Genomic DNA, 911539 nt, shown 5'->3' with positions numbered 1-911539 from the left:
CTGTCCACGTCGATGGAGGCCGGTGACTTCCGTCCGCAGAACCGCATGCACGTCGCCAAGGAAGTGCTGAGCGAGTTCATCGCCAATCGGGTGAATGACCGCATCGGCCTGGTGGTGTTCGCGGGCGCGGCGTACACGCAGGCGCCGCTGACGCTGGACTACGGCGTGCTGAAGGAAGTGGTGAAGCAGCTGCGCACGCGCGTGCTGGAGGACGGCACGGCCATTGGTGACGCGCTGGCCACGTCCCTCAACCGCCTGCGGGACTCGGAGGCGAAGAGCCGGGTGGTGGTGCTCATCACCGACGGCGACAACAACTCCGGGAAGATTTCGCCCATGGACTCGGCGAACATGGCCCAGGCGCTGAAGGTGCCCATCTACACGATTCTGGTGGGCAAGGGCGGCAAGGTGCCCTTCCCGCAGGGCACGGACCTGTTCGGCAACACCGTGTGGCGCGACACGGAGATTCCCATCAACCCGGAGCTGATGCAGGACATCGCGGACCGCACTGGCGGCGAGTACTACCGCGCCACGGACCCCGAGCAGCTGCGAGAGGGACTCCAGAAGGTGCTCGATTCGTTGGAGCGCTCGAAGCTGATGGAGGGCGGCGCCAGCGCCACCTACCGCGAGGAGTTCCATCCCTTCCTCCTGGCCGCCTTCGGCCTCGCCGCGCTGGAGCTGCTCCTGCGCGCCTCCTTCCTGAGGGTCTTCCCGTGACGCCCGTGGAACCCTGGCGCTTCACCGTGCTCGGTTACCAGGCGGGGCTCGCGCAGCCCCTCTTCCTGCTGTTCGTGCTCGCGGGCATGACGCTGGGCCTGCTCGCGCTGGTGGGGGCGCTGCGGCGCCGCTCGCGCGTGCGGGCGCTGCTGCATGAACGCCACGCGGAGCGCTTCACGCCGGGCGTGTCGGTGTGGCGTCCGGCCACGCAGGGCGGGTTGTACGGCCTGGGGTTGGCGCTCTTCGGCTTCGCGCTGGCACAGCCGCAGTGTGGCACCAAGAGCGAGCTGACGAAGCGGCGCGGCATCGACGTGGTGGTGGCGCTGGATGCCTCCAAGTCCATGCTGGCGCGGGACATCCAGCCCAGCCGCCTGGAGCGCGCGAAGCTGGAGCTGACCACGCTGCTGGACGAGCTGAAGGGCGACCGCGTGGGCCTGGTGGTGTTCGCGGGTGATGCGTTCATCCAGTCCCCGCTCACGTCGGACTACTCGGCGGTGAAGCTGTTCTTGCGCGCGGTGGACCCGGAGGTGATGCCCCAGGGCGGCACCAACGTGGGCGCGGCGCTGCGGCTGTCGCGGCAGGTGCTGGAGAACGCGGACCGCGGCTCGAAGGAGCGCGTGGTCGTCCTGCTGACGGACGGCGAGGACCTGGTTGGCGATGTGGCGGAGGCCACCGAGGCGCTGAAGGACGCGGGCGTGCAGGTGCTGGCGGTGGGCGTGGGCTCGGAGTCCGGTGAGCCCATCCCCGTCTTCGACCGGCGCGGCGCGTTCGTGGACTACAAGAAGGACGCCGCGGGGGAGACGGTGATTACGCGGTTGGACCGGGCGGGGCTGACGGCCATCGCCGAGGCCACCGGGGGCACCTTCTATTTCCAGCCCCGTGGCGTGGCCATGTCGCAGGTGGTGGAGCGCATCGACCAGATGCAGAAGAGTGAGCTGGAGAGCCGGGTGACGGTCCGCTACGACGAGCGCTTCCAGTCGTTCGCCATCCCGGGGCTGGCCTTGCTGGCGCTGGGCATGTTGCTCTTGCCGTCGTCGCGCCGGAGGCCGTCACCATGAGCGCCGCGAGGACGCGCGCTGTGCGGTGGCTGACGTGGGGCCTGGTGACGTCGCTGGCGCTGCCGTCGCCCGTGTGGGCCGCGGGGCCGCTGGAGCGGGGCCACCCGCTGGTGGAGCAGGGCCGCGAGGCGTACACGGCGGGTCGGTTCGAGGAAGCGCTGGAGGCGTTCGAGGCCGCGAAGAAGGAGCGCCCCAACGACGTCACGGTGGACTTCAATCGCGCGGACGCGATGGCCAAGCTGGGGCGCATCGCGGATGCAAAGGCGCTGTTCCAGTCGGTGACGGAGTCCAACCGCGCCGACCTCCGGCAGAAGGCCTGGTACAACCTGGGCAACCTGCATGCGACCACCGGAGACCGGCAGGAAGCGCTGAAGGCCTACCGGCGCGCGCTCACGCTGGACCCGCAGGACGTGCAGGCCCGCCACAACTACGAGGTGGTGTTGCGCAACCTGCCGCCGCCGCAGGACAAGGGCCAGGACGGCGGCACGGACGGTGGCAACGACGGCGGCAGTGACGGTGGGCGCCCGGATGCCGGCGAGGACGGCGGCACGAAGGGCGACGGCGGCACGCCCCAGGACGGTGGCACCGATGGTGGCTCGGACGGTGGTGCCGACGGCGGCGCGGATGGTGGCGCCAGCGATGGCGGCATGGACGGCGGCGCGGACGGTGGCGACGGGGATGGTGGCAGCGACGGCGGCTCTGACGGAGGCGCGGACGGCGGCGAGCAGGGCCCACCGGACAAGGGCGACGGGGGCGCGGACGGCGGCGCGGATGGTGGACAGGATGACGGAGAGGGCGAGCCCCAGGACGGTGGCAGCGACGGCGGCAGCGCGGGAGAAGAAGACTCGGAGGAATCCGAGGCGGACGGTGGCTCCAGCCAGTCGGACCTGGATCGGCAGGAGGCGGAGCGCCTGCTGGATGCGATGAAGCAGAATGAGAAGAACCTCCAGCTCTGGCGGTTCCAGCAGAAGAAGAAGCAGAGGAAGCCGAATGAGAAGGACTGGTAGCGCCCTCGGCGTGGTGTTCGCCGTGTTCGCCCTGCTGGCCACCGCGCCAGCGTGGGCGGCCTCGGATGACCTCGATTTCTACCAGACGGCGGACCGTACGGAGGTGGGCACCGAGGACACCTTCCGCCTCACGGTGGTGGTGGTGGACGCGCCCGCCAACGCGCAGGTGAAGCTGCCGGAGTCGGACGACTTCTCCATCCTCTCCAGCTCGCGCAGCAGCCAGCGCTCCATCTCCCTGTCGGGCGGTGGCCCCGCCGTCATCCAGGACGTCACGCGGCACGTGTTGGTGATGCAGGCCACGCGCGCGGGACGGCTCAAGATTCCACCGTCGCAAATCACGGTGCGCGGCAAGACGTACCGCACGCAGCCCGTGGAGTTGACGGTGAAGGCCGGCCGGGTGGGCGGTGCGCCGTCCCCGGGGCAGGCGGGACGTGGCGGTGGCCGGCAGCCGGACCCCTTCTCCAGCATCCAGTCGCAGATGCAGCAGATGGAAGAGGCCTTCGGCGACATGATGGAGCCGGACCGGCCCACGATTCCCCGTGGGGACTCCGACCTCTTCCTGCGCGCCAGCCTGGACCGGGACAACGTGTACGTGGGCGAGCAGGTGACGCTGTCGCTCTACATCTATTCGCGCGTGGACCTGTCCAGCGTGGACGCCGTCACCATGCCCAAGCTGGAGGGCTTCTGGACGGAAGAGGTGGAGAGCCCCACGCAGCTGTCGGGCGAGCAGCGCGTGGTGGACGGCATCCCGTACCGCGCCTACCTGCTGCGCCGCCGCGCCATCTTCCCGGTGAAGTCCGGCACGCTGTCCATCACCCCCGCGGAGGCGGACATCACCACCGGCTTCCTCTTCGCCGGCCACCGCGTGCACCGCGTGTCCAACGCGCTCAAGGTGAAGGTGAAGCCGCTGCCGCCCGGTGGGCCGGAGGACATGCCCAACGCGCACGTGGGCAACTGGCGGCTGTCCATGGACGTGTCCCAGACGCGCGTGGAGCTGGGCCAGCCCGTCACGGTGAAGGTCAGCCTGGAAGGGGTGGGCAACGTGAAGAACGTCACGCCCCCCGCGCTGAAGGGCCCCGCCGCGCTCAAGATTTATGACCCCACCACGACGGACAAGGTGTCGCCGCAGCGCCACCGTGTGCAGGGCCGGCGGGTGATGGAGTACCTGGTGATGCCGCAGCGCACGGGCAGCTTCACGTTGCCCGCGCTGGAGTTCACCTACTTCGACCCGCGCGCCCGCAAGTACGAGGTGGCGCGCACCGACCCGGTGACGATTACGGTGGAGGCGGGCGCGGGCGGAGCATCGTCCATCGCCTCGGCGTCGCCTCAGTCTTCGTCGGACCAGGCCAACGAGCAGAAGAACGTGCTGACGGCGGGAGGTTTGCGGCCGGTGCGCTACCAGGCCCGCTTCGAGGCGCCGGGCGTGCCCGTGTGGAAGCGGGGCTTCTTTGTCCCGACGGTGCTGGCCCCGCTGGGGCTGCTGTTGGGCGTGGCGCTGATTGGCGGCGTGCGCGGGCGGCTGGCGCTGCGCTCCGAGGCGGGGCGTGGGCGTCAGCAGGCGAAGGCCGCGCGCAAGCGTCTGGCGGATGCGGAGAAGCTCCAGGCCAGCGGGGACGTGGGGGCCTTCTACGGCGAGGTGGAGAAGGCGCTGCACGGCTTCCTGGAGGCACGGCTGGGCATGCCGGTGGTGGGCCTCACCCGCGAGGTGCTCGCCGAGAAGCTGACGGCGGGGGCGCGGATGCGGAGCGGCGCGCCAAGGTGCTCTTCGTGCTGGAGGCGTGCGACTTCGGGCGCTACGGCGGCGGGGGTGACCCGGCCGAGCGGCAGAAGGTGATGGATGCCGCCGCGGCGGCCATGGAGGGCTGGGCGTGAGCGGCTACTACACGCCGGAAGAGGCGCAGGACATCTTCCTCAAGGCCAACGAAGCCTACGCGCATGAGGACTACGCGGCGGCCAAGGAGGGCTACGAGAAGCTGCTGGCGAACGGCCAGGGCGGCCCCGACGTGCTCTACAACCTGGGCACCACGCACCTGGCCCAGGGGGATTTGGGCCGCGCGGTGCTGGCGCTCGAACAGGCGCGGAAGGAAGGGGGCCGGCGCCGGACCTGGAAGCCAACCTCTCCGTGGCCCGGGCGCGGCAGGTGGACAAGGTGGTGGGCGCCACCGCGGAAGACGCCTTCCTGCCTCGCGTCGCGGCGGCCACGGACGGCCCGGTGGTGGCGTGGACCTTCCTGGGCACCTGGGTAGCGGCCTTCGTCCTCGTGCTGGTCTGGCGCTTGCTGGGGCGGGGCCGGCGGACGGCGGTGGGCGTGCTGGCGGTCCTGCTCTTCGCGGTGGCGGTGCCGTCAGGGCTGCTGGTGGCCACGCACGCCTACGTGGGGGCCACGGTGCACGAGGCCGTGGTGCTGGCACCCACGCTGGTGGCGCGCGAGTTGCCTCAGCCCGGCGCCCGTTCCATCTTCGAGGTGCACGCCGGCCTCAAGGTGCGCCTGCTCGAAGAGACGGGCCGCTTCGTCCGTATCCGTCTGCCCAACGGCCTGGAGGGCTGGGCCGAGCGGGAAGGCGTGGCCGAAATCTGAGGCCGTACGCGGAGTGTCGGGACGCGAAATCCTGGAAATGCCTGCCATTCGGAGGCTAGAGTGCCTCCGGAGGGATAGCAGGTAATGCCAGGAGGTCGTGGCCCTGTGTTTTCGGTCGAGGCACTCGTTGGCAAGAACCGGTTGGTCATCCGCCTCTGGGGTGTCGTCACGGAGGAGGAAGCGCTCCAGATTGGCGATGCGTCGCTGCGCGAGCTCGAGCGGCTCCGGCCGGGCTTCGACATCCTGTCTGACCTGACGGGCGTGACGGAGCTCCCGGAGTCGGGCTCGGGGCAGATTGAGCGCGTCGTCGAAGCGGCCCGGGTCCGCGGCTTTCGCCGGGTGGTGCGCGTGGTGGGGCGCTCCGCGATGGCGGCGGTGCGATTCCAGCGCAGCAGCCGGAACGTGGGGCACGAGGCCTACCTGGCCTTCTCCCTCGAAGAGGCGGAGCAGTTGCTGGAGGGCGGCTGGACATGAGCCTCGGCCCCGGCACGACGCCGGTCAGCTCCGGCGGCCCGTGAGGCGCGCGAAGAGGCCGCGCTTCTCTTCCTTGCGAGGGCCAGGGCGGCCGCCGCGAGGCCTGTCACCTTGAGCAGGTTCTGCTGGAAGACGGGATGGTTCGGCTCCAGCGCCACCGCGCGCTCCAGCAGCTCCACGGCCCGCCGGTAGTCCTTGCGCTGGTGAACCAGGATGAGGGCCAGCTTGCTGTAGAGCACCGCGGCTTCGGGCGCCTGGGCAATGGCGCGTGTGAGCACGTCGATGGCCCGGTCCACCGGCCCTCGCGCTCCAACCGCACGGCGCGCTGGAGGAAATCCTCCGCCGACCCTGGCTCGATTCCGAGCCGCCGGACGGTGCGCGGTGGGACGGGCGGGCTCGGGGGCGCCGCGCGCGTGGGGGCGGGGGCCGGCGGGCGGTGGGGGCTCTCATCGCGGGCACTGGCCGCGCGGGCGGCTCCTCGTCCCCGAGTGCCATGGGCTCTGGCACGAGGAAGTCCTGCCCGTCCAGGATGGGCAGCTCATCCGTCATCGTGCGCATGGCGGGCGCGCCGGGCAGGCGGTGCAGCTCCACGACGCCGCGCTCCAGCAGGGCCTTGATGACGACCTTCACCTCGATTTCGGGCAGCCGTGCCGCCCGGGCCAGGTCCGGCACGGCATGGTCCCCGTCGATGAACGAAGCAATGTGCGCCTCGAAGGGGTGGAGCGGCTGGAGCGCGATGTCCAACCCAGCGCGCAGGTGCGGCACGGTGTGCGCGTCCATGGGCACCGTGAAGCGTGCCGTGGCCAGGTCATGCGGCGTGGGGCGCTGGGGCGGGGGCCTTGGCAGCTCCATGGTGCGCGTGCGCTGCGGCGGGGACAGCAGCGCCCGGACGATGGTGGGCTCGGTGATGACGTACTCCCCGCTGGCCTGCTGCGGGTCCAGCAGCAACCCGCACTGCGTGCACTGGAAGTCGTTTCCACCCACTGCCGCCCGGCACTCGGGGCATTCTGGTTTCGCGGCCATTCCAGGGTCATCATAGCGCCCGGTTTCTGGCCGTGTTGGACGAGGCCGTGCCCACCCTGGCTACGCCCGCCTGTCAGCCCTTCTAATCAAAAAGCAAGGCATCCAGTGTGTGTCCGACTTACGTATGGGGGAGACGGGTGCCATTGCACAATCCGTTGCATCCTCCCTGGTGCGGCTACGCCCCGGAGGGCTATACCGCGCGCGGCGGGTGGCATTGGCATCGTGTTGCGTCCGGAGACCCATGGCTGGCAATTCCCAGGCACCCTTCCACATCCTTCTCGTCGAGGATGAGCCGGTCATCCGGGAGCTGGTGCGCTCCATGCTGAGCGACGGCACCGTGGAGGTGGTGTGCGCCGCCACGGGGCTGGAGGGCCTGAAGCTGGCCAAGAGCCAGACGTTCCACCTCATCCTGATGGATGTGGTGTTGCCGCAACTGGACGGTATCTCCGTGTGCCGCATCCTCAAGGGGGACCCGGTTACCGCGGGAGTGCCGCTCTACATGCTCACCGCGAAGGCGAAGCGCTCCGACATGGAGAGCGCCACCCAGGCGGGAGCGGACGGCTACATCCACAAGCCTTTCCGGGGCGCCGAGCTGATGGCGCTGGTGGAGCGGCTGCGCGAAGCGGGGCCGAAGCCGGAGTTGCCCTGAGTCAGGCGGGCTTCAGGGCAGGCGCGGGTGGAGGTAGCGCGCCAGGGAGATGAGGTCGTCCCAGTCCAGCTCGCCGAACTCCAGCGCCACTCCGTCCACTTCGCGGCGGCGAATCTGGCAGGTGGTGACGATTTCCCGGTCGCCGGGCAGCGGCACCGCGATGGTGAGCTCCCGTGCGGTGTCGGCCGGGTGGGCCATCAGGAACAGGCCCGCCATGGACACGTCCCGAGCGCGAACCATCACCGAGCGTCCCTTGAGGAGCACCTTCACGGGGAGGTTGGCGTCGACGCGCGGGTGAAAGCGCTCGGCAATCTGGGGGCCGCCATCGGTCGTCCGCACCGGGTTTCTCCTCTTCTTCACACGACAGGGTGCAACAACTCTGAGGCACTCCGGAGCGGACGCAAGTTTCCAGTCAGGGCCGCCGTCCCGCCTCGCGGACGCTCCTCCCGGTCCGCGGAGCGCTTCCGGACCCGCCGTGGTGCCTCATCGCCTGGGATTGCCGGGGGTTATCCCTGGCACGGCGGCTGAAACAGGGCCGGGCAACTCTCCGCAGGAGGCTGCCCGTGTCCAATGACAGTCGGATTCCCACACTGACCATCACCCATACGGTTCCGCGTCAGACGCCGCAGAACGACTTCGGCACGGTGCTGGCGCGCGCGGCGAACGAGGTGGTGCGCTCGGGAGCGGGCCTGGTGGGCGGCATGATTCCGGGAGGGCCCATCGTCAGCGCGGCCGTCTCCAGCGCGAAGACGGTGGTGTCGGCGGTGGCACCGAAGACGTCGGGGGCGGGGATGCCCGCGACGGCGGATACGGGGAGCGCGGGGGCCGCGGCGGGCAACCAGGAGGCGTGGGACCTGCTGGAGGCGCAGAAGGTGCTCGCCGCGGAGGGCCAGAAGTTCAACATGGCCTACCTGCAGCTCCAGAACGAGATGCAGAAGGAGAGCCGGGAGCACACCGCTGTCTCCAACATCATGAAGGTCCGCCACGACTCCGCGAAGGCGGCCATCAACAACATCCGCTGAGGAGCGACACCAGCCATGGCCATGGACACGTTGGGGCCGGTGGGGGGAGCGGGCGCGTCGCCCGCGGTGGAGCCCAGCCGGGAGCGATTCAGCAAGGTGTTGGACGAGGTGCAGGGGCCTGCGAAGGGCACTGGGGTTCCGGTGGCCACGGAGGGGCCTCCGAAGCCCGCGCCCACGGCGGCGTCGCGGGGGTCTCCCGGGCCGAAGGGGTGGGGCCCGCCGCGCCGGGCTGCACGGACGTGAAGCCGGGCACTCGCGTGGACTCGGTGCAGGCGGCGCGAGCGCAGCAGGCGGCGCAGGTGCTGGACCGGGTGGGGCAGGCGCAAAAGCGGCTGGACCACATCCTTCAGCTGGCGCAGTCCGGCCGCAGCTTCACGCCCGCGGAGTTGCTCGCGTTGCAGGCCCATGTCTACCGGGCGAGCCAGGAGCTCGACCTCGCCGGCAAGGTCGTCGAGAAGGCGACCGGCGGCGTCAAGCAGGTCCTCCAGACCCAGGTTTGAGGAGCACCCGATGCGTTTGCTTTTCCGTCGCGCTTTCTTCCTCGTGCTACTCGTGAGCGTCACCGCCTGCCGCGAGCGCATCCAGCATGGTCTGGATGAGCGGCAGGCCAACGAGCTTCAATCCGTGCTCGTCGAGCGAGGGCTCGACGCGCGCAAGGTCTCCGAGGCGGGCAAGAAGCCCACGTGGTCCATCGAGGTGGCGGATGAGCACGCCTCGGACGCGGTTCGCATCCTGTCGGAGCTGGGGCTGCCGAGGCCGAAGGAGGAAGTGGGCTGTGACGTCTTCGGCGGTGGCGGGCTGGTGCGCACGCCGGTGGAGGAGAGCGTCTGCCGAGTGAGGGTGATGGAGCGGAGCCTGGAGAAGACGCTCCAATCCGTAGAAGGGGTGCTGCTCGCGCGCGTCCACCTGGTGGTTCCCGCGCCGCCGAGAGTGGGACAGGCCCCGGGTCCATCGAAGGCATCGGCCATGCTTCGCGTGGCGCCGGGCAATGCGGCACGGGTGCGGCAATCCTCCGAGACGTTGAAGGTCCTCCTCGCGGGGGGGGTGGAGGGCCTGTCGCCGGAAGCCGTCTCGTTGTTGGTGGACGAGGTCTCCACCCGAGTGGAGGCTCCGACGGAGGTGGGCGTGTCTCCGCTGACCCGACTGCGTGCCCTCTTGGCCGTGTTGGGTCTGATGGTGACGGGGCTGTCGGTGGCGCTGGTGCTGGTGACGCTCCGGATGCGGCACTACCGCGACCGGACACCGACTCCGTCCGCGCCGTCTGGACCCGCGCGGCCCGTGTTGTCACCGGGACCGGCGCGCAAGGTGGCGTGAGGTGGCCATGGAGAGCGAACGCATGGATGCGACACGTGTAGGGCGCAAGCCTCGGCCAGGCCGGAGCTCCGCGTCCGTCCGGGCCGCTGCACCGACCGAGGAGGTGCCCCGTCTGGTGGGCCCCTTGCCGATTCCATTCGAACGCCTCGCGCTCGTCGCGTGGGTGTTGGGGCGGGAGCGGGCGGGCACCCTGCTGGGCGAACTGGGCGAGGAATCTGCGGTGCGCGCGCGGGAGCACCTCCAGCGTCTGTCCGCGCTGCCCTCCGCGCAGCGACAGGCGAAGGTGGCGGTGGAGTTCGGGGAGCGAGCTGATGCCGCTGCTCGGCTGAGGCGCCTCATGAGTGACGCGCCTCCCATGCTTCGCCGGGAAATCTTTCGGCGTCTGCCTCCGTACCACCGGACCTTGTTTCCCGATGCGAGTCTGGCACCTCAGGCGGCAGAGGTACCTCCCGCGCTGGGGGCACTGGCCGACCGCTTGATTCGCGAAGCCACGCGCTGAGTCTGGAAGCGGCGCCGTCCCGGCCCGCGTACCCGGCGTCCCGCGCGCGGATGCCATGCCCTCCCAACCCCGCGACTCCACGAGCCCGGCCCCTGGCGGGGGCCCTGCACGGGAGGCGTGCGTCTCGATGCAGCAGCGGAGCCACCGATGAATACCCGTATCGAACACGCCGCCAGCCGGAAGGTCCGCCCCCTGCGCCGCTTGGGGGCGCGCCGGCTGACCCGGGCCCACCTCGTGCTCGCGGAACGGCCCCAGGCCGGGGGCCTCGGAAGGGAGGCGCTGGACGCGGTGATGGCGGCCCTGACTCGGGAACTCGGCTGTCCCGTGCATGCGGAGGCCCGCTTTCTGGAGTCCGTCGTCTCGCCTTCGGTTGGACTGGGCGAGCCCGCGATTTTCGCGCTGCTGGAGCTGTCGGCGGTGGGAGGCACGGCGGTGCTGGAGCTGGAGCCCGCGCTCGCCTTCATGGGGCTGGAGCGCATCGCTGGCGCGGGGCAGCGGCCCGGCGTGGTGACGGAGTTGGCCCGGTTGGAAGAGGCGACGTTGGCCTATGTCCTGCTGGTCGCGCTCTCCGCGGTGAGGGCGGCGGGCGGGGCATACCCGTGGCTCGGGCCACGGCTCGCGGGCGTGACGATGTCCAGGTCGGACGTGGTGGCGCGCTTGGACCCTCGCGAACCCTTGGTTGGCATTGAGTTGATGGTGACCGTGGGCGAGTCGCGCGCGGGCGCGCGGTTGCTGCTGCCGTCACAGGTGGTCCAGACGGTGTTCCAGGCGCTTCCGGTGCAGCGTGCGCCGGGTATCGCGCCAGAGGTGCTGGCCGCCTCGCTCGAAGCCCGGTGCCTCGTAGGCCAGACGCCGCTGCCCGCGAACGCTCTGGACGCGCTCGTGGTGGGGGACGTCGTCGTCTTCGAAGGTGTGCGCAAGCAGGCCGGCCAGCTCTTCGGGCCGGGGCGGCTGGTGACGCGCGGATTCGCGCTCTCGGGAGACTTCCTCGCCGAGGGCTTTTCACTGACCCGTGCGCAGGGGCGCGGGATTCCCCAGGAGTCGGACATGGTGGCCGTGAACAAGCAGGAGGAGGGCATGCCTCCGCTGCCCGTGGATGTGGAAATCGAGCTGACGCGGGTGATGATTCCCCTCTCGGAGCTCGCGGCGCTCAAGCCGGGCGCGCTGCTTCCCCTGCACATCAACGCCAGTGAGCCGGTGGTGCTGCGCGTGGGAGACCGCGCGGTGGCCCGCGCCGAGTTGGTGGAAATCGAGGGCGAGGTTGGAGCCCGCGTCCTGGCGCTGCTGCCGTGAGTCCCGTCATGAATGCACAGCGTTTCGTTTATTCGCCGCGCTCGCGCTTGCTGTTGGCGGGGGCACTGGTGCTGGGGTTGGCGGTGATGGGCCCGGTGGCAGGAGTGTCCACCACGGTGGCCGCGCGGTGGCTGCTGGGCGTCGTGGCGCTGGCCGCGCTGGGATGGTGGTTGCACCGGCGCGGCGCTGTCGTCAGGGGCGAACCCACGGCGCCACGGCTGAACATCGTATCGCGAGCGGGACTGTCGCAACGGTGCGGTGTTGCGCTCGTGGAGGTGGATGGGCGCAGCTACCTGGTGGCCTTCGGTGACGCGTTCGCGGAGATTCGCGAGACGCCAGCGCCAACGCCGGAGTTCGGCCATGTCCTGGCGCAGGCCCGGCGGCCCATGCCCAGGTCCCGCACGATTCGGGGCCGGCGGGAGGGGCCATGAGCCACGGCTTGCTGGGAGCGCTCCTGCTGGTTCCTGCCGCGGCCGCCGCGGCGGAGAACTCGCTGTCTCGGATGTCGTACGCAGGCAGCCCTCTGTCGATGATGGGCATGCTCGCGGTGATGTCGCTGCTGCCGTTCGCGGTGCTGATGCTGACGAGCTTCTCGAAGATTGCCGTCGTGTTGTCGCTGGCCCGCTCGGCCATGGGCACGCAGCAAGCGCCGCCTACCATCGTGCTCACGGGCCTGGCGGCGGTGCTCACCGGGCACATCATGGCCCCGGTGATGGAGCTCATGTACGACGCGGGGCAGGTGGCCTACGCGGAGGTGGCGTCGGGCTCCGGCGCGGAGATGCTCTCCGCCGCGAGCCGCGTGTCGGAGCCGCTGCGCGCCTTCCTGGTCAAGCACGGGAGCGCTGAGGAGCGCGCGCGCTTCGTGGACCTGGCGCGCGAGCTACGTCCGGTGGAGGAGATGGACGCGGTGCGGGAGACGGACCTCTTCGTCGTCATTCCTGCCTTCGTCATCACCGAGCTGAAGGAAGCCTTCCAGATTGGCTTCCTCGTCTTCCTCCCGTTCCTCGTACTGGACATGGTGATTGCCAACGTGCTGCTCGCGCTGGGGATGCAGACGCTGTCACCCAGCCAGGTGAGTCTGCCCTTCAAGATTCTCCTCTTCGTCGCCGTGGATGGCTGGTCGCTGCTCGCGCGGGGCCTCATCCTCGGCTACCGGTGACGCCATGACCCAGGACGTCTTCCTCACCCTGGGACGTGAGGCCCTGCTGTTGATGGTGATGGCGTCGCTGCCGCCCATTGGCGCGAGCCTGGTGGTGGGGTTCTTGTCGAGCCTCTTCCAGGCCACCACCCAGCTTCAGGAGTCCACGTTGTCGGTGGTGCCCAAGCTGTGCGCGGCCGTCCTGGCACTGGTCCTCGCCGGGCCCTGGATTGCCGGGCAGCTCACGCGCTTCACCCACCAGCTCCTGATGCTCATCTCCGAGGTCGCGGCATGAATCTGGAGCCACTCCGCGCCTGGCTCGAGTCACTGGGGCCGGACATCATCGTGGTGGCGCTGTGTGCCGCGCGGCTGCTGCCCATGACGTTCCTGTGTCCGCTACTGGGAGGACAGGCCACGCCGACGATGGTCCGCCTGGCATTGGTGCTGTCCCTGTCGCTCTTCCTCCGGGTGGAGGCGGGCGTGGTGCTGGATGCGCCTGTCACGTCCGCGGTGGCCCTGGGCGGATGGGTGATTCGCGAGCTGCTCTTCGGGACGTCCGTGGGGTTGGTCGCGGCACTCCCCTTCGATGCCGCGCGCATGGGGGGCCGCTTCATCGACCTGCTTCGTGGAACCTCCGCCGAGGCGAGTCTGCCCCTGGCGGGGAGCCGTGAGTCCGCGGCAGGGGAGGGGCTCTACCATCTGCTGGTGGCGCTGGTGGTCTCCGGTGGCATGTGGCCGCTCGTCCTCTCCAGCGTGCTGCGTGGGTTCGGCGTCGTGAAGCTCGGCGCCTTCGTTCCAACCGAGGCGGCCACGCTGCATGTCGTCCTGCTGGCGGGCGCGGCCATGGCCACGGGGCTGGCGGTGGGGGCGCCGATCGCCGCGGCGGTGCTGACCGTGGACTGTTTCCTGGGCCTGGCCTCGCGAGCGGCACCACAGGTGAATCTTCAGGAGGTGGGGACGCCGCTGAAGATTCTGGGTGGGGGCGCCTTGTTGTGGCTGGGGACGGGCGTGTTGTGTGAGCGGCTGTTGGCGGGCGTGTTGTCCGTGGAAGGCGCGCTGGCGTTGCTGGGGGAGGTGGCGCGGTGAGTGGGGAGAAGACAGAGAAGCCCAGCGCGAAGCGCCTTCGTGAAGCGCGGCGCAAAGGACAGATTCCCCGCAGCCGCTTGCTGAACGCCAGCGCGGTGACGGCGGGTGGCTTGTTCGGGCTCACGGAGGCCGCGCCAGTGGGCATGGCGAGGCTCCAGGCATGGACGGAGCACCTCTTCCTGGGACAGCAGGACCTTGGGGCGTGGCAGGAAGGGCTCTGGATTGCCGCGCGTTTTTGTGGCCCGGTGCTGGGGGGCGCGTTCGCCGCGGCGCTGCTCGTGTCCGTGGCCACGGTGGGGCTGGAAGCCGAGCTCCTGCATGTCGAGCCGAAGCTGGAGCGCATCAGTCTGGTGGCGGGCATGCAGCGGCTCTTCAGCTGGCGCCCCTGGGTGGAACTGGCGAAGACGCTGCTGATTGTCTGCCTGGTGGGGGCGCTCGTCTGGCGCGATGCGGAGGAGGCCGCTCCGGATGCGATGAAGACCGCGTGGCTGGGGGGGACGGAGGGCTTGCGCCTGGTGGTCGCGCACGTGTCCGGACTCGCGAGCCGCCTGGCCTGTTTGCTGGTGGTGCTGGGCGTGGGGGACTACGCGCTGGCCTGGCGGCGCCACATCAAGGATTTGATGATGACTCGCGAGGAGATGAAGCGCGAGTACAAGGAGAGTGAGGGCGACCCCCGGCACAAGGGACAGCGGAAGGCCCTGCATCGCCAGCTTTCGCAGGGCGGTGCGGCACGCGGGGTGCAGAAGGCGACGGCCGTGGTCGTCAACCCCACGCACATCGCGGTCGCGCTCCGCTACGACGTCGACGAATGTGAGGCGCCCTATCTCGTGGCCAAGGCCCGGGAAGGGGATGCGCTCGCCATGCGGGAGCAGGCCCGCCGACTTGGCATTCCGGTGGTGCGGGACATCCCGCTGGCACGCAGCCTCATCCACTACGACGTGGGCGAGCCCATCCCAGAGGAGCTGTACCAGGCGGCGGCGGTCGTCCTGCGCACGGCGATGGATGCGCGGGAGTTGGACGGCCATCCACGGAGACAGACGTCATGAACCCCCTCATGAAGGTGTTGCTGAAGGCCCGAAACTCCTCGGACGTGGTGTTGGCGATCGCCATGGCCGCGGTCCTGGGCGCGCTCATCATCCCCTTACCCGCATGGCTCCTGGACGCGGGACTCGCCGTCAATCTGGCGGCGTCGGTGGCCCTGCTGGTGGCCGCGCTGCGTGCCCGGGACGCCTTGAAGGTGACGTCGTTCCCCACGTTGTTGCTGTTCACCACGCTGTTCCGGTTGGCACTCAACGTGTCCTCCACGCGGCTCGCGCTCGCGGAGGGGCACGCGGGAGACGTCATCCAGGCCTTCGGTGAGTTCGTCGTCCGGGGCGACTACGTTGTGGGCGCGGTGGTGTTCGCCATCCTCACGCTGGTGCAGTTGCTGGTCGTCACCAAGGGCGCGGAGCGGGTGGCGGAGGTGTCCGCGCGGTTCACGCTGGACGCGATGCCCGGCAAGCAGATGTCCATCGACGCGGATCTGCGCGCGGGCGCCATCGACCAGGCGCAAGCCCGGCGCCGGCGGCGTGACCTGGAGCGCGAGTCACAGATGTTTGGCGCCATGGACGGCGCGATGAAGTTCGTGAAGGGGGACGTGATTGCGGGCCTGGTCATCGTCGCCGTGAACCTGCTCGGAGGAACCGTCATCGGTGTGCTGCAGGGAGGCATGCCCCTGGCCGAGGCGGCGTCGACATTCGCGCTCATCGCCATTGGTGACGGGCTGGTGTCCCAGGTTCCCTCGCTGTGCATTGCCGTGGCCGCGGGCCTCGTCGTCACGCGCGTCGCCTCGGAGAAGGAAGAGGACACGCTGGGGGCGGAGATTGGGGCCCAGTTCTTCGGAGAGGCGCGGACGCTCTGGGTGGTGGCGGGCCTGTGCGTCGCGTTGGCCCTCATGCCGGGAATGCCGCACGTGACGTTCCTCCTGCTGGCGGGAGGCCTGGGCGGGCTCGGCCATGTGCTGAGCCGCGCGGGTGTTTCGAAGGTCGAAGAGAAAGCAGGCGCGCCCGCGGAGGGCGTGGCGCCTGGCGCGACTGGAGCCCCTCCGGAGAGTGCCGCGTCACCCGTGGGTGTCTCCCCGCTCACGTTGGACCTGGCGCCTGACCTGACGGTGCTGGCCGAAGCGGAGGGCGCCGCCTTCGTCCACAAGACGTTGAACGGCGTGCGGGATGAGCTGTTCTTCGAACTGGGGGTTCGGGTGCCCGGCATCCGGGTGCGCACGCAGGCCGCCTACCTGGGCCCGGGCGAGTACCGCGTCCTGGTGGACGAAGTCCCGGCGGGTGGAGGGCAGGTGCTGCCGGGGGCGCTCTACGCGCTGGCGCCTCCGGATGAACTGGCGTTCCTCCAGGTGAGCGCGGAGGCCGCGACGGAGCCCTCGAGCGGGAAGGTCATCAGCCGCATTCCGGAGTCGGCTCGGGTCCTGCTGGAGACGGCGCAAGTGCCGCTGCGGCGTCCGGGAGAGCTGGTCTCGGACCACGTGCGCGCCATCCTGCGTGTCCGCGCCGCGGACCTGCTGGGGCTGCAGGACGTCCAGGGATTGCTGGAGGGGCTGGAGGCGCAGGCGCCCGTGCTCGTGAAAGAGGCGCTGCAGAAGGTGCCGCTGCCGCTGCTCACGGACGTGCTTCGCAAGCTGCTCCAGGAGGGCGTCAGCATCCGGGACTTGCGAGCCATCCTGGAGGCGCTGGTGTCGCCGACGACGGAAGGGGATGCCGTCGCACTCGCGGAGCGCTGTCGGCAGGCGCTGCGGCGGTACCTCAGCCACAAGTTCGCGCCCACCGGGCCGCTGTACGCGTACCTCGTGGACCCGGAGGTGGAAGAGGTGCTGCGCGGCATGGGCCCGCGAGGGCTGGCGCCCGACCCGGAGCGGGTGGCGGAAATCCTCGAAGGCGTGCGGCAGGTGGCCACCGAGGGACGGGCCGTGCTGCTCACCGCTCCGGATGTCCGGCGGCCTCTGCGCAGGCTGTGCGAGGGCGCGTTCCCGGACGTTGCGGTGCTCACCTATGGCGAGCTGGATGGGGCCCTCCAGATTCGCCCCATCGGCCGGCTGTCGCCGGTGGCGGTGGGGCGCTGACGGAGGTGGGCTTAGAGCCCCGTGCCCGTGTTGCCCGGCCCCTTGCTTTCGGGAAGCGGGGGCAGCTCCGTCTGGGCCTGCTGGGGCGCCGGACGGTTCACGCGGTCGCGCAGCTCCTTGCCCGTGCGGAAGAGCAGGCCGCGCTTGGGCTTCACCGGGATGACCTGTCCCGTCTTCGGGTTGCGGCCCTGGTAGCCCTGGTAGTTCTTCACGTGAAAGGCACCGAGCCCGCGAATCTCGATGTTCTCGCCGCGGCAGAGGGCATCCTTCATCGACTCGAAAATCGTCTCGATGGTGGCCTCAGCCTGCTTCTGCGTCACGCCCCTCTTGGCCACGAGGATGTTGATCAGATCGGACTTGAGCATCGGACGCTCCCGCAAACCCGGTGACCCCTTGGAAACAGGGCGCTCTGGCCCGTGGTCGAATCCTGAAAACATAACAGAACACATCCTTCGTGCAAGCAGGGTGAGCTTCCAACCACCCAGAAACGCTACGGATTTCCCCCTGCGGCCACCCTGGGTGGTGGGGCGGGAGCAGGCTCGGCCAGCCCTGGGCGGAGCGGCACCACCAGGTCCAGCCATCGGGTGCGACGTAGCAGGTCGACACCGGCGCAGTCAGCTGCCTGGAAGATGGGCTCCATCTGTTCGAATCCGGGCGCCCGTGGCCCGTTCCATCCCTCCGCGCCGCCGGTGAGCATCACACCGTGCACGGCGAGCGTGGTGTCCGCCAGCGTGAGGGCAGCCGGGTCCTTCGCGGGACGCAGGCCCCTTTGCGGAGGCGCTCCAGCAGCTCGGCGGCCACCATGCGGTCGACGACCTCGTGGACCAGCGACTCGGGGACGCGCAGCCGCGTCGCCAGCTCGCGCGGCGAGGGAGGCGGCAGTCCGTCCACCCAGGCCAGGGTGGCCTCCTGGGCGACACGGGCGGCGACCAGTTCGTGCGCGCGCGGATGGCTTCCAAAAGCGAAGAGGGAGTGCCGGAAGGCGGTGTGTTCCACGGCATAGGAGAGCCGGGCGCCAAAGAGCACCAACAGCCAGCTCACGTAGACCCATGCCAGGAACAACGGGAGCGCGCCGAGCGAGCCGTAGAGGGGGTTGTACTGGAAGCTGCGCTCCGCGAATGCGGCGTACACCTGCTTGGCGAACGTCCACCCCAGGCCGGCCACCAGTCCTCCGGCGAGCGCGGACCGGACGCGGACATGCGCGTAGGGCGTCCAGTAGTAGAGCAGGGTGAGGCTGGCCACGGTGACGAGCGTGGTGCCCAGCAGGATGAAGGCGCTGGCGTAGGGCGCGTGGCTCTGCAGGAAGACGCGGACCTTGCCCGTCCCGGAGAAGGACAGCGCGAGGAAGAAGGGGCCCACGAGCAGGAGGCCCGAGTAGATGAGCAACCGGATGCGCCACGGCCGCTGCCGCCGGATGCCCCACAGCTCGTTGACGGCGCCGTCGAGCTGCCGCAGCAGCGAACCGGCGGACAGGAGCACCGCCAGGAAGCCCACGCTGCCAATGGCGACGGTGTGCGTGGGGTTCAGGAACCGGTCGAGGAACTGGGAGGACTTGCCGCGCACCCCAGGGTTGAGCACCTCGCTGACGACGAAGCGCAGCTTCTCCTTGAACTCGTCCTGATGGAAGGCGGTCAGCAGCACGAGCGCCACCGTCAGGAGGGGCACCAGGGAGAACATGCTGACGTAGGTCAGCGCGGCGGCCCGAAGCCGGAGATTCTCCCCGCGAAAGCCCTGGGCCACCGTCTTCGCGGCCAGGAGGGTGTCCGTCGCGAACAGCCCCACGGGTGTGTGCTGCAGGGGCGCCCAGAGCCGGGTGGCCCGCTCGCGGAGGTGACGGAGCCACGGCAGGGGCGTCAGTTTCACCGATTCCCTCAAGAGGCCCGGCCGCGCCAGGCGCGGGCCTGATGGAGGCGGAGGGAACGTGGCCCCAGACGGGGCGATACGTGCTCGGAGCGCGAGGACATCATCCGTGTGACATGGCCGGCCCACGAGGCGGGAACCGCCTTGGGGCATGGACGCTCACGCTAGCCAATCCGCGGCCGCCAGTGCCAGCCCACCCCGGCTTGAGGTGGCCTGCCAGCGTACACAGACCGACACGGTGCGGGGCTTCCTGTGCACTGGCCAGCGACTTCCGCTACGCCAGCGCCGCCGGCTCCCCGCCCCGGCCTTGAAACCACCGGCAGGGCAGGGCGCCGACGACTGACCGGCGGAAAGAACTCAGGTCGTTCCGCCCGAAGGCTCCGACCCGCCACCCGAGGCTGGAGGCGGAGGCGGCGTCGAGCCACCCGCGTTCTCGCCTCCACCAGACGTGTTCTGCGAACCGCCGCGCTCTCCACGCTCGCCGCGGTCGCCACGCCGGTCGCCGCGCTCGGGACGCTCGCCGCGCTCGGAGCGTTCACCACGCTCACTCCGTTCGCCGCCGCGCTCGGAGCGTTCGCCCCGTTCTCCGCCGCGCTCTCCTCCACGCTCGGAACGGTCGCCCCGCTCGCCACCCCGGTCTCCCCGAGGACGGTCTCCGCCACTTCGGCCGTCGCGGCGGCCCTCGCGACGGTCTCCGCCCCGCTCACCGCGCTCGGAGCGTTCGTTGCCCCGCTCACCACCCCGGTCCCTGCCGCCACCGCCGCCGCCACCACCACCACCGCGCCGGCCCTGCTCCTGGCGGCCGTAGCCTCCGCCATTGCTGTCGGGCTTGCGCTGCTGCATGGCCAGCTCGCCATCACCCGAGCCAGGCGACGAGGCCACCTTGTGCTCCGGTCCCGAGGCCGAGCGTCCGTAGATGTCGTACTGCTCGCGGTGGTAGTTCTGCTGCGCCTTGACCTGGATGGACTTGTTGTACCGGTCCATCAGGTGCCGTAGCTCGTTGCGCTCCTCGCCCTGGAGCAGGCGCGCCACTTCCGCGTTGCAGTTGATGACCAGCGTGGAGTCCTTGTAGCCCGGCGCTTCGCGGCGAATCTCCCGGAAGATTTCGTAGGCCACGGTGGTGGCCGTCTTCACGAAGCCGTTGCCGTCGCAGTACGGGCAGTCTTCGTGGAGCATGCGGCCAATGGACTCGCGCACGCGCTTGCGCGTCATCTCCACGAGGCCCAGCTCGGAGATGCGCAACACGTTCGTCTTGGCCTTGTCGCGACCCAGCGCTTCCTGCAGCGCCTTGAAGACCTTGTCGCGGTTCTGCGCCTTCTCCATGTCGATGAAGTCGCAGATGATGATGCCGCCGATGTTGCGCAGCCGGAGCTGGTAGACAATCTCCTTGGCCGCCTCGACGTTGATCTTGGTGATGGTCTCCTCGAGGCTCTTCTTGCCGACGTAGCGGCCCGAGTTGACGTCGATGGCGGTGAGCGCCTCGGCCTGGTCGATGATGAGGTAGCCGCCGCTCTTCAGCCACACCTTGCGCTGGGTGGCGCGCTGGAGCTCCTGCTCGATGCCGTATGCGTCGAAGACGGTGTCGTCGCCCTCGTGCAGGGCCACCCTGTCTCGCAGCGCCGGGTCCTGCGCGGTGACGAAGCCGAGGATGCGCTCGTACTCCTCGCGGTCATCGACGACGAGCTTCTCCACGTCGTGCGCGAAGAGGTCGCGCGTGGCGCGCAGGATGAGGTCCAGGTCGGGGTGCAGCAGGCCGGGGCCGCCGCGCTTCTCGTTCTTGCGCACCACCTGGTTCCACACCTCGATGAGGAACCGGATGTCGCTCTCGAGCTTCTCCTGCGGCACGTTCTCCGCGACGGTGCGGACGATGAAGCCCGTCCCGGGCGGGCGCAGGCGGTCCACGATTTCACGCAGACGCCGGCGCTCCTTCTCGTTGGAGATGCGGCGGCTGATGCCCACGTGGTCCACCGTGGGCATGAACACCAGGTGACGGCCGGGGATGGAGATGTGCGAGGTGAGCCGCGCGCCCTTGGTGCCGATGGGGTCCTTGGAAATCTGGACGACGACTTCCTGGCCCACCTTCAGCAGGTCCTCAATCTTGTCGGTGCGGCGCGGCTTGGCCTTCTCCTTGTCCTCGTGCTTGTCGCTCCGGCGCTTCTCCTCCTGCGGCCGGCGGCCTTTGTCCTTCTCGCCGCGCTCCTTCTCCCGGCTCCGGGGCTCACGCGCCTCACGGGCCTCGCGCGGCGTGCGGCGCTCGCCGGAGACCTCGGACGGCTTCGCAGCCTGCGCGCCCTCCTCAGCGGGCGAGGGGATGAGGTCTCCCAGCGCGGCGGCCGCGGGGGAGGGGCTCGACAGGAAGACCGGCGGCCTCGCCCTCGGCCACCTCCACGGCCGATTCAGCAGGCGTCGCCACCTCGGCCGCGCCGGGCTCGGACGCCGCGGCAACGGCCAGCGAAGCCTCGGGCGACGCCACGTTCGCGGCGGGCTCCACGGCGGCCTCGGCCACCTGGGGCTCGGAGGAGGGCGCGGCCTCGGCCTCGCCACCCGCCGGAGCAGGCGGGGCCTCCACGGGCGCTGCCGTGGACGGCTCGACCGCGACAATCTGCTCGGGCGTGACGGGCTGAACGGCCACCTCGGCGGCCACCACCCTCTCCGCCCCGGCGGCCGGCGCTTCCTCCGCGGGCGCCATCGGCGTCTCCGCGCCCGGCGGCGTCACCGTCGGGGCGTTGGCGGCCAGCTCCAGGGCGGTGTCGCGCGGCAGGGACTCGGTGGGCGCCGCGACAGGCTCGAAATGGGCGTCCTCCGGCTCCGCGTGACGGGGAGGCGCGTGCCGGGCAGCGGCCTCCGCGGCCTCGGCCTCGGACTCGTCCGGGACGTCCGGCGCATCCTCGTGCTCACCTTCGGTCAGCTCGAACTGCGCGCGCGCGAAGTCAGGGTCGTAGACGACGTCACTGACATAGAGGAACGCGGCCTTCTCCAGGCCAATGTCCACGAAGGCGGCCTGCATGCCCGGGAGCACCCGGACGACGCGGCCCTTGTAGATGTTCCCGACGACGCCCTTGTCCTTCTTACGCTCGAGGTAGAACTCCGCGATGTGTCCGCCCTCGACGAGCGCGACGCGCGTCTCTCGACCCGCGGCGTTGATGACCAGGATGCTGCTCATGGATGAATCCTGCTGGCGCGCGCGGTAGGGCGGACCTCACCGGACGGGCGGCGGCGAGACGCCGCGCCTCCGAGCGCGCTGCGAAGGGAGAGGCGGCCTCCGGCGGGCCTACAGCGAGCGACGCCGGCCCGGGCATGCCGGGTGCGGCTGGGGGCTCGTTGTCGAGGACCGAGGGGACCACCGCCTGCTCCTCCGAGTTCATTGGCGCCCCGCATTGCGACCGGCACCGTGCCGGGCGAGGCCTTGTCTTCACAACGCGTTCGAGCTTCCCCACGACGCGCGTGCCGCCCGCTCTTCTATCCACACCCGGTCGATGCCCATCGTGGGCCACCTTGGGGGGGCGACTGGAGTCTCGGTGCAGCTGACGCGCCCGGAGGAGCCGGGAACGCAACCCGTCAAAATCCCTACCAGACGTCGACCCCCGACAACGCGGGGCGTCACACAACCGTCCAGAAACACGGGGAGTTTTTCACGGCCCCCCAGGTGTGTAAAGCCGAGAAACGGCTTCCATCCACTGTCAGGCAGATGCCGGGCGGCTACCCGGCAGGGCATCAGGCCTGGGCGGTGGCTCGCTTGCGCTCCCCTGGCTTGTCCGGTCGCCCTCGGGGCCGCCTCACCAGCCGGAGGCCAGTCCAGGTGGCGTCGATGATGCAGATTTTGTTGTCCACCAGACCAATGTCCAGGGCCGCGTGGCGGACGAAGTCCTCGGAGAGGTCCCGGCGGGCACCCTCGCCCCCCGGCCAGCACACCCAGATGCCGCCAGTGAGGGCCATGGCGCGGGCCAGGGCCGGCAGCCGCTGCACCAGTTCCTGCGGGTCCTCGGTGAAGAAGAGGATGACATCCAGGCCCGTCACCGCGGTGATGAGGAACTCCACCCCATCCGGCAGCGGGTTGAGCTTCTGCACGAAGCCCCGCGGCGGGTTGATGACGGAGACCTTGGACCCGGCCCGGATACCCAGCATGGCCGGGAGGGAGGCCAGCGCGTAGGGCGTCATGACGTGCGCTCCACGTTGAATTGACTGAACTCGCCGGTGGCCTCGCTGTCCGTGCGCTGAACGCCCGAAACCCGGGCCTGCGTCGGACCTCGATGACACCAGCGGATGAATTCCTCGAGCACGGCGGGTTCCCCTTCCACGACGGCCTCCACGGCCCCGTCCGGCCGGTTGCGCACCCAGCCCGTCAGGCCCAGGCGTGTGGCCTCAACGCGGGCGCTCTCCCGGAAGAAGACGCCCTGCACCTTGCCTTCGATGCGCAGCGAGGCTCGCCGCGTGCCACTCATGGACCGCCCCATCCTCTAGGCGTTCGTCTGCAACATCTGCAGGAACGCCTGCTCGTCCAGGATTCTTACCCCGAGTTCCTGGGCCTTCTTCAGCTTGCTGCCCGCATCCTCACCGGCCACGACGAAATCGGTCTTGCGCGAGACACTTCCGGCGACCTTGCCGCCCCGGCGCTCGACCTCTTCCTTGGCCTGCTCCCGCGTCATACCCGTCATCGCGCCGGTGAGCACCACCGACTTGCCCACGAAGGGGCCTCCCGTGGCGACCTGGGGCGCCGCGGGCTGGACCCCCGCCGCCAGGAGCGCGCGGATGGCCTCCTGATTCTGGGGCTCCTGGAAGAAGGTGTGGATGACCTGGGCCATGATGGGGCCCACGTCCTTCACGCGGGAGATGTCCTCCAGGCTGGCCTCGAAGAGCATCTCCGACCGGGGGAAGGCCTCCGCCAGCGCCTTGGCGGTGGCGTCGCCCACGTGGCGGATGCCCAGGGAATAGAGGAAGCGGCGCTGCGTGGTCTGCTTGGAGCGCTCCAGCGACGCGATGAGGTTGTCCGCGCTCTTGTCGCCCATGCGCTCCAGCGTCAGCAGGTCCTCCTTGGTGAGCGCGTAGAGGTCCGCGAACGCCTTCACCCTGCCGGTGGACACCAGCTGCGCGGCCAGCTTGTCGCCCAGCCCTTCGATGTCCATGGCCAGGCGGCTGGCGAAGTGGCGGATCTTCTCCACCAGCTGTGCGGGGCAGGAGGCGCCCGTACAGCGGATGATGGCGCCGTCCTCGTCCTTGGTCGCCACCGCATCGCAGACGGGGCAGTGCTTGGGGAACTCGAAGGGCGCGGAGTCCGCGGGGCGCTTGGACAGCACCACGGAGACGATTTCCGGAATCACGTCACCGGCGCGGCGCACGAAGACGGTGTCGCCCTTGCGCACGTCCTTGCGGCGCAGCTCGTCCTCGTTGTGCAGCGTGGCGCGCGCCACCGTGACGCCGCCCACCTTCACCGGCTTGAGGTGCGCCACCGGCGTCAGCGCGCCCGTGCGGCCCACCTGGATGCCGATGTCCATCACCTCCGTGGACTCCTCCTCCGGAGGGAACTTGTACGCCACCGCCCAGCGGGGGCTCTTGGAGACTTGGCCCAGGCGCTTGCGCTGGTCCTCGTCATCCACCTTCACCACCATGCCGTCCACCTCGAAGGGCAACTCGTGGCGGCCCTTGAGGGAGGCGTCATAAGCCTCGCGCACGCCCTCCAGGCCCTCGGCGCGGCGGTACTGGTTGATGGGCAGGCCCAGCGTCTTGAGGTACTCCAGCTTCTCGATGTGCGTCTTGAAGACGGGCACGCCTTCGCCCGGGACGCATTCGTAGAGGAACACGGAAAGGGGCCGGGCGGCCGTCATCCGCGGGTCCAACTGGCGCAGGCTTCCCGCGGCGGCGTTGCGCGGGTTGGCGAAGAGCGGCTCGCCTTCCTCCTCGCGCTTCTCGTTGAGCTTCTGGAAGTCCTTCTTGCGGATGAAGACCTCCCCGCGGACCTCCAGCACGTCCGGCACCTTCACGCCGTCCTGGGGGAACAGCGACATGGGCAGGCTGCGGATGGTGCGCAGGTTCGAGGTGACGTCCTCGCCGGTGGTGCCGTCGCCCCGGGTGGCGCCCTGGACGAACGCGCCCTTTTCGTAACGCAACGCGATGGCGAGCCCGTCCAGCTTGGGCTCGCAGACGTAGGCGATGCCCGGCAGGCCCACCAGCTTGCGGATGCGCTCGTCGAACTCAATGAGGCCCTGGTCCTCGAAGATGTTGGCCAGCGAGAGCATGGGCGCCCGGTGCACCACCTCGCCAAACTCCTCGGCGGCCGCGCCGCCCACGCGCTGGGTGGGCGAATCCGGCGTCTGGAGGCTCGGGTGCTTCGCCTCCAGGTCCTGCAGCTCGCGCATCAGCTTGTCGTATTGCGCGTCGCTGACCTCGGGCGAGTCGAGGACGTAGTAACGGTAGTTGTGGTGCGCCAGCTCACGGTGGAGCTCACGGGCTCGGGCTGCGGCTTTCTGGAAGTCGTCCACGGTTCGCGGTCCTTACTCCAAAACACGGCGCATCGGCGCGTGCCTCGAAAGGCGGCCACTCTACGGTTCCCGACTGACAAGGTCCGGTCGTCGCCTCCGCGTGAACCGCCTCCTGAGGGGAAGCGGACCTGGAGGGCCGGGTGTTGTCGCTGGCAGTGGCGCTGTCCGCGCGCCGACCCGCCGGGTCCTCAGGTCCGGGGCAGGGGACTCCGGAAGGCCCGCACGGCCGGCTGGAAATGAGGGCCCCGGGGGCGTGTGTTGCTCATCTGGAAGCGACGCAACCGTGGCCCTCAAGATGCCTTGACAGGCCAGGAGGGGGTCAATAACGTCCCTTGCGGTTCATGGCGCAGGTGTATTCCGACGGCGCCGACTCTTCTCCCAACCACAAGGCTCACGCCCGCGCAGTCCCTTCCTGGGATTCCGGCGGGGCCGTCCTCCTGGAAGGTGCTTCCGAGGGCCGCGCGGACGTTTCCCCCCGCCATTCCACCCGTCCGAGTCCTCGGGCGCTTCATTCCTCCCAAGCGTTACAGACATGCGTAAAGCCCGTACTTCGAGAGAGAAGGCTGCCGACACCGATGTCGCCGTCGAGGCCGACACGGAGAAGCCACGCCGCAAGCGCGCCGCGAAGACGGTGGAGCGGGACGAGGCCGAGAAGCCCGCCCCGCGCGCCCGCCGCAGCGCCGCCCGCCGCGACGAAGAGCCCGGCGCCGAGGTCGAGGAGGCCCCCGCCGAGCCCCCCGTCCGGTGCTCACCCCCATCTCCCGCCCGGTGCGGGACGACGACCTCCAGGAAGCTCGTATCTCCGGCGAGTCCGAAGAGCCGGCCGCCTCCCTGCCGCCTCCTCCGGAGGCCCCTGAGACTCCCGCCATCACGGAAGTCACCCGGGATGGCGAGCCCATGCAGGTCATCAAGCTCAATGACCTGAAGCGGATGAAGATCACCGACCTCTCGAAGATGGCCCACGACGTGGGCATCGAGGGGTACCAGGGTCTGAAGAAGCAGGACCTCATCTTCGCGCTGCTGGGCGGCATCGCCGACAAGCGCTTCGAGGTCCACGCGGAGGGCGTGCTGGAGCTGCTCAGCGACGGCTTCGGCTTCCTGCGCAGCGCGGACAGCGACTACCAGCCCAGCCCGGACGACATCTACGTGTCCCCGTCGCAGGTGCGCCGCTTCAACCTGCGCCCTGGCGACACGGTGACGGGCCCCATCCGCCAGCCCCGCGAGGGCGAGCGCTTCTTCGCGCTCCAGAAGGTGGACAAGGTCAACTTCGCGGACCCGATGTCGGACGCGGCGCGCGAGCGCATCCTGTTCGACAACCTCACGCCGCTCTATCCGACGCGCAAGCTCAAGCTGGAGCATGAGTCGTCGGAGATGACCACGCGCATCATCGACATGTTCTGCCCCATCGGCCTGGGCCAGCGCTGCCTCATCGTGGCGCCGCCGAAGGCCGGCAAGACGGTGCTGCTGCAGAACATCGCGCACGCCATCAGCCGCAACCACCCGGACGTGTACCTCATCGTGCTGCTCGTGGACGAGCGCCCGGAAGAGGTGACGGACATGGAGCGCAGCGTGCGCGGCGAGGTGGTGTCCTCCACCTTCGACGAGCCCGCCACGCGCCACGTGCAGGTGGCGGAGATGGTCATCGACAAGGCCAAGCGCCTGGTCGAGCAGAAGTACGACGTCTGCATCCTGCTGGACTCCATCACCCGTCTGGCGCGCGCCTACAACACGGTGGTGCCCGCGTCCGGCAAGATTCTGTCCGGCGGCGTGGACGCCAACGCGCTCCACAAGCCCAAGCGCTTCTTCGGCGCCGCGCGCAACATCGAAGAGGGGGGCTCGCTGACCATCATCGGCACCGCGCTCATCGACACCGGCAGCCGCATGGACGAAGTCATCTTCGAGGAGTTCAAGGGCACGGGTAACTCCGAAATCGTCCTGGACCGGAAGCTGATGGAGAAGCGCATCTTCCCGACGCTGGACATCAACAAGTCCGGTACGCGCAAGGAGGAGCTGCTGCTCGGCCCGGGCGACCTGGTGCGCATCACCGCCCTGCGGCAGGTGCTCCACCCGTTCACCCCCATCGACGCGATGGAGTTCGTGCTCAAACACATGCGGCCCACCGCGTCGAATGCGGACTTCCTCGGGTCGATGAACCGGTAGAAATTGTCCGAGCAAGGGGTGTCCATTGCTCAGACACGGACGTTTCCGCCTGCTCACCCTCGTGCTGGGGGTGACGCTGGGCGGTGGTGGAGTGGGGTGTGACGGTTTGGGAGACCTGCCGCTGGGGGACGTGCCCCCGGTGCTGTCCGACCAGACCTGTTACACGGACGACGACTGCGTGGCCGACGCGTGCTGTGGGCTGGGAACCGCCGTCACGCACGCGGACGAAGGCCCGACGTGTAGCGGCCCCTGTACCAGTGGCTGCCCGGAGGGCTCCATCGACTGCGGGCGTTGCATCCCGACCTGCCGTGAAGCGCGCTGCGCCGCCGCCTGCCAGTAGGGCTCAGGCGGCGGGCGGCTGACGTTCAGCGGGCAGCACTCCGGGCGTGGCCAGGGCCACCGCGGGCGCGGGCTGGGCCTTGAGCCGTGCGTAGTCGAAGCACGCCACCAGGACGGACGCCACGGGCACCGCGAAGAGGGCGCCCACCAGCCCGAAGAGCCGCTCTCCGGCGATGAGGGAGAAGGCGACGATGACGGGGTGCAGGTGCGCCGCCTGCCCCATGATTTTGGGGTTGAGGAAGTACGCCTCGACCGCGTGGATGCCGATGATCCACGCGAGAATCGCCAGCCCCTTCTGGAAGCCGTCCGCCAGCGCGATGAGGACGATGGGCACCGAGCTGAGGATGGTGCCGAAAATCGGGATGAGGCTGAAGAAGGTGGCGATGGTCGCCAGCAGGAAGGCGAACTTCACGCCGAACAGCAGCAATCCCATGAACGTCAGGATGCCGTTGACGATGCAGATGGTGACCTGCCCGCGCACCACGCCGGACAACGAGCGGTCGATGCGCTCCAGCAGTTGCCGCGCGTCGGTGGCGTACTCCGGCGGAATCAGCGTGCCGAAGTAGTGGCGGATGGCCTGCGCGTCGATGGAGAAGAACGCGGCTACCATCAGCACGAAGAAGAGCATGAACACGCCCGCGGCCACGCTGGTGACGATGCTGCGGGACACGTTGACGATGTCGCCCAGGTTCTCCTGCACCAGGATGGACACGCGCTTCACCGCGTCCCCCAGGAACTGCTCCAAATCCAGCGCGAAGCCGAAGGTGCCGTTGCTGCTCCCCGCGTCCGCGCCCTCCAGCGCGCGGTTGGAGAGCGCCACCGGAATGCCTCGTGTGCTGAGCCACGTCTCCGCGCGCTGCGCGAGCTCCTGGACGTGCTCCGGGGTGAGCGTGTTGGCGAACGTCACCGCCTCACGGCTGACGCGGGACAGCTCGCGGTAGAGCTGCGGCACCAGCGCGACGATGAAGAGGTACACGCCCACGAAGAAGCCGGCGTAGATGAGCAGCAGCGCCGTCCAGCGCGGCACCGGCCGGCCGGCCACCTTCACCCGGGAGATGCGCCCCACCAGCGGCTGCACCAGGTAGGCGATGAGCGCGGCGCCGGCGAAGGGCATGACCACCGAGCGGAAGGCCAACAGGACCAGCGCCAGGCTCAGCCACAACACTCCCAAGAGGAGCAGGCGCTTGCGTCGGTTGGCGGAGGCGGTGGTGTCCGAAGGCTGCTGCGACATGCCGTCTGGCTTACGGCAGTGCCTTCCCGGTGACAAGGGCCGCCACGTGAGTGGCTCGCCCGCGTCCTGGGAGGGGGATGGTGCCTGTTCAACATTTCACCGGGTCACCCGGCGGCGGCTCAGGCGCCAGGCACCGGGAAGGCGCCGAGCTTTGACTGGAGCCGCTCCAGGCAGTCGCGCATGTGCTTGCGCTTGACGCGTCCCTCGGTGGCCTCGCCCAGGCCCAGCATCTGCTCGGTGAGCCAGCGGCTGAGGAGCAGCAGGGGCAGCCGGTCGCCCGGCACCAGGCCGCGTTCCAGGTAGCGCTTGTTGCGCATGTAGTCGTCGTAGGCGTCCGTTTCGCGCGCCAGCTCCCACTGCGCCAGCCGGAACGCCTCCGTGTAGACGGCCCGGGACGGCCGGGGCCGGGGCTCCGTGAAGAGCGGCGCGAAGTGGCCACCGGTGTCCAGGTCCAGCTCCTCGACGGGCGGCGGCCACTGCAGCAGGTCCTTGTGCAGCAGCTTCGCCACCTCCTCCAGGAGGTGTTCCAGCAGGGAAGTCGGTTTGAGGTCGAAGAGGTGGTCCCAGCGAGACGCCATGGCTTCTTCTCTACCTCAAATGCCGGCGTCGGCCGTGCCCGCGTCGGGGACGCCCCCGTCACCGTCGCCCGTGCCCGCGTCGGTGCCGCCGTCGCCCGTGCCCAGGCCCTGGCAGCAGGCGGGCACCTGCGCGAAGTAGAGCGCCGACTGGGAGCAGGACACGCGGATGTCGCGGCGGTAGGCGCTGCAGCCGGTGACGAAGCGGTCGCTCCCGCAGGTGGGCGGGGCCGCGGTCGCCGGGTCGCAGGCCTCCAGGGTGACGGCGCACACGGCGCGGGAGCGGTAGAAGCGTGCGTCGTTGCGGTCGCCTGGGACGACGGTGCACGTCGTGCGCTCGGTGCACGCCTGGAGGATGGGGCCGCTGGAGCACGGGCCCACCTTGCACTCCGGTTCGCAGTTGAGCGCTTCCGAATCGTCACAGCGAGGCGCCTGGGTGCACAGGTCTTCCGAGCACGCGGTGGTGAGCAGGGCGAGGAGCAGGGTCGGCAGGGCAAGACGGGACACGGAGGGCCTCTGTCAGGTCAGGTGAAGCGCTCGAGGAAGTTCAGCAGGATTCTGCGGCCCGCGGGAGAGGGCGTGAGGCCCGCCAGGAGCTGACGGACGTATTCGCCGGGCGCGGCGCCTCGCGCCACGGAGTCCCGCTCCAGGCCCTCCCGGCGGGCCTCGATGACGGCGCGAAGCGCATCCACGCCGGCCTCTGGATGGAACTGCACGCCGCGCACGGTGGGGCGGAAGGCCAGCGCCTGCGCGGCGGTGTTCGCGTTGCCCGCAAGCACCTGCGCGCCGTCGGGGAGGTGCGAGACGATGTCCTCGTGCGTCGCCTGCGCGATGAAGCGCTCCGGCACGCCGTCGAAGAGTGGGTCCTGCTTGCCGGCCTCGGTGAGCGTCACCTCGACGCTGCCCGTCTCCCGCCCCTGGGGATTGCGCGAGACGCGGCCGCCATACGCATGCGCCAGGAGTTGCTGGCCGAAGCACACGCCCAGCACGGGCGTGCCCCGCTCACCGGCCTCCACCATGAAGTCCGCGGCGCGCTTCATCCACGGCTCGAGCGCCGTCACCGACAGCGGCGAGCCCGTCATCATCACCGCGTCGTAGCCATCCGCGCGCGTGGGCAAGGGGGCGCCCCGGTGCGCCAGCACGATGTCGAAGCGGTAGCCGGACAGTCCGATGGCTTGCAGAAACCACCGGTCGTAATCGCCGACGGAGACGCGCACGGCCTCGGCCGCGTCACCGGCTTTCAGCAAGAGGACGTTCTTCACCGCCGTAGGTTGCCGCATTGCATCCCCATTCCTACCGTGTCGTGCCCCGCGTGTCCGTTCCTGGCCAGTCGCAGTGGAACGCGTCCGTGTGCTTCGAGGTACCCACATGACCAGCCCCTGTTGGCTCACCTCCTCATTCCTCGACCCCAGTCTGCGCATGGCCGGGCGGCGGGTGGAGCCCCAGGTGCCGGGCGTTTCCAGCAAGAGAGGGGATTGAATCGATGCCGACCCGACCCAAGGCGAAGGTCCTGACCCACCCTGCCATGGCTCGCCGGGTTCGCGGCAAGGCCTCGCGTGCTCCGGCGCGAGGCCCGGCGCTGCGGGACGCGGCGAGCGTGGACACGCTGCGCCGCTGGCTGGATGAGAAGGGCATCCAGAAGGTGAAGGTGGGCGCGGTGGACGTCGATGGCGTCTGGCGCGGCAAGTACATCTCCCTGGAGAAGTTCCTCAGCGCCGCCAAGGGCGGCCTGGGTTTCTGTGACGTCGTCTTCGGCTGGGACTTGAGCGACGACCTGCTCGACAACACCCAGGTGACGGGCTGGCACACCGGTTACCCGGATGCCCACGCGAAGGTGGACCTGACCACCGGCCGCGTCATTCCCTGGGAGCCGGATACCGCGGCGTTCCTGCTCGACTTCGAAAACCCCGACGGCACGCCTTTCGAGGCGAGCCCCCGGCAGTTGCTCCAGAAGGTGGCCGCCCGCGCGCGCTCGCTGGGGTACCTGCCGCGCTTCGGCGCGGAGTACGAGTTCTTCATCTTCAAGGAGCAGCCGCAGAGCCTGCGCGACAAGGACTTCCAGGGGCTGACGCCGCTGACGCCGGGCATGTTCGGCTATTCGTGGCTGCGCACCTCGCTCAACGCGCCGCTGGTGCATGCGCTCATCGACGGATGCAACGCGTTCGGCCTGGGCATCGAGGGCTTCCATACGGAGACGGGGCCGGGCGTCTTCGAGGCGGCCATCCGCTACGACGACATCGAGAAGTCGGCGGACAAGGCCGCGCTCTTCAAGACGGTGGTGAAGGAGATTTGCGCCCGCCACGGCGTCACCGCGTGCTTCATGGCGAAGGTGAACGCGAAGCTGCCGGGGTGCTCGGGGCACGTCCACCAGTCGCTGTGGGATTTGGACGGGGAGCAGAACCTCTTCCACGACGCGAAGGCGCCCCACGGAATGAGCAAGCTGCTGCGCCACTACATCGGCGGACAGGTGGCGCTGATGCCGGAGCTCACCGCGCTCTACTGGCCCACCATCAACAGCTACAAGCGCAGCGTGGAGAACACCTGGGCGCCCACCACCGTGACGTGGGGCCTGGAGAACCGCACCACCGCCATCCGCGTCATCGGTGAGAGCGCCAAGGCGATGCGCCTGGAGTACCGGCAGCTGGGCGCGGACATGAACGCGTACATCGGCATGGCGGTCAGCCTGGCCGCGGGCCTGTGGGGTATCGAGAACGAGGTGGAGCCGCCCGCGCCCTGCGAGGCCAACGCCTACGCGAAGAACGACGCGCCGCCCTTGCCCCGCAACCTCAAGGACGCGGTGGCGCTGCTGAAGGGCAGCGAGCGCGCGCGGGAGTTGCTGGGAGACGGCTTCGTGGACCACTTCGTGCGCACGCGTGAGTGGGAGGTGCGTCAGTACGAGCGCGCCGTCACCAACTGGGAGTTGGAGCGTTACCTGGAGCTCATCTGATGAGCGCAAATGAGGCAGCCGCCATGAAGCCGTTCGACATTCCCTCCGAGCCGCGCGTCACCGAGATGGCGTGGCCCACGCGCATCGTCTTCGGCGCCGGCGCGCTGCTGCGCCTGCCCGCGCAGGCCCAGCGTCTGGGCATCCAGCGCCCGCTGCTGGTGACGGACGCGGGCGTGGTGAAGGCGGGGCTGGCCGCGCGCGTGGCGGACGTGCTCAAGACGGCGGGGCTGGCCTGTGAAGTCTTCGACCGCGTGGAGCCCAACCCCACCGAGCGCGACGTCTTCGCGGGCCTGGAGGCGTACCGGAGCCACTCCTGCGACGGCATCGTCGCGCTGGGGGCGGCAGCGCCCTGGACGCGGGCAAGCTGATTCAGCTCCTCACCACGCACGAGCCGCCGCTCAGCCGCTACGACGACGCGAAGGGCGGCGACCAGTACGTGCGCGACGACCTGCCGCCGCTCATCGCGATTCCCACCACCGCGGGCACGGGCTCCGAAGTGGGGCGCTCGGGCGTGGTGACGCTGGAGGACACGGGCCGCAAGACGGTCATCTTCAGTCCGCACCTGCTGCCGCGCGCCGCCATCTGCGACCCGGAGCTGACGCTGGGGCTGCCGCCGGGCATCACCGCGGCCACGGGCATGGATGCCTTCACCCACTGCCTGGAGGCCTACCGGCCCATGGCTTCCACCCGCTGGCGGACGCGGTGGCCATTGACGGCATCTACCGCGTGGGCCGCTCGCTGGAGACGGCGGTGCGCGACGGCAAGGACCTGGCCGCGCGCACGGACATGATGGTGGCGGCGATGGAGGGCGCCATGGCCTTCCAGAAGGGCCTGGGGGCCTGCCACGCGCTGGCCCACGCGCTCACGCCCGTGTCCAACGTGCACCACGGCCTGGCGAATGCCATCGTCCTGCCCGTGGTGATGGAGTTCAACCGCGCGGTCTGCACGGCGCGGCTGGCCCGGGTCGCGGTGGCGCTGGGGGACACGACGCAGGCGCGCGAAGAGGTGCTCGCGGGCAACGCCATCGACCGGGTGCGCCAGCTCAACGCGGCGGTGGGCATTCCCTCGAGGCTGCGCGACGCGGGCGTCCAGGAGAAGGACCTGGAGCGGATTGCGGAGAAGGCCTTCCAGGATGCCTCGCACCTGAGCAACCCGCGGAAGGTGTCGCAGGCGGACCTGCTGGCCCTGGCGCGCGAGGCTTACTGAGCCGCCGCCCGCCGGGGAGGGGCTTCCCCGGCGCGCCGCTTCATGGCTCAGGGCGCTTCGTCCATGGCGCCCATGCCGCCGCCTTCGGTACCACCATCCGACAGCACCGGGGCACCCGTGCCCTCCGCTTCGGTGTCGCCTCCCGCGCCCACCACGGTGCCCGTCACGGGCGTGCCGCCTTCCTCGGGGGTGAACTCCAACGTCTCCACGAACACGCGGCCGGGCAGGCGCAGGTCCATGGCGTTGATGCGCTCCTGGCTCCGAAGCTCGTAGAGCTGCTGCGCCACCGGGCCCGCAGGGATGCGGTCGTCGGAGAAGAAGATGTACATGCGGACCTTCCCCTCCTGCACGGGGATGCGGAAGCTCGTGTGCGCCACGGGCTTGTTCGCATCACAGCGGATGGAGCGGTTCTCCCGCGTCAGCGTGAGCTGCCGGATGACGCCCTTCTCGGACACCGTGTACAGCATGCAGTAGGGAAGCTGGCCGTCGGAGGGGATGACCTCCACCGTGGCCCCGCCCGTCTTCCGCAGCTCGGCCCGCGTGGGCCTGTCCGTCGACTTCTTCCCATCACAAGCCGCGCCACACAGCGCGGCCACCGCCAATAACCCAGTCCAGCGCCTCATGTGTCCCTCCCGGGGTGTGGAAGAGCCTTCACCTGCCTCCCTCCAGCCTACTTCGACGCTTCGTCCTGAGGGGAGGTCAGGGGTTGTCCTGTGACAGGTTGCGCCAGCTGCAACGACCGCCAGTGCACACCGCGACCGGGCGGGCGCGCGCATGCACGGCGTCATGTCCTCCGCGCGCGACGTGGGCGCGCGCCTGACGGGGCTCAGGGACAGCCGGAGCTGACCTGGAGGGCGTCATAGGCCATCCACCCGTTGCGCTTCGTTCCCGTGGCGGCGATGACGTAACCGTAGAGGAATTTCATGGTGCCGGACTGCTGACGGTAGCGTCCCGCGCTGTCCTGGACCCACAGGGGAATGTCGATGGACGGCACGCCGTGCTCGGTGGGGACGTCCAGGCGCTGGAACTTCGTGCCCGCCGGAAAGTGGTCCACCGCGGGGCCGCCCAGCGCGAAGCCCGGCACGTTGAAGACCAGGTTCACCGAGCGCAGACCGTTGGCGCGCACCAACGGCAGGTAGTCCCCGGCCCGCTCGTGCGTCGCCGTGCTGTCGTAGACGACCTTCTTGAATTCGAGCGTGGTGTCGTGCCAGTCGCGCACCGCGTAGCAACCCAGGTTGCCCAGGCCCGCGCCCAGCGCGGAGACGTGGCCGACCTTCTGCTCGAAGGAAGTGCTCCCCAGGGTGCTGGAGATGGGCAACCACCCGGCGCTGGAGTTGGACGTCGACACCGCGAAGGCATGCTTCTCACCCGCGAAGGTGCGGGTCTGGCCATAGTTGAAGGCCGCGCTCGTCCGCGTGTTGGTGCCTACCACCGTGCCGTGGCCGTCCCGGATGGGAACGCCTGTCACCAGGCCCCAATTGTCGTCCTCGGGCGCGTTGGTGGGGACGCGGTTTCCACCGGACGCTTGCAGCTTGCAGTTGTAGGGGCTGACCAGACAGTAGGTGCCATTCACACCGGAGAACGCCGCCTGCTCCCGTGAAGCAAGGGCCTCGTTCGGACTGGAGTCGGCGGAGGACGGTGCCTCGCCTCCACAAGCGGAGGTCACGAGCGTTGCTGCGATGAAGGCATGGAGTGGGATTCGCATTTTGAGATGGGAATTCGACAGGATTTGAGAAAGCAAGTGAGCGGCTGTGCGGGCTTGTCGGCGGGCAGCGGAAATGGTCAATGATAGACACATTCCTTTCGCTGCCGCCCGCTGGGTAGCCTTTCTGGGGGACAGGCTCGACGGCGCCAGGGATTTGGATTCAATTCCTCACCCCCGAAGGAGTTCTCCATGAAGAAAGTCGGCTCCCGAAGCCTCAAACCCAGCACTTCCTCCTCGAACCGCTACTCGCCGTACCCCAAGCCCCCGCCGAAGACGTCGGCCTCGCCGTCTCCATCGGCTTCGTTCTCGAATCGCACGCCGTCTCCGACGGATGGCTTTGACGGTGGGCCGGTGAGGACGCGGCCCCTGCGCGCGGCGGCGACAGGAGGGCCACGCCCCTCCAATGCGGACCTCTTCAAGCAGTCGCAGGCGGCGGGACTCCAGGATACGCACGCGGCGCGTCCGGCCAACATGGAGGCGCTCCGGACGGAGAAGGACGGTCCCAATGACAACCTGAACATGCTGGCGCACTACGGGAGCCAGGCGGCGAGCAAGAAGGGCATCTTCGCCTCGGGGCCGCTCGACCCCAGGGGCCTGGGGCCGCAGCAGGTGCAGACCGCGGTGCCGGACCGCGACAAGGGCGAGCACACCAAGGTCTTCGGGAAGATGACGGGCGGGGAGACGAGCTCCACGAAGTACCAGCAGAAGCTCGGCACGGCGGAGCCGCGAACGGACTACGAAATCCTCCACGGAATGGGCCACGGCGAGGGGGGCAAGAAGACGCAGTCGCCCAACAACCTGGCCTCGGCGTCCCATGGCGCGAACACGGCCATGATTCCTCCGGACAAGGCCATCTCCGGCAATCCGGACGTCATCGTGGACACGAAGTTCGCCATGCGCCCGGGCACGCAGCGCGCCGAGTATGTGGACCAGCGCTTCTTCCACAAGGACTTCCCCGACCAGCCTTTCTTCCAGCAGCGCATCGACGGGGACCGGCCCAAGGTCACCCAGAGCGAGTACAAGCAACTGAAGGAACAGGTGGCGCCGCTCAGTGACGCGGAACTCTTGCGCGGGGCCGCCCACTTGATGAACTTCAGCAAGAAGGCGGGGAGCAGCGGCGGCGACACCTGAGCCCCGCGTCCCGGCGGACGCGGTGGCCTCGAGGGGCTACCGCGTCTCCGGCCGGACGTAGACGACCACCTGGGGCGTCTCATCCAGGTAGAGGCCCGTCACTGGCGTGCGCGTGCCGAAGGCCTGCCACGTGAGGAACTCGTGCTCGCGGAACTCCTGGTGGTACTGGTACGCGACGATGTCCGCGTCTGCCGGGCTGCCCACCGCGCGCAGGTCCTTCCGCAACATGCCGTTGCGCTGGTAGTCGCGGAACGAGCCGCCGTGCACCTCGTGCAGGAACAGGCGTGCGCCCTGCTTCGCGTTCGCGTTGATCCACGGCAGCACGCCGGTGACGTGGCTGGACCAGAACTGGCGCTGCATGCCCAGCGTGGCCGCGCCCGGCAGCCCTCCCGCCAGCTCCGAGTACGCCGCCGTCCCGTAGGGGAACACGCGCACCGAGTACACCAGCGCGGGGGCCAGCAGCACCGCGAACACCGGCACGGCCACCACGGCCTGTGGCAACGAGGGCCACTTCATCTTCAGCCGCTCCCACAGCGCCGTGCAGCCCCGGGCCACCGCGGCGCCCGCGAGGATGCCCAGGAACACCATGGACGGGAACCAGTGCTTCACCCCGCCGAAGTGCGGAACCTGCGGGTGGCTGATGATGAGGATGGACGCCACCGCGTTCACGCACACCAGCGCCTCTGTCATCGTCACCGGGCGCTCCACCCACGCGCGCGTCCGCGTGAAGGCCCCCAGCACCATGCGCGCCACCAGCGCCGCCAGGCCCGTCACCATGGGGACGAAGAGGCTGGTGGGCACCGTCAGCGCCGTCTTCACGACGACGTAGGCGAGCGGGAAGGGCGGCTCGCGCAGCAACTGGTTCAGATAGAACCAGGCGTAGTGGTTGTGCTTGGCGTGGAAGGCCAGGTACCACGCGGTGCGGTCCACCGGCTGGTGCCACAGGTAGGGCCAGTGCAGGTAGAAGATGACGGGCCCCAGCACCGCCATGGCGGCGATGGGCACCAGCGCGCGCGTCACCTGCGCGTTCACCTTGTCCACGCCCTTGAGCACCCAGGCGCCGCCCACCGCGAGCCCGGCGAACAGCAGCGTGTGCGGACTGAGCAGCAGGAACTTCCGCTGGAAGCCCTCACCGCCGCCCAGCGACAGCACCAGCAGGCCGTAGAACACGGCCACCGCCGTGAACACGCCCACGAAGCGGCCCAGCCAGGCGCGAGCCTCCGGCTGACCCTCGCTGGCGCTGTAGGCGCGCCACAGCGCGAAGGGCGTGAGCACGAAGGGGAGGAACAGCGCGTTGTGCTTGGTGGCCAGCGTCAGGCCGAAGGCCACGCCGCACCACAGGCCCCAGCGCACGTCCTCCATGGCGCGCCAGAAGCAGTACACGACGAGCAGCCACATGGCGGCCACGGGGACGTCGAAACACGCCATCTCCGCGTTGAAGTACTGCCGCGGCACCATCATGAAGGCGAAGGCGGCGAACAGCCCCGCGAGGCGGCCGTACATGGCGCTGCCCAGCAGGAAGGACAGCGCGGGAATCAGCGCCGCCATGGCGAAGGCGGGGATGCGGAACGCCGTCGCCGAGCGCACCCATCCCAGCTCCGTGTGGAAGAGCAGGTGGCTCAGGCCGAACAACGTCTTCATCAGCACCGGGTGCTCGTGGTTGTAGTCCCACGCGCGCACGATGGCCGCGTCCGTCAGCGCCCGGGCCGGTGACTGGAAGAGCTGCCGGAACCAGCTCGAGTAGCCCTCCGCCGCGATGAAGTAGACGCTTTCGTCGCGCGTGTAGCCCACCGCGGACTCCGTCAACCACAGCGCCGCGAAGGCCAGCACCCAGAGGGCCCAGGCCAGGGACTTCTCGTCGCGCGTGGGGGCGCGTCCTTGCATCATCCCCGCACTCCCACTTCGGGCTCCACGGCCAGCACGTCCAGGCACACCTGCCGCCGGTCCGCGTTGTCCGCCTGCACCCAGACCTTCACCGTGTGTGGCGCGCCCTCGGGGAGCCGGACCTCGGCCTTCTGCACGCCCTCCAGGCCCGGCGGAATCGCCAGCGACAGCAGCCGCGCGCCGTTCGCCGCGTCATCCACGCCCAGGTGCGTGGTGGAGAAGCGCGAGTCCTTGGGGAAGGCATGCTCGAAGATGATGCCGCCCTCCAGGCGCAGGCCCAGGCCACCGGGCATGCCGTCCAGCTCCGCCACCAGTCGCTGCTTGCCGCCCGGCGCGTGCATCCACAGGCAGCGGCGCGGCTCGTAGAGGATTTCGTGCCACTCCGGCGCCACGTACAGGTGCGCGGGCCCGGGGCAGCGGTGCACCTTGCCGTCGAAGGGACAGTCGCGGCGCGTGCCATCCGGCTGCTCCAGGTACACGCGGGCGCGCGCATAGGCGTCCGTGGCGGTGAAGCGCCGGGGCCGGTGCCGGCCGTTCTCATAGAGCGCCAGCGTCAGCGTGCCATGCCTCGACGTGGCGCCCACCGCGCGGCGGCCACGCAGGAAGGTTTCGAGGAAGCCCACCTCGTCCGAGCGGGGCAGCTCCGGCTGGCCCAGCACCCAGACCCGTGGGTGCGCGGACAAGTCATCCTGGTCCGAGCCCAGGTAGCCGTACACCGGCAGGGTGGAGGGGACGAAGATGCGGGCGCGCTCCGTCCACCACGGGAAGAGCAGCACCGCGTCGCCGGGCTGGGCTTCCGCCTGGAGGCGCTCCGCCACCGCGCGGTAGTCCGCCTCCGACGGGAGGCGGCCCGGCAGGCGCAGGTGGAAGAGCAGGCACAGGAACGCGACCAGCAGCAGCCCCCCCAACTCCACGAGGGGCAGCGCGCGCGTGATGCTAGGACTTCGCAAGGCGAATCTTCTGCTCGCTCTTTTCGCGGCAGAAGGTGCAGAAGATGGCTTCACCCTGGGCGAAGGACGGCGTCCAGGGCGGGTACATCGAGCAGCGCGGGTCCAGGCAGTGGTGCAGCTCCCAGAGGTGCCCCAACTGGTGGAGCGCGTGGCGGGAGACGGCCTTGAAGGCGCTCTCCAAATCCTTGTGCGGCGCGATGGTGAGGATGGCGCGGTCCTTCCCCTGGCGTGCGAAGCCCGCCGTGGGCGCCACGCCGCTGGGAAGCTCGCGGTCCTTCAGCTTGCGCGTGGTGAGGAGCAGCACCTTGTCGTCCTTGTAGGAACGGATGCCCTTCACCTCATCAACCAGCTTCTCCGCATCCAGCGGCTCGGACATGCCCGCGGGCACCTCCACGCTGCCGGAGTGCTCACTGCCCACGCCGAACGCCGTGTAGAGCGTGCGGTTGAACTTCGCGAGCTGCTTGTCGTCGAAGGGGTCCAGCGTCACGACGCGAATCACGGGGCGTCACCTCGGCGGAAGGGCCCCATGTGCAGGGGCCCGTCGGTCCATGGGGCTGTCAGCTCTCACCCTCGGGCGGCTTGACCTTGGGCGGACGGCCGCGCTTCTTCGGCGCGGCGGGCGCGGCGCCTTCCGCCTCGGGCGGCTTGGGCTTGGGCGGACGGCCGCGCTTCTTCGGAGCAGGGGGCTCGGCGCCCTCTGCCGTGGCTTCCGGCTTGGGCTTGGGCGGACGGCCGCGCTTCTTCGGAGCGGCGGGCTCGGCGCCCTCGGGCGCCTCCGCCTTGGCCTTGGGCGGACGGCCGCGCTTCTTGGGGGCGCTCTCCTCGGAGGCCGCGGCCTCCTCGGACTCGCCTTCCTCGCTGGACTCCTCCTCGGACGGCTCGGAGGGCTCCTCGTCGGACGGCAGGTCCAGGTCGCTGTCCAGGCCCAGCAGGTCGCTGTCCAGGTCCAGGTCGCCTTCCTCGCGCTGGAACTCGGCGGCGGTGCGCTTGGGGCGCTCGCGGCCGGGCGGGAAGAGGACGATGTCGATGGCGTCCTCGGCGTTGACCTCGGCGGTGCCCAGCGCGGCGGCGACCTCCGTCACCAGCAGGTGCCGGGCATTGTCGTAGAGCTCGCGCTCCTTGGTCGGCAACGGGCGCAGCTCACTGAGAACCTGAAGCCCCTTCACCACTTCGGCCAGACCCATGATGCCGCCTTGGGTCATCCGGTCCAGGTTGGTGCGGGCTCGCTGCTTCCAGTCGAGGTCGGCCTTGTCGCTGTCCGAGCGGAGGAAGGTGAAGATGGCCTCCACGTCCTCGGCGGATGCGACCTTGCGCACGCCGATGGCGAGCACCTTGCCCTCGGGGACCATCACGACGGCGCCATCCTCTTCGCGGCGCATCGTGACGAAGGTGAGCTTCTGTCCCGCCACTTCCTTCATATCGATGGCGGAGACGCGGCAGACCCCCTGGTTCGGATAGACGACCCGGTCGCCAACCGCGAGCTGGAGTGACGCGGACCCTTCAGGCATGTCCCCCTCACGGGTGAGGTTGGTGGGCTGAACGTCGGAACAGGCCCGGGCTTAGCACCGAGCCACGTCGGACGCCACGAGTTTACCGGTGGATTGCCGCCGTACGTGCGTCCGTTTGCTGAACCCTGAGGAGGTTGCCCAGCACCAGCTTCTGCCGCGCGTCCAGCGCCGCCTCGACCTGTGCATCCGTTGGCTCCATCCCGTCCACTCCCGGCCGGGCGTCCACGCGCGCGGCCATCCCCAGGGTTCCCATCAGGCCGAACACGGCCACCGCCACCAGCTTCTTCATGGTGAGTCCTCCGTGGCGCCCAGGGTAGGGGGCAGCCTCCGGTGATCAACTTTTCGGCAACAGGTCGCTGCACCGCTGTAGCGGCCCGTTACCGGGTGGGAGCGGGAGGCCCTGGTGGGGGAGCGGGCGAGGTGCCGGGCGCCGCGACGGGCGATACCTCCAGCACCAGGCTGCCGGTGTTGTCGGCCAGGTGGTCGTCGGGGAACGCGAGCTGCAACCAGGTGGCGCCCCGCAGGCGCAGGGGGCGGCCCACCTCCAGCAGCGTCAGCAGGCCGGACGCGGTCTCCGGGCCCTCGCCAGCGCCGTACAGGCCCAGCACGCGGCCCACCGGCCCCCGTCGAAGCCCCGCGTGCGCGCGGACTCAGCGGTGTCCCGCAGCACGACGTCGTAGTGCGTGTCCGGCTCCAGCCCGCGCAGCAGGAAGCGGTCGACGCGCGACAGCTTCACCGCGTGTGTCCGGGCGTCCACCCGCAGGGTGGTGACGGCGCCGTCGTTGTCCCATTCGCGCACGCGGACCATCAGCGTGCCGTGGTTGTCCGTGCGGTTCGCGTCCAGCAGGAAGACGTGGAGGCGCGAGGCGTGGCGCACCAGCCGCTCCTCGCCGTCCAGCACGCCGAAGGACTCGCGTGCCGCCAGACGCGCGTCTCCCTCCAGGAAGTACCCGGCGTGCTCCACCATGCTGGCATGTCCCAGCGAGGCCCAACCCTCCACCCGGACGCTGTAGGTGCGCGACGGGTCCAGCCGCATCTGCGCGGTGGAGAGGTAGGGCACGCGGAAGGCGTGCACCACGCTGGACAGGGCCATCTGCCCGGCGGGCATCCGCACCTCATGAGGAGGCGGGGCGCGGTGTGGCTGCTGGGCGGGGCCTTGAATCCGCTTGGGGAGCAGGCGGGCATGGACGGCCAGGGTGGTGCCGCGCTCGGCGCGCACCGTCTGACTCCACGCCACCATGCCCGGGACCTGGACCTCCAGCAGGTGTTCCGCGTCCGCGGGGAGCTGCGTGAGCAGGGCGGGGGTGCGCGCGGTCTGTTGCTGGCCGTTCACCCGGATGGCGGCGCCTGGGGGGAGGAACTCAGCTCCACGGAGAAGGTGCCCGTGCTGTTCGACACCAGCAGGGCCAGCGTGGCTGTCAGCGCCACGATGATGGGCGCGCCCAGGGTGACGGCCCGGGGCATGCCCAATGTCCGCGATGCCGCCGCGTCCAGGGGCGGGACACCGGGCTCGGGCGGCGCTCCGGGGCCGGGCAGCGCGGGGAGCGGCAGCGTGGGGCGCTCCATCCGCCCTTCGACGGGCGCGGAGGCCTGGGAGGGGGCAGCTCGACCTCGGCGATGGGGGTCCGCTCCTCCTCCTCACCAGGCGGCTCGCGGACGGGCGGCGCCATCTCCCGGAGGGCGCGGCGCTCCAAGGGGGACTGGGTCCACCGGGCCATCTGCGCCAGGAACTCGCGGGGCAGCAGCACGGGGCGGCCTTCGCCCACCAGCTCCGCCTCGAAGAGGTAGCCCATGAAGTGGGCGCGCGCGCTCGAGGACACGTCGGGCGCGGCCGTGTGGAGGTGGCGTGTGAGGGCCTCGGCGAAGGCCTCCGCGGTGGCGTAGCGCTGCTCGCGCTCCACGGCCAGCGCGGTGAGCAGGATGCGCTCCAGCGCGGTGGGGATGCCTGGGTTGAGGTCGCGGGGGCGCGGGAAGTCGCCCAGGGCGAGCTTGCGCAGCACGTCCGGCATCTTCCCTTCGAAGGGGAGGCGGCCGCACAGCATCTCGTAGATGACGATGCCCGCGGCGAAGATGTCCGAGCGCGCGTCGGGCTCGCGCCCGCGGACCTGCTCCGGCGCGAAGTAGGTGTACTTGCCCTTGAGGTCGTGCTCCACCGGCTCGGCGCTGCCGGCCAGCCGCGCCCGCGCGATGCCGAAGTCGACCAGCTTCACCTGGCCTTCGTAGCTGAGCAGCACGTTCTGCGGGCTGACGTCGCGGTGGACGATGTGGAGCGGTCGGCCGCGTTCATCCAGCCGCGTGTGCGCATAGCCCAGCCCTTCCAGCATCTCCACGGCGATGAGCAGCGCCAGCGGCTGGGGCAGGGTGTACATGCCCTTCTCCCGCGCGCGCCGCATGACGCTCGACAGGGTGCGGCCGTCCACCCACTCCATGGCGATGAAGTACTCGCCGTCCACCTCGCCGAAGTCGAAGACCTGGGCGATGTTGCCGTGGCTCAGCCCCGCGGCGATGCGGGCCTCGTTGACGAACATCGACAGGAAGGCGCTGTTGCCCGCATAGCCCGGGAGGATTTTCTTGATGACCACGGGCTTGGTGACACCCGCCGCCGCTGTCATCCGAGCGCGGTAGATCTCCGCCATCCCGCCCGTCGCGATGCGCTCGAGCAGCTTGTATTTACCGAAATGAAGCCCTTCGGAAAGCTGCTGCACGTTCGTTCCGGCTCCTTCGGGTGCAGGTGGCCGCTGCGCCAAGGGGGCCCGTGCTGTCTTGGCAGGGCCACCTGAATGTATCATGGGGTAGGTAAAACGCCATTACGGGAAAAATCCGTTGACTGTGATTGGTTGGTGGGTGTGCCTCTTCCTACGTCTCGTGACATCCACCGCCATGGCGGTGCCCGAGGTGCTGTGGGGGCCGGGGAGCAGGGCCGGGCGCCGAAGGATGCCTGCTCGGCGCGCCACGTATCGATGCGTCATCGCGAGCGACGTTGGATGGCGGCCACTTCGGTGGAGCGCCACATGAGGACGGTGCGGGGCATGGATGCGGCCACCCAGGCGCTCGCCCTGGTGCTGCTCGTCGTGGTGGGCGCCGGCTGTCGGGAGGAGAAGCAGGCCGAGCCGCTCAAGTCATTGAAGCCCGAGCCCTTGCCCTCGCTCGCCGTGCCGGGCGAAGCGGCTCCGGACGCACCGCGACCCGCGTCGCCATCCGAACGGGAGGTGGCGGGCCCCATCCAGGGTGAGCCGCTTCCAGCGTCCGCGCTCCGGGTGGCGCTGGCGGGGAGCGCGTGCGCGTGGGAGAGGAGACCCTCGAGCCGGCGCGCCCGGATGACGCCGCGCGGCTGGCGCAGCGCGTGAAAGGGCACACGGTGTTGGTGGTTCCGGACGCGGACACGTTCCTGGTGCAGACGTCGGAGCTGTTCACCGTGCTGCGGGACTCGGCGGAGTCCGTGTGGCTGGCGCACCCGGATGGGCCCGTGGCCTATCCGGTGGTGCTGCGGGACGAAGCGGGCTTCCGCGCGTGGCTGGAGGAGGTCGCGCCGGGCAAGCTGCGCATCATCATGCGCGCGGATGGCTTCGAGCTGACCACCAGCGTGGGCAAGTTGCCGGGGCCGGATCCAAATGGTCCCTCGGTGCCGGTGCGGGCGGGGCGGCAGGACATCGTCACGCTCCGCCGGGGCCTGGGCTTGCTCAAGGGGCGCTTCAAGACGTCCGAGGACATCTGCCTCGTGCCCTCGTTCGGCACGGAGGTGGCGCAGGCGGCGCGGGCGCTCGGCGGGAATTTCACCGCGCCGGGTGAGCCGCTGTTCGACACCCTGTGCTTCGTCTACCCCACGCCGCACAAGGCCCCGGACGGAGGGTGAACCCGCGGTGTGGAATCCTCCGTGGCCGCGCGCTCGTGTCATCGCCTCGAGCATTGACATCTTTGATAAGTCGCCGTTTATATAAGTCTAAGCTTATCAATGGAGGCGACATGATGGATGTGAAGCGGTACCTGGGGGCCGTCGTGCGGGAGGTGGAGAGCCGTGAGCATGAGGGCAAGCCCGCACGGGTCGTCGTCGCCACGCGCGATTACGACACGACGGTGGAGGACCTCTGGGACGCGCTGACCAACCCCGAGCGCATCCCCCGCTGGTTCCTTCCGGTGTCCGGCGACCTGAAGCTGGGTGGGCGTTACGAGCTCAAGGGCAATGCCAGCGGCACGGTCACCCGTTGCGAGGCCCCGCGGCACCTGGGGTTGACGTGGGAGTTCGGAGGGACGGTGAGCTGGTTGGAGGTCATCCTGGCCAACGCGCCTGGCGGTGGCACCCGGCTGCGGCTGGAGCACATGGCCCATGTGAGCCCCTTCTGGGACGATTACGGCCCTGGCGCGACCGGCGTCGGCTGGGAGCTGGGGCTGATGGGCCTGGGCATGCACCTGGAGTCCGGCGGCGCCGCTGTCGACAGCGCGGCGGTGGAATCCTGGACGGCCTCGGATGAAGGCAAGGCGTTCATCACGGCCAGCAGCGAGGGCTGGGGCCAGGCGGATGTGACGCGGGGAGAGGACGCCGCGGCGGCGAAGGCACGCGCGGCGCGGACGACGGCCTTCTATACTGGAGCGCCGCCGCCCGACGTGCGACATCCGGGGACCTGATAGCCACGATGCATGCCTTCGACGTCCTGGGTGATCCGGTGCGCAGACGGATCCTCGAGCTCCTGGCCGAAGGGGAACGCCCCTCTGGCGAGGTGACCGAGTCCATCCAGGCGGAGTTCGGCATCAGTCAGCCGGCGGTCAGCCAACACCTGAAGGTGCTGCGCGACAGCGGCTTCGCGGAGGTTCGCGCCGAAGGGACCCGCCGCCTCTATCGCGTCGACCCGGCGCCGTTGCAGCAGGTCGACGCGTGGCTGGAGCAGTTCCGCGTGTTCTGGACACCGCGCCTGGAGGCGCTCGCCACCGAGGTGGCGCGGGGCAAGCGGGCTCGGGCCAAGGCGGACAACGAAGGCGGCGGTCCGTAGCCAGGCGTGCGCGGTGTCCAGGACCGCCTGCTTCGGCTGGCTTGAAGGGCACCGCTCGCCCCTTCGCTTGCGGGAAGGCGCTGCCTGCCGGACAGCGGGCCTCATCTGAAGCGAAGCAGGGCAGTGGACTGGCGAGGACTCGCCGGGTCTTCACGGGCGACTTCCAGCCGGAGGATTAGATTCAGGCCCCAGGGCGGGGTGCGCTCGCCCGCTGGAGGGAGACTCATGGATGCCGCATCCAAGCCCACTTCGCAGCAGGTGCTTGCTCCCGGGGGCGCGTTCCTCTTCGAGGAGGTGGGCTCGGCCCGCATCCTCACCCCGGAGACCTTCACGGAGGAGCAGCGCCTCTTCTTCAAGACGGCGCTCCAGTTCTCCCGCGAGCAGGTCCTCCCCCTGTCCGAGCGAATCGAGGCCAAGGACAACGCGCTCCTGCGCCAGTTGCTGCGACAGGCCGGCGAGCTGGGCCTGCTGAGCGTGGACATCCCCGAGGCCTACGGCGGCACTGGCCTGGACAAGACGACGTCGCTGCTGCTGGCGGAGGCCATGAGCCTCAACGGCTCCTGGTCGGTGACGTTCGGCGCGCACACCGGCATCGGGACGTTGCCCATCGTCTGGTTCGGCAACGCCGAGCAGAAGGCGAAGTACCTGCCGAAGCTGGCCACGGGGGAGTGGGTGGCGGCCTACGCGCTCACGGAGCAGGGCAGCGGCAGTGACGCGCTGGGCGCGAAGACGAAGGCGGTCCGGTCCCCCGACGGCAAGCACTGGATTCTCAACGGCTCCAAGCTCTACATCACCAACGCGGCCTTCGCGGACGTGTTCGTCGTCTTCGCGAAGGTGGACGGGGACAAGTTCACCGGCTTCATCGTGGAGAAGGACACGCCCGGCCTCACCGTGGGGCCGGAGGAGCACAAGATGGGCATCCGCGGCTCTTCCACGTGCCCGCTCTACTTCGAGGACGCGCGCGTCCCGGTGGAGAACCAGCTGGGCGAGGTGGGCAAGGGCCACAAGATTGCCTTCAACATCCTCAACTACGGCCGCCTCAAGCTGGGCGCGGGTGTGCTGGGGGGCATGAAGCTCCAGCTCCAGAACGCGCTGCGCTTCACGCAGGAGCGCAAGCAGTTCAACGCGCCCATCGTCCAGTTCCCGCTGTCACGCGAGAAGCTGGCCCGCATGGCCGCGCTCGTCTACGCGGTGGAGAGCATGACGTACCGCACCGCCGGGCTCGTGGACGCGCGCCTGGGGCAGGGGGACAAGGACGCCCCGGACTACGAGGCGCGCCTCCTGGAGGCGGTGGAGGAGTACGCCATCGAGTCCTCCATCATGAAGGTGCACGGCTCGGAGTCCTTCGGCCACCTCGTGGATGACGCCGTCCAGCTCCACGGCGGCGCGGGCTACATCGAGGAGTACCCGGTGGAGCGCTCGTACCGCGACGCGCGCATCAACCGCATCTTCGAGGGCACCAACGAAATCAACCGCATGCTCATCACCGGCATGCTCCTCAAGCGCGCCGTGAAGGGCGACCTGCCGCTGTTCGCCATGGCCGGCAACGTGGCGGAGGAGCTGGCCCGGGGCGAGCGGCCCCGCGCGCGCGTGCAGGATGTCCTGGCCCCGCAGGAGGTCGCCGCCGAGGCCGCCAAGCACCGGCACTCCACGGCCTGCGCGTGGCGGCGGAGACGTTCGGCCCGGAGCTGGAGCAGCACCAGGAGGTGCTCGCGGCCCTGTCGGACGTGGTGATGGACGCCTTCGCCCTGGACTCCATGGTGACGCGCGCGCGCCAGGCCGCCACGTCCAGCGCGTTGGACCCGGTGCGGGTGGCGATGACGCAGCTCTACGCGCTGGACGCCATCCCCCGCGCCTACGACAGGACGCGCCGCGCGCTGTGCGCCACGTTGAAGGGGACGCGCTCGACCAGGAGCTCGAGCGCCTGGGCACGCTGGACGTCTTCACGCCGTATGACCCGGCGGCGCTGCGGGAGACGGTGGTGGCGGCCCTGGAGTCCGCGGGCGGCTACCCCCTGGGCGCGGTGTAGCCCGCGGGGCCTCCGGGCCGTCACGGCATCCGCGCGACGGCCTCCATGCCGAAGCTCACCCGGGCCTTCCAGGGGACGGGCGGCAGTGTGGCCAGGGACAACAGCCCCTCCAGCCGCTGCTGCATGTCCGGCCGGAGCCGGCCGAAGGTGGCGCCGAAGCCCGGCGCCACCGTCCCGGAGTTCTTCCGGGGCACCGAGGAGGTCCACACCACCTCGCCGTGCAGCATCATGGGCCCCTCCCGGAAGTCCATCTCCAGCAGGAAGGGCGTGCCCACCTTCACCGGCGCGGCAGGGCAGGGGCCTGCACCTCCAGGCCCACGCCGCCCCGGGAGATGTCCCGGACGACGAAGCCCGGGGACAGGGGGGCCGCCTCGACGGCGCGCAGGTACAGGGGCAGCCGTGGGAAGCGGCGCAGGCCGGAGCGTTCATCGGCGGAGTAGATGCGCTGGAGGATGGCGTCCAACGCGCTGCGGTCTTCTCCGACCCCATAGCGGACGGTGAGGAGGAAGCGCTGGGACTCCTCGTGTGGGACGACCTGGACCACTTCCCCCAGCACTTCCACGGGCCGAGGCACACCGCCCGCATGGAGTTCAAAGGTGAAGCGGGTCCCCAGCGGCAGGCTGCGGCGCGTCTCCAGGGTGACGCCCCCCAGGCCGACACTGCGCGTGTACTCCCCCACCAGGGACTGCGGCGTCTTGTAGGCCACCTTCAGCCGAACGTTCGTGTTCACGCGACTGACACTTTGCGCCTGGGTCAGGGGGGAACTCAAGTTTACCCCAGCGCAATAGGTAGGGCGTCGTACGGCGCCAACCACTGGACCTTCCAGGTGTGACGGCCTTTCCGGACGTCCGGCGCGGACAAACCGCTGTTTCAACCTGTTGCGGTTTCTTGACCCCCCCAGGTGGGGCGCGTATGTATGCCGCCCGGAAGTGGCAAGGAGTGGGAAGGAGTGGAGGTTCATCCCTCAGCGGGCTGAAAAGGTGGATCGTCCCGAGTGTTCCGAGGCGTCTATGAGCACCAGATCGACGCGAAGGGGCGGACGAGCCTCCCGGCGAAGCTCCGGGACACGCTGGTGGGCGCCTACGACGAGAGGCTCATCCTCACGACGGCGCTCGACCGATGCCTCCACGCCTACCCGGTGCGGGAGTGGGAAGCGCTGGAGCTGTCGTTGGCCAAGCGCAACCCGATGGAGCCTGGGGTGAAGACGCTGATGCGCTTGTACGTGGCCAGCGCGCAGGAGTGCCCGCTGGACAAGCTGGGGCGCCTGCTCATCCCTCCGACGCTCCGCTCCTATGCGGGGCTGGAGAAGGACGTGGTGTGGGCGGGGATGGTGAAGGTCATCGAGTTGTGGAGCCGGGAGGGGTGGGCGAAGGCGCAGGAAGAAGCGCGCCAGGAAGCGACCTCCGCGGACGTGATGAAGGTGCTCGCCGAGCTGCGGCAAGCGTGACGGGAAAGTCGACAGGACCCCGAAGTACCGGGAGGGTGGCAAGCGTATGAACCAGGTTCTGGAGGTTCGGCCAGGGTTGGCGGGCGCGGCGATGGCCGCCGGCCGTGTCGAGACGCTCATGCTGGAGGGCGAGCTGAGCGAGCAGGACCTGCTCGAGCTGTGCGACGACCTGGGCCGCAAGCTGCAGCGCGGCACGCGTCAGGTGGTGCTGGACTTCGGGGACGTGGGGCACCTGAACTACCGCGGCGTCAAGCCGCTGATGGCGCGCACGGATGCCTTCCGCCGCGCCGGCGGGGACGTGAAGCTGTCCGGACTGTCGCCGTACCTGGCCGCCATCTTCCGCGCGGCCGGCGCGCACGACTGTTTCGAAATCTACCCGCACATGAACGATGCCCGAGCCGCCTTCGCGCTGGCGCGGGCCCCCTTCGTCTGACGGCCCGTGACGGCTTCGGACTTCCAGCACCAGACCGTCCTCCTGCGGGAAGCAGTGGCGCTGCTCCAGCCGGCGGATGGGCGGGTCATCATTGACGGGACGCTGGGTGGCGGTGGCCACTCGGAGGCGCTGCTGGCCTCGGGCGCCACGGTGGTCGGCGTGGACCGGGATCCGGTGGCGCTCGCCGCGGCCACCGCGCGCCTGGGCGCGAACCCGCGCTTCCAGGGCCGCGCCGGCAATTTCGCCGAGCTGCCCCGCGTCGCCGCGGACCTGCTGCCCGTGGATGGCGTGCTGGTGGACCTGGGCGTGTCGTCGCCGCAGCTGGACGTGGCCGAGCGCGGCTTCTCCTTCTCCAAGGACGGCCCGCTGGACATGCGCATGGGGCCGGACGGCCCGACGGCGGCGGAGCTGATCGCCACCACGGATGAGCGCGAGCTGGTCCGCATCCTCAAGGACTACGGTGAAGAGCCCTTCGCGCGGCCCATTGCCCGCGAGCTGAAGAAGGCCCTGCCCACGCGCACGCTGGAGGCCGCGGAGGTCGTGAAGCGGGCGGTGCCGCGCAAGGCGTGGCCCAACCGCATCCATGTGGCCACCCGGACCTTCCAGGCGCTGCGCATGGCCGTCAACGGCGAGCTGGAGGCGCTGGACGCGCTGCTGGCCGCCATCCCCGGGCTCCTCAAGGTGGGGGCCGCGCCGCCGTCATCGCCTTCCACTCCCTGGAGGACCGGAAGGTGAAGGAGGCGTTCCGCGCGCTCGCGGGGCGCTGCACCTGTCCGCCGGGCCTGCCCGTGTGCGTCTGCAGCGGGGTGGGTGATTTCGCCCTGGTGACGAAGAAGGCCGTGGCCGCCTCCGAGGCGGAGGTCGAAGCCAATCCCCGTTCACGCAGCGCGCATCTGCGCGTGGTGGAGAAACTCCGATGAGCAAGGTGCACTCCCGGGTGTCGGCGTTGCGTTCTTCCGTGACGGTGGGCGGCGTGCTGCTTCACCTGTTGCCGGCCGTGTGCCTCTTCGCCCTCTTCGCGGCGGTGGGCATCCTGCACGTCACCAGCCGGGTGCTGGTGGTGGACATGGGCTACCGCCTGTCGCGCGAGGAGGCGGAGAGCCGCATCCTCACGCGCGAGAATGACCGGCTGAAGCTGGAGCTGGCCACGCTCAAGGCGCCGGGCCGGCTGGAGCGCGTGGCGCGTGAGCAGCTGAACATGGCCATGCCGCGCGGCGGCGCCGTGGTGTCGCTGTCGGCGGAGAAGCCGGCGCGTGGCAGCGGGGCGCGCGCGGAGTCCTCGGACGCCACGCAGCCCACCGCCCGCGTGGCGGGCCGCGCCGGAGCCGGTCGGTGAGGGATTTCAAGGCGGCGCGGGCTCCCGAGCCCAACGCGAAGTGGCTGAAGCTGCGGTGCGGCTGCTGTTCGGGCTGTTCCTGATGCTGCTCGGCGTCGCCTTGGGTCGTGCGGTGCAGCTCCAGGTCTTCGAGCAGGAGAAGCTGCGCGGCATGGCGCAGGACCAGTACGTCCGGCACATCGAGATTCCGGCCCGCCGCGGCGACATCTTCGACCGGCGCGGCACGCCGCTGGCCCAGAGCGTGGAGGTGGACTCCATCTGGGTGGACCCTCCATGCTGCCCGACGTGAAGGCCGCGTCCCGGGCGCTGGCCAAGGCGCTGAAGCTGGACCCCGACGAGCTGGGCGCGCGCCTGGGGGCCAAGCGCTTCGCCTGGGTGAAGCGCCAGGCCAAGCCCGCCGAGGTCGCCGCGGTGAAGGCGCTGGCGCTGCCGGGCATGGGCTTCTCCAAGGAGCCCAAGCGCTTCTACCCCCAGCGCGAGCTGGGCGCCCATGTGGTGGGCACGGTGGGCATGGACGGCCGCGGCCTGGAGGGCCTGGAGCTGGCCTTCCAGGACGAGCTGTCCGGGCAGAACTCCTCCACCTCCGGCTTCCGTGACGCGAAGGGCCGCAAGCTGCTGGTGCAGGGCGCGTTGGATCCGCTCCAGCGCCAGGGCGCCGCCGTCACCCTCACGTTGGACCGCCACCTCCAATACGTCGCGGAGAAGGCGCTCAGCCGCGCGGTGGAGGACGCCAAGGCCGTGGCCGGCATGGCGGTGGTGTTGGATCCCCGCACGGGCGAGCTGCTCGCCGTGGCCAACCACCCGCGCTTCAACCCCAACACGCCGGAGTCCAGCTCGCGCTCGGGCATGCGCAACCGCGCCGCCCTGGACACCTTCGAGCCGGGCTCCACGCTGAAGGCCTTCGTGGTGGCCGCGGCGATGGAAGAGAAGGCCATCACCGCCGACAGCCTCTTCTTCTGTGAGAACGGCGCCTGGCGGGTCGGCCGCCACACCATCAACGACACCCATTCCTACGGCTGGCTCACCCCGCAGGGCATCCTCCAGAAGTCCTCCAACATCTGCATGGCGAAGATTGCCCAGGCCATGGGACGGGAGAAGTTCGTGAAGGGCTACCAGGCCTTCGGCTTCGCCGAGCGCACCGGCCTGTCCCTGCCGGGCGAGGGGCGCGGCGTCCTGCCGTTCCCGAAGGCGGAAGTCTCCCTGGCCACCCAGTCCTTTGGACAGGGGATGACGGCCACGGCGGTGCAGATTGCGGCCGCCTATGGTGCGCTGGCCAACGATGGGGTGCTGATGCGGCCCTATCTGGTGTCGAAGGTGGTGGACCCGGACGGTGTCGTTCTGCTGGAAAACCGTCCCACGGAGCTGCGCAGGGCGGTCTCCGCGAAGGTTGCCCGGCAGGTCGTGGGCATGCTCGAAAGCGTGGTGGCCAAGGGAGGGACGGCCGTCAAGGCCGCCATGGAGGACTACCGGGTGGCCGGAAAGACGGGCACCGCACAGAAGGCAGACCCGGTGGCGCGGGGGTATTCGGACAAGCGGATCGCCTCCTTTGTCGGGGTGGTACCGGCCGAGTCTCCGCGAGCAGTGATTCTTGTCGTAGTGGACGAACCCAAGACGGACGTATACGGGGGGACCGTGGCTGCCCCTGCTTTCAAGGAGATTGCGACCGCCGCCATGGCTCACCTGGCCGTGCCCCCGTCCCGGACGGTGGCACCCGAGGTGGCCGTGGCCGCCGAGTCCCCGCGCCTGCCGCGGCGAAGCCGGGGGCGAATGCCTCCGGCGCCGCCCGGACGGCACTGGCGGACGCGGTGACGGAGACCCCTGAACCCGGCACGGTGCGTGTGCCGGACCTTCAGGGAGAAGTAGGACGTGAGGCCGTGGTGAAGCTGCTCGCCGCGGCGCTGGAGCCACAGGTATTGGGCAGTGGACGCGTGGTATCTCAAACCCCCGCCGCCGGTTCACTGGTGGAGAAGGGGGCCCGGGTGACGCTGGAGCTCGCCGCGCGGCAATAAGGCCGCGTCCGCTCCAGGCCCCGCTCTTGCAATGCGTGTGAAGGGGAAGAGATGAAGCTGACGGATGTCCTCGCAGGATGTGGTGCCGAGCAGACCTCGGGCGGCCGTTCCGCGGTTGACGTCACCGGTGTGACGCAGGACTCGCGGCGCGTGAAGCCGGGAGACCTGTTCGTCGCCATTCCTGGCACGAAGGAGGATGGGGCCCAGTTCATCGGTGAGGCCGTGTCCCGTGGCGCCGTGGCGGTGGTGTCGGAGAAGCCGGTGCCGTCCTCTCAGGTGCCCTTCTTCAAGGTGAGCAGCGCTCGAAAGGCGCTGGCGCTCATCGCGGCCAACTTCTACGGCCGCCCGGCGGACCAGCTGACGTTGCTGGGCATCACCGGTACGAACGGGAAGACGACCACCAGCTACCTGCTGGAGGCCATGAGCACCGCGGCGTACGCGTCCACCGGTGTCATCGGGACGCTGGGCTACAAGTTCGCTGGCCGCACGGTGGAGTGCGCCAACACCACGCCGGATCCGCTGGAGCTGCACCGCATCCTCCGGGAGATGGTGGAGGCGGGCGTGGAGACGGTCATCATGGAGGTGTCCAGCCATGCGCTCGCGCAGGAGCGCGTGCACGGGCTGACCTTCAAGGCCGCGGGCTTCTCCAACCTGAGCCGCGACCACCTCGACTACCACAAGGACATGGAGGATTACTTCCAGTCCAAGCGGAAGCTCTTCGCGGAGAACCTGTCCGCCACGGGCGTGGCGGTGGTGAACGGCGACGACACCTACGCCAGCCGCATCTACAACGAGCAGCGCGGCCAGAAGCGCATGGCGTGGAAGTTCAGCCGTCAGGGCTCCGGGGAGATTTCCGCGGCCGACGTGAGCTTCTCGCTCCAGGGCATCAAGGGCGTGCTGAAGACGCCCGCCGGTGACATCCCGCTCAAGAGCAAGCTCCTGGGGCCCCACAACCTGGAGAACATCCTCCTGGCGGTGGGCATTGGCCTGGGCGCGGGCTTCGCGCGGCGCGACGTGCAGGAAGGCATCGAGCGGATGATGCCGGTGGCCGGCCGCATGGAGCGCGTGGAGAACTACGGTCCGTCTGGCGCCCCCGCGGTGCTGGTGGACTACGCGCACACGGATGACGCGCTCAAGCGCTCCATCGAGGCGGCGCGCTCGCTGGCCAAGGGCCGCGTCATCGCGGTGTTCGGCTGCGGCGGGGACCGCGACAAGGGCAAGCGTCCGCTGATGGGCGCGGTGGCGGGTGAGGGCGCCGACCGGCCGTCATCACCAGCGACAACCCCCGCACCGAGGACCCGGAGGAGATCATCTCCCAGGTGACCGCGGGCATCGAGAAGAGCGGCCTGCGCCGCATCTCCGCCGGCAAGGCGAAGAGCGGTGAGAAGGGCTACCTGGTCGACGCGGACCGCCGCGCGGCCATCGAGCAGGCCATCAGCCGGCGTCCGCGGACGACGTCGTCCTCATCGCGGGCAAGGGCCACGAGACGTACCAGCAGGTCGGCGAGGAGAAGCTCGTGTTCGACGACCGGCAGGTGGCCGCGAAGGCGCTGGCCAACCGCACCGCTGGCTGAGCCCGAGCCTCCCAAGCCCCGTCGACCCGCCCGCCCATCTCTCACACCATGGCAGCTTCCTTCAGCGACGAAGAGGTGGTGCAGGCGACCGGGGCGACCCGGCGTGGCGGCCCGGCCCCGGCCGCCTACGCTACCGTCTGTACCGACACGCGGGCACTCACCCCCGGGTGCCTCTTCGTGGCCCTGGTGGGTGAGCGCTTCGACGCCCACGCTTTCGTGGACGCCGCGGTGAAGGGCGGGGCGGCTGGCGCGGTGGTGGCACGCGGGCGCCCGTTGCCCGCGCTGCCCGACGGGCTGACGCTCTATGAAGTGGATGACACCCTGCGGGCCCTGGGCGCGCTGGGACGGCACCACCGTCAGCGCTTCCGGATTCCGGTGTGCGCGGTGGGTGGCTCCAACGGGAAGACGACCACCAAGGAGATGGTGGGCGCCATCCTGGCCACGCGCGGGCCGGCGCTGAAGACCGAGGGCAACCTCAACAACGAGATTGGCGTCCCGCTGACGCTCTTCCGGCTGGAGCCGCGCCACGTCGCGGCGGTCATCGAAGTGGGGATGAACCAGCCGGGGGAAATCGAGCGGCTGGCGCGCGTCGTCCAGCCGGACGCGGGCGTCATCACGGTGGTCCAGCCCGAGCACCTGGAAGGGCTGGGCAGCATCGAGGGCGTGGCGGCGGCGGAGGGCGAGCTGTTCCAGGAGATGGGGCACGGCACCACCATCGTGGTGAACGTGGACGACGCGCTCATCCCCGCGCAGGCGGAGCGCAGCGGAGCGCAGCGGCTGACGTTCGGCCGGGCGGAGCACGCGGACGTGCGGCTGGCGGACGTGAAGACGCTGGGCCGCGAGGGCATGGTGGCCACGGTGCGGCACCTGGGCCGCGAGTGGCCGGTGCGGCTGCACTTCGTGGGGCCACACAACGCGCAGAACGCGACGGCGGCCTTCGCGGTGGCGCTGGCGCTGGGCTACACGCCGGAGGAGTGCGTGCGCGGCCTGGAGTCGGCGCGGCCGTACTCGCGGCGCCTCAACGTGGTGGACGGGCAGCACGGCGTGACGGTCATCGACGACTGCTACAACGCCAACCCGGCCTCCATGGACGCCGCGCTGGAGACGCTGGGCACGCTGGTGCCCGCGAGTGGCCGGGCCGTGGTGGTGCTGGGGGACATGCTGGAGCTGGGGCCGGGCGAGCTCGAGGAGCACGCGCGCCTGGGCGGCCAGATTCCCTCGCACGCGGCGCTGGCGGCATTTTTCGGTCCCCGCTCCTTGAAGGGGTGGGAGGCCGCTTCCATGGGTGAATCCGCCGCCCACTTCACCGACGTGGAGCCGCTGATGGCGTGGTTGGCGCCGCGGCTTCGCGAAGGTGACGTGGTGCTGGTGAAGGGCAGCCGCGGCATGCGGCTGGAACGGGTGGTGGCCGCCCTGACGGGCACGGCCGTCCCCGGAGGAAACCACTAGTGCTGTACCTCCTCTACGAGGTCATCCAGAACTCCGAGGCGGGGCGCGTTCTCAACTTCCTGCGCTACCCCACCTTCCGCATCATCGCCGCGGGCGTCTTCGCGCTCCTCCTGGGCATGCTCATCGGGCCCAAGCTCATCGCCCGGCTGCGGCTGAAGCAGCACGGGCAGAGCAACGTGCGCGAGGACACGCCGGACTCGCACCAGAAGAAGAAGGGCACGCCCACCATGGGCGGCGCGCTCATCCTGCTGTGCATCGCGGCGGGCACGCTGCTGTTCGCGGACCTGAAGAGCCGCGCCGTCTGGGTGATGCTGCTCCTGACGCTGGGCTACGGCTTCATCGGCTTCCTGGATGACTGGCTCAAGCTGTCCAAGCGCAACTCCAAGGGCCTGGCCGGGCGCAAGAAGATGGTGCTGCAGACCTTCTTCTTCCTCGTCGCCGTGTTCGGGCTGCTGACGACGTGGACGCTGCCGGACGGCTCCTTCGGCCCCACGCTGCTCATCAATACCAAGCTGACGCTGCCCTTCATCCCCACGCGCTGGTTCAACCCGGACCTGGGCTGGTTCTACGTCTTCTTCGCGTGGATTGTCGTCGTGGGCACGTCCAACGCGGTGAACCTCACGGACGGCCTGGACGGTCTGGCCATCGTCCCCACCATCGTGTCCGCCATCACCTTCGCGGTGCTCTGCTACGTGGCGGGCACCACGCTGAGCATCGCGGACGCGGAGGTGGTGGGCGGCGTGTCGAAGCTGGTGGCCACGCCGCTATACCAATACCTGGGCGTCCTCCAGGTGCCGGGCGGCGCGGAGCTAGCGGTGTTCTGCGCGGCCATCGTCGGCGCGGGCATCTCGTTCCTGTGGTTCAACACCTACCCGGCCTCCGTCTTCATGGGCGACATCGGCTCGCTGGCCCTGGGCGGCGCGCTGGGCGGGCTGGCGATGCTGTCCAAGAACGAGGTGGTGTCCGCCATCATCCACGGCATCTTCTTCGCCGAAATCCTGAGCGTGATGATTCAGGTCACGTCCTTCAAGATGACGGGCAAGCGCGTCTTCAAGATGGCGCCAGTGCACCATCACTTCGAGCTCAAAGGGATGGCCGAGCCGAAGATCATCGTTCGTTTCTGGATCGTCTCCATCCTCTGTGGTGGCGTGGCGCTCCTGTCCCTGAAGCTCCGCTGAAGCCGGAGGTGGCACGGCCATGACGTTGGCGCTGTCCGGTCAGAAGGTGCTGGTGTTCGGGCTCGCGAAGAGCGGCGTGGCCGCGCTGCGCCTGCTGCGTCAGCTGGGCGCGGACGTCACGGCGCTGGACGCACGTGGCGAGGACGCGCTGGGCGCGGTGGCCCACGAGGTGAAGGCGCAGGGCGCCACGCTGGTGTCCGGGCCCACGCCGCCGGGGCTGCTCGCGTCGCAGGACCTGGTGGTGGTGAGCCCGGGCGTGCCGCTGGCGCTGCCGGAAATCCAGGCCGCGCGCGCGGCGGGCGTGGCGGTGTGGGGCGAGGTCGAGCTGGCGGGCCGGCTGCTGTCCGGCGTGCCGCTGTTCGGCATCACCGGCACCAACGGCAAGAGCACCACCACGGCGCTCACCGGCACGCTCTTCGCCAGCGGCGGCAAGCGCACCTTCGTGGGTGGAAACCTGGGCCGGCCCTTCAGCGAGGCGGCCATGTCTCCGGACGACTGGGACGCGCTGGTGGTGGAGCTGTCCAGCTACCAGTTGGAGAGCATCCGCACGCTGCGCCCTCGGGGCGCGGCCATCCTCAACCTGACGCCGGACCACATCGACCGCTATCCCAGCCACGCGGCGTACGGCGAGGCGAAGGCGCGCATCTTCCAGCAGCAGCAGGCCGGTGACTTCGCGGTGGTGAACGCGGACGACGCGGACGTGCTGGGCCGGCGCGCGGCGCGAAGGCGCCGGTGTACGGCTTCAGCCTCACGGGCAAGCCGGTGGCGGACGCCCCGGCGCTGGCGGGCCTGGCGGTGGCGGAGCCGGGCGGCTTCCGGCTGGCCTTCCTGGGCGAGCACTACACGCTGACGAACCGCGCGCTGCGCGGCGCCCACAACGCGCAGAACGCGATGGCGGCGGCGCTGCTGGCGCGCCTGGGAGGCGTCACTTCCGGCGAGGTGCAGGCGGGGCTGGACGGCTACCCGGGCCTGCCGCACCGGCTGGAGAGCGTGCGCGTGCTGGATGGCATCGAGTGGGTGAATGACTCGAAGGCCACCAACGTGGATTCGGTGCTGGTGGCGCTGCGCGCGTTTTCCAGCGGCGTGTGGCTGATTGCCGGCGGCAAGGGCAAGGGCGCGTCGTACGCGCCCATGGTGGAGGCGGGGCAGGGCAAGGTGAAGGGCGTGCTCACCATCGGCGACGACGCGGACACGCTGGCCCGGGCCTATGCCGGCGCGGCGCAGGTCCACGCGTGTGGCACCCTGGCCCATGCGGTGGCGCGGGCGCGGGAGTTGGCGGAGCGGGGTGACACGGTGCTGCTGTCGCCCGCGTGCGCGTCCTTCGATCAGTTCAAGAACTTCGAGGACCGGGGCGATTCGTTCAAGCGCCTGGTGGAGGCGCTGTGACGGCATGAAGACCCCTTCTCCTCCGTCCTCCGCCCTCGTGCGCTTCGACCCGGTGCTGCTTTGCGCGGTGCTCGGGCTCGTGAGCTTCGGGCTGGTGATGGTGTACTCGGCCAGCGCGGTGCTCGCGCAGGACAAGCTGGGCGACAGCCTCTACTTCCTCAAGCGGCAGCTCGTCGCCGCGGGCCTGGGGTTGGTCGCCATGGCCGTGGCCATGAAGGTCGGCTGGCGCCGGCTGGCGCGCTGGGCCTATCCGCTGCTGCTGGCGGCCATCGTCCTGTTGGTGCTGGTGAACATCCCCGGCATCGGCAGCACGGCGGGTGGCGCGCGGCGGTGGATTCGCCTGCCGGGCTTTGGCCTGCAGCCGGCGGAGGTGGCGAAGTTCGCCTGGGTCGTCTACCTGTCCTACTCGCTGGCGAAGAAGCGGGAGAAGGTGGCGAAGTTCTCCGTGGGCTTCGTTCCGCACCTCGCGCTGTGCGGCATCCTGGTGTTGCTTTGTATGATGCAGCCCGACTTCGGCAGCAGCGTGCTGCTGGTGTTCATGCTCTTCGTGCTGCTGTTCGCGGCCGGCGCGAAGCTGAGCTACCTGGTCGGCATGGTGCTGCTGGCGTTGCCCCTGGCCTACGTGGCCATTGCCTCCAGTCCGTACCGCATGAAGCGCATCCTGGCCTTCATGGACCCGTGGGCGCACCGGCATGACGTGGGCTACCAGGTGGCCGAGTCGCTGATGTCCATCGGTTCGGGCGGCGTGGTCGGCCTGGGCCTGGGCGACGGACGGCAGAAGCTCTTCTTCCTGCCGGAAGCCCACACTGACTTCATCTTCTCCATCATCGCCGAGGAGACGGGCCTCATTGGCGTGGGCCTGCTGGTGGTGCTGTACGGCGTCGTGCTGTGGCGCGGCGTCCGGGCCAGCCTGGCGGCGGGGGAGACGTTCGGAACGTACCTGGGGCTGGGCATCAGCTCCATCATCGCGTTCCAGGCCGCGGTCAACATGTGCGTGGCCATGGGGTTGCTGCCGACGAAGGGGCTGACGCTGCCCTTCGTGTCGTACGGAGGTTCGTCGCTGGTGGTGTTGATGGGTGCGGCTGGAGTGCTGTTGTCGTTGAGCGCGAACACCCAGGGGGTCGCGAGGCCCAGCCGGGTGGGAACCGACATGCGGGAGGTGGCGGCATGATGAAGGTGCTCATCGCGGGTGGGGGCACGGGCGGACATCTCTTTCCGGGCATCGCCTTGGCGGAAGAGGTGGTGACACGGCATCACCGCAACGAGGTCGTCTTCGTGGGCACCGAGCGCGGCATCGAGTCGCGCGTGGTGCCGAAGGAAGGTTATCCGCTGGAGCTGGTGAAGGTGCAGGGCCTCAAGGGCAAGGGCTTCGTGTCCCTGCTCAAGGCGCTCTTCGCGCTGCCGCTGGCCTTCATCGAGTCCTTTCGCATCCTCGCCCGGCAGAAGCCGGACGTGGTGGTGGGCGTGGGTGGCTACGCCAGTGGGCCGGTGGTGCTGGCCGCGTGGCTGATGGGCATCCCCACCGCCATCCAGGAGCAGAACGCGCTGCCCGGCTTCACCAACAAGGTGCTGGGCCGGATTGTCCGCGTGGTGTTCATCGCCTTCGAGGAGGCGCGCGCCTTCTTCCCGGAGAAGAAGGTCCAGCTCATCGGCAACCCCATCCGCCGCAAGCTGATGGACAACTACCTGCGCAGCCACGTCGCGCACGAGCGCTTCTCCGTGCTCGTCTTCGGCGGCAGCCTGGGCGCGCGGGGCATCAACCAGCGGATGACGGAAGCGCTGGACTCGCTGGGCGACCTGAAGGACAGCCTGCACTTCGTCCACCAGACGGGGAAGAACGACCTGGAGTCGGTGCGCAAGGGCTACGCGGACAAGGGCTTCCAGGCGGAGGTGGTGGAGTTCATCGACGACATGTCCAGCGCCTATGCCCGCGCGGACCTCGTCGTCTGTCGCGCCGGCGCGACGACCCTCGCGGAGCTGACCGTCTGTAAGAAGGCCAGCATCCTGATTCCCTTCCCGCACGCCACGGACGACCACCAGGCCGTCAACGCGCGGGCGTTGGTGGATGCGGGCGCGGCGCTGATGTTCCGCGAGTCGGAGCTCACCGGGGAAAAGCTGGCGCAGACGGTGCGTGAGCTGAAGAGCCACCCCGAGCGCCTCAAGAGCATGGAGAAGAAGGCGGGCCTGTTGGGCCGCCCCGAGGCCGCCAAGGAACTGGCGGACGTGTGCGTGGACCTGATGGTCCAGACGTGGGGCCCCAACGGCCGCGAGCGCACCCCCATCGAAGCCGAGAAGAAGGCCCCCAGGAGCCATTCGTGACGCGTAACAAGCCCCCCAGCCTCTTCAAGACGCGCCATGCGGCGCAGGTCCACTTCGTGGGGCTCGGTGGTATCGGCATGAGCGGCATCGCCGAGGTGCTGCTGAACCTGGGCTACCGGGTGTCCGGCTCCGACCTGCGCGAGAGCGACATCACCCGGCGCCTGGCGCGCATGGGCGCGACCTTCTTCGAAGGCCACCGCGCGCAGAACCTGATTCAGGCGGACGTGGTGGTGATTTCCTCCGCGGTGCGCAAGGACAACCCGGAGGTGGTCGCCGCCCGGCAGCGGAAGATTCCCGTCATCCCCCGCGCGGAGATGCTCGCGGAGTTGATGCGCCTGAAGTACGCGGTCGCCGTGGCCGGCAGCCACGGGAAGACGACGACGACGTCCATGGTGGCCACCGTGCTGAGCGCGGCGGGGCTGGACCCGACGGCGGTGGTGGGCGGCAAGGTGAACGTGCTCGACTCCAACGCCAAGCTGGGCAAGAGCGAGCTGATGGTGGTGGAGGCCGACGAGAGCGACGGCAGCTTCCTCCACCTGCATCCGTCCATTGCCATCGTCACCAACATCGACCCGGAGCACATGGACCACTACGGCGACCTGGACACGCTCCAGTCCGCCTTCGTGGAGTTCTGCAACCGGGTGCCGTTCTACGGCCTCAACGTGCTGTGCCTGGACAACCCCAACGTCCAGGCGCTGCTGCCGCGCATCGAGAAGCGCTTCGTCACCTACGGCAGCTCGCACATGGCGGATTACCGGCTGGAGAACATCCAACTGGACGGCTTCACCACGCGCTTCCACGCCTACCGCCGGGAGGAGTCGCTGGGCGAGTTCCGCGTGCGGATGGTGGGCGCGCACAACGCCTTCAACGCGCTGGCCGTCATCGCCGTGGCGGAGGAGATGGACATCCCGCTGGAGACGGTCCGCGAGTCGCTGGCCGAGTTCGGCGGCGTGCAGCGGCGCTTCACCGTGCGCGGCGAAGCCCAGGGCATCACCGTGGTGGACGACTACGGGCACCACCCCACGGAAGTGCTGGCCACGCTGGCCGGCGCGCGGCGGGCCTTCGGACGCCGGGTGGTGGTGGCCTTCCAGCCGCACCGCTACACGCGCACGCATGACCTGATGAAGGAGTTCACCACCTCCTTCAACGATTCGGACGTGCTCTTCGTCACCAGCGTCTACGCGGCGGGCGAGGAGCGCATCCATGGCGCCACGGGCGACGCGCTGGCGGACGCCGTCCGCGCCCACGGCCATCGCGACGTCACGTTCGTGGAGAAGCGCACCGACCTGCCGGCGGCGCTGCTGCCGCGTCTGCGCGAGGGTGACCTGGTGCTGACGCTGGGCGCGGGTGACATCACTCACGTGGGGCCGGAGTTGCTCGAGCTGCTGCGCACCACCCCTGTCGAAGGACTAGCGCCATGGTGGAAGCGGGCGTGAAGACGGCGCTGGCGGCGCGCGTGGAGTCGCTGGGCGGCTGCGAGGTGAAGGCGGGCGAACCGCTGGCGCCTCTCACCAGCGTCAGGGCCGGCGGCGCCGCGGAAGTCCTGGTGCGCCCGCGCTCGCCAGACGCCCTGGTGGCGCTGCTGAAGCTGGCGCGCGAAGAGGGTGTCCCCGTTTCGATTCTGGGCGGCGGCGCCAACACGCTGGTGGGGGACGGCGGGGTGCCCGGCCTGACGCTGAAGCTACCAGGAGACCTCTTTCCAGAGGTGGCCGACGTGGGCCCCGAGGAAGGGCGGCTCACCCTGGGCGCGGGGGCGGCCATCGTCCGCCTCATCAACGTCATGCGGGCCCACGCGCTGGTGGGCGCGGAGTTCCTGGCCGGCATCCCCGGGACGCTGGGCGGCGCGGTGTCGATGAACGCCGGCACCAAGAACGGCGAGGCCTTCCGCGTCATCGAGGCGGTGGAAGTGGCCACGGCGGACGGGGTGGGGTGGCTGACGAAGGCGCAGGTGCCGTATTCCTACCGTCACTCCGAGTTGCCGCCGGGCGGCGTCGTCACCCGGGTGCGTTTCGCGCTGCGCAAGGGGGACGTGGTGGCCTCCAAGGCCGTCATGGACGCGGACCTGGGTTACCGGAAACGGACACAGCCGCTCAGTCAGCCCAACTTCGGCAGCGTCTTCACCAACCCGCCGGGCGACCATGCCGGACGGCTCGTTGAACTGGCGGGCCTGAAAGGGTACTCGCTGGGGCGCGCGCAGGTGTCCACCCTGCACGCCAACTGGATTGTGAACCTGGGCGGTGCCACCGCCCGCGACGTGCTGGGACTCGTCACCCTCATGCGGCAGCGGGTGCTCGAGCAGTCCGGCGTTGACATGAAACCCGAAGTCAAGCGCCTGGGAGACTTCCTGTGACTCCGAACCGCGGTGCCTTCACGAAGGACGAGCTCAAGCAGAAGCGTGTCGGTGTGCTGTTGGGCGGAATGTCCGCGGAGCGCGACGTGTCCCTGCGCACCGGTGAGGCCGTCTCCGGGGCGCTGCGCGGGCTGGGCTACGACGTGGTGGAGATTGACGTGGGCCGGGATTTGCCCGCGCGTCTGGCGGCGGAGAAGGTGGACGTGGCGTGGCTGGCGGTCCACGGGCGCTATGGCGAGGACGGCTGTCTCCAGGGACTGCTGGAGTCGCTCTTCATTCCTTATACCGGCAGCGGCGTGCTGGCCTCCGCGCTGGGCATGGACAAGGTGTACGCCAAGCAGGTCTACGTGGCCCACGGCATCCCCACGCCCGCGTACCGTTCCTTCCGGGACGCCGCGTCGGCGCTGGCGGCGGCGGACAGCCTGCCCTTCCCGTTTCCAGTGGTGGTGAAGCCCAGCCGCGAAGGCAGCAGCGTGGGCGTGCACATCTGCAAGACGCGGGACGCCTACGAGGCCGCCGTGACGGACGCGGCGAAGTACGCGGGCACCCTGCTGGTGGAGCAGTTCGTCAAGGGACGCGAAGTGCAGGGTGGAGTGCTGGACGATGAGGCCCTGGGCGTCATCGAGGTCCGCGCCGCGCGCGAGTTCTACGACTATGACGCGAAGTACAAGGCGGGCACCGGCACGCAGTACCTCTTCCCCGCGCCCCTGCCTCCGGATCAGTATGCGCGGGTGAACGAGGTGTGCCTGGCCGCGCACCAGGCCCTGGGGTGTAGCGGGGGCTCGCGGTCGGACGTCATCGTCACCGACGGAGGCGATGTGTTCCTGCTGGAAACCAATACGCTGCCGGGCATGACGGCCTCGAGCCTCTTGCCCAAGATTGCCGCGGGGCGCGGTATCGACTTTCCCGCCCTGTGTGAGCGCCTGCTGCTGGGCGCGTGTCTCAAGGCCTGAGCGTCTGGTATGGGGCCGGCGCAACTTGGCGTCGGTCTCCTTCGAAAATTTCCGAAGCGCTTGTGTGGCGCCTTGCGCTACAGCGACGTGCCTGTAGCCAAAAACTGGCGTGGCTCCCGAACCGGGCACAGCATGCGTCAACCCTTTTCTCCCCATGGCCTTCGGTAAATCCAAGAACCGCCGCCGTCAGGACGCCGCCCAGCAGAAAGAGGCGGTCCGGGGCGCGGTGCGCTCGCATGGGCCGGGCGTGCTCAAGGTGCTGGGGCTGACCCTGGGCACCGGGCTGCTGGTGTGGGGTGGGGTGGCGCTGCGGGAGTGGGCGCTGACGTCGCCGCGCTTCGAACTGGAGGCGGTGTCCTTCTCCGGCCTCCAGCGCGCCTCCCGGGTGGAGCTGCTGCGGCTGGCGGCGCTGACGAAGGGGCAGAACCTGTGGACGCTGGACGTGGACGCGCTGGAGCGCGCCATGCACCAGCACCCCTGGCTGCGCACGGTGGAGGTGACGCGTCGCTTCCCCAACCGCGTGTCGGTGGAGGTGACGGAGCACGTGCCGGTGGCGATGGCGGTGCTGGGGGAGCTGTACGTCCTGGACGAGGAGGGCGAGCCCTTCAAGCGGGTGACGCCCGGGGACGGACTGGACCTGCCCCTGGTGACGGGCCTGGACCGGGAAGGTTATGTGGCGGACCCGGCGGCGGCGCGGGAGCGCCTCCGTTCGGCGCTGACGGTGGCCAGCGCGTACGCGCGGCTGTCACCCGAGAAGGCCGAACAGTTGTCGGAGGTCCGCCTGGAGGCGCAGAGCCTGGCGCTGGTGACGGCGTCCGGGCAGGAAGTGCGCCTGGGTGAAGGAGATTCAGAGGTCAAGCTGCAGCGTCTTGCCCGTGTCCGGCGCGAACTGGGTGCGAGGGGGCTTGCAGCGGAGATCATTCACCTGGATAACCGTGCCCGGCCCGGCTGGGTGGCGGTGAAGATTTCGAGCCCCGCGTCCGAGAGGAGCGGGGCTTCGATGCGGTAAGAGGACGCGCCCCTTTCACGAGAGTGGGGGGCCTGGGAGGGTTGTCATGGCGAAGCAGAAGTCGGGGGAGATCATCGTCGGCCTCGACATCGGCACGACGAAGATCTGCGCCATCGTCGGAGAGCTGACCGACAGCGGCATCGACATCATCGGTATCGGTACGCATCCGTCGAAGGGTCTGCGCAAGGGCGTGGTGGTGAACATCGAGGCGACCGTCTCTTCCATCCGCCGCGCGGTGGAAGAAGCGGAGCTCATGGCGGGGGCGGAGATTTCCCACGTCTACACGGGCATCGCCGGAGGCCACATCAAGGGCTTCAATTCCCAGGGCATCGTCGCCGTCAAGGACAAGGAGGTCCGCGAGGCGGACATCGCCCGGGTCATTGATGCGGCCAAGGCCGTGGCGATTCCGCTGGACCGGGAGGTCATTCATGTCCTCCCGCAGGAGTTCATCATCGACGACCAGGGCGGCATCAAGGAGCCCCTGGGCATGGCGGGCGTCCGGCTGGAGGCCAAGGTCCATATCGTCACCGGCGCGGTGTCCAGCGCGCAGAACATCGTCAAGTGCGCCAACCGCACCGGGCTCAATGTCTCCGACATCGTCCTCCAGCCGCTGGCCAGCGCGGAGGCGGTGCTGGGCGAGGACGAGAAGGAGCTGGGCGTGTGCCTCGTCGACATCGGCGGCGGCACCACGGACATCGCCATCTTCTCCGGCGGCTCCATCGTCCACACGGCGGTGATTGCGCTGGGCGGCAACAACCTCACCAGCGACATCGCCATTGGCCTGCGCACCCCCGCGCACGAGGCCGAGCGCATCAAGCAGAAGTACGGCTGCGCGCTGTCGTCGCTCATCAACAAGGACGACACCATTGAAGTGCCCAGCGTCGGGGGCCGTCATCCCCGCGTGCTCGGGCGGCAGATTCTCTGCGAAATACTGGAGCCGCGCGTGGAGGAGATCTTCCAGCTCGTGCACCGCGAAATCCAGAAGTGCGGCTACGAGGACCTGCTGGCCTCGGGCGTGGTGATTACGGGTGGCTCCACGCTGCTGGCCGGCATGCCAGAGCTGGCCGAGGAAGTGCTGGGCCTGCCCGTCCGCCGCGGCATGCCGCGCGGCATTGGCGGTCTGGTGGATGTGGTGAAGAGCCCCATGTACGCCACCGGCGTGGGCCTGGTCGTCTACGGCGCCCGCCACCTGGACCGGCGCATGTTCCGCATCCGCGAGGAGAACGTGTACAAGAAGGTGAAGGGCCGCATGCGCGAGTGGCTCGAGGAAATCTTCTAACGCGCCGGGCCGAGCGCCCACCGCGTTGCCAAAGGGCTCTCCGAAAGGGGGGCCCTTTTTTGTTGGCCGTGGGCCACACACCCTGCGTCCCGGTTGACGCGTCAGCGTCCTGGTTTGACGCGTCAGCCGACCTGGTGGGTTGCCCTCCGAAGTGCCCGAGCCGGTCCAGTTTCCGGAATCTGGATCCGTGGTTCGGATGGGGCACGGGATACCCCGTGAGCCGGACGCTGAAATCCTCGGAATCTCCAGCGTCGTAGATTGGACAGCGGCTGGCTCTCGGATTGCTATGTGCGGCATTTGCCGCTGGGCCCACACCCCCCAACGACCCCAGGTTTATGACTCGAAAGACCTTTTACGTTCCCCTGCTTGAGCGGGTTTCCCGAGGACGCCTCGGCTTGGCCGTCGCACCCCTGGTGCTGCTGTGCGCGGCGCTGCTGGGTCCCGTGGCGAAGGCCGCGGTGGACACCTTTGGCTTGGGGAACGGGAGCAGCGGCGCGCTGACCGTCGGTGTCGCCGGCACTGTCATCAACACCTACACGCGTGTGACGGCCGCAGTGCCGGCGGGACAGAGCTTTGTGCCTGTCGCCTCGTCCACGGGCTTCGCGGTGGGCAACCTGGTGATGGTGTACCAGACTGCGGGCCTCACGGCGCCTGCGTCTGGGAGCCAGACGGCCGTCAATCTGGTCGGGGGCCCGGTGGGCCGCTGGGAGCTCGCGCGGATTCAGAGCCTCACGGCGACGCGCCTCAATTTCTCGCAGCCGCTCACGGTGAACTTCGCGGCCAACGCGACGCAGGCCATTCGGGTGCCTGAGTACACCACTGTGACGGTGAACGCCGCGGGCAGCATCGTGGCGGGTGCCTGGGATGGCACCACGGGTGGTGTGGTGGCCTTCCTGTCGCAGGGACCTGTGAGCAACGTGGGCGCCATCCACGCGGATGGCCGGGGGTTCCGCGGTGGCTTCGCCTGGAATGGTGACGGAGACGGCTGCACTGGCGTGGACCAGGCTTGGCCGGGTGGGACGGAGAAGGGTGAAGGCCTGGTGCTCGGCCGCTTTGGTAATGGCGCCTTCCCGCCTGCTGCTGGGGCAACGGGTCGGGGCAACGTCGCGAACGCGGGTGGCGGTGGCGTCTGCCACAACTCGGGTGGCGGTGGCGGCAGCAACGCGGGTGCGGGCGGCATCGGTGGCCGCACGTGGGTGGGCGAAGAGGCACCGGCCTCTCGCGCGGTGGGCGGTTTCGGTGGCGCTTCGCTGACCTTCGATGCGGTGTCCCATGCGGTGTTCGGCGGCGGTGGTGGCGCGGGCCATGGCAACGACGACGCCGCGGGCGGTGGGAGCGCGGGTGGTGGTGTCGTGTTCATCCGCGCGACTTCGCTCTCGGGGGCGGGTCGCGTGTCGGCGGATGGCGTGGCGGGCGTCAACGCCATGGGGCTTGCCAATGACGCCGCAGGCGGCGCTGGCGCTGGCGGTACCGTGTATCTGCGCGTTACTGGAGCCCTGCAGTGCTCGGCCAATACGGTGACGGCCAGGGGCGGCGCTGGTGGCAGCACCACGTACGACCAGCACGGAACGGGTGGCGGTGGCGGTGGTGGTCGCGTGCTGATTCAGGGCGCCGCGGTGGGATGCACCCCGGTCGTCACGGGCGGTGCCGCGGGCACGCAGCCGACGGCCAGCGCTCCGGACGGGTTCACGTATGGTGCCGCTCCTGGCAACTCCGGTGTCGTCACCATCCTGCCGGGTGCCTTCCCGGCGAATGTGGCGGCCCCCGTGGTGGTGACGCCTGCCAACGGCTCCACCACGGGCTTTCGTCCGGTCATCAGCGGTACTGCCCCCGCGAACTCCACGGTGGTCATCTTCGTGGATGGCGTCGAAGTGGCCCGCGTGCCGGCGGACGGCTCGGGCAACTTCACCTTCACGCCGACCGTGGACTTGGTTGTCGGCGCTCACACGGTGAATGCCTACGCGCTGCTCCAGGGCGTGTCGTCCGTGCTGAGCAACACCAATAGCTTCACCGTGGTCTCCGACACCACGCCTCCGGATACCACCATCGTGAGTGGGCCGCCGGCGGTGTCGAACTCCACCAGCGCGACGTTCGACTTCAGCTCCAACGAGAGCCCGGTGACGTACCAGTGCGCGCTGAACGGCGGTCCGTTCGTGGCCTGCACGGACCCGCAGACGTTCCCGGGACTGAGCCAGGGCAACCAGACGCTGGCGGTGCGCGCGGTGGACGCGGCGGGCAACATGGACCCGACGCCCGCGACGTACGCGTGGACGGTGGACACGACGGCACCGGACACGACGATTGTCAGCGGCCCTTCGGGGACGACGACGTCCCCCAACGCCACGTTCGACTTCAGCTCGGACGAGAGCCCGGTGACGTACGAGTGCTCGCTGGACGGCGCGCCCTTCACGGCCTGCACGGACCCGCAGACGTTCCCGGCACTGGCGGATGGTTCGCACACCCTGGCGGTGCGCGCGGTGGACGCGGCGGGCAACATGGACCCGACGCCCGCCACCCGGACGTGGACGGTGGATGCCACCGCGCCGGACACCACCATCGTGAGCGGCCCGCCGGCGGTGACGAACGCCACCAGCGCCACGTTCGACTTCAGCTCGAATGAGAGCCCGGTGACGTACGAGTGCTCGCTGAACGGCGCGCCCTTCACGGCCTGCACGGACCCGCAGACGTTCCCGGGACTGAGCCAGGGCAACCAGACGCTGGCGGTGCGCGCGGTGGACGCGGCGGGCAACATGGACCCGACGCCCGCGACGTACGCGTGGACGGTGGACACGACGGCACCGGACACGACGATTGTCAGCGGCCCTTCGGGGACGACGACGTCCCCCAACGCCACGTTCGACTTCAGCTCGGACGAGAGCCCGGTGACGTACGAGTGCTCGCTGGACGGCGCGCCCTTCACGGCCTGCACGGACCCGCAGACGTTCCCGGCACTGGCGGATGGTTCGCACACCCTGGCGGTGCGCGCGGTGGACGCGGCGGGCAACATGGACCCGACGCCCGCCACCCGGACGTGGACGGTGGATGCCACCGCGCCGGACACCACCATCGTGAGCGGCCCGCCGGCGGTGACGAATGCCACCAGCGCCACGTTCGACTTCAGCTCGAACGAGAGCCCGGTGACGTACGAGTGCTCGCTGAACGGCGCGCCCTTCACGGTCTGTACGGACCCGCAGTCGTTCCCGGGGCTGAGCGAGGGCAACCAGACGCTGGCGGTGCGCGCGCGGGATGCGGCGGGCAACGTGGACCCGACGCCCGCGACGTACGCGTGGACGGTGGACCTCACGCCCCCGACGCTGCCGACCATCGACTCGCCCGCGGACCAGGAGGAGGTCGCCACCGGGACGCCGACGCTGACGGGAACGGGTGAGCCGGGCAGCAACATCTACCTGGACGTGGGCGGCGCCACGCACGGCCCCATCCTGGTCGATGAGGACGGCAACTGGACCTTCACCGTGCCGGAGCCGCTCGACGAGGGGCCGCACACGGTGTCCATCACCAGCGTCGACCCGGCGGGCAACTCCGCGGGTCCGGTGACGAGCACGTTCATCGTCGACCTGTCGGCGCCTGACACGTTCATCGACTCCGGCCCGATGCTGCTGACGCGGGACGCGTCCGCCACCTTTGACCTTCGCTCGGAAGGCGGAGGCGTGGCCTACGAGTGCAGCCTGGATGGGGGCGTCTATGTGGCTTGCGTCGACCCCGCGACCTTCACGGGTCTGGCGGATGGGGACCACCTGCTCCTGGTGCGCGCGGTGGACGCGGCGGGCAACGTGGACCCGACGCCCGCGCAGTACGCGTGGACGGTGGACACGACGGCGCCCGACACGCTCGTCGTGAGCGGCCCGGCGACGCCGACCTCGTCGAATTCGGCCTCGTTCGAGTTCGCCGCTTCCGAGCCGGGCTCCACCTACGAGTGCAGCCTGGACGGCGCGGCCTACGTGCCGTGCGCGGAGACGGTGACGTTCGACGGCTTCGCGGAAGGGGAGCACACGCTCCTGGTTCGCGCGGTGGACGCGGCCGGCAACGTGGACCCGACGCCCGCCGAGCACACCTGGACGGTGGATGCAACGCCGCCGGTGGCGCCGCTCATCACCACGCCCGCGAACGGCGCGGTGCTGGATGACGGGGTGGTGACCATCACCGGAACGGCCGACGGCGCTGAGTCCGTGACGCTGGTGCTGGATGGCGTGCCCTACGGCCCCATCCCGGTCGATGCCGGTGGCAACTGGACCTTCACGCCGCCGGTGACGCTGCCGGACGGTCCGTACACGGTCGTCGTCACGGCGACGGATGATGCGGGCAACACCAGCGCTCCGACGAGCTCCACCTTCACGGTGGATACGGCGGCGCCGGATACCGCCATCGACAGTGGCCCGGCGGTGGTGACGAACGTGGCCACCGCGGACTTCGTCTTCTCGTCGAACGAGTCTCCGGTGACGTACGAGTGCTCGCTGAACGGCGCGCCTTTCACGGCGTGCCCAGCCCAGGTGCAGTTCGGCCCGCTGCCGGACGGTGACCACACGCTTGCGGTGCGCGCGGTGGATGCGGCCGGCAACGTGGACCCGACCCCCGCCGAGTACACCTGGACGGTGGATGCAACGCCGCCGGTGGTGGTCATCACCACGCCCGCGAATGGCGCGGTGCTCGATGTGCCGGTGGTGACGTACTCCGGAACGACGGAGGCGGGCAGCACCGTGACGGTGGTGGTGGATGGCGTCACGGTGGGCACGGTGGTGGCCGACCCGTCTGGCAACTGGTCGCTCCCCGTGGGCGACACGCTGTCGGAAGGTCCCCACTCGGTGTCCGTCACGGCGGAGGACGAGGCGGGCAATACCAGCACGACGGTGACGCACACGTTCATCGTGGACGCGGAGCCGCCGGAGACGACGTTCACCTCGACGCCGCCCGCGCTCTCCAACAGTGATTCGGCGACGTTCGACTTCGACTCGGACGAATCCCCGGTGACGTACGAGTGCAGCCTGGACGGCGCGGCCTTCACGGCGTGCACGGACCCGGCCACCTTCACGGGCTTGGATGACGGCGAGCACACCTTGGCGGTGCGCGCGGTGGATGAGGATGGCAACGCGGACCCGACGCCGGCCAGCTACACCTGGACGGTGGACACCTCCGCGCCGGACACCCTCATCATCTCCGGCCCGCCGCTGACGGAAGCGCCTGGCACCGCGACGTTCGACTTCGATTCGGACGAATCCCCGGTGACGTACGAGTGCAGCCTGGACGGCGCGGCGTACGTGCCGTGCTCGGACCCGGTCACCTTCACGGGCCTGGCGGGAGGCAGCCACACGCTGAGCGTCCGCGCGGTGGATGAGGCGGGCAACGTGGACGGCACGCCGGCGACCTACAACTGGTCGGTCGCGGTCGACACGGATGGCGACGGCCTGACGGACGCCGAGGAGGTTGTGCTGGGCACCGACCCGGAGAACGCCGACACGGACGGTGACGGCCTGCCGGACGGCATCGAGGTGAATACCGCGGGGACGGATCCGCTCGACGACGACTCGGATGACGACGGCATCCTGGATGGCAACGAGGACGCCAACCACAACGGCATCGTCGATGAGGGCGAGACGGACCCGAACAACTGGGATACCGACGGCGACCTGCTGTCGGATGGTCTGGAGCTGGGCCTCGCCGAGCCCCAGGGCGCCGGCACGGACACGACGCGCTTCGTGGCGGACGCCGACCCGACCACGACGACGGACCCGCTCAACCCCGACACGGACGGCGGCAGCGTGCGTGACGGCATCGAGGACGCCAACCGCAACGGCCGGGTGGACCCGGGCGAGACGGATCCGCTCAACCCCGCGGACGACGTCGATTCCGACGGCGACGGCATCGATGATGCGACCGAAATCGCGCGGGGCCTGGACCCCAACGACGCGGACAGCGACGACGACGGCGTTCCGGACGGCATCGACGGCATCACCGACACGGATGGTGACGGCCTCATCGATGCGTTGGATCCGGACAGCGACAACGACGGCATCCTGGATGGCACGGAGATGGGCGTGACGCTGGAGAGCGCTCCGGCGGACACGGACCGCACCTCGCCCAACTTCCGTCCGGACGCGGACCCGAGCACCACCACCGACCCGAAGAACCCGGACACGGATGGTGACGGCCTGCTGGACGGTGATGAGGATGCCAACCACGATGGCCGCGTCGACAGCACGGAGACGGACCCGAACAACCCGGACACGGACGCTGACGGCCTGACGGACGGCGTGGAGGTGCGTGGCTCCAACCCCACCAACCCGCTGAACCCGGACACGGACGGCGACGGCCTGCTGGACGGCGCGGAGGACGCCAACCGCAACGGCTCCTTCGACAACGGCGAGACGGACCCGAACAACGCCGACACGGACGGCGGCGGCGTGAACGACGGCGAGGAGGTCTCCGGCGGGACCAACCCGCTGGACGGCAACGACGACTTCGTCATCTCCGGCCGTGGGTGTAGCACGAGCGGGGCGGGCACCTTCGCTCCGCTGGCGCTGCTGCTGCTCGGGCTGCCCCTGCTGGGCCGCTTCCGCCGCTCGGCGGGGCGGGCCGGTGGGGCCCTGTGGCCGCCGCCGCCGTGCTGGCGCTGGCGGTCCTGATGGTGTCGCGGCCGGCCGTGGCGCAGGTGCCCACGCTGTCCGCGTCCCAGGCCATCGACGTGCAGCAGTACAAGCCGGGGCCGAGCTCAAAGGACATCCTGGGCGTCCAGAGCGCCCAGGTGCATTCCCACCTGGGTTGGAACGTGGGCGTGTCCGTCAACTACGCGGACAAGCCGCTCAACTTCATGGACCCGCGCTCGGGCCGGTTCATCACCGCGCTGGTGCGCAGCCAGGTGGGTGTGGACCTGATGGGCTCGGTGGGCCTCTTCGACCGCTTCGAGCTCGGCGTGCTGCTGCCGGTGACGCTCCAGCGTTCGCAGGCGGCGCCCATGGTGGACCCGTCCTTCGCCCAGGGCGTGGGCTCGGGTGGTATCGGTGACCTGCGCCTGGTGCCCAAGGCCCGCCTCCTGGAGGAGGGCTCCTTCGGCCTGGCCCTGACGGTGCCGGTGGTGTTGCCCACGGGCGGCGGCTCCGACTTCCTCGGGGGCTCGGGCGTGGGCGTGCAGCCGCGCCTGGTGGCCGAATACGGCGAGCGGTTTCGCGTGGCCGCCAACGTGGGCGTGGACTTCCGGGAGAAGCAGCAGCTGCGCAACCTGAACCTGGGCAACGCGGTGTCCTACGGCGTGGGCGCCGAGCTGCCCTTCACGGTGAGCGAGGTGCCGCTGGCGCTCGCGGCCACGCTGGTGGGCGCGGTGAACCTGGAGCAGCAGGACACCGAGGAGCGCCCGCTGGAGCTGTTGGCGGCGCTGAAGTACCGCGCGCTGGGCGGATTCTCCGCGCACGTGGGCGGCGGGCCGGGGCTCACCCGCGGCTACGGCACGCCGGGCTTCCGGCTGCTCGCGGGCTTCAGCTACAGCCCGGAGCCGTCCCGCGAGCCGAAGCAGGCCGCGCCGGTGGACACGGACGGCGACGGCATCCTGGACATCGACGACGCCTGCCCGACGGAGCCCGAGGACAAGGATGGCTTCCAGGATGAGGACGGCTGCCCGGACCCGGACAACGACGCGGACGGCATCCCCGATACGGCGGACACGTGCCCGAACGAGCCGGAGACGGTCAACGGCTTCGAGGACACGGATGGCTGCCCGGATGTGGCGCCGCCCCCGCCGCCGGTGGACACGGATGGCGACGGCATCATGGATCCGGATGATCGCTGCCCCAATGCCCCCGAGGACAAGGACGGCTTCCAGGACGAGGACGGCTGCCCGGACCCGGACAACGACCGGGACGGCATCCCCGACGCCGAGGACAAGTGCCCGAACGAGCCGGAGACCATCAACGGCTTCCAGGACGAGGACGGCTGCCCCGACAAGGGCAAGGTGAAGGTGCTCGTCGAGGGCGAGCGCATCGTCATCCTGGAGAAGGTCTACTTCGCCACTGGAAAGGACGTCATCCTGGCCCGTTCGCACCCGCTGCTGAAGCAGGTGGCCGCGGTGCTGCGCGCCAACCCGCAGGTGGAACTGGTCCGCATCGAGGGCCACACGGATGACCAGGGCAACGACGCGAAGAACCTGGACCTGTCCCAGCGCCGCGCGAACAACGTGCGCGCCTTCCTGGTGAAGGAGGGCATCGCCGAGGGCCGCATGGAAGCGGTGGGCTACGGCGAGACGAAGCCGGTGGACACCAACAAGACGGCGAAGGGCCGTGAGAACAATCGCCGCGTGGGGTTCACCATCCTCCGTGTGGGGAAGGTGGAAGTGGAACGCGAGGCGCACTGACCCACGGGCTCTGAATCCCCGGTGAAACACACCGGATGATTTCAGCGAGGGTGGCTCCGAAAGAGATTTCGGGGCCACCCGTCGTTTTTTGGGGCATGCTGCGCCCCACCCGCCAAGCAGTGCCGTGTATCGCGAGTCAAGGGGCGAAGTTCACCCACCGCGTCGCACGCCTGCACGTCCATGGGTTGGCGTAAGTGCGCGTCAGGACTCAGACGCGCAGCATCCCGCTACAGGCTCGTAGCGGAATACTTGCCAAAGCGTGGGACTTGCTGATGATTGTGGGGGTTGGGAGCACGCGCGCTGCATCGTGCGACTCCGGGCGAGAGGACCACCATGGACCAGTTCGATCAGAACAAGCAGGCCGCCAAGATTCGGGTCGTCGGGGCGGGTGGGGCCGGCTGCAACGCCGTCAATACGATGATCCTGTCCAAGCTGGACCGGGTGGACTTCATCGCCGCCAACACCGATGTCCAGGCGCTCGCCGCGAGCAAGGCGCCCACCCGGCTTCAGCTGGGCCAGACGCTGACGAAGGGCCTGGGCGCGGGCGCCAACCCGGAGATGGGCCGCGAGGCCGCCCTGGAGTCGCGTGACCAGATTGCCGCGGTGCTCGAGGGCGCCGACATGGTGTTCGTCACCGCCGGCATGGGCGGCGGCACCGGCACGGGCGCCGCGCCCATCATCGCGGACATCGCCAAGAGCCTGGGTTGCCTCACGGTGGGCGTCGTCACCAAGCCCTTCCTCTTCGAGGGCAACAAGCGCCGCAAGCAGGCCGAGCAGGGCATCGTGGAGCTCAAGGCCGCGGTGGACACGCTCATCACCATTCCGAACCAGCGCCTGCTGTCGCTCTCCAACGAGCCGATGCCGCTGCTGGAGACCTTCAAGCGTGCGGACGAGGTCCTGCTGAACGCCGTGCAGGGCATCAGCGACCTCATCCAGTACCACGGCTACATCAACGTCGACTTCGCCGACGTGAAGACCATCATGAGCGACAAGGGCATCGCGCTCATGGGCACGGGCAACTCGACCGGTGACAAGCGCGCGCTGATTGCCATGCAGCAGGCCATCGCCAGCCCGTTGCTGGAGGACGTCTCCATCGACGGCGCCACGGGCCTGCTCATCAACATCACCGGTGGCCGCGACATGACCCTGCAGGAGGTCAACGAGGCCCTGACGCTGGTGCACGACGCCGCCGACAGCGAGGCGGAGATCATCTTCGGTTCGCTCATCGACGAGAACATCTCGGATGAGGTGAAGATCACCATCATCGCCACGGGCTTCGTGCACCGCGACGCGCCCAAGGTCCGCACGGTGGCGCCGGTGGTGCAGGTGCCGCTGTCGCGTCCGGCGCCGTCCGTGCTCGCGAACGCGCGCGAGGAAGTCGCCAGCCTGGTGCCCACGAAGGGCAGCGGCTCGCGGCCCCTGACCGTGGAGAGCGCCAAGTCGGTGAGCGCCCGCACCGCGGTGGTGAAGGACGCGCCGCTGCCGCTGGACGAGGACCAGTTCGACATCCCCACCTTCCTGCGGCGGCAGGGCCAGACGGAACTGCCGTAAGGGGCAGGGGAGACGCGGGGCTCAGCGAGCGGGAAGCTGGGCCACGCTGGCTTCGTCGCGTGCGGACAGGGTGTCCGCGCGGGCGAAGAGGCCGTCGACTTCCGAATAGAGCGCGTCCACGCGCTCCGGGAGCCGGGCCGCGGGCAGCACGCCGTCGCCGGACACTTCCTCCAGGCGCGCGTGGGCCCGCTGCAGCAACTGGAGCGCCTTCAGCAAGGAGAGGCCGCGGCGCGTGCCCTCCTCGGTGAAGAGGGTGCCGCTCTGCGTCAACGTCTCGAGCGTGGTGCGCACGAAGCGCACGCGGTCCGTGTGCCGACCACGGTAGATGTCCAGGCGCTTGGCGCGCCGCGCGTGGTGCAGATTGACCACGCCGCCAGGGCTTGAGGAGGTGGGGGGCGTCACGGGGAACAAGGTACGACACCGCCTCGTAGACCCGCAAATTTACTGGACTGTAGGGACCTGTTGCACGTCCGTTCGCACCCTTGTCTTGGGAGGGAGCGAGGGTTAGGTTCGCCGCCCTTTCGCACCCGCACCCCAGGGGTTTCGCCATGTTCCAGAAGCTGCTCATCGCCAACCGGGGAGAGATTGCCCGCCGCATCGGCGTGGTGGCCCGGGGCATGGGGCTCAAGACGGTCGCCGTTTATTCGGACGCGGACGCCGAGCTGCCCTTCGTGAAAGAGGCCGACGAGGCGGTGCGCATCGGCCCCGCACCGGCCAAGGACAGCTACCTCAACACCGCCGCCATCCTGGAAGCCGCGAAGCAGACGGGTGCGCAGGCCATCCACCCGGGTTACGGCTTCCTGTCGGAGAACGGCGAGTTCGCCCAGGCCTGCGCGGACGCGGGGCTCATCTTCGTGGGACCGCCGCCGGAGGCCATGGCGCGGATGAAGGACAAGAGCCAGGCCCGCAAGTTGGTGTCCGCCGCGGGGTTCCCGTGGTGCCCGGCAGCGAGGGCGTGGTGCCGGACGTGGCCAGCGCGCTGGCGGAGGCCGAGCGCATCGGCTACCCGGTGCTCGTCAAGGCGGCCAGCGGCGGCGGCGGCATTGGCATGGCGGTGGCTAGGAACCCCGCGGAGATGGAGAAGGTCTACCGCCAGTGCACGGACCGGGCGAAGGCCGCCTTCGGCAAGGAAGGCGTGTACGTGGAGCGCTACTTCCCGGCGCCCCGGCACATCGAGGTCCAGATTCTGGGGGACCAGCACGGCCACCTCATCCACTGCCTGGAGCGGGAATGTTCCATCCAGCGGCGCCACCAGAAGGTGGTGGAGGAAGCCCCCTCCGTGCTGTTCGCGGACGGGCGCAATCCGGAGCTGGCGCAGAAGCTCTTCACGGCCGCGGTGGCCGCGGCGAAGGCCTTTGGCTACGCCAACGCCGGCACGGTGGAGTTCCTCTACTCGGACGGTGGGGTCTACTTCATCGAGATGAACGCCCGCCTCCAGGTGGAGCACCCGGTGACGGAGCTGACCACGGGGCTGGACCTCATCGGCTGGCAGCTGCGCATCGCCGCGGGCGAGCGCCTCATGGTGAAGCAGGAGGACGTGAAGCGGCGCGGGGCGGCCCTGGAGTTCCGCATCTACGCCGAGGACCCGGTGAAGTTCTTCCCGTCTCCCGGGCCGCTGAAGGTGTTCCAGCCGCCCACGGGCGAGGGCGTCCGGCTGGACGCGGGCTACGGCGAGGGCAACACCGTCACGCCCAACTACGACCCGATGATTGCCAAGCTCATCGTCACCGGTGAGACGCGGGCGCAGGCGATTGAGCGCTCCGTGGCGGCGCTCCAGTCGTTCCGCATCGAAGGCATCAAGACGAACATCCCGCTCCACCTGCGCATCGTGCAGGATGCGGCCTTCCAGGCCGGCGAGCTGGACACGCACTTCCTGGAGCACCACGCCAAGCCGGCGTAGCGGGGCCCGCTCCAGCCCCAACCACCCCTGAGGAGGCACGGATTCATGGCGGACGTAGCGGCGCACATCACCGGCACGGTGTGGAAGATTGAGGTTCAGGTCGGCCAGCAGGTCAACGCGGGCGACACGCTCGTCATCCTCGAATCCATGAAGATGGAGATGCCCGTCGAGGCAGAGGATGGCGGGACGGTGAAGGAGATTCGGGTGAAGGAGGCGCAGTCGGTCAACGAGGGCGATGTCCTCGTGGTGCTCGGCTAGCAGTGGAGCCCGTCGTCGCGACAGGCGCTTCGCTGAACGTCGAGGACCGCGACGACGGGGTCCGGGTGCTGACGCTGTCCAACCCGGCCCGCCGCAATGCGCTCGATGACGGCCTTCTGGCGCGGCTGGACGCGGCGCTGGAGCCCGCCCCGCATGTGCGCGCCTTGCTGGTGCGCGGCGCGGGCGGGGCTTTCTGTTCCGGCTATGACTTGACGCACCTGGGCCCCCGGGCGCGGGCGGACGGCTGCCGGATGACTTGCTGGTGGAGTGCCTGCTGAAGCTGGAGTCCCACCCCGCGCCCAGTGTGGCGCTGGTGGAGGGCCCCGCGGTGGGTGCCGGCTTCGACCTGGCGGCCTCGTGCGACTTCCGCATCGGCACGCCCAACGCCGTCTTCCTCATGCCTCCCGCGAAGCTGGGCATCGTCTACTCCCCGGAGGGGCTTGCCCGGGCCGCGCGGCTGGTGGGCGTGGCGCGCGCCAAGCAGCTCTTCCTGGCTGCGCGGAAGCTGAGCGCGCGGGAGGCGCTGGACTGGGGGCTGCTGGATGACTGCCTGGCGGACGCGGAGACGCGCGCGGTGGCGCTATGCGCCACCCTGGCGAGCCATGCACCGCTAGCGGTGTCGGGGATGAAGGAGTCCTTCGGGCGTCTGGCTCGGGCCCCGTTGGAAGAGGCTGACCGGGCGCGGCTGCGCGGTTTGCGCGCGGCGGCCTTCGGGAGCGAGGACGCGAAGGAGGGGCGGGCGGCCTTCCTTGAAAAGCGCCCGCCCCGCTTCTCCGGCCGCTAGTCAGGGCGGCCGGCGGGGCACTCCCACGGCGACATCAGGTATCGCCGAAGAGCTCGCCCATGCGCAGCTGTAGCGCCGAGGCAATCTTGTACAGCGAGGAGATGGAGGCGGAGGACTCCGCGCGCTCAATCTGCGACAGCAGCGACACCGACAGGCCCGTGCGCCGCGCCAACTGCTTGAGCGTGAGCTCCTGCGTCTTGCGTGCGTCGCGGATGGTGCGGCCAATGGCGCGGTGCAGGTCCGCCTCCGGGTCCTGGGACAAGCCCTTCTTCTGGAGGGCGTTGCGGACCGCGGTGATGAACTGCTCCGGCTCCATGGGCTTCTTGACGTAGTCGGAAGCCTGCGCCTTGAGCGAGGCCACCGCCGTGTCCACCGTGGGGTACGCGGTGGCGACGATGACGGCCACGTCCGTGTCGTACTTGCGAATCTGCTCCAGCACCTCGGTGCCCGACATCTGCGGCATCATCATGTCGAGGATGACGAGGTGGAAGTCGGAGCCCCGGAGGATTTCCACCGTCTGGGTGGGGTCCGTCGTGGTCACGACCTCGTAGCCTTCACGGGTCAGGACCAGCTTGAGGTAGTCGCAGTTGTCCTGCTCATCATCAACTACCAGGATGCGAATCTGCACAGCGTCTCCTCGCTGCAGTTCAGTGCCATGGGACCGGAATACCCCCGGGGGGCGAGGGTGATTCCGGCAGACCACTACTTCTTGGGATTCTCGTAACTCTCGACCAAACCCTTCACGCGCTCGTAGTACGCGTGATTGGGCGCAAGTTCCAGGAATCGCTTGTAGTGAACCGCGCCCTTCTCGGGCTGGTTGTCGTTCGCGTAGGCGGACCCGAGGTAGAGGTGGCACTCGGCGCGGGTGGGTTCCAGGTCGAGGCACTTGTTCAGCTGCTCGATGGCCTGCCGGTAGCGCAGTCCCTTGATGTGCTCGAAGCCGTCCGCCTGGGCCTTGGCCGCCGCGGACTGCGCGGCGGGCGGCGCCTTCTCCGTGCCGGAGGTGGGAACCGCGGCGGGGGAGCCGCCTTCTTCTGGGCCTCGGCGACCTGCGTCTTCAGCGCCGCGTACTCCTTGGCGAACGCCTTGGTGGCGGCGCTCTCGCGCAGGGCTTCCTCGGCCTCCGGCAGCTTGCCGTCGCCCAGGGCCTTGCGGACGTCGTCGAGCCGCCGCTTCATCAACTGCTCGGCGCGCGCCTCGTCGAGCCGGGTCTCCACGTCACGGGGGCGCTGGCCGTTGGCGTCCTTGATGCGCTCCAGCGCGTCCACGGCCGTGTCGAAGTCTCGCGCCGCAATCGCCTTGTCAGCGACGGCGCGCTGCTCCTCCATGGAGGGACCACGCGGGGGCGGAGGCGTTTCAGGCGTCTGCGCCGCCGCCGTTGCCGTCGTGGGCGGGGTGTCGTTGGCCGCGGCCTGTTCCTCGATGGTCGGCTGCGGATCCTCGTCCAGAGGGGGCGTGGGCGTCTGCGCGATGACGGGAGGCGCCGTCGGCTGGGCGCCCTGCTGGTTCATGTACCAGAAGGCTCCGCCACCTCCGCCGAGCAGCAGGGCCGCGAGGCTCGCCACCAGGGGCAGCTTCGAGCGCGAGCCGCCACCCGCGGCCACGTCGTCCGACGCGTCACCGGCGTTGACGAAGCGGAGCTTCACGTGCCCCAGTTCGATGATGTCACCGGTGGCGAGCGTGGCCTGTGCGTAGCTCTCACCGTTGACCGTCATCCCGTTGGCGGACTGCATGTCGATGACGCGCCACTCGCCCGCGTCCTCGCGGACGAGCTTGGCGTGGGTGCGCGACAGCGACCGATGATCCAAGGTGATGTCGTTGTCGTCGGTGCGGCCGATCCGCAGCTCCGTGCGGATGCAGGCGAACTCCTGGCCCTTGAGCTCGTCCGGGGACAGCACGAGCAGGCGGGGAGCGTCCTCGGCGGGCACGTCCACCACCTTGCGTGGCCGATCCGCCTCCACCTGGTCCAACCGGATGATGGAGGTGGAGTGACGGCGCGCGTCCGCGGCGCTGAGGGAGGGCGGGGTGTGCTCGCTCTCCTCCGGCTCGTCGTCGGAGTCGTCCTCCTCCGGCTCGGGCTCCGGCCGGCGGGCGGGCACTTTGGTGGTGATGGGGCCTACGGCGTTGGCCGCGCCCTCCGCTTGGAGCGCGAGGTCGTAGTCGCCAATCTGGACCAGGTCACCCTCTTTCAGGGGCGACTGACCCGCGATTCGCTCGCCGTTGATCCGGGTGCCGTTATAGCTACCCAGGTCTTCCACTACGACGTGGCCATTGAGTCGCACCAATCGTGCGTGACGGCGAGACACATTCCGTTCCGTCAGGCGGATGGTGTTTCCCTCCTGACGGCCGATGGTGATCTCGTCACGCACGAAAGGAACAACGGTCTTGCGCCCCTCGTCGTCTTCGATGATGAGCTTCAGCACGGGTCCGATCCGCGTACAGTCATAGCAGAACGGCCTTTCCCTGTACAAGCCATGTATCCCCCTCAAAAGACACGACTTTCTCCCGAGGAAGAGGGGCAGCCGAGGTTGTTGTCCATCGGTCAATCGGCCGGTGGAATGCGACTTGGGGGGGCGCCCTGGCTCACGTTGATCCTCGCCACCGTGCTGGTGGGCATCCACGGCGCGGCGCGAGCCGCGGGGCCGGTGGGGCTGGACACCCTGCTGCGGTGGGGCGCGAAGGCGGGGCCTCTGGTGGTGGACGCGGGCCAGGTCTGGCGGCTCGTCACCGCCCACTTCCTTCACCGGGACTTCCCCCACCTGGCGCTCAATGTCCTGGTGCTGTTGGCGGCGGGAAGCGGCCTGGAGCGGCTGTGCCGGCGCCGGGACTACGCGGCGCTGCTGGTGGCGGCGGGGCTGGCCACCATGGCGGGCTCGCTCGGCAACTCCGGGGGTGAGCGTGGGGGCTTCTGGGCTCGTGTACGCCTGCGTCGGTGCGCTGCTCGTCCTGGGCCGGCGTCACCGGGCGAAGCTGCCGGCGCGGTGGATGTCCAGCGAGGCCGCGGTGCCCACGGTGCTCGTCTTCCTATGGATGGGGTGGACGTCGGTGGGCGTGGACAACGCGGGGCACCTGGGCGGATTGCTCGCGGGGCTGCTGGCGGGCGTCTTCCTGGAGCCGCGCTGGCACCCGGACACAGGCTGGCTGCGCCCGGTGGGGATGGTGGCGGCGGCGGTGGTGGTGACGGGGGGCGTGGTGGCGGAGCGCTCCGTCTGGCGCACGGAGCGGGATGACGGCTTTGGCCTCTCCGTGGCCCTGCCGCGCGACTGGCGGGGTGACGTGGACGGGCAGGGCCGGCGGGCCTTCTCCAACGGACTGCCGGGGCGTGGCCGCGCGACGTTCTCGGCGGAGGCCATCGAGGCGGGAGAGCCAGGAGACGGCTCGGTCCAGGCGCGGCAGTTCCAGCAAGAGGTGCTGGTGCAGGGCGCTCCGAGCCCCGAGGGGCGGACGCTGAAGGTGACGGGGCCGGTGGCGGCGCGCGTGGGCGGGCGGAGCGCGCAGCGGCTGCATGCGGAGTTGGAGGGGCCAGGGGGCCCACTCATCTGATGGCGCTCTTCGTGCCACGAGGGGAGTGGGTGTACCGGCTGGTGTTCACCGGCCCGCGGCGTACCCCGCCTACCGCGCGGTGGTGGACCGGATGGTGACGGAGGTGCGCTTCGACGAGCCGTCCGTCCTGCGCGAGGCGCGGGCCAAAGCGCTGCTCGTTCCGGGGGCGCCGGGACCGCTGCGTGCATTGGGCGGAGTGCTGCGCCGCCTGGGCCTTCCCAAGGAAGCCGTGGCGCCGTTGAGCGAGTCCGTGCGGTTGGCGCCCGCTCATGTGGAGACGCGTGTCGAGCTGGCGCGCGCGCTCCTGGAGGCATCGCGGGTGGAGGAAGGGTGTCACGCCGCCGCGGAGGCGCGGGTGTACGGGCCTTGGGACACAGGCGCGCTGGAGGCCGGCGTGCGCTGTGAGCTGTCACGCGGCAACGTCTCGCGGGCCTTGGAGCGCCTGGTGGAAGCGCGCCGGGTGGACCCTCAGGATGCCCGGCTGCGCGCGGCGGAGCTCGCGCTGAGGACGGTGCTGGAGGCCGCGCCGCACCCCTGAAAATCAGGTCGGAAAGTGTAGGCGAAACTCCCGAGAATCATCGCAGATAACCCCAATGTAGGCCGAAGGCACACGCAGAGGGGGGATACCATGACGAGGATTTTTGGAAAGCCGACCGTTTCGCCCAGCAAGCCGCCCGTCAATCTGGGCGCCACCGGGGTGGAAATCGGGGACCGGACCGTCAACGCACTTCAGCTCGGAGCGACCGGCGCGAAGAGCGTGGGAGGCAAGAGCGGGACAGTGGAGCAGGTCCAGACGCCGCCGCAGTCGGTGATGAGTCAGGTGGGCAGCATGTCCGGCACGGCGAACAACGCCATCAACGTGGCGGACACTTTCGAGTCAGGCGTCCGCGTCATCAAGGATGGGCTGCAAGGCAACATGCCTTCGTCGATGCCCTCGACGACCGTCGCGAAGACGGTGGGCAAGGCCGTGCCGTTCCTGAACGTCTTCAGCACGCTGTCCTCGTTGTCCAACACGCGGGACGTGTTCACCAACCCGACGTCCACGCCGTCGCAGAAGGCGCACGCGGTCATCGACTCGGCGACCTCCGTTCTCTCCGCGGTGCCTTACCCGCCTGTGGCGCTGGGGGCGACGCTCGTGAACGTGTTGAACGGCGCCGTCACGCCGACAGAGTCGAAGTGAGGCAGCGCCGGGCGCTCCTTGGGGGAGCGCCCGGGCGCCGGGCTTCAGTCCTCGTCCTTGAGCAGGAAGTCGTTGTTCGCATCATCGGGCACCGAAAACTCGGACCGCGAGCCCGACGTTCGCGGTCCACTCACTGCGCCGGTCCAGCCCCGCGTCCCGGTGGACATAGGCCCCGCTCACCTGGAGCACCACAGGCTGGTCCGCCACCGCGAGCACGACGCGCTCCAGGCCCACGTCCGTCCTGGCGCGGAAGTACAGCCCATGCTCGATTCCGATGCTCCAGCCCGCGAGCCCCGATGCGCGCAGGGCCCACAAGCCGTCCCGTGACTCCAGGCCCGCGTCGAACATCAGCTCGGTGAAGGGCGCCACCGTGTGCGAGACGCCCTCCCGGGAACGCCGCACTGCGTGCCCGGCGACGGGCCCCACGCCGAACCACACCCGCTCCGTCTCCGCGCGCATCGGGTCCAGCAGCAGGCCCAGCCGTCCCGTTTCCAAGGTCCAACCGGGGCCCTCCCAGACGCGGCGCTCCAGGTGCCCCAGTCGCAGCGCCACCGTCACGTCGAAGGGGAAGGGAATGCGCGCCGGCCGCGCCGTGGGCACCAGGATGAAGCCTTCCTCCAGGTGCCGGCGCAGCGTCCCGTCATACGCCGTGAAGGTGAGCCCACGCTGCTCGCCATCCCATGCCTCCAGACCGAGCAGCCGGTGGTTGTTGAACCAGGGCGAGCCCTTGCTCCGGCTGCTGCGTCCGCTTCGGATGTGCACGCCCGTGCGCACCGCCTGCGCCATCGCCGAGCCGCTGAGCCGCGCGCGAGTGCCCACCACGAAGCCGTCGCCGGGGTCGAAGCAGATGGGGTAGCGCTCACGGCGTTCGTCCAGGGCCACGCAGGCGTCGTCATCGGGCACGCCCCGCGGCACGTCCGCGGCGGTGGCCAGCAGCAGCGCCAGTCCGAGCATCAGCATGGAGGCCTACTCCTTCACGGACGTGGCCATGGGCGCGGAGCGACGCGCGGGAGCCCAGAGGGAGAAGCGCAGGCCCGCGGACGCGGACCATTCCCACTGCTCGGGGACGCCCGCGATGTCGCCACGCTTCATGCCGCGGCCATCCACGAGCAGGCTCAGCGGCTGGTCGTTGATGGCCAGGATGATGACCTCGTAGCCGGCCTGGAGCCGCAGCCGCTCCGGCCTCAGCGGGCGGCCCGCGACGGCCGGGGCCAGCAACACCTTCTCCGCCTCCACCCCCAGCCGCAGGTGGTGGAAGCCGTTTCGGTCCAGCGTCAGGTCTGCTTCGAGCGCCGCGCCGGGGACGAAGGTGTTGAAGCCATTCGCAGAGTCCCGCTCGAAGGAGGGACCGGCGCGCACGCGCACGTAGGACACCAGGTCCTTCGAATGCCACAGGTCCACCGTGGCGTGGAGCGCGCCCCAGGTGAGGAAGCGCCCCACTTCGCCGCCGCGTTCGAGCTCCTCCACGCGGAGCGTCTCCATCCACAAGCCCAGGTTGAGGTGGAGGTCATGTCGTCGCGGCTCGCCGAAGAAGGTCGTCACGCGGAAGAGCGGGTCGTCGCGCTCGACGCTGAAGTCGTAACGCGCCGCCGTCAGGTCGAGCGAGGGCACGCCCAGGTGCAGCTCCGTCTCCAGGAAGCGGAGCCGGTGCAGCCGCTTCCCCCGGTGGGACGGTGCCTCCACCGCGATGCCGAAGTCGGCGCGCATGCGGCCCTGCACCTGTCCGTCATGCCATAGGGGCGTCCAGGCACCTCCGAGCCAGACGCGCCGGTTCAGGTCGAAGTTGAACTGCATCACCCGCCCGCGCTCGTCGCGGTACCAGCCGGGTGGGGCCGCCGCGCGGGCCGGCTCCATTCGATAGCCCTTCACCCGCTCCGCCGTTTCCTCATCGAACGGGATGGAGCAGGTCGTCACCCGCGCTTGCAGCCGGTCCGTCTCCACGCCCTCGGCGTCCAGCTCCCTCAACGGGGACACCCGGCACACCTGGGCGGTGTCGTCACACTGGGCCCGCCACTCGCCGGAGGGAACGTCCTTCGTCGGCGGCAGCCGCAAGCACACCGTGGGGGCGTGCCATGTCTGGACCGGAAACGGGGTGGTGGGCGGCTGAAGGACGGGGGCCTCGTTCCCTGGCTGCGCGAGCAAGAGGGCGCAAGCCAGGGACACTGCGGGGGCGAGCATGATGTCTCCTCGGCGGCCACGTCCCGTCGGCCTCGGGAAGCACCGCCGGCCCCGGGCGTTTCAAGCGCCGTGCCTCTGCCGAGGAGCCGTGCTTTCGCGGGGTTGACGGCCCTGTCGTGTACATCCCCCTGCACAGCGGCGCGCAGTCAGGCTCACGGCAGCGGCCGTTGGCGGTGGTCGACCAGAGGGGGCCGCGGGGATATAACGCCGCGTCCTGCCGAGGGTGGGCCGCCCACCGCCCGGAACGACTCAAGGAGCCTCAGTCCGTGGAGAGCGAAGTCGAACAGCAGCGGGAGCAGACCTTCGTCGAGGCCATCCTCGGCAAGGACTTCTTCCAGGCGAAGTGGGCGAAGCGGTGGCTGGAGCTGTCCCTCAGTCTGCGCGTCGTGACGGCCACGGCGGGCTTCGCGGCCCTGCTCTTCCTTCCCTACCTGGGCGCGGTGGGGCTCTGGGACCCCTGGGAGACGCACTACGGCGAAGTCGCGCGGATGATGATTGTCCGCCAGGACTACGTGTACCCCTTCTGGGAAAACTCGTGGTTCTTCTCCAAGCCGCCGCTCACGATGTGGATGCAGGCGCTGGGCATGAACGTGGTGGGCGCGGCGAACCCGGGTGGGATGCTGGGCCGCTATACGGAGTGGGGCATGCGGATGCCCTTCGCGCTCCTGAGCATCACCGCGGTGGCGCTGCTGTCACTGGCGGTGGCGCGCGTGGTGTCCCGGCGCGCGGGATTGGCCACCGGCTTCGTGCTGGCCACGATGCCGCTGTACTTCCTGCTCACGCGGCAGACGGTGACGGACACGCCCTTCGTCACCACCTTCATCTGCGCCATGGCGTGCGCGCTCATCGGCCAACTGGATGCGACGACGAAGCACCGCGCCGCCTGGTGGTACGGCTTCTATTTCTTCGCCGGCCTGTCCGCGCTGGCCAAGGGCCTGCTGGGCGTGGGCCTGCCCGCCGTCATCCTGGTGCTGTACGCGGCCCTGTCCGTCATCCCCTGGGACAGCGACAGCCTGGACGCGCACCTGAAGTGGCTCACGCAGTCCCGCTTCCGCAAGGACGTGCGCGAGGGCCGTCAGCCCATGCCCGTGCTGTGGGGGCAGATGTTCAAGATGCACCTGGGCACGGGCATCCTGGTGTTCTTCGCGGTGGCGGGCCCCTGGTACCTGACGCTGTCCCTCTTCGGCTCCGTGGACGATGAGGGCAAGCTCTTCTGGTACCGCTTCTTCGTCCACGACCACCTCAACCGCCTCACGGCGGGCGTGCACACCACCACGCCGGGCGGCACGTTCATCTACTTCATCGAGCAGGGTGGCTTCGCCATCTTCCCCTGGGTGGCGCTGCTGCCCGGCGCCTTCGCGGTGGTGGCGCGGCTGAAGCTGCGCTCGGAGAAGGCGGCGGACCACCTGGCCATCATCGCGGTGCTGTGGGTGGCCTTCTCCTTCTGGCTGCTGTCGTCCAGCGCCACCAAGTTCCACCACTACGTCTTCCCGGTGCTGCCGGGCGTGGCCGTCCTCCTGGCGCTCTTCATCGACCGGCTGTGGGAGGAGGGCATCTCCGCGCACGCGGTGAGCCTCATCTTCGGGTTCATGCTCTTCGTCCTGGTGGGGAAGAATATCGCGGAGAACCCGAAGATCTTCACCGACCTGTTCGTCTACAACTACGACCGGACCTATCCGCAGGACCTGGTGACGAAGCCCATCGCGTTCTTCACCTCGCGCCCGCTGTGGACGGGAGATCTGGTGACGCTGGTGCTGCTGGCCTTCGGCGTCTACCTGTCCTTCGATGCCTTCTCCGCGAAGGGGCGGGCCCGGACGACGCCGAGCGCGCGCGCCGTGGCGCTGATGCTGCTCCTGGGCGGCGTGGCGACGCTGGGCGCGGTGAGCGCCCAGGCCCAGGTGTCCGCCAAGGCGCTCGTGGGCGTGGCGGTGCTGGCGGTGGCGGGCTATCTGGCGTGGGAGTCCATGCGGCCGGGCGCGGAAGGCCGCGCGTCGCTCCAGACACTGGCCGGCGTGCTGGCGGTGGTGGGCATCGCGTTCGCGGTGCGGGGCTTCCGCCAGCCGGCGGCGGAGGACTCGCTGCTCAAGGCGCTGTCGGAGCCCGTCAACGTCAAGAAGACGCTGGGCTTCACCTTCGCGGTGGCGGGCGGCATGGCGGTGGTGGCATCGCTGATGCGGGCGCGGGCGATGCTGTTCGGCACCTTCTGGGGGCTCGCGGCGGGCATGGCCCTCTGGTTCAACTGGAACCACTGGGTGGACCTGTCCCACCACTGGACGCAGCGCGACCTCTTCTGGCGCTACTACGCGCAGCGTCAGGCGGGCGAGCCCATCGTCGCGTACATGATGAACTGGCGCGGCGAGACGTTCTACTCGCAGAACACAGTGGAGCAGTACCGCGTGTCGGACGCGAACGCGCGCATGCGCGCCCTGGCGCAGCGGCCGGGGCGTGAGTGGGCCCTGGTGGAGCACAACCGGCTCAACCTGCTGCGCACCGCGGTGGGCTCGGACAAGGTCGTCACGCCGGTGGACCGCGACATCAACAACAAGTTCGTCCTGGTGACCATCGATTGAGCGGCATCCACGTCCAGGACCTGGGCAAGCGCTTCGGAGACCGGGTGGCCGTGGAGGCGTTGTCCTTCCACGTGCGGCCCGGCGAGGTATTCGGCCTGCTGGGGCCCAACGGCGCGGGGAAGACGACCACGGTGCGCATGCTCACGGGGCTGCTTCAGCCCACCGAGGGCGAGGCCACCGTGTGGGGCCACCGGGTGGACCGCGACGGCGAGCCGCTGCGCAAGGTGGTGGGCCTGCTCACCGAGCAGCCCGGCCTCTACGACAGGCTCACCGCGCGGGAGAACCTGCGCTTCTTCATGAAGCTGCATGAGCTGGACGAAGCCGCGGCCGGCCTCGGGCCCGGCACTACCTGGAGCGCTTCGGGCTGGGTGGGCGCGAGGAGGAGCCGGTGGGCGGCTTCTCCAAGGGGATGCGGCAGAAGCTGGCCATCGTCCGGACGCTGGTGCACGACCCGAAGGTCATCTTCCTGGACGAGCCCACCAGCGGCTTGGACCCGGAGTCGGCGCGCACCGTGCGCGACGCCGTGGCGGAGCTGGCGTCGGAGGGGCGCACCATCGTCTTGTGCTCGCACAACCTGGCGGAGGTGGAGCGCCTGTGTGAGCGCGTGGCGGTGGTGAAGCGCCGCCTGCTGGCCATGGGCCCGGTCCGCGAGCTGCGGCACGCGGGGCAGGCGCTGGAGGTGCGCGTGGAGGGGAGGCGGAGCGCTTTTGTGTCGCGCTGGCCCAGCTGCCCTTCGCGCCCAACGTGCTGGCCGAAGGGCCGAAGCTGCGCGTGATGCTGGCGGACGATGCGCAGGCGCCCGACGTGGTGGCGTGCCTGGTGGGAGCGGGCGCGCGGGTGCACAGCGCGGTGCCCACGCAGCGTCCCCTGGAAGAGGTCTATCTGGAGCTGCTGCGCGAGGGGAGGGGGTAGCCCATGGCGTTCCGTCCGAAGCGGGCCCTGGCGGTCTTCTGGAAGGACTTCCTGGACCTGCGAAAGAACGTGGGCCTGCTGGTGTCCATGATGGTGCTCCCGGCCGTCATGGTGCTGGTGCCCATTGGCGTGGTGTGGACGTACGTGCGCACGCCGGACCACGCGGACCTGCGCAGCGTGGCGCTCTTCTACGACCCCACGTTGCCGTTGGGCGCCAGCGCCGCGCGCTTCCTCATCGACAAGACGCTCACCGACTGGTTCGGCATGTTCCTGGTGATGCCGGTGTTCGTGCCCATCCTCATCGCGTCCCAGAGCGTGGCGGGGGAGAAGGAGCGGCGCACGCTGGAGCCGCTCCTGGCTTCGCCCGTGACGGCGGCGGAGCTGGTGACGGGCAAGAGCCTGGCGGCATTGGTGCCGTCCGTGGCGATTACGTGGACGGCGTTCGTCCTGTTCTGCGTGGGCGTGGACATCGTCGCGTGGCCGCTGGTGAAGATGCCGCTGATGCCCAACGCGCTGTGGACCTTCGGCGTGTTCGTCATCGCGCCGCTGTTCGCCTTCTTCGGCAACGGGGTGGCGGTGCTCATCTCCGCCCGGGTGAGCGAGGCGCGCATGGCCCAGCAGTTGTCCGCGCTGGTGGTGCTGCCCATCGTGGGCATGGTGGGTGGGCAGGTGGCGGGCGTGCTCAAGGCGGGCTTCGGCTACTACCTGCTCCAGGGCGCGGTGGTGCTGGTGCTGGACGCCCTCCTGCTGTGGGCCAGTATCCGCCTGTTGGACCGCGAGCGGCTGGTGAGCCGCTGGGGCTAGCGCAGACGCCGGCCGTCGCTTTCCAGGGCATCCGGCCTGCCGAGCGGCTAGGCTTTCGCCAGTGAAACTGGCATGTTGCGAGCAGGTGCCGGTACGGGAGCGCGCGCGCTTTCGTCCGGGATGCCATGCTCTTAAAAGGGTTGGGGTGGCGGCGCGGGTTGACCGGCTGCCAACGCGGCCACGGAGGCGCTGACGGCAATGGGTATCTTCGACAGCATCAAGGGTGAGACGAAGCGCAACTTCATCGCCCGGGCGGACTCGGCGAAGGGCGACATCATCTACAAGTATCCGGAGAACAACGTCCGGATGCTGACCCAGCTCACCGTCGATGCGGACGAGGTCGCCCTCTTCGTGAAGGACGGCAAGGTGGAGGGCAAGCTGGGGCCCGGCCGTCACTCACTGGACACGAACAACATCCCGTTCCTGTCCCGCCTCATCGAAGGCTTCACGGGCGGCAACCTCTTCATCTCCGAAATCTTCTTCGTTTCCACCCGGGAGTTCGCCGGCGTGAAGTTCGGCGGCCCCATCGGTGACGTGCGCGACCCGGAGACGGGCCTGGGCATCGGCACCATGGTGTACGGCGACTTCTCCATCCGTGTGACGGACCCTGAGCGCCTGGTGGTGGGCCTGGTGGGCATGGGCCGCACCGGCAACGACGAGCTGCTCGGCTGGTTCAAGAACCAGGTGCTGAAGGTGACGCGCGACCGCATCGCGGAGCTGCTCGTCAAGAAGCGCTGGCCGCTGCTCGACGTGACGAGCGGCGCGTACACCGAGGAGATCGAGACCGAGGTCATCTCCGGGCTCAAGCCCCACGTGGACGGCTACGGCCTCACCGTGGTGCGGATGGGCAACTTCCACGTCTCCATCAAGGAAGAGGACGAGGCGACGCTGAAGAAGCTGGGCAAGGACGTGGCGTACTCGCGTCTGGCCGGTGGCTTCCAGCAGTACGCGCAGGGCCAGGCGATGCTCGGCGCGGCCGAGGGCATGGCCAAGGGCGGTAACGGCGGCGGTGGCGCGGGCAACGCGCTGGGCGGCATGGGCATGGGCATGGGCTTTGGCATGGCCCAGCAGTTCATGAACCAGCAGCAGCACCAGCAGCGGCCTCCGGAGCCCGCGCCCGCGGCGCCCCGGCGGACACGCGCAGCCCCGCGCAGCGCCTGAAGGAAATCAAGGAGCTGAAGGACGCGGGCGTCCTCAGTGACGAGGAGTACAATGCGAAGCGCGCGGAGCTGATGAAGCTCCTGTAGTTCCCTTCGTGTGCCCCTGCGGTACCCAGAGCCTCCGTCCGACACCGGGCGGGGGCTCTCGTGTTTTCCCCGACATGCACTGGGGCTGGATGGACCTCAAACGTTCCCTGCGCTACATAGCGGGCGCCGCGGTCGTCGTGCGGTGTGCGTTTCAGGGCGCCCTACCTGGGGGCTCAGAAGGCGCGCGCCGTGCACGGGCGTGTGTGGGACGTATCGCAGGGTGTGCGTATCCCTGTGGGCCGGACGTCCCCGTGCCAGCCATGCTGGCTGTTGGTTCCCAGGGAGACAAGGCATTGAGGACCTTTCGCTACAAGTCCAGCACGGCGCTATTGGCGCTCGCGATTTCACTGCCCGCCTGCCGTGAGGATGTTCCGCCGGCGCCGGTCGTTCCGCCCATTGAGAATCCGCGGGAAGAGCAGTCCGTTCCGTACGTGTCCATCGATGGCATGGACAACGCGTCTGGCCTTCTGCGGGGCACCATCCAGGGACAGGGCGACATCAGGGCCGTGGAAGTCCACGTGGACGGCGTGCTGCTCGGCTGGGCCGAGGTGAATGGTGACCAGTGGAGCATCCAATGGCTGCCCGGCGCGGCGATGCACTCCATCGAGGTGGTGGCCCATGACGGCTCGGGCACTCCGGCCCGCGCGTCGCTGGCGCTCCAGCCGTTGGATTTCGCCACGCCGCACGCGCTCTACCAGCCCCCGTCCCTGCTGACGCTGCCCACGAGCGAGTCCGCGACGACGCGCTACACGCTGGATGGCTCGACGCCGACGGCCAACTCGCCCATCTACACCTCGCCGTTGGTCCTGATGCGTTCACAGGGCGAGCCCGCGCCCCTGTCCCTCATCCCCACGAATCCGCCGGAGACGCCGGTGGAGTGGCGATGGCTGCCGCCTCGCGGGCCGGTGGGCCGCGCCGCCGTGGTGCGGTTCCAGCAGTTCCAGGACGCCACGCCCGTGGGCGCCTCCGGCACGCGGAGCTATCTCATCGACAAGTCACATGGCCCGTTGCCGGTGATGTCGCTGACGGTGGACGCGGAGCACTTCTTCGGCTTCGAGCACGGCATCTATGTCCCCGGGCGGATCCACGCGGAGGACCCCAGGCCGGACTGGATGTGGGGCAACGGCAACTATCACCAGAGCGGCAAGGACTGGGAGCGCCCCCTCCACGTGGAGTGGTTCGAGGTGAACGGCCAGCCGGTGATTTCGCAGGGGGCGGGCGTGCGCATCCACGGCTCGGGCAGCGCGTCGCTGCCGCACAAGAGCCTGCGCCTGTATGCGAAGGAGGACTATGGGCCGAAGACGTTCCGTGCGGCGGTGTTCCCCGATGAGACACTGGACGAGTACACGCGGCTCATCGTCCGCACGTCGGGACAGGACCTGCTGTATTCCAAGATTCGCGACTGCGCGCTCCAGGGACTGCTGCGGGAGACGGCGCTGCACCTGCAGGCTTGCCGCCCCACCGTCTTGTACATCAACGGCGAGTACTGGGGCCTGCACGAGCTGCGCGAGCGGTATGACGAGTACTACCTCTCGTCGCGCCACGGCATTGACCGCAAGAAGGTGGCCATCCTGGAGCTGGACGGGGTGCTCGACACTGGCGAGGAGGGCGACGAGTCGCACTACCTGGCGCTGCTGGACTTCGTCCGGAACAACGACCTCTCGTTGCCGGAGAACCTGTCCCACGTGGAGTCGATGATGGATGTGGACGACTTCATCGACTATCAAATCGCGGAGATCTTCTTCGCGAACCTCGACTGGCCCCACAACAACGTCAAGTTCTGGCGGTACGTGGAGCCAGATGCTGAGGGGCCCGTCGCGAAGGACGGCCGCTGGCGTTGGCTGCTCTACGATTTGGACGGGGCCTTCCTCGGCGACGCGGATTACGACTCACTGGCCCGGGTGCTGACGGATGAAACGCTCCCGGAGTGGTCTGTGCTGCTCATCCGTAAGCTGCTGACGAACGCGGACTTCAAGAGCCGCTTCGTGTCGCGCTTCCAATGGCACCTGGACAACACCTTCCGCGAGGAGCGCGTGACGGCACACCTGGAGTCGCTCACCGACCTGGTCGCCGCGGAGATTCCCGCGCACATCGAGCGTTGGGGCTATCCAGTGTCCGTGGAGTCGTGGCGATACTACGTGGACGCGATGCGCGACTACGCCACGCAGCGGCCCACGCATGTGCGCCAGCACCTGGAAGCGAGCTTCGGTCCCTTCTAGGGAGCGGGCGGGGCGGGGGGCGCGCTGAAGTCCTCCAGCCCCGGCGCGGGCGGGGGCTGGGTGAAGTCCTCCAGCCCCGGCGCGGCGGGGAGGATGGCGTCCTCCACGCCTTCGAGGTTGAGCTTCATGGGCACCTGGAGCGTGGTGCCCAGCCGCAGCAGCAGCACGTCCGGCTCGATGCCCTTCTCACCAATCGCCTGGGCCACCTCGCGCGCGGACATCGCGTTGCCCTTGGCCCACAGCGTCTTGAGGAACTCGCCCGCCTGCGACGTGCGCCACCACGCGGGGCCGAATCGCGCCTTCAGCTGCGCCTGGAGCTGACCCGCCAGGAACCAGGCGCGGAAGCTGTCCGCGGACTGAAAGAAGTCCTCCTGGTCCACGAGGTAGCGCTCGGTGTCCTCGTCCGTCATCGGGATGTCGTCGGTGCGCGACATGATTTCGCGGTACAGCGCCTTCGGGTCGGCCTCGACGCGGCGGTGCAGCTCCAACTGGTAGAGCAGCCGGCCCGCGGCATGGCGGATGAGGAACAGCTTGTGCGCGCTGGACGCGGCCAGGTACTGCGCGCGCTGCTCGCCGCTGACGCCCGCGTGCTCCTCCAGCCACACCGGGTCTTCGGCCAGGTCCTCGAAGAGGGCGGAGTAGGCCTCGCCCACGGTGGGGTTGCCCAGGCGCGCCAGTTCGAAGCGCGTCTCCGTGGTGAAGGCCGCGTGCAGCGCGTGGCCGAACTCGTGGAGCACGCGTGCCTGGTGCAGCACGCCCGTGCCCGGCTTGAAGGAGATGCGCACGTCGGAGGGCACGCGCACCGCCAGCGCCAGGGGGCGTGAGCTCTTGGCCTTCACGTCCCGCGCGTCGATGGTGACGTGGGGCAGCTCACCCAGGTCCAGGCCCATGCCCGCCAGCGTCCCGTGGGCCTTGAGCAGGGACTCGCCCTTGGGGAAGGCGTCCTCCACCTCGCGCGAGCGGAACAGGCGGGGGATGTCCGCGCGGGTGATATCCTTGAACGCCATGCCCAGCTCGCGCTGGCTCAGCCGCTCCATCACCACGCGGTAGGGGGCCTGCGTGGCCTGGAGGATTTCCTCCGCCAGCACGCTCAGCCGTCCCAGGTCCGACTGCCGCAGCTCGCTGCCGAAGGCCTCGTAGGAGGCGAAGCCCAGCTCCCGCACCAGCTCGTCCGCGCGCTCCTCGCGGCGGCGCAGCGTCTGGTTGAGGCGTTCAATCGCGGGCGTGGCCGCGGCGTACAGGGCCCGGCGCCGCGCCGCCGTGCGCTCGTTGGCGAGCAGCCGCTCCAGGTCCCGGTAGCGCACGTCCTTCCCGTCCACGGGGAAGGTGAGAGACGCTTCCAGATTGGCCGCCGCGTCGTTGAACTCGGCCAGCGCGTGGGACAGGTACTCACCGGCGAAGTGCGAGTGCAGCGCGGTGAGGGCGCGCACCTCGCGGGCGTCGTCCGTGAGCTGGCGCAGCCGGTCGATTCTGCGGATGTTCTCGATGGTGAAGAGCGCTTCCTGGCCGGCGTAGGTGGCGGCGACGTCCACGTGGCGGCCCTCCGTCCAGAATTCCCACACCAGGCGGCTCTGGGCTTCGAGGAGGGTTTCAGCCTTCGAGGACATGGCGCTGACATCCGCCTCGAGCTGCTGCTTCTCGGATAGGACCTGCCGGCCATCGGCGGGCGGGCCCTTGGGGCAGGCGGTGAGGCAGCAGGCGAAGGCCAGCAGCAGGGGAATCCTTGGGTGCATGTGGCTCCTCATGTTACTTGCGCGCTGCCCATGCCCAATCTTTCTCAATGGCGGGCCGCCCGGGGACGCCAGTCCCTCTACTCCGCCCTGCGACGTTTCTTCGCCGCCCACGGCTACCTGGAGGTGGAGACGCCGCTGCTCGTCCCCGCGCCGGGGATGGAGCCGCACATCAACGCGTTCGAGGCCGGCTTCATCCCGGAGACCGATGTGGGCTCCGCGCGGACGCTCTACCTGCACTCCAGCCCCGAGTACGCCATGAAGCGGCTGCTCGCGGACGGGGCCGGGCCGTTGTTCCAGCTGTGCAAGGTGTTCCGGAATGGGGAGGTGTCCCCGACCCATAATCCGGAATTCACGATGCTGGAGTTCTACCGGCCTCACGCGGACTACCACGCCATCATGGATGACCTGGAAGGGGCGCTGGCGGAGGCCGGCCGCGGCGCGACGGAAGGGGAGCCCGGGGCGGACCCGCTCTTCTTCACCCGCACCCCCTACGAGCGGTTGACGGTGCGTGACGCGGTGCTGCGCGCCACCGGCGTGGACATCCGCCAGCATTCGGACGGCCCGTCATTGAAGCGGGCGGCGGAGGCGGCCGGGGTGCGCACCGGGAACGCGGAGACGTTCGACGACGTCTTCTTCCACCTCTTCCTCCAGAAGGTGGAGACCGGCTTGGGCCACGAGCGGCCCACCTTCCTCATGGAGTACCCGGCGTCCATGGCGGCGCTGTCCCGGCTGAAGCCCGGTGACGCGGCGGTGGCGGAGCGGGTGGAGTTGTACGCCAAGGGTTTGGAGCTGGCGAACGGGTTTTCCGAGCTGACGGACCCCGTGGAACAGCGGGCACGATTGACAGAAGAACAGGAGCTCAGGCGCCAACTGGGCCGGGCCGTGTATCCTCTGGACGAGCGGTTCCTTGACGCGGTAGGGCGAATGCCACCCTCGGCGGGCATCGCCGTCGGGCTCGATAGAATCCTGATGCTGCTGCTCGGGGTCCAGCGCATCTCGGACGTGCTCCTTTTCCCCGCCCACGAGTTCGTTTGATTCGCAAGCTCCTGCAGACGGCCTTTGCTGGAACGGCGGCGGTGGGCATCACCGGTGTGCTGTCTCCCGTGGTGTCGGCGCTGTCGCTGCGCGACGCCAAGGACGCGGACGGCGTGCTGGTGCTGTGGGCGCGCTCGCTGCTGGCATCCGCGGGGGTGCGGCACGAGGCCGTAGGCGTCGAGAACGTCCCCACCGACACCCACGTCGTCTTCGTGAGCAACCACCAGTCGCACTACGACGCGCTGGTGAACTTCGCCCACATTCGCAAGCACACGCGTTACGTGGCGAAGGCGGAGCTGTTCCGCATCCCCCTGTTCGGGCCCGCGCTCCGGCGCGCAGGCAACATCCCGGTGGAGCGCACCGGTGGTGCGGGAGACAGGGCCCGCCTGTCGGAAGCCGTCACGGCGCTGCGGGAACGGGTGAGCGTGCTCTTCTTCGCGGAAGGCACGCGCAGCACGGATGGGCGGCTGCGGCCGTTCAAGAAGGGAGCCGCGACGCTGGCCATCCAGGCGGGCGTTCCGGTGGTTCCCCTGGCCGTGTCCGGGACGCGCCTCATTCTTCCCAAGGGGGGCCGGGCCGTGCGGTGGGGACAGCGCGTGGCGCTGGTGGTGGGAAAGCCCATCCCCACCCAGGGCCTGACGATGCAGGACCGCGACGCGCTCACGCGCCAGTTGGAGGACGCGGTCGCAGAACTCTATGCCGAGGCCTGCAAGCGCTCGGGAGACACGCCATGAAGAAGCCAATCCAGACCACATCCCAGGCGCACCCGTGGCACGGCATCACCCCGGGTGAGGACGCCCCCGAAATCGTCACCGCGTACATCGAAATCGTCCCCACGGACGCGGTGAAGTACGAGCTGGACAAGGAGTCCGGCATCCTCAAGCTGGACCGTCCGCAGCGCTTCAGCAGCCAGTGTCCCACGCTCTACGGCTTCATTCCGCAGACGTACTGCGACGAGCTGGTGGCGAAGCGCTGTGCCGAGCGCACGGGCCTGAAGGACATCAAGGGCGACGGCGACCCCATCGACATCTGCGTGCTGACGGAGAAGGTCATTTCCAGCGGCAACCTGCTGGTGCGCGCGATTCCCATTGGCGGCTTCCGCATGGTCGACGGCGACGAGGCCGACGACAAGATCATCGCGGTGCTGGAGTCCGACCTGGTGTACGGCGAGCTGCAGCACCTCGCGCAGCTTCCGCGCGCGCTGCTCGACCGCCTCAAGCACTACTTCCTCACCTACAAGCAGATTCCCGGTGAGGGGAAGCGCAGCGTGGAGATCGCCGAGGTCTACGACCAGCCGGAGGCGCTCGAGGTCATCAAGCGCAGCATGAAGGACTACGAGCGCATCTACGGCCCGCAGGTCACCACGAAGGCGCGCGCTGTCCGTACGCGCGGCGCGGCGGTGGAGGCGAAGATCGCCAAGCCCGCGAAGGCCAAGACGAAGGCGGCGCGCAAGTCGCGCGCGTCCTGAGCCGGCTCAGCGGACCTCGACCAGCCGCACGCGCTTGTAGATGCGGCGGTCCAGCGGCAGGCGGGTGTCGATGAAGCCGAGCGCTTCGTCGAACTCGAAGCTGAAGGTGGGGATGGGCGGGCTGATGGAGATGAGCAGCTCGAACTCCCAGACACTGGTGAGCCGCGAGCGGCCGCCCACGGCCTCGTCCGGCGGCGGGGGCAGCTTCTCCGCCATGGCGCGCACGTCCTTGAGGGCCTCCTTGTCGACCTCGGGCTGGTGGCTGGGCTCCAGAAGGTGCACGTCCACGAGCTGGCCCTTCGCGTCCTGGACGACGCGGATGAGGGCACGGCGCGTGGTGCGGAACTCCTGACGCATCTGCTGGCGCATCTCGCGGCGGGCATTGAGCGTGGGGTCTCCGGCGGTGCTGAGCGGCCTGCGCCGGTCCTCGCCCGGGCCGTTCTTCGTGGCGAACGAGCCCGACGCGCCGTAGTCCGCCGCGCGCTCCACCCAGATGCGCGAGTACGCGCGGCCGCGCTCCATGCCCATGTCGAAGTAGCCCTGGAGGCCGTGCTCCTTCACGGAGCGGTCGGCGTCCCACGCCTTCATCAACGCCTTGCCGAGCTGGCCGTAATACGGGTGCACGAGCCCACGTTCCACCCGGCCTCGGCCCACGCTTTCGGAGACCAGCTCTTCCACCAGGCGCTGGGCTGAAGGCGGCGCATGCGGGTCCACGCCGCCGTCGAGCTCCGCCGCCACATCGCGATGCGTTCCTGAAAGCGCGGTGACCTGACGGGCCGCGAGCAACAGCCGCGAGCCTGAGACGGCGTTGGCGCCGGGCTCCGCGCGGGGCATGTCCGTGGGGGCGTCCCCGCCAGGGGCGCGTCCGCGAAGCGGGGCCGCGCCGGAGCTGAGTCCAGGGCCTCCGCGTGACGTTCAGGCCGCGCGTCCGCTTGGGCGACTTGCGTGTCGTGGGCGGGCTGGGAACTCACGTGGGGGGGGGCCATGTGGCGCTCAGACCGGGACTCCGCTTGGGCGGGTGCGGTGTCGCGCTCCGGCGGCGCCTGCCCCGACGGAGCCCGGTGCTTCGCGGCCGTGCGGGGCGCAGGGGGCGCATGGGGGCTGTCCGAACGCTTTGGCGACACCCGTTGGGCAGCGTCGGCGACCGGGCCCTCGTCCGGCATCAGCGTGGCCTGCGATACACGGGCCTCCGCGACCTCCACATCCACCCATTCCAGGGCAGGCGGCGAGGACGCCGGAGGGGGCCTCGGGACCGGCTCCTCGCGCTCCAGGGGCAGCCACAAGAGCCCATGCACACCCATGCTGGCGGCGAGCGCTAGCAGCAGGCGTCTGGTGGGCTCCCGAGGCATGCGCCTCCATTTAACCCCGCTTTCACGTCATGCCCTGGGAATCCGCGACGGGAGGATAGGAAACGCAACCCTGACGCGTTTACTCTTCGCGGCATCGGAGGAAGGACCCCAAAATGTCGACCTCGCTGCTCGCGACGGATGGCTACAAGTTCAGCATGGCGGAGGCCGGCTGGCCGCTTCGTCGGGAAACGTTCTACTACTCGCACCGGCGGGGTGGTCTCCAGGTGATGCCGCTCGACGTGGCGGCCTTCGTCAAGTCGCTCATCCCGGAGCCCAAGTCGGAGGACTACGACTACCTCAGCCGGTACGACTATGAGATGGGCGTGGGGTTCAAGGCGGCCATCCTCCGCCGTGAAAAACTCAGCATCCGCGCCATCCCCAAGGGCGCGCTCTTCTACCCGCGCGAGCCCATCCTCACGCTGACAGGGCCGTCTGCCCTGGTGTCCTGGGTGGAGCCGCTGCTGCTCCAGCTCAACTTCCGCATCCAGGTCGCCACCCTGGCGCTGTCGGACCGGGACGCGTTGGCTCGCGCGCTGGCCACCGTGACGTGCGACGAGCAGAAGGCCATCGCGCTGGAGACGCTCGACTCGGTGGGCGTGAAGGCGGTGCCCATCACCGTGGACACGGAGGGCTACGCCAAGCGCGTCTTCGCCACCGTCAAGGAGCTGGTGGACATCGTCGAGGACCCGTCCCGCATCTTCGAGGTGGGCCTGCGCGCGGCCACCTGTCTGGAGCAGCACGAGGTGGCGTTGCGAAGCTGCAAGGACGCGGGCGTCACGCGCACCTCCAACGTGGACGGGGCGGCGAAGCTGGGAATGGTCCCCGTGGGCACCATGGGGCACGAGCACATCCAGCGCTATGGCTCGGATGAGGCCGCGTTCCGGGCCATGCGCGAGCGTCGGCCGCAGCGCTCCAGCTACCTGCTGGACACCTTCGACACGCTCACGTCCGGAATCCCCGCGGCCTTCCAGCTCATCCAGGAGGAGCCCGGCAACAACGACTCCATCCGCTTCGACTCCGGCAACAAGAAGCTCCAGTACCTCTACGCGGTGACGCGGGCGCGGGACCTGGGGATTCGGCCCGTCAACATCCTGGAGGACGGACTGGACGCGGAGGCCACGCGGGAGTTCGAGGAGCTGCGGCGGCAGGTGGGCTGGGAGCCGTCGGCCCAGTTCTACGGCTACGGCGGCCACATCATCGCGCGGACCATGGACTGCCCGCTCACCCGGGACAAGGTGGCCGCCATCTACAAGCTGTCTCGCACGGGCAACACGCCGGTGATGAAGTTCGGCAACGAGCTGGCCGAGGGCAAGAAGAGCATCCCCGGCGAGCCCGTCCTCTTTCGCCGTCGCCACGGCTCGGGGCCCATCGGACTGGTCGGCCAGGTGGGCGAGCCCGTCCCGGACGGCTACTTCCCGCTCATGGAGAGCGCGCCGGAAACCCCATCGCTGGTGGGCGCGCAGGAGACGGCGGCCGAGGCGCGTGTCGCCTACACCGCCGCGACGCAGGCGCTGGTGGATGCGCTGCACCGCCGTCACTTCCCCCAGCAGCACCGCTGAGGCCGACATGCCCTTGCCCATTCCCCGCTTTCACGAGGACGCCCGCGTCAGCCAGCTCTACCTGGAGCGTGGCGCGGAGGTGACCGAGGAGGCCCTCCGCTACGTGGCGGAGCACCGCATCCGCCCCGCGCGTGAGGACGCGACGCGCATCGCCGCGTTCGGCATCGACGTGCAGGTGGCCTTCTGCACGCCGGGCGCCAGCCTCTTCGTGCCCGGCGCGGTGGAGGACACCCAGCGCGCGCTGCGCTGGCTCTACGCGAACCTGGACCGGGTGACGGAGCTGGTGTTCTCGCTGGACACGCACCACGCGTACCACGTGTTTCATCCGTCCTGGTGGCGGGACGCGGAAGGCCGGCCGCCGCCGCCATTGACGGCCATCACCGCGGCGGATGTTCGCTCCGGCCGCTGGCGGGCCACGCGCTTCCACGAGGAGAGCCTGGCCTACTGCGAGCAACTGGAGGCCAGCGGCCGGTACGTGCTCACCGTCTGGCCCTTCCACGCGATGCTGGGCGGCCTGAGCCACGCGCTGGTTCCGTCCGTCTTCGAGGCGAGCCTCTTCCATGCCCTGGTGCGCGACATACCCACGCACTTCGAGCTGAAGGGGGAGCACCCGCTCACGGAGAACTACTCCGTGCTCTCACCCGAGGTGACGGAGCTGAAGGGGCAGCAGGTCGGGGCCTTCAACACGCGCCTCTTCGAGCGCCTGATGTCCTTTGACCGCGTCTATGTCTTCGGTCAGGCCAGCTCCCACTGCGTGCTGAACACGCTGCTGGACCTGCGGCGTCACATCGAGCAGACGGACCCGTCGAAGATGGGCCGCATCCACATCCTGGAGGACGCCATGAGTCCGGTGCCGGCGCCTCCCCTGGAGCCGCTGCCCGCCTCGTTGGACTTCCCCCGGTTGGCGAAGGAGGCCCTCCGGGACTTCCAGGCGGCGGGGATGCGGGTGGTCCGAACCTCGGATCCGCTGGAAGGGTAGCCGGGCGGCATTCCGGGCGCGTGCTCCCACGTACCCAGCGTGTGGTAGAATCTCCCGTTCGTTCCCGGCGAGGCTGGGGACCTCCGCGTCGGTGAAGAGGGAGTCATGGCCGCTCAATTCAATCCGCCTGCGTTCACGGTGCAGGTCGGCTCACACGGCGCGGATGCGCTGAGTGTTTCGAGCATTTCCGGCACCGAGGCGTTGAGCCACCTGTTCGACTTCCGGGTGGACTTCTTCGCCAAGGATGGCAACCCCATCGCCACCAGTGAGCTGCTGGAGCAGGACGCGTTGCTCACCCTCTCCATTCGCGACAGCGCGCCCCGCTACGTGCACGGCTGGGTCCGCGAGGTGGAATCGCTGGGCATGAAGACGGGCCGCCGCCGCTACCGGGCGCACGTGGTGCCCCGGCTGTGGCGGCTCACCCAGCACCACCGCAGCCGCATCTTCCAGCAGAAGTCCGTGCCGGACATCCTCAAGGACGTCCTGGACGCGGCGGGCGTGAAGACGCGGCTGGCCCTGTCCGGCAGCTACGCCCCCCGCGAGTACTGCGTGCAGTACCGGGAGAGCGACTTCGCCTTCCTCAGCCGCCTCATGGAGTGGGAAGGCATCTTCTACTTCTTCGAGCACACCGAGGACGGGCACACCCTGGTGCTGGGGGACAAGCCCAGCGCGCACGCGCCCCTGCCGCAGGGCCAGCAGCTCCCGCTGCGTCCCAGTCTGGGCAAGGAGGTCGTGGAGGGTGAGTATCTCTCCGCGCTGGAAGTGGTGCACCGGCTGCGCCCCGGCGCCGTGCACCTGAAGGACTTCGACTTCGAGAAGCCTGGCCTGGACATCTCCGGCAAGGCGCAGGCGCCCGAAGGTGTCACGGAGCTGGAGCTCTACGACTATCCGGCGGGCTACGTGGCGCCGGGCGTGGGCAAGGCGGCGACGAACGTGCGCACGGAAGCGGCCAGCATGGGCGGGCGCACGCTGATGGGGCAGGGCGTGGCGCCGCGCCTGACGCCCGGGTACCTGCTGGAGGTGCAGTCCCCGGAGGATGGCACCTTCGCGGGCGAGTACCTGGTGACGGAGGTGGTGCATTCGGGCACGCAGCCGGACGTCAGCGCGGGCAGCGAGGCGATTCAGGGCCTGTACCGCAACCAGTACCAGTTGCTGCCCAAGGCCGTGCCCTTCCGGCCCCGGCGCCTGACGCCCCTGCCGCAGCTGGCGGGTCCGCAGACGGCCACGGTGGTGGGCCCCGCGGGCGAGGAGATTCACACCGACGAGCACGGGCGCATCAAGGTGCAGTTCCACTGGGACCGCGAGGGCAAGCGCGACGAGCGGTCCTCGTGCTGGGTGCGCGTGGGCCAGCCGTGGGGCGGCCCGGCCTGGGGTGACGTGTGGCTGCCGCGCATCGGCCAGGAGGTGGTGGTGCGCTTCCTGGAAGGCGACCCGGACCGGCCGCTGGTGGCGGGCGCCGTCTACAACGGCACCAACACGGTGCCGTATGGCCTGCCGGGGGAGAAGACGAAGTCCACGCGCAAGAGCGCCTCCAGCCTGGGCAGTGACGGCTTCAACGAGGTCCGCATCGAGGACGCGGCGGGCCAGGAGGAGGTCTTCACCCACGCGCAGAAGGACGAGGACCTGCTCACGGAGAACGACAAGGACCAGCAGGTGACGGGCTTCGAGGATCTGCTGGTGAAGAAGGACCGCAAGCGCACGGTGGAGGGCAACCAGGAGCTGCGCGTGGGCATGGACGACGTGGGCGTCGTCGAGCAGAACCAGACGTTGCTGGTGCAGGGCAACCGCTCCACCCGGACGACGCTGTCCCATGACGAGGCAGTGGAGGGCAACCAGACGATGACGGTGGGCGGGAACCTCACCGCGCTGGTGCTCCAGGGCGCCATGGAGAACGTAGGGGCCGCGAAGGCCACCACCATTGGCGGCGTCTACAGCGTCAACGTGGCGCTGGCCTACAACGAGGCCACCGGCGGCGCGCGCGGCCTCCAGGTCGCCGCCGCGCACACCGAGCACGTGCTGGGCTCGCGGCAGGAGACGGTCGGCAAGGACAAGACGGTGGACGTCGGCATGGACTGGGACTTGCGCACCAAGGGCCAGCTCACGCTGACCATCGGCAAGGACTGGGAAGAGGACATCGGGAAGACCACCGGCCTCTACATCACCGAGGCCATGGCGGGCCTGGCCAAGAAGTTCGAGCTGAAGGCAGACACCTTCTCGCTGCTCGTCGGTGACAATCTCATCCTGAAGATGGAGAAGTCCGGCAAGGTGACCTTCGCCCTCAAGACGCTCACCGTCGACGGCAAGGAAGTGAAGATCAAGGGCGGCAAGGTGAAGATGGAGGCGGCTGGTTCGCTCAAGAGCGACTCGCGCAAGGCGAAGGAGCTGGAGCACTTCAAGGAGCCAGACCCCGTCAACGTCGAGTTCAACCTCAAGGGCATGGACGGCAAGCCCATCAAGGACCAGCCCTTCGAGCTGCACATGCCCGACGGCACCATCAAGAAGGGCCGCGTGGACGGGAGCGGGAAGGGCGTGGTGGAGAAGGTGCCGCCCGGCGACTACCGCGTCGTCTTCCCGGAGATGTCAGGCCGCATCAACAAGGGTTCCTGAGCCGTACCCGCCCGCGCGGGCACACGCGCCATTTCGGATAGGCCAGCGATGGAAACGTACGTCGTCAAGGACGGGGACTCCCCCGACTCAATCGCGCAGAAGTACGGGTTCAAGGAATGGAAGCTCATCTACGAGCATCCGGACAACGGGGGCCTGCGCGCCACTCGCGGCGCCAATGAAGTGAAGGCGGATGACCGGGTCATCATCCCGGACCTGCCAGAGAACCAGGTGTCCGCCGGAGGGCCGCAGAACCTCATCGCCACGCCGGGAACGCCGCTCACCTTGCCGCCCGTCCACTTCGACGCGCACATGCACATCATGAGCGGCAACTGCACGCCCATGCCCGCGCTGGTGCAGATGATGAAGGACAAGGGGCTGGGCTTCCTCGTGGGCACGGGCACCAGCCGCACGAAAATCAACCGCCTGGGCTTCTGGGCGGCGAAAATCCCGTTCGCGCCCGACATTGGTGATGTGTCCCACCGCGACACGCACCGCATTGGCGAAGAGGCCGTGCGCTCCAATGACAGCCTTGCCCAGGACCGGACGGGATACACCTCGGATGGAATGGGCAACGTGGAGGAGTACACCATCCCCGCGCCCCTGCGGGCTTATGCGTCCACGCAGGGCCACGCGGAGGCCAGCGCTTCCTACCTGGGCATGTCCATCGTCCTCACCATGGACATGGATTACTGCCACCTGGCTGGCTACCAGGGGGACCCTATCTACAGCTCGGATTTCGATGGGGCCGAGCCCCGCTTCACCTACCGCTGGCGCACGAAGTCCGACGACCCTGGCGAGCTGATTGAAGCGAAGTCCGATGAGATAAGGCTTCACGAGACGTGGGACCGGCAGCTCCGGCACACCGAGCAGGTGGTCGCGGAGAATCCCTTCCGGCTGCTGCCCATGTTTCACTTCGAACCGCGCCGCTTCATCAAGAACGAGGACAAGTCGTTCCCCTTCGAGAAGGTGGTGACGGCCTCCAAGGCGGCTCCCTACATCGGCTTCAAGATGTACACGCCTCAGGGCTACATGCCCAAGGAGCGCCATGCGCCGGTGAAGGACATCCTGAGCTGGTTCTTCTCCGAGTGCGCGTCGAACGACATCCCGCTGATGACCCACTGCACGCCGTCCGGCTTCTACACGCACGAGCGGCGCTTCTACCTGGACCACGAGCCGGACGAGGCCATCCGCAACGACCCGAAGTACTGGCCTTCGAAGGAAGCCATCGCCAAGGCCGACGCGGACATCACCAAGGCGCGCGATTACGTGACGGAGCTGGAGGCGAGCTGGAAGAGCCATATCCCGCTCGTGCTCCGCCGCGCGCGCAATGGTGTGGAGGACGCCATCGAGGCCAAGGAGAAGCTGCTGAACCCGGGCCGGATGCGCTACTTCTATGAGAACTACGTGCACCCGGAAGCGTGGCGTCCGGTGCTCAATGACAACCCGAAGCTGCGCCTGTGCCTGGCGCACTTCGCCAGTGACGGCACCTTCTGGGACTTCCGCAAGGGATTGACCGTCAAGCAGGATGGCCAGAAGGTTCAGTACGACAAGAGCTGGATTGGCTCCATCGTCGAGCTGTGCAACGAGTTCCCCAACTTCTACACGGACATCTCCTATCTGGACCTGATGGAGAAGCAGAAGTGGAAGCTGCTGGCTGAAATCCTCAAGTCCAGTCCATGGATGCTGAAGAAGATCATGTTCGGCACCGACTGGTACATGATTACCGCCGAGCCCGTGGCGTACGCGGCCTGGTACAGCCGCACCATCCGCGGGCTGGAGTTCATCCAGAAGGAGCTGCCGACGCAGGTGAACCTCTTCACCCAGTTCGCCATCGTCAATCCCATGCGCTACTACCGCATGATGGAGGTCGCCCCGAAGATGAAGGAGGGCCTCAAGAAGCTTCAAACGGACCTCAACGTGACGGGCGCCGCGGTGGACAAGCTCGAGGACAACTTCACGACGCTGATGCGGCTGCAGCACCCGCTGGAACAGATTGACAAGGCGGGCGGCCTGGCCAGCGGTCCCATGTTGTTCACCGCGACCACGAAGGCGAAGTAGGAGCCCCGCCCATGGAGCCCAACAAGGACCCCTTCCTGCTGACGCCTCAACTGCCCGCGGCCGCGGCGCCCGTGCGTCATCCGTCGCCGTTCCCCTGGAATCAGGTGGCGCTCGTGTTTCCATCTCCGGCGCCGGATTCGGTGTCGGTGCTCACGCTGAATGACAAGCTCTGGCGGCTGGAGCTGTCCGGCTCCGAGGTGCGCCGCGTCGAGGTGGATGACGAGTACCTGGAGCAGGTCTCCGGAGGCGAACTGCAAGGGATGCTGCCTCCATCATCCACGCACCTGGCGTACCTCCAGACTCGAAGCCTGGTGATGTACGACCTCAAGTGGCAACTGGCCAAGACGTGGTTCATGGTCGAGCGACTGGAGGAGGTCGCCATCCGCGGCGCGTGGATTTCTCACGCCCCGCTGGTGGTGGCGGCGGAGCTGGAGGACACCGCGAATTATGCCCGCACCTCCCGCATCTCCTTCCGGCTGCGCACCGGCGGCTGGAGGGCGAAAAGCGCGCGAAGTTGGGCTCGCTGGAGCTGGGCTCCGTCGTCGGCGCGGTGAAGTGGGACGCGGGGGCGGGGCTGGTGGCGGTGCAGAAGCCCGGCGTGCCGCTGGAGCTCTACGGGCCTGACCGCCAAGCCCCAGCCGGAGCACCCGCTGGCGCTCGCGCTGCGCAAGCTGGCGGTGGATGGCCTCACGTTGCAGTCGCTGCGTTTGCATCCCTCGTTGCCGGTGGCGCTCGTGGCCCTGGGCCGTGACGTGGCGCCGAAGCGGGAGGAGGGGAAGGAGAAGCCCGAGGACCCTGGCATCTGGCGCGTGTCGTGGGAAGGCGCGCCCGCGGTGACGGTGCGGCTGGCGCGCTATGCCTCCGGGGAGTCGGTGACGCTGGGCTCGCTGTCACCCGAGGGTGACTGGCTCTTCTACCGCGTCCTGAACAGCGCGGGCCGCAACCCGCAGCTCTACGTGCAGCAGGTCGGCGCGGCTTTCAAGCCGCCCCTGTCACTGGGCGCTGTCCCGGAGAAGGGCGCGGCGCTGCTGTGGACGGGCGGGGCGCCGTCGCTCGTCGTGTATGACGGGACGAAGGACGCGCTGGTTCACTGGAAGCTGGCGGGCGCGGCGGCACCGGCGAAGCCTCCCGCGTCGCCGCCCAAGCCAGACGGGAAGTGACGGTGTGGCTCAGCGTCCCTTGAGACGCTGCGCGGCGCTGCGCCACCGACGCCTCTCTCGTCGCCAGGCCCGGCAGGATGTGACGGCTCGGCTCAGCGTCCCTTGAGACGCTGGGCCGCCCAGCGCGCGGCGGCTTCGCACAGCACCTTCGAGGCCGCTTCGCCCGGCTGGGCGTGGGCGCTCAGCTCCACCACCTCGTGGAAGAGGTCCAGCGCCAGACCTTCATCCCGCTGCACCTGTCCGGCGAAGAGCACCACCGGCGTGCCGTGCTCGCGGGCCAGCCTGGCGATGCCGCCCGGGCCTTTGCCCAGCGACGTCTGACGATCGAAGCGTCCCTCACCGGTCAGCACCACGTCCGCCATCAGCACGCGCCGCTCCAGGCCCAGCGCGCGTGACACCAGCTCGTAGCCGGGCACCAGTCGCGCGCCAGTGAGGGCCAGCAGGCCAAACCCAAAGCCTCCCGCCGCTCCCGCGCCGGGCCAGCCCGCGGACGTATCCCCCAGCACCGTCGCCGCGTGTGCCAACGCCGCCTCCAGTGCTTCCACGCCGGCCTCGTCCGCGCCCTTCTGCGGACCGAAGAGACGCGCGGCTCCGTCCGGCCCCAACAAGGGTGAGGTGACATCCGTGGCACCCAGCAGCTCCACGGCGCCCAGGCGGGGATGACGGCCACTCGCGTCCATGCGGGCGAGCTGGGCCAGCGCCGCGCCTCCCGGGGAAGAGGCTGTCCTCGCGCGTCCAGGAAGCGGAAGCCCAGAGCGCTGAGCGCCCCGGTGCCCGCGTCCGTGGTGGCGCTGCCACCCAGGCAGACGATGAGGCGTTCGCAGCCCGACTCCAGCGCCGCGTGCATCAGCTCGCCGGTGCCATACGTGGATGCCTTCAACGCATCGCGAGCCTCGGGCGCCAGCAGCGACAGGCCGGACGCGGAGGCCATCTCCACCACCGCCGTGCGTCCGTCCTCCACCAGGGCCCAGTGGGCTTCCACGGGCGCGCCCAGCGGTCCACGCACCACCTGCTGACGACGCTCGCCGCGCAGGCCCGTCAGCAGCGCTTCCACGGTCCCAGGCCCGCCATCCGCGAGCGGCGCCACGTCCAGCACCACTTCCGGCGAGGACTCACGGAGGCCGCGAGCCATGGCTTCAGCCGCTTCCGCGGCGGACAGCGTTCCCTTGAATTCTTGCGGTGCGACGAGCCAGCGAGGAGAAATCACGGTGAAGGGCTTGGCGCTTTCTGAGGTGTCCAGGGAACTCCAGAAGGCCAGGGGACCTGTACCGCGTCCTCTACCTGCGAGAGCCCCCACCCCTGGCATACCACTCCCAACGTCATTCCCACTCCTGGGGTGATGCGTGTTTCATCACTTCTATGTATCAACCGGACGTTAGCGCCGCGAATTCCTACAAAGACTTGAATTGAAAAGTGGCAATTCAAGCTTTTGTCGCCGCGTGCCAGGCCTCCTCATGCCAGTCCAGCAAAGGGCGCGGAGCCTTCAGTGAAGGGGCCACGCGCTGAGACACACGCTCCAGCCGCTCCAGCAGCGTGGCTACCGTCTCCGCGGGTTGGCGTGAGGGGCCTTGGATGCGCTGGCAGAAGAAGGTCCGGCAGCCGAAGGGCCGGTCCGCGTACACCGAGCAGCGCAGGCCCGTGGCGTCCAGGTAGGGACAGCCGCCGTCCGTGCGAGGTGGCGGCAGCGGGCGCCCTCGGGACAGCAGTTCCCATTCGGGCTGCCACAGCCAGGGCTGGCGTTTCGTGATGGCCAGCTGACAGCACTTGCCGCTGGCCGGGCAGGAGTAGGGGGCGTAGGCCGCGTCCGCCTGGCGGTAGACGGCGCGCACTTCCTTCAGCGCGCGCTCCCTTTCGCGGGTGCCACCCAGGGGCGCGTCGTCGTCCTCGTCGTCCCAGTCCCGCGTCCGCATGGGCGAATCCTCAGAGCACCCGGAGCACGAAGCACTTCAGGTAGCGCGTCTCGCGCAGGTTGAGCAGCACGGGGTGGTCCCGGCCGGCGCCGCGGCGCTCGATGATTTGCACGCGGCGGCGGGCGTCCGCGGCGGCGGAGGCGAGCATGTCCTCGAAGGCCTGTTCGTCCACGTGGTACGTGCAACTGGCGGTGATGAGGATGCCGCCGGGCCGCAACAGCTGCAGGGCGCGGAGGTTGATTTCCTTGTACCCGCGCACCGCGGCGGGGATGGCGTCCTTGTTCTTCGCGAAGGACGGCGGGTCCAGGACGATGGTGTCGAAGCGTTTGCCCTCGTCCACCGCGTCGCGGAGGAAGTCGAAGGCGTTGGCCACCACCACGTCCAGGTTGTTCAGCTTGTTGGCCGCGGCGTTCTCCCGAAGCTGCGCCGAGGCCGCTTCGGAGATTTCAATCGCCGTGACGTGCCTGGCCCGCGTGGCGAGCTGGAGCGCGAAGCCGCCGACGTAGGAGAAGCAGTCCAGCGCCTCGCCGTGGGCATAGTGCGCGGCCATGACGTGATTCTCGCGCTGGTCCAGGAAGGCGCCCGTCTTCTGGCCCTCCAGCAGGTCCGCGCGCATCTTCACCAGGCCCTCGTCGAAGGACACCGGGCCGGGATGTTCGCCGCGCAGCACGCCCTTCTCCGGAGTGAGGCCCTCCAGGTTGCGGACGCCCACGTCGGAGCGGTTGATGATGCCGCGCGGGTTGAACTGCGCCTGGAGCAGGTCGGCGATGAGCGCCTTGCGCTGCTCCATGGCGGGGACCAGGAACTGCACGCTGAGGAAGTCGCCGTAGCGGTCCACCACGAGCCCGGGCAACCCGTCCGCCTCGCCATGCACCAGGCGGTACGTCTTCTCCCCCGGGAGCGCGAGCTGGCGCAGCCGGTCCGCGGCCAGGAGCCGCTCCCGGAAGAAGTCCGCGTCCACCGCGACGTCGTCGAAGGAGAGCCAGCGCAGGGAAATCTTCGAGTGCTTCGAATAGAAGGCCTTGCCCAGGAACCATCCCCGGGTGTCCGTCACGCGCACCACCTCGCCGCCGGGCAGCCCGGGGTCGCCATTCAGGTCCGCGCGGTAGATCCACGGGTGGCCGCCCTGCCAGCGCTCCACGCCGCGGCGCAGCAGGGACACCTGGGGAAGGCCGTCCGGGCCCAGCTCGGGCGAGGTGCGGTCCGGGGCGGGCTTCTCGGGGCGGGTGTGGGGACGGCCCCGGCCCTGCTGCTGAGAGGAGGGGCCCGAGGGCCGGTTTCCGCTTCGGCGCGGGTAGGGGGCTTGGAAGAGGTGGACATGGCGTTCGCGGCGTATACTCGCAACCCGCGTGAGATACGAGTTGCTCCTCCAGACGATGACGCCGGGCTCGCCTTATGAGGCAGCGCGGGTGGATGCCCTCCTTTCCGAGCGGGGCGTGGTCGCCCGGCCGGACGGCGTGCGCAGGTGGTCCTTCAAGAACGGCGACGTCGACGTCGGCGAGCTGCGTGAGGGCGGACAGGTGGTGGCCACCGAGCTGCGCGTGCCGCTGTCGGACCGCCCCGACCTGATGCGCGAGGCCGTGGAGGCCGCAGCGGCCCTGGCCTCCGAGGCCGGTGTCCGGCTGGTGGACCCGCAGCTGGGCCGCTCGCTGACCGGCAAGGACGATGCCGGAGTGGTGGAGCAGTACGTCCGCACGGCGCGCTACGCGGGCGAGGTGGCCGGCGTGCCCGAGGCGATGGGCGCGGGCAGCTACGCGCTGGAGACGGAGGGCTCCCGCGGCTTCCAGCTCTCCACGCGCATGGTCCTCATCGCCATTGGCATCTTCGTGGTCCTGTACCTGGTGGTGGACACCCTGGTGGGGCAGCTCGGCGGGCGCTGACGCGGCGGCGGAAGACGAGCACGACCCCTCTCGAAGCGTTACCTTGGGGGCGTGTTCCGCTACCTCCTCCTCGCCCTCATCGTGGTGCCCTTCCTTGAGCTCTACCTGCTCCTGGCCATTGGCCGGCAGATAGGGCCCATGCCCACCCTTGCCTGGGTGCTGGTGTCCGGCCTGGTGGGCACCGCGCTCTCCCGGCGGGAGGGCAGGCGGGTGCTGCGCCACTGGCGTGAGTCCATGGCGCGCGGCGGTGCCCGAGGAAGGCATCCTCAGTGGCGTGCTGGTGCTGGCGGGCGGCGTGCTGCTCGTCATCCCCGGCATCCTCACCGATGTCGTGGGGCTGCTGCTCCTGCTGCCGCCCGTGCGGCGCCTCATCTCCGCGCGCGTGCGTCGCACCCTGGAGCGCAAGGTGCGTGAGGCTCGATGCACGTCACCACCTTCGGTGGCGGGGCGTTTGGGGGCGGCTTCCACGCGTCCGTGGGAAGCCCTTTTCCCGGAGGCCCCGTGCCGCGTTCTCCGCGGACCGGTGCCCTGGAGCCGGACGCCGGCGGCACCGTGGCCCGCCGGCCTCAGGGCCCGCAGCCGGAGGTGGATGCCGAGTTCACCGAGGAGGAGCCCAGGCGGAGCTGACGCGCCGCCCGGACGTCAGTTCCCGCGCGAGCCCAGGCTGCCCACGCTGGCTTCTAGCGTGGTGGAGCCGGTGCGCCACGGCCGGGCCTGGTCCCTCAGCCACGTGCCAAGGCGGGCCACCAGGGCGCAGCCCACCAGCAGCGATACGCCGATGCCCAGTCCCTCCAGAAGCGTCAGGGTGGGGCCCACGCGGCTGGACAGGCCCGCGTAGCTGGACCAGCCGTACACGATGGGCAGGTGCAGCACGTAGACCCAGAGCGACAGGCGGCCCAGGGGCGCCAGCAGGCCGCTGACCTTGCGCGGCAGCAGGTTGACCACGCCCAGCACCATCATCCCCTGGCCCACGCGGTACGCCACCAGCCACGCGCTGGCGGTGCCCCAGTCCTGGTTCTGCCCGCGCATGAACCAGAAGAGGCCGCCGCCCAGAATCAGCAGCGCCAGCCCCTGCGGCACGCCGGGGCGGAGGGTGCCCAGCAGGCTCGCGGCCAGGGCACCCGCGAAGAAGTAGCTGGCCCATGGGAAGAAGGGGAAGCGGCTGGCGCCGCCACTGCCGATGAACTGGGTCAGCGGCCCGGGCAACCCTTCGCCCAGGGTCCACAGGGTGGCGCTCACCAGCGGCAGGCCCACCGCGACCACCGCCAGCATCACCGTGCGTCCCCAGCGGCCCGGCGTCACCGCCAGCAGGGTGGCGCCCGCCAGGAGGGCGAAGCCGATGCATTGGAGCGCGTCGAAGACGAGCACCTTCGTCAGCATCCGCTCGGTCATCCCCATCTGGATGACCGTGGACCACCCGGGCCAGTGGACGAGGTAGCCCAGGAAGATGAGCAGCAGCGCGCGCCGCACCCGCTTGCCGTAGGTGTCCCGGGCCGCCGTGGGCTTCGAGCCCAGCGCCGCGACCACCGCCCACCCCGCGACCATCAGGAACAGGGGCGCGGTGATGCCTCGGCAGGTCCAGTAGTGCTGGACCCACACGTCCGCGCGCACGGCCGGCGACAACACCGCGTCCAGCGTGTGGCCAATGACCATCGCCATCACCGCGAGTCCGCGCGCGCAGTCGAGCCCGGGGTGCCGGGTGTCTCGTTTCTGGAAGGTGAAGGTAGGGCCGAGTTGACTCACGAGGTCCCCAGCATAGGCCGTGACTCGGGCTACGTCTCGAAAACGCATGAACCCGTCAGCCCCCACTTCACGGAGAGACAGGGCACCCTGACGGGTCGTGTGGTGCTACAGGGAGGGACATGCGCCTGCACGCCCTGCTGCCCAGCTTGCTGTTGCTCGTCCTCCTGGCGCCTCTCGGCGCGCGCGCCGCGTCGGGTGATGCGTGGCTGGGGCCGGACAAGCCCAAACACTTCGCGGCGTGTTTCATGTTCGCGGGCGCGGGGTACGCCGGGGGCGCGCTGCTCTTCGACAATCCCCACGCGCGTTGGCTCACCGGCGCGGGGCTCGCGATGGGCGCGGGGGTGGGCAAGGAGCTCTATGACTTGGGGCGCGGGACGACGTTCTCGATGAAGGACCGGCGTGGGACGCGGTGGGCACGGCGTCCGGGCTCGCGGTGTCGTACGTGGTGGACCGGCTCGTCTTCCGCCGTGACGACACGCCGTCCGAGGTGGCCCGCCAGGCGCGGCTACGTCGCCCCGTCGCGCTCCACCTCCACGTCGCTGGGGACGGGGGCCTCCCGGGTGGGCTCGCCACGCGCATGGCGTTCGACGAGCTGTACCAGCTCCTCTCGATGCAGCCTCGGGTCCACCGTCACCAGGGCGCCGCCGCGGCCGGAGTCGCTGGAGACGAGCACGGTGACCTTGCCGCGCGGGCACTGGTTCATGCAGCCGGAGGGGCGCACGCGGACCTGTTCCCCCAGGCCGCGTTCGGTGAGCGTGCCTTGGAGCCAGCGCGGCAGGTCCAGTCCTCCGGCACGCGTGCCGCCCTTCATCAGGCACTTCCGGCAGACGAGCACCTCCACGTCCTCCACCGGTCCACCATCGCTGCCGTCCCGCATCCGTCCTCCATCGTCTCGTCGATGCCGCTCGATGCGCCGCGCGCCCGGCCCTGAGGCACAGGGGCCCTGTTGGCTGAAGCACGCACGGCGGCCTGAGACTGGGAGGTAGCGCGCTGTCGGAAGTCTCGCAGGCCACCCTGGTCGTTCGAGTGCTTCCGGAGCGGGAAGGCGGCCCGGTGGCTGATGGGTCCGGAAAGCGGACGTACAGGGATGTCGCGACACGGCATTCCTCCCGGGCTGATTGCTGGTAGCTTGCGCCGCGCTATCGAAGCGGCCATGGAGGGCTTCCATGATTCAGAACCGGTGGGTCTCGCTGCTGTCGCTGTCCGCTCTGGGCGTCAGTGCGCTCACGGGGTGTGAGCGGACGCCGCCGCCCGCCGAGGCGCCCGTGGCCGCGCCGGAAGCCCAGAAGCTGCCGGCGCCCAAGCCGATGACGGCCGAGCAGCTCGCGCACTTCTTCAAGCCGCTGCCCCAGCGCAAGGACGCGCCGCCTCCCTCCGAGGACACCGATGCCCAGGTGGCGCTGGGGCGGATGCTCTACTTCGAGCCGCGCCTGTCGAAGAACCACGACGTGTCCTGCAACACCTGCCACGGCCTGACGACCTTCGGCGTGGACAACAAGGCGCTGTCGGACGGCCACAAGGGCCTGAAGGGCACGCGCAACTCGCCCACCGTGTACAACGCGGCCGGGCACATCGCGCAGTTCTGGGACGGGCGCGCGGACACGCTGGAGGCGCAGGCCACGGGCCCCATCCTCAATCCGGTGGAGATGGCCATGCCGGATGAGAAGCGCGTGCTGGCCACGCTGACCTCCATCCCGGAGTACACGAAGCGCTTCCGTGAGGCCTTCCCGGGCGACAAGAAGCCGGTGACCATGGCCAACACCGCGCGCGCCATCGCCGCTTTCGAGCGCAAGCTCGTCACGACCTCGCGCTTCGACGCCTTCGTGGGCGGCAAGCACGACGCGCTCACGGAGCAGGAGCAGCGGGGCCTGCAGCTCTTTGCCACCACCGGGTGCACCACCTGCCACAACGGCCCCGCCGTGGGCGGTACCTCCTTCCAGAAGCTGGGCCTCATCGAGGACTACCCGGGCCTGAAGGACGCGGGCCGCTTCGACGCCACGAAGAACGAGGATGACCGGGGCAAGTTCCGGGTGCCCACGCTCCTCAACGTGGACAAGACGGGGCCGTACCTGCACGACGGCAGCGTGGTGGAGCTGCCGCAGATGGTGCGGCTGATGGCGAAGCACCAACTGGCGCGCACGCTGACGGACCCGGAGGTGGACGACCTGGTCGCCTTCCTCAAGAGCCTCACGGGGGAGCTGCCCCCCGCGGAGTTCATCGCTCCGCCCCAGCTGCCCCCCAGCACCGCGAAGACGCCCAAGCCGGACCCGTCTTGAAACGTGCGCGGCGCCCCGCGCGTTGCTAAGCAGCGAGGCCCATGGACCGAATGCTCTTCTACGCCCACTCCGGGCTCCGCTATCTGGTGCTGCTGGCTGGAATCCTGGCCCTCGCGTACTTCGCCTACGGGCTCGCCACCCGGAAGCCCTTCGACAAGCTGGGGCGCATCCTGGGCTCGGCCTACTCCGGGCTGCTCCAGCTTCAGGTGCTGCTGGGCGTCGGCGTGCTGGTGACGCGCTTCTATTACCCGGCGCTCATCGGGCACATCGTGATGATGGTGCTCGCCGCCGGCGTGGCGCAGGCGACGCTGTCCATCAACCGCCGCAAGCCGCAGCCGGCCTTCGTGCTGCCGCTGGTGGGCGTGGTGGTGTCCATCGTCTTCATCATCGGCGGCATCATGGCCATTGGCCGTGGCGTGTTCACCACGACGGCGATGTGAGCCGCGCCGGGTAAATGCTGCGCTGAATCACGGCGCGCGGCGCAAATGCTGCGCGCAGCAGGCCAACCCCCACGCACGTCCGCCTGGGTGTTGGCCTTTCGTCATTCTGGCCCTCGCATTGCAATTCGTGTCACGCGTGCCGGGCAGTGAGCCCGGCCTCCCTTCGAGGAGGGGCACGCGGCGATGCGGACACACGCCCAGGACGGACGACCGCGCATGGCGCGGGGGCTCGTCCCCGTCATTCAGCTTCTGGCCCTGGTGGCGGCGCCAGTGGCGGGGGCGCAGAGCGCCTCGCAAGGGGCCACGCTCTTCACGCAGCGCTGCGCCACCTGTCACACGGTGGGCGAGGGCGACCGCGTGGGGCCGGACCTGCACGGCGTCATGGAGCGGCGCGACGAGGCATGGGTCACCCGCTTCATCACCAGCCCCGGCGCCGTCATTGACGAAGGCGACCCGGTGGCCAACGCGCTGCTGAAGCAGTTCAACGGCATCCGCATGCCGGACCAGCAGCTCGCTCCCGAGGAGCTTGGCGCCCTCTACGCCTTCTTCCGCGACTGCACGAAGAAGGGGGAGGGCGGCTGCAAGCCGTCGCCCGCGGCGAAGATGGGCACGGACGCGACCTCGGAAGAGGTTGCGCGCGGCCGCCGGCTCTTCGAGGGCACCGAAGCCCTGGCGAAGGGCGGTCCCGCCTGTTTCGGCTGTCATGACGTGCGCGGGCTGGGCGTGGCGGGCGGCGGCACGCTGGGGCCCAACCTCACCTTCGCCTTCGCGCGCATGGGCGAGCGCGGCATGCGGCCTCTCCTGGCGAAGCTGGACACGCCGATGATGGCCGCGCTGTACGCGAAGGCCCCGCTGGAGGAGGAGGAGCAGTACGCCCTCAAGGCGTACCTCGCGGACGTGTCGCGCGACGGCAGCAAGCCGCGCACGGACAGGGACTTCTTCTACCTGGGCCTCGTCGGGATGCTCGCGGTGCTCGGGTTCATGGGCGTTGCCTTCAACGCGCACACCAAGCGAGGTCAGCCGTGAGTGAAGCCCTCTTCTCCGCCATCCCCTACGTGGCGGCGGGCGCGGCCGTGGCGGGCGTGGCGCGCCGGCTGATGGCACGCGCACCCGCGGGTGCCCCCAGCGCTCCCACCCCTGGACGCTCTCTGGGCGGGCCGTGCTGGCGGGGGCGTCATCGTGGCCCTCATTCACCTGCTGGGGCTGCTGGCGCCGCGTGCGATGCAGGCCTTCAATGCGTCGCCGGGCCGCCTCTTCACGCTGGAGGCGGTGGGCCTCATTGGCGCGCTGCTGCTCGCCTGGGGCCTGGTGGGCCTGACGCTGCGCCGCGCGCGAGAAGGGCAGTGGAGCACCGCCGCGCTGCTGGGGTTGCTGTTCCTGCAGTCGTGCTCCGGCCTCTACCTGGCGGTGGCGCTGCGCTGGGGCTCGGCCTGGTACGTCCACGTGGTGGTGCCGTACCTGCGCTCGGTGCTGGCCTTCCAGCCGGACGCGTCGCTGCTGGCGCGGGCGCCCTTCATCGTCCAGTTCCACACCCTGTTCGGGATGGTGGTGCTGGCGCTGGCTCTCTTCATCCGCGCGCGGCCCGAGCCCCTCACCGCGCCCCTGCTCGTCACGCCTCGGGAGGAGACCGCCCGCTGACGCGGCGGCACACCCGTCATGAAAGACGCCTCGATTCGCTTCCCTTGTCGTGCCCTGACCGCTGCCTGGATGGGCCCGCTGGCCGCGCTCTCCCTGGCGGGCTGTAGCGGCCCGGTGAACAACCAGCAGGGCTACATGCCCGAGCAGCCCGTGGCCTTCTCCCACGCCGTCCACGCCGGGCAGTACGGCCTGGATTGTCAGTACTGCCACGTGGGCGCGGAGAAGAGCCGCCACGCCGGCGTGCCCTCCACCAGCGTGTGCATGAACTGCCACACGCAGGTGAAGACGGACTCGCCCGAAATCCAGAAGGTCGCGGCCGCGGTGGCGGAGAACAAGCCGCTGGCGTGGGTGCGCATCCACCGCCTTCCGGACCACGCGTACTTCAACCACGCCAGCCACGTGGGCGCGGGCCTGGACTGCCAGACGTGCCACGGGCCCGTGCAGGAGATGGTTCGCGTGGAGCAGAAGGAGCCCATGACGATGGGCTGGTGCCTGGACTGCCACCGCGACACGGCGGCGAAGCAGGTGTCCGCGCCGCCGCCTTCCGCGCCCCGCGCTGGAGAGCTGTTGGCCCTGTCGTCCGGCGCCCCCGCACCGGAGCCCTTGAAGGCCCCTCGAATCCTGCAACCCCCACGGACTGCTCGAGCTGCCACCGCTGAGGAGTCCCATCCATGTCCGACCCACTTCCCAAGTACTGGCAGAGCCTGGCGGAGCGCGCTGGCGACCTTGGCGCGCTCGCGCAGACGCAGGACGAATTCGCGGAGCCGCTCCCCGTGGGCGTCGCCGCCACCCCTCCGGATGCGAACAGCCGCCGTGACTTCTTCAAGCTGATGGGCCTGAGCGCCGCGGCGGCCATGGTGGCCTGCCAGCGCGCGCCGGTGCAGCAAATCATCCCCTACGTGGCGCGCCCGGATGAAGTCACGCCGGGGCTGGCGCTCTGGTACGCGTCCACCTGCGACGGGTGCAGCGCCCGGTGCGGCCTGCTGCTCAAGACGCGGGATGGCCGCCCCATCAAGGTGGAGGGCAACGACGAGCACCCCGTGTCGCGCGGCGGCGTGTGCGCGGTGGGCCAGGCGTCGGTGCTGTCGCTCTATGACGCGAGCCGCGCCCGTTACCCCACCCGCGGCGCCACGCGCGTGTCCTGGACGGACCTGGACGCGGACGTCACGCAGGCCCTGCGCAAGGCCACCGAGGCGGGGAAGGGCATCCGCGTGGTGTTGCCCTGGCACCTGGGGCCCACGGCGGAGGCGGCCGTGAAGCGCTTCCTGGCCGCGTACCCCACTGCGCGGACCGTGCGCGACGAAGCCCTGGGAGAGCTGTCCGCCATCGCCGACGCCCACCGCGTCACCCATGGCGTACACGCCGTGCCGGACTACCGCTTCGACAAGGCCGCCGTCATCGCCAGCTTCGGCGCGGACTTCCTGGGGACGTGGGTGTCGCCCGTGGCCTTCACCCGGCAGTACGCGGAGTCGCGCGACGTGGCCCGGCGCAGGACGATGTCGCGGCACTTCCAGGTGGAGCCGGTGATGACGCTCACCGGTGCCGCCGCGGACCGCCGCTTCGTGGTGGCGCCTTCCGATGTGGCGCTGGTGCTGGCGGACCTGGTGCGACGGCTGGCGGTGAAGGCGGGCCGCGAGGTGCCCGGACTGGCGTCGCTGCCGCCGCCCGCGCTGGATGAGGCTTCGAGGGCGGAGCTCGCGGACACGCTGTGGGCCCAGCGTCAGGACGCCCTGGTGGTGGCGGGCGGTGATGACGTGGCCACGCAGGTGCTGGCCAACGTCGCCAACGCGCTGCTGGGCAACGAGGGCCACACGGTGTCGCTGGCGGACGGCACGGCGCTGGACGCGGACGCGCTGTCCTTGGGGACGCTGCTGACCGAGCTGCGCGCCGGCAGCGTGGGCGCGGTGCTCTTCATGGGCGCCAATCCCGTCTACAGCGACCCGCGCGGCGCGGAGCTGGCCGCGCTGCTGAAGGACGTGCCGCTCACGCTGTCCACCAGCGACCGGCGGGACGAGACGGCCGTGCACGTGGGCCTCCATGCACCGGAGTCCACCGCGCTGGAGTCGTGGGGCGACGCGGAGGTGCGCCGGGGCGTCGTGTCCCTGCGTCAGCCCGCGGTGGCGCCGCTACACGAAACGCGCAGCGGCGTGGAGTCGCTGCTCCAGTGGGCGGGAGCGCCCCAGCCGCACTACGACTTCCTCCGCGCGCGCTGGGAGGCGGAGGTCTTCCCCGGGCCAGCGGCTTGGGGCAGGGCTTCATCGTCTTCTGGGACGATGCCCTCCGCCGGGGCGTGGTGACGCTCGCTGCCGCCGCGGCGGAAGCGCCCGCCTTCCGCGAGGAGGGGCTGGCGAAGGCGCTGGCCGGCGTGGCCCGTCATGCCGCGGAGTGGGAGCTGGTGCTGTATCCCACCGTGGCGGTGCGTGACGGCGCCCCCGCGAACAACGCCTGGCTCCAGGAGGTGGCGGACCCCATCACCAAGGTGACGTGGGGCAACCCGGCGTGCATCGCTCCGGCCCGCGCGAAGGCGCTGGGACTGAAGGACGGCGACGTCGTCCAGGTGCGCGCGGGGAGCACGACGCTGTCGGTGCCCGTGCTGGTGCAGGCGGGGACGCACCCCTCCGTCATCGCGGTGGCGGTGGGCTACGGCCGCACGCAGGCCGGGCGCGTCGCGGATGGCATCGGCGTCAACGGCTACCCGCTGTCGGCGGTGGTGGACGGACGCGCGCGGCGCACGGTGCCCGGCGTCACGGTGCAGGCCACGGGCGAGCAGCAGCCCCTGGCGCTGACGCAGACGCACCACCGGCTGGAGGGACGGCCGCACGTGCGCGAGGCGGAGCTGGCCGCCTTCCTGGCCAACCCGCGCGCGGGCAACGAGGTGCAGGCGGGTCACGGCGGGGAGGGCACTCGCTCTCCCTGTGGTCCGGCCACGAGTACAAGGGGCATCGCTGGGCGCTGGCGGTGGACCTGAGCGCCTGCACGGGGTGCTCGGCCTGCGTGGTGTCGTGCCAGGCGGAGAACAACATCCCCAGCGTGGGGCGTGACGAGGTGCTGCGCCGGCGGGACATGCACTGGATGCGCATCGACCGGTACTACCAGGGGGACGAAGCCAATCCCCAGGTCGTCCACCAGCCAATGATGTGCCAGCACTGTGAGAATGCGCCGTGCGAGACGGTGTGCCCGGTGCTGGCCACGGTGCACTCCAGCGAGGGCCTGAATCAGCAGGTCTACAACCGCTGCGTGGGGACGCGGTACTGCGCCAACAACTGCCCCACGAAGGTCCGCCGCTTCAACTGGTTCGACTACGAGCACGCCGAGCCGTTGGAGCGGATGGTGCTCAACCCGGACGTCGTGGTGCGCAGCCGGGGCGTCATGGAGAAGTGCTCGATGTGCGTGCAGCGCATCCAGGAGTCCAAGGCCGCCGCGAACCGGGAAGGCCGCCCGCTGCGTGACGGGGACATCCAGACGGCGTGCCAGCAGAGCTGCCCTGCGAAGGCCATCCACTTCGGTGACGTGAACGACCCGGACAGCCAGGTGGCGCGACTGGCGAAGGACGGGCGCGCGTTCCGGCTGCTGGAGGAGCTGAACATCGGGTCGTCCATCACCTACCTCACGAAGATCCGGAACACCGGGTCGGGAAGCGGCACATGAGCAACCAGCATCTGTCCCCGCTGCGCGAACCGCTCGTCACCGAGCCGCGCTCCCTGGGCCAGCTCACCGAGGAGATCTGCGCCCCCATGGAGCGGGCTCCCACGTGGAAGTGGTGGGTGGCCTTTGGCATCGCGGTGTCCGTGCTCGGCACGGGCGCCGGCATCGTCGGCTACCAGGTGGCCACGGGCATCGGCGTGTGGGGCCTCAACAAGACGATTGGCTGGGCCTTCGACATCACCAACTTCGTGTTCTGGGTGGGCATTGGCCACGCCGGCACGCTCATCTCCGCCATCCTCTTCCTCTTCCGGCAGAAGTGGCGCACCAGCATCAACCGCGCGGCGGAGGCGATGACGCTGTTCGCCGTCATGTGCGCGGCGCTCTTCCCCGTCATCCACATGGGCCGGCCGTGGCTGGCCTTCTGGGTGCTGCCGTATCCGAACGACCGCGGCAGCCTCTGGGTGAACTTCCGCTCGCCGCTCTTGTGGGACGTGTTCGCCATCTCCACGTACTTCACCGTGTCGGCGGTGTTCTGGTACGTGGGCCTGATTCCGGACCTGGCCACGGTGCGCGACAGGGCGAAGGCGGGGATTCGCAAGGCCGTCTTCAAGGTGATGTCGCTGGGGTGGACGGGCTCGAACCGGACGTGGAGCCGCTACGAGACCGTGTACCTGCTGCTGGCGGGCCTGGCGACGCCGCTGGTGCTCAGCGTGCACACCATCGTCTCCATGGACTTCGCCACGTCGGTCATCCCCGGTTGGCACACGACCATCTTCCCGCCGTACTTCGTCGCGGGCGCGGTGTTCAGCGGCTTCGCCATGGTGCTGACGCTGATGATCATCACCCGCGTGGTGCTGGGCTACGAGCACCTCATCACCCTGCGCCACCTGGAGAACATGACGAAGATCATCATCGTCACGGGTGGCCTGGTGTCGCTGGCGTACGCGACGGAGTTCTTCATCGCCTGGTACTCGGGCAACCCCTACGAGCGCTTCGCCTTCATGAACCGCGCCTTCGGTCCCTACGCCTGGGCGTATTGGATCATGGTGACGTGCAACGTGGTGTCGCCGCACCTCTTCTGGTTCAAGAAGATTCGCACCTCGCCCGCGGCCATCTTCGTCCTGTCGCTGGTCATCAACGTGGGCATGTGGTTCGAGCGCTTCGTCATCATCGTCACCAGCCTCCACCGCGACTTCCTGCCGTCGAGCTGGGCCATGTACACGCCGACGATGGTGGAGGTGGGGACCTTCATCGGCACCTTCGGTCTCTTCTTCACGCTGTTCCTGCTCTTCGTCCGCGTGCTGCCCATCATCTCCATCGGCGAGGTGAAGAGCGTGCTGGGCTTCGCGCGTGACGGCCATGCGGCGCAGCCACACCCGCCCGCGAAGCCCGTCGCCGAGGAGCCGCACCCCGTGGCCCACCGGCCCGCGTCTCCTGTGCCGCTGGCCATCGCCACCCGAAAGGATGCACCTGTATGAGTGCCCCGGTTCTCATCGGCTACTTCGACAGTGAGGCGCAGGTGCTTGACGCCACCCGGGCGGTGCGGGAGGCGGGCTTCGTCCTCCACGACGTGTACACGCCGTACGCGGTGCACGGGCTGGATGACGCCATGGGCCTCAAGCCCAGCCGCCTCACCTGGGTGTGCTTCGGCGCGGGCCTGCTGGGCTGCACGCTGGCGTTGTCGCTCCAGTACTACACCAGCGTGGTGAGCTGGCCGCTCAACGTGGGCGGCAAGCCCTTCAACTCGTTCCCCGCGTTCATCCCGGTGACCTTCGAGCTGACGGTGCTGTTCGCGGCGCTGGCGACGGTGGCGGCCTTCCTGGCGCGGGCGAAGCTCTTCCCCGGGAGCCGCCGCTCGGTGCTCCCGCGTGTCACGGATGACCGGTTCGCCATCGCGGTGACGCCGCGCGAGGCCCCCTCGGAGCTGGACGCGGCCGAGGACCTGATGCGCCGCCACGGCGCGGTGGCGACGGACCTGCTGGAGGAGGTGGCGTCGTGAGAAGGCTGCACCTGGGCGTGGTGGTCCTGAGTCTGACCGTCGCGGGCTGTGAGCAGGACGAGACGCGGCCCAACTTCGAATACGCGCCGGACATGGTGTCGTCCGTGCCGTTCGACACCTTCGCGGCCAACCCCGTCACCGTGGACGGCAAGACGCTGCTGGCGCCGGTGAAGGGGACGGTACCGCGTGGGTATCAGCCGCTGCACCGGCCGCGGGCGCCGAGGAGGCGGCACGCGCGGGGCGGGAGCTCCAGAATCCGTACCCGGCCTCTCCGGAGGTCCTGGCGCGGGGCAAGGTGACCTTCTCGCGCTACTGCGGGCCGTGCCACGGCCCGGAGGGCCTGGGAGACGGGCTCGTCACCGCGCGCTTCCCCATGCCGCCGTCGCTGCTGGCGGAGCGCGCGAAGCAGCTCCCCGACGGGCAGGTGTTCCACATCATCACCCACGGGCAGGGGCTGATGCCGGCCCATGGCTCGCAGGTGGCTCCGGAGGACCGGTGGAAGATTGTCCACTACGTCCGGACCTTGCAGGACCCCGCGCGGACGGCGCGGAAGGACGTGCCATGAGTGCTTCGACGCATGAGGAGGCCGCTGTTTCGACCCGCGGCTTCGAGGTTCCTCCCGCCGTGCACCGCGCGGCGCAGGTGTTGGCCGGCGTGGGCCTGGGCATCCTGGTGGCGGGGTTGGCCATCGCGCGTGAGCGTGCCCTGACGAGCCTGCTCACCAGCGGCTTCTACTTCCTCTGCCTGGGCCTGGGCGGCGCGGTGTTCCTGGCGCTGATGTACGTGGCCAACGCGGGCTGGTTCACCGTGTTCAAGCGCATCCCCGAGGCCTTCGCGGCCTACGTGCCCTGGGGCGCGGTGACGATTCTGGCGCTGCTGCCCTTCGTGTCCTCGCTGTATCCGTGGGCGAAGCCGGGCGTCATGGAGACGGACCACCTGCTGCACGAGAAGGCCGCCTTCCTCAACGTGCCCTTCTTCGCGGTGCGCATGGTGGTGATGCTGGCGCTGTGGGTGGGCTTCACGTGGATGCTGCGGCGCATCTCCCTGCGGCAGGACGCGGAGCGCTCCCCGGAGCTGGCCGGGCGCAACGTGACGGTGTCGGCGGTGTTCCTGGTGCTCTTCGCGCTGACCTTCTGTCTGGCCGCGTTCGACTGGCTGATGACGTTGGAGCCGCACTGGTTCAGCACCATCTACGCGCTCTACAACGTGGCGGGCCTGCTCAGCTCCAGCGTGTGTGCCATCACCGTGACGGCGATTCTGCTCCACCGCGCGGGTGCGCTGCCGCAGCTCAACACCAGCCACCTGCACGACTTGGGCAAGCTGATGTTCGGCTTCGCCACGCTGTGGGCTTATCTGTGGTTCTCGCAATTCCTGCTCATCTGGTACGCGAACATCCCGGAGGAGACGGTCTACTTCGTCACGCGGCTGCACGGCACCTGGGCCGTGGCCTTCTATGTGAACGTGGCGCTCAACTGGGCGTTGCCCTTCGTGCTGCTGCTGCCGAGGCCCGCGAAGCGCAATCCGTCGCACCTGCTGCGGGTGGCCGCCATCCTCCTGGTGGGCCGCTGGCTGGACCTGTACCTGATGGTGGTGCCGGGTGGTCAGCCTGACGGTGTCGCCCTGGGGGTGTTCGAGCTCGCCGGCTTCGTGGGAATGGCGGCGCTCTTCACATTGGCGGTGACGCGCACCGTGCGCTCCACGCCCATGGTGCCGGTGGGTGACCCGTACCTGGTGGAGAGCCTGCACCACCACACCTGAGCCTGCTTCAGAGAAAGGGAGCGGTGGAAGCCTCGGCGCCGAGGCCTCCCCGGAAGCCCGCTCCCGACCGCGACGCCGCCCGTCCTCCTCGGCGGGCGGCGTTGCCCTTTCCAGGGTAGGGTGCGACATGGCCTTCTCCTCTCCTGGACGAGCCCCCCTCCGAGTGGCCTTGCTGGGCTTCGGCATCGCGGGCAGGTCCATCCACGCTCCGCTGATTCAAGGTGTGGACGGGCTGGTGCTCCAGGTCGTCGCCTCGCGCCAGGAAGAGGCGGTGCGGTCCACGCTGCCACACGTCACCCTTTGTGGCTCTCATGAGGACGGAGCAACGCATTCCGACGTGGACCTGGTCGTCATCGCCACGGCGAATGACCGACACGCGCCGCTCGCCGAGGCCGCGCTCCGGGCGGGAAAGCACGTCGTCGTCGACAAGCCCTTCACCATCACCCTTGCCGAAGCCCGCGCGCTGCGGGCCCTGGCGGAGTCGCGTGGCCTGCTGCTCTCGGTGTTCCACAACCGGCGTTGGGACACCGACTTCCTGGCGTTGAAGGCGCTGCTGGCGGAAGGCACCCTGGGCCACGTTGCTCACGTCGAGTCGCGCTTCGACCGGTTCCGTCCGGAGGTCCGCACCCAGTGGCGGGAACAGATGGTTCCAGGCGCGGGCGTGTGGTTCGACCTGGGGCCGCACCTCGTCGACCAGGCGCTGCAACTGTTTGGACTGCCGGAGTCGGTGTCCGGTTCGCGTGAGGTCTTGCGCGAGGGCGCTTTCGTCGATGACTGGTTCCAGTACACGCTCGTCTATCGACGGCGGCAGGTGGTGCTCCAAGCCTCCATGCTCATCGCGGCCCTGATGCCTCGCTTCGCCGTACATGGCTCACGGGGCTCGTGGCTCACCTTGGGCAGGGAGCCGCAGGTGCCACGTCTGGTGATGGGTGCGTCTCCAGAAGGCGCGGGGGGGGGCGAGGCCCCGGCGCCTGGATGGGATGGAGCGCCTACCGTCGCCTCGGCAGGGGACTACCGCCAGTACTATGCGGGCATCCGGGATGCCCTGATGGGAGGGGCGCCCAACCCGGTGACGCCCATCCAGGCCGTGGCCGTCCAAGCCGTGCTGGAGGCGGGCATCCGGGCGCAAGAGCATGGCGGCGCACAGGGCCTGGACCTCTCGGAGGCGGAGTGTGCCGCCTTCGACGCAGGCGCTGCTTGATTCCCACCCGGTGGGATGCCTACTCCTAGCCCGTCGTGGACTCTCCTTGTCGCCTGCGCGACCCCCTGAGGACCTCTTGAGCTCGAAGAAGCCCGGCCGAAACGACCCGTGTCCCTGTGGCAGTGGCAAGAAGTACAAGGCCTGCCATGCCGCCGAGGACCGGGCCCGCGCCGCGCCGCCCGCCGCCCCCGCCTCGTCCGCCAGGGCCGACCTCGAGGCGGCGATGGAAGTGCTGGGCGACCCCGATGTGTCCAAGCTGTCCGGTGCCCTGGAGCGGCTGGCGGAGTTGCTGACGGACTGGGGCCCGGCGCCGGGTCTGCGCTTCGACGTGAAGGCCTTCTCCGAGCACGTGGGGAATGAATTGGCCCGGCTGTCGGAGAACACGGAGCAGGACGCCGCCAGCGCCCGTCGTGAGCTGTTGGTGGGAACGGTGCGCGCGCTCGGCACGCCTGCGTTCCTGGAGGCGCTCGGCGCCGCGCTGATGTCCAAGATGACCACGCCTGGACTGTCCGCCGAGGACCGGCGGGCCATCGGCGTGGGAACACTGCTGGCCTCCGCGTCCAAGCGGATGGGCAAGGCCCGGCCGGAGGACATCCCCGTCCTGGACGTCGTCTTCGACGTGCAGTTCCGCGAGTGGAGCGCCAGGCACAAGGAGCTGTCCCAGAAGTACGAGGCGCTGGTGAAGGGGCTGGAGGAGGAGTCCCTCTCCGACGAGGCGAAGGCCGCGCTCCAACAGGCTCGTGGCGGCGACGTGGGCGCGCTGCTCAAGTACGTGCAAGAGGACCCGGAGCTGGCCGAGCGCATCGCTCGCGAGGCCAAGGAGCGCGCCGCCCGCGTGGAGGCGTGGCTGCGGGCCTCGACGACGCCGGCCGTCTTCTCGCCCGAAGAGGAGCTGTGGCTCACGTGCGCGCTCTGGGACCCGATGCAGGCGCTGAAGGCCCTGCCCACGGGCACGGAGCCCTCGGTGCGCCGGGACGCGGTGACGGCGCTGATGCGGGCGGTGAAGGGCGCGCTCGACGAGGACTTCCTCGTGGGGCTGCTCGAACGGCTTCGGGAGAAGGCGAAGGATGCGGCCGCGGATGACGCCACCCGCGCGGCGTACATGGATGCCGCCATTGCCTTCGAGGCGGAGCCCGCGCGGATGACGCTCGCCGCGCTGCTCACGGCACGGAAGGAAGCAGAGGGGCGCTCGCCCGAGGAGATGGTGGCGCTGGCCGACCTCAAGGCGCTCACCGCGTGGACGCCGGAGGCCTTCGAGCCCTACCGCGAGCTGCTGCTGAGCATGGGCCTGCCTGCCGCCGCCGCGCGCATTGAGCGCTGCCGGCATGGCTCAAGGAGCATCCGGTGACGCTGCGCACCGAGCAGGCCTGAGCCGGGACTGCGTCAGGACGCCTCGGGCCGACGACGGCTCGGGGCGTCCACGGGGCGCACGTTGCTCACGTCGAGCATGTTGAATGAGCCCCAGCGCATGGCCGCCGAACGAGTGGGCGACGATGAAGAGCGGCCAATGCCTCGGTAGCCGAAGGTCAAGGTCCCGAAGCCGCTCCGGGCCTGTCGGGCCCGGGACGAGGATGCGCCCGCGAGGGGCGCTGTGGCGGCAAAGCGGCTCGCGCCGAGCGAGCATCCGTCGGACGCGCGGAGCGAGGTGGGCTCCCCGTGATGGGGCTCTGGATGCGCTGGAATGCCCCGGCCTCCTGAGACCGTCATCGGCCGCGGAAGGTCGCGGGCCGGCGTTCGAAGTGGGCGGAGAGCGCCTCCTGCACATCCTCGGTCGTCGCGAGCTGCTGGATGGCCGGCAGGAGCTTCGCAGCCGCGGCGCGCTCCCCTTCGAGGACGGCCGTCCGCGCGCTCTCGATGGTCGCCTTGATCGCGAGGGGCGGCTTCGACGCGATGCGGGCCGCGAGGCCCATTGCCGTCTCCATCAGCGCCTCGCGCGAGACGACTCGCTGCACGAGCCCCAACCGGTGCGCTTCACGCGCGTCGAGCGCATCGCCCGTCAGCAGGTACTGCATCGCGTTGCCCCAACCCATGGTCCGCACCCACCGGGCCGTGCCCCCGCCGAAGGGGAAGATGCCGCGGTCGATTTCAATCTGCTCGAAGGTGGCGTCCTCGGAAGCCACCGTGATGTCGGCCGCGAGCATCAGCTCGATGCCGAGCGTGAGGCACTTGCCATGCACCGCGATGATGAGCGGCTTCGTCCTCGCGGGGCCATGCGTGGCCCACGGGTCGATGCCCGCCGCGCTGAACAGCGTCTGGGCATCACCCAGCCTGGGAAACACATCCATGAGGTCCAGCCCCGCCGTGAACACGGTGCCGTGAGCGAAGAGCACGCACACTCGGACGTTCTCGTCGGCCTCGGCCCGTCCCAGCGCGCCCGAGAGTTGCTCGATGAGCGCGATGTTCATCGCGTTCCGCTTCTCAGGGCGGTTCAGTCCAATCTTCCGCACGAACCCTTCGGTCTCTTCCGTGATGAAGTTGCTCATGAGTCCCTCGTTGGGTGGTGAAGTCACTTCGTCTGTTCGAGCCAATCCGCCGCCTCCACCCAGACGGCCTCGGGCGTGCTGGAGCGGAACCAACCGAAGTGGCCGATGCGCTTCATGCCGAGCTCCGCGGGCGTGCGGTGCAGGTGCTCGCGCGTCGCGTTCGGGTAGTAGTCGAGCAACGCACGCGCGGCGGCCTCCGGCGCGATGGCATCGTCGGAGAAGCTGTAGAGCCGTATTCGTGCCCGGACCCGGTCGTTGTACGGCCTCAGTGGCGCGCCGTTGTCATCGGAGACGTAGTGTGGGTTGCGGCACCAGCGCGCCCACTGCTTCGCGATGCCCCCCGGCAGGTCTTCCGAGCCCACGGCGCGGCCCGGGAAGTAGCCCAGCAGCGCGACGGAGGCGGGCAGCGCGACGTACCAGATGGCAGCCAAAGCCAGCCGTTGGCGGAGCGGCCAGTGCCGCCACCAGCCGTGCTGTGAGCCAATCAGCAGCACGGACTGGATGCGGGAGGCGTTCTCCGCCAGCCCCAGCATCTGACCGCCCGCCGAGTGGCCCACGACGGCCAGCCGGTGCGAGGGGAACCGCGCCGTCACCCAGTCCAGCACAGCGGGCGTGTCCAGCTCGCCCCAGTCCTGGAAGCGGGCCTGGTTGCGCAGGGACGCATCGACGACCGAGTCCCCCATGGTCCGGTAGTCATACGTGACGACCGTGAAACCCCGGCCCGAGAGGAACCGGGCGAAGGCGTCGTAGTACCTGCGCGGCACCGCCGTCGCGGGATTGATCTGGACGACCACGCCATTGTCCTGGAGCCCCTGGTACACCGTCGCGGCCAGTGGGAGCCCATCCCGGGCGGGAATCCGGACGACCTCCGGTGAGGCCGTCGCGACGGGAGAGGGCAGGGCGTCATCCGGCATCATGGCACCTTCCTGGAGGGGGCTGTCTCTGGACGCAGGCATCGCCAGGCGGCATCTGCGAGGACCTTCTCGATGCCGGCCTTGAGCTCCACGTGACCGTTGGCCCAGGCGCGCAGCAATTCCTGGGCGGGGCCGAGCATCAGCGGCATGTAGACGGCCGGAGGCAGTGGCAGCAGCTCGCCCGCCTGGGCATGGGCCTTCATCCGGCTGAAGCCTTCCCGGATGAAGTCGCCCGTCGCGGATTGGATTTCCTGTTCGGCCGCGGCCACGGCTTCCTCACGGCGCATGCGCAGGAGATAGCGGGCGGCCTCCGGGTGCTCCCGGGACCAGGCGATGTGGTGGGTGACGATGGTGCGCACGAAGGCTTCCGCGTCGTGCTTCCGCTCCAGCCGCCCCCGCAACGACTCCTGATGGAGGCGCAGGCAGTCGATGTAGAGCGCCACCGCGATGCCTTCCTTCGCACCGAAGTGGTGGTAGACGCTGCCCACGCTGGCGCCGCTGACCTTGCGGATGTCCTCGATGGTCGTCGCCGCCCAGCCCAGCCGGGAGAAGCAATCCAGCGCGGCATCCAGGATGGCGCGACGGCTCTGCTCGCCAGTCGCGCTGCGACGTTTACGCTCCATGACTAGAATCTGATTCTAGAGCCAGATTCTAGTCAAGCGGCCGGCCGGGCCGGCCCATGTTGTCTGGAGGTCAGAACGCTGACCCTGGGCATTCCTGTGTCTACAGGGTCGCGGCGCGGACGAGCCGCAGGACGACCGTGAAGTGGAGCCCCGCACCGACGAGCGTCAGGGCGTGGAACAGCTCGTGGTAGCCGAAGACGCCGGGCCGGAGGTTCGGCCGCTTCAGGGCATAGGCGAGGGCGCCCGCCGTGTAGGCGACGCCCCCCGCGAGGATGAGCGCCAGGTTGCTGCCGGTGAGGGCTTGCCGTGCTTCATCGAAGTACGGCACCAGCGTCCAGCCGACCGCGACGGCCAACGCCGCCGTCACCACCTTGGGCGCCTGTATCCAGAACAGCGACTGCAAGACTCCAGCGAGCGCGCCTGCCCAGATGAGGAGCAGCAGGCGGTTGCCCGCAGCCCCGGAGATGCCCAGCAGCGCGACGGGCGTATAGGTGCCCGCGATGAGGATGAAGATGGAGGCGTGGTCCATGCGCCGCATCCACGTTCTCCCTCGCGTGGACCAGTTCACCCGGTGGTAGGTCGCGCTGACCGAGAACAACACCACCAGGCTGACGGCGAACACGGCGGCGGCCGCCGCGGCCCGGTCGGTCGGGGCCATCAAGACGAGCACCAGGCCCGCTCCCAGCGCACCCGTGGCGGCGAACTGATGCAGGACACCCCGCAGTTTCGGCTTCTCCACGGCCTGGGCGCTCAGGACCGGCTCCGCGATTCGAGGAAGGCGAGGACGTTGAGCTCGGCTGTGTCGGGCAAGACGGCTCGGCGAGAGACGGGATACATGAGGGGCTCCAACTCCACCGGAGAGTTACCAGTTGGTAGGTTCCGGTTGGGTAAGTTACCGCTGGGTAGGTTAGAGGTCAACGTGGCGACGAAGAAGCGACTGTCGGGTGCCGACCGCCGGGTCCAGTTGATGGCGGTGGGGCGAGGCGTGTTTGCCTCGAAGGGTTACGAGGCGACCTCCATCGAGGAGGTGGCCCAGCAGGCGGGCGTGTCGAAGCCCATCGTCTACGAACACTTCGGCGCGAAGGAGGGGCTCTACGCGGCCATCGTGGACCGGGAGATGGATGACCTGGTGACGCGCGTGTCGGAGAGCATCGCCTCGGGCACGCCCCGCGAACGGTTCGAGCGGGCGGTGCTGGCCTTCATGACGTACGCGAAGGAGGAGCCCGCGGGCTTCGCTGTGATGACGCGCGATTCACCGCTGGCGGCTGGACGGCGAGGTCTGACGCGCGTCATCGACGACCTCGCGCTGCGGGTTGCGGACATCTTCAAGAGCGAGTTCGAGCACGCTGGTTACAACCCCAAGGTCGCGCCCATCTACGCGAACGCGCTGGTGGGCATGGTGACGCAGGTGGGGCAGTGGTGGGCGGAGGATGGGCGCTCCTTCTCGATTGACCACGTCGCGCGCCACGTCGCGGCCCTCGGGTGGATGGGATTGCGGCACCTGCCGAAGGAACCGGCTGCTTCGAACGGGCGGCGTGGCGCGAAGCGACGCGGCGGTTGAGTCCCGCGGCGCGCCTCCGCGGCCCGGTTCGAGCATGGGAAACTGGTGGAGCGCCCCGACTTGGTGGATGGTCTCCCCAGCCCCGTGGACTCCTTCCTTCGTTCACCCCTCCGCTGGCTCTGGCTGCGCTGGTTCTCCATCTCACCGGCGACGTTGCTGGCGCTCTCCTTCGCGGTCCTCATCGCGGTGGGGACGGCGGGGTTGCTCTGGCTCCCGGCGTTGTACACGGGCCCGCGCCTGGGCTTTCTCGACGCGCTCTTCACCATGACGAGCGCGGTGTGCGTGACGGGGCTCTCCGTGGTGAACACCGCGACGGCCTTCACCCGCTGGGGGCAACTGTGGCTGCTCGTCTTCATCCAGTTGGGGGGCCTGGGGCTGGTCACCCTCACCACGCTCGTCATCGGCGCGTTGGGCCGGCGGCTGTCCCTCCGCAGCGAGGTCATCGTCGGTGCGCCCATGGACTACACGCACCGGCAGAACGTGCTGTCTCTGACGCTGCGGGTCGCGCGCTTCACCATGTGGGTGGAGGCGCTGGGGGCGTTGTTGCTGTGGCTGCTGTGGCTGCCGCGCTTCGGCTGGAAGGAGGCGGCCTGGCACGCCGTCTTCCACTCGGTCAGCGCCTTCTGCAACGCCGGGTTCTCGACGTTCAGTGATTCGCTGGCGGGCTTCAACCGGGAGCCCCTCACGCTCCTCGTCATCTCCTTCCTCATCATCATGGGGAGTCTGGGCTACCTGTCGAGCGAGGAGGCGCTGCGCTGGTGGCGCAGCCGCGACCAGCGCTCCCGGCGGATGAGTGTGCACACCTTCGCGGCGCTGCTCGTCACCGGGGTGTTGCTGGTGGGCGGCACCGTGCTCTTCGCGCTCTTCGAGTGGCGGGGAACGCTGGCGCCCCTGGGCTACGTGGACCGGGTGGCCAACGCCTGGTTCATGTCCGCCACGGCGCGCACGGCGGGCTTCAACAGCGTGAGCTACTCCGAGGTGAGCAACGCGAGCGGTTTCTTCACCATCCTGCTGATGGTGGTGGGAGGCAGTCCTGGCTCCACGGCCGGGGGCTTGAAGACGACGACGCTGGCGGTGCTGGGCGCGCTCGCCTTCACGCGCATCCGGGGACGCCGGCACGCCGAGTTGCATGGCCGCGCCATCCCGGAGGGCACCATCGAACGCACGGTGTCGCTGGCCCTCATCGCCTTCGGGGTGATGACGGCGGCCGTCTTCGTGCTCTCCTTCACGGAGGGGCGCGGAGCGGAGTCGGTGCAGGCCGCGCGCGCCAGCTTCCTGCCCGTCTTCTTCGAGGTGGTCAGCGCCTTCTGCACGGTGGGGCTGACCATGGATATGTCGCCCAGCCTGAGCGTGGCGGGCAAGTTGCTGATCATCGGGCTGATGTTCGTGGGACGGCTGGGGCCGCTGTCCTTCTTCGCCGCCCTCAGCCTGCGCGCCCGGACGCACCTGCGGCACGTGCGCCCCGCGCAGGAGGACCTCATCGTTGGTTAAGGAGCACGGATGAAGCGCATCATCGTGGTGGGCCTGGGCAACTTCGGCTCGGTCATCGCCGCGCGCCTGCATGAGCAGGGGCATGACGTCATCGCCATCGACCCGCGACCGGCGGTGGTGGACGCCCTGGGCGCGCGCGTGTCCAAGGCCATGGTGGGGGACGCCACGCAGCGCCAGGTGTTGGAGGAAGTGGGCGCGCGGGGGGCGGACGCCGCCATCATCTCCACGGGAGAGGACCTTTCGGCCAGCATTCTCGCGCTGCTCGCCCTGCGGGACACGGGCATCCAGGACATCTACGTGAAGGTCCGCTCGGATGACCATGCGCGCATCGCCAACGCGCTGGGGGCCACCGAGAGCATCTTCCCCGAGCGGGAGAGCGCCCTCGGACTGGCCAGCCGCATCACCAGTGGCCGGCTCCTTCAGTACGTGCAGCTGGGAACGGAGTTCGGTCTTCAGGAGATGCCAGTGCCGGAGGCATGGTATGGCAAGAGCCTGCGCGTGCTTGCCCTGCCGCAGCGCTACCGCGTGCACGTGGTGGCCGTGCATGACGTGCTCCAGGACCGCATGCTCCCGGTGCCGGACCCGGACCGGCTGCTCACCCCGTCCGACGCGTTGCTCGTCGCGGGCGAGCCCTCCGCGCTCGAGGCCGTGGCCGCGCTGCGCTGAGCTCGTGGCGCGGACGGCTCGGTACTTTCGCCCGGAACGCCCGCGCCTTTCTCAGTGACAGCTGGCTCCCCCGACGTTCACGCTCACCGCGCGGTAGACGAGCACCGCCGCCGCCACCAGGGGCACCGCCCGTTGGAGCAGCAGGGACATCCACTTCGGGCGGTGCTTCCACAGCGCCGCCTGAAGCTGCGCCCCCAGCAGGGCGGGCAGGCCGCCGAGCGCGAACGCGGCGAGGACCAGCGCTCCGCCTCCGAACGAACCGCTCGCAAGCGCCACCGCGAAGACGCCATAGAGGAGGCCACAGGGCAGCAGCGGTGTGACCGCACCCATTGCGCTCGCGCGGCCCGTCCACGAAAACTTTGCGCCCCAGCGCGTGACATGCCGCGCGAGGTTCGCCATGCCCGGCAGCGGGCGCAGGCGCTTGCCCAGCTCCAGCGCGGACGCGACCAGCGCCACCGCCATCAGCCAGGGAAGGTAGGGGCGGGTGGAGACCGCCAGCGCCTGGGTGACGCCTCCACCCAGCATGCCCAGGGCGCCGCCCACGAGGGCATACGCGCCCAGGCGCGCTCCCTGGTAGGCGACGACGGCCCGGCGGCGCTCGGGGCTGGCACGCTGGGGAGCCCAGCGCAGGCCAGCGGTCCGCACATGAGGAGGCAATGCACGCTCCCCGTGAGCCCCACCACGAAGGCGCCCAGTGCGCCGGCGATGACGGTGGGTTCGGAGGTGTGCAGCAGCGAGGCGAGTGCGGCCGGTTCGGGCGACATGAACGCGGTGCATCGCAACAGGCATGCCGTTCGCAAGGTGACATCGTGAATGCCTGCCTCCACGACATCGGAGCCTGCTCCGGCCGCCTGTCTCCACTGCGGCAGCCCCGTTCCTCCGGGGGCGCGGCGCGCGACTTCTGCTGTGTGGGGTGCGAGGCCGTGCACGGCCTGCTCGTGGAGCAGGGGCTCACGCGCTACTACCAGCTCGCGCAAGGAAAGACGGCGCCCGCGCCTGAGCCGCGCAAGGAACGCGCGTTCGCGTGGCTGGAGCCGCTCATGAGCCGCGCGGAGTCGATTCCTGGCCCCTTGTGCGCGCTCGAGCTGGACGTGCAGGGCATCCACTGCGCCGCATGCGTGTGGCTGATGAACGAGCTGTTCCGCCGGCAGCCGGGCGGGGCGGGTCTGACGGTGGACCCGGCCCTGGGCAAGGTGCGGATGCTGTGGCGGCGCGGCGCCTTCGACGTGGCGGAGTTCCTTCGCGGCGTGGAGGGCTTTGGCTACCTCTTCGGACCCAGCCGCAAGCGCCCGGAGCGCACGAGCCTGGACCTGCCCATCCGCCTGGGCATCTGCGCCGCGCTGTCGATGAACGTGATGCTGTTCTCGGTGAGCTTCTATGTGGGGCTCACGCCGGAGGATGGCGATGTCTTCCGTCTCTTCACACGGCTGAGTCTGTGGCTGTCGTCCGCGGTCGTGGTGGTGGGAGGCTGGCCCTTCTTCCGCTCCGCGCTTCAGGGCTTGCGGCGCGGCGTGCTGCACCTGGACCTGCCCATTGCCCTGGGCATCCTGCTGGTGTTCGGCATGTCGCTGGCGCAGGCGCGCGGAGGGCGCGGCGACCTGGCGTACTTCGACACGCTCAACACCTTCGTCACGCTGATGCTGGTGGGACGGTGGCTCCAGCAGCGTGTGTTGGAGCGCAACCGGCGCTTCCTGCTGGATGACGACGGGGCGGAGGGGCTCTTCGTGCGCAGGGATGAGGGCGCGCGGCTCGCCACCGTGCGCGCCGCCGAGGTGGCCGACGGCGACGTGCTGGTGATTGCGCCGGGGGACCTGGTGCCGGTGGACGCGGTGCTGCTCGATTCGGGGGCCCGCGTGTCCACGGATTGGATTACGGGCGAGCCCGGCGAGCGCGCGGTGGGGCAGGGCGGTGCGTTGCCCGCGGGTGCGTTCAACGCCGGGCGCGAGGCCGTGCGTGTCCAGGCGAAGCAGGCGTTCACCGACTCGCCGCTGGTGGCGTTGCTCCGCCGGGCGCCCACGGACGCGGGCGGGCCCGCGCTGCACACCCGCTTCTGGGACCGCGTGTCGCGCCGCTGGGTCGTGACGGTGCTCTTCGTCTCCGCGTTGGGCCTCGCGCTGTGGTGGCCCGCCGGGCCGGACAAGGCGCTGGAGGTGGCGGTCGCGCTGCTGGTGGTGACGTGCCCGTGCGCCATTGGTATCGCCACGCCGCTGGCCTACGAGTTGGTCCAGGCGCGCCTGCGCCGCGGCGGCTTCTTCATCCGGAGCACGGACCTGCTGGACCGGCTGCCGCGCGTGCGAAAGGTGCTCTTCGACAAGACGGGGACGCTGACGCTGGGGCGGCTGGAGTTGGTGGACCGCGCCGCCGTGGCGGGGTTGACGCCCGCGGCGCGCGACATCGCCTTCGACCTGGTGTCGCGCAGCAACCACCCCGCCAGTCGCTGCCTCGCGGCCGCGCTGGCTCGGGAAGGCGCGCGCTTCAACTCGGAGGCGCGTGTGTCGGAGCTCGCGGGCCAGGGGCTCGAGCTGAATCGAGAAGGCGTGCGCTGGCGGCTGGGCCGCGCGGACTGGGCCACCAAGGCGGTGGACACAGGGCTACCGGACCGCGAGCCCACGGATGGCGCGTCGCGTGCGTGGGGCGGCCCCGCGAGCCGCCACTCCAGGCCGAGTGGGCGAGTGGAGGTCCTCCTCTCCGGTTCGGGCCTCGCCGCGGGCCCGGTGCTTTCCCGTGACGGCGTGCCAGTGGCCTTCTTCCAGCTCCGGGAGTCGGTACGTCCCGACGCGCGCCGTGAGGTCCAGGCGCTCCAGGGAGAGGGCCGCGAGGTATGGCTCATCTCCGGGGACAGCCAGGGCCGCGTGAATGACATGGCCGCCGCGTTGGGCATCCCCACCCAGCACACCCTGAGTGGCCAGCGTCCCGAGGACAAGGCGGAGGCCGTCGCGAAGCTGGACGCGGCGGACACGCTGTACCTGGGTGACGGCGTCAACGACAGCCTCGCCTTCGAGCGAGCCCTCTGCGCGGGTACGCCCGCCATCGACCGGCCGGTGATGCCCGGCAAGAGCGACTTCTTCCTCCTGGGCGAAGGCCTGGGCGCCATCCGCGAGGCACTGCGGTTGTCGGCCCGGTTGCATCAGGTTGTGCGCCGGCTGCTGGTCCTGGCGGTGAGCTACAACGTGGTGGCCGTCGCCGTGTGCCTCGCGGGTTGGATGACGCCCCTGCGCGCCGCCGTGGCCATGCCCGCCACCAGTCTGGCCACCGTGCTCTGCACGGTGTGGTGGCTGTCCGCCTCACGCGAGCGCGCTGCCGCCTCGCCCACGCCGCCGCTTCGGGAGGTTCCGGCATGAACGTCCTCATCCTCCAGGTCTTCGTGAGCCTGATGCTCGTCGCCAGCTCGGTGCTGCTGTTCGTCTACAGCGTGCGCCACCGCGACCACGAGCATGCCGACCGGCTCTCGCTCTTTCCGCTCGAAGACGACAGCGCCGCTCCGGCGCCGCGCGCTCCCGAGCCCCCGCCCTCCGCTTCCCAGGAGTGAAGCCGTGCATCAGCAACGAATCATCTATGACGACACCACGGTCCGGCGCTTCATCATCGCGTCGGTGCTGTTCGGCATCGTGGGAATGGCGGTAGGGGCGTTGGCGGCCAGTCAGCTCGCCTGGTGGCAGGCGAACCTGGGCATCCCCTACACGACCTACTCCCGCCTGCGCCCGCTGCACACGAACGCGGTCATCTTCGCCTTCGTGGGCAACATGATGTTCGCGGGCATCTACTACTCCACGCAGCGTCTGTTGAAGACGCGCATGGCGTCGGACCTGCTCTCGAAAATCCACTTCTGGGGCTGGCAGCTCATCATCGTCGCGGCGGCGATTTCGCTGCCCCTGGGCTTCACCACCTCCAAGGAGTACGCGGAGCTGGAGTGGCCCATCGATGTGGCCATCGCCGTCATCTGGGTCGTCTTCGCCATCAACTTCTTCTGGACGCTGGCGAAGCGCCACGAGAAGAACCTCTACGTCGCCATCTGGTTCTACATCGCGACCATCGTCACGGTGGCGGTGCTGCACATCGTCAACAGCCTGGCGCTGCCGCTGTCGGGGATGAAGAGCTACTCCGTCTTCGCGGGCGTCCAGGACGCGCTGGTGCAGTGGTGGTACGGCCACAACGCCGTCGCCTTCTTCCTCACCACGCCCATCCTGGGCATCATGTATTACTTCCTGCCCAAGGCGGCGGAGCGGCCGGTGTACTCGTACCGGCTGTCCATCATCCACTTCTGGGCCCTGGTCTTCATCTACATCTGGGCTGGTCCGCACCACCTGCTCTACACGGCGCTGCCGGACTGGGCGCAGTCGCTGGGCATGATTTTCAGCGTCATGCTGTGGGCGCCGTCGTGGGGCGGCATGCTCAACGGCCTGCTCACGCTGAAGGGCGCCTGGTACAAGCTGCGCGAGGACCCCGTCCTCAAGTTCCTCATCGCGGGCGTCACCTTCTACGGCATGGCCACCTTCGAAGGGCCGCTGCTGTCCATCAAGTCGGTGAGTGCGCTGGGCCACTACACGGACTGGATTGTCGGCCACGTCCACAGCGGCGCGCTGGGCTGGAACGGCTTCATGGCGGCCGGCATGTTCTACTGGCTGGTACCCAGGCTGTACGGCACGAAGCTGCACTCGCCCAAGGCGGCGGACGCGCACTTCTGGCTCGGGACGGTGGGCATCCTCCTCTACATGGTGTCGATGTGGATCAGCGGCGTCACGCAGGGCCTCATGTGGCAAGCGGCGAACCCTGACGGCACGCTGCTCTACCCGAACTTCGTGGAGACGCTGCTGGCCATCCGGCCCATGTACATCGTCCGCTTCGTCGGCGGGTCCATGTACCTGGTGGGCTTCATCATGATGGCGTGGAACCTGTGGAAGACGGCCCGCGCCGGCAAGGCCGTGGACGGGGAGACCACCGTCGTCGTGGAGCCGCCCACGCCCGTCGCCGAGCCCGTCCCCGCCAAGGCCCCGACGCCTGGCTGGGTGCAGGTCGTCACGGGCCGGCCGTTGGTGTTCGCCATCGCCATCCTCACCGTGACGATGTTCCTCGGCTGGGCGAAGCCAGTGCGCGCGGTGGTGCTGATGGGAGCCATCATCGCGTTGGGCGAGTTCGCCTGGATTGTCACCCGCAGGGACCGTGAAGCAGGCCGTCCGTCGTGGTTTGGCCTCATCGAGGGCAAGCCGCTGGCCTTCACCGTGCTCACGCTCATCGCCATCCTGATTGGCGGTGTGGCGGAGTTGCTGCCCACCATCATGCTGAAGCAGGCGGTGCCGGCGCACGGCCAGGCGCAGGAGCCGTATTCGCCGCTGGAACTCCAGGGACGCGACCTCTACGTCCGCGAGGGTTGCTACACCTGTCACTCTCAGATGATTCGCCCCTTCGTGGCGGAGACGCAGCGCTACGGCGACGTGTCCCGCGCGGAGGAGTTCATCTACGACCACCCCTTCCAGTGGGGCAGCAAGCGCACCGGCCCGGACCTGCACCGGCTGGGCGGCAAGTACCCGAACCTCTGGCACTACACGCACATGATGGACCCTCGGGCGACGAGCCCCGGTTCCAACATGCCGCCGTACCCGTGGCTGGCCGAGCAGCGCATCGTCGTGAAGGACGCGCCGAAGAAGCTCGCGCTGATGCAGCGGCTGGGCGTGCCGTACAGCAACGCGGACGTGGACGGCGCCGAGGCGCGACAGAAGCGTCAGGCGGAGGGCATCACCGCGGACCTGGCGGCGCAGGGCGTCCAGGTGGCGTGGGATTCGGAGATGGTGGCCATCATCTCCTACCTCCAGCGCCTGGGCCGTGGGCCGCAGGACCTGCCCGCGCCGCCGGAGAAGGCGCCCGCGCCGCCGGACCGTCTGCCTGCCGCCACCATCGCCAGTGAGGAGGGCCGCTGATGTACAAGCAATTCTATCAAGGGATGTCGCTCACCGAGCTGCCCCTCTTCGCCTTGGTCCTGTTCATCGCGGTGTTCCTCGGCGTCGTCGCCTGGGTGTTCGTGGCGCGGCGCAGCGGGGACTTCGACGCGCTCGCGCGGATGCCGCTGAGCGAGCAGGGGGAGGGCCGCCATGAGCAGTGACAAGCCGCTGGTGCACTCCGTCTATGACGGCATCGAGGAACACGACAACCACCTGCCCAACTGGTGGCTGTTCATCCTGTGGACGTCCATCATCTTCAGCGCGGGGTATTGGTTCTGGTACCACATCGCCGAGGTAGGGCCCGGCCAGCTCGGTGAGTACGCCGCTGAATCCGCGGAGGTGGCGAAGCGCGCGTCCGGAAACGCGCCGGCGTCTGACGGCATGCTGCTCGCGCTGGCCAAGGACCCGGCCTCTCTGGAGAGCGGCAAGCAGGTGTTCCAGGCGAACTGCGCGGCCTGTCACGGCGTGCAGGGGCAGGGCTCCATCGGCCCCAACCTGACGGACGCGTACTGGATGCACGGTGGCGGGCCCATGGCCATCCACAAGGTCGTGGCGGACGGCGTGGTGGCCAAGGGCATGCCCGCGTGGGAGCGCACCCTGGGCGCCGAGCGCGTCAAGGCCGTCACCGCCTATCTGCTCACGCTCAAGGGCACCAACGCGCCGGCGGCAAGGAGCCGCAGGGCGAGCCCGAGCAGCCGTAGCTCACGGAGAGGAAGCAGCCATGTCGGCGGCACCGCAGCGGGATGGCCCGCGCATCGACCAGCTCACGTCCATCCACGCGGATGGTTCGCGGCTGGCGCTCCACCCGGCGGACGTTCGCGGCCGGTTCATCACTCGGCGGCGGGTGGGCTTCGCGGTCCTCATCGCCATCTACCTGGCCCTTCCACTGGTGGAGGTGGGGGGCCACCCGGCGGTGCACCTGGACGTGGCGGCGCGCCGCTTCTATCTCTTCGGGGGCACGTACAACGCGCAGGACTTCTGGCGCGTCCTGTTCCTGCTGACGTCGGTGGGCTTCGGCCTGCTGTTCTTCACCGCGTGGCTGGGACGCGTGTGGTGCGGCTGGGCGTGTCCCCAGACGGTGTTCCTGGAGGCGCTCTATCGTCCCATCGAGCGGTTCATCGATGGGCCCCGGGAGCGGCGGCTGAAGGCCGCGAAGGAGCCGTGGACGCCCGTGCGCGTGGCGCGGGCGGTGCTCAAGCATGCCGCGTACGTCGCGGTGTCGCTGCTCATCTCCCACGCGGCGTTGAGCCTCTTCGTCTCGGCGGGAGGGCTCGTCGCGATGGTGGCCGACGGCCCGGTGGCTTCGCCGGTGGCCTTCACCTGGGCCATGGCCGTGACGGGCGCACTGTACTTCAACTTCGCGTGGTTCCGTGAGCAGCTCTGCGTGGTGGTGTGCCCGTATGGCCGCCTCCAGTCTGCGATGCAGGACCGGGATTCGCTCATCGTCGGCTATGACACGCGGCGCGGAGAACCCCGGGGCCGTCTCATCAAGGCCGCTCCGGGTGTCCCGGCCCCGCCTCCGCGCGGCGACTGCGTGGACTGCTTCAAGTGCGTGGCCGTGTGCCCCACGGGCATCGACATCCGCAATGGCTTGCAGATGGACTGCCTCGCGTGCGCACAGTGCGTGGATGCGTGCGACGGCGTCATGGACAAGCTGGGCCGGCCGCGTGGGCTCATCCGCTATGACTCGCTCAACGGATTGGATGGGCAGCCACGGCGGGTGCTCCGGCCCCGCTTGTTCATCTACGGCGCGTTGATGCTGGTGGCGGTGGTGGGCCTCACGCTGAGCCTCGTGCGGCGCGTGCCCTTCGAGGCGAACCTGCTGCGCTTCCAGGGCATGCCCTACGTCGTCGAGCAGGGCACGGTGCGCAACCAGTTCGAGCTGCACCTGGTGAACAAGAACCCCTCCGAGACGGTGCTCACCATCCGCGTGGACAGCCCCGTGCCCGCGAAGGTGGTGGTGCCACAGGCGCAGGTGACGCTCGCCTCGCTGGAGAGCTTCCGAGTGCCGCTGTTCATCACCGTGGACCAAAGCGGAACGGAGCTTCCATTCCACTTCACCGTTGAGGTGACCGACGCGGCCTCCGGTGAAGTGAAGCGCATGGAGGCCCAGTTCCTGGGGCCTGCCGCAAAGGGCGGGTAGGGCGAGGTTCCCCCGGTCAGGGCGCTACGGCGCAGGGGTTGCGCCGTGGGGGGATAGGGCCGCAAGTCCTGCGCGACTTCCTCCTCAGCCCCGTCCTGGATGAACCTGGCACGAGGCTTGGAATGGCGAAGCGGTGAGATGGAGCCCCCCCGCCAGGAAGTCCCCACGCCACCCGAAGCCCTGCTGAGCCGGTACGACGTCTCCGGCCCTCGCTACACCAGCTACCCCACGGCGCCCGAGTGGCGGAAGGACTTCGGTCCGGAGCATCTGGTGGAGCGGCTCGAGCATGCAGGTTCCCGGGAGCACGCCGAGCCGCTGTCGCTCTACGTGCACTTGCCCTTCTGCCGCAGTCTCTGCTGGTACTGCGGCTGCAACGTCGTCATCAGCCGGGACCGGGCCGCGGCGGACCAATACATCGACCATCTGGAGATGGAGCTGGACCTGGTGGTGCAGCGGCTCGGCTGCCGGCGCTCCTTGTCCCAGATTCACTGGGGTGGAGGTACGCCCACCTTCCTGGATGAGCGGCAGCTCGAACGGCTGTGGACGGCGCTCACCCGTCGCTTCCGCATCGCGTCGGACGCGGAGGTGGCCATCGAAATCCACCCGGCCGTGACGACGCCCGGCCAGCTCACGCTGCTGCGGAGCCTGGGCTTCAACCGCGTGTCCATGGGCCTGCAGGACTTCGACGCGCGCGTGCAGGCGGTCACCAACCGCATCCAGTCCCCGGAGGAGACGCGGGCGCTGCTGGAGCACGCGCGGCTGCTGGGCTTCAAGGGCGTGAACTTCGACCTCATCTACGGCCTGCCACACCAGGACGCCGAGGGGTGGGCCCGCACGCTGGACACGGTGTTGTCGATGCGGCCGGACCGGCTGGCCGTCTACTCCTTCGCGTTCATGCCCGAAGTGCTGAAGCACCAGCGGCGCATGCCCGCGGAGGCCATTCCCAGCGGGCGCGCCAAGCTGGAGTTGTTCCGCACCGCCTACTCGGCCTTTGTGTCCGCGGGCTATCGGCCCATCGGCATGGACCACTTCGCGGTGCCCGAGGACGAACTGGCGCGCGCGCAGGCCGAGCGCCGGCTGGGCCGCAACTTCCAGGGCTACACCGTCAAGGCCGCGTCGGACGTGGTGGCCATTGGCAGCACCGGCATCAGCGACGTGGATGGCGCGTATGCGCAGAATGTCCGCGCGCTGCCGCGCTACTACGAGCGCGTCTCCCAGGGCTGCCTGGCCACGGAGCGGGGCTTGTCACTGACGGCGGACGACCAGCGCCGCCGCGCGGTCATCACCCGGCTCATGTGCAACTTCTGGGTGGACCTGGGGGCGGACGGCGCCGACTACTTCGCGCCGGAGCTGGAGCGGCTGCGCGCGTTCGATGCCGATGGCCTGGTGACGCGCACCGGCTCGCAGCTGGAGCTGACGCCCATGGGGCGGCTCTTCGTCCGCAATGTGGCCATGGTGTTCGACGCGTATCTCGCGGGGACGGAGCGCCCCCGCTTTTCCCGCACGGTGTGAAGGGGTCGGTCATGGATGCATTGGACGTGTTGAACCAGGAGCACCGCCACATCCAGCGCGTGCTGGTGGTCCTGGAGCGGGCGGTGGCGAAGGGGCGCGATGGGGAGTTCGTCTCGGCCTCCCTCTTCCTTCGCGCCGCGAACTTCTTCCTCACCTTCGTGGACGGCAGCCACCACGCGAAGGAGATGGTGCTCTTCCAGACGATGGTGGCGCACCGGCTGCCGCTGGCGCCCGGGCTGCTGGCCCAGGTGTCCGGCGAGCACGGCACCGGCAGCGAGCACGCGGTGGCCATGCTCTGCGCGGCGGAGGCGATGCTGCGGGGTGGGGAGACGGACCCCGCGCGCATGCTCGACGCGGCGGATGACTGGTTGCGCCTGTACCGGGGGCACACCGCGGTGGAGGAGGCGCAGGTGTTCCCCATGGCGCGGCGGCTGCTGCCCGCGGGAATCCTGGACCGGATGCGGACGCGCTTCGCTCGAATCGAGGCATCGCATGGCTCGCTGGCGGAGGCCGCGGAGGCCATGGAGCGCGCCTTCACGCCCCCCCCGGCGGGACGTCTCTTCCCGCGCGGACCGGTGTGCTCGTTCTAAAACGCGACGGGCGCCGCGGAAGCACTTCCCGCGACGCCCGGAGTCCTGCTGTCTGCCTGTCAGCCCGCGCGGCTCAGCGCTGCGAGAGAATGTCGTCCAGCCGCTTCTTGTCGCTGGAGAAGGAGAAGTGGCTGTAGAGCATGTGGCTGTTCTGCGGGTCCAGGATGTACGGCTTCAGCTCGCGCACCACGGCCAGCTTGTCCTGGGTGAACTGGAAGTTGCCCAGGAGCTGGCCCACCTGGGAGACCAGGAAGTAGTGGTGCTGGGCCGCCGAGACGAGCACGCGCATCTTGTCCTCGGCGAAGGTCTGAAGGGAGATGGAGGAGTGGATGCGGCGCAGCTCGCTGTCCGAGATGGGCCGCACCACCGGCTGCGGGGGCGGCATCGGCGGCGGCGGGAGGACGGTGGCCAGCAGCGGCGCCCTGTTCACGAGGTCCTGCACGGAGTTCAGCGTCTCCTTGGCGTTGCGGAACTTGTTGCGCTCCTGCCGGTTCATCCGCTGCTCGGCTTCCTTCAGCAGCTTCTCCAGCCGGTCCAGGCGCTCGTTCAGCTCTCGCCGGTCCACCACCACCTGGCTGCCGGTGTGCTGCGGCGGGTAGTGGGGCTGGTGCGGCTGGTGCGGATGGTGCGGATGGTGCGGCTGCGGCATCTGCTGCCCCGGCGGCGGGCTGGGCGGACGGCGCATTTCCGCTTGGGCGTGGGCATCCAGGGAGGGAAGGGCGAAGAGGAGAGCGAGGGAGGTGATCAGGGCCTTCATGGGGAGCGTCCTTTCATGTGCTCGAAGCATCTGACGCGCCGGGGCCGGTTCCATTCAACCGGACGCGGTAGGGCGTGCAGCCTGCCTCCGGACCACGGAAGTTCCCCCTGGAACGGCCTGAGCCGTCCTCGCGCCGCCGTGCGTATCCCATGACTCCAGGGGGATGGGTAGTCCCCCTGTGCCTTCACCTGAGTCAGGGGGACGCGGTGTGCTTGGACAGCACCTCGCCGTCCGGCGACATCTCGTAGACGAGCGGCACCCCGGTGGCCAGCTCCAGCCCCACCACCTGCTCCCCCGTGAGGTGGTCCAGCTTCATCACCAGGGAACGGTTGGAGTTGCCGTGGGCCACCACCAGCACGTTCTTCCCCAGGCGCAGGTCCCCGGCGATGGCGCGCTCATAGAACGGCAACACGCGCTCCGCCGTCATCTCCAGGGACTCGCCGTTGGGGGGCGGCACATTGAAGGAGCGGCGCCACGCCTTGATTTGCGCGTCCCCCCAGCGCTTCGCGGCGTCCGCCTTGTTGAGCCCCTGCAGGTCGCCGTAGTTGCGCTCGTTGAGGGCGGCGTCCCGGATGGTGGGGACCTGCTGTCCCAACGCGTCCAGGAGGATGGACAGCGTCTCCTGCGCCCGGATGAGCGCTGACGTATAGGCGACGTCGAACTTCATCCCTTTCAGCGCCTCCGCCGCGCGCCGGGCCTCCTGGCGCCCCTGGTCGGTGAGGGGGACGTCGACGAGGCCGGTGAAGCGGTTCTCTTGATTCCACAGCGACTGACCGTGTCGGACCAGGACGAGGGTAGGCATGGCCTCCAGGTAATCCCGAAGCCCTGGGGCGGCCAGGGGTGTACGCGTCCACCCGGGGCCGGGCGTTCCAGGCTCCACAGTCTCGCGCTCCGTTCAGGCTGCTTTCTCACGCGGTGCCCCTGGTGGAGCCGGGGCCCATCGCACTAGAGGGAGCGGAGGAGGAGACACCATGGCTCGCAAGGTCGCCGCATCCGCTGATTCCGCTCTGAGCATCACCCTGGCCCGCGCCCGTGCGCACTGGCTGCGGACGCAGGGGCTCGCGGAGCCGCTGAAGGGGAGCCTGGAAGAGGTGGTCGCCGCGACGGGCTGGGTGCGGACGCTGGGCGGCGTGGACGTGTACCTGGCGGTGCGGGCCCGAGTGCCGGGGCTGCGGCGGGCGGACCTGGACGCGGCGGCGGAGGCGTCCCAGCTCCAGGTGATTCCCGCGGTGCGTGGCTGCATCTACGGTGCCTCGCGCCCACGTGCCCCTGGTGATGCGCGTGGCCGAGGAGGCGTACCGCAAGCGGGCCGACCGCGAGCACGAGAAGGTGGGCCTGGACGCGAAGGAGCTGGCGGACGTGGCCGAGGCCGCGTTGGTGGCGCTGCGCAAGGGGCCGCTGTCCACGGACGCGCTGCGCAAGGCGATGCCCGCGGGCGTGGTGCGCAGCCTGGGCGAGGTGGGCAAGAAGGTGGGCCTGTCCTCGACGCTGCCGCCCGCGCTGCGCCACCTGGAGTTCGAGGGCAAGGTGGAGCGCCGCACCGAGGGCGGGCGGCTGGATACGGAGCGCTACCTGTGGCGGCTGACGGCTCGCAACCCCTTCATCGGGGCCAAGGTGCCCGCCGCGGCGGAGGAGCGCAACGCGCGGCTGGCGGCCCTCTTCTTCCGCCAGTTCGGTCCGGCGACGGTGGAGGACTTCGCGGCGTGGTCGGCCTTCTCGCAGAAGGACGCGAAGGCAGCCGTGGCGCGGGCGGGGCTGGTGCCGGTGGCCGTGGAAGGGTACTCGGAGGCGGCCTATGTGCCAGAGGACGTCCTGGCTGCCTTGCGAGAGAAGGTCCCCGTGGCGACGTCCGTGTCCCTGCTGCCCGCGCATGACCTGTATGTCTCGTCGCATGGCGGGCCCGCCTGGGTGACGGACCCCAAGCACCATGGCATCGAGGTTCCGACGTGGGGCTCCGCCAAGGGCGGAACCCTGGGAGCGGCCGCCCACATCTTCGTCCGCCCCGTGCTGGATGCGGAGCGGCTGGTGGGGCTGTGGGAGTTCGACCCGAAGGCGGACGACGTGGTGTTCCACACCTTCGAGCCGCTGGCGCCCAAGCGGCGCAAGGCAGTACAGGCCCTGGCCGAGGACACGGCCACGTTCCTTCGAGAGGACTTCAGCCTCGCGCGCAGCTTCAGCCTGGACAACGAGGACTCCGTGCAGAAGCGCGCGGACTTCGTGAAGTCGCTGGGGAAGTAGGCCGGAGCCTCAGCCCTGGCGCCGCTGCGTGCAGCGGCGCTGCATCTCCTCGGGGGACACGTTCTCGATGTGGGCGTTGAGGGCCCAGCGATGGCTGAATGGCGCTCTCAGGTTCTACTTGGGCTCCGCCTTCACCAGCCGGGTCAGCTCCCGGTCCAGGGCGCCTGCGAACTGCTGGCGGTCCTGCGCCGAGTAGCCGTTCGGGCCTCCAGTCGTCACGCCGCTCTCCCGAAGCTCCTGCATGAAGTTCCGGACGGAGAGCCGCTCGGCGACGTTCTCCTCGGTGAAGACCTCTCCGCGCGGGTCCAGCACCACGACGCCCTTGGGTACGAGCAGCGCGGCGAGCGGAATGTCCTGGGTGATGGCCAGGTCCCCCGGCTGCGCCTGCTGGGCGATGTGCTGGTCCGCGACGTCGAGCCCCGCGCCCACCTGCACGCTGGAGACATAGGCCAGCCGGGGCAGGGAAAGCGCGTGGTTGGCCACGAAGACGGAGTGAACCTTCACGCGCTGGCCAGCACGCAGGATGATGTCCCGGACGGGGCCCGGGCAGGCATCGGCATCGACCCAGATTTTCATACGGGCACGACTATCTCAGGATTCGCGCGCGGACTCACCCACGGCGCGCCGAGCGCCCGCGCCTGCCGGCCCAAGGCCCAGCGCGGGCTCCACGCCGGCGTGGTGGCTGCTCCCGGTGCGCACGGCCGTTCCGTCGGTGCCCAGGACCAGCAGGTCCTCTCCCTGTGACAGCGTCTCCAACTGGGCGACAGGGATGCCTTGCACGCTGGTGGGGACGAACGGCCCGGGATCGGGGACAAACCGTGAAAGGCAATCCCTTGCGGTTGTCGTGACGCGACGCGTAGCCCAGGATGGAAGACATCGGCTGGGGACTTTGCGGAAGGACTGGCGGTTGCATCTATGATGACGCCCATGCGTCTACTTTCAATGCGTGTCGTCATTCCAATCATTGCCATCGCCATGCTCACCTCGGCTTGCGGTACCGACGCCACGGGGGAATGCCAAGGCACCCTCCTGGGCACCCGTGTGAAATGGCCCATCGATGGTGAAATGTCCCGGTGGATCCGCAATGGCTCCGGCGGGAATGGGCAGCACGGCACCTGGATTGACCTGAGCTACGACCCCAAGAGCACCGCGGGCATGACGAGGTTCGGCGTGGACATCCGGCTCGTGAATGGGGCGGTCGTCAGCGGCGGGCCGGTGACGGTGGCGTTGTCCAACGAGGACGGGCAGCGGCTGGTGCCGGCGGCGGACTCGCTGGTGGTGGACTGGCTCGCCAGCGTGGCGACACACTCGACGACGGGCTTTCCCGAAACGACGGGCGTGCCGGTGGCGGGCTCGGTGACCCTGGACGCGGTGAATGATGACCTGGCCGCGGGCCGCTTCGTCTATCGTTACAGGGATGGCAGTGAGCTGACCTGCACCTTCAACGTGCCGTCGCCGGAGCGGGCCGCTGGCTTCTTGGACGGGGACTATGAAGACGATGATGATGACGATTGAACCCTGCTCATGAATTGCGTGCTCGCTCGTGGTGTGTGTTGTAGAACGAGCGCATGAACAAGAACACGGGTGGCTGCTTTTGCGGAGCGGTGCGGTATGAGGTGAGCGCGCCGCTGACGGCGGTGACGTACTGTCATTGCTCGAAGTGCCGCAAATGGCATGGGCACGTCGGGGCCTACGCTGCCGTGGACCGGGATGGCTTCCGGCTCACGGAGGAGCACGGCCTCAAATGGCACACCGTCTCGCCCACGGTGCGGCGCGGCTTCTGTGTCGAGTGCGGTTCCAGTGTGCTGTTCGATGAAGCGCCTTCCGCGAAGATGTCGATTTGCGCCGGGACGTTGGAGTCGCCCACCGGCATTCGCGAGAAGGCGCACATCTACCTGGGCAGCAAGGGGGACTACTACGACATCACTCCGGGCCTCGTGGAGTACGACACCTTCCCTGGGAAGTGAGCACCCGCTTGCTCTCGCCCCGGCGCTGTGAGGCTCAGGGGGCTCCGGCCGCCGCGTCGATGGCGTCCAGGGCCTCCACCCGCAAGCGCTCCTCCGGGGTGAAGGAGTCGAACAGCAGCCGCTGCACGGCGGCCTGACGCGCGGCGGGGTTCGGCTCGGACTGGCCCAGCGCCTCCCGGCGGGAGCGGAACTCCGCCAGCCGCCGCTTCCACTCGGCCTCCTCGCGGTCCATGGCCTCCAGCCGCGCGGTGGCCTCCGCGCCCACGGTGGCCAGCCGGTGCTGGCGCAGGTCCTCGGCCGACGCACCGGATTCCACCAGCTCGCGCTCCACCGCCTGCTGCCGCAGGGGCGCAGCGCCTCGTCGCGGCTGGCGCGGTATTCCGCGGGGAGTTGTTCATCCAGCGCGGCGATGCGGCGCTCGCGCTCCTCGGGCGACAGCGTGGTGTCCTGCTGGAGCTTCATCCGCTCCACTGACACCGCGTCCACCCGCTCCTCGTCACCGAAGAGTCCCTCCGCCCAGGGGCCCATGTGCTCGCGGCGCAGCTCGCGCAGGGACTCCAGCCGCGCGCCCACGTCCAGCTCCGCGCCCCGTTGGTTCGCCGCGAAGGTGCGCGCCGCGTCGCGATACGCCAGGTAGTCATCCAGCACGCGCACGGCTTCCTCCAGCGCCGCGGCTGGCAGATTCTTGGCCCGCAGCGAGGCGAGGATGCGCTCGCGGATGACGGGCAGCCCTTCCTCGCCCATCGCGGAAAGGTAGTAGTCGAACAGGCGCCGCAGGTCCGCCGACACCACCAGGTGACCCGATGCATCCACCTGCGCCGAGCCATCCTCCTCCGTGTCCTGGAGCGAGCCCGGCATGGGGGGCAGGGTGGGCGTGGCGGACGTGGGCGACGCGGTGAGCACGGCACGTTGCGGCACCGGTGTACCCACGCGCGGCACGGAGGGCATCGGCGGTGAGACAGCGGCGACAGCGGGCCCGGGCGGCGTGGGCGTCGCCCGGGCCTTCCACCATGAGAACACGCCCGCACCCAGCAGGGCGCACAGCGCGGCTACGGGAATGACGGCGCGGCGCTTCATGGCGGTCCTTCGCGCGCGGCCGTCTAGAGGCCGAGCCCCTTCAGGCGGTTGGCATGGTTGCGGAACACCGTCTTCGGGTTGGTGAAGAAGGCGGTGAGGCCCAGCACCTGGTTCACCTCGTCCAGGTGGTTCATGTCGTAGTTGTCACGCAGCACCGTGCCGAAGTGCGAGCTGCACTTGCCGACCAGGCCGTCGTTCGCCTCGCTGTAGAAGAACGAGCTCAGCTTCATCGGGTAGTCGGACGCGTCGAACAGGTTGGTGAAGGGGTCCGTGCCGGACCAGGAGTAATAGCGCTGGCCCTGCGTGCCCGTCGCGGCGCCCTGGCCACAGCTGCTGGAGGGGATGCCCGCCGGGTACTTCTGGTTGAACGCCGCCGTGCCGGACTTGCTGAGCGCCGCCAGCGCGCCAATGGCGTCCTGCGGGTTCGTCTTCCCCGACAGCAGCCCCAGGACGGTGCCCAGGTTGTTGGCGAAATAGGCCAGCACGCTCTCCGTGAAGGAGCCGCCCCGGAGGTTGGCGCGCAGGTAGTCCGCCAGGTCCGCGCCCTTGTGCGGAGAGCCCACCGTCGTCACGGACGCCACCAGGTCCGGGCGCACCGCCGCCACGTAGCGCACGTCCAGGCCGCCGTGGCTGTGGCCAATGAGGTTCACCTTGCCCTTGCCCGAGCGCGCGACGATGTCCTTCACCTGCGCCAGCAGCGCCTCGCCACGCTGCTCCGTGGTGTTGAACTGCGGAACGCTCGTCACGTACACCGTCGCCCCGCCCGCGCGCAGGTCGGAGCCGATGCCGTAGAAGTAGTCGTAGACGCCAAACAGTGAGTCGAAGCCCGCCATGCCGTGCGCCAGCACGATGGGATAGCGGGTCTGCGTTTGGGTACTCGCGAGCGCGGGTTGCGCCCACAAGCCAAGTGCCGCGACAGCCAGAACCAGTGTCCGGACAGCGTTTCGCATGAGGAGGGGCTCCTGTTCGGGGGGCGGGTCCACTGCGGATTGACCCGCGAATCAACGCGTAGGCCAATCACAGACCAGAATCAAGGCGCCTCCTGCATTATCGGCAAACCGGGCGAGGCCAGTTGTCGCATGCTCTTGCTGTGTTGCGTTAAGTACTCACGGCGCAGTGCGTTGAGCGGAGCCGGGGCTGCGCGAGCGCATCAAGGCGGCGCGGACCGCGCGCAAGAAGACGCTCCGGCGCTGGCGTTCGAAGGGCCTACGCCTCGGGCTGTGTGGATGGATTGCCCGCGGGCGGGAGGAAGCCCGCTTCGTAGTCCGCGAGCAGCTCCGGGAAGACAATGCACTTCTGCGTTTCGGGATACACGCCGGTGGAGTAGCGGATGGCGGCATAGCCGAAGATTTCCGTGAACAGCGCCAGCTTCGCCTCCGCAGGGGCCCGGCGGACGTGGTCATGGAAGGCGAGCACTTCTCCCTCCAGTGAGAAGGGCCGCGCGTACATGGCATGGGGGATCACGTCATGGACGATGCGGAAGACGCAGTTCTCCTCCGGCGTCCACAAGGGATGCTCGCAGTGCTCGGTGTTGATTTCGAGCTGTCCCCGCTCCAGGTCCGCGACGATGTCCTCCGGGCCTGCGTACACGGTGCGCGTCGAATAGCGGATGGACAGGCAGGGCCGGACGGCTTCGTAGACGTCGAAGGCGTGGGCCAGCAGGGCTCGCCAGGAGCCGCTGCATCCCTCATCAAGGTGCCGGGCGTCGGCCGCATAGGCATCCGTCACCCGGGTGGCGAACGCCAGCAGCGCGGCGGGTTGGAATGCGCGTGGCGCTGGGTCCGCATAGGCGGTGAGCGGAAAGCGTGAGTCAATGCGCTGGCGTAATTCGTTCAGCAACGTCATGGAACGACCCCCATGATGGCCATTGGAGCGCGCGGCCAACCTCTCCGTCAACAGCGCATCCTTCCCCGAATGGGCTTGTTCGCTGCGCCTCGTCCCTTGTGGAGAAGTGTGTGGGGTCGTTAGAACGGCGAGGCTTCCAGGTCTCACTTCCACCCAGGGCGTCTCTCTCATGTCGAGCACTTCCTCCGCCGCCTCCCCGGCCTCCACGCAGTCCGCCCCTGCCGCCAAGGGATGGATGCTCTGGCTGGGACGCATCTTCACCGGGCTCGTCGTCGCCACGCTGGCCTTCAGCGCGTCGAAAAAGCTGGGTCAGTCACCCGAAGTCATCCAGGGATTCGAGAAGTCTGGCTACCCTGGCTCGGTGTTGCTGGCCATTGGAATCACCGAGCTCCTCTGCATGGTGCTCTACGCGGTGCCGCGGACGGCCGTCTTGGGCGCCATCCTCGTTACGGGCTACCTTGGCGGCGCCACCTCGACGCACGTGCGTCTGTCCGAGCCGTTCATCGCCCCCATCCTCGTGGGCGTTTTCGCCTGGGCGGGACTCTTTCTGCGGGACGCACGTCTCCGGGCCTTGCTGCCCCTGCGCCGCTCGCCCTGAGCACGCGCCACGCCGCGCCCGACGAGGGAAAGACAATCGCGTGGGGCGGACTCCCCCCGGCATCGGGCGCCGAACCTATGCCTCCGTCGGGAGGAGGCGGGAAAGCAGCTCGAGCCCTGGGGCTTGCAGGGGGATGCGCCCACGGAGCGCGGAGAAGAAGGACCAGCCATGGTTCGCCAGCAGCACCACGCCCGCGTCCGCTCCAGCGGCGAAGCCCATGAAGCTGGTGTAGCCCCGGATGACGGAGGCGCGCCACACCACCGGCTGACCGCGCACCTGCGTCACGCTCCACCCGAGCCCCATCTTCCCAGGGTTCGCCTCCGCGCGCGGCACATGGGTCAGCTGCAGGGCACGCACGACGCCCGCGTCGCCCCGTCCGAGGTTCGCATCGAGGAAGCGGAGCAGGTCGGGGGCGGTGGAGTAGGCGGCGCCAGCTCCCGGCAGTGCGGGGAAGGTCCATTGGGGGATGGGTTTGCCTCGCGCCGTGTGGCCGGGCGTCAGGCGCGGCTCCTGTTCCTCGGACAGGCGCAGCGTGGTGTCGGCCATGCCCAGGGGCTTGAAGAGCAGGTCCCTCAACGCGTGTCCGTAGTTGAGCCCCGCACGCCGGGAGAGCGCGTGGCCCAGCACACCCATGCCCAGGATGGAGGGCGCATAGCGGCGCGGCGGCGGCCATTCCGGCTGATAGGTCTGGAGGAATTCTCCGAAGTGTCTCGCGTCGTAATGGCCGAAAGGGTCCTCCATCGTCTGGGCGTTCTGCTCCAGGTTGGGAGGCAGGTGGGGCATTCCCGAGGTGTGTGTCGCCAGTTGCTCCAGGGTGATGCGGCCCGCCGTGGCATCCGCGAGCAGCGACCGGGGAATCACCTCGGACAGGGGCGTGTCGAGCCGTGCCTTGCCCTGGTCCACGAGCAACGCGAGGAGGGCCCCCGTGAAGACCGGGGTCAGCTCGCCCAGCGCGAAGAGGGCGTTTTCAGAGGGCGGCGCGCCTTTGCTCCGCAGCGCTTCGACGTGATGCACGCCTCCCTGGGTGATGCCGGCGCAGAGGGACGCCGTGCGATAACCGCGCACGTAGGCACGAGTGGCATCCTGGAGCAATTCACCGGGGGGCGGCTTCGGCACGGAACGCATGGCGGGCCTTCTACACCATGTGTCCGGAGCGGCCAGGGAGGGCCGGCGTCGGGGTGTCCGCGCCTTGCTGTCACACGCCTGCACGGGAATTGACGGAATGTCATTCGTCCGCCGCGCCGGAGCCGACCAAGTGCGCGGAATCTTGGGAATGAAGCGTTGGAACGGCATGTGTAATGGCCTCCTGGCAACAGGAGGTCCACGCCATGCCCGTTTGCCGTCCGCCCGTTTCCCCTGGGTTTTCCGCCACGCGTCACTTCGTCGAGCGCAGCTCGCTTCGGCAGCTTCGCGACGATGTGCTCGACTTCATCCTGGAGTTTGGCATCCGGACCCGGGCGACGGGCATGACGCACGTCACGGTGCTGGAGCGGGAGCTGCCGTGGGCCTGGCGGAACCTGGATGTGGCACGGCAGGCGCGTGGATGGATTGTCCTGCTCAATGACGAGGAGCGCCTCATCACCTGCTACCGGCGCGGCGATGCGAACCGCTTCATCCGCCGCAAGCCCAAGCACCGCATGTCCGGTGTCCAGCTCCAGGGCCTCTGAGCGGGAGGCGCTCACGCCGCGCGCAGCAGCAGGAACATCAGCATCGCCAGCAGCGCGGCGACGCCCACGACCAAAGGGCCCAGCGGCGCACGCTGGGTCAGCAGTCGCCGCGCGGAGATGGCGCTGTCGGGGCGGTCCTGGATGGCTTCCGAGAGCAGGCCTTTCAGCAACCGGCGCAGGTGCCGGGGCACGCCCTGGGGAAGTGGCTGCGTCTCCGGCATGCCTCCCGTGAGCGCCTCGTGCAGGACGCGCCCCAGCGCATGCAGGTCCGACTGCGGGACGGCGCGGCCCCACTGTCGTTGCTCGGGGGCCTGGTAGCCATGGGCACCGGGAGGCACGAGCGACAGGCCGAAGTTCGTCAGCATCGCGCCGTCCTTCGCGAGCAGGATGTTCTGGGGCCGCACGTCTCCGTGGACAAGCCCTGTTTCGTGCGCGGCGCCGAGCGCATCGAGCAGCCGCAGCGCCAGTTGCTCCACCTCTTGGAAGGGCAGTGCGTTCACCCGGTCCAGTCTCGTCTCCAGGTCGGCCGCAATCACGGGCTCCAGGGCGTACCAGCAGTGGCCGCGCTCCTCGCCCACCGCCAGGACGCGGACGATGCCTGGGTGGCGGAGGCTCCGCAGTGTCTCCGCCTCCCGGTGGAAGCGCGCTCGCGCCTCCGCATCCGCTGCCACCGAGGAAGACATCACCTTCACCACGCACGGACCCACATGGCCTTCCGCTGCGTACAGCCAGCCCGTGGCGTCGGTGTCCAGGCGGGAGTTCAACTGGAAGCCCGCCAGGGATTCACCCGTGAGGTCCGGCTCCTGCGGTGTGCCTCGCGTCTGCGCGCCGTGCGTGAGGTCCGCACCGCAGGCGGCGCAGGTGTGTCGCGGGCCTGCCTCGGCGCCAGGGTGGGGCGTATGACATGTGGGGCAGGTCGGATTCACGGGGCCGGGCCGGGTCGATTCTTCGCCATCTTCCGGGCCGTCCTCGTCGTCCGCAAGCCATGCTCCCGTGTGGCGTGGCGGGGACGGCGCCCAAGGCCGTTGACTCGCCCCTCGCGTTGAGGGACGGGAAGCGCATGGCACAGCAGAAGGTTCAGGTTCCTCGTGAGGCCGCCGGTGAGCGGCTCGACCGCTTCCTGTCGAAGCAGGTCCCAGGCATCAACCTGGAGCGGGCTCGTGCCCTGATTGATGCGGGAGCGGTTCGCATCCGAGGCAAGAAGTGCCAGCCCACGCGCAAGCTGTGGGGCGGCGAGGAGATTGAGCTCGAAAGGCCCGAGCCTCGCGCCGCGCCGGTGGCCTCTTCTGAAGGGCCGGTGCTGCCAGTGCTTCATGACGATGCGGCCCTGGTCATCGTGAACAAGCCTCCGGGTATCGTGGTGGAGCCGGAAGGGCGCGCGGCCTCCGTGGTGGGGTTGCTCGCCGCGCAGCGGCCGCCCTTCGATGTGGAGGGCCTGGCCCAGCCCGGGGTGGTGCACCGCCTGGACCGGGAGACGAGTGGCTGTCTGGCCTTCGCACGCACGGATACGGCCGCCGCCGCGCTTCTGCGCTCCTTCCAGGAGAAGCGCGTGGACAAGCGCTACTGGACGCTGGTGCTGGGGCAGCCGCCGTCGCAGGGTCGTCTGGAGGGGCCCTATTCCAGAGATCCGGCGGACCCTCGGCGCTTCACCACCCGCGTGCCCTCCGCGCGTCGTGCGGCGCTCTCCTTCGAGGTTCGCGAGCGCTTCGCGGATGCCGCGTTGCTGGAGGTCGACCTGGACACGGGCCGCACGCATCAGGTTCGCGTGCAGCTCTCCGAGGCCGGGTTCCCCGTGCTGGCGGATTCTCTCTACGGTCCGCCGGAGGCACGCGCGCATGCCGCGGCGCGGACACTGGGGCGGCAGGCGCTGCATGCCTTCACCTTGGAGCTTCCGAGCCCTGCTACGGGTCAGCCCGTCCGTGTCGAGGCGCCATTGCCCGAGGACTTCCAGCGCGCTCTCACGGTGCTGCGGGGTGGGTGAGCGCGGTCGTCCTTAGAAGCGCACCTGGAGCAACAGGTTGCCACCCACCATGTCCGGCGAATCCCAGACGTGTTGGCGATGTCACGCCACGCGCCCCGGGAGTTACTTCTTGGGGCGCTTGAGGAGCGCCGCGCACGGGTCCTCCATGGGCATCGCCGGCGTGAACCAGACATAGTCGAAGGGCAGGGATTGCGTGCCGAAAGAGGCCGCGTAGTCCGCCGGCGCGGCCAGCTTCGGGTCGACCTCCAGCAATCCCACGGAGCGCACGTCCTGGCCGGGCGCACGGGCCGCGAGCTGCGCGGGAACGCCCCGGTCCGTCCGTGCATGGCCGTTGCCGGTGATGAGCACGCCGCCCTGGCCGGTGTCCGCGTTCGACAGCCGGTCCGCCGGTGCGCGTCCCGGGCACGCTGGGCCTGCACCATGGGGCCGAGCATCTCCTGGGGTAGATGACCGCAATGCGCTTCGTCCTGCTCCTGGCGCATCGCCTGCTCCACCGGCTCAGGCAGCGGCGTGTCCAGCGACAGGCGCTGGCGCAGTTCGGGGGCCAGTGCCTCCGGGCCGCGCATCACCAAATCCCTCACCTGCGAGCGCGGCAGGTTGGCGGCGATGATGGGAAGCCCCGCCTCCAGCCCGGCCGCGAACACGGGCCGATACAGGGCCCAGTCCGGCCAGCCACTGCCCGCCCAGTTGACCGCGAGCGCGAGCGCCTCCGCGTCCCGCGGGGCCTGGGCCAGTGACGCGTCCACCGCCGCTTGTTGCCCCACGTCGAGCATCTCGAAGGCCAGCGCGGGCTTCCGGCCTCCTCGGTCAGGGCCTGGACGAGCCACGCCTGGAGCTGGTGGTGGTCGGGCTGGTCATGCCGCTCTCCCAGCACCACGAAGCGGGCCTGGGCGAGCGAGCGGCGCAGGGTGTTCGCGTCCACGAAGCGGGCCGCCTTCACGTCCCAGATGCGGCCCGTGAGCGGATGCTCTCGGAGCAGAGGAGAGGACCACTCGTTGGGAAGCGGCGCCTGGACGCCAGGCTGCTCCACGGCGGAATCAGGACGCGTGGCGCTGGCGCGCGAGCAGGCGGTGGCGACCAGCAGGACGGAGGCGATGAGGAGCGTGCGCATCACGCGCGCCATTCATCCACAAGGCAGGCCTCGTGGACCACTCCCGGGTTGGCGAGGTGGTGGACCGGTGACAACCGCTGGCGCGAGGGCGCCCCGGGAGGGACCCGCCGGGATGGAGAGGGCGCCGTGACGGATGCGTTTCCCTCCCCACCGGGCGGATTGTTGCGTCACCGCGCGCGCCTGAGGTTGCCGCCTGTCGAACCAGAGGGGAGCAACGTATGCATCAGGGGAAGTGGAAGCCCGTGCGAGTGGCGCGGTGGAGCAGCATGTTGCTGGGAGTGATGCTGTCCGCCTGCGGTATGCCCTTGGACGACGCGCCTGAAGGCGTGCCGGAGGCGGTCTGGGAGGCGTTGGACGGGCGGGCCGGACCGTCCGAGATGGGAAGGAACATCGGGAAGCGTCCGCCCACGGGGCGTCCGGGAGAAGGCGTGGCCTTTGATGGAAAACAGTTCCTGGTCGTCTGGCAGGACGAACGCGAGGGGGGCGTCTTCGGCGCGCGGGTGACACCCAAGGGGAAGGTGCTGGACCCGGGGGGCTTTCCCATCAACGCGGGCAGCGGGTTGGATGGCGGGCAGCCTCGAGTGGCCTGGGACGGAAAGTTCTTCCTGGTCACCTGGGTCAGCGCTTCCGGTCTGGTTGCCGCCCATGTGGAGCGCGACGGAGATGTGCGCCGCCGGTTCGTCGTCTTCGGCTCCGATGAAGTGGGAGGGCCTCCAGGCATCGCCTGCGCGCACGAGTTGTGCCTGCTCGCCTTCCCCTTCATCGGGGATGTGGAGAGCATCATCAACGCCATCCGTGTGACGTCCGACGGAGACGTGTCCGAGCGCACGCAGCTCTCCGTCTCCGCCTCCAACATGGCCATCAAGCCGGCCGTTGCCTGGGATGGCAAGCAGTTCCTGGTCGTCTGGAGTGACGAGCGTGGTGGGACCCTCACGCCGGACCTCTTTGGGAACCGGGTGACGAAAGACGGCATCCGGCTGGATGGGGCTGGCGGTGTCCCGCTCGTCGTCCGTGAGGGCGCTCAAACCGTCCCTGACGTGACGTGGACGGGCAACCACTTCTTCGTCGTGTGGCAGGACGACAAGAACGGCACCGCCGATGTCTACGGCGCCCGTTTCCGAAAGAACCTCGCGTTGGACGGGCCCGCGGCCTTCGGAATCGCCACGGGCGCGGACGAGCAGACGGCGCCTCGGGTGGCCCCCAGTGGCAACAAGTCGCTCGTCGTCTGGGATGCCACCCGGCAGGGTATCCACCGCGTGCGCGGTGTCCGGGTGGGGGACAACGGAAGCATCCTGGGCTCGAGCTTCACCATCTCCACGGGGGACTTCCAGCAGGAGATCGCGCCCGCCGTGGCGGCCGGAGACCACAAGTTCCTCGTCACCTACGCGGGCACGACGACAGGCACGGACGAATTCGGCCCGCACGAAATCCTGGCGACCCGGGTGACGCACGATGACACGGTGAAGGACAGGCCGGCGCTGCGCCTCACGCGCCCGTGGGGCCACAAGCCTCCGGTCGCCGCCGCGCGGGGCACCGATGCCTATCTGGCGGTCTGGAGTGAGAATCTCTCCGGCACGCCGGGCATGCTGGCCGCTCGGGTGAGCCTGGATGGACAGTTGCTCGATGTGCCCGTCGTGTTGCCCGCCGGGGCGACGTCACGCGCGCCCGTGGTGGTGTGGGACGGGGCGGCCTGGTTCGTGGCGTGGGAAGAGGGCACCGCTGACGCCACGGGATTCCAGGGGGCGCGCGTGAGTGGAGCGGGCCCGGCGCTGGAGGTGAGCCGCCTGTCCCATTCCACGCTGCTTCCTTTGGAGATGCTGGCGCCGTCCGCCGAGCGCTGACGGCGCGCCTCCCAGCCAGGCGGGCACTCCGCCTGGCCCGGGACGGTCCTGCTACTTCGAGTCCACCACGACGACCATCCACCGGTCCGTGGCGTGGTCGATGCGGATGTTGGCGGCGCCGGCCTCCTGGAACTGCTGGATGATGCCCTCCAGGAAGGTGAGGTGCTCCTTGGGCGCGTCCACGAAGATGTTCTTCGGGCCGTTGCCCTTCGCCTTGGCCTTCTTGGCGGGGGCGCCGGCCGCGCCGTTGATGGCCTCGGGAGCCGCGGCGGCGGCCTTCAGGCGGGCGGCGGCGTCGTCCACCGTCGCCTCGGTCTCCTCGGCCTCGGGCTCGGGCTCCACTTCCGGGGCGGGGGCGGGCGCGGCGGCGGCGGCCGACGCGGCTTCGTCCTCGGCCTGCTCGCGGAGCTGGTTGAACGTCTTCATGTTGATGGTGCCGCCAAACTTATCCTTGAAGGACTCCAGCGCCTCCTTGCTGCTGATGTCCGGCTGCTGGCGGAAGAGCTCGAGCAGAAACGCGTGGCGCTCCTGGGTCTGCTCCTGGGTTGTCCTTGCCATCGTCTTCGTGCTCCTGGGTGTGTCGCGATGTCGCGAAAGGCGGCGCACCCTATCCGGAGCCGTGTAGCGCCGCAAAGGGGGCCTGGGCCTCCCCTTCGCGGGCATGACTCGCATGCCGAGCCACACGCGCTGGACGTATGGTCTCAGTGCCGGGGCGGCGGCGGCGCGCTGTGGTCGCAGTGCAGCAGCGACGGCGGGTCGAAGCAGGTGAAGCGCTGGTTGTCGAGCCGGCACACGCCGTCCGGCGTGTTGGCGCACTGCACCTCGGTGCGCGTAGCCTTGCAGTCATAGCCGCAGGCCATGTCCTCGGAGGCGTTGAGGCAGCGGGGCGCGGGCGTCTCCGCGCCGTACTGGTGGATGACGGCGTCCGGCGGGTCCCAACAGGTCAGCTTGTTGAAGTTCGTGGAGCAGACGCCGTAGGGCGTCCGGTTGCAGGCCACCTCGCCGTTGAACTGACGGCAGTTGTAGCCGCAGGCCACCTGGCCCCGGCTCTCCTTGCACTCCGGCTTCGCGCTCGTGGTGGGCGGGTGCTGGATGGCGACCAGGGGCGGGTCCCAACAGTGCACGCCTCCCACCAGGACCTCACAGATGCCGTAGGGCGTCCGGGCACAGGCTGTCTGTGTTCCGGTCGTCTTGCACTGGTAGCCGCACACCGAGCGTCCCTGGGAGAACACGCACTGCGGAGGCGGGGGGCGGACCACGGGCTGTTCCGAGGTCGCCACGGGAGCCGTGGCGAGCCACAACGCGGAGAGGAGGCTGAGCATGGTGGGAGGCCCGACGAAAATCGCGGCGGTTTATTCAAACCGCGCGTTCGGGCTCCCAGGTCCCAGGGCGCTCAGCGGGCGCGAGGCCCACCGGGACGGCGCGCCCGGGGACGGGCGGTTCCATTCGGTCCGGACCGGGGCGTGGCCTCATGACGCGGCGCGGATGCACCTGCGCCGGTGTCGCGCTCGGCACGCTGCCGGCGCGCGGCCTCCCCGGGCGACTCCGGCGGGACGAGCGCATGGGGCCCGCGGCCGATGAGGTCCTCGCGGCCGGCCAGCTTCAGCGCCTCTCGCGCCAGCGGCCACTGCTCCGGGTTCCAATAGAGCAGCAGCGCCTTCTGGAGCCGCTTCTCGCGCAGGCCCTGGGCCGTGTAGACGGGCTCCATCTTCAGCGGGTCCAGGCCCGTGAAGTACATGGCGGTGGCCATGGCCATGGGGGTGGGGATGAAGTCCTGCACCTGCCGGGGCCGCTTGCCGTTCTGCTTCAGCCATAGCGCCAGCTCCACCATGTCCTCCAGCGTGGAGCCCGGGTGGCCGCTGATGAAGTAGGGAATGTCGTACTGTTCCTTGCCGGCCTCTTCGCTGGCGCACGCGAACATCTGCTGGAAGCGCTCGAAGCTCTCGATGCCGGGCTTCTTCATCTTCTCCAGCACGCGTGGGGATACGTGCTCCGGCGCCACGGACAGCTGCCCACCCACGTGATGCGCGGCCAGCTCCTTCACGTACTCCGGCGAGCGCTCCGCCAGGTCGTACCGCACGCCGCTGGCGATGAAGACGTGCTTGACGCCGTCCTCCTTGCGCACGTCCTGCATGAGGCTGATGAGGGGGCCGTGGTCCGTCTGGAGGTTCTCACACACGCCCGGGTGGACGCAGGACAGCTTGCGGCACCGCTTCTCGATGTCCTCGCTCTTGCACTTGAGCTTGTACATGTTGGCGGTGGGGCCCCCCAGGTCGGTGATGGTGCCCCGGAAGTCGCCCATGCGGCGCAGGGCGCGGACCTCGCGCAGCACGCTCTCCGCGGAGCGGCTCTGGATGACGCGGCCCTCGTGCTCGGTGATGGAGCAGAAGGTGCATCCGCCGAAGCACCCGCGCATGAGGACGATGGAGTGCTTCACCGTCTCGTAGGCGGGGATGCGCTCCCGGTACATCGGGTGCGGCACGCGGTTGAAGGGCAGGTCATACAGCTCGTCCATGGCCACGGACTTGCCTTCGGCACCCGCGGTGCCCACGCCGTCCTCCAGCGGGAGCGCGGGCGAGTTCATGTAGATGGCGCGGTTGCCGTGGCGCTGCGCCAGCGGACGCGCGTTGCCCGGGTTGGTCTCCATCTGGAAGTCGCGGCTCATCACCGCGAAGGCGTGCTTGTCCTCGATGACCTGCTCGTAGGACGGCAGCACCACCGTCTTGCGGTCCGCGGCGCGCCTGGCCGGGTCCGCCTCCAGGGCGCGCATCTCCTCGTCGTTGATGGTGTACGCGGTGCCGCGCACGTCGCGGATGTCCTGGATGCGCTCACCCTGGCGCATGCGGTCCGCGACTTCCATGATGGGGCGCTCGCCCATGCCGAAGACGAGCAGGTCCGCCTTGGCGTCGAAGAGGATGGAGCGGCGCACCTTCTCGCTCCAGTAGTCGAAGTGGGCGATGCGGCGGAGGCTGGCCTCGATGCCACCCAGGATGATGGGGACGTCGGGGTAGGCCTCACGGCAGCGCTGCGCGTAGACGATGGTGGCCCGGTCCGGCCGGCAGTTCGTCTGCCCGCCGGGGCTGTACTGGTCCTCCGAGCGGTTCTTCTTCTGGGCCGTCAGCCGGTTGAGCATCGAGTCCAGGTTGCCCGCGGCCACGCCGAAGAACAGGCGCGGCGGCCCCAGCGCCTTGAAGGGCTCGGCCGAGTGCCAGTCCGGCTGGGGGAGGAGGCCCACCTTGAAGCCGCGACCTTCCAGGAAGCGCGCGATGAGCACCGGCCCGAAGGCTGGGTGGTCCACGTACGCGTCCCCCGTCACGATGATGATGTCGCACTGCTCCCAGCCGCGCGCCTGCATGTCGGCACGGGTGGTAGGCAGGAAGGGATGGGCGTAGCGCGTCGAATGGGCCATGTCGGTGAGGGGCGGGGGGCTTCCACCCAGAACATCGGGAGGACGCGGAAGCAAGCCCGGCTGGAGAGGGTGTACACCGGGGCGGCCTGCCTTCCTACCCACCGCGCATGCACCCTGGGTGTGGCGCATTGACGGCGATCCAAGCCTCCCCTACCTTGGCCGGCCTCTTACATGTGGCGACCTGTTCGGGTGGGCAGGTCATGAAGTGTAGGCTTCGCGAGTGTTCGCCATGGCAGCCGCAGCGTCTTCTCCAGCCCTGCCGGATGTAACGGCCCCGCGTGGCACCGGTGGCCCAGGGCCGGTGCGCGGCGAGGTGTGGAGGCCGCGCGTCCGATGATGCGGGGGCCGGAGGCGGGACGTGCGGGCGAGGCGGCCGAGCCCGGAGACGGGGGCTCGCAGGCGCCTGCGTCCACGCGCGAGCTGCATGTCGAATACGACGATGCGCCGCCACCCGAAGCCGCTCCGCCCCGGCGGGTGGGGGCAGTGCCGCGCTGGCGCAACACGTTCCAGGCCCCCGAGCCGCCACGTGAGGAGGACGTGGCGCTGCGGCGCACCGAGAACGCGGTGCGGGTGGAGCCGCCCCAGGCCCCCGCGCCCACCGAGGCGAAGGCGGACGTGGCCCGGGCGCCGAATCCGTTGCTGCTCGTCTCGCGGATGGCGCGGGGCCGGGAAGGCGGAGAGGACGTTCCGTCGCGTGATGTCTCCGCGCCAGAGGACGTCAGCCCCGCCGAGCGCGAGGCGATGCGCGCCGCGGTGGCCACCGGGAAGCGCCGCGAGCTCTGGGCTCCGCCCGCGTATCTGCCGGAGGACCTGCGGGAGGCGCTGTTGTCCGAGCGCAGCCAGTACCGCGCGCAGCTGTTGCAGGACGTGCGCGAGGTCAGCCTCCAGGGACCAGGGGTGCTGTCGCTCATCCCGCGTCCGGCGGCGGATCCGGACTGGTCGGGAGGTTCGGTGCTCGGCTTCCTGGGGGAGGAGTGCGTCTTTGGCGGAGACGTCGTCCACCTGGACTTCGAATCGGGGCGGGTGTTCGCCGCGCCCAGCCACGGTGATGACGTGGACCGCCGCGCGCTGTCCGCGGACCGCTGGTGCTATCGGCCCTACGACTTCGCCGAGGCCCTGTGCGCGGCGGCCTCCGCGTACGAAGAGCGGCAGGACGCCCTCGCCGAGTCCCTGCGCCGCGCCTGTGGGGAGGCGCCTCCGGCCACGCTGACGCCTCAGGACGAGGCCCTGATTCCGGCCGACCGGCTGTGGCGCCAGCCCTGGGGCTGCATCTGGGGACCTCCCGGTACGGGCAAGACGACGGCGGTGGCGGACCTCATCGCGCGGGCGCTGCGCGCCTTCCCGGGCGAGCGCATCCTCGCGGTGGCGCCCACCAACCGCGCCGCGGACGAGCTGGTCCTCCGCGTCAGCGCGCTGCTGGAGCGCGAGCCCATTCCGCTGCGGCCCCTGGCGCGCAGCATCTTCCGTGGCGGCACCGGCGCGAGCGAGGCGCTGGTGAAGCTGCCCACCGTCATGCTGGAGGACACCAAGGGCGGCAAGCTGCGCGCCAGCATCGAGGAGCGGGAGCGGGAACTCATCCTCCAGCGGGTGCGAGGCGGCCCCGCCCATGAGCTGGCCAAGCTCCAGGCGGAGCTGCGCGGACTGCGCGGCAAGGTGAAGGACCCCACGCTCAAGGAAGTGGAGAAGGGGGACTGCCCGCTGGTGGTGGTCACCGTACACCGCGCGTTGCGCCTGGTGTCGGAGCTGGAGGGAAAGCGGCACTTCGCGCGGCTGGTGGTGGACGAGGCCGGCATGGTGACTCGCGCGGCCACCGCGTTGATGGGGCCGCTGGCGGAGCGGGTGACGCTGGCGGGAGACCCGAAGCAGATTGGCCCCGTGAGCCGCGCCGCGGAGGGCGCGGGCAAGGGCACGCAGAAGTGGCTTCGCGGCAGCGGGCTGTCGCACCTGGAAGACGCGGTGAAGGACGCGGCGCGCGCGGATGTGTTGTTGCTGCGCACCCAGCACCGCATGCACCCGGACATCGCGAAGGTGGTGAGCCACTTCTGCTATGGCGGCGCGCTGGAGGATGGCGACGTCGTCAAGCGGCGCGCGGAGCGGCCCGCTCCGGTGGCCGCGTTCCCCTCGGTGCGCGCGGGCTGGGTGGTGCTGGACGGCCTCACGCGAGATTCAAAGCGCCTCACGCACGGCCGCGGGGAGACGGGCTCCGGCTATCAGCGCGAGCTGTCCGCCAACCTCGCCGTGTCCCTGGCGCGCGAGGCGGTGCGCTCTGGCCTCAGCGTCTTGTGTGTCACGCCCTACCGCGCGCAGGCCGCGCTGCTGCGCCGGCTGGGCAATGCCGCGGGCCTGCGCGGGGACGTCTTCAGCGCGTCCACCATCCATCGCCAGCAGGGCACCCAGTACGACGTGGTGCTGGTGGACACCGTCGCCGGAGGCAGGCCCTTTCCGCCGCACACGCTGGTGCCCATGCTCAACGTGGCCGCCAGCCGCGCGAAGGACTATCTGCTGGTGCTGGCCTCCCGCGACGAGGCGCGCGCCGCCACCATTCCTCAGCGCTTCCTGTCTCTGCTGCCGCGTCTTCGTGTGCACCCCGGTGAGCCGCTGCGCCTGGAGCCATTGCCCATGCCGCAGCGTGCGCCGCCCCGCCACCCCGCCGGTGCCAGTGGACCTGGGCGCGGAAATCTCGGGCGCGCGGCCCGGCAAGCCCTCTTCACGCACGAGCAGGTGTCCTCTTCGAGCGCCGCTTCGACGACGGGCACCACCTGGTGCGCGGCGTGGCGGGCAGCGGCAAGACGTACGTGCTGGCGCACTGGGTGGCGCGCTACCTGCTGGAGCACTCCGAGGCGCAGGTGCTGGTGTCCTTCTTCAACCGCGCGCTGGCCCCGCTGGTGGACAAGTTGTTGGTGGAGGCGCTGGCCCAGCGCGCGGGCCGCCTGCGGGTTCGTGAGCTGCGCGCACGGGTGACGGTGCGGCACGTGGGGGCGCTGCGCCGCCATGCCCCCGCCTCCTTCGATGGCGTCTTCGTCGACGAGGCCCAGGACATGGACGCCAAGGCGCTGGCCATGCTCCACACGCTGGTGCGTCCGGACACGTTGCCGGACGGGCGCGAGGTGCGCTGCTTCCAGCTCTTCATGGACGACTCGCAGAACGTCTACGGCCAGGTGCCCATCGACGCGCTCAAGGAGCAACTACCCGAGGGGCTGTCGTTCCGTGGCCGCACCCGCGTTCTCAAGGAGACGTTCCGCGCCACCCGGGACATCCTCGACGTCGCCTTCAACGTGGTGCTGGACCCGCTGCGCCAGCACGCCGCGGCCGAGCCCGGCATGCGCGAATACATGAAGGTGGGCGAGCTGGCGCGCGAGGGGCTCGTCTGGCTTCCGGAGGAGACGCTGGAGGGCCTCTTCCGCGTGCAGTCCACCGAGCGCGGCGGCGTGCTGCCTCAGGTGCGCGGCTTCGCTTCCAGTGCCAGCGAGGCGCGGCAGGTGGCTCGCGAGGTGGCCCGCCTCATCCGCGAGGAGGGCGTCCACCCCAGTGACATCCTCGTGGTGGCCCCCGTCATGCCCTCCCAGTACACGGAGGCGCTCAAGCGCGCGGGCGTGCCCGCGGAGGCCTACGGAGGCAAGGGCGGGCGCAACGTGACGGACTTCCGCGTCAGCGGCGTGGACCACGTGCGCGCCACCACGGTGTTCTCCTGCAAGGGGCACGAATGCCCCATCGTCTTCTTCGCGGGCCTGGATGCGCTGGACACCGCGGAGCAGTGGATGGCTGGTGCCCGCGAGCGCTCTGCCCGGGAGAACGAGCGCATCCGCCGCGCCATGTTCTACGTGGGCGCGACGCGCGCGATGAAACGGCAGTACCTCACCGGTGTGAAGGGCGCGCGCTTCCTTCGCGTGGCCGCCACCTACGTGGAGACACTGAGCGGGCTCGTGCCGGCGGCTCCAGCCCCCGAGGGAGCCTCGGGGGCGGACGCGCGGTAGTTCGCTGGCCGGGTTCCACGCGCGCAGCGTGGGCGGGTGCAGCGACGCGGGCGCCAGCACGTCCGTCACGATGAGCCGCTGGGCGTTCGCTTGGGACGGCGGCGTATCGGGCAGGCCGCCCACCCGGTCGGACCAGGCGATTTCGGGCGGCAGCAGCCCCGCGCGCCCCTGCACCGGCGGCCGCGCGAGGACGTCCACGCTGGGGCAGGCGCGAAGGGCCTTCCTCACCGCGTCGGTTACCAGGCCTTCGACGCCTTCCTCCGGCGCCCTCCTTCCCGTGTCGTGGTGGACCAGGAGGCGCCCCTCCGCGTCCCGGGCAACGACGAAGGTCCGCTCGTCATCCACCGCGACGCCCAACACGTACCGCTCCGGTGCGGGCATGGCGTGCTCTTCGGCGAAGAGCGCCAGCCCCTTCGCCCGTCCGGCCCGCGTCGAGGATGAGTGACGTGTAGCTGTAGACGCGGGCCTTGTGCGCGCTCACGCTCGCTGCCGGCAGCCTGGAGGCGTCGGCCAGCGCCTGCCGTGACAGCGCCTACCCTCTGTGCGCGACCTGCTCCAGGTAGAAGCGTCCCTCGATGTGGCGCAGCAGCGCGAGGTCCTGCGCGCCCGAATCGCGCAGCGCCCCCAGGCCCTGCTCCAGCACCCGCGCGTCCTCCGGCTTGCGGAAGGGCATGCGGGCCAGGTCGGCCAGCCGCGCCATGGAGGGCTTCTGACTGCACTGGATGGCCCGGTCGAGCAGCTCCCGGGCACCCGCGATATCCAGCGCGCGGTGGTGCGCGAGCGCCCGGACCGCACGATGCGTTGTCAGGCAGGGGGCGCCGATGTGCGGCGGGCTGCGTCGCTGTCAGGCGTCGCTCGCGCCTGGGCGGAGGGCGTTGACGGTTTCCAGGGTGGGCATCGGCACCTCCAGCCGGAGCCGCTGGGGGCCACCGACGTCCGCCATGAAGGACAGGCGCCCGCCGTAGCGCTTGAGCAATCCGCCCACCACCTTGAGGCGGTCGTCGGCCAGCAGGCCCGCGAAGCGCTCGATGAGCGCAACGGCCTGGTCCGCCGGGAAGGACGGGTCGGCCACCTGCACCTTGAGCACCATGGACGCGGCGGACATGCCCACCTCCGCGTTCACGCCGTCCGGCGCTTCCCGGAAGGGGGCGTAGAGGCACGCCATCGTCTCGCGGTGCCGCAGCAGGCCCTTGAGGTACGTCACCAGCTCCGCGTCGTCCCAGGGCTTGCTGATGAACCGGCAGATTTCGCCCTCGTTCACGGAGGCCACCACGGACTTGAAGTCCGCATAGCCGGAGATGATGAGGCGCAGGGCCAGCGGATGGCTGCGTTTGATGCGCTGGAGCAGCTCGCTGCCCGTCATTCCTGGCATCCGGAAATCCGTCAGGACGATGTCCGGGCTGAACCCTTCCAGCCGCTCCAGCGCCTCGTTGCCGTTGAAGGCAATCTGGACCTCGAATCCCTCTCGCTTCAACAGACGCTGCAGCGCGCGTGCGATGGGCTGCTCATCGTCGACCACCAGAACCTTGAACGCATCCATGACAACGTCGCTCCTCGGGCGCGCACTCTAGACCGGGCACCTACGGAAAATCCCAGCGTCTGGAAAATGAATGCCGGGTCATGCTCGCACCTGCGACAGGGTGGGTGGGATTGCTTCATCCCATTGCACCCGGGGTTCATTTCAACGTCAGCAATGCACCCACGGCCATGAGCGTCACGCCCACACCCATCCGCCAGGTGAGGGGTTCGTGGAGGATGAGGAACGCCAGCAGGAGGGTGAGCGGCAGGCTGAGCTTGTCCAGGGGCGCCACGCGGGAGGCGGGCCCGAGCTGGAGCGCGCGGAAGTAGGCCAGCCACGACAGGCCCGTGGCCACGCCGGACAGCACCAGGAAGAGGAGTGTCTTGCGGCTGATGGAGGGCAGGGCGTGATGCTCCCCGCGCGCCAGGGAGATGCTCCAGGCGAACACCAGAATCACGACAGTGCGGATGGCGGTGGCGAGCGTGGAGGGAATACCTTCCACGCCCATCTTCGCCAGCACCGCCGTCAGTGCCGCGAAGCCCGCGGAGAGCAGTGCATAGACCCACCACGGCATCGAAATCCCCAGGTTCCGGAGCCGGCGGAATGCCACTCAGGGTCATCGGCCTACCAGTGCGGGGCGGCGCTGTCAGGAGCGACTGGCGGTGGGGCGGCTCCTGGCATATGGCGGGGGGCCTCGCACACGCCAGAAGGAGCCCGTCACTGTCCCAGGCAATCAGGCCTTCATTCCTCCTGCCCTCCGTGCTGGCGCTGCTGGCGTTGCTGAGCGCGTGTGGCGCGGAACAGGACTCGGGACTGGCGCGGGTGCGCCGCACGGGGGAGCTTCGTTGGGGTGCGGATGCCCAGGGTGGAGAGCCCTACGCCATGGAGGACCCGGACGCACCGGGGGGCATGCGAGGCTTCGAGGTGGAATTGGCGGAAGCCCTGGCGCGTGAGCTGGGGGTTCGGGCCCGGTTCGTCCAGAACGACTGGTCCAGCCTGGTCCCCTCGTTGGAGCGTGGCTCGTTCGACGTGGCGCTCAACGGCCTCGAAGTCACGCCGTCGCGCTCCGGGCGCATCCTCTTCACGCGGCCCTACTACGTCTTCCACCTGCGCTTGCTGGCGCGGCGGGACGATGCGGCCGTTACCGGGCTGGATGCGCTGAAGGGCCAGCGGGTGGGGACGCTGGCCAACTCCCTGGCGTGGGACCTGCTCCAGCGCAGCGGCGTGGAGGCGGTTCCCTACGAAGGCGTGGAGGAGCCCTACATCGACCTGGAGCAGGGGCGGGTGCGCGCCGTGTTGATGGACGACATCATCGCGCAGCGCTACGGGCAGCCACGTCCAGGGCTCCGGGTGGTGGGCGACGTGGGGAAAGGCTACTACGCCATCGCCGTGCGGCCCGGTGAGGAGGACCTGCGGGAGGCGCTGGACACGGCGCTGGGGAACATCGCTCGCTCGGGCGAGCTGCGCGCCATCTTCCAGCGCTGGGGCATCGACAACGCCGAGCAGCAGCGCATGGTCGACTGGACGGATGCGCAGACCCGCGAGGTGCTGGCGCCCACGCAGACGGCGCGCATGGGCTGGGGACAGCTGGTGCTGTTCCTCCAGGCCGCGGGCGTGACGCTGCTGGTGTCCGTGGGCGCCATGGTGCTGGCCATCCCCCTGGGCGTGGGGCTGGCGCTGACGCGGCTGTACGGGCCTGGCTGGGCGGCCCGGCTGTCCACGGCCTATGTGGAATTGTTTCGCGGCACGCCGGTGCTGCTTCAGCTCTACGTCCTCTACTACGGGTTGGCCGGAGTGCTCCGGTTGGACCCCATCAGCGCGGCCATCCTCGGGCTGGGCCTGAACTACGCGGCCTACGAGTCGGAGGTCTACCGGGCGGGCGTGCTGGCCGTGCCGCGAGGGCAGCTGGAGGCGGCGATGGCACTGGGCATGCCCCTGCGGCTGGCGCTGCGGCGGGTCATCCTCCCCCAGGCCTTCCGCGTGGCGCTGCCGGGCGTGGCGAACGACTTCATCGCGCTGCTCAAGGACAGCTCCTTGGTATCCGTCATCTCCGTGGTGGAGCTCACGAAGCGGATGACGATTACCGCGGTGGATGTTCGAAGCTGGCTGATACCTGGCGCGTTGTGCGCATTGATGTACCTGGCAATGAGCTATCCCTTGTCCCGGCTGGCGAGGCACCTGGAAGCGAGGCTGGAGCGCGGATGATTGAAGTCGAGAAGCTGAGCAAGCGCTACGAGGGGCGGCCGGTGCTGGAGGGCATCAACGCCGTCTTCTCCCCGGGCGAGGTGACGGCGTTGGTGGGCCCCTCCGGTGGGGGCAAGAGCACGCTGCTGCGGTGCCTCAACGGACTGGAGTCCTTCGACGGGGGCGTGGTGCGCGTGGGGCCGGACACGCTGGCTCCGGGCGATGTCCGCGCGCAGGGAGAGAAGGTGCGCCGCATCCGCCGCCGCGTCGGCTTTGTCTTCCAGCAGTGGCACCTGTTCGCGCATCGCACGGCGTTGGGCAATGTGACGGAGGCCCCCATGCACGTGAAGGGCGTGGGGCGGCAAGAGGCCAACGAGCGGGGCCGGGCGTTGTTGGCGAAGGTCGGCCTGTCCCACCGCGAGGACGCGTACCCCTCCGAGCTCTCCGGCGGCGAGCAGCAGCGGGTGGCCATTGCCCGGGCCCTGGCCATGGAACCGGAGGTGCTGCTGATGGACGAGCCCACCAGCGCGTTGGATCCGGAGCGGGTGGGGGCGCTGATTGACCTGTTGGAGCAACTGCTCTCGGACGGCCTCACCCTGGTGGCGGTGACCCACGAGATGCGCTTCGCGTACGAGCTGGCCTCGCGCGTGTTGGTGCTGCACGGCGGGCACATCATCGAAGAGGGCCCGCCCGCCCGGGTGCTCGCCAATCCGCACCATGAGCGCACGCGCGCCTTCCTGGGCCTGGGCCGCGTCCCCGCGCTGCGCACGATGGGGGCCTGAGCGCCTCACTGGCATCGCGGCCTGCCCGCCGGGCATGCTGACGGACGGGCCGGGCAGAACCGGCGCACTGGCGGTGTTCCTCGCCGCGTCCCGCGAAGGAGAGGCATGCGTCGAGAGGTCCAGTGGATGGAGTGGGGGCAGGGGCGAGGGCCTCGGGTGCTGCTGCTGCCCGGACTGGGCGCGCGTGGCTCCGGCTTCCAGGCGCTGGCCCACCAGTTATTGCCCTGGGCCCGTCCCATCCTGGTGGAGTACCCCGAAGGTGAGGCGGCCGCGTGCGGCGCGGGCGCCTTGGCGCGGCAGGTGCTGCGGGCCGTGGGAGATGTGGACGCGGTGGTGGCCAGCTCCTTCGGAGGCATGGTGGCCGCGCACCGGCGGCGGCTGGCGCGGCGCGAGGCGTGGCCTTCCTGGGCGCCTTTACCCGCACCGAGCACCTGGGCGTGCGCGGGCTCGTCATTGGCATGATGGGCCCCATCGCCCGGTGGGCCCGGCCGGGTGCGGTGGCGGCGGGGCTCGCGGCCTGGACGCCGGTGTCTTTCTCCCGCGTGCCCGAAGTCGTGCCCACCACGGCGCTGGAGCGCAGCTCCACCGCATCGCGCCCTGGCCATCCGGGGCGAGGCGCCCCCACCGGAGCTGCGTAGGCTGCCCGTGTCCTGCGTCTGTATCCAGGGGACGCGGGACGTGCTGGTGCCGCCGTCAACGGTGGAGCGCCTGGCCGCGTCGCTGCCGCCGGGAACGCCCCGGCACCTGCTGCGGGGCGCGGGGCATGTGCCCTACTTCACGCACCCGGAGGCGTGCGCGGGGCTCCTGCGGCCCTGGTTGGCGGCCCTGGACGCGCCGGCGGTGCCCGAAATGGAGAGCAGCGCCGCCTGACGCAGCCCGGCAGGGGCGGTGCGGGGCACCTTCGGACCGACAGGGGGATGTACGGAAGGCGCGGGGATCGCTACCTTTCGGGCGCCAATGCAGAACCGTCTCACGCGATTGCTCGTCACCCTCTTCGCTGTCTCCGCGACGCCCGCGCCCGCTGCTTCCGTGCAGGAGCCGTCGCCCTCCACCGTGGCGCCCACGGCCGTGCCTCCGCCCGCCGCGGCACCGGAGGCTCCCGCTCCGTCGCCCGAAGTGGCGCGCAAGCACAAGGTGCTGCTGCTGGGGGACAGCCTCATCGCCACCGGCTTCGGGGAGTACCTCCAGGCCCAGTTGGACGCGCACCCGCGCATCCAGTCGGCCCGCCGCGCCAAGTCCTCCACGGGCCTGGCCCGTCCGGACTTCTTCGACTGGATGGACGTGGGCCGCGAGGAGGTGGAGCGTCACCAGCCGGACGTCGTCGTCGTCATCCTCGGGGGCAACGACGGGCAGTCGCTCCAGGACACCCAGGGTGGCAAGGCCATCCACTGGGGACATGCGGAGTGGGAGGCCGCCTACCGTCAGCGCATCAATGACTTCCTGACCGTGCTCTCCTCGCCCGGCCGGAAGATTGTCTGGTTGGAGCTGCCGGCCACGGGGCTCAAGCGCTTCGAGCAGAAGCTGCGCATCATCCGCGCCCTCCAGCGCGAGGTCATCTCCTCCCGACAGGATGCGGTGCACCTGGACACGCGCCCCTTCTTCACCGACGCGAAGGGGCGAGCGCTGAGTCAGGCCCGGGTGGATGGCTTCCGCAAGCCCATGCGCCTGCGCATGGCGGACGGCGTGCACTTCACCGTCGCGGGTGGCCGTTACTTCGCCAACAAGGTGTACCCCGAGGTGCTGGGCGTGCTGGGCCTGCTCCAGCAGGGCTAGCCGCGCGGCGAAGGCCGCGTCAGTGCGGGCTCAGGGCGGTGACGAGCCGCTCGGCCTGCTCGCGGATGTCGCGGTGGGTGCTCGCCTGGGCGCGCCTGGCGTGCGTGAGCGCCTGGGCCTTGTCGCTGTCCGCCAGGGCCAGCGCCAGGTTGAGGTGGACGCCCGCGTCATCCGGGTGATGCTTCAAGGCCTCGGTGAGGATGGCGCGCGCGGCGGCGGCACCACCGGGACGCGACAGGTGCAGCACGGCCAAATCGTTGGCGGCGCCGGCCTCGGACGGGTCCGCCGCCACGGCGGCCTCGAGCAGTGTCTGGGCCTCCGCGTCGTCACCCAGCTTGCGGCGCACCTTGGCCAGCGCCACGCGCACGGGCGCGGACTCCGGGGCCTTGGCCAGCGCCTCGCGGAGGATGCGGTCCGCGTCCTCGTCCTTGCCGGCCACGAAGGCGGAGATGCCGTGCAGGTAGATGGCGTCCGCGCTGTCGGGGAGCTGGAGGCGCAGCTCGATGGCGGCGCGCATCGCCGCTTCGGGGGCGCCGGCCATCAAGCACAGTGAAGCGAACTCCCGGAAGAGGGCTGTCTCCCGAGGGCTGCGCAGGATTGCCTGCCGAAGCGTGACGATGGCCGCGCCCACGTGCCCTTGCAGCAGTTGCACACGCGCGGCGAGCTGGAGCGGCAGGTGCTCCGTCTTGTTGGCCTCCGCGGCCTCTTGATAGCGCCGCAGTGCCCGGTCCAACTGCTTGTCACCCTGGAGGGCCATGCCCAGGTACGTCAGCGTCTGGGCATTGCCGGGCTGCAGCGCCAGTGCGCGCTCCAGCTCCGGGATGGCGGCGGCGTACCGGTCATGCCCCAGCAGGGCGCGGCCGTGGTTGATGACCTCGAAGAAGCCCGCCTTGGGCTGCGCGGCGAGCGCGGCCAGCAGGTCCAACTGGCGCGCATCACCCTTCTCCGCGTCCAGCCGGGCCAGGTGGCTCAGCGCCTCCGGGTGGGTGGGGTGCAGCGCCACCAGTCGCTGAAGCACCGCGCGGGCCGCCGTTTCGTCGTGCTGGGCCAGCCGCAACCGGGCCAGCCCCAGCAACGCGCTGGCATCCTTCGGGTCCTGTTCGATGGCGCGCTCGAAGTCTCGGGCCGCCTCCTTCAGCAGACCCTGCTTCATGAGACGCGCGGCGGAGGATGCCAGCTTGGAGACGGCCATGGGCACCGATTCTAGCGGCGGGGGCGTGAGGTGGGTACCTCTAGAAGACCTTGTCCCAGGCGTTCTTGATGCCGTTGCCCACGTCGCCCGCGAAGTCCGTCACGGCGTCCGCCGCGTTGGTGAAGACCTTGCCCGCCGCGTCGGCCACCGCGCCGCCGGCGTTGATGGCGCCGTCGACCACGTTCTCCAGGATTTCGCCACCGGCGGCGGCGGCCGTCTCACCCACGGCCTTCAGCACGTTGCCGGCATTGACGGAGCCCTCGACTTCCACGCCCAGGCCCAGGCCCGCGGTGGCCTCCACGCCAACGTCGAACTCCAGGTTGCCGTTCTCGATGCCGATGTTGGCGTGCGCGTCGCCGCTGACACCCGCGCTGGCGCTGGCGGTGATGCTGCCGGACGCGAGCGTGTTGTCCTCGTGCTTCAGCTCGATGGAGCCCGTGAGGCTCGCCTGCGCACCCGCGAAGCCGGAGGCCGCGGCGTTGATGGACACGTTGCCGTCGGTGCCCACGTGCAGGTCCAGCTCGATGCTGCCCTCGGCGCCAATCTTGCCCAGCGCTTCCAGGTCCAGTTCGACAGAGTACTCCTCGCCGGCAATCTCGAACTCGACCGTCTTGGAGGCCCCGGCGCCCGCCTCGATGAGGTTGGCCTCGATGTCGATGTCGACGCTCACGTCGATGCCGGACAGGCCGATGTCCGCGTCCACCTGCGCATCCGCGGAGAACGTGGGACCCTGGACGTGGGCGCGCGTGTCGATGCCACCGGGGCCGGTGCCGCTCACATCGGCGCGGGCACCGCCGGCCGTGAAGCTGGACTGGCCGCTCAGCGCGCTGTGCCGCGGCTGCTCCACCGAACCGGACGCGGAAGCCTGGGTGTCAACCCGCGGGCCGTTACGTCCACCCTGGGCAGGAGGCCGGGTGTCGCGAGCCGGGGGCGGGGGCGGCGGCGGCGGGGGCGGCTGCGGACGGTTGCCAATGCGGGGGGACATGGGGGCTCCAGCGAGATTCGGGGGCGCCCGGAAGGACGCCATCTGTCCCCATTTTCCGTGATCCGCTTCCGCAGTTGCTTGGTCCCTTCATTTTTTGAGAATCGAGGCCCGGATTTTTCTCGAACTGGGTGAGTCTTCATCCCACTCCGCGCGCGAATCGAGCCCCATCGGCGTCCAGGTGGGATTCAGTGCGAGGGAGGGACCGAGTCGGGCGAGCCGGGGTCGGGCCTCAGCCGGCGGACGGCGCGCAGCAGGAGCTCCTCGTCCCGGGGGCTGGCCAGGAAGCCGCGTGCGCCGAGCTCGCGGACCCGGTCGAAGCTCTCGTCATCGCTGCCGTGGACGATGAGGGCGCCCTGGATGTGGACCTCCCCGGCCAGCAGGCCCTCCATGGCCTGGAGGGGCGCGAGCACGACGTCCTCCGGCCCGGTGTGCAGCACCTCCAGGGGGTGGCGGTGCGGGCCTGGAGGCCGTTCCTCGCCAGCAGCCGGGTGATGAGCACCGCCGTGACCGGCGGCCAGCCATAGAGCAGCAGGGGCCCCCGGGCGCGAGTGAGGGGGCGCGGGCGGCTCGGCGGGCGTCTCGATGCCATAGAGGTCGGCCAGCGCGCGGGCCAGCGCCGCGTCCGAGGCGATGTGCGCTTCGACGCGTGGCATTCCGGACACGGCGCGGACGGCGTCCACCGCATCCAACGACACGGGGGCGGGCAGCGCGATGTGGAGCACTTCGCGCTCGCCCTGGTCCAGCAGCACCTTTTCGATGCGCAGCGGGACGACCCGATACTGGCGCGCCACGCGAGCGGGGATGTGGTTCAGCAGCCTGGCGTCTGGCGGGGTCCGTTCCAGGTCCACCGCGTCCACACCGAACTGCTCGGCGAGTCCGCGAAGCACGTCGGCTTCGGAGCAGAGGCCCTCTCGCACCAGCGCCCGCCCGAGCGGGACATGCACCTCATGGTGATGCACCAATCCCACCCGGAGCTGGGCGCGGTTGATCACTCCCTGTTCCAGGAGAATCTCGCCGAGCGGACGTCGTGAGCCGGTCTCCATGAGAAGACATGAAGTCTTCACTCGACGCCCCGGTCGGCGAGAGGCGGCCCGCCGTGGGCTCGCCAGGTCGCCTGCCTTGCGGGCGAGGCTCAGCCGCGCGAGGCGAAGTGCTGCTCGTAGGCCTCGGGCTTGAAGCCCACGAGGACGGTGTCACCGGTGACGAGCACGGGGCGCTTCACCAGCTTCCCATCCGCGGCCAGCCACTCGACCAGCTCCGCGTCGCTGGCGGCATCCACCTTCGCCTTGCCGAGCGCGCGGTAGCTCTGGCCGCTGGTGTTGAGCCACTTGCGGACGGAGACACCGCTGCGAGCAATCCATTGCTTCAGCTCCGGCACGGTGGGCGGCGTCTCGACGATGGGGCGCACCTGGTGGGCAATACCGTGCTCCTGCAACCACTTCAGCGCCTTCTTGCAGGTGCCACAGCCCGAGTATGAGAGTACGAGGACGTCTTTCGCCATGCGCGCGCTTGTAACAGGGCACCCGCGTCCCTCCCAGCGATGAGTCCGCGGGTCGTCCGGACCCGGTTTGCGAGCCGCCAGCAGCGCGTGTTAGCGCGATGGGACATGAAAGCCTCCCGCTTCCCGCGCTCGCTGTTCGCGCTGCCCGTGGTCCTGGTGCTCGTTGCCTGTTCGTCAGGGCCGGATGACAGGCCCTCTCCCGGAGACGACGCGGGCGTGCCGGACGGCGGCGCGGACTCAGGCACGCCGGACAGCGGCACGGATGCGGGCAGTGACGGCGACGCGGGCACGCCGGACAGTGGCACCGATGCGGGCACGCGGGACGCGGGGCGGGACATCGAGGTCCCCGAGGATGGCGGCACGATTGTCAGAGGGACGTTGACGGGACGGCTCACGGTGGAGGGCTCGCCGTACCGGGTGGAGGGGGATTCAGACGGGGTCGTCACCATCCCCCACGGACAGGTGCTGACGGTGGGGCCGGGCGTCATCCTGGACTTCCGTGGCCGGCCGGAGGTGTCGGAGCGGGACGTGGATTCGGACGCCCCCGACAGTGTGATGAACCACCAGGCGGGCCGCGTGGAGGTCCGCGTGTACGGCGCCATCCAGGTCCGGGGAACGGCGGATGCGCCCGTGCTGCTGACGTCCACCAACCCCCATGGCTGGTGGGGGATGAACTTCTACGGCGCCAACTCCGTGGGCTCGGGCGACCCGGTGTTCGAGCACATGATTTTCGAGAAGGTGCGCAAGAACCAATACAACAGCGACCGCGATTGGACGCGTGCCGCGCTGTGGGTCTACTACCCGGGGGCGGTGACGATTACGGACTCGGTGTTCCGTGACAACGAGTCCTCCGCCAACTGCGGCGCGTTGGATCTGATGTTCACCGACGGCTCGCGGGTGGAGAACACCGTCTTCGAGAACAACCGCATTCGTGAAATCGACCGCTTCGCACAGCCGGGCACCTCTTCGATGGCCGGCGGTGGAGCGGTGTGCATCACCCACGGTCGCAACACGGTGCTGCGCGGCAACACGTTCCGGGGCAACTTCGTGCAGGCCTTCGGCGGCTCGCTGACGAGCGACCTCTGGGACCGGCCCATCCTCACGTGGCCCAATCCCCAGGGCATCTTTGACCTGGGCGGTGGTGCCGCCATCCACTACTTCCAGCCGGACAATGACCTGCTGGAGGGCAACGTGTTCGACGGCAACTACATCCCGCTGGGCCCCGGCGCGGCCGTCCAGTTGGAGGACATCGGCGGGTCGCGGACCGTCGTCATGCGAGGCAACCGCTTCGTGAACAACCGAGGCGGGGCCGGAGGTGTCATCACCTGCAACCGCGGGTCGAATACGGGTGAGCTGGTCATCACCCGAGACAACGTCTTCACTGGCAACACGGTGAATGGACAGCCGGCCACGAACATGACGGGCGACTGCGGCGTGGTGACGCAGTAACGGCCCTCACTTCGTGGCGAAGCGGACGCCCGCGCGGCTCAGCAGCGGGTCGTCCGCCAGTTGCCACAGCGCGACGGCGTGGTTCTCCTGCCGGGTGCCACCGAAGTGCAGGCCGAGCACTGCATGCGTCTCCAAATCAACGATGGGCGAGCCAGAGCTGCCTCCCAACGTGGAGCAGTCATGGGAGAGCTGCTGCCGGGCCGGGTCGAGCGAGAGCAGCTCTCCTGGCTGGAGTCGCTTCACGCCGAAGGCGTCCGCGAAGATGCGCAGCAGCACCTCGGGCGGCGTCCGGCTGTGGTCCTTCATCGGGTAGCCCACGCAGTACAAGGCGCGGGAGTCCGTCGCGTCCGGTGCTTGGGGGCGAGCCGCAGCGGGGCGGGGCGCAGCACCGCCCCTTGGGAGCGCCCAGTCGCAGCAGCGCCAGGTCATGCACGGTGTGAACCGCCGCGACGCCTTGGATGGGGAAGGTGGCCTGGGCATCGCGCTGGTGCTCCCCCAGCCAGTCCACCCGAGGCACCACGCCGAGCCGCAGCACCCACTTGTCCGTCGCCTGCCGGCAGAAGTGCTGCGCGACGTGACGGTTGGTCATCACCAGCTCATCGGTCACCAGGAAGCCCGTGCCGAGCATGCCGCTTCCGGCCAGCTCGATGCGCCCGGTGGCGTCGATGGTCCGCTCGATGTGCTCGCGGTGTTGCTCCAACATCTCCCACCCCACGGGCGGCGCACCGAAGCTGCCGTTCCGGATGGCGAGGGCAGGGCGCCCGAAGAAGGCGACGACCGTTTCCAGCGCCATCCGCTCGGTTTCGGAGAGGGGCGTGTCTTCCCCCGAATGCTCCAGCCGCGCGAGGACCTGCGCGCCCGTCGTCAGCAAGTCACGTAGTTCGTCGCGCAGCGCGTCGGCAGTCACCTTGCCGACGACGGAGGTGGGCACGCGCCAGGAGGGGGAAGTGCGTGGCGACGAGCGCCTCCACGCCCTCAGGGTGCAGTGCCTCGCGGACCTTCGACAGGTCGCGGAGGGTGCGGCGTGCCCGGTGCAACGGCTCACGGCCTTGCTGGGTGGCGCTCATGGAGACGTCGTGCCTCACGGCGTCGGCAGGTCCGCCAGGGGGCCCGCTGGGAGAAGGAAGGTGTCGCAGATGGACTGGACCGGTGCGTACTCGCGCCGTCCGCGCATGAGCGTGCAGGCCTGTCGCAGCAGGTCGTCCGGCCGGAGCGAGAAGACATAGGCTCCGTCCGAGTCGAAGGTGGCGATGCGCGTGCCCTCCTCATCGGGCACCATCTCCAGGTCGGAGTGCTCGCCCTGGTGCAACTCGGCCACGTGCCGGCCATCGGAGGTTCGCCAGAAGTGGAGCTTGCCCGACGTGTCCGAGACACCGAAGCGCTCTTGTGCATGGCGGACCTTCACGTGGATATCCGTGCGCACGTCGATTCTGCGCACGAGCGCGCCTGAGTTCGGGTCGAAGAGGTGGATGGCATCGTCTGTCACCGCGACGAGCCGGGACGTATCAGGGGAGAAGGAGAGCGCCTTGACCTTCCCGTCGATGGCCGCCAGGGGCTTCTTCTCGCCGTTGGCGGCGTCGAAGAGGTAGGCCTGTCCCATCCAGTAGACGTCGGCGTGGTTGGCGACCGCGAAGTACTTGGAGTCCGGTGAGAACGCCATGACGGCGGCTCCCAGGCTCGTGGGCAGTGGCGCCAGCTTCGTCCCCGTGGCGCTTTCCCAGAGCGCGGAGGACTCGGGCACGTTGGAGAGGGTGACGAAACGCTCGCCGTCCGGTGAAAACGAGGCGCCCTGGGATGTCAGCGCAGCGGTGGCCAGAGGCGCTTCCCGCGTCAGCCGGCAGTCTCGGGCGGAGCCCAGGTAGACGGAGCGTTCGTCCTCAATCGCGAAGTATCTGCCGCTGGGGGCAAACTCGACGAGGGCGCTCTGGGAGAACGTCCTCTGCGTCTGACACGCGGCCTCGCCAGGCACCTCGGTCCGCTGGAGGTGCGCACGGGTGCGAGGCGACGTCAGGACGCTCTCGGTGGCGTGGTCCTCCGTGGGGGTGACGTGCCGCCATCGCCAGTGCGCGGGGAGCGAGGTCAGGTTGATTCCTGCTTCGATGGGCGGCGGCTGTGTGCGCGGTCCAAGCTTCGCCTGCGCCACGTCCCAGAACCGGACCTTCACGCCGCAGCGGACGGCGAGGAGCTGGCCGTCGTGAGAGAAGGCGCCCTCCAAGGGCGGATACACGCCTTCGACGTCACACGCGCCCAGTGCTGTCTGGCTCGAGGTCTCCCTGTCGACGAGTGATAGCTGGCCGCCTTGCGGCTCCCTCACCGCCATCCAACGCAGGTCCCTGGACACGGCGAAGCCGCCCGGCACGTACTCGCTCCAGGTGGAGATATCGATGCTCTTCCGCGTGAGGCCGGGTTCGGCCTGGACGAGGAGCGTGCGTCCATCCGGCGCGCTCAGGGCCCGCTCCGCCCGCGATTCCAAAGGCCCCTGGCGAAACATCCAGCGCAGGGTTGCCTGCGGAACCCGGATGAAGGGATGGGCGCCCACGGGATTTTCGGCGAACTCGACGGCGCGCCGCCCGTTCTCGAAGAGGCGCCCATGGAGGGGAATGGGCGTCCAGCGTGTTCGCATCCGCGGGGATGCCGCACTTCCGGTGGCGTTGCCAGGCCCTCTGTCACAGAAGCGCACGGTGAGCGCCGAGGAGAAGATGTCGTCGAAGGCCGAGAGGCTGCATTCGTCTTCGAAGGACGGCATGAGCGCGTGCCCTTCGAGTTTCGTGAGCGGGCGATGAAGGTCCCGGCCAGAGGGCAGCTCCAGCAGACGGAGGCTGGCTTCGCCGCGCCGGTCGCCGAGCACGGCAAGCCTGCTCGAAGGAGAGAAGGCGACCGAGGGGCCCGGGTCATGCGTCGTGATGCACCGGATGAGGCGCGCATCGGAGGTCAGGTCGTAGAGGCACGTCAGTTCTTCACCGCCCACCCAGGCGTAACGCGAGTCGCCCGACAGCACGGCCTGGGTGCAGGGCTCCTGGAAGGTCAGCTCGCGCAATGTCCGTCCGGTGTTCGCATCCCAGAGCTTCACCCTGCGGTCGCGACTGGCGGACAGCACGCGGTCGCCGCTGTCCGAGAACGAAATGGCTGTAATCCTGTCCTGGTGGGCATCCGGAATGGAGGGCACAGCGCCCGGGTGGCTCCACCTGAACAGGGTGCCGCGGCGCCCCCCCAGCCAAAGCGTTCCATCCCCAGGCGAGAAGCCAAAGGCGTGGGTGTCCTCCCCTGAAATGTCGGCGTACAGCGCGTCCGTGCATTCCACGAGCGCGCCTTTCGGGCAAAGGTCGACGGACTCGAACTCGCGCAGCAGGCTGGCGGTGCGGACGTCCCAGAGCCGGCTGACGAACCGCATGGACGGAGTCAGCACGACGCCTCGTGTGAGGAGATGACGTGAGTCTGGAGAGAACGCGCCGACGGTGCGCGCCTCCAGCTCCGTGGACAAGGGGGCCGAATAGAGGAACGCGGCGATGGCCTCGGTCAGCGCTTCGGTCACTTCGTCCTGGGCTGCGTCCGCGCCTGCCGGTGGGCTTCCCGCGAGTTGGATGGCCTGCGTGAGTGCCTCCACCTCGCGGCCAGGGCTGCGCGACAGGCTCACCACGGAATCGGCTTTGGAGATGCGCAACTGCAAGGAGAGCTGTTTCGAGGTCGCGGCCTCGGCGGCCACGGCAAGCTCAGCCGCATCCTTCGCGGCCACGGCCTGCTTCTCGGAATCCACTGCCCGGAGGTAGAACCCGCTCACGCCCAGCAGTGCGCTGACGGAGGCACCCAGGGCGAGCCACAGGTTTCGCCGTGTCCGCCTGTACCGGCTCCGCTCCGCTTCCTGGCCGCGCAGGACGTACCGTTGGGCCAGTGCGCTCGTTTGGTGCGGATGGAGCGTGACCATCGCCTGCGCGTGGGTGAGCGCCTCGCCTCGCAGCAGCCGGTGCTCGGCCTCCTGTCGCTGCTGAGCGCGCTCCGCTTCCCACCAGCGCTCCGCGTCGGCCTGCACGGCTTCGTGCCAGCGGCGGAAGGCCCGGTCCTCGGTGCGCAGCTTCACGAAGCGCTGCCAGTGCGTGAGGAGCGCGTCGTGAATCAGCTCCACCGTCTCCCGCTGCCGGTGCCCGTCCTGGGCCGTCACCAGGAGCCGTCCGTTGACGAGCACCTGGAGCACCGCGTCCACCTCGGCCTGCGCACCCAGGCGCCCGCGCAGCACCTCCAGCGGCACCCGGCGCCCCTTGTCCTCCAGGCCGCTGTCCGCCTCACCCAACTGCACCAGCTCCAGCAACAGCCGGTCCGCCAGCAGGCGCTCCGAGGGCTTCAGCGGTTCGTAGACGCTGTCCGCCCAGCGCGCCAGCGAACCGAGCAGCCCCGCGCTGGCGTTGAAGGCCTCCAAGGTCATCGCGCCATCCCGCGACGCCTGCCACAGCTGCGTCAGCGCGACCTCCAGCAACGGAAGCACGGTGACGCGAGCGCCCGCGCCGGACTCCACGCGGAACTCCTCCTGCGCGGCCAGGGCGATGGAGTCCACCACCTCGGGTGGGTCGAAGCGCAGGCCCACCTCCCGGGCCGGGCCGGCGATGATGTCCCGCAGCTCCGAGGGCGTCAGCACCGATGGCACCTGCACCCGGTGCTCACCGAGCAAGGTGCGCAGCCTCGGCGCGCGCTCGGACAGCACCGCGTCGAAGCCCTCGCGCAGCGCCACCACGCACGTCACGGGCAGAGACGCATCCGCGAGCGCGGAGAGCTGCTGGAGGAATCGTTGATGTTGCGCCAACTCCGCGCTGCTTCCGCGAAGGAGCACGTCCTCCAATGAGTCGATGACCAGCACCAGCCGCTTCCCTGGCTCCGGATTCGCGGCCCGCCACGCCTGGACGCGCGCGACCAGCTCCTCTCCAGCGGGTAGTCCCGCGCCATCCATCGCGGCGAACGGCTCCAACCCGGGGCGCAGGGCCCGGACGTCCCAGTGCTGGCTGCCCGGAATGAACGTTCCAGCTCGCAGGGCGGGAATCAGCCCCGCGTGGAGCAGCGACGACTTGCCACTGCCCGAAGGGCCGGAGACCTCCACGAATCGGGGCAGCCTCGCGAGCAGCGGCAGCAGCTGTTCGTCCAGCACCCGCCCGCGTCCCTTCCAGAACCGCGCGTCCGATTCGCGGAACGACGCCAGGTCCCGGTAGGGGCAGTCCTCCGAAGCACTCAGCTCCGGACAGCGCGCGAGCAGCTGCTCCGTGGGCGTCGCGTACGCCTCCCGCGCCTCCGAGCCCACGGCCTTGAAGCGCACCACGCCCACCACGCGCCGCGTCTGCTCGTCGAAGAGGGGACCGCCGCTGAAGCCCTCCCGGATGTCCGAGCCGTGCAGCAGCAGCTTGCGAAAGTCGCCGTCCCCCGTCGCGTAGCCGATGGTGCCGCGGGCCCACGTGCCCGTGTCATCGAAGCCCCGTGGAAATCCGAACGTGGCGAAGCGGTGGTCCGCGCTCCGCTCCGCACTGCCCAGGGGCAGCGGCGTGAACGGTCCTCGGAGCGGGCGCGTCAGCTCCAGCAGCGCAAGGTCCGCCACCTCCGTGGGGCTCGATGCATCGAGCCGCAGCCGCGCCGTGGCCTTCTCTTGGCTCTGCAGCACCTCCAGGCAGATGGCGTCACGCTCGGTGTCGCTGAGCGTGTCGAGCACGTGCCAGCACGTCACCACCAGGCGCTCGGTGACGAGGAACCCTGTCCCGAGGACGCGCTGCCGATCCCGGCTCAACACGCGAACGACGCCTTCTCGGAGGTCACTGCCTTTCATGATGCGCGCGAAGCTAGCACGCGCACCCTGAGCTGATTCCAGGCGCACTCAAGAGGTGGATTCCGTCTCAGTGAGCGCTTGCACGATTCGGCGGGCGGCCCGTCCCAGGGGGATGCCCGCGTGGTGGTGGAGCTGGGGGCGGAACGCGTGGGTGGCGTCACCCGCCAGCTTCAGGGCCTTCAGCTCGCCCCGGCGCAGCTCGCGGGTGGCCATGTATTCGGGCAGCCACCCGAAGCCCAGCCCCTCCAGGATGGCCGCCTTCTTCGCCGCGAAGTCATTGAGATGCACCGTGGAGCGTGCCTCCAGCTCGCCGGTGCTGAGCTGGAGCCGAGGGTCCGAGCCGCGCACCGTGAGCACCAGGTGCTCGGCCAGATCCTCGTCCTTCAACGGTCCCCGCCGCCGGGCCAGGGGATGGCCCCGGTGGGCCACCAGGATGGCCTTGAGCTCCGGCAGGCGGTACGTGCGCAGGCCCGGCACGGTGGGCGGCAGCAGCGTCACCATCAGGTTCGCCTCCTCGCGCACGAAGGCCGCTTCCACGCCGGAGAGGAACTCCGCGGAGACGTGGAAGCGGGTGCTGGCGCCCTCGGTGCTCAACTCCTTCACCACGCGCAGCAGGGGCTCGGCGGGGAAGATGCCGTCGAAGACGATGCGCAGCGCGGGCTCCCAGCCAGCGCGAATCTCCGCGCACGCGGCCTCCAGCTCACGCTCGGCGGCCAGCAGCTTGCGGCAGTGCTCCAGAATCCGTTCCCCGGCGGGCGTCAGCCGGGTGCGGTAGCCGCGCCGGTCGAGCAGCGTCAGCTCCGTCTGCGCCTCGAGCGTGCGCAGCGCGTACATCACCGCCGTGTGTCCCTTTCGCAGGGCCTCCGCCGCGGCGGTGAAGGTGCCATGGCGGGCGAGGGCGTCCAGGGCGCGGGCATGCTCCAACGTGACGTTCATGCCCGACATTGTGCAATCTTCAGACAGATGCAGGCAGTTCTCTGTGCTCGTGCCGCGTCCTCTGCGCTGGGCTGGCTGCTTCATGACACATGACGCAGCGCGCCCTATGCCGGGTGTGCGGGCCGCCCTACAGTCCCTCACAGTGCGGTGCTCCGAGAACACCCACTTCGACGGAGGGGAATATGACGGGAAAGCTGTCTTGGGCCCTGGCTGTGGTGTCACTGCTGGCCTCCACGCGCGCGAGCGCGCAGGAGGAGGCGCAGGCGCTGGAGTCCTCCGCGCGGGATGAACGCAGGGGCCTGGAGCTCACCGTGGGTGTCGGCTTCCAGGTGGGCGCCGGCTACGTCTACCGGGATGGTGCGGGGTTGGACCGGCAGGTCCGCGACCTGAAGCTCAGCGACGCGGCCAATGGGGGCATCGCCTTCCTGTTGGAGGCGGGCTACCGCGTCAGCTCGCGCTGGTACGTGGGCGCGTTCGGCCAGTACTCGCACGTGTTGACGAAGACGAACCCGTACACGTGCCCGGAAGGCTACGACTGCTCCACGTCGCAAATCCGCTTCGGTCCCCACGTGCAGTATCACTTCGCGCCGGACGCCTCGTTCGACCCCTTCGTGGGGCTGGGCGTGGGCATGGTCCTGCTCAACAACAAGGTCTCCGGTCCCATCACCCAGCCCGCGCCCGGAACGGTGGAGATTGACAGCCAGTCGCGCGGCCCTGAGTTCGTGAACCTGACCCTGGGCGGCAAGTGGCGGCTGTCGGATTCGCTGTCGTTCGGCCCGTACCTGACGGGCACGTATGCTCGCTACACCACGCGCAGCGGCACCTCGACGGTGAACATCCCCGCCGTCAATCTCACGCAGGAGACGCCGCTGGAGCAGGTGGGTGATGGCCCCTATGGCTTGCTCATGCTCGGGGTTCGCGGGACCTGGAACCTCTAATCCGGAGTAGCCGGGTTTGTGTTTCACGCGCAGTCTCAAGTGACGCGGTGCCAACACGCCGCGTCACGTGCTTCCCTACCGGGGACGTCGTCGTTCGGGATTCTCAACGCCTGCTGGCTGCGTAGAGTGCGGGCAGAGATTTTCATCCCGAGGAGTCGCCCATGGTTCGTGGTTGGCAGCGGTGGAGCGCGTGCGGAGTCCTGGGTGGATGGGCGCTGCTGAGTCTTCCCGGGGCCTCAATCGCGAAGGCGCCTCCGTTGCAGCAGGTCACCAGCTGGGTGCACCAGTCCGGTGGCCCGCAGGACGAGCTGGCACAGGCCGTCACCACCTCCGGCGACGCCGTCTATACGGCGGGCTACACCAGCGGGCAGCTCGGCGCGGAGCCCTCGGCGGGGGGGCAGGACGCCTACGTTTCGAAGTACGACGCCTCGGGCGCGCTGCTGTGGACGCGGCAGCTGGGAACGTCCGCGAATGACCGTGCGCTCGCGGTGTCCGCGGATGAAGCCGGCAACGTCTACGTCGCGGGCTACACGTGGGGCAGCTTCAGCTTCTACGAGAACGCCGGCGGCACGGACTTGTTCGTGGCGAAGTACGACGAGAAGGGAGCCTTCCAGTGGGTCCGGCAGTTCGGCACCGCCACGGATGACTACGCCACGGGCATCGCCGCCACGCGGCTGGCGTCGCATGACGTCGTCTTCGTCAGTGGCTACTCACTGGGCCGCTTCGATGGCTCGGCGCCGCAAGGCAACTACGACGTGGTGGTGGCCAAGTTCGACACGGGCGGCAATCCCTACTGGCTGCGCCAGTACGGCTCCGCGCGCAGTGACGTGGCGCTGGGCGTGGCCGTGAGCCCCAACGAGGACGTCTACGTCACGGGCTACACCTACGGCAGCCTCGACGGCGTGACGAACCCGGGCAACACGGTGGACCTGTTCCTGGCGAAGTACAGCATCCTGGGCGAGCCGCAGTGGGTTCGCCAGCTCGGCTCCTCGCATGACGAGTTCGGCACCGGCGTCGCGGTGGCGGACGACGGCGGCGTCTACGTGTCGGGCTACACGTCGGGCGCGCTGGAGGGGAGCACCCGCCTGGGCTCCTATGACGCCGTGCTGGTGAAGTACGACACCCAAGGCAACTGGCATTGGACGCGGCAGATTGGCACGGCGACCACTGACTACGCGCAGTCCGTGGCGGTGAGCAAGGCGGGCCGTGTCTACCTGGCGGGATTCACCTCCGGCGCCATGGGCGGCGAGCCGTTGCTCGGGAGCACCGACATGTTCCTGGCCACCTACGACATCCACGGCACGTGGCTGGATTTCCGGCAGGTGGGCTCCACGTCGGCGGACCGTGGCCAGGGCGTGGCCATCGCGGACGACGGCGCCGTCTATCTGGTGGGCTACACCTTGGGGCAGACGTCCAGCTTCCCCAGCGCGGGGGGCTACGACGCGGTGCTGTACCGCTTCCTGGATGGCGCCGCGTTGCCGGATGAGCCAGGGCCGTGGGGGCCCCGATGGGACTCCAAAGCCCTCTGAGCCGTTCGTCGTCCAGCACGGGACATCGCGCGCGGGGGCAAGCGGCCACCGCGCGAAGCCGCGCTACGCTTTCGCCATGAGCCAGCAGGGCGACGGCGCGGCGACAGCCCGCTACAAACAAGCGGCCGCCGAATGGGCGGTAGACGGCTTCGTCCAGCCGGGCATGGTGGTGGGGCTGGGCACGGGCAGCACCGCGGCCTTCGTCGTCCAGCGACTGGCCGCGCTGCGCGCGCGGGGACGGTTGCTGGACGTCGTGGGCGTGCCCACCTCGCGCGCCACGGAGGCGCTGGCTCGCTCGCTGGGCGTGCCCGTGTCGACACTGGATGCGCACCCCGTGTTGGACGTCACCCTCGACGGCGCGGACGAAGTGGCGCCGGACCTGTCCCTCATCAAGGGCGGAGGTGGCGCGCTGCTGCGCGAGAAGATCGTCGCGCAAGCAAGCCAGCGCGTCGTCATCGTGGTGGACGCGGGAAAGCTCTCCCCGTGCTGGGCACGCACTGGCCGGTGCCGGTGGAGGTGATGTCCTTCGGTTGGCGCTCCCAGGCGCGGTTCCTCGAATCGCTTGGCGCGCGCGTCACCGTCCGGCACGGCGCTGGCGGCGAGCCCTTCCTCACGGACCAGGGCAACCTCGTGCTCGACTGCGCCTTCGGCCCCATCGACGCGCCTGCGGTGCTGGCCGCGAGCCTGGGCGCGCGCGCGGGAATCGTGGGCCACGGCTTGTTCCTGAACCTCACCACGGACCTGGTGGTGGCGGGTCCGAAGGGCGTGGAGCACCGCGCGCGCTGATGTCGACGCGGTGTGAGTGCGCACCCAGAGTCCTGTCTCACCCAGAAGACAAACAGCGGCAACGTAGGCGACTGTGTGGCCTGTATATTCTGTAATCCTTGCATTCACTGGCGTTTGAAGCCAATCCCAGCGCAATCCCGCAGTTCGCCTGGACGCTCAGGGGCACGGAAGCGCCGCGCGAGAATCGTGACGGACCGTGTTGGTGAAGCGGTTAGAATCGTCTGCCAGCCAGCACTTCAGAGGGGGCCAATCTGGGGGTGGCTGGTCCGAGGGTGCCTTGCGTATGCGACTCTTCCGTTTCTCTGTTTCCGCGGCCTTGCTGCTGTCAGCAGCGTCGTGCTCTTCCGACAAAAACCCGCCAGGGGGGACGCCTCCTGAAGTCGACGAGGCTTCGGCGACGCGAGTGCGGCGCATGACGCGTGCGGAGTACGACAACAGCGTCAACGCCATCTTCCCCACGACGGTGCCGCTGGTGATGACGTACGCCTTCGCGCCGGAGGACACCATCCTCGGGTTCTCCACCCATGACCGGCTGCAGGTCACGTCCTTGCTGGCGGACCAGATTGACGTGGCCGCCAACAACCTCGCGGAGTACGGCAAGGTCCAACTGCGCGCGGACTGGACGTGCGCGGCGGGCGTTCCGGAGCTGGAGTGCGCGGAGAAGTTCATCCGCGGCATCGCCTCGCACGCCTACCGCCGGCCCGTCACCGACGACGAGGTCGCCGACCTCCTGGTGCTGTGGCAGGAGTCGAGCAGGGGGACGGACCCAGGCACCGGGGCCCGCATGGTGCTCCAGGGTATCTTCTCCTCTGCCTCCTTCCTGTACCGCACCGAGCTGGGCGCGGAGGGGGCCGGCGCCAACCGGGTGGTGCGGATGACGCCGCATGAAGTCGCCACCGCGCTGGCCTTCGCCATCACCGCAGGCCCCGCCGACGCGGAGCTGCTGGCCGCGGCCGAGGCGGGCCAGCTCGACTCTCCGGACGAGCGCGAGAAGCACGCCCGCCGGCTGCTGGCCACGCCCGCGGCGCAGCGGCACCTGTACCGCTTCGTCGAGGAGTGGATTGGCATCACCGGCCAGGCCAACCTCACCAAGAACAACCAGGTGTTCCCGGTCTTCAGCGCGGCCTTCAAGATCTCCAGCCAGGCGGAGACAAAGGCCTTCATCAACCACATCCTGAAGGAGCGCAACGGCTCCGTCCGCGAACTGCTCAACGCCGACTACACCTACGCCGACGCGCGCATGGCGTACTTCTACGGCAAAGAGCCCTCCATGCCGGACGGTACGCTGGGCCGGCTGTCGCTGCCGCCCGAGCGCGCGGGCATCCTCACCCACGCCAGCGTGCTGGCCACCTACGCGCTCTTCGACTCCAGCTCGCCCATCCGCCGGGGCAAGTTCATCATGCACCGCCTGCTGTGCCGCGAGGTGCCGCCGCCGCCGGCGACCATCTCCATCATCCCGCCGGAGCCGGTGCTGGACCGCACCACGCGCGAACGCTTCGCCGCCCACACCAACAACCCGACGTGCGCGGGCTGCCACCGGACCCTGGACCCCATCGGCTTCGGCTTCGAGGACTTCGACGGCCTGGGCAAGCACCGCACGGTGGAGAACGGCCTGGCGGTGGATGCCTCCGGCGCCGTGGAGCTCTCCACGGGGACGGTCCCCTTCACGGGCGCCGCGGCGCTGGCGCGCGTGCTGGCGACCAGCGACGACGTGGGGGACTGCGTGCCGCTCCAGCTCTTCCGCTTCGCCATGGGACGTGACGAGACCCCCGTCGACGAGCACATGCTGGCCGACATGCGGTCCATGTTCCGGGCCAACCCGGAGTGGCGCATGGGCGATGCGCTCGTCGGCCTCGTGCGCTCCCCGTATTTCGTCCACCGGCGTACCTCTTCCCCCGAGTAGCCCCCATGCTCCGCGAACTTTCCCGACGCTCACTGCTCCAGGCGCTGGCCGGCTCGACGGCGGCGCTCCCCTTGGCCAACCTGCTCGGCACCACCGACGCCTATGCCCAGGGCACCACGCCGCCGCTGCGCTTCGTGGCCCTGTTCACCTCGCACGGCTGCCTCCCGGAGCTCTGGAATCCCCAGGGCTCGGAGACGAACTTCACGCTCGACTTCCCCAACTCCATGCTCGCGCCGCTCCAAGAGCACAAGGACAAGCTCCTGGTGCTGGACGGCCTGGACTACCAGGTCCTGTACGAGCAGGGCCTGACGGGCCATGAGGGCGGCCCGGTGACGTTCCTCACCGGCAGCAAGGTCAACACCGGCAGCGGTGACCACCTGCCGGAGAGCGCCTCGCTGGACCAGGTGCTGGGCAACCACATCGGTGGTGGCACGCGCTTCCGCTCTCTGCAGCTCAACGCCTGGGAGCAGTTCGGCGGCCAGCACGTCTACAACAGCATCAGCTTCACGGCGAACGGCTCGCGCGTCCCCTTCGAGCGCGACCCGGCCAACGTGTACCAGCGCCTCTTCGGTGACGCGCCCTCGCCGACCGCCGACCCGGCGCAGGTGGCGAGCAGCCGGGCGCGCCGCAAGAGCCTGCTGGACTTCCTGATGAAGGACGCCACGCGCCTGCGCAACCGCCGGCGGGCGCCGAGCGCCAGAAGCTGGAGACGCACCTGGAGGCGCTGCGCGACATCGAGCGGCGCCTGGGGGCGCTGGCCGTGGATCCGGCGCCGCTCCCCAAGCAGCAGTCCGGCGAGACCGCTTGCGGTGGCGGCGCCGCGCCGCCGTCCTACGGTTTGGGCGGCCTGGGGGACCTCAACAACATGCCGGCGCTGACGCGGCTGCACATGGACCTGATCGCGCGAGCCTTCGCGTGTGATTTGACGCGCGTCATCACCATGACGATCCCGGGGCCGTCCATGCCCTGGCTGCGCATCCACGAGGACACGCACAACGACATCGCCCACCTGCTCGACGTGCAGGATGAGCCCCGCCGGAGCACCATCCGCGGGAAGATGGTGCTGATTCAGCGCTGGTACGCCGAGCAGTTGGCCTACCTGATGACGCAGCTGGCCAACATCCCGGAGGGCAGCGGCACCGCGCTGGACAACACGCTCATCTATTGGGGCAACGAGCTGGGCGACGCGTCCGGCCACATGAACGTGCGCGTCCCCACCGTGCTCGCGGGCGGGGCGGGGGGCGCTTCCGCATGGGCCGCTTCCTGCGCGTGCGCCCCGCGGGCTCCAACCCGCTGGGCGGCTGGGCGGGCCCCGGCACGCGGCTGAGTGGCGCCGTGGCGCACAACAAGCTGCTGGTCTCCATTGCCCGAGCCTTCGGCGTGAATGTGAATACGTTCGGCCACCCCGACTACACGGGGGAGCTGCCGGGCCTCACCTGAGCGGCGCTCGGGCTTGAAGTCCGGGCCCCGGTGGGAGCTGCGTGCCTCCGCCGGGGCCTTCGTGTTTCTTCAGGGCGCCGCGGTGTCAGCGCTCCGCCACCTGCGCAGCAGCTCGCTGGCGCTGCCACCGCGCTCCAACTGTGCGTGGGTCACCGCATTGGACGCGTCCAGGTGGATGACGAAGGCCAGCGTCGGCTCGCCGCGCAGGTGGTAGCGCAGGTCGGCGATGCGCACCTTCTGGCCTCCTTCGGCCAGCGGCTCCAGGTGGACGAGTGGGAAGCGGGCCCAGGCGAGCGCCTCGCGCACCGTCGGCACGGCCTGCACGTGCTCCGGCAGCGTGCTTCCGGTGGCTTCCGCGCGCCGGGCCTCCGAGGGCGGACCCGCCAGGGGGACATCTCCCGCGGCGAAGACGTCGCCGGGCAGCGTGGCCACGTAGCGCCACGTGCTCACGGAGAAGGGCAGGGGAAAGACGCGCACCGCCTGCGCGGCGGGGTAGGCCGCCTCCACCCGCTGCGTCAGCACCGCCCAGGTGGCCACGCGGAAGCCCACGTACGCCACGGAGCAGGCCGCGCTCCACAGCAGCGTCCGCCGCCAGTCCGCGCGCCGGCGCCAGGCCAGGATGGCTCCGGCGAGCAGCGGCAGCGTCACCCAGGGGTCCACCACCATCGTCCAGTCCAGGCTCAGGCGGTTGTCGGAGAAGGGCAGCAGCACCCGCGTCCCCCAGCCCGTCCACAGGTCGGGCAGGAGGTGCGCGAAGACGACGGAGGCCAGGCTGGTGAGGAACACGGGCGCCAGCCGCGCGCCGCGGAAGCAGGCGCGGGCGGCCAGCGTGGCGGTGAGCGCCACCAGCGGCGCGGCGACGAGCGCGTGGGACAGCCCCCGGTGGGCCTGGAGCGCCACCGTCACCGCGTCGCCGCGCGCCAGCAGGGTGTCCAGGTCCGGCAGCTCCGCGGCGAGCACCGACGCCACCAGCACCGCGCGGTCCGTGGGGGAGGCGCGCTCCGGGGCGCCGGGGCGCACGTCGGGCTTGCGCATGGCGCCAATGGCGAGCCCGAGCAGTCCGTGGGTGAGGTTGTCCATGGCGTGGCTTCGTCTATCGCCCCACGGGCCGCGTGGCCAGCGGCAGGGGAGGCGCCATTCGCCCGGCGCCTGAAACGGCGAAGCGGGACGCCGGGAATCCCCGACGTCCCGCTCCAGGTGTGGCGTCACCGGGCCAGGCCCGGCGTCAGCGGCTGGCTACCCGCCCAGCGCGCCGTTGATGAGCGGCGCGACAATCTGCATGCCCGGGTCCTCGGCGTTGTAGCCGTTGGCGGGCTCGTAGATGCGGACGCGCTGGTTGCCGTTGATCCACCGCGACAGGAACGTGTCCATGCCCACGAACTCGCTGTAGCACTTGTACGTCTGGCTCCACGGGAACTCGAGGTACTCGTACCAGTAACGCTTCTTCTCCATCTGCTGGCAGGCGTGCGCGCCGATGAAGGTGATGATGGTGCTGCAGTGGCTGGAGTTGATGGCGCGCTCGTGCGGGATGAAATAGCTGAAGTTGTTGTACTTGTTCAGCTCGGTGACCAGCGCGTCCTGGTCCTGCTTCCAGTAGCCCAGCACGGACTCCTTGTCGTTGGGCGAGTGGAAGCGGTCATACGAGAAGCGCGAGTAGTTGTAGTCGCGCGAGTAGCCCGTGTAGGCCAACTGGTCGTTGGGGAACTCCTGCGCCACCATGCGGTTGATGGAGCCGAAGTCGCTCTGGCTGAACGTGCCCGGCAGCAGGGAGAAGACGGAGTTCAGGTCCCACGACTGGCGAATCTTGTCGTGCAGCGCGCGCGAGCGGAAGTTCGCGTTGGGCGCCAGGAAGATGGGGCCGGAGTCGTTGAGCAGGTAGCCCCGCGCCGGGTTGATGGCCTTGCGCAGGAAGTAGTAGCCGGCCGCCGTCGCCGTGCCACCCGCGCTGTAGCCCGTCATCAGCATCTTCTGGACGTTGGGGAACTGCGTCTTCGCGTAGTTCGCCACCGCCAGCGTGTTGTTGTAGCCGTTGTGGTGCCACGTCAGCGGCGGGTTCTGCCCCGTCGAATCGACGTAGGTGGCCACGTTGTTGCCCACGTGCACGTCACCGGTGCAGTACGGCACGTAGACGATGTTCCAACCCTTCGTCACCAGGTCCGTCTTGCTGCGCCCCGGCAGGCCCGGGTCCGCGCCGTTGACGAGCGGCGACACATACTTGGCCGTGAACTGGGTGATGTAGTCGTCGGCGATGCCGTTCGGATTGGCGGCGCCCAGCAGGCCCGCGCGGCCGCTACACGTGTCGTAATCCCAGCACGCGCCGCCACCCTCGAACAGGAACATCAGGTTGGGCGAACCCGTGCGGTGCACCCAGAACTTGAACTGGGAGCCATTGCCACACTTGGTTCCCGGCAGCTCCACCTTCTGCCAGTTGTAGTTGTTACCACCGTCCACCAGCACGTCGACGATGGAGGACATCACCACCTCCGCGCGTGCGGCTGCGGGCACGAGCGCGGCGGCCGTGAGTCCAGCCAGGACCAGGTTCTTCATTCGGGGACCTCCGGGAATAGTTGGGAAATCCGTGTATACAATGGCGTTGCATCCGAGTCAGGAGGATTGTGGTTGTTTCACGTTTCCGACGAGAGGGACGCGGGTGCTGCATCGCGCCAAGGATGCGACGCATTGCGGCATCCGATGTGGTGCGTTGCGCTATCTCGCGGTGGGAGGTTGCCGCGTCCACTCCGTGCGCGGTATTCGGAGCGGCATGGCCGTGAATGCATGGAGGAAGGGCCTGCCCGGCCTTGTCGTGGCGACGGGCCTCGTGGTGGCGGCGCTGGTGTACGCGCTTCGCCAGGACCCGGAGCCGGTGACGCCGGAGTCTCCCGCCGTCGTCAAGCAGGCCGCCACGCCCACGGCGCCGCATTCCGAGGCGCGCACGCCGCCGCCTCCCCTCCGCGGGCCACGCCGCCGCCGTTGGACCTGACGCGGCCGCCCGAGGAAGTGCCGGACGACAACGCGCCCAAGGTGCACCCGGTGGACCTGCAAGTGATTCGCGCGAAGCTGCCCGACAACCTCTACTGGCGGATGGGCGCGCCCACGCAGGACCCGGCGGAGCTGGAGCGCCGCGAAGCGGAGTCCCGCCGCTGGAACGAGCTCTACGGCAAGGTGCTGTCCGCCGATGCCACGGTGGAGCAGATTCGCGAGTACTACGGCCACCGCCGTCAGGTGTCCGAGGACTTCATCACCTTCTCCACCGAGGTGTTGTCCCGGTTCGGTGACGTGCTGCCGGAGCGGGACCGCGGGCTCTACGAGCTGAGCATCAACATGCACCGCACGCGGCTGGCGGAGCTGCCGGCGCAGGAGCAGGACGCGCTGGACCGGCGGGAAGCCCAGGAGCGCCGCCGCGAGGCCGGCGCCAGGGCCTCCAGTCGCCCTGAGCGCGCTCCCGGGCGTGCGGCGGAGACTGTCCATCTCCGGACAGTGCCTCCGCGGGCGCGCCCGGCACGCCTCGGGGTGGGGAAGGGCGTTCCCCCCGAGCGGCGAGAATGTCGGCTGCCTTGCAGATTTCCGGCGCGTGGCAGTGGGGTGGGCGCGGCGGAAATGTTAAGCGGCAGGTACATCGCCTTGGCCCGTTCTCACACCGACCGCGTGGACTCACTCTCGACCGGACAGGACCCTGGTGGCGCCAGCCACGGCGGGTCGGACGCCAGCGGGCTGGATACCGCCCTGCTGGACCAGATGCCGGAAGCGGTCGTGGTCTGCTCGCTGGACGCAGTCTGTCTTCATGTGAATCCCTCCCTGGAGCGGCACCTGGGCCGGCCGCGCCAGGAGCTGCTCGGCCGGAGGCTCTGGGAGCTGCACCCGGAGTGGACGGAACGGTCCTTCCAGGAGCGCTTCCTCCAAGTGGCCCGGACGGGCGAATCCGCCGAGTTCGAATGCCACGCCGAGCCGCAGGACCGCTGGTTCGTGAAACGGCTGTTTCGCGTCCATGAGCGGGTCGTCCTGTTCTCGCGGGACATCAGCGCGGAGAAGAAGCAGGAGGCGACGCTTCGGGCCCTCTACGATGAGATGCGCCGGGCGCAGCGGCACGCGGCCTTCCTGGCCCAGGCCAGCGAGGTGCTGGCGTCGTCCCTGGAGCACGACCTCATCCTTCAGCGCATGGCCCACCTCGCCGTTCCCATCCTGGGAGACGCGTGCTCGGTGGACCTCCCCATGCCGGATGGGCAGGTGCGCCGCGCCGCCGCCGCCTTCTCCAAGCCGGAGATGGTGGGGCCCGCGCAGGACTTCCAGGCGCGCTATCCCATCCGCCTGGAGGACGCGGCGGGTATCGGCAAGGTGCTGCGTACCGGTGTCACCGAGTTCACCCCGGACTTTCCCGCCATGCTCGCCGCCGCCCAGGGGGGCAGCTCGGCGTACCGGCGGGCTGTGGAGGCGCTGGGCATCAGCGCGTACATCATCGTCCCGCTCATCAGCCGGGGCCGGGTGCTGGGGGCGCTCACGCTGCTCAATTCGGAGTCCCGGCGCAGGTACACGGAGGCGGACGTGCGGCTGGCGGAAGACCTGGCCCGCCGCGCCGCCACCTCGCTGGACAACGGCCGGCTCTACACGGAGGCGCAGGAGGCCGTGCGCGCCCGGGACTCGTTCCTGTCCGTGGCGTCTCACGAGCTCAACACGCCGCTGACCTCGCTCATGCTCAACATCCAGGCGTTGCGGCGCGACATGGAGCCACGCGCCAGCAATGGCCCCGCGTCACCGGAGGCGCTCTCCACGAAGGTGGTGGCGGTGCAGCGGCAGGTCTCCCGCCTGTCGAGCCTGGTGCGCGAGCTGCTGGACGTGTCCCGCATCACCGCGGGGCGGCTGCGGCTGGAGCGCGAGGACCTGGACCTGGCCGCGCTCACCCGCGAGGTGGTGCCCCGCTTCACCGAGGACCTGGCGCGCGCGGGCTGTGCGCTGCACCTGGATGCGGGGGCGCCGCCACCGGCCATTGGGACCGGCTGCGGCTGGAGCAGGTGCTGCAGAACCTGCTCTCCAACGCCATCAAGTACGGCCGGGGCCGCCCCATTGAAGTGCGGGTGGGGGCGGATGCGTCGCGCGCCTGGCTGTCGGTGAAGGACCAGGGCATGGGCATTCCGCCGGAGGGGCGCGCGCGTCTCTTCCAGCGCTTCGAGCGGCTGGCCAGCGAGCGGCACTACGGCGGACTGGGGCTGGGCTTGTGGATCGTGAAGCAGATTGTGGACGCCATGGAGGGGCGCATCCTCGTGGAGAGCGTTCCCGGCCAGGGCTCCACCTTCACCGTGGAGCTGCCGCGCCACCCGGCGTGACCAGGTGCGAACGGACGCCGGAGGACACCACCCACAGTTGATGGGAGGTGCGCGTCACCGCCACGTGCAGGCGGCGGCGTGACTCGTCGTCCACCGGGTAGGCCCGCGCCGTCGCGTCCGGGAGGATGACGTAGTCGAACTCCAGGCCCTTCACGCTGCCCACGTCGGTGACGTCCACGCCGGGCTCGAAGGTGAACTCGCCGTCGCTCACCAGCCGCGCCCAGGGCTGGTCGGAGACGACGCGGTAGATGGCCTGCGCGGACTCGGGGCTGCTGGCGATGACGCCCACGGAGGCGTGGGGCTCGCGGGCCACGAGGTCCCGGAGCGCCTCGCCGATGAAGAGCTGCGCCTGGGCCTCGTCGGGGAAGTGGTGGAAGCCTACCGGAGCGCCCGCGCGGCCGGTGGCGGCGGCCTCCGGGGCCTGCGCGCCCAGCACCTGCCGCGCCAGCTCCACCACGGGCCGGGGGCACCGGTAGGAGACCTGAAGCCGGCAGGTGGCGGCGTCGCGGATGTTGAGCTCGTTGAGGACGGCGGGCCAGCCCGCGAAGCCCGCGTCCGTCTGCTGCATCTCGTCGCCGGCCAGCGTGCAGCTCTTGCCCTTGCCCAGCAGCTGGCGGACCGCGAAGAGCTCGAAGAGGGAGAAGTCCTCGGCCTCGTCCAGCACCACGTGCGCCAGCCGCTCCAGGCCCAGCGAGGTGTGCTGGGCCTTGAGGAACATCAGGACGGGCAGGTCGTCCAGGTCCACCGTGCCGGCCATGGCGTCCGGCGTGTCGTCCTCGATGGAGCGCCCATCCACGGTGATGAGCCGCTCCGCGTCGGTGATGTCCTTGAGCGCCTTGGACAGCGGCGTGGCGAGCTGGAGGCGCGTGTGCTCCAGCGTCTCGTCGATGGCGGTGCGAGGAATCTCGCCCTTGGCGGCGGTGACCACGCTCTCCAGGAAGCGCCGGTCCATGTATGCGTCCGCCATCCGCGTGCGCAGCCGCTCCAGCGTGGTGCCCGCGTCTGTCTTTGGCACGCCCACCCGGGCGGCCAACGCGCGCCGCAGGGTGGGGTGGCGCTTGAGGCGGGACACCAGCGGCGGCGTGTCATTCCACAGCTTGATGCCGGGCACGTTGAAGGCGGAGCGCGCGGTGGCGAGCAGCCAGGCATCCCGCGTCTGCACGGCCACGTTGCCCAGACCCAGCGGCGCCAGCAGCCGGCGGGACAGCCGCGCCAGCCCTTCTTCCGGGACGATGAGCTTCATGCGGGCCTGGGGGAACGTCCTCGGGTCGTCGAAGGCCAGCTTCGCCAGCCGGTGCAGCGCCACGGTCGTCTTCCCACTGCCCGCGCTGCCCAGCACCAGCAGCGGCCGGTCCGGGCCGGTGCTGAGGGCCTCGTACTGCTCGGCGTCCAGCATGGCGGTGACGCCAAAGGCATCCTCGATGCGCCGCGCGCCCTTGCCGGTGCCCAGGAACTCCGGCCGCGCCGCCGTCCCCGCGCCGCCCGACTGGAGCGTGGCGAAGTCGCGGCTCACGCTGCGCCATGTGCCGTCCGCCAGCCGCTCCAGCACCAGCGCGCCGGAGATGATGCGCGTCAACACGCCGCGCTCGATGATGACCAGCCGGCGCGTCTCCACGCTGCCCTCGGCGAGCCGCTCACCGAAGTACTCCTCGTAGTCGTCGCCTTCCTCGTAGCAATAGAAGACACGGGCCACGGGAGCGAAGCGCCAGTCGATGACGCGCACACCAGCGCCCACGTCCGCGAACGTGGTGCGGCCCAGCAGGTAGTCGCGCGGGCCGCCTTCCCCATTGAGGCGCAGGTGCGCGAAGTAGGGGGCCTGTGGGTCGGGAAGCTTCACTCCCTCCTGACGTTCCAGGAGGGCGCGCATCTGGTTCATCTGCGCGAAGATGTGCGGCAGGTCGGCCACGGCCGCGGTGGAGGCGTCGTCCCGCAGCACCTGCAACTGGGCGACAAGTCCCTGGGCGTCCTGTCCGCGTGCGGACTTGCGCCGCGCGGCTTCCAGCGTGGACTGAACACGGGCCAGCAAGGCCTCTTCCTCGGCGATGATGGCGCGGGCATGGTCCGGCAGCGACGCCTCGACGTGGCTCATGCGCGGCAAGGTGAACCTCGGCACCGTATGCGTCAACCTGTTGTTTTTCCTGAGAGAAATGCTGTCTTTTTGGTACTCTGTACCGGAAAGGGATGGACATGCGCGGTGTGACCCAGCGGCTGCTGCTGGTGGGGCTGGTGTTCCTGGCATGTACGGCCTCCGCGTCCCGCAAGGTCCTGTACGAGAAGGAATCGCCCTACACCCTCATCTCGGTGACGGAGGACGAGGAGGGGCGCCGGTACCTGGGCTTCGATGCCTCGGGGGCGCTGCAGAGCGTGGTCCGGCCGGGCAAGCCGCTGGACCTGGTGCTGCCCTACACGCAGGTCTCCATGGTGGGGCTGGCCTACGTGCCCGCGCCCAAGCGCATCCTCATCGTGGGGCTGGGGGGCGGGGCCATGCCCATGTTCCTGCGCAAGGTGGTGCCGCGGGCACACATCGACGTGGTGGACATCGATCCGGATGTGGTGACGGTGGCCAGGCGCTACTTCGGCTTCCGGGAGGACACGCACCTGCGCGCGCACGTCGGAGACGGCCGGCGCTTCATCGAAGCCGAGCGGCCCGCGTATGACCTCATCTTCCTGGATGCCTATGGCCCGGACAGCATCCCCGAGCACCTGGCCACGCAGGAGTTCCTGGCGGCGGTGCGAGCGAAGCTGAGCCCCCGGGGCGCGGTGGTGGGCAACGTGTGGGCCTTTCCGCCCAACCGCCACTACGACGCCATGGTGCACACGTGGCAGGTGGCCTTCACGCAGCTGTATGAGTTCATCGTGCCGCAGAGCTCGAACCGCATCCTGGTGGGCGTGGGGTACGAGGAGAAGGTGGCCGCCAAGTCACTGGAAGCGCGCGCGGAGAAGCTGGAGCGCACCCGGGGCGTGCCGTTCGACTTGAGCGGGCTGGTGGACCGGAGCTACACGGACGCGACGGAGCGGCAGCTGCGAGGCAAGGTGCTGAAGGACGCGGACCTGCCGAAGCCCGAGTCTGTGACGACGCCGGCGCAGGTCCGCTGAGCGCTTGTAGGGGGGCTTGGGCCTGCGTCACATCGACGTGTCTGCCTTCATCGGTCCGTCCATGGGGGGGACCACGCCTTGGGATGCCGATAGCGGTCCTTCCGAGCGTCGAGGTAGGCGCGGAGCTTCGTGAGCGCGGGGTGCGCGTTGTCGCTACGCCAGACCAGGGAATGTGGGTACACGAGCATCGGGTTGCGGATGGGAATGCGGCGGAGGTTGTACTCGGCCGGCCACACCATCCGGATGTGTTCACCTACGAGTGTGGCCAGGCTCGAGGAGCCGGCAATCACCTCTAGGAGCGCATCGATGCCGAAGTCGGGACCGAGCGTGTCGATGGTGAGCCCGAATCTCGCGGCGAGCTCGTCGTAATAGGCGGCCCACTCTGTTCCTGGGACGATGAAGGGCATCCAGACCTTGTGCTTCGCGAGCTCGGCCGGCGTCAGCGAAGTCGCAGCGGCGAGCCTGTGCGTAGGGCTCGTAAGGAGCTCCACGGCGTCGTCGAGAACGCGGGTCGCCACGACGCCGTCGGTCAGTTGCTGCGCGGGACGGGTGATGGCACGAAACGTCGCGTCGATCGTCCCAGCCCGCACGGCGGCCAACGCGGTCCTCGCGTCGAAGAGATGCGTGACGACGTCGATTTCAATCTCGGGATGGGCGCTGTGGAAGTCACGAAGGATGCGTGCGCTCCCGAGGTTCGGCCTGACCACGTCGACACGGAGCCGACGGCGGCCAGGGCGCACGGAATCGGCTGCCCGCTCCGCCGCTTCGAGGAGGCTGCGAGCGTGAGGCAGGAACACCTGTCCGTCGATGGTGAGCTGAACGCCGCGTGGCGTCCGGACGAACAACCGGGCCCCGAGGCTGGCTTCGAGCGCGGCGATGCGCTTGGAGACGGCTTGCTGTGTCAGTGACAGTCTTGATGCCGCCTCTTGGAACTGTCCCGTGTCGGCGACGGCAATGAAGGTCCTCACCCCATCGAAATCCACGCTGCCCCGCCTCCGTTGCTCCAGTGTCGTCAGGGGAGGGTACCAGGGAACGGCACAACCCGCGGTTGTGTCTCAGGGGATATCAAGTTGTTTGATGTCTCAGCGATGCACTGGCTAGGGTCCTGTTCAACGGCACGCACGTCTTCAATGGCTGCCGTCATTCCAGGAGAACCGTTCCATGCATGGCGAGAAGCCATTCCTTCCTCGGGAGGTGCTGATGGGCACCCCTGAATCAGAGGTCATGTTCAGCAATATCCGGCGAGCGATGCGCCTGACCGTCGAATTGAACAAGCGGACCTTCGATGATGGCGAGGAGATCAGAGCGCTCTTCAGTGAGCTGACCGGCAGAACTGTCGACAGCACGTTTTCGCTCATCCCGCCGTTCTATACCGACCACGGCGTCAACATCCGCGTCGGGCGGAACGTGTTCATCAACCAGTGCTGCACGTTGATGGACATCGGCGGTATCGACATCGCTGACGACGTCATGATTGGCCCGAAGGTGAACCTCATCACGTCGAGTCATCCACTGGAGCCCGCCAGGCGGCGTGCTTCCGCGGTCGCGAAGCCCATCGTGCTCCAGCGGAATGTCTGGATTGCAGCGGCCGTCACGATATTGCCGGGCGTGACGGTGGGCGAAAACTCGGTGGTGGGCGCCGGAGCGGTGGTGACCGAGGATGTGGCGCCGAACAGCTTCGTGGCGGGCGTCCCCGCCCGGCTGGTGCGACACCTGACTTGAGGGGCCAGGGGGCACGTCTCGGTGCCCCCTGGCCTCGCTCAATGTCAGGCGTTGGCGATGGACTTGGGCGGCAGCTTCAGCACCTGCCCGACCTTGATTTTGTCCGGGTCCTTGAGCTGGTCCTTGTTGGCCTCGAAAATCTTCGGGTACAGCTTCATGTCCCCGTAGATGTCCTTGGCCAGCTTGCTCAGCGTGTCGCCCGACTTGACGGTGTACAGTCCATACGGCGTCTCGTGCGCGACGGTGAGCATGACCATGACCTCGTTCTGCCAGTTCGGATGTCTGGCCTTGATCTGGTCCCACATCCGGTCTCGGTCCCAGGCGTAGTCCACCGTCCCCTTGATGATGAGCTTGCCGTTCTCCTCGCGCGACTCGACCTTGGCGCCCACGTTCTTCGCCACGTCGAGCACGTCCTGGTAATCATTCTGCAAGGCCATGGTTGCTCCCTTTCGCCTGCGCACGCCGGAACGGGCGTGGTGCTGGGCGGGGCGCAATGTAGCCGCCTGGCCCGACGTGCCCGTCGCGCCTCAATGCCGCTGGGCGCGCGGATGGCGGACGGTCAACAGAGCCGGCCCCGCGCCTGTCTCGGATAGACGGCGGGCGGGGGAGAGGCGCTCCTCCCGCCCCGCGCGTCAGCGCCATGCGTTCGGCGCGCGCGGTCACGGACAGTATTGCAGCGCGCACTCGTGCCGCTGGTCGATGCAGACCTGCGTCTCCTCGGGGTCCCCAAGGGCCTGACGAATGCATGCGGTGTAGGTGGTATGGCAGTCTTCACAGGTGGTCAGCGCCTGGACTTCGGCCCCGTGTGCCTCGTTTGTGCTGGCGGGGTTGTCCAGTCCCGGGTCCATGCCGCCACAGCCCGTCCCCATGAAGATCGCGGCCAGCGCCACGCCCATCCACGTTGCTCGCATGATGCCTCCCCCGTCGCGAAGACGGTCCTGTTGCGTTGTGGATTGCCAGAATTGCGGAGGTGCCTGGATGTGGCAATCGCGCCTGGAAGTCCCGGCCCTTGGCCTGTCTTCCCGCGGATGGTATGAGCATTCCGTCCGTCTGGCCTTGAGTCCAGGGCCAGCGTGGTTCGTACACGGCCTTCGCCTCGTCGCTGTCGAGATTCACTTCCGCTCGGGGGAGGCGGTGGGGTGTGCCCCAGCGCGCCGCTCCCGGGTTCGTCCTTGGAGCTTGGATGTTTCGCCCGCGTGTCTCCCTCCCTTCCGTCTGGCGGCCCCGTGCCGCCGTCGTCGCCCTGACGCTGCTGCTGAGCGCGTGCGCCACGCTGCCTCAGCGTGGGCAGATCGTCATGCGTGACGTGGCCTTCCCGTTGCGGGACTTCCGCTTCCCCTCGGGGCTCCGCGTGGTGGTGGAGCAGGATGCCCGCTCTCCCGTGGTGGCGGTGGTCGCGGTGGTGGGCGCGGGGGCTCCAGTGACCCGGGCGGCAAGGAGGGCCTGGCGCACGTCGTGGAGCACCGGCGTTCCGTTCCCGCCACGCGGGGAGTCCGTCGGTGTGGCGGCGCCTGGAGGCGTCGGGCGCGGGCTTCTACAACGCCTCCACCAGTTTGGATTACACGTCCTACGAGACGCTGGGCCCCAAGGAGGCCTTGCCCGTTCTCCTGAAGCTGGAAGGCCAGCGCCTGGCCGCGCCGCTCGCGGGCGTGAGCCCAGAGGTGTTCGCGGTCGAGCGCGAGGTGGTCCGCAACGAGCTTCGCCAGCGCAACGAGACGGGCTACGTGGGACAGGTCTTCAGCTGGTTGAACGCCGCGGCCTTCCCCGGTGGACACCCCTACGCGCGTCCTCTCGCCGGGACGCATGAGTCGCTGTCCGCGCTCAGCCTGTCGGATGCGCAGCGCTTCGCCCGGGCGCACTACCGTCCAGACAACGTCACGCTGGTCATCGCCGGCGACGTGGACCGGCGGCCGTGGAGGCCACGCTTCGGGCAAGCCTGCCCGAGGCCTGGGTGGGCACGGGGGTACCCCTGGCGCTGGAGGCGCGCCTGCCCACGCAGCCCGCGGCCCCGGCCACCACGCCCGCCCAGAAGTCGGTGCCCGTCTTCACTGCCGCCGTGCCCACTCCGGAGGTGTATCTCTCCTGGGTGCTGCCGCGCGGCTTCGACGAGTCCAGCGCGGTCCAGGACTTCGTGCGCGCCACCTTCAGCCAGAACCTCTGGGGCGCCGTGCGCAACGACGGCGATATCGCGGACATCTCCACCAACCTGATTCCAGGGACGCGCGCCTCGCTGCTGGTGGTGCGGGTGCGGCTCAGCCGGGGCGATGACCCGACCCGCTCGGCGGGGAAGGTGTTGGACCAGGTGCAGAACGCGTGGGTCCAGGAGATTCAGCCCGGCTCCGTGCTGGGCCGCGAGTTCGACTTCCAGGCGACGCGCCGGCAGGTGGTGACGGGCATGGTGCTGGAGTCAGAGGACCTCATGTCCCGCACCGAGCGCCGGGCGTTGCTCACCCACTTCACGCAGGACGTGCGCTCCTATACCCGCTCGCAGGTGGCGCTGATGGGGCTCGTCGGCGGCAAGGTGACGGACTTCTCCTACCAGTGGCTACAGCGGGACCGGGTGCGAATGATTGTCGTCCGTCCCGGTGAGGTGCCGGGCGGGGCGACGGCGGCCGCCACGCTGTCCGCGGACGAGGAGCCCTGGCCCACGCCCGCCGAGCAGGTGACGCCGTCCATGACGGCGGCGCTCGATTCGCCCGTGCAGGTGCTCAAGCTGGACAATGGCATGGAGGTGCTGCTCGCTCCGCGTCCGGGCCTCCCGGTGGTCCGCATCGGCGCGGCGCTGGGCGGTGGTTCGTCCTACGGCGCGAAGTCAGGGGTGGCGGACCTGGCCAACTGGGGCTCCTTCCGGGAGTCCTGGTTCGAGGGCCGCCCCAGTGACTGGGGCCTGCATTCGACCTCATCGTTCCAGCGCGACCACCTGCGTGTCGGCATCTCCGGCACGGCCGGCAACGTCGGCAACATGTTGGCGATGCTGGCCGAGCAGCTCGACTCCACGCGGACCTCCGAGGACGTGGTGCGCTTCTACCGCGAGCAGGTGCTGCCCTGGCGTCAGGCCGTGGACTCGAATCCGGAGCTTCTGGCCGAGCGTCACCTCCAGAAGGCGCTGTATGGCACGCATCCCTTTGCGCGCGACGCCACCGGCGCGGACCTGGCCCAGGTGTCCTGGACGGAAGCCGAGGCGTGGCTGAAGGACGTGTATCGCCCGGCCAATACGGTGGTCGTCATCGCCGGAGAGTTCGACGTGAAGGAAGTGGAGGGGCTGGCGCGCAAGTACCTCGGCGGTTGGAGCCGGGGAAGGCGGCGCCCGTCGCCACGCCGGCCGCGCCTGAGCTGCCGGCGGCGTCTTCCGAGGCGACGGTCCTTCTCTCGCCGCGTCCTGGCGCGAGCCAGGCTCAGGTGCAACTGGCCTGCCGGCTGCCCACGGCCACGCCCGAAGCAGAGGCGCGCTACGCGTTGATGGCGGAGCTCATTCACAATCACGCCTCGGGTGAGATGCGCTCGCGCCGGGGGCGACGTACGGCTTCTCCGCGCGGCCCTGGCTGGGGCGCGGCGGCGCGGCCCACCTGGTGCTGGAGGGCGCGGTGGATGCGCAGCTCATGGGTGAAGGCATCAGCACCGTGAAACAGCTTCTCGCGTCCTTCGCGAAGGATGTGCCCGCGCACGCGCTGGAGCGGGCTCGCAGGGGGATGCTGGCGTCCCAGGCCGTCTCCTTCATCAGCTCGGAAGCCTGGGTGAACGCGCTGCTGACCGCGCGCGTCCGGGGCTTCGAGCCGGACACGGTGACGCGCCGGCCCGCGCTGCTCCAGACGGTGACGGCCGAGTCCCTTCGGAAGGAGTTCGAGGGCTGCTCCCAGCGGCTCGTCGTCTCCATCACCGCGGATGAGGGCAAGGCGCGGCCCGTCATCCAGGCCATGTCCCAGCCGTAGCCCACCCCGGCCCCCTGCCTGCTGGCCGTCCCGCCTGGCAGGGGCTGTCGCCCACCTCCGTGTCCCTGGCTGCTTATCTTGAGGCCGCCGGGGACCAGCCGGGGAGGCGCCGCATGCGGTGGCAGGGTGGACGTCGCAGCTCGAATGTCGAAGACCGGCGGGGCAGTGGCCTGGGCCGCCCGCTGGCGCTGGGGGCGGCGCGGCCTCCATCGTCGTGGCGCTGCTGGTGCTGCTGCTCGGAGGAGACCCTTCCGAGCTCGGGCTGGGCGGAGGCGAGGACCCTCGGAGCGTGGACGGCACGGGCGGTTCGGGCCAGCCCTTGGACCCCCGGCAGGAAGAGCTCAAGGACTTCGTGTCCGTCGTGCTCGCGGATACGGAGGACACCTGGCCGGAAGTGCTCGCGCCCGTGGGCGTGCAATACGCGCAGCCCCGGCTGGTGCTCTTCACGGACGCGGTGCAGTCTGCGTGCGGCTTCCAGGAGAGCGCGGTGGGGCCTTTCTACTGTCCACCGGACCGGCGCGTGTACCTGGACCTCGGCTTCTTCGACGAACTGGACCGGCGCTTCGGCGCGCCCGGTGACTTCGCGCAGGCCTATGTCGTGGCGCACGAGGTGGGGCACCACGTGCAGAACCTCCTGGGCATCTCGAGACAGGTGCAGTCGCTGCGCGGACGCCTGTCCCCGGAAGAGGCCAATGCCCTGTCCGTCCTCCAGGAGCTGCAGGCGGACTGCTTCGCCGGCATCTGGGCCCACCATGCCCAGCGTCAGCGGCAGTTGCTGGAGTCGGGGGACGTCGAGGAAGGGCTGGCCGCGGCAAGCGCCATCGGTGATGACACCTTGCAGCGGCGCGCCCAGGGCTACGTCGTCCCGGAGTCCTTCACCCACGGCTCTTCCGAGCAGCGCGTCACCTGGTTCCGGCGTGGGCTGGAGCAGGGCACGCTCGAGGCCTGTGACACCTTCGGCGACGCGGGCCTCGGAGCGCGCTGACGGTGTGCCCGCGGGGCCCGGGTCAGCCGAGCCGGTCCACCGGTACCAGCAGCACGTCGCGCAGGCGCCAGTCCAGGCGCTTGAGGTCCTCGGCGGCGTTGCCCAGCCGGGTGACGAGCTCTGGTCCCCGCTCCTTCGGCACCAGGCGCACGTCCGCGCAGAAGACGTGTCCGTCCTCGCGCACGCGCACCTGAGCGGCCTCCACCCAGTCCAGGCCGCACAGGGCCTCGTGAATGCGGTGCGGCAGCGGCTCGGCGTGCTTCGAGTCGAGCGTGCGCGGCGTGCGGTCCATCAAGTCACCCAGCGCGGTGCGCAGGTGCCGCTGTCCGTCCCAGGCGATGTCCAGCGCGATGCCCCCGCCGCCACCGCGTCCGCCCACCACCAGCCCATGCCGATGCCCAGCACGCCCAACATGGCGGCGACCGCGGTGAGCCAGTCCGCCTTGTTCATCAGCGCGTCGGCGTGAAGCACCTTGTCGTGGAGCGACTCCGCCAGTGGCAGCTTCGCCCGTCCCAGCAACACGGACGGAATCGCCGACCACAGCAGGGCGGCCAGCATCAGCCAGCCCATCCACACGGTGTGGCCGAACAGCTGCGTGGTACCGATGGAAGGGTATTCGGCGCGTACCAGCTTGAGCACGGACTCCACGAACAGCCACGTCCCCATGAAGAGCAGCGCCACCGAGCCCACCAGGTACGCCACGGTGACGGCGCGGTGGTAGCCATAGGGGTAATCGGCGGAGGGCTTCCGGTGCGCCACCTTGCTGCCCACCAGGAAGGAGATGGGCGGAATGAGGCTGAGCAGGTCCTCCAACCACGCCGCCTTCATGGCCTGGGACGCGCCCAGCGTGAAGTAGATGACGACGATGGCCGACGCCAGGTACGCCAGTGACCAGGCCTCCAGCCGCTGCGCGCGCTTGAGGGCGCGGTGCTTGTCGTCAGGCAAGTCTTTCGGGTCCACCGGGCCGCGCGCATGTCCGGCGCGTTGCCGTCGTTGGCGCCAGCTCATCGCCGGTCCTCCTCGGAGGTTGTGGGTGTCTCGCCGGCTCTGGCGGAGGCGAGGAGCCGCTGCCGGATGGGCTCTGCGTGGTCGAGGACGAAGCGGTCCACGGTGAGCAGCCAGCGGTTTTCGCCCGCGGGCACCACCCAGATGCGCTGCTCCTCGCGAAGCACGTCTTCGCCAGCGGCGTAGCCCCATCCATCGAGCTGCCAGTCCCAGGCGGCCCGAAGGCCCGGGGCTTCATGCAGCCGCTCCACCTCGCGAACCCGGGCGCCCCAGGCCTGAAGCTGCGGCCCGGCGTCACTGCCCGGCGCCACGGAGACGGAAGCACCCTCCAGGGACTCCGGAACGGTCTGCCCCGGCGGCGCGCCCACACGCATCCGGGTGGTGAGGTAGGGCTGTCCCGCGCCCAGTTGCTTCACCCAGGGGGACTTCGCGGTGATTCCTCCGACGACCACGTCCACCGCTCGCTCCTCCAGGGCGTGCATCAGCTCGGCTTCCGGGGCCACCGTCCAGGACACGCGCGCCCCCAGCTGTTCGGCGAGCTTCGCCACCGCCTCGGCTTCAGGCCCCATGGGCTTGCCGTCCTGGAGGCCCGTCCAGGGCTCATGGCGCACGAGCCCCGCGCGCAGCACGCCATCTCGGACGATGCGCTCCTGCGTCCCGTGGGTATCCCGGGGAAGGCCACAGGCCCCCAGGAGCAGGGCCAGCCAACCGAACAGCAACACTCCGACACGCCTTTCACCGCGCACCGTCTGCGCCTCCCTTCGGTCCGTGAATCGCACCGGGAACGGTAGGCACGCGGCGGATGAGGCGCTACGCGCCCCGACCGCTCCTCGGGGCCACGGCGAAGAGGGGACCGCCTGCCTGCTCGCGGGCCCGGGACGCGCTCAATCCAGGTAGCCCCAGCGCTCCTCCTCGAAGACGAAGAAGGGGCGCCCGAAGGGAATCCTGTCCGTCCATCCCAGCACGTGACGGCGTGCGTCCGCCGGGCCGCTCACGTCGTAGGTGAAGCCGAAGTGAGGGCCGCTGAACTTGGCGGGTGGCAGCTGGGGGAGGAACTCCGGCACGAGCTGCTCCAGGGTGTCGGGGAGCTGTCCGTGCCGGGCCTGGTAGGCGCGGCAGGCCGCGATGAGCGTCTCGGCGTTGCGTTGCGCGCGTTCCGCCTCCTTCTTCCCGGGGCGGAGCGCCATGTACAGCGTCAGGGGAATGCCGATGGCATTCCGCAGCAGCCCCCGAGCGGTGCCAAGGAATCGGTGGAGCGTCATATGGGCGCGACCATCGCATGACTGACGACTGCCTATCTTCTCCAAGAGGAGGACATCGCCATGCCAGATGTGGAAGCGCCGCGGCCGCTGTCCGAGCCGCCAGACGAGGCGGAGGAACGACAGAGCCGCTACATGGAGGAAGAGCCGGGCCATACGCCGGGGAGCGCGGAGGGCGACGACGAGGACGCGCCGCACCGTGTTCGCCCCTACCCGGACCCGGACCACACCCCGGGGCGGGCAGAAGGTTGAACCCAAGGCCGCCGGGAGGGCTGACCTACCAGAGGACGTGGTCGGTGCAGGAATTCGCGCCCTTCTGGCGGCACCCTGCTGAAGTGTCGTGGGTGAGGGTGGCCTCGGGCGCGAAGTGCTGGGCCATGCCCTTCACGAGTCCCATGTCGAAGCGGCACGGGTAGGGATTGTCGAGGACCAGGCGGGCCTCGTCTCGGCCCTCCACCGGGTGGAAGTGGCAGTGGCCCATCTGCGGGTTGCAGAGCAGGAGGAGCCAGGGGCTTGGACATGAGCCCCTGCGGTACGTGCCTTGATGACGCTCCCTGCGGGAGCCGACGCTGTCTCTAACTGAAGTGGCGCGCCAGCACCGCGGCGACGTGCGGGTTCTTCTCCGCTTGAGAGGCCGCCGCTGCCAGGGCGGGGCAGTTCTGAACGAACCAGGCCTTGTTCGGGCGCCAGTGCGTCATCACGGTGACGTAGAGGTCCAGCGCGCTGAAGCGCTTGCCGAGCACGTGGGGCTTGCCCACCTGGGCCTCGATTTCGCGCCAGAGGTTGGCGCGGCGCTCCATGACAGTGTCGCGCAGCCGGTCCGCGGCGGGACCGGGCAGGGTCCACTTGGGCGGGTCGTCTGCGTAGGTGAACGTCGGGTACACCGCGCCCACGAGGCGAAGCAGGAGGTTGAGGAAGCGCACGCGCTCGGGCGCCGTGGGCTCCGGCACCAGGCCGCTCTGGGGCGAGACGTCATGCAGGTGCAGGATGATGGCCGCGCTCTCTGTCATCACCGCGCCATCGGGGAGGATCAGGGTGGGCACCTGCCCCAGGGGATTGAGCTTCAGCAGCCGGTCGCGCCCGGGACCAGGCTCCAGGTAGGGCAGCTCCGTCAGGCGGTGCGGGATGCCAGTGATGCTCAGCGCCATCTCCACGATGGCCGAGCCACATCCCGGTGAACCAATCAACTCATAGTCGTTCATGGACCGTTCCGTCATTCCCCAGAAGAGGGCAGTGGCTGCCTGTCGGGAACCCACGTGGGGACGATTTCCCCGGAGGCCGGAATCGTCAACTCCTCCCGGTGGAAATGGATGTGGCCGTGCCGTCACCAGCCTATGGCGACAGGTTCGCGCTCTCCGCCGGTTCGTGAGGCGTAGCGTCCAGCAGTGAACCCAGGATGGAAGGCCCCGGACTCATGTGGATGTCACCCAACTCCACATCTCCTTCGAAGGGAACATCGACCGTTAGGGTTCGTGATGCCATCCCAGGGGCATCGAATCTCAGCGTCTGTACCCCAGATTTCAGGGTCGACCATTTGAAGGCGCCGTCCTGGGGGTCGACATAGAATTCGCGGTTGTTGAGGACGAAATTTGAGAAGGGCGACCCATCGGGACCCAGGAGCCTGCCTCGGATTTGTGAATCACGTTGCATGACGATACGGAGGGGGGCCTCCCCCGGCTTCACAAGAAGTGCGAAGGTCTCGTATTCGGCCCCTCCCGAGGATTGTGCTGGGACGAAGGTATGGCCATCTATCGAGGCCGATATCGTGTGCGGGCCGGAAGACAGATGCCGCAGGACGAATCGCCCATCCGCGCCTGTGCGAACGCCGAAAGGTCCGCCGCATTTGAAGCTGACGGTCGGCGGCTCTGTCGCGTCAGCTGGTGACTGCCGAGAGGCCGTGATAGTCGCGCCCTCCAGGGGCCTTCCGCTCGTTGTCACCACGATGCCGGAGACAGTCACACCTTCGGGAAAGCGCAGCTCCACCTGCGGCGGAGGTCCCTCTCGCAACTCGATGTCCTGGGCGACGGTCCGCCGGATGACACCCAGAACCTCCTTTTGTGCCCACACTGTGTAGTGCCCTGGCGGAACTGCCCCGAGCTGGAAGTGTCCCTGGGCATCTGAAGATGTATTTTGGCTGAGCGTGTCTTTCGCCTCGCGCCTGGCGAGGATGACGTCCGCGTTGGGAACGGGAACACCGTGCTCATCCAACACGATGCCTGGCAAGGTCGGGCCTTGCTTCAGCGAGATGCGGAGGTCTCCGCTGGGCGCGTGCACCGAAGCGATGTCTGGGAGGAAGCGCGGGTTATCGGCTTGGAGCCCCCAATCACCTGCGCGGCAGGCTTTCAGCTCGAAACGGCCGGCGTCGTCCGTGGTCGTCACATGATTATGGCGCGGCCCCGTGGGGTTGCATTGGCCTTCCAATCTGAGCGTGACGTTCGGAGCGGGCGCCCCGTGTGCGTCGACTGCAACGCCAGTGATGGACACCGCGCGAAACAGGGTGATGGTGGCAGGGGACGTGGCCTCTGGGGAACTCAGCGTGACGAATTTGTCCAGATGACCCGGTGCTGACACCTCGACCTGGTTCATGTCGGGGCCGAAGGGGCCCAGACGAAAGCGGCCATCCAGGTTCGTTGTCGTGACCGGGTAGTCGATATCGAGGCGCTCCGGAACGACGGAGACGCGGGCACCTGGAATGGGCTGGCGCGCCTCGTCTTGTACGATTCCTTCGAAATGAGGTGCAGGCCGCAGTTCGAGTACCGACTCAGCCCCGTTTCGTTCCTTCAGGGTGACTTCCTCGCTGGCAATCATCCCTTCATGGAAGGCCGAAACTTTGAGGCCGTAGCCATTGCGGAGTCCGGAGAAATGAAACCGTCCTTTCGAGTCGGACGTGGCGAACTGAAAGGGGAAGTCATGTGGAAACTCCGCGGTGAGCTCGACGCGGGCGCCCGCGACGGGGCTTCCCTGGGAGAGGACCCGGCCTGCATGGTTCAGCGGCCGTGTGAGGTGCACGCTGCCCCACGGAAGGGCGGTGGCCTCATTGAGATGGAGGAACTCCGGTCGCCAGCCATCCTGCTTCGCCAGGAGGACGTAATGCCCATACGGCAGAGGGCCGATATGGAACCGGCCATCCGGACCTGCGATGCCGTCGAAGTATCGGTCCGTCGCCACGGAGACCAGGCTGATGCGGGCGCCTGGTAGCGGTACGTCCTCACCAAAGACGGTTCCCTCCACCCGGAATCCAGGAGCCAGCACCAACTGCAGTCCGTCGTGCGTCCCCAGGATGCCTTGTTGCACGGCCGCCCCGTCCTCGTTCAAGGCCCAGACCGACAGGATTCCGACGTCCAGTCCATCCAAGACGTAGGTGCCGTCACCGTCGGTGACCGTCTCTGCCTGGAGGATGGCTTCGCTCATGCGGGAGGAAACCCACTCCGTCAGAATGTCCTGGGCCGACTGCCAGCAGTCATGCATGAGCAGGAGGGGTTTCCCCTCGCTGCGGGAGCCCCCTGTACCAGGCGCCCAGTCGGGACACGGCAGCTCTGCCAGGGGCTCCTCGGCCCGCGACACGGCGGACACGCGCACGCCCGCGAGGGGGACTCCTCGCGCATCCACCACGGTGCCACGAATGCGCCGTCTCTTTTCGGATTGAGGAAGCGAGCCCAGGGCCGCCATGCCTGGGGTGCCAGTTCCTTCAATGCGGTTCGCGGCTTGCGACGATGCGGCGACGCCTGCGCCGCGGTCGACGGCCTCTGACGTGGAGCGCGCATCCCAGGCAAGCATCCCGAGGACCCCGACGGCCAGAATCGTGAACGCCCCGCCGCTGCGCATGCGCCGTTCCCTCGTTCTCGTCATGTTCCGACGGTAGGGAGCCGCGGCGGGGCAATCCTCACGGAATCGTCATGATTGGCTAAGCAATCGCGCAGCACGGGCGCCGCGTGTCGGACGCTTCACTGAGGAATGCCACCCAAGACAATCTTCCCCACCGTTTGTTCCCGGCCGGGCGATGGAGCCCGCGTAGCCTCACCGAATTGGGGGAATCCCTTCGCAAGGTGGTGCTGGCCCTGCGCCTGCGGAAAGAGCGACCTGGGCCAGCGTGCCCAGAAGTCACCGAAGCTGACGGCGGTCCGTTGAGGCGGGCGGCGTTTCCTGGGAGGAATGCGCAGACTGCACGCATCACTGAACCTGGAGGTCGTCCATGCAACTGTTCCTGACGGGCGCGAGCGGCTTCATCGGCGGCTCCCTTGCTCACTCGCTGAACGCCCGCGGCCACTCCATCCGAGGGCTGGTCAGGGACAAGGCGAAGGCGGAGCGGCTGGCGGCGCTCGGCATCGAGCCCGTGCTGGGTGACTTGGAGGACCGCGCGCTGCTGACAGCCGAGGCGCGGCGCGCGGACGCGGTCATCAACGCGGCCAGCAGTGACCACGCTGAGGCCGTCGAGGCGCTCCTGGCGGGGCTGCGCGGCTCTGGCAAGCCGCTTCTCCACACCAGTGGTTCCAGCGTGATTGGCGACGACGCCCGAGGCGACGTGCTCTCCGACAAGGTGTTCGACGAGGACACCCCCTTCATCGTCGAGCCCGACAAGCAGGCCCGTCACGCGGTCGACACCAGCGTGCTCGCCGCCGAGGGAATGCGCGGCATCGTCCTGTGCAACACGATGATTTATGGCACGGGCACCGGGCTCAGCCCGGACAGCGTGCAGATTCCCCCGCTGGTGAAGCAGGCGCGCAAGAGCGGCGTGGTGCGCATCGTCGGCAAGGGCGTCAACCGCTGGTCCAACGTGCACATCGATGACGTGGTGGCGCTGTACCTGCTCGCCTTGGAGCGCGCGCCCGCCGGGGCCTTCTACTTCGTGGAGAACGGCGAGGCCTCCTTCGCGGAGATTGGCGCCGCCATCGCCCAGCGGCTCGGGCTGGGGCCCGTCCAATCCTGGTCGGTGGAGGAAGCCAGCCGCGAATGGGGTGAAGGCCACGCGCGCTACTCCTTCGGTTCCAACAGCCGCGTGCGTGGCAAGCGCGCGCGCCGCGAACTGGACTGGAAGCCCCGGCACGACTCCGTCACGGCGTGGATTCGCGACGAGATGCCGCTCGGTTGAGTGCTAGTTCCAGGGGAAGATGGGACCCCAGACGGAGTGCGAGCTCAGCGCGATGGGGAGCTTGAGCGTCAACACCAGCCCCACCTCGCGGGCATGCCGCGTCCGCTCCACGCCGCCGGGGCCGATGTCCCGGTCCCCGGCCAGGGGAATCCCGAAGCGCACGCCCAGGCTGCCGAACACGAAGGCCGGTAGGGCGCGACGTGCAGGCCCGTGGTCGCCACGCGCGTCCGGCTCGCCGTTTCATGCATGACGCCCAGCTCCACCCCCGAAGAACAGGGTGCCCTGGAGCCCGGCGCAGAGCCGCGCGCTGCCGCGCTCCATCTTCTGTGCCTGCGCGAAGAGGCCCAGGGCGCCCACGCCCTTGAACCAATTGAGCGTCAACTCCCCGCCCACGCCCGTGCCGGGCTCGTCCGCCCCGAATGCCGCGCTGTACAGGGGGCCCACGGACAGCCAGGTCTCTCTTTCGGGGAACAGCGTGATGTCCGCCCTCGCGGGCAGGGCGAAGAGCACGGACGCCGCCAGGAGCGGGACGGGAAGGCGCATGCGGCCGCCCGGATGCAACCACCGGGCCCTGTCTCCGCGCGAAGGGATGGCACGTCTTTCATGTACAAGGAACTGCACGTTGCGTCACCGCCCGTGCGCAGTCGCGGGGACGGACGGGACGCGTCTGCTCATTTCTTCCGAGGCTTCGTCCCCGTGGGACGAGCCGGCGCGGCGGAGGGCTCCACGGAACCCAGCGTGACGGGGCCTTCGCGGTACAGGGCGTTGACCTTGCCGTCGCGAAGCTCCAGGGCCGCGAGGTTCCGCCCGTACCCGGTGCTCAGCCCGGTGTCGATGAGCAGCGCCTTGCCGTTGAACCGCACCTTCACCTTGCCGTCGCGGTTCGTGGTGTGCCCCATCACCATGCGCCGCGCGCCATAGCGCTTCAGCACCGCGTCCAGCGCGGGTTCGGCGTCCTGCGGCTCGCCCAGTGCGTAGCCTCGGAACCACAAGGGCCCTGTGCGTCCCGCGCGCCGCCGGGTGGATTGTCGGGGAAGAAGTCCTGGCGCACCCAGCGGTTGAGCTCGGCCAGGTTTCCGCCGGGAACGCCAGGCGCGACGCCGCCGTGCACGAAGAGGGTGTCGTTGATGCGCACCACGGCGGCGTGCTTGCGCAGCCACTGGCCGTAGCGGCCCTGGAGGCTGTACGCGACGCGGTGCCCGTTGAGGCCGGGTGGGGCGCCGGCGCTGTCCTGCTCGGGGCTCTGGTCTGCGAACGAAGCCATCTCCCCGGGGTTCACGTAGCGCAGGTCACCCAGCATGTTCATGGCTTCATGGTTGCCGAGCAGGGCGTGGACCCGTCCGCCCGCGGCGAGCGCTTCCTGCTCCAGCCGCATGAGCAGGTCGAACGCCGCTCGCGTCTGGTCGCCCCGGTCCGGCACGTCGCCCGTCTGGACCAGGTGTGTCTTGCCGCCAATCCACCGGTCCTTCGCGTCGATGAGGCCGGCGAGCCGTAGCACCTCCTTCAGGGCGTCCACGTCACCGTGCACGTCCCCCACCGCCACCACGCGCTCCACGCCGGTGAAGGTGTCGGGGACCGCGTCCTCCAGCCGAGGCTGCGCTGGGGCATGGGGTGCAGGTGCCGCCGCCAGGAGCAGCGGGATGAGCACGAGCAGGGGGCGCGTGTGGAGCAAAGAGGGGGCATGGGCATGTCCTCTAGTGAGACGGCGCGCCTGGGCTGGCCGGCCCAGGCGCGCTGGAGAACCTCAGCGTGTCACGCCCGCGCGGCCCTCGGTGCCTGAATCGCCTCCAGGCACCCGGGTCGCTCGGTCAGGCGACGGAGGGGTCAGCGGTAGTCCCACTTCTGGTTCGGGTTGCCCGTGCACTCGTAGATGATGAGCCGGGCGCCGCTGGACGTGTTGTGGTTCACGATGTCCACGCACTTGTTGGCGAGCACGCTGACCAGGTCACCCGCGCCGCTCAGCACGAACTGCTGTGCCGGGTTGCCGCTGCAGTTGGCCAGCTGGATGGCCGCGCCGTTGGCCGTGGAGGCCCAGGCCACGTCCATGCACTTGCCGCCTGCCTGAACGGTGCCGTTGACGAAGGTCCACCGCTGCGCGTTCGTGCCATTGCAGTCCCACATCTGGAGCTGCACGCCGTCGGAGAAGTTGGAGTTGGGTACGTCGATGCACTTGCCGTTGAGGCGCGAAACGAAGGACCGTCCACTGCTGCCACCGCCCGTCGTGCGGAGCGTCAGGCCATAGGCGCCCAGGATGGGGTTGACGGGCTGGTAGAACGTCTGCGGCGGATTGCCGTTGGCGCACGTGCCCGCCACGCCGGACGTCACGCCCTGGGCCTGGTTGCCGGAGATGACGGAGCCGCCGGAGTCGCCGCCGTCCGCGCACGCGTTCGTCTTGTGCAGGCCGTACACGGGCCCGACGGAGTAGTTGACGGTGATGTTCTTCGCCTGGAGCACGCCGCACCGCCAACCGGTGGTGTAGCCGGAGCGGCAGATGGAGGCATTCACCGGGGCCTCCTGGGAGCCCGCGACGGTGACGTTGCCTCCGCTGTAGTTGTTGACCCACGGCTGCGGGGTCCACGAGCCATTGGTGGCAACCCAGCCGTAGTCGGAGCCGGGCCAGACGGAGCCACGGATGGTGCCCAGGGCCACGCCGTTGTGCCCCGTGGTGGACGTGCCGGCGCCGCCGCAGTGGCCGGCGGTGACGAAGCCCCCGTTGACGGGGAAGCCCACCGAGCAGCGGTAGTTGCTGAAGTAGTACGGGTCACCGCCGCGCAAGTCGTAGGCGGGCTCGGGCGCGTGGGTGGAGGCCACCACACGGAGGCTGCCGTCCTTCAGGCCCGAGCTCTGCGCGATGAAGGCATCCGCGCGCAGCTTCGTCTGGCTGGAGGCATCCACGTAGACGACGACGCTGTTCGTCGGCAGGTCGACGTACCAGGAGTGGATGGCGGGCGAGCGCGCCTGGACGTTCTGGTCCAGCTCCGCCTTCACCTGCTCCAGCCGCGCCAGGCTCCGCGCCACGCGCACGGTTCGCACGCCGGCGACCCGGGCCTTGGCGAGGCGGGACTCGTCGGTGACACCGACGATGAGCTGGCCGCCCTCCGCGTCGAGCCAGGCGCCACCGAAGGTGTCGCCCAGTTGTTCACGCATCGTCTGCTCCAGCCCGGGTGCCTTCGCCTCGAAGGACAGGCGCTGATGCACCTGCTGCTCGGTGAGCCCAAGGTCCCGGCGCATCGCGGAGACGATTTCTGGCGACACATCGCTCGAGGCCTCGGCGGCCATCGGCAGGCCCGTCAGGGTGGCAAGGCCAGCGAACAGCGCCGCGGTAGAAAGCCAATCAGACATTCTATTCATGGCAGTAGATGGGGAGTGTTCCCGCGGCAGAGCGAACGCCAGGGCAGGGGACATCGCCTGCGCGCGGGAGTGAGAGGGATTCCCTGGCGTGATGTGGAGTCCGCATGAGCATGTGGCAAGTCAATGCGGGTGCAAAGACTCCCAGGGCGAGTGAGGTGATGGCGTATGCCCCACTCGCAATATTATGACAGACAGGTGGGTGCGGCCGTCCTCAACTGGTGACAGGTGTTGCCACCCTGCGTCAGGCCGAAATCGAGCTGGCTGACGTTGGGACTGCTGCTGTGTGGCAGCGTGGCACATGCGGATGCGCTGCCGTACCCAGGTGGACAAGGTCGTGGTGGCCTGTCCCTGACGCGCGCGACGAACTGTACTGCTCCCTGGATGCAGCACAGCGGGCGACACGCCGGGAGGACGTAGGATGGCGTCACGCCCATGCGCACCCTCACTGAGGCCATTCCCTACGAAGTTCACCGCGATGACGGGTTCGTCGCCTCCGACGACCCCGCGCGCATCGACCTGGACGTCGTCCATGGCTACCTGTCCCGCTCATACTGGTCCGCGGACATTCCCCGGGAGACGGTCGAGCGGGCCGCCCGGAACTCGCTCGTCTTCGGGCTCTATTCCTCTGGAGACCAGGTGGGCTACGCCCGCGTCGTCACCGACCGCGCGAGCTTCGCCTATCTTTGTGATGTCTTCGTCCTGGAGCCGTACCAGGGGCGGGGCCTGGGCCAGTGGATGATGGAGGCGCTGCTCGAGCATCCCGACCTGCAAGGGCTTCGGCGGTTCTTGCTCGCCACGCGAGATGCCCATTCGCTCTATGCACGTTACGGCTTTCAGCCATTGGGCGCGCCCGCGTCCTTCATGGAGCGCCATGACCCGGACGTCTATGTCCGAAATCGAGAAGAGTGCGCGAAAGGGAAGACAAGATGAGGCTGCGGGCATGACAACCGTGCCATGCTCAACTCCAATTGCTTCCTACGGTCGATGCGCTTCTGGCTGTCTTTGGGGCTGGGCGCGGTGCTCCGGGCGAGCCAACGCAATGCGTCTTCGCTACTTCAGTGAGACAGTTTCTTTCCAGAGACAGCTGTCTGATTGTCGCGGGAAATAGCGAGGACAGGACGCTGTTTATTCGCCAGGCGCTTGTGACAGGCTTCAAGGGTTGCTACCTTGAAATTGAGAAATGCTGTTTATGCCGGGATGCGGATTTTTTAATGAATCTGTCGTCCGAGGAGAGAGCAGCGTGCAACAGATTGAGGTCATCCGGCAGCTCGACCATCGGTTCCAGCATCAGGAGCCGTTTGGAAATTCATCGAAAATCGTGTTGCGTGTCATCGAACGCTACAAGTTCGTCCTGGAGGTGTTGTCGCGCCAGGACGCGCGGCTGCGGGCGCTGATGGAGCGCGTCGAGGCGCTGGACACGGCGGCCGTGAATGTCTTGTTCGGTGACCTGCTCGTGCGCGCCGCGCTGGAGACGGCCATCAGCAAGCTGGAGACGACGGGGCCGGTAGGGACGGTGCGTGACACCTTCCCGGCGCTGCTCGGCGAGGCCCTTGATTCGCTGGAGGAGGGCCGTGGGATGTCCGTCGCGCGCAAGGCGATGGGGCGTGACCTCACGGTGGGCCCTTCGGGCCGCACCTGGGTCTGGGACCTCCCGGACACGCCGTCGCGGGTCGGGGACCTGCTGCGCGACAGCATCCGCACCGGGTTCATGCCAGGGGCCAAGAGCAGCGTCGAAATCATCCGTCCGACGCCGCGCATGGTGGAAGGCCTGGAGCGGGCCTGTGAGCTGCTCCGGCGGCTGGTGCCGGAGATGGCGCAGAGCGTCTTCCTGCACCTGCACTGCATCGCCGTGGCGAACATCCGGGGCCCGCGTGGCCGGATGCTCACCGGCTCCGGGGGCGACGGCACGCCGTGCATGATTTTCATCGACCCGGACGAGCTGGAGAACCCGTGGGACACGGCGGGCCATATCCTGCATGAGGCGATTCACCTCAAGCTCTCCGACCTGATTCGCACGGGCGCCATCGTGACGGATGACGACCCGGTGGAGCTGCCCTGGGGACGGCGGACGGCCCTGTCCAACAGCGTCTTCGCCTACCACGCGTACGCGCACATGCAGGTGTTCCGCGAGGCGGTGACGCACCTGGGGCCGGACTGCTACGCGGAGTTCGGCGCGCCTCGTGACTACGACGCTCCGGCCCACGCGATGTCGGTGGTGAAGAACGACGTCAAGCCCTACTCCCGGGCCGAGGAGCGGCTGGCGTACCTGCACTCGCAGCTCTCGGGCCCACTGTCGCCCCGGGTGACGCCCTACGGGCGCGAGCTCGTCGCGTGGCTCTGGGACACGGTTCGTCCCCTGGTGGACGGAGTCACCGCGGGCGACACCGCTCCGCGCGCCGCGGCCTCCACGCCGTCGCCGGTCAGCTCCAGCCGGGCGCCGTCCTCGGTGCGTTACCGGCAGGGGCGGAACCTCTCGTTGCGCCGCTCTCCGGCGTCGGAGGTGCTGTTCGCGCTGGACCCCACGTCGCAGAAGATCGTCACCCTGAACCTGTCGGCGTGGCTCGCCTTCGAGCTGTGTGACGGCAAGACGGAGGAAGAGGTCCTCACCTCGTACACGTCGTCGCTGGGGCTCGGGGCCGAGCGCGCCTGGGCCCAGCTGGCGCCCACGCTCAGGGGTCTGGAGTCGAGCGGGATGATTGAGCAGGTCGCAGAGGGAGGTGCACCGTGACGAGTGTCCTGGGCGTCGTTCAGACCGCGGACCGGGCGCTGGCGAGGCACTCCGTGTTCGGGGACTCGCCGCGAATCCTGGCGAAGGTGCTGACCCGCTACCGCTTTGGCGTGGAGCTGTTCGCGGAGCGGCTGCCGTCCCTGGCGCGCGCCGCGTCCACGGTGGAGTCGCTCGGTGACGCCGACGCGCGCCGCGTCTTCTTCGACCCGCTCGTGCGCCTGACGCTGGAGCAGGCCTTCTCCGACCTGGAGGCGGGCCACCGGCGTCGCCGCACCCGCTGGAGGAGATGCTGCCGGGCGCGCTGGAGGCGCTGCCGCTGGGCCTGTGCGAGTCGCGCATGCCGTCCCGCTTTCGGGTGGGCTCGGAGGTGCCGAAGTGGCTGTGGGACGTGGCCCGGCCCGCGGACCCGTACTCCCGGGCGCTGCATGCCGCGTTCGACGGCGTCTTCGGCGCGAAGTCCAAGAGCGGTGGGACGCTCTTGAGCCCGGACGCCACCGCGCAGCGGAAGATCAACGACTCCATCGAGCTGCTCTCCCTGCTGCTGCCTGACTCGGGGGCGAGCGCGCTGACCCACATCGAGGCCATTGCGCTGCTCAGCGCCCGGCTCGAAGGGGGCACCGTCCTGTCCGCCGCGGGGGGCGACCTGACGCCCTCCACCATCTTCCTGTCGTTGGAGGAGCTCGGGAACCCCTGGGACGTCGCCGGATGCCTGCTGCACGAAGGGCTTCATATGAAGCTCTTCGACGCGACGCGCTCGGTGGCGCTCGCGGCCCGTCCGGAGGAGACCATTCAGGTCCCCTGGCGTGACATCCGCTGGTCCATCGTCCGCACGGTGTTCGCCTACCACGTCTACGTGCACCTCTCGCTCTTCAAGGCAGCCGCGCTCACGGCGGACCGCACCCTGACGGAGCGGTTCGGGGACCCCTCGGCGTATGTGTCTCGCCCGCATGCGATGTCGGTCGTGAACAACGACAGCGCCTCGCGCTACGGCCGCTCGGTGGATCGTGCCCGCTACCTGGGAGAGATGTTGCTGACGGAGTGGGCCCACCTGCTCACCCCGCAGGGGCGCGACTTCGTTCGGTGGCTGAGCGAGTCCCTGGCGCCCGTGGACCGCGCGCTCTTCCTCAAGGACGCCGGCCCCCGAGCCCGTGAGCCGGAGCGGGCCGCGTACCGCAAGGTGAACGGGCTGCGGGTCCGCCCGTCGAAGCAGGGCGAGTGCTTGATGGTGTTCTCACCGGCCGCGCCGCGCATCCACTGGCTCGACTTGAATGCGTGGCTGATTTTCGAACTCAGCGACGGCCGGACCTACTCCGACATGGAGCGGGCTTACCTCGAGGTTGTCGGCGCGAGAGTGGCCCCGGACGAAGCGCGCCGACAGTTGCGTTCGGGGCTCGACTCACTAGTACGCAGTACCCTCGTAGAGCCAACACGGCAGCAAGGAGACGTGGCATGAACAACGGATCGCAGTGGCTGGAGACCGTGAAGAACCTGGTGGCCGAGAAGGACCTGCTCCAGGAGCCGAGCGTGACGTGTGGGTCGAGCGCGGAGCGCCAGTGGTGGCCTCCCTACGTCGTCAACGACACGTCCAAAAAGGAGGACTGACCCCCGGCGGGTCAGCCTGAAGCCCTGACGTTCTGCCCGCCGTGTCCGCGCTCCCTTCGAGCCGGATGCGGCGGGCGCTCTTCCATCTCCCCATGCCACCGAGGACAGCGAGCGAATGGACACGTATGACATCGTGGTGGCGGGCAACGGCGCGTTGGGCCTGGCGACCGCGCGCGCCTTGACGCTGGTGGACCCCCGTCTGCGCATCGCCGTGGTCGGCCCCTCAGCCGTCCCGCGGGAGCGTCCCCCGCAGCCGGGGCGATGCTGGGCTGCTACGGTGAGGTGACGGCGCCCTTGCTGCGGACCGCGCCGGGCCGCGCGAAGCACGCCAAGGGCGTGCTCGCCGCGCGCCTCTGGCCCTCGTGGCTGGAGCAGCTCAATGGCGAGCTGCCCGAGGACGCACACGTCCAGGTCCGCGCGGGCACCATTGTCTTCAGCAACGCCAAGTCCGGGACGATTGAGGACGAGAACTTCATCGCCATCCAGCAGGCGGTGAAGGACGAGGACGAGCCGCACGAGCTGCTGGACCCCAACCAGGTGCCGGGCCTGAATCCCGCGGAGGACTGCCGGCCCAAGCAGGCGCTGTTCCTTCCCCGCGAGGGCTCGGTGGACGCGAGCCGCCTGCTGCGGGCGCTCACCCTGTCCCTGGAGCAGTCGCCGCAGGTGTCCGTCGTGGATGGGGCGGTCAAGACGCTGGACGTCCAGGGTGGCCGCGTGACGGGCGTGCGGTTGGAGGATGGCCGCGCGCTCAGCGCCGCGCAGGTGGTGCTCGCCATGGGCGTGGGGACGCAGGCGGTGCTCGACGAGCTACCGGAGCTGGCGCGGCGCATCCCCCGCATCTTCAGCGGCGGCGGGACGTCGCTGCTGCTCCAGGTGCCCCGGCCGTCGCTCCAGCACGTGGTGCGCACGCCGAACCGGGCCTTCGCCTGTGGCCTTCATGGCATGCCCCGCGGGGGGGACCAGCTCTATTTCGGCGCGACGAACATCCTGATGGCGCGGCCGATGCTGCGCACCACACCGGCCGACATGTACTTCCTGCTGGAGTGCGTCCTGGAGCAGATTGACCAGGACCTCTGCGCCGCGCAGCTCGTCGCCTGGCAGGCGGGAAACCGGCCCGTCACCGTGGACACGTGCCCGCTCATCGGACCGACGTCCGTTGACGGGCTGTGGCTGCTCACGGGCACGTACCGCGACGGGCTGTTCCTCTCCCCGCTGCTGGGGCAACACATGGCGCGGCGGATGTGCGGGCAGAGCGGCCTGGTGGCCGAGGACTTCCTGCCGGAGCGCAAGCCCATCTCCCTCTACACGCTGAAGGAGGCGCGCGCGGAGGCGCTCAAGCACTACCTGGCCATGGGGTGGGAGCACGGCATCCGGCTGCCCAAGGTGGGCTGGCACCGCGCCTTCCCGCGCTTCTACCAGCAGATGCTGGACTCGCTCTACGACGCGCTGGGGGAGGAGGAGTTCGTCATGCCCCCGGAGCTCCTGGCCATCGTCGACAGCAATCGCGCGGCCATGGTGCCGTTCTTCCGCAACTACTACGCGGAGGTCCGCAAGGCCTGGGCGTGAAGCGGGCCCAGGCCCGGGATGCTCAGTGGCTCTCCACCGCCGTCCGGTTCTGCCGGGCGGTGACCGCCTCAATCACCTTCTCCGGCGGGACGACGCCCTCGCGCCCGAGCAGCACCGCGGTGGACTCGCCCTCCGCCACCACCTTCCCGCGCGAGAGGAACTGGTGGGTGGCGTAGAAGTACTTCTCGTCCCAGCGGGTAATCGACATGGACACCGTGTACTTCTGGAACGGGCGAAGCGGCTTTTTGTAGTCCATGGTGTGGCGCACGATGATGGGCGCCCACTTCTGCTTGAGCATGAGCGCCAGCAGGCCCGTCCGGATGAACAGGTCGACCCGGCTCAAGTCACAGACGGTGAGGAACCGTCCGTTGTTCATGTGCAGGTTCAGGTCCAGGTCATTGGGCAGGACGCGCTGCTCCAGCGTGCTCGTCAGCGCGTCCACGCGCATCTCCGGCTTCCAGAGCGAGGAGAGCATGACCCACAACATCCTGAGATAGAGATTCATGTGCTTCGGACGGCTCCTGCAGGAAGAACGAGATGAGCCGGGCCGGCGGGTAGTAACCCAGCCCGGAGGAACGCTGATACATGAAACCCAGGTGCCCGCCATGCGGCGTCAGCTCCAGCCGCACGTGCTCCCGCAGCGCGCGTGCGTCGGGGAGCGTGTCCCGGGCGACGAGCGGGTCGTCCTCGGCGTTGAGGACGAGGAAGGGCACCTCGATGCCCGGCAGGAATTGCTGGCTGCTGCACCGCTCGTAGTAGTCCTCCGCGTCCTTGAAGCCGTGGAGGGGCGCGGTGAAGACCTCGTCGAAGGCCTGGATGCTGCGCATCCCGTTCAGCGTCCCGACGCGTGAGGCGAACTCCGGCAGGTGGGCCTTGAGCCGCGCGACGCGCTTGTACGAGTTCAACACGCGGAGCTGGTAGAGCTGGTTGATGCCTTCGCAGGCCCGCCGGGCCGTGCTGCCCAGGGAGAACGTCAGGGACACGGCCGCCGCGGCGGACAGGTGGCTGGCGTGGCCTGTCTCCGCCAGGTAGCGAATCAGCATGCTGCCGCCCAGGGAGAAGCCCACGCCATAGAGTGGCGTGTGGGGCTCCTGCTCACGGACGAAGCGCACCAGCCAGGCCAGGTGGTCGGTGAAGCCCGCGTGATAGAAGGGGGCCCGCCGGTTGGGCACGGCGCCGCCCCGGTGGCACAACACCGCCGCGCGCAGGCCGCGCAGGGACAGCTCCGACAGCATGCTGCGGACGTAGGTGGAGTCCTGCGTGCCCTGCATGCCGGGCAGCAGGATGAACAAGGGCCCTGGCCGCGTCCGGTTCAGCCAGTACACGTCCACGAAGTCACCGTCCGCCAGCTCGTGGCGGATGTGCTCGGTGACCACGTCTTGGCGGCGCCGGTCCAGGTGGGGGACCACGGTCTGCACGTGGGAGAAGCGCAGCCACCAGGGGACATGGAAGACACTCGCATGCTCAGCCATGGACGGTCCGCGTGGGGGCCTCTTCGGGCAGCGGCATGCCCACCTCGGCCATGACGCTCAGGTCCTTCTCCGTCAGCACGCGCGTGCGCCGCCGCACGATGTCCGCCCCCAGCACCAGGTTGAAGTTGGACACGCCGCCATAGCGGTGGTGCAGGAAGTGGTTGCGGTAGACGGCACGCATGTAGCGGGTCCGCAGCAGCCACGCCAGCCACCGGGGCGCCGTGCGCTGTCCTGCCTCGAAGGGCATGTGCAGGTACGGGTGGACGAAGTGGCTCATGAAGGGCGGCAGCAGCAGCGTCACGCAGCCGGCCAGGAAGGCGATGGGCTTGAGCGTGAAGTAGAACACCGGGAAGAAGATGACCAGCGGGGCCACGAAGACGAAGGCGCCCTCGCCGTGCAGCCGGGTGGCAAAGGCGCCGTTGATGATGGTCCGGCCGTGCTTGCCCCGCTGGAGCAGCTCCTCGGTGAGCTTCTGCTTCTCCTCTTCGCTCCGGAACTGCGTCACGTGGTTGCTCCGGAACGTCCTCACGTGGTGGATGGTGTGGTGGGAGAAGTGCGTGTTGATCATCGGCCGGAACAGGCGCGGCGCGCGGTTCCAGAAGCGCACCGCCTTCGGACGCGCGTCGGACACGTACTCGTGCATGAAGGACTCGACGTACGAGGAGATGACGTACCCCAGCACGAGTCCGAGGAGGACATGGACGTAATCAGGCATTTTCAGCGTTCCTCGCCGGAGAAGGTCAGCAGCCGGCCCAGCTGACCTGTCGGCTCGATGGAGGGCGGGGAGGCCAGCGGTGTCCTGGCCTGGACCGCGTGGACAGGGGGAAAGCCCGTCATCCTGCCGGTGGCCTCGTCGTACACCTTGAGGCGGAAGGCGAGCACCGAGTCGCGCAGACCCAGCTTCACGCCCTCTTCGGCCAGTCCGTGCTGCTCCATGTAGCCGCGCAGCAGGTAGTTGGGAATCTGGGGCTTCAGGTGATGGACGTGGTGCAGGTTGATGGCGCCGAAGAGCCACTCGAAGGCGCGTGGCAGCACCAGGTGACTGCTGCCCTGGAGCGCCGAGCCCTTCAGGGACCACTGCGCCCGGGGAACCCAGTAGGGCCGCTCCACCTGGTGCTGCACGAAGAAGAGCCAGATGCCCAGGCCCGCGGCCACCTGGGTGATGATGAGGTGCACCACCAGCCACCGGGGCCAGTCACCCAGCGCCAGGAACGCGAGGTGGACGGCCACCAGCGCCAGGTTCGTCACCAGGATGGAGCGGCGCTCGGGCCTGCGCTCCTTGGCGACGATGCCCGGCATGCGGAAGCGCAGCAGGAACTGGAAGATGGGCCCCACGCCCAGGAGGACCGCGGGGTGCCGGTACAGCCGGTAGCGCAGGCGCTGGGAGGGCTTGAGCGCCAGGTACTCCTGGGCCGTCATCGTCACGATGTCGCCCACGCCGCGCCGGTCGAGGTCTCCGCTGGTGCTGTGGTGGACCAGGTGCATGGCCCGCCAGTACGCGTGCGGCGCCAGCGTCAGCATGCCCAGCACCACGCCCACCCGGTCATTCGTCACCGGACGCTGGAACAACGAGCGGTGGGCACAGTCGTGCTGAAGGATGAAGACCCGGACGAGCACGACGCCCGCGAGCACCGCCAGCGCCACGCCGCCCACCAGGCTTTGGGCGAAGAAGACATAGCTGGCCCCCGCGAGCAGGACATAGGCGCCCACGCATCCCACGAGCTGGACCACGCTCCGCTGGGTGCGCGCCCGCCAATCCTGGGACTGGGCGCGAGAATCGCTAACGGTGGATGCGTCAGATGGCATGGCTGCCCCGAATCCCCAGACCTCCCCCGAGGGCTATCAATCTGGGGATTTCCGACATAACGCGCGTTGATTCTCGAATCAAGAAGCCCTGGGGTGGTGGGGTGCTTGACGTCGTCGGGCGCCTTCGGCGCGGGTGTCTCAGCCCGGGGAGACGCCGAGCGCCTCACAGTAGAAGCAGAGCTCGTCGACGTCCTGCTCGATGAGCGCCGTCAGGGTGGTGCCGCCCCCATGCCCGGAGTCGCGAAGTGGGAGCAGGAGAAAGGGCCCGCCCTGCGCGCCTTCCGCCTGAAGTCTGGCGACCATCTTCAGCGGGTCGTGGGGTGGGGCGGTCCGGTCGTTCAGCGCGGCGACGAAGGCCATCCGGGGGTAACGGAGCCCGGCTCTGACATGGTGGTAGGGCGAGTACCCCGCGAGGTAGGCACCCTCAACCGGGTCCTCGGGTGAGCCGTATTCGACGGTGGCCGAGCTCAGGTAGCCGAAGCGCGGGAAGCGCAGCATGTCGAGCGTGGGCGCGCGGCAGAAGACGGCCCCAAAGGACGCTGGGGCCTGCATGGCGGTGACGGCGACCAGCAGCCCACCATTGCTGTTTCCTCGCGAGGCCAGCCGGGCAGGCACCGTGTAGCCCTCCGAGACGAGCCAGCGCGCCGCCGCGATGAAGTCATCGAAGGCGTTCTGCCGGCGTGTCTTGAGGGCCGCCTCGTGCCAGGCGCGGCCGTACTCTCCGCCGCCCCGGACGTTGGCGAAGGCCAGCACGCCGCCGCACTTCAGCCAGGCGGCTTGGAGCGGCGTGAAGCGCGGCTCCACGGAGATGTTGAAGCCGCCGTAGCCACTCAGCCTCACGGGCCACTGTCCGTCGCGTGGCAGGTCCTTCCGGTGGACGAGGAACATGGACACCCGGGTGCCGTCGAGCGACGGGTACCAGACCTGCTCCGTCACGTATTCGGACGCGTCGAGCCCGACGTCGGGGACGTGGTACGGCGTCAGCAGGTCTGCGTCGTAGTCGTAGCGATAGACAGAGGGGGCCTGCACGTACGACATGAAGTTCACCCACACCTCGTCGCCCCGCCAGGGGCCACTGACGCCGCTGACGATTCCCTCTCCCTCGTTGCGATTCACGGCGCCCAGGGCTGGGAGCTTCAGGTCGCGCAGCCAGGTGCCGTCCTCGGCGTGGATGCGCACGTGGTGCGACGCCGCGCGTGAATAGACGGCGTAGAGCCGGCCGCCGACGCCTGCGACCGTCTGAAGGGTGTGCTCGCTTTCCGGGATGAGTGTCCGCCACTGGGTGGGCGCCGTCAGCGGCGCGGTGCAGAGCCTGCCGCGTGGTGCGTCGAGGTCGGTATGGATGAGCAGGGACTCCCCGATGACCTGCACCTGATTGAGGGAGGTCATGCCTGTTGCCACGGGGATGCGCGCATCATCCGCGAGGCGCAGCAGGGTGATGACGTTGGCGTGGACGTAGTCCCACTTCGCGAGCACGGCGAAGCGGCCGCACTCGCTCACCTTGACGGTGCACCAGTACTCCTTCTCGTGGTCATCACCGAAGACGCGCCGGGCGGGTGCGCCCGAGCCCAGGCGGTGCTCATAGACGGCGTTCCAGTGGGCCTCTTCGCCCGTGGGCACCTCGCCGGGGTCGGGATTCGCGGCGTAGAAGAACCCGGATGAATCGGGCCGCCAGGCCACCGAGGCGTGGCTGGTGCCTCGGGGGCGGTCCGGCAGCAGCCTCCCCGTCGAGACCTCGAGGACGTGAATCAATGCGCCGTGGGCGCTTCCCACGGCCTTGCCGAACGCGACGAATGCGCCATCCGGGGAGGGGACCGCGAAGACGAGCACCTCGTTGCTCGCCCACGTGTTGGGGTCGAGCAACGTCTCCAACGGCGCTCCTTCGTGGCGCCGGAGCAGGAGCTTGAGCTTGTCGTCGTGGGTCTCTGCCTGCCAGAGGAACGCACGCCCCTCCGGACCGGCGGCGATGGGCGGGGACCTGCGTGCCTGCCGCGCGGAGCGGGTGACCGCCTCGCGCAGTGCCTCGCGTCCAGGGAGGGCGTGGAGCACCGATTGCGTGAGGGTCTCCTGCTCGGAAATCCACGCCTGCGTCTCCGGCGCGTCGAGCTGTTCCATCCACGCGTAGGGGTCGTCGAAGCGCTGTCCGTGCAGCGTGTAGCCGCTCCGCGCGTCTCTGCGTGCGGAGGGGTACGTCCAGGTCCGGTCCACGGGCGTCATCGGATGTTCCTCCAGGGGGGCGCCGGTCCTGGCGCGGACGCGCAGGCAAGATGGCGCGGCGAGGTTGTAGCCCAACCGCGCGGGGCACCTTCGCGCGGCGCGGTGTCGGACTCCGGTATTACGCGCGTGAATCCGACGAATTCCAGGAGGCCCTGGTGCTCGGCCTGGAGCGCGTCGTGGCACCTTGTTTGATTTGCGTGAAACGGAAATAATCTCGCGTCACTCCAACGGGACGGTTTCAACGTTGTTGCGGATCCGCGAGTCGCAGATGAGTTCGTTGCGCAGCGCCGCGATGGACAGCCGCGTCGCGCAGCTCGTCACGGCGCTCCTCGCGGAGCCTTCGGCGGCGGAGCCTGGATGGACCCGAGAGCGGCTCGAGCCGGTGGTGCGCAAGGTGGTGGACCGGGGCATCTTCGCGCTCGACGACGTGCGCGTGTACGTGCGGCTCGCCGAGTCGCTGGGGGATGACTTCGAGTCACAGCGTCGCCACGCGTGGATGCGCTCGTGGCTGGATGACGCCTCCGTTTCGGACCCTGTCGCGCGTCTGCACCGCGTGGTGCGCGAGCGCCGCCGCCGCGAGGACGTGGCAGCGCAGAACCAGCGGAAGGAAGCGGCCTTCCGCCTCCGCCACGCCCCGCCCGGCGAGGGCCGCTGACTTTTCCTCTCCCTGGATGCCTCATGCCCCCTTCCTCGACTTCACGGCAGGACCCGGCGGTTGCTCCATGCCCATTGCAGGCGGGCAAGGGGCAGGTGGAGGTGGTCGTCGTCGATGACCGCGAGACGCCGCTATCCGGCGTGGCGGTGGAGCTGGCGCAGGGGACGGCGGACGCGGCGCTGCGCACGCGCACCGACGAGCACGGCGTCGCGCTGTTCGAGGGGCTCGAGGAGGGGCGCTACCGCTTCCGGTTGCTCGACGTGGAGCCCGCGCTGTGGCGGGTGCTCGGCCGGCTTCCCCTGCCTCCGCGCGCCGCGGGCGCAGCGCCTCGCTGGGGCTCCGTCTCGCGGCCGAAGCCGCTGTCCTGGACGTGCGAAGGGACGGAGTCGCTCGCGGTGCTGGCGGCGAAGCTGGGTGTGCGTCCCTCGCGGCTCATCGATGCGAGCACGGGGCAGCCGCTCACCCCGGAGGTGGCTCCTGCTCCGGGAACGCGTGTGGAGGTGCTGCCGTTCGCCCATGAGTGGACGACGGTGGAGACCGGCTTCCGGCATGTGGTTCACCGCATCGGGCTTCCCCTGTCCCTGGTGGTGGTGCTGCGCGATGGCACGCACCACCCCCGAGCGCACCAGCCCTACCTGTTGAAGGTGTGGCTGGACGACGAGGAGGAATTGCCCGCGCGCGAGGGAATGACGGACGCGGAGGGCCGCATGGCGCAGGTCCTGCCCGCTCGCGCGGCGCGGGGTGAGGTGACGGTTTCGCCCGGCCGCGACGACGAGCGCAAGGTGACGCTGCGCTTCGCGGCGCTGCGCTCGACGAGCGCTCCGGAGGGCTTGCAGGAGCGGCTGGAGAACCTGGGGTTCTCCTGTGGCGGCGAGCGTGGCCAGTTCGGCCCGAAGACGCGCCTGGCCGTGGAGTGGTTCCAGTACGCGCTCGGGCTGCCGCCGAGCGGAGAGGCCGACGAGGCGACCTGCGCCGCGCTGGGCCTGTTGCACCGCTCGTAGCACTGGAGGTCTTTCATCATGCAGTGCCCCAACTGCGCGCCCGGCACGATGCGGGACCTGTCCGTGACGCCGCCTCGCTGCCTGGAATGCGGAGCGGTGCTGGTCTCCGAGCCTCCCAGCACTCCCCCCTCCTTTGGCTCGATGGAGACCGAGATCGAGCGGCTGGAGAGTGGCGACTATGACGACGTCCTGGATGACTTCCTGGACGACGAGGAGCCATACCGACTCTCCAGCAGCGAGATGCGTGATGAGACGCTCCGCGCCTCGCTGGTCACCGACGACATCACGCCCCCGGAGTCGCCACCGTCCAACACGATGAGCGACGACGTCGCCGAGGAGCGCTGTGTTCCGCTGGGCGCGGAGACCACCGTCTCCGACAAGCCCGTCGTTCCGCCGAGCTTCCCGCTGCGGACGCTCCTGTGGAACATCGCGGACCTGGGCGGAGGCCCGAGTGGAACGCTCCCGGTGCGCAAGCCGTGGACCATTGCCGCCCTGGCCCATGTCATCCGCACGGCGAACGCCGACATCGTCACCATCCTGGAGCTGAAGAAGAAGGGTGGCATTCGTCTGGTGGAGCCCAAGCCTCCAGTCCCGATGAAGCAACACACGGGCCGCGGAGGCAGCGGAACGAAGCTTCTGGTGTTGAAGCAACTGGCGTCGGCCTTCGTCGAGCCCACTGGCTACCAGGTCAAGACCGCCTCCGGCACACTGGTCGGTCAGATTGCGGCTCAGGAGGCGGCGCTCCTCAACGACCTGGCGAAGCACTTCGCGGAGCACGTGCGGCGGACCATCTGGCCAGGTGACGCGCAGGACACGGACGCCGAGGCGTGGGAGCCCTCTCAAATCGAATGGAGCGAGACCACGCGGGCGCTGGGCGCCGGCAAGCTGGGCATCATCGAGGGCCGGCTCGACGCGGCCTGGGCGGAATGCGAGCCAGACCTCGTGAAGCGCTTCGGCAAGCCTCCGGCGAAAAAGGCGAAGGGCGAGGACGACGAAGAAGACGAGGAGCCACCCGAGACGCTCGTCGCGACGTCGATCGACGTGCACGGGAAGAAGAAGGCGAAGCTGGATGCCTACTGCCTGCTCTGCGTGCGGCTGCTCGTGGAGGAGGGCTACTACGACTGGCTCCAGCCCCACGCGAACCGCTACACGTCTACGGAGAAGGACTCGAAGAAGGGCGGCGCGGAGGCGAAGGAGAAGGCGAAGCGGGACGAGCTGGCGAAGCTTGGCATCACGCTTCTCCGCGAGCACTGCGGCATCCTGTTCCACCGCTACCTGGCGGTCATCGCGGGCCTGGACGCCGAGGATGTCCCGGTCAGGCAGGAGCAGGTCCTCGAGAACATCCTGCACCGCTCCAACGACGCGCATCTGCAGCGCGTCTACGAAAAGAAGCTCGCCGAGTACCAGGAGCGCAAGAGCGAGGTGGAGGACGCGCCGGAGTCGCACGCGGGGCTGCGCGAGTTCCTTCGCATTCGTGATGCGCTGAACGACCAGTGCAAGGCGCGCGGTGAGGAGGTCTACGCGTCGTGGCCCGCGGAGGTGCCCGACAAGCCCGTCAAGGGGCTCTACACCCAAGATGAGGCGTACGGCGTCTTGTGGCGGAAGTCCAAGTTGGACGTGGACGAATCGGCCATCTCGTACCTCAGTGCCTACGTGGCGAAGCGCTCGCCGGGTGGCGAATCCCCGTCGATGGATGTCGACACCACGATGGGGGACGAGGCGGAGGAAGCGCAGGCGCAGCCCGTCAAGAGTCTCTACAGCAAGCGGGAGCCCATCCGGATTCCGGTGCGGCTGGCGCAGGTGAAGAACGCGCCCGAGGTGAGCGTGGTGGCGTGGCATCCCCCCGCGCCGGGAGACCGCAACAAGAACGCACGCGGCACGGACTTCCGCGCCTTCCTCCAGTACTGCAAGGACGAGCGCCGGGAGAAGGTGCTCGGCGTGGTGCTCTCGGACCTGAACATCGACACCGCGCGGCCCAAGGCCGAGCTCGCGAAGGATGGCACGCCGTACATCGACACCTGCGTGGAGCGCCTGTCGTTCCACCAGTTCTTCCAGACGCTGCTGGGGCCCGGGGCGGATGCGAGCCACCTGTACGACATGGCGCCCCAGCTCTCGACCATCGCCAAGAGCAAGTTCGGTAGCTGGGCCGTGGACAGCGAGAAGGCGTTCGGGGACGGCTCGCTCAAGACGCTCCGAAGCTTCGTCAACAGCCGGGTGCAGCCGGAGATGTTCGCCCCCTTCAAGACGTCGACGGGCGTCGAGCTGCGGCCCATGTTCTCGTCCGCGGAGGACGTGCTGGCTCACATCGAGTCGTTCATCACGCCTCCGCAGCAGCGCTACGGGGCGAGCGGCTACGACAAGATTCTCGTGTACTCGCGGCGGACGGATGGCTGGATGCTGGAGCAGGCGTCGGTCTACGTCATCCCGTTTCCCATGGCGCTCGCGGACGAGAAGGAGAAGGGACTCTTCTTCATCCACGGCAACTTGCTGCCCAAGCACCTCCAGCCGTTCTGGCGGCTCATCCAACGGGAGGACGCGGCGCTGCCCGAGGATGAGCGGATCTTCGACCACCTGCGTGCCCCGGGCGTGAAGCTCACGGGCTCGGAGGACGCGCGCTGGGAAGAGGTCATGGCCGCCGCGAAGAAGCTGAGCGACCACATGCCGCTCGTCTCCGACCTGCGGCTCATCTACAGCGGCGAGGAGGCGCTGGTCGTGGAGGAGGTGGAGGTCGCCACCGAGACGACGTCCTCCGAGCTGGAGCATTTGGAAGCACTGTGTGCCGCCTATCAGCAGTCCCAGGCCATGGATGACGAAGCCACGGAGGCGCTCGGCGCGATTCTGGACGCCGCGGAGAAGGTCCCCGCTTCGGACCATGCCCGTTCCAACGCGCTGGTGGCGGAGGCCATGCAGTGGCGGGAGACGTTCGCCGCGCTGCGGAGCGCGGACTTCGACCCGGAGGCGTACTGGGTCCATCGGCCCGCGCTGAAGTCGGAGATGGGGAAGGACAAGGGGGGCGGCCAGGGCATCTCGCTGGACACCCACCTGGGCTCCATCCACCAGGGGCGGGTTCACAACGCGGGCGGTGGGGACTGTCTGTTCCGCGCGCTGTCCCAGTTGTTCTTCGGTACGGAAGCGCACCACCGCGAGGTGCGCCAGGTCGTGGTCAATCACCTGGAGGACCTGCTCGCCGGGCAGTCGCTGGACGACGGGGGCATGGTGGGGCCCTCGACGGCGGCGACGTTCCGACAGGACATGGGGCTGCTGCTCGACTGGCACCGTGTGGCCTGGCCGCAGGAGCCCGCGTATCGCCGGGTGGCGGGCATGGACCCCTGGCGCCAGTATCTGCGGGCCATGAGCCGGGACAGGGCATGGGGCGACCACGTGGTGCTGGCGGCGGCGTCCCACCTGTTCCAGGTGCGCTTCGAGATTTTCGCCCAGACGGGGGCGACTTCGTACTGGACGGACCTGGTGGACTTCGTGCCGCGCACCGAGGGCCACGCGGCGCGGCCCCTGCTCCGGCTGGCGAACCTGGGCAACGCACACTACGAGGCGGTGGGGCCCACGGATGCGCCGCTTCCCGCGGCCGCGGCATTCCCCGCCGAACTGGGAGCGCTCAGCGAGCGCCGCCGCCGCGACGAGGGGACGGCACCTCAGCCTGGTTCGAAGAAGGTCGAGTCTCCGCGGTCAGCGGCGACGTCGACGCAGAGCGCCACCGCGACGTCGGCTCCGCCCACTGTGGGCCCGGTCTGCAAGTGGCCTCACACGTGCTACTTCCAGTTCGACACCCCCACCCACCACCCGCACGCACTCTTCCTCTTCGGGGAGAACGCCGTCGCGAAGAAGGCCAGATACCCCCAGCCGGACACGCAGGCCGTCATCCGGATGAACTCGAATGCGCTCGGGATTCGCACGTGCTGGGTGCCGGGCAAGGGGATGGAGGACCAGGACCTCACGAAGAACCAGCAGGCCATCGATGAGGACTGTGCCGAGGCCGTCCAACTCCTGAAGAGCGGCAAGTACACCACGCTGGTGGTGCCGTGGAACCATTCGCGGGGCCATGTGGACATCGGGACGGGCGTCGCCAGGTTGCCGGGCAATGCGCCCCAGACGTGGGCGTACCTGACGAAGAAGATCGACGAACTCATCGGCTGGGCAAACACGCACCTGGGCACGGTGCTGGTCGTCCCGCAGGTGAACGTGCTCGTGCCTGCCGTGGTGCGGCAGCAGGCGTCGGACCTCCACGTGCAAGAGGTCTCGGACGTGATGAGGCAGGCTGCCTCCATGGGAGATGATTCCAGCACGAGCGTCCTGGGGCAGCCGAACGTCGTGTCGTTGAGGACGCTGCTCTTCTCCGGCGCGACGTCCCCTGAGACGGGGCTGCTGTCGGACAAGGACTACGAGAAGAACAAGGCGATGTTCGACGAGGACCTGGACGTGCTCACCCAGAAGGTGGAGAGCGGCCAGTACCGCCGGCTCGTGCTCGAACGAGACGATGAGGGGCACATCGTTCTTGGCACGGAATTGGGGAAGCTCGACAAACACGCGCCTCGGACGCTGGATTATCTGCGCGAGCGCCTGGAGGCGTTGTGCAGGCGCTGTACAGAGGTCCACGTCAAGAGCGCGACGTCGAAGCGGCAGGTCGTCGAGGACGAGAACTCGATGCAGGGCGTCGAGGAGTCGCAGTCCCTGGACTTCCTGTCCGCCGGCGATGGCCGTACTTCCTCCGAGGGAATCAAGCGCAAGAAGCCCAGCGTCGTCGTCGAGGACTGGGAGGACGACGACGCCACCCAGGCGATGGACCCAGCGGCCTGGCAGACCGCGGCGTTCTCGAACTCGGGCTTCAGTGGAGGAGCCCCGTCGTCGCAGTCCTTCGCGGGCTCGGGACAGGTTGCGCCGTCGAACCATAAGAAGCGCAAGTTCATGGGGCCGCCTGCGAGCGCCGAAGAGAACGAAGAGGTGCAGCTCATGAATGGCGATGACGTGCCGCCACCGCCTCCCGTCTGGGAGGAGGGGGATGAGGCGGACCCCAAGAAGCAGAAGACGGGGCCGACTGAGTAGGGCCTCGGCATGGGGCAGTCATTTGGAGGCGGCGCGTCAGGCCGTGACGCAGAGCGTGCTGGAGGGTCTCCGGCCTTTCATGAGTCACAAGTCTGACGCCACTCTCTATCTAAACACATCCAGTGACGGCGACCTCCGCTGCGTGGGTCGCCAAAGCCACGCATGCCATCAGCACTCGCCGACGGTTCCTGATGCACAAGCGGTGTGACTCCGGCGCGTGACACATCCACTGGGCCGCGTTGGAGGCCAAGTGCATGGACGCTTGCTGCGGCGGCGCGTATGAGAATTGCGCAGCCAACCTGGAGATACCCAACATGAACAGACAACGAAGTGTCTTGGCTGCACTCGGCGTGCTGGCCGTTGCCCTCGGGGTGACGGGTTGCTCGCCCGAGTGCGAGACCTCATCGGACTGTGCGTCGACGGGGGCGACCCCGTACGTGTGCGTCGATGAGAAATGCGTGCCCGACGATGCTCCCTGCGCGGCAGGATGTGGCAGCGGTACCGTGTGCGACGAGTCGGCGGACAACGGACGTGGCGTGTGCGTCCAGTGCTTGAGCGACGCGCAGTGCGGCGGTGATACGCCTGTCTGTGACATCACCAGCAAGAGCTGCAAGACGTGTCTCGAGGGCGCCGATGGCAGCGCCCAGGGCTGTCTGACGGGACAGGTCTGCAACGCCGGCGGCAACGGCGGTCTCGGCGTGTGCGAGGGCTGCGGCAGCAACGCAGAGTGTGCCGAGGGCACGCCGCAGTGCAAGCCCGGGACCCCGGGCGTGTGTGTGGAGTGCCTGGAGAGCAGCCACTGCGCCAACGGCGCCCAGCCGGTGTGCAGCGACAACAACGTGTGCGGCTGCACCGAGAGCGCGCAGTGCGGTGGTGAGACGCCACTGTGCGACACCGCTCGGGACAACGGGCAGGGCGAGTGCGTGGAGTGCATCGACAACAGCCAGTGCACCGCGCGGCAGAGCTGCAACGCCGCTGGAAGGTGCGAAACGTTGACGGGGCTCGACGAGGCGAACGCGCAGATTGCCGCCTTCCACACGGCCCCCACGGGCGACCTGCCCGAGCCGCTGTCCCTCCACGGCGCCTTCGTCACCGCCATCACTCCGGAGAGCGTTGAGCCTCGCGGCTTCTTCGTGCAGGCCACGGCGGAAGGCCCCGCGTTGTTCGTCAGCCACTCCGACGAGGCGCAGGTGGCCGTGGGGGACCGGGTCTCCTTCAAGGTGGTCACGAAGCTCCTCCAGTCCGGCAACACCGCCGCGGATTACAAGCTGGACACCGCGAGCGTCATCTCCGACTTCCAGAAGCTGAGCTCGGGCCACCCCGTGCGGAAGCTCGCGGCGGACGGCGGCCTGGTGACGCACGTCACCGACGACGCGGTGGCGAACCTCGACAAATATGAGAGCCGGCTCGTCCGGGTGACCGGCAGGGTGACCACCACGGCGGGCGCCGGCAAGCAGGCGGGGACCGGCTATAAGGTCGCGCAGTTCGCGATGGACGGGACCCCGCTCACGGGCGGGTTGGGGCCGCGGCTGCGCATGCCCACCGGGCTGGCCGACCTCATCGGTGTCGGGCTGAACTGCCGGGTCTCCGTCGAGGCGGGCGTGATGTGGCGCTACGACGACGCGACCAACACCCCCAATCCCCAGACGCCGTACTACCCCATGCCCCTGGTGACGGCCTTCTCGGTGTCGGACTTCTCGGTGGATTGCTCGGAAACGGCGGTCACCCTGAAGGTGCAGACCGTGGTCCCGCTGTCGCCCACGCAGTTGCGCGTGACGTTCGAGCCCGGCATCGACCCGGGGACCCTCGCGGACGTGGCGACCCAGTTCACCTTCGGCGACAGCGGGCTGACCGCCACGGACTACACCCTCGACGAGAAGACCCTGGTGCTCACCACCACCGCCCAGGAGCCCGGCACGCAGTACACGCTGTCGGTGGACCCGTCGGTGAAGAGCTACACCGGCGTCAGCGTGAGTGGGACGGCCACCTTCAAGGGCTACCGGGTGCCGGCGCTGCTCATCATCAACGAGGTGAACCCGAACATCACGACGGACGTCTCCGCGACGAACAACCGCGACCTCATCGAGCTCAAGGCCGTGACGGCAGGGGCCATTGAGGGCATCACGCTCACCGAGGAGGCCACCAGCGTGTCCCGACTGGCGACCCTGCCGGACGTGACGGTGGCCGCGGGCGACCTCATCGTCATCCACTTCCGTCCGAACTCGGCCGAGCTCGCTGCGGGCAATGACACCCTGTCCAAGGACGAGAAGACGTACGAGACGTTCTACCCGGGGGCGTGGGACGTCGTGACGGGGACCAGCAGCCATCCGACCTTCAATGACCGCCTGCTGCGCCTCGCGAATCCGCAGGGCGACACGCAGGACGTGGTGGCCTTCTCCCACAAGAGCATGACCACCGCCCGTCCGGCCAACTACCCCGTCGTCCTCCGGGCCGCCCAGGAGGAGGGCCACTGGCGTCCGGTGGACTGCCGCGGTGAGACGGCCACCCCGGTGCCCTGCGCCTACGACAGCGCTCCGCTGACGGCGCTCGACGTCTCGGTGGACTGGGGCGTGGTGGCGGAGAACACCCAGAGCGTGTTCCGCCATCAGGGGGCCAACACCCGCTCGATGGCGGACTGGGCCGTCTCGGCGACGTCCAGCTTCGGCGAGGAGAACCCGGCCCGGCCGTAATCAGGCTGGCGACGCACCCGTGAAGTAGCGAGGGCCGCGCTCCCGTCCAGGGGGCGCGGCCCTCTTCATCGGTGCCCCCGTGCGGAGGAGCGAACTCCTCCACCACGACAGGGGGACGGATGGCCGCTACGCGCGTCGCCGGGTGCGAACGGCTCCCGCGAGCAGCCCAATCAGGGAGAGCAGCAGCCCTGGCGATGAGCCGCCCGTGCTGGAGCAGCCACCCGAGGAGCCGCTAGATGCCGGCTGCACCGTCACCCCGAGCACCGCCGTGCTGGCGCCGCCGCGGGCGTCCGTCGCGGTGAGCTCGAAGTGCAGCGTCACGGCCTGCTTCGTCTCTGGCGCGCGGAACGTCACCTTCTCACCCGTGGAGGAGGAGAGGGTGACGGACGGTCCCGCCACCTGCTTCCACCCGAAGGTGAGAGCGTCGCCATCCGGGTCGCTGGACGCGGACGCGTCGAGCGTCACCTGGGCCCCCGGCCGAGCGTCACCCACCAGCCGCGGAAGGGCCTGGGGCGCCTTGTTGGCGTGCCGCACCGTCACCGTCGCCGTCATCGGGGCGCTGGACAGCCCGTTCGCGCTGGCGATGGCCTCGAAGCGCAGCACCGTCTCCGCGCGCACCTCGGGGGCCGTGAACGACGGGGTGGCCGTGTCGGCGCCCTGCAGCTCTACCGTGGGGCCCTCCACCTGACGCCACGTCCAGGTGAGGGCATCCCCGTCCGGGTCCACCGCCATCGCGCTGAGGTTCGCGGTGGCCAGCGGGTCCACCACCTGCTCCGAGCCCGCATCCGCCACGGGCGCCCGGTCGACGTTGCGCACCGTCACCGCCACGGTGGCCGTATTGCTCTGGGCCTTGCCGTCGTTCACCACCAGCGTGAAGGTGAGCTGCGTATCGGTGGCCACCTCGGGCACCTTGAAGCTCGGCGTGGCGCCGGAGCTCCCCTTGAGCGCGACGGTGGGGCCGGACGTCTGCGTCCACTTGTAGGTGAGGGCCGCCCCGTCCGGGTCGCTCGAGCCGCGGGCGTCCAGCGTCACGGGCTCCGAGGAGAACTCCGCCACCTCCGCCGGCGCGGTCACCACCGCCGTGGGGGCGCGGTTGACGTTGAGCACCCAGGCCCGGACCAGGTGTGCCGCGCTGGTCTCCAGGCCATCGCGCACCACGAGCTGGAACGTCAGGATGGAGTCGTCGGGCACATCCGCCGTGAACGACGGGGTGGCCGTGTCCGCGTCCACCAGGGTGACCGCCGGCCCGCTCACCTGCGTCCAGTGGTAGGTGAGGGGCTGGCCCTCCGGGTCATAGCTGGCGGTGCCGTCCAGCGTGTGGCGCACGAGCTCCAGTGCCCCCGTCTCGGCGTTCCTCGCGCGTTCGTACACCGGGGCGCTGGGGCTGCCGAGGTCACGCCCGGCGTTGGCCACCGGCCGCTGGTTGCAGGTGGTGCCGTCGCCCTGCTCGTCCACCCGGCCGCCAAAGGGCATGCGCTCCACGTTGGTGAAGCGCACGTCGTCCAGGTCGAAGCCGTACGCGCCCACCGCGGTGTCAGTGCCGATGCGGAAGCGGAACTGGACGTTCTTTCCGGCGAGCATGTCCGCCAGCCGCAGCTCGGCGGTGGACCACTCCGGGAAGCGCACCGTCCTGCCGTTCTCCTGCGTGACGTTCTGGCCCACCCACGCGTTGCGGTACATCAGGGGGTTGGGCCCCTGCTCGATGTAGCCCGCGGAGCCGTCCGTCGGGTCGATGGAGTAGATGGAGGCCACGCCCATCGCGGCGATGTCGAACCACTGCAGGCCGTCGTGCGTGAACTCGAGGACGGCGCCGTCGTAGTACGGGAAGATGGAGCCGCCGGTGTAGATGTCGGACTCGAACGAGTGGCGGTAGCGGAAGCTGAACGTGAAGGCGCCGGTCTCATTCACCTTCAGCCACGGGGAGGTGAGGAACAGGTCCGCCTGCACCGCCGGGTTGGGCGCGTGCATGTAGCGCCCGCCCTCCGGACCCTGGACCTTCCAGTCCGCCTCGCCGTAGGGGTTGAGCCATGTGGACGAGGTCCACGAGGACAGGGCGCCCTCGAAGTCGTCCTCCGCCGTCGCGCCGGGCACTTCGTCGTAGTTCACCCGTGGGTCAAACGTCGTGCTGCTCGCGCTGGTGGGGAGCGAGGGCTCGTCGAAGGTGATGCGCAGGCCGGCGTGTGCGTTCGGCTGCGCGGCGGCCAGCCTCACCGGGAGGGTGGCGGTGGCCGTGCCGGCGCGGCCCATGGCGCTGAAGGTCAGGGTGTTGCCCGAGGGGAACTCCAGCGTGGCCGTGCTGCTGGTGGTGGTGACGGTGCCGGAGAAGGCGCCGAGCGAACCACTGCCCACGTTGCGCACGCTCACGCGCAGCAGGCCCGTCTCTCCTACGTCGAGCACGCCGTCCCGGTCGCAGTCCACCAGGGAGTCATCGAGCCGCAGGGAGGTGACCTCGATGACGTTGCCCGCGGCGAAGCTCTCCACCACGCCCACGTGGTCCATGGAGTCACGGTCCGGGGCCTTCGCGCCCATGCCGGCGCCGCGCTTGGCGAAGGCCTGGAGGAAGCGCTGGTAGTCGGCCGGGTCGCTCGCGGCGGTGACCGCGAGCAGCGCGTCGCGCGCCTCGAGGAAGGTGGGGGAGACGGGCGTGGCCTTGTACCCGGCGACCAGGTAGCGCTTCATGCGGTCCTGGGCCTCCTGGAAGGGGTGGGCCTGGAGGAGCGACACGTAGCACTCCCAGAGCATGGAGGCCCACACCTCGCCGCTGCTGTGCACGGCGGAGTTGCCGAGGCCCGCCTGTCCGTAGGCGAGCGGGTGGCTCGTCGGCAGGGGATTGCCGTTCTCGATGTGCCGGAAGGTCAGCGCGTTGCGGCTCGACGCCAGCGTCGGTGCGGTGGCGTAGGGCGCGCGGCGCACGCCGTAGTAGTAGCCGTCGCCGCCGCCACCGCCCGAAACGTAGCCGCCGACGGCGTAGGCGCCGCGCGCGTAGTCGTCCCCTTCACGCACCATCATCAGCAGCGCGTGCACGTCCGCCCAGCCTTCGCCCATGGAGCGGCCCTGGTTGTTGGTGAGGCCGCTGGCGTTACCGATGAGGCGGTTGCTGATGTAGTGGCCCCACTCGTGGGCGATGATGGTGTTGTCGAGCGTGCCGTCACGGTCCAGGTCCTTGGAGCGGTGCATGCGCACCTGGAGGGTGCTCGTGTTGGCGGCCACCTCCGCCTTCCAGAGGTCCGCCGTCTCCCGGGAGATGGAGGCCACGGGCACGGTGACGCGCGCGTCGTCTCCGCTCATGGAGAGGGGGCCCTCACCGGCATTGGTGTTGGCCACGAGGACCGCGATGGCGCCGGCGTCCTGCGCGTTCAGCGCCTTGGTGACGAAGTCGCAGGCGCCGCGGTCGAGCAGCGCCACGTGGCCGGCGAACGTGCCCGACTCGAAGGGCGTGCAGCCGAGTGTCCGTCCCGTGGGCGCGAGCACCCGCACCGGACCGTCCAGTGTGTACTCCTGGGCCCCGAAGCGGCTATCCCCGTTCACGTAGCCACGGGCCAGCGATGCGGGGGCCGTCACCTGGAGGATGGGCATGCCGTCGAAGACGTACATCTGCATGCGGGGCGAGATGCCGTCCGCCGGCGTGGCCATGTTGGCGTTGTTGCGGCCGTTGTAGTCCTGCCCCTCGACGCGCAGCGGGTCACCCTCGATGCCGCCACGGCCGAAGTTCTGCATCTGCGCGTTGCCGGAGGCCTCGTCGAAGCCCGCGTCGTAGTACCAGTCGTGCAGGAAGTTGTTGATGAAGAAGAGGTTCACCACCGAGGCCTTCATCTGCTCGATGCTGGAGCCCGGGGCGCGGTGGGGGTCGTAGACGTAGTTGAAGGCGCGCTCACCGGTGATGTCCGCGCGCAGGTCCGCGCCTGGCTGGTAGCCGTCCGGCGCCACCAGGTCCACGTAGGCGTCCACGTTGTTGCCCACGGTCTGCGTGGCGTTGGCGGGCAGCCACGGGTCGTTCCGCGAGAAGGGGCTGTTCCGCAGCTCCACGACGTTGGGCGGCACGTCCAGCGGGGCGTCGTAGCCGTCCAGCTCCTGCCGGGGAAGGGCGAGCCGGCGGACCCCTGGGGGCCGTCGAACGGGCGGTACGGCGCGGCCGTCTCCGCCCAGACGGTGTACCGGTACGTGTTCTCCGCGGCGTGGGCACGCAGGTCATTGCGGAAGAGGACGGCGCCGTCCACGGCCGAGATGACGTAGGAGGTGTAGTCCGAGTCCTTGCTGCTCTTGGGGCCCGCGTTGACCTCCACGTACCAGGCGGGCCGCAGGCCGTCGGGCAGGGTGAAGAAGACCTTCTTCGCGCGCGCGGGAACGACGAGCTGGCCGGGCATCACGGTGCGCACGCCGGGCTCGAAGTCGAACAGCGTGTAGCCGCCGCGGGAGTCCACGGCGATGAATGCGTGCGCCCCCAGCGGGGTGCCGCTCTGGTCCGAGTACGCCGCCGCCACGGCGTCCGCCGCGGAGCGCTGGAAGGCGTTCGCGCCGGTGCGTTGCCGGGCCGCGAGGGTGAGCTCGCTCGGCGCCGGTAGCCCGTGACGGCCACGGGCGCGAGCGCCTGCGTCATCACCACCTTCACCTCGCTGCGGAACACCTCCACGCCTTCCACCGCCTGGCGGAAGGTCACGATGACGGCGCCCTTGCCCGTCTGGTGTACGGCCTGCAACGGCGCGGCGGAGACGTCTTCTCGCTTCAGCCGGTAGAGGTCCGCGACCTGGCCCAGGTAGGCGCGCGCCGCGTCTTCGGGACGGGTGCCTGCGCGGGCCGCGGTCTCCAGGCCCGGGCCGGACTGCATGGACCAGAGGACGGAGGGGACGCCGAGCCGTGTCTCCGTGTGCTCGACGCGCAGGCCGCGGGCATGGGCCTGCGCATCGGCCACGGCGAGAGGTGTGCTGCCGGGCCGCGCGAGGAAGGCGTCGAAGTTCGACCGTGGAGCGGCCGAAGCGCTGGTGCCAAGACATGACGCCAGCAGGACATGGGTGAGCCACTGCTTCCTGAGATGCATCGTTCTTCCAGAGAGGAGGGTAGAGACAACGGGGGCGCGACCCAGACAGGCCGCGCCCCCGACGTTGCGAAGCGGTTGCGGGGCCGCGCCGCCTTCGGGCGCGCCCCCGCGAAAGGGAGGGAGAGGGCGTCAGTCGCGCGGGGCCTGCTCGCGGCGCTTCAGCGAGCGGCGGCGCGTCAGGCCCATGAGGCCCGCGAGCGCGAAGGGCCAGAGGCCGGCGGCCGAGGTGGACTGGCAGCCGCAGCCGCTGTCCGACTCCGGGTTGGGCTGCGGCTCGGGGTGCCCGGGCCCGCGTCCGGCGGGGTGGTGCCTGCGTCGGGCTCGGTGCCCGCATCGGGCTCGGGCTCGGTGCCCGCGTCGGGCTCGGTGCCCGCATCAGGCTCGGTGCCCGCGTCAGGCTCGGTGCCCGCGTCGGGCTCGGGGTCGGTGCCCGCGTCCGGGGCGTCCGGCGTCCAGAGCGAGGACTGGGCGATGTAGACGGCGGTGCCCCATTCCACCTGGTCCGTCTCCGGCGGGGCCAGACCCACGCCGAAGCTGATGTCGCTGTGGCGGTTGATGCTCGGCATGCCGGAGAACACCGGGTTGGAGGGGGTCTCCTGGTCCACCCGGGCGTCACCCTTGTCCGAGGGGAGGATGTCGTGCTCGGTGACCACGCGCTTCAAGTTCTCGCCGTCACTCACCCACACCGCGCGGAACCCGTCCGACTTGCGCGTGGCCCGGAAGACCACGTGTCCCCGGTCGTTGATGTCGGGCGGGAATACCTCCACCGTCCCGATGGCTTCGCCGGGCTCGCCCGGCACGTCCATTCCGTTCTTCGCGACCACCTTCAGCTCGTTGCCATCCCACAGGAGGATGGCGGTGCTCTGCCGCCCAGCCGCCTCCAGCAGCGTGACCTGGATGGCCACCTGGCCCTGGTTGTTGATGGCGGGCTGCACGGCGGCGAAGCGGAAGATGTTGGAGTCCGGGTTGTGCCCGCGCGTGTCCGCGATGACCTGCGACGTCCCATCCGGGTTGAAGATGCGCAGCTCCTGGTACCAGGCGCTGGAGTTGGGCGCTTGCAGGTCCACCGCCGCGGCGATCTGCCCCTGGTCGTTCACGCCCGGGGAGTAGAGGAACGTGTAGGGGTAGCCCGGGTCGACGTTCTTCTCCGCCGCGAGAACCTTCGCGTCGAAGCCACCCGTCGTATTGGGCGTGTACAGCACGTAGGCGTAGCCCGTGCTCAGCGTGACGCGGGCGGCCATCTGCCCCGCCTCGTTCATGACCAGGCTGGACCAACCGGAGGCGCCCAGCGGCGAGCGGACAATCTGCGGCGGCGCGTCTGGTTCGTCCGCGTTCAGCACGTAGATGCCGTTCTTCGACGCGTCATTCGTTCCGGTGACGGCGAAGACCAACTGCCGGTGTGAGTTGAGGCTGACCTCGCCAAGGCGTGTATCCGGCCCCAAGCCGTCAGGGAGCAGGTAGATGCGGCCGCCTTCGCCGTTCTGGCCGTACCAGACGCCCGAACGTCCCTCCCGCGTGATGGCGAGCTGGAAGGCCAGCTGCCGGTCCGCGGTGATGGGAATGAAATAGCTGCCGGCGGAGGTGAGGCTGCCCAGTTCGACGTTGTACGAGCCCTCCTCGATGTTGACGGCCAGGTTGGTGCGCGCTTGCAACTGGAACGTGTAGTCCGGTAGCTCGGCCGAGGCTGCTCCCGCCAGCAGGAACGCACCCAGCATCACGCCACGCTTCCGGTCGTGAGTGGGAGCGACGGTCCGACGACTGCTCTTCAGCGATGCACCACGAGTCATGCGTGCCACCTTTCCAAGGCAGGTAGCCCACCACCATGGAGGGCTGTACTGCCGGTTTCCCGCGCAGGACCCCGTCCCCCCATGGGACCGTCGCTCTGGGCGCGCCGCGCCCGTCACGAGGACCGCATTCGTCACGGCCTGTTCGCAAAGTTGCTACACACGATTAGCAGGAGCGTCGTTGATTACAAATTGATTCACTCGCAGCGTGCGACGCGGCAGCGGGCCAGAGGTGTCTGACTCGTGCTGGAACGGGGCATTTCAACGAGAATCCGGGCTGATACGCGCCAGGGCGCGGTGAGAAACCGGGACGGCTGCTCCGACGGATGGCCCGCACTGTTTGTGTGGCGAATGCGCGTTACAAATGTATCGCCAGTTGCACATCTGGCTGTTTCGAGGTGTCTGGCGCCTGCGCGACGTGTCCCGTCTCCGCCGCATCAGGTCGGCGCGCTGCGTCGTGTATTCATGGTTCAGTCGTGGTTTTTGATTGAATCGTGGAAGCGTGGATATGGCGGCTAGCTCTAAATATCCGCTATGTCTCGAAATGACATTTGTTGGAGGACGAGAACGTAGCCGTTCTCCTGCGGGGGCGGCTCCTGGGCACGGCGGGCGCACGCACCCCCCCAGGAGTACACCGCCTTCATGGGGCCGCATGCTGGTGCTGGGAATCACGCTGCCGGATGCTCCCGAACGCCTCATCGCCCGTGCCTCATGTCCGCGGCCCGTATCGACATGCGGAGGCGTCATGGTGGACGTGAGCGGGCCGGATTCGTTGGTGGGCCGGCTCTCCCGCCTGGAGCTCGCGGCGTACGTGAGGCATCCGGCCAATGCGGTCGCGGTGCTCCGCGCCGTGGCGTGGTTGCTCGCGACCTCGCCAGAACGACGGGCCCGGGGTTCGAGCACGTAGCAGCGCTCGGGCCGGCGAGTGCTCCAAGGGGCGTCCGGCCCGGCGCACAACCCGCGTGTCATCCTCCAACGGCCTTTTTCAATCCCGTTGCAACAGTCCATCCCCTTGAGCTGGGTATGGCTTCCGACTTGTGACGGGATTTCGCTAGTCTATTGCCCAGGCCGGCATCCCTGCTTTTCGAACCTCCATCTCGCCCGTTGACGGCCAAAGCGCTGCTTCACCTCCATCACGTGAAATGGCGTTCACCAGGTCCCGGCGCGTCCGGGCAGAGAAACTCAGACAGCGTCTGAGTGGAATCGGAGAAACGATATGTCGTTCCCCGTTGTCAAGGCAGCGAACGTGAAGGGAATGGGGTGGAGCGCGGTGCTGCTGGCCGGTCTGGTTGGCTGTGGACAGGAGGCGCGGAAGCCGGCGCCCGAACAGGAAGCCATCGAGGCCGTGAAGGCGCAGGCGCAGCAGCTCCAACCTCCCGCGGGCTGCACCGAAATCACGATGGGGGAGCTGGCCAACGGTATCGGGCTGACGCCGACGATGTACTCACCGCAGCCGACGTACCGCGGCAACTTCGACAACTTTGGCGACCCGGCGTTCCCGGACCCGGCGCGCATCCGCCTGGACGTGAACACGGCGCCCGGCGTGTATGACCTGTCCGTAGGGGGAGGCAACACCTTCACCTGTGATCGCTGCGTCTTCGGCTATCAGGATGAGGGCTCGCCCGCTGAGAAGTTCTTCGTCGCCGACGCGGGCACGCTCCTGCTCGCGGTGAAGGTGTCGCCGCAGCAGACCCTGGGCGCGCTGACGAACGTGACGCTGCGTGAGTCGGTGGATGCCCCGCCCCTCAACGCGCCGTACTGGGGCAGCGCGGTGGTTCCGGGCGGCGAGTGCCGGTGGATTCGCTTCGCGACGTGGAACACGGTGCGCCAGGACGGGTGCGACCCTCGCCAGGGCTCGCTGACGGCGAACCTGCCGGACACCACCTGCGTCCCGGATGACTACGTCGCCTCCGACGGCACGCTGGAGCGCGCGCTGGGGACCAAGGTCCAGGGAGAGGCCTGCACGAAGACCGCGGCGGCGAGCGAGTCCGAACTGGCCTCGACGGATTGCGAGCAGGGCTTCGCCTGCACCGACCTGCTGTCGGAGAACGCCCAGTGCCTCAAGACGTGTGACTTCATGGCACCCAACCCCGGCTGCCCCTCTGGCACCATGTGCGGCGTGTACGGCCTGTGCACCGAGCAGTCCGTCCTCGAGCAGAACGGCTTCACGTTCGACCCCGCGCTGATTGGTGAGATCTGCAGCCTGGGCTTCGCGCATTACTGTGGCACCGAGGGCGCGCGGGGTGTGTGTGCCGACCTGGACCGCGACGGCAAGGGCGAGTGCTACCCCTACCACCGCGCCCGCTCCGAGTGTGGCCCGGGCGATGAGCTGGGTTACATGAACTACGCGCTCTCCGGTGGCGGCTTCGACCGCGGCCACGGCTTCTGCTACCACGACGGCCTCTAGCCCTCTCCGCCATTGCCCGGTCCCCCACGTGAGCCGGGCAGTGGTGCCTTCCGGGGCGGTACCATGAGGGGGAACCTGGCCACGCTGTCACAGGAGGCAGGCGAGCTGGGACGCGGCCTGACTTCCGCGGAGTCATGGCGCCGCGAATGACCCGTGTGCCAACTCGTTGGCCTTGTGCCATTGCATTGGCAAAAGGAGGACAGCCTGGCGGGCACGTGGCAATGGGGGCACCACTCACAAGGAGCTAGGCTGAACCATGGCCACTGGTTTCACGACCGAGCGTGTACTCTCGGTGCAACACTGGTCTGACCGTCTCTTCTCCATCGTCTGCACGCGCGACAGCGGCTTCCGATTCCAGAACGGTCAGTTCGTGATGATGGGCCTCGAGGTCGAAGGTCGCCCGCTCATGCGCGCGTACTCGATGGCGAGCGCGAACTACGACGACACGCTCGAGTTCTACTCCATCAAGCTCCAGGACGGCCCGCTCACCTCGCGGCTGCAGAAGGTCGCTCCGGGCGATCAAGTGCTCGTGGGCACGAAGGCGGTGGGCACGCTCACCGTCGCGAACCTCAGGCCGGGCCGTCACCTGTGGATGCTCGCAACCGGCACGGGCCTCGCGCCGTTCCTGAGCATGGTGAAAGACCCCGAGACCTGGGAGCGCTTCGAGCGCGTCACCGTGGTGCACGGCTGTCGCCATGTGAATGACCTCTCGTACTCGAAGTTCTTCGAAGAGGTGCTGCCGAACGACCCGTACCTGGGTGAACTCGTGCGCGAGAAGCTGACGTACTTTCCGACAGTCACGCGCGAGCCGTTCCGCAACCAGGGCCGTATCACCGACCTGCTTCGCGCGAAGCCGCTCTCACCCGAGCACGACCGCGTCGTCATCTGCGGCAGCCACGAGATGATCAAGGAGACCGCGACCATTCTCGAAGGCTTCGGCTTTCAGGAAGGCGACTCACACGAGCGGGGCGACTTCCTCATCGAGAAGGCCTTCGCCAGTCGTTGAGCCCCCGCCCCGCCTCGTCGAATGACGAGGCGGGGCGCCACCTCGCGCCGGAGGGGCTCCGGCGGCGGACTCGCGGTTCCACCGCCGGGCACCGGCTTCCCTCACGGTGTCACGGCAGGGAGACCTGGACGGGACCGTGGCCGGACGGCGTGTTCCCATCTCCGAGCTGGCCGAAAATATTGGAGCCAAAGGCCCACACCGCCTGGTCGTTACGCAGGACGAGTGAATGGCCACCGCCCGCGAAGACGGACGTGACGCCGGTCAGCCCGGAGACCTGCACGGCGGTATGGCGGTCGGTATTCGTCCCGTCGCCGAGCTGGCGATCTTCGTTTTTGCCCCAGGCCCGGACGGTGTTGTCGCGCAGCAGGGCCAGCGAATGGTAGCCACCCGCGGCCACGGCGATGGCACCTGTGACTCCGGGCACCTGCGCGGGGCTCTCTCGCTGGGTGGTCGTCCCATCACCGAGCTCACCTTTCAGGTTCCACCCCCAGGCCCAGACGGTGCCGTCGTTGCGCAAGGCCATCGAATGGTACATGCCCGCGGCCACGGCGATGACGCCGGTCAGCCCGGGCACCTGCACGGGGAGGGGGCGGCTGACGGTCGTTCCGTCGCCGAGCTCGCCATGGAAGTTGAGTCCCCAGGCCCAGACGGTGCCGTCGGCGCCCAGGGCCAGAGAATGGCCGGTGCCCGCGGCGAGCGCGGTGATGTTGCTCAAGCCAGACACCCGCACCGGGGTCAGGCGATCGGTGGTCGTCCCGTCGCCGAGCTCGCCGTTCCCGTTGAGTCCCCAGGCCCAGACGGTGCCGTCGGCGCCCAGGGCCAGCGAGAAGCTGGAGCCCGCGGCAACGGAGATGGCGTCGGTCAACCCGGATACCTGCACAGGGGCGTACTGGGAGGTGGTCGTCCCATCACCGAGCGCGCCGCCGTTGAGCCCCCAGGCCCAGACGGTGCCGTCGGCGCGTGAGGCCAGCGAGTGGGCGTGGCCCCCTGCCACGGCCGTGGCGTCGGTCAACCCCGGCACCTGCAGGGGGGCGTGGCGCGTGGCGTTCGTCCCATCGCCGAGCTCGCCGAAGGAGTTGTTCCCCCAGCTCCATAGGGTGCCATTGCCACGAATGGCCAGCGAGTGTGAGACACCACCCGAAACCACGGGGCCCGGGCATCGCGGGGCGGACACCGTGAAGGACTTGGAGGTGGAGAGCCGGGCGTTGTTCGTGACGGTCAGGGTGATGGTGACCTCGGAGCTCCAGAGCACGCAGTGCGGAGCTGTCCATGTCACATCACTCGTCGCGGCGGAGGTCACAGGACTCCCCAGGGTGCCCGAGCTGGCGTCCCAGGTGAACTGAAGCGGGCACGCCAGGTCATCCCTTCCGGTGACGTGGAAGGTGACCGTCTGCCCGGCCGATACCTGGTGGGCGGACTGCGAGCTTTCGATGAGGGTGGGGGCGGTGGGCAGGGGCCCTCCGCCGTCAGGACTGCCCGCGTCGGGGTTGCAAGCATCGGGATGCCCCGCGTCCGGATTGCCGGCATCGGGGTCGCCCGCGTCGGGGATGCCCGCGTCGGGAATGCCCGCGTCGGGAATGCCGGCGTCGGGATTGCCGGCGTCGGGATTGCCGGCGTCGGGGTCGCCCGCGTCGGGCGTCCCGGAGTCCTGCTGGCCGCAGCCGACGGACGGGTTCGGACAGTCGTCCGTCTTGTCGGGCTCGGAGGCGCCACAGCCGGAGCCAAGGGCCAGCAGCACGGACACCAGCAGGGCGTTGACGGGGAGGAAAGGACGCGGAGAGGCCCCCCGGGTCGGGAGGATGGAGCCAGGGCTTCGGTGCATGTCAGTCTCAAAAGCTTGGGTCTGGGAATACCAACGCACACAACCTACTCGCGAGGCCAGCCTCATGGCGCGGTCGGGTCCCGATAAGTGAGTCCCCCGCGCACGAAGAGGTGCAAGCCGACCAGCCGATGGTGGGGCGAGTGGACGCGCGCAATGGCAGCTACCTGCGCACGTTGGTGACGACAGCGGGGGCTGTGGACGTGGCGTTTCCCCGCACGAGGCACAGTGGCAGCTCGGGGGGAGTGCTGGGCCGCTACACGCGTCGTCCGACGGGAGTATCCGTCCGGCCGGCGACGTGCTGAGAGGCATTGAGTGGGGAGTCGGTGCCGTGGACCCTGGCGTGTATGTCGAAGCCGGTGGAGAAGCAGGAGTGGTTCCGTGTCGCTGAAGCCTTCGAGGTGAGCGGGCTGACACAGAAGGAGTTCTCCCAGCAGTGAGGCGTGCGGCTGAGCACGTTGCAGTCGTGGGTGTACCGGCGTCGGCGCCAGCAAGGGGAGAATGGCAAGGCGGTTCGCCTGCTGCCGGTGGAGGTGGCGACGACGCCAGCGGCGACGGAGTCGATGTTGGAGGTGGTAACGACGAGCGGAGCGCGGGTTCGCTTCGCGGTCGGCACCGACGTGGAGTACGTGGCCCGGCTCGTCGGCGCGCTGGGGCGGTGAGGCAGTGTTCGCGCGATGCTGCTGGACGGCATCGACGTGGCCCAGGTGAGGCGCCAGCGCTACCCCACGAGTGGAATAGGCGACGCGCCGCCGACTCAGCCGAGTCGCCCCTCCAGCCCAGTCCCTGAGCACCTCGCTCCTCGCGGCGCTCGCCGAACACGGTCCTCGTCCGCCATCAATCCTCCCGGCACGACGTCCACCGGACGGTTACGGAGAAAGAGACCCGTCGGGCCCGTTTCCGCGACCAGACACGAGGGCCCTCACTGACGAGGTGGCCCGCGTGCCCGGGGTCCGGTGCGGTTCGCTACGGCGCGCAGTAGATGGCGCGCTCGAACTTGCCCGTCACTTCGACGAGGGAGTCAGCGCGAACCACGTACTCACTGGCCCCCACACGCGTGTCGGCGTTGCACCAATCATACGTGTAGCCCAACCCGGTCCAGGGGTAGTGCGTGCTCTGCCAGAACCCATAGCTGGAGGCGTAGTAGGCGTTGATCCAATTTTTGTGCTCGGAGGTGGCGGAGGCTGGGAACTGAAGACCGCACGAGGCGTCGTCAATCTCCGCGTCCGGGCAGGGCCGGAACAGGTTCTCGGGCCGGACCCACAGCTCGACGACGTAGCGAGCGTTGTCGTTCTCCGTGGCCGGGGGCAATCCCAGGTACTGGTTGAGGCGACCCACGAGCTTCTCTTCGGGTACCGTCTTGCAGAACGTCTGGAGTTGAGGCGCGGGTGTGACCCAGACCTCACGGGAGAGCGTGTTCTCGCCTAGCGTGTAGCCAGCGAACGTGGTCCAGATGGCCATGCGCACGGCCGTCCGGGACTCGTTCCAGATGAGCCGCGGATTCGACGGGCTGATGGCCCACAGCTCCGTGGAGATGTCCGCCACCGTGGGTTCGGCCGCGTTGCGGACGGCCTCCGCATAGGTCTGTGAATCGCAGGCGAGTTCCTCGGGAGGACCCGGAAGCGGGTCCTGCGTATCTTCACCGCAGCCAGTGAGGGCCAGGAGCGCGGTGGTTGCAGTGAACGTTCGTAGGGGGCGCGACAAGGCGCTGAACATCGTGACATCTCCGTGAAAGAATGGATTCGCGGCGAGTGTAGACGAATCGTGAAGGATCGAGAGCCTTGTCTCTCCGTGAATCGCACAGCGCCTAGCCCGGCTCCCAGGTAGGCTCGCTCTCAAGGAGAACCGGATGTCGAAGCCGCACGAGCCCCATCCCATGAATGTGCCTGGCGACTTCTATGTCGTGGACCAGTGCTGCACCGCATGCGGTGTTCCCACACACATTGCGCCAGAGACGTTCGCGACCGAACGACTTGGCGGCGACTGCTACGTCCAGAGACAGCCCACGACTCCCGAAGAGGTCGACGGCGCGCTCATGGTCGTTCGCTGCCAGGAGTTCGGATGCGTTCGGTACCGGGGGACCCATCCCCTCATCCTGCGCCGGCTCACTGAAGCGGGGGAACGCGACCAGTGCGATGCGCCTCTGCCCGCAGGGATCCGCCCTGTCTTGCGGGACCACGTCTCTGTCGAAGCACAGCGTCTCGATACTCGCGCTTGGGAGTCAGCGGCTGTGCTTGAGCGCTTCCGTCTTTGGCTGACGGGCCAACAACCCAACTATCGAACCACTCACATCAAGAGGAGCGCCTCCAGCGCCTCCTTTTCGTTCTCCTGGACCGAGAATGGGTTCCACGAAGTGACGGTCAACCCCATCGGCGACGTACCAGGCCGGTGGCTCCTCCAACATGCAGGAAGTATCACGGTGTCCGAGATCATCGAGGAGTGGCTGAAGGGCGCAGGTGAACTGGGCGCGGTGCAGTGGTACTCGCAGGAGGAGTGGGAACCTGGCCTTCCGGGCCAGGCCCGCCCCTGGTAAGGCGAGGCACAGCCCGCGGGCGCCAACTCCCCGTCGCACGTCACTGTGGACGCTTGGGCTCAACACCACGCAGCAGTCCCGCCCAATCCAATCGCGGCGTGCGCTCCCTCGTCGACTCCAGCGTCGCCGCCTGTGCCGGGCTCTCCTCCTCCAGCCCCGGCTCCGCCCCCGCTTGAGGGAGCCTGGCGTTCGGCGGATGAGGCCCGCTTCTACGAGAAGCAGACGAAGCTCGCGTGGAACATCATCGAGACGGCCTTCTCCAACCAGGTCATCACCCCGGGCGTCACCACCACCCGTGACGTGGAGTGGTGGATGCGGCAGTGCCTGGCGGACCTGGGCCTGGAGACGTGGTTCCAATCGTCGGTGGACGTGCAGCGGCATGGCGCCGACGACAAGGGGCTGGGCGAGAACCCGGTCATCCAGCGCGGCGACGTGCTGCACTGCGACTACAGCGTCACTGCGCTGGGGCTCAACACCGACACCTAGCACATGGGCTATGTGCTGCGCGAGGGTGAGACGGACGTGCCCGAAGGGCTGAAGGCCGCACTGAAGGCGTCCAACCGGTTGCAAGACATCGTGTTCGAGGAGCTGCGTCCGGGGCGCTCGGGCAATGACATCCTGCGCGTCTCGCGGGAGCGGATGCGCGCAGAGGGCATCAACGGCACCGTGTACTCGCACCCCATTGGTCTGCACAGCCACGGCGCCGGCCCCATGGTGGGCCTGTGGGACCGGCAGGAGGGTGTGCCCGGCAATGGCGACCACCAGTTCATCGCGAACCAGTGGTACTCCATCGAGCTCCAGGCCACGTCCGCAGTGCCGGAGTGGAACGGCCAGTTGCTGCGCTCCGCGCAGGAAGAGGACGTCACCATCGACGCCGAGGGCCGCGTGCACTGGGCATGGAAGTGTCGGACGGACTTCCACCTGGTTCGCTGAGCACGGGGCCCGTAAGGCGTGGCGAGCGGCACCGTGAAGGCGCCGCTCGCGGCCCCTCACTGTGGGCGCAGCACGGCGTCGCCCGACAAAGCCCAGGGCGTTCCGTCTTCGTCGAGATGGAACCCATGCAAGAACTCCCACCCAATGACTTGCTTGGGCTCCCAGCCCGTGGGCCGGCGCCTGCTGAAGTAGGCCTGGGTGTAGTAGCCGTATGGGCCGTGCTCGTTCCAGACAAGCCAGGGATCGAGGTCGTTGCCGACCACGAGCCGGAGCGACGCATACCTGCCGATGCTGTGCCCGAGGTTGATGTCTTCGGGCGGGACCCAGTTGGGTTGCGCTGAGTCCAGTGCCGCGGATGAGAAGCGGAGGGCCTCGGCGCTGTAGATGTTGCCGTGCTCGGAGTACCAGATGGCGCCGTTCTCCATCCATGCAATGAGGGCGTGGTGGTCTGGCTGAATCGCAAGGGTGATGCTGTCCACGGAGGTGTTCGTCCTGACGGGAATGGGCACACCTGTGGGACCCTGGATTCCGTTCTCGAACGTCCTGACGTGGATGTAGCTGTGGGGAGGGTCGAAGTTGTGGGTCGCCTCCTCCCAGGCTACGACCACGCGCGTGTCATCCGCGGCGAGGGCCACTCGCATCGCGGGAGTCTGCGGCGCTGGATTCGCGTCGAGGGGCGCACCGAGTGGCTTCCACTCCGTCCCCGTCCAGCGGATGATGCGAACCTCGGTTTCGAGACCGCCGAGCTCCCGTCGTACGGCGACGACAGGTCTTCCCTGCGGCGCCAACGTCATCGTGACGAATTGGTACTCGGATGGGCCGATGTGGAGGACCGGAAGGCGTTCCCAGGCCGTCCCGGTGTAGCGCGCAAACTGGAGCAACGTCGCCCCGGTTGCGGCATTCCGCTCTCGCCATTGGAAGACAAGCACGCCGTCCCGGGCCTCCAATTGATACGCAAGGATGTTCGCGGAGCGCTCATGCTCCGCTCGAAATGGGGGGAGCCGTTGCCATGCATGTCCATCCCACCGGGCGATGTGGGGTTCTTGTTCAAGATGCAGGTCGAAATCGTTGAAGGCGATGACTGGCACTGGGCCAGTCGCGTCACGGGCAAGTGCGAATGACATGACGAATGGACCGCCGTACTGCGGGAACAAGGGCTCCGCGACGCGGCGAAAAGGCAGGTAGTGGGCGGAGTACATCAGTTCGCTGTCCGTCAGCCTCGGGTCGAGCAGGTTGCCGGCCAGGTCGGTCAGGTTCCGCTGGAGCAGCGTCGCGCCCAGTCTGACAGGTACCTGGAGTGGCGACGCTGGCACCAATTCGAGGACGGTTCCGCCTTCACGGAGAACCGCTCGATGCGCGAGCGGGACCGGGCTGTTGTTCCAGTTTTGCAGCTCGGTCGGCGCGGACGAGAGGGATTCCGGTAGCAGTAGCTCCGAGAAGACGAACGCAATCGGTGACGCCACGGACGGATAGCTGTGGCCAGGTCTCACGGAGACGATGGTGGGCGGCGTGCGGTCCACCGTGACGGCCACCGCTTCGGCGTCGACGTACTTACCGTCAACCCAAACACGAGCCTTGAACGCGAAGCGTCCCTCGGCATGCGTGGCGCAGTCGACGACGTGCTGGTACGGAGCCTCCAGCCGCGTGGGGACCTCGTCGTTCGTGATGAGTTGGACTCGCTCCGGAGTGCCGCCTTCGACGGAGACCGAGAGCGTCCACGTCCCCTCCCGGCAGTACGCCGGGCCTTCCGTCCGCGCAGTGACGCGCACCGCGGGTGGCTGCTCGTCGGGGTGATGTGGGGGCATCGGCTCGGACCGGGAGTTGTCACAAGCGGTGGTTCCCAGTGTCGCGCAGAGCAGTGGGAGGGCCCAGCGGGCGTGGGGATGTCTGGGGTTCATGAGAGACCTTTGGGAGGACACGCCAAACCGTTGCGGCGGGACTCGGCGCGTGCAGCTTGGTCCGAGTCCGTGCCCGGCGACAATGCCGGGCCCGGTGGGTGTCCCGGCGCGCAGAGACCCGCCGGAGGCGCCGTCCCTGACCAGGTCGCCGCGCGCCTCCGGACAGACACCCCGTGATGGCGCGTGTCCATCGTGACCCGGTGGACGAACACCCTCCGCCGGGCCTGCCGCCAGCGGGCGGACGCGGAGGCGGACCGGTGCCACCGCGCCCCGGGCCTGCCTGTCTTGCATTCGGGCGGCCGGGGGCTGACAGGCCGCACTCATGCGCACGGATACTGGGCACCAGCGTTTCCAGGAGCACAGGACCGGCGATGAATCCCGTGTATGCTCCGACGTTTCCACCACTGTGAGCACAGGGAGGGCTGGCACATGAAGCTAGGCATCAGGGTATTCGGGGGCGTGGCCGTGGGACTGCTGATGATGGCGTGCGGAAGCGTTACCCCCGAGGTCAAGCCCGAGCCGACGTCGGCGCCGGTGTCTGCGCAGCCGCCTGAGCAGGCTCTGGCACAGCCGCTGGCGTCTGAACAGCCATCGGAGCAGGTGTCGGCACAGCCATCGGAGCAGGCTCCGGCACAGCCGCCGGCGAAGCCATGCCCCTACGTCGAGGCTCGGGGGACGTACAGCACACGGGAGGAGGCCTGTGCGATGTCGCGTCAGCAGGCGCCGCGGTTCTGTGCGGAGCGTGGCGGCGTGAAGTCCATTGGCGATGACTGCATGGCGACGGACGGGCCGCCCTATCAGGGCGCCTACCGTGTCTGCTGCAACGATTGAGCCTCAGCGCCGGGTGGCCGTGACCCAGACGCCGGGCCTGGGCCGCAGGGTGATGGCGTAGCCTGGATGTCCTGGCGGGCAGAGTTGCTCAGGAGGACGTTCGACTTCGAGGTGTTCGCCTGCGTGAGGTGTGGAGGCATGTTTAGGGGGCTTGGCGCACGTGAAGCGGGCCCCCGGGGGGCGGGCAATTCTGGAGCGCCTTCAACAGGGGCTCCATCCCTCTTATGCGTTCGAGCACGTCATTGATGATGTCCTTGGGAACGTCATGCAACTCCAGGAGTGGCTTGAGCTTGTCGCTGAAATACTTTTCGAACAGGCCGGCCTGCGTCGACGCGAGCTCCCACAGGCGGCTGATGCGAATGAAGCGCCCCTTGTTCTCCGCGTCCTGAAAACTCGCGATCGGATGCTTGTAGTTGGCGGGTCTTTTCACTGTCGACCGGCCTTGGTGGGGCTCTGGACAGCCCAGGACAGTACGTCGCGGAAGTCAACGTTCGCGACGCCGCCCGCAACCTGGACACGCTCGCGGAACGACCACACGTCGAGGCAAAGGTGGCCCATCGACCAGTGGAGTCTCGCGTAGCGCCCTCGAGGCCGCTCCGCATCAAGGACTGTCGACCACTCGTGGTCGAGCAGTCGAAAGCCTCAGCTATCACCGCCGAACGCGAGCAAGTGGCTCTGTAGGCGCTGATGATCATCGAGGACCATGCGGAATTCCGCCGGCGGGTTGCTCTTGCTGACCTGCTCGTCGTCGAACGCGCCTGTGCGGTCTGCGACACGCCAGAATTGGCCGCAGCGGAATCCTTGCGAGGTCCTCACTGAGCACCTTCCAGAAGAGCAGGGGGGCCGAACGGCCATCCGCGAAGCAACGAGTCAACGAGCAGCGTGACCTGGTTTGGTGTCCAGACGTACGGGCGCTGAAGGTCAGGCACCAGCAGCGTCGCGCCTTGGTCGGAACTCGCGGCCTTCAGGAGCTCGTGCAGTGGCTCGGACCCTTCATCATCGATCTTTATGGGCCCCCCAAGCGGAGAGCTTCCATCGTACGTGTGTCCGAGCAGACGCAGGAGATGACCCAGGAGTGACCCAGGCTGGCTCTTAGGCCCGCGCGGCACGACGAATGGACGGCTGACGCGTCATCCCGTCTCTGCGAGAGCTCGCTGACGTGTCAACGGCGCGCCGTGAGTCGAATGCGCTAGGGATTCCTTTAGTTGAGGCATGGCATGTGGCTTGCTGTTGGCATGTGTCGCATGAGCAAGGAGGGCGCATTGCGCTTCGTAAGTGGAGTGATTGTCGCGGTCAGCCTGTTGGGATGTGGTGGTCCGGAGCTGGAGAGGCAGGACGTCGAAGCGACGGGCCGCATGGACCAGGCGATTGTGGGAGGGGTCGAGGCACGTCCTGGGAGTCATCCGTGGATTGTCAGCCTGCAGCAATACAACAAACACTTCTGCGGTGGTTCTCTCATTAGGGTTGGCAACAAGGAGGAGAGCGATATCGTGGTCACGGCTGCCCATTGCGTCTACGACGGAACATCCGGATTGACTGTCGTCGCTGGGGCTCATGATTTCAATCGCCCGTCGTCCTCGCAGCAGGTTGTCGCCGCGAGAAGGACTGTCTACCATCCAGAGTACGACCCGGATACGACGGAGAACGATGTTGCGGTTGTCGTGCTCGACAAGCCCATCAAGTTCACCTCCACGGTACAGCCTGTGTGTCTCCCGGAGGATTCGTTCTCGGTGAGCGGTGCTCCGTGCGGCAAGGGCAGTGTTGTCATGCGTCCCAACCTGGTCGCGAAGTCCTCGTTGGCTGAAACGTCGCTCAACCCTGTGGGGCTCTCGTCGGTGGGTGCGGATGTCCCGGATGGTACGATGATGGTGACCGCAGGATGGGGTCTTACCAGGGAGGGGGGGTACGATACATCCTCCATCTTGATGCAGGTGTGGGTTCCCACCGTGAACTCTGAGACCCTGACGACTGCGTACAAGAAAGAAGGCATCACCATCGATCCCGATGTGATGCTCGGGGCTGGGTACATGTCAGGGGGGAAGGATAGCTGCCAGGGGGACAGCGGAGGGCCGTTGGTCGCTCAGGTCGGTGGCCGATACGTGCTCTACGGAATTACGAGCTTCGGCGTGGGCTGCGCGAGGCCGGGCTTGCCTGGTGTCTATGCCCGGGTCTCTGGGTTCCGTTCCTGGATCAATAAGCAGGTCGAAGACAACAGCCGCTCGCGGTACTGATGATGCGCTGTGGTTGGGTGGTTTCAGGGGGAGACTTGTGTCCCGCGACCGCTCCCATTGTCAGGTGGCGGCGCTCGGCGGGACGTGGGCCCCCACCCAGGCCACGATGTCTCCAATGACCTTCTCCGCGTCGGGTTCGTGCGCGAGGTCGTGGCGCTGGCCCTCGTAGATGATGAGGCGCTTGTCGGCGATCGTGGCCTGCGCCACCAGGGCGCGGCTGCCTTCGATGGAGGTGATGACGTCCTCGCCCCCGTGCACCACCAGCAGGGGGAGTCTCAGGTCCTGGAGCCTCCCCTCGAGCGCTTCGATGGCGGCGATGAGCGCCTTGGCGGAGCGCGCGGGCAGCTTCTCGTGGGTGATGAGTCGCGGGTCGAAGCCGGACACCCCGGCGGTAGCGCGATGGCCGCGCCGCTCAGGCTCAGCCCCGACACGTCGGGGGTATGCTGGAGCGCGTCGTGCGTGGCGATGAGCCCGCCCATGCGGTGGCCGAACACCACCACCGGCGCGTCCGGGTGTCGCACGCGAGCGTCCTGGACCACGCCATCCACGTCGTCCACCAACTGCTGCAGTGACTCCATGCGCTGGCGGTCACCGCCGGAGTGGCCGTGGCCCCGGTGGTCCTGGGCGACGACGGCGAACCCCTGGGGCTGGAGTGTTTCCGCGAGCCTGCCGTAGCGGTCGGAGTAGTCCCTCAGGCCGTGGATGACGACCACCACACCTCGCACGGACGGATGGGCGGGCTCCCACCGGACGCTGCTCAGGCACATGCCGTCGGAGGCGGTCCGCTCGAAGCCGGGGGACGCGGCGGGGCGTGTGCGCCACGCGGTCGCGGCCGCGCAGCTCTCTCAAGCAGGTGCGCAGAAGGCGAGCGCGGAGCTTGAGGCAGCGGCCAGGAAGGAGCGGCTGAAGGAGAGGACACCACGAGTGGCCTTTCGCAGAGTCGCTCCGGAGGACGTTCGACTTCGAGGTGTTCGCCTGCGTGAGGTGTGGAGGCAGGCTTAAGGGTCTTGGCATTCGTGAAGGGTGCACCCTCCCTCCCTCCTCAACAGGGCCCCCATCCCTCTTATGCGTCAGAAGAGCGCCGACTGGGTCAGACCTTGCTGCAAGGCGCTGGGAAAGGACTCCCTGGATGAGGCGACCAGGCACTCGGAGGGGCCGACTCCGGCTCAGGAGGTCAGGAGTGACGGAGGGCTCTGGCGCGTTGAGAGATGTGCCCCGCGCGAAGGCGCTGCCGGCGCCCGGCCAGGCTCCCTGTGTCCCATTCTCATGCACGATCCCCGATCCGCTCTCGTGAACTCCTCTCCAGACGCCATCTCCATTGCCGAGGGCCCGGCGGGACTGCCGCCTCCCCGCCCGCTGGCTCATGCCTCGGTCCTCTTCGCGGAGCCTCTGCCCGGCCTCGCGGAGGCTCCAGGCGCGTGGCTCTCGAGACTAGGCTTGGCAGAGCTGGGCTTCACCGTGGAGGTCGGCCAGGGAGTCCGGCTCACGAACGGCCGGCACACCGTGCGTGTCTTTAGGGGAAACGGCCCCCTGCCCCGTGAGGGCCTGGACCTGCGGCAGTTTCCGAACCTTCCTCGGGAGGGCTGCTACCTGACGCTCGCTTCCGGCATCTCCCCGCGTCATGCCGAGGAGCAGCCGATGCGAGGCGGAGCCAGGCCGGGCCCATGGGCAGAGGACGGTGTGATGCGCGTCTTCTCCCTGTTGGTCTCACGCCTTGCTCTCAATGGCACGGCGGTGGTCTTGCACCAGGCAGGCTCGCTCGTGAAGGACGCCAGGATCTTCGCTCGGCTGCTCCGGGAGTTGGCCCACCCCGACTACCGTCCGTTCCGCGCCTGGGTCGATCTCTCCCGCCGCCGGGGCAGCCGCTACCTTCAGCTGCGCGGCCTGGAGAGCTTCGGGCTGCCGGATCTCCAGCTCGCACCGGAGGTGTGGGACACGTGGGAGACGTCGCGTGGCCGGGAGGCCTTGTACTTCGCCGCCTATCGCATGGTTCGCGAGAACCGCCCGCTCTCCGCGGATGAGGTCCTGGAGGTGCCGCTGGGCGTGCAGCCCGGCTCCTGGCCCGAGCCATTCGGCGGAGACACCATGAGCTACCGGGTCCGCGCCGGCGAGCCTTCCAGCCTGATGCTCGAGCGCCTCTCGGATGCCGCGACTCCCTTCACCCGCTGGGCGCGGGCGTCGGCACCGGGCAAGCCGTTCTCCTCGACCGTGGGCGTCAATACGTACCAGGCCCTCTTCCGCCATGCCCTGGAGGGCGCCTTGCCGGGCGACACCATCGCCCACATTGCACCTCCGGCCTCGCAGGCGCTCCCCCCGCACGAGGTACTCGTGCGCACGCGCCTGGGCCAGAGCGGCTTCACGGTTGTCACCAATGGCTTCGGCTGGGTGCCGCAGGCGAGCGGAAAGCGGGATTCAAGTGCCACCCATGTGGAGCTGGCGGCGTGGATGGACTCGCACAGCCCGGAGCGCGCCCTGGCCCTGTCGGCGCTGGGGACGCTGATGCAATCGAACGAGGGCGGCCAGCCGGCCTGGGCGCCGGGCGACATCGCCGTCGTCTCCGACCCGCTCCTGGGGCTGCGCCACTTCGTCATCGCACAGGGGCCCGTCGTGCCCCTGCCTCCAGGCTCGCCCGTGAACCTGCTCTGGGTCATCCCCCTGCTCGCGGCCGAGTTCGAGATGGTGCGGCGGGCCGGTCCCCTGCACTGGGCCAACCAACTGCTGAAGGACCCGTCCCGCAGGACGGAGTTGGTGCAGCGCTGGAGCCTGGGCGCGAACTGACGCTCCCAGGGCCGCCAACTGCCCTTTGAGCGCGTCCACCTCCCCGCCGATACGGCTCACCTCGGCCTTGGTTTCCTCCGCCTCCTCGCGCCAGGTGCCGAAGCGAACCCGCGCTCCGCTCGTCGTTACCACCTCCAACATCGACTCCGTTGCCGCTGGCGTCGTCGCCACCTCCACCGGCAGCAGGCGAACCGCTTTGCCATTCTCGCCTTGCTGTCGTCGACGCCGGTATACCCACGACTGCAACGTGATCAACCGCACGCCTCGATGCTGGGAAAACTCCTTCTGCGTCAGTCCGCTCGCCTCGAAGGCTTCAGCGACCCGGAACCACTCCTGCTTCTCCACCGGCTTTGACATTCCCGCCAGGGGCCTCGGCGCCGACTCCTCACTCAACGCCTCTCAGCACGTTCTTGGCCAAATGGATACGGTACTGGAGACGGATTGCTTTTCCGGATCGCGGTGCCCAATGCTTCCGGCGGTTCTGGCAAAGAATGGGCCGGGGCCGCTCAAGGGAGGAGAACTGCAATGGCAAACATTACCGTTTTTTACCAAGAAGACTTCGGGGGTACGCACGTCGATCTGCCGCCTGGCAACTACACCCGGGCCCAGTTGGAGGCGCGCGGCATCGGGAACAACACCATCAGCTCGGTGAGGGTGCCGCCTGGCGTGAAGGCTGTCCTCTTCAAGGACGATAATTTCACCGGCGACCAGCTCGAAGTGGTGGCCAATGCCGAGGAACTGGGCGCGATGAACAACAACACCTCCAGCATCAGAGTCATCTCCGTGCCCGTGCAGCCCAGGGCCAGGTTCTTCTACAAAGAGCAATTCGATGGCAAGGAGGTGGACCTGCCTCCTGGCCAGTACACCCAGGCCGAGCTGGAGCTGTACGGCATCGACAACAACACCATCAGCTCGGTGAAGCCGCAGGGCCTGGCGGTCGTCCTATACAAGAACGACAACTTCTCCGGCGACACGCTGCCCGTGAATTCCGACGCCCCGAGCCTGGGCGCGATGAACAACAACACCTCCAGCATCAGAATCTCCTGATGCTGGCGCGCCGGCATTCCAGGTGACGGTCCCTGCCGCGGGGGCCGCCATCCTTTCGAGCCCCAGAGACTCTCGAATCACCTGCATCCACGACGGCAGGGGGCGGCCCACCCCCACTCGGTGACCCCATTCACGCTCACGGCTGAGCTGGTGCCCTGATCGTCTGCACGCGCTCGCCCCTCCAGTCGAAGACGGCGAGCGCACGCGCCACGTTCGCGTACCAGGGCAGCCCGGTACGTCCTCGGGCACCAGCGCGCCGATGATCGAGCGTGGAGCCACCTGGAGGCCGTTGCGGCGCTGCACCTCCGTAGGCGCAGGCTCGAAATTGCACAGCGTGCCCTCGACGGCGAAGCCGCACTTCTCGAACACGCGACGGCTGCGTGGTCGGAAGGCACCCGCAGCCCTCCACGCGGCGTTGCGAAGGCGAGATGGAAATTCCACGGACGCCATTCGCGCAGGCAGGCGTGCGGTAGCAACTCAGAAGAGGGGAAGGATGCTCCGCTCCTGGCTGGACTCCCGACGGGCCATGCAGGCGGCAACGCATCGTGCCCGTGATGCTCTTTCCAGTCATGGCGACCACCTTCAGCGGAGGAGGGGCCATGTACTTCCAGGCCATCAAGACCGAGGGCCTTGCCCAAATCACCTACATCCTGGGCAGTGACGGCGAGGCGCTCGTCGTCGACCCCCGGCGTGATGTCGACGTCTACCTGGACGTGTTGCGGCGGCAGGAGTTGCGGCTGCGCTACGTGCTCCAGACGCACCGCCAGGAAGACTTCGTTGAGGGCACCTCCGCGCTTGCCCGCATTGCAGGCGCGCAGGTGGTGGCTGGCCGGCACCCCATCACCGGCCATGCCGACGTGCGGATGGGCGAGCGAGAGCGGCTACACCTGGGGGCCTTGACGCTGGTGGCGCTTCATACGCCGGGCCACACTCCAGAGAGCATGAGCTGGGCCGTCTACCTGGATCCCCACCATGCCCAGGCTTGGGGCGTCTTCACGGGCGACGCGCTCTTTGCTGGAGAGACAGGGCGCACGGACCTGGCTGCGCCAGAGCGAATCTACGAGAACGCCGCGCTCCTCTTTGATTCGCTCCATCAGAAGGTCCTGCCCCTGGGGGACCAGACACTGGTCTTCCCGGCCCATGGGGTAGGCTCGGTGTGTGGCAGCGGCATCGCGGACAGGGAGTTGACGACACTGGGCTTCGAGCGCCTGCACAACCCCGTGTTCACCTCCAGCCGGAGCGACTTCATCCAGCGCAAGGTGCAGGAGCGGCTTCACCGGCCCTCGTATTTCTCGCGCATGGAGGAGGCGAACATACGCGGTGGCGTACCACTCTCCGCCGATTCATCCGCCACCCCCTTCCTGGAGCCGAAACGCTTTCAGTGGGCAAGTCACAGTGGCCTTGTCCTGGACGCGCGTGAGCCCGAGTCCTTCGCGGGTGGCCACATCCCGGGCTCGTTGAATGTCTGGATGCAGGGGTTGTCCGTGTTCGGTGGACAGATGGTACAGCCGGGCACGCCGCTGTTCCTCGTCCTGCCTGCGCACGCGGACTCGAAGGAGGCCGTGCTGGCCCTGGCCCGCGTCGGCCTCGACCAGGTGGAGGGCGTCCTCACGGGGGGATTCGGGGCATGGCGCAACGAGGGGTTGCCTGTCGAGAGCAGCGGCACGCTGACGCCCGAGGCGCTCTTTTCCCAGATGGAGGGCTTCCAGGTGCTCGACGTGCGCGAGCGCTCGGAGTTCGAGCGTGGCCACATCCGGAGCGCACGACATGCGTATGTGACAGAGCTGGAGGAGTGCCTCTCCGGGCTGGGACTGCGCGAGGACCATCCAGTCGCGGTGGTGTGCAGCACAGGCCACCGCTCCGGACTCGCCACGAGCATCCTGCTCCGCAACGGCTTCCAGCAGGTCTCGAACGTGCTGGGCGGCATGTCGGCATGGCGGCGGCTGGAACTTCCGGTGCGGACAGGCCCGCCGTCGGAGGTCGAGTTCGAACAAGCAACGCGCTCCATGGGGACAGAGGAGCAGGACGCCTCTCCACCGTCGCCTTCGTGAGCCGTCAACGAGGTTGTCGTCGGATGGGGGCATCTCCACTGCGGGCGCGGGAAGGAGGCGGTCGTGGAGTCAGGTACGCATCAATTCGAACCGCACGTCAGTGAGGTTCAACTCCGCATCTCTGGCACGGGACTCCCGGAACTCTTCGAGGAGGCCGGGTATGCGCTCGCGGAGCTCATGCTCGGAGAGGCACCGTTGCCGCAGCCCTCGCCAGAATCGGCGGTGGAGCGCGTCGCGCTCGTGGCGGCGGACACCGAGGCCCTGCTCGTCGACTGGCTCAATGAGCTCATCGCCCGCTCGGACTTGACGAAGCGCGTCTACACGGACCTCGTGGTGGACGAGCTCCAAGAGCGGTCGCTGCGCGCCCACATTCGCGGCGTCTCGCCTCCCGTGCTGAAGACCGCTGTGAAGGCCGCCACCTTCCATGGCCTGGAGTTGAACGAGCACGACGATGGTTTCACGGCCACGGTCGTCCTCGATGTCTGAGCCCCCCTGTCATGAGGCAAGCATGGAGACACTTCACGAGGTCCCGCAGCAGTTCGAGCCGCTCATCCGGCAGATAGGGCCCGCCCTGTATGAACTGGGCCAGGGCTTCCGAGAGGACATGCGGGTACCGGCCCGCATCGTCGCGGACTCGGAGTTGCTCCAGCAGATGGTCCACGACCGGAGCGTGCCTCAGCTCGTCAACGTCACCACACTGCCGGGCATCCAGGGCTTCGCCATCGGAATGCCGGACATGCACGAGGGCTACGGCTTCCCCGTGGGCGGTGTGGCGGGCACAGCGTTGCCAGATGGCGTCATCTCGCCGGGCGGCATCGGGTTCGACATCAACTGCGGCGTGAGGTTGCTGGCGACCGGGCTTCGGCACGAGGACGTGAAGGAGGTGCTGCCGGAGGTGGCTCACGACCTCGCTCGGAGCATTCCCACAGGCTTCGGCCGACATGGCCGCCTGTCGTTGGCTCCCGAGCAGATGGACCGGGTCCTCAGGGAGGGCGTCCCCTATCTGGTGGACGTGCTGGGACTGGGAACACCGGAGGACGTCGACTACCTGGAGGCCAGAGGCTGCCTCGATGGCGCCGACACGGCCAAGGTCTCCGTTCGGGCACGGGAGCGGGGGCATGACCAGCTTGGCACGCTCGGTGGCGGCAATCACTTCCTGGAAGTGCAGCGGGTGGAGCGCGTCCTCGACTCGGAGGCGGCCCCGGCGCTCGGGCTGTTCGAGGGCCAGCTCACCGTGCTCATCCATACGGGCTCGCGTGGACTGGGGCACCAGGTCTGCACGGATGCGGTGCGCACCATGGATCGCGCCCTGGCCCGCGAGGGCATCCAGCTCGTGGACCGTCAACTCGCCTGTGCGCCGCTGTCGTCGGCGGAGGGGCAGGACTACTTCGCGGCCATGTGCGCCGCGGCCAACTTCGCCTGGGCCAACCGGCAGGTGCTCACCCACCGGGTGCGCGACGTGTTCCGCCGGTGGTTCGGAGACCGTTCCGCTGCGTGGCCTCGCATCGTCTATGACGTGGCCCACAACATCGCGAAGTTGGAGCCGCATGGAGGCCAGCGCCTCTGTGTACACCGCAAGGGCGCAACGCGGGCCTTCGGTCCAGGGCACCCCGAGCTGCCCGCGGCCTACCATCAGGTCGGCCAGCCCGTGTTCATCCCCGGAAGCATGGGCACGGCGTCCTTCGTGTTGGTGGGGAAGGAGGCTGCCGAGGCCATCTCACTCAGCAGCGCCTGCCATGGGGCGGGACGGCGGCTGAGCCGGGCCGCTTCCAAGCGCCAGGTGGTGGGAAGTGAGCTGCGCGCGGCGCTGAATCGTCAGGGCATCGCCGTGGAGTGTCCCTCCAATGCGGAGCTCGCGGAGGAAGCGCCCCTGGCCTACAAGGACGTGGATCGGGTGGTGGACGTGGTCGAGGCGGCTGGCATCGCGCGGAAAGTGGCGCGGCTGGTGCCGCTCGCGGTGTTGAAAGGCTGAGCGCCGGGTTGCATTGGACCGGAGGCGTGCGGGGGAACCAGGGGCCCTGAGGCCGCTCGTCGCTTGGCTGGGAGGCTCACGTCCACTGAAGGACGAGCGCACCGTTGCCGTCTGATGCCAGCTGTGTGCGGGTCCCGAGGTCCCGCCCCTGCCGGTCCAAGACGCCGCCCAGCCACTCAGCGTCCTGTCGTGAGGCATGATGGGGACGGAATTGGCGCAGCTGCATCGGGAGCATGCGGAGGCCCGTCAGCTGACCGGTGGCCGGGGCGATGGACGCCAGGTACAGCAGCGTCAGGTCTGGACGGAAGGCCGTGTGGCCAGAGATTCCCTCATAGTCGTTCAGGAAGTCTCCGCAGCCGTAGAGGATGAGGTGGCCCCGGTGGACCTCGATGCCGCGGGGGTGGTGCGACGAGTGGCCATGGATGATGTCGACGCCGGCCTCATCGATGAGCGCTCGCGCGAAGGCCCGCTGCGCGTCCGGCACTGCATAGCCCCAGTTGCCGCCCCAGTGAATGGAGGCAACGACGATGTCGCCCGTGCGTTTGACGGCCGCGACGCGCTCGCCCAGTTGCCGCACTGCGGTGGGTGTCAGCGCTGGCAGCAGATCCACGCCGGGCCGGTCTTCCGTCGCGGCCCAGACGGGTGGGATTCCGCTGCTGCTATCACCGAACGAAAACACGGTGACCCGGCCCCCGGTCACATCCAGGATGGCCGGCCGCCGTGCTCGCTCCTGGTCCTCCCCGAGCCCCGCGGTGGCGATGCCCAGGCGCCGGAGGGTCGCCAGCGTTTCGAGGAGCCCTGGATAGCCCCAGTCCAGCACGTGGTTGTTCGCCAGCGCGCAGCAATCGAGCCGGGCTGCTGTAAGGCAAGCCGCGTTCTCCGGGTGCATGCGATAATGGATGCCCTTGTCTGGCCACCACGCCTCGCTTGTGGTGACGCTCGTCTCCAGGTTGATGATTCGAACATCCGGCGCGGCTCGCTCCATCTCGTCGAGCGCGTCACCCCAGAGTTCACCGAAGCCGACGGGCGTCCGGATGGGGCCATTGCGTTCCTCTGCCAGCCGGACGTAGTCCCGCGCATCCTTCAGGTAGTCCTCGTGGAGGCCCGGCGGAGCAGGGTGGGGCAGGACCTGGTCGATGCCCCGGCCCGTCATCACATCTCCGCAGAGCAGGAGGGTGAGCACCTTCCCCGAGGCCGAAGGCGTCGAGCCATTGGCGCTCCGCTTCCTGTCCGGCGTATCCGGAATCATCGTGAGTCGGCCCCCCGCCACAGGTGCGGCGCGGAGCAAGCCCGGGAGCGCGTTAGAGCGTCAGCCACTTCTTGGTGGTCACGGTATGCACGGTGGAGATGCGCTTCTCCACCTCCTTCGTCTCCTGGCAGCGTGGGCACTTGGGCGTTCGCTCATCGTGCTCCTTGACGCTCATGATCTCGGTGAAGGGCTCCTTACACTTGCGGCAGTAGAACTCGTAGACGGGCATCACTCGCTCCTGCTCGGGCCTGATGGCCTCCTGTGAAGGATGGGGATGGAGCGTGATGCACGGCAGGGCTCGAGCTGCCATCCCTGCGCTGGAATGGCGGCTCCTTCGGAGGGCCGGGATGAACTGCGCCCGGTGGGCTCCTGTGAGACTGGGGTATCGCGGCCCGGGTGGTGGTGGCTCGCTGATGCTTCGGGCGCCCGGTCAGGAGTGGGCCGTGTCGCCGGGCGGCGCGTGACGGTCGTGACCGAGGGTGAGCCGGGCCTGAGCCAGGAGCGTCGCGACCGCTTCATCTGGAACCTGCTGGAAGTCGGCGTACCACTGGCCAATGGCATACAGCGACGGCGTGGAAAGCACGCACACCACGTCATCCGCCAGGGGGGCGAGCTCTGCGAGTGTCTGGGATGCCGCGACGGGGACCGCGAGGATGATGCTGCCGGGCTGGTGCATGCGGAGCGCCTGTATGGCGGCTCGGACGGTACCTCCCGTCGCGATGCCGTCGTCCACCAGGATGATTCGCTGGCCTTCGATTCGAGGCGCCCCGATGCCCTGGCGGAAGCGCGCCACTCGGACCTTCACTTCATCCGTCTTCTGACGGACGAGGCCTTGCAGGTCCGTCTCGGTGACGCCCACCTCGTCCATCAGCCTCCGGTTGACGAACGCGACACCGCCTTCCGCGACCGCGCCGAGGCCCAGTTCCTCGTAGCCCGGCACACCGACCTTGCGGACCACCCAGACGTCCAGCGGTGCGCCCAGTGCTGTTGCCACCTCAAAGGCCACAGGTACACCCCCGCGGGGCAACGCCAGGACGAGCGTGCCTTCACCCGTGTAGCCACGCTCGCGCAGCAACTGGGCGAGCCGCCGGCCCGCATCGACACGATCCTCGAAGTGCATGGCACCCCCTGCGATCAAGAGAAGCATGGCCGGGGCACCTGTCCACCGATGCCTGTCGATGTCCGAGGCCCTGGGGGCCGGGTGGTCCGGTGAGTGGACCGAATCCCAGCCCACGGGATGTGCGAGGTGGGCCCTGGCAGGAGGGCCACCCCAGGCCGCGGGGTGTTGATGCTCAAGAGGCGCCAAGAGGTCCAGGCCCCTGGTACTCACCTGAAGGGAGCGCGGCCTGGGCAGGCGTGTACCCCAAGGGGGCTCAAGCGGCCTGTCCACCGGACGGGAGCATCACGCATGCGTTTCAACGACCGCGACGAAGCTTCGCAGCAAGAAGAGATCGGTCATCCGGGTGTCTCCACAAAGGGCTCTCGGTCAAACTATTCAGAACCCCACTGGTAATCATTCTGGCATTTCGCTTCCGCATGGGATGGCCGGGGATTAGAGCACCTCGTCAGGAGGTGAAGTCGTGCACCTGGCGAACATTTGGAGGGCGATGCTCATGACGCTGTTCACGATGGCCTGCTCAGCTTCTGCGGGAGTGGGGGACGGCGGCTCTCCCGTGCCGCCCGAGGCCCTCTTGCGGGCCGCAGAGAAGGGCGATGCGGCGACGGTCTCCGAGCTGCTGCGCCAGGGGGCGGCCGTAGACGCCCGGGACTCGGCGGGCAACACGTCGCTCTTGCTGGCGACTGACGGGAACCACGTGGCTGCCGCCCGCGCCCTCATCGAGGCAGGCGCGAACGTGAACCTCCAGAACCGCCAGCTCGATAGCGCCTACCTCCTGGCTGGAGCGCGGGGGTACCTGGAGATCCTGCGCCTGACCTTGAAGAACGGCGCCGACCTGAAGAGCACCAACCGCTACGGCGGCACTGCGCTCATTCCGGCCTGTGAACGCGGCCATGTGGAGGTCGTGAAAACGTTGCTGCAAGCCGGCGTCGATCCGAACCACGTCAACCGTCTGGGCTGGACCGGACTGCTCGAGGCGATCCTGCTCAGCGACGGCGGGCCACGTCACCAGGCGATCGTCCGTCTCCTGATTGATGGAGGCGCCGACGTCAACCTGGCGGACGGAAACGGCGTCACGCCGCTCCAGCACGCCCGCGAGCGCAAACAAGACGCGATTGCCAAGATGCTCGTAGCCGCCGGAGGTCGCTGATGGAGAGGTCCGCCGAAGAATTCATGCGCGAGGCCATCGCCCTGGCTCGCACCAACGTCAAGTCCGGTGGCCGTCCGTTCGGGGCCTTGCTCGTGCGCGACGGTCGGGTGATCGCGCGCGCGGTCAACGAGGTCAATCAGACGAAGGATCCCACCGCCCACGCCGAGCTCCTGGCCATTCGCAATGCGAGCCAGAGCCTCGGTAGCGCCAGCCTGAGCGGCTGCGTCGTCTATGCCAGTGGTCATCCCTGCCCGATGTGTCTGGCCGCCATGTACCTGTGCGGAATCCAGGGCGCCTATTTCGCCTACTCCAACGAGGAGGGCGAAGCCTTCGGCCTCTCCACAGCGCCGATCTACGCGCAGTTGGCCCGCGAGCCCCAAGCCCAGTCCCTCGCCTTGCGGCCTCTGCGCCCGGCGGACGAGCACGGACTGTACGACGAGTGGAAGCGCCATCAGGGATGACCGATAAGGAGCTCCGGATGCGTCAGTCAGTCGACTCCTCCCGTACGTCCACCCCAGTCGAGTTGGTGAACGTAACCCTTCCTGACGGCCGCCGCGTGGACGTCCTTCTCCGCGATGGCCGCATCGCGTCGATCGACGAACATCGACCGGACACGGGCAAGAGCGCTCACCGCGAAGCGACATCCATTCAACTCGATGGCGCATTGCTGCTCCCCGCGCTGGTGGACGGCCACTGCCATCTCGACAAGACCTTCTTCGGAGCGCCGTGGCAGCCGCACCGCGCGGCGGGTTCAATCCGGCAGCGGACCGTGGAGGAGCGCGCTCTGCGCAACGAAGTCGGCGTTTCGGTCGCGCAGCGAGCCACGGCCCTCGCCAACCGCATGGTGTCCCTTGGCACCGGTCACATCCGCTCCCATGTCGACATCGACCCGGTTGGAAAGCTCGATGGATTGCACGCGCTCTTCGAGGTGCGTGACGCTTTTCGTGATCGGCTCGGTATCCAACTGGTCGCGTTCCCGCAAAGCGGCATCGTCACCGCGAAAGGGGTCGCCGACCTGCTCGACGCGGCGCTCTCGGAGGGCGCCGACCTGATCGGCGGACTCGACCCTGCCGGTTTCGACGGCGACGTCGACGGTCAGCTCGACATTGTCTTCGGGCTCGCCGACCGGCACGGCTCGGGGATTGATATCCACCTTCACGACGGCGGCGAGGTCGGCACCCAACAACTACGCGCCATTGCCGAACGCACGAAGGCGTTGGGGCTCAGCGGTAAGGTCGCGGTCAGCCATGCTTACGCGCTCGGGCAGATCGACGAGCACGAGCTCGCACGAACGGCCGCCGCTCTCGGCGCAGCCGGGGTCGCCATCATGACGAACGGCCCCAACCGCTCGATGCCACCGCTGCGCGCTCTACGCGAGCATGGCGTCCGAGTGTTCGCCGGCTCCGATAACATCCGAGACGCCTGGTGGCCGTATGGAACCGCGGACATGCTCGAACGAGCGACCATCATCGGGCTCCAAGCCGAGCTGATGTCCGACGACGACCTGAAGTACGCTTCTTCGCTCATTACCGACTCCGCAGCGGAGGTGCTCGGAATCACCGATTACGGACTGCATCCCGGCTGCCGCGCAGACCTGGTCGTGATTGCAGCAGGCAGCGTCCCCGAGGCCGTCGCCGCCCACCCTGAGCGCCTGCTCGTGGTGCACGACGGGCGTGTCGTGGGCCCGGTGCCGGGCGATGGTCGCGCTCGTTGGGGATGAACCGGGCCGCAGGTCGAGCCCTTTTCCTGGTGTTGGGCGTCAACACCGGCTTCATCGCCGCCGGCAGTGGCCGCGTCGACCTGAAGATGGGCTTCGAGCTCTTCGTCGTCACCTACCTCGCCTCCATCTACCCGGCTCTCAAGGCCAGCAGCGTGGAGCCAGTCGAAGGCCTCAAGGCGGAGGAGTCTGGACCGAAAGGGCCGCCGTCGTGGCAGCGCGCAGCCCTCGAAGCGGCTGGCGGCTCGGCTCAATCGAAGTCGGTCGGAAGCGCGGCGACGCTGGGCGGCGACTCGAGAGTCCCCAGCTCGCCGACAATCCGCGCCGGGGCCTCGCAAGCTCACGCTACCCGCGAGGCGGGGACCCGACGCGCTCCCGCTGGCGACAACGGCGCGCTGCCGTGGGCCTTCAGCGGCTCGAGGTCGCCACGGGGAAGACGAGGTCGTCGTGGTCTGTCCAGGCTCCCGGGGCGCAGCTGACCGGGGTGGGATGGGTGCCGAGGATGCCGCGAATCGCCTGGAGCCCTCCCTCTGGCAGCGTGAAGGTGGTGGATAGCTCCTGCGCCCCTGTCACTTCGAGCGGGAGCCGGGCGACATGCGTCCATTGGGGGCTGCGCGCGTCGGGGGCGTGGAAGAGGTCCACCGCTTCCAGGAAGGGCACGAAGCCGAAGGCGGTCGCGGTGAGTTTCACCGGCTTGCCAGCGGTGAGAGGGCCGCCGTCCTGGCTGGAGACGCGCAGCCCCTCCAGCGTCGCGGTGATGAGGTAGGTGCCATCGATGCCATCCGCACAGCTCGCACCGAGCGTGTTGGGCGCATGGCGCTCTGGCCCCACGGTGCCCATGCCGCGCACGAGCACGCCGGTGTCGCACGCGGACGCGAGGGTGGCGCAGCGGGGCGCCTGGAGCGTCGAATCGAAGTCGGCGATATCGGGGTTGCGCACCGTCACCGTCATGGGCGCGGCGCGCCAGGCCTTGAGCGCGGTGTCGTAGGCGCGGACCTCCAGGGTGGCCGGGCCGTTGAGCTCTTCCCGGGTGTCCCAGTCGAACTCGAAGGGGTGGGTGTCGTCACTGGCGCGCAGGAGGCCGTTGACCCAGAGGTCCACGCGCCGGACCGCCGCATCGTCCCAGGCGAGCACCCGCACACGCGAGGTGGCGCGCACGGTGCTCCAGGGGAAGGGCGTCACGACGTGTGCCCAGGGGCGGTGGACGTCCCCCGTCGAGCGGTGGAAGCCCGCCTGGAGCAGCAGGTCGGGGAGCCCGGCCCGGCGTCCTTCACGCGACCCGAGATGGCTGCGCCCGCGAGCGCGTCCATTACCTGGGCCGGGGGGCGGTGGGGTGGATCTCCAGGTAGAGCGCGGCGGCGCCGGCGACGTGAGGGGTGGCCATGGAGGTACCGGAGAAGACCTCGCTTGCCGTGTCGTTGGCGATGCCGGCGGAGCGAATGTCCTCGCCCGGCGCGTACAGGTCGACGCAGGGGCCGTGATTCGAGAATGACGCGCGGGAGTCCTCCACATTGGTGGCGCCCACGGTGAGGGCTTCCGCCGCGCGAGCAGGAGACTCGTCGCACGCGCTGACGCCGAAGTTGCCCGCGGCCACCACGGCGGTGACTCCGGCGGCCACGACGTTGCGGACCGCCTGGTCCAGCGCGTCCGAGACCTCCAGCCCGATGCTCAGGTTGGCGACCGCGGGGGACTGGTGATGGGCGGCGACCCAGTCGATGCCGGCGATGATGCCCGACAGGGGGCCTTCTCCGTCACAGTTCAGGATGCGCACGGGATGCAGCGTCACGGCCCGGGCCACGCCCCAGGTCGTGCCACCGAGGATGCCCGCGACGTGGGTGCCGTGCCCGTCGCAGTCCTCCGCGCCACCGTCGGGGTCCACCGCGTCGAAGCCCTCGCCCAGGCGTCCCTGGAACTCGGCATGCGTGGAGCGGATGCCCGTGTCGAGCACGTACGCGTGGACACCCGCGCCGCTCAGCGCCGGGCGATAGAGCCCATCCAGGGGCAGGTCCTCCTGGTCCACGCGGTCCAGGCCCCACGCCATCGTCTCCGCCGTGGCGAGCGGGCGCACCCATGCATCCTGCTCGATGAAGGCCACGCGCTCGTCAGCGCGCAGCGCCTCCAAGCGCGCGTCGTCCAGCTCCGCCGAGAAGCCCTGGAGCGCATGCTCATAGGTGTGGAGCACCTTCGCGCCATGCGTCTTGGCGAGGTTCGACACGTGCTCCCGCGTCTTCTGGGGCCCCTGGGATGCGGCGCGGGCCTCCGGGCGGAGCACGACGATGTATCGGTTCGGAATGGGGCGCTGGCGCGGGGCCGCAGGGGCGAGGGGAGCGGGCGGTTCGGTGCAACTGGTAGTGATGGTGAGCAGACACAGAAGCGGGACGAGATGGAGTTTCCACATGGGGCGTGGGCCTGAGGTGGGACGCCTCTCGCGGAGGCGTCATGCCTGTGCGAGGGCGGCGTCATGGTGCGCCGGCTTGGACGCCACGGGTGTCGGGATTGATCAATCCGGAGGGTCACTTTCCTCAGGTCTCTGAGCCTTCCCGCGAGAAACACCGCCGTTCCCCCGTCGTTCGACGTGTCTTCTCGCCTGTGCGGCTGATGCGCTGGACGGGGCTGCAGGCCCAGGTCGGGGCCCCCGGCTGCAGGGCCCACGGGCGGTAGAGATCTGGACGACGACGCTCAAGAGAAGCCGATGGCGCGCCCTCGCCGAGAAGGTTGTAACACCTGGGGTCGTTGGTCTACTGGGGGCGGGTGCACGAACTCTTGAGCAGATGCAGCCAGTTGTTCAAGGACCTCCCAGTCCCGCTCGTCGAGAACACGAAGGTGACGGTTTACGTGTCCGAGCTGGAGGTTGGGCGGGAAGGTGGGCTCATCTGTACTTTCAGGTTCGCGTTCAAAGATGAAGTAGGGAACTGGGCATCTGTCGCCGAAGTCCCGGTAGAGCTCGTTCCCTCCGAGTATCTACACGACCCACGCATCCCTTCGTACCTTCGGGCCGTGCCGCGTGCGTTGACCGAACTCATGAATGGGCGAGGCTGCCTGTGGTTTACGCCGGCGGTTGCGCTTCAATCAGAGGCGACGACCGAGGACGCGCTCGTTGCCGAAATCGTAGCGCGCAGCGAGCCGATGTGGTGATTCGGCCCGTCCGGACTGCCACTGCGAGGCGGCGGCCCCGAAGCCCGCCTCAATCACAGTAGTACGTCGGCGCCAGCTCCAGGACGCGCTGCTCGGCGATGGGGGAGAGCGCGCGCAGGCGTGAGAGGAAGAGGGGTGCCTTCATCCCCATTCCGATGAAGCCCCAGACATACGAACGCTCCTGGGACTCGGCGAGGTGCTTGTGTTCCTCCGGGGTGAACGTGCGCCCCACCGCCTTCTCCAGCGTCTGGAGATCCAGCGCGAGTTGGGCGTTCAACGTCCCCCGCAGTGCCTGGAGCAGCTCCGCGTACTCCGTGAGGGCTTCGTCCAACTTGTCGGGTTCCCGGGCGAGGATCTTCTGCGCCTCCAGGAAGTCCAGCCGGGTGTGCTGCGCCTCTTCGAGCCAGTGGTGCTTGAGCAGGTTGCAGAACAGCGGATCCAGCGTCTCGGCATTGTTTCCGCGGACCGTTTCCAGATAGTGCTGCTGCGTCATCAGCTCCAGGTGCAGGTTGAAAATGAGCACCCCCAGATTCGACTTCGCCATGATGGCCCGCGCCACCTCGACGTGGTTGTCGAGCAGGGCAGGGACGACCTTGAACCCTCGGGCGAACGCGCCGGTGAAGCGCGCGAAGAGCTGCTGGTGCTTCAGCTCCTCCTCCGTGAAGCGCAGGAGCGCGCGCATGTGCGTCGCGTTCCCGTGCAGCTCGAGGCTGGCGCGCTGGGCGGCCAGGGCCACGGCGTACTCCTCCAGGAACAGGAACAGGTGCGCATAGCTGTTGGAGCGGATGTGATTCAGCATCAGCCGCTCCTCCGCGTTCAGGAAGGGAATGGCTTCCGCGCCCGTCAGCGCATCCGAAAGGAACCGGTGGCTGAAATCCAGGACGGTGTCCTTGGGCAACAGGTCATCAAGACGCCAGGAGACTTTCTCTGAGCTCTGGATGCAGGATTGATATTCTGGGGTTTGATTGAGTGTTTGCAATTGAGTCTCCCTGTGGAAAGGCAAGTGCTGGCGGTGTGATGGAATTTGTCGCGAGGCGTCAGCCCCCTGTGGTCGAAGCGCCCCTCGACCTGTCAGGTGAGCAGGGCGGGCTGTTCAGCTACTCATGTGAAATATGATTGCTCGTGAGGGGCGGGGGGAGGCAAGGGGGCGTTCTCACGGTCCTGGCCTGTACAGTCTTGCGGTCGAAAAATCGCCTACCTGCCGGTTCCAGTTGAATGCCTTGCGGGCCAGGGGCATGGAGTGGCGGCGCCGAGCCGCCGTTCTTGCGCTGCTCCTGCTCTTGGACCCAGTGTTGGCGGTTGTTCACGATGTGCGGGAGTTGCTCCGCGGCCTGTCCCCACCACTCCAGTGTGGGCCGATGGCTCAATGGAATTTCCTGGGCCAGCGCGAGCGGAGCGATGTACGTGTCGTTGCACTGGTACTCGGATGTGGACGGCTCGCCGCGAGACATTGCGGCTTGCGCGGAGGTGGACGGCTTTCTGCGCGACGACCCGATTGGCGTGGAAGGCATGGTCACTTCCGGTGGGATGACGGACTCGGCTGGCATGCGGGCTCGTGCCGAGCGTCATTGCAACGCCAATGCCAGTCGTTTACGTGCGGAGGCATGCCTACCCCCCGGGAGGGGCACGGTCTCCACGCCCCGGCAGGCGCGTTGTACGGGGGGGGCCTTGTCAGGGAGAAGTCGTCCGTGGACCGCGGAGGCTGCCGCGCTTGTCCATGACGGAGAGCGGGAGGGCCTCGAAAGGGGAACGTCGGTGGGCGGGCCGCGCGCACCTGTGTCGGAGGTAGGCGAACAGATGGGAAGCGCGGCCCGTGGCATCTGCCGCGCATCAGGGCCTCCCAGCGCATGGTCCAAGCCTGGGGGGATTGCCGTCGGACCTGAGACGTCTCATGGGGTATGCATGACGCGTCATGGGGCATCTCTGACGTGTCAATGACGGGTACGCCCATCCTCTCGAGAGAGGCGCGCGCCCCTCATCGGCCAGCCAAAGCTGGCGCAGCGGCTGACACAGCGCGTCTGCCGGAACGCTCCGCGCCCGCCACGCCCACGGCGGAGCAACTGGCGCTGCTTGAAGGCGTGCGGCCCCGGGCGGGGACGGGCTGCGACGCGTGCCGTTGTACCGGCGTCAAGGGGCGCGTGGACCCCTTTGAACTGCTGGTGGTGGATTCGGACCTGCAACCGCTCATCGCCACCGGCGTACCGGGCGTCCTGCTTAGTCAGCGCGCGCGGGGTTTCCGCACGCTGGTGGAAGACGCGCTGGCGAAGGTGGGCAAGGGGACGTCGCGGAGGCATCGACTGTTCCGTCCCGCGCACTCAAGAGGCTGTGCGCTGGTGACGAGGGGAGTGCCGAACCGAGCCCGACGACGGGCGGTTCATCGAGGACGGCTATGCGTGACGGGAGCATCACTCGGGCGGCCCCGTCAGCGGTCCTCCTCGGTCCCTCTGCACCCTCCCTCCCCCTCAACAGCGCCCCCATCCCTCTTATGCGTGGGCGCGAGCGGTGTTTGACGACATCCTCGCGGCGGCGCTGGAGTTGGGGGGGACGATCACCGGGGAACATGGCGTGCGGGCGCTGAAGCAGGCGTTCCTGGGCCGGCAGCTTGGGGAGGAGGGGCTGCGGCTGCACCGCCGCATCAAGGGCGCCATGGAGCCGCTGGGCATCCTCAATCCGGGCAAGGTCCTCTGAAATTCCGCCGATAATGCGGCGCGTCGCAGGCGGCCCCCGGAGCGGAAGAACACAGTTGTTCCGCTGACTTGCGAGGCCCGCCGATAATCTTCACGGGGCGATGTCGAGACCTCGCGCGTGGCTCCGACATCCCAATGAACGCGCACCCAATGCCGGGGCGCGGAGGCCCTGAGAAGAGAGAGCCACCATGAAGATGAAGTACATGCTGATGATGAACACCCCGAGCGGCGGTCCGTACCAGGTGATGAGCTGGCCGAAGAAGGACCTCCAGGCGCACATCGCGTTCATGGCGGGCTTCGCGACGAAGCTCGGGGAGACGGGGGAGCTGGTGGCGGCCGAGGGGCTGGCGGGGCCGGACCAGGCCAGGCGCGTGCGCGCGGGCGCGGACGGCAAGCCCATCACCGATGGCGTGTTCCCGGAGTCGAAGGAGTTCCTCGCGGGCTACTGGATTATCGAGGTGGACAGCCCGGAGCGGGCCTACGCCATCGCCGCGGAGGCCTCGGCGGCGCCTGGGCTCGGCGGCAAGCCGATGAACATGCCCATCGAGGTCCGCCAGGTGATGAGCGGTCCTCCGCCCGACCTGATGTGATGACGGAGTCGAGGGACATTCGCATCGAGCACCTGTTGCGCGAGCACGCGCCGCGGGTGCTCGGCGCGGTCATCCGGCGGTTTCGGGACTTCGGAGCCTCGGAGGACGCGGTGCAGGAGGCGCTGCTCGCGGCGGCCTTGCAGTGGCCTCGCGAGGGCGTGCCGGACGACCCGCGCGCCTGGCTGATTCAGGTCGCTTCGCGGCGAATCACGGACCACGTGCGCGCGGAGACCGCGCGCCGCCACCGTGAGGCGCTGGTGGTCAGCCTGGTGCCGCCGGAGCTCCAGCTCGTGATGTCCCTGGATGGCGACGAGCTGGCGGGCCGGGATGACGCGCTCGTGCTGCTGTTCATGTGCTGTCACCCGGCGCTGTCCACGGCGTCGGCCATCGCGCTGACCTTGCGCGCGGTGGGTGGGTTGACGACGGCGGAAATCGCCAAGGCCTTCCTCGTGCCCGAGGCGACCATGGCCCAGCGCATCAGCCGGGCCAAGCAGAGCATCAAGAGCTCCGGGGTGCCGTTCCAGAAGCCCACGCCGGAGGAGCGCGCGCAGCGGCTGGGCGCGGTGCTGCACGTGCTCTACCTCATCTTCAACGAGGGCTACACGGCCACCTCGGGGCCGGAGTTGCATCGCACGGACCTGTCGGGCGAGGCGATTCGGCTGACGCGGATGTTGCACGCGCTGCTGCCGGAGGACGGCGAGGTGGCGGGGCTGTTGGCGCTGATGCTGCTCACGGACGCGCGGAGGGCGGCGAGGACGGGGCCCGCGGGTGAGCTGATTCCGCTCGACGCGCAGGACCGGAGCCTGTGGGACGCGGGGATGATTGCGGAGGGCATCGCGCTCATCTCCGCGACGCTGTCGAGGGCTCGGTGGGGATGTACCGGTGCAGGCGGCCATCGCGGCGGTGCATGACGAGGCGTCGCGCGCGGAGGACACGGACTGGCCGCAGGTGCTGGCGCTCTACGAAGTGCTGATGGGGCTGATGGACAACCCGATGGTGGCGCTCAACCACGCCATCGCGACGGCGATGGTGCACGGGCCGCGGGCCGGGCTGTCGCTGCTGGAGGGGCTGGCCAGGGAGGGCCGGCTGGAGGGGAACCACCGGCTCGACGCGGTGCGCGCGCACCTGCTGGAGCGCGCGGGGAAGACGGGCGCGGCGGTGGTCCACTACCGGAAGGCGGCCGAGCGCACCACGAGCCTGCCCGAGCGCGACTACCTGCTGACCCAGGCCGCGCGGCTGAGCGACGAGATGGCGTAGGCCCCCGAGCGCCGCGCGCTACTTCGCCGTGGCCGACGCCGCGCCGAGCTCGCGCAGCTTCTTCACGGCGTTGTCGTTCTTCGGGTTCAGCTCCAGCGACTTCTTGTAGCGGGAGATGGCCTCGTCCTTCCGGCCGGCCGCCGCGTAGCCCTCGCCCAGGCTGTCGTGGGTGTTGGCGTCCTCGGGGAAGAGGGACGCGTTCGCCTCGAACAGCTTCACCGCGTCGGCGACCTCGCCCTTGTTCAGCCGTGCGTAGCCGATGACGTTGAGGATGTCCGCGGTGACCTTCTCCTCCGCGGGGGCCGAGCGCTTGTGCGCGGTGAACCAGGAGACGGCGGTGTCCACGCCCTTCGTCCGGACGAGGAGGTCCGTCGTCATGAAGGCGTTCTCCAGGTTGTGGGTGATTCCCTTCCAGCCGTACTCGGTCGCCACGCTGGCGACGATGCGGTCGAAGAGGAGCCCGCCGTCATCCGAGTTGGACATGATGGCCACGCCGCTGCCCGTCTCGGCGAAGGCGACGAGGAGCGAGCGGTAGCCCGCGTTCGAGCCGCCGTGTCCGAACCACGCCTGTCCCGGCGGGAGACGGAAGCCGATGCCGAAGGCCTGGGACTGGCGTGTGAGCATCTGCTTCGCCATGGCCTGGGACACCACGCGCTGGGACTTGCCCTGGGTGGCCTTGGAGACCTCCATCGCGATGCGGGCGAGGTCCGACGGCGTGGTCCACAGGCCGGCGGCGGCCTGCTCCGGATAGGTGTGCCAGCGTCCTTCCAGGTTCTTTCCGCCCGAGCGCGCGCCGACGGCGGCAAGGGGCTCCAGGGCCTTGGGCAGCGGCTGCTCGTAGGTGCTGTGCTTCAGGCCGAGCGGCGCCAGCACCGCCTCCTTCATGATTTGGGCGAACGGCTTCTGGAGCTGGTCCGTGAGCATCTGCTGGACGATGGAGGTGCCGCCGCCGCTGTAGCGCGTCAGGGTGCCGGGCACCGTGTCCACGCGGACGGGGGCGGAGTTGGCGGGCTGCTCGCCATCCAAGAGCTGTTGCAGCGTAGGAACGGGCGCCTGGGCCGCGTAGCCGGGGAAGCCGTGCACCGTCGTCCCGGCGCTGTGGGAGAGCAGCCGGCGCAGGGTGACCTTCTGCTCGCGGGTGAACGCGTTGTCCGGCAGCTTCCAGGAGGTGAGTCTGGCGTTGATGTCCTCGTCGAGCGACCACTTGCGCTTCTCGGCGTGGTGCATCGCCGCGAGGGCGGCCACCGGCTTGCTGATGGACGCGGCCTGGAAGAGGGTGTCGAGGGTGACGGGCGCGGTGCCTCCGGCCTCCTTCACGCCGTAGCCCTTGGCCCAGGCGAGCGAGCCCCGGTCGAATACGGCGATGCTCAGGCCGGGGATTTCATACAGGGTCATCCACTCCTGGAGGGACAGGTGGCGGGGCTTCTCGCCGGGGATGGGGATGGAGGGGAAGCCCTGCTCCACGCGGGTGATGCGGGCGGCCTCGGAGGGGCGGGCCATCCACTGGGTGGTGGGCTTGCGCGTGTCCGCTCCCGTGAGCAGGACGACGGCCGAGAGCCCCGTGAGGGTCATGCGGACGGGACGGGGTGTGGGTATGCGACGCATGGAAGACTCCCTGGGGCACCTGCGCGGTGGGCGACAGAGACCCTACGCGTCTTGCATGAGGTGATTGCCAGGGCCCCCTCCACGCGCGCCTTCACGGGCCGGAGGAACGTCAGACACTCGGGATACATCTGTTCTGGAATCGAGCATTTACGCCAGGCGATGACAAGGCTATGGCGTATGTCGATGCAGTCAGCACCCGTGGGATGGGCGCGCATGGCCCAGGTCCGCGTCGAAGCACCGCCGACATCCGGCCCCTGACGCACCGGGGGCCCTGAATGCACGCGAGGACGTGCGACCTCGTGGTGTGTTTGTCTCGCGAACTCCCCTATGACCTTGAAACTCTCCTGGCTGCGATGCGCCCTGGCCGTCCTCGGCCTCTGGGCGTTCGTCCCTGGCTGTAAGAACAGCGAGCCTGATGGAAATTCGCCGCCGGATGCCGCGGGCGAGCCCGATGCGGGCGGGCCGGATGGGGGCCACGAGCCCACGCCCGATGGTGGCCCTTCGGACGGTGGGACGCAGACGTCGGATGGCGTGGGCTTCATCGGCTACGTGCTGCCCGCGTCGAACGCGGAAGCCGTCCCACGCAACGCGCGCGTCATCGTGGGGTTCGCCGAGGCGCTCGATGTCACCACCGTGAGCGCGGAGGTCCTCACGGTGTCGGAGAACGGCGTCACGGTGGCGGGAACGGTGACGCATGACCCCGTCACGCGCACGCTGACTTTCACGCCAGGGCGTCCCTTCGCGGCGGATACGTTGGTGACGGTGGGCGTCTCCACGGCGCTGCGTCTGGTGTCGGGCAAGTCCCTGCCGGCGCCCTACCAATCGGTCTTCACGGTGGGGCTGGAGGCGGACACGTCGCCGCCGGAGGTGCTGGCCACGCGGCCCGGCAGTGGTGAGAGTGGCGTGTCGCCGACCTGGCCGGTGTACACGCTCTCATTCCGAGAGCCGATGGACCCGCGCACGCTCACCGGTGACACGCTCCGGTTCGAGCAGGCGCTGGGGTCGAACCCCGCGGCGCCGCTCACGGGTGTCATCTCCTACGATGCTCCGAGCCAGTCGGTGTCCTTCCGTGTCAGTCCTTTACCCGCGCCGGGGGCGCTCGTCACCGGGACACTCTCCACGGGGGCGAAGGACCTGGCGGGCAATGCGCTCACGCAGGCGCACGCGTTCTCGTTCTTTGTGACGGCATCGAGCGACACCACCGCGCCGCGGGTGCAGGGGACGCTGCCGGAGGCCACGTCGGTGGGGGTGGCCGCGCGCTATGCGCCCATCATCGTTCACTTCAGTGAGCCACTCCGGCCGGAGAGCGTCACGCCGGACCGCGTCTACCTGGAGGAACTGAGCACCGACGGCACGCAGGTGGTCCGCCGGGTTCCGGGCACGCTGCGCTACGACGACGCGAAGCTCCACGCCGCCTTTACGCCGAAAGAGCCGCTGAAATACCAGACGCGCTACCGGGGGCGGGTCAGCGCCGTGGAGGACCTCGCGGGCAACGTGCTGGCGCTGTTCGACGGCTTCCACTTCGTCACGGAGCTGGAGCCCTCTCCGCCGGTGGTGCGTGATGCGACGCCGGCTCCGGACGCGCGCTTCGTGCCGCTGGGAAGCCCGCTGCGCGTGAGCTTCGACCGGCCGCTGGACCCGGCCACCGTCAACGCGCGGACGGTGGGTGTCGAGGGCGTCACGGGGCTGGTCAACTACGAGTCCTCCACGAACACGGTGGTGTTCCGGCCCGTGCCGCCCTTCGCGCCCGCCACGAACTACACGGTGACGGTGAAGGACGTGCAGACGCCACAGGGGGCGGGCCTTGCCTCGCCGCACACGTACACGGTGCGCACGGTGGCTCCCGGAGTGAGGGTGAGCGTGGGGCGTCCCGGTCAGCCGGGGATGCCCGTGTTCGCCACGGGCCCCCGGGGGACGCTGGCCGTGTGGAACGAGGACACGGGGACGGCCATCCAGGTCCGCGCGGCCTTCGACAGCGGCTCGGGCTTCGGGGACTCCGTCCTGGTGGGGGAGGGACGCTCGATGACGCTGGCGCCGCAGGTGTCCGCGTGGGGCGAGCGCTTCGTGGTGGGCTGGTCGGACCGCTCGCTCGCGGGGGGCGCCGTCGCGCTCTTCGATGGGGCGGCCTTCACGCCCGTGACGCCCGGCATCAGCGGCCGGCTGTTCGGGGTGGGGAACCATCTCTATGCCGTCAATGGGAAGACCTTCCGGGTCCATGCTGGGACGCAGTGGTCGGAGGTCTTCACGGCGGCGAACCTGGGGTCGCCCGTGTCCCTCCTGCAGAATGGAGACCGGGTGCTGGTGTCGTCGGGGCGGAGCACGACGTTGGAGGTCTCGGTCGTGTTCGACGGGGTGCGGTGGCTGGAGTCCACGGTGTCGTCCCCGGTGGACGCGCAGTACATCCGCGTGGGGGACAGCTTCGGGCGGGCGTGGGTGTCCAACCAGGGGGTGGAGTTCGCGCTCTTCAACCGGGACACGCGCGAGTGGGGGTTGGGGGAGCTCATCACGACCGAGCAGATGACGAGCCTGCGCATCGCCTCGGATGGCAGCACCATCACGGCGGTCCTCGGCGATACGGGCGGGCTTTTCGCGTCGGTGCGCGCGAACGGGGCATGGCAGGCCCCATCGCTGTTGGACAACCTGGCGGTTCGCGACATCTGGGCGGTGGTACCCCACCGAGGCAACTACGTCGCGTTGTGGACCGGTATCAACAGCGCCACGCTGGTGCGCGCCGTCTCGCAGACGGGAAGCTCGTGGAGCTCGACCTCGAAGGCCGTGGTCGCGTCGGGGTTGAGCAGCGTGCTCGACGTGCGGGCGTCGGGGGATGACCTGCTGGTCCTGATGCAGAAAACCCAGCCGTCGTCCACGGCTGAAATCTTGGGCGCGGCGCTCACGTCGCAGGGGTGGCAGCCGAGCGTCCAGCTTCGTGGCCGGGAGGCGACTTCCTCGGTGTTGGTGCCGGTGGGGGCTCGCGCGGGTGCGCTCTTCATTCAGCCGGGGCGGCTCGTGGTGCGCGGCTATCTGGGAGGCGGCCAGTGGGACTCGGGGCTTGAGCTGGTGACGCCGGCGCTCGTCGGCAGCGTGCGGAACGCAGCCGTCCACTTCGAGTCCGACGGGCATGGGGCCGCCGCGTGGGAGCAGTTCGACGCGGGGGCGTGGAGTCTCTTCCTGGCGGAGTTCGACGGGACGGTGTGGATGGAGCCGGTGCGTGTGGGGCCGGCGGGCACGAAGGTCCGCGTGGCGGTGGACGACAACGGGGTGGTGGTGGCGTATCTCCAGCCGTCCACGCAGGCGGACCTGATGGACATCTGGGTGGTGTCCTCCGAGGCGGGGGTGGTGGGGGCGCCGCAACTGTTGGACAGCGTGGCGGCCACGGACCCGGACCTGGCGCTGGTGCATGGCCCCAGCGGCTTCATGGCGGTGTGGGGCGAGTGGGAGATTCGCGGAGCGCGGAGCGTGGATGGGGTGGCGTGGCGGGACCTGGCGACCCTCATCCCGAGGGTGTTCCAGGAGGCGCGTTGGTACAACACGCGGCTGGTCACGGTGGGTGAGTCCTTCGCGCTGTCGACGCAGCGCAACGAGCTCTACCTGAACATGAGCATCCACACCGCGGGCGTGTGGCAGCCCATCGCGGCCCCGGTCATGCCCAGTGACGTCTACGAGTTCGTCGCGGCGGGCAACTCGGTGATGTTGATGGCGCCCTTCGACGACGAGTTCCGCTACATCTTCCACAACGGCATCGCCTGGTCCGGCCAGAACATCGTCAAGTCGCCGGCGGACGGCCAAGGTGTGCTCGCGGCGTCTCCGAGCGGGTTCCGGATGCACACCGACAAGAGCTGGTGGCGGTGGAGCGGGACGGAGTGGCTGAAAGAGGCGACGGATGTCAGCCGTCCCTATTGGGCGGGCAGCCTGCGCTGTGACGCGAAGGGCTGCGGCCTGGCGACGGGAGCCGCGTTCGATACGCCGGTGAACCTGGCGCTGTCCTACGCGTCGGGCACGCGCTCTTTCTGGACGGGGGCCTCGCCCGCGCAGCGAGACTTCCCCGTCCAGGCGGGGAGCGTGACGTGGGACTTCGTGGCGGACACCTACCGTGTCACGTGGCGCCAGTCCGTGCAGCAGGGTGTGCTCGCGCTGCACGCCAGCACGGCCCTGTGAGGGCCTGAGTCCATGAGGAGGGGGCGGTGGATGTGTTCCCGCTCCGTCCTCGTGGCCCGAAGTCCGGAGCCGGGTGCTTCACCTGGGGGAGGTGAGGCGGTCCCAAGAGGAAACACGCATCACACCGGGGCGCCTCGCGGGCCCCGGCGTTGACGTGTCACGAGCCCCCGCAGACGCGTCAACGCGCCCCATCGCAAGCGGACCCATCGGACGCAAAGCAGCGGAATGACTCGAACCACCCGCGAGGCGCAGGTGGCACGTGTCCTGCTCTGGTGACGCACTGCCCCCCTACACCAGACCTTCGCATGGCGCGAAGGCATCAACGAGGACGTTTCATATGTGCACTGATTTTCTGGTTGCGACCGAGGACGCGAGCGCTGTCGTCGTTGGCCGCAGCATGGAGTTCGGCATCGACCTCGGCTCCAAGTTCCGGTTCCACGCCAAGGGGCATACGGTCCAGTCTCCTGGTTCCCTCACGCACCTGCATGGCCTCAAGTGGACGACGAAGTTCGACTACGTCGGCCTCACCGTCACGCTCTATGGCGTCACCGTCATCGGCGATGCGATGAACTCGGAAGGCCTCTCCGCCGGAGCGCTGTGGATGCCCTCGTCCACGTATCCCCAGGCCGCCAAGGACCCGTCCCGGGGACTGGCGCCCGAGCTCTTCGTGGAGTGGGCCGTGGGTAACTTCGCCACCGTGGACGCGGTGAAGGAGGCCCTGGCGAACGGCGACGCCGAGCTGTGGCACAGCGACTGGATGTCGAGCAAGATTCCGCTCCACTTCGCCCTCCACGACGCGAAGGGCAACAGCATGGTTGTCGAGTTCACCGACCGGCAGATGTTCCTGTACGCGTCGGCGGGGCATGACAACTCGCCGCTGAACATGCACAACCCCGTTGCTGTCCTGACCAACCACCCGACCTTCCCGGAGCACCTGGAGAACCTCAGGAACTACGCGGGGCTGTCGTCCCGTGGCGCCACGCCCGTGAAGCTGGGAACCGGCACCTTCGCGCCTCACGGCTGCGGCAGCGGCCTCTTCGGGATTCCCGGCGACTCCACGCCCCCCTCCCGGTTCGTCCGGGCCGTCTACCTCCGTGAGTTCTCCGAGAAGCCCAAGAACGCGGCCGAGGCCCGCTCCCTGGCGCTGCACCTGCTCAACACCGTCGATATCCCCTACGGCACCAGCCGCGACTTGAACGAGGTCACGGGCAAGGACTCTCTCGACTACACCCAGTGGGTCGTCGTGAAGGACCTCACGAACCGCACGTTCGGCGTCCGGACCTACGACAGCCTGGGGCTGCAGACGCTGGACCTGCGCACGGTCGACTTCAAGAAGGCGGATGGCAAGACGCTCGCCCTCTCCCCGGTGGATTCGCAGCTCGACGCCAACAAGCAGCTGGCGAGCTGAGTCACTGACTCCCCCTCCGTGGCGCGGGGCCGGGCACCTGGCTGCAAGCGGGTACCCGGCCTCGCCGCCGCTCAGTGGATGCGAAGCGCGAGCGTGCCCAGGTGGTGACGGCCCACGGCTTCGAGCGCCCGGCCCGCCTCGTCCAGGTGGTACACCTGTGAGGCCTCGACATGGAGTGGCCCGCGATTTCGCTTCGCGTTTGAGAGCGGCACGCAGGTCACGGGGTGGCCTTCGCCGGGGGCGTCTGGGGCACGACGGAGACCTTGCCCTGCTCCTGCTGAAGGGTGTGCGTGCTGCCGGGCGCGAAGCGCTGGAACTCCTCGAGTGTTTCGGGGGTGTAGGTGATGGCGGGCTGGCCGTCGCCGTGGAAGACCACGCTGTACCGCGCGTCGCGCGCGTTTCGTTCCTTCTCGCCCTTGCGCAAGGCCTTGGCGGGCCGCAGCTCGGCGTCGGTGGGCCAGCGCGCCTCGAGCGTGGTGCCGTTCGCCTTCACGTCCCGGTCGTGCATCCAGCGCCACTCCTTCCAGGTGTACCAGGTCGCCTGGCGCGGCACGCTCCGGTAGCGCGGCTCCTGGCGTGAGCGCTGCTCGTCCACGTAGCGCGGCTCCTTGCGCTTCTTCGTCACGGAGCAGTACCGGGTGGTGCAGCTCCGATTTCCTCCGGTGCAGGTCGTCTTGCAGGTCGCGAAGCCGTTCCTGTTGCTGGTGCACTGCTCGCTGCACTTCTTGGGCGTCGTGGTGCAGTCCTCACCGCAAGCCTCCTTGTCGCGGTAGGTCTCCGTGGTGAAGCCCCGCTGGACGCGCTCCGTGTAGCGGACGGTCGTGTAGCCGGCGAGCACCTGGTCGTCATGGTGGTGGCGCTTGCCCTGCGCCTTCACCAGGAGGGCGCCTTCTGGCCGGTCCTCCTCGAAGCCCTCGTCATCCACGAGGCGGTAGCGCTCCACGCTCACCGTGTGCTCCCAGGAGACCTCCTTGACCTGGAGCGTCCGCGTCCTCTCCGGCTCCGTCTTGGGCGCTGTCGTGGCCGCCGTCGCGGGGGCGGTCCCCTTCTTGCCGGAGGACATCCACATGGGACAGCAGCAGCCGAAGAACGCGATGATGAAGAGGATGTAGCAGCCCAGGCGCCTGTTGCTCTTCGCCCCCTTCTTCTCGTCTGGGGTGGCGCGCGTGGGCTCGGCGGGAATCGAGCCTTCGACGGCGGACGCGCCGCAGTGCTTGCAGCCGCCGTCCAGGGCCCGCTGGTCGCTCTCGCAATAGGCGCATCGCCAGTTGGGACCGGCGGTGGCCATCCTCAGCAGGGCCTCGTCGGTCACCGTGACGGCGGACGCGGTGTCTTCCGGCATCTCATACTGCTCGCTGCCGTCCTTGGCGTTCTTGCAGCCCTGACACACCATGTAGCGGCCGAGGTTGCGGTGGTTGCAACTCGAACAACGCCAGAACATCTCAATGTGCCGCTCAGACATCCTCTGTTTTCCCCCTCGGGTGCGTACCGCCGAGCGGTGCGGCCTATAGCACGGCGCGAGCCGGACGGGCGGCAGGGCGAAGCCCGTGCCGCTCCCGCGTCGCTCGGAGTGCGTGGGGTGACAGCCAGGGAGAAGAACCGCGTGCAGAGAGGTATTGAGACGAATCGACGCGAGGCAATCGCAACCTGCTCGCGCGGGAAGACGGTTTCAGACTGGATTGAACGGCACGCCAGGGCGTTTGGAGTCTTGAAAAAGTTGCCTACACTGCCAGCCCGCTGGCGCTCCGAGGACGTGCTTGGAGCGCCAGCGTTCATCCCCCATACCCCTGGAGTGTCATGCGTCGCATCATCGCCCTGCTTGCCGCGCTGAACCTGGTTGCATGTGCCCACGGTGGTGGCGCCGCGCCGGAAGCCGCCTCGGCCACGAAGCCCGCGGCACCAAAGCCCGTCGCCACGCCCGAAGCGAAAGCGGCTGCCTCCGAGGCATCCGGACTGGCCATGAAAGGCGACAACGCGCGCGCCCTTCCCCTGTTCCGAAGCGCTTGGGACGGCGGGGTGCGCAGCAGGAACCTGGCCTACAACGCGGCCTGCGCGGCGTCCTTGCTGGCGGAGCGCGAGGAGGCGCTGGTCTGGCTGGAGCGCGCCGTGGAGGAAGGCTTCGATGACGCGAAGCACCTCCAGAAGGACCCTGACCTGAGCAACGTCCGGAGCCTGCCCGGCTACGCGGCGCTGGAGCAGCGAGTCATCGCCGCCGAGGCGAAGCAGTACGAGGCCGCGGACCCTGTGCTGCGGGACGAGTTGCTCAAGCGCATGGAAGAGGACCAGGCGGCACGCAGTGCCCTCGTCGCCTCGAACTTCCAGGATGAGGCCGCCAAGGCGAAGATGAAGGACGTCGATGCGCGCAACACCACCTGGCTCAAGGGCGTCATCGCGAAGCATGGCTGGCCGGGAAGCGCCCTGGTGGGCCGGCGCGGTACCTTCGCCGCGTGGTTGCTGGTGCAGCACGCGGACCAGGATGTGGCCTTCCAGAGCGAGGTCCTTCCGATGCTGGAGAAGGCCGTGGCGCGAGGGGAGGGCTCCGCGAAGGAGCTCGCGTACCTCACGGACCGGGTGCTGGTGAATACCGGCAAGCCGCAGCGCTACGCCACCCAGTTGGAGGAGGTGGATGGAAAGACGGTGCCCAAGGCGCTGGAGGAGCCCGAGAAGGTGAACGAGCGGCGCGCCGCCGTGGGGCTCGATACGCTGGAGGAGTACATCGCGGCCTTCGAGCGGATGAAGGCCGCGGCCACCCAGCAGAAGCCCTGAGCCGCGGGGGCTGATGGCGGCCGCGCCGAGTGGTGCGGCCGCCGGCGCTGCGTCATTCATCTGCTGTCATGCAATGCTTCGCGGGCACGAGACGCTTGCGCGCCAGCAACGGCAGCGCTGGACGGAGGTGGACGTCCGGCGCCCTCCCGCCCACCCGCGTGTGGCTCGGCGGAAGGGGGCTCGTGCGCCCGAGGCAGGCTTGCCGCGCGCGTGTCAGAGCGTGCGCATGAACGCGACCAGGTCCTTCTTCTCCTGCGCGTTGAGCCGGGTCTCCAGCACGAGATTGAAGAACTCCACCGTGTCCTCCAGCGTCATGAGCCGCCCATCATGGAGATAGGGCGGAGAGTCCTTGATGCCTCGCAGGGGGAACGTCTTGATGGGGCCATCGGCGCCCATCACCGCGCCGTTCACCAGCCGGGGCTTGTAGAAGCGCTCCGCCTGCAGGTTGTGCATCAGGTTGTCTGTGTAATACGGCGGGAGGTGGCACACGGAGCACTGCGCCTTGCCGAAGAAGAGCGTCTGTCCGCGCATCTCCTGCTGGGTGGCCTTCTTCGGGTCCAGCTTCCCGTCGAAGCGGAGCTTGGGGGCCGGCGGGAAGTCGAGGAGGGCTTGGACCTCCGCCATGAAGTGTACCTGGCTGCCCCGCTCGAGGATGTTGACCCCTTTCTTCGTCGCGATGACCGGGTCGCCATCGAAGTACGCCGCGCGCTGCTCGAACTCGGTGAAGTCCTCCACCGTCTTCAGGGCCCGCTGTGAGCCGAACAGGCGCTGGATGTTCACCCCGCGGAGCGTCGGCGTATCGATGCGGTGGCGGAACTCCTGGGGCCGGATGTCGCCCACCAGGTGCGTGGCGCCATTGGAGTGGCCGTTGACGTGACAGTCGAAGCAGCTCACGCCCCGGCTGGGCAGCTCGGAGCGGCGGTCGGCGGTCTGATTGAACTGCTGCTGGGGAAAGGGCGTGACGAGCAGCCGGAGGCCTTCCAGTTGCTTCGGATTCAGGAGGCCGTTGAACAGCTCCTGGACGTTCATGATGGTCACCAGCTTCCCCTGCGAGACATCCCCCAGGTCCGGGCGCGTGGTGAGGAAGATGGGCGGCGGGAACTCCGGCAGCAGGTGGTCCGGCAGGTCGAAGTCGAGGTCGAACCGTGTGAGGTCCCTCCCTTCCTGCCGCTTGATTTCATCGATGTGGAACTTGGGGAAGACCATGCCGCCCTCCGGATGATTCGGGTGGGGCAATGGCATGAAGCCCGCGGGGAAGAGCCCCCTGTCTCGAATCGCCTCCGGGCTCATGGCGGCGAGGGACTCCCAGGTCACGCCCTGCGGGAGCTTCACCCGCACGCCTTCCTGGACGGCTTTCCCCCGGGACATGGTGACGCCCCGGGCCGGACGGTTTCCCAGGTCATAGCGGTGTTCGAGGAGCTGCTGGTGGCGCGCGGTGATTTTGGGCTTCTCCGCCTTCATCCGCGCCATGACGTCAGCGAAGGGCTCCGTCTGGGCCACGGGCATGTAGCTGGTGCTGCCCCGCCGCTGCACTTCCTGGGCGTGGGACATGCCTGTGTCCATCATGAAAAGGCCCATGACTGCGACAGCGATGTGTGGGATTCCCCCCTGCGGCTTCATGCAAGTCCTCCTTGGGGCTGACTTCACCCGGAATGGTGTCCTGCTGTTCAGGCAAGGTATTCAATTGCGGTGGGTGTTTGTCCGAACCGTTGGCGAACCGTTGGCCAGTTCATACGTTGGCGCGGGTCCACGCCTGCGCAGGGCGCCAAGAGGTCCAGGCCCCTGCTACGCACCTGATGAGAGCGCGGTCTGGGCAGGCGTGTACCCCAAGGGGGCTCAAGCGGCCTGTCCACCGGACGGGAGCATCACTCGGGCGGCCCTCTTCGGCCCCTCTGCACCCTCCCTCCCTCTCAACAGGGCCCCCATCCTTCTTATGCGTCGAGTGACCCCAGCCCTTCCTGGAGATGCCCTTGCGGCCCTCGTACTCGTCCGGGGGACAGCGCATCGAGGCACAGCACGTCCGCGCCCTCGAAGAGACGGCCGACCTCGGGGAGCGGAAGACCATCCGCGAACGCATGGTGGCGAGGGGGCACCGCAAAGTGCGGCGGCTGCATCTGCGCCGCCAGCTCCGACTGGAGCGCCTGGGCGCCGTTGGCGCCGGGGCAGTAGAGGGGCAGCTCCGAGGTGGGCAGGTAGGCCGGCGTGAAGAAGGGAAAACCCTGTACGTGGTCCCAGTGCAGGTGCGAGAAGAAGAGGGTGGCCTTCTGGGGCGCGCCCTCGCGCATCATGATTTCGCCCAGTGCGCGGAGGCCTGTGCTTGCGTCCAGGATGAGCCAGTGGCCCTGGCTGGTGACCTCCACGCACGCCGTGTTGCCGCCAATGCGCGAGCCCGACACCGCGATGCTCCCCCGAACGCCATGAAACCGGCCTTCCATCGTGAGTCTCCTTGCAGCGGGCATCTATGGGGAGGCCCTGACGTGCGGAGGCTCAAGCAGGGGATGTGCCAGCTCCAAGGGGTTGAAATAACTAAGGCCGACGTCGGGATGCACCAGAATGGATCGCCCTTGCATTAGGCAGCGTGCTCCAGATTGGCGCGCCCCGTGTGCGGCTGTTCTGCCCGACAGGAGCCCTTGATGCACATCGGAGGCTCCGTTTGGGTCGGAGGTAGGGCGGTGCTGTTTGGACAGAGTGGCATAGTTGAATGCCGAGTACCTTGGTGGGTAGTTTCAACTAAGCGTCTTGGGAGGACTGTCGTTGCGGGGGGCGGAAATATTTTCGAGTATTGAGTGGCGAAGCAGCCCCGTGGACTGGGGACGGCACTAAGTCGAACGGGACCACTTGCCTCGCCAGAGTTTGATTTGGGTGTTGATTGCGTGGAGCATGCGATGGCCAATCATCTGATTGGCCCCTGTCTCGACGGCGCGTCGGAGCAGGCTCATTTCGCGCTGCAGTGTTCGTGTCGACTCGCGAATTTGACGGAGGAGTTTCAATGTGCCGTCCTCGACTATTCCAGCTCCTTCCAGGTCACCCATGTTGAAGCTGAATGTCTCGGATATTGTTTCATGGGAGATTGGCGTGAGGTATGAAGTGGTAATACTGAAAATCCTGGGGAAATTGCTCCTGTCGGACAGGACGGAGTGGGCGACATCCCCATGGAATACATATGTTGTTCCTGGCTGGATTTCCCTTGAACCATTCTCAAGGAGTGAGTATTTTCTGTCCTTAAGCCATGGCTTGAGGCTGTCAGAGACGGAGAACGAGACATTTCGGGCGGGCTCCGGTCCGACGTTTTTGACCGTCAATTGTATAAATTCGCTCTGCGTTGTTGTTGATATCGAGATGAGTCGAGGTGATTCGAGACGACGAGACTGAAAGGCCTCGCGAAGTTCGTAGTTGAGCATCCGGCGATTACTGAAGTTGTATCGCCGGTAGTGAATGCCGTCATCGGCTTGATGAGGGGCCCTTGAGCTCCTGGGGATTTCGATTACGAAAAGAGAGTGGGTTGCGTTTCGCCTGATCGGGATTATTTGTATGCCTGTGATTCGCGGTGAAATCCTGCTGTCAATGATGTCTCCGAGCCATTCTTTGGATATTCTGCCGTTGTTGGGAAATCCGGGGTTGATTTCGATTGGTAGGTGTGTTTGTTCGTCCTCGCGCACTCCATAGATGAGGACCCCTCCGTCTGAGTTCGCGAATGCAGAAATATCTCGCGTTAGCTCGGAAATGACTTCGTTCTGAGCTCTTTGGAGGCCTGTGGGTAATGGTTTGGGGTTCTGATTGATTGGCTCTAGAGCTCGCTGGTCCTTGTAGTCGAGGTAGTCGCTCTCGGGTATGGCGTGTTCAATCATTTGCTCCAGGTCTTCAATCGTTTTGGGCGTTTTCATGGCGATTGGCGAGTTCGTTCAGCCGTTTATATCGGCACCTCTCCGACCCTCATCCCTTCTGTGCAGGAGATTGAGCGTAGCCGGTGAATCGTTTCCGGCGACAACCCACTTGATGGTCGGAGCAGGCGTTCACCTCGGCTATGGCACGCCCCGCTGGCCTCCCTTTGTGCGTTGGTCTGCCGGAGTTCGAGTAGCCGGGCGTTGTTGCCGTCCTCTTTGTGTTGCTGATGGATTGCGTCGAGCACTGCCAGCCGGTTGAGCTTGAGTCGCGCGACGTTGAGGTTCAGTCGCTCGACGTCATGCACGGCGCCGGCATCGTCTCTGCGGCTCTGCCCCGGGGGGCGTAGCGGAGGTGTACGCCAACGTCTGGTGACACCTTGGCTGGATTATACGAAAGCGTCTGCTGTGCTGTCGACAAACGTCCCCGGTAAGTGTCGTGGGGCGGCTCCAGGGCGGGGCACTTCTTTTCCCGAGGAAATCCGACCAGGATGACGGTGGATGCCTCTCCGTGTTGCTCCGCGCCCGCGCTGCTCTCGTTGCAACCTGCCGCTCCACTTTTGCCTGTGTGACGCAATCCCCCAGGTCCAGGCGCGGACGCGAGTTCTCCTCCTCCAGCACGTGATGGAGGGCGCGAAGAAGAGCAGCACCGGACGGGTGGCCGCGCTGGCGCTGGTGAACTCGAAGCTCATCATCCACGGCTCGCCCAGTGGGACCTCGGACCTGGAGCTGCTCTCCGAGCCTGGAACCTGGCTGCTCTACCCGGATAGACCAGTGACACCGCCCGATGCCCCACCGCCGCAGCGGTTGAAGTAGGAGGACGTTCGACTTCAAGGTGTTCGCCTGCGTGAGGAGTGAGGCGGGCTCAAGGGGCTTGGCGTACGTGAAGGGGGCCCCCGGAGTGCGGGCAATTCAGGAGCACCTGGGCTTGCCCACGGGATGTGCGAGGTGGGCCCCGGCAGGAGGGCCACCCCAGGCCGCGGGGTGTTGAGGCTCAAGAGGCGCCAAGAGGTCCAGGCCCCTGTTACGCACCTGAAGGGAGCGCGGTCTGGGCAGGCGTGTACCCCAAGGGGGCTCAAGCGGCCTGTCCACCGGACGGGAGCATCACTCGGGCGGGCCCGTCAGCGGCCCTCCTCGGCCCCCTGCACCCTCCCCTTAACAGGGCCCCCATCCCTCTTATGCGTTCTACCAGGGCACCAGCGAGGTGCAGCGGATGGTGATTGCCCGCGAGACGTTCAAGCTGCTGGGCTGAAGTCCTGCACCTGACCGCGCAACGTGTGCGCGGCCAGTGTGCCCTGACAGGGCTCCGTCCTACTTGCAGGCGGACTCGTCGGGGTGGTGGCCCCGGAGCTGCGTCAGGCCGTCGGTGCACGCGGCAGTGCAGACCCTGGCCGTCTCGTCGTTCTGCCAGCAGGAACCGTCGGCGCCGTAGGTCACTTCGGCGGTGGCCTCAATCTGGGGGGTCGTGGCCTTGATGCAGACCAGGTACTTCTTGCACTCGGCGCTCTGCTCCGAGTCATCGCTGCCACATGCCGTCAGTCCCAACACCGCAACCGCCAGGATCATCGACTTGAACAAGGTTCCTCCGAACCAAAGGGGGATCTGTCGTCTACCTGACGGTGTGGGGTGAGCTCAACCCTCCTTGGAGTCAGAATGACCCGTCGCAGAGGAGCCTCCGCCGACACATCATCCACTTCGAAGGTAGGCGCATTGCCCGGGGCCAGGCCCGCGCGGTGGGCAGAGCGTCCGTGACGGGGGCCTTGCTCACCGGAGGACACGAGGCTGCATCAGCCCACCGGAGTCCAGGTGGAAGAGGCACCCGAGCCGGCGCTGGAGGTCTTCGCTCCAGGCCGGGGTGGTGAAGCTGGTGCTGGAGTAGGTAAGTCCTTCGCGGAGGTGGCGACGGACTTTGACCTCGCGGAGACGGCCTTCCGCCGGTGGGTGAGGCATGCCCGGACGCACCTGGCAGACTGTTGAGATTGTCCGCGGGGTGGGGAGTGACGCCCCGCGGTGTCGCGTGAGAAGAGAGCGGCATCGGAGGATGCGATGCGCGGGACGCCGAAGCCGCAGACGACGATGTTCAGTCTGCGGACGCCGGGCGGGCGCGTGCCGAAGGAACACCCGTTGCGGCGGGCGAAGGACAGTATCCGTCCGGCCAACGACGTGCTGAGAGTCGTTGAGTGAGGAGTCGGCGCCGTGGACCCTGGCGTGCATGTTGAAGCCGGTGGAGCAGCAGGCGTGGTTCCGGGGTGCCGAATCCGTTGAGGTGAGCGGGCTGACGCAGAAGGAGTTCTCGCGGCAGAGAGGGCTGCGGCTCAGCACGGTGCAGTCGTGGGTGTTCAAGAGGCGGCCAAGAGGTCCAGGCGTCTGTTACGCACCTGAAGGGAGCGCGGTCTGGGCAGGCGTGTACCCCAAGGGGGCTCAAGCGGCCTGTCCACGGGACGGGAGCATCACTCGGGCGGCCCCGTCAGTGGCCCTCCTCGGCGCCTCTCACCCTCTCTCCTCCTCAACAGGGGGGCCCCATCCCTCTTATGCGCATGCGCCACCATCCCGTGCTTCAGAGCTTGGCGTGCCACTCCTTCAGCAGCGCCGCTTCCTGCTCCCGCGTGATGCCAGCACGCAGCGTCGCCTGGCGCTCGGCCGGCTGGCTGCGGAACCACGCAAGCAGATCGGTCACCGTGGTGTCGAAGGGGCGGTAAGTGAGCCCGGCCGCCATCGCCCGGGCATTGCTGACCGCCCCGTAGCCCGCATAGGGCCCGCTCTTTGACGACACCCAGATCGGCAGCTCGACCTTCTTCTCCTCAAGGAATTCCGGCGACACATGCGTGTACGTCGGCTTCTTGCCGGTGACCCGCTCGCAGCCTTTCAGCATGGCCGTGGTGCTCAGCGGTTTCGCCGGGCCAACAGCGTTGAACGTGCCAAACGTGCCCGCTTCAGCAAGGCGGATCATCCATTCGCCCAGGTCGCGGCCGTCGATGATCTGCATCGGGTCGGAGCCATCGCCGGGCACGAGCATCTCGCCGCCCTGCGCCACGCGGTGCGGCCAGTAAGTGAAGCGATCGGTTTCGTCGCGCGGGCCGACGATGTAGCCAGGCCGGACGATGGTGACGCGCTTGCCGAACTGCTTGCGCGCTTCGGCCTCGCTCAACGCCTTGAGCGGACCGTACAGGTGCTCGATGTCCGCTTTCAGTGAGTCCTGCGTTTCGGCCATCGCGTCCTTGCCCGCATACACCGCCAGCGGCGCGTCCTCGGTGATGCCCTGCTTGCTGCCGTCGGCATAGACGGAAATCGTCGAGATGAAGAGGTAATGCCCGACGTTGCCCTTGAGCACCTTGCCGGCATCGCGCACCCAGAACGGCAGGCTGGTGGGGTTGTCGATGCACACATCCCACTTGCGACCTTGCAGCGACTTGAGGTCGCCGGTATTGCGGTCTCCGAACAGCTGCTCGACCGCGCTCGGCCATTCCGGTGACGGGCGCTTGCCGCGGTTGAACAGCGTCACCTTGTGCCCGCGCGCCAGTGCGTAGTTGACCTGGAACGGTCCGGTGAAACCGGTGCCGCCGAGGATCAGGATGTTCAGCGGTTTCGCCGCGCGTTTGATGGGCTTGGACGGCTTTGCCCAACCCGGCAGGGCGGCGGAGGCAGCGGCGAGCGCACCGAACTTGAGCAGGTCACGACGGGTGGTGGTCATCCAATGATTCCTGGTGAGTCGGGCGGAGTTCTCAGCGTATCCAAAACGGGATGCATGTGCGATGCGACACGGGTCCCGGAGCGGCCGGGAACCCGAACGGCCGCCCCCGGGGGCGGCAACCGGCATCAGGGCTGCGGCGCCGCCGGCTGCATTGTCGTGCGGCAGTCCACGCGCAGCGTGTCCGACGACCCGCGCTACGAGTAGGCACGGCACTCGCGCGCGCCTTCACGGGTGACTGGGATGCCAGTCGCTGGGCGTCATGTTGGTGGACACGGTGGGGAAGAAGGTCGCGTTCATCAAGGCGGCGGCGCGCGCAGCGGAGCGGCAACTGCGCGTCGTGTCCTCGCGGGCGTTCCGGTTGCCGGTCTCCGGCGCCGAGTGCCAGGTGGCGGTGTTCGCGAAGGAGTAGGGCAGGGGAGGGCGGCCGTGTGCCCATCGCTTTGTTTCACGCCGGGTCGGCGAACTCGCCTGTCATCGAGGGCTCAGCCGAAGCGCACCGCTCCCAAGCTCAAGGCTGTGATCCGACCACGGATGTCATCGCAGTCCCCTGGGCGGGGCGCGTGCCCTATGCGACGGGGCGGCTCACCCTCGACATGCTCGGGCTCAACGACACGCACATCGCGCACCTTCCGTCGCTTCAGCGCGGAATCGACGTGAAGATGGACCCGGAATACGTCCTGGCTCGGCGTCCCAAGCTCATCTTCGTCAACGTGAACCACTGCTATGTGCAGAAGGAGTGCTCGTTCGCGAATGCGGGGGGCTGGAAGATTGGCGACCGGCAGCTCATCGAACTGCTGCGTCAGTCGCCTGACTACGAATGGGGGAAGGACGCTCCGACGGACATCTCCGTCTTCCGCCGCCGCGAGTCACTGGCACAGTAGGCCGTGACCTGCTCACCCCGCATGCGCGCCAGAGTTCGCCCGAATCATGGAGCAGCTCATCGCGCTGTTCGCCGAATCTGGAAGCGATGAGCCCCCATTCCGATGGTGCGCATCGGTGAGGCCACCGAGGCCGCGGCCGCGGCGCTCTGCCTCTGTTCGGATGCCGTATCCTTCGTCACCGGCCCGTTGTGCCGCCGCGCGCTTCGCGCTGATTCGTCAGTCGGAGGGTTCCGTCACCGCCTCCACCGGCGCCGGTTCCGTCTCGGTTTGATCGACCTCGCGCCACCATGGGTCGATCGACTGCACCTGGCGCGGCTCGATCGGCTGCCCGAGCCGAGGCATGACCAGCGGCGCATTCGTTGGGGCGAGCTTCACGAGCGTCTCCGCAGGTTCGTCCCAGGAATGGATTGCGAGATTGAACGTGCCCCAATGGACCGGCAGGAAGGCGCCACCGCCCAACAGGTCGTGCGCTTGCAACGCATTCTCCGGTCCGAGGTGAATATCTCCCCACGCCGGGTCCCACGCGCCGACCTCGAGCATGACGAGGTCGAACGGCCCCAGCCTCTCCCGGATCTCGACGTACTCCTGGGTCAGGCCTGTGTCGCCGCTGAAGAAGACGGCGTGATGCGGACCGCGCACCACAATCGACGACCACGCTGTCCGGTTCCTATCGGCCACGCTGCGACCCGAGAAGTGCTGTGATGGTGCGGCGGTGAAGGTAAGGCCACCGACCTCCGCGGACTCCCACCAGTCGAGCTCGGTGATGCGCTCGGGAGGCACGCCCCACGCCTCCAGATGCGCACCCACGCCGAGTGAGGTGACGAACGGAACCCCGAGCGGGATGAGTTGAAGGATGGTCGGGTAGTCGAGGTGGTCGTAGTGGTCGTGCGAGATGACGACCGCGTGGAGCGGAGGAAGCTGACCGATTGTCACCGGCGCGGGGTGAAACCGCTTCGGCCCCGTGAAGGGAAGCGGGGAGATGCGCTCTCCCCACACCGGGTCAGTCAACACGCGCTTCCCATCGACCTCAAGCAGGACGGTGGAATGACCGAGCCACGTCGCGCGGAGCCCGCTCTGCACCGGGAGCAGCCACTGCTCAAGCGGATTGACGATGGGCAGCACGCCAGTCGGCACCCGCCGCTGACCGCCACAGATGAACTCCTTCATCGTCGAGACAGCGGTGCCCTTCTTCAGCCCCTGAGTCACCAGGGATGTGTTGTGGAACATCCCGTCCTTGAAGCGCGGTGACGCCTTCATGCGTTCGAGCCGGGCTCCCTGCGCCTTGCTTCCGAGTACCAGCATGCTCCGTCCCTCTCTATCGCAGCGCCATGTTCGGTTGGTCGCCCACCCCTGCACCTGCCCAAGATTCGATCACTGAGCTGAACGAAAGGTCCAGCCAACCGTCAATGCCGCCCTCTTGGCGAGCATGACGAAGCGCCGGAATCTGGGCCGGAGGTCATCGAAGCCCGAGCCACACGCACTACGTCGAACCCAGCCTCATCAGGACTTCGGCAACGCCATCCGGGTGATGCGGGTTCTCGTTGCTCAGGGTGTGGAAGCCACACTTCTCGAGGACGCGGATCGACGCGAGGTTGTTGAGAGCGACCCACGCATGAAGTGGCCGGGTGGGCTCGAGCACGAGAAACTCGGAGAGGGCCCGAGTGGCGATGCCCTTGCCCCAATGCTCGCGACCCATCCAGTAGCCGACGAGGCGCATGGCATCCTGTTCCCAACTGCCGATGTGCCCAACGACGACACCGCCCATGACGATGGTGCGGGTGACGTTCTCAGAGCGGAGAACGTTTGTGAGCCAGTGGGCCATGAACGCATCGCGTTCCCGCGATGCAAATGCGGCCATGCGCTGCGCTTCTGGGTCGCGCTGGTGTTCGAAGAAGATGGGAAGGTCTTCATCCGTGACGTTGCGGAGGATCATCCTGGAAAAGCTCCGTCCAGTCTGTGCCGCGCGGTGTCCCTCCCAAGGGGACCGCGCGACCTCGAGGTTCGGGCCCACCGCTCCGCCTGCCCCGGCGCTCCAAGCCTCTGGAGCACGACGGACTTCGGGGCGAAGCAGGAAGGCTCAAGGGGAAGGCTGCAGCGCCTTGCGCTCCTTCGCGCAGACCTGGAGCAGCTCCAACATGCTCATGCTGGTGCCGCCGATGTCGAACTTCTGCTCCTTGAAGTCGGGGTACCGGTTCTCGAGGATGCGCCCCTCCGCGATGCAATCGTTGAGCTGTGCGAGCGCCTCGCTCTTGCGCCCCTTGGAGAGGTGGACCTTCGCCGCGTCGTAGGCCTTCCACTGGCCCTCCTGGAACCGGAGCTCCACTGCGCAGGTCCGCGGAGGATGCCGCCGCCTTGCCCGCGACGTCCAGCGCCACGCCGCTCCGGCCAACGGTGCCGGAGCGGCACACTGAGGCCACATAGGGGGACGGAGGAAAAAGAAAAGCCCAGCAACCCCTGAGGATTGCTGGGCTTTTCTAGCGAGGAGTACGGGACTTGAACCCGTGGCCTCCGGCGTGACAGGCCGGCGTTCTAACCAACTGAACTAACTCCCCAGATGGGGCTGCGAGCGGCAGGGCCAAAAACCGAGCCTCTCACTAAAAGGCGAAGGGCCCGGAACCTTGCGATCCCGGGCCCTTCTTAGTGGCGAGGAGTACGGGACTTGAACCCGTGGCCTCCGGCGTGACAGGCCGGCGTTCTAACCAACTGAACTAACTCCCCACATCGGTACGACAGTGGGCGGAACAGGGATTGAACCTGTGACCATCGCCTTGTAAGGGCGCCGCTCTACCGCTGAGCTATCCGCCCGTCAGGCGTCCGCCGCGCTTCGGTGAGGCGGGCTTTTATCGGCCTCATCCGACACTGTCAAGCATACGCTTCAGCAGGCCCGATCATTCCGCAAGGCCGCCCGGGCCCTGGTGGGCATCCGGGCGGCCAGTGGACTGGCCATGTGGCTCTGTAGGAGGCAGTGGTTGTCCGTCGGTTAGGGGGCGGGGGCCTGCGCGCTCACCGCCAGGCTGCCCGTCAGCGCAGCGTCGAAGCCGTTGGCCCCGCTGCTGTTTCCGTCCGCGTCGCAGTAGAGGAACTCGCCGCCGTTTACCTGGAAGCGGTAGGCGAACCGGTAGTTGCCCACCGTGCCTGGGTTGGGCAACGTGGCCTCGTACTCGTCGTTGTCCCAGAAGTCGCCCTTGAACTGGGCCGTCGTGGTCCAGTCCCACTGCGCGGATGTGGCTGGGTTCTCTCCGGCGGGTCCCCAGCCGAGTTGGCCCACGATGGCCGCGACTTCGCCCGTGGTGGTGTTGGTGAGGCCCGCCACGTTGACGTACGCAACGATGACGTGGCTGGCCGCATCCCCGGTGGTGTACGCCAGCGACTGCGGCGTGTTGTTCCCATCCGGCCCCAGCTTGCAGTAGTTGACCACGTTGATGGCTTGGGCCTCCGTTACCGTGAGTGTGCCCGTCAGCGCAGCGTCGAAGCCGTTGGCCCCGCTGCTGTTTCCGTCCGCGTCGCAGTAGAGGAACTCGCCGCCGTTTACCTGGAAGCGGTAGGCGAACCGGTAGTTGCCCACCGTGCCTGGGTTGGGCAACGTGGCCTCGTACTCGTCGTTGTCCCAGAAGTCGCCCTTGAACTGGGCCGTCGTGGTCCAGTCCCACTGCGCGGATGTGGCTGGGTTCTCTCCGGCGGGTCCCCAGCCGAGTTGGCCCACGATGGCCGCGACTTCGCCCGTGGTGGTGTTGGTGAGGCCCGCCACGTTGACGTACGCAACGATGACGTGGCTGGCCGCATCCCCGGTGGTGTACGCCAGCGACTGCGGCGTGTTGTTCCCATCCGGCCCCAGCTTGCAGTAGTTGACCACGTTGATGGCTTGGGCCTCCGTTACCGTGAGTGTGCCCGTCAGCGCAGCGTCGAAGCCGTTGGCCCCGCTGCTGTTTCCGTCCGCGTCGCAGTAGAGGAACTCGCCGCCGTTTACCTGGAAGCGGTAGGCGAACCGGTAGTTGCCCACCACGCCCGGGTTGGGCAACGTGGCCTCGTACTCGTCGTTGTCCCAGAAGTCGCCCTTGAACTGGGCCGTCGTGGTCCAGTCCCACTGCGCGGATGTGGCTGGGTTCTCTCCGGCGGGTCCCCAGCCGAGTTGGCCCACGATGGCCGCGACTTCGCCCGTGGTGGTGTTGGTGAGGCCCGCCACGTTGACGTACGCAACGATGACGTGGCTGGCCGCATCCCCGGTGGTGTACGCCAGCGACTGCGGCGTGTTGTTCCCATCCGGCCCCAGCTTGCAGTAGTTGACCACGTTGATGGCTTGGGCCTCCGTTACCGTGAGTGTGCCCGTCAGCGCAGCGTCGAAGCCGTTGGCCCCGCTGCTGTTTCCGTCCGCGTCGCAGTAGAGGAACTCGCCGCCGTTCACCTGGAAGCGGTAGGCGAACCGATAGCTGCCCACCACGCCCGGGTTGGGCAACGTGGCCTCGTACTCGTCGTTGTCCCAGAAGTCGCCCTTGAACTGGGCCGTCGTGGTCCAGTCCCACTGCGCGGACGTGGCTGGGTTCTCACCGGCGGGTCCCCAGCCGAGTTGGCCCACGATGGCCGCGACGTCGCCCGTGGTGGTGTTGGTGAGGCCCGCCACGTTGACGGACGCGATGATGACGTGGCTGGCCGCATCCCCGGTGGTGTACGCCAGCGACTGCGGCGTGCCGTTCCCATCCGGCCCCAGCTTGCAGTAGCCGATGACGCGCGGGATGACGGGCTGGCCCGTCACGTTGAGCGTGCCGAGCTGGTCCAGCTCGAAGTCCTGACCGCCGTCGTCCACGCCGTTGCCGTCGCACACGCGGATGGGGCCGCCGTCGTGGTTGAAGCGCACCGCGTAGCGGTACTCGCCGTTGATGGTCGGGTTGGGCAGCGTGCCCTTCCACTGGTCGTTCACCTCGAAGTTGTCCTGGTCGAAGGTCAGCTGGGTCGACCAGTTCCACCGTGACGAGGTGCGCGGGTCCTCACCCGCGGGACCCCAGCCGAGCTGGCCCGCCAGGCCAGGCCCTGCGCCTTCGCGGTCCGTCACGCCCGGCAGGTTGACCTGGGCGTACACCGTCTTCAGGCCTGACGTCTGTGTCGTCGTGTAGTTGATGGCCTCCGGCGGCGTCTGGTCGAGGCCAATCTTGCACCACGTCACCGCCGGCTTCGGCGCCTCGTCGCCCACGGTGAGCGTGCCCAGCTTGGACAGGCTGAAGGTCAGGTTGCCCTCGTCGCTGTCGTTGACGCCGTCCGCGTCACAGAAGCGCCACACGTTCTCGCTGATGCTGAAGCGGTAGGCGATTCGCCAGGTGCCCACGGTGCCCGGGTTGGGCAGGTCGGCCTCCCACTCGTCGTTGTTGCCGTGGTCCGTCTTGTACGTGGCGTTCACCCACGTCCAGCCGCTGTCGCTGCGCGGGTCCGAGTCCGCCGGACCGTAGCCGAGCTGCGCCACCAGGCCCGAGCCCGCGCCACCGCCCTGGGTGATGCCCGCCGCGTACACCTGACCGGCCACCTTCACGCGCGGGGTGTCGCCCGGCCGGTAGAAGACGTTGACCGGCCCGGGGTTGTTGTCGGGGCCCAGCTTGCAGTAGTCCACGCGCGGCCGGGAGATGAACACCCGGCGCAGCATGTCCTCCGACACGCCGTTGGCACTGCCATCGCCGTCCGCCATCACCCACGTGGCGCCGTTGTCGATGGAGAAGCGCATGGTGACGACCCACTCACGGCGCTCACCGCTGATGGTCGGCTGGAGCAGCACGGTGCCCTGGTAGATGTCCGCCTCGCGGCTGCCCGAGTCACCCTCGTAGCTGGCCTCTTCCCAGGTGTAGCTGTCAGGGTTGAGCAGCTCCGCGTCCGCCAGGGCGAAGCCCACCTGCGCGCGGGTGCCGCCGCCCTGGCCGGTGCCACGGGTGATGCCGGCCACGGTGACGGCGCCGCGCACGGTGGTGCCCACCGGCTGGCCGTTGCTGACTGCGTCCACGTTGCCGTTGAGCACTTCGGCCTGTTCGATGTTCGCCACCGGCGCGCCTTCGAACGTGAAGCCGCCCACCAGGGTGCCGTGAGCGCTGTCCGGGTTCACCACGCGCACGTCCACCACGCCGGAGGTGGCGGTGGGGGTGTAGCCGTAGATGCGGTGGGTGTTGACCACCACCACCCGCAGGGCCTCCTGCTGGCCGAAGTAAAGCTTCGCGCCTTCCTTGAAGCCGGCGCCGTAGACGTTGATGAGGGTGTGGCCCGAGACGGGGCCGCCCGAGGGCTGGACCTCCCGCACGACGGGCGCGTTGTCGCTGGGAGCAGGTCCTCCGTCTGAGTCGCCATCACAAGCGACGACCAGCAGAGGCAGGACGAGGACGAGGGCACGGAGACAGCGAGACGACATCGACATCACCCCTTGACGCCGCCAGCGGTCAAACCGCCGACGAGGTGTTTCTGAAGCGCGAAGAACAACGCCATGACCGGCGCGGAGACGATGAGCGCGCCCGCGGCGAACTTGCCCCACTCCACCTTGTGCTCGCCGACGAAGCGCTGGAGCGCGACGGGCAGGGTGAAGCGGGACGGGTCATTGAGCAGCGTGGCGGCGAGGATGAACTCGTTCCACGCCGTCATGAAGGAGAAGAGCGCCGTCACGGCCAGCGCGGGCCGGGCCAGCGGGAGCACCACGCGCACGAACACCTGGAAGGTGGAGGCGCCGTCCATCACCGCCGCTTCCTCCAACTCGCGCGGCAGCGTGTCGAAGTAGCCCTTGAGGTTCCAGATGCAGAAGGGCAGGGCGGTGGTGGCGTAGACCAGGACGAGCCCCGTGAGGCTGTCCAGCAGGTGCAGCTTCTGAAGGATGCTGTAGATGGGCACCATCATCAGCGTCGCCGGGAACATCTGCGTCACCAGCAGCGCCTGCATCCCGCCTTCCTTGCCGGGGAAGCGGAAGCGCGACAGCGCATAGGCCGCGGACACCGCCAGCGTCAGGCCCACCAGCGTGGTGGCGCCCGCCACGACGATGCTCGCCAGGAGCTGCCGGCCGAACACCCACCGCCCCGCCGCGTCCGTGCCGGAGAGCACCTGCCGGAAGTGCTCCAGCGTGACGGTTTCGGGGAAGGGGTTGGCGGTGAGCGCCAGCCCATCCGTGGGCGACAGCGCCATCTTCACCACCCAGAGCACCGGGTAGAGCGTGGCCATGCACAGCAGCGTCAGCCCGGCGTGGATGGCGGCCATCTTCAAGCGCGAGGGGCGGTTCATCCCATCACCTCCGAGGACGACCGCATCAATCGCTTGGTGAAGGCGGACCAGACCAGCAGCACCACGAAGATGAGGACCGAGTACGCCGCCGCGAAGCCGTACTGCTCGTTGCGCTGGAAGGCCCAACGGTAGGCCTCGGACACCAGGATGTCGGTGCCGCCGCCCGGCTCACCGCCGGACACCAGGTAGATGATGTTGAACATGTTGAAGGTCCACACGCTGCCCAGGATGACGGCCGGCAGCATGGCGGGCCTCAGCAGCGGCAGGGTGATGCGGCGGAACTGCGTCCACTTGCTCGCGCCGTCCACCTCCGCGGCTTCGTAGAGCTCCTGGGGGATCGACTGGAGCGCGCCCAGCGCCACCACCATCATGAAGGGGAAGCCCAGCCAGGTGTTGGTGGCCACGTTGGCCGCGAAGGCCGTGGAGAAGCGGGTGAACCAGCTCACCGGCTCCAGGTCCAGGGCGACCAGCAGGCCGTTGATGGCACCGAACTGCCGGTGGAACATGCCCTTCCACATGAGCGCGGTGATGTAGTTGGGCACAGCCCAGGGGATGATGAGCAACACCCGGTAGACCCCCCGTAGCTTCAGCAGCGGATCCTTCAACAGCAGCGCCAGCAACAGGCCGATGCTGACGTGGAGCACCACGTTGACCACCGCCCACAGCAGCGTCACGGCCAGCGTGAAATAGAAGGACAGTGGCTCGGTGATGCTGTAGCCGCGGCTGGCCAGGATATCCACGAAGTTGGCCAGGCCCACGAAGGAGTATTCCCCCGCCTCGTGGTGGAACAGCGACAGGCTGAGGCCCACCGCGAAGGGGACGAACACCAGCAGCGCCACGCCGGCCGCCGCGGGGGTGATGTACGCCACCGCCTGCGCCACATCCGGGTAACGGCGCTTGAAGGGCAGCGTCGCCGCCGGGCGCCGCAGCACATAGACGGAGCCGCCCAGCGCCATGGCGCCCACCAGGCCCAGCCAGGGCAGAGGGCTGGCGTCGGGTGGGCGCTCGCGGTGCAGCGCGCGGTAGCGCCGGTCCGCCAGCGCGCCCGCGTCCTGCGGCGCGGTGCCGCCCTGGAGCACCGCGCGCAGCGCCAGCTTCATGGGCTCCCAGACGCGCGCCATCTCCAGCGTGTTGGGCATGGGCGTGGCGTGGCGGGCCGCCTCGCGGAAGGAGGAGATGAGCGTGTCCTCTCGCACCTCCTTCAGCGTGTACGCGGCCACGTCCGCCGGAATCTGCCGGCCCACCATGGCCCGCACGCGCGAGGCCTCGCCCAGGGAGATGAAGCGCGCCAGCGCCTGGGCCTGCTCCGCTCGCTCGGAGCGCGCGGAGACGTAGGCCGTCTCCACGCCCAGGAAGGGGCGGATGGGGATGTTCGTGGTGCTCACCGTCGGCAGCCCCACCACGCGGTAGTCCACCTGGGGGGCAATCTCCCCGGCGAACCACGGCCCGCTGATGATCATGGCGGCACGGCCATCGTTGAAGAGGCTCTTCACCAGCGCGCCCGAGGCCTCCTGGGGGATGAAGCGCTGGTCCTGCAGGTCCTTCACAAAGGCCAGGGAGCGGGCCATCCCCTGTGTGTCGAAGCTCGCGCGGCCGGTTGCATCGAACAGCTCGCCGCCGAAGCCGAAGAGGAACCCCGCGTGGAAGTAGAAGTCGCCGCTCTCGTAGGCCAGCCCGAAGCGGCCCGCGTCCGCGTCCGACAACGCGGGCAGCATCGCCAGCAGCGCGTCCGTCGTCTCTGGCGGCTGGGGCACGAGCTTCGTGTTGACGTAGAGCGCCAGCGACTTGAGCGACATGGGATAGCCGTACACCTGGCCATCCACCTCCAGCGCCTCCACGGCGTTGGGGAAGTAGTCCTCGCGCGCCAGGCCACTGGCGGGGGCCACCAGGTGCATCGCGTGAAAGTTGCGCAGCCGCTCGTGGTTGAAGATGAAGACGTCCGGGCCCACGCCATGGGGAATGGCGTTGGTCAGCTTGGCCGCGTAGGCGTCGTAGGGCAGGGCGAGCAGCTCCACCTGGACGCCCGTCTTCGAGGTGAAGAGCTCCGTGGCCTGGACGAGCGCCATCTCCTCGCCGCCGCGGTACGCGTGCCACAGCTTCAGCGGCTTCTCCGTCGCAGGCGCCGCGTGCGCACTCAGCGCCGTGGCGAGCAGCGCCAGGCCGAGCCACCGGCTCACGACGCGATCTCCATCGCGGCGCGCTGCTCCGGATGGCGCAGCGCCTTCGCGCCGTCCTTGGAGAAGACGTGCAGCGCGTCCGCCACGGGGGCCAGGTGCACCTTGTCACCCACCGCGACGTTCACGCCCTTGTCGAAGCGAGCCGCCACCAGTCCGGCCTCCGTTTTGACGAAGGCGTACCCGTCGAAGCCCAGTCGCTCCACGGCGTCCACGGTGCCGGTGAGGGGCCCCTGGGACTCCACGCGCAAATCCTGGGGACGCAGGCCCAGCAGCACCGTGGCTTCCTCCGTGGTCACGTCCGCCGGACAGGGCAGGGTGAAGCCCTTGCCGGTAAACTGGGCCCCCTCTCGCCGCGCCTCCAGGAAGTTCATGGAGGGGGAGCCGAGGAACCCCGCGACGAACTGGTTGGCGGGGCGGTTGTAGAGCTCCAGCGGCGGGCCCACCTGCTGGAGGAGCCCGCCATTGAAGACGGCCACGCGGGTGGCCAGCGTCATCGCCTCCACCTGGTCATGGGTGACGTAGATCATCGTCGCGCTCAGCCGGCGGTGCAGCCGGGCCAGCTCGCCGCGCATCTGGACCCGGAGCGCGGTGTCCAGGTTGGAGAGGGGCTCGTCGAAGAGGAAGACCTTGGGGCGGCGGACGATGGCTCGCCCCATGGCCACGCGCTGGCGTTGGCCGCCGGACAGGGCCTTGGGCTTGCGCTCCAAGAGGTGGTTCAGCTCCAACATCCCGGCCACCTCCTGCACGCGCGACTCAATCTCCGCGGCGGGGAATTTCCGGAGCGTCAGGCCGAAGGCCAGATTCTCCCGCACCGTCATGTGCGGGTAGAGCGCATAGGACTGGAACACCATTGCAACATCGCGGTCACGAGGCGGAACGTCGTTCACCCGGGCGCCGCCAATGCGCACCTCGCCCGCGTCCACCTGTTCCAGGCCCGCGATGAGTCGCAGCAAGGTCGTCTTCCCGCAGCCAGACGGGCCGACCATCACCAGGAATTCACCTTCACCCACCTGAAGGTCCACGCCCTTCACGATGAGGTTCTGGCCAAACGACTTCTTGATCCCGCTCAGGGTGACTTCGGACAAGTCGTGCTCGGAGAAATTGATGGGAAGACGGTCGCGCACCTTACCCGGACGCTTCTTGTTTCCTCAAACCTCCTTGGTGGCTCGCGCTGCATCCTCCCGAGGCGTGCGCCAGTGAACGGAGGTCTGTTCCCGATTGGAAACCCGGGCCCTGCCTTGTCAGGCATGGAAGGCGCTTGTTATGGAAACGGAGTTTGATTGCCGGGCCGAGTCATGTCCGGACCTCGAGGTCAGCCTACCTGATGCTCACTCACAGAATGTCCCGCCTCGTGGGCGCGGCGCTGTCCACCGCCCTGTTCATCACTGGCTGTAGCGAGAGCGACTACGTCCGGCTGTACCACAGTGATGCTCGGGCCCCGAGCTACTCGGTGGACGACATCGAGTCCCTTCGCCAGATCGGCCCCACCTTCGTGGACAAGGGCGTGAACTTCGCCCTGTACTCGGAGAACGCCACCCGGCTGGAGCTGCTGCTCTTCGAGGACCCGGAGAGCAACCGCCCGGCGCGCGCCTATGAGATGACACGCTACGGCGACGTGTGGAGCGTCTACGTGGAAGGCGTGGGCGTGGGACAGCACTACGGCTTCCGCGCATGGGGACCCAACTGGGAGTTCGACCCGCGGTGGTTCCCCGGGTCCATCCACGGCTTCAAGGCGGACGCGGACGTCTACGGCAACCGCTTCAATCCGAACAAGCTGCTCACGGACCCGTACTCCAAGGCCCTGCACCGCGACCATGACTGGAGCAAGGGCAGCACGGCCAGCGGTCCGGCTCGCACGGAGGTGACTTACGCGGCCTCCGCCAAGAGCGTGCTCGTCAAGGGCGGCGACTACCAGTGGGGTGAGGCGGAGCAGCAGTGGCGCGCCAACCGCCAGGACGAGAACTGGCAGGGGCACGGCTGGCAGGACCTCATCGTCTATGAGGTTCACGCCAAGGGCTTCACGGCGGACCCCGCCAGCGGCGTGCGCTTCCCGGGCACCTACCGCGGCTTCGGTGAGAAGGCGGCCTACCTGGCCGAGCTGGGCATCACCGCGGTGGAGCTGCTGCCCATCCACGAGAAGCCGCTGGACGGTGGCTACTGGGGCTACCAGACCATCAACTTCTTCGCGCCCGAGCTGTCCTACGCGGCCTTCAAGGAGCCGCACCAGGTCATCAACGAGTTCAAGTGGATGGTGGAGCAGCTCCACAAGCACGGCATCGAGGTGATTATCGACGTCGTCTACAACCACACCGGCGAGGGGGGCCTCTGGCGCGAGAAGCTGGAGACGGATGACGTCATGCCCGGCGAGCCGCTGGAGTCCCTGGACCCCGCGGAGACGGCTGGCCTCTATTCGTTCCGCGGCATCGACAACCAGGCGTACTACGCGCTCAACCCGGACCGGCGCACGTATTGGAACAACACCGGCGTCGGTAACCAGACGCGCCCCAACCACCGGCCCACGCGCAAGCTCATCATCGACAGCCTGCGCTTCTACGTGGAAGAGCTCCACGTGGACGGCTTCCGCTTCGACCTGGCGCCCATCCTGGGTGAGCGCGACGGTGACTACAACCGCTGGGACGACCCGCGCAACACCGTGCTCCAGGATGTCATCGACGACCCGGTGCTCCAGAAGTACAACACCCGCATCATGGCCGAGCCGTGGAGCGCGGGCGGCTGGTACTGCATGCCGCTGGGCGAGTTCCCCAACGCCAGGACGCAGCCGGGCAATGGCTGGTACGAGTGGAACGGCCGCTTCCGCGACTGGTGGCGCGCGTTCATGAACCAGGACGGTTGGAAGCTCAACTCCAACGAGGGTTCGCTGTGTGGCCGGCCTGGCACGGTGGACGGCGGCTTCCTGATGTACGGCAGCCAGGAGTGGTTCGAGCGCAATGGCCGCCGCCCGTATCACTCCATGAACTTCATCACCGTGCACGACGGCTTCACGATGTACGACCTGTTCGCGTACGACGAGAAGCAGAACCGCTGCGGTCCGCTGAACCCGGTGTGCTGTGACACACCGAACAGCCCCTTCTGCGACAAGGTCAGCGGCGAGGATCACAACCGTTCCCGCAACTGGGGCCCGATTGGCGACGAGCGCGCGGAGAGCATGCGACGGCAGATGATTCGCAATGCCTTCATGTCGATGATGATCAGCCACGGCACGCCGATGATCCTGGGCGGCGACGAGTGGATGCGCACGCAGCTGGGGAACAACAACGCCTACTCCACGCTGTCCGACAACCCCTTCAACTGGTACCAGTGGGGGACGTATCTGGCGCGCGACGAACGTCACCGCATGTTCGAGTTCGTGAAGGCCGCCATCCGCCTGCGCAAGGAGCACGCCTACGCCTTCGCGCCGAAGGACTACGGCAAGGGCGCGCCGCTGGCCTGGAAGAGCGCCCAGAACACCGAGGCGGCGTGGGACAGCAAGCAGTTGATGATTCACTATTATGACGCGTCCTACGGGCCGGAATTGCTGGTGCTCATCAACATGGAGCCCCGCGCGGTGACGTTCACGCTGCCCGAAGGCCGCAAATGGACGCGGCTCATCGACACGCAGGCGTACTTCGACAGCCCCGCCTATCTCACGACGGCGGGCCTGGACAGCCGGTCCACGGGCAACTCCTGGCTTGATGCACCGTCACCAGTGAACGGTTCGACATACGGGATGCCGGAAAGAACCATCGTCGTCCTGCGTGCGGAGTAGGCAGGCAAGCAGGTTGCGCTATAAGCGGGGCCCGCCCATGCGAGTCCTGCCTGCGCGCCTCGGCGCCATCCTGTTGACGTTCCTGCCGCTCGTTGCCCTGGCCGATGCGCCTCGCGATCGCTTCGGGGCCGCGGGTTACTTCCGCATCATGACCCGCCCGGACTTCGCGGGCGGCTCGGGCCAGTTGGGCTATTACTGGCTCTACGGTCGGCTCCTCAACGAAAGCCCTTACGGTGAGCTCAACCTCCGGCTGGACGCGTTGCAGGCCACGCCGGGGACCGACGAGGTGTGGGCCGAGGTCCACTCCCGTATCTCTGGCAGGTCGTTTCGTTCGGCGGATCCCGGTAATGGCTCGCTGGTGAACTTCAGCGCTGACTACCTCTTCGTCCGCGCCGGCAACATCCTGCTGGACCGGGTGACGTGGCAGCTCGGCACGCTCGAGGACCGCTGGAACGACTTGCACATCTACGACCAGCGACCCGGCACGCTGCTCTGGGACACGGTGGGCCTGTCCGGCACGTACCAGGGCGACCGCTACGACGTCCTGCTGGCGGTGGGGGACAGCGGCTACACGCTGCGCCCGAACAACTACAACACGGTGCTGACGGGCGCCGCGTCGTTCCGCTACCGGTTGATTCCTGGTCACCTGGAGGTGGGTATCCGCGGGCAGGTGGGCTACGAGCCCGCGGTGCGCGGCAACCGGAACGCGCTCTACGCGTCGCCCGGAACCAGCTACGAGAACTTCGCGCGGCGCGAGGTGGTGCGGCGCTACTTCGAGGCCAACCCGGGCGCGGAGGACCTGGTCCCGGACCTCAAGGCGCGCAGCGCGCTGTCGTACCGGGCCATGGGCTACGTGGGCTTCGGCGGGGTGGGGCCGCTGGTGTGGAGCAACCTGTACCTGACCTTCGAGAAGCGCCACCCGCAGCCCTTCTACACGGAGAACTTCCGGGGCCGGGACTGGACCGTGTACGTCACGGACCAGACCGACGAGCGCTACGACGCCAACCTCGGCAACGAGGCCTACCTGCGCATCATCCCCGACAAGCTGGAGGCGCTCTGGGGCGTGTGGGCTGGCTACTCGTTCAACAAGGACAACAAGATTGCCGCGGGCGAGGACAACCGCGTCATCGCCTCCACGGTGCTTCGCCTTCAGTACTTCCTCACCGACAAGGTTCACCTCCTGGCGGAGAGCAGCGTCGCGCGCGAGAAGAGCCTGAACGGCAATCTCTACCGCAACCATGTGGACTCGGTGTTCACCAGCACCGACGGCATGGCGGACGCGCGTGGGCTGGAGTTCGGTGACAGCGACACGCGCGACACCTGGCAGTTCAAGGCCGGTGTGGTGCTCAACCCCACGGGCCGCAGCATCTACGCGCGCCCCAGTCTGCGGCTGTTGTACGGGCTCCAGCGCTCCACCCAACATGCGGCGTTCGGCAACTCCTTCGTGGACAGCCTGGACCAGTACAACGTTTACGTCGGCCCCGAGCGTCACTGGCACTCGGTGGTCGCGATCGAGGCCGAAGGATGGTTCTGACAAGGCGATGGAGCGCGGTGGTCTCCCTCACGGCAGCGCTGGCCGCGGTGACGCTCGCGGCGTGTCTGCCTCGCGCGGCGCCTCCGCCCGTGGCGCCCAGCGGCACGGTGGTCGCCGTGGCCTACGTGCGGGATGACGCGAGGCGGGCCGGCGTGGTGGCGGACGTCCCGGAAGGACTGAAGCAGCGCATCGCGGAGACCCTGGCCAGGCGCAACCTGCGCGTGGAGGTGGTGCCCTACGCGGACTACGCCGCCTACTTCGCGAAGGTGCGCGACTCGCAGCGCCGCTTCGAGATGCTGAAGGCGCTGACGCCGGAGGCGCCGCTGCACCTGCTGGTGGAGACGCGGGTGTCGTTCTTCAGCCGGTGGGGGCCGCTTCTCGTGGGACATCTCGGTCCGGACCACGGGCGCGCGCGCGGACTCCGCCATGGCGCCCACCGTCGTCACCCAGGACTACGGCGCGGCGCTTCAGTTCGACCAGCAGCGCGAGGACGATGCGCAGTTGGAGGTGGCCACGCAGATCGCCGGGCAGGCGGGCGCGCTGTTCGACTCCTTCCTGGCCTCGCCCTTCCTGGTGCCGGACACGGACGGGGGCCGGGCACGGTGCCGGGCCTCGACGCGCCGGCCGGACCGGGCATCGAGCCGGGCACGGGCACGCCGGCCGTGCTCCAGCCCTACCGGGGTTCGTGGGAGCCGCCGGCGGGAGACGCGGTCTACTTCGTGATGGTGGACCGCTTCTCCAATGGAGACCCGAAGAACGACGGTGCAGTGGACCTGGAGGACGCGCAGGCCTTTCACGGCGGAGACCTGCAAGGCGTCATTGACCGACTGGATGGGCTGCAGCAGCTCGGTGTCCGCACGGTGTGGCTTTCACCCGTCTTCCAGATGCGCACCGACAAGTTCCATGGGTACGGCGCCTTTCACGGTTACTGGGTGGAGGACTTCGGCCGGGTGGAGCCGCGCTTCGGAGACGAGGCCCTGCTGAAGACGCTGGCGGCAGAGCTGCGCCGCCGGGACATGCGGCTGGTGCTGGACGTGGTGCTCAACCACGTGGGGCCGGAGACGCGCCTGTCGCGTGAGCGGCCCGACTGGTTCCACGGCCTGGGGCCCATCCAGGACTGGGGCGATTCACGCGAGCTGGTGATGGGAGACGTGCACGGCCTGCCGGACCTCGCCGTGGAGAAGGAAGACGTGTACGCGCACCTGCTGGCGCATTCGCGCCGGTGGGTGGACGTGCTCCAGCCCGCGGGCTTCCGGCTGGACGCGGTGAAGCACATGCCCACCTCCTTCTGGGCTCGCTACAACGACGACTTGCGCCAGCACGCGGGGCCGGACTTCCTGCTGTTGGGGGAGATGCTGGACGGCGACCCGGTGCTGCTGTCGAACACGATGAAAGAAGGCCGCTTCGGGACGATGTTCGACTTCCCGCTGGCCTTCGCGCTGGTGGACGTCTTCTGCAGGGACCGCTCCCCGTCGCACCTGGGCGCCATCCTCTTCAACGACCGGCTATACCCGGCGCCGGGCTCGCTCGTGACGATGGTGGACAACCACGACCTGCCCCGGGTGATGAGCGAGTGCGGGGGTGACGTGGAGCGGGTGAAGCGGGCGCTGGCGGTGCAGCTCACCGCGCGCGGCGTGCCGGCGCTCACCTACGGCACCGAAGAGGGCCTGACGGGCGCGAAGGAGCCGGAGAACCGGGGCGACATGCGCTTCACGAACCACCCGCTGCGGTCGTGGATTGGCGGGTTGCTGGCGTTGCGGCGAGGCAGTGAGGCCCTCCAGCGTGGCGAGACGTGGATGCTCGCCGCCCGGGAGGACCTCTTCGCCTACGCCCGCGTCACCGCCGACGAGGCCGTCGTCATCGCCGTGAATTCCCGTGACAGCGCCGTGGATGTGCCGCTGCCTGACGGGCTGGCCGACGCGAAGCTGGAGCCGCTGGCCCTGGCGCCGCCGCTGGCCGCCGGGGGCGCGGGCTTCATGCGCGTGCCCGCCGGCGAGGTGGCCCTGGCGCGACTGAAGCCCCAGGCGGCGGGCGGCTTCGCCACGGCGGCGAAGCTCGCGGGCCTGCGGTGGCGGGGGCTGGGCACGCGGCGCCGGTGGAGCTGGCCGTGGATGACCCGTCGGTGCGGTTGGTGGGCAGCGGGCCGGAGATGGGCGGGTGGAAGCCCGAGCGCTCGCTTCGTCCGGGGCCCGACGGCTTCGCGCTGTCGCTGCCCGTGGGCGCCGTCTTCGAGTACAAGCTCTTGCGCGGCGGCTCCCAGGGCACTCTTGACTGGGAGGACGGCGCCAATCGTCTGCTGTTCGTGGACGAAGGCACCGGGCCGCTGCGCCAGACGCTGGCGTGGAGCCAGCGCTGACCGCACGTGTTTCATTTCGCCCCGCCTGGCGCGGGGCCCACTCCGAGGTTCGAAGTGAACGACCGACTCCTCCGCGCGGCGCGCCGCCAGCCCACAGACACGACGCCGGTATGGCTGATGCGCCAGGCGGGCCGCTACCTGCCCGAGTACCGGGCCATCCGCGGCAACATCGCCTTCCTGGACCTGTGCAAGCACCCGGACCTGGCGGCGGAAGTCACCGTCCAGCCGGTGACACGTCTGGGCGTGGACGCGGCCATCATCTTCTCGGACATCCTCATCCCCGTGGAGGCCATGGGCATCACCCTGGAGCTGGGGGACAAGGGGCCGCACTTCCCCGACCCCGTGCGCTCCGCGGCGGACATCGACAAGCTGGGCGTGCCGGACCCGGTGGAGGGCACCGGCTTCGTGGCCGAGGCCATCCGCCGCACGCGCAAGGCACTCAATGACTCCGTGCCCGTCATCGGCTTCGCGGGCGCGCCCTTCACCCTGGCCGCGTACATGGTGGAGGGGGGCGGCTCCAAGAGCTACATCCTCATCAAGCGGCTGATGTTCGAGCAGCCCGAGCTGGCGCACCGCCTCTTCGGCAAGCTCACCGACACGCTCATCCCCTACCTGAAGATGCAGGTGGAGGCGGGCGCGAGCATCGTCCAGATTTTCGACTCGTGGGGCGGCGCGCTGTCGCCCTGGGACTACGAGCGCTTCTGCATTCCCTACCTCAAGCGCATGGTGTCCGAGCTGAAGGCCACCGGCGTGCCCGTCATCGTGTTCGGCGTGGGCATGTCCTCGCACCTGCGGCTGCTCAAGAGCACTGGCGCGGACGTGGTGGGCCTGGACTGGACGCTGCCCATGGACGAGGGCCGGAAGGTGCTGGGGCCGGACGTGGCGGTGCAGGGCAACCTGGACCCGCTGCACCTGTTCCTCCCCCGTGAGGAGCTGGACGGCCGCGTGAAGGACATCCTCCGCCGCGCGGGCCCCGAAGGGCACATCTTCAACCTGGGCCACGGCATCCTCCCGCCCACGGACCCCGACTCCGCGAAGTTCCTGGTGGACGCCGTCCACCGCCACGGCGTGGCCCTGCGCCAGGGCACGCTGGGGGCGTAGGGTCGCTTTCACCCCCAGCCGGCGGCCTCCCGCGGGGAGTGTCCACCGATTGATTTTTGAATCAACGGACGATTGACGCGGCGCATTGCCGCTCGTTAGATGCCCACCTCCCGACTTCGCTGGAGGTGTGGCACACATGACAAGCGAGAAGCGCAACGGCCCCCGAAGGGTGGCCATCGTCCGCGGCCTGCGGACCCCGTTCGTCAAGGCGGGGTCCGTGTTCTCGGGGCTGACGGCGCTGGATTTGGGCCGCCTGGTGGTCCAGGAGCTGGTCCAGAAGACGGACCTGGACCCCAACGTCATCGACCAGGTGGTGTTCGGCCAGGTCATCCCCACGTTGACGGCTCCGTCCATTGCCCGCGAGGTCGTCATCGCGGCGGGGCTGCCGAAGAAGATTGATGCCTTCACGGTGTCGCGCGCGTGCGCCACGTCCATCCAGGCGATGACGACGGCGGCCAACGCGATTGCCACGGGTGAGGCGGACGTCATCATCGCCGGTGGCACCGAGTCCATGTCGGACGCGCCCATCTTCACCAGCCGGCCGCTGGCCCACGCGCTGGTGGCGGCGTCCAAGGGGCGCTCGCTGCCGGACAAGCTCAAGCCCTTCCAGCGCCTCAAGGCCAAGGATCTGCTGCCGGTGCCCCCGGCCATCGCCGAGTACTCCACCGGCATGACGATGGGGGAGAGCGCGGAGAAGATGGCCAAGGAGAACGGCATCTCCCGCGAGGAGCAGGACCGCATCGCCTTCAACTCGCACCGCAACGCGGCCAAGGCGTGGAAGGACGGCCTGTTCGACAACGAGGTCATGCACGTCGTCGTGCCGCCGAAGTTCGACAAGACGGCGGAGCGCGACAACATCGTCCGTGAGGACTCCAGCATGGAGGCGCTGGGGCAGCTCAAGCCGGCGTTCGACCGCAAGTACGGCACGATTACGGCGGGCAACGCGTCGCCGCTGACGGACGGCGCCGCGGCGCTGCTGCTGATGAGCGAGGAGAAGGCGCGCGCGCTGGGCTACGAGCCGCTGGGCTTCCTGCGCAGCCATGCCTACGCGGCCACGGACCCGGGCGACCAGCTGCTCCAGGGCCCGGCCTACGCGGTGCCCACGGCGCTCAAGCGCGCGGGCATGACGCTGGCGGACATCGACCTGGTGGAGATGCACGAGGCCTTCGCCGCGCAGGTGGCCAGCAACATCCAGGCGCTGGCGTCCCAGGCCTTCGCGAAGAAGGCGGGCTGGAGCGCGCCGGTGGGCGAAATCGACCGGGAGCGGCTGAACGTGACGGGTGGCTCCATCGCCATTGGTCATCCCTTCGGGGCCACGGGGGCGCGCATCGTCACCCAGGCCCTCAATGAGCTGAAGCGTCGGAACAAGAACACGGCGATGTGCACCGTCTGCGCGGCGGGCGGCCTGGGCGCAGTCGTCATCCTGGAGCGTGCGTGATGGCCACCAAGGCGGAAGAGCTCGAGGTGAAGCAGGGCTTCTCGTACCAGGTGGAGGACGGCGTCGCCGTCATCACCTTCGACCTGCCGGACTCGCCGGTGAACACGCTGTCGCCGGAGACGGGCGAGGCCTTCCTGCGCGTCATGATGCGCGCGGAGCGCGAGCCCGAAGTGAAGGCCGTCGTCTTCACGTCCGGCAAGAGGGACTCGTTCGTCGCCGGGGCGAAAATCGACTTCCTGCAGACCATCAAGACGGCGGAGGAGGCCACCGCCATCAGCCGCAACGGGCAGGAGGGCTTCGACAAACTGGCCGCCTTCCCCAAGCCCGTCGTCGCGGCCATCCACGGCGCATGTCTGGGCGGCGGCCTGGAGTGGGCGCTGGCGTGTGACTACCGCATCGCCACCGACAGCCCGAAGACGTCGCTGGGGCTGCCGGAGGTGCAGCTGGGCCTGATTCCGGGCGCGGGCGGCACCCAGCGGCTGCCGGCGCTCATTGGCGTGCAGGCGGCGCTGGACCTCATCCTCACCGGCAAGAGCCTCAAGCCCGCGAAGGCGAAGAAGCTGGGCGTAGTGGATGAAGTGGTGCCGGCGCCCATCCTCCGCGCCATCGCGGTGCGTCGCGCGAAGGAGCTGGCCGAAGGAACGCTGAAGGTGGACCGCCGTCACGGCCAGGGCTTCAAGGGCGTGGCCGCGAACGGCAAGGCGAAGGGGCTGGCGGGCTTCATCCAGGGCCTGGCCAACAAGGAGCTGTGGGCGGAGGTGGCGCTGGAGGACAACCCGCTGGGCCGCAAGGTCCTCTTCGACCAGGCGCGCAAGCAGCTGCTGAAGAAGACGCGCGGCAAGTTCCCCGCGCCGGAGAAGGCGCTCCAGGTCGTGCGCGTGGGCCTGGAGTCCGGACACAAGGCGGGCCAGGAGGCGGAAGCGAAGGCCTTTGGCGAGCTGGTGGTGTCGGACGTCTCCAAGCGGCTGGTTGAAATCTTCTTCGCCACCACGGCGCTGAAGAAGGAGAACGGCACCTCCAACCCCGACGCGAAGCCGCGCGAGGTGAAGAAGGTGGCGGTGCTGGGCGGCGGGCTGATGGGCGGCGGCATCGCCTATGTCACCAGCGTGCTCCAGGGCGTGCCCGTGCGCGTGAAGGACAAGGACGACGCGGGCGTGGGCCGGGCCATGAAGCAGGTGCAGTCCATCCTGGACGAGCGCGTGAAGCGGCGCTCGCTCACGCGCCGCGAGGCCACGGCGAAGTCGGCCCTGGTGACGGCGGGCACGGACTACAGCGGCTTCAAGTCCGCGGACCTGGTCATCGAGGCGGTGTTCGAGGACCTCAAGCTCAAGCACCGCATCATCGCGGAGGTGGAGGCCGTCACCGGCGACCAGACCATCTTCGCGTCCAACACCTCCAGCATCCCGATTACGGAACTGGCCAAGGGCAGCCGTCGGCCGGCGCAAGTCATTGGCATGCATTACTTCAGCCCGGTCCACAAGATGCCGCTGCTGGAGATCATCACCCACGCGGGCACCGCGGACTGGGTGACGGCCACCTGCGTGGAGGTGGGGCGCAAGCAGGGCAAGACGGTCATCGTCGTCAACGATGGGCCGGGCTTCTACACCTCGCGCATCCTCGCTCCGTACCTGAACGAGGCGGCGTACCTGCTGGCGGAAGGCGCGGACATCGCGGAGCTGGACAGGGCGCTGGTCGAGTTCGGCTTCCCCGTGGGCCCGATTACCCTCCTGGACGAGGTGGGCATCGACGTGGCGCAGAAGGTGGGCCCCATCATGGAGGCCGCCTTCGGCAAGCGCATGGCGGCGCCCAAGGCCCTGGAGAAGGTGGTGGCCGACGGCCGCCTGGGCCGCAAGACGCAGAAGGGCTTCTACCTGTACGAGGACGGGAAGAAGCAGGAGGTGGACAGCTCCATCTACGCCCTGCTGCCGCACGGCACGGAGCGCCGCTCCTTCGACCGCGCGGAGATGGCGGAGCGCGTGGTGCTGCAGATGGTCAACGAGGCCATCCGCTGCCTGGGCGAGGGCATCCTCCGCAGCGCGCGTGACGGCGACGTGGGCGCCATCTTCGGCCTGGGCTTCCCGCCCTTCCTGGGCGGCCCCTTCCACTACGTGGACAGCCGCGGCCCCGCCGAGGTGCTGCGCAAGCTGGAGCACTACCACGACAAGCTCGGGGAGCGTTTCGCCCCCGCGCCGCACCTGGTGGAGATGGTGAAGGCGGGCAAGACGTTCTACCCGCGCTGAGTCATTCCAGTGATTGCACCCGGGAGTCCCGCGTATCAGCGGCTCCCGGGCTTGACCGGAGGCCGTCTCTGGCCCGAGCCTCCCGGGCCCCATGGCCCGCTCCGCGTCCCGCACCATCGTCCTCGTCGTCCTGTCGGCCGTCGTGGCCTGTGGCGCCGCCGCCACCGCCGGGGCCTGGCGCTTCTTCCACAAGGACCCGAGCAACCCCGTCGTCCGGCTCGACGAGTACTTCACCATGGGCTGGGTGGCCTGGGATTCCAGCTGGTACATGCGGATTGCCCAGGAGGGCTACCAGTTCGTCCCGGGCCAGCAGAGCTCGGTGGCGTTCTTCCCGCTGTACCCGCTGCTCATCCGCGCGGTGGAGTCGCTGGGGCCCAATGTGTACCAGTCCGGCGTGCTCATCACGCTGCTGTGCGGCCCGCTGGCGTTGATGCTCTTCACCGTCTGGGCGCGCAAGCTGACGGACGAGGACACGGCGCTGAAGGCCGGGCTGCTGATGGCCTGCTACCCCTTCACGCTCTACTTCTACGGCGCCATGTATTCGGACGCGCTGTTCGTCCTGCTGGTGGTGGCGGCCTTCCTGCTGCTGGAGCGCGGGCACCTGGGGCCCGCCGTCCTCGTCGCGGCGGTGGCCACCGCGGCCCGGCCCGTGGCGCCCGCGGTGGTGCTGGGCCTGCTGGTGCGCCGCCTGGAGTGGAAGCACGCGCGAGGCGAGAAGTGGAGCGCGGTGGACTTCCTGCCGGTGCTGTCGGGCCTGGGCTTCGGCGCGTACATGCTCTTCCTGTGGCACCAGTTCGGTGACCCGGTGGCCTTCGTGAAGGTGCAGGGCTCGCCCGGCTGGGAGCAGATTCCGGGCTGGCACACGTGGCTGAAGGTGAGCTGGTTCGAGCGCGTCGTGCTGGCGCCGCAGGACAAGCGCGAGGCCTTCCGGCTGGCCGCGCACGCCTTCTTCACGTTGCTGGCGCTGGCGCTGGTGTGGCCCACGCGCAAGCTGCTGGGGTGGGGCTACGCCGTCTACGTGCTGGCCATCGTCGGGTTGCCCGCGTGGTCCACCAAGGACTTCATGGGCATGGGGCGCTACCTGCTGTCCGCCTTCCCCGTCTTCCTCACCGCGGCGATGCTCCTGCGCGAACGGCCGCTGCTGCTGCGCGGGGCGCTGGCGGTGGGCGCCGCGTCGCTGCTCGTCCTCTCGTGGGCCTTCGGCGCGGACTACTACGTCTCATGAGCGACCTCCTCGAACAGGCCCTCCTTCGCTACGACGGGCTGCCCGTCGCCGAGCGCTTCCACGTCCACGCGCGGGCCTTCTCCGCGCCGCTGCTGGCCATGGCCGCGCGCACGCCCGTGGGCGCCGTGGCGGACATCGGCTGCGGGCATGGGTTGCTGTCCGCGCTGCTGGCCCTGGAGGACCCGGGCCGCACCGTGCACGGCGTGGACCCGGACTCGCGCAAGGTGGCCTGGGCACGGCGAGCGCTCGCGGGCCAGCCCAACGTGCGCGTCGAGGAAGGCACCGTGGAGGAGACCCTGGCCCGGGGCGCGTCCGGGCGCTTCGACGCGGCGGTGGTGTGCGACGTGCTGTACCTGCTGCCGGAGTCGAAGTGGTCCGGCTTCCTCTCCACCGTGCGGGGCCTGCTGAAGCCCGGCGGGCGGCTGCTGCTCAAGGAGGTGGAGGGTGACGGCTCCTGGAAGCACCGCAAGGCGCTGGCGCAGGAGTGGGTGATGGTGTCGCTGCTGGGCCGCACGAAGGCCAGCGGCGGCATGGCGCTGAAGCCTCGAGCCGAGATGACGCGCTACCTGAAGGACGCGGGCTTCGCGGTGCGCGAGGTGGTGGACCTGGGGCAGGGCTACACCACGCCGCACGTCCTCTACGTGGCGGAGAACAGCGTTCCGTAGCTGTGAAGCTCGATGCCGCGCTCGTGCAGCCGCGCCTTCACGCGCGCGCTGGTGAGGGCGGCCAGCTCCGCCTGCCAGCCGTAGCGCCACGCCGGGTCCTCGGGGACGTGCGGCGTGCCTTCACCCGGGTGACAGCCCAGCTCGAAGTCGCCCGCGGGCAGCGTGTCCACCACCGCGAGCAGGGCGGCCTCGTCCAGCATCCCTGCTTCGAAGACGCCGCCCGCGCTCACCCGGCGCACGCCCTTGGGGGCCCGAGGCGCGGCGCGCGCGAGCACGGCCAGCACCGAGGCCTTCATCGCGGGGCCCGGCGCCTTCAGCCAGCGAGGGCGAGGAGGGCGTCCGGCCAGCGCAGGGGCAGCCCTTCGCGCGCGGCCAGGGACTCCACCAGGGGACGTACACCGGGCAGCAGGTGCAGGTGCTGGTGCCCGTCCAGGTGGTCCACCGTCACGCCCAGGGCGCGGGCCCGCTGAAGCTGAGCGGAGAGCTCGCGCGCCAGCTCGTCCCGGCGCACCTGTCCGGTGAGCCAGGCGCGGGCGAAGTCGGCCCAGCTCCCGCGCAGCCGGCCCTCCGGTGCCACCGTGGGCACCTCGTGCGCGGGCGCCGCGGGAGGCAGCCGCGTGGAGAGCGCCGGTGGAGGCCCACCGCGAGCCGTGCCTCCTTCGCGCGGGCGGCGGCCTCGGGCGCGGTGGGGCCCGTGGCCAGCAGCGTGGCGCTGGTGACGATGCCATCGCGGTGCGCTCGGAGGATGCCCGCGTCCAGCGAGGCATGGAGCCCCAGGTCGTCCGCGTTCACCACCAGGCGCGTGAGGGGGCGCGTCATGCGGGGCTCAGCCTCGCGCCGTGCGGCCCGGCGGCACCGCGTGGAGCTGCTGCACCGAAGGCGGCAAGCGCACCGGGTGCACTGGCGGCTGCGGCGCGCGCATCTTCGGATAGAGCTTCACCAGCTCCCGCACCATCTTCGTGATGACGGAGGGCGAGGCCAGCGTGGACACGCCGCGCGTGCGAGGGAAGTAGTCCACGCCCATCTGGAACACGCGGAAGCCCTGGCGGATGGCCTTCACCACCAGCTCCGCGTCGATGAACGAGCCCTGGCTGTGCAGCTCCATGGCCTCCAGCACGCGCCGGTGCATCACCTTGAAGCTGAAGTTGACGTCCTTGATCTGGATGTCGAACAGCGACCGGATGAGCATGTTGTAGACGAACGAGTAGATGATGCGCTTGGGGCCCTCGCTCGTGCGGTCGAACCGGAAGGCGCAAATCATGTCCGCCTCCAGGTACGACATCAGGTGCAGCGCCCGCTCCAACTCGCGCATGTCCCAGGGCAGGTCCACATCGGAGTACACGACGATGTCCTTCGTCGAGGCCGCCAGCCCGGTGCGCATGGCGCCACCCAGCTTCAGATTCACGGGGTGGTGGATGACACGCAGTTGGGGAACCTTCAGGGCCAGCGCCTCGCAGACCTCACGGGTGCGGTCCGTGGACGCGTCGTTGACGACGATGATTTCGAAGTCGTCCGTCAGGGCGGGGAGGACCTCCAGCGCCCGGCTGACGGCGCGCTCGACGTAGTCCTCTTCGTTCCAGGCGGGGAAGAACAGGCTGATGCTTGGGTATTGGGCCACGAGGGACCTCGGCGGGCGGACCTGCGAAGTTGGCGGCTCGCTAGCAGAGAATCCGGTTTTTATCCAATGGCAGGGGTCGCATATCGTCGCATGCCTATGATACCGTGAAAGCACCATTTTGCGGGGACACTGTGAACGCCAGGCCTTTCACCCTGCTGGTAGTGGACGACTCGCAGTCGACGTTGCCTCGGTTGGCCCGTGCGCTGGGCCCGGAGGATTTCGCCCTCCGAATCACCGCCCACGGCCCGGAGGTGCCGAGGTTGGCGCGGGAGGTATCGCTGGTGGTGCTCTGCCTGGGCGAGGACGCCCAGGCCAGCGTGGGGTTGCTCGAACGCCTGATACCCGAGGAAGGCCCGGTGGGGCCCCCCGTGGTGCTCGTGGCGCCACCCGAGCCCAGAGGCCTCTGGCTGGAGGCCCTGCGCCGGGGGGCTGAGGTCGTATTGGACCCATGGTCGCCGGATGAACTGGTGGCCCGGGTGCATCGCGCCCTGGCCGCGAAGGCCCGGATGGAGTCGCTCGCCGCCCAGGTGAGCGAGCTCCAGCGGCTGTCGTCGACGGACGGCCTCACGGGCCTCCACAACCACCGGCATTTCCAGGAGCGGCTGAGGGAGGAGTTCCGCCGTGCCCAGCGTTATGACGACTCCCTGTCGCTCATCCTGCTGGACTTGGATTTCTTCAAGGAAATCAACGACAAGTACGGCCACTCCGCGGGCGACGGCGTGCTGCGCGAGGTGGCCGCCGCGCTCACCCGGGGCGTGCGCGAGACGGACCTGGTGGCCCGCTATGGCGGCGAGGAGTTCGCGGTGCTGCTGCCCCGCACCCACCTCACCGGGGCGCTCACCGTCGCCGAGCGCGTCCGCCGCGAGCTGCGCGCCCTGCGGCTGGAGGTGTCGGACAGCCTGCAAGTCACCGCGTCATTGGGGGTTTCCAGCTTCCCCCACCGCACCGTCCTCACCCCGGAGCAGCTGCTCCTGACGGCCGACGAGGCCCTCTACCAGGCCAAACGGGACGGCAGGGATCGCATCTGCCTACATCCCCAGCTCCCGGTCGGTCCGCTCGGAACCTAGCCCGGGTCAAAGACCCGGGGTCCGTATTGACCCATTTGGTGGGGATGGGTCTAATTGGACCCGGTGTTTTTTCGCGCCATGGAAATGTCAAGGCCCGTGATTCCAGACTGTTGGGCAGGGAGTTTCTGCTGGCAGGGCCATTGCACTTGTCTAGGGGCGGAAACAATTCATGGGTTCTCAAGCCGCATATGTCCACGGTCAGCAGGCCGAGTCGCCACGCGGGCGGCTGCTCCTGGTGGATGACGAGGAGAACATCCTCAAGTCCATCCGCCGGGTGCTGCGCCGCGGCGACTGGGACATCGAGACGGCGACGGACGCCGAGCAGGGCCTGCGGGCGGTGGAGGCCTTCCACCCCGAGGTGGTCATCTCCGATTTCCGCATGCCGGGGATGAATGGCGTCGATTTCCTTACCCGGGTGAAGCAGCAGGAGCCGCGGGCCCAGCGCATCATGCTGACGGGCCAGGCGGACCAGCAGGCCATCGAAGAGGCCATCAACCGGTCGGAGATCTTCCGCTTCATCTCCAAGCCCTGGAACGACAGCCACCTGGTGTTGACGGTGAAGAGCGCCTTCGAGCAGTACGCGCTCCAGGCGGAAAACGAGCGGCTCTACACGGTGACGCAGGCGCAGAACGCGGAGCTGAAGCTGCTCAACGCGGACCTGGAGGAGCGCGTCGCCCAGCGCACGCGCATGCTGAGCCAGGCCAAGCGCGAGTGGGAGCTGTCCTTCGACTGCATGGAGACGCCGCTGTGCGTGGTGCGCGCGCGGGACTTCGCGGTGCGGCGGGCGAACCTGGCGTACGCGGACGTGGCGGGGCGCTCCATCGAGGAGATTCCCTCCGACACCACGTGCTACCGCTACCTCTTCGGGCGCAACGAGCCGTGCACGGGCTGCCCGCTGCCGGCGGCGGTGGAGAGCGGCAAGGGCGCGCGCGGTGAGGTCCGCCAGGGCGGGCGCACCTTCGTGGTGGCCGCCTACCCCATGGCGGGGGATGAGCGAGTCGTCTGCACCTACCGGGACGTCACCGAAGAGCAGTCGATGACGCGGCGGCTCATCGAGACGGAGAAGATGGCCGCGGTGGGCCAGCTCGCCGGCGGGGTGGCGCACGAAATCAACAACCCGCTGGGCGGCATCCTCGCCTTCGCGCAGTTGATGTCGCGCGACGCGGGCCGCAGCGAGGCGGACCTGGAGTCGCTGGGCCTCATCGAGGAGAGCGCGCTGCGCTGCAAGCGCATCGTGGAGAGCCTCCTCAAGTTCAGCCGCCACAGCCGCGTGGAGGACCGGCGGCCCTTCGACTTGTCCAAGTGCGTGGAGGACGCGGCGGTGCTGTTCCGCGCGCAGCTCAAGTCCATGCCCACGGTGGAGCTGACGCTGGGGCTCGCGGACGGCCTGCCGAAGGTGTACGGCGACCCCGGTCAGCTCGCGCAGGTGGTGCTCAACCTGCTCCAGAACGGTCTCCAGTCGCTGCCCACGCGTGAGGGCAAGCTGAAGCTGGTGACGGGTCGGGAAGGCGACCGCTGCTTCTTCGCGGTGACGGACACCGGCACGGGCATCGAGGAGAAGTACCTGCCTCGCATCTTCGAGCCGTCGTTCACCACCAAGGCCCCGGGTGAAGGCACCGGCCTGGGGCTCTCCATTGCCTACCGCATCGTCCAGGACCACGGGGGCAGCTTCCACGTGGACACCCAGGTCGGCGAAGGCTCCTGCTTCACCGTTTTTCTGCCCATCCCCCTGCAGCTCGAGAGGTTGCCGTGAACCAAGTCAAGCGCGCCAAAGTCCTCGTCGTGGATGACGACTCCGTCGTCCTCAAGGCCGTGACGCAGATTCTCCAGCGCGAGGGCCACCCGGTGGTGGCCATTGACGACGCGGTGGAGGGCCTGGCGGCCGCGAAGGATCCGACCATCGACGTGGTCGTCCTCGACATCAAGATGCCCAACCTGTCCGGCATGGACCTGCTGCGAGGCATCAAGGCCGACCGCCCGGACGTGGAGGTCATCATGATGACGGCCTTCGCCACCGTGGAGACGGCGGTGGAGGCGGTGAAGGCGGGGGCGTACGATTACCTCACCAAGCCCTTCGAGAACATCGACGAGGTCAGCCTCACGGTGGCCAAGGCGGCCGAGCGCAAGGCGCTCAAGGACCGCACCCGCGCGCTGGAGGAGGCCCTCACGGTCCGCAGCCAGTTCGAGGACCTCATCGGCCAGTCCACGCAGATGCGCTCCGTCTTCAAGCTGGTGGAGACGGTGAGCCACTCCACCGCCACGGTGCTCATCCAGGGGGAGAGCGGCACCGGCAAGGAGCTGGTGGCCCGCGCCATCCACTACCGCAGCGCGCGCAAGGACAAGCCCTTCGTGGCGGTCAACTGTTCGGCGCTGACGGAGACGCTGCTGGAGAGCGAGCTCTTCGGTCACGTGAAGGGCAGCTTCACCGGCGCCACCGGCAACAAGAAGGGCCTCTTCGAGGCGGCCGACGGCGGCACCATCTTCCTGGACGAAATTGGCGACGTGCCCCCGGCCACCCAGGTACGCCTGCTGCGCGTGCTCCAGGAGGGTGAAGTCAAGCGCGTGGGCGCCAACGAGCCGGTGAAGGTGGACGTGCGCGTCATCGCCGCCACCCACGTGGACCTGTCCCGCGCCAAGGAGCAGGGCAAGTTCCGCGAGGACCTCTTCTACCGCCTCAACGTCATCACCATCGACCTGCCGCCCCTGCGTGACCGGCCCGAGGACGTGCCCCTGCTGGCGCACCACTTCCTCAAGCTCTACGCCGCCAAGGCGGACAAGAAGGTGACGGGCATCTCCCCGCGCGCCATGGAAGCCCTCACCTGCAACCGGTGGACGGGCAACGTGCGTGAGCTGGAGAACGTCATCGAGCGCGCGGTGGTGCTGACGGGCAACGAGGTCATCGACGTGGAGGACCTGCCGCCGGGCTTCCAGTCCGCGCCGCAGCCGGACTCCACGGTGGAGGTGTTCAGCCTGGCACACCTGCCGTACGCCCAGGCCAAGCGCCTGGCGATGCGTGCCTTCGAGCGCCGCTACCTGTCCGCGCTGCTGGAGAAGAACAACCAGAACGTCTCCAGCGCCGCACGCGCGGCGGGCGTGGACCGCTCCAACTTCCGTCGCCTGCTCAAGCAGTACGAGGTGGCCGGCCGGTCCATGAAGCCCCGCGTGGTCTCCCAGGACGACGGCGAGGCGCTGGAAGCCGCGTCCTGACGTGTGTCGGCCGGCGGGCACCCGGGCGTTTCCCATGCGCGCCCGGGGCCCTCCTGGACTACAAGGCGGGGTTGCGTGCAGACCCTGGCAATCGTCGCGAAGAGGGACAAGCCCGAGGCGGTAGCGCTCGCGGCTCAAATCCGTGAGCGGTACCCCCACCTGTCGGTGCTGGCGGACCGCACGCTGGCCCATGAGCTGGGCTGGCCGCGGGTGGATGACCGGGAGCTGGTGACCCGGGCGGACCTGATGGTGGTGCTGGGTGGTGACGGCACGCTCATCTACGCGGCGCGCCTGCTCGGTGGCCGCGGGGTTCCGATTCTGGGCGTCAACCTGGGCAGCCTGGGCTTCATGACGGAAGTCCCGGTGGAAGAGCTGTACCCCATGCTGGAGCAGGTGCTCGCGGGGCGCTTCCAGGTGGATTCCCGGATGAAGCTCACCTGCCGCCTGCTGCGCGGGGGCAGGGTGCTCATCGAGGACGAGGTCCTCAACGACGTGGTCATCAACAAGGGCGCGCTGGCGCGCATCGCCGACCACGAGACGTCCATCGACGGGGTCCCCATCACGACCTACAAGTCGGACGGCGTCATCCTGGCCACGCCCACCGGCTCCACGGCGTACTCGCTGTCGGCGGGGGGGCCCATCGTCCACCCGTCGGTGGACTGCACGGTGCTGTCGCCCATCTGTTCGCACGCCCTCACGCAGCGCTCCATCGTCGTGCCGGCGGACCGGACCATCCGGGTGACGCTGCGCAGTGAGACGGCGGACACGTACCTGACCATCGACGGGCAGACGGGCCACGGGCTCCAGGGGGGGGACTGCATCGAGGTGGTTCGCTCACCCAACCGGGTGAACCTGGTGCGCAACCCGAAGGTGGCCTACTTCTCCATCCTCCGGCAGAAGCTCCACTGGGGCGAGCGCTGAAGGGCGCCGCGCGCCGTGTTCCTCTTCCTGTCGAAGGTGCTGGACCTGCTGCTGGCGCCGCTCTCCTGGGCGCTGCTGCTGTGGCTGGTGGCCTGGGCGCTGCGGCGGCGACGTGAGCGGCTGTCGCGGGTGCTGAGTGTGCTGGGCGGCGTGGTGTTGTACGCCTTCTCCATCGAGCCGGTGGCCATGGGGCTGATGCGGGCGACGGAGGCGGGGGCGGTGCGATCCTTCCAGCCGGGGGCCACGTATGACGCCGTCATCGTCCTGGGAGGCGGGTTGGATCCGGCCGCCACGGAGCGTACCGGCGTGCCGGAGTACAACGCGGCGGCGGAGCGGGTGCTGCGGGGCTTCGAGCTGCTGCGCGAGGGTCGGGCTCGGCAGGTGCTCATCTCCGGCGGTTCGCTGGACCCGAGGCCCGAGGCGGTGGTGGAGGCGGACGTGCTGCTCCGGCAGCTCCAGCAGTGGGGGATTCCGCGGGAGCGCATCGTCACGGAAGGGCGCAGCCGCAATACACGGGAGAACGCGGTGGAGTCCGCACGCATCATCCAGGCGCGAGGGTGGAAGTCCCTGCTGCTGGTGACGAGCGCCGCGCACATGCCGCGCGCCGCGGGTTGCTTCGCGGCGGTGGGGCTGCGTCCGGACCTGTTGCCGGTGGACTCGCGGGCGTCGAACACGCCGCTGCGGCGCATGAGCTGGTTGCCGAGGTCTGGGGCCCTCAACCTGAGCACCGACGCCCTGCGCGAGCTGGCGGGGCGTGTGGTGTATCGCGTGCGAGGCTGGACGGCGCCTTGAGCGCCGCGCCCCGTCCTACTTCAGCGGCGCGGGCGGCTGACGCGCGTCGGGCGCCAGGGCGCCCGTGCCGAGCCGGGAGATACGGCCATCCGCCTGGGCATGCGGCGACGGCGTGCCGGTGCGGAACGCCTCCGCCAGCACGTCCAGGGGCGAGTTACCCGTCACCCTGGCCGGCGTAGACGGCTGGTTCCGCAGCATGTCGTAGCCGTCCTTGCCGCTGGCGAGGAAGCTCAGCGTCGCCAGCCGGTACGTGGCTGCCTTGTCCAACGGCCTGCCGCCCACCTTCACGCCCAGCACCCGCTGTCCGGCGGGCCGGTCCGAATCGAAGGTGAACTCCATCCCGGACACCTGCGGAAAGCGGCCCGGCCGTGAGTCCTCGCGGCTGAGGCTGACGCCGTTCTCCAGCGCCGCGCGCAGCGTGTCCCCCTTCACCTCCAGCACCACCAGCTCATCCGCGTATGGAAGGATGGCGTGCAAATCCCGCCGGGTGACTCCACCCGCGGGCAGCACCGCGTCCGCGCGCAGCGCCCCGGCGTTGACCAGCGCCACGTCCGCCCTGGCCGCCGCGCGGAACGCATCCGCGACGAACGAGCCCAGGTTCGTCTCCTGGGTGCGCACCAGCGCGGCCCGCGCCTCCAGGGCCACGGGAGAGCGGCCCACGTGCTCGGACAACTGGCTGAACAGCGCGGCATAGGGCTGCATGGCCGCGTTGAAGGCCGCGTCCTCCGGCACCTGCCGCGTCACCGGCAGCGTCTGCCACGTCACCTGGCGCACCGTGGCCGTCGCCGCGTCCACGTCCAGCGTGAGCCGGCCCAGGTCCACCGCGTCCGCCGCCACCTTGAAGATGGGCGTGCCCGTGCTGCGGTCCTCCAGCGCCTCGTGGTCATGCCCCCGAGCACCGCGTCCACCTTGACGCAGCGGGTGAGCGCCCGGTCCTGGTCCGCCGTCAGGTGGGTGAGGGCCACCACCACCTGGGCGCCGGCCTCGCGCAGCTTCGCCACCTCGCCCCGGGCCGCCTCGCAGACGTCTCCGAAGAGCGTGTCCTTGCCGGCCTTCGTGGTGGCCTTCGTCTCCTGGAGCACCACGCCGAAGAGGCCCAGCTTGATGCCGCCCAACTCCCGCACCGCGGAGGCCTGGACCCCCGCGAAGAGGCCCCCGGACTTCGTGTCCCGCACGTTGGCCCCGAGCCACGTGAAGCGGGACTCGCGGATGCGCTCACGCAGGACATCGTCGCCGAAGTCGAACTCGTGGTTGCCCAGCACCGCGTAGTCCAGGCCGAACGCATTCCACGCGTCCACCATGTGCCGGCCCTTGAGCGCCTTGCCGTCCACCTCCACCAGCGACTCCACGGACGGAGACAGCGTGTCGCCCCCCATCAGCGTCAGGACGTGGGGGCTCTCACGAAGCACCTGCTTGCGCAGCGTGGCGGCGCGGGCCATGCCCCCCCTTCCTTCCTCGACGGCCTGGACCTGGTAGACGTCCGCCAGGTGAAGGAGCGTCAGGCGCACCGTGCCGGAAGGCGGTGCGGGCGTGGGGGAGGGGGCGCTCGTGGCGCATCCGCTGGCAAGGACCGCGGCCAACGCGAGCAGGGCCTCACGTCGGGCCAGCGCTGTCTTCTTCGTCATCGTACGTCGCTCTCCCCAGCGCGCTCCCTGGGTGGGGCGCAACGTGTGGGGCGTATCGCACTCATGCGTCGATGGCGAGCACCGGGAACTTCACGCGCGTGTCTCACAGGGGGGCAGGTGTGCCGGTGGATACGTTTGACGCGCTGAGTTGTGGTGGAAAATTACAGATTCCGTGCAGAGCCGTTTGCACGGGATTTGCGCCGGTTGCTAGGACGCTCCCTGACCAAGGGAGGTTGTCATCCATGAGGCACAGCAACAGGTGGCGTGCGCTCCTGCTGGCGGGTGTGATTGCCGGCTGTGGGGAGTCCGCGCTCGAAGCGCCGCGAGGTTCCGCGGAAGAGACGGCGGTCATCAGCCAGCAGCTCAGCTCGTCCACGCGGCCCGGCATGGGCGCCAGCGTCTATGCGGGTGGCACCACGTTCCGCGTCTGGGCGCCGATGGCGAGCCGGGTGTTCGTCTCCGGCGATTTCAACGGCTGGGGCACCTGGATTGAGCTGGGCAACGAGTTCAACGGCAACTTCTCCGGCGATGTGGCGGGCGCGGTGAAGGGCCAGAAGTACAAGTTCATCACCCGCAACCAGTGGGGCAGCGACGCGTGGCGGGCGGACCCCCGCTCGGCGTGGCAGGAGAACTCCACCGGCTCCAGCATCATCTACGACCACGGCGAGTACTGGTGGAACGCGCAGCAGTACAGCAGCCCTGGCTTCAACGAGATGATCATCTACGAGATGCACGTCGGCACGTTCCACGACTCGCCCGGCTTCGGCCCTGGCAACTGGAACAGCGCGATTGCCAGGCTCGACCACGTCCGGGACCTGGGCGCGAACATGATCAAGGTCATGCCCGCGTACGAGTTCGCCGGTGACTTCTCCTGGGGCTACAACGCCGCCTTCCCGTTCGCGCCGGAGAGCGCCTACGGGCACCCCAACGACATGAAGCGCTTCGTGGACGAGGCGCACATGCGTGGCATCGGCGTCATCTTCGACGTGGTGCACAACCACTATGGCCCCAGCGACCTGCCCATGTGGTGCTTCAGCGGCGACTGCCTGGGCTCGGGCGGCGAGTACTTCTACAATGACTGGCGCAAGAGCACGCCGTGGGGCGACACCCGCCCGGACTACGGCCGCCCCGAGGTCCTCGCGTACATTCGCGACTCGATGATGAACCTCACCCATTCCTTCCGGGGTGACGGTCTGCGCTGGGACGCCACCAAGTACATGCGCACGCAGAATGGCAGCGACACCACCGCCATCCCCGACGCGTGGCGCGTGTTCCGCTCCATCAACCGCGAAATCAACGCCACGCAGCCGTGGAAGATCAGCATCGCCGAGGACTTCGGCGGTGGTGACTCCATCACCAACGACGCCACGTCCGACACCTCGGGCGGCGCGGGCTTCGACTCGCAGTGGGGCGGCGACTTCGTGCATGCCATCCGCGCGGCGGTCATCGCGTCGAACGACAGCGGCCGTGACATGAACTCGGTGCGCAACGCCATCACCCAGCGCTACAGCGGACGGCACACCGCGCGCGTCATCTACTCGGAGAGCCACGACGAGGTGGCCAACGGCAAGGCGCGCGTCCCGGAGGAGATCTGGCCGGGCAACGCGGGCAGCTGGGCCGCCAAGAAGCGCTCCACGCTGGCGGCGGGCGTCGTCTTCACCTCGCCTGGCATCCCGATGATTTTCCAGGGCCAGGAGTTCCTCGAGGACGGCTACTTCCAGGACACGGACCCCGTGGACTGGGGCAAGAACAGCACTTACAGCGGCATCCGGACGCTGTACCGCGACCTCATCCGTCTGCGCCGCAACTGGTTCAACAACACGCGCGGCCTGCGCGGCGGCAACGTCAACGTCCACCACGTCAACAACAGCGGCAAGGTGATTGCGTACCACCGTTGGGAGAACGGCGGGCCTGGGGATGACGTCGTCATCGTCGCCAACTTCAGCGGCACGTACTTCCCCAGCTACAACATCGGCTTCCCGCGCGGGGGCATGTGGTACGCGCGCTTCAACAGCGACTGGAACGGGTACTCGGGCGATTTCGGCAACACGGCGTCGATTGACACCGTGGCCTACAGTGGCGCGAAGGACGGCCTGTCGCACAACGCGTCGTTCGCCATCGGTCCCTACTCGCTGGTCATCTTCTCGCAGTAGCGCCTGACGGCACCGGGCGCCCGGGGTGGAGTCTCCCGGGCGCTCGTTCGCGCTTCAGACGTTGTAGCGCCGGCCCTGCGCGAGCGGTTCGATGACGCTCGCGCTGGTGTCGAAGTCATCCGGGTAGTGGATGAGCCGCATCCGGGCGCGCAGCTCGGCGGGCAGCGCCGCCAGCTTCTCGTAGGGCGTGTGCACGCCGTAGTTCGTCTCGTGGATGATGAGGTCCGCCTTGGAGAGCCAGTCGATGAGGCCCTCGTCGAAGGCGGTGTCCGCGCTGTACCCCAGGCAGCGGCCCCCCGCGTGGATGCGCAGCGCGGTGGTGGGCACGTGGTGGTACGTCATCCGGCTCTCGATGAGAAAGGGGCCGTGCCGAACGGCGGTCTCCGTGGAGAGCGGCGTGTGGTCGAAGTAGTCCTCGAAGTGCTTGTCGTTGGGGGGCTCCCCGCGCCGCTCGATGAGGCACTCCATGCCCGCGGCCAGGTTGCCTTCCCACAGCCGGTCCGCGACGGCGGGGTGGGCCAGCACCTCCAGCTTCCGCTGCAACACGAAGAAGGAGAAGTAGCCCAGGCTCTCCAGGCCCGACGCGTGGTCCGCGTGCAGGTGGGTGAGGGCCACGGCGCTGACGCGGTCCGCGTCCAGGGGCACGCCGGAGGACTCGGACGCCTCGCGCATCATCTTCCGGATGGGATGCGGGCAGTCCACGAGTAGGACCTGGTCCTCCGCCTCCACGGCGAAACAGGACGAATAGCGCAGGGCGGAGAAGGCGTCGCCGATGCCAAGGGTGATGAAGGACAGGCTCAAGGCAGGCTCCGGAGGGAAGGGTCGAGTCGCTCCCGAAGCTTCGCCGCGACGGCCGGTGGACAGAAGGCGGAAACGTCCTCGCCGCGCGCCACGCGCGCCTTGAGTCCGCTGCTGCTCACCTCGGCCAGGTGGGCTTCGGCTGGGAGGAAGAGGGTGGACAGCTCGGGCGCCAGCGCGCGGTTGTTCTGCGCCAGCGTCGTTTCGAACTGGGCATCCGTGGCACCGCGCACGCCGCGCAGCAGGACGCTGGCGCCAATGTCCCGCGCGAAGTCGACGATGAGCCCCTGCGTGCGGGCCACGGTGACGTTGGGGTGGTGCGCCACGGCTTCGCGCAGGAGGTCCACGCGCTCGTCGGCGGACAGCAGGCTCTCCTTGTCCGGGTTGACGGCCACCACCACGACGACGTGGCCGAAGAGGCGGGCCGCTTGCCGGACGACGGACATGTGGCCGGCGGTGACGGGGTCGAAGCTGCCGGCGTAGACGGCGATGGTCATCACGACACCTCGGGAGCGGCCTCGGAGGCCGGCTCCGGGGCGGGTGGAAGGTGAGGGCGGCGTACAGCGTGCCCGCCGCGCACAGGAGCGCGGCCAGCGTGAAGTGGCCGGCATAGCCAAGGGCCTGGGCGCTGAAGCCACTCAGCGCGGCGGCGGCGCCCGTGGCCAGCACCACCAGGGACGCCTGCACGGTGTAGTCCGTGGCGGCGTGGTCCGGCCGGCAGGCGTCCATCATCGCGGTGAAGACGGCCGCGGTGGCCATGCCGCTGGCCGCGTACTCGACGCCGCAGACGAGGGTGAGCAGGGGCAGGGACGTGGGGCCTCGAGCCGCCAGTGCGTAGAGCAGCACCGCGCCGGCCTGGATGCCTCCGAAGACGAGCAACGCCCGTCGCCGTCCGAGCCGCACCACCAGACCGCCTCCCAGCAGCGCCCCCACGAGTCCCGCGGTGAAGCCCACGCCGCCCAACAGCCAACCGATGGCCGTCAGCGACAGGCCCTCGTCGACCAGGAAGGTGCGCAGCATCCCGGTGGCCAGGGCTTCGCCTGCCTTGTAGACGACGAGCAGCGTGAGCCACGCGCCGGCCCCCGGACGCTTCAGCCACCATCGCAGGCCCAGGCTCTGTGCGGGTGGGGGCGCGGTGGGGGCTCGCGGAAGAGGGCAACGGGCACGGTGGCCAGGAGCAGCAGTGTGCCCAACGCGAGGAACGTGGGGCGCCAGCCCACCGCGTCGAAGACAGCGAGCATCACGCCTCCGCCCAGAATCATCCCGACGCGGTAGGCCGCCACCTGGATGCCGTTGCCCCAGCCGCGCTCGGCCGGCGCGAGCAGGTCCACCGCCAGCCCGTCGGTGGCCACGTCCTGCGTGGCGGCCAGGAGGTTGATGCCCAGCACCGCGGCCATCAGCAGCCGCATGTCCAGGCCGCCTTCGGGGAGCGCGAGCGCGAGAAGGAGCCCCGACGACAGGCACTGCAGCGGCAGGATGTAGCCGCGCCGCCGGCCCCACCTCGCCGAACCGTGCCGGTCCATGGGCGGGGCCCAGAGGAACTTGAGTGCCCAGGGCAGCGCCAGCAGGTGCGCCAGGCCGATGGATGGCAACGACAGGCCCTGATGGCGCAGGAGCACGGGCAGGGCCTGGGTGAAGAAACCGAAGGGAAGCCCCTGTGACAGGTAGAGGCTGGAGAGGAGCCCCAGCTTCGTGGCCGTCCTCATGCGTCCTCCTTCGCGCCGGCCGGGTCCAGCAGCCCCGCGGCCATGCGCTTCACCGTGCTGGCGGCGGAGCCCGCGGGGACCAGTCCCGGGACGCTGGCGGCGAGCACGAAGTAGCCCTGCACGGCGGCGAACAGCCCGGCCGCCAGCGCGGGCGCCTTGCGCCGTCCCACCACGGCGGCGACGAGCGACGTCAGGTGCTCCAGGTCGGCGCGCACCACCTGCTCGTAGATGGCTCGTACCTCGGGCTGCCGGATGGCCTCCGCGCTGATGGTGACCCAGCTCGCGACGGCCGCCGGGGCCGCGTCGCCGCCCGTGGCGAGGAAGGCCTCCACGAAGGCGTCCACGCGGGCGCGGGCGTCCGGGCCCTTCACCCGTTCCAGCCGCGTCGCCACCCGCTGCCGCGCCTGCGCCGCGAGCTGCTCCACCAGCGTGAGGAGAATCTCCTGCTTGCCGCTGAAGTGGTAGTGCACCAGCCCCGGGCTCAACCCCGCCGCCTTCGCGATTTCGCTCACGGACGCGCGCTCGTAACCGCGCTCCGACATGACCTTCAGCAGGCCCGCGACAATCTGCTGACGGCGCTCCTCGGTGTTGGATGGACGGGGCATGGCGGTGTGTTTATTGGTTATTTGACCAACTTATAAACAGGGCAGGCAAGGGCGTCAATCCCACCTGCCCCTGGGGGCGACGGCCCGAATGTGGAAGGACCCCAAGGCGCTGCTAGCGTGGAGCGCATGACACGAACCGCCCGTCGCCGCCGCGTCGTGGTGCTGTCTGGATTCCTGGTGGGACTCTGCCTGGGCGTGCCGGGAGTCACCTGGGCCCTGCCGCCGCCGTGCGGCCCCAATGACCCGCCCGCTTTCTGCGACGCGAAGATGGTCGCCTTGCTGGTGCAGGCTGGCCGGGGGGGCCAATGCCCTCCGAGTCGAGTCTGGAAGCGAGGTCCAGGTGCGCTGGCCCGACTGGAAGGGTGCATTGCGCCTGCAGGCGACTCGCAGTGACTCCGGAACCTATGAGGTCTCCGTGGGGCTGCCGGGAAAGAACACGCCCCTGAAGCGAGGGGTCCTCAAGAAGAAGGGAGCGGCGCTCACGCTCGTTCCCGCCAAGGACGTGCCCGCGGGCTATTTCGGCGCGGCGGGGCACCCGGTGAAGTTCATCCTCGATGAATGAGGTGGGGCCATGAAACTGCTTCGCTTCGCGCTGTGGGGGCTCGTCGTGGCCCTGGCATTCTCCGCCGGGGTCTGGTTCAGCAGGGACTCCGTCACTTCGCAGGTGCCGGCAGGGGATGCCGCCGTCCAGGCGCCCACCGTCGTCGCACCCACTCCGTCCGATGCGCGCGCCGCACCGCGTCCGGCGGAGGCGCCGAGGCGGGAGGCTGCCGTGACAGCGCCCTCGGCGGCGCGTGAATCCACCGTGCTTCGCAGGCTTCCGGAACCCGCTGCGGCTGTCCCGGCTGCGCGCGAGAAGGACACGGCGCGCGAGAAGGACACGGCGCCCGAAGACCGGCCTCTCGCCTTCGCGCCCGAGCTGCCGGAGCCCTTCACGCCGAAGGGCTTCGAGCGTGTGGCCTTTCGCGCCGCCAACGAGTGCGGCATGGGGCTCGACGTGGTGGCGGTGGACTGCTCCGAATTCCCCTGCATCGCCTGGACGCAGGCGAAGGACGACACCGTGCAGAAGTTCTCCATGTCGGGGTGCGGCCCCTGGGAAGAGGCCTTTCAGCACCGGACGATGGTCGTCGCGAGCGGGCAGTCCAAAGAAGGCGGGGCCGGTGCCCGGTACCTGGCGTGGATGCCGCTGCCCGTGGACCCCGAGCTCAACCGCATCGCCATGCGGCGCGCCCGGGAGCGCACCGATGGCATGAAGGAAGCCCTGGGACTGCGGTAGTCCCCGCGCCGCCTCAGGCCGGAACGGCGTCCGCGTGGATGGGGACCTCTCGCGCTGAGACGAGCGCCTCGATGCCCGCGGCCACCATCGCCGGCACCTCCAGCGCCGGGAAGTGGCTGGTGGCGGGGAGCTTCAGCACGTGAAAGCCCGGATGCTCCACGCCGAAGTCCACCTGCGCCGCCAGGTAGTCGTGTGACTCCGGCCGCGCGTACAGGTGCATCGTGAGTGGCATGGGTTCCAGCGCCGCGAGCGCTCGCAGTGGAGAGCCCTCGCGGGCGTAGGCCGCTTCAATCTCCCGCCCGGCCCGGGCCCACATGGCTTCGTCGAACGCCCCCATGTCGTCGCGCACGAAGCGGCGGATGGCGTCGTCGTCGAGCCCTCCATCCAGCCCTGGAGCAGGCTGTCTCGCACCTGGCTCCAGCGCTCCGTCTGGAGCCCGCGCACGGCGCGGAGGAAGGCCGGGGTGGGCTCGGTGGCAATCCAGTCCAGCAGCACCATCCGCGGCACACGCGCAGGGCCCAACGCCCGTCGCAGGTCGAGCGCCCACCAGCCCGCGTGGGACATGGCCACGGGGACGATGTGCCGCGCGCCGCTGGCCTCCACGACCGCGAGCAGGTCCTCCAGCACCGTGGTGCTGTCGAAGTCGGCGCCTCCACCTTCGGACTCGCCGTGCCCCCGGAGGTCCACGGACAGGACTCGGCGGAAGGCGGAGCAGCGGGGTATCAGCTTCTGGAAGCTCGCTCGGGTGGTGCACCACCCTGGGATGAAGAGAAGCGCGGGCTCGCCTTGACCCGCGTCGTCGTAGCGGATGCGGGCGCCGCCGCGAGTGTGTACTTCCGGCATGTCGTCCCCTCCGTGGAAGCGTTGGTTGGTTCTCGCTGGAGGGTGCGCAGGCCCGGCCCGCATGTCAGCAGGCAACACGGCAGGGGCCGTTCCGGCCGGGCGGAGGGTCGCTGTCTCAACTAATTCGTGTTTCGCCCAGTATCCCGCCCCTGATTTCCCGGGATGACCCCTGCGGGAGACGTTCACAGGCGACTGAAGGTTGCTCGCCGCTCATCCCCGTGGGCGTGCCGTCGTCCGAGCGCGGCGTCGCGCTCCGGTGGGAGATGCCGGAGCGCTTCGCGGTTGGCACGCACCAATCAGAAGGTCAGCAGCGTCGTCACGCGCTCGCGCCCGAGGCGGTTGGGGCCTTCGAGGAAGTCCAGGCTGAGGAGGAAGCTGAAGCCCACCAGCTCGCCGCCGAGCCGGGACACGAGCTTCGCGGTGGCCTCCGCCGTGCCTCCCGTGGCCAGCACGTCATCGACGACGAGCACCCGCTCCCCCTGGAGGATGGCGTCCTCGTGCATCTCCACGCCGTCGGAGCCGTACTCCAGCGAGTAGCGCTCCACCACCGAGCGGTGAGGCAGCTTCCCAGGCTTTCGCGCCGGCACGAAGCCCGCGTTGAGCGCCAGCGCGATGGGGGCGCCCAGCAGGAAGCCTCGGGCCTCCACGCCCACCACCTTCGTGACGTGCTGGCCCCGGAAGGGCGCCGACATGGCGTTGATGACGCGGCCGAACAGGCGCGGGTCCGCCAGCACGGGGGTGATGTCCTTGAAGACGATGCCGGGCTTGGGGAAGTCCGGCACGTCCCGGAGCCGGGCATTCAGGTCGGCGACGAGGGTGGTGTCGGTCAGGCTCGGGACGGGCGGGTTCATGGCGTGCGCTCCAGCGGGGGGATGAAAAACGGTGGGGCGGGGAAGGGGAGGACCCGGGGACGGGAGGCTCGGATGGCCTCCTGCCCTGCCGCCATGGAGACGGCCCCCTGCCCGCGGGGAGCATTCGCCCAGCGGAATGGCCTCACGGGGGCGTCCCGCCTCTGGGGAGAGGGGCGGCGCGTCGGCTCGGCGCGCCGGACGCCTTCCAGAAGCGCAGGCGGGTATCGGAGGCGCGAAAGCGGACGGTCCGGGCCATGGCGGGGGTTGATGCTCTCACAGCTTGATGCCAGCGGTGGATTCTGCTGGCGGACGCATTGATTTTTCCCGCGACCGGGAGCCTCGTTGCTGTGGTAGTTCAACGGGTTCCCTGGCGATTTGGAGCCTGGGGCCTGTGCCAGCCGTGCAATCCACCGCCGATATCCGAGAGATCCTCCCGCCTCAGGACACCCAGTGGCTCCGTGCCCTGAAGGCCGAAGTTCAACCCACGACCTTCAAGCAGGGGCGAGAGGTGGCGGAGTCGCGCCGCGTCTTCGGCCTCAATCGTGAAGGGGACCGCATCAGCGCCCAGGTCGCCGGTTCGTCCGGTGAGCGGTATCAGACGGCCCTGCATCTGGGGAATGGCCGAGCCACGTCGACCTGTACCTGCCCGTCGTGGAACGTCGAAGGCCCCCACTGCAAGCACGTGGTGGCCGCGGCGCTCATCTACGCCGCGCGCTTCCGTCCGCCCGGCCCGCCCGCGCCTCGCCCGGCCGAACCCGTCGCCGCCGCTCCCGAGCCGAAGGAAGCCGTCGTCGATGACGAGCCCCATGTGGAGCCGGTGCCGTCGAGCGGCGACCCGGTCAGCCTCCCGGCCCTGGCCAAGGTGGAGAGCTGGCTCGGTCTGTCTTCTCAGCCCGACTACGAGTTCTTCTACCGCCTCACGGCCGCCAGTACGGGGAACGGCAGCACCCGGCAGTGGATCATCGACGTGCGCCGGCAGGACGCGCAGACGAAGGGGCCCATCCACGTCAAGCGGCTGCTGCAGACGGGGGGCCGCATCTCCCCCGCGGACGAGCGCGTCTTCATGCAGCTGTCTCGCCATGAGCACCGCTATGACTCGCGCCTGGTCCTGTCCGACGAGGAGCTGAGCGAGGCGCTGGAGCTCTTGCGCCACCGCCGCGTCATCTACCGTGGCACGGCGCTCATCAACACCGAGGTGCCGGTGCGGCCCCAGATTCATCTGGAGTCCCGCCCGGACGGCGCCACCGCGCGCATCGAGCTGCTCTTCCCGGACAACGCGAGCTACGCGCTCAAGGACGTCATCCTCCTGTCGGGCCGGCGCACCTGGGTCATCCAGGGCCAGAACCTGCACCCGGTGGAGCCGGACTTCCCGCCGCGGCTGCTGCGCAAGTGGCTGCTCGAGCCCAGCATGTCCTTCCCCACGGGGCAGCTGGACCGGGTGCTGACCTTCTTCGCCGCGCACCTGCCGCGCTTCCGCATGGCGTTGAAGGCGGACGACATCGACGTGGACGAGGCCGTGGAGCCTCGCTTCATGCTCACGCTGGAAGGCAACCCCGAGCGCGTGAAGGTGCAGCTGGCCGCCAAGTACGGCCAGACGACGGTGCCGGTGTCCCCCACGGCCACGCACCTGGGCTACGCCAGCGGCGTGGGCGGGGACAGCCGCAAGCTGTACCGCCGTCGCGAGGAGCTGGAGCGCGGCGCAGGCAAGCTGCTGCTGGACCTGGGCCTGCGCTTCGAGCCGCAGTCGCAGGTCTTCGACGCCACGGCCGACATCGCGCTGGAGTTCTGGGCCCGGGGCCTGGCCTCGCTCCCCGAGGAGTGGGAGCGCTTTGGCGTGCAGGCCCCCAAGGTGCGCCTGCGTCCCAAGCTCAAGCCGCGCATCCGCGTGGGCATGAGCGGCGTGCAGTGGTTCGACCTGGATGCGGAGTTCGTCACCGACGACCAGGCCGTGGACCTGGGCGCGGTGCGCATGTGGCTGGACTCCGGCCGCCGCTTCGTCCCCCTGAAGGACGGCACCTTCGCGGAGGCGGACCCCGTCGAAATCAAGCGCGTGGCGGACCTGCTGGAGGAAGCCGGCGCGCTGCCGGGCCGCTCGCGCACGCGGCTGCCGCTGCACCAGGCCGTTGCGTTGGACCTGCTGGCGGACCTGGGGGAGTTCACCGAGGTGGAGGCCAAGGCGCGGCAGGCCATGATGGAGCTGCGCGAGTCGGCGGGCGTGCCGAAGGTGGGCGTCCCCGAGGGACTCCAGGCCACGCTGCGCCACTACCAGGAGGCGGGCCTGTCCTGGCTCTGGTTCCTGCGCCGGCACGGCCTGTCCGGCATCCTCGCGGACGACATGGGTCTGGGGAAGACCATCCAGTCGCTCAGCCTGATGCAGAAGGTGGCCAACGACGAGGGGCGCAAGCCGTCGCTCGTGGTGGCGCCCACCAGCGTGCTGGCCAACTGGGAGCGCGAGGCCGAGCGCTTCACGCCGGGCCTCAAGACGATGGTGTGGCACGGTCAGGACCGCAAGGAGCGGGCGGAGGACCTGAAGGGCATGGACCTGGTCCTCACGTCCTACGCGCTGGTCCGCCGTGACTTGGACCAGCTGTCCCAGGTGGGCTTCCGCTACGTCATTCTGGACGAGGCGCAGAACATCAAGAACGCGGGCAGCGCCACCGCGCAGGCGTGCAAGGCGCTCCCCAGCGAGACGCGTCTGGCGCTCACCGGTACGCCGCTGGAGAACCGCCTGTCGGAGCTCTGGAGCATCTTCGACTTCCTGATGCCGGGCTTCCTCGGCAGCTCGGATGGCTTCGGGGACCGCTACGAGCAGCCCATCCAGGTGGCCAACGACAGCACCGCGAAGGACCGGCTGCGCCGCCGCATCCAGCCCTTCATCCTGCGTCGCCTGAAGACGGAGGTGGCCAAGGACCTGCCGCCGAAGACGGAGAGCGTCGCCTGGTGCGAGATGGAGCCCGGTCAGGCCGCGCTCTATCGCGAGGTGCTGGAGGAGAGCCGCCGCAAGGTGCACGAGAGCATCGAGAAGGTGGGCTTCAAGCGCAGCCGCGTGTCGATTCTGGCCGCGCTGATGCGCCTACGTCAGGTGTGCTGCGATCCGCGCCTGCTCAAGATGCCGCCCGGCACCCTGATGCCGCCCAGCGCGAAGGTGGAGCGCTTCCTCCAACTGGTGGAGGACCTGGTGGCGGAAGGCCACCGCGCGCTCGTCTTCAGCCAGTTCACGGAGATGCTGGAGCTGCTGAAGCAGGAGGCGGACAAGAAGGGCCTGCGCTACCTCTACCTGGACGGTCGCACCAAGGACCGCATGGGCAAGGTGGACGAGTACAACAACCCGGACGGTCCGCCGCTCTTCTTCATCTCCCTCAAGGCGGGCGGCACCGGCTTGAACCTCACCGCGGCCGACTACGTCATCCACTTCGACCCGTGGTGGAACCCCGCCGTGGAGGACCAGGCCACGGACCGTACGCACCGCATCGGGCAGACGCGCGCCGTCATCAGCTACAAGCTGATTACCCGCGGCACCGTGGAGGAGAAGATCCTCGCCCTCCAGCGCCGCAAGCGGGAGCTGGCCGCTGGCGTGCTCGGCGGGGAGGGTGACGAGCTGGGCCGGACGCTCACGGAGCAGGACATCCAGGAGCTCTTCACGGAAATCTGAGGACTTGCGAGGTTGGGGCCCCAACGAGGCCCCTTCCCCTCCCGCCCGCCATCCGTGCGCTCAACCCGAACGCCTGTGCAGTGTCAGTCGGACCTGCTAGGGTGTTCAGGTACCAGAGCCGTCGTACGGACATTGGAGGGCGCGCGTGCTGCTGGGTCTGCGGATTTCGAACGTGGCGGTGATCGAGGAGGTGGAGGTGGCGTTCGGAGCCGGCCTCACCGTCCTCACGGGTGAGACAGGTGCGGGCAAGTCCATCCTCGTGGATGCACTGGGCCTTTTGCTCGGGGGGCGCGCCGACGCGGATGTCATTCGCGCCGGTTGTGAGGAGGCGTCCGTGGAGGGCGTCTTCGCGCGGACTCCCGCGTTGGAGACCCGGCTGGAGGAGCTGGGCCTGCCGGACCTGGGAGAAGAGGTGCTGGTGCGCCGGGTGCTGGGACGCACCGGGCGCGGCAAGGCCTACGTCAACGGCTCGCTGGTGACAGTGGGCGTGCTGGGCAAGCTCACGCGTGGGGCGGTGGACATCGCCGGCCAGCACGAGCACGTCAGCCTCTTTGATTCGGGCCTGCACCGGGTGCTGTTGGACAGGTACGGCAACCTGGAGGAGGTGCTCGCGGCCTTCTTCCGGGAGTACACCGGCCTGCGCGAGGTGGACGCGCGCATGGAGGCGCTGGGCGGAGACGAGGCGAAGGTGCGCGAGCGCGCCGAGTTCCTGCGCTTCCAACTCGATGAAATCACGCGCCTGGACCCGGAGGCCGGCGAGGACGCGCGGCTGGACGCGGAGCGCAAGCGGCTGGGCGGCGCGGAGAAGCTCAAGCGCCACGCCTCGGAAGCGGAGCTGCTGGTGTCCGGCGAGGAGCAGTCCGCCGTGGAGACGGTGGGCCGTGCGCTGGGGCTGGTGCACGAATCGGTGAAGTGTGACGCCACGCTGGCGCCGGTGGCGCAGGCGCTGAGCACCGCGCTGTCGGAGCTGGAGGAGGCGCAGCGGCGGCTCAACCGGTACGTGGAGGGGCTGGAGTCGGACCCTTCGCGGCTGGCGGACGTGGAGGAGCGGCTGGACGCGCTCAAGCGTCTGTGCCGCAAGCACGGCACGCACCTGGATGGCCTGCTGAAGAAGCGGGGCGAAATCGAGGTGGAGCTGGGCACGCTGGAGAACCGGAAGGAAATCCTGGAGGAGCTGGCCGCCGACCGCCGCAAGGTGGAGGAGCGGGCCCGGAAGGCCGCCGCGGCACTGACACGGGCGCGTGCGGCCAGTGCGGTGACGTTCGCCGCGCAGGTGCGCGAGGGCCTGGGGCAGCTGGCCATGGGCAAGGCGGCCTTCGAGGTGCGGGTGACGCCATCGGAGTCGCTGCGCCCGGACGGCATGGATGACGTGGAGTTCTTCTTCAGCGCGAACCCTGGCGAGCCGCCGCGAGCGCTGGCGAAGGTGGCCTCTGGCGGTGAGGCGAGCCGCCTGCTGCTGGCACTCAAGAAGGCCCTGGCGGACAGTGACGGGGGCGGGTGCTACATCCTGGACGAAGCGGACGCGGGCGTCAGCGGCGCCATCGCGGACGTGGTGGGGCGGATGATCAAGGATGTGAGCAGTCACCGTCAGGTGCTCTGCATCACCCACCTGCCGCAGGTGGCCGCCTATGCGGATGCCCACCTGCTCATTCGCAAGGGCCTCAAGGGCGAGCGCACTGTCTCGGAGGTGGTGGTGCTGGAGGCGGGGGCAGAACGGACCCGGGAGCTGGCGCGGATGATGTCGGGGGTCGAGGTGACGCGTGAGGCCCTGGGAGCGGCGGAGGCCCTGGTGCGTTCTGCCAACAGGGCGCTAGGGACCCGGGCCCGCAGGGAGTCTGGACCGGAGGGTGCCCCCCGGGGTCGGCTCCGACGCACCGCGTGAAATGCGCCAGTTGCATCCGTGTCCTTGCCCCATCCTTGGGCCTCACATAGCATCCCGGGTGTGTCCAGCACCGCAGGGCAGACCGCGGCCTCCCGCTTGAAGATAATTTCCGCCGGCCTGACGGATGTCGGGCGCAAACGTAATCACAACGAGGACAGCTTCCTCATTGATGATGAGCTCCAGCTCTACGTCGTGGCCGACGGAATGGGCGGCCATGCGGGTGGGGGCACTGCGTCCCGCATCGCGGTGGAGACCATCGACAAAGAGATGCGCCGGGCGCGGGAAGGCAAGGACAACCCCTTCCTTTCCGTCCCGAATCTCCAGGACTCTCCGATTCCGGAGGCGCTCCGCACCGCCGTGGAGCGGGCCTGTCTGGCCATCTTCACGGCCGCGCAGGAAGATGCGCGGCTGTCCGGCATGGGCACCACCGTCATCTCCCTGGTGGTGCGCGACGAGCACGCCTTCTTCGCCCATGTGGGTGACAGCCGCGCGTACCTCATCCGCGGCGACCTCATCCAGCAGATCTCCGAGGACCACTCGCTGGTCAACGAGCAGATCAAGGCGGGGATGATTACCCCGGAAGAGGCGAAGCACTCCCGCTACAAGAACATCATCACCCGCTCCGTCGGCTTCGAGGAGGAGGTGCAGGTGGACGTCATGGGGCTGGTGTCAGAGCCCGGCGACGTCTTTCTCCTCTGTTCGGACGGCCTCGCGAACATGATGGAGGACCGGGAGATCCACGAAACCGTGGTGAAGGCGCGGACCTTTGAAGAGGTCCCCAAGCGTCTCATCGACTTCGCCAACGAGCGTGGCGGTGACGATAACATCACCGTCATCGTCGTGCGAGTGGAAGCCTGACACACCCAGAGTCTGCACGTGGCCTGCAGACCTCCCTGCGGGTCTGTTGACCTTGACACTCTTCGAATGTGAGTGGTAGCTGCCCCAACGTTTCCAGCCGAGTCGAAATGCCGGTGGGCGACGAAGCGGGAGGGGTAGGCGGCGGGGGGAGGTGTTGCGCGAGAGCAAGCGACTTAGCTTGCTGCGCCAGTAGTCCCACGCAAGCAGGGGAGCTGTCCCGTGGCGAAAAAGTCCTTCACACTGATGGTGATTCCGGACCATGACGCTCCGGTCAAGCGGTACACCATCCAGCGGTCCTTTCTCACCCAGGTGGGGATGGGACTGATGCTCGTGGTGGGACTGGGCGTGGGTGCGAGCGTGCACTACTTCCAGGTGGCCGCGGACGCCTCCGAGAACCGCATCCTTCGCGAAGAGAACCTGACGCTGCGCTCGCAGCTCAAGTCGGTGCGTGAGCGCATCGAGCACATCGGCTCCACGTTGGATCGGGTGGAGCGCTTCGACCAGAAGCTGCGCGCGGTGACGCTGCTGTCCGATCCTCAGCGCAACCTGGCCATGGGCCCGACGGAGCCCGAGGCGGGCACGTCCGCGCCTGCCACGGACACGCAATTCACGCAGCTGACCTCCACGGAGACGCCCAAGGCGCTGATGGGCCGGTTGGACCGGTTGAGCGCGGAGGCCACCCGCCAGGAGCAGAGCCTCCAGGAGCTGCAGGCCTACTTCCAGGACCAGAAGTCACTGCTGGCCTCCACTCCGTCCATCTGGCCCGCGCGCGGCTGGGTGACGAGTGATTTCGGCTCGCGCCTGGACCCGTACACCGCGGACCGCGTCATGCACGGCGGCATGGACATCGCGGCGCCGCACGGCAAGGAAGTCTTCGCGCCGTCGGACGGCACGGTGGTGTTCGCGGGCCTGGAGGGCGGCTACGGCAACGTGCTCGTCATCGACCATGGCTACGGCATCAAGACGCGCTACGGCCACCTGTCGAAGATGCTGGTGAAGGCCGGCGACAAGGTGAAGCGCGGCATGCACATCGCCGCCGTCGGCAACACCGGCCGCTCCACGGGCCCGCACCTCCACTACGAGGTCCGCGTCAACGGCATTGGGCAGAATCCCCGCAAGTTCATCCTCGAGGAGTAGCCGGCGCGGAGGGATGACGTCTCGGTGGTTCGTCGAGGCGCCTCGCTGCGGACGGAAGGAGCGCGCTCCCGTGGAAGCCCGAAGGGCTCCGGGAGCGGTTGGTGAAGGAACGCTCCCCCGTGAGCACCCTTGAGGCTCCGGGAGCGCGTGCATTGGCCGCCCCCAGCAAGGACGGCCAGAATGGCCTGGCGCTCAGGTGCGACCGCGCAGTCTCAGAGCGTCGCGGGGCCGGGAATGGAACCATCCAGCCGGATGCGCCTGCGCTGAAGCCCTTGCGCGCGGCCGGTGCGCTCCATGACGTGGGTGCGCTCCAGCTCCGCCCACAGCAGCGGTCCCAGCACCTGCCAGTGCGAGGGCGCGTCCACCGTCAACTCCAGCAGGCTCACCGTCCATGAGGGCACGTCCGCGTCGGGCGTTCCCGGGGGCAGCACCGCGCGCACGCCCTGCGCCAACCGTTCGCGCGTCGGCGCGGCGAGGTGCTCCTCCACCGTGAGCTGCGACGTCGGCACGAGCAGGGCGGCGAAAGCGTCCGCGTGGATGCGCACCACCTTCGCGCCGGGGTACTGAGCGGAGAGGGACTCCACGGTGGCGCGCAGCACCGCGTCCCCGGTGGGGAAGCCGAAGCGGGCGTTGACGTTGATCATCCCCTGCACGTCCGCGATGACGGCGCCCACGCGCCACCCGTCATGATGGCCGTGGGTGGACAAGTCGTACTCCTCCTTGAGGAGGTTGCCCTGGGTGAGCGCCGGCACCTGGAGCGCGCCCGTTTTCGCGTCCGGCTGGCCACGCCGGGCCTGCTCCGCCTGGATGAGCACCTCCACGGCGGCCTGCACCGGGGCCTGGGGGCTGCGGGTGAGCACCCAGGGATGGAGGGCGATGAGGGCGGTGGCCGTGGCGTCGTCGAGTGGGTAGGGCATTGCGCTCCTTGTGTAGCGCGTCCATCGCGAAGGCGCAGGGGCTCACTTCATCTTGTGCGCGGTGACGGTGACCTCATCCCGGTCATGGTAGAGCTGGCGGACGGTGAGCCCCTCCCAGCCGCCCTCCTGGACGAGCGTGTGGCGTACCCGCAGCAGGAGGGGGTTCTTGTCCTTCATGGGCAGCTTGATGTTGGCCACCAGGTGCTGCGCCCAACCGCGGCGGCCCCATTTGGCCAGCAACTGCGCCACTTCCAGGGGGCGCCACGCCATGTCGCAGAAGAGCCAGTCCGCCGGCTCGTCGGGCGCATAGGCGAAGGCGCTCTCCTGGACGTGCTTCACGCGCGGGTTCCCCGTCAGCTCCGGCATCAGCCGGGCCGGGTCCACCGCCACCACCTTCGCGCCGCGGCTCACCAACCGTTGCGTCCAGCCGCCCGGCGCCGCGCCCAGGTCCACGCACACATCGCCGCGCCCAGGCTCGAAGGCCAGTCCGTCCAGGGCCTCCTCCAACTTCATGGCCGCGCGCGACGGCGCGTCTCCCGCCCGCCGCATGCGCCTGCGTCCGCCCGCCGCCAGGGACACGGCCTCGCGCGCGTGCACCGCGCCCACCACCGTCACCTCATCCGGCGCCACACACAGGGACACCAGCAGCGCCCCCGCCTCGCGTGCCCGCTGGGCGTCCTCGATGCGGCGCTCTGCCGGCAGCCTGGCGGACACGGCGGATTCCAGGGCTTCCGCCACAGGGGCCAGGGCGTTGCCACGCGGGGTGTCGGGCGTGAATGCCTGCACCGCCCAGGGCGCCCGCCCGGGAAGCGCCAGCACGGCCCGGGCCGCCGCGTCGGCGATGGCTTCGGGGTTCGTGGCTGTCAGGGTGGCCGCCACCTGATAGCCTGCGCGGGCGAAGGCGGGCGGAGGGCCAGAGACGGCGTCACTCTCCACCAGGGCTTCGCCCAGCAGACGGGGCTCGGCGCCGGCCCATTCCAGCTCCTCGAAGAGGTGGGCCTCGAAACCCGCGCGGCAGGTCCACAGCCAGCGCCCGGGCCGGGCGGCCAGCGTCCGGGCGGGCATGGCGGGGACCTTGGCCCGGGGAGGGACCCTGGGGGCGGGCGGCGCGGTGTGTGCAGGGGGCTTGCCCCCGGGGGCAGGGCCCTGGCGGTTAGGCGGCGCTCCGGGGCGGCCCGGATGGCGGGAGGGAGGTCGTCGTGAAGGCCGGGAGGGGCCTCGGCGTTGATTTCGTGTGGGGGACATTGCGTGGGCTGGGTTCCGCTTTACTCTGAGCCGCTGCGTGGTGGGCGGCCTGCCGAGTGGAAGTTTCGGCGGACGCACGTGGTTTCCATACGTTTCTCCCTTACACCTCCAGGGATTTCCCTTCACTCGCCGCCGTCCTTCGAGGATTCTCCGGCGAGAGAGCCGACCGAATGATCGAATGGACGCTGAAGAAACTGATTGGGACCAAGAACGAGCGCGAGCTCAAGAAGGCCCACGCGAAGGTCGCCCGGGTCAATGAGCTGGAAACCCGCATGCGGGCCCTCAAGGACGAGGACTTCGTCTCCGAGACGAACCGCATGCGGCAGGAGATCCAGAACGGCCGTTCGCTGGACGACCTGCTCTTCGAGGCCTTTGCCATCACCCGCGAGGCGGCGCGCCGCGTCATCGGCCAGCGGCACTATGACGTGCAGCTCATTGGCGGCATGTTCCTCCACGAGGGCTGCATCGCGGAGATGCGCACCGGTGAAGGCAAGACGCTGACGGCGACGCTGCCCACCTACCTCAACGCGCTGTCCGGCCGGGGCGTGCACGTCGTCACGGTGAACGACTACCTGGCCCGCCGCGACGCGGAGTGGATGGGGCGCGTCTACCGCTTCCTGGGCATGACGACGGGCTGCGTGCTGCACGAGCTGAACGACAAGCAGCGGCAGGAGGCGTACCGCTCGGACATCACCTACGGGCAGAACAACGAGTTCGGCTTCGACTACCTGCGCGACAACATGAAGTTCCGCCTGCAGGACTACGTCCAGCGCGAGCTGAACTTCGCCATCGTCGACGAGGTGGACTCCATCCTCATCGACGAGGCCCGCACGCCGCTCATCATTTCCGGTCCCACCGAGGACAGCACCGACAAGTACTACCGGGTGGACCAGGTCATCCCCGGGCTGGTGCCTGACCAGGACTACACCCTGGACGAGAAGCACCGCTCCGTGTCCCTCACGGATGACGGCATCGAGAAGCTCCAGAAGCGGCTGGGTGTGGGCAACCTGTACGACCCGGGCGAAATCGAGATGCTGCACCACGTGGACCAGGCCTTGCGCGCGCACACGCTCTACAAGCGCGACAAGGACTACGTGGTGAAGGACGGCGAGGTCGTCATCGTCGACGAGTTCACCGGCCGCCAGATGCCGGGACGCCGCTGGTCGGACGGCCTTCACCAGGCCATCGAGGCCAAGGAAGGCGTGAAGATCGAGAACGAGAACCAGACGCTCGCGACCGTCTCGTTCCAGAACTACTTCCGCATGTACTCCAAGCTGGCCGGCATGACGGGCACGGCGGACACGGAGGCGGAGGAGTTCGCCAAGATCTACAACCTCGACGTGCGCGTCATCCCCACCAACCGTCCGCCCATCCGCAAGGACCTGCAGGACGTGGTGTACAAGACGGAGCGCGAGAAGTTCGAGGCGGTGGCGGCGGAGATCGAGGAGCTGCACAAGAACGGGCAGCCGGTGCTCGTGGGCACGGTGTCCATCGCCAAGAGCGAGGTGGTGGCGAGCTTCCTCAAGAAGCGCGGCATCCCGCACAACGTCCTCAACGCCAAGCAGCACCAGCGCGAGGCGGACATCGTCGCGCAGGCCGGCCGCAAGGGCGCCGTCACCATCTCCACCAACATGGCCGGCCGCGGAACGGACATCCTCCTGGGCGGTAACGCGGAGGTCCTGGCCAAGGCGTCCATGGGGCCGCCGCCCGAGCCGCCCACGTCGGCCCCGGACGGGCAGCCGCTGGACCTGACGGCCTACGAGGCGGAGCTCGCGGCGTGGGAGCAGAAGTTCGCCGACACCAAGGCGAAGCTCGAGGAGCAGACGAAGAAGGAGCGCGAGGAGGTCCACAACGCCGGCGGCCTCTTCATCATCGGCACCGAGCGCCACGAGTCGCGCCGCGTGGACAACCAGCTGCGTGGCCGCGCCGGCCGCCAGGGTGACCCGGGTGGCAGCCGCTTCTTCCTGTCGCTCGAGGACGACCTGATGCGCATCTTCGGGTCCGAGCGCATCCAGGGCCTGATGGAGCGGCTGGGCATGGAGGAGGGCGAGGTCATCGAGCACGTGTGGCTGTCACGTGCCATCGAGGGCGCCCAGAAGCGGGTCGAAGGCCACAACTTCGACATCCGCAAGAACCTCCTCGAGTACGACGACGTGATGAACCAGCAGCGCCGCACCATCTACAAGCTGCGTCGCCAGGTGTTGGCCGCGGGCGCGGGCGTGCCGCTGGTGGAGTACGACGAGGATCCGAAGACGCGCATCAAGACGCGCTCCGAGCGGACCGTCAGCTGGGCGGACTTCCGCGAGCTGATCCTGGACTCGATGGAGGACGTCATCGTGTCCCTCACCGACACCTACGCGCCCACCCGGGGCGTGGAGGGCTGGGACATCGCCGCGCTCCAGCAGGGCGTGAAGGAGACCTTCAACCTCGAGATGAACTTCGAGGGCGTGGGCAACCGCGAGGAGCTCCAGGAGCACATCTACAAGGCGGCGGAGAAGGTCTTCCAGGCGCGCGAGGAGGAGTTCGGCGAGAACTTCATGCGCTTCCTCCAGTACAACTACCTGGCGACCATCGACCGGCTCTGGAAGGACCACCTGCTGGCCATGGACCACCTGCGTCAGGGCATCGGCCTGCGCGGCTACGGCCAGAAGGACCCGAAGCAGGAGTACAAGAAGGAGGGCTACCAGGGCTTCATCCAGATGCTCTCCGCCATCAAGGCGCAGTTCGTCACCCAGCTCATGCACGTGCAGCCCCGCTCCGCCTCCAGCGCGGCGGAAGAGGCCGCCCGCATCCAGCGCCAGCTCGCGCAGCAGCAGAAGAAGGCGGTGGAGGGACGCGCCACGGCGGACGGCAAGCTGGATGAGGGCTCGGTGGCCGCGGCGGCGCGTCCGGCGGCGGCCAGCAGGCCGGCGGTGGGCCGCAACGACCCCTGCCCCTGCGGCAGCGGCCGGAAGTACAAGAAGTGCCACGGTGCCTCGGAGGCCAGCGTCTAGGACGCGGGCTGACTGACAGGCTCATCGTGGAGGACGCCGGCGCGGCGCCAACCCTTCTGGGGAGGCACCGCGCCGGTGCTGTCTTGGCGGGGCGAAGGGGCCTCGCTGGGACGATAGGAGGGCGGGGGAACGGCATGTGCCGTCCCTGCCCGGACGGGCGGTGCGGCGAAGCTTGCGCGGCCCGGAGGGGTTCTGTTAAGGACGCCCGGCCCCACGGTATGGGGTCGGGGGGCAGTCGACCCCAGGCAGTACCCACTACACACACGCCCGTGCCGGTCGCCGGTGCTTCCGTGGGTGAGGGCCTCTCCTCGGAGAGGAGCTCCTCCGCGGTCGTTTCGGCCGGAAGGTTTGCTCGGGCGTGGCGGAACAACCGGAGAGACGACATGGAAACGCAGGACACGCAGACGCAGCAGCAGGCGATGGCCGCCGCCGGTGGCATCACGATGAGGCAGCTCCTGGAGGCCGGTGTTCACTTCGGCCACCAGACGAAGCGCTGGAACCCGAAGATGAAGCCGTTCATCTTCGGCGCGCGCAACGGCATCTACATCATCGACCTGCAGAAGACGGTCGTGATGGCCCGCTCGGCGTTCCGCTTCGTGGCGGACATCACCGCGCGCGGTGGCTCGGTGCTCTTCGTCGGCACCAAGAAGCAGGCGCAGGACGTGGTCCGCGAGGAGGCCTCGCGCGCCGGTCAGTTCTTCGTCACCAGCCGCTGGCTGGGTGGCACGCTGACCAACTTCAAGACCATCAAGCAGGGCATCGACCGCCTGAAGACGCTGGAGAAGATGGCCGAGGACGGCACCTTCGAGCGCCTGCCCAAGAAGGAAGTCGCCCAGCTCGAGCGTGAGCGCGAGAAGCTGGAGAAGAACCTGGGCGGCGTGAAGGAGATGTCGAAGCTGCCCCGCTGCGTCTTCGTCATCGACCCGAAGAAGGAGCACATCGCCATCCACGAGGCGGGCCGCCTGGGCATCCCGGTCATCGGCCTGGTGGACACCAACTGCGATCCGGACGGCATCGACTTCGTCATCCCCGGCAACGACGACGCCATCCGCTCCATCAAGCTGTTCACCTCCAAGATCGCCGAGGCCTGCCTCGAGGGCGCCGCGCGTTACCGCGCCTCGGGCGCCGCCGAGCGCGACGAGCAGGAGGAGCGCGAGGGCCGTGACGACCGTGGCGACCGCCGCGATGACCGCCGTGGCCCGCGCCGCGGTGACCGCCGCGACGACCGTCGCGACCGGGGTGGTGACCGTGGCGGCGACCGCCGTGGCCCCCTCGTTGAGATGAAGGGCGCGGCCCCTGTCGCGTCCACCGAGCCGGCCGCCGAGGCCGCTCCCGAGGGTGAGGCGGCGGCCGAGTAGCCGTCCCTTCCTCACGTCAGTGCCGAAGCGGCCGGGTGGCATCAGTTCGCCAGCTCCCCGGCCGCCTCTGTTTCCCTGGTGCCGCAGTATCCCCTTGAACTTACAATGCTCCGCCCGGCGCAGTGCGCCTTGGAGTGGCGGAGGCAGGAGACGACGATGGCCGAAGTTAGCGCCCAGATGGTGAAGGAGCTCCGCGAGCGGACCAACGCGGGCATGATGGACTGCAAGAAGGCGCTCGCCGAGTCGGGTGGCGACTTCGCCAAGGCCGAGGAGTGGCTGCGCAAGAAGGGCATCGCCAAGGCCGCTGGCAAGGAAGGCCGCGTTGCCTCCGAAGGCGTCATCGGCACCTACGTCCACAGTGGCCGCATCGGCGTCATCGTCGAGGTGAACTGCGAGACGGACTTCGTCGCTCGCAACCCCGACTTCCAGGACCTGGTGAAGGACGTGGCCATGCAGATTGCCGCGGCCGGCCCCAAGTTCGTCCGTCGTGAGGAGGTCCCCACGGACAACCTGGACAAGGAGAAGGACATCCAGCGCGAGCTCCTCAAGCAGCAGGGCAAGCCTGAGGCGATGCTGGAGAAGATCCTCGTCGGGAAGATGGAGAAGTACTACGAGGGCGTGTGCCTCGTGGACCAGCTCTGGGTGAAGGACGACAAGAAGAAGGTCGGCGAGATGATCTCCGAGCGCGCCGCGAAGATTGGCGAGAAGGTCTCCGTGCGCCGCTTCGTCCGCTACGAGCTGGGTGAGGGCATCGAGAAGAAGAAGGACGACCTCGCCGCCGAAGTCGCCAAGACGCTGGGCCAGGCGTAAGGCCTCCGCGGTCCCCTCGGGGCCGCGAGCCTGGACGCAGGGCTGACAAGGGCCGCGCGCACCGGAAACACCCTTCACGGGGCGTCCGGGCGACGCGGCCCTCGCTTTTGCGGGTCTGATTGGCCCCTCCCCGTGCGACCGCCAGCGGACGATGTGGGGGCGGCCCACCGACTCCAGCGTTGATCCCTCGCGGAGCGGGGGATAGAAGCGGTGGCGCATGTCCTCCGACACGAAGAAGCCGCTCCCGTATCAGCGCATTCTCCTCAAGCTCTCGGGCGAGGCCCTGATGGGGGAGGGGAAGTACGGCATCCATCCGCCCACGCTGATGGGCATCGCCGAGGAAGTCATCGAGCTGGCGCAGGCGGGCGTGGAGGTCGCGCTGGTGATTGGCGGCGGCAACATCTTCCGGGGCGTCGCGGGCGCCACGGAGGGCATGGACCGCGCCAGCGCCGACTACATGGGCATGCTGGCCACCTGCATCAACTCCATGGCCATGCAGGACGCGCTGGAGAAGAAGGGCCTGCACACGCGCGTGCTGTCCGCCATCAAGATGGAGCAGATTGCCGAGCCGTACATCCGCCGGCGCGCCGTGCGCCACCTGGAGAAGGGCCGCGTGGTGATATTCGCGGCGGGCACCGGCAACCCGTACTTCACCACCGACACCGCCGCCTCCCTGCGCGCCATGGAAATCAACGCGCAGGTCATCCTGAAGGCAACCAAGGTGGACGGGGTGTACAGCGCGGACCCGAAGAAGGACCCCACCGCACGGCGCTATCGGTCGCTGACTTACATGGACGTGTTGAAGCAGAATCTCAACGTCATGGACTCCACGGCCATCTCGCTGTGCATGGACAACAAGCTGCCCATCATCGTGTTCGACCTGACGCAGCGGGGCAACATCCGCCGCGCGGTGCTGGGTGACGGGGACATTGGTACGTTGGTGGGTGGCAGCGAGACGGTCTGGGCCTGAGTCCCGACCCACCGGCAAGCACTCAAGGAGAGAACGCAATGAGTGGAGACGTCGTCGCCGAACTGAAGGGCCGTATCGACAAGTCGCTCGAGGGCCTGCGCACGGACCTGACGAGGGTCCGCACGGGCCGCGCCAGCATCGCCATCCTGGATGGCGTCCGGGTGGACTACTACGGCACGCCGACGCCGCTGTCGGGCGTGGCCAGCGTGAACGCGCCCGAGCCCCGGCTCATCACCATCAAGCCGTGGGAGAAGAGCGTCCTCAAGGACATCGAGAAGGCGCTGCGCGAGGCGAACCTGGGCATCAACCCGATGAACGACGGCGAGATGATTCGCCTGCCCTTCCCGCCGCTCACCGAGGAGCGCCGCAAGGACATCGCCAAGCAGGTGAAGACCAAGGGCGAGGAGTTCAAGGTCACCATCCGCAACCTCCGCCGCGACGCGAACGAGGCGCTGAAGACGCAGCTGAAGGACAAGAAGATCACCGAGGACGACCACAAGCGCATCACCGAGGTCGTGCAGAAGCAGACCGACGCGGGCATCACGCAGGTGGATGAAATCGTGAAGAAGAAGGAGAAGGAGGTCATGGAGGTTTGATGTCCTCCATCGTCCTCGCCGAGCCCTCCGCACCGGTGGCGGGCGTTCTGCGCCGCTATCTCGAATCCGCCGGTCATGAAGTGTCCTGGGTGAGCAGCGCCGACGAGGCGCTGCGCACGGTGAGGGAGCGAATGCCCACCGTCCTGCTGGCGTCCGGAACGGGCGCCCTGGACGGTGAGGCGCTGTGCCGGAGCATGCGGGCCGAAGGCCTCGCCGCGCCGGTGTTGCTGTTGTATTCGCCGGACGAGGAGCAGGCGGACACGCGGGCCGCCCAGGCGGGCGCGGACGGGTGCCTGGTGGGGCCGCTGAAGCGCCCCACGGTGTTGACGTGCGTGTCCCTGCTCGTCCAGCGCGAGGAGGCGCTGCGGCGGGCGGGTTCCGTGGGCGCACGGCCGCCGCCACCCCCGTTTGATGGGGCGTCACACGCGAGTGAGCCCCTCCGCTGCCGGGCGCGTTGGGCGGGCGGATGGTTCCGCCTCCGCCGCCGCTCGACGGCGTGGATGCACCTGTCGAGAGCGTGGATGCGCGGGGCATGCCCCCTCCGCCGCCGCTCGACGAAGAGGCACCGGAAGCGGAGAGCGCACAGGCGCGGGTGGTGCCACCGCCGCGCGAGGCGGAAGCGTCGTTCTCCGAGGGCCACGGCGCGAAGTCCGCGTCACTGCCCCCTGAGCTGGACGAAGAGCCCATCACGTCGCCGTCCTCCGAAGCGGGCAGCACGGCCCCGGATGCGGGCGCGGCGTCTGCTTCAGCCACAGCGGAGACGCAGGCTTCCGAGGAAGACGACCTTCCACTGCTCCACGCGGAGCCAGAGGCCGATGCGTCGGATGCCGCCGGGCCAGCGTCCGAGGACGGGCCCGAGGCCACGGAGGCCGTCGCTGCGTCAGGAGCCAGTCCCGAGCCGTCGTCCGCGCAGACGTCTTCGCCCGAGGCTCCGGCTATTTGGGCGGCGAAACCTACGGATTCGGGTGCTGCATCGTCGAGCGCGTCTGACGCCGCCACCGCGAGCCCCGCGACACCGGCGGCCAGCGCTCAGCCTCCCACGGTGGGTGCCCGGCACTCCGGCGCCTTCCCCGCGCTCGCCCCCACGCCTGTCCCAGGTGGCAGCCGCATCAGCCGGTCCGACCTGGCGGTGGTCGGCTCCTCTCCGGACTTCGAGTTCCTCAAGCGGCTGATGTTGATGGAGGTGAAGCGCAGCCGGCGCTACCGCTACCCCATCGCCGTGCTGCTGGTGGACATCGACAAGTTCGCGGAGAAAGCCGCGCCCCTGGCCCCCGCCGCGCGGAAGCTCGCGCTCGCCGAGGCCCTGGGGCTGCTGGTGTCCGGAGTGCGCGACATCGACGTCGCCGTGCCCTTCGCGGACAGCCGCTTCGTCGTCTTCCTTCCGCACACGCCGCGCTCCGGCGCGCTGGTGGTGGGGCAGCGCCTGCGCGAGCTCATCAAGTCCCTGACGGCCTACGAGGGCGCCAGCGCCTCCGTGGGCGTCGCCGTCTCAGAGCCCCCGCCGGGCCGTGGACCCGTGGCGGGCGCCCTGTCCCAGGTCAGCTTCGGCAGCCTCCTCAAAGAGGCTGGAGAAGCCCTGCGTCGCGCTCAGGCCGCGGGTGGGGACTGGGTGGAGGCCGCGAGCGGCAGGACTCAGCCGGGATAGACGAAGTCCGTCCCGGTGATGCCGCGGACGACGTCCGCGACGAACGCCATCAACTCCAGGCCCCGGCCCTTGTCGTCCTTCCAGGTGCCGGTGGCCGCGTCGTAGTCGAAGTGGATGCCCTGACCCTGGCCCGCCACCCAGATCTGCCGCACGGCGCGCTGGGTGTTGACGATGCACTTCTCCCGCGAAGCCGCGGTGAGCGTCACCATGTCGCCGGTGCTGTCGGCTTCCAGGATGTCAGGGTCGATGGTGTCCGCCGCGGCGAGGATGCGCTTGAACGCGGCGGAGACCAACTGGTTGTAGCGAGCTTCGTCCATCATGGCCGCAATGGCCTCACTGGATGATGTCGAGCACCTGCTGACCAGGGGCGGCGTAGAACAGGAACTTGAACGCCGGTGAAGACTCCCCCTCCGCGCGCTCCAGGCCGATGACGGTGCCCGGGTTGACGGGCTTGGGGAAGGACTGCATGCCGAGCAGATGGGCCGCCAGGGCGCCCATGGACGGCTGGTGACCCACGAGGACGAGGTTCTCGTCCGCGTACTCGTTGAGCACCGGCTCCACCGCGCCCACGGGCATGTCGGGCAGCAAGCAGCGATGCACCTTCAGCGGGCCCTCGAACCTGGTGGAGATGGAGAGGATCTGCGCCGTCTGCACCGTGCGAACCAGCGGGCTGGTCAGGATGCGCCCCACGGGACCAATGCGCTCGGTCAGCGAAGCGAAATGCTGAGCGGTGCTGGTGCGGGACTTCGCGGTGAGGGCGCGTGCCTCGTCACCGAGACCCTCGGGGATCTCCGCGTCCGCATCCGCGTGCCTAACCAGGAAAAGCCTCAAATTCCCTCCACCGCTTTCGACAGAACCGCGGTTCGTACACGAGCGCGGCAGGGTTGGTCAAAGGTAATGCGGCGATTGTTCAGTGGCCGGAACAACCCCACCGTGACAGACAGAGGCGGGACGCCTCTCACCGCCCAGGTTGCCGGAGCATACATGAGGGGCTGACATGTCCCGTCTGGAGGAAAGCGCGTGCGCAAGGTGCTGTGGGGACTGTGGGTGCTCGTGGCCTTCTCGGCCTGCAAGAAACCCGAGGACGCTTCCGGGCCGCCCGCCGGAGTGGTGGGCGAGCAGGCCCCCGGCGCTTCCGACGGTGTGGTGGAGGCAGGCCCCTACACGGTGACGAAGGAGAAGCTGGACGCGTACGTGGGCTATCAGCGGCGGATGTTGGAGGTGTACGCCTCGCTCATGAAGGGCCTGCAGAACCTGGGGGCGCTGGTGGACGCCGGCACCCCGGAGGCCATGGCCGCCGCGCGCGAGGGCCTGAAGGTGGTGGAGGCCAAGGCCAAGGCGGAGGCCGAGGCGCGCCGCGAGGCACAGCTCTCCGAGGCGGACGTCAACGGCATCGCGGAGGTCGTCACCGCCGTCGTCAGCCAGCGGCAGTTGGGGCGCACGCTCCAATACGAAGAGGAGCTGAAGAAACTGGAGGCGCTCCAGGCGAAGCTTCCGCCCGAGCAGCAACAGGGCATGGCGCCCCAGGTGGCGTCGATGCGCGCCCAGGTGGAGGCCTTCCAGACGCTGGCCGATGCCCGCCGCGACTACGGCGATGCGAACATCGACGTCGTCCTGACGCGTGAGGAAGACCTCATCCAGAACTACCAAGAGATGATTCGCGTCTTCACCGGCACACGCCGGTGAAGACGGGCCCCGCCTTCTCGCCTCAGACGCGCTTGAGGTGCGGGGCCTGCTTGAAGAGCTGCGCCAGGTAGACGTCGGCGACCTTCTCCATGACGGTGTTGCCGCGCAGGCGCTGCCGGAGGTTGACGAAGTCCACCTGGTCCAGCCGCTGGTCCTGGTTGTAGCAGGAGAACACCCACGTCTCCTTGCCCGTCACCGGGTCCACGTGCCGCTGGAGGCACTGGGCGCAGATCTCCTTCATCATGCACTGCATCGGCGAGTTGATGGAGCCGATGGCCTCGTGTCCCGGCTTGAGGTGCGGCTGGAGCACGCCGTGCCGCGCCTCGGCCACCGCGCGCATCATTCCGTCCGAGCCGATGGCGATGATGCGGTCCACGTCCGCCAGGGAGATGACGGGGGCGGGGCCCAGCTTGCCCTCCGCGTAGGCCACCATCGCCTGCACCACGTTGCCCCGGAACGCCGCGTCTTGCGGCCGGCGCGCCTCAATCGTGTCCCCGGTGTCCACGGACCACACAATCTGGTCCGTGCCGGCCTCGATTTCGTCGTGCTTGAAGGAGTCCGACTTCTGCCGGTAGCCGGCGAAGTACACGACGCGGCAGCCGGCCGCCTTGAGCGAGCGGGCGATGGAGAAGAGCACCGCGTTGCCCAGGCCGCCGCCCACGAGCACCACCGTCTCGTTGTGGCCAATCTCCGTGGGCGCGCCGGTGGGGCCCATGAGCACCACGGGCTCACCGGGCTTGAGCGCGGCGCACAGGCGCGAGGACGAGCCCATCTCCAGCACGATGGTGCCCATCAGCCCCTTCTCCTTGTCCACCCAGGCGCCGGTGAGGGCCAAGCCCTCCATGGTGAGGCGCACGCCGTCCACCACGGGCGCGTTCCGCTCGAAGTTCTGCAGCCGGTAGAACTGGCCGGGCGAGAAGTGGCTGGCCGCGAAGGGCGCGCGCACCACCACCTCGACGATGGTCGGCGTCAGCCGGTTGACGGCCACCACGGTGGCGGTGAACGCCTCGTCCAGCCGGCGAAGTGCGCGGCGCGCCGCGCGTCACGCGCGGCCTGGGCCACCTCGTCGGTGAAGTCGAGCGCGGCCACTTCCTTGGCGTACAGCCGCGCCACCTGCGGGTGGCCGTCCTTCGCGCTGGCCATGGCCTTCACCACGTTGCCCGCATAGGTCGGGTGGTTGTCACCGTAGAAGGAGATGAAGCGGCCGTCCTTCTGGTACGAGGTGAAGAACCCCGTCTTCGCGGCCGGGTCCTCCTTCGCCTTCACGGGCGCCAGCGAGAAGCCGTCTTCGGCGTCCACCAGCTCGTGGCTCTGGAAGTACTCGCCGCGCGCGTCGAGCTGGAAGGTGCCCGGGTATTCCTTCTCGTACGTGACGTTGGGGGACGTGCCGGCGGCGACGCACACCGTGCGCGCGGGCAGCTCGAAGAACTGGCCGCTGCCCTTGAGCTTGCCGTCCACCGTCACCATGCGCTCGAAGCGCAGCGCGCGCACCGCGCCGGAGGCGTCCGGCAGGGCCTCCACCGGGCTCATGCGCTCGATGAAGCGGATGCCTTCCTCCAGCGCCTTCGTCACTTCCTCGTGGTTGAGGCGGTAGGCGGGGGACTCGGTGAGGCTGCGGCGGTAGACGAGGCTGACGCCGCCCCACGCGCGCACCAGCTTGATGAAGTCCGGGTCGCGGCCCAGGGCCTTCGCCTTCTGGCGCTCCTCGCGCACGGCGCGGCCATGCTCCAGGAACGTCTGGTAGGTGGCGCGCTCCTCCGCGTCGAGGCGGGCCAGTACGGCCTCCTCGCCCACCTGGGACACCAGCTTCTCGTGGCGGGCGAGCGCCTTCTCCACCTGCACCGGGTAGTACGCCATCAGCTCCGTGGCGGTGTCGATGCCGGTGAGGCCACCGCCGATGACGATGGCGGGCAGCTGCACCTGGAGGTTCGCCAGCGAGTCCTTCTTGAACGCGCCGGTGAGCTGGAGCGCCATCAGGAAGTCACTGGCCTTGCGGATGCCCCGGATGAGGTTGTTCTTCATCCCGATGATGGTCGGGCGGCCCGCGCCAGCGGCGATGGCGATGTGGTCGAAGCCCAGCGCCCACGCGTCTTCCACCGTGAGGGTGCCACCGAAGCGCACGCCGCCGTGGATGCGGAAGCTCTCCCGGCGCGCCAGCGTGAGGTGGATGAGCGTGAGGAAGTTCTTGTCCCAGCGCACGGTGATTCCGTACTCGGACACGCCGCCAAAGCCCTCCAGGATGCGCTCGTCCAACTCGCTGGTGAGCGCGGACCAGTCGCGGATGGGCTGGAGCGAGTGGCCATTGCGGCCCACGAGCGCGTCGGGGAAGGGCTCAATCTTGAGGCCGTCCACGCCGGTGACGCCGAAGCCCTCGTTGAGGAGGTAGTGCGACAGCGTGTAGCCGGCGGGACCCAGCCCCACCACCAGCACGTTGCGGCCCACGTAGGGCAGCGCGTACGGGCGGCGGACGTTGAGCGGGTTCCACCGCGTGAGCAGGCCGTAGATTTCGAAGCCCCACGGCAGGTTCAGCACGTCCGTGAGCGTGGCTGTCTCCGCCAGGGGGATGTTCACCGGCTCCTGCTTCTGGAAGATGCAGGCCTTCATGCAGTCATTGCAGATGCGGTGGCCGGTGCCCGGGCACATCGGGTTGTCGAGCGTCACCATGGCCAGCGCGGCCACGGAGTTGCCTTCACGCTTGAGCAGGTGCGCCTCGGAGATGCGCTCGTCGAGCGGGCACCCGTTGAGGGGGATGCCCAGCGGGTTCTTCTTGTAGTGGTGCCCCTCGGCCACCGGGTCCTTGGCGGGGAAGCCCTTGGTGCACGAGTCCTTCTGCCGCTCGTGGCAGAGCACGCAGTAGTCCACCTCGTTCATCACGTCGCGCGAGGTGCCCCGGCGGTCGGTGAGCTTGAAGCCGTCGCGGTGGCGGAGGTGGTGTTCCAGGCCTTCGGTGGCCTCGGGCAGCTCGTTGTCCGGGCGCTGGAGCTGGACGAGCTGGTCGAACACCAGCGGCTTGGGAATCCGGTGGGTGGGCCAGGCGTGGAAGAGGTCCTTCGTCTCTGGATGCAGCGCCCGCGCGTAGGTCCAACGGTCCGCCAGCGACAGCAGCGCGCGCACGGACTGGAGCTCCGCGGCGTCATCGCCCTGCGTGACGAGGCTGGAGCCGAAGGCGTCCTTGCCCTCGGGCGTGGACAGCAGCACCTCGCGCAGCGCGGACCAGCGGGCGCGCAGGGCCTCCGCCTCGCCCTGACGCTCGGCGGGCAGCGCGTTGGAGAACAGGCGCTCCAGGTCCATCAGCGAGAGGACGGATTCCGCCAGACCCCGCTCCAGGTCCCCGGTGGCCAGCGCCTCCGGGAAGCCCAGCTGGAGCATCAGCCGCATGCGCGCGTCCAGCGAGGGGAACTCCGCCAGCGCCGGGCGGTCCGCGGCGCCCTTCTTGAAGACGCGGCGGGTGATGAACTCGCGCTTGAAGTCGAAGAGCGGCAGCTCGCCCTTGAGGCGGCCGGACAGGCGCTCCAGCTCCTGCTCCACTCGGAAGAGGCGCGTGACGAAGCGCGACACGTGGCGAGACACGCGGACGAGCAGGTCCGACTCCGCGGCGCCGCTGACGCTCGTGCCGCCAGATTTGCGGTACGCGTCGAAGGCCTGGAAGAGCTCGGGCTCATCCTCGGTGAGCTGTGCGTCGAAGCGCTCCGCCAACCGGCGCAGACCAGCGGGACGATACAGGTCCTCGAAGACGAAGCCCGGCAGGCCCAGGGTCAGAGGAGGGGTGGGGTCGGAGGGCAGGTCAGTCAAGGCGCGCATGTCACGAACAGTGTGGGAGGAACCTGGAGAAACGGCTTCCAGGCGGGACCTATTTCGCGGTGTGCCGTCCGGAAATCAAGCGGGCTTGTCACTGGAGGTGAGGGCCGGCGTCGCCGTACAGGCAGGGCGGGGCTGCACGCCTACACAGTGACGCTCCTGCCTACCGCTGGGCGTGTGGCTCGCCTTCGGGCAACGCGTCACGGTGGGTAGGCAGGGACACATGCTCCAGTCGCCGACGCAGCTGCAGCAGCCCCCAGAACATGCGCGCCGCGTCGAGCCCTGGGATGACCTTGGAACCTCCGAAGTCCTCCCAGTCGATGGGGACCTCCAGGAAGCGCGCGCCCTGGCGCTTCAGCATCACCAGCAACTCCACGTCCAGCAGCCAGCGCTGCTCCTGGAGGACGTCCAGGAGCGGCCGCAGGATGTCCGCGCGGACGAACTTCACTCCGCACTGCGTGTCGTAGAAGTGGAGTTTGAAGTTCGCATCCGTGAGCGTGGCGAAGATGCGGCCCTGCAGGTGGCGGTGGAGGCTGCGCACGACGCGGCGTCCGGCCATGAGGATGCGTGAGCCGGCCAGGACGTCCAGGTTCTGCGCCATCTCCGAGGCGCTCAGCGCCACCAGTCGGTGAAACTCCTCGGCGCTGATGGCGCCATCCGCGTCCAGGAAGGCCAGCCACGTGACGCCCGCTGACGCGTGACGCCAGCCGAGCCGGATGGCCGAGCCCTTTCCTGGTTGCGAGGCGCCGCCACGTAGGTGAACTGGTGCCGCGCCCCCGCGGTGGCGAGGCGAGCCTGGGCCGCCTCGACGCTGGCGCGCTGGAGTTCGGCCTGCTTGGGCGCGCTGCCATCGTCGACGACGACGAACTCCACCGGCGGGGCGCTCCGCTCGAGGAACACGCGCGTGAGCTCCGCGACGAAGCGAGGAAGCCGCTCACCCTCGTTGTAGGCGGGGATGACGACGCTGACGAAGGGCGCATGCACGCTTTCGATTGAGCACAGGTGCAGATGGGCCGTCAATGCAAGGTGTCGGCCCGTTTCCGCCTCGCACGCACCAGGCCGCACGGTCCGAAGTCCTGGCGCGCGGCCTGTTCAGGAGGTCCGGGGCAGGCGCCGTGCCCCTCGTCAGGGGGCTTCAACGGGACTTCTTGTTGCGGCGCTTCTTCTGTCCGGAGGCGCTCCGGCGCGGCGAAGCCTCCGCTGAGGGCTGTGCAGGCGCAGACGGCGCGGCCTTCTTCGCACGGGCCGTCTTGCTGGTGACCGGTTCGCCCGTGGCCGGCGCACGAGGCGCCGAGGTCGAATCCACTTCCGTGGAAGCCGCGCTCACCGGCTGCTTCGGCCGAGCTGGCTGCCGTGACGGGGCCTTGGGGGCACGCGGCTTGGGCAGCACGGTGTCTACGCCTGGAACCGTCAGGGAGACCGGCGCGGTTGGCGGCTGCGCCTCGGCGGACGGGGCCGCTTCGTGCTCGCGTCGCTGTGCGAGCTCCTGCCGCGGCACCGCTGCATCGGAAGCCGTGGGGACTGACCTCGCCCGGAGTGCCTCCACCTCGCGACGCAGACGGAGCACCTCGGCGGAGAGCTGCGCGTAGGAGTCGCGCACGTGTCCGTTGAACACGCGCTGCCTGCCGAGCGCCTCGTTGATGAACACCTGGCACGACTTGCGGAAGGCCCACTTGGCCAGCAGGACGACTTGTCCCACGCCGCCCCGGTGGGTGTGCAGGGGGAGGGCGCGCGTGGCGTCCGCGTACTCCTCCAGCGCATGCAGGTTGAAGGTCAGCGGCTCCACCCGGGGCTCCACGCCTTCGGGCGGCAGCTCCACTTCCTCGGAGGTGGGGAGGCCGCGCGTGCGCAGGCGCTCCTCGATGCGGGCTATCAGCTCCCGCGCGGGGATGTCCCGTCCCAGTAGCTTCATCGGCGCTTCTCCTCGAGGATGCGTTGCATTTCTTCCCGGTAGGCCGCCACCACCTGCGGCCAGCCCTGCTTCTTCACGTACGCCAGGCCCCGCTTGCCCATGGGCCCACGCTCCGAGCCCACCTCGCGCAGACCCTGGATGAACGACTCCAGGTCCGTGTACGCGCGGCCCGCGCCGCTGCGCTCCACTTGCCCCACCAGCACGTCCGAGCGCCCGTTCACGAGCACGGGCGTGCCCTGGGCGAAGGACTCCAGCGTCAGCAGCGACAGGCTCTCGTAGCGAGACGGCACCACCACCGCCAACGCCCCCGCCAGCGCGTCGTGTTTGTCCTGCTCGTCGATGCGGCCCAGATAGCGCACGCCCTCGCCGGACAGCTCCATGTTGGTGTCGCCCGCGAGCACCAGGTCCGGCGCGTCCTCGAACCGGTTCTTCAGGGCCTGGTGGTACTCGAGCAGCTCGGGCACGCCTTTGCCCGGCTCCTGACGGCCGATGTAGAGCAGGTAGTGCCGGTGGATGCCGTGCTTCTCCTTGAAGCGCGCGCCATCCGCCCGAGGCCGGTCCACGCCCACGCCCACCACGCGCGTGGGTGCGTGATTCGGGAAGTACTTCTCGATGAGCGTGTGCTCCTCCGGCGTGAGGCAGAGCAGGGCGCGCGGGCGTTCGAAGACGTCCCGATACACACCGAAGCGGACGGGGGCCTCATCATGTGTGGTGGGCACCAGCAGGGCCCGGTCCGCCACCAGCGGCAATCCCCACACCGTGGGCGCGTAGAGGTAGGTGAAGAAGAGATAGCCGTCGTAGGCGTCGCGCTCGGTGGCCAGGTGGTGCAGCAGGCCGGGGCACATGGGGCCCTGCTCGGCCACCCACTGCTCCTCGCGCAGCCGCTCGTTGCTCTTGTCGAACACCTGCCGCGACAGGCCGTTGAAGCCTCGGATGTTGCGCACCCGCGCGGACGGGAAGCGCAACACCTTGATGCCGTCCACGACGTCGGGGCCGGGCGGAAACGCGTTGTCCCACACGAGGTGGTTCTTCGCGCAGGTCGTCAGCACGGTGAGGTCCCAGTGCGGAGCCAGGTGCTCGGCCATCTGCGCGGCGAGCTTCTCCGCGCCGCCCGTCACCTCCCCGTAGCGCTGCACCACCATCGCCACCCGGGGACGCTCGGGGGCCTTCCGGGACTTCGTAGGCGTGGGGCGGGGGAGCACCGTCTCCAGTGCCTTCGTGAAGGCGGTCTGCACGGAAGGCGCGGAGAAGTGCTCCAACCGCCGCGTCTGTCCAGCGATGACGGGCCCGCGCAGGGAGAGGTCCTCGCTCAGGTCCACCGCCAGCTCCGCGAGGAAGGCGAAGCGCTTCTGGTCGAAGGCCACGCCCGCGCCGCCCAGGGTCTCCGGCACCGCGGCGGCCGCGTAGGCCAGCACGGGCACCTCGGCGGCCATGGCCTCGATGAGGGGGACGCCGAAGCCCTCATGCTCGCTCATGGAGACGAAGACGGAGGCGGAGCGGTACGCGGCCACGAGCTGCGCGTGGCTCAGGCGCCCCAGGAAGCTCACGCCGCGCAGGCCGCGCGCCTCGCGCTGGAGCATGCGGAAGTACCGACTGCCGGGCTCGTAGCCGCCCACCATCAACAGGCGGGCCTGGGGCGCAGCCGCAGGACTTCGCGGTGGAGCGCGAGCAGATCCTCGAAGCGCTTGTGCGGCATGACCCGGCTCACGCCGAGCAGCACGGGGCCTGGACCTTCGAGCCGCTGGAGCATCTTCGCGTCCGCGCTGGCGCGGGAGAATCGCTCCGGTTCGATGAAGAGGGGCACCGTGTGGACGTTGCGGTAACCCGCGACGCGCAACTCGGCGGCGTTGAAGTCCGACACGCCGATGGCCACATCCGCGAAGGGGGCCATCGCGGCGAGCTGGGCCCGTCCCGCCACCAGCGCGTCCGCCAGCGGCAGCCCTTCGTAGAAACGCGCGGGGCTGATGTTGTGGAAGACGATGCCGCGCCGGCAGGGCAGGTGCATCAGCCGGCTGCTGAGCGGGGAGGCGATGCCATGGTGGTAGAGGACCAGGTCACCGGGCTCGGGACGCAGCGCGGACGCGGGGCTGGCCAGCCCTTCGAGCCCCGGGCCCACCTCGTCCGCATACAGCGCGCCCGCGTGCCCCATGCGGCGCAGCAGGAGCTGCAGGTGCAGCGCGGCCTGCCCGGTGGCGTCGCCGGGGACAAAGCTCGGTATCAACTGGTGGATCGCCATGTGGGCCCTGCCTATCACACGCACGTGCTATGAGGCGCACCGTGTCCATGGGACCTATCGCCTTCGACGCGACACTCTGGGACGAGCCGACCACCGGCATCGGCCTGTACACCCGTTGCCGGCCTCCGCCCTCGAGGCGCTCGGCGTCCAGCTCACCCGCGTAGGGGCTCAGTCATCCGGCGAGGCCCCTCGCGCGAAGGCAGGGCGCACCGCCTGGACGCTGGGCGGCTTGCCGCGCGTGCTCCAGCGCTCGGATGCGCGGCTGTACCACGCACACGGTAACTTCAACCTGCCCCTCATCCGCGCTCCCGGCATGAAGTACGTGCTGACGGTGCACGATTTGATTCCGCTGTTGATGCCGGAGACGGTGTCGGCCGCGTTCCGCTGGCAGTTCCGGCTGTGGTTGTCGCGCAGCCTGATGGTGGCGGACCAGGTGGTGTGCGTGAGCGAACGCACGCGGCAGGACCTGCTGGCCCGCTACCCGGAAGCGGAGGCGCGCACGGTGGTGGTGCCCAATGGCGTGGACCACGTCCATGCGCCAGTCCTGGACGACACCAGCAAGGACTTCCTGCGCGCGCTCTCACTGCCGAAGGAGTACGTGCTCTACGCGGGCTCGCTCGACGTGCGGAAGAACGTGGACCTGGTGCTGGACGCGTTGGAGCGGCTGCGACTGCGGGGCCGGCCTGCCTCGTTGGTGCTGGCGGGACAGAGCTGGTTCGGCGCGGGGCGCGTGGAGGCGCGCATCTCCCGGCTGCGCTCGGAGGGGTTCGAGGTGCGCTCGCTCGGCTATCAGTCCGACGCCGTGTTCTACGAGCTGATGCGCCGCGCGGCCGTGTTCGTGTTCCCCTCTCGATATGAGGGGTTCGGGCTGCCACCGCTGGAGGCGATGCGGCTGGGGACGCCCACCATCGTCTCCACCGCGGGCTCGCTGCCGGAGGTCTGTGGCGACGCTGCGCTGAGCGTGGGGCCCGACGACGCGAACGGGCTCGCGAGGGCGTTGGACCGGCTGCTCCACTCGCCGGAGGAACGGCGGGCGCTCGCGGAGCGTGGAAAGGCGCAGGCCGCGAAGTTCACCTGGAAGCGGACCGCCGAGGGTACCTTGGCGGCGTACGAGGCCGCGCTGCGGCGATAAGGAGACGTATGCGAAAGCTCGTCTGGAGTGGGGTGATGCTGTGCGGACTGCTCGCGGGCTGTGCGAGCCGGCAGGAGACAGGCGCTGCTCCGGCGGAGCCGCCACCCGCCGAGGCCGAAGCCAGCGCAGAAGCGACGGCGCCGGTCCCTGAAGACACGCAGGCCACCGAGACTCCGCCTGCCGAGGAAGGTGAGGCGAAGGCGGCCGTCCAGCCCCTGGTGGTGACGCCCAATCCCGAGCCGAAGGACCCCATCAATGTCCGAAGCGCCAAGGTGGACGGTGGCATCCTGACGCTGGCCGTGATGCATGGGGGAGGTTGCGCCGAGCACACGTACTCGCTGGCCTGGGATGGGAACCTCCAGCAGGGCGCGGATGGCACGCCCGTGGCGAACCTGGTGCTGGTGCACGATGGGAACAACGACCGGTGCAAGGCGCTCCTGCGGGCCAATCCTCGCTTCGACGTGTCCTCGGTTTCGCAGCGCTTCGGGGCGCAGTTCGGGAAGACCTCGGGCACGGTGAACCTGGTCCTGTCGGACCAGGCTCACGTGCGCTACGACTTCTGAGCCCTACGACTCAGCGGGGGACGCCTCGGTGACGCCCTCCGCCAGCAGGTCCTCGCGCAGCTTCGTGAGGACCTTGCCCAGCAGGTTCAGTCCTCGCCACTTCGCGGGGTGATGGATGCGCGGGTCCTCCTCATCCAACCCCACACCCCAGATGCGATCCACGGGGCTGGCTTCCACCAACTCCGTGCCCGCGGTGGCCAGGAGTGCCTTCAGCAACTCCGGGCTCTGGGTGAACTTCGCGCGGTTGCCCTCGTAGACGATGCGCTCACGCGCCTTCTCCCAGCGCGCGTTGTCGAAATCGCGGACCTTGCGGCCCAGGGCCTTGTGCGTCTTGGGCGACTTCGATGACAGGATGCTCGCCAGCGCCTCTTTGTCTCCGAAGAGCCGCGCCTTGCCTGCCATCATGTACTGCTCCGCGCACACGTAGCGCACGCCGTCCACGGTGAAGTCGGAAGGGTGCCACTGGGAGAAGGGGGAGTGCGCCTGCCAGAAGAAGGTGAACCGCTGCTGTCCTGCTTCGCTCATGGGCGACCTCGGAAATGGTGTTGATTGTACACGAACGTTGGCGGCCCAGCGGCCTGACAAACGTCGCTACACTGCCCACCTTCATGACGCTCTCCGACGCCCTGGTCCTGCTGGAACGCTGCTTCACCGGGCTTGCGGAAGGCGCCCCCCGGCTCCGCGAGCAGGAAGACGCCCGCTTCGCCCTCCGCCCCAGCGCCGTGTGGCTGGAATACCGCTGGTACGTCCAGGAACGGGGGATGGCGGAGGTCTTCCTCAAATGGCCCCGTACCTCCATGGAGCAGAGCGCCGCGGCCGAGGCCACGGTGCTGCGCGTCCATCTGCTCGGCGTGTCACCCACGCTTTCCCAACGTGCGGGGCAACTGCTCGTGGGAGGCACGCCGTCGAGAGATCGCATCATGGACCTCTTCGGCGATGACGGCGTGCGCCGGGAGTGCGTCTGCCTGGGCCGGACGAACGTCACCGTGGAGCACTGGGAGCCGCAGCCCGGCCCGCGCCCGTTGCTGGATGATGCGCGCTTCACCTCGCTGGCCGAAGTGCTGGAGGCGCCGGACTCCACGCCCGAGGCGCGTCACGAGGCGGTGCAGCGGCTGGCTGACGAGCGAAGCCCTCGCGTCGTGGCAGTGCTGCTCGCGCTGGTGGCGCGCAAGCACTCGCTGATGGCGCTGCGGGTGTTGTCGGAGTGGGGCGTCGTGGGGGCGCGCGAGGCGCTTCAGCGGGACCTGGCCCAGGTGCGGCCAGACAATCCGGCGGACCTGTGGACCCTCACGGCGTTGGAGCGGCGGCTTCAGGCCTGGGCGGCACTTCAGTGAACGGGGTCGCCTGACGCGTCACCTCGTCATGGGGCCGTCCACTTCGGAATCGCGGGCCCGCGACGCCAGTCCTCTCGAAGCTGGCGAGGCATCGGTCGCCCGGCCGAGCCTCCGACGCGCGCGCGTCCTTGGGGACACGCGCGCGCCTTCGCTTGCTCACGCCGCGCCGGGCACGCGGGGGCCGAGCACATCGCGCAGCGCGTCCGCCACGGTCAGCTTCGGGACCCAACCCAGCGCCTTCAGCTTGTCGGGAGCGCCGACGAGGCTGGGGATGTCGGAGGGGCGCAGGCGCGCGGGGTCCAGCTCGATGCGCGCGCTGACACCCGCCAGCGACAGCATCTCCTCCAGCAGGCTGCGGATGGTGCGGCCCTCACCGCTGCCGATGTTGTACGCCTGCCCCGGCTCACCCTTGTCGAGCAGCAGCCGGTAGGCCTCCACTACGTCGCGGACGTGGGAGAAGTCGCGCACCGCATCCAGGTTGCCCGTGCGCAGCACCGGGTCCACCGTGCCCAGCCCGATGGCGCGAATCTGCGCCGCGAACGAGGGCACCACGAAGGTGGGGTCCTGCCCCGCGCCCAGGTGGTTGAAGGGCCGCGCCATGACGACCTCCAGCCCGTAGCTGCGGTGGAACTGCACCGCGGCCAGCTCCGCTGCAGACTTGGAGGCCGCGTAGGGGCTCAGGGGCACCGCGGGGTGTCCTCGGTGGCGCGCGTGCCTTCGGGCACCGGGCCGTACACCTCGCCGGAGCCCACCAGCACCACACGCGCCTTCGGGACGCTCTCGCGCACCGCGGTGAGCAGGTGCACCACGCCCATGGTGTTCACCGCGAACACCCGGGAAGGGTTGTGGTGGCTCTTCGCGACCGAGCTGAAGCCCGCCAGGTGAATGATGCCCTCGGGCTTCACCTCGGCCACCGCCGCCTTCACCGAGGCTTCGGTGGCCACGTCGAAGTGCAGGGCGTTGCTGTTGATGCCCTCACCGCGCGGCCCGTGGGCCTCCACCACCTCGTCGCCAGCGGCGCGCAGCAGGGCGCACAAGTGCCGGCCGACGAAGCCATCCGCGCCTGTTACCAGAATGCGCATCTACCGCTGCCCCGCCTTCACGCGCTCCAGGTCCGCGTCCACCATCATCTCCACCAGCTCCTTGAAGCGGACCTTGGGCTCCCAGCCCAGCTTCGTCTTCGCCTTGGCCGGGTCCCCGATGAGCAGGTCCACCTCGGCGGGGCGCACGAAGGCCGGGTCGATGAAGACGTGCTTCTCCCAGTCCAGGCCCACGCGCGCGAAGGCAATCTCCACCAGCTCGCGCACGGTGTGTGTCTCGTTGGTGGCCACCACGTAGTCCTCGGCCTGCGGCTGCTGGAGCATCCGCCACATGGCGTCCACGTAGTCGCCCGCGAAGCCCCAGTCGCGCTTGGCGTCCAGGTTGCCCATGGGCAGCTTCTCCTGGAGGCCCAGCTTGATGCGCGCCACGTTGTAGGTGACCTTGCGCGTGACGAACTCCAGGCCCCGGCGCGGCGACTCGTGGTTGAAGAGGATGCCGCTCACCGCGAACAGGTTGAAGGACTCGCGGTAGTTCACCGTGATGTGGTGGCCGTAGGCCTTGGCCACACCGTACGGGCTGCGCGGATAGAAGGGCGTGTCCTCCGTCTGCGGAACCTCCAGCACCTTGCCGAACATCTCGCTGGACGAGGCCTGGTAGAAGCGCGCCTCCGGGCGGGTGTGGCGGATGGCCTCCAGCATCTTCGTCACGCCCAGCGCGGTGAACTCACCCGTGAGCACCGGCTGGTTCCAGCTGGTGGGGACGAAGGACTGCGCCGCCAGATTGTAGACCTCGTCGGGCTTCGTCAGGTTGAGCAACGCCGCGAGCGAGAACTGGTCCAGCAAGTCGCCCTGGTGGAGCTGAATCTTCCCGTGCAGGTGCTGGATGCGCTCGAACTTCTCTTCCGACGAGCGGCGCACCATGCCGTGCACCTCGTAGCCCTTCGAAAGGAGCAGCTCCGCGAGATAGCTGCCGTCCTGCCCCGTGATGCCCGTAATGAGTGCGCGCTTGGTCGCCATGTTCTTTTCTGTGTTGGCTGGAAGACGCACTTTCTAGCCGACGCTGTCATCCATCGCCAACCGTTCCCGGCCGCTTCCTACTTGAAAGCCTGACGCCTCGTGCCAAGTTAGGGCGCTCCCATCGCTCAATCTGGAGGCGGTCATGCGCAACCCAACCCCCCTGGCCCTGGCGGCGTTGCTCCTGGGCACTCCGGTGTCCGCGCAGGTCGTCGTGTCGCCGACAGCGCAGTCCGAGCCCGCCCCGTCCATCACCGGCGGAGTGCTCCAGGACGTGGCCCTCTGGGTGAGTCCCGGCGCCCCCAGCAGCAGCTTGTTCCTCACCGCCTACAACAGCCCCAACTCGGGCCTCGTCACCTTTGGCCTGGGGGGCGAGCAACTGGATGCGGAGCTCGCGGATGGCCCGATGTCGGCCGTGGCCGTGCGGGACGGCTTCCCGCTGTCCGGGGTGCAGCAGACCCTGGTGGTGGCGGCCAGCATCAACTTCAACGGGCTGGCGGCCTACACGGTGGACCCCGACCGCGCGGACCGGGTGGAGCGGATTGGCGCCGCGGGCTTCCTGACGGGGACGCAGTTCTCCGCCGTGGCGCTCTATCAGAACGAGGACTCGGGCCGGTTCTATGTGTTCGCCGGCACGTCCACGGGTGTGCTCCAGCAGTACGAACTGGCCGGAGACACGGGGCGCGTGACGGCCACCCTGGTTCGCACGCTGACCACGACGGGGCCCATCGCGGGTCTGGCCGTGGACGAGGCGTCCGACTCCCTGTTCGTCACCCAGCAGGGGCAGGGCCTGTGGCGCTATCCGGCGGCCGCGGACGCGGGCGTCACTGGAGAGCAGCTCTCCATCCAGGGTTCAGGCGGGCTCTCCGCCAATGTGGGCCGGGTCGCGCTGTACCGTGCGCGCAATGGCGAAGGATACATCCTGGTCGCGGACACGGGCGCGGATGCGTTCGCCGTCTATGAGCGGCGCGCGAGGACCCTCGTGGGCTCGTTCCGGCTGGCGGACGCGGATGGGGGCGTCATCCGGGCGAATGACCCGGTGGCCCTCGCCGTCACCGCGTCGTCGCTGGGCACGACGTATCCCGACGGGCTCTTCGTGGGCAGTGACGCGCTCTCCAACCCGCAGCGCTTCCTGTACGCGCGCTGGCCGGCGGTCGCCGAGGCCTTCGACCCCGCGCTGCGAATCGACACGCGGTTCGATTCGGACGGGGGGACGGACGGGGGCACGGACGGTGGCCCGGGGGACGGAGGTGGCTCCGGGGGCCGGGGCCCGCGCCAAGCCCGGGCAATCCTCCCGACGAGTCGGGCTGCTCGTGTGCTTCGGCCTCCGTGCCGGCCACCGCTGCGTTCGCGTTGCTCGCCCTGGTGCGGGTGGGGCGTCGCCGTCGCGACTGAAGCGCGTTGCCAGCGGGCGCGCGCCGCGCTGAAGTGCGCGCCCTCATGCGTTTCTCTCGACTCATCGCCCTCGCGTTGGCGTGCGGGGCCACCACCGCGTGCTCCGGCTTCTGGACCCGCGGCGCGCCGCCGGAGCCCATCCGCATCACCCTGGTGGGCATCAACGACTTCCACGGACAGGTGGAGCCCCATCGCACGCCACTGAAGGACGGCCAGGTGGTGGAGGAGGGCGGCGCCGCCACGCTCGCGGCCTACGTTGCGCTGCTGCGCGCGGCCAACCCGGGCGGCGTGGTGCTGCTGGACGCGGGCGACATGTTCCAGGGCACGTTGCCTTCCAACCTCACGGAAGGGGCCGTCGTCATCGACGTGTACAACCACCTGGGGGTGGACGCGGCCGCCATTGGCAACCACGAGTTCGACTATGGCCCCGTGGGGCCGGGTTCCATGGCGTTGCGGCCCGGGGATGACGCGCTGGGTGCGCTCAAGGCGCGCATCGGCCGGCGCGCTTCCCCATGTTGTCGGCGAACCTCCGCGAGGCCTCCACCGGCGCGCGCCCCGCCTGGACGGGCAATGACGGCACGTACCTGATGAAGGTCAAGGGCGTGAAGGTGGGCATCATCGGGCTCTCCACGGAGGACACCCCCAAGGTCACCAATCCCGCCAACGTGTCGTCCCTGCGCTTCCTGCCCCTGGCGCCCGCCGCGCTGGAAGCATCCCGTTCCCTGCGCGCGCGCGGCGCGGAGGTGGTGGTGGTGGTGGCGCATGCGGGAGGCAAGTGCGCGGACTTGAGCAACCCCCGCGACACGTCGAGCTGCGACGAGGGCGACGCGGAGATTCTGTCGATGCTGAAGCTCCTGCCGCCTGGCACGGTCGACGCCATCGTGGCGGGACACACCCACCAGACGATGGGCCACTTCTTCGCCCAGGTGCCCATCATCGAGACGACGGGGCTGGCGCGCTCCCTGGGCGTGGTGGAGCTGTTCGTGGACCCGGACAGTCGCCGCATCCTGCCCCAGCGCACCCGCATCCAGGCCGCCATTCCCCTCTGTGCAAAGGTGGACGCCACCCAGGGAACATGCGACGGCCGCCGCCTGCGGAACGAGCCTCAGGTGCGCCTGGAGCCCGCGTCGTTCATGGCGGAGCCGGTGGTGCCCGACGCGCAGGTGGCGCCGCTGCTGGCGCCAGCGCTGGAGCTGGCACGGGAGGCGCAGAATCGCCAGCTGGGGCTCGTGGCGGCCACGCCCCTGACCCGCGGCTACACGGAGGAGGGCGCGCTGGGCAATCTGGTGGCGGACGTGCTGCGTGCGTCGGCCAACGCGGACGTGGGGCTGATGAACCCGGGCGGCGTCCGCGCGGACCGGCCGCGGGGCCGCTCACTTTCGGTCAGGTGTTCGAGGTGCTGCCCTTCGACAACACGGTGGCCGTGGCCACCCTGACGGGCCCCGAGCTGTCGCGGTTGCTGCACCTGGCCTATGGCAACGACATGGGCTCCGTCTTCGCCGTCTCCGGCCTCGAGGTGACGCTGGAGCGCTGCCCGGGGCCTGGGCGGTTCTCGGGAGTGGCCCTCTCCGGCGGTCAGCCGCTCGTGCTCGACCCCGGCAAGATGTACCGGGTGGCCCTCCCGGACTTTCTGGCGCGAGGTGGTGACGGGCTGGAGCCCCTCTTGAGCACCGTGCCACCGGAGCGCATCGAGATGACCCCCGTCGACGGGCTCGACTTGCGCGAGGCGCTCGTCGCCTACGGGAAAGCCCGGGGCAGCACGCTGGAGGCCCCCGACTTGGGACGTGTCCGCTACACGGGTGTAGCAGAGTGTCAGCAGGAGGCGCGCTGAGCGCGTCCCGGCTGAAAATTCGGACGACGGCTGATCCGCTGAGGGTGAACGAAAGGACTCACCCCAGGGGAAGGGCACAGAAATCGCGCCGGGGGCCGATTTTTCGGCCTGGGATCAGTTTCCAACGGGAAGCGGAGGTCCTACTCTAGTCCCTGCGAGTGTCCACTCCGAGGTGGCCCAGGGCCTGCGTGGGTGGACTCCCGTGAGCTGGAGGAACCGACATGCTCTACAAAGTGACCCCGATGATGGCGCCGCCTGCGCCTGAGAAGGCGAAGCAGCGTGAACCGGGGCAGGGCCAGCCGCGCAAGCGTCGCAAGTCCGCCGTCTACGACGCGGATGGTCAAGAGGTGCTCATCTCGCTGATGTGCATCAAGTGCAAGACGCTGAAGCCGCTGGCGCAGTTCGGCCTGCGGAAGATGGCGGATGGCGCCATCCGGAATCAGCCCTGGTGCCGCACGTGCCGCTCGGGCGCGGGCAGCAAGAAGCCCAAGGCGGGCAAGGACGCCGCCGCCGTCGCCCCGGTGGAAGAGGCGGCTCCGGTGCTCCAGGTCGTGCCGGCCGCCACGAGCCCCGAAGCGGGTGAATCCCCCGCCGAGCCTGTCGCCGCGGCGCAGGGCTGAGCCACCGTCGCCGTCCCAGCTCCCGGGGGCTGGACCTTCCAGGTCCAACTCCCGCGGGAGCATTCCTTCCAGTCCTATGACAGCCGCAGACCGGCGGGGAGCGTATCCCCGAGCGCGCGAGCCTCGTCCGCGGCTTCCAGCGCCACGACTTCGCGCACCATTCGCACCCAGGTCTCGGAGGCCTTCGCCGCCAGCAGGGCCTGGGCCGTGCGCTCGCGCAGGTCCGGGTCCAGATCGCGCGTGCGGTCGCCCGTGAGCCGCGCGAGCTGCGCCGCCGCGAAGGACGCGCCGTCAATCTTCCGCAGGTCCAGCTCCAGCAGCAGCGTGAGCCAGGCCTCGGCCGTGTCCACGTCCACCACCTTGTGGCTGCTGCCGTAAAGGGGCACGCGCGCGCCCAGCCGTCCCAGGGACCAGGCCCAGGGGCCGCCGGACTTCGCCTCGGCCTTCAGCCGCGCGGCAATCCACCGGCCCAGCTCCGCCTTGTCACCCGGTTGCAGGTGCTCCAGTGAGGCCGCGGTGCGGACCATCTCCTCCAGGCCCTCGGGCTGGATGCCCTTGAGCTTCCCTGGCGGGGGCGCGTCCGGTGGCACCTTCCGCGCCAGGTGGGGCTGGAGGTACGCGTACAGCTTCTGCTGCCGCGCCTCGTCCAGTCCGCCCGCGATGCGGCGCCACATCACCCAGAACTCCGTCCACACCGCCTTGTCCGTGTGGTGCTGCACCAGCGCGTCGAACAGGCCGAAGGTCTGCTCCGCGCGCCAGCCGTCCAGCGGGTAGCCGAAGCCCGGCCGGAGGCTGAAGCCGGTGAGGCTGTAGAAGACACGCTCGTGGTCCTCCGAGCGCCGGCGCTTGCTCGCGCCCGCGAAGAGGGTGCTCCACATCTCCCGCAGCACCGGCACGCGCCACGTCTCACGCGAGCCCAGGGCCTTCTCCAGCGTGCGCCCGAGCTGCTTCACGTCCTTGGGGCCAATGGGCAGCGGCTTGTTGCCGTAGACGCGCTCGATGTTGTCCTTGGCCTCGACGAAGCGCGCGGGCATGGACTCGGTGACGGTCAGCTCGTGCGAGCCGCCGGTGCCGCGCAGCTCGAACTCCAGGCGCCACCGCTCGTCCGCGACGTTGGACACGCAGTACAGCTCCAGCGTGCCAATCTCCGTCAGCGCCGCCTGGAGGTGCACGGGCACCTCGGCCACCTTGTTGGAGGCGCCCTTGAGCAGCGTGTGGATGGGCGGCAGCGGCTTGAGGTCCTCCGCCAGCGGCACCAAGTCCCCAGGCTTGTCGATGCGGTCGCTGGTGGTGGAGTAGAGCTGGAACTGCACCGGCCGGCCCAGGGTGAGCGAGAAGGGGCGTTCGCCCAGGTCCACCTTCTGGCCTTCCTCGAAGCCGCGGGGGATGAGGCACAGCGCGGGTTGCTCGGCGCTGTCCGCCGCGCGCTGCAGGCCCACGTAGTAGGCGCGCGCCGCGCCGCCACCAATGCGCAGGCCGTGGCCGCGCCGCACCAGCCGTAGTACGCGGCGCCCCGGGCCACCGCGAGCTCCAGCGACTCGTGCCGCAGCAGGGGATTCGCGGCGCGTTCGGCCACCAGGCGGAGAGGGCCTCTACCAGCCGCTCGGAAATCTGGGGCGAGTTGAACACACCGCCATTGAGCAGGATGGCGTCCGGCCGGGGCAGGGCGCCCTCCGTCGGCGCCGTCTCGCCCAGCGCCGCGAAGCCCGCCGCCGCGTGCTGCGCGAGGAAGGCCGCCATGTGCCGCGTCACCGCCGCGTCCTGCACGTAGGGCAGGCCCAGCTCCTGAAGCGCCATTCGCGCGGCGCGGCGTGGCCTGTCAGCGGGGGTGGTGAGGGGAAGAAGCCGTCCAGCACCAGCGCCTGCGCCTCGTCGCGCGTCAGCTCCGTGGACAACGTGCCGCCCAGCAGCTTGCTGCCGCCACTCACCAGCGACACGCCGTGCTTCTCCGGCGGGGCGAGGCCGAGCAGCGCCTCCTTCGCGGTGCGCGCGGCCTGGATGGCCTGCGTCCACTGCGTGGCGGACAGGCGGCGGCCGTCCGTGAAGAGCTTCTCCTCCACCCGGCGCGCCAGCGCGGCGTCCATGTTGTCGCCGCCCAGCATCAGGTGGTCGCCCACGGCCAGTCGCCGCAGCATGGGGCCTTCGGGCGACAGGCCCGCGTGCACCAGCGTGAAGTCCGTGGTGCCTCCGCCCACGTCCACCACCAGCACCAGCCGGACGTTGGAGAGCGTCTGCTCCAGGTCCGCCCGGTGGCGCGCGGTGTAGTCGTAGAAGGCCGCCTGGGGCTCCTCCAGCAGGGTGAACTTCTCCAGGCCGGCCTTGCGCGCCGCGCTCACCGTGAGGGCGCGGGCCGCTTCGTCGAAGGAGGCGGGGACGGTAATCACCACCTCCTGCTTCGACAGGGGCGCGTCCGGGTGCGCGTCGTCCCACGCGCGGGCCATGTGCGTCAGCAGCAGGGCGCTGGCGTCCACCGGGGACAGCTTCTGGACGTCCGCGGGAGCACCCCAGGGGAGGATGGGCGCGGAGCGGTCCACGCCCGGGTGGCACAGCCAGCTCTTGGCGCTGGCCACCAGCCGCCCCGGCACGCGCGCGCCCTGCCAGCGCGCCAGCTCGCCCACCACCCACGGGCCGCCGTCATCCCCCAGGGCAGCGTGAGCGAACCCTCCGCCAGCTCGTGGCCGGCGGGCACGTACACGGTGGAGGGCAACAGGGCCCGCGGGGCCACCTCTCCCTGACGGACGAGCTGCGGAAGGGCGAAGTCCTCCACGGGGGCACCCGCGCCCCGCGAGGGGTCCACGGATGCCACGGCGCAATGGGTGGTGCCCAGGTCGATGCCAACGATTCGCATACGCCTCCGATTGACGGATGGCTTTCTACTCCTTCATGCGGACGTTGAGTTCCAGCTTCCAGCGCCCGGGGCCATCCTTCTCCAGGCACCGGAGCTCCAGCGTCCCCACCTCCGTCACCGCCGCCTGGAGGTTGACGGGCGTCAGGTCGCTGAAGACGGAGGGCTGACCGGGCATGGTCGTCTCGATGGGGGCCAGCTCTTCCAGCCCGCCGCTGGCCAGCTCGGTGTCGACGTCCTCCAGCATGACGCCCACCTTGTCGTCGCGCCGCAGGGAAGAGGAGAAGAAGCGGAAGCGGGTGGGCTCACCCGTGACGAGCCCGAACTCCTGGGGCGGGACGTCCGCCTGCGTGCCTTCCTCCATGCCGAAGGGGGCCACGCAGAGCGCCTTCACGGGTGGCTCCATGCCGGGCACCGCGGGCATCGCCGTCTCCACGCCCACATAGTAGGCGCGGGCCGTGCCGCCGCGGATGCGCAGGCCGTGGCCCTGGCGCACCCAACCGTAATAGGCGGCGCCGCGCGCCACCGCGAGGTCCAGGTCCGCGCCCTCCAGCGCCTTGGCGGGCGCTCCGCCATCCGCCGTGAGCCAGCCGTTGAGCACCTCCATGACGCGCGCCTTCAGCGGGCCGGCCTTGAAGACGCCGCCGTTGAAGAGCACCGCCGTGGGGTGGAGGAAGGCCTTGCCGCTGACGTCCACTGGCGCGTCCGGGCTGGACGCGAGCGCCTGCGCCTGCCGGGTGAGGAAGGCGGCCAGGTGACGGGACACCCCGGCGTCCTGGGCGTAGGGCAGCGCCATCTGCGCCAGGCCGGTGCGGCGCGCGGTGCGCGGCAGCTCGGTGACGGGCGTCACGGGGAAGAAGCCGTCGGTGAGGACGCGGTCCAGCTCCTCGCGCGTCAGCTCCGTGCGCAGCGTGCCGCCGATGAGCGACGAACCCCGGCCGGGGATGGCGATGGGCGCGCGCTCCAGGGACGGGTCGGCGTAGAGCGCCTCCTTCGCCTGGCGGCAGCCATGGGTGAGGGCGTTGAACTGCCAGGCATCCAGCTTCTTGCCCTCGGCCGTCATCCGCTGGTTCAGCGTGTGCGCCAGCGCCAGGTCCATGTTGTCGCCGCCCAGCAGGATGTGGTCGCCCACGGCCACGCGGAGCAGCTCCAGGTCACCGGCGTTGTCGCGCACGGTGATGACGGAGAAGTCGGAGGTGCCGCCGCCCACGTCCACCACGAGGATGACCTCGCCGGGCTGCACCTGCTTGCGGAAGTTCTCCCCCATGGCCTCCAGCCACGCGTAGAGCGCGGCCTGGGGCTCCTCCAGGAGGGTGATGTTGGGGATGCCCGCGGCCTTGGCGGCCTCCAGCGTCAGGTCGCGCGCCGCCGCGTCGAAGGAGGCGGGGACGGTGACGATGACGTCCTGTTCGGCCAGGGCGTTGGCGGACTCCTCGCGCTCGCGGGCAAAGGTGTGGTCCCACGCGTCCTTGAGGTGGCGGAGGTAGCGCGCGGAGGCGTCCAGCGGCGACACCCGTTCCACCTCCTCGGGGGCCTGCCATGGCAGCAGCGCCGCGCGCCGGTCCACGCCGGGGTGGGACAGCCAGCTCTTGGCGGAGGACACCAGCCGGGTGGGCACCTTGGCGCCGTGCGTGCGGGCGAACTCACCCATCAGGGTGCTGGCCTCCGGCTTCCACGGCAGGGCCAGGCTGCCGGCGGGGAACTCCTGCGCGGAGGGGAGATAGAGGAAGGAGGGGAGCAGCGGGCGGGCCTCGACGGTGCCGGGCGCGGTCAACTGGGGGACGGGCAGCATGGACTGCGCGCCGCCGCGGGGCTTGCCCTCCTCCAGATTGAAGTAGGACGCCGCGGAGTGCGTAGTGCCCAGGTCGATGCCAATGGAATAGCGGGCCATATCGGACGAGAACTCCTGGAAGACGCGGGTTTGTTCGCGCGGTGAGGCCGTGGTGGCCGGCTCAGGAAAGCTCGACCTCCGCGGGAGCAAGCACGCGCGGGTCGATGGCCGGGCTGACGGTAGGCAGCTTCACCGCCGTCGTCATCCAGCCGTGGTGACGCAGGATTCCGTTGTAGGGCGGCTGGCCCGCCACGTTGCCGGTGAGGCGGATGCGCTGGGCGTCGAACCCGACGGGCACCGGCACCGAGTCCCCTTCCGACTGGGGCAGCACCCGCTCCAGCGTCAGGTAGGTCTGGGCCACCTTGCGGCAGCCCTCATGGACGATGCGCGCCGCCGCGCCCACTTCCGCGTCGGAGAAGGCGGAGACGTTCTCCTGGAGGAAGTCCACGAAGCGGCCCTCTCGCTGGAGCATGCCCAGCAAGGACAGGGCGCTGGCGTGCTCGCGCTCGGGGGGCAGGGCAGGGGGCGGCTCGGGCGCCCGGGGCGGGGGCCGGACCTCTTCCTGCTTGGGAAGTGGGGTGGGGGCGGGGCCGCCCGAAGGAAGCTGGGCGAGCTGGCCGGCGTCATAGGCCCTGCTCGTGGGCAGCACGGCCTGCGCGAACTCGCGGGACACGAGGCAGCGCCAGAAGCACAGCCAGGCGAGCCAGAAGCGGGCGAAGAACGACAGAGAGGCGGGCTGGTCGGTCATCGGCACCGGATAACAAAGCCCGGATGCTTTGCAATTCGGCAGTTCACCGGGATGCCCCAAATGCAAAGGGCCTCACGGTTTCCCGTGAGGCCCTTCGTTTGTTGCATGGTGGAGGTGGACGGGATCGAACCGACGACCTTCGCATTGCGAACGCGACGCTCTCCCAACTGAGCTACACCCCCACAACTGGACTGCTTGCTGCGCCTCCGCGGTTTGGGGCCGCCGAAGTGGGATGGGCTAGTACCGGAGGCCCTTCACCGTGTCAAGCGCAAGCTGCCAACATGGATTCCGGCGATTGACGTGTTGCGTACCGGGTGCCATAAAAACCCCTCTTGTCAGGCGTATCCTTCCCGCCCGTTTAGCTGCCCCCCGTTAATGTCTATCTCCTCTTCGAAGACGTTGAGCCCGGCCGAGCTCGCGAAGCTTGAACACGCCTTTGCTTCCGACCCTTCGTCGGCGGCCTACAAGCCTCTCGCAGAAGCGTACCTGAGCATGGGCCGCTTCATGGAGGCGATGGTCGTCTGCAAGAAGGGGGTGAAGGCCCACCCGAATGCGGCGGACCCCCGCCTCCTGCTTGCCCGCGTCTATGCGGAGCAGGGCAAGGACAAGAAGGCGCTGGAAGAGGCGCTCGGCGCCCTTCAGGTGCAGCCTGAGGACAAGGCCGCGCTGCGAATGGCCGGCGCGCTTCAGCTGAAGACCGGCGAAGCAGAGCCCGGCAAGGCGAACCTCCTCAAGGCCTACACCGCGGACCCGGGCGACCCGGACACCGTCATGCTGCTCCAGCAGCACAAGATTGAACCGCCGCGGCCCGCCGCGCCGGCTCCGGTCGCCGCGCCCGCTGCTCCGGTTGCGCCCGCGACGCCGGGTCCGTCCGCCACCCAGCAGTCCGCCGCCGCGCTCTCCAGCGTCGCGGCGACGGCGGGGACGGACGCGCCCGCGGCGAAGCCCGCTGCCACCCAGGCCGCGAAGCCCGCGCCCACCGCGCGCGCGGAGGCCTCCGCGCCGCGTCCCGCCCCTCAGCCGCGCCGGCCCCAGGTCGTCGTGGAAGAGGTGGATGAGGACGAGGACGACGAGCCGGTGTCCCGCCGCCCCCTCCTCGGGCAGCAAGGGCAGCAAGATGGTGACGTTGGGCCTGCTGGTGGCCATCCCGCTGTTCGCCATCGGCTATGGCTGGTACTCGGCCAACGCCCGCACGAAGTCCCGCGAGCTGAAGAAGAGCCTGGATGCGGCCAGCGAGCTGCTCAAGCGCGACTCCTTCGACAGCTACAAGAAGGCCGTCGAGGCGGCGGACCAGGCGCTGGAGGTGGACTCCGACTCCGCCTTGGCGCACGGCTACCTCGCCTACGCCTGGGCCATTCGTTGGGGTGAGCACGGCGGTGGTGACGATGCGCGCCGCCAGGCCGAGGAGCATCTGGCCGTGGGCAAGAAGGGCGGCGACCTCAGCTCGCACCTCATCGCGTCCGAGGCGCTCATCCAGACCTACGGCGGCAAGGGCAAGGACGCGCTGGGGCAGTTGGAGGAGAAGGTGAAGGAGCTGGACGCGCAGGGCCGCTCCAGCTCGCTGCTGTACCTCACGCTGGGCCTCATCCAGATGAACGCGGGCGATTTGGAGCGCGGCCGCGACAGCCTGGACCGCGCGCAGGTGCTGTCTCCGGATGACCCTCGCACCTACGCGAGCCTGGGCGCGGTGTACCGCCGCCTGGGGCAGGACGCCGCCGCATGGCGGAACTACGACTCCGCCCTCCGGTACGCGAAGGACCACCCGGAGTCGCTGCTGGGACGCTCCCTGCTGATGTTGGAGCAGGACTCGCCCAACTTCGAGCTGGCCCACACCATGCTCAAGAAGCTGCTGGAGTCCGACCCGCCGCCGTCTCCGCGGCAGCTGGCCGCGGCGCACCTGGCGCGCTCGCTGCTCATCAGCCGCGTGTCGACGGCCATGGTGGACCTGAAGCCGGACATGCAGCAGAAGCTGGCCGAGGCGACCGCCGTCCCCCAGGACAAGGACAAGGCCCGCTCGGAGATGCTCAAGAGTGAGGAGACCGGCTTCTCGCTCGACAAGCAGAACCCGGAGCTGCACCTCATCAAGGGCCGCCGCCTGCTGGCGGAGGGCAACTACGACGCGGCGGCGGAGGAGATTCGCAAGGCCATCCGCATGGACGCCTCGCGCGCCCAGTTCTACGTCGAGCTGGCCAAGTCGCTCATGGGCAAGCAGGGCGGCGAGAAGGATGCCGCCGAGGCGCTGCAGACGGCCCTGAAGACGATGGGCGACAGCCCGAAGCTGGTGGTGATGCTGGGCAACGCGTACCGCCGTCAGGGCAAGCTGGATGAGGCCCTGGCCCAGTACCAGCGCGCGGTGAAGGACCCGAAGGCCAAGAACCCGGAGGCCCGGCTGGCGATGGGGGCCATCTACCGCGAGCGGTCCAAGTGGGACCTGGCCCAGGAGCAGCTGGAGAAGGCGAGCCAGGAGTTCCTGGGGCAGTCGGACCGCGCGGCCATCGCGCTCACCGAGCTGGGACGCGTGTTCCAGAGCAAGGGCGACACGGCGAAGGCGGACGAGACCTACCAGCGCGCCCTCAACGCGGACGAGGCGTACTCGCCGGCCTACTACTTCTACGCCACGCTGCTCTCGAAGGACTCGAAGCAGGGGGCGAAGGCGAAGATGCTGGCCCAGGAGTACTTGAAGCGCGACCCGAGCGGCGAGCACGCGTCCGCGGCCCGTTCGCTGGCGGGCGGCTGAAACACCACGGCGGCCTTCCAGGCGCCGGACAAGCGGGGCTGATGCGCGCGGGCAGTTGAACGCGCGGTCAGCCCCGTTGTCGTGGTTGCTGCCCCCGCGCCCTGACGCTATGCCCGGGGCGTTTGTCTTCCCCCGACGTGCCTGGGTGGGTGGCGGGAGTCCGGTGTCGCCCTGGTGTCGCCCTGGTGTCTCACGGGGGCCAGCCGGGCATCCGTCCGCCGGAGTCTCCCGGGGGCGCCGTGTCCTTGCCCACCCCGGGGTGGTGCCTGTATGGGGAAGGCCGTTACCGCGCCGGCAGCGTGTCTGTCGTGCCTACCTCTGGAGTCTGTGTGAACGCGCGTGCCGAGTCCTTGCCGACAATCGCGTCCGACCTGATCTCCCTCACCAAGCCGCGCCTCTCCTCCCTGGTGCTCGTCACCGCGGCGGGGGCATGTGGCTGGCGCCCGGCCACATGGGCGCCGTCAACGCGCTGGTGACGCTGCTGGCCACGGCGGGAACCGTGGGCGCGGCCAATGCCCTCAACTGCTACTGGGAGCGGCACAGCGACCAGTTCATGGACCGCACCCGCAACCGGCCGCTGCCCTCCGGGCGCATGGAGCCGGCGGTGGCGCTGTGGTTCGGCATCTCCCTGGCGGCCGTGTCGATTCCGGCGCTGGCCCTAGGCGCCAACGTGCTCACCGCCGCGCTGGGGCTGGTGGCGCTGCTGAGCTATGTGCTGGCCTACACGCCGCTGAAGGCGCGCACGTCCGCGGCCATGCTGGTGGGCGGGGTGCCCGGCGCGCTGCCTCCGCTCATGGGCTGGACGGCGGTGACCAACCAGATGGACGTGGGGGGCTTCTCGCTCTTCGCCATCATGTTCCTCTGGCAGATGCCGCACTTCATCGCCATCGCGCTCTTCCGCAAGGAGGAGTACCGGGCGGCGGGCCTCACGTCGGTGCCCCTGGAGCGGGGTGACGAGTCCAGCCGGGCGCAGGTGGTGCTCTACCTGGTGGCGCTGATTCCGATGACGCTCCTGCCCTTCCAGCTCCACATCGCCGGCGCGTGGTACCTGGCCGCGGCGGTGCTCCTGGGGCTGAGCTTCCTCGGGCTGGGGGCGTGGGGCTTCTTCCGGCGGCTGGGAAACACCTGGGCCCGCCAGACGTTCTTCTTCTCACTCATCTACCTCACCGGCCTGTTCGCCGCGCTGGCGCTGGACCGAGTTCCTCGCGAATAGCGTCCGGGGCGAACGGGGGACGCCCGCTCATGCCCGAAGTCCTGCTTTCCACTGCCACCTCTCAACCGCTGCTCCAGTTGGAGGGGCTCACGCGTCGCTTCAAGGGGCGCACGGCCGTGGACGGCCTGTCCTTGTCGGTGCGGCCGGGGGAGATTCTGGGCCTGCTGGGCCCCAACGGTGCGGGCAAGTCCACCACGTTCCAGGTGCTGGCCGGGCTGCTGTCCCCCGATGCGGGCCTCGTTCGCTTCGAGGGCCGGGAGCTGTCGCTGAGCGACCCGTCGCTGCGCCGGCAGATGGGCATCATCTTCCAGCGCAGCAGCCTGGATGACCTGCTGACCGCGCGGGAGAACCTGATGCTCGGCGCCCGGCTGTATGGCCTGGGCGGAGAGCGGGCCCGCGAACGGGTGGAGGCGATGCTGTCGCTCATCGGCCTGGCCGACCGTGGCGACGAACGGGTGTCCACGTGGTCCGGTGGCATGCGCCGGCGCCTGGAGCTGGCGCGGGCCCTGGTGCACCAGCCGCGCGTCCTGCTCATGGACGAGCCCACACAGGGCCTGGACGAGGCGGCCTTCCGTACCTTCTGGGCGCACCTGAAGCGCCTGCGCGACAGCGAGGGCCTCACGGTGCTGCTCACCACGCACCGCGCGGACGAGGCCGACGTCTGCGACCGGCTGGCGGTGTTGGACGCGGGCAAGCTGGTGGCGTGTGACACGCCGCAGGCGCTGGCCTCTCGCATGGGCGGGGACATCCTCTCCGTGGAGGCGCCCGAGCCGGAGGCGCTGGCGGCTGAGCTGCGCGAGCGGCTGGGGCTGGACGCGAAGGTGGTGGAGGGGCGGGTGCAGGTGGAGGCGCCGCAGGGGCACGCGCTGGTGCCCCGGTTGGTGGAGGCCTTCCCCGCCGGGCGGCTGACCTCCGTGGCGCTGCGCCGGCCCACGCTGGCGGACGTGTTCCTCCAATTGACGGGGCGCGCGCTGGGCGCGGACGTGCCCACCGCTGAACCCGCGCCGAGGAGACGTCGATGAGCGCCGAACTGTCCGCCGCCCCCGAACCGATGAACGCCGGGGCTCCGGCCGTGTCGTCGCCGCCCGGAACGCTCGCGCTCCAGTGGGCGACGGTGCGGGTGCTGATGATGCGCGACATCGTCCGCTTCTTCCGCCAGCCCTCCCGGGTGGTGGGGGCGCTCGCGCAGCCCGTCCTCTTCTGGTTCGTCATCGGCTCCGGCTTCGCGGGCTCCTTCCGCGTGGAGGGCGCGCAGGGCCTGGGCTACCAGCAGTTCTTCTTCCCGGGCGTCGTCACCATGGTGCTGTTGTTCAGCGCCATCTTCGCGACGATTACCGTCATCGAGGACCGCAAGGAGGGCTTCCTCCAGGCGGTCCTCGCCGGGCCGGGCTCGCGGCTGGCGGTGGTGCTGGGCAAGGCGCTGGGCTCGTCCGCCATCGCGCTGCTGCAGGCGTCGCTGTTCCTGTTGCTGGCGCCGCTGGCGGGTGTGAGCGCGGCCACGCTGAACGTGCCGCTGCTGCTGTCCGTCATGGTGCTGTCGGCGCTGGCGCTGACGGGCATGGGCATGTCGCTGGCGTGGTGGGTGCGCTCCAGTGCGGGCTACCACGCGGTGATGAGCATCGTCATGCTGCCCATGTGGGTGCTGTCCGGCGCCGTGTTCCCGCTCAAGGGCGCGGACACCGGCTGGCCTGGGTGATGCGGCTCAACCCGATGCGCTACTCCGTGGAGGGCGTGCGGCGGGCGCTGCACGGCGCGGAGGCGTCGGTGGCGCTAGGCGCGTCGTCGTCCTCGGCGGGGTTGGAAGTGCCGGTGCTGGTGGCGTTCGCCGCGGTGTTCATCGGGCTGGCGGCCTTCAGCGTCAGCCGCCGGGAGTAGACAGCAGCCGTTCGCGGTGTCCCGGTGGGTTGGACATGCGCTGCCCCTTTCGCTACGAGGTGGGCAGACGCATCACCTGACTTCCCGAGGAGATTGCACGATGACGCTGCGCACGCTCGGCCTGACGCTGCTGGGGACCGCGGGGCTGCTGACCCTCTCTGCCTGTAAGAAGGAGGAGCCGGCCTCCGCGCCGCCCGCCGCCGCGCCCGCCGCGAAGAAGGAGCCCCACGCGGCCTCGCCCATCCAGGCGCCGGAAGGTGCCGCCGCCGCGCCCGTGGCTCCCGCGGGCAAGGGCGTGGTGAAGGGCACGGTGAAGTTCACTGGCACGCCGCCCGAGGCCGCGGACATCCCCGCGAGCAATGACCCGGCGTGCGAGGGCATGGCGACGAAGGATGCGTCCGTCTTGGTGAAGGACGGCAACCTCCAGAATGTGCTGGTCCGCGTGAAGGGCAAGGTGCCTGGCGCGCCTCCCGCGCCTGCCACGCCGGTGGTGGTGGACCAGTCGAAGTGCACCTACGTCCCGCGCGTACAGGGCGCGATGGCGGGGCAACAGGTGGCGTTCAAGAACAGCGACGGCACGCTGCACAACGTGCGCGGCATCGCGGGCACGAAGCCCGTGTTCAACGTCGCGCAGCCTCCGTCTGGCGCCCCGGTAGAGCGGCCGCTGCCCGCGGACGCGGACGTGCTGAAGCTCAAGTGCGACGTGCACCCGTGGATGTCCGCCTTCGTCGTCAGCAATGAGAACCCGTACTTCGCGACGACGGGCGCGGACGGTGCCTTCGCACTCGAAGGCCTGCCCGCGGGCACGTACACGGTGGAGGCCTGGCACGAGACGCTCGGCACGAAGACGGCCGAAGTCACGGTGAAGGACGACGCGCCGGCCGAGGCCGCGTTCTCCTTCTCCGCGGAGGACGCGTCCGCGCAGAAGTGACGAGCGCGCTACGCGGCGGGGCGGCTCTCTGAAGCCGGAGGGCCGTTCTTCCGCACGGTGAAGCCCACCCGTGCGCCGCCGCCGGGGCGGTTCTCCGCGAAGACATCTCCGCCGTGGACGTGCGCGATGCGCTGGACCAGCGCCAGCCCCAGGCCCAGGGAGCCCGCCTCGCGCGCCTCGGTGCCTTGGTCCCTCCGGTAGAAGGGCCGGAAGATGCGCTCGTCCTCGCCGGGCTGCAGCCCGGGGCCCCGGTCTTCCACGCAGAAGGCCGGTGTTCGCCTCGCTCCTGGATGCGCAGTGCCTCGGCGCCGGCGCCGTGCTTGCGCGCATTCTCCAGGAGGTTGGCCAGGGCGCGGCCCAGCAGCGTCGCGTCTCCCACGAGCCCGGCGTGCTCCACCTCCATGCCCAACAGGGAACTCGCCAGCCCCGCGCGCTCCAGGGCCTGCGTGGCCAGCGTCTGACCATCCAGGACACGCGGGGTGAGCTGGCCGAAGTCCAGCCGGGAGCTGGCCAGCAGCTCCCCTACCAGGGCATCCAGCTCCACCACCTCGCGGTCCACCTGGTCCAACGTCTTCGGGTTGCCGCCTCCGTCGCGGAGCAGCTCCGTCAGCACGCGCAGCCGGGCCAGCGGGGTGCGCAGCTCGTGGGACACGGCGGCGAGCAGTTCGCGCTGGTCCGCCACCTGCTTCTCGATGCGCCCCGCCATGTCGTTGAAGGCATCCGCCAGCACGGCGAACTCCCCGGTGACATGGGGCGCGACGTCCGCGCGCGAGTCCAGCCGGCCCGAGCCCAGCGCTCGCGTGGCCCGCACCAGCTCATCCATGGGGCGGGCGAGCCGCCGCGCGAGCTTCCCCGCGGCCATCCAGAGCACCATGCACGACAGCGCCAGCGGCAGCACCATCCGCAGCGGGCTCTTCGGACGGAAGCTGGCGTAGCAGGCGCGCACCGAGCCCAGGGTGACGCCATCGCGAATCACGGGCAGGTTGAACTCGGGCCGCCGGCACGGCACCTGGGTGTGCGCCAGCATCGCGCCGGACGCGTCCCGAAGCTCCACGCCCACCTGCAAGTCCTTCTCGATGGACGCCACCAGCGCGTCCCGCCGGGCGGGCTCGTCCCAGACCTCCTCGAAGCGGTGGCCCACGAAGGCGCGCACGCGGTCGCTTTCCTGCCTCCAGGTGCCTCCGCCCACCAGGCTCATCACCGTGGCCACCACGGCGCCAGTGGCGAGGATGGACAGGCCGAACCACATGAACAGGCGCCGGTGCAGCCGGGCGCGCACGAAGCCGCCCAGGCGGCCCATATGCCAGTAGCCGTGCGGCGGATGCCGGTGTCCCCAGGGGCCGCATTCGTGCGGCTCGCCCCACGCGTCCCAGCCGCGCTTGTGCGCCCGGGGCCTGCCGCGTTTCACGGGCCCTCCTTGGCGAACACGTAGCCCACGCCGCGCACCGTCTTGATGAGGCGGGTGCCCACGTCACCGAGCTTCTGTCGCAGGTGGGAGATGTGCACGTCGACGGTGCGCTCGCCCACCACCGTGTCACTGCGGCCTGCCTCGCCCAGCAGGGCGTCGCGCGGAACGACGCGTCCGGCCCTGCGCACCAGCGCGACGAGCAAATCGAACTCCAGGCCCGTCAACTCCACGGCGCGCTCCTCCACGCGTACCTCGCGCCCGGCCACGTCGATGGACACGCCGCCCGACTCCAGCCGGTCCGCCACCGCCGAGGGCTGCGAGCGGCGGAGCACGGCCCGCAGCCGCGCCAGCAGTTCGCGGGGACTGAAGGGCTTGGGGAGGTAGTCGTCCGCGCCCAGCTCCAGGCCCACCACGCGGTCCGTCTCGTCGCCCTTCGCGGTGAGCATGATGACGGGGATGCGGCTCCTGGCGCGGATGCGTTTGCAGACCTCCAGGCCGTCCATGCCGGGCATCATCACGTCGAGCAGCACCGCGTCGAAGGCGCTGGCCTCCAGCGCCGCGAGCCCCCGTCCGCCATCCGCCGCGTGGGTGACGCTGAGGCCGTTCTGCCCGAGGTACTGCGCGAGCAATTCGTACATCCGGGTGTCGTCGTCGATGAGCAGGACGCGCGTGGACATGAACCGCCTTCTACTTCAGGGGGAGGCCGTGTGGATGGACACGCGGGTCGCCGGCGGGGGAGCCACCCCTCGCTGGCCGGAAGGCTCCCACCTGCCGTGGGGGCTCCACCCGTGTTCCCAGGCGCTGTGGTGACAGTGGCGGAAGTGATGGCGGTGGCGGGCCACGCTGGCGAAGCCGGAGGCGTAGCCTCCAACGGTGCCCAGGGCGAGCAGGACGATGAGCAGACGGCGGCGCATGGAATCTCTCCTTCAAGGACGACGAAAGGGGGCATTGGTTCGGGGCTCACACCCCACGCGCGTCATCGCGTCCCCAAGGGCCGTGGCCGTCCCCGTGGCGATGGCCGCCGTGGCCGAATGCGCCGCCTCGCCAGCCGCCGGGGCCGCCACAGCGGCGGTGCCAGCCGCCATGACCTCCGTGCCAGCCGTAGGCGGAGCCGAAGCCGTGCTCGAGGAGGTCCGCGAGCTCGCGGCGCTGGCGCGGGTCCAGCGCCTCATGGACCTGGGCGAGCGCCCCCTGCACCGTGCGGCGCACATTGTCGATGGCGACATCGTGGCGGGCGAAGAGCTCGCGCAGCGCGGCGCCGTCGAAGTGCTCACCGCGCAGCGCGGCGCCCAGGGCGGTGCGGCTGGGGCCTGCCTCATCACGGACCTTGGCGAAGGCCTCCATGACATCGTCGGCGGCTTTGAGGAGGACCTTCTCCTGGCCAGGTGATGTATCCAGCCGCTCGAAGAGCCAGCGGAGGCGTCCGCGCGAACTCCAGCGGCCTCCGCGGCGATACCCGTGGCGTCCGCCACGGACTGTGTAGATGAGCCCGGCGAGACAGGCGGTTCCGAAGACAAACCCGAACATGGCTCCACGCTCCCAATGAGGCCGTCCCCTGGGGGCGGCGCTGGTGGTGACGAGCGGGAACGTAGAGGGCGGGTATGAAGGCCACGCCCGCGCGCGGTGAAGAAGTGTGAAGACGGCCCCGGGACAGAGGTGGGGGGAGTGAGGGGAAGAAGACGGCTTGTCGCCCTGGCGGGAGGGGCGGTGGAAGTGGAGTGTCCGGTGGCGGACGGCTGCTTGCCCGGAAGGCGGTTGCCCGGTGGACAGGCGGCGCCAGGAAGTTTGTCGTTAGGGGGCCGGGGCGGTGTCCGCTCCGCACACGTCGATCGGGCAGCCCTTGGCGGCGGCCTCGAAGCAGAAGGAAGAAGGTCACATGGCAATCGGTACCGTGAAGTGGTTCAACGACGCCAAGGGGTTCGGCTTCATCGCGCAGGACAACGGTGAGGACGTGTTCTGCCACCACACCGCCATCAACATGGATGGCTTCCGCACCCTCCAGGAGGGGCAGCAGGTGGAGTTCGAGGTCACGCGTGGCCCCAAGGGCCTGCAGGCGCAGAACGTCCGCGCCGTCTGAAGCACCCGCAGGCCACCCTTGAGTGTGCCCGAGGCCCGGTCTCCCAGCAGGGAGGCGGGGCCTTCGCATGTCCGGCTCCTGGCGCGCCGGGCTGGCGGCCCGCGCCGAGTGCCCGTCGGCACCTGGATGCCTTCCTTACCTTTTCCGGCAGACGCGCGGCACATCCGCCGCCATCCAACGGAGACGAAGGCATGGGCGACACCAGCGTGAAGAAGGTGGAGAGTCGGCACTCTCCCAAGGGCGAAATGGGGCAGAAGTACCTGGCGTCTGGCGTCCGCCTGTCGATGCGGCTGTGGGAAGACGAACCGCCCGGAGAGGCGGCGCCCGCCACCGCGAGGGACTACGAAACGGTGGGCTTCGTCCTGAAGGGCCGCGCGGAGTTGCACCTCGAGGGGCAGGTCATCCTGCTCAACCCTGGTGACTCCTGGCTGGTGCCTCGGGGCTCCAGTCACACGTACAAGGTGCTGGAGACCTTCTCCGCCGTCGAAGCCACCAGTCCGCCCGCGGCCGTGCACGGCCGGGATGAGGGCAAGGACGCGGGGACGAAGCCGCCCGCGAAGGCGTGAGTCCCGAGGCTCGGCGCTTTCGTCCGGAGGGCGCCGGTGCTCACTCCGCCTGCGATGGGTTCGGGTCCTTCTGGACGGTGCAGGTGTACCTGGACGCGTGCCCTGCTTCGGGCCGGCAGACCAGCAGGGGTGAGGTCTGCGCGTTCTCTGGGAGGGGAACGCGGGGGCCGGTGAAGGTGCAACGGGCCCGGTCGGGGGTTCGCCAGTGGCACTGGACCGCGGCGAGTGCTTCCGGTGGCTCCCACTTCGACGTGCACTTCTTCTTTTCTTCGCACGGCTCGCTGGGCACGGACTCGCGCTGGACTGCGGCCGGAATGGAAGGGAGCTTCCCCGTGGTGAGCCAGACCCACTCCGCATCATCCAGTGAGGGCATCGGCCGGGTGCGGGAGCAGTGCCAGATCAACCTGGGGTTATTGGGTTCGGCGTAGATGAGATACACCGCGTCGCCCTGGTACCGGACACGGCAATCGCCGCCGCCACCCTGGGGGAGAATGAACTTCTCGCCCGTGACGACAGGGCCCTTGATGACCTCCAGGACCTCGACATTCACGGTTCCCAAGTAGGGGCCAACGGGAGCCGGGACGACGCGAGCTCGGTAGATGGCGCTCGCACGCTCCCGCGCCACCTTGAGGTCGTGGTGAAGGTTGCCCCCGCCCGCGACGCAAACACACGCCTGCGCTGTCGTTGGCCACAGGCAGAGCGTGATTGCCGCGACGAGTATCGTGAAAAGGACTCTCATTCCCGGCAGTCTACAGGGAGTGTGCGGCGTGTTGGGGTGGGGGCAGGGTTGGCGCTGCGCCATGCTCAGGTCAGTCTGCTCAATCCACCGCACCCAAGTGTCCCAGGGCGGCCCGTTTTCACCATCGAAGTACCCGTGAGAGGACAGTTCCGCTGCCCCGTCACAGCGTGCCATCTGGAAAGAAGACGAGCAGTCGCTGTCAATTCGACGCGACACACTGAAAGCACACCATCACACCGTCTCGGCAAGCGCCTGCTGGAACCCAGCAAGATCCGAAGTGCAGTCGGGAATGCCATGAACAAGCCGACCTGCCATTCGCACTTCGCGCGGGCTCGCGCACTGCTGCCTCAGCGCTACTTCCGCCCGCCAGACCACGCCATGTTCATGTACTTCGTCCCGCCGGCCAGTTCGTCCAGCATCTGGTCGAGCCGCTTCTGCCTCGTCGGCTCGAGCTTGGCCCGCGCAATCCATCCGAGATAGTCGTTCTGCTGGTACGGAGGCCGCGCTTTGTAGGCGTCCATGAGCCCGCGCTTGACCAACGCCGCCCGGACATTCGCGGGCATCGGGTTGACGGCGCGCTTGAGCGTGGGTCGCTTCGCCGTGGCCATGGTCATGTCCCCACCTTCACCGGTGCCAGTCGCTCGAACATGAGCGAGGGCTCTCCCTTATAGCGCCCCTGTCCCGTCTGCCGGAAGCCGCACTTGTCGGCGACTCGGATGGACGCTGCATTCTCGGGCGCGATGATGCACACCACGCGCTCAGGGCTGAGCTGGGCATCCGCCCAGGCCAGCGCCGCGCGTACCGCCTCTGTGGCGTAACCCTTGCCGTGGAAGCCGGGGGCGAGCACCCAGCCGGCCTCGGGCCCGGCGCTCAGGGGCGGCTGCATGTCGCGGTGGAAGTCGCCCAGGCCCACCTCGCCAACGAGGCGGCCTGTTGCCTTCTCACGCACCACCCAGAATCCAAAGCCCAGCAGGTCCCAATGGCCCACGTAACGCAGGAGCCTGGACCACATCTCTTCGCGTGTGGACGGCTTGCCGCTGATGTAGCGGACCACCGCGGGGTCGCTCCACAGCGCGAGGCACTCCTCATAGTCCTCGAGGTTGTGACCCTTCATGACGAGGCGGTCGGTCTCGACGGTGGGGATGGTCGCTGCGGGCACGGACGCTCCTCCTGGGGCCTGGAGCCCCGCCGCGCCGGCCACACGATGCGGTGGCGCGGATGTTCCGATTCAACCGCCCCCAGGCCTCTCATGCCAGAGGACAACTGTCCATGTCCGGGAGCGGTGGCTCGGGAGGTCCAGTTGCGCGGCGCGGCGGGGAAGGGACGTTCATTCCACGGACGAGCCCAGCCTTCACAGGTTCCGCTGCAAGCGCTCCTGCGCCTTGACGATGGCGGCGGTGCGCGTGGTCACGTCCAGCTTGGCGAACACCGCGGGGCAGGTGGTGACCTTCACCGCGGTCCCTCCTGGCTCCGATACGCGCATTGCGATCGACCGGAACCTGGATGGCAGGCTCGACGGCCAGGAGCCGGCGAGCCCGCCGTTCCCGGTTCCGTGTCGCCCCAGGCATCGGTCATTCGTCCTACGGACGGATGGCCGATGTCTGTCGAAGGGTGTGTCCCATAATGTCCTCCGTCATGGACACACGCGCCCTGACAGAACGCCTCACCATCGCGACACCCTGCGAGATGCGCTGGGAGGACATGAAAGGGGATGCACGTGTCCGGCACTGTGGTGCCTGCAGGCTCTCCGTCCACAATCTGAGCGAGATGACCACGCTGGAGGTGGAAGCGCTGCTCCAGCCCGGTGGGAGCGTTTGTGCCCGGCTCTACCGCCGGCCGGATGGGACCGTCGTCACGGGGGATTGCCGTCGCATCTGGAGCCAGCAGCGAGAGGAGGCGGTCACGCTCCTGGGCACGGCGGCGACCGTGGTGGCCGCGTTCTCATTCCTCGTCTTGATTGGCGTGCTGACGATCACCCTCTACGGCGACCACATCCGGCGCCTCTTCGGCCATGCCACCGTGGGAGCCTTGCCGGCCACGTCGCCGCCCACCGTGAGCGCGCCCTCCCCCTTGCCGGGGGGACACAGGGCTCCGTGACCCGCGAGCAGCCGAGGCGGCCGGCTGTCAGGGCCGTTGCGGTGGCACTCTGCACGCGGCATGTCCCATGATGATGTCGCCGTCGACGGTGCTCGTGGGTGTCGGCGTCCATCCGGATGTAAGCCGGGCATCGAGGAGTTCATCTGCGCTGGGTCGGTGGTCCCACACGGAGACCGAAGTGACTCCGCCCAGTCAGGTCGTGTCAAAGACGAGGTAGCTGCCTTCCATCCACGGCATCACCACGTCGTGGGTGAACTCGTCCTGGACGATGACCTCCGTGACATCGCGCGGCGGCGAACTCGCGAAGCCCCAGCGCACGACGTCCTGGAGCAGCGTGAGGGACGCCAGCTCCTGTTCCAGGGCGGAGCGCGCTTCATGAGGCAGCGAAGCCCGGTCGGTCAGAGGCACCATCGTGTCAGCCTACTTCGGAATCGCATCAGCGGGCAGTCAGTCGGACTGCTCCTCGGGGGCCACGGCGCGGTAGGGGAATTGGGTTGGTGTGGGAGGGGCGTAGGGCCCCTGTTTCAGCTTCTCCAGTCCCGCCGCGCTCCCCAGGCGCTTGCGCGACGGGTCCAGCTTGTACTTCCGGCCACCGAAGTCGTGCAGGGCCTTGTCGGACGCCCGTTTGTCGCTGGGGACGAACTAGAACCGGTGTACCGCCGTGAGCCTCACGACGGGGTGCAGCGTCTGCGTTGTCTCGACGGTGCGCTCGGGCTGCGAAAGCAGACACCAGGAGAACAGCGTGCAGGTCGCGGAGCGCGGCAGCTCGGTCTCCTGCCGGAGGTGGCTGAACCCAGCGCCGCCCGCCAGGGCGATATGCCACTGTTTGCCCAACTGCTGTGAATACCCGACCAGTCCGCTGACGGACGCGCGGAGCTTCGATACATCCTCATCCGCGTCGAAGAAGGTCCCATCGCCCTGGACGGACAGGAAGGGGCCCTGGAAGGGCCTCCCGGTCAGATAGACGCGGCCGCCAGCCTGGAGTCCCGTCGCTTTCAGGTTCACGCCCACGTGCCCGCCTGCGAACACCGAGATGAACGGTGTCAGGGGCTGCTCGATGTCCACGATGAAGGCCATCGACGCAGGGGAGACGGAGTCCACGGAGAGCGAGTGCACGCCCAGGGCCGCCGCGCTGCTCAACCTCTGGGGTCCCCCATGGACAGCGGGAGGCGCGGAATGGGGTGCGACAGTCGGTACTTCCTGGGCGTGCGCGAGCATCGGCGCGGACACGAGGCCAGCAAGAGCACGGACGCGAATGGCGCTGAGATTCATGTGCCCTTACCCATCAAGGGGCATGCCAACGCGAAACCCCACGAAATGACAGAAGGCCGTGTCAGCCACTGTGCATGCAGTTGCACAAGTGCGAAGCCGTGCTCGCGGCTTCAGGGGCTCTGTCGGAGGTGCTGGTCCAGGAAGGAGAGGATCCTGACGGAGGTCTCCGCTTCGCTCTTCGTGCTGCTGAAGCCATGGCCATCATTGGGGAGGACGAAGTAGTCGACGGGCACGCCGTTCTTCCGGACGGCCTCGACGAGCGCGTCTGTCTTGCCCTTGGGCACGCGCGGGTCATTGGCGCCCTGGATGACGAGCAGCGGCCTGCGAATCTTCTCCGCGTGGAACAGCGGGGAGATTTCTCGAAGCATCGCTTCCTGCGTCTGGGGGTTGCCCAGTTCCTGATAGAGCGCCTCGCGCAGGGCCTCCTTGTGGGGCGGCAGCTCGCGCAGAGCGCTCAGCCAGTCTGAGATGCCGAACGCATCCACGCCCACGGCGAAGACGTCGGGATGGAACGCCAGCGCCGCGAGCACCATGTATCCTCCGTAGCTGGGGCCCAGGATGCCCACGCGCGCGCCGTCCACGTAGGGGAGGGCGGCCAGGTACTTCTTCGCCTCGACGCAATCCTGGAGCGGCGCCTTGCCGTGCTGCTGGTCATCCGCCGCGAAGAACGACTTGCCGTAGCCCTCGCTGCCCCGGTTGTTGACGGCGAGCACCACGTAGCCGTGGTGGACGAGGAACTGGAAGAAGCTGCTGTAGCCCTTGGCGGACTGTCCTCCCGGTCCCCCATGGACGAAGACGATGGCGGGGGCGCGCTGCTTCGCGGTGGCCTGCTGGGGCTTGTAGAGCAGCGCCGGAATCTCCAACCCGTCGAAGGACTTGAAGCGCACCCGCTCCGACTCCACCAGGTGCTGGGGGGCCAGCGCCCGGCCCAGCGTGTCCGTCAGCCGGGTGAGCTTCTTCGTCTCGAAGTCATAGACGTACAGGTTGCCGGGCGAGCGGTCTCCGTCGACGTGGAAGGCCATTCGCTTCTCACCGCGGGACAGGCTCACACCGGAGATCGCCCCCTCTGGAATCCCTGGCAGGGACACGCGCCTGCCGGCCTTCACGTCGTGGACTCGAAGCGTGGTGCGGCCGTCCTCGTTGACGCGGGTGATGCGCCACGTGCCACGTCGCGAGAACACCGTGGAGAGCACGTCCCAATCCAACTGCTCCACCAACTCGCGCTTCCCGGAGGCGAGCACGTGGCGCTCTACGCGAATGAACTCGGAGCCCTCGTTGGTGAGCAGGTACAGCGCGGAGGACGCCGGGTCGAAGGTCGCCGCCTTCCAACTGGCCGAGCCCTCGTGCGCGGTGAGGTGCCGACGCTGCTGGGTGGCGAACTCGTAGAGGTAGACGTCGCTGTCGGACAGCGTCCGTGACTTCTCCAGGGCCAGCCACTTCTCGTCCGGGGAGAGGGCGCCGGGCACATGCTCGCCATCGCCCGTGTAGAGCAGGGTGCGGGCATACGTCTTGGCGTCGTAGCGGTAGAGGTCCTGGAAGCGTGCGTCGCGCTCGTTGGTGAGGACGTAGAAGGCGGCGCCGTCCTGGCTCCAGCCGAAGAAGGACGCGCGGTGCTCGTCGCCCGGAGTGAGGTCTTTCTCCTGGCCGTCCAGCGTGCGCACGTAGAGGTGGGCGAGTTCGTTGCCTCCCGAGTCTCGCGTGAAGAGGACGCGGTCGTCGGTGGGGAAGTAGGCGACGGCGATGGAGGCGTCCTGGGTGGAGCGGGTCAGTTGCGTGGGCTTTCCGCCCGTCACCGGGACGGAGAAGACATTGAAGACGCCGGTCTCGTTCGACGAGTACAGCACCCGCTTCTCATCCGAGGAGAAGGACGCACCGAGCACGGAGGTCGTCTCCATGAACTGCTCGACGGTGTAACGCTTTGCCGGGCCTGGGGGCCGGGTCGCCCCGGCGCGGGGAGCGGACAGCGCCAGTGAGGGGAGGACTACGATGACGACAAGGGCTCGCGTGAGGGTGGACCAGGAGGTCATGGGGGTTCCACAAGTCGGGCGGTGGAGCAGGGGCGCGCAAGAGACTGTGGCGTGATTGGGGGCGGGAAACGAGTTTCCAGATGGAAGGCGTGGCACCGCGCAAGGCCAAGGGCTCGGGGCACACCCCTTGCCTGCGACGGGGGCGAGGTTGGATGGCGCTGCGAAGCGGCGGTGGCACCCGCGTAGGCGGCGCGCCAGGACGCCGATGTCAGGAACGGACCGGCCCGGGCTCGCGTCCTCAGAGGGAGCGGGCCTCTGCACCGGTTTTGCACTGACATCCAGGCTCACCGGTGGAGGAGGTTCCCATGCGATGGATGCGCACGTTGACGTTGGGTGTGTTGGCGATGTCGGGCGGCTGTACCGAGAGCAAGGTGGCCGAGGACCAGGACATCGTCCTGAGTGGACGACTCGTCGACGAGGCGGGCGCGCCGCTCTCGGACGCGCTGCTGAAGCTCTACCGCAGTGAGAACTCCTCGTGCGCGTTCGCTGCCTTCTCGGCGAGCTGGAGGTCGGTGAAGACCCGCTCCGATGGCACCTTCGAGGTCGACCTGCTGGGGGCGGACACCCGCAACGGGAGCATCGCGCGTTGCTTCGTGGCCCGCTCGCCCGAGCAGTCCCAGGGAAGGCGCGTTTCGGCCTTCTTCCTCATCCAGCAGTCGGAGGTCGCGCTGCCCGTCGTCCAGGAGTGGACCGGCACGCTGACGGCCACCGCGCAGGCGCAGGGAGTGAGCGTGGGCTTCCGGCCGCTGTCCGCCACCCACGGTGCCGGGAGCGATGAGCACGTGCTGTACCTCCACCCGTCGAGCGCCAGGGAGGCCTGGCAGGTGCTCAAGGCCACCTCGCCGGTCCTCCTGAGCGACTACGTCCTCGAGGACGCGGAGGGGCTCAAGGCCTCCATCATCACCACGCGCGATGTGAATGCGGGGGGCGTGACGGTCGGCCTCACCTATTCCAGCGATGACGTTGTCCTGCCTCGCCGCGCCCTCGTCCCGGCAAGCCGTGGCGCGGCGTGCACCTACCTGAACGCCGAGACGCCCTGCCGCGTCACCAACGGCGACCTCGGTGGGATTGTGCTCTTCCAAGAGGGCGTCCGTGAAGTCGCCGTGCAGCTCTCGCGGCCCGTGGTGCCTCGCAAGGCCGTGCTGCGCCACTTCGGGGTGACGGGCACCATGCGCGAGCTGGTGCTGGAGGGAAGCGCCGACGGCGCCCAGTGGATGCCCCTGGCCAACTTGCTCAATGGCTCCAGTGTGCAGTCCTTCATGGAAGTGGACCTCACGGGCACGACACCGGTGTCGCAGGTCCGTGTTCGGGCAACTCCGCAAGAGGCGGTGGGGGCGTTGCGCTCGCTGGGGCAGCTCTCGCTCTTCGAGGAGTGACAGGACCGCGGCCAGGGTTCTTCGTTTCTGGGTGAGGGAAATCGGGGCTCGGCTCCGTTCAGGGGAGTGACGGCGAATGAGCGCCGTCCTTCCTCACGGAGTTCCCGCTATGACGTCGCCCCGTTCATTCCGAGCGCTGGCCTGCACTGGTGCCCTCTCCCTCCTGGGGGCATTCCCCGTATGGGCGGCGCCCATCGAGTCGCCCGGACCGCGCGAGATTGCCCGCATCGGGACTTCTGACAGCCACGTGCTCTGGCTCGAGGGAGAGGGGGGCGCGGTCAACGTGGCCGTCATCGCCCAGTATCCGCAGCGTCCACTCGTGGCCCCTCGTTTCTTCCAGACACACTCGGCGGCGGAGGTGTTCCTGGCCGTGGCACCCGAGGGGCACGCGCTGCCCCCGGCCCTGGCGGACCACGCGCTCGTCGCGATGGATGAGGGCGAAAGAGCGCAGCTCCGGCGGCAGAACGAGGCAGAGCTCTCCGCCTTACCGACCACCTTCCCCGATGAGCCTCGCTCGCTCACCGGGAGCTGCTCGGCCTCGAACCGCGCCTGGGCTGCCTCCGTCTATGGGGACCCCACCTGCGGGGACCCGAGCCAGGGGGTCATCCACACGGCCTTCACGAGCGACTACTACTGCAATTCCCCGGACTGTGACTTCCCACTCGGAAGTGAGGACGGCTATCAGTGCTCCCCTCAATTGCTCGCCTGCGACAGGGTTCGTGGCACCGCGACGCGAGTCCGTCTGCGCGCCACCGACTGGAACGGGGCCCTGTCATTCAATCATCCAGGGCACTCCATGCACTTCGCCGTGCTGAACTGCGCGGGCAATGGGCCGGTGACCTTCAACTTCAGCCGAGGCACGGGGGCCGACAGCGTGCAGCTCAACCCTGGCCAGATGGGGAACGTCAAGCTCGGGGCGCACATCGCTCCGGCCGTCGCCGCAAAGCGCGTCACCATGGGCCGGTGGACCGAGGGCCTGCCCGCGAGCGGCGACTCGTACGTCTCCAACGCCATGTCGGTGGCCGACAATTCTGGCACGGCGGACGCCGTGCTTGCCTGCGGAGACATCATCACCCGTTACACCATGTCGGACCTGACCGTCCCCGCCTGCCACAACTACGCTGACCTCGCGCTCTGCAACGGCACGAACTGCAGCAACGCCTGCTATTACACCTGGTAACGGGAGGGCTGCTCCGCCCTCGCTTCCGGACGGACTTGCTCCGGGCGAGGGCATGCTGCTAGGGCACGCGCCCGTCAATGACCAAGACCTCCTTCGGGCGCGCACTCCTCCCGCTGTTGCTGTGCTGTTTGTTCACCACCGCTTGTTCCTCTGAGGGGCCCGTGGGCCCCCAGGGGCCGGCGGGACCGCAAGGGCCGCAGGGCCCCGCGGGCGGACCTCCGGGGCCGCAGGGCCCCGCGGGTCCGCGCGGAGAGCAGGGGCTGACGGGCCCACGAGGCCCGATGGGCGGGGAAGGCCCGCGCGGCGTCATGGGTCCCCAGGGCTCGCAGGGGCCCAAGGGCGACACGGGCGAGCAGGGCCCGCCGGCGCGCAGGGCCCCCAGGGGCCCCGGGGCGACACCGGGCCGGTGGGCCCCATGGGGCCTGTGGGGGAGTCGCCGGAGATCTGCACGCCCGGAGAGTTCTTCTGCGAGGGAACGAGGCTGTGGGCCTGCACACGCTCGGGCACCGACGCCGTGCTGAACTCGAAGTGTGCGGGTGGCACGACGACGAATCCCACGGGGTGCTTCACGACCGCCTGCGCCCCCGGCGACGCCGCGTGCTGCCGCACCGAGAGGCCCACGTGTCGGTGGACCATGAGCCGCCCCCTCACCAGCACGGGCGCGGTCTACGAGAACGCACATGGCGGCTCCGTTTCGCCTGACCGTTTCTACTGCTACGCGCCCTCGAGCTGCTTCTCGACGGATACCTTCACCGTGCAGATGGGAATCACGGGCAATGAGAGCGTCACCTGTGGCGCGGTCTTCTCGACGCTGATCCTCCGGTTGCCCCGGCCCATGACGGCGCCGGGGCAGGTCTTCACCTTGCCGAACTCCAGGGTGTCGCTCTCCCTGTTCGCGGATGAAAACGTCCGGGCCTGCTCGAACTGGACGGGCACCGTGACCTGGCATTCCGAGGTCCCGGCCTGGAGCGTCAGCGTCAACGCGACCTGCTCGGAGACGGGCAAGAGCCACATCCAGCTTGTGGGCTCCTACAGCGGCGACACCTGAGCCTCCCACGGCCCGCCCACGCCCTGTCCTCACCCGGCTGGGCGTGGCTGCTGGACGCTGGAGCCGCGCTGGTCCGGACGTCATGCAAGGCCAGGACCGCACGGGGCGCTTTCCCCGGGATTCCGAGCTCGCGGGCGGACCTTGCCTCCACGCCGCAACCATCTCTCGCCTCAATGAGGGAATCAGGGCGTCAGGCCGCTTGAGTCAAGGCCCCCACGTTCGTGGGAGGCCTTTGCTCGCGAGGTCCACGATGCCGTCCATGTTGCGTCCGTCCTGGGGGCTGCTTTCCTCCTGCGTCCTGTCGCTGTCCACGCTCTCCGCCTGCGACGAATCCGGCCCCACTCCTGATGCAGGTACCTGGCTTCCCGAGGACTCGGGGGCGCCGGACTCCGGCGCTCCCGATGCGAGCGCGGAGGCGCCGTGGGATGGCGGCTACACCGTGCTGGAGGAACACGGTGACTGGATTGACCGGGGCCGTTACTCGCCATGCGACTTCAATCAGCAGCGAGACCCCACCGCCATCCGGTGTGATGACCTGTCGCGCTACGACGTTTCGCAGTGCTCACCGGAGGCGCTCTCCCAGGTGGCGCAGCACGGCATCTACCTGGCCGACATGCGAGGTGAGCGCCTGCTGTCTGACGGAGGGACCCAGATCGCCCCCGACTTCACCACCTACCAGCTCTTCTCCGACGGAGGGACGGACACGCTCAACGGCCAGCCGTTGCTGACGCGGAACACGGACGGCGGGCGCTTCTTCGTCGTTGGCAGCCGCACCAATCCCTTCAATGGGGCTGTCACTGTCACCGCGCTCGCCGGCTGTCAGGTGCCTTCACCCGGCATCATCACGGGCTGCTACGCCCGCTGCACCAACGGAAGGTTCAGCCGGGCCGGCACCTTCGAGGCGTGGCGCATGCCCTCACAGCGAGGGGAGGGCGAGTCCTCGGGCGGGCTGCGCCTCATCTCCGAGTCCCCCGTCGCACTGGGGGATGCCGTGGACGTCTATGTCACGAAGAACCACGCCTACGTCGTCTCCATCGACGACCTCGGCGGCACCAGCAACGGCGGACTCACCGTCTTCGACGTGAGTGACAGGGCGCACCCCATCTTCAAGGCCTCCATCAGTCTGCCGGGGGACTCGAGCTGGAATGGCGTGTGGGCCAAGGAGGATGCCCTCTACATCGCCGGCAACCGCGCGGGCGTCGTCGTCTATGACATCTCCAACCCCGCGCAGCCAGAGTACGTGCGCCACCTGCCCGCGGGGCAGGGGGCGCACACCGTGCTGGTGGATGGAGACCGGCTCTATGCGATGTCACCCGGCGAGGTGACCTATGTGCACGACGTCACCTCGCCGCTGGCGCCCGTCCTGCTCCAGCTCATCACCGTGCCGTCCGAGTTCTCCTCGGGGGGCGCGCATGACGCCTTCGCGTACGAGGGCCGGCTCTACGTCAGCAATGGCTTCGGTGGTTACTCCATCATGGATGTCACCGACCTCGACAACGTGCGGCACCTGGGCCAGTACGTGCACGGCTTCAACGCCTTTGCGCACCACAGCGCCGTGGGGACCTTCGCCGGGCGCACCATCGCCTTCGAGGGCACTGAATTCAATGGCAGCCACCTGCGCGTGCTGGACGTCACCGACCCGGCGAACATCGTCAAGATGGGGGAGTTCCGCCTCAGCCCCGTCACGTCCATCCACAACCTGATTCTGAAGGGCCACCTGCTCTACATCGCCTGGTACCACGAGGGCGTGCGCGTGCTGGATGTGTCCAACCCCACGAAGCCGCGCCAGGTGGCGCACTACAACACCTTCCGTGAGAGCGACCCCGGCCGCACGGACAACCTTTTCGAGGGAACCTTCGGCATCCGAGTGCCCGGCGACGGGTACGTGTACGCCGCCGACTCCGTGCGCGGCCTGCTCATCCTCAACGAACTCTGAGCGTCCCACGGCGTCGTTGGAGCAGTGGGGGCTGTGAGGTCACGCCTCAGCGGGCCGCGGCCTTGGCGCGCTCGACCTGGCGCGCCCGGGCACAGCCTTCGTTGACGCCCAGGTCACATGCCTTCTTCAGGTCGGACAGCGCGGACTTGAGGTCCCGCAGGTGGTAGTGCGTCCCGCTGCGCTCCATGTAGGCCAGCCCGTGGTCGGGATTGCGTTCGATGAAGGCATCCCAGAGCGGAAGGATTTCCTTGAAGCGCCGCTCGCGCGCCAGGGCGTAGTCCCGTTGCTGCACGGTGCGGAAGTCCTCCGCCCCCTCGCCTTGCTTCTCCTCGGCCCGTGTCTCCGCCTGCTGTGGAGATTGGACGACCCATGCACGCCGCCGCGCCACCTCGGGGTTGCCTGGAGCGAGCTCCCCAGCCAGTTCCAGCAGGCCCAACGCTTCCTCGCGGCGTCCGGCCTTGTGCGCCTCCCAGGCGTCGTAGATGACCCCCTTCACCACGTGGTCCCGCAGGGCCCGTCCGTCCGAGTCCGTCGCGTCCAACCGCAAGGCGTGCAGGAGGTCCTTGCCCGCGGGTTCCCACTTCCGGCTGTTGGAGAAAATCCGAGCCCGTTCGAAATAGACGGACGCACGAGCGGGCCGCAGGGCCACGGCCCGGTTCGCCTCCTCCAGCGCGGCGTCCAGGGCCTTGGTGCGGCGCAGTTGCTTCGCCCGAGCCAGCCTGAACTCCCAGTAGTCGCCGGCTGACAGTGCCTGGGCGAGCAGGACCAGTCCCTGGTCGTGCTTGCCCTGGACCGCCAGCTCGTGTGCGCGGTCAAAATCGGCGAAGCCGCGCAGGAAGCCCACCTTGGGGTGCGCAAGGCTCTGCGCATCGGCGAAGGCGTCCATCTTCTCGTAGGTGCCACCCCAGCGGGGGGCGAGTCCGTGGAGATAGACGGCCCGGACGTCCGCACACGTGGGGCACTGCTCCATGGCGCGGGTGTAGGCACGCTCGCGAGCCTCGTCGTCGCCCAGCGCGTTCGCCACGTAGATGAGCGGCCGCGCCGCCGCGACCGCCTTCGGCTGGAGCGACCACGCTCGGACGAGATCGGGCACCGCGCGTTCGAAGGCCTCATGCATCCCGGCGAATTCCTCCTTCGCCGTTGCTCCCACGGTCTTCCCCCCGCGGCGCAGGTATCCCACCGACACCCAGTGGGTCCCCCTTGCGAGGTAGGGCGCGAAGGAGCGCGGTGATGCTTCCACCCAGGCGTCGAGGAGCTCCGTCGATTCGGAGGAGCCGTTGCCGAGCGCCAGGATGCCGTCCGTCATCCAGTGCTCGTCCTGGGGGTTCGACTCCATGCCCCACTGGAGCTGCTCGACCGCCAGCGTCAGCTCCTCGAACTGGCGTCGGAGCAGGAGCGAGCGCAGTGCCACCCCGTCCACATGCCCTTGGGGGACTTTGCCCTCCTCGCGCCCGGCAGGCGTCACGATGGGGAGCCCTTGCGGCGCGGGGCCGGGGGCAGGTGTCAGGACGGGCTGCTGGCGCACCGCGATGCGCGCTTCGACTTCGGCGCTCCGCGTTGCCCGTGAAGCGGTCACGGCAAGTCCGGCGCCTAGACCTATGACGAGGACTCCCGCCCCGAGCGCGGTACGAAGAGATGGCATTGAGCCTGGCATCCTACTCAAGACAGGCCGCTGCGTGCCTTCCTGGCCGTCTTCTGGACAGGGACCGTGGACCGGGGCAGATGTGTGCATACCGATGGCCTCCCGTCCGCCCTCCGTCCGTGCCTCCTCCCCCCGGACGCAGAAGACGAAGCAGCTCCCTGCCGGCGCCCGGCGCGCCGTGAGGAAGGATTCCAGCCCGGGCTGGGGCCGCTGGATGTTTGGCGCGTGGCTGCTGTTCGTCGTCTGGCTCAGCGTGGAGTACGTGCGGCTGCCCGACGTCCGCGCGCTTCAGACGCAGAACCCGCGCACCACCGCGCTCATCACGCAGCGGGCCGAGGAGGCGCTGGCGGAGGGGAAGACGCCCCGTGTGCGGCAGGCCTGGGTGCCTCTGGAGGCTGTGGCGCCGCACGCGGTGGACGCCGTGCTGAGCTCCGAGGACGCGCGCTTCTACAAGCACGAGGGCGTGGATTGGATCGAGGTGGAGAACGCCCTCGAGCAGTCCGTGCGGAAGGCGCGCCTGGGCCGCGGCGCGTCCACGCTCACCCAGCAGCTGGCCAAGAACCTCTACCTCTCCACGGACCGCAGCCTCCTGCGCAAGGGCAAGGAGTTGCTGCTCGCCCGCCAGCTGGAGACCCATCTGTCCAAGCAGCACATCCTCACGTTGTATGTGAATGTGGTGGAGTGGGGAGAGGGCGTGTATGGCATCGAGGCCGCGGCGCGTGAGCACTTCGGTACCTCGGCGCGGGCGCTCTCCGTGGCACAGGGGGCGATGCTCGCGGGCATGCTGCCCGCCCCACGCCGCTGGCTGCCCGCCCAGAAGCCCGAGACGCTGCGCATCCGGGCCGGCGCCATCATCGGGAGGCTACAGCGCGAGGGCCGCATCACCGCGACGCAAGCCCGCGAGGCTCAGGCCGAACTCTCGCGCTTCTTCGGCGAAACCTCCGTGCCCGGCTCCGTGGTGGAGGCCATCTCCCGGCTGTCCTCGGAGAGCTGACCCGCGGACCCGGTCAGGTTTGCCTCGAGCGATGGGGACCGTGCTGCGGGGGCCTCCCGCTACCTCGGCGTGTTGATGAGCGTCAGCCGGTGTGGCTCCGGCGTCGCCCAGTTCTGGGGGCTGTTTCCAGACAGCGCAACCCCGTCGAGGATCACGTTGCTGTCGAAGAAGTAGAGTGCCCCGCCCTCCGGTGCCCTGTTGTTACGGAACTCGCCGCCGCGGAACGTCCATTGGTTGCTGGCCGGGAGGTGCGCGGTGTTGACCGCGCCACCCACGCCTCCGAACTGGGTTCGCGGACCGGTGCATTCGTTGCCGTGGAAGATGTTCCCGGTGGCGACGCCCGAGCTGGTCGGCGCAATCAGCATCAGCGCGCCGCCGAACGCGGGCGCCTTGTTGAAGCGGAACTCGTTGTGGTTCAGGTTCACGTTCGCGCGTGAGCCAATCCAAAGCGCGCCACCGGCGTTCTCGGAATAGGAGCCCTCCGCGCCCGCGCCGTTCTCGCCGTCGATTTTGTTGCCGTACTCCAAGATGCAGTGTTCCAGGAAGTCCGACCCGGCGTCCGACGTCGCTGCCAGACGCAGTCCAGCCCAGCCTCGGGAGGGATTGTTGGCGGTGAAGACAATGGGGCTGGCCGCGGTGCCCTGCGCCGTGATTCGCCCATGCACGGCGAGCTTGTGGTGTCCCATGAAAATGAGGTGGACGCCGGGCTCGATGGTGAGCCGGCTCCCCGCGGGCACCGTCAAGTCACCCGTCACGTGATACGGCGAGCCCGCGCGCGTCAGTGTGCGCGTCGTGAGGCTTCCGGAGAGATTCGTCCCATCGGACGTGCTCACCGCGACCGTGGTGCTCGCGGTGGTGCTGCCGCTCTCGTTGGTCGCCGTGAGTGTGTACGTCGTCATCGCTGTCGGGCGGACCTGAACTGACTTTCCGGGCACCTCGCCCACGCCGTAATCGATGGAGAGGTCCTGCGCGCCGGTGACTTCCCAGGACAATTCGGCGGACTCGCCCGGAGCGATGGTCGCCGGGTTTGCTTCGAAGCGCAGGATGTTGGGGCGGTCCGGGACTGGATCCGGCGAACTGCAGGCGGTGGCAACCGCGACAACGGACGAGAGGGCCAGGACGAAACGACGCGAGTGGAGCATGCGCCCGTTCTATCTCAACAGGGGAGGCCCGATAATCCAACAGCCAGCGGGTTCTCCTGGCGTGCCTACATCCACGTCGCGTCACACCGGGGACACATCGTGGCGCGCTCATACTCCTCTCGTGGGCCCTCGAAGCCGCAGGCGTAGCAGGTCCGCAGTGTCTTCAAGACATGCGCTGCCATGGCAGGCGTGGGCTCCGTGCTCCAACTGGGCGCGGCGCTGGCGGCGGGGAGGGCCATCCCCGGCTCCCAGACGCGCTCGCATTGCTGGTCGGACAGTGGCTCCAAGGGACCGTCGACCACGGCTGCGATGAAGGCGGTCGGAAGCGTGGCCGCCGCGTGGCGCTTCACAGCCAGGCTGCCCGGTGAAACCTGGGGGCCCATCTTCATGTAGGCGGTGACACTCAGGCCCCCAGACATCACGGTGTTGAGCAGCGATTCACCGAGGTCGATTCCCATGGAGACCTCGCCCGACACCGCCTTCATGTCACTCTCCTTGGGAATCTCCAGGGTGTCGAAGAGCTTCCACGCGGGCCGCACGCGCCCGGCGTTGGGGTGAAGACTCGACTCCACCTGGAAGTGGACTTCATCGAACTCCGGGGGCAGCTCGAGCGGAAGCCGCCACCGCACCACGCGACCTCCCGCAAGAGATGGCAGCGGGAACTGGCCCAGCATCCGGTGCGCGGAGCCCTGCTTCTGCCTGCCCATCACCCGCACGGACGACGGGGTGGTGGCGAGGGGCTCGAAGGCGGCCTGAAGCCACACGACGGCGGTGGCCTGCCCAAGCGGATTGCGAATCACGGGCTCCACGTGCAGGTGGACGGAGCCGAACTCTCGGGGGGGACGCCCGACGTGGTCGAGGACGTCAGCGTAGAAGTCATCCATGCCGCGCATCCTCGCCGAGCCAGCGGCGTATGGACAAACGGGAATCTCCGGCCTCACTCGCTGCCGCCACTCGTGCATGCGGGCGGACATCCAGGACGTGCATCGAATCGTCGGCGTATGGCAGCGGGTGAGCGGGAGCGTGGAGGAGCTCACGCCTTGAGCGGGACGGCCCGTGCTGCGCTCATGCATTGAGGCGCTGTCATTCGTGGGGGATAGTCGCGCTGATGCTCATCGGGATTCCCGCACTCGACGCGACGGACTGGTCACGGCTGGTACACGCCTATGGACGCGCCACTGACACGCCTGAACACCTTCGTGCCTTGCTCACCGAGGACGCGCGGGCGCGCGGTGCAGCCATGCAGCACCTGTGGTCGGCCATCATCCATCAGGGCACCGTCTTCCCCGCGACGGCTCCAGTTGCACTCGTGATTCTCGGGTTGCTCGACGACGCGAGGCTGGATGCGGGCGAGGAGCCTGTTCGCGCGGAGTTGCTGTTGTTCCTGACGCGTGTGGTGGACGCCTTCGAGCGGAGCGGCGCGACGATGGAGGACCTGGAGTCGATGGCCCGGTTCGACCTGGGGCCGCTCCTGGACGCGGACGACGATGATGCCATCTACGAGGATGAGGACGCCTCGAACGCGCTCCATGCGCAGTCCGTGCTGGCGTGTGCCCGGGTGGCGCCGTTCCTGACCCGCTCGCTGCTGGCCAACCTGGACCATCCGGATGCCCGGGTGCGGATGCACGCGGCGATGGCCGCCACCGCGCACGCCACGTCACCGGCGTCGGACGTGCGGCCGGGCGAACTGGTGGAACGGCTGACGGAGATGGCGACGCGGACGGTGGATGTGGCGGAGCGATGCTCCCTGCTCCTGGCGCTGGGAGAGCTCAACGTGTCCCTGGAGCGCTTCTTGTCGGATGCGGAGCCCTCGGTGCGTCTCTGCGCGGCGATGGCGCCGTCCCTGGCACGGAGCGAGGTCGCGACACGCGAGTTGCGCATCGCGCTGGAGCAGCATGCCGCGCACATCAACGACTGGTTCCCGGTGAAGCCGCCGCAGCTTCCGATGCAGCCGCGCTTCACGGTCGTCCAGCGGCTCCTGGAGCGCGTCCCCGACTTCGACCTCGTGGTGGACGCGGCCGTGGCGGTCGCGCGGACCACCCAGAAGTCCTGGGTGGACTTCGAGTGGGGCCCCCTCCTCGTCCACGCCTTTCCGAGTGGAGATGGGGTGGTGAGGACAGAAGCACAGCGGCGCTTCCTCGCCGCGCTCGTGGACACCTCGCACCTCTGGGACCCGCGCTTCGGCAACGCCGGGGGGCACTTCAGGAAGGCGGGGCTCCCCTATGAGCGCGAGGCGTGCGCGAGGCTCGTGAGCACGGCGTGAAGGGGCGGGCTTCCTCACTGTGTCTGAAGTTGATCTGCCCCCGATTCATCGGTCGCTAGAATCACCAGGGGTTAGCAGCAACAGCGTTTGGGATTGAACACTGTCAGGCGGTGTATGGGATTTCCACGAGTCCACCCGCCGAATGTTTGCCCTAGATTGCCTCCAACTCGTATGCATTGGGGGGGCGCCATGGCTATCACGACCCGACAGCCTGTCTTTCATGCAATGCGAAGTCTGCTGGGCATGGGCTCAGCCTCCAATGCAAAAAGTGCCGCGCCGAGCACGACGACCGCGACGAAGGCGTCTGACGCAGCCCCGGATTGGAGAGCGACGGCGGCAAACCTCATGGAGTCCTTCATCCAGTCCGGATACGTGATTGGAATCAACAAACCCGGCATCGCGAATCTCGAAAAGAAGATCATGGGTGAGATGGAGGCGTTCATTCGCGACAACCCGAAGCAGTCGGCGGAGGAACTCGACAAGGCGGCGAAGCGGGTCACGATGCGTCACCTGTCCATGGCGAGGACGGATGGCCAACGGGAGGCGAAAATCAAGGCTCGCCTTCAGGAACTCCAGCAAGACCGCTGGGGGTGATGGCTGTCCGCCTCAGCGTCTCGATCGGCGGCCGGCGTGGCGGCTTTCCTCAAAGGGGAGGGGGGCCGGTGCTCTCGCCGTCGTCTGGCAGCGCAACGCTTCGGTGGGCCCAGGCCCCTGACACAGGGGCCTGGGCAGGTCCGACTCACCGTCAGGTGAGCCGGACCGCGGTTACTTCCTGCGCTTGAAGGAGTCGAGCGAGGGGCAGTAGGTGGCGTACCCGTGGCCGGTGATGGCGCCATTTTCGTAGAGGCCATTCAAGTCGAAGGCCACGAAGTGCGATTCGGGAGGGGTACCACTCAGGACGCAGGTGGGGCAGAGCGAGGCGGCCACAGGTGTGAAGGTGAGGCTCGTGCTGTGCAGGAAGTACGCGGTCGTGAGCACACCCTCGAAGTCGACGAGCGTCGCTGTCGGCTCGCCCGACATGGTTCCTACCTGCGGCGTTGCGTCCACCGGCATCCTCACCTTGTGAACGTTGACCAGCTGCGGCGGGAGCGGCGAATCCTCGGTGGGGCACTCACCCGGCGCGCCGTTGTTGAGCTCGATCCAAAGCTCCCACGGGGCCTCCGGGTTGTCCGTCTCGTCATATCCGAAGTAGGCGCTGGTCAAGACACGCTGGTTTTCGCCCAATCGAACCGTGGTCGCGGTTTCCTGGCACTCGCCCTCGCAAACGGTGAACGGATCCGGGTTGGTGCCAGCGTCGGGGTCGGTGCCTGCATCCGGGTCGGTGCCGGCGTCGGGGTCGGTGCCTGCATCTGGATCGGTGCCGGCGTCGGGGTCGGTGCCTGCATCCGGGTCGGTGCCGGCGTCGGGGTCGGTGCCGGCGTCGGGGTCGGTGCCTGCATCCGGGTCAGTGCCAGCGTCCGGGTCGGTGCCGGCGTCGGGCTCGGTACCTGCGTCGGGCTCGGTACCCGCATCCGGCTCGGTGCCAGCGTCGGGCTCGGGCTCAGTGCCGGCGTCGGGCTCAATGCCGGCGTCGGGCTCAATGCCGGCGTCCGGCTCAATGCCGGCGTCGGGCTGAACACCCGCATCAAATCCCGCGTCCGGCGTCGGATCGACGTCATCGGAACCACAGCCGGAAAGTGCGGGAGCGACTGTGAGGGAGAGTATCAACAGGGAGCGTATCGAGAGTCGCAGGTTCATTTCGTTGATTGTCACGGGTTTCTCGCGGAGATGCGAGGGGGCCCGGCCTTCTGCGTTACAGCTTCGTTGCATCAAGGCGGACGTGTCCACATGCCGTGAACACGGTTCCGGGCCGTCTCCAGCGCTTCACGCCGAGCTTTCACGATGTTTCCGGGACTGGCCTGGATGCCCAGCAGCATCCATGCGTCAAGACGGACGCGCAGGCCGGAACACATGAAAGGGCACGAGTGGAAATGCACCACGTCGAGCACGTTGGTGCGTAAGCGCATGTGGACCTGGTCCACGCCACGGGTGATGCGCGTAGGCGCCACCTACGTGTCCGGGGCCAAAGCCGAGCACGGACACCTGCAGTCCCGTCCGCCGCAGGGGCGACGCTCCATGGAACCTCCTCGCACGGCTTGATGGAGCCCCGCATCAGCTGGAGTTCACTGCATGTCTCAGGGGCGTTGACGCGGCGGCGCGATGCACCACGGCCTCCAGGGAAGGTCGCCGGCGGGCGAACCCGCTCGCCTGCTTTCCCTCGCGTCCGGCACCGTCTGCCTGGCTCGACTTCGGTTCATCACGAGTGTTCGGTGCCATCGGAAACAGTTCTCAACTTGCGCTGGATTCGTGGCTCGCTCCGCGCCTGTAGCGGTTGGTGCGTGCAGTCGCTCCCGGGAGCAATTAGAGCCCGATGCACGCCATGAACCCGCTCCCCGTGCATCGCGTCTCAGGCCTGCTCCTTGTGTTCTCGCTCGTCTCAGGAGGCGACGCAGGCGCGGCGCCCGCGGATGCCCCCCTGGTGTCGGAGGCGTGCGTCGAGGCCGTTCCCGCGGAGCCCCGGCTCCTCGTGCCGGAGCTCGTGCACCCGCCTCGCCGCGCTATCTGGAACGCGCCGGACGGAGGAGGGCGCAATTTCGTTGTGCCCATCGTGGAGATGGGCGCCTTCCACGCCATCTTCTGGGGGACGGCGAAGCTCCTCGGCAAGCCCTACGCGGACATCTCGCTGGAGACCATGCGTCGCAACGTCGCCGATGGCTGGGCGTGGGACGAGGATGCGTTCGCGACCAATGCGCTCGGGCACCCCTACCAGGGCTCGCTGGCCTACACCGCGGCGCGCTCGAGCGGCTTCGGCTTCTGGGGCTCCGTCCCGTTCACGGTCGCGTCAAGCGTGTTGTGGGAGCTGTTCATGGAGTCTGAGACTCCATCCACGAACGACCTCATTACAACGTCCATCGGGGGCGTCGTGCTGGGCGAGGTCCTGCATCGCACCGCGCTCGCGATTCTCGACGAAGGCGAACCCACGGTGGCGCGCTCGGTGCTCTCGCTGCTCGTCGAACCCGTGGGCGGCATCAACCGTTACCTCTTTGGCCGCCGCAAGAACGACTTCCTCCCGGTGCAGGGGAACTTCCTCCAGTTGATGGCCGGCCTCACGAGCAACGTCGACAACTACAACGACATCGACGGCACGCGCTTCGATGTTCCCAACAAGATGGAGGGGCACCTCGGCGTCGAAATGGTCTACGGCCCCCCGCAGCTCACCACGAGCGACTATGACCAGCCCTTCGACTACTTCACGCTCACCGCGCGCATGGGCTTCTCGCGCGACACGCTGACGGTGGGATTCTTCAGCCGGGGGCTTCTCTACGGCGACCGCTTCGAGTTCCGCTCCATTTCGGGGCTCTGGGGTTTGATGGCGGGCTACGACTTCGCCAATCCGAACACGCTGCGGGTTTCTACGGTCAGCCTCGGCATCGGCGGGGTGGCGCAGGTTCCTCTCACGTCGCAGCTCACCCTGGACGTCACCGCGAACATGGCCGGGGTGCCGTTTGGCCATGGCGGCGGTCTCACCTCGCCGGAGTCCGCTCGTGACTACCACTTCGGGCCTGGGGCGCAGTCGGCCTTCGAGCTGGGCCTGGTGCGGCGGGGTGTCGGGCGCGTCGGCGTGTCCGTGCGCAACTATCTCATTTCGGGCGCCTTCCTCGGTGAGGGCGTGGAGCTCATCACCTATGCCACCGCGCGTGCAGAGCTCCTGCTCGCCGGGCAACACGGCGTGGCGCTCGAAGCCTTCGTTGCCAACCGCGCGGGAGAGTTCGGCAGCGTTTCCGACACCATCCGCCAGCGTGCGACGCAAATCCGTCTGCTGTGGACGGTCTCGAAGGGCTCGGGCTTCGGAACACGCTGAGGACCCGCGAGAGCGAATTCCAGCCCGAGCGCGACTCCCTCTGCTCGCGCTGACCGCCCGGCTCGGCTTTGAAGCCAGAGTGCAGGTGGAGAGCCCGTCAGGTCCGCTTCTCGGTGACGCGGGCGGCCGTACTCGCCGCGAGCCGCCAGCCCTTGGCCCGCTCCTGTTCCTGCCAGAGCGCTGCGTAGACGCCGCGCTTCGCGAGCAATTCGTCGTGCGTGCCTGACTCCGCGACGCGCCCCTTGTCGAGCACGACGATGCGGTGCGCCCGCCGCACGGTGCGCAGCCGATGTGCGATCACGACGACGGTCTTCTTCCTGACCAGTTCGTCGATGGCGCGCTGGATTTCAGCCTCCGCCGACGCGTCGACGGAGGCAGTGGCCTCGTCGAGAAGCACAATGGGGGCGTCCTTGAGGATGGCACGTGCGATGGACAAGCGCTGGCGCTCACCCCCCGAGAGGGTTCCTCCTCCTTCCCCAAGCAGGGTGTCGTAGCCGTTCGGCAAGGCGGTGATGAAGTCGTGAGCGCGCGCTGCCCGCGCTGCCCGCTGGACTTCCTCGAGCGAGGCGTCGGGCCGTCCAACGCGCAGGTTATCGAGGATGGTCCCGGAGAAGAGGACGACGTCCTGGAACACCATCGCGAGGTGCTGGTGCAGTTCCTCGAACGGAATGTCCCGGATGTCGACGCCGCCGATGCGGATGGCTCCCTGGCGCGGGATGTCCCACAGCCGCGCCACGAGGTGGACCAGCGTCGACTTCCCTGAGCCCGAGGCACCGACGAGCGCGGTCAACGAGCGTTCGGGGAACGTCACCGAGACGCCGTCGAGTACGGTCGCGTCTTCGTACGCGAAGGACACTGCGTCGACCTCCACGTCGAACTTCTGGATCGACGCCGCTCTTACGGACGGTTCCGCGAGCGGCTTCTCCGCGAGTAGCCGATCAACGCGACCGAGCGCACGCTGAGACGCTCGAAGCATGAGCAGTGCCACTCCGAGATCCGCGACCTGACGAACGACCCCGACCGTCACGATGAGGAAGACGAGCAGCACCCCGGGCTGAATCGAACCGCGCAACGCCAGGGTGCTTCCTGCGTACGCCATCGCGACGAAGCTCATCTCGACGACGAAGCCGAACACGGCGAGCAGCGGGGAGGGCAAGACATCGGCGCGGATGAGGGCGTCGCGCAGGCGCTCCATTGCCTTCACGAAGCGCTGGTAGACCTCGCCGTGCCGGCCGAACGCCCGAAGCACGGCGATGCCCTGCACGTATTCGACGACGCGGGCGTTTACATCCGCCGAGGCCTCGAGCACGGCTTCGAACTCACGCACGAAGAGGGGCGTGGTCGCGGCCAGCACGAGGAGCGCCACCGGTAGGGCGGCGAGGATGACGAGCCCCAGGCGCCAATCGAGGAAACAGAGGCCGAGACCGACGAGCATCGGCAGTGCGAAGCTCGCCGTGAAGATGCCGATGGTGTGCGACCACACGTCTTCGACAAGCGCGACATCGGTGGTGAGCACGCCTGCCAGTTCACCGCTCCTTCGCTGCGTGAAGAAACCCATGGGCAGGCGTCGCAGGTGGTCGGCGGTGCGGATGCGCGCTTGCCCCATGAGCGCGTGCGCGGCGACGAAGATGTTGGACATCGCTCTGATCGAGAACGCCAGGCGCAGCAGCACCGAGAGCGCGATGCCGCCGGTGAGCCACCACGTCAGGTGCATCGATAGCCGGTGCTCGAGCGCTTCACGAACGAAGAAGAGGACCAGCGTGTAGGGCGCGGCGACTGCGAGTGCCTCGGCAAAGGCGAAGAGAAGGCCGCGCCGGAGCCGTGCGTCCTTTCGGCCCGCGAGCCGCTCGCCGAGCATGAAGAGTTCCCTGAGCATCACACCACCTCCTTCTGAATGTCAGGAGTGCCCGGATCGCCCAGTGACCAGTCGAGCGCTTCGGTGTGGCTGCGCCAGAGCTGCTGGTACAAGGCGCAGCGCGCGAGCAATTCGTCGTGTGTCCCCTGGTCATTCACATGCCCGCCGTCGAGGACGACGATGTGGTCCGCGGTGGCGATGGTCGAAAGCCGGTGCGCGACGACGAGCACCGTCCGTCCCGCGCATAGCTCGGACAGCGCTTCTTGGATGCGCGCCTCATTCTGGGGGTCGGCGAAAGCCGTCGCCTCGTCGAGCAGCAGCACCGGGGCGTCCTTGAGGAGCGCGCGCGCGATGGACAGGCGTTGCTTCTCGCCCCCGGAGAGGCGGGCGCCGCGCTCACCGAGCAGCGTGTCGTACTTCCTGGGAAGCGCCTGGATGAAGTCGTACGCACGCGCCGCACGACACGCGGCATCGACTTGCGCATCGGTGGCATCGGGCCGAGCGAGACGCAGGTTCTCGCGAACGGTGCCGTGGAAGAGGAAGACGTCCTGGAATACCATCGAGAGGTGGGAGAGCAGTTGGTCGAGCGGGAGCGCGCGCACATCGACGCCGCCGAGTTCAACCGCGCCGTTCGTCGCCTCCCAGAGCCGAGGCACGAGCCTCACGAGCGTCGTCTTGCCAGCGCCCGAAGGTCCGACCAGTGCCGTGACCTTGCCCGCGGGCGCTTCGAAGGAGACGTCGCGGAGGACCTCCGAACCACCGTCCTCGTAACGGAAACTGACGCCACGGAACGCGACGCCATCGTGCGTGGGCCGCGCGGCGCTCGTGGGAGTCTCGAGGTCGGGCGCCGCGAGGATGGCCTGGATGCGCGCGTTGCCCGCCTGGATGCTGTCAACGTTGCCCCACGCGAACATCAGCCGCATCATCGACATGAGGAGCTGTGGCCCGAGTACGAGGAAGAGCACGAGCGACTCGAGCGAAAGCGTGCCGCGCGTGTAGAGCCAACCGCCCATGGGGACGAGGACGACGAGGCTCGAGCCGATGAGCGCGCCGAACGCGCCGTAGCCACGGCCGTTGGTGCGCATGAAACCCTCCATCCACGCGAGCCCTTCCTCGATGGAGCGCGAGAGGTCGCTGAAGCGCCGCGCGGACAGGCCGAAGGTCTTGATGACGTGGATGCCCCGCAGGTATTCGAGCAGCGAGCGGTTCATTCGGCTCTGGAGCTCGTTCCACTGTTGATGGGCCTTGCCGACCTCGCGCATGGCGACGGCCATCGCCAAGACGGCGAGCGGCGCCATCACGAGGCTGGCAAGGGCCATGCGCCAGTCAATCCACAGGAGGGCGATGGCCGTCGCGAGCGGGACGACGAGCGCGGTGACCGCATCCGGGAAGTGATGAGCGACGAACGCCTCGAGCTGGTTCACGTCGTCCATCAGTGTCTTCTTCAGTTCGCCCGCGCCACGACGGCTGAAAAATGAAAGCGGAACGGCGCCGAGCTTCTTCGCGAGCCGCACGCGCAGGTCATGGAGGATGCGGAACGCGGCGACGTGCGCCAGCATGTTCGAGGCGGCGACGAGGATGTAACGCAACGCGAGCGCACCCGCGGCAAGGAGGGCGAGCGCGCGAACCGCGTCGAGGTCCGGCGGCGTCGCGTAGATCGAGGTCGCCATGCGTGCGACGACGAAGAACGGCACCAATGCGAGGGCCGCCGCCAACGTCGACGAGAGCGCGGCCCCAGCGACGAGCGGCCCCTGCGGTCCGAGAAGTGCCCCAAGGCCCCGGAGAGGGCGTTCCTGGGCCCGCGTGGCGGGGAGTCGGCGCTCATGCTCGCCTCCCTCTGTGGGGGCCCCTGTGGCTGGGGTGCGACCGTTCCGTCCATGCCGGGCCTGCCGGCACGCGCTGTGGGAGGCGTTCACTCGGTTCCATGACGCCTAGGAAACGCCGGGACAGCCGCCGCGGATTGGATCTTTTTACCCGGAGACCGCCACGTGGTCGGTGCCCTCGACGCGCGTTGCCAGGTACTCGCGGGGGCTTGAGCCGGCGAGCGACCGGAACTCGCGAAGGAAGTGGGCCTGGTCGAAGTAGCCGTGCTCGGCGGCCAACGCGGCGCCACGCAAGGCGCCCTGTTCGACGTCGAGGAGCGCCGCTTGAAACCGTCGAACGCGCCAGTACGTCTTCGGACTCAAGCCGACTTCCTCGCGGAACAGGGCCAACAGGCGCTTGGGGGAGCGCCCCGTGCGGCGATTGACTTCAGCGACCGACGTGAGGTCGGGTTCCTCGAACGCGGCCAGCGCCGCACGAAGCGCGGGCGCTGGTTCGACGGGCCGGCGCAGCCGGTGCAGGAGGTGCAGGAGGTGTTCTTCCAGCAGTCGCAAGCGCTCGCGCGGCGAGGATGCCTCCATTATCCGTTCGCGCAGTGAGTGCGCCGACGCGCCCCATATCGCATCCAGCGAAATGACTTGTTCCGCGAATTCGTTGCAGGGCACGTCGAAGAAGACGCGCGCGCCGCCGGGCTTGAAGTCGATACCTGCGGTCGGGCCAGCCACGGCCGCGATGGTCAGCGGGCTGCTTCTCGCGCCGGTTACGATCGCGCCCCGGAGTTCAGTGGCCTCGTCTGTCTGGTCGCTGGAGTAGACGCGCAGTGGGAGGGCGCCGAGAGGGACGATAAGGGACTGCGAGCCCGACGGCAGCACACGTTCTCGTGGCGTCTGTGCGACGTAGCCGGAGGACACCCAGAAGAAGTCCACGAACTTGTCGAGAGGCGCGTGGGGCCGATAGAGCGTGTGCATCATGGCGCGTGCTGTGAGCGAATCATGCGAGTTGTTCGCATGATTCTCAAGGCCCAAATCCAGTGACCGTGACAGGGAGTTCCGACGATGGCTCCGTGCCGATGTCCCCCGTGTCGAGGTCCCCCGTGTCGACGCACATCCAGGGGCATTCCGCGAGACAGACCGCAAAGGCCTGTTGGTGCGTATGGATTCCGACGGCGCAGGTCGCCGGCCAGGCATAGGGATACTGGTGGCCGCGATAGCCACACTCGAAATAAGCATACACACAGGATTGCTCGAGGCCCTCGGCTGCCACGTCCGTGTCCGGCGCATCCTGCGTCTGGCCACCACAGCCCACCATGGACACGAGACCGGCCACGAAGCCCACTGCGATGCGTCCCATCTTCATTTGTGCCTCCTTGGAGAGGGGAAAGGATGACTGAATGGGTGGCTTCCAGTCTATTCTGGATTGGCGCAGGTGGCCGCTCCTTCAGGGTGGAGCGGTGGGATGGAACCGTCGTTTCAGCGATGAGGGCTTGAATGATGTATGCATTCCGGCTGAGGCCATGCACCCTTCTGGTTCTCTCCCTCGGGCTGGCGTGTGCTGGGCAGTCCAGTCAGGACGTTCCCGACGACGCGCTTCCTGGCACCGCTGATTCGGGCGTACGGCCTCCGGACGGCGGCGACACGGAGCCAGATGCGGGGGCGGAGGACGCGGGAGTCCCGGATGCCGGCGGCTCGGACGCGGGGGAGCCCGGCACGGCGCCCCCCATCACGAGCGCCCGGGTCTTCTTCTCCGGACACAGCCTGCTCGACAATCCCATGCCCGACCACTTCGATGGCATCGCCACGAGCCTGGGGAAGGACTTCAACTGGAACCAGCAGAACGTGATTGGCTCACCCCTCCGGGGGCGGACCTGGGGCAATGGCGGATGGGCAGGGTACCGCCAGGGCAAGAATCGCGTGGGCTCCAACATGAACGTGGTCCAGGAGCTCTTGTCTCCCCAGACGCTGGGCGCAGGCGAGCGATACGACACCCTCCTCATCACCGAGCGGCATGACCTCCTGGGCACCATCGAGTGGGAGAACACCGTCGGTTACTTGCGGCACTTCCATGACCGGTTGATTGCCGGGAATCCGCAAGCCGTGACGTATTTCTATCACACGTGGTTGGATATCGATAAAGCCAACCCGGCCCGGTGGATTGCCTACGAGAAGAGCGCTCGGGTTGCCTGGGAGTGTGTGTCCTCCAAGGTCAACCTCACGTTGCAGTCCGATGGGCGTGCGGACCGCGTGGTGGCGCTCCCGGGGAGCACAGCGCTGGTCGACCTGGTGGAGCGCGTCATCGCGAACGAGGTGCCGGGCATCACCGGTACGACGTCGCAGAAGCTCAACGTGCTCTTCAGCGACAACGTCCACTTGACGAGCCTGGGGGCGTACTACATGGCCGCGGTCCACCATGCGTCCGTGTTCCGGGAGTCGCCCGAGGGCGCCCCGGGGCCTGCTGGCGCGAACGCGGCGACCGTCCAAGCGCTCCAGCGCATCGCATGGAACTTCGTGAGCGCCTATTACGCGCAGCCTGACGCGGGTGAGCGGACGATGGCGGACTGCCGCACGCGAATTCCTCGGGACGTCTGCCCTGGCTTCTGGGAACTGTTGGGGCGCTCGGAGAACGTCGCGGGTTGCCAGCGTTATTTCGGTAACGCGGCCCCGGGCTCAGGTGGAAACCCCTTCGTCTGGCCCGACCCGAACTGGCAGCCGCTGCCTCCTCCGTAGTCATGGGCTTCCAGGCGCAGGGGGGAAGTCATCCCCCTGCGCCGGAGCCTCAAGAGAGCCTGGGCGGACGAAAATCTTCGCGACGTACGACTCTCGCGAAGCGTTCAGGGCTACAGTTTGCGATCGCAGAAGAACACGGGGTAATCGACCCCAGGGGTTCCGAGTATCAACACGGCTCCTGCCCGTCGGATGCGCGTGCGAGCTTCGGTTGTCCATCCGGCGGGACTTGCCGTGAGGGGAGCGCAGTCGTGGCCTCCGGTTCATCGCGTGCGAGCACCTGTGCGATGAGCGCCGCCCGCGACTGGACTCCGAAGCGGCGGTAGAGGGTTTTCGTGTACTGATTCACGGTGAAACGACTGATGCCGAGCCGAGCCGCGATCTGCTTGTCTCCGAGTCCCTGAAGCAGCAACTCCAACGTTTGTCGTTCGCGAGGCGCCAGCCCGCCTGACGGCGTTCCCACCTTCGAGGACCCTGGCGGGCCGAACATGGCTCCGCACTCGGCGTGGAACAGATGCAGCAGCTCGCGGTCTGCGGCGTCGAAGGGGCGGCCGCCCCGCTCACGGTAGATTCCGATACCCCGCACCACCCCCGGGAGCTCGGACCACTGGCTTGAATACACCGAGTCATCGAGCCCCGTGGGGCGCAGATAATGCTCGACATAGGGGGCGCCATACCAGCTCCAGTCCTCCACCAGTTCCCGGCGCATTGCGGTGACGATGGTGCCGGGTTCCGAGCCGCGCTCCATCAATGAGCGAATGGCGGGGTTGCAGGCACTTCCCATCCTCCGGAGCGCCTTGAGCGCGGACACCGCGCTCCCGCTCCACCCTTCCAGGACGATCTCCGTGAATCCGACATGTCCTCCCGGTCTGAAGTCGCGCTCCAAGACGCACGCTCCGGCCTCTGCGCCCAGAATGCGACACAGCCCGACGAGGAGATGCCGGGACCGTGTCGCCACTCGCGCTGGCAGCTCGTGTGCCTCGTTGATGAGCCTCACGAGCGCATGAACCTGTGGGCTTCGAAGGGTGCCGCCGCTCATGGGACCTCCCGGTTCGCGCCGGACCGAGCATCTCCCTAATTTTAGCGAATTACAAGAAATGCATGTGAAGGCCAGGATTTGCGCGGCATTTCACAGGCACGTTGGCGGCGCATAGTTTGGGAACCGGAGTCAAGGAGGATACATCATGAAGAGCAAGTGCACGTTTCGGCTGGGGATCCTGCTGATGGCCGGCCTGGTGTCAGCAGGGTGCGGTGACGGACTCGGGGAGACCCAAGCGCCAATCGATCTCAGCCCGTCCTCGCTGAATGCAGCGCGACTGTCGTTCCAGCACATCGACCGACTCTATGAGTCCGATCCGGCGGCCGCGGTGGAGGCCTCGCGGCGACTGCGGCCGAAGCTCGATGAGCTCAATCAGCTGCTTGCTCGTGTCGAGGTGTCACGGGAGCACTTCATCGAATTCTACGATTTGCAGCCCGGCGGCATCCTCGTCGTGGAGCGTGGCCCCGTAGCGGATGGACGTGTCTTGCGTGACGGTGATGTTACCAGGCACTCCGCCGTCGAACTCTATCGCCAGTTGACGCAAGGCGCCACGCCGCCCACGGCGTTGGTCCGCGCCGAATCGCGCCGTGCTGTCCCTGATGATGCCCATGTCATCGTGCGGGATGAAGCGGCTCCCCATTTGGAATCATCAGGGGGATTCGCACCGGACCTTGGGGAGCAGGGGAGAGACGGCTTCTCGTCCGTGACTCAACCCCTGACGAGCGCGGACGGCCCCTTCTGGAGAGACAGCGTCTGTTACAAGGGCGGGGACTTCTTCAACTGCTGGTCCAATGTGACCGGCAACGGTTGGGCGGCCGCGGATGCCAAGACATCCTTCACCCAACTCGCGCCCTATCGGGGGACTGTTGGGCTTTGGGTGTCGTACGAGTCTTCAGTGAAAGCTGCCTGGAACGTTGCCGCCGGAGAATGGTTTTCGTTCCACCAATACAGCGGAACCTACTGGACGTGTCCTCCACTCGTTGCCTGCGGCAGCACCGATTACTACATCCGCAATCATCGATGGGACGTCACGGACGCGGTCGGCGACGGATATCACTTCACTTATGCGTTCAGGCGGAACTGCAGCGGCGGCTTGTGTACGTTCAGCCCCTGATGTCCGCGTAGGTGGGGCCCGTCGATGCCTGCTTGGAGCAGGCATAGGCACGAAGCCGACCCTCGTGGTGTCGAGGGCCGGCTTCGTTACCGACAGTTCAGCGAACTTCGAACTCGTAGATTCGCGTCGCTGGGTCGCTGTTCTGAGTCGGCGTCGTCACGTTGAGCCGGATGTATCGCGCCGACGTCGCCGTGATTGCATGGGTCGAAGTGCTGCCAGTGTTGTTGCTCACCGTGACGGGCGTACTCCAAGTGGACCCGTTGCTCGACGTCTGGATGGTGAACGCCCTGCTGTTCCAAGCCGTCGATTCACCGCCCGCACCCGCGTGCTGGATCGTGAAGCTGCTGACTGTCTGCGCCGTACCGAGGTCGACCTGCATCCACGCCGGCGAGGTCAGTGAGCAGAACTTGTCGGTGGTCCCGCCCGAGACGCTGCCGTTGACCGCCTTGGCGGCCGATTCGGTGCTGTTGCAGGGGGTTGAACTGGTGGTGGGCCTGTTCAACGCCAGATTGGCGTAGCCCGAACCGACGGACACGGCCTGGGACTTCGTATGGCTGGCGCCGCCGTTGTCGGTGACGGTCAGGGTGACGTTGTAGTCGCCGGCGCTTGCGTAGGTGCGCGAAGGGTTGGTCGCGGTGGAGGTGCTGCCGTCGCCGAAATTCCAGCTGCGCGAGGCGATGGTTCCGTCCGCGTCGGTGGACGCATCGCTGAAGGTCGCGGTGAGGCCGCTGACGGTGACACCGAAGTTGGCCACCGGCGGGGTGTTGCCGCTGACGGCGGTGTTGATTGCCGCCGCATACTGCGCGCTCGTCCCCTGCGCGCTGCACTGCTGGATGTCGTCGTACAACCACATGAAGCCGCCGCTGATGCCGGCGCTGGTCTTCCAGTTGCTCATCCGGGTCTGCACCGTGGCCGGGCTGTCGCCCGACGCGCAGCCGCTGCCATGCTTGGACCACAAGCCGGGGGCGACAGTCATGCCCATGGCGGTGTTCCAACTCGCCGGGTTGTTGCCGGCGCCGCCGGCGTACACTTGCAGGTAGATTCTATCGACGGCGCTGCCGAGGTTGTTCCTGAGGTTCCGCCAGAACGTCTGCTGCGTGTACGGTGCGAAGGTGATTTTGTAGCCCATCCCGATGAGCATCTGGCTGAAGGTCGTGGTCGGGGCCAGGTCGTAGGCGCTTTCGTCGTCGAAGTTCACGGCGTCCGCGCCGGTGGCGGCCTTCAGCGCCTGGAAGTTCCTGTACAGGATGCTGTTGCTTCCGGTACCGCAGACGACGGTGGTGCCGCAGCCGGGCGCGGTGCCGTTGACCAGTCGAATCATGCGTTCGAAGTCCGGAACACCCCAGGCACCGATCGACACCTCGATGCGATTGACCGACGTCGGCGCGGTCTTCAGCGTGGCTAGCCGGGCCGGCCAGGCTGGGTCGCCCATGTAGGCACCGTTCTTGACCACCGGAATGTCGTTGTAGATCAGGTCACCGTTCTCCTCGATGTGGAAGCTCCACAGGATGACCGTGGTGAAACCCGAGCCGCGCAGGTCGTTCATTACCGCGGTCCCGCCGGAATAGAACGGGCCGCCGCCGTAGATCGCCGAGTACGCGCTGGCATCCGGCGCGGCGACAGCCAGGGCGAGCGCGGCGAGTGTTGGCAACAGGCTGCGGCGAGAAAGGGTCGGCGCGGACTGATTCGATTTCGACATGAAATGCTCCATGGCATTGCGCGTCGTGGACGATGTGATGGCCGGCGATCCGCGTCTGTTCGTGAGCCATTGCGCTCGGTTATCCCCAGACGCACTCCGGGTCGCCAATGATAGCGACGGGCCGAGATTGCGAGCGGCGACTCCAGCGTGTCAATCTTTGGGGTGATTCAAGTCAGGCAAGAACGTTTAAGCGCGGGTGTCTGCATGGAGCGTGAACCCGTTGGGTGGATGGGTTGATTCCGCCGCAGCTCTTCCGACTGGGGCGGCTGCCATCGCAAGGCGTGAAGGGGGAGTGGCTCACGAGGTGAGTGTTGAGTAGTGTTGATTGGGAACTGGTGAGCGCGTTTCTGAAGCAGAGAAGTCAGCCGCCCCCAAGTCGAGAGCGCGGATACTGATTTTCGCTGCCTGGAGAACGCTCTGTATGATTGCTACAGCGAAGCGACCTTCACGACATGGGTTGGAGAAACCTATTGTGAGTGTCGCCGTCTGGCGGCGCATACCGGGACGCGCACCCAATATGCCGAGGTGGTGTATGCCGAGCCTTGTTTGGGCGCGGCTCTGGATTGTGCGCCGACGGTTGAGTGATGGGCGTGTGCGCGTTGGACGTGAGTCGAGCAGTCTCCCCTGGGACTCACCCCAGCGCGCTGCAGGGGAGCTCATGCGAAGAGTGGTCGGCGGCGACCCCTGCGTGCGGCCGACCGGTCCTTGTCCACCGTGTAGCGGCGTGCACAGGTGTGCTGCGACCGCGCCACCCATTGCACGCCCGGGGCTTCTCGGAAGGGCCAACGGCGTTGGCATTCTCGGTGCATTGCCGACGACACTCGTGAGACCGAGGCACGTCGCCGCGGACTCTCGAAGGGGTTGGCCATGGCTGCAGTGACCGTGATTCTCGTTGTCCTCCTGATCGTGGGGGCTTTCGTGGGCGGACTCGTCCTCATGCTCCAGAAGCACCAGCCCCGGGTCATGAGGGTCCTCGGGGGCATCATGGCACTTGGCACCGCTGTGACGGTGGGGGCCCTGGCTTGGCTCGTCCACCTGATCAGCTCCACCAACTTTTCGAAGGGGAGGGTCCTTCGCCTGCGTGGACGAACGCGCGTGGCTCGCCGGGCGCTGGGGGCGGGTTGGGCGGATGACGCCGTTCCGGATGTTTCGGGACTCACACCCTGGCAGCGAACGGTGCTCGGGGAGGTCTGGATGTACTCAGCGGGCCTGGAGCATGCGTCCGTTCCCGCCTTCTCGAAGTTGTCGCTCAAGCTCTCCGCGTTGGGGGCGCCCTCTGAGCTCCTGGAGGACTGTCACCTGGCGGCGCTGGATGAGATTCGTCATGCCAGGCGGTGCTTCGCGCTCGCCAACGCCTATTCTGGGGTGGGCTGGACGGCGGGAACGATTCCGGAGCTTGGACAGGGAAGTACGCCGCCTTCCCCGATGGATTCAGGAGACACCTGGGCCCGGCTGGTGCGCGGTTCGCTGCTGGATGGATGTCTGGCCGAGGGGATGGCCTCCCTGGTCGCCGGCGAAGGCGCGAGGCGGGCCTCAGACCCTGTCGTGCGGGAGGCCTTGTCGGTCATCTCCGAGGACGAGGGGCGGCACGCCGAACTGGCCTGGGACGTCATCGCGTTCGCCCTGGAGCGGGGCGGCCGGAGTGCAAAGGACGCGTTGCGCCAGGCCCTCTTGGCGCTGGAGTCGCAGCAGACGCCCGCGCTCCCTCGCATCCCGGGCGTCGACGAGGATTTCCTCGCGCGAAACGGCGTCCTGTCCCAGGTGGAACTGGGGCGACTGATGGCGGTGTGCATCGAGCGGACGCGCGCCCGGGCGGAGGCGCTGCTGGAGCCGTCGAGCCTCTCGATGCGGCACGGCCCCAGTGACTTCCAGGGGGCGCCCGCTTCCTCTTCGCGCGACGAGGTGCCCATGGAGGCCGCGCCGCACTGCTGACAGAAGTTCTTCGGGGCAGGCCCGTGCGGCGGCCTCCCCCCATGTGGTGCCCCTCACACACTCAGCTGGCCAGTTCCTGGGATTGAACTGGGGGGCTCTTGGGCTCACCGAAGGACATCAGCCGACGGTGTAGCGGCGTGAGCAGTCCGAGAAGGATCACCAGCACGCCGGTGACCTGCAGGAGCCGCTCGATGGAGACCACTTCTGCCAGGGGCCCGAAGAGCAGCATGGACAGTGGCATCAGCGAGGTGGAGAGCATGGTCATCACGCTGATGACGCGGCCCAGGTAGGCCGGCTCCACGCGCTCCTGGAGCATCACCATGGCGGGCGTGTTGTAGAGCGGCAGCGCCACGCCGAAGATTCCCATGGCCGCCAGGTACACCCCGAAGTGGGGCACCACGCCGAGGGCCACGGTGCACGCACCCATGATGAGGTTGGATGCGACCATCGTCCGCATGCGGCTGTTGAAGCCGCCCCACGCCGCGAGCGCGGCGCCCCCCAACATCATTCCCACCGAGAAGACCATTTCGATGGCCGACAGCCTCCACACTTCGTCCCCGAAGCTTCGCGCCGTCTGCAGCGGCGTGAGGAACGCGGCCGGAGTGATGAGGACCATGATGAATCCCAGGTAGCCGAAGAACGGCACCAGGTGCGCGTGGCCGCGGATGTAGCGGAAGCCGTCTTGGATCTCCGTCAGCTGCGAGGCCCCCTCCTGCTCCGGCGCGCGGGGGCGCGGCTCTACCTGGACGAAGAGCGTCACCAGGGTGATGGCCAGGGCCGCTGTCACCACGTCGATGTAGAAGAGCACCTGCAGAGGGGCCACGGACATGAGGAAGCCAGCGAGCGCGGGCGCCCCCAACATGTTGACCGAGTGGAGGGTGCCCTGGATGCTGTTGACCCGCATCAGCTGGTCCTCGGGGACCAACTGCGGCAGCAGCGCGCCCACCGCCGGCTGTTGAACGGCCGTCCCCACGGAGCGGATCGCCGCGGCCAGGAAGAAGAGCCACAGTTCCGTACCGCGCAAGGTGAACACCACGGCCAGCGCCAGGGTCACCAGCGCAATCATCGCATCGGCGAGGACGATGAGCTTGCGGCGGTCGTACCGGTCGGCCCAGACGCCCGCGAAAGGCGAGAGGAGGAACGTGGGCAGGAAGCCGGCCACGATGTAGAGCGTCATCATGACGCTCGAGCGTGTCTGCAGCGTCACCTGCCACAGGAGCGCGTACTGCACCAGGGAGGAGCCGAGTAAAGAGAGGGCCTGGCTGCCCAGGAAAAGGGCCGTGTTGCGCTTCCAGGAGGCGTGCATGGCGCGCACTGTAGTCGCTGGCTGGGCATCAACAACCACACCGGTCTGGATGACTCCATACTGGACGTATCTTTCTCTTCGGCTGCGAGTGAAGTTCGCTCAATCGCTAGACACCTCAGGAAAGACTTCCCAGGCGCGGAAGGAAGTGGGCCCGCCTGGATTCGAACCAGGGCCCCATCGGTCATGAGCCGGGGTGGGGCGGGTTGGCAGGGGCTCGACTTCGGCCTGGGCCCGGGTTCCGTAGGGCGCTCGCCTGATTCGCCGCGAAGCCGCCCTTGGGTCGTCCGGGCGGCTTCGCGTCATTCCTGGAGCGGGCGCATCAGGCTCCGGGCAGCACGAGAATTCGCAGGAGCCCGGAGTTGTCGTTGACAGGCGAGTCCGCGAAGCGCACCTGCAGGGGCGCGTCCTCTCCCGTCAGGTCATAGGTGTACTTGTGCTCGGCCGCGTTGAAGTCCGCCGTGGATGCCGGGTGCTTCCAGGTCTTTCCTCCGTCGACGCTGACCTGGACGGCGCTCATCCTGAGCGGAGCGGCCGCCGGGGGCTTCACGCCCGCGAAGGCGAACTCAGGGTCGAAGCCGACGTTGCGATTGGTGACGCCCGGGCTTGGGAACATCGGCGCGGGCTCGGGCTGGCCTGACTGCGGGCCCGGGACGATGTTGTTCCCCCACACGTTGAAGGTGCCCTGCATCGTGACACGGTAGGGCTTGCCCTTCTGGAGCACCTGCTTGCTTGGAACGGGGGCGGCGCTCCGGGTGTTCAGCCACAGCTCCTCGGCGGGCACCACGACAATCTTCAAGCGCCCGGAGTTGTCGGTGACGGGCTTGTCGGCGATGCGCACCTGCAGCGCGGACTCCCCGCCCATCACCTCATAGCCATACTTGTGCTCGGCCGCGTTGAAGGCCGCCGTGGAAGCCGGATGCGCCCAGGTCTTTCCTCCGTCGAGGCTGAGCTGGATGGAGCTCGCCCTGAGCGGAGCGGCCGCCGGGGGCTTCACGCCCGCGAAGACGAACTCAGGGTCGAAGCCGACGTTGCGGTTGGTGACGCCCGGGCTTGGGAACATCGGCGCGGGCTCGGGCTGGCCTGACTGCGGGCCCGGGACGATGTTGTTCCCCCACACGTTGAAGGTGCCCTGCATGGTGACGAGATGCGGCCATCCCTGCTTCAGCACCATCTGGCTCATCACGGGAGCGGCGCTTCGGGTGTCGAGCCAGACCTCTTCCTGCTGCTGCGCCCACGCGGGGGCGGCGGCCAACACCCACAACCCAGCACAACGCGCGGTCAGTTGCGAAAAAACTCTCATGCTCTCTCTCCATTGTCTCGAACGGGGACTGCGGATGCTCGGGAGCTTTTCCGCGAGTCCTGGGAGTGCAAGCGAGGGACCAGGAGGAGAGAGTCTTCACTGCTCAGGGCGTCTGCTCTGCCATCGGATGGAATGGGGCTCGAGGCGCTGTCGCCAGCGCGGGCCTGACACGTCAGGAGGCATGGGCTGGCTAGGGGTTGACGCGTCAGAGAGGGCTTCGGGCCCGTAGGCAGGCCAGGGCATCAACCCGTTTTCGAGGTGACTTCGTAACGAGCAGGTACGGAGGGGGAGTGCAAGGCGGGCCCCTGCGCGAGGGCCAGCGCAGGCCGCGCGGTGTTGAGGCTCAATCCGTGGCCAACAGGCCCAGGCCCCTGCCGGGCCCCTCGTGGGAGGGCGGCCTGGACAGGCGTGTACCCCAAGGGGGCCGCGCGGCCTCTCCACCAGTCTGGCAAATAGCTCGGACGACCCCCGTCAGTTACCCTCCTCGTCCCCTCTGCTCCTGCCCGTCACCCTCAACAGAGTCCCTATTCGTCTTATGCGCTCGCTCACGCTGTCCGGCTTCACGGCGTAGGACGCTTGTGCCGGGGCACATTGTCTGCGAGGTGGTGCAGCAGTCATGCCCTGGAGGAACTCGTGAGGACATACCACTCCAGGATGATGGTCAGGGGCGCGTACCTCAGGCGAGTCTTCGCTCCGCGGTTCCACCACGAGGACTACGTCCTGGGGGCTTTGGCATGGTTTTGAATTACGACCCGAGCATCATCCACACTCACGCGGCCGTGCTCTATCGGCGTGCCGCGCGCATCGTCTATATGGCGGCCTTCCTGGGCTTTGTCTTTGGCGCCATCGCGGGTTCCGGCTTGGGTGCTCCTACAGGAGGCAAGATTCCCGTATTCGCAGTCGCGGGTGGAATTTTCGGAGCGCTGATTGGCGTGAGCGTCGGCCGGGCCCGGGCATTTGTCTTCCAGCTCCAGGCACAGCTAGCCTTGTGCCAGGTGGCCATCGAGGCCAACACGCGGAGGGCTGCGGAAGTCGCTACGGCCGAGGCGACTTTGACTCCCCACGCAGTGTCGCGAGTTGGTTGATTCCAGAGACGCTCGACGAAAGGATGTCACATGCCATTGCCACTGATTCCTGTTGCGCTCGGTGTCGCCGCCCTGCTCGGGTTCGGCGGAAAGAAAGGCTACGACGGCGTCCAGGCCATGAAAGAGGCCAAGGCCATCGGTGATGAAGCCGAAGAGCGCCATCAAGAGTGGGTTGCCCGCCTCGAAGAGGCTCGCTCTTCGCTCCAGGTCAAGTTGGACGCCCTGGATGCACAGCGCAGCGCGGTGACGACAACCACCTTCCGGCGCCTCTTCGACTTCCTCGAACGGCTCGATCAGAAGGCCCGATTGTCCGCACTGGAGAGTCTGGGCTCGCTGGGCGTGACTCGCGAAGAAGTCGGTCGGTTTGCAACTCAGTACCTGGAGGCGGGTGGAACCCTCTCCGGCGCAGTCGCGGCAACCCTCACCGGTGCTGGTGCGAGCGCGGTGACCACGAGCCTGGTCACCACGTTCGCGACCGCCGGAACCGGAACCGCCATCTCCGGGCTGACAGGCGCCGCCGCGAAGAGCGCGCTGCTCGCCTGGCTTGGTGGTGGCTCTCTCGCGGCAGGGGCTTCGGCGTCGCGGGTGGCGCCGTCGTCCTCGGCGGGATCGCCGTCGCCCCGGCGGCGGTCGTCGCGGGCTTCGTCATCGCCAGGCAAGGGGAGAAGGCGAAGACCAAGGCCGAGGAGTTCGCGGCCGAGGTAGACAGGATGGTGGCGCAGCTCGAAGCGGCCATCGCGCTCCTTGCCCGGGCGGGCACCCGCGTTGACGAACTGCAGCACGTCACGACGGAACTCGACGTGCGCGCCAACCGCGCCATTGACGCCCTCTGGGCATTGGATGGCCACTTCGACGCGGCCAATGACGAGCACCTCCGCATGTTCGCCTCGGCGATGCAGCTCGCCAAGGCGGAGAGCGAACTGCTTCGCGTCGCCATCTTCACGCCCGAGGGCAACATCAACGACCAGGCAGAGTCCCTGCTCGCCCAGCAGCGCCAGTTGCTTCAGGAGTCCTTCGCATGACAGCTGACAAACTGGTCAAGAACCCGACCCCTGGCCTCGCCGAGGTCCTCGAAGGCCTCAAGACCGTGGCCGAGTGCGTCCGGGACATCCAGAAGGAGAAGACGGAGCAGGTCCGCATCCAGATGACCGCGCAGGTCGACGTCGAGCGCATCCGCGCAAATCGTGACGTCCTGCTCGACTATCTCGATCGTTCCTTCGACGAGCGAAAGGAGAACTTCCGTCAGCTCTTCGCGCGGCTCGACACCGCCATCGCCTCGAACAACACGGAACTCACCGGTGCCGTGCTCGACTCCGTGCTGAAGCTCGCGGATTCATCCCCGTTCAAGGCGCTCCGGGACGTGGCCGCGACCCGAGAGGCCCTGAACGAGAAAGGCAAGGAGTGGCAGTTCTAAGCCGCGCCCCTCAGAACCGGCTCATGGCGCCGGTCCGTGGCGTGTACACGTTCGCGCTCACGGACCGGACGCCCACGTCGACGCCAATCAGGCTCTCCGGGTGGCCCAGGAAGAAGTACCCCGTGGGTGGGCGCCGATGCAGCATCTCGCGAATCACACGGCCACGGGCTTTCGCGCCGAAGTAGCCGAATCATGTCGCCGCCACTTCGTGCGACAGTCAGACGGAATGGCCGGTCAGGGACGCCGCCTCCGCCGAGTGCAGGTCGTCCTTGGGCTTGACGTCGCACAGCTTCGCGAACTCGAGCAGGGCGCGGCAATGGCGGGTCGCAGTGCTCCAGTTCTGATGAACGGGTAACGCATCTGCCCTTCGAACCCACTCCACGAGATTCGGGATTTGGCATCACACGAGCCTGGAGCGCTCACCTCACGCACCCACTTGTGAGGACATCGAGGGAGACTCCAGCGTGAGAACATCCCGGCGGCGAGCCATCGAGGCGCCAGTCCATCTGGACCCGTCCAGTTCTCAATTCTGGAGCATGTCACGTGACTTGCGACGGGGTAATAGCCCCGACCGTGGAAGGTTCGATTCCCGCAGGCGAGCGACGAGGGCGATGCCCAGCATCGCGCGCCTTCACGTTTGGAATTGAAAAGACCCAACGACAAGGAGCGCTGGCATGAACGAGAAGAATCACATGATCGTTCGCCCCGTTGAGAGGGGCGACTTTGAACAATGGCTTCCGTACTGGAAGAGCTACCTGGAATTCTACAAGGTCGCTTTGCCGGAGGAAGTGACCCAGGCGACCTGGGAGCGATTCTTCGACGACCGCGAGCCGATGCACTCGGCCGTCGCGGTGGACGGCGAACGAATCGTTGGGTTTGTCAACTATCTCTTCCACCGTTCGACGTGGGCGCAGAATGACTTCTGCTACCTCGAAGACCTCTTCGTCGATCCAGAGACACGGGGGCGCCATGTCGGCAAGAAGCTCATCGAGTTCGTACAGGAGCGCGCCCGCGCAAAGGCCTGCGGGCGTCTCTACTGGCATACTCAAGAAACCAATCACACGGCGCAACGACTCTACGATTGGATCGGAGAGAAGCCTGGTGTGATTGAATATCGGATGTCGCTCGCTTGATCGACAGATGACCGTCGAAGCGCGTCTCGGCGATGCTCGAAGCCCTCGGTATGGATGAGGCGGGGGGCTTCGGCGGTCGTTACGACGTGTGGCCTGAGGTCGCGTTCGGCTCAGGCCAATAGTGGCTGTCGGGCAGCTCGCGAGGGCCGAAGATTGCCTGCCCCACGCGCACGATGGTAGCTCCCTCCTCGACAGCCAACTCGAAGTCGCCGGACATCCCCATCGAGAGCTCGTTCATCGTGATGCCAGCCGGCGCCTCCTCACGCAGCCGCTCTCGCAGCTCCCGAAGCAGCGTGAAGCACGGACGCACACGCGTCGGATCGGCCGACAGCAGCGCGAGAGTCATCAGCCCACGGACGCGCAGCGAGGAGAAGGCGGGCAACTCGCGGACGAAGCGGGCGACCTCATCCGGCGGCAGCCCGAACTTGCTGGCCTCACCTGACGTGTTGACCTGCACCAACACGTCGAGCGCACGCCCCTCCACCTGCAAGCGTCGATCGAGCGCCTCCGCGACGCGAACGCTGTCCAGCGCTTGAAACTCGCTGGCGAAGCGCGCGACGACCTTCGCCTTGTTCGTCTGGAGGTGCCCGATCACCGACCACCGTAGGTCGGTGAGATCTGCCATCGCCTCGGCTTTACCCAACGCCTCCTGGACCTTGTTCTCGCCGAGTTCGCGGCAGCCAGCCGCGTAGGCCATGCGGATGCGGGCCTCGGGCATGGTCTTGCTGACCGGCAGGAGACGGACCTCGACCGGATCGCGACCGACTCGCGCGCACGCGGCGGCGATGCGCCCGCGAACAGTCGCCACGTTGCGCCGAATGTCCTCGGCACTGTACGCAGGTGAATATGCAGGGGTGCTGATGGCTGCCTCCTGGATCGCGCACGTCCTTGCGCGCGTTCGTAAATGGCAAGAAACTGGCCCCATGGACAGCCCCAGAATCAAGAATGATGAGGGTCCAGTCAGGCGGCCGTGGCGCTTCGACTTCACCCTCGAACGGGACACGTCCGTGTCGCAGCAGACGCAGCTCACCCGAGCGCTCATCCGCGAGATCCAGCGCGGGAGGCTCCCTCCGGGCTCGATGCTTCCGGGAAGCCGAACCCTCGCAGACCAGCTCGGGGTGAATCGGAAGGTGGTCGTCGCGGCGGTGGACGAGCTCGTCGCCCAGGGGTGGCTCGAGACGCGCCCCGCCTCTGGAACGCGCGTGGCGGCCTCCCTACCGCGCTCGGCGATCGCTGACGTCGAGTTGCCCACGCAGCGCAAGTCGGCCTGGCCGCGTCGGGACACCTCCCTCGTGTCGATCACCGATGGGTTGCCGGACCCGCGGCTCGCGCCGCAGGCGGAGTTGGCGCGCGCATACGCGCGGGCGCTTCGCTCTCTCAGCCGAGCGGCGGTGGGCTACGGCGACGCAGCAGGAGATCCGAGCCTCCGCGAAGTGATTTCGAGTTTCGTCAATCAGGCGCGCGGGCTCTCCACAACCATCGATGAGATCTTCCTCGCTCGTGGAGCGCAGGGCGCGCTCGGTCTCTACGCACTGGCGATGCTCGAACGCGGCGACGTGGTCGCTGTGGAGGTGCCAGGTTACGCACCTGCGTGGCGCGCGTTCGAGTTCGCGGGGGCGAAGGTCTCGTACATCCCCATCGATGGCGAGGGCTTGAGGACCGACGTCCTCGAGAAAACGGCGCGGAGGCTGTCGGGCAAGCTGAAGGCCGTCTACGTGACGCCGCATCATCAGTACCCGACGTCGGTCTCCATGACGCCGGAACGACGGATCAAGCTGCTGCAGCTCGCCGAGCACTTCGACTTCACCATCATCGAGGACGACTACGACTACGAGTACCACTTCGAAGGTGAGCCGCTGCTACCGCTGCACGCGACCGGAGGATCGCGGCGCGTCGTCTACATCGCGTCGCTGTCCAAGCTGCTCGCGCCGACCGTGCGGCTCGGCTACCTCGTCGCGTCGGAGGAGTGCATTTGCAAGCTGAAGGAAACGCGTGAGCTGCTCGAACGACAAGGTGACGTCGTCCTCGAACACGCCATCGCGGAGCTCTTCGAAGACGGGACGCTCCAGCGTCACGCGAGGCGAGCCCGTCGAGAATACAAAGCACGCCGAGATCACCTCCTCTCGCGGCTCCGCGCGACGCCTGCGCTCGACGCGTGCTTCGACTACTCCGTGCCGGCGGGTGGGTTGGCGCTGTGGCTGACCCTGCGCAAGGGGAGCATCGACTCGTTGGTGGCAAGGGCGCGTGAGGAACACCTGCTGATGGCCCCAGGCTCCACCTACCTTCCCAAGGGGCGCCTGGACGCCATTCGGCTCGGGTTCGCCGCGCACACGCCGGACGAGCTTACGCGAATCTGCGACACGCTCGCCCGTTGCATTCCAAGCTGACCGCCCCGCTGTCCCCCTCCTGCCTCTCGGGCGGCGTTGCCCCTGAGGAGGCTCCTCCACGCAGGAGGTGAGGAGGCGAGGGTGGCACCCCAGGCAGCGGCAAGGAAGGAGAGGACAGCGCGTGTTGAATTGGCGGAACTGCTGAGGAGGAACTTCGACTTCGAGGTATGCGCCTGCGTGAGGAGGCAGGCGGCGGGGGCTGGCGTAGGAGAAGGAGGCGGGAGGGGGCGAGCGATTCTGGAGCAGCTGGGACTGCCCCCGGCGAGTGCAAGGCGTGCCCCAGTGGGAGGGCCAGCCCAGTCCGCGTGGTGTTGAGGCTCAATCCATCGCCAACAGGTCCAGGCCGCTGCGGCGCCCCTCGTGGGAGGGCGGCCTGGGCAGGCGTGTACCCAAGGGGGCTGCGCGGCCTCTCCACCGGCCTGGCACACAGCTCGGACGCCCCCCGTCAGCTGCCCTCCTCGTCCCCTCTGCGCCTGCCCGCCACCCTCAACTGAGTCCCTGTTCGTCTTATGCGCCGCGCCAGCCCTCTTCAACAAAGCCGGAGAACCGCCAATGGCCCTTCTACCACAGCGCCTCCTACGCCTCATCGACGATGGAGTTAGCGACGCGGAGGCTCTTGCTTCAGATCTTGATCGAAAGCGTCGAGCGCTTGTCGACCGTGGCCGCAGAGGGTTCTCAGACCTTGGCCGAGCGCTCGAAGTCAACAACGCCATCCAACGGCAGACTTTGCAAGCCATCGCCAGAAGCGCGCCTCGCGTTGAAACGAAAAGCGCCGCTCAGCGACGCTACGCCCCAGCTCAGGAAACATGCTCGAGAAGTACAAGAAGCTCCGAGAAATTCAGAAAGCGGCCGACGAGTATGAGGCGGAGCACTACACAACGGCCAGGAATGTCGGCAGCATAGCCAGGCCATAGCCAGGCGCTTGGCGGGTTCATTGCCCTCATCGGTGGAAAGGCCGAGGGCCGCCCCGAGGACGAGCCGCAGACAGCAAACCGGTAGACCGCGCCTCTCGAAAGGTCGGATAGCATCCTCGCATGTCACTCCCACCTGGCATGACCAATGCTTGCCCCGAACGCGCTGTCCGCGAAGTGCTCGCCGTCGCCGGGCTTCCCGCCCCGGCCTCGCCGGTGGAGGTGATCAGCCACGGCCAGTCCGGTGATCTGGTGGCCCAGATCGGCTCGCTCGTCGTCAAGCTGGCCCCCGCGGACCGGCCGCACAATATCGCCCAGCTGCGCCAGGAGATTGAGGTGATGCGCTGGCTGGACGACCGGGCCAGAACCCCGACCATCCTCTGGGCCGGCCCGTGCGAGGCGGGCTATGGCCTGGTCAGCGAGGCGGCGGCGGGCACCCCGGTGTCCCATGTCGCCGAAGGTCAGGCGCGCGCCGCCCTGATCGCCACCATCGAGGCCCTGGCCGCCCTGCACGCCCTCCCGTTGGCCGACTGCCCGTTCGACCGAAGGCTCGCCGCGCGTTTCCAACTCGCCCAGGCCCAGGTCGAGGCCGGCCTCGTCGACGAGGACGACTTCGACGCCGAACGCGCCGGCTGGACCGCGCCCCAGGCCCTGGCCCACGCCCGAGCCACCGCGCCGACCACGGAGGACCTCGTCCTCACCCACGGCGACGCCAGCCTTCCGAACTTCATCTGGTCGCCGGGCCAGGCGCTCACCCTGCTCGACCTCGGCCGCTTCGGCCTCGCCGACCGCTATCAGGACCTGGCGATCTTTCTGCGCTCGGCCAAGCGCAACCACCCCCACATCGACACCCCAGCCCTGCTCCGCGAGCACTACCCGCTGGCGCAGATCGAGGAGGCGGCGTGCGAGTTCTACCGGTTGATGGACGAGTTCTTCTGAGGGCGAAACGCGCGGTCCGCCGCAAACTCCTAGCGAGGACGTCCACCAATAGCAGAAAGCAGCCGCTCACCAGCCTCTGTGACTACCGCGCCGTGCCAGAAGAGGACATTGGCGTTGGCCCGCGAACGCGGCGCCAGCTCCCCCAAGCAGGAGGTGAGGAGGGGAGGGTGGCCCCCCAGGCAGCGGCCAGGAAGGAGCCGATGAGGGAGAGGACGGCGCGTGTGGAATGGGCAGAACTGCAGAGGAGGACCTTGGACTTCGACGGATGCGCCTGCGTGAGGTGTGGAGGCAGGCGGCGGGTGCTGGCGTACGCGAAGGAGGAGGGAGGGGGGCGAGCGATTCTGGAGCACCTGGGACTGCCCACGGCGAGTGCAAGGCTGGCCCCCGAGCGAGGGCCAGCCCAGGCCGCGTGGTGTTGAGGCTCAAACCATCGCCAACAGGCCCAGGCCCCTGCCGGGCCCCTCGTGGGAGGGCGGCCTGGACAGGCGTGTATTGGTGGAACGCGACGCACTGGCCCGCGTGCTTGATACCGACGAGCCATAGCACCCATGAACATCCGGGACTTGCGCGCTCAGCTCGCTCTCCTTGATGCCCATCCAGCTGTGCTCCGCGCTGACCTAGCCCACGTCCAGGTACTTGCAAGTTCGAGGGGGCGCCTCAGTTTGCTGCTGAACGACAACGCCCGAGATGACGAGACAGATCGGACGTAATGACGCGCAGGCATTCAGGAGCGAGCAGGCATGGTGAGCGCGGCCAAGGACGAACGCTTTTGGAAAGAACTGCTCCTTGCTGCAATCGTGAAGAGACCTGGATGGGGTGAGTAGGCCCCGGGGGCCGTGGTGCTACCAGCCTCTGCGCATCGCTTCCCGCCGGGCCTCATCTCGTCGTGCGTCCTCGCGCTGCTGGCGGCGGCGCTCTTCCTGCCGTGCTTCCTCACGGCGTGCATCCTCGCGCTGCTGGCGGCGGAGCTCTTCCTGGCGCTGTGCCTCCTTTCCCCAGTGCACCTCGCGCCAGATGGCCGCCTCACCTTTCTCCGGCGTGCGTCGGCCAGGGGGCGGCGAACCGCTGCCACCTGCTTCCACGCTGCTCTCCTGCTGGCGCTGGCGCTGCTCGTGCAGCGCGACGTTGGAGACGCACGTGCCACTGACGCAGGTGTTCCCCAGGTAGCAGGGCTGCTGGGGGCCGCAGGACTCGCCCTCATCGCGGTAGCGAATCTGGCTTCCTGGGGCCCCGCACTGGCCAGCCTGGCACGTCAACCCGGTGCAGCAGCCTCCGTCAGCCGTACACCTCGCCCCCGGGCCGGAGCACGTCGGTGCTGCCGCCGGCCGGGGAGGGTGCACGTCCCGTTTCGGCAGGCGAGGCCGCCACAGCAGGAAGCGCCAGCGCCACAGGCGGCGTCTTGGCCCGCGCATGTGGGCTGGGCCAGGCATTGTCCCTGCTGCCACGGGTTGCCCGGGTCCTTGCCCGCGCAGACGTAGCCGGGGCAGCAATTCTCCTGTGAGAAACAGCCCCCGCCGCCTCGCATGCAGAAGTTCGGCGACTTCTTCAGTCCTCGGCAGACTCCCTCCACGCAGGCGTTTCCAGAAGAGCAGCAGTCCGCGCTCGACGCACAGGGGCCGTCGCTGTTGCTGCACGTGGCGCCGTTGGCTCGGGCTTGAAGCGGGGCGAGGAGGAGGGTGGCAAGGAGGGGGAAGAGGTAACGGGGCATGGCAGGGCGTCTCGCAAGCGGAGTGCCTGCTCGCGGCAGAGGGCCGCCCTGGACGGGGGCGTCGACGTGCTGGGACGGGCGTACCGGCTCCTGGCCTGGAGCGGGGGGCAGACCACTGTCCCCGGCCTCCGCTCCAAGCAGAGGCCGGGGCTTCATGCCCGTGGGCACCACGGCCGGCTCCGGGCCGCCGCGTCAGGCAGGCTCGAACGCGAGCTGACAGCAACCCGTGAGCGCCCCCTCCTCCACCTGGAGCGTGATGTGCTCGATGCCGAACTCGTCATGGAGCCGCCGCTTCACGTCGTCGAGGAAGGCGTCGTCCAGCCGCGGCTCCCGCATGACGAGGTGCGCGGTGAGCGCGGCCTCGGTGGTGCTCATGGCCCAGACGTGCAGGTCATGGACCTCGGACACCCCTGGAGTCTGAACGAGCCGCTCGCGCACCTGACGCACGTCGATGTGTCCCGGCACCGCCTGGAGCGCGAGGTTGACGGAGTCCTTGAGCAGCCCCCACGTCCCCACGAAGATGAGGCCCGCGATGGCCAGCGTCACCACTGGGTCCAGCCACGCCCAACCCGTGTAGTAGATGAGGAGACCCGCCAGGACGACGCCCAGCGATACGGCCGCGTCCGCGGCCAGGTGGAGGAAGGCGCCTCGGATGTTGAGGTCTCGCTCGCGGCCCTTCCAGAAGAGCAGCGCCGTGGCCGCGTTGACGACGATGCCCACGCCCGCCACCGACATGATGGTGAAGCTGGACACGGTGGTGGGCTGCCCCAGCCGCCGCACCGCCTCCCAGCCCATGCCGCCCACCGCGACCAGCAGCAGCAAGGCGTTGAGCAGCGCGGCCAGGATGGTGGCGCTCCGGAAGCCGTAGGTATGGCGCTCCGTCGCCTTGCGTCGGCCCAGGACGCTCGCCCCCCAGGCGAGGACGAGCCCCAGCACGTCACCCAGGTTGTGCCCCGCATCCGCCAGCAGGGCGAGCGAGCCGGACAGGATGCCATACGTGGCTTCGACGCCGACGAAGGCCAGGTTGAGACCGATGCCGAGCATGAAGGCCCGGCTGTGCGAGTCGGGCGCAGCGTGCGCGTGCCCGTGTCCGTGAGAGTGCGAGTGGGAGTGCGAGTGTCCCGCCATGGAGAACGGCTCCTTCGTTCCAGTTCTCCCTCCTGACGACGCGCCTGGGCCCCGGTTACAGTCCGCCCGCCTCCTCGCAGGGGCAGTCCACGCAGCCCTTGCGGCAGCAAGTGGTTCCGCACGCCTGCTCCAGCCTCCGGCCCAACGCCTGCCGGGCCCGGTGGAGGCGCACCTTCGCGTTGGTGTGGGTGATGCCGGCCGCCTCCGCGAACTCCGCCAGGGTCTGCCCGTCCAGGTCCACCCGCTGGAGCGCGTCGGAGTACTCCGGCTTCAGGGTGGTGGTGAGCGTGGAGACACAGGCGCAGACGGTCCGTTCCAGTTCGGCCGCGTCCTCGGTGGACAGGGGGCTCTCCTCGGCGAAGGCCCGCAGGGCGCGCCCCTGACGCTGCTCGTGCCGGTAGCGGTCGATGAGCGCGTTGCGAAGCAAGCGGTAGAACCAGGCCACCGCCCGCTCCTCCTCACGCAGGGTGCTCCCGCGCTCCACGCTCTTGAGCAGCGCGGCCTGGAGTACCTCCTCCGCCGCCTCGACGCTCCCGACGTGGGGTGTCAGGAAGGCGAGGAAGCGCTGGCGGTTCTGGAGCAGGAGCGCGAGGACCTCCGGGGACATGGCCCCAGCCTCGCACATCGCGGTGCATCAGCGGGCGTGGACTTCCTGCGTGGGACAGGCGACGGTGGCGGGCATGGCCCACAGCGCGTCGCCTCGCGTGTCAGAGCGGGCCCGGAAGAAGAGGGTGCTGCCCACCTGGGTGAAGGCCTGTGGGTTGGAGCCCCCCAACGGAGAGAGGTCCGCGACCAGCCCCGTCCGTCCGGGCGTGCCGTCCGTCACCCAGGGCTCCAACCCCGTCCCTCCGCCGTCCGCGCTGAAGAGCAGCGTCCCGACACCGGTGTCGAAGAGCGGCGAGTAGTTCTCGTCGCCGGTGGAGAGCCCCCGGCTGAGCTCCCGCGTCCCCGCTTCCGTGCCATCCGTCACCCAGAGGCCCACCTCGCGCGGCGCGGGCCCCGAGGTGCCAATGGCCATGGACACGTAGAGCTTCCCGCCCGCGACGGCCGAGTACTCGACATAGGGCCACGCGTCGGGCTGGCCCGCGTAGCGGTTGGGCAGCCACGTCGCCGTCGCCTTGCCACCGCCCGCGAGCGACAGGCGGGAGATCTTCAACGCGGAGCCGTCCGCGGTGCCAGAGGCCACGTAGACATACCCACCCAGCGCGCCCAGCAACCTCACGTAGCCGCCGAAGGAGTCCAGGCGCACCGTGCCGCCCGGCGTGCCATCCGTCCGCCACACCTCCGTGATGGAGCCTTCATCGTAGAAGGAAAACACGCTCAGGCCCGTCGCAGTGACGGCCGTGCCCTGAATCCAGACCAGATCTGCGTCCAGCCGCTTGACGACCGTGGTCCCCGCCGCCGTGCCATCCGTTCGCCACAGGTAGGTGCCATTCGCCGCGTCGTGCAGGGTGAACAGCCGCGCTCCCGCGACCGGGGGTACCCCCGACGCAAACGAGTCCTGCGCGCCGAAGGTCACCAGGCGGAACGTCCCCACCTCCGTCCCGTTCGAGCGCCACAGCTCCAGCGGCCCCCCCGAGGCCGGTCGGCGGAAGAAGGTCAGCACGTCCCCCACCGAAGCGAAGAGCATCAGGTCGTCGCTGGCGGGGCCTGGCGCGAAGTCCCGTACGAGCCGCGTGCCCGCCTCCGTGCCATCGCTGACCCACAACTCCCGTCCGACCACGGGGTCCTTCACCTGGAAGAAGACGCGAGTCCCCACCGCGACGAGTGGCGAGAAGTCGCGGTAGGTCCCCGCAATCGCGGAGAACTCCTTCACAGGCACGGTGCCCACGGAGGTGCCGTCACTGCGCCACAGGACGCCGGGGCCGTCGAAGAGGTCGGCCACGAAGAAGAGCGTGCCCTGCGCGTTCGTCAGCCAGTCGGGGACCGGCAAGGCGTTAGATGGCACCGGCGCACCCGGCGGCAGGACGTCCTTCACCTTGTAGACGGCGCCCGGCGGCGCGCAGGCCAGGGCCTGCACTGGCACCTCCGAGGTCTCCTTCACCGCATCCACTGCCGCCGAATCCACGGCCTCACCGCACCCCAGGCCCGCCACCCCCAGGCCAGCCAGGACCCACCAAAACCCGACGCGCATGTGCACACTCCCTTGCCTGCCCGAAACCCGCTGACGGTGAGACACCCGGTGGCGGGCGCCAACTGCCCTGGAGGGCAGCCCCCCGGAGGAAATCCGACACTTCGGCGCCCACCGCTGGGGTGACACCTCCCGCGCGACACCCGGGCCTGGAGGACACCTCGGAACACCGGGTGGGGCAGCCATGGCGCGCCACACGTGGTGCGTGCTTCAGCGCGAGGAAGGGGTGATTCATCATCCCGGGCTTCCCCATCCGAAAGGAGCCTTGCATGAGTGCCTCCCGCCTCGCCGCTTCATGGGCCGCCGCGCTCTCCCTCTCGCTCATCGCCTGCGGAGGCGGAGACGCCTCCCTGGACGTCCCCGAGGGCGAGGCGCCCGCCACCGTCGAGCAGGGCCTGGGCGTTCCGCCGCAATGCCCGAACGGAGACCTCGTCTACTGGGTCGAGAACGTGCAGGCCTGTACGATGAAGTGCGGTACCACGCGCAAGCCCGGGAAGCCCTCGACCCAGTACGCCGCCTGTCAGTCCAACATGACGGGCACGCGCACGCTCATCAACGTCCAGTACTGCCTCCCTGGCTGCGAAATCGTCATCGACTAGGTCTCCCGCCGGGAAGGACAGCGAGGCCTCCGAGCCCAAGACGAACGTGCCGGGGCCAACCTCTCACATGCCGTGGGCGAGCCCAGGTGCTCCAGAATCGCCCGCACCCCGGGAGGCTCCCTTCATCTGCGCCAGAGCCTTGAGCCTGCCTCCACACCTCACGCAGGCGAACACGTCGAAGTCGAACGTCCTCCTGAGCAACTCTGCCCAGCCCACTCGCGGTGTCCTCTCCTTCATCCACTCCTTCCTGGCCGCTGCCTCAAGCCCCGCGCTCGCCTCCTCCGCATCCGCTTGAGGGAACCTCACCGTCGACGTCAACTGGGGCGGCGTGCTCGCGCTGCCCGCCATCGTCGAGGCTTGCCTGGTCCGCATCGCCCTCGTCGCTCGACTTCGAGCGGGACTTCGACGTCGCCTCCATCTTCCTCGTTCCCGTTCCCCTCGGTCCGCTCGTCTTCGTGCCCACCAGCGGCAGCGTCGCAAGCGGCGCTGCCGCTGCCTTCGAGTTCGGAGCGCGGTGCGCGCGCCGACCTCGAGAGCTCCGTGCTCCTCTCGTCCAGGAGCAGCGTTCCGCTGGTCGAGCCGCCGCGGCTGAAGGACTTTCCCGAGTGAGAAGCTCGGCTCGTCGGCTGTACGGAGCACGCACGCTCCCGGGAGGTCAGTCGAACGGGCTCTGCGCATAGAGCCGCGTGCCCGCCTACCCGCACGCTCCGCCGCCCCCGTTCGGGATGATCTCATCACCGCACGCGGTTCGCACCGCCCATGACGCTCCCAAACTTCTTCAGAGCTTCGTTCATCTCCGCGCTTGTCATTGGCACCGCCGCTCCGGCGCTCGCCGCCCCGGCCACTCCTCCCGCTTCCGTGGCGGAGGTCGGTCCGGACGGAGTGGGGATGCTGTTCCCCTCCGAGCCCTCCGGCAGCAGCTTCCACCTCGGCGACGGCGACCCCACCGACTCCGAGCCATTCTTCGACATGGAAGGCGACGAGGCCACGCCCGGCCTCGAATCCGGCGTCCCCTACTGGTCGACCACCGGCCACCGCGTCACGTACGCGAGCGGCAAGCCCGCCGGAAAGACGGTGCGGCTCCACCTCCGTCCCGGCGGCGGCGAGCAGTCCTTCACCTGGCGTGACGGCGCCCTCGAGAATGGCTTCATCGGCAGCCCCGACGATCTCCTGAACTTCGAGGCCACCGTCTACGTGCGCGTCCACGAGGACAACGGCACGCACCACTCCATGTCCTGGAAGTTGCGCGGCGGCCAGCACACGAAGCCCGAGGTGGCGCGCTCGAGCTGCGTCGGCATGGACGTCCCGTTCGGCGGCGTCTCGCCCCAGGCCTACCGCGAGCTCGACCACCCGACCTACGACCACCTCTCGCTCACGCCCCACTTCGACTACCAGTTGCAGGAAGGCCGCTGGCTCGGCGTGAAGGTGGTCTCGTATCTGGTCGAGGGCGGCACCCGGAACCTGCTGTTCCTCGACACCAATCCCTTCGACGCCTCCGGAACGCCGCGTAACGAGTTCCGCCTCTTCACCGAATGGCACGACCGCGACGGCGAGAGCACCGGTCACTACAATCGGGCGGCTACGTGGGCCGGCTGGGAGACGACGTTCCGCGTGGACGGCTGGCGGCGGGTCGACTTCGCCTACCCCTCGGCACGCGAGATCGTGCCGCCGACCCCGTAATCGCCCTGGTGCCACGCGCGCTCGCGGTCGTGGGGCTGCTCGCCCCAGCCGATCGCGAGCGCGAAGCGGCCGGTCGCAGGCAGCCGCTTCCGAATGCCCTCGTGAGTCGGCCGCTCCAGCGCCGCGCGGAACTTCGAGCCTGTCGACGCCTCATGCCATGAACAGCATCACGACAGACGGGGTGTGGCCGGCAGGTGCCGGGCCGAGAGATGCAACGTCCAGGGCCCGGCGATACCAGCCAACCCACCTCGCATCGTCTGCTTGGAGGCCACGGGCCGCGCGGCCCGTGTGCTCCGCGGCGACACCGCATTCCTGAGTCCTTGGACGTGAGCACAAGCAAGGGAACATCCCGGCGGGCACGCTCGACCCAGGCAGAGGTCGCGGGCCGCGGTTCGAAGTCACCGGAAACGCCCGGGATGCCCACTCCGCCGTCACAGAGAGCCCCGAGGCCAGCGCCTCACCAGCGCGAGCCGGGTGAAGGCCAGCAGGAACGCCGTTGGTCCCGCGACGTGACGGAGCGAAGCAACGCACTCGACCTCGAAGAGGGAGTCTTCACGCGGGACCCGAAAGAGATGGCCCGCTCACTGAAACGCTCGGCGGAACAAAGCAGCCGGCGGAAGGCTTCACCCTTTCAGTCCGCCATGTCGATGCTCACGTTCTTCGAAAACCGAGCGGGCCGCGGCCTGACGCCGGAAAGGCGGCAGGCCCTCGAGCAAGCCAAGGATGAGCTCCGGAGACTCTACGGCCGGCCGACGAAGGGCACACCACCCGCCTGATGCGATGCCTCGTCCTATCTCAAGGCCAAGGAGGTAGCGCCGGTGCTTGCCCAGGTGCCTCCCGAGTGGCGGTGCCTGTTCGCCACGGCCGCCGATACCGGGATGCGGCGGGGCGAACTCGTGGCTCTTCAGTAGGGGGAAATCCTCGTCACGAGGAGTTGGGAGGCGGGCGGTACGAACTGCGGCCCTACCTCGTCCAGGCGATGCGGGAGCGCCCCTCGGGGGGCCCTCACCCGGATGGCTCGATGCACTCCTCGAACGTGGACCTTGCCGCGCTGCTCCGGTCAGCGATGAACCAGGGGGCCGGTTGGCAGGGGCTCTCAGCCCCTGGCAGCGCTTCGCAACCCGCGGAAATGATGGGGGCTTCTCAGCGACATGCTGCGGTGAGGGACAACCTCGCCATGTCGCTGGCGGAGGCAGGCGAGCCGGGACGCGACCTGCGCCGGTACGTAGAGCGGGATTTCGCCAGGGACGTGGGCTGCCTCGCCGAGGGCTGGTGCCAGGGGACTCTCCCTACGCACTCACTCCTGCTTCGGTTCGGGCGACTCCCACGTGAAGTGCACGGAAGGGGCCTTCACGGCCTTCGCATCCTTCATCAGGAAGCCCTCTTCCCGCTGGGCCGCGCGCTTGAGCGCTGGCCGCAGTTCCGCGGGGATGGTCAACAGCACGCCCACCACGAAGCTCCGCCCCCGGCACGCCTCGGCGGCGTAGCCGAACGAGATGCGCACGGCGACCTTGTTGCCCTCGATGTGGTGGAACGCGACCGAGCGCTTCACGGACTCGAGCCCTCCGGAGTCGAAGCCCACGCAGTCCTCGCCGGGCTCCAGGCTCTGCATCAGCGCCTCCACCGTCCTGGCGTTCTTGAACGCCGCCTCATCATGGATGTGCTTGCGGATGAAGCGGTCCGCCTTGAGCGCCGCGACCACGTCCTTCTCGGGAAACACGCTCAGCAGCGAGAAGGCGCCCTTGGGCTTCGTCACGTCCTCGGTGACGTAGGACGTGCTCGCGTACGGGTGCGCGCCCCCGGTGAAGCCCGAGTCCGAATTCTCGTAGCTCACCCAGGGGCCCACCACGGACAGCACCTTCATGGACTGGGAGCCCTCCCAGCCGAACGTGTCGGTGCCCTCCTCGGCCTTGAAGTTGGAGAGGAAGTCTGCCTGGCGAGACTGCAGGCCGAACACCTCCTTGCCATCGCGCAGGGCGCGTAGGTCCTTCGCGGACATCTCGAACGTGACGTCCGCTCCTGTCACCTTCCACTTGAGCGGCTGGGTAGGAGCCGCGAGCAGTGCCACCATCAACAGGGCGCTCATGTGCATGCGCGCCATTCTGCCTGGATTCCGCTCTTGGGTCAGGCGCTTCCCGAAGCGGGAGCGGAGGAGGCGAGCATGGCGCCCCAGGCCGGGGCAAAGGCCGAAGAAGGAGAGGACACCGCGAGTGGAGCGGGGGCGGGGCTGAGGTGGTCCGCCTGTGTGGGCGCTACTTGCCCGCGTCCTTCGCCACGTCCTTGGCATCCTCGACGGGTGGGGCCTTGGGGAACGCCAGGTAGCCCTTCTCCGTGTACCAGGCCATGACCTGCACCTTCAGCCGGCCCGCCTTTACCATCGGGTCTTGCTCGGCAAGCTGCTTCGCCTCCGCCTTGGTGGCGGTACGGTAGATACACGCGCCGCGCATGCCCACGTCGTCCTGCTCATCGAAGGGGCCCGCGAGCACCATCTTGCCGCTCTCCCCCATGCGTGTGAGGTGCGCGAGGTGCTCTTTCTGCAGCTGCGCCAGCTCGGCCTCTGGCAGCTTCTTGGCGCCAGGCACGCGCTCGAGTAGGACGAGGTAGTGCCTGTCGAACTCGAATTTCTTCGCGGCGGGCTGGGCCGGCGCGGCGCCGAGGGTGAGCAGGAGCAGGGCGGTCGTGAGCGTCATGGCGAGGGTCCTCGGGAAGCAGGGGCGGGGAACCCTAGAGGCAGCGGCTGACGCGGCGCCACTTTCCGGCCCATGAGAGACGGGCAATCCCACCACCCCGAGGTGGCGATGAAGGTGACGCCGAGCAGCGTGCTCGTGGATGAGCAGGCCAAGGCCCTCGCGTTCCATGCGGACGTGCTCGGCTTCGTGATGAAGCTGGACCTCCCGGCGGGCGAGTACCCGGCTGAGCACGCCACGCCATCGTTAACAACGCGGCGCTGGCGGCGCAGCACCTGCGCGAGCGTGGCGGTGTTGGACGTGGACCACCACCACGGCAACGGCACCCAGGACATCTTCTGGGAGCGCGCCGACGTGCTCGTCGTCTCGCTGCACGGCACGCCGGAGACGGAGTACCCCTACCTCCTCGGCTACGCCGACGAGCGCGGAGCTGGCGCCGGCGAGGGCTTCACCCACGACTTTCCGCTGCCGCGCGGAACCACCTGGGCGCAGTACAGCGCCGCGTTTGACTCCGCGCTGGACGCCGTGGCCCGCATCGTCCCGGATGCGCTGGTGGTGTCGCTGGGTGTGGACACCTACGTGGGAGACCCCATCAGCGCCTTCGCGCTCGAGCGCGAGCACTTCCCCCTCATGGGCCGGAGCCTCGCGCAGCTGCGGCTGCCCACGGTGTTCGTGCTGGAGGGCGGCTACGCGGTGGAGGACCTCGGCCCCAACGCGTCCGGCGTGCTCGGGGGCTTCGACGCCGGACACTGAAGGTGGGTGCAGGCACGCTACTCCCGGACGGGCTCGGCGGGCTGCTCGCTGCGCCGGTGCCGCGCGTAGAGCGCGTCGCGCCAGGCGACGATGTCCGGATAGCGCGTGCAAAGCTGCGGGTGGAAGCCCGCCGCGCGCGTGGCGGGGCCTATCGCGAGGTGCTCGCCGCCCACGGGTGACACGAACTGCAGCGTCACCGCCATCGCGAGGTCCGCGTAGGTGAGGCGGTTCGCGACGAGGTGGCGCTTGCCGCCCGCGAGCGCACGTTGCAGCGCCTCCAGCTCGAATACCAGCGTGGCCTCCGCCGCCGTGCTGTCCGGCATCCCGTACTTCCTGCGCAGGAACGCCATGGCGAAGTCCACCGCAGGCACCGAGAGCTGGCGAACGAAGCCAGGGAAGGCGGGTGGCTGCTGCTCCAGCTTCGCGGCGCGGTCGTTCGCGAGCCGGTCGAGGTAGCGCACCCGCGCCGCGCCGAGCGCGGCCTCGCTGTGGGCGTTCCAGGCGGCGATCTCCTCGGCGTGCTCGGCCGGAAAGAGCGTGGGCGCGCTTCCGTGCGTGTCCGCGTAGCGAGCGATTTGGAAGGAGTCGATGAGCGGACCCTCGGGCGTGAGCAGCATGGGCGTGCTCACGCGCCCCTTCAGCCGCCGCGCCCGCAGCCGCAGCGAGAGTTCACCGATGAGCGGGTAGTGCTCGCGGTACGCATACGCGAGGCGGTGGTGGTCCAGCGCCCAGCGGGCCTTTTCGGACCAGGGAGACGCAGCCTCGCCAATCAGGGTCCACGTCATCACTGCGCCTCCGTGCGCAGCTGCTGCTGCAGGAAGGTGCGCCAGTCTTCAATGAGCTGCGGTGAGAAGTCGTGGCCGAGGTCGGGGTAGACCTTCACGTCGATAGGGACACCGGCTGCCTTCAGTGCGTCCACGCGCGCCGCGGTCTGCGGGGCAGTGGTGATGGGGTCGACTTCGCCCTGCAGCACCCACACGCGCCGCGTGGCCGGTGCATCGGGCGTGGGGTCCCCGAGCAAGCGTGAGCCCATGGGCACCGCGACATCCACCTGCTCCGGGTGGCGCAACGCGAGCGCCCAGGCGAGGTCTCCGCCGTAGGAGAAGCCTGTCACGGCGACGCGGCGGATGCGGGGGTGGGCGGCGCGCAACTCGCGGATGAGCTCTGCGAGCCGCGCAGCCATCTGCTCCACGTCGGCGGTCTTCTCCTCGGTCGCCTTCTGCTCGTGGCCGGCGGCGAACCAGGTGAAGCCCTCCCTGCGCGGGTGTGGGCCGCGCGGCAGCACGACGCGGGTCGGGGTGCGCCAGTCCTCGAGCAGCGGCCTCCAGAACCCGGGTGTGGACCCGGAGTAGTGCAGCGCGACGAGCATCGACTCGGGCTCGCCTGCTCCGACGGTGTAGGTCTCGTAGGTGAGCTCGGGTGCAGCAACCGGCGCCTCACGGGGCGCCTGGGGCGGGTGGGCACACGCGAGACAGAGCGCAGGCAACATCCGGAGCACGGCGAGGTGCAGGGGCTTCATCATCAGACCTCCGACAGCGGAAGGGGAGACGCGGCGCTCACTGACTCTGCGGGCGTTTCTCGCTTGCCTGCACGCGCAAGGGAAGCCGGTTCTGGCGTGGCGGCAGCGGGCACAGGCTGTAGGCGGAGAAGGTGCAAGTGGGGTTGTAGGCCCGGTTGTAGTCCAGCACGACCTGGCCCCCACGGGCGTCTCGGCCTCGCGCACCGCGCCATTGGTCTCGTTGCGGTGGGCCTCGTCGCCGCCTGCATCGCCGCGAGCCGGTGTTCGAGCCCGCCGCACCGTCAGCCGCTCGCGCGCCACCAACTTGCCCTGGAGGTGGAACACCTCGTCCAGGCGCACGGCCAACGTCTGGTGGGGGCGCACGTTCTCACCGAGCCGTACGGCTCCTCGGGCTTCCCGGCGACCACAATCCAGCCCGGCACCGCGAATGCGTGAAGCCTCGGGCCTGGTCACCCGGTGAAGACGCCCCAGCAGATGTCGTTCCGCGTCCGCTGGTCTTCGAGGACCAGCTCACGGAGGGTGGCGGGGAGCCGTTCCCGCTGCCATCCGAGCTCCTGCAGACGGGCACCTTCTGCGTTACCCACGGCGACCGACGCGGCGGCGGCCCGGATGGCGTACGCCGCCGCGCCCAAGTAGTGCGCAGCGACGTGGGCGACGGCCACCGCCTGGCCTGCCGCGAGAGCCGCGAACCTGGCCGGGTCAGGCAACCCACGAGCCGCGGCGTTGGCCACGAACGCGGTTTGGTGGGCGTCACGCATCCGCACTTCGCCCCTGATCCACGCCCGTCCCACGGCGATGGCGTCACGTGGGCGCGCGTCCTCAGGGCACGCGCTCTCGAAGAAGGGCAGGACGTGCTCCGCGCAGAGGGCAGCCCACTCCGCGAGCAGGTGGTGGTCCTCGTCGGTCAGGCTCCCGCCACGACGAATCGTGATCAACCTTGGGTCTCGCTCTTTCGGCAAGATCGGCATGGCCAGATTCTCGCCCAGCCTCCTTGTCGACGCGATGGGGTCGGCGATGGGCGGCACGACAGGGACCTCCTGTCGCGCCGTGCTCCCCCAGGCGGGCGAGGAGGAGGCGAGGATGGCGCTCCAGGAGGCGCCGAGGAAGGGCAGGACGCGTTGTAGGCCACCGTCCAGCCCTGCCCGAACCCATCCGTCATCTGGAGCGACAACCCCGAGCCCGTGTCCGTGTTCAGCCCCGTGAGCGTTGGCGAGTGCGTCGAGCCCCCAGCAGGAGCATGAGCGCTCCGAGGAGTGGCACCGAGGAGGTGGTGGCGCAGCCAGATTTGGACGGAGCGCCGCCATCGCCGTCAGGGGGGCTGGCACCAGCGTCCGGGACACCCCCGTCAGCCTCCGGCACGCCACCATCGCCGGACGGGACGCCGTCCCCTCCATCCGGGACGCCGCCATCCGTTGAGATGACGCACCCGGGGGTTGGCAGTCCTCGAGGGTAGGTCTCGCAGATGCCTTGGAGCGTGCCAGGGTCGATGATGCGCTTCTGCGTATCGCCCCATGGCAGGACGCGAGACATCGTGGAATCAGTGCGTGTCAGCAGGGCGAACCCCAGCCCCTCGCCGATGGAGCGTGTCACCAGGCTCTGGACATCTCCGATGACGCAGCCGGGCTCGATGACTCCCTCGCCGCAGGGGGGACCGTCCAGCGTCGTGAGCATGCCATTGCTGTTGTTGAGGCTGATCTCGGTGCCGAGAATCTCACCGGTGGACATCCGGAAATAGCTCGTCTCCTCGACGACGTCCCTTGGCGCGAAGGGCCAACAGTCATACTTGTCGGGACAGGATTCATTCTGCCAGCAGGCATCGTCATCGGGGACGATGTCCGGGCAGTTCACCTGGCGGAAGGTCACCAGCATCTTCCCGTCGAGCGGTCGCGGTGCGGGATGGGGCACATCCTCGCCGGGTGTGAACACCAGGTCCGAGCAACTGGCCACGGCCTGGTTCCAGGTGTTGAACGCGGCGGTGACCGCGGCCCTTTCTTCAGCGGTCGGGTGGCCACCCGAGGTGGTCATCGCATAGGTCACGGTCCTGTCGCCGCGGCACAACTCCAGCCCTTCGTAGCGTGTACGCTCGTATGGCTGCGCCTGCGCGCTGGTCACACCGAAGAGGATGACGGAAGGAATGAGAAGAAAGGCTCTGGAAGGAGGCATGTCCGGATAATCATAGACCGAGCAATTCATCAATGCGCTGGCCGCTCACGTCTACGAGCCAGCGAAGCTGGCGGGGCATCCCATCGAGTCTCCGCTCACGTTCAGGCTCAACGCGACTGGCTATAAGGAATACCTGTCCCAAGAGGAGGAGTTGCGGTGGCTTCGCGCACGTGTCGCGCAATTTCCTGGAAGCGACGACGCCTGGCTTGACTTCGCGCGGTTTCTGGCGAGCCTTGCATCCCAAGGGCCGGAGGATGAAAAGGCGCTTCATGCCCTGAACCGCTTGTCGCCCGAGGCCTGTGGCCCGCGACAGAGTTGGCGTGGCTGCGAGCGCAGGAAGGGAAGTACGCGGAAGCAGAGCCCTTGGCGAAGGTGGGGCGACGCTTCGCACCCGAGAATGCCTATGCGCTCGAGACCTCGGCCCTGGTGGTCTTCCGCCAGGGCCATTGCCGGGAAGCGGTCGCGGACCCACAGCAAGCGGTGGCGAAGTTCCCCAAGGAATGGCCCGAGGAAGAGCGAGCGCGGTTCAAGCGGGCGCTGGAGGCGTATCGGCGTGGGTGCTCGTCCGAGGCGGCTCCGGCGACCCCATTGAATGGATAGCGCGCCAGGCGTGCGTGTCCCGGTGCTCATGCGGGTGGAGGTTCAAGTGCTGTTGTCGCTGGTCGACTGAAGGACATTGGCCGGGATGTGGAGGGTTTGTATTTCTTGTTTTACCTGTATTTCGTGTTAGTTCATGCCTCTCCATCTGGAGGTGGTTCCATGAGGAAGTTCCCTCGCATCCTGGCGCTCACAGTGGTGTGCGCCGTCTCTGCCTTTGCATCCGGCTGTGGCGACGAGCGCATCGACACGCCGCTCGCGGAGGAGGCCCCGGTAGGCGCCGCCGGTGCGTCGCTCGCATGCAGCACGCGCATCACCTACGGCGAGAGGTGGATTCGCCCCTCGGGGCACACCGCGCAGTACGACATCGCGAGTGGTTTGGTGACGTGGGATGGCACCTGCATCAACGAGGGCAGCAACTCGTATGCGGTGCTCTCGAACGGCTGGCGGCCGTACTTCACCGGCAACAACGCGTGTGTCATGGCGCTCGACACGGACTGTGCCGGGGCCACCGCGTGCTCGACGCGCGTCACCTATGCCGCGTCGTGGCTGCACCCGTCGGGACACCCCGCTCAGTACGACGACGTGAGCGGGCGCGTGTTCTGGGACCGGGCCTGCACGAACGAGGGCAGCAACTCGTACGCGGTGCTCTCCAACGGGTGGAGGCCGTACTTCAGTGGCACGGGCGCGTGCGGCATGTCCTTCCGCTACACGGGGTGCGGCGGCCTGTACCGGAACCCGGTGGTCCCCGTGGATTGCGCGGACCCAGGCGTCATCCATGATGGGACGCGGTACGTCGCCGCGTGCACGTCCGGCGGCGCGGCGAATGCGTTCCCCCTGCGCACGTCGACGGACCTGGTGACGTGGAGGAGCGCGGGCTCCATCTTCCCGTCGGCGTCGAAGCCCACCTGGGCGACGGGCGACTTCTGGGCGCCGGAAATCCACAAGGTGGGGACGCGCTACGTCGCTTACTTCACCGCGCGGCACTCGAACGGGAAGCTGTCCATCGGCGCGGCGACGTCGGCGAGCGCGCTCGGGCCCTTCACGGACATTGGCCGGCCGCTCGTGCATGACACAGCGATGGGGATGATCGACGCCACCTTCTTCACGAGCACCACCGGGGCGCCCTATCTGGTGTGGAAGGCGGACGGCAATGCGGTGGGGCGGCCGACGCCCATCTACGGGCAGGCGCTGTCCGCGGATGGCCTGTCGCTGGTGGGCTCGCGCCAGACGCTCATCAGCAACAACCTCTCGTGGGAGGGCGGCGTCGTCGAGGCGCCATGGGTCGTCGCTCGGGGCGGCTACTACTACCTCTTCTATAGCGGTAACGCGTACTACAACAGCACCTACGCCGTGGGCGTCGCGCGGGCGACGAGCCCGCTGGGCCCGTACACCAAGCTGGGCTCGCCGATTCTCAAGACGGGTGGTGGCTGGGTGGGGCCGGGACACAACTCCGTCGTCACCGGGCCGCGCGGTGACATGTACATGGTCTACCACGCGTGGAACAGCGCCCACACGGCGCGGGTGATGCTCGTGGATGCAATCACGTGGCCCAATGGCTGGCCCGCGGTTCCGTCCGCGCCGTCGGCGAGCTCACGGCCCATGCCGTAGCGGCTTCGCTGTGACGACTGCCTCCGCGCCGCGGCCTCATGCGCCACGGCGCGGAGGTGCGCGGCGGCGGGGGAGGGCGGTTTGCCCGCAGAAGGCAATCGACAGCTCCGCATGGCTCGAGGCGCCTCGCAGCGCCCGGAAGACGACTCCCTTCGGCCGGAGCATCCGGGCGGACATCGGCGTCATCGTGAACCAGAGTCTCTCTTCCACCACCCGAAGGGCACACAGCTCGGCCGTCCCCTTCGGCGGCCCTCCTCGTTTCTCTGCTCCAGCCAGCCACCCTCGACAGGGTTGATATCCGTCCCATGCTCTCGACGAAGGTCACGTTGGCCGAACAATTGGCCACGTTCGCTCTCGGCGCGGCTGTGGTTGCTAGCGGCCTTGTCGACGCAGCTGCGGAAGTCGTCGCCATCAGGAAGTTGGGTGGAATGCGCATCGGCGCATCGGCTACGTTGCGCCCTTTCGACGTAACGAAAGGCGGGCAGGAAGCTTCGCGAGGCGGCGACGGTTGCTTGCCGGATCTGCCGCTGGAAGGAGCTGGAGATGGAGCGCAACGACGAGAAGGGGTTCTTTTCCTGGGTCACCAGCCTGGTGCGCGACCATCGCGGCGCGCTCGCGGCGGTGGCTCGAAACGAGGGCCTGCTCGCCGACGACGCGCTCGACGCCGTCCAGGACGCCTTCGCGACCTTCCTCGGCCTGCCCCACGCGCGGAAGCTCGCGTACGAGGAGGACGACAGCCGCAACCTCCTCGCGATCCTCGTGCGCAACCACTCGCGGAACAAGAGGCGGCGGCACGAACTCGCGCGGCCGCATCTCAGCGACAGTGAAGTGGTCGAGAGCCTGGCCGATGATCGGGAGAGCGTCGATTCGCTCATCGAGCATGCCGAAGCGCATGTGCTCGCCTTCCAATGCGTGGAGAAGCTCGCCGCGGTGCAGCGCCAGGTGGTGACGCTGCGCTTGCTCGAGGATCAGCCGGGCGTCCGTGTGGCGGATCTCCTTGGCACCACACCTGGCAACGTCGCCGTGCTCCTGCACCGCGCGAAGCGTGAACTCCGCGCGTGCATGGAGGAGTAGCGCTCTCAGGCGGCGGCGCGGTGGAGCCGCTCGGCCGGCTGCGGCTTGCGCTGCGCCAGCCAGACCCGCGCGGAATCGGCCATGGTGACGATGGCGGCGCCAATCATGATTGCATCCTTGACCACCAGCCGCCCGCGGCCGCTCAGCCACGGAAAGCCGTGGTGGGCGTCGCCGAGCGCCGGCACCCAGCTCTCAGGTGTCGTGACGAGAAAAGAGAGTGTCACTACCGACATGCCGATCACGAGGGCGCTGCCGATCGCGCCGAGCTCCGGGCGCCACCAATGGGCGGCGATGAGCAGGCCGAAGAGCACGATCACGCCGCCGAGCAGGTAGGAGAACCCATAGGTCCCGTTCGCCTCGTGCCACGCGCGGTTGGCGGGAACGAGCGCGCCTTCGGCATTCATATGCTGCCGGTATTCGGGGGCGTCGTACGCATAGACGAAGCTCATGACTGGGCTGTTGGCCACGAAGGGGACGATGCCGTCGGCTTCGTATTCGGCGACCTTGAGCGAGCCAATCCAGACGAGGACGACGATCAGGCCGGCGCGAAGGACGTTCATTCCGATGCGGTCGGCACGGGCGGCGAGGCGGAGGAGCGACTCGATACGGGACAAGGATGGATCTCCTGCTGTGGGAAGCGCCCGAGCCCACGGTTTCGGACTCGAACGCTCGCGCTATGCAGTCATGAGGTTTCGTCCCGCCCGGGCATTACACGGCGCATGCGAAAGGCGAGCGCGGCTCCTTGTGGCGCGCGAGCTGCTCGAACGGCGCGAGCACCTGAGGTGGGCGCCGCCTCCCGCGGAGGTGCCGTGCCAGCGTCATGTTGAGCCCGCTTGGCCGCCGCTGCCGCGCGACCTGCGCAATCCGGGACACCCAGTGCATCAGGTTTCTGAGGCGGAGCTCGAGGCCCTCTCCTCCGAGAAGGGGTTTCGCTCCAACTGCGCGCCGGATTGCTACGCGCACTACCTCGTGACGACGCGAGGGGATGCGGTGGAGGCCCACACCTCTCAAGAGGCGCTCCATGCCTTCCTGGGCGACATCGACACCTCTCAGGAGGCGCTGCTCCAGGTCTTCGCGGGAGGCTACGACCTGAGCTGCACCGCGTTGGAGAAAGGCGCGGTGAAGGCCAACGCGGACGGGACCTTCAACGTCGTCGCCACGAAGGGGTTTGCATGTGGAGAGGGCTCCAAACTGACGCAGTACCTGCTGGAGGTGACACCCTCGGGCGAGGTGCACGTGAAGCAGACCCACATCCTGGAGCGGGGCACGAAGGGGTGCACCGTGGGGCGCAGGCCCGCGGGGCTCCGCTCGGATGGCTCGATTGCATGCGCGGATGAGCTGGGGCAGCACTTTGCGCTCATCGCCCACCTGGAGGAGGCCTCCATCACGGCCTTCTTGAGGCTGCGGGACGAACTGGCGCTGCATGGCGCGGCGGTCGAGCTTCAGCAGGCGGCGCTGCGCAGCGCACTCGATGAGGTGGCTCATACGGAGGTGTGTGGACGACTGGCGCGTCGTCATGGCGCGACGCCTGCGCGCGCGGTGGTGGCGCCGCTCCCGCCCAGGCCGCTGCTCGAGGTGGCGCTGGATAACGCGGTGGAGGGCTGCGTGCGCGAGACGTACGGCGCGTTGCTGGCTCACCATCAGGCCCTGCACGCGGGGGACGACGAGGTGCGCGAGGCGATGGTCCGTATCGCCGAGGACGAGACCCGGCACGCGGACCTGTCCTGGGCCATCGACCGTTGGGCGGTAGAACAACTGCCGTCCGCCGAGCAGGAGGCGGTGCGCGCGGCACGTCAGCGGGCGGTGGAGGCGCTGCGTGCGGAGGTCTCCGCGCCGACCGATGCGGCGCTCCTGCGGGCGCTGGGGCTGCCCGAACCGGAGGTCGCCGTCGCGATGGTGGACCTGCTCTCGCGCGAGCTCTGGAATTGAGACCCGGGCCTGCTCCTGATGAGGCCTCGGAGTCGAGGCTCGGGTCTGGAGCAGGCCGATCCTTGAGGCGGGAGTCCTCGAACGAGGTTGCTCCCGCCCCAAACCTCATGTGGCCCGAGGTGCGAGGCGAGGCCTCACGGGAACGCCATGATCGTCGGTGGCGTGGTGCTGGTGAAGAAGTCCGGATATCTCGCGGTGTAGTGGCTCCCGCTGCCGCTCTCTCCCGAGATGACGCCGGTCTTCGAGCCCGAGACGGTCACCGTGGTGCCGTCCGCGGCAATCGCCACGTTCTCCGACACGATGTTGCCCATCCCCATGAAGACGCCCAAGCCGCTGCTCCGGATGACGGTCAGTGTGGCCGGGTCCACGTGGTGCACGCTGAGGGTGATGGGCGCGCTGCCGCTGAGGCTCGACTTCTTGGTATAGCTCGCGGCGATTCCCAGCGCGTTCCCCGCCACGGACCGCGTCGGCTCATAGACGACGGACGTGCCCAGGGTCACGCTGCCATAACCATACACACACGTCGGAATGGGCTGGCGGAAGAGCTTGACGTCATAGACAGTCGGCGTCACGTTTGGCTGCGGGTACGCGGAGATGCTGTAGATGCATCCGTCAAGCGACACGGATGACACCGCTGACTCCTGCTGCGCCAGTGCGTCGTCCTGCCCGGTCATCCCATCCTCTCCGCCGCAGGCAGGGAAAAGAACGGCGGAACAAAGATAGACAGCCATCTTGAAGAATCGCATCGTGCAATGACTCCTTGGCTCGCGGGGGAAGCGCGGGAAGGGTAACAGCAAAGCCATTCTCTTCGTGGGCAATCTGTACGCATCCACTGGTTCCTTGATGACCCCAGCGGTGGAGAGATGCCACTCAGCGAGCTGCGCCTGGGTCGCGTGGGCATCACCTCGAAGGCGATGTTCAATGACGCGTGTGCGGGAACCCGATGCCTCGCATTCAGCGCGGAGGCCCTCTGGATGGAGGGTGTTTGGGGACTCGCCCGCATTCACAGCTCACCTCCGCGGCATGAAGCGCGGTGCCTTCCTCCGTCTGGCCTGGTGTAGCCTGACACCCTCCCCCTCAAATGAGGTGGTGGGACGCGCGAACCCATGGCACTGCGGTTTCGGTTCAGCGACGGGCTCGAAGGCGAGGCGAGCCTCAAGCCCTGCCTCTTCGAATGGGACGCAGCGCGCGTCCCGCGTTTTCCCTCCGCTGGAAACGACGAAGCCCCCGACCCTCTACAGGGCCAGGGGCTTCATGGGATGCCATCTGCGCGGCAGGCACTATGCGATGGGCATGAAGACCTTGAAGCCCGTGCGCCCGCTGTTGGTCGTGTTGCGCTCGATGAAGTCGCTCGCGGACGAGTGACCATCACCCAGGGTGACGGCCGTGTGGCCGTAGATGCTGCCCAGGCGCGTGGAGGTGCTCTCCCAGGTGAGGACGAGGCCCGGAATCTTCAGCGCCTCCTCCAGCGACATGTTGACCTGCTTGAACTTGTCGCGCGGCAGGTTGTTGTCAATCTGGTTGCCGTTGCCCGACACGCCAATGCCCAGGGCGTTGCGGATGGCCCGGCTGACGCCCGTGGCGCACAGGCCCTGGCTGTTGTAGCCGCCCATGCCCATGGCCGCCGAGCGGGCCGCATCCGCCAGTCGACGCATCGCGGCAGACGCGTTGCTGGGCCCCGCGCCCGTCGGGCCACCCACGTCCGCTCCACCGCTCACGCCACCCGAGGAACCTCCACCGCGAACGCCCTGAGGGCCGCCACCAGCGTCGAAGCTGTCACGACCGGAGTGCCCGATGCGCAGCGTGTTCCCCGCGTAGATGAGGTCGGGGTTGGTGATGTTGTTGTCACGGGCCAGCTTCTCCACGGTGGTGCCGAAACGGGCCGCCAGGCCGGAGAGGGTATCGTTGAGACGGATGCGGTAGATGGACATGTAAGCTCCTGCCCTCATTCTCGCGGCTTCCCTGGCGGAGTTGCTTCACCCTTCCAAGATTCTTGGATTGTTTGGGGCGCTTCCAGGTTTCACCTAGAGCGACACTTGCGTCTCTCCATGTGCGAGCGCACCCGTGGCGTGCCAGGAGCCGGACATTCGGAGAAGGTCCCAGCCGAGTCCCTCCCGTGGAGCGGTCATCGTGCCGCACGTCTACGACTGCCCCCGCTGCGCCTGATGCGGCGACTGGCCAGCGAGGTCAATGACTGGAGCGACGGCTCTCCGGCGCGGAGCTCGGCCAACTGTACAGCTCCGTGACGTTCATCCTGCCAGGACGCCGTGTGGTGCCGTCACGACTCCGTCACAGCCACCATGCCCTCATCGCATGGTGGCGAGGGCGGACGGTGGGGGAGCCTGCTCCGACGTACCCGCATTCCTTTCATGAAGGCCACCTCCGCCCAGGGTGCGCGAAGCGAAGTCCTTCGTTTCCTCGTTGCGCGGAGGTATTGGGATGATGACTCGTCTGATGCGCGTCCTGGTCATCACGGGGGACAAGTTCAACGGGAGGGGCAACTTCGGCCCCACCTTCCTGGGCGCCGCACTGGGAGCGGTTCCATTCGCCTTGCTCACGACCAGCCGCCACGATCGCGTGGCGAGGATTGGCACCGTCGGGATGCTGGTCACTCCTCTCATCGGTTCGTTCACGGGCTACTGGCTTTCGCGATCGTCGAGCCCTTCGCACGGGACAGCGCGCGCTGAGCTGCCGGAAGCCCAGGCTGCTCCGGTGCTGGGCCTGACTCAAGGCGGTGGGCTCGTCGGCGTGATGGGACACTTCTGAGCCTCCGCGATGCGGATGAGACGCCGTTCCTCTGCGGCGGTTGATGAGCGGCTCCATTTCCTTCGGCGTAGCGATGGGCGGGTGTCTGTGGATGCGCCCAGGGGGAAGGGCTGGGCGTCGACGGAAGCCCGGTTCGGCGGACGCAGCGGGAGCGGGAGCGCCACGTATGCGCACGGACGCTACGAGGCCGGCGGGACGGGCTACGTCTTCGCGGTGGAGCGCCGGGCACCTCTGGCGCTGGCACGCCGGCACGAGCAGGGCTTCCGGTCAGTCGCGCCAGGCCAGGATCTTGGGGTGCGGTTCAATCCGGCGGAGCCTGGCGAACACCACGACGACCGGTGCGCGCCGCGCCTCAGCGAATCCAGCCCGCCGCGCGAAAGATCCGCGCGTAGAGGTCGCGGATCACCGGCTCCTTTCGGCGGTTGTATTCCATCACATCGTCCAGGCCTTCGGCGGAGGTGTGCTTGACCGCCGCGTAGCGCTGCCGGTCGTCGTCGTGCTCGCGCAGCCAGTCGCGGAACATGACGTGGCGAATCACCTCGGGGCAGTCCGGGCCGAACACATGCAGGTTCACGCGTGGCGCGGCGAGCCGCAGGCAGCGGTGCTGATGCCAGGACGGCTCGCGGATGACGAGGTCGTAGCCCAGGCTCTCGAGGGCAGGCACATAGTCGTCCTCACGCGTGGGGTCGGCGACGATGAGGTCGATGTCGATGACGGGCTTGGCGGGAAGGCCCGGCACGGCAGTCGAGCCGACGTGCTCGACCTGCATGGCCGATGCGCCCATTACACCCTGGATGGCCACGGCTAGCTCCGCGTAGCGCGTCGGCCATCCGGCATCATAGGGAACGACTGCAACTTTCTCAGGAGCGGGTTTTCCTTTGACCCAGGGGTTCTCGTCTGGGTCGGCATCGTAATGACGCATGATGTCTTCGGGGCGTGGCATGCTGGGCATTCTCGTTCAGCTTCGCGTTGTTGCTCATGCGAATCTCGCCATGCGCTGACGCGGAGTTCCTCTGCAAGCACCGGCACCTCGCCCGGCCGCGGGAGCTGGACCAGGAGTCCGCGGGTGCACACATGGGCTGAGCCCCGCTCCCGCGCATCCCCTGCTTCGGTGCCACCACCGAAGCGGGGGCCGTACCCGAGGACGCTTCAGGGCAGGCAGCTCGTCGTCAGCATCGTGAGGGAGGCGCTGCCTTCCTGGCTCACCATCAGCTCGAGCTTGTCACCGCCGCTGAAGTTCCCAGCCGCGAGCCCCAGCGGCGCGCCGTCCAGGACCACGTCTTGTCTCGCCGAGAGCGAACCATCGCCCATGCCGCGCAGGAAGCTGACCGTGTTCTTGGCCGTATTCGTCACGGCGACGTCCAACCAACCGTCCTGGTCGAAGTCCGCCACGGCCAGCTCACCCACCTCTCCCAGTACGTCGAAGTCCTTCGCGGCCTCGAACGTGCCGTCGCCGCGTCCCAGTCTCACGCTCACCGCGGGCTCGTTGAAGGAATCTCCCTTGCTGGTCACCAACAGGTCCGCCCTGCCATCGTTGTTGAAGTCCGCCGCGGCCACATGCCTGGGTGCGTTCTGGGCGGAATACCGGAACGCCGCGCGGAACGAGCCATCGCCCGCGCCAAAGTAGACATAGAACTCGGAGACGAGCGAGGCGGGCATCACCACGTCCAGGTGACCGTCCCCATCGAAGTCCGCGGTGGTGACGGTGAGCGCGGCGAAGGACAGGGGGAAATCCAGCCGGGTGAGCGAGCCCATCCCGTTGCCTTTCATCCAGCTCAGCGTCGAGGACCCCGTCGCGAGGCTCGTATTGACGGTGAAGACATCCCGGTTCCCATCTCCATCGAAGTCCGCCGTCGTCATCGCCCAGGGGCCCGCGCCCGTGAGGGTGGTGCGTCCCGCCCCGAAGTCGCCATTCCCCAGGCCGGGTAGCACGCTCACCGACTGACTCCGGGTGTTGAGCACCACCAGGTCCAGCAGCGTGTCGCCGTCGAAGTCCCCCGTGAGGACGCTCTTCGGGTCCGCGCCCACCGCGAACTCCCCATGCCTGCGGAAGCTCCCATCCCCCTGCCCGAGAAAGGTGGCGACGGTCCTCTCGGCCATCCGCGTCCCGGCGAGGTCCAGCTTCCCGTCCTTGTCGAAGTCCCCCGCCACCAATCCCCGGAGCTCGGCCTCCACGGAGACCTGGGGGAGCTTCGTCAGTCCGACATTGTCACAGCGTGTCTTCGACAGTCGCGGCGCCGAGGGTGGCCCCATTCCCACTGCATTCACCGCCCGGACCACGACCTGGTACTCCGTATCCGGTCTCAGCCCCGTGAACTCCACGCTCGTGTCCCTCGCGGACAGGGAGCGCTGGAACGTCCCTGAGAGGAGTTCGACGGAATAGGCGTGAACCGTCGCCCGTCCGTCCGAGGTCGGAGGCTCCCAGCTCACCTGCAGCGCCGTGTTGAGGGAGACGACATCGATGATTCGTGGGGCGCTCGGGAGGTCGTGAGTCGTCACGGCGACCGAAGCGCCTGACTCAGGACCCTCTCCAGCCGCGTTGGTGGCGCGAACCTGGAAGGTATAGCTCGTGCCGTCGGAGAGGCCGGACACCACCACCTGCGTGGCGCCTGTCGTCGTGGCGGTGATGCCCCCGGAGCCCGTCACCGTGTACTTCACGATGGCGCCGCCGCCGTTCGAGGTGGGCGCCTGCCAGCTCACCTGCGCGGACCGGATGCCTGGCGTGGCCTGGACGTCCCTCGGTGGCCCTGGAGTCGTCACCTCGGGCTCCGGCCTCGGCGGAGGGTCCTTGTCCCCACCCTCCGAACTGGAACCGGAGCACGCCGCGAGGAGTCCTATCAACAGTGCGGCAATGAGGCCGCGCTCATGCACCTGAAGCATCATCCATCCCTGGTCAGTTGGCTCCGGCCGGCCATGCGTGGCCTGTAAAGGCAAACCACATGCCCCAGGCGGCGTGAGGCACAGCTCGGAAGTCCGCCCGCGTGGCGTGCAGCGCGTGACACAGGGACTGTGAAGGTCAAGGCACGACTGCCCATTCCCTGCACAAAGGCAAAAGCCCCTGCTCGTGCCACTGTGGTCTGCCCCCCGATTTTCGGACCCGTTGAAGCGTGAGAGAGTCCTCGCGGCCAGGAGGTAGGTTGGTCGTGAGGAAGAACAGGTTTACCGAGGAGCAGATGGTCCGCATCCTGCGGGAGGCGGAGGCGCCTGGGGCCAGCGTGGTGGATGTGGCCGGCGCGCACGCGTGGCCCGAGGGATGAGTCCGGGCGCGACCGTCAGGTGTCCTGGACGCGGAGCTCGAGTGGGGGTGGCGCCTGAAGCTGAACGTGCTCGCCCGAGCGCGGATGCAGGAAGGTGAGCGACTCCGCGTGCAGCAGATAGCCGCCGTCTCCGGGCAGGCCGGGGTTCTCCGCCAGCGGCAGGCCGCCCACGCCGAAGAGCGGGTCCCCCACGAGCGGGTGGCCGATGAAGGCGAGGTGGATGCGGATCTGTTCGGAGCGGCCCGTGTGGATGTCCACCTCGAAGAGGGTGTGCTCGGTGCGCCGCTCCAGCACCCGGGCCGTGCTGTGTGAGGGCTTTCCCCGCGCACTGGCACCATGGACTTCGCCCAGCCGCGGATGGGGTACCAACCCGATGGGCGCGCGGATGTCGTAGGACTCCTGGGCGGCGAGTCCCTGGGAGAGTGCGCGGTAGCGCTTGTGCACGCGGCCCTCGCGCCAATCGCTCGCCAGGCGCGCGGCTGCGTCGCGGGTGCGGGTGAAGAGCACGAGGCCCGACGTCGCGCGTCCCAGGCGGTGCATGGGAACCGCCTCCGGCCATCGTGCCTGGACGAAGGCGAGCAGGGTGTTCTTCAGGAAGCCTCCCGAGGGCAGGGTCGGCAGTCCGCTCGGCTTCACCACGACGACCAACGCCGCGTCCTCGTACACGAGCTCGAAGGATTGCGGAGTGTCCGCCTCTTCCCACGGCGGGCGGTGCCAGCACAGCCACTGCCCTGGCCTCAGCGGTTCCGAGCCGTCGGCGGTGACGTCGTCGAGTCGCACCTCGCCCCGAGCGAAGCGTGCCCGCCACTCCTCCTCCGAGGAGTGACGATACTTGTCCGTCAGATGGGCGAGCGCGCTGCTGCCCGGTTGGCGCCCGAGCTTCTCGCGATACACATAGCCGTCGTTGAGCAGCACTCGCGTACCCTACACCGCGTGGGCTCGCGGTGGGAGGCACTCCGCCTCCCGTCGCCGTACTCCGCGTCTGACTTTCCTCCAGCGAAGGGGGCACTACAGGGACTCACCCGGGACGACACCGGGGCCGGGTTGCCGTCAAAGCGGCGGCAGCTTGTCCAGGAAGCCTGACTTCGACAGCCACATCACCAGCGCGAAGCTGATGGTGTTGAAGGCCGCGTGCGCGACAACCAGGGGCAGCAGGCGTCCTCGGAACCAGAAGACGAACCCGAACCAGGCTCCCATCACGAAGGTCTGGAAGACGGCGAGCGTGCCTTCGTAGAAGTGGCCCACGGAGAACAGCACGGCCGCGACCAGCACCGCGGGCACCCAGCGGTCCAGCACCACGCGCAGGCGGGGCACGAGGAAGCCCCGGAAGACGAACTCCTCGAAGCCTGTCACCAGCACCATGATGGCCGCGAAGGCGGGCACGTCCAGGCCGGTGTCCATGAGCGCGGCGGCCAAGCCCTTGCGCGCCAGCATCTCCTTGTCGGCCAGCTTCAACGCCACGGCGACGGACGCCATGGGCACCGACGCGGCGATGTGCACCGCGTAGGTGGCGACGAGCACCGGTACGCCGAGCAGCAGCTCCTTCGCCCAGCCCTCGCGCGCCAGCCCCACCTGCGCGGGCCCCTGTCCGTCGCGCCACACCAGCACCGCCACCAGCAGGATCATCCCCAGGGCGCGGATGCACAGGGGCGCCATGGACAGGGAGAAGCCCTTCTCCTGCTCCGCCGCAGTGGCGACCCAGGCGCCAGCGCCCGTGCCGCCCAGCGCCACCAGGAGCCCCAGGACGCCCAGCCAGGCGCCCGCGCGCGTGGCCTCCCAGGGGCGCAGCAGGGCCAGTCCCCAGGCGAGCAGCGCGACCGCGAGCACGGCCAGGACGACCCGACCCGCGGGGCCCGCCGACGAGGGCCCGAGGACGGCGAGGAACACGAACGCCGCTTCTGACAGGGCCCGGCGCCGCGGCGGGGCGTTCTCAAGCAGCACGGCGACATCACGACGCACGGGGTGTTCCTCCGGTCCAGGGCCACGGGGCCGAGGCCTCGAGGGATTCCGGACACGCTACCGGCTTCGCCCTCAGGTTTCTGATCCCTCCTCGGTTTTCCGTTCATGCGGCGCACGTGTTCAAAGGGGAGCACCCGGGGAGGGAAGGGTGGCATCCTCATTGATGGCCGCGAAATCGCACGTGGCCTTGCTGGACACGCGGGAGCAGGAGCAGCTACGGCCCTTGCTTCGGAGGGCGAGTGGCGGCGGCAGCGGCGGCTTCGCGCAGCTTGTCCTTCTTGCTCTTGCGCCGCCCCTTCACGCCGCCGTTCGGATCCAGGGGCGACGTGAGCGTCGAGACCTCTTTCGTCGGCTCGAAGCCCGGCACCTGCTCGCGTGGGAGGTCGAACTGGTGGCGTTTCTCGATGAGTCGGAAGTGGGCTTCGGTGCCCGCGCTGACGAAGCTGATCGCCACGCCCTTGTCGCCCGCGCGCCCCGTGCGGCCGATGCGATGCACGTAGTCCGCGGTCGAGCGGGGCAGGTCGTAGTTCACGACCGCCGGCAACTGCGCGATGTCCAGGCCGCGAGCGGCGACGTCCGTGGCCACGAGCACGCGCACGCGCTTCGCCTTGAAGTCCGCGAGCGCCTGCGTGCGCGCGCCCTGGCTGAGTTCCCCATGCAATGACGTCGCGACGATGCCGGCCCGGTTCAGCTTCAGCGCGACATGGTCCGCCGCGTAGCGACTGGCCACGAACGTGAGCACATGGCTCCACGCATGTGTTTCCAACAGGTGCCGCAGCAGCATCGTGCGCCGGGGCACATCCACCAGGAGGGCCCGCTGGAGGATGAACTCCGTCGAGGGCAGCTCCCCCTCATCGACGTCGATGCGCGTGGGCTCGTGCAGCAACTGCTCCGCGAACTTCCGCACCGCGGGCGGGAAGGTGGCGGAGAACAACAGGTTCTGGCGGCGCGTGGGCAGCAGCGCCAGCAGGCTGTTGAGCTCATCGGCGAAGCCCAGCGAGAACAGTCGGTCGGCCTCGTCGAGCACCAGCGTCTCCACCTGGTCCAGCCGGAGCGCGTTCTGATGCACCAGGTCCAGCGCGCGGCCGGGCGTGGCCACGACGATGTCCGCGCCGCCCCGCAGCGCCAGCATCTGCGGGTTGGCGGAGACGCCACCGACCGCGAGGCAGGTCTTCAGCGGCTTCTTCAGGTGTTGGCCGTACCGTTGGATGGAATCGACGATCTGCGCGGCGAGCTCCCGCGTGGGCACCAGGATGAAGGCCCGCACCGGTCGGACCGACCCGCCGGGACGCGCCCGCAGGGCTTCCAGGATGGGCAGCAGGAACGCGGCGGTCTTCCCCGAGCCCGTCTTCGCCGAAGCCCAGACATCGCCACCTCGCAGGACCACGGGGATGGTCGCGCGCTGCACCGGCGTGGGTTCGTCGTATCCGAGTCCGGCCACGGCGCGGGTGAGCGCGTCCGACAGGCCGAGCGAAGCGAATGTCATGGGATGGAAGCCTTGGGTGGCGCGAGGACGCGGAAGCCTACCCTGCCCGGGAGGTCCGCCCCCGGTATTCCTGCCCCCTCCCCATCCAGGCAAGGTGCCGCCCGGACCCAGTGGGGGGCGGGGGGCGTGGACTCGCCCCGTCGCGGGACGGCCCGACGTGTTACGAGGATGCGCATGGCGATATCTACCCTCCCTGAACGTCTGCGTGCCGTCCTCGTCGGTGTCCAGCTTCCGGGCGTCTCGGACGAAGAGCACGCCGCGGACTTCGCGGAGCTGCGCCGGCTGGTGCACACGCTGGGGTATGACACGGTGGCGACCGTGTCCCAGAAGCGGGCGCGGCTGGCCACGGGCACGGTGCTCGGGACGGGCAAGCTCAAGGAGCTGGCGGCCCTCACCGGAGGTTCGGGCGTGATTACGTCCGGGGCGAGCGACCGGACGTCGAAGGCCCGCGAGAAGTGGGAGGCCGCCGCCAACACGGAGCTCGGCCCCGAGGGCGAGGCCGTCGAAGAGGAAGCCGACGACGTGGAGCCGGGGGACGCGCTGCTGCCTCCGTCTTGGGAAGGAGACGACAAGGCGGGGCCCCGGCCCACCGTGGTGGTCGTGGACCACGAGCTGTCGCCCGGCCAGCTGCGCAACCTGGAGAAGGCCACGGGCGCGATGGTGCTGGACCGCGCGGGCGTGATTGTCGACATCTTCCACCGGCACGCGAAGAGCCACGAAGCGCGGATGCAGGTGGAGATCGCCCGGCTCAACTACCGGCCCCCGGCTGCGCGAATCCACCGGAGGCCGCGAGCGGCAGCAGGGGCGTGGCGCGGGTGACTCGGCGCTGGAGCTGGACCGCCGCAAGATTCGCGACCGGCTGGCGGAGCTGCGCGAGGGACTGGCGGCCATCCAGAAGGACCAGGACCACCGCCGCTACGCGCGAAGGGACCTGCTGCGGGTGGCTTTGGTGGGCTACACGAACGCGGGCAAGTCTTCGCTGATGCGTGCGTTGACGGGCAGCACGGTGCTGGTCGCGGACCAGCTCTTCGCCACGCTCGACACCACGGTGCGCGCGATGCAGCCGGAGACCCGTCCGCGCATCCTGGTCTCCGACACGGTGGGCTTCATCCAGAAGCTGCCGCACGACCTGGTCGCGTCCTTCCGCTCCACGCTGGACGAGGCCCTGGAAGCGTCACTGCTGCTCTACGTGGTGGATGCGTCGGACCCCACGTGGGCCGCGCAACTGGAGGTCACCCGCACGGTGCTCCGGGATATCGGCGCGGACGCCGTACCGAGCAAGCTGATCTTCAACAAGGCGGACCGGCTGGACGCGGCGGCGAAGGAAGCGCTGCTCGCAATGCACCCGGATGCCCTGATGCTCTCCGCGCACCTGCCGGACGACGTGGCGATGCTGCGCAAGAACATCATCGCCTTCTTCGAGTCCTCGATGGTGGAGGCGGACCTGGTGATTCCCTACTCCCGGCAGGGGCGCATCAGCGAGGTGTACGAGCACACCACGGTGGTGTCCCAGGCCTACGACGAGAGCGGCAGCCGGCTGCGCGTGCGGGGCCTTCCAGGGGCCATCGCGAAGCTCACCCAGTCGTTCCAGGAGTAGGCCTTCCCCGGCGCCACCCCAGCCAAGGGAGTCCACTCCGTCGTGCCTCACGGGCCGGGAAACCGGAGGCCGCTGACGCCCGCGCTCCGGCACTGCACCGGAGGCGGGCTGGTCCAGCGGACTACTCGGCGCGGCAGACGGCCGGCGCGGAGAGGTTGGGGCGAATCATCTTGAACGGCTGAATCAGGTCCGGGACGCGGAGCAGCGCGTCACGGCAGCCCGCCTCGTCGTTGCCGGACATCTCCACCTTGAAGCTGCAGTCCTGCGCGCCCTCGCAGACCGTCTTGGCCAGCCGCGCATAGCAGTCTACGGCGCGGGCGCAGGTGCCCTCGCCCAGGTCCATCGACGCGGAGGAGGGCGTCGTCGAGGCAGAAGCCGTGTTCGTGTTCGTCGACACCGATGCGCCAGCGGACAGGGCGTCCTGCGAGTTCTCGCCCGGGGCGTTCAGGTTGATGGTGACGTTCGTCTGCGCGGGCGCGTGGGTAGGGGCGGCGACGTAGCGCGGGTTGATGCGGTCCTGGGCGCAGAGGTACAGCTCCTCGCCCTTCTTGCGCACCGTGGCGAGCTTCGCCTCCAGCTCCTCCGGAGGAACCTGCTTATCGTCCACGGAGACATGGAAGGTGTACGCGTCCATCCCATTGTAACGGAAATACATCATGGAGGTCGCATCGTAGGTGACGGCGATGGCCGTGTTGTCCATGGACTGCGACTCGAGACCGCTCTCCAGGGCGCAGACGCCGATGGACGTCTTGGTCGTCGAGGCGTCATGCGAGTCGACGGGCAGCGTGTAGTACTTGTTGGCACCACAAGCCGCCAGAGAGAGACATAGAGATGTCAGGGATAGCCCCTGGATGAGCCGCTTCATGAGGTTTGCTCCTAGGAAGAGGAATGGGTCCGCGCTGGTGAAGTCCGGCGGAGTGGCGCATCGACGCGTGCACCGGTTGCTCATTCAATCCTGACACGAAAAGCCCCACCCTCGGAAGTCTCGGGACGGGCCTGTCGCGGGCGTTTCTCGAAACCTGGGACTGCCCACGGCGAGTGTAAGGCTGGCCCCGGCGCGAGGACCATCCCAGGCCGCGTGGTGTTGAGGCTCAAGCCATCGCCAACAGGCCCAGGCCCCTGCCGCGCCCCTCGTGGGAGGGCGGCCTGGACAGGCGTGTACCCCAAGGGGGCTGCTCGGCCTCTCTACCGGCCTGGCTCACAGCTCGGACGCCCCCCGTCAGCTGCCCTCCTCGTCCTGCACGCCACCCTCAACGGAGTCCCAAGTCGTCTTGATGCGCGCCTGATGTACTGGGCGGATCCACGCAGCGGCCGTTGGCGCAGGTCCCACCTTCAAGGAAAGGCCGTGCATGCAACGCATGAAGCAGGGGACGCGGTGGGCATCGTCGCCCGAGAGCTCTCGCAGCGCTCGCGCGGCCGCTTCTGTGACGTTCAAATCGCGCTCGATGAGGCGCTACGCCACACCTACGTCGCAGACTCGACATGGGCGTTGTGCACTCGCGGGACATACGGGGCGTCGGGCTTGCAGTGAGTGGCCTGGGTGCCCAACTCACCTCTTTGCCAGGGGCGCGGGCCAACGTCTGCGGAAGGTGCCGGATGATTGATGTTCGCCAGTCGCTGGAGCGGCGGGTGCTCTCCATGGTCGCGCGCATGGATGAGGAGGGCTTTGGCAACTGCACCTGGCACGGCGAGTGCCAGGCGGCGTGCCCGAAGTCGATCAGCATCGATACCATCGCGCTCATGAACCATGAATGGCTCCGGGCATCGATCGCATCCCAACGCGAAGTGGGGCGCGAGCCCAAGGCGGACGCCCAGAGCCAAGACCCAGAAAGAGGAGGAACGGCATGACCAAACCGACACATCTCGGGGGCGGGGCCACGTTCGACCTGGCGGCAGTCGAGCGTGAAATGCGGCGAGAAGACGCCTACCTGCGGGAGGGCCACACGGCGCGGACTCTGGTGCGCGAGCCCGACCTGCGCATCGTCCTCATCGCGATGAAGGCCGGCGCACGGATGGCCGAGCATCGCGCCAGCGAAACCGTGTCGGTCCACGCGCTCTCCGGGCACGTGCGACTGCGCCTGCCCGACAAGACCGTGGAGCTGCCGTTCGGGCGTTTGCTCGTCCTCGAGAAAGGCCTGCGCCATGACGTGGAGGCGCTCGAGGAGAGCGCGTTCCTGCTCACGCTCGGATGGAAGAGCCCATGAGGGAGGCGTAGAAAGTCGATGCGCGGGGCAAGGAGCTGGCAAGGCGTCCAACTCTATACCGTCGGCCATTCGACGCGAACGCTCGACGAGCTCATCGCGCTCCTTCGACCGTTCGGCGTCTCCATCGTGGCTGATATCAGGACGATCCCGCGCTCGCGCCACAATCCGCAATTCGAACGCGAGGCGCTTCGCTCCGCGCTTCGCCGGCATCACCTCCGTTACGTCCATCTCCCCGCGCTCGGAGGGCTGCGGCACGCGCGCGGGGACTCACCGAACATGGGGTGGCGCAATGCGAGCTTCCGCGGGTACGCGGACTACATGCTGACGGACGAGTTCGAGTCTGGGCTGGCTGAGCTGCGTGAGCTGGTCATGGAAGGCACGGTAGCGTTGATGTGCGCCGAAGCCGTGCCCTGGCGTTGCCATCGCTCCCTGGTCGCAGACGCCCTGACAGTTCGCGGTGCGCAGGTCGAGCACATCACCAGCCGAACCCGGTCGACGCCGCACCGGATGACCGACTTCGCCCATGTCGATGGCACGCGGCTCACGTATCCGGCGGGCCTCGGCTCATCCCTCGATACGCGCGCGCCGTTTCACCTCGAGGCGACCGTGCGCGTGCTGCAGCGGCGGCCGACGAACCTCGTCGACGTCTGGGAGGACGGACGGTACCTGCGAGCGCTCACGGTCTCCGATGGACTCGTGCTGGTCGAGGTCTCGAATCAGGGGACGGTGGACGAGCCGCAGGTCCGGTTCCGCGTGCTCGATGGGGATGACTCGCGCGGAGCGCATGCCGAGATCTCTCGGGTGTTGCGGCGGGGGCTCGGACTCGATGTGGACCCGGAGCCGCTCGATCGGCTGCTCCAAGCCGAGCGCAAGCTCGGCCCCGTTGCGCGTGCGCTGCGCGGTATGCGGCCGCCACGGTTCCCCAGCCTCTTCGAGACGTTCGCGAACGTCATCCCGTTCCAGCAGGTCAGCCTGGACGCCGGGGTCGCAGTCGTTCGCCGTTTGGTAGAGCGCTTCGGCCGGTCCTTGCCGCACGAGGGGCAAGAACGGTACGCCTTTCCGACTGCTGCTGCGCTCGCCGAGGCGCGGCTCGACGCGATTCGCTCCTGTGGCTTGAGCGCGAGGAAGGCCGAGGCACTCCGCGCGGCCGCCGCCGCCGTCCAAGCGGGCGATGTGACAGAGGCCATGCTCACGCAAATGAGCAGCGCCGAGGCGATGCGGATGCTCACTGGGCTCCCCGGTATTGGCCCCTGGAGCGCGGCCTTGGTTCTCCTGCGCGGCTTGGGCCGGCTGGAGGTGTTCCCGGAGGGGGATGTCGGGGTCATTCGCGGGCTCTCGGGATTGATGCATGTCGAGCCGGGACCTGCGCTCGAGCGCCTGATCCGCCGCTTCGGCGAGCAGCGTGGATATTTGTATTTCTGCTCGCTCGGTAGCGCGCTCTTGGCCCGAGGCCTCATTCATGCCGCCGACGCTGGGCCACGGCGAAGCCTTCTAATCGCGCCGGAGTCGCACCATTGAGGCCAACGCAGCGATGCCTGCCGATGTGCAACTTCTGCAGAGGAGGCGGTTCGCTCTCGCTCTAGGGGATCCGCGCGAAGCCGAGTCGCCGCTCAGGAGCCCGTGAAATAGCAGACCCACCGAAACCGACCGCCACGCCACCCTCTGGAGCCGACCGCGTCTCACCGGAGCTGGTGAAGGAGCTGCGAGAGCGCCTCACCAAGGGCGAGGACGTCGTCGATCCGAAGACCTGGGCCGGCTCCATTCCGGCCGCCCTCGGTATCGCCCCTCGCCTGCAAATCGGCGCGAACCGTTGGTTCAACCTGGTCTGGCTGCTTGCGCAACGAGGTTCAGCTCGGCTTCAAGCAAGTGAAGTGGATTGCCGGCATCGAGTTCGTCGCTGACTTCCTCGAAGTGGGAGGCGGGTACGGCGGCTACGATGAAGATCACGAGTTCTTCGGGTATCGTCAGTCGATCTGAGTCGGGTGCGAAGGAATGGGCGCGCTCCTCGATGGTCTGCTCCCCCAATTTTCGGACCCGTTGAAGCGTGAGAGCGTCCTCGCGGCCAGGAGGCAGGTCGGTCGTGAGGAAGAGCAGGTTTATTGAGGAGCAGATGGGCCGCATTCCGCGGGAGGCGGAGAACCTACAGTTGTCGTTTGAGTCTGGCGCTTCGTGCCCGGTAGTGGCATTGCCTGGCGCCGGCTTGGTGGTGACGTCGCCAGAGTGCCAGCAACAGGCGTCGAGTCTCCTGGACGGAGAAGCGGACGAGGGTTGTCAGTGCGCAGTCTCCTTGAATGAGACGCGCAAAGACGAGGCCGATGCATCGGCTGTGCATGAGCACTCCCCATGAATGGGGACTCCTGAATCGCCACACACGGGACCTGTCAGTATTAAAAAGAGTGATGTCTCCGGATGATTCAGTGAGTCAAGTCAGGAGTTCGACTGGCGATGTGCGCCGCATGAACTGACTTGCGCCTTCTCGACACACCGGGATGCCTTTAGTACGCGTGTCCAGGTGCGTTCGTCGAATCTCTCTACTCCCCGTTTCCACCTGCCCTGGTGGCCCCTGGTGCTCATCGCTTCAGGGGCGTGGCTGCTGCGCATCGCGGGCTTCTTCCACCGGGGAGGCGCTTTCGGGCATCCCGTGGACTACGACGAGGGCGTCTATTTCAGTGCCGCCGCACTTCTCGCCCATGGTGTATTGCCCTACCGTGACTACTTCTTCGTCCACCCTCCTGGGATTGCCATGTTGCTGGCGCCAGTGGCCGCGCTCGCACGTGGCTTCGACGCAGCGCTGGCATTCGCAGTGGTCCGTTGGCTCGTCCCCGGGATCGGGGCACTGAGCACGCTTCTGTGCGGACGCATCGCTCAGGAGCAATGGGGCGTCAGGGCAGGCGTCGTGGCCGCGCTCGCCTATGCCGTCTTCCCAGAAGCGGCCGCCACCGAGCGCGGGCCCTTCCTGGAGCCACTGCTCAACCTCGCCTGTCTTGGCATGGCATGGGTTTGGCTGCGGCATGGGGCTGATGCCTCACGGTGGAAGGGGGATCTGCTGGCCGGAGCCCTTCTTGCCACCGCGTGCGCCATCAAGCTGACAGCCGGCGCCTGGGTCATCGCCGCGGTGTGGGCTCGCGGCATGGAGGGCCAGGGACGGCGTGCCCTACGAGTCGTGCTTGTCGCGGCAGCCGTGGGGCTGGTCTGGCTGGGCCCCTTCTTCGCGCTCGCCCCCGCCGCGATGCTCGATGGCCTTCTTCGGTTCCAGTTGCTCCGCCCACCCGATGGCGAGTCAGATGTCTGGCGCCGACTTCTCATGGTCCTGGGAGACGGGCGCATGGGCTTCTCCGTCCTCTGTGTATGGGGCTTGGTCGTGGCCCTGGCCCGAACTCGTCGAAGGGAGGCCGTCGCCGAGCGACTCTTCGCGGCCGCCTGGGTTCTGACGGTCGTGACCTTCTTGTCGTCGAAGAGCTATTGGGCCCAGTACAACGCCCACCTGGCGCCTACCATGGCGGTCCTCGCGGGGTTGGGGGCCTCCGTGGTGTTGAGTTGGGCGGACACACGTTCGCGCACGCAAGCCGCGCTCATCACCGCCACGGTGATGCTCATCGCACTCTCTCCGTTGCCGGCGGCCATCCGCTCTGCGAATCAGCGAGACCGTTTCCTGCTCACGCTCGGGAGCTCACTCCGGGCCTCCGTCCCCCCGGATTCAGCCCTTTGCACCTTCGAACCGGCTTGGGCAATCGCCGCCGGGCGGCTTCCCGGAATCCCAGAGGGGACTCCCATCCTCGTCGACCCCTATGGCCTCATGCTGAATGATGCACTGGGCACCCCCGGGCGCTTCGCTCACGCAGGAGCCGCTTTCGAGGATGAGCGCTCGCAGCGGACCATGCTCCCCATGCTTGCGCGCTGTGACATCCTGGTCCTTGAGGGACGTGGCGAATGGCAGCTGTCCTCCGCCAGCGAGCGCTGGGTCCATGAGCACTTCGTGCGAGAAGGGCTCTTCTGGCGGCGTGCTTCTGAGTGAAGTCTCGCGGATTCCCCACGCCGGAAGGAAGCTGGAGGGGCGAGCGACTCTCGATCACCGGGACTGCCCACTGCGGGTGCAAGGCTGCCCCTGGCGCGACGACCACCCAAGGCCGCGCGGTGTTGAGGGGCCCTATCCGTCTTATGCCTGATGTCACACACGAGAAGCCCGGGTAGCGGCCCGCAACCTGCTCTAGAATCGCCGATATGAGCACTGCACCGTACCCTATTGGTTCCCCCGGAAGCCCCTGGGGTGAGGCGGAAGTCACGGCCTGGCGGTCCCGCCAGACCCGCAAGCGCAGCTACGCGGCCGACGTGCTGAGCGCGATAGATCGCCTGCGCGCGCGCTTCGACGTGGTGCAGTACGGTCTGCTGGACTACCCGCCGGACACGTACCCGCTGTTCGCGCTCGCGAGCCGCGACTGGCGCGACGGGTTGCCGGTGGCGCTGGTCACGGGTGGGGTACACGGCTACGAGACGAGCGGCGTCCACGGCGCGCTGCAGTTCGTCGAGCGGCATGCGGCTGGCTACGCGGGCCGCTTCAACCTGCTCGTCGTCCCGTGCGTCAGCCCGTGGGCCTACGAGCGGATCCACCGCTGGAACATGAATGCCATCGACCCGAACCGCTCCTTCCGCGAGCCCAGCCCCGCGGAGGAGTCGGCGGCCCTCATGCGACTGGTCGCCCCGCTGCGCGACCGCGTGCTCGTGCACGTGGACCTGCACGAGACCACCGACTCGGACGAGGCGGAGTTCCGCCCCGCCTTGGCCGCGCGCGACGGCAAGCCCTTCGAGCCCGGCCACACCCCGACGGATTCTACGTCGTGGGCGACACCGAGAACCCGCGGCTCGACTTCCAGCAGGCGGTCATCGCCGCGGTCGCGAAGGTCACCCACATCGCCCCGCCAGACGCCGACGGCAAGATCATTGGCTCTCCCGTCGTCGCCCCGGGCGTCATCCACTACGCACTCCGCCAGCTCGGACTGTGCGCTGGCATCACGCGCGCCCGCTACGTGACGACCACCGAGGTCTACCCCGACAGCCCGCGCGCGACGCCCGCGCAGTGCTGCGACGCGCAGGTGGCGGCGGTCACGGCGGCGCTCGATTACGCGTTGGCGCATCCGTAGGGGAGGTGCCAATCCAATCTCGACGTCGAGCGCACGCCACGCTCGACCTCGTGGCCGTCACGGCTCACGTGGGCGAGCCGACGCAGGCGGCGCCGGTGGCAGCGGCGCAGGGCCCGCTGGAGTGGGAGTAGGGCTTCAGGGTGGCGTGTCGTGCCTATCGCGCCCCGGTGGCCGCGTCCCGGGAGGCAGGCTTCGGTGCATCGCCTGCCGCCTCGGCGATGGGCCGGGCGTACCTGACCAGCGACAGCAGCATCTTGCCCGGCTCTTCGTTCATGATCTCGTGAGCCGAGTTCTCGAACCAGACCAGGTGCTTGATGGGTGCGTGAAGGCGCTCGAACCATTCGGCCGCGACGCTTGCCGACACGTTGTAGTCGTGCCGGCCATTGAAGAGGAGCATCGGGCACTCGAGCCGGGTCACGTTGCTGAAGTCGGCCCGCAACACGGCGGGGAACAGCTTCTCCTCGGAGAGCTCGTTGGCGGTCCACACCGAGGCCAGCTCGGCATCCGTGTACTCCGGAGAGAGTGCGAAGCCCTCCGCTTCGGCCTGGCCACCCGTCCGCCCGTGCACCTGGCCACCATAGAAGCCGAGCCACTTGCGCTGGATCGCGACGACGGGCAGCTCGAGCGCAGCGCCATGCGCCGCGTAGGGCGCAATCGATTGCAGCTCCCTGATCGCCTCCTCGTTTCCGGCTGCGCGTGCCCTGTCCATGGCAAAGCGCCATCCGCGCCGTTCGCTCTCCAGAACATCGGTCGCCTGTCCCATTCCGATATACGCGTGCAGCCATTCCGGGTGACGTTGCGCTACGGACAGGCCGAGGTAGCTGCCCCATGAATGTCCGAGCAGGAAGATCTTCTCCTTGCCGAGCTCCTTGCGTGCCCAGCGAATCATCTCCTCGGTATCGGCGATCAACCGCTCCGCCGTCATGGTCGCCGCGACCGCGGAGGGGTCATTCGCCAGGTAGGTTTTTCCAGCACCGCGCTGATCCCACTGGATGACGGTGAAGTACTCCTCCCACCCCCGCTGGAAGTACCAGCTCGTCGGCATCGACACGAAGCCGGGACCTCCGTGGAGCATCAGCAACACGGGATTCGCCCGGTCGACGCCGCGGATCGAGACCCATTGGTCGATCCCGCCGATGCGGACCTTCTCCAGCCGCTCCACACCCATGGGGGTCACGATCCGGCGCAGGTTGGCGACGATGGCGGTCGCTTCGCGCCGGCTGCCGGGTCCAGCCTGCTCCCTGGCCGTAGGGGTGCCCGCACAGCTCGTCAGGAGGACGGCCAGGCAGCAATTACGGAAGAGGTTCGTCATCTCGGTCCCGGGACAGTACGCAGGTGCTCGCATAGGGGGCATCGCCCACCTCCTTCCATTCTCTTCTGGCAGCGCAGGCTTGCACGAGCCTGACAGTCGCTGATTGTCGCGGCGCCTTCGCCCCGGGAGGAGTAGCGTCCGCCGACACGGAGGGGACTCATGCGTGCGCTCCTTGTCGAGGATGAGCCGGAACTCGCGCGGCTGGTGGCAAATGAAGCGACGTCCCAGGGCTTCTCGGTCGACGCCGTGGCTTCGGTCACCGAGGCCCGTAGCGCGATTCACCTGGGCGCCTACGCGATCGTGCTTCTGGACCGCCGCCTGCCCGATGGCGACGGCCTGTGCCTGATTCCCGAGCTCCGGGCCATGCAGCCGGAGGCGGGCGTGCTGGTGATCAGCGCGATGGGAGATGTCCCGGAGAGAGTCGCAGGCCTGGATGCGGGTGCGGATGACTACATGGGAAAGCCTTTCCATGCAGACGAGCTACGGGCGCGCATCCGCTCGGTGCTGCGACGGCCTGCACAGGCGCGACAGCTGCAGCCGGTGCGCTGCGGCGCCATCGAGTACGACCTCGGCTCCAGGCAGATGACGGTGCAGGGAAGGCCGCTGCTGCTTCGCCGGCGCGAGGCCTCGCTGCTGGCCGCCCTGATGCGCCGCGCGCGGCGGGTCGTCCAGCGCGACACCCTCATCAAGGAGGTCTACGGGTTCGACGAGGAGCCCAGTGCCAACACCCTGGAAGCACACATCTCCAGGCTGCGACGGCGGCTCGAGGATTGTGGTGCGGGTGTGGTGCTGCACCCGGTCCGGGGCGTCGGCTATCTTATCGACGAGCCATGAAGCGTCTCACGGACTCCCTGGCGCCGCGCCTGATCGTGGCCGTCCTCGCAACGCAGCTCATCGTCATCACCGGGCTGATGCTGTTCTGGATGGTGTTCTCCCACTCCGTCTCGCACGACGATCTGTCCGCCGCGACCTCCCAACGTCGCGTTGCCGAGTCGATCACGCTGGACCCGGCAGGCGCCCCTCGCATCGAGCCCTCGAGCGCTCTGCGCGCCTATCAGGCACGACGTCCGCAGCTGGCCTACGCCGTGTACCTGGACGGCCGCCTGGTGCCCGGATCATCGCAGCAGCTCGCCCACGCGATCTCTCCACGCGGCTGGGCCGCACCTGGCGCGAACCTCGAACCGGCGCCCACCCTCGCCGACCTGTATCGGCACTTCCCCGACCTGCAGTGTGTGCAGCTGCTCGCTGAGTGCGGAGATCCGGTGATCGCCCTCGGAGAGGGCCAGCACGCGAACGTCTCGATGTTCCCGGTCCACGGCATCGGGACCGCGGTCGTCGTGACGAGCGGCAATCGGCTCGGACTGGATGACCTGCCAACCGCGCTGCGGACGCTGATTCCGCGCGTGATGAAGCTGTTTGGTTCGGCCGTCCTCGCCACCGTCCTCGTGCTGCCACTGATGCTGCGTCGCGCGCTACAACCCCTCACGAGGGCCGCCAACGCCGCATCCGGCATCGGCCTCGAGACGCTGGACCAGCGGCTGTCGCCCGATGGCGTGCCCAAGGAGATCCAGCCCTTCGTCACGGCCATCAATCAGCTGCTGGAAAGGCTCGAGCGCGGCGTCTCCCGCCAGCAACTGTTCGTCGCCAATGCCGCGCACGAGTTGCGCACCCCTGTGGCGATTCTCTGCGCCCGGCTCGACTCCCTGGGCGACAGCCCCGCCACGCGCGACCTGCGGCGCGATGCGACGCGGCTGGGGCTGATGGTCGACCAACTGCTCGCGGCTTTCCGCATGCAGGGACAGACCCCGGCGGATTGGAGAGCGCTGGATCTCGTCCAGCAGCTGCGTGATCTGATCAGCGACATGGCGCCGCTGGCGCTGCGGAGCGGACGAGCCATCGCCCTGGAAGCCGCATCGCCCTCCGAGATGGTGCTGGGACAGGCCGATGGCCTTCGGTCGGCGTTGGCCAACCTGCTCGACAATGCGCTGCGCGCCGAGCCCGCTGGCGGGACGGTGATCGTCAGGATGGAAGCCAGCACGTCCAGCGTCACGGTCGACGTCGTCGATCACGGCCCCGGCGTCGAGGAGTCCGACCGAGAGAACATCTTCGAGCCCTTTTGGCGCCGGGAAGGTCAGTGGAGTGGAACCGGGTTGGGTCTGGCCATCGCCCGCCGCATCTCGGAAGGCCACGGCGGTAGCCTGCAGCACCTGCCCACAGAAGGCGGCGGCGCGACATTCCGGATGCGGGTGCGAAGAGCTCCCGCAGGAAGAAGCATCGACCCGTCAGCGTGTTGCAAGGATTGAGGCGCGTACTGGCTGGAGTTGCCCCCGTCAAATCGGACAACTCAGGGTTGAGAGTTCGCAGTGCGGAACTCGCTGAGCTTCGTTGGGTCAAAGAAGCGTGAGATGTATTCTCTCATGTCGGCCAAGCGAGCATCGCGGCATCAATGATGGCGGCGAGCTTCTTCGCGGAGGCGCCATCGCGAGACTGTATCGACAAGCCCTCCAGCACCGTGGTGTAGAACGCGGCGAGCTTCCCCACCTCGGCGGATGCAGGGAGGTCTCCATCGAGAATGCCTCGCTCGAGTCGCTGCTTCAGCGCACGCTCACCCCTGAGGCGATTCTCCGCGAGGAAGGTCCTGACCCGCTCGTTCTCCGGCGAGCCCAGGAGCGAAGACAGGACGATCATGCACCCCCGAGGTTTGTCGCTGGCGGTGTAGGCCCGCGCATTGGCGCGCAGCATCTCCTCCACCGCCGCGCGTGCGGACGGAGCATCCTCCAGGCTGCGGGTGGTGTGAATGCCTTCGAGCCGGTCGTAGAGCTCAACGGCTTCGCGGAAGAGCTCTTCCTTGCAGCCGAAGATGGAATAGAGGCTGGGCTTGTTGACGCCCATCGCATCGACCAGATCCTGGATGGACGTGCCCTCGTAGCCGCGCGCCCAAAACACCCGCATCGCCTCCACGAGTGCCTCGTCGCGGTCGAACCCGCGGGGGCGGCCCATCACAGCGGAGGGCTTCTTCGTCTTCACCTTGCGCGGAGTCATCGCTCGATTGCCCGCAGGCCAGCGACGCCGATACCGATCATCACCAGGAAGAAGATACGTGGTGCCGAGACCTGTTCGCCGAGAAATAGCATGCCGAAGACCGCGACGCCGCACATGCCCATCCCCACCCAGACAGCGTAGGCCGTTCCGACGGGCAGTTGCTTCAAGGCGAGCGACAGCAGCACCAGGCTGACCATGGCGAGGCCAATGCCGATGACGCTGGGCCAGAACCGGGTCAGGCCGTCGGCTCGCTTGAGCGCGAGCGCCCAGGCGATCTCCAGACACCCGGCCAATATCAACACAGTCCATGCCATGAACGCCTCTTGCTGTCGCGGCTTCAAGCCGAAAAGCCACCATCGACCGCGATGGAGGTGCCTGTGATGAATCGCCCGCTGGCACCCGCCAGGTGCCCGACGGTGGCGGCGATGTCCTCGGGCTGCGCGTAGTGCTTCAGGGACATGAGCGCCAACTCGGCCGCGACGGCGGGCCCGGTCGCCGGATTCATGTCGGTATCCGTCGACCCGGGGTCGATCACGTTCACGGTGATGCCGCGCTCGCCGACTTCCCGTGCCAAGCCCTTCGTCAGGCCGATCAAGGCGGACTTGCTCATCGAGTAGAGCGTGACTCCGCCATAGGGCACGCGCTGCGCGAAGCAGGAACCAATCGAGATGATGCGGCCACCCTGCGGCATGTGCGCGAGCGCGGCTTGAGACGCGACGAACACGCCTCGAACGTGGATTGCCAGTGTCCTGTCGAGTTCCTCGAGTGTGACCTTTTCGAACGGTCCGGAAGGGAAGATGCCGGCGTTGTTGACCAGGATGTCCAGGCGGCCCAACTCGGACGCCGCGCGGTCGACTGCGCCACGGACGGCGTCGGGGTCTCCGTTGTCCGCCTGGATGGCCACTGCCCGTCGGCCGAGTGCCTTGAGTTCACCGACCAGCGTGGCCGCTTTGTCGCCAGAGTTCGCATAGGTGAAGGCGACGTCCGCCCCCCCCTTTGCCAGATGCCGAACGATGGCGGCGCCGATGCCACGCGTGCCACCTGTCACCAACGCCGCCTTGCCACTGAACGCCATCATGTCCACCCTCTACTTTGAAACCGGTCGTTTAAAATGTCTACGCAGCGAGGGGGGCTCCGTCAAGACTTTCTTAATGACCGGTTCATATGTCCCCAGCAGGGCCCTTTGCGGGAAAGAGCCCGCGCTCTCTCCGCCAAGGTGAGTGAGCCAGTTCCCTCAAGCAGGTGAGGAGGAGGCGAGCGAGGGGCTTGAGGCAGCGTAGCCAACCTGTCCACCGAAGCGGGTGATGCTCACCTTCGGCCCCGCCTGGGTGCGTTGACGCTCCCCGAGGTGAACCGCAGCCCGCCTTGATGGGGCGTTCTCCGCCGCAGCCGCCGAGCGCTCGCCCAAGTCGATCAACAATCTGTGCGGCTTCGCACAGTGCCTCTTCTCCAAGGCCATCCAGCGCGGGCTCTGGAAGGGCGACAACCCTGCGGCTGCCGTCCGCCCGGCGCAAGGTGTCCAAGCGCGCCCCGTCCTATCTCAATGCCAAGGGGGTGGCGCCGGTGGTGCGGAACACCGCGGATGCCGCTCAATGGACAGACGCACTTGAAGAGATTGCCAAGGAATTGAGCGGCATTGAGGGAAGTGGGCCCTCCTGGATTCGAACCAGGGACCAATCGGTTATGAGCCGACAGCTCTAACCGCTGAGCTAAGGGCCCTCATGTGCCAACCAACCGCGTGACAGATTGCATATCGCCGGGTGCGCAGTCCTGGCAAGGGGCGTCGTTTTACCCGGCTTCAGCGCTTCCGCTTCGTTGCCAGTCCAGGGGCCGGCGCCTCGCGGGGCACCTTCACGCGGAAGGTGTCCCCACGCTGCGTCACCTCCACGCCTTCGGCCCGCAGGCGCCCTGCCTGCTCCTGGGCCACCTGGGGCGCCAGCGTCCCGTCCGAGCGGGTGACGCGCCACCAGGGCAGCGGCAGCTCGGGCTGCTGGGGCAGGGTGGCCATCTCCCGGCCCACGCCTCGTGCCGCGCCCGGACGGCCCGCGTAGAGCGCCACCTGGGCATAGGAGCGCACCTGCCCGCGCGGAATGGCCCGGACCGCCTTCCACACCGCCTTGGAGAAGGGGAGGGGAGCCTTCTTCACTTCTGCCTTCGGTGTCTTCGTCTTCGCTCGGAGCGCCACGGCGCCAGACTCTAGAAACACGAAGGCCCCCGGTCCACGAATGGAGCGGGGGCCCACGTTTCAGCTCAGCTCAAGCCCGGCTCAGCTCTCCACGAAGGAGCGCAGGCGCTTGGAGCGGCTCGGGTGGCGCAGCTTGCGCAGCGCCTTGGCCTCAATCTGACGGATGCGCTCGCGCGTCACCTCGAAGTCCTGGCCCACCTCTTCCAGCGTGTGGTCGGACTTCTCGCCAATGCCGAAGCGCATGCGGAGCACCTTCTCCTCGCGCGGCGTCAGCGTGGCGAGCACCTTCCGGGTCTGCTCCGCCAGGTTCATGTTGATGACCGCGTCCGCCGGCGACACGAGGCTCTTGTCCTCGATGAAGTCACCCAGGTGGCTGTCCTCTTCCTCGCCAATCGGCGTCTCGAGGGAGATGGGCTCCTTGGCGATCTTCAGGACCTTGCGGACCTTGTCGAGCGGCAGCTCCATCTTCTCCGCGATCTCCTCCGGCGTCGGCTCGCGGCCAATCTCCTGCACCAGGTAGCGGCTGGTGCGGATGAGCTTGTTGATGGTCTCGATCATGTGCACCGGGATGCGGATGGTGCGGGCCTGGTCCGCGATGGCGCGGGTGATGGCCTGACGAATCCACCAGGTGGCGTAGGTCGAGAACTTGTAGCCGCGCTTGTACTCGAACTTGTCCACGGCCTTCATCAGGCCGATGTTGCCCTCCTGGATGAGGTCCAGGAACTGCAGGCCGCGGTTCGTGTACTTCTTCGCGATGGACACCACGAGGCGCAGGTTGGCCTCCACCAGCTCGCTCTTGGCGCGCTCGGCGCGGCGCTCACCCAGACGGATGGCGTCGTAGTTGCGGCGCAGCGACTCGACGGGGAGGTTGGCCTCCTCCTCGACCTTCTTGATCTTCCGCACCGCCGTGCGCACGTCGCGGTCCAGGACCTCCAACTGCTCCGGCGTGAGGTTGAGCTGCTTCTGCAGCTTCTTGCCGATGTTGGGGTTCTCCCGCGACTCCTTCAGCTGCGGGCGCAGCTCCTTCATGGAGCAGTCGTAGCGGCGCTCCAAATCACGCAGCTCGTCCTCGGCCTTGTCGACGCGCTCGATGAGGGCCTTGAGGTTGATGACGATGCGGTCCACCTGCTTCTTGTTGAGCCGCATCTCCTCCAGGACCTCCATCATCTTGGTCCGGAGGTCCTTGATCTCCTGCTTCACTTCCTTCTTGCGGACCTCGGTCAGCTTCTTCTTGGAGGACAGCTCCTCCTCCAAGACGTCGCAGTCCTGGGCGAACTTGCGGAAGCGCTCGATCTGCTTGCAGATCTGCTCAATCTTGTTGAGCTCGCTCTGCGCCAGCTGCGCCGGAGCGTCTCCCTCGCCGACCTCCTCGGGCGCCTCTTCGGCACCTTCGGACTGCGTCTCCTCCGGCGCGTCCTTGATGACGTCGCGCACGCGCAGCTTGGCCGTCTTCAGCTTGTTGCCGATGTCGAGTATCTCCTCGACGGCCACCTTGCACGCCAGCAGCGCGCGGAGGACTTCCTTCTCGCCATCCTCGATGCGCTTGGCGATTTCGACCTCGCCCTCGCGGGTGAGCAGGCTGACGCTGCCCATCTTGCGCAGGTACAGGCGCACCGGGTCGTTCGACTTGCCGCCCGGCTCGTCGTCCTCGTCCTTCTCGTCCTCGTCGGCGTCTTCCTTCTCTTCCTCGACGGTGACGGTGGGCTTGATTTCGTTGTTCTGAGCGGCCTTCTGCGCGTCGACAATCTCGATGTCGTTGTCGCCGAACATGCTCATCACGTCGTCGATCTGATCGGACGACACGATGTCGGCGGGGAGCGCGTCATTGACCTCGTCGTACGTGAGGAAGCCCTTCTCACGGCCCGCGGCGAGCAGGTCCTTGACCTCCTTGCGCTCGGCGACCGGATCCTCCTCGATGTCGTCCTCGACGGCGTCGGGGTCGACCTGGACGGCGGCGGCGGCCTCTTCCGCGGCCTCCTCCGGGTCCACGTCATCGCCCATGGCCGGCGCCACGCCCTTCTTCTTCTTCTTGAGCTTCTCCGTCGCCTCGGCGACGACGTCCCTCGCGACGAGTTCTTCCTTCTCCTCGGCGCCCGTCTTGGCCCCCTTCGCCGCGGCACCGTCCGGAGCCTTCTTCTTGCGGATCACCGGATCCACTTTCTTCTTGGTCGGCTTCACGGACGCCTTCGAGGGCTTCTGCGTCGGCATTCGGGTACTTCTCCTTGAGCAAATTCAGGGGCTTGAGGCCTGGGCGAGCCGGCCGATCTACCGCAAAGTCAGGGTTTCTTACAAACGCGAACTCAAACCGGTTGCATGGGCGCCTTTGTTCCCGAGGAGGCAGGCTTGAGCTCCTCCAGGACACGCTTCTTGAGCGCCAACAGTTCCACGCGCTCCGCCAGGAGCTGGCGCGTCTCCTCTGTCAGGTCGAACGCCCCCGGCGTCTGCTCCGTCGCCCGCTTTATATAAACGAGCCGCTCGTCAATGCGCCGCACCATGATTTCCCTGCAGATGGAGAGGAACGCCGCCTCCAGGGGTACCGGTTCCGAGGGGAGCTGCCGCAGCGCGCTTTCAATGCCGCGCTTCACGGCTTCCGAGGATTCAAAGAGCGCATCGTTTGCGCCGTGTCCCGACGTCGCATGCGCCAGCGCCATGCGCAGGCCCATGTGGGACAGCTCGTCACACACGCGGAAGGTGTCCCGCGCCATCAACCGTGGCTCTTTCAACACCGCGCCCACGTAGAAGCACTCCAGCGCGGGGGGCGGTTTCTCCAGGGGCGGGGCGGGACGGTTGGGGCTCGAAGGAGGTGCGTCCCCGCTGGCGGGCTTGGGCAGGGGCACCTTGCTGCGCAGGGCCGCCTCCACGTCCGCAGGCCGCCAGCCGAAGTGCTCGGCCACCGCGCTGAAGAGGGTGGCGCGCACCAGGCCCACGGGGACCTGTCCCACCACCGGCTTGAGCCGCTCGAGCGCTGCCATCTTCTCCTCGAAGCTCGCGGCCTTGCCCTCCGGGAGGAGCGAGGCGAACAGGTGGCTGGTGAGCGGGTGGGCGCCTTCCAGCAGCCGTTCCACGCCTTCCTGGCCCTCTCGACGCGCGAAGGTGTCTGGATCATCCCCTTGCGGCAGCAGGGCAACTCGCGCGGTCGCCCCCGCGGCGAGCAGGGGACCGGAAAGCCGTTCGACAGCGGCAAGGCCGGCCGAGTCTCCGTCCAACAGCAGGATCAGCTCGCGGGCCTCGGCGCGCTTCAGCACCTGCATGTGTCCGGCGGTGAGGTTGGTGGAGCACAGCGCCACTGCGTGCCGCACGCCCACCTGGTGCAGGCCAATGGCGTCGAAGTAGCCCTCTACCAGCACGGCGGCCTTGCGCTTGCGAATCTCGTCGCGGGACTGGTCCATGCCGAAGAGCGTCTCGCTCTTGTTGTAGAGCCGGGACTCGCGCGAGTTGAGGTACTTGGGCCCTTCATCCGCGCCAATCAGACGGCCACCGAAGGCGATGGGGCGGCCCTCCGGCGCGCGGATGGGCACCATCACCCGGCTGCGGAAGAAGTCGTAGTAGCCGTCACCGCTGTTGCGCTTGAGGACCAGGCCGGCCTTCGCCGCCCACTCCAGCATGCCCAGCTTCTGGAAGCGCTCCGTCAGTGAGGCCCATTCGAGGGGCGCCCAGCCCAGGCCGAACGCCATGGCCGTCTCTTCGGAGACGCCGCGGCTGGCGATGTAGGCGCGGGCGGAGCGGCCTTCGTCCTGCTGCCACAGCATGGCGCGGAAGTGCTCGGCGGCCTGGTCCGTGGCCTCCTTGATTTGCTGCCGCTCCCGCATGCTGGGGTCCTGCTCGGCTTCCAGGTCCACGCCCAGCTCGCGCGCTAGGTCCCGCACCGCGTCCAGGAACGTCTTGCCCAGGTAGCGCTGGACGAAGGACACCGCGTCACCGCTCGCGCGGCAGCCATGGCAGAAATAGAAGCGCTTCTCCGGCACCACGTAGAACGAGGGGGTCTTCTCCTGATGGAAGGGACAGCAGGCCTTCCATTCACGCCCGGCCTTCTTCAGGTCGACATGCCGGGAGATGAGCCCGACGAGGTCCACCCGTTCGAGGACCTCCTGGATCTTGTGCTCCGGAATCACGACTCCCACCCCCTGGCCCACCCCTGGGCGGGCCCAGCCCCTGCATCCTGCCTGACAGGGCTGACGTCGCCTGCCCACCGGCCGACCTGGCGGATCATCCCCATGGGGGCTGAAGCCGGAGCGCTCGCGAGGGCAGGGAGTGGTTGCGGCATGGGGTGGACTCCTGAGGCCCCTGCACGCGACTTCCGCTGGGGGGGAGCGGGGGGCACGGCGGGACTGACCCAGGCACTTAATGACGAGGGGCCGAGGGAGCAAGTTTCCGCATCCCTGTCCAGCCCTTCAATGCAAAGGCGCCGCCGGTTTCCCGACAGCGCCAGCGCTGACCTCAGAACGGTGGAAGGCTCAAGAGAGCTTCGCGAGCTCCGACTTCACGGCCTCGGAGATGGCTCGGCCTTCCGCCTTGCCGTGAATCTTGGCGTTCAGGTTCTTCATCACCGCGCCCATGTCCTTGGGACCCTTGGCGCCCGTCTCGGCGATGGCGGCACGGACCTCGGCGGCCAGCTCGTCGGCGGTCAGCTGCTTGGGCAGGTAGTTCTGAAGGATGCTGATTTCAGCCTCTTCCTTCTCCGCCAGCTCCGGGCGGCCACCCGTCTTGAACTGCTCCACGGAATCACGGCGCTGCTTGATGAGGCCGGCGATGATGGTGAGGACTCCCGCGTCATCCAGTGCGGACGCGCCGGGCTCCACTTCCTTGTACTTCACCGCGCTCTTGAGCATCCGCAGCACGCTGAGCGTCAGCTCGTTCTTGGACCGCATCGCGTCCTTCAGGTCCGCGTCGATCCGCTCCTTCAGGGTGGCCATGGTCGCAGCTCCGGAGGGTAAGACGTTGTTCAGGGGGACTTCGACGGCGGGAGCCAGGGCACCTGACATCGGTGGCGCCCCGGCTCCACGCGCGAGGCACGCGCCTAGAACGACTTGCGGGCCTTCTTCACAGCGCGCTTCTTGGCGGCGAGGGCCTTCTTCTTCCGCTTCACGGAAGGCTTCTCGTAGTGCTCGCGCTTACGGATCTCGGAAAGGATTCCAGCCTTCTCGGTGGCCTTCTTGAAGCGCTTGAGGGCGCTCTCGATGGACTCTCCTTCCTTCACTCGGATACCGGGCATGCAGTCACCTCCTTCCGCCGTACGTAGATGTGGGTGTAGATCAAAAGGGGCAGCGGGTATGACCCACTGAGAGGGAAAACGCAAGGACGCTGGACGAAAAGGCTAAGCCGGATGGACTACACTGTCCGCCTCGTGAGCCCAGCCCTCCTCCTGGTGGTACTCCTGACGACCGGCCAGCAGCAAGGTGGGACCCCGACCCGAGAATGCTGGATGTCCTGCCAGCGGCACGTGACGGATCCAGCCCTGCGCGCTCGGACCTGCGGTAGCTGCCTGCCGGGTGGCCGCGTGGATTCCTGGGTGCAAGGCCTGGCGGGGCAGCGGCCCATTCCCCGGGCGCCGCTCGTCTCCGCGATGAAGGACCCGGATTGGCGGGTGAGGTGGGCGGCGGTGCGCGCGGATGCCAGACGTCAGGGCGTTACGGATCGCCGGGCCCTGGCGGATTGGGTCATGGCGGAGCCGGTGTCGTCCAACCTGACGGCATGTCTGACGGCGGCGCGCGCCGCGGCGGAGGCCGGGGCTTCCTCCGCGAAGTTCCTGCGAGATGCCGGACCTCGCGGCGCCAACGCCGCGGCCCGCGTGTGGGGGCGGCGGGAGGCCATTCGCGAGGCGCTGGAGCTGGAGCTGTACGCGGAGGACCGGCGGTTCGGGGCTCGGCGCTGGCCCACCTGGCCGCGTTCCTGAGCCGCAAGCCCGCACGCGTCCTGCTGGACGCCATGGCGACGCGGCCGGAGCGCGTGGATGCGGTCAGCGCCAGCGCGCTCAAGGTGGTGGCCGGGCGCAGCCGGTCGTCGGTTGGACGGATGCTGCTGGAGGAGGCGAAGCCCGCGGAGGAGGCGCGCATCAACCGGCTCTTCGCTGTGTATTCGAAGGAGCTGGAGGGCATGCAGCCGGAGCTGACCGTGGCGGATCCACTTCAGCGCCGACGCGCGGTGGAGTCGTTGCGAGTGTATGGGCCGCTGGCGATGCGGGAGCTGGAGCGGGCGCTCGGTGATTCCGACCGATGGGTGCGCCGGGATGCGGCGCGAGCGCTGGCCGAGGCGGAAGGCGTCCCGCTGCGCACGGCGGCGGAGCGGCGCATCGAGTCGAGTGACGCGATGCAGGCTCGGCCGTGGCTGGAGGCCATGGCGAGGGAGAAGGGGTGTGCGGCGTTCTTCCTGGGGAAGGCTCGGGACAAGGCGCTGGCCGCGTCCGTCCGAGGGGCCGCGCTGGCACAGCTGGCGGACTGTGGCGAGGGGCTCGGGACCGGGTGTCCTCGGTGGAGCCGTTTCTCGCGGATGAGCAGCCGCTGTTGCGGGCAGGGGCCGTGCGGGCCTTGAGCGGTTTGACGACGCGGCAGCCAGGAGTGTCGGAGGCCACCTCGCGTGCGCTGGGGGACGGGGCTCCCGAGGTGGTGAGCGCCGCACTGGAGTTGCTGGCGTTTCAACGGCAGACGTCCCGCGGCGATGAGGCCGCGCTGCTGCTGGAGTCGGACCATGTGGTGGTGCGCACCGCCGCCGCCGAGGCACTGGAGCAGATTGGCCGCGCGTCCCATGTGAAGGCACTGGCCGGGTGTCTGCGGGAGGACACGGAGGCCGCTGTGCGGGTGGCCGCGGCAACGGCCCTGGGCCGGATTGGTGGAGCGCAGGCGGCGGCCGCGCTATCGGACGCAGCGGCGCGCGACCCGGATTCCCATGTGAAGCACGTATCGCGCGAGGCGCTCCGGCGACTGGGCTTCGGCCAGTAGGCGCGGGGGCCGCGCCCGAAACTCAGAGCCCGCTGATGGCCTTCGCGTCCACGCGGTTCCGGCCCGCGCGCTTGGCCCGGTACAGGTACTTGTCCGCCGCGGCGATGAGGTCCTCGGGCTGGGAGAAGTCCGAGTCCAGCAGCGTGGCCACGCCCAGGCTGATGGTCACCTTGATGGGCGTGCCACTGAAGACGAAGTCGGCCTTGTCCACGGCGTACCGGCAGCGCTCCGCGCACGCCAGGGCCTGGTCCTCGGCGGACTCGCGCAGCATCAGCGCGAACTCCTCGCCGCCGTAGCGCGCGAGCAGGTCCTCGGTGCGCACCGTGTCGCTCACCCGCTGGGCGATGCGCGTCAGCACGTAGTCACCGGCCGGGTGGCCATACGCGTCGTTGATCTTCTTGAAGTGGTCCACGTCGAAGAGGACCAGCGACAGCGGCACCCGGTGGCGCAGGCAGTAGCTGAACTCCTTGCGCACCGTCTCCAGGAAGTACTTCTTGTTGTAGACGCGGGTGAGGCCGTCACGCGTGGCGGACTCATAGATGCTGCGCTGGTACTGCTCCTCCAGCGCGTCCTGGATGGAGAACTTGAGGACGGTGTTGGAGCCGATCTGGATCTTGTCGCCGTCGTAGAGCGGGGCGGCGTTGACCTTCAGGCCGTTGAGGTACGTCCCGTTCGTGCTGGCCAGGTCCACCAGCTGGAATCGGCCGTCTCCCAGCGCCACCACCTTGGCGTGCTTGCGGGAGATGCCGTCATCCTCGACCTGGAACTGCGCCTCGGAGCTGCGCCCCAGGACGACCTCGGAGCGGTCCAGCTTGAACATCCGCCCGATGCCCGCCGCGGACTTGGCGCTGATGACGATCAGATACGCGCTCTGCTGCTGGGCACTGCCCAGCAGGTCCGAAATCGAATGGACGGAAGTTTTCTCCTCGGACATCGCGGCACCCATCTTACGGGCCGCCTTTTCGCGGCGGCAAGCATACTGCCCGACTCTCCACTACTCTCCTCGGGGCCGCCGAGTGGCGGGGGGGCCGGCGGGGGCCTCCGGGGCGACTGTCGGCCTTCCGACGGTCAATTCTCCGGCCACCGGGCTCTGGATGTAGCGCGCCAGGGCCCCGGACGTGCCGGAGTGATAGGCCAGCCCCTGCATCAGCTTCACCAGGGCCGCCGACGGCGTCATGTCCGCGCCGCCCATCGCCCCGGCCTCCAGTGCCGCCGCCCCGGATTCATACAAGGAAAGGTCCACGCCATTCCGGTGCGCCTGGCTCACCACCACCACCGGGACGCCTCGCTCGCGTGCCTGGAGGAAGAGGGGCGTCAGCGAGCGCCCCAGCTCCGGGTCGATGGGGAAGTTACCTGCCCCGTAGGCCTCCAGCACCAGTCCCCGGACGTGCGGTAGCAGTTGGAGCGGCAGCGCGGGGTCCAGCCCCGGGTACACCTTGAGGAGGAAGACCTTGGCGTCCAACCGCTCATAGAGGCGGAAGGCCCCGCGGGACTTGAGGCCCGGCTCGAAGGTGGTGTCCACACCCAGGGTGCCCAGCACGGGGAAGTTGGGGCTGTCGAAAGCGTCGTACTCGGACACCTTCACCTTGCGCGCCCGGTTGCCCCGGTACAGGCGCGAGTCGAAGCAGATGGTGACCTCGCGGGGCCCGTGCAGCGCGGACAGCACCGCGTCGATGAGGTTGAGCCGCGCGTCCGAGCGAATCTTGCCCAACGGCCGCTGCGACCCCGTCAACACCACGGGGCAGGGCGGGTTACGCAACATGAAGGAGAGGGCGCTCGCGGTGTATGCGAGCGTGTCCGTGCCATGGGTCACCACGGCCCCGTCGAAGTGGGGCAGGCGCGCGTGGAGGTGCGCGGCCATCCGGCTCCAGAGCTCCGGCTGCATCTCCGAGCTGTCCAGGTTGCTGAACAGCTCCAGCTCGATGTCGGCCAGCTCGAACAGCTCCGGCACGCGGGCCTTGAGTGTCTTGAAGAAGGCCGCGGGCTTCAGGGCGGACGGGCGCCCCCCGGCCATTCCGAGCGTACCCCCGGTATGCAGCAGCAGGACTCTGGGCATGATGAACAGGCGCTTCCCTGCCAAGGCTGGCGTTGCTTTACAAGCCCCGCGCGCGTCGCTAAGACCCGCCGCGTGCTCCTTTTCTGCTGGAAGCGTGTCGTTCCCCTGCTGGCCGTCGCGGTCCTGACGGCCCCAGGGTGCAAGAATCCCGAGAGCGCGGCCCCGACGGGTGGGCAGTCGGCGTCGCCCGCCCCGCAGGCTCCCGCCGCTCCGGCCCCGGCCGAGCCCGCCGCCGCGCCCGTGGACCCGGCCGCGGCCGTGTCGGGCATCCCGGGCATGGACTTCTCCTCGCTGTCGCCCACGGCGAAGCGGGAGCTGGGCACGGTCTTCAATGACGAGTTCTGCTACTGCGGCTGCCCCCACACGCTGGGCGCCTGTCTGAAGTCGCACACTCCCTGCAAGCACGCCCGGCGCATGGCGCAGCTGGCCGCGCGCAGGGTGTCCGAGGGCAGCCCGGCCACCGAGGTCATCCTCTCCCTGTCGACGTACTACTCCGCCTTCCGCGACCCGCGGGCGCAGTTCAAGGTGGATGACCGGATGTGCATGGGCCCGGCCGGCGCGCCGGTGACGGTGGTGGAGTTCTCCGACTTCGAGTGCCCGTATTGCGCCAAGGCCCGCCCGGTGCTGGAGGCCTTCGCCAAGAAGCACGCGCAGCAGGTGCGCTTCTGCTACCTGCCGTTCCCCCTGTCCATGCACGCCAACGCGAAGCCGGCGGCGCAGGCGGCGCTGTGGGCGAGGGACCAGGGCAAGTTCTGGCAGATGCACGACGCCCTTTTCGAGCACCAGTCCAACCTCAAGCCAGATGCGATTGCCGCCCTGGCGACGTCGCTGGGCCTGGATGGCGCGAAGCTGGCGGCGCTGCTGAAGACGGACGCGTATAAGGAAGAGCTGGACGGCTACCGCAGCCAGGGCCGCGCGGCGGGCATCAGCGGCACGCCCTCCGTGTACTTCAACGGACGTGCGCTGGACCTGTCCTTCGTGGAGGCGGAGATGCTGTCGCACAGCCTGGAAGACGAGCTGGAGTGGTCCGCCAACAAGAACGCCTGGGCGGCTGACTGACGCCGCCATGACACCCCGCTTCCGCATCGACGCGTCGGCGCAGCTCGTCCCCGAGGACCGGCATGTGCCTTCACCGCTGGCGGGGCGCTCGGGAACGTACGCGCTGATGGCGACGGCGCCCGACCTGCTGGTGTTCTCCCGCACGCCCGCGGAGGGCGGCTCCATCCCAGTGCCGCGCGTGGTGCTGGCGGGGGACGCGGGCGGCTTCCCGCTGTCGGACCTCATCGCCTTCCTCAGCCAGTCGCGCTGGAGCGGCGTGGTGCGCGTCCACTCGCCGGGCGGAGAGCGCTCCGTCACCCTGCGCGAGGGTGAGGTGCGCGGCGCCTCCTCCGACGACCCGGCCGACCGGCTGGGCGAGGTGCTGGTGCGGATGGGCTACGTGGAGCGCGCCCAGGTGGAGGCGGCGCTGCGTGAGCTACCGCCCTCCAAGGTGGGGCGCTCGCTGGTGGAGAAGGGGCTGCTCAAGTCGCACGACCTCTTCAAGTGCGTCACCCACCAGGTGAGCGAAATCTTCCACGCCATCGTCCTGTGCCGGGAGGGGACCTTCTTCCTCATCGACCAGCCGGTGGAGGACAAGTCCGGTCACATCATCCAGCTGTCCACGCAGAGCCTGCTGATGGACAGCATCCGGAAGATTGACGAGATGGCGCACTTCCGGAAGCGCATTCCCCACGGCCGGCTGTACGTGACGCGCAAGCGCGCCTCGGACGGCAAGCTGGAGGAGGACGAGGACCGGGTGCTGGGCCTGCTCGACGGCCGGCGCACGATTCTGGAGCTGGGGCACGCAGCGCGCCTGTCGGAGTTCGACGTCACCAAGGTGGTCTTCCGCCTGCTGGAGGGCGGCTTCGCCTCGGTGACGGACAAGCCGCTGATGGTTCCTGGCCCGGGCGTCCCGACGCCGATTCCCCAGCCGTCCGAGCGCACGGCGCAGGCTCCGGCCCGCGCGCCCGCGCGCCCGGTGGTGACGGTGGATCCACGCCCGGTGGCCCGCGTCTTCAACTTCATCTTCCGGGAGATTCGCGACGAGGTGGCCAAGCAGGGCATGGATCGCGAGTTCATCGCCGCGGCCAACGCCGCCCTCTCCGGTCAGGGCCTGTCGTCATCGCCGGTGCTGGAAGGGCTGGCCTTCGCTCCGGACGGCAGCCTCCCGGAGAACAAGCTCATCGAGAGCTTCGAGCGCCACCGCGCGCAGCTGGGCAGTGAGCCCCTGGCGACCTTCAGGCAGGCGCTCAGCGACATGATGTTCTTCCTGCTCTTCCAGGCCGGTGAGTTGCTGGAGTCACGCGCGGACGAGGACCTGGCCCGCCGCGTGAAGGAACTGCTGTCCACGCTCGAGGTATCGTGACGGATTTGGGTTGGCCGCGCCTGACGGCGGAGGTGCCCGGCTGTGGGGGCGCCTTCAAGCTGGTTCCCGAGGACTTCGAGGTCGAGGAGGTTCCCGCCTACCTGCCTTCCGGCGAGGGCGAGCACCTCTACCTCTGGGTGGAGAAGCGGGGCCGTGACACGCGTGAGCTGGTGCGCGCGCTGGCCGCGTCGCTGGGCGTGTCCGAGGACGACATCGGCGTGGCGGGGATGAAGGACCGGCACGCCATCACCCGGCAGCTGGTGTCCGTGCCCGCGCGCGCCGAGCCGAAGGTGCCGGAGTTCGCCCTGGACGGCGTCCAGGTGCTGTGGACGAAGCGCCACGGCAACAAGCTCCGCACAGGACACCTGCGGGGCAACCGCTTCCGCCTGCGCCTGCGCGACGTGAAGGATTCGGGCGCGGCGCGGGAGACGTTCTCCCGGCTGGTGGCGCAGGGCGTGCCCAACTACTTCGGCGAGCAGCGCTTCGGCCGGGCAGGGGACAACGCCGACCTGGGCCGGTTGCTGGTGCTGGGCCAGCGGCTGCCGAAGCGGCCGGACCGTTTCCAGCGCAAGTTGTACCTGTCCGCCTTCCAGTCGCGCCTCTTCAACCAGGCGCTGGCGGCGCGGCTGCACGCGGGGACGCTGGCCACCGCGCTCGCCGGCGACGTGCTGCGCAAGGAGGAGACGGGCGGCCTCTTCGTGTGCGAGTCACCCGAGGTGGACGGCCCCCGCGTGGCCGCCTTCGAGGTGAGCCCGGCAGGCCCGCTCTTCGGGCCGAAGATGACGGCCTCCGCCGGAGCCGTGGCCGAGCTCGAGGCGCGGTTGCTGGCGGAAGCGGGCGTCACACCGGAGGACTTCAAGCGCGGCGGTGGTGAGACGGAAGGCAGCCGCCGCCCCTACCGCGTCCGCCTGGGCTCGCCCGAGCTGACCGCGGAGAAGACGGCGGACGGCGAGGACCTCTGGCTCACCTTCGAGCTGCCTCGGGGCGCGTATGCCACCGAGGTCCTCCACGAACTGCTCAAGGACGGCTGAGCCCCGAAGCGACGACGCCTCCGCGGGCGTGAGGCCCCGGAGGCGTCTGGTGCGTCGTGCCCCGGCCGGTGCGGCCGGGGCAGGGCGGTTGCTACTCCGCCACCTTGAACTCGGTCCGGCGGTTCATCGCGCGGCCCGTCTTGGTGCTGTTGGGGGCAATGGGCTGCGTCTCGCCAAAGCCCACGGCCTGGATGCGGCCCGGGTCGATGCCGCGGCGGAGGAGCTGCGCCATGACGGCGTCCGCGCGGCGCTGGGACAGCCGCAGGTTGGAGGCGTCGTTGCCCATCGAGTCGGTGTGGCCCTCGATGCGGATGCGCTTGATCCACGGCGCGTCGCGCAGGGCCTGCGCCACGTCGTCGAGCACCGCGGTGCTCTGCTTGCCGTAGATCTTGTGCGAGCCGGAGCTGAAGAGGATCTGCTTCTTGATTTCAATCCGGTCGCGCTTGATGACGACCATCTTGTACTGCTTGGCGCAGCCGCGCTCCTCCTGGACGCCCGGCTCCTCGGGGCATGCATCCAGCCGGTCCACGATGCCGTCACCGTCGGTGTCCTTGTCCGGGCAGCCGCCGTTCTCCGTCGGGCCGGCCTCGTTCGGGCACTTGTCCTGGACGTCCGGCGTACCGTCGCCGTCATTGTCCAGGTCGGGGCAGCCGTCCTCGTCCTGGAAGCCGTCCTTGTCCTCGGGCTCGTCCGGGCACTTGTCGTCCACGTCGAGGACGCCGTCACCGTCCTTGTCGACGATGGGGCAGCCCAGGTTCTGCATGGGGCCGGCCTCGTTGGGGCACTTGTCGGCCGTGTCGACGATGCCGTCGCTGTCGTTGTCCAGCTCAGGGCAGCCGTCCTCGTCCTGGAAGCCGTCCTTGTCCTCGGCCTGGTCGGGGCACTTGTCCTCGGAGTCGATGATGCCGTCGCCGTCGCGGTCCTTGGGCGCCTCGGCCGGGCAGCCCTGGTTCTCCGGCACGCCGGGGGTGAGCGGGCACTTGTCGTTGCCGTCCAGCACGCCGTCGTTGTCGTTGTCCGGGTCGGGGCAGCCGTCCTCGTCCTGGAACCCGTCCATGTCCTCGGCCTGGTCGGGGCAGGGGTCGTCCTTGTCCAGGATGCCGTCGCCGTCGCTGTCCGTCTCCTCGATACGGACCACCACTTGCGGCTGTTGCGGCTGCTGGGGCTGTTGCGGCTGCGAAGCCTCCGGCCGGTCGCGGACCAGCACCGGCGCGGGCCACAGTTCTTGGAGAGCTCCAGCGCGCGGTTCACCGCGGCGTCGGCGGTGCGCGCGTGGGTGTCGGCGCGGCCGCTGTTGCCCTGACTCAGCTCGCCACGGGCGAAGTCGAGGTGGGCCTCGGCGGTGGCCAGCTCCACGGGCGCGCAGCGCAGGGCGCCGCTACGGCGGGCGCGCTCCACGTTGGCCGCGAGCACCTCCGTGTCCGCGCGAATCTTGCTGCCGCTGACACAGGAGAGGGAGAGGAGGAGGGGAAGCAGCGTGACCAGGGAAGGACGCGTCATCGGGAAGCGCTCGGTCATCACGGGTTCGGAGTCCGGCCGCCGGGCTCGGTGCTTCCGGCCACGGCCATGGCCTTCTCGCGGGCCTCGTTGGCGTAGCGGGAGGCCTTCACGGCGAAGTCGACGCCGGCTTGATAGTCGGAGTACCCCACCTCCTCGCGGGCCTTGCCGATGTACAGGTTGGCGGCGGTCCACTCGTAGGGCGCGAGCTTCTCCGCCCCGGCGGTGCGCGCGGCCTGAATCTGCACTTCAGCGTCGAGGATGTTCGCGGTGGACTTCACGGGGCCGCACGCGGTGAGCGTCCCCGACACCGCCACCAACGCCATCAGCTTCTTCATAGGGTGGCGCCTTGAGAGAGAGGTGAAACCTGGCGGTCGTATCAATCGCTCCCTGGAGGGTCAAGAATCGGGCAGACGTGCCGGCCGGGGAACCGGGCATGTGGTGGGACTTTGACGGCCGGCGCCGCCCTTGCCATCGTCGGGGGCCCGTGCCTCCGTCCGTCCGACTCGTCCTCCTGCTCTCGCTGCTCCTCCCCTGGACCGCCCTGTCCGGACCCGCGTCCGCCGCCAAACGGAGCTCCCGGCGCGCGGACACGGACGCGGTCATCCAGACCGTGGTGCAGGGGGCGCCGTCCCCGCGGCCGTCTCCCGCCTGCGTTTCCTGCGCGAGGAAGCCTACGCGGCCCGGGAAATCGCCTCCACGCTGCGCACCGTCCACGAGGAGCGGCTGCGCCGCAACCTCACCGCGGTGCTTGCGGGGCTGGGAACGCGCGCCGCCGAGCCCACCCTTGCGGGCCTGGCGTCGGATGAGGACAGCGCGGTGCGGATGTATGCCGCGCAGGGCACGGCGAAGCTCAACAGCCGGCATACCCAGGTGCTGGTGCCGCTGCTGGAGGACAAGAGCAGCGGGGTCCGCCGCGAGGCGGCGCGGGCCCTGGGCGCCTCGCGCAATCCGAAGATGGGCGCCCTGTTGGTGAAGACCGCCCGGAAGGAGCCGGAGGTGGAGGTGCGCGCGGCCCTGCTCGCCGCCGCGGGAGAGGCCGGGGACGCCAAGCAGGCGTCGGCCCTCAAGGAGTTCCTCGCCAGCGATTCGGAGAGCACCCGCTTCGCGGCGGCGCGTGGCCTGTGCCGGCTGGGCGCGCCGGAGGGCTTCGCCTTCGCGGGCAAGCTGCTCGGCTCGGACGACCGCTTCGTGCGCCGGCAGGGCCTGGAGCTCTACGAAGGCGTCAGCGCGAAGAAGGCTGCCCCCGCGCTCAAGCCGCTGCTGGAGGACAAGGACCGCGCGCTGGCCGCCAGCGCCGCCCGCATCCTCCACGAGGGCGGGGACGCGTCGATGTTGGAGTGGCTGGTGCTGGCGTCGTGGAACGCGAAGTCCGACGAGAAGCTCGCGTACGAGCGGGAGCTGGAGACGCTCCAGCTGCGTGACGACCGGCGCAAGGCCATCCTCCGCAAGGCGGGTGTCGCGCAATGAAGGTTGTCGCGGTCCTGGCCGCGGCCCTGCTGTCGCAGGCGCCCGCGGTCCCCACGCCCCCGGAGGACGTGGACACCCGGCCCGGTGCCGAAGTGCTCCTGGAGTCGCCCTCGGCGTCCAAGCAGCTCGCCACGGCCCGTCCGGTGAAGCCCAATGGCTGGGTGGGGCTCAGCGCGGAGGCGCGCGCCGCGCTCGTGTCGGAGGACGCGGACGCGCCGCTGGCCGGACGCCTGCTGCGGATGAGCGAGCGCTTCATCAACACACCCTACGTCCTGTCGCCGCTGGGCGAGGGCCAGGGCGTCGACCCCGACCCCACCTTCCGGCTGGACGCGGTGGACTGCCTCACCTTCGTGGAGCAGTCGATGGCGCTGAGCCTCGCGGGCAGCGAGGACGAGGTGGCGCCGCTGCTCGAGCGCATCCGCTACGCGAGCTCGCCCACCTATGAGGACCGCAACCACCTCATGGAAGCGCAGTGGCTGCCCAACAACATCCGCAAGGGCTTCCTGACGGATGTGACGCGGCGCTACGCGGGGGATGACGCCGTCACCGTGACGAAGTCGCTGACGAAGGTCACCTGGCAGTCGCGCTCGTCGCAGGCGCTGGGCCTGCCCAAGGCGCAGCAGGTGGTGGGCACGTACCCGCTGAACATGCTGCCCCTGGAGCGGGTGATGGCGCACGCGCGCGACATCCCCTCGGGCACCATCCTGGTGGTGATGCGCGAGGACCTGCCGCTGAAGGCCACCCGCATCACCCACCTGGGCTTCGTGGTGCAGCGCAAGAAGCGCACGTACCTGCGCCACGCCTCACGCGGCGGCTACAATCGCGTGGTGGACGAGGACCTGGAGACGTTCCTGGCCCGCAACGGCCGCTACTCGAAGTGGAAGGTGACGGGCGTCAGCCTCTTCGAGCCACGCCGCCCCGATACGGCGAGCGGCGGCTCGGTGGCGCGCCCGGTGCCCTGAGCGCGTTCAGTAGGCCGGTGGCGGCACGGCGGGGGATTCGGTCTCCCGCTCCTCGGCCTCGGCGGCAGGGGATTCGGTCTCCCGCTCCTCGGCCTCCGCGGCGGCGGCGGCCTCGTCGTTGGTGGCCAGCTCCCGCAGGCGCTCCTGCTCAATCAGCGTCGTGGCTCGGACCTGCTGGTCGGCGGGGACGTGGATTTCCCACCAGGGCAGCACGTTGCCGGTGGTCAGCTTGTCCACGACACCCGAGCGGCCCGCGCGCACCAGGACGGGGATGTTCGCGTCCTGGAGGAGCTGCGTGTAGACCTCGGCGGTGAAGGGGTCCTCCGCGGAGCCGGCCCGGACGAAGACACGGGTATCCAGCTCATGCGGGAGCGGCAGCCCCCTGCTGCGCATCTCCTCCGCGCTCACGAGGAGCGGGTTGCCTGGACAGTCAGCACACGCGTTGACGCTGTCCTGATACTCGGAGCCGCACCTGGCACAGTATTTCATCGCCGTCCCTCCAGCCCGTGGGTGTCTGGAGGAAAATAGTAGGTCCGGGGGGCCGTGGACGGCACCCGGGGCTCGTCACTTCGTTCAGTGTCGTGCTTCGTCGCCCAGCCTGCACACCGCGGCGCTGAGGCGCTCCACGTCGATGGGCTTGCGCAGCACCACGTCACAGTGTTCAGAGCCCTGCACCTGTGTGTAACCGGACACGAGGATGACGCGGGCCCGGGGTTCGCGCTCCTTGACCTTCTGCGCGAGCTCGGTGCCGCACATGCCTGGGAGGGATTCGTCCGTCACCACCACGTCCGGGTGCTCGGCCTCGAACATCTCGAGGCCGGCCAGGCCATCCGTGGCCGTCTTCACGTCGAACTCCGACTCCAGCAGCTCCGCCAGCAGCTCCCGGCTGTCCCCGTCGTCCTCGACCAGCAAGACCTTGATTCGTTCAGCGCCCATGCCCTTGAGAAACCCGCGCGGCGGTGGGGATTCGTCCATCCCGGATGCGAGCGCTTCGCTGCCCACCCGGCCGGAGAGCAGGGGAGCGTCAGGCGGGCTCCATTAATGGGCAGGGGGTGGCTCACCACCGGGCGTCAGGCTGCCCATCTTTGGGCTCGGAGGAAATGCCATGAAGGTGTTGCTGCGTGGAGTGCACCTGAACCTGTCGGATGCTCTCAAGTCGTATGTCGACGAACACCTGGTGCGCCATATCGAACGGTTCGCGGATGACGAGGCAGCGGAAATCGACATCTCGCTGGTGGACACCAACGGGCCCAAGGGCGGCATGGACAAGGAATGCCGGGTCACGGTGCGACTGCCCGGGCTCTCCTCGGTGCATGTGACGGAGACGGCGGACTCGTTGTTCCCCGCCATCGACGCATCGCGTGACCGGTTGGAGACGAGCCTCAAGCGCATGCTGGGGAAACGGCGCGACGTTCATACCAACGGCCTGCCCGAGGACGTGGCGGCCGACGTTCCCACCTACTAATCGCGGTTGGCAGCGGCAAGAGCCCGGCCCCTCAGGTCGTACACCTGGCGGCCGGGCTCGTCGTGTCCAGTGCCCGAATCTTGCTGGGGCCGAACGGTGAACGCTATAAGCGGAACCCTTCAACCTCGGGCTAAAAGGACGGCGATGGTCCGCCTCAAGTTCCTCGTCTTCGCATTCCTGGTCATCGGACTGGGCGTTGCTCATCTGCCGATGCTGTCGGGACCGCTGCGCGAGCGCGCCGTCGCCGGTGCATCGGCCCAGGCTTCCGCGGGCGCCGCCGAGGTGGCGCGCCGTGTGGATTCTCGTCGTGCCGAAGTGCAGTCGCTGGCGCTGAAGCTCGCGGCCATGCCGGAGGTGGTGTCCACCGCCGCGCCGCCGCTTCCGGAGCCGCCCGCGCCGCGCAACCCGCGCGAGCGTGAGCGTGAGCGCGCCGAGGTGGATGCCACCGCCGCCCGCGCCTTCACCGCCGAGCGCTTCGCCGCGGTGCGCAGCGCCGTCGAAGCCTTGATTCCCCAGGAACTCAAGGGCGCGGTGGTGGCCGTGGTCGCCCAGGACACGCAGTTTCACGCGGTGGCCGGGGCCGAGCCGTCCTCGGACGCGGCGAAGCTGGACGTGGTGAGCCTCGTCAAGTCCGGGGCCAGCGTGGTGGATGCCTTCGGTGCGCCGCATGCCTTCGCCGCGGTGCCGCTGTCGTGGAACGCCGGAGTGCCGGCGGTGACGCTGGTGCTGGGCGCGCCGCTGCTGGACGAGGGCGGGCTGGAGGCCGCCGTCCAGGCGTCGGGCGCGGCCGCGCTGGCGCTGGTGAAGGGCGACGCGCTGGCGGGCGTCGCCGGTCCGCAGAAGCTGCTGGCGGAAGGCTCGCTGACGAAGGTCGCCGCGAATGCCTCGGGCGTGGTGCTGAGCACGGGCAAGTTCCTGGAGCTGGGCCCGGTGGCGCTGCCTGTCTTCACCCAGAATGACCCCCTGGGTGGGAACGCGCCGTTGATGGTGGGCTCGCGCCGCGCGCTGGCCGGCACGCCGCTGGAGGTGCTCGCCATCGCCAGCACGCAGCCGGTGCTGGGCACGCTGGCCGCGTATCAGCAGAACGCGCTGTTCGCCCTGGCGGGCCTGCTGGGCCTGAGCCTCCTGTGGACGCTGATGATGGGCTCTGGCCGCAAGGCGGCTGACGCGGAGGCGTCCAGTGGCAGCTCCGACACGCTGAGCCTGTCGGCCGCCATGGCCTCGGCGCCCGCAACGGCCGCCGTCACGCCGCCGCCGGCCCCTGTGCCCGCCGCGGACCCGTTCGCTTTCGCGCCGCCGCCCGCCGCTCCGGCCCCCGCCGCGGATCCGTTCGCCTTCGCGCCGCCGCCCGCCGCTCCGGCCCCCGCCGCGGACCCGTTCGCCTTCGCGCCGCCGCCCGCCGCTCCCGCGCCTGCCGCCGACCCGTTCGCTTTTGCTCCTCCGGCCCCCGCGCCCGCCGCCGACCCGTTCGCGCTGCAGGCGCCGCCGCCGTCGGGAGACCCGTTCGCGATGTCGCGCCCGGCGCAGGCGCCGGTGGGCGACCCATTCGCGTTCGCCCCGCCGGCTCCGCCTCCAGTCCCCGCAGCGGACCCGTTTGCCTTTGCCCCTCCGGCGCCCGCGCCCGCGGCGGACCCCTTCGGCTCGGCCGAGGCGTTCCCGTTCCCCGCGCCGCCGCAGCAGCCCGCGCACGCGGGGGCGATGCCGTTCGAGTCCTCACCCGAGTCCTTCGGTGGGCCCGAGCCGCTGTCGCCCGCCTCGCCTCGCCGGGGCGCGTTCGCCTTCGAGGACCAGCCCACGGCGGCGTACTCGCTGCAACAGGCGGCGGACCCCTTTGCCCTGGCGGCCTCCCAGGCCGCACCGGACAGCCCGGAGACGACGCGCGTGGCGGCGATTCCGCGCGAGCTGCTCCAGGCCAGCGCGCGGCCTCCGACGTCGGACGCCATCCCCATGCCGCCGCCGCGCTCCGCTCCTCAGCCCGCCGCGATTCCGCTGCCGGGCCTGGGCAACTCCGCGGTGGCGCTCACCGACGAGCAGCACTTCCAGGAGGTCTTCCGCGAGTTCCTCACCACCCGTGAGCGGTGTGGCGAGGCGGCCGACGGCCTGACGTACGACAAGTTCGTGCAGAAGCTCCGCAAGAACAAGGAGCAGCTCGTCCAGAAGTACGCGTGCAAGACGGTGCGCTTCCAGGTCTACGTGAAGGAAGGCAAGGCGGCCCTCAAGGCCACGCCCGTCAAGGACTGAGCCCGAGCGCGGCCCTGGCCGCTGCTGAAGCGCCGAAGGCCCGTGGTCTCCTCGAGAGGCCGCGGGCCTTCTCGTTTCGGACGTTCGCGCGGGCCGCCTTCAGAGCCCGTGGTTATAGAGGCCCGCGGAGGCGTTTCATGCACAACGCGGTCTACCTGGGGATTGCCATCGTGGCCGAGGTGGTGGCGACCTCGGCGCTCAAGAGCTCCAACGGCTTCACGCGGCTGGCGCCGTCCATCCTCGTGGTGCTGGGCTATGGCGTGGCCTTCTTCTGCCTGTCCTTCGCGCTGAGGACCATCCCCACGGGCATCGCCTACGCCATCTGGTCCGGGGCGGGCATCGTCCTCGTCTCCGGCGTGGCGTGGCTCCTTCACGGCCAGCGGTTGGACGTCCCCGCGCTCGTGGGCATCGGGCTCATCCTGGCGGGCGTCATCGTCATCAACACCTTCTCCAGGTCGGCGGCGCACTGAGGCGCTTGGCGGAGCTCGCCCGGGAGATGTCGTTGATATCTGGAGGGGGACGATGCAGACGCGGTACGTGCCGAACCTCACGGGGATTCCGGAGACGATGCTCTGGACGCTGCACTCCCGGGCAGGGGAGGCGAAGCGGCCGGACGGCGTCCTGAACGACGCGGAGGCGCTGCGCATCTACGGCGCCATCGACTACGACTTCGAGAAGTCCTTTGGCCGCGCGGAGCCGTCCCTCGCGATTCGCGCGGCGGAGATGGACCGGACCATTCGCGCGTGGCTGGCCACGCACCCTGACGGCTTCGTGGTGTCGCTGGGAGAAGGGTTGGAGACGCAGGCGCATCGGCTGGACAACGGGCAGCTGCGCTGGCTGAGCGTGGACCTTCCGGAAGCCGTGGCCATCCGGGAGCGCTTCCTCACGCCGAACGAGCGGCTGATGCACTGCCCGGTGAGCGCCCTGGACCGCGCATGGATGGACCGCGTGGACGCCAGCAAGGGCGTGTTCATCGTCGCGCAGGGCCTCTTCATGTACTTCGAGGAAGACGACGTCCGTCGGCTCATCGTGGACATCGCCGAGCGCTTCCCGGGCGCCGAGCTCCTCTTCGACACGATTCCCCGCTGGTTCTCGCGGCGCACGCTCAAGGGGCTGCGCCGCACCCTCGCGTACCAGCTGCCACCCATGCCCTGGGGCATCAACCGCGACGCGCTGGAGGCGACGCTGCGGCGGTGGGCGCCGCGAATCCGCCGGTGGAATTGAAGCCCTACACCTTCCCGCGGGGCTTCTTCCGGTACGGCTACCACGGTCTCAACATGCTGCCCTGGGTGAAGGAGCGGTTGCCCGCGCTGGTCCACGTCCGCTTCGCGGAGCGCCGCGTCTGAGTCAGGCCGCGCGCGGCAGCACGAGGCTGAAGCGCGCGCCGTGGCCGGGCTCTCCGCCAAGCTCCAGCTTGCCTCCGTGCTCCTGGAGGATGCGCGAGGCGATGGCCAATCCCAGGCCGGTGCCGCCGTCCTTGGTGGTGAAGTAGGGCTCGAAGATCCGGGCGCGGTGCTCCAGGGGAATGCCGGGGCCGCTGTCCTCCACCTCGACGATGGCGTCGGCTTCGGTGGAGCGCACGCGCACGCGCAGGGTGCCACCCGTGGATGCCATGGCCTCCTCGGCGTTCTTCACCAGGTTCACCAGCACCTGGGTGAGCTGGTCGCGGTCCGCCCGCGCCACCACGCCCGTCTGGAGCGTGGGCAGAATCTGGATGCCGGCCGGAGGCGTGGCGTACAGCGCCAGCACGCTCTGCGCCAGCTCGCCCAGGTCCACGGGCGCCAGCTGCGGCTTGGGCATCCGCGCGAAGTGGCTGAACTCGTCGACGATGCGGCGCAGCCGGTCCACTTCCTCCAGCACCACGCCCGCGCTCTCCTTGAACATGTCGGGGAAGCGCGGGTGCTTCGCTTCTTGCGCGGCCTGGAGCGTCTCCAGCGACATGCGGATGGGCGTCAGCGGGTTCTTGATTTCGTGGGCCAGTCGCCGCGCCACTTCCTGCCACGCGGCGATGCGCTCGCTGGCCATCAGCCGCTCGGTGGTGGCCTTCAGCTCGGACGTCATGCGGTTGAACGTCCGCACCAGCTCGCCCACCTCGCCGCTGGCCTCCACCGTCACCTGGGACTCCAGCGCGCCTTCGGCCACGCGCCGGGCGCCCTCGGTGAGGGCCTCCACCGGTCGCGTCATCCACCGGGACACCAGCAGGCCCAGCAGCACCGCGAAAGTGCCGCCCAGCGCCGCCAGCAGGAGGAAGGCGCGCATGACGCCCTGTTCCGCTTCACGCGCGGCGGCGCGGCTGAAGACGAGCCGCACTGTGGCCGCTTCTCCCAGCGGCAGCGCCTTCGTCACCGTCGGTGGTTCGGCCGTGCCCGCGCTGGCCAGGGGCGTGTCACCCGCCAGCAGCGTCACCTGCGTCTGGGTGAGGCGGGCGGTGCTGCGCCAGGCTCTCATCGAGCAGCACGCCGCCCACGGCCCACAGCCGCAGGTCCCCGAAGTCCACCGGGCGCGCGGTGACGAGCGCCGGAAGCTGACGGAGTCCGGAGGCCGTGCGCACCTCCACGCGCACTGGCACGGGCCGGGGTGACTTCTGCTGGGTGACGGCGAAGAGGGCCGGGTCCGGGTCTCCCCGGCGCGCGGGCAGGTGGCCGGAGGAGAGCACTCTTCCTTCGCGGTCGAAGAGGGCCAGCACGCTCAGGCCGCGACTCTTCATCAGGGCCTCGGCGGTGCCGGCCTGGATGGCGCGGGTGGGGCGGTCGCGGGCCTCGCGGGCGGGTCCTCCATGCTGGTGCTGTCCACCAGCTCCTCCACCGCGCGGCGGGCCGTGGCGCTGGAGCGCTCCAGGGACTCCTGCGCGGAGGCGGTGGCGGCCTCCATGCGCGCGTCCAGCTCGCGCGACAATGTGTCGCGCAAGCGGGTGAGGGTGGGGGCACGACGACCGCGAGCGGAACCAGGGCCAGCAGGGCGAAGGCGAGCGCCAGCCGCGTCCTCAAGCGCATGCCGTTCTCCTCAAGGACGTCCTCCCATCGCCGTCCCCTCCGGTGGAAGCACGTGCAGTCCGTCCAGCGAGGGGAGGCCTTGTGCATCCATCATCACCCCGCCCACGTCCGGAGCGAAGCGCATTCCCAGCCCCTGCACGTACAGGGGGACCAGGGGCACGGACGCGGCCAGGGCCAGGCTCGCTCGCGCGCCCGCGCGTCCCGCGCAGCGGAGGATGCAAGCGCGCCGATGGCGGGCAACTCCACGCCCAGCAAGTCCTTGCGCCCACCGGCATCCAGCACCACCGCCAGCGCAGGCCCGGGGATGGGGGGCAGCAGCAGCGCGTGCAGCATCAGCTCGAAGTCGCCCTGGGCCCAGCGGGCGCGCAGGGCCGCGCGCGGGAGCGCCTCCAGCGCCACGGTGTAGCCGCGCTCGTGCAGCTTCACCTGGATGCGCTCCGCCACCGCGCGCTGGTCCTCCACCGAGGCGTCGTAGCGCAGCGTCACCGTCCGCGCGGGGCGCGCCGACGGCGCGGACGGACGGGGGCGCGCGGGCGCGTCCAGCATCACCGGCGGGAGCAGGTGCGGCATGGGCTGCGCGGGCGCCTGGACGAAGAGTCGGGTCAGGTCCTCGCGGTCGATGGCGCTCTCCACGGCCTGCCGGAAGTCCGGGGGCAGCCGCCGTGGGGAGAACGCCAGGAAGGTGGCGTAGAGCGGCGCGCCGGCCGTGGTGTCCGTCTCCGACGCGACGCCCAGCTCCACCTGGACCTGCCGGGACGACCACAGCCGGGAGAGGCCGCGCTGGTCCGTGGCGGTGAGCAGCAACCGGTCCAGGTACGGGCGCCCCTGGGGCCAGGCCGTCTGCGCTTCCAGGGCCCCGCGTCCCGCGGCGGTGAAGGGGCCCAGCGCGTTGGGGGCGGCGGGCGGCGCCAGCGCCGGATGGCACAACGCGTGCTCGAGGTCCGGCCAGGGGTAGGCGAGCGTCAGCTCCAGCGTGGCGCCCTGGGGCGTCACCTGCCGCGCTTCACCGCGCAGCGGATGGAAGAGGGCCCGGTACGGGGATGCGCCGTCGTTGCTCGCCAGCCGCATCCATGCACGCGCGAGCGCGGTGGCGGACGCGGGGCCGGGCAGGGTGATGCGCAGGGACTGGGGCGTGGGGCGTGACAACTCCCGCGCGAGCGCGGGCTCGAAGCCGCCGTCCCGTGTGGCACGGCACACCGGTGGGGAAAGCAGCCCCAGCAGCGTTGCTTCCAGGGGCGTGTCGGCCAGCGCGGGCTCGGCCACTTCCGGCGGGCCGCCATGGGCGACGCGCAGCTCACCCCCGTAACGAGGACGGCCGGCCGCCTGCGCGGACGCGGACGCGAGCAACGCGAGGCAGGCAAGGGTGGAGCGGAGTCTCATGGCGCCCCCTGGCGCAGGAGGAACAGCTCGCTGGTGCCGTCCGGCTTCCAGAGGCCCACGATGACCTCGCGGCGCTTGTCGCCGTCCAGGCGGGCCGTCACCACGTACAGCGCGCGGCCCGTGGGCAGGGCGCCCTGCCACAGCGGTTCGTGCGTGCCGGGGTCGTCCCCGGAGGTGCCGTGCACGCGCAGCACATCAGGGGCGGGGGTGAGCTGAGTCGAGGTGGTGATGAGCTCCGGCACGCCGTCCCCATCCAGGTCTCCCAGCGCGCTGCCGGCGCCCAGGTTCGTCCAGCGCGACGGTGCCGCGCCCGCGTGCGCGTAGAAGGCCGCGGTGCCATCCGGGTGGACGAACAGCATCCGCTGGGCATCCATGCTCGCGGTGGTGAAGGGCGCGGGCACCGTCAGCGCGCGGCCCTCCGCCAGCTTCAGGGTGGGCGCGAAGGCTGTCTGTCCCGGAACGAAAGTGCCTCGCTCGGTGGCGCCCAGCGGCGCCGTGTCCAGCGTCCCCACGGCGCGCAGGGTGGCGCGGGCCTTGTCCAGCGCCAGCAACTCGCCGTGCGCATGGCGGGTGCTCCACGCGGCCAGCCGGGGGGCCCGGCAGGAACGCCAACGCGCCAAAGGGCTCCCGGGTGGTGGCGCTTCCAGCAGGCAGGGAGTCCAGCTCCTTGCGCGCGACGAGCCGCCCCTCGGCGTCGAAGACGGAGACGTCATGCTCCGTCAGGGCCACCACTTCATCCCGGCCATCCCCGTCCAGGTCCCCGGCGGCGAGCGCCGCCAGGGGATGCTCCAGTCGCGCCAGCGCCGCGCCCAGCAGCCGGATGCCTTGAGGGCCCGTTTCCGTGGGCGACGTGGGCGAAGTGCCTGCACCCTCCAACGCGAGCGCCAACACGGTCGGGTCCGCGGGCACCGTCTCCACCAGCGTGGCGGCGGGCTTGGGCGGCCGCGTGGGCGTGCGGCCGGACCAGAAGTTCACCCAGGTGCCAATCACATCACCTCGGGCGCGCAGCGCGCCGCCTTCGACGTCCAGCGAGAGCCGCACCAGCGTCCGGGCACCTTGCGCGCGCGCCAGCGCCTCGGCGGCATCGGCCGTGGGCGCCTCCAGCACCACGGGCGGCAGGCCCGCGGAGGAGAGCTGCGAGGCGAGCATCGTGCTCACCGCACGGCGGAGCTCGGCCGAGCCGCCCGTGACATTCACCGCCACCGGCGACTCCACGCCACGCTGCGCGCGCACGGCCCCCGTCACCTGCCGGGCGAGCCGGGGAATGGCGGCGGTGGTGGTGTCGGACGCAGGCGCCGCCGGCGCCACGAGCGTGGCCAGCACGGGGGCGAGCAGCAGGGCCCGGGCGGGGCTCACAGTCCCCGCCTGTTGCCTTCGTCGAGGAAGAACTGGTCGGTGGTCACCTGTCCCGGCGGCGGCGCCTCCGCGGTGGGCTGCGTGCCTTCGAGGAAGGGCTCCAGCCGGCCCGGGACGGAGTTGCCCGCCAGCAGTCCGCTGATGGGGTCGATGCGCACTTGCACGACGCCGGGGGAACCTCGAACTCCCGCGTGGGCAGTCCTTCGTGGGCCACGCGCATGAACTGGAGCCAGATGGGCAGCGCGGCGCGGCCACCCGTCTCACTGCCGCCCAGCGGCGCGTTGTTGTCGAAGCCCACCCACGCGCTGGCCACCCAGTCCGCCGTGTAGCCGGAGAACCACGTGTCGCGGGACTGCTGCGTGGTGCCCGTCTTGCCAGCGGCGGGGCGCTCCAGCGCGAGCACGGCCCGGCCTGAACCGTCCTCCACCACGCTGCGCATCAGCGACGTGGTGAGGTAGGCCACCGCGGGCGGCAGCGTCTCCTCGAAGGCCGGCTGATGCTCCTCCAGCACCTTGCCGCGCGCGTCGCGCACGCGCAGCAGCATCAGGGGCTCCGCATAGCGGCCACTGGCCTGGAGCGTGGCGTAGGCGTTGGCGGCCTCCAGCATCGTGACTTCACCGGTGCCCAGGGCCAGCGTGAGGTTCTCCGGCAGCGGGGAGTGGATGCCAGCCCGGCGCGCGAAGTCGATGGTGGTGGCCGGGGTGAGCGCTTCGATGAGGCGCACGGACACCGTGTTCTTCGACTTGGTGAGCGCCTCGCGCAGCGTCATCGGCCCGTGGAACTGGCGGTCGTAGTTCTGCGGCTTCCACGTCTTGCCCGTGTACGGGTCGCGGACGGCTTCGGGGGCGTCATTGACCTTGGACAGCGGCGTGTAGCGGCCACTGCCCATGGCGGCGGCGTAGAGGAACGGCTTGAAGGACGAGCCAGGCTGCCGCTTCGCCTGCGTGGCGCGGTTGAAGGACGAGCGCTCCGCGTCGTAGCCGCCCACCAGCGCCACCACGTGCCGGTTCTCCGGACGGATGACCACCAGCCCGCCCTGCACCTCGGGCACCTGGTCCAGCGTCGCTTCCACGAAGGCTGGCGCGGGTGGTGCCTTGAGCACGCGCACGAAGACGAGCTGCCCCTCCGTGAAGACGTCGGAAATCTTCTTCGGCGCGCTCTTGCCCTTCTGCCGCGCCCAGGAGACGGTCGTGAAGGCCACTTCGGCGGTGCGGCCCACCAGGTCCACGCGCGCCACGTTGCGCTTGTCGTCCACCTGCATGACGTAGCCCGTGAGGCGCAGGCCTTCCTCCATGGGCTTGAGGCGCACGGACTGCGCCAGGAGTTGGTCCGCGGAGAGGGGCGCCTCGTCTTCGGGCGACAGGTCCGGCCGCTGCTCCTCGGTGCCTTCCTCTTCCAGCGGGTCCAGGGGCGCACCCGCGGTCTCGGGCGTCTTCGGCTCTTCCTTCTCCACCTTCGCCAGCGTGGACAGGTCCGCGACGTAGCCCTGGTCCTTCTGCCGGCGGCCCGCCTCCTCGATGCGCGTGGCGATGAGGGCCCGGTAGCGCTCCCACTGGCCCTTCTCCAGCGCGCCACGGGGACCGCGGTAGCCCTGGCGCCGGTCCACCGCCTCCAGGCCGTCACGCACCGCCTGCTCCGCCGCGAGCTGGAGCTTGGGCACCATGGCGATGTCCACGCGCAGCCCGCCCTCCATCACCGCCTGCTCGCCGTAGCGCGCGATGAGCGTGCGGCGAATCTCCTCCGTGTAATACGGCCCCACCACCTTGCCCCGCCGGGGAGCCAGGACGATGGGCTTCTCCTTCTCCGCCTCCGCGACGTCCGCGGACACGAAGCCGTTGCGCGCCATCTGGTCCAGCACGTAGCGCTGACGCGACTTCGCCCGCGTGATGTTCGTCACAGGGTTGATGCGGTGCGGGAGCTGCACCGTGCCCGCGAGCACGGCGGCCTCGCCCACGTTCAAGTCCTTGGCGTGCTTGCCGAAGTAGAAGAGCGCCGCCTCCTCCATGCCGTAGCGGCGCTGCCCGTAGTAGGACTGGTTGATGTAGAGCGAGAGAATCTGGTCCTTGGTGAGCGCTTCCTCCACGCGTGGCGTGAGAATCCACTCGCGCGCCTTGCGGGAGAAGCTGCGCTCAGGGGACAGCAGCAGGTTCTTCACCACCTGCTGGGTGATGGTGGACGCGCCGGACTTGCGGCTGTTGGGGATGAGGTTCTTGATGGCCGCGCGGGTGATGCCGAAGAAGTCCAGGCCCTCGTGCTTGTAGAAGTCCGCGTCCTCGGCGGCCAGGAAGGCGTTGCGGACGTGGGGCGGCAGGTCCTCCACGCGAATCAACGTGCGCCGCTCGTGCGCGAACTCGGCGCAGAGCGTGCCGTCGCCGCACGTCACCTTCGTCACCTGCGGCGGCTGGTAGTTGCGCAGCGCGTCCACGGAGGGCAGGTCCTGGCTGTAGTACGCGTAGCCGCCCGCCAAGGTGATGGCGCCGAGCACCAGGCACACGAGGCCGGTGATGAGCAGCCGCTTCGTCCAGCGCCACAGCCGGGCACCGAACCCCGGTCGCGAAGGCGGCGCGGGGGGAGTGGGTGTGGAGGAATCAGGCGAAGAGGGCATCTGGGGAGCCGTGGTCATTGCGCTGGAAAGAAAGTCCGCAGGTTAGACCGGGGGACCCCGAACGGGAACCGCTCTGGAGGCCCGCCCGGCGCAGGGCCTCCAGGCAGGAAGGCGCTACCGGGAAGCAGGCGCCTCTCCCTGGGTGGGTCGCGGCTGCTCACGCACCGTCCGGGCGCCGGCCATGTCCGCGTGGGCCGTGCGGCGCATCCGGTCCGCGTTGACGCGGGCCTGGACGTAGCGCGGTGACAGGTGCATGGCGGCGGCATAGGCCGCCCGGGCCTCCTCCACCTGTCCGAGCCGCTCGTAGGCCACGCCCAGGTTGTTGTGCACATAGGCCACGTGCGGGAGCAGCTCCGCCGCACGGACGAGCACATCCGCGGCCTTCTGGGCTTCTCCGGCACGCAGGTAGGTGAGGCCCAGGTTGTTGAGGGCGTAGCCGTGCTCGGGGTGGAGGTGGACGGCCTGCTCGAAGCGCAGCATCGCTTTCGCCAGCGCACCCTGCGCCAGGTGCGCGCGCCCGAGCACCTGGTAGGCCTCCACGTACTCGGGATTGCGCAGCACGGCTTCCTCGCCCACGGACACCGCTTCGGCATGGCGGCCCAGGGACACCAGCAGCCTCGCCTGACGCACCAGGGGGCGGGCATCCAGGGGAAGCAGGCGGCCGAGCTGGGCATGGGCACGCACGGCCAGCTCCGTCCGGCCCGTGAGCCCGGCGAGCTCCGCCGCCAGCGCCAAGGCGGCCACGTCGTCGGGGGCGTCATGAATCGCACGGCGGCACTCGGTGAGCGCGCCAGCGAGGTCGTCCCAATCGCGCAACAGGTGGGCCCGGCTCAAGTGGTCCACGCGCCGTCCATGTCTGTGTGGCAACGCGAGCTCGGCTTCTGGCGCGATGTTCGAACCTTCCGACGCGGCTCCGGACGCGGCGCCGAGGCGCGCGATGCTGATGTCTCTACGCGGCGCGCGCGGCTCGAGAGCCGGCGGAAACGCGGCGGCGTCTCCCCGAGGACTGGCTTCATCCGGCGCCGCGGCGTCCGCGTTGGACGTGGACTGCTCCTCCGCGGCCAGCCACGCGCGCAGCGCCCGGGGCAGCGGCGCATCCGCCCACGCCAGGGCCAGTCCGAGCACCACGAGGCTTGCCAGCACCAGCGCGCGCCGCACGGAGGCTGGCGGGCGGAATCGGGTGTGGGACGTGGGCTTCGTGTGGGTGCGGCGCATGGCGGCGACCTCGACTGCTGGCGGAGCTCCCGGGACGGGGACTCCGGGGCGCCGTGTGCCGGCCTCCCACCCGGCGTCATTGCGACTGGCGTGCCACGCATGCTCCCAGAGGGACGGAGGGGGCTGTGTGGCCCTGTGGCCACAGGGCCGGGGAAAAGCATGGCGGGGGGCGCGGGCGGCATGCGACGGTCCGCGCGATGAAGATCGCCACCTGGAACGTGAACTCGGTGCGGGCCCGTCAGGAACGGCTGCTCGCCTGGTTGAAGAAGGCCCAGCCGGATGTCCTCTGCCTGCAGGAGCTCAAGTGCGTGGACGACGACTTCCCCATGGAGGCCGTGCGGGAGCTGGGCTACCACGCCGCCGTCCACGGGCAGAAGACGTACAACGGCGTCGCCATCCTCGCGAAGGAGGAGCCGAAGGACGTCGTGAAGGGCCTGTCCGACGGCGTGGATGATTCGCATGCGCGCCTCATCGCGGCGACCGTGGGCGGCATCCGCGTGGTGAGCGCGTATGCGCCCAATGGCCAGTCGGTGGACTCGCCGCAGTACCAGTACAAGCTGGAGTGGTACGGCCGGCTGCGGCGCTACCTGGACACACGGCACAAGCCCGACGAGCCCCTGGTGCTGGGCGGGGACTGGAACGTGGCGCCCGAGGACATCGACACCTATGACCCGAAGTTGTGGGAAGGCCAGACGCTCTTCACGCTGAAGGAGCGGGATGCCCTCCAGCGCCTGGGCGCCTTCGGGCTTTCGGATGCCTTCCGCAGGCTGCACCCTGGCGTTCAGAAGTTCACCTGGTGGGATTACCGCATGCTCGGCTTCCCGAAGAACCTGGGCCTGCGCATCGACCACCTCTACGTGACGGCGCCCGTGGCCGAGCGACTGACGGTCGTGGACGTGGACCGCGAGGAGCGCAAGGGCAAGCAGCCCTCGGACCACGCTCCCGTGTGGCTCGAGCTGCGCGACTGAAGCGGTATTCGCGAGCGGCCATGTCATCGCTGGCATGGCCGCTCTCCACGAGCACCAGGCACGTGGTGGGATTCGTGCGATGCTCCAGGACCGAAGGCCATGACGACGCCCCCGCCCGAATCGCTGCCGTTTCCCGACAGCCTTTGCCACCGCTGCGCCGCGCCACCTCGCTACGTCCAGTCGAGGACCACGACCTTCATCCTCTGCCCGCTGCTGCCTCAGAAGTACCCGCCGCAGCCGGTCCGCGCGTGCGCGCTCTTCAAGCCGAAGCCGCCGGAGACGCCCCCGGTGTCCCGCTGACGCCGGACTCGATATTCCAGGAATCCTGGGCCCATCCTGAATGCCGGGCGCCCCGACTTCCGGCAGGGTAGATTCCGCGCTGTGTCCGAGGAGAAAAACCGGAGTGCGCCACCCGAGGGGACCGATGCGACGTTGCTATCGCCGCACCCGCGTCCCGCCATCACCGACGTGACGGAGGGCGCGCTGTTCGCCGGGCGCTATGTCCTCGAGGAGTTGGCCGGGCGCGGTGGAATGGGCGCGGTGTACCGGGCGCGGGACACGCTGGTGGGCGACGTGGTGGCGTTGAAGCTGCTGGAGCTGGGCGCCTCGCCCGCGCCGGAGTGGCTGGAGCGCTTCCGCCGCGAGGTCCGTCTGGCCCGGCGCATCACCCATCGGCACGTGGCGCGGACCTTCGACCTGGGCGAGCACTCGGGCCGCCTCTACCTGACCATGGAGTACGTGGCGGGAGAGAGCCTTCAAACGTTGATGGAACGCGAGCACACGGTGCCTCCCGCGCGGGCGGCGCGGCTGGTCCTGGCGCTCTGTGAGGGCCTGGCGGCGGCGCATGCCGCGGGCGTCGTGCACCGGGACTTGAAGCCGGCCAACGTCCTGGTGGAGGTCCGTGGCCGCGTGGTGCTCACCGACTTCGGCATTGCCCGGGCATTGGCGGGCGAGGGGGCTTCGCGCACGCAGGGACTGGTGGGCACGCCCATGTACATGGCGCCCGAGCAGTTGGAGAGTGGCGAGGTGGATGCCCGCGCCGACCTCTACGCCACGGGCCTGGTGCTCTACCAGTTGCTCACCGGAGCGCCTCCGTTCGCCGGTGATTCGCCCATGGCCGTGGCCGTGGCCCGTTTGAGGCAGCCGCCGCCCGATCCACGCCTGCTGGCGGCGGTGCCGGATGCGCTGGCGGAGTTGGTGCTCGCGTGCTTGTCGCGTGAGCCCTCCGGCCGGCCGCGGGACGCGGCCTGTGTGGCGGATGCGCTGAGGCAGTGGCTTGGTTCTGTCGGTGAGGCCATCGAGCCCGAACATGCTCATGGCACGTCCACGCCACAGCCCAGCGGTTTCAGCCACGCCTCGATGTCCTCGGGCGGACTGGTATCTCGCACGCCGTTGCGCCCTGATGAGCAGTCGCTGGCGGTGCTGCCGCTGCGCTTCCTGGGTGCTTCGGACCAGGCGTTTCTGGGCGACGGCGTGACGGAGGCGCTCATCGACGTGCTGTCGAAGACGCGGGGGCTCCGGGTGCAGAGCAGCGGTGCCACGGAGCGTTTCCGGCAGGAGCGGGACCCTCGCGTCGCGGCGCGCGAGCTGGGCGTGGAGTTGCTGGTGGATGGGACGCTCCAGGCCGCGGGCAAGACGGTGCGCGTGACGCTCCGGGTGGTGGAGGGCGCGTCGGGCACGCAGCTGTGGAGCGGCCGTTTCGACGATGCGGATGACGACCCATTCCAGCTCCAGGACCGGCTGGGGCAGCGTCTGGCGGAAGCCCTCCGCGGCGAGCTGACCATCCTGGCCTACCGCTCCACCGTGCCAGCGGAGGCCCTAGCCCTCTACCGGCAGGCGCTCTCCCGGATGCTCGCGCACTCGATGACGCGGGAATTGAAGGACGAGGTCATCACGCCGCTCGAACAGCTTCACGACTCGGTGCCTGGCTTCCCGCACGCGGCGGCGCAGCATGCGGTGGCGACGCTTCGGGCGGGCTTCATCAGCACCCTGGCGGACGAGGTTGACTGGGATGCCCTGGCGCGGACCAGCCTGGAACGGGCCCGACAGGTGGCGCCGGAGCTCGTGGAGACGAAGCTGGCCCAGGCCATCCTGGCCACCCGCGAAGGCCGGTGGCGGGACGCGGTGGTGGCCTTGCGCACGGCGCTCGATACGGCTCCCACGTTCGCGCCCGCGCTCCAACTCCTCGGCAACCTCCAATGTGAGGCGGGGCGCGCGGATGAAGGCCTGCCGCGCTTGAAGCTGGCCTACGCACTGGAGCCGGCCATGGCCATCTGCCTGGTCGAGGTGGCGCGTTGCAGTGCGCTGCGTGGCGACGATGCGACCTACCAGTGGTGCATGGCGCGTCTGAACAGTCAGCCCCTGCTGGGCATGGCGGTCCTCATCCTCCGCATGCGGGTCGCGGCCTGGAGGGGCGACATGGACGACGTCCGCCAGTGCCGGGACGCGTTGAACGAAGACCCGAGCCACATGGCCTCCTACGTGGCCACCTACTGCTCGGCGGCGCTGGGCGAGGTATCGGTGGAGGCCGCGATGGCCACCCTGGACGGCATGCTCACCCGGCAGCAGGTGAACTCGCGCTTCGCGTCGATGGTGTGTCAGCTCGCGGCGGAGCTGATGTGCATCCGGGGCGCGCCCGCCGAGGCGCTGCGTTATCTCCAGCAGGCGGCGAACCTGGCGCTCATCGACCTGGAGTGGATGGACCGCTGCCCGGCGCTGACGCCCCTGCGCGCGCAGCCCGGCTTCGCGGAGGCGCGGCGCAAGGTGCGCTCCCGCGTGGAAGCCATCTGGTCCGCATGACGCGCTCCTCGGCGCCTGTCCGCGCATCCCCGTGACGGCGGGGCGCTGGACGTAGCGCGCGGGGGATACCAGCTACTGAGGCATGCGGCCGTGCTTGCACTCCACCAGGAACCCGTGGAGCGACTCCTCTGACAATTCGTGCAACAGCAGCCGGAAACCCCCGCGCGCAACACCCGCATCGGCTTGACGCTGGCGGACACGTCGTCCCGCCAGGGGCCCGGTGCGTGTCTCGCGCTGGGCTTCGGGCCTTCGCTGCCGGGTGGAGGATGTGCCGCCGCGAGAGTATCAGTTCGCCAATTTTACAAGGAGTGGGGGTCTAAATTGATTTCAGCAATTTACATGGAGAGGTGATTGACCCTGAGCTTCGCGCTCGGGCACGCTTTGAGTCCATTCGCCAGCGTTGCTCGGAGGAAGCCCGTGTCTGTTCAGAGTCCAGGAGAGCCAATCCGGCCCACGGCAGAAATGCTGGATGGCGCGATTGGCGCGGCGGTTGCCGCACTGGAGCAGCTTCCCGTCGCGGAGATGCTGGCTTCCACGGGAGCGGGCGTTCATTCGGTGGACTCGCCGGCGGCGGCAACGCTGGTTCTCCTCGCGCTGGCTGAGAGTGAGGGGGCTGCGAATGCGCATGGGGCGTCCTGCGTGCGGCGGCTGCTCTCCAGTCGCGCGTCGACCGGCTTCTGGCGTTTCTCCCCGGATTCGGCACGGTCGGAAGCGGGGGAGTCGGCCCGCGCGCTGGTGGCGTTGAGGCAATGGAACATGCCGCTGGACCCACCCTCGGCGCTCGCTGCGCTCCTGTCGCGCGACGCAGCGAGGGCGCCTGGCCAGACATCGTCCGAGTCAGGGGCGGCGGCCATCGAGGGCGTTCCTCCTGAAGCGGACGTCGCCACGACCGCGGACCTCCTGCTCCTGGCGGCGCACGAAGGGCGATCGCTACCGGGCCGCGCCGCGCTTGTTTCCGAGAAGGTTCGAACCCAGGGGCTTCTGGGCTGCGCACGCGGCGAGCCCGCGGTTTCGCCTTTCCTGCTGGGCTACCTGCTGACGCGCTGGGTTCGTCACGTGGGTGACCACTGGCAGCTCGCGGTCCCCCTTCGGGCAGAACTCATTTCGCTCTGGGAGAAGGGGGAGGTGCGCGGCGCGGTGAATGTCGCCCTCGCGATGAGCGCCCTGATGAACCTGGGGCGCCCCACGGACGTCAACCTCTTCGAGCGGACGTTGGATTCCATGGCGTCCCTGCTGCTGAGCGAGCAGAGCGAGGAGGGGCTCTGGCCCGTGGCGCCGCTGTACGAGGCCGAGGACGTCGTCTACGGCTCGCTCGAGGCATCGGCGGCGCTGTGTGTCGAAGCGCTCGTTCGGTACGTCCGAATCGCGCGCATCGCGGCGGACCGGACCGACAACTTCCTCCCGGGGGCGCTCCCGCCTCGGTCGGGCACCTGGAAGGAGACGTTGGCGGCCTTCGACGATGATTATCCGCCCGCGCTGTTTTCTCCCGAGTCGCGAGCCCGCCTGCTCGCGCTGGGCGAATGGCTGCCCGCGGCGCTGGAGGGCGATGGGGGCTTCGAGGTCCGGTTGCTGGAGGGGACGCCTCGGGTGGACTTCATCCTGGGGATCAAACACGACGGTCAGGAGCTGCTTGCTGGCAGGCATCCCCACTCAGAACTCCCAGCGCCCTTGTTCGCCGCTCCCGAGTGGCGGCGCATTCGCGACTTCGCGCGAGCGTGGGCTGAGCCGGGCGGGCTGCTCGACCGGGAAGTCGACGCGTTCTGGCTGGAGTTCGACCTGGATGCGCCAGTCGCCTCGCCTCCGCTGCCCATCGTGTTCCTCTGCACACGGGACCAGCCTGTCGCCGTCAACGAAGCGCTCCATCGGCAGAAGTCGGATACCTACCGCGCGACGCTCCACGCGGGGCTTCCGCTCTTGCGTGGGGATGAGGCGCCGCTCACGCCTGAGCTTCAGCGGGGAATGGATGTCTGCATCGAGGCGCTGCCTCCCGGTGCACACCTCTATGCGGCCTGCGTGATGATGTCGCGGCGCAGCAAGAACCTGCGCTTCACGCTCAAGAACGTGCCTCCCGAGCGTGTGGTGGCGTACCTGGAAGCCGTGGCGTGGCCAGGAGACTTCCAGCAGCTGCGGGACACCCTCGCGTGGGTCCTCCCGCTCGGCGTCAATCGCTTCATGCTCAACCTGGACCTGGCGCCGCAGCTGTTGCCGACGCTGGGGCTCGAGTGCTCGTTCCAGGGACGTGCGCAGCCCGCCGAGGAGCCCCGGTGGCAACGCCTGCTCGACGAGCTCGTGACGCGGGGGCTCTGCGCACCCTCACGGCGTGACGCGCTGCTGGCGTGGCCGGGGCGCACGCAGGTCAACCTGCCCGCTGGCTCGGCCACGCGAGAGAGTGTCTTCGATAAGCGGCTCGCGCACGTCAAGCTGGGCTTGACGGGGGCCCCGGTGATTGAGGCCAAGGCCTATCTGGCCACGCATCGCACGTCCGAGCTGCTCCGGCCGCGCTGAGTCGTCATCCCCGGAGCCTGCATTGACGCTCGGGGATATGAATTGATACGTTGAATTCTGAATATTCATAATGGGCAGGCTGTGCAGACTTTCATCGAGCACCTGGGCCACACTTCATTTGTCATTCAGCGCGGTCCTCTGAGGGTTCTCATCGACCCGGTGCTGGTGCTGCGGGAGCTGGAGTTTCGGCAGCCTGCGTGTCCCGCGTGGTTCTTCGATGACCTGTCGTCGGTGGACGCGGTCTTCTTCTCCCACGCGCACGACGACCATCTCCACCCACCCAGCCTGTTGGGGCTTCGCGAAGACGTCGCCCTCTACTTCCTCGACAGGCCGAAGCCGGGCGCGGCGCCCGAGTCGAGCGCTCGCGCGACTCTCACGGCGCTGGGCTTTCGCAATCTCCACCCCTTCCAGGAGGGGGACGTCGTCGAGCTGGCCCAGGACCTGCGCATCCACATCCTGCCCGCGCAGTGTTCGGGGGAGGGCGAGGAGCAATGTGCCCTGCTGGTGGAGACGCCGGATGTGCTGGCGCTGGACGCGGTGGACGTGACGGATTCACCCCGGACGCGCGAAGCGCTGGAGGCCTTCCGGGGCCGCGTTGATGTCGCCTTCGTCCCCACGGGGGCCTCGGTCCAGTGGCAGGGCTTCTGGAATCAGATGGACTCCGTGGGAGCGCTCGCGTTCTGCGACTGGTTGAAGCCAGCGCGTATCGCGACCTGTGGGGGCACGCTGTCCATGGCGGGGCGGCCGCGCGAAGACCGCCTGGAGCGCTACCCGGTCGACCGGGCGCATTGGATGGCCGCCGCGGTCACGCGCGCGCATGACTCGGCGCTCCTGCCCTGGAAGCCCCCGTATCGGCTCGTCTACGGCGAGCACGTCCTGGAGCGCTGTGCGCTGCTGCAGCCCGGCCGTCGTTTCGAACCGGCGCGGGGGCAGCGGCGTCCTCAGGCCCTGTTGACGACCTTCTTCACGGGATATCACCCGAGCAAACCCATTCAGCGTTGGGGATGGGGAGACAACAACGACCTCGTGCGTTGGCTGGAGCCGTTCGAGGCCATCCGGGAAGTGCTGCGCGCATCCACCCACGACCTGCGCTACCTGCTGGAGCGGTGCCAGCTGTCCGTCAACAAGACCCCCGCGGCGGTCCTGGTGCCCCGGACGCTCCGCTGCCTCGTGGAGGGCAAGGCCTTCGAGCTCGCGGCGAGGGTGGTCTCGCTCCTCCCGTCGAAGGTCTCGGAGCCCGCGGACATGGATGCTGGCTACTTCGCCGCTGTCGAGGCCGCGCTCCTGTCTGAGCCGGCGCTCGAGGCGCCGCTGCGGGAGGACCTGGCGGCCTGCCTGTGGATGGACCGGGGCCTGTTCCACATTCAGTGCATGTCACGCCGGATGAAGGAGCTGGCCCGCCGTGACGAGCGCACCGAGGCGCTTCGCGCGACCCACGTGTCGGTCCTGCGTGACAGCCTCCTCCAGCGCCGCCCGGTGTTGGGGCCCTACCACCTGCGCGTCACGCGAGACCTGGCGCGGCTGCTGGACGCGCGCCCGCTGTCGCCGGAGACGTCCGAGGTCCTGTGTTACGCGAGCCCGGCAGGCATCCGCCATCAGCCGCTGTCGACGCTCGAGGCACTCCTGCTGGACCAATGTGACGGACGCACGGTCGCCGAGATGGTCGGCGACGTGAGCGCGGCCCTCTCCCTGCCTCACGATGACGTCCGGTCGGCCCTCTTCACGTTCCTGTCCCATCTGTCGCACGAGTCGCCGTTGGTGCTCGACTGGAGTCACTGATGCAATTCCAAGATGCCTTCACGTTCCCGACGCCGTTGTCCCCCGAGACGGAAGCCTCGGCGCGGGAGCTGTTGCGTGCGCAGCAGATGGGGCAGCTCGACCTGCTCATGGGCTGGGTCCAGCAGCCGGAGCGGCTCGGGAAGTTGGGGGGATGTGCCGCGGAGCTCCAGTCCCTCCTCTCCGAGGCGTTCGAGCTCGTCGAGCGCGCGCCGGCGCTGGCGCGTGAGTTCCTGGAGCACTGGAGCACGACGGTGCTGCTCGGCCGCTTGCTGGGGCCCGCCGCCGTCGGGCCTGGCTTGATTCAATGCCTGATGGGCAACCTCGCGTCCCTGCTCATCGTCCAGCGGCTGCGGGGAGAGGTCACCCACGGCGAAGCCTTCTTCGTGACGCCGCGGACTCTCTACTGCCTGCCTCGGGGGAGCGGCTCGACGTGCGCGGCCCCGGTGAGGGGCGCGTCGTTTGGCACTTCTCTGGCGCGGAGTGCCTGCTCTCCGACGAGGGGCACGCCGGCCCCGGGCTGCGCATCCCGCTGCCGCTCACGGGCGATGCACCCGTGAGCATCCAGCCGTTGCCCTGGTCCGAGACCTGGAACGTTCCGGTGCTGGACGACAGTGAGATGCTCGGCATCACCGGCCGACGAGAGCAAGCGGGCATCCCGGACGATGGGAGCACGGGCACCTGGCGGCCCATGCCCCTGCTGCGAAGCACGGAGGAGGCCTTCCACATCCTGAGGGAGCTGTGGCCCGAAGTGCTCGACTGGGCCCGCGTGTTGCTCCCCGCGCTCGTCGACATGGGAGGCCCGGAGAACCGGAGCGTGCGTTGCTCGTCCTCGTATGGGGCTGGCACGCCCGTCTTCCTCACGCGCGTGGCCCACGGCCTGGAGCATGCGGAGGACCTGGTCCACGAGCTGCAACACGAGCGCATGTATCTGCTGCTCGACTCGCGCGCATTCGGGCGGTGGGACGACTCACGTCCCGAGTTCGTCTCCGCCTACCGCACCGACCCTCGCCCCCTCCGAGGCGTGCATCTGGGCCTGCACTCCTTCCTGGCGGTGAACCGGCTCCGGGTGCGGGCGCTGGACAGGCCCGAGTTCAAGCAGCGGGAGTGGCGCTTCCAACTGCTCAAGTCACACCGCTGCAACCTGCTCTCCTTCCGGACCCTCCTGGACTTCGAGCGTCCCACGCCCGAAGGGCGCGTGCTCCTCGCGCAGATGGCTCAGGCCCTGAGTGAGCAGCACCCGCTCATCGAACGTGTCGCGGATGCGGACATGGACCAGGCCTTCGACGCCTGGATGAAGCAGCACTTCTCGCGGGTGGCCGGCAGCGGCCCCGTGGTGAATGACGCCGAGACATACATGGACTGGCGCGAGGCGGCAGTGCTCGCGGCCCGCTATACCCAGCACGCCGGAGGTGCCGCATGAGGGTCCCAGGGTTGCGTTATCGCGACGAGTGGCTGCCCAACTTCTTCCCCGCGAAGCAGGTGGGCCCCGACCACTTCGTGCGGCTGTCCCGGACGGGCGCCATGCAGCTGCTGTCCGGCGCGGAGAATGCCCAGCTCGACGAAATCTCCATGGATGAGGCCCTGTTCGCGCGGCTCGAGCAGACCAGCCACCTCATCACCGCGCAGAACTCCTCGCGCGTGCTGGAGGACCTCAAGCGCTGGCATGACCGGACCTACGCGGGGCCGGGGCTCCACATCGTCGTGCTGTCCAAGCGGTGCAACCTCAACTGCACCTACTGCCACATGAACCCGGAGAACATCTCCGCGGATTCCAAGCGCTTCGACATGCAGCCCGACGTCGCGGATGCCATCATCCGCTTCGCGCTCGGCTCTCCGGCCCCCTTCCTGGGCTTCGAGTTCCAGGGCGGCGAGCCCTTCTTGAACTTCGAGGGCATGAAGTACTTCGTCGAGGAGGCCCGCAGGCAGAACGAAGCCGTGGGCAAGCGGCTCCGCTTCTCCGTGGTGAGCAACCTCATGGTCGCCACCGACGAGCACATCGCGTACTGCAAGGAGAACCGCATCAACGTGTCGTATTCGTTGAACGGTCCCGAGGACATTCACGACTCATTCCGAGTCACGAGGAGCGGGGCGGGCAGCTTCCGCAAGGTCATGGAGCGGCTGACCCACTTCCGCGACCGATTCCCCGGGGTGCTCAGCGCGTCGCCCCTGTGCGTGGTGGGGGCCTCCAACGCCAAGGAGTTGAAGCGCACCATCGACTTCTATCATGCGGAGGGCTTCAAGGACCTCGCCATCCTGAAGCTCAAGGCCCTGGGCAACGCCCGCAAGGAGAAGCTGCCCTTCGACATCCAGGACTTCCTCCACTACTACCTGGACGCGCTCGATTACATCTACGAGAAGAACCGCCAGGAGAACGAGAACTACTCCGAGCGCGTGGTCCGGGTCGTCCTGGCCAAGATTCTCCAGTCGACGGATACGGGCTTCGTGGACTGGCGCAACCCGGTCGGAGACTTCGGTTCGGCCATCACCTATGACCATGACGGCGAAATTCTGCCGTCGGACGAAGCCCGTTCGATGCGCTCCGAGTTCGGCTTGGGCAACGTGAAGGGGACGACCTATGACGCGCTCATCCGCAACAAGGCCACGTTCCGGTCCATGAACCTGTCGCTGCGGGATCGTGACCCGCAGTGCCGCGAGTGCGCCTTCAATCCCTACTGCGGCGTGCTGCCGGTGCTTGACTATGCCCGGACCGGGGACGCGACGCCGCGCCCCCATGCGTCCGAGGAATGCCTGCAGACGTTGGCGGTGGTGGAGTGGGTCCTGCGCAAGCTCGTGGAGGACCCCATCCCCCTGTTGCGGATGATGCCTGGAATGGACGCCGCCCTGGTGGAGATGGCCAACGGTCTGCCGACAGAGCCTTCCTCGCAGGGCATGCCGCCGATGCTGAGCGTGCAGAGCGGCTGAGGCCAGCCGGGGCTGGCGCCCTCGCCGCCGCTCAGGCGGGGCGCAGCCGCCCGGCGGCGAGGTCCGTGAGCGCGCCGAGGACTTCTTCCTCGGTGATGTCGTCCATGCTCCCGTTCCCGGTGGGCTCGCGGAAGGCCGGAGTGAAACGGAAGCCCCATTGCTGGGGGGAGGTCGTTCCGAACAGGCCCACCGAAGGGAGCCGGAAGAAGTCCGCCGCGTGCAGCATGCAGGAGTCGATGCCGAGGAAGCCATCACAGGCGCCGAGCAGCGCCATGGCGACATCGAGTGGGGCTCCTGGGATGGACAGCACGCGGCCTTCATGGACCATGGGCGCCAGCTCCGTGGCGTTGTAGTCCACGTTGAGCACGAGCCATTCGGGATGGGCTGCCAGGAAGGCATCCAGCACGGCGCGGTAGCGGGCGACGGGCCACTGTTTCCGGGAGCCGGTTTCCGTATGGAGCGCGAGCACCTTGGCCCCATCGGGGACGCTGTCACGAAAGTGCCTGGCGGCCTCGGTGGCCTCGGCCGTCAGCACGGGGGCCTGGGCGAAGTCCTCCAGCCGCAGGGTGGGATCCACCTGCTGGGCCAGCGAGAAGAGCCGGTCCGCGGAATGCTGGGATTCTTCACTCCGGACCCACTGCTTGTAACGGCGATACAGGCCGACCGTCTCGGTGGCCGCCGGAAACCCCTCGAGCAGCTCGGAGACACCCGTCGCGTGCCAGGTGTTGAAACAGACAAACAAGTCGCAGGCCCCCACCGCCTGCCGGAGCATCTCTGCGTCGATGCTTCGCTCCGTGCCTTGCGTGGTCGCGCGGACCTCGTGAATCTTCATGAGCCCGAGCTCTTGATAGAAGAACAGGCTTGAATCACCTGGCGCACCCACCAGTCTGATTCGACCCGGGTACAGCTGACTCAGGGCTCGCAGGGCGGGAAGGGCGAGGAGCCGGTCCCCAATCCCATTCAGGTGAAATACGACGGGGGCTTGGGCAGAACGAAGTTCTTGCTGCATGGAGGGAGCAATCCTTGCGTCAAGACAACCTGCTCCCAGGTGCCCCTGGATGGGCACCGGGGAGCAGGAACCTGCTAGAACCAGCCGTCAGACGTGTGGCTGGTGTGATCCTGCGGCTCCTCCTGGTCCTTGACGGGGCCGACCGCGCGCGCGGTGATCTGGGCGAAATCGCCGCGACCCAGGATCATGCTCAGCTGGCCGCGGAGCGCGTCCACCTTCGCGGGATCCAGCTGCTTGAACGTCACCACCTCGGGCTTCAGAACGATGTTGCTCTCAACCATGAGGAACTCCAGGAGAGGTGAATCAAACCACACGCGCGGCACGAATTTGTCGCCGAACGTGCCGAGTCTGACGCCAGTGGATGCTCGCAGCTCGGATCGCCAAGGGTACGGCGTATCTCGAACGAATGTCCAGGCGTAGACGTGTTTTCGCTGAAACAGCTGCTACACGTGAGATTCGGCGTGTTTGACCCGGGTACGGCTGACTCAGGGTTCGCGGGTCGGGGAGGGCGAGGAGCCGGTCTCCAATCCCATCCAGGTGGAACACCACCGGGGCTTGGAGCGAGTGATGCTCCTGCGGCGGGAAGGGGGCAATCCTTGCGTCAAGACAACCTGCTCCCCGGTGCCCAGGGATGAGCGCCGGGGAGCAGAGACCTGCTAGAACCAGCCGTCAGACGTGTGGCTGGTGTGATCCTGCGGCTCCTTGACGACGACGGCGCCCGCGCGAGCGGAGAGCGTGGGGAACTCGCCACGGCCCAGGATCATGCTCAGCTGGCCGCGGAGCGCGTCCACCTTCGCGGGATCCAGCTGCTTGAACGTCACCACCTCGGGCTTCAGAACGATGTTGCTCTCAACCATGAGGAACTCCTGGGGAGGTGAATCAAACCACACGCGCGGCACGAACTTGTCGCCGAACGTGCCGAGCCTGACGCCAGTTGATGCCTTCAGCTCGGATCTCCAAGAGTACGGCGAACCTTGAGCGGATGTCCAGGCTTAGACATGTTTTTGATGAAATGTCTGCCAGCTGTGAAATTTCGCGGACTTGGGTGTTCTCGGGCGCCGGGCCTGAGCCTTTGTGGTGATGCGCGTCGCCGAGGCGCACGCCGCATGGCATGCTCTTTCGTGAGAGGGTCATGGATACAATTCGTCAGGACATCCGGTTTGGCGCCAGGTTGTTGCTCAAGAGTCCGACGTTCACCCTGGTCGCGATGATGACGCTGGCGCTGGGGATTGGCGCGAGCACGGCGATATTCAGCGTGGTCAACTCCATCTGGCTGCAACCCATGCGCTTCCCGCATGAGGAGCGTCTGGTGATGGTGTGGGACTCGCTTCCCAAGGCAGGTGTCGAGCGGAGCGAGACATCCCTGGCGACGCTGGAGGACTGGACCGCGCAGGCGGGGGTCTTCGAGCACGTGGCGGGGATTGTTCCGCGGAGCTTGAACATGGGCGGCGCGCTGCAGCCGGAGCGGCTCCAGGCGTTTCGGGTGGGCGCCGCGCTGTTCCCCGCGCTGGAGGCGAGGCCCTCGCTGGGCAGGGCGTTCTCCGCGGAAGAAGACCGCGTGGGTGGCGAGGCGGTGGTGGTGCTGTCGGACGGGTTGTGGCGGCGCCGGTTTGGTGGCGCGCCCTCCGTGCTGGGTGAGTCCGTGACACTGGATGGTGAGCCCTACACGGTCGTGGGCGTGATGCCGAAGAGCTTCGACTTCCCGCCTGGCGCCGAAGCCTGGGTGCCGCTCGCGCCGACCCAGGCGGAGCTGGATGCGCGCGGGGACCGGAAGGTGCGGGTGGTGGGCCGTCTCAAGCCTGGCTTCTCCGTGTCGATGGCGGAGGACGCCCTGCGGGTCCTCGCGGGGCAACTGGCGGAGCGGTACCCCGACACGGATTCGGAGCGCACCGTGCGGCTGACGTCCGTGCGCGAGGCCTACCTGGGGCCCTTGAGGCCGCTGCTCATCACCCTGGCGGGCGCGGTGGGCTTCGTGTTGCTCATCGGGTGCGCGAACGTCGCGAGCCTGCTGCTGGCGCGCGCGGCGGCCCGGCGGCGGGAGCTGGCCATTCGTGGGGCGCTGGGGGCGAGCCCGACGCGCCTGATGGTCCAGGCCCTGACCGAGAGCGTCTTGCTGTCGCTCCTGGGCGGGGGATTGGGAATCCTGGGCGCGCTGTGGGGCACGCACATGATTGCCACCATGCTGCCGCCCGGGTTGGCGGAGCGCCTGCCAGGGTGGCAATCCATCCAGGTGGATGGAGGGGCGCTGCTGTTCTGTGTCGGGCTGTCCGCCATCACCGGGGTGCTGTTTGGTTTGGCGCCCGCGTTCCAGATGTCGCGGCAGAACCCGCTGGAGGCGATGCGGGAGGGGGCGGGCGCCACGGCGGGGCGAAAGAGCATCCGCTCGGCCCTGGTGACGGCGGAGGTGGCCCTGGCCTTGATGCTGGTCGTCGGCGCGAGCCTGATGCTTCGAAGCCTCTACCAGCTCCAGGGGACCTCACCCGGCTTCGCCGCCGAACGCGTGTTCTACTTCGACGTCACGCTGCCGGAGACCAAGTATCCGACGGACGCCGAGCGGGTTCGCTTCTTCCATGCGCTGCAGGAGCGGTTGTCTTCCATTCCGGGAGCCCAGGCCGTCTCGGCGGCCAGCCTGCCGCCCATCAGCCGTCGCAGTCAGAGCTCGAACATCTATCTGGAGGGGCAGCCGAAGCCGCTGCCCGGGCAACTGCCCGAGGCCAGTCAGCGCGTCATCTCCCCGGGCTATTTCCGGACCATGGGCATCCCCTTGCACGAGGGGCGCGATTTCAACGCGTTGGACGTGGAGGATTCGCCCCGGGTCGCGATGATCAACTCGGCCCTGGCGCGGCGCTTCTGGCCCGGGGAGTCGCCGCTGGGCAAGCGCTTCTTCACGGGCGGCACCGAGCCGTGGGAGGTCATCGGCGTGGTGGGTGACGTCCGGACGCTGTGGCGCGGGCAGGTGCGTTCATCCGTGCCGGAGTTCTACCTGTCGCTGGCGCAGGCCCCACGTGACGCGATGGTGATGATGGTGACCGTGGGAGGGACGGGAGCGGCGGCGTCGTCGCTGGCGCTGTCCTTGCGTGAGGGAATGGCGTCGTTGGACCCCGAGCAACCACCGCCGTCGCCGCGGCCTTTGGAAGAGCTCATCGCGGAGTCGTTCGGCTCCAGGCACCTGCTGGCCGCGCTGCTGGGGTTCTTCGCTTGCGTGGCGCTGCTGCTGGCCGCCGGGGGCGTCTACGGCATCATGGCTTACTCCGTCACCCAGCGGCGGACGGAGATTGGCGTGCGCATGGCGCTGGGCGCGCGAGAGGGGAGCATCTTCTGGTTGATATTGAGCCAGGCGTTGCGGCTCGCCGGGCTGGGCGTCATCATCGGCTCCGTGCTGGCGCTGGTCCTGGCGCGGGGCCTGTCGAAGTTGCTCTTCGAGGTCAGCCCCGCGGACCCGCTCGTCTTCCTCGGGACGGCTTGCGTGCTGCTCTTCGTGGCGCTAGTGGCGGGCTACGTGCCCGCCTGGCGCGCCGCGCGCGTCCCGCCCAGCATGGCCATGCGCGAGGAGTGAAGGCTCAGGCGGCGATGAACTGCCGTTCCACGAGGCGCTTGTAGAGACCGTCCTGGGTGATGAGCGCTTCGTGGTTTCCGTGCTGGACGACGCGGCCCTGGTCCAGCACGAAGATGCGGTCGACGCCCGCCACGGTGGACAGACGGTGGGCGATGATGAGGGTGGTGCGTCCCACCATGAGCCGGTCCAGCGCCTCCTTGACCAGGTGCTCGCTTTCGGAGTCCAGCGCGCTGGTGGCTTCGTCCAGGATGAGCAGCCGCGGATCCTTGAGGACCGCGCGGGCAATGGCGACGCGCTGCTTCTGCCCTCCCGAGAGCTGGATGCCCCGCTCGCCGACGCGCGTGCGGTAGCCTTCTGGAAACCGGCTCACGAAGTCGTGGGCATTGGCGACGCGGGCCGCGGCTTCCACTTCCGCATCGGTGGCGTCGGTGCGTCCGTAGCGGATGTTGTCGGCGATGCTGCCCGAGAAGAGCGTGGGCTCCTGCGACACGATGCCGATGTTCTGACGGAGCCAGCGGACGTCGAGCGTTCGCAGGTTCGTCCCATCGACGAGGATGGCCCCCCGGTCCGGATCGTAGAAGCGCATCAACATCGAGGCGACAGTCGACTTGCCCGCGCCCGAGTGTCCCACCAGCGCCACGACTTCACCGGGGGCGACGTCCAGGTCCAGGCCTTGGAGGACGGGCACGTCGCGGCGCGTGGGGTAGCTGAAGCTGACGTCGCGGAAGCGCAGGTGGCCTTCCATGTTCGCGGGCCGCTCGCCGCCGTTGACGGGGATGGCGGGCGTACGGTCGATGAGCTCGAAGACGCGCTCGGTGGCGCCTCCGGCCTTCATGAACTCCGCCCACAGCTCGCTCAGGGCGCCGACGGCCATGACGACCATCAGCGTGTACATCAGGAAGGAGGTCAGTCCACCCACCGTGATGTCGCCCGAAACGACCATGTGCGTGCCGTACCAGAAGACGAGCAGGGTCGAAGCCAGGCCGGTGAAGCCCGTTCCTCCCATGAAGAAGCCCGAGGAGACGATTCGCGTGCGCGCCAGCGCCAGGGCCTTGCCGATGGCACGGCCATAGCTCCGGCGCTCCGCGTCTTCGGCGACGAAGGCCTGGACGGTCTGAATGCCATAGAGGGACTCGGCGGCGACTTCATTGGCTTCGGCCACCGCGGCCTGGGCGTCTCGCGCGAGCTGCCGGGCCTTGCGGCCGTAGAACAGCGCCCCCAGCGTCACGGGGGGGACGACCGCCAGCATGACGAGCGTCAACCGGGGCGAGGTGTAGAGCAGCAGCGCCAGCCCTCCAATCAACGTGGTCGCGTTGCGGAGCATGATGGCGATGTGCGTACTGACGGCGCCCTGGATGAGGGCGGTGTCCGTGGACAGCCGGCTGGTGAGGCCGCCAGTGCGGTGCTGGTCGAAGAACGCGATCTCCTGCTCCAGCAAGCTGCGATACAGCCGCTCTCGCAGGTCGCTGACAATGCGCTCACCCGCGATGTTGAAGAAGGCGAAGCGCAACCCGATGGCCACCGACTGGATGAAACACACACCCAGCATCCACAGGGTGGTGTCGTTCACCATGTCGAGCGTGGCGGTGGTCAAGGCTTCGTCGAGGATGACCCGGATGGCCTGTGGGAAGAGCAGGCCTCCCGCGCTCCCGATGAAGAGGAAGCACGTGCCGAGCAAGAGCAGTCTCCACTCGGGACGAGCCAGTGCCAGGACGCGACGAAGGGATGCGTGGCTCAGCGGCGGATTCTGAATCAAGCCCATTTCACGCAGGCTAGTCCAGATGCCGCCAAAGTTGTAATCCCGACAAAACTTGTGATGCAGGGGGGCCCGGCGCATGTCTCGCGCCGGGGCCCCTGGGCTTCAGGGCCTACTGCGCGGTGCCCTTGGCCAACTCGGCGACATAGGCGGCGGCAATCTTGGAGAACTTGAGCGCGTGCGCGGCGCTGCTGTCGGAGTTCGCCAGGGTGTCCCTGGGGGTGTGGATGTTGGGATTCTTCTGGACGACGGTCCCCTCGAAGGGGATGGAGGCCGCGTAGCCCTGGTTGTGCCAGGAGGCGTGGTCCGAGCACCCGTAGCCGCAGGTCGTGTCGGTGAACTGCACGCCGACATACGTCGTTATCAGGTTGCGGATGAATTGGTTCTGAGCGGCGTTCGTGTTGTCGATGACGATGCCCACATCCCTTGTGGCGTTGGGGTGCTTGTAGTTCGTCATGTCGAGCTGCATCACCCCCACGACGTTGATGTTGTTGCTCTTGTGGAAGAGGGCGATCTCCCGCGAGCCGCGCAGGCCCGTCTCCTCCGCGGCGTAGGCCATGAACTTCACCGTCCGCTGGGGGCGGTAGTTGCGAGCCATGGCGGCGCGGATGACTTCGGTGAACGTCGCGATGCCGGACGCATCGTCATCGGCGCCGGGCGCGGCGCTGGTGGAGCTGATGGAGTCCAGGTGGCCGCCTACCACGACGACCTCGCCAGACAGCTCGGTGCCGGGGATGGTGAGGATGACCGAGGGCTGCCGCCAGCCCGTGTGCGGGTAGTACGCCACGGTGACGTCCGTGCGCCCCGCGCCGGTGACGTAGCCCTGCCACTTCGCCAGGAGCATGGCCGCGGCGTCCACGCCCCCTTGCGAGCTCTGGCTGCGCGTGGGGAATGCGGACAGGTCGGCGATGGTGGTGCGGATGTTCGCGGCAGAGAGCTCACCCACCAGGGTGTTCACGGTCGCGGCGTTGGTGAGGGTGTAGCTGACGGCCTTCTGGGTCGCATTGGGGGCTACGGGCGCCAGGGACGCCAGTGCTTCCTCCTTCGTCTCGTAGGTGATGAAGCCCGCGCACCGGTCGAACTTCTCGTGCATCATCAGCGCCAGCCGCGACAGCTGGGACTCCTTCAGCTGGAACACGCCCGCGTGCTCCTGCTGCTTGAGGGCGGTGGGCACGTTCCAGCCTTCGGCCGCGAAGGTCTCCTGCATGGGCGTGATGGCATCCGTGCCAATCGCAATCCAGACAGTCTTGTCAGCTGGCTTGGCCTTGATCGGCTCGGCAAGGGCCAGCGGGGCATTCAGCAGCAACAGCGAGACCGGCATCCAGGTCTTCATCCGCATTGCTCCTCCAGGGAGACGGCGTTGCGTCGCAGCACGGGGGACGTGCTGCGGAGAGGAGCCTCTGCTTTTCGAGAAATAAAGGCTTTCTGAGTCCTGGTCGGATTGTGAAGAAAAAGACATGCCCAGAGTGAAATCGCGCTGAGCGGGCAGGCGCTTCGTTCCCCGCACCGCCTGAATCTCCGCGCCGGGCTGCTGCATCTCTTTGTCGTAGAGTGGCGGCGCCGGCATGCGCTGGTGCGTGACCTGTGTGGCGTGGTGCCCGTCGGGAGGCAGGATGGCCTTGGACTGCGACTGGCTCATCATCGGCTCGGGGTTCGGCGGCAGCGTCAGCGCGCTCCGGCTGACCGAGAAGGGCTACCGCGTCCTGGTGCTGGAGAAGGGGCGGCGCTTGCGCGCCCCGGACTTCCCGAAGACGAACTGGGAGCTGAAGCGCTGGCTCTGGATGCCCACGCTGGGGTGGCGGGGCCTGTTCGAGATGTCGTTCTTCCGCCACGTCACCGTTCTGTCGGGCGTGGGCGTGGGCGGCGGCTCGCTCGTGTACGCCAACACGCTCCCCATCCCCCGGGACGACTTCTTCCAGGCCTCCTCGTGGGGCCACCTCGCCGCGTGGAAGGAGGAGCTGGCGCCGCACTACACCACCGCGCGGCGGATGCTGGGCGCCACGCCGAATCCTCTGCGCACCGTGCCAGACCGGGTGCTCCAGGACGTGGGCACGGACCTGGGCCGCACCGACTTCCAGCCCACCACCGTGGCCGTGTACTTCGGCGAGCCGGGTGTCACCGTGAAGGACCCGTACTTCAACGGTGAGGGACCGGACCGGACGGGTTGCACTGCGTGTGGTGGGTGCATGCTGGGGTGTCGCTTCGACGCCAAGAACACGCTCGACAAGAACTACCTCCACCTGGCGGAGCGGCGCGGCCTCACGCTGCACGCGGACACCGAAGTCACCTGGGTGCGACCGCTGCCAGACGGGGGCTACGAGGTCGAAGCGCTCCAAGGGGCGCGGCGCTTCTTCCGGAAGAAGGTGCGGTTCACCGCGAAGCACGTCGTCTTCGCGGGGGGCGTGCTGGGCACCCTGGACCTGCTGCTCAAGTTGAAGGCGAGCCCGGACGGACTGCCGCGTCTGTCGGACCGGCTGGGAGACGGCGTGCGCACCAACTCCGAGGCGCTCGTGGGGGTGGTGAGCGGCCGCAAGGGGCAGGATTTGTCACGCGGCATCGCCATCGGTTCCATCCTGCACACCGATGCCCAGTCCCACCTGGAGCCGGTGCGCTACTCGGCGGGCTCGGGCTTCTTCCGGTTGCTGATGGCGCCGCAGGTGTCCGGGGCCACGATGCTCCAGCGCTTCGTGCGGCTGGTGGGCCTGCTGGTCCGGCATCCGCTGCGTTTCCTCAAGGCGTGGTTCGTCCCGGACTTCGCGCGGCGGACAATGATTCTGCTCTACATGCGCACCTTGGAAGGGCACCTGCGCATGACGCGCTCGCGGAGGCTGGGGCTGAGCACGGCGCTCCAGGAGGGCCCGGCGCCGAGCGCCAACATGCCGGAGGCGTTCGACCTGGCCCGGCGCGTGGCGGACAAGCTGGATGGCTATCCGATGACCATCGTCAGCGAGACCCTGCTGGGCATTCCGACGACGGCGCACATCCTGGGCGGCTGCTGCATGGGGGACTCGGCGGAGACGGGCGTCATCGACTCACGGCACCGCATGTTCGGCCATGAGGGGTTGTATGTGGTGGACGGCTCCGCCATCTCCGCCAACCCGGGCGTCAATCCGTCGCTCACGATTACGGCGCTGGCCGAGCGCGCGATGACCTTCATTCCCGCGGCCCGGACGGCGCCGCGGGACGAGGTGGTCTCGCCTGCGGGGCCCGTGTCTTCGGGCGCCCGCGCGAGCTGAGGCTACAGGCGGACCTGGAGCTCGTAGCGGCGGTTCTTCGCCTTCTTGGCGGCGGTGTCGTCGGGCTTCACCAGCGGCTTCTCGGAGCCGTAGCCCACGGCGATGATTTCGCCCCGGGGGATGCCGCGCGCGATGAGCTCCTTGACGATGGTCTCCGCGCGCTGCTCGCTGAGCTTCTTGTTCTTGGCCGCGTCACCGGTGGAGTCGGTGTGGCCGGAGACCTCGAACTTGTAGGACTTCACGCCGGCGGCGACGAGCTGCTTCTTGGCGTCGACGAGCGCGTTGGTCAGCTTCTTGAGCTTGGCGTCGCAGCCGGCATCGAGCTGGGCAGTGCCTGTCTTGAAGCTGCACTGGTTCTGCCGGCCCTCGTCCATCAGCTTGGTGTTGACGCGCTTCTCCACGGCGGACTTGCCGGCATCGCCCGCGGCCTTGGTGAGGGCGCCGAACCCGCCCTGCGCGAAGGCCACGCCGGGAAGGGTGAGTAGCGACACGGTGATGCACAGGGCCTTGAGCTTCATACGTGAGGACGCCTCCGTTGGATGGGCGGTGTTCGCCGGGCGGAAGGGTGCCCGGGGGCCGCGCCTTCGTCCAGCGGCGCGATGTCTCATGGGAGGGGGGGCGGGGGCCCGTCCGCCCGGCTGGTAAAACTTGCCTCGGTGCGTGAGGGGGGCAGCATGTCACCCCGGGTCCCTTCGCACAGCGAGGCAGGCGTGAGCAGCAGCAGTCGAACGGAGCGTTGGCGGCGGCTTCTTTCAGGTTACCGGGTGGGCTCGGAGAAGAAGCCGCTGGAGGAGCCGGCGCCCGTCCTGAGTGACATGGACGCGCTGCTCCAGGACGAGCGGACCGACTACGACCGGGACTATGACCGCATCGTCTTCTCCGCGGAGTTCCGTTGCCTGCACGACAAGACGCAGGTGTTTCCGCTGTCCACGAGCGACTACACGCGCACGCGGCTGACGCACAGCATCGAGGCTTCGTGTGTCGGGCGCTCGCTGGGGAATCTGGCGGGGCGGGGGCTGCGAGCGCGCGACGTCATGGTGAATCCCTCGCACCTGGGCACCATCGTCGCGGCGGCGTGCCTGGCGCATGACATTGGCAATCCGCCCTTCGGCCACTCCGGCGAGGCGGCCATCCAGCATTGGGTGTCACAGCGGCTGGCGCGGCCCGGTGCCGAGGTGGACGGGCGGAAGAGCCCCTTCGAGACGGTGGCGCAGTGGCAGGACCTGGAGGCCTTCGAGGGCAACGCGCAGGGCTTCCGAATCCTCAACCGGCTTCAGTCGCGCGAGCGGCGGGGCGGCCTGCGCTACACCGCGGCGACGTTGGGGGCGATGAGCAAGTACCCGCGCGCGTCGGTGCTGCCGGGCGGGCGTGAGCGGGACAAGGGGCGCGTGTCCGAGAAGAAGTTTGGTTACTTCCAGGACGACGAGGCCCTTGCGCTGGAGGCGTACCGCGCGGTGGGCCTGGTGGAGCGGGAGGCTGGCGTGTTCTCCCGGCACCCGCTGGCGTTCCTCGTCGAGGCGGCGGATGACATCTGCTACGCGGTCATCGACCTGGAGGACTCGGCGAAGCTGGGGCTGATTCCCATCAAGGATGCGTGTGAGTTGCTGGACGCGGTGCTGCCTCGTCCGGTGAAAGGGCCGGTGCGCCCGCCGCCGTCGCATCCGGAGACGCGGCTGGCGCAGGCGCGAGCGCGGGCCATTGGCGAGCTCATCCAGGCCTCCGTGAAGGTGTTCCTGGAGAACGTGGAGGCGATGGAAGACGGGAAGTGGGAGACGCCGTTGGCCTCCGCGCGGGATGACGTGGCGAAGCCGTTGAAGGCCATCCGCAACCTCACGCGGCGCTACGGCTACGAGAGCGAGCGCGTGCTCCAGATTGAGAGCGCGGGTTTCAAGACGCTGGGCGGATTGCTGGACATGTTCGCGATGGCGGTCGTCACCGACACGCCGAACCGCGAGGAGAAGAAGCTGCGGCAATTGCTGCCACTGGACCTCTTCCAGCGTCCGGAGCACGTCCGGGACATGGCGGAAGAGCCCGCGTCCCGAGACGAAGCCATCACCGAGGCGGTGGCTCGTCTGTCGAAGTACCAGCGGCTGCTGTGCGTGACGGACTACATCTCCGGCATGACGGATGGCTTCGCCGTGGAGCTGTTCCAGCGGCTGTCAGGCATCAAGCTGCCGACGTGATACGCGTGGCGTGCCTCAGTCCCCGGCGACGGCAATCTGCCAGTCGCCTTCGGGGGTGATGCCCACGCGCAGGCCGAGGTAGCTGCCCTGGTCCTTCATCCCCGCGATTTCCTCGTCCGGGTAGACGCCCTTGAGCGCGCCCCAATCCTTGTCGGATGTCGCGCCCGTGACGTGGACGGCCGGCCAGAAGTAGAGATTGTCCTGCTTTGCGTAGGGCAGGTTCAGGACCTTGACGATGCGCGCCAGCTCCGGGTTTCCCAGCTTCTCCGCTGCACGCCAGTACTCTCCCGCGTCGGTGCCGTCGCCGAAGGTGAACCGCACGGCCTTGCCGTTCTCGTCCGCCAGGGTGTTGAGCGCCGTGTAATCACAGGCCACCGCCGCGGCGATGATGCGCTGACGCATCGACTCCACGGGCGCTGGCAGCGCCGGAGAAGCCGGTGCTGCGCGCGGAGACAAGCTCGCCGCTGAGCAGGTGCCCTTCTCCGCGGACGGCGCTCCCGTGTACTCGCCGACGCCCGAATCGGCGTTGGCCGCTTTGGACGTTGCCGAGCCCGGCACCGCGGCATCCGGGCTGCCCGCGCCCTGGGACTCCGTGCTCGGAGCAGGGGAGGGCGTCTGTCCCTTGCCCGGTGCGGCAGGGGCGACAGGCGCGGCGGCGACACCCGAGTCGACTCCGGCGGTGGGGCTCGAGGTTCGCTCGGTGCAGGCGACGAGCGAGGCGGCGACACAGAGAGAAAACAGAGAAGTCCGGTTCATGGCCCATCCGTTGTAGTCCAGCAGACAGGCGGCAGGCCCCGGATTCCGTTGCTCAGCCGCCGCCTTTTGGTGACTCGATGACGACGGCGAAGGGGTCGAAGGGCTTGTCATCCTTCTTCTTCGCGCTCGGCATGCCGAACTCGCCGGTGGGGTGCTCAGGCCGGACCGACGTGTACGGGTCGATCTTCACCGGAACGCCAAACACCTTCGGGTTCTTCTTGGGGCCGTCGCTCATGCCGCCCATGCTACCGCAGCGTCCACCCGCCTGTTCGGCTGCACTGGCCAGGCGTCTTCTTGGGCATTCGGCCAGCCAGGGCGATACTTCCTGCCCATGTGTGGCCGTGTCACCGTTCGAACCTCTCCTGAGCAGATTGTCACCGGTCTGGGCCTCGCAGGCATCCGTACCGCCGTGGAGCGCCCGCGCTTCAATCTCTGTCCCACGCAGTTGATGCCCGTGGTGACCAACGATGGCGCACGGATGCTGGATGCCTTCCGCTGGGGGCTCGTCCCGTCGTGGGCGAAGGACCCTGCCATTGGCAACAAGCTCATCAACGCACGGGGCGAAACGGTGGCGGAGAAGCCCAGCTTCCGTTCCGCGCTCAAGCGGCGCCGTTGCCTCGTCGTGGTGGATGGCTGGTACGAGTGGAAGCAGTCCACGAAGCCGAAGACGCCGTATTACTTCCACCGCAAGGACGGGCAGCTCCTGACGCTCGCGGGGCTGTGGGAAGAGTGGACCGCGCCCGACACGGGCGAGGTGCTCAACACCTGCACCATCATCACCATCGGGCCCAACGCGCTGATGGCGCCCATCCATGACCGGATGCCCGTCATCCTCGAGCCGGAGGCCCAGGAGGTGTGGCTGCGTCCGGAGCCGCAGGAGTCCTCGGTGCTGCTCCCGCTGCTGGTGCCCTGCGCCGAGGAGTCGCTGGACGCCTACGAGGTGTCGCGCGTGGTGAACTCCCCCGCCAACGACACCCCGGAGTGTGTGGAACGCGTGGCCGCCTGATTCGCGTGGCTCAGGCGCGACGGCGGACCTTCGCGTCGAGGCTCCACGGCCCCGCACCGATGAGCGCGATTCCGGCCATGACGGCGAGGTAGAGCAGCGCCATTTCCATGCGGCCGAAGGGGTCCGTGCGGTGCCGGTAGAGGGCCACTGCCATGGTGAAGCCCGCCATCGCCGCCGCCGGACGCGTGAAGAGGCCCACGGCCACGAGCAGCCCGCCCAGGAACTCCGCCAACGTGGCGCACCAGGCGAAGAACGTCGGAAACGGGAATCCGAGCTGCGCCACGCCCGCCGCGAACTTGCTCATGTCGCCGGTGAGCTTGGGCAGGCCGTGCCCCAGCGCCAACGAGAGACCGAACACCACGCGGATCAACGTCAAACCCACCGCGGACTTACCCACCATGCTGTGTACCTCCCAGGTTGCCCGCGCATCCTCGCACGGCGACGTACGTCACGCAGCGTTACGCGGAACGCTTGGGCGCGCGCATGTCGCTGATGGCCAGCGGATGCCGGGCGCCCTGCGGGGAGACGAGCGCGGCGCTGAGGACGAAGTCCTGACCCATGCGGAGCTCCAGCGTGGTGGGGCCCTTGTAGGTGGTGCGCCAGTCCAACTCGACGCGGACGGTGCCTAGCAGCTCGCGGTCCACGGTGGTGGTGTCCAGCGCCTCGAAGAGGGCGATGGAGAGCGGCCCGGGAATCATCGGCAGCTCCAGCGTCACGGACTTCGTGGCGGGCACGGGGGTGTTGGCGGGGATGACCTCGTGCTGCGCGCCGCCGGGGACCATGATGCTGATGGGCATGGGCACCACGTCCGCCAGGCCGGTGATGCCGCGCGCCAGGTTCCGGCCGAGGATGGCCGCGCCCACTGCGACGCCGAGCTCCGGGTTGACCTCCTTGTCGGAGGACATGCGCTTGAAGTGGGAGAAGCGCTGGCGGATGGCGGGCATGCGCGTCTGGCCGCCGACGAGGACCAGCTCGTCAATCTGGTCTGCCTTCAGCTTCGCGCGCTCCAGCACGTCGTCGCAGGCGGAGGCGGTGCGCTCGATGAGCTGGAAGGCCATCTCCTCCAGGCGCTTGCGGGTGAGCGTGAAGTCGAAGTCGATGAAGCCGCCGTCCTTCTGGGCGATGCACGGCACGCGGAGCACCGTGGCGTCGCGCTGGCTCAGCGCCATCTTCGCGGACTCAGCGGCGAAGACGAGCCGCTGCATCACCACCTTGTTCCCGCGCAGGTCGATGCCGTGCTTCTGGTGGAAGTCGTCCACCAGCATCTCCACGATGCGCTCGTCGAAGTTGGCGCCGCCCAGGAAGGCATCACCGCCGGTGGCCAGCACCTTCACCACCTTGTTCTGCACCGCGAGCAGGGTGGCGTCGAAGGTGCCGCCGCCCAGGTCGAACACCATCACCGTCTGCTCGGGGTTGCGCAGGTTGGCGTAGTAGAGCGCGGCGGCGGTGGGCTCGTTGACGATGGCGCGCACCTGGAGGCCGGCCTGCTCCGCGGCATGGCGCACCGCCGCGCGCTGGCGGCTGCTGGCGTGCGCGGGCACGGTGAGCACGCACTCGCGGAAGGGCGTGCCGGCGGCGTGGTTCGCCAACGTGAGAATCTGCTTGATGATGAGGTGCGCCACGTCCGTCAGCGACGTCTGCTTCCCGTACATCGTCACGGCCGTGTAGCCGTCCTCGGCCTCGACGAGCTCGAAGGCGTACTTGTCCTTGTGCTGGGTGACGTACTCGGACTGGAAGCGGCGGCCCAGGAAGCGCTTGGCGCCGAAGACGGTGTGGCGCGGGTCATCAATGATTTGCCGGCGCGCGGCGTGGCCAACGAGGGCCTTGTCCGCCGCGTGGAACCAGACGACGGAAGGCAGCGTGACGCTCTTGTCTGTCACCGGAACGACGCGAAGCTTGCCGGCCTTGTCGAAGAAGGCCGCGGCCGTGTTGGTGGTCCCGAAGTCGATGCCAAGGATGGAGCCCGTACTCATCACCGCTGACTCTCCCACGTCCCGTGGGCACGTTCAGCCCCTGAAAATGCCGTCGAGTACAGCGTGGGTGGGTCACTTGAATCCCGGTTGCGCTTCGCTTCACTCCGCGGCGGCGGTGGGAGGCGACGGGCAGTAGAAATGTGCCGTTGGGTGGGCGCAGCGCGTACGCGGGGGCTTGCCGGCTCGAAGGCTGGGGCCTCGAGGTCCGTGCCGGTGTTCGTCGTTGACCGGCCCGTGCCTTCGTTTCATGGATGCGCGCCATGGCCATGGGGCATGTGGATCGAAGTCTGGTTCGGGATGTCGCGGCGATTGCCGCCGCCTCTGGCGTCATCGGGGCTTCGTTCGGTGCCATCGCGGTGGCGTCGGGATTGTCGGTGTGGGTCGCGTTGGCCATGTCCGTGCTCGTCTTCGCGGGCGGTTCGCAGTTCATGGCCGTGGGGGTGGTGGCGGGCGGTGGCAGTCCCGTGGCCGCTGTCATCGCGGGGCTGCTGCTCAACGCGAGGCACCTGCCGTTCGGCCTGGTGATTTCGGACGTGCTGGGAAAGCACTGGCTCGTGCGGCTGATCGGCACGCACTTGATGGTGGACGAGTCCGTGGCGTTCGCGCTCGCGCAGCCCACGCCGGAGCGCCGGAAGGCGGCGTACTGGCTGTGCGGTGGGGCGCTGTTCATGGCCTGGAACGTGGGCGTCCTCGTCGGCGCCCTGGCGGGAACGGCGCTGGGCAGCCCGGAGGCGATGGTGCTCGATGCCGCGTTTCCCGCCGGGTTGCTGGCGCTGCTGCTGCCGTCGCTGACCGCCCCCGCCAAGCCTCCGAACGCCGAGCCCGGTATCACGGAGGGTGAGGTCGAGACAGCACGCGCCCACGAAGCCCGCACGGCGGCTGCCCGGGCGCGCTGGGTGGCGGGGGCGCGGCGCTCATCGCGCTCGCCACCACGCCGATTCTTCCCACGGGGGTTCCCGTGCTGCTCTCGCTGCTGGCGCTCGGGCTGGTGCTGCGATGACGCTGCTCCCCATCCTGGTTCTGGCGGCGGGCACCTATGCCTTCCGGCTCGCGGGCCCGCTGCTGAGCCAGCGCATGCAGGTGTCCGCACGGGTCCAGGGCCTGCTGTCCCTCTCCGCGATTGCGCTGCTCACCGCGCTGGTGGCCACGGCCACGCTGACGTCGAACGGCGGCTTCTCGGGCTGGGCACGTCCGGCGGGGGTGCTCGCTGGCGCCGTGCTGGCGTGGCGGAAGCTGCCCTTCGTCGTCGTGGTGGTGGGGGCGGCAGGTGTTGCAGCTTTGTTGCGAATGTCAGGAGTGAGTTGAATTTTGGCTAAATCGCGCACTGCGGCTTGATGAAGGATGATGTGGGTGGCAGGCTCCGCACTGTTAGTCGAATTTTCCTGGACTCAGTGAGGACCTGCCATGACTGGAATCGATCGCTCTTCGTCTTCAAGAAGCTCCCAGCGGGAATCGCGGGTGTCGGGAGGGGACTCCGCCCGCGGCCTCCGGAATGAGACGAACCGGCGCGAGGACGCGCGGCAGCCCGAGCAGAACAAGGCCAAGGGCTATTCGGTGAAGGACGGCTGGGACTCGCGGCCCGCCCACGCGGCGAAGCAGTCGCAACCGGCGGTCGAGGCCCAGGCCGTGGCTGCGGAGGGCGGAGTTGCCGCCGCGACGGAGCCGGACGTCGACTGGGACTTCATCGCCGAGCAGGAGGGCCGGGCGGTACAGGATGGCTATGTCCCGGACGCCACGGGGAGCAAGAGCGGTGTCACGGTGGGCACGGGCGTGGACCTGGGCGCCCGGGACATGAACGATTTGGACCGGCTGGGGCTGTCGGACGCGCTGAAGACGAAGCTGGAGCCCTACCTGGGCAAGAAGGGCCAGGACGCCGCGGACTTCCTGGCGGAGAACCCGCTGAACCTGACGGCGGAAGAGGTCAAGGAGCTGGACCGGGCCGTGAAGGGCGAGGCGCTGGACAACGTCGTCAACGAGTACAACACCGAGGTCGAGCGCCTGAACGCCGCGGACGGTGGCAGCCGGCCGAAGTTCGCGGAGCTGCCGCGGGAGATGCAGACGGTGATTGCCTCCGTGGGCTTCCAGTACGGCTCGCTGAAGACTGCCACGCCCAACTTCTTCGCGCAGGTGACGGAGCAGCGGTGGGACGACGCGAAGGCCAACCTGGAGGACTTCGGTGACCGCTACCCGTCGCGCCGTGGCCGCGAGGCGGATCTGCTGGGCGAGGGCATCGCGACCCTGAGCTGAGCCCGCTGTGTCGAACACTGCCCGGAGCGCGGCGGAGACGCCGAGGCTCCGGGCCTGCGCCCGCAGTGTGGGAGCCGCCCGGCTGGAGCGGCACACGTTCGCTTTCTCGCGTCTGGAATTGCTTGGCGGTAATGACTGTCAGGCAGTCAGGATTCGCTCTGCCCGCGGCGCAGGCCCAAGGCCTTCATTTTCTTGGAGAAATCCGACGAGTTGCGGGAGTTGGCGCCTGTTGATTCTGGTGGAAGTACGCGCACTTCCGAAGCCGCTCCAGTTGCAGGAGTGACGTTGAGTGGTCGCGCGATGAGCGCAGTTGAGCACGTGGCAGACACGCAGCTCGCTGATGCCTATCGCGCCAAGGTGCCGCCCATCCCTGGCTGTCGCGAGTGTGCGGACCTCGCGTGCTACCCCCACGCGTTGGCACATGCGCTTGCCGTTCTGCGGGCGCTCGGCTCCTAGCCGTCTGCCCGCTGCTTCGGTGGTCACTCTCTAGGGCGCGCATGTCGCGGATGGCGTTCGCGCCGCCATTCACAGCCAGGGAATTCCTATGTCTCGTCCCGACAACAACGCTACTCGTCCGTCGACCGTCGTTCCCCCATCGTCGCCCGTCCGTCGCCTCCCAGCCCGCTTCACCATCGACTTCGAGCAGACGGGTACCGGGTGGCGCGCGAGCATCCCGGGGTTTGCCGCTGAGCGAACCGGACCCTTCGCTTACCAGGAGTCCCACGCGGACGTCCTGACCGAGGTTGCCCGGCGTCACGCCGCCGCCGGACAGCCGTCCACCACGCCGGACGCCCGGAAGCGCAAGGGCGGTGGACGATGAGCGCCGCCACTCAGGTCCAGCCCCTGTCCTACGACGTCGGGGCCTGCACGGAGCGCGGCCTGCGCTCCTACCAGGAGGACGCGGTCGGCCACGACGTGGGCGCGAACGTGTCCGTCTTCGCCGTGGCGGACGGGCTGGGCGGGCACCCCAACGGGGACCGGCCAGCCGCGCCGCAGTGGACTCGGTGCTCCTCACCACCCAGGCCGGTGGGCCGCTGACGGACGCGCTCGCGCGCAGCACCGTGGCCAAGGCGGAGGTGTCCGTCCTGGCCTCCGGCGGCAGCACCACCCTGGCCATGCTGATGTTGGCGGGCACGTCCGCGGTGGTGGCGCACGTTGGCGACAGCCGGGTGTACTGGCTGCGCTACGGCATCCTTGAGCAGCTCACCCAGGACCACCGCGAGTACCGGCACGTCCTCAATCGGTGCCTGGGAGCCACGAGCCCGGACTGCTCCTCCGAGCCGGACGTGCGTGTGCTGGACGCGGAGCCGGGCGACGTGTGGCTGCTGGCCACCGACGGCGTCGCGGACACGCTGGGCCACGCCCAGATTCGCGCCGTCCTCCGCGAGCTGCCCGCGCATGACGCGCGGTGGGCCGCCGAGGAACTGGTGCGCCGCGCCCTGGACGAGGGCAGCACCGACAACTGCACGGTCCTGGTGGTGCGGGTGGGAGGTGCCCGGTGAGCGTCCTCCACCTCATCGTCTTGGCCCCGCCCGTCTACGAGGGGCCCCGGAAGGCGACGGCGCCGGCCATCGTCTCGCGCACCGAAGTGCGCAGCGGGAGCGGCTACCGCGTGACTGCTCGCGACGCGAGCGGCGACCCTGTCGTGTCCGTCTGGGACTCCTCCGTGTCCGAGGCGCGGCACGTGGTGGAGCGCTCGGCCGCGAAGCTGGCGTCCATCGCCGAAAAGCATCCGGACGGAGTGCCCTTCGTGCGGAGGCGCGCGTCATGAGCTGCCGCCGCCTCTCTCTCATCTACAGCAGCAAGCGCACCTCCTCCGGGTGGCGTGTCTCCATCACCGCTGACGGGTTGGCACCCGTGTCCGAAGAAGCACCCACCAGCGACGAGGCCAAGACCGCCGCCTACGCCAGCCTGCAGCGCCTGGTCGACGAGTCGGAGGCTCGCGGCCGCCCTATCCGCATCGAGGACTACGCCGTCCAGACCCAGTTCGACCCGGAGGAGGTGTTCCAATGACGTGTCCCAATCCACCCCGTGCGCCTCGCGGTCCCCCGCCCGGGCATAGCAATGCCTCCATCGAGCCGCTGACTCCTCGGCAGAAGGAGGTGGCCGCCCTCATCCTCGTCATGACGAAGGAGCGCGGCTTCCCGCCCACGGTGCGTGAGATGGCCGCCCGTCTGGGCGTCGCCTCCACCAACGGCGTCAATGACGTCCTATCCGCGCTGGAGCGCAAGCGCCGCCTCACCCGCGAATCGAAGGCGGCGCGCTCCCTGCTGCTCACCGCGTCTGGCACCGAGGCCGCGGAGCAGTACTTGCGCGACACCGCCACCACCGATGTCGAGGAAGGAGCCATACCGTGAGCGAGTCCACCCAGGAGTTCGTGCCGTACAGCCGCGAGCAGCTGCTGGAGAAGTCCAACGAACTGGCCGGCGTCCTCGAGAAGATTGATGAGGTCCGCGAGGAAAAGGCCGCGGCCATGAAGGACTTCAAGAAGACGGAGGGTGACCTCTCCGCCAAGGCCCGCAAGCTGTCCAAGGTCATCCGCCAGAAGGGCGAGTACCGGGACAGGCAGGCCACCATCTTCGAGGTGAGCGCCGCGCGGAAGCCCCGGGAGGACGCGTGAGCACCGAGCGCATCCGCGGCCTGACGCTCATCCGCCCCTGGGCCTGGGCCATCGCCTGCGCCGGCAAGGACGTGGAGAACCGCACCTGGGAGCCCCCGCGCGCGATGGTGGGCGGCTGGCTCGCCATCCACGCCGGCAAGAAGTGGGACCAGGACGCGGCGGACTCCATCGCCGACACCTTCGGTGTCCAGGTGCCCAGCGAGCGTGAGCAGCCCTCTGGCGTCATCATCGCCGTGGCTCGCCTCGCGGGGGTGGTGCGCGACAGCGAGTCGCCCTGGTTCGGCGGGCCGGTGGGCTGGACGCTGGCCCAGGTCGTCCAGCTCCCGACGCCCGTGGCCTGCCGCGGCGCCCAGGGGCTGTGGACGCTGCCGGAGTCCGTCCTGGAGCGCGTGCACGCAGGGTGGGCTGCTGCTCGGGGGCCCGTCCATGAGCTGCCGCTACCTGGATGCTGGCGCCGACATCAGCGCGTGCGGCCTGTATCGCTACCGCCTCTGGCGCACCTGGGCGGAGGGCTCGGACGTGCGCCGCGTGCTCTTCGTCATGCTCAACCCGAGCACCGCGAATGGCACCCAGGATGACCCGACGCTGCGCCGCTGCGTGGGCTTCGCCCAGTCCTGGGGCTTCGGCGCGCTCACCGTCTGCAACCTGTTCGCCTTCCGGGCCACCGACCCGGGCGAGCTCCTGGTGCGCGGAGTGGACCGCGTTGGCCCGGAGAACGACGCCTCGCTGGCTCGCGCCTCGACGGAGGCCCACCGGTGGTCGCCGCATGGGGCGCCTTCCGCGGCACCACCCACCGTGCCCCGGCCGTGCTCTCGGCTCTGCGGCAGCGCCACGCTGTCCACGCGCTGGGACTCACCAGGGGAGGGGACCCGAAGCATCCGCTCTACCTGCCCGGTCACCTCACGCCGGTGCCGTGGATGGAGGCCCTCTCTTGAGCCCGCGCGCCTCCGCCATCGCCCTTGGCTGCCTCGCCGTGGGCGCCACCGCCGTCGGGCTCGTGCTGCCCCGGCTGGCCGAGCAGCAACTCCAGTCTGCGGCGAAGGCCGCGGGCTGTTCCATCGCGTTCACCGCCATCGCCGCACGCTTCATCGGGGGCCGTTCATGACGTGCACCAACCACTACGAGTTCACCGCCGGTTACCTCTTCTGTGGCTCAGGGCCCGGGGCGTTGGGCAACGACATGGCCACCGTCGAAGTGGCGGGCAGCACCGCCTCCTGGCGCAACCTGGGCGGCGTCGACTTCGACGAAGGGTGCTGCAAGGACTACACGTACCTGACGGGGGCGCCGTCCCTCTGTGCGGACATCGCCACGCTGGCGCCTGAGAAGCTGCGCAAGTTCTGGGGCCCGCGCGCACCCGACATGACGAAGTGGAGTCCTCCGTGCAAGGGCGCCTCAAAGCTGCTGCCGGCTGAGATGGCCGCGACGCAGAAGTACCAGGACATGAACCAGCTCATGTTCCACGCGGCGAAGCTGGTGCTCGCGGCGTACCCGGACCGGGACAACCGTCCGCGCCTCATCGTCGTGGAGAACGTGCCCAGCTTCCGCACGCGGTGCCGGGAGGTGCTTGGAAAGACGATTCGCCTGCTGCGTGAGGCGGGCTACGAGGTGAACGTCACCACGCACGACCTCGGCCAGGAGGGTGGGCTGGCGCAGTCGCGCGAGCGCTTCACTCTGTCGGCCCGGGACTCCCGCCGTTGCCCGGTGCAGGTGGCGATGCCGCCGTACCAGGGGCTGCGCGGTGTGGGCGAGGTGCTGGCGCCGCTGCCATGGCCGGATGACCCGCGCGCGGGCCGGATGCACCGGCTCCCCGGGTGAGCTGGCTCAACGCCGTGCGCCTAGCGGTCATCCCCCGGGCGGCGACTGGCGGGACTTGCCGAAGCGCGGCCACGTGGTGGAGACGCTCCAGCAACGCGGCCTGTGGCCGACGGGCATGGACACGGCTGCCTTCCGTGAGCTGGTGGAGGAGCAGCTCGGGAACCCTGTCGAGGCCTCGCAGAAGAGGCGGGAGGTCCACCGCCGGCATCCCGTCCAGGCATGGGCGGCGCCGTCGCCCACGGTGTCCGGGCCGGGCGGCGCGGGCCTGTGCGCTGTCGAGGACCCGCGCCCGCTGGAGGCGTTGGGCTACGGGAAGGATGGTCGCTTCACGAACCAGTACCGCGTGGGCGACTGGGCGGACCCTGCCCACTGCGTCACCGGCGTAACGTCGATGACGGCAGGTGCTCCTTCCGTCGCTGACGCGCGCGCGGTGGAAGCTTTGGCGATGCGCAAGGACGCCCGACCGGGCGCTGCCGGGGTGCTGCACTGGAACCGGCCCTCGGCCACCGTCATCGCCACGTCCTGGGTGTCGGGGGGCAGCTCGCCGGTGTCGGTGGCCGACCCGCGCGCGCTTGAGCTGCTCGGCCTGGGGCAGACGGCGGACGGAGCTGGCAGCTACGCCGGCCGGCCGGGCCTGTTCGGTGTCGGGGACTGGCGGGCGCCGAGCCCGACGGTGACCGGCAAGGCCACGGTGAGCGGGGGCAACGCGCAGGCCTCGGTGGCCGACGAGCGTGTGGAGCGCCTGGGCCTGGGGTGCCACGGCCGCAACGGCTTCTACGGCGTCATCGGCTGGGACACCACCGCCGGCACCATCACCGGGAGCATGCAACTCGACAACGGCTCGTGCTCGGTGGCGGACCCGCGTCTGCCCCACCCGCGCGTCGTCATCGACATCCGCCTGGCACTCCAGCTTCTGGCCGAGGGGTGGGAGCCGCCGAAGGGGACGTTGGCGCCGGCCATCCTCTCCCCGGTGTCGGGCTGCTGGCACCGACCCTCACCACGCTGGAGTTGGCCGTCCTCCAGGGACTGCCGCACGTCCACCGGGGCGCGCCGCTGGTGCTGGCGGGCAACAGCGACTCCACGTGGCGGGAGCACATCGGCAACGCCATCCCCGTGGGTGGTGCGCTGGCCTGGGGCAGGGTGCTGCTGGAGTCCCTGCTGCGCTCCGAACTCGGCGAGGGCTGGGCGTTGCGCGGGGACTACTGGTTCGACGCGCCTTCGCTGAATGAGGGGTACGCCTCGTGAGCACGCCCCTTCTCGAAGAGTTGGCGCACCTGCGCGCGCTCGTCACCGCCCACCGCTTCCGGTGCGTGGGTGAGGCGCAGCTTCAACAGGCACTGGCCCAGGTGTTCACCGAAGCGGAGCTGCCGTTCCAGCGCGAAGTGGTGCTGGGGGGCGCCGGCCGCATCGACTTCATGGTGGGCGCCCTTGGCGTCGAGGTGAAGGTGGACGGCAGCGTCTCCGCCGTCACCCGGCAGCTCCTGGACTATGCGGAGCGGGAGGAAGTCCACGGCCTCCTGCTCGTCACCACCCGTTCCCACCACGACGGCATGCCCGCGCACATGCGCGGCAAGCCCGTGCGTGTCGCTGTGCTGAGAGGAGGCTTGCTGTGAGCACCAGGTGCTTCGGGACTGTCCGGCTGGAGAAGCGGAAGCTGGGGACGCGCGGCGGCGAGCGGCCTGCCTGGGTCATCCAGTGCGAGCCCCACGTGTCCCTCCGGCTGAAGCGCGTCTTCGACCGCGTCAACAAGGGGGACGTGGGCGAGGTGCTGCTCGCGGCCACCGCGGAGACGGCGCGGGAGTTGGAGTGGTTCATCCAGCGCTTCCCCCTGGAGGTGCAGGGCAAGGACGCGAAGGACTTCCTCAAGCACGGGGCGCGCGAGCAGGTCCGGCGCGAGGCGGCCGTGGCCGAGCTGCTCGCCGCGGACTACCAGCCGCCCGAGTTCCAGATGAACGTCCCCCCGCGCGAGTACCAGCGCCGGGCGGCCGACATGTTCCTCCGCATGCGGAACCTGTTGCTGGCGGACGACGTGGGCCTGGGGAAGACGGCCTCGGCCCTCACCGCGTTCACCGACAAGCGCACGCTGCCGGCGGTGGTGGTGACGCTGACGCACCTGCCCCGGCAGTGGCAGAGGAGCTGGCGCGCTTCCTTCCTGGCCTGCGCGTCCACATCGCGAAGAAGGCGACGCCGGAGGACGTCACACGGGGCCGCGGCGGGCGCAAGCTGCCCTGGCCGGACGTCCTCGTCCTCAACTACCACAAGCTGTCGGGCTGGGCGGAGACGCTGGTCAACGCTGGCGTGCGCACCGTGGTGTTCGACGAGTGCCAGGAGCTGCGCCGCGGGCCGGACTCCGAGAAGTACCGCGCGGCGCACTTCCTCGCCCAGCGGGTCAACTTCGTCATCGGGCTGTCCGCCACGCCCATCTACAACTACGGCGGGGAGATGTTCCACGTCCTGGACTGCGTCAAACCGGGCGTGTTGGGCACGCGCGAGGAGTTCAGCCGCGAGTGGTGCACGGGAGTCGACGACAAGCTGTCCTTCAAGGACCCGCGCGCCTTCGGCACCTACCTGCGTGACGCGGGGCTCATGCTGCGCCGCACCCGCGCGGACGTGGGGCGGGAGTTGCCCTCGCTGACTCGCGACATCCACACGGTGGAGGCGGACACGCGCGTCCTGGACGAGGTGGAGGACAAGGCCGCGGAGCTGGCCCGCATCATCCTGGCGCAGGGTGGGGTGAAGCCGGAAGAGAGGCTCCACGCCTCGGGCGAGTTGTCCTGGCGGCTGCGCCAGGCCACTGGCATCAGCAAGGCGCCCTTCGTCGCCGAGTTCGTCCGCATGCTGGTGGAGAACGGGGAGCGCGTCCTCCTCTACGGCTGGCACCACGAGGTGTACAGCATCTGGCGGGAGCGGCTGAAGGAGTACTCCCCGGCCATCTTCACCGGGCAGGAGTCGCCCGCACAAAAGGAGGCGGAGGCCCAGCGCTTCAAGTCCGGCCAGACGCCCATCCTCATCATGTCCCTGCGCGCCGGCGCGGGCCTGGACGGCTTGCAGCACTGCTGCCGCACGGTGGTGTTCGGCGAGCTTGACTGGAGCCCCGGCGTGCATGAGCAGGCGTGCGGCCGCGTGCACCGGGACGGCCAGACGGACCCCGTCATGGCCTACTTCCTCGTGTCCGACAGCGGCTCGGACCCGGTGGTGGCGGACGTGCTGGGCATCAAGCGGGACCAGATGGAGGGCATCCGCGACCCGCAGGCCAGCCTCATGGAGCGCCTGGAGACGGATGAGAATCGCGTCCGGCGCCTGGCCGAGGCCTTCCTGAAGAACCGGAGGGCGGCATGACCACGCCCTGCGCTCCGCTCCGAGCTCCCTTCCCCTGGTTCGGTGGGAAGAGCCGCGCTGCCCACCTCGTCTGGGCAGCATTCGGTGATGTGGCCAACTACGTGGAGCCGTTCGCCGGCAGCCTCGCCATTCTGCTGGCCCGACCCACCGCGCCGGGCGTGGAAACCGTCAACGACCTGGACTGCTACCTCGCCAACTTCTGGCGGGCTCTGTCCGCGGCGCCGGACGAGGTGGCGCACCACGCGGACTGGCCCGTCAACGAGGCGGACCTCCACGCGCGCCACCGCTGGCTGGTGGCCCAGGTGGAGTTCCGGCAGCGGATGCGGCAGGACGCCGAGTACTTCGACGCGCGCGTCGCCGGTTGGTGGGTGTGGGGGCTCTGCCAGTGGATTGGCAGCGGCTGGTGCGCCCAGCCCTCCTGGGAGGCCCAGGGCGCCGCCGGCGCCGAGAAGACGTGCGGCATCGCGACAGCGGAGTACGCCAAGCGGCCGATGCTCGACAAGCCGGGCCGGGGCGTCCACCAGCTCGCCGTGCGCGGGAAGGCGACGTCCGAGCACGAGCAGCGCCCACACCTGACGGACGGCATCGGCGTGCATGCGCAGCGCCTGCGCGACCTGGGGCGAGCGTCGGAGTGGGGCAAGCGCCCGAGCCTGGGCCGCGGTGGGCGGGGCGTGCATGGCCTGTCGAACCAGATGCCCCTGGTGAGGGGCGACGGTGGCGCGTCGGGCATGGGCATCCACGCCACCGGGAAGCAGGGCGGGCTCCACGCATGGATGCAGGCCCTGGCGGACCGGCTGCGCTACGTGCGCGTCTGCTGTGGAGACTGGAGCCGCATCCTCTCGCCCAACGTCACGGAGCGCATCGGCGTGACGGGCGTGCTGCTGGACCCACCGTACTCCGACGCCGCGGGGCGCGACCCCAGCATCTACGCGGAAGAGGACCTGCAGGTAGCCCATCGCGTGCGTGAGTGGGCGCTGGCAAACGGCGAAAACCCCCGCCTGCGCATTGCCCTCTGCGGCTACGAGGGTGAGCACGAGATGCCCGCGAGTTGGCGCTGCGTCGCGTGGAAGGCGCCGGGCGGGTACGCGGCCGCGCGCGGGAACCACGAGAACGCTCTGCGTGAGCGCATCTGGTTCAGCCCTGGCTGCCTGGCCCCGGCGGAGGACCCGCTCCACGGGCTTCCGCTGGCTCGCGTCTCCGGAGGTCCTCGATGAGCACCTGCACCACGCGCAAGCCGCTGCTCGCCGTCACCGTGCCCCAGCCCCTCGCGCGAAGCGTGGAGCTGGGCACGGCGCCCGTGGTGAACCTGTCCGTGGCCCCTCCGGCGGAGGCACTGGGCGGCTACGTCGCGGTATGCGCGGGCGAGTACGACGAAGGCATCGCCCACTGGATGGACGTCCACGGAGGGATTCGGCCTTTCGCTCCAGAGGACGTCCACACCTGCACGGTGCTCGCGGTGGCGCGGGTGGCGGCCGTGTCCCAGTGGCCGGATGTCCCCCGCGAGTCTCGCTGGTACGTGGGGCCGGTGGGGCTGTGGCTGGCCGATGTCATCCGCCTGCCTGAGCTGGTGCCCGTTGAGCCCGGTCCAGTGGCGCAGTGCTGGGAACTCCCCGAGGACGTCCGCGCCGCGGTGCGCGCCGGGTACAAGGCCGCCCGGGATGCGACGAAGGCGCTCTGGGACGACTTCAGCGCCCGCTCGGCGAAGGCCCTGGAACGCGAGCCCGCGCCGACGCTGAAGGACAAGCTGCTGCGCCTGTGCAGCTGCCGCCGGGCCATGACGCCGTGCCCCTCGTGCAAGGCCTTCCGCTGCCTCAACCCGGATTGCGGGCCCCACGCCTGCCACCAGGAGGCTCACTCTTGAGCTGCCTCCGTCTCCGCGCCACCACCTGCCACGTGTGCGGTGCCGTCCGGCTGGGCACCAGCCTCACCGAGTCCGGCCAGCTGGCGCCGCACGGGGCCACGGCCGCGGGCGCTGCCGTCCAGGCTGCCTACCCGGGCCCGTGGCCCACCTGCCGCCACGGCCACCCCTGGCGTGCCGGGTGCCGCAGCCAGCCCGTCCCGCCCACCTGCTGCATGCGCCCGCCCTGCGTGCTGGTGCCGCCGCCCCTTCTCTCCACCGTGCCCGTCTCCACCGAGGAATCGTAGACATGGCCCCCTGCGCGAACCCACCCCCGACGAGAATCCGGTGCCTCCCGGCCACCGCCGCCTGGGCAACGGCCGGGTCGTCACCGACGAACTCGCCGCCCAGGTAATCCCGCCGCCGCGCATGGGCCTTCAGTCGCGCGAGGAGCGCGCCTCGGTGCCTGCCCTCGCCGACCTCCAGGCCGTATCCTGCGCGTGTGCCCGGGGCGAGGTGGAGCGCCTCCGCGAGGAGCTGGCAGAGGTGCGCGCCGCGCTCGCCCAGGAGCGCGAGGCCCACGCGCTGGCGGAGCACACCTCCCACCTGCTGGCCCAGGTACTGGCGGCGCGCCCTGCCGAGGTGTCCGTCACGCCCAGCGTCACGCAGTCCGTGCGTGACGCGTCACGCACCACCGTGACGGAAAGCGTGACGAAGCGTGACGCCGTCACGGTGGAGGGGGAAGAGGGGAGGATCCAGCAGCAGTAAGAAGACGTCTTCAGGCTGCTGTTAGGTCGCAGAGATACAGAGACAGAAAAGCTGCTGCTGAAGCTACGGGCGCAGGAAGCGTCACGCCGTCACGCCGACCGTCACGCAGGAAGCGTCACGCCGTCACGCCGACCGTCACGCAGCCCGAGCGTGACGCGGCCAGCGTGACGCCCCCGCCGGCTGCCCCAGCCCCGGTGGCCCCTCCGCCAGCCCGGAAGCGGGCGGAGCCCGTCACCCCCAGCCCCGACAAGCTCTTCTTCGCGTGGACCCAGGAGGAGCGTTCCATCCGCTTCCCGGGGGCCATCCCGGAGCGTCCGCCCGCGAACTGGGCCACGTGGTACGCCGAGGCGCTGACCGCGGTGGGCGGCGACGAGGAGCGCCTGCGCGGGGCGTGGCTGGCGTGGCTGGAGGACGCGTGGGCGCACCGGTGCAAGCCCGTGTGCGCCGTCGTCGGCTTCACCGGGGCGCGTGAGGGCAGCGGCACCGGCGCCGGCACATCCCCGGCCAGCTCGACGGCGCGGCGCCTGCGCAGGAGACGCCCGCGGAGGCACGGCGCCGGGCGAGCGCCGACGTGGGACGAGGGGAGGCGCCGCCCGCGCTCGATGTGCAGGACACGCCCGCAGGCATCGCGTGGGGCCGTGTCCTGGGGGCAATGCGCGAGGCTGGCGGGGCTCCCGCCTACGCCGCAGGGCAACTCCAAGGTCGCTTCCGCGCCGTCGAGTTGGCCGGGGGCTGTCTCGTGCTGGAGGCGCCGGACAAGTTCGCCCTGACGCTGCTGGACGAGGACTTCGGTGGCGCGGCGCTCAATGCCGCTGTCCGCACCCTGGGGCTGGAGCTCCGGGCGACCGTCGCTGGCCGGCCGCCGCCCACGCCGGAGGCACTCAATGACGGCCTGCGCCCGGCTGGCCCTCCTCGCGTGCGGCAGCAGCGGACTCACGGTGGCGCACCTGCCAGCGCTCCGCGCCTACGTGCGCCGCTTCGCGGGAATCCGGGGCGCGCGTCTCATCCACGGTGCGGGTGACAGGCGCAGGGACGACCCAGTGGCGGCCGTGGGGGCGGACCGGTTGTGGGAAGTGGCGTGCGCGGTGGAGTGGCCCGACTTCCAGGTGGAGGAGGTGGACCGCTTCCCAGCGCATTGGAAGACGCAGGGGCGCATAGCAGGCCCACTGCGCAACGAGGTGATGCGCGAGGCGGCGCGCGGGTACGCCCGCGTCGGGTGGACGGTGCGCTGGGTGGCCGCGCACACGGACCCGGGGCTGGGCAAGGGCACGCGGTCCATGGTGGCGCTGTGCCGGGCGGAGAGGTGGAAGGGCCGCGTCCTGATTCTCTCTCATGATGGACAGGTGGTGTCCGAGGAGGCCGTTTCATGACGTGTCGCAAGCACCCCGAACTGGAGGAGTCGGTGCGCCTGCACATGCCTGCCGCACGAGCGCATCCGGGACGGAGGGCTGAAGCCATGACGTCAGAGGTGGCTGGTCACGATGGCGATGCGACACACGTTGCACATGGACTGAGGGTAGGACGGCTGCCCGCCCAGCGTCATGAGTCCGAAGTCGGGCACCACCAGCTTCTCCTTCCCGCACTTCCGGCACGTCTTGCGCACCTTCGTCCAGTCGGTCTTTTCGGCGCTGTCGTTGCTGCCGGCCATGGCTGTGGTCCCCCATGCTCGTGGGCTGGAGCGCCCACGACCGCATTCTACAGGAGCCTCCAGTGACGTGCCCTGGGCTCTACACGCCGCCGGACCTCTGGGACGCGAACGACGGCTGGAAGGCGAACTGCGGTCCGTCAGCGCTCGCCGCGGTGCTGGGCGTGCCGCTCGCCGCCGTGCGCCGGGCCTTCGCTGGCTTCCCGGCGAAGCCCTGGACGACGCCCACCTCTATGGCCGCCGCGCTCGCTGCTCAGGGCGCGCGCCACCGCATCATCCAGGGCATGCCCCAGGGGGACGTCCATGGAGTGGCCTTCGTCCAACTCCGGGGCACGTGGGACGCGGCACCGGAGCGCGCCCAGTACCGGCACACGCACTGGGTGGGCCTGCACAGGGAGAAAGGAGAGCTGTACGTGTACGACTGCAACGCAGGGAGCGCCGGCGGGTGGCTGCCGTCCGAGGTGTGGAAGGCCCAGGTGCTGGCAGAAATCATCACCGGGCACCGGGGCGCGTCCGGGAAGTGGGCCGTGCGCGTGGTGCTGGAGGTGCTCCGTTGAGCTGCTCGCGCATCGAATTCACCGTGCCCACCGGCACCGTCAACCCCACCAACACCCGGGAGCACCACCACGCCAGGGCCCGGCGCGTCCGGGACGAGCGGGACGAGACTGCGGAGGCCTGGCCCGGGTGGACGGCGCCGGCACTGCTGGTGGTGCGACTCACCCGCGTGTCGCCGCGGCTGCTGGACGGCGGGGACAACCTGCCGGCCGCGTTGAAGCCCGTGCGCGACGAGGTGGCCCGCCAGCTCCGGCTGGACGACGCCTCGCCGCTGGTCCGGTGGGACTATGAGCAGGTCCAGGGCCCGGCCGCGGTGGTGGTGGAGATGGCATGGGGGGATGACCCGCTCGCCGTGGCCATTCGCGCCAAGGACGCGGTGCAGCCGCCCCCGCCGCCCGTGCCGCTGCTGCCGGTGGCCAAGGCCCGGACGGCCGCCAAGGCCAAGAAGGAGCGCCGGCCCCGGCCCCCGGGAAGGCGGCGCCGGCGAAGTCCTGGGCGCAGCTCGCAACCCCCAATGTCCACAGGAGCAGGCCGTGACGTGCGCAGCGAAGCCCCTCACCGACGAGCAGCAGGCGCTGTGCCTCCAGTGGGAGGGGTACGCCCTCATGCTGGCCCACCGGCACCTCGCGCGGGCCAGGCACCTCCGACGGCAGGACGAGGACGTCTTGCAGGAGGCGCGGCTCGCCGTGGCACGGGCGGCCCAGACGTGGAACCCGGAGCTGGGGAAGTTCTGCACTTACGTCCTCTGGTGGGTGCGGAGCTTTCTCGGCAAGTACGACAGGCGAGGCTCCCGCGTCGTGCCGCTCCCGGCAGGGGAATGGGTACCGCCGCGGGAGTGGAGCCTCGACCAGCCGTCATCCGCAGTGGAGGACGAGGAGGCGGACTCCACGCGGCTGGACCTGTTCACCCACACCCCGGCGGAGGATGGGCTGGAGGCCCGGGACGGTGAGCGCCTCATGGCCCAGGCAGCCGAGGCGCTGATGCGTCTCCGCCTCGCGGAGCTGAGCGATAGGCCGACTCGCACCCAGCGGGCACGTGTCCGGAGGGACGTCGCCATCTTCCTTCGTTACCGCTTTGAGGGTGTGACGCTGGAGATGCTCGCGTCCGAGTCCGGACTCACCACGCGCGAAGCTGTCCGGCAAATCGTGCTGCGAATCCAGCCTGCCTTTGACACCTGGGCCGCCGAGGTCCGCGCAGAGGCGGAAGGGTAGCCATGGCGTGCGCGCGCCCCATCCAGATCGAGCTGCCCTTGTCGCCACCGCGGCGCCGGCGCGGCGCCGAAGAGGGCGTGTGCCTCCGTGGTGCAGGTGGGCGCGACTGGCGCGATGCGCCTAGTCGAGCGTGCCCCGGGCTCCGTCGGCAAATCGCAGCGTCGATCTCCCGATAATCTGGCTTGGCGATGATGCTGAAGAGTACTCGCTCAGCCTCCTCTGTATATCGGATGGCGGATGGTTTTCCCCGGGAAGGACCTAATCATTGGTGTTGGAGCCATCTCCATAACCATTACGTCGATTGGTCCTCCGCATACTGCCGGTCCAGGGAGGAATCGTTCCATCTCGATTTGTGTTCTCGCGAGAAGTACGGCAAAGTCGATGGCGTCCTGGAGTGGCATTGTCCAGAAATTGATCTGGCTGACTGGACGGGCAATCAGGGTTTTCTCGAAAATGCCGTTCCATTCGGCTTCATCCACTTCGAGTTCATTTTTGATGGATTCGATGACTGGTGGGTCGATACCGTAGAGCAGGTTGAAGGCTTGGCGGCTTGAACCTTCTAGCCAGACTCCGGGGATAGGTAGTATTTCCTGGTGTGTTCCTTGGTGTGTGAAATCAAGTCGCCAGACGCGTGGCGTTAGCGCGCCAGTCGGAGGGGCTGCCAGGATTGTTATTGGTCCCGGCCATTTTTCTCGAGGCAACCCAGAAGAGCTCCAATACGAGTGACGATCGGTTTCGACATCTTGCGTGAAGGCCGTGACTCTGGAATTTTGCTTTTCTGGAGTAGTGTCGAGAGATAGGCTTAGTCGTGAGAAGTATGACATGGCGCTTCCTGCGCCAATGTTTGCGGCGCCGATAAACATGGCCATTGCGGACTGGCTAGTGTCATGGACGATTTTGAATGCATTGTCGTATGATTGGCTGACGAAGACCGGTTTGCCTGTTGGATCAAGTCCTGTCGGGGCAGAGACTGTGACCTTACTGTCCGATGCGAATACGACTGCAGAGCCTGTCTTGATTGCGACGGAAATGGTCATGTGTTTTTGGGGGTGTTGTTGTGAGAGAGGTGGATGCTGCGAGGCCATTGTATGTGGCGCTCGAAGGTGTGCCTAGATGATTTGTCTATAAAGGAGAGACGCTGGTTGGATTTGAGTTTGCGGGGGTCGTATTAGACCCGCTGGTGTCGGCAGGCTCGCAGTGTCGTGAGATGTGGCCTGCATCTATGTAGAGCATTAGGTGGTACGAGGTGAATTGCTGGCTGTAGCCTTGTGTTCGTCTGTCACGTGTCGTCGCCGATGCTGGACGTGCCGATTCCGGATTCCCTATGGTCGCCGGCCTTTCGTTCATCGTGAGGTGGGGGAGTCCATGGAGTTGTTGTGCTTTCTCGGATCGTTCGCCGCGGTGTGTGGCGTGTGCGTCTACCTTTTGGGGAGATGGCTGACCCGTCGCCGCGCTGCTGCAGCGCCTCCCAGCGTGCCCCAGAGGAAGTTGACTTCCTTGCCGCGCGGGGCCGTGGTTGAGGTGGTCGGCGAGTCCCACTACCAGGAGGCGCTGGAAGCCCTCGCAGCGGAGCGGACGGACCGGAGCCAGCGCATCGCCACGACAGCCCATCTGGTTCGCGAGCGCGCCAACCGCTTCGACGCGAACGCCGTGGCCGTCGTCATCGAGGGGCGCCTGGTGGGGTACCTGTCCCGGGCGGATGCTGTGGCGTTCCGCCCCATCATCGAGGAGATGGAAGGGCGGGGCGAGGTAGCCGCCTGCGCCGCCACCATCGTTGGGGGTTGGTCCCGCGGGGAAAGGGGAAGCGGGCGGTTCGGCGTGAAACTGGACGTCGTGCACCCGGACAAGGCGCCCTCCGAGGCCACCATCATCTCCCATGCGGTGACGGGGCTGTGGGAGGCGAAGGGGCCCGCCGGCCGGAGGAAGGTGGTCCAGCGCGCGCTGGAGTCGCTGCGGACGGAGGAGGCGAAGACGCAGCTCCTCAACGAGGCTTCGTCCGTGGAGGTGGTGGCGGCGTTGGAGCAGGCCGCGGGACTGAAGACGCCCGCCGCCAAGCGACGGAGGCTCCAAACCGCGCTGGACGAGCTAAGGGCGGACGAGGTGTCAGACGAACTCCAGCGCCAGCAGGTCGAGTGGTTGGAGGCGGCGCTCCGGGACCTCGACGCACCGCGAGATGCCGAGCCCGCTACGTAGGTCCTGCGTCTCGCGCGCGCTCCCCGCCCTCAAGTCGTGGCCGAGGGGGCTTGAATCGTTTCAGCCGATAGGCATAGGCGGTGTGGGTTGGGCCGCCATTCCGGCCGTTCAACGTCATGACCTAGACGCTCGCAAGTGCGTAGGGAGGCGGTATGCCAAGGCAGGCGATGGATCTCGAAGAGAGCTGCAGGGAGTACGCGCGCAGAGCGAACATGATGGCAATGCGCCGACGCGGCCGCGCGGCAGACCCCTCCGTCGTTGACGAGCATGTCTTGCGCGACATGGAGCGAGATCTCGACGAACCCTCGTTCAAAGCAATGCGGCAGAAGGTCGAGCGGGATGCAAAGCTGCTCCGATTCCGGAGTACCGGTCGGTAGCAGCCCGCATGCTCAGGGGGCAGGCAATGGCTCGGAGCGTGAAGATGCAGGGCGCGTGCATGGGCTCTGCATCTTCCGTCTGGGCTGCCTCTCGTGCGCCGTCATCCGCTGGGTGATACTGGAAGCGCCAATGCCCTCCTGTTCCCAACCCACCCAGTGCTCCGAGGCCGACTGTCGCAACGCGGCAGCGCCTCGGCACAAGCGGTGCTGGGCGCACCTCAAGCGGGTGACGCGGGGCCAGTCGATGTCGGCGCCGCTGGCCCCGACGTATGAGACGCCCTGGGAGAGGCTCACCGCCGCGTCCCTGGCCTACGCAGACGCCGGAGACGATGACGAAGCCTTCGCCAAGGCCCGGGACAGGCTCCGCAAGGCAGCCCTGGCCTACGCAGGCGCTGAGCCGTCTCCTCCGGTGCGTAAGCGACATCCGCAGGTCCGGAAGGCGCCTACGTCTGCGCAGCTCGACCTTTGGGGACTCGAGCAAGGGTGAACCTGCGGCGTGACGTAGGTAGGCACGCTACGAGTCCGTCTGGGGCTTCTGCGGAGGCTGGGGGAGATCGACGCCGCACCCGTTGCAGGTCCAGCGCTTCTTTCCGGGGATCTTGAACGCCTGTTCGTGAGAGCAGGATTCGAGCAGTTTCTCCTGGCGCAGGTATTCCTTCTTGCCCAGACACGTGTGGTTCGTTCCCCGGGGATACCAGTCGCGGCACCAGGGGCAGTAGAGAAGGTCGGACACGAGGACTCCAAGGTAGGCCTGCAGCGAGTACATCACCTGCGGCTGACCCCTGCGAATATGACGGCGGACGCTGTCCACGCTGCCCGGGAGACTCCTCCCCGTGGCAAGCAAGCGTTCCATGCAGCCCAGCTCCAGCGCGGGCCAGACGGCACCTGCTGAGTCGTCACGCGACGAGTTGACGGCGAAGCAGCGGGCCTTCGTCCGCGAGTACCTGGTCGACGGGAACGGGAAACAGGCCGCCATCCGGGCCGGCTACTCCGAGCACTCCGCCGAGGTGACGGCCTCGAAGTTGCTAAGGATTCCCAAGGTTTTGGCGGCCATCGAGGCTGCCGAGGCGTCCATTGACGAGGCGGTGAAGGACGCCGTCACCGTCGAGGTGGCCGAGGTGCTGCGGGAGCTGCGGCGCATCGCCTTCTCCGACGTCGGCGACATGGTGGGCGAGGGCGGTGGCGTCCTGGACTTGAGGGCCATGCCGCTCGACGCCCGCCGGGCCATTTCCAGCATCGAGGTGGAGGAGCTGTACGAGGGCAAGGGCTCCGACCGCATCCAGATTGGCACCGTGACGAAGCTGAAGCTCTGGTCCAAGGAGAAGGGGCTGGAGCTGCTGGCGAAGTACCTGAAGATGCTCACCGACAAGGTGGAGCTGGGCGGCGACGTGAAGGTGTCCCACGAGGACGCCCTGGGAGACCTGGAATGATGGCGGCGCGCCCCACCGGCCCGCGGCCGTCTCTCCACCAGCAGCTGGCGCGTGGCCGGCGCCCCCGGGAACTCCGCTCGCGCGACGGGCGGACCGAGCCGGCCCAGAAGAAGCCGCAGCTGTCGCCGCGCGAGAAGGCCATCCGCAAGCGCCTGCGCGACGACTTCCAGCACTACGCGGCCAAGTGTCTGCGGATCCGCCCCAAGGAGGTGACTGGCGGGGAGCTGCCGTCACTGAAGCTGAACCCGGCCCAGCTCTACATCCACGAGAGGCTGGAGGCGCAGCTCAAGCGCACGGGGAGGGTGCGCGCCATCATTCTCAAGGGGCGCCAGCAGGGGTGCACCACCTACGTGGAGGCGCGTTTCTATTGGAAGGTGTCGCACCGCATGGGCGTGCGCGCTTTCATCCTCACCCACGAGGACGCGGCCACCGCCAACGTCTTCGAGATGGCGAAGCGGTACCACGACAACTGCCCGGAGTTGGTGCGCCCGTCGCTGGGGGCCTCGAACGCCAAGGAGATTGTCTTCGACAAGCTGTCCTCGGGCTACAAGGTGGGCACCGCGGGCAGCAAGGGGACGGGCCGCAGCAGCACCATCCAGTACTTCCACGGCTCCGAGGTGGCCTTCTGGCCGAATGCCGCCACCCACATGCGCGGCGTGCTGGAGGCGGTGCCCAACGCAGCCGGGACGGAAGTCATCCTCGAGTCCACCAGCGACGGGCCCCAGGGACTCTTCCACCGGCTGTGCATGGCGGCCCTGGCGGGGGAGGGCGACTACGAGCTCATCTTCGTGCCCTGGTTCTGGCAGCCGGAGTACCGCTCCCCGGTGCCGGCGGGCTTCGAGCGCACCTCCGAGGAGGAGAAGTACGCCGCCCTCTGCCGGAAGGCGCACGGCTACGAGCTGGACGACGAGCAGTTGGCGTGGCGGCGCGGGAAGATTGCCGTCTACGAGAAGGGCGTCCACGACTTCCGCCGCGAGTACCCGGCGACGGTGGAGGAGGCCTTCGCCGCCGCCGCGGTGGGCGCCCTGTGGACGGTGGACGTGCTGGAGCGCACGCGGGTGAAGGAACTGCCGCGCGATGCGGAGGGCAACCCTCTGCCCATGCTGCGCGTGGTGGTGGCGGTGGACCCGGCCGGCGGGGACGGGCCCAACAACGACGAGGTGGGCATCGTCTGTGCCGGGAAGGCCAGCGACGGCCACGCCTACGTGTGGCGGGACGACTCCGGGAAGTACTCGGCGGAGGGGTGGGCGGCGAAGGCACTGGCCGTCTACGAGAAGGAGAACGCGGACGCCGTCGTCGGCGAGAAGAACTTCGGCGGGGACATGGTGGAGACGAACGTCCGCGTGAAGGCCCGGGAGATGAAGAAGCACGTCCGGGTGAAGGTGGTGACGGCCTCGCGCGGGAAGGCGAAGCGCGCCGAGCCGGTGGCGGCCCTCTTCGAGCGCGGCACGGCCCACCACGTGGGGCGCCGGCTGCCCTCGAGGACGAGCTGACGACGTGGGTGCCGGGCGAGTCGGACTGGAGCCCCAACCGCTTGGACGCCGAGGTGTGGGCCCTGACGGAGCTGATGCTGGGCACGACGTCCAACACCATGAACGTGGGGAGGTACTGATGCCCGGCGCGTGTGCGAAGCCCGCGGAGAGGACAGCCACCCTGTACGTGGCGGACGGGTACCGGGCGTGGCTGTCCCAGTCGGCGGTGGCGAAGGCGGCCCGCCTGGCGTGCGCTGCCGCGCCGCTGGAGACGGGCGGCATGCTGCTGGGGCAGGTGGTGGATGGCGAGGCCCACGTCCTCGCGGTGACGGGGCCGGGGCCGAAGGCGAAGCACGGCCGCTACACCTTCGAGGGCGACGGCGCCCACAACAACCGGCTGGTGCGCCGCGTGTGGCCGCGCCTGCGCTACCTGGGCGACTGGCACACGCACCCGGGCGGGCATGCCGCGCTGTCCGCCACGGACCTCGCCTCCGTGCGCGAATCGCTGACCCCCGCGATGCCTGCGGTGCTGGAGCTGCTGCTGGCGGGCCCGCCGGGCATGGCGTCCTTCGAGGCGGCCCTCTTCACGGTGGTGTGCGGCGAGGACGCCCCGCTGCGCATGACGGGAGGTGGCCAGTGAAGGCCGCCCGTCATCGCCCAGGGAGTGGCCGGCGCCTGCGTGGCCGAGGCCTGCCTCGGGTGGCCCGGCGTGACTCCGTCTGGGGGGTAGTGCGCCTCACCGCGCACCTGGATGACCCGCGTCACCTCCGGCTGACGCGCTTGGCCTACGTCCACCTGGGCCTACGTCCACCTGCGGCGCCGGGGCAACGCGGAAGAGGGGAGGGCCTGACGTGGCGGACAGCAAGGTGAATGCGCCCAGCAGCGCGTACAAGGCCATGTTGCCGGACTGGCAGCTGGTGTTGGACTTGATGGGCGGCACCCGGGCCATGCGCGAGGCAGGGGAACGGCACCTGCCCAGGCACCCCCGCGAGACGAAGCGGGAGTACCGGGCGCGGCTCAACCGCACCTTCCTCTTCAACTTCTTCTCCAAGGTGGTGGGAAGCCTCGCCGCCAAGCCCTTCGGCAAGCCTGTGCGGTTGGGGGATGCCTCACCCCAGGAGTTGCGCGTCCTGACGGATGACGTGGACCGGCAGGGGCACGACGTCACCGCGTGGGCGCGCCCTGTCTTCGCGGACGGCCTGGCGAAGGGCTTCACCCACTTCCTCGTCGACTTCCCCGAGGTGGACCCGAAAAAGGTGCAGACGCTGGAGGATGAGCAACGCGCGGGCGCCAGGCCGTACTTCGTCCACATTCCCGCCGAGTCTCTCGTTGCCGCCTACGCCGAGGTGGTGGACGGCGTGGAGCACCTCACCCACGTGCGCATTCACGAGTCGGAAGTGCGCCGGAAGGGCTACGACGAAGTGACGGTGCAGCGCATCCGCGTCTTGGAGCCGGACAAGTGGGAAGTGTTCGAGCGCACCGAGGACAACGCGTGGAAGTCGGTGGCGAGCGGCACGAACCAGTTGGGCTTCATCCCCCTCGTCACCTGGTACGCCGGGGAGCGCAAGGGGCTCATGCAGACGCGCCCGCCGCTGTTGGACTTGGCCCACAAGAACGTCGAGCACTGGCAGTCGTCCAGTGACCAGCGTCACGTCCTCACCGTGGCGCGCTTCCCGATGCTCGCGGCCTCGGGCATCACACTTCCGTCCGGTGGAGAGGGGCAGGGTGACGACGGGCCGAGCGAGAACAGGGGCAAGCTCACCATCGGCCCGAGCACGCTCCTCACCACGGAGAACCCGCAGGGGAAGTTCTACTACGTGGAGCACACCGGGGCGGCCATCGCGGCGGGCCGGCAGGACCTGGAGGACCTGAAGGACGAGATGGCAGCGCTCGGCATCGAACTGCTCGTCAAGCGCTCGGGCACGCCTACGGCCACCGAGACGTCCATCAACGAGGCGAAGAGCCAGAGCGAGCTCCAGGCCATGGCGGAGAGCTTCGGGGATGCGCTCGAGCTGGGCTTTCACTATGCGGCCAAGTGGCTGAAGATTCAGGTGCCGGATGCATCGCTGAAGGTGCAGGTGCACACCGACTTCGGGCTGACGGAGCAGGACAAGCAGGACCTGGACGTCCTCTTTAAGGCCCGGGCGGCGCGGGAGATTTCCCGCGAGGCCTTCCTCGGCGAACTCAAGCGCCGCGGCGTCCTCGCGCCGGACTTCGACGCGACCTTGGACGCGGAGAGCCTGGGGGCGGAGGGCCCGGCCCTCGGCACCTTCCGACCGGCGCCCTCTGCGCTCGGAGCGGGGCGCGCCCCTGGAGCCGGTCAGGTGCCTGGCGCTGGTCCAGTTGTTCCGGCTGGAGGTGCCGCGTGACGTCCGTTCGCCTCGACAGGAGCTGGGAGGTGCAGCGCAATGCCGAGGGGCGCGTCGTCCTCGTCCTGGACGAGAACTTCCGCTACGGCGAAGAGCCCGACGGCGGGCGGTTCGCGCGTACCTCCATCACCCTCGCCGAGCCCCTGGGCCGAGACATCTGGGCGGCCATCCACGAGCAGCGGGACACCGTCATCGAGAAGTCGCTCGAGGATGGAGCAAGGGTGGAGGGCGTCGCGGTGCCTGGGGCAACCACACCTGACATGGCCGAGACGGAAGCTGCACCGCGGGTGAGTGGCCTGTTGCGCATCGGCGGTGCCCTCGTGGCCGGGCTCCTGGTGCTGGGGCTCACGGCCGCGCAGTCGTGCGCCCAGCGACGCTCGCAGGGCCCTGCGCCCCGTCCATAGTGGACGGGGGCGTGATGAAGAGGGACGGCGGACCCCGTCCTCACGCGGGTTGACGCTCAGAGCCCATGCTCTTCCGTGCTGTCGCCAGCATGACGTCTGTGCGTCCCGTGTTTTGGGCCCGATGGGCACCGGCGCGCGCGGCCTGCAACGCGCTGGGGGGAGGGGCATAGGTGGCCACCACCCGCCGCACAGCCAACGAGGAAATCCTCGAACAAACCATCGCGCACGCCGTCCAGGTGGAGCGCTACAAGGCGGGCACCGTCCGCCGTGTGGTGGAGCTGCTCAACGCCACGGAAGAGAAGCTCGAAGAGCAACTCGCCGTCCGCGTGGAGCGCATCGTTGCGGCGGGTGGCTTCGACGCCGGGCCGGAAACCACCGAGCGCCTGCAGGAGCTGCTGGAGGTGGTGGGCGGCGTGCGCGCCGAGGCATACGCCGCGGCGGCCGGCTTCCTCCGGGAGGAGCTGTCCGTCTTCGCGGCCTATGAGGCGCAGTGGCAGGCAGCCGTCCTCCAGGAGACGCTCATCGTCGAGTTGGGCGTGGTGGCTCCGTCCGCGGAGGTGCTGCGCGCGGCCGTCTTCGAGCGCCCCTTCGGCGGCGCTGTCTTCGAGCACTGGGTGGATGCACTCCAGCCGGCCGACCTGGAGCGCATCTCCCGGGCCGTGCAGGTGGGCGTCGTGGAGGGGCAGACGACGCAGCAGATTGTCCGGAACATCGTGGGCACCCGCGGAGCCTCGTACACGGACGGCGTGGTGGAGATGTCGCGTCGCAGCGCGGAGACGCTGGTGCGCACCTCCCTCAACCACACCTCCACCCAGGCCCGGGAAGAGGTGTACCGGGCCAACGAGGACATCATCGAGGAGGTGCGCTGGGTAGCCACGCTGGACGGGCGCACCACCATGGGCTGCATGGCCCTGGACGGGAAGACGTTCCCCCCGCGCGAAGGCCCGCGGCCGCCCAGGCACCCGGGGTGCCGCTCCTCCACCGTGCCAGTCATCAACGGCGTGAAGCTGGTGGGCGACAGGCCCGCCATCACCGACGCGCGCACCCGGCGCCAGCGGGAAATCGACTTCCGCGCCGAGGCGAAGGCCAAGGCGGGCGCGGCCTGGTCGGACATGTCCGAGAAGGAGCGGCGCGGTGCCATCGCCCGCGTCCGTGAGAAGTGGGCGCGGGAGAACATCGGCCAGGTGCCCAAGGGGCTGTCCTACGAGGACTGGCTGCGTCGTCAGTCCGCCAGCTTCCAGGACGAGGTGCTGGGCCCCACGCGCGGGCAGCTCTTCCGCAACGGCGGGCTCAGCGTGGAGCGCTTCACGGACGCGAGCGGGAAGACGCTGACGCTGGAGGCGCTCCGCGAGGCGGAGGCTGAGGCTTTCAAGAAGGCGAAGTTGTAACCGGCCCGTGAGGCCGAGAAGGGACGCGGTATGACGTTCGAGTGGCAACCGGAGTTGGACACGCTGGACATCGTCCCCGAGAAGTTCCGCGGGCTGTACGCGCAGGGCGAGGCCAAGGAGGGAGAGACGGCGAAGTTCCTCCTCGACGGCGACGTCGCGAAGCGGATGGACACGTCCACCCTGGCGAACACGCTGAAGAAGGAGCGGGACAACGCCAAGACGCTGAAGACGCTCGTGGCGGCCTTCGAGAAGGTGGCGAAGACGCCGGACGAGGCCGAGAAGCTGGTGGGGGACCTGCGTGGCCAGCTCGCGGAAGCGCTGAAGGCGAAGGACAGTGCAGGGGCCGCCGCGTGGGAGAAGCAGCGCACCGACTTGGAGACGACGCACACCAAGGCGCTGGAGGCGAAGGACACCGAGCTGAGCGGCATGCGCAAGGCGCTCCACGCCCACATGGTGAATTCGCAACTCACTGCGGAGTTGTCCGCGCTCGGTGCGTCTCCTGTCGATGTGCTTTTGGCATGGGCAGCACCCAACGTTAGAGTCGTGGAGGAAGCTGGTGAATTCTTGGTCCGGGTTGTCGACGCGCAGGGTGAGCCTCGCGAAAGCAAGCCGGGCAGCCCCATGACGATTCGAGAGTACGTCGCGGAGCTCAAGAAGGACCCTCGCTTCGCCCGACTCTTCGTTCCGTCGGGTACCTCTGGTGGCGGGATGCCTCCAGGGGGCAGCCCGGGAGGGATTCCCGGTGGTGGTCCTCTGACGCCTCTTCAGCGGTTGTCGAAGGGGTTGTCGGAGCGGAAGTAGCCCGTCGCGGGAGCGCGTGATGCGCCCCTGAGACAACCCGGGAGGGATTCCCGGCCGCAGTCACTCTCTCCAGCGTGAACCATGCCGACGGGTTTGGACCCGTGTTCCCGTGGCATGCCCAATGACTTTCTTCGTTCCCTCGCTCTTGCGAGGAGGAGCGCACTGGTATGGCTTCAATCACCCTCGCCGAGGCGTCCAAGCTGTCGCAGAACGACCTGGTCGCCGGCGTCATCGCCAACATCATCACTGTCGACCGCTTCTACGACGTCCTCCCCTTCGAGCCCGTGGAGGGGCCTGCCGCCGTCTACAACCGGGAGAACGTCCTGGGCGACGTGCAGATGCTGGGCGTCGGTTCCTCCATCACTGCGAAGGCGCCCACCACATTCACGCAGGTGACGAGCGCCCTGAAGCGCATCATCGGCGACGCCGAGCTCGACAACTTCGTGGAGGCGACGACGTCCGACACCTCGGACCAGCTCGCGCTGCAGGTGGCCGGCAAGGCCAAGGCCGTGGGCCGCAAGTACGCCAACCTCCTTCTCAACGGGACCGGAGCCAATGACGAGTTCGAGGGGCTTCTGGGGCTGGTGAGCCCGGGGCAGACGCTCGTCGCCGGGGCGGATGGCGCCGCGTTGTCGTTCGAGATTCTGGACGCGCTGCTGGACCGCGTCACGGCGAAGGACGGCAAGGTGGACTTCCTGATGATGCACGCGCGGACCATCCGCTCGCTGAAGTCGCTGCTCCGTGGGCAGGGCGGTGCCGGCATCGTGGAGACGCTGAAGCTGCCGAGCGGGGAGGAGACCATCGTGTACGAGGGTGTCCCCATCTTCCGCAACGACTGGATGCCCACCGACCAGACGCAGGGCACCAGCACGACGTGCACCAGCATCATCGCCGGGTGTCTGGATGACGGCAGCCGGAAGGTGGGCATCGCCGGCCTGCACGCGCGTAAGGCGATGGGCATTCAGGTGGTGGACATCGGCGAGTCCGAGGACAAGGACGAGTCGATTACCCGCGTGAAGTTCTACTGCGGCCTGGCTGTGTACTCCGACCTGGCGCTCGCCGTGGCCCAGGGCATCACCAACTAGCTCGGTGCAGCGTTGCGCGTGGCGGGGTGCCCGTTGGCGGGCGCCTTGTCATGCCGCACGTCCGAATGCGCGCCCGGCACGCCCGGGTGCTTCCTCTGTGGAGCGTGACATGACTGGAAACCGGAACATCGTGGATGTGGTGCTGGTGGGCCCGAGGGCCAAGGAGACGTGCAGCCTCGCAGGCTTCGACTTCGTCGATGGCGTGGCGCAGGTGCCCGCCGCTGCCATGACGGCCCTCAACATCCTGGCCAAGTACCACTCGGCCTACCCGCGCGGCTCTCGCGAGCACGAGGACGCCGAGGCGAAGTGGGAGCGGCGCAGCAAGGGGGCTGCGCAAGGCCAGGCCGACACCGAGTACCGGCCGCCCGGGAGCGCGAGCAGCGGCATGCCTTCGAGGAGGTGACGTCCGAACTGGACCGCTTGAGGGCCGAGCTGCGCACCGCGCAGGCGCAGCTGCGCGACGCGGTTGCGGCTCCGCCGGCCCCGGCGCCCGCTCCGCTCGAGGAGCCGCCCGCCGCGAAGGGCAAGGCCAAGGCGAAGGCGGAGTAGCCGGCACCCCCTGGAGACAAGCCCATGCCCTTCGACGCAACACCCAGCGGCCCGGCCGCGAACTCGTACTGCACGGTGGTGGAGGCGGACGCCTACCACTCCGCGCGCGGCCACAACGCCGCGTGGGAGTCCGCCACGCAGGAGGCGAAGGAGCGCCACCTCATGTGGGCTACCAGCCTGCTGGACACCCACTACGGCTACGTGGGCAGCCGGGCCGAGGCGGAACAGGCCCTGGCCGGCCCCGGCGCGGCGTCGTGCTGGACGGGGTGACGCTGCCCGCCACCGCGGTGCCGCTACGCGTGCGCGGGGCGACGGCGGAGTTCGCCTTCCGCCTCATGGGGGAGGACTGGACGGCCGGACTCGGGCCCATTGTGGACGAGGGCGTGAAGGTGGGGCCGCTGGAGACGTCTCCGGAGAGGCACGTGCCGATTCCGGAGCAGGTGGCCACGCTGCTGCGCCCATTCCTCCGTGGCGCCCGCGTGGGCGGCATCGGCACCGTGGGGCTTCTCCGAGGATGAGCGTCCAGGCAGACAGACTGGCCGCCAAGGCACTCGCGCTGCTGAAGCGCAACGGGCAGGGCGCCACCCTCACGCAGCGGACGACGGGGGCGTACGACCCGGCCCTCTCCACGGCGCCGGCAACCGTCACCACGCACGCGGTGCAGGTGCTGGTGCAGGCCGACAACGGGCACCAGGAGCTGGCGCCCGCCGGCACGGTGAAGGTGGGCCGACGCAAGTTGCTGGTTGCCGCGGCCGGGCTGTCGGTGACGCCGGGCCCCGGTGACGAGGTGGGGCCGCTGGAAGGGTGCACCTGGCGGGTGCTTCGGACGGACCCGCCGGTGCAGTTGCAGGGCACTCCCGTCCTCTACGTCCTCCGGGTGGCAGCATGAAGAAGACAGGCGCACGCCGAGGCAGCTTCAGCCAGCAGGTGCAGGCCTTCGTGAAGGTGACGGAGGAACGCGCCAACGCGGTGGTGCGGAAGACGGCGTTGGGCATTCTGGCCAACGTCGTCACCGCCTCGCCCGTGGACACCGGCCAGTTTCGGGCGAACTGGCGCGCGGGCGTGGGCGCCCGGCCCGACGGCACTCTGGATTCCACGGACAAGGACGGGGGCGCCACGATTACCGCGGCGAAGGAGGCGCTGGAGTCCGCCAAGCTGGGGGACACGGTGTACGTCGCCAACAACCTGCCGTATGCGCACCCGCTGGAGTTTGGCCACAGCCAGCAGGCGCCGAGCGGAATGGTGCGCGTTACCCTGGCCAACCTGCCTGAGATTCTGGGCGAGGCTGTGGGCGCGGCGAAGCAGGAGAGGGGGGACGGCACGTGAGCCCGCCGCTTCTCGACATCCCCCAGGCGCTGGAGCTGCGCGCGCGGGAGGTGCTGGCGCCGCTGCTGGGCGAGGGCAACCTCGCCTATCCCAACATCGTCTTCACCCCCACGCCGGGTGTGCCCTGGGCCCGGTTGGACTGCCTCCCGGCCCGGACGTCACCCGCCGGCGCCGGGGTGGACTCGCACACGCGGCGCCCGGGACTCTTCCAGGTGACGCTCAAGTTCCCCATCGGCGATGGCACCGCAGCCAGCCTCACAGTTGCCCAGGCGCTGTGCGACGCCTTCAAGCGGGGCACGCGGCTGGAGCGCAACGACACGGTGGTGAGCATCCAGTCCGCAGACGCAGGCCCGGGGCTGCGTGACGAGCCCTGGTGGGCCACGCCCGTCAGCATTTTCTGGTTTGTGCACTCGTTGGACTGAGCTGCCCCTCGCGGGCGGCAGGAGAAGAGACATGGCTTCAGCTTCTGGGCAGCGGACCGCGCTGCGCTTCGCACCGGAGATTGAGTACGGCGTGCCCAGCACGGCTTACTCGGTGCTCCGCTTCACCGACACCAGCCTCAACCTCGCGAAGGAGACGTACCAGTCCAACGAGGTTCGGGACGACAGGCAGACGGCGGACTTGCGCCACGGCATGCGCAGCGTGGGCGGCGACTTCTCCTTCGAGCTCTCCCGCGGCACCTTCGACGTCCTCCTGGCCGCCGCCCTCAGCGGCACATGGCGTGCAGTGACGACGGGCGCGGCCTCGCTGGAGGCGGAAGCGGACGCCTTCGTCCGTGACTCGGGCAACTTCCTCGAGGATGGCTTCCTCCCAGGGGACATGGTGGTGGCCTCCGGCTTCGCCGAGGCGGGCAACAACGGCCGGGCGAAGGTGGTGGCCGTGTCCGCGCTGCGCCTGGAGGTGGACAGGGCCCTCACCGTGGATGCGGCCGCAGCGGGGCGCACCGTGGCCCTGGTGGGCCAGCGCCTGGCCAACGGCACCGAGCTTGTCAGCTTCGGGCTGGAGCGGGCCTTCACCGACATCAGCCAGTTCATGCTGTACCGGGGCTGTGCGGTGGACAGCCTGTCTCTCTCCGTGACGCCCGGCGAAATCGTCACCTGCAGCATGTCCTTCCTCGGAAAGGACATGGTGCAGGCCACGGCCACCCACGCGGTGACGCTGACTCCGGCTGGCACCGGCAGCCCCTTCGACGCCTTCACCGGGGCGCTGTACGAGGGCGGGCAACGGGTGGCCAACGTGACGGCCGTGGAGCTGGAAATCGCCAACGGGCGCAGCGTCCAGGGCGTCGTCGGCCACAAGAGTCCCCAGGAGGTTCACGAGGGCGCCTTCGTCGTCACCGGCAGCATCTCCGCCTACTTCAAGGACGCCGTGCTCCTCAATCGCTTCATCAACGAGGAGGAGTCCAGCCTGGAGCTGCTCCTGGAGGACGTCAACGGGACGGACTTCCACCGCATTTACCTGCCACGCATCAAGTACACGGGCGGTGACGTCGACAACCCGAACTCGGGCCCCGTCACCGTCAGCATGCCCTTCACCGCGCTGCTGGATGCCACCTCCGGCGCCACCATCCTCTACCAGCGCAGCAACCCGTAACCGGCGCTCCCGCGCCTCCACCCGCTTCCCAGAAGGAGTAGCCCTCTATGACTACCGCCGCTTTCGACATCGGCAGCCTCCAGCGCAGCGACACCACCACCGTGGAGATTCTCCACCCCGTCTCCGGCGACGCGACGGGCATGAAGGTGGTGGTGCACGGCGTGGACTCGCCCACCTACCGCGAGGCGGACCGGGCGCTGCGCAACCGCCGCCTCCACAAGCTGCAGCACTCCGGCCGCGCCTCGAAGCTCACCGCGGAGGACACCGACAAGGACGGGCTGGAACTGCTGGTGCGCTGCACGGCCGCGTGGGAGGGCTTCCGGGAGAACGGCGAGCCGCTGCCCTGCACCAAGGACAACGCCCGCCGGGTGTACGAGGAGCACCCCTGGCTTCGCCGGCAGGTGGACGCCGCCGTCACGGACGCCGCCAGTTTTTTCGCCTCCTCGCCGAGCAGCTCCTCGGCTTCGCCCAGCACCAATTCCGACTGAGCAAGGCGGACGATTCCGGTGTGCCCCTCCGGGCGCACCTGGAGCAGGTGGCCAAGTCCACCGGCGAGGTGCCGGCCGAACTGGTGGGGGAGCACGAGTTGCCTGAAGCACTCGCTCACGTCTGGGAGTGGTTCTGCGAGCTGTCCAACGCCAGGGCGCCTGGGGCCTTCGCCTTGGCGCCCATCAGCTACCAGGACATTGAGGCGTGGGCGCGCCTCACCGGGGCACAGCCCACGCCCTCTGAGGTGGGACTCCTCCGGCAGCTCGACGACGCGTTCCGGGTGGAGATGACGCCGAAGCCGAAGAAGTGAGGGAGGCAGCGTGAATCCGGAAGCCCTACTTGCAGGATGCGGTTCGCTCGGTCCACTCCGAGTCAATCGTGTCCTGGCAGACGGTGTACGAGCAGGACTCTCCGACGTGTGCGCAGCACGCGGTGTCTCCGTCAAAGCCAAAACAGCTATCCAGTGGTACCCCCTTGTACTTCAGGAAATCATCCTCGGGTGCCCCTCGGGCAGCAGCATCCTTGCGCACCGATACTGGGGACGACGGCGCGCTCGTCGCCCGACGTGTTGGTTCAGCCGTGGGTGGTGTGATGGCTTGAGTGGGGGGCGCAGGCGGCGCCGGGATGGCAGGTGGTCTAGCGGCCACGACATCGGCCGCGAAGCCCTCCAGCATCGTCGTTGCCCGGGTCCAGGCAAAGTCGCCCGCCGTCGCGGTCTTCACACGGCCGAGTTCGTGACGGCGCCAGGCAGTGGCGCGGACTGTCCCGGGCTGGCCCGGAATTGTCACCGACCGCACGAGCGAGATGTCGACCAGGACGGCCGTCTCGGGGAGCGAAGGGTCAACGCGAATCTCGATGTGGAGGACGGGCTGGTTGCTTGCTGCACCGGCCCCCGCTGGGTTCACCGCGCGGACGGTTTGGCTGCCGAGAAGCGCTTCGACGCGTTTCTGCCATGCGTCCGCGGAGCCTTGCTGCACCGCCACGATGGAGGGCAACGACACCTGCACCGCAACGCCGTCCAGTCCGGCAAGGGCGGCGGGGGGCGTTGCGTCACCAGCAGCAGCCAGAGTGGAACTGAAAATGGCCAGTAGCCCGATAAGCGCGCGCATGCGGCCAAAGCCACCACACAACGCGTGGAGCGTTCCACTGGTCGTGTGTTCAGTGTGCTGGTCGAGACCACGTGCGTCGTGTGTGGGCCGTCAGATGGGGGATCGCAATGTCTAGTGGGACGGACCTCGCAACGCTTTCAGTTCGTATCGATACGTCCGACGCGAAGGCGGGCTCCGTCGAGCTGACGAGATTTAGCGCGGCGGCCGAGAAGACGGAGACAGTCACCAAGAAGACCGAGACCGCGACCGAGCAGTACTCGAAGAGCTTGGCGCGGATGGTGAAGGAGGCGAACGAGACGAACCAGGCGCTGGCCCGAATGAGGACCTCCATCAAGGACATGGAGGCGATGGGGGCCGCCGCGACTGCGTTCCAGGGCGCGTTGAAGGACGCCTCCGGTTTGGACGGCTTCAAGGCACGCATCGGTGCACTGGATGCCGCCGCGGTCAAACTCCATGCGTCCTTCGCGGACACCTCTGCTGTGAGCCGCTTCATGGGGGAGTTGGGGAAGGCCAGCACCCATCTCTCACGGATGCAGGTCGAGTCCTCCCAAGCCGCGACGTCTGTGCAGGACGTCAAACGCTCAGTTGAAGGAGTCGAGAAACCGGTCAATCGGCTCTCGCAGGAGCTCGGCGGCCTCGTGAAGTCGTTCCTTGGGCTTGCCGCTGTCATCGCCACGGTAATCGCCTCGCTCACGAGTGCCGCTTCAGAGGCGCTTGCCTTCGACACGGCCATGGCCCAGGTGAGTACCCTGCTGGAGGGCGACCAGGTCAACATGATGGGGGCCCTCGCCGAGCGCGCGCGCGAATTGGGGGTGGAGTTTGGACGAGCCCCTACGGAGCAGGTGAAGGCGCTCTACGAGGTCATGAGCGCCGGTGCTAGCGATGCTTCTCAGGCAACGGAGTTGCTTCGCGTCTCAAACAAGCTGGCCATTGGCGGTGTCACGGAGGTGGGGGTTGCTGCTGACGGACTCACATCGATCATGGCCAGCTACGGCTCTCAACTCCGGGATGCCACAGAGGCCTCCGATGCGATGTTCGTGAGCGCTGCGGATGGCAAAACGTCCGTTGAGCAGATTGCGAGGCACATCGGCAAGCTGGCGCCCATTGCTTCGCAGACGGGCGTGTCGCTCCAGGAGTTGCTTGCCGCGAACGCTGCGCTCACGAAGGCCGGCATCAAGACGGAGACGGCGATGGAAGGGATGCGAGCCATCCTTGCCCAGGTTGCCAAGCCGTCGAACGAGGCCCGGGACCTGGCGCGTGCCCTCGGCATCGAATTCAACACGGCTGGGCTGAAGGCGCGGGGCCTCGCAGGGTTCCTGGAGCACCTCAAGGTCCAAACGGGTGGTAGCACGGAGTTGCTGGCCAAGCTGGTAGGTGGTGTGGAGGCGCTGCTGCCCGCAATGACGCTGACCGGGTCCAGCGCTGGCGACTTCGCCACGTCGTTGAAGAACATGGAGTCGGCAGCAGGACGCACCGAGGTCGCCTTCAGCAAGATGGCCCAGACGCCTCAGTTCGCCCTGGACCAACTGAAAGCGAAGTTCGACGACCTCGAAATCGCGGTGGGGCAGGGGCTCCTGGCGCAGTTGATGCCCGGCATCGAGATGCTCTCCAGCAACTTCACCACGCTGTCGAGTTCAGCTGGCGCGACGGCCCAGGCCGTGGGGATTCTCCTGGCAGCCAGAGGCGGCGCATGGGCGGCTGAATGGGTGAAGAGCGCCGCTGCGAAGGCATCGGCACTGGTCCAGAGCCGGCAGGCGACAACGAATGCGGCGCTCGCAGAAGCCGGCTACGTCAAGGCAGTCAACGAGAGTTCCCGGGCTGCGTTGCGGAACGCTGCCGTCCAGCTTGAGGCTCGCCAGTCCTCCCTCCAGCAGACGGCGCCCTTCATGCGGGCCGCACATGCCCAGGCCGCGATTGCCGCGAATGACAACGCGCTGGCGCAGGTGCGCGCCGCGCAAGCGATGTACGGAGCTGCGGGGGCCGGTCGCGTGCTCCAGGGGGCCATGGCCGCGCTCGGTGGGCCCGTTGGGGTTGCCATCACCGCGATTGGCCTGCTGACGGCGGGAATCTCCGCCTACATCTCCAAGGCAGAGGAAGCTGCTGTGAAGGCCCGGGAAATGGGTACAGCCGCGGCGACCAGCGTGGGCAAAGGTGCATCCATCGTCTCTGCCTTGCTCCAACAGACTCGTGCGACAACCGATGCTGCGAAGTCCGCGCAGGCGCTGTCTATCGCCCGGAAGGAGCTTGCTGCGCTCGGCGGTGACTACCAAAGCCTGATGACCGACGAGGTCAAGACCGCAGAACAGGCGCTGGCCATCTTCGAGAAGGTGGCCACGCATGAGATGGAGCTCAACCAGGCTCGTGTGAAGGGCATCGAGGCTCGGCTCCAAGCCGAGGAAGCGTCGTTCCGCACAAAGATTCGGCTCAAGGAGCGGATGGACGAGGACGACCCACGCCTCGACAATGTCGTGAAGGCGTATGAAAGGGGGAATTGGGCGCCCAAGATCATCAAGACCCTCCGGGAGGACCTACAGGCCGCCACGCAGGATTCGGCGGAACTGGAGAAGGCGCTCGCGCGCGTCAGGGAGGCAGCCGCGAAGGACCCGGAGGGCGAACAGCGAGCGGCGGATGCCGCTGCGGCCACCGCGCGCGCTCGCGAACAGGAGGCGGAGCGCCTCCAGAACGAGGAAAAGGCCAGGGAGGAACTGGCGAAGTCCGCTGCGAGGTATCTGGCGAAGCTCGAGGAAGAGGCGGCTACGCTGGGGCTCGCGCGAGATGGGGCCGAGAAGCTCACGGCTGAGTACAAATCTCTGAACTACGCGCAGCGGCTAGTAGCAGACGCTGCACTTGAGAAAATTGCAGCGTTTGAGGCGAAGAAGAAGGCCGACGAGGAAGCCAAGAAAAAGGCGGAGGAGCACGCGCGCGCCCTTGAGCAACTGAATCAGCAACTCGGGGACGCTGACGCGGACCGAATGGCCAAGGCCGTGGAGGCACTGAACGCCGGCTTGGCTGCGGGCACCATTAAGGCGGAGGAGTATGGAGCAAAGCTCGCGAAGGCCCGCTCCCTCTGGACGAAGGAGGGGAAGGAGGAGGCTCAACTGGTGAAGGACCTGGAGCTGCTCCAGAAGCAGCTCAACCCACTGGAGGAGGTGCGGAAGCGCGTCGAGATGCTGAACAAGCTGTTGCAGGACGAGCGCATCAGCATGGAGACGTACCAGAAGGAACTGGTGCGCCTGCACCGGCAGATGAGCGACGGTTTCTCCATTGCCCAGGACGCAGTGGGCTTCGCTGCCCAGCACATGGAAGACGCCATCACCACCTTCGCCACCTCCACGCAGTTCACCTGGCGCGGCATGATTGACGGAATGCTCAAGGACCTGTCGCGGCTCCTGGCCCACAAGGCCTTCGTGGCCCTGGTGGACATCGGAACCACGGCTCTCCTGGGCGGCATAACGGGGGCGAGCTTCAGCGCGGGAGGAGCCACTGCAGGAGCAGGCGTCGCGGCGGGCAAGTCCGCGTTCGACATGTCCGCGCCCGCCGTGATGAAGAGCGGCGCGCCCTATGCGGACGGCGCGGCGAAGCTGATGGTGCCGAGCGCGCCGGCGAGCACCGACACGTTCCCGGCCGGCGCCGTGCCGCCCATCAACGTGAACGTGCACGTGCACCAGGACGGCTCCGTGAGCGCGGACGTCCAGGCGCCACGCGCTTCGGAGGAGTCGCGACGCCTGGGCCAGCACCTGGGCGGAGCTGTCCGCAAGGTGATGCTGGAGGAGATGCGGCCCGGGGGATTCGTCTACGACTTCGTCAATCGGCGGAGGTGAAGAGCGAGAGCCGCTCAAACTTCTCATTAGCGGATGGGAGCATGTGCGGCGCTTAGAATGTCAAGCTGAAGATGCTCGGTAATTGGCGGTCATTTCGCAACGATTGCTCCGACATCGCATTGCCTTTGGTATCCCCAGGTAAGCTGTCTATGCTGGACGCCTCAACCCGAGCACCAAGGAGAGACTCCATGAAGAGGCCAGTGGTTCTGATTTTGAGTGCAAGTGCGATGCTTGTTGCTGCTGGTTGCGGGCCGGACATGCCTGAGGAGATGGGTGAAGGCCATGTGGCGCAGGAGCAGTCGGTCGTTCCGGGGTGCTCAACGAGCGTTACGCCGCCTTACATAATTTACGATTCCACGACTGGTTTGCCTCGCCATGCTGCGGCAACCGCTACTGTTGTGTGTGATTCGGTTCAGACCGCACTTGAGGTCGCGGCCAAAATTCAATACGTCGCGACGGGCCGGGCGGCGTCCCGTGGATCGACGTGTTACAGTGCAACAACATGCACGGCCGAGGTTCGAGACGGCTACATCTCTGGTGTGTATGAGTCGCGAGGCACGTCCGCCAGTGGAGGAAACACGGCAGTTGTATCGGCATCGCTGTAGCGGGGCGTGAGAGATTATTCGTTGCCGCATTGGGAGCGGGGCCGTGTCGAGCCGGGCTCGCAAGGGGCTCCTCCGGCGGGAGCTGCGCTGAAGGAGCCCCTCAATGCTCGCGGACGTCCAGGCGCCTGGTGCGAAGGAAGAGTCGAGGGCGATGGCCCGGCAACTCCAGGCCACCGTACTCAAGCTGATGGTGGAGCAGCTCCAGCCCGGCGGCGTCATCTACAACCACAACGAGAGACGGCGGCGGTAGGGGCAAATCTGACCCCTACCTGAGTGGGTGGTGCCCCGCGGTGACGTCCTGTGCCGCATCGCTATAGTGCGGCACGTTGCGGCCTCTTTGCTTTCGGTGATGCAAACGCACACGAGCGGCTGGCCGGCATGGGCGCCCGCTACACGCTCGGCTGGTAAAAATACGACGGCCCACCCCAGTGTGTCGGGGTAGGCCGGGTATTTTCTATGCGATTCATCATCAGTCCATTGGACCGTCACGACCATCCGAGGTGGGTCGCTGTATGGGCGCCATCATCTATTTGATTCATAGCTCGCACGCACGCGTCGGCGCGCAACGCAAACTGCGGTCTAAGTCTTCGCCCACACCGCGCATGTCCACTTGAGGTCATCGCTCTTCGCGCGATTGTTTTGCCAGTGGAGGGGCTGGAGGTTGGCCAAGGCGTCCGATCCGCCCAGCGCAACGGGGTAGATGTGGTCCACCTCCCATCCGTACTCCGAGTTCGTGTTGCCGTATGCATCACGTTGAATCCACGCCCCGCAAGTATCCTTGCGGAACACGCGAGGGTCGTTGCCCGGAACAATAGTTGCCTTTTGCCAGACAGCCTCAATTTCACTTACTGAGAACGTCCCTCCTGACTGATTTGTATTGCTGTTTCGATTACCGATTCTGAGCACCATGTGTTGATCCTCCTAGCTGTCGCGATGTGCGACAGTGGGGGAGTTGTACTGACGAAATCCGACATGTGAAATCGCCTTGTGGTGAGGGGTGAAAGTGACTCAGAGTGCGGTCGCCTACGTGTGTCCTGTCTGGCTTGTGCAGTCTTCATGGAGGTGCCTGCGCGGGAAGGCTTCTTCCCTCCTTTCCGCGCAGGCCGGCGCTGGACGTCAGTGCCGCGAGAGCATCACCGCCGGGCCCTTGCGGCGTGGGAGACGTGCAGCCCTGTGAGGCGGATGGTGCCACCGGCAGGGGCCTTGCGCCGGTTGGGGGCCGCCTCGACTTGCGTGGCTGGGCACGGCACCCTTCTATCTGCCGCGAGCCGGGTGACAAGGCACGCGGCGGCCTACCCACCACGGAAGCCTCCGCGTCCGTGACTTATGCGTCTGCTTTATCTGCGCTATCACGTTTTGCGTGAAGCTGTGGCGCCGCCAGTACTTCGTGAGCGTGTCCCTGCTGCTCGCCCTTGGCGGCTGCGGCTCGGCCACCGTCAGCGCCGTGGGCGCGAAGCCCTCGGCGAAGTGGGTGGGCCCGAGCATCCCGAGCCCAGCGGGCGGGACGGTGCAGACGACCATCTACTACGGCCCCTGGCTGTGCAGCGCCGCGTTCATGGCGCGCTGTGAGCGTCGGTGCGTGGCCGAGGGGCGAGCGCCCTTGCTGGGCTGCATCTGGCTCGCGGACATCAAGGGCGACTGGCAGGGGCGCTTCATGGCGCTTCCGGCGGCGGCGGGTGGACGCCTCGCCGTCACCCACTGCTGCTGCGACTACCCCAAGGTGCCGGACCTCAAGCATCGGCGCGAGACGTGGGAGGACGCACGGAAGACGTTCCGCAGGCAGTGGAGCTCGGAGTTCGGGGACTGGCCGAAGTCGGAGACGGCGCATTGGCCTGGCCATCACATCTTCGACCTGGCGCACGGGGGCGCACCGCTGGCTCCCGACAATGTGATTCCTGTGCCGCCCGGCGTGCATCACGTCATCAATAGCGCCTACCCGGCTTGTTACGACGCTGCCGGCAAGTGGCGAGCCGTGGGGCCGGAGCGGCCCTACGTGGACTGAGGCGGCCATGCCCATCGACTCCCTGCTCGCCGAAGTCTCGCGGCACCACTTCCCCAACGCTCCCGCGACGCCTGCCCAAATCGCGGAATTCGAGGCTCGCGTGGGGTGGAAGCTTGACGCTGACTTGCGAGCCTTCTACCTCCACTGCGACGGAGCGGCGCTCTTCGAGCCTGTCCCCGACGCGGACTATCGGATTCTCCCGCTGGCGGAGATTCGACGTGCGCGTGTCGCCATCTTCGGCCGCGACGAGGACGCCTACGGCTCACCGTCGCTGTACGCCCTGGTCGACATGCAGGACACCAACTACGTCGTCGTGGACGTGGAAGCGAAGGCTCCCATGTACCCGCTGTTCGACGCCTTCCATGAGACGTTCCCGAAGGTGGAGCAGATTGCACCGACCTTCGAGGATTTCCTTGCCCGGGCGCTGAACAGCGGCGGTCGCTCTTTCTGGCTGGAGGAGTAGGCGCGCCACGGGACGCCTGCCGTCCGTTCCCGACACGGGCGTCCCGGCATGTGGATGGCGGTGCCGAGCAAGGGACGGCGGTGCGTCCGATACTCCACCTGCACAGGAGCTCTGGGTTGAGTGGGGCCCGAACAGGGCGTCCTCGGCACCCGGGGCGCAATTGACACCTGGGCGGCACCACGTGCTGCATTCGCGTTTGTGCGTGGGACAAGTATGCTCTTCCGTATGGCACTTGGAGAAGAGTGGACGGAGTGGCACCTGACCCCGAGAGGCTGGGAGAAGGGAAGCTTTCAAATTGATGGGCAGCCAAGCACTTCCAGGCCCATCCCTACAGACCGAGTCGTGACGGCTCGATATTGGAACGCCGTCGACGCCAAGAGGTTTGGTATTGTCGAGAATGTAAAGGATACATGGGAGAGTGACGACAAGCCGCTGGTGCATCACCTTCGGCAGAAGTTTGGGCCCCCGCCAGAGAAGCTATAGCTCCTGTTGTTGAGGGGATGCGCTGTTCGGCCAATCAACGGGAGGTTCGGGCGGCACACCTGCTGATGGACTCAGTCCACGCGCGCAGTGACAATTCCGCCATGGAGCGATTCCCCTTCAAACCGAGCTGGGGTGCCCAGCTTGAGAGCCAGCCTCGGGTGAGGAAGGCCCAGTTCGGCGACGGCTACTCCCAGCGCTCGGAGGACGGAGCTCGCGGACTCCTCCAGCGTTGGTCTCTCCAGTTCACCGCCCGCCGAAAGGAAGAGGCAGACGCGGTGGACGCCTTCCTCCGTGCGCACCGCGGAGTGGCCGCCTTCGAGTTCGTGGTGCCGGACAGCGCCTGGGGCGTCACTGGCCAAGCGTTCGGCATCGGGGACGGGGTCAGGACGCAGTTCCTCCTGCAGCGCCCCCTTGCCCCGGACGCGACGGTGGGCGAGCTGGTGCCCGCCGTGGGGTGGGAGTCCCCTCCGCTCGTGTACCGCGCCGGGGTGCTGTTGGCGGCAGGGGCCGACTACGCGCTGACGCCCTCGGGGCTCGCCACCTTCACGGCCGCGCCGCCCGTCGGCGCCCAGCTCACCTTCACCGCGGCGGGCGCCCAGGTGCTGCGTGTCGTCTGCGAGCGGTGGACCACCACGATGAAGGGCTTCAACGCCTACGACGTCTCCGCCGAGTTCCAGGAGGAAGCAGGGTGAGGGCTGGGTAGATGTGGTTGTCTATATGCGGCTATTTATAGGGGGCTTGGTCGTTTTGCCTTGCCGATTCGGCTGTTTCAATTGTCAATGAGCGATGTCTTTATGCCGGGGGCGGTTTCGAGGTCTTGCTAGAGTTTCATCAGGAAGAAGACCCGTGTGAATGGAGGCATTGAGGGGGCTTTAAGCGTATATCCGTTAACCTTGTGGTTGTGGCTTTTTTCGGATAAATAGGGGCCGCCGCCTCCATGCCGGCCCTCGCCACCACCGGGGGTGGTTGTTAGGTCAATGTAGTGGTCGTGGGTTGCCTCCCCCCCCGTCGTCCCGACATCATCGCTAGAGCGGGTTCCAAGAGGAAGTCGCTCTATCAGATCTGGAGTCCCGTTGGTTCCATCGCAGAGAGCCCATCCATCAGGAATGATTAAAGGGAAAGGCTCCATTGCCAAGTTGTTGAGGTCATTCGTCACAGGCGCGTTGTTGGACGACGCCAAAAGCGCTTGGTCGGACTGCGTTGGATGCCAAGCAATAATCGTCCCCCGAGGAACTCCATTCGGTGATGATATGACTGGTGGTTGGTCTGGTCTCAACAGAGCTCGGGTTTTTGGAAATGAAATCAAGGTGTGCCAGTATGAGGTGATTTTTGCCGATACTGGTCCTTTGGTTATGCCGATGCTTCCAGTTGATAGGGATGTCAAAAAGCTGTGGACCCGTTCGAACCCAGTCAGGATTAGTGGGTGGGGCGGAGTAATTCCCCCTGCGGTAATTTCGCACCTGACGTCTACTGTTGTGCTTCGAAGGAGATCCGTTTGCTCGCCGGAAAGAGAACCTCGGACAGCGAGTGCCCTGAATGCAGTCTCAAAGGCAATGCGCTTTTGTTGTTCGAGGGATGTGATGCTCCCTCGGACCGCAATGCGGAAGCCGTAGTTTAGAGTTGAAATGTAGTGCGTTCCATAGTCCTGTGTGAACTGATTGAGCCGGTCGATTTCGTCTGCTATCGATTCCGAATTCGGAGGCGTGTTCCATTGCGGTGGATTGGTGAGTTCAATTGAGTCGCCATTGCCGATCCACTCAATGATTGCATACATGGTGCGCGACATTTTGCGCTGGCGGGATGCGTAGTCGTATGCCGCGCCGGCGCTGCCGAATCCAAGGCTTGTTCGAAAGTAAATATTTAATATGCGTGCCTCTTCGTGATTTGAGGATGATTCGAAAAATTGCGTGCTTGTGTTTGTGATGTCAGGGGTCGTGGTGCTGTGCGGGGCGGGAGTTGGTTGTGTAATATTGTTGAATGCGGCTATTGGGGCACGGCGCGGATTGATTGGGTCGTTGAGTATGATGCCTGTCCCAAGATGGAAGTCAGAGCCGATGCTGAGCGTGAGGGGCAAGTCGTGTGTTGGCTTTGTGATCCAGTGTGTGCTCATGGTCGCCTTGTCGTGGGCTTTGGGTGGTGCGGTTTATGTCGGGTCACGGGTGTGGTGGTTTATTTTTTTTGGCGGTGTTGTCTTCTTTGCGTTGATGTGGGCTGCTGTTGATGAGATGTGAGATGTTGAAGGTGGGAACTGTGCTGCGGTCTGCTGTCCATCCCGTTTGCTCGTGCCGTATGTGCTGGTGGCACTTGCCCCTTGGATTGTGTCCTCTCCTGCCGCGAAAAAGGGGCGAGGCTTCGACAGCGGGGCTTTGCTGGAACGGTTACTCGTCTTCTATGCGACTCGCGGACATTGGGGACGCGGCATGAGCATCGCCGAGGACATTCAGAAGCTGGAGCCGGGCGCCCTCGTGGAGCTCTTCATCCTGGATGCCACCACGCTGCCTGGCGGGGGCATCAGCTACTTCCACGCCGGCACCAACGGGCTGGGCGGGCCAGTGGTGTGGCAGGGCGCGGAGTACCAGCCCTGGCCTGTGGAGGCGCGGGGCTTCGAGAAGTCGGGTACGGGGCGCCTGCCGCGCCCCACGCTCACCATGGCCAACGTGGTGGGCACCATCGGTGCGCTGGCCCGGGACTTCAACGACTTGCTGGGCGCGCGCGTCCTCCGCAAGCGCACCTTCGTCCGCTACCTCGACGCGGTGAACTTCCCCGGCGGCGTCAACCCTGCCGCCAGTCCGGTTGAAGCCTTCCCCGATGACGAGTTCGTGGTGGACCAGAAGACGTCCGAGTCCAAGCACTTCATCGAGTTCGCGCTCGCGGCGCGGTGTGACTTGGACGGCATCCGCATCCCGCTGCGCGTCATCACGCAGATGTGCGGGTGGGAGTACCGGCAGGAGGGCTGCGGCTACGCGGGCCCGCCCGTGGCGAAGGTGGACGACAGCCCGACGACGTCGCCAGCGGAGGACCGGTGCGGGAAGCGGCTGGAGAGCTGCAAGCTGCGCTTCGGGGAGACCGCCGTGCTGCCCTTCGGAGGTTTTCCCGGGGTTGGCTTGCTCCGATGAGAGAGTTCTCTTTGAGCTACTTAGCCGGCTTGGGGAAGGGTGTTGGTCACTAGTACTCCCGTTAGGCATCGAAGCGTCTGATGCGGTGTGAATGCATTGGGGTAAAAATGACCCACGTGGGTGAGATCGGAATGGTTGCACATTGGGATTCGGTCATGTTCAGTTTGCCCGCAATCGTTGCTCCGGGGGCAGTTGTTGAACATAGACCGAATTCGCGTTGACCATCTGCTGCATACCATCGGGCGATTGGGACGTAGGGACCTTGAAGTTAAGGAGATCATCGAGTCGTTAAAAGCGGATCCCAAGAGTATAGTCGCCAGGAGGAATGCCCTTGAGATCGTCCGGCAGCTTGATCCCAGGTCACTGAAGCGATTGAGCAAGTTGTGGACCGCCTATGGGCGGCAGTCGCTGTTCCTGTTCAAGGTTCCCGCGCTGGCCGAGTGGGCAATTGGCGATGTGAAAAGCTCTGTGCTTCAAGGGTTGGGGCCAAGCGGGATCGGCGCCAAGGATCTGCGAAGTGGGGATGGGACCTTGCACGAGGTCGTGTACCGGGGTGGTCGGCATTCCGCCCAAAGAGCGGGAAGTGGGGATGGCCATGATCCTGAGTTACCACGGGAGCGAGTTCATAAGATTGGTTTCGAAGGATCGAAACTTGTGGCGATTGTTCGAATCGTGCGGTCGATAACGGTCGTGCAGGAGGACGAAGAGAGAGAAATTGATGTTACATATGATGTGCAGGTTGTCTCCGATCTGGAGTCGGAGGCGCGACTCACGAGAGTGTTTGGAGCCCAGACAGATGGTCGGAAGTCACTTAGGACAGTGTTGCGGTTTCTGGGTTTTGATGTGCCAGAAAGGGGACGTGGCGTACCTAGATACATGCAAGCTGTAGTGCTCAGTGAACCACGACTGCGGGAGTTTGCGCTGAGCGAAGGATGGGAATGGGTTGATGTCAGCGGAGATGACGGTGTTGGGAATCTGGGGCGCGTTGGGTACTCGGGGAGGACGTCGAACCCCTTCAAGCGCAACCCGCTAGATGAGGATGACGAGCGAGTTCAGTTGCAGGACCAAATGGAGAATGAGTCGCGAACGTATAACTTCACGCTCACGCATGATGACGACGACTTCAGAGAGCTCAGCGAGGTCGAATTTCTCTTTGGTCATCGCCAGACCCGACTTGGGTTCCCTCGTCGGGCCTCACGAGCCGCCATGGAGCACGTGATTTCGCGGGTTTACGAGCATGTCGCTTGACCGTATATAATGCTCGGTTATGGGCACGGGGACCCTAGAGGGGATTCGCATGAGTATCGAGGCACGCATAGCGGAGCTATACAGGGAGCATGGCCGGTTGGTTGTTGTGCCCGGCTTCTTTGTGGCCGAGAAACTTGGCTCTGACGCGGAAGTGATGGATGCACTTCGCCACCTGGATGAGGCCGGCAATCTCCGCGAGTATGACGTGCTGACTTGTCCGTACCGGCATGTCGTTGCGGAAGGAAGTCCTGCAACAGTACGTCAGTACGTGCTTCACCGGTGCATGCGGAGAGATTGCCCCACAAACGAAGACGGCGCAGATGAGGAAGATGAGGAGTACATGAATTTTGTATTTCCTCGCTTTCAGATTACGAGCTTGTGGAAGAGTCGTCTCGACGAAGCGCCGCAAAAAAAAAGCCCATCGAGCCAGAACTAGCTGACCTGCCGGAGCTCAAGGCCCCTCCAGGGAGTATTCCAGGCGAGAGTCCGTATGTGGTCAATAATAACTTCTTTGATTTGTCTGGTGCTACCTTGCCGGCGCTGCGGTCTCTGCTCGAGGCTGGGGATCTTGCTGTTGCAGATCGTGGGTCAAAGATTGGTCGCGTCAATCAACGAGGTGTGATTGATGCGCTTGTAGGCTTGAAGAATGTGGCCTCTGCGAGAAATGGGGTTGATATGGAATTTGAACTCTCGACGGTTGTTGCGAATGCGATGGTTGTGATGGGTCCATACTTGCCGGTGCTTGCCGGTGTTGGCAGGAAGGTTGCGGAGGGGGCGGCCAACAAGGTGGGAGAGTCGGCATTTTCTGCTGCGCAGCGACTGTGGAGTAAGGTTGGGAAGAGGCTGCTTGAGCGCCCTGGCTCTCGAGATGCCATTGAAGTTCTCGATAGGACCCCTGGCGACGAGGATGCCAAGGGGGCTCTTCGGATGCAGCTCAGGGCGCTATTGGCAGCCGATGACGCCTTGGCTCGCGAGGTCTATGGGCTCCTTCAAGAGTCCGCGGTTCAGGAAGTCGTTCTGCTTCGATCTCATGCGGGCAATATTGTCCAAGAGAGTTTGGGTGGGCCAGTGAAGAACTCTGTTCATATTACGGATGGCTCGGCCAAAGATATTACGCAAAGGAAGACATAGGCTGAGTCGGTTGCTGGGTTGAGGGGGGCGTTCTTGGAGTCCGTGAGGGCGTTCTGGGGCGGCGGACGAAGTCCTTGGCCGCTGTCATGCTGGCCCCATGCGCGATTTGTCGGAAAGCGTAGTGGTTTCGGCTCTCAATCATGCCCGCACCGAGGCGCCGCTCGAGTCCTGCGGCCTCGTCGTCTGCGTCGCGGGCGAGCTGACGTACCGGCCGTGCCGCAACCTGGCTGAAGGACAGGCCCACTTCATCCTCCACCCGGAGGACTACGCACGAGCGGAGGCGGAAGGGGAGGTGCTGGCGGTGGTGCACTCCCACCCCAACGCGGCCCCGGAGCCGAGCGAGGCGGACCGCGTCAGCATGGAGCGCTGGGGCCTGCCCTGGCTCATCGTCAACGTCCCCGTGGGCCACTGGAAGCTGTGTCACCCCACCGGGTACCGGCCGCCGCTGGTAGGCCGCCCTTTCAGTCACGGCGTCCTCGACTGCTTCTCTCTCATTCGCGACTACTTCCAGGAGCGGATGGGCATCGAGCTGCCCGACTTCCATCGGCCGGACGGCTGGTGGGACAAGGGCGGCAACCTCTACCTGGAGGGGTACGCCCAGGCGGGCTTCGTAGACGTCACCGGCCAGCCCCTGCGTGAGCACGACGTCCTCCTCATGCAGCTGCGCGCCCCGGTGCCTAACCACGCGGGCGTCTACCTGGGGGCGGACGTCGTCCTCCACCACCTCCAGAATCGCCTCTCTGGAAGGGAGACGTACTCGGGCTTCTGGGAGCGAATCACTCGGAAGGTCGTCCGACACCGCACCCTATGCTGACAACGGTGGTTCTCGGAGGTCCGCTGGGCCGGCAGTTCGGCCGCGTCTGGCGGTTGGACTTGAGCGTGCCTTCGCCCGCGGAGGCCGTGCGCGCGCTCTCGGCGGTGTGCGAGGGCTTCGCGCGCTACCTGGTGGAGCACAGCGCGCCCGGCTTCCACGTCTTCGTCGGCAAGCGCGACGTGGGCCAGGACGAGCTGGCGCGCCCGGCTGACGCGCCCGTCATCACCGTCATGCCGGCCCTGGCCGGGGCGAAGGCGGGCGTCTTCCAGGTGGTGATGGGGGCCGTGCTCATCGCAGGCGGCGCGGTGCTCTCGGCCTACGGCTTCGGTGTGGGTACGCCCCTCATCACCATGGGCGCGTCCCTGGTGGTGGGCGGCGTATCGCAGATGCTCTTCGCACCGCCCGCGCCTGCGGCCCCGGACGAGGAGCCGAAGAACAAGCCCAACTACGCCTTCAACGGGCCGGTGAACACGCTGGCTCAGGGCCACCCGGTGCCCATCTGCTACGGCGAGCTGGAGGTGGGCTCCTGCGTCATCTCTGCGGGCATCGTCACCGAGTGGAGCGAGGGCGGAGGGTTCGGCGGGAAGCACGGAAGCGGGCAGACGGGGCCAGGCGGGCAGGGGCCCTCGGGCGGTGGGTGTCCGGCGCCGTGGGTGCCCATCCTCCTTGCGGAAGGGCGGGAGGTGCCCGCTGGTGAGGTGGAGGTGGGCATGCGCGTCCTCACTCAGCACGAGGCGACGCTGCGGTGGGGCGCGTACCCCGTCACGGACGTGGCCTTCCTGGAGGCGGAGTGCTGGCGGCTCGAGCTGGAGGACGGCCGCGCCTTCGTGGGCACGTACAACCACCGCGTGCGCACCGAGGCGGACTGGGTGGAGCTGCGGCACCGGTTCCCGGCGCGCTGCTGCTGGGCGCCCAGCCAGGCGTGGTGCGGGAGGTGGTGGCGTGCGGACGTGGGCCGGTGGTGCGCATCACCGTGGACGGGGCGCACACGTACCAGACGCTGGGCTTCCTCTCGCACAACGCCAAGCGCGCAGACCCGGAGGCACCTCATGAAGTCGAAATCTGAGCTGGGCCCCGTCATCGGCTACGGCGGTGCGAATGGGGGCAAGGGCGGCGGTGGTGCCCAGCGCACGCCCGTCGAACTCCCGGACACGCTGAAGTCCACCAACTACGCCCGCGTGCTGGACTTGCTGTGCGAGGGGGAAATCGTTGGCCTGGTGGACAAGCTGAAGTCCGTCTACCTGGACGGCGTCGTCGTCCAGAATCCCAACGACACCTACAACTTCCGCGACGTCACCCTCTACGACGTGCAGGGGACGCAGGGGCAGGAGTACATCCCCGGCTTTCCCTCCGCAGAGGTGGAGTTCTCCGTCAACACAGAGGTGAAGCGCAACGAGCCCGTCGTCCGCACCGTCAGCGACGCCAACGTGGACGCGGTGCGCATCACCGTGCAGGTGCCGCAGCTCACCTTCCAGAGTGCCCTCACCGGCGACTTGATGCCGTCCTTGGTGCTCATCGCCATCGACGTGCAGAGCAACGGCGGCGGCTTCGTTGAGCAGGACCTGGAGGGGGCGGGAGTCATCGCCGGCAAGTGCACCAGCCCCTACGAGCGGACGTACCGGGTGGAGCTCACCGGCAGCGCGCCGTGGGACATCCGCGTGCGGCGCCTCACCGAGGACAGCACGCAGGCCAACCTGCAGAACAAGACGCTGTGGAAGTCCTACGCCACCCTCATCGACGAGAAGCTCAGCTACCCCAACAGCGCGCTGGTCGCCCTCCAGGTGTCCGCGCACCAGTTTCAAACGGTGCCCACGCGCTCGTACCGGATTCGGGGGCTGAAGGTGCGGGTGCCCAGCAACTACAACCCGCTGACGCGGGAGTACTCGGGCACGTGGGACGGCACCTTCAAGGTGGAGTGGACGGACAACCCGGCGTGGTGCTTCTACGACTTGCTGACGACGCGCCGCTACGGCCTGGGCCGCTTCCTCAACGAGTCCCACGTGGACAAGTGGGGGCTGTACACCATCGGCCGCTACTGCGACGAGCTGGTGCCAGACGGGAAGGGCGGCCAGGAGCCGCGCTTCCGCTGCAACCTCTACCTCCAGACGCAGGCGGACGCGTACCAGGTGGTGAACAACCTCGCCTCCGTCTTCCGGGGCATGACGTACTGGGCCAGCGGCGCGGTGTACGTGGCCCAGGACGCGCCCCGGGACGCCGAGTACCTCTTCACCCCTGCCAACGTGGTGGACGGCTTCTTCACATACTCCAGCAGCGGCCGGCGCGCGCGCCACACCGTCGCGCTGGTGACGTGGAACGACCCGGCCAACCACTACAAGTCGGCGAAGGAGTACGTGACGGACGAGGACGGTCTGCGCGAGTACGGCTACAACCCCACCGAGGTGGTGGCGCTGGGCTGCACCTCGCGCGGCCAGGCGCAGCGGGTGGGCCGGTGGCTCCTCTTCACTGAGAGGCTGGAGACGGAGACGGTGGTGTTCCGCACGGGCCTCGAGGGCGCCCTCCGCAACCCCGGGGCTGTGGTGAAGCTCCAGGACCCGTACCGGGCCGGGCGACGCTGGGGTGGGCGCGTGGTGGCCGCCACAGCCACCCAGGTGGAACTGGACACGGACGTCACGTTGGAGGCGGGGAAGACGTACTCCCTATCCGTGGTGATGCCGGACGGGACGGCGGTGGAGCGCGAGTTGGCGCCCGCGGCGCCGGCGCCGTACCGGGCCCTCACCGTCGCCACGCCATTCCCTGTGGCGCCTGCCCGGAATGCCGTCTGGGTGCTGGCGGCGTCGGACCTGGCGCCCACCACGTGGCGGATTCTCAGCGTGGCCGAGGTGGAGCCGCACCTCTACGAAGTCACGGCGCTGCGCCACCACCCGGGGAAGTACGACGAGGTGGAGCTCGGCGTGAAGTTGCAGCCGGTGCCCACCTCCGTGCTGCCTTCCTCGGCGCCGCCTGCGGAGCTGGTGCTGGGGGAGAGCCTCTACAAGACGACGAATGGCGGGGTGAAGGTGTCCCTCAACGCCCGCTGGGCGCAGCGCCCCAGCGCCACCGAGTACGTGGTGCGCTGGCGGGTGGACGGGGGCAACTGGACAACGGTGACGGGGGTGCAGACGCACTTCTGGGAGCTGCGCGACATCAACCCCGGCGCTTTCTCCGTGCAGGTGGCGGCCGTCCTCAACGGCTTCGTTACCGCCTACGCCGAGGCCTCGCTCAACGTGCAAGGCAAGCTGGCGCCGCCCTCGGACGTGCAGGGACTCGGCTACACCCTCAACGGCAACACCGCCACGCTGCGGTGGAACGAGATTCCGGACCTGGATCGCGACACCTACGAGCTGCGCTACGGCGGGGCGGACTGGGCCTCGGCCACCTTCATCTCCAAGGTGCGCGCCACCGCGCATGAGTGGCCCGTGCCTGGGCCTGCGGACCACGTGGTGCGCGTGAAGGCCGTCGACACCACGGGCAACTACTCCACCAACGCCACCACCGTCACCGTGCGCGCGGCGCCCACCACCCCCGCGTCCGTCACCATGACGGTGTCCTCCACCCCTCCACCGTAGAGAAGAAAGCATGCGCTCACGCGAGAAAGAGTTGCAGGGCGGCATCGACGTGGACATCACGCCGGGCGAGCCGAACCCGCGCGTGCTTCGGCCGCGGCACTTCGACATTCGCTGGGAGCACGTGGAGACGCTGCCCGCGCACCTCCTGCTGGGCTTCAGCGTGGCCGTCTACGAGGGGGACGACCCCAACAACACGGACACCTACCTCCTGGAGTCGGTGCGAGTGGGCCCCTCTGAGCGCCGCGCGGTGGTGTCACTGCGCCTGGCCTCCACGGTGGAGGTGAAGTGCGCCGTCCAGGCCCTGTACTCCAACGGCACGCAGAGCGACTGGCGCGTTCTCGGGGGCGCGGTGGTGGCGGACCCGGACATGGTGAAGCTGGCCACCGCGAACTTGAAGAATGTCCCCGCTGCGGCCGCGCAGGAGGCATCCCGGAATGCCGTGGGCGCATTCACCGAGTCCTTCGAGCGCTCGCCCTTCGACTTGGGCAACTGGGAGCGCAACCCCTTGCTGGCGCCGCCGGCGGCGTCCCTCGTTTCCGGCCAGGGCTATTCCGGGGGCAACGCCCTGCGGTGCACCAACGCGGTGTGGATTTACTCCACGGTGAAGCTGCCGTACGACCCGTCGAAGCTGTACCGCCTGCGCTGCCGCGTGCGGCAGTTTCAGGAGCCTACGTCCGGCGGGAAGGCGGTGTATTGCGGCTTCGTCGGGTGGGCAGCGGACGGTGTCACCATGGTGAACGCGGCCGGCCTCAATGACTTGGGCAGCCAGCACTACTACTGCATCTCCGGCGCGCTGCTGCCGGCGTCCACCGGGTACAGCGAATTCACCGGCTGGGTGAAGGGGCTGTCCGCCAACGTCACGGAGAACTGGCCCTCGCAGGACCCGCGCAACCCTCGGCCCATGCACCAGGCCACGCGGTACGTGTCCCTGGTGCTCATCGCCAATCTGGACGCCGGCAACGGCGTGACGGACTTCGACTCCGCAGTGGTGGACGTCTTCGACGAGTCCGCCACCCCGCGCGTGTACACGGCCCTCAACCCGGACGGCAGCATCTCCTACAACGTCGGCATCTCCGACGGGAGCGGGGCGCCGCGCACCATCGCGAAGGGCCGCCAGGCGCAGCTCGCCGCGCACGGGGCCTACGTGGCCTTCAGCCCGCCGTTTCAAAACACGCCCATGGTGCTGCTGCGCGGTGGACTCACGCACGAGCCGCGGGCGAAGTGGGGGCGACGGGCAGCGGCAGCGAGACGGGGACCTACAACGCGGCGCTGCCGACGTACGATGACACCCAGGCGATTATGAATGGGGGCAGCGGCTTCACGCTACGCGCTCGGCTGCGCCAGCGCGGCGGCATCGTCACGGCCCGGGCGAACAACCCCGCCAGCTCGTCCAACCTCGCCACCGGCATCGGCTCCACGGTGGAGGTGGTGCTCAGCAACGCCCCGGCGACGAACGACCAGTACGCGCTCCGTTTCAATGCCACCATCTATCTGCTGACGCCCCCGCGCACCGGCGAGATGGGGGCGGGCGGGAGCTGGGAGCCGGGCTCCGCCCAGGGCAGCATCGTCGTGGCGCTGGACAGCCTGGACGTGGGGCAGTCCTGGGTGGAGCGCGCGACAACCACCCTGTGGGCCAACTCCAACAACAACACCGTCAACTGGGTGCAGTCCGTGAACACGCACATCGGGGAGGTCCTGACGGCTGCGGCGCCGGGGCTTGGCGCAGCGGACCGGCTGCGCCTGCGCATCAAGTCCGTGTCCGTGCCCGCGGGCAGCAACCAGCCCACCGCGCACGTCTGGCACTCCAGCGTGGATGCTGGGGCGGGCGTCACCTACAGCACCTCCACGGACCAGTACGCGTCGAAGACGCCGGACGTGGGCGACATGCTCTATTGGGAGGCGCTCGACGCATGACACCGTGGAAGATGAAGACGCTTAAGGACCACCTGGATGCCGCTCGCATGCATGCTCCGTCCGCGCTGCTGCGCGCCAAGTCGAGCGAGCCGGCGCGCGGTCCTGCTGGAGAGGTGCTTCGCCCCAACCAGGTGGACGAGCCGGAGAACCCGTTGCGGCCGTGCCCCTGTGGGCGGCGGCAGCAGGCGGACATGATGGCGGACGTGTCCATGGCGCCGCCGGCGACGCGCGAGGCGTGGGGGCTCGTCCCGGACGCGGACTTCATCTGCGACGGGTGCCTCAACGGGATTCACCTGCGCGGACTCGCCACCCGCGAGGAGATTCTGGAGGTGCTTGGCGCGCCGGCCCCGCTGCTGCAGTTCGTCCGTGTGGCCCTACTTCGGTCAGGCGCCGCTTCAAGGGGCTGATTCGGTGGGCGTCATTGCGTCTGGATTGCGGCCATCACTGCCTTGGTCCAGGGGGTCTTGCACTCAGGAGGCGGTCGTTTCGCGACGGACTCCGACTCACACCGACTCGCTGCGAATAGGGAAGGATGGTCACATGGCAACGGCACGAGTCCTGCCGCACTCAGGTCGGCATTCGCCTTGTCCACCGTGCTTCTGTAGGCGGGTTGTGCCTCCAATACCTTCATCAGGTCGTCATCGGATACCGGGCCGCCGTCCCGAGCCGTCGCCAACTCAGGCATGAGCACGCGCACCATTTTGTGCGCGCAAATGTTCAACGAGCGGGCCGTGGCAAGTGCGACCTTGGGGTCAATCTTGTCTTTGGCCTTTGGCCCAGCCCAAATGACATGACACCCACCCAGGACGGGACGCTGCATCACGAATCCACGTCCCGTTCCTCGGAGCGCGACAAGCTGCCCCTTCGAGAGTTTGGCCACGGTTGTTATCTCGTTCTTGGGGACATGGCACATGACCGCGTGGAGTATCTCGCCCACGTCGAGCGCGACGAGGATGTTGTCGGCCACATCCTTGGAAATGTCGCGGACGATCCCAGTGACCACAAGGTCTTTGCCCCGGTACTTCAGATCCCCGGCGACCTCATTGTCCGAGTAGGCCTCCCACAACTCGCGCGGGCTGACATGCGGAACAATGGGCGCGGGCGGTGAAGGTGGCGGTTCTTCGGTGGGAGCTTGTGCCTCCCCAATGGGTGGGCTCACTTGGTCTGTCGAGGAGGGTGTCTCCTGTTTGCATCCAACCAATGACAGTCCAAGGACAAGCCACCACGCGCGCATGTGCACCTCCGGTTTATGGAGTGGAACTCACCACGGCCTGCAGGGTGGGGCAAGGGGGCCGATCACGAGGGCTGACACACCCCTACGCCTGCGAATCTATAACATGTGGGATAGTGCTCAGGCGGTCACCCCAAGGGGGTATTCAAATCCAGGCCGCCCGCGTGTGTGCTTCCGAGCATGCCCGCCCTCGCTCGTAGCGTTCCACTTCGGACGTTCGGTTCCGAGCCGAAAAAATGGCCGCAGGAGCTGGATTTACCGCCCTGCGAGTACTGCGGGGGGCCGTGGCACACGCTCGCCGCCAAGTGGGGATGGCACCACGGGGACCCCACCGAGTTACGTGGGAACATCCTCGCTGGCCGCAAATCGAAGGAGCACCCCTGGTATACAGGGCGCTGGTCCATCGCGGCCCACCACCTCATCTGCTCGGAGGCCATGGCGGATGACGAACAGTGGGAACGCTTCTGCCGGGATTTCGGCTACGACATCAACCGGCGAGAGAATGGCGTCATGCTGCCCATGGTCATGACTGTGGCCTGCGAACTCCACGTCCCGGTCCACATCGGCCCCCACTCGGGTGGGTGGGCCTTCGACATGGACCTTGCGTACCCAGACGCCGTGAAGCAACTGCTGGCAAGCGTCGCCGAGATGGCCGCGAGTGGCGGCTTCTGCGCGAATCCCGCGGGGCTTACGGCCAAGCTGGACAGGCTGAGCCGCACGATTCTGGGGAAGGTGGCCGGCGGAAAGTGGACGCTCACGACCGATGGGCTGGACTACCAACCTGGTGGGAGCGGCTGTGCTGGAGTTGAGAGCATCCAGGACAAGCCGCGCCGGGCATGCCCTACAGGGCGCAAGCATCGTACCGTTCACGCAGACACCGGGGCGGCCCTCCAGCGGCGAGCGCTCCAGGTGGGGGAGTAGACCATGCAAGACGACTACTTCGTCCTATTGCGCGCTCGCTCCCAACACCATCCCCTATTGTCGTGGGACCAAGGGTACCTCCCGTTCCTCCGGCCGAAGCCTGTGCAGGTCGAGGAGCCCGTGAAGTTGAAGCTTGGGGAGCCGGTTCCGCCCCAGCCCGTCATGGCCGACTTTCACAGCCTGCCTGCTCCTGTCGTGTCCACGCGGCTGAAGGAAGCCTTCGAGGCGGCGGCTCTACACGGAGTCCAACTCGTGCCCGCGGACGTGCAGGTGGGTGACTCCGTGTTGCGCTACTGGCTGCTCCACATGTGGCGACGGCTCGCCTGCATGGACAGGGTGCGCTCGCGCTTCGAGTTCGACGAGGACGGCGACCTCCTGCTGAGCCTCGACAAGCTGTTCCTCGACGAGGCCGTGCTCGGTGAGGTGCCGCTCGAAGAGCGACTGGCGTTTCGGCTCGCCGAGTCCGTGGTCCACGTCTTTCACCGGACGGTGGTTGAGCGGGTGCTCGCCCTGTCACCGCCGCCGGAAGGGCTGCGCTTCATCCCCGTGGCGGAATGGGGCGACTCGTCGGCGTTCCGCTGACGAGCCCCACCGGAGCGCAGTTCGCGACACCGAGACCGGATAGAGCGGCGTTTCGTCGATTCTCCGGGCTCACCGGACGGCGTCCTCGCATCCCGTGACGATGCGGCTTCATGGAGCTTACCACCGAGGTCGCGGTTGTCATGTTCGCGGCCAGCAACGTCGTCGTCCCCATCCTCAACGGCCTGTTCTCGCGCCGCCAAGCGAAGCACGAGGCGGCTGTCGAGCAGGTGCCTGTCCTTGAGCAGCGGCTCAAGGCGCTGGAGAAGGAGAGGGTGGACGCCGGTCAGGTGCCCCTGCTCGTCCAGCAAATGGGGGCCGTTGCCGCGGACGTGAAGGACATCAAGGCGGACCTGCGCCGGGTGGGCGAGCACGAGTCCGCACTGCGGCTGGTGGACCTGCGCCTCAAGGCACTGGAGACGTGGCAGGCCGAGGCCCGCCCGCAGCTCGCTCGCGCAGCTCACGACTCGCACACGCTGATGGGCGAGCGCAACGCGCTCCGTCACCAGCACACGGCCAGCCTCGTGGACCCGCAGAAGGCGGCGAGGTCCACGCCGTGAGCCTTCGCCCTCCGCGCGCTCTCGTCTCCACGCTCGCCGTGGTGGCGTGGCGCGCTCCCCTTTCACTCGCAGCACCCCAAGAGCACCGCATGTCCCAGCCTGCAGACGAGCATGATGTCGACGACTACGTGCCCGACACGACGCCGGTGACCGTTGAGCAGTTCCGGGCCGAGGCGGAAGAGATGCTCGCGAAGAACGGAGGCAACCCCGAGTCGCTCGGGATTCTCCTCCGCCACTCCATCCATCCGTTCGGCTACGAGCGCGCCTTCGATTACATGCGCACGTGCGCCGACCTCACCGGCGAGTCGCTGACGGCGGATGGCGTCTGGGAGCGCGGCGCGCAGGGAGAGCTGTGGCTCGCGAAGGCTCGCGCCGTCCGCGCGGCGCAGCAATCGTCGTCCACGCAGGACTCCGCATCCTGACCCACGACGCCCCTGGCGTCCTCTTCCACTGGAGTCCCCATGTCCCAACTCCCTTCTCGTCTCTTGCGCTGGCTTCCCACCGTGGAACCCATCGCCTCGCTGTACCGCCTGGACCCGCTGCTGGTGCTCGCCGTCATGGACAGGGAGTCCCTGGGTGGCGACGCGCTCACGCCCAAGGGCCCCAGCGGCACTGGGGACCATGGCCACGGGCGCGGCCTGATGCAGGTGGATGACAGGGCCCACAAGGGCTTCGTCGCGGCCGTGGACGACCTGGGCCGTCCGCTGTGGCAGGACCCGGCCATCAACGTGCTGTACGGCTGCCGTCTCCTGCGCCGCCTCATCGACTCCCTGGACGGATACGAGGCCGGCGCGCTCGCTGCGTACAACGCAGGCCTGGGCCGGGTGCGCTCCGTGCTGGCACGCGTCCCGGTTGATGCCACTGATGAGCACCGCCTGGTCATGGTGGACAGCGTCACCACCGGACAGGACTACGCCAGAGACGTCCTCTCGCGGCGCGAGCGCTTCGCTGGCTCGACGCCCACTCCCGCCGCGTCCGGCGCTTGAGCGCCCGCACATACCTCCCTGCCCGGCGTCTCGGCGCCGGGCTTCCCCGCAGTCCAGGAGTACCCCATGAAACAGAAGCTGAAGCTGCTCGCCGTCGCCACGGTGGCGATGGTGCTTTCCGGTCCCGCCGTCGCGCTGGCCCAGGCGACGGGCACGCCGCCTGCGTCCATCCTCGACTCGCTGCTCACCCCCACCGCCATCGGCACCGCGCTGGGCGTCCTCGTCGGCGCGGTCGGACTCTTCGGCGCCGGCACCTGGCTGACGGCCACGCGCAAGCGCCGCATCGCCCTGGCCTTCCACCATGCGTACAACATCGTGGAGGATGTCGCGGCGGAGGACCCGAAGGAGAATTTCGCGGACAAGGCAGCGAAGGGACTGAAGTTGGCCGATGACTGGCTGAAGGCCAACGGCTGGCGCCCGCTGAAGCCGCACGAGCAGGCGCTCGCGAAGATGGAGTTCAGCGCCATGCACGGCGCCCAGAAGGCGGAGGAGAAGGTGCGCGCGAATGCGGCAGCCGCGGCGCTCATTGCTTCGAGCAAGCTGAACGTGGAGGTCGTGGCGGCGGTCCCCTAGACGCCCCGCGGCGAGCCGTGGTCGCGGGGCTGGATCGGGTGTTGTCCGACGTCCCGGTCCGTACCGGCTATTTCGAGGCCCAGGCCGGAGTGTCCAGCCTCTCCGGCGCCTATGTGCGCGGCGAGCTGGGCGCGCGGCTGACACCGAGCCTGGGTCTGTTCGGCTTCGCCGAGGCCAACGCCCGCGAGCGGATGGCGGGCGTTGGCGCGCGGTGGACGTTCGGTTGGTGAAATGAGGAGGCCCGCTCCAGGACATCGGAGCGGGCCGTCGTCGCTAGAAACCTGCGTCTTCCAGGTCCTTCAGGCACTGCGCAATGTCGCGCTTGTTCTTTGCAAGGCGGTCCTCGACGCGAGCCGCCGGTGACTTCTGAGTCAACGTTGCCAGCGTCATGGGCACGGCTTTCAGTATCTCCAGCAGTTGGGTGTCGGCGAGGATGTCCGCGCGCAGTTGGCGGTACCGTTCGATGTTGGCCGTCATGGATTCCCCCTTGGGCGTCATTGCCCGAGGGGAGGCTACGCGCACATGGCCAGCTCTGGCGAGCGCCTCAGGTCCGCGGGTCCACCTTGGCCAGCACTGCGCACGGTGCCTTCGGGTGCAGGAGAAGGGGTGTCATCGGGCTTCGCGGATTGTCCCGTCGTGACTGACGTGGAAGTGAAACCCTCCGCTTCCCTCTCCGGAAACGCCGATGCTGTAGGTGCGGCCGGGGACGAGCGGTTTGGGCTGCTCCAATTCCTCGAAGCCCTCGGGGAGGACGCCGTAGCTGAGCCTCGCTGGGGATACCTCGAAGTTGGGAGGGCGCTTCCGGAACGCCCACATCAGGGTGCCGTCGAGGTCCATGACGCTGACGTAGCTGTAGCGTGGCTTCTCGACTGGCTGCGACGGCTCGCTGATGATGAATTCGGGAGACGGTAGCTGCTCTGCTGCGGATGCCAGCTTTATGTGAATGGGAGGCTCGCAGGCCCCCACAACGGCTGCGAGGACGGCCACCGCCGCGAGATGCAGAAGTCGATGCAGTCTCATGGTTACGGCGCCCCTCGTCCGGCCCGGACTTCTCGCACCGCGGCCTCAAGCTGCGCGGTGTAGTCGACGCCGTTGACGTAGAGCCGCTTCGGTGGATCCTCGAAGAAACCCGCGAGGTAGCCCTGCTCAAGCAGCTCGGCCTGCTGCTCCGGGTTCATCTCGCTCCAGGACTTCCCCTCACTGAGTGCCTTGCCGAGGTTGTAGCCGTCGCCGAAGAGCTGCGCATAGAGAGCCTCGCTCATGTAATCGGTGCCCCCGTGCTGGTGCTGCCACACGTGGGCAGCTTCGTGGATGAGGGTGCCCACCTTAAGTGGGAGGTGCTTCGACGGAATGTAGATGGTGTCCCCATGCACGAACGGGCGGCCCGATGCAGTCAGGAGCCCTGCGTTGCCCTCCTTGATGGAGATGCGCGAGTAGTCGAGGCTGTCTCCGTACACCTGCCGGAGGACGGCTTCTTCCTCGCCCGTCAGCCCACGTCGAACGGGCTCCACGCCGAGGAGTGTCTGGACGGCGCTGATGGTCCGGCCGCCCACCAGGAGCACCGCGTCGATGGGCGTCTGGACCACCTGCACCAGGCCGCGCCCGAGCTCGCCGAAGCCCTCACGGAAGCGCCCGGTGAACACCTGCCCCAGGCCACGTGAAAGCGTCTGCGCCGCCTCCGCACCGTTGCGCACGACTCCCACAACAGCGTCCTTCGCTCCCGTCACGAGGCCTCCGACGGCGTCTCCCGCGCGCCGGAGCCCTCCCGCGACGGCGGAGCCGATGCGGCTGAGGAGCCCCTTCTGCACCTCCCGCTCGCGCTCCCCCTGCGCCTTGAGTCCTGCTTGAGGCAGGTGCTCCGCCACCGCGCCGGCCTTCGGATGCTCGCTGGCGAGGGCGAGCTCTGTTCCCGCAGATTTGGCCGCCGGTGCCTGGGTCCCCGAGGCGCGGCTTCCAAATGACTCGACGATGTTGCCCGCCTTCATGGCGACTGCGCCACGTGGGCGAGCCGCGCCCCTTGCTGTCTCGGGCGGCCCGGATTCGGGTTCAAGGCCGGGGAGGGCGGTGTGACGTGACGTGATGGGGTCCATAGGTGCTCCTGGTGGTGCGAGAGGTTGCAGGCGCAGCCGTCCGGCCAGCGCGCCCACGGGGCGAGCCGGACAGCAAGAGAAGCGAGGTGAAGTGGGGCCCGCCGGGCTGGGGGCGCGCGTTAGAAGCCGCAGGTGTGGACGTTCTGCCCCGACAAGTACCGGCAGTCGTTTGGGTTGCTGCACAGCGGTCGGCACTGGCCCGCGGTGTTGGGCACGGAGCATGTGCTGCAAAAGCAACTCGTCTGGTGGCCAAAGGCCGTCACGAAGGTGGAGCAGAAACCCGCCGAGGAGTTCGTGGCGTCGGCGCAGTTCTCGGCGATGAGAACCCCAGCGCTCGTCGCGCAAGTGAAGTGGACGCGCGGGTTGGCGACGCTGGTGCCCGTGGCGGATGCGCAGACGCCGTTGGCGTCGATGCTGCCGCACCTGCACGCCCCGCTGCCGTCCGCGGCGATTCGCTTGCACTGCCCAGGCCCGCAGTTGAGGGCGACGATGCCCTCCTGGGCGTCACACCTCACCCAGGTGTCGCCGGTGCAGTACCCGTACTGGTTGACGCCCTGGCAGGCGCCGCCGACGCGCACGCAGCCCGTACCGGCCTGATTGGGGACATACCCTGCGGCACAGGCGCAGCTCTCCCCACCTGCATTGCACGTGGAGTTGGCCGGGCAGGTGCCACACGTCCCGCCGCAGCCGTCGGAGCCGCACACCTTGTCCTGGCACTGGGGCACGCAGACACAGGCTCCGGACGCGTTGCACGTGGTGCCCGAGCGGCAAGTGCCGCAGGTGCCACCGCACCCGTCCGGGCCGCACTGCCGCCCGTCGCACTTCGGGACGCAAACGCACCGGCCGTCCGCGCACGCTTCGCCAGAGCCGCAGGAGCCGCAGCTCCCACCACAGCCGTCGCTGCCGCACGTCTTCCCGGAGCAAGACGGGGTGCAGGTTGATGCGCACTGTCCGCTCGAGTCGCAGACCGTCCCATTCCTACAGGAGCCGCAGGATCCGCCGCAGCCGTCTGGACCGCAGGTCTTTCCCGAGCACCTCGGTGTGCAGGAGATGCCGGCGTCCACAGGGGACGTCCCAGCGTCTACTTCGACGGAGCCCCCGTCTCGCGAGACGGGCGGCGGGCCCCTACCGTCCTCATCCTCCTCTGTTGGTCCGCAATGTAGGAACGCAACGGCGGCAAGGGCCGAGACAAGTAGGCGAAAAAGGGCGGGCGCTGGGCGTCCGAGGGCCATGGGGAGTCCTCCGGCCGGAGCTGCGCCAGAGAAGTCCGCGCGAGCCCGGCTCGACTCGACCCCACAGAGCAGGAGGCGTGCCGCACACCTGTCACTCTCAGATGTCTTGGCGCATCCATCCGTCGTCCGAGACGGCAGTGCTGCACCGAGACGTGGAGGCGTCGGAGGCATCTCGCCGTCGAGGGGCTCTCGCTGGACGTTCCGGCCCTTCGATTGGCCAGGGCGTGTTCGGGGGCCGCAGCTGCGTTCTCGTGGCATGCACAGCGCACGTCTCTGCCGCCTGGTGCTCGGCTAGCGCTCGCGCGTACCTCGTCCTCGCGGTGGGACTTTCGTCCAGCCCTGCCATTGCTGCCTGCAGCTCCCGCTCCGCCGCTCCCAGGCGCTGCGCGAGCGCCTCCCGCTGTTTCCTGATCATGCCCGCCGTGCAGAGCAGGAGGCGTACCAGCGGAGTGCTTTGCTCCGAGTATGGCTACAAGGCGCAGCGTTGCCTTGCGTACCCCACTGCAACGAGCCCCCGGTCCTCAGTCCCCAGCGCTTTGGGGAATCCCGAGCCAGGGAGCGCTGCGACAAGTTCCCCCATGAGTCTGGCGAGGCGTGGGTGCCTCCGCTCTTGCATGATCGCGCGCCGAAGGAGAGTCGGAAATGCGTTGGCGGGGGAGTGCGAGAACCGGGCGAAGTGGCGCTCACGGAACCCCTCGCCGCCGTCGAGTTGCTCAAGGACGGCCAGGAGGCGCCCCAGCACCAGGGCTACCGGCCCATCCTTCGTTGGTGGGACGCAGAGCGCAGCGGCTGCCGTACCGCCACTGCGGAGGAGACACGCATGGATGAGCTGCGCACGCGTCGTGACGTGCAGACCGTCGGCGTCATCACCGCGCCGCTCGACGGTCATGACTTTCAGCGCAGCGACGAGGAGGGCTTGCGGGAAGGCGCTTCCTGTGAGGATGGCGCGAACCATTCGCGTCGCCAAATCCGGGGGAACGCCAACCTCGGCGCGGTCTTCCAGGGCATTGAGGAGCCGCCATACCGGCATCGGCCGGGCGGGAGCGCTGTGGATGCGTAGGTCGTCCAGGAACCGGCGGACGTTGGAGACGGCTGTGGTGAGAGACACCTCAAGCATGTCCCGTATGGCGACGCGCCCCATGTTGCCCGAGAGCGTCACCGCGAAGAGTCGCGCACCCCGGCGCACCTCGGGGGCCTGGACTCCATCTGTGGGCATACGCTTCAACTCCGGCGACGTCGGGTCCATGAGCGTAAGCAACTGCTCCGCTTCTTCGGCCGGCCCATCCGTCCACAGCACGAGGACGGTGTCCTCGGCGAGGCGAATCCCGTGGCGGTAGTTGCGCTTCGGGGTCGGCTCCAGCAGGTGGTTCAACGCGAGCACGTAGCCGAGCGCGGCTTGCTTTCCCACAGGGGCATTCGCCCCCTGCTCCAGCCCGTGGGACTCGAATGCGTCGTTGTTGGTCGATACCAGGCGCCCGCCCATGGCCAACGTCCCAGGGACACCCCGGATGCGCTCGTGAAGCCGAGCCAACACCGTCACGTCACCCGACACCAAGCACTGCCCTGCGTCGCCTTCGGCCGCGTCCGCCTCTCCGCGGTTCTCCCACCACTCGCGTAGGGCCGGCTCCTCGTGGGCGGGCACGTCGCTGCCCTCCACGACGAATGCGAGGAGCTCTGTACCTGTCCACGTGCCGGAGGGGCGCGCCGCGAGCGCCTGGGCGCGCGCGCTGGCGTCTGCGGTGAATGCGGCGACAGCTCGAGCCACGGGAGAGCGTGTAGCTTCTGTCGCCATGGCCGCGAGGGAGTGGAAGGCGCTGACGCGAGCTCCGGCCTTCTTCTCCTGCGACTCGCTGCCTTCGGCAAGGCCCAAGACGTACTTGGGGTTGTCCACGAGAAACCCGGCGGCGACGTTGGATGCGCGCTGTGGGGGGCGGGGGATTCGCATCGGCATGCCCGCGCCATGCTTGGCCGTCGGTACGAGGGCGACGAAGCGCCCCTCATGCGTGATGCGCAGGAGGAAGTAGACAGGCCGGGTTGCCCAGAGCACCTCGTCCAGGAGCCCTCGGCGGCGGGCATAGTCATTGAGCGCGGCGAGCAGCATTGTCCCCCCTGGCAGCGGACGTCTTGCCATTGCACCACGCCGCGCAGATGGTGGCGTGCGGCCGTGGGGCAACTGTTGGGCGGTGGGCGTCTGCGCGCCGCGCGTCACACTAGTCCGTGAATCGTGCCGCTCGGCGCGGTGGCATCCTCTGGTCCACGCCAGTAGGGCTGGACCCAGATGAGCTTCCGCTCCGCCAGCGCCTGGCCGTGAGGCTGACGTTTCCAATGGCCGGACACGCGCGTCCGCACCACCAGTGGGCGGCCGGTTGTGCCTTGCGGTGGGGCCTCGAGCGGGACGGCACCGGGGCCAAGGACGACGCGCCGCTGCACGTCCATGGCCTTGAGTTGCTCCCGCAGCTTGTCCCGCTTCGGGCCCTTGGGGAGCTTCTCCAGCCGGTCACGGAGCTGCCGAGCCTCGCGGTTACGCCACACCTCCTCGCGCACGCCTCCGCTGGTGGCGTAGAGGACGACGTTCATCGCCCAGGCCCAGATGGCGCGCCAGTGCTCGCCGGCGTGCTGGGCCTTGCTCTCGTGGGAGTCGAGTGCCGTGTCCAGGTCCTGCCCGGCCGGCAGGGACACGGAGATGAGGTTGAGCGTGCGTTGCCCGTCGTGCCGCGAGGCCTCCACGCAGAGGCGCCAGCAGCGCCCAGGCTCGGGCTCCTCAGCGAGGAGAAGCCCCGTCACCGGCAGGTCGGGCCCGGCTGTGTCGGGCAGGGTGATGCCGGCCTCGATGGGCACCCTCAACTGGATGCACGGGTGCGGGAGGTGCAGGTCATCGCAGGACAGCCCGCGCAACTCCGTGTGTCGCAGGCGCTGCGCCAGTCCTGGCGACACTTCGTAGTCGTGGCGCCCATGGGCCACGTACACCAAGCTGAACCAGCGCTCCATGCAGAGCAGCTTGTAGTTCTCGCGGTGGTCGGGCCCCCCTGTGACACGCGCCAGGGCGCGCTGGACTTCGGCGTCGGTGATGGCGTCGTTGACTCGCGTGGGCCCGTGGCGCCGTACCGCGTCCTCCAACGCAAGGAAGGGGAGGGAGCCAAACACCAAGTCCGCCTGTGTCGTGGGGATGCGGCCGGCGGCCGCGTCCTCCTCAAGAGCTGCGAGTGCTGCTTCCAGTCCGCCACGCCGCCAGTAGCCGCGTGCCGCGGGTGGCGGTCCTGGCCAGTCAAGGGCCTGCATTAGGACTCGCCCTCCGGCTTCGGCGGCTTCGGCGGCGTCCACCCACGAGCCTTCGCCGCTTCCTCCAGCGCGAGGTTGGCCGCGCCAGATTCCGTGGCCGGGTACTTCTTCTGCGGGTGCTCTTCCAGGTACTTGAGGAGGTAGTCGCGGGCGCTCTTGCCAGCCGGCGTGAGGCGTCCGCCAAAGCGCGTCAGCGCTCCATCGCCGCGGAGTCTGCGAGCCCTTGGTGGAGTCTTGGAAGCGTCGTGCTTGGGCATGGTTCTCCAGGTTCCCGGCCGCCAGTCGCGGCCGGGTGGGGTGGGGCGGGCGTCGGCCCGAGTACTCCAGGTGGCGGCCATCGCCTTGCGGCATCGGGCGCAGGGCTCGCGAGAGGACGGCGACTACAGGCCCAGGGCGGTCCGGACGTCGGTGGCCGAGGTCGCGCGCTCGTTCGACCACCACGTCTTGCCCCCGTCCGTGGAGACCTCCAGCCACCCGAACGCACCCAGGTTGTTCGTCTCCAGCCGGCGCACCAGCGTCCCGGCCGCAAGCGTCCCAACTTCGCGCGCCTGTCCCTCCACGACGGTCGTGGACTCCACGTCCGATTGGAGCGGGCGAGGCGGGTCAAACCACACGGTCGTCACCGGGTGTCCGAGTGCGTCCCGTCGCGTCTCCTCGGCGTGAATCAAGTCCGTGCTCCCAGTCCGCTCCCTCCACTCCGTTACGGCGGCGGGAAAGGACTCGTGCCGCGAGGCCTCACGGTCCGTTCGGTCCGCAGCCACCAGACGGACAGAGTAGTACTCGTCCCCCGCCCAAACCTCGTGACACAACTGCACTTTGAAGTTCCCAAATCCTTCTGCGGCGGCGGCTGATTCCAGCACTGCAATCATTGGACTTCCCCTCCCGGCACTGTCGGGGGCTGCGAGAATCGCCCGAAGGCATCACTGCAAGAGACGTCAGCCGCGAGGGGAATCCATCGCGGGTGGGTGTCGATTTCAGGCGGCTTCGACCTCGCCGCCGTCCAGGTCCACCGTCTCGCCGGAGTCCAGCGTCACCGTCTGGGACTCCTCGTTCCAGTCACCCCAGGAGGCATTGCCGTTCGACGCCTGCCCGGCCCGGTAGCCGTCCACCACCAGCGTGCTAACGCGCACCCCATTCCAGTCTCCTTCGTACAGTTCGACCCGCTCTCCCCGCGCCAGGGCCTGGGTGGCCTCCTTCTGGAGGTCGGAGGGGCTGATTTCGTCCAGGTTCTCGGCGGTGACAATGGTGGGCTCTTGCATGGATTCCTCGCGTGGTGCGGGTGGGGGACTGCATGGTGCCGGGTAGCGCCCGGTAGTCGGCGCCGGTCGGCGCAGGGCGGGGCACCGTCTCAGAAGACGGGGTAGCCCGTGTCGATGTCGTGGTAGTCACAGTCGAAGCGATGCGCCGTCAGGAACGCTTCGGCGCCGTTACGGTCGGCCTCGCTCTGCATGGGGCTTCGCACCCACTTCACGGGAGCGCCGTCCAGCTTCGCGGCCTCGTGGGAGTGGTGGCCGTCCACCACAACGCGGAACTCCTCGCCGTCCACCTCGACCTCGACGAACAGCACCTCGAAGTCCCGTGCGGCGCGCTTCTCGGCGACGATGGCCGCGTTCCGGTATTCCTGGCTGCTGATGGTTCGCACGACGTGCCCCCGCGTTCGCGCGGCGTCTTGCCGCTGTCGATGGCTGGGTTATAGCGACGTCGCTATTTGTGGTCAATAGCGACGTCGCTAATGTTTGCCCGCTCTCGTAACATACCAAAATTACAAGGGCCGGACCCGTAAGAGGCCCGGCCCAGCGCCTTGCGGCATCACTGCGAGGGAGGTTGCTGCTCCTCAACCTCACCTGGGCGGACACCAAATGCTCAATGCCTTGCGGCGTCACGGCGAGCCCGGGGCGCCCGTACTGGGCACGGCACGGACGCTACCGGCGCGGGCCGGGCCCTGCAATCCCACCTGGGAGGGATTGACGGACAGGTGACTACTCGGACTCGCCTGTCTGCTGGGCCAGGGCTGCCCGCCACGAAGGCGACGCCGCGCGGGAGGCAGGCACGAGGCGCCCACTTCGGCCAGGGTGGTAGGCCCGGGTGGTGCGGTCGCGCGGGTGGGCGCGCTCGTTGCGGCAGAGGAGGACGGTGCCGCGGCACTCGAGCTGGGCGCCGCAACCGGGACAGCGGTAGGTGGAATGGCTCACGCCAGTAGGACGCCCTACGCCGCGGTTGTTACCTGGCCGCGTGCCAGTCCTCGGGCGACGGCCCGCGCACGTCCACCGGTTGCGCGGGCGCGTCGAGCTCCGCCAGGGCCTCGTCCACCAGGAGGGCCACGCGCTGGACGCGTGCGGGCGGCACTCCGTCAGACGCTACGGCCTCCGCGAAGAGGGACACGGCCGCGGCGGTGAGGTGCTGGCGGACGACGGGCAGGCGGGAGCAGGGCATGGGGCCTCCTGCCGGGAAGGTGGACATGGCCGTCTGCTCGCGCCACCTGCCGGGCCGTGGCACTCTCTGCGCCCGTGACACGCGAGGAGCTGAAGCAACACCGGCAGCGTTGGGCCGTGAGGCAGCTGCGCGCGGACCGGCGCTCAAGGGCGTCACCGACTTGTTTCGCCTGTACTGGCTGGCGCTCCAGCACAACGTGGTGGTCGAGGGCCCGGAGCACACGCTGGACCTCAAGGTCAACGCGGCATGGGTGGAGGAGTGGCTCAAGATGCTGCGCCTGCCGCCCCACGAGCACACGCTGCCGGTGCGCTCCATGGCGGAGGGGTGTGGGCGTTGCGACCCCTACACCGCTCGCATCCACACGACGGTGGCCGTGCCCGGGCTCACCCGGCGCGAGTGCTCCACCTGCCGCGGGGACTGGCTGGTGCTGGACGGATAGGGGCGCGACTTCCCCGGAGCGCTCAAGGAGCATTACCTCTTTGCCCGTTGAGCAGGGCGTCAACGAAGGGGAGGGCGAGGTTCTCACCCCGGCCCGGCATGGCCATGGCCGCGAGCCATCGCAGTTCCTCGATGCTCTTGGCCAGGTCCATGAGGGTCTGGAGCTTTACGAGGTGGGCGCCCAGCGCGCTGACGCCTGGACCTTCGGTGAGGAACAGGTGGTGCAGGTGCGCCCGGTCCCCGTTCTCGTTGGCGGGGTTGAGGCGCTCCAATGCGTCCACAATCCCCGGGATGTCGAGCCTTTTCCAGACGAACTCGCGTGTCAGTGCCGCGAACAGCCTCGGGTGATTCCCACCCTTTCGCGGCAGCCGGGTGAGCCGGTAGAGCCTCTGGTAGTAACCGTCAGGGAACCGCTGCGACCACGTGGCCGGGGCTTCCATGAGGAACTCCGCGAGCTTCTCGCGCAGCGCCGTGGGGGACCGCTCCGTCTGGTAGCCCGTCGCCTCGTCGATGGTCGCGATGATGCCTAGCTTCGCGAAGGCACCCAGCAGCCGAGCCGCACTTCGTGCAATGTGTTCTTGCTGTTTCTGGAGGCGGCCCTCCATGTGCGCGTTGACGATGGCCGTGCAGAGGTCGGCTAGCACGGTGGCCTCGTAGGCGAATGATGGGCGTCCTGCTACTCCGGCAATTCTGAACCGGATTGCCGAGTGGATCCCCTTTGCTAAGTCTTCGGAAACAAAGGGCTTTATCTTGGTTCCGGCAACAAAAGTGGCCAGTCGGTCCCCTTTGCCAGCGCCAGCTCCACCGCGGCTTAGGGCCAGGGCGGAGAGCATCTCCTTCTGTGCGACAACGCGCGTCCCGTCACTGAGGACATGACACGCCAACTCGACGTTCCCGATGCGCAAGACGCCGGAGTGGGTGGCCTTGAGGATGGGGGGTTGACTGCATGACGGCATGAGTACCTCCTGGCACGAGAATGTGGTCCGCGACCGGATGCCGGACGCAGGGATGGACTTGAGACAGCGACACGCAGGCGGTTGGCTGGGATTGCGTCAATTACTTGCGTCGACGGGGAATGGCTGTTTTCGACCAGCCACAAGCTATGGGGGTGAATCCAATGTGTCAACGCGAGATCTGGTGCTCGGTATGGCATAGGGTGTGCAGCCTGCGGCAATTTATGAAAGGGATTGTGGCAAAGATTCGGCCGCCCCATGTTCGATTAGGGTTGCGTCACTCAGGGTGTTCGCGAGGTGCACAAAAAGTAGCGCTCAACGGAGCCCCTGACCGTTCAGTCCCGGGAACAGCGGCCCCGCGCCCACCTCGGGCGTGCGCTCCAACCGCTCCAGGGCCATCGTCAGCAGGCCCACCGCCTCCAGCCGGGTTAGCCCGCCCACGTCCTCCCAGCCCCTGAGCCCGAGTCCTCCAGCGGAACGTGGGCCCTCGCAGTGGGAGACGGCCTTCTTCGCCTCCACCCAGTTCACCAACTGGCGCGTGGGCACCTGGCCCTCGCGGCCGGCGAAGGGGACGCGAGTTGCTCGCGCTCCACCTCGAAGCGCGTGGCGTCGAGCAGCTTGTCCAGCTCGATGCGGGCCCTGTCCGACAGCTGCACGTAGCGGAGCGCCGCCGTCAGGCTGGGCGAGCCTGCCGCCACCCGGTGGCGCAGTGATTCAAGCGCGTGCGTCAAGGTGTGGCGGAGCACGAGACGTCCTCCGCGAGCGTGAACCACGCATAGCCGTCGCCCTTACAGATGCCGGTGGTGCGTACCCTCCAGGGGAGCAGCGGGCCGTGCACGGCGAGCGCCTCCGTCACCCGGTAGGCGAGGCTGCCCCGTGCCGGGTCCACGGTGGCCACTGCCCACAGCTCCCGCCACTCGTGCGGCTTTCCATCCGAGAGGAGCGCACGGACGCGCCGCGCGCCCTCCATGAGCACCGCTGGCGGGGTCCGGCAGTGCGGCTGGAGCTGGTGCAGCGTGTCCAGCACGTCCAGGTGCGTAGCTGCCACAGGCAGGGCCTCCGCCGGTGGCGCGTCCTTCACGAGCGGCGTGCTGGTGGCCGGCTCCTCGCGGCGGGGCGCCTCGCCGAACAGGCCGAGCTGCTCCGGCGCGGCGAGCATGGGTGGTACCGGCCTGTCGTCGATGATGGCCCGCGGCGGCGCCGGGAGGATGGGCGGCTGAGGGGGCGGTGCCGGCGCTGGTTCCTCCACCCGCGCTGGCGGGGGACCGGAAGGGATGCCGGTACCGCGTACGCCTCCGGGCGCCACAGCTTGTCCCGAGCCAAGCGCATCCGCTCGCGCAGCTCCGGCACCAGCCCCGGGTCCACTGGCGCCAGGCGCTTCGCGGGCGCTGACGGCAGCGGCTCCACGTACTGAATCTCCTCCAGCCACCAAGCGATGGTGCCCCGACAGAACGGGGCGTTGCGCGGCGCCCACCACGGGTCGCGGCCGAATGCCCGGTAGTCATTGCCCACCGTGGACACCTCGGCGAGCCGGGCCACTGCCACGTAGCTGTCGGTCGGCAGCACGTCACCGCCGGGGACCTCCAGTCCGTGTGCTTCGCGCAGCCAGCGGACCGCTTCGGCGTCGTACTCCCGCGTCGCGTAGATGGCCAGCCAGCAGCCCATGAGCTCGGCGGGCGGGTGCAGCGGGTGGCGGCGGGCAGGGACTCCTTGGCGGGCGGGCTCGACGTCCGCCACGAACACCGACCACATGCCGTGGTGGGTGAGGGCCCAGGTCCACGGCCGAGCGAGGGGGAAATGGAACACCCCACGCCCCTCGCGCGTGTAGCGGTAGGGGCCTCCGAGGGGAGCGCTCATTGCCGGGCCCTCGCGTTATTCGTGGGGACGCGCTCTCCTTCTCGCAGGCGCAACGCCCAGCCCTCGCCGTGACGCTCGCACGGGCGCGTGGCACCAGACACGGTGAGGCGCGGCGTCTGGCGCGTGGCCCGCCAGAGGGCGTTGGTGGGCGTACCCGTCCACGTGCCGAGGGGCTCGCCCGCGGGGGATAGCACCGTCACCTCAATGGGGCGCGCACTCACCTGGCACCTCCGTTGCGTCGCACTCCGTTGGCTCGGCACATCGCCTGGATGGATGTGTACAGCCTGAGCCCCGCGTTGCTGATGCGCGCATACATGTCCTTCGCCGCCTGGTTCCCGATGAGCGCGAGGCGGAGTTGAATCGATGGAGTGCCCCGGCGGCGCTGGTCCAGCAGCCAGCCGACGCAGGGGCGCACCTTCTCCCGAGGACGTTTGCCGTCGTTGTGGCAGCCATAGAGCGGGCCACCAACCTCATTCTCATTGTCGCGCAGGAGCTTCCGGAAGTGGTCCCGGTGCCACAGGTGGAGGGGCGCGTCCTTCCGGTACGGACACTTCGCGCAGGGGCTTCGGTGCGACTCATCACTCCAGTCCACGACGCACCTCCTCGCGGTTGATATGCGGACGGTGCCACGGCAGCGCACGGAGATAGTCGGGCCGCACGTTGGGCAGCACCGTGGCCGCGCGCTCCAGCAGCATGGCCAAGGCCTTCGTCCGGTCGCCCCTGTCGTCCTCACCAGACACAAGCACGCTGCTCACCAACTGCAGGTGTGCGCTGTTGAGGTAGATGCGAAGACCGCTCGGCATGTAGTCGATGGAGTCCTGGGGGCCGAAGTAAATGTCCGACGTCAGGTAGAGCGCGGACGGGTCCGCGAGTGCGAGTGCGTGCTGCGCTGCCTCCCTCGCTTCCCTCGCTGCGTCGGCGCGCTCGCGCGATGCGCGTTCCAGCGCGGCCCACCACAGCCACACCTCCCAGCGCCGGGCCACGTCCTCCGGTGGCAGTGGCGCCACGCGGACGAGCTCGGAGCTGTAGTCCGTGTCGTACTCGTAGCCACAGTCCGTCCAGTGCTTGCTGTGGACGGGCGGGTCCACCTCCACGAGGAACGGCTGGCCAGGAGCGATGCCGTGCGCCAGCGCCCATCCGACGCGCGCTGTCTCCCGATAGGGGTAGTCCACCAGGTTGTCCCAGCCGTCCTGCTCCAACTCGTAGGTCAGCCACTCAGGAGGGGTGCCCACGTCCATCGGCTTGCCCAGCGAATCGGCCTCCACCAACTCCAACGTGCGACGGTCCAGCGTGAGCCACACCCGGCATGACGCCTTGCTGTAGACGTTGACGAGGTCGCGGATGCGCGTCTTTCTGGGCGGGGCGCTCTTCACGGTGGTCGGGGAAGTGCTCTCAGCCATGGACCACCTCGCTCCCCGTCGCAGGGGCTGCGGCCGCCTCGGCCTTGAGCTGCTCGCGGATGGCGGCGGCCAGGACTGGCATCACCTCGCGGGCGAAGCTCCGCACGTCGGGAGGGTAGTCGTACCTGCCGAACTCGTATGGCATCTCGACCTTCGTCTCAGCGCACCACGCCATGAACTGGCCGACGTCCATCTCGTCAACGGAGCGCGCCTCGCGGCGGCTCCAGCAGCCGAGAGACTCTACGACGGACTCCCACGCTTCCTTCGCCTCCTCCTTCGAGTACGAGCCGTCACGGAGATACTCGATGATGTGCGCGCGGATGGACTTCAGCGTGGCGCGACCGTCCCACCAGTCGCGTTTCTCCAGCTTGCTGCAGACGTAGCCGGGGTCCTTCTCCAGGCGCGCGACGAAGGCGCGGAACTCACAGCCAGGTTGCGTCCACCGGAACGCGTAGTTGCCCCAGTCGGACACGGTGGCGAAGAACCCGTCGCTGCGCAGGATGACGTCGGCGAGCCAGTCCCCCGTGGGCGTGCGCAGCCGGTACTGGTAGACGGTCGGCTCAGCCATGGGACGGGCCCTCTCCGGACGGCAGCAGCGGCGGCAGAGTGCCCGTGCGGTAGGCCTGGTCTACGGCGGGCAAGGCGTACTGCCCCACCGTCCTCCCATTGGGCGTGACGATGTGTGCGAGGAATGCCTCCTCGAACGTCTCCACCTCGTTGTCCACACTCACGAACTTGGCCTTCATCGTCAGGTAGAGGGACCGCCACTTCTCGCGGCAGGCCTGTTGCCATGCGCGGGTGGCGGCGGCTTGGGGCCGCTGCTTCCCGCGTCCGTCGTGAGTGAATTTGCGGTGGACGGGGAGGGGCAGGGGCATGGTGAACCTGACGCGCCTGTCCTGCAGGTCGAAGAGCACCACCGCGCGGCCCTCTTCCTCGGCGAAGGCGGTGCGCGTGGCCCCGCGGCTGCGGAGCAGGTCCTTGATCTCGGCCTCCGTCTTGGAAACGGACACCTTCGTGCCGGCGGCGAACGTGCGCTTACCCACGGCGCACCGCCTTCCCGAGCAGCGGCGCGGCGCGGATGACAGAGGCCGGTTCTTGAGCCCGACGTTCTCCGCAACGCGCGCCATCCGCTCCCGCATGTCCTCGGCGCCGAGCTCCGTCGCGCGACGCACGGCCTTGACTGTCGCGTGGCCGGCGACGTCGAGCAGGTCCTGGGCGTGGGCAGTCTCCCGCTTCGCCTCGGCCAGCGCGTTGCCGAGCACGCCAAGCGCCCACCACTCGGTGGTGCCCGACGCCAGCGTGACGCTGCCGTCCTCCATTACCTGCACCCCGCCGCTCTCCAACACCACGGCGGGGGTGGAGGGCTTGAGGACATCGGCGATGGGGTAGGGGCCCGGGCCACACTCGGGGCAGTGGGCGCCCTCCTTTCCCCCGCAGAGACTGCACGCCTCTTTGAGCGGCGGCACCGCGGGCGTGGGCATAATCCGCGCGCGCTGGTGGGCGTAGGCGTCGGCAACCATCATTGCCATGTTGGCCACGTCGGCGCACCGAACGAGCATCCTCTCCGGGGCCAATCGCGCGGCCAGGCCCAACTCCACTTCGTCGGCTTCCTCGCGCACGCGGCGGAGGAGGGCGGCCGGCATGTCTCGCACCCAGCCCTCACGGCCACCCTTGGCCGGGCGGTGCTTGTCCAGCAGGCGGCGCATCTCCGCCGAGAAGGCGGTCAGCGTGGGCCACAGGTCGAGCGTGGGCGTCGGCTTGACGGCGGCGTGCTGCGCCCACGCCTTGTCGATGAGCGCCTCGTCCTCCGCGGGCAGCGGGCCCGCCTGCTCCACAAGGGGCTGGGCCAGGTCGCGGGCCAACTTCGCCGGTCCTCGGCAAGGGCAGGGTGCTCGCGCTGGTAGCGCTCCAGCGCGCCGGCCGGGTCCGCCTCCACGGCGAAGGCGTTGAGCACGTCGTCACGGGAGGGGGCTCCCCACCTCCCGGCCCGGACGGGGGCGTGTCGTCGTCCTCGTCGGCGGGGTCCTCGCCGTCGGACGCACCGTCGATGTTCAGCGCCCAGCGGATGGCCTTGGCGAGTGCCTCTTCGACGGACGAGCGCGCTTTGCCGTCGAGGTCCAGCGTCGGGTCCTCCTCGCGGAGCGCCGCCCAGAACACCCCCTCCACGGCGCGCGCGTCCTCCAGGAGTCTGTGCGTTCGTCGCCACGCTTCGGCGTCCTCGGCGTCAGGGTTGGTCCCGCCCTTCGCGGCGTCGCGCTCAGCCTCGGCCTGGGCGGCGAGGGAGAGCGCCCAGCGCGCGACTCGCGCCGCAGACTCGTCCCGCACCTCACCCATCCGGTCCGGCGCGAGGATGTATCGCGCCTCGCGTTCAGCCATGGCCATCTCCTCCTTCGACAACTCGCCGGTCGTCGCCGGGCTCCGCTCGCACTTCGTCGTCATCGCAGGCACCTCGGGTACAGCGCGGTGAAGGAACAGCAGGGCTGGGCGCGGTGTGGCACCCAGCCCCGTGAAACTCAGAGGCCGGCCTCGAATGCGGCGCGGACTCGCTCGGTGAGGTCGGCGCCGCAGTCCTCGACGACGCGGGACTGGTAGCGCGCGGCGGCCTCGGAGGACTGGGCGTCCCCGTCCTGCGCCCACGCCCTGCTGGCGCAGTCGGCCGCCACCAGGCGCTGGAGGCACGTCGTCTCGCCGGAGGTCCAGCCGGCGTAGTTGCCACTGGCCACCTGCGCCTCGGCCGCGTCGACGCAGTCCATCGAGGCCTGCGCCCTCCGATTCTGGGCGTCGGTGAACCTGCTGGGCTTCGAGCCCGCGCACCCGGTCATCACAACCATCGTCATCAACAACAACCAGCGCATCGTCAGCACTCCAAGACTACGGGTTAGGGGAGACAGCGCGGGCGGCCTGGGCAGCACCGCCCGCGCTCACGTCACCTGCGAGGGGGAGGGCTCAGGGCGCGGACAGGTCCAGCACGTCCGTGTTCCACCGCACGGCGCCGTCAATCACCGTGAGAACCGAGCCGGTCATCGGGAGCTTGTCCGGCGTCACGGTGAAGACGTCCTGGGAGAGCACGGCGAAGTTGGCCCGCTTCCCAGCGGCGAGCACACCGATGTCCTCGCGGAGCCGCGCCTCCGCGGTGCCACGGGTGTATGCCCGCACCACCTGCTCCATCGTCAGGGCTTCGGTTGGGTTGAACGGCGCCGTCACCAGGAACATCGCGTCCAGCCACGGGGACGGGGCATGGGGTCCGAAGGCGTCCGAGCCGAGCGCGAGCGTCAGCGGCTCCAGCACCGTCACCCCGTCGTCGTCCAGCTCCGGCGTCAGTAGGGAACGGAGCTTTAGCGCGTGCGTGTGCAGGTGGCCCGGGTGCTGCTCATGCATCATGCTGGGGATGAGGAACTGGTGGGTGCCCATGCCGCTGATGGCCACCTTGAGCCGCTTCGCGCGCTTCACCTGCCCAGGGCCCGTCACGTTGAAGTGCTCGATGCTGATGCGGCCCCTCCAGTCGACGCCGGGCCGGGCCTCCAGCCGCGAGAGGATGTGCTCGATGCCGGCATCGCCAATGGCGTGCACGGAGAGCATGCCGCCGCGCTGGAGGGTGTCGTCGATGGCCCAGTCCATCTGGGCGTCGGTCAGGTTCTTGATGCCGTAGCCTGCGTTCACATCGAAGCCGGTGGGACACCACTCCGGGCGAAGGTAGGCTGCGGTGACGTAGGCGCTGCACGCCACCTGCGTCCCGTCGCTGAAGACCTTCCTGCGGATGATGCCGTCCGGCCCCGGGGCGCACTCCTTGCCCGCGCGCGTGATGATGCAGTGCGGGACGATGGCATCCGGCCTCGGGAGCTGCTGGATGACCGGCGCGAAGCGCTCGTCCTCGTCGACGAAGATGTAGTCGTGCGTCTCGCCCACGCCGACCGACTCCCCGCCGGCGACCCAGCCGCCATATTGCGAGACGTAGTGCGCATCCGGGACCATCCGGCTCAGGTGCCGGACCAGTGGCAGAATGGCGTACTCCTGGAGGACGCCCGTCAACCGCCCCGTGTCATCGCGCCCACTCCATCCGCCAAACGGGTCGGGCTGGTAGTCGCGGATGTCCGCGGCTTCGAGCGCCGTGGAGTTGGACGCGCTCGCGTGACCGCTCCACTCCAGCAGGACAACGGGGTGGCGCGTGGTGATGCCATCCAGGAGGTCGCGGGCCGTGACGCCCATGGCGTTCAGGTCCGCATAGAGCTGGCGGCCGTAGTACCCGACGATGGGCGTTCCGTCGGGCACCTGCGCCGCGCGCTCCGAAATCCAGCCCACCCATTGCTGGACGGTGGGGCCACCATCTGGCGCCCAGGTGGATGGGTGCGGACCGACAATGAACCACTCGTCCGTGAGCTGCGCCACGTGGGCGTGCGAGTCACTCAAGGTGGGGACGACCGTCATCCCCTTCAGGTCCACCCGCTTCGCGGCGGGGAACAGCAGTCGGAGGTCGCCCGTGCTGCCCGTGGCGGCGATGCGGCCGTTGCGGACGACAAACGCCTCGACGAAGGGCCGGTCGTCGCGGGCGGTGAACACCTTGCCGCCCTCGTACAGCGTGACTTGCTGGGCGGCGGCGGGGGCTGCGAGAAGACACACGAGTAGTGCTGCGAGACTCAATCGCATCGGGGGACTCCGGTTGTGATTGCTGCGTGGGGGACTGCTTGGGACGGGCGTGTCGTGCCCGTCACGCGGCCCAGGGGCGTGTCCCCGGGCGGGGACTCTCAGGCGGGCTCGTAGGTCTGCGTCTCCGGGCACCACGCCACGGGCTGGACGTTTTCGGGCAAGGCGGAGGCAGCATCCGATAGCCGGTAGAACACCGACTCGTGTCGCCCGTCGGGAAAGATGACGTCGGCCACGCTCTGGTCGTCGCCGTAGCGCGCCAGCAACAGGTGGCACGTCTCCCGGGTGATGTGCGCCACCTGGGCGCCGGCGGGGATGGTGAGTTCCGGGCCCACGCTCCCTCCTGGGCCAACGTCCCAGCCCCGAACTGGCGCCGACAGCGTGTAGAGCGGCACCTTGTGCTTGGCCAACTTCTCGCGCGTCAGGGTGGGTTGCGACATGGCTGCCTCCGTCTGGGGTTGAGACTGGTCCGGCGCTACGCGGGCTCCGTGACGCCCGCGACGACCTGCCGCGCCTCGCGCAGCATGTCCTCCAGCGTCTGGCACTCGGCGGGCGTCAACCGCACCTCCGCCAAGCTGTCGGCGTCGTCCACCTTGAGGGCGATGCGGTTGCCCGCGGGGCCCGCCTTGATGATGTCGTTGGCCTGCGTTTTAAGCTTCTTCATCCTTGCCTCCAGGTGCTGCGTGGGAAAGTCGCGGGCCCGGCCGGCCAGGGGGGAGTGAATCCGACCGGGCACCGCGTGGCGTCTACGTCACGCCGTGAGGACTGCACCGCCGGGCCCGATGCCCGGCGGGTGTGGTGAAGGGCGGGGTAGATCGGCCCACCGCCGAGAGGCGTTGGCCCGCCCGGCCACCACGAGAAGGCCCCGCCCGTGTGGGCGCGGGGGCCGCCTGATGGGAGGCGGCTGCGCGGAGAGCTGGGGCCGCAGCTCCGTCCGCGTGGTGATGCTCAGCCGTCAGAGCCCGGCTCGCGTCCGTTCTGGACAGCGAGCATTCCGCGCCGGGTAATCTCCGCGAGCAGCAGATCCCGGTTGGCCTCCATCGCCGGCGCCCACTGCGCCTTGGGCTCCTCCAGCAGCTTCTGGTTGGCCATGTCCACGGCCGCACCCAGTTCCTCGTCCGACATCAAGGAGATGGCCTTCCCCTTCCACGGACCGAAGCCACACTTCGCCGCTGTGGCCGTCTGCGGTGCGCTCGTCCCAACCGGCGCCTTCTGACGGAGTGCCAGCTCGTCGCGAATGGCATCAAGCGAGGCCCGCAGCGCCGGAGCATTGAAGATGTTGGGCTGCCGCTTGAGCATGGCCTCGCCCTCTGCCGCTGCCTCGACGAGTACTTCGGTAGCTGCCTCCGTGCGCCGCACTGCCTTGTGTTTGCCGAAGCCGATGGCATCCGTGGGCGCGCTCCCGGCGGGGGGCTCAGTGCGGCTCGCTTGTTCGGGCGGGCGTGAGTCGCGAGGGGCAGGGGAGGCGGTGCGGCGCTCGCCCTGCTCCGCCACCTGGTTCGGCTTGTCCTGCTGCGCGGAACCCTGCTTCCCCTGGGGGGCTGCTGGGGCTGCTGGCCGTTCCGTGGTTGGCTCTGTTGGCCGCCTCGCTGTTGCCCCTGGGGGCCTTGCTCGGGCTGCTGCCGGTTGCGCGACTGGCTCTGCTGCCCGCCACGTTGCTGCCCCTGCTGGCCGCCGCGCGGGTTCGCGTCGTCCTGCTCTGGGTCGTCTCCCGTGGGAATCAAGAAGAGCTTGAGCAGGGCGTACTTCGTCGCGCCCGTGAGGGCCTTGTACGTCGCCTTGTCGCCCGGGTCCTGGCCCTCGCCCAACACCTCGAAGGACAACGCCTCCCCACTCTCTCCGTCATGCAGCGTGAAGCGGACGGTCAGCGTGACGAGGCGGTCCTTCTGACGCTCCGGAGGGGACCACTTCGTGTCCACGACGGTGGGGATGAGCATGAGGGCGCGGTCCGCCATCCCCGTGCGAACAGCCGCGACGATGTCCGCCTCCGTGGCGTAGTCGTATTTGTGGAAGTTGTTACGCCCGGACTTCGGGACGTGGCCGACTGACCCCATCACCTCTGCAAGCTTCCGCACGAGACTCAGCTTCCGCAGAGGCTCCGCCGGGGGGTGATAAACGAGTCCTGCCGTTACTGACGTCATTGGTCAAACCCTCTCACTCGTATTCCTCGCCTGCGGCCTGCTCGGCCCGGCGCAGTAGCTCTCTCAACTCGGCCTCTACTTCGTCGGCCTCGTCGTCCCACTCGATGTCACCGGCGCGGTGCTTGCCGTCGTGGCCGTACCGCAACTCGCACAGCGCCCACGCGCGCTCAGGGTCTTCCGTGAAGGCGTGGCAGCGCTCGTCGAATCGCACTGCCGTTACGCCTTCTGTCCCACCCGCTCCCGTTCGGATTGGAGGGGCACCGAGCGCCAGCGGTTACCCTTCACGATGACGCTGATTGCTGACGTCGTAACGCCAAACTCTGCCGCCAGGTGCTTCAACTGGGCGTCGCCCGATGCGTACCTTGAGCGAATCGATTCGATATCGCTGACCTTCAGCTTCGCATGCGGGTGTGCTTCTCCCCGTGGTGGCTTGGCGCGACCTTTCTTGTGCATGTCGCGTGCGTTGTCCCCAGCAGTCCCGAGGAAGAGATGGTCGGGGTTGATGCATGCTCGGACGTCGCACCGGTGAAGCACGTACATCCCGTTGGCAATGGGGCCTCGATGGAGAATGTACGAAGCGACATGAGCGCCGACTGTGCGCCCCCGAAAGACGAAGCCACCGTAGCCCTTTGGGCTGCACCCACCCATCCAGAGCCAGCACCCCGTGTTCGGCTCGGGGATGGCCTTCGCCAGAAGCCGAGTCATTGATGTGTCGGAGCAATGAGGACAATGTCTGCACGTCACAGGTTCACCTCCTTCCTATGGATGTTAGAGGTTGAGTCCGACATTCAGTGGAGCCCGTGCTCCAACGCGTTGATGCGCGCCACGCCCTCGTCCCATGCGCGCGTCCGCGCGTGCCACACCTCAACGGAAAGGGCCGTGAGCAGCGCTGCCTCTTCCGCGTCCAACTCGCGCAGCACTTTGGCCTGCGCTGTCACCGTGCCCTGCAGCTCGCGCCAGCGAGACTGCGTGCTGGGCGTGCCGTCGGGACGCAGCAGCGCCAGCTCGTCTTGCGCCGCGCGATGGGCCTCGCGGGCCTGGGCCTTGCGCTCGGGGAGGGCGTCTGCCTCCTCCAGGCACTGCTGAATTCCTCCCACTTCGGACGGCCTCCACCACTTTTCCAACCGGCGCAGTCGCTTGGCCACGGCGCCCAACTCGCCCACGGCCGTCATCGCGCACCACCTTGTGCGGCTGCGTTGAGGTGGTTGAGCGCCGCGAGGACGGGGGCGAGGTCGCAGTCGCAGTCCTTCCGCTCGCGCTTGCCGCACCAGCGCCCGTGGCCCTGGTCCTCGATGGAGTTACGCACCCGGGCGTAGGCGGCCTGCAGCGACGAGTCCGTGGGCGTCGGCGTGGTGGTCATCGTGCCACCTCACGGCCCAGCGGGCGGTGCGTGCGGTACCAGCGACGCCACGCGGGCTTCGCAAGCCGCCACCCGAAGCCGAGGGCGCCCAGCCAGCCGAACGCGAGCGCCAGGCCGGCGAGGCCCAGCCACGGGAGGAGCGTGCGCAACTGCTCGGCGCGCGGCGAGCACTCCACGCGCACCGGCTCGCGCCCCTCCGCCTTGGCCTTCTCGCGCTCACGGTCGGCAATCGAGTCCAGTTCGTCGCCCACCAGCAGGGCCACCAGGGACACGGCCAGCCCTGCCACCTGGGCCAGCGCCTGGGGCAGGGGCGCCGCGCCCAGCGTCGCGTGGTGCTGGGCCACCGTGGCTCCCAGGAGGAGCGTGCCGTACACCGCGCGCTCGACCATCCAGGTGCGCACGCCGGCCGCAGCGGCGCGGGACTCGAGCGCCAGCAGTGCGCGCCTCGCCCAGGGGCCCGGGTCCTCTCGGTTGTCTACGACAAGGCGAAGCTCCGCCAGCAGCGTCATGGACGCCTCCTGCAACTCGAAGTGGGGTGAGAGGCCGGATGCGCTCCGGCGGGCGGGCCCCGCGGTGTGCGCGGGGCCGGGCCACTCAGTCGTCGTCGTCGCCGATGAGCTCCAGCAGTTCCTCGGCAGCTCGAGCCTGCCGCTTCTCGTCCTCGGTGAGCGGGGGCGGGTTCCGCCACCTCTCCAACGCTTCTTCCGCCAGCTTCGCCATCTCTTCCTGCGTCATCGCGGCCCCCTGTGCTGCGTACCTCGGCGTCCTCGCTGGCCACCCAGCTCGCGCCCGCCCATCGCCCCTCTCCCTCCCGGGAGCCCCGTCCGTCCGCCGTCCTGCGAGGACATGTTGTATTACAAGTTAGGTTTGCGTGCAAGTTGCTGACTCGCATCCATACATGTACTGTTGGGACAGGGCGACTGATAGAGGCGTCGCCGCGTTACGCACCCACACACACATGGAGAGTCAGGCATGGTGGCGGCACACGCAGCGCGACACCGGAGGACGCAGGACGTGGCTCTGTTCGAGAAGCACGACCCATCGAACGAACTCGTAGGGACGAGCGTGCGGTTCACTCGACGCCAACTGGAGGAGGCTGGAGCTGTCGCTGAACGAGAGCGGGCTGGGGGAGGGAAGTCCCCGTGGACCGGGCGAGACATTTCCCGGGATGACATCATCCGGACGGCCCTGAAGTTGTTCTTGTCGAACTATGCTTCCGAGCACGGCCCAATCCAGGTGACGGCTGAGCCGGCTCCCGCCAAGAAGAAGGCCGCCAAGAAGGGCGGGAAGACGTGAGCGCCGCCGGTCGAGGGCCGTACCTCTACGGCACGCGGGTGCGAGGGCTCGATGAGTCAGCAGGACGCGTCTATCTCTCGCACGGCGAGCACGGGGAGCCTGCCGTCCTGCAGGTACCTACGGGGCGCTCTGCGGCGTTACGGATGGCACGCGTGCAGGTGCTGGTGACGACGTTCGGCGGCGAAGGTGGCGTCGCCGTCGCTGTCCAGGGTGAGCCGCCACCCGAGGGCGTGGCGACTGGCGTCGTCAGGGACGCGTTGGAGGCTGGCGCCGACCTGCTGGACGCGCTCGAGCACCGGCCGGCCGTCGCCGGGCACCTGTCGCGGCTCCGCCCACGTGCGCGGACGGAGCCGGCACGCACGCTCCCCGTTGGCTGCCGGCGCTGGCTGTCGCCGCGGGGCTGGCCCTGCTGGTGTGGCCCGGGGCTACTGTCCACGTTCGGGTGCAGGATCCTCGACGCCCCGAGTACACCTGGGACGTGCAGGCGACGGCGGCCAACGTGGTGTACACGGACATCCTCCACGGCAGCTCGACGCCTGAGCCGTGGAGCGTTCGCAAGCGCATCGTGATGCCCGACGGCCCACTTGACGGGCAGGACACGCCACCGTGTCCCAAGGGCTACGTAGCCATCCGAGGCGGCTGCTGGGCGAAACTGGACGCCAAGGCGCCGAACTGCCCGGAGCGCTCCGTCGAGCACCAGGGCAGTTGCTACCTGCCCATCAAGGGCGAGCGCCCTGTGCCCATGTCCATCGGCCGGGAGCGTGGGCGATGACTGCGAATCTCTGCACTGCAAGCTGGCCGGGCGGCTCGTGCGACCGTCCCGCCGAAATCTCGGACCTCTGCCGGGCCCACTATGCCCAGCAGCGGCGCGGCAAGACCTTCGCTCCCCTGAAGGGCGCCCACGGCGCAGACCTCCGGGAGATGGTTCCCGTGCTCATCCGCATCCCTGCCGACGATGCGGATGTCATCCGCGCGGAGGCCGAGGCCCGAGGGGGCGATATCATTGAGGTGTACCGAGAGGCCGTGGCCGCCTTTGCGTCAGAACTGCGAAAGCGCGCCAATAGGCAGCAGACGGTAGACGCTTGACAAGCCCCCTCACCTGGGGGCACCTTGACGTGCGTAGCACCATCCTCGGACCGGCAGTAAACGGTCAGCGGCCCGAGTCCACACGACATCAAGAGCGACGCACGTACCGGTACGCTGGGCGTGTCTCGCTCCGGCACCCGACGGTGCTCCTGACCGTCGCCGTCGGCGTGCTGTTTTCGAGGTGGCGCCATGCCCGCCCAGCTCCCCATTCGCATTGAGCCGAGACGCAGGGCGCGGTGTGCCTCACTTGCTTCCGTCCAGGATTGCGACACCAATCCAAGACACCGGATTGCCTGTCGCTGACAATATTAGACAGTGCGTGGTTGGGATGTGTCTCAGGGTGAAGTCCTGCTGCTCGGGAGAGATGCCGGTTTCGCGTATTTGTCGAGAGGTGTGGCAGTCGCAGTGCGTGGGTGTCGCGTGAAATCGGCTGCGGTGGATTGAGGCGCACCTTGTGTTTCATGGAGATGGCGAATAGCGGCGCTCGGGCGAGGACAGGTGCAGTCGCCATCTCGACATTGGCAGCGGCCGTGCATCTGCTCACTCACGGCCCGGCGGTGGACGTCAGTACGTCGAGATATCTGATAGGATGTTCAGGGGTGGAAAACCAGTGATGGGCAACTGCGACAGCGGTAGCGGAGATGGGGTGGGGCTGAGAGCGCCGACCCTCACTGTGGTGCCGGAGGGGGGCCTTTGGACGGCTGTTGAGACGGCCGCCTACCTCAAGGTGTCTCCCCACTGGGTGTGGCGTCAGGTGCGAATGAACAGCGGACTCCCCTTCATTCGCCTTGGCCGGAATGTGCGATTCGACCCGAGCAAGGTTCGCGCGTGGGTGGCGTCGCGGTCGAGCGGGGGAACGCAGTGAAGCCCGGCGCCTACTTCCGGCCGAACAAGGCTGGAAAGGCCGTGCTTGCGGCCGGCAAGCGCCTCTATCGCAAGGCGCCAGACTTCGGTACCTGGTACGTGCGCTACAAGGACGCGGCCGGCGCCCTCGTTCGCGAGCCGTGCGGCGAGGCGCTGGAAGAGGCCGCGACGAAGCGGGCAATGGAGCTTCACCTCTTGGGGGAGAAGCGGCGCGCGGGGCTGGAGCCTGCGGCGTTCAACATCATCCCCTGCACGAAACTCCACTCGCAGTACCTTGAGGCCCACGCGCACCTGTCCAGTCAGGACCCGATGAAGTCGCAGATGAAGAACTGGTTTGACCCGCACTTCGGCCGGAAGCCCACGTCCGACGTTACGCCGGCGGACTGCGAGGCGCTGCTCGCGAAGGCGCGCACGGCAGGGCAGGCGGCGGCAACGGTGCGGCAGCTGCACATCCGCGGGCGCCTCATCTGGGAGTACGGCGTCAACCGACTGCGCGTCGCGCGCGAAAACCCTTGGAAGGCAGTGCCCCGGCCAGAGGTCGCCAAGAAGGATGTCCTGTTCCTGTCCCGCGAGCAGGTGGAGAGAGTGCTTGAGGCGGCCGGGCAGTTCCGACTGCTCATTCTTCTGGCGGTGCTCACCGGTGGCCGCCGTGGTGAGTTCGGCGCGCTGCGATGGAGCGACTTTCATTTCGATGAGGGGCCGACTGGCACCGTCCACTACCAGCGCAGTTGGGGGCGTGCGACGACGAAGAGCTTCAAGGCGCGCGTGGTGCCACTACATCCAGCGCTGCTGCCGGAGATTGCGGCCGCCCGCCGCACCGCGACGTCGGAGTACGTCTTCCCGGCACCTCGCAAGGGGGGGATGCGGCACGAGGCCTGGCACACGGCCAGGCTGCTGCGCAGCATCGCCAAGCGCGCAGGAGTGGAGATGCCGGAAGGCACCACCTTCCACACGCTCCGCAAGACGTTCATCACCCACCTGATTCGGGACTCGGGGGGCGACATCGCCGTCGCGCAACAGCTGGCCGGACACTCCACTCCAGCCGTCACTGCCACGTACTACGTAGGCCGTGATGTCGAGCATCAGGCCAGCCGAGTCAGCGCCCTTCGTCTGGTTTCCATTTCCGCAGTTGAGCACGCGGCGAGCACACGGGGTGCCGCCAACTCACGCAGCACACACGCAACTACTATGGAGGTCTCAATGAATCCAATGCGTTACGACTCTGAGCTTCCCCGCCGTAAGCCCAAGGCCTTCATTTTCTTGTAGAAGTGACCGCGTTCCAGGTCGAGCAACCGCGCGGCTTCTGTCACGTTGTCGTGTGTATGGGAAAGCACGTGCTGGATGATTTCCCGCTCGGCGTCTTCCACCTGCTCGCGGAACGTCCGGTCCGCGCGAGGCCGGAAGCCCACGGGCGCGGGAGGCTCGGTCGCCACCGGGGCGGCGATGGCGGGCGCGGGCGTACTGGACGCCAGGACCACGGCTGCCTCGGGAGAAGGAGGGGGCAGGGGGCTCGCGGGTGTCTCCACCGGTGCGGGCGGCGGCACGTTCCGGCCCCGGGGCAACAGCTCCAGCGCATCCGTCCGGGTGACGATGGGGCCTTCACACAGGATGGCCAGCCGCTCCACCAGGTTGCGCAGCTCGCGCACGTTGCCGGGATAGTCGTAGGCGCTCATCACCGCCAGCGCATCGGGGGACAGCGTCAGCGGCCGGCGTCCATTCTTGGCGCAGGCCTCGTCGAGGAACGTCTTGATGAGGTCCGGCAAGTCTTCGCGCCGCTCACGCAGCGGGGGCGAATGAATCTGCACCACGTTGATGCGGTAGTAGAGGTCCTCGCGGAAGCGCCCGGCGGCAATCTCCGCCTCCAGGTTCTTGTTCGTCGCCGCGACGACGCGCACGTCCACTTTGTGCGTCTCCGCGCCGCCCACGCGCTCCAGCTCGCCTTCCTGCAACACGCGCAGCAGCTTGGCCTGCATCGCTTGCGGCATGTCGCCAATCTCGTCCAGGAAGAGCGTGCCCTCGTGGGCCAGCTCGAACTTGCCCCGCCGCACGCTCACCGCGCCGGTGAAGGCGCCCTTCTCGTGGCCGAACAGCTCGCTCTCGATGAGCTCATGCGGCACCGCGGCGCAGTTGAGCTTCACGAAGGGCTGCCCCTTGCGCTTCGAGTGCTGGTGCAGCGCCCGCGCGATGAGCTCCTTGCCCGTGCCGTTCTCACCCGTAATCAGCACCCGGCCCTCGGACGGCGCGGTGCGCTGGATGAGCGAGAAGATGCGCTGCATGGCCGGTCCACTGCCGACCATGTCGTAGCGGCCCAGCTGTGCCCGCAGCTCCTGGAGCTCCGCCATGGCGGCCTGGTGCTTGAGCACGTTGCGCAGCGCCACCAGCAGCCGCTCCCGGGCGATTGGCTTTTCCAGGAAATCCCTGGCTCCCAGCTGAGTGGCCTTCACCGCGGTGTCGATGGTGCCGTGCCCGGACATCATGATGACGGGCAGCTCCGGCTTCAGCTCGGTCAGCTTCGCCAGGGCCGTGAGGCCGTCCATGTCCGGCATCTTCACGTCCATCAGCACCGCGTCCACGGGACGGGCGCTGACGACATCCAGGGCCACCTGTCCGCTGTTGGCCAGGTGCGTCTGATACCCCGCCAGTTGGAGCGACTGGCTCAGGGTGAGGAGGATGTTCTTCTCGTCATCGACGATGAGGACAGAGGCGGGCATGACGGGCTTTCCCCGAGGCGCGCCACAGGGCGCGCCACACGCGGGTCAATCGTGACAATCTCACGGAAAATATTTGGAGATTCAAGGGTTTCGGCGGCCGTGAGGGTGTCTAGAGAGGGACAAATGTTTTGACTCACCCCCGCCAGTGAGACTACACGCCAACGACTACACCCCGCGGGCGCGGGCGCGTTTTCGACTACAGAATTCTGGAGGAAATAATGCGTCAGATTTCCCTTTTGGCGGGGCTCTCCCTCGCCGTCGCCATCATGGGCGGCTGCACCCCTTCCTATCCGAAGTGCAACGAGGACGAGCACTGCGCGGAGAAGGGCGAAGTTTGCGTCCAGGGCCAGTGCCAGGAGTGCGCCACCGACGCCAACTGCCAGGAGGGTTTCACCTGCCAGGCGAACAAGTGCGCCCCCAAGCCGCCTGAGTGCACCACGGACAGCGCCTGTGGCAGCGGCCGCATCTGCGAGGCCGGCAAGTGCGCCGAGGCCCAGTGCCAGCAGGACACCCAGTGCCCCGGCGGCGGCAAGTGCGAGTCCGGCCGTTGCCGGTCCCCGAGAACACCTGCGCGTCCAGCGCTGACTGCGGCGAGGGCCAGGAGTGCCAGGCCGGCCAGTGCGTGACGGCCTCCGCGGACCGCTGCGACTGGAGCCCCATCCCGTTCGGCTTCAACGAGTCCGGCCTGTCCGCGGACGCGCAGCAGCGCCTGTCCGACCTGGCTCAGTGCATGAAGACCGCGCCGGGCCGCGTCACCCTGGCGGGCCACGCCGACGAGCGCGGTACCGAGGAGTACAACCTCCAGCTCTCCAACCGCCGCGCGGCGTCCGTCAAGCGCTACCTGACGGACCTGGGCGTGCCGGCCAGCCAGCTGGGCACGGTGGGCTATGGTGAGACCCGCCCGGTGAACTCCGCTTCGTCCGAAGACGCGTGGTCCGAGAACCGCCGCGTCGAGTTCCAGCGCTAGTCTGAGGTAGGCTGCGCGTGTGATGGCCGTCCAAGAGCCGGAAGCGCGTCAGTCCTATCTCGTCTTCGCCTGTGGCAGTAGCTGGTATGCGGTACCCGCGGAGAGCGCGGCGGAGGTCGTGACCTTCCCCGAGCTCACGCGGGTGCCCGGCGCTCCAGCCCACCTGCTGGGCGTGTTTGCGCACCGGGGTGAAGTCATCCCCGTCGTGGACATGGGCCTGCTGGTGGGCGGCGTCAGTCAGGGTTCCCGAAGGGCGGTGCTCGTGCGCCTGCCGCGTGGGACCCTGGCCCTCACGGCCAGTACAGTGGCCGGCGTCTCCCCGGTGACGGGCACGCTGGAGCCCCTGGGCCCCACGGGCGTCCACGTCCACCTGCGCGGCCCCGCCAAGAGCGGCCCCCGGGACGTGGCCGTCATCGACCCGGAAGGGCTCTTCGACCACCTCAGTCAGGGGACCTGAGTCATGGAGCCGCCGGGCCACGTCCGGGGAATGCTCCTGTGCCATGCCGGTCCCCACCGGCTCGCCTTCCATGCGCACGAGGTGGCCTCCATCGCGTCGCCCTCCGGGCACGCGGCGGCCTCCGCGCGCCGGGCGTTCCATGAGACGGAGGGTTCCGCCCGCGTGCTGGTGTCCGCCTCGGGCGGGGCGGTGGGCGTGGACGCGCTGGAAATCGACGCGGAGCCGCACCGGGTGCTGCCCGCGCCGCTGGTGACGGTGCGCGCGTCGGGGGCAGCCTCCAGGGCTTCGTGATGGCGCGAGGAGCGCTGTGGCCCCTCGTGGGACTGGCGGACTTCGAGCGCTTCCTGCGCGGGCATCCAGGGGAGGGTGCATGACGGTGCCCGGGGGCATGAGGGGCCGGCGCGGTGGACCGCGCGTCCCGCGTTGTTGGGCAGTTCCATGGGCACGGTGCTGGTGCTGCTGCACTGCCAGCTCACCGGCACGGTGCCCGAGGGCACCTGGGGGCCCTTCCTGCTGCTGGTGGGCGTGGCGCTGTCGCTGGCGCTCTGGTTCACCGGCGTCCATGGAAGGCGCGCGCTGCGGGTGCTGTACGCGCTGGGCGAAGGCCGGCTGCCGTCCACGCACGAAGCCCTGCTCAAGGCGTTGCTGGAAGCGCGCTCCTTTCCAGAGCGGAGCTTCGCCTTCGTCCTTCAGTGCTGGCTGTTGGCCTCGCTGGGCGTGGCGCTCGTCTTCGTTCCGCTGGTGGGTGGGACGTGGATGCTGGGGATGCGGCTCGCGCTGATGGGCTTGTTCCTGGGGCCGCTGAGCGCGCTGTTCGTCTACCTGATGGTGGCTCGCCGCGCCCGCAAGGCGGTGGAGTTGGTGGCGGCCCAGGGCTTGTCCCCGCTGGAGGTGGTGGCCACGGCGCCGCCGCGCCGCCTGCACATCCGCCGGCGGATGGTGCTCTTCACCGCCATCGCCGTGCTCAGTCCGTCCTTCTTCATCCTCGACGCGTCGGTGACGCGGGCGATGGACGCGGTGGATGCGATGGTGGGCGCGCCCGCCCACGTGCAGCGCGACGTGGCGGGGCGGGCCAGTGAGACGAGCGGGCTCGCGGTGGCTGGATTGGTCGCGGTGCTGGTGATGATGACGGCCTATGTGGGCGGCGCCGTCATCGCCGAGCCGCTGCGCTCCATCACCGAGGACGCCACGCGCATCGCCCAGGGCGACTTCCGCCCGCCGCGCATCATCGCCGCGGAGGACGAGGTGTGGGCCACCTCCGCCGCCTTCGCGCAGATGCAGACGCAGCTGGGGCAGGCGCTGGCACAACTGCGGCGCGCGGGCCTCCAGATTTCCACCACCACCGAGCAGCTGGTGGCCACGTCCGGTGAGCAGGAGTCCGGCGCGGATGAGCAGTCCGCGTCGCTCAACGTGACGAGCGCCACCACGGAGGAGCTGGCACGTTCGGCGCAGCAGATTGCCGGCAATGCGGAGTCGGTGTCCGCCATCGCCGAGACGACCTTCGCCGCCGCGCAGACGGGACAGCGAGGCGCCGCCGCCTTCCTGGGCGCGATGCAGCGCATGAAGGAGGACAACCAGGCCATCGCGGACGCGGTGGTTCGGCTCAACAAGCGCGTGCAGCAGATTGGCAAGGTGGTGGAGTTCATCAACGAGATTGCCGACAAGTCCGACCTGCTGGCGCTCAACGCCGAGTTGGAAGGCACCAAGGCGGGCGAGGTGGGCCGGGGCTTCTCATTGGTGGCCGCGGAGATGCGGCGCCTGGCGGAGAACGTCATCCGTTCCACGAAGGCGATTGAGCAGCTCATCGCGGAGATTCGCGATGCGACGCACGCCGCGGTCATGGCCACCGAGGCGGGGCTGAAGACGACGGACGCGGGCACGGTGCTGGCCGCGCAGGTGGACGAAAGCCTGAGCCTCATCCTGGAGCTGGCCCGGCAGACGTCCCACGCGGTGCGCAGCATCTCCCTGGCCACGCAGCAGCAGCAGACGGGAACGGACCAGCTGGCGGCGGCCATGGGCGACATCCTCCGCGTCACCGAGCAGAACTTCGCGGCCACCAAGCAAATGGCGGCGGCCAACGCCGACCTGTCCACCCTGGCGCGTGATTTGAAAGACGCGGTGGAGCGCTTCCACGTCGGGCCGGGAGGTGACGCGTGAGCGCGCAGAAGGGCCCCAGGCGGGCCTCCTTCAGCCGGCACCTCATGGCGCCCGTCCCGTTGGCGAACCTGGTGGGCGCGGCGCTCAGCCTGCGTTTCGCCTCACTCACCCTCGCCGAACCGCTGGCGGGCCGGATGGGCTTGATGGGCATCCTGGGCGGCGCGCTCTGCGCGACGGCGCTGGTGTCGGGGGCCGCTGTGTCCCTGGGACGGCAGCGCACCCTGCGCGGGCTGGAGCGTGGGGATGTGCCCACCACGCCGCAGACGCTGGCGTCGGCGGTGGCGGAGGTGACGCGCGCGCCGGACGAGGCCTTCCTGGGCTCGCTGGGACTGTGGCTGGTCACCACGCTGGCCCTGGGCGCGTGCATGTGGCTGGGCGTGGGCGTGGAGTTGGCGGTGGCCGCTCGCATCGCCGCGCTGGGCCTGCTCTTCGGGCCGTTGACCGCGCTGCTCGTGTACTGCCTCGTCGTGCTTCGTTCGCGCAAGGTGGTGCTGTGGCTGGCGGAGCTGGGCATGACGCACGCGCAGCTCATCGAGGCCATGCCCCGGCGCGCGGAGCTGCGTGCGCGGCTGGCGGCCTTCGCCTTCGTGGCGGTGATGACGCCCGCGGTGCTGTCCGCGCAGCTCGCGTCGGCGCTGAGCAACCACATCTTCACCCGGCTCATGGCGGAGCGGGACGTCAGCCGTCAGGTGGTGTTGGCGCAGGAGCTTCGAGTCGAGGCGCTGACGCAGGGCGGAGGGCTGGTGCTGCTCGTCTTCGCGCTGGCGCTGACGGCCGCCTACCTGGGCGGCACCATGCTGGGGCGGCCCCTCCGGGAGCTGTCGCGCGAGGCGAAGCGCATCGCAGAGGGAGACTGGCCAGCCCGCGCGTGGTGCCCGCGGAGGACGAGGTCTGGGACGTCTCCGCGGCGTTCACCACCATGCGCGTGCATCTGGCGGACGTGATGTCGCAGTTGCAGCGCGCGGGCGCGCAGATTTCGGCGACCACGGAGGAGATTCTCACCACGTCGGGACGCTACGAAGCGGGCGCGACGGAGCAGGCCAGCTCGCTGGACGAGACGAGCGCCACCACGGAGGAGCTGGCGCGTTCGGCGCGGCAGATCGCCGAGAACGCGGGCTCGGTGGCGGAGATTGCCCAGCGCACGCTGGGCGCGGCGCAGCAGGGGCAGGGGAGCGCGGAGGCCTTCCTGGGCTCCATGGCGCGCATGCGCCAGGACAACGGCGCCATCTCCTCCGCCGTGGTGCGGCTCAACAAGCGCGTGCAGCAGATTGGCAAGATCGTCGAGTTCATCAACGGCGTCGCCGACAAGTCGGAGCTGCTGGCGCTCAACGCCGAGCTGGAGGGCACCAAGGCCAGTGAGGTGGGCCGGGGCTTCTCGCTGGTGGCGGCGGAGATGCGGCGGCTGGCGGAGAACGTGCTGGAGTCCACGAAGGAGATTGAGGGGCTCATCGAGGAGGTGCGGGAAGCCTCCGCCGCGGCCGTGTCCGCCACCGAGGGCGGCGTGCGCGCGGTGGAGACGGGCACCACGCTGGCGCAGCAGGTGTCCGAGTCGCTGCGGCAGATTGTCGACCTGGCCGGGCAGACGTCCTACGCGGTGCGCAGCATCTCCCTGGCCACGCAGCAGCAGCAGATGGGCACCGACCAGCTCGCCGACACGATGGCGGACATCCTCCGCATCACCCAGCAGAGCCTCAACGCCACCAAGCAGGTGACGACGGCGAACACGGACCTGCTCGTGCTCGCCAGGGACCTGCAGGGCGTGGTGGAGCGCTTCCAGATTGGCCAGGAGCCGCTGGGGGAGGAGGGCGGGTGACCCCGAGCGAGCGCCTGCTCAGGCAGTTCCGGGACCTGGTGACGGTGCGCCTGGAGCGCATCACCCGGTCCTTGATGGAGCTGGAGTCTGGCGCCAGCGCGGAGGCGGGGCGGGGCGTGCTGCGAGAGCTGCACGGCTTGAAGGGGGAAGCCCGGATGATGGGCTTCGATGACGTCAACGTGCTGGTGCACGAGATGGAGGAGCTGGTCCGCTGCACCGAGCCCTTGCGCTACGCGCTCTCACCCGCGTCCACGGATGCGTTGCTGACCACGGCGGACGCCGTGCTCGTGTTCTCCGGGACGCAGGCCGCCGATGAGCCGCCGCCCGCGGTGGAGCGGCTCGTCGCGTGGTTGCAGGAGTGCGTCCGCTCCGAGTCGGTGCGGCTGCCGCCCGGAAGTCTCGCGCCCGTAGAAGGCGCCCCCGCGACTCCGGAGGCCGCTGGCCGCGTAGGAGCCCAAGGTGGCCCCCACTCCGCCGTGCAGACGAACCCGGGGGCTTCTCCGGGGCGGCTGTTGACGGTCCCCGTCGCGGAGGGGAGCCGGCCTCACGTGCCTCCACCGGGCCGGAGCGCGATGCCGAGCCTCGTCTCTCCGCAAGCCTCTGGCGCCGCGGCGTCCTCCGGGGCGGGAGCCCGGGCGGCCTCCACGGCTCCATCGGTGCAGGGGGCCAACGGCCTCACGGCACCCCGACAGCCCGAGTCACGTCCGGACACCGCGGTGCGCATCGGCGTGGAGAGCCTGGACCTGCTCACCAGCGCCGTCACCAACCTCACGCAGGTGGCGCGTCGCCGGGAGCTGGCCAATGCCCGGCGCCGGCCCTGGCCCGTGAGCTGAGCCAGCTTGCTCGCGAGGCGGAAGACCTGGGGCCCGCGGGCGCCGCGTTGGCGGCACGGTTGGGCTCGGCCAAGGAGATGGCCGCGGTCCTCCACCGCGAGTCGAAGCTGCTTTCCAACGCGGAGCTGCGCGACCTGGGCATGCTGGTGGAGGAGGTGCAGACGCTGCGCATGCTGCCGCTCTCCGTCCTCTTCGAGCCCTACCCGCGCATGGTGCGCGACCTGTCCCGCGCGCTGGGCAAGGAGGTGGAGCTGGTCGTCGATGGCGAGGACACTCGCGCCGACCGCGCCGTCGTGGAGGCGCTTCGCGAGCCGTTGATGCACCTGGTCCGCAACGCCCTGGACCACGGACTGGAGACGCGGGTGGACCGCGTCACGGCGGACAAGAAGCCGCGTGGCTGTCTCACGCTGCGTGCCGCTCGAGAGGGCAACCGCATCAACCTCCGTGTCGAGGACGACGGCATGGGCGTGGACCCCGTCCAACTCCGCAAGGTGGCCGTGCGCAGGGGGCTGTTCGACGAGAGCGCCGCCAACGCCCTGTCGGACGCCGCGGCCCGCGAGCTCATCTTCCTGCCGGGCTTCACCTCGCGGGACGTCGTCACCGACCTGTCGGGCCGGGGCGTGGGGTTGGACGCGGTGCGCACCTCCATCCAGGCCCTGGGCGGCGACGTCGGGGTGGAGTCTGCACCGGGCTGGGGCACCATCTTCGAGCTGCGCGTCCCCGTCTCCCTCACCGTGGCCCCGCTGCTCTTCATCCAGGTGGGGACGGAGACGCTGGCCCTGAGCGCCACTCATGTCTCGCGGGCGCTGAAGGTGGACTCGGCGGACCAATGCGAGGTGGCCGGCCGCCCGTCGCTCCTGGTGGAAGGCCGGGTCCTGCCGCTGGCCCCGCTGTCATCATTGCTGGGGCTGGGGCCTCCGCGGCCCGCTCGCGAGGGTGAGCTGGCCCTGGTGGTGAAGAGCCAGAGCGGCGCGGCGGCGCTGGTGGTGGACCGCGTCCTGGAGGAGCGGGTCCAGGCCATCCTCCCCCTGAAAGGCATCCTGGGCCGCTTCGGCCACCTCACCGGGGCCACGTCCCTGGCGGATGGGCGCCTGGCCATGGTGCTCTCGGCGGCCTTCCTCACCGCCAGCGCTCACCAAGGCAATGCCTTGCCGCGTCCTCCCCCATCGGTGGAGCCCGGTCCCGAGGCCCGGCGGCGCCGCATTTTGGTGGTGGATGACTCGCCCCTCACCCGGGAGCTCATCGCCAACCTGCTGGAGGCGGTGGGGTACGACACCGTCATCGCCTCGGACGGCGCGGAGGCCCTGGAGGTCCTGGAGTCGCATCCCGTGGACCTGGTCGTCACGGACCTGGAGATGCCGGGGGTGAACGGCCTGGAGTTGGCCCGGCGCCTGAAGGGGCACCCCGTCCATTCGAGGCTCCCGGTGGTCATCCTCACCACCCGTGGCGGGGAGGAGGACCGGCGGCGGGGGTTGGCGGCTGGGGTGGACGGCTACATCACCAAGGGCGACCTGGTGCGCCAGGACCTGGTGGATGTGGTGCGGCGACTGCTGGGCTGACAGGCCCCTGTATTGGCTGTACCCCGCCGGCGTATCGGCGGGATGGAAGCCATGTGGGTTGAGGGTGAGGGCTGGAGCGGAGGAGGCGAGGAGGGCCGCTGACGGGGGCCGGCCGGTGGGTAGACTGCCGAGCCATCGCGGCGGTGTCGATCAAGCTCACCGCGCTCGAGGACCAGGCCGATGAGTTACGACGTGAGGTGGGTTCGATACGACGACACGCTCCACACGGCGGCGTTCGTCAAGGCAGCCAGCCAGGAGGCAGAAGCGCGCGGAGGACTCGAAGTCGAGTTCAAGCGCGGAGCCGGTGTGACCCGCTTGCTCGTCAAGTTGCCGCGCAGCGCACTCGAGGTGCAACCGGGTGAATCGGAACGGGCCCCGGACGAAGGGGAGTGCTGGGGCGAGATTCACTTCAGCGTCATCCCCTCAGCTCAGCGTGGTTTCGAGGTCCTCCGACACTTTCCGGATGAGCGAGGTTACATCGCGCTCTCGCGCTCCGGAGACGACGTGCTGATGCTGCGCGACGACGGAGTGGTGAGCCGGTGGGACGGCGTGGCCGTTCACGACGGGCCCCGTGTGTCCGAAGGATTCCTCGACGATCTCTGGTCTCCAGAGCCGGGGGTGGCGTGGGTCGTGGGGGACGAGACGTATCACCTCGGTCCCAGCGGCTGGACGCGCGTGGAGACGGGGGCGGGCGTTCCGCTTCATCGGGTCTCCGGTCGCCATGCGCGAGACGTATGGGCAGTCGGAGAAGGGGTTGTCTTTCATTGGGACGGGGCTCAGTGGAGTCGAATCCCTTCACCCGATTTCGGAGTGGGGTATGGCTTGTGGGTCGACGCCGAGGGGGTCTGGCTGACGGGCTCGAACGTGAAACTGCTTCGGCTCGAAGGCTCGCAAATGGTTCCGCTCGAGATTCCAGACGGCGCCAGCGCTGAACACTCCTGGTACGAGGCCATCTTCCGAAGTGGCGGCGAGCTCTGGCTGGCAGCGGAAGGCGAATGCGTTCGCTGGAACCGCGGCGGGGCCACGGTGCTCAGGACCGGCGTCGAGGGCCCCTCTGCCTTTGCAGGTACTTCCTCAGACGCGTTGGTCCTGGTGGGGACTTGCACCTCGGCCTGGTGGGACGGCGGCAACTGGTCGCCCGTCGAATCGCTCACCGAACGGTACGTGGATGCGTGTGTTTACAGCGATGGGTCAATCCTCGCGTCGAATCCGGATGAAGGGCTCACGCGCCTGGTGCCCAGAGGCACGCACGCCGTGCTCTCTGTCAGCTCCGGCTTCAGTTCCAATCGCAACCTATGGCTTTCGATCGCTGAACTCGCCGCCGCGATTGCACGTCGCCTGAGCATGACGGTTCATCCTTAAGTCGACAGAGTTCCGACCGTCCGCGCGCCCTCCCGGTTTTCGCTGGACTGACCCGAGGGGGCGCGCCTCAGGAGAAGCGGACCTTGAACTTCCGCTCTCCCTCGGCGGTGCCGATGAGGATGGGTTGATTCGGCTCCGGGGCCACCACGCCGCCGCCTGCAGTCTCGAACGTGATGACACTGCAGCCGGTCGCGACCCAGCAGGTGCGGCTCACTCCACGGCGAAGTGATAGTTGGAGCCGTAGTCGCTGTCGTAGCTCACGCAGGAGCTGCGGTCCGTGTTGCGGAACCACATCTCCAGGTGGCGGGCGCCGGCCGGAGCGGTGATGGCCGTCGGCACGGACCAGCCGGAGCCGGTGACGGCCGTCTCGTGGATGGGGCCGTTGTCGAAGCGGTACTGCGCGACAATCGCCCAGGCCGGGCCGTTGTATGTCGCGCGACACTCGGGCAGGCGGGCCACGTCGTAGTTGACGATGAACTGCTCGCCGGCGCGCAGCGTGCCCGCTACCGCCTCGTCCCAGTTCGCGTTGAAGGAGAGGGTCGGCGCGCCGATGGCGAAGTGGTAGTTGCTCCCGTGGTTGGAGTCCCAGGCCTGGCAGCCCTGGCTCGAGATGTCGAACCACATCACCAGGGCGCCGCTCAACCCCGCCGGGAGATGCAGGGTGCGCTGGGTGGGGTTGCCGTCCGGCGCGTGGCCGGCCACCCAGAAGCTCACCACCGGGCCGCGGTTCACCTGGACGTGGCCGGTGATGGTCCAGGTCGGGTTGCCCGAGGAGGTGGTGCCCCGGCACTGGGGAAGGCGACTGATGTCGTAGTTGACGACCACCTGCCCGCCCACGGGAATCAGCTCCACCGACGGCGTCTCGTTCCAATCGCCATCGAAGGTGATGGAGGTGGGGGTGGTCTGCGCCGTGGCCGTGGAGGCCACCAGCACCAGCGGGAGGAGGAAGGGAAGAAATCGCCGGACCAAGATGCGCTCCTTTCGAGCGGCAGAGGGGTCGGACGGCGGTATCCCGGCTCCCGCGCATCGGGTCAATGACTTCCCCGCTTATCTATATAGGATGGAAAAAACCATATTGAGGGTGCGAGTCGGAGCGGAGGCGGGCCGCTGAGGGAGGGCTGATCGAGCAGCGAGCCCGGCCGGTGAAGAGGCTGCGCAGCCCCATGGCGTGCCCGCCAGCCCCGGCCACGCGCCCAGGAGGTGCGCGCCAGGGGGCGGGTTCTCTTGGCCGTGGCGGCTCGAGCCTCAACACCACGAGGTATGAGGGGCACCCCGTCCATTCGAGGCTCCCGGTGGTCAGCCTTCACCACCCGTGGGGGGAGGAGGACCGGCGGCGCGGGGGCTGGCCACACCGCCCAGGGCAACCTGATGGATGTGGTGCGGCGACTGCTGGGCTGACAGGCCCCTGCATTGGCTATACTCCCGGGCTCGCGCACGGGGTATGGACAGGGCATGGGCAAGAAAGTGTCGGTGCTGGTGGTCGATGACTCCCTCATCTGCCGACAGCTCATCTGCGAGGCGCTGAGCAAGGACCCCGATATCGAAGTCGTGGGCACCTGCGCGGACGGCAAGCAGGCTGTGGAGATGACCAAGGAGCTGCGTCCCCACGTCATCACCATGGACGTGGACATGCCCGTCATGGACGGGCTCACGGCCACCGAGCACATCATGGCCGAGTGCCCCACGCCCATCCTGGTGCTCACGGCGGACCCGCGCTCACAGGCGCCGGAGCTGACGTACCGCGCGCTGGAGCTGGGCGCGCTCGCCCTGCAAATCAAGCCTGCGATCGACGCCGGGCCGGACGCGTGGAACCTGGTTCGCGAAATCCGGCTGCTGTCCTCGGTGCGTGTCATCCGCCACCTGCGCCGGCCCCAGCGCGGCCCGTTGTTGCCGCCCCGGGTGGCCACGTCGGTGCTGCCAGCGGTGTCCATGGGCGTGGTGGTGGTGGCGGCGAGCACGGGCGGGCCCCAGGTTCTCTTCAAGATGTTGTCGGAGCTGCCCGCGGACTTCCCGGCGCCCATCGTCATCGTCCAGCACATCAACGCCGCCTTCGCGGAGTCCCTGGCGGGGTGGCTGGCCGGGGCCAGCAAGTTGAAGGTGCGGCTGGCACAGGACGGAGAGCCGCTGATGCCGGGGCACGTCCTCATCGCTCCGCCGGGACAGCACACCGTCATCCCCTTCCGGGGACGCGTGGGGATCAAGCTGGGCGTGGAGCGGGATGGGCACATGCCGTCCGGCACGGTGCTGCTGGAGAGCGCCGCTCGCACCTATGGCCGGCGCGCGGTGGGCCTGGTGCTGACGGGCATGGGCGCGGATGGCGCGGATGGCCTGCTGGCCATCAAGCAGGCGGGCGGACTGGCGGTGGCGCAGAACGAGGAGTCCTGCGTGGTGTTCGGCATGCCGGGCGCGGCGGTGGAGCGCAAGGCGGTGGACCACCTCATCCACGGTGACGAAGTCGCTTCGACGTTGGTGCGACTGGCGCGGGGAGAGTCCCTCTCGGTGGGGCGCTGAGCCCGGGTGGCTGACGGCGCGCCATGGTCCGGAGTGCACGCCTTCCTGTCGGCGCGGACGGGGATGGCCCTGAGTGGCCCTCAGGTCCGCCGGCTGGATGAGCGGCTGGCGGCGCGCAGCCAGGGTCTCACGCCGCACCAATACCTGATGTTCCTCCAGTCCCCGTCGGGCGTGACGGACCTGGAGGACCTCATCGCCGCGGTGGTGGTGAACAAGACGGACCTCTTCCGCGACGAGGTGCAGCTCGCCGCGTTTCGAGCGCAGGTCCTCACCCCATTGGTGGCGAGGAATCGGCGGCCCCTGCGCATCTGGAGCGCGGGCTGCGCCACGGGCGAGGAGGTGGCCACGCTGCTCGTCCTGCTCGCGGAGGCAGGGGCCGACCCGGACAGCACGGTGTTGGGGACGGACATCGCCGGGGACACCCTGCGCCGTGCGCGGTGGCTGGCCTACGGCCGGGAGCAGCTGCGCCGCGTCCCACCGGAGCTGCGCTCGCGGTACTTCGTCCGGTCCGGCGCGAAAGAAGCCCTGACGCCCGCGCTGCGGGAGCGCGCGAGCTTCCAGTGCCACAACCTGATGGAGTCGCCGTATCCGGTGGCGCCCGGCGGAGGCGGCTTCGACGTCATCTTCTGCCGCAACGTCCTCATCTACTTCACCGCGGAGGCCTTCCAGCGCACCGTGGAGGCGCTCGCGGGGAGCCGGCGCCCGGCGGCGCGCTGGTGCTGTCCGCGTCCGAGCCGCTGCTCCGGGTGCCGCCAACGCTCCGTGTGCGGCGCGGCGAGCAGGCCTTCTTCTACGTCCGGCCGGAGGAAGGGGCGTCCGAGCCGCCGCCAGCCCCGCGCTCCTGGAACGACGCTGTGTCACCTTCAAGGAAGCGTGGCACGACCCTGCCCCCAGGCCGAGCCCCCGCGCGCGCTCGCACCGAGGCTCACCATGGGCTTTCTGTCCCGGCGCCCCTGGAGGTGGGGGACGTCCGGGGGCCCGTGGCCACCGCGCCCGAGCCCAGCCCGGAGGCCTGCGCGGAAGCAGACCTCCTCTTCGCCTGCGTGCTGGATGGCGCCGCCTCGGGTGTCTCCGACGCCGTGGCGGAGCAGGACCTGCGTCGCTGCCTGACGCTGGACCCGGACCACGCCGCCGCCCGGTATCTGCTCGGGCTGCTCCTGGAGCAGTGCCGGCGCACCGCCGAGGCTGCCGCCGAGTACCGCCGGGCCTTTCAGGCCCTGGAGTCGGGCCGCTCGCGCCCCGTGGCCTTCTTCCTCAACCCCGACCGCCTCCGGGTGGCCTGCGCGCATGCTGCCGAGCGGCTGGAGTTTTCCATCCAGAAGCGGTGACCGGCCAGCCGGGCAGGCCTTGGCGGGAGCCCCAACGGGACGAGAGAAGTCCGGACGGGCAGGGCGTTTGCGCCTAAGATGGCGCCCGATGCGAAGCTTGGCGCTGATATCCCTGCTGGCCCTCCCTGGTTGCTTCTATCCCGCTGACCGCGGCCGTGCCCTCGAGGCGAAGGTCGACCGGCTCGGCACCGACTCCGCCCAGATTCAGACGGAGCTGAAGGAGACGCGCGAGCAGCTCGCCGCCACGCTCCCGAAAATCGACGAGAAGGTCGCGGAGGTCACCAAGGCCCTCAAGGGGCTGGACACCGCGGCGCGCCGCAAGGACGCGGACATCGGCGTGCAGTTCCAGAAGACCGTCGAGGACCTCGCCCAGCTTCGTGGCCAGGTGGAGACGTACCTCCACAAAATCACCGAGCTGGAGACGGCGCTGGCCGCGCAGGACCAGAAGCTGGTCGCCATGCAGGGCGAGGCGGCGCTGAAGGAGGCCGAGGCGAAGAAGAAGGCCGAGGAGCTCAAGCGCCCCACGGACAAGAAGGAGTTCCTGGCGCTCGCCAAGGCGAAGGCCAAGGCCGGCGACGTGCTGCTGGCGCGCCAGCTCTACAACGAGTTCATGAAGAAGTGGGCCAAGGACCCGCTGGTGGGGGACGCCCACTTCGGCCTCGGTGAGACGTACTTCTCCGAGTCCAAGTGCCGCGAGGCCCTCTTCGAGTACGGCAAGGTGCTGCAGGACTTCCCGAAGGCGGAGTCCGCGCCGGAGTCGTACCTGCGCTCGTCGGACTGCTTCGCCCAGCTGAAGATGAAGGAGGAGTCGCGGCTGGCGCTGGAGGAGCTCATCAAGAGCTACCCGAAGTCCGCCGAGGCGAAGACGGCCAAGGAGCGCATCGCCGAGCTGGACAAGAAGGCGGCGCCGGCCAAGAAGGGCAAGAAGTGAGCCCGCGTCCGGTGAAGCTGGCCGCGCTGGCGCTGCTGCTCCTGCTGCCCCTGGTGGCGGGCGCGGCGCCCAAGCAGCTCGTCCTCCTCTTCACCGGAGACAATGGGGGCGAAGTCGCCCCCTGTGGTTGAAGGCACAACCCATCTGGCGGTCTGGCCAGACGAAAAGTCGCGATTGAGAAGGAGCGCAAGCAGGGCACGCCCGTGCTGGTGCTGGACGCCGGCAATGCGCTCTTCAAGAGCCGGGACAGCGCGCAGGCCCCGGATGCCCGGGCGCGCGCGGAGCTCGTGCTGTCGCAGATGGACGCGCAGGGCACCGCGGCCATGGCCGTGGGCGCGCGCGACCTCGGGTTCGGCGTGGGCTTCCTCAAGAAGCAGACGCGGCAGGCGAAGCTGAAGCTCCTGTCGGCGAACCTCGCGGACGCGCAGGGCAAGCTGCTGTTCCCCGCCTCGCTGGTGACGACGGTGGGCGGCGTGAAGGTGGGCGTGGTGGGCGTCTCTCCCGCCATGGCCAAGCCCACCCCGGTGGGGCTCGCCGTTCCGGGCCAGCCCCAGGAGCAGGTGCAGGGCCTGCCGGTGCAGCCCGCCGTGGCCGCCGAGGCGAAGCGCCTGCGTGAGAAGTCGAAGGTGGACCTGGTGGTGGTGCTCGCGGCGGTGCCCCACGCGGAGGCGCTCCAACTGGCCGACCAGGTGGAGGGCGTGGACTTCGTGGTGCAGTCCCACGAGGGCCGGGGGCAGGGCATCGCCCAGCGGCAGGCGCTGGCCACGGTGATTGCTTCCGGGGCCCGGGGCCGCGAGCTGGCGAAGCTGGTGCTCCAGTTGGAGGGGACGGGCCGCTTCGCCGACGCCTCCGTGCAGGAGCGCACGCGGCAGCAGCTGCGCCTGCTCGAAGGCAACCTCACCCGGGCGAAGGCGCGGCTGGCGGGGACCCAGGACCCGGCCGAGAAGCGGCCCCTGGAGGCGACGATTGCCCGCCTGGAAGCCTCGCGGGCGGCCTACCAGAAGGAGCTGGCCGGCGGCGCAACGGACGCCGGGCGCACGCATCTGTTGTCGTACATCCAGCTTGGCAGTGACGTCCCGGCGGATCCGGTCGTCCAGAAATGGGTGGAACGCGTCGAGCCCCCCGGCTCGGCGGCCCATTGAGCCGTGCTGGCCTTGTGAAGCGGTCCAAGCGCCATTATAAGCGCCGACCATCCCTCAGCGCCGGACCTCCTACCCGTCAGCGGGTGGGGGCAAGGCATACTGGAGCGTGTCATGAAGCCTGAAATCCATCCCGTCTACCCGCCGTCCCGCGTGACCTGCATGTGCGGCAACGTCGTGGAGACGAAGTCCACCCGCGGCTCGTTCTCGGTGGAAATCTGCTCGAACTGCCACCCCTTCTTCACGGGCAAGTACAAGCTCGTGGACACGGCCGGCCGCATCGACCGCTTCCGCAAGAAGTACGGCGCGTCGCCGACCTCCGCCAAGAAGGCGTAGGCCGCGGGGCCACACACGGGCCCCGCCACAGTCCAGGCAGTACCCGTCGAGCAGGGTGTCGGAGGGCCTCCACGAGAGGCGCTCCCGCCCTGCTCGCGGCGCTTCTACGGCCTGAATCACCCGTCAAGTTTCAGGGTGCTACAGGCCAGAAATTAGACGTAGCACCGAAGCGACCGCACAGTCCGCCGCGTCCACGACGAAGAGTCCGACGGAGGCGAGATGTCCGCGCACGCTGCAGCAGCCCCTTCCCTGAAAGTCGTCCGCCGTTCGCTCAACGAGAGCGTCTACGCGAAAGGGGAGGCCTATACGCTGCTGCACGGTGACAGCCTGGAGCTCATGTCGCAGTTCGAGCCCCAGACGTTCGACATGATTTTCGCCGACCCGCCGTACTTCCTCTCCAACGGCGGCACCACCTGCAAGGGCGGCAAGCGCGTCTCGGTGGCCAAGGGCGGCTGGGACGTGTCGCGCGGCGTGGAGGAGGACCACAAGTTCACCACCGAGTGGCTCGCGGCCTGCCAGCGCCTGCTCAAGCCCACCGGCACGCTGTGGGTGAGCGGCACGCAGCACGTCATCTTCAACGCCGGCTTCGCGATGCAGAAGCTCGGCTACAAGCTGCTCAACACCGTCACCTGGTTCAAGCCCAACGCGAGCCCCAACCTGGCGTGCCGCTACTTCACGCACTCCACGGAGCTGCTCATCTGGGCCTCGCCGAAGTCCGGCGGCAAGCTCCAGCACACGTTCAACTACTCGCGCATGAAGGCGGAGAACGGCGGCAAGCAGATGCGCGACGCCTGGGCGCTGCCGCCCTCCGGTGACGCCGAGCTGACGGCGGACGGCGAGGGCCGGATGTGGACGCTCACCGTCCCGCGCGGCGGCGAGGAGAAGGCCTTCGGCAGCCACCCCACGCAGAAGCCGGTGGCGTTGCTGGAGCGCATCCTCGAGGCGAGCTGCCCCCCGGACGCGCTCGTGCTGGACCCCTTCAACGGCAGCGGCACCTCGGGCGTGGCGGCCCTCAAGCTGGGCCACCGTTACGTGGGCATCGACATGGACGAGAAGTACCTCGCCCTGTCGGAGAAGCGCCTGAACGCGGCGGCCTCGAAGTAGTCCCGTCCTGCTCGCGCGTCCTCAGGCGCGCGAAAGGATGAGCTCCACGCCCTGACGGGCGATGGGGTGGTAGCGCTCCCCGTGCTTCTTGAAGAGCGCGCGCGCCAGACTCCGGTGCGCATGCGACGCGGAGAGCACCCCATATAGCGGCTTGAGGTACTTCATCCGGCCCACCTCGCCGAGGAACGTCTCGGTGCGAGCCACGGCCGGCTCCCAGCCCGCGCGCAGCGCCGACACCAGCCACGCCACCAGCACCTCCGAGTTGCGGCTCTGGGTGAGGCTGAAGCGCGCGTCGAGCTGCTGGAAGACGTCTCGCGGCGTCTCCTGGGGCAGTGACTCCAGGTAGAGCTGCCACTCGGCCGGCGTCCAATCCTTCGCCTGCTCCGGCGTGGGCACCTTGCCTCGGAGCGCGTCCATGGTTTCCAGCCGCAGCGAGCGCGGTGACGGCGCCCCCGGGGGCACGCCGGGCCGGTGCAGGTACGCCTCCGCGTCCACCTTGGTCAGCACGCCGGGCAGCTCCTTCTCCGCGAAGGCGACGAACTCCTCGGTGGTGAGCGCGCGGAAGCGGTAGGTGGCGGTAGCGGCGGAGGAACTCGTCGAAGGCGGGCCGCCCGGCCGCGTCCTCCATGGCGCGCAGCAGCAGGTAGCCCTTCTCGTAGGGAATCTGGGAGAAGGCCTCGTCCGGGTCCACGCCGGCGGTGGGTGCGCAGCGACGTCAGCTGCGGGTGCGCGCGGAAGTGCTGCAGCGCGGAGTCCAGCGCGCGGCGGCCCAGCGCGCCGTGCAGCGCCGACACCTCCGGACCCTCCAGGACCTCCAGGATGCGGCGCTCGGCGAAGACGGTGAAGCCCTCGTTGAGCCAGAAGTGCTCCGCGGAGGCGTTCGTCACCAGGTTGCCCGTCCACGAGTGCGCCAGCTCGTGCGCCACCACGTTGACCAGGCTCTTGTCTCCGGTGATGAGCGTGGGCGTGAGGAACGTCAGGCGCGGGTTCTCCATGCCGCCGTAGGGGAACGAGGGCGGCATGGTGAGCAGGTCGAAGCGCTCCCAGTCATAGGGCCCGAAGAGCGACTCGGCGGCGCGCAGCATGTCGTCCACGCCGGAGAACTCCTCCGCCGCGTCCTCCAGCAGCTCCGGCTCCGCCCACACGCGCGAGCGCGGCCCCAGCTCCTTCGGCGCCGGCTGCCCACCGCGAAGGCCAGCAGGTACGGCGGCACCGGCTGGGGCATCTCGTAGTGCTCCTCCGCCTCCACGCCGTGCTCCTCGCGCCGCAGGAAGCTGGCGGCCATGACGGCCTTGAGCGCCTTGGGAATCCGTAGCGACGCGGTGTAGCGGATGCGGATGCGCGGCGTGTCCTGGAGCGGCACCACGCTTCGGGCGTGGATGGCCTGGCACTGGCTGTAGAGGAAGGGGTGCTTCCCTCCGGCTGTCTGGGAGGGCGTCAGCCACTGGAGCGCGCTGGCGTGCGGCGCCGTGCGGTAGCGCACGGTGAATTGCCGCAGTCCCACCGGCAGCTCGATGCGCAGCCGGCTGCCGAGAATCGGCTCGGAAGGGGAGAGGATGTAGGGCAAGGGACGACCCGCGGCGTCGACGACGTCACGGATTTCCAAATCCCGGGTATCCAGGTCCAGTGGCCCGGCCGAGGCTTCCTTGAGGGTGTGGGTGACCTCCGCGTGCAGCCGCTGCGTCTTGAAATCGACGCGGGCCCTCCAGTCCAGGGTTTCCGTCTCAGGCTGCGTGCTGTCGTTGTACGAGTGCGGGTCGAGGCGAGCCATGGAGGGCCGGTATCTAGTCGGCTTGTCCTCTGGTGGCGAGTGTCCTGGCCGTCCGAACCGATTGACTTTCGGGTCAATCGCCTACATTTGTGCAATCCCCTCCTTCCCAACAGGGAGCCTTTTCCACATGACGACGCGGATCCGCAAAGTGGCTGTGCTGGGCGCCGGAGTAATGGGCAGCGGCATCGCCGCGCACCTGGCCAACTCGGGCGTGCGCGCGCTCCTCCTGGACATCGTTCCGCCCAAGGCCGCGCCGGGCGAGGACACCTCCTCGAAGGCGTTTCGCAACAAGTTCGCCCAGGGCGCGCTGGCCAACCTGCGCAAGCAGAAGCCGAGCACCATCGTCTCTGGTGAGGTCTTCACCAACATCGAGGTCGGCAACTTCGAGGACGACCTGCACCGCATCGCCGAGTGCGATTGGGTGGTGGAGGTGGTGAAGGAGGACCTGAAGATCAAGCAGGACCTGTTCGCCAAGGTGGAGAAGCTCATCCGCCCGGGCACCATCGTGTCGTCCAACACCTCCGGCATGTCGATTGTGGGGATGACCGAGGGCCGCGGCGCGGAGTTCAAGAAGAACTTCCTCGTCACGCACTTCTTCAACCCCGTCCGCTACATGAAGCTGCTGGAGCTGGTGGCCGGCAAGGAGACTGCCCCGGAGGTGCTCAAGACGCTGCACCGCTTTGGCGAAGAGGTGCTGGGCAAGGGCATCGTCTACGGCAAGGACACCACCAACTTCATCGCGAACCGCATTGGCGTGTACGGGATGATGCGGACCATCGCCGCCATGGACAAGGCGGAGCTGTCCATCGAAGAGGTGGACAAGATTTTCGGCCCGGCCATGGGCCGTCCCAAGTCCGCCGTCTTCCGCACCGCGGACATCGTGGGCCTGGACACGTTCACCCACGTGGCGAAGAACTGCTACGACACGCTGACGCACGACGAAGAGCGTGACGTGTTCGCCAGCCCCGCCTTCCTCCAGAAGATGGTGGAGAAGGGCATGCTGGGCGACAAGAGCGGCGGCGGCTTCTACAAGAAGCAGGGCAAGGACATCCTCGCGCTCGACCTGAAGACGCTGGAGTACCGGCCGCAGGCGAAGGTGCGCTACGAGTCGCTGGGCGCCGCGCGGGACATCGAGGACGTGCGCGAGCGCGTGGCCTCGGTGATGAACGCCGAGGACAAGGCGGCGAAGTTCGCCGAGGGCGTCACCCTGGACGTGCTGGCCTACACCAGCCGCCGCATCCCGGAGATCGCCGACGACGTGGTCAACGTGGACCGCGGCGTGCGCTGGGGCTTCGGTTGGGACTTGGGGCCCTTCGAGGTCTGGGACGCCTACGGCGTGAAGAAGGGCGTGGAGCGGATGAAGGCCCTGGGCCTGAAGCCGGCCGCGTGGGTGGAGGAGATGCTGGCCGCGGGCCGCACGTCCTTCTACGGCGTGGAGAACGGCAAGGACACGTACTGGGACATCCCGTCCAAGTCCGTGAAGGTGGTGCCGGAGAACGCCCGCACGCAGCGCGTGGAGTACCTCAAGCGCGGCAACAAGAAGATCGCCGGCAACGACGGGGCCACGCTGTGGGATTTGGGCGACGGCGCGACGCTGCTCGAGTTCCACACGAAGATGAACTCCATCGATGACCAGATCATCGAGATGATGAACACCGCGCTGGACGAGACGGAGAAGAACCACAAGGGCCTCGTCATCGGTAACGACGGCTCCAACTTCTCCGCGGGCGCGAACATCGTGGCGCTGCTGTGGGCGGCCAAGAGCGGCGAGTTCGAGTCCATCCGCAAGCTGGTGACGGGCTTCCAGGCAGTCAATCAGCGCATGCGCTACAGCCCGGTGCCGGTGGTGACGGCGCCCTTCAACCTCACGCTCGGCGGCGGCGCCGAGGTGACGATGGGCGGCAACGCCATCCAGGCCAGCGCCGAGCTGTACATGGGCCTGGTGGAAGTGGGCGTGGGCCTCATCCCGGGCGGCGGCGGCAACATGCAGCTGCTGCGCAACGTGTACGGCCCGTTCGGCACGGACAAGGACTTCGACTTCTTCCCCTTCCTGAAGAAGATCTTCCTCACCATCGGCATGGCGAAGGTCGCCACCAGCGCCGAGGAGGCCCGTGAGTCGGGCTTCCTGACGCAGGCGGATGGCATCAGCGCCAACCGGGACTTCCTGTTGTCCGACGCGAAGGCCCGCGTGCTGGGCATGGCGGACGCCGGCTTCAAGGCGCCCCGTCCCACGCGCTTCCGCCTGCCGGGCACCAGCGGCGCGGCCACCATCGACATGATGCTCTACGACATGGAGCTCAACGGCCAGGTGAGCGCGCACGACCGGAAGATCGCCCAGAAGCTGGCGAAGGTGCTGACGGGTGGCAACACCAGCCCGTCGCTGCTCGTGACGGAAGAGCGCTTGCTGGAGCTGGAGGCCGAGGCCTTCCTGAGCCTGTGCGGCGAGGAGAAGACCCAGGACCGCCTGCAGCACATGATCGAGAAGGGCAAGCCGCTGCGGAACTGACGGCCGGCCAGTATCCATAGGCTACTGAACCTGAGATTCGCTGAATGCCCGGGTGCCCCCCGGGCAAGGAGACATCAAAATGGCTGGTCGAGTCGTGATTGCCAGCGCGGTCCGCACGCCCTTCACCCGCGCGCACAAGGGAGAGTTCAAGGACACCCGGCCGGATACCCTGGCCGCTGTCGCCATCAAGGAGGCCGTTGCCCAGGTCCCGGGCCTGAAGCCGGAGGACATCGGTGACGTCGTCCTGGGCTGTGCCATGCCGGAGGCCGAGCAGGGCATGAACGTGGCCCGCGTGGCCACGCTGCTGGCGGGCCTGCCCGTCACGGTGCCCGCGATGACCATCAACCGGTTCTGTTCCTCCGGTTCGCAGGCCATCGCCCAGGTGGCCCAGGCCATCCAGGCGGGGATGTACGACGTGGGCATCGGCGGTGGCACCGAGTCCATGACGATGGTCCCCATGGGCGGCAACAAGGCGAGCGCGAACCCCGAGGCCATGGAGCGCCTGCCGGAGATCTACACCTCCATGGGCGCCACGGCGGAGAACATCGCGTCGCGCTACGGCGTGTCGCGTGAGGACTCGGACAAGTTCGCCGCCGAGAGCCAGCGCCGTGCCGCCACCGCGCGCGAGCAGGGCAAGTTCAAGGAGGAGATCGTCCCCGTCACCACGACGTACTACGACGACGACGGCGTGGCGCAGAACGTCACCGTCACGGTGGACACCATCCTCCGCCCGGAGACGACGGTGGAGGGCCTGGCCAAGCTGCGCCCGGCCTTCAACCCCAAGGGCGTGGTGACGGCCGGTAACGCGTCGCCGCTGACGGACGGCGCCGCCGCCGCGGTGGTGATGAGCGAGGCCAAGGCGAAGGAGCTGGGCGTCAAGCCGCTGGGCTACTTCATCGACGCCGCGGTGGCGGGCGTGCCCCGGAAATCATGGGCATCGGCCCGGTTCCCGCAGTCCGCAAGCTGCTGGAGAAGAACAAGCTTAAGGTCGAGGACATCGACGTCTTCGAGCTGAACGAGGCCTTCGGCGCGCAGGCGCTGTACTGCGTGCGCGAGCTGGGCATCCCCGTCGACAAGGTGAACCCCAACGGCGGCGCCATCGCCCTGGGTCACCCGCTGGGCGTCTCCGGCGCGCGCATGGTGGCCACCATCCTGCGCGAGCTGAAGCGCCGCAACGGCCGCTACGGCGTCGTCTCCATGTGCATCGGCGGCGGCATGGGCTTCGCCGCCCTCATCGAGGCGCCCAAGTAGTCACCGCTTCGACGTGAGCCACTGATTCAATCGCGGGCCTCGGGGGAAACCCCGGGGCCCGTGTCGTTTCGGGCTCAGCGCGCCGCCGCGGGTTCGTCCGGGTCGTCCACCGGTACGCCGGCCGCGCAGCACGCGCAGGGCGTTGGTGGTGTCCACCACGCCCTGGCGCAGCTTGTAGTCGAACATCATCTTCCCGGCCTCCAGGTGGTCCCGGAAGTGGACGTTGACGACATGGGCGCCCGGCTCGTCCGCGAGCACCGCCAGGGACAAGTCGTGCGTCGTCACCGCGCCAATGGCGCCAGTGCCCAGCAGCAGGCGCAGCACCTCGCGCGAGGCAATCTGCCGCTCGCGGGTGTTCGTCCCCAGGAGGATTTCGTCCAGGAGGAACAGCACCTGCCCGCGCGCGGCCTGCGCCGCGTCCAGCACCGCCTTGATGCGCTGCACCTCCGCGTAGAAGTAGGAGACGCCGCGCTCCAGCGAGTCCTTCACCCGCATGCTGGTGAGCGTCTGGAGCGGTGTCAGGCGGAAGTGCTTCGCGCTCACCGGTGCGCCCGCCAATGCCAGCACCACGTTGGCGCCCACCGCGCGCATCAGCGTCGTCTTGCCGCTCATGTTGGAGCCGGTGATGAGCAGCGCGTGCCGGGGGCCGGGCAGGGACACGTCGTTGGGCACGGGCGCGTCCAGCAGCGGGTGGCCCAGCGCCGTCGCCTCCACACAGGGGCCATTGGCCGCCAGGACGGGCGGTGAAGTCCGGCCGGTCATGGGCGAGGCCCGCGACGCAAGACAGGGCTTCCAGCTCGGCCAGGGCCTCGAACCACTGGCGCAGCTGCTTGCCGTGGGCCTCGCGCCAGCGCTCCAGCGCGAAGTGCGCGTGGATGTCCCAGAGCGTGAGCCAGTGAATCAGCGGGTGGAACTGGTGGCGCTTGAATTCGATGAAGGAGAACAGCCGGCTGAAGCGCTTGAAGTGTTCGGACACGGGCGGCTGGCCAGGCTGCTGGAGGCCGGACTGGAGCGTCTTCAGGCGCGGGTGTTCGAAGCGCTGGGCCTCCACGCGCTCGAAGATGGGGGCGTAGCGCACGAAGCCGCGCTCACCCACCTCCACGCCTTCGTCCATGACCTTCAGCGGGCGGCGGGTGATGACAGCCACGCCCAGCTGCGCGGCCAGGCCCACCCAGAAGGCCGACTCCGGCAGCACCTCGAACTTGCCCAGGACGTAGACGGCCAGCGTCACCAGGGGCAGCACCACCGCCACCGGCCGGGCCCAGCGGATGGCGTTCAGCTGTGGACCCAACTCCGCCCACTGGATGAACAGCGCCGGGTCCGCCTTCTCGCGCGAGGCGTCCCGCGCGTCCACGCAGAGGTCCTGGCGGAAGTCCAGGTTGGGCGCCAGTTCGCGCGCGGCGCCCTGTCTGGCTTCGACCTCCTGGGCGGACGCGGGGGCGGAGAGCCACGCCGCCAGCCGTTCCTCGCCTGCGCGCGTGGCCGTCTCGTTGAGGAGCTGGAAGAGGCTGCCCTGGCCGAAGACATCCAGGTCCGGGGTGTACAGGTGACTGGGGGACAGGAAGCGTTCACCGCGCTCGGTGAAGTCGTGCCAGCCGGGCCCCAGCCGCGCCAGTCCGCGTTCGTTGAGCGTCACGTACAGCTTCGCCCGGGCCTCGCGGCGGAAGACCTGGTGGTGGAGGACGGCGAGCACGCCGTAGAGCACCAGCGCGGCGGCGCTGGCCCACCACCACACCTTGGGCAGACGCCCCGCCAACACGAAGCCCGCGACGCCGGCCGCGGCCAGGAAGGCGAGTGTTCGCAAGTTGGCGTAGCGGGCGCTCACGCGGTCCAGCGCGGTCAGCTCCGCCTGCGCGGCGGCTCGGCGCTCGGTGTACGTACGATGCGGGGATGGGGGCTCGGCGGTGGCGGACACGATGGGCACGCATGCTGCGGTCGCGCGGCGTCCAGGGCAAGCGGCAGGTGCAAATGCGTGACGCCGGGTCGACGGAGGCCCGGCCAGCACCCCGTTTCCTGGCCTGATTCATGTCAGACCCGGCGCGTAGATTTCTCCTCGTCGGCGGTCACGAGGGGGCACCGGAATGAGCACGTCAGTCATTGATAACCGCGTCGAAATCGTCTTCAGCTTTGACACCACTGGCAGCATGTATCCGTGTCTTGCACAGGTGCGGAAGAAGCTGCGGGGCACCGTGTCCCGGCTGATGAAGGAGATTCCGGGCATCCGCATTGGAATCATCGCCCACGGGGACTACTGCGACGCGGGCTCCACGTATGTCACCAAGATGCTGGACCTGACGGACGACGAGGGCGCCGTGGTCCGCTTCGTGGACCGCGTGGAGCAGACGGGCGGGGGCGATGCGCCCGAATGCTACGAGTTCGTACTGCATCAGGCGCAAAGCCTGTCTTGGACAGTCGGATACACGCGGGCGCTGGTCTTGATTGGCGACGACGTTCCCCACGGGCCCGCGCAGAATCCACACAAGCTGGACTGGCGCAAGGAGGTGGCCGCGCTTGGGAAGATGGGCATTCCCGTGTATGGCGTGCAAGCCCTGGCGCGCCGTCACGCGACGGCCTTCTACAAGGAACTGGCGGAGAAGTCGGGCGGCTTCCACCTGAGCCTGGACCAGTTCGCCCACGTCACCGACCTGCTGCTGGCCGTCTGCTACAAGCAGTCCTCGGACGCGCAGCTTCAATCGTTTGAGCAGGAAGTGGTGCGCGAGGGTCGCATGAGCCGCGGCCTCAACGTGATGTTCAGCACCATGCTTCAGCGCACGGCGCCGCCGCTCTACGGCGAGGCGGACCTGCGCGCGGTTCCACCGGGCCGCTTCCAGGTGCTGGACGTGGACCGGACCCAGCCCATCAAGGACTTCGTGCAGGAGAACGGCCTGCGCTTCAAGACGGGCCGGGGCTTCTACGAGTTCACCAAGACGGAGACCATCCAGGGCCGCAAGGAAGTGGTGCTGATGGACCGCAAGACGGGGGACCTCTACAGCGGCGAGCGGGCCCGCGAGATGCTCGGGCTGCCGCCCGGGGAGACGGTGCGCATCCGGCCCGCCAGCCTGGAGAAGTACGTCGTCTTCGTGCAGAGCACTTCGGCCAACCGGAAGCTGATGGGGGATTCGAAGTTCCTCTACGAGGTCGAGGACTGGGATGGCGCCCGGTCCGCCGCGGCATAGCGGTTCCCTCGCGTCAGTCGCCGTCGACCGGCTCCGTGTCGGCTTGTCGGGGCTCGATGAAGTGCAGCGTTCGGGGCGCCTCCGTGCCGGTGAGGACGTCCTGGGCCAGCTCTAGGCGGAAGCGGTGGGGCGGAGCTGCCGGCGTGACGGTGAAGGCCGTGCTTCGTTCGGGCGCGCCCTGGGGGTGGACGCGGAGCTGGTCTTCGATCGCGGTGTACTGGAAGGCGTCGACCCGGCCATCGGTGCCCTGCCGCTCCAGGTGTCCGCCTTCATAGAAGTAGAAGCGCTCGGTCGCGGGGTAGCGTTCGGGGACCGCGATCCACTGCGCCACGCTCTGTTCCGTTCGCGCCGGGTCGAAGAGGAGCCGCTCGGCGGGCGAGGCCGCCCAAATGGGCGTGTCGCCAGGCGCTTGCTGTCGTTCGAGCGCCGCGTCCAGGTGTCGCAGAACGTCCGGGTCGCGTTCGGTGGCTTGATGGTCGCGCAGGGTTTGAAGGGCCTCTGGGCTGGCCTCGAGGCCCAGGGCTCGCACGGCCATCCGCCGGACCTCGGGCACGGAGTCCTCGAGCGCAAGCCGCAGGGCTCGGTGGGCCACCTCCGGGCGGCGGTTCATGAGGGCCAGGGCAACGGCCTTCCGTGTTTCCGTGTCGGGGGCGCCTCGCAGGCGCTCCAGCAGCACGGTGGTTGCGTCGGGCGGCGCGACGTCCGAGGCCCAGGCGATGATGGCGGCGCGCCTGACGCGGGGGATTCATCCGATAGCGCCTGGCGAAGCGCCTCCCAGGCTTCAGGACCACCGAGCCCGCCGAGCGCGGCGACGAGGTCCGCCCGTTCATCTTCGTCGCGTGTCCGGGCCAGCATCTCCAGCAGGGTAGGCGTCGCACGGGTGCAGCCGAGCCGTTCGGTGGCGAGAATCGCCCTTCTGCGGAGCGAGGCGTCGGGGTCGGTCAGGAGCCGGCACACAGGCTCGCATGTGCTGGCGTCACGCCGAAGGATGAGCGCCTGAAGCGCCTGTGCGCGGACGGGGGGGGAGGACGATGCGGCGAGCAGCGGGACGAAGACGCTGGCGGGTACGTGCGCACGATAGGTCAGCGTGCGGAGGGCGTGGAGTTGTACGTTCTCGGAGGCATCCGTGAGCAGGTGGATGAGCAGGCCCTCTGTCGCCTCGCCTTCTCGCGCGACCAGGTCAACCGCCGCGGCCCTGACGGTGGAAGAGGCCGAAGCCAGGCCGAGCCGAGCCAGGGCGCCGGATTCGGGGAGCCCCAGCCGTTGCGCGGTGGCGAGCGCGTTCAGCTTCTCCGCCTCCGGAGCACGCTCGAAGCGCTCGAGGAAGAGGTCGCTCGCGGCCGCCGGATTCATCCTCGCGAGCGAGTCCATGGCGGCGTGCTGCACGGAGGGCTCGGTATCATCCAGCGCCTCCAGGAGGCTCCGCCAGTCCGCGGCGTCCTGTGCGCTCGCAAGCGCTCGCGCCGCCGGGGCTCGGACGTCAGCGGCTGCGTCGCGCAGCGCGAGCCGAGCCAGGGCATGGGCTTCGGGGGACGCCAGCTCCCGGAGCACTCGCAAGGCCGTGGTCTTCTCCGATGTGGTGCCCGACGCCAGGACCTCCCGGGCGACCTGCGTGAAATCCGCTCGCGCGAGCAGTGCGTCGAGGTCTTCCCGCGTGCTCCGGGTGGGCTTCGTGGCCACCCAATGCAGCAGCTCCCATGTCGACAGAGGTGAGCTCACGGCACCGCCGTCATGCGCGTGGCGAGAAGGCTGCTGGAGGACGCCTGAGTCCGGTTCATATGGCGCGTGAGAATGGCTGCTCCTTGTCGCCGCGTGCTCCTGAATCCGGCGTCACATTCCATGGAAGCATCGGGAGGGCGACGTTAGCGTGCGTCCGTGCGCGTCTGGGTGACATTGCTACTGGTGTGCGCGGGCTGTGGCGCCTTCGAGTTCCACCCCTATGAACTCCGGGGACCCCACCGGGACTTGCATGCGCGCTCGCTCGAGCGGTTGTTCGGAGCGGAACCGAAGCAGGCCTTTCGCTTCGCGGTGGTGGGCGACATGCAGTTGTTCCTGGATGACTCCGCGGCGGCGATGCGGGACCTGGAGCAGCGCGGCGTCGACTTCGTGGTGCAGATGGGCGACCTCACGGAGTTCGGCAGCACGCAGGAGTACGAGTGGGGCGTCGAGCTGCTGTCCCGCTTGAAGGTCCCGTTCTTCGTGGTCATGGGCAACCATGACGCGCTGGGCATGGGGCAGAAGCTCTACCGGCGCACCTTCGGACCGGAGTCCTTCTCCTTCACGTATTCGGGCACGCGCTTCGTCTTCTTCGACTCCAACTCCCGCGAGTACGGCTTCCCGGGCGACATCCCGGACCTGCAGTGGTTGAAGACGGCGCTCACACCCGAGCCCGCGGTGCTGAACACCTTCACCTTCTCCCACGTGCCTCCTGGGAACGGGGACTTTGACGATGCGCTCGTCGCGCCCTTGGTGAAGCTCCAGCAGAAGAAGGGCGTCGCCATCTCCTTCCACGGCCACGTCCACCAGTACCACGACGTCCACGCGCACGATGTCCGGTACGTCACCACCGATTCGATGAAGGGCCGGAGCTACCTCTGGGTGGACGTCGATGGCACCTCGGTGCAGGTGCAGAGGGCCACCTTCTGATGGCCGCGCGCGGGACTCTCCGAGCCTCGCTGCTGGCGGCGCTGCTGTTGGCGGCACGGGAGGCGCGGCCGGAGCCGGCGCACGAGGCGTCACCCTGGTACGTGCCCGACCATGCGGCGATGCAGTTCGCGGGCGCCATCGGCTTTCTCCGCGGGGCCGGGCTGGAGCTTCCTCGACGAGACCGTGGAGGCCGCGCTGCTGGTGGGCTGGGCGCCGCCCGCGTTGGCGGGGAGGACTTCTTCACCTTCACGCTGAAGGGGCAGTGGCGGCCCTTCCTGCTCGATGCGGCGGGGTGGACCGTCCGCCCGCTCATGGTGGGCGCGATGCTCAGCTACACGGTGGGCGACGACTACTTCGCGGGCCTGCCCAGCCGTTACGACCGGGGCTACTACTGGTTCCGCACCGCCATCCGGCCCGCGCTGCTGCTGGGCGCCAGCGTGGGGCGCCCGGTGGAGGCGCTGAACCTGCGATTCGTGGAGGGGTACTTCGAGCTCGTCGCCACCGACTACCGGCTGGTGCAGTTCATCCGCAATCCCTCCACCGTGAACGTCGAGCTCTTCACGCTGGCCCTGGGCGTGAAGCTCCGGTTCTGAAGCGGCGCGTGTGAGCACCGCCCCAGGGCCCGCCACGAGGGTCCGTCAGGGCATGTCCGTGGCCGTGGCGGAGTCGGGAACCGCCGACTCCGACGTCCCTCTCAGGCGGCGGAGGATGCGTGGGGCCTCGGCCGCGAGGCGCTCCTTGCCATCGGCCAGGGGGCGGTCGCGCAGGTCGGTGATGACAGTGCCAGGCCGCCCCGCGCCGAAATGGACCTTCAGGTCCTTGCCGATGAGCGCGTAACGCGCCTCCCAACCCACGGTGGTGAGGAGGTATCGCTGCGGGTCCGGCCGGGTCATCGGAAGGCCGTCACCCAGCACCGCCGGGCTGTGCGTGTCGCCCAGCAGGTCGAAGAGCGTGGACACCACGTCGATGTGTCCGGTGACGGCGTCGACCTGGCCCACGGGAAGCTGGTCGTCGAACACGAGCATGGGCACGTGAAGCTGGGAGGCCGTCACGTCGCTGGCATGGCCCACGCGGCCGTGCTCACGGAACTCCTCGCCATGGTCGCCGGTGAAGAGAGTCAGCGGGCGCGTGCCGCGCAGGCTTTCGATGCGCGCCAGCAGCTCTTCGACCTTGGTGTCCACTTCGTAGGCCGAGTTCCACGCGCGGGCCTTGAGATGCTCGGGAGGCACGCGCGCCGTGGAGAGTCCACCCTTGCCATTCCAGGCGGGCGAGAAGACCTCGGAGCGCGGTGGGTAGTCGTAGTCGAAGTGCGTGCCGGCGAAGAACACGAACAGGAACAGCGGCGTGTCCTGAGGCGTGGCCTCCACGGCCGCCAGCGCGTCGCGGACCATGGCTTCGTCTCGCAGGTGGCTGCGGCCCGTGTAGTCCGTGCGCAGGCCTCCCGTCACGTCGCGGAAGACGGTGTCCTTGAGGCCCATCCAGTCCACGGAGGACGCGGCGAAGAAGAACTGCTGGTAGCCATTGCGGGCCAGCGCGGGGAAGAGGAGGGGCGTGCGGCCCGCGCCCACCACGGCATTGCGGCGCTGGGCCTCCAGCCCGAAGAACATGCTGAACAGCGAGTAGTCCGTGGAGCTGGCCGCGCTGTGGTGATGCAGGAAGCGCGTGCCGCTCTGCGCCCTGCGCCACATGTTCGGCATGACGTCGGCGGTGAAGAAGTCGTCACGCAGGCTCTCCACGAGCACGACGACGATGTCGGGACGGCGGGTGAAGCGCACCTCCGCGGGGTCGATGCTCGCCGCGGGCACGCCTGCCTCGGGGCTCACGCCCAGGCGCAGGCCGGATGCGGGCGCCTTGCCAGTGATGCGCGAGAGGAGGGTGTTCATCCGCACCGGTGCCTGGAGGGGCAGGGTGGTGGTGGCATGCTGCACGGCGCCGCCATGGGCGAAGACGAGGGACGCGGTGATCAGCCGCTCGGCGGTGCACAGGGCCGTCATCAGCACCACCGTGCGCGCCACCCGGCGAGGGCCAAAGCCCCGGCGCAGGAACCAGATGCCCGCCGTCGTGTCGAGCGCGAGGATGACCACCATCGCCCCGGCTACCAGCGCCACCTCCGACGAAGACAGCCCCGTCTCCGCCAGGGCATGCGGCTGAAGCGCCACCGCCAGCACCAGGCCGTTGATGTGGAAGCCCAGTGAGTTGAGCACCAGCGCGTCCAGCCCGAGCAGCACGCCGCCCACCGCCGTCAGCACCGGGAGCGCGAAGCGGTAGCGGTGGCCGAACAGGACGGCCAGGGGGAGGGTTCCAAGAAAGGCCAGCAGCCCCAGGAACAACGCCTGGGCGAGGCTTCCCGCGAGCAGGAGGGGGCGGAGCCCCGGTGCCAGCCGCTCCACGGCCACGCGCAGCGCGCCGCCGAAGTACAGCAATGCGACGAGCCCGTGGAGCACGCACCAGGTCAGCGCGGTGCTCAGGTAGGGTCGGGCTGCTTCGAAGCGCTGGAGGAAAATGGCGGCTGCGGAGGACGCCGCATCAGACATCCGTGACATTGCATGGCGCAGCTATTCCGGATACCGGAACTTCGCAAGCATCAATGAAGTCCGGTGGCGCGCCCCGCTGATGGCGACATGCAAGGATGCTGCTCATGCCTCCGCGCAAGCTCGTTCGGCACCTCGTCTGGTTGGAGTCCTTCGCCGCCGCCGTGGAGGCGGGCAGCATCGAGGCCGCCGCGGAGCACCTGGGCGTGGCGCGCTCGGTGGTGAGCGAGCACGTTCGCTCGCTGGAGCTGGCGCTGGCGGATGGTGCGCCGTTGTTGGAGCGCGGGCCGGCCGTCGCCTGCAGCTCACCGCCCGGGGGAGCGGCTCTTCGCGGGCACCCAGACGCCGCTGCATCAACTGGACATGAAGCGGCTGCGCGACCTGGCCAGCGCCGAGCCCGTGGTGCGGCTGGGCCTCAACCCGACGCTGTCCTTGTCCCTGGTGGGCGCCGTGGCGAGGACGCCGCCGCCGCGGACCTCAAGCTGGTGCTCAGCTTCGGAGGTCCCCACGAGCTGACGCGCCGGTGCAGACGCGGCAGCTCGACGGCGCTCGACTTCACGCCCCTGCCTACCCATGAAGGCGTGGAGTCGGAGTCACTGCTGCGCATGCCCTTCGTCGTGCTCGCCGGGCCGGACAACGAGCTGGCGCGGCAGGCCGCGTCCCGGACGTCGCTGCACGTGAAGGACCTGGAGGGGCAGCGCTTCGTGGACTGGCTGCGTGATGACCCCTACGGCGGCGCCAACAGCGCCCGCTTCGCCGCCCACGGCGTGACGGTGGATGAAGTGGGGCGCGCGGAGAGCTTCCTTCTCCTCTACGAGCTGCTGCGCGCGTTCCGCGCCTGCTCCATCACTCCGGACCTGCGCCCCATGCACCCGTTTCCACCGGACCTCCATGCATGGCCCCTCCTGGAAGAGGAGCCCCAGGCGGTCGAGGTGGTGGCCTTGTGGCCTTCGGGAGCGCTCAGCCCCGGCGCCCGGTTGGTGCTGGATGGACTTCGCCGCAAGCCAGGCTAGTTCGACGTTAAAACGACGAAGACGTCGAATTATGACGGATTTCCGTTCACCCAGAGAAGGGATATCTTCAAAAAGAAGAAGATTCCGCCTGAGGTGAATGATGATGACTCCCACGGAACGGACGATTGCCCGCCTGCCTGCTCATCTGCGTCGCTACGTGGTGAGCCAGGACTACGCGGCGTATACGTCGCGGGACCAGGCCGTCTGGCGGAACATCCTGGGCTCCTTGAGGGGTCACCTGGCGGACAAGGCGCACCCTGTCTACCTGGAGGGCCTGGAGGCCACGGGCATCGGCTCGGAGTGCATCCCCAGCCTGGATGAGATGAACGAGAAGCTCGCTCGCCTGGGCTGGGCCTGTGTGGGGGTGCGTGGCTTCATTCCACCCGCCGTCTTCACGGAGCTCCAGGCGATGGGCGTCCTGGCGATTGCCGCGGACATCCGCACCCACGAGCACATCGAGTACACGCCGGCGCCGGACATCGTTCATGAGAGCGCCGGGCACGCGCCCATCATCGCCAACCGCCGCTACGCGGAGTACCTCAAGGCGTGCGGGCTGGTGGGCTTCAAGGCCATTGCCAGCGTGGAGGACCAGGCCGTCTTCGAGGCCATCCGGAACCTGTCGGTGGTGAAGGAGGACCCGGACGCCAGCGAGGAGGAGGCGGCGCACGCGCAGGCCCGGCTGGAGGCCGCCAGCGCGAGCCGCCGCTACGTCAGCGAGAGCACGCGGGCGAGCCGCCTCTACTGGTGGACGGCGGAGTATGGCCTCATCGGGAGCGTGGCGTCGCCGCGTATCTACGGCGCGGGGCTGCTGTCCAGCATCGGCGAGGCGCAGCACTGCCTGACGCCGGCGGTGAAGAAGCTGCCGCTGAGCGTGGCCTGCGCGGACATGGACTACGACATTACCCGCATGCAGCCGCAGCTCTTCGTGGCGCGGGACTTCGAGCACTTGTTCGAGGTGCTGGCGGAGTTCGAGTCCACGCTGTCGTGGAAGCGGGGCGGTGACTTCGGCCTGACGGAGGCGCTGCGCGCGCGGACCGTCAATCACCTGGTGCTGGCGGACGGCCGCGAGGTGACGGGCCGGGTGATGGAGATGCTGGCCGCGCCGCGCGAGGTGGCGCCGGGGCTGGGCACCGCGCTCGTCTGCATGGAGGGGCCCATCATGGTCTCGCGCGGCGGGCGCTCCCTGGACGAGAAGCCGTGGAGCGGGCCGGCGCTGGTGGCGTTCGGCGCGGGGACGTTGCCGGAGCGCGGGCCCTTCAAGCTGTCGCTGGAGAGTGGGCTGGAGCTGGAGGGCTTCGCCACGGACGGTGGCCGGTGCTGGCGCTGCGCGGCCGGTTGGCGGGGCGCGAGCTGGCGCTGCCCGCGGTGGCGAAGCTCTTCGTGAGTACGCACCTGCCCTCGGTGGCGGGTGGGCCTTCGGACCCGGCGACGTGGGACCGCTGGTACGGCGAGCTGAGCGCCTTCGCGGAAGGGGATGGCGAGGAGAAGGCCCGCACACGCAAGGCCCTGGCGCTGCATCCGGCGCTGGCCGCGCTCTACCGCGAGGTCCGGAAGATGCGGGAGACGCACTCCGTGAAGCCCGAGCGGCTGAGCCAGATTGCCGCGGCGGCCACGGATTTCCCGGACGACTGGCTGCTTCGCGCCGAAGTGGAAGAGCTGCGCCGCCGCGTCTGAATCAGCGCCCCCAGTCCTTCTCCTCCAGGCCCTCCTGGAGGACCCAGCGCAGGTGTTCGTCGAAGTCGAAGGTGCAGCCCGAGACGTCGGGCGCTCCGTCCAGCAGCCACGTCGACAGGTCGAAGTCGTCGTGGCGCGCCGGGAAGATGAGCAGCCCGGTGTCGCGACGCATCCCCGTGTCGAAGTAGTAGTAGTCGCTCACGTTCGAGTAGGCGCTGTACTGGAAGGGGATGAGCCGCTCGCGGAGCTTCTGCTCGAGGATGGCGGCTTCCAGTTCGTCCTCGTTGTCGCCGAAGGCGCCCTCCTCGACGTACGCCTTGGACCACTGGAGCGTCTCCAGCACCTCGGTGGGGCTCAACATCCGAGCGCGCTCATGTCCCTGCCAGTCCACCGCGGAGAACAGGCCGTGGCGGGAGATGAAGTCGACGTAGGACTGGGGAAGCAGCGCGCCCAGCGAGGACTCCAGGATGTGGAGGTCCTGGGCGGCCACCGGCGTGAGCGACACGGACCGGAGCGGGAGCTTTGTCTCGTGCTTCAGGCGTTCCTGGAGCGCGAGGATGGAATCAATGGCGCGGGACATTCGCGCCATCCTAGGCACACCCAGGGAGCGCCGTTCGCTGGAAACACCACGGGCCCGGCCACGCGACATGCGCATGGTCAGGCCCGTCGGGTGTCCTGCTGCCCGTTCGCCGCGGGCGCGCGGACTACTTCTCCTTGCCGGCGATCTTCCGCAGGGCCTTCTGGTCACGCACGCAGAGGATGCGGCCGACGTTGCCGAGCACGCCCTCACGCTTCATCTCGTTGATGAGCGTGGACACGAAGGAGCGGGAGGCGCCCACGAGGTCCGCGAGGTCCTGCTGGGTGATGCCGCGCAGGTCCGTCTCGCCGCCGTGCGGGCAGCGCTCGCCGTGCGCTTCAACCAGGGTGAGCAGGGTGTCCGCCAGGCGGGCCGGAACCTCCTTGAACGTCAGGCCCAGCACGCGCTTGCGCAGGGCACGCACGCGCTCGGCGTAGGCGCGGACCACGTCCACCGCCAGGGCCGGACGGGCCTCCAACTGGGCGCGGAAGTCGCGGCCCTCGATGCTCCAGACCTCGGCCTCACCGGCGGCGATGGCCATCTCTTCAATCGGCGTGCCCTCGGGGCGGAACAGCTCGCCGAAGAGGTCGCCCGGGCGGAGGATGGACACCACGGAGCGGGTGCTGTTCTTGCCGATGCGCATCAGGCGCACGCGGCCGGACTTCAGCAGATAGACGCGGTCGGTGTTGTCACCGGGGCGGTAGATGGTCGAGTTGTGCGGGAAGGACTCGACCTTGAAGTAGCCCTTGAAGTCGATGGCCTCCTGGCCGGGCACCAGCTTGTTGGCGGTGACCATCATCCCGGAGCTGGTCGTCTGCAGCGGCGCCACGACGTTGGAACCGATGGGGCCGAGGGGGCGATTGAAACCGTGCATGGCATTACTCCTGGGAAGGAAGCGTAGGGAAGTCGGGCCGTCTGCTTCAGCGGCGAACGGGACTTTCCTTCTCCAAGGTTCGTGCCAGCGGGAATTGAAATGCCGCCGGGACAACACCTCCTGAAATGCCGGGTACTTAGCGCTACAGGCCCGCACCAGCGCCCGTTCTGTGTCCAAAACCTGAAACAGAACGTTCAAACAGTCTGATCAATTTGAACGAAACGTTCAAACCGGGGGCGTGAGTGTCGGAGCAGCGACACTGTCCAAGAGTGCTCACAACGCATCCTTCACAGGGAAGGTGTGCACTTGAGGGCTCTGGCCCTGTGCAAGACCGTACTTCTGGAGTTTGCGCTCCAGGGTGGGGCGGCTGATTCCAAGGATCTGACAGGTGCGACCCTTGTGCCCCTTGGTGACGGTCATCGCACGGGCGATGAGCTGGCGCTCGGCCTCTTCCAAAGTGGGAATCAGGCTGGCGTCGTCCTCGGCCGGCGCGGCGAACATGGCGCTGGCGGTGTGGGCGGAGGCGGCCCGGCCCGGCTCCGGCGAGGGGAGGGGAGACTCCAGGGCGGGCAAGTCGTCCCCGCGGAGGACGTCACCGGGGGCCAGCACCACGGCGCGGGTGAGCACGTTCTCCAACTCGCGCACGTTGCCGCGCCAGGGCAGGCGGGTGAGGCGCTCCATGACCTCGCCGGGCACGCGGGTGACGCGCTTGTGGACCTTCTCGTTGATGCGCTCGAGCAGGTGCTTCACCAGCGGGGGATGTCCTCGCGCCGCTCGCGCAGCGGGGAATCTGGAGGGTGATGACCTTGAGGCGTTGGTAGAGGTCCTCGCGGAAGCGGCCGGCCTCCACCTCCTCCACCAGGGCGCGGTGGGTGGCGGCGATGACGCGGGCGCGCAGCTTGATGCGCTTGACGCCGCCCACGCGCTCGAACTCGCGCTCCTGCAGCACGCGCAGGAGCTTGGCCTGGAGCATCAGCGACATGTCGCCAATCTCGTCCAGGAACACCGTGCCGTCCTCGGCCAGCTCGAACTTGCCCGGCTTGCCCGCCGTGGCGCCGGTGAAGGCGCCCTTCTCGTGGCCGAAGAGCTCGCTCTCCAGCAGCGTGTCGACGATGGCCGAACAGTTGATGCCGATGAAGGGCCGGGGCTCGTCGTAGGAGTAGTTGTGAATGACGCGGGCGATGAGCTCCTTGCCGGTGCCGCTCTCGCCCGTAATCAGCACGGTGGCGTGGCTGCCGGTGACCTTTCCAATCTCCTTCACCAGTTGCTGCATCAGCGGGCTGGTGCCCACGATGTCGCCCAGGCGGGCGGCGGCATTCTCCCGGTGGACCTCGTCCGCGCGGCGCGACAGCTGGCGGTACTCCAGCGCGCGCTCCACCACCAGGTCCAGGGCGGCCGGGTCCGGGAAGGGCTTGTGGATGTAGTCGAAAGCCCCGGCCTTCATGGCCCGGATGGTGGTCTCCATGTCGTGGTACGCGGTGACCAGGATGATGCGCGCGTCCCCGCACAGGCCCTTCATCTCCTCGATGATTTCCAGGCCCGTGCGGTCCGGGAGCATCATGTCGAGGATGACCACGCTGGGCATGGCCTCCTGGGCGGCGCGCAGTCCCGCCGCGGCGCTGGTGGCGGTGGCCACCTGGTAGCGGGGCTGGCCGTCCTGCTCGATCTCCTCGAAGTGCATCTTCAGCGTTTCGAGGAGCGAGACGTCGTCGTCGACGATGAGAAGGGTCTCCATGGCGCTCTCAGGTGGCGAACGTCAGCGTCAGCACCACGCCCGGCTCGGCGCTGCCCCGGGCGGCCACGTCTCCCCACGCCCGTCATCACCCGGCGCAGGGCCGCCAGGGACAGACCGGCGCCCCGGGCCAGCCGGGAGCCGAAGGGCTCGAAGAGCGAACCGTTCTCCTCGGGGGCAGGGCGGCGGCGGGGTCGTGGAGCACCATCATCACCTGGTGGGGGCCGCCCCGGCGCAGGGCTACCTCCATCGGGCTGCCCTCCGCCGGCCCATGGCGACGTTGAGCAGCACCTGGGCCAGCACGGGCCGCAGCCGCGTCGGGTCCACCCGGACGCGGGGCAGGTCGGGTTCCTCGTCCACGCGGACTTCCACGCGCCGCTCGGCCAGCTCGGGGGCCACCATCTCCGTGGCCTCCTGCACCACGCCGCGCAGCGGATGGGCGTCCATCTTCGGGGTGGTGTCGCGGCCGTATTCGGAGAGGAGCCAGAGCATGCGCTCCATGGTGCGAATCTCCCGGTTGGCGATGGTGAGCCGCCGCTTGTCCCGGTCATTGAGGCTGGTGTTCCGGGCCAGCGTCTGCACCGCCATCTTCACCGAGGAGAGGGGGTTGCGAATCTCGTGGCTGAGCGAGGAGGACAGCCGTGAAATCTGCACCGGGGGGGCGCCGTCCAGCACGGCGTTGAGGTCCAGCACGGTGGCGCTGGCCTCGCCGTCGTCCAGTCCCAGGGACAGGCGGAGGGGGCACGCGTCCTCGCCGCCGAGGTTGGCGGAGATGAACTCCACCGCGCGGCGGTCCTCGCGGGCGCGGGCGTCCAGCTCACGGGCGCGCTTGGGCGACACGCCGAGGACCTCGTGGAGCGGCTGCTCCAACAGGGCCTCGGCGGGGCGCCGCAGGATGCTGGAGAGGTCGCCTTCGGCGCGTGTCACCCGCAGGCTTGGAGTCCAGGCGAGCATCGCGGCTTGCAGGAGATGGGTGTTCATTTGATGGGCCTGAAACATACCGACTAAGGTTCCGCGCTGTCCCCATGTCATCTCCGGCGCGTTTTCCTAAGAACCTTGTGGCCTGCCTCCTCTTCCTGTCCGGGGGCACTGCGCTCGTCTACGAACTCGTCTGGTCCAAGTACCTCGGGAATGTCCTGGGGAACAGCGGCCAGGCGCATGCCGTGGTGCTCGCCACGTTCATGGGCGGGCAAGCGCTGGGGGCATTTGTCTTCGGGCGGACAGCCGACCGGGCAAAGAACCCCCTGGCCCTTTACGGCCTGCTGGAGCTGGGCGTGGGCCTGTACGCGCTGGCCTTCCCCTATGTGCTCGATGTGCTGGGGGCGCTGTGGCTGAACGTGGCCCCGTCCGTACCGGATGGCTGGCGACTGGGGCCCCGGCTGCTGGTCTCCTCCGCGTCGCTGCTGATTCCCACGCTGCTGATGGGCGGCACGCTGCCGGCGCTGGTGCGGCACTTCGCCTCCAGCCTGTCGGGGGTGCGCTACGAGTTGGCGCGGCTCTACGCCGTCAACAGTCTGGGCGCGGCGGTGGGTGTGTTCATCGCCGGGACGAAGCTGGTGCCCGCCATCGGCCTGTCCTCCTCGGCGGGGCTGGCCGCGGGGCTCAACATCCTGGTGGCGCTGGCCTCGCTGGGGCTGGCCCGGCGCTTCCCTCCCGCGCTGGTGCCGGGACAGACGCCTCCCGCGGAAGCGGGCGACGCGGAGGTGTCCTATCCGCGCATCGCGGTGAGGGCGGCGCTCATCGGCGTGCTGCTGTCTGGCTTCACGTCCATGCTGTACCAGGTGACGTGGATCCGCCTGCTGTCCATCGTCCTGGGCGCGTCCACCTACGCCTTCACGCTCATCCTCACCGCGTTCATCATGGGCATCGGCCTGGGCAGCTTCTGGCTGATGACGCGCAAGGGACAGGTGGACTCGCTGCGCCTGTTCGGCCGGCTCCAGGTCGCGCTGGTGGCCAGCATCTGCGTGGCGCTGCCGCTCTACGTCCGGCTGCCGCACCTGTTCCGCAAGGCGCAGTGGATGATGACGCGCTCGCTGGACACCTGGCCGCTGTTCCAGGTGCTGACCTTCGGCTTCTGCTGCCTGGTGCTGCTGGTTCCCACCTTCTTCATGGGCGCGGCCTTCCCGGCGGCGGCGCGCGTGGCCACGGCCAAGGTGTCCGAGGTGGGGCGCCAGCTGGGCGGCGTCTACTTGTGGAACACGGTGGGCACGATTACGGGTTCGGCGCTGGGCGTGCTGGTGCTGATGCCGTGGTGGGGCATGGAGGGCAACTTCATCGCGGGCGTGGCGGCCAACCTGCTCGGCGCGGGGCTGGCCTTCCACGCGGCCCCGGCCGTCCCGCGCAGCACGCGCGCGCCTTGTGGCCGGTGGCCGCCACGGCGGTGCTGGCGCTGGTGGTGCTGGGCGGGATGAGCGGCTGGGCCGTGCGGTTGTCGGGCATCGCCTCCATCCGCTCCCATGAGAAGCCGCCGGAGAGCTACGCGAAGCTGGTGGCGGAGACGGAGGCCCTCATCCGCCCCATCTTCTACCAGGACGACACCTTCGCCACGGTGATGGTGGCGGACGTTCCCGTGGACAACCTGCGGTTCATGAAGCTCAACGGGAAGGTGGACGCGTCCAACGGGAGCGACGTGGAGACGCAGGTGGTGGCCGGTCACCTGGGCGCCCTGTTGCATCCGCGTGAGCCCAAGACGGTGCTGCTGGTGGGCGCCGGCGCGGCCATCACCGCGGGCAGCGTGCTGGTGCACCCCGTGGAGCACCTGGACATGGTGGAGATTGCTCCCGCCGTCATCGACGCGGCGCGCCTGTTCAAGGCGGACAACCGCAACGCGGTGGATGACCCGCGCACCCACGTGCACGTGGACGACGCCAAGACGTTCATGGCGCTGTCGCCGCGCAAGTACGACCTGGTGGTGAGCGTGCCGTCCAACCCGTGGGTGTCCGGCGTGTCCGGCCTCTTCACGCGGGACTTCTTCCAGACGGTGGACCGGCACCTGGCGGACGACGGCGTGCTGGTGCAGTGGATTCACACCTACGAGAGCAACGAGGACCTCATCAAGCTGGTGGTCCGCACCCTGCGAGACACCTTCCCGCACGCCACCACGTGGCTGGGGCCGCATGACCTGGTGATGGTGGCCAGCCGCAAGCCCCTGGCCTTCGATGCGGCGCGCCTGGCCGAGCGCATGGGGCATCCGGAGGTGCGGAAGGACTTGTCCCGCGTGGGCATCAACGACGTGTTCGCGCTGCTGTCCAAGCAGGTGCACAGCGAGGCCGGCCAGCTCGAGTTCGCCGGTGAGGGCCCCATCAACACGGACGACCACAACCTGCTGGAGTACGCGTCGCCCATCGCCTTCTTCGTGTCGAATCTGGACGTGCGCGTGAAGGACGAGCGGCGCGCGCCCGAAGGGGCGGACCGCCTCTTCCTGCACGACTACGTCCAGCAGCACCCGCCCACCGCGGAGCAGGCCGCCGGGCTGTACCGGAACATCGAGCGCTACCACGCGCCCAATGACCCCATGGTGCGAGGCGCGGCCGCGCAGTGGCGGCGGCTGGCCCCCGACAGCCCGGAGTCCGCCCTGGCCCTGGGCAAGGCGGCGCTGGCCCAGCAGGATTTGACGCTGGCCGCCTCACTCCTGGAGCCCGAGGTGGCGCGGGGAGGACGCGAGCCCGCGCTGGTGACGGCCTACCTCCGGCTGGTGACGGCTCAGACCTGGGCTTCGCGCACCATGTGGACGCCTGTAGGTGCCCTGCACGACACCGTGGCCCTGGGGCGCGAGGTTGCGTCCCGGCACCCGGACGACGAACATCTGGCCCGGGCGCTGCGCTCGCTCTGCGAGGCGCTGCCCCGTTCGAGCTGCGAAGGCAGCTCCCAAACGCCCGTTGCCGCGCCCGGGAGCCCCTGAAATGGGGGGCCTGGAGCATCCCAATCGGGCCAATCGCCTGGAATCACTGAGAATTCCTGGCATCCTCCCGATGACCGATGGAGGTGGAAGTGGGATCTGCCCTAGGGTGCGAATCACCCAAGCAGCAGGGTGTTTTTTCCACCACTGCAATCCCCGGAGAGTTCCATGAAGGCGATCTCGAAGAAGCAGCAGCTCCGCAAGGCTCGTGGCCAGGGCATGACCGAGTACATCATCATCGTCGCCCTCATCGCGATCGCCGCCATCGGCGTGGTGACCCTGTTCGGCGACAACATCCGCAAGCTGTTCGGCGCCTCCGCCGACGCGCTGGCCGGTAACGCCTCCGTCGACTCCGAGGCCACCGAGCGTCAGCGCCAGCTGGAGAAGAAGACCATCAAGACGTTCGGCCAGAACAACGCGTACTGAGCCGTGTCCTTCCGGGGGGAGCCATACCTGCCTCGTGTGGGTGGCTCCTCTCGGGCGGCTGAGGTCGAGGGCTGAGTCGTCAGCCCGGTGCCCGGCCGGAAGTGGCAGCACCCCCGCCCAGGGGCTTGACCCTCACGCGACGTGAGGCCCTACACCTCCTCATCAAGAGGTGGAGATGGCCCTGACGGTGAGCCAGGTCGCCCGGTTGGCGAAAATCAGCATCCGCGCGTTGCACCACTATGACGAGCTGGGCCTGTTGTGTCCTTCGGACCGCAGCGAGGCCGGCTACCGGCTCTATTCACAGGCGGACCTCCAGAAGCTCCAGCAGGTGCTCTTCTTCAAGGAGCTGGGCTTCCCGCTGGAGGACATCCGCCGCATCCTGGGCGACCCCACCTTCGACCTGCGCACCGCGCTGCGGATGCAGCGGCAGCTCCTGACGGAGCGGGCCGCCCGTCTGGACGCGTTGGTGCATGCCGTGGACGCGGCGCTGGACGCGCTGGAGAAGGGGACGCACGTGGACAAGGACGCGATGTTCGAGGCCTTTGGCGACTTCGACCCCTCGAAGTACGAGGAGGAGGCGAAGCAGCGCTGGGGGAACACGGAGGCCTACAAGGAATCCGCCCGGAGGGCGGCGCGCTACAAGAAGGAGGACTGGAAGCGCATCAAGGAGGAGGGCGACGCCCTCTTCCAGGCGTTGGCGGACCTGCTCGCGGCGGGCACCAGCGCCGCGTCGGCCGCGGCCATGGACCTGGCCGAGGCGCACCGGCAATACCTGGGCAAGTGGTTCTACGCGTGCCCACCCGCCATGCACCGGGGCCTGGGGGAGATGTACGTGGCGGATACGCGCTTCACGGAGAACATCGACAAGGTGCGCCCTGGCCTGTCGCTGTTCCTCCGGGATGCCTTCGCGGCCAACGCGGAGCGACAGGGGGCCGCCGATGCTCCCTGCGGCTAGCTGAAGCCCAGCCGCTTCAGCATCACCGCGCGGATGGAGGGAATCCGGAAGCGGTAGATGAGCGCGTCCGCGAAGTAGTGCGCCAGCACCACCGCGAAGCCCAGGGACGTCATGGCGCGCAGCAGGGGATGCGTCTCCGCCACGCCCATGTTGCTGCCCAGCGCGCCGCGCACCACGCCCTGCTGGAGCAGGCCATGCACCGCGCCCAGCGCCAACAGGGGCAGCATGGACGCAATCATCGCCGGGACGATGAACTTCCGCGGCAGCCGGGGCGTGTCACCCTCGCGCGGCTCCAGCATCCGCGCGGTGAGCATGTAGTACTCCAGGCCGTGCATGCCGGGCAGCATGACGTAGCCCCAGGTGGGCGCCACCAGCACCAGCCCGGTCGCCGTCGCCATGGCCAGGAGGTAGAGCACCTTGGGCCCGCTGACGGCCTCCGCGCGCAGCACCGTGCGGAACAGCAGCATGAAGTAGCCCAGCCACACCGCCAGCAGCACCCCGAGCGTGCCGTGCGGGAGCACCGCTCCCTGGCCAATGTCGAGGTACGCCGGCGCATCGGGCCCGGGGGCCTCCGGCACGAAGAAGATGCGCACCAGCAGCAGCGTGAGCAGCAGCGGGACGTACATCTGTTGCAGCTTGCGCTCCAGCGCCGACGCGCCGGGCAGGCCGGCCTTGCCCGCGCGCAGCCCGTGGAGTGACCAGATGCCCCGGTGCTGGGACAGGGTGTGGTGCGTGCCGAAGACGTTGAAAATCACCGCCACGCCATACGTGTGCGCCGTGCGCTCCGCGTAGAAGGTGAAGAAGAGCACCGTGCCCACCGCGAGCATGCCCAGCGAACCCGCCAGCACCTGCCGGGGTTGGCCCGGGGCGGACGTCAGCACGTCCCGGTGTACCGCGAAGAGCAGGAACGTGAGGATGACGTGGGTGGCGTTGCCGAGCAGGTTCTGCGCCGTCCAGGCTGAAAGGCGGTGCGCGCCTTCCGCGGCGCCCGGGGCCAGCCAGACGTTGGCGGCCGCCGTGCATAGGGCCAGGGCCAGGGGCAGGGCGACGATGAGGGCGTCTGCCCGCGGTGAGAAGAGCCACAAGTCCCGGAAGGCCAGCGCCCCTCCCGGGGAGGGTGCCGTCACGGGAGGCGGGGAGTTCACGGCGGGGCTCAGCGGCGTCATACCGTACGGACCCTAACATGCTCGCTGGCGGTGGCGCCGCTCGCGCCGCGCCGCGCCCGTGTTAGAACAGGGCTTTCATGGAAGGCCGCCTGCTTCTGAAAAACTGCGCCGTGTTCAGGGCGGACGGACGCGTCCGCCATGGCATGGCCGTGGTGGTGGAAGGCAACACCATCCGCCGCATGGCTCCGGACGCCCAGGTGCCCGTGCTGCCCGGGGACTGGGAAGTCGCCTGTCATGGCCGGTTGGTGGCGCCAGGCCTGGTGGACTGCCACACGCACCTCGTCAACGGCCAGTTGCTGCCGCCGACGGGACACTTCCTGATGCTTCCGCCCCGCGAGCGACTGGACCGGCTCCGGCACGTGGCGCGGCTGCTCACGAACGAGGACGTGGAGGCACTCACCCGCTACGCGGCGGCCCGAGCCCTGCGTCACGGCGTCACCCTGGCGGTGGAGCACCTGTCCTGCCAGGACGTGGCCGGAGGACTCGCCGCCCAGGCTCGCGCCGCGGAAGCGGTGGGCTTGCGGTTGGTGACGAGCCACTCCACCCACGGATTGGACGGCGCGGCGCAGGCGCAGGCCTGGCTGGACGCCAACGCGGACTTCACGCGCGCGCATCGGGACCACCCGCTGGTCCGGGGCGCGCTTGGCTTCCATGCGTCGTTCACCTGTGACGACGCGCTGCTGCGCCGCATCGCGGAGCTGAGCCGGGTGCTGGACGCGCCCACCGTCTTCCACCTCGCGGAGAGCGAGGACGACCTCGCCTCCACCTATTCGCAGCACGGCAAGCGCGTGGTTCCGCGGCTGGATGCGCTGGGGCTGCTCGGGCCGCGGGCCATCGCGGGCTACGCGCGCGTGCTGGACAGCGCGGAGGCGGAGCTGCTGGAGCAGAGCGGTGCCTTCGTGGCGCTGGCGGCCGGGGCGTGCGCGCGCTGGAGCGCGGCGCGGACCCCATGGACGCGGTGCTGTCGCGGGTCCACCTGCTGGGGCTCGGCACCGGGGGCCATGGCAGCCTCCAGGACGAACTGCTCGCCGCGCTGGTGGGCGTGCTGCGCATCTCCCGTTCCGGCAGGATGCCGGACGTGGATGGGGCGCTGGCGCACCTGCTCGTCAACGGCCCGGCGGAGCTGTGCACGCGGTTGTTCGGCCTGCCCTCCGGGAGCGTGGAGGAGGGGAGCATCGCGGACCTCGTCGTCTATGACGTCGTGCCCACCGCGGATCCGGAGACGGGCTACTCGCCCTATCTGCTCGGGCAGCTGGCGCATTCGCCGGTGGGGTGGACCATCGTGAACGGCCGGGTCTGCGTGCGGGAGGGGCAGTTGCTGGGGCTCGACTACGTGGCGCTTTCCCGCGCGGCGACCCAGGCGCTGGAGCGTGTCTGGACGCGCGCGCGTCTGGGCAGTTGAGCGGCGGCATGGGCACATTGCCTTCTACTCTCGTGGAGACGCTGCGCGCCTCGCGCGGCCGGCGCGGGCCGCTGCTGGGAGACGCGCGGACCACGGCCTGGCGCGTGGTGAACGCCGAAGCGGACGGCGTGCCGGACGTGACGGCGGATGTGTTTGGTGACGTGTACGTCATCAGCCTCTACCGGGACTTCACGCCGGACGAGGAGGAGACGTTGCTCGACGCGGCCATGGCCGCCTGGGCGCCTCGAAGCCTCTACCTCAAGCGCCGGCCCCGGGAGGCGCGTGTCCTGGCCAACGTGGCCAAGGAGTCGCTCGCACCCGAGGCACCCGCCCGGGGCGAAGCGGTGGAGTCCTTCACCGCGCTCGAAAACGGCCTGACGTTCCTCATCCGTCCGGCGCAGGGGCTGTCGGTGGGGCTGTACCTGGACATGCGGGACACGCGGGCGTGGCTGCTGTCGCAGGCGCGGGGCCTCACCGTGCTCAACCTCTTTTCGTACACCTGTGCCTTTGGCGTCGTGGCCATGGCGGGCGGCGCGAAGCGGGCGCTCAACCTGGATGCGAGCCGGCGCGTGCTGGAGTGGGGCGAGGAGAACGCGCGCCTCAATGGCCAGACGGTGGACCGGTATGACTACGTGGCCGGTGACGTGTTCGATTGGCTGAAGCGCCTGGCGAAGAAGGGCGAGTCCTTCGACATCGTCATCTCGGACCCGCCGTCGTTCTCGACGACGCGCAGTGGCCGGTTCTCCGCGGCGCGCGACTATGCCCGGCTGGCCGAGGCCGCCGCGCGTGTCGTCAGCCCGGGAGGTCAACTGGTGGCGTGCTGCAACCACGCGGGCCTGCCCGCCCGCCGCTTCGAGGCCATGGTGCTCGAAGGGGTGTCCCAGGCGGGACGCCAGGGGAAGTCGTTGGGCTCGCTGGCGCCGTCCGCGTTGGATTTCCCACCGCCGCCCGGACAGGAACCCGCGCTGAAGGTGCACCGGGTGCAGGTCCGTTAGGAATAGAGGCCTGTCGAGCTCCGCCCAAGTTTGTTGCCACTCCGCGGCTCGGCACAGGTAGGCTCGCCGGGCCATGCCTCCCGCCGCCCCGCAGCGCGACACCGGCCGCTTTGGAAAGTACCGCCTCATCGACCGCATCGCCGTGGGAGGCATGGCCGAAATCTTCCTCGCGCATCAGCAGCAGGAGGACGGCTGCGAGTCTCCCGTCGTCATCAAGCGCATCCGCCCGCACCTGACCAAGCACGCGGCCTTCGTGAAGATGTTCCTCAACGAGGCCCGGCTCGCCGCGCAGCTCAATCATCCCAACGTGGTGCAGATTCACGACCTGGGGAAGATTGCCGACAGCTACTTCATCGCCATGGAGTACGTGTCCGGGCGGGACATGCGCCGCGTCGTCCCCAAGGCGGAGGCGCTGGGGATTCCCTTCCCGCTGGTGTACGCGGTGAAGATTGCCTCGTGCGTCTGCGCGGGCCTGCACCACGCGCACACCAAGGTAGACCTGTACGGCAACCCGCTCAACATCGTCCACCGGGACGTGTCACCGGAGAACATCGTCGTCGCCTTCGACGGCTCGGTGAAGATTCTGGATTTCGGCATCGCCAAGGCCGCCAACCAGATGGAGCAGACGCGCAACGGCGAAATCAAGGGCAAGCTCAGCTACATGAGCCCGGAGCAGTGTCTGGGCAAGCCGCTCGACTGCCGCAGCGACGTCTTCTCCCTGGGCGTGGTGCTCTACGAGTGGCTCACCGGCTTCAAGCTCTTCACCGGTGAGTCCGAGGCCGCGGTGATGCGCAGCATCACGGACGGGAAGATCTACGCGCCGTCGTACTTCCGCGAGGACCTGCCGGAGCGCCTGGAGACCATCCTGATGCGGGCGCTGGAGCGCGACCGCGACAAGCGCTACCAGACGGCCGCGCAGATGCAGAAGGACCTGGACGCCTTCCTGGACGCGTACGACTTCACGCCCACGGCGCTGCACCTGTCCAACTTCATCAAGCAGCTCTTCGAGGAGGAGCTGGCCGCCGAGCAGCGCCGCCGGCCGTGCGCGCCGCGGCCGCGCCCACGTCGGAGGAGGCCCTGGAGTTGTCGGATGTGGCGGACGCGCTCGACACCGCGAAGGCCATGCCCGCGCCGGAGCCGGAGCCCCTGGCCCACGATGACCGCACCGAGCCGCGCACCCTGGCCGTGCCGCTGAGTCCCGCTGTCTCGGAAGCGCTGGAGGCGGTGGCCCGCCGCAACAACGTGCCCGCGGGCCGCATGGTGGCCGAGCTGCTCGAGTCCTGGCTCAAGTACCGCTGACCCATGCCCCGGCTGAAGCTGACGCTCGAATACGAAGGAACGCGCTACGTGGGCTGGCAGGTGCAGCCCAACGGGCCCTCCATCCAGTCGGTGCTGGAATCGGGACTGGAGCGGCTGCTGGGGGCGCGAGTGTCGGTGGCGTCGGCGGGGCGCACGGATGCGGGCGTCCATGCCTCAGGGCAGGTGGCGTGTTTCGACACGCCCCGGGTGTTGCCGATGAAGGCCTACGTCATGGGGCTCAATGGCCTGCTGCCGCCCGACGTGGCCGTGGTGGACGCGGTGGAGGTGGCCGAGGACTTCGACCCGCGCCGGTGGTCCCGGGGCAAGCGCTACCGGTATCGCGTGAGCAACCGGCGCACGCGCTCGCCGCTGCGGCGGATGACGCACTGGGAAGTCTTCGCTCCGTTGGATGTGGAGGCCATGCGGCAGGCGGCCACGCACCTGCTGGGGCGGCATGACTTCTCCGCCTTCAGGGCCGCGGACTGCCAGGCGAAGCACGCGGTGCGGGAGATACGGAGCCTGGCGGTGGAAGGCACGTCGGGGGACGCCGTGTCCTTCGTCGTGGAGGGCACCGCGTTCCTGAAGCACATGGTGCGCAACCTGGCGGGGACACTGGTGGAGGTGGGGAAGGGACGGCGGCCCGCGTCCTGGGTGGCGGAGGTGCTGGCCTCCAAGGAGCGCAAGCGGGCCGGGCCCACCGCGCCGGCTCAGGGGCTGGTGCTGGAGGAGGTCTTCTACGGGGACGGCCCGCCTGCCCGCACGCCGGGGGGAACGACGGACGCAGAAGAGGATGAGGGCTGAAGTGGAGTAGGCTGCCTGCCCGTGAGCTCCAAGACGAGTGTCCTCGAACCGCTGCGCGTCCGTGTCCGTCGCTTCCAGTTCATTATGGGACTGGGGTTCATCGCGCTCATCGCGGGGTCGATTCTGAGCGTGGCGCTGACGCTTCGGCTGAGCGTGCGCATCCAGGCGGTGCCGGTGGGCGTGCTGCGGGTGGCGCTGGCGGTGCTGCTGGAGAACCTGTGGGTGCTCGGGATGTTGCCGGTGCTGTGCTACGGCGCCGCGCGGGTGATGGAGCTGCGTCCGTGGACCACGGCGGGTGGTGCGGCGCTCACGGGCGCGGCCTTCCTGAACGCGATGGCCTTCATCCAGAGCGGCGTGTACGGGCTGTGGGCCGGGGACATCGGCTCCGTGTTCAGCCTGGCGGCCTTTGCTGGAGGCGTCGTGCTCAGCGCGCGTGCGGTGATGATGGGCCGGCACGCCGCGGCACAGCAGTCGGTGAAAACCCAGGCCAAGGCAGCGGAGCGCAAGTCCGAATACGACGAGTTCCTCCGCGCGGCGGAGCAGGGTGGGGCGCGGCTGGAGCAGCGAGAAGCCCAGTCCACGGCTGTGGCTGGAGACGCGCTCACGGCCGCGGCCCTCTCGGCCACGGTTGCTTCCGCGCAGGCTCAGGCGCCAGCCAGCGACGCGAACGCTCCTGCATCGCAGGCGCAGGCCTCCGGGGGCGCGGAGCCCACCGCGACGGAAGAGGCAGGGGCCTCACCCGCCACCGACCCCCAGGCAGGCAAGGCCCCCGAGGCCTGAGCCCGCACGAGCGGGGGCCTTCACGCTACTCGCGGGGCTCGGCCTCGCGGACGACGAGCACGTCGCACTTCGCCTCACGGATGAGGTCCGTCGCGACGCTGCCGAGCAACGCGAACGCCACACCGGAGCGCGCCCGGGTGCCCAGCGCCAGCAGGTCCGCGCCCTGGTCGTCCACGAACTCGAGGACGATGGAGCGTGAGCCGCCGCTCTCCATCACCAGGTGGTACGGGATGGCGACTGCATCGAGCTCCCGCTGCAACGCCTTGAGCTTGCGCTCCGCGGTCGCCTTGAACGTCTGCCGGTAGTGCTTGTGCTCCTTCGCCGTCAGCCCGGGGAACACGGCGTACTCCAGCGGCACGTCATACGCGTGCACCAGCGTCAGCTCGGAGCCGGGCGTCATCAGCGTGGGAACGAAGCTCGCCGCGCGCTTGGACGTTTCGTCGGCGTCCACGGCCACGACGGGCCGTAGGTAGGGCCCAGGCGCCCGCCGGTTGGCGATGAGCACGGGCAGGTCTCCGCCGCGGATGACGTTCTCCGCAGTGGAGCCCAGGAACATGTTGCGCAGCGGCTTGTCGCCATGCCGGCCCAGGACGATGAGCTCCGCGCCAAAGGCCCGGGCCCGGCGCAGGATGGCCTCGACGGGCTTGCCGCGAGCGATGTGCGTGTCGACCGTGGCGGAGCTGCCCTCGGCACGCAGCATCTTGCGCAGCCGGTCGGCGACCCGCTCCAGCTCGCGCGCGGTGGCCTGGAGCGCTCGGGTGCCCACCTCCGCGGGCATGCGGCTGGGGAGGACGTGTGTCACCAGCACCTTCGCGCCGTCCGCGAGTGGCAGGTGTCCAGCCCTGCCCACCGCGTGGGTGCTCGCCTCCGAGAAATCAGTGGCGACGAGCACTCTGCGAAGTCGCCTCGGGAACGCCTGCTTTCGTGGTTTCACACACGAGAGTCTAGGAGGCCCAGACGCAGCAGGCACGGCAAACCCGCCTGAATGTCATCAGGCGGATGTGCCGTGCCCGGATGAATCAGGCGCTCGCGGCGCCGGCCACGGCCGGAGTCTCACCTTCTGGCGGCACGTGGTTCTCCGCGGCGTCCGCGGCGGCGATGCGCTCATCCAGATCCGCCGTCAGCCGTGCGAAGGCCTCCTTGCCAATGGTGGCGGACTGGTAGGCCTTGAGCAGCGCCGCCTTCTCCACGATGAGCACGCGGCGGACCGCTTCCTGGTGCTCCTCCTCGTGGAAGCGCATCGACTGCTGCTTCAGCGCCGTCAGCTCCTTCTCCGCGACGACTTCCTTCTCCTGGTAGTCCTTCTCCAGCTGCGTCACCACATCCCCCGGAATCTCCCGGGCGCGGCGCATGCCCTCCAGCGCGGCCTGCGCTGCGTGGATGGCGCCCAGGCGGCCGCGGGCCAGCTCGTACTGCTCCTGGAACGCGTCCTTGAGGCCGGTGATGCGCAGCTTGCGCAGCAGCGGCGCCATGGTGAGGCCCTGGAAGATGATGGAGAGGACCACCACGCCGAACGTCATGTTCACCAGCAGCTCGCGGTGCGGGAAGTCCGTGGGAAGACCGAGCACGAGCACCATGGAGATGGCGCCACGCAGGCCGCTCCAGGTGAGCACCGCGCTCCAGGTCCACGGCATCTTCTCCTTGGTGAAGCGGAGCAGCGCGGACACGCCGTAGACGACCACGGCGCGGGCCACCATCACCGCCACATAGGCGGCGAGGATGGGCTTCCACGAGGCCAGCAGCGAGGAGAGCTGCACCTCCAGGCCGATGAGGAGGAACACCACGGAGTTGAGCGCGAACGCCAGGTACTCCCAGAAGCTCTCCACCGCGATGCGGGTGGCGGGGCTCATGCCCTCGTGCGTGGCCCAGTTGCCGCACAGCATGCCGGCCACCACCGACGCGATGACGCCCGAGTAGTGGAAGTGCTCGGCGAGCACGAACGAGCCGTACGCCGCGATGACCGTGAGGGTGATTTCCACCATGGCGTCGTCCACGCGCTTGATGACCTGCGCGACGGCGAAGCCCACCGCGCTGCCCATCAGCACGCCCATGCCGAAGACCTTGATGAAGTCGAACATGGCGCCGCCCACCGTGAACTGGCCACCCGTGGCGACCGCGACGATGAGCGTGAAGAGCACGACGGCGGAACCGTCGTTCAGCAGGCTCTCTCCCTCCACCAGGATGAGCAGCCGCTTGGGCGCGCCCAGTGACTTGAAGAGCGCCACCACGGCGATGGGGTCCGTGGACACGATGACGGACGCGAACACCAGCGCGGACAGCATCCCGAAGCCATGGACGAAGTCCAACCCATCCACCACGCGCGTGAGGATGAAGGCCGTGAGCCCCGCGGAGGCCAGGAGCCCTGGAATGGCCAGGGCGTGGATGGCCATCTTGTTCTTCCAGAACTTGCGGAACTCGACGTGGAAGGCCGCTTCGAACAGCAGACCTGGGAGGATGATGGCGAAGAGCAGCTCCTTCGTGAGGTGCGGCGGCTCGAACGCCTTGAACGTACCCAACAGCAGGCCCGCGACAACCAGGGCAACCGTATAGGGGATTTTGAAGTACCGCGCGGCGATGGCCACGGCGGTCGCGATGGCGAAAATCAGTACGAAGGCCAACTCGAAATGCATTCGTCCTTACCTGTTTTGGCTCAAAGCGCGGGACGATAGCGCAGTTGAGCTGGACAGAGACGCACTCGATGTTGTTCTTGCTCGCACGGAGGGCATCGCAAATTGCCAGGGTGAGGCGGAATGCAAGGCGTCATCTCTCGCCTGGCTGCTCTTGCCTTCCCGCGTGGGGCTTCCCAGCTTTGAGCCATGTCCAAGCACCCTCGCTCCAAGGGAGGACGGCTGAGCGCGGGCCTCAAGCTCATCGGACCGCTCTGCATCTCCGTCGGCTTGCTCGTGGGGTTGCGGCTGCTGGGGCCGCAATACCTGGATCAGCAGACGCTGTCGGGCTGGCTGAGGCCCCTGGGGGCGCTGGCGCCCTTGGCCTTCATCCTGCTCCTCGCGGTGCGCCCGGTGACGCTGCTGCCCGGACAGCTCTTCACGGCGGTGGGCGGCATCCTCTTCGGCATGGCCGCGGGCACGGCCTACGCGCTCGTCGGGACGCTGCTGGCCTCGGGCCTCATCCACTTGCTGGCGCGCAGGCTGGGCCGCAAGCCCATGCGGCGGCTGGCCGGGGACAAGCACCCGGTGTTCGAGCGCGCGGCGCGCGAGCATGGCTTCCAGCTCGGCTTCCTGGCCTGCATCAATTCAGTGATTCCGGCGGATGTGATGTTGGCGACGGCGTCCGCGTCAGGCGCCCGCTACGCGCCGCTGGCGCTGGGCGCGGTGGTGGGCACCCTCCCCGGGACGCTGCTGACGACGCTCTTCGGCAGCTCGCTGGGGCAGGGGAAGACGTGGATGACGGCCGTGTCCGCCACCGGCATGGTGGTGAGCCTGCTGCTGGGGCTCGTCCTGGGGCGCAAGCTGATGCGGGAGTTGCTCGCGAAGGAGGCGGCCGTTGCGAGCGGAGGGCCTGGACGCGTGCGCCCAGGCCCCAGGGACGTGCGGCCTATGGGTAGCAGGCGGCCTGGCGCAGCGCCGTGTCTTCCGGCAGCCCCAGTGCGACGTTGAAGTTCTGCACCGCCTGGCCGGCCATGCCCTTCACCAGGTTGTCGAGCGCCGCCATGACGGCCACCGAGCGGCCCTTGGTGGCCACCGCGATGTCGCAGAAGTTGCTGCCGGCCACCGCGGCGATGCGCGGCGTGCCCTCGACGATGCGCACGAACTTCGAGCCCTCGTAGTAGCGGCGGTAGCGCTCCATCAGCGACGCCGTCACCACGGCGCCGCCGTGCTCCGGCCACTCGAACTGCACGGTGGCGAAGATGCCGCGCACCATGGGCGCCGAGTGCGGGACGAAGGCCAGCCGGTGCCGCTGCGCGCCGTGGGCCACCAGCATGACCTCCACCTCGGCCTCGTGCTGGTGCTCCAGCGGCTTGTACGCGCGGAAGTCTTGCGCGCGCGTCGGGTGGTGCGTGCCCTCACCGGGCAGCGAGCCGGAGCCGGACGAGCCCGTGACGCCGGACACCGCGAGCAGCCCCAAGCCCGGCGTGGAGGCGATGGGCAGGAGCGCCAGCTGCACCGCCGTGGCGAAGCAGCCCGGGTTGGCGATGCGCTTCGCCGTCTTCACCGCGTCGCGCTTCCACTCGGTGAGGCCGTAGGTGAAGGTGCCCAGCAGCTCCGGGGACGGGTGGGGCCGGCCGTACGCGCCCGCGTAGCGGCCCGGGTGGTCCAGCCGGAAGTCGGAGGACAGGTCCACCAGCAGCAGGCGCTCGGCGATGCCGACCTCCGCCCACTGCTTCTCCAGGCCCGCGAACTGCTTGGCCAGGTCGCCGTGGCCCAGCGCGCTGAAGACGACGGGCTGCTCGCAGTCCGCCAGCCACTTCCAGTCGGGCTCGCCCTCGAAGCGGCCTTCCACCAGTCCGCGCAGGTGCGGGTGCACCTTGTGGATGGGCTCGCCGGCGTGGTGCCGCGACACCGCGCGGATGCTGCCCACCGCGGGGTGGCCGGAGAGGATGCGCAAGAGCTCGCCGCCGCCGAAGCCGGAGGCACCCAGGATGTAGATGTTGACCTGCGTCATGACTTCCTCCCCGCGCCCAGCTTGGGGGCGATTTTTTCCAGGATGAGTCCGCCCAGCGCCGCCGCGTCCGCGCGGGCGTTGCGAGCGGGGATGCCCACCACCTGCTCTACGAAGCGCACGCCCACGGCGTTGTCCGTGGCCGGTCCGGCCACCACGTCCACTTCGATGCCGTACGCCTCGCGCAGGTGGCGCACGCCGCCGGACGCGCCCACCGGGTCGTTGGCGCACAGCACCCACGCCCCCGCCAGGCTCTTGAGCTCCGGGTCCGCGAGGATGCCCTGCACGCCGTACTCGCCCATGATGCCGTCGCCCGTCTCCGCGACGATGACGTCCACGTTCTCCGCCGCCAGCTCGGAGAAGAGCACCCGCGCCACGCGCGCGCCCGTGCGAGGCCCCGTGCAGACGATGCCCGCGTCCGTGAAGTCCATCACCACGTCCGCGCCGGAGTCCTGCATGCTCAGCGTGTCGCGCATCAGCGACACCCCCGTCAGCTTGGCGCCGCCCACGCGGAAGCCCGCCTGTGCCAGTTTGCGCACCATGGCCGCCGAGGCGAACGTCTTGCCCGAGTTCATGCAGGTGCCCACCACGTAGACGACGGGGCACTTCACCGGCGACGACGTGCCCTTCAGAGCGCCGGAGGACACGTGCGCCGGCTGCCCGGTGCGCGACATCAGCTCCGGGAACTCCAGCACCTGGCCCAGCACCTCCGCCTCGAAGGGCAGGCCCACGCCGTGGTTGTGCGACGTGCACTTGCCGATGACGCCGCCCATGTTGAGCACGTGCAGCCGCTCGCCCACGGTGACGGACGCCGGCACCACGCCTTCATAGCCGTGCAGCGCGTTGCGGTGACCCAGCGCGCCCACGACGATGTCACCGGCGTGCAGCGTCACCAGGCGCCCGTGCACGTCCTCGAGCTGGTTGTACGTGCTCTTCTCTCCGTGGATGCGCACGGCCACCACCGCGCCCTCCTCGGCCTTCACCTCGGACGCGAGGTGGACGGTCCGGCCCAGGCCGAGGTTGCGGGTGACACTGCCCACCTTGTCGACGAAAACCTTCATGGCATCCTCACTTCGCGCGATGCGAGAGCATCTGCGCGACGCCGTACAGCTTGGCGAAGCCCGCGGCTTCCGAGCCGTTCCACAACACGTTGGCCTCTCCGTACGTCGCCACCTTCGCGTCCATCAGCGAGTGCGGCGAACGCACGCCCTCCACCACCTGCGTGCGCGGGTGCAGCACCAGCCGCACGTCACCCGTCACGCGCTCCTGCGACGAGGTGAGGAACGCCTCCAGGTCCTTCACCAGCGGGTCGAAGAAGTGCCCCTCGTGCAGCAGCGAGCCGTAGAGGTTGCCCATCGACTCCTTCCAGAAGAGCTGCTTGCCGGAGAGCACCAGCTTCTCCAGCTCGCGGTGCGCGGTGACGAGCAGGTGCGCCGCCGGCGCCTCGAAGCCCACGCGGCCCTTGATGCCCAGAATCGTGTCCCCCAGGTGCACGCCCCGGCCGATGCCGTAGGTGCGCCCCAGCGCGTTGAGCGCCTCCACCAGCTTCACGGGGCCCAGCTTCTCGCCGTCCAGCGCCACCGGGACGCCCTTCTCGAAGGACACCGTGAGGGGACGGGGCTTGAGGTCCTGCGACAGCTCGCCGCCGGGGAAGGCCGCCTCGGGCAGCGCCTTCCAGGAGTCCAGCGTCTCGGCGCCGCCCACGGAGGTGCCCCACATGCCCTCGTTGACGGAGTAGGAGCCCAGCTTCGGCGGCATGTGCACGCCGCGCTCGGCCAGGTAGGACAGCTCCTGTTGCCGGCTCAGGGACAGCGTGCGGATGGGCGTGAGCAGCTCCAGCTCCGGCGCCAGCGAGCGGAAGGCCACGTCGAAGCGCACCTGGTCGTTGCCCGCGCCCGTGCTGCCGTGCGCCAGCGCCTGGGTGCCCTTCTCGCGCGCCACGCGGACGACCTCCGCCGCCGGCACGCGCGCTCCGCGGACACGCTCAGGGGTAGACCTGGCCGCGCAGCACGTTGCCGGCGATGAGGTAGCGCAGGTAGCCCTGGAAGAGCGTCTCGCGCGCGTCCACCGTCACGTGCGCCACCGCGCCCAGCTGCTTGGACAGCGCGGCGATGCGCTCCAACTGCTCGGGCGGGAAGCCGCCGGTGTCCACCGTGACGGTGGTGACGTCGTAGCCCTGCTCGCGCAGGTAGACGGCACAGAAAGCGGTATCGAGTCCGCCGGAGAAGGCCAGCACCACGTTCTTCTTGTTGCTCATGATTCGCTCCTCGCGGGGATGCGGTTCAAACCGTCCAGACGCGCCCGGCGGCATCGGCCACCAGGCGGTGCGTCTCATCGAGCCAGGCGCGCGAGGCGGCCAGCTCTTCCCGGGCCTGGGGCAGGCCCAGGTTGCCGGCGCCACCCAGGTGGGTGGCCGTCAGGGCGCCGCGGTCTGGACGGAACGTTCCTTCCACCAGCTCGCGGCCCACCTGCTTGTAGGCGTCACGGAAGGCCTGTCCCTGGGCCACCAGCGCATAGGCGTGGTGCGCCGCGTACAGCGTGTCGTCGCTGGCACGCGCCGCCGCGTCCGCCTTCACCTGGAGCGCAGGCACCAGTTGGGTGAGCACGTCCAGCAGCTCCCGCGTGGAGCCCAGCGCCGTCAGGGTGGGGGACTTCAGCAGTTGGAAGTCGCGGTGATAGCTGGAGGGCAGTCCGCCCGCGACGGCCTCTACCTGATGCGCCAGCCCGCGCAGCTCGCGGCAGCGGCCCCGGGCCAGCTCCACGACGTCCGGGTTCTTCTTCTGCGGCATGATGGACGAGCCCGTGGTGTACGCGTCCGGCAGCCCGAGGAAGCCGAACTCGTCCATGCTGTAGAGCTGCACGTCCCACAGCCACTTCTCCAGCGTGCCCGCCACCGAGCAGGCCCAGCCCAGCACCGCGGACTCGTGACGGCCGCGTCCGTTCTGCACGTCGATGGGGCTGCGCTGCACGCGCGAGAAACCCAGCAGCGCCGCCACGTACTCCCGGTCGATGGGCAGCGGCACGCCGAAGCCCGCCGCCGCGCCCAGCGGGCAGCGGTCCAGCCGCGCCCACACGCCGCGCAGCGCCTCGAGTTCCTCCAGCAGCCCTTCCGCGAACGCCATGCCCCACAGACCGAAGGTGGAAGGCATGGCCCGGCGCAGGTGCGTGTAGCCCGGCAGCGCCACGTCCTTGTGCGCCTGCGCGAAGTCCAGGAAGGCCCCCGCCAGCTCCGCCGCCCGCGCGCCCAGCGTGAGCACTTCTTCACGCAGCAGCAGGCGCAGGGCCAGCTGCACCTGGTCGTTGCGAGAACGCCCCAGGTGGATGCGCTTGCCCGGCTCGCCCACGCGCTCCACCAGCGCCGCCTCCAGGGCGGTGTGGCCGTCCTCCTGCTCAGGGCGGATGACGAACGTGCCCGCGCGGGCCTCGTCGTGCAGCGCCTTGAGCGCCGTCACCAGGGCCTGGGCCTCCGCGTCCTTCAGCAGGCCCACGCGCGCCAGCATCCGCGCGTGCGCGGCCGACCCGAGCGCGTCATGCGGCGCCAGCGCCAGGTCCACCACCGGGTCGTTGCCCACCGTGAAGCGGTGGATGGCCGCGTCCAGGGAAGGCCCTTGCCCCACAGCGTGTCAGCCACGAGCCGCCTCCTCGAAGTAACCCCGAACCAGTTGCGTGTAGAAGGCGGCGCCGGCTTCCAGCTCCGCCCGGGTGATGAATTCGTCCGCCGGTGGCTGCGCAGCGTGTCGCCAGGGCCCACCTTCACCGCGGGGAGGTCCCCCAGGAAGGCCCAGTCCGACGCCGTGCTGGAGCCCACCGGCTGCGCGCCCGACGCGGCCACCGCCGCGCGGACGATGGGCTGCTCCGCCGATGTCGCCTTCGGCAGGTAGCGCTCCGAATGGACCTTCACTTCGCTCTTCAACGCGCCCGCCACCTGCCGGGCCACCATCGCGTGCTCCATGCCCGGCGTGGTGCGCAGGTCCACGAAGAACTCGCACTGGTCCGGCACCTGGTTGCGCGCCAGGCCACCCGACACCTGCGTCACCTGCGCCCGGGCCTCGCCCAGGAGCGGGTGGGACGGAAAGCGCAGCGCGGCCAGCACCGCGATGTCCGTCGCGGCCAGGTGGATGGCGTTGACGGCCTCCGTGGCGTGCGCGTGCGCGACGTGCGCGCTCTTGCCGTGCGCGGTGCAGCGAAGCAGCAGCATGCCGCGCTGGGCGGTGCAGGGCTTGAGGCTGGTGGGCTCGCCGACGATGGCGGCGTCCAGCGGGCCCAGCTTGGGCAACAGCGTTCCCAGTCCCTGGCCTCCCGTCTCTTCCTCCGCGGTGAACGCGAACACGACTTCCGCGCCCGTGGGCGCGCCTTCGGCCAGCAGGGTCCGCGCGGCGAGCAGCATGCCCGTCACGCACCCCTTGGCGTCGTTGCTGCCCAGGCCGTACAGGCGGTCCTCGCGCCACACGGGCGCGTGGGGCTCGTACGTCCACCCGGCGCACGGCTTCACCGTGTCCAGGTGCGAGTTGACGAGCAGCCGGCGCGGCCCGCTCCCCACGGAGAACCACACGTTGTGGCCCTGCCGCTGGACGCGCGCGCCCCAGCCTTCCGCCCACCCGGACACGGTGTCCGCGATGCGGCCCTCGTCACCTGACACGCTGGGGATGGCCACCAGCGCCTGGAGCAGCTCCGCCGCCGTCATCCCACCGCCCCCGCGGGCTTCTGCGCGTTCTCCCGCACGACCATGGTCCCGCTGCCCTCGTTGGTGAAGACCTCCTCCAGGAGCGCGTTGGGCTGCACGCCGCTGACCAGGTGCACGCTGCCCACGCCGCCCACGAGCGCGTGGCGGATGGCGTGCGCCTTGGGCTTCATGCCGCCCGCGATGGCGCCGGTGCTCTCCATGGTGGCCAGGTCCGTGAGGTTGGCCAGCGTGACGAGCGACGACGGGTCGCTCACGTTCTTCAGCAGGCCCGGAACCTGGACCAGGAAGAAGAGCTTCTCGGCGGACAGCGCCACCGCCAGCGCGGCGGCCACGGTGTCCGCGTTGGTGTTGTACACGGCGCCGTCCGTGCCACCCGAAAGGGGGGCGATGACGGGCACGTAGTCGGCCGAGCGCAGGTGCTCCACCACGCGGGTGTCCACCTGCTCGATGTCGCCCACCAGGCCGTAGTCCACCAGCTTGCCCTCGGTGGCACCGGCTTCCGTCACCATGACGGGCGGGCGCTTGCGCGCCTTGATGAGACCGGCGTCCACGCCGCTCAGGCCCACCGCGGGCACGCCCGCCGCCTGGAGGTCCGCCAGCAGGTCCGTGTGCAGCTTGCCCGCGAGCACCATCTTCGCCGCGTCCAGCACGGGCGCGGAGGTGACGCGGCGGCCGGCCACCTTCTCCACCGGCAGGTGGAGGGCGTCACACAGCGTGTCCAGCTCCGGACCGCCGCCGTGAACCACGACGGGGCGGATGGAGAAGGTCCACAGCAGGGCAATCTGCTCGCAGGCGGCGCGGCGCAGACGCGGGTCGCTGAGCATGGCGCCGCCGAGCTTCACCACGAACGTCTTGCGGCGGAACTGCTGCACGTACTTCGCCGCGTGGCGAAGCGCGGAGTAGGGGTCGGGCGAAAGGGGCACGTGAGACCTCGAAGTCAGGAAAGGAAGAATGCGGAGGGGCCGCTCAACGCGAACGCATCCAGTGCAGCAGCGCCCGCTGGACGTGGTAGCGATTGCCGGCCTCGTCTACGACGCGGCTGCTCGGGTGGTCCAGGACCTCATCGGCCACTTCCACGTTCCGGCGCACGGGCAGGCAGTGGAGGAAGGCCGCGTCCTTCTGCGCGCGCGACATCGTCAGGCGCGTGGGCATCCAACCGGAATAGGACGCGAGCAGCGCGGAGACGTCATTGGGCGAAAACGCCGCAGCGGCCGTGGGGCCCCACGACTTGGCGTAGACGGCGCGGCTGCCGGCCAGGGCCTCGTCCTGGTCGTGTGTATAGGTGACGCTGCCGCCCGTGGCCTTGGCGTACGCCTCCGCCTCGGCGCGGACGGCCGGGTGCAGGTCGAACCCGGGAGGGTGCGCCACGCGAATCTCGCAGCCCGCCGCCGCCGCGCTCAGCAGGAAGGAGTTGGGCACGGCCTTGGGCAGCGGCTTGATGTGCGGCGCCCACGTCAGCGTCACCGGCAGCTTCTTCGTGCTGCCGAACGTCTCGCGCAGCGTCAGCATGTCCGCCAGACCCTGGCAGGGGTGCTCGCGCGCGGACTCCATGCTCACCACCGGCACGGTGGACCACTTTCGGAACGCGTTGATGACGGGGTCGAGCTCGTCCTCCTCGTCACCGCCGCCCTGCGAGAAGGTGCGCACGCCGAGCATGTCCACGAAGCGCGACAGGACGGGCGCGGCCTCCTTGAGGTGCTCGGCCCGGTCCGCGTTCATCACCGCGCCCTCGCGGTGCTCCAGCTTCCAGACGCCAGCGCCCACGTCCAGGATGATGGCGTTGCCACCGCCGCGCAGCATGACGGCCTCGAACGAGGTGCGCGTGCGCAGCGACGGGTTGAAGAACACCATCCCCAGCAGCGTGTTGGCGAAGAGCGCGTGCTCCGGGCCCTTCTGCTTCCACGCGAACGCCTGCGCGAGCACCGCCTCCACGCCTTCGGGCCCCAGATCCTTGATGTGCGTGACGTGCTTCATGGGCCTGTCCTCCCCGGCAGCGGCTACCTGCATATTCGTGATGAATATGCGTGAAAATGCGTGCATTGCCGCGAAAAGGCGGCGGATATTATGCAGAAAGACGCGCCGCGCAAGCGGATTATTCGCAACAGGCGCATGCATGTTCTTGCATGAATATTCACGGGGATGCATGTTGGTGGGAATGAATCTGGACGAGGCCATCCTGCGGCTCATCGCCGAGCGGGAGATCGGCGATCAGGCCGTGCTGCAGCAGCTCCTGGAGGCGGAAGGCCAGGCGCCGAGCCAGTCGACGCTGTCGCGGCGCCTGAAGAAGCTGGGCATCTTGAAGGTGGGTGGGCGCTATCAGCGCGCGCCGGCCACGCCCGCGGTGATGCCGGAGCGGCCTCGCGTCACCATCCTGGAAGCGCCGCCCAACCTGCTGGTGATTCGAACGGCGCCGGGGTTCGCGCCGGTGCTCGCGCTGGCGTTGGACAAGGAGCGGGAGCTGCCGGGGCTCGCGGGGACGGTGGCGGGGGATGACACCATCTTCGTCGCGGTGACGGACCCGGCGCTGCTGCGCGACGTGCGCGCGGCGGTGGAGCGGCTCCTCTCGCTGGGGGCGTGAGAGGCGCGCCCCGTCAGGGGGCGCTCGTCATGGGGCTGCGTCCCTGGCGCAGGCGCCGTCAACACGACCTTCGTTGCCGGCGACCGTTGGACCGCGACGGGCATCACTTGGAATCACATGCTCGACGCGTCGACGCGTCCCGGAGCGCGGGAGCTCACTGGATGGCGAAGACGTAGTTCTGTCCGTAGCGCGAGTCCCACTGCTGGCAGCCCTTGCGGTCCTGGGTGGAGAACCACAGCTCCAGCGTCGCGGGGCCGGGCGGCAGCGGAATGAAGGCGGGGATCTGCCTCCAGAACTCGGCGTCCCATTCACCCCAGCTCGCCGTCAGGCTGAGCATCGTCACCGGGCCGCCGTTGATGCGGTAGTACGCCGTGGTGCCCCAGGCCTTGTAGTTCAGGTACTGGGCCCGGCACTCGGCGATGCGGCCGATGTCGTAGTCCACCATCAGCGTGGTGCCGCCCTGGAGCGTGCCGTGGACCGTGTACGTCCACGCCGGCGCGGGGTGGAACGAAATCGTCGGGTTCTGCGTCACCCACGTGTGGAAGTTGTACTGGAGGTTCGAATCCCAGTGGGAGCAGCCGGTGGCGTCCGTGTTCTGGAACCACAGCTCCAACGTTCCGCCCTGAGCCAGGGCCAGCTGCGTCTGCGCGATGGCGTCCACCGTGGTGGCATCCGCCACGGGGAAGCTCTGCACCGGGCCCCGGTTCGACATGGCGAAGCCGGTGATGGTCCACCCGGTGCCCCGGCACAGCGGCAGGCGCGAGGTGTCATAGGCGATGTCCAGCGCGCCGCCCGCCTCCGGCTGGCCGCTGAGGGTGACGCTCCAGTCCGCGGCGAAGGTCAGCGTGGGCGGTCCGGACAGGAAGGCCAGGTCGGACTGCACGGCGACGGGCGCTTGCGGCGCTGCGGAGGCGGAGGAGGCAAGACACAGCAACGGCAGCAGGGCGGACAGCAGCGGCTTCATGGCGACTCCCGGGCACGGAGGGTGGTGGCGCCCGGACGGAGGGTGTGGCCCGCCGGACGCGAGCGGCTCGCTAGCACGACCCGGGGAAATACCGGAATGCCCTGCTTCCGCCGTGCCTGCGGGTGCGCCTCGGCCTGACGTCAGCGGGTGAACGCCTCCCACTGTAGGACACTGTCGTTTCCCACCCCTCCGGACGGGGGAATCGTTGCACCGTGAGGGGTATCCGCCCCAGTTTTCCAAGATTTCTCGTTGAGGGCGTAGTTTCTGTGGGGGCGGCGAACCCGTCTGGCCTGGAGGTGAATGTGGGCATGTCGGAGCTGACAGAGCTGCTGGACCACGCGCGCAAGGGCGAGCAGGGCGCGCGGGATGCGTTGACGGCCGCGGCCTACCGGGAGCTGCGGGACATGGCGCAGCGGGCCATGTCCGATGCGGCGTCGACGCCGTCACTGCAACCCGCGGTGTTGGTGAAGGAGGCGTGGCTGCGTCTGTTCAGCGCGGGGGCCCCGGTGGAGGCGCGGCGTCACTTCTTCAGCGCCGCGGCGCAGGCCATGCGGCGGGTGATGGTGGACCGGGCGCGGCTGCGCAGGGCGCAGCTCCGCGAGGCCCGGCTGGAGCGGGTGAGCCTGGGGGACGTGGAGGCGGATGTCCCGGCGGGTTTGAGCATGGAGGTGCTGGAGCTGGACCGAGCGCTCTCGGAGCTGGACACGTTCCAGCCACGGCTCGCGCGCATGCTGGAGCTGCGCTACTTCGTGGGCCTGGACCTGCTGGACACCGCCGCAGTGCTGAGCGTGTCGCCCGTCACGGTCAAGCGCGACTGGGCCTACGTCCGGGAGTGGCTGCTGACGCGGCTGGGCAACTGACGGCCCGCGCGTCCACGCGGGCCGGGTTGGAATCAGGGGGCGTCGGGCTCAGCGCTTGCGGCGGGCTCGGCCCATCAGTGCCAGCGCCGCCAGCCCCAGTGCCTGGGCGCCCGCGCCGCCGCCGCTGCAACCACAGCCGCTGGGCGCGTCGCCCTTGTCCTCAATCGGAGGAGGCGTGGGCGCGATCTGCAGCGACACGCTCCGCGCTGCCGTCTGGTTCGCCGAGTCCGTTACCCGCACCGTCAGCGGGAAGGTGCCGCTGGCGGTCGGAATCCCGCTCAGCACGTAGGCGCCGTCGCGCTGCTGAATCGTCAAGCCTCCGGGCACGGTGCCGCCGTCCAGGCTCCACGCATACGGCGCCCGGCCGCCCTGGACGGTGAAGCGCGCCTCGTACGCGGTGCCCTGGGTCGCGGACGCAATCGCGCCGCTGGAGATGCTCAGGGTGCCCACCACGTCCACGCTGTACGTGCGCGCCGCCACACCGCCGCGCGCGTCGCGAACCCGAACGGTGACGGCGGTGCTACCGGACTGCGCGGGCGTGCCGGTGAAGGTACCCGTCGTGGGGGAGAACGTCAGGCCCGAGGGCAGCGTGCCCTCCAGCTCGAACGTCAGGGTGCCCGAGCCGCGCGTGCTCAGCTCCACGTTGGCGGCCGTGCCCAGCCTGAACGGGGGCAGCGTCTCCGTGAGGAGCTCCGGCAGTGGCCAGGGCCGGCGCGAGGCCACCAGCAGACGCCGCTGGCTCACCGCGACCACGGAGGTGTCGCCCGTGGCGAAGGCCGTGGATGCATAGTTGCCGCCCGCGCCGGTCGGGTGCGCCGTCCATTCCTTGCCATCCGCCGACACGTGCAGCTCGAATGAGGGCAGCACTCCCACGACTTGCGGGTCGACGGCCGTCCAGCTGACGACGAAGCTCTGGTCCACGAATGTCATGAGCGGGGTGGGTAGCGGAGCGTCGGCGGGCAGCCGGAGGCTCTCCACGCGCGTCCAGGTGCCGCCGAGGTCCTCGGAGAGGAAGAATCCGCTCGTCGGTTCCACCGCCTGGGGCGCCAGAGGGGGCAGTTGGTTGGGCCGGGCGAAGGCGAGGACGCGACCATTTCCGGCGATGAGCTGGGCGACGCTGAGCCCGGACAGCGTGGCGGGCTGGAACACCTCCCAGGCGGCGCCAGCGCCCTGGGGCCGCACGAGGACAGGATGCTGGGAGGGCGCGCCCGCCATCGGGCGGGCCACGGCGAGGAAGCTGCTCTGACCGGGCACCAGCGTCACGACGTCATAGGCGCTGTTGATGCTCTCATCGGTCCAGCGCTGGCCGTCCGTGGAGCTGGCGATGAGGCCCGCGGTGCCCACCGCGACCATCCGGTTTCCGCTGAGCGCGAGCTCCAGGAAGCGCCGGCCCCCGGGCGCCGGGTCCTGGTAGGCGGGAGCCCACGTATGCGCGTTGTCGGACGAGACGACGATGCGCCCGTTCGACAGGCCGAACCACTTGCGCTGGGAGTAGACCAGCCGCTCCAGCGGGAGGGGTGACGTGGTCCCCTCCGACACGGGAACGAAGCCCGTCCACTGGCGCCCGTCCGAGGAGCGCAGCAGCTCCGGGTTGCCAGTGGCCGCCGCCAGGAACGTCCCGTTGCCATGCCAGGCGCGCGTCACGGACGGCGTTACCAGGATGCCGGTGGCGACGCCCGCTTGCCAGTCGTCGAAGGTGGTGGCGGGGGCCACGTTGACGTGGAGCAGGCGCTCCAGGCGTCCCGAGAAGTCCGTGGGTTGGTAGGCCGGAGCCTGCCCCCTCCGACCGGAGGCGTCATCTCGCGGAACCCGCTCTGGTACCGCACCCGGTAGGCCCCCTGGGCCACCGCGGGCACGGGGAGCGTGAGCTGCGCGGTCGTTTGGACCTCCTGGTTCGTCGTGGTCACGTTTTCCGACACCAGGCAGTGCCGGTGGCGCCGTCGACGGGCCAGGCGGACTGGGCCTCGGCGGAGAGCGCAGCGGCGCCCGGCTGCGCGGCGGTGGCCGCCGAGCCGGCATGCGTGTAACTGCCGCCCGGCGCTTGCCAGCCCACGGGCAGGGCGATGCAGGCCACCAGCTGACCGGTGCGCGCGGAGGTCTGGCTGGGCCCGGAGGAGACCTGGAGGCTCAGCGAGACGGAGGTGCCACTGCGGACCGTGCCTTCGTGACTGACGATGGCCTCGGACTGGAAGCCGGAGACGACCCACCACAGCGAAGCCCCCAGCAGGGCTCGCAGGGAACGATTGCGATTGAGCAAGGGGGACATCCTGTCGCGATGCGAGAGGAGCCCTGTCTACGGTTTCGCATTCCCCCGAGTCAAATCAGCGTGGGCGTCTCGCGAACCCCGCCGCCGAACAGGTGCCGGCCCGGGGGCAAGGCGCTGCGCGCTCCCCGGCCATCACGGCTTGTCGAGCAGCTCCAGGGCGGCGGTGGTCAGCGTGGTGACGCCCGTGCGCAGCGTGCGCTCGCGGTCCGGCGCGAAGAGGGGCGAATGCATCGAAGGCAACGCGGTCCCCGCGGCCATCGCCTGGGCGTATTGCCGCGGCTCGGTGGAGCCGAGCCAGAGCATCACGGCGGGAACGCCCGCGCGCCCGTACTCGGAGAAGTCCTCGCCGCCCATGACGGGAGGCGCCTCCTGGAGGTTCTTCTCGCCCAGGACGCGGGACACCGCGCCCACCAGCCGCCGGGTGAGTGCGGGGTCGTTGAAGGTGGAGGGCGTGCCCTCGGTGATGGCGATGTCGGGTGGACGGGGCGCGCCGGAGGCCATGGCCTCCGCCTTGGCGATGCGCTCGATGCCGTCCAGCAGGGCCTTGCGGACCTCGGGCTTGTACGAGCGCACGGAGAGGTGGAGCTTCACGTCATCGGGGATGATGTTGTGCTTGGCGCCGCCATGAATGGAGCCGACCGTCACCACCGCGGGCTCCAGCGGGTTCTTCTCCCGGCTGACGAGCGTCTGGAGTGACAGCACGACGCGCGCCGCCATCACGACCGGGTCCACGGTGGTGTGGGGATAGGCGCCATGTCCCCCCTTGCCATGCAGGGTGACTTCAACGCTGTCCACGCTCGCCATCGCATACCCGGGGGTGAACTCCACCGTGCCCGCCGCGGCGGTGTTGACGTGGAGCGCCACCGCGAAGTCCGGCTTGGGGAAGCGCTTGAAGAGGCCGTCCTGGAGCATCTGCCGGGCGCCCGCGCCCACCTCTTCCGCCGGCTGACCCACCAGCAGCAGTGTGCCTCGCCACCGGTCCTTCGAGCGGGCCAGCAGCGTGGCCGTCCCCAACAACGACGTCATGTGCACGTCATGGCCACACGCGTGCATGGCCGGGTGGGTCGCGCCCGCGGCGTCCTTCGCCTTCTGCTTGCTCGCATAGGGCAGGCCCGTCTTCTCCTCCACGGGCAGCGCGTCCATGTCCGCGCGCAGCATCACCGTGGGGCCCTGGCCGTTGCGGAGCAGGGCCACGACGCCGTGCCCGCCCACCTTGGACGTCACCTCGAAGCCGAGCTTGCGCAGCCGGCCGGCCAGCTTCGCCGCCGTCTTGGCTTCCTGGTTGGACAGCTCCGGCGTCTGGTGCAGGTCGCGGTAGAGCGCGTCGAGCTCTGGGTAGATGGCGTCGAGTCCACCCAGGACGGGCGGCGTCTCCGCGGCGAGCGCGAGGCCGCCGGGCGCGGCCAGGGAGATGAGCAGCAGGGAAAGCAGGGGAGAAATCTTCACGGGGCGGACTCCTGTCCGTCGGGGAGCGGGGGGCCACTACAGCACACCCGCCGTGCCAGGAGGGGCAAGCCCGTATGTCCCGTCACCCTCGAAGGTGCCGGATTGACGGCCAGGAGGCAGAGCGCGTCTGCTTCACGCATGTCCCAATCTGGTTCACCCGTGGCGGACGACCTTTCCGTGGCGCGTCCGGTGGAGGCCTCCGAGCGAGTCGTCTTGCTGGACGCCCTCCGTGGCTTCGCGCTCTGGGGCGTCTTCGTGTCCAACAGCCTCATGTGGCTGAGTGGACGGGCCTTCATGCCCCGTGAGGCTGCGTCCGCGCTGGGTGCGCCCCTGCTGGAGCAGGTGATTGGCGCCATCTATCAGCTCTTCGTGACGCAGAAGTTCATCTCCATCTTCTCGTTCCTCTTCGGCCTGGGCTTCGCACTCCAGTTCACGCGGGCCGAGTCACGTGGCGTCTCCGCCGCGCCGCTCTACGGCCGGCGGCTGCTGATGCTCTTCGGCATCGGCCTGGCGCACGCCCTTCTGTTGTGGACGGGCGATATCCTCCACACCTACGCGATGGTGGGCTTCCTGCTGATGGCCTTCCGGGCCCGCTCCAACCGCACGGTGCTGTTCTGGGCGCTGGGGCTCGTCACCGTGATGCCGTTCCTGGTGCCCGCCGCCATTCGCTATACGCCCATCCTGCTGCACGGCGCGGAGGCCGCGGCCGAGGCCGCGAAGGCCAGTCAGGCCCGGGATATGGCCTTGAGAGCCGACACCCTGGTGGCGTTGTCGAGCGAGTCGTTCTGGACGGCGCAGGTGGGCAACGCACGCTTCTTCCTGGAGAACCTCGGCGGCGGCTTCCGGCGCGTGCTCTGGATGAGCCTCTGCCTGGGGCGCTTCCTGCTGGGGTTGCTGGCGGGGCGTCTGCTCCTGTTGCAGGACGTGGAGCGTCACCGGGCGTTGTTGCGCCGGATTCTCGGCTGGGGGCTGAGTGTGGGCCTCGTCCTCAATGGCGGTGGGTTGCTGCTGTTCCGCCTGCGCAAAGCCGGCGTGCTGGAGTGGGACCCGAAGGGGCCCTGGATGATGATCGTCAACGGCTTCCAGGAGCCCGGCTACATCGCGATGGGCGCGGCATATGTCGCGGCCTTCGCGCTGCTCTTCCAGCGGGAGCGCTGGAGCCGCTGGCTGGGCGTGCTGTCGCCCGTGGGTCGCATGGCCCTGACGAACTACCTGATGCAGTCCGCGGTGAGCATCTGGATTTATGACGGCTGGGGCCTGGGCTTCATCGGCAAGCTGCCGCCGTCGCGCATCGTCGTCATCTGCTGCGTCATCTTCGCGGCGCAGGTGGTGCTCAGCCATCTGTGGTTGGCGCGCTTCCGCTTCGGTCCCGCGGAGTGGCTGTGGCGCTCGCTCACGTATGGAAAGGTCCAGCCCATGCGGCGGCTCGCTGGCGACGGAGGCGTCTCCGGCGTCAGCGCTTCTTGAGTGGGTGAGGGCTCAGAGTGAGTTGAGGAACGCGAGCAGCGCCTGCCGGTCCACGAGCGGCAGGCGCGTGTAGCGCTCCTGGGCCGGCGCGGCCTCGCCGCCATGCCACAGCACGGCCTCTTCCAGGTCGCGAGCCCGCCCGTCATGCAGGAAGCGGGTATGGCCGTTCACCGCTTTCACGAGGCCCACGCCCCACAGCGGCGGGGTGCGCCACTCGGTGCCGGTGGCGAGCCCGTCCGGACGGTCATCCGCGAGCCCTTCGCCCATGTCGTGGAGCAGCAGGTCCGTGTAGGGGCGGATGCGCTGGCCGGACAGTTCGGGGAAGCCGGGCACACCTTCCGTCTCGAAGACGGTGGCCACGTGGCACCCCGCGCAGCCGATGGCGCCGAACACCGCCTTGCCGCGCACGACGTCGGCGGCTTTCCAGTCCCGGCGCTTGGGCACGGCGACCAATCGCGCGTAGAGGAGCAGCGCGTCCAGTTCCTTGGGGCTGACCTCGGGTGGGGCGGCCTCGCCGGCCTCGCGCCCCTGCTCGCGGGGATACAGCTCCGTCGTCAGTCCCATGTCGGTGACGAGCGCGTGTGCCACCTGCTGGTGCAGCGTGGGTTGGTTGGCCTTCCAGCCGAAGCGCCCCATCCGCGTCTGTCCCGTCGCCGCGTCCCGCACACGGTTGGCCCGGCCGGAGATGCCATTCCGGTCACGGTCCTCGGAATCCTCGTGGGCCAGTACCGCCGCCTCGGGGATGGCCTCGAGCAGGCCGAGGCCGAAGTTCGCGGGCGCGACGCGAGGAGAGACGCGGGTCTCCTCTCCGAGGGGCCCCTTCGACAGCTGGGTGAATCGGTAGCGGGGCCGGTGGAGGACGTAGGTCTCGCCCGAGGCGAACCGGCCGGTGACTTCTTCGTACGTCACCTCGACGCTGCCTTCCGCGCCGGTTCCGTCGACATGGCGAACGTCGAGCTGCGCGCCATACACCGGATGCGGCCCACTGCCGTCTGGCCCGCTCAGCTGGAACGCGAGGGAGACGGGCGTCTCGCTCGGGGAGGCGGGGGGCTGGCCGCGTCCATCCTTCACGTGGCAGGTCATGCACGAGGGGGCGTTGAACAGCGGCCCCACTTGGATGGGGCCGTCCACGTCCGTCCAGTCGCGGCCGAAGACGCGCTTGCCCGCGTGGAAGTCCTCCCAGCGCGTCCGCGGCATGTTCATGGGGGCGCGGCCAAAGGCGTTGCGTCCCGGGTCCGGCACGGAGCCCTGTCCGCCAGACAGCTCCTCTCCAGCCTCCGTCGTGGCGGGCAGTGCGCCCAGCTCGAGAGGCCGGGGCAGCCGGTGCGTGCTCGCCCAGACAGCGGCGATGGCGATGGCTCCGATGGGAATGCCTGGAAGATACAGCCGCCTGCGCATCAGAACGTCTCCCGAGGGAAAGCCTACTCGTTTCCCGTGACGCGCTTCGAGGCGAAGCGCCATCCGCGGCCGCGAGGTGTGCACCCATCGCGCCACGAGGCGCGCAGCCAGGCTGCTGCTGGGAGAAACGGCGTCCGCGAGGACGAGGCGCGTGGCCGTGTAGCGCGTTCCGCTACAGGGCGGACGCGTGTGTGTCGTTCATGGCTACAGACGCGGTGTCTCACGCTCCGCCTGGGAGGAGGGCGTTCAGGCCGGCTGCGCCGCTTCTGCCTCGGCGAGCCGCTGGTGCGCCTGCGCAGTCAGCTCGAAGGAGCGCAGCCGCGCGGCGTGGTCGTAGACCATGCCCGTCACCATCAGCTCATCGACTCCCGTGAGTCGAATGAACGCGGCCAGGCCCTGCTGAACGGTGTCGGGCGCGCCGATGATGGAGTACTTCAACGCGTGGTCGGCGCTCGCGCGGTCCAGGGGCGAAGCCACGGTGTCGATGTCATCCACCGGAGGCGGGAGCTGACCGGGCGTGCCGCGACGCAGGCGGATGAACTGCTGCTGCACGGACGTGAAGAGGCGCTGCGCCTCCGCATCCGTATCCGCCGCGAAGACATTCACACAGGCCATGGCGTAGGGCCGCTCGAGCGACTCGGACGGCTTGAAGCGCTCCCGGTAGATGTCCAGGGCCTGAAGCAGGGCATCGGGCGCGAAGTGGGAGGCGAAGGCGAACGGCATGCCCAGCATCGCCGCGAGCTGCGCGCTGAACAGGCTGGAGCCGAGCAGCCAGATGGGCACCTTCAAGCCCGCGCCCGGCACCGCCTGGATGAGCTGCCCCGGCTCGGTGGGCTCGAAGTACGACTTCAGCTCCACGACGTCCTGGGGAAAGGTGTCCGCGCTCGCCGCCGGTCCCGCCGCAGGGCGCGCGCCGTCAGCATGTCCGTGCCCGGCGCCCGGCCGAGCCCCAGGTCGATGCGCCCCGGGTAGAGCGTCTCCAGCGTGCCGAACTGCTCCGCGATGATCAGCGGCGCGTGATTCGGCAGCATGACGCCGCCCGAACCCACCCGGATGCGCTTCGTCCCGCCGGCCACGTAGCCGATGACCACGGACGTCGCCGCGCTGGCGATACCCGTCATGTTGTGGTGCTCGGCCAGCCAGAAGCGCTTGAAGCCCCAGTCCTCCGCGTGCCGTGCCAGGTCCAGCGTGTTCCGGAGCGCGTCGGCCGCGGTGGAGCCCTGCGTGACGGGCGAGAGGTCGAGGACGGAGAAAGGAATCATGGGGCCCCTACTAACGCCGTCCCTGGGGCCTCCGCTTGCCCATGAACAGGGTATGCCGCGTCCCCTTGGTGCCATGCGCCGCCGGGTGCAGCACCTGGACGGTGAAGCCCGCCTGCTCCATGCGGCGTTCGAAGGCGGGGGAGGGCCCGGCGCTCCACACGCCCAGTATGCCTCCGGGCCGCAGCGCCTGGACGGCGTGCGCCAGCCCCACGCGCCCATAGAGGCCGTGGTTGTCGGGGTGGGTGAGGGCGGTGGGGCCGTTGTCCACGTCGAGCAGGATGGCGTCATAGGTCCCGGACTGCCGGGCCATGTGCTTGCCCACGTCGAGCTCCACCACGGTGACGCGCGGGTCCTCCAGCGGCGCTCCGGCCAGCGGCGCGAGCAGCCCCCGGTTCCACGTCACCACCACGGGGAGCAGCTCCGCCACCGTGACACGCGCGTCGGGCCCCAACCGGTCCAGCACCGCGCGGGCGGTGTAGCCAAAGCCCAACCCACCCACGAGCACCCGGACGCCGCTTCGGCCCGCCAGCCCTTCACAGCCGGCCTCCGCCAGCGCTTCCTCGGAGCCGTGCTGCCGGCTGGACATCAGCGTCTGGCCCCGCACGCGGAAGACGTACTCGTCCCCGCGCCGGGCCAGGGTGACTTCCCCCACGTCCGGGACTTCTGCGCGCTCCAGCGTCTCCCAGGGCTTCATGGCCGGGCTCTTCGCGCGGAGGCGGCCCGGCGTCAAGCGATGACGCCGGGCCGGGGCACATCCGTGGACGCCCGGGCTAGGCCGAGCGCTTCACATCCTTCGAGGTGTCCACCAGCACCTTGGCGAAGGTGAGCCCGTCTGGGCCCGCATCCGCCTGGATGTGGTCGCCCGGGACGAACTCGCCGCCGAGGACCTTGAGGGCCAGCGGGTCCAACAGGTTCTTCTGCACCGCGCGCTTCAGGGGCCGCGCGCCGTACGTCGGGTCGTAGCCGCGCTCGGCGAGCAGCTCGCGCGCCTTCTCCGTCAGCTCCAGCGTCAGCCGCTTGTCGGCCAGCAGCTTGGACAGCCGCGCCAGCTGCAGGTCCACGATGTGGTAGATGTCCTTCTTCCGCAGCGGCTCGAAGATGACGACCTCGTCCACGCGGTTGAGGAACTCCGGCCGGAAGTGCGCGCGCAGCGCGTCCATCACCTCGTTGCGCGTGCGCTCGTCCAGCTCCTCCTTGCCCGCCATGCCGGCCTGGATGTCCTGCGAGCCGATGTTGGACGTCAGGATGAGCACCGTGTTCTTGAAGTCCACCGTGCGGCCCTGGCTGTCAGTCAGCCGGCCCTCGTCGAGAATCTGGAGCAGCACGTTGAAGACGTCGTGGTGCGCCTTCTCGATTTCGTCGAAGAGGACCACCGTGTACGGCCGCCGGCGCACCGCCTCGGTGAGCTGGCCGCCTTCCTCGTAGCCGACGTACCCCGGAGGCGCGCCCACCAGCCGGGCCACGGAGTGCTTCTCCATGTACTCGGACATGTCGATGCGGACCATGGCCGAGTCGTCATCGAAGAGGAACTCCGCCAGCGCCTTGGCCGTCTCCGTCTTGCCCACGCCCGTGGGGCCCAGGAAGATGAACGAACCGATGGGGCGGTTGGGGTCCTGCAGTCCGCTGCGCGCGCGGCGCACGGCGTTGGACACCGCCTCGATGGCGCTTCGCTGGCCAATCACCCGGTTCGCCAGCCGGTCCTCCATGTGGACCAGCTTCTGGACCTCGCCCTCCATCAGCCGCGAGACGGGGATGCCCGTCCACTTGGCCACCACCTGGGCGATGTCCTCCGCGTCGACCTCCTCCTTGAGGAACTTCTGGTTCTTCTGCAGCTCGGCCAGCTTCTCGTTCTGCGCCTTCAGCTCCTTGTCGAGCGAGGGGATGACGCCGAACTTCAGCTCCGCCGCGCGGTTCAGGTCGCCCTGACGCTCGGCCGTGGCCTGGTCGTTCTTCGCCTTCTCCTGCTTCTCCTTCAGGCTGCGGATCGCGCCAATGGCCGTCTTCTCCGCGTCCCAGTGCACCTTGAGCGCGTTGAACTTCTCGCTCAGGTTGGCCAGCTCCTTCTCAATCTGACCCAGGCGCTCCTGCGAGTGCGGGTCCGTCTCCTTGCGCAAGCCCTCCCGCTCAATCTGGAGCTGCGTCATCTTCCGGCGCACGTCGTCCAGCTCCGTGGGCATGGAGTCGATTTCGATGCGCAGGCGGCTGGAGGCCTCGTCGACCAGGTCGATGGCCTTGTCCGGCAGGAACCGGTCCGCGATGTAGCGGTGGCTCAGCGTGGCGGCGGCCACCAGGGCGTTGTCCTGGATGCGCACGCCGTGGTGCACCTCGTAGCGCTCCTTCAGGCCGCGGAGGATGCTGATGGTGTCGTGCACGCTCGGCTCGCCCACCAGGACGGGCTGGAAGCGCCGCTCCAGCGCGGCGTCCTTCTCGATGTGCTTGCGGTACTCGTCCAGCGTGGTGGCGCCGATGCAATGCAGCTCGCCGCGCGCCAGCGCCGGCTTGAGCATGTTGCCCGCGTCCATGGCCCCTTCGGCCTTGCCCGCGCCCACCAGCGTGTGGAGCTCGTCGATGAAGAGGATGACCTCGCCCGCGGCGTCGGCAATCTCCTTGAGGACGGCCTTGAGGCGCTCCTCGAACTCGCCGCGGTACTTCGCGCCGGCCACCATGGCGCCCAAATCCAGGGAGACCAGGCGCTTGTTCTTCAGGCCCTCCGGCACGTCGCCATCGACGATGCGCCGCGCCAGTCCTTCCGCGATGGCCGTCTTGCCCACGCCGGGCTCGCCGATGAGCACCGGGTTGTTCTTGGTGCGCCGGCTCAGCACCTGGACGCACCGGCGGATCTCCTCGTCACGGCCGATGACGGGGTCGAGCTTGCCGGAGCGCGCCGCCTCCGTGAGGTCGCGGCCGTACTTCTCCAGCGCCTGGTAGGTCGACTCGGCGTCCTGGCTCGTCACGCGCCCGGAGCCCCGGACGTCCTTGAGTCCGGACAGCACGCGCTCCCGCGTGACGCCCGAGGACTTCATCACCTCGCCCACCGCGCCCTTGTCGTGCGTGAGCGCGAGCAGCAGGTGCTCCGAGGAGATGAACTCGTCCTTGAGGGACTTGGCCTCGTCCTCGGCCTTGTCGAAAGTCTTGAGCAGACGCTGGCCGAGCATCGCGCTCTCGCCCCCCTGCATGCGAGGCAGCTTCTGGAGCGCTTCGCCAAGCCGCGCGGCGAACAGCTTCGCGTCTGCCCCGATCTTCCGGAGCAGGGGGTCGACGATGCCGTCCTTCTGGCCGAGCAGCGCAGCGGCCAGGTGCTCGGGCTCGTACTGCGGATTGTCCGCCCGACGGGCCAGGGCCTGACCCTCGTGGATCGCCTCCTGCGCCTTCACTGTGTACTTGTCGAGTCGCATGCCTCCAACGTAAGAGTCGGCCACCCCTTGGCAAGCAGCGCACGTGGCGCGGCGTTTCCGTTTGCCTGAAATTGTTTGGACTCCTGGTAACCACCTGCTTTTCAGGGTGCCGGAGTTGCCAGCGGGTATGATGCCGGGTATAGGCGGCGCCCAATCCCCTGGGGGGCTGAAACTGAAAGCACACGGCGGATATCTCCTACGACTCGAAAGCTTCGGCGGCCTGGAGCTGCTCCGGTTGGCGCGTGAAGCGCTGGCGCTGGACGGCGCGATGGGCGCGACGGGGCTGAAGGTGTCCGTCAACCGGCGCCGCAAGGTGGTCCGTCTGGCGTACGTGGCTCCCTTCACGGAGGGACGGCAGGGCGCACACTGGTACGCGGCCCACCACGCGCTCCCCGGCTGCTCTCCCGGGCGACGAACGCCGCCGTCCAGGCCTACGTCTATGATCCAGACGAAGGCGAGCAGGTCATCGCGTACGGCAACGGCCGGCGCGTGGGCGGCGAGCGGGTCGTCTACGAGGACGTGGAGCTCCCGGTGCCGCTGGACCAGATGGACGACGCGGCCTTCAAGCACATGCAGGAGCGCTGGCCGGTGGGCCACCGGCGTACGTGTTCGGGCTGACGCGCAAGGAGCTGCTGCGGCTGCCGCGCGTGGCTCCGGGCCACGAACTGGCGCTGGAGGGCCGTGACGCAGAAGGGGCCGCCGTCCTGGAGGCCCTCCTGCCGACCTGCCAGGCGACGCTGCCGGAGTCCGACGCCCTCTGAGGCGGGCTACTCCGCCTGCGGCCCGTCCTGCACGGCCATGGCCTCGCGGACGCGCTGGCTGCGGAAGTACTGCCCCAGAATCGCGAAGGTGCCCGCCACCACCACGGTGCCGAAGATGGCGCTCCCCACGCCCATCGCGCTCAGGATTTCGCGAGAGGCCTCGACGGTGATGTCCGGTGGGAACTCGGGCATCTTGCTCATCGGCTCCGCCAACGCCGCGAAGAGGCGCTGCTTGGCCACGGACATCTGCGCGCCGTCGATGGTGCGCAGCCCTGCGGCGATGATGGCCGCGCGGCTCAGGACCCGGCTCATGGCGTCGCGGTGCAGGTTCTCCGGATTCAGCACGCGCGCCGCGGACACGCTGACAAAGGCGCAGGCAACGGCCAGCAAGCCCAGCAGCACCGCGCGCGGCTCCCGCATGGGCTCCAGCGCCCCGTAGTAGACCTCGAAAATCTTCGGGTCGAGTGCCGGGGCGCCGGGAATCCGAGGCAGTTCCTGCTCCATCCGGAGCGAGCGCGCCTCGTAGAAGTTCGCCATCTCGACGGCTTCCATCAGCGCTGCCCAGCCCGTGAGGATGGAGAGCACCAGGCCCACGATGGCGGCGAAGCGGATGCCGCCGGGCAGGCCCTTCCTACTGGAGTGCTTCACCGCTTGGTCGCCTCCACGTAGCGCAGGCGGAGGTCCGCGAGCAGTCCGTCGAAGAGCTTCTCTTCCTCGGCCGTCAGGTTGCCCCGCGTCTTCGTGCGCAGCATGGACAAGAGGTCCAGGTTCTGCCGGGCCAGCGGCAGGTCCTTCTCCGTCTGACCCGTTTCAGGATTGGGTGCACCTCCCAGGTGGATGAGCACCGCGGTGCCCAGCCCCACGATGAAGGTGCTGAAGGAAATCGACTCCTCGGACGCGGAGCGCGCTTCCCCCCGCATCACGAAGGTCTCGCCGCGCTTCTCGTCCCCGGAGCTCATGCGGAGACCGGCCCCTCGTCGTCGGAGGTCTCGTTCGAAGCGGTGGCGGCCTCGTTGTCGCTCTCGGCCTCGTCGGCCTCGTCGGCGTCGTCGTCGGCGTCACCATCCGTCGACTCGGCGGCGTCGGAGGTCTCGGCCTCATCGCTGTCGTCGGACGTGTCGTCGCCCTCGTCCTCGAAGTCATCCTCTTCGTCGTCGAAGTCGTCGGCGTCGTCGAGCATGAGCGTCTCAACGGGGACGGACTTCTCCGCCACGTCGGGCAGGCCCTGGAGGTGGCGCTCGTACTCCGTCTCGTCGAGCTGGCCTGAGCGCACGTACCGCTCCACGGTGCGCTTATCGAGGTACTTCGGGTCCGCCGAATCCGCCATGGTTCAAATCCTCAGAATTGCTTGGAAAACAGCGCGGCACCTTATAGCAGGGTGGCCATCTGTCAACGCCGCCGTCCCGCCTTCCAGAGCCGATGAACGCACCATCCCGCCCGTACCTTCCCAGCGGTCCCTACCTGCTGTGCGACGACTCCGTCCTGCCGGAGATTTCACTGGTGGACAAGGCGGCTCGCCTGGTGGCCGGTGGGGCCCGGGTGGTGCAACTGCGCATGAAGCGCACCCCGGTCCGTGAGGCGCTGGCCGCCACGCGGCAGGTGGTGGCGCTGTGCCGCCGGGAAGGCGCGCTGTGCCTGGTGAACGACCGGGTGGACCTGGCGCTGCTGGCGGACGCGGACGGTGTGCACGTGGGTGACGAGGACGTGCCCGCCGAGGATGCGCGCGCGCTGCTGGGGCCTGCCCGTCTGGTGGGCGTCACGGTGCGAGACGGGGTGGGCGCGCGGGCGGCGCAAGCGGCGGGGGCGGACTATGTGGGGCTGGGGCCTGTCTTCCCCACGTCGACGAAGCAGGTGCCCGCGCCAGTGCTGGGCCTGGAGGCCTTCGCGTCCGTGGTGCGTGACAGCCCGCTGCCCGTGGTGGGCATTGGTGGGGTGGGGCTGGTGAACATCGCGAGCGTGGCGGCGGCCGGGGCGCACTGCGCGGCGGTGGTGTCCGACGCGCTGCTCTCCGCGGATATCACCGAGCGTGTGAGGCGGCTGGTGGCCGCGTTTGAACAGGGGCGCTCCGGGGCATAGCCTCGAAGCCAGGAGCTTCCATGAACAACCATTCGCGTCACCACGGGCCGGCGCCGCGCCGCCCCAACATCGGCATCACCCCGGACTGGAGTCCGGCCGGAGAGCAGCCCTTTGCCCGTTATGAGCTGAAGGTTCCGTACGCGGACGCCGTCCTTCGCGCGGGCGGGCTTCCCTTCGTGTTGCCGTATTCGGACGAGCCGGCCTGCGTGGAGTCCTATCTGGACCGCATCTCCGGGGTGCTCGTTACGGGCGGCGCGTTCGACATTCCTCCGTCGGCCTACGGCGAGGATGCGCGCGAGGGCCTGGGGGCGCTGAAGGAAGGGCGCACCGCTTTCGAGGCGGCGCTCATGCGCGGCGCGCTCAAGCGCAACATGCCGGTGCTGGGCATCTGTGGCGGCATGCAGCTGCTCAACGTCATCCTGGGGGGCACGCTGTACCAGGACATCGGCCGCGAGGTGGAGGGCGCTCGCGAGCACGAGCAGAAGCACGACCGCACGCACCCGCAGCACCCGGTGGACGTGAAGAGCGGCACGTTGCTGGCGGAGGCGGTGGGGTATGGCCAGTTGATGGTCAACTCCACCCACCACCAGTCGGTGCGCGGCGTGGGCAAGGACGTGACGATTACCGCGGTGGCGCCGGATGGCGTGGTGGAGGCCATCGAGTCCTCCGCGCACACCTTCGCCGTGGGCGTGCAGTGGCACCCCGAATACATGTCCACGACCATTCCGGTGCACGTGGGGCTCTACAAGGCGTTCGTGCAGAAGGCGCGCGAGCATCGCCGGTGAGTCCCCGCGTCCTCCTGCTGGCGGGGTTGGAGCCCACGGGACGGGCAGGGCTCTTGGCGGATGTCGCCGCGGTGCGCGCGCTGCGGGGCCAGCCGGTGGCGGTGCCCACCGCGCAAACGGCGCAGGGTGTCCGCACCTTCACCTGGACGGCCTCGCCGCCGCGCGTGCTGTCCGCGCAGGTGGCCGCCGCGCGCGAACTGGGGCCGGTGCACGCGGTGAAGTGCGGCATGGTGCCTGCGCGCGTGCAGCTGGAGGCCGCGCAGCGGGCCCTGGAGGACACGGGCGCGTGGTGGGTGGTGGACCCGGTGGTGCGTACCTCCCGAGGCGAGCCGCTGACGCGCCTGTCCGCACGGGCCTACCTGTCTCTGGCCGGGCCGCGCGTGGTGCTCACGCCGAACCTGGATGAAGCGGGCTGGTTGCTGGGACGACCCGTCGCGCGCACGGTGGACGAGGCTGTCGAGGCCGCAGAGGCACTGGCACAGCACGGCTTTGGCGCGGTGCTGGTGAAGGGCGGGCACTTGCCGGACACGCAGGGGTTGGCGGACGTCCTGGCCACGCCGGGCCGCGTGCGAGTGCTGGAGGGCAAGAGATTGGCGCGCGCCCCCGGCCGCCGGGGCACGGGGTGTCGGCTGGCGTCCGCGCTCGCCACGGAGTTGGGGCGGGGACGGACGCTGGAGACGGCGGTGCGCTCGGCCCGCGCGCTGGTCGTGCGCTACCTGCGTACGGGCTCGGAGTAGGTCGAAGCCGCTGCTCCCTGCGAACCGGCAGGGGCGGGTGCGATGTACACCGCGCCCGCGCGAACGCGGAGGGTTGCTACTCGCTTCGAGACCGGCTCTCGAAGCGGGTGTACTCGGCCAGGAACACCAGGTCGATGGAGCCGATGGGGCCGTTACGCTGCTTGGCGACGATGAGCTCCACGGGGATGACGGTGTTCGACTGCTGCGCAGGCTGCCCGTCGGGGCCCTCGTCAGACGTCTCACGGTGGATGAACATCACCACGTCGGCGTCCTGTTCGATGGAGCCGGACTCACGCAGGTCTGACAGCAGGGGCTTGCCGTCCTTGCGGTCCTCCACCTTTCGGCTGAGCTGACTGAGCGCGATGATGGGCACCTCCAGCTCCTTGGCGAGCTGCTTCAGCGCGCGGGAGATTTCGGCGACCTCCAACTGGCGGCTCTCCACCTTGCCCTTCTGATGCATGAGCTGGAGGTAGTCGATGACGATGAGCGACAGGCGCGGGTCGCGCTGCTTCACGCGGCGGGCCTTGGCGCGCAGGTCGAACGGGGACAGGCCGCCTGAGTCGTCGATGTAGATGGGCGCGTTGTAGAGCGCGCCCGCCATCTCCTGGAACTTCTCCTCGTCGTGTGGCGTCAGCCGGCCGCCGCGCAGCTTCTTCATGTCCACGCGCGCGGTGGAGGCCAGCAGACGCATCAGCAGCTGGTCGGCGGGCATTTCGAGGCTGAAGATGCCGACGGCCTTGTTCTCCTTCAGCGCCGCGTGCACCGCGATGTTCATCGCGAAGGACGTCTTGCCGATGCCGGGACGCGCCGCGAGGATGATGAGCTCGCCGGCGTGCAGGCCGGTGAGCTGGTTGTCCAGGTCGATGTAGCCGGTGGACAGGCCCGTGATGCCCGTGGCCGCCGCCTTCATCTTGTCGAGCAGGTCGAGCGTATGCTCCATCAGCTCGCTGACCGGGCGCAGGTCGCCCTCGCGCTTCTTCTCCGCGAGGAGGAACACCTTGCGCTCGGCCTCGTCGAGCAGCACCTCCAGCTCGCCCGTCTCCTGGCTGGCGAGGTCCTGGATCTCCCTGCCCGCCTGGGCCAGGCGGCGGCGGATGGCCTGGTCCTTGACGATCTGCGCGTACTGGACCGCGTTGGACGCGATGGGCACCACCTGGTCCAGACGCATCAGGTAGGCCGGGCCGCCCACCGACACCAGGTGGCCCAACACCTTCAGCTCCTCGGCCAGCGTCAGGTGGTCCACCTGTCTCGACTGGCCGTCGAGCTTCAGCATCGCCTCGAAAATCTGGGCGTGTGCGGGGCTGGAGAAATCCTCTGGGTGGACGACCTCGCCTACCGCGGCGATGAGCGTGTTGTCCGCCAGCACGGCGCCCAGTACGGCGCGCTCCGCGGCGAGGTCCTCGTGGACCTTCCGACCCTCTCTGAACTCGTGGACGTTCTCCATGGCAGCCCGCCCACTCTACAGGCAGGGCTGACACAACCAAATTTGCTGCCACAGCCCTGTAGCAGCGACGCCTACCCCTCCAGTCCCCACGTCCGGAGGAACGCTTCACGCCAGGTGCGGCTGAGCACGACGGAGCTCCCATCCTTGAGGACGAGGATTCCATCCCCGTGGCTCCACGGCTCCAGGCGGGCCACCGCGTCCAGATTGACGATGTCGCCCCGGTGCACCCGGACGAAGCGTGAGGGGTCCAGCCGCTCCTCCAGGGCGCGGAGCGTCTGTCGCACCAGGTGCTCGCCCTGGCCCGTGTAGAGCCGCACGTACTTGTCCTCGGCCGACAGGCGCCAGACGTCCGCCAGCGGCAGGGGCACCCAGGCCTCACCCACCTTCACCACCAGCCGCTCCAACGGACGGCCCGCGGGTGCCCGCCCCAGCTCCGCTAGCAGGGACTGGAGCCGCGCGGTGTCCGGCAGCCCGCTGCGGAGCACCGCATGGGCCTTGTCGAGCGCCCGGCCGAAGCGCTCCGCGTCGTAGGGCTTCAAGAGGTAGTCCACCGCCTGCGCCTCGAAGGCCGCCAACGCGAAGGCGTCGTACGCGGTGGAGAAGATGACTGCGGGGCAGTGCTCCGGGCCCAGGGCCTCAAGCACCTCGAAGCCGGTGAGACCGGGCATCTGCACGTCGAGCACCAGCAGGTCCGGATGCAGGGCACTCACCTGACTCAACGTCTGTGTCCCATCCGCCGCTTCGCCCGCCAGCGCGAAGCGCACGTCCTCCGCCAGCAGGCGCTTCACCTTCGCCCGCGCGGGCGCTTCGTCATCGGCCACGAGCACCTGGAAGCGCGTCATGCCGCGGCCTCCCGTGGCAGCCAGAGCGACACGCGCGCGCCGCCCTCGGGGCCGTGGCTCCGCTCCAGCCGCGCTCGGCCCGCGTGGAGCAGCGTCAGGATGCGCTCGAGGTGGGCCAACCCCACACCGGGGCCGGACGCGGGGGACGGCGTGCCGAAGCCGCGCCCGGTGTCCTCGACCTCCAGCCGCCACCCGGCGCCGTCCTCCCGGGCCCGGATGCGCACCTCCAGCGCCTCTGTTCGGTCCTGGTTGTGCTTCACCGCGTTCTCCACCAGCGCTTGCAGCGCGAAGCAGGGCACCTGGGCGCCGTCCAGGCCGGGGGCCACGTCCCAGTGCACCGTCACCCGCTCGCCGAAGCGCGCGGCTAGAAGGGCCACGAAGCGCGCGGCCTGGGTTCGCTCTTCGGCCAGCGTCCACGTGGCCTCGCGCCGCTCCATGCTGGCGCGCAGCAGTCCGCCCAGGTCGCTGAGCAGCCGGTCCGTGCGCGCGAGGTCCTCGTACATCACCGCGCTGACGGTGTTCAGGGCGTTGAAGAGGAAGTGCGGATGGAGCTGCCCGGTGAGGGACTGGAGCTGGGCCGCTCGTAACTCGGCCTCCAGCGAGGCCTCCCGCAGCGCCCGTGCCTGACGCTCCTTCCAGGTTTGGAGGAAGCTCCAGAGCGTGGCGGTGACCGTGTACGAGATGAGGTCCTTCTGCGCCTCCATGGGGATGCGGAAGGCGAGCGCGCCATAGTCGTAGGTGCCCCAGCCGAGCAGCGCGTACAGCAGCTGCCGCGTCCCCACCATCAGCGCGGTGTGCAGGCCGGTGAAGAGCACGAAGGCCATGGCATGGATGCCCAGGAAGCGCCCCCATCCCATGCGAGGGCTCGGTGCGTTGACCACCGCCGTGTAGAGGATGGGCATGACGGCCCAGATGCCGAGCGCCCCGGTGATTTCCCAGAGGAAGGGACGGGAGCCCGGGAGGGTGCCGCCGTCCCCGAGGATGGTGAGCCACAGCGTGAGCCCCATCCACAGGCCGATGAGCAGGCAGAAGCCCAACAGCGCCAGCGCCGGCTTCGCGCGGATGCGGGGCCACTTCCAGTCGAGGCCGGCCTGGGGCGGAGAGGGCGTCATGGGCGTCGTCAGGCAGTATGCACTGGGGCGGCGGCATGGATGGGCGCGGCCCGTTTCGAGCGAGCCGGCATCCCGAAGCACGCTCGCAGCCAGGGCACCCGGGCCACTCCTTCACACAGGCCCCAGGTGAGACTGAACGTCAGCGTGAGCACCGCCAGGAAGAGGCCCCAGGGGCCCACGGGCCAGTCCACGACCGCGAAGCCGACGATGACGATGACCGTCTGGTGGAGGATGTAGAACGGGTAGGCCCGCTCGCGCGCGTACTGGAGCCAGGGGCGACGGACGTGGATGCAGGCCCGCGCCCACGCCAGGGCCGTGAGGATGAAGAGCCACTGCAGCGCCGTGCGGCCCAGCGTCTCCAGTGGGAAGGCGTACTCGTTCGGCGGCGCCATGACGGCGAAGAGCAGGCCGCAGGCGCCCAGCAGCGCCTTGCGCCGGGCCACCAGGTGCTCGATGACGCGAGGACACCGGCCCAGCAGGTGCCCGCCGAGGAAGAAGAGGCCGAAGTGGATGAAGGCTCGCGGGTCGTCGAGCAGCGCGTGCGTCTGGGGGAAGCGGCGCAGCAACACCTCGTTGAGCGCGAGTGGCAGGAACAGCCACGCCACGTTCCAGCCCCGGCTCAGCCACGCCTCGGCGCGCTGGAGCCAGGCCGGCCGCTCGCCGTACGCAGCGCCGCGAAGAGGGGCAGCGCGAGCAGGCAGTAGACGAAGAGGTACGCGACGAACCACAGGTGGTGCCAGCTGAAGCTGCCGGCCGGGTAGGGCTCGAAGCCGAACACGGACGGGTAGAAGTCCGCGTAGCTGCCCTGGAACGTCCCTCGTTGGAGTCGCTCCAGGTAGATTTGCGGCGGCACCACGACGAACATCCCGAAGACCAATGGGCCCAGGAGCCGCTTCGCGCGGTCCCCGGCGAAGGTGCCCAGCGAGCGCCGCCGCAGCGCGACCGCCGTGCCCAGGCCGGAGATGCACATCAGCAGCGGCATGCGGAGGTGATGCAGCACCTCCATGGGGGGCTCCAGCCACGGCAGGGCGTGGACGCTCTTCACGTGCCAGTCCCAGGTGTTGAACATCATCCCGGTGTGGAACAGGTGCAGCAGGAGGATGGCCACCACGCGGAGCCAGTCCAGGTCCGGGCGGTGCTCATCGGTGAGGTGCGGGGTGGCGGTGGTGCTCATGCGCGAGCCTCCTTCCGCTCCGGGATACGCACCGCGCCCCGAGCGCTCCACGCATCTGTCGCCAGCCGGTTTCACGAGGGTGTGAGCCGGACGGGCAGGGTGGGGCGCAAAGGAAAAGGCCGCCCGGGTTGCCCCGGACGGCCCTCTCTCACTTCAGTGAAGCCCGCGGAGGATTACTCCGGCAGGACCTCGAGCTTGATCTTCGCGATGACGTCGCGGTGCAGGCGCAGCTCCACCTCGTAGTTGCCCAGGGCCTTGATGGGCTCGGGCAGGTGGATGTGGCGGCGGTCGATGCTCTGACCCTCGGCGGCAACCGCCTCCGCGATGTCCAGCGCCGTAACGGAGCCGAACAGCTTGTCCTGATCGCCCACGCGGCGCTTGATGCTGACCTTGATGGCGCCGATCTTCTTCGCCTGCTCCTCGGCCGCGCCCTTCAGCTTGGCGTTCCGAGCGGCGATGACCGCCTTCTCGTGCTCCAGCTGGCGGAGGTTCTGCTCGCTGGCCAGAACCGCCTTCTTGCGGGGCAGGAGGAAGTTGCGGCCGAAGCCGTCCTTCACGGTGACGAGTTCCCCGGACTTGCCCAGGTTCTCGATGTCCTCACGCAGAATGACCTTCATGTTCAGTCTCCTGTGCGGACCGGCGGACTAGCCGACCACCGCGTTGTAGGGGAGGAGCGCGATGCCACGGGCGCGCTTGATGGCCACCGCCACCTCGCGCTGGTGCTTGGCGCAGTTACCGGAGATGCGGCGGGGGATGATCTTGCCGCGCTCGGTCACGAAGTACTTCAGCGTCGCCTGGTCCTTGAAGTCCACCGACGCGTTCTTCTCCGCGCAGAAGCGGCAGACCTTCTTGCGGCCGAAGCCGCGGCCACCACCGCGCTTGTCGTCGTCGCCGCCCAGCCCGCCGCCGCGGTCGCCGCGATCACCACCACGGTCACCCCGGTCACCCCGGTCTCCACCGCGCGAACCACCACCGCCGAAGCCACCACCGCTGCGGGCGGCGGGGGCAGAGGCCGTCTTGCTATCCGTTCCGTTGCTCATGAGCGTTCTCGTATCCTGGAATGGTCTCTAGCGAATTGACCCAGAAGGCCCTCAGGCCTCCTCGGACGACTCCTCCTCGGAGTCGCCGCCCTGCTCCTCGGAACCCTCGGAGCGGAAGCCACCCTCGCGCTCCGCGGGAGCGCCCGGACGGGTCTCCTCCACGTCGCCGGCCAGCTTCACGTCCTCGAGCACCGGACGCGTCTCGGGGTCCACCTCGTCCGCGAGCTTCACGGAGATGTAGCGGGTGACCTCGTCCAGGTTGCGGAGGTTGCGCTCGATTTCCGCCACCAGCTTCGCGCCACCCAGGAAGTGGGTGTGCACGTAGATGGCGCGGGGCTGCTTCGCTACGGGGAACAGGGTCTTCTTCTTGCCCCACACCGTGAAGCGGATGACCTTGCCACCCTCGCGGGAAACGATGCCGCGGACGCGCTCCTTGAGCTTGTCCACGTTGTCGTCCGTCAGGTCCGGCTTGACCAGGAAGATGGTCTCGTACTCACGAAGCCGCGTCGCGGCCTGCGTCTCAGCCATTGTTTTCTCTCCCCTTGGGGTCGAGTGCCCTCCGGTGAATCCAGAGAGCGGGGAAACGGCCAGCGGACCTGAGAGGCCCACCGCCGGGGACGGGAAACCGCGCGCCCGTCACCCTCGCGCTACGTCCCGTGTACCAACACGGGAAGCTGGAAAAGAACATCCCACCGGGTCATCCCCGATGAGGGAAGGGGCCTTCTATGGGGGGCCCCCCGCCAAGTCAAGCGGCCGGGCGCCCCGTCCGCCAGCCCGTGGGGGGGCCTGGGGGCCCGCCTCAGGCCTTCCGGTTGAACCGGTTCATGGCCACTGACAGCCCTTCGCGGATCCACAGCTCCGTCATGTCCATGGCCCGGTCGATGAGCGCATCCATCTCCCGGCGCTCGCCGTCGTCGAAGTTGGACAGGACGTAGCCGGACACGCGCTCGCGGGCATTGGGGCCCTCCGGCTTGCCAATGCCGAAGCGCAGGCGGATGAAGCCCTCGTCGCCCAGGCTGGAGACGATGCTCTTGAGGCCGTTGTGGCCGCCGCTGCCGCCGCCGGCCTTGAGCTGCAGCCGGCCCAGGGGCAGGTCCAGCTCGTCATGAATGACGAGCACGTCCGCGACCGGCACCTTGAAGAAGCGCGCCGCCTCCGCGACGGAGCGGCCCGACAGGTTCATGAACGTCTGGGGCTCCACGAAGAGGACGCGCTCGCCCGCCAGGGTGCCCTGGCCGACCTTGGCCGCGAACTTCTCCTGGTTCAGCTCCGCGCGCGCCCGCGACAGCAGCGCCTCCACCACCATGAACCCGATGTTGTGCCGGTGCCGCTCGTACTCGCGCCCCGGATTGCCCAGCCCGACGATGAGCTTCATGACGTGGCTCCCGAAACGAGAAACGGGGCCAGCCCCTTACCGGGCCGGCCCCGCTCCTGAAGGACCGCTGAAGGCGACAGACTACTTCTTCGCCGGGGCCTTCGCGTCCTTGGCCGGAGCCGCCTTCGCGTCCTTGGCCGGAGCCGCCGCGGCAGCCGCCGCGCTCGGACCCGCCTCCACGGCCTCCGGCGCGCTGATGACGGCCAGGGTGTAGTTGACGTTCGTCTTCACCGACACGCCCTCGGGCAGCTTCAGATCGTTGATGTGGAGCACCTCGGCGATCTTCATCGGCGTCACGTCCACTTCGAGCTTCTCGGGGATGGCGCCCGGAAGCGACCACACCTCGATCTCACGGCGGGCCTGGGTCAGCAGACCGCCGTCCGCCACACCCTGCGCGCGGCCGGAGAGCACCAGCGGCACGTTGACCTTCACCTTGTCGGTGGGGCGCACGTCCAGGAAGTCGGCGTGCAGGATGGCGCGGGTGACGGGGTCCATCTGGTAGTCCTTCAGGAGCACCTGACGGTCACCGCCCTCCACCTTGATCTGGATCAGGGTGTTGAACTTGTGCGGGGTGTTGATGGCCTGGCGGACCGCCTTGGGGTTCACGGAGATGTGCACCGGCTTCTCCAGGTGCTTTCCGTAGACGACGGCGGGAATCAGACCCTCGGCGCGCAGGCGGCGGGCAACGCCCTTGCCGGAACCCTCACGCGGCTTGGCCTCGAGGGTGCTCGTATTGACGGACATGGAATCCTCACGGATGGGACTGCGGGTGCCACCGGCGGCCCTGGCGCCCTCGGCATCCCGCCCCAGTGGCGGGCCCCGAAGACGGCGCCTGTGAAGGCCTCCGATGGAGGGTGGTGCACATGCCAGCCGGAGGGCCTGGAGTCAAGCCGCCCGGCAGGCACGCGCGCGCCGGCTCAGACGAACAGCGAGCTGAGCGAGTCGGCGCGGTGGATGCGGGCAATGGCCTCGCCGAAGAGTCGCTCGGTGGTGAGCAGGCGGATCTTCGAGCAGGCCTGCGCCGCCGGAGACAGCGGCACGGTGTCCGTGAAGACGACCTCTTCCAGCACCGAGTCCTGGATGCGCTGGATGGCCGGACCGGAGAGGATGGGGTGGACCGCGTACGCCACCACGCGCCGTGCGCCCTTGGCCTTCAGCGCCGCGGCCGCCTGGGCGAGCGTGCCGGCGGTGTCCACCATGTCGTCCACCAGCACCGCGTCCTTGCCGCTCACGTCGCCGATGAGGTTCATCACCTCCGACGCGTTGGGGCGGGGACGGCGCTTGTCGATGATGGCCAGGCCCGTGTTCAGCCGCTTGGAGTACGCGCGGGCGCGCTCCACGCCGCCGGCGTCCGGCGAGACGATGACCAGCTCCTGCGACTCCGGGAAGCGCTTGCGCAGGTCCTCCAGGAACACCGGCGAGCCGTAGAGGTGGTCCGAGGGGATGTTGAAGAAGCCCTGGATCTGCCCCGCGTGCATGTCCATGGACACCACGCGCCCGGCGCCCGCGGACTCCAGCAGGTCCGCGATGAGCTTCGCGGTGATGGGCGTACGCGGCGCCACCTTCCGGTCCTGACGGGCATACCCGTAGTACGGAATGACGGCGGTGATGGAGCCGGCGCTCGCCCGCTTGAGCGCGTCACACATGATGAGCAGCTCCATCAGGTGGTCGTTCGCGGGCGGGCAGGTCGACTGGAGGATGAAGACATCGTGGCCGCGGACGTTCTCGCCGATCTCGACGTGAATCTCCCCGTCCGAGAACCGACCGACCTCCGCCTTGCCTAGAGGGCGCTTGAGGTACTCGCAGATGCGATGCGCCAGGCCGGGATTCGAGTTCCCGGCGAACACCTTGAAGTCACGCGGCTGCATGGTGGGGCCGCTGACTAACCTGGACGCGGACGGAAGGAAAGAAGTCGTTAGTCCAGGTCCGCTGGCGCTGCGACGAGCATCCCGGCTTGCGCCTGATGGAGGTGTCGCTCGTACTCCATCAGGATGACGCGTTCCATTTGACTCCGCGTATCCGCGTTGAGCGGGTGGGCAATGTCCTTGTACGTCCCATCCTTCCGCTTCTTGGCTGGCATCGCGATGAAGAGCCCGGTCGAGCCGTGAATGACCTTCAAATCGCGAATGACGAAGCAGTGGTCCAAGGTGATGGTGACGTACGCCTTGAGCTTGTCCTCTTCGACCGGAAACACCCGGACGTCGGTGATGTTCATGGTCCCCCCCCGAACCCGAAAGGTCGGAGCTGAAGGGAAGCCTGGGACATACCGGGTGCCAAATGCAAGCGCGGGCGCGAGAGAGATTTGCGCCACTGTTCAATGCCCCCACAGTCGGCCGCTGCGAGTGGAGGCTAGGTCAGCATTTGCGGCCAGTGCATGACCAGGTGGGTCAGGAACGCGAGGTGGTAGACCACGATGACGGCATACACGGCGGCGCCCAGCCGGATGGCGATGCGGCTGGCCTTGAGGTGCCGGTGGATGCACAGCAGCCACAGGCCCGCGTTCACGATGACCAGCTTGGAGAACATGAAGAAGAGCGGGGACTGCTCATAGGCCTCCCGCATGATGGGGTTGAGCTCCTCGGCCACGCCCAACTGGAGGAAGAAGAGGGTGAACAGCCCGTCCAGCAGGTTCAGCATCAACAACGCGACGGACGCCGGTGACAGGTAGAAAGAAGCCCTGTTGCCCCACGCCCCACCCCGCATCTGTCCGATCGTCGCCGCCACGCCCATCCCCCTTCGCCAGTCCGTAGCCAATGCTCTTCAAGAGCCTTGCCAACGCCCGCGGGGCCCGGTGACGGGCAGGCGAGGAAGCGGGCGACATCCGGGGACGATTCGGCTATGGGACGGGCGTGGCGGGAAGTTGACTCCCCTGGGGTCGTGGCAGACTATCCGCGCCCTTTCCGCCCCCGGCCCGTGAGCGTTCCTTGCACCAATTCCCCAAAGATATCGGGTGGATAGAGGTCATCTGCGGTTCGATGTTCTCCGGCAAGACGGAGGAGCTGATCCGCCGCGTCCAACGCGCCGTCTACGGCAAGCAGAAGGTGCAGGTCTTCAAGCCGCGCATCGACAACCGCTACGACGAATCCGCGGTGGTGAGCCACTCGCAGCACAAGGTGATGTCCACCGCCATCGAGCGGGCTGAAGAGATTTTTTACAGGCTCGCGCCCGACACCCAGGTGGTGGGCATCGACGAGGTGCAGTTCTTCGGTTCAGAAGTGGTCGCCGTGGTGGAGGCGCTGGCCAACAAGGGCCTGCGCGTCATCTGCGCGGGCCTGGACCAGGACTACCAGGGGCGCCCCTTCGAACCGATGCCCCAGTTGATGGCGGTGTCGGAGTACGTGACGAAGGAGCTGGCCATCTGCGTGGTGTGCGGGAACCCGGCCAACCGCTCCCAGCGCATCGTGTCCAGTGGTGAGCGGGTGGTGGTGGGCGCGGCGGGCGCGTACGAGCCGCGCTGCCGCAAGTGTCACGTGGCGGAGCCGGCGGAGGGCACGCCGCCGCAGACGTTGGAACTGTTCGACTGAGCGGGAGCTGAACGGATGCGCGACACCCTGTACTCCAACGTTCCCTTCAAGCTGAACGAGATGCCCCACCACTATGGGCCTCACGTCCACCTGGTGGGAAATCCCTTTCTCCTGACCCAGCTGGCCACGCTGTGTTCGAAGGGCGTCATCCAGCCGCAGATCAACCGCCTGGTGGAGACGCTGTACGTCGACCTGGTGAAGACGGTGCTCAACGCGGAGTTCCCGCGGAAGAACGTCAGCCTGCCCACGCGGATGATCGACTCCACCCCGCAGGGGCTCTACCAGGGCGAGGTCATCGACCCGCAGGTGCGGGTGGTGACGGTGAACATCGCCCGGGCGGGCACGCTGCCGTCGCAGGTGACGTACGACCTGATGAACGCCACGCTGGACCCGACGGTGGTGCGCCAGGACCACATCATCATGAGCCGCATGATTGACGCCGCGGAGGCGGTGGTGGGCTCGGAGATTGGCGGCGCGAAGATTGGCGGCGACGTGGACGACGCCTTCGTCCTCTTCCCCGACCCCATGGGGGCCACGGGGGGCAGCCTGTCCACGGCGATTTCGCTCTACAAGAACAAGGTGCCCGGGACACCCCGGCGCATCATCACCCTGAACCTCATCGTCACGCCGGAGTACCTGCGGAAGATGACCACGGACCATCCGGACGTCATCATCTACGCGCTCCGGTTGGACCGGGGCCTGTCCCCGCCGGAGGTGTTTGGCACCGAGCCGGGCGCGCTCTGGGAGAAGGAGCGGGGCCTGGATGACCGGCAGTACATCGTCCCCGGAGGCGGCGGCTTCGGGGAGATCATGAACAACGCGTACGTGTAGCGGAGGAATCCTTGGCGTTCTACGAGCAGGAAGTCGGTGTCCTGATTTCCGAGGACAAGTTGCAGGCGCGCGTGCGCGAGCTCGCGGCGGAGATTACGCGCGACTACGCGGGCAAGGACCTGACGCTCATCTGCGTGTTGAAGGGCTCGGCGTTCTTCGCCATCGACCTGGCGAAGTACATCGACCTGCCGGTGAAGCTGGAGTTCCTGGGCGTGTCCAGCTACCAGGGCGGCACGGAGTCCACGGGCGAGGTGCGCATCACCACCGACGTCAGCAAGCCCATGGCCGGCAAGCACCTGCTCATCATCGAGGACATCATCGACACCGGGCTCACCATGCAGTTCCTGCTGGAGAACCTGCGCGCTCGGCACCCCGCGTCGCTGAAGGTGTGCACGCTGCTGGAGAAGCCCTCGCGCGCCCGGACGAAGGTGGACATCGACTACAAGGGCTTCGTCATCGATGACCTCTTCGTCGTGGGCTACGGGCTCGACTTCGGCGAGGTGTACCGGAACATCCCCTTCATCGGGGTGATGAAGAACAAGTAGTGCCTTGCTGGTGCGGGCGCCGCCCACTGCGCGCGGCGCCGCACCCAGGTCACGACGTCTGGCTAGAGCGGGCAGACCGTTCCGCTGGGCGTCGGGCAGCGGCGCTCCACGCCGTCGCACCGGATGGAGCAGCTCGTCCACTCCATGCAGACCTGCGTCTGCGTCGGGCACCGGAGGATGGTGCTGCTTCCCGGGCAGTGGAGCGTGAAGTCGGCGCACGGACCGGGCGGCGGAGGCTGCTGGCAGTAGGTGTACTGGCCATCACAGACGACGTAGTTGCTCGCGGACGAGCAGGAGTTGCCCGTACAGCTGATGGACGGGCCTCCCGTGGCTGAACAGCTGTTGGTGCAGGTGTGGAGCTCCGCGGTGCTCTGGCCCAGCTCCTCGGCGGCCCCGCCGGGCGCCGGCGCGTCCACGGGGCCACACGCGGCCATCAGCAGCATCGTCGTCACGGCGAACAGCAGCGTTGCAGCCTTCATGACAAGTCCTTTCCAGGTGGGGACGGCCTATCCAGGCTGTCTGCCCTAAACCTGAAAGTCAAAGAGGGTCTGGCTTTGCGCATCAAGGGAGGCGGAGGGCCTTGGGCCGCGCACAGGGGCCGCTCAGCGGCCATGACGCGGTGCTTCGCGTTGTCGTCTCCCGGTCCATGCACAGCGTGCCTGGAAGAATTCGCTGAAGCGCGGCATCTGGCCGCGCGAATCGAGGCTGACCATGGATGCATCCAGGGACAGGGGCGCGCTGGCTCGGGCGGGCAGCCCCCGCAACAACGACGCCGTCCGGAAGTACGTTGCGGAGTTCATCGGGACGTTCGTCCTGGTGTTGGGAGGCGTCGGGGCTGCCGTGCTGGCGGGCGACCACATCGGTTTCCAAGGTGTCGCGCTCGCCTTTGGCCTGTCGCTGCTGGCCATGGTGTACGTGATTGGCCCCATCTCGGGCTGCCATGTGAATCCGGCGGTGACGCTGGGCCTCTTGCTGTCGGGGAAGATAGAGGGCAAGGACGCGGTCGGCTACGTGGTGGCGCAGTGCGTGGGGGCCATCCTCGGCGCGGGCGTGGTGCTGCTGATTGCCAAGGGCATGCCCGGAGGGTACTCGGCGGTGACCGAGGGACTCGCGACCAACGGGTACGGCGCTGCTTCACCTGACGGCTTCAACATGGGAGCGGCCTTCCTCACGGAGGTGGCGCTCACCTTCCTGCTCGTGCTCACGGTGCTGGGCGCGACGGATGCGCGCGCCCCGGTGGGCTTCGCGGGGCTGGCCATTGGCCTGGTGCTGGCGCTCATCCACCTGGTGGGGATTCCGGTGACGAACACGTCGGTGAATCCTGCGCGCAGCCTGGGGCCGGCGGTGTTCGCGGGGAGCGTGCCCATGGGGCAGCTGTGGCTGTTCATCGTGGCGCCGCTCCTGGGAGGCGCCACCGCGGCGGCGGTGTATCGCACGGTGTTCCGTCCTGCCGTGCCCATCAGCGCGGAGGAGGCCGAGCGGGCCCTGCGGCGCGAGCGTGAGGCGCGAATCGCGGACGAGCGGGCCGGCACGCGCGCGCCTGTCTGATGCTGCGGGTCGCTTTGCTCGGCGGGCTCCGGCGGGTACGGTGAACGGCAATCGGGGCCAGCCGCGCCCCCACTGGAGCCGCCATGCTCTTCGACCCGACGCGCCTCACGGCCTACTTCCTGGCGGTGCTCGCGCTCATCCTGACGCCCGGGCCGGACACGATGTTCGTGCTGGCCCGGAGCATGGGGCAGGGGCGCAAGGCGGGCATCGTCTCCGCGCTGGGCATCTTCGTTGGGTGCCTGTTCCACATCGCGGCGGCGGCGTTCGGGCTGTCGACGTTGCTCGCGACGTCGGCGCTGGCCTTCTCCGTGGTGAAGTGGGGTGGGGCGGCCTACCTCGTGTGGATGGGCGTGCAGATGCTGCGCAGCAAGGACACCGCGGCCGAGGCGGTGCAGGCGCTGCCACCCGCTGGCCTGTGGCGCATCTTCCGCGACGGCGTCGTCACCAACGTGCTGAACCCGAAGGTGGCCGTGTTCTTCCTGGCCTTCCTGCCGCAGTTCGTGGACGCGTCCGCGGGCTCGACGGGGCTCCAGTTCCTGGGGCTCGGGTTGATGTTCTCCGTCACGGGCACGTCGTGGCTGGTGCTGCTGGCTGCGTTCGCGGGTGCCTTTGGGGGCTGGATGCGGCGCAATCCGCGCGTGGCGGCGTGGCAGAAGCGCGTCACCGGTGGCGTGTTCGTCGCGCTGGGGGCTCGGCTGGCGTTGCAGCGCCAGGAGTAGGCGTCAGACGAGCACCTTGATGACCACGTAGAGCACGTAGAGCACCCACGGCACTGCGGCCAGGAGTCCGAGGATTCCGAGCAGGCCGGCCCAGACAGGGTAGCCCTTGCGCCACGGGAGGAGCAGGAAGGTGCCTCCGGCGAGCGCGGGCAGGGGCAGGAGGTTGAGGGCGGCCAGCTTCGCGCTCATCAGGCCCCAGGCTCGCAGCAGGTCGCCGTCCCGGAGGAGCGCGAGGAATCGCTCCACGCGGCCAGGGAGCAGGGAGGGCTCGAAGGGCACGGCGAAGCCGCTCACGAACTGGCGCAGGGCCTCTGTGGGCCCTAGGCAGGCCATGGCGATGGCGACCTGCACGGCCCAGGGCAGGAGGATGACGGCGGCGTGGAGGGGCGGGGAGAGCTGGAGCAGGCGGCTCTTGGCGGGGGCGCCCTCGATGGGCTCGTCGAAGCTCACCGCGCTGCCGAGCGCCAGGGGGCGGAAGGCCCACAGGATGCTCCCCAGGCGGGCGGAGAGCAGTGTGGGGCCGTAGCCGAGGACGACGGACACGGGCCGTGCCCCCAGCGTGCTGGCCACGGCGGTCTGCGCCAGCGCCCAGAGGGCGTTGACGGCGAAGAAGAGCATCCAGAGCCAGAGGAGTTGGGACAGGCGGTCCATGCGGTGCGTCCCTGTCTACCATGACCCGGGGTGGTATCCGTGAAGGGGCGGGGCGCCAATCATCCTGGAGCGTGGCGCCGCGTCTCTGGTAGGCATCCGGGTTGAGGAGCTCATGGCTTACGGCATCGCGAATCACCTCTGGATTCATGGGAGCCCGGACCGGTCCAGGGTCCGTCAGTGGATGGACGCCGCACTGGGGACGTCGTTCGGGGAGCAGCCTCGGAGCGACATCGTCGTCGCGGACGTCTTCCAGTTCGGGCCGGCGCTGACGCTCATCGACGTGCAGGTGCTCGGTGCGCCGCGCGTCGAAGGCGAGGCGGAGGCGGCGGAGCAGGACGGCTTCCTGACGCGCGTGGCCAGCCTGGCGAAGGAAGCGGGCTTCAAGAGCACGCGGGTGTGGATGGGCGACGTGGGCACCATGGCGTGGGAGCTGGAGTCCCAGGGCGAAGAGGGCGTGCCCGTGGGTGCGAAGCGGGAGGACGAGGCGCTGCGCACGCTGGGGCCGGATGGGTGGAGCGTGGACCCGCTGGCGCCCGTGGTGGCGCGCGAGGTCATCCGGAGCATCGTCAAGCTGCCGCTGGAGGAGGTCCACCACTACATCGACTGGGCGGTGAGCTGCCGCAGCGCGATGGCGGCGGGGACGCCGGTGGAGGGCTTCAACCTGACGCGCGCATCGAGGCTGATGGCCACGCACTACCTGGTGTGGAAGGGGAAGGTGCTGCCCAAGCCGACGCCAGTGAGCGAGATGGCGCCGAAGCTCGGGAGGGCCCGGAGGATGCGCAGGGCGGCCACGTTGGTGCCTGCCGCGCGCGTCTGGGGATTAGTGCTGGTGGTGGCCTTGGTGGTGCCCGCGGTGCTTTACCACTTCATCTTCGCCCCCCCGCTAGAGAGCCCGGTAAAGGGCTTCGTGCTCAGTGGGGTGATGACGCTGGTCTGGGCCCTGTTCGCCCTGGTGCGGTTTGATGACTTCCAGGGGCGGCCCGTGCGCCTACCGTGGAGGGCGGCGCTGTTCGTCGGTGGCCAGCTCGCGGTGGGGGCGTTGATGTGGTGGTTTCACGGGATGCCTCGGTAATGCCAATTTTTGTAGGTGCGGAATGTCCATTTAACGCATGCATCTGCAATGGATGAATAAAAGTTAATTCACATGTGGGCGAAATGTGGGCCGTTGTAACAGCCTGTTGCTGTGGCCCTTATCGGTGGAACACACTGACGACGAGATCAGTTGAGTTGCAGGAAGGAATGGAGGTGTTGCAGAAGGATTCGTCGAGGAAGACGAATCGCTGGACGTCTACGACGTTCAATAGTGCTACGAGGACACGCCTGCGCCTGAGGTTTTGCGGCGCCTCACGCTCGGAGGTGGCGAAGGACTTTTCTTGTGTGAGAAACCCAGCCGGCGCAGGGCCCGCTGCATGAAAGCCCGACGGATGACCAGTCCGGTACGCGCCGTCAGCACTTCCTGCAACTCCACCACGGTGGCCTCCGGTTCTTGGCCACCAGGCGTTTGAGTTCCTCGGCCACCTTGCCGCGAATGGCGAGAAGTTACCTCCTCCCCGCAGACGGGGAGTCACTTCTCCGGTCTCCGGGTGTAACCGCACCACTCGACTGACCGTTGCCTCGCAATGCCCAGCCAGAAGGTGGGCAATCTGCCCACTCGGCAGGCCCGCCTCATGGAAGGCTCGAACAATGGCCTGCCGCAGATTCTCCGTAGTGGGAAGCCCAACACTCATCCCGTATGAAGAACAGACCCTTCCGACTTACGTCAACTGCTTCCTGGGGTAGCAGGCGGCTGAAGTAGAACTTTATCGCTCGTGGCATAAGACTGGCGTTATTCAAGATGGAGCGTGGCCCTGTAGACAGTGTGCCAGCTCCAATCCGAAGGTGGAATGAGGTTCTGGGGCATTCCAGGAAACTTGCGCCATTTTTCAATATAGGCGTCAAAGCCAGTTACATCGAGGCGCTGGAGTTCCTCAGCCAGTTTGGCGGACATTTCTCGCGTAACAACGCTGTCGCCACGCTCAGCTGAATGATGAACCGCGAGGAGCCATTTGATTATTTCGTGATTGGAGTTGAAGGCGGTCGTGGAACGAGCGGCTGATATGCATATAGCTGCCAAGTTTTTTCCTTCGATGTTTGTGACAAGGGCACCCTGTATAAGAGACGGCATTGGTGTGTTGGTTAGCGTGAGTAGTGCCCAGTCATTGTCGATTTGCTTGATGTCGGTGAATTTGGAATTCATTATCTGTTGATTGATCCAGTGGCGGAGAAATCGCGGCGCGAGCCAGTAGGGGATGTGTGGAACGTCGATTGCTGGGAGCGCTGAATGGTCGCTGGTGCGTCTGTGGCGCTCTCGTATGCGAAGAATGTGCACTGAAGGCAGATGCATTGCTTCGTTGGCGGAAATGTATTGAACATCGTTGCCGGTTCGAAGGGGCGTGGTTTGCGGCCATGCCCAAGCCATTTCAGGAATCACTCCTGGGTCTGAAAGGAGTTTTCCGGCATACTGCCAATGGTCAGGCTTGCGTGCGCGTGGTTCGGTCTGGAGATGATTACTGACGGCGGCGCTGATGTGTTTTTTTAGTATCGCTTCGATGCTGGATTCCAAATCAGGGTTGGAACCGGGTCGATTTCTTCCGGGGGAGGCTGTAGGAGAGCGCCAAATGCCCGTTCTTGCGAGGTTGGTTTGGGCGTTTGGTCGTCGGTCATCTATCGATGCATGCCAATCGGAGTCTCGGATAATGTTTGAAGGTGAACGGTGTAGGATTCCATGTAGTGATATACTGGAACGTGGCAGTTGAGGGATTGTCTCCAGTGGTTTGTCGGTGAGGTCCCTGGATTCGTCCCACTCGCGAAGCCAACTCTCTCCGTTGTTGTTGATGTATGCAACTCTGAAGATCTCCCCTTCGATACCTGGCTCTGATATTCTAAATGCGCGTATTTCAAATCGTCCGCTTGGATCTGTTGCGCTGGCGATTGTGGCTGAACGGTCCTTGATGGTTTGTGAGACGATGCGAGTCTCTTGATTGAAATCCGATATGTATATTGGGATTTCCACGCGCTGGCACCAGTTGCTCACTAGCTGTGTCAGGACTCCTGGCTCCATGGGGTCGCTAAGAATCACCTGAATCCGTGTTCCATGGCGACGGTGCTGTGGTCGACTTTCGAAAGGGCTCCATCGTTCGGTAAGTAGGTATGTGCTAGGGCCCTGTAGTGTCAGTCGTATCCCATGGGGCTCCGATTGGGGGAGTGGGAACTTGGCTGTCTCGACTGTAATGTGATTGCTGACGGCGAATGTGCTCAGGAATCCAATGCCAAATCTGCTGGTCGGGATGAATGTGTATCTGGACTTGAATTCTTCGCTCTGGTAGTAGGATCGCCCTACTTGGAGGAGAAATCTGCGGATGGTGTCGCTGTCCATTCCTATGCCGCTGTCTTCGATTGTGAGAATGTGGCGACGGGCTTTCTCTCCTGTTCTTGGGAGTGATATTTCTTTTTCGCTTATGGAAATTGAGAGAGGGTATTTGTCTAGGTGCTCTTGAGGGAAATGGTTTGGGAAGAGGGGAGGTGGGGCTTCTGGGGGGCTGGTGCGGTAGTCTTCGTAGAGGCGGCAACGCGTGGCGTCGATGGCATTTTGTATGAGCTCTCGAATGTAGACCTCAGGATACTCGTAGACGTTGTGAATGAGCCTCTCTAGAATTTTCTCTTGGTCGAGTTCAAGCTTCCATCTGTGGAACGTATAGTTAGCGTTCTCGGCAGGTTGAATTGTTATTGTCGGTGGTAAGCCGTCATGCTCAATTGTGCACCTGGGGGGACGCCAATCGGAGTGGCGTTCCGCGTGGTGCATTGCTAATCCAGTATCGCGAACTTCGTCGCAGAGCCATCCGAACCAGTCGCGAAGCACTGCGTGCGTGTCCTGATCCTGGCATTCACAGTGATATTCAATTTTGGCTGGGGCGACGTGTTCGGACGTGATAGTGGAGTATTGCTTCCAATGCGGCTTGGACTCCAGTGGCAGTGGCTCGACAGCGGTGCATGCGTATGGGGAGGCGCGCGAGCTGCGCATGTCCAGCAGGTCGCCGATTCTTAGTAGGCGAGCCATGAAGCGGATGTTGACTTTTTCTCCGCCGAGGTCGACGGTTTCCTTGAATCGAATGGGGTCGTTGAGTTCGGCACGATTCAGGCCATGGGCAATTGCGATCGATGAAATAGCCTCGAAGTATCGGCGATCATTGAAGTCCACGACCTGCCGAAGCGCAGGGTGGAGTTTTAGGACGAGTGGAGCGCGTTGGTGATGCTCTCTTCGGAAAAACTCCGCTAGCAGTAGTCGCAGTTGAATGCCTGCTTTGTATGCGACAATGTCGCTGGATTGCGTGTTTTGTGTTTTGAGAATTTCTAGTATCGATGTTTTCCCGTTGGGAGTCGTGGAAAGGAACTTCTCCCAGCGCGCAGATCCCAGTGTAGATTCGATTTCGGCTGGCGAGACAACCATTCCTGCGTCATGCAAATATGCAGCGCAGGCTAAGACGTATGCTTCTGCTTGTGAAAATTCTCTTGCGGTGGGCTTCCCTTTTTTGAATAGAAGATTAGACAGTTGGAGGATTATCTGTTCGCTGTGGTCGCGCGCATGGCTGGTGTAGTGGGGGAATAGGTCGGCCGTATGCTGAAGCCATTGGTCTAGTTCTTTCCGGAGGAAGTACAGGCGCTGTGCGTATTCGCTGTCTTTTTTGAGGAACTTTATGAGTGGGAAGTCTTTGAATTCGAGAGGCATCGTGTTGGATGGTGATCGAGTTTTTGGGGTGTGTTGGAGCGGGGCGGAAGGGTGCGGGTTGGTGCTTGGGGTTGTTTGTCCTGGCCAGGTGACTTTAGTGGCTAGCTAAGTCGGAGGGTCATGCGCTGTTGGGTGTGTGGATGTGTGGATGTGTGGATGTGTGGATGTGTGAATGCCTGCTTGCGGAGAATGTTCACAGTTCTGAGGCATCTGGGTCGCATTTCCTGTGGCTGTGCACCGAAGTATATCGGGCTTACTTGCCTCGGGCTCAGGGGCTCCTCTGCAACCGCCTGTTCCTGCTCCTCCAGGGCGGCGTCGACGTGAGCAGAGCGGTCGCGGCTTTCGCTGAGCATGCTGACCAGCTGGTCGACGTCATTCAGCGTGAGCTTCAAGCCCAAGGTGCATCGCTGCTCGAGGCAGAAAAGCTCGTGGTCTACATCCCGAAGGCTTTTGGCGCTGCTTGCGCTACGAACGTGGGCGCGAAGGTCCCCGCGTCTGTTCAGTTCGTCGAGTGGAACGGCCCGGCGACGTATGACGTCGTGCTGGCCCAGGACCCGCTCTGGTTTGAGGCGAGCCGCCTTGCGAAGCGCACTCTCGACGGTCGAGGGCTCAGCGAAAATCTGCTCGACGCGATCATCAACCGGAGCGTTCTGCTTGATAAACTCGACGCCGCCATCGCAGCAGGGGCTCAACCCGAAGTCGTTGTATTGGGCCCATTCACCATCGCGCTCACCGAGGCGGGAACGCAGGCCATGAGGCTTGAGGCTGCAGAGCGAGTCTAACTGCAGAACGCTGACTGAACCGCGCGCTGACCTCAACCGGGGCGCCTGAAGCCGCGCCCCGGGACACATCGCACAGCCGCTCAGAACGCCGCGTCGAGCACGACGTCCGTGGCCGCACCAACCCCCACGGCCACCTGGTACGACGACACGCGGCGCTCGAAGAAGTTCGTGAGCTCCTGCACGTCCTGCAGGTCCATGAAGTGCAGCGGGTTCTTCGTGCCGAACACCGGCGACATGCCCAGCATCTGGAGCCGCTGGTCCGCCACGTACTCCAGGTAACCGCGCATGTCCTGCACGGACAGGCCCATGACGCCGCCGCTCAGCAGGTCCTGGGCGAACTGCGTCTCGCACTCCACGGCTTCGCGGAGCATGGCCACCACGTCGCGCTCCATCTGCGCGTCGAAGAGGTCCGGCTCCTCCTTGCGCGCCACCTGGATGGCCTCGAACGCGAACCCCATGTGCGCGCTCTCGTCCCGGAACACCCAGTTGGTGCCCGCCGCCAGGCCGTTCAACAGGCCCTTGCTGCGCAGGAAGTACACGTAGGCGAAGGCCGCGAAGAAGAAGAGGCCTTCAATGCAGCCCGCGAAGCAGATGAGGTTCAGCAGGAACTGCCGCCGGTGCGCCTTCGTCTGCAGCGTGTCCAGCCCCTGGATGCTGTCCATCCACTTCATGCAGAACTGCGCCTTGCGCTGGATGGAGGGGATGTTGTCGACGGCCGCGAAGGCCATCGCCCGCTCCGCCGGGTCCGGCACGTAGGTGTCCAGCAGCGTCAGGTAGAACTGGACGTGCAGCGCCTCCTCGTAGAGCTGGCGCGACAGGTACATCCGCGCCTCAGGGGCGTTCAGGTGCTTGTACAGGTTCAGCACCAGGTTGTTGCCGACGATGCTGTCACCCGTCGCGAAGAACGCCACCAGCCGGTGGATGAGGTGGCGCTCCGCGTCCGTCATCTTCGAGCGCAGGTCCACCAGGTCCGTGGAGAAGTCCACCTCCTCCACGGTCCAGGTGTTCTTGATGGCGTTCCGGTACATCTCGAAGAACTGCGGATACGCCATCGGGCGCAGCGTGAGATTGAGGCCAGGGTTCAACAGCATTGCTTCCGTGCTCCTCGCGCTGCGGCGCGGTGACTCAGTCGTTCTTCAAAAAGCAAAACCGCCAACGTCCCAGACCTACTGGCAGGCCTCGCACGCTTCCGGGTTCTCCAGCGAGCAGGCCACTGCCTCGGCCTCGGTCGCCTTCGCCACCGGGGCAGGGGCCGCCTGCGCCATGCTGGCGCCACCACCCGCGCCCACCGTCGCCTTCGCAATCCGCGTCGCCGGACGCGAGCGCAGGTAGTAGGTGGTCTTCAGGCCCTTCTGCCACGCGTAGAAGTACATCGAGGACAGCTTCCCGATGTTCGGCGTCTCCACGAAGAGGTTGAGCGACTGGCTCTGGTCGATGAACGCGCCGCGGTCCGCGCCCATGTCCAGCAGCGAGCGCATCGGCAGCTCCCACGCCGTGCGGTACACCGCGCGCAGGTTCTCCGGCAGCTCCGTAATGTCCTGCACGCTGCCTTCCGCCATCTTGATGCGGTTGCGGATGTTCTCGTTCCACAGCCCCAGCGCCTGGAGGTCGCGCACCAGGTAGCGGTTCACCTGGAGGAAGTCACCCGACAGCGTCTCGCGCTTGAACAGGTTGGACACCTGCGGCTCGATGCACTCGTAGCAGCCCACGATGGACGCAATCGTCGCCGTGGGGGCAATGGCAATCATCAGCGAGTTGCGCAGGCCGTGCTTCATGATGCGCTGGCGCAGCGCGTCCCAGCGCGCCGTGTCCTCGGGCACCACGCCCCAGTGGTCGAACTGGAGCTCGCCCTTGGCCGCCCGCGTCTCCGCGAAGGACTCGTGGGCGCCGTACTGCTCGGCCAGCTCGCAGGACGTGGTCAGCGCCGCGAAGTAGATTTCCTCCGAAATCTTCTTGGAGAGCGCACGCGCCTCCGCCGAGTCGAAGGCCAGCTTGAGCTGGAAGAAGACGTCCTGGAGCCCCATCAGGCCCAGGCCCACCGGGCGCCAGCGCTTGTTGGACGAAGCCGCCGTGGGGATGGGGTAGTAGTTCAGGTCGATGACGCGGTCGAGCTGCCGCATCGCGAGCTGGGCATTGGCGCGCAGCCGCTCGAAGTCGAACTTCCCGTCCACCAGCATCCGGCTCAGGTTCAGCGAGCCCAGGTTGCACACCGCCGTCTCACCCTGGCTCGTCACCTCCAGGATTTCGGTGCACAGGTTGGACAGGTGGATGACGTTGCCCGCCTTGCCCGTCTGGTTGCTCTTGCGGTTGCTGATGTCCTTGAAGGTCATCCAGCCGTTACCCGTCTGCGCCAGGCACTTCATCATCCGGGCGTAGAGGTCACGCGCCTTCACCTTGCGCATGGCCAGGCCGTCCGCCTCCGCCTTCGCGTAGGCCTGCTCGAAGGCGTCGCCGTACAGGTCCGTGAAGTGGGGGACGGACTTCGGGTCGAACAGGCTCCAGTCGCCGTCCGCCTCCACGCGCTTCATGAAGAGGTCCGGCACCCAGTTGGCCAGGTTCAGGTTGTGCGTGCGGCGCGCGTCGTCGCCGGTGTTCTCACGCAGCTCGAGGAAGTCCTCGATGTCCGCGTGCCACGTCTCCAGGTACACGCAGCACGCGCCCTTGCGCTTGCCGCCCTGGTTCACCGCCGCCACGGAGGCGTCCAGCGTCTTCAGCCAGGGGACGATGCCGTTGGAGTGCCCGTTGGTGGACTTGATGAGCGAGCCGCGCGCGCGCACCCGGTGGTACGCCACGCCGATGCCGCCGGAGAACTTCGACAGCATCGCGATGTCCGAATACTTCTTGTAGATGGCGTCCAGCTCGTCCGCGGGCGAGTCCAGCAGGAAGCAGCTCGAAAGCTGCTCGTGGCGCGTGCCCGAGTTGAACAGGGTGGGGGAGCTGGGCAGGTACTCCAGCGAGCTGAACAGCCGGTACAGCTCGATGGCCTCATTCACATTGCCGCCGCTGAGCGCGCTGGCCACGCGGAGGAAGAACTCCTGCGGCGTCTCCAGCACCTCGCGCGTCTGCGGGTTCTTCAGCAGGTACCGGTCGTAGACGGTGCGCAGGCCGAAGTACTCGAAGAGGTCGTTGCGCGACGGGTCGATGGCCGCGTTGAGCTTGCGCGCGTTGGCCTGGACGAACTGGAGCAGCCGGTCCGCGATGAGCCCGTGCTTGTGGCCCGCGGCGACGGACTGGCTGAAGGAGTGGATGTCCTGGTTGCTGACTTCCTTCTGAATGAAGGTGGCCAGCAGGCGCGCGGAGAGGCGGCCGTACTCGGGCTCCTCGACGATGAGGGCGGCGGCCGTCTGGATGGAGAGGCTGTCCAGCTCGCGCGTCGTCGCGCCGTCATACAGGCCGGAAATGGTCTTGGTGGCCACGCGCATCGCGTCCACGCGGGGCAGGCCCACGCAGGAGCGCCCCACGGCGCGCACAATCTTGTTGAGGTCCACCGTCTCCGTGCCGCCGTTGCGCTTACGCACCCGCATGGAGGTGGCGCTGAAGTCGCCCGCCGTGGGCTCGGAAGCAACCGCGCCCGAAGCAGCGGCGCCCGTCGGCGCTGTCGTCGTCGCCGGCGTGGACGGACCGGAGGTGACGGGCGGGACAGACATGTTGGCGGACGGCTTCACGGGCGTATCGAAGTTCACGAGCGGCTCACTCCAGACAAAAGCAGGGCGCTTCGGGCAGACACGAGGCCTGTCCAGGGAAGCGGACTTCCCCACCACGTTACTGGAAAATTGTTCAGGTAAGTCCCGTTCCGGCGGGACGGGACTAGCGGCTGGAGTCGACGGTGTGTCTGGGGGGATTTATGGGGCAGACCGATGTTGTAAGCAAGAAACCCACAGTCCCTCCTCTTCCCCGCTCTCAGCCACATCGGCTGGTGGGGCGCCATCGACCAGCCACAAGCTATGGGGGGGTACCCAGCCTGTCAACGCGAGATCTAGTGCTCGGTCCGGCATGGCCCGTGCAATCTATGATCGATCTCCGAGACGATCTCGCAGTCATTCCGTGAACACTCGGTGACCCCACTCAGGAACGTGGAGTGTGGGCCACCTGGAATCCACCGTGGACGGTCAGAAAGGGCCCTACGGAGGGGTTGGAACCACACCGCCCGCATCCGTCCCGGCGGGGGCCTGGGGGCTCCGTCCAGGGCCTCCCCGGTGGTCTCCGGCTGCGGCGTGGGGGCCGGGGGCGGCGCGGTGGGGGCGGGCTGCGGCGCGGGCTGGGACGGCGCCTGGGGGCCGCCTGGGGGCCGCTGAGGGTGTGCACGGCGCGCCGCAGCGACTCCTCCAAGTCGCGGGCCGGCGGGGCCACGACGGACAGCATCTGGTTGGCGCTGCGCGCGTGGCGGCTCTGACTCTCCGCGGCCAGCTTGAGCTGGGTGAGGGCCTCGCTGACCAGCCGGCGGGCGTCCTCCAGCTTCTGCCGGGCCTGGTAGTAGGCCACGTCCACCATGTGCTTCTGGAGCGTCAGGCGCTGTTCCTCGGTGATGCCGGAGAGCTTCTCCGCGCGCCGGAGGTAGTAGAGGCCCTGGTCGACCCGGGCCGGCTCGTCCGACGCGATGCGCGGCCGGGCCAGGCTCTCCAGGACGGGGAACAGGGCCTGGTCCAGCTCGTCCCGGTCGGTGAACTTGCGCGTCAGGAGGGCCGAGACGTCCTGGCCTTCAATGGCGACGGGCGCATAGGCGTCCGCCAGCCGCGGGTCCCCGGTCCGGTAGGGGACCGCGCCCATGGGGGCGTTGCGGCCCTTCATCACCACCAGCTGCCCGTCCTGGAGGGCCAGGGTGAAGGTGCGCGCGTTGAGCTGGGAGAGGAGGAAGACGACCACGCCGCCCAGGCCCAGGATGAGAGTGAAGACGAGGAGCCGCGTGAAGGTACGCCGCGCCCGATAGCCGAATCCCTGTTGTGCCGTTCCGTTCATGTCGCCTGCCCTCCTGACGTACGAGCGCGAGGCCCATTTCCAGCCCCGGCGCTTAACTTGGGGCGCGCCTGCCCGGGGGTATACTCCCACTCCCGAACACACCGATGCACCACACATTCCGCCGCTTGGGGCCCAGCGAGCTGCTGCCCCGCTACATTTTCGCGGAGAGCCTCTTCGCCCGTCGACGGGTCCTGGAAGTCGATGCGGTCGCCTCCACCGGGGGCGAGAGCGCACGCTTCCTCGTGGAGAGAGGCGCGCGCGCGGTCGTGTCGTGCGACAGGGATGTAGCGGCAGTCGAGGCCGCGCAAAAGGCGCACGGCGGTCCCGCCTTGCGCTTCCGGGCCAACGTCTACGATGACTTCGAGTCGGGCAGCTTCGATGTGGTGCTGGTCGCGGATCTGGCGCCGTACGTGAAGGCGCCGGAGCTGCTGGCGGAGCTGGCGAGGCTGGTGACGAAGCAGGGCTTCCTCGTGGGCGGCCTGCGCAACGTCGCGGGGCTCGCGTTGCCCCAGTTGCTGGAGGCCGAGGAGGGCGTGCCGCCCACCTATGGTCAACTGCTGGACGCCCTGTCGGTCCACTTCGCCCAGGTGGAGGTGGCCACGCAGTCCCCGGTGCTGGGCTACCAGCTCGCCTTCGAGCGGGGCGAAGGGCTCCAGGTGGACGGCACCCTGGTGAATCACAGCGAGGCCGCCTACTTCCTGGTGGTGGCGGGGCAGGACCCGGCGCGCGTGGTGGACCCGACCTGGGTGCAGCTGCCTCCCGAGCCGCTGGCCTTCACGCGGGGCAAGCTCGATGAAGTGGTGGCGCGCGCGAAGTCCTGGGAGGAGCGCAGCGGCCGGCTGAAGGAGTCGCTGACGAAGCTCCGCGCGGAGCTGACGGACCGGGAGGCGGAGGCGGCGTCGCTGCGTCCCTCCTTGGAGACGGCCCGTGATGAGGTGGCCCGGCTCACCGCGCAGTTGGAGCAGGCGCGAGGGAGCCAGGAGGCACAGCGCGAGCGGGACGACCTGTCCGGGAAGCTGCGGCGCCGCGAGCTGGAGCTCCAGGTGGCGCAGGAGCGGCTGGCCGACGCGGACCGGCGGCTGGCGGCGCAGCGGCTGGAGGTGGAGGCCGCGCAGCGCGCCCAGGCGGACGCGGGCGTGCAGGTGTTGGCGGCCCAGGAGGCACTGCGGCTGGAGCGTGCTCGTCGTGAGGAGACGGCGGCTTCTCTCGAGGAGGCCCGCGAGCGGCTGACGCAGGCGTATACGCAGGTGCGGGACCTCCAGGAGGAGCAGGCCACGCTGCGCATCGAGCGCGAGCGGGACCGGCTGGCGGCCGAGCGCGCCGTGGAGCAGTCCGAGGACCGGCGGCGTGCCGCGGAGGCCGCGCGCGAGCGGGAGCTGCGCATCGCGGAGCAATACTCGGCGGCCCTGGCGGCCGTGGAGCACCTGAAGGCCGAGGCGGCTCAGGCGGCGGAGACGTCCCGGGACGCGGGCGCCGCCGTCTCCGTGAAGGACGCGGAGCTGGCGCGCACGGCTCGGGAGCTGGTGGACGCGCGGCAGCGGACGGCCTCGGCGGAGGGAGCTCGGAAGGACGCGGAGTCGCGGCTGGAGTCGCTCCAGGCGGAGGTCCGGGGCCTGGAGACGGAGCTGGCCGCCGCTCGCGAGTCGCAGTCCCGCCTGGGCCAGGAGGTGGAGGCCCTGACGCACGCGGAGGCTTCCGCGCGGGCCACGGCGCAGAAGTGGGAGGAGTCGCTTCATCACGCCTCGCAGCGGTTGGAGGCGCTGGAGGCGGAGCGCGCTCGGACCGAGGAGCGCCTGGGGCAGGCACTGGAGACGGAGCGGGACGCGCTCCAGGCCCGGCTGACGTCGCTGGAGCGCGAGCTGGAGGACGAGCGGGCTCGGGCGACGGCGCTGGAGCAGCAGGTCCTTGATGAGGTCTCCGCGAAGGGCGAGGTCGAGGCCCGGCGGCAGGAGCTGGCGGAGGAGCGCGCGGCCCTGGTCCGGCGCGTGGTGGAGCTGGAGGCCGAGGCTTCCTCGCACGCTCGTACGGGGCGGCAGTCCTCGGAGCGCGCGGAGGAGCTGGAGTCCGCGCTGCGGACCGCCCGTGAGGAGCTGGAGTCCGCGCACCTGGAATGGCAGGCGTCGGAGGAACAGCTCGGGCGCGTTCGCGGGGAACTGGACTCGGAGCGTGAGGCCCGGGCCGCGGTGGAAGAGGCGCTGCGGCTGGCGCGTGGGAAGCTGGAGGGCGCGGCGCAGCGGCTGACGGAGGCCGAGGCCACGCTCTCGCGGACCCGTGAAGCGTTGGACGCGGAGGTTGCTCGGCGCACGGCGCTGGAGAACTCCCTGGCGGAGGTCCGGGACTCGCTGGACTCCGAGCAGGAGGGGCGGGCCCGTGCGTTGGAGGCGCTGCGTGCGCAGCTCGAGGCCGAGCAGTCGCGGCGCAGCGATGCCGAGGCGACGCTCGCTGAGACTCGGGCTGGACTGGATGAGGCTCGCCAGACGCTGAGCCAGGTTCGGGACGCGCTTGCTTCCGAAGAGGAGCGGCGCGCTCGGTGGGAAGCGGCGCTCGGGGATGCGCAGGCGCTGCTCCAAGTGGAGGGGCAAGAGCGCGCGCGGTTGGAGGTGGCGCTCACCGCGGAGTCGGAGCGACGGGCTCAGGCGGAGGACTCGCTTGTAGAGGCTCAGGCTCGCTTGGACGAGGCGCTGGCGGCGCGCGAGCGGACCGAGGCGGAGCTGGTCTCGGCCCAGGAGGCGCTGGTCCGGCACGAGGCTCGGGGCCAGACGGCGCTCGCTTCCGAACGTGAGGAGCGTGAACGGCTGGCCGCAGAGCTCACCGCGATGCGGGAGCGAGCCTTCGGCGCGGACGAGGTCGTCACCCGGCTCCAGGCCGAGGCGGCTTCCGAGCGCGAGGCGCGTGCCCAGGCGCAGGAGGCGCTCGCAGCGGAGCGTGAGGCGCTTGCCCAGGTTCGTGCGGACCTGGACGTCGAACGCCAGGGGCGCGGCGATGGCGAGGCCGAGCTGGCCCGCGTGCAGGGGTTGCTTGGGGTGGAGCAGCAGGCCCGCACGGGGGCGGAAGCCGCGCTGGCTCAACTCCGTGCGACGCTCGGGGCGGAACAGCAGTCGCTGGCCGATGCCGAAGCCTCCCTGGCCGAGGCGCGTGCTGCGCTGACTGCGGAACAGCAGACGCGCGCCGAGACCGAGGCCGTGCTGGCGGAGTCGCGTGAGGCGTTCGCGGCGGAACAGCAGGCTCGCGCGGAGACCGAGGCCGTGCTGGCGCAGTCTCGCGAGGCGTTCGTTGCGGAACAGCAGGCTCGCGCGGAGACCGAGTCCGTTCTTGCACAGGCTCGCGCGGCACTCGAGGCGGAGCAGCAGGCTCGTGCCGAGCTTGAGACGGCCCTGTCGCAGTCGCGTGAGTCGTTGACGGCGGAGCAGCAGGCTCGTGCCGAGCTTGAGACGGCCCTGTCGCAGTCGCGTGAGTCGCTGACGGCGGAACAGCAGACGCTCATCGAGCTCGAGACCGCCCTGTCGCGGTCTCGTGAATCGCTCACCGCGGAGCAGCAGGCTCGCGCGGCCATCGAGGCCGCCCTGTCCCAGGCCCGTGAGGCGCTTGCCGCGGAGCAGCAGGCTCGCGCTCAGGCTGAGTCTGCACTGGCGCAGTCGCGTGCGACGCTCGAAGCGGAGCAGCAGACTCGCGCCGATACCGGTGCCGCGCTTGGACAGACTCGCTCGGCACTGGAGTCCGAGCAGCAGGGCCGTGCCGAGGCCGAAGCCGCGTTGGCGCAGGTCCGCGCGGTGCTCGAAGCGGAGCAACGCACGCGAACCGAAGCGGAGTCCGCGCTGCAAACGCTGCGCACGGAGGCGTCCGAGCGCGACCAGGCCCGGCAGGAGCGGCTGGCTGCCGCCGAACGTGTCATGGCTGAGCAGGAGCGCGCGCTCGAAGCGCAGCGCCGGCGGCCGAGGCTCGCGAGCAGGAGCTGCGCGATACCGTGACGCGCCTGGAGTCGGAGCGAGCGTGGGCGGAGGACACCGCGAAGGAACAGCGCTCGGCGTTGGAGTCCCAGCTCTCGGAGGCGCGCGCGGCGCAGGAGTCGGACGCGGCGCGTGCGGTCGCGCTGGCTCAGTCCCTGGCGGACCTCGAGTCGGTCCGAAGCGCGGCGGATGCCCAGCTCGCCGAGCGTGCGGGAACCATCGAGGCGCTGGAGACGCAGGTCGCCCAGTTGCGTGAGCAGGTCGCGGCGCGTGAGGCGGAGGCGGGCCGTATCAGTGAGGCCGCCGCCGAGGCTCGCGAGGCGCTGACCCGACAGGAAGCCGCCGCGCAGGAGCGACTCTCCGCGGTCGAGCGGGCGCTGGACGACGCGCTTGCTCGGGCGGAGCAGCAGCAGGGCGAAATCGAAGCGCTGGCGGCGGAGCGAGACCGAGAACGGACGGCCTTGGCCGCGGCGCAGCAGGAACTGGCGCATCTGGGCGCCGCGCGGCAGGAGAGCATGCGTCTGGGGGCACAGCTCCAGCGCGCCATGGCGGCCCTGAACGAGCGGGGCATGCACATCGCTCGGCTCGATGCCGAGTTGGTGGATGCGCAGGACCGGCTCGCGGCGCAGCGGGAGAACGCCGAGTTGCTCATGGTGCAGCTCGAGACGGCGCGGCGCTTCGCGGGCAAGGCCACCGCGATGGAGACCTCGCTCGAAGCCGAGCGCGCCGCGCTGGAGACGCTGCGGACCGAGCTGGCCCGCGCGACCGAGGCCGCCGCCACGGAGCAGGCGAGGGCGAACGCGCTGGAGGCCCAGCTCACGGACTCCGCTGATGGACTGACGCGGGCCCGTAGCGAACTGGAGGCCCAGCGCGCCGAACTCGAAGGAAAGCTCTCGGACGCCGTCTCGCGTTCCGAGGCCCTTCGCGCGGAGCTCGAAGCGCGACTCGCCGATGCTGTCGAACGGGCCAATGCACTCCGCGCAGAGACGGAGCAGCAGCGCGCTGAACTCGAAGCGCAGCTCGCGGAAGCTGTTTCTCGTTCCGACGCGCTGCGTGCGGAGTCGGGGCAGCAGTTCGCGGAGGCTACTGCTCGCGCCGCGGCCGAACGCGCGGCGCTGGAGGCCCAGCTCGCGGAAGTCGCGGCCTCCGCAGAGGCACAGCGCGCCAAGTCGGAGACCCGCATGGCGGACCTCAACGCCCGGTTCGAGGCACAGCAAGCGGAGCTGGAATCGCGGCTCGCCGAGGCCTCCGCGAATTTCAACGCGCAACTGGCAGAGGCCAGCGACCGCGCGGCCCGGCTCGCCGACACCGCTGACCGTGCCCAAGCCGACAGGGCCACGCTGGAATCCCACGTCGCCGAGCTCACGTCCCAGCTCGATGTGCTTCGCGCCGACCTGACCGCCGCCACGGAGCGGGCGGCCACGCTTCAGTCCGCCCAGGAGCGCCTCGCCCGTGTGGACTCCGACCGCGAGCGCCTCCAGTCCGACCTGTCCGTCGCCCGCGCCGCCCGGGTCCGCCTCGAAGGCCGCGTCACCGCCCTGGAAGCCGCGTCCACCGACGCCGTCCGGATCCTCGACGCCGAGCGTGCCGAGCGCACCCGCCTGTCCCAGGCGCTCGAAGTGGCCACGCAGCAGCTTCAGCAGCACGACGGCAGCGCGGCCGGGCAGCACGCATTGCTCCAGACCGAGCGCTCCCTGCTCGATGAACAGCTCCGGGGGCTCGAAACCCAGCTCCAGTCCCAGAAGGCCCGCGTGGACGCGCTGGAGGCGGAGCGCACCGAACTCCTGTCCACCGTGGAGTCCCTCAAGGTGTCCTCCCAGCCCGAAGACGTGCTGGAGATGGCCGCGGAGATGGAGCTCCTCCAGTCCCTGGTGGAGGACCTCCAGCAGAAGCTCGCGGACCGCGAGGCCGAGCTGGCCGCGGCGCAGCGGCCGGCGTCCCGCGCGGACAGCTTCGCCCTGTTGGACGCGCCCGAGCCGGCCCGGAATGAGCTGGTCCCCCCGGCCGGGACGGAGCAGGGCGCCAAGGCCCCGGCGCGGCGCCCCCGAGGCGCGGTGCCCGCGCTGGACCTGCCGCCCCAGAAAACGCCCCCGAAGCCGGGCGAGCGCGAATAGCCGCTCGCGACTAGGATTGCGCCCGTGGAAGCTCGCGAGCGCATCTTCAAGTATCAGGGCCTGGGCAATGACTTCGTCGTGCTGGACCGGCGCGGCTCCGGCGAGGACATCGACGCCGCCACGTCGCGGTGGATGTGCGACCGGCGCCTGGGCATCGGCGGGGACGGGGTGCTGGCGCTGCTGCCCTCCGAGCGTGGCGTCGCCCGCATGGTCGTGCACAACGCCGACGGCAGCATCGCGGAGATGTGTGGCAACGGCCTGCGCTGCGCGGTGAAGTTCCTGGTGGATGACTCGGGCCGGACGCCAGGCCACCTCGACGTGGAGACCGGGGCGGGCGTGCTCACCTGCTACCCCTCGTATGGCGAGGGAGGTGTGGTCGCTGTGGACATTTCCATGGGGCCCGCCCGGCTGGCCGCCCCCAACCTGCCTTCGGGCGCCACGGGTCAGCCCTTTCTGGATGCCTTGGTGCCGGGCCATCCGCCCCTGCGCGCCTACGCGGTGAGCATGGGCAATCCCCACATGGTCCTCCTGGACCAGCCGCTGGAGGATGCCTCGCGCCTGGGGCCCCTGCTGGAGCACCACCCGTCCTTCCCGGACCGCACCAACGTGGAGTTCGTCCGTGTGGACTCGGACGGCCTCACCGTGGTGGTCTGGGAGCGAGGCTGCGGCCTCACCCAGGCCTGTGGGACGGGCGCCTGCGCGTCCGCCGTGGCCGCCGTGCTGGCCAAACGGCTCCCGGCCGATGCCTGGCTGCGCGTCACCCTGCCAGGGGGAGACCTGCGCATCCGCGTCCCCGCCGACCTGTCCGACATCCGCCTCCGTGGACCGGTGGCCTTCGTCTTCGAGGGCGTTGTCGCGATTCCCTCGGGCCGGTAACCTCCCGCGTTCCTCTCGCTCCCAGGTCAGAACGCGCCGTGGCCGGACCCATCCTCGTCGTCGACGACGACCTGTTCTTCCGTCAGCTCGCCAGCGACTTGCTCACGCATAACGGGCATCGCGTGGTGGCCGTGGAGAACGCAACGCTCGCGCTCGAAGAGGCGGCACGCACGTCGTTCGACCTGGTCATCACCGATGTGGTGATGCCAGGCGTGGACGGCTTCGCTCTCACCGCGCGCCTGCGCGAGCGGGACCCCGACCAGGAGGTCATCCTCGTCAGCCATCGCACCGACATCCGGAACTCGGAGGTGGCGCTGCGCTCGGGCGCGGCGGACTGTCTCACCAAGCCGGTGGACGCCAACGACATGCTGCTCGCCGTGGACCGGGCGCTGGAGCGCGCGTCCCTGCGCCGCGAGCGGACGCAGCTTCGTGACGAGAACCTGGAGTTCGCCCGCTTCCACAACCTGCACCAGCGCTGCCTGGAGCTCCTGTCCCATCCTGACCTGGAGTGGCTCCAGGAGCGGCTCACCTCGGAGCTGGCGGCCATCTGCGACGCGCAGAGCGCCGCGCTGTGGGTGGTGGACGACCGGGGCGACCTGGTGCTGCGGGCCTACCGCGGGCTGCTGGACCGGCAGTTCCTCGCGGAGAAGATGAGCCCGGAAGGGCCGCTGTCCGGACGCCTGCGCGAGGCCCAGCCGTGGCTGGCCCGCGACGAGCGCTCGTCGGTGATGTACGTGCCCCTGGTGGCGTCGGGGGAGGTCGTCGGGTTGGCGCAGCTCTCCGACCCGCTGTCGGGGGACTTCCGGCCCGAGCATTCGCGCGATGCCCGCGTGCTGGGTGACTTCGCGGCGGTGGGCCTGAAGAACGGCCGGAAGATGCTCGCGCTCCAGCGCCTGGGCCTGAGAGACCGCGAGACGGCGGCGTACAACCTCAGCTACTTCACCGACTACGCGTCCAAGGAAATCTACAAGGCCCGGCGCTACGGGCGGACGTTCTCCCTGCTGACCTTCTCCATCGACAACCTGCCGCTGGTGCGCGTGCGCCAGGGCGCGGCGGACGCGAAGAAGGCGGTGCGCGGCATCATCAAGGCGCTCAGTAAAATCATCCGCGACTCGGACGTCATCGCGAAGGCGAGCGACCAGGAGTTCTACCTCCTGCTGCCGGAGACGGACTTCTTCGGGGCGCTGATGTTCGTGCGCCGCGCCGTGGCCGCCGTGCGCGAGGAGCCCGAGGCCATGGAGGTGGACCAGCGCCTCCCGCTGGCGATGGTGGGCGGGGCCAGCACCTTCCCCAAGGACGGCGAGGACTTCGACGAGCTGGTGCACCGCTGCCGCCGCCGCATGGACGAGCGGCGCGCGTCGTTGCAGCGCCGGCTGATGCTGGACGGGCTGCCCTTCTGGGACGAGGTGGACCTGCTGCTGGGCACGCCGAACAGCCCCCGGCTGCCGGTGGACGAGCGCTCCGAGCCGAGCCGCCGGGGAAGGTGTCCGACGTCCTCTTCGACGAGCTCCAGGCGGAGATTGCCCGGGAGATGATGCGGGACCCTGGCTCGCGCGGCCTGCTGTACGTGGGCGGGCCGGAGATTCGCACGGACCTGAACATCGCCGCCGGGCTGGAGTCCGCGCCTCCCGATTTGGCGTCGCGCATCTACCTGCTGGGCCGCCGCGTCGACCTGGAGTCACACCCCGCGCTGACGCCCGTGTTCCTGGAAGGCGACGACCGCATCGCGCGGCACGAGTTCATCCTCTGGCTCTCCGAGAACGCGGCCTACGCGCTCATCCAGCGGCGGGGCCACGGAGCGACGTGGGGGTTCCACACCTCGGACACCGCGGTGGTGGACGGGCTCATCTCCAAGCTGCAGGCCGAATACGACCTGCAGCCCTACTGACACGAAGCGGAGCGCCACCGTGGCCCCGGTCCGGAAAATCCTCATCGCCGACCCTGACCTCGAGTCCGTGCGCTCGCTGTCGCGGGCCCTGCGCACCAAGGGCTATCAGGTGCATTACGCGCCGGATGGCTCGCGGGCCCTGGAGGTGGCCGTGCTGCGCCACCCGGACCTCACGCTGTTCGACGAGGCCTGCCGGCTGCTGGACGCGCGCACCTTCATCCAGATTCTGCGCACCAACCCGCGCACCGAGGACATCCCGGTGGTGCTCACCACCGCGAGCTTCGAGTCGGACCGGCTGCGCGGCCTGCGGGACGGCTACCTGCGCAAGCCCTTCAACCTGGACGAGGTGCTCAGCCGCATCGAGCACATCTTCCGGCGCAGCGAGGCGGCCAAGGACCTCAAGAGCGAGCAGCAGGAAATCGAAGGCTCGCTCAGTCAGCTCAGCATCCCGGACCTGATGCAGTTGTTGGGCATGAACCGGCGCAGCGGCCGGCTGACGCTGGAGCGCGGCAACGACCGGGGCGAGATTTCCGTCGTCGAAGGCCGCCCGGTGAACGCGAAGCTGGGGCGCGTGGAAGGGGAGAAGGCCCTGTTCCGCCTGCTGGCGTGGGTGGACGGGACGTTCACCTTCTCACCCGGAGGCAACGCGGCACGGCCGCGCATCAACCGCGGCATGGATGACGCGCTGCTGGAGGGCATGCGCCAGTCGGACGAGGTGAACCGGCTGATGCCCGGCCTGCCGCCGCGCCACACGCGGCTGATGCTGGCGCCGGACGCGGATCTGCAAGGAGACCAGCATCCGGTGACGCAGCAGGTGGTGGACCTGCTTCGCCAGCCACGCGCCCTGGGCGAGGTGCTGGACCGGCGCCGGCCACCGACCTGGAGGTGCTCAACGTCCTCACCACGCTCATGCAGCGGGGCGTGGCGAGGGCCGCGGACGGGGCCGGCGTGGAAGCGGCATCCGGCGAGCTGCTGGGCGCGGCGGAGGTGCACGCGCTGCGCGGCCGGATTCTCCGCACGCGAGCGCCCGCGAAGGTGGCCACCGCGAAGATCTTCGTGTGCGGCAGTGGCGCGAGCGCCGCCCGGCGGGTCCTCTCGCGCATGCCCGGAATGGAGGCGCTGTCCGCCGAGCCCACCGCGGTGAAGAGCGGCTTCGGCACGCTGGGGCGCCTGGTGCTCAGCGAGGTGCTGCGCCTGGACTTCTGCGTGCTGCCCCCGCGGAGGCGGCGCGGCCGCTGTGGCGTCCCTTCACGGCGGGCGCCATGGGCGCGCTGCTGATGGACGTGGCCGAGCCCTCCGTGCGGCTCGCGCACTATCTGGCCTGGGAGGTCCGGATGCCGGTGGTGGTGGTGGGCGCGGAGGTCCCCGCGGCGTTGCAGGGGCTCCCGCGGGAGCCCTGGGCGCGGCGGATGACCGGCGGACGCGCTGCGCTCGCTGCTGGTCCAGGCGCTCAACCCGGCGCCCACGCTGCCCGGCGTGCCCCAGGTGCAGCGGGCCGCCGCGTCCATCGTGTAGGGCGAGGCCGCTTCAAAGACGCGAGAGAATCTCCGCCTTCTTCCGCGCGTATTCGTCCTGCGTGATGAGCTCGTTGTCGAGCATCGACTGGAGGTCCTTCAGGGCCTTCACCGGGTCCGCGGGGGCCACGGTTCTGGCCTCGGTGAAGCCAGTGGCCGCCGCGACGAGGGCCTGGATGCTCTGGGGGCGCTGCTGATTGACGGGCCCCAGGACGACGAACCGCTGCGGGTCGTTCGGATCGATCTTCACCTTGAGGCGCACGCCGGGCTCCAGGATGAAGGCCTTCCAATCATGCGCCCGGCTGCGGTGCTGCCGCCTGTAGGTGGGGAGGCCTGGCACCTCGAACTCCAGCAGGAAGTCGTAGACGTAGCTTCTGTTGATCTGCATCGACGTGCGCTCCATCCGGAGGATGGTGGCCTCGCCATCGGTTCCGTGCTCGCGGAGGCGCTTCGTCTGCGCGTGCGAATAGAAGAAGAACCCCGCAGCGCCGAGGCCGACGAGTGAGAAGAGCAGGAAGGGCAACATCGTCAGGACCGCGGTCAGCACCCAGCACCTCGATGCGCGTTCTCAGATACGCGCGAGAATCTGCGCCTTCTTCGCCTCGAACTCTTCCGGGGTGATGAGTCCCTTGTCCATCAGCGACTGAAGGTCCTGCATGGCCTTCACCGGCTCCCCCGCGGACGGCATGTCCTGGAGCACGAAGGCCCCGACAGGCGCCGTCATGACCGCGCCGACGATGGCGACCTTGCTCGGTTCGTCCCGGTCGACCTTGACGTTCAGGCGCATCCCCACGCCGAGCGACTCGACGCTCTGGTGTGGACCCAGCCGCTTCCTCACTCGCGCCTGATACGACGCGCGTCCCCTCTGACGGACCTCCAGGAGCAGCTCGAAGACGGGACGGCGGTTGACGCGCAAGGCCGTGTCGCGCAACTCAAGCACCGTGGCCTCGGCGTCCTCGCCGTGCTTGAGCACCTGCTGTTCCACCGCCGCGTCGCGGGCGAAGCGCCTGACGACCCAGGCGGCGTACGCGAGGATGCCGCCGAAGAGGAGGAAGACGAAGAACTCGGTGGGCGTGGCGGGGAGCAATGCGTCCATCTGGCGGAAACCCTACCATTCTCCCGTGACGCGCTGGCCGGGGCCGTCATCCCAGCAGCCAGCGCATGGCCTCCGGCAGCCGCCGTCGCAAGTCCCGCTCGTGGTCCGCGTAGCCCCGTCCAGGGCCCCTTGCGGGCGCGGTACGTGCGTTCGATGTATGGCTTCAGTGTTTCAATGACGAAGCGCACGGAGGGCTCGGTCCGGGCCGCCACGTTGCCTTGGGGCTCGTTCCACGGCGGTTGGTGCACCAAGCATCGAAGCGCGCGGACTCGGGATGGGCGAACACGTTCTGCAAGTCCTGCATGGAGAGGACAGGAAAGGACCTGTCAGGTGAGGCGTCATACGCGTCGGGTGTGAAGATGCGGACAGTGCGTGTGCGCCCACTCATGCGGGGAAGCGAAGTCTCGGAGGCTGTGGACGTATCCCATGGGGTTCGGAGGTTGGCGGCCGCGGAGGAGGACAGGTCGCGGCCCGGCACCGGCCACTTCCCCCAACCCACGGGATTCTCACGTCGTTTCCTCGGTGGATGAACCCAGCGCTCGGGCGTCCGGAGGTGTAGGCTCAACGGGTATCCCAGGACTCACACGAATACCCATGCAGCAGAAACTCGCCGCAGACATGTCGACCACCGCGGGCCGCGCACAGGCCGGGCAGAGCCCGGTGGCGCTCTCCGTGCCTGCCTTGACGATCGTGTCCCATCCCCAGCCGCAGCGCATTGGCGAGCGGCTGTTGCTGGAGGTGCTCGCGTCCCAGGGGCGCACGGCGGCCCTTTCTCGCAACGCGCCGGACTTCTCCCGGCCCGGGGCCTCATGGCCCTCCCGTTGGGAGACCCATTCCTCAGCCGCAAGCCGGTGGAGTTCGAGCCCGGCCCACGAGGCGGCCTCCGGATGTTGGTGCCGGAGGACGGCACCCAGGTGCGCGTGGCGAACGAGCCCGTCGTGGGCGGCCGGGAGTTCTCTCGCGAGGAGCTGTCCGCTGGAGTGCCGCTGGTGCTGGCCGAGCGCGTGGTGCTGTTGCTCCACGGCCTCGTCCTTCCGCCAGCCGGGCGTGATGGACCTGGGCATCGTCGGTCACGGTGAGGGCATCCACCGCGTGCGCGAGGACATCATCCGGGTGGCTGACCTCGCCGTGCCGGTGCTCATCCGCGGCGAGACGGGCACGGGCAAGGAGTTGGTGGCGCGCGCCATCCACGCCAGCGGTCCCCGCCGCGCCGGTCCCTTCGTCAGCGTCAACCTGGGAGCGCTCGCCAAGGAGCTGGTCGCCGCGGAGCTCTTCGGCGCGCAGCGCGGGGCCTATACGGGCGCCAGCCGGGACCGGGAAGGCTACTTCCGCGCCGCCGAGGGCGGGACGCTCTTCCTCGATGAAGTCGGCGAGGCGCCGCCCGAGGTGCAGGCCGCGCTGCTTCGCGTGCTCGAGACGGGCGAAATCTATCCGGTGGGCGGCCATACGCCGGTGCCTGTCGACGTCCGGCTGGTCTCCGCCACGGACGCGCATCTGGAGGCCCGCATCCAGGAGCGCACCTTCAAGGCCCCGCTGCTGCACCGGCTGGCCGGCTTTGAAATCCTGGTGCCTCCGCTGCGCGAGCGCCGCGAGGACGTGGGCCTGCTCTTCCTCCACTTCGCTCGCCAGGAACTGGAGGCCATGGGGGAGGGCGGTCAGTTGACGTCCGCGGACCCGCGCGCCGAGCCTGGTTGCCCGCGGCCCTGGCCGTCCGGCTGGTGCGCCACGCGTGGTCCGGCAACATCCGCCAGCTGCGCAACGTCACCCGTCAGCTCGTCATTGGCAGCCGGGGCATGCCGGGGCTGCGCGCTGATGAGCGGCTGGAGCAGGTCCTGGACGCGGATGCGCAGCCAGTCCCCGGGCGTCCGTTGACCGTGCGCACGGGGGAGGAGGGGGCGACGGCGCGAAGGCACCGCGGCGCAAGCCCGCGGAGGTGGGTGAACAGGAGTTGCTGGAGGCATTGCGCGCCTGCTCCTGGGACCTGAAGGCCACCGCGGACTGGCTGGGCATTCCCCGGCCGTCCGTCTACGTCCTCATCGACAAGAGCTCGCTCCTGCGCACCGCGCGCGACTTGAGCCCCGAGGAAATCACCCGCTGCTTCCACGAGTGCGAGGGTGACCTCGACAAGATGGTGCAGCGGCTGGAGGTCTCCAAGCGCGCGCTCCAGCGGCGGGTCCGGGAGCTGGGCCTCAGTGGTGGGTAGTGGTGGCTGACACGTCAACCCGGACCTGGTGGGTTCGGTTGACGCGTCCATTCGCCTTTCGGGGGGCTCGCGTGTCGGTGGTCGAGGGGGGCCGCGCGCCATTCCTGGCTGGTACGGTGTCTGCAACTCACAGCCCGCAGCAATCCTTCTCATTGCCCCATTGAGGATACGGGAGCCGCGCCCATGACCGCTGTTGTCACCGTCACCATCAAGAAGTCGGGAGACCTGGTCTATGAACCCAGCAACAAGGTCGGGCGCGGGTACACCGTCCGCTTCGTGCTCGACCCGGTCAACGGTCCTCTGTGGGCCACGGTGCATCCGCCCACCTGCCTGGTTTCAACGAACCCCGTCACCCTGGACAAGGCGTCCTCGGCGACGCCCCCCATCTACGAGGACCCGGTCTCCGAATCGGCCGCGTTCATGACGTATGCGTTCACCGTGGAGGTCCCTCCCGTGCCGGAGAAGCCGCACCTCGGAGGCGAGGCGGAGACGAAGAACGGCAACCTGGACGTGACGACGGATCCACCGAAGCTCTGAGCCGCCCTGACGTGTCAGGCCAGACCTCATGGGTGGGGCTGACGCGTCCAGGTACCGCTGAGGACATGCTCCGGTGGTGAGTCTTCGAGGGCGCTGTGAACCAGACCTGTCTGGTATGGTGTGTGCAAATCACAGCAGGCAGCAGTTCATCACACGCCCCAGCGGGGCACAGGAGCCACGGCCCATGGCCATCATCACTGTTCTCATCAGCAAGTCCGGGAACCTGAGCTACATCCCCAACAACAAGGTTCGGCACGGAGACACGGTCCGCTTCGCCATTGAACTGATTGGCGGCGCATCGGACGTGACGGTGAATCCCCCTGCGTGCCTGGATTCGACGGCGTCGTTCAGCTTGAACAACACCTCGCTGTCCGCCGCCCAGCGCGACGACCCCGTTTCCGACGGGGCCGCGGTCGGCTCGTACCCGTTCACGGTGGTGACTGGCGGCTCCCCCGAGGCGCGCAGCCACGGGCTCGAGTTGGAGACGAAGAACGGCAACCTGGACGTGACGACGGACCCGCCCAAGGAGTGCTGAGCCACGTCAGGGCGTAGGAGGGCCGGCCAGTGGCTCGCGAGCCGCGCCGAGCCGGCCTCTCCATTCGGATTCCAGGTGAGGGTTGCGGGCCAGTGCTTGCCGCAACATCTCCTGGCCCTCGATGCGCCAGGCCTGCCGTTGCTCGGAGGAGGCGCGCGTCTCCGCCAGGGCGAGCAGCCCGCCGCCACGAAGCGCCTGGGCCCGCGCCCACCTGGGCCGGTCCGCCAGGACTTCCGCCACGAGCGCGAGCCCCTGGTTCAGCAGCGGCGCGGCGTCCTCGTTCCGCTGCTGACGCCACGCGGCCCAGTCGAGCTGGAATCGCGCGGTGGTCAGCCGGTAGTCATGCCGGCGCGGCTCCAGCGACAGAGCTTGTTGGAAGGCCTGTGACGCGAGCTCGAAGTCTGATTCCTGAGCAGCGCCCCGGTGCGCCAGCCAGCGGGCCTTGAGCGCGCGGGCCTCGCCCATGTTGCGCCACGTGTGGCCCTGGCGGGGTTCAGCGTGGTGGCCCGAGCCAGGGACTCCTCGGCCTTCGCCAGCTCCGCCCGTGGGTCGCCGCCGGTCTCCAAGCTCCACGTCGCCAGCAGTGTCTGCACGCGGCCGAGGTTGGCCCAGAGGTCGGCGTCCTGGGGCTGGAGCGAGAGTGCCTGACGGTAGGCTTCCACGGCGGCGCGGCCACTCGGCCCTGGATTCTCCCTGCGCGCGGACTGGAAGGTGGCCCTCAGGGTCCACACCTCGCCCAGGTTGTTGTGGGCGTACACCTGTCTGGGCGCCAGCGTCCGGGCCTCCTCGAAGGCCGCTTGCGCCTGCTGGAGCAGGGGCTCGGGGGCGCCGCCTTCCTCCCAGCGTTGCTCGGCTTGCCACAGCAGTGCCACGCCCAGTCCGTTGTGGAGCGGGGGGAGCTTCGCGTTGATGCCCAGCCCCTGCCGGAACAGGGACAGCGCCTGCTCCAGGTCCGCCTCGAAGGGCTCGCCGTGGCTCCAGCGCCAGCGCGCCAACTGCTCGGAGATTTCCGCGCCGCGGAAGCTGGCCACGACGTTGCCGGGATTGAGCGCCAGCGCCTTCGCCAGTGCGTCACGAGCCCGCATCAAATCTCCCGCGGCGTCGGTGGCGCGTGGATTCGACGCGCGGCGGCGCAGGGCGTTGCCCAGGTTGATCCACGCGTCGGCCTGGTTCTCCCGCACGCGGATGGCCTCCAGGTACGCGTCAATCGCCTTGCCCTGGTGCTCCAGCGGGTCCACGCCCCGCTCGGCCTCCGCGTCCGCCCACACCGGTAGGTCAGGCCCAGGTTGGCGTGGAAGGCATAGTCTCGCTCCTCGGGGCGCAGGCGCTCGAAGGCCTCGATGGACAGACGGAGCTGCTCGCTCGGGTCCTGCCCGCGCTCCTGGCGGTAGCGGGCCCACAGCCGGTGGGTGATGGCCAGCTCCAGCGCGACACGGTCGCTGGGCGGCGCCAGGACCAGGGCCTCGCGCGCGGCGTGGATGGACTTCTCCAGCAGCGGCTCGGCGTCCTCGCGTCCCTGGCTGGTGCGCTGCTCCGCGAGCCGGCGGTGCAGGCGGGAGAGGACGACCAGCGCACGGTGGTAATCCGGCGCGGCGGTGAGCGCGCGGGTCGCCGCCTCCACGCCGCGCTCATAGTGGGGCAGCACGTTGCCTTCGCCGTACAGCTCCATCACCAGCGCGGCCAGCTCCAGGCGCGCCAGGACGTAGTGGCCCATGGGCTGGCTCTCCGCGGTGGCGACGGCGGCGGCATAGGCGCGGCGGCCCGCGTCCAGGTCCTCCTGTGAGCCGGTCTTGTCGCCCTGGTGCCAGCGCTGCGTGGCCCGCGCCAGCAGCACGTCGCCTTGCAGCAGGGGCGCTTCGTAGAACCAGGGCTGCGCGCGGCCCATGGCTTCCAGGTGGGTCAGGGCTTCTTCGTGGCGGCCCTCGTAGAAGGCGAACAGCGCCTTCACATACAGCGGTGGGACGGGGACGTCGGGGCCTTCGGCCTGGCGCAGGTAGGCCAGGGCCGGGTCCCGGTAGTTCTGCTCCAGCTCCTTGCGGCGGACCTCGCGCTGCTCCGGGCTGCGGCGCTCCACGTCCAGCAGCAGCCGCTCCTGGTAGAGGTCTCCCAGCACCTGCGCCAACGCCCAGGCCACCCGGGGCTCGCGGTAGCCCTGGGCCCATGCGGCCTCCAGGCGCTTGCGCGCGGCGTCCCGCTCATCCAACACGAGCAACGCGCGGCCCAGGGCGTACTGGCCGGGGCCCAGCGCGTGGGGGCCCGCCTCGCGCACCTCGGCCGCCAGCGCGTCCATGCTGGCGCGCAGCTCGCGCCGGTCTTCACGGGTGTCGTGCAGGCGGGACAGGGCGGAGTAGCGCGCGGAGGCCTCGATGCGTTCCACCCGTTCGGTGAAGCGGCGCGTGAGGCGTTCACGCTCGGCCACCTCGCCGCGGGCGATGCCCGCCTGGATGAGCGCCAGCAACACCACCGTCAGGGCCGCGGAGCCCAGCGTCAGCGCCACCCGGTGCTTGCGGGCCTTGCGGCGCAGGCGGTAGCCCAGTCCCTGTCGCGCGAGGACGGGCTCTCCTTCGAGGAACCGCTCCAGGTCCTCCGCCAGCGCCCGCGCCGAGTCGTAGCGGGCGGGCCGCTGCTTCTCCAGGCACTTGAGGACGATGGCTTCCAGGTCCGACGGAATGTCGGCGTCGAGCGCGCGCGGCGGCGCCGGCTCTTCGTGCTGGAGCCGGGTGATGACCTCCACCTCGGTGGCGCCGGTGAAGGGCGGCCGGCCGGTGAGGAGCGAGTAGAGCGTGGCGCCCAGCGCGTAGATGTCCGCGCGCCGGTCCAGGCGGGACACCTCGCCGCGCGCCTGCTCCGGGGCCATGTAGTGCGGGGTGCCCTGCACGGCGTTGGGCGCGGCGCCTTCCTCGCGCCAGTCACGCGCCAGACCGAAGTCCATGACGAAGGGGGCCAGCCCGCCGTCCTCGGTGCGTTCCACCAGGATGTTGCCGGGCTTGATGTCGCGGTGGATGAGGCCCGCGCCATGGGCGGCGTGCACGCCCTCGGCGGCCTGGCGCAGCACCAGCACCTTCTGCTCCAGCGTGAGCGAGCGCGCCAGCTGTCCCAGCGGCTGGCCGTCCACGAAGCGCATGGCGATGTAGCCCCGGCCGCGCACCTCGCCGACCTCGTACACCTCGCACACCCGCTCGTGTCGGACGCGGGCCTGCGCGCGGGCCTCGGAGAGGAAGCGGCGGGCCAGCTCCGGGTCGTCCCCGCGCACGAACTTCAGCGCCACGTTGCGGCGGAGCATGGGGTCATACGCCAGGAACACCCGGCCCATGCCACCCTGACCCAGGAAGCGCACGGGCTGGTAGCGGTCCCAGTCCGGCACCGGGAAGGTGGGGCCGTCCGGCTCCACGGCGGGGGGCGGGGACACGCCCGGGGTGACGGGCGTCAGGGTGGCGGCCTCGAGCGGCCGGCCGGCGCTCGGGTCCGTGCTCTCGGAGGCGAGCTCGCCGCGAAGTGCCACCAGGGAGTCCTCGGACAGCCGGCCTCGCTCCCGCAGCAGCTCCAGGGGGCCACGCCGCAGGCGGAGCGCTTCCTCACGCAGGACCGCCACCTCCTCGCCGGAGAGCAGGCCTTCGTCCATCGCGAGGAGGAGCTCCTCCTCGTACGTCTCATTCAATCGCCCCGCCACGTGCACGGCCCCAGCATACGGGCTGGCGCGTGGCGGGGGGAAAATCCGCCGGGAGGCCCACGAGGCCGGCGGAGTTGGCCTCAGAGGGAGGTGTGGACCTCCCGGCGGAAAGGTGTAGCGGTCAGCCCTTAGCCGCGCTTCCTCCGGCGGAGGCCGAGCAGGCCCAGGAGCGCCAGCCAGGACGCGGCGGGCGCCGTGCTGCAGCCGCCACCGGCGAAGGCCCGGGTGAGCTCCACCGTCCACGAGTACGCCGCGGGGGTGCTGTCCACGTTGCCCGCGCGGTCCGTGGCCCGCACGCGCAGGGTGTGCTGACCCTCGCCCACGTCATAGCTGTCCCGGCAGGGCTCGAAGGGGCCCCCGTTCAAGCTGCACTCGTAGGTGACGTCCTCCTCGGAGGCGCCGTACTCGAAGGTCGCCGTCCGGTTGCCGCCGCGCGAGGGCGGCGCGCGCGAGATGCGCGTGTCGGGCTCCTGGGTGTCGATGATGAACTCGCTGGGCGAGGAGGGCTCGCTGGTGCGGCCCTCGCTGTCGGTGGCGGTGGCCGTCACCGTGTGCGGCCCATCCTCCAGCGGCTGGGCCGGCGTGCAGGTCCACGCGCCCACGTCGTTGGTGGTGGTGGTGCAGAGCACCGTATCGCCCTCGTACACCGTCACCACCGTGCCCGGCGCCGACGTGCCGCTCAGGGGCGGCGTCGACGTGTTGAGCACCGCGCCGTCGGCGGGCCCGGTGATGACCGGCGGCTCCGTCGTGGTCAGGGTGATGGTGAAGGTGACGGGCGCGGAGGTGGGGCCGGGGGTGCCGCCTGGAGGCGTGGCGGTGGCAGTCACCGTGTGCGGGCCTTCGGCCATGGGCGTGGTGGGCGTGCAGCTCCAGTTGCCCGCCGCATCGGCCGTGGTGGTGCAGAGGGCGGTTCCGCCCTCGTACACCGTCACCTCGTCACCCGGGGTCGCCGTGCCGCTCAGCACGGGCGTCTGCGTGTCCAGCACCGCGTCCGGCGTGGGGCCGGTGATGACCGGAGGCGCCGGCGGCGAGTAGTCGACGATGAAGTCCACCGTCGTGGACGTCTGCGGCGCGCCCGGGAAGGTGGAGGTGATGACAGCGGTGTGCGGCCCTTCCTCCAGGTCCGTCGGCAGCGTGCAGCTCCAGTTCCCCTCCGCGTCGGCGATGACGGTGCACACCGGCGCGGGGTTGCCGTCCAGGTACACGTCCACGGTGGCGCCCGGCGTGGCGGTGCCCTCCAGTTCCTCGCCGGCGGTGCCGCCCGGCGTCGGAGACGTGACGACAGGGGCCGTCTGGCAGATGGACAGCGCGTCCACGCGGTACGTCACCGCCGTGTCGGAGTTGTTGGCCAGGTCGCAGTCGGTGTCGACCAGCGCGATGCGCACGTCACCCGTGGCCGCCGTGAAGTCGCGGGACAGGGGAAGCCCAGGGCATGGCCTCGGCGCGCGTGGCCGAGCCCGGACCGCCGCGGGGCGTGTAGCCCAGCGAGAAGCCCTGCACCTGCGTGCCCGCGTTGGCGCTGACGCCGATGACGCCGGGGTACCAATTGGTGCCACCCGAGTAGCTCACCGCGCCGGACACGTACCGGATGCGGTAGCGGCCCGGCACGCCCAGCTCGGCCTGGATGGCCGCGTCGGGCAGCACGGGGGCGTCGATGTCCGACACCTGGGTGCAGTGCGTGTTGCCCTGGCGGGTGATGAACACGCTCACGTCCGCCGTCTGGCACGCGGCGCCGCTCTCCACGGTGCACGTGGCCGAGCAGCCGTCCCCGTTGGCGGTGTTGCCGTCATCGCAGGCCTCGCTGTCCGCCTTGATGCCGTCACCACACGTCACGGCGCACACCGACGGGATGCCGGTGCAGCCGAACCCGTCCTCGATGGCGCAGGTGGCCGAGCAGCCGTCGCCCGCCGTGGTGTCGCCGTCGTCGCAGTGCTCACCTTCGTCGAGGATGCCGTTGCCGCAGACGTTGGGGCTGATGCAGGTGTTGGTGCTGGGGTTGCAGACGCCGCTCTCGCAGACGCCGGACGCATTGCAGGGCTGGCCGTCCTCCAGGAGGCAGCGCGAGGAGCAGCCGTCGCCGTTGTTGAGGTTGCCGTCGTCACACACCTCGGCGCCCGCGCGGGTGCCGTCGCCACAGGTGGTGGCGCAGGTGCTGGGCGCGCCGCTGCACGAATAGCCGTCCTCCACGCGGCAGCTGCCGCTGCAGCCGTCGCCCGCCGTGGTGTTGCTGTCGTCGCACTGCTCGCCGCTGTCCACCGTGCCGTTGCCGCAGGTGAAGAAGCACTGGTTGCCAGCGCCAGGGCAGCTCCAGCCCGGCTCCACCGCGCAGGTGGCGTTGCAGCCGTCGCCCACGGTGGTGTTGCCGTCATCACACGCCTCTGCGCCCGCGCGGGTGCCGTCGCCACAGGTGGTGGCGCAGGTGCTGGGCTCACCGCTGCACGAGTAACCCTCCTCCACGCGGCAGCCGGAGGAGCAGCCGTCGCCGCTGGTGGTGTTGGCGTCGTCGCACGTCTCGTTCGAGTCCAGCGCGCCGTTGCCGCAGCTCTGCACGCACACGGACGGGCCGGTGACGGGCGCGCTGCACGCGTAACCCTCCTCCACGCGGCACTCGGTGCTGCAGCCGTCCTGCGAGCTCAGGTTGCCGTCATCGCACTGTTCGCCCGGGTCCACGTTTCCGTTGCCGCAGGAGCGCACGCAGGCCTGGCCGGGGGTGGGGCAGGCGTAGCCCAGCTCCAGGGTGCAGGCGTTGGAGCAGCCATCCCCCAGGGTGGTGTTGCCGTCGTCGCACAGCTCACCTGCGTCCAGCGTGCCGTTGCCGCACAGGGGCGCGCAGGTGGAAGGCGCGCCCTGGCACTCGTAGCCGCGCTCGACGCGGCACGAAGCGGAGCAGCCGTCCGAGTCGAAGGCGTTGCCGTCATCGCACTGCTCGCCCGGGTCGATGGCGCCATTGCCGCAGGTCATCACGCAGGACTGGCCCGGGGTGGGGCAGGCGTAGCCGGGCTCCACGCGGCAGCTCGCGTTGCAGCCGTCACCCGCCGAGGCGTTTCCGTCGTCGCACTGCTCGCCTGGGTTCAGCGTGCCGTTGCCACACGTCTGGGCGCAGGTGCTGGGCTGGCCGGTGCAGCCGTAGCCCGCCTCGATGCCGCAGGTGGCGGAGCAGCCGTCACCGTTGGTGGTGTTGCCGTCATCGCACTCTTCGCGCAGGGACACCGCGCCGTCGCCGCAGCGGTCGTCGTACGCGTCCACGAACAGGTAGCGGAAGGCGTTGGGCTCGGTGGCCGCGTTCTCGTTGCACAGCTCGATGCGGTTGCGGCCCTCGACCCACGGCGCGTTGGTGCCGAACTCGCGGAAGATGTTCTTCTGCCAGGGCTGGCCCGCCGGCTCGTTGACGACGGTGGGCGTGAAGTCCTGCCCGTTCACCCGTGCGCTGGCGAACTCGTTGTCGTTGAAGGTGGCCAGCCGCAGGCGGAACTGCGCGACGTTGGTCGTCGAGGGCACCATGAAGTCCTGGTACACGCAGACGGGCGCTCCCAGGGGCGCCGCCATGAAGCGAGCCGTCTGGATTTCCTGAGGCCAGTCGTTGGCGGTCCGCGGACCCGTGGCCGCGCCCGTGTGGGTGCCGCTGTAGAACCAGTGCGGATCCGGGCCGACCTCCAGCCGGCGGTTGTTCTCGTCCACGCCGGTGTTGAAGACCGTCACGCCCGCGCGCACGCAGCGGCTGGGGCTGCCGGCGCAGGCGAAACCAGGCTCCACCTCGCACAGGCGGTTGCAGCCGTCGCCCTCGAAGCGGTTGCCGTCGTCGCAGACTTCCTGCGCGTAGGACGGGTGGGCGCGGTTGTCGAACACGCCATTGCCGCACAGGGACAGGTCACAGGTCGCTGTGCAGTCGGAGCCGGGGACGTTGCTGTCACAGGCCTCGCCGGAGTCGACGACGTTGTTGCCGCACAGGCTCGCCAGCGAGCAGGGGCGCCCGGGCACGCGGCACAGGTAGCCTGCTTCGATGGTGCCAGAGGCGGAACAGCCGTCGCCGCTGGTGGTGTTGCCGTCGTCACATTCCTCGCCGGGCTCGAGCTGGCCGTCTCCGACGAGGGAGGCGGTCCGGCTCACGAGCACGGGCTCGGTGGGGGGCACGGCTGTCCGGGCACCGCCCGAATCACAGCCGGTCAGGGATGAGAGCAGCGCGAGACAGAGCGCCGCCGTCTTGAAGAGGACACGCGTTTTCATGGGGATGTCTGCCTCGGTTCTCAGTGGGTGTCGGGAGAGGGCTCGCCCTGCTGCGTCTGAACGCCCTCTGCGTCGCCGACGATCTTGAACTCCACGCGGCGGTTCTTTGCGCGGCCCTGGGTGGTGTTGTTGTCCGCGATGGGCTGGGTGGTACCGAAGCCCTTGGCATCCAGGCGCTCCCGGGCCACGCCCTTGCTCACCAGGTAGCGAACGACAGCGTCGGCGCGGCGCTGGGACAGGTCCAGGTTGTAGTCAGGATTGCCGCGGTTGTCGGTATGGCCCTCGACACGCACCTTCTCCACTTCCGGGTGGGCGATGAGGATGTTGGCCACCGTGTCGAGCAGCTTGTTGCTGCGCGCGATGATGACGTCCTTGTTGTTCTCGAAGTAGACGGCCTCGAGCAGCTGGATGCGATTCTCGCCAATCTGCGCGAGCTGCTTCTCCTTGCAGCCGTGGTTCTTCGCCGGGCCAGGCTCGGTGGGGCAGTTGTCGAGCCGGTCGACGATGCCGTCACCGTCGGTGTCCTTGTCCGGGCAGCCGCGGTTCTCCTTGATGCCGGCCTCGTTGGGGCAGCGGTCGGCGGTGTCGAGCACGCCGTCGTTGTCGTTGTCCGGGTCGGGGCAGCCGTCCTCGTCCTGGAAGCCGTCCTTGTCCTCGGCCTGGTCCGGGCACTGGTCCTTGGCGTCGGAGATGCCGTCCCCGTCCGTGTCCGGGTCATCCGGGCAGCCGTCCTGGTCCTCGAAGCCGTTGAGGTTCTCCGCCTCCTTCGGGCAGCGGTCCGCCAGGTTGGGCAGGCCGTCGCCGTCGTCGTCCCCGTCCGGGCAGCCATGCAGCTCCGACAGGCCCTCGTCGGTGGGGCAGCGGTCGGCGGCGTTCTTGATGCCGTCACCGTCCAGGTCGAAGTCCGGACAGCGGGCGGGGTCATGCGGCTGACCCTCCACACATGCGTTGGGCGTGGAGGCGGGGGTGCCGAAGGTGAGCCCGGCGAGCACCCGGAACGACGGCGTGCCCGGCGTGCTGCCGAAGCCAGGGCCACCCATGGCGTAGACTTCCGTGCCCGCGGGCATGGGAACGCGCACGCCCAGCAGCACTTCCATCGACTCCGGCGCATCCGCGACGGGCAGGGTGCCGCGCACCACCAGCTCCTGGCGGAAGCCGAGCAGGCCGGCGGACAGGTTGACGCCGCCGTTCAGCTCCGTGCCCAGCTCGTCGAGGTGCGGCTGCGTGTTGGGAGACAGCGCATACGTCTTGGTCCGCACCAGCGCGCCCAGGTCGGCGCCCACGCGCCACGTGCCACCCAGTTGCTTGCCCAGGCCGAGCCGAGGCGAGAAGACGAAGCCCTGGTCCCGGGTGAGCGTCTCCGTGCTGCCAATGGGCAGGGCCGCGCCGAGGTGCAGGCCCAAATCCATCAGCCCGCCGCGCTGCTCGGAGAGGATTCCCGCGCGCGCCTGGACCCACGGCGTGCCAAGCGCGCTCGTGGACGGCGTGGCGACACCCAGCGCCGCGGTGTCCGGTCCCCACTGGGACACGATGGGCACCTGCGCGCCGAGCTCCAACCAGTCGGTGATGGCATAGGCACCACTGAGGTGCACCGTCACGCGGTTGGAGACGATGACACCTTGCTGCTCTCCACCGGAGACGAGCACCAAGGGCTCCTTCTCATAGTGTCCGGTGAAGCCGAGGCGGTACTCGCCGCGGGACATGAGGTCGCCGGTGGACAGCACCAGGCTGTCGCGTGCACCGGGATTGAGTTGCAGCCGCTCCAGCTCGATGCCGGGGATGCGCTGCGCCTGGGCCTGAGCCGTGACCGCCCAGAGGACGGCCAGACCTCCAAGCCACGGGTGATACGGATGTGAAGACAAGAGTTCCTCCCCCTCAACGTGGCGCCGGAAAAGCGCACGCGGGTGTGTCCGCCATGCTTGAGGCGCGGGGTGTTCTGCACGCAACGCGCCACGTTTGCCACGGGGGGGAACCTCAGAGGTGTGTGAGAGGGACCTGGGGAGTGGGTTGGGTCCGGAAGGGGGCGGTTGACGTGTCAGCGCCGTGTCGCGTCTTCACCTGACGCGTCAATGACGTGTCAGGCGAGGTCCCGGCACCGGATGTCGAAGGTGGGGTGGGAGGCGACCCGTACTGTGTGATGCGCTGCGTCAGGTTGGGCCAGAAACATTGCGGCGTTCCCAGGTTGTTGTCGCCATCGGGATTCAACCAAGATTCAAGGTCCTTGGGGACGCTGACGCTCAGCGCATCACCGCTCCTGTGGGAGCAGTTCCTCGTGGGGGCACTCGACGGGGAGGCGGGGTTGCGCCCGGAGTTGCGCTCCATCCTCCCCCGCTGGCAGCGCTCACGGTCGCTGGGCGCCCCGAGCACCGGACAGCCGGACGAAGGGCCCAGTGTGGGCAGCCTGGCGCTGGTCGAGCGCCGGGCCCGGCTGGAGCCGGTGTGGCACGAGCTGGGCGGCATGCTGGAGATGTTGTCGGCGGCGCCCCTTCCTTCGGGGCGGGTGGCGCTGCTCGCGGACCGCGAGGGCGTCATCCTGGCAACGCGCAGCTCGGGCGGGGACTTCACCCACCACGCGGATTACGTGCGCCTGGTGGAGGGGGCCTGCTGGGATGAGACGTCACGCGGGACGAATGCCATTGGCACTGCCCTGGCGGAGTCCTCCGCCGTCGCGGTGGTGGGGCCGGCGCACTACGCGCAGCGGCACCATGGGCTCGTCTGCTACGCGGCGCCGGTCCATGACCCCTTTGGAGAGCTGGTGGCCGTGCTGGACGTCACGGGGCCGGCTGGCGCGGCGGATCCGCTGGTGCTGGTGGCGGTGGCCAGTGTGGCCCATGCCGCCGAGGCGCGGCTGCGCGAGGTCGCCTGGGCCCGGGTGGCCGCGGCGGCGCGGGGGGATTGGAGGCGCGCCTGTCGCGTGAGGATGGCCCGGTGCTCGTCGTCGAGCCGATGGGGCGGGTGAGTCGCTTCAACGCGGCCGCGCGCGCGTTGCTCGGTGGGCAGGGGCCAATGGAGGTGGAGGCGGCGCTCGGCGTCTCGTGGCGGGTGCTGACGGACGCCGCGTTGCGAGGCGTGGCGCTGGAGACGCGTCTTGCTTCACAGGGGCCGGCGTGGCGCATCCATGCGGAGGCGGTGGGGACGGGGGATGGGAGCTCGGCGCTCGCGGTGCTGGTGCGGCTGGAGTCTTCGGGTGTCCGGTCCCTGGGCATGACCCCTGGGCGCGCGGATTCACGTCCTGTGGTGGCGGAGCCTTCCTCTGAGGGCCGTGCGCCTCGCACGCTGTCCCGGGACCTGTGGGGGGCGGATACGGTGGTGCCACCTGGACCGTGGGCGGCGCTCAAGGGGAACGACCCGCAGCACCGCGCCACGTTGCGAGAAGCGGAGCGGTTCGCGCCCACGAGCTTGCCGGTGCTCCTGCTGTCCGAGACGGGCACGGGCAAGGAGCTCCTCGCTCGCGCACTGCACGCGGCCAGCGCGGTCGCCACGGGGCCCTTCGTGGCGGTGAACTGTGGCGCGCTGTCGCCCGCGTTGCTGGAGAGTGAGCTGTTCGGCCACGCGCCTGGCGCCTTCACCGGCGCGCGTGTCGGCGGAGCGGAGGGAAAGCTGGCGGCGGCGGACGGCGGAACGCTCTTCCTTGACGAACTGGCGGAGATGCCGCCCGCGCTCCAGGTGTTGCTGCTTCGGGTGCTGGAGGACGGTGCCTATTCGCGCGTGGGAGAGTCCCGCGTGCGACGTTCGCGCTTCCGCCTGGTGGGCGCCACCTGCAGGGATTTGGACGCGGCCGTGCGCAACGGCACGTTCCGCTCCGACCTCTATTTCCGCCTCCAGGGCGCGGTGCTGCGGCTGCCACCGCTGCGCGAGCGCAACGACCTGCCGGAACTGGCCCATGCACTCCTCCGGCGGTTGTCGGAAGAAGAAGGCCTGGCCACGCCGAGCATCTCCGCCGCCGCGCTCACCCGGCTCGCAGCCCACCCCTGGCCCGGCAACGTGCGCGAGCTGAAGACAGTGCTGCGGTTGGCGCTGGTGCGCGCGGGAGGCGCCCCCGTGTTGGACGTGGACGCCTTGCCGTCAGGGCTGGGAAGCCCGCTCTCGCCCGGGGCCCAGGTAGAACCACGGCCCGCCGCGCCGCCCGCTTCCACTCCGCCGAGTCAACCGAGCGCGGGTGCCGCCGCCACCGGCCCGCTGCGCGAGCTGGAGGCCCGCGCCATCCAAGAGGCCCTGGCGCTCAGTGGCGGCAACGTGGCGCAGGCCGCCCGGCGTCTGGGCATCGCACGAAGCACGCTCTACCGGATGGCGGAGCGCTTCGGCATCACGCTGCCCTCGCGCGCCTGAACGTTCACTGGAGGACGGTGTCCATCGCGCGACGCACCTGTCGCGCTCCGCGCCATGCGTGTCCGGACAGGTGTCGCAGAGCGGGACACGACGCGCCGCAACGTCGACGGACGCGAGCACTGGCACGCGCGCTGCTCTGGGGTGGCCCGTTCACCAAACCAGCCCAGGAGAGTGCAGTGATCTACGCCGCCCCCAATCAGCCCGGCTCCAAGGTGCAGTTCAAGCCCCGCTACCAGAACTTCATTGGCGGGCGCTGGGTCGAACCCACGCGTGGTCAGTACTTCGAGAACATCAGCCCCGTGACGGGCAAGCCCTTCTGTGAAGTGGCCCGCTCCACGGCCGAGGACATCGAGAAGGCGCTGGATGCGGCCCACGCGGCCCGGCTCTCCTGGGGCCGCACCTCGCCGACCGCCCGAGCGAACATCCTCAACAAGATCGCCGACCGGATGGAGCAGAACCTGGAGATGCTCGCGGTCGCCGAGACGTGGGACAACGGCAAGCCCGTGCGTGAGACGCTGGCCGCGGACATCCCGCTGGCCATCGACCACTTCCGATATTTCGCCGGGTGTATCCGCGCGCAGGAAGGCGGGGTGAGCGAGCTGGACCACGACACCGTCGCCTACCACTTCCACGAGCCGCTGGGCGTCGTGGGGCAGATCATCCCCTGGAACTTCCCGCTCCTGATGGCGGCCTGGAAGCTGGCCCCGGCGCTGGCGGCGGGCAACTGCGTGGTCCTCAAGCCCGCGGAGCAGACGCCCTCCAGCATCCTCCTGTGGACCGAGCTCATCCAGGACCTGCTGCCCGAAGGTGTGCTCAACGTCGTCAACGGCTTCGGCGTCGAGGCGGGCAAGCCGCTGGCCAGCAGCCCGCGCATCGCGAAGGTGGCCTTCACCGGCGAGACGAGCACGGGCCGGCTCATCATGCAGTACGCCAGTGAGAACCTCATCCCCGTCACGCTGGAGCTGGGCGGCAAGAGCCCCAACATCTTCTTCGAGGATGTGATGGCGCGGGACGACGACTTCTTCGACAAGTCGTTGGAAGGCTTCGCCATGTTCGCGCTCAACCAGGGCGAGGTCTGCACCTGCCCGTCGCGCTCCCTCATCAGCGAGCGCATCTACAGCCAGTTCATGGAGAAGGCGCTCGAGCGTGTCCGCAAGGTGAAGCCGGGCAACCCGCTGGACACCGACACCATGGTCGGCGCCCAGGCGTCCAACGACCAGTTGGAGAAGATCCTCAGCTACATCGACATCGGCAAGAAGGAGGGCGCCAAGGTCCTCACGGGCGGCGAGCGCCTGGCGCTGCCCGGCGACCTGAAGGACGGCTACTACGTGGCGCCCACCGTCTTCCAGGGCCACAACCGCATGCGCGTCTTCCAGGAGGAGATTTTCGGCCCCGTGGTGAGCGTGGCGACCTTCAAGGACTTCGACGACGCCATCCGCCAGGCCAACGACACGCTGTATGGCCTGGGCGCCGGCGTGTGGACGCGTGACGGGAACACCGCCTACCGCGCGGGGCGCGCCATCGAGGCGGGCCGCGTGTGGACCAACTGCTACCACATCTACCCCGCGCACGCGGCGTTCGGCGGCTACAAGCAGTCCGGCATCGGGCGGGAGAACCACCGGAAGATGCTGGACCACTACCAGCAGACGAAGAACCTGCTGGTCAGCTACAGCCCCAAGGCCATGGGCTTCTTCTGATGGGTGGCGCCGGTGCCGGCCCCGGCACGGGCGGACAGGACGGCGCCACGGCGGTGGCCCGGGTGGACGTGACGCCCGAGGCCGCCGCGGTCATCCGCCAGCTCCGCGCCACGCACGGGCCCTTGATGTTCCATCAGTCGGGAGGCTGCTGCGACGGCAGCGCGCCCATGTGCTACCCCGTGGGGGACTTCCGCGTGGGCCAGCGAGACGTCTTCCTGGGCGAGGTGGAGGGCTGCCCCGTCTACATTGGCGGCGCGCAGTTCGAGTACTGGCAGCACACGCACCTCACCCTGGACGTGGTGAAGGGGCGGGGCGCCGGCTTCAGCCTGGAGTCCCCGCTGGGCGTGCGCTTCCTCACCCGCAGCCGCGTCTTCACGGACGAGGAATACGAACGGATGAAGAACGCGCCGCCGCCCCGGCGTGGACCTCCGGAGTAGCCGTTCCGGCGGTGGCCTGCGCGTCGCCTGGGAGAAGCGCTTCATCGTCCGAATGGGCTCCGGCGTCAGCCCGTGGGGCAGGACGACGGGCTTCTCCCTGGGCTTCAACCCCATGCTCTGCGCGGGGCAGGGGCCCAGACCGCGCGGCGCATCGCGGTCTGGGCGCCTCGCGCGAGCGCTGCTCAGGCGGGCGCGGAGCCGTTCCGCTCCACGCGGTGGTAGTTGGCCACGGTGAAGGACGCGGTGACGGTGAAGGGCTCGGGCAACACGTCCGCGCGCCGCCGCAGCTCCTCCGTGGATGCATGGAACGCGCTGGGCCCCATGGCCGCGATGTGGAACGCGTCGTCGCGCGTCAGCCGCAACGTCAGCTCCAGCGCTTCCCGGACGCCGGGCTCGAACGTGTTCCGCAGCCGCGCGTGGAGCCGCTCCTCCTTGTGCGCGTCGACGCTCAGCAGCCCCATGGGTTGGATGAGCTGTGTCAGGTGCTGGTCCGTGGGTGTCACGATGAGCAGTGCGCCTCGGCGATTCAGGACGCGGTGGAGCTCTGGGATGTTGCGAGGAGCGAAGACGCTGAGCGCCAGTGCAACGCTGTGATTTCGGATGGGCAACGTCCGCTCGCCGTCCGCGATGAGGGCACCCGCCCGGGCGTGGGCCCTGGCGGCCCGGCGGGCAGCGAAGCGGGAGATGTCGATGGCGAGCCCCGTCAGCGCCGGGCACCGGTCGAGTACACGGGCGGGTAGTGCCCGGTACCCGCTCCCACATCGAGCACGCAGCCCTCGGTCGCATCAGCGCCGGTGAGCCGCGCGGCATGCTCCGCCAATCGCGCGGCCAACGGTTCGTAGTGGCCTCGCGCGAGGAATGCCTCTCGCGCGGCGACCATCGACAGGGTGTCGGCATTGCCCGGGGCGCGGTGGCCCGGCAGGAGGTTGACATAGCCCTGCCTGGCGACGTCGAAGGCATGGCGGGCCACACAGCGCAGCGCCGTTGCTTCCTGGCGAAGCGGTGACTGACAGATGGGACAGCAGAGCAGTGGAAGAAGGGGCGGCGGAAAGCGGGGCGAGGCGGACGCTGACATGCGGAAAGGGCTCCAGAGGCTCGTGGCGGCGCATGGCCGGGAACGAGTCGCGGGAGGCCCTCAGGCGCGGGGTGTCAGGACCCTGGCGTGAGCGCCCGGCAGCCCGCACGCGCGTGGAAGCCGCACACGCATGACGCAGGTTCGTCACGCACGGGGCGCACGCCAGGCGAGGCCGTGGCTCAGGAACAGGAGCGCGGCACATCGCGCCCGGGCCTTCCGCGACGCGGAAAGCGGGCACGAAGGCAGCAAAGAGACCGGGGAGGCCCTGTCAGGGCACACCTCGCCTGGAACGGACGCAGTGCTGCGGCGTCCGAACCGCGCGGAGCAGTCCGCTTGCTGCCGCGCTCAGCCGCGCAGGCGGCGCAGGGAGACGGGGGCCAGATGCCGACAGGAATCCATGACGAGGAGCCTACGCCGCTTCGTCGAACACTTCCAGCGCGTCACGCACGCCGGGCAGCGCGGTGAGCAGCTCGAATTCGTCGGACTGGAGCATGGAGACGCGGCGGCCGGAGAGGCGCTCCATGAGGAGCTCGATGCGGTGTTCACCCTTCCCAGTCGCGTGGCGGAAGATTCGCGCGCGGAAGCCCTCCGCGTGGCACGCGAGGATGTCCTTCTGAAGGCTGCGCAGCCGTCGGACGACCTTCAGCGCCGCTCGCCCCTCGGGGGTGTCGAACGTGTGGAAGTGCCGGTTCCGCGACAGCGGCTTGCTGGGGTCATGGAGCCTCTCCACGAGGCGCCGAACGAATGGGTCCATCGACGAAGGAGGATAACATCCGGTACCCTGCGCCTCAGCGATGCACCGTCTTTTTCGAATCAGACCGTGGACCCTGGCGCTCCTTCCGCTGCTTGCTTGCAAAGAGCCGGAAGTTGCCGCCGCGGAGAACCAGGCCAAGCGGGCCCAGGCAGCATTGACTGAAGCCCGCGGCCACCTGTCCAGCGGACAGGCCAACGCCGCGCTTGCCGCATTGAGCAGGGCCGCCACCGCGGCGCCTGACAATCCAGAGCCGCACCTGCTCATGGCGCAGGCCCACCGCATGGCGGGCAATGAGGGCGCCGCCATCCTGGCCTTGAAGCAGGCCTCCTCCATGTCGCCCGGCTCGGACCCCACCATCCAGCGCCAGCTGGCCGACATCTACCTCCAGCAGGGCCTCACCAAGGACGCGCTCGCGGCGCTCATCACCATGCGGGACGCGGGAAACCTGCCGGACGCGGACGTGCTGCGGCTGGCCCGTATCCAGGCGCGTGAGGGCATGATTGATGCCGCCTTCAAGACGCTGGAGAACATCCTGCGGGAGAACCCGGACGACGCCGAGGCCAAGTCCGTCGAGGCCGAGGTGCTCTGGCTCAAGGGCGACGAGCTCCTGGCCGCCAACCTCATGGACCGGCTCCTCAACCAGGACCCGGCGCTGGCCTCCGCGCGGCTGCTGCGCGCGCGCTACTTCCTGGTCAGCGGCTTCCCGGACCTGGCCGAGTCCGACCTGAACGCCGTGAAGGGAGCTGACGCGGAGCGGCCGGAGGTGGTGACGCTGCGCGCACGGGTGCTGCTGGCTCTGGGCCGGGCCGCGGACGCGGAGGAGGCCCTGCGCAAGCTGGTGGAGGCGCAGCCGCAGAACGCCGACGCGCTGGCGTGGCTGGCGGAGTCGGTGCGGGTGCAGGGGCGCCGCGCGGATGCGCAATCCCTGGTGGACCAGGCGCTCCAGCTCAACCCCCGGCTGGCCCGGGCGCAGTACGTGCGCGGGCGCTCGCTGGAGGAGCAAGGGGACCGCCGCGGCGCGGAGGAGGCCTACCGCTTCGCGCTATCCGCGGAGCCCCGCTTCGCGCCCGTTCACGCCCGGATGTGGCGCATCCACTTGAATGCGGACCGCATCACGGATGCGGAGACGTCGCTGGAGCTGCTGCTCAGCATGAGCGAGGCCACCATCGAGGAGAAGGCCCAGCTCGCCGCCCTCTATGCGCGGATGCAGACGAAGGTGACCCAGGGCCTCAAGCTCATCGACGAGGCCCTGAAGCGGGAGCCGGAGAACCCGGACTACCTCCGCACCCAGAAGGCGCTGAACGCGCTGCTGCCGAAGCCCAAGAAGAAGTCCTCGGGCCCGATCATCATCCGCGGCCGCCGCTGACCACCGCCAGCGGCGCGGCCTCCGGCCCGGGAAGGCCGGGGGCATCCGCCACCACGCGCTCCAGGGCCTTGAGGCCCTTGCGCTGGCCCACTGCCACCACCGTGAGGTTCTCCCGGTTGAAGTAGCGCCGGGCCACCTCGCGCACGCGCGCGGCGGACTGCGAGTCCACCAGGTCGGCGCGGTGGCCAAACGACTCCGGCGTGCGGAACAGCTCCGTGCCGCCGAACCAGCCGGCCAGCTCGCCCGGCGAGTCCTGGGAGAACTCCAGCAGCATGCGGTGCCGGCGCTTGGCGCGCGCCAGCTCCTCTTCGCCCACTTCGTTCTCACAGAGCGTGGACAGCACGCGGAAGGCCTCGGTGATGACCGTCGCGGCCTTCTCCGGAGCGCTGGCGGCCTCAATCTCGAGCAGCCCCGCGTCGTGGTACGCGTCCAGCGACGCGCTCACGGAGTACGCCAGGCCGCGCTTCTCCACGATTTCGAACGGCAGCCGCGACGACAGGCCGTCATCCAGCACGCGGCGGATGATCTGCAGCGCGGGGTAGTCCTCGTGCTGCTCCGGGACGCCGCGGAAGTTGAGGCGGAACTCCGTCTGCGACTCGTCATGGCTGACGAAGTGCAGGCGTGGGCCGGCCGGGGTGGGGGCGGTGGCGCCTCGACGCTGGACGGGCCGCGTGGGAGCCGGGCGAAGGCTCGCTCGGTCATCTCCACGACTTCCGAGCGCTTCACCCGGCCGGCGGCGGTGACGACGATGTTCCCCGCGACGTAGTGCTGGGCGAAGTGCTCCAGAATCTGCGGGTGCGTCATGTTCGTGACGGACTCGCGCGTGCCGGCGATCTTCAGGGCCAGCGGGTGCCCGGGGAAGAGCAGGTGCTTGGACAGGTTGTCCAGGTCGATGTCCCGGCCCTTCTCGTCCACCTCGTCGAGCATCTCCTCGAGGATGATCTGCCGCTCCACCTCCATGTCGGTGAGGCGGGGACGGGTGAGCATGTCGCCGATGATGTCCAGGCCCACGCGCAGGTGCGCGGGGTGGATGGGCGTGTAGTAGTACCCGTGGTCCCGGGTGGTGACGCCGTTGAGGTTGCCGCCGACCTCTTCCACCGCCGCGTTCATCTTCACGGTGTCCGGCCAGCCCTCGCTGCCGCGGAAGAAGAGGTGCTCCAGGTAGTGGCTGACGCCATTGCTGACGAGCGTCTCGTGGCGGCTGCCCGTCCGCACGTAGACGGCGAGCAGGGCGGTGTGGAGGTGGGGCGTCTCGATAGTGACGACGCGCAGCCCGGAGGGCAGCACGTCCCGGTACGTAGTGAAGCTCATGCGCGAGGAAGCCTTAACACGAAGGCCGTCCCCTGGCCGGGAATACTCTGGCAGGAGAGCGAGCCACCGTGCACCTGGAGGATTTGCTGGCTGACGGCCAGGCCCAGGCCCGTGCCCCCCTCCTTGGTGGTGAAGAAGGGCTCGAAGAGGTGCTGTCGGATATCCTCCGTCATGCCCTGTCCGGTATCGCGCACCGTGACTTCCACGGCGTCCTCCGCCGGACGGGTGATGATGGTGAGGCGGCCGCCGGACGGCATGGCCTCGCGGCTGTTTCGCAGCAGGTTGAGGAAGACCTGCCGCAGCTGGCCCTCGTCGGCGAGCACGTGCGGGGTATCCAGGGCGAAGTCGCGCACCACTTCCACGCCGGCGCGCTCCAACTCCTCGCGGGTGAAGTCGAGCACGGTGTCCAGCACGGCGGTGACGTCGCGCGGGTCCAGGTCGGGCCGGGGAGGGCGGGCCATGCGCAGGTACTGCTCGGTGACATCCGCCAGGCGGTCCACCTCCTGGGTGACGGCGGAGATGAGGTCCTTCACCTCGGCCGCGTCCTCGGGGGTCGCGAAGCGGGCGGTTTCGAACCCGTCCTGGAGCAACTCCACGTTGAGGCCAATGGAGGACAGGGGGTTGCGCACCTCGTGGACGATTTGCGCGGAGATGCGGCCCACGGCGGCCAACTGCTCCGCGCGCATGAGGGCCTCGGCCTGGGCCTTGAGCTGGGCCTCGCGCGCCTGGAGCGAGCGGGCCATCTGGTCGAACTCCCGGGCCAGGACGGCCACCTCGTCGTCGCCGCGCACGCCGAGCTGGGCGTTGTAGTCACCGCGGCCGATGCGTGACACGCCCCGGATGAGGTTGCGCATGGGGCGCAGCGTGCGGGCGGACCAGGCGGTGGCGCCCACGCCCACGGCGATGGCGGCCACGGAGAAGCCGATGATGAAGAGGCCGGTGGTGCGCTCGCGCTCCTCGGCGCCGTCCACGCGCTCGCGGATGCGGTTGGACAGGGCGGCGCGCAGCACGCGAATCTCGCGGCCGATGGCGTTCTCCTCCTGCCGCAGCTCGGCGGTGGCGACGGCGACCTGTTCGCGGTCCGGATTCTCGGTGGACAGGACGGCGAAGACGGCTTCCGCGGCGCGGCCGTAGTCGCGGTAGCGGGCCTGGAGCTCGCCGAAGCGGTCCTCCAGGCCTCGGATGAAGGGCACCTCGCTGTCGGGGGCGGAGGCCAGCACTTCATGCGCCTTGGCCTGGGCGGCGGCGAGCCGCTGGGTCATGAGGGGCGAGTTGTAGGTCCGGGCCAGCCGGATGAAGGCGCGGCGGATTTCGACGTTGCCCTCTTGAATCAGGCGCTCGGTGTCCTTTTCCTGAGTGGCGTGGAAGGTCTCCAGCTCCGCGGCGTCCTGGGAGAGCTGGAGGTAGCCTTGGCTCACCAGCCGGATTTCCAGCCGGTTGCGGTGGAGCTCCGTCACGCTGAACAGGGACACCAGCCCGAAGGTGCCGAGCACCACGGCGTAGCCCAGGAAGATGCGTGTCGCGAGGGAGAGCTTCACGGGCATTCCTCGCTACGTGGCGGGCGGTCCAACCGCAAGTCTCGTCTCCAGGGGGCGCAGGCGCCTGCTCGGGGGCCGCCGAGGGGGAGGGGCTACCTCCAGTGGGTCTCAGCGTACTCCAGGGGGCGCGCTGGTACCCGTCCGAATCCGTGCTGGTTCGAGCGCAAGGCGCGGCGCCAGGAATTGGCCGCTGGATGCGTGAGGATGGATGGCGTCTCTTTGGTGGCCTTGGAATTGTTCTTTGTGAGTGCGCCGCGCAGATGGGCTGACGCCTTCACCGGCGAATTCTTGTCTGGAATTGGTTTTTATTCGAGCCAGGTTTCCTCATCCCTTTCGTATGGCCAAGCGAGCCCGCAATTCCTTTTAGGAGCGGGCGGGTCCGTGTCTCCCATTGGTGGGAGATGTCAGAGGAGAGCCATGATGAAGCTGAAGACGCTGGTGGGGGCCGTGGTGATGGCGCTGATGACGGCCTGCGGGCCGCTGGAGGAGTCGTCCGTCGATGAGGGCGCGCAGGTGTCCACGCTCTCGTCGGAGGAGCTGGAGAAGCTCCAGTCTTCGATTCCGGTACCGGACGCGGAGATGCTGCAGGCGCTGCAGGAGGCGTGCGGTACCACGCCCGAAGGTGCCTGTGTCGCCGCCGGGTACGGCGCGTGTACGGGGTGGTCGGCCATCGTGGATTGCGGCGCCATCTCGGCGTGTGACCCGGACGACGTCGCGTGCAAGATCCGCCTCTGCGACCCCGAGCGCCCGTGGGACTGCTCGATGTACACGACGGGGACGCAGTACCAGGCCCGCAACCAGTACCGCGTCTGCTCCAACCCGGAGGGCCAGACGTGCACCGAGTACCTCCGGAGCAGCCGTAGGGTCTGCGGCTGCGGCGGTAACGGCATTCCGATCTAGTCGCCAGTGACAAGGCCCGGCCCCTCATGTGAGGAGCCGGGCCGTTTTCCTTCCAGCGCCCGCGGGCCTCAGTGGGAAGCGGCGGGCGTGGGCACCGCTTCGTCCTCACCCGTGGCCCGCTTCGCGTCGCCGCGGAGCTTCTGCATCAGCACGTAGAGCCCGGGGATGAACACGAAGTTCACCACCGTGGACACCAGCATGCCGCCGAACACCGCCGTCCCCAGCGAGTTGCGGGACGCCGCGCCGGCGCCGGAGGCCATCATCAGCGGCACCACGCCCAGGAGGAAGGCGATGGACGTCATCAGGATGGGGCGCAGGCGGACCTCCGCCGCCTCCACCACCGCGTCGATGGTGCTCTTCCCGCCCTCCCGGAGCTGCTCGGCGAACTCCACGATGAGGATGGCGTTCTTGCTGGCCAGGCCGACCAGCATCACCAAGCCCACCTGGCAGAACACGTCGTTGGCGAACCCTCGCGCCAGCTGCAACCCCAACGCGCCCATGATGGCCAGGGGCACGGAGAAGATGATGACCAGCGGCAGGCTGAAGCTCTCGTACTGCGCCGCGAGCACCAGGAAGACGAAGAGCAGGCCCAGCGCGAAGATGATGGCCGTCTGCCCGCCGCTCTCCTTCTGCTCCAGGCTGATGCCCGTCCACTCCGCGCTCATGCCCTGAGGCAGGTGCTGCGTGGCCAGCGTTTCCATGGCCTCCAGCGCCTGTCCGGAGGACACGTCCGGCGCCGGCTGCCCGTTGATCTCCGCCGAGCGGAACAGGTTGTAGTGGCGGATGACCTGGGCGGACACGGTGGGCTCCACCTTCACCAGCGACTCCAGCGGAATCATGTCGCCGGTGTCGCTGCGCACGTAGAAGGCGCCGATGTCCGACGGGCTGTCGCGGAACTGCTGCTCCGCCTGGACGTACACCCGGTAGGTGCGGTTGGCGTAGTTGAAGTCGTTGACATACTGGCTGCCCATGTAGACCTGCATGGTGCCGAACACCTGCTCAATCGGCACGCCGAGCGCCTTCGCCTTCTGCCGGTCCACCTCCACGTCGAGCAGCGGCGTGTCCGCGTTGAAGGTGCTGAAGGCACCGCGCAGTTGCTCGTGCTCGTTGGCCTTCGCCACCAGCATCTGCGTGGCCGCGGCCAGGTCATCCAGCGAGCTGGTGCCGTCGATGTCCTCGACGATGTACTGGAAGCCGCCCACGCTGCCGACGCCTCGGATGGCGGGCGGCTGGAAGGGCATCACGCGCGCTCCGCCGATGCGGCTCAGCGGGGCACGCAGCCGCTCCACCAGCGCGGCCACCGACTGGTCCTTGCCCTTGCGCTCCTCCCAGGGCGTCAGCGACGAGAAGATGGTGCCCATGTTGGGTCCGCTGCCCATCATGGAGAAGCCGCCAATGGCGAACATGGCGCGCACCTCGGGCTGCGCCTGCAAGACCGCCTCTGCCTCCGCCAGCACCTTCTCCGTCTGGGCGAGCGACATGCCCTCGGGGCCCTGGATGGAGATGATGAGGTAGCCCTGGTCCTCATCGGGGATGAAGCCCGTGGGCGCGACGCGGAAGAGCATCACCGTGCCGCCGATGCACGCCAGGAAGGCGACCAGGACCAGGACTGGACGCTTCAGCAGCTTGCGCAGGCCCCGGCCGTAGAGCGCCTTGGTCCCGTCCAGGACCTTGTCCACCCAGCGGAAGAAGACCCACTTCGGTCCCTCGTGGTGCTTCAGCATCTTCGCGCTGAGCGCCGGGGTGAGGGTGAGGGCGCAGAAGGTGGACAACGCCACGGAGGCGGCGATGGTCAGCGCGAACTGCCGGTAGATGGCGCCGGTGGTGCCCGGGAAGAGGGCCACCGGGACGAACACCGCCACCAGCACCACGGAGATGGCGATGACCGCGCCGGTCACCTCCTTCATGCCCTCGCGCGCGGCCTGTACGGGGGACAGGCGTCGCTCCACCATCAACCGCTCGATGTTCTCGATGACGACGATGGCGTCGTCCACCACCAGGCCCGTGGCCAGCGTGAGGCCGAAGAGGGTGAGGGTGTTGATGGAGAAGCCCATCAGGTGGACGAAGGCGAAGGTGCCAATCAGTGAGACGGGGAGGGTGAAGGCGGTGATGAGCACGCTGCGCCAGCCGTGCAGGAACAGGAAGATGACGAGGATGACGAGGACGATGGCTTCCACCAGCGTCTTGATGACCTCGTTGATGGAGGCGCGGACGGCCAGGGTGGTGTCGGTGCCCGTCTGGAACTGCATGCCGGGCGGGAACTGCTTCGACAGCCGCTCGAGCTCCGCGTACACGCCGTCGCGCACGTCCAGCGCGTTGGCGGTGGGCAGCTGGAAGATGCCCAGGCCCACGCCCGTCTTGCCGTTGAAGCGCAGGACGGAGCCGTAGTTCTCCGCGCCCAGCTCCACGCGGCCCACGTCCTTCACCCGGATGCTCGTGCCATCCGTGTCCCGCATCAGGACGATGTCGCCGAACTCCGCCGGCTCCACCAGCCGGCCCCGGGCCCGCACCGCGATCTGGTAGGGCTGGTCCTCGGTGGACGGCGGCTGGCCAATCTGACCCGCGGCCACCTGGAGGTTCTGCTCCTGGAGCGCGCGCGTCACGTCCTGGGGCGTGAGCTTGCGGCGCGCCAGCTCCGTGGGGTCCAGCCACAGGCGCATGGAGAACTTGCGCTCGCCGAAGATGCGCACGTCACCCACGCCGGGCACGCGCTTGATGGCGTCCTTCAGGCTCACGTCGGCGTAGTTGCTGAGGAACTTGGCGTCGTAGCGGTTGTCCTCGCTGAACAGGCCCACCGTCAGCAGCATCTGGCTGGAGGCCTTGTTGACGACGATGCCCGTCTGGTTCACCTGCGAGGGCAGGCGCGCCGCGGCGCGGCTGACGCGGTTCTGCACGTCGACGGCGGCCACCTCGATGTCGCGCGTGGCCTCGAAGGTGATGGTGATCTGGCTGGTGCCGTCGTTGCTGCTGGTGGAGGTGATGTAGCGCATGCCCTCCACGCCGTTGAGCTCCTGCTCCAGCGGGATGGTGACGGCGCTCTCCACCACCTCGGCGCTCGCACCCACGTAGGTGCTCGTCACGGTGACTTGTGGCGGCGCCAGGTCCGGGTACTGGGAGATGGGCAGCGTGGGGATGGCAATCAGCCCCACCAGCGTCAGCAGGATGGAGCAGACGATGGCGAAGACGGGCCTGCGGATGAAGAAATCGACGAACATGGTGCTCTATCCGGCCCTTCGTTCAGCGGCTCCCGCCGACAGTGCCGCCACCATTGCCAGAGGCCCGGGGCGGGCCGCTGCCAGTGGGGGCGTTGGGGGCGTTGGCCTGCTTGGGTTTCACCGCCATGCCGTCACGCAGCGCTTGCAGCGAGGACACGGCGACCTGGTCGCCCGACTGGAGCCCGCTCTCCACCACGTAGGCCATCTCACCCAGCGCGCCGAGCGTGATGGGGCGGCGCTCCACCACCGTCTTCCCGTCCTTCGCCAGGACCACCAGCGCGAAGGGCTGACCGCTCTGCCGCACGATGGCGAGCGCGGGAATCTGCAGCGCATCCCGGGCCGAGTACACGAGCCGCGCGCGCACCAACTCGCTGGGCCGCAGGCCCACGGTGTTGCGGAAGGCGGCCTTCACCTCCACCAACTGGGTACGCGGGTCCGCCTGGGGCGCGATGTAGAAGACGTTGCTGGTGAGCAGCACCTTGCCCGTGCTGTCGAGGATTTCGAGCGCGGTGTCGGGCTTCATCGACCGCGCGCGCGGCGACGGCACCGACACGCTCACCTCGAGCACGTCCGCCTGCGCAACGCTGGTGAGCGGCGTCGTCATGCCCACGTAGTCACCCAGCCGCACCAGCACGTCGCCCATCGTGCCGGCGAAGGGCGCACGCACCACGTGGTACTGGAGCTGCACCGGCGCTGCGTCACCTGCGCGGCGGATGAACGCGCCGCGGCCTGGGCTGCCTCCACCTGCGCGCGGCCCTGCTCCAGCTCCTGCGCGCTCGCGAGCCCTTCCTTGTAGAGCGCCTCGGTGCGCTCCAGCGTGCGGCGCGCCAGCTCCAGGCTCACCTGGGTGGAGTTGAGCTGCGCCTGCGCGCTGTCGAGCGCGGCGGTGCCTTCGCGCGAGTCCACCTCGATGAGCGCGGCGCCGGCCTCCACCTTGTCACCGGGACGCACGTGAATCTTGCGCACGTAGCCCGCGACCTGGGGCAGCACGTTGACGCTCTGCCGCGACATCAGCGAGCCCAGGTACTCCCCCGTTTCGCGCACCTCGCGCGGGGTGAGCGTCACGATTTCCACCTCGCGGGGCGGAGGGGCCGGCGGGGCGGCCTTCTGGGCCGAGCAGCCCGCCACCACCGCCAGCAGGGTGACACCCCACATCGCCTTCATCTGATTCACCAGTCGCACCGCGCCTCCGTCAGGAATGCGTCCAGGCGCGCCTGGACGAGCTCGAATTCACGCAGCACCAGGGTCAGCTCCGCCTGGCGCAGGGCCGCTCCGCTTTGCACCAGCTCGAGGCTGCTGCCGCGGCCCACTTCAAAAGAACGGCGGGTGAGGCGGTCGGTCCGGTCCGCGAGGTCGCGGGACGCCACCGCCGTCGCCACCAGGGCCTCGGCCACCTCCACGGCGCGCCGGGCCTGGGCCACCTGAATCGACACGTTGCGGCGGGTGCTCTCCAGCGTCTCCGCCGCCTGGCGCTCGAGCCCTCTCGCTCGCGAATCAAGCCGCCGCGCAAGCCGCCTTCCCAGATGGGGACGGAGAGCACCGCGGACACACTCCAGATGGCCACGCGGCCGAAGCCGGGGTCCGTGGTGAGGCCCACGGCGGTGCTCGACAGGCCCAGCGTGGGCAGGTAGCCGGCGGTGGCTTGTTGGCGGCTGTCACGCGCGGACTCCAGCTGCGCGCGCGAGGCCACGAGGTCCGTCCGCTCGTTCATGTCCTTCAAGGGTGTGCAGGCCCGCTGCGTCTCGTTCACCAGCCCCTGGAGGTTGAAGTCCCGGCTGACGCCAACGGCGTTGCCGAAGCCCACCGCCAGACCCAGGGCCTCACGGCTGCGCCGCAGCTGCTCGTCTCCCGCGACGAGGGCGCTGCGCGCTACCGCCACGTCCTGCTCCACGCGCACCACGTCCAACTGGTTGCCCGCGCCCAGTTCATAGGTGCGCTGCGCGAGCGCGAAGCGCTCAAGGCCTGCCGCAGGCCCACGCGGTTGATCTCCGCCGCCCGCTCCGCCGCCACCGTGGACACCAGCACCTGGGCCAGCCCCCGCGTGAGCAGCCGCCGCGTCTCACCCAGCGTCGCCGCCGCGCCTTCCTCGGCGGCCACGGCCGAGGCGCGCCCGCGCCAGGCGCTGACGTCCACCAGGGATTGCGTCACGTTCGCCGTGGCGGTGAGCAGCGGCGTGGAGGGACCGCGGGTGTCTCCACCTCCAATGCCCACCAGCGGCGTGCCGCCAGCGCCCACGGGGAGGTCGGGGTTGAGGAGGTCCACACCGACACTGGACGACAGACGCGCATTGGGGAGCAGCGCGGCCAGGGCCTGCCGGGAGCGGCCCGCGGCGCGTTCCACGCCGGCTTCGGCGCTTCGGAGGTCGGTGGAGCGCTCCCGGACGAGCGCGAGCGCCTCGTCCCAGGTCGTTACCTGCCGCTCGGCGGGGGCAACGGGCGTGAGCATCGCGTCCTCCACCTTCGGCTGGAAGGGGACGGGCGCAGGAATGGACGGTGACGGCTCGGTCAGCGTCGACGCTGCGACGAGCGCCAAGAGAATGACGGAAGGGGAGGCCATACGAGGTGGAGGAAATGAGGGAACTGCGTGTGGGCTGAAAACTTCCCCCCGTTGTGACCAAACGCGTCGCGTCGATGTAATTGACAATGGTTGATGTCTGCAACCATCTTTAGGGGGAGATGACTGTCCCGGAGCAAATGGCCTCGCTGCGGCGCGCCATCCGTCGCCTCCTCACCGAGCGGCTGGGCGAGCAGACCAGCAGACCTTTCATGCAGTTGTTGGCGCTGAAATCCATCGCCGACGGTGTGCGCAGCCAGGCCGCCATCGCGGAGCGGCTGCTCGTGGACGCACCCGCGGTGAGCCGGCTCGTCGCGCGCTTGGAGGAGGACGGCCTGGTGAAGCGAAGCATCGCGGAAGATCGCCGGTGCGCGCGCCTGGAGCTGTCCCCGGCTGGGCAGACGGAGCTGAACCTGCTGAGCGACGCGCTCCGATGGACGGACGGGGAGCTGCTTCGCTACCTCACGGCGCGGGAGATGGCGGAGTTCAAGCGCCTCATGGACAAGCTCCTGACGGGCCTCATCCAGGCCCGGGGGCCGGTGCCGCTGGAAGGCGGCTGCGGCGCATCCGACTCCTGATGTGGAAATGACGAAGGGCCCGGCCCTGGAGGTCCTCCAGGATGCCGAGCCCTTCAAGGTGCCCAGTGAGGGCGGGTGCGTCAGGCCTGCGCGGGCTTGGACTCCGCGTCGGCCGGAGCGCTCTCGGGCGCCTGCTGCTCGGTGTCGATCGGGGCCTCCGCCTTGGGGGTGGACTGGGCCTCGGCCTCGGCGCGCACGCGCGACGTCTCCTCGGTGCGCTGGTCGCTGGCGGCGACCTCCTCGGGCGTCAGCTCCGTGCGGTCGGCGAGCATGCCCGTCTTCTTTTCCAGGTCCTTGATGGCCCGGCGAATCAGGTCGCGCTCCAGGAGCGTGCGGTTGAGGCGCTTTTCCAGGGCCTTGTACTTGTCGCGGCTCAGGTCCAGGTCGTGCTTGGTGGCGGCATAGACGCGCTGCTGCGTCTCGTTGCGGCCCTTCACCCGGCGCAGCTCCTTCTCCAGCTCCACCGCGCGGAGGCGGTCCTTGTTCGCCGCCTGCTCCAGCCGCTCCATCTTCTCGCGGTCGGCGTCATTCAGCTCGCGGTAGCGGCGCTGGCCACGCTCCTGCGGCACCGTCTCCGTCGCCGTGGGCACCACCGGCACCACCGCGGCGATGACGGCCTCGCCCTCCTGGGCAGGCGCGGCGACCTGCGTGGCGGGCACGGCGATGGGGGCGGCCGGCGCGGGCTGCGGGCGGCGGCCCTTGGACTCCATCTCCGCCTTCAGCCGCTGGTTCTCCACCAGCGCGTGGGACAGCTCCTCACGGGTCCGCTCGAGCTGCGTGGAGGCGCTGCGCTCCACCTCGGCGCGCGCCTTGGCCAGCTCCTGCGCGCTCTTGTCGGACTCCTTCTGCTCGTAGAGCTTGCGCTTGGCCTGCTTCAGCTGCTCCTTCACGTCCTGAAGTTGAGTGCGCTGCTCGTCCAGCTCCTTCTGCTTGCGCTGCAGCTCCGCCTCGGCCTTGGCACGCGCCTGGGTGTCCGTCACCAGCTCGGCGCGGGGCGCCGACGACGACGTGGACGACGACGGAAGCGCGGCGTGCTTGGGGCCGGCGAAGAGATTGAAATAGAGCGAGATGGCGAGCCCGACAGCAAGGGCGAGGACCAGGACCAGCACGGGAACGACCTCCACGGGGAAATGCAAAAAGCGGGGCAGCCTACCGTCAGCCCCCAGGGCGTCAAGGGTCCACTGCTAGACGTGCCTCGGTTCACTCCCTGCGTCGCCCCGGTCGGCGGCCCGGCGTGCGTCCGGGGCGCCGGCCGTCGCTTCAGTACGCGTACTCCCAGCCGCCGCGCCCACCGGTGCGGGCTCCCAGGCGGGCACCCAGCTCCCGCAGCCGGCGGACCCGCTCGGGGATGGGCGGGTGGGTGGAGAACAGGGCCATGACTCCGCCACGGTGGAGCGGGTTGACGATGAAGAGGTGGGCGGTGGCGGGAGCCCTGTCGTAGGGAATGGCCTCCGCTCCGCGCTCCAGCTTCAGCAGGGCATTGGCGAGCGCGTCCGGGTCGCCCGCCAGCTCGGCGCCCGTCTGGTCCGCCCCGTACTCCCGTGAGCGGCTGACAGCGAGCTGGAGCAGCGTGGCGGCGACGGGGGCCACCAGCAGCAGGCCCAGGTTGGCGAAGGCGCTGCCCAATCCGCCGCGCTCGTCGTTGTCGCCCCGGCTGAGCATGGAGCCGCCGAACCAGAAGAGCATCTGCGCGGCGTAGCTGATGATGCCGGCCAGGGTCGCCGCCACCGTGCCGATGAGGGTGTCCCGGTTGCGCACGTGCCCCAGTTCATGGGCCAGCACACCTTCCAGCTCGCGCCGGTCGAGCAGCTCCATCAGGCCCGCCGTCACCGCGATGGCGGCGTGGCTGGGATTGCGGCCCGTGGCGAACGCGTTGGGCGCCGCCGTGGGGAGGATGTAGACCTTGGGCTTGGGCATGCCCGCGCGGGAGGCCAGCCGCGCCACCATGTCGTGCAGCCAGGGCGCCTGCTCGTAGGGCAACGGTTTGGCGCCGTGGATGGCCAAGGCAATCCGGTCGCTGAACCAGTAGGAGCCGAAGTTCATCACCACCGCGAAGAGGCCGGCGAAGAGCAGGCCTTGCGGGCCGCCCAGTCGGTCGCCGATGACGAGCACCAGGGCCGTGAGCCCGGCCAGCAACACGGTCGTCTTGAGCGCGTTGCCCAGCCGGCCCCAACCGCCTCCGCCGTGCAGTGCTGGCCGGTCCGCGCCGGCGCGGGCCGTATCCTGGGAAGAATGGAGCGCCATGGCCGCCTCGTTTCCGGAAGACCCCGCGGGGCCCTCTGGAAACGTAAACCAGCATGAGAGCTCGGCAATGACGGGGGACGGCACGCCCCCGGGACAGGGGGCAGGGGGCCGGCTGCAACGGCGCACCCTCCACCCAACCCCTTGCCCTTACCGCGACACGCTCCTACGGGCGCTCGGCCGTCGCGCCGCGCAGCGGAGAGCGCAAGCGGATGGGCGGCGACTCCGGCGCCGGGCGGATCCACCGCTTGGGCGCGAGGCCGTCCACCTCCCGAGCGAGGTCCACGTCCGGGTCCACCAGCAGCTCCGCGGGGCGGCCATTGAGCGACACCTGGGCGTCGACGTGGACCTGGACGCGGCCCTTGCCCTGCGCCTCGAAGTCCCGGGCGATGTGCCGCGCCAACTGGAGGATGAGGTCCGGCTGCACCGACATCTCCCGCTCCTGGAGGCGGGTGAGGTACTGGCTGGGCGCGACGTGCCACTCCCGGTCCGACGCCGGGTCGCGGACGATGAAGGTCACGCTGCCGTTCTTCTCGCGCGCCATCACTCGCCAGGAGAAGCGCATGCCCTGCTCGTGCCACAGGACGTTGCCGCCGTAGAGGTGGGTGCGCAGCGGAATGGCGACCTGCACGACGGCGTAGGTCAGGGCCAGTCCGAGCGCCACCTGTCCCTTCCAGCCGGGAGCACTCAGGGCGGGCGTCACGGGTGTTTCCGAGGCGGCCGAAGTCGCGACGGACGTCCGCGCGAGGCGGGCACGCAGCCCGTGGTACAGCCGCCGCGGCCAGGAGGCTTCGAAGAAGACCAGGGCCCCGGTGACCATGATGACGGGGAACATGCCAATGGGAAACAGCGCGGAGGTGGCCGCGTGGAACCCGAGCACCACCACATAGGCGAAGGGCCGCAGCTTCCGGGTGAGGAGGAAGGCGACGATGGTGGTGTCGAAGAGGAATCCCGACCAAGCCGCGACGTAGGCGACCCAGGGCTCGTCGAGCATCGGACCGATGACGGGCAGGCTCGTCCGAGCCGACAGCCAGATGCTGAGCGGCTGGGCGTGGAGCAGCCAGTCACCAGTCAGCTTCGCCAGCCCCGCGAAGACGTACACCACGCCCACCTGGAAGCGCAGCAGTAGCGTGCACCACGAGGGCAGCCAGTCACTGCGCAGCGCGGGCTTGCGCCAGGCATCCACCGAGAAGGCCCGGTGCGCCGGCACGACGAGCATCAGCCCGAGGAGCAGGCTCACCAGGTAGTAGTGATTGAGGTAGTTGCTGACGTCCACGAGCTGGACGTAGGTGAAGGCGACGAACAGCAGGCCCACTGTCACGCGGTAGAAGAGGCCCGCCGCCATGCAGAGCCCGAGCACCGCGAGCGCCGCGAAGACAGTGTGCATCCACGGCGCCGGCAGCGCGGGCACCCAGCCGAAGCCCCAGTAGGTGAAGTGGAAGCGGGGGCCGGTGAACAGCACGTCCACCCAGCCGTAGGCGAGGAACCGGACCGCTGAGACGAAGATGAGCAGCCCCAGCGCCACGCGGAACGCCACCAGCGCCGCGATGTCTCGCGGCGCCAGCAGCACCTTCCAGATGCGCTCGGACGCGGGGCGCTCGCCGGACGCCACCTCAGTCATTGTCCCCCTCGACGGACTGGGGCAGCTCCAGGTCCAGCACGGTGACGAGCTCCGTCTTGAGCACGTCCGTCACGCCCTTGATGGCGTCGTACAGCGTCCGCACCGCGGCCTTGTCCTGAGCCAGGACCGTCGCCAGGTCTTCACCCGGAACAGCCTCGATGCCCGCCGCCGCCGCCGCGTTGCGCTCGCGCAGCTTCGCCGCCAGCGCGTCGGCGCCCGAGGCCTCGAGCAGGTCGTCGAAGCCCGTGCCGGAGAAGTTCTCGCCGCAGCCTTCCGTGATGCGCCGGTAGCCCACGAGGTTGGCCCGGATGTTCGCCTTCGAGCGCGCGGCGAACTGTGACTCCAGGTGTTCGGGGCACGTCGACGTGGCGCAGTCACGCAGCGCCAGCGGCCGTGCCACCTTGAGGTCCTTCACCTCGCGCTCGAAGTAGAAGATGGCGTCGCTCACGGAGTTCAGCGCCGCCTGCGTGGAGGGGTACACGGCATTGCCGGAGCCCGCCGTCGTCAACGTCCGGCTGAAATTCTCCTGGTCCGGGGCCCACGCGTTCACCAGCGCGTCCGCGCGGCGGCGGACGTCGGCGGCCACCACGGCGGCGTACGCCCGCTTGCGCGCGGCCCGCTCGTCCGCCGACAGCGCCGCCCACGTGCCCTGGGACACGATGACGGAGGTGCCGGGGCAGGCGGTGTCGTTGCCCTCGAAGAAGAGCAGGTACTCCAGCGCGTACAGGCTGCGGCGGCTCACCAGTGAGCTGTCGAAGCTCTCCGACTCGTAGCTGCGGTTGACGATCTGCTCCTCGAGGGCGCACCGGCTGACCAGGGGCCACGAGTAGATGTTGTCGCGAATCTCCGCGCCGCCCGGGAGGCTGCGGGGCGCGGCGGGACCGAACTGCATCACCTCCGCCACCTGCCACACGTCCATGGCCCGGTGGTAGGCCTCGCGCGCGGCGTCTCGCGTGGTGGCATCCGGCGTGGCCGCGTGGGCCGCGACGGCGCTCTCCAGCGCGGTGGCCGCGGTCTGGAACTCACGGGCCGTCTGCAGCACACAGGCCCCGGACGACTCCAGCAGCGCGGCGCGCGTCGCCGCCACCGCGTCGTTCGGATTGTCCGTCCCTGCGTCCTGCGGGGTCACCTTGTCCGACTTGCACGCGGACAGCGAGAGGAGGGCGGGCACCGCGAGCGCGATGGCGCGCGCACGCAGGACGGAGAGGGGGCGCGATGACTCGGTGTTCATGTCCGGGCTCGCTAACACGCCGATGTTGTTAATGACAATCAACTTCAAAGTTTGCCCGGGGAAACGTGCGGGTTTCCACAGGTTGGGTGTTGACCCGTCGCGGTCTTCCGGAGTACGAGGCGGACACGAAGAAACTGATAACGATTATCGTTTGCAGTTCGACGACTTCCTGAGGAGGGGAAAACATCATGTTGAAGACGGTGAAGCACCGCAGCTTCCTGGTGCGTGGAGCCGCGTTGGCGCTCACGCTGGCGTGCATGACGGGCTGTGGCGACGACGACGAGCCCACGCCGACGCCTGACGCGGGCACCAACACGGACGCCGGTACGGACGCGGGCACGAACCCGACGCCTGACGCGGGCACCGGCGCGCTGGACAGCGACATCGCGGTGGTCCGCTTCAACGAGGACGGCACGCACGACACGACGTTCGGTGCGGGCGGCGTGACGCACGTGGACTTTGGCACCGGCCGCGACGGCACGCGTGACTCGCTGTGGGACGTGCGCGTGGACGGCACGGACCGCATCGTGCTGTTCGGCAACAAGCGCGCGGACGGTACGCGCGCGGACACCGACCGCGTGGTGGCCCGCCTGACGGCGACGGGCGCGCTGGACACGACGTTCGGCTCGACCGAGACGCCCAACGGGTTCAGCGTCCTCAACCTGTCCAACCTGAACGACGGCATGCGCTACGGCTTCATCCAGGCGGACGGCAAGATCATGACGTCCGGCTACACCTCCATGCCCACCGGCGTGGGTGCGCAGGCGGCCAACCGCATCGTGCTGCAGCGCCTGAACGACAACGGCAAGGCGGACGACGCGTTCGGCTGGAAGGGCGTCGTGACGTCCGCGCCGTTCCAGGCCCAGAGCGAGACCAACCCTGAGTGGGGCATGGCCGAGGCCTACGCCGTGGGCATGCAGTCCAACGGCAGCTACGTGACGACCGGCTACGGCCGCTCCGCGTCCTCCGGCACGGTGGACCTGGTGTCCTTCCGCTACACCACCACGGGCGCGCTCGACCCGACGTGGGGCACGGGCGGCGCCGTGGCGTTGGACCTGGCCGGTGACAACGACCGTGGCCGCAACCTGGTGGTCCTGAACGACGACCGCGTCCTGCACGTGGGCAGCGGCACGCCGAGTGCGCAGAACATCCAGGCCCTCCTCCTGGTGCAGACGCCGGACGGCCAGCCGGACACGACCTTCGCGCCGGAAGGCTACAAGACCTTCAGCCTCGACCGCCCGGAGCAGGCCTTCTTCGGCGTGGCCAAGTCGACGGACGGCAACTGGGCCGCCGCGGTGGGTTACCGCGCGGGTGGCAACCAGAACGACGACGGCATCCTCGCCATCATCCCCACGAACGGCTCGGCGGAGGAGGTCATCATCAAGGCCACGCCGATCTCCACCACGGAGAACGACCGCTTCTGGTCCGTCGCCTTCGACTCGACCAACCGCATCTACGCGGCGGGCTTCGTGACTGAGGGTGGCGACAACCAGATGGTGGTGGCGCGCTTCACCACCGATGGAAACCTCGACACGACCTTCGGCACCGGCGGTATCGCGAAGATCAACGTCGCGACCGCGGCCACCGAGGAAGCCGCTCGCGGCATCGCCATCCAGACGGATGGAAAGATCGTCATCGGCGGTCCCATTGAGAAGCGGTAATCGCTGACGCAGTGTAGAAGCAGGAGCCGGGGAAGGCGGTCCGCGCGCGGGCGGGCCTCCATCCCTGGCTCCTGGCTTTTGAGTCGTCGGACATCCCGGTCAGACAAGGTCGAAACGCTTCAGATGGCACTGTTCGAGCAGAAGCTGATGTGGGCGCGGAGCTGGACACTTCCGGCGCTCTTGCTGGCATGGGCCTCCCCGGCCGCGGCGCAGTCCGAGCCGCCCCAGGACGCCGCCGCCGTGGCTCCCGAGCCGTCGCAGGTGCAGGACGCCGCCGCCGTTCCTGAGGCGCCGCAGGCGCAGGACGCCGCCGCCGTTCCTGAAGCGCCGCAGGCGCAGGACACCGTCGCCGTTCCTGAAGCGCCGCAGGTGCAGGACACCGCCGCCGCGGAGACGCAGCAGGCCGAGCCGGCGCAGGCGCCCGTGGGCGACGCGCCGCTGGCCACCGAGCCCCCGCGGGCGAGCCACTGGTGTTGGAGCCTTCACCCGAGGCGGTGGAGAAGAGATTCGAGAGCGTGGTGGTGGGCACCTCGGAGGCGCGCACGAGCGGCTCCATCCACGTGCTCAAGCCCGCGCAGTTGGAGCGCTTCGAGCGCGATGACCCGGCCGCCATCCTCCAGACGGTGCCCGGTGTGTACTCCCGCGGCGAGGACGGCTTCGGCCTGCGGCCGAACGTGGGCTTGCGCGGCGTCAATCCAGACCGCAGCAAGAAGGTCACCCTTTTGGAGGACGGTGTCCTCTTCGGCCCCGCGCCGTACTCCGCGCCGGCGGCCTACTACTTCCCGCTGGCCACGCGCATGCAGAGCATCCGCGTGCTCAAGGGGCCCTCGGCCATCCAGCAGGGGCCGCAGACGGTGGGCGGCTCCGTGGAGTTCATCACCCGGGACATCCCCGCGTCCGAGTCCGCCTGGCTGGACGTGGCGGGCGGCGAGTACCTCTACGGCAAGGCCCACGGCGTCTTCGGCGCCAGCACCGAGCGCGCGGGCTTCCTGCTCGAAGGCGTCCACCTGCGCAGTGACGGCTTCAAGGAGCTGGACACCGTTGGCGGCAACACGGGCTTCACCCGCAACGAGTGGATGGCCAAGGGCCGCTACCTGCTCGTCCCCGAGGGCCCCGTGCGCCAGACGCTCCAGCTCAAGCTGGGCTACTCGGACGAGGACTCGAACGAGACGTACCTGGGCCTGAGCAGCGCGGACTTCGCCGCCGCGCCGCTGCGCCGCTACGTCGCGAGCGCCCTGGACCACATGAAGTGGCACCGCACGCAGGTGGTGCTCAGCCACGAGCTCGAAGCGGGCGGGCTGGCCGTGACGACGTCCGTCTACCGGCATGACCTGAGCCGGGCGTGGCGCAAGGTGAACCGCTTCCGCGGCGCCTCCATCGCCAGCGTGCTGGCGGACCCCACGAGCGCGCGCAACGCCATCTACTACGGCGTGCTCACTGGCGAGCTGGACTCGTCGTCGTCCCAGGACGCGCTGCTCATCGGCCCCAACGACCGCACGTACGTGTCCCAGGGCCTCCAGAGCATCGCCCGTTGGACGGCCACCACCGGCCCGCTGAGCCACAACCTCGAGCTGGGCGCGCGCTTCCACTACGACAGCATCCGCCGCCTCCACACCGAGGATGCCTTCCTGATGCAGGGCGGCCAGCTCGTGCGGACCAGCGAGCCCACGTACACGACGGCCGACAACAAGGACTCCACGCACGCCATCGCCCTGCACGCGACGGACGCCATTGGCTGGGGGCCCCTGGTGCTGACGCCGGGCGTGCGCATGGAAATCATCCGCTCGGCGTCGCGGAACCACCTGACGGGCACCGAGTCGAGCGGCGCGCTGGAGGTGCTCATGCCGGGCATGGGCATCTACGGCGCACTGACGCGTGAACTGGGCCTGTTCGCGGGCGCCTATCGCGGCTTCTCGCCCCCGGCGCCCGGACAGCCGGACGCGGTGCTGCCGGAGAAGAGCATCAACTACGAGGCCGGCGCGCGGTGGACCCGCCGTGGCGAGCGGCTGGAGGCGGTGGGCTTCTTCAACGACTACTCGAACCTCACCGACATCTGCACGTTCTCCAGCGGTTGCCTCAACGACGCCCTCGACCGGCAGACGGACGCGGGCAAGGCCTACATCTACGGCCTGGAAGTCTTCGGTGAGAAGACCTTCCGTCCGGGCGGGGGCGTGACGTTCCCCGTCTCGCTGTCCTACACCTTCACGCGCACGCGGCTGCGTGAGGACTTCCAGTCGGCGGACCCGCAGTTCGGCAACGTGCGCGCGGGCGACGAGCTGCCCTACGTGCCCCGGCACCAGCTCTACGCCACCGCGGGCGTGGAGACGTCGTGGGGCGGCCTGGCCCTGAGCGCCTTCTATGTGGATGCCATGCGTGAGCAGGCGGGGCAGGGCGAGGTGCCTCCGGAAGAGCTGACGGACGCGCTGCTGACGTTCGACGTCAACGCGAGCTGGAACTTCTCCCGCTGGGGGCAGCTGTACCTGAGCGCGCGCAACATCCTGGACGAGCAGGCCGTCGTGTCGCGCCGTCCCTACGGTGCCCGGCCCAACGCGCCTCGGGCCGTCATCGTGGGCGTCAAGCTGGGCATCTGAAGCCCGGACACCCCCGCGGGCGGCGTCTCGCTTCTAGAGATAGAAGCGGTCCGTCACGCCCGCGGTGCGCTGGAGGATGGCGCTCCAGCCCAGCCACAGGGCGATGCCACTGGCATCCGCCCGCGCTTCCGCACCCAGGGCTCCCAGCGAGCCCGTGCAGCCGGCCAGCGTGAAGCGTCCTGAATCCGTCAGGTGTGTGAGGAGGGCGCGCAACGTGGGCATCCCACGCGACTCGAAGCGGTGGGTGACGTCATCGCGACCCGTGAAGTCCGGGTCGTCGAGCGCCCCGTCAAGGAAGCGCTCCAGGGCCCACCAGAAGAGGTACACCTCCGCCTTGCGGCCAGAGGCCACGGCAGCGGCGGCGATGGACAGGCCTTGATGCACGCGGTCGTAGTCGCCGCTGTGCAGGAAGACAACCACGTGGGTCGGGGGGGCGCTCACGCGGCGCTCATACCGCCCACAAGGCGCCAGCGTCCACCCACACGCCGGGACTGACCGCCCGGGCCCTTTGGCTTGCGCCTTGCCCGCCGTGCTTGCTAGGAAACCTCGGTCATTCGGGCACTTACGCGCCGTAGCACCTGGGCGGACCGGACTTCAACGAGATGGGCGACGACATCACAGCCAGACGCAAGGACGCGCATCTCGACCTTTGCTCGAAGGGTGACGTCGAACCCAGCGGAAACAGCACCCTGCTGGAGTGCGTCAAGCTGGTCCACTGCGCGATGCCGGAGATGTCCGTGGAGGACGTGGACCTGTCCACGGCGTTCCTGGGCAAGCGGCTGCGCTACCCACTGCTCGTCACCGGCATGACGGGTGGGACGGAGCGTGCGGGTGCGGTGAATCGCGACTTGGCGCTGCTCGCCGAGCGCCACGGCCTGGCCTTCGGTGTGGGCAGCCAGCGCGCCATGTCGGAGGACGCCTCGCGGGCCGCGTCGTTCCAGGTGCGGCAGGTGGCGCCCACGGTGGCGCTCCTGGGCAACATCGGCATGTTCCAGGCCATCGGGTTGGGCGTGGAGGGGACGCGCCGGCTGGTGGACGGCATTGGCGCGGACGGGCTGGCGCTGCACCTCAACGCGGGCCAGGAGCTGACGCAGCCAGAAGGCGACCGGGACTTCCAGGGCGGCTACCGCGTGGTGGAGCTGCTGGTGAAGGCCTTTGGCGACCGGCTGCTGGTGAAGGAGACGGGCTGCGGCATTGGCCCGGACGTCGCGCGGCGGTTGGTGGACCTGGGCGTGCGGAACATCGACGTGTCCGGTCTGGGCGGGACGTCCTGGGTGCGCGTGGAGCAACTTCGCGCGTCAGGCGTACAGGCACAGCTGGGGGCGGAGTTCAGCGCGTGGGGCATTCCCACGGCGGCGGCGTTGGCCTCCGTGCGTCGGGCCGTGGGCCCGGACGTCCACCTGGTGGCGAGCGGTGGCCTTCGCACGGGGCTGGACGCGGCCAAGGTGCTGGCGCTGGGGGCGAACCTGGCCGGCATGGCGCTGCCGTTGTTCCGGGCGCAGCAGGCGGGCGGGCTCAAGGCGGCGGAGGCGGCGCTGGAGGTCATCCTGGCGAGCCTGCGGCAGGCGCTCGTGCTGACGGGAAGCAGAAGCTGCGCTGAACTGAGACAGCGGCCCCGGGTGGTCACCGGAGAGTTGAAGGATTGGTTGGCGGCGCTGTAGAGGGTGGCCGCGCCGAAGTCTGGAAGGAAGAACATGTCTGACACCGTGACGTCCCGGCTTCCCGGGTTCCACAAGCTGCCGATGGAGGAGCGCCACGCGCACCTCTCCCGCATGTTCCGGCTCACGCCCGAGGACCTGCAGCAGCTGCTGGGTTCGGAGGCGCTCCAGCCTGTCCTGGCGAACCAGATGATTGAGAACGCGGTGGGGACCTTCTCCCTCCCGCTGGGCCTGGGCCTCAACCTCCAGGTCAACGGGCGCGACTACCTGGTGCCCATGGCGGTGGAGGAGCCGTCCGTCGTGGCGGCGGTGTCCTTCGCGGCGAAGATTGTCCGAGAGGCGGGCGGCTTCATCGGTGAGGCCGACCCGTCGCTGATGATTGGCCAGGTGCAGGTGTCGCGCTACGGCGACCCGACGGTGGCCACCGAGCGCATCCTGGCGCACAAGGAGCAGATTCTCGCGCTGGCCAACAGCTTCCACCCGGCCATGGTGGCGCGCGGCGGCGGGGCCAAGGACGTCGAGGTTCGCGTGCTGCCGGCCCCGGAAGGGCCGCGCGGCGAGCCGCTGCTCATCGTCCACCTCATCATCGACGCTCAGGAGGCGATGGGGGCCAACCTCATCAACACCATGGCGGAGGGCGTGGCGCCGCTCATCGAGCAGGTGACGGGCGGCAAGGTGTACCTGCGCATCCTCTCCAACCTGGCGGACCGCCGGCTGGCGCGCGCCATGTGCCGCATCCCCATCCCGCTGCTGGCGGACTTCGAGATGCCGGCCGAGGAGATTGCCGAGGGCATCGCCCAGGCCAGCCGCTTCGCGGAGGCCGACCCGTACCGCGCGGCCACGCACAACAAGGGCGTGATGAACGGCATCGACGCGGTGGCCATCGCCACGGGGCAGGACTGGCGCGCCATTGAAGCGGGCGCGCACGCGTTCGCCTGCCGCAACGGGCAGTACCGGCCGCTGTCCACCTGGTACCTGGAAGAGGGCCACCTGGTGGGCCGCATCGAGCTGCCCATGGCGCTGGGGACGGTGGGCGGGCCCATCAAAATCCACCCGGGCGTGCAGATGGCGCTCAAGCTGATGCAGACGACGTCGGTGCGAGAGCTCGCCATGGTGTTCGCGGCGGTGGGGCTGGCGCAGAACTTCGCGGCGCTCCGGGCGCTGGGCAGCGTGGGCATCCAGAAGGGCCACATGGCGATGCACGCGCGCTGCGTGGCGGTGACGGCGGGCGCGCGGGGCGACTGGGTGGAGAAGATTGCCAACCTGCTGGTGAAGGCGGGCCACGTGAAGGTGGAGAAGGCCCGCGAATTGCTGGCCAACCTCCCCGCCGAGGATGCCGCGGCCGCGACCGGCACCACGGTTTGACGCCGTGGCTCCTCGTCCTGAATCCTTGTCGGCCTTTGGCGCCGGCAAGGTCATCCTGTTGGGTGAGCACAGCGTCGTGTACGGGCACCCGGCCCTGGCCGGGCCGTTGTCGCAGGGCGTGACGGCGCGCGCCGTGCCGGCGAAGGCGTGTCAGCTCGCGTTGCCCTCCACGCTCAGCCGCCCGCAGCGGGCGCAGCTCACGGCGGCGTTCGCCCGTGCAGCGGAGGTGACGGGCGCGCCGCCGGTGAAGGTGTCGCTGGAGGCGGACCTGCCGCTGGCGGTGGGCCTGGGGAGCTCGGCGGCGTTGTCGGTGGCGTGCGCGCGGTTGCTGCTCCAGGCGGCGGGGAAGGTACCCACGCCGAAGGACGCGGCGCGTGTGGCGTGGGCGATGGAGCAGGAGTTCCACGGGACGCCGTCCGGCGTGGACCACACCACCAGCGCGGCGGAGCAGTTGGTCCTCTACTGGCGCAAGCCGGGGGCCGCCAAGGGGACGGGGCAGGTGGTGGAGAGCCCCAAGCCCTTGCATGTGGTGGTGACGCTCGCGGGTGAGCGCAGCCCCACGAAGAAGACGGTGGGCGCGCTGCGGGAGCGGCAGGCTCGCTGGCCGTCGCGCTACGAGCGCCTGTTCGCGGAGATTGGACGGGTGTCCTCGGAGGGCGCGAAGGCGGTGGCGGCGGGAGATTTGGAGGCACTGGGCGACGCGATGAACGTCAACCAGGGCCTGCTCGCGGCGCTGGGCCTGTCGTCGCCGCCGTTGGAAGAGATGGTCTACCGGTTGCGGGAGCTGGGGGCGCTGGGCGCCAAGCTGACCGGAGCTGGTGGAGATGGTGGGGCCGTCATTGGCCTGTTCCTGGAGCCCAAGCCCGTGGTGACGAAGCTCACCCGGATGGGCGTGCGCTGCTTCAGCAGCCAGCTCGCGGGACCGCGGGCGTCGTGAGTCTTCCCATGAAAGCCACAGCTCTGGCGCATCCCAACATCGCCCTGGTGAAGTACTGGGGGAAGCGGGATGACGCGTTGATTCTGCCGCACCAGTCCAGCCTGTCTCTCACGCTGTCGCCGCTGTCGGTGACGACCACGGTGGAGTTCGGCGCCGCGAGCGACCAGGTGGAGCTCAACGGGCACACCGCGAAGGGCAGCGAGCGCGACCGCGTGCTGCGGCTGCTGGAGTTGGTGCGCGCCCAGGCGAAGGCCGACCTGGGCCCCGCGAAGGTGGTGTCTCGCGGAGACTTCCCCATGGCGGCGGGGTTGGCCAGCAGCGCGGCGGGCTTCGCGGCGCTGGCGGTGGCGGGACGCGCGGCGGCGGGGTTGCCGTCGGAGCCCCGCGCGGCCAGCATCCTGGCGCGCATGGGCAGCGGCTCGGCGTGCCGGAGCGTGCAGGGTGGGTTCTGCGAGTGGCAGCGCGGCGAACGTCCGGATGGCGAGGACAGCTTCGCGGTGCAGCGCTTCGACGCGGCCCACTGGCCGGACGTGCGCATGGTGGTGGCGATTCTCGACCGCGGCGAGAAAGAGGTGAAGTCGCGGGACGGGATGAAGCTCACGGTGGACACCAGCCCGTACTACCCGGCGTGGGTGAAGGACGCGGAGGTGGAGGTGGTGCAGGTGCGTGAGCACATCGCCCGGCGAGATTTGCAGGCCCTGGGCGAACTGTGTGAGCGCAACGCGTGGCGGATGCACGCGACGTCGTTCGCCGCGAATCCGCCGCTGAGCTACATGAGCCCCGGCACGTTGGCGCTCATCCAGCACCTGAAGGAGCAGCGCAAGAAAGGCATCCCGGTGTGGTTCACGCTGGACGCGGGGCCGAACCCGGTGCTGCTGACGGACGCCGCGCACGAGGTGGCAGCGGAGGCGCTGGCCCGCGCGTGCGGCGCGGTGGATGTGATTCGCTGCGTGCCGGGTGGTGACGCGGAGCTGAAGGCGGAGCACCTCTTCTGATGGAGCGCGCCCTCTCCGCGCCGGGCAAGCTGTTCCTCTCCGGGGAGTACGCCGTGCTGTGGGGCGGCGTGGCGCGCCTGGCCGCGGTGGCACCGCGCACCGCCGCGTATGTCCGCCGCCGCGCGGATGCCCGGGTGCACGTGTGCCTGGAAGAGGGGACGCTGGCGGGAAGTACGACGCCACTGGGCGTGCGCTGGGAGCGGGAAGTCCCAGCGGGGTTCGCCTTCGTAGCGCGGGCGCTGGACGAGGCCCTGCGCGCACATGGGCGCGCGAGCCAGGGTTCGACCTGGCGGTGGCCCCGTCCGCGGTGGGGCCGAACGGGCAGAAGCTGGGCATGGGCGGCAGTGCGTGCGCGACGGTGCTGGCGGCGGAAGGCGTGCGCTATGTGCTGGAGGAACGCTACGACGCGCTGAAGCTGGCGCTCCTGGCGCACACGCTGGGGCAGGGCGGGAAGGGCAGCGGCGGCGATGTGGCGACGAGCTTCGCCGGCGGCGTGCTGCGCTACCGGCGCTATGACGTGGCGCCTCTGATTGAGGCGAGCAACACCGGGCGGCTGCGTGCGGCGCTGGCGGAGTCCCCGTCGGTGGACGTGTGGCGCCTGCCTTCGCCCCGGGTGTCCATGGCGTATGCCTTCACGGGCGAGAGCGCCTCGACACGGGTGCTGATTGGCCAGGTGGAAGCGCGTCTGGAGGAGTCAGGCCGCCGGAGCTTCGTGGCGCGCTCGGACACGCTGGGCCACGCGATTGAGGACGGGCTGAGCGGCGGTGACTTCCGGGCCTTCTCAGAGGCCGTGAAAGCGCAGCACGCCCTGCTACTGGAGTTGGGGCCGCTGGAGACGGAAAGCATGCGCCGCGTGCTGGCGCTGGCGGCCACGTACGGCGCCGCGGGCAAGCTGTCCGGCGCGGGTGGTGGGGACGGTTGCATCCTGTTCGCGCCGGATGCGCAGGTCCGTGCGGAGATGTGCAAGGGATTGGAAGCCCGGGGCTTCCACACGCTGCTGTTGGATGCCGAGCCCGGTGTCCGTGGCGAGGCCCAGGCCTTTCCTAAATTGCGGACCTGGGTCGATGCCCTGCGCTGAGTGCGCTTTTTCCGCTACGCGCCTACCATCTGTCTTCCTGCTCAAGGCAAGAACGGTAGCGTTCCTCTCAATCTGACCTGTGAGTAGTTCCCGGAAGAGACTTGGCGTCTCAGGGAAATGTCTTGGCCTGTAGGGGCATGATCACGAAACCCTGGACCAGCCTGACAATCTCCTTGCGGCGTGCTCTATCGGAGTCGCCGGCAGCGCATCTCCCCATCAGATTTCCATATGTGATTGTCATGCAGAACGCGAACATCAAATGGGACCGTCTTCACGATGCAACGCTGGTATCCGTGACCACTGAGTGGGCCTCGGGCGAGACTCACGTTCGGGTGCGGCTGAGCGAGGAGGCTGCCCGAGGCGCCGAAATTCATGTCACGGGTGCGACGCTGCTTCGTTGCCCCCGGGAACAACCTTGGGGCCCAAGCGTGTCGATCAACGAAGTCCGCCTCCTAGCCCAGCAAAACGGGCTGCAGCGACTTGAGATCGAGGTTCAGAGCGGAGACGTGATTGAGATCGAGGGTGACACTGTTGACCTCAACGTTGATGCCTAACCCCAGCTGATGCAGGGACCGTGATCGGAACAACCTCTTTCTTGTGTCCCCTTCTTCTCAGGGACTCAGGCCGCTGAAGCCAGCTCAGGGGGGGGGCACTGGCAGGACGCTGAACAATTTGACCAGCGTCCGTCGGGGTACACCTGTAGGACCTGGGCGATGTCTCTCCAACTGCCGCCTTCTGCCCCGCAGCCCCGCAACGGCTTGAAGGTCTACTTCCCGCTTGGGCCGGCCCACGCTCCGGCCCAAGCAGGTGCGACCGGTGGCCTTCACCCAAGCCAGGCCGGCACGCACACCGTCGCGGATCAACTCACGCTCGAACTCTGTGAGAGACGCGATGAGGTGTGAAGTTGCCCGTTTTCGCGAAGTTCTTCGTGAAGTGGGGCTGCCCCCCGATTCCGTGGAAACACTTTCCACCACATTTCGGGTGTAACGGAATCGGGGCAGGCTCAGACTGCTCGTAGGCCTCCACGCGTATGTGCCGCCTAGCCGTAGGTCACATAGGACTGGAGCGGATGTTCCTCTCCGAAAGGGTTCCCGCGCAGGCGGAACCAGAAGCCCGGCGTCCCCTTGTCGAAGTTGTACAGTTCGTTGTTCACATCTCCGCGGAATCCCGGCCCGGACCGACCCTCTCTGCCAACGTGAGTGAGACAGTTCGTACCCAGCAGTTTAGTGTGCAGGGCGACCCAGGCAGGAACGATGAGCGCAGTGGTGGAAGAGGCTCGGGTCCGGGAGACCGAGGTGGAGGAGAAGGCGAGGCGACGAGGCTTCACGGCGGAGTACAAGCTGCGGGTGCTGGCGGAGGCAGACCGTTGCACGCAGCCCGGTGAGGTTGGGGCGCTGCTGCGCCGCGAAGGGCTGTACTCGTCGCTGCTGAGCGCGTGGCGACGCCAGCGCGAAGCGGGAGAGCTGTCAGCCCGCAGCCCGAAGAAGCGAGGCCCACCGGCGAAGGTTCCCGATGCGAGCGCCCGACGCGTCGCCGAACTGGAGAAGCAACTGGCCCGTGCCCAGGTGCGCCTCAAGCGCGCCGAGGCCCTGCTGGACCTCCAAAAAAAGTATCGGAAATCCTGGGAGTGGAGCTGCCGAAGCCCGACGAGGAGCTTTGATGGGCGTGGCCCTGGAAGCGGTGAGCGAACTGGGCGTGGCGCCGGTGTGCCGGCACTGGGACTGCCGCGTGCCACCTACTACCGACGAGCACGGCCCAAGCACGGGCCGGCGCGCCGAAGCCGCTCACCGCGGGCGCTGGCCCCCGAGCAGCGGGCCGAGGTGCTCGCGGCGCTGCATGAGCCGAGATTCCAGGATGCGGCGCCAGCGGAAGTCTACGCGCAGTTGCTCGATGAGGGGCGCTACCTGTGCTCCGAGCGCACCATGTACCGGGTGCTCGCTGAGAATCACCAGGTGCGTGAGCGCCGCAACCAGCTGCGCCACCCGAACCACCCGGTGCCCCAATTGCACGCGACGAAGCCCAATGAACTCTGGAGCTGGGACATTACGAAGCTGCACGGCCCGTCGAAGTGGACGTACTTCTACCTCTACGTCGTCCTGGACGTCTTCAGCCGCTACGTCGTCGGGTGGATGGTGGCCCACCGCGAGTCGGCCACCCTGGCGAAGAAGCTGCTGGCGCTGACGTGCGAGCGCCAGGGCGTAGTACCCGGCCAGTTGACGATTCATGCCGACCGAGGCTCCTCCATGACGTCCAAGCCGGTGGCCTTGCTGATGGCCGACCTGGGCGTGACGAAGACGCACTCGCGGCCTTACGTTTCCAACGACAACCCCTTCAGCGAGGCCCACTTCAAAACGATGAAGTACCGGCCTGACTTTCCCGAGGCCTTCGGCTGCATCCAGGACGCTCGCGGCCACTTCAGTGACTTCTTCGGTTGGTACAACAACGAGCACCACCACGGCGGCCTCGGCCTGTTGACACCCTACGACGTGCACCTTGGCCGGCGGCCGAGCGCCTCGCGGCCCGCGCTGCGGTGCTCGCCGCTGCCTACGCCGCTCACCCTGAGCGCTTCCCTCGCGGTGCTCCCATGCCGAAGGCACCGCCTACCTCCGTCTGGATAAACGACCCCGCGCGGCTCTCCGCCTCACTGAAAGCTACGCAGTAATCTCTCGAACTCACTGTCTCACTCGCGTTGACAGGTTCCGCGATTGCCCGCGCCGAAGAAAGGGTTGCGAATCTCTCGCCGGTAATCCAGCCGACCTTCCACGCGCAGCGGCCCGAGCAGCTTCGGCCCGTCGTAGCGCAGTGAGTGGCTCTGCACGCCCCGGTTGCTGAAGAATACCTGCGCGCTGATGGCGTGTGCGTAGGGCTCCTTTCCTGGTGCATAGAGGTACATCCCGCCCACGGTTAGCCCATGCCCAGGTCCGAGCTGAAGCTCACCAGGGGAATGGCAATCGCATCGAAGCCAGAGTTCCTCGCGGGATCGAGCCCGGGGAAGCGCTCAGGCTGACGAGGAGGACGGCCGCAGCGGGAATGCGCATGAAGAGGCTGCGGGGGATGCCCGGGTGGCGGCGTTTCTTCCCGCGCCCATGAGCCTCGGCGGTTGCCCGCCCGCTCTCCTGGAAGGCGACTCACTCCCTGGGGCGGCTGTCCTCTCAAGTGCTCATCTTGGCTGCCGGAGGAGGGGAGGCGACACCCGTGAGCGCTGTGCTTCCACCAGCGATGCATCTCTGGGCTCACGGCCTCGTGCGCCGGGTTCGGGAGAAGGTTCCACCCGCGCCAGGACGCAGGGCGAGGAAGCTGCTCCTCGTCCACCTGGATGGCGTCCCGAAGAGCCTGCTGGATGAAGCGCTCGTCGCGGGGCGCATGCCATTCCTATCGCGGCTCGTCCGCTCGGGGGCCTTCCACCTGGACGAGGCCTTCTGGGGATCGCCCACGTCAACGCCTTACTTCCAGGCAGGCCTGCTCTACGGCATGCGCCACTCCAACCTGCCGGCCTACTCGTGGTTCGACCGCGAGCTGGGCCGCAAGGTCCAGATGAACACCCCGGCGGATGCGCTGGCCATCGATCAGCGCCTGCGCGGTGCGGGCCGCACCAGTCTGCTCGATGGTGGGGGCCACGGGTATTTCTCCCTGTTCCGAGCGGGAGCAGAGAACGCGCTGAGCATGAGCACGCTGGCCAGCTTCGAGCAGATGTCACGCGCGTTCTCCTACGAGATGCTGGGGTTGCTCAGTGCGCGCACTCGCGGCATCTGGGACTACCTGCGCTCGCTGGGCATGGACACCTGGGCCGCGGCGCGCGAAGTCATCCACTGGGCTCGCGGGCTCCACGACTGGCGCCACGAGCCGGCCTTCCTCTTCAGCCACGTCTTCCTCCAGCGGCTGGGTTGGAGCTTCGCCTTCACCAAGTCACTGGTGGACATGGCGCGAGGCGTGCCCGTCATCTACCTGGTCTACGGTAACTACGATGAGGTTGCCCACCGTCGGGGGCCGCGCTCCGGACAAGCCCGCGCCGAGCTGCACCGCGTGGATGCGTACCTCGCGGAGTTGTACGCTGTGGCGGGCGCGGTGGAGCAGCCCTACGACGTCGTCTTCCTCTCCGACCACGGGCACGTGGACTGTCTGCCCTGGGAGCAGCGGAGGGGCCAACCTCTGGACCAGTGGTTGATGGCGCCCCACGGCGACGGACCCCTCTCCGACGATGTGGTCCGCGGACTCTGCGACGGAAGGACTCGACCGGAGCCGGACACCCGGCCGCGAGCGCCATTCACGCCGGTGGCCGTCGACTGCGGCAACTTCGCCCATGTGTACTTGTCCGGCGAGCCCCATCCGCTGGAAGCCATCTCCCTGCTCGCACGCCACCCGGAGGTCCTGGCCCGGGTGACGCGGAGCCCGGACATCGGCCTCGTCGCGCTGCGAAGGGGCAACAGCGCGGTCGCGCTCGTGCGCGACGGTGTCTACACCGTGGACACGCTGGACCGGGCCCCACTGTCCACCGAATTCAGCAAGCGCGCGGTGGCGGACTTCCTCCGCGTACTCCCAACCATGTCCACCGCGGGCGACCTGGTCCTCTTCGGCGAAGCCGTGCAGCGCGGTGGCACCGTGGGCTTTGCCTGGGAGTTCGGCTCGCACGGAGGACTGACTCGCACGGAGGCCAACAGCCTGGTGTGTTGGCCCGCGAAGGCGCCCGTGGACCTGTCCGGCCTTTCGCACTGCGTACAGCTCCATGAGCGGCTCGCGGCGGCCTATCTCGACAACACCCCACGACTTCGGTTGGTGCCGTGAAGGGGAGGGCGAGGCACGCCGGAGGCCGGGCGTTGCTCAAGGCGCTGCTCGCCGTCTTCGGGCTCGTGCTGTCCGTCGTCCTGCTGTCCACGGCCTTCTTCAAGTGGAACCTGAGCGGCACGGGGCCGCTGCTCCAGCCGCGCTTCCCGCTGGGGGACTTCGTGAGGGACTTGCCCGGCCACCTCGTGTGGCTGGTGCCCTTCATGCTGCTCCAGGCCTCCATCATCCCGCTGCGTGCGGTGCAGTGGCAGCGCACCCTCCGTCGGCATGTGCCCCTCAAGGAGCGCTACCACCTGGTGGCCATTGGCGCCTTCGTCCACAACGCGCTGCCGGGAAAGCTGGGCGACGTCATGCGCTCGTTCCTCCTGTCGAGGACGCAGCGCATCCCCTTTCTCCGGTGCCTGGGCACCGTGGGCGTCTGCAAGCTGATGGAGTTCGCGGCGCTGATGCTGCTCGTCATGCTGTCGTTGCTGGGCCCCTTCGGCCGGACGCTGTCCCGCTTCGAGGGGGAGCTGAAAGCGGCCGTGTTACTCTGTGTGGGGCTCGTTGCGCTGGTGGTGCTTCTGGCGCACTGGTCCGGCCCGCTCGCCTTCGCGCTGCACCGCCGCCACAAGCTCCCGAGGGTGGAGGGCTTCCTCCACCACGTCAGCGAGGGCCTGGGCACCGCGCGCTCCTTCACCGGCATGGCGAAGGTGTTCGTCTTCTCGGTAGCGCCGGTGCTGGCCTCCGCTTTGGCCTACGGTCTGGCACTCCACGGCATCGGCATCTCGGGCGGCCTCTTCGCCGGAGCCGTGGTGCTGGGGGCCATCTCCCTGGGGCAGTCGCTCCCGGGTGTCCCAGCGGGCATGGGCATCTACTACTTCGTCACGAGTTGGGCGGCCCGCAGCCTGGGGGCCTCGCCGGAGGACGCGGCGGCCTTCGCCACGCTCACGCACCTGGGCACCGTCATCAGCCAGGTCGCCGTGGGAGCCGTCTCCGTCCACCTGCGGAAGATTCGCATCCGCGACCTACGCAAGGGCGGGAGCCTCGCGCGGGAGGCCGCGAACCACGTGGCGCACGATGCCGTGGAGCCCGCGCGTTCCTGACCCCTGAAAAGCGAAAAGGGGCCCCGGTTTGAAACCGGGGCCCCTTCTCAACTTTGTGCCCAGGAGAGGACTCGAACCTCCATGCCCTTGCAGGCGCTAGACCCTGAATCTAGTGTGTCTACCAATTCCACCACCTGGGCAGGTGGGGCATCGCGGTGCGGCGCTGCGATGGGCCGGACGTATAGAGCTACTGCCCGGCCCCGTCAAGCACTACGTAACAACCTCACTTCTTCAGCGGCCATTTTCCTTCGGCCTCGAGCGAACGGCGCAGGACGGGGTTCTCGTCCATGAAGGCGGTGAGGGACTCCTCGGTGATTTCGACCAGGATGTCCTCGGCGCCCAGCTCCGTCTGGCAGCTCAACCGGGAATAGGGGCGGACGTCGAAGCCCATGTCCAGGCGGTCCGCCTCCGCGTCCGTCTGCTCGCTCAGCGAGTCGAGGCCCTTGCGGATCCAGATATGGCAGGTGGAGCAGCCGCAGACCCCGCCACAGCTATGCCCCACCTGGGCGCCGCAGGCCTCGGCGGCGTCCAGCAGGGTGGTGCCGGTGGGCACGTCGGCGCTGACCTCGGCCAGGGGGCTCTTGAAAGTCACCTTGGGCACGTCAGTAGTCCTCCACGGAGTGGCCAGCCACCACCTGGGTGATGGCCTGATTCATCACCCGCTCGATGAAGGGGCGGGACGCCTCGTCCAGCGCGTGCACGGCCTCCTTCAGCTTCAGGTGGTCCTCGCCCTTCATCAGCTCGCGAACCCGGGCGATGGCGGAGTCGATGGTGGCGCGCTCCCCTTCCTGGAGCAGCGAGCCGTGCTCGCCCAGCTGCCGGTCCGCCTCGGCCAGGACGCGCTCGGCGTCCACCCGCTGCTCGCGGACCTGCCGGGCCTGGATGTCGTCCTCGGCGTAGTCGATGGAGTCGAGCAGCATCTGCTCAATCTCCTCATCCGTGAGGCCGTGGCTGGGCTTCACGGTGATCGACTGGCTGACGCCGGTGCTCTGCTCCTGCGCGCTGACGGAGAGGATGCCGTCGGCGTCTACCTGGAAGCGGACCTCCACCCGGGCCATGCCCGCGGCCATGGGCGGAATGCCGGACAGGGTGAAGCGCGCCAGACTGCGGTTGTCCTCCACCAGCTCGCGCTCGCCCTGGAGCACGTGGACGTCCAGGCCCGTCTGCCCATCCTTGAAGGTGGTGAACACCTGGCCCGCAGTGGTGGGGATGGTGGAGTTGCGCTGAATCAGCTTCTCCACGATGCCGCCCATCGTCTCCAAACCCAGGGAGAGGGGAATCACGTCCAGCAGCAGCACGTCGTCCTGCCGGTCCGCCGTGGTGAGCAGGTTGGCCAGCACCGCGGCGCCCAGCGCCACCACCTGGTCCGGGTCGATGTCGCCCAGCGGCTCACGGCCGAACAGCTCCGCCACGTAGCGGCGCACCGCCGGCACGCGCGTGGCGCCGCCGACCAGGATGACGCCGTCCAGCTCCCCGGCCGTCACGCCCGCGTCCTTCATGGCCCGCCGGCACACCGTACCCGTCTTCTGCACGAAGGGCTGAACCCAGGCGTCGAAGTCCTCGCGCTTCACCGAGTGCGTCTGCCCGCCCGCGGAGAACTCCACCGAAGCCGCGTCGGTGAGCGCTTCCTTGGCCTTGCGCGAGGCCGCCAGCACCTCCGCCACCAGGGCGGGAGCCGGCGCCTCGGACGCGCCCAGCGTCTCCAGCACGCGCTGCGCAATCGCCCGGTCGAAGTCATCGCCACCCAGCGCGGAGTCGCCGCCGGTGGACTTCACCTCGAACACGCCGTCCACCAGCTTGAGGATGGAGATGTCGAAGGTGCCGCCGCCCAAATCGTAGACGGCGAAGGTGCCCTGGCTGCCCTTGTCCAGGCCGTAGGCCAGCGCGGCGGCGGTGGGCTCGTTGAGCAGCCGCAGCACCTCCAGCCCGGCCAGCCGGCCCGCGTCCTTGGTGGCCTGCCGCTGGGTGTCGTCGAAGTAGGCGGGCACGGTGATGACGGCCTGCTCCACTTTGGTGGAGAAGTGCGCTTCCGCGCGGCGCTTGAGGGCGCGCAGCACCTCACCGGAGACTTCAATGGGCGTGACCGGCGTGCCGCCCGCCACGTCGAAGCGCACCACCTTGGCGCCGGGCGCGAACTTGTAGTGCCCCAGCTTGCGCGTCTCCGCGTCGTCCGGGCTGCGCCCCATGAAGCGCTTCACGGAGGCGATGGTGTCAGTGGGGTGCTCGGACGCCAGCTTCCGGGCCCGGGCGCCCACCACCACGCCGCCGTCCTTCGCGTAGTGCACGACGGAAGGGAGGAACAGCGCGTCGCCCTCGTCCACCGGGACGCAGACGGGCTGGTCCTTCACCACCGCCGCCACCAGCGAGTTCGTCGTGCCCAGGTCGATGCCCACCGCCTGCCCTTTGGGCTTCAGCGGGTCGTGAATCTGAAGGTAGCCGTTCTTGCTCACGCCTGAATCTCCTCCTCGAACGCGTCCACCTGCTCGAGGAAGCGCGTGAAGTAGCGCACCCGCCCCAGCGCGTGCGATGCCTTTCTCACTTGTTCCTGCCCGCCGTCCCCCGGCTCGCCCGCCTCCAGGGTGCGAAGCGACTCCGCCGCCTCGGTGAGGGCCGCCTTCTTCCGGGCCTCCACGTCGTCCGCCATGGCCCGGGCGCGGCCCAGGTCCTTCTTCGCCATGGCGGTGTCCAGCGACTCGCGCAGGTCCATGACCTCCTCCAGGAAGGCCAGGGGCATGTCCTTCTGGGCGCCCGCGTCCTCGCGGTCCAGGTCGATACCGTGCAGCTTGAGCAGGTAGAAGGCGCGGCGCACCGGGTCCTTCAACGTCTTGAAGGCCTCGTTGAGGGCGGTGGTGCCCTCCAGGGCCTGCAGGCGCTCGCGGGCGCCGGCCTGTGCCACGCGGTCCGGATGGAGCTGCAACGACAGCTCGCGGTACTGCTTCTCCAGCGCCGGCACGTCCACGTCATAGGCGCGCTTCAGGCCGAAGACGTCGAAGTGGGTCCTCAAAGGGGGCTCTCCAATGCGGGGAGGGGACAAACGAAAAGGGCCCGGCGGCTGGCCGGGCCCGCGTGGCGGCGACTCCGCCCAGAAGGGGCGGAGCGCTTGCTGTCGCGTCAGACGGAGAAGCTTTCTCCGCAGCCGCAGGCCGCCTTGATGTTGGGGTTGTTCAGCTTGAAGCCGGAGGCCATGAGCGTCTGCTCGAACACCAGCTCGGTACCGATGAGGTACAGGTAGCTCTTCGGGTCCACGAAGACGCGCACGCCGTCCTTCTCGAAAATCTTGTCGCGCTCGCGGGACTTCTCCGACCACTCCATGGAGTACTGGAGGCCCGAGCACCCGCCGCCCTTCACGGCCAGCCGCAAGCCCGCTTCAGGCGTCTGCCGCTGCTCCAGCAGCTCCTTCAGCCGGGCCACCGCGCTGTCGGCAATGGTGATGCCCTTGGGGGGCTTGGCCACGGGCGCGGTGGCAGGCGCCTGGCGCTGCGTCGTCTCCTGGGTCGCCTGTTCGCTCATGGTTCGCCTCTCCCTTTCCCGAACGTCAGGACGCCTTGGCCTGACGCGCGGCGCGCTTCTTCTTGAAGTCCTCGATGGCCGCCTTGATGGCGTCCTCGGCCAGCACGGAGCAGTGAATCTTCACCGGCGGCAGCGACAGCTCGCGGGCCACGTCCTTGTTGGAGATGGTCATCGCCTGGTCCACCGTCTTGCCCTTCACCCATTCGGTGACGAGCGACGACGAGGCAATGGCCGACCCGCAGCCGAACGTCTTGAAGCGGGCGTCCTCGATGAGCCCGTCCTCGGAGATCTTGAGCTGCAGGCGCATCACGTCGCCGCAAGCGGGCGCGCCCACCAGGCCGGTGCCCACGTTCGGGTCTTCCTTGTCGAGCGTCCCGACGTTCCGGGGGTTCTCGTAGTGCTCGATGACCTTGTCGCTGTAAGCCATGCCTGCTCCTTCAACGGATGCTTCTCACCAAAGGTTCCGGCGGGCAATGCCCTCCGGGCGAGGAGGCTCGCGCCCCCCTGTCTACCTGAGAAGGCGCTAGTGCGCCGTCCACTCGATGCTCTTGAGGTCGATGCCTTCCTTGGCCATCTCGTAGAGCGGGCTCATGTCGCGCAGCTTGCGGACCTTGTCCACTACGAGGTTCACCACGTAGTCGACTTCCTCTTCCGTGGTGAAGCGGCCCAGGCCGAAGCGGATGGAACTGTGCGCCAGTTCCTCGTCCACGCCCAGCGCGCGCAGCACGTAGGAGGGCTCCAGGGAGGCGGACGTACACGCCGAGCCGGAGGACACCGCCACGTCCTTGATGCCCATCATCAGGGACTCACCCTCCGCGTGGGCGAAGGAGATGTTGAGGTTGCCCGGCAGCCGGTGCTCCAGCGAGCCGTTGATGGTGGTCATGTCCAGCGCGTCCGTGAGGCCCTTGCGCAGCTTCTCACGCAGGCGAAGGAGTCGCGCCGACTCCTCGGGCAGCTCCTTGCGAGCCAGCTCGGCCGCCATGCCAAAGCCGACGATGGCCGACACGTTCAGCGTGCCGGAGCGCATGCCGCGCTCGTGACCGCCGCCGTCGATGATGGGCGCGATGCGCACGCGCGGCCGGCGGCGCACGTACAGCGCGCCAATGCCCTTGGGGCCGTACATCTTGTGCGAGGTGATGGAGGCCAGGTCCACCTTCATGGCCTCCACGTCGAAGGGCACCTTGCCGATGCCCTGCACCGCGTCGCAGTGGAAGAGCACGCCCTTGGAGCGGCACAGCGCGCCAATCTCCGCGACGGGCTGCACCACGCCAATCTCGTTGTTGGCGAACATGATGGAGACCAGCACCGTCTTCGGCGTCATCGCCGCGGCCAGCTTCTCCAGGCTCACCCGGCCGTCGGGCTCCACGTCCAGGTAGGTGACGCGCGCGCCGCCGGTGGGCAGTTCGGCCCACTTGCGGTACGTCTCGTCGGAGTCCACGTCGTACTTCTTCAGCAGCTCCGACTGGTTGTCCTCGGTGACGTCCTGGCCCGCGAGCTGCGCCAGCCGCAGCAGCTTCAGCTCGTCCAGCCGCTCCTGCCGCACGCGCTCCAGGCGCTTGCAGGTGTCCAGGATGGCCTTGTGCTCCGTCTTGAGGGTGATGATGTGGTCACCCTTGGACTTGTAGAACTCGATGACGCCCTTGATGGCCAGGTTGTCGGACTCGGTGGCGCCCGAGGTGAAGACGATCTCCTGCTCGGCCGCGCCGATGAGCTCGGCCACCTGTTGCCGGGCCTTGTTCACCGCCGCCTCGGCCTTCCAGCCGAACACGTGATTGCGGCTGGCCGCGTTACCGAAATCCTCTCGCAGGTAGGGCAGCATCGCCTCCAGCACCCGCGGGTCCAGCGGGGTGGTGGCGTGGTTGTCCATGTAGATCGGCAGCTTCACCATTGCTTCCAACACCTTCCTGGAGGGGACGTCGACCGGCGCCTCGGAGCGCCTTTGCCGCAGGGGAACCTACACCGTCACACCTGAATGTGGACCGGACTGGTCAAATATAAAAAGGGGCGCCTTCGGGTCAAGCGAACATCAGGAGCGCTGCGGGTGTGGGTGCGTGCTCCCAATAGGACGACTTAAGTCAACGCCGCGCCTTCGTGGATCAGTCCGGGCGCGCCGTCCTGGGAAGAGGTGCCCCAGAATGGCGCACACCCTCCGGCCAACCGCTTGATTTCCTGGCGAGCGCCTCCCTGGCCGGCCGCCTGCACGGGTGGGGGCTACCACAGGGAGGCACGCACATGAGCGCGAAGCAGACGGCCCGCACGAAGGAGGCGCAGGAGACGGGGGAGGGCGGCGGGAGGACCCACCTGGTCCGGATGGACGGAGGGAGCGGAGGCAAGCTGGAACAGCCGCGCTACGTGGACGGATGGCGTGCCGGCAAGCCCGCGGAGGACCCGGAGAAGATGAAGCGCTGGGGGCTCGTCACCGCCCGGCCCAGTGAGTTCCTGGTCCACATGCGGCGCGGCCGGGTGCGGGAGGTCAGCGGCCAGGGCGCCAGCTGCTTCAAGCTGCCGGGGGACTCGGTGGCCATTGTCCCCACCAGCATCCAGCGACTCCAGTTCACCGCGGACCAGGTGACGCACGAGAAGGTGGGCGTGCAGGTGACGGGGCTGGCGGTGTACCGGATTGCGGACCCGCTGGTGGCCTTCCGCATGCTCAACTTCTCCTTCCCGGAGCGCGCGCAGGAGAAGCTGGCGGAGCTGCTGCGGGAGATGTTCGTCGGCGCCGCGCGGCGGCTGGTGGCGAACATGTCGGTGGAGGAGTGCCTCTCCAAGCGCAAGGAGGGCATCGCCGCGGAGCTGGTGCGCGAAATCGCGCCCGTGCTCTCCGGCCGAGGCCGCCTGGAGGACCAGACGGACGCGGGCTGGGGCGTCATCCTGGACACGATTGAAATCCAGGACGTGCGCGTCCTGTCCTCCACCGTCTTCGCCAACATGCAGGCGCGCTTCCGCCATGAACAGGAGCGGCAGGCGCGTGAGGCGGAGCTGGCCAAGGAGCGCTTCGTCCACCGCGAGGAGACAGAAGCCGAGCGGCAGCTGAGCCTCCAGCGGCTGGCGGCCGAAGAGGAGGTGCGCCAGAAGAAGCAGACAGCGGAGGAGCAGGCCCGGCTGGAGGCGCTGGCGGTGGAGGCGCGCGTGGCCGAGGCGAAGCTCGCCCAGGAGCGCACGCTGAAGCAGGAGCAGGCCACCGTGGAGCGCGAGGTGGCGCTGGCGAAGATGGCCGCCGAGCAGGAGGTCCGCCAGAAGAAGCAGGTGGCCGACGAACAGGCGAAGTTGGATGCGCTGGCCGCGGAGTCCCGCCTGTCCGACGCGAAGATCGTCTCCGAGCGGGCGCTGGCCGTCAGCCGCGCGCAGGTGGAGATGGAGAAGCTCCAGCGCGAACAGGACGCGGAGGTCGCGCGCCAGCGCGTGGCCCTGGAGAAGCTCAAGCGCGAGCAGGACACCGAGGCCGGTCGCGCGAAGCTGGAGTTGGAGAAGCTGAAGCTGGCGCAGGAGTCCGAGGCCGCGCAGGCGAAAATCGAGCTGGTGCGGCTCCAGCGCGCGCAGGAGGCGGAGAACGCCAAGGCGCAGATGGAGCTGGCGCGGCAGCAGCGTGAGCAGGAGCTGGAGCTGTCACGCCAGCGGCACGAGCAGGAGGTGGAGCTGGCGAAGCTGCGCCGCGAGCAGGAGGAGGCCGGCGCCAAGGCGCAGCTGGAGCTGGAGCGCCTGCGCCGCGAGCACGAACAGGCCACCGCGTGGCACGAGGTGCAGATGGCCGCGCACCAGCAGGAGGCCGAACGGCTCCACGCGGAGCTCCAGGTGGTGCAGGCCCGGCGGTCCATCGTGGAGACAGAGGTGGTCATCGCTGAGCTGAGTGTGCGCAAGGACCGGGCGCAGCAGGACCTGGAGCTGGGCAAGGCGCGTGCGCTGCGCGACATCGAGAACAGCGTCAGCCCGGAGGTCATCCAGATGACCCTGGCGCAGCAGCTCCCGCAGGTGGCCGCGGCCTTCCAGCAGAAGATGGGCGAGGTGCACGTCACCGCGGTGGATGGGGCCAATCCATTTGGTTACATCGCCGCCGCGGTGGAGGGCGTCATGGGGCTGGCACGCTCCGCCGGCCTGAAGACGCCTGCTTCCCCGCTTGCCCCTCCAGCGCAGTAGCCCGGGGCCCCCGGCCTGCGTATACAAGGGGGCCTGGGACCACGGAGTCACGCGCGCATGGATGCGAAGAAACTCGGAGTGATGGCGGTGCTGGCCGGAGTGGCGGTGGCCGTGGTGCCATGGCTGCTGCCCACGGGCCCCAACGCCAACCTGGATGCGGCCCGGTTCCTCGAATCCGGCAGCCTCGCGGTGGGCGCGGCGGTGGTGTTCGCGGGTGGGTTGCTCACCGCGCTGACGCCGTGTGTCTATCCGCTCATCCCCATCACCGTGTCCGTCTTCGGCGCGCGCAAGACGGAGGGCCGGGGCCGCGCGCTGCTCCTGACGTCCTCCTACATCGTGGGCATGGGCGTGGTGTTCAGCGCGCTGGGCGTGCTGGCGGCGAAGACGGGCCAGGCGTTCGGTTCGATGCTGGGGCACCCGGCGGTGGTGACGGGCCTGGCGGTGTTCCTGCTGCTGCTGGCCACGTCCATGTTCGGCGCGTTCGAGCTGGCGCTGCCGTCGTCGTTCCAGACGAAGCTCAACGCGGTGGGAGGCGCGGGTGTGGCGGGCGCGTTCCTGATGGGCAGCGTGTCCGGCTTCCTGGCGGCGCCGTGCACCGGCCCGGTGCTGACGGGCCTCCTGGCCTTCGTGGCGAAGTCGGCCAACACCACGCTGGGCGCGTCGCTGCTGTTCGTCTACGCGCTGGGCATCGGCGTGCCGTTCTTCCTCATTGGCGTCTTCACCGTCCGGCTGCCGCGCGGCGGCGTGTGGATGGAGTGGGTGAAGAGCGTGCTGGGCATCATGCTGGTGGCCCTGGCCTTCAGCTACCTCAAGGACGCCTTCCCCTGGGCGCGGGACGTGGTGAAGGGGCTGGGCCTCCACGTGGGCCGGGTGCCGGGGCTGTCATCGCCGCGCTGCTGGTCGCGGTGGGCGTGGCCCTGGGCGCGGTGCACCGCTCGTTCAAGGAGGGCGCGCGGGAGTTCTCGTTCAAGGCGCTGGGCGTGGCGCTCGTCGTCGCGGCGCTGGTGCTGCGCGGCGGTGCGCTGGACGCGGGCCCGGTGGGCACGTTGTGGGTGAGCCTGGGGCTCGCCGAGCCGCCGCGCGCGCCGTCCTGGCAGTGGCACCACGTCATGCCGGCGAAGCAGGCCACCTTCTCCCCGGAGGCCTTCGACCAGGTGCTCGCACAGGCGAAGGCGGAGGGCCGGCCGGTGCTCATCGACTTCTTCGCGGACTGGTGTGCGGCCTGCAAGGAGCTGGACCGCGACACCTACCCCGCGCAGCAGGTCATCTCCGAATCCGACGAGGGGCGCTTCCTCAACATCAAGATTGACGCGACGAACAGCGAGGACTCGCTGGACGCGCTGCTGGAGCGCTTCGATGTGGAGGGCTTGCCCACCGTGGCGTTCATCTCGCCGGAGGGCAAGGTGCTCACCCAGCCACGTGTTACCGGCTTCCTGGCGCCCAGCCCCTTCGCCACGGAGATGAAGAAGGCGCGCTGCACGGACGCCAACGCCTGCTGAGGGCGGGCGTGTGTCAAGCTTCGTCGGAGAGGGTGGGCATCGGGTCCGGTAGCTTCGGATAGCGCAGTCCGGCGATGCGAGGCTTCAGGGCGCGGTCTCCGGAAGGAAGCGGGCTCGCAGCTCGGGCGTGGGGATGCGGCACTGCGCTTCCCGGCCGAACCAGCGGTAGCGGTTGCGCGCGATGATTCGGTAGACGAGGTCGCGCAGCGGCCGGGGCACCACGATGAAAGCGTAGAGAAACCGCCACGGCCCCTTCAGCATCCGCGCGACGCGGAGCGCGGCCGTGGAGCGCTCGTACAGCTTGCCGTCCTGCAGGAGGACGAAGCTGTCCGGTTCCTCCTTGGGCACGACGCCATGCGGCGCCAGCAGCGCGGCGGCCCGCTGGGACTGCAGCGCCGTGAAGCGGATGCGCGCGTCCGGGTCCCGGTCGATGATGAAGAGGACCGTGCCGTTGCACAGGTTGCACACGCCGTCGAAGAGGACCACGGTGTCCGGGGGCTGGGCGCGGGACATGATGCGGCAAGTCTAACAGCCCGCTCCGTCGGGTGACGCCGAAGCGGCGGGGGAATTCCAGACGGGTGTCCCTGCTGCCGCGCCCGTGCATGCCCGGTGTCAGACCCGGGTGTTTCCTTCCCTGGCGCCACCCTTGCAGAATGGTCGGACATGCCTACGCCTGCCATCGCTCCCCGGCTCCTGGAGTTATCCGCCCCCGCCCTGCTGTGGAGGCGGAGCAAGCAGTGGATGCTTCAGGCGAACCGTCTGGCGCGCTGGTCCGCGACCCCCGAGCGCTGGCCGCGCCCGCTCCTGGCGCCCACGCATGAGAAGGGCGTGCTCCTTGGCTCGCACACCGTGAATCTGGAGCGCTCGGATTCGGACGCGGACCCCGTGCTCGAAGCGGGCAAGCAGCACAACGTGTGTCTGGCGGCGCCGGCCTTCGATGGCCTCCTCCTCGCTCCGGACAGGCCCCTCTCTTTCTGGCGCACGCTGGGCCGGCTGACGGAGCGCAAGGGCTACCGGCATGGGTTGGCGCTGAGCGGTGGCTGTCTCACCCCGTCCATCGGAGGCGGCATCTGCCTTCTGGCCAATGCGCTCTTCGAGTTCGCCGCACGCCAGGGCTGGCACATCCTGGAGCGCTGGGGGCACACGATGGAGGCGGTACCCCCGCCGCCAGGCGCGCTGTGGGGAATGGATGCCACGGTGGCCTGGCCCTATGTGGACCTGGTGATGGCGCCTCGTGAGGGACCGGTGCGGCTCGGAGCCCGCGTCTCGGACGGGAAGCTGCGGCTCTCCATCCATGGGGCGGACGCTCCCCGGACACGCTCACGGTTGTGGTCCGAGGACGAGTCCCTTCTCGAACTCCCCGAGGGAACCCTGCGCATCAACCGCGTCGTGCGCCGAGTCGAAGACATCGGTTCTGGCGCCGTGCTCGAGGAGCGCACCATCGCCGAGAACCGGCGACGCCTGCTGAACCCCGAGGCGCGGAAGCGGACGTGCCTGACGTGCGGGGAGTCCGCATGCCACGCCCGCGTCGAAGTCCCACGGGTGGAGGCCCGGGCGCCATGAACCTGGTCCTCGCACCGGAGCCCGCCCCTGGCTCTCCCATCTCGCGTCGCTGCTCACGCGCGAGGCAGAGGTGCTGGCCCCCTGGGCGCTGCCGAGACTGCCCGATTGGGGACCACTCCCCACCCGCCTGCGTCAGGCCTGGACCCGCCGGACGTTGCCGGTGCCCGAGGGCTTCCGCGTCTGGGGCCTGCCAGGCTGGGGGGCCGTGGAGGCGGGGATGCGAGTCGCGGCGCGCTCGACGGCGGCGACATTCCAGGCCCGCTTCACCCTGCGCAGGCGGTGGGCGCAGGCGGCCTCGGCGCTGCTTCCGGCGTCGGTGGAGACGGTGCTCGCGCCATCGCTCGGTGCCCGGGAGGTCTTCGCGATGGCACGCCGCCGGGGCGCGCGCTGCGTGCTGGTGGAGGACCTCCCTTCCTTGAGGGCACTGCACGCGGACCTGGACGCCGCGGCCGCGAGACACCCGGAGGAGGCCTTCCTTCGCAACCACCGCGCCTCCGCGGAGGACGTCGCGCGGCAGGAGGCGGAGCGCGTCCTCGCGGATGAAATCTGGGTGCGAGGCGAGCTCGCCCTCGAACGGCTGCGGCTGGCCGGACACGCCCCGGAGAAGCTCCGCAGGCTGCATTTTCCACCAGACCGCGAACCGCCCCAGGCGCCCCGTCTGCCCCAGCGCCACGGCCCGCACGTGGCCCTCCTCGCAGGGCCCGCTCTCGCGCGCGGCGGACTGCGAGAAGCCTTGGCGGTGCTCGACGAACGGCCCCAGTGGAACCTCTGGGTGCGCCCCGCAGAGGGCACGGACCCACGACATCTGAACCACCCAGGGGTGCGGAAGGTGACGGCTCAGGTCCAGCGCACGCTCCAGCAGGTGGACGTGGTGCTCGCGCCAGCGTGGTGTGAGAGCCATCTGGGCGAGCTTGCGCAGGCGCGGGAGCAAGGCATCCCCATCATCGCCACGGACCGCGCCGCGGGCTTCTGGCCCTGTCGGGCGATTCCTCGCGGCGATGTGCCCGCCCTCATCGCCGAACTGGACGCGCTGACCGCGCGCTGAAGCCCACGCCTGTTGGCGCCAACCCCATGCGAAGCGCCGGCCGGGGCGGCCCTTGATGGAGCCGAGCGCGCTAGGTGTTCCGTCCCCGGCTCGCGAGGACGCGGTCAATCATCTGCTCGTGCAGCGTGTAGAGCGGTTGGGCGACGTGCTCGCCCTCCAGGTGTGCAAGCGCACCGGCGATGGCCTCCAGCGTGGACATGCCATCCGGGTGGGGCGGGCGACGCAGGCGTCGCGAGTCCGGAGCGGGCGGTGGCAGCTTCAAGCCGGGCAGCCGCCGCAGCGCGGGGACTCGCTGCACCATGCGGCGTGCTTGTCCCCAGCTCCCATCCAGGATGATGAGCCTGCTGGGAAATGCCGCACCGGACGCGGGCTCGTGGTGCGCGTCCGGGAACAGCAGCCACGTGTCATCGCCCTCCAGGACGGAGGCGTCGAACGGGACGCCCGGCGAGCCATAGGAGACGATGCTGCACCGGGGAATGGCGAGCGCCGCCATGCGCGCGGTGTTGGTGGATTTGAGCGTCTCTTTGTGGTGCCGGACGATGAGCAGCTCCGTGCGAGTGGAGACGCACGGCACCTCGGCGCACAGACACAGGGCAACAGGGAGGAAGCAGCGCGGGCAGCGACCCGCGAGGTCCTCGGGTGTTCGAGACCTCATTTGCCCTGGCGGTATCGCTCCATGAGGGTCCGGGCCTCGCGCAACTTCTCCTCGACGAAGCGGTCATCCGCGTCCGGCTCGTACTCCGCGTCGGGCAGGTCGAGGTGGAAGAGGGCGGAGAGGCTGACGGGCGTCACTTCCAACCATTCGGCGGTGCGGTTGAGCGCGGCCTGACGGCGGCCCGCGAAGGTCTCCGGCCCGTCTTCGGGACCGCAGCGGCAGATGCGCGCCGAGTCACCGGACACGTCCACGTAGAGCCCCAGCACCTCCGCGTCCAGCTCCGCGGCCAGCGCGCACGTGGCCTCGCTGACGTAGGCGGCCATGGCCTGCGCCGCGGAGCGCTCCGTCAGCGAGCGGACCAGGAACACCTGCCAGCCGGCTTCGGTAATCGCGCCGGCTTCCTGGAGCGGCGCCAGCTCCGCGGGCGGCGCATGGATGCGCGTGAGCAGCCGTCGCACGGGCACTTCCATCCGCTCGAGCCGGGCGCTCGACGCGGGACAGAAGAAGACGACGCGATACTCACGGCTGTCGGCTGCGGTTTCCATAGGCATACGGCGTCGCCAGGAACGGAGGGGAGAGTGTGTGCGGGGGCCCAAGAGGACCAAAGGACTCCCCAGACATGCAAGCGGTGATTTGGAGCCCGTGTTTCAGCGCGCCGCGGCGCGCAGCGGCACGGCCTGGAGAATGGCGCGTCGCTCGGCCGCCACCCATGCGCCCGCCACCAGCACCAGCAGGCCTCCGCCCAGGGCGACGGGCGTCAGCGTCTCCGAGAAGAAGGCCCAGCCCACCAACGACGCGGTGAGTGGCTCCAGGTACGTGAGCGCCGCCGCGGCCGCGGTGGGAACGTGCCGCAGACCGGTATGGAAGAGGATGTTTCCAATGAGGCCACAAACGATGCCGCCCACGAGCACGAGGAGCGTGCCTCCATCCACGGTGGGTGGCAGTACCCGGTCTCCGAAACAAAGCAGCAGCACGCCCGCGGAGATGGGGGCATGCAGTGATGTCACGGCCATGGGTGAATACGCCCGCGCCGCCTGTTTCGCGGCCAGGACGATGATGGCGTAGAAGCAGGCGCTGCCCGCGCCCAGCAGCGCCGTCAGCCCCGAGAAGTCACCGTCGGGCCGGCCGATGAGCAGGGCCAGGCCCACCAGCGTCACCGGGCCGCCTATCAGGGCCCGGGTGGAGCGCTCTTCGCCCAGCACCCAGGGGCCAGCAGCGCCAGCAGCAAGGGCGCCGGTAGTGCGTCAGCACGGCGATGGACACCGGCCCGCGCTCCATGGCGGCGAAGAAGAGGGCCGTGTTCGCCGCGTCCGCCAGCGCCACGACGAGCAGCGCGAGGGTGGCCCGGCGGTCGCGCAGGGCATCGCGCCGGAACAGGAACGGCGCCGGGAGCGACATGGCCAGGAGCACGAGGAATGCGTTCTGCGGCCCGGCGAGCCCCGCTGGGCGGAAGAAGAGCGCCCAGCACCCCCAGAGGGTGGCCCCGGCCGCGACCATGGCGAAGTACCGCACCGTGTGACTCCTGGTGACTCCGGCGCGCACTCCGGCTCCGGCGGGCGCGCAGCCTACCTCAGCCAGCGGTTCGCGTATCGTCCGCGCGTTGGGCCTCGGCCTGGGCTCGCAGGCCCTCCATGTCGGGCGTGAAGGGGCGGTCGGGGACGAGGCGCGCCCGGCGGATGCGGTCCATGCGGAACATGCGCGCCGCGGCCTTCTCCACGTCCCGGGCCAGCACGTACCAGACGGGCGATTCGACCAGCAGCCCGTGCGGCTCCACGATGCGGCGGGTCGCCTTGCCGTGCCGGTCGCGGTATTCGAAGGACAGGCAGACCTGCTCGCGGAAGGCCCGCTCGAAGACGGCGAGCAGCTCCTCCGGCGGTGTTCCGACATCCGCCAGCACGCGGGCGCTCGCCGGCCGTCCCACCACCACGCGGCGGCAGAGCTCACGCATGCCCCGGGCCCGCTCCTTGGGGACGCTGGCGAAGAGCTTCTGGAGCCCCGAGCGCGCCGCGCTGCCCCAGGGCAACGTGCTGCCCGTCGCGGACAGGTTCGCGGCCAGCCAGAGCGCGACCACCTCCTCCTGCGACAGGTGGACGGCCGCCACGCCCCGGTCCCGCTCCAGCCGGACGCCACCCCCAGGGCCTGTGTCACTGCTCAGGGGAATGCCTTGTTGTCGCAGCGTCGCCAGGTCCCGGTGGACGGTGCGCGCGCTCACGTCGAGCGCCTCGGCGATCTCCGCCACCGTCGTCCCATCCCGGCCCCGCAGGAAGTCCAGCAGTCGCATCACCCGGTCGACTCGTGCCATTGCTGACAGTTTCTGTCAGGGATGGGCCGTACTCCACAATCATCAGGTCGCGCACGACTGCGCGCTTCGAGGCCAGAGGAGGCCGTCATGATGGGTTCCAAGGAAATGCTGAATGTCGACGATGGGGGCGTGGGTGGACTGCCGGTGGTGTTCGTCCATTCCAGCGCCGGCAACACCACGCACTGGGCCGCGCAGCTGTCGCATCTGCGCACGCACCGCCGTGCCTTGGCACTGGACCTGCGTGGCCACGGGAAGTCCGAGCTGCCACGGGACGGCGGCTTCGCCGTGGAGGACTTCGCGCGGGATGTGGGGACGGTGGTGGATGGGCTGGGGCTTCAGCGCTTCGTGCTGGTGGGGCACAGCCTGGGCGGGGCCGTCTGCGTGGCCTACGCGGGGGCGCATCCGGGCCGCGTCGCGGGGTTGTTCCTCCTCGACCCGGCCTCGGATGGACGCTCGATGCCCGCGGAGCAGGCCCAGGGCTTGATGGCGGTGCTGGGGACCGAGGCCTGGAGCGCGGTGGTGGAGGAGGCCTGGGGCCCCATGTTGGCGCCGTCCCGGCCGGAGGTGCGCGAGCGGGTGCTCTCCGAGATGCGCGCCACGTCCCAGGAGGGCGTCCGGGGCGGACTGGGAGCCCTGTTGGACTTCGACCCCGTGACGCCGCTGCGGCGCTACTCGGGGCCGCGTCTGTCGGTGGTGACGGCCTTCAACGAGGAACCGGGCGCGTATCACCACCTGGTGCCGGAGCTGCCGCACGCGAAGGTGGAGGGCACGGGGCACTGGGTGCAGCTCGACGCGCCGGACGAGGTGAATCGGCTGCTGGACGGCTTTCTCGCCACGGTGCGCTGAGCGCGCGCGTTCGCCGCGCGTGTTATCTACGGCCCGTGCCCCGGCCCAAGCTGCACAGCGACGAAGCCATCCTCGACGCCGCCATGTCCGTGTTGCTTCGGAGCGGGCCGGCCGCATTCACGCTGAATGACGTGGCCGTCGCGGTGGGCATGTCCCGCGCGGCGCTCATCCAGCGCTTCAAGAACAAGGAGCACCTCTACTTCCGGCTCATGGAGCGGACCGCCGAGCAGAAGCGCGAGTACTTCGCCGGTCTGCCCGTGGAAGTCGGAGCACAGGGCCTCTGGCGTTTCCTGAAGACGCTGGTCTCGGTGATGGGGGAGGGCGAGGCGCTCGACGCACACCTGCTCCTGGCCTGGGAGGACGTGAGAGACCCCACGTTGAGGCGGATGGCGCATGAGCGGAATCTGCTCGTGCGCGACGCCATCGCCGTCCGGCTTCCTCCCTGCGTCGACCGGGGCGCGGTGTCCGCCTTGCTTCAAGACGTCATCGCGGGTGCGACGATGCAGTGGTTGGTGGAGCGGACGCCGCCGTTGACGGAGTACGTCCTCGCTCGCTTGCGCACGTTGCTCGGGTGCGTGTTTCCACGAGAGTCCTTCGACTGAAGGTTGCATCGCTTGGAGGGGCGCCCAACAGGGGCGGGTTGAATATAACCGACACGTCGGTTATTAATCCGTCGTCCACGCCAGTTCCTGGCCGTCGAAAGGGGTCCCTGGATGTCTGAGCGCATCATCGAATCGGGCGACATTCGGCTCTGCACCGAGCACTTCGGGCGCGAGGGCGACGCCCCCGTGCTGATGTTGATGGGGGCGGCCAGCTCGATGCTGGGGTGGCCCGACGGGCTCATGGAGCAGCTCGCGCGGACGGGGCACTTCGTCATCCGCTACGACCACCGCGATACGGGGCGCTCCTCGCACGGTGTGCCAGGCGCCACGCCCTACACGCTGGACGACCTCGCCTCCGATGCCATCTCCGTGCTGGATGGATATGGCATCGAGCGCGCCCACCTCGTGGGAATGTCATTGGGGGGCCTGCTCTGCCAGATGGCGGCGTTGAAGTACCCGGAGCGAGTCCGCTCGCTGACGCTCATCAGCGCTCAGATTTTCTCGGAGCCGGACTTCGAGGACCCGGGCATGGACCCGGCGGTGCTCGCGCACTTCCAGCGGGCCGCCACGCTGAACTGGTCCGACGAGGCGGAGGCCATCGGCTTCCAGGTCGAACTCTCACGGTTGTGCGTGGGCCGTGCGCGGAGGTCGTTCGACGAGGCCCGGGTGCGGGCGCGAGCAGTACAGGACTACCGGCGCGCGCTCGCGCCTCAATGTGCATTGAACCATGCGGGGCTGTCCGGTGGCCTGGAGTGGTACGGCCGGACTCGTGAGATTGAAGCGCCGCTGCTGGTCATCCACGGCTCGGTGGACCCGGTCATCGACCATGCGCATGGCGTGGCCTTGAGCCGTGCCGTCAAGGGCGCGCGCCTGGTGACACTGCAGGACGCGGGGCATGACCTGCACCCGGATGACTGGGAGACGATGACCCGGGCCATCACCGCCCATACCTCGGCGGCGAGTCCGCCTCACGGCGCTCGCTGATCTGTCACAGTACCGGCATGGGGCCCTTGTTCGCCTACAGCCTCGTGCCTGTCCTCTCCGTGTCGCTGCTGCTGTTCTTCACGGCCGCGCTCCGGGGGCACAACGCGCGAGGCCTGGCGCTCTACTGTCTGGCGACCGCGGGGTGGACGGGCGCGCTGCTGCTCCTCTGCATCCCGTCCATGGCGTGGGTGGGGGAGCGCTTCGTCGCGGGTGGGGCCTTCGTCGCGGCGGCGTACCTGCACTCCGCCTATGACGTGACCCGGCAGCGCTCCTATCGGCTGGTGGTGCTCGCGTACTGCGTGGCGGTGGTGGTGACGGGCATTGGCGCGTTCCTCCCCAACGTCCTGCACGGGCCGCTGGCGATGGGGCGAGGTCCCCTGTTCTGGCCCACCATGGTGCTCGCCGTGGCGGCGGCGAGCGTGCCGCTGGTGCACCTGTCGCGCGCGTACCGCGGCGAAGCTCCCGAGCGACGGCCCATCCTCCTCAGTCTGGGCATCGCCGGGCTGCTCGCGTACCTGGGCAGTATTGGCAACGCCCTGTTGCTGTCGGGCGGGTACGCGTTGCCGTTCGGCATGTACCTGGTGCTGGCGGCGCTGCTGGTACTGGTGCACGTCATCAATGCCCATCAGCCAGCCGCGGACCGACGACTGCTCGAACGCAGCCTCGTCTATTCCGCGGTGGCGGCGGTGTTGTCCGCGGGCTTCCTCTTTGGCGTCTTGACGCTGCTGTCGGGCAGCGGCCAGCCGTTCCTCACCGAGTACCGCGTAGGCGCCTTCTTCCTCCTGGCCCTGGCCGCGCTCGCGTTCGAGCCCGTGCGTCAGGCGCTTCAGGCCTGGCTGGGGCGCCAGCTCCTCAAGGGCCGGGCCACCAGTGACGAGCTGGCCGTGGCGCTCGCTCGCGAGGAGGCGCGCGCGGACCAAGCCGCGCGGCTGGCAGAGCTGGGACAATTCACGTCCGCGGTGGCCCACGAGGTCCGCAATCCGTTGGGCGTGCTCGCCGCGCACCTCAAGCTGCTGGAGCGAAGGGGAGGGGACCCGGACACGGTGGCGGCCATGCGGGAGCAGATCGACCGCGCCAGTCACTTCGTGGACGAGCTGCTGCGCTATGGCCGCCCGCGCCCGCTGGACCTGCGCCGCGTGGATGTCTCAGCCACCGTCGCGCTGGCGTACTCCACCGCGCGGCAGGGACTGGGCTCGCTCGCGCCCGACGTCGCCTTCGAGTCCGAGGAGGTCGCGTCGCTCACGGTGGAGGCCGACCAGTCCCAGCTCTCACAGGTGATGGTCATCCTGCTGGAGAATGCCCTGCTCGCCCTGAGAGACGTGCCCGCACCGCGGTTGAGGGCATCCCTTGAGCAGGCGAACGGCCGGTTGCTCGTCCGGGTGGAGGACAGCGGGCCTGGCATTCCACCGGAGTTGCTGCCCCGGCTCTTCCAGCCCTTCGTGACGGGTCGCAAGCGTGAGGGACCTCGGCCGGGGACAGGCTTGGGGCTGGCCATCGCGCGAGGCATCGCCGAACGGCATGGCGGACGTTTGAGTGCGGGACGCTCGGAAGCCCTGGGGGGCGCGGCGTTGACGTTGGAATTACCCGTGGCGCAGCCTGCCTCGATTTCCGCCGCGCTGGCCTGACGCCGGCCTGTCCCTGGCCCGCGGGACGGCAGGGATGTCGGTGAGCGAGCGCAACTCGACGCGATTGAGTCTGTTTCACGACGGCCTTCCAAGGATTGCCCCGGACTTCGTTTGGAGAGGCGTGGAAGGAGTCCGGGTCGATGAGCGGCCAACGCATTGCCACAGTCATTCGCATTCCTGTGGCCTACAGTACGGATGTGCATCCCGACGGGTTCGAGGAGTTCGCGCATCGTGTCAGGCCCATGCTGTTGGCCCTGGCGAGACGGTTGTGCGGTCAGGGAGGCATCGATCCGGAAGACCTGGTGCAGGAGGCGCTCACGCGCGGACTGCTGCATCACGGGGCACTCGCCGCGCAGCCGGAGCCCGTCTACAGGGCGTGGCTGTGTCGGGCGATGACCAATCATTTCCTCGACCAGTGCCGCAAGCGGTGCTCGGAGTTGCTGGAGCAGGACCGTCCGGAGCTGCGGCTGGTGCGTGAGGGAGTGGCGGCCCCTGAGCCGGAGGCCATGGAGGTCTGGGAGCACATCTCGGAGAAGGACTTCCAGGCGGCCATTGCCCAGTTGTCGAATCCCAGGGTGCGTGAGGCGTATTCGCTGCATGCCTCGGGGCTGCGCTACCGCGCCATCGCCCTGCGCATGGGCGTCCCCGAAGGCACCGTGGGGAGCTGGCTCTATCAGGCCCGCAAGGAGTTGAAGGCGCTTCTGCTGCCGCTCACCGGGAGCGACGGAGGAGGCAGCGCGTGATGGGGACGCTCTGTAACAGGCTGTCCCTCTTCCTGGACGGCGAGCTGCCGCCCGTGGACGAGGAGAACTTCCGGCATCACCTCGCTCGCTGTGACCCCTGCGCGTCCGGCCTGCACGAAGCCATGCAACTGGAGCTGCTGGGCTTCCATGTGATGGGGGACCCGCGCGTGTTGGCGCACGAGCAGGAGGACGCGCCCGAAACCTGGACGGCGCCCGATGCGCCCAGGACACGTGACGCGGCCGAAGTGCCGGGTCGCCCGCACTGGCGCTGGGCCCCGTTCGCGGTGGGCGCCGTGGCGGCAGCCATCGTCCTGGTGCTCGTCGTCAAGAGCGCCGATGTGCGGGGTTCCCAGCAGGAGGTCTGGCTCGCGCAGACGTCGTCGCGCCTCATCGAGGCGAGGGTCGCCTATGCACGCGCGGACGGACACCGGCCCTATGTGCCCTTGCGCGCGGGTGTCAGGGGTCCTCCGGGCGGGGCTGGCTCGGCATTGCCGCTCCGGGCGCTGGCGGATCTGGAGGACCAGGGGGACCTGCATGGCATTGCCGCCGCGTACCTGGTCCGCAGGGACCTGCGGCAAGCCTCCGACTTCCTCCACCGGATGTCGCCGTCACCGGACCGGGACAGCGACCTGGCCATCATCGCGTTGGAGCAGGGGCACCCGGAGCAGGCGCTGGCGCTGCTGGACGGGGTATTACGACAAGCGCCCGAGCACGCCCAGGCGCAGTGGAACCGGGCGCTGGTGCTGCGGGAGATGGGGCTGACGCTGCTGGCCGCGGAGGCGTTCGACGCGGTGGTGAAGCGCGGGGAGCCGGGCTGGAGCGAGGAGGCGCGGATCCGCGCGCGAGCGCTCCGGCAGCAGACGCAGGCGCGTGGGCGGGCCTGGAAGGGGGCTCGCGCGGCGGTGCGGGACCTGATGGTGGACGCGCAGGCGCGGCTCCCGCTGGAGGAAGCGAAGCGCTTTCCTGGCATCGTCCGGCTGGCGTTCTACGACGCGGTGAGGGCCGCGCCGTCGCGGGAGGGGACCCTGCGCCTGCTTCCGCTGGCGGACGTGTTGGACGGCGTCCAGGGCGGCGAGGTGCTTCGGGGCTACGTGCAGCGTGTGGCGGAGCGGGACTTCAGCCGCCGTGCACCCCTGGCGGCGGACTACGCGAAGCTCGTCCGGGGCGAGCTGTCCTCGCCAGCGCGCTTCCTGGAGACGCTGCGGCGTTCGGGCGAGGACGACCTGTACCTGGGCGGGCTCATCAATCAGAAGGCAGGCGCGCGCCACCTGGAGGATTTCACGCGGCTGGCCCGTGCGGCCGAGGACCCCTGGTTGTCGCTGCTGGCCGAGCGAGAGCTGGCGGGCGCCGAGGAGCGCGCGGGCGAATGGTGGAAGGCGGAGGCGCGGCTTCGCGCGGCCGTGGGGGCCTGTCAGGGCAAGGGGCTGTCCTACCGCTGCGCCACGCTGAAGAAGCGGCTGTCGGACCTCTATCTCGCGCTCAACCGCCCGGCGGAGGCTTTCGAGCAGGCGTGGAGTGGCTGGCTGGCGTCTCGGGAGCAGGAGGAATGGGAGCTGGAGCAACAGTTCCTCCAGGAGCTGGCGCACATCGCTCGCTACCGGTTGGACATCACCAGCGCGCGCGCCTACCTGCGCGAGTCCCTGGCGCGAACGCCCGACGCCTGCGAGCAGCGCACCTACGTGCACCGCAACCTGGCCTACCTGTCGTGGCTGGAGTTCGACGCGCACGAGGCGCGGAACGAGCTGGAGCTGGCGCAGGAGTGTGGCCGGCCACTGGGGCTTCCCGGCGCGCTGTTGTTGTCGTACCGGCGCGCTTCGGCGCGGACAGCCAGGACGCGGACCTGTTGCGCCGCACCCTGGCCGAGCTGCACCGGGGGCAGCCCTCCCCGGGCAAGCTCGCGCAGATGCGCTTCGCCGAGGGGCAGTTCGTGCTGGAGCGCGACCGCGCGACCGGGCTGGAGCTGCTTCGCGGCGCCATCCAACTGGCGGAGGCCCTTCCCAACGATGTGGACGCGCGCAAGACGCGCATGGGGGCCTACAACGTCCTGGCGCACGAGGCAGGCCGCACGGACGCCCCAGGTGAGGCCCTGGCGCTCATGGGCGCCGCGCTTCAGGTCGAGGTCCCCGCGCGATGTGTGCTGGGCGTCGCCGTGGACTACGAGCGCTCGGTGGTCGCACTGCGGGGCGCTACGGGTGAACTGCAGGGCACTTCGACGCCAGCCGCGCGGAGCCCTGGGGCGGGACGCCTCCGGGCTGGTGCCGCCGTCGCTCCAGGCCGCCTTGAAGGGTTGCGAGCGGGTGGATGTGCTCGCGCTGCCGCCGGTGCATGGCCTGCGGGGCTGCTGCCCGCGGAGCTCGCCTGGAGCTACCGCGTGGGGCGGCCCGGAGGCGCGTCTCCCGTGCCGGCTCGTGGCAGCGGGCCGCACCTCGTGGTCAATGGGGTGGAGGCGCCCGCGGCGCTGGGCCTCCCGCGGTTGCTTCCGCTGGAGCCGCCGCCCGCGCCGGACCCGCAGCGAATCGAGCTGTCGGGCATGCAAGCCACGCCAACCCGGGTGCTGGCCGCCATGGCGCAGGCCAGTGAGGTGGAAATCCACGCGCACGGCGCTTTCAGCCCCGAGATGTCAGACGCCTCGCTGGTGGTGCTGGCGCCTGAACCCGATGGCCGATACGCGCTGTCCGCCCCCAGGTCCGCGCGCTGAAGCTGGAGCGCGCGCCGCTCGTGCTTCTGGCCACGTGCAGTGCGGCCCGAGCCACGCCCTTCCTTCATGAGTCCTTCAGCCTGCCGGTGGCCTTCATCGAAGCAGGCGCGGCCACGGTGCTGGCCTCCACGGTGGAAATCCCCGACTCGGCGGGGCGCTTCTTCGAAGCGGTACGTGAGCGCATTCGGAGCGGCGCGCCGGCGGCCCTCGCGCTCCGCGACGCGCGGCGCACGTGGCTGGCGGACCACCCCTCCGCGGACTGGGTCCACGGCATCCTCCTCTTCGAATGATGGCCAAGGAATCCGACCCGGTGCGTAGTACCAAGGCGGAGGCGGGGAGATGGCATGCCGCCGGGCCCCGCCGGTGCCGCGCAGAGGGGGATGCGATGGTGAAGAAGCTTTCGAAGAAGTCGAAGCGCGATGGGGCGGTGGTGAGCATCAACCCGCATGACCCACCGCCGGAGCCCACCCCGGGTCTGACGGCGCACCCGCCGTTCTCGGCGAGGATGTCCGTCGTCCCGTCCGTGAATACGGCGTCTCAGCCGGACGGCTCGGACAACGCACGTCGTAAATAAGTAACAATTTTCAGGATTATCCTGAATCGCGCCAGCGATACAGGTTTTACGGGGTGCCTCCGCTCGGGGCGCCCCGGATTTTTTTGAACAGAATGCACAATAAAAAGGGCTGGGTCCGTATCTGAGATTGAGGGGGCGTTGGTCGCGAGCCCCCGAGAAGAGGGGGAGAGATGTTTCGTGGTGACGCGCGGGGCCAAGGGGATGCGAGCGGTTTCTGGGCACCTGAGGAGGGGCGTGGGGCGATGGGCGGGGGATGGGCGGCCTGGTCGGACGGGAGCTCCAGTTGGGGGAGCGGGGCGGTCCGGGGGACGCGCGGAGTGTCGTGAAAGCGGGGGGGACGCGGAGGACCTGGGGGGACAGGAACGGGAGGCGTTCGACGAGAGCGACTTCGAGTTCCGGATCGCCAGCTTCTGAGTTCGGCGCGCGGGGGATGAGGCCCCGCTCCAGCAGACGGCGTCGGGGGACAGCCGTCATCTCGAAGGGTGGCCGCGTCGGGCCCGGGGGGCCGACGACCACATGACGCGGGCGTCGAGGACGCGTCCATCCGGAGAGGCGCTGGAGTGTGGACTTCCAGGGAGTGAGGGAGGGGGCGTGCCCCAGGCCCTCCGTCTCCAGAGAATCCAAGGACTCTGGAGGCGGAGGCCCCCTGGCTTTCATGCGATACGGTGCGGCCTCCTTCTCGATGGGAGTCCTCACATGAAGTCCGCGAAGTGGGCGGCCCTGCCGCTGTTGCTGCTGGCCGCCTGTGCCACCACGGGGCGCCAGGGTGCTGCTGACGACTCGCCGCCGCGCCTCATGTCCTGGTCGGAGCAGATCGCCGAACGCGAAGCCTGGCTGGAGAAGCGCCACGGCATGCTGCTGGACATGATGCGCCGTCATGGCGTGGGCATGTGGGTGGTCGTCAACGAGGAGTTCCACGACGACCCGCTCACCCAGTTCATCGCGCCGCCGCGGCCCTACGCGGGCAACCGGGACATCTTCGTGTTCGTCGACGCCGGGCCCGAGGGGCTCAAGCGCGTCGCGCTCTCCGGCTACTCGGAGGCCACGCTCGCGCGCTTCTTCGAGCTGCCCGAAGAAGGGCGCAAGCCGCAGGAGATCCTGGCGGACCTGAACACGCGCTATCAGCCCCGGACGATTGCCCTGGGCATTGGCGGCAAGCGCGGGGTGACGCGCAGCCTGACGAAGGACAGCTATGCCTTCCTGGTGGAGGCCCTGGGCGCGGAGGCGGAGGCCCGCTTCGTGAGCGCCGCGCCGCTCATCGAGGAGTACCTGGACACGCGCATCCCCGAGGAGTGGCTGCACTACCAGCGGCTGGTGATGCTGACGGAGGCCGTGGTGAAGGAGGCCTTCTCTCCGGAGGTGGTGGTGCCGGGGAAGACGACCGTCGGTGACGTGCGCCGCTTCCTCTATGACAGGCTCTGGGCGCTGGGCGTGGACACGTGGTTCCAGCCGGACCTGCGCGTGCAGCGCAAGGGCGCGGATGGCGCCAGCTCGCGAGGCTTCCTGGCGCCCGCGAAGGAGGACGTGGTCATCCTCCGCGGCGACCTGCTGCACGTGGACTTCGGCATCACCTACATGGGGCTGAACTCCGACTGGCAGAAGATGGCCTACGTGCTGAACGAGGGGGAGACGGACGCGCCGGAGGGCCTCAAGCGGGCGCTGGCCAACACCATCGAACTCCAGGACGCGCTGATGCTGCGCGCCTCCCGTCCGGGCCGCACGTCCGCGCAGGTGTACACGCAGACGATGGCGGAGATGAAGGAGAAGGGCATCGAGGCCATGGTGTACAGCCACCCGCTGGGCAACCAGGGCCACGCGCTGGGCGCGAGCATCGACTTCCGTTCGGCCAGCCGGCAGGAGGAGGCCAAGACGTTGCGCCTGGGCTCGTACATCGCCATCGAGCTGAACACCGCCACGTCGGTTCCGGAGTGGGACGGGCAGAAGGTCTTCGTGATGCAGGAGGACCCGGCCTACCTCACCGAGGAGGGCTGGAAGTTCTTCGTGTCCAGGCAGGAGTCGTTCTACCTCCTGGGCCGCGATGGGCAGGGCGGGCAGCGAAGTCAGGGCGCCAAGGGAGGCAAGGGCGTGACGACGCGTGGCATGCCCATGCTCTGAGCCCGGCCTACGCGCCTCGCCCGCTGACGTCCGCCCACGTGAGTCCGAAGCGGGCCAGGTACTTCTTCAGCCGGTCCGCGTCGTTGACGCTCTTCTTCTGGGCGCGTGACTGAGCGAACAGCACGCGCCCCGCGTCCGACAACGAGCGTGATGCCCGGCAGACGCTCAGCACGTCCGCGAGCTGGACCCGGTCGAAGCGGTCCAGCTCGCTGGCGAGGTTCTCCCCCAGCACCTCCGCGACCAGGTCCCCGGCGACGACCGCCGCCTTCGCTCCGGAGGGCCGCCACTGCTCGCGCAGCCGTTCGAGCTCCTCGTCCACCACGTCCCGAGTAATCCGTCCGCCCGTCGCCAGCGTGGCCATGCGCAGCACCGCCGCGTTGAGGTCCCGGAAGTTGCCTGCCCACCTCGCCTCGGTGGACGTGGCGAAGTCCAGAAAGCGCTCTTGCGCCTCCTTGTTCATGGTGACGCGCGTGCCCACGGCCTCGGAGGACTGGTCCAGTTCGAAGAGCAGGTTGGGTGGGATGTCCTCCGGGCGCTCGCGCAGCGCGGGCAGCCGGAACGTCCACAGGTTGATGCGCGCGAGCAGGTCCTCCCGGAAGCGCCCGCGCTCGACCTCGACCTGGAGGTCCCGGTTGGTGCCGGCGATGAGCTGGAAGTCGCTCTCCACCTCGCGGTCCGCGCCCACGGGCAAGAAGCGCTTGTCCTCCAGCGCGCGGAGCAACATGGCCTGCTCGTCCGCGCCCAGCTCGCCGATTTCGTCCAGGAAGAGCACGCCGCCGTTCGCCTGCCTCAGCAGACCGGGCCTGTCGCTCAGCGCGCCGGTAAAGGCGCCCTTCACGTGCCCGAAGAGCGCGGACATGGCGCCGTCGCCCCGGAGCGTGGCGCAGTTGAGGTCCACGAAGGGGCCCGCCACGCCGCGCCGCGACTTCTTCAGCGCGTAGATGCGCCGTGCGAGCTGCGACTTGCCCGCGCCGGTGGGGCCCGTGATGAGCAGGGGCGCGCGGGACTGGACGGCCACCTGTTCGATGCGCTCGATGAGGCGGTTGAACGCCGCGTTGCGGGTGTCGATGCCGGACTTGAGGAAGGCCAGGCCTTCTCGCTGCTCCTGCCGGAAGCGCGCGGCCAGGGTGTCGTACTGGGACAGGTCCAGGTCGATGAGGGTGTGTGTCCCCGCGCCCGCGCGGTCCCTGGGGTCGGGGGACACCTGGACCAGCTTGCCGGGGATGAGCCGGCTCTCCACGAGCAGGAACATGCAGATCTGCGCGATGTGCGTGCCCGTGGTGATGTGGACCAGGTAGTCCTCCGCCTCGGGGTTGAAGGCATAGCCGCGCACGTAGTCGAGAAGCGCGCCGTAGGTCTCCTCCAAGTCCCACGGGTTCTGGATGTCCAGGGGCCTGCCCCGCACCTCCGTCTCCGGTGACACCTGGCGGATGTCCCCCGCCAGTGTGGCCGCGAGCGAGGTCGCGTTTGGCGGATGCAACAGCTCCAGCCGGTGCACCAACAGGTCCTCCTGCTGGCACAGCGCCACCGTGGGCCGCCACCGCGTCCAGCGCTGCGGCCCCTGCCCGTTGTCCAGCGTCGTCCCGAGCATCCCCAGGACCACCGTCTTACGTGCGCGTGATTTCGCCATTGAGATAGGACTTTATCCGTGGAGATAGGGAATGCCAGCTCGCCTGGAGGGCTCCCCTCGGAAGCGATGTTGGCACGCCGGCTGCTCTAGGCCTCCTCCGTGACCGGGACACAGCGCCCGGCGGACGACTGAAAGGTGGAGACGATGAGCCGCATCAACGGGAACTACGAGGTGCTGTCGGACGAGGCGGGCCGCCCCATCAAGGCGTGGACGGTAGGGGTTCCGTTCGAGGACGAGGCGAAGAAGCAGCTCCGCAACCTGCGTGGCCTCCCCTTCATCCACAAGTGGGTCTCGGTGATGCCGGACGTGCACCGCGGCTACGGCGCGACGGTGGGAAGCGTGGTCCCCACGGTAGGGGCGGTGGTGCCGGCGGCGGTGGGCGTGGACATCGGTTGCGGGATGATCGCCGTTCGCACGACGCTGCGGGCGGACCAGCTCCCGGACTCGCTGCGTGGGGTTCGCTCGGCGATTGAGCGCGCGGTGCCGCATGGCCGCTCCGACAACGGTGGCCGCAACGACGTGGGGGCGTGGCGTGTGGCGCCCGCACGGCACCAGAAGGAGTGGGCGCGGTTGGTGGAGGGGTACGACCGCATCGTCGGGAAGCATCCGCGCATCGGCCGTGGGCCGGAGCTGGCGCACCTGGGGACGCTGGGAACGGGGAACCACTTCATCGAGCTGTGCCTCGATGAGTCGGATGGCGTGTGGCTGATGTTGCACTCCGGTTCGCGCGGGGTGGGGAACCGCATCGGGAGCTACTTCATCGAGCTGGCGAAGGAGGACATGCGCCGTTGGTTCATCAACCTTCCGGACGGGGACCTGGCGTACCTGGCGGAAGGGACGGAGCACTTCGAGGACTACGTCTTCGCGGTGAGCTGGGCGCAGGACTTCGCCGCGACGAACCGCGCGCTGATGCTGCAAGAGGCGGTGGACGCGCTGCAGTTGAGCGGTGAGCTGCCTCCGTTCGAGCTGAAGGACGCGGCGGTGAACTGCCACCACAACTACATCGCCCGTGAGCATCACTTCGGGAAGGACTGCTTCGTGACGCGCAAGGGGGCGGTGCGGGCGCGCGAGGGTGACCTCGGCATCATCCCCGGAAGCATGGGGGCGCGTTCGTTCATCGTCCGCGGGAAGGGGAACGCGGACAGCTTCCACTCCTGCAGCCACGGCGCGGGCCGGGTGATGTCGCGTGAGGCGGCGAAGCGGCGCTTCACGGTGGAGGACCACGTGAAGGCGACCGCTGGCGTGGAGTGCCGCAAGGACGTGGACGTCATCGACGAGACGCCGGCTGCGTACAAGCCCATCGACGCGGTGATGGCGGCGCAGGCGGACCTGGTGGAAGTGGTCCACACCCTGAAGCAGGTCGTGTGCGTGAAGGGCTAGAAACCCAGAGGTGACCATGCCGGGATGAAGACACCGAGGCGCCCGCGCTCCCCAAGAGGCCGAAAGGCCGCCAGGATGGGGACGCGGGCGCCGCTATTTTCACGGGGGTGTCAGTGCGTGCCGGGTGGTTCGTGAGTCGCGAGCAGCAAGGAGGAAGTCGTCATGGTGCGCATCGATGGTTCATTGGGAGAGGGTGGGGGGCAGGTGCTGCGCACCTCGCTGGCGCTGTCGCTGGTGACGGGCAAGCCCTTCACCATCCAGAACATCCGCGCGGGCCGGAAGAAGCCGGGCCTGCTGCGCCAGCACCTGACGTCGGTGAAGGCCGCGGAGGCCGTGGGGGCCGCGGAGGTGTCGGGCGCGGAGCTCGGCTCGCGAGAGCTGACCTTCCGGCCGAGTGCCCTGGCCGCGGGGAACTATCACTTCGCGGTGGGCACCGCGGGCAGCGCGACGCTGGTGCTCCAGACGGTGCTTCCGGCGCTGCTCCTGGCGGAGGGGCCTTCCACGCTGATGTTGGAGGGGGAACGCACAACCCCATGGCGCCACCGTTCGACTTCCTCCAGCGGGCGTATCTGCCGCTGGTCCGTCGCATGGGTCCGTCCGTGGAGGCGACCCTGGAGCGTGCCGGTTTCTTCCCGGCTGGGGGCGGGCGGTTCCGGGTCGACGTGCGACCCGCGCCGCTGAAGCCACTGCACCTGCTGGAGCGGGGCGCGTGGTCCGCCGGGATTTGAAGGCCGTGATTGCGATGATTCCGTTCGACGTGGCGCAGCGCGAGCTGGGCACGGCGGGGGCGGCGCTGAAGTGGCGGCCCGATGAACTCCGGACGGAGGAGCTGAAGCGTCCGCTGGGGCCCGGCAACGTGCTGGTCGCCGAGGTGGAGAGCGAGCACGTGACGGAGGTCTTCACCGGATTCGGTGAGCGGGGGAAGCGGGCGGAGGCCGTGGCCGGACAGGTCGCTGAAGAGGTGAAGCGCTACCTCGACGCGGACGTGCCGGTGGGCGAGCACCTGTGTGACCAACTGCTGCTCCTCGTGGCGCTGGCGAAGGGCGGCGTGTTCCGCACGCTGCCGTTGGATGGGCATGCCGAGACACAGCTCCAAACCATCGCCCAGTTCCTGGATGTGAAGGTCGAGGTGCGGGAGGTGTCTCGCGAGGTTCGTGAGGTGGAGGTCCGCGCCTGAGCCCCAGGGGCGCGTCCGCCTGCGGGCGGCCCTGGGGCTGAGCGTCGCGCGCTCCGTTCGGAGGGCGGCCGGCCCCATGGCGGGTGGGCGTCTTCGTGGCGCGCCGCGAGGCGCCGGCACCATGCATGTGCGGAGGAGACGTCCGCGTGGCAGAGGTGCCTGAAGTCGAAATCATCACCCGGGACTTGCGGCAGGCTGTCGTGGGCCGCCGCTTCGCGGGGGCGGAGGTCCTGGTTCCTTCCGTCGTTCGCTTCCCATCACCGCCAGACTTCATCGAGGCCTTGAAGGGGCGGCAGGTCACCGCCGCGAACCGAAGGGCCAAGTTCATCTTGCTCGCGCTCGATGACGGGACGGCGCTCGCGCTGCACTTCATGCTCTTCGGAGAGTTGGCGCTGCGCCCCAGGGGGAGTGAGCGCCCGTCTTCGACACTGGTGGTGCTCGAGCTGGAGGGGGGCGAGGAGTTGCAGTTCACGGACTCGCTGGGCTACGCGCGCATCGCCCTGGCGCCTTCCGCTGAGCTGGCCGCGCGCTTGAAGCTGGACGAACTCGGGCCGGAGGCGCTGGGGGAGGGATTCACTCCAGCGGTGCTGGGGCGTCAGTTGCGGCGGCGGAAAAGTCCCCTCAAGACGGTGCTCCTCAATCAGCGGGTGGTGGCGGGGCTCGGCAACCGGGACGCGGACGAGAGCCTGTGGCAGGCGGGGGTTGACCCACGCCGGCTGGCGTCGTCCCTCACGGCCGATGAGGTGGTGCGGCTGGACCGAGCCATCCAGGCGGTGCTCGATGAAGGGCTCCGCATGCGAGGCACCCAGCGAGACCTCTTCGGCGTTCAAGGCCAGGCGAAGCACCGGCGCAACGTGTTCGGCCGCGCGGGGGCGCCGTGCCCGCGCTGTGCCACGCCGGTCTCCCATCAACGCCTCGGTGGGCGGAACACATACTGGTGTTCCTCGTGCCAGCCCCTGACGAGCGCGCCCGAAGTGTCAGCCCAATCCTCGTTGCTTTGAGCCGCGACCGTCGCTTCTTCGGGGCTCGAATCCCGTAACTCCAGACAGCCATCTCGGACTCATGGAGTTGTCAGACATGGGTGCCTCGTGACACCCGGGTTCTGTCCTGGCCCGCGCGCGCATTCGTCCTGCGCCATCTCCTCAAGCGTAGGGGTTGTTTGCTAAAGAGCTGTCGAGCCGTCAGGGGCGTTGATAGCAGTCGTCCAGGTCCGCCTCGGACGTGGAGGGGGCGTAATGCCGTCAAGGTTTGCGTGGGTATTGGGACTTGCGCTGCAAGTGTCGCTGGTCGCGTGTGGTCCGCAGGAGACGTCCGTTGAGCGCCTTCCTCCGGGACCGCAAGGGGCGCTGACCCAGCTTGCGCCGGGGACGCTTCCCGACCTGGTAGTGCGCCGGTTGTCGCTGCCGTCCGCGGCCCGCGTTGGGGACGACGTCCATGTCTCCGTCGAGGTGTGCAACCGCATGCCGTTTCCCGCAGGGCCCTTCGTCGTGGAGGTGCGGCTCTCCCAGGGCCGTGACTCCACGTCCACGGACCCCACGCTGCTGCGCCGGGCCGTGGATGGGCTGGAGGCCTCTGCCTGTGAGCGCGTCCAAGGCTGGGTGAGGATGGACGCGGCGCTGGCGGGCGCACACTTCGTCGCCGCCGTCGTGGACGCGGACGGGCAGGTGGAAGAAGCCGACGAGGCGAACAACGTGTTCCAGGGCGAAACCCTGGGCGTGGGGGATGGGCCCGACTTCGTCATCACTGCATTCCGCGCACCGGCCGTCGTCGAATTCTGGCGGCCCATCGTGGCGACGGCGACGGTGTGCAACCGCGGCACGCTCGTCGCCAACGCCACCGTCGACCTCCTGCTTTCGGAAGATGCCGTCCTCACGGCGGATGACAAGGTCGAGACCTGGACGGGCGGCCTCTTCCTCGCCCCCGGTGGCTGTGAGGATGTGGAGCTTCACGTCAGCCGCACGGGCCTCTTCATGCGTGGCTATGTGGGGGCCCTGGTGGATGCCCCTCCCTGGGCGCTGCATGCAGACCTGGTTCCTGGCAACAACCTCTGGGTGGGGGGACAACTGACGTTCGCGGAGATGCCAGACCTCATCGTCACGAAGGTGGACGTGCCGTCGAGCGTGACAGGCACCATGCCGTTCTGGACGGAGGTCACGGTGTGCAACCAAGGCACCCGGTCCATGACGGCGTCGTTCGAGGTGGAGCTCCTGCTGTCCGCCCATCCCGTTGTCGTGGCCGAGGACCGTCACATCGGTTCTGCGCAGGTGGCGCCGATGGCGGCGGGGCAGTGTGCCCGGACGCGGGTGGAGGCGTCCGTTCCCGGAATCGTCGACGGGATCTGGTATGTGGGCGCTGTCGCGAACGCGCAGTGGGCGCGTTGGGAGGAGTCCTTCTGGGACAACAACGTGGGACCGGCGAGCCGGATCCTGGTTGGGGAGGCGCCGGACTTCCGCATCGTCGCCATTGAAGCGCCCGGGGCGCTCTCGGCGTGGGCGGATGCCACGGCTCGCGTCACGGTGTGCAATGACGGCACCGTGGGCGCTCCCGTGGACGTGGGTCTTTACTGGTCCGCAGACGAAGAACTCGTCCTCCCAGAGCCCAGCGCGGGCAGCCTGGGCTTCGGCTTCCTGGCGCCCGGGCAATGCGCGACGGGGCCTGTGTCGATCCACTCGAGCCATTCCCTTCCCGGGCCTCGGTACCTGCTGGCGTTCGCAGATGCGGGCGGCCTCTGGGCGGAGCTGGACGAGGACAACAATACGTTCGTCGGCAGGCGCGTGTTCCTGGGGCTTGGCCATGACCTCGCCGTCACGTTCCTGGAGGCGCCTGTCAGCGTCCACGAGCTTTCTCGGTTCATGGTCCGGGCCACGGTGTGCAACCAAGGCAATGCTTCATCTCCCGCCGGCAGTCTGGACATTCGTTCCCGGATGACGCGCGGCGCTTTGTGGGCGGAGACGTTGGCATTCCAGTTCCTGCCCTCCATCGCCCCTGGCGTGTGCGTCCGTCACGACGTGCCGGTGCAGTTGCAGTACGCCCGTCCGATGGGGCTGCTCCTGGATGCACACGTCTGGACGCAGGATGCATTCGAGGAGAACGACACATCGTCCCCGCTGGTGCCCGTGAACGTGGGAGATTGGCCGGACCTCATGGTGACGTCCGTGCTGGCCCCGGCGGGTGTGTCCCCGGGCCAGGGCTTCTTCACGGACGTGACGGTGTGCAACCAGGGGCTCCGGGATTGGAACACGGATGTGATGGTCGTCCTCTCGCAGGACGCGGACATCACGGTCCATGACCTCTTCGCCGGCTGGGCGGAGACCGGGCTTGTACAGGCGGGGCAGTGCGTGTCCATCAAGGTTCCATCGCACGCTGGCTCGCTGTGGCCGGGCGTCTTCACCGTGGGCGCCATCGTGGACCCGTATCCCGAGATGTTCCCGCGCAATGAGCTGCGCGTGGACAACAACGCCCTGGCGGGAGGGCAGGTCTCGCTCGGGCGCGTGGCTGACTTCGCCGTGACGGCCGTGTCCGCGCCCAGAACGGTGGCACCGGGCACTGCCTTCACGGCGAAGGTGACGGTGTGCAACGAGGGCGCTGCCCGAGGCTCGACGGACGTCGCCATCGTGCTGGCCCGGACCTCGCGAATCTCCCGGGCCGACCTGCCGCTGGGGGGCATGCCGGTCGGCTCCCTGGAGCGAGGTCAGTGTGTCACGCGGGAGGTCTCGCTCACCGCGCCCTCTGCGCCCATCCAGGGCGTGCTGGGCGCGCTGGTGGACTCGCTGGACGTCGAGCGCGAGCCCCGGGAGGACAACAACGCCCTGGCGGGAGGTCCTCTGTCCGTGGCCGTGGGGGCGGACTTCTCCGTTGATATCGTGGAGATGCCTTCCGTCCAACCCCCCAACGTTCGTTTCACCACGCAGGTGCGTGTGTGCAATGAAGGGACATTGCGCGCGTCCGGCTACGTGTACGTCTTCCGGTCGGAGGATGCTGTGTTTGACGGGAATGTGGATGCCGTGCAGGGGATGCACGACTTCGAACCGCTTGCGCAGGGGCAATGCGTGCTCCTCCGCGTCCCGGTGTCCGTCTCCAGTCCTGGATGGGAACTCCCCGAAGGCCGCTGGTTCTGGGGCGCCATGGTGTATTCCCATGGGGAGCAGGAACTTCAGTGGGACGATAACGTCGACGTCCGGGAGTTGAGCGTCGGCCTGGCGCCTGACTTCGCAGTAACCGGGCTGGAGGTTCCTTCGTCGGTACTTCCAGGGCAGGCCTTCTCCGCGCGAGTCACCGTGTGCAACGAGGGCGGTTCTTCCGGGGCCACGCCTGTGCGGCTGGTCCGCGATTGGTCTCCCTTCTACGCACCGGCGCAGCACACCCTGGGCGAGACAATGACGGAGTCCCTGGCGCCCGGGCAGTGCTCCACGGTGAACGTGCAAGCAGCCTCCGGCGTGTCGTTCGAAGGCATGTACACCGTCAGCGCGGTGGCGAACCCGGACGGCGCCTGGGCGGAGCCGCGTGAAGACGACAACGTCCGCACGGCGCGCTTGGGCGTGGGCGCGCTGCCGGACTTCACGGTGGGGAGTGTGAATGTTCCCGTCACGCGTGCTGCTTCGGCTGAGGCCGCCACCATTGCCGTGCAGGTATGCAACGTGGGGACCGTGGCCGGGGAGGCGGACCTGGCGCTCGTGCTGTCCGAGGATGCGACCATCACCGCCGCGGACATGCCCCTGAGCGCGGTGCCCGTGGGGCCGCTGGCGCCCGGTGCGTGCACCACGGTCGACGCGCCCGTGAGTCTCTGGGTGCCTTCAAGTGGCGTCTGGTACGTGGGCGCGGTGGTGGACCCGTATGGCACGGCAGCCGAGCTGCGTCGGGACAACAACACGAGCAAGGGTTTTCCGGTCGGCATCGGGGCGCTGCCCGACTTCGTCGTCACCCGGCTTTCCATGCCTTCGAACGTGGATTTCGGGATGTCTCTTCCCGCTCTCGTCGAGGTCTGCAACGTGGGCTCCGTCGCGGGAGACGTAGAGGTGTCCTTCTATCAGTCGGTCGACGTGGACGTGACGACCCACGACGCACTGCTGGAGACTTGGAGCTTCGGCACGTTGGGCGCGGGACGCTGCGCCTCGGCGGAGCTGTCGCTCGTTCCGAGGCCACCCGAGTGGATTGAGGGCGTTCGTTACATTGGGGCGCTCGCCGATGCGGAGCAGACGCGGGCCGAGCTGTCCGAAACGAACAATGGGAGCCCGGTGGTCCCCGTGAGCATTGGCTCGGGGCCTGACCTCGTCATCCGTCGCATGGATGCTCCGTCTGGTGTCCGGCCTGGCGCGTCGTTCCAGGTCGCGACCCAAGTGTGCAACCAGGGCAACCTGGTGAGCTACTACGGCGTGGTGAGTGGTTACTTTGCTCGGAGCGGGGCGGGGGCCTCGCGTGGCGCGTCGGCCTGGGAGCTTGATGTGCCGTACTTGCCCCCGGGACGGTGCGTCACCCTGGCCAGCACGGTGACTGCGAACCATGGCGAGGGTCTCTGGTTCCTGTCTTCCGAGCTCAAACCCATCCACGGCATGCGGGAGCTCGTGGTGGAGAACAACACGGGGCCCGTCCTTCCCGTGCGCGTCGGGCAGTTGCCGGACTTCGTCGTCACCGCCGTTGATGCACCCACGGCTGTCCGGCCGGCCGACGCCTTCCATGCCGACGTCACGGTATGCAACCAGGGCACCGTGGAGGCGCAGTCGGACGTGACGGTGTTCCTGTCCCGGGACCCGAGCCACTCCGTCGAGGATGGGCATTTCGGCCCCGTGCCGACGGGCGAATTGGGGCAGGGGCAGTGCGCCACGCTTCCAGTCACCGTTCCCGAGGACTCACAGCGGTCGGGAACCTGGTTCGTGGGGGCGCTGGTTGATCGGAGCGCTCAGGTGCCCGAGCTGGCGGAAGAGAACAACGTGCACGACGGCGTGCCCGTGCGGTTCGCGGCGCTGCCCGATTTCGTCGTGACCTCGGTCGTGGTGCCAGAGAGCGTGGCGTTCGGCGGAACTTTCCCGGCGCGGATGACGGTCTGCAACCAGGGAACGGCTTCAGGTAGCGCGGTGCTGACGCCCTACCTGTCGTTGGACGCGGTCATCTCCCGGGATGATGTGCAGGTCGCGGGCTCGATGCTCGTGGAGGGATTGGCGCCCGGGACCTGCGTCTTGCGAGAGGCCTCCATCCACGCCCAGCCTTCCCGGGAAGGCGAATGGTACTTCGGTGCCGTGGTGGATGCGCAGCGGTGGGGAGAGGAAGCCAGCACGGCGAACAATGCCAGTGTCGGGCGCCGCATGGGCATCGGCTCCAAGCCGGACCTGGTCGTCACGGCCGTGGATGCGCCCGCGGCAGCCCGGCCGGATATGCCGCTGGCGGCGGACGCAACGGTTTGCAACCAGGGGACCACGTCCGTCAGCCATGCGCTGGTGGGATTCAGCGTTCAGCCGCTGCCGGAGGTCCGGTTGGACCAGGGGTTCGCGACGGCCACTGTGTCCTTGGCGCCTGGTGCTTGCAGGCGCGTGGCGTTGTCGCTGTATCTCTTTCCCGAAGTGTCGTCCTGGTCTTCCACGTACGTCGTCGCCATCGTGGACCCCGATAACGTGGTGGCGGAGTTCAACGAACACAACAACGAGGGCTTCAGCCAACCCATCTCCGTGGAGGATGGGCTCGCGGATCTCGTGACGGAGGCCGTCCGCGCGCCGGCCACGGTGGAGCCGGGGCAGCCCTTCACGGGAACGGTGCGGGTATGCAACGACGGCAGGGGGCCTGCGTCCGCGTGGGTGGCGCTGCATGCCTCACGGCTTGCCCGGGTGACGCCCGAGGACCCGGTGCTCGGGGAGGCGTCCTTGGGCACCCTGGCGCCCGGCCAATGCGCGGAGCACGCCATTCCCGCGGTCATCGAGGCCGCGGGAACCTTCTTCCTGGGAGCGATCTCCAGCACCCGAGGCACGGTTCGCGAGTACGACGAGACGAACAACGTGGGGCCCGTGTTGCAGGTGTATGTCGAGAGCACGGGAACGGATTTCGTCACGGAGTCGGCAGTGCTTCCCTCCGTCGTGTTCCCGGATGCGCCGTTCACCGCCTCCGTTCGTGTCTGCAACCGAGGCAGGCTGGACGGCGTGACGTCCGTGTCTCTCTTCCTGTCCGCCGATGCGCACGTCGATGCGACGGACACGGAGTTGAACCGGCAGCCAGGCCTCTTCCTTCCGGCCGGGCGCTGCGAGGCCGTCCGGCTGCAGGGGCAGGTGTCGCAGCCGGGGCGCTGGTATGTGGCGGCCATCGCGGACCCGCTGGATGAGCAGCCCGAGGACGACGAAGCCAACAACCGCAGTCCGGTGTCCGCGTTGCTGGTGGGGGAGATGCCGGACTACGTCATTGCCGCGTTGAAGGCGCCTCGGGTGGAGGCGAGCAATGGGCCGCTTCCGGTCCGAATCACTGTCTGCAACCAGGGCAATGTTCCGGGGCAGTCCGCCGACGTCCGCTTTCAACTGCGAGCGGGCGGCACGGTGGCCCACCATGGAGTGCGCGCCTTCTACCGGGTCGTCCCCTCCCTGGCCGCGAACCAGTGCGCGGAGTGGGAAGAGCCCTTGGGGCTGAACGCGGTCGCGCACCGCTTGTGGCAGTTGGAGGCGGAGCTGGACCCTGAGGGGGTGTTGACGGAGGCCCACGTGGACAACAACTTCAAAGCCGTGGACCTGCGCGTGGGAAATCATGCGGAGCTTTCGGTGACACGCATCGCGCCGGAGCGGAACGCGCTGTCCGGTGGGGAGCCCTTCATCACGGAGGTCACCGTCTGCAACACCGGCAGCGTTGCCGCCAGCGAACTGCTCATCCACGTCTTGATGTCGGAGGATGGCCTGGAGCCGGAGGTGGGGACCTCCGTTGGCACGAGGACCTTTGGCGCGCTGGCAAAGGGGTGCGCCGTGGTGCCCGTGATGGGGAATGTTCCCTCGCAGTTGGTCGGTGAAGTGCATGTGAAGGCGCGAGTGGAACTCGTCGCGCCGCAAGGAGGGGAAATGAACCTGGACGACAACGCGCTCGTCGGCCCCATAGTCGGGATTGGCTCCGGCCCGGACCTGGTGGTGACGGGCGTGACGACCGACCTCTCGGTGGCCTGGCCCTCCGCCCCGATGCCTGCCGTCGCGACGGTCTGCAACCGGGGTAACACGCGTTCCCTGCGCGCGTCCCTGGACGTGTTCCCCATGTGGGGGGAGGACGGGGACACCGTGCCAGCGTTCTCCTTGAGCGCCTCCGTGTCGATTCCGTCCCTGGCGCCCGACGAGTGTGGCTCGTGGGACGTGGAGTTGGATGCGCCACCAGAAGGAGGCTGGCGCTTGGGAGCCATGGTGGATGGCGTGAACGCCGTCCGGGAGACGGTGGAATCCAACAACCTGGCCTTCGGGGACGCGTTCCGGGTGACGACCGTGACGGGGCATGCCGTCACCGCGCTCCAGGCGCCAACCGCCGTCTGGCCGGGCGAGTTCTTCACCGCCACGGCCACCGTGTGCAATCGGGGCCCCACATGGCCATGGGGGATGCCCATTCACCTCGCGCTGGAGACGACGGATGGCTTCCCCGTCACTACGCTTTCTGTCCGGGCTACGCCGTCCAATCTGGCCACGGGGGCATGCGCGCCGGTGGTGCTGTCAGGCTCGGCCAGCGTCCCCCTGGACGGGGCCTACCGTCTGGTGGCAAGGCTGGGATACCCGGAAGAGGCGATGCCCGAGCCAGTGCGGCGGGCATTCACCTTCGCTGTGCCACTGGCCGTCACTGGCCGCAGCGACTTCGCCGTCACGGCCGTGAGTGGCCCTCCCTTGGTCAGCCCGGGGGCCTCGTATTCGACGTCGGTGACGGTGTGCAATCGCGGCACGTCGTCGGGGGCCGCCACCGTCTATGCCTATCTGTCGCGGGATGAGCGCATTGATGAGTCGGGAGACGTCCGTGTCGGCCAGACGAGCGTGACGCTCTCCCGGCACCAATGCCGGACGCTGACGGTGTCCTCGCGAGCCAACAACGTGGACAGCGGGGACGTGTGGTTCGTGGGGGCGAACGTGAGCATGGGCAGTGCGCTGGACGCGAATCCCGCCAACGACGGCCGTGTGGGCTCCCGGATTCTCGTGACACCTTGAGTCCGTGCCGGGCGCGGGGCTTGTGGGCAGCGGACACGGTGGCTGTTAGAACAGCCCCGTGTCCGACGTCACCCCTCCCGCGCCACCTCCGTTCGAAGCCGCGCTGGTCCGCGCCAGCGAGGAGCTCGGCTTCCCCAGCTACTACCAGTCCTGTGTGCGCCCGTTGCTGCGCAACCCGGAAGGCCGCTGGCCGCGGTGCTGTGGCGGCGGGTGTGAGCCATGTGCCCAGACGCTCATCCAGGTGGCCCTGCGCACCTTGGAGTTGATGGGGACGCCACGCCAGGCGCCGCTTCCGGACTGAGGTGGAGGCCACACGCATGTCCGCACCGCATCCGTTGCTGCTCGTGGATGACGACGCCGCGTTCCGCAAAGTCTATGGCGGGCTGCTGCGCGAGGCGGGCTACGAGGTGGTGGAAGCCACGGACCGGCCTTCCGCTCGCGCCGCCTTCGACGCGCGCGACTTCCCCCTGGTGCTGCTCGACCTGATGCTGCCTCCCGACGGGAGTGTCTCCGCGGGGCTGGAGGGGCTCGCGGCGTTGCTGAGCGCGAAGCCCGGGACGAAGGTCATCGTCGTGTCCGGAGCAGGGGACACGCGGCACACGCTGGAAGCGGTGCGCCTGGGCGCGTACGACTTCCTCACCAAGCCGGTGGACCCGGACGTGCTGCTGGTGGTGGCGCAGCGGGCGCTCGCGCGGGTGACGTTGGAGCGGCAGGTGGAGACGCTGCGCAGCTCGCTGACGCGCGCGGCGGGCGGTGTCTCCCTGGTGGGGCAGAGCGCGCCCTTCCTGGCAGCCACGTCCCTGGCGGAGCGCGTGGCGGCCAGTGAGCTGCCGGTGCTCGTCACTGGCGAGAATGGGACGGGGAAGGAGCTGCTCGCGCGCACCGTCCACCTCAAGAGCCGCCGCCACGACGGGCCCTTTGTCCCCATCAACTGCGGCGCACTGCCGGAGTCGCTGCTGGAGAGCGCCCTGTTCGGCCACGTGAAGGGCAGCTTCACCGGGGCGACCAAGGACCACCGTGGCCTCTTCGCGGAGGCGGACGGAGGCACGCTCTTCCTGGACGAGCTGGGCGACATGTCGCCGTCCCTCCAGGTGAAGGTGCTCCGTGCGCTGGAGACGGGTGACATCCTGCCGGTGGGCGCGGACCGGCCCGTCCAGGTGGACGTGCGGCTCATCTCCGCCACCCACCAGGACCTGGGGCGCATGCTTCAGGAAGGCGCCTTCCGCGAGGACCTCTACTGGCGCGTGAAGGGCGTTGAAATCCGCCTGCCGCCCCTGCGCGAGCGCCCCGCGGACCTGCCGCTGCTGGCCAAGCACTTCCTCAATCAGTGCGCCCACCTGTGCCCGGACGGGCGCGCCCGGCTGTTGTCGGACGCCGCGGCGGAGGCCCTGCTGGCCCACGCGTGGCCGGGGAATCTGCGCGAGCTGCGCCATGAGATGCAGCGCGCCGCCGTGCTGGCGGGAGAGCGGCGCGAAATCCAACCCGAGGATTTGTCCTTCACCGGCAGCGAGCGGCTACGGCCCTCCAGCACGCGGGGCACCACGACGCTGGCGCAGAAGGTGGAAGCGTTGGAGCGGCGCGAAATCGAGGAGGCCCTGCGGCGCCTGAATGGCAACCGCACGCACACGGCGGAGGCGCTGGGCCTGTCGCGCCAGGGACTGCTCAAGAAGCTGGAGCGCTTTGGACTGACGTGAGTCAGAAGAGCCGGGCGCCCAGGCCCAGTCGTACGCTGTAGCCCAGGCGCGTGTGGCTTTCGCCCGAGCGCTCCTGGAAGGACTCCACGCCGAGCTGGCCCGCCGCCAGCGCCGACAGGTTGCTGCCCAGGTACACCTCCACGCCGCCTCCGCCGAGCGCCTGGATGCGCCGCGACTGGCCATTGGACAGGCCGATGTCCACCGGCACGTCCAACAGCCCCAGCACGGACACCGTGTCCGCGACGCGCCAGCCCGCGACCAGCCCGGGTGATACGCGGAACAGCACGCCGGAGTAGTTCCGGTCATCCATGTACGTGGCGCCCGAGTTGAGCACCACGCCCAGGCCCACCGTGGGCGCCAGGGACAGGATGCCTTGTTCCAGCACCTTGCGCCGCACCGCGAGCTCCAGCGCGGCGGAGAGCTGGAACCACTGGAGCCGCGCGCGTGCCTCCAGTTCGAAGCCGGAGATGCCTTGCCGGAAGCCCACGCCAATCTCCGGTGCGCCCACGAAGCCATAGAGCGCGGTGGCTCCGTCCGGCAGCGTCACTGGCGCCAGCACCGCGCCCAGTGGGTCCTCGCTCGTGCCGCGAAGAAGCGCCGTGTCAGACGTCGTGACGCGCGGCGTTTCGTCGGCGGGAGCAGGGGCTGGCGCCTGGGCGGCGGACTCCAGGGAAACGAGCAACAGCGCGGACACGAGTGGGCCGAAGCAGCCAGGACGCATCATGCATGCACCCTACCCCGCAGAGCGGCGGGCGGAAACCCCAACGATTCCAGGGGCTTGTCGGCACCTTGCGTATTTGTCCGGCTTGGCGCGAAGATTTAGTAATTCATGGCTACCGCGCTCCCACAACCTTCCACGTATGCCGGACCGGAAGCCCTGGCCGAGGCGGGGGCGCGTCGCCATGCGTCACGAAGCCGGCCCCGGGTGTTGCTGGTGGATTCGGCGCCGGGCGCGCAGGCCGTGCTGGCCGCTGCGCTGGCGGAAGCGGGCTTCGAAGTCCTGCTGGTCGCGGGCGCGCAGGCCGCGTTGGCGTCGCTGGCGGAAGGCGGCACAGCGCCGCAGTTGGTCGTCACCGAGGTGGAGCTCCAGGACGGAGACGGCTTCAGCCTGTGTGGCCAGGTTCGCGCGGACGCGCGCACGGCGCACCTGCCGGTGCTGCTGCTGGCTCGGCGTGAAGAGGAGTTCCACCGGGACCTGGCGGGCGGCGTGGGCGCGGACGACTATCTGGCCCATCCCGTGGACGCGCGAGACGTGGTGGCGCTGGCCCGGCTCAAGGCGGGCCGGTGCAGCGGTGACGCGGCCTTCGAGTCAGACACGCAGCGGCTGCCGCTGACGGACGTGGCGCGAGCGCTGCTGGCGGGCGTCCGCTCTGGCCGCGTGGTGATGGCGGAGGGCCAGGGGTGGTTCGCCTTCCGGCACGGCCTGGTGGTGGACGCCGTCTTCAATGGCGAGCGCGGCAGTCTGGCCTTCCGGCGGATGCTCTGCTTCGGCGCGGGGGACTACTCGGTGATGCTGGGGCCCGAGCTGCACAAGGGCTCGTTTACCATGGACCGCCCGTACCTGTGCGAGACGGTGCTGCAGGGCCTGGAGCGCTTCGACGCGCTGCGTGCCCGAGGCCTGCCGCTGGCATCTCGGCTGACGGTGGACTTCGCCCGGCTGGCGGAGATGCTGGCGTCGTTGCCGGAGGACGTGGGCGAAGTGGTGCGCCTCTTCGACGGGCGCCGCACGCTGCGCGCCATGTTGCTGGAGTGCCAGTTCCCGGAGGCGGTGGCGTACGAGGCGTCCACGCGGCTGTTCGCGCTGGGCATCCTGGTGCCCGCGTGCCTGCTGGAGGAACGCGAGCGGGCGCGCTGTGGCGCCACGGTGCCCGGCTTCTTCGAGCCCGCGCCCTCCGTGGACGCCGTGCCGGTGGATGCGCGGGAGCCGGCCCCCGCTGCCTCCGGTGGGGATGGGGCCTCCGCGCCCTTCACCCTGGTCGGAGGCTCGCAGCCTCCCGTCATCCTGGACTTCCCCAAGCAGGTCCCCTGCGCGCCGAGTGGCGCGGAGGGCCTGGAGGGGCTGTCCGGTCCGACGACGCGGGCGTTTGAAGGGTTTGACTCGGCGGCCCTCGGTAGGGGACAAGGCCCGGCGCGGGGTGCTCCATCCGCTGGGCGCCCGCTGAGGCACACCCACCATGTCCGGTCACAATCGGTGGTCGAAGATCAAGCGCCAGAAGGCCGCGATGGGCGCGACCAAGGGGAAGCTGTACTCCAAGGTCATCAAGGAAATCACCGTCGCCGCGCGGCTCGGTGGCGGTGAGCCCTCCGGCAATGCCCGCCTGCGCGTCGCGCTGGCCGCGGCCCGCGAGGCCAACATCCCGAAGGACACCATCGAGCGCGCCGTCAAGAAGGGCACGGGCGAGCTGGAGGGAGAGAACTACGAGGAGGTGACGTACGAGGGCTACGGCCCCGGCGGTGTCGCCATCCTGGTGGAGTGCCTCACCGACAACCGCAACCGGACCGCGGCCGACATGCGCTCCACCTTCAGCGCGTATGGGGGCAACCTGGGCGCCGAGGGCGCGGTGGCCTGGATGTTCCAGAAGAAGGGCGTCATCAGCGTGAAGTACGGCCCCTCCGAGGACCAGTTGATGGAGCAGGCCATCGACGCGGGCGCCGAGGACGTCATCATGCTGGGGGACGAAGGCGCCGAGGTGCGCACCGCGGCGGCGGACCTGCACACGGTGGCGGGACGGCTCCAGGAGTCGGGCCTGCCGCTGGGGCAGCAGCGGTGGGTGTTCCTCCCCCAGAACACCGTCGCGCTGGACGTGGACACGGCGAAGAAGCTCCTGAAGCTGCTGGATGCGCTCGAGGAGAGCGACGACGTGCAGAACGTGCACGGGAACTACGAAATCGAAGACGCGATGCTGGATTCGTTGTTGCAGTAGCGGAGTGCTGGAACGGAGTGGAACGTGCGCGTGCTTGGCGTTGACCCGGGAAGCCGGTTCATGGGCTTCGGGGTGGTGGAGGAGAAGCGGGGCCGGCTGGTGCACGTGGGCCACGGCGTCATCAAGGGCGATCCGGCGCTGCCGCTGTCGGACCGCCTGCGGGACTTGCACGGCGCGCTGACGGCGGCCCTGGTGAAATACCGCCCGGCCGCGGTGGCGGTGGAAGGCGTGTTCACCTTCCGCAACGCTCGCAGCGCGCTGGTGCTGGGGCATGCGCGCGGTGTCGCGCTGCTGGCGGCGGCGCAGGCGGGGCTGCCCGTTTTCGAATACGCGCCGGCGAAGGTGAAGAAGGCGGTGGGGGCGGGCGGCGCGGACGGGAAGGACGCGGTGGCGCGGATGGTGCGGACCTTCCTGGAACTGGATGCGTCGGTGCTGGAGCGCGCGGACGCGAGTGATGCGCTGGCGGTGGCGCTGTGCCACCTCAACCATGGGCGGGCCGCGGTACCGGCGGCGTCCGCGTCGGGCAAGAAGCGCAAGGGTGCGGCGGCGCTGCTGGCGGACCGGCTGGCGCCCGCGTACCGGCGTCCGGAGGCGAGATGATTTCGCGGTTGCGTGGGACGGTGTTGGAGAAGGACCTGGAGGACGCCACCATCGACGTGGGCGGCGTGGGCTACCGGGTGAACTTCTCCTCACTGGCGCTGGGGAAGCTGCCGGCGGAGGGACAGCCGGTGGACGTGCGCGTGCGCACCGTGGTGCGCGAGGACGCCTTCGACCTCTTCGGCTTCCTGACGAAGAGCGAAGAAGAGGTGTTCCTGCTGCTCAACAGCGTGTCGCGGGTGGGACCCCGGCTGTCGTTGATGGTGCTGTCCGGCATGGAAGTGCCGGAGCTGGTGGCGGCGCTGTCGCGGGGCGAGGTGGCGCGGCTGGCGAAGATTCACGGCGTGGGCAAGAAGACCGCCGAGCGGCTGGTGCTGGAGCTCAAGGACAAGGTGAAGACGATTCACCTGGAAGCGGTGTCGCGAGGGACTGCGCCGGCCGCCGTCAGCGGAGCCCATGCGGACCTGGTCTCCGCGCTGCTCAACCTTGGCTACAAGCAGCCCCAGGCGGAGAAGGCCGCGGACCTGGCCAGCGAACGGCTGGGGGCAGAGGCCACCTTCCAGGTACTGTTCCGCGAGGCCCTCAAGGCGCTCCGCTCCGGCGGCTGATCGCTACGACACACCGGGTGTGACGGCGCTGTGACGGCAAAATCCGGGAGAACGGCTGGGCCGTACGGTCCTCTCTCCCGTTGAGAGCTTGAAAGATGCTGGGGCCAGAACGCCCCAGTGTTGCCCTGTCTTCAGAAGTCGTCAGGCGTCGCGTGATGACGGACAGCAGACGCGATTTCCTACCCGAGTCCGAGTAGGAGCATCCGGCATGGGTGACACTTTCCAGTTCCAGCGGCGAGGGCCGGCACGGCGCCGAGGATGAGGGTTGCATACATGACGTCATGGCGTGCCATTCCTGTGGGGCTGTTGCTGCTTTGCGGGGGAGCTGCAGGGTGTGAGCCGCTGGTGGAAGGTGATGCGGGGGAGGAATGGGCGCGGGCCGTTCCTGGGTCGCAGGCACCTGTCGACATGTCGACGGAGTCGTCGGGGCGCAATGCGCCCGTCCTGTTTCCGCAGCCTTGGGCGGTGTGCAGCGACACGGCCCAGCGGCTGCGTGACATCCGACCGGGACTGACAGGTTCGCAGCCGCAGGAGCTGGCGCGGGCGGGCGAGGTGCTCGTCTTCAGCGCGGATGACGGCGTGAGTGGCCGCGAGCTGTGGGCCAGCATCGACGGGGCGCGGCAGACGCTCCGGCTGAAGGACCTGCGGCCGGGGCCGGCGGGTTCGCAGCCTCGGAACCTGACGCGGGTGGGGCCCTGGGTCTTCTTCGTCGCGGACGACGGCGTGCATGGCGCGGAGCTGTGGCGCACGGACGGCACGGCGGACGGCACGGTGCTGGTGCGGGACGTGCGGCGTGGGACGGTGGGCGCGGCGCCGGAGTTCCTCACCGAGGTGGACGGCGCCCTCTACTTCACGGCGGATGACGGGTTGTCCGGCCGCGAGCTGTGGCGCACCGACGGCACGGAGAAGGGCACGGAGCGGGTGCACGATTTCCTGCCTGGCGCGGGTTCGCTCGCCCTGAGCCAGTTGACGGCGTGGGGCAAGGGACTGGCGCTGGTGTCCGCCAACGCCGCGGAGACGGTGCTCTGGTGGGTGGACCGCCAGGGCCGGCCGACGCGGCTGTTCTCCCAGCAGGGCGCCGGGGTGATTTTCGGGCTGACGCCGGCGGGCCGGCACCTGTTCTTCCTGTTGGACCCGGGCACGGAGCAGGGCGAACTGTGGGTGGCGCGCACGGCGCCGCCGTCCGCCGAGCGGGTGCGGACCTTTCCAGGTGACTACCCGGCATACCTCGCCGCGCTGGATGACACGCTGTACTTCCTGGCGGGGGCGAGCGACTGGTACGGCAACCCAGGCGACGCGGTGCACGGCGGCGAGCTGTGGCGCAGTGATGGCTCGGCGGAGGGCACGGGGCTCGTCGGGGACCTCTGGCCGGCCCCCAGGGTTCGATGCCCAAGGAGCTGGTCGCGCTGGGCGGCGAGCTGTACTTCACCGCGGACGACGGCGTGCATGGCCGCGAGCTGTGGCGGACCGACGGCACGGCGCAGGGCACGATGATGGTGCGCGACATCGCGCCGGGGCCGGTGGGCAGCGTGCCCACGGGGCTCAAGGCCGAGTCTGGCTGGTTGTTCTTCTCGGCGGAGACGGCGGGGCACGGGCGCGAGGTCTGGTACAGCGCCGGCCGCCCCTGGGTGACGAGCCGGCTGCTGGACATCGCGCCGGGGGCCGCGTCGTCGAACCCGTTCGACTTCGTGCGCGCCGGCTTCAACCTCTTCTTCGCCGCGTCGGACGGAGACAGGGACCAGGAGCTGTACGCGGTGCCCTTCCGCCCCTGGTGGCTCTGCTTCAGCCGGGACTGCTGAGCGCTAGGCGGCCCGCCGTGACGCGGGGGTGGGCCGCACGTCGCCGAAGTTGGGCGCGGGCAGGACGATGGTGGGCGACAACCCGGGCGCCATGACGTGCGCGGTGAGCTGCGAGGACGGGTGGAAGTTGATGAACGCGCCCTCCACGGAGGACGTGCCCGCGAACAGCTTCTCCACCACCATGGAGGAGTACTGGTCCAGGGAGTCCTCGCGCGTGTTGCCGTTGAGGACGACCTCCCAGCCCATGTGCTCGGCGAAGCGGCGCACGCCGGGGATGGCGGACTGGAGCGGCGTGTAGCTCTCCGTGGCCACGCCATTCTCGCTGGTGACGAACACCTCGCGCGAGGTGGCCACCGCCAGCGACATGTTGCCGCGCGTGTGGCCGGGCGTGCTCAGCAGCGCCGCGCCCTGGCCCAGCCACACGTCACCGTCCAGCAGCACCACGCGCTCGCGGGGGATGTCGGCGCCGCCGGGGACGAGCCACACCGCCTGCATGGGGTGCGGCTCCAGGGCCACCTCCCATTCGGCGCGCTGCACCAGCAGCCGGGCCCGGGGAAGTACGCGGGCATGCCGTCACCGCCCAGCCAGCCGCGCAGGTCCTGGATGTGGAGGTGGTCGAAGGCCGGTAGTCCACATCCGCCGGGATGAGGCCCAGTGCGGCCAGGTGGCTCTGCACCGAGCCGTGCCGCGTGGACATCACCTTGTCTGAGACGAAGGCGCCGTAGCGCTCGCGCAACGCGCGGTAGAAGGGGGCGGAGACGCCGCGCTCGTAGTCGGAGGGGTTGAACAGCAGCGTGCGCCGCGCGCCCTCCCGGTCCACGAACTGCACCACCTGCATCCGGTTCGTCAGCATGACGTAGGGCGCCGGAGACGACGCCGCGCCGCTGAAGGCGAACTGGGCGGGGTAGGGGAAGGTGACGAGGTCGCAGGTGGCCACCGCGGCCACCGGGCCTTCCCTCACAAAGGCCTCCCTCGCATCCAACGCGGCCCGGCGGAGCTTCTGGAGCCGGAGCCCGGGCACGGGTTCGGCGCGCGCACCGGCCAGGGAGGGGAGGGGACGAAACGCAGGGCTCGTGTTCATGCGGTCTCCAGGCTCGACTCTCGCACACGGCAGGCGCACTTCAATCGCCTCGGAGTATCGGCGGGGGCTGAGCCTGGAACGCTGGGGGAGGGCCCCACCTTCCCTGCCCGCGCCCGCCGGCCGGCGGGCCCGGCGGGCGTCTGGATGTATCGCCGCCAGATGTGCGGCGACACGCGCGGCCTTCCTGTATAGGGTCCGGATGGTCATGGCGAGGAAGTCCGACACACTCTCGGAAGACGTCCTGCCCGAGGACGTCCGGCTCGAGGCTTCCCTGCGTCCGCGCTCGTTCGACGAGTACGTGGGGCAGGGGCCCGTCGTCGAAAAGCTCAAGGTCTACGTGCAGGCCGCACGCAGCCGGGGCGAAGCCCTGGACCACTGCCTGTTCTCCGGCCCGCCGGGCCTGGGCAAGACGTCGCTGGCGCACATCATCGCGAACGAGCTGGGCGTGGGCATCCACGTCACGAGTGGCCCCGCCCTGGAGCGCAAGGGGGACCTCGCGGGCCTGCTCACCAACCTCGACGCGCGCGACGTGCTCTTCATCGATGAAATCCACCGCCTCAACGCCGCCGTGGAGGAATACCTCTACCCGGCCATGGAGGACTTCCGGCTGGACATCACCATCGACACCGGGCCCGCCGCCCGGGCGATGAAGATTGATTTGCCGCCCTTCACGTTGATTGGCGCCACCACGCGCACCGGCCTGCTCACCTCGCCGCTGCGCGACCGGTTCCAGATTCAGGAACGGCTGGAGTACTACGACGCCAAGGCCCTGGAGAGCATCCTCCACCGCTCCGCGCGCATCCTGGGCATTCCCCTGGACAAGGACGCCGCGCGCGAGGTGGCCAGCCGCTCGCGAGGCACGCCGCGCATCACCAACCGGCTGCTGCGCCGGCTGCGTGATTTCGCGGAGGTGGAAGGCAATGGCAGAATCACCCTGGAGCTGGCGCAGAAGTCGCTGGACAGACTCGGGGTGGACGCCAGCGGCCTGGACTCCATGGACCGCAAGATTCTGCTGACCATCCTCGACAAGTTCGGCGGCGGCCCGGTGGGCGTGGAGACCATCGCCGCCAGCGTGGGCGAGCAGCGCGATACCATCGAGGACGTGTACGAGCCCTTCCTGATGCAGGAAGGCTTCCTCCAGCGTACGCCGCGGGGCCGGATGGCCACGCACCGCACGTACCAATATTTCAAGAAGCAACCACCGCCCACGCCCCAGGGCAGCCTCTTCTGAGATGCCATGAGCCAGGACACGTCTTCCTCACCGCCCCGCGTCCCCCGCGACTTCTACGCCGACCTGATGCGCGCTTCCCAGACGTCGCGCGCCGGCTTCCTCGCCGAGCGCGAGCGCTGGCTGCGCGGCGTACCCGTGGAGGGGCGGGAGGAGCTGCTGTTCGAGTTCGAGATGCTGCTGCGCGCGGTGGAGCGCTACCTCAACCTCAACACGGTGGTGGACGCGCGCGACAGGCCGCTCGTCACGCGTGACTTCCGCGAGGAGCTGGCGGACGTGCGCGACGCCATGGACCGCGCCATCCGCGTCGCGCGCCACCTGCAGGACCCGGACAGCGACCAGAAGATGGTCTTCCGCAAGTATGTGGAGACCCAGCTCGCGGACGACCGCGTCCGGCGCGCGCTCATCGAGGAGCAACTGGACCAGGAGACGCCGCCCGAAAGCCTCTTCGTGCTGCGCGAGGCCTTCGACGCGCTGAAGAACCTGCTGGACCACCTGCTCAAGCTGCCGGCGGCGAACCTCGGCCTGTTCCAGGACGTGGGCAAGCTGTCCCTGCGGGAAATCGTCCTCAACCGCTACTTCCGTCCCTTCCGCCCGTTGGAGTTCCGCGTCGAATACGACCGGCTCCGTTCGGTGCGGCTGCTGGACACACTGGTCACCCTCCAGGAGGAGCAGCGCACCGCCTTCACCACCGCCTTCCTGGGCCTCTTCCGGCTGCTGCATTACCTGGCCTACGTCGACGCGGAGGAGCAGCCGCCCTTCTCCCGCCGCGTGCGCGTGCTGCTGGCGCTGGTGCGCAGCGAGGCCACCGCGCTGGCGTCGTGGATGCACTCGGAGCTGTCTCCGAAGGCCGGCTCCAAGTCCCTGCAGGCCGCCACGCTGCGCGCCGCGCGCGACATCGCCCGGGAGACGGAGCGCGTGGCCCGCGAGGTGCTGGTCAACCTGGACCGCGACGCGGAAGCCCCCTGCGCGCCGCGTCCGCCTTCACGGCGGTGCTGCGCACGCAGGTGGTGGCGTTGGTGGAGGCGCTGGCGCCCAACGGGGGCTGGCCGACGGCGTCTTCGACGAACTGATGAGCCCGCAGGAGGCGGCGCTGCGCCTGCGCAAGGACCTGTGGGTCTACGCCCAGCTGTGCCGCGCCGCGGAGTCCCACTTGCGCGCCGAGGACGTCCCCGCCGCCGAGCGCGCGCTGGACGCCCTCAAGGGCTTCCTGGGCTACTTCCACGACGGCAGCTACCAGCTGCTGCGCTACGGCGACTACGACGCCTTCGACCGCTTCACCTCGCTGCTGGTGGAGCTGCCCTGGCCTCCAGAAGGGCCTGGCATCCGCGCCCGGCTCGGCGAGGACCTGCGGCGCTTCATCCAGACGCTGGAGTCCACCTTCCACTCCGTCAGCCGCCGCACGCACCTCCAGGGCCGTGGCTTTGATCGCCAGGACGCAGAAGCCCTGCGGGACAGGTTCCTCACCACCCCCGCACGCTGATACAGCCCCGTCGTGGTGCTACTGGCCACCCCGCATGACAGCCCCTGTGTGGGAGGTGTTGTCACGGCGGGTGTTTGCGTCGTTGAGTTCCTTGCGCTATGGACGCGCCCGTGTTGCATGGAAGACAGGGGTTGGTGAGGAGGGGGAGGGCGCGGGGATGCCAAGGACGGGGATGACAAATCCCCGACATCGGTGTCGCGGTTCAGGAGGGAATCAGCAATCCGCCACGGGGGGAGGGGCGCCAGGCCGGAACCGGTGCCCCTGAAGACGCACGAAAAAGCCGAGCAACTCCAAGGGGTTGGAGCTGAATTTCAAGCCCGCGGCGCTGCCAGGCATGTCACAGGGAAGTGGCATGCTGATTGCTGGACTCGCGCGTCACATCAGACCACTGATGAACGTTTCCAGCCCTCCGGCGGGTCTGGAGCGGAAGCTCCGCAGCACCGAGAAGCCACGAGGCGACACCCACAATGCGACCGTCCTCCTACAACCAGCGCACTCTCTCGAAGATCGCCTCCCTGCAGGGCGTGGGACTCCACTCGGGTGCCCGGGTGACGCTCACCCTGCGCCCGGCGCCCCCGGGGCATGGCATCGTCTTCGTGCGCACGGACCTCGCCCGCCCGGTGAGCATCCCCGCGCTGGCGGAGTACGTGGTGGACACGTCGCTGGCCACGACGCTGGGGCGTGACGGTGTCCGCGTGGGCACGGTGGAGCACCTGATGGCGGCGCTGGCCGGCATGGGCATCGACAACCTCCGGGTGGAGCTGGACGGTCCGGAAGTCCCCATCATGGACGGCAGCGCGGCGCCCTTCGCGGCGCTCATCCAGAGCGCGGGCGTGCGGGAGCAGGAGGCGCCCAAGGAGCTGCTGGTCATCCGCAAGGCGGTGTCGGTGGTGGACGGCGACAAGCAGGCCTCGCTCACGCCGGCCCGGCACTTCCGCATTAGCTGCACCATCGACTTCGAGCACCCCGTCATCCAGGGCCAGTCCTTCGACCTGGACTTCGGTGACCGGGACTTCGCGCGTGAGATTTCCCGCGCGCGCACCTTCGGCTTCCTGCGGGACGTGGAGAAGCTGAAGCAGATGGGCCTGGCCCGGGGCGGTTCGCTGGAGAACGCCATCGTCGTGGACGAGGTCTCCATCCTCAACCCGGACGGGCTGCGCTTCCCGGACGAGTTCGTTCGCCACAAGATCCTGGACGCCATCGGCGACGTGTCGCTGTTCGGCCGGCCCGTCATCGGCCACATGACGGCGTACAAGACGGGCCACGCGCTCAACCACAAGCTGGTGCGCAAGGTGATGTCCGACCCGAGCTGCTACGAAATCGTTCCCGCCCGCCGCCGCGAGCTGGAGGGCATGGGATTGGGCTTCTCTGGACTGGCCGGCGCGCTGGACTTCGAGCCGCTTGTCGCCTGACGTCATTAACTTGCAGGTCCGGTAAGGCTCGGCTAAGTGGGCGGGATATGCTCAACCGTCCCACCCGCGTCATCCTCGCCGCGCTCCTGGCGGCCTCCTTCACCGCCGGCTGTAACAAGGAGAAGGCGCCGGCCACCGCTCCCGCGGCGCAGCAGGCTGCGGGTGAGCCCGCGCCCGACACTGTCGTCGCGACGTTCGGCGACGGGCAGAAGATCACCTACAAGGAGCTCAGCGAGCGCCTCCAGGAGCCGCTGGCCAACCTGGAGAAGCAGAAGTCGCAGCTCCTGAAGCGTGGCCTGGACGGCATGGTGACGGAGAAGCTCGTGGATGCAGAGGCCAAGAAGCGCGGCCTCTCCCAAGAGGAGTACCTGAAGGCGGAGATCGACGACAAGGTCCCCGCGCCCACCGAGGAGCGCATCAAGGAAGTCTACGACGGTGCCGCTGGCCAGCTGCCGGAGGGTTCCACCTACGAGCAGATGAAGCCGCAGATCGTGGAGTTCCTGACGCAGCAGCCGAAGCAGGAGCGCGCGCAGGCCCTCTTCGAGGAGCTGCGCAAGTCCGCCAATGTCAAGCTGACGCTGCCGGAGCCGCCGCGTCCCCCGGTTGTCCGCAAGCAGGTGGCAGCCACGGGCGCCGCCAAGGGTGGTCCTGAGGGCGCGCCCGTCACCATCGTCGAGTTCAGCGACTTCCAGTGCCCGTTCTGCAGCCGCGCCAACCCGGCGCTGGCGCAGGTGCAGCAGGAGTACGGCGACAAGGTCCGCATCGTGTTCCGCCACTTCCCGCTCGACTTCCACAAGGAGGCGCCGAAGGCCTCCGAGGCCGCGCTGTGCGCGGGCGACCAGGGCAAGTTCTGGGAGATGCACGACCTGCTCTTCGCCAACCAGCAGGCGCTGGGCGTGGACGCGCTGAAGAAGCACGCCGCCGACCTGAAGCTGGACACGGCGAAGTTCAACGCCTGCCTGGACTCGGGTGAGAAGGGCGCCATCGTTCAGAAGGACCTGGCCGAGGGCAAGCAGGCGGGCGTGTCTGGCACCCCGGCCTTCTTCATCAACGGCATCCTGCTGTCCGGCGCGCAGCCCTTCGAAGAGTTCAAGAGCATCATCGACGCGGAGCTGAACGCGCCGAAGAAGTAGTTCCCGGCAGTCGGAGAGGTGGGCAGTGGCGACACGACCCAAAGCCACGCCCCGCCTCGCGGGTGATGCGGCATCGCTCGACTTGGAGCGACCGCTCGCCCAGGGGTTGTCCCCCTCCCGTCCCCTCCAGGCCTGGTTCCATGGGCCGGAGGGGATGGTCCTCCTCCAGGAGCCGCCCGGCTTCGCTGGCTTCCTCGCCGGCAGCCTGCGCACCCTGTCGGTGGAGGAAGTCTTCGCCCACGTCCTGTCCGGCATCCGCAGCGGCCTGCTGGCGGTGCAGCACGCCACGGGGCGCCGCACGGTGTCCTTCCGGGACGGACAGGTGGTGTTCGCCACCTCCACCGAGCGCTGGGAGCGGCTGGGCGCGGCGCTGCTCCGCCTGGGCTTGCTGACGCAGGCGCAGCTGACGCAGGCCCTGTCGCGTGTGACGCCGTCGCGCCGCATCGGCCAGGTGCTCACGTCGGAAGGGCTCGTCTCCGAAGCCAACCTGTACAGCGCCATGACGTACGTGGTGCGTGAGGTGGTGCTCAGCCTCTTCGAACTGGAGGACGGCAGCTTCGTCTTCGTCGAAGGCCCCGCGCCGATGGCGGACGTGGTGAAGCTGCCTGAGCGCACGCGGGACCTGGTCCTCACCGGCATCAAACGGGCGGAGCTGGTGTCGCGCCTGCGTCGGCGCTTCCCGGACGACACGCGCGTCACGCTGGGGCCCGAAGGACCGCTGCCCGGTGAGTCGCGGTTGTTCGCCCGGCTGGCGGACGGGCTGCCGCTGGCCAGCCTGCGCGCGTCCTATGAAGGCGGCCCGCACGCCTTCTACACGTGGCTTGAGGAAGCAGTGCGCGGCGGCAACGTGGCCGTCCACCCCGCGGCGCCGCCTCCAGTACAGGCGCCCGCTGTGGAGGGCATGGCCTGGGAGCTGTTGTCCGCGGAGGAGCGCTACAACCTGCTGTTGTCCCTGGTGCACCGGTCCCTGCGCGAGGCCGGAAAGGACACGGACCTGCTGCGCGGCTTCCTCGACGCGCCGCCGCAGGGCCTTGAGGACGCGTACGCCGGGGTGACACTGGCGGCGGACGGGCGCGTGGACGTGGCGCGGCTCAGGGCCAACCTCTCCACGGGAGGCGAGGCGGTGGGCCGGGCCCTCACGTTGGAGGCCCTGGACGCCTTCGTGTCCTATGCGTTGTTTTCAGCTCGTAACGTCCTGCCCGCGGACGTGGCGGAGCGGCTGTCCAACACCTACCGCACCCTCCAAGGAGGACTGGCCTAGGGGTTCGCCCGTGCCCACGTTCGCCGTCACGGCGTTCGGGGCGGGGAGCGGGCATGGTCGCGATGCGGAAGTGGGTGTGGGGACTCCTGGCGCTGACGACGGCCTGCGGTGGCGCTCGCCAGGCGATGAAGCACGGGGGGACCGGCGGCTCCGGGCCTGCCCCATCAGCGGAGGCCGCGAGCGAGGACAGTCGCTCGACGACGCGCCGCTACGTGGACGAGGACCTGGGCTTCGAAATCATCCGGCCCACGGCGGACTGGCAGCTGGACGAGACGAATGAGCGCACGCCGGAGGGGCTCGCCATTCCCGTCATCCTCCGCCACAACGTCTCCGGAGCGCAGGTGGTGTTGCAGGTGGCGCCCGCGGTGGCCTCTCCCACGCAGTTCGCGGAGCGGCTCACCGAAGGGCTCCGCCAGCACCCGGGCTTCACCACCACGGACCCGGCGCCCATTCCGCTGTCGGACACCGCGGTGGGCTTCGATTTCCAGGTGGGGGATGGCGTGCACGGCAAGGTGGCCGTGCGTGAAGGCATCCCCGGGCGCGTGTTGATGATGCTGGCCACCTGGCCGGCGCAGGCCGCGGCGGACGTGCCCCAGAGCGTGGATGCGCTCATCCAGGGCGTCCGCCCGCTCGCGGGGCCGGCGACGGCGTGGAAGGTTCCCCAGCGCTGAGGGCGCCCCTTCATCCGGGACGCCCTCTGTCTGGAAGGCCGCGCTACTTCGCGCGCTTCCGGGCCGGTTTGGCCTTGCCGGCCTTGGGCTCGGGCGCCGCTTCAATGGGCGCGGTGTCCTGCGTCTGCGCGCGCAGGCGGACGTACTCCACCAGGGTGCGCACGCCCACGCCGGTGCCGCCCTTGCTCAGGTAGCCACGCTCCTTGGGGCTGCTCGCCGGACCCGCGATGTCCAGGTGCACCCACGGCGTCTCGCCCACGAACTCGCGGAGGAAGATGGCGGCGTTGATGGAGCCACCCCAGCGCTCGCCGGAGTTCTTCATGTCGGCGACCTCGGAGCGCAGGGCGTCCTTCTGCATGTCGCTGATGGGCATGCGCCACATCTCCTCGCCCGCGGTGCGCGCGGCCTGGAGCACCTGCGTCACCGTCTCCTCGTGGTCGCCGAAGGCGCCGACGATGTAGTTGCCCAGCGCGACGACGCAGGCGCCCGTGAGCGTGGCCAGGTCGATGATGGCGGCCGGCTTGTGCTCGGTGGCCCACGTCAGGATGTCGCCCAGCACCAGGCGGCCTTCCGCGTCCGTGTTGGTGATCTCCACCGTCTTGCCCAGGCGCGAGGTGAGGATGTCACCCGGCTTGTAGGCGTTGCCGGCCGGCATGTTCTCGCACGCGCCGATGAAGGCGTGCACGGGGAAGGGCGGCTTGAGCGCGGCGATGACCTTCATGGCGCCCAGCACCGCGGCCGAGCCCGCCATGTCCGTCTTCATGTCCACCATGCCGTCCGTCGGCTTGAGCGACAGGCCGCCCGAGTCGAAGGTGACGGCCTTGCCCACCAGCGCCAGCGGCGGCTGCTTGGCGTCGCGCGCGTTCTTGGGCGTGTACGCCAGGTGGATGAGGCGAGGCTCCTCGGTGCTCCCCGCGGTGACGCCGAGGAACATGCCCATGTCGAGCTTCTCGATGTCGCGGCGGCCGCCGATGGTGGCCTTCAGCCCGCCTTCCTTCGCGGCCTGACGCGCGGCCTCGGCCAGCACCGTGGGCGTCACCGCGTTGGGCGGCTCGTTGACGAGGTCACGGGCCCAGTTGGTCGCCTCCGCGACGCGCTGCGCCAGCGTCAGCGCGTCATCGAGCTCGCGCGTGCGCTCCGTGCCCTCGGGGAGCACCAGGAACACCTTGCCCAGCTTCGCGGCGCCCTTCTTCTCCTCGCGCGCGGAGGACTTGTACTTGTCGAAGCGGTAGACGCCCAGCGCCACGCCTTCCACCACGGCGCGCACCGCGTCCTGCGCGGACTCGGTGGCCGGCAGGGCGAACGCCACCGAGGTGACCTTGAGCCGCTGCGCCGTCTTCGCGGCGCGGCCGGCGGCCAGCCGCAGCACTTCCGGGTGGAAGCGGGCGCGGTTTCCCAGGCCCAGCAGCAGCACGCGCTCGGGTGCGGTGCGCCCCAGGGTGTGCATCACCAGGCTCTGGTCCGCGCGTCCCTTGAAGCCCTCCTGGGTGGCGGCGCCGCGCAGGCGTCCTTCCAGGGCGCCGTCCGCCGAGGAGAGGGAGGACGGGGCACTGTCTCCCAGCTCGCCCTCGAAGAGGGGAATGACGAGCAGGTCGCCGCTCGTCCGTGTGGCATCGCCGGAGACGAAGCTGAAGTTCATGGGCCGTGGAACTCCTGAACAGTGAAAAGGCTTGGGCTGGTGGAAAGGGCGCGGACTGTAACGCCCGCCCTGTTACACGCAAAGCGTTGGATTTCATTCGAGCATTGCATTGCTTCGTTGCACTGGGTAGCAGTGTGGGGAATGCCCACGCTGCTGATGCATCTGACCGCCATTGAACGGATGGCCGCCAACCCGGGCGAGCTGCCGGCGGATTGGGTGCGTGCGCTGTCGGAGGACCTGCCGTATGCGCGCTTCGGCGCGGCGCTGCCAGACCTCCCGTTGTGCGAAGGCATCCGGGGCGGGCTCGCCGCCTTCCTGCCCGAACGGGAGCTGCCGCACTTCGCGCGGCTGTACCACGAGCGCGCCCCGGTGGGCTTCGGGCTGAAGATGGCGGAATTGGTGGCCTCCGGCGCGTTGGTGGGCACCGAGCCCGGCCTCGCGGTGCTCGCGGGTTACTTCACGCACCTGTGCCTGGACCGCCGTCTGTATCCGGTGGTGGACAGGTTGGTGGTGCGACACCGCCGCCGCGGTGAGCGTGCCCTGGAGGCGCACCGCGACATCGAATGGGCGCAGACGCTCTTCTATTTGCGCGAGCTGCACGGCATGGAGCTGCTCGGCACGCCGCGGGTGCGGGAGAAGTGTCAGGTGGTGAAGAGCCTGGGCTTCCCCTGGCGGGGCATTGGCGGCGGCCTCTACGAGCTGGTCCGTTTGTCCTCCCAGGAGCGTGTGGGCCAGGCGCCCAGCAAGTCGGAGGTCGATGGCTGGGTGCGCGGCCTGTACGTCTCCGGCCTCTTCCTTTCAAGTCCCATGGGCCGGGCGCGCGCGTTGCCGGCCTATGCGCGGCTGTCGTTCCAGGAGCTGTACCGCAACGACACGTTCGACTTCGCCGCGGAGGTGGAAGGCACGCTGGAGACGGCGCGTGGCGTCCTGCGTCGGTTGCACGGCTACATGGCGAGGGGCACCTTCACGCCCCGTACGCGAGCCCGCTTCCTGGAGGCCTTCCCCGAAGGGACGCTGGGCGCACGGGCGGCGTGACACCCGCAGAGCAGGCGTCCTGGCGAGCCCGGTTTCCCTCGGGGAATGGCGCTGTCCGAAGCGCGATGCCGCTCCTATCCTCGAAGAGGAATGACGGTCCTACTCCTCATCGCGGTGGGCGCACTCGCGGGTACCTTGGGTGCGATGCTCGGCATCGGAGGCGGAATCGTCCTGGTGCCCGCGCTGGTGCTGGGGTTCGACATTCCCTTGGAGCAAGCCATCCCCGCGAGCCTCATGTGCGTGGTGGCCAGCTCGTGCTCCGCCGCCGCGGGCTATGTGCACAAACACCTGAGTGACATCCGCCTGGGGCTGTCGCTGGAACTGGCGACGGTGCTGGGCGCCATCGCTGGCGGCATGGTGGCCGCCATGGTGGCGCCGGCGATGGTGGCGGTGGTGTTCGGGCTCTTCACGCTCTACGTGGCGCTGCAGATGTTGCTGCTGCGTTCGCCGCGCCAGGAGCCCGCCGCGATGGACGACTACGCGCCCGCCAACTACCCGCTGGGCATCTCCGGCTCCTTCGTGGCCGGTGGCCTGTCCTCGCTGTTGGGGGTGGGCGGAGGACCGCTCAAGGTGCCGCTGATGGCGTACGGCATGCACGTGCCGTTCAAGGTGGCCAGCGCGACGAGCAACCTGATGATTGGCGTCACGGGCGCCGCGAGCGTTGCCGCGTACGCGTTGAGGGGCCATCTGAAACTGGCGCTGGTGTCACCGTTGGTGGTGGGTGTCCTGGGAGGCGCATATGTGGGCAGTCGGCTGATGCCGAGGGTGCCCACGGCGGTGCTCAAGCGTTTGTTCGCGGTGGTGTTGCTGGTGGTCGCGGGACAGATGCTGTGGAAGGGAGGGGAGGGATTGTGGCCGAGCATCCTGAAGTGAGTGAACCCGAGGAGGCACGCGCGGCATGTGCTTCCGTGTCGGCGGTGACAGCGGAGCATCCCGCCGTCGCGCGCAACGTGGCAGTCACGGGAGGGGCCGCGTCGCTGACGCCCCCATGGACGGGGCGCCCATGGCGCAACCGGACGCGGGGGCGGCGGGGCAGGTGCGGCATCATCACCGTGAGCGTGCGGTGGTGGGCGACCGGTGGATCGCACGGGTGCTGCGCGCCGGCGCGGTGGTCAGCGGCGGAATGTTCGTCCTGTCGCTGGGGCTGGAGGCCATGCCCCAATCCGAGCGCGTGCACGTCGCCATCGACTTATTGCGAAAGGGCGCCGCGTCACTGCTGTTGGTGACGCCCGTGGCGCGGCTCGCGGTGGCGGGCACGCTGCTGGGCCTGCGGGGTGAGTGGCGCTACATGGTGATGGCCGCGGGCGTGCTGGGGCTGCTCGCCATCGCGGTGGGCACCGGCATCCAAGCCTAGGAAGAGCGCGTGTGACGGCGCTCTCCCCGGTGTCAGGGAGGAGCGCTCACACGCCGCGCGCGGTGAAGTGGGCCAGGATGTTCTGGACCTTGGCCACTTCGCCCGTCTGACCCAGATCTCCGTAGAGGGGAATCAGCGTCTCGAACTGCTTGCGGGCCGCCGCGAAGTCCTGCTGGTAGTAGCAGGACAGCCCCAAGTCCCAGCGGGCGCGGGCCTCATACGCATGGTCGTGCACCTCCTGGTACAACTCCACCGCGCGGAGCAGGTGCGGGCGCGCACCTTCGTGGTTGCCAAGAAGCCCCTCGGACTCGCCCAGCAGCAGGTGGCCCAGCGCGAGCGCCTCCGGGTCATCACCTTGCTCCAGCAGCGGCACGGCCTCCAGGAAGCGCTTGCGCGCGGGCTCGTAGTCGCCCTTCTCCATGCGGATGTCGCCGATGTCGATGAGCAGCCGCGCCACCCGCTCCGTGTTTCGCGTCTGGCGCAGGAGGATGAGCGCCTCCTGGTACTTCTCCTCGGCGGCCTCTGGCTGGCCCAGCGAGCGCAGGGACTCGCCGATGCAGGCGCGGGCCAGGGCCTCGCCCTCACGGTCCTTGGACTCGTTGAAGAGCATGGCGGCGCGGGCAATCTGCTCGATGGCGCCGCGGTGATCCTCGAAGTTCGCCTTCACCACGCCCAGCCCCATCAGGGCCTGCGCCTGGCCGGGCTTGTACTTGGCCTCTTGGAACTTCTCGAGCGCCTCTTCGTAGAATTGCCGGCTGGCGGCGTGGTCCTCCAGCAGACCGTGCAGCTCGGCCAGGTTCACCAGACCCTGTCCCACCTCGGTGGGCGAGCCGGTGATGCGCAGCGGCGCCAGCGCGTTCTTCTGCTTCTGGATGGCGTCGAGGATGTGGGTGCGTTGGGTGTCTTCGGGCGGGTGGTGCATGGGGGGCCTCAGGCGTCGCCACCCTTGCGGCGGCGGGAGGTCTTGTCCAACGAATCGTCCTTCTCGCTCCCGTCAGTCCCGTTGGCGGCCACGGCCAGGGAATGGGCGCTGGGGTGCCGGTCCTTCTCCACCTTGTCAGCCTTTTCGTGGACGAGGATGGGGGAGAAGAAGCAGTCCTTCTTCGTGTACTCGTCGAAGGCGAAGGCGAAACGGTAGCTGGCCGCCGCGCGCTGGTTGCAGTCAGTGCGCTCGCAGAAGCGGCAGGAGATGCCGGACGGAATGGCGTCCTTGCGCAGGTCCGTCGTGGGCAGGCCGTAGGCCAGGTACTTGGCGTTCTCCGCGTGGGTGCCCAGGCCGATGGAGTACGCAGTGCCCTTGACGATGGAGCCCTCAATCGGCTGGAGCTGCACCTTGGCGAAGCAGAAATAGGCGGTGCCGTCCGGCATGATGGAGTACTGCCGCGTCAGCTGGGACGGGTTGAGGAAGGCCAGGTGCACGGCCCACTTGGCGCAGCTGCCGCCGCCGGAGGCGAAGCGGATGCCGGTGCCGCTGTAGCGCTTGGAGATGTTGCCGGCGATGTCCGCGCGCAGGAAGTGGAACGGAAGCCCGGGGCGCTTCGGGTCCGACAGGTTGCACAGGCGGTGGGCCACCGTCTCGTAGGTGGAGCCGAAGATGCTCGACAGCAGCTCCACGTCGTAGCGCGTGCGCTGGACCTCCTTGAAGAAGTCCCCGTAGGGCAGCATCAGCGCGCCGGCGAAGTAGTTGGCCAGGTTCACCTTGATGAGCCGCTGCGTCTCGCCGTGGCGCATGCGGCCCGCGTCCAGCACGCGCTCCAGCAGCTTCTCGCGGTCCATCACCAGCAGGCCAATGGACGCGGCAATCTGGAACTTCAGCGGCTGTTCGGTGAGGAAGGGCGACAGCGTCAGCGTCCGCTCCTCCGGGTCCAACCGCCGCACCACGGATGAGCCGGAGGGGGACGGGTCGTCGAAGAGGACGCGGTAGCCGAAGCGCTCCTCCAGGAGCCGGATGAGCTGACCGCTGGTGATCTGCCGCTCCAGCCGCACGTCGCGGCGCAGCGCGTCCGCCTGCTCTTCCAGCTCCGGGAAGTAGTTGCGGTGCTTCTCCAGGAAGTCGCTGACCTCGTCGAAGGGCGAGTAGTCGAAGCGCACGCCGGGCGAGGTGCCGTTGCCCGGGCCGCCCTGGGTGCGCGTGCGCTCCTCGACGTTGAGCTGTGCCAGCACGTTCTCCAACTGCGTGCGGGTGTTCTTGTAGAGGTTGAAGAGCGCCGCCACCGTGCCCGCGAGCTTCGGCTCCGCGGAGAGGGACTGGAGCGACTCCGGGTCGATGTCGAGGCTCTTGAGGAGCGGCTCGTCCAGCAGCTTCGCGAGCGCTTCGTCCACGCGGCCTTCGCCCAGCGTGGACATGAACTGCTCGGGGTCCTGGTCGAAGTAGCGCAGGGCCTTCCAGAGCAGGGGGAAGGGCATCACCCGCTTACCCTTCTCGATGAGGTTCAGGTACGCGGGGGAAACGCCCAGGTCCTTGGCTGCGTCCGCCTGCTTGATGTTCCGTGCAAGGCGCAGTCCCCGAAGCTTCAGGCCCACGTTGGCGTTCAGTGCGTTGTCGTTCATGGCCGGGTGCGTTGACGCCTCCGGCGATCGCGAATGGCCGCGCGCGCCTCGGGCTCTTTACCCACTCTGCAAATCGATTTACCGATTTGCAATGATCCTTTTCATCCACGAGGACCCCTGTCGGCCCTGCGACGGACCGGCTGGACCGCGGTCGGAGCCGGGGTGCCTGCTACCTTGAACCTCATGAAATCACAGCCCTTTTGGGCGTGTGGGGAACCTGTCGTCGCGCTCGCTACAGCGCCTTGTCAAGCATTTACTGCTGCACTGCGGCATGGGCGGGGCGCGTTGCGGTAAAGGAAAAAACGCCGGTTTACAAGAACAGTCCGGGGCTCGGGTGCGATCGAACGTGGGGCTGAGCGGGGCGCACGCTGCCAGGGGGCGATTCACCTCCGGCGCGTCATGGGCGAACCTTCGCCGCGTATGGACGGTGGGCATGGAGGGCCGCGAAGGTGGAGCAGGGCGCCGCTGTGCATGCGTGCCCGGGCCGCCGCCGTCATCCTGCTCGGCCTGTCGTTGATGTCGTGTCAGGCGCCGCTGCGCCACCACCCCAGGGATGATGCGGCGGCGCTGCGCTACAACCTCACCTACGTGCGCGAGCCCGAGCACGCGGTGGACGTGGAGGTGGTGCTGGTGCGAGGCACGCCGCGCGAGTTCCTCTTCAGCCAGCCGGGCGCCGTGACGACGGTGTCCGCGCACCGGGAGGATGGGGGCGTCCAGACATTGCCCGTCCAGGAGGGCCGCGTCGTGCTGCCACGGGGGACGCGCTTCTTGCGCTACCGCTACGCGCTGGACGCCTCCATTCGCGAGCGCGGCCCGGACTTCTTTCAAGGCTCCGGAGACGGCGATGCGCGGCACGTCGCGGGCCGCGCTTACCTCATCCGGCCGCGGGTGGTGAAACCGGGCCTTCGCGTGGAGCTGTCGCTGGTGGGCACCGATGCATTGCTGCCGTGGCAGCCCGGGGAGAATGGCGTGTACCGGCTGCGCGGCGAGGACCTGGTGGACTCGGGCTTCCACGGCTTCGGCGGCCGCCGATGCCGGTGCGCCTGCCGGACGCGGTGCTGGACGTGGCCATCCTGGGACACTTCACGCACCTGAGCGACGCGGCCGTCTGCACCTGGTTGGGCAAGGCCGCGGAGGAGGTCCGCACCGTGCGGCGCGCCTTCCCGCATCCGCGCATCACCGTGCGGGTCATCCCCGCGCCCGGGCACCACGGGCCCAGCGTCTTCGGCATGGTGCGCTGGAGTTCGCCGCCCAGCATCTCCATCAGCGTGGGGCAGGAGGCGCGGCCGGAGGACTTCGCGCGGGACTGGGTGGCCGTCCACGAGATGCTGCACCTGACCCATCCTGTCTTCGTGCCCCGCGTACCGTGGCTGTCGGAGGGGCTGGCCACCTACTACACGGAGGTCGCGCGTGCGCGCTCCGGGCGGCAGGACTCGCGGCGCGCCTGGGAGGAGCTGCTGGGCGGCTTCGCTCGGGGGCTCGAGGGCAATGACACGCGAACCATGCAGGAGGCCGTGTCTCAAGACAGCTTTTCGCTCGCTGTCTATTGGACGGGAGCGCTCTTCGCGTTGCATCTGGATGTGGAATTGCGCCGTATCACTGGAAACACGCGCGGGCTGGATGACGTGTTGGAGTTGCTCGCGGCTCGCGGCAGTTCCTCGACCTTCGGGGCATTCGGTGCCGCGGTGGATGCCGTCGCGGGACAGCCGCTGTTCAATGCTCTGCTGGAGCGGCACTTGCCGCGGCCTGCTTTTGCGGAGCAGGCCGGTCTGCTAGAAGCGCTGGGTGTCCAGGAAGGACCCAACGGCGTCTCGCTGGTACCTGCTCGAGACAGTCTGTTGCGTGATTCGGTGGTCGGTCGGCGCAGCCACGGCGAAACACCCTGAATGCAACCGCGACCTCTACACAACACCCCCACGCAGTACCGAAAGGAAGTCTCATCCATGAACGTCAAGGCGCTTGCAGCGGTTGTCGGCACCCTGTCCCTGGCCGCGCTGGCCACGGGTTGTGCGACCAAGAAGTCGGCGGAGATGGAGCCCGCCACGGCCGAGGAGACTGGCGCGGAGAGCAGCGGCGCCACGGAGTCGCAGGAGGCCGCTCCGGCCGCGACCGAGGAGAAGGGCGCCGAGGGTAGCTGTGGCGCCGGCTCGTGCGGCTCCGGCTCCTGCGGCGGCCAGAAGAAGGAGTAGTTCCGCTGGACGGAGGTTCCGAGGGCCTGGTGAAGGCCGGGCCCTCGCTGCCGGGCGGTTGAGCAGCGCCGCCGGCGCCCGGGTTGTTTCCCACGCTTCGAGAGGGCTTCTGCCGTGGTGACGTACGCACAGCGACATGGGCTGAAGCCGCTGGGCGCGGGCATCGGGCTGCGCAGGAGCTTCTATGCGGAGCTGCCGCGCACCGAACGGCCGCTCGACTGGGTGGAGATCATCCCGGAGAACTTCCTGTCGCTGGGTGGGCGCTCGCAGCGCGCGCTGGACGCCTGCGCGGAGCGGTGGCCCGTGTTGCCCCACGGCGTGGGATTGAACATCGGCGGCCCGGACGCGCTGGACGACGACTATGTCCGGGGACTGGCGGCGCTGGTGAAGCGGGTGGACGCGCCCTTCTTCTCCGACCACCTCTGCTTTTCGCGGCTGGACGGTGTGTACCTGCACGACTTGCTGCCGCTGCCGTTCAGCGAGGCCGCTGTCGAGCACGTGGTGCCCCGCGTGCGCGAGGTGATGGACCGGGTGGGCCGTCCCTTCCTGCTGGAGAATCCCAGCTACTACGCGCGGATGCCCGGCGGCACGTTGCGGGAAGCGGACTTCCTCCGCCGCGTCGTGGAGCAGGCGGACTGTGGGCTGCTGCTGGACGTGAACAACGTCTACGTCAACGCGCGCAACCATGGCTACGACGCGCGGGCCTTCGTGGATGCCCTGCCGCTGGAGCGCGTGGTGCAGATTCACCTGGCCGGCCACACCTGCTACCCGGACGTCATCGTCGACACGCATGGCGACCGCGTCTGCGACGACGTGTGGTCGCTCTACCGCTACGTGCTGGCGCGCACCGGGCCGGTGGCGACGCTCATCGAGTGGGACCAGGACCTTCCTTCCCTGGACGCGGTGCTGGACGAGGCGGACATTGCGCGCGCATCGCTGCGGGAGGTCGCCGGCCCATGAAGCCGTCCCTGCGCGACTTCTTCGACAGCATGGGGGACTACCTCGCCGAGCCCGGCCCGGAGTCGCTGGCCGCGCTGTACGCGAGGCACCCGGGGTGGGAGGCGCCGCGTGAGCGGGTGTCGCTCTACGGCGGCTTCGTGCTCGGCCATGTGCGCTCCGCGCTGGACAAGGTCTTTCCGCTGACGCGCCAGGCCCTGGGGCAGGACGCATGGGACGGCCTGGTGGTGGCCTTCACGCGGACGCGGCCGGCTCGGCACCATGAGCTCAACCACCTGTGCGAAGGCTTTCCCGCGTTCCTCGCGGACGCGGCGGCCTCGTGGGGGTTGGCGCCCTTCGTGCCCGCACTGGCCCGCTTCGAGTGGACCGACTTCGCGGTGTTCGCGTCCCTGGAGCCTTCGCCCGAGCGCGTGGCGCGGCTGACGGCCAATCCCACCCTGGTGGCACTGGAGCACGACTTCCACCTCTGCGCGTACGTGCGGGCCCGAGGCGCCGCGACGTCACCGGAGGCAGGCGCGGAGCTGGCGCTGCTGTGGCGCCACCCGGAGCAGTTGAAGACGCTCTACATGGCCGCCACGCCACCGGCGCTGCTGGTGTTGAAGATGGCGGTGGAAGGGCTGGCCCTGGCGGACGTGGTGGCGGCCACGGGCATGGCGGAAGCCGACCTGCGCGCGACGGTGACGCGCTTCGGCCGCGACGGACTGGTGCTCCTCCCGGACGACAGCGACGGGGGATGAAGTGCCCGCGCTGTCTGGGCGCTCAGTGCCAGGGGTACGTCACCAGGCCCCGCGCCGTGCCCACGTAGCGCGGTCCTCCCGGAGCCACCAGCAGGGCGCTCACGTCCGGGTCCGGCAAGCCCTCTTCCGTTCCGAAGTGGGAGGCGATGTCTGCTGACACGTCATAACGCACCAGCCCGTTCTTCGTGCCGGCCCAGAGGATGTCCCGGGTGCGCGCGTCTACGGCCTGCCGTTCGAAGAGGAGCGTGCGAATCTCCTCGTCCTGCAGTCTCCAGGGGGCGTCGCGCAGCGCGGGACCGGGTTGTCCCAGCGCGCTGAAGCCCTTCCTCGTGCCGGCGAACACCTGGCCCTCCGGCCCCACGGCCACGGAGAGGACGTCGTCATCGGGGATGGCCGGCGGAGCGTGAAGTCGCACCGAGACTTCGGCCAGCCCGGGCTCGAAGTCGTCGTCCGCCCAGAGGGTGATTTCCGCGAGGCCGCCCGACGTGGCCGCCCAGGCCGTCACGCGTTCCGGGCTGGAGTCCGGGGAGATGGCGAGCTGGCGCACCTCGCGTCCCTCCAGCAGGCGGCGGCCTCCCACGGTGCCCGCGCGTCCTCCGGAGGCGGGGTCGCTCGCGCGTGTGAGGACCAGGCCCCGGCGGGTGCCCAGCAGCAGCACGTCCGGGGATTCCCATGCGGCCACCGCGGTCACCGCCGCGCCCGTGGCCCCGAGCATGGCGCCCGTGTGCCGGGTGCAGGTGCGCTGGACGCACCGGAGCACGCCGCCGCCGTCGGTGCCTACGAAGAGCACGTTGCCACCTTGAAACGCATGGAGCGACAGGGCCGGGGCGTTCACGTCCAGCACCGTCGTGGACGCGCGCTCCGCATACACCCGGGGAGAAGTGCCATCCGCGTAGCGGAGCCCATCCGGGGTGAGCGCCAGGGCCACCACGGGCCGCTGCGCGTCCGGGACGTCCTCCATCAACCGCGCGCGTCCCAGCGGCAGCACCGTGAAGGACGTCGCCGCGCGGCTCACGGGGCCGTCCTGGTCGGTGGCGGCCAGCACCGTCGTATGGCGACCGGCGAGGGGGAAGGCGAGGGTGGCGGTGGGCAGCGGCAGCGCGACCGCCAAGAGGCTCCCCGCCAGGTTGTCCAGCCACGCCAGCTCCGCGATGTGGCCCTGGGGGACCGCGGGCCTCGCGAAGCCGGTGAGGACCACGGGTTGCCCCTCCTGGCATGGGCCTCTGCCGCAATCCAGCAGTCCTTGCATCACGCTCTCCACCCGCACGTCGGGCGCGCCGTTCACGGTGACGGCCACGGCCGCCGCGCAGGCCAGTCCCCACGGGTCCGTCGCGGTGAGCGTCAGCACGTGGTGGCCGGGCGTGGACAGGCGGACGGTGTGCGTGCTCGGACCCTGGGCCAGTGCGCCGTCCCGCGAGGACACCCACGTGTAGCGCAGGCCCGTCCGCGCATCCTCCGCGTCCGACGCCGAACCCGTGAGCGCCAGCGGCACACCCGCGTTCACCACCGCGTTCGGAAGCGGTGCCTGGATGGCGCAGCCCGTGGGCGGCGTATTGATGATGGCGCGCACCGGCCGTTCCACGCAGCCGCGCAACGCGGTGTCCTCTGGGTCCACGGCGCACGCGGACAACACCTGCGCACCGGCCACGGACAGCACGGCGCTCACGGCTTCACCCGTGCCCAGGGGCGTGGGCTCGGCGCTGGTGGTCCAGATGGGCTCCACCGGTTGCTCCGTCTCCGGGTCCACGCAGCGGGCCCGCAGCTGGCTGGGGACGCCCACGAGCACGCGTGGATTCTCGGTCGTGGGGAGCTCCAGCTCGCACCGGGGCGGAAGGTTGGTGACCAGCCGCACCCGCACGCTGTCCGAGGCGGTGTTGCCGCGCCCATCCACCACCTGCGCCCTCACCGTGTAGACGCCGGGCGTGGTGAAGGCGTGGGTCAGGGCCGGGCCTCGGCCCAGCGGATGCCCCGAGGGCGCCGGCTCCACTCCACCGCGCCGTCGAGGTTGCCCGCGCCTCCCTCGGCGTGGAAGTCCTGGGCGGTGGCCGCGAAGCGGACGGAGGCGCCGTGGGGCGGGGCCTCGCCTTGCTTCACGAAGACCTCCGTGGGCTCGGGCCGGAGGATGCGCACGCTGGGGGCGCGCGTGGCGCGGACGGTGACGCGCACGTCGGCGGTGGCGGAGACCTTCGTGGCGGAGTCCACCGCGGTGCAGCGGAGGGTGTCCTCGCCGGCCACGGACAAGGTCGCCCGCACCACGTCGCCGGCAGGCAGCGGCCCGGACAGCGCGGACGTCCACTGCACCGCGCGCCCCTGGAGCCGCACGCCACGCTCCGTCATCGCCATGCACTCCAGGCCCAGCTCCTCGCCGAGGTTGAAGGTGCTGCCCGGCGCGGGGCGCAGCACGGTGGCCACGGGAGCACCCCGCGCGAGGACGTTCAGGTGGAGTGACGCGCTCGCGGCCAGTCCACCGGCGTCCACCACCGAGGCGGTCAGCCGCTGCGCTCCGGGTTCGTGGAAGGCGAGGGTGGCGCGTGCGCCGCGGGCCCGTTGCCCTTCGACGGAGGACACCCACAGCACGTTGGCGCCCAGCGCTGCGCCTTCCTCCGCATCCTCGACGGTGGCCGCGAACTCCACGGCCGGCCCACGCGCAGCGGGATGATGTCCAGGGTGGGGCTGACTTCGAGCCGGGGAGGCGTGTTGTGAGTCGTTGGCGGAGGGCGGGGGCTGGCTCACAGCCCCACAACGTGGCGGCGACCAGTGGGACCAGCACGAGGCGGAGCCGAGGGGGCCTTGGCTCGCCACGGGGTCACGTCCCGGCCGGCAGACGCGGCCCGCCGATGAATCCACGCACCGCCGGTTGCCCGGGCAGTCGAGGTCCGTTGCGCAGGGCGCCGTGCAGGCCCCGCTGACACAGCGCCCTTCGAGCAGTCCCAGCTCGTGGCAGCTCGCGTCGTCGGTGCAGGGCGCGTCCATCCGCCGCAGGGCATGGCAGCCCGCGAAGTTCGCGGCATCTGGCAGGCACCGCCCGGACTGGCAGGTGAAGCCCGGCGCGCACTGTGCCGACCCAACGTCGTCCGGCAGCGCCTGGACGGAGGGGGAGCGTCATCGTCGCCGCCGCACCGGGTGGCGCACGCGGCGCTTCCTTCGGGGAGCACCTCGCAGTACGTCCCAGCGGCGCATTGCCAGTCGCCCGTGCAGGGCGCGCACAGGGGACCGGGGCCCTCGCAGCGGTTGCCCTTGCAGGTCAATCCCTCGCCGCAGTGCGAGTTGCCGAAGCACTCCAGGCACTTCTTGTTCGGCGCGCACACCAGGCCTTCCTCGCAGCCGATCTCTTGGCAGCCCTGTTCGAGGAGCGACTCGTCCACCACCAGGTCGACCTTGAGCTCCTTCTTCTCGCCCGGGCCCGCGCAGTCCTGCACCTGGGTGGCTGGAAAGCCCAGGGCCGTCACCGTCACCGTGTAGCAGCCGTCCGGAAGGGGCCCCACGCGCAGCCGCCCCTTCGCGTCCAGCAGCAGCCGCTGGAAGGGCGTGCCCTCCACGGACGCCTCCGCCGCGGTCAGCCGGAAGCCGTTGGTCGTCTTCACGTGCAAGTCGAGGAAGCCCGCGGGCGTGGGCGCCACCGGTTGCACCTGGACGGACTGGCCTCCCAATACCCGCACCTGGACGCGGGCGGCCTTTTCGGTCGTGGCGATGATGAAGAGCTCCGCCATCCCCGTGGGGACGTCTTCCAGGGTGAAGCGCCCGTCCGCGTCGACAGGGCTGCTCACGCCGGGTTGGCCCACCAGCGACACCATGGCTACCGCGGGGTCGCTCTCCGTGAGCTGCCCATGCACGGTGCCCACCCGGAAGGGGGCGTTCTCCAGGTTGCCGCAGCCCGCGGCGCAGCAGGCCACGAGGGTGGCTACCGCGATGTGAATCGTCGAGCGCATCAGAATCGATATCCCGCGCCGGCCCAGCCACCCGTGAAACCCACGGCCTGCCCCTGCCCATCCACAACGACATACGTCAGCATGAACTGGGCCTGTGTCATCAGCTCCAGCCGCTCACCCACCCGCCACACGATGCCGCCCACCACGCCGGGGCTGACGGTAAAGAACCGCTGCCCGTTGACGGCGGCCTCTACGTCAAAGGACCGCCTGAGGTGCAGGCCGGCCACACGCGGCCCCGCGAACAACGTCAGCCGCTCCCAGCGCCACAGGTAGGGAAGGGCCACGCCCGCGGAGAGGGTGGTGTAGCGGAAGGGCACCTCGCTGCCCGGCGTCAGCTGCAGGGCCCGGTCGCCAGTGCTGAAGGCCACGTCGAAGAGCAGTCCGAAATCCTGAAGCGGCTGGTCCTCCAGCCGCAATGACAGGGCGACTTCGGGGGACATGGGCAGCAGCTCCGCGCGGCTGCGGGCATCCGCGAAGCTGAACATGCCGCCCAGCAGCGACAGCGAGCGCCGCGGGAAGGCCTCCGCCATCAGGCGCTCCAGGGGAGCCGGTCCCCCTGGCCCACCTCCACGTCGCGGCGCATGAGGACGGCGTCGCCCTTGGTCAGCTCCACCGTCCGCTTGCCGGGCGCCACCGCCGCGCCGCCGGGCAGGTCCGTGCGCTCCTCGCCGTCCACCTTGAGCGTGAAGCCATCCAGGCGCGGGTTGTAGGAGAACAGCTCGGGGCGGCCCGTCCGGGTGATGCTGCCGGAGAGCACCACCGGGTCCGCGCCCACTTCCATGATTTCCGCCGACGGCCGCTGCCGCCCTCGGTGAAGGCGAAGGTGCGGCGGCGTGCGTGGTCATGGGCCTCAGTGGCCGTGACGGCGCCGTCACCATTGCGGTCCGCCGCGCCGCTCAAGCCGTCGATGAGGAAGTGGGTGTAGATGTCGTTGCGCAGGCTCTCGTCCTCGCGCGCCGTCTCGCCCCAGTCGCAGGCGGCGAAGACCATGGACGCGCGCGACGACTCCTCCAGCGGCCGGGCGTAGAAGCCGGACTTGATGCCCTCCAGCTCCGCCTTCAATTCCTTGGGCAGCAACGACTTGCCGCTGCCGCTGTGGCAGGTGGCCAGCACCAGCATGCGGCGCCGACTGGCCAGCCCGTCGAACTCCTCCTTCAGCGTGTCCATGCTCAGCGCCGTCTGGGGAATGTCCCGGTAGGCCGCGTCGCGGGTGACCAGGTAGCGCCGCAGCTCGCCCTTCGCGTCGCGCGCCAGCGTGCCGTGCGCGGAGAAGTAGACGACCACCACGTCGTCGGGCCGGCTCGCGTCCTTCTTGAGCTGCCGGAGCGCCGCGAGGATGGCCTCGCGCGTCGTCTCCTCGCGGCGGGTGAGCATGCGCACCTGGTCGAACCCGCCGCGCGCGGGGTCCTTCAGCGCGGCGCCCAGGTCATGGGCGTCCTTGACGGTGTAGCGCAGCCCCTTCCAGCGCGGGTCGTCGAACGAGGCGATGCCCACCAGCAGGGCCATCCGGCGCGGCTTGTAGGCGCTGGACAGCGACGCCTCATCGAGCTTCAGCGGGACCAGTCCGCCCTTCTCCCCGGAGGAGGAGGGCGTCGCGCACGCGGCCAGGCAGGCCAGCAGGATGGGAAGGAGTCGCCTCACGTGGAACCGTTCAAGGACGATTCTGGCTGCTTCGCACGCTCACGTCGAACCGGATGATGGCCAGTGGGTCCTGCCCCTGGGGGGCTGCCTCGTTTCGTCCCTCCAACACTTCACTGACCGTCTCGGCCTCAGGCGGCGCACCGGTGGAGCCCACCAGCCACAGCGTCACCGGGCCTTCCTCTCCCGCGAGGCTCACGCCCGCGAGCCCCTGCGGCCCCTGCAGGTCGTGGGTGCCCGCGGCCAGGGGAAAGTGGCCCAGCAGCTCCGGCGCCGCGCCCTGCCGTTGCTCGAAGAGCAGGGCGGTGCCCGCCTCGGTGGCGTGGTAGCGCAGGAGCAACACCTCCGAATCCTCCACCGAGCTGCCCGGGTCCAGACGCCGCAGGACTCCCGCGCTGTCGCGTGCCACCACCGACAGCTCCAGGGCGATGCGTGCCAGGCGTCCCTTCTCACCCGTCCATTCCGCCGCGGAGCCTTCCTGGCCGGCCGGGTCCGCCGTCCGCATGCGGGGTAGCAACACCACCGCCAGCAGGCACGCGGCAAGTCCTCCGGCGACCAGGCCCCAGTGCCCGGCCGCGGGCCGATGGGCTCGCAGCGCGCGCCGCACGCGCGCCAGACCCACGTCATCCAGGGGCGGGGCGGACGCGCCCGTCGGAGCGAGCCCCAGCAGCAGCGAGTCCACCGGCCGTCGAGCAGGCCCGGGCCCGGGTGCGTGGCGAGGAACGCCTCGCACGTCTCACAGGGGTGCGCCAGGTGCGTGGCGAAGTACGCCACGGCCTCGGGCTCTCGGCGGGAAAGGGCGCGCAGTGCGCCATCGTTCAGGTGTTTCATGAACACTCACTCCCACCGGCCGGCGAGGACTCGCCGCAGCAGCTCGCGCTTGATTCGAGACCGGAACCGCTCCAGCCGCATCGTCACCGCGCTTTTTCCCACGCCCAGCTTCTCCGCAATCTCCCGCGCGGACAGCTCACCCTCCACGTAGAAGAGGTGCACCGTCCGTTTCTCCTCGCCCTCGGGCAGCTCCGCGATGAGTCGCCGTACCACCTCGATGTCACGCTCCAGTTGCAGCGCCTCGGGAATGTGGGGGACCGGTTCCGGTTCAGGGTCCGCCACGTCCTCCTCCAGCCGCCGGGTACTGGACTTCCGCTCCAGCCGCGTCCGGGCCCGGTTTCGGGCAATGGACAGCAGCCATGACTCGAAGGCCCCCGGCTCCTTCAGCCTCGGGAGCGCCCGGAACGCCCGGACGAAGGTCTCCTGGATGACGTCCTCCACCTCATCCGAGTCCAGCTGGGCGAAACCGCCCACCAGCCGCGCCACCAGGGGGCGTGTGCGCCGGTAGATTTCGCTATAGGCAGACGCCTCCCCATGCGCTGCCCGCCGCACCCAATCCGTCAGTCCCTCCGACGCACCCACCTGTCCTCCAGACCCTCGTAAAGGCCCGCCGGCCACAGGGCCGGTGGACGCTACCGTCTCCATGGAAGCAAGCGGGCAACCTTCTTCTCGCTGGCACCCGGGGGGGCGCTGGGGGGAAGAATGTCGCCGCGGCCGTTCATTTCAAGAAGGGACACTGACATGCGCGTCATCAACTTCAATGCCGGCCCGGCCGGATTGCCACTACCGGCCCTCGAGCGGGCTCGGGACGAACTGATTGACTTCCAGGGCTCCGGCATGTCGGTGATGGAGCACAGCCACCGGGGGCGGGAATACGAGGAGGTCCACGACGAAGCCATCTCCCTGTTGACCCGGCTGCTGGGGATTCCCGACACCCACCAGGTCCTGTTCCTCACCGGCGGCGCCTCCCAGCAGTTCGCCCAGGTGCCGATGAACTTCCTGCGGCCCGGCGCCAGCGCGGACTACCTCATGACAGGCGTGTGGAGCGAGAAGGCCTTCGACGAGGCGAAGTACTACGGCGCGCCGCGCGTCGCGGTGAGCACGGCGCAGCCGGACAAGCGCTACACGCGGGTGCCCCGCCAGGATGAGCTGCGCCTCGAGCCGAACGCGGCGTATGTCCACCTGACGAGCAACAACACCATCTTCGGCACCCAGTGGCACACCTTCCCGGACGTGGGGAACGTGCCGTTGGTGGCGGACATGAGCTCGGACTTCCTGTGGAAGGGCTTCGATGTCAGCCGCTTCGGCCTCATCTACGCGGGCGCGCAGAAGAACCTGGGGCCCTCCGGCGTGACGCTGGTGGTGGCTGACAAGGCGTTCATCGCGCGGGGCCGGACGGACATTCCGAAGATCTTCCGCTACACCACCCACGCGGAGAACAACTCGCTCTACAACACGCCGCCGACCCTGGCCATCTACCTGGTGCGCAACGTCCTGGCCTGGATTCAGTCGGTGGGGGGGCTCGCGCAGTTGGAGCAGTGGAACCGGGAGAAAGCGGCGTTGCTCTACGGGGCCGTGGACCGGCACCCGGAATTCTACCGCGCGCCGGTGGAGCGCGAGTCCCGTTCAGTGATGAACGCTGTCTTCCAGTTGCCCACGGAAGCGTTGGATGCGGCCTTCGTCGCTGACGCGAAGCAGCAAGGAATGGTGGGCCTCAAGGGGCACCGGACGGCCGGAGGAATCCGCGTTTCGATGTACAACGCGGTGAGCGTGGAGAATGTGCGCACGCTGGCCGCCTTCATGGACCACTTCGTGAAGACGCGCGGGTAGGCTGCGTCCAACCGCACGGATTACCCACACCCGGAGGATTCATGAAAGCCACGCTGACCGCCGTCGTGCTGTCCCTGATGTTCGCCGCTCCGGCCTTCGCCAAGGAGGTCGCGGGGGTGAAGTACCCGGAGACCGCGTCCGTTGCCGGTAAGGAGCTGAAGCTCAACGGCGTGGGCCTGCGCAGCAAGCTGGTGTTCAAGGTCTACACGGCGGGGCTCTACCTGGAGACGCCGTCCAAGGATGGCGCCGCCATCATCAGCTCGGACCAGATCAAGCGCGTGCGCATGTACATGCTGCGGGACCTGGACAAGAAGACCATCGTCGATGCCATTGGCGACGGCTTCAAGAAGAACGCGGGCTCCAAGCTGCCGGAGCTCCAGCCCAAGCTGGACACCTTCAACGCGGCCATCCCGGACGTGAAGAAGGGTGACGAGCTCATCCTCACGTACATCCCCGGCCAGGGCACGCAGGTGTCCAGCAAGACGGGCAAGGAGATCTCCGTCGAGGGCAAGGACTTCTCCGACGCGCTCTTCTCCGTCTTCGTGGGCAAGAGCCCGGTGGATGGCAGCCTGCGTGACGGGATGCTCGGCAAGGACTGAGTGACGCCGGTGCGCGCCACGTGCGGCGTGGATGCCCCGTGTCTCCGAGCGAGGCACGGGGCGTCGTCGTTTCAGGGGCGGGATGCAATGCGTCCGTGGCTCGCGCGTACAAGATGAGGACGGCCGGCCGCTGCGCGAGGGCGGGAGGTCTGATAGCAACCGGAGGGCACGAAGGAGGTCGTCATGGGAATCTGTACGTGGTTGGTGCTGGGTGGCATCGCGGGCTGGCTGGCCAGCATCATCAAGGGCACCAACGCCCGCATGGGCATGTTCGCCAACATCGCCACCGGCATCGTCGGGGCCATGATTGGCGGCTGGGTTTTCAGTCTGATGGGCGGCACCGGGGTGACGGGCTTCAACCTCTGGTCACTGCTGGTGGCGACGGTGGGCTCCGTCATCCTCATCACCATTGTCCAAGCCATCCGGAAATGACGCCCGCCGCCTGCGTGCGCGCTCAGAAGAGGCTGAGCTGCGGCGTGGGCGGCGGCTTGCGCTCCGGGCGCCGGAAGGTGTCCGGGGCGTCCTCGGTGATGTAGGAGGCGCGGATGCCCACCTTGCGCGCCGCCGTGTGGAAGAGGCGGTGGATGGTCTCCGCGTAGAGGCCGTCACCGCGCATGCGGTGCTTGAAGCGGCTGTCGTTGAGCGCCCCGCCGCGGGTTTCCCGGATGCGGTGGAGCACCCGTTCCGCGCGCAGGGGCAGCTTCGCGCGCAGCCGTTCCGCGAAGACGTCCTTCACCGGGCCGGGCAGCCGCACCAGGATGTGGTGCGCGCGGGTGGCGCCAGCTTCACGTGCCGCGGCCAGCACGCGGTGGATGTCCTCGTCATTGAGGCCCGGGATGATGGGTGCCACCGACACCGCCACGTCGATGCCCGCCTCGGTGAGCCGGCGGATGGTCAGCAGCCGGCGCATGGGGGAGGCGGCATAGGGCTCCATGGCCCGGGCCAGCTCCGCGTTGTGGAAGGGGAGGCTGATGCTGACCCACAGGCGCGCGTCCCGGGCCAGCCGTTGAAGGACGTCCAGGTCCCGTTCGACGAGCACGCCCTTGGTGATGATGCCCACCGGGTTGCGGTACTCGGCGCAGACTTCCAGGCAGCCTCGCGTCAGCCGCAAGGAGGCCTCCAGCGGCTGGTAGCAGTCGGTGACGCCGCTGAAGACGACGGTTTCCCCCTTCCAGGAGGGTTTCTCGAAGGCCTCGCGGAGCAGCTCCGGCGCCCGGGGCTTCACCACCAGCTTCGTCTCGAAGTCGGTGCCCGCGCCCATGTCCAGGTACTGGTGCGTGGGCCGCGCGTAGCAGTACGCGCAGGCGTGGAGGCAGCCCCGGTACGGGTTGACGCTCCAGCTGAACCCCACGTCCGGGCTGTCGTTGTGCGACAGCACCTGCCGGCTGTGGTCCTCGAAGACCTCCAGCTTGGACGGCGGGATTTCGTCCAGGTACTCCACCGCGGTGCTCGCCCAGGGGTTGGGCGGATTGTCGATGGGACGCGCCTTCATACGCCCACCGTGGGCCTGAAAGCACGTTCAGTCAAGGGGCGAGCGACCCTGAAAAAGGGGAACCCCCTGCAGAGAGTTCCCCCCGTTGCGCCACCCGGATGGCGGGCTCCCGAAACAGCGCGCTACCAGGTCCAGACGTAGAGCTTGTGGGTGCCGACGGTGCCGCTCGTGTTGCTCACGTAGAGCCGCGCCCCGGGCCACGCGCAGTTGAGGTTCAGGTTGCTGTGCGTCTGGCCGACGTTGACGGTACCGGAGATGTTGTTGCTCCCGCAGTACGCGTAATACGACGTGGGGGCGGTACCGACGTTCTGGATGGAGAACGGCGTCACGCCGAACAGCCAGGTCGAGAAATCGCGCGTCTGACCCGCGTCAATCCACGCGGACTCCATGGCCTGCTCCACTTCGCTCAGCTCAGGCTGCTGCATGGCCTGCGCGTCCTCCGGCGTGTACTCCCCACCGCAGCCAACGGCAGTCAGAGACAGCAGACCCATAACTCCCAACGTATTGAGCTTCTTCATGACTTCCCCCTCATTGCGAGTTGTCCCCGAATTGGAGACGCGCGGTGTGTATGGGGGTTTTCACCTAATGTAAATGGTGTGTTTCTGACACCCGGTGGGTTGAAACGGATTGCGTCGCTGGATGACGCGTTGCGGTGTCTGTGTCATGGCCGGAACGCCCCGGCCCTTCTGGTGAGAGGGCCGGGCGCTGGGGGCGCGGGATAATGGCTAACGACAGACGGAGTAGAAGTCCGTCACGGCGAATGACGTCTGTCATCCGGAGATACGGGCCGTCTCGTTGCAGCGACAAGACTTGTCGCCGACCCACCGCGTGAGGCTCGCGTCTGGGAGTTGAGGCGGGGCGTGTTCGCTGGCGTGAGGCGTTGCGGAATGCTCAACCGCGGTGCGAACGACGCCAGGACATGCGGTTGCTACAGTTCAGGGCACGCTCACAAGTGGCCGCAATCCGACGCCTACCCTCACGGGACGCGCCCGGTTGGGGTCGATGACAATGGGTTTCTCGATGAGCTCCGGGCGGGTGGCCCGTGTGTCCGCAGGGTCCGGCACCCACACCGGGGCTCCGCCAGGCGCCCCTCGCTTCCACGCGCGGGGGACGCGCCGGATGCCTACTGGGTAGATCGTCAATCCGGAGGCGTCGATGCGCAATCGCAGGAAGCACTTCCAGTCCGGAATGGCCAGTGAAGAGAACGCCTCGTTCGCGTGGCAACCAAACATGTTGAGGGAGCTGATCAGGTACAGCCCCACCAGGAACGGAGCGGCCAGGCAGCCAGACGAGAATAGCAGCAGCCAGCTTGCGATGTCTCGGCGCAGGCTTCCGGGAGCTCCCACGCCGAGCTGCTTCACCAGTGTGACGGCCGCCCGAGTAAGCAGTCCTGCCGTGAGCAGGTGGGCCGACCCGTGGAATCCGCCCGCAAGCCATCGCCAGGGTGCGCCCCGGCGCGCGTCCGCGAACGTGATTGCGCTCACAAGGGTGAGGCCCCCGAGGAACAACGTCCCTGTCCCCTTGAGCGCCCGGTGAAGCACGCGTGAGAGCTTGTCCGATGCGCCCGTGCTGTTCATGTCAGATGCAAGCCCCCACCCAAGCTGCAGGTAGAAGGCACCCATGAAGACGCCGAACCATGGATTGAGGACGGGAAACGCCAGGTTGTGCCACGTGAGACGCCGTGATTTCTGGATCGGCGGAAAGCACTGCCGCAGCTCGAAGCCCTCCGCCTCTCGCTTCTCGCGCGGCAGGTGTGTGGGGTAGAGGTAGGCCCCGCCTCCGCCAGCGACGATCTTTTGTCGTCCGTCCCTGTCCGAGTGCCGCATGTAGTGGTGAAGGTCTCCCGAAAGGAAGATGCTCACCTTCTTGCCCAGCACCAACTGCTCCAGGAACTGGAGGTTGCCTTCCAGTGCCTTGCGCCCGGCGATCGCCTTTATTTTGCTGACGGCCCAATCCGGCTCCGCGTTGCACAGGATGACGCGCTCTCCGTCCTGCATGTAGCTGACCACGTCTTTGAAGAACTCCACCTGCGCGTTGTCCAGGTCGGACTCCAACTGCATGTCCGTGCCGAGGAGCCACCAGCCATGCGGCAGCTTGATGGCGAAGTAGCTACGTCGCTGGCGCGTCCTCCACGCCTCCGATGTCCGGCCCTGGCAGAACAGCCGAACGAAGGAGACAAGCCCGTCGTACCAGTCATGGTTGCCCGGCACGGCGAACAGGTAGGGCCGGCACCGTCGGTGGTTCAGCGCCGCTTCATAGGGGCCCACTGTCCGGTCGTAGTACTCCTGTACGCTCGCGGTGGGGTACACCTCGTCACCACCAAAGATGAGCACTTCGCCTCCCTTCGTGTGGTGAGTGACCCCCTCCGGATCCTCCAGCGCCAGGTCTGGGTTCATCACAGCTGTCGCCACCGCATAGGTGGCGTTCCAGCCATCACCCAGGTCGGACACGTAGTCCATCCACAGCACGTCGCGCGGCCGATTCTCGTTGTCCACGGTGCAGTCGAAGTAAGGCTGCTCCAGTGGCTGCTTCGGGTTGGTCAGCGCATCCAGAAGGCGGCGATCCGCCTGCTTGCCAATGACAGCGGAGAGGAAGGCCTTTACCCCCGTCTTGACCAGGGTACTCGGGTGGAACCACCGCACCATCGGTTTGCCATGCGGCTTGCGTGGTTCGCGGCGTCCCCCACCGGCAGCTCGTATCGTCATATGCGTTCCTCCGTGGTGGGGTGTTTGCGGAGCGCCGTCGTTCGTGGCCATTGCGCAATCAAGTGGTCTGAGAACCGGTCCGCGAGCGCGGCGATGGTGAGGCTCGGGTTGGGGCCGGTGGGGCCAGGCATCACCGAGCCGTCCGCCACGTACAGGCCGGGGTAGTGGAACGCCTCGCCATGGGCGTTCACCACCCCTTCTGCTGGCGTCCGTCCCATGGGGCAGCCACCCAGCGGATGCACGGTGATGACCCGGCTCAAGTAGCTGAGGGGGTTGTGCACCATCTTCGCCTCCAGCGCGTCGGCGATGTCCTCCATGGATTTCCGCACACGGCCGAAGTACTCGCGCGAACCATGCATGCGCCAGTCGATGTCCAGCTTCCCATCTCGTGTCAGGCGCATGTTCCCGTTGGGGATGTCCCGACCCATGGCGAGTAGCGGCAGTGACGTGGCCGAGCCCAGGCAATCTCCCAGCGCTTCAGCAATCTCCTCGCTGACATCCGTGTCGCGCGTCAGGCCGATCCAGCCCTTGATGAGGCGCCAGGCCAGGCGCATGCCCCGCCTCAGAAGGGGGGCCTGCTGCGAGCCTTCATAGAGCCAGTTGATGAACTCCGGGTAGCCCGCGTCCTCGATGTAGTAGCCGCGCCCGGTGCCGCCCTCCTCCTTGCCACGGAAGTGGAGCGCGCTGGTGATGACGGGGCCTCTTCCGCCATCCAGCACCCGAGGCAGGCGGGTCCCAGAGCTGCTGTCCACGCTGCGAAGCAGGAAGCCCAGCAGGTCTCCATTGCCGCAGAAGCGTGTGCCGAGCCGGGCGCTCAGTCGTGGGAAGTGCGCCCGGTTCTTCAGCAGCAGGTACGTGGTGCCGAAGGTGCCCGCCCCCAGTACGAGCCGGTCCGCGGTGAGCGTCACTCGCTGGAGTTGGTCCGAGGCCACCTCGCGCCGCTCGCCCTCGCGGGCCTCGGCATGGTCCACGTACTGAACCACGTAGCCCCCTCCATCCGCGGGCCAGAACTCTTTCACCTCCGCGCGGGTGCGCAGGTCAGCCCCCGCGCGATGCGCCGCGGACAGGTACGTGAAGTCGAGTGTGTTCTTGCTGCCGTAGTTGCACCCGATGTCGCACTCGCCACATAGCCGGCAGGTGGTTCGCATGCGACCGAAGAGGTTCGGTGCCGTCTCGCAGATGGGCTCGCCGAGCGCGGGCGCCGCCCCGGCGTTGGCGAAGGTGATGGCCAGCGGGGGAAGCTGCCAGTCGGCAGCACGGCCCAGGCGTTCGGCGGCCAGCTTCATGGCCAGCGTCTTTGCCGTGGCGTCGTAGGGAGGGTAGGCCAGCGGATATCGCTGGACGTGCATCATCCGCTCGACGGCGGCGTAGTGTTCTTCGAGGTCGTCACGGGTGACAGGCCAATACTCATAACCGCCGGTCTGCGGATGCTCATGGACGAAGGTCTTCTCGTCCTTGCGCAGCATGACGTTGGCGTAGATGAGCGAGCCCCCACCCAGTCCGGAGGAGACGACGCCGCCCAGCCCCCGGAAGGACCAGAGGTTGAACAGGCCGTGCAACCCCTTGCTCGGGTCCCAGAAGTTGTTGCGCATGTCGTAGGGACTGCGCGGGAATGTGCCAGGTGGATAGGCCTTTCCTCGTTCCAGAACGCACACGCGCAGGCCGGCCTCTGCCAGTCGGTACGCCATCACCGAGCCGCCAAAACCAGAGCCCACGATGATTGCGTCGAAGTGCTCGGGACGAAATGCCATTACAAGCTCCTCTCCATGAACGCGGCGGATGGCGCTTCCCCCGCCTGCCGGGCCCTGGGCGCGTAGACGTCCCAAAGCGTCCCCAGGAAGAACCTGCCGAAGTGGCTCACGGCGCCGAATCCCGCAGTGCCATGGCGGGACGAGCGCATGCTGCCGAGGAGTTCGATGAGTGCCCGTTTACCAAGCGTCAGCACGCCCGCGCCCACCACGGGGCCTCGGGCATCCTGGCCCTCGTGGAGGTAGCAGTAGAGTCGTGTGGTGTCCCGCCAGAGGTCGAACCCAGGCTCATCGCGAAGCGTCTTGGTGCCCTCCAGGAAGTACTCGCGGCCCTTCGCGCCGAAGCGCAGGCCGTAGCTCATGAGCTTCGTTCCAGGCTCATCCGCATTGCGAAAGAGGTTGAAGTGGCCCTGTTGCACGGGGAGTTCCTTGCCCAGGGGTGGGTAGCTGACGCGCGCCTCCAGCCGGGCAGCGTGAGCTGCATCGCGGGTGAAGGCGTCCAGGTCATCTACGCTGATGGTGCAATGCATGGTGAAGCGCGCGGCATTGCCCTGGGTCGCCCCCTTCATGGGGTCTGTTGCGCCCATCGCCAGGGGGCCGGACATGCGCTCTTTGAAGGTGAGGTCGGGTGCGGGGGACGTCATGTGCATCATCTCCGGGGTGAGGGCAGCCCGTGCTCGCCGGCCACTGTGAGGTAGCGCCAGGCGTCCGAGCAGCCCAGGTCGAAGGAGGAACGGGTTCGTGGCGCCTCATGTGTGTGGGGGCCCTGGCGGCTTCAGAGGTGTCTTCCCCTGGCCCATCCCCATCACGCTCTCCAGCCCCTCCGGGTACGTTTCCGCAGGCAGCACGGCCTGACTGAGGAACCAGGTCTCGAAGTGGTCGTCGAGCACCCCGCTGGATGTGGGTAGGAAGCTCGTGAAGAACGCGCGCCGGGAGATGCCTAGCGCCCGGAGTGGTCGAATGCGTGGATGGTCACCCATGACGAGCCGTGCACCTGCGCGCTTCCCCAGCCGGAAGCCAAACTTTCCTCGGAAGTAGATGTAGCTTTTGAAGAGCATGCCGCGGAACGCGCAGTAGTTGACGGCTGTGGCGTACAGCGGCAGCCACGCGCGGCGAGGCCGGTCGATTTCGATGAGGGCCACCCGCTGGCCGCCCTCGTCATAGCGGCTGCTCACCGTGCCGTCCTGGATGCGGAAGTCCAGGTTTGCCAGGTGCTTGGGCATGCCCCAGATGCCCTTGCCCCCCTTCACGGAGACCTCCGTGTTGACGGGAAGGTCGAACACGTACTGGCCCAGACCGTGGCGTTTCTGGAACATGAGGGGCAGCAGCGGGCGTGATGGCCGGGGACCGCGAGTGCATGCGATGGCAATGCTGAACTCGATGTATGCGCCGATGTCGGTGGTGCGATAGTCGATGACGGTGACGAGCAGTACGCCTCTCCGGCGTGACACTCGAAGTGGGTGCAGTTCGTTGCCGGGTAGCAGCCGGGCGGCCTGCTCGGCATCGACAGTGAATGCGGCCATCAGCGCCGGCGAGGACTTGGAATTGATTGGCAGCGTGTAGGGGATGCCGTCCACGCGCGAGTAACGGCCGGACTGTGCCTGGATGCGGCTGGGCAGGCGGAACAACATGGCGGCGCTCCTTCACACCGGTTTGTCGAGTTCGGCGAGGATGAGGGGGAAAACATCTCGGGAGGCGTCCTGGCCCATGAACATGTCCAGGTGGCCGTAACCGGGGACCAGATGCAGCATGTGGTAGCCGGGACGGAATCGCTCCAGGTGCTCGAAGCTGCGGCGCTGGCTCTCCGAGAGGAAGCAGCGATTCTGCTCACCGGCAAGGAAGACGAAGCGTGCATCCGTCTCCGGCTCACGCACTGCCAGGTCCTCTGGCAACGCCTGGAAGCCCTCTACCGGCACCAGGTGTCCTGCGCGCACGCACTCGGACATCTGGTGAAAGAATGAGAGAGGGACCTTGGCGAACTCCTGCTGGAGCCAGTCGTGTGTCTCGGAATTGAGGTTCTCGTGGCGCCAGAGCACGGGAAACCCGACGCCATAGGTGAAGCTGGACCAGCGACACACCAGGTTGGCGCACTCATGGTGGAAGGCCCGGACCAGGAGCGTGAGAAGCCTGGCCGTCAGCGTGGGCGCGCCAAAGGCCCACTGTGGATCCAGGTAAGGCGTCAGCCTGGCCACCGGAGCGACGGCGAGCTTCAGTTTCACCGCAGCCGCGTGGGGTACCACCGGGTGAAGAGACACGGCGTTGGTGACGATGACGTCTACTTCAGGGAGCAGCCCGGACACCGCGGCCATGGCGAAACTGCACGAGCCCTGGCAGTGGATGATGGCCTTGACGGTGTCGTGCCCGGATTCGCGCACCACCGTGCGGATGGCAGCCGGGTGGTCCAGAACGGCCGCCTGGTCGAGCGTCCACTCGCTGGGCTCAACGTCGATGCTGGCGCGCCAGTTCTCTAGCCACACGTCGTATCCGTCGGCCACGAGCGCGTCGACGAGCGTCTGCCGTACCGGCGCGCGGAAGATGTTGCTACGGACGCCTGCGCCGTGCACCAAGACGACCGGCCCCTTGTTCGGCTCTGCATCACCGCGGATGCGGATCAGGTGCAACGCACGCCCGTCACCCGCTAGGAAGGGAAAGACCTCCTCCGAGTAACTGGCGGTGCTGTGTGGTTCGGCTGGCATGGCGCCACTCCTCCCTGCTCGAGCAGAACGGCGGCCGACGTGGCGGTCGCCACCTGATTCCTCCTGGCCGCATGACGTGGGGCAGGGGGGCTCTGCTCAAACGTGGGGCGCGGCTGCACCACGTACAACTGGGCCGGCTTCCATCACTGTTCGTGACAGCAAGGCGCCGTCCGCTTCAACGCAGCTCCGCCCTGGCGCTCGTTGTGTGGCGTTGGCTGGCTGGGAGGGCGGCGGTGGCGAGCGGGTAGCCCTCCTCCTTCACGAGGGGCAGCGCCCACGGGTTCGCATGCAGGAGCAACGACAGAGAGACGGGGGTAGGACGACGGGAAGTTCGCGAGGCATGTGTCAGCGTGCTCGATGGGTGATGTCGCTCATGTCGGACACGCATTTGAACACGCATCGCTGCGGTGTGTTCATCGCTCCATGGATCGGCCTCTTCACTTTCGAGAATTGAGAGGATTTTCTCCCGCTGGCATGAAGGTGCCGGCCCTCATGTCCAGGAGGGATGTCACATGGTGTTCGCCGCGGAGCCGTCGGGCGAAAATGCTGTCCAATGGAATGCGTGTCTCAAGGTCAGCGCGCATGTGTTTGAGGCCACGCCGGCGCCTCGTGCATTGCTATGGATTGGCGGCGCTTCGTTGTGATTGTCCTCGTGCCGTGCCGCCATCCCCCAATTCACGTGGAATGGAGCAGATAATGGATGTTCGTCGACTGGCCCGCGAGTGGCGATGGATGCGCATGGCCTTGGCGTTCGGAATGTTGGCCGCGTGTGGGCCTCAGGTGGAGGAGGAGTCCCTTGTTGCCGGAGAGGCTTTGACGGAGGTCGGGTCGTCCTCGAAGGTGTCGGTGTTGGCGCCTGACCCCTACGCCAACCTGGTCGTCCAGAGTGGTGTCATCGCCGTCATCAACCCGGGAAACGCGGTGGGTGCGCCTGATGGGAATGTTGCAAGCTTCTTGGGCCTCCTGGGAGGCTCACTGCTGCTGGACATGGGCGAGGGGGAGGCGGGCACGGGCCCCCTGCGCATCTACTACCGGGGGCTGTCGCTGTCGGTGATTGCCCAGGTGGACTTCCTTCGGGAGGACCTGATCCTCATCAGCACGGGGCAGGCGACCCTCCTGGACCTGGGCATCGGGACGCACTCCGCGCTGGTGCCTTTCAGCAGCGCGACGCCCTACCGGTACGTGCGGCTGCGCGGTGGGCTGGCCGCCCTGTACAGCGTGGATGCCGTGGAGGACATGGGCTTTGGAGGGGTGTCTTTTGCGGCAATGGCCAGGTGGATACGGAGGAGCAGTGTGATGATGGCAATCTGATATCGGGAGATGGCTGCGGTGCCAGCTGCCAGGTGGAGCCGGGCTACACCTGCTCCGGCACGCAGCCCAGTGTCTGCACCGACGTCAACGAATCCGGTGCCTACACCTGCGTGGCCGGTGCCTGCCAGTCGCCCACGGTGCAGTGCGGCTCGCAGTGTGTGGATGTGTCGTCGGATGCGTCCAACTGCGGCGCCTGTGGAAATGTTTGTGACGCTGGGCAGACCTGCTTGGAGAGCGCTTGTGTGGCGGATGGCATCAAGCTGCAAATCGCCACGTCGTGGGCGCGCGCGGGTGATGGGGACCTCGTCGTCCGGACTCCCTCGGGGAAGCTCATCCACGGCGGCAACCGGGGGCCCGGCATTGAAACGGACTATGGGGCGCTGGACCGGATTGCGTCAGCCGGGTGGGGGCCGGAGCGGGTCATCTGGAACGCTGGTGCGCCCCCGCCGGCTGGCCAGTACGACGTCTGCTTCAAGGCGGCGGGTTTTTCTCCGCCGCCCAGCGCTGAGAATCCCGTCTCGTACACCGTCACAGTGAGGTGGCTCGGGCGGCCGGACCTGATTGTCTGGAGCGCCGCCACCAGCGCCGACCTGGGGGCAGAATGCTCCCCGGAGCACCCGACGCACGTCGTGTCCTTCACGTACCCCGGTGGTCCGTAGAGGGCGTCATGTGCTGATGGGACCTGGTCCCTCGCGGCACCGCCTGTCGCCGCGAGGGACCAGGTGATGGGCCACTTTCCGCGGAAGTGAGACAGCCACGGCATCGACGTGCGTCAAGCAGGTCTCGCGGGACTGGGGCTATGCTGCCGCATCATGATCTGCCAAGCCTGCGCTCGGCTCCGTGACGTGGCCTTGGGGGCCATGTGTCAGGAGTGCGGTGCCCCGCTCGTGCCCGCCACCGAGCCGAATCTCGACGCACTCGTCAGGGAGACCCTGCGCCGTCACATCGAAGGCTGGCAGGCCAGCGCGCTCATCGACGTCGTCACCGCGACCCGGCTCGCCGAGTCCCTCGTGCCTGGCACGGACGACCGTCACCCCGAAACGCCGAAGGCAGAGGCGGGTGAGCAGGTCCCCGCCCAGGACTTCTTCGAAGCGGTCGCTGTCCCTTCCGCGGACGCGGCGACCCGCGCGGAAGCCTGGTCCGATGGTGTCGCGACCTCGCTTCGCGACGGGGGAGAATGGCGGCTCTGGGGCTGGGGCGCCGCGCTGGCGCGCTCGTTGGACGAAGCCGCGAAGGCGGAGCGGGAGCAGAGAGCGCGCAAGCGTCGAGGGCTCCGGCCTGACTCGGAGGCGGGGGATGACGACCTGGGCGCGGCGCTGGATTCCGGGCAGACGTTCTTCGACAGGGATGCATCAGGCCCGTTCAGTGGAGGGCTCGAGGCCGTCGTGGCGCTCGATGCACGGCCGGAGAGCGCGCCCCGGTTCCAGGAGTTCATCTGGTGGTTCCTTGGCGCGATGCTGGTGCTGGGCGGCTCACTCATGGGTGTGCGCGAGGCCTGGCAGGCACTCGGCGGCGTTCCGCGCCAGCTCCTCGTCACGGGCGCTCTGTGGGGATACCACGCGGGCTTCATCGGGCTCGGTGTGTTCCTGTCCCGGCGCTCCATGCCGGTGGGGCGCGTGCTCTCGGGCATTGGCCTCGCGTTGCTCCCCGTCGCCTTCATCGCGCTGTCGTCGCTGTTCGCCCTGTCACCTGGGCTCGGTGCCGCGGTGGCGCTTGGCGCCGCCGCGCTGGGCATGGTGCCGCTGAGGTCGGCGGGACGTCTGCTGCATGGCACTTCCGCCGCGGCCCTGGGGTTGGCGCTTCTGCCCTCCCTGCTCGCGGGGCTTCCACTGATGGCGCTCGAGGACGCGCCCTGGCTGCGCACGCTCTGTGCGTCCGTGGGTGTCATGGCCCTGACCGCCACGGTATGGCGCGCACGGAAGGCGGCGGAGGGAAACACGGCGCTCGTCAGCGCGAGCGCCGCGATCTATGGCGCGCTTTGGCTCGCCGTCTTCTGTGTGGTGAGCGCGCCGTCGGGCTTCGACGCCCTGGAGCCAGGTAGCGCCCTGTTCGCGGGCCTCACGCTGTGGGCTCAGGCATTGGCCACCGTCATCGCCGTGGCCGCGACCACTGACGCCGCGCGCGACGCCCATCCGCGCGTGAGTCCGGTGCTGGAGATTGTGGCCTACGCGGTGCTCGCCAGTGGCGCGGTCGTGGGCGCGCTGGGCGCGTTCTCCAGCGAGCCCGGAGGGGACTTCCAGGTCGACTTGGCCTCGGCGCTCGCGCCACTTATCGCGGCGGGTGTCTTCTTCCTGCTGGAGCCACGGCGGCGGGCCCTGGTCCACCTCATGGTGATGACGACGCTCCTCGCTGGAGTCTTGTTCGCTCGCACGCAGGCGCCGACGGAGCCGGGCTGGTGGGTATTCGGCGGCACGGTGGCGACCGCGGGCTTGATGCTCCTGGCGCGTTGGAGTGCCTTTCCGGGACTGCGTATCCGCCTGCTCGCCTGGACCATCCTTGGGTCGCTGGTGGCAATGCCCCTGGTGCGCCAGGTGGGCAGCGCCACCTCGCCGTGGCCCCAGGTGCTGACGGGGCTGGTCATCGCTGGGGCCGCGCACGTTGCTGGCGGCTGGCGCTGGCGGGGCCTGCACTACCTGGGCGGCGTGGGCCTTGTCTTCGGTGTGCTCGCCTTCGTCGAGGGGACCCCGGCGTTGGAGGAAGCTGGGGCCGGCTGGCGGTCTTCGCGCTCGTGAGTGGACTCTACGGTGTCGCGGGGCTCGTGCAGGGCGCGTGGGCGCAGCCTGTGTCGCGAAGGGACGGGCTGCTGCCCCTGGATGACCTCGCCCTCAGCCTGGCCGCGGCGGGAGTCCTCCTGGCCGTGGATTCCTCTCCGAGCGCTCCGAGCCTGCTCGTGTCAGCCACGGGGCTGTCAGCCAGTGTGCTCTCCGCGCTTCCCACGGCCGTGGTCACGGCCTGGTTGCTGCTGCGTGTCCGGCGGGATGGCAGCAGGCTCGTCGGGTTCCTCGCGGCCTCGGGGCTCGCGCTCGCGGTCTCCCAGGTGATGGGCACCGTCTCCGACTTCGCATCCCCGCGAGCCGCCCTGGTCGCCGCGTCATTGGCGCTCGGCTTCGCTGCCTTCTCCGCGCTGCGTGGCCGCACTCCGCTGGATGCCGCGGACACCGCTGCCGGGCGCGAGGGCCGGAGGATGTTCGACCTCTTCAGGCTGCCGCTCGGTGCGCGGGGGCTGCCGCTCTTCACGGATGGTTTCGCCACGGCGGCGCTGGTGCAGACGGTCATCGCCGCGCTCACGCTGGCCGGGTGGCTGGCCAGGCCCACGGATGCCGAGCGCGTCACGTGCCTGCTCGCGGCTGGTCTGCTCCTCGTGGTCGCGCTGGTGGCCTTCGTGTCGCGCGGATTCGAGGCCTGGCACCTGCGCGGCTCGGTGGTGACGCTCGCGTCGCTGGGCGCGCTCATCGCGCTTACCGCTCTGCTCAACCGCGCGGGTCGGCCGTCGCCGCCGGACGTCACGGCTCTGCGGACCTCGCTCATCGGCATCGCGCTCTGGGGCGTCGCGCTGGCGACACGGCGCTTCGGGCCCTGGGTCGCCGGGCTTCTGGAGAAGCCTCGTCACGGCAAGCTCTACCACTGGGTTCCCCATCTCGGCGTGGCCGTCCTGGCATGTGTGCTGCTGAAAGGCGCGCTCCTCGTCGGCCTGCCCCGGCCGTCCCGTGCGCTGGCTCTCATTCCGCCCCTGATGTTGCTGGGGCCCGCGGTGTTGATGTTGCTGCTCTCCGTGTCCGCGCGCTCGGTGCGGCTCGCGAGCGTGGGGCTCTGGCTCGGGCTGCCCGGTGCGGCGCTCTGGGCCGCGAGGCAGTCGCTGCTCGGGCCCAGACTCACGCACGCGTGGTCGTCCGAGGGCAGGTGGGTGCGCATCGGCGCCGAGTCCCTGCACTGGCTCGATCAGGACGCGTGGCTCGCACCAGGAGACACGGTGTTCCTGCTGTGGCAGCGGGCTTTCGCGGGCATCGCCGCCGTGGGGCTCGTCTATGCCGTTGCCTCGCTCCGGGGGCTGCCCGATTCCTTCCAGCGCCTGTTGCAGCGCCATTCGGTCATCAGTGTGGGCGTGGTCTTCGTCGCGGCCCTCTTCCAGCCCGGGCTCACGGCGGCAGGCCTGGTCTGCATCGCCGGTCTGGTGCTGTTCCTCGGAGGGGCCAGGGCGCAGGGGCGTGGTGTGCTCGGCGCGAGCGTCCTCCTGCTGGTCCACGCGTTGGCGCACCGTGAGGACGTCTTCGAGGTGTGGCCCGGCCCGGTGCTCGCGCTGGTGGGGCTGACGGTGGTGACGCTGGGGCCGTGGATCGTCCGGCGCAGGGGCTTGTCCGAGAGCGCCGCTCGCATGCGCATCCACCAGGCCAGCGCCATCTATCTGTTGGCAGCGCTCGTGTACGCGTTGGCGACGAATGGGACGCCGTCGTCGACGCTCGCCGCGCTCAACCTCCTGTGGGAGATGCTGCTGAACATGGGCGGGAGCTGGATGGTCTCTCCCGCGTTGCCTCTAACACTGGCGCTCGTCGCCGCGTCGGTGCTCGTGGCGGCTTTCCAGTGGAAGGGCACGCTCGCCTCGCTCGTCGCGACGCTGGGGGCCTGGGTGGTGGGCGGCACATTCGTCGCCTCACTCATGGCCTTCCTGTCGATTCGCGCGAGTCTGGTCGGCCCGTGGCTGCGTTATGGCGCGCTCTTCATCCTCCATGGCGCGGCCCTGTCCCTGGCCGCCTCTGTGGGCGTGCTGGCCCTCCATGCCGCCCAGGAGTGGGTGCGGAGGCGTCGACCGGACGTCGCGGGCGGCCTGTCGTGGGGGCGCGACACAGGGTTCGTGGTGAGTGGGCTGATGCTCGCGGCCCTGGCGGTGGGGGGCGCCGCCTCCGACGGCGCTCTTCCGCTGGCCATCGCCTCCATTGGCATCCTGGTGTTGGTGGCGTTGCACTGCGCTTGGATCCAGCACACCGGCCGGCACGTCTACTTCGTGCAGACAGCGGTGGTCGGCGTCTACGCCCTGGTGCGCAATCTGTATGCACCGGGCCTGCGCGCCGAGCACGACGCATTCTTCGCGCTGGTCCTGGGCTTCATCCTGGTGGGCGTGACGGTGCTGGCCCGGCGGGCGGGCGTGCAGCCCGTGGAGGCGGCCACCCGGCGCTTCGCGGCACTGCTGCCCGTGGGCATGGCGCTGGTGCTGCCAGGCGAGGCGACGCAGGAGGCGGCACTGCTCGCGGGGGCTCCGGACTCCTGTACGCGACGCTGGGCGCGGTGGAGCGCAGCCGGCTGTTCGGTGCGTTCGCCGCGGCCGCGTGCAACTTCGCGCTGCTCATCTCCGCGCTGGCCTTTGGCCTGGAGGGTTTGGAAATCTACCTGGCGCCCATGGGTTTGCTGTTGTTGATGCTGGGCCAGCTCTTCGCGGAGAGCCTGCCGCACGCCGCGCGCAACACGGTGCGAATCCTCGGGGGCTTGTTGCTGTATGTGCCCGCGGCGGCGCGCATCGCGGTCCAGGTGGGCCAGTCTCCCGACGGCACGTATGCGCTCGTCTTCGGCGGGGTGTGTCTGCTCGGCGTGGTGGCGGGCATGGTGTTCCAGATTCGCGCCTACCTGGCGTTGGGGACCCTGTTCCTCACGCTGGACGTCGCGGCCACGCTGCTCGACGCTGGGCTGAGGGACCACCGCATCGGCTTCCTGGTGATGACGCTCACCGGGCTCACACTCATTGGCGGGCGCGTCCTGACGACGTTGAAGCGTCAGGAGTGGGAACTGCTCGTGCGGCGGGTCCGCGTCCAGCTTCGCGGTTGGGATTGAGGGGGCGCGCCACCGCTGTCTTTTCTCTTCACTCCCAAGAATCGAGAAGGCTTCCTCATGCTGGGACAGGAGTCGCAGCCTTCGTGTCCAGGGTGGGTGTCGCCTTGCGGTCGACGCGGCGATACCTGGAGAAAAAGCTGTCCAATGGCACACGCGTTCTGGATTCGAAGTGCGTGCCTTTAAAGCTGAAAATGGAATTCGTGCGTTCATTGTTGTGGCGGTTATCCGGCGTGACAGTCCTCACGCCGGACCGCCATCCCCAAGTCCAAGCGGATTGGAGCAAGACAATGAAGGTCAGTCGAGTGGCCCCCCTGTGGCGAATGCTGAGTGCGGCCCTGGCGTTCGGCATGATGAGCGCGTGCGGTTCTGAGTTGGAGGACGAATCCGTTGTTTCCGAAGAGGCACCGGTGGACGGCGAGTCGTCATCGGACTCGGTGTCGGCGATGGGCGGTGACCGTTATGCCAACGCAGTCATCCAAAGCGGTGTCATTGCCGTCCTCAATCCGAACAACGCCGTGGGCGCACCGGATGGGAACGCCGCGACGTTCCTGGGGCTCCTGGGCGGTTCCATGGTTCTGGACATGGGCCTGGGCGAAGAGGGCACAGGGCCGCTGCGCGTCTACTACCAGGGCCTTTCGCTGGCGGTCATCGCCCAGGTGGAATTCCTTCGTGGGGACATGAGCATCATCAGCACGGGACAGGCGAACCTGCTGGACCTGGGGCTCGGGACCCACTCCACGCTGGTGCCATTCAGCAACTCCACGCCGTATCGCTACGTGAGGCTGCGCGGTGGGGTTGCCTCGTTGTACGGCTTGGACGCGGTGGAGGATACGGGCGGTGGTGCGAGCGCCGTGTGTGGCGATGGCCGTATCAACAATGGGGAGCAGTGTGACGACGGCAACCGGGTTTCGTCGGATGGCTGTAGCAGCACCTGCCGGGTGGAGCCGGGGTACACCTGCAATGGCATGCAGCCCAGTGTCTGCACGGACGTCAATGAATGCACGAATGGCACTGCGCAGTGTTCGGTGAATGCGATTTGCACGAACACGCCGGGAAGCTACACCTGCACCTGCAAGCCGGGCTACTGGGGAAATGGTTGGACGTGCAGTGACATCGACGAGTGCTCGAACGGGACTGCCGCGTGCAATCCCAGCCAGGTGTGTGTCAACACACCGGGTGGCTATGAGTGCGAGGGTGGCTCCTGTCCGGCTCCCCGGGTGCAGTGTGGCGCGCAGTGCGTGGATGTATCGTCGGACGTGAACAACTGCGGCGCCTGCGGCGTTGTCTGTCCGGCGGCGAAGACCTGCTCGTCGGGCGTCTGTGTCATGAGGTAGCCGGGACCGACGCTGTCGCTCGCTGAATGACATCATGAGCTGGCGGACTCACCGCCCTCGCGGCGCAATACGGCGCCGCGAGGGTCGGGGTTCTCCTGGCACGGTGATGGGACGATGCGCGGTGGCTCAGGACTTCTTCCTGGCTTCGTCAATCACCTCTTGCTTCGAGAGGGGCTTGAGCGAGCCGTCTGGTTGGCCCTGGAAGAAGTCGAACTCGTGGATGGTGCCCTTGACCAGGTACTCCTTGTCCCGCGCCGAGTTCACCATCGCGCGTTCGCGAAACGTGAACGAGGGCTTCTCGGGGTCCACACCGACTTGGGGCATGATGGCGCGCTCTTCGGGTGTGGGCTGCCAGAGGGGTTGCGGGCGTGGCTCGGAGCGCAGCACCGCGGTCTCGTCGAAGCCGGGCCTGGTGCTCGTCCGGAGGTCGCGCTGGATGTCGAACTGGTCGAGCACCACACCGCTCTTGGGGGCCTTGGCCGGGTTGGTGACGATGCGGTCCTTGCCGTAGAGCGGGTTGTCGACCAGGGGCCCCGTGGCCGTGCCGTCCACGCCCACCGGCGGACCGCTGAATGACGTGTACGGCGTCTTCGCCTTGATGGACTTTTCGCCATCGACGTGGTCGGAGGCGCTGGTGGTGACGCTGTCGCCCGCGGGCTGGAGCTTGCCGTGCTTGTCGATGGCGGACTTCGATGTTCCGTACCCCGGTTGGATGGCGTCGAACGCGAAGTTCTCACGGCGCGACAGCGGAACATCCGGCTTGATACGAGGCGTGGCAGCGTTGTTGCCGCCATCACGGCGATCCATGGCATCCATGATGTCGCTCATCAGGTCCAGGCTGTTGTTCCGCGCCCGCGTCTCGCTCGCAATTTGAGACGGGCTTGGTGCCTTGGTGGAGTGATGGGCGACTTGCGTCAGCACGCGGGTGGGTGCCCCGTGGCCGCCGGAGCGGGACACTCCTCGTGCGCCTTGCTTCAACAACGTCGTCGTTACCCTCGTGATGGTACCCATGATGTAGACCCCCCCCTGGTCTGAAGCATGAGGTGCGTTCCTTCATGCCTTTGTGCGAATTATCCTCCATCTGCGCACGGAGTTGCGTGGAGGAGGACGATTTGGGCGAGGGCGCGGCTGTGTCCCGTTCGAGGCCTCCGTCATTCGAGGGTGGGGCCTTCCGGGATGAAGTGAGTCGCCACGGAATGCAATTAATGGACAGCTCGCGTCCATAGTCGTGGAAAAGACACAGCCTCAGCGGCCCTCGCCAGGGAATGATGCGGTCGCTCCAACGTGTGCGTTGCCATGGCCAGATACGCCCCTTAGCGTCGCACCTGTCATTGGCGGATGAAGAGCCGTTGTCGCTCCACCTACTCTCCGAGGTCAGAGGATGCGCAGATTGCTGCCCCAGGACGTCTTTGTTTCCAGCACCGCTCTTGAACGATGCGAGTCTCCCGCCCGTGCCGCACGCAGACTCGTGGGAGTCTTGTTCGTCGCCCTGTTCCTCGGAGTACCAGGCAGTGCGGAGGCATCCGATGCCTCGCTCGCGCCGAACTTCTATTCGGGGCATGGCATCACGGTTCATGCGGTGCGGCACATCACGGATAGGCTCATCGACGTGGAAATCTCCACGCCGCTGATCGCGCCTCACGCGGTCTATGACCCTCGCCACCACGTTCGGGTGCTCCTGCCGACGGGGTATTACAACAACCCGGGCGTGCGATACCCCACGGTCTACCTGTTGCACGGGGGAGGAGGCGCGAACTCGGCTCAGTGGGTGGAGTTCGGTGCGGCGTATGCGATTACCGAGAACATGCCCGTCATCACCATCATGCCGGATGGCGGCAAGGTCGGTTGGTACACGAACTGGGTCTTCCCTCGCGGGGTGAATCAGGCGTGGGAGGAGTTCCACCTCAACCAGCTCATTCCGTGGGTGGACCAGAACCTTCGCACGCTGGCGTACAAGCGGGGCCGGGCTATCGCGGGGCTGTCCATGGGCGGCTTCGGGGCCATCAGCTACGCCGCGCGCCGCCCCGACCTCTTTGCCTATGCGGCCAGTTTCTCGGGGGCCCTGGACCTGGGTGACGCCGCCATCCGCGCCACCATCACGGAGGAGGGGACACGGTGGCTGCAGAACCCGGATGGGGCGTTCGGTTCTCCCTTCTGGCCCTTCGACCAGGCCTGGAACATGAACAACCCCATTCCGCGTGCGGCGTCTCTGCGGGGCGTGGCCGTCGCCTTGTACGCGGGGTCGGGCATCTGGGATGGGGATGTGCTCGAACGCGTCCCGGGGGCGTCCACGGACCGGTTCCACCATGCGCTGAATGCCGCGGGCGTGCCGCACCACTACGAGATGTATGGCCGCCCCGCGCCGGGCCAGAAGCCCTTCGGTTGTGACGGCGGGCACAACTTCAGTTGCTGGAACTACGCGTTCTTCGACGTGCTGCCGCGCATGTTGGCTGTGCTGGACGGGCCGTAATCCCAACGGCACTTCAGGTGATGGAGCCCTTCGTCCGATGCGAAGGGCTCCCACTGCCACGCGCGCGAGCCGAGCGCCTTCTTCTTGCGGCCTCTTGGTGCGGCTGCTGGATGCGTGGGGCCACGAACGGAGATGCTCCTCCTCAATGGCTCAGCAACCACGTCGCGAGCGGTTGCCACGCGAGCGTCGGTGCATCCGCCGCGTACAAGAGGTCGCCATGGCCGAAGTCCTCGGCCACTCGCTCCGGACCGAAGCGGCGGACGACGAGCGCCGTGACATCCGTCGATGACACCCGGGTCGTCGAATACAACCCGTAGTCACCGAATGCGCCAGCGGCACCGAGGTAGAACAATGGGACGCGGATGTTCGAGAGCTCGGGCCTTGGAGTCGTCCCGCACCAGATTTCGTCGAGTTCCACGGTCTCACGCAGCGACTGGTGCGGCGGCGCGCTGGCGAACCACGCGCTCACGCTGTCCTCGGGCGACTCGCGCAATGCCGTGACGTCGCCGTTGGCGTCGAGGATGGGCGCGCTCAAGTGGTACAGCGGCGTGTACGGCGCGAGAAGGTAGGTCAGGCCATTCATCGCGAGCAGTGCACCGCGGTTGGTGTAGCTCGAAAACACGGGAGACTGCGCCTGGGGCGCGCTCCGGGCCAGCGCGCCCAACGTGATGAAGAAGCTGTTGTCAATGTCGGTCACGCCTTGCGCAAGCGCCTCACGTCCCGCGGCGGCATTGGCGCACGCCAGCTCGCGCAGTTCCGCGTGCTCGGGCGCGATGTCGTAGTAGGCGTCGAGCACGGCGACCGCCGACACGTGGCGGCCGTTGGCGGCGGCATACGCGTAGGCCAGCTCCCCGCCATGCGAGAATCCGCCGAGCACGATTCGGCCCTTGTCACGGTCGCTGCTGAGCCGTGCCGCCCGTGCGAAGGTGAGCGCGACGGTGATGTCTCCGAGCTCCTGGGCAACGCCCATCTCGCCCAGGTCGGAGATGTCTCCGTTGGCGGAGGGCAGCGTCCAGCGACGGTCAACGCCCCAGACGTCGATGTCTCGGGCCGCCAGGTACGGAGCGAGCCCCGGCGACGATGACGCGGGATTGCCGAGTGTCGGCACGAAGTTCGTGACGAAGTTGGCGAAGTCTCCGTGAAGCAACATCATCGCGTGGGCGGGCGACCGTGGCCGCCACGGCGCGCGCTCTCGGACCACGCGATGGACCCGCACGATGGCGTTTGGTGCAGTGCCGACACGAATGTCGAATCGGTAGTGATAGATGTCTTCGGTCACGAACTCACGTAGCGCCGCGAACGGTGTTGGCGTTGACGCGAGCGATTCCGCTTCAGTTTCAATCCGCGGAAGTGGAGATGCGAATGCGGACTTGCATGCGAACAATATGATGAACGAAAGACCAAGCTTGGACATTCGGGGCCCTTCATGTGCGCTCGAGACGGGATGTGACACGCCCCCTGAATGGGAAGGGGCTGGCCCTCTCAGAACGAAGGGCCCGGCGCGGACATATCGTCCCGTGTTCATCGAGGGTTCGCTTCGTGGAAGCAGCGCCGGAAGCCAGTCACTCAAGGCGGTGGTGCCCGAACATGCGGAATCCAAAGCGACGTAGCGCCTGGTTGAGGGCTGCACGGATGCGGACTGACTTGAGGTCAGCTCGACACGGAAATGGATTGTCAGATCTCCTGGTGTTGCGCTCTGACAGGTAGGCCCATCTCCTGTGTGGGCCACGGAAATTCCCATCACGGTCGAAAGTGCCCTGTCATGTCGTTGACTCGGAGTCTGGCTTGAAGAGACACTTCTCGCTCACCAAGGGAGGCCGAACATGAAGAAGCCTGCTCGTATGAAGCGTGCAAAGACTCTCAAGGTCACGGTGCGCGTTCTGAAGGTATCCGCGCTCAAGGCCTTTGAAACCAACGTGTCCAGCATTTCCCACATTTCGAAGTAGCGGCGTCCTGGGCACGACATGGGCGTTCAATCAGGTGTCGTGCTCCTCGAAATGGCGAGGGGGAGCTCCATCCTTCAGACCCGCAGGGCGCTGATGGAGATACGGGGCCTCCCCTTTGCTCTTCTCGTCTCCATCCTCGGAGACGTTCGCCGCGGAGGGAGCGCCGCGGTCGTCCGCGCGCTGGTGAAGGCGGGCGTCGACCCTACCGGCGCCAGGGAGCTCGGAGCGCGGCTCGAAGAGGAAGGGGCGCTGGGGCGAGGTTCGCCACGTTGGATGGACGAGCAAACCCTCCGCAAGGAATTGGGAATCACCGGCAGGCTGCGACTGGGACCTCTTCGCACGGCCGACCTTTCCGAGAACAGCGGAGCACTCATCCAGCTGAGCGCCACACATTGGCGAAGCGCTGGCAGTGGTGTGTGTATCGCCTGTGGTCTGCTCTGGGAGGTTCAGAGCGCGGATGCGCCCGATGAGGCCGCCGCAGTGGCGAATGCGCTCCCGCGCCGCGCCGTGATTGCGCTGGGGACAGCCGATCTGACGGCGCTCCGGAAAGCCATGAAGCCGCATTCCCTCGATGCGCGTGCCTGGACAGAGGGCGCCTACGGGCGGCCAGGCACCAGACGCATCCGGTCCCGGCCCGCGGCGGGATGCGCGTGCTCCGCGAACCGGGGCGCGGCGAACCACATCGGCAAGCTGGATGGCTCGCGGATGGCCGGTGCCGCGCTGGGTCGCGTGGGAATCGCGACGCGCGAAGCCACGGTCCGTGGCAGGCGGGGGGCTCCTCCCATTGTCACCCTGAGCTGGGGAGCCGCCACCCTGCGTCTTCGGGAACGAGGTCGTCCCGTGGTGTCAGGACATTTCCTGGCCCAGGTGGGCGTCGGAGCATCCCTGGAGGAGCGGAGGCTGACCGCGCGAGCAGAGGCCATCGAGCGTGCCTCGTCCCTCCTTCGTGTGCCTGACATCTGCGCGACTCCGGCGCGTGCGCTCGAGCAACCTTTCCTGCCCATGCGTGATTGGGACCTCTACACGCCCGAGCAGTACGCAAGTCCGGGGTTTCCCTACGCGCCAGTCACCCAGGACACGCCACTGGATTGGGTCAGGGCCACGGATGCGGAGACCGGTGAGCAATTGCTCGTTCCTGCAGCCTTCACGACTTCCGAACGGCTCGTGGGCCCGCGCTTTTTGTGTGCCTCATCCAATGGCGTCGCGACACATACGAGCGATGACGCCGCGTTGCGGTCCGCTCTCCTGGAGGTGGTAGAGCGCGATGCGCTCCAGCTCGCCTGGTACCGCGGTCAAGGGGCGCGGCGCCTCGACATGGCTACGCTCGACATTGATGAGGGGGTGTCGCGTCATTTCAAGGGTTCGTGCTGGACTCTCCACTTCTCGTACCTGCCCGGTCGCGCCGGCCTTCACGTCATCGCACTCATCGCCGAGGCGACAGGAGAGGGGGCGTTCCCCAAAGGAGGGACGCTCCTCGCTGCCGCAGCCGCGGGAGACCCGGCAGTGGCCGTGCACCGAGCGCTCCGTGAAATGCGAATGTTGACGGAGGCGGTGGCCCTTCGTCGGGAGCTTGCGATTGATTTCGAGGCGCTCCGGCGGCCCCCGGTCCTGGAGAACTACTGGCTAATCGACTCCCTCCTCGACATCACGTTGCTCTACTTGAACCCCGCGATGCGGAGCGCTGTCGACCTGCTCCTGGAAGGCCCCCCGGTGGCGCTCCCTCGTGTTCGAGTCCCCGACACGGCGGGGGAGCTCGTCACGAGGTTCCGACAGCATGGGCTGCGCACCCTGGTCATCAATCTCACACTGGCGGCGGCCTCTCCGTTCCGGACTTGCCAGGCGCTGGTCCTTGGGACGCAGCCTCTGGCGTTCTGTCCGAGCCTGTTACGCCTCGGGAGTGGGCTGCTGCCGCGCCGCCTTCCCCCGCGAAATCCCAAGCCGCCCTCATCGCCGCTCAAGCTCAGGCGAGGGCTGCTGAATCCGTACCTGCTTCCGCTGGCATGAGTCCCACCGAAGGCGCGAGGCGACGTCTCGAATGAGCGACCGCGTCATCATTCTGGGCGCGGGCCTCGCAGGACTGGCGGCAGCGCATGCGCTTGTCCTCGCAGGCCGGGACGTCGTCGTGCTCGAGGCGCGCTCTCGAGTTGGTGGCCGGGTCCTGACCCTGCGGCAGCCGTTCGTGGACGGAATGTACGCCGAGGCGGGCGCGAAGTATGTCCTCAGCGGGCACTCGACGGTCCTCGGCTTGGCGAGGAGGCTCGGCCTGGAGCTCGACCCGCTGCCAGTTCCGCACACGTCGGCCTTGCGGCCCTTCCATCTTCGGGGACGTCGCATCCTGGCCCCCTTCGGTGATGACACGGGCCTCCCGCATGTCCTGAGGGCGGATGAGCAGCAGCTCGGCCTTTCTGGCCTCTATCGGAGGTACGTGTCTCCCCTCGTGGAGGCTGTCGGCGACCCCTTCCATGAGTCCTGGCCCGGTCCAGGCGCGACCTACCTCGATGGCCTGACCCTTCGTGAGGCCCTCGCGGAACGGGGCGCTTCTTCAGCGGCCATTGACGCGGTGAGCCTGGGACGGTTTGACCTCGTGGGTGATGGCATCGACGCGAGCTCGGCGCTTGGGGTACTTCGACGGGAGTTGCTGACGGTCGGCAGAGGCGGCTCGAGCGCCTACACCTTGAGGGGCGGAAGTGACCGGCTTCCCGTCGCCCTGGCGGAAGCGCTCGGTGGAAGGATTCAGCTCGGATGGGCTGCGAAGCGCATCGAGCAGGAACAGGGGACCGTCCGCGTGTACTGCCGCGACAGCACGGGAGAACACAGAACGTTCACAGCGGAGCGGCTCGTGTGCGCCATTCCGTTCTCGGTCCTTCGTGGCGTTGAGCTCGTCCCTGCTTTCTCGGCGGACAAGCTGCGGGCGATTCGCGAGCTCGAGCATACGTCCGTCGTGCGCACCTTCATTCAATACCGGCGCCGCCTCTGGACAGAGTGGGGGTGGTCGAGTGGGTGGCTGACGGACCTCCCCATCATGCATGTCCTCGACGCCGCTCCGACACAACCTCCGCCGTCAGGCATCCTCGAAGCGTATCGCGTGGGCCCGTGCGCCCGCGCGGCGGGCCTTCTCTCCGAGGAGGAGCGCATTGCCATGGCTATGCGGGGCCTGAGCCAGTTCGCGCCGGAGCTGTCCTCCGAAGTGCAGTGCGGAACCTCCTACGCATGGGATCTGGACCCTTGGGCTCGGGGGGCCTTTGCGTGGTTCCGGCCGAGGCAGCTCACACAGTGGGGACGTGCGCTCGCAACGCGCGAAGGCAGGGTCCACTTCGCCGGAGACCAAACCTCGCCCATGTCCGGCTGGATGGAGGGAGCGCTCTTGTCAGGCCAACGCGCCGCCCTTGAAATCCTTTCAGGCGCCAGCGGGGCGTGCATGGCCGAGGGCCTGCACGGCGCCTGATTCAGGCCGCGGAGGCGTCTAGCGAGATGCCGTGGGGCCAGCTTCCTGACTGTGTGGCCGGGTGAATGCGGACGCGGACATTCGTGGCCAATCCCTCCACGAACGCCCCGTCCGATTTCACCTTTCGCCCAGCGGGAACAGGCGATGTTCCGTTGGGCGCTCCGGCCTGCGTCCCTACTTACTGGCCTGGGGCGGAGGGCTGCCCTTCCGGGAGCGGCGCGATGTCTTGGCGGCCGCCGCTGGCCTCCCCGCGGCTTTCTTGCCACGCGTCGCCGCGACCTTCTTGGGGCGAGGGGCGCGGGGTTTCTCCTCCTCCGTGGCAGCGCCGTCACCGCGGCGGACGCGTGCCACCGCGTGGCTCACAGACCGGGTCAGCCGCGCAACCTGGGGGCGGCTCCAAGAGAATGGGTCAGTCCCTGCACCTTGTGGGACACGGAGCTCAACGCGCGGCGCTCCCGGTCCGACACGGGGAGCAGCGCCGCTCCCGCGACGCCTGCTGCCAGCGTGGTCAGTCCGATGGCCACCGCGTGTTCACCCAGTTGGTCGGCTGCCCAGGTGCGTGCCTTGCCTGCTCGCTCACGGAGTCTGTCTCCACTGGGGACCCGGTCTCGCAGATGCTCCAGTGTCTCGCGCCCCCGGGTGCTGACCCGCTGCATGGCCTCGCGTGTGTTCGCGGCCACCTTCTGGGGACCTGTCTTCTCTTCGGCCTGGGCCTTGCGGCGCTTCCAGGCCGCGGTGAACTTGCCCAACCTTTTTCCCCCGGATTTACTCGTCTGCGGCTTGGCCATCGCGCTCTCCCTCGTTTCGCCCTCGTTGGGGGCCGGCGTTCCTCGTGTCAAAGAAGGTATGGATAAGAGAAGCCGGCGCAATGTACTGCTGCGGGTGAGGACGGCCGGCACGACGAAGGCGCGCTGGGCGCCGAGCGCGGCGCCCGCCCACATTCCTCCATCCGTGGCCAGCGCGACCGCCGTGCTGCCAGCCGGGCCCCGCGCCTTCGCCGCGCCTGCTTTGACCAGGGTCGCGGCCGCGTTGAGTGCCAGTCCCGTCCCGCCATGCTTGAAGCGTTGGAAAGCCTCCTGGTCCTCGAAGAGGACGACCTCCGAAGATGTCTGTCCACCCAGCTGAACTCCCACGGTCAGCTGGACCAGCGCCGCGTATCCGACCAGCCGCTCCCGACGGAAGACCTCGCCCATCCCCCAGGTGCCTCCGAGCACGGCGCTCCCCTGGCCTAGCGAAGGGAAGACGGCATAGGCGTAGGCCCGAGCCCTCGCCTGAGCCAGCTCCGGTGAGCGGGCCTCCAGCCGGTGCAATGCCGCCCGTGCGTCACCATGCAGTCTGCGGTGTACGTCCAGCTCCTTCCGCGCGAGCTTCAACAGACGCTGGCCTTGGATCGCCAGTTTGCTTCGGATGGGCGCCTCATTCGTGGCGAGCACTGGCCTGCGCCTTGAGGATCCGGGTGAGCAGCAGGGCGGCAGCCGTCAGCCCCGTGGTCAGGGCAGGAGGGGGCTGCGACGCTTGCAGCCGCGAACGCTGCCCGGTGTCATCGGCCCCGCTCTCCTCGGAGGCATCCTGCCTGCGGAAGCGCTGCACCAGGCCTCCGTTCCCTCGCTCCGATGCGTCCGACGAACGCGGAATGAACGTGAACTTCTGTCCGCCCAGGGAGATCTCGAGCAGCATGCCGCCACGTGAGTAGGCGTGAGCAACGCACTTCGCATAGTTGATGGTTCCGGACGCCGCCGCCTTCACGAGCACGGCGGACGCGTTGGCGGCGAAGGCCGCCTTTCCTCCCTTGAACGCTTCAATGGCATCACGGTCATGGAAGAAGATGAGCTCGCTCAGGGTCTGTCCGCCCACCTGGACTCCGAGGGTCAACTGGCTCAGCGTGGCGAAGCCAATCGGCTTGCCCTTCTCGAAGACTTCGCCGTGGCCGTACGAGCCGCCGAGGACCAGCGATGCCCTGCCCAGCGAGGGGAAGACGGCATAGCCCTCTACCTGCTCCAGCTCTTTTTTCAGCTCCGGGTGCTTGAGCACTACGCGGTCCACCGTTGCCACTGCCTCTTCGTGAAGCGCCTTCTCCTGCTCTGGCTTCATGTTCGCCTCCTGATGAATCAACGTGGCGACGGCCATGTCCGCAAGGTACCCACGGAACGTGCGTGCGAACGACCACGCCGTGAGTGGTCTGGTTGCCCGGACGTGACGCGGAGGTGTCTACCTTCGGTGTCAGGAGGACGCACATCATGGCCTCGACGAAGACAAAGGAGAGGAAGCGCTCGCGCGGCCCAGCGCGACACGCATCACCCAGGATGGAAGCTGCGCAGAAGCAGCTCGAACAGGTCACGGGATACGCGCGGGGCCGGGTGAAGGAGCGCCTGGACTTCCAGCGGGGCTTGCTCGTGTCGGTGCTGGCGGACATGGCAGAGGGGTTGAGCACCGCCACCCGGCGTGCACCGAGCCCGGCATCGCAACGCATGCTGGAGACGGGAGAGCGCATGTTCCGCGGCGCCTCCTCGCGGCTGGATGCGCAATCCGTCGAGGCATTCCTGGACCGCACGGGACAGTTCGTGCGGCAGCGCCCGGGAGTGTTGCTCACGGGACTTCTGGGGGCAGGCCTGCTCGCGGGGCGGATGTTTCGCGCCAGCGGTGCTGGCGATGTGGAAGGGGAGGCTGAGTCATGAGACGTAGCGCGAACAAGACGGCTGCGCGCGAGGGACGGAACGGCGGCGCTCCAGGTCAGACGCAAGGGGGGCTGGCGCCGTTGCGGACGGTCCGCGACAAGGGCCGGGCGGTTGCCGGGAGTCTCCGAGAGAAGTTTCCCTCGCGAGGCGATGCGCGCTCCCGCGCGGTGGGATCCCAGACGTGGACAGCGCAGACGATGCGACAGCATCCCGTGGGGGCGGGACTTGGGGTCCTGGCCCTGGGCTTCCTGTCGGCTTCCCTCTTGCCGGCCTCGGCGCTGGAGCGTCGCGCGTATACACGTGCGGCGGGAAAGGCGCGGGACCTGGCCGACCGCTTGGACGCATCGGGGCGATTCGAAGACGTCCTGGCGACCGTACGGCACATGGCGGCGGACGCGGCGGTCGAGCAGCTGGCCTCGTTACGGCCCAAGCCCGAGGAAGGTCCTCCGCGGCGCAAGTTGGAGCGGGTGGACCGAAAGGGTGGGTGATTGCCGGGCGGGTGGGGGACGGGGGCGCCCGCCCTGGCTACCGATGGCGGTTCAGCCGCGTCGCCGCCCGGAGCGCTTCCGAGGGGGCTGGGCCCTGCCGGACGGTGGGGGCGCTGAAGGCTCCTGAAACCGTGTTCCCACATGCATGGCTGCTTCGAAGGGCCCGTAGTGCCCTGTCGTGAGAGGGGCCGGTACGCCTGTCCGGTGTGAGGTGTGGACGCTCTCGACGCCAGGCGACGACCAGGTGCGAACATGAACGCCATGGATTGCATGCACGACGAGCGATTCGCCCCGGGCACGTGCGGCAATGGCGACGTCATCGTTCAGCTCGGATTCCTGGTCGTTCAATGGCTCGCTCTGGAAACGCGCGTGACTTGATTGCGGTGGTCGACGTACCGGCATGGGGAACTCCCTGGGGCATGGGCCAACAGCTCCCTTTCAATCTGGAGACGCGTTGCTCGGGAGGCTGTGGCAAGGCGGGCGTGTCCTGCTCCCGTGGGGGCCCTGGCTGCCTGCGTGAGAAGCCTTGCGGCCTGCCGGCAGTGCCTTTCGAGGGACTGAGGCCAATGGGACGAGGCCCTTGGCCTCGCCGGGTGTCAGGCCCGTCGTCCGCTCCTCACCCTTGGCAGAGGGAGGAGGTCGAACGTGGCAAAGACAGGATGGGGGGCATGGCGATTCCGGGGAACGAAGTCCGCGAACAAGACGGAGCAGGACAATCCCGAGGAGCGGCCTTCACAGCGGGAAGGCGGAGCCACGCGAGAGGACACACGGCATGCGCTCGCGCAGGCGGGCGTCGACGAAGGGCCCATCGAAATCGTGCCCGACGTGCTGCTCGACGTCCCGACGGTGAAGGTGGATGAGATAACGCTCGACGTGGAGAACGTGCGTGCACGTGTCTCACTGCATGCCGAGCTGGCCAATCTCGTGCGACTCGATGTGGGCGCTGACGTGGGCATCGAACGGGTCAAGCTGACCATCAAAGGCGTGGAGGCCCAGGCGCTGCTCAAGGTCCGGCTCCAGCGTGTCTATGAAATCCTGGACCGTGCGCTCCAGACACTCGACAGCAACCCCGAACTGCTCGCCAGCCTGCTTCGGCCCGTGGGGCATGCGATAGGCGAGGTGGGGGAAGCCGCCCATGAGAGCCTGAAGCCTGGCGGAGCGGTGTCCGAGGCCGTCCAGGACGTGGGCGGGGCGGCGAAGGGGGCGTTGGAACCCGGCGGGACGGTGAACCGCGTGGCCGACCAGGCACTCGGGCCTGGTGGACCCGTGCGAGACGCCGTGAAGGGCACGGTCGGGCCCGAAGGCGTGGCGAAAGACGCAACCCAGGCGCTCAGTGGCTCGATGCAAGCGGGCGGTTCGAAGCGTTCGAAGCGCCCATCACAGGGCGACGGCGGCGGGAGGCGAGAGCGAAGGCCGCCGCAGCCGGCCCCCGCCCCGGAGCAGCGTTCCGGCGCACAACGTTTCAGACACGGCCCGCCTGCCGGTGGCTCGAAGCGCCGTGCGTCAGGACGACCGCGTCGCCGCCAGAAGCGCTAAGGGCGCGGTGAGCGCCGGTGGTTTCCCACACGCGACGGGAGCGCGTGGACGTGCTACCCCATCCCCATGCCTCGCGCTCCCCGAACCGATGCCTCGCCCGAGGGGCCGAACCCCTCCACCTCTCCGTCCGCGCCGCCGCAGGACTCCGCCTTCACCGGCACTCAGAGAGCTCGGAACCCGCGCCTGCTCGGCTGTCTCCCGTGAATGACCGACTCAGCGCGGATACGGCGCTCAAGCGGGTGCGCCGAGGCGAGTTCCTGCTGTACTCCGGTGACTTCCACAACGCGAAGCAGCTCCTCGGCGCGCTGAGCCGGCGGCTGCCGCGGCCAGCGAAGGCGCGCTCGCCGCTGGAAGCATTCCGCGCCGAGCGGCGGGCCCGGCAGCTCGAACACGAGACGCTGTCGCGCATCGTGGTGTCTCTCGACCGCGATTACCGGCTCGGGCTCGCGCGGGCACCGGACACTTCACTGGCATGTCAGCAGGTATGGGGGGCTTCAACGACGGACACCACCGTGGTCCCGCTCAAGCAACTCCTCGGCATGCTCGGGGCGGCGGAGTGGCGTCGCAAGGGTCTCGCTGTTCCTGGCCTCACTGGGCTGCTTCACCCGCACTACGGCGTCTACCTTCCGACCCGCACGGATTACGTGGAGTTGCTGAACTCCTTCACGGAGGTGAAGGGCAAGCGCGTGTTCGACATCGGCACTGGGACCGGCGTGCTCTCATTCATCCTCCTCCAGCGGGGCGCGGCGTCCGTGCAGGCGACTGATTGTGACTCTCGCGCCGTGGCCTGTTCCCGGGAGAACGCGGAGCGGCTCGGGCTCGGCAATCGTTTCCAGGTGGCCGAGGCCGACTTGTTCCCGAAGGGCACGGCGGACCTCGTGGTGTGCAACCCACCCTGGATTCCCGAACCGCCCAAGAACCGGGTGGACCGCGCGGTGTTCGACGAGGACAGCCAGTTCCTGCGGCGCTTTCTCGAAGGACTCTCCGCTTCGCTTGCTCCTGGGGGAGTGGGCCTGCTGCTCCTGTCGGACCTCGCGGTGCTGCTCGGCCTGCGCCCACCCGGGTGGCTCGAAGCGGAGTTCGAACGGTGCGGCCTATCGGTGCAGTGGGCCCGGTCGACCCCGGCGCGGCATTCAAAAGCGAAGGACACGTCAGACCCGCTGCACATGGCGCGCTCTCGCGAGCGCACCACGCTCTACTGCCTGAAGCCGGTGCGCTCGTAGTTTAGGTGTTGCCGTTGGCCTGCTGCCGGAGGTATCCGGCCGTTCTTGTCGGAGTCCGGCTGCCAGGAGTAATACGCGCGGATGCGATTGCTCCGCATCCTCATGCTCTTGTTGTGTGGATTGTCCATTCCTCGCACCGCCAGCGCTCAGGCCGTCATGGTGAGTGGACCTCCCGTGGCGCCCCTTCCCGAGACGACGGGGGCGGGCCTCTGCGTCGCGACGAGCGTCTCGCGGAATCCCGCGGCTGACTTCCCCCAGGCTCAGTCGACCTATATCGCTGGTATCAATGCCTTCATGGAGGCGAACCGGGGCAACCGCGTCACTTCGGTGCTGCGGACGCCCTTGGACCTGTCCAACAATCTCAATGACGGGAGGACGCTGAGCTACGGGGACTTCACCGGGGCTGTCGCGGGCTGCCCCGTCGGCGGGTGTGACTTCGGCTACGGCGATGCCGTCACATCCTTCGCGACCCGCCTGCGTGGCTTCATCGCGGTCACGAGAGACATGGTCGACAGGCCCCTGCACTTCGGGCTCTACGCCGACGACTCGGTGAGCCTGGCGCTCTTCGACCGCGACCAGACGAGCTACCCGGTCATCAACCGTCCGTCGAGGCTCGGCGTACCGACGTGGCGCGCCACCAACACGGTCCACTTCGCGCAGTCGGGACTCTACGGCGTGGAGGTGCTCCACACGAACGTCGGGGAGCACGCCGCGCTCGAGATGTCGGTCTACGACGGCGTCTTCACGGACTTCGAGAGGGCAGCGACCATGCCGCCCATCATCAATCTGGCTGCCGAGGGCTTCGTGCTCGTCACGCCCGGGATGTTCCATCAGACGGAATCGGGGCAGCCCTCGTTCCCAACTCCCACCGAGTGCGCCCAATGCAACCGTCAGTTCGCCAACGCGCCAGGGAATGGGGGATGCGAGACGGGCTACCGCTGCAACGCGGCGGCCTTGTGCGCTCCCTGTGATTCGTCGCTCTTCTGTGGGGAGTCGTGCTCTCCGTGCGGTGCATCGACGCCGTACTGTGTGAGTCAGACCGAGGGCTTCGTCTGCGCGCAGTGTCAGGATGCGAATGACTGTGTGGCGCCGGATGAATGCCACCTGCCCATCTGCACGGAGACGGGCAACTGCGCCTCCACTCCCGTGGAGGATGGCACGGAGTGCACGGGAGGGACCTGCCAGCAGGGCGAGTGCAGGCCCGTGGACGCGGGGACTCCCGACGCGGGAGCGGCGGACGCGGGGGAGGCGGACGCTGGAGAGGCGGATGCGGGAGAGGCGGACGCGGGGCCTCTCGATGCGGGAGCGACGGATGCGGGCGCGACGGACGCAGGTGGGCCCGGTGAGGTGGATGGCGGCTCCCACCCTGGCGTGGATGGGGGAAGCACGGGCACGGACGGTGGAAATCCAACGGCGGACTCGGGAGTTCCGGCCGGGGACGCGGGCTCTGTGGATGGAGGCTCGCTGGAAAACCCTTCGGAGCCGGAGTCTGGCTGCGGCTGTCAGGGTGGTCCGTCCGCGCTGTTCCCCATGGCCCTGCTCGCGCTATCGCTCGTCGTGAGACGCGGCCGGCGATAGGACACGCCGTTCGCGCGTTGGAGGCTTCTTCATGGGGCCCCCTCGCGTTCAGAGGCCCCATTTTCGAAGCGTGTCCAGCAGCGGCAACTCACGCCGACCTCCCAGGCCTCATTCGAAGGCGATGGCACCAGGAGGACGGTCGGCCGGGCTGTCGCTACCTGTCGGTGAGCCAAGGGAGGTCCAGCCACGCGATAGGGTCGAACCCGGGCGTGGTGGGTGTTTCGAAGCGCCAGATCAAGGAGATGCTGTTGAGGGTATTGGGCTGGAGCGCGCTGGTGAAACCCGACAGGCGGGCATCGACGCCCTGGGGCGCCAGCGACTGAAACCGGGTGCTCCCCGGAGCGCCTCCGCCGAACTGCCTCCCCAGGTTGGTGCGGAGGTAGAGTTGATTGAGCGAGCCGGCGTCGAGGGTGCCGCCATACCCGAAGGCCGCGACGACATACTCTCCTTCCGCGAAGGTGACGTCACAGACATTGGTTCCACCGGCGGTACCCCGCATGGGTTGCTCGGAGCCGTCGATCCAGATTTGGAGACCATCCACCCGGCTGCCCGTGCGAAGGAGGACGCGGGAGATGTTCTGACCATTGGCGGCGGCGTCCTTCGCACGGCCCCCTCCCGAGATGTTCTCCGCGCCACCGTAGGGCCCCGTCAGTGCGTGAATGACGCTCTGGACGGGGAGCTGGCCGGTGGAGCCGAAGCATGGCCACATGAAGGAGGGCGCCAACCACCCCAGCGTATTGACGGCGAACTGTTGAGTATAGAGGAACGCCTCCCGCTCGCGGTGCTGGTTCTCCGCCTTCGACTCCGCCCAGGCCTTCTGCTCGTTGAAGGCTTGCTTCGCCATCACTTTCAGCGCGGCCGTGGCCTGCTCCAGCATGGAATCCAGCGCCAACCTGAAGGACTCGCGCTTCGCGTGCCCCTCTGTCGGATACCAAGGCGCCGAGGCGTAGATCTGGTCGAAGTAACGCCAGCGCGCGCTGTAGACGGCCAGCGCGATCGTGAAATAGGCGGAGCTATAGGGCAGCTTCTGCGAGGGGTACTGCGACGCGGGGTAGTTGGCGTTGTAGGTGAAATACGGGGCTCGGTCCGCGATGAGCTGACACAGGCCGTCGTACTCATTGTAGAGCCGGTCGTTTTGATACAGCTTGATGGCGTTGAGGATGCCCCGGAACTCGTTCTCAACGGAGCTCATCACCGATGACTCAACGCCGAGGTACACGGCCTTGACGATGTACCGCTGGATGGCTTCCCAGATGAGGTTGGGGTTGGTGGTGGAGGGCCAGAAAATGCCCATCAGGCTGCTGAGGAACCCTCCGATGTCCGGGATGAGGTTGAGGAGTGCCCCCACCAGCGACTCCAGATCGCTCGAGATGGTGGCGAAGAGCGCTTTTTCTTCGACAATCGCCAACTGGGTGATGGCCCCATTCCGTGCCGCGGACGCACCGGGCCAGTCCGCGGGCTGGGCGCTGAACATCTGGAAGCTGTCGATGTTGTCATTGAAGCGGTACTCGCCTTCCAAGTTGGACACGAGCGTGTTGGGGCCAAAATACAGCTTTGTCTTGCTCGGGTGCTTTTTGTTGTAGTCCTTATCCTCGTAGACGATGAGCCAGGTCTGGGGGCCGGTCACCAGCGACTCGATGTGGTCCCCCACCTTGGCGCTGCCTGGGGAGCTGGAGCCAAACAGCGTGAACTTGTAGTCATCCAAGTCCGAGACGTTCTGGGCGCCCGTGAAGTTGATGTAGGCGTGCTGGTAGCCCCACATGTCGAAGAACTGCACCCAGGTTCCAGAAGCGCTCGTGCTTGGCATTGATGTCTCTTTCTCAGGGAGAAGCCCCAGCCGAGACTCACTGCAATTCGCGCACCCAACGACCTCCAGGGGCGGGCGCACGTTTTCATCCGGAAGCGGGGCGTTGCTGCGTCACGGGAGGACGCAACTGCGTTCCAGCCGCTGCACGCTTCGGCGTCCAGGCCTGGTCCGCCACCGTCTACCCGGGTTTTTGACACCCGCACCGAATGGCTCCGAAGCTCGCCGCGTCCCTTCCCTCGAGAGGCTTCGCTCCATGCTCCCATCCCTGTCCCGCGGCAGCCTGCCCATCTGGACGCTCGTGCTTGCGATGCTCCTCTGCGGCACCGCCAACGCGCAGTTCACCGGCAAGCGCCGCGCCTATGCCTCCAGTTTCTGGGGCGGCACCGGCGCCAGTGGGAAGACCATCTCCTGGAGCGCGCTCTACGTCGCGCTCCCCCTGGACTACGGCTACAACGCCGCCAACAACACCATCGTCAACCTGGCTGGCGTCACCGCGGCCCAGTCGGACCTGCGCACCAGCAGCACGCGTTCGCTGAAGTGGGGCACGCAGGTTCGCATCACCAACCGCCACCCGGGGCACGCGGGCTACGGCCGCAGCGTCCTCACCACGCTCCAGGACTCCGGGCCCGCCGACAGCATCCTCAGTGACGCCGCGCTGGGAGGCCGCGCGGCATCCCCCTACAAGCCCCTGGGGTGCTGGATTGACGTCACCCCGGGCGTGAAACAGGTGCTGGGCAGCACGAAGCCGGAGACGGAAAACCTCATCGTCGACTTCGAAGTCGTGAACGACCTCGGCAGCTCACTCGATCTGGACTCCAACCCCAACCTTGCCTTCGGCATGGCGGCCAGCGCGAGCGACTCGGAGAACACGGGCATCAGCGCCCCCAGCGCCGCCGTGGACGGCAATGGCGCCTACCACCTGGAGAACTATCGCAGCGCATGGCGCTCGGCGTACCACGCCAACACCTCGGACACGGTGTGGCTCAACGTCAACCTGGGCCGGGCGGAGGCCGTGCGCCGCGTCGTCGTGAAATGGGGCAGCTTCGTGCCCCCCGGCTACACGCTGATGGGCTGGACGCCGGGCATGAGTTCCTGGGTGACGCTCGCCACCCGCACGGGGGCGGGCGGTGGCACGCACGTCCACTCCTTCACGTCGGACCAGACGTACCAGTACTTCGGCCTGAGCATGAGCGGCGCGACCCGGTATGACGTGAAGGAGCTGGAAGTCTACCGCTGGGACTACTGACGCCCGGAGCACAGCAGGTCCCCAGTGCTCGCCTCGTTGGGCGAGTACTGGCCAACCCCGCGCTGGCGGCCGGCGGGGTCCAGAGCATTCAAGGACACGCACGGCAAGGCGTCCCACCTGTCCCAGGCGGACATCGACGCGCTCGTCGCGTATCTGATGTCCGGGCTGGAGGAGGGCCGTCTCTTCACCGGCCTGTGCGTCGGGTCGTCAGAGGGCCTGAAGCGCCTGGGTGTCCCATGCGACATCGAGGCTCTCGTGCCTCCGGACGGTGACGCTCCTCAGGAAGCCCGGCTTCTGCCCAGGTACGAGCCGGAGCCCCGGGAGACTTCGAATCAATGCCTCCACTGCCAGGCGTGCCTCGAGCCGCGCGAGCGGCGCGCCGATGCAGAAATGGAGGCCCTGCCCGAAGGCGAGGTGCTTCTTGATGTCAGGCCGCCGGATGTCGAAGCGCTCAGGCTCGTGGAACCGGGCCTCGTCGCGGTTGGCTGACGCGTAGACGATGCGGATGTGGGCTCCCTTGGGAATGGGCACGCCCCCAATCTCCACCGCCTCCAGCGCCGTACGGAACATGGCATGCACGGGAGAGATCATCCGCACCGCCTCCTCGACCGCGCCCGCGATGAGGCCCGGGTCGTCCCGAAGTGCCCGCAGTTGCTCCGGATGCTCGAGCAGGAGCTCCACCGCTCCCACGATGAGGCCCGCGGTCGTCTCATGTCCCGCGAAGTGCACCTGCATCAGCAGGCTCACCAGCTCCGCCATGCTCATGGGCGGCGTCATCCCCTGCGCCCCGGTGACGATGTCGCTCAGCAGGTCCTCTCGGGGGGACACCTCCCGCTCCTTGAGCGCCGAGGCCAGGTATCGCTGGAACTCGACCACGCCTCGCGCGCACGCGACCTGGTGCTCGATGGGGCCATGCGCCGCGAGGACCGTGGACAGGTCATCGGACCAGCGCCGGAACCGGTGGATGTCCGAGCTGGGGATTCCGAGAATCTCCGCGATGATGCTGCACGACAGCGGATGGGCGAACCGGAGGAACAGGTCCGCCTGCCCCTCGTGCCTGAAGGAGTGGATGAGCGCGTCCACGAGGGTGCGGATGAAGGGCTCCTTCTCCGCGAGGCGCCTCCCGGTAAAGGCCTTGCTGACGAGGCTCCGGAAGCGGCCATGCGCTGGCGGATCATTGTCGACGAGGCTGGGCACCAGGGGGTAACCGTCCATCAGCGCGGTGACCACCTCCGGCGGCGTCGTCGCGGCGCCCACCGTGATGGACTCTGCGGACGAGAAGCGTGTGGTATCGGCGACCACGGCGCTGATGTCCGCATGGCGCGTCACCACCCACGCCCCCAATGCCGGACTGAAGAACACCGGTTCTTCCCGCCGTGCACGCGCGAGGAACGGATGAGGATTCTCGAGCTGGGGAGAGTCGAGCGGGTGGTACTCGGACCCGAGTCCTGAAGGGGCGTTGGTCTTGGACATGCGTGAGCTGACCTCAACGGTTTGTTGGGTGGGGAGCGGGACAGCGGACCGCATGGTGCCAGGGCTTACGGCTTCGCACACGGGGCTGGGCGATGCTGAACGGAGCGTCCCATATCCACGCGACGCCGCCTGGCTTGAACATCACCGGGGATGCTCTCGTTGCGCGACTCCCGTTCGAGCGAGCGGCGCTCTCCATGTGAGTTGAACAGCACGCGACTGTCCGTCCACGCGACGAAGCCAGAGCCCAATGGAAGGCACCTTGACGACCACCTCTCCTCACCGAGCACGACTTCTTCCGCCGAGCCCCCGCGGTGCGCGCCGTTGTTGTTCTCATCACTCTCGGCAATCCATTCATGCACATCCGCCAGCAGCACGATGTGGTACGTCCCTGTGGGAATGTACGTGAGAAGGTAATGGCCGTGGGCGGCAGACTGGACGTGCCTGCTCCGGCCGCCACGGAGACCTCGCTGATGGAGGAGAGTCGCCGGTCATTGGCGTCTGCCAGGAGAATTCCTACTCTGGAACCAGAAGGCGCGGCACAACTCGTATCCAAATCAAAAGAGAGATGGGGGGGCCATCAGGATGGGGGCAACTTCAGACCCTCTAGTTCTCCTTCACGCGCGACACCCAGCCCTCCAGGGTGCTGAGGCTGCATCCAGATTGGGCGTGCTCCTGGCTCATCCCCAGCGCATCGACAATCTGCGCGCAGCTGCAACCAGCGGTGTCTACGAGGGTAAAGCGGCGCTCCGGCTCGCCGTCGTTCGACGACAGCGTGTTGAAGGTGCCATCGCCGTCAGTATCGGCGAAGCGGTTCATGCCCGGCAGGGAGCCTGTGGACAGGGACTCGGGGAGCACGGTGCCCGCGCAGCGGTCCGCGCTATCGCAGACGCCGTCCTTGTCGGAATCGGTGCAGGTGTCGCGGCAGCAGAGCACACCGCCAAAGCGGGAGCCCGTCTTGATGGCCGTGTAGGCCTCGCAGAGGCCGTTGTCGTCAGCGGTCGTCGCGGCGTTACACGACCATGGCGAGCCTTCAAGCCCCGAGCACAGGTTCTCCGAGAACCGGTTGAGGGGGCCACACGTGGCCTCGGTTCCGAAGTTGCCGCAGCCGAAGAAGTCGTTCGACGTCCGGGCGGTCTGCAGGCAGCCAGGAGTGCAGCTGTCGGAGTCGCACTCCGGACCTGTCGAGGTCCCGTTGGCACAGACGCCGCAGCCATTGGTGCTCTGCCGGGTGGCGAAGAAGAGGGCCTGGTCTCCCGCCTTGGTGGCTCCCTTGCAACCGGTGGAGGACCGACTCATCACCTCGGCGTCGCTCGTACAGACGTGCCACCCGCTCGCGCAGAGGTCGGCCACGTTGCAGCCGGCGCCACCCGGCTTCGGGCCATCGTCACCGCCCTTACGGCCGCAGGCGGGGGTCAGGGTGTCGAAGGTCACGAGGCCCGGGCAGGCCGGAGCAATCCCCGGGTTGTCCGTGTGCAGGCCCGGAATCCGCCATGCACCGGCGCACCCCGCGATGTCAGGCCAGCGCGCGATGTCTTTGAATCCCTCACGCTGACGGTCCGCGCAGCCGGCTGCATCAGAGGGATGGGCAAAGCCTGGCGAGGCCGCCATCAGCAGCGAGCCGAAAATCAGACCGCAAGCCATCCGCACATTTTGTTTCAGTGTGTTCATGGTACCCCCCGGAACCGGTCAGGCCGCATGAACCGCAAGCCTTTCCGATAATTGTTGCGGCTACGGAGGATGATGTGCTGTCGCTTCCATCACAACCGCCTTGGGGGCCGTGACCTCCACGCAGTGGAGAACACTTTTTCGGCGCACGCCTCGTCCCGCAGGGCATCTCCCGCAGCGTGCGGGAGGGCTCGCGAATCCATGCGGGCATTCCATGTGGAGACACCTCCAGCTCTGGCCTCCCCGCACCCACGGGACCCGAGACCGCTCATCCGGCGGCGGAGCCGGAGGGGGGCCCGCCATCAATCCATGGCGAGAGGGCGCGGACTCTGCTCGTCGCAGGCTCGGTCGGTGCTGGCCGGAAATCGGCTCATTGTTGGGCTGATATTGGATTGCTCGATTGCTGTGCCATGCACCGGAGATGGCCGCTCTTCGTGGCGAAGTTCGCAGTGATGGGGGATTGCTGGCGGTCCCCGTGGAGTGCTCGGACGCCGGTAATGGCGCCCATCGAATGCCCTGAAAACGCCACGCCCCGGCACTCCAAGGAAGGAGCACCGGGGCGGGCGTCACGTGGTCAGCGGCTCACTGCTCCGGCGAGATTTCGCGCACGGACAGCCACTTGAAGTCCACGTCGTTGGCGCTGTCCCAGCGGAACACCGCGATGGGGCCGCCCCAGGTAATCGGCATTGCGTTCACCGCGCCGCCGCAGTGGCTGGCGTCACCACCCCAGCTGCCCGAGTCCACCATGTCGTAGACCTTCTTCCAGGTCTTCTTGTCGGCGTTCTCGTTGAGGTACATCTCCAGGCGCACGGCCTCCTTGCCGTTGACCTTGGTGTTGCGCATCACCGACTTGAAGCCCACCCAGCGGCCGCGCAGCGCCGAGGTACCGGACTTGTACGCCGCCTGGTTGTAGGAGACGTGCCACGTCTCCTTCTGCCAGCGGACCCGGCCGTCATAGTGCAGCGAACCCTTGTAGCTGCTGCCCTCGCACCCCGAGTGGTTGTCGTTGTGCTTGCCGCCTCGCGCGTACCACGCGAAGTTGTCCGACACGTCGGACACCGAGTTGACCTTCACGAAGCCAGTCATCTCGATGTTCCGCCAGTCGTTCGCCGCCTGCATGTAGCCCCGGCTGGCCAGCACGTCGCGGTCGTAGGTCGGAATCTTGGACGCGCTGTAGCCCGTGGAGGTGAACACGGACATGCGCACCTTGCTGTTCTTCATCTTCCAGGAGCCGTCCGAGTTGCGGCTGATGGTGTTCTGCGGGTCGAAGCGCTTGTCGGACGTAGCGTTGTCCGCCAGGAACCACTGCTCGCCGCCCGACTTGGTCGGATAGATCATCGTCACGCCGAACTTGTCCTGGCCCTGCTCGCCAGGCGGGTCGGTGGGCGGGGTCGAGCCGGTACCGGGCTGCATTTCCGCAATGCTGGCCCAGGTGTTCATCGAGCTGCCGTTCACGGTGATACGCACGTAGCGCGTGCTCACCGGGGAGAACGAGTAACGTTCCAGCGCGGAGGTGGTGCCGGACGACCTGCCGGAGTGCACCTGCGCGAAGTTCGTGCCGTCCGTCGAGGTGGAGATGACGAAGTTGTTGACGCGCTCGTTGCCACGGTGCCAGCCGATGTCCACGGCGCCCAGCTGCGCCACGGTGCCCAGGTCGCCGGTAATCCATTGCCCCACGCCGTCGCTGGACCAGCGCGTGGCGGGGTCGCCGTCAATGGCGTTGGCGGGGACGTTGCCGTCATCTCCGCTGGCGGCGACGGAGGTGAAGCGCTCGGGAGGGACGTCGGGCGGGTCGGTGGGCGGGGTCGAGCCGGTGCCAGGCTGCATTTCCGCGATGCTGGCCCAGGTGTTCATCGAGCTGCCGTTCACGGTGATGCGCACGTAGCGTGTGTTCACCGCGGAGAACGAGTAGCGCTCCAACTCGGCGGTGGTGCCGGATGACCTGCCGGAGTGCACCTGCGTGAAGTTCGTGCCGTCCGTCGAGGTGGAGATGACGAAGTTGTTGATGCGCTCGTTGCCACGGTGCCAGCCGATGTCCACGGCGCTCAACTGCGCCACGGTGCCCAGGTCGCCGGTAATCCATTGTCCCACGCCGTCGCTGGACCAGCGCGTGGCGGGGTCGCCGTCGATGGCGTTGGCGGGGACGTTGCCGTCATCTCCGCTGGCGGCGACGGAGGTGAAGCGCTCGGGGAGGACGCCGGGCGGGTCGGTGGGCGGGGTCGAGCCGTCGGTGACGGCCGCCAGCTCCGCGATGCTGGCCCAGGTGTTCATCGAGCTGCCGTTCACGGTGATGCGCACGTAGCGTGCGTTCACCGCGGAGAACGAGTAACGCTCCGGCGCAGCGGTGGTGCCGGACGAGCTGCCGGAGTGCACCTGCGTGAAGTTCGTGCCGTCCGTCGAGGTGGAGATGACGAAGCGATTGACGCGCTCGTCGCCACGGTGCCACGAGATGTCCACGGCGCTGAGCGATTTCACGGCGCCCAGGTCGCCGGTGAGCCATTCGCCCACGCCGTCGCTGGACCAGCGCGTGGTGGGGTCTCCGTCGATGGCGTTGGCGGGGACGTTGCCGTCATCCCCACTGGCCGTGACGGAAATGAATCCCTCGGCGGCTAGCGTGGGCGTCGCGAGCGCAAGGGCAGTCAGCGCGAGCACACGGGCAGGCTCGCGCAGGTGCATCCATCCCCCCCGGGATGAGGTCCTGTGGTGTGGATTCAAGTTGATACCTCAGGTGAGACCATCAGGAGCCACGACTCACCGGGCGGACGATGCCGGACCGGCGCGCCGCGATCCCCCAGCGGCGCGTTGGCTTCCAGACCGCAGGCCCGCGCCCCGTCAGCGACCCACGCCCCGCGCTGGGCGCCTCGCTTCCGTCAGGACCGGCGGTGTTTACGACTCGGTAGCGGTGTTGCGGGCGCGAATACCCTTTCACTTGAAATGGTATTCCCATGGCCATTTCTCAAATGGATATCGAACTCGCCCTGCAGACAGGCGTGCGGCAATCCCTCTCAGTTCCGCTGAAAATTCTCACCCTTGCTGCGGATGCGCCCTCCCGCAGTGGCTGTGTTTCAATACAAAGCAGGAAAGGAGGCGAGGGTGGCGCTCCAGGCAGCGGCGAGGAAGGCGCCGATGAAAGCGGGGAGGCCGCGAGTGGTCGGGGCAGGACTGGTGAGGCGGCGCGCGATGCTGGAGCACCAGCGAGGCCGTTCCGCACGTCCAGCAGGCCAGCGCTTCGCGCCGTTTACGGCATCCTTGCTGCAAGACGCCCCGAGGCCCGAAAAGACGAAGGCCGGCGGTCCTGAGTTTCCTCAAGGACCACCGGCCTTTATCTGTGAGCGGCGGAAGGGATTCGAACCCTCGACCCCGAGCTTGGGAAGCTCGTGCTCTACCAACTGAGCTACCACCGCAGGCGAAGCAGGGCGCAAAGTACGGGCCGCCCCGTGGCTTGTCAACGGGAAGTGAGGCCGCTACTCCGACTCCTCGACGGTGAGCTGGTAGGAATCCTGGAAGTTGGACTCGCGGTTGCGCGCGTCCCGGACCTCGAAGAGGTAGACGCCCGGCTCGGCGCTGTAGCGGATGCTCTCCGGCTGGTCACCCTTGGCCCGGTCAGCCGTCTGCACGAGCGACAGCTTCCCGTCCGGCTGCACGCGGTGCAGGTACAGCCCCACATCGACCTTCAGGATGCCCAGCAGCGTGGCCCGGATGGGCGTGCGCACCGGCCGGTCCGACAGGTCCAACCGGAAGAAGTCCGTGTCCTTCACTGGATACACCGTGCCCCGCACCGGCTGCCCCAGCATCAGGTCCTGCGCCCGGTCCGCGGTGTTGTTGGGCTCGCGCTCCTCGCCGCCGTTGTCCGGCACCGTGGTGACGGTGATGCGGTAGGGCTGCTCGGCGTTCTCGAAGTCCTTCACCCACTTGCCGTCCACCTTGCGCGACGCGCCCTCCACTCGGAAGTAGCAGGCGCCGTTGCAGGCGACGTTGTTGAGGCGCTCGGGCTCCTTGATGGCGCCGTCGTTGGCGCGCAGCAGCACCGTCTCCTTTCCGGATTCCCCCTCCGGGGGCTCCACCATGGAGAGCACCAGGTCCAGCCGCTCGACGCCGGTCAACTCCACCTTCGCCAGCACCGGCTCGGACGTCTTCAGGACGAAGTGGTCCACGTCGCCCTTGGGCGCCAGGAAGCCCTGGCGGTAGCCGCCGGCCGTCACCGGGGTGGCCTTGTGGAGCTCGTCGTTCGGCTCCAGCTCCGCGCTGGCGCCGGCCTCCTCCTGCGACACGGTGAGCGTGTACGGCATGGTGGCGTTGAACGGCCTGCGGGCCTCCTTGCCAGTGCCCACCCAGCTCGTCTTCACCACCACGTAGACGACCCGGTCCGTGGCGCGCACGCCGATGTTGCGCAGCGACAGTGTCTCGCCCTCCTTGCCGCGCAGGGTGAAGAGCGGCGCCTCCGCCGCGGACAGCACGGACAGCTCCGGTCGCACACCGTCCACGCCGGTCAGCTCGATTTTCAGCGCCACCGAGGGCGGTTCGGGAGGCACCGCCGTGCCTGCGTCCAGCGCGCGGGCAATGGCCTCGCCCACCGCCTGGCTGCCCACGGGCGGCGGCTCGCTGCCCGCGAAGGTGCCCTCCACGGCAGGGGAGGGCGGCGCCTCGTCACGCGCGAAGTCATCCACTCCACCCTGGCCAAGCGACGCGCCCCGCATGCCCTCCTGGGCCGTGAGGCCGGGCGTTCCATCTGCTTCGGTGCCCCGGGGGCCGCGCCTTCCTCGGTCTCGAAACCGTTGCCGGTCAGGTCCTGCCTCGCGCCAGGGTTGCCCTGTCCGTGCTGAGCGCCAGCGCCGGCCGAGCCCTGTTGACCGGCAAGGCCGCCGCCCATCGCGTCGTCCTGCCCCAGGGGGCGCCTGTGCCTCCAGCTCCGGGCAGCGTGCCGCCCATCCCCTGCGGCGCGGTGCCATCTCCCGGGGACGGCGTGCCCTGCGACGGCGAATCGCCGAAAGGTGCGGTCGCGGGGTCCTCCGCCGAGCCACCCGGGCCCGCGCCTTCCGGAGCCGAGGGCTGCGTCGGGTCCGGCAGCTCGATGCGGTACCAGTCCTCGTCGCCGGCATGGCCCAGGAAGGCCGTCACCGTCTGGCCCAAGGTCAGGCTCACCGCGTCCACGGCGCGGTCGTTGGGCTCGCGCTCCTCGCCGTCCTCGGGCGCGCGCATGCGGACCTCGAGCGTGTACGCGCCGCCCACACCCTTGCGGGTGGGCACCACGCGGATGAAGCGCTCGTTCTCCACGTAGAGGTTGGGGAACCGCTCCGGCTTGCCCTCACCCTCGCTGTTGATGCCCACCAGGCGGTTGCGGTCGCGGTCATACACCTCCAGGGTGATGTCCCCGCCGGGCAGGCCGGACACGGTGACGTCCGCGATGCGCGGCGCGCCGGGCGCCAGCCGGTACCAGTCCTCGTCCGCCTTGTTCGGCTGCGCGGTGAGCTCCGCGCTCACCGTGCTGTTGCGGGTGATGTCCAGGGCCTGGTCGGGCCGGTCGTTGGGCTCCTTCTCCGTGAGAGCGGCCGGTCCCGTCTCCACCGGACCCGCGTCCGGAGCTTCCGGCGCCTTGTCTTCCTTGCAGCCGGCCAGCATCAGCCCCAGCACACAGGCCCACCCCCAGCGTCTCATCACGGTCTCCTCCAGCACAGGCCGCCATCCTTCCCGTCAGGGACGGAGTGTCAAGCACCCCAACATCCGCGCGGGCGCTTTCATCCGCATCCACCCGGCCGCTCCGTGCGTGCTCGGACTGGAGCCGCGCTCGCGAGGCGATCAAAGATGCGGGGACATGCGACGCCTGCTCCTCGCCTCCCTCCTGTCCGCCACGGCGGCCTCCGCCGCACCCAATGTCCCGCCAGGCTACGTCCAGGCCTCCGACTGGCTCGACCGCACCAGTCAGCCGGAGCGCTACGGGCCCCTCAACGTGCTCGACGGCCGCGACTCCACCGCGTGGTGTGTCAGCGGAGACGCGCCCGCGTCCTTCACCTTCGGTTTCAAGGACATCGTCACCGTGGACGAGGTCCGCGTGTACACGGGCGATGGTTCTGACCGGGCCGCGTTCAAGGCCCGCGCGCGGGCGCGGAAGCTCACCCTGACTGGCATCAAGGAAGCACGCAGCGTCAGCGTGGAGGACAAGCGCGGGCTCCAGGTGGTGCCCCTCAAGCCCGGACTTCGGGGCGCCCGCTTCACGTTGGAGGTGTCGGAGCGCTTCCCGGGTGCCAAGGACGACGCGCCCGTGTGCGTCACCGACATCGTCTTCTACTCCGGCGGGAAGGCCCTCAATGGCACCTGGCTGGCGCCCAAGCTGCGCTACAACGGCCGGCTGGCGCCGCTGCTCGGCACCTGGTTCGGTGGCCTGAAGGGCGCACCGCACCGCTTCCTGTCCTTCTACCTGGACGGAACCTACAGCCTCACCGAGGAGCCCCTGGAGGGCGAGGTGTCCACGACAGTCAGCGGCGCCTACACGCTGTCCGGAGAGAAGCTGTCCCTGGACGTTCCCCCGCACGGGCGGGTGACGGTGCGCTTCCCGCGAGGGGATTCCGAGGGGACACGCTCGCCAGATGCGTCACTGGCGTTCGACGGGCCCGTCGCCGAGGCCTGGGGCGAGGAGTTCCGCAGCCAGCGGTGAGCAGACGGGGTGGCTGCCGCCCGCCCGGTTTCCCGGGGGGGCGACGCACTCCGCCTACAGAGCGGCCATCTTCCGCTTCGCGCCGAAGTGGCGGAAGAACGCGATGATTTCCTCGACCGCGACCTTCACGTCGGTGGCGTCCTGGAACTCAGATTCCAGGAAGATGCCGCCGCAGGACTCGCAGGTGTCGTAATGCAGTGGATGCTGGCGGTCGCCACCGTCCACGCGGACGAGGTCGACCTGGCACTCGGGGCACTGACCGGTCAGTGCCTCCGCATCCACCTTGCCGCCCTGGCTCTCCAGCCCGGGGAGGTTGTTGTGGAGCAGGACCCGGTTGAGGTCCGCGACGTCAATCCAAAGGCCGCCGCAATCTCCACACTTTCGCAACGTCTGATCATCCCCCTCGAGATCGGACATCTCGACGTTGCAGCTGGGGCAATCCATGGGGCGGTTCCATTCTCCTGTTGGGGGGGAGTGGTGTTCTCCCCAGTCGATGGGAGAATGATAGGTCGCGCGAAATTTCGGATGCAACCCGCCTTGTGCCTTCTGTTGGCAACGCGCCGTCCCGTCGCCCCCCAGCCCCTCAGCCCTACGCCTTCTCGCGGCGGATGTCCGCCCCCAGGGCGCTCAACTTGCGCTCCAGGCGCTCATATCCCCGGTCCAGGTGGTAGACGCGGCTGACGTCGGTGCGGCCCTCCGCTCGCAGCCCGGCCAGGATGAGTGACGCACTCGCCCTCAGGTCCGTTGCCATGACGGGCGCGCCGCTCAGGCCCTTCACGCCCTTCACCACCGCGGTGGGCCCCTGGATGGTGATGTCCGCGCCCAGCCGGTGCAGCTCCGGCACGTGCATGAATCGGTTCTCGAAGATGTTCTCGCTGATGACGGACGTCCCCTGACTGACAGACATGAGGGCCATCAACTGGGCCTGCATGTCCGTGGGGAACCCCGGATGCTCCGTGGTGGTGATGTTCACCGCGTCCAGCCGCTGGGGCGCCTTGCAGCGCAGGCCGCTGCCCTCGGTGGTAATCGTGCACCCGGCCTCGCGCAGCTTCTCCACCAGCGCGTCCATGTGCTCGGGCACCACGCGCTTCACCAGCACGTCGCCGCCGGAGATGGCCGCCGCCACCAGCAGGGTGCCGGCCTCGATGCGGTCGGGGAGGATGGCGTGCTCCACCGGCTTCAGTCCGTCCACGCCCTCGATGATGATGCTGGACGTGCCCGCGCCTTCGATGCGCGCCCCCATCTTGTTGAGCACCTTGGCCAGCTCTTCGACCTCGGGCTCGCGGGCGCAGTTCTCCATGAGGGTGCGGCCCTTGGCCAGCACCGCCGCCATCATCACGTTCTCCGTGCCGGTGACGGTGATGACGTCGAAGTTGACGGTGCCGCCCTTGAGCTGCTTCGCCGTGGCCTCCACGTAGCCTTCCGTGAGGTGGATGTCCGCGCCCAGCGCCTTCAGCCCCTTGAGGTGCTGGTCGATGGGCCGCGCGCCAATGGCGCACCCACCCGGCATGGACACCCTCGCCCGGCCGAAGCGGGCGACCAGCGGCCCCAGCACCAGCACGCTGGCGCGCATCGTCTTCACCAAGTCGTACGGCGCCTCCGGGGTGATGTGGCCGTTGACGCCCACCCGGCAGACGTCCGTCGTCTCCTTGTCGCGCTCCGCGTCGCAGCCCATGGTGCGCAGCACCTTGAGCATGGTGGCGACATCCGCCAGGTCCGGCACGTTGCGGTAGGTGGAGGTGCCGTCGGCCAGCAGCGCCGAGGCGAGGATGGGCAGCGCCGCGTTCTTCGCGCCCGAGGCCAGCACTTCGCCGTGCAGCGCCTGGCCGCCCTTGATGACGATCTTGTCCATGGTTCCCTGCGTCTTCAGCCCTGTGGCTCGCTGGCCACGGGCTGTGTCCCAAATGCCATCCGTTCCCGCCGCTCCAGGTCCTTCTCCACCCGCGCGTCCGCGTAACCCGCGGCACGCAGGAGCTCCAGGACGGCGGGGCCCTGGTCCTCGCCAATCTCCAATGCAAGGAGGCCGCCAGGCTCCAACCACTGGCGCGCACCCGTCACCACTCGGCGCACCGCCACCAGCCCGTCCGGCCCGCCGTCGAGCGCCAGCTTCGGCTCGCGTCGCACCTCGGCGGACAGGCCGGGAATCTCCCCGGAGGCGATGTACGGCGGGTTGGAGACCACCACCTGGAAGCGCTCGCCCGCGGGCACCGGGGTGAAGAGGTCGCCCTGCAGCACCGTCACCCGGTCCGCCACGCCCAGCGCCTGGGCGTTCTCCCGCGCCAGCGCGCAGGCGTCCGGAGACAGGTCGGTGGCGATGACGGTGGCCTGTGGCCGCTCGGCCGCGAGGCTGATGGCGATGCAGCCGGAGCCGGTGCACACGTCCAGCGCGCGGCCGGGCGCGTCCTTGGGAAGCATGCGCAGCGCCGCCTCCACCAACAGCTCCGTCTCCGGGCGCGGAATCAGCACCCGGGCGTCCACCTTGAAGGGGCGGTTGTAGAACTCACGCACCCCCGTCAGGTACTGCGTGGGCTCGCCCGCCATGCGCCGCTCGATGAGGGCACGGTAGGCGCCCAGCTCGTCCTTGGAGAGCGGGCGGTCCAGGTCCACGTACAGCCGGACGCGGCTGAGCTCGAGCACGTGCGACAGAAGGATTTCCGCGGTGAGCCGCGGCGCATCCACCTGTCGCTTCTCGAAGTGCTGCGTCGTCCAGGTAAGGACCCTGCGGATGGTCCAGGGCTCGCTGCTCATGCGGAGGGCTTCGGGCCGCCGGCCGTCTGCGCCTTGAGCGCTTCGGCCTGGTAGTAGGTCCGGCAGGCGGTGATGACTTCTTCCACGTCACCGGCCATGACGCCCGGCAGGTTGTGCACCGTGAGGCCGATGCGGTGGTCCGTCAGCCGGTCCTGCGGGAAGTTGTACGTGCGAATCTTCTCGCTGCGGTCGCCGGTGCCCACCTGGGCGCGGCGCGCGGAGTCGCGCTCGTTGCGGATGCGCTCCTGCTCGATGTCGTAGAGCTTCGCCCGCAGCATGCGCATGGCCATGGTGCGGTTCTTCAGCTGGCTCTTCTCCTGCTGGCACTTCACCACGATGCCCGTCGGGTGGTGGATGAGGCGCACCGCGGAGTCCGTGGTGTTGACGCTCTGGCCGCCCGAGCCCGTGGAGCGCATCACCTGCATCTCGATGTCCGCCGGGTTCACCTGCACGTCCACGTCCTCCGCCTCCGGCATCACCGACACCGTGATGGTGGACGTGTGGATGCGGCCCTGCGTCTCCGTGGCCGGCACGCGCTGCACGCGGTGCACGCCGGACTCGTACTTCATGCTGCTGAACACGGCGTCACCGGACAGCGTCACCGTGGCGTCCTTCACGCCGCCGGCGTTGCCCGGGCTCATGTCCAGGATGTCCGCCTTCCAGCCCCGGCGGTCCGCGTAGCGGAGGTACATCTGCATGACCTCCTCGGCGAAGAGGGCGGCCTCGTCACCGCCCGCGCCCGCGCGGATTTCCAGGATGACGTTCTTCTCGTCATTCGGGTCCTTGGGCAGGAGGAGAATCTTGAGGCTGGCCTCCATCTCGTCGCGCTGTTCCTTCAGTCCGGGCAGGGATTCGCGCGCGAAGGCCTTTTCGTCGGCGTCGCTGCTGCCGAGCCAGGCTTCGACCTCGCTGAGGTCGGCGAGCACCTTGCGGTAGGCCCGGAAGGCCTCGACCAGCTTCTCCAGGCCCGCGCGCTCCTTGGACACCTTCTGCAGCCTCGCCGAGTCGGCGAGCACGTCGGGGTTCGACAGGTCGGCGGTCAGGCGTTCGAACCGGCGTTCGACGTCTTCGAGTTTGTCAATCATCGTCGTTCCGGGGGGTATTGCCCCTTTGCACGGCCTCTGGCAAGGGCGGGCGGAGTCAAGAAATTCCTTGGACGCTTGGGCGGGAGCATGAAAAAAGGGCCGCCCTCACCGCGCTCAGCGGTCGGTTTCACATCACCTACACGGAGTCCTTCCACATGCCCGCCCAGAAGGGAAATCGTTCCAAGAAGAAGGTCGCCAACCGCGCCAAGGGCCGGAAGGCCCAGCTGAAGCGCCGCCGCAGCCGCGCCAAGAAGGGCCAGTCCAACAACAAGGTCTAGTGCGTTGGCTACTCCCTCCCTCGGACTTCGGGGGAGGGAGGCGGACGGGCCCACGGCTCCAACTCGGGCAGCATCCGCTCCACGCCTTCTGAAGACTCCGCCAGGAGCCGCAGCACCGCCTCCGCCGCCTCGCCTGTGACGGGCACCGGCTGGAAGGGCAGCTCCGGGAAGCGGTCGGTCCTCAAGGGCAGAATCTCGCTGGACAGGTAGCCGCCGTCGGGCCCGAAGTGGCCCTTCCACAAGGCGCCGCGCTTGTCGCGAGGGTTCCAGTTCCCCCCGAAGACGAAGTTCCCCAGCGAGTAGACGACCGGTCTGCCCTGGTACAGCTCCATGGCCTGGAGGACGTGCGGGTGGGCGCCCAGCACACCCGCGGCGCCCGCGTCGATGGCGGCGTGGGCCAGCCGGACCTGGTAGGGCTCCGGGGTGTAGGTGCCTTCGCGTCCCCAGTGGAAGTAGGGCAGGACGATGTCCGCCTGGGCCCGGGCCGCGGCGATGTCCTCCCGGAGCATCTGCTCCATGATGGCCTCGTCGGAGAAGTGGCCGGCGACCCCAGGGGTCGTCTCCGTGGCGTAGACCCCGGGCGGTTCGATGTTGCGCGTGCCCAGGAAGAAGTAGCCCAGCAGCGCCACCCGCTGACCGCCCACGGTGACGATGGCCGGGCGCCGGGCCTCCGCCGGTTCCGGCCCGCGCCGAAGTAGGGGATGCGCGCCGCGTCCAGGGTGTCCAGCGTGTCGAGCAGGCCCTGGGCGCCGAAGTCCATCAGGTGGTTGTTGGCCAGGCTCACCACGTCCACGCCGCCGGCGGTGAGAATGCCCACCAGCTCCGGCTTCGCGCGGAAGTTGAAGTTCTTGGGCAGCTTCTCGCCGCGCTCGGTGAAGGGGCACTCCAGGTTGACGACGAACAGGTCGGCGGCGTCCGTCAGGGGCTTCACCTCCTGGAACCCGTAGGCCAGCAGGGCGTCCCGGGGGCGGCCCTTGGCGGTCTCCGCGTCGTAGTGTGTCTGGTAGTTGTGGCCCAGCGTCACGTCGCCGCCCACGATGATGGACACGGAACGGGACTGGGGCTCGGCCTCTGGCGCCTCGGGGGAAGGGGCGGGCGCCGGCCCGCATCCCCGGGGGCGGGGGACTGTCCGGCGGGCTCCTCCGGCGGCAGCGGCTCCGGCGGGGGGATGGCGCGGGGGTGACAGGCGGACAACAGGAGCAGCAGCAGGGCGACGTGGCGCATGGGCGAGGGGAAACTCTACCTTGCACCTCTTGGAGCGCGGCGCGTAGATTGCCCGCGCGCTCATGGCCCGCGAAAAGGACAACATCGCTCTCTCCGACGAGCACAATACTCGTGGAATCGAGCTG

The 911539-nt window shown here is 68.8% G+C and carries 781 protein-coding genes, 8 tRNA genes and 89 pseudogenes (2 of these 878 cut by a window edge); 481 read left to right on the top strand and 397 right to left on the bottom strand.

Features of this window, described 5'->3' with window-relative positions; translation table 11 throughout:
- The 6 genes and pseudogenes from QEG98_RS30645 to QEG98_RS30620 form a co-directional block, all read left to right on the top strand.
- On the top strand, positions 1-714 hold the 3' portion of the coding sequence (locus QEG98_RS30645; RefSeq protein WP_011555616.1) for a vWA domain-containing protein. It extends 297 nt beyond the left edge of the window; 714 of the gene's 1011 nt are visible here — the last part of the coding sequence; its start codon lies off the left edge, out of view; the stop codon is at positions 712-714.
- Positions 711-1772 (top strand): VWA domain-containing protein, encoded by a 1062-nt coding sequence (locus QEG98_RS30640; RefSeq protein ID WP_090490234.1) that lies wholly within the window; start codon positions 711-713, stop codon positions 1770-1772. The genes QEG98_RS30645 and QEG98_RS30640 overlap by 4 nt, the downstream gene beginning before the upstream one ends.
- Positions 1769-2779, top strand: coding sequence for a tetratricopeptide repeat protein (locus QEG98_RS30635; RefSeq protein ID WP_316563826.1), 1011 nt, complete (start codon positions 1769-1771; stop codon positions 2777-2779). Before QEG98_RS30640 ends, QEG98_RS30635 begins: the two co-directional genes overlap by 4 nt.
- Positions 2763-4651: pseudogene (locus QEG98_RS30630) on the top strand (BatD family protein). Before QEG98_RS30635 ends, QEG98_RS30630 begins: the two are co-directional and overlap by 17 nt.
- Positions 4648-5357: pseudogene (locus QEG98_RS30625) on the top strand (SH3 domain-containing protein). The pseudogenes QEG98_RS30630 and QEG98_RS30625 overlap by 4 nt, the downstream one beginning before the upstream one ends.
- A 105-nt stretch (positions 5358-5462) precedes the next feature.
- Positions 5463-5831 carry a hypothetical protein gene (locus QEG98_RS30620; protein WP_225909466.1) on the top strand — a complete coding sequence of 123 codons (369 nt, stop codon included), beginning with the start codon at positions 5463-5465 and terminating at the stop codon, positions 5829-5831.
- Here QEG98_RS30620 and QEG98_RS42330 read toward each other — a convergent pair.
- Positions 5774-6070 carry a hypothetical protein gene (locus tag QEG98_RS42330; RefSeq protein WP_410478087.1) on the bottom strand — a complete coding sequence of 99 codons (297 nt, stop codon included), beginning with the start codon at positions 6068-6070 and terminating at the stop codon, positions 5774-5776. The two genes, QEG98_RS30620 and QEG98_RS42330, sit on opposite strands and share 58 nt — an antisense overlap.
- Before the next feature lie 290 nt (positions 6071-6360).
- Between QEG98_RS42330 and QEG98_RS42325 the strand changes: the two genes are divergently transcribed.
- Both QEG98_RS42325 and QEG98_RS30610 read left to right on the top strand, forming a co-directional pair.
- Positions 6361-6870 (top strand): hypothetical protein, encoded by a 510-nt coding sequence (locus QEG98_RS42325; protein WP_410477865.1) that lies wholly within the window; start codon positions 6361-6363, stop codon positions 6868-6870.
- Between the two features lie 225 nt (positions 6871-7095).
- A complete protein-coding gene (locus tag QEG98_RS30610) occupies positions 7096-7503 on the top strand; it encodes a response regulator (RefSeq protein WP_141590801.1) in 408 nt (135 codons plus the stop codon).
- A gap of 12 nt (positions 7504-7515) precedes the next feature.
- Here the strand turns inward: QEG98_RS30610 and QEG98_RS30605 are convergent, their stop codons facing one another.
- Positions 7516-7842: a PilZ domain-containing protein gene (locus QEG98_RS30605; protein ID WP_316563824.1), complete on the bottom strand. Its 327-nt coding sequence runs from the start codon at positions 7840-7842 to the stop codon at positions 7516-7518.
- Between the two features lie 224 nt (positions 7843-8066).
- Between QEG98_RS30605 and QEG98_RS30600 the strand changes: the two genes are divergently transcribed.
- The 11 genes and pseudogenes from QEG98_RS30600 (at position 8067) to QEG98_RS30550 (ending at position 16964) form a co-directional block, all read left to right on the top strand.
- The gene (locus tag QEG98_RS30600) at positions 8067-8525 is read left to right on the top strand and encodes a hypothetical protein (RefSeq protein ID WP_090490228.1); all 459 of its coding nucleotides are present in this window, start codon (positions 8067-8069) and stop codon (positions 8523-8525) included.
- A gap of 15 nt (positions 8526-8540) precedes the next feature.
- Positions 8541-9025, top strand: a pseudogene (locus tag QEG98_RS30595) (ATP-dependent helicase HrpB).
- 10 nt (positions 9026-9035) lie between these two features.
- Positions 9036-9839, top strand: coding sequence for a flagellar M-ring protein FliF (locus QEG98_RS30590; RefSeq protein ID WP_316563823.1), 804 nt, complete (start codon positions 9036-9038; stop codon positions 9837-9839).
- A 124-nt stretch (positions 9840-9963) separates the two neighbouring features.
- Positions 9964-10338 (top strand): hypothetical protein, encoded by a 375-nt coding sequence (locus QEG98_RS30585; protein WP_316563822.1) that lies wholly within the window; start codon positions 9964-9966, stop codon positions 10336-10338.
- 147 nt (positions 10339-10485) lie between these two features.
- Positions 10486-11631: a type III secretion system cytoplasmic ring protein SctQ gene (gene sctQ / locus QEG98_RS30580; RefSeq protein ID WP_316563821.1), complete on the top strand. Its 1146-nt coding sequence runs from the start codon at positions 10486-10488 to the stop codon at positions 11629-11631.
- Between the two features lie 8 nt (positions 11632-11639).
- A complete protein-coding gene (locus QEG98_RS30575) occupies positions 11640-12062 on the top strand; it encodes a flagellar biosynthetic protein FliO (RefSeq protein ID WP_316563820.1) in 423 nt (140 codons plus the stop codon).
- Positions 12059-12790, top strand: a complete 732-nt coding sequence (gene sctR / locus QEG98_RS30570) for a type III secretion system export apparatus subunit SctR (RefSeq protein ID WP_316563819.1) — start codon at positions 12059-12061, stop codon at positions 12788-12790. The genes QEG98_RS30575 and sctR overlap by 4 nt, the downstream gene beginning before the upstream one ends.
- A 4-nt stretch (positions 12791-12794) precedes the next feature.
- Positions 12795-13064, top strand: coding sequence for a flagellar biosynthetic protein FliQ (locus QEG98_RS30565; RefSeq protein ID WP_011555600.1), 270 nt, complete (start codon positions 12795-12797; stop codon positions 13062-13064).
- Entirely contained in the window at positions 13061-13855 is a 795-nt protein-coding gene (locus QEG98_RS30560; protein WP_316563818.1) for a flagellar biosynthetic protein FliR, read from the top strand. The genes QEG98_RS30565 and QEG98_RS30560 overlap by 4 nt, the downstream gene beginning before the upstream one ends.
- Positions 13852-14901: an EscU/YscU/HrcU family type III secretion system export apparatus switch protein gene (locus QEG98_RS30555; RefSeq protein WP_316563817.1), complete on the top strand. Its 1050-nt coding sequence runs from the start codon at positions 13852-13854 to the stop codon at positions 14899-14901. The genes QEG98_RS30560 and QEG98_RS30555 overlap by 4 nt, the downstream gene beginning before the upstream one ends.
- The gene (locus QEG98_RS30550; RefSeq protein WP_316563816.1) at positions 14898-16964 is read left to right on the top strand and encodes a flagellar biosynthesis protein FlhA; all 2067 of its coding nucleotides are present in this window, start codon (positions 14898-14900) and stop codon (positions 16962-16964) included. Before QEG98_RS30555 ends, QEG98_RS30550 begins: the two co-directional genes overlap by 4 nt.
- A gap of 11 nt (positions 16965-16975) precedes the next feature.
- Here QEG98_RS30550 and QEG98_RS30545 read toward each other — a convergent pair whose 3' ends face one another.
- The 6 genes and pseudogenes from QEG98_RS30545 to ligA form a co-directional block, all read right to left on the bottom strand.
- A complete protein-coding gene (locus tag QEG98_RS30545) occupies positions 16976-17329 on the bottom strand; it encodes an HU family DNA-binding protein (protein WP_011555596.1) in 354 nt (117 codons plus the stop codon).
- A 125-nt stretch (positions 17330-17454) separates the two neighbouring features.
- Positions 17455-18839 (bottom strand): annotated as a pseudogene (locus QEG98_RS30540) (YhjD/YihY/BrkB family envelope integrity protein).
- Between the two features lie 342 nt (positions 18840-19181).
- Positions 19182-21987 (bottom strand): annotated as a pseudogene (locus QEG98_RS30535) (Rne/Rng family ribonuclease).
- Positions 21988-22538: 551 nt separating this feature from the next.
- Entirely contained in the window at positions 22539-22982 is a 444-nt protein-coding gene (locus tag QEG98_RS30530; RefSeq protein ID WP_011555593.1) for a DUF3052 family protein, read from the bottom strand.
- Positions 22979-23278, bottom strand: a complete 300-nt coding sequence (locus tag QEG98_RS30525; RefSeq protein WP_090490217.1) for an acylphosphatase — start codon at positions 23276-23278, stop codon at positions 22979-22981. The genes QEG98_RS30530 and QEG98_RS30525 overlap by 4 nt, the downstream gene beginning before the upstream one ends.
- 3 nt (positions 23279-23281) lie before the next feature.
- Positions 23282-25300, bottom strand: a complete 2019-nt coding sequence (gene ligA, locus QEG98_RS30520; protein WP_316563815.1) for an NAD-dependent DNA ligase LigA — start codon at positions 25298-25300, stop codon at positions 23282-23284.
- Positions 25301-26044: 744 nt separating this feature from the next.
- Here ligA and rho point away from each other — a divergent pair.
- Positions 26045-27460 (top strand): transcription termination factor Rho, encoded by a 1416-nt coding sequence (rho, locus tag QEG98_RS30515; protein ID WP_410477864.1) that lies wholly within the window; start codon positions 26045-26047, stop codon positions 27458-27460.
- A gap of 25 nt (positions 27461-27485) precedes the next feature.
- Complete coding sequence (locus QEG98_RS30510) at positions 27486-27800, top strand: hypothetical protein (protein WP_090490215.1); 315 nt, start codon at positions 27486-27488, stop codon at positions 27798-27800.
- Between the two features lie 3 nt (positions 27801-27803).
- On the opposite strand, the gene QEG98_RS30505 is transcribed toward QEG98_RS30510, so the two are convergent.
- The 4 genes from QEG98_RS30505 to QEG98_RS30490 form a co-directional block, all read right to left on the bottom strand.
- A complete protein-coding gene (locus tag QEG98_RS30505; RefSeq protein ID WP_316563814.1) occupies positions 27804-29030 on the bottom strand; it encodes an AI-2E family transporter in 1227 nt (408 codons plus the stop codon).
- Between the two features lie 119 nt (positions 29031-29149).
- Complete coding sequence (locus QEG98_RS30500; RefSeq protein ID WP_090490213.1) at positions 29150-29608, bottom strand: hypothetical protein; 459 nt, start codon at positions 29606-29608, stop codon at positions 29150-29152.
- A gap of 15 nt (positions 29609-29623) precedes the next feature.
- The gene (locus tag QEG98_RS30495) at positions 29624-30112 is read right to left on the bottom strand and encodes a hypothetical protein (protein ID WP_316563813.1); all 489 of its coding nucleotides are present in this window, start codon (positions 30110-30112) and stop codon (positions 29624-29626) included.
- A gap of 17 nt (positions 30113-30129) precedes the next feature.
- Positions 30130-30885 carry a glutamine amidotransferase gene (locus tag QEG98_RS30490; RefSeq protein ID WP_316563812.1) on the bottom strand — a complete coding sequence of 252 codons (756 nt, stop codon included), beginning with the start codon at positions 30883-30885 and terminating at the stop codon, positions 30130-30132.
- Positions 30886-31088: 203 nt separating this feature from the next.
- Between QEG98_RS30490 and QEG98_RS30485 the strand changes: the two genes are divergently transcribed.
- Together QEG98_RS30485 and QEG98_RS30480 are read left to right on the top strand one after the other, a co-directional pair.
- A complete protein-coding gene (locus tag QEG98_RS30485) occupies positions 31089-32552 on the top strand; it encodes a glutamine synthetase family protein (RefSeq protein ID WP_316563811.1) in 1464 nt (487 codons plus the stop codon).
- Positions 32553-32575: 23 nt separating this feature from the next.
- Positions 32576-33758 (top strand): annotated as a pseudogene (locus QEG98_RS30480) (iron-containing alcohol dehydrogenase).
- Between the two features lie 47 nt (positions 33759-33805).
- Here the strand turns inward: QEG98_RS30480 and QEG98_RS30475 are convergent.
- Entirely contained in the window at positions 33806-34381 is a 576-nt protein-coding gene (locus QEG98_RS30475; protein WP_316563810.1) for a hypothetical protein, read from the bottom strand.
- 203 nt (positions 34382-34584) lie between these two features.
- On the bottom strand, positions 34585-35463 hold the full coding sequence (locus QEG98_RS30470; protein ID WP_316563809.1) for a hypothetical protein: 879 nt from the start codon (positions 35461-35463) through the stop codon (positions 34585-34587).
- 189 nt (positions 35464-35652) lie between these two features.
- On the opposite strand from QEG98_RS30470, the gene QEG98_RS30465 reads away from it, so the two are divergent.
- A complete protein-coding gene (locus QEG98_RS30465; protein WP_316563808.1) occupies positions 35653-36594 on the top strand; it encodes a hypothetical protein in 942 nt (313 codons plus the stop codon).
- Positions 36595-36630: 36 nt separating this feature from the next.
- Here QEG98_RS30465 and QEG98_RS30460 read toward each other — a convergent pair whose 3' ends face one another.
- From QEG98_RS30460 to QEG98_RS30425, 8 genes are all read right to left on the bottom strand, one after another.
- Positions 36631-38481 carry an ArnT family glycosyltransferase gene (locus QEG98_RS30460; RefSeq protein WP_316563807.1) on the bottom strand — a complete coding sequence of 617 codons (1851 nt, stop codon included), beginning with the start codon at positions 38479-38481 and terminating at the stop codon, positions 36631-36633.
- Entirely contained in the window at positions 38478-39428 is a 951-nt protein-coding gene (locus tag QEG98_RS30455; protein WP_316563806.1) for a hypothetical protein, read from the bottom strand. The genes QEG98_RS30460 and QEG98_RS30455 overlap by 4 nt, the downstream gene beginning before the upstream one ends.
- A complete protein-coding gene (locus QEG98_RS30450; protein ID WP_090490206.1) occupies positions 39415-39927 on the bottom strand; it encodes a hypothetical protein in 513 nt (170 codons plus the stop codon). The genes QEG98_RS30455 and QEG98_RS30450 overlap by 14 nt, the downstream gene beginning before the upstream one ends.
- A gap of 58 nt (positions 39928-39985) precedes the next feature.
- Complete coding sequence (locus tag QEG98_RS30445) at positions 39986-40936, bottom strand: CarD family transcriptional regulator (protein ID WP_316563805.1); 951 nt, start codon at positions 40934-40936, stop codon at positions 39986-39988.
- A gap of 82 nt (positions 40937-41018) precedes the next feature.
- On the bottom strand, positions 41019-41225 hold the full coding sequence (locus tag QEG98_RS30440; RefSeq protein ID WP_011555575.1) for a hypothetical protein: 207 nt from the start codon (positions 41223-41225) through the stop codon (positions 41019-41021).
- Positions 41226-41313: 88 nt separating this feature from the next.
- Positions 41314-41544 carry a hypothetical protein gene (locus QEG98_RS30435; RefSeq protein ID WP_316563804.1) on the bottom strand — a complete coding sequence of 77 codons (231 nt, stop codon included), beginning with the start codon at positions 41542-41544 and terminating at the stop codon, positions 41314-41316.
- A complete protein-coding gene (locus QEG98_RS30430; protein ID WP_316563803.1) occupies positions 41490-42269 on the bottom strand; it encodes a hypothetical protein in 780 nt (259 codons plus the stop codon). The genes QEG98_RS30435 and QEG98_RS30430 overlap by 55 nt, the downstream gene beginning before the upstream one ends.
- Positions 42270-42354: 85 nt before the next feature.
- Positions 42355-43641, bottom strand: coding sequence for a serine/threonine-protein kinase (locus QEG98_RS30425; protein WP_316563802.1), 1287 nt, complete (start codon positions 43639-43641; stop codon positions 42355-42357).
- A 306-nt stretch (positions 43642-43947) separates the two neighbouring features.
- Here QEG98_RS30425 and QEG98_RS30420 point away from each other — a divergent pair.
- The 6 genes and pseudogenes from QEG98_RS30420 (at position 43948) to QEG98_RS30400 (ending at position 47950) form a co-directional block, all read left to right on the top strand.
- A pseudogene (locus QEG98_RS30420) lies at positions 43948-44789 on the top strand (hypothetical protein).
- 110 nt (positions 44790-44899) lie between these two features.
- On the top strand, positions 44900-45559 hold the full coding sequence (locus tag QEG98_RS30415; RefSeq protein WP_316563801.1) for an SRPBCC family protein: 660 nt from the start codon (positions 44900-44902) through the stop codon (positions 45557-45559).
- 8 nt (positions 45560-45567) lie between these two features.
- Positions 45568-45921, top strand: a complete 354-nt coding sequence (locus QEG98_RS30410) for an ArsR/SmtB family transcription factor (protein WP_140794649.1) — start codon at positions 45568-45570, stop codon at positions 45919-45921.
- A gap of 225 nt (positions 45922-46146) precedes the next feature.
- Positions 46147-47655 (top strand): acyl-CoA dehydrogenase family protein, encoded by a 1509-nt coding sequence (locus QEG98_RS30405; RefSeq protein WP_316563800.1) that lies wholly within the window; start codon positions 46147-46149, stop codon positions 47653-47655.
- Positions 47583-47759: pseudogene (locus QEG98_RS42320) on the top strand (hypothetical protein); the annotation flags it as partial. The gene QEG98_RS30405 and the pseudogene QEG98_RS42320, both read left to right, overlap by 73 nt.
- Positions 47760-47800: 41 nt before the next feature.
- Positions 47801-47950, top strand: coding sequence for a hypothetical protein (locus QEG98_RS30400; RefSeq protein ID WP_316563799.1), 150 nt, complete (start codon positions 47801-47803; stop codon positions 47948-47950).
- 20 nt (positions 47951-47970) lie between these two features.
- Here QEG98_RS30400 and QEG98_RS30395 read toward each other — a convergent pair whose 3' ends face one another.
- Both QEG98_RS30395 and QEG98_RS30390 read right to left on the bottom strand, forming a co-directional pair.
- Positions 47971-48225 carry a hypothetical protein gene (locus QEG98_RS30395; RefSeq protein WP_316563798.1) on the bottom strand — a complete coding sequence of 85 codons (255 nt, stop codon included), beginning with the start codon at positions 48223-48225 and terminating at the stop codon, positions 47971-47973.
- 2 nt (positions 48226-48227) lie between these two features.
- The gene (locus QEG98_RS30390) at positions 48228-48680 is read right to left on the bottom strand and encodes a PilZ domain-containing protein (protein WP_316563797.1); all 453 of its coding nucleotides are present in this window, start codon (positions 48678-48680) and stop codon (positions 48228-48230) included.
- Positions 48681-48944: 264 nt separating this feature from the next.
- Here QEG98_RS30390 and mraZ point away from each other — a divergent pair, with 264 nt between their 5' ends.
- From mraZ to ftsZ, 20 genes and pseudogenes are all read left to right on the top strand, one after another.
- On the top strand, positions 48945-49397 hold the full coding sequence (gene mraZ, locus QEG98_RS30385; RefSeq protein ID WP_090490200.1) for a division/cell wall cluster transcriptional repressor MraZ: 453 nt from the start codon (positions 48945-48947) through the stop codon (positions 49395-49397).
- A gap of 46 nt (positions 49398-49443) precedes the next feature.
- Positions 49444-49830 carry an STAS domain-containing protein gene (locus QEG98_RS30380; protein WP_090490199.1) on the top strand — a complete coding sequence of 129 codons (387 nt, stop codon included), beginning with the start codon at positions 49444-49446 and terminating at the stop codon, positions 49828-49830.
- A 6-nt stretch (positions 49831-49836) separates the two neighbouring features.
- Positions 49837-50750: pseudogene (rsmH, locus tag QEG98_RS30375) on the top strand (16S rRNA (cytosine(1402)-N(4))-methyltransferase RsmH).
- Positions 50747-51166, top strand: coding sequence for a cell division protein FtsL (locus QEG98_RS30370; protein WP_090490197.1), 420 nt, complete (start codon positions 50747-50749; stop codon positions 51164-51166). The pseudogene rsmH and the gene QEG98_RS30370 overlap by 4 nt, the downstream one beginning before the upstream one ends.
- A gap of 55 nt (positions 51167-51221) precedes the next feature.
- The gene (locus tag QEG98_RS30365; protein ID WP_316563796.1) at positions 51222-51455 is read left to right on the top strand and encodes a hypothetical protein; all 234 of its coding nucleotides are present in this window, start codon (positions 51222-51224) and stop codon (positions 51453-51455) included.
- Entirely contained in the window at positions 51452-52975 is a 1524-nt protein-coding gene (locus tag QEG98_RS30360; RefSeq protein WP_316563795.1) for a penicillin-binding protein 2, read from the top strand. Before QEG98_RS30365 ends, QEG98_RS30360 begins: the two co-directional genes overlap by 4 nt.
- A complete protein-coding gene (locus QEG98_RS30355; protein ID WP_316563794.1) occupies positions 52972-53175 on the top strand; it encodes a PASTA domain-containing protein in 204 nt (67 codons plus the stop codon). The genes QEG98_RS30360 and QEG98_RS30355 overlap by 4 nt, the downstream gene beginning before the upstream one ends.
- Before the next feature lie 51 nt (positions 53176-53226).
- Positions 53227-54748: pseudogene (locus QEG98_RS30350) on the top strand (UDP-N-acetylmuramoyl-L-alanyl-D-glutamate--2,6-diaminopimelate ligase).
- Between the two features lie 48 nt (positions 54749-54796).
- Positions 54797-56197, top strand: coding sequence for a UDP-N-acetylmuramoyl-tripeptide--D-alanyl-D-alanine ligase (locus QEG98_RS30345; protein WP_316563793.1), 1401 nt, complete (start codon positions 54797-54799; stop codon positions 56195-56197).
- Positions 56197-57375, top strand: coding sequence for a phospho-N-acetylmuramoyl-pentapeptide-transferase (gene mraY / locus QEG98_RS30340; protein ID WP_090490193.1), 1179 nt, complete (start codon positions 56197-56199; stop codon positions 57373-57375). Before QEG98_RS30345 ends, mraY begins: the two co-directional genes overlap by 1 nt.
- 19 nt (positions 57376-57394) lie before the next feature.
- A pseudogene (murD, locus tag QEG98_RS30335) lies at positions 57395-58761 on the top strand (UDP-N-acetylmuramoyl-L-alanine--D-glutamate ligase).
- Between the two features lie 4 nt (positions 58762-58765).
- The gene (gene ftsW, locus QEG98_RS30330; protein ID WP_090490191.1) at positions 58766-59932 is read left to right on the top strand and encodes a putative lipid II flippase FtsW; all 1167 of its coding nucleotides are present in this window, start codon (positions 58766-58768) and stop codon (positions 59930-59932) included.
- Complete coding sequence (gene murG, locus QEG98_RS30325; protein WP_090490190.1) at positions 59929-61080, top strand: undecaprenyldiphospho-muramoylpentapeptide beta-N-acetylglucosaminyltransferase; 1152 nt, start codon at positions 59929-59931, stop codon at positions 61078-61080. The genes ftsW and murG overlap by 4 nt, the downstream gene beginning before the upstream one ends.
- Complete coding sequence (gene murC, locus QEG98_RS30320; protein WP_316563792.1) at positions 61077-62516, top strand: UDP-N-acetylmuramate--L-alanine ligase; 1440 nt, start codon at positions 61077-61079, stop codon at positions 62514-62516. The genes murG and murC overlap by 4 nt, the downstream gene beginning before the upstream one ends.
- A complete protein-coding gene (murB, locus tag QEG98_RS30315; RefSeq protein WP_316563791.1) occupies positions 62498-63430 on the top strand; it encodes a UDP-N-acetylmuramate dehydrogenase in 933 nt (310 codons plus the stop codon). Before murC ends, murB begins: the two co-directional genes overlap by 19 nt.
- Positions 63431-63498: 68 nt before the next feature.
- Complete coding sequence (locus QEG98_RS30310) at positions 63499-64383, top strand: D-alanine--D-alanine ligase (RefSeq protein WP_244171763.1); 885 nt, start codon at positions 63499-63501, stop codon at positions 64381-64383.
- A gap of 154 nt (positions 64384-64537) precedes the next feature.
- A complete protein-coding gene (locus tag QEG98_RS30305) occupies positions 64538-65392 on the top strand; it encodes a cell division protein FtsQ/DivIB (RefSeq protein WP_186817786.1) in 855 nt (284 codons plus the stop codon).
- 46 nt (positions 65393-65438) lie between these two features.
- On the top strand, positions 65439-66671 hold the full coding sequence (gene ftsA / locus QEG98_RS30300) for a cell division protein FtsA (protein WP_011555553.1): 1233 nt from the start codon (positions 65439-65441) through the stop codon (positions 66669-66671).
- A 335-nt stretch (positions 66672-67006) separates the two neighbouring features.
- Positions 67007-75027 (top strand): annotated as a pseudogene (agmC, locus tag QEG98_RS30295) (adventurous gliding motility protein AgmC).
- A 333-nt stretch (positions 75028-75360) separates the two neighbouring features.
- On the top strand, positions 75361-76578 hold the full coding sequence (gene ftsZ / locus QEG98_RS30290) for a cell division protein FtsZ (protein ID WP_090490184.1): 1218 nt from the start codon (positions 75361-75363) through the stop codon (positions 76576-76578).
- Between the two features lie 21 nt (positions 76579-76599).
- Here ftsZ and QEG98_RS30285 read toward each other — a convergent pair whose 3' ends face one another.
- The gene (locus tag QEG98_RS30285; protein WP_090490183.1) at positions 76600-76989 is read right to left on the bottom strand and encodes a hypothetical protein; all 390 of its coding nucleotides are present in this window, start codon (positions 76987-76989) and stop codon (positions 76600-76602) included.
- Between the two features lie 137 nt (positions 76990-77126).
- Here QEG98_RS30285 and QEG98_RS30280 point away from each other — a divergent pair.
- From QEG98_RS30280 to QEG98_RS30270, 3 genes and pseudogenes are all read left to right on the top strand, one after another.
- A pseudogene (locus QEG98_RS30280) lies at positions 77127-78478 on the top strand (acetyl/propionyl/methylcrotonyl-CoA carboxylase subunit alpha).
- 45 nt (positions 78479-78523) lie between these two features.
- On the top strand, positions 78524-78736 hold the full coding sequence (locus tag QEG98_RS30275; RefSeq protein ID WP_011555548.1) for a biotin/lipoyl-binding carrier protein: 213 nt from the start codon (positions 78524-78526) through the stop codon (positions 78734-78736).
- Between the two features lie 2 nt (positions 78737-78738).
- A pseudogene (locus tag QEG98_RS30270) lies at positions 78739-79520 on the top strand (enoyl-CoA hydratase/isomerase family protein).
- A 34-nt stretch (positions 79521-79554) separates the two neighbouring features.
- On the opposite strand, the gene QEG98_RS30265 reads toward QEG98_RS30270, so the two are convergent.
- Together QEG98_RS30265 and QEG98_RS30260 are read right to left on the bottom strand one after the other, a co-directional pair.
- Positions 79555-80148 carry a response regulator gene (locus tag QEG98_RS30265; RefSeq protein WP_002634367.1) on the bottom strand — a complete coding sequence of 198 codons (594 nt, stop codon included), beginning with the start codon at positions 80146-80148 and terminating at the stop codon, positions 79555-79557.
- Between the two features lie 262 nt (positions 80149-80410).
- The gene (locus QEG98_RS30260) at positions 80411-81943 is read right to left on the bottom strand and encodes an FHA domain-containing protein (RefSeq protein ID WP_316563790.1); all 1533 of its coding nucleotides are present in this window, start codon (positions 81941-81943) and stop codon (positions 80411-80413) included.
- A gap of 51 nt (positions 81944-81994) precedes the next feature.
- Here QEG98_RS30260 and QEG98_RS30255 point away from each other — a divergent pair.
- The 4 genes and pseudogenes from QEG98_RS30255 to QEG98_RS30240 all read left to right on the top strand — a co-directional run.
- Positions 81995-82336: pseudogene (locus QEG98_RS30255) on the top strand (rhomboid family intramembrane serine protease); the annotation flags it as partial.
- Positions 82337-82436: 100 nt separating this feature from the next.
- Positions 82437-83063, top strand: coding sequence for a rhomboid family intramembrane serine protease (locus QEG98_RS30250; RefSeq protein WP_316563789.1), 627 nt, complete (start codon positions 82437-82439; stop codon positions 83061-83063).
- A gap of 25 nt (positions 83064-83088) precedes the next feature.
- Entirely contained in the window at positions 83089-83601 is a 513-nt protein-coding gene (locus tag QEG98_RS30245) for a hypothetical protein (RefSeq protein ID WP_316563788.1), read from the top strand.
- Between the two features lie 90 nt (positions 83602-83691).
- The gene (locus QEG98_RS30240) at positions 83692-84243 is read left to right on the top strand and encodes a hypothetical protein (RefSeq protein WP_316563787.1); all 552 of its coding nucleotides are present in this window, start codon (positions 83692-83694) and stop codon (positions 84241-84243) included.
- A gap of 81 nt (positions 84244-84324) precedes the next feature.
- Here the strand turns inward: QEG98_RS30240 and QEG98_RS30235 are convergent, their stop codons facing one another.
- Together QEG98_RS30235 and QEG98_RS30230 are read right to left on the bottom strand one after the other, a co-directional pair.
- A complete protein-coding gene (locus QEG98_RS30235; protein ID WP_316563786.1) occupies positions 84325-85203 on the bottom strand; it encodes a hypothetical protein in 879 nt (292 codons plus the stop codon).
- 6 nt (positions 85204-85209) lie between these two features.
- Complete coding sequence (locus tag QEG98_RS30230) at positions 85210-86421, bottom strand: hypothetical protein (protein ID WP_316563785.1); 1212 nt, start codon at positions 86419-86421, stop codon at positions 85210-85212.
- A gap of 266 nt (positions 86422-86687) precedes the next feature.
- Here QEG98_RS30230 and QEG98_RS30225 point away from each other — a divergent pair, with 266 nt between their 5' ends.
- From QEG98_RS30225 to QEG98_RS30205, 5 genes and pseudogenes are all read left to right on the top strand, one after another.
- Complete coding sequence (locus tag QEG98_RS30225; RefSeq protein WP_316563784.1) at positions 86688-88991, top strand: ArnT family glycosyltransferase; 2304 nt, start codon at positions 86688-86690, stop codon at positions 88989-88991.
- Positions 88988-89903 (top strand): annotated as a pseudogene (locus QEG98_RS30220) (ABC transporter ATP-binding protein). Before QEG98_RS30225 ends, QEG98_RS30220 begins: the two are co-directional and overlap by 4 nt.
- 3 nt (positions 89904-89906) lie before the next feature.
- A complete protein-coding gene (locus tag QEG98_RS30215) occupies positions 89907-90707 on the top strand; it encodes an ABC transporter permease subunit (protein WP_011555537.1) in 801 nt (266 codons plus the stop codon).
- Between the two features lie 198 nt (positions 90708-90905).
- Positions 90906-91954, top strand: a pseudogene (locus QEG98_RS30210) (SPFH domain-containing protein).
- Positions 91955-92400: 446 nt separating this feature from the next.
- On the top strand, positions 92401-94173 hold the full coding sequence (locus QEG98_RS30205) for a CotH kinase family protein (protein ID WP_316563783.1): 1773 nt from the start codon (positions 92401-92403) through the stop codon (positions 94171-94173).
- Here QEG98_RS30205 and QEG98_RS30200 read toward each other — a convergent pair.
- Positions 94170-95906: a chromosome segregation protein SMC gene (locus QEG98_RS30200; RefSeq protein WP_316563782.1), complete on the bottom strand. Its 1737-nt coding sequence runs from the start codon at positions 95904-95906 to the stop codon at positions 94170-94172. The two genes, QEG98_RS30205 and QEG98_RS30200, sit on opposite strands and share 4 nt — an antisense overlap.
- A 30-nt stretch (positions 95907-95936) precedes the next feature.
- On the opposite strand from QEG98_RS30200, the gene epmA reads away from it, so the two are divergent.
- From epmA to QEG98_RS30185, 3 genes are read left to right on the top strand one after another with little or no spacing between them, the layout of a single operon-like run.
- Positions 95937-96941, top strand: coding sequence for an EF-P lysine aminoacylase EpmA (gene epmA / locus QEG98_RS30195; protein WP_090490170.1), 1005 nt, complete (start codon positions 95937-95939; stop codon positions 96939-96941).
- Positions 96938-97675 (top strand): lysophospholipid acyltransferase family protein, encoded by a 738-nt coding sequence (locus QEG98_RS30190; protein WP_316563781.1) that lies wholly within the window; start codon positions 96938-96940, stop codon positions 97673-97675. Before epmA ends, QEG98_RS30190 begins: the two co-directional genes overlap by 4 nt.
- Positions 97672-98409, top strand: a complete 738-nt coding sequence (locus QEG98_RS30185; protein WP_011555531.1) for an inorganic pyrophosphatase — start codon at positions 97672-97674, stop codon at positions 98407-98409. Before QEG98_RS30190 ends, QEG98_RS30185 begins: the two co-directional genes overlap by 4 nt.
- Before the next feature lie 6 nt (positions 98410-98415).
- Here QEG98_RS30185 and QEG98_RS30180 read toward each other — a convergent pair whose 3' ends face one another.
- Positions 98416-99243, bottom strand: a complete 828-nt coding sequence (locus tag QEG98_RS30180; protein WP_316563780.1) for an energy transducer TonB — start codon at positions 99241-99243, stop codon at positions 98416-98418.
- Positions 99244-99871: 628 nt separating this feature from the next.
- On the opposite strand from QEG98_RS30180, the gene QEG98_RS30175 reads away from it, so the two are divergent.
- The 6 genes from QEG98_RS30175 (at position 99872) to QEG98_RS30150 (ending at position 108121) form a co-directional block, all read left to right on the top strand.
- Complete coding sequence (locus tag QEG98_RS30175; protein ID WP_316563779.1) at positions 99872-101317, top strand: nicotinate phosphoribosyltransferase; 1446 nt, start codon at positions 99872-99874, stop codon at positions 101315-101317.
- Positions 101318-101324: 7 nt separating this feature from the next.
- On the top strand, positions 101325-102296 hold the full coding sequence (locus QEG98_RS30170; protein WP_316563778.1) for a nicotinamidase: 972 nt from the start codon (positions 101325-101327) through the stop codon (positions 102294-102296).
- Positions 102297-102401: 105 nt separating this feature from the next.
- Positions 102402-104903, top strand: coding sequence for a type VI secretion system tip protein VgrG (gene tssI, locus QEG98_RS30165; protein WP_316563777.1), 2502 nt, complete (start codon positions 102402-102404; stop codon positions 104901-104903).
- Positions 104904-104951: 48 nt separating this feature from the next.
- Entirely contained in the window at positions 104952-106961 is a 2010-nt protein-coding gene (locus QEG98_RS30160) for a hypothetical protein (protein WP_316563776.1), read from the top strand.
- 11 nt (positions 106962-106972) lie between these two features.
- Positions 106973-107515, top strand: a complete 543-nt coding sequence (locus tag QEG98_RS30155; RefSeq protein ID WP_316563775.1) for a hypothetical protein — start codon at positions 106973-106975, stop codon at positions 107513-107515.
- Positions 107516-107653: 138 nt separating this feature from the next.
- A complete protein-coding gene (locus QEG98_RS30150; protein ID WP_316563774.1) occupies positions 107654-108121 on the top strand; it encodes a hypothetical protein in 468 nt (155 codons plus the stop codon).
- Positions 108122-108213: 92 nt separating this feature from the next.
- Here QEG98_RS30150 and QEG98_RS30145 read toward each other — a convergent pair.
- The 3 genes and pseudogenes from QEG98_RS30145 to QEG98_RS30135 all read right to left on the bottom strand — a co-directional run bounded on the left by QEG98_RS30145 (position 108214) and on the right by QEG98_RS30135 (position 111351).
- Positions 108214-109328: pseudogene (locus tag QEG98_RS30145) on the bottom strand (glycerate kinase).
- A 214-nt stretch (positions 109329-109542) separates the two neighbouring features.
- Complete coding sequence (locus QEG98_RS30140; protein ID WP_316563773.1) at positions 109543-110031, bottom strand: YkgJ family cysteine cluster protein; 489 nt, start codon at positions 110029-110031, stop codon at positions 109543-109545.
- A 10-nt stretch (positions 110032-110041) separates the two neighbouring features.
- Positions 110042-111351, bottom strand: a pseudogene (locus QEG98_RS30135) (class I SAM-dependent rRNA methyltransferase).
- Positions 111352-111380: 29 nt separating this feature from the next.
- Between QEG98_RS30135 and QEG98_RS30130 the strand changes: the two are divergent.
- The 3 genes and pseudogenes from QEG98_RS30130 (at position 111381) to QEG98_RS30115 (ending at position 112538) form a co-directional block, all read left to right on the top strand.
- On the top strand, positions 111381-111911 hold the full coding sequence (locus QEG98_RS30130) for a hypothetical protein (RefSeq protein ID WP_090490160.1): 531 nt from the start codon (positions 111381-111383) through the stop codon (positions 111909-111911).
- 51 nt (positions 111912-111962) lie between these two features.
- Positions 111963-112242 (top strand): annotated as a pseudogene (locus QEG98_RS42315) (FxsA family protein); the annotation flags it as partial.
- A 170-nt stretch (positions 112243-112412) separates the two neighbouring features.
- Positions 112413-112538 (top strand): hypothetical protein, encoded by a 126-nt coding sequence (locus QEG98_RS30115; RefSeq protein WP_316568063.1) that lies wholly within the window; start codon positions 112413-112415, stop codon positions 112536-112538.
- Positions 112539-112553: 15 nt separating this feature from the next.
- Here the strand turns inward: QEG98_RS30115 and QEG98_RS30110 are convergent, their stop codons facing one another.
- A complete protein-coding gene (locus QEG98_RS30110; protein ID WP_316563772.1) occupies positions 112554-113720 on the bottom strand; it encodes an acyltransferase in 1167 nt (388 codons plus the stop codon).
- A gap of 439 nt (positions 113721-114159) precedes the next feature.
- Positions 114160-114531, bottom strand: a complete 372-nt coding sequence (locus QEG98_RS30105) for a hypothetical protein (protein ID WP_316563771.1) — start codon at positions 114529-114531, stop codon at positions 114160-114162.
- A gap of 289 nt (positions 114532-114820) precedes the next feature.
- Between QEG98_RS30105 and QEG98_RS30100 the strand changes: the two genes are divergently transcribed.
- The 15 genes and pseudogenes from QEG98_RS30100 (at position 114821) to QEG98_RS30030 (ending at position 127982) form a co-directional block, all read left to right on the top strand.
- On the top strand, positions 114821-115930 hold the full coding sequence (locus QEG98_RS30100; protein WP_316563770.1) for a cytochrome-c peroxidase: 1110 nt from the start codon (positions 114821-114823) through the stop codon (positions 115928-115930).
- A 41-nt stretch (positions 115931-115971) separates the two neighbouring features.
- On the top strand, positions 115972-116370 hold the full coding sequence (locus QEG98_RS30095; RefSeq protein ID WP_090490155.1) for a hypothetical protein: 399 nt from the start codon (positions 115972-115974) through the stop codon (positions 116368-116370).
- Positions 116371-116553: 183 nt separating this feature from the next.
- A complete protein-coding gene (locus tag QEG98_RS30090; protein ID WP_316563769.1) occupies positions 116554-117396 on the top strand; it encodes a c-type cytochrome in 843 nt (280 codons plus the stop codon).
- 153 nt (positions 117397-117549) lie between these two features.
- Positions 117550-118008: a respiratory nitrate reductase subunit gamma gene (locus QEG98_RS30085; RefSeq protein ID WP_316563768.1), complete on the top strand. Its 459-nt coding sequence runs from the start codon at positions 117550-117552 to the stop codon at positions 118006-118008.
- Positions 118009-118026: 18 nt separating this feature from the next.
- A pseudogene (locus tag QEG98_RS30080) lies at positions 118027-118476 on the top strand (cytochrome c3 family protein); the annotation flags it as partial.
- Positions 118477-118679: 203 nt separating this feature from the next.
- Positions 118680-120305: a TAT-variant-translocated molybdopterin oxidoreductase gene (locus QEG98_RS30075; RefSeq protein ID WP_316563767.1), complete on the top strand. Its 1626-nt coding sequence runs from the start codon at positions 118680-118682 to the stop codon at positions 120303-120305.
- A complete protein-coding gene (locus QEG98_RS30070; RefSeq protein WP_316563766.1) occupies positions 120299-120976 on the top strand; it encodes a molybdopterin dinucleotide binding domain-containing protein in 678 nt (225 codons plus the stop codon). The genes QEG98_RS30075 and QEG98_RS30070 overlap by 7 nt, the downstream gene beginning before the upstream one ends.
- The gene (locus QEG98_RS30065; RefSeq protein WP_316563765.1) at positions 120967-121656 is read left to right on the top strand and encodes a 4Fe-4S dicluster domain-containing protein; all 690 of its coding nucleotides are present in this window, start codon (positions 120967-120969) and stop codon (positions 121654-121656) included. Before QEG98_RS30070 ends, QEG98_RS30065 begins: the two co-directional genes overlap by 10 nt.
- The gene (nrfD, locus tag QEG98_RS30060) at positions 121653-123131 is read left to right on the top strand and encodes an NrfD/PsrC family molybdoenzyme membrane anchor subunit (RefSeq protein WP_090490150.1); all 1479 of its coding nucleotides are present in this window, start codon (positions 121653-121655) and stop codon (positions 123129-123131) included. The genes QEG98_RS30065 and nrfD overlap by 4 nt, the downstream gene beginning before the upstream one ends.
- Positions 123128-123652: a DUF3341 domain-containing protein gene (locus QEG98_RS30055; protein ID WP_011555509.1), complete on the top strand. Its 525-nt coding sequence runs from the start codon at positions 123128-123130 to the stop codon at positions 123650-123652. Before nrfD ends, QEG98_RS30055 begins: the two co-directional genes overlap by 4 nt.
- Positions 123649-123951 carry a hypothetical protein gene (locus QEG98_RS30050; RefSeq protein ID WP_316563764.1) on the top strand — a complete coding sequence of 101 codons (303 nt, stop codon included), beginning with the start codon at positions 123649-123651 and terminating at the stop codon, positions 123949-123951. The genes QEG98_RS30055 and QEG98_RS30050 overlap by 4 nt, the downstream gene beginning before the upstream one ends.
- Complete coding sequence (locus QEG98_RS30045) at positions 123948-124217, top strand: cytochrome c (RefSeq protein ID WP_316563763.1); 270 nt, start codon at positions 123948-123950, stop codon at positions 124215-124217. The genes QEG98_RS30050 and QEG98_RS30045 overlap by 4 nt, the downstream gene beginning before the upstream one ends.
- Positions 124214-125410 (top strand): hypothetical protein, encoded by a 1197-nt coding sequence (locus tag QEG98_RS30040; protein ID WP_316563762.1) that lies wholly within the window; start codon positions 124214-124216, stop codon positions 125408-125410. Before QEG98_RS30045 ends, QEG98_RS30040 begins: the two co-directional genes overlap by 4 nt.
- Before the next feature lie 127 nt (positions 125411-125537).
- Positions 125538-126611 (top strand): oxidoreductase, encoded by a 1074-nt coding sequence (locus tag QEG98_RS30035; protein ID WP_316563761.1) that lies wholly within the window; start codon positions 125538-125540, stop codon positions 126609-126611.
- 46 nt (positions 126612-126657) lie between these two features.
- A pseudogene (locus QEG98_RS30030) lies at positions 126658-127982 on the top strand (YecA family protein).
- A 332-nt stretch (positions 127983-128314) separates the two neighbouring features.
- Here the strand turns inward: QEG98_RS30030 and QEG98_RS30025 are convergent.
- The 4 genes from QEG98_RS30025 to trhA all read right to left on the bottom strand — a co-directional run bounded on the left by QEG98_RS30025 (position 128315) and on the right by trhA (position 131370).
- Positions 128315-129094, bottom strand: coding sequence for a crotonase/enoyl-CoA hydratase family protein (locus tag QEG98_RS30025; protein WP_141255272.1), 780 nt, complete (start codon positions 129092-129094; stop codon positions 128315-128317).
- A gap of 23 nt (positions 129095-129117) precedes the next feature.
- Positions 129118-130011, bottom strand: coding sequence for an alpha/beta fold hydrolase (locus tag QEG98_RS30020; protein WP_316563760.1), 894 nt, complete (start codon positions 130009-130011; stop codon positions 129118-129120).
- Positions 130008-130631 carry a TetR/AcrR family transcriptional regulator gene (locus QEG98_RS30015; protein ID WP_141591103.1) on the bottom strand — a complete coding sequence of 208 codons (624 nt, stop codon included), beginning with the start codon at positions 130629-130631 and terminating at the stop codon, positions 130008-130010. Before QEG98_RS30015 ends, QEG98_RS30020 begins: the two co-directional genes overlap by 4 nt.
- A gap of 100 nt (positions 130632-130731) precedes the next feature.
- Positions 130732-131370 carry a PAQR family membrane homeostasis protein TrhA gene (trhA, locus tag QEG98_RS30010; protein ID WP_316563759.1) on the bottom strand — a complete coding sequence of 213 codons (639 nt, stop codon included), beginning with the start codon at positions 131368-131370 and terminating at the stop codon, positions 130732-130734.
- Positions 131371-131550: 180 nt separating this feature from the next.
- On the opposite strand from trhA, the gene QEG98_RS30005 reads away from it, so the two are divergent.
- The 3 genes from QEG98_RS30005 to QEG98_RS29995 all read left to right on the top strand — a co-directional run bounded on the left by QEG98_RS30005 (position 131551) and on the right by QEG98_RS29995 (position 134349).
- Positions 131551-132192 (top strand): TetR/AcrR family transcriptional regulator, encoded by a 642-nt coding sequence (locus QEG98_RS30005; protein ID WP_244171727.1) that lies wholly within the window; start codon positions 131551-131553, stop codon positions 132190-132192.
- Between the two features lie 63 nt (positions 132193-132255).
- Positions 132256-133683 carry a TrkH family potassium uptake protein gene (locus QEG98_RS30000; RefSeq protein WP_316567989.1) on the top strand — a complete coding sequence of 476 codons (1428 nt, stop codon included), beginning with the start codon at positions 132256-132258 and terminating at the stop codon, positions 133681-133683.
- Between the two features lie 9 nt (positions 133684-133692).
- Positions 133693-134349, top strand: a complete 657-nt coding sequence (locus tag QEG98_RS29995; protein ID WP_090490139.1) for a potassium channel family protein — start codon at positions 133693-133695, stop codon at positions 134347-134349.
- A gap of 51 nt (positions 134350-134400) precedes the next feature.
- Here the strand turns inward: QEG98_RS29995 and QEG98_RS29990 are convergent, their stop codons facing one another.
- A complete protein-coding gene (locus QEG98_RS29990) occupies positions 134401-134994 on the bottom strand; it encodes a sulfite exporter TauE/SafE family protein (RefSeq protein WP_316563758.1) in 594 nt (197 codons plus the stop codon).
- 24 nt (positions 134995-135018) lie between these two features.
- Here QEG98_RS29990 and QEG98_RS29985 point away from each other — a divergent pair, with 24 nt between their 5' ends.
- The 9 genes and pseudogenes from QEG98_RS29985 to QEG98_RS29940 all read left to right on the top strand — a co-directional run bounded on the left by QEG98_RS29985 (position 135019) and on the right by QEG98_RS29940 (position 144530).
- Positions 135019-135162: a hypothetical protein gene (locus QEG98_RS29985; protein ID WP_316563757.1), complete on the top strand. Its 144-nt coding sequence runs from the start codon at positions 135019-135021 to the stop codon at positions 135160-135162.
- Positions 135159-137690: a heavy metal translocating P-type ATPase gene (locus QEG98_RS29980; RefSeq protein WP_316563756.1), complete on the top strand. Its 2532-nt coding sequence runs from the start codon at positions 135159-135161 to the stop codon at positions 137688-137690. The genes QEG98_RS29985 and QEG98_RS29980 overlap by 4 nt, the downstream gene beginning before the upstream one ends.
- The gene (locus tag QEG98_RS29975; protein ID WP_013941990.1) at positions 137687-137878 is read left to right on the top strand and encodes a hypothetical protein; all 192 of its coding nucleotides are present in this window, start codon (positions 137687-137689) and stop codon (positions 137876-137878) included. The genes QEG98_RS29980 and QEG98_RS29975 overlap by 4 nt, the downstream gene beginning before the upstream one ends.
- Before the next feature lie 4 nt (positions 137879-137882).
- Positions 137883-140264 (top strand): cytochrome-c oxidase, cbb3-type subunit I, encoded by a 2382-nt coding sequence (gene ccoN, locus QEG98_RS29970; RefSeq protein ID WP_090490136.1) that lies wholly within the window; start codon positions 137883-137885, stop codon positions 140262-140264.
- Positions 140264-140446 (top strand): cbb3-type cytochrome oxidase subunit 3, encoded by a 183-nt coding sequence (locus tag QEG98_RS29965; protein WP_011555494.1) that lies wholly within the window; start codon positions 140264-140266, stop codon positions 140444-140446. The genes ccoN and QEG98_RS29965 overlap by 1 nt, the downstream gene beginning before the upstream one ends.
- Positions 140436-140873: pseudogene (locus tag QEG98_RS42310) on the top strand (cbb3-type cytochrome c oxidase N-terminal domain-containing protein); the annotation flags it as partial. The gene QEG98_RS29965 and the pseudogene QEG98_RS42310, both read left to right, overlap by 11 nt.
- 133 nt (positions 140874-141006) lie before the next feature.
- Positions 141007-142428: a cytochrome c oxidase accessory protein CcoG gene (ccoG, locus tag QEG98_RS29950; protein WP_316563754.1), complete on the top strand. Its 1422-nt coding sequence runs from the start codon at positions 141007-141009 to the stop codon at positions 142426-142428.
- 138 nt (positions 142429-142566) lie between these two features.
- On the top strand, positions 142567-143940 hold the full coding sequence (hemN, locus tag QEG98_RS29945; protein ID WP_316563753.1) for an oxygen-independent coproporphyrinogen III oxidase: 1374 nt from the start codon (positions 142567-142569) through the stop codon (positions 143938-143940).
- 11 nt (positions 143941-143951) lie between these two features.
- Positions 143952-144530, top strand: coding sequence for a hemerythrin domain-containing protein (locus tag QEG98_RS29940; RefSeq protein ID WP_316563752.1), 579 nt, complete (start codon positions 143952-143954; stop codon positions 144528-144530).
- Positions 144531-144603: 73 nt separating this feature from the next.
- Here the strand turns inward: QEG98_RS29940 and QEG98_RS29935 are convergent, their stop codons facing one another.
- The gene (locus QEG98_RS29935; protein ID WP_316563751.1) at positions 144604-145287 is read right to left on the bottom strand and encodes a DUF4476 domain-containing protein; all 684 of its coding nucleotides are present in this window, start codon (positions 145285-145287) and stop codon (positions 144604-144606) included.
- 193 nt (positions 145288-145480) lie between these two features.
- Positions 145481-146089 carry a 2,3-bisphosphoglycerate-dependent phosphoglycerate mutase gene (locus QEG98_RS29930; RefSeq protein ID WP_316563750.1) on the bottom strand — a complete coding sequence of 203 codons (609 nt, stop codon included), beginning with the start codon at positions 146087-146089 and terminating at the stop codon, positions 145481-145483.
- Between the two features lie 431 nt (positions 146090-146520).
- On the opposite strand from QEG98_RS29930, the gene QEG98_RS29925 reads away from it, so the two are divergent.
- Positions 146521-147525, top strand: coding sequence for a DNA glycosylase AlkZ-like family protein (locus QEG98_RS29925; protein ID WP_316563749.1), 1005 nt, complete (start codon positions 146521-146523; stop codon positions 147523-147525).
- Positions 147526-147639: 114 nt separating this feature from the next.
- Here the strand turns inward: QEG98_RS29925 and QEG98_RS29920 are convergent, their stop codons facing one another.
- Positions 147640-148101, bottom strand: coding sequence for a YaiI/YqxD family protein (locus tag QEG98_RS29920; protein WP_316563748.1), 462 nt, complete (start codon positions 148099-148101; stop codon positions 147640-147642).
- A 15-nt stretch (positions 148102-148116) separates the two neighbouring features.
- The gene (locus QEG98_RS29915) at positions 148117-148305 is read right to left on the bottom strand and encodes a hypothetical protein (RefSeq protein ID WP_316563747.1); all 189 of its coding nucleotides are present in this window, start codon (positions 148303-148305) and stop codon (positions 148117-148119) included.
- Between the two features lie 285 nt (positions 148306-148590).
- On the opposite strand from QEG98_RS29915, the gene QEG98_RS29910 reads away from it, so the two are divergent.
- Entirely contained in the window at positions 148591-149040 is a 450-nt protein-coding gene (locus QEG98_RS29910) for a hypothetical protein (RefSeq protein WP_244171724.1), read from the top strand.
- Between the two features lie 53 nt (positions 149041-149093).
- Complete coding sequence (locus QEG98_RS29905; RefSeq protein WP_090490125.1) at positions 149094-149492, top strand: GFA family protein; 399 nt, start codon at positions 149094-149096, stop codon at positions 149490-149492.
- A 34-nt stretch (positions 149493-149526) separates the two neighbouring features.
- Here QEG98_RS29905 and QEG98_RS29900 read toward each other — a convergent pair.
- The 3 genes and pseudogenes from QEG98_RS29900 to QEG98_RS29890 all read right to left on the bottom strand — a co-directional run bounded on the left by QEG98_RS29900 (position 149527) and on the right by QEG98_RS29890 (position 152414).
- Positions 149527-150236, bottom strand: a pseudogene (locus QEG98_RS29900) (lipase secretion chaperone).
- A 356-nt stretch (positions 150237-150592) separates the two neighbouring features.
- The gene (locus tag QEG98_RS29895; protein ID WP_316563746.1) at positions 150593-151519 is read right to left on the bottom strand and encodes a triacylglycerol lipase; all 927 of its coding nucleotides are present in this window, start codon (positions 151517-151519) and stop codon (positions 150593-150595) included.
- Between the two features lie 256 nt (positions 151520-151775).
- Positions 151776-152414, bottom strand: a complete 639-nt coding sequence (locus QEG98_RS29890; protein WP_090490436.1) for a hypothetical protein — start codon at positions 152412-152414, stop codon at positions 151776-151778.
- A gap of 235 nt (positions 152415-152649) precedes the next feature.
- On the opposite strand from QEG98_RS29890, the gene QEG98_RS29885 reads away from it, so the two are divergent.
- The gene (locus QEG98_RS29885; protein WP_316567988.1) at positions 152650-153012 is read left to right on the top strand and encodes a DoxX family protein; all 363 of its coding nucleotides are present in this window, start codon (positions 152650-152652) and stop codon (positions 153010-153012) included.
- A 75-nt stretch (positions 153013-153087) separates the two neighbouring features.
- On the opposite strand, the gene QEG98_RS29880 is transcribed toward QEG98_RS29885, so the two are convergent.
- Positions 153088-154137, bottom strand: coding sequence for a serine hydrolase domain-containing protein (locus QEG98_RS29880; RefSeq protein ID WP_316563745.1), 1050 nt, complete (start codon positions 154135-154137; stop codon positions 153088-153090).
- A gap of 173 nt (positions 154138-154310) precedes the next feature.
- Between QEG98_RS29880 and QEG98_RS29875 the strand changes: the two genes are divergently transcribed.
- On the top strand, positions 154311-154679 hold the full coding sequence (locus QEG98_RS29875; RefSeq protein ID WP_090490120.1) for a hypothetical protein: 369 nt from the start codon (positions 154311-154313) through the stop codon (positions 154677-154679).
- A gap of 11 nt (positions 154680-154690) precedes the next feature.
- On the opposite strand, the gene QEG98_RS29870 is transcribed toward QEG98_RS29875, so the two are convergent.
- Entirely contained in the window at positions 154691-155605 is a 915-nt protein-coding gene (locus QEG98_RS29870) for a serine/threonine-protein kinase (RefSeq protein WP_316563744.1), read from the bottom strand.
- A gap of 134 nt (positions 155606-155739) precedes the next feature.
- On the opposite strand from QEG98_RS29870, the gene QEG98_RS29865 reads away from it, so the two are divergent.
- A complete protein-coding gene (locus QEG98_RS29865; RefSeq protein WP_316563743.1) occupies positions 155740-156660 on the top strand; it encodes an RluA family pseudouridine synthase in 921 nt (306 codons plus the stop codon).
- On the opposite strand, the gene QEG98_RS29860 is transcribed toward QEG98_RS29865, so the two are convergent.
- Positions 156588-157433 carry a ChaN family lipoprotein gene (locus QEG98_RS29860; protein WP_316563742.1) on the bottom strand — a complete coding sequence of 282 codons (846 nt, stop codon included), beginning with the start codon at positions 157431-157433 and terminating at the stop codon, positions 156588-156590. The two genes, QEG98_RS29865 and QEG98_RS29860, sit on opposite strands and share 73 nt — an antisense overlap.
- A gap of 74 nt (positions 157434-157507) precedes the next feature.
- A pseudogene (locus QEG98_RS29855) lies at positions 157508-157771 on the bottom strand (hypothetical protein); the annotation flags it as partial.
- A gap of 218 nt (positions 157772-157989) precedes the next feature.
- On the opposite strand from QEG98_RS29855, the gene QEG98_RS29850 reads away from it, so the two are divergent.
- A complete protein-coding gene (locus tag QEG98_RS29850; RefSeq protein ID WP_316563741.1) occupies positions 157990-159612 on the top strand; it encodes a hypothetical protein in 1623 nt (540 codons plus the stop codon).
- A gap of 51 nt (positions 159613-159663) precedes the next feature.
- Here QEG98_RS29850 and QEG98_RS29845 read toward each other — a convergent pair whose 3' ends face one another.
- The 3 genes from QEG98_RS29845 to QEG98_RS29835 all read right to left on the bottom strand — a co-directional run bounded on the left by QEG98_RS29845 (position 159664) and on the right by QEG98_RS29835 (position 163021).
- Positions 159664-160170: a hypothetical protein gene (locus tag QEG98_RS29845; RefSeq protein WP_316563740.1), complete on the bottom strand. Its 507-nt coding sequence runs from the start codon at positions 160168-160170 to the stop codon at positions 159664-159666.
- 143 nt (positions 160171-160313) lie between these two features.
- Positions 160314-160934 (bottom strand): hypothetical protein, encoded by a 621-nt coding sequence (locus QEG98_RS29840; RefSeq protein WP_316563739.1) that lies wholly within the window; start codon positions 160932-160934, stop codon positions 160314-160316.
- Between the two features lie 71 nt (positions 160935-161005).
- Complete coding sequence (locus tag QEG98_RS29835; RefSeq protein ID WP_316563738.1) at positions 161006-163021, bottom strand: YgiQ family radical SAM protein; 2016 nt, start codon at positions 163019-163021, stop codon at positions 161006-161008.
- 333 nt (positions 163022-163354) lie between these two features.
- On the opposite strand from QEG98_RS29835, the pseudogene QEG98_RS42305 reads away from it, so the two are divergent.
- A pseudogene (locus QEG98_RS42305) lies at positions 163355-166995 on the top strand (AAA family ATPase).
- A 277-nt stretch (positions 166996-167272) separates the two neighbouring features.
- Entirely contained in the window at positions 167273-167440 is a 168-nt protein-coding gene (locus QEG98_RS29820) for a hypothetical protein (protein ID WP_316563736.1), read from the top strand.
- A gap of 87 nt (positions 167441-167527) precedes the next feature.
- On the opposite strand, the gene QEG98_RS29815 is transcribed toward QEG98_RS29820, so the two are convergent.
- The 3 genes from QEG98_RS29815 to QEG98_RS29805 all read right to left on the bottom strand — a co-directional run bounded on the left by QEG98_RS29815 (position 167528) and on the right by QEG98_RS29805 (position 169088).
- The gene (locus tag QEG98_RS29815) at positions 167528-167695 is read right to left on the bottom strand and encodes a hypothetical protein (RefSeq protein ID WP_316563735.1); all 168 of its coding nucleotides are present in this window, start codon (positions 167693-167695) and stop codon (positions 167528-167530) included.
- Positions 167696-167839: 144 nt separating this feature from the next.
- A complete protein-coding gene (locus QEG98_RS29810) occupies positions 167840-168535 on the bottom strand; it encodes a response regulator (RefSeq protein WP_090490112.1) in 696 nt (231 codons plus the stop codon).
- 136 nt (positions 168536-168671) lie between these two features.
- Positions 168672-169088: an EamA family transporter gene (locus QEG98_RS29805; protein ID WP_141591168.1), complete on the bottom strand. Its 417-nt coding sequence runs from the start codon at positions 169086-169088 to the stop codon at positions 168672-168674.
- Between the two features lie 185 nt (positions 169089-169273).
- Between QEG98_RS29805 and QEG98_RS29800 the strand changes: the two genes are divergently transcribed.
- The 5 genes from QEG98_RS29800 to QEG98_RS29780 all read left to right on the top strand — a co-directional run bounded on the left by QEG98_RS29800 (position 169274) and on the right by QEG98_RS29780 (position 173253).
- Positions 169274-170719 (top strand): ABC transporter substrate-binding protein/permease, encoded by a 1446-nt coding sequence (locus QEG98_RS29800; protein ID WP_316563734.1) that lies wholly within the window; start codon positions 169274-169276, stop codon positions 170717-170719.
- The gene (locus tag QEG98_RS29795) at positions 170716-171480 is read left to right on the top strand and encodes an amino acid ABC transporter ATP-binding protein (RefSeq protein WP_316563733.1); all 765 of its coding nucleotides are present in this window, start codon (positions 170716-170718) and stop codon (positions 171478-171480) included. Before QEG98_RS29800 ends, QEG98_RS29795 begins: the two co-directional genes overlap by 4 nt.
- A 105-nt stretch (positions 171481-171585) precedes the next feature.
- On the top strand, positions 171586-171942 hold the full coding sequence (locus tag QEG98_RS29790) for a hypothetical protein (RefSeq protein WP_316563732.1): 357 nt from the start codon (positions 171586-171588) through the stop codon (positions 171940-171942).
- Positions 171943-171972: 30 nt separating this feature from the next.
- Positions 171973-172350, top strand: coding sequence for an alpha/beta hydrolase (locus QEG98_RS29785; RefSeq protein WP_316563731.1), 378 nt, complete (start codon positions 171973-171975; stop codon positions 172348-172350).
- An 18-nt stretch (positions 172351-172368) separates the two neighbouring features.
- Positions 172369-173253, top strand: a complete 885-nt coding sequence (locus tag QEG98_RS29780) for an SGNH family hydrolase (protein WP_316563730.1) — start codon at positions 172369-172371, stop codon at positions 173251-173253.
- A 19-nt stretch (positions 173254-173272) separates the two neighbouring features.
- Here the strand turns inward: QEG98_RS29780 and QEG98_RS29775 are convergent, their stop codons facing one another.
- The 4 genes and pseudogenes from QEG98_RS29775 to QEG98_RS29760 all read right to left on the bottom strand — a co-directional run bounded on the left by QEG98_RS29775 (position 173273) and on the right by QEG98_RS29760 (position 176931).
- The gene (locus tag QEG98_RS29775; RefSeq protein ID WP_316563729.1) at positions 173273-174445 is read right to left on the bottom strand and encodes a tetratricopeptide repeat protein; all 1173 of its coding nucleotides are present in this window, start codon (positions 174443-174445) and stop codon (positions 173273-173275) included.
- A 40-nt stretch (positions 174446-174485) separates the two neighbouring features.
- The gene (locus QEG98_RS29770) at positions 174486-175430 is read right to left on the bottom strand and encodes a Circumsporozoite protein (RefSeq protein WP_244171719.1); all 945 of its coding nucleotides are present in this window, start codon (positions 175428-175430) and stop codon (positions 174486-174488) included.
- A gap of 185 nt (positions 175431-175615) precedes the next feature.
- Positions 175616-176473: pseudogene (locus tag QEG98_RS29765) on the bottom strand (hypothetical protein).
- Positions 176474-176562: 89 nt separating this feature from the next.
- Positions 176563-176931, bottom strand: coding sequence for an arsenate reductase family protein (locus tag QEG98_RS29760; protein ID WP_316563727.1), 369 nt, complete (start codon positions 176929-176931; stop codon positions 176563-176565).
- 105 nt (positions 176932-177036) lie between these two features.
- Between QEG98_RS29760 and QEG98_RS29755 the strand changes: the two genes are divergently transcribed.
- Entirely contained in the window at positions 177037-178380 is a 1344-nt protein-coding gene (locus tag QEG98_RS29755) for a right-handed parallel beta-helix repeat-containing protein (RefSeq protein WP_316563726.1), read from the top strand.
- Between the two features lie 6 nt (positions 178381-178386).
- Here QEG98_RS29755 and QEG98_RS29750 read toward each other — a convergent pair whose 3' ends face one another.
- The 5 genes and pseudogenes from QEG98_RS29750 to QEG98_RS29730 all read right to left on the bottom strand — a co-directional run bounded on the left by QEG98_RS29750 (position 178387) and on the right by QEG98_RS29730 (position 185113).
- Positions 178387-178809 carry a trypsin-like peptidase domain-containing protein gene (locus QEG98_RS29750; RefSeq protein WP_316563725.1) on the bottom strand — a complete coding sequence of 141 codons (423 nt, stop codon included), beginning with the start codon at positions 178807-178809 and terminating at the stop codon, positions 178387-178389.
- 19 nt (positions 178810-178828) lie between these two features.
- Positions 178829-178969: pseudogene (locus QEG98_RS29745) on the bottom strand (serine protease); the annotation flags it as partial.
- Between the two features lie 283 nt (positions 178970-179252).
- On the bottom strand, positions 179253-179447 hold the full coding sequence (locus QEG98_RS29740) for a hypothetical protein (protein ID WP_316568062.1): 195 nt from the start codon (positions 179445-179447) through the stop codon (positions 179253-179255).
- Positions 179448-179461: 14 nt separating this feature from the next.
- Positions 179462-184177: a trypsin-like peptidase domain-containing protein gene (locus tag QEG98_RS29735; RefSeq protein WP_316563724.1), complete on the bottom strand. Its 4716-nt coding sequence runs from the start codon at positions 184175-184177 to the stop codon at positions 179462-179464.
- Between the two features lie 48 nt (positions 184178-184225).
- Positions 184226-185113, bottom strand: a complete 888-nt coding sequence (locus QEG98_RS29730; RefSeq protein WP_244171716.1) for a LysR family transcriptional regulator — start codon at positions 185111-185113, stop codon at positions 184226-184228.
- A 182-nt stretch (positions 185114-185295) separates the two neighbouring features.
- On the opposite strand from QEG98_RS29730, the gene QEG98_RS29725 reads away from it, so the two are divergent.
- The 6 genes and pseudogenes from QEG98_RS29725 (at position 185296) to QEG98_RS29695 (ending at position 191596) form a co-directional block, all read left to right on the top strand.
- A complete protein-coding gene (locus QEG98_RS29725) occupies positions 185296-186051 on the top strand; it encodes an outer membrane beta-barrel protein (protein WP_316563723.1) in 756 nt (251 codons plus the stop codon).
- 161 nt (positions 186052-186212) lie between these two features.
- Positions 186213-187580: an SBBP repeat-containing protein gene (locus QEG98_RS29720; RefSeq protein WP_316563722.1), complete on the top strand. Its 1368-nt coding sequence runs from the start codon at positions 186213-186215 to the stop codon at positions 187578-187580.
- Positions 187516-188366: pseudogene (gene rpiA, locus QEG98_RS42300) on the top strand (ribose-5-phosphate isomerase RpiA). The gene QEG98_RS29720 and the pseudogene rpiA overlap by 65 nt, the downstream one beginning before the upstream one ends.
- A gap of 196 nt (positions 188367-188562) precedes the next feature.
- Complete coding sequence (locus QEG98_RS29705) at positions 188563-190269, top strand: DUF1592 domain-containing protein (RefSeq protein WP_316563719.1); 1707 nt, start codon at positions 188563-188565, stop codon at positions 190267-190269.
- Between the two features lie 5 nt (positions 190270-190274).
- Positions 190275-190889 (top strand): annotated as a pseudogene (locus QEG98_RS29700) (DUF1552 domain-containing protein); the annotation flags it as partial.
- Positions 190890-190972: 83 nt separating this feature from the next.
- Entirely contained in the window at positions 190973-191596 is a 624-nt protein-coding gene (locus QEG98_RS29695; protein WP_316567987.1) for a DUF1552 domain-containing protein, read from the top strand.
- 182 nt (positions 191597-191778) lie between these two features.
- Here the strand turns inward: QEG98_RS29695 and QEG98_RS29690 are convergent, their stop codons facing one another.
- Entirely contained in the window at positions 191779-192789 is a 1011-nt protein-coding gene (locus QEG98_RS29690; RefSeq protein WP_316563718.1) for a metal-dependent hydrolase, read from the bottom strand.
- Between the two features lie 156 nt (positions 192790-192945).
- A complete protein-coding gene (locus QEG98_RS29685) occupies positions 192946-194256 on the bottom strand; it encodes a pectin acetylesterase-family hydrolase (protein ID WP_090490092.1) in 1311 nt (436 codons plus the stop codon).
- Between the two features lie 193 nt (positions 194257-194449).
- Between QEG98_RS29685 and QEG98_RS29680 the strand changes: the two genes are divergently transcribed.
- Genes QEG98_RS29680 through QEG98_RS29670 form a run of 3 tightly spaced genes read left to right on the top strand, consistent with a single transcriptional unit; the run spans position 194450 to position 197027 of the window.
- Positions 194450-194689 (top strand): hypothetical protein, encoded by a 240-nt coding sequence (locus QEG98_RS29680; protein ID WP_316563717.1) that lies wholly within the window; start codon positions 194450-194452, stop codon positions 194687-194689.
- Complete coding sequence (locus tag QEG98_RS29675) at positions 194680-196815, top strand: PAS domain-containing sensor histidine kinase (RefSeq protein WP_316563716.1); 2136 nt, start codon at positions 194680-194682, stop codon at positions 196813-196815. The genes QEG98_RS29680 and QEG98_RS29675 overlap by 10 nt, the downstream gene beginning before the upstream one ends.
- A complete protein-coding gene (locus QEG98_RS29670) occupies positions 196716-197027 on the top strand; it encodes a sensor histidine kinase (protein ID WP_316563715.1) in 312 nt (103 codons plus the stop codon). The genes QEG98_RS29675 and QEG98_RS29670 overlap by 100 nt, the downstream gene beginning before the upstream one ends.
- Here QEG98_RS29670 and QEG98_RS29665 read toward each other — a convergent pair.
- Positions 196996-199116, bottom strand: a complete 2121-nt coding sequence (locus QEG98_RS29665) for an ATP-binding domain-containing protein (protein WP_316563714.1) — start codon at positions 199114-199116, stop codon at positions 196996-196998. The two genes, QEG98_RS29670 and QEG98_RS29665, sit on opposite strands and share 32 nt — an antisense overlap.
- Positions 199117-199208: 92 nt before the next feature.
- Between QEG98_RS29665 and QEG98_RS29660 the strand changes: the two genes are divergently transcribed.
- Positions 199209-200123 (top strand): fused MFS/spermidine synthase, encoded by a 915-nt coding sequence (locus QEG98_RS29660; RefSeq protein ID WP_316563713.1) that lies wholly within the window; start codon positions 199209-199211, stop codon positions 200121-200123.
- Positions 200124-200170: 47 nt separating this feature from the next.
- On the opposite strand, the gene QEG98_RS29655 is transcribed toward QEG98_RS29660, so the two are convergent.
- Positions 200171-201091 (bottom strand): LysR family transcriptional regulator, encoded by a 921-nt coding sequence (locus QEG98_RS29655; protein ID WP_316563712.1) that lies wholly within the window; start codon positions 201089-201091, stop codon positions 200171-200173.
- 193 nt (positions 201092-201284) lie between these two features.
- Between QEG98_RS29655 and QEG98_RS29650 the strand changes: the two genes are divergently transcribed.
- Positions 201285-201845, top strand: coding sequence for a sugar O-acetyltransferase (locus QEG98_RS29650; protein WP_316563711.1), 561 nt, complete (start codon positions 201285-201287; stop codon positions 201843-201845).
- A 44-nt stretch (positions 201846-201889) separates the two neighbouring features.
- On the opposite strand, the gene QEG98_RS29645 is transcribed toward QEG98_RS29650, so the two are convergent.
- The gene (locus QEG98_RS29645) at positions 201890-202282 is read right to left on the bottom strand and encodes a LysM peptidoglycan-binding domain-containing protein (RefSeq protein ID WP_316563710.1); all 393 of its coding nucleotides are present in this window, start codon (positions 202280-202282) and stop codon (positions 201890-201892) included.
- Between the two features lie 222 nt (positions 202283-202504).
- Positions 202505-202756 carry a hypothetical protein gene (locus tag QEG98_RS29640; RefSeq protein WP_316563709.1) on the bottom strand — a complete coding sequence of 84 codons (252 nt, stop codon included), beginning with the start codon at positions 202754-202756 and terminating at the stop codon, positions 202505-202507.
- A 1001-nt stretch (positions 202757-203757) separates the two neighbouring features.
- Here QEG98_RS29640 and QEG98_RS29635 point away from each other — a divergent pair.
- From QEG98_RS29635 to QEG98_RS29625, 3 genes are all read left to right on the top strand, one after another.
- Positions 203758-205305 carry a M16 family metallopeptidase gene (locus tag QEG98_RS29635; RefSeq protein WP_316563708.1) on the top strand — a complete coding sequence of 516 codons (1548 nt, stop codon included), beginning with the start codon at positions 203758-203760 and terminating at the stop codon, positions 205303-205305.
- Between the two features lie 124 nt (positions 205306-205429).
- Positions 205430-205774, top strand: a complete 345-nt coding sequence (locus QEG98_RS29630; protein ID WP_316563707.1) for a hypothetical protein — start codon at positions 205430-205432, stop codon at positions 205772-205774.
- A 214-nt stretch (positions 205775-205988) separates the two neighbouring features.
- Positions 205989-206759 (top strand): neutral zinc metallopeptidase, encoded by a 771-nt coding sequence (locus QEG98_RS29625; protein ID WP_316563706.1) that lies wholly within the window; start codon positions 205989-205991, stop codon positions 206757-206759.
- Positions 206760-206781: 22 nt separating this feature from the next.
- Here QEG98_RS29625 and QEG98_RS29620 read toward each other — a convergent pair whose 3' ends face one another.
- The 4 genes from QEG98_RS29620 to QEG98_RS29605 all read right to left on the bottom strand — a co-directional run bounded on the left by QEG98_RS29620 (position 206782) and on the right by QEG98_RS29605 (position 209026).
- Positions 206782-207051, bottom strand: coding sequence for a hypothetical protein (locus tag QEG98_RS29620; protein ID WP_316563705.1), 270 nt, complete (start codon positions 207049-207051; stop codon positions 206782-206784).
- Complete coding sequence (locus QEG98_RS29615; RefSeq protein ID WP_316563704.1) at positions 207051-207767, bottom strand: cation transporter; 717 nt, start codon at positions 207765-207767, stop codon at positions 207051-207053. The genes QEG98_RS29620 and QEG98_RS29615 overlap by 1 nt, the downstream gene beginning before the upstream one ends.
- Positions 207764-208486 (bottom strand): transporter substrate-binding domain-containing protein, encoded by a 723-nt coding sequence (locus QEG98_RS29610; RefSeq protein WP_316563703.1) that lies wholly within the window; start codon positions 208484-208486, stop codon positions 207764-207766. Before QEG98_RS29610 ends, QEG98_RS29615 begins: the two co-directional genes overlap by 4 nt.
- Before the next feature lie 162 nt (positions 208487-208648).
- Positions 208649-209026 (bottom strand): hypothetical protein, encoded by a 378-nt coding sequence (locus QEG98_RS29605; protein ID WP_316563702.1) that lies wholly within the window; start codon positions 209024-209026, stop codon positions 208649-208651.
- A gap of 60 nt (positions 209027-209086) precedes the next feature.
- On the opposite strand from QEG98_RS29605, the gene QEG98_RS29600 reads away from it, so the two are divergent.
- Complete coding sequence (locus QEG98_RS29600; protein WP_011555432.1) at positions 209087-209275, top strand: hypothetical protein; 189 nt, start codon at positions 209087-209089, stop codon at positions 209273-209275.
- Positions 209276-209300: 25 nt separating this feature from the next.
- Here QEG98_RS29600 and QEG98_RS29595 read toward each other — a convergent pair whose 3' ends face one another.
- From QEG98_RS29595 to QEG98_RS29585, 3 genes are all read right to left on the bottom strand, one after another.
- Entirely contained in the window at positions 209301-209504 is a 204-nt protein-coding gene (locus QEG98_RS29595) for a hypothetical protein (RefSeq protein ID WP_316563701.1), read from the bottom strand.
- A 94-nt stretch (positions 209505-209598) separates the two neighbouring features.
- Positions 209599-210225, bottom strand: a complete 627-nt coding sequence (locus QEG98_RS29590) for a glutathione S-transferase (RefSeq protein WP_316563700.1) — start codon at positions 210223-210225, stop codon at positions 209599-209601.
- A gap of 130 nt (positions 210226-210355) precedes the next feature.
- Entirely contained in the window at positions 210356-212848 is a 2493-nt protein-coding gene (locus QEG98_RS29585) for a carboxypeptidase regulatory-like domain-containing protein (RefSeq protein WP_316563699.1), read from the bottom strand.
- A gap of 367 nt (positions 212849-213215) precedes the next feature.
- Here QEG98_RS29585 and QEG98_RS29580 point away from each other — a divergent pair, with 367 nt between their 5' ends.
- Positions 213216-214112, top strand: a complete 897-nt coding sequence (locus tag QEG98_RS29580) for an NAD-dependent epimerase/dehydratase family protein (protein ID WP_316563698.1) — start codon at positions 213216-213218, stop codon at positions 214110-214112.
- A 3-nt stretch (positions 214113-214115) separates the two neighbouring features.
- Here QEG98_RS29580 and QEG98_RS29575 read toward each other — a convergent pair whose 3' ends face one another.
- The 5 genes from QEG98_RS29575 to QEG98_RS29560 all read right to left on the bottom strand — a co-directional run bounded on the left by QEG98_RS29575 (position 214116) and on the right by QEG98_RS29560 (position 217463).
- Complete coding sequence (locus QEG98_RS29575; RefSeq protein ID WP_316563697.1) at positions 214116-214292, bottom strand: hypothetical protein; 177 nt, start codon at positions 214290-214292, stop codon at positions 214116-214118.
- Between the two features lie 60 nt (positions 214293-214352).
- The gene (locus tag QEG98_RS29570; RefSeq protein WP_316563696.1) at positions 214353-214655 is read right to left on the bottom strand and encodes a hypothetical protein; all 303 of its coding nucleotides are present in this window, start codon (positions 214653-214655) and stop codon (positions 214353-214355) included.
- Between the two features lie 128 nt (positions 214656-214783).
- Positions 214784-215044: a hypothetical protein gene (locus QEG98_RS42295; RefSeq protein WP_410477863.1), complete on the bottom strand. Its 261-nt coding sequence runs from the start codon at positions 215042-215044 to the stop codon at positions 214784-214786.
- Positions 215038-215760 carry a metallophosphoesterase gene (locus QEG98_RS29565; RefSeq protein WP_410477862.1) on the bottom strand — a complete coding sequence of 241 codons (723 nt, stop codon included), beginning with the start codon at positions 215758-215760 and terminating at the stop codon, positions 215038-215040. Before QEG98_RS29565 ends, QEG98_RS42295 begins: the two co-directional genes overlap by 7 nt.
- Positions 215761-215936: 176 nt before the next feature.
- Positions 215937-217463: a ricin-type beta-trefoil lectin domain protein gene (locus tag QEG98_RS29560; protein ID WP_316563695.1), complete on the bottom strand. Its 1527-nt coding sequence runs from the start codon at positions 217461-217463 to the stop codon at positions 215937-215939.
- A 432-nt stretch (positions 217464-217895) separates the two neighbouring features.
- On the opposite strand from QEG98_RS29560, the gene QEG98_RS29555 reads away from it, so the two are divergent.
- The 7 genes from QEG98_RS29555 to QEG98_RS29525 all read left to right on the top strand — a co-directional run bounded on the left by QEG98_RS29555 (position 217896) and on the right by QEG98_RS29525 (position 223359).
- A complete protein-coding gene (locus QEG98_RS29555; RefSeq protein ID WP_316563694.1) occupies positions 217896-218393 on the top strand; it encodes a GNAT family N-acetyltransferase in 498 nt (165 codons plus the stop codon).
- A 310-nt stretch (positions 218394-218703) separates the two neighbouring features.
- Positions 218704-220191, top strand: a complete 1488-nt coding sequence (locus QEG98_RS29550) for an aKG-HExxH-type peptide beta-hydroxylase (protein ID WP_316563693.1) — start codon at positions 218704-218706, stop codon at positions 220189-220191.
- The gene (locus QEG98_RS29545) at positions 220188-220673 is read left to right on the top strand and encodes a hypothetical protein (protein ID WP_316563692.1); all 486 of its coding nucleotides are present in this window, start codon (positions 220188-220190) and stop codon (positions 220671-220673) included. Before QEG98_RS29550 ends, QEG98_RS29545 begins: the two co-directional genes overlap by 4 nt.
- Complete coding sequence (locus QEG98_RS29540; RefSeq protein WP_316563691.1) at positions 220559-221644, top strand: aKG-HExxH-type peptide beta-hydroxylase; 1086 nt, start codon at positions 220559-220561, stop codon at positions 221642-221644. Before QEG98_RS29545 ends, QEG98_RS29540 begins: the two co-directional genes overlap by 115 nt.
- The gene (locus QEG98_RS29535; RefSeq protein ID WP_163884630.1) at positions 221641-221793 is read left to right on the top strand and encodes a hypothetical protein; all 153 of its coding nucleotides are present in this window, start codon (positions 221641-221643) and stop codon (positions 221791-221793) included. The genes QEG98_RS29540 and QEG98_RS29535 overlap by 4 nt, the downstream gene beginning before the upstream one ends.
- 115 nt (positions 221794-221908) lie before the next feature.
- On the top strand, positions 221909-222079 hold the full coding sequence (locus QEG98_RS29530; RefSeq protein WP_316563690.1) for a hypothetical protein: 171 nt from the start codon (positions 221909-221911) through the stop codon (positions 222077-222079).
- The gene (locus tag QEG98_RS29525; protein ID WP_316563689.1) at positions 222055-223359 is read left to right on the top strand and encodes an FAD-dependent oxidoreductase; all 1305 of its coding nucleotides are present in this window, start codon (positions 222055-222057) and stop codon (positions 223357-223359) included. The genes QEG98_RS29530 and QEG98_RS29525 overlap by 25 nt, the downstream gene beginning before the upstream one ends.
- A 22-nt stretch (positions 223360-223381) precedes the next feature.
- Here the strand turns inward: QEG98_RS29525 and QEG98_RS29520 are convergent, their stop codons facing one another.
- From QEG98_RS29520 to QEG98_RS29500, 5 genes are all read right to left on the bottom strand, one after another.
- Complete coding sequence (locus tag QEG98_RS29520; protein WP_225888026.1) at positions 223382-223834, bottom strand: acyl-CoA thioesterase; 453 nt, start codon at positions 223832-223834, stop codon at positions 223382-223384.
- Entirely contained in the window at positions 223755-224831 is a 1077-nt protein-coding gene (locus tag QEG98_RS29515; protein WP_316563688.1) for a YheT family hydrolase, read from the bottom strand. Before QEG98_RS29515 ends, QEG98_RS29520 begins: the two co-directional genes overlap by 80 nt.
- Positions 224824-225546, bottom strand: a complete 723-nt coding sequence (locus QEG98_RS29510; protein ID WP_316563687.1) for a hypothetical protein — start codon at positions 225544-225546, stop codon at positions 224824-224826. Before QEG98_RS29510 ends, QEG98_RS29515 begins: the two co-directional genes overlap by 8 nt.
- Before the next feature lie 2 nt (positions 225547-225548).
- Complete coding sequence (locus QEG98_RS29505; RefSeq protein WP_316563686.1) at positions 225549-226562, bottom strand: fatty acid desaturase; 1014 nt, start codon at positions 226560-226562, stop codon at positions 225549-225551.
- Positions 226563-226775: 213 nt separating this feature from the next.
- Positions 226776-228854 (bottom strand): prolyl oligopeptidase family serine peptidase, encoded by a 2079-nt coding sequence (locus QEG98_RS29500; protein ID WP_316563685.1) that lies wholly within the window; start codon positions 228852-228854, stop codon positions 226776-226778.
- A gap of 268 nt (positions 228855-229122) precedes the next feature.
- Here QEG98_RS29500 and QEG98_RS29495 point away from each other — a divergent pair, with 268 nt between their 5' ends.
- The 4 genes from QEG98_RS29495 to QEG98_RS29480 all read left to right on the top strand — a co-directional run bounded on the left by QEG98_RS29495 (position 229123) and on the right by QEG98_RS29480 (position 238258).
- The gene (locus tag QEG98_RS29495) at positions 229123-229509 is read left to right on the top strand and encodes a hypothetical protein (protein ID WP_316563684.1); all 387 of its coding nucleotides are present in this window, start codon (positions 229123-229125) and stop codon (positions 229507-229509) included.
- A 23-nt stretch (positions 229510-229532) separates the two neighbouring features.
- Entirely contained in the window at positions 229533-230510 is a 978-nt protein-coding gene (locus tag QEG98_RS29490; RefSeq protein WP_316563683.1) for a peptidoglycan-binding protein, read from the top strand.
- Positions 230511-230651: 141 nt separating this feature from the next.
- Complete coding sequence (locus QEG98_RS29485; RefSeq protein ID WP_316563682.1) at positions 230652-235568, top strand: hypothetical protein; 4917 nt, start codon at positions 230652-230654, stop codon at positions 235566-235568.
- Between the two features lie 551 nt (positions 235569-236119).
- Complete coding sequence (locus QEG98_RS29480; RefSeq protein WP_316563681.1) at positions 236120-238258, top strand: hypothetical protein; 2139 nt, start codon at positions 236120-236122, stop codon at positions 238256-238258.
- 126 nt (positions 238259-238384) lie between these two features.
- On the opposite strand, the gene QEG98_RS29475 is transcribed toward QEG98_RS29480, so the two are convergent.
- The 4 genes and pseudogenes from QEG98_RS29475 to QEG98_RS29460 form a co-directional block, all read right to left on the bottom strand.
- Positions 238385-242326, bottom strand: coding sequence for a myxosortase-dependent M36 family metallopeptidase (locus QEG98_RS29475; protein ID WP_316567986.1), 3942 nt, complete (start codon positions 242324-242326; stop codon positions 238385-238387).
- Positions 242327-242621: 295 nt separating this feature from the next.
- Positions 242622-243293 carry a hypothetical protein gene (locus tag QEG98_RS29470; RefSeq protein WP_316563680.1) on the bottom strand — a complete coding sequence of 224 codons (672 nt, stop codon included), beginning with the start codon at positions 243291-243293 and terminating at the stop codon, positions 242622-242624.
- Positions 243294-243422: 129 nt separating this feature from the next.
- A pseudogene (locus QEG98_RS29465) lies at positions 243423-243506 on the bottom strand (hypothetical protein); the annotation flags it as partial.
- Entirely contained in the window at positions 243470-245008 is a 1539-nt protein-coding gene (locus QEG98_RS29460; RefSeq protein ID WP_410478085.1) for an MXAN_5453 family MXYO-CTERM-anchored protein, read from the bottom strand. The gene QEG98_RS29460 and the pseudogene QEG98_RS29465, both read right to left, overlap by 37 nt.
- A gap of 814 nt (positions 245009-245822) precedes the next feature.
- On the opposite strand from QEG98_RS29460, the gene QEG98_RS29455 reads away from it, so the two are divergent.
- The 3 genes from QEG98_RS29455 to QEG98_RS29445 all read left to right on the top strand — a co-directional run bounded on the left by QEG98_RS29455 (position 245823) and on the right by QEG98_RS29445 (position 248490).
- Entirely contained in the window at positions 245823-245984 is a 162-nt protein-coding gene (locus tag QEG98_RS29455; RefSeq protein ID WP_316563678.1) for a hypothetical protein, read from the top strand.
- Between the two features lie 309 nt (positions 245985-246293).
- Positions 246294-247484 (top strand): hypothetical protein, encoded by a 1191-nt coding sequence (locus QEG98_RS29450; protein WP_316563677.1) that lies wholly within the window; start codon positions 246294-246296, stop codon positions 247482-247484.
- 256 nt (positions 247485-247740) lie between these two features.
- Positions 247741-248490: a ferredoxin--NADP reductase gene (locus QEG98_RS29445; RefSeq protein WP_090490061.1), complete on the top strand. Its 750-nt coding sequence runs from the start codon at positions 247741-247743 to the stop codon at positions 248488-248490.
- A gap of 109 nt (positions 248491-248599) precedes the next feature.
- On the opposite strand, the gene QEG98_RS29440 is transcribed toward QEG98_RS29445, so the two are convergent.
- Positions 248600-250312, bottom strand: a complete 1713-nt coding sequence (locus QEG98_RS29440; protein ID WP_316563676.1) for an RCC1 repeat-containing protein — start codon at positions 250310-250312, stop codon at positions 248600-248602.
- Positions 250313-250449: 137 nt separating this feature from the next.
- Here QEG98_RS29440 and QEG98_RS42290 point away from each other — a divergent pair.
- A pseudogene (locus QEG98_RS42290) lies at positions 250450-250578 on the top strand (transposase); the annotation flags it as partial.
- Positions 250579-250752: 174 nt separating this feature from the next.
- On the top strand, positions 250753-250971 hold the full coding sequence (locus QEG98_RS29435; protein WP_316563675.1) for a hypothetical protein: 219 nt from the start codon (positions 250753-250755) through the stop codon (positions 250969-250971).
- A 304-nt stretch (positions 250972-251275) separates the two neighbouring features.
- Here QEG98_RS29435 and QEG98_RS29430 read toward each other — a convergent pair whose 3' ends face one another.
- Complete coding sequence (locus tag QEG98_RS29430; protein WP_316563674.1) at positions 251276-252013, bottom strand: hypothetical protein; 738 nt, start codon at positions 252011-252013, stop codon at positions 251276-251278.
- A 145-nt stretch (positions 252014-252158) separates the two neighbouring features.
- Here QEG98_RS29430 and QEG98_RS29425 point away from each other — a divergent pair, with 145 nt between their 5' ends.
- The 3 genes from QEG98_RS29425 to QEG98_RS29415 all read left to right on the top strand — a co-directional run bounded on the left by QEG98_RS29425 (position 252159) and on the right by QEG98_RS29415 (position 253775).
- Positions 252159-252842, top strand: coding sequence for a ferredoxin (locus QEG98_RS29425; RefSeq protein ID WP_316563673.1), 684 nt, complete (start codon positions 252159-252161; stop codon positions 252840-252842).
- 132 nt (positions 252843-252974) lie between these two features.
- A complete protein-coding gene (locus QEG98_RS29420) occupies positions 252975-253328 on the top strand; it encodes a hypothetical protein (protein ID WP_316563672.1) in 354 nt (117 codons plus the stop codon).
- A 3-nt stretch (positions 253329-253331) separates the two neighbouring features.
- Positions 253332-253775, top strand: coding sequence for a M24 family metallopeptidase (locus tag QEG98_RS29415; protein ID WP_316563671.1), 444 nt, complete (start codon positions 253332-253334; stop codon positions 253773-253775).
- 56 nt (positions 253776-253831) lie between these two features.
- Here the strand turns inward: QEG98_RS29415 and QEG98_RS29410 are convergent, their stop codons facing one another.
- The gene (locus QEG98_RS29410) at positions 253832-255307 is read right to left on the bottom strand and encodes an Ig-like domain-containing protein (RefSeq protein WP_316563670.1); all 1476 of its coding nucleotides are present in this window, start codon (positions 255305-255307) and stop codon (positions 253832-253834) included.
- Positions 255308-256102: 795 nt separating this feature from the next.
- Between QEG98_RS29410 and QEG98_RS29405 the strand changes: the two genes are divergently transcribed.
- Positions 256103-256504 (top strand): hypothetical protein, encoded by a 402-nt coding sequence (locus QEG98_RS29405; protein ID WP_316563669.1) that lies wholly within the window; start codon positions 256103-256105, stop codon positions 256502-256504.
- Positions 256505-256646: 142 nt separating this feature from the next.
- On the opposite strand, the gene QEG98_RS29400 is transcribed toward QEG98_RS29405, so the two are convergent.
- Both QEG98_RS29400 and QEG98_RS42285 read right to left on the bottom strand, forming a co-directional pair.
- Positions 256647-256934 carry a hypothetical protein gene (locus tag QEG98_RS29400; RefSeq protein WP_316563668.1) on the bottom strand — a complete coding sequence of 96 codons (288 nt, stop codon included), beginning with the start codon at positions 256932-256934 and terminating at the stop codon, positions 256647-256649.
- A 382-nt stretch (positions 256935-257316) separates the two neighbouring features.
- On the bottom strand, positions 257317-257433 hold the full coding sequence (locus QEG98_RS42285; protein ID WP_410477861.1) for a DUF262 domain-containing protein: 117 nt from the start codon (positions 257431-257433) through the stop codon (positions 257317-257319).
- A 276-nt stretch (positions 257434-257709) separates the two neighbouring features.
- Here QEG98_RS42285 and QEG98_RS29395 point away from each other — a divergent pair, with 276 nt between their 5' ends.
- Positions 257710-258735 (top strand): serine protease, encoded by a 1026-nt coding sequence (locus QEG98_RS29395; RefSeq protein WP_316563667.1) that lies wholly within the window; start codon positions 257710-257712, stop codon positions 258733-258735.
- Between the two features lie 60 nt (positions 258736-258795).
- On the opposite strand, the gene QEG98_RS29390 is transcribed toward QEG98_RS29395, so the two are convergent.
- Complete coding sequence (locus tag QEG98_RS29390) at positions 258796-259119, bottom strand: serine aminopeptidase domain-containing protein (protein ID WP_316563666.1); 324 nt, start codon at positions 259117-259119, stop codon at positions 258796-258798.
- Entirely contained in the window at positions 259011-259502 is a 492-nt protein-coding gene (locus QEG98_RS42280) for an alpha/beta fold hydrolase (protein ID WP_410477860.1), read from the bottom strand. The genes QEG98_RS29390 and QEG98_RS42280 overlap by 109 nt, the downstream gene beginning before the upstream one ends.
- Positions 259503-260172: 670 nt before the next feature.
- Between QEG98_RS42280 and QEG98_RS29385 the strand changes: the two genes are divergently transcribed.
- Complete coding sequence (locus QEG98_RS29385; protein ID WP_316563665.1) at positions 260173-261513, top strand: hypothetical protein; 1341 nt, start codon at positions 260173-260175, stop codon at positions 261511-261513.
- 162 nt (positions 261514-261675) lie between these two features.
- On the opposite strand, the pseudogene tnpA reads toward QEG98_RS29385, so the two are convergent.
- A pseudogene (gene tnpA, locus QEG98_RS42275) lies at positions 261676-261870 on the bottom strand (IS66 family insertion sequence element accessory protein TnpA); the annotation flags it as partial.
- A gap of 168 nt (positions 261871-262038) precedes the next feature.
- Between tnpA and QEG98_RS29380 the strand changes: the two are divergent.
- The 4 genes from QEG98_RS29380 to QEG98_RS29365 all read left to right on the top strand — a co-directional run bounded on the left by QEG98_RS29380 (position 262039) and on the right by QEG98_RS29365 (position 266583).
- Positions 262039-262560, top strand: coding sequence for a beta/gamma crystallin-related protein (locus QEG98_RS29380; protein WP_316563664.1), 522 nt, complete (start codon positions 262039-262041; stop codon positions 262558-262560).
- Positions 262561-263129: 569 nt separating this feature from the next.
- On the top strand, positions 263130-264611 hold the full coding sequence (locus QEG98_RS29375) for an MBL fold metallo-hydrolase (RefSeq protein WP_316563663.1): 1482 nt from the start codon (positions 263130-263132) through the stop codon (positions 264609-264611).
- 63 nt (positions 264612-264674) lie between these two features.
- Entirely contained in the window at positions 264675-265097 is a 423-nt protein-coding gene (locus QEG98_RS29370) for an archease (protein ID WP_316563662.1), read from the top strand.
- A 22-nt stretch (positions 265098-265119) separates the two neighbouring features.
- On the top strand, positions 265120-266583 hold the full coding sequence (locus tag QEG98_RS29365) for an RtcB family protein (RefSeq protein ID WP_316563661.1): 1464 nt from the start codon (positions 265120-265122) through the stop codon (positions 266581-266583).
- Between the two features lie 76 nt (positions 266584-266659).
- On the opposite strand, the gene QEG98_RS29360 is transcribed toward QEG98_RS29365, so the two are convergent.
- From QEG98_RS29360 to QEG98_RS29350, 3 genes are all read right to left on the bottom strand, one after another.
- Positions 266660-267832 (bottom strand): CapA family protein, encoded by a 1173-nt coding sequence (locus QEG98_RS29360; RefSeq protein WP_316563660.1) that lies wholly within the window; start codon positions 267830-267832, stop codon positions 266660-266662.
- 52 nt (positions 267833-267884) lie between these two features.
- The gene (locus QEG98_RS29355) at positions 267885-268061 is read right to left on the bottom strand and encodes an FmdB family zinc ribbon protein (RefSeq protein WP_011555386.1); all 177 of its coding nucleotides are present in this window, start codon (positions 268059-268061) and stop codon (positions 267885-267887) included.
- A gap of 201 nt (positions 268062-268262) precedes the next feature.
- Positions 268263-268952, bottom strand: coding sequence for a phosphoribosyltransferase (locus tag QEG98_RS29350; RefSeq protein WP_316563659.1), 690 nt, complete (start codon positions 268950-268952; stop codon positions 268263-268265).
- Between the two features lie 493 nt (positions 268953-269445).
- On the opposite strand from QEG98_RS29350, the gene QEG98_RS29345 reads away from it, so the two are divergent.
- The 3 genes from QEG98_RS29345 (at position 269446) to QEG98_RS29335 (ending at position 271819) form a co-directional block, all read left to right on the top strand.
- A complete protein-coding gene (locus tag QEG98_RS29345) occupies positions 269446-270099 on the top strand; it encodes an ankyrin repeat domain-containing protein (RefSeq protein WP_316563658.1) in 654 nt (217 codons plus the stop codon).
- Complete coding sequence (locus QEG98_RS29340) at positions 270099-270560, top strand: nucleoside deaminase (protein ID WP_011555383.1); 462 nt, start codon at positions 270099-270101, stop codon at positions 270558-270560. Before QEG98_RS29345 ends, QEG98_RS29340 begins: the two co-directional genes overlap by 1 nt.
- 95 nt (positions 270561-270655) lie before the next feature.
- Positions 270656-271819 (top strand): amidohydrolase family protein, encoded by a 1164-nt coding sequence (locus tag QEG98_RS29335; RefSeq protein WP_316563657.1) that lies wholly within the window; start codon positions 270656-270658, stop codon positions 271817-271819.
- A gap of 405 nt (positions 271820-272224) precedes the next feature.
- Here the strand turns inward: QEG98_RS29335 and QEG98_RS29330 are convergent, their stop codons facing one another.
- Both QEG98_RS29330 and QEG98_RS29325 read right to left on the bottom strand, forming a co-directional pair.
- Entirely contained in the window at positions 272225-272998 is a 774-nt protein-coding gene (locus QEG98_RS29330; RefSeq protein ID WP_316563656.1) for an Ig-like domain-containing protein, read from the bottom strand.
- A gap of 127 nt (positions 272999-273125) precedes the next feature.
- Positions 273126-274088 carry a S8 family peptidase gene (locus QEG98_RS29325; RefSeq protein ID WP_316563655.1) on the bottom strand — a complete coding sequence of 321 codons (963 nt, stop codon included), beginning with the start codon at positions 274086-274088 and terminating at the stop codon, positions 273126-273128.
- Between the two features lie 509 nt (positions 274089-274597).
- Between QEG98_RS29325 and QEG98_RS29320 the strand changes: the two genes are divergently transcribed.
- Positions 274598-274951, top strand: coding sequence for a hypothetical protein (locus tag QEG98_RS29320; RefSeq protein ID WP_316563654.1), 354 nt, complete (start codon positions 274598-274600; stop codon positions 274949-274951).
- 49 nt (positions 274952-275000) lie between these two features.
- On the opposite strand, the gene QEG98_RS29315 is transcribed toward QEG98_RS29320, so the two are convergent.
- Positions 275001-275891, bottom strand: a complete 891-nt coding sequence (locus QEG98_RS29315) for a hypothetical protein (protein ID WP_316567985.1) — start codon at positions 275889-275891, stop codon at positions 275001-275003.
- A gap of 1562 nt (positions 275892-277453) precedes the next feature.
- Between QEG98_RS29315 and QEG98_RS29310 the strand changes: the two genes are divergently transcribed.
- From QEG98_RS29310 to QEG98_RS29295, 4 genes are all read left to right on the top strand, one after another.
- Complete coding sequence (locus tag QEG98_RS29310; RefSeq protein WP_316563653.1) at positions 277454-277639, top strand: FAD-linked oxidase C-terminal domain-containing protein; 186 nt, start codon at positions 277454-277456, stop codon at positions 277637-277639.
- A 187-nt stretch (positions 277640-277826) separates the two neighbouring features.
- A complete protein-coding gene (locus QEG98_RS29305) occupies positions 277827-278228 on the top strand; it encodes a YciI family protein (protein WP_090490042.1) in 402 nt (133 codons plus the stop codon).
- Complete coding sequence (locus QEG98_RS29300) at positions 278228-279139, top strand: RNA polymerase sigma factor (RefSeq protein WP_316563652.1); 912 nt, start codon at positions 278228-278230, stop codon at positions 279137-279139. Before QEG98_RS29305 ends, QEG98_RS29300 begins: the two co-directional genes overlap by 1 nt.
- On the top strand, positions 279111-279485 hold the full coding sequence (locus QEG98_RS29295; RefSeq protein ID WP_316563651.1) for a hypothetical protein: 375 nt from the start codon (positions 279111-279113) through the stop codon (positions 279483-279485). The genes QEG98_RS29300 and QEG98_RS29295 overlap by 29 nt, the downstream gene beginning before the upstream one ends.
- A gap of 18 nt (positions 279486-279503) precedes the next feature.
- Here QEG98_RS29295 and QEG98_RS29290 read toward each other — a convergent pair whose 3' ends face one another.
- Positions 279504-281090, bottom strand: a complete 1587-nt coding sequence (locus tag QEG98_RS29290; RefSeq protein ID WP_316563650.1) for a serine hydrolase — start codon at positions 281088-281090, stop codon at positions 279504-279506.
- Between the two features lie 333 nt (positions 281091-281423).
- Between QEG98_RS29290 and QEG98_RS29285 the strand changes: the two genes are divergently transcribed.
- A complete protein-coding gene (locus QEG98_RS29285; protein ID WP_316563649.1) occupies positions 281424-285245 on the top strand; it encodes an Ig-like domain-containing protein in 3822 nt (1273 codons plus the stop codon).
- A 337-nt stretch (positions 285246-285582) separates the two neighbouring features.
- Positions 285583-286653 (top strand): linear amide C-N hydrolase, encoded by a 1071-nt coding sequence (locus QEG98_RS29280; protein WP_316563648.1) that lies wholly within the window; start codon positions 285583-285585, stop codon positions 286651-286653.
- Positions 286654-286724: 71 nt separating this feature from the next.
- Here the strand turns inward: QEG98_RS29280 and QEG98_RS29275 are convergent, their stop codons facing one another.
- Complete coding sequence (locus QEG98_RS29275) at positions 286725-286865, bottom strand: hypothetical protein (protein WP_316563647.1); 141 nt, start codon at positions 286863-286865, stop codon at positions 286725-286727.
- A gap of 5 nt (positions 286866-286870) precedes the next feature.
- Complete coding sequence (locus tag QEG98_RS29270; protein WP_316563646.1) at positions 286871-288115, bottom strand: hypothetical protein; 1245 nt, start codon at positions 288113-288115, stop codon at positions 286871-286873.
- 335 nt (positions 288116-288450) lie between these two features.
- Between QEG98_RS29270 and QEG98_RS29265 the strand changes: the two genes are divergently transcribed.
- Positions 288451-289419 carry a DUF6624 domain-containing protein gene (locus tag QEG98_RS29265; RefSeq protein WP_316563645.1) on the top strand — a complete coding sequence of 323 codons (969 nt, stop codon included), beginning with the start codon at positions 288451-288453 and terminating at the stop codon, positions 289417-289419.
- Between the two features lie 213 nt (positions 289420-289632).
- On the opposite strand, the gene QEG98_RS29260 is transcribed toward QEG98_RS29265, so the two are convergent.
- The 3 genes from QEG98_RS29260 to QEG98_RS29250 all read right to left on the bottom strand — a co-directional run bounded on the left by QEG98_RS29260 (position 289633) and on the right by QEG98_RS29250 (position 293303).
- Positions 289633-290985 (bottom strand): cytochrome B6, encoded by a 1353-nt coding sequence (locus QEG98_RS29260; protein ID WP_316563644.1) that lies wholly within the window; start codon positions 290983-290985, stop codon positions 289633-289635.
- A 365-nt stretch (positions 290986-291350) separates the two neighbouring features.
- Entirely contained in the window at positions 291351-291854 is a 504-nt protein-coding gene (locus QEG98_RS29255; protein WP_316563643.1) for an MBL fold metallo-hydrolase, read from the bottom strand.
- Positions 291855-292238: 384 nt separating this feature from the next.
- Positions 292239-293303: an ATP-binding protein gene (locus tag QEG98_RS29250; RefSeq protein ID WP_316563642.1), complete on the bottom strand. Its 1065-nt coding sequence runs from the start codon at positions 293301-293303 to the stop codon at positions 292239-292241.
- 498 nt (positions 293304-293801) lie between these two features.
- Between QEG98_RS29250 and QEG98_RS29245 the strand changes: the two genes are divergently transcribed.
- A complete protein-coding gene (locus QEG98_RS29245; protein ID WP_316563641.1) occupies positions 293802-294116 on the top strand; it encodes a DTW domain-containing protein in 315 nt (104 codons plus the stop codon).
- Positions 294117-294611: 495 nt separating this feature from the next.
- Here the strand turns inward: QEG98_RS29245 and QEG98_RS29240 are convergent, their stop codons facing one another.
- The 3 genes from QEG98_RS29240 to QEG98_RS29230 form a co-directional block, all read right to left on the bottom strand.
- Positions 294612-294878 (bottom strand): hypothetical protein, encoded by a 267-nt coding sequence (locus tag QEG98_RS29240; RefSeq protein WP_316563640.1) that lies wholly within the window; start codon positions 294876-294878, stop codon positions 294612-294614.
- A 186-nt stretch (positions 294879-295064) separates the two neighbouring features.
- Positions 295065-295250 carry a hypothetical protein gene (locus tag QEG98_RS29235; RefSeq protein WP_316563639.1) on the bottom strand — a complete coding sequence of 62 codons (186 nt, stop codon included), beginning with the start codon at positions 295248-295250 and terminating at the stop codon, positions 295065-295067.
- Positions 295251-295857: 607 nt separating this feature from the next.
- Entirely contained in the window at positions 295858-296991 is a 1134-nt protein-coding gene (locus QEG98_RS29230; protein ID WP_316563638.1) for an NAD-dependent epimerase/dehydratase family protein, read from the bottom strand.
- Positions 296992-297250: 259 nt separating this feature from the next.
- On the opposite strand from QEG98_RS29230, the gene QEG98_RS29225 reads away from it, so the two are divergent.
- Both QEG98_RS29225 and QEG98_RS29220 read left to right on the top strand, forming a co-directional pair.
- Positions 297251-297400, top strand: coding sequence for a hypothetical protein (locus QEG98_RS29225; RefSeq protein WP_316563637.1), 150 nt, complete (start codon positions 297251-297253; stop codon positions 297398-297400).
- Positions 297401-297584: 184 nt separating this feature from the next.
- Positions 297585-297872, top strand: coding sequence for a hypothetical protein (locus tag QEG98_RS29220; RefSeq protein WP_316563636.1), 288 nt, complete (start codon positions 297585-297587; stop codon positions 297870-297872).
- Positions 297873-298088: 216 nt separating this feature from the next.
- Here the strand turns inward: QEG98_RS29220 and QEG98_RS29215 are convergent, their stop codons facing one another.
- From QEG98_RS29215 to QEG98_RS29170, 10 genes are all read right to left on the bottom strand, one after another.
- Positions 298089-299174, bottom strand: coding sequence for an MBL fold metallo-hydrolase (locus QEG98_RS29215; protein ID WP_316563635.1), 1086 nt, complete (start codon positions 299172-299174; stop codon positions 298089-298091).
- A 178-nt stretch (positions 299175-299352) separates the two neighbouring features.
- Positions 299353-299805, bottom strand: a complete 453-nt coding sequence (locus QEG98_RS29210; protein ID WP_316563634.1) for a GNAT family N-acetyltransferase — start codon at positions 299803-299805, stop codon at positions 299353-299355.
- A gap of 144 nt (positions 299806-299949) precedes the next feature.
- Entirely contained in the window at positions 299950-300195 is a 246-nt protein-coding gene (locus tag QEG98_RS29205; protein ID WP_410477859.1) for a hypothetical protein, read from the bottom strand.
- A gap of 155 nt (positions 300196-300350) precedes the next feature.
- A tRNA-Asp gene (locus tag QEG98_RS29200) sits at positions 300351-300424 on the bottom strand.
- 89 nt (positions 300425-300513) lie between these two features.
- Positions 300514-300590: transfer RNA gene (locus tag QEG98_RS29195), tRNA-Asp, on the bottom strand.
- 15 nt (positions 300591-300605) lie between these two features.
- A tRNA-Val gene (locus QEG98_RS29190) sits at positions 300606-300677 on the bottom strand.
- Between the two features lie 175 nt (positions 300678-300852).
- A complete protein-coding gene (locus tag QEG98_RS29185) occupies positions 300853-304251 on the bottom strand; it encodes an IPT/TIG domain-containing protein (RefSeq protein ID WP_316563633.1) in 3399 nt (1132 codons plus the stop codon).
- 5 nt (positions 304252-304256) lie between these two features.
- Positions 304257-305105 carry a sugar ABC transporter permease gene (locus QEG98_RS29180; protein WP_090490031.1) on the bottom strand — a complete coding sequence of 283 codons (849 nt, stop codon included), beginning with the start codon at positions 305103-305105 and terminating at the stop codon, positions 304257-304259.
- Positions 305102-307282, bottom strand: coding sequence for an extracellular solute-binding protein (locus tag QEG98_RS29175; RefSeq protein ID WP_316563632.1), 2181 nt, complete (start codon positions 307280-307282; stop codon positions 305102-305104). The genes QEG98_RS29180 and QEG98_RS29175 overlap by 4 nt, the downstream gene beginning before the upstream one ends.
- The gene (locus tag QEG98_RS29170; RefSeq protein ID WP_316567984.1) at positions 307279-308367 is read right to left on the bottom strand and encodes an ABC transporter ATP-binding protein; all 1089 of its coding nucleotides are present in this window, start codon (positions 308365-308367) and stop codon (positions 307279-307281) included. Before QEG98_RS29170 ends, QEG98_RS29175 begins: the two co-directional genes overlap by 4 nt.
- A 254-nt stretch (positions 308368-308621) precedes the next feature.
- On the opposite strand from QEG98_RS29170, the gene QEG98_RS29165 reads away from it, so the two are divergent.
- From QEG98_RS29165 to QEG98_RS29125, 9 genes and pseudogenes are all read left to right on the top strand, one after another.
- On the top strand, positions 308622-311048 hold the full coding sequence (locus QEG98_RS29165; RefSeq protein WP_316563631.1) for a glycogen debranching protein: 2427 nt from the start codon (positions 308622-308624) through the stop codon (positions 311046-311048).
- Positions 311049-311085: 37 nt separating this feature from the next.
- On the top strand, positions 311086-312582 hold the full coding sequence (locus QEG98_RS29160) for a hypothetical protein (RefSeq protein WP_316563630.1): 1497 nt from the start codon (positions 311086-311088) through the stop codon (positions 312580-312582).
- A pseudogene (locus QEG98_RS29155) lies at positions 312573-314207 on the top strand (alpha-amylase family glycosyl hydrolase); the annotation flags it as partial. The gene QEG98_RS29160 and the pseudogene QEG98_RS29155, both read left to right, overlap by 10 nt.
- 524 nt (positions 314208-314731) lie before the next feature.
- Complete coding sequence (locus QEG98_RS29150; protein WP_316567983.1) at positions 314732-314938, top strand: CBM20 domain-containing protein; 207 nt, start codon at positions 314732-314734, stop codon at positions 314936-314938.
- Positions 314939-314992: 54 nt separating this feature from the next.
- The gene (gene hemE, locus QEG98_RS29145; RefSeq protein WP_316563629.1) at positions 314993-316039 is read left to right on the top strand and encodes a uroporphyrinogen decarboxylase; all 1047 of its coding nucleotides are present in this window, start codon (positions 314993-314995) and stop codon (positions 316037-316039) included.
- Positions 316040-316175: 136 nt separating this feature from the next.
- Positions 316176-317477, top strand: a complete 1302-nt coding sequence (gene fadI / locus QEG98_RS29140; RefSeq protein WP_316563628.1) for an acetyl-CoA C-acyltransferase FadI — start codon at positions 316176-316178, stop codon at positions 317475-317477.
- A complete protein-coding gene (fadJ, locus tag QEG98_RS29135) occupies positions 317477-319717 on the top strand; it encodes a fatty acid oxidation complex subunit alpha FadJ (RefSeq protein WP_316567982.1) in 2241 nt (746 codons plus the stop codon). The genes fadI and fadJ overlap by 1 nt, the downstream gene beginning before the upstream one ends.
- Before the next feature lie 91 nt (positions 319718-319808).
- On the top strand, positions 319809-320942 hold the full coding sequence (locus QEG98_RS29130; protein WP_316563627.1) for a mannosyltransferase family protein: 1134 nt from the start codon (positions 319809-319811) through the stop codon (positions 320940-320942).
- Positions 320939-321607, top strand: a complete 669-nt coding sequence (locus tag QEG98_RS29125) for a class I SAM-dependent methyltransferase (RefSeq protein WP_316563626.1) — start codon at positions 320939-320941, stop codon at positions 321605-321607. The genes QEG98_RS29130 and QEG98_RS29125 overlap by 4 nt, the downstream gene beginning before the upstream one ends.
- Here the strand turns inward: QEG98_RS29125 and QEG98_RS29120 are convergent.
- The 3 genes and pseudogenes from QEG98_RS29120 to QEG98_RS29110 all read right to left on the bottom strand — a co-directional run bounded on the left by QEG98_RS29120 (position 321580) and on the right by QEG98_RS29110 (position 323225).
- Positions 321580-321903 (bottom strand): ChbG/HpnK family deacetylase, encoded by a 324-nt coding sequence (locus QEG98_RS29120; RefSeq protein ID WP_316563625.1) that lies wholly within the window; start codon positions 321901-321903, stop codon positions 321580-321582. The genes QEG98_RS29125 and QEG98_RS29120 overlap by 28 nt on opposite strands.
- A gap of 17 nt (positions 321904-321920) precedes the next feature.
- Positions 321921-322426, bottom strand: a pseudogene (locus QEG98_RS29115) (ChbG/HpnK family deacetylase).
- 7 nt (positions 322427-322433) lie between these two features.
- Positions 322434-323225: a glycosyltransferase family 2 protein gene (locus QEG98_RS29110; protein WP_090490019.1), complete on the bottom strand. Its 792-nt coding sequence runs from the start codon at positions 323223-323225 to the stop codon at positions 322434-322436.
- A gap of 104 nt (positions 323226-323329) precedes the next feature.
- On the opposite strand from QEG98_RS29110, the gene QEG98_RS29105 reads away from it, so the two are divergent.
- The 5 genes from QEG98_RS29105 (at position 323330) to QEG98_RS29085 (ending at position 329212) form a co-directional block, all read left to right on the top strand.
- A complete protein-coding gene (locus QEG98_RS29105) occupies positions 323330-324292 on the top strand; it encodes a diguanylate cyclase (RefSeq protein ID WP_316563624.1) in 963 nt (320 codons plus the stop codon).
- A gap of 169 nt (positions 324293-324461) precedes the next feature.
- On the top strand, positions 324462-326045 hold the full coding sequence (locus tag QEG98_RS29100; RefSeq protein ID WP_316563623.1) for an ATP-binding protein: 1584 nt from the start codon (positions 324462-324464) through the stop codon (positions 326043-326045).
- The gene (locus QEG98_RS29095) at positions 326042-327499 is read left to right on the top strand and encodes a sigma-54 dependent transcriptional regulator (RefSeq protein ID WP_316563622.1); all 1458 of its coding nucleotides are present in this window, start codon (positions 326042-326044) and stop codon (positions 327497-327499) included. Before QEG98_RS29100 ends, QEG98_RS29095 begins: the two co-directional genes overlap by 4 nt.
- Positions 327500-327574: 75 nt before the next feature.
- Positions 327575-328420, top strand: coding sequence for an NAD(+)/NADH kinase (locus QEG98_RS29090; protein ID WP_090490016.1), 846 nt, complete (start codon positions 327575-327577; stop codon positions 328418-328420).
- Between the two features lie 15 nt (positions 328421-328435).
- The gene (locus tag QEG98_RS29085) at positions 328436-329212 is read left to right on the top strand and encodes a YdcF family protein (RefSeq protein WP_316563621.1); all 777 of its coding nucleotides are present in this window, start codon (positions 328436-328438) and stop codon (positions 329210-329212) included.
- Between the two features lie 15 nt (positions 329213-329227).
- Here the strand turns inward: QEG98_RS29085 and QEG98_RS29080 are convergent, their stop codons facing one another.
- Complete coding sequence (locus tag QEG98_RS29080; RefSeq protein ID WP_316563620.1) at positions 329228-330049, bottom strand: 5'-nucleotidase; 822 nt, start codon at positions 330047-330049, stop codon at positions 329228-329230.
- Complete coding sequence (locus QEG98_RS29075) at positions 329974-330837, bottom strand: metallophosphoesterase (RefSeq protein ID WP_316563619.1); 864 nt, start codon at positions 330835-330837, stop codon at positions 329974-329976. Before QEG98_RS29075 ends, QEG98_RS29080 begins: the two co-directional genes overlap by 76 nt.
- A 242-nt stretch (positions 330838-331079) precedes the next feature.
- On the opposite strand from QEG98_RS29075, the gene QEG98_RS29070 reads away from it, so the two are divergent.
- Positions 331080-332990 (top strand): alpha-amylase family glycosyl hydrolase, encoded by a 1911-nt coding sequence (locus QEG98_RS29070; RefSeq protein WP_316563618.1) that lies wholly within the window; start codon positions 331080-331082, stop codon positions 332988-332990.
- A 54-nt stretch (positions 332991-333044) separates the two neighbouring features.
- Here the strand turns inward: QEG98_RS29070 and QEG98_RS29065 are convergent, their stop codons facing one another.
- From QEG98_RS29065 to QEG98_RS29045, 5 genes and pseudogenes are all read right to left on the bottom strand, one after another.
- A complete protein-coding gene (locus QEG98_RS29065) occupies positions 333045-333791 on the bottom strand; it encodes an MBL fold metallo-hydrolase (protein ID WP_316567981.1) in 747 nt (248 codons plus the stop codon).
- Positions 333788-334285 carry a pantetheine-phosphate adenylyltransferase gene (gene coaD / locus QEG98_RS29060; RefSeq protein ID WP_316567980.1) on the bottom strand — a complete coding sequence of 166 codons (498 nt, stop codon included), beginning with the start codon at positions 334283-334285 and terminating at the stop codon, positions 333788-333790. The genes QEG98_RS29065 and coaD overlap by 4 nt, the downstream gene beginning before the upstream one ends.
- Positions 334286-334328: 43 nt before the next feature.
- Positions 334329-334808: pseudogene (locus tag QEG98_RS29055) on the bottom strand (MFS transporter); the annotation flags it as partial.
- Between the two features lie 71 nt (positions 334809-334879).
- The gene (locus QEG98_RS29050) at positions 334880-335494 is read right to left on the bottom strand and encodes an MFS transporter (protein ID WP_316563617.1); all 615 of its coding nucleotides are present in this window, start codon (positions 335492-335494) and stop codon (positions 334880-334882) included.
- Positions 335491-336099 carry a TetR family transcriptional regulator gene (locus QEG98_RS29045; protein WP_141591031.1) on the bottom strand — a complete coding sequence of 203 codons (609 nt, stop codon included), beginning with the start codon at positions 336097-336099 and terminating at the stop codon, positions 335491-335493. The genes QEG98_RS29050 and QEG98_RS29045 overlap by 4 nt, the downstream gene beginning before the upstream one ends.
- A 415-nt stretch (positions 336100-336514) precedes the next feature.
- On the opposite strand from QEG98_RS29045, the gene QEG98_RS29040 reads away from it, so the two are divergent.
- Entirely contained in the window at positions 336515-336661 is a 147-nt protein-coding gene (locus tag QEG98_RS29040) for a hypothetical protein (RefSeq protein ID WP_316563616.1), read from the top strand.
- A gap of 9 nt (positions 336662-336670) precedes the next feature.
- On the top strand, positions 336671-337375 hold the full coding sequence (locus tag QEG98_RS29035; protein ID WP_316563615.1) for a hypothetical protein: 705 nt from the start codon (positions 336671-336673) through the stop codon (positions 337373-337375).
- Positions 337376-337388: 13 nt separating this feature from the next.
- Here QEG98_RS29035 and QEG98_RS29030 read toward each other — a convergent pair whose 3' ends face one another.
- From QEG98_RS29030 to QEG98_RS29020, 3 genes are all read right to left on the bottom strand, one after another.
- On the bottom strand, positions 337389-337514 hold the full coding sequence (locus QEG98_RS29030; protein WP_316563614.1) for a hypothetical protein: 126 nt from the start codon (positions 337512-337514) through the stop codon (positions 337389-337391).
- The gene (locus QEG98_RS29025) at positions 337508-338218 is read right to left on the bottom strand and encodes an alpha/beta hydrolase (protein ID WP_316563613.1); all 711 of its coding nucleotides are present in this window, start codon (positions 338216-338218) and stop codon (positions 337508-337510) included. Before QEG98_RS29025 ends, QEG98_RS29030 begins: the two co-directional genes overlap by 7 nt.
- A 296-nt stretch (positions 338219-338514) precedes the next feature.
- Positions 338515-339069: an adenine phosphoribosyltransferase gene (locus QEG98_RS29020; protein WP_316563612.1), complete on the bottom strand. Its 555-nt coding sequence runs from the start codon at positions 339067-339069 to the stop codon at positions 338515-338517.
- A gap of 391 nt (positions 339070-339460) precedes the next feature.
- Here QEG98_RS29020 and QEG98_RS29015 point away from each other — a divergent pair, with 391 nt between their 5' ends.
- The 4 genes from QEG98_RS29015 to QEG98_RS29000 all read left to right on the top strand — a co-directional run bounded on the left by QEG98_RS29015 (position 339461) and on the right by QEG98_RS29000 (position 346598).
- Positions 339461-342721 carry an SNF2-related protein gene (locus tag QEG98_RS29015; protein WP_410477858.1) on the top strand — a complete coding sequence of 1087 codons (3261 nt, stop codon included), beginning with the start codon at positions 339461-339463 and terminating at the stop codon, positions 342719-342721.
- Between the two features lie 145 nt (positions 342722-342866).
- Positions 342867-344603: a DNA repair protein RecN gene (gene recN / locus QEG98_RS29010; protein WP_316563610.1), complete on the top strand. Its 1737-nt coding sequence runs from the start codon at positions 342867-342869 to the stop codon at positions 344601-344603.
- 60 nt (positions 344604-344663) lie between these two features.
- Complete coding sequence (locus QEG98_RS29005; RefSeq protein WP_011555314.1) at positions 344664-345461, top strand: Stp1/IreP family PP2C-type Ser/Thr phosphatase; 798 nt, start codon at positions 344664-344666, stop codon at positions 345459-345461.
- Positions 345462-345680: 219 nt separating this feature from the next.
- Positions 345681-346598 (top strand): M23 family metallopeptidase, encoded by a 918-nt coding sequence (locus QEG98_RS29000; protein ID WP_011555313.1) that lies wholly within the window; start codon positions 345681-345683, stop codon positions 346596-346598.
- A 212-nt stretch (positions 346599-346810) separates the two neighbouring features.
- On the opposite strand, the gene QEG98_RS28995 is transcribed toward QEG98_RS29000, so the two are convergent.
- Together QEG98_RS28995 and rlmM are read right to left on the bottom strand one after the other, a co-directional pair.
- Positions 346811-347515 carry a diguanylate cyclase gene (locus QEG98_RS28995; RefSeq protein ID WP_090490004.1) on the bottom strand — a complete coding sequence of 235 codons (705 nt, stop codon included), beginning with the start codon at positions 347513-347515 and terminating at the stop codon, positions 346811-346813.
- A gap of 42 nt (positions 347516-347557) precedes the next feature.
- Entirely contained in the window at positions 347558-348580 is a 1023-nt protein-coding gene (rlmM, locus tag QEG98_RS28990) for a 23S rRNA (cytidine(2498)-2'-O)-methyltransferase RlmM (RefSeq protein ID WP_171445329.1), read from the bottom strand.
- A 350-nt stretch (positions 348581-348930) separates the two neighbouring features.
- Here rlmM and secA point away from each other — a divergent pair, with 350 nt between their 5' ends.
- The 7 genes and pseudogenes from secA to QEG98_RS28955 all read left to right on the top strand — a co-directional run bounded on the left by secA (position 348931) and on the right by QEG98_RS28955 (position 357132).
- Entirely contained in the window at positions 348931-351753 is a 2823-nt protein-coding gene (gene secA, locus QEG98_RS28985; RefSeq protein WP_090490002.1) for a preprotein translocase subunit SecA, read from the top strand.
- 383 nt (positions 351754-352136) lie between these two features.
- Positions 352137-353111 (top strand): 30S ribosomal protein S2, encoded by a 975-nt coding sequence (gene rpsB / locus QEG98_RS28980; RefSeq protein WP_141589136.1) that lies wholly within the window; start codon positions 352137-352139, stop codon positions 353109-353111.
- A 156-nt stretch (positions 353112-353267) separates the two neighbouring features.
- Positions 353268-353921 (top strand): translation elongation factor Ts, encoded by a 654-nt coding sequence (tsf, locus tag QEG98_RS28975; protein ID WP_171444882.1) that lies wholly within the window; start codon positions 353268-353270, stop codon positions 353919-353921.
- A 217-nt stretch (positions 353922-354138) separates the two neighbouring features.
- Positions 354139-354891, top strand: a complete 753-nt coding sequence (gene pyrH, locus QEG98_RS28970) for a UMP kinase (RefSeq protein WP_090490000.1) — start codon at positions 354139-354141, stop codon at positions 354889-354891.
- A gap of 38 nt (positions 354892-354929) precedes the next feature.
- Positions 354930-355487 carry a ribosome recycling factor gene (frr, locus tag QEG98_RS28965; protein WP_090489999.1) on the top strand — a complete coding sequence of 186 codons (558 nt, stop codon included), beginning with the start codon at positions 354930-354932 and terminating at the stop codon, positions 355485-355487.
- Positions 355487-355753, top strand: a pseudogene (locus tag QEG98_RS42270) (diguanylate cyclase); the annotation flags it as partial. The gene frr and the pseudogene QEG98_RS42270, both read left to right, overlap by 1 nt.
- Positions 355754-355983: 230 nt before the next feature.
- Positions 355984-357132: a diguanylate cyclase gene (locus QEG98_RS28955; protein ID WP_316563608.1), complete on the top strand. Its 1149-nt coding sequence runs from the start codon at positions 355984-355986 to the stop codon at positions 357130-357132.
- On the opposite strand, the gene cyaY is transcribed toward QEG98_RS28955, so the two are convergent.
- Together cyaY and QEG98_RS28945 are read right to left on the bottom strand one after the other, a co-directional pair.
- A complete protein-coding gene (gene cyaY / locus QEG98_RS28950; protein ID WP_316563607.1) occupies positions 357120-357452 on the bottom strand; it encodes an iron donor protein CyaY in 333 nt (110 codons plus the stop codon). The genes QEG98_RS28955 and cyaY overlap by 13 nt on opposite strands.
- Before the next feature lie 13 nt (positions 357453-357465).
- Entirely contained in the window at positions 357466-357963 is a 498-nt protein-coding gene (locus tag QEG98_RS28945; protein ID WP_090489996.1) for a SixA phosphatase family protein, read from the bottom strand.
- A 189-nt stretch (positions 357964-358152) separates the two neighbouring features.
- Here QEG98_RS28945 and QEG98_RS28940 point away from each other — a divergent pair, with 189 nt between their 5' ends.
- Positions 358153-358818, top strand: coding sequence for a hypothetical protein (locus QEG98_RS28940; RefSeq protein WP_090489995.1), 666 nt, complete (start codon positions 358153-358155; stop codon positions 358816-358818).
- Between the two features lie 22 nt (positions 358819-358840).
- Here QEG98_RS28940 and QEG98_RS28935 read toward each other — a convergent pair.
- The 5 genes and pseudogenes from QEG98_RS28935 to QEG98_RS28915 all read right to left on the bottom strand — a co-directional run bounded on the left by QEG98_RS28935 (position 358841) and on the right by QEG98_RS28915 (position 366764).
- A pseudogene (locus tag QEG98_RS28935) lies at positions 358841-362619 on the bottom strand (FAD-dependent oxidoreductase).
- Positions 362620-362779: 160 nt separating this feature from the next.
- Positions 362780-363238, bottom strand: coding sequence for a hypothetical protein (locus QEG98_RS28930; RefSeq protein WP_316563606.1), 459 nt, complete (start codon positions 363236-363238; stop codon positions 362780-362782).
- The gene (locus QEG98_RS28925; protein ID WP_316563605.1) at positions 363229-363600 is read right to left on the bottom strand and encodes a glycosyltransferase; all 372 of its coding nucleotides are present in this window, start codon (positions 363598-363600) and stop codon (positions 363229-363231) included. Before QEG98_RS28925 ends, QEG98_RS28930 begins: the two co-directional genes overlap by 10 nt.
- Before the next feature lie 151 nt (positions 363601-363751).
- A complete protein-coding gene (locus tag QEG98_RS28920) occupies positions 363752-364528 on the bottom strand; it encodes a hypothetical protein (RefSeq protein ID WP_316563604.1) in 777 nt (258 codons plus the stop codon).
- A pseudogene (locus QEG98_RS28915) lies at positions 364525-366764 on the bottom strand (glycosyltransferase family 4 protein). The gene QEG98_RS28920 and the pseudogene QEG98_RS28915 overlap by 4 nt, the downstream one beginning before the upstream one ends.
- 47 nt (positions 366765-366811) lie before the next feature.
- Between QEG98_RS28915 and QEG98_RS28910 the strand changes: the two are divergent.
- Both QEG98_RS28910 and QEG98_RS28905 read left to right on the top strand, forming a co-directional pair.
- Positions 366812-367896: pseudogene (locus QEG98_RS28910) on the top strand (glycosyltransferase family 4 protein).
- 8 nt (positions 367897-367904) lie between these two features.
- Complete coding sequence (locus QEG98_RS28905) at positions 367905-368459, top strand: hypothetical protein (protein WP_316563603.1); 555 nt, start codon at positions 367905-367907, stop codon at positions 368457-368459.
- Between the two features lie 3 nt (positions 368460-368462).
- On the opposite strand, the gene QEG98_RS28900 is transcribed toward QEG98_RS28905, so the two are convergent.
- Positions 368463-368984, bottom strand: a complete 522-nt coding sequence (locus QEG98_RS28900; RefSeq protein ID WP_316563602.1) for an NADAR family protein — start codon at positions 368982-368984, stop codon at positions 368463-368465.
- A 14-nt stretch (positions 368985-368998) separates the two neighbouring features.
- Here QEG98_RS28900 and QEG98_RS28895 point away from each other — a divergent pair, with 14 nt between their 5' ends.
- Positions 368999-369793, top strand: coding sequence for a hypothetical protein (locus QEG98_RS28895; protein WP_316563601.1), 795 nt, complete (start codon positions 368999-369001; stop codon positions 369791-369793).
- 156 nt (positions 369794-369949) lie between these two features.
- On the opposite strand, the pseudogene QEG98_RS28890 reads toward QEG98_RS28895, so the two are convergent.
- Together QEG98_RS28890 and gmd are read right to left on the bottom strand one after the other, a co-directional pair.
- Positions 369950-370875: pseudogene (locus QEG98_RS28890) on the bottom strand (GDP-mannose 4,6-dehydratase).
- Positions 370876-371850, bottom strand: coding sequence for a GDP-mannose 4,6-dehydratase (gene gmd / locus QEG98_RS28885; RefSeq protein ID WP_011555292.1), 975 nt, complete (start codon positions 371848-371850; stop codon positions 370876-370878).
- 142 nt (positions 371851-371992) lie between these two features.
- On the opposite strand from gmd, the pseudogene QEG98_RS28880 reads away from it, so the two are divergent.
- The 4 genes and pseudogenes from QEG98_RS28880 to QEG98_RS28865 form a co-directional block, all read left to right on the top strand.
- Positions 371993-373060 (top strand): annotated as a pseudogene (locus QEG98_RS28880) (phytase); the annotation flags it as partial.
- 116 nt (positions 373061-373176) lie between these two features.
- A complete protein-coding gene (locus tag QEG98_RS28875; RefSeq protein ID WP_316567979.1) occupies positions 373177-373242 on the top strand; it encodes an MYXO-CTERM sorting domain-containing protein in 66 nt (21 codons plus the stop codon).
- A 45-nt stretch (positions 373243-373287) separates the two neighbouring features.
- A pseudogene (locus tag QEG98_RS28870) lies at positions 373288-375073 on the top strand (bifunctional metallophosphatase/5'-nucleotidase).
- Between the two features lie 221 nt (positions 375074-375294).
- Positions 375295-375693, top strand: coding sequence for a hypothetical protein (locus QEG98_RS28865; protein ID WP_316563600.1), 399 nt, complete (start codon positions 375295-375297; stop codon positions 375691-375693).
- Between the two features lie 74 nt (positions 375694-375767).
- Here the strand turns inward: QEG98_RS28865 and QEG98_RS28860 are convergent.
- From QEG98_RS28860 to QEG98_RS28845, 4 genes and pseudogenes are all read right to left on the bottom strand, one after another.
- Positions 375768-378541, bottom strand: a pseudogene (locus QEG98_RS28860) (Hsp70 family protein).
- 25 nt (positions 378542-378566) lie between these two features.
- The gene (locus QEG98_RS28855; protein WP_316563599.1) at positions 378567-380429 is read right to left on the bottom strand and encodes an Hsp70 family protein; all 1863 of its coding nucleotides are present in this window, start codon (positions 380427-380429) and stop codon (positions 378567-378569) included.
- Positions 380430-380490: 61 nt separating this feature from the next.
- Complete coding sequence (locus tag QEG98_RS28850) at positions 380491-381117, bottom strand: DUF2760 domain-containing protein (protein ID WP_316563598.1); 627 nt, start codon at positions 381115-381117, stop codon at positions 380491-380493.
- Between the two features lie 106 nt (positions 381118-381223).
- Positions 381224-381299, bottom strand: a tRNA-Ala gene (locus QEG98_RS28845).
- Positions 381300-381492: 193 nt separating this feature from the next.
- On the opposite strand from QEG98_RS28845, the pseudogene QEG98_RS28840 reads away from it, so the two are divergent.
- The 5 genes and pseudogenes from QEG98_RS28840 (at position 381493) to QEG98_RS28820 (ending at position 387873) form a co-directional block, all read left to right on the top strand.
- Positions 381493-383854, top strand: a pseudogene (locus tag QEG98_RS28840) (tetratricopeptide repeat protein).
- Positions 383855-384183: 329 nt separating this feature from the next.
- A pseudogene (gene cyoE / locus QEG98_RS28835) lies at positions 384184-385067 on the top strand (heme o synthase).
- 29 nt (positions 385068-385096) lie between these two features.
- The gene (locus QEG98_RS28830; protein ID WP_090489978.1) at positions 385097-386089 is read left to right on the top strand and encodes an ATP-binding cassette domain-containing protein; all 993 of its coding nucleotides are present in this window, start codon (positions 385097-385099) and stop codon (positions 386087-386089) included.
- Positions 386086-386942, top strand: a pseudogene (locus QEG98_RS28825) (ABC transporter permease). The gene QEG98_RS28830 and the pseudogene QEG98_RS28825 overlap by 4 nt, the downstream one beginning before the upstream one ends.
- Positions 386943-387042: 100 nt before the next feature.
- Positions 387043-387873, top strand: a complete 831-nt coding sequence (locus QEG98_RS28820; protein WP_316563597.1) for a carboxypeptidase regulatory-like domain-containing protein — start codon at positions 387043-387045, stop codon at positions 387871-387873.
- A gap of 8 nt (positions 387874-387881) precedes the next feature.
- Here QEG98_RS28820 and QEG98_RS28815 read toward each other — a convergent pair whose 3' ends face one another.
- From QEG98_RS28815 to QEG98_RS28795, 5 genes and pseudogenes are all read right to left on the bottom strand, one after another.
- On the bottom strand, positions 387882-388133 hold the full coding sequence (locus QEG98_RS28815) for a sensor histidine kinase (protein ID WP_316567978.1): 252 nt from the start codon (positions 388131-388133) through the stop codon (positions 387882-387884).
- Between the two features lie 293 nt (positions 388134-388426).
- Positions 388427-388696, bottom strand: a pseudogene (locus tag QEG98_RS28810) (histidine kinase dimerization/phospho-acceptor domain-containing protein); the annotation flags it as partial.
- Between the two features lie 581 nt (positions 388697-389277).
- Entirely contained in the window at positions 389278-389958 is a 681-nt protein-coding gene (locus QEG98_RS28805; protein ID WP_316563596.1) for a response regulator transcription factor, read from the bottom strand.
- Positions 389959-389973: 15 nt separating this feature from the next.
- Complete coding sequence (locus tag QEG98_RS28800; RefSeq protein WP_316563595.1) at positions 389974-390195, bottom strand: hypothetical protein; 222 nt, start codon at positions 390193-390195, stop codon at positions 389974-389976.
- Between the two features lie 46 nt (positions 390196-390241).
- On the bottom strand, positions 390242-390808 hold the full coding sequence (locus QEG98_RS28795) for a periplasmic heavy metal sensor (protein ID WP_316563594.1): 567 nt from the start codon (positions 390806-390808) through the stop codon (positions 390242-390244).
- A gap of 349 nt (positions 390809-391157) precedes the next feature.
- On the opposite strand from QEG98_RS28795, the gene QEG98_RS28790 reads away from it, so the two are divergent.
- Positions 391158-391358 (top strand): cold-shock protein, encoded by a 201-nt coding sequence (locus tag QEG98_RS28790; protein ID WP_011555276.1) that lies wholly within the window; start codon positions 391158-391160, stop codon positions 391356-391358.
- Between the two features lie 191 nt (positions 391359-391549).
- On the top strand, positions 391550-391924 hold the full coding sequence (locus QEG98_RS28785) for a cupin domain-containing protein (protein ID WP_090489971.1): 375 nt from the start codon (positions 391550-391552) through the stop codon (positions 391922-391924).
- Between the two features lie 40 nt (positions 391925-391964).
- Here the strand turns inward: QEG98_RS28785 and QEG98_RS28780 are convergent, their stop codons facing one another.
- The 3 genes from QEG98_RS28780 to QEG98_RS28770 all read right to left on the bottom strand — a co-directional run bounded on the left by QEG98_RS28780 (position 391965) and on the right by QEG98_RS28770 (position 393822).
- The gene (locus QEG98_RS28780) at positions 391965-392474 is read right to left on the bottom strand and encodes a hypothetical protein (RefSeq protein WP_316563593.1); all 510 of its coding nucleotides are present in this window, start codon (positions 392472-392474) and stop codon (positions 391965-391967) included.
- Between the two features lie 542 nt (positions 392475-393016).
- Complete coding sequence (locus QEG98_RS28775) at positions 393017-393271, bottom strand: YdeI/OmpD-associated family protein (protein ID WP_316563592.1); 255 nt, start codon at positions 393269-393271, stop codon at positions 393017-393019.
- 2 nt (positions 393272-393273) lie between these two features.
- Entirely contained in the window at positions 393274-393822 is a 549-nt protein-coding gene (locus tag QEG98_RS28770) for a GNAT family N-acetyltransferase (protein WP_316563591.1), read from the bottom strand.
- Between the two features lie 476 nt (positions 393823-394298).
- Between QEG98_RS28770 and QEG98_RS28765 the strand changes: the two genes are divergently transcribed.
- Positions 394299-394760, top strand: coding sequence for a hypothetical protein (locus tag QEG98_RS28765; RefSeq protein ID WP_316563590.1), 462 nt, complete (start codon positions 394299-394301; stop codon positions 394758-394760).
- Between the two features lie 192 nt (positions 394761-394952).
- Here the strand turns inward: QEG98_RS28765 and QEG98_RS28760 are convergent, their stop codons facing one another.
- The 3 genes from QEG98_RS28760 to QEG98_RS28750 form a co-directional block, all read right to left on the bottom strand.
- Positions 394953-395171 (bottom strand): hypothetical protein, encoded by a 219-nt coding sequence (locus QEG98_RS28760; protein ID WP_316563589.1) that lies wholly within the window; start codon positions 395169-395171, stop codon positions 394953-394955.
- 231 nt (positions 395172-395402) lie between these two features.
- The gene (locus tag QEG98_RS28755; RefSeq protein WP_316563588.1) at positions 395403-395900 is read right to left on the bottom strand and encodes a hypothetical protein; all 498 of its coding nucleotides are present in this window, start codon (positions 395898-395900) and stop codon (positions 395403-395405) included.
- Between the two features lie 242 nt (positions 395901-396142).
- Complete coding sequence (locus QEG98_RS28750) at positions 396143-398059, bottom strand: S9 family peptidase (protein ID WP_316563587.1); 1917 nt, start codon at positions 398057-398059, stop codon at positions 396143-396145.
- Positions 398060-398364: 305 nt separating this feature from the next.
- Between QEG98_RS28750 and QEG98_RS28745 the strand changes: the two genes are divergently transcribed.
- Both QEG98_RS28745 and QEG98_RS28740 read left to right on the top strand, forming a co-directional pair.
- Positions 398365-399435 carry a hypothetical protein gene (locus QEG98_RS28745; protein WP_316563586.1) on the top strand — a complete coding sequence of 357 codons (1071 nt, stop codon included), beginning with the start codon at positions 398365-398367 and terminating at the stop codon, positions 399433-399435.
- A gap of 109 nt (positions 399436-399544) precedes the next feature.
- Complete coding sequence (locus QEG98_RS28740) at positions 399545-400615, top strand: hypothetical protein (RefSeq protein ID WP_316563585.1); 1071 nt, start codon at positions 399545-399547, stop codon at positions 400613-400615.
- Between the two features lie 714 nt (positions 400616-401329).
- On the opposite strand, the gene QEG98_RS28735 is transcribed toward QEG98_RS28740, so the two are convergent.
- On the bottom strand, positions 401330-401629 hold the full coding sequence (locus QEG98_RS28735) for a hypothetical protein (protein WP_316563584.1): 300 nt from the start codon (positions 401627-401629) through the stop codon (positions 401330-401332).
- Between the two features lie 284 nt (positions 401630-401913).
- Here QEG98_RS28735 and QEG98_RS28730 point away from each other — a divergent pair, with 284 nt between their 5' ends.
- On the top strand, positions 401914-403599 hold the full coding sequence (locus QEG98_RS28730; RefSeq protein WP_316563583.1) for a hypothetical protein: 1686 nt from the start codon (positions 401914-401916) through the stop codon (positions 403597-403599).
- A gap of 46 nt (positions 403600-403645) precedes the next feature.
- On the opposite strand, the gene QEG98_RS28725 is transcribed toward QEG98_RS28730, so the two are convergent.
- Entirely contained in the window at positions 403646-405175 is a 1530-nt protein-coding gene (locus QEG98_RS28725) for a DUF4034 domain-containing protein (RefSeq protein ID WP_316563582.1), read from the bottom strand.
- A gap of 160 nt (positions 405176-405335) precedes the next feature.
- Here QEG98_RS28725 and mtgA point away from each other — a divergent pair, with 160 nt between their 5' ends.
- On the top strand, positions 405336-406235 hold the full coding sequence (mtgA, locus tag QEG98_RS28720; protein ID WP_316563581.1) for a monofunctional biosynthetic peptidoglycan transglycosylase: 900 nt from the start codon (positions 405336-405338) through the stop codon (positions 406233-406235).
- A gap of 59 nt (positions 406236-406294) precedes the next feature.
- Here the strand turns inward: mtgA and QEG98_RS28715 are convergent, their stop codons facing one another.
- Together QEG98_RS28715 and QEG98_RS28710 are read right to left on the bottom strand one after the other, a co-directional pair.
- The gene (locus tag QEG98_RS28715; RefSeq protein ID WP_316563580.1) at positions 406295-407377 is read right to left on the bottom strand and encodes a hypothetical protein; all 1083 of its coding nucleotides are present in this window, start codon (positions 407375-407377) and stop codon (positions 406295-406297) included.
- Between the two features lie 65 nt (positions 407378-407442).
- Positions 407443-408261, bottom strand: a complete 819-nt coding sequence (locus tag QEG98_RS28710) for a hypothetical protein (protein WP_316563579.1) — start codon at positions 408259-408261, stop codon at positions 407443-407445.
- On the opposite strand from QEG98_RS28710, the gene QEG98_RS28705 reads away from it, so the two are divergent.
- From QEG98_RS28705 to QEG98_RS28695, 3 genes are all read left to right on the top strand, one after another.
- Positions 408260-408421, top strand: a complete 162-nt coding sequence (locus tag QEG98_RS28705) for a hypothetical protein (RefSeq protein WP_316563578.1) — start codon at positions 408260-408262, stop codon at positions 408419-408421. The genes QEG98_RS28710 and QEG98_RS28705 overlap by 2 nt on opposite strands.
- Positions 408422-408485: 64 nt before the next feature.
- A complete protein-coding gene (locus tag QEG98_RS28700) occupies positions 408486-409640 on the top strand; it encodes a hypothetical protein (protein WP_316563577.1) in 1155 nt (384 codons plus the stop codon).
- A 189-nt stretch (positions 409641-409829) separates the two neighbouring features.
- Positions 409830-410234 (top strand): hypothetical protein, encoded by a 405-nt coding sequence (locus tag QEG98_RS28695; RefSeq protein WP_167371143.1) that lies wholly within the window; start codon positions 409830-409832, stop codon positions 410232-410234.
- Between the two features lie 171 nt (positions 410235-410405).
- Here the strand turns inward: QEG98_RS28695 and QEG98_RS28690 are convergent, their stop codons facing one another.
- Positions 410406-411392 (bottom strand): hypothetical protein, encoded by a 987-nt coding sequence (locus QEG98_RS28690; protein ID WP_316563576.1) that lies wholly within the window; start codon positions 411390-411392, stop codon positions 410406-410408.
- A 667-nt stretch (positions 411393-412059) separates the two neighbouring features.
- On the opposite strand from QEG98_RS28690, the gene QEG98_RS28685 reads away from it, so the two are divergent.
- Positions 412060-413541 carry a DUF3943 domain-containing protein gene (locus QEG98_RS28685; RefSeq protein WP_316563575.1) on the top strand — a complete coding sequence of 494 codons (1482 nt, stop codon included), beginning with the start codon at positions 412060-412062 and terminating at the stop codon, positions 413539-413541.
- Positions 413542-413638: 97 nt separating this feature from the next.
- Here the strand turns inward: QEG98_RS28685 and QEG98_RS28680 are convergent, their stop codons facing one another.
- From QEG98_RS28680 to QEG98_RS28665, 4 genes are all read right to left on the bottom strand, one after another.
- Positions 413639-415417, bottom strand: a complete 1779-nt coding sequence (locus QEG98_RS28680) for an ABC transporter ATP-binding protein (RefSeq protein ID WP_316563574.1) — start codon at positions 415415-415417, stop codon at positions 413639-413641.
- Positions 415417-417111 carry an ABC transporter ATP-binding protein gene (locus QEG98_RS28675; protein ID WP_316563573.1) on the bottom strand — a complete coding sequence of 565 codons (1695 nt, stop codon included), beginning with the start codon at positions 417109-417111 and terminating at the stop codon, positions 415417-415419. Before QEG98_RS28675 ends, QEG98_RS28680 begins: the two co-directional genes overlap by 1 nt.
- 255 nt (positions 417112-417366) lie before the next feature.
- Entirely contained in the window at positions 417367-418188 is an 822-nt protein-coding gene (locus QEG98_RS28670) for a DUF6597 domain-containing transcriptional factor (protein ID WP_316563572.1), read from the bottom strand.
- A gap of 43 nt (positions 418189-418231) precedes the next feature.
- Positions 418232-418573, bottom strand: a complete 342-nt coding sequence (locus QEG98_RS28665) for a hypothetical protein (RefSeq protein ID WP_316563571.1) — start codon at positions 418571-418573, stop codon at positions 418232-418234.
- Positions 418574-418704: 131 nt separating this feature from the next.
- On the opposite strand from QEG98_RS28665, the gene QEG98_RS28660 reads away from it, so the two are divergent.
- Positions 418705-419940, top strand: coding sequence for a hypothetical protein (locus QEG98_RS28660; RefSeq protein WP_316563570.1), 1236 nt, complete (start codon positions 418705-418707; stop codon positions 419938-419940).
- Positions 419941-420106: 166 nt separating this feature from the next.
- Here QEG98_RS28660 and QEG98_RS28655 read toward each other — a convergent pair whose 3' ends face one another.
- Positions 420107-420823 carry a helix-turn-helix transcriptional regulator gene (locus tag QEG98_RS28655; RefSeq protein ID WP_316563569.1) on the bottom strand — a complete coding sequence of 239 codons (717 nt, stop codon included), beginning with the start codon at positions 420821-420823 and terminating at the stop codon, positions 420107-420109.
- A gap of 298 nt (positions 420824-421121) precedes the next feature.
- Here QEG98_RS28655 and QEG98_RS28650 point away from each other — a divergent pair, with 298 nt between their 5' ends.
- The gene (locus QEG98_RS28650) at positions 421122-422090 is read left to right on the top strand and encodes a hypothetical protein (RefSeq protein WP_316563568.1); all 969 of its coding nucleotides are present in this window, start codon (positions 421122-421124) and stop codon (positions 422088-422090) included.
- A 97-nt stretch (positions 422091-422187) separates the two neighbouring features.
- On the opposite strand, the gene QEG98_RS28645 is transcribed toward QEG98_RS28650, so the two are convergent.
- The gene (locus tag QEG98_RS28645) at positions 422188-423789 is read right to left on the bottom strand and encodes a PKD domain-containing protein (protein WP_316567977.1); all 1602 of its coding nucleotides are present in this window, start codon (positions 423787-423789) and stop codon (positions 422188-422190) included.
- Between the two features lie 1194 nt (positions 423790-424983).
- Between QEG98_RS28645 and QEG98_RS28640 the strand changes: the two genes are divergently transcribed.
- Positions 424984-425721: a ferritin-like domain-containing protein gene (locus QEG98_RS28640; protein ID WP_316563567.1), complete on the top strand. Its 738-nt coding sequence runs from the start codon at positions 424984-424986 to the stop codon at positions 425719-425721.
- 61 nt (positions 425722-425782) lie between these two features.
- Here the strand turns inward: QEG98_RS28640 and QEG98_RS28635 are convergent, their stop codons facing one another.
- From QEG98_RS28635 to QEG98_RS28625, 3 genes are all read right to left on the bottom strand, one after another.
- On the bottom strand, positions 425783-427027 hold the full coding sequence (locus QEG98_RS28635) for an MFS transporter (protein ID WP_316563566.1): 1245 nt from the start codon (positions 427025-427027) through the stop codon (positions 425783-425785).
- 146 nt (positions 427028-427173) lie between these two features.
- Positions 427174-427260, bottom strand: a tRNA-Met gene (locus QEG98_RS28630).
- An 86-nt stretch (positions 427261-427346) separates the two neighbouring features.
- Complete coding sequence (locus QEG98_RS28625) at positions 427347-428327, bottom strand: hypothetical protein (RefSeq protein ID WP_316563565.1); 981 nt, start codon at positions 428325-428327, stop codon at positions 427347-427349.
- Positions 428328-429061: 734 nt separating this feature from the next.
- Between QEG98_RS28625 and QEG98_RS28620 the strand changes: the two genes are divergently transcribed.
- From QEG98_RS28620 to QEG98_RS28605, 4 genes are read left to right on the top strand one after another with little or no spacing between them, the layout of a single operon-like run.
- Positions 429062-429412 (top strand): hypothetical protein, encoded by a 351-nt coding sequence (locus tag QEG98_RS28620; protein ID WP_316563564.1) that lies wholly within the window; start codon positions 429062-429064, stop codon positions 429410-429412.
- A gap of 30 nt (positions 429413-429442) precedes the next feature.
- Entirely contained in the window at positions 429443-430117 is a 675-nt protein-coding gene (locus QEG98_RS28615) for a hypothetical protein (protein WP_316563563.1), read from the top strand.
- Between the two features lie 5 nt (positions 430118-430122).
- Complete coding sequence (locus tag QEG98_RS28610; protein ID WP_316563562.1) at positions 430123-430434, top strand: hypothetical protein; 312 nt, start codon at positions 430123-430125, stop codon at positions 430432-430434.
- Positions 430431-430826 carry a hypothetical protein gene (locus QEG98_RS28605; protein WP_316563561.1) on the top strand — a complete coding sequence of 132 codons (396 nt, stop codon included), beginning with the start codon at positions 430431-430433 and terminating at the stop codon, positions 430824-430826. Before QEG98_RS28610 ends, QEG98_RS28605 begins: the two co-directional genes overlap by 4 nt.
- A gap of 10 nt (positions 430827-430836) precedes the next feature.
- Here QEG98_RS28605 and QEG98_RS28600 read toward each other — a convergent pair whose 3' ends face one another.
- Positions 430837-430971 (bottom strand): hypothetical protein, encoded by a 135-nt coding sequence (locus QEG98_RS28600; RefSeq protein ID WP_316563560.1) that lies wholly within the window; start codon positions 430969-430971, stop codon positions 430837-430839.
- A 529-nt stretch (positions 430972-431500) separates the two neighbouring features.
- Between QEG98_RS28600 and QEG98_RS28595 the strand changes: the two genes are divergently transcribed.
- Positions 431501-431959 (top strand): GNAT family N-acetyltransferase, encoded by a 459-nt coding sequence (locus tag QEG98_RS28595; protein ID WP_316563559.1) that lies wholly within the window; start codon positions 431501-431503, stop codon positions 431957-431959.
- 79 nt (positions 431960-432038) lie between these two features.
- Here the strand turns inward: QEG98_RS28595 and QEG98_RS28590 are convergent, their stop codons facing one another.
- Positions 432039-432767 carry a YggS family pyridoxal phosphate-dependent enzyme gene (locus tag QEG98_RS28590; RefSeq protein WP_316563558.1) on the bottom strand — a complete coding sequence of 243 codons (729 nt, stop codon included), beginning with the start codon at positions 432765-432767 and terminating at the stop codon, positions 432039-432041.
- Here QEG98_RS28590 and QEG98_RS28585 point away from each other — a divergent pair.
- Together QEG98_RS28585 and QEG98_RS28580 are read left to right on the top strand one after the other, a co-directional pair.
- On the top strand, positions 432676-434346 hold the full coding sequence (locus QEG98_RS28585) for a PLP-dependent aminotransferase family protein (RefSeq protein ID WP_316563557.1): 1671 nt from the start codon (positions 432676-432678) through the stop codon (positions 434344-434346). The genes QEG98_RS28590 and QEG98_RS28585 overlap by 92 nt on opposite strands.
- Positions 434347-435398: 1052 nt before the next feature.
- Positions 435399-436196 (top strand): aminoglycoside 3'-phosphotransferase, encoded by a 798-nt coding sequence (locus QEG98_RS28580; RefSeq protein WP_316563556.1) that lies wholly within the window; start codon positions 435399-435401, stop codon positions 436194-436196.
- An 842-nt stretch (positions 436197-437038) separates the two neighbouring features.
- Here QEG98_RS28580 and QEG98_RS28575 read toward each other — a convergent pair.
- Entirely contained in the window at positions 437039-437452 is a 414-nt protein-coding gene (locus tag QEG98_RS28575) for a hypothetical protein (protein ID WP_316563555.1), read from the bottom strand.
- Between the two features lie 267 nt (positions 437453-437719).
- On the opposite strand from QEG98_RS28575, the gene QEG98_RS28570 reads away from it, so the two are divergent.
- A complete protein-coding gene (locus tag QEG98_RS28570; RefSeq protein ID WP_261771115.1) occupies positions 437720-437854 on the top strand; it encodes a hypothetical protein in 135 nt (44 codons plus the stop codon).
- Positions 437855-438096: 242 nt separating this feature from the next.
- On the opposite strand, the gene QEG98_RS28565 is transcribed toward QEG98_RS28570, so the two are convergent.
- The 3 genes from QEG98_RS28565 to QEG98_RS28555 all read right to left on the bottom strand — a co-directional run bounded on the left by QEG98_RS28565 (position 438097) and on the right by QEG98_RS28555 (position 441166).
- The gene (locus QEG98_RS28565) at positions 438097-438948 is read right to left on the bottom strand and encodes a cation diffusion facilitator family transporter (RefSeq protein ID WP_316563554.1); all 852 of its coding nucleotides are present in this window, start codon (positions 438946-438948) and stop codon (positions 438097-438099) included.
- A 139-nt stretch (positions 438949-439087) separates the two neighbouring features.
- Positions 439088-439657 (bottom strand): RNA polymerase sigma factor, encoded by a 570-nt coding sequence (locus QEG98_RS28560; protein WP_011555230.1) that lies wholly within the window; start codon positions 439655-439657, stop codon positions 439088-439090.
- A gap of 9 nt (positions 439658-439666) precedes the next feature.
- On the bottom strand, positions 439667-441166 hold the full coding sequence (locus tag QEG98_RS28555; RefSeq protein WP_410477857.1) for a hypothetical protein: 1500 nt from the start codon (positions 441164-441166) through the stop codon (positions 439667-439669).
- Positions 441167-441432: 266 nt separating this feature from the next.
- Here QEG98_RS28555 and QEG98_RS28550 point away from each other — a divergent pair, with 266 nt between their 5' ends.
- Positions 441433-441762, top strand: coding sequence for a hypothetical protein (locus QEG98_RS28550; RefSeq protein ID WP_316563552.1), 330 nt, complete (start codon positions 441433-441435; stop codon positions 441760-441762).
- A 63-nt stretch (positions 441763-441825) separates the two neighbouring features.
- Here QEG98_RS28550 and QEG98_RS28545 read toward each other — a convergent pair whose 3' ends face one another.
- Entirely contained in the window at positions 441826-442080 is a 255-nt protein-coding gene (locus QEG98_RS28545) for a hypothetical protein (protein ID WP_316563551.1), read from the bottom strand.
- Positions 442081-442521: 441 nt separating this feature from the next.
- On the opposite strand from QEG98_RS28545, the gene QEG98_RS28540 reads away from it, so the two are divergent.
- Together QEG98_RS28540 and QEG98_RS28535 are read left to right on the top strand one after the other, a co-directional pair.
- Positions 442522-443442 carry a hypothetical protein gene (locus tag QEG98_RS28540; protein ID WP_316563550.1) on the top strand — a complete coding sequence of 307 codons (921 nt, stop codon included), beginning with the start codon at positions 442522-442524 and terminating at the stop codon, positions 443440-443442.
- 209 nt (positions 443443-443651) lie between these two features.
- The gene (locus tag QEG98_RS28535) at positions 443652-444218 is read left to right on the top strand and encodes a DUF3175 domain-containing protein (protein WP_316567976.1); all 567 of its coding nucleotides are present in this window, start codon (positions 443652-443654) and stop codon (positions 444216-444218) included.
- A 521-nt stretch (positions 444219-444739) separates the two neighbouring features.
- On the opposite strand, the gene QEG98_RS28530 is transcribed toward QEG98_RS28535, so the two are convergent.
- Together QEG98_RS28530 and QEG98_RS28525 are read right to left on the bottom strand one after the other, a co-directional pair.
- Positions 444740-445528 carry a hypothetical protein gene (locus QEG98_RS28530; protein WP_316563549.1) on the bottom strand — a complete coding sequence of 263 codons (789 nt, stop codon included), beginning with the start codon at positions 445526-445528 and terminating at the stop codon, positions 444740-444742.
- A gap of 166 nt (positions 445529-445694) precedes the next feature.
- Entirely contained in the window at positions 445695-446132 is a 438-nt protein-coding gene (locus QEG98_RS28525; protein ID WP_011555222.1) for a YciI family protein, read from the bottom strand.
- A 72-nt stretch (positions 446133-446204) separates the two neighbouring features.
- On the opposite strand from QEG98_RS28525, the gene QEG98_RS28520 reads away from it, so the two are divergent.
- Positions 446205-446882, top strand: coding sequence for a hypothetical protein (locus QEG98_RS28520; RefSeq protein WP_316563548.1), 678 nt, complete (start codon positions 446205-446207; stop codon positions 446880-446882).
- Between the two features lie 17 nt (positions 446883-446899).
- Here QEG98_RS28520 and QEG98_RS28515 read toward each other — a convergent pair whose 3' ends face one another.
- The 5 genes from QEG98_RS28515 to QEG98_RS28495 form a co-directional block, all read right to left on the bottom strand.
- Positions 446900-447667 (bottom strand): glutathione S-transferase N-terminal domain-containing protein, encoded by a 768-nt coding sequence (locus tag QEG98_RS28515; RefSeq protein WP_316563547.1) that lies wholly within the window; start codon positions 447665-447667, stop codon positions 446900-446902.
- Positions 447667-448404, bottom strand: coding sequence for an alpha/beta hydrolase (locus QEG98_RS28510; RefSeq protein ID WP_316563546.1), 738 nt, complete (start codon positions 448402-448404; stop codon positions 447667-447669). The genes QEG98_RS28515 and QEG98_RS28510 overlap by 1 nt, the downstream gene beginning before the upstream one ends.
- A 34-nt stretch (positions 448405-448438) precedes the next feature.
- Positions 448439-448570 (bottom strand): DUF1684 domain-containing protein, encoded by a 132-nt coding sequence (locus QEG98_RS28505; RefSeq protein ID WP_316563545.1) that lies wholly within the window; start codon positions 448568-448570, stop codon positions 448439-448441.
- Positions 448571-448850: 280 nt separating this feature from the next.
- Complete coding sequence (locus tag QEG98_RS28500) at positions 448851-449426, bottom strand: putative immunity protein (protein WP_244171974.1); 576 nt, start codon at positions 449424-449426, stop codon at positions 448851-448853.
- 166 nt (positions 449427-449592) lie between these two features.
- Positions 449593-450564 carry an MYXO-CTERM-anchored inactivated metalloprotease gene (locus QEG98_RS28495; protein WP_316563544.1) on the bottom strand — a complete coding sequence of 324 codons (972 nt, stop codon included), beginning with the start codon at positions 450562-450564 and terminating at the stop codon, positions 449593-449595.
- A gap of 759 nt (positions 450565-451323) precedes the next feature.
- Between QEG98_RS28495 and QEG98_RS28490 the strand changes: the two genes are divergently transcribed.
- Together QEG98_RS28490 and QEG98_RS28485 are read left to right on the top strand one after the other, a co-directional pair.
- A complete protein-coding gene (locus QEG98_RS28490) occupies positions 451324-452772 on the top strand; it encodes a glycoside hydrolase family 43 protein (protein ID WP_316563543.1) in 1449 nt (482 codons plus the stop codon).
- A 543-nt stretch (positions 452773-453315) separates the two neighbouring features.
- Positions 453316-453846 carry a sigma-70 family RNA polymerase sigma factor gene (locus QEG98_RS28485; protein WP_316563542.1) on the top strand — a complete coding sequence of 177 codons (531 nt, stop codon included), beginning with the start codon at positions 453316-453318 and terminating at the stop codon, positions 453844-453846.
- Positions 453847-453851: 5 nt separating this feature from the next.
- Here QEG98_RS28485 and QEG98_RS28480 read toward each other — a convergent pair whose 3' ends face one another.
- A complete protein-coding gene (locus QEG98_RS28480) occupies positions 453852-454460 on the bottom strand; it encodes a DUF417 family protein (RefSeq protein WP_141589213.1) in 609 nt (202 codons plus the stop codon).
- A gap of 262 nt (positions 454461-454722) precedes the next feature.
- Here QEG98_RS28480 and QEG98_RS28475 point away from each other — a divergent pair, with 262 nt between their 5' ends.
- On the top strand, positions 454723-455775 hold the full coding sequence (locus QEG98_RS28475) for a ferritin-like domain-containing protein (RefSeq protein ID WP_316563541.1): 1053 nt from the start codon (positions 454723-454725) through the stop codon (positions 455773-455775).
- A 134-nt stretch (positions 455776-455909) separates the two neighbouring features.
- On the opposite strand, the gene QEG98_RS28470 is transcribed toward QEG98_RS28475, so the two are convergent.
- Both QEG98_RS28470 and QEG98_RS28465 read right to left on the bottom strand, forming a co-directional pair.
- Entirely contained in the window at positions 455910-456449 is a 540-nt protein-coding gene (locus tag QEG98_RS28470; RefSeq protein WP_316563540.1) for a hypothetical protein, read from the bottom strand.
- 606 nt (positions 456450-457055) lie between these two features.
- On the bottom strand, positions 457056-457706 hold the full coding sequence (locus QEG98_RS28465) for a LysM peptidoglycan-binding domain-containing protein (RefSeq protein WP_316563539.1): 651 nt from the start codon (positions 457704-457706) through the stop codon (positions 457056-457058).
- A gap of 460 nt (positions 457707-458166) precedes the next feature.
- On the opposite strand from QEG98_RS28465, the gene QEG98_RS28460 reads away from it, so the two are divergent.
- Positions 458167-458541 carry a hypothetical protein gene (locus QEG98_RS28460; protein ID WP_316563538.1) on the top strand — a complete coding sequence of 125 codons (375 nt, stop codon included), beginning with the start codon at positions 458167-458169 and terminating at the stop codon, positions 458539-458541.
- 352 nt (positions 458542-458893) lie between these two features.
- Here QEG98_RS28460 and QEG98_RS28455 read toward each other — a convergent pair whose 3' ends face one another.
- Both QEG98_RS28455 and QEG98_RS28450 read right to left on the bottom strand, forming a co-directional pair.
- Positions 458894-459484 (bottom strand): GrpB family protein, encoded by a 591-nt coding sequence (locus QEG98_RS28455; RefSeq protein WP_316563537.1) that lies wholly within the window; start codon positions 459482-459484, stop codon positions 458894-458896.
- Between the two features lie 206 nt (positions 459485-459690).
- Entirely contained in the window at positions 459691-461301 is a 1611-nt protein-coding gene (locus QEG98_RS28450) for an FG-GAP-like repeat-containing protein (protein ID WP_316563536.1), read from the bottom strand.
- Between the two features lie 383 nt (positions 461302-461684).
- Between QEG98_RS28450 and QEG98_RS28445 the strand changes: the two are divergent.
- Positions 461685-461780: pseudogene (locus tag QEG98_RS28445) on the top strand (transposase); the annotation flags it as partial.
- Between the two features lie 33 nt (positions 461781-461813).
- Here QEG98_RS28445 and QEG98_RS28440 read toward each other — a convergent pair.
- The 3 genes from QEG98_RS28440 to QEG98_RS28430 form a co-directional block, all read right to left on the bottom strand.
- Positions 461814-462713 carry an RluA family pseudouridine synthase gene (locus QEG98_RS28440; RefSeq protein WP_316563534.1) on the bottom strand — a complete coding sequence of 300 codons (900 nt, stop codon included), beginning with the start codon at positions 462711-462713 and terminating at the stop codon, positions 461814-461816.
- Positions 462714-462848: 135 nt separating this feature from the next.
- A complete protein-coding gene (locus tag QEG98_RS28435) occupies positions 462849-463757 on the bottom strand; it encodes a CPBP family intramembrane glutamic endopeptidase (protein WP_316563533.1) in 909 nt (302 codons plus the stop codon).
- A 214-nt stretch (positions 463758-463971) separates the two neighbouring features.
- On the bottom strand, positions 463972-465243 hold the full coding sequence (locus tag QEG98_RS28430) for a DEAD/DEAH box helicase (RefSeq protein ID WP_316563532.1): 1272 nt from the start codon (positions 465241-465243) through the stop codon (positions 463972-463974).
- A gap of 168 nt (positions 465244-465411) precedes the next feature.
- On the opposite strand from QEG98_RS28430, the pseudogene hflX reads away from it, so the two are divergent.
- Positions 465412-466840, top strand: a pseudogene (gene hflX, locus QEG98_RS28425) (GTPase HflX).
- Between the two features lie 121 nt (positions 466841-466961).
- Here hflX and QEG98_RS28420 read toward each other — a convergent pair.
- Entirely contained in the window at positions 466962-467705 is a 744-nt protein-coding gene (locus QEG98_RS28420; protein WP_316563531.1) for a hypothetical protein, read from the bottom strand.
- A 731-nt stretch (positions 467706-468436) separates the two neighbouring features.
- On the opposite strand from QEG98_RS28420, the gene QEG98_RS28415 reads away from it, so the two are divergent.
- From QEG98_RS28415 to QEG98_RS28390, 6 genes are all read left to right on the top strand, one after another.
- Positions 468437-468688, top strand: coding sequence for a hypothetical protein (locus QEG98_RS28415; RefSeq protein ID WP_316563530.1), 252 nt, complete (start codon positions 468437-468439; stop codon positions 468686-468688).
- Positions 468685-469044: a cupin domain-containing protein gene (locus QEG98_RS28410; RefSeq protein ID WP_316563529.1), complete on the top strand. Its 360-nt coding sequence runs from the start codon at positions 468685-468687 to the stop codon at positions 469042-469044. The genes QEG98_RS28415 and QEG98_RS28410 overlap by 4 nt, the downstream gene beginning before the upstream one ends.
- 18 nt (positions 469045-469062) lie before the next feature.
- Positions 469063-470562, top strand: a complete 1500-nt coding sequence (locus tag QEG98_RS28405; RefSeq protein WP_316563528.1) for a DUF488 family protein — start codon at positions 469063-469065, stop codon at positions 470560-470562.
- Positions 470563-470735: 173 nt separating this feature from the next.
- Entirely contained in the window at positions 470736-470945 is a 210-nt protein-coding gene (locus QEG98_RS28400; protein ID WP_316563527.1) for a hypothetical protein, read from the top strand.
- Positions 470946-471610: 665 nt separating this feature from the next.
- The gene (locus tag QEG98_RS28395; RefSeq protein WP_316563526.1) at positions 471611-473059 is read left to right on the top strand and encodes a hypothetical protein; all 1449 of its coding nucleotides are present in this window, start codon (positions 471611-471613) and stop codon (positions 473057-473059) included.
- A 314-nt stretch (positions 473060-473373) separates the two neighbouring features.
- Positions 473374-474072 (top strand): M14 family metallocarboxypeptidase, encoded by a 699-nt coding sequence (locus QEG98_RS28390; protein WP_316563525.1) that lies wholly within the window; start codon positions 473374-473376, stop codon positions 474070-474072.
- A 264-nt stretch (positions 474073-474336) separates the two neighbouring features.
- Here the strand turns inward: QEG98_RS28390 and QEG98_RS28385 are convergent, their stop codons facing one another.
- Complete coding sequence (locus QEG98_RS28385) at positions 474337-475494, bottom strand: alpha/beta hydrolase (protein WP_316563524.1); 1158 nt, start codon at positions 475492-475494, stop codon at positions 474337-474339.
- A gap of 159 nt (positions 475495-475653) precedes the next feature.
- Here QEG98_RS28385 and QEG98_RS28380 point away from each other — a divergent pair, with 159 nt between their 5' ends.
- Positions 475654-476328: a response regulator transcription factor gene (locus QEG98_RS28380; protein WP_011555180.1), complete on the top strand. Its 675-nt coding sequence runs from the start codon at positions 475654-475656 to the stop codon at positions 476326-476328.
- Positions 476325-477797, top strand: a complete 1473-nt coding sequence (locus QEG98_RS28375) for a HAMP domain-containing sensor histidine kinase (RefSeq protein ID WP_316563523.1) — start codon at positions 476325-476327, stop codon at positions 477795-477797. The genes QEG98_RS28380 and QEG98_RS28375 overlap by 4 nt, the downstream gene beginning before the upstream one ends.
- Positions 477798-477909: 112 nt before the next feature.
- Here QEG98_RS28375 and QEG98_RS28370 read toward each other — a convergent pair whose 3' ends face one another.
- The 9 genes from QEG98_RS28370 to rpsU all read right to left on the bottom strand — a co-directional run bounded on the left by QEG98_RS28370 (position 477910) and on the right by rpsU (position 485933).
- On the bottom strand, positions 477910-478446 hold the full coding sequence (locus tag QEG98_RS28370; RefSeq protein WP_316567975.1) for a TetR/AcrR family transcriptional regulator: 537 nt from the start codon (positions 478444-478446) through the stop codon (positions 477910-477912).
- 86 nt (positions 478447-478532) lie between these two features.
- Positions 478533-478850, bottom strand: a complete 318-nt coding sequence (locus QEG98_RS28365; protein ID WP_090491741.1) for a DMT family transporter — start codon at positions 478848-478850, stop codon at positions 478533-478535.
- 23 nt (positions 478851-478873) lie between these two features.
- A complete protein-coding gene (locus tag QEG98_RS28360) occupies positions 478874-479620 on the bottom strand; it encodes a 3-oxoacyl-ACP reductase family protein (RefSeq protein WP_141257343.1) in 747 nt (248 codons plus the stop codon).
- 562 nt (positions 479621-480182) lie between these two features.
- Positions 480183-480255: transfer RNA gene (locus QEG98_RS28355), tRNA-Ile, on the bottom strand.
- A 79-nt stretch (positions 480256-480334) separates the two neighbouring features.
- A complete protein-coding gene (locus QEG98_RS28350; RefSeq protein ID WP_316563521.1) occupies positions 480335-480721 on the bottom strand; it encodes an MGMT family protein in 387 nt (128 codons plus the stop codon).
- Between the two features lie 81 nt (positions 480722-480802).
- Complete coding sequence (gene rpoD, locus QEG98_RS28345; protein ID WP_011555174.1) at positions 480803-482929, bottom strand: RNA polymerase sigma factor RpoD; 2127 nt, start codon at positions 482927-482929, stop codon at positions 480803-480805.
- Positions 482930-483021: 92 nt separating this feature from the next.
- On the bottom strand, positions 483022-484842 hold the full coding sequence (dnaG, locus tag QEG98_RS28340) for a DNA primase (protein ID WP_186817915.1): 1821 nt from the start codon (positions 484840-484842) through the stop codon (positions 483022-483024).
- A gap of 333 nt (positions 484843-485175) precedes the next feature.
- Positions 485176-485634 carry a GatB/YqeY domain-containing protein gene (locus QEG98_RS28335; RefSeq protein ID WP_026114338.1) on the bottom strand — a complete coding sequence of 153 codons (459 nt, stop codon included), beginning with the start codon at positions 485632-485634 and terminating at the stop codon, positions 485176-485178.
- A 104-nt stretch (positions 485635-485738) separates the two neighbouring features.
- On the bottom strand, positions 485739-485933 hold the full coding sequence (gene rpsU, locus QEG98_RS28330; protein WP_002614080.1) for a 30S ribosomal protein S21: 195 nt from the start codon (positions 485931-485933) through the stop codon (positions 485739-485741).
- Between the two features lie 111 nt (positions 485934-486044).
- Between rpsU and QEG98_RS28325 the strand changes: the two are divergent.
- A pseudogene (locus QEG98_RS28325) lies at positions 486045-487656 on the top strand (HEAT repeat domain-containing protein).
- 22 nt (positions 487657-487678) lie between these two features.
- Here the strand turns inward: QEG98_RS28325 and QEG98_RS28320 are convergent.
- Positions 487679-488590, bottom strand: a complete 912-nt coding sequence (locus tag QEG98_RS28320) for a GGDEF domain-containing protein (RefSeq protein WP_026114337.1) — start codon at positions 488588-488590, stop codon at positions 487679-487681.
- Between the two features lie 60 nt (positions 488591-488650).
- Positions 488651-489712: an asparaginase gene (locus tag QEG98_RS28315; protein WP_316563520.1), complete on the bottom strand. Its 1062-nt coding sequence runs from the start codon at positions 489710-489712 to the stop codon at positions 488651-488653.
- Positions 489713-489784: 72 nt separating this feature from the next.
- On the opposite strand from QEG98_RS28315, the gene QEG98_RS28310 reads away from it, so the two are divergent.
- From QEG98_RS28310 to truD, 3 genes are read left to right on the top strand one after another with little or no spacing between them, the layout of a single operon-like run.
- Positions 489785-490771 carry a DsbA family protein gene (locus tag QEG98_RS28310; protein WP_316563519.1) on the top strand — a complete coding sequence of 329 codons (987 nt, stop codon included), beginning with the start codon at positions 489785-489787 and terminating at the stop codon, positions 490769-490771.
- 7 nt (positions 490772-490778) lie between these two features.
- Complete coding sequence (locus QEG98_RS28305) at positions 490779-492116, top strand: DUF4388 domain-containing protein (protein ID WP_316563518.1); 1338 nt, start codon at positions 490779-490781, stop codon at positions 492114-492116.
- The gene (gene truD / locus QEG98_RS28300) at positions 492113-493147 is read left to right on the top strand and encodes a tRNA pseudouridine(13) synthase TruD (RefSeq protein ID WP_316563517.1); all 1035 of its coding nucleotides are present in this window, start codon (positions 492113-492115) and stop codon (positions 493145-493147) included. The genes QEG98_RS28305 and truD overlap by 4 nt, the downstream gene beginning before the upstream one ends.
- A 91-nt stretch (positions 493148-493238) precedes the next feature.
- Here truD and QEG98_RS28295 read toward each other — a convergent pair.
- Together QEG98_RS28295 and QEG98_RS28290 are read right to left on the bottom strand one after the other, a co-directional pair.
- A pseudogene (locus tag QEG98_RS28295) lies at positions 493239-494647 on the bottom strand (OmpA family protein).
- Positions 494648-494664: 17 nt separating this feature from the next.
- Positions 494665-494982, bottom strand: a complete 318-nt coding sequence (locus QEG98_RS28290) for a DUF4398 domain-containing protein (RefSeq protein ID WP_011555164.1) — start codon at positions 494980-494982, stop codon at positions 494665-494667.
- Between the two features lie 77 nt (positions 494983-495059).
- Here QEG98_RS28290 and QEG98_RS28285 point away from each other — a divergent pair.
- Positions 495060-496114 (top strand): annotated as a pseudogene (locus tag QEG98_RS28285) (HEAT repeat domain-containing protein).
- Positions 496111-497076 (top strand): N-acetylmuramoyl-L-alanine amidase-like domain-containing protein, encoded by a 966-nt coding sequence (locus QEG98_RS28280; RefSeq protein ID WP_090491729.1) that lies wholly within the window; start codon positions 496111-496113, stop codon positions 497074-497076. The pseudogene QEG98_RS28285 and the gene QEG98_RS28280 overlap by 4 nt, the downstream one beginning before the upstream one ends.
- Positions 497077-497082: 6 nt before the next feature.
- On the opposite strand, the gene QEG98_RS28275 is transcribed toward QEG98_RS28280, so the two are convergent.
- Positions 497083-497565, bottom strand: coding sequence for a DUF2007 domain-containing protein (locus tag QEG98_RS28275; RefSeq protein WP_090491728.1), 483 nt, complete (start codon positions 497563-497565; stop codon positions 497083-497085).
- 84 nt (positions 497566-497649) lie between these two features.
- Positions 497650-498012, bottom strand: coding sequence for a response regulator (locus tag QEG98_RS28270; RefSeq protein ID WP_026114334.1), 363 nt, complete (start codon positions 498010-498012; stop codon positions 497650-497652).
- A gap of 169 nt (positions 498013-498181) precedes the next feature.
- Here QEG98_RS28270 and hpf point away from each other — a divergent pair, with 169 nt between their 5' ends.
- The 5 genes from hpf (at position 498182) to QEG98_RS28245 (ending at position 502128) form a co-directional block, all read left to right on the top strand.
- On the top strand, positions 498182-498541 hold the full coding sequence (gene hpf / locus QEG98_RS28265) for a ribosome hibernation-promoting factor, HPF/YfiA family (RefSeq protein ID WP_090491726.1): 360 nt from the start codon (positions 498182-498184) through the stop codon (positions 498539-498541).
- Between the two features lie 144 nt (positions 498542-498685).
- A complete protein-coding gene (locus tag QEG98_RS28260) occupies positions 498686-500782 on the top strand; it encodes an MXAN_5187 family protein (RefSeq protein WP_316563516.1) in 2097 nt (698 codons plus the stop codon).
- 137 nt (positions 500783-500919) lie between these two features.
- The gene (locus QEG98_RS28255; protein WP_316563515.1) at positions 500920-501252 is read left to right on the top strand and encodes an SMR family transporter; all 333 of its coding nucleotides are present in this window, start codon (positions 500920-500922) and stop codon (positions 501250-501252) included.
- Positions 501253-501304: 52 nt separating this feature from the next.
- Positions 501305-502006, top strand: a complete 702-nt coding sequence (locus QEG98_RS28250) for a class I SAM-dependent methyltransferase (RefSeq protein WP_316563514.1) — start codon at positions 501305-501307, stop codon at positions 502004-502006.
- Positions 501997-502128 (top strand): hypothetical protein, encoded by a 132-nt coding sequence (locus tag QEG98_RS28245; protein WP_316563513.1) that lies wholly within the window; start codon positions 501997-501999, stop codon positions 502126-502128. Before QEG98_RS28250 ends, QEG98_RS28245 begins: the two co-directional genes overlap by 10 nt.
- Position 502129: 1 nt before the next feature.
- Here the strand turns inward: QEG98_RS28245 and QEG98_RS28240 are convergent, their stop codons facing one another.
- The 7 genes and pseudogenes from QEG98_RS28240 to QEG98_RS28220 all read right to left on the bottom strand — a co-directional run bounded on the left by QEG98_RS28240 (position 502130) and on the right by QEG98_RS28220 (position 510331).
- Entirely contained in the window at positions 502130-503230 is a 1101-nt protein-coding gene (locus tag QEG98_RS28240; protein ID WP_410477856.1) for a sensor histidine kinase, read from the bottom strand.
- The gene (locus QEG98_RS42265) at positions 503169-503489 is read right to left on the bottom strand and encodes a hypothetical protein (protein WP_410477855.1); all 321 of its coding nucleotides are present in this window, start codon (positions 503487-503489) and stop codon (positions 503169-503171) included. Before QEG98_RS42265 ends, QEG98_RS28240 begins: the two co-directional genes overlap by 62 nt.
- Positions 503489-503689, bottom strand: a complete 201-nt coding sequence (locus tag QEG98_RS42260) for a hypothetical protein (RefSeq protein WP_410477854.1) — start codon at positions 503687-503689, stop codon at positions 503489-503491. The genes QEG98_RS42265 and QEG98_RS42260 overlap by 1 nt, the downstream gene beginning before the upstream one ends.
- 96 nt (positions 503690-503785) lie before the next feature.
- Positions 503786-505155, bottom strand: a pseudogene (locus QEG98_RS28235) (ABC transporter substrate-binding protein).
- Positions 505152-506511 (bottom strand): annotated as a pseudogene (locus tag QEG98_RS28230) (FG-GAP repeat domain-containing protein). Before QEG98_RS28230 ends, QEG98_RS28235 begins: the two co-directional pseudogenes overlap by 4 nt.
- Positions 506508-509134 (bottom strand): annotated as a pseudogene (locus QEG98_RS28225) (penicillin-binding protein 1A). Before QEG98_RS28225 ends, QEG98_RS28230 begins: the two co-directional pseudogenes overlap by 4 nt.
- 96 nt (positions 509135-509230) lie before the next feature.
- Positions 509231-510331 (bottom strand): tetratricopeptide repeat protein, encoded by a 1101-nt coding sequence (locus QEG98_RS28220; RefSeq protein ID WP_316563511.1) that lies wholly within the window; start codon positions 510329-510331, stop codon positions 509231-509233.
- 197 nt (positions 510332-510528) lie between these two features.
- Between QEG98_RS28220 and xth the strand changes: the two genes are divergently transcribed.
- The 8 genes from xth (at position 510529) to QEG98_RS28180 (ending at position 521304) form a co-directional block, all read left to right on the top strand.
- Complete coding sequence (gene xth / locus QEG98_RS28215; RefSeq protein WP_011555149.1) at positions 510529-511299, top strand: exodeoxyribonuclease III; 771 nt, start codon at positions 510529-510531, stop codon at positions 511297-511299.
- 99 nt (positions 511300-511398) lie between these two features.
- Positions 511399-511599 carry a hypothetical protein gene (locus tag QEG98_RS28210; protein ID WP_011555148.1) on the top strand — a complete coding sequence of 67 codons (201 nt, stop codon included), beginning with the start codon at positions 511399-511401 and terminating at the stop codon, positions 511597-511599.
- 81 nt (positions 511600-511680) lie between these two features.
- Entirely contained in the window at positions 511681-514098 is a 2418-nt protein-coding gene (locus QEG98_RS28205) for a protein kinase domain-containing protein (protein ID WP_316563510.1), read from the top strand.
- A gap of 462 nt (positions 514099-514560) precedes the next feature.
- Entirely contained in the window at positions 514561-516603 is a 2043-nt protein-coding gene (locus QEG98_RS28200; protein ID WP_316563509.1) for a hypothetical protein, read from the top strand.
- An 81-nt stretch (positions 516604-516684) separates the two neighbouring features.
- Positions 516685-518382, top strand: coding sequence for an MBL fold metallo-hydrolase (locus QEG98_RS28195; RefSeq protein WP_316563508.1), 1698 nt, complete (start codon positions 516685-516687; stop codon positions 518380-518382).
- Positions 518382-518939: a hypothetical protein gene (locus QEG98_RS28190; protein WP_316563507.1), complete on the top strand. Its 558-nt coding sequence runs from the start codon at positions 518382-518384 to the stop codon at positions 518937-518939. Before QEG98_RS28195 ends, QEG98_RS28190 begins: the two co-directional genes overlap by 1 nt.
- The gene (locus QEG98_RS28185; protein ID WP_316563506.1) at positions 518936-519802 is read left to right on the top strand and encodes an aKG-HExxH-type peptide beta-hydroxylase; all 867 of its coding nucleotides are present in this window, start codon (positions 518936-518938) and stop codon (positions 519800-519802) included. The genes QEG98_RS28190 and QEG98_RS28185 overlap by 4 nt, the downstream gene beginning before the upstream one ends.
- The gene (locus QEG98_RS28180) at positions 519799-521304 is read left to right on the top strand and encodes a radical SAM protein (protein ID WP_316563505.1); all 1506 of its coding nucleotides are present in this window, start codon (positions 519799-519801) and stop codon (positions 521302-521304) included. Before QEG98_RS28185 ends, QEG98_RS28180 begins: the two co-directional genes overlap by 4 nt.
- Before the next feature lie 31 nt (positions 521305-521335).
- Here the strand turns inward: QEG98_RS28180 and QEG98_RS28175 are convergent, their stop codons facing one another.
- From QEG98_RS28175 to QEG98_RS28165, 3 genes are all read right to left on the bottom strand, one after another.
- Positions 521336-522136, bottom strand: coding sequence for a glycosyltransferase family 9 protein (locus QEG98_RS28175; protein WP_316563504.1), 801 nt, complete (start codon positions 522134-522136; stop codon positions 521336-521338).
- Positions 522137-522387: 251 nt separating this feature from the next.
- The gene (locus QEG98_RS28170; RefSeq protein ID WP_316563503.1) at positions 522388-522594 is read right to left on the bottom strand and encodes a hypothetical protein; all 207 of its coding nucleotides are present in this window, start codon (positions 522592-522594) and stop codon (positions 522388-522390) included.
- Positions 522595-522969: 375 nt separating this feature from the next.
- Positions 522970-523170, bottom strand: a complete 201-nt coding sequence (locus QEG98_RS28165; protein ID WP_216619703.1) for a hypothetical protein — start codon at positions 523168-523170, stop codon at positions 522970-522972.
- Between the two features lie 275 nt (positions 523171-523445).
- Between QEG98_RS28165 and QEG98_RS28160 the strand changes: the two genes are divergently transcribed.
- Complete coding sequence (locus QEG98_RS28160) at positions 523446-525869, top strand: ABC transporter permease (protein WP_316563502.1); 2424 nt, start codon at positions 523446-523448, stop codon at positions 525867-525869.
- A gap of 4 nt (positions 525870-525873) precedes the next feature.
- On the opposite strand, the gene QEG98_RS28155 is transcribed toward QEG98_RS28160, so the two are convergent.
- Together QEG98_RS28155 and QEG98_RS28150 are read right to left on the bottom strand one after the other, a co-directional pair.
- A complete protein-coding gene (locus QEG98_RS28155; protein ID WP_316563501.1) occupies positions 525874-527631 on the bottom strand; it encodes an ABC transporter ATP-binding protein in 1758 nt (585 codons plus the stop codon).
- Positions 527632-527737: 106 nt separating this feature from the next.
- Complete coding sequence (locus QEG98_RS28150; RefSeq protein ID WP_316563500.1) at positions 527738-528958, bottom strand: M20/M25/M40 family metallo-hydrolase; 1221 nt, start codon at positions 528956-528958, stop codon at positions 527738-527740.
- 280 nt (positions 528959-529238) lie between these two features.
- Between QEG98_RS28150 and QEG98_RS28145 the strand changes: the two genes are divergently transcribed.
- A complete protein-coding gene (locus QEG98_RS28145) occupies positions 529239-530861 on the top strand; it encodes a GMC family oxidoreductase (RefSeq protein ID WP_316563499.1) in 1623 nt (540 codons plus the stop codon).
- A gap of 2 nt (positions 530862-530863) precedes the next feature.
- Here the strand turns inward: QEG98_RS28145 and QEG98_RS28140 are convergent, their stop codons facing one another.
- Complete coding sequence (locus QEG98_RS28140) at positions 530864-531379, bottom strand: OmpA family protein (RefSeq protein ID WP_090491704.1); 516 nt, start codon at positions 531377-531379, stop codon at positions 530864-530866.
- Between the two features lie 246 nt (positions 531380-531625).
- Between QEG98_RS28140 and dgt the strand changes: the two genes are divergently transcribed.
- Positions 531626-533044 (top strand): dGTP triphosphohydrolase, encoded by a 1419-nt coding sequence (dgt, locus tag QEG98_RS28135; protein ID WP_316567974.1) that lies wholly within the window; start codon positions 531626-531628, stop codon positions 533042-533044.
- 15 nt (positions 533045-533059) lie between these two features.
- On the opposite strand, the gene QEG98_RS28130 is transcribed toward dgt, so the two are convergent.
- Entirely contained in the window at positions 533060-533800 is a 741-nt protein-coding gene (locus QEG98_RS28130) for a hypothetical protein (protein WP_316563498.1), read from the bottom strand.
- A gap of 52 nt (positions 533801-533852) precedes the next feature.
- Complete coding sequence (locus tag QEG98_RS28125) at positions 533853-534035, bottom strand: hypothetical protein (RefSeq protein ID WP_090491820.1); 183 nt, start codon at positions 534033-534035, stop codon at positions 533853-533855.
- Between the two features lie 96 nt (positions 534036-534131).
- On the opposite strand from QEG98_RS28125, the gene QEG98_RS28120 reads away from it, so the two are divergent.
- Positions 534132-534806, top strand: coding sequence for an SOS response-associated peptidase (locus QEG98_RS28120; protein WP_090491701.1), 675 nt, complete (start codon positions 534132-534134; stop codon positions 534804-534806).
- A gap of 10 nt (positions 534807-534816) precedes the next feature.
- On the opposite strand, the gene QEG98_RS28115 is transcribed toward QEG98_RS28120, so the two are convergent.
- Both QEG98_RS28115 and QEG98_RS28110 read right to left on the bottom strand, forming a co-directional pair.
- Entirely contained in the window at positions 534817-535206 is a 390-nt protein-coding gene (locus QEG98_RS28115; RefSeq protein WP_316563497.1) for a DoxX family protein, read from the bottom strand.
- A 58-nt stretch (positions 535207-535264) separates the two neighbouring features.
- Positions 535265-536779, bottom strand: a complete 1515-nt coding sequence (locus QEG98_RS28110; protein WP_316563496.1) for an Hsp70 family protein — start codon at positions 536777-536779, stop codon at positions 535265-535267.
- Between the two features lie 251 nt (positions 536780-537030).
- On the opposite strand from QEG98_RS28110, the pseudogene QEG98_RS28105 reads away from it, so the two are divergent.
- The 15 genes and pseudogenes from QEG98_RS28105 to QEG98_RS28040 all read left to right on the top strand — a co-directional run.
- Positions 537031-537438, top strand: a pseudogene (locus QEG98_RS28105) (AzlC family ABC transporter permease); the annotation flags it as partial.
- 337 nt (positions 537439-537775) lie between these two features.
- Positions 537776-538084 (top strand): AzlD domain-containing protein, encoded by a 309-nt coding sequence (locus QEG98_RS28100; protein WP_316563495.1) that lies wholly within the window; start codon positions 537776-537778, stop codon positions 538082-538084.
- Positions 538085-538183: 99 nt separating this feature from the next.
- Positions 538184-539026: a pesticin C-terminus-like muramidase gene (locus QEG98_RS28095; RefSeq protein WP_316563494.1), complete on the top strand. Its 843-nt coding sequence runs from the start codon at positions 538184-538186 to the stop codon at positions 539024-539026.
- A gap of 816 nt (positions 539027-539842) precedes the next feature.
- Positions 539843-540064 (top strand): PP2C family serine/threonine-protein phosphatase, encoded by a 222-nt coding sequence (locus QEG98_RS28090; protein WP_316563493.1) that lies wholly within the window; start codon positions 539843-539845, stop codon positions 540062-540064.
- On the top strand, positions 540022-540528 hold the full coding sequence (locus tag QEG98_RS28085) for a PP2C family serine/threonine-protein phosphatase (protein ID WP_316563492.1): 507 nt from the start codon (positions 540022-540024) through the stop codon (positions 540526-540528). The genes QEG98_RS28090 and QEG98_RS28085 overlap by 43 nt, the downstream gene beginning before the upstream one ends.
- The gene (locus tag QEG98_RS28080; RefSeq protein ID WP_316563491.1) at positions 540525-540797 is read left to right on the top strand and encodes a hypothetical protein; all 273 of its coding nucleotides are present in this window, start codon (positions 540525-540527) and stop codon (positions 540795-540797) included. Before QEG98_RS28085 ends, QEG98_RS28080 begins: the two co-directional genes overlap by 4 nt.
- A complete protein-coding gene (locus tag QEG98_RS28075) occupies positions 540794-541039 on the top strand; it encodes a hypothetical protein (RefSeq protein ID WP_316563490.1) in 246 nt (81 codons plus the stop codon). The genes QEG98_RS28080 and QEG98_RS28075 overlap by 4 nt, the downstream gene beginning before the upstream one ends.
- A 110-nt stretch (positions 541040-541149) precedes the next feature.
- Complete coding sequence (locus QEG98_RS28070) at positions 541150-541383, top strand: hypothetical protein (RefSeq protein ID WP_316563489.1); 234 nt, start codon at positions 541150-541152, stop codon at positions 541381-541383.
- Entirely contained in the window at positions 541380-541646 is a 267-nt protein-coding gene (locus QEG98_RS28065; protein ID WP_140875174.1) for a hypothetical protein, read from the top strand. The genes QEG98_RS28070 and QEG98_RS28065 overlap by 4 nt, the downstream gene beginning before the upstream one ends.
- Positions 541643-542224 (top strand): hypothetical protein, encoded by a 582-nt coding sequence (locus QEG98_RS28060; RefSeq protein ID WP_316563488.1) that lies wholly within the window; start codon positions 541643-541645, stop codon positions 542222-542224. Before QEG98_RS28065 ends, QEG98_RS28060 begins: the two co-directional genes overlap by 4 nt.
- Positions 542187-542581, top strand: a pseudogene (locus tag QEG98_RS42255) (DUF1643 domain-containing protein). Before QEG98_RS28060 ends, QEG98_RS42255 begins: the two are co-directional and overlap by 38 nt.
- Positions 542578-542751 carry a hypothetical protein gene (locus QEG98_RS28055; protein ID WP_316563487.1) on the top strand — a complete coding sequence of 58 codons (174 nt, stop codon included), beginning with the start codon at positions 542578-542580 and terminating at the stop codon, positions 542749-542751. The pseudogene QEG98_RS42255 and the gene QEG98_RS28055 overlap by 4 nt, the downstream one beginning before the upstream one ends.
- Positions 542748-543461 carry a DNA cytosine methyltransferase gene (locus QEG98_RS28050; RefSeq protein WP_316563486.1) on the top strand — a complete coding sequence of 238 codons (714 nt, stop codon included), beginning with the start codon at positions 542748-542750 and terminating at the stop codon, positions 543459-543461. Before QEG98_RS28055 ends, QEG98_RS28050 begins: the two co-directional genes overlap by 4 nt.
- A 55-nt stretch (positions 543462-543516) precedes the next feature.
- Positions 543517-544686 carry a hypothetical protein gene (locus QEG98_RS28045; RefSeq protein WP_316563485.1) on the top strand — a complete coding sequence of 390 codons (1170 nt, stop codon included), beginning with the start codon at positions 543517-543519 and terminating at the stop codon, positions 544684-544686.
- Positions 544687-544702: 16 nt separating this feature from the next.
- Positions 544703-545074 carry a hypothetical protein gene (locus QEG98_RS28040; RefSeq protein WP_316563484.1) on the top strand — a complete coding sequence of 124 codons (372 nt, stop codon included), beginning with the start codon at positions 544703-544705 and terminating at the stop codon, positions 545072-545074.
- 313 nt (positions 545075-545387) lie between these two features.
- Here QEG98_RS28040 and QEG98_RS28035 read toward each other — a convergent pair whose 3' ends face one another.
- The gene (locus tag QEG98_RS28035; protein ID WP_316563483.1) at positions 545388-545543 is read right to left on the bottom strand and encodes a hypothetical protein; all 156 of its coding nucleotides are present in this window, start codon (positions 545541-545543) and stop codon (positions 545388-545390) included.
- 42 nt (positions 545544-545585) lie between these two features.
- On the opposite strand from QEG98_RS28035, the gene QEG98_RS28030 reads away from it, so the two are divergent.
- The 7 genes from QEG98_RS28030 to QEG98_RS28000 all read left to right on the top strand — a co-directional run bounded on the left by QEG98_RS28030 (position 545586) and on the right by QEG98_RS28000 (position 550775).
- Positions 545586-546800 (top strand): DEAD/DEAH box helicase, encoded by a 1215-nt coding sequence (locus tag QEG98_RS28030; RefSeq protein WP_316563482.1) that lies wholly within the window; start codon positions 545586-545588, stop codon positions 546798-546800.
- Positions 546797-548014: a DNA adenine methylase gene (locus QEG98_RS28025; RefSeq protein ID WP_316563481.1), complete on the top strand. Its 1218-nt coding sequence runs from the start codon at positions 546797-546799 to the stop codon at positions 548012-548014. The genes QEG98_RS28030 and QEG98_RS28025 overlap by 4 nt, the downstream gene beginning before the upstream one ends.
- Entirely contained in the window at positions 548011-548661 is a 651-nt protein-coding gene (locus QEG98_RS28020) for a hypothetical protein (protein WP_316563480.1), read from the top strand. The genes QEG98_RS28025 and QEG98_RS28020 overlap by 4 nt, the downstream gene beginning before the upstream one ends.
- Entirely contained in the window at positions 548658-548945 is a 288-nt protein-coding gene (locus tag QEG98_RS28015) for a hypothetical protein (RefSeq protein WP_316563479.1), read from the top strand. Before QEG98_RS28020 ends, QEG98_RS28015 begins: the two co-directional genes overlap by 4 nt.
- 40 nt (positions 548946-548985) lie before the next feature.
- Positions 548986-549405 carry a hypothetical protein gene (locus QEG98_RS28010; RefSeq protein WP_316563478.1) on the top strand — a complete coding sequence of 140 codons (420 nt, stop codon included), beginning with the start codon at positions 548986-548988 and terminating at the stop codon, positions 549403-549405.
- Positions 549406-549599: 194 nt separating this feature from the next.
- Positions 549600-550175, top strand: a complete 576-nt coding sequence (locus tag QEG98_RS28005; protein ID WP_316563477.1) for a hypothetical protein — start codon at positions 549600-549602, stop codon at positions 550173-550175.
- Between the two features lie 114 nt (positions 550176-550289).
- The gene (locus QEG98_RS28000; RefSeq protein WP_316563476.1) at positions 550290-550775 is read left to right on the top strand and encodes a hypothetical protein; all 486 of its coding nucleotides are present in this window, start codon (positions 550290-550292) and stop codon (positions 550773-550775) included.
- Positions 550776-550867: 92 nt separating this feature from the next.
- Here QEG98_RS28000 and QEG98_RS27995 read toward each other — a convergent pair whose 3' ends face one another.
- On the bottom strand, positions 550868-551053 hold the full coding sequence (locus QEG98_RS27995; RefSeq protein WP_316563475.1) for a hypothetical protein: 186 nt from the start codon (positions 551051-551053) through the stop codon (positions 550868-550870).
- A gap of 62 nt (positions 551054-551115) precedes the next feature.
- On the opposite strand from QEG98_RS27995, the gene QEG98_RS27990 reads away from it, so the two are divergent.
- Both QEG98_RS27990 and QEG98_RS27985 read left to right on the top strand, forming a co-directional pair.
- Positions 551116-551607, top strand: coding sequence for a hypothetical protein (locus QEG98_RS27990; RefSeq protein ID WP_316563474.1), 492 nt, complete (start codon positions 551116-551118; stop codon positions 551605-551607).
- A gap of 531 nt (positions 551608-552138) precedes the next feature.
- Positions 552139-552816, top strand: a complete 678-nt coding sequence (locus tag QEG98_RS27985) for a sigma factor (RefSeq protein WP_316563473.1) — start codon at positions 552139-552141, stop codon at positions 552814-552816.
- A 209-nt stretch (positions 552817-553025) separates the two neighbouring features.
- On the opposite strand, the gene QEG98_RS27980 is transcribed toward QEG98_RS27985, so the two are convergent.
- A complete protein-coding gene (locus QEG98_RS27980; protein ID WP_316563472.1) occupies positions 553026-553853 on the bottom strand; it encodes a hypothetical protein in 828 nt (275 codons plus the stop codon).
- A gap of 475 nt (positions 553854-554328) precedes the next feature.
- Between QEG98_RS27980 and QEG98_RS27975 the strand changes: the two genes are divergently transcribed.
- Positions 554329-555009, top strand: a complete 681-nt coding sequence (locus tag QEG98_RS27975; protein WP_316563471.1) for a hypothetical protein — start codon at positions 554329-554331, stop codon at positions 555007-555009.
- Between the two features lie 507 nt (positions 555010-555516).
- Positions 555517-555873, top strand: a complete 357-nt coding sequence (locus QEG98_RS27970) for a hypothetical protein (RefSeq protein ID WP_316563470.1) — start codon at positions 555517-555519, stop codon at positions 555871-555873.
- A 27-nt stretch (positions 555874-555900) separates the two neighbouring features.
- Here QEG98_RS27970 and QEG98_RS27965 read toward each other — a convergent pair whose 3' ends face one another.
- Positions 555901-556239, bottom strand: coding sequence for a hypothetical protein (locus tag QEG98_RS27965; protein ID WP_316563469.1), 339 nt, complete (start codon positions 556237-556239; stop codon positions 555901-555903).
- Here QEG98_RS27965 and QEG98_RS27960 point away from each other — a divergent pair.
- The 18 genes from QEG98_RS27960 (at position 556220) to QEG98_RS27875 (ending at position 568602) form a co-directional block, all read left to right on the top strand.
- Positions 556220-556816, top strand: coding sequence for a terminase small subunit (locus QEG98_RS27960; RefSeq protein ID WP_316563468.1), 597 nt, complete (start codon positions 556220-556222; stop codon positions 556814-556816). The genes QEG98_RS27965 and QEG98_RS27960 overlap by 20 nt on opposite strands.
- A complete protein-coding gene (locus QEG98_RS27955) occupies positions 556813-558309 on the top strand; it encodes a hypothetical protein (RefSeq protein WP_316563467.1) in 1497 nt (498 codons plus the stop codon). The genes QEG98_RS27960 and QEG98_RS27955 overlap by 4 nt, the downstream gene beginning before the upstream one ends.
- A gap of 118 nt (positions 558310-558427) precedes the next feature.
- The gene (locus QEG98_RS27950) at positions 558428-558928 is read left to right on the top strand and encodes a Mov34/MPN/PAD-1 family protein (RefSeq protein ID WP_316563466.1); all 501 of its coding nucleotides are present in this window, start codon (positions 558428-558430) and stop codon (positions 558926-558928) included.
- Positions 558929-559139: 211 nt separating this feature from the next.
- Positions 559140-560657: a DUF4055 domain-containing protein gene (locus QEG98_RS27945; RefSeq protein WP_316563465.1), complete on the top strand. Its 1518-nt coding sequence runs from the start codon at positions 559140-559142 to the stop codon at positions 560655-560657.
- On the top strand, positions 560654-561061 hold the full coding sequence (locus QEG98_RS27940) for a hypothetical protein (protein ID WP_316563464.1): 408 nt from the start codon (positions 560654-560656) through the stop codon (positions 561059-561061). Before QEG98_RS27945 ends, QEG98_RS27940 begins: the two co-directional genes overlap by 4 nt.
- A 170-nt stretch (positions 561062-561231) precedes the next feature.
- The gene (locus QEG98_RS27935; protein ID WP_316563463.1) at positions 561232-562449 is read left to right on the top strand and encodes a minor capsid protein; all 1218 of its coding nucleotides are present in this window, start codon (positions 561232-561234) and stop codon (positions 562447-562449) included.
- Between the two features lie 30 nt (positions 562450-562479).
- Positions 562480-563250: a hypothetical protein gene (locus tag QEG98_RS27930; protein ID WP_316563462.1), complete on the top strand. Its 771-nt coding sequence runs from the start codon at positions 562480-562482 to the stop codon at positions 563248-563250.
- A gap of 167 nt (positions 563251-563417) precedes the next feature.
- A complete protein-coding gene (locus QEG98_RS27925; RefSeq protein WP_316563461.1) occupies positions 563418-564335 on the top strand; it encodes a major capsid protein in 918 nt (305 codons plus the stop codon).
- 109 nt (positions 564336-564444) lie between these two features.
- On the top strand, positions 564445-564738 hold the full coding sequence (locus QEG98_RS27920) for a hypothetical protein (RefSeq protein ID WP_316563460.1): 294 nt from the start codon (positions 564445-564447) through the stop codon (positions 564736-564738).
- Positions 564735-564884, top strand: a complete 150-nt coding sequence (locus QEG98_RS27915) for a hypothetical protein (RefSeq protein WP_316563459.1) — start codon at positions 564735-564737, stop codon at positions 564882-564884. The genes QEG98_RS27920 and QEG98_RS27915 overlap by 4 nt, the downstream gene beginning before the upstream one ends.
- Positions 564885-564908: 24 nt before the next feature.
- Positions 564909-565154, top strand: coding sequence for a DnaT-like ssDNA-binding protein (locus QEG98_RS27910; protein WP_316563458.1), 246 nt, complete (start codon positions 564909-564911; stop codon positions 565152-565154).
- Complete coding sequence (locus QEG98_RS27905; protein ID WP_316563457.1) at positions 565139-565402, top strand: hypothetical protein; 264 nt, start codon at positions 565139-565141, stop codon at positions 565400-565402. Before QEG98_RS27910 ends, QEG98_RS27905 begins: the two co-directional genes overlap by 16 nt.
- Complete coding sequence (locus QEG98_RS27900) at positions 565399-565773, top strand: hypothetical protein (protein WP_316563456.1); 375 nt, start codon at positions 565399-565401, stop codon at positions 565771-565773. Before QEG98_RS27905 ends, QEG98_RS27900 begins: the two co-directional genes overlap by 4 nt.
- Complete coding sequence (locus tag QEG98_RS27895; RefSeq protein WP_316563455.1) at positions 565770-566210, top strand: HK97 gp10 family phage protein; 441 nt, start codon at positions 565770-565772, stop codon at positions 566208-566210. Before QEG98_RS27900 ends, QEG98_RS27895 begins: the two co-directional genes overlap by 4 nt.
- Positions 566207-566632 carry a phage tail terminator-like protein gene (locus QEG98_RS27890; protein ID WP_316563454.1) on the top strand — a complete coding sequence of 142 codons (426 nt, stop codon included), beginning with the start codon at positions 566207-566209 and terminating at the stop codon, positions 566630-566632. The genes QEG98_RS27895 and QEG98_RS27890 overlap by 4 nt, the downstream gene beginning before the upstream one ends.
- 31 nt (positions 566633-566663) lie before the next feature.
- Positions 566664-567803, top strand: a complete 1140-nt coding sequence (locus tag QEG98_RS27885) for a phage tail tube protein (RefSeq protein ID WP_316563453.1) — start codon at positions 566664-566666, stop codon at positions 567801-567803.
- A 47-nt stretch (positions 567804-567850) separates the two neighbouring features.
- On the top strand, positions 567851-568291 hold the full coding sequence (locus tag QEG98_RS27880) for a hypothetical protein (protein ID WP_316563452.1): 441 nt from the start codon (positions 567851-567853) through the stop codon (positions 568289-568291).
- Between the two features lie 20 nt (positions 568292-568311).
- Complete coding sequence (locus QEG98_RS27875) at positions 568312-568602, top strand: hypothetical protein (protein ID WP_316563451.1); 291 nt, start codon at positions 568312-568314, stop codon at positions 568600-568602.
- A 25-nt stretch (positions 568603-568627) separates the two neighbouring features.
- On the opposite strand, the gene QEG98_RS27870 is transcribed toward QEG98_RS27875, so the two are convergent.
- Complete coding sequence (locus QEG98_RS27870) at positions 568628-569401, bottom strand: hypothetical protein (protein ID WP_316563450.1); 774 nt, start codon at positions 569399-569401, stop codon at positions 568628-568630.
- A 107-nt stretch (positions 569402-569508) separates the two neighbouring features.
- Here QEG98_RS27870 and QEG98_RS27865 point away from each other — a divergent pair, with 107 nt between their 5' ends.
- Entirely contained in the window at positions 569509-573222 is a 3714-nt protein-coding gene (locus QEG98_RS27865) for a phage tail tape measure protein (protein ID WP_316563449.1), read from the top strand.
- 708 nt (positions 573223-573930) lie between these two features.
- Entirely contained in the window at positions 573931-574077 is a 147-nt protein-coding gene (locus tag QEG98_RS27860; RefSeq protein ID WP_316563448.1) for a hypothetical protein, read from the top strand.
- 329 nt (positions 574078-574406) lie between these two features.
- On the opposite strand, the gene QEG98_RS27855 is transcribed toward QEG98_RS27860, so the two are convergent.
- Positions 574407-574736 (bottom strand): HNH endonuclease signature motif containing protein, encoded by a 330-nt coding sequence (locus QEG98_RS27855; RefSeq protein WP_316563447.1) that lies wholly within the window; start codon positions 574734-574736, stop codon positions 574407-574409.
- A 451-nt stretch (positions 574737-575187) separates the two neighbouring features.
- Between QEG98_RS27855 and QEG98_RS27850 the strand changes: the two genes are divergently transcribed.
- The 3 genes from QEG98_RS27850 (at position 575188) to QEG98_RS27840 (ending at position 577467) form a co-directional block, all read left to right on the top strand.
- Positions 575188-575829, top strand: a complete 642-nt coding sequence (locus QEG98_RS27850) for a hypothetical protein (RefSeq protein ID WP_316563446.1) — start codon at positions 575188-575190, stop codon at positions 575827-575829.
- 7 nt (positions 575830-575836) lie between these two features.
- The gene (locus QEG98_RS27845) at positions 575837-576292 is read left to right on the top strand and encodes an SMI1/KNR4 family protein (protein ID WP_316563445.1); all 456 of its coding nucleotides are present in this window, start codon (positions 575837-575839) and stop codon (positions 576290-576292) included.
- A gap of 584 nt (positions 576293-576876) precedes the next feature.
- Positions 576877-577467, top strand: a complete 591-nt coding sequence (locus tag QEG98_RS27840; protein ID WP_316563444.1) for a phage tail protein — start codon at positions 576877-576879, stop codon at positions 577465-577467.
- A 128-nt stretch (positions 577468-577595) separates the two neighbouring features.
- Here QEG98_RS27840 and QEG98_RS27835 read toward each other — a convergent pair whose 3' ends face one another.
- Positions 577596-578885, bottom strand: a complete 1290-nt coding sequence (locus tag QEG98_RS27835) for a hypothetical protein (protein ID WP_316563443.1) — start codon at positions 578883-578885, stop codon at positions 577596-577598.
- Positions 578886-579195: 310 nt separating this feature from the next.
- Here QEG98_RS27835 and QEG98_RS27830 point away from each other — a divergent pair, with 310 nt between their 5' ends.
- The 9 genes from QEG98_RS27830 to QEG98_RS27790 all read left to right on the top strand — a co-directional run bounded on the left by QEG98_RS27830 (position 579196) and on the right by QEG98_RS27790 (position 588971).
- Positions 579196-579891, top strand: a complete 696-nt coding sequence (locus QEG98_RS27830) for a phage minor tail protein L (RefSeq protein ID WP_316563442.1) — start codon at positions 579196-579198, stop codon at positions 579889-579891.
- Between the two features lie 372 nt (positions 579892-580263).
- Positions 580264-581139 carry a hypothetical protein gene (locus QEG98_RS27825; RefSeq protein ID WP_316563441.1) on the top strand — a complete coding sequence of 292 codons (876 nt, stop codon included), beginning with the start codon at positions 580264-580266 and terminating at the stop codon, positions 581137-581139.
- Positions 581140-581188: 49 nt separating this feature from the next.
- On the top strand, positions 581189-581575 hold the full coding sequence (locus QEG98_RS27820; protein ID WP_316563440.1) for a hypothetical protein: 387 nt from the start codon (positions 581189-581191) through the stop codon (positions 581573-581575).
- On the top strand, positions 581518-582270 hold the full coding sequence (locus QEG98_RS27815; RefSeq protein ID WP_316563439.1) for a hypothetical protein: 753 nt from the start codon (positions 581518-581520) through the stop codon (positions 582268-582270). Before QEG98_RS27820 ends, QEG98_RS27815 begins: the two co-directional genes overlap by 58 nt.
- Before the next feature lie 121 nt (positions 582271-582391).
- Positions 582392-583084, top strand: coding sequence for a C40 family peptidase (locus tag QEG98_RS27810; RefSeq protein ID WP_316563438.1), 693 nt, complete (start codon positions 582392-582394; stop codon positions 583082-583084).
- Positions 583085-583089: 5 nt separating this feature from the next.
- Complete coding sequence (locus QEG98_RS27805) at positions 583090-586650, top strand: phage tail protein (RefSeq protein WP_316563437.1); 3561 nt, start codon at positions 583090-583092, stop codon at positions 586648-586650.
- A 10-nt stretch (positions 586651-586660) separates the two neighbouring features.
- Positions 586661-587953, top strand: coding sequence for a hypothetical protein (locus QEG98_RS27800; protein WP_316563436.1), 1293 nt, complete (start codon positions 586661-586663; stop codon positions 587951-587953).
- Positions 587950-588564: a hypothetical protein gene (locus QEG98_RS27795; protein WP_316563435.1), complete on the top strand. Its 615-nt coding sequence runs from the start codon at positions 587950-587952 to the stop codon at positions 588562-588564. Before QEG98_RS27800 ends, QEG98_RS27795 begins: the two co-directional genes overlap by 4 nt.
- Positions 588561-588971, top strand: a complete 411-nt coding sequence (locus QEG98_RS27790) for a hypothetical protein (RefSeq protein WP_316563434.1) — start codon at positions 588561-588563, stop codon at positions 588969-588971. The genes QEG98_RS27795 and QEG98_RS27790 overlap by 4 nt, the downstream gene beginning before the upstream one ends.
- A gap of 11 nt (positions 588972-588982) precedes the next feature.
- Here the strand turns inward: QEG98_RS27790 and QEG98_RS27785 are convergent, their stop codons facing one another.
- On the bottom strand, positions 588983-589723 hold the full coding sequence (locus QEG98_RS27785; protein ID WP_316563433.1) for an OB-fold protein: 741 nt from the start codon (positions 589721-589723) through the stop codon (positions 588983-588985).
- Positions 589724-589975: 252 nt separating this feature from the next.
- Here QEG98_RS27785 and QEG98_RS27780 point away from each other — a divergent pair, with 252 nt between their 5' ends.
- The 7 genes from QEG98_RS27780 to QEG98_RS27750 all read left to right on the top strand — a co-directional run bounded on the left by QEG98_RS27780 (position 589976) and on the right by QEG98_RS27750 (position 593644).
- Entirely contained in the window at positions 589976-590716 is a 741-nt protein-coding gene (locus QEG98_RS27780; protein ID WP_316563432.1) for an AHH domain-containing protein, read from the top strand.
- A gap of 120 nt (positions 590717-590836) precedes the next feature.
- Complete coding sequence (locus tag QEG98_RS27775; RefSeq protein ID WP_316563431.1) at positions 590837-591298, top strand: imm11 family protein; 462 nt, start codon at positions 590837-590839, stop codon at positions 591296-591298.
- A gap of 110 nt (positions 591299-591408) precedes the next feature.
- Positions 591409-591855, top strand: a complete 447-nt coding sequence (locus QEG98_RS27770) for a hypothetical protein (RefSeq protein WP_316563430.1) — start codon at positions 591409-591411, stop codon at positions 591853-591855.
- Between the two features lie 89 nt (positions 591856-591944).
- Positions 591945-592277 carry a hypothetical protein gene (locus QEG98_RS27765; protein ID WP_316563429.1) on the top strand — a complete coding sequence of 111 codons (333 nt, stop codon included), beginning with the start codon at positions 591945-591947 and terminating at the stop codon, positions 592275-592277.
- Positions 592278-592358: 81 nt separating this feature from the next.
- Positions 592359-592841, top strand: a complete 483-nt coding sequence (locus tag QEG98_RS27760) for a transglycosylase SLT domain-containing protein (protein WP_316563428.1) — start codon at positions 592359-592361, stop codon at positions 592839-592841.
- A 66-nt stretch (positions 592842-592907) separates the two neighbouring features.
- Entirely contained in the window at positions 592908-593414 is a 507-nt protein-coding gene (locus QEG98_RS27755) for a hypothetical protein (protein ID WP_316563427.1), read from the top strand.
- Positions 593415-593452: 38 nt separating this feature from the next.
- On the top strand, positions 593453-593644 hold the full coding sequence (locus tag QEG98_RS27750) for a hypothetical protein (protein ID WP_316563426.1): 192 nt from the start codon (positions 593453-593455) through the stop codon (positions 593642-593644).
- Between the two features lie 43 nt (positions 593645-593687).
- Here QEG98_RS27750 and QEG98_RS27745 read toward each other — a convergent pair whose 3' ends face one another.
- From QEG98_RS27745 to QEG98_RS27735, 3 genes are all read right to left on the bottom strand, one after another.
- Positions 593688-593891 (bottom strand): hypothetical protein, encoded by a 204-nt coding sequence (locus QEG98_RS27745; protein WP_316563425.1) that lies wholly within the window; start codon positions 593889-593891, stop codon positions 593688-593690.
- 132 nt (positions 593892-594023) lie between these two features.
- Positions 594024-594434: a hypothetical protein gene (locus tag QEG98_RS27740; RefSeq protein ID WP_316563424.1), complete on the bottom strand. Its 411-nt coding sequence runs from the start codon at positions 594432-594434 to the stop codon at positions 594024-594026.
- 2 nt (positions 594435-594436) lie between these two features.
- Entirely contained in the window at positions 594437-595399 is a 963-nt protein-coding gene (locus QEG98_RS27735) for a hypothetical protein (protein WP_316563423.1), read from the bottom strand.
- Positions 595400-595636: 237 nt separating this feature from the next.
- Between QEG98_RS27735 and QEG98_RS27730 the strand changes: the two genes are divergently transcribed.
- Positions 595637-596101: a hypothetical protein gene (locus QEG98_RS27730; RefSeq protein WP_316563422.1), complete on the top strand. Its 465-nt coding sequence runs from the start codon at positions 595637-595639 to the stop codon at positions 596099-596101.
- 1104 nt (positions 596102-597205) lie between these two features.
- Here the strand turns inward: QEG98_RS27730 and cas8c are convergent.
- From cas8c to QEG98_RS27695, 7 genes are all read right to left on the bottom strand, one after another.
- Entirely contained in the window at positions 597206-598837 is a 1632-nt protein-coding gene (gene cas8c / locus QEG98_RS27725) for a type I-C CRISPR-associated protein Cas8c/Csd1 (protein WP_316563421.1), read from the bottom strand.
- A 104-nt stretch (positions 598838-598941) separates the two neighbouring features.
- Complete coding sequence (locus tag QEG98_RS27720; protein ID WP_316563420.1) at positions 598942-599880, bottom strand: hypothetical protein; 939 nt, start codon at positions 599878-599880, stop codon at positions 598942-598944.
- A 134-nt stretch (positions 599881-600014) separates the two neighbouring features.
- On the bottom strand, positions 600015-600272 hold the full coding sequence (locus QEG98_RS27715) for a hypothetical protein (protein ID WP_316563419.1): 258 nt from the start codon (positions 600270-600272) through the stop codon (positions 600015-600017).
- A gap of 123 nt (positions 600273-600395) precedes the next feature.
- Positions 600396-600683 carry a hypothetical protein gene (locus tag QEG98_RS27710; protein ID WP_316563418.1) on the bottom strand — a complete coding sequence of 96 codons (288 nt, stop codon included), beginning with the start codon at positions 600681-600683 and terminating at the stop codon, positions 600396-600398.
- Between the two features lie 306 nt (positions 600684-600989).
- Complete coding sequence (locus QEG98_RS27705; protein WP_316563417.1) at positions 600990-601274, bottom strand: hypothetical protein; 285 nt, start codon at positions 601272-601274, stop codon at positions 600990-600992.
- A gap of 89 nt (positions 601275-601363) precedes the next feature.
- The gene (locus QEG98_RS27700; protein WP_316563416.1) at positions 601364-601657 is read right to left on the bottom strand and encodes a hypothetical protein; all 294 of its coding nucleotides are present in this window, start codon (positions 601655-601657) and stop codon (positions 601364-601366) included.
- 578 nt (positions 601658-602235) lie between these two features.
- Entirely contained in the window at positions 602236-602448 is a 213-nt protein-coding gene (locus tag QEG98_RS27695) for a hypothetical protein (protein WP_316563415.1), read from the bottom strand.
- Here QEG98_RS27695 and QEG98_RS27690 point away from each other — a divergent pair.
- Entirely contained in the window at positions 602447-602887 is a 441-nt protein-coding gene (locus QEG98_RS27690; RefSeq protein ID WP_316563414.1) for a hypothetical protein, read from the top strand. The two genes, QEG98_RS27695 and QEG98_RS27690, sit on opposite strands and share 2 nt — an antisense overlap.
- 22 nt (positions 602888-602909) lie before the next feature.
- Here QEG98_RS27690 and QEG98_RS27685 read toward each other — a convergent pair whose 3' ends face one another.
- The 21 genes and pseudogenes from QEG98_RS27685 to QEG98_RS27590 all read right to left on the bottom strand — a co-directional run bounded on the left by QEG98_RS27685 (position 602910) and on the right by QEG98_RS27590 (position 615973).
- Positions 602910-603791, bottom strand: coding sequence for a P63C domain-containing protein (locus tag QEG98_RS27685; protein WP_316563413.1), 882 nt, complete (start codon positions 603789-603791; stop codon positions 602910-602912).
- A 363-nt stretch (positions 603792-604154) separates the two neighbouring features.
- Positions 604155-604385, bottom strand: coding sequence for a hypothetical protein (locus QEG98_RS27680; RefSeq protein WP_316563412.1), 231 nt, complete (start codon positions 604383-604385; stop codon positions 604155-604157).
- Positions 604364-604570: a hypothetical protein gene (locus QEG98_RS27675; protein ID WP_316563411.1), complete on the bottom strand. Its 207-nt coding sequence runs from the start codon at positions 604568-604570 to the stop codon at positions 604364-604366. The genes QEG98_RS27680 and QEG98_RS27675 overlap by 22 nt, the downstream gene beginning before the upstream one ends.
- The gene (locus QEG98_RS27670; protein WP_316563410.1) at positions 604567-604998 is read right to left on the bottom strand and encodes a hypothetical protein; all 432 of its coding nucleotides are present in this window, start codon (positions 604996-604998) and stop codon (positions 604567-604569) included. Before QEG98_RS27670 ends, QEG98_RS27675 begins: the two co-directional genes overlap by 4 nt.
- Entirely contained in the window at positions 604917-605696 is a 780-nt protein-coding gene (locus QEG98_RS27665; protein WP_316563409.1) for a hypothetical protein, read from the bottom strand. The genes QEG98_RS27670 and QEG98_RS27665 overlap by 82 nt, the downstream gene beginning before the upstream one ends.
- A 217-nt stretch (positions 605697-605913) precedes the next feature.
- Entirely contained in the window at positions 605914-606288 is a 375-nt protein-coding gene (locus tag QEG98_RS27660; protein ID WP_316563408.1) for a DUF6283 family protein, read from the bottom strand.
- Complete coding sequence (locus QEG98_RS27655) at positions 606275-607096, bottom strand: hypothetical protein (RefSeq protein ID WP_316563407.1); 822 nt, start codon at positions 607094-607096, stop codon at positions 606275-606277. The genes QEG98_RS27660 and QEG98_RS27655 overlap by 14 nt, the downstream gene beginning before the upstream one ends.
- Positions 607089-607664 (bottom strand): hypothetical protein, encoded by a 576-nt coding sequence (locus tag QEG98_RS27650; protein WP_316563406.1) that lies wholly within the window; start codon positions 607662-607664, stop codon positions 607089-607091. The genes QEG98_RS27655 and QEG98_RS27650 overlap by 8 nt, the downstream gene beginning before the upstream one ends.
- A complete protein-coding gene (locus QEG98_RS27645) occupies positions 607657-608958 on the bottom strand; it encodes a hypothetical protein (protein ID WP_316563405.1) in 1302 nt (433 codons plus the stop codon). The genes QEG98_RS27650 and QEG98_RS27645 overlap by 8 nt, the downstream gene beginning before the upstream one ends.
- Before the next feature lie 651 nt (positions 608959-609609).
- The gene (locus QEG98_RS27640) at positions 609610-609951 is read right to left on the bottom strand and encodes a hypothetical protein (protein WP_316563404.1); all 342 of its coding nucleotides are present in this window, start codon (positions 609949-609951) and stop codon (positions 609610-609612) included.
- Positions 609952-610042: 91 nt separating this feature from the next.
- Positions 610043-611740 (bottom strand): amidohydrolase, encoded by a 1698-nt coding sequence (locus QEG98_RS27635; protein WP_316563403.1) that lies wholly within the window; start codon positions 611738-611740, stop codon positions 610043-610045.
- 98 nt (positions 611741-611838) lie between these two features.
- Complete coding sequence (locus QEG98_RS27630) at positions 611839-612177, bottom strand: hypothetical protein (RefSeq protein WP_316563402.1); 339 nt, start codon at positions 612175-612177, stop codon at positions 611839-611841.
- A gap of 35 nt (positions 612178-612212) precedes the next feature.
- Positions 612213-612401: a hypothetical protein gene (locus QEG98_RS27625; RefSeq protein WP_316563401.1), complete on the bottom strand. Its 189-nt coding sequence runs from the start codon at positions 612399-612401 to the stop codon at positions 612213-612215.
- Between the two features lie 284 nt (positions 612402-612685).
- Positions 612686-613231 carry a hypothetical protein gene (locus QEG98_RS27620; protein ID WP_316563400.1) on the bottom strand — a complete coding sequence of 182 codons (546 nt, stop codon included), beginning with the start codon at positions 613229-613231 and terminating at the stop codon, positions 612686-612688.
- 182 nt (positions 613232-613413) lie between these two features.
- Positions 613414-613791, bottom strand: a pseudogene (locus tag QEG98_RS42250) (ERF family protein); the annotation flags it as partial.
- 100 nt (positions 613792-613891) lie between these two features.
- Positions 613892-614089: a hypothetical protein gene (locus tag QEG98_RS27615; protein WP_316563399.1), complete on the bottom strand. Its 198-nt coding sequence runs from the start codon at positions 614087-614089 to the stop codon at positions 613892-613894.
- A gap of 5 nt (positions 614090-614094) precedes the next feature.
- Positions 614095-614331, bottom strand: coding sequence for a hypothetical protein (locus QEG98_RS27610; protein ID WP_316563398.1), 237 nt, complete (start codon positions 614329-614331; stop codon positions 614095-614097).
- Between the two features lie 335 nt (positions 614332-614666).
- The gene (locus QEG98_RS27605; protein WP_316563397.1) at positions 614667-615050 is read right to left on the bottom strand and encodes a hypothetical protein; all 384 of its coding nucleotides are present in this window, start codon (positions 615048-615050) and stop codon (positions 614667-614669) included.
- Positions 615047-615238, bottom strand: a complete 192-nt coding sequence (locus tag QEG98_RS27600) for a hypothetical protein (protein WP_316563396.1) — start codon at positions 615236-615238, stop codon at positions 615047-615049. Before QEG98_RS27600 ends, QEG98_RS27605 begins: the two co-directional genes overlap by 4 nt.
- A complete protein-coding gene (locus QEG98_RS27595; protein WP_316563395.1) occupies positions 615235-615747 on the bottom strand; it encodes a hypothetical protein in 513 nt (170 codons plus the stop codon). The genes QEG98_RS27600 and QEG98_RS27595 overlap by 4 nt, the downstream gene beginning before the upstream one ends.
- 85 nt (positions 615748-615832) lie before the next feature.
- Positions 615833-615973, bottom strand: coding sequence for a hypothetical protein (locus QEG98_RS27590; RefSeq protein WP_316563394.1), 141 nt, complete (start codon positions 615971-615973; stop codon positions 615833-615835).
- A gap of 1003 nt (positions 615974-616976) precedes the next feature.
- On the opposite strand from QEG98_RS27590, the gene QEG98_RS27585 reads away from it, so the two are divergent.
- From QEG98_RS27585 to QEG98_RS27570, 4 genes are all read left to right on the top strand, one after another.
- The gene (locus tag QEG98_RS27585; protein WP_316563393.1) at positions 616977-617306 is read left to right on the top strand and encodes a hypothetical protein; all 330 of its coding nucleotides are present in this window, start codon (positions 616977-616979) and stop codon (positions 617304-617306) included.
- Positions 617303-617620, top strand: coding sequence for a hypothetical protein (locus QEG98_RS27580; protein WP_316563392.1), 318 nt, complete (start codon positions 617303-617305; stop codon positions 617618-617620). Before QEG98_RS27585 ends, QEG98_RS27580 begins: the two co-directional genes overlap by 4 nt.
- Before the next feature lie 589 nt (positions 617621-618209).
- Positions 618210-618485: a helix-turn-helix domain-containing protein gene (locus tag QEG98_RS27575; protein WP_306440810.1), complete on the top strand. Its 276-nt coding sequence runs from the start codon at positions 618210-618212 to the stop codon at positions 618483-618485.
- Positions 618482-619750, top strand: coding sequence for a site-specific integrase (locus QEG98_RS27570; RefSeq protein WP_316563391.1), 1269 nt, complete (start codon positions 618482-618484; stop codon positions 619748-619750). Before QEG98_RS27575 ends, QEG98_RS27570 begins: the two co-directional genes overlap by 4 nt.
- On the opposite strand, the gene QEG98_RS27565 is transcribed toward QEG98_RS27570, so the two are convergent.
- The gene (locus QEG98_RS27565) at positions 619699-621195 is read right to left on the bottom strand and encodes a sigma-54-dependent transcriptional regulator (RefSeq protein WP_011555124.1); all 1497 of its coding nucleotides are present in this window, start codon (positions 621193-621195) and stop codon (positions 619699-619701) included. The two genes, QEG98_RS27570 and QEG98_RS27565, sit on opposite strands and share 52 nt — an antisense overlap.
- A gap of 218 nt (positions 621196-621413) precedes the next feature.
- Between QEG98_RS27565 and QEG98_RS42245 the strand changes: the two genes are divergently transcribed.
- The 8 genes and pseudogenes from QEG98_RS42245 to QEG98_RS27530 all read left to right on the top strand — a co-directional run bounded on the left by QEG98_RS42245 (position 621414) and on the right by QEG98_RS27530 (position 630343).
- Positions 621414-621821 (top strand): hypothetical protein, encoded by a 408-nt coding sequence (locus tag QEG98_RS42245; RefSeq protein ID WP_410477853.1) that lies wholly within the window; start codon positions 621414-621416, stop codon positions 621819-621821.
- Positions 621818-622162: an OmpA family protein gene (locus QEG98_RS42240; protein ID WP_410477852.1), complete on the top strand. Its 345-nt coding sequence runs from the start codon at positions 621818-621820 to the stop codon at positions 622160-622162. Before QEG98_RS42245 ends, QEG98_RS42240 begins: the two co-directional genes overlap by 4 nt.
- 22 nt (positions 622163-622184) lie before the next feature.
- The gene (locus QEG98_RS27555) at positions 622185-622619 is read left to right on the top strand and encodes a chemotaxis protein CheW (RefSeq protein ID WP_163884324.1); all 435 of its coding nucleotides are present in this window, start codon (positions 622185-622187) and stop codon (positions 622617-622619) included.
- Between the two features lie 3 nt (positions 622620-622622).
- Positions 622623-622910, top strand: a complete 288-nt coding sequence (locus tag QEG98_RS27550) for a protein CrdC (RefSeq protein ID WP_410477851.1) — start codon at positions 622623-622625, stop codon at positions 622908-622910.
- Between the two features lie 79 nt (positions 622911-622989).
- A pseudogene (locus QEG98_RS27545) lies at positions 622990-624776 on the top strand (methyl-accepting chemotaxis protein).
- Positions 624773-626589, top strand: a pseudogene (locus QEG98_RS27540) (methyl-accepting chemotaxis protein). Before QEG98_RS27545 ends, QEG98_RS27540 begins: the two co-directional pseudogenes overlap by 4 nt.
- Positions 626586-628981: pseudogene (locus tag QEG98_RS27535) on the top strand (response regulator). The pseudogenes QEG98_RS27540 and QEG98_RS27535 overlap by 4 nt, the downstream one beginning before the upstream one ends.
- A gap of 180 nt (positions 628982-629161) precedes the next feature.
- On the top strand, positions 629162-630343 hold the full coding sequence (locus tag QEG98_RS27530; RefSeq protein ID WP_316563389.1) for a hypothetical protein: 1182 nt from the start codon (positions 629162-629164) through the stop codon (positions 630341-630343).
- Between the two features lie 67 nt (positions 630344-630410).
- On the opposite strand, the gene QEG98_RS27525 is transcribed toward QEG98_RS27530, so the two are convergent.
- Positions 630411-630557: a hypothetical protein gene (locus QEG98_RS27525; protein ID WP_316563388.1), complete on the bottom strand. Its 147-nt coding sequence runs from the start codon at positions 630555-630557 to the stop codon at positions 630411-630413.
- On the bottom strand, positions 630554-631312 hold the full coding sequence (locus tag QEG98_RS27520) for a DUF6209 family protein (RefSeq protein WP_316563387.1): 759 nt from the start codon (positions 631310-631312) through the stop codon (positions 630554-630556). The genes QEG98_RS27525 and QEG98_RS27520 overlap by 4 nt, the downstream gene beginning before the upstream one ends.
- A 483-nt stretch (positions 631313-631795) precedes the next feature.
- On the opposite strand from QEG98_RS27520, the gene cheB reads away from it, so the two are divergent.
- The 7 genes and pseudogenes from cheB to QEG98_RS27485 all read left to right on the top strand — a co-directional run bounded on the left by cheB (position 631796) and on the right by QEG98_RS27485 (position 637692).
- Positions 631796-632854, top strand: coding sequence for a chemotaxis-specific protein-glutamate methyltransferase CheB (gene cheB / locus QEG98_RS27515; protein ID WP_090491608.1), 1059 nt, complete (start codon positions 631796-631798; stop codon positions 632852-632854).
- Between the two features lie 6 nt (positions 632855-632860).
- Positions 632861-634182: pseudogene (locus QEG98_RS27510) on the top strand (CheR family methyltransferase).
- 88 nt (positions 634183-634270) lie between these two features.
- Positions 634271-635113, top strand: a complete 843-nt coding sequence (locus QEG98_RS27505) for a tetratricopeptide repeat protein (RefSeq protein ID WP_171410113.1) — start codon at positions 634271-634273, stop codon at positions 635111-635113.
- Positions 635110-635244, top strand: a complete 135-nt coding sequence (locus tag QEG98_RS27500; protein ID WP_002634075.1) for a hypothetical protein — start codon at positions 635110-635112, stop codon at positions 635242-635244. The genes QEG98_RS27505 and QEG98_RS27500 overlap by 4 nt, the downstream gene beginning before the upstream one ends.
- Positions 635245-635316: 72 nt before the next feature.
- Positions 635317-636255, top strand: coding sequence for a 5'-nucleotidase (locus QEG98_RS27495; RefSeq protein WP_316563386.1), 939 nt, complete (start codon positions 635317-635319; stop codon positions 636253-636255).
- Positions 636256-636366: 111 nt separating this feature from the next.
- Positions 636367-636588 carry a 50S ribosomal protein L31 gene (rpmE, locus tag QEG98_RS27490; protein WP_011555112.1) on the top strand — a complete coding sequence of 74 codons (222 nt, stop codon included), beginning with the start codon at positions 636367-636369 and terminating at the stop codon, positions 636586-636588.
- A gap of 219 nt (positions 636589-636807) precedes the next feature.
- Positions 636808-637692 carry a site-specific DNA-methyltransferase gene (locus QEG98_RS27485; protein ID WP_316563385.1) on the top strand — a complete coding sequence of 295 codons (885 nt, stop codon included), beginning with the start codon at positions 636808-636810 and terminating at the stop codon, positions 637690-637692.
- Between the two features lie 21 nt (positions 637693-637713).
- On the opposite strand, the pseudogene QEG98_RS27480 reads toward QEG98_RS27485, so the two are convergent.
- Positions 637714-639463: pseudogene (locus QEG98_RS27480) on the bottom strand (M1 family metallopeptidase).
- A gap of 127 nt (positions 639464-639590) precedes the next feature.
- Here QEG98_RS27480 and QEG98_RS27475 point away from each other — a divergent pair.
- Positions 639591-641969, top strand: coding sequence for a 3-hydroxyacyl-CoA dehydrogenase/enoyl-CoA hydratase family protein (locus tag QEG98_RS27475; RefSeq protein ID WP_316563384.1), 2379 nt, complete (start codon positions 639591-639593; stop codon positions 641967-641969).
- 79 nt (positions 641970-642048) lie between these two features.
- Positions 642049-643220, top strand: a pseudogene (locus QEG98_RS27470) (thiolase family protein).
- Between the two features lie 74 nt (positions 643221-643294).
- On the opposite strand, the pseudogene QEG98_RS27465 reads toward QEG98_RS27470, so the two are convergent.
- Positions 643295-645135, bottom strand: a pseudogene (locus tag QEG98_RS27465) (MutS-related protein).
- Positions 645136-645301: 166 nt separating this feature from the next.
- Here QEG98_RS27465 and QEG98_RS27460 point away from each other — a divergent pair.
- Entirely contained in the window at positions 645302-646396 is a 1095-nt protein-coding gene (locus QEG98_RS27460) for a vWA domain-containing protein (RefSeq protein ID WP_090491599.1), read from the top strand.
- Positions 646397-646409: 13 nt separating this feature from the next.
- Here the strand turns inward: QEG98_RS27460 and QEG98_RS27455 are convergent, their stop codons facing one another.
- Entirely contained in the window at positions 646410-647072 is a 663-nt protein-coding gene (locus QEG98_RS27455) for a HEAT repeat domain-containing protein (RefSeq protein WP_316563383.1), read from the bottom strand.
- On the bottom strand, positions 647003-648115 hold the full coding sequence (locus QEG98_RS27450) for a HEAT repeat domain-containing protein (RefSeq protein ID WP_316563382.1): 1113 nt from the start codon (positions 648113-648115) through the stop codon (positions 647003-647005). The genes QEG98_RS27455 and QEG98_RS27450 overlap by 70 nt, the downstream gene beginning before the upstream one ends.
- 168 nt (positions 648116-648283) lie before the next feature.
- Between QEG98_RS27450 and QEG98_RS27445 the strand changes: the two genes are divergently transcribed.
- Together QEG98_RS27445 and QEG98_RS27440 are read left to right on the top strand one after the other, a co-directional pair.
- Positions 648284-649042 carry a metallophosphoesterase family protein gene (locus QEG98_RS27445; RefSeq protein WP_316563381.1) on the top strand — a complete coding sequence of 253 codons (759 nt, stop codon included), beginning with the start codon at positions 648284-648286 and terminating at the stop codon, positions 649040-649042.
- A complete protein-coding gene (locus tag QEG98_RS27440) occupies positions 649042-649635 on the top strand; it encodes a hypothetical protein (RefSeq protein ID WP_316563380.1) in 594 nt (197 codons plus the stop codon). Before QEG98_RS27445 ends, QEG98_RS27440 begins: the two co-directional genes overlap by 1 nt.
- A gap of 45 nt (positions 649636-649680) precedes the next feature.
- On the opposite strand, the gene QEG98_RS27435 is transcribed toward QEG98_RS27440, so the two are convergent.
- On the bottom strand, positions 649681-651576 hold the full coding sequence (locus QEG98_RS27435; RefSeq protein WP_316563379.1) for a sulfatase-like hydrolase/transferase: 1896 nt from the start codon (positions 651574-651576) through the stop codon (positions 649681-649683).
- Positions 651577-651680: 104 nt separating this feature from the next.
- Here QEG98_RS27435 and QEG98_RS27430 point away from each other — a divergent pair.
- Positions 651681-652586, top strand: a pseudogene (locus QEG98_RS27430) (LysR substrate-binding domain-containing protein).
- A 103-nt stretch (positions 652587-652689) separates the two neighbouring features.
- A pseudogene (locus QEG98_RS27425) lies at positions 652690-654260 on the top strand (aromatic amino acid hydroxylase).
- Position 654261: 1 nt separating this feature from the next.
- Here the strand turns inward: QEG98_RS27425 and QEG98_RS27420 are convergent.
- From QEG98_RS27420 to QEG98_RS27405, 4 genes and pseudogenes are all read right to left on the bottom strand, one after another.
- Positions 654262-654840, bottom strand: coding sequence for an SMI1/KNR4 family protein (locus tag QEG98_RS27420; RefSeq protein ID WP_316563378.1), 579 nt, complete (start codon positions 654838-654840; stop codon positions 654262-654264).
- A gap of 124 nt (positions 654841-654964) precedes the next feature.
- Complete coding sequence (mrpC, locus tag QEG98_RS27415; protein WP_002634092.1) at positions 654965-655711, bottom strand: Crp/Fnr family transcriptional regulator MrpC; 747 nt, start codon at positions 655709-655711, stop codon at positions 654965-654967.
- Between the two features lie 273 nt (positions 655712-655984).
- Positions 655985-657446, bottom strand: a pseudogene (locus QEG98_RS27410) (sigma-54-dependent transcriptional regulator).
- Between the two features lie 7 nt (positions 657447-657453).
- Positions 657454-658475, bottom strand: a pseudogene (locus QEG98_RS27405) (sensor histidine kinase).
- 26 nt (positions 658476-658501) lie between these two features.
- On the opposite strand from QEG98_RS27405, the gene QEG98_RS27400 reads away from it, so the two are divergent.
- From QEG98_RS27400 to QEG98_RS27385, 4 genes are all read left to right on the top strand, one after another.
- Positions 658502-659854: a hypothetical protein gene (locus QEG98_RS27400; RefSeq protein ID WP_316563377.1), complete on the top strand. Its 1353-nt coding sequence runs from the start codon at positions 658502-658504 to the stop codon at positions 659852-659854.
- Positions 659809-661344: a fused MFS/spermidine synthase gene (locus tag QEG98_RS27395; protein ID WP_316567973.1), complete on the top strand. Its 1536-nt coding sequence runs from the start codon at positions 659809-659811 to the stop codon at positions 661342-661344. Before QEG98_RS27400 ends, QEG98_RS27395 begins: the two co-directional genes overlap by 46 nt.
- A gap of 165 nt (positions 661345-661509) precedes the next feature.
- A complete protein-coding gene (locus tag QEG98_RS27390; protein WP_026114034.1) occupies positions 661510-661767 on the top strand; it encodes a hypothetical protein in 258 nt (85 codons plus the stop codon).
- Positions 661768-661942: 175 nt separating this feature from the next.
- A complete protein-coding gene (locus QEG98_RS27385; RefSeq protein ID WP_194858377.1) occupies positions 661943-662722 on the top strand; it encodes a MerR family transcriptional regulator in 780 nt (259 codons plus the stop codon).
- Here QEG98_RS27385 and QEG98_RS27380 read toward each other — a convergent pair.
- On the bottom strand, positions 662719-663849 hold the full coding sequence (locus QEG98_RS27380) for a hypothetical protein (protein WP_244171950.1): 1131 nt from the start codon (positions 663847-663849) through the stop codon (positions 662719-662721). The two genes, QEG98_RS27385 and QEG98_RS27380, sit on opposite strands and share 4 nt — an antisense overlap.
- A 116-nt stretch (positions 663850-663965) precedes the next feature.
- On the opposite strand from QEG98_RS27380, the pseudogene QEG98_RS27375 reads away from it, so the two are divergent.
- The 5 genes and pseudogenes from QEG98_RS27375 (at position 663966) to QEG98_RS27355 (ending at position 669165) form a co-directional block, all read left to right on the top strand.
- Positions 663966-665290 (top strand): annotated as a pseudogene (locus QEG98_RS27375) (amidohydrolase family protein).
- A gap of 8 nt (positions 665291-665298) precedes the next feature.
- Positions 665299-666285 carry a class I SAM-dependent rRNA methyltransferase gene (locus QEG98_RS27370; RefSeq protein ID WP_316563376.1) on the top strand — a complete coding sequence of 329 codons (987 nt, stop codon included), beginning with the start codon at positions 665299-665301 and terminating at the stop codon, positions 666283-666285.
- Between the two features lie 73 nt (positions 666286-666358).
- Positions 666359-667584, top strand: a pseudogene (locus tag QEG98_RS27365) (serine/threonine protein kinase).
- Between the two features lie 3 nt (positions 667585-667587).
- Positions 667588-668385, top strand: a complete 798-nt coding sequence (truA, locus tag QEG98_RS27360) for a tRNA pseudouridine(38-40) synthase TruA (RefSeq protein ID WP_316563375.1) — start codon at positions 667588-667590, stop codon at positions 668383-668385.
- Between the two features lie 21 nt (positions 668386-668406).
- On the top strand, positions 668407-669165 hold the full coding sequence (locus QEG98_RS27355; protein ID WP_316563374.1) for a hypothetical protein: 759 nt from the start codon (positions 668407-668409) through the stop codon (positions 669163-669165).
- A gap of 25 nt (positions 669166-669190) precedes the next feature.
- Here QEG98_RS27355 and QEG98_RS27350 read toward each other — a convergent pair whose 3' ends face one another.
- Complete coding sequence (locus tag QEG98_RS27350) at positions 669191-670057, bottom strand: universal stress protein (protein ID WP_316563373.1); 867 nt, start codon at positions 670055-670057, stop codon at positions 669191-669193.
- Between the two features lie 127 nt (positions 670058-670184).
- Positions 670185-671795, bottom strand: coding sequence for a Na+/H+ antiporter (locus QEG98_RS27345; protein WP_141253569.1), 1611 nt, complete (start codon positions 671793-671795; stop codon positions 670185-670187).
- Positions 671796-671981: 186 nt separating this feature from the next.
- On the opposite strand from QEG98_RS27345, the gene QEG98_RS27340 reads away from it, so the two are divergent.
- Entirely contained in the window at positions 671982-672782 is an 801-nt protein-coding gene (locus QEG98_RS27340; protein WP_316563372.1) for a TVP38/TMEM64 family protein, read from the top strand.
- On the opposite strand, the gene argC is transcribed toward QEG98_RS27340, so the two are convergent.
- The 7 genes and pseudogenes from argC to QEG98_RS27305 form a co-directional block, all read right to left on the bottom strand.
- Positions 672721-673788, bottom strand: coding sequence for an N-acetyl-gamma-glutamyl-phosphate reductase (gene argC / locus QEG98_RS27335; RefSeq protein ID WP_090491578.1), 1068 nt, complete (start codon positions 673786-673788; stop codon positions 672721-672723). The genes QEG98_RS27340 and argC overlap by 62 nt on opposite strands.
- Positions 673785-674846: a hypothetical protein gene (locus tag QEG98_RS27330; RefSeq protein WP_090491577.1), complete on the bottom strand. Its 1062-nt coding sequence runs from the start codon at positions 674844-674846 to the stop codon at positions 673785-673787. The genes argC and QEG98_RS27330 overlap by 4 nt, the downstream gene beginning before the upstream one ends.
- Before the next feature lie 7 nt (positions 674847-674853).
- Positions 674854-676042: pseudogene (gene argG, locus QEG98_RS27325) on the bottom strand (argininosuccinate synthase).
- Between the two features lie 25 nt (positions 676043-676067).
- Positions 676068-677416: pseudogene (gene argH / locus QEG98_RS27320) on the bottom strand (argininosuccinate lyase).
- Positions 677409-678469: pseudogene (locus tag QEG98_RS27315) on the bottom strand (M20/M25/M40 family metallo-hydrolase). The pseudogenes argH and QEG98_RS27315 overlap by 8 nt, the downstream one beginning before the upstream one ends.
- Positions 678466-679392: an acetylglutamate kinase gene (argB, locus tag QEG98_RS27310; protein WP_011555079.1), complete on the bottom strand. Its 927-nt coding sequence runs from the start codon at positions 679390-679392 to the stop codon at positions 678466-678468. Before argB ends, QEG98_RS27315 begins: the two are co-directional and overlap by 4 nt.
- Positions 679393-679435: 43 nt before the next feature.
- The gene (locus tag QEG98_RS27305; RefSeq protein ID WP_090491573.1) at positions 679436-680443 is read right to left on the bottom strand and encodes an N-acetylornithine carbamoyltransferase; all 1008 of its coding nucleotides are present in this window, start codon (positions 680441-680443) and stop codon (positions 679436-679438) included.
- 169 nt (positions 680444-680612) lie between these two features.
- Between QEG98_RS27305 and QEG98_RS27300 the strand changes: the two genes are divergently transcribed.
- Positions 680613-681047, top strand: coding sequence for an arginine repressor (locus QEG98_RS27300; protein WP_090491572.1), 435 nt, complete (start codon positions 680613-680615; stop codon positions 681045-681047).
- A 154-nt stretch (positions 681048-681201) separates the two neighbouring features.
- On the opposite strand, the gene QEG98_RS27295 is transcribed toward QEG98_RS27300, so the two are convergent.
- Complete coding sequence (locus QEG98_RS27295) at positions 681202-682011, bottom strand: DUF6209 family protein (RefSeq protein WP_316563371.1); 810 nt, start codon at positions 682009-682011, stop codon at positions 681202-681204.
- 308 nt (positions 682012-682319) lie between these two features.
- Between QEG98_RS27295 and QEG98_RS27290 the strand changes: the two genes are divergently transcribed.
- The gene (locus QEG98_RS27290; protein WP_316563370.1) at positions 682320-682871 is read left to right on the top strand and encodes a sigma-70 family RNA polymerase sigma factor; all 552 of its coding nucleotides are present in this window, start codon (positions 682320-682322) and stop codon (positions 682869-682871) included.
- A gap of 48 nt (positions 682872-682919) precedes the next feature.
- On the opposite strand, the gene QEG98_RS27285 is transcribed toward QEG98_RS27290, so the two are convergent.
- The 3 genes from QEG98_RS27285 to QEG98_RS27275 form a co-directional block, all read right to left on the bottom strand.
- Positions 682920-684584, bottom strand: coding sequence for an Ig domain-containing protein (locus QEG98_RS27285; protein ID WP_316563369.1), 1665 nt, complete (start codon positions 684582-684584; stop codon positions 682920-682922).
- Positions 684585-684774: 190 nt separating this feature from the next.
- Positions 684775-685128 carry a hypothetical protein gene (locus QEG98_RS27280; protein WP_316563368.1) on the bottom strand — a complete coding sequence of 118 codons (354 nt, stop codon included), beginning with the start codon at positions 685126-685128 and terminating at the stop codon, positions 684775-684777.
- A gap of 141 nt (positions 685129-685269) precedes the next feature.
- Complete coding sequence (locus QEG98_RS27275) at positions 685270-686583, bottom strand: amidohydrolase (protein WP_090491569.1); 1314 nt, start codon at positions 686581-686583, stop codon at positions 685270-685272.
- A gap of 138 nt (positions 686584-686721) precedes the next feature.
- Between QEG98_RS27275 and QEG98_RS27270 the strand changes: the two genes are divergently transcribed.
- Complete coding sequence (locus tag QEG98_RS27270) at positions 686722-688050, top strand: DUF418 domain-containing protein (protein WP_316563367.1); 1329 nt, start codon at positions 686722-686724, stop codon at positions 688048-688050.
- Between the two features lie 12 nt (positions 688051-688062).
- On the opposite strand, the gene QEG98_RS27265 is transcribed toward QEG98_RS27270, so the two are convergent.
- From QEG98_RS27265 to clpB, 4 genes and pseudogenes are all read right to left on the bottom strand, one after another.
- Positions 688063-689448, bottom strand: coding sequence for a di-heme oxidoredictase family protein (locus QEG98_RS27265; protein WP_316563366.1), 1386 nt, complete (start codon positions 689446-689448; stop codon positions 688063-688065).
- Between the two features lie 246 nt (positions 689449-689694).
- Positions 689695-690710: pseudogene (locus QEG98_RS27260) on the bottom strand (LLM class flavin-dependent oxidoreductase).
- 10 nt (positions 690711-690720) lie between these two features.
- Positions 690721-691404 (bottom strand): hypothetical protein, encoded by a 684-nt coding sequence (locus QEG98_RS27255; RefSeq protein WP_316563365.1) that lies wholly within the window; start codon positions 691402-691404, stop codon positions 690721-690723.
- Between the two features lie 76 nt (positions 691405-691480).
- Positions 691481-694105, bottom strand: coding sequence for an ATP-dependent chaperone ClpB (gene clpB / locus QEG98_RS27250; RefSeq protein ID WP_316563364.1), 2625 nt, complete (start codon positions 694103-694105; stop codon positions 691481-691483).
- A gap of 489 nt (positions 694106-694594) precedes the next feature.
- On the opposite strand from clpB, the gene QEG98_RS27245 reads away from it, so the two are divergent.
- Positions 694595-694723 carry a hypothetical protein gene (locus QEG98_RS27245; protein ID WP_316563363.1) on the top strand — a complete coding sequence of 43 codons (129 nt, stop codon included), beginning with the start codon at positions 694595-694597 and terminating at the stop codon, positions 694721-694723.
- Entirely contained in the window at positions 694711-694866 is a 156-nt protein-coding gene (locus QEG98_RS27240) for a hypothetical protein (protein WP_316563362.1), read from the top strand. The genes QEG98_RS27245 and QEG98_RS27240 overlap by 13 nt, the downstream gene beginning before the upstream one ends.
- Positions 694867-694872: 6 nt before the next feature.
- On the opposite strand, the gene QEG98_RS27235 is transcribed toward QEG98_RS27240, so the two are convergent.
- From QEG98_RS27235 to QEG98_RS27225, 3 genes are read right to left on the bottom strand one after another with little or no spacing between them, the layout of a single operon-like run.
- Positions 694873-695514, bottom strand: a complete 642-nt coding sequence (locus QEG98_RS27235; RefSeq protein WP_316563361.1) for a hypothetical protein — start codon at positions 695512-695514, stop codon at positions 694873-694875.
- On the bottom strand, positions 695511-695825 hold the full coding sequence (locus QEG98_RS27230) for a DUF1844 domain-containing protein (RefSeq protein ID WP_171442376.1): 315 nt from the start codon (positions 695823-695825) through the stop codon (positions 695511-695513). The genes QEG98_RS27235 and QEG98_RS27230 overlap by 4 nt, the downstream gene beginning before the upstream one ends.
- Entirely contained in the window at positions 695822-696193 is a 372-nt protein-coding gene (locus QEG98_RS27225) for an RNA polymerase subunit sigma (protein ID WP_316563360.1), read from the bottom strand. Before QEG98_RS27225 ends, QEG98_RS27230 begins: the two co-directional genes overlap by 4 nt.
- A gap of 92 nt (positions 696194-696285) precedes the next feature.
- Here QEG98_RS27225 and thiE point away from each other — a divergent pair, with 92 nt between their 5' ends.
- From thiE to QEG98_RS27210, 3 genes are read left to right on the top strand one after another with little or no spacing between them, the layout of a single operon-like run.
- Positions 696286-696942, top strand: coding sequence for a thiamine phosphate synthase (gene thiE, locus QEG98_RS27220; RefSeq protein WP_316563359.1), 657 nt, complete (start codon positions 696286-696288; stop codon positions 696940-696942).
- A gap of 20 nt (positions 696943-696962) precedes the next feature.
- Positions 696963-697727 carry a gamma-glutamyl-gamma-aminobutyrate hydrolase family protein gene (locus QEG98_RS27215; RefSeq protein WP_316563358.1) on the top strand — a complete coding sequence of 255 codons (765 nt, stop codon included), beginning with the start codon at positions 696963-696965 and terminating at the stop codon, positions 697725-697727.
- Positions 697724-698464, top strand: a complete 741-nt coding sequence (locus tag QEG98_RS27210) for a hydroxymethylpyrimidine/phosphomethylpyrimidine kinase (RefSeq protein ID WP_316563357.1) — start codon at positions 697724-697726, stop codon at positions 698462-698464. The genes QEG98_RS27215 and QEG98_RS27210 overlap by 4 nt, the downstream gene beginning before the upstream one ends.
- A gap of 76 nt (positions 698465-698540) precedes the next feature.
- On the opposite strand, the gene dnaB is transcribed toward QEG98_RS27210, so the two are convergent.
- The 13 genes from dnaB to QEG98_RS27145 form a co-directional block, all read right to left on the bottom strand.
- Positions 698541-699908, bottom strand: coding sequence for a replicative DNA helicase (gene dnaB / locus QEG98_RS27205; RefSeq protein WP_090491556.1), 1368 nt, complete (start codon positions 699906-699908; stop codon positions 698541-698543).
- A gap of 71 nt (positions 699909-699979) precedes the next feature.
- The gene (locus tag QEG98_RS27200) at positions 699980-700750 is read right to left on the bottom strand and encodes a LytTR family DNA-binding domain-containing protein (RefSeq protein WP_316563356.1); all 771 of its coding nucleotides are present in this window, start codon (positions 700748-700750) and stop codon (positions 699980-699982) included.
- Complete coding sequence (locus tag QEG98_RS27195; protein ID WP_316563355.1) at positions 700747-701862, bottom strand: sensor histidine kinase; 1116 nt, start codon at positions 701860-701862, stop codon at positions 700747-700749. Before QEG98_RS27195 ends, QEG98_RS27200 begins: the two co-directional genes overlap by 4 nt.
- An 8-nt stretch (positions 701863-701870) precedes the next feature.
- Positions 701871-702467, bottom strand: a complete 597-nt coding sequence (locus QEG98_RS27190) for an acyltransferase family protein (protein WP_316563354.1) — start codon at positions 702465-702467, stop codon at positions 701871-701873.
- 14 nt (positions 702468-702481) lie between these two features.
- Positions 702482-703036, bottom strand: coding sequence for an acyltransferase (locus QEG98_RS27185; RefSeq protein WP_316563353.1), 555 nt, complete (start codon positions 703034-703036; stop codon positions 702482-702484).
- A gap of 173 nt (positions 703037-703209) precedes the next feature.
- Positions 703210-703653, bottom strand: coding sequence for a 50S ribosomal protein L9 (gene rplI / locus QEG98_RS27180; RefSeq protein WP_011555054.1), 444 nt, complete (start codon positions 703651-703653; stop codon positions 703210-703212).
- Between the two features lie 27 nt (positions 703654-703680).
- Positions 703681-704076, bottom strand: a complete 396-nt coding sequence (gene rpsR / locus QEG98_RS27175) for a 30S ribosomal protein S18 (RefSeq protein WP_090491552.1) — start codon at positions 704074-704076, stop codon at positions 703681-703683.
- Between the two features lie 51 nt (positions 704077-704127).
- Entirely contained in the window at positions 704128-704604 is a 477-nt protein-coding gene (rpsF, locus tag QEG98_RS27170) for a 30S ribosomal protein S6 (protein WP_011555052.1), read from the bottom strand.
- Positions 704605-704875: 271 nt separating this feature from the next.
- Entirely contained in the window at positions 704876-705451 is a 576-nt protein-coding gene (pth, locus tag QEG98_RS27165; protein WP_316563352.1) for an aminoacyl-tRNA hydrolase, read from the bottom strand.
- An 81-nt stretch (positions 705452-705532) separates the two neighbouring features.
- Positions 705533-706195 carry a 50S ribosomal protein L25/general stress protein Ctc gene (locus QEG98_RS27160; RefSeq protein ID WP_316563351.1) on the bottom strand — a complete coding sequence of 221 codons (663 nt, stop codon included), beginning with the start codon at positions 706193-706195 and terminating at the stop codon, positions 705533-705535.
- Positions 706196-706368: 173 nt separating this feature from the next.
- Positions 706369-707319, bottom strand: coding sequence for a ribose-phosphate pyrophosphokinase (locus QEG98_RS27155; protein WP_011555049.1), 951 nt, complete (start codon positions 707317-707319; stop codon positions 706369-706371).
- Between the two features lie 47 nt (positions 707320-707366).
- On the bottom strand, positions 707367-707666 hold the full coding sequence (spoVG, locus tag QEG98_RS27150) for a septation regulator SpoVG (RefSeq protein WP_002634160.1): 300 nt from the start codon (positions 707664-707666) through the stop codon (positions 707367-707369).
- A gap of 134 nt (positions 707667-707800) precedes the next feature.
- Positions 707801-708181, bottom strand: a complete 381-nt coding sequence (locus tag QEG98_RS27145) for a DUF5658 family protein (RefSeq protein WP_171452260.1) — start codon at positions 708179-708181, stop codon at positions 707801-707803.
- Positions 708182-708375: 194 nt separating this feature from the next.
- Between QEG98_RS27145 and QEG98_RS27140 the strand changes: the two genes are divergently transcribed.
- From QEG98_RS27140 to hpt, 3 genes are read left to right on the top strand one after another with little or no spacing between them, the layout of a single operon-like run.
- Complete coding sequence (locus QEG98_RS27140; protein ID WP_141590246.1) at positions 708376-708975, top strand: thymidine kinase; 600 nt, start codon at positions 708376-708378, stop codon at positions 708973-708975.
- Positions 708976-708990: 15 nt separating this feature from the next.
- Positions 708991-709806, top strand: a complete 816-nt coding sequence (locus QEG98_RS27135; protein ID WP_011555046.1) for a uracil phosphoribosyltransferase — start codon at positions 708991-708993, stop codon at positions 709804-709806.
- A gap of 11 nt (positions 709807-709817) precedes the next feature.
- A complete protein-coding gene (gene hpt / locus QEG98_RS27130) occupies positions 709818-710351 on the top strand; it encodes a hypoxanthine phosphoribosyltransferase (RefSeq protein WP_011555045.1) in 534 nt (177 codons plus the stop codon).
- 62 nt (positions 710352-710413) lie between these two features.
- Here hpt and QEG98_RS27125 read toward each other — a convergent pair whose 3' ends face one another.
- On the bottom strand, positions 710414-710830 hold the full coding sequence (locus tag QEG98_RS27125; protein WP_316563350.1) for a hypothetical protein: 417 nt from the start codon (positions 710828-710830) through the stop codon (positions 710414-710416).
- Positions 710831-711062: 232 nt separating this feature from the next.
- On the opposite strand from QEG98_RS27125, the gene aqpZ reads away from it, so the two are divergent.
- Both aqpZ and QEG98_RS27115 read left to right on the top strand, forming a co-directional pair.
- A complete protein-coding gene (aqpZ, locus tag QEG98_RS27120; RefSeq protein WP_316563349.1) occupies positions 711063-711899 on the top strand; it encodes an aquaporin Z in 837 nt (278 codons plus the stop codon).
- Between the two features lie 83 nt (positions 711900-711982).
- Entirely contained in the window at positions 711983-712618 is a 636-nt protein-coding gene (locus QEG98_RS27115) for a LysE family translocator (RefSeq protein ID WP_316563348.1), read from the top strand.
- Positions 712619-712621: 3 nt separating this feature from the next.
- Here QEG98_RS27115 and QEG98_RS27110 read toward each other — a convergent pair whose 3' ends face one another.
- Entirely contained in the window at positions 712622-713269 is a 648-nt protein-coding gene (locus QEG98_RS27110) for a hypothetical protein (protein ID WP_316563347.1), read from the bottom strand.
- Between the two features lie 112 nt (positions 713270-713381).
- Between QEG98_RS27110 and QEG98_RS27105 the strand changes: the two genes are divergently transcribed.
- A complete protein-coding gene (locus QEG98_RS27105) occupies positions 713382-714341 on the top strand; it encodes a hypothetical protein (RefSeq protein WP_316563346.1) in 960 nt (319 codons plus the stop codon).
- Positions 714342-715094: 753 nt separating this feature from the next.
- Here QEG98_RS27105 and QEG98_RS27100 read toward each other — a convergent pair.
- Positions 715095-718034, bottom strand: coding sequence for an ATP-binding protein (locus QEG98_RS27100; RefSeq protein ID WP_316563345.1), 2940 nt, complete (start codon positions 718032-718034; stop codon positions 715095-715097).
- A 320-nt stretch (positions 718035-718354) separates the two neighbouring features.
- On the opposite strand from QEG98_RS27100, the gene QEG98_RS27095 reads away from it, so the two are divergent.
- Entirely contained in the window at positions 718355-718816 is a 462-nt protein-coding gene (locus tag QEG98_RS27095; RefSeq protein WP_316563344.1) for a hypothetical protein, read from the top strand.
- An 80-nt stretch (positions 718817-718896) separates the two neighbouring features.
- On the opposite strand, the gene QEG98_RS27090 is transcribed toward QEG98_RS27095, so the two are convergent.
- The 3 genes from QEG98_RS27090 to QEG98_RS27080 all read right to left on the bottom strand — a co-directional run bounded on the left by QEG98_RS27090 (position 718897) and on the right by QEG98_RS27080 (position 723772).
- Complete coding sequence (locus QEG98_RS27090; protein ID WP_316563343.1) at positions 718897-719907, bottom strand: ribonucleotide-diphosphate reductase subunit beta; 1011 nt, start codon at positions 719905-719907, stop codon at positions 718897-718899.
- Between the two features lie 75 nt (positions 719908-719982).
- A complete protein-coding gene (locus tag QEG98_RS27085) occupies positions 719983-722499 on the bottom strand; it encodes a ribonucleoside-diphosphate reductase subunit alpha (RefSeq protein WP_316563342.1) in 2517 nt (838 codons plus the stop codon).
- 382 nt (positions 722500-722881) lie between these two features.
- The gene (locus tag QEG98_RS27080; protein WP_316563341.1) at positions 722882-723772 is read right to left on the bottom strand and encodes an IF-2 protein; all 891 of its coding nucleotides are present in this window, start codon (positions 723770-723772) and stop codon (positions 722882-722884) included.
- 104 nt (positions 723773-723876) lie between these two features.
- Here QEG98_RS27080 and QEG98_RS27075 point away from each other — a divergent pair, with 104 nt between their 5' ends.
- The 5 genes and pseudogenes from QEG98_RS27075 to QEG98_RS27055 all read left to right on the top strand — a co-directional run bounded on the left by QEG98_RS27075 (position 723877) and on the right by QEG98_RS27055 (position 734112).
- Positions 723877-727740: a methyltransferase domain-containing protein gene (locus QEG98_RS27075; RefSeq protein WP_316563340.1), complete on the top strand. Its 3864-nt coding sequence runs from the start codon at positions 723877-723879 to the stop codon at positions 727738-727740.
- Positions 727737-729833, top strand: coding sequence for a hypothetical protein (locus tag QEG98_RS27070; protein ID WP_316563339.1), 2097 nt, complete (start codon positions 727737-727739; stop codon positions 729831-729833). The genes QEG98_RS27075 and QEG98_RS27070 overlap by 4 nt, the downstream gene beginning before the upstream one ends.
- Before the next feature lie 24 nt (positions 729834-729857).
- Entirely contained in the window at positions 729858-730709 is an 852-nt protein-coding gene (gene dapF / locus QEG98_RS27065; RefSeq protein ID WP_316563338.1) for a diaminopimelate epimerase, read from the top strand.
- A gap of 38 nt (positions 730710-730747) precedes the next feature.
- A pseudogene (locus tag QEG98_RS27060) lies at positions 730748-732597 on the top strand (response regulator).
- A 19-nt stretch (positions 732598-732616) separates the two neighbouring features.
- Positions 732617-734112, top strand: a pseudogene (locus QEG98_RS27055) (DUF4388 domain-containing protein).
- Positions 734113-734124: 12 nt separating this feature from the next.
- Here the strand turns inward: QEG98_RS27055 and QEG98_RS27045 are convergent.
- Together QEG98_RS27045 and QEG98_RS27040 are read right to left on the bottom strand one after the other, a co-directional pair.
- A complete protein-coding gene (locus QEG98_RS27045) occupies positions 734125-734658 on the bottom strand; it encodes a DUF3592 domain-containing protein (protein WP_316563335.1) in 534 nt (177 codons plus the stop codon).
- Between the two features lie 21 nt (positions 734659-734679).
- Complete coding sequence (locus tag QEG98_RS27040) at positions 734680-735207, bottom strand: SHOCT domain-containing protein (RefSeq protein ID WP_316563334.1); 528 nt, start codon at positions 735205-735207, stop codon at positions 734680-734682.
- 594 nt (positions 735208-735801) lie between these two features.
- Between QEG98_RS27040 and QEG98_RS42235 the strand changes: the two are divergent.
- The 3 genes and pseudogenes from QEG98_RS42235 (at position 735802) to QEG98_RS27015 (ending at position 738482) form a co-directional block, all read left to right on the top strand.
- Positions 735802-737410: pseudogene (locus QEG98_RS42235) on the top strand (sigma 54-interacting transcriptional regulator).
- Positions 737411-737593: 183 nt separating this feature from the next.
- The gene (locus tag QEG98_RS27020; protein WP_316563331.1) at positions 737594-737947 is read left to right on the top strand and encodes a hypothetical protein; all 354 of its coding nucleotides are present in this window, start codon (positions 737594-737596) and stop codon (positions 737945-737947) included.
- A 115-nt stretch (positions 737948-738062) separates the two neighbouring features.
- Positions 738063-738482 carry a hypothetical protein gene (locus QEG98_RS27015; RefSeq protein WP_316563330.1) on the top strand — a complete coding sequence of 140 codons (420 nt, stop codon included), beginning with the start codon at positions 738063-738065 and terminating at the stop codon, positions 738480-738482.
- A 6-nt stretch (positions 738483-738488) separates the two neighbouring features.
- Here the strand turns inward: QEG98_RS27015 and QEG98_RS42230 are convergent, their stop codons facing one another.
- From QEG98_RS42230 to QEG98_RS26995, 5 genes are all read right to left on the bottom strand, one after another.
- Positions 738489-738722 carry a hypothetical protein gene (locus tag QEG98_RS42230; RefSeq protein WP_410477850.1) on the bottom strand — a complete coding sequence of 78 codons (234 nt, stop codon included), beginning with the start codon at positions 738720-738722 and terminating at the stop codon, positions 738489-738491.
- Between the two features lie 844 nt (positions 738723-739566).
- Complete coding sequence (locus QEG98_RS27010) at positions 739567-742140, bottom strand: protein kinase domain-containing protein (protein WP_410477849.1); 2574 nt, start codon at positions 742138-742140, stop codon at positions 739567-739569.
- 140 nt (positions 742141-742280) lie between these two features.
- Positions 742281-743537, bottom strand: a complete 1257-nt coding sequence (locus tag QEG98_RS27005; RefSeq protein ID WP_316563329.1) for an Ig-like domain-containing protein — start codon at positions 743535-743537, stop codon at positions 742281-742283.
- Position 743538: 1 nt separating this feature from the next.
- The gene (locus QEG98_RS27000) at positions 743539-746376 is read right to left on the bottom strand and encodes a DUF4215 domain-containing protein (protein WP_316563328.1); all 2838 of its coding nucleotides are present in this window, start codon (positions 746374-746376) and stop codon (positions 743539-743541) included.
- A gap of 20 nt (positions 746377-746396) precedes the next feature.
- Positions 746397-748238, bottom strand: a complete 1842-nt coding sequence (locus tag QEG98_RS26995) for an OmpA family protein (protein ID WP_410477848.1) — start codon at positions 748236-748238, stop codon at positions 746397-746399.
- A 359-nt stretch (positions 748239-748597) separates the two neighbouring features.
- Here QEG98_RS26995 and QEG98_RS26990 point away from each other — a divergent pair, with 359 nt between their 5' ends.
- The 4 genes from QEG98_RS26990 (at position 748598) to QEG98_RS26975 (ending at position 752839) form a co-directional block, all read left to right on the top strand.
- The gene (locus tag QEG98_RS26990; RefSeq protein ID WP_316563326.1) at positions 748598-749335 is read left to right on the top strand and encodes a GAF domain-containing protein; all 738 of its coding nucleotides are present in this window, start codon (positions 748598-748600) and stop codon (positions 749333-749335) included.
- Positions 749305-750705: a sigma-54 interaction domain-containing protein gene (locus QEG98_RS26985; RefSeq protein ID WP_316563325.1), complete on the top strand. Its 1401-nt coding sequence runs from the start codon at positions 749305-749307 to the stop codon at positions 750703-750705. Before QEG98_RS26990 ends, QEG98_RS26985 begins: the two co-directional genes overlap by 31 nt.
- Positions 750706-750881: 176 nt before the next feature.
- Complete coding sequence (gene adh, locus QEG98_RS26980) at positions 750882-752402, top strand: aldehyde dehydrogenase (RefSeq protein WP_316563324.1); 1521 nt, start codon at positions 750882-750884, stop codon at positions 752400-752402.
- A complete protein-coding gene (locus QEG98_RS26975; RefSeq protein ID WP_316563323.1) occupies positions 752402-752839 on the top strand; it encodes a DUF779 domain-containing protein in 438 nt (145 codons plus the stop codon). The genes adh and QEG98_RS26975 overlap by 1 nt, the downstream gene beginning before the upstream one ends.
- A 182-nt stretch (positions 752840-753021) precedes the next feature.
- Here the strand turns inward: QEG98_RS26975 and QEG98_RS42225 are convergent.
- Both QEG98_RS42225 and QEG98_RS26960 read right to left on the bottom strand, forming a co-directional pair.
- Positions 753022-753914: pseudogene (locus tag QEG98_RS42225) on the bottom strand (putative RNA methyltransferase).
- Positions 753915-754323: 409 nt separating this feature from the next.
- Entirely contained in the window at positions 754324-754668 is a 345-nt protein-coding gene (locus tag QEG98_RS26960) for a hypothetical protein (protein ID WP_090495799.1), read from the bottom strand.
- A 40-nt stretch (positions 754669-754708) separates the two neighbouring features.
- On the opposite strand from QEG98_RS26960, the gene QEG98_RS26955 reads away from it, so the two are divergent.
- Positions 754709-756034 carry a tetratricopeptide repeat protein gene (locus QEG98_RS26955; RefSeq protein ID WP_316563320.1) on the top strand — a complete coding sequence of 442 codons (1326 nt, stop codon included), beginning with the start codon at positions 754709-754711 and terminating at the stop codon, positions 756032-756034.
- Here the strand turns inward: QEG98_RS26955 and QEG98_RS26950 are convergent.
- A pseudogene (locus tag QEG98_RS26950) lies at positions 756015-757345 on the bottom strand (M16 family metallopeptidase). The gene QEG98_RS26955 and the pseudogene QEG98_RS26950 overlap by 20 nt on opposite strands.
- Complete coding sequence (locus QEG98_RS26945) at positions 757342-758889, bottom strand: sensor histidine kinase (RefSeq protein WP_316563319.1); 1548 nt, start codon at positions 758887-758889, stop codon at positions 757342-757344. Before QEG98_RS26945 ends, QEG98_RS26950 begins: the two are co-directional and overlap by 4 nt.
- Before the next feature lie 411 nt (positions 758890-759300).
- Here QEG98_RS26945 and QEG98_RS26940 point away from each other — a divergent pair, with 411 nt between their 5' ends.
- Positions 759301-759783, top strand: a complete 483-nt coding sequence (locus QEG98_RS26940; RefSeq protein ID WP_316563318.1) for a hypothetical protein — start codon at positions 759301-759303, stop codon at positions 759781-759783.
- 68 nt (positions 759784-759851) lie between these two features.
- On the opposite strand, the gene QEG98_RS26935 is transcribed toward QEG98_RS26940, so the two are convergent.
- The 3 genes and pseudogenes from QEG98_RS26935 to QEG98_RS42220 form a co-directional block, all read right to left on the bottom strand.
- A complete protein-coding gene (locus QEG98_RS26935; protein WP_316563317.1) occupies positions 759852-762998 on the bottom strand; it encodes a multidrug efflux RND transporter permease subunit in 3147 nt (1048 codons plus the stop codon).
- A gap of 22 nt (positions 762999-763020) precedes the next feature.
- A pseudogene (locus QEG98_RS26930) lies at positions 763021-764162 on the bottom strand (efflux RND transporter periplasmic adaptor subunit).
- Between the two features lie 5 nt (positions 764163-764167).
- Positions 764168-765554, bottom strand: a pseudogene (locus QEG98_RS42220) (TolC family protein).
- A 119-nt stretch (positions 765555-765673) separates the two neighbouring features.
- On the opposite strand from QEG98_RS42220, the gene QEG98_RS26915 reads away from it, so the two are divergent.
- Entirely contained in the window at positions 765674-766129 is a 456-nt protein-coding gene (locus QEG98_RS26915) for a MarR family winged helix-turn-helix transcriptional regulator (protein ID WP_410477847.1), read from the top strand.
- A gap of 80 nt (positions 766130-766209) precedes the next feature.
- Here QEG98_RS26915 and QEG98_RS26910 read toward each other — a convergent pair whose 3' ends face one another.
- The 4 genes from QEG98_RS26910 to QEG98_RS26895 all read right to left on the bottom strand — a co-directional run bounded on the left by QEG98_RS26910 (position 766210) and on the right by QEG98_RS26895 (position 771222).
- A complete protein-coding gene (locus QEG98_RS26910; RefSeq protein WP_316567971.1) occupies positions 766210-767238 on the bottom strand; it encodes a cell envelope biogenesis protein TolA in 1029 nt (342 codons plus the stop codon).
- Between the two features lie 151 nt (positions 767239-767389).
- Positions 767390-768373: a zinc metalloprotease HtpX gene (locus tag QEG98_RS26905; RefSeq protein ID WP_316563314.1), complete on the bottom strand. Its 984-nt coding sequence runs from the start codon at positions 768371-768373 to the stop codon at positions 767390-767392.
- Between the two features lie 163 nt (positions 768374-768536).
- Entirely contained in the window at positions 768537-769991 is a 1455-nt protein-coding gene (locus QEG98_RS26900; protein ID WP_316563313.1) for an HTTM domain-containing protein, read from the bottom strand.
- Complete coding sequence (locus QEG98_RS26895) at positions 769984-771222, bottom strand: imelysin family protein (protein ID WP_316563312.1); 1239 nt, start codon at positions 771220-771222, stop codon at positions 769984-769986. The genes QEG98_RS26900 and QEG98_RS26895 overlap by 8 nt, the downstream gene beginning before the upstream one ends.
- A 188-nt stretch (positions 771223-771410) precedes the next feature.
- Here QEG98_RS26895 and QEG98_RS26890 point away from each other — a divergent pair, with 188 nt between their 5' ends.
- Together QEG98_RS26890 and QEG98_RS26885 are read left to right on the top strand one after the other, a co-directional pair.
- Complete coding sequence (locus QEG98_RS26890) at positions 771411-772883, top strand: hypothetical protein (RefSeq protein ID WP_316563311.1); 1473 nt, start codon at positions 771411-771413, stop codon at positions 772881-772883.
- A gap of 123 nt (positions 772884-773006) precedes the next feature.
- Positions 773007-775474: pseudogene (locus tag QEG98_RS26885) on the top strand (TonB-dependent receptor domain-containing protein).
- 33 nt (positions 775475-775507) lie between these two features.
- On the opposite strand, the gene QEG98_RS26880 reads toward QEG98_RS26885, so the two are convergent.
- A complete protein-coding gene (locus QEG98_RS26880) occupies positions 775508-775915 on the bottom strand; it encodes a hypothetical protein (protein ID WP_316563309.1) in 408 nt (135 codons plus the stop codon).
- Positions 775916-776076: 161 nt separating this feature from the next.
- Between QEG98_RS26880 and fni the strand changes: the two genes are divergently transcribed.
- The 7 genes and pseudogenes from fni (at position 776077) to QEG98_RS26845 (ending at position 784125) form a co-directional block, all read left to right on the top strand.
- Positions 776077-777135, top strand: coding sequence for a type 2 isopentenyl-diphosphate Delta-isomerase (gene fni / locus QEG98_RS26875; protein ID WP_316563308.1), 1059 nt, complete (start codon positions 776077-776079; stop codon positions 777133-777135).
- Between the two features lie 33 nt (positions 777136-777168).
- Positions 777169-778497, top strand: coding sequence for a hydroxymethylglutaryl-CoA reductase, degradative (locus QEG98_RS26870; RefSeq protein ID WP_090495889.1), 1329 nt, complete (start codon positions 777169-777171; stop codon positions 778495-778497).
- Positions 778498-778501: 4 nt separating this feature from the next.
- Entirely contained in the window at positions 778502-779434 is a 933-nt protein-coding gene (gene mvk, locus QEG98_RS26865; RefSeq protein WP_316563307.1) for a mevalonate kinase, read from the top strand.
- Between the two features lie 8 nt (positions 779435-779442).
- The gene (mvaD, locus tag QEG98_RS26860) at positions 779443-780429 is read left to right on the top strand and encodes a diphosphomevalonate decarboxylase (RefSeq protein ID WP_316563306.1); all 987 of its coding nucleotides are present in this window, start codon (positions 779443-779445) and stop codon (positions 780427-780429) included.
- Positions 780429-781507 (top strand): annotated as a pseudogene (locus tag QEG98_RS26855) (mevalonate kinase). Before mvaD ends, QEG98_RS26855 begins: the two are co-directional and overlap by 1 nt.
- A gap of 239 nt (positions 781508-781746) precedes the next feature.
- On the top strand, positions 781747-782061 hold the full coding sequence (locus tag QEG98_RS26850) for a hypothetical protein (protein WP_316563305.1): 315 nt from the start codon (positions 781747-781749) through the stop codon (positions 782059-782061).
- A gap of 699 nt (positions 782062-782760) precedes the next feature.
- Positions 782761-784125, top strand: a complete 1365-nt coding sequence (locus QEG98_RS26845) for an IS3 family transposase (protein ID WP_410477846.1) — start codon at positions 782761-782763, stop codon at positions 784123-784125.
- A 62-nt stretch (positions 784126-784187) separates the two neighbouring features.
- Here the strand turns inward: QEG98_RS26845 and QEG98_RS26840 are convergent, their stop codons facing one another.
- A complete protein-coding gene (locus QEG98_RS26840; protein WP_316563304.1) occupies positions 784188-784409 on the bottom strand; it encodes a hypothetical protein in 222 nt (73 codons plus the stop codon).
- Between the two features lie 317 nt (positions 784410-784726).
- Here QEG98_RS26840 and QEG98_RS26835 point away from each other — a divergent pair, with 317 nt between their 5' ends.
- Both QEG98_RS26835 and QEG98_RS26830 read left to right on the top strand, forming a co-directional pair.
- Complete coding sequence (locus QEG98_RS26835; RefSeq protein ID WP_316567969.1) at positions 784727-786289, top strand: alkaline phosphatase family protein; 1563 nt, start codon at positions 784727-784729, stop codon at positions 786287-786289.
- A complete protein-coding gene (locus QEG98_RS26830; RefSeq protein ID WP_316563303.1) occupies positions 786286-787374 on the top strand; it encodes a lysylphosphatidylglycerol synthase transmembrane domain-containing protein in 1089 nt (362 codons plus the stop codon). Before QEG98_RS26835 ends, QEG98_RS26830 begins: the two co-directional genes overlap by 4 nt.
- Positions 787375-787430: 56 nt before the next feature.
- Here the strand turns inward: QEG98_RS26830 and QEG98_RS26825 are convergent.
- The 7 genes from QEG98_RS26825 to QEG98_RS26795 form a co-directional block, all read right to left on the bottom strand.
- Positions 787431-787514: transfer RNA gene (locus QEG98_RS26825), tRNA-Leu, on the bottom strand.
- An 83-nt stretch (positions 787515-787597) separates the two neighbouring features.
- The gene (locus tag QEG98_RS26820; RefSeq protein ID WP_316563302.1) at positions 787598-787975 is read right to left on the bottom strand and encodes a 2Fe-2S iron-sulfur cluster-binding protein; all 378 of its coding nucleotides are present in this window, start codon (positions 787973-787975) and stop codon (positions 787598-787600) included.
- Position 787976: 1 nt separating this feature from the next.
- A complete protein-coding gene (hscA, locus tag QEG98_RS26815; protein ID WP_316563301.1) occupies positions 787977-789824 on the bottom strand; it encodes a Fe-S protein assembly chaperone HscA in 1848 nt (615 codons plus the stop codon).
- Positions 789821-790378, bottom strand: coding sequence for a Fe-S protein assembly co-chaperone HscB (gene hscB / locus QEG98_RS26810; RefSeq protein ID WP_316563300.1), 558 nt, complete (start codon positions 790376-790378; stop codon positions 789821-789823). Before hscB ends, hscA begins: the two co-directional genes overlap by 4 nt.
- 107 nt (positions 790379-790485) lie before the next feature.
- The gene (locus QEG98_RS26805; protein ID WP_002634234.1) at positions 790486-790884 is read right to left on the bottom strand and encodes a HesB/IscA family protein; all 399 of its coding nucleotides are present in this window, start codon (positions 790882-790884) and stop codon (positions 790486-790488) included.
- 25 nt (positions 790885-790909) lie between these two features.
- Positions 790910-791311 carry a Fe-S cluster assembly scaffold IscU gene (iscU, locus tag QEG98_RS26800; protein ID WP_002634235.1) on the bottom strand — a complete coding sequence of 134 codons (402 nt, stop codon included), beginning with the start codon at positions 791309-791311 and terminating at the stop codon, positions 790910-790912.
- Positions 791312-791407: 96 nt separating this feature from the next.
- On the bottom strand, positions 791408-792769 hold the full coding sequence (locus QEG98_RS26795) for an IscS subfamily cysteine desulfurase (protein WP_228558617.1): 1362 nt from the start codon (positions 792767-792769) through the stop codon (positions 791408-791410).
- Between the two features lie 347 nt (positions 792770-793116).
- On the opposite strand from QEG98_RS26795, the gene QEG98_RS26790 reads away from it, so the two are divergent.
- Genes QEG98_RS26790 through QEG98_RS26780 form a run of 3 tightly spaced genes read left to right on the top strand, consistent with a single transcriptional unit; the run spans position 793117 to position 796517 of the window.
- Positions 793117-795018 carry an SPFH domain-containing protein gene (locus QEG98_RS26790; RefSeq protein ID WP_316563299.1) on the top strand — a complete coding sequence of 634 codons (1902 nt, stop codon included), beginning with the start codon at positions 793117-793119 and terminating at the stop codon, positions 795016-795018.
- Positions 795019-795075: 57 nt separating this feature from the next.
- Positions 795076-796074, top strand: coding sequence for a protein-disulfide reductase DsbD family protein (locus QEG98_RS26785; RefSeq protein WP_316563298.1), 999 nt, complete (start codon positions 795076-795078; stop codon positions 796072-796074).
- Positions 795999-796517, top strand: coding sequence for a thioredoxin family protein (locus QEG98_RS26780; protein ID WP_316563297.1), 519 nt, complete (start codon positions 795999-796001; stop codon positions 796515-796517). The genes QEG98_RS26785 and QEG98_RS26780 overlap by 76 nt, the downstream gene beginning before the upstream one ends.
- 84 nt (positions 796518-796601) lie before the next feature.
- On the opposite strand, the gene QEG98_RS26775 is transcribed toward QEG98_RS26780, so the two are convergent.
- Positions 796602-797030: a thiol-disulfide oxidoreductase DCC family protein gene (locus tag QEG98_RS26775; RefSeq protein ID WP_201421450.1), complete on the bottom strand. Its 429-nt coding sequence runs from the start codon at positions 797028-797030 to the stop codon at positions 796602-796604.
- Positions 797031-797180: 150 nt separating this feature from the next.
- On the opposite strand from QEG98_RS26775, the gene QEG98_RS26770 reads away from it, so the two are divergent.
- Positions 797181-798080, top strand: coding sequence for a VanW family protein (locus tag QEG98_RS26770; RefSeq protein WP_316563296.1), 900 nt, complete (start codon positions 797181-797183; stop codon positions 798078-798080).
- Between the two features lie 217 nt (positions 798081-798297).
- A complete protein-coding gene (locus QEG98_RS26765) occupies positions 798298-799125 on the top strand; it encodes a hypothetical protein (protein WP_316563295.1) in 828 nt (275 codons plus the stop codon).
- A gap of 70 nt (positions 799126-799195) precedes the next feature.
- Here QEG98_RS26765 and QEG98_RS26760 read toward each other — a convergent pair whose 3' ends face one another.
- The 5 genes from QEG98_RS26760 to QEG98_RS26740 form a co-directional block, all read right to left on the bottom strand.
- Positions 799196-799780, bottom strand: coding sequence for a tRNA-uridine aminocarboxypropyltransferase (locus QEG98_RS26760; protein ID WP_316563294.1), 585 nt, complete (start codon positions 799778-799780; stop codon positions 799196-799198).
- Complete coding sequence (locus QEG98_RS26755; protein ID WP_090495904.1) at positions 799777-800325, bottom strand: hypothetical protein; 549 nt, start codon at positions 800323-800325, stop codon at positions 799777-799779. Before QEG98_RS26755 ends, QEG98_RS26760 begins: the two co-directional genes overlap by 4 nt.
- 102 nt (positions 800326-800427) lie before the next feature.
- Complete coding sequence (locus QEG98_RS26750; RefSeq protein ID WP_316563293.1) at positions 800428-800937, bottom strand: DMT family transporter; 510 nt, start codon at positions 800935-800937, stop codon at positions 800428-800430.
- Positions 800891-801292, bottom strand: a complete 402-nt coding sequence (locus QEG98_RS26745; protein WP_316563292.1) for a hypothetical protein — start codon at positions 801290-801292, stop codon at positions 800891-800893. Before QEG98_RS26745 ends, QEG98_RS26750 begins: the two co-directional genes overlap by 47 nt.
- Before the next feature lie 58 nt (positions 801293-801350).
- On the bottom strand, positions 801351-802082 hold the full coding sequence (locus QEG98_RS26740) for a helix-turn-helix transcriptional regulator (RefSeq protein ID WP_316563291.1): 732 nt from the start codon (positions 802080-802082) through the stop codon (positions 801351-801353).
- Between the two features lie 87 nt (positions 802083-802169).
- Here QEG98_RS26740 and QEG98_RS26735 point away from each other — a divergent pair, with 87 nt between their 5' ends.
- The 9 genes from QEG98_RS26735 to QEG98_RS26695 all read left to right on the top strand — a co-directional run bounded on the left by QEG98_RS26735 (position 802170) and on the right by QEG98_RS26695 (position 812269).
- On the top strand, positions 802170-802928 hold the full coding sequence (locus QEG98_RS26735; protein ID WP_316563290.1) for an alpha/beta hydrolase: 759 nt from the start codon (positions 802170-802172) through the stop codon (positions 802926-802928).
- Between the two features lie 35 nt (positions 802929-802963).
- A complete protein-coding gene (locus QEG98_RS26730; protein WP_090495908.1) occupies positions 802964-803530 on the top strand; it encodes a TetR/AcrR family transcriptional regulator in 567 nt (188 codons plus the stop codon).
- Positions 803531-803641: 111 nt separating this feature from the next.
- Positions 803642-804514, top strand: a complete 873-nt coding sequence (locus QEG98_RS26725; protein WP_316563289.1) for an alpha/beta fold hydrolase — start codon at positions 803642-803644, stop codon at positions 804512-804514.
- 17 nt (positions 804515-804531) lie between these two features.
- Positions 804532-806139: a HAMP domain-containing sensor histidine kinase gene (locus tag QEG98_RS26720; RefSeq protein ID WP_316563288.1), complete on the top strand. Its 1608-nt coding sequence runs from the start codon at positions 804532-804534 to the stop codon at positions 806137-806139.
- 140 nt (positions 806140-806279) lie between these two features.
- Positions 806280-806882, top strand: coding sequence for an RNA polymerase sigma factor (locus QEG98_RS26715; RefSeq protein ID WP_316563287.1), 603 nt, complete (start codon positions 806280-806282; stop codon positions 806880-806882).
- Positions 806882-809650 carry a tetratricopeptide repeat protein gene (locus QEG98_RS26710; protein WP_316567968.1) on the top strand — a complete coding sequence of 923 codons (2769 nt, stop codon included), beginning with the start codon at positions 806882-806884 and terminating at the stop codon, positions 809648-809650. The genes QEG98_RS26715 and QEG98_RS26710 overlap by 1 nt, the downstream gene beginning before the upstream one ends.
- On the top strand, positions 809601-809870 hold the full coding sequence (locus QEG98_RS26705) for a CHAT domain-containing protein (RefSeq protein WP_316563286.1): 270 nt from the start codon (positions 809601-809603) through the stop codon (positions 809868-809870). The genes QEG98_RS26710 and QEG98_RS26705 overlap by 50 nt, the downstream gene beginning before the upstream one ends.
- A 95-nt stretch (positions 809871-809965) precedes the next feature.
- Complete coding sequence (locus QEG98_RS26700) at positions 809966-810154, top strand: hypothetical protein (RefSeq protein ID WP_090493253.1); 189 nt, start codon at positions 809966-809968, stop codon at positions 810152-810154.
- 696 nt (positions 810155-810850) lie between these two features.
- Positions 810851-812269, top strand: a complete 1419-nt coding sequence (locus QEG98_RS26695) for a M24 family metallopeptidase (RefSeq protein ID WP_090493251.1) — start codon at positions 810851-810853, stop codon at positions 812267-812269.
- A gap of 7 nt (positions 812270-812276) precedes the next feature.
- Here QEG98_RS26695 and rtcR read toward each other — a convergent pair whose 3' ends face one another.
- Positions 812277-813899, bottom strand: a complete 1623-nt coding sequence (gene rtcR, locus QEG98_RS26690; RefSeq protein WP_316563285.1) for an RNA repair transcriptional activator RtcR — start codon at positions 813897-813899, stop codon at positions 812277-812279.
- A 144-nt stretch (positions 813900-814043) separates the two neighbouring features.
- Here rtcR and QEG98_RS26685 point away from each other — a divergent pair, with 144 nt between their 5' ends.
- The 7 genes and pseudogenes from QEG98_RS26685 to QEG98_RS26660 all read left to right on the top strand — a co-directional run bounded on the left by QEG98_RS26685 (position 814044) and on the right by QEG98_RS26660 (position 827284).
- Entirely contained in the window at positions 814044-815279 is a 1236-nt protein-coding gene (locus QEG98_RS26685; RefSeq protein WP_316563284.1) for an RtcB family protein, read from the top strand.
- Between the two features lie 162 nt (positions 815280-815441).
- Positions 815442-816007 (top strand): annotated as a pseudogene (locus QEG98_RS42215) (RNA 3'-terminal phosphate cyclase).
- Positions 815989-816456 (top strand): RNA 3'-terminal phosphate cyclase, encoded by a 468-nt coding sequence (locus QEG98_RS42210; protein ID WP_410477845.1) that lies wholly within the window; start codon positions 815989-815991, stop codon positions 816454-816456. The pseudogene QEG98_RS42215 and the gene QEG98_RS42210 overlap by 19 nt, the downstream one beginning before the upstream one ends.
- 146 nt (positions 816457-816602) lie before the next feature.
- On the top strand, positions 816603-817457 hold the full coding sequence (mutM, locus tag QEG98_RS26675; protein WP_316563283.1) for a DNA-formamidopyrimidine glycosylase: 855 nt from the start codon (positions 816603-816605) through the stop codon (positions 817455-817457).
- Positions 817458-817691: 234 nt separating this feature from the next.
- Positions 817692-825590, top strand: coding sequence for a CARDB domain-containing protein (locus tag QEG98_RS26670; protein WP_316563282.1), 7899 nt, complete (start codon positions 817692-817694; stop codon positions 825588-825590).
- Positions 825591-825648: 58 nt separating this feature from the next.
- Positions 825649-825891 carry a hypothetical protein gene (locus tag QEG98_RS26665; protein WP_090493237.1) on the top strand — a complete coding sequence of 81 codons (243 nt, stop codon included), beginning with the start codon at positions 825649-825651 and terminating at the stop codon, positions 825889-825891.
- 16 nt (positions 825892-825907) lie between these two features.
- On the top strand, positions 825908-827284 hold the full coding sequence (locus QEG98_RS26660; protein WP_316563281.1) for a sigma-54 dependent transcriptional regulator: 1377 nt from the start codon (positions 825908-825910) through the stop codon (positions 827282-827284).
- A 1-nt stretch (position 827285) separates the two neighbouring features.
- Here QEG98_RS26660 and QEG98_RS26655 read toward each other — a convergent pair whose 3' ends face one another.
- Complete coding sequence (locus tag QEG98_RS26655; RefSeq protein ID WP_316563280.1) at positions 827286-827978, bottom strand: hypothetical protein; 693 nt, start codon at positions 827976-827978, stop codon at positions 827286-827288.
- 135 nt (positions 827979-828113) lie between these two features.
- On the opposite strand from QEG98_RS26655, the gene QEG98_RS26650 reads away from it, so the two are divergent.
- From QEG98_RS26650 to QEG98_RS26625, 6 genes are all read left to right on the top strand, one after another.
- Complete coding sequence (locus tag QEG98_RS26650; RefSeq protein WP_316563279.1) at positions 828114-829583, top strand: PleD family two-component system response regulator; 1470 nt, start codon at positions 828114-828116, stop codon at positions 829581-829583.
- Complete coding sequence (locus tag QEG98_RS26645; RefSeq protein ID WP_316563278.1) at positions 829507-830208, top strand: YebC/PmpR family DNA-binding transcriptional regulator; 702 nt, start codon at positions 829507-829509, stop codon at positions 830206-830208. Before QEG98_RS26650 ends, QEG98_RS26645 begins: the two co-directional genes overlap by 77 nt.
- Before the next feature lie 24 nt (positions 830209-830232).
- A complete protein-coding gene (gene ruvC, locus QEG98_RS26640) occupies positions 830233-830808 on the top strand; it encodes a crossover junction endodeoxyribonuclease RuvC (RefSeq protein WP_011554951.1) in 576 nt (191 codons plus the stop codon).
- A complete protein-coding gene (gene ruvA, locus QEG98_RS26635; protein WP_316563277.1) occupies positions 830805-831413 on the top strand; it encodes a Holliday junction branch migration protein RuvA in 609 nt (202 codons plus the stop codon). The genes ruvC and ruvA overlap by 4 nt, the downstream gene beginning before the upstream one ends.
- Positions 831414-831821: 408 nt before the next feature.
- Complete coding sequence (locus QEG98_RS26630; protein ID WP_316563276.1) at positions 831822-832907, top strand: ELWxxDGT repeat protein; 1086 nt, start codon at positions 831822-831824, stop codon at positions 832905-832907.
- A complete protein-coding gene (locus QEG98_RS26625; RefSeq protein ID WP_316563275.1) occupies positions 832799-833212 on the top strand; it encodes an ELWxxDGT repeat protein in 414 nt (137 codons plus the stop codon). Before QEG98_RS26630 ends, QEG98_RS26625 begins: the two co-directional genes overlap by 109 nt.
- A gap of 3 nt (positions 833213-833215) precedes the next feature.
- Here the strand turns inward: QEG98_RS26625 and QEG98_RS26620 are convergent.
- Positions 833216-834293, bottom strand: a pseudogene (locus QEG98_RS26620) (hypothetical protein).
- Between the two features lie 199 nt (positions 834294-834492).
- Here QEG98_RS26620 and ruvB point away from each other — a divergent pair.
- The 6 genes and pseudogenes from ruvB to QEG98_RS26590 all read left to right on the top strand — a co-directional run bounded on the left by ruvB (position 834493) and on the right by QEG98_RS26590 (position 841481).
- Positions 834493-835524 (top strand): Holliday junction branch migration DNA helicase RuvB, encoded by a 1032-nt coding sequence (gene ruvB, locus QEG98_RS26615; RefSeq protein WP_011554947.1) that lies wholly within the window; start codon positions 834493-834495, stop codon positions 835522-835524.
- A 6-nt stretch (positions 835525-835530) separates the two neighbouring features.
- Positions 835531-837004 (top strand): annotated as a pseudogene (locus tag QEG98_RS26610) (hypothetical protein).
- 467 nt (positions 837005-837471) lie between these two features.
- On the top strand, positions 837472-838416 hold the full coding sequence (lpxC, locus tag QEG98_RS26605) for a UDP-3-O-acyl-N-acetylglucosamine deacetylase (RefSeq protein ID WP_011554945.1): 945 nt from the start codon (positions 837472-837474) through the stop codon (positions 838414-838416).
- Between the two features lie 47 nt (positions 838417-838463).
- Complete coding sequence (locus tag QEG98_RS26600) at positions 838464-839549, top strand: thioredoxin domain-containing protein (protein WP_316563274.1); 1086 nt, start codon at positions 838464-838466, stop codon at positions 839547-839549.
- 25 nt (positions 839550-839574) lie between these two features.
- Entirely contained in the window at positions 839575-840810 is a 1236-nt protein-coding gene (locus tag QEG98_RS26595; protein ID WP_316563273.1) for a DUF4388 domain-containing protein, read from the top strand.
- A gap of 53 nt (positions 840811-840863) precedes the next feature.
- The gene (locus QEG98_RS26590) at positions 840864-841481 is read left to right on the top strand and encodes a hypothetical protein (protein WP_316563272.1); all 618 of its coding nucleotides are present in this window, start codon (positions 840864-840866) and stop codon (positions 841479-841481) included.
- 43 nt (positions 841482-841524) lie between these two features.
- Here the strand turns inward: QEG98_RS26590 and QEG98_RS26585 are convergent, their stop codons facing one another.
- Positions 841525-843120 (bottom strand): leucyl aminopeptidase, encoded by a 1596-nt coding sequence (locus QEG98_RS26585; protein WP_316563271.1) that lies wholly within the window; start codon positions 843118-843120, stop codon positions 841525-841527.
- 141 nt (positions 843121-843261) lie between these two features.
- Here QEG98_RS26585 and QEG98_RS26580 point away from each other — a divergent pair, with 141 nt between their 5' ends.
- The 3 genes from QEG98_RS26580 (at position 843262) to QEG98_RS26570 (ending at position 845509) form a co-directional block, all read left to right on the top strand.
- Complete coding sequence (locus tag QEG98_RS26580) at positions 843262-844155, top strand: hypothetical protein (protein ID WP_090493211.1); 894 nt, start codon at positions 843262-843264, stop codon at positions 844153-844155.
- 90 nt (positions 844156-844245) lie between these two features.
- Positions 844246-845028 carry a sulfite exporter TauE/SafE family protein gene (locus QEG98_RS26575; protein WP_090493209.1) on the top strand — a complete coding sequence of 261 codons (783 nt, stop codon included), beginning with the start codon at positions 844246-844248 and terminating at the stop codon, positions 845026-845028.
- Between the two features lie 130 nt (positions 845029-845158).
- Positions 845159-845509, top strand: a complete 351-nt coding sequence (locus QEG98_RS26570; protein ID WP_410477844.1) for a hypothetical protein — start codon at positions 845159-845161, stop codon at positions 845507-845509.
- 46 nt (positions 845510-845555) lie between these two features.
- On the opposite strand, the gene QEG98_RS26565 is transcribed toward QEG98_RS26570, so the two are convergent.
- Entirely contained in the window at positions 845556-846431 is an 876-nt protein-coding gene (locus QEG98_RS26565) for a tetratricopeptide repeat protein (RefSeq protein ID WP_090493205.1), read from the bottom strand.
- An 8-nt stretch (positions 846432-846439) separates the two neighbouring features.
- Positions 846440-848059 (bottom strand): short-chain fatty acyl-CoA regulator family protein, encoded by a 1620-nt coding sequence (locus QEG98_RS26560; protein ID WP_090493203.1) that lies wholly within the window; start codon positions 848057-848059, stop codon positions 846440-846442.
- A gap of 471 nt (positions 848060-848530) precedes the next feature.
- Between QEG98_RS26560 and QEG98_RS26555 the strand changes: the two genes are divergently transcribed.
- The 5 genes from QEG98_RS26555 (at position 848531) to QEG98_RS26535 (ending at position 851942) form a co-directional block, all read left to right on the top strand.
- Positions 848531-849154, top strand: coding sequence for a hypothetical protein (locus QEG98_RS26555; protein ID WP_316563270.1), 624 nt, complete (start codon positions 848531-848533; stop codon positions 849152-849154).
- Complete coding sequence (locus QEG98_RS26550) at positions 849091-849945, top strand: hypothetical protein (protein WP_316563269.1); 855 nt, start codon at positions 849091-849093, stop codon at positions 849943-849945. The genes QEG98_RS26555 and QEG98_RS26550 overlap by 64 nt, the downstream gene beginning before the upstream one ends.
- A gap of 57 nt (positions 849946-850002) precedes the next feature.
- The gene (locus QEG98_RS26545) at positions 850003-850248 is read left to right on the top strand and encodes a hypothetical protein (RefSeq protein ID WP_090493199.1); all 246 of its coding nucleotides are present in this window, start codon (positions 850003-850005) and stop codon (positions 850246-850248) included.
- A 114-nt stretch (positions 850249-850362) separates the two neighbouring features.
- Entirely contained in the window at positions 850363-851208 is an 846-nt protein-coding gene (locus QEG98_RS26540; protein ID WP_316563268.1) for a DUF692 domain-containing protein, read from the top strand.
- Positions 851205-851942, top strand: a complete 738-nt coding sequence (locus tag QEG98_RS26535; protein ID WP_316563267.1) for a DNA-binding domain-containing protein — start codon at positions 851205-851207, stop codon at positions 851940-851942. The genes QEG98_RS26540 and QEG98_RS26535 overlap by 4 nt, the downstream gene beginning before the upstream one ends.
- Before the next feature lie 22 nt (positions 851943-851964).
- On the opposite strand, the gene QEG98_RS26530 is transcribed toward QEG98_RS26535, so the two are convergent.
- From QEG98_RS26530 to QEG98_RS26500, 7 genes are all read right to left on the bottom strand, one after another.
- On the bottom strand, positions 851965-853929 hold the full coding sequence (locus QEG98_RS26530) for a hypothetical protein (RefSeq protein ID WP_316563266.1): 1965 nt from the start codon (positions 853927-853929) through the stop codon (positions 851965-851967).
- Positions 853881-854576, bottom strand: coding sequence for a hypothetical protein (locus QEG98_RS26525; protein WP_316563265.1), 696 nt, complete (start codon positions 854574-854576; stop codon positions 853881-853883). The genes QEG98_RS26530 and QEG98_RS26525 overlap by 49 nt, the downstream gene beginning before the upstream one ends.
- Before the next feature lie 95 nt (positions 854577-854671).
- Positions 854672-855871: a carboxypeptidase regulatory-like domain-containing protein gene (locus QEG98_RS26520; protein WP_316563264.1), complete on the bottom strand. Its 1200-nt coding sequence runs from the start codon at positions 855869-855871 to the stop codon at positions 854672-854674.
- A complete protein-coding gene (locus QEG98_RS26515) occupies positions 855871-856401 on the bottom strand; it encodes a hypothetical protein (protein ID WP_316563263.1) in 531 nt (176 codons plus the stop codon). Before QEG98_RS26515 ends, QEG98_RS26520 begins: the two co-directional genes overlap by 1 nt.
- Positions 856402-856474: 73 nt before the next feature.
- Positions 856475-857512 carry a caspase domain-containing protein gene (locus tag QEG98_RS26510; RefSeq protein ID WP_316563262.1) on the bottom strand — a complete coding sequence of 346 codons (1038 nt, stop codon included), beginning with the start codon at positions 857510-857512 and terminating at the stop codon, positions 856475-856477.
- Between the two features lie 10 nt (positions 857513-857522).
- Positions 857523-858191: a hypothetical protein gene (locus QEG98_RS26505; protein ID WP_316563261.1), complete on the bottom strand. Its 669-nt coding sequence runs from the start codon at positions 858189-858191 to the stop codon at positions 857523-857525.
- A 155-nt stretch (positions 858192-858346) separates the two neighbouring features.
- Positions 858347-858922, bottom strand: coding sequence for an RNA polymerase sigma factor (locus QEG98_RS26500; protein ID WP_141592035.1), 576 nt, complete (start codon positions 858920-858922; stop codon positions 858347-858349).
- Between the two features lie 159 nt (positions 858923-859081).
- On the opposite strand from QEG98_RS26500, the gene serC reads away from it, so the two are divergent.
- From serC to QEG98_RS26485, 3 genes are all read left to right on the top strand, one after another.
- Positions 859082-860170, top strand: coding sequence for a 3-phosphoserine/phosphohydroxythreonine transaminase (gene serC, locus QEG98_RS26495; protein ID WP_316563260.1), 1089 nt, complete (start codon positions 859082-859084; stop codon positions 860168-860170).
- A gap of 41 nt (positions 860171-860211) precedes the next feature.
- A complete protein-coding gene (locus QEG98_RS26490; protein WP_011554925.1) occupies positions 860212-860769 on the top strand; it encodes a chalcone isomerase family protein in 558 nt (185 codons plus the stop codon).
- A 183-nt stretch (positions 860770-860952) separates the two neighbouring features.
- On the top strand, positions 860953-861201 hold the full coding sequence (locus QEG98_RS26485) for a GlsB/YeaQ/YmgE family stress response membrane protein (protein ID WP_090493180.1): 249 nt from the start codon (positions 860953-860955) through the stop codon (positions 861199-861201).
- A gap of 22 nt (positions 861202-861223) precedes the next feature.
- Here the strand turns inward: QEG98_RS26485 and QEG98_RS26480 are convergent, their stop codons facing one another.
- The 7 genes from QEG98_RS26480 to QEG98_RS26450 all read right to left on the bottom strand — a co-directional run bounded on the left by QEG98_RS26480 (position 861224) and on the right by QEG98_RS26450 (position 869410).
- Positions 861224-862261, bottom strand: a complete 1038-nt coding sequence (locus QEG98_RS26480; RefSeq protein WP_090493178.1) for a PA0069 family radical SAM protein — start codon at positions 862259-862261, stop codon at positions 861224-861226.
- Positions 862262-862383: 122 nt separating this feature from the next.
- Positions 862384-862779 carry a hypothetical protein gene (locus QEG98_RS26475; protein ID WP_316563259.1) on the bottom strand — a complete coding sequence of 132 codons (396 nt, stop codon included), beginning with the start codon at positions 862777-862779 and terminating at the stop codon, positions 862384-862386.
- A 417-nt stretch (positions 862780-863196) separates the two neighbouring features.
- Positions 863197-864906, bottom strand: a complete 1710-nt coding sequence (locus QEG98_RS26470) for a metallophosphoesterase (protein WP_316563258.1) — start codon at positions 864904-864906, stop codon at positions 863197-863199.
- Positions 864907-864962: 56 nt separating this feature from the next.
- The gene (locus tag QEG98_RS26465; protein ID WP_316563257.1) at positions 864963-866717 is read right to left on the bottom strand and encodes a GMC family oxidoreductase; all 1755 of its coding nucleotides are present in this window, start codon (positions 866715-866717) and stop codon (positions 864963-864965) included.
- Positions 866717-867358 (bottom strand): hypothetical protein, encoded by a 642-nt coding sequence (locus QEG98_RS26460; protein WP_316563256.1) that lies wholly within the window; start codon positions 867356-867358, stop codon positions 866717-866719. The genes QEG98_RS26465 and QEG98_RS26460 overlap by 1 nt, the downstream gene beginning before the upstream one ends.
- Before the next feature lie 105 nt (positions 867359-867463).
- Positions 867464-868345 carry an acetoacetate decarboxylase family protein gene (locus QEG98_RS26455; RefSeq protein WP_316563255.1) on the bottom strand — a complete coding sequence of 294 codons (882 nt, stop codon included), beginning with the start codon at positions 868343-868345 and terminating at the stop codon, positions 867464-867466.
- A gap of 12 nt (positions 868346-868357) precedes the next feature.
- Positions 868358-869410, bottom strand: coding sequence for an alpha/beta fold hydrolase (locus QEG98_RS26450; RefSeq protein ID WP_316563254.1), 1053 nt, complete (start codon positions 869408-869410; stop codon positions 868358-868360).
- Between the two features lie 696 nt (positions 869411-870106).
- On the opposite strand from QEG98_RS26450, the gene QEG98_RS26445 reads away from it, so the two are divergent.
- The 6 genes from QEG98_RS26445 to QEG98_RS26420 all read left to right on the top strand — a co-directional run bounded on the left by QEG98_RS26445 (position 870107) and on the right by QEG98_RS26420 (position 877875).
- Positions 870107-870721, top strand: a complete 615-nt coding sequence (locus QEG98_RS26445) for a hypothetical protein (protein WP_316563253.1) — start codon at positions 870107-870109, stop codon at positions 870719-870721.
- On the top strand, positions 870685-871380 hold the full coding sequence (locus tag QEG98_RS26440) for a hypothetical protein (RefSeq protein ID WP_316563252.1): 696 nt from the start codon (positions 870685-870687) through the stop codon (positions 871378-871380). The genes QEG98_RS26445 and QEG98_RS26440 overlap by 37 nt, the downstream gene beginning before the upstream one ends.
- A gap of 228 nt (positions 871381-871608) precedes the next feature.
- Complete coding sequence (locus QEG98_RS26435; protein WP_316563251.1) at positions 871609-873453, top strand: hypothetical protein; 1845 nt, start codon at positions 871609-871611, stop codon at positions 873451-873453.
- Complete coding sequence (locus QEG98_RS26430) at positions 873450-876131, top strand: hypothetical protein (protein ID WP_316563250.1); 2682 nt, start codon at positions 873450-873452, stop codon at positions 876129-876131. Before QEG98_RS26435 ends, QEG98_RS26430 begins: the two co-directional genes overlap by 4 nt.
- Entirely contained in the window at positions 876113-876541 is a 429-nt protein-coding gene (locus QEG98_RS26425) for a hypothetical protein (RefSeq protein WP_316563249.1), read from the top strand. Before QEG98_RS26430 ends, QEG98_RS26425 begins: the two co-directional genes overlap by 19 nt.
- Positions 876542-876828: 287 nt before the next feature.
- Positions 876829-877875 (top strand): EGF domain-containing protein, encoded by a 1047-nt coding sequence (locus QEG98_RS26420; protein WP_316563248.1) that lies wholly within the window; start codon positions 876829-876831, stop codon positions 877873-877875.
- Between the two features lie 126 nt (positions 877876-878001).
- On the opposite strand, the gene QEG98_RS26415 is transcribed toward QEG98_RS26420, so the two are convergent.
- The gene (locus QEG98_RS26415; RefSeq protein ID WP_316563247.1) at positions 878002-878886 is read right to left on the bottom strand and encodes a hypothetical protein; all 885 of its coding nucleotides are present in this window, start codon (positions 878884-878886) and stop codon (positions 878002-878004) included.
- Between the two features lie 457 nt (positions 878887-879343).
- On the opposite strand from QEG98_RS26415, the gene QEG98_RS26410 reads away from it, so the two are divergent.
- Positions 879344-880345: an alpha/beta hydrolase gene (locus tag QEG98_RS26410; RefSeq protein ID WP_316563246.1), complete on the top strand. Its 1002-nt coding sequence runs from the start codon at positions 879344-879346 to the stop codon at positions 880343-880345.
- Between the two features lie 142 nt (positions 880346-880487).
- On the opposite strand, the gene QEG98_RS26405 is transcribed toward QEG98_RS26410, so the two are convergent.
- Positions 880488-881498, bottom strand: a complete 1011-nt coding sequence (locus QEG98_RS26405) for a hypothetical protein (RefSeq protein ID WP_316563245.1) — start codon at positions 881496-881498, stop codon at positions 880488-880490.
- Between the two features lie 1066 nt (positions 881499-882564).
- On the opposite strand from QEG98_RS26405, the gene QEG98_RS26400 reads away from it, so the two are divergent.
- Together QEG98_RS26400 and QEG98_RS26395 are read left to right on the top strand one after the other, a co-directional pair.
- The gene (locus tag QEG98_RS26400) at positions 882565-884295 is read left to right on the top strand and encodes a YcaO-like family protein (RefSeq protein WP_316563244.1); all 1731 of its coding nucleotides are present in this window, start codon (positions 882565-882567) and stop codon (positions 884293-884295) included.
- 31 nt (positions 884296-884326) lie between these two features.
- Positions 884327-885736: an NAD(P)/FAD-dependent oxidoreductase gene (locus tag QEG98_RS26395; protein ID WP_316563243.1), complete on the top strand. Its 1410-nt coding sequence runs from the start codon at positions 884327-884329 to the stop codon at positions 885734-885736.
- Positions 885737-886107: 371 nt separating this feature from the next.
- Here QEG98_RS26395 and QEG98_RS26390 read toward each other — a convergent pair whose 3' ends face one another.
- Both QEG98_RS26390 and QEG98_RS26385 read right to left on the bottom strand, forming a co-directional pair.
- A complete protein-coding gene (locus tag QEG98_RS26390; protein ID WP_316563242.1) occupies positions 886108-887109 on the bottom strand; it encodes a hypothetical protein in 1002 nt (333 codons plus the stop codon).
- Between the two features lie 43 nt (positions 887110-887152).
- Entirely contained in the window at positions 887153-887863 is a 711-nt protein-coding gene (locus tag QEG98_RS26385) for a hypothetical protein (protein ID WP_316563241.1), read from the bottom strand.
- Between the two features lie 176 nt (positions 887864-888039).
- Between QEG98_RS26385 and QEG98_RS26380 the strand changes: the two genes are divergently transcribed.
- The 4 genes from QEG98_RS26380 to traA all read left to right on the top strand — a co-directional run bounded on the left by QEG98_RS26380 (position 888040) and on the right by traA (position 893236).
- Positions 888040-888411 carry a hypothetical protein gene (locus QEG98_RS26380; RefSeq protein WP_316563240.1) on the top strand — a complete coding sequence of 124 codons (372 nt, stop codon included), beginning with the start codon at positions 888040-888042 and terminating at the stop codon, positions 888409-888411.
- Between the two features lie 1133 nt (positions 888412-889544).
- Positions 889545-890435, top strand: a complete 891-nt coding sequence (locus QEG98_RS26375; RefSeq protein ID WP_316563239.1) for a hypothetical protein — start codon at positions 889545-889547, stop codon at positions 890433-890435.
- Between the two features lie 200 nt (positions 890436-890635).
- Positions 890636-891658, top strand: a complete 1023-nt coding sequence (locus tag QEG98_RS26370; RefSeq protein ID WP_316563238.1) for a class I SAM-dependent methyltransferase — start codon at positions 890636-890638, stop codon at positions 891656-891658.
- An 81-nt stretch (positions 891659-891739) separates the two neighbouring features.
- Positions 891740-893236 (top strand): outer membrane exchange protein TraA family protein, encoded by a 1497-nt coding sequence (traA, locus tag QEG98_RS26365; protein WP_316563237.1) that lies wholly within the window; start codon positions 891740-891742, stop codon positions 893234-893236.
- Positions 893237-893390: 154 nt separating this feature from the next.
- On the opposite strand, the gene QEG98_RS26360 is transcribed toward traA, so the two are convergent.
- Positions 893391-895043 carry a jacalin-like lectin gene (locus QEG98_RS26360; RefSeq protein ID WP_316563236.1) on the bottom strand — a complete coding sequence of 551 codons (1653 nt, stop codon included), beginning with the start codon at positions 895041-895043 and terminating at the stop codon, positions 893391-893393.
- Positions 895044-895296: 253 nt separating this feature from the next.
- On the opposite strand from QEG98_RS26360, the gene QEG98_RS26355 reads away from it, so the two are divergent.
- Positions 895297-896289 (top strand): discoidin domain-containing protein, encoded by a 993-nt coding sequence (locus tag QEG98_RS26355; protein ID WP_316563235.1) that lies wholly within the window; start codon positions 895297-895299, stop codon positions 896287-896289.
- Between the two features lie 207 nt (positions 896290-896496).
- Here the strand turns inward: QEG98_RS26355 and QEG98_RS26350 are convergent, their stop codons facing one another.
- From QEG98_RS26350 to QEG98_RS42195, 6 genes are all read right to left on the bottom strand, one after another.
- Positions 896497-897762: a cytochrome P450 gene (locus QEG98_RS26350; protein WP_316563234.1), complete on the bottom strand. Its 1266-nt coding sequence runs from the start codon at positions 897760-897762 to the stop codon at positions 896497-896499.
- A gap of 603 nt (positions 897763-898365) precedes the next feature.
- Positions 898366-899193: a hypothetical protein gene (locus QEG98_RS26345; RefSeq protein WP_316563233.1), complete on the bottom strand. Its 828-nt coding sequence runs from the start codon at positions 899191-899193 to the stop codon at positions 898366-898368.
- An 816-nt stretch (positions 899194-900009) separates the two neighbouring features.
- Positions 900010-902103 (bottom strand): discoidin domain-containing protein, encoded by a 2094-nt coding sequence (locus tag QEG98_RS42205; protein WP_410477843.1) that lies wholly within the window; start codon positions 902101-902103, stop codon positions 900010-900012.
- Between the two features lie 655 nt (positions 902104-902758).
- Positions 902759-902831, bottom strand: a tRNA-Gly gene (locus tag QEG98_RS26330).
- Positions 902832-902891: 60 nt separating this feature from the next.
- Positions 902892-904124, bottom strand: a complete 1233-nt coding sequence (locus QEG98_RS42200) for a hypothetical protein (RefSeq protein ID WP_410477842.1) — start codon at positions 904122-904124, stop codon at positions 902892-902894.
- A gap of 85 nt (positions 904125-904209) precedes the next feature.
- On the bottom strand, positions 904210-905085 hold the full coding sequence (locus QEG98_RS42195; RefSeq protein ID WP_410477841.1) for a hypothetical protein: 876 nt from the start codon (positions 905083-905085) through the stop codon (positions 904210-904212).
- 154 nt (positions 905086-905239) lie between these two features.
- Here QEG98_RS42195 and QEG98_RS26320 point away from each other — a divergent pair, with 154 nt between their 5' ends.
- Entirely contained in the window at positions 905240-906079 is an 840-nt protein-coding gene (locus QEG98_RS26320) for a discoidin domain-containing protein (protein ID WP_228565006.1), read from the top strand.
- A gap of 54 nt (positions 906080-906133) precedes the next feature.
- On the opposite strand, the gene QEG98_RS26315 is transcribed toward QEG98_RS26320, so the two are convergent.
- From QEG98_RS26315 to prfA, 4 genes are all read right to left on the bottom strand, one after another.
- The gene (locus QEG98_RS26315; RefSeq protein ID WP_011554891.1) at positions 906134-906523 is read right to left on the bottom strand and encodes a zf-TFIIB domain-containing protein; all 390 of its coding nucleotides are present in this window, start codon (positions 906521-906523) and stop codon (positions 906134-906136) included.
- A 145-nt stretch (positions 906524-906668) separates the two neighbouring features.
- Entirely contained in the window at positions 906669-907931 is a 1263-nt protein-coding gene (gene murA / locus QEG98_RS26310) for a UDP-N-acetylglucosamine 1-carboxyvinyltransferase (RefSeq protein ID WP_090493148.1), read from the bottom strand.
- Positions 907932-907945: 14 nt separating this feature from the next.
- Positions 907946-908827 (bottom strand): peptide chain release factor N(5)-glutamine methyltransferase, encoded by an 882-nt coding sequence (prmC, locus tag QEG98_RS26305; RefSeq protein WP_090493146.1) that lies wholly within the window; start codon positions 908825-908827, stop codon positions 907946-907948.
- Complete coding sequence (gene prfA, locus QEG98_RS26300) at positions 908824-909912, bottom strand: peptide chain release factor 1 (protein WP_090493144.1); 1089 nt, start codon at positions 909910-909912, stop codon at positions 908824-908826. Before prfA ends, prmC begins: the two co-directional genes overlap by 4 nt.
- A 155-nt stretch (positions 909913-910067) precedes the next feature.
- On the opposite strand from prfA, the gene QEG98_RS26295 reads away from it, so the two are divergent.
- Positions 910068-910190, top strand: coding sequence for a hypothetical protein (locus tag QEG98_RS26295; protein ID WP_013941470.1), 123 nt, complete (start codon positions 910068-910070; stop codon positions 910188-910190).
- An 8-nt stretch (positions 910191-910198) separates the two neighbouring features.
- Here QEG98_RS26295 and QEG98_RS26290 read toward each other — a convergent pair.
- A pseudogene (locus QEG98_RS26290) lies at positions 910199-911414 on the bottom strand (CapA family protein).
- A 62-nt stretch (positions 911415-911476) separates the two neighbouring features.
- On the opposite strand from QEG98_RS26290, the gene QEG98_RS26285 reads away from it, so the two are divergent.
- A protein-coding gene (locus QEG98_RS26285) for a tetratricopeptide repeat protein (protein ID WP_090493140.1) crosses the window boundary here: on the top strand, positions 911477-911539 show its 5' end (the start). It continues 753 nt past the right edge of the window; 63 of the gene's 816 nt are visible here — the first part of the coding sequence; its start codon is at positions 911477-911479; the stop codon falls past the right edge of the window.

Origin of the sequence: Myxococcus sp. MxC21-1, assembly GCF_032612255.1 — a bacterium.
GTDB lineage: Bacteria > Myxococcota > Myxococcia > Myxococcales > Myxococcaceae > Myxococcus > Myxococcus virescens.
Note: the sequence above shows the minus strand (reverse complement) of the source record. Positions and strands in the feature narration are given on the sequence as shown.

What these genes read in the sequence shown, in the direction of transcription:
- QEG98_RS30635 (WP_316563826.1), top strand. Translation starts at nt 1,769, where the DNA reads ATGAGCGCCGCGAGGACGCGCGCTGTGCGGTGGCTGACGTGGGGCCTG.
- QEG98_RS42325 (WP_410477865.1), top strand. Translation starts at nt 6,361, where the DNA reads ATGGGCAGCTCATCCGTCATCGTGCGCATGGCGGGCGCGCCGGGCAGG.
- QEG98_RS30610 (WP_141590801.1), top strand. Translation starts at nt 7,096, where the DNA reads ATGGCTGGCAATTCCCAGGCACCCTTCCACATCCTTCTCGTCGAGGAT.
- QEG98_RS30590 (WP_316563823.1), top strand. Translation starts at nt 9,036, where the DNA reads ATGCGTTTGCTTTTCCGTCGCGCTTTCTTCCTCGTGCTACTCGTGAGC.
- sctQ (WP_316563821.1), top strand. Translation starts at nt 10,486, where the DNA reads ATGAATACCCGTATCGAACACGCCGCCAGCCGGAAGGTCCGCCCCCTG.
- QEG98_RS30575 (WP_316563820.1), top strand. Translation starts at nt 11,640, where the DNA reads ATGAATGCACAGCGTTTCGTTTATTCGCCGCGCTCGCGCTTGCTGTTG.
- sctR (WP_316563819.1), top strand. Translation starts at nt 12,059, where the DNA reads ATGAGCCACGGCTTGCTGGGAGCGCTCCTGCTGGTTCCTGCCGCGGCC.
- QEG98_RS30565 (WP_011555600.1), top strand. Translation starts at nt 12,795, where the DNA reads ATGACCCAGGACGTCTTCCTCACCCTGGGACGTGAGGCCCTGCTGTTG.
- QEG98_RS30560 (WP_316563818.1), top strand. Translation starts at nt 13,061, where the DNA reads ATGAATCTGGAGCCACTCCGCGCCTGGCTCGAGTCACTGGGGCCGGAC.
- QEG98_RS30550 (WP_316563816.1), top strand. Translation starts at nt 14,898, where the DNA reads ATGAACCCCCTCATGAAGGTGTTGCTGAAGGCCCGAAACTCCTCGGAC.
- QEG98_RS30545 (WP_011555596.1), bottom strand. Translation starts at nt 17,329, where the DNA reads ATGCTCAAGTCCGATCTGATCAACATCCTCGTGGCCAAGAGGGGCGTG.
- QEG98_RS30530 (WP_011555593.1), bottom strand. Translation starts at nt 22,982, where the DNA reads ATGACGCCCTACGCGCTGGCCTCCCTCCCGGCCATGCTGGGTATCCGG.
- QEG98_RS30525 (WP_090490217.1), bottom strand. Translation starts at nt 23,278, where the DNA reads ATGGGGCGGTCCATGAGTGGCACGCGGCGAGCCTCGCTGCGCATCGAA.
- QEG98_RS30505 (WP_316563814.1), bottom strand. Translation starts at nt 29,030, where the DNA reads ATGTCGCAGCAGCCTTCGGACACCACCGCCTCCGCCAACCGACGCAAG.
- QEG98_RS30500 (WP_090490213.1), bottom strand. Translation starts at nt 29,608, where the DNA reads ATGGCGTCTCGCTGGGACCACCTCTTCGACCTCAAACCGACTTCCCTG.
- QEG98_RS30490 (WP_316563812.1), bottom strand. Translation starts at nt 30,885, where the DNA reads ATGCGGCAACCTACGGCGGTGAAGAACGTCCTCTTGCTGAAAGCCGGT.
- QEG98_RS30485 (WP_316563811.1), top strand. Translation starts at nt 31,089, where the DNA reads ATGCCGACCCGACCCAAGGCGAAGGTCCTGACCCACCCTGCCATGGCT.
- QEG98_RS30475 (WP_316563810.1), bottom strand. Translation starts at nt 34,381, where the DNA reads ATGAGGCGCTGGACTGGGTTATTGGCGGTGGCCGCGCTGTGTGGCGCG.
- QEG98_RS30470 (WP_316563809.1), bottom strand. Translation starts at nt 35,463, where the DNA reads ATGCGAATCCCACTCCATGCCTTCATCGCAGCAACGCTCGTGACCTCC.
- QEG98_RS30465 (WP_316563808.1), top strand. Translation starts at nt 35,653, where the DNA reads ATGAAGAAAGTCGGCTCCCGAAGCCTCAAACCCAGCACTTCCTCCTCG.
- QEG98_RS30460 (WP_316563807.1), bottom strand. Translation starts at nt 38,481, where the DNA reads ATGATGCAAGGACGCGCCCCCACGCGCGACGAGAAGTCCCTGGCCTGG.
- QEG98_RS30445 (WP_316563805.1), bottom strand. Translation starts at nt 40,936, where the DNA reads ATGCCTGAAGGGTCCGCGTCACTCCAGCTCGCGGTTGGCGACCGGGTC.
- QEG98_RS30440 (WP_011555575.1), bottom strand. Translation starts at nt 41,225, where the DNA reads ATGAAGAAGCTGGTGGCGGTGGCCGTGTTCGGCCTGATGGGAACCCTG.
- QEG98_RS30415 (WP_316563801.1), top strand. Translation starts at nt 44,900, where the DNA reads ATGATGGATGTGAAGCGGTACCTGGGGGCCGTCGTGCGGGAGGTGGAG.
- QEG98_RS30410 (WP_140794649.1), top strand. Translation starts at nt 45,568, where the DNA reads ATGCATGCCTTCGACGTCCTGGGTGATCCGGTGCGCAGACGGATCCTC.
- QEG98_RS30405 (WP_316563800.1), top strand. Translation starts at nt 46,147, where the DNA reads ATGGATGCCGCATCCAAGCCCACTTCGCAGCAGGTGCTTGCTCCCGGG.
- QEG98_RS30380 (WP_090490199.1), top strand. Translation starts at nt 49,444, where the DNA reads ATGAACCAGGTTCTGGAGGTTCGGCCAGGGTTGGCGGGCGCGGCGATG.
- QEG98_RS30370 (WP_090490197.1), top strand. Translation starts at nt 50,747, where the DNA reads ATGAGCAAGGTGCACTCCCGGGTGTCGGCGTTGCGTTCTTCCGTGACG.
- QEG98_RS30345 (WP_316563793.1), top strand. Translation starts at nt 54,797, where the DNA reads ATGGCAGCTTCCTTCAGCGACGAAGAGGTGGTGCAGGCGACCGGGGCG.
- ftsW (WP_090490191.1), top strand. Translation starts at nt 58,766, where the DNA reads ATGAAGACCCCTTCTCCTCCGTCCTCCGCCCTCGTGCGCTTCGACCCG.
- murG (WP_090490190.1), top strand. Translation starts at nt 59,929, where the DNA reads ATGATGAAGGTGCTCATCGCGGGTGGGGGCACGGGCGGACATCTCTTT.
- murB (WP_316563791.1), top strand. Translation starts at nt 62,498, where the DNA reads ATGGTGGAAGCGGGCGTGAAGACGGCGCTGGCGGCGCGCGTGGAGTCG.
- QEG98_RS30310 (WP_244171763.1), top strand. Translation starts at nt 63,499, where the DNA reads ATGTCCGCGGAGCGCGACGTGTCCCTGCGCACCGGTGAGGCCGTCTCC.
- QEG98_RS30305 (WP_186817786.1), top strand. Translation starts at nt 64,538, where the DNA reads ATGGCCTTCGGTAAATCCAAGAACCGCCGCCGTCAGGACGCCGCCCAG.
- ftsA (WP_011555553.1), top strand. Translation starts at nt 65,439, where the DNA reads ATGGCGAAGCAGAAGTCGGGGGAGATCATCGTCGGCCTCGACATCGGC.
- ftsZ (WP_090490184.1), top strand. Translation starts at nt 75,361, where the DNA reads ATGGACCAGTTCGATCAGAACAAGCAGGCCGCCAAGATTCGGGTCGTC.
- QEG98_RS30275 (WP_011555548.1), top strand. Translation starts at nt 78,524, where the DNA reads ATGGCGGACGTAGCGGCGCACATCACCGGCACGGTGTGGAAGATTGAG.
- QEG98_RS30240 (WP_316563787.1), top strand. Translation starts at nt 83,692, where the DNA reads ATGACGAGGATTTTTGGAAAGCCGACCGTTTCGCCCAGCAAGCCGCCC.
- QEG98_RS30235 (WP_316563786.1), bottom strand. Translation starts at nt 85,203, where the DNA reads ATGCTGATGCTCGGACTGGCGCTGCTGCTGGCCACCGCCGCGGACGTG.
- QEG98_RS30230 (WP_316563785.1), bottom strand. Translation starts at nt 86,421, where the DNA reads ATGCTCGCCCCCGCAGTGTCCCTGGCTTGCGCCCTCTTGCTCGCGCAG.
- QEG98_RS30215 (WP_011555537.1), top strand. Translation starts at nt 89,907, where the DNA reads ATGGCGTTCCGTCCGAAGCGGGCCCTGGCGGTCTTCTGGAAGGACTTC.
- QEG98_RS30205 (WP_316563783.1), top strand. Translation starts at nt 92,401, where the DNA reads ATGGACAACGCGTCTGGCCTTCTGCGGGGCACCATCCAGGGACAGGGC.
- QEG98_RS30200 (WP_316563782.1), bottom strand. Translation starts at nt 95,906, where the DNA reads ATGCACCCAAGGATTCCCCTGCTGCTGGCCTTCGCCTGCTGCCTCACC.
- epmA (WP_090490170.1), top strand. Translation starts at nt 95,937, where the DNA reads ATGCCCAATCTTTCTCAATGGCGGGCCGCCCGGGGACGCCAGTCCCTC.
- QEG98_RS30185 (WP_011555531.1), top strand. Translation starts at nt 97,672, where the DNA reads ATGAAGAAGCCAATCCAGACCACATCCCAGGCGCACCCGTGGCACGGC.
- QEG98_RS30180 (WP_316563780.1), bottom strand. Translation starts at nt 99,243, where the DNA reads ATGCCCCGCGCGGAGCCCGGCGCCAACGCCGTCTCAGGCTCGCGGCTG.
- QEG98_RS30175 (WP_316563779.1), top strand. Translation starts at nt 99,872, where the DNA reads ATGTCGACCTCGCTGCTCGCGACGGATGGCTACAAGTTCAGCATGGCG.
- QEG98_RS30170 (WP_316563778.1), top strand. Translation starts at nt 101,325, where the DNA reads ATGCCCTTGCCCATTCCCCGCTTTCACGAGGACGCCCGCGTCAGCCAG.
- tssI (WP_316563777.1), top strand. Translation starts at nt 102,402, where the DNA reads ATGGCCGCTCAATTCAATCCGCCTGCGTTCACGGTGCAGGTCGGCTCA.
- QEG98_RS30160 (WP_316563776.1), top strand. Translation starts at nt 104,952, where the DNA reads ATGGAAACGTACGTCGTCAAGGACGGGGACTCCCCCGACTCAATCGCG.
- QEG98_RS30155 (WP_316563775.1), top strand. Translation starts at nt 106,973, where the DNA reads ATGGAGCCCAACAAGGACCCCTTCCTGCTGACGCCTCAACTGCCCGCG.
- QEG98_RS30140 (WP_316563773.1), bottom strand. Translation starts at nt 110,031, where the DNA reads ATGCGGACGCGGGACTGGGACGACGAGGACGACGACGCGCCCCTGGGT.
- QEG98_RS30105 (WP_316563771.1), bottom strand. Translation starts at nt 114,531, where the DNA reads ATGCGGGACGGCAGCGATGGTGGACCGGTGGAGGACGTGGAGGTGCTC.
- QEG98_RS30100 (WP_316563770.1), top strand. Translation starts at nt 114,821, where the DNA reads ATGATTCAGAACCGGTGGGTCTCGCTGCTGTCGCTGTCCGCTCTGGGC.
- QEG98_RS30095 (WP_090490155.1), top strand. Translation starts at nt 115,972, where the DNA reads ATGGACCGAATGCTCTTCTACGCCCACTCCGGGCTCCGCTATCTGGTG.
- QEG98_RS30090 (WP_316563769.1), top strand. Translation starts at nt 116,554, where the DNA reads ATGCGGACACACGCCCAGGACGGACGACCGCGCATGGCGCGGGGGCTC.
- QEG98_RS30075 (WP_316563767.1), top strand. Translation starts at nt 118,680, where the DNA reads ATGTCCGACCCACTTCCCAAGTACTGGCAGAGCCTGGCGGAGCGCGCT.
- nrfD (WP_090490150.1), top strand. Translation starts at nt 121,653, where the DNA reads ATGAGCAACCAGCATCTGTCCCCGCTGCGCGAACCGCTCGTCACCGAG.
- QEG98_RS30055 (WP_011555509.1), top strand. Translation starts at nt 123,128, where the DNA reads ATGAGTGCCCCGGTTCTCATCGGCTACTTCGACAGTGAGGCGCAGGTG.
- QEG98_RS30040 (WP_316563762.1), top strand. Translation starts at nt 124,214, where the DNA reads ATGAGTGCTTCGACGCATGAGGAGGCCGCTGTTTCGACCCGCGGCTTC.
- QEG98_RS30035 (WP_316563761.1), top strand. Translation starts at nt 125,538, where the DNA reads ATGGCCTTCTCCTCTCCTGGACGAGCCCCCCTCCGAGTGGCCTTGCTG.
- QEG98_RS30025 (WP_141255272.1), bottom strand. Translation starts at nt 129,094, where the DNA reads ATGAGCAACTTCATCACGGAAGAGACCGAAGGGTTCGTGCGGAAGATT.
- QEG98_RS30020 (WP_316563760.1), bottom strand. Translation starts at nt 130,011, where the DNA reads ATGATGCCGGATGACGCCCTGCCCTCTCCCGTCGCGACGGCCTCACCG.
- QEG98_RS30015 (WP_141591103.1), bottom strand. Translation starts at nt 130,631, where the DNA reads ATGGAGCGTAAACGTCGCAGCGCGACTGGCGAGCAGAGCCGTCGCGCC.
- QEG98_RS29995 (WP_090490139.1), top strand. Translation starts at nt 133,693, where the DNA reads ATGAAGCGCATCATCGTGGTGGGCCTGGGCAACTTCGGCTCGGTCATC.
- QEG98_RS29975 (WP_013941990.1), top strand. Translation starts at nt 137,687, where the DNA reads ATGAACGTCCTCATCCTCCAGGTCTTCGTGAGCCTGATGCTCGTCGCC.
- QEG98_RS29965 (WP_011555494.1), top strand. Translation starts at nt 140,264, where the DNA reads ATGTACAAGCAATTCTATCAAGGGATGTCGCTCACCGAGCTGCCCCTC.
- ccoG (WP_316563754.1), top strand. Translation starts at nt 141,007, where the DNA reads ATGTCGGCGGCACCGCAGCGGGATGGCCCGCGCATCGACCAGCTCACG.
- hemN (WP_316563753.1), top strand. Translation starts at nt 142,567, where the DNA reads ATGGAGCCCCCCCGCCAGGAAGTCCCCACGCCACCCGAAGCCCTGCTG.
- QEG98_RS29940 (WP_316563752.1), top strand. Translation starts at nt 143,952, where the DNA reads ATGGATGCATTGGACGTGTTGAACCAGGAGCACCGCCACATCCAGCGC.
- QEG98_RS29935 (WP_316563751.1), bottom strand. Translation starts at nt 145,287, where the DNA reads ATGAAGGCCCTGATCACCTCCCTCGCTCTCCTCTTCGCCCTTCCCTCC.
- QEG98_RS29930 (WP_316563750.1), bottom strand. Translation starts at nt 146,089, where the DNA reads ATGCCTACCCTCGTCCTGGTCCGACACGGTCAGTCGCTGTGGAATCAA.
- QEG98_RS29920 (WP_316563748.1), bottom strand. Translation starts at nt 148,101, where the DNA reads ATGAAAATCTGGGTCGATGCCGATGCCTGCCCGGGCCCCGTCCGGGAC.
- QEG98_RS29910 (WP_244171724.1), top strand. Translation starts at nt 148,591, where the DNA reads ATGTCCCGGTGGATCCGCAATGGCTCCGGCGGGAATGGGCAGCACGGC.
- QEG98_RS29905 (WP_090490125.1), top strand. Translation starts at nt 149,094, where the DNA reads ATGAACAAGAACACGGGTGGCTGCTTTTGCGGAGCGGTGCGGTATGAG.
- QEG98_RS29895 (WP_316563746.1), bottom strand. Translation starts at nt 151,519, where the DNA reads ATGCGAAACGCTGTCCGGACACTGGTTCTGGCTGTCGCGGCACTTGGC.
- QEG98_RS29890 (WP_090490436.1), bottom strand. Translation starts at nt 152,414, where the DNA reads ATGACGTTGCTGAACGAATTACGCCAGCGCATTGACTCACGCTTTCCG.
- QEG98_RS29885 (WP_316567988.1), top strand. Translation starts at nt 152,650, where the DNA reads ATGCTCTGGCTGGGACGCATCTTCACCGGGCTCGTCGTCGCCACGCTG.
- QEG98_RS29880 (WP_316563745.1), bottom strand. Translation starts at nt 154,137, where the DNA reads ATGCGTTCCGTGCCGAAGCCGCCCCCCGGTGAATTGCTCCAGGATGCC.
- QEG98_RS29875 (WP_090490120.1), top strand. Translation starts at nt 154,311, where the DNA reads ATGGCCTCCTGGCAACAGGAGGTCCACGCCATGCCCGTTTGCCGTCCG.
- QEG98_RS29865 (WP_316563743.1), top strand. Translation starts at nt 155,740, where the DNA reads ATGGCACAGCAGAAGGTTCAGGTTCCTCGTGAGGCCGCCGGTGAGCGG.
- QEG98_RS29860 (WP_316563742.1), bottom strand. Translation starts at nt 157,433, where the DNA reads ATGCTCGACGTGGGGCAACAAGCGGCGGTGGACGCGTCACTGGCCCAG.
- QEG98_RS29850 (WP_316563741.1), top strand. Translation starts at nt 157,990, where the DNA reads ATGCATCAGGGGAAGTGGAAGCCCGTGCGAGTGGCGCGGTGGAGCAGC.
- QEG98_RS29845 (WP_316563740.1), bottom strand. Translation starts at nt 160,170, where the DNA reads ATGGCAAGGACAACCCAGGAGCAGACCCAGGAGCGCCACGCGTTTCTG.
- QEG98_RS29840 (WP_316563739.1), bottom strand. Translation starts at nt 160,934, where the DNA reads ATGCTCAGCCTCCTCTCCGCGTTGTGGCTCGCCACGGCTCCCGTGGCG.
- QEG98_RS29835 (WP_316563738.1), bottom strand. Translation starts at nt 163,021, where the DNA reads ATGGCCCATTCGACGCGCTACGCCCATCCCTTCCTGCCTACCACCCGT.
- QEG98_RS29815 (WP_316563735.1), bottom strand. Translation starts at nt 167,695, where the DNA reads ATGGCGCGGCTGGCCGACCTGGCCCGCATGCCCTTCCGCAAGCCGGAG.
- QEG98_RS29810 (WP_090490112.1), bottom strand. Translation starts at nt 168,535, where the DNA reads ATGGATGCGTTCAAGGTTCTGGTGGTCGACGATGAGCAGCCCATCGCA.
- QEG98_RS29805 (WP_141591168.1), bottom strand. Translation starts at nt 169,088, where the DNA reads ATGCCGTGGTGGGTCTATGCACTGCTCTCCGCGGGCTTCGCGGCACTG.
- QEG98_RS29795 (WP_316563733.1), top strand. Translation starts at nt 170,716, where the DNA reads ATGATTGAAGTCGAGAAGCTGAGCAAGCGCTACGAGGGGCGGCCGGTG.
- QEG98_RS29790 (WP_316563732.1), top strand. Translation starts at nt 171,586, where the DNA reads ATGCGTCGAGAGGTCCAGTGGATGGAGTGGGGGCAGGGGCGAGGGCCT.
- QEG98_RS29775 (WP_316563729.1), bottom strand. Translation starts at nt 174,445, where the DNA reads ATGGCCGTCTCCAAGCTGGCATCCTCCGCCGCGCGTCTCATGAAGCAG.
- QEG98_RS29770 (WP_244171719.1), bottom strand. Translation starts at nt 175,430, where the DNA reads ATGTCCCCCCGCATTGGCAACCGTCCGCAGCCGCCCCCGCCGCCGCCG.
- QEG98_RS29760 (WP_316563727.1), bottom strand. Translation starts at nt 176,931, where the DNA reads ATGGCGAAAGACGTCCTCGTACTCTCATACTCGGGCTGTGGCACCTGC.
- QEG98_RS29755 (WP_316563726.1), top strand. Translation starts at nt 177,037, where the DNA reads ATGAAAGCCTCCCGCTTCCCGCGCTCGCTGTTCGCGCTGCCCGTGGTC.
- QEG98_RS29750 (WP_316563725.1), bottom strand. Translation starts at nt 178,809, where the DNA reads ATGACCTGGCGCTGCTGCGACTGGGCGCTCCCAAGGGGCGGTGCTGCG.
- QEG98_RS29740 (WP_316568062.1), bottom strand. Translation starts at nt 179,447, where the DNA reads ATGAGCGCCACCCAGCAAGGCCGTGAGCCGTTGCACCGGGCACGCCGC.
- QEG98_RS29735 (WP_316563724.1), bottom strand. Translation starts at nt 184,177, where the DNA reads ATGAAAGGCAGTGACCTCCGAGAAGGCGTCGTTCGCGTGTTGAGCCGG.
- QEG98_RS29730 (WP_244171716.1), bottom strand. Translation starts at nt 185,113, where the DNA reads ATGAACGTCACGTTGGAGCATGCCCGCGCCCTGGACGCCCTCGCCCGC.
- QEG98_RS29725 (WP_316563723.1), top strand. Translation starts at nt 185,296, where the DNA reads ATGACGGGAAAGCTGTCTTGGGCCCTGGCTGTGGTGTCACTGCTGGCC.
- QEG98_RS29720 (WP_316563722.1), top strand. Translation starts at nt 186,213, where the DNA reads ATGGTTCGTGGTTGGCAGCGGTGGAGCGCGTGCGGAGTCCTGGGTGGA.
- QEG98_RS29690 (WP_316563718.1), bottom strand. Translation starts at nt 192,789, where the DNA reads ATGGACAACCTCACCCACGGACTGCTCGGGCTCGCCATTGGCGCCATG.
- QEG98_RS29685 (WP_090490092.1), bottom strand. Translation starts at nt 194,256, where the DNA reads ATGAAGAACCTGGTCCTGGCTGGACTCACGGCCGCCGCGCTCGTGCCC.
- QEG98_RS29665 (WP_316563714.1), bottom strand. Translation starts at nt 199,116, where the DNA reads ATGAGCCACGTCGAGGCGTCGCTGCCGGACCATGCCCGCGCCATCATC.
- QEG98_RS29660 (WP_316563713.1), top strand. Translation starts at nt 199,209, where the DNA reads ATGGACATGCGCGGTGTGACCCAGCGGCTGCTGCTGGTGGGGCTGGTG.
- QEG98_RS29650 (WP_316563711.1), top strand. Translation starts at nt 201,285, where the DNA reads ATGCATGGCGAGAAGCCATTCCTTCCTCGGGAGGTGCTGATGGGCACC.
- QEG98_RS29645 (WP_316563710.1), bottom strand. Translation starts at nt 202,282, where the DNA reads ATGGCCTTGCAGAATGATTACCAGGACGTGCTCGACGTGGCGAAGAAC.
- QEG98_RS29640 (WP_316563709.1), bottom strand. Translation starts at nt 202,756, where the DNA reads ATGCGAGCAACGTGGATGGGCGTGGCGCTGGCCGCGATCTTCATGGGG.
- QEG98_RS29620 (WP_316563705.1), bottom strand. Translation starts at nt 207,051, where the DNA reads ATGGACCGCACGCCGCGCACGCTCGACTCGAAGCACGCCGAGCCGCTG.
- QEG98_RS29615 (WP_316563704.1), bottom strand. Translation starts at nt 207,767, where the DNA reads ATGAGCTGGCGCCAACGACGGCAACGCGCCGGACATGCGCGCGGCCCG.
- QEG98_RS29605 (WP_316563702.1), bottom strand. Translation starts at nt 209,026, where the DNA reads ATGACGCTCCACCGATTCCTTGGCACCGCTCGGGGGCTGCTGCGGAAT.
- QEG98_RS29600 (WP_011555432.1), top strand. Translation starts at nt 209,087, where the DNA reads ATGCCAGATGTGGAAGCGCCGCGGCCGCTGTCCGAGCCGCCAGACGAG.
- QEG98_RS29595 (WP_316563701.1), bottom strand. Translation starts at nt 209,504, where the DNA reads ATGGGCCACTGCCACTTCCACCCGGTGGAGGGCCGAGACGAGGCCCGC.
- QEG98_RS29590 (WP_316563700.1), bottom strand. Translation starts at nt 210,225, where the DNA reads ATGAACGACTATGAGTTGATTGGTTCACCGGGATGTGGCTCGGCCATC.
- QEG98_RS29585 (WP_316563699.1), bottom strand. Translation starts at nt 212,848, where the DNA reads ATGCGCAGCGGCGGGGCGTTCACGATTCTGGCCGTCGGGGTCCTCGGG.
- QEG98_RS29580 (WP_316563698.1), top strand. Translation starts at nt 213,216, where the DNA reads ATGCAACTGTTCCTGACGGGCGCGAGCGGCTTCATCGGCGGCTCCCTT.
- QEG98_RS29570 (WP_316563696.1), bottom strand. Translation starts at nt 214,655, where the DNA reads ATGCGCCTTCCCGTCCCGCTCCTGGCGGCGTCCGTGCTCTTCGCCCTG.
- QEG98_RS29560 (WP_316563695.1), bottom strand. Translation starts at nt 217,463, where the DNA reads ATGAATAGAATGTCTGATTGGCTTTCTACCGCGGCGCTGTTCGCTGGC.
- QEG98_RS29555 (WP_316563694.1), top strand. Translation starts at nt 217,896, where the DNA reads ATGCGCACCCTCACTGAGGCCATTCCCTACGAAGTTCACCGCGATGAC.
- QEG98_RS29535 (WP_163884630.1), top strand. Translation starts at nt 221,641, where the DNA reads ATGAACAACGGATCGCAGTGGCTGGAGACCGTGAAGAACCTGGTGGCC.
- QEG98_RS29530 (WP_316563690.1), top strand. Translation starts at nt 221,909, where the DNA reads ATGGACACGTATGACATCGTGGTGGCGGGCAACGGCGCGTTGGGCCTG.
- QEG98_RS29525 (WP_316563689.1), top strand. Translation starts at nt 222,055, where the DNA reads ATGCTGGGCTGCTACGGTGAGGTGACGGCGCCCTTGCTGCGGACCGCG.
- QEG98_RS29520 (WP_225888026.1), bottom strand. Translation starts at nt 223,834, where the DNA reads ATGCTCTCCTCGCTCTGGAAGCCGGAGATGCGCGTGGACGCGCTGACG.
- QEG98_RS29515 (WP_316563688.1), bottom strand. Translation starts at nt 224,831, where the DNA reads ATGGCTGAGCATGCGAGTGTCTTCCATGTCCCCTGGTGGCTGCGCTTC.
- QEG98_RS29510 (WP_316563687.1), bottom strand. Translation starts at nt 225,546, where the DNA reads ATGCCTGATTACGTCCATGTCCTCCTCGGACTCGTGCTGGGGTACGTC.
- QEG98_RS29500 (WP_316563685.1), bottom strand. Translation starts at nt 228,854, where the DNA reads ATGACGCCCGTGGACCGGACCTGGACGTACCCCTCCGCACGCAGAGAC.
- QEG98_RS29495 (WP_316563684.1), top strand. Translation starts at nt 229,123, where the DNA reads ATGAGTTCGTTGCGCAGCGCCGCGATGGACAGCCGCGTCGCGCAGCTC.
- QEG98_RS29490 (WP_316563683.1), top strand. Translation starts at nt 229,533, where the DNA reads ATGCCCCCTTCCTCGACTTCACGGCAGGACCCGGCGGTTGCTCCATGC.
- QEG98_RS29485 (WP_316563682.1), top strand. Translation starts at nt 230,652, where the DNA reads ATGGAGACCGAGATCGAGCGGCTGGAGAGTGGCGACTATGACGACGTC.
- QEG98_RS29470 (WP_316563680.1), bottom strand. Translation starts at nt 243,293, where the DNA reads ATGCATCTCAGGAAGCAGTGGCTCACCCATGTCCTGCTGGCGTCATGT.
- QEG98_RS29460 (WP_410478085.1), bottom strand. Translation starts at nt 245,008, where the DNA reads ATGCTGGGTGCGTTCCTGCTGGCGGGAGCAGCCTCGGCCGAGCTACCG.
- QEG98_RS29455 (WP_316563678.1), top strand. Translation starts at nt 245,823, where the DNA reads ATGGTGGACGTGAGCGGGCCGGATTCGTTGGTGGGCCGGCTCTCCCGC.
- QEG98_RS29450 (WP_316563677.1), top strand. Translation starts at nt 246,294, where the DNA reads ATGTCGTTCCCCGTTGTCAAGGCAGCGAACGTGAAGGGAATGGGGTGG.
- QEG98_RS29445 (WP_090490061.1), top strand. Translation starts at nt 247,741, where the DNA reads ATGGCCACTGGTTTCACGACCGAGCGTGTACTCTCGGTGCAACACTGG.
- QEG98_RS29440 (WP_316563676.1), bottom strand. Translation starts at nt 250,312, where the DNA reads ATGCACCGAAGCCCTGGCTCCATCCTCCCGACCCGGGGGGCCTCTCCG.
- QEG98_RS29425 (WP_316563673.1), top strand. Translation starts at nt 252,159, where the DNA reads ATGTCGAAGCCGCACGAGCCCCATCCCATGAATGTGCCTGGCGACTTC.
- QEG98_RS29415 (WP_316563671.1), top strand. Translation starts at nt 253,332, where the DNA reads ATGGGCTATGTGCTGCGCGAGGGTGAGACGGACGTGCCCGAAGGGCTG.
- QEG98_RS29405 (WP_316563669.1), top strand. Translation starts at nt 256,103, where the DNA reads ATGAAGCTAGGCATCAGGGTATTCGGGGGCGTGGCCGTGGGACTGCTG.
- QEG98_RS42280 (WP_410477860.1), bottom strand. Translation starts at nt 259,502, where the DNA reads ATGTGCCTGAGCAGCGTCCGGTGGGAGCCCGCCCATCCGTCCGTGCGA.
- QEG98_RS29380 (WP_316563664.1), top strand. Translation starts at nt 262,039, where the DNA reads ATGGCAAACATTACCGTTTTTTACCAAGAAGACTTCGGGGGTACGCAC.
- QEG98_RS29375 (WP_316563663.1), top strand. Translation starts at nt 263,130, where the DNA reads ATGGCGACCACCTTCAGCGGAGGAGGGGCCATGTACTTCCAGGCCATC.
- QEG98_RS29365 (WP_316563661.1), top strand. Translation starts at nt 265,120, where the DNA reads ATGGAGACACTTCACGAGGTCCCGCAGCAGTTCGAGCCGCTCATCCGG.
- QEG98_RS29360 (WP_316563660.1), bottom strand. Translation starts at nt 267,832, where the DNA reads ATGATTCCGGATACGCCGGACAGGAAGCGGAGCGCCAATGGCTCGACG.
- QEG98_RS29355 (WP_011555386.1), bottom strand. Translation starts at nt 268,061, where the DNA reads ATGCCCGTCTACGAGTTCTACTGCCGCAAGTGTAAGGAGCCCTTCACC.
- QEG98_RS29350 (WP_316563659.1), bottom strand. Translation starts at nt 268,952, where the DNA reads ATGCACTTCGAGGATCGTGTCGATGCGGGCCGGCGGCTCGCCCAGTTG.
- QEG98_RS29345 (WP_316563658.1), top strand. Translation starts at nt 269,446, where the DNA reads ATGACGCTGTTCACGATGGCCTGCTCAGCTTCTGCGGGAGTGGGGGAC.
- QEG98_RS29340 (WP_011555383.1), top strand. Translation starts at nt 270,099, where the DNA reads ATGGAGAGGTCCGCCGAAGAATTCATGCGCGAGGCCATCGCCCTGGCT.
- QEG98_RS29305 (WP_090490042.1), top strand. Translation starts at nt 277,827, where the DNA reads ATGAAGATGAAGTACATGCTGATGATGAACACCCCGAGCGGCGGTCCG.
- QEG98_RS29300 (WP_316563652.1), top strand. Translation starts at nt 278,228, where the DNA reads ATGACGGAGTCGAGGGACATTCGCATCGAGCACCTGTTGCGCGAGCAC.
- QEG98_RS29290 (WP_316563650.1), bottom strand. Translation starts at nt 281,090, where the DNA reads ATGCGTCGCATACCCACACCCCGTCCCGTCCGCATGACCCTCACGGGG.
- QEG98_RS29280 (WP_316563648.1), top strand. Translation starts at nt 285,583, where the DNA reads ATGTGCACTGATTTTCTGGTTGCGACCGAGGACGCGAGCGCTGTCGTC.
- QEG98_RS29270 (WP_316563646.1), bottom strand. Translation starts at nt 288,115, where the DNA reads ATGTCTGAGCGGCACATTGAGATGTTCTGGCGTTGTTCGAGTTGCAAC.
- QEG98_RS29265 (WP_316563645.1), top strand. Translation starts at nt 288,451, where the DNA reads ATGCGTCGCATCATCGCCCTGCTTGCCGCGCTGAACCTGGTTGCATGT.
- QEG98_RS29260 (WP_316563644.1), bottom strand. Translation starts at nt 290,985, where the DNA reads ATGATGGACACAGGCATGTCCCACGCCCAGGAAGTGCAGCGGCGGGGC.
- QEG98_RS29255 (WP_316563643.1), bottom strand. Translation starts at nt 291,854, where the DNA reads ATGGAAGGCCGGTTTCATGGCGTTCGGGGGAGCATCGCGGTGTCGGGC.
- QEG98_RS29250 (WP_316563642.1), bottom strand. Translation starts at nt 293,303, where the DNA reads ATGAAAACGCCCAAAACGATTGAAGACCTGGAGCAAATGATTGAACAC.
- QEG98_RS29245 (WP_316563641.1), top strand. Translation starts at nt 293,802, where the DNA reads ATGCCTCTCCGTGTTGCTCCGCGCCCGCGCTGCTCTCGTTGCAACCTG.
- QEG98_RS29235 (WP_316563639.1), bottom strand. Translation starts at nt 295,250, where the DNA reads ATGCCTCACCCACCGGCGGAAGGCCGTCTCCGCGAGGTCAAAGTCCGT.
- QEG98_RS29230 (WP_316563638.1), bottom strand. Translation starts at nt 296,991, where the DNA reads ATGACCACCACCCGTCGTGACCTGCTCAAGTTCGGTGCGCTCGCCGCT.
- QEG98_RS29225 (WP_316563637.1), top strand. Translation starts at nt 297,251, where the DNA reads ATGTTGGTGGACACGGTGGGGAAGAAGGTCGCGTTCATCAAGGCGGCG.
- QEG98_RS29220 (WP_316563636.1), top strand. Translation starts at nt 297,585, where the DNA reads ATGCTCGGGCTCAACGACACGCACATCGCGCACCTTCCGTCGCTTCAG.
- QEG98_RS29215 (WP_316563635.1), bottom strand. Translation starts at nt 299,174, where the DNA reads ATGCTGGTACTCGGAAGCAAGGCGCAGGGAGCCCGGCTCGAACGCATG.
- QEG98_RS29210 (WP_316563634.1), bottom strand. Translation starts at nt 299,805, where the DNA reads ATGATCCTCCGCAACGTCACGGATGAAGACCTTCCCATCTTCTTCGAA.
- QEG98_RS29185 (WP_316563633.1), bottom strand. Translation starts at nt 304,251, where the DNA reads ATGTCGTCTCGCTGTCTCCGTGCCCTCGTCCTCGTCCTGCCTCTGCTG.
- QEG98_RS29180 (WP_090490031.1), bottom strand. Translation starts at nt 305,105, where the DNA reads ATGAACCGCCCCTCGCGCTTGAAGATGGCCGCCATCCACGCCGGGCTG.
- QEG98_RS29165 (WP_316563631.1), top strand. Translation starts at nt 308,622, where the DNA reads ATGTCCCGCCTCGTGGGCGCGGCGCTGTCCACCGCCCTGTTCATCACT.
- QEG98_RS29160 (WP_316563630.1), top strand. Translation starts at nt 311,086, where the DNA reads ATGCGAGTCCTGCCTGCGCGCCTCGGCGCCATCCTGTTGACGTTCCTG.
- QEG98_RS29150 (WP_316567983.1), top strand. Translation starts at nt 314,732, where the DNA reads ATGGGCGGGTGGAAGCCCGAGCGCTCGCTTCGTCCGGGGCCCGACGGC.
- fadI (WP_316563628.1), top strand. Translation starts at nt 316,176, where the DNA reads ATGACAAGCGAGAAGCGCAACGGCCCCCGAAGGGTGGCCATCGTCCGC.
- fadJ (WP_316567982.1), top strand. Translation starts at nt 317,477, where the DNA reads ATGGCCACCAAGGCGGAAGAGCTCGAGGTGAAGCAGGGCTTCTCGTAC.
- QEG98_RS29130 (WP_316563627.1), top strand. Translation starts at nt 319,809, where the DNA reads ATGGCCCGCTCCGCGTCCCGCACCATCGTCCTCGTCGTCCTGTCGGCC.
- QEG98_RS29125 (WP_316563626.1), top strand. Translation starts at nt 320,939, where the DNA reads ATGAGCGACCTCCTCGAACAGGCCCTCCTTCGCTACGACGGGCTGCCC.
- QEG98_RS29120 (WP_316563625.1), bottom strand. Translation starts at nt 321,903, where the DNA reads ATGAAGGCCTCGGTGCTGGCCGTGCTCGCGCGCGCCGCGCCTCGGGCC.
- QEG98_RS29100 (WP_316563623.1), top strand. Translation starts at nt 324,462, where the DNA reads ATGGGTTCTCAAGCCGCATATGTCCACGGTCAGCAGGCCGAGTCGCCA.
- QEG98_RS29075 (WP_316563619.1), bottom strand. Translation starts at nt 330,837, where the DNA reads ATGACGAAGAAGACAGCGCTGGCCCGACGTGAGGCCCTGCTCGCGTTG.
- QEG98_RS29070 (WP_316563618.1), top strand. Translation starts at nt 331,080, where the DNA reads ATGAGGCACAGCAACAGGTGGCGTGCGCTCCTGCTGGCGGGTGTGATT.
- coaD (WP_316567980.1), bottom strand. Translation starts at nt 334,285, where the DNA reads ATGACCATCGCCGTCTACGCCGGCAGCTTCGACCCCGTCACCGCCGGC.
- QEG98_RS29050 (WP_316563617.1), bottom strand. Translation starts at nt 335,494, where the DNA reads ATGAGGACGGCCACGAAGCTGGGGCTCCTCTCCAGCCTCTACCTGTCA.
- QEG98_RS29045 (WP_141591031.1), bottom strand. Translation starts at nt 336,099, where the DNA reads ATGCCCCGTCCATCCAACACCGAGGAGCGCCGTCAGCAGATTGTCGCG.
- QEG98_RS29035 (WP_316563615.1), top strand. Translation starts at nt 336,671, where the DNA reads ATGAAACTGCTTCGCTTCGCGCTGTGGGGGCTCGTCGTGGCCCTGGCA.
- QEG98_RS29025 (WP_316563613.1), bottom strand. Translation starts at nt 338,218, where the DNA reads ATGCCGGAAGTACACACTCGCGGCGGCGCCCGCATCCGCTACGACGAC.
- QEG98_RS29020 (WP_316563612.1), bottom strand. Translation starts at nt 339,069, where the DNA reads ATGAACCCGCCCGTCCCGAGCCTGACCGACACCACCCTCGTCGCCGAC.
- QEG98_RS28995 (WP_090490004.1), bottom strand. Translation starts at nt 347,515, where the DNA reads ATGCCCTACCCACTCGACGACGCCACGGCCACCGCCCTCATCGCCCTC.
- rlmM (WP_171445329.1), bottom strand. Translation starts at nt 348,580, where the DNA reads ATGCCCGCCCGGACGCTGGCCGCCCGGCCCGGGCGCTGGCTGTGGACC.
- secA (WP_090490002.1), top strand. Translation starts at nt 348,931, where the DNA reads ATGATCGAATGGACGCTGAAGAAACTGATTGGGACCAAGAACGAGCGC.
- rpsB (WP_141589136.1), top strand. Translation starts at nt 352,137, where the DNA reads ATGGAAACGCAGGACACGCAGACGCAGCAGCAGGCGATGGCCGCCGCC.
- tsf (WP_171444882.1), top strand. Translation starts at nt 353,268, where the DNA reads ATGGCCGAAGTTAGCGCCCAGATGGTGAAGGAGCTCCGCGAGCGGACC.
- pyrH (WP_090490000.1), top strand. Translation starts at nt 354,139, where the DNA reads ATGTCCTCCGACACGAAGAAGCCGCTCCCGTATCAGCGCATTCTCCTC.
- frr (WP_090489999.1), top strand. Translation starts at nt 354,930, where the DNA reads ATGAGTGGAGACGTCGTCGCCGAACTGAAGGGCCGTATCGACAAGTCG.
- cyaY (WP_316563607.1), bottom strand. Translation starts at nt 357,452, where the DNA reads ATGATGGACGAAGCTCGCTACAACCAGTTGGTCTCCGCCGCGTTCAAG.
- QEG98_RS28920 (WP_316563604.1), bottom strand. Translation starts at nt 364,528, where the DNA reads ATGAAGCTACTGGGACGGGACATCCCCGCGCGGGAGCTGATAGCCCGC.
- QEG98_RS28905 (WP_316563603.1), top strand. Translation starts at nt 367,905, where the DNA reads ATGCGAAAGCTCGTCTGGAGTGGGGTGATGCTGTGCGGACTGCTCGCG.
- QEG98_RS28900 (WP_316563602.1), bottom strand. Translation starts at nt 368,984, where the DNA reads ATGAGCGAAGCAGGACAGCAGCGGTTCACCTTCTTCTGGCAGGCGCAC.
- QEG98_RS28895 (WP_316563601.1), top strand. Translation starts at nt 368,999, where the DNA reads ATGGTGTTGATTGTACACGAACGTTGGCGGCCCAGCGGCCTGACAAAC.
- gmd (WP_011555292.1), bottom strand. Translation starts at nt 371,850, where the DNA reads ATGGCGACCAAGCGCGCACTCATTACGGGCATCACGGGGCAGGACGGC.
- QEG98_RS28865 (WP_316563600.1), top strand. Translation starts at nt 375,295, where the DNA reads ATGCTCTACAAAGTGACCCCGATGATGGCGCCGCCTGCGCCTGAGAAG.
- QEG98_RS28855 (WP_316563599.1), bottom strand. Translation starts at nt 380,429, where the DNA reads ATGGCCCGCTATTCCATTGGCATCGACCTGGGCACTACGCACTCCGCG.
- QEG98_RS28850 (WP_316563598.1), bottom strand. Translation starts at nt 381,117, where the DNA reads ATGACCGACCAGCCCGCCTCTCTGTCGTTCTTCGCCCGCTTCTGGCTC.
- QEG98_RS28830 (WP_090489978.1), top strand. Translation starts at nt 385,097, where the DNA reads ATGCCCGAAGTCCTGCTTTCCACTGCCACCTCTCAACCGCTGCTCCAG.
- QEG98_RS28820 (WP_316563597.1), top strand. Translation starts at nt 387,043, where the DNA reads ATGACGCTGCGCACGCTCGGCCTGACGCTGCTGGGGACCGCGGGGCTG.
- QEG98_RS28805 (WP_316563596.1), bottom strand. Translation starts at nt 389,958, where the DNA reads ATGTCCACGCGCGTCCTGCTCATCGACGACGACACCCGGATGTACGAA.
- QEG98_RS28800 (WP_316563595.1), bottom strand. Translation starts at nt 390,195, where the DNA reads ATGCGCCGCCGTCTGCTCATCGTCCTGCTCGCCCTGGGCACCGTTGGA.
- QEG98_RS28795 (WP_316563594.1), bottom strand. Translation starts at nt 390,808, where the DNA reads ATGTTCGGGTTTGTCTTCGGAACCGCCTGTCTCGCCGGGCTCATCTAC.
- QEG98_RS28790 (WP_011555276.1), top strand. Translation starts at nt 391,158, where the DNA reads ATGGCAATCGGTACCGTGAAGTGGTTCAACGACGCCAAGGGGTTCGGC.
- QEG98_RS28785 (WP_090489971.1), top strand. Translation starts at nt 391,550, where the DNA reads ATGGGCGACACCAGCGTGAAGAAGGTGGAGAGTCGGCACTCTCCCAAG.
- QEG98_RS28775 (WP_316563592.1), bottom strand. Translation starts at nt 393,271, where the DNA reads ATGGCCACGGCGAAGCGACCCACGCTCAAGCGCGCCGTCAACCCGATG.
- QEG98_RS28765 (WP_316563590.1), top strand. Translation starts at nt 394,299, where the DNA reads ATGGACACACGCGCCCTGACAGAACGCCTCACCATCGCGACACCCTGC.
- QEG98_RS28760 (WP_316563589.1), bottom strand. Translation starts at nt 395,171, where the DNA reads ATGGTGCCTCTGACCGACCGGGCTTCGCTGCCTCATGAAGCGCGCTCC.
- QEG98_RS28750 (WP_316563587.1), bottom strand. Translation starts at nt 398,059, where the DNA reads ATGACCTCCTGGTCCACCCTCACGCGAGCCCTTGTCGTCATCGTAGTC.
- QEG98_RS28745 (WP_316563586.1), top strand. Translation starts at nt 398,365, where the DNA reads ATGCGATGGATGCGCACGTTGACGTTGGGTGTGTTGGCGATGTCGGGC.
- QEG98_RS28740 (WP_316563585.1), top strand. Translation starts at nt 399,545, where the DNA reads ATGACGTCGCCCCGTTCATTCCGAGCGCTGGCCTGCACTGGTGCCCTC.
- QEG98_RS28735 (WP_316563584.1), bottom strand. Translation starts at nt 401,629, where the DNA reads ATGTGGCTCTTGCCCGTCTCCGAGCAGGTCGCGTTGACGCTGACGCTC.
- QEG98_RS28730 (WP_316563583.1), top strand. Translation starts at nt 401,914, where the DNA reads ATGCCGTCCATGTTGCGTCCGTCCTGGGGGCTGCTTTCCTCCTGCGTC.
- mtgA (WP_316563581.1), top strand. Translation starts at nt 405,336, where the DNA reads ATGGCCTCCCGTCCGCCCTCCGTCCGTGCCTCCTCCCCCCGGACGCAG.
- QEG98_RS28715 (WP_316563580.1), bottom strand. Translation starts at nt 407,377, where the DNA reads ATGCTCCACTCGCGTCGTTTCGTCCTGGCCCTCTCGTCCGTTGTCGCG.
- QEG98_RS28705 (WP_316563578.1), top strand. Translation starts at nt 408,260, where the DNA reads ATGCCGCGCATCCTCGCCGAGCCAGCGGCGTATGGACAAACGGGAATC.
- QEG98_RS28710 (WP_316563579.1), bottom strand. Translation starts at nt 408,261, where the DNA reads ATGGATGACTTCTACGCTGACGTCCTCGACCACGTCGGGCGTCCCCCC.
- QEG98_RS28700 (WP_316563577.1), top strand. Translation starts at nt 408,486, where the DNA reads ATGCTCATCGGGATTCCCGCACTCGACGCGACGGACTGGTCACGGCTG.
- QEG98_RS28695 (WP_167371143.1), top strand. Translation starts at nt 409,830, where the DNA reads ATGGCTATCACGACCCGACAGCCTGTCTTTCATGCAATGCGAAGTCTG.
- QEG98_RS28685 (WP_316563575.1), top strand. Translation starts at nt 412,060, where the DNA reads ATGAACCCGCTCCCCGTGCATCGCGTCTCAGGCCTGCTCCTTGTGTTC.
- QEG98_RS28680 (WP_316563574.1), bottom strand. Translation starts at nt 415,417, where the DNA reads ATGCTCAGGGAACTCTTCATGCTCGGCGAGCGGCTCGCGGGCCGAAAG.
- QEG98_RS28670 (WP_316563572.1), bottom strand. Translation starts at nt 418,188, where the DNA reads ATGATGCACACGCTCTATCGGCCCCACGCGCCTCTCGACAAGTTCGTG.
- QEG98_RS28665 (WP_316563571.1), bottom strand. Translation starts at nt 418,573, where the DNA reads ATGAAGATGGGACGCATCGCAGTGGGCTTCGTGGCCGGTCTCGTGTCC.
- QEG98_RS28660 (WP_316563570.1), top strand. Translation starts at nt 418,705, where the DNA reads ATGATGTATGCATTCCGGCTGAGGCCATGCACCCTTCTGGTTCTCTCC.
- QEG98_RS28650 (WP_316563568.1), top strand. Translation starts at nt 421,122, where the DNA reads ATGAAGAGCAAGTGCACGTTTCGGCTGGGGATCCTGCTGATGGCCGGC.
- QEG98_RS28645 (WP_316567977.1), bottom strand. Translation starts at nt 423,789, where the DNA reads ATGTCGAAATCGAATCAGTCCGCGCCGACCCTTTCTCGCCGCAGCCTG.
- QEG98_RS28640 (WP_316563567.1), top strand. Translation starts at nt 424,984, where the DNA reads ATGTACTCAGCGGGCCTGGAGCATGCGTCCGTTCCCGCCTTCTCGAAG.
- QEG98_RS28635 (WP_316563566.1), bottom strand. Translation starts at nt 427,027, where the DNA reads ATGCACGCCTCCTGGAAGCGCAACACGGCCCTTTTCCTGGGCAGCCAG.
- QEG98_RS28625 (WP_316563565.1), bottom strand. Translation starts at nt 428,327, where the DNA reads ATGAGAGTTTTTTCGCAACTGACCGCGCGTTGTGCTGGGTTGTGGGTG.
- QEG98_RS28620 (WP_316563564.1), top strand. Translation starts at nt 429,062, where the DNA reads ATGGTTTTGAATTACGACCCGAGCATCATCCACACTCACGCGGCCGTG.
- QEG98_RS28615 (WP_316563563.1), top strand. Translation starts at nt 429,443, where the DNA reads ATGCCATTGCCACTGATTCCTGTTGCGCTCGGTGTCGCCGCCCTGCTC.
- QEG98_RS28610 (WP_316563562.1), top strand. Translation starts at nt 430,123, where the DNA reads ATGGTGGCGCAGCTCGAAGCGGCCATCGCGCTCCTTGCCCGGGCGGGC.
- QEG98_RS28605 (WP_316563561.1), top strand. Translation starts at nt 430,431, where the DNA reads ATGACAGCTGACAAACTGGTCAAGAACCCGACCCCTGGCCTCGCCGAG.
- QEG98_RS28600 (WP_316563560.1), bottom strand. Translation starts at nt 430,971, where the DNA reads ATGCTGCATCGGCGCCCACCCACGGGGTACTTCTTCCTGGGCCACCCG.
- QEG98_RS28595 (WP_316563559.1), top strand. Translation starts at nt 431,501, where the DNA reads ATGAACGAGAAGAATCACATGATCGTTCGCCCCGTTGAGAGGGGCGAC.
- QEG98_RS28585 (WP_316563557.1), top strand. Translation starts at nt 432,676, where the DNA reads ATGGTCTTGCTGACCGGCAGGAGACGGACCTCGACCGGATCGCGACCG.
- QEG98_RS28580 (WP_316563556.1), top strand. Translation starts at nt 435,399, where the DNA reads ATGACCAATGCTTGCCCCGAACGCGCTGTCCGCGAAGTGCTCGCCGTC.
- QEG98_RS28570 (WP_261771115.1), top strand. Translation starts at nt 437,720, where the DNA reads ATGCAGAAGTTCGGCGACTTCTTCAGTCCTCGGCAGACTCCCTCCACG.
- QEG98_RS28565 (WP_316563554.1), bottom strand. Translation starts at nt 438,948, where the DNA reads ATGCTCGGCATCGGTCTCAACCTGGCCTTCGTCGGCGTCGAAGCCACG.
- QEG98_RS28560 (WP_011555230.1), bottom strand. Translation starts at nt 439,657, where the DNA reads ATGTGCGAGGCTGGGGCCATGTCCCCGGAGGTCCTCGCGCTCCTGCTC.
- QEG98_RS28555 (WP_410477857.1), bottom strand. Translation starts at nt 441,166, where the DNA reads ATGCGCGTCGGGTTTTGGTGGGTCCTGGCTGGCCTGGGGGTGGCGGGC.
- QEG98_RS28550 (WP_316563552.1), top strand. Translation starts at nt 441,433, where the DNA reads ATGAGTGCCTCCCGCCTCGCCGCTTCATGGGCCGCCGCGCTCTCCCTC.
- QEG98_RS28540 (WP_316563550.1), top strand. Translation starts at nt 442,522, where the DNA reads ATGACGCTCCCAAACTTCTTCAGAGCTTCGTTCATCTCCGCGCTTGTC.
- QEG98_RS28535 (WP_316567976.1), top strand. Translation starts at nt 443,652, where the DNA reads ATGCAACGTCCAGGGCCCGGCGATACCAGCCAACCCACCTCGCATCGT.
- QEG98_RS28530 (WP_316563549.1), bottom strand. Translation starts at nt 445,528, where the DNA reads ATGAGCGCCCTGTTGATGGTGGCACTGCTCGCGGCTCCTACCCAGCCG.
- QEG98_RS28525 (WP_011555222.1), bottom strand. Translation starts at nt 446,132, where the DNA reads ATGACGCTCACGACCGCCCTGCTCCTGCTCACCCTCGGCGCCGCGCCG.
- QEG98_RS28520 (WP_316563548.1), top strand. Translation starts at nt 446,205, where the DNA reads ATGAGAGACGGGCAATCCCACCACCCCGAGGTGGCGATGAAGGTGACG.
- QEG98_RS28515 (WP_316563547.1), bottom strand. Translation starts at nt 447,667, where the DNA reads ATGACGTGGACCCTGATTGGCGAGGCTGCGTCTCCCTGGTCCGAAAAG.
- QEG98_RS28510 (WP_316563546.1), bottom strand. Translation starts at nt 448,404, where the DNA reads ATGATGAAGCCCCTGCACCTCGCCGTGCTCCGGATGTTGCCTGCGCTC.
- QEG98_RS28495 (WP_316563544.1), bottom strand. Translation starts at nt 450,564, where the DNA reads ATGCCTCCTTCCAGAGCCTTTCTTCTCATTCCTTCCGTCATCCTCTTC.
- QEG98_RS28490 (WP_316563543.1), top strand. Translation starts at nt 451,324, where the DNA reads ATGAGGAAGTTCCCTCGCATCCTGGCGCTCACAGTGGTGTGCGCCGTC.
- QEG98_RS28485 (WP_316563542.1), top strand. Translation starts at nt 453,316, where the DNA reads ATGGAGCGCAACGACGAGAAGGGGTTCTTTTCCTGGGTCACCAGCCTG.
- QEG98_RS28470 (WP_316563540.1), bottom strand. Translation starts at nt 456,449, where the DNA reads ATGACCGGGCAGGACGACGCACTGGCGCAGCAGGAGTCAGCGGTGTCA.
- QEG98_RS28465 (WP_316563539.1), bottom strand. Translation starts at nt 457,706, where the DNA reads ATGTCCATCTACCGCATCCGTCTCAACGATACCCTCTCCGGCCTGGCG.
- QEG98_RS28455 (WP_316563537.1), bottom strand. Translation starts at nt 459,484, where the DNA reads ATGCCACGCCCCGAAGACATCATGCGTCATTACGATGCCGACCCAGAC.
- QEG98_RS28430 (WP_316563532.1), bottom strand. Translation starts at nt 465,243, where the DNA reads ATGACATTCGCTTCGCTCGGCCTGTCGGACGCGCTCACCCGCGCCGTG.
- QEG98_RS28420 (WP_316563531.1), bottom strand. Translation starts at nt 467,705, where the DNA reads ATGAAGCGGCTCATCCAGGGGCTATCCCTGACATCTCTATGTCTCTCT.
- QEG98_RS28415 (WP_316563530.1), top strand. Translation starts at nt 468,437, where the DNA reads ATGATTGATGTTCGCCAGTCGCTGGAGCGGCGGGTGCTCTCCATGGTC.
- QEG98_RS28410 (WP_316563529.1), top strand. Translation starts at nt 468,685, where the DNA reads ATGACCAAACCGACACATCTCGGGGGCGGGGCCACGTTCGACCTGGCG.
- QEG98_RS28405 (WP_316563528.1), top strand. Translation starts at nt 469,063, where the DNA reads ATGCGCGGGGCAAGGAGCTGGCAAGGCGTCCAACTCTATACCGTCGGC.
- QEG98_RS28385 (WP_316563524.1), bottom strand. Translation starts at nt 475,494, where the DNA reads ATGACGAACCTCTTCCGTAATTGCTGCCTGGCCGTCCTCCTGACGAGC.
- QEG98_RS28380 (WP_011555180.1), top strand. Translation starts at nt 475,654, where the DNA reads ATGCGTGCGCTCCTTGTCGAGGATGAGCCGGAACTCGCGCGGCTGGTG.
- QEG98_RS28375 (WP_316563523.1), top strand. Translation starts at nt 476,325, where the DNA reads ATGAAGCGTCTCACGGACTCCCTGGCGCCGCGCCTGATCGTGGCCGTC.
- QEG98_RS28370 (WP_316567975.1), bottom strand. Translation starts at nt 478,446, where the DNA reads ATGCGGGTGTTTTGGGCGCGCGGCTACGAGGGCACGTCCATCCAGGAT.
- QEG98_RS28365 (WP_090491741.1), bottom strand. Translation starts at nt 478,850, where the DNA reads ATGGCATGGACTGTGTTGATATTGGCCGGGTGTCTGGAGATCGCCTGG.
- rpoD (WP_011555174.1), bottom strand. Translation starts at nt 482,929, where the DNA reads ATGCCGACGCAGAAGCCCTCGAAGGCGTCCGTGAAGCCGACCAAGAAG.
- QEG98_RS28335 (WP_026114338.1), bottom strand. Translation starts at nt 485,634, where the DNA reads ATGGCCACCCTGAAGGAGCGGATCGACGCGGACCTGAAGGACGCGATG.
- rpsU (WP_002614080.1), bottom strand. Translation starts at nt 485,933, where the DNA reads ATGCCCGGTATCCGAGTGAAGGAAGGAGAGTCCATCGAGAGCGCCCTC.
- QEG98_RS28320 (WP_026114337.1), bottom strand. Translation starts at nt 488,590, where the DNA reads ATGTCCGAGGAGAAAACTTCCGTCCATTCGATTTCGGACCTGCTGGGC.
- QEG98_RS28315 (WP_316563520.1), bottom strand. Translation starts at nt 489,712, where the DNA reads ATGCCCAGAGTCCTGCTGCTGCATACCGGGGGTACGCTCGGAATGGCC.
- QEG98_RS28305 (WP_316563518.1), top strand. Translation starts at nt 490,779, where the DNA reads ATGACACCCCGCTTCCGCATCGACGCGTCGGCGCAGCTCGTCCCCGAG.
- QEG98_RS28290 (WP_011555164.1), bottom strand. Translation starts at nt 494,982, where the DNA reads ATGAAGAAGCTGATGGCGTTGGTGGCGGTGTCGGGGACGCTCACCGCG.
- QEG98_RS28280 (WP_090491729.1), top strand. Translation starts at nt 496,111, where the DNA reads ATGAAGGTTGTCGCGGTCCTGGCCGCGGCCCTGCTGTCGCAGGCGCCC.
- QEG98_RS28275 (WP_090491728.1), bottom strand. Translation starts at nt 497,565, where the DNA reads ATGAAATACTGTGCCAGGTGCGGCTCCGAGTATCAGGACAGCGTCAAC.
- QEG98_RS28270 (WP_026114334.1), bottom strand. Translation starts at nt 498,012, where the DNA reads ATGGGCGCTGAACGAATCAAGGTCTTGCTGGTCGAGGACGACGGGGAC.
- hpf (WP_090491726.1), top strand. Translation starts at nt 498,182, where the DNA reads ATGAAGGTGTTGCTGCGTGGAGTGCACCTGAACCTGTCGGATGCTCTC.
- QEG98_RS28260 (WP_316563516.1), top strand. Translation starts at nt 498,686, where the DNA reads ATGGTCCGCCTCAAGTTCCTCGTCTTCGCATTCCTGGTCATCGGACTG.
- QEG98_RS28255 (WP_316563515.1), top strand. Translation starts at nt 500,920, where the DNA reads ATGCACAACGCGGTCTACCTGGGGATTGCCATCGTGGCCGAGGTGGTG.
- QEG98_RS28250 (WP_316563514.1), top strand. Translation starts at nt 501,305, where the DNA reads ATGCAGACGCGGTACGTGCCGAACCTCACGGGGATTCCGGAGACGATG.
- QEG98_RS28240 (WP_410477856.1), bottom strand. Translation starts at nt 503,230, where the DNA reads ATGAGAGCCTGGCGCAGCACCGCCCGCCTCACCCAGACGCAGGTGACG.
- QEG98_RS42265 (WP_410477855.1), bottom strand. Translation starts at nt 503,489, where the DNA reads ATGAAGAGTCGCGGCCTGAGCGTGCTGGCCCTCTTCGACCGCGAAGGA.
- QEG98_RS28220 (WP_316563511.1), bottom strand. Translation starts at nt 510,331, where the DNA reads ATGCGCCGCACCCACACGAAGCCCACGTCCCACACCCGATTCCGCCCG.
- xth (WP_011555149.1), top strand. Translation starts at nt 510,529, where the DNA reads ATGAAGATCGCCACCTGGAACGTGAACTCGGTGCGGGCCCGTCAGGAA.
- QEG98_RS28210 (WP_011555148.1), top strand. Translation starts at nt 511,399, where the DNA reads ATGACGACGCCCCCGCCCGAATCGCTGCCGTTTCCCGACAGCCTTTGC.
- QEG98_RS28200 (WP_316563509.1), top strand. Translation starts at nt 514,561, where the DNA reads ATGCTGGATGGCGCGATTGGCGCGGCGGTTGCCGCACTGGAGCAGCTT.
- QEG98_RS28190 (WP_316563507.1), top strand. Translation starts at nt 518,382, where the DNA reads ATGCAATTCCAAGATGCCTTCACGTTCCCGACGCCGTTGTCCCCCGAG.
- QEG98_RS28180 (WP_316563505.1), top strand. Translation starts at nt 519,799, where the DNA reads ATGAGGGTCCCAGGGTTGCGTTATCGCGACGAGTGGCTGCCCAACTTC.
- QEG98_RS28175 (WP_316563504.1), bottom strand. Translation starts at nt 522,136, where the DNA reads ATGAAGATTCACGAGGTCCGCGCGACCACGCAAGGCACGGAGCGAAGC.
- QEG98_RS28170 (WP_316563503.1), bottom strand. Translation starts at nt 522,594, where the DNA reads ATGGTTGAGAGCAACATCGTTCTGAAGCCCGAGGTGGTGACGTTCAAG.
- QEG98_RS28165 (WP_216619703.1), bottom strand. Translation starts at nt 523,170, where the DNA reads ATGGTTGAGAGCAACATCGTTCTGAAGCCCGAGGTGGTGACGTTCAAG.
- QEG98_RS28160 (WP_316563502.1), top strand. Translation starts at nt 523,446, where the DNA reads ATGGATACAATTCGTCAGGACATCCGGTTTGGCGCCAGGTTGTTGCTC.
- QEG98_RS28155 (WP_316563501.1), bottom strand. Translation starts at nt 527,631, where the DNA reads ATGGGCTTGATTCAGAATCCGCCGCTGAGCCACGCATCCCTTCGTCGC.
- QEG98_RS28150 (WP_316563500.1), bottom strand. Translation starts at nt 528,958, where the DNA reads ATGAAGACCTGGATGCCGGTCTCGCTGTTGCTGCTGAATGCCCCGCTG.
- QEG98_RS28145 (WP_316563499.1), top strand. Translation starts at nt 529,239, where the DNA reads ATGGCCTTGGACTGCGACTGGCTCATCATCGGCTCGGGGTTCGGCGGC.
- QEG98_RS28140 (WP_090491704.1), bottom strand. Translation starts at nt 531,379, where the DNA reads ATGAAGCTCAAGGCCCTGTGCATCACCGTGTCGCTACTCACCCTTCCC.
- QEG98_RS28130 (WP_316563498.1), bottom strand. Translation starts at nt 533,800, where the DNA reads ATGAACCGGACTTCTCTGTTTTCTCTCTGTGTCGCCGCCTCGCTCGTC.
- QEG98_RS28125 (WP_090491820.1), bottom strand. Translation starts at nt 534,035, where the DNA reads ATGAGCGACGGCCCCAAGAAGAACCCGAAGGTGTTTGGCGTTCCGGTG.
- QEG98_RS28120 (WP_090491701.1), top strand. Translation starts at nt 534,132, where the DNA reads ATGTGTGGCCGTGTCACCGTTCGAACCTCTCCTGAGCAGATTGTCACC.
- QEG98_RS28115 (WP_316563497.1), bottom strand. Translation starts at nt 535,206, where the DNA reads ATGGTGGGTAAGTCCGCGGTGGGTTTGACGTTGATCCGCGTGGTGTTC.
- QEG98_RS28110 (WP_316563496.1), bottom strand. Translation starts at nt 536,779, where the DNA reads ATGAGTACGGGCTCCATCCTTGGCATCGACTTCGGGACCACCAACACG.
- QEG98_RS28100 (WP_316563495.1), top strand. Translation starts at nt 537,776, where the DNA reads ATGACGCTGCTCCCCATCCTGGTTCTGGCGGCGGGCACCTATGCCTTC.
- QEG98_RS28095 (WP_316563494.1), top strand. Translation starts at nt 538,184, where the DNA reads ATGACTGGAATCGATCGCTCTTCGTCTTCAAGAAGCTCCCAGCGGGAA.
- QEG98_RS28090 (WP_316563493.1), top strand. Translation starts at nt 539,843, where the DNA reads ATGAGCGCCGCCACTCAGGTCCAGCCCCTGTCCTACGACGTCGGGGCC.
- QEG98_RS28075 (WP_316563490.1), top strand. Translation starts at nt 540,794, where the DNA reads ATGAGCTGCCGCCGCCTCTCTCTCATCTACAGCAGCAAGCGCACCTCC.
- QEG98_RS28070 (WP_316563489.1), top strand. Translation starts at nt 541,150, where the DNA reads ATGACGAAGGAGCGCGGCTTCCCGCCCACGGTGCGTGAGATGGCCGCC.
- QEG98_RS28050 (WP_316563486.1), top strand. Translation starts at nt 542,748, where the DNA reads ATGACGTGCACCAACCACTACGAGTTCACCGCCGGTTACCTCTTCTGT.
- QEG98_RS28025 (WP_316563481.1), top strand. Translation starts at nt 546,797, where the DNA reads ATGACCACGCCCTGCGCTCCGCTCCGAGCTCCCTTCCCCTGGTTCGGT.
- QEG98_RS28020 (WP_316563480.1), top strand. Translation starts at nt 548,011, where the DNA reads ATGAGCACCTGCACCACGCGCAAGCCGCTGCTCGCCGTCACCGTGCCC.
- QEG98_RS28000 (WP_316563476.1), top strand. Translation starts at nt 550,290, where the DNA reads ATGACGGCCTGCGCCCGGCTGGCCCTCCTCGCGTGCGGCAGCAGCGGA.
- QEG98_RS27995 (WP_316563475.1), bottom strand. Translation starts at nt 551,053, where the DNA reads ATGGCCGGCAGCAACGACAGCGCCGAAAAGACCGACTGGACGAAGGTG.
- QEG98_RS27980 (WP_316563472.1), bottom strand. Translation starts at nt 553,853, where the DNA reads ATGACCATTTCCGTCGCAATCAAGACAGGCTCTGCAGTCGTATTCGCA.
- QEG98_RS27970 (WP_316563470.1), top strand. Translation starts at nt 555,517, where the DNA reads ATGCCCTCCTGTTCCCAACCCACCCAGTGCTCCGAGGCCGACTGTCGC.
- QEG98_RS27965 (WP_316563469.1), bottom strand. Translation starts at nt 556,239, where the DNA reads ATGGAACGCTTGCTTGCCACGGGGAGGAGTCTCCCGGGCAGCGTGGAC.
- QEG98_RS27955 (WP_316563467.1), top strand. Translation starts at nt 556,813, where the DNA reads ATGATGGCGGCGCGCCCCACCGGCCCGCGGCCGTCTCTCCACCAGCAG.
- QEG98_RS27950 (WP_316563466.1), top strand. Translation starts at nt 558,428, where the DNA reads ATGCCCGGCGCGTGTGCGAAGCCCGCGGAGAGGACAGCCACCCTGTAC.
- QEG98_RS27930 (WP_316563462.1), top strand. Translation starts at nt 562,480, where the DNA reads ATGACGTTCGAGTGGCAACCGGAGTTGGACACGCTGGACATCGTCCCC.
- QEG98_RS27925 (WP_316563461.1), top strand. Translation starts at nt 563,418, where the DNA reads ATGGCTTCAATCACCCTCGCCGAGGCGTCCAAGCTGTCGCAGAACGAC.
- QEG98_RS27920 (WP_316563460.1), top strand. Translation starts at nt 564,445, where the DNA reads ATGACTGGAAACCGGAACATCGTGGATGTGGTGCTGGTGGGCCCGAGG.
- QEG98_RS27910 (WP_316563458.1), top strand. Translation starts at nt 564,909, where the DNA reads ATGCCCTTCGACGCAACACCCAGCGGCCCGGCCGCGAACTCGTACTGC.
- QEG98_RS27900 (WP_316563456.1), top strand. Translation starts at nt 565,399, where the DNA reads ATGAGCGTCCAGGCAGACAGACTGGCCGCCAAGGCACTCGCGCTGCTG.
- QEG98_RS27895 (WP_316563455.1), top strand. Translation starts at nt 565,770, where the DNA reads ATGAAGAAGACAGGCGCACGCCGAGGCAGCTTCAGCCAGCAGGTGCAG.
- QEG98_RS27885 (WP_316563453.1), top strand. Translation starts at nt 566,664, where the DNA reads ATGGCTTCAGCTTCTGGGCAGCGGACCGCGCTGCGCTTCGCACCGGAG.
- QEG98_RS27880 (WP_316563452.1), top strand. Translation starts at nt 567,851, where the DNA reads ATGACTACCGCCGCTTTCGACATCGGCAGCCTCCAGCGCAGCGACACC.
- QEG98_RS27870 (WP_316563450.1), bottom strand. Translation starts at nt 569,401, where the DNA reads ATGCGCGCGCTTATCGGGCTACTGGCCATTTTCAGTTCCACTCTGGCT.
- QEG98_RS27865 (WP_316563449.1), top strand. Translation starts at nt 569,509, where the DNA reads ATGTCTAGTGGGACGGACCTCGCAACGCTTTCAGTTCGTATCGATACG.
- QEG98_RS27860 (WP_316563448.1), top strand. Translation starts at nt 573,931, where the DNA reads ATGCTCGCGGACGTCCAGGCGCCTGGTGCGAAGGAAGAGTCGAGGGCG.
- QEG98_RS27855 (WP_316563447.1), bottom strand. Translation starts at nt 574,736, where the DNA reads ATGGTGCTCAGAATCGGTAATCGAAACAGCAATACAAATCAGTCAGGA.
- QEG98_RS27845 (WP_316563445.1), top strand. Translation starts at nt 575,837, where the DNA reads ATGCCCATCGACTCCCTGCTCGCCGAAGTCTCGCGGCACCACTTCCCC.
- QEG98_RS27840 (WP_316563444.1), top strand. Translation starts at nt 576,877, where the DNA reads ATGGAGCGATTCCCCTTCAAACCGAGCTGGGGTGCCCAGCTTGAGAGC.
- QEG98_RS27835 (WP_316563443.1), bottom strand. Translation starts at nt 578,885, where the DNA reads ATGAGCACACACTGGATCACAAAGCCAACACACGACTTGCCCCTCACG.
- QEG98_RS27830 (WP_316563442.1), top strand. Translation starts at nt 579,196, where the DNA reads ATGAGCATCGCCGAGGACATTCAGAAGCTGGAGCCGGGCGCCCTCGTG.
- QEG98_RS27820 (WP_316563440.1), top strand. Translation starts at nt 581,189, where the DNA reads ATGAGTATCGAGGCACGCATAGCGGAGCTATACAGGGAGCATGGCCGG.
- QEG98_RS27800 (WP_316563436.1), top strand. Translation starts at nt 586,661, where the DNA reads ATGCGCTCACGCGAGAAAGAGTTGCAGGGCGGCATCGACGTGGACATC.
- QEG98_RS27795 (WP_316563435.1), top strand. Translation starts at nt 587,950, where the DNA reads ATGAATGGGGGCAGCGGCTTCACGCTACGCGCTCGGCTGCGCCAGCGC.
- QEG98_RS27790 (WP_316563434.1), top strand. Translation starts at nt 588,561, where the DNA reads ATGACACCGTGGAAGATGAAGACGCTTAAGGACCACCTGGATGCCGCT.
- QEG98_RS27780 (WP_316563432.1), top strand. Translation starts at nt 589,976, where the DNA reads ATGCCCGCCCTCGCTCGTAGCGTTCCACTTCGGACGTTCGGTTCCGAG.
- QEG98_RS27770 (WP_316563430.1), top strand. Translation starts at nt 591,409, where the DNA reads ATGGAGCTTACCACCGAGGTCGCGGTTGTCATGTTCGCGGCCAGCAAC.
- QEG98_RS27765 (WP_316563429.1), top strand. Translation starts at nt 591,945, where the DNA reads ATGTCCCAGCCTGCAGACGAGCATGATGTCGACGACTACGTGCCCGAC.
- QEG98_RS27755 (WP_316563427.1), top strand. Translation starts at nt 592,908, where the DNA reads ATGAAACAGAAGCTGAAGCTGCTCGCCGTCGCCACGGTGGCGATGGTG.
- QEG98_RS27745 (WP_316563425.1), bottom strand. Translation starts at nt 593,891, where the DNA reads ATGACGGCCAACATCGAACGGTACCGCCAACTGCGCGCGGACATCCTC.
- QEG98_RS27740 (WP_316563424.1), bottom strand. Translation starts at nt 594,434, where the DNA reads ATGAGACTGCATCGACTTCTGCATCTCGCGGCGGTGGCCGTCCTCGCA.
- QEG98_RS27735 (WP_316563423.1), bottom strand. Translation starts at nt 595,399, where the DNA reads ATGAAGGCGGGCAACATCGTCGAGTCATTTGGAAGCCGCGCCTCGGGG.
- cas8c (WP_316563421.1), bottom strand. Translation starts at nt 598,837, where the DNA reads ATGCTGCTCGCCGCGCTCAATGACTATGCCCGCCGCCGAGGGCTCCTG.
- QEG98_RS27715 (WP_316563419.1), bottom strand. Translation starts at nt 600,272, where the DNA reads ATGCCCAAGCACGACGCTTCCAAGACTCCACCAAGGGCTCGCAGACTC.
- QEG98_RS27705 (WP_316563417.1), bottom strand. Translation starts at nt 601,274, where the DNA reads ATGCAAGAGCCCACCATTGTCACCGCCGAGAACCTGGACGAAATCAGC.
- QEG98_RS27690 (WP_316563414.1), top strand. Translation starts at nt 602,447, where the DNA reads ATGGGGCCTCCTGCCGGGAAGGTGGACATGGCCGTCTGCTCGCGCCAC.
- QEG98_RS27695 (WP_316563415.1), bottom strand. Translation starts at nt 602,448, where the DNA reads ATGCCCTGCTCCCGCCTGCCCGTCGTCCGCCAGCACCTCACCGCCGCG.
- QEG98_RS27670 (WP_316563410.1), bottom strand. Translation starts at nt 604,998, where the DNA reads ATGCTCGCCGCGCCGGAGCAGCTCGGCCTGTTCGGCGAGGCGCCCCGC.
- QEG98_RS27665 (WP_316563409.1), bottom strand. Translation starts at nt 605,696, where the DNA reads ATGAGCGCTCCCCTCGGAGGCCCCTACCGCTACACGCGCGAGGGGCGT.
- QEG98_RS27655 (WP_316563407.1), bottom strand. Translation starts at nt 607,096, where the DNA reads ATGGCTGAGAGCACTTCCCCGACCACCGTGAAGAGCGCCCCGCCCAGA.
- QEG98_RS27650 (WP_316563406.1), bottom strand. Translation starts at nt 607,664, where the DNA reads ATGGCTGAGCCGACCGTCTACCAGTACCGGCTGCGCACGCCCACGGGG.
- QEG98_RS27640 (WP_316563404.1), bottom strand. Translation starts at nt 609,951, where the DNA reads ATGCGCTGGTTGTTGTTGATGACGATGGTTGTGATGACCGGGTGCGCG.
- QEG98_RS27635 (WP_316563403.1), bottom strand. Translation starts at nt 611,740, where the DNA reads ATGCGATTGAGTCTCGCAGCACTACTCGTGTGTCTTCTCGCAGCCCCC.
- QEG98_RS27630 (WP_316563402.1), bottom strand. Translation starts at nt 612,177, where the DNA reads ATGTCGCAACCCACCCTGACGCGCGAGAAGTTGGCCAAGCACAAGGTG.
- QEG98_RS27625 (WP_316563401.1), bottom strand. Translation starts at nt 612,401, where the DNA reads ATGAAGAAGCTTAAAACGCAGGCCAACGACATCATCAAGGCGGGCCCC.
- QEG98_RS27610 (WP_316563398.1), bottom strand. Translation starts at nt 614,331, where the DNA reads ATGCACAAGAAAGGTCGCGCCAAGCCACCACGGGGAGAAGCACACCCG.
- QEG98_RS27605 (WP_316563397.1), bottom strand. Translation starts at nt 615,050, where the DNA reads ATGACGGCCGTGGGCGAGTTGGGCGCCGTGGCCAAGCGACTGCGCCGG.
- QEG98_RS27600 (WP_316563396.1), bottom strand. Translation starts at nt 615,238, where the DNA reads ATGACCACCACGCCGACGCCCACGGACTCGTCGCTGCAGGCCGCCTAC.
- QEG98_RS27595 (WP_316563395.1), bottom strand. Translation starts at nt 615,747, where the DNA reads ATGACGCTGCTGGCGGAGCTTCGCCTTGTCGTAGACAACCGAGAGGAC.
- QEG98_RS27590 (WP_316563394.1), bottom strand. Translation starts at nt 615,973, where the DNA reads ATGACGCAGGAAGAGATGGCGAAGCTGGCGGAAGAAGCGTTGGAGAGG.
- QEG98_RS27580 (WP_316563392.1), top strand. Translation starts at nt 617,303, where the DNA reads ATGACTGCGAATCTCTGCACTGCAAGCTGGCCGGGCGGCTCGTGCGAC.
- QEG98_RS27575 (WP_306440810.1), top strand. Translation starts at nt 618,210, where the DNA reads ATGTTCAGGGGTGGAAAACCAGTGATGGGCAACTGCGACAGCGGTAGC.
- QEG98_RS27565 (WP_011555124.1), bottom strand. Translation starts at nt 621,195, where the DNA reads ATGCCCGCCTCTGTCCTCATCGTCGATGACGAGAAGAACATCCTCCTC.
- QEG98_RS42245 (WP_410477853.1), top strand. Translation starts at nt 621,414, where the DNA reads ATGCGTCAGATTTCCCTTTTGGCGGGGCTCTCCCTCGCCGTCGCCATC.
- QEG98_RS27555 (WP_163884324.1), top strand. Translation starts at nt 622,185, where the DNA reads ATGGCCGTCCAAGAGCCGGAAGCGCGTCAGTCCTATCTCGTCTTCGCC.
- QEG98_RS27550 (WP_410477851.1), top strand. Translation starts at nt 622,623, where the DNA reads ATGGAGCCGCCGGGCCACGTCCGGGGAATGCTCCTGTGCCATGCCGGT.
- QEG98_RS27530 (WP_316563389.1), top strand. Translation starts at nt 629,162, where the DNA reads ATGAGTTACGACGTGAGGTGGGTTCGATACGACGACACGCTCCACACG.
- cheB (WP_090491608.1), top strand. Translation starts at nt 631,796, where the DNA reads ATGGGCAAGAAAGTGTCGGTGCTGGTGGTCGATGACTCCCTCATCTGC.
- QEG98_RS27505 (WP_171410113.1), top strand. Translation starts at nt 634,271, where the DNA reads ATGCGAAGCTTGGCGCTGATATCCCTGCTGGCCCTCCCTGGTTGCTTC.
- rpmE (WP_011555112.1), top strand. Translation starts at nt 636,367, where the DNA reads ATGAAGCCTGAAATCCATCCCGTCTACCCGCCGTCCCGCGTGACCTGC.
- QEG98_RS27485 (WP_316563385.1), top strand. Translation starts at nt 636,808, where the DNA reads ATGTCCGCGCACGCTGCAGCAGCCCCTTCCCTGAAAGTCGTCCGCCGT.
- QEG98_RS27475 (WP_316563384.1), top strand. Translation starts at nt 639,591, where the DNA reads ATGACGACGCGGATCCGCAAAGTGGCTGTGCTGGGCGCCGGAGTAATG.
- QEG98_RS27460 (WP_090491599.1), top strand. Translation starts at nt 645,302, where the DNA reads ATGAGCACGTCAGTCATTGATAACCGCGTCGAAATCGTCTTCAGCTTT.
- QEG98_RS27440 (WP_316563380.1), top strand. Translation starts at nt 649,042, where the DNA reads ATGGCCGCGCGCGGGACTCTCCGAGCCTCGCTGCTGGCGGCGCTGCTG.
- QEG98_RS27435 (WP_316563379.1), bottom strand. Translation starts at nt 651,576, where the DNA reads ATGTCTGATGCGGCGTCCTCCGCAGCCGCCATTTTCCTCCAGCGCTTC.
- QEG98_RS27420 (WP_316563378.1), bottom strand. Translation starts at nt 654,840, where the DNA reads ATGTCCCGCGCCATTGATTCCATCCTCGCGCTCCAGGAACGCCTGAAG.
- mrpC (WP_002634092.1), bottom strand. Translation starts at nt 655,711, where the DNA reads ATGCACGGTTTCAATCGCCCCCTCGGCCCCATCGGTTCCAACGTCGTG.
- QEG98_RS27390 (WP_026114034.1), top strand. Translation starts at nt 661,510, where the DNA reads ATGAAGGCGATCTCGAAGAAGCAGCAGCTCCGCAAGGCTCGTGGCCAG.
- QEG98_RS27385 (WP_194858377.1), top strand. Translation starts at nt 661,943, where the DNA reads ATGGCCCTGACGGTGAGCCAGGTCGCCCGGTTGGCGAAAATCAGCATC.
- QEG98_RS27370 (WP_316563376.1), top strand. Translation starts at nt 665,299, where the DNA reads ATGGGCACATTGCCTTCTACTCTCGTGGAGACGCTGCGCGCCTCGCGC.
- truA (WP_316563375.1), top strand. Translation starts at nt 667,588, where the DNA reads ATGCCCCGGCTGAAGCTGACGCTCGAATACGAAGGAACGCGCTACGTG.
- QEG98_RS27345 (WP_141253569.1), bottom strand. Translation starts at nt 671,795, where the DNA reads ATGCATTTCGAGTTGGCCTTCGTACTGATTTTCGCCATCGCGACCGCC.
- QEG98_RS27340 (WP_316563372.1), top strand. Translation starts at nt 671,982, where the DNA reads ATGTCCAAGCACCCTCGCTCCAAGGGAGGACGGCTGAGCGCGGGCCTC.
- argC (WP_090491578.1), bottom strand. Translation starts at nt 673,788, where the DNA reads ATGACGCAGGTCAACATCTACATCCTGGGTGCCTCCGGCTTCGGCGGC.
- QEG98_RS27330 (WP_090491577.1), bottom strand. Translation starts at nt 674,846, where the DNA reads ATGAAGGTTTTCGTCGACAAGGTGGGCAGTGTCACCCGCAACCTCGGC.
- QEG98_RS27305 (WP_090491573.1), bottom strand. Translation starts at nt 680,443, where the DNA reads ATGAAGCACGTCACGCACATCAAGGATCTGGGGCCCGAAGGCGTGGAG.
- QEG98_RS27300 (WP_090491572.1), top strand. Translation starts at nt 680,613, where the DNA reads ATGTTGGTGGGAATGAATCTGGACGAGGCCATCCTGCGGCTCATCGCC.
- QEG98_RS27295 (WP_316563371.1), bottom strand. Translation starts at nt 682,011, where the DNA reads ATGAAGCCGCTGCTGTCCGCCCTGCTGCCGTTGCTGTGTCTTGCCTCC.
- QEG98_RS27290 (WP_316563370.1), top strand. Translation starts at nt 682,320, where the DNA reads ATGTCGGAGCTGACAGAGCTGCTGGACCACGCGCGCAAGGGCGAGCAG.
- QEG98_RS27270 (WP_316563367.1), top strand. Translation starts at nt 686,722, where the DNA reads ATGTCCCAATCTGGTTCACCCGTGGCGGACGACCTTTCCGTGGCGCGT.
- QEG98_RS27265 (WP_316563366.1), bottom strand. Translation starts at nt 689,448, where the DNA reads ATGCGCAGGCGGCTGTATCTTCCAGGCATTCCCATCGGAGCCATCGCC.
- QEG98_RS27255 (WP_316563365.1), bottom strand. Translation starts at nt 691,404, where the DNA reads ATGAAGCCCTGGGAGACGCTGGAGCGCGCAGAAGTCCCGGACGTGGGG.
- clpB (WP_316563364.1), bottom strand. Translation starts at nt 694,105, where the DNA reads ATGCGACTCGACAAGTACACAGTGAAGGCGCAGGAGGCGATCCACGAG.
- QEG98_RS27230 (WP_171442376.1), bottom strand. Translation starts at nt 695,825, where the DNA reads ATGAGCTCCGGGGACGAGAAGCGCGGCGAGACCTTCGTGATGCGGGGG.
- QEG98_RS27225 (WP_316563360.1), bottom strand. Translation starts at nt 696,193, where the DNA reads ATGGCGGATTCGGCGGACCCGAAGTACCTCGATAAGCGCACCGTGGAG.
- thiE (WP_316563359.1), top strand. Translation starts at nt 696,286, where the DNA reads ATGAACGCACCATCCCGCCCGTACCTTCCCAGCGGTCCCTACCTGCTG.
- QEG98_RS27215 (WP_316563358.1), top strand. Translation starts at nt 696,963, where the DNA reads ATGAACAACCATTCGCGTCACCACGGGCCGGCGCCGCGCCGCCCCAAC.
- dnaB (WP_090491556.1), bottom strand. Translation starts at nt 699,908, where the DNA reads ATGGAGAACGTCCACGAGTTCAGAGAGGGTCGGAAGGTCCACGAGGAC.
- QEG98_RS27200 (WP_316563356.1), bottom strand. Translation starts at nt 700,750, where the DNA reads ATGACGCGCTTCCAGGTGCTCGTGGCCGATGACGAAGCGCCCGCGCGG.
- QEG98_RS27195 (WP_316563355.1), bottom strand. Translation starts at nt 701,862, where the DNA reads ATGACGCCCTCTCCGCCCCAGGCCGGCCTCGACTGGAAGTGGCCCCGC.
- QEG98_RS27185 (WP_316563353.1), bottom strand. Translation starts at nt 703,036, where the DNA reads ATGAGCACCACCGCCACCCCGCACCTCACCGATGAGCACCGCCCGGAC.
- rplI (WP_011555054.1), bottom strand. Translation starts at nt 703,653, where the DNA reads ATGAAGGTCATTCTGCGTGAGGACATCGAGAACCTGGGCAAGTCCGGG.
- rpsR (WP_090491552.1), bottom strand. Translation starts at nt 704,076, where the DNA reads ATGAGCAACGGAACGGATAGCAAGACGGCCTCTGCCCCCGCCGCCCGC.
- rpsF (WP_011555052.1), bottom strand. Translation starts at nt 704,604, where the DNA reads ATGGCTGAGACGCAGGCCGCGACGCGGCTTCGTGAGTACGAGACCATC.
- pth (WP_316563352.1), bottom strand. Translation starts at nt 705,451, where the DNA reads ATGAAGCTCATCGTCGGGCTGGGCAATCCGGGGCGCGAGTACGAGCGG.
- QEG98_RS27160 (WP_316563351.1), bottom strand. Translation starts at nt 706,195, where the DNA reads ATGTCCGTCAATACGAGCACCCTCGAGGCCAAGCCGCGTGAGGGTTCC.
- QEG98_RS27155 (WP_011555049.1), bottom strand. Translation starts at nt 707,319, where the DNA reads ATGCAGCCGCGTGACTTCAAGGTGTTCGCCGGGAACTCGAATCCCGGC.
- spoVG (WP_002634160.1), bottom strand. Translation starts at nt 707,666, where the DNA reads ATGAACATCACCGACGTCCGGGTGTTTCCGGTCGAAGAGGACAAGCTC.
- QEG98_RS27145 (WP_171452260.1), bottom strand. Translation starts at nt 708,181, where the DNA reads ATGGGCGTGGCGGCGACGATCGGACAGATGCGGGGTGGGGCGTGGGGC.
- QEG98_RS27135 (WP_011555046.1), top strand. Translation starts at nt 708,991, where the DNA reads ATGCGCGACACCCTGTACTCCAACGTTCCCTTCAAGCTGAACGAGATG.
- QEG98_RS27125 (WP_316563350.1), bottom strand. Translation starts at nt 710,830, where the DNA reads ATGAAGGCTGCAACGCTGCTGTTCGCCGTGACGACGATGCTGCTGATG.
- aqpZ (WP_316563349.1), top strand. Translation starts at nt 711,063, where the DNA reads ATGGATGCATCCAGGGACAGGGGCGCGCTGGCTCGGGCGGGCAGCCCC.
- QEG98_RS27115 (WP_316563348.1), top strand. Translation starts at nt 711,983, where the DNA reads ATGCTCTTCGACCCGACGCGCCTCACGGCCTACTTCCTGGCGGTGCTC.
- QEG98_RS27110 (WP_316563347.1), bottom strand. Translation starts at nt 713,269, where the DNA reads ATGGACCGCCTGTCCCAACTCCTCTGGCTCTGGATGCTCTTCTTCGCC.
- QEG98_RS27105 (WP_316563346.1), top strand. Translation starts at nt 713,382, where the DNA reads ATGGCTTACGGCATCGCGAATCACCTCTGGATTCATGGGAGCCCGGAC.
- QEG98_RS27100 (WP_316563345.1), bottom strand. Translation starts at nt 718,034, where the DNA reads ATGCCTCTCGAATTCAAAGACTTCCCACTCATAAAGTTCCTCAAAAAA.
- QEG98_RS27090 (WP_316563343.1), bottom strand. Translation starts at nt 719,907, where the DNA reads ATGCTGTTGAACCCTGGCCTCAATCTCACGCTGCGCCCGATGGCGTAT.
- QEG98_RS27080 (WP_316563341.1), bottom strand. Translation starts at nt 723,772, where the DNA reads ATGAACGGAACGGCACAACAGGGATTCGGCTATCGGGCGCGGCGTACC.
- QEG98_RS27075 (WP_316563340.1), top strand. Translation starts at nt 723,877, where the DNA reads ATGCACCACACATTCCGCCGCTTGGGGCCCAGCGAGCTGCTGCCCCGC.
- QEG98_RS27040 (WP_316563334.1), bottom strand. Translation starts at nt 735,207, where the DNA reads ATGGACGCATTGCTCCCCGCCACGCCCACCGAGTTCTTCGTCTTCCTC.
- QEG98_RS27020 (WP_316563331.1), top strand. Translation starts at nt 737,594, where the DNA reads ATGACCGCTGTTGTCACCGTCACCATCAAGAAGTCGGGAGACCTGGTC.
- QEG98_RS27015 (WP_316563330.1), top strand. Translation starts at nt 738,063, where the DNA reads ATGGTGTGTGCAAATCACAGCAGGCAGCAGTTCATCACACGCCCCAGC.
- QEG98_RS27000 (WP_316563328.1), bottom strand. Translation starts at nt 746,376, where the DNA reads ATGAAAACGCGTGTCCTCTTCAAGACGGCGGCGCTCTGTCTCGCGCTG.
- QEG98_RS26975 (WP_316563323.1), top strand. Translation starts at nt 752,402, where the DNA reads ATGGGTGGCGCCGGTGCCGGCCCCGGCACGGGCGGACAGGACGGCGCC.
- QEG98_RS26960 (WP_090495799.1), bottom strand. Translation starts at nt 754,668, where the DNA reads ATGGACCCATTCGTTCGGCGCCTCGTGGAGAGGCTCCATGACCCCAGC.
- QEG98_RS26955 (WP_316563320.1), top strand. Translation starts at nt 754,709, where the DNA reads ATGCACCGTCTTTTTCGAATCAGACCGTGGACCCTGGCGCTCCTTCCG.
- QEG98_RS26945 (WP_316563319.1), bottom strand. Translation starts at nt 758,889, where the DNA reads ATGCCCGTGAAGCTCTCCCTCGCGACACGCATCTTCCTGGGCTACGCC.
- QEG98_RS26940 (WP_316563318.1), top strand. Translation starts at nt 759,301, where the DNA reads ATGATGAAGCTGAAGACGCTGGTGGGGGCCGTGGTGATGGCGCTGATG.
- QEG98_RS26935 (WP_316563317.1), bottom strand. Translation starts at nt 762,998, where the DNA reads ATGTTCGTCGATTTCTTCATCCGCAGGCCCGTCTTCGCCATCGTCTGC.
- QEG98_RS26915 (WP_410477847.1), top strand. Translation starts at nt 765,674, where the DNA reads ATGACTGTCCCGGAGCAAATGGCCTCGCTGCGGCGCGCCATCCGTCGC.
- QEG98_RS26905 (WP_316563314.1), bottom strand. Translation starts at nt 768,373, where the DNA reads ATGGCGCTCCATTCTTCCCAGGATACGGCCCGCGCCGGCGCGGACCGG.
- QEG98_RS26900 (WP_316563313.1), bottom strand. Translation starts at nt 769,991, where the DNA reads ATGACTGAGGTGGCGTCCGGCGAGCGCCCCGCGTCCGAGCGCATCTGG.
- QEG98_RS26895 (WP_316563312.1), bottom strand. Translation starts at nt 771,222, where the DNA reads ATGAACACCGAGTCATCGCGCCCCCTCTCCGTCCTGCGTGCGCGCGCC.
- QEG98_RS26890 (WP_316563311.1), top strand. Translation starts at nt 771,411, where the DNA reads ATGTTGAAGACGGTGAAGCACCGCAGCTTCCTGGTGCGTGGAGCCGCG.
- fni (WP_316563308.1), top strand. Translation starts at nt 776,077, where the DNA reads ATGGGCGACGACATCACAGCCAGACGCAAGGACGCGCATCTCGACCTT.
- QEG98_RS26870 (WP_090495889.1), top strand. Translation starts at nt 777,169, where the DNA reads ATGTCTGACACCGTGACGTCCCGGCTTCCCGGGTTCCACAAGCTGCCG.
- mvaD (WP_316563306.1), top strand. Translation starts at nt 779,443, where the DNA reads ATGAAAGCCACAGCTCTGGCGCATCCCAACATCGCCCTGGTGAAGTAC.
- QEG98_RS26850 (WP_316563305.1), top strand. Translation starts at nt 781,747, where the DNA reads ATGCAGAACGCGAACATCAAATGGGACCGTCTTCACGATGCAACGCTG.
- QEG98_RS26845 (WP_410477846.1), top strand. Translation starts at nt 782,761, where the DNA reads ATGAGCGCAGTGGTGGAAGAGGCTCGGGTCCGGGAGACCGAGGTGGAG.
- QEG98_RS26835 (WP_316567969.1), top strand. Translation starts at nt 784,727, where the DNA reads ATGCATCTCTGGGCTCACGGCCTCGTGCGCCGGGTTCGGGAGAAGGTT.
- QEG98_RS26805 (WP_002634234.1), bottom strand. Translation starts at nt 790,884, where the DNA reads ATGAGCGAACAGGCGACCCAGGAGACGACGCAGCGCCAGGCGCCTGCC.
- iscU (WP_002634235.1), bottom strand. Translation starts at nt 791,311, where the DNA reads ATGGCTTACAGCGACAAGGTCATCGAGCACTACGAGAACCCCCGGAAC.
- QEG98_RS26790 (WP_316563299.1), top strand. Translation starts at nt 793,117, where the DNA reads ATGAGCGCGAAGCAGACGGCCCGCACGAAGGAGGCGCAGGAGACGGGG.
- QEG98_RS26785 (WP_316563298.1), top strand. Translation starts at nt 795,076, where the DNA reads ATGGATGCGAAGAAACTCGGAGTGATGGCGGTGCTGGCCGGAGTGGCG.
- QEG98_RS26775 (WP_201421450.1), bottom strand. Translation starts at nt 797,030, where the DNA reads ATGTCCCGCGCCCAGCCCCCGGACACCGTGGTCCTCTTCGACGGCGTG.
- QEG98_RS26770 (WP_316563296.1), top strand. Translation starts at nt 797,181, where the DNA reads ATGCCTACGCCTGCCATCGCTCCCCGGCTCCTGGAGTTATCCGCCCCC.
- QEG98_RS26765 (WP_316563295.1), top strand. Translation starts at nt 798,298, where the DNA reads ATGCGAGTCGCGGCGCGCTCGACGGCGGCGACATTCCAGGCCCGCTTC.
- QEG98_RS26760 (WP_316563294.1), bottom strand. Translation starts at nt 799,780, where the DNA reads ATGAGGTCTCGAACACCCGAGGACCTCGCGGGTCGCTGCCCGCGCTGC.
- QEG98_RS26755 (WP_090495904.1), bottom strand. Translation starts at nt 800,325, where the DNA reads ATGGAAACCGCAGCCGACAGCCGTGAGTATCGCGTCGTCTTCTTCTGT.
- QEG98_RS26740 (WP_316563291.1), bottom strand. Translation starts at nt 802,082, where the DNA reads ATGGCACGAGTCGACCGGGTGATGCGACTGCTGGACTTCCTGCGGGGC.
- QEG98_RS26735 (WP_316563290.1), top strand. Translation starts at nt 802,170, where the DNA reads ATGATGGGTTCCAAGGAAATGCTGAATGTCGACGATGGGGGCGTGGGT.
- QEG98_RS26725 (WP_316563289.1), top strand. Translation starts at nt 803,642, where the DNA reads ATGTCTGAGCGCATCATCGAATCGGGCGACATTCGGCTCTGCACCGAG.
- QEG98_RS26720 (WP_316563288.1), top strand. Translation starts at nt 804,532, where the DNA reads ATGGGGCCCTTGTTCGCCTACAGCCTCGTGCCTGTCCTCTCCGTGTCG.
- QEG98_RS26715 (WP_316563287.1), top strand. Translation starts at nt 806,280, where the DNA reads ATGAGCGGCCAACGCATTGCCACAGTCATTCGCATTCCTGTGGCCTAC.
- QEG98_RS26710 (WP_316567968.1), top strand. Translation starts at nt 806,882, where the DNA reads ATGGGGACGCTCTGTAACAGGCTGTCCCTCTTCCTGGACGGCGAGCTG.
- QEG98_RS26700 (WP_090493253.1), top strand. Translation starts at nt 809,966, where the DNA reads ATGGTGAAGAAGCTTTCGAAGAAGTCGAAGCGCGATGGGGCGGTGGTG.
- QEG98_RS26695 (WP_090493251.1), top strand. Translation starts at nt 810,851, where the DNA reads ATGAAGTCCGCGAAGTGGGCGGCCCTGCCGCTGTTGCTGCTGGCCGCC.
- rtcR (WP_316563285.1), bottom strand. Translation starts at nt 813,899, where the DNA reads ATGGCGAAATCACGCGCACGTAAGACGGTGGTCCTGGGGATGCTCGGG.
- QEG98_RS26685 (WP_316563284.1), top strand. Translation starts at nt 814,044, where the DNA reads ATGAGCCGCATCAACGGGAACTACGAGGTGCTGTCGGACGAGGCGGGC.
- QEG98_RS26670 (WP_316563282.1), top strand. Translation starts at nt 817,692, where the DNA reads ATGCCGTCAAGGTTTGCGTGGGTATTGGGACTTGCGCTGCAAGTGTCG.
- QEG98_RS26660 (WP_316563281.1), top strand. Translation starts at nt 825,908, where the DNA reads ATGTCCGCACCGCATCCGTTGCTGCTCGTGGATGACGACGCCGCGTTC.
- QEG98_RS26650 (WP_316563279.1), top strand. Translation starts at nt 828,114, where the DNA reads ATGGCTACCGCGCTCCCACAACCTTCCACGTATGCCGGACCGGAAGCC.
- QEG98_RS26645 (WP_316563278.1), top strand. Translation starts at nt 829,507, where the DNA reads ATGGGCGCGACCAAGGGGAAGCTGTACTCCAAGGTCATCAAGGAAATC.
- ruvA (WP_316563277.1), top strand. Translation starts at nt 830,805, where the DNA reads ATGATTTCGCGGTTGCGTGGGACGGTGTTGGAGAAGGACCTGGAGGAC.
- QEG98_RS26630 (WP_316563276.1), top strand. Translation starts at nt 831,822, where the DNA reads ATGTCGACGGAGTCGTCGGGGCGCAATGCGCCCGTCCTGTTTCCGCAG.
- QEG98_RS26625 (WP_316563275.1), top strand. Translation starts at nt 832,799, where the DNA reads ATGCCCAAGGAGCTGGTCGCGCTGGGCGGCGAGCTGTACTTCACCGCG.
- ruvB (WP_011554947.1), top strand. Translation starts at nt 834,493, where the DNA reads ATGGTCATGGCGAGGAAGTCCGACACACTCTCGGAAGACGTCCTGCCC.
- lpxC (WP_011554945.1), top strand. Translation starts at nt 837,472, where the DNA reads ATGCGACCGTCCTCCTACAACCAGCGCACTCTCTCGAAGATCGCCTCC.
- QEG98_RS26600 (WP_316563274.1), top strand. Translation starts at nt 838,464, where the DNA reads ATGCTCAACCGTCCCACCCGCGTCATCCTCGCCGCGCTCCTGGCGGCC.
- QEG98_RS26590 (WP_316563272.1), top strand. Translation starts at nt 840,864, where the DNA reads ATGGTCGCGATGCGGAAGTGGGTGTGGGGACTCCTGGCGCTGACGACG.
- QEG98_RS26585 (WP_316563271.1), bottom strand. Translation starts at nt 843,120, where the DNA reads ATGAACTTCAGCTTCGTCTCCGGCGATGCCACACGGACGAGCGGCGAC.
- QEG98_RS26580 (WP_090493211.1), top strand. Translation starts at nt 843,262, where the DNA reads ATGCCCACGCTGCTGATGCATCTGACCGCCATTGAACGGATGGCCGCC.
- QEG98_RS26575 (WP_090493209.1), top strand. Translation starts at nt 844,246, where the DNA reads ATGACGGTCCTACTCCTCATCGCGGTGGGCGCACTCGCGGGTACCTTG.
- QEG98_RS26570 (WP_410477844.1), top strand. Translation starts at nt 845,159, where the DNA reads ATGGCGCAACCGGACGCGGGGGCGGCGGGGCAGGTGCGGCATCATCAC.
- QEG98_RS26565 (WP_090493205.1), bottom strand. Translation starts at nt 846,431, where the DNA reads ATGCACCACCCGCCCGAAGACACCCAACGCACCCACATCCTCGACGCC.
- QEG98_RS26560 (WP_090493203.1), bottom strand. Translation starts at nt 848,059, where the DNA reads ATGAACGACAACGCACTGAACGCCAACGTGGGCCTGAAGCTTCGGGGA.
- QEG98_RS26555 (WP_316563270.1), top strand. Translation starts at nt 848,531, where the DNA reads ATGCGTGCCCGGGCCGCCGCCGTCATCCTGCTCGGCCTGTCGTTGATG.
- QEG98_RS26550 (WP_316563269.1), top strand. Translation starts at nt 849,091, where the DNA reads ATGCCGGTGCGCCTGCCGGACGCGGTGCTGGACGTGGCCATCCTGGGA.
- QEG98_RS26545 (WP_090493199.1), top strand. Translation starts at nt 850,003, where the DNA reads ATGAACGTCAAGGCGCTTGCAGCGGTTGTCGGCACCCTGTCCCTGGCC.
- QEG98_RS26535 (WP_316563267.1), top strand. Translation starts at nt 851,205, where the DNA reads ATGAAGCCGTCCCTGCGCGACTTCTTCGACAGCATGGGGGACTACCTC.
- QEG98_RS26520 (WP_316563264.1), bottom strand. Translation starts at nt 855,871, where the DNA reads ATGCGCTCGACGATTCACATCGCGGTAGCCACCCTCGTGGCCTGCTGC.
- QEG98_RS26515 (WP_316563263.1), bottom strand. Translation starts at nt 856,401, where the DNA reads ATGGCGGAGGCCTTCCCGCGGCGCTCGCTGTCGCTGCTGGGCGGCATG.
- serC (WP_316563260.1), top strand. Translation starts at nt 859,082, where the DNA reads ATGCGCGTCATCAACTTCAATGCCGGCCCGGCCGGATTGCCACTACCG.
- QEG98_RS26490 (WP_011554925.1), top strand. Translation starts at nt 860,212, where the DNA reads ATGAAAGCCACGCTGACCGCCGTCGTGCTGTCCCTGATGTTCGCCGCT.
- QEG98_RS26485 (WP_090493180.1), top strand. Translation starts at nt 860,953, where the DNA reads ATGGGAATCTGTACGTGGTTGGTGCTGGGTGGCATCGCGGGCTGGCTG.
- QEG98_RS26480 (WP_090493178.1), bottom strand. Translation starts at nt 862,261, where the DNA reads ATGAAGGCGCGTCCCATCGACAATCCGCCCAACCCCTGGGCGAGCACC.
- QEG98_RS26475 (WP_316563259.1), bottom strand. Translation starts at nt 862,779, where the DNA reads ATGAAGAAGCTCAATACGTTGGGAGTTATGGGTCTGCTGTCTCTGACT.
- QEG98_RS26470 (WP_316563258.1), bottom strand. Translation starts at nt 864,906, where the DNA reads ATGGTGCGGTGGTTCCACCCGAGTACCCTGGTCAAGACGGGGGTAAAG.
- QEG98_RS26465 (WP_316563257.1), bottom strand. Translation starts at nt 866,717, where the DNA reads ATGGCATTTCGTCCCGAGCACTTCGACGCAATCATCGTGGGCTCTGGT.
- QEG98_RS26460 (WP_316563256.1), bottom strand. Translation starts at nt 867,358, where the DNA reads ATGACGTCCCCCGCACCCGACCTCACCTTCAAAGAGCGCATGTCCGGC.
- QEG98_RS26455 (WP_316563255.1), bottom strand. Translation starts at nt 868,345, where the DNA reads ATGTTGTTCCGCCTGCCCAGCCGCATCCAGGCACAGTCCGGCCGTTAC.
- QEG98_RS26450 (WP_316563254.1), bottom strand. Translation starts at nt 869,410, where the DNA reads ATGCCAGCCGAACCACACAGCACCGCCAGTTACTCGGAGGAGGTCTTT.
- QEG98_RS26445 (WP_316563253.1), top strand. Translation starts at nt 870,107, where the DNA reads ATGGATGTTCGTCGACTGGCCCGCGAGTGGCGATGGATGCGCATGGCC.
- QEG98_RS26425 (WP_316563249.1), top strand. Translation starts at nt 876,113, where the DNA reads ATGGGTTTGCTGTTGTTGATGCTGGGCCAGCTCTTCGCGGAGAGCCTG.
- QEG98_RS26420 (WP_316563248.1), top strand. Translation starts at nt 876,829, where the DNA reads ATGAAGGTCAGTCGAGTGGCCCCCCTGTGGCGAATGCTGAGTGCGGCC.
- QEG98_RS26415 (WP_316563247.1), bottom strand. Translation starts at nt 878,886, where the DNA reads ATGGGTACCATCACGAGGGTAACGACGACGTTGTTGAAGCAAGGCGCA.
- QEG98_RS26405 (WP_316563245.1), bottom strand. Translation starts at nt 881,498, where the DNA reads ATGATGTTGCTTCACGGAGACTTCGCCAACTTCGTCACGAACTTCGTG.
- QEG98_RS26400 (WP_316563244.1), top strand. Translation starts at nt 882,565, where the DNA reads ATGGACGAGCAAACCCTCCGCAAGGAATTGGGAATCACCGGCAGGCTG.
- QEG98_RS26395 (WP_316563243.1), top strand. Translation starts at nt 884,327, where the DNA reads ATGAGCGACCGCGTCATCATTCTGGGCGCGGGCCTCGCAGGACTGGCG.
- QEG98_RS26385 (WP_316563241.1), bottom strand. Translation starts at nt 887,863, where the DNA reads ATGGCCGTCGCCACGTTGATTCATCAGGAGGCGAACATGAAGCCAGAG.
- QEG98_RS26380 (WP_316563240.1), top strand. Translation starts at nt 888,040, where the DNA reads ATGGAAGCTGCGCAGAAGCAGCTCGAACAGGTCACGGGATACGCGCGG.
- traA (WP_316563237.1), top strand. Translation starts at nt 891,740, where the DNA reads ATGCGATTGCTCCGCATCCTCATGCTCTTGTTGTGTGGATTGTCCATT.
- QEG98_RS26360 (WP_316563236.1), bottom strand. Translation starts at nt 895,043, where the DNA reads ATGCCAAGCACGAGCGCTTCTGGAACCTGGGTGCAGTTCTTCGACATG.
- QEG98_RS26355 (WP_316563235.1), top strand. Translation starts at nt 895,297, where the DNA reads ATGCTCCCATCCCTGTCCCGCGGCAGCCTGCCCATCTGGACGCTCGTG.
- QEG98_RS26350 (WP_316563234.1), bottom strand. Translation starts at nt 897,762, where the DNA reads ATGTCCAAGACCAACGCCCCTTCAGGACTCGGGTCCGAGTACCACCCG.
- QEG98_RS42205 (WP_410477843.1), bottom strand. Translation starts at nt 902,103, where the DNA reads ATGCACCTGCGCGAGCCTGCCCGTGTGCTCGCGCTGACTGCCCTTGCG.
- QEG98_RS42200 (WP_410477842.1), bottom strand. Translation starts at nt 904,124, where the DNA reads ATGCGGGGCGCGTCGCTTGGCCAGGGTGGAGTGGATGACTTCGCGCGT.
- QEG98_RS26320 (WP_228565006.1), top strand. Translation starts at nt 905,240, where the DNA reads ATGCGACGCCTGCTCCTCGCCTCCCTCCTGTCCGCCACGGCGGCCTCC.
- QEG98_RS26315 (WP_011554891.1), bottom strand. Translation starts at nt 906,523, where the DNA reads ATGGATTGCCCCAGCTGCAACGTCGAGATGTCCGATCTCGAGGGGGAT.
- murA (WP_090493148.1), bottom strand. Translation starts at nt 907,931, where the DNA reads ATGGACAAGATCGTCATCAAGGGCGGCCAGGCGCTGCACGGCGAAGTG.
- prmC (WP_090493146.1), bottom strand. Translation starts at nt 908,827, where the DNA reads ATGAGCAGCGAGCCCTGGACCATCCGCAGGGTCCTTACCTGGACGACG.
- prfA (WP_090493144.1), bottom strand. Translation starts at nt 909,912, where the DNA reads ATGATTGACAAACTCGAAGACGTCGAACGCCGGTTCGAACGCCTGACC.
- QEG98_RS26295 (WP_013941470.1), top strand. Translation starts at nt 910,068, where the DNA reads ATGCCCGCCCAGAAGGGAAATCGTTCCAAGAAGAAGGTCGCCAACCGC.